The organism is Shigella sonnei (genome assembly GCF_002950395.1).
GTDB lineage: Bacteria > Pseudomonadota > Gammaproteobacteria > Enterobacterales > Enterobacteriaceae > ECMA0423.
Window position 1 is genome coordinate 3,052,369 of the sequence record NZ_CP026802.1, and the last position, 922,746, is coordinate 3,975,114.

Annotated in this window: 773 protein-coding genes, 22 tRNA genes, 12 rRNA genes, 1 other RNA gene, 115 pseudogenes, 3 riboswitches and 1 other annotated feature (1 of these 927 only partly in view); of the genes and pseudogenes, 432 read left to right on the top strand and 491 right to left on the bottom strand. The window is 51.5% G+C overall.

All coding sequences use genetic code 11. The annotated features are described in order from the left end of the window. Positions 1-66 precede the first annotated feature (66 nt). The 4 genes from dnaT (at position 67) to opgB (ending at position 4,434) form a co-directional block, all read left to right on the top strand. Complete coding sequence (gene dnaT / locus C1P89_RS15890; RefSeq protein WP_000098818.1) at positions 67-606, top strand: primosomal protein DnaT; 540 nt, start codon at positions 67-69, stop codon at positions 604-606. A 2-nt stretch (positions 607-608) separates the two neighbouring features. Further along, on the top strand, positions 609-1,346 hold the full coding sequence (gene dnaC, locus C1P89_RS15895) for a replicative helicase loader DnaC (protein ID WP_000799911.1): 738 nt from the start codon (positions 609-611) through the stop codon (positions 1,344-1,346). Positions 1,347-1,394: 48 nt separating this feature from the next. Then, the gene (yjjA, locus tag C1P89_RS15900) at positions 1,395-1,889 is read left to right on the top strand and encodes a DUF2501 domain-containing protein YjjA (RefSeq protein ID WP_001308243.1); all 495 of its coding nucleotides are present in this window, start codon (positions 1,395-1,397) and stop codon (positions 1,887-1,889) included. Between the two features lie 253 nt (positions 1,890-2,142). Beyond that, complete coding sequence (opgB, locus tag C1P89_RS15905; RefSeq protein ID WP_001292661.1) at positions 2,143-4,434, top strand: phosphatidylglycerol--membrane-oligosaccharide glycerophosphotransferase; 2,292 nt, start codon at positions 2,143-2,145, stop codon at positions 4,432-4,434. A gap of 138 nt (positions 4,435-4,572) precedes the next feature. Here the strand turns inward: opgB and lgoD are convergent, their stop codons facing one another. Further along, positions 4,573-5,595 (bottom strand): L-galactonate oxidoreductase, encoded by a 1,023-nt coding sequence (gene lgoD / locus C1P89_RS15910; protein WP_000106030.1) that lies wholly within the window; start codon positions 5,593-5,595, stop codon positions 4,573-4,575. Between the two features lie 138 nt (positions 5,596-5,733). On the opposite strand from lgoD, the gene C1P89_RS15915 reads away from it, so the two are divergent. Next, positions 5,734-6,648 carry a GntR family transcriptional regulator gene (locus tag C1P89_RS15915; protein WP_000091570.1) on the top strand — a complete coding sequence of 305 codons (915 nt, stop codon included), beginning with the start codon at positions 5,734-5,736 and terminating at the stop codon, positions 6,646-6,648. A 214-nt stretch (positions 6,649-6,862) separates the two neighbouring features. Next, positions 6,863-8,224 carry an MFS transporter gene (locus C1P89_RS15920; protein WP_000410129.1) on the top strand — a complete coding sequence of 454 codons (1,362 nt, stop codon included), beginning with the start codon at positions 6,863-6,865 and terminating at the stop codon, positions 8,222-8,224. A gap of 48 nt (positions 8,225-8,272) precedes the next feature. Here C1P89_RS15920 and tsr read toward each other — a convergent pair. Both tsr and hpaR read right to left on the bottom strand, forming a co-directional pair. Next, positions 8,273-9,928, bottom strand: a pseudogene (tsr, locus tag C1P89_RS15925) (methyl-accepting chemotaxis protein). 118 nt (positions 9,929-10,046) lie between these two features. Next, complete coding sequence (gene hpaR / locus C1P89_RS15930) at positions 10,047-10,493, bottom strand: homoprotocatechuate degradation operon regulator HpaR (protein ID WP_000543915.1); 447 nt, start codon at positions 10,491-10,493, stop codon at positions 10,047-10,049. Between the two features lie 271 nt (positions 10,494-10,764). On the opposite strand from hpaR, the gene hpaG reads away from it, so the two are divergent. The 15 genes and pseudogenes from hpaG to yjiA all read left to right on the top strand — a co-directional run bounded on the left by hpaG (position 10,765) and on the right by yjiA (position 26,297). Beyond that, positions 10,765-12,054: a 4-hydroxyphenylacetate degradation bifunctional isomerase/decarboxylase gene (hpaG, locus tag C1P89_RS15935; RefSeq protein ID WP_000679081.1), complete on the top strand. Its 1,290-nt coding sequence runs from the start codon at positions 10,765-10,767 to the stop codon at positions 12,052-12,054. Beyond that, positions 12,051-13,517, top strand: a complete 1,467-nt coding sequence (hpaE, locus tag C1P89_RS15940) for a 5-carboxymethyl-2-hydroxymuconate semialdehyde dehydrogenase (protein WP_000757518.1) — start codon at positions 12,051-12,053, stop codon at positions 13,515-13,517. Before hpaG ends, hpaE begins: the two co-directional genes overlap by 4 nt. A gap of 1 nt (position 13,518) precedes the next feature. After that, positions 13,519-14,370 (top strand): 3,4-dihydroxyphenylacetate 2,3-dioxygenase, encoded by an 852-nt coding sequence (gene hpaD, locus C1P89_RS15945; protein WP_000516968.1) that lies wholly within the window; start codon positions 13,519-13,521, stop codon positions 14,368-14,370. Positions 14,371-14,379: 9 nt separating this feature from the next. Continuing rightward, on the top strand, positions 14,380-14,760 hold the full coding sequence (locus C1P89_RS15950; protein WP_001119876.1) for a 5-carboxymethyl-2-hydroxymuconate Delta-isomerase: 381 nt from the start codon (positions 14,380-14,382) through the stop codon (positions 14,758-14,760). A gap of 110 nt (positions 14,761-14,870) precedes the next feature. Then, on the top strand, positions 14,871-15,674 hold the full coding sequence (gene hpaH, locus C1P89_RS15955) for a 2-oxo-hept-4-ene-1,7-dioate hydratase (protein WP_000459750.1): 804 nt from the start codon (positions 14,871-14,873) through the stop codon (positions 15,672-15,674). Positions 15,675-15,684: 10 nt separating this feature from the next. Continuing rightward, a complete protein-coding gene (hpaI, locus tag C1P89_RS15960; RefSeq protein WP_000431713.1) occupies positions 15,685-16,473 on the top strand; it encodes a 4-hydroxy-2-oxoheptanedioate aldolase in 789 nt (262 codons plus the stop codon). Between the two features lie 174 nt (positions 16,474-16,647). Continuing rightward, positions 16,648-18,024, top strand: coding sequence for a 4-hydroxyphenylacetate permease (hpaX, locus tag C1P89_RS15965; protein WP_001285781.1), 1,377 nt, complete (start codon positions 16,648-16,650; stop codon positions 18,022-18,024). 9 nt (positions 18,025-18,033) lie between these two features. Continuing rightward, a pseudogene (locus C1P89_RS15970) lies at positions 18,034-18,279 on the top strand (4-hydroxyphenylacetate catabolism regulatory protein HpaA); the annotation flags it as partial. Positions 18,280-18,344: 65 nt separating this feature from the next. After that, positions 18,345-19,501, top strand: a protein-coding gene (locus C1P89_RS15975) for an IS3-like element IS600 family transposase (RefSeq protein ID WP_087879933.1) whose coding sequence is annotated in 2 segments (ribosomal slippage) — positions 18,345-18,594 and positions 18,594-19,501 — 1,158 coding nt in all. Because the reading frame shifts where the segments join, the coding sequence is not laid out codon by codon here. 42 nt (positions 19,502-19,543) lie between these two features. Continuing rightward, a pseudogene (locus tag C1P89_RS15980) lies at positions 19,544-20,191 on the top strand (helix-turn-helix domain-containing protein); the annotation flags it as partial. A gap of 250 nt (positions 20,192-20,441) precedes the next feature. Continuing rightward, a complete protein-coding gene (gene hpaB / locus C1P89_RS15985) occupies positions 20,442-22,004 on the top strand; it encodes a 4-hydroxyphenylacetate 3-monooxygenase, oxygenase component (protein WP_000801478.1) in 1,563 nt (520 codons plus the stop codon). A gap of 17 nt (positions 22,005-22,021) precedes the next feature. After that, positions 22,022-22,534 carry a 4-hydroxyphenylacetate 3-monooxygenase reductase subunit gene (locus C1P89_RS15990; protein WP_001175455.1) on the top strand — a complete coding sequence of 171 codons (513 nt, stop codon included), beginning with the start codon at positions 22,022-22,024 and terminating at the stop codon, positions 22,532-22,534. 392 nt (positions 22,535-22,926) lie between these two features. After that, entirely contained in the window at positions 22,927-25,077 is a 2,151-nt protein-coding gene (btsT, locus tag C1P89_RS15995) for a pyruvate/proton symporter BtsT (protein WP_005139144.1), read from the top strand. Between the two features lie 49 nt (positions 25,078-25,126). Beyond that, entirely contained in the window at positions 25,127-25,330 is a 204-nt protein-coding gene (locus C1P89_RS16000; protein WP_000467859.1) for a YbdD/YjiX family protein, read from the top strand. 10 nt (positions 25,331-25,340) lie between these two features. Next, entirely contained in the window at positions 25,341-26,297 is a 957-nt protein-coding gene (gene yjiA, locus C1P89_RS16005; RefSeq protein ID WP_005139132.1) for a GTPase, read from the top strand. Positions 26,298-26,374: 77 nt separating this feature from the next. Here yjiA and C1P89_RS16010 read toward each other — a convergent pair. Then, positions 26,375-27,271, bottom strand: a pseudogene (locus tag C1P89_RS16010) (penicillin acylase family protein); the annotation flags it as partial. A 227-nt stretch (positions 27,272-27,498) separates the two neighbouring features. On the opposite strand from C1P89_RS16010, the pseudogene C1P89_RS16015 reads away from it, so the two are divergent. Continuing rightward, positions 27,499-28,705, top strand: a pseudogene (locus tag C1P89_RS16015) (IS110-like element ISEc20 family transposase). Between the two features lie 23 nt (positions 28,706-28,728). Here C1P89_RS16015 and C1P89_RS16020 read toward each other — a convergent pair. Beyond that, positions 28,729-29,477, bottom strand: a pseudogene (locus C1P89_RS16020) (penicillin acylase family protein); the annotation flags it as partial. Positions 29,478-29,532: 55 nt separating this feature from the next. Here C1P89_RS16020 and C1P89_RS16025 point away from each other — a divergent pair. Both C1P89_RS16025 and C1P89_RS16030 read left to right on the top strand, forming a co-directional pair. Next, positions 29,533-30,230, top strand: a protein-coding gene (locus tag C1P89_RS16025; protein ID WP_094096600.1) for an IS1-like element IS1A family transposase whose coding sequence is annotated in 2 segments (ribosomal slippage) — positions 29,533-29,782 and positions 29,782-30,230 — 699 coding nt in all. Because the reading frame shifts where the segments join, the coding sequence is not laid out codon by codon here. 140 nt (positions 30,231-30,370) lie between these two features. After that, a complete protein-coding gene (locus C1P89_RS16030) occupies positions 30,371-31,201 on the top strand; it encodes a YjfZ/YjiC family protein (protein WP_000062556.1) in 831 nt (276 codons plus the stop codon). Between the two features lie 140 nt (positions 31,202-31,341). Here the strand turns inward: C1P89_RS16030 and uxuR are convergent, their stop codons facing one another. From uxuR to uxuA, 3 genes are all read right to left on the bottom strand, one after another. Further along, complete coding sequence (gene uxuR, locus C1P89_RS16035; protein WP_000833688.1) at positions 31,342-32,115, bottom strand: Uxu operon transcriptional regulator; 774 nt, start codon at positions 32,113-32,115, stop codon at positions 31,342-31,344. Between the two features lie 214 nt (positions 32,116-32,329). Further along, positions 32,330-33,790, bottom strand: coding sequence for a fructuronate reductase (locus C1P89_RS16040; protein ID WP_000208194.1), 1,461 nt, complete (start codon positions 33,788-33,790; stop codon positions 32,330-32,332). Between the two features lie 80 nt (positions 33,791-33,870). After that, positions 33,871-35,055 (bottom strand): mannonate dehydratase, encoded by a 1,185-nt coding sequence (gene uxuA, locus C1P89_RS16045; RefSeq protein ID WP_000438582.1) that lies wholly within the window; start codon positions 35,053-35,055, stop codon positions 33,871-33,873. A 339-nt stretch (positions 35,056-35,394) separates the two neighbouring features. Here uxuA and gntP point away from each other — a divergent pair, with 339 nt between their 5' ends. After that, the gene (gene gntP / locus C1P89_RS16050) at positions 35,395-36,738 is read left to right on the top strand and encodes a gluconate permease GntP (protein WP_000558254.1); all 1,344 of its coding nucleotides are present in this window, start codon (positions 35,395-35,397) and stop codon (positions 36,736-36,738) included. A 163-nt stretch (positions 36,739-36,901) separates the two neighbouring features. On the opposite strand, the gene fimH is transcribed toward gntP, so the two are convergent. From fimH to fimD (C1P89_RS16070), 4 genes and pseudogenes are all read right to left on the bottom strand, one after another. Beyond that, positions 36,902-37,804 (bottom strand): type 1 fimbria D-mannose specific adhesin FimH, encoded by a 903-nt coding sequence (fimH, locus tag C1P89_RS16055; protein WP_000832227.1) that lies wholly within the window; start codon positions 37,802-37,804, stop codon positions 36,902-36,904. Between the two features lie 19 nt (positions 37,805-37,823). Next, entirely contained in the window at positions 37,824-38,267 is a 444-nt protein-coding gene (gene fimG / locus C1P89_RS16060; RefSeq protein WP_306234496.1) for a type 1 fimbrial minor subunit FimG, read from the bottom strand. Between the two features lie 72 nt (positions 38,268-38,339). Beyond that, positions 38,340-38,870 carry a type 1 fimbria minor subunit FimF gene (gene fimF / locus C1P89_RS16065; protein WP_001244832.1) on the bottom strand — a complete coding sequence of 177 codons (531 nt, stop codon included), beginning with the start codon at positions 38,868-38,870 and terminating at the stop codon, positions 38,340-38,342. A 9-nt stretch (positions 38,871-38,879) separates the two neighbouring features. Then, positions 38,880-39,731: pseudogene (gene fimD / locus C1P89_RS16070) on the bottom strand (fimbrial usher FimD); the annotation flags it as partial. Positions 39,732-39,856: 125 nt separating this feature from the next. On the opposite strand from fimD (C1P89_RS16070), the gene C1P89_RS16075 reads away from it, so the two are divergent. Next, on the top strand, positions 39,857-40,984 hold the full coding sequence (locus tag C1P89_RS16075) for an IS110-like element ISSso6 family transposase (RefSeq protein ID WP_001063816.1): 1,128 nt from the start codon (positions 39,857-39,859) through the stop codon (positions 40,982-40,984). Positions 40,985-41,248: 264 nt separating this feature from the next. On the opposite strand, the pseudogene fimD (C1P89_RS16085) reads toward C1P89_RS16075, so the two are convergent. Beyond that, positions 41,249-42,430: pseudogene (gene fimD, locus C1P89_RS16085) on the bottom strand (fimbrial usher FimD); the annotation flags it as partial. A gap of 57 nt (positions 42,431-42,487) precedes the next feature. On the opposite strand from fimD (C1P89_RS16085), the gene C1P89_RS16090 reads away from it, so the two are divergent. After that, positions 42,488-43,185 (top strand): IS1-like element IS1A family transposase gene (locus tag C1P89_RS16090; RefSeq protein WP_237158186.1). Its coding sequence is split into 2 segments (ribosomal slippage): positions 42,488-42,737 and positions 42,737-43,185, totalling 699 coding nucleotides; the frame shifts between segments, so codons are not numbered across the junction. Between the two features lie 16 nt (positions 43,186-43,201). Here the strand turns inward: C1P89_RS16090 and C1P89_RS16095 are convergent. Further along, positions 43,202-43,813: pseudogene (locus C1P89_RS16095) on the bottom strand (FimD/PapC N-terminal domain-containing protein); the annotation flags it as partial. A gap of 92 nt (positions 43,814-43,905) precedes the next feature. Between C1P89_RS16095 and C1P89_RS16100 the strand changes: the two are divergent. Continuing rightward, a protein-coding gene (locus C1P89_RS16100; protein ID WP_239592414.1) for an IS1-like element IS1A family transposase occupies positions 43,906-44,603 on the top strand; the annotation gives its coding sequence in 2 pieces (ribosomal slippage) (positions 43,906-44,155 and positions 44,155-44,603; 699 coding nt in all). A gap of 10 nt (positions 44,604-44,613) precedes the next feature. Here C1P89_RS16100 and fimB read toward each other — a convergent pair. Together fimB and C1P89_RS16110 are read right to left on the bottom strand one after the other, a co-directional pair. Beyond that, positions 44,614-45,183, bottom strand: a complete 570-nt coding sequence (fimB, locus tag C1P89_RS16105) for a type 1 fimbria switch DNA invertase FimB (protein WP_000790584.1) — start codon at positions 45,181-45,183, stop codon at positions 44,614-44,616. A gap of 546 nt (positions 45,184-45,729) precedes the next feature. Continuing rightward, positions 45,730-46,427, bottom strand: a protein-coding gene (locus C1P89_RS16110) for an IS1-like element IS1A family transposase (RefSeq protein ID WP_237158186.1) whose coding sequence is annotated in 2 segments (ribosomal slippage) — positions 45,730-46,178 and positions 46,178-46,427 — 699 coding nt in all. Because the reading frame shifts where the segments join, the coding sequence is not laid out codon by codon here. A gap of 983 nt (positions 46,428-47,410) precedes the next feature. On the opposite strand from C1P89_RS16110, the gene nanC reads away from it, so the two are divergent. The 3 genes and pseudogenes from nanC to C1P89_RS26495 form a co-directional block, all read left to right on the top strand. After that, the gene (nanC, locus tag C1P89_RS16115) at positions 47,411-48,127 is read left to right on the top strand and encodes an N-acetylneuraminic acid outer membrane channel NanC (protein WP_001295734.1); all 717 of its coding nucleotides are present in this window, start codon (positions 47,411-47,413) and stop codon (positions 48,125-48,127) included. 19 nt (positions 48,128-48,146) lie between these two features. Then, entirely contained in the window at positions 48,147-49,253 is a 1,107-nt protein-coding gene (gene nanM, locus C1P89_RS16120; RefSeq protein ID WP_005139086.1) for an N-acetylneuraminate epimerase, read from the top strand. 64 nt (positions 49,254-49,317) lie between these two features. Then, positions 49,318-49,932, top strand: a pseudogene (locus C1P89_RS26495) (sialate O-acetylesterase); the annotation flags it as partial. Positions 49,933-50,216: 284 nt separating this feature from the next. On the opposite strand, the gene C1P89_RS26500 reads toward C1P89_RS26495, so the two are convergent. After that, entirely contained in the window at positions 50,217-50,315 is a 99-nt protein-coding gene (locus C1P89_RS26500; protein ID WP_211180523.1) for a protein YthB, read from the bottom strand. A gap of 92 nt (positions 50,316-50,407) precedes the next feature. On the opposite strand from C1P89_RS26500, the pseudogene C1P89_RS26035 reads away from it, so the two are divergent. After that, positions 50,408-50,538 (top strand): annotated as a pseudogene (locus C1P89_RS26035) (phosphorothioated DNA-binding restriction endonuclease); the annotation flags it as partial. Between the two features lie 6 nt (positions 50,539-50,544). Here the strand turns inward: C1P89_RS26035 and C1P89_RS16130 are convergent. From C1P89_RS16130 to ykiE, 7 genes and pseudogenes are all read right to left on the bottom strand, one after another. Beyond that, a protein-coding gene (locus tag C1P89_RS16130; RefSeq protein WP_094096600.1) for an IS1-like element IS1A family transposase occupies positions 50,545-51,242 on the bottom strand; the annotation gives its coding sequence in 2 pieces (ribosomal slippage) (positions 50,545-50,993 and positions 50,993-51,242; 699 coding nt in all). Between the two features lie 120 nt (positions 51,243-51,362). Next, positions 51,363-51,620, bottom strand: coding sequence for a biofilm development regulator YmgB/AriR family protein (locus C1P89_RS16135; RefSeq protein ID WP_000555341.1), 258 nt, complete (start codon positions 51,618-51,620; stop codon positions 51,363-51,365). A 339-nt stretch (positions 51,621-51,959) separates the two neighbouring features. Continuing rightward, positions 51,960-52,064: pseudogene (locus C1P89_RS16140) on the bottom strand (IS3 family transposase); the annotation flags it as partial. Then, positions 52,058-52,262 (bottom strand): annotated as a pseudogene (locus C1P89_RS26040) (hypothetical protein); the annotation flags it as partial. The pseudogenes C1P89_RS16140 and C1P89_RS26040, both read right to left, overlap by 7 nt. Positions 52,263-52,367: 105 nt before the next feature. Next, a protein-coding gene (locus C1P89_RS16145; protein ID WP_094096600.1) for an IS1-like element IS1A family transposase occupies positions 52,368-53,065 on the bottom strand; the annotation gives its coding sequence in 2 pieces (ribosomal slippage) (positions 52,368-52,816 and positions 52,816-53,065; 699 coding nt in all). Between the two features lie 93 nt (positions 53,066-53,158). After that, positions 53,159-53,856, bottom strand: a pseudogene (locus tag C1P89_RS16150) (IS1-like element IS1F family transposase). Between the two features lie 86 nt (positions 53,857-53,942). Next, on the bottom strand, positions 53,943-54,011 hold the full coding sequence (gene ykiE, locus C1P89_RS26045) for a protein YkiE (protein WP_211180522.1): 69 nt from the start codon (positions 54,009-54,011) through the stop codon (positions 53,943-53,945). Positions 54,012-54,147: 136 nt separating this feature from the next. Between ykiE and fecI the strand changes: the two genes are divergently transcribed. From fecI to fecE, 7 genes are all read left to right on the top strand, one after another. After that, on the top strand, positions 54,148-54,669 hold the full coding sequence (gene fecI / locus C1P89_RS16155) for an RNA polymerase sigma factor FecI (protein WP_001283626.1): 522 nt from the start codon (positions 54,148-54,150) through the stop codon (positions 54,667-54,669). Next, positions 54,666-55,619, top strand: coding sequence for a ferric citrate uptake sigma factor regulator FecR (gene fecR, locus C1P89_RS16160; RefSeq protein WP_001068906.1), 954 nt, complete (start codon positions 54,666-54,668; stop codon positions 55,617-55,619). Before fecI ends, fecR begins: the two co-directional genes overlap by 4 nt. An 86-nt stretch (positions 55,620-55,705) precedes the next feature. Further along, on the top strand, positions 55,706-58,030 hold the full coding sequence (fecA, locus tag C1P89_RS16165) for a TonB-dependent Fe(3+) dicitrate receptor FecA (protein ID WP_000188257.1): 2,325 nt from the start codon (positions 55,706-55,708) through the stop codon (positions 58,028-58,030). A 44-nt stretch (positions 58,031-58,074) separates the two neighbouring features. Continuing rightward, positions 58,075-58,977, top strand: coding sequence for a Fe(3+) dicitrate ABC transporter substrate-binding protein FecB (fecB, locus tag C1P89_RS16170; RefSeq protein ID WP_000879161.1), 903 nt, complete (start codon positions 58,075-58,077; stop codon positions 58,975-58,977). Further along, positions 58,974-59,972 (top strand): iron-dicitrate ABC transporter permease FecC, encoded by a 999-nt coding sequence (fecC, locus tag C1P89_RS16175; protein WP_000125187.1) that lies wholly within the window; start codon positions 58,974-58,976, stop codon positions 59,970-59,972. The genes fecB and fecC overlap by 4 nt, the downstream gene beginning before the upstream one ends. Continuing rightward, positions 59,969-60,925 carry a Fe(3+) dicitrate ABC transporter permease subunit FecD gene (fecD, locus tag C1P89_RS16180; protein WP_000684861.1) on the top strand — a complete coding sequence of 319 codons (957 nt, stop codon included), beginning with the start codon at positions 59,969-59,971 and terminating at the stop codon, positions 60,923-60,925. Before fecC ends, fecD begins: the two co-directional genes overlap by 4 nt. Then, entirely contained in the window at positions 60,926-61,693 is a 768-nt protein-coding gene (gene fecE / locus C1P89_RS16185) for a Fe(3+) dicitrate ABC transporter ATP-binding protein FecE (protein ID WP_000175450.1), read from the top strand. Positions 61,694-62,207: 514 nt separating this feature from the next. On the opposite strand, the gene C1P89_RS16190 is transcribed toward fecE, so the two are convergent. Continuing rightward, positions 62,208-63,376, bottom strand: a protein-coding gene (locus tag C1P89_RS16190) for an IS3-like element IS911 family transposase (RefSeq protein ID WP_087880099.1) whose coding sequence is annotated in 2 segments (ribosomal slippage) — positions 62,208-63,127 and positions 63,127-63,376 — 1,170 coding nt in all. Because the reading frame shifts where the segments join, the coding sequence is not laid out codon by codon here. Between the two features lie 277 nt (positions 63,377-63,653). On the opposite strand from C1P89_RS16190, the gene C1P89_RS16195 reads away from it, so the two are divergent. After that, a protein-coding gene (locus tag C1P89_RS16195; protein WP_087879933.1) for an IS3-like element IS600 family transposase occupies positions 63,654-64,810 on the top strand; the annotation gives its coding sequence in 2 pieces (ribosomal slippage) (positions 63,654-63,903 and positions 63,903-64,810; 1,158 coding nt in all). 20 nt (positions 64,811-64,830) lie between these two features. Here C1P89_RS16195 and C1P89_RS16200 read toward each other — a convergent pair. Then, positions 64,831-65,358, bottom strand: a pseudogene (locus tag C1P89_RS16200) (tyrosine-type recombinase/integrase); the annotation flags it as partial. Positions 65,359-65,543: 185 nt separating this feature from the next. After that, positions 65,544-65,628: transfer RNA gene (locus tag C1P89_RS16205), tRNA-Leu, on the bottom strand. A gap of 195 nt (positions 65,629-65,823) precedes the next feature. Here C1P89_RS16205 and ahr point away from each other — a divergent pair. After that, positions 65,824-66,843, top strand: coding sequence for an NADPH-dependent aldehyde reductase Ahr (gene ahr, locus C1P89_RS16210; protein ID WP_005138461.1), 1,020 nt, complete (start codon positions 65,824-65,826; stop codon positions 66,841-66,843). A 3-nt stretch (positions 66,844-66,846) separates the two neighbouring features. On the opposite strand, the gene idnK is transcribed toward ahr, so the two are convergent. Next, complete coding sequence (gene idnK, locus C1P89_RS16215; protein ID WP_000896737.1) at positions 66,847-67,410, bottom strand: gluconokinase; 564 nt, start codon at positions 67,408-67,410, stop codon at positions 66,847-66,849. 216 nt (positions 67,411-67,626) lie between these two features. On the opposite strand from idnK, the gene idnD reads away from it, so the two are divergent. The 5 genes from idnD (at position 67,627) to C1P89_RS16240 (ending at position 73,622) form a co-directional block, all read left to right on the top strand. Continuing rightward, a complete protein-coding gene (gene idnD, locus C1P89_RS16220) occupies positions 67,627-68,658 on the top strand; it encodes an L-idonate 5-dehydrogenase (protein ID WP_001197407.1) in 1,032 nt (343 codons plus the stop codon). Positions 68,659-68,681: 23 nt separating this feature from the next. Further along, positions 68,682-69,446 carry a gluconate 5-dehydrogenase gene (gene idnO, locus C1P89_RS16225; RefSeq protein WP_000998703.1) on the top strand — a complete coding sequence of 255 codons (765 nt, stop codon included), beginning with the start codon at positions 68,682-68,684 and terminating at the stop codon, positions 69,444-69,446. A gap of 76 nt (positions 69,447-69,522) precedes the next feature. Further along, positions 69,523-70,842 (top strand): gnt-II system L-idonate transporter, encoded by a 1,320-nt coding sequence (idnT, locus tag C1P89_RS16230; protein WP_001128336.1) that lies wholly within the window; start codon positions 69,523-69,525, stop codon positions 70,840-70,842. A 66-nt stretch (positions 70,843-70,908) separates the two neighbouring features. Continuing rightward, positions 70,909-71,907: a DNA-binding transcriptional regulator IdnR gene (idnR, locus tag C1P89_RS16235; protein WP_001304655.1), complete on the top strand. Its 999-nt coding sequence runs from the start codon at positions 70,909-70,911 to the stop codon at positions 71,905-71,907. A 77-nt stretch (positions 71,908-71,984) separates the two neighbouring features. Further along, positions 71,985-73,622 carry a helicase HerA-like C-terminal domain-containing protein gene (locus C1P89_RS16240; protein ID WP_094112644.1) on the top strand — a complete coding sequence of 546 codons (1,638 nt, stop codon included), beginning with the start codon at positions 71,985-71,987 and terminating at the stop codon, positions 73,620-73,622. On the opposite strand, the gene lptG is transcribed toward C1P89_RS16240, so the two are convergent. From lptG to ytgA, 3 genes are all read right to left on the bottom strand, one after another. Continuing rightward, the gene (gene lptG / locus C1P89_RS16245) at positions 73,605-74,687 is read right to left on the bottom strand and encodes an LPS export ABC transporter permease LptG (RefSeq protein ID WP_005138419.1); all 1,083 of its coding nucleotides are present in this window, start codon (positions 74,685-74,687) and stop codon (positions 73,605-73,607) included. The genes C1P89_RS16240 and lptG overlap by 18 nt on opposite strands. Beyond that, on the bottom strand, positions 74,687-75,787 hold the full coding sequence (gene lptF, locus C1P89_RS16250; protein WP_000584117.1) for an LPS export ABC transporter permease LptF: 1,101 nt from the start codon (positions 75,785-75,787) through the stop codon (positions 74,687-74,689). Before lptF ends, lptG begins: the two co-directional genes overlap by 1 nt. A gap of 62 nt (positions 75,788-75,849) precedes the next feature. Then, on the bottom strand, positions 75,850-75,900 hold the full coding sequence (ytgA, locus tag C1P89_RS26050; protein WP_211180521.1) for a protein YtgA: 51 nt from the start codon (positions 75,898-75,900) through the stop codon (positions 75,850-75,852). Positions 75,901-76,053: 153 nt separating this feature from the next. Here ytgA and pepA point away from each other — a divergent pair, with 153 nt between their 5' ends. The 3 genes from pepA (at position 76,054) to valS (ending at position 80,997) form a co-directional block, all read left to right on the top strand. Continuing rightward, a complete protein-coding gene (pepA, locus tag C1P89_RS16255; protein WP_000397144.1) occupies positions 76,054-77,565 on the top strand; it encodes a leucyl aminopeptidase in 1,512 nt (503 codons plus the stop codon). Between the two features lie 133 nt (positions 77,566-77,698). Then, complete coding sequence (holC, locus tag C1P89_RS16260) at positions 77,699-78,142, top strand: DNA polymerase III subunit chi (RefSeq protein WP_000786399.1); 444 nt, start codon at positions 77,699-77,701, stop codon at positions 78,140-78,142. Then, positions 78,142-80,997 (top strand): valine--tRNA ligase, encoded by a 2,856-nt coding sequence (valS, locus tag C1P89_RS16265; protein WP_000416407.1) that lies wholly within the window; start codon positions 78,142-78,144, stop codon positions 80,995-80,997. The genes holC and valS overlap by 1 nt, the downstream gene beginning before the upstream one ends. A 55-nt stretch (positions 80,998-81,052) precedes the next feature. Here valS and C1P89_RS16270 read toward each other — a convergent pair whose 3' ends face one another. Continuing rightward, a complete protein-coding gene (locus C1P89_RS16270; RefSeq protein ID WP_000079608.1) occupies positions 81,053-82,249 on the bottom strand; it encodes a YjgN family protein in 1,197 nt (398 codons plus the stop codon). 125 nt (positions 82,250-82,374) lie between these two features. Here C1P89_RS16270 and C1P89_RS16275 point away from each other — a divergent pair. Then, a pseudogene (locus C1P89_RS16275) lies at positions 82,375-82,679 on the top strand (IS1-like element transposase); the annotation flags it as partial. A 41-nt stretch (positions 82,680-82,720) separates the two neighbouring features. Here C1P89_RS16275 and istB (C1P89_RS16280) read toward each other — a convergent pair. Both istB (C1P89_RS16280) and istA (C1P89_RS16285) read right to left on the bottom strand, forming a co-directional pair. After that, the gene (gene istB, locus C1P89_RS16280) at positions 82,721-83,518 is read right to left on the bottom strand and encodes an IS21-like element IS21 family helper ATPase IstB (protein WP_000544823.1); all 798 of its coding nucleotides are present in this window, start codon (positions 83,516-83,518) and stop codon (positions 82,721-82,723) included. Next, positions 83,518-84,690 carry an IS21-like element IS21 family transposase gene (gene istA, locus C1P89_RS16285; protein ID WP_000952382.1) on the bottom strand — a complete coding sequence of 391 codons (1,173 nt, stop codon included), beginning with the start codon at positions 84,688-84,690 and terminating at the stop codon, positions 83,518-83,520. The genes istB (C1P89_RS16280) and istA (C1P89_RS16285) overlap by 1 nt, the downstream gene beginning before the upstream one ends. 102 nt (positions 84,691-84,792) lie before the next feature. On the opposite strand from istA (C1P89_RS16285), the pseudogene C1P89_RS16290 reads away from it, so the two are divergent. Both C1P89_RS16290 and C1P89_RS16295 read left to right on the top strand, forming a co-directional pair. Further along, positions 84,793-85,206: pseudogene (locus C1P89_RS16290) on the top strand (IS1-like element IS1A family transposase); the annotation flags it as partial. 25 nt (positions 85,207-85,231) lie between these two features. Next, positions 85,232-85,735, top strand: a complete 504-nt coding sequence (locus tag C1P89_RS16295) for a GNAT family N-acetyltransferase (protein ID WP_001059389.1) — start codon at positions 85,232-85,234, stop codon at positions 85,733-85,735. 45 nt (positions 85,736-85,780) lie between these two features. Here the strand turns inward: C1P89_RS16295 and rraB are convergent, their stop codons facing one another. After that, on the bottom strand, positions 85,781-86,197 hold the full coding sequence (gene rraB / locus C1P89_RS16300; RefSeq protein WP_000002953.1) for a ribonuclease E inhibitor RraB: 417 nt from the start codon (positions 86,195-86,197) through the stop codon (positions 85,781-85,783). Positions 86,198-86,358: 161 nt separating this feature from the next. Between rraB and argF the strand changes: the two genes are divergently transcribed. Then, positions 86,359-87,363: an ornithine carbamoyltransferase gene (argF, locus tag C1P89_RS16305; RefSeq protein ID WP_000012928.1), complete on the top strand. Its 1,005-nt coding sequence runs from the start codon at positions 86,359-86,361 to the stop codon at positions 87,361-87,363. Between the two features lie 71 nt (positions 87,364-87,434). Here the strand turns inward: argF and C1P89_RS16310 are convergent. After that, positions 87,435-88,463 (bottom strand): annotated as a pseudogene (locus C1P89_RS16310) (DNA-binding protein); the annotation flags it as partial. A 40-nt stretch (positions 88,464-88,503) separates the two neighbouring features. Here C1P89_RS16310 and C1P89_RS16315 point away from each other — a divergent pair. Further along, positions 88,504-89,201, top strand: a protein-coding gene (locus tag C1P89_RS16315; protein ID WP_237158186.1) for an IS1-like element IS1A family transposase whose coding sequence is annotated in 2 segments (ribosomal slippage) — positions 88,504-88,753 and positions 88,753-89,201 — 699 coding nt in all. Because the reading frame shifts where the segments join, the coding sequence is not laid out codon by codon here. Positions 89,202-89,216: 15 nt separating this feature from the next. Here C1P89_RS16315 and C1P89_RS16320 read toward each other — a convergent pair. The 5 genes and pseudogenes from C1P89_RS16320 to C1P89_RS16340 form a co-directional block, all read right to left on the bottom strand. Then, a pseudogene (locus C1P89_RS16320) lies at positions 89,217-89,864 on the bottom strand (DNA-binding protein); the annotation flags it as partial. Between the two features lie 122 nt (positions 89,865-89,986). Further along, positions 89,987-90,310, bottom strand: a pseudogene (gene tabA / locus C1P89_RS16325) (toxin-antitoxin biofilm protein TabA); the annotation flags it as partial. A 14-nt stretch (positions 90,311-90,324) separates the two neighbouring features. Next, a protein-coding gene (locus C1P89_RS16330; RefSeq protein ID WP_094096600.1) for an IS1-like element IS1A family transposase occupies positions 90,325-91,022 on the bottom strand; the annotation gives its coding sequence in 2 pieces (ribosomal slippage) (positions 90,325-90,773 and positions 90,773-91,022; 699 coding nt in all). Positions 91,023-91,078: 56 nt separating this feature from the next. Further along, positions 91,079-91,216 (bottom strand): annotated as a pseudogene (tabA, locus tag C1P89_RS16335) (toxin-antitoxin biofilm protein TabA); the annotation flags it as partial. A 144-nt stretch (positions 91,217-91,360) separates the two neighbouring features. Continuing rightward, a pseudogene (locus C1P89_RS16340) lies at positions 91,361-91,953 on the bottom strand (TetR/AcrR family transcriptional regulator). A 70-nt stretch (positions 91,954-92,023) separates the two neighbouring features. On the opposite strand from C1P89_RS16340, the gene bdcA reads away from it, so the two are divergent. From bdcA to ridA, 6 genes are all read left to right on the top strand, one after another. Further along, entirely contained in the window at positions 92,024-92,737 is a 714-nt protein-coding gene (bdcA, locus tag C1P89_RS16345) for an SDR family oxidoreductase (protein WP_000500693.1), read from the top strand. Between the two features lie 130 nt (positions 92,738-92,867). Continuing rightward, positions 92,868-93,263 (top strand): RidA family protein, encoded by a 396-nt coding sequence (locus C1P89_RS16350; protein WP_000230281.1) that lies wholly within the window; start codon positions 92,868-92,870, stop codon positions 93,261-93,263. A gap of 280 nt (positions 93,264-93,543) precedes the next feature. Next, positions 93,544-93,678 carry a pyr operon leader peptide gene (pyrL, locus tag C1P89_RS16355; RefSeq protein WP_001296693.1) on the top strand — a complete coding sequence of 45 codons (135 nt, stop codon included), beginning with the start codon at positions 93,544-93,546 and terminating at the stop codon, positions 93,676-93,678. Positions 93,679-93,681: 3 nt separating this feature from the next. After that, on the top strand, positions 93,682-94,617 hold the full coding sequence (gene pyrB / locus C1P89_RS16360; RefSeq protein WP_000013046.1) for an aspartate carbamoyltransferase: 936 nt from the start codon (positions 93,682-93,684) through the stop codon (positions 94,615-94,617). Positions 94,618-94,629: 12 nt separating this feature from the next. Beyond that, the gene (gene pyrI / locus C1P89_RS16365; RefSeq protein WP_000148581.1) at positions 94,630-95,091 is read left to right on the top strand and encodes an aspartate carbamoyltransferase regulatory subunit; all 462 of its coding nucleotides are present in this window, start codon (positions 94,630-94,632) and stop codon (positions 95,089-95,091) included. A 72-nt stretch (positions 95,092-95,163) separates the two neighbouring features. Next, entirely contained in the window at positions 95,164-95,550 is a 387-nt protein-coding gene (ridA, locus tag C1P89_RS16370; protein WP_000047539.1) for a 2-iminobutanoate/2-iminopropanoate deaminase, read from the top strand. Between the two features lie 205 nt (positions 95,551-95,755). Here ridA and mgtA read toward each other — a convergent pair whose 3' ends face one another. Beyond that, positions 95,756-98,452 carry a magnesium-translocating P-type ATPase gene (gene mgtA, locus C1P89_RS16375; RefSeq protein ID WP_000471866.1) on the bottom strand — a complete coding sequence of 899 codons (2,697 nt, stop codon included), beginning with the start codon at positions 98,450-98,452 and terminating at the stop codon, positions 95,756-95,758. Between the two features lie 140 nt (positions 98,453-98,592). Then, positions 98,593-98,646 (bottom strand): mgtA regulatory leader peptide MgtL, encoded by a 54-nt coding sequence (gene mgtL / locus C1P89_RS16380; RefSeq protein ID WP_001387276.1) that lies wholly within the window; start codon positions 98,644-98,646, stop codon positions 98,593-98,595. 184 nt (positions 98,647-98,830) lie between these two features. Here mgtL and treR point away from each other — a divergent pair, with 184 nt between their 5' ends. The 5 genes from treR (at position 98,831) to nrdG (ending at position 106,177) form a co-directional block, all read left to right on the top strand. Beyond that, positions 98,831-99,778 carry a trehalose operon repressor TreR gene (gene treR / locus C1P89_RS16385; RefSeq protein ID WP_001181324.1) on the top strand — a complete coding sequence of 316 codons (948 nt, stop codon included), beginning with the start codon at positions 98,831-98,833 and terminating at the stop codon, positions 99,776-99,778. A gap of 118 nt (positions 99,779-99,896) precedes the next feature. Next, entirely contained in the window at positions 99,897-101,318 is a 1,422-nt protein-coding gene (gene treB, locus C1P89_RS16390; protein ID WP_001299664.1) for a PTS trehalose transporter subunit IIBC, read from the top strand. Between the two features lie 49 nt (positions 101,319-101,367). Further along, positions 101,368-103,023, top strand: a complete 1,656-nt coding sequence (treC, locus tag C1P89_RS16395; RefSeq protein ID WP_001344094.1) for an alpha,alpha-phosphotrehalase — start codon at positions 101,368-101,370, stop codon at positions 103,021-103,023. 393 nt (positions 103,024-103,416) lie between these two features. Next, positions 103,417-105,555, top strand: a complete 2,139-nt coding sequence (gene nrdD, locus C1P89_RS16400) for an anaerobic ribonucleoside-triphosphate reductase (protein WP_000187773.1) — start codon at positions 103,417-103,419, stop codon at positions 105,553-105,555. 157 nt (positions 105,556-105,712) lie between these two features. After that, the gene (gene nrdG / locus C1P89_RS16405) at positions 105,713-106,177 is read left to right on the top strand and encodes an anaerobic ribonucleoside-triphosphate reductase-activating protein (protein WP_001106222.1); all 465 of its coding nucleotides are present in this window, start codon (positions 105,713-105,715) and stop codon (positions 106,175-106,177) included. A 44-nt stretch (positions 106,178-106,221) separates the two neighbouring features. Here nrdG and cybC read toward each other — a convergent pair whose 3' ends face one another. Both cybC and pmbA read right to left on the bottom strand, forming a co-directional pair. After that, positions 106,222-106,608 carry a cytochrome b562 gene (cybC, locus tag C1P89_RS16410; RefSeq protein WP_001232251.1) on the bottom strand — a complete coding sequence of 129 codons (387 nt, stop codon included), beginning with the start codon at positions 106,606-106,608 and terminating at the stop codon, positions 106,222-106,224. Between the two features lie 183 nt (positions 106,609-106,791). Then, the gene (gene pmbA / locus C1P89_RS16415) at positions 106,792-108,144 is read right to left on the bottom strand and encodes a metalloprotease PmbA (RefSeq protein ID WP_001162161.1); all 1,353 of its coding nucleotides are present in this window, start codon (positions 108,142-108,144) and stop codon (positions 106,792-106,794) included. A 93-nt stretch (positions 108,145-108,237) separates the two neighbouring features. Between pmbA and yjgA the strand changes: the two genes are divergently transcribed. Then, a complete protein-coding gene (gene yjgA, locus C1P89_RS16420) occupies positions 108,238-108,789 on the top strand; it encodes a ribosome biogenesis factor YjgA (protein ID WP_000166270.1) in 552 nt (183 codons plus the stop codon). A gap of 82 nt (positions 108,790-108,871) precedes the next feature. Here the strand turns inward: yjgA and mpl are convergent, their stop codons facing one another. After that, positions 108,872-110,245 carry a UDP-N-acetylmuramate:L-alanyl-gamma-D-glutamyl-meso-diaminopimelate ligase gene (gene mpl / locus C1P89_RS16425; protein WP_001219818.1) on the bottom strand — a complete coding sequence of 458 codons (1,374 nt, stop codon included), beginning with the start codon at positions 110,243-110,245 and terminating at the stop codon, positions 108,872-108,874. Positions 110,246-110,420: 175 nt separating this feature from the next. Here mpl and fbp point away from each other — a divergent pair, with 175 nt between their 5' ends. Further along, positions 110,421-111,419, top strand: coding sequence for a class 1 fructose-bisphosphatase (gene fbp, locus C1P89_RS16430; RefSeq protein ID WP_000853748.1), 999 nt, complete (start codon positions 110,421-110,423; stop codon positions 111,417-111,419). Between the two features lie 32 nt (positions 111,420-111,451). On the opposite strand, the gene yjfF is transcribed toward fbp, so the two are convergent. From yjfF to ytfQ, 4 genes are all read right to left on the bottom strand, one after another. Further along, positions 111,452-112,447: a galactofuranose ABC transporter, permease protein YjfF gene (gene yjfF / locus C1P89_RS16435; protein ID WP_000596014.1), complete on the bottom strand. Its 996-nt coding sequence runs from the start codon at positions 112,445-112,447 to the stop codon at positions 111,452-111,454. Then, positions 112,434-113,456 carry a galactofuranose ABC transporter, ATP-binding protein YtfT gene (gene ytfT / locus C1P89_RS16440; RefSeq protein WP_005144303.1) on the bottom strand — a complete coding sequence of 341 codons (1,023 nt, stop codon included), beginning with the start codon at positions 113,454-113,456 and terminating at the stop codon, positions 112,434-112,436. Before ytfT ends, yjfF begins: the two co-directional genes overlap by 14 nt. 13 nt (positions 113,457-113,469) lie before the next feature. Continuing rightward, a complete protein-coding gene (ytfR, locus tag C1P89_RS16445) occupies positions 113,470-114,972 on the bottom strand; it encodes a galactofuranose ABC transporter, ATP-binding protein YtfR (protein WP_000205801.1) in 1,503 nt (500 codons plus the stop codon). Positions 114,973-115,111: 139 nt separating this feature from the next. Then, positions 115,112-116,068 (bottom strand): galactofuranose ABC transporter substrate-binding protein YtfQ, encoded by a 957-nt coding sequence (ytfQ, locus tag C1P89_RS16450; RefSeq protein ID WP_000265916.1) that lies wholly within the window; start codon positions 116,066-116,068, stop codon positions 115,112-115,114. 309 nt (positions 116,069-116,377) lie between these two features. Here ytfQ and ppa point away from each other — a divergent pair, with 309 nt between their 5' ends. Then, positions 116,378-116,908 (top strand): inorganic diphosphatase, encoded by a 531-nt coding sequence (gene ppa / locus C1P89_RS16455; protein ID WP_000055075.1) that lies wholly within the window; start codon positions 116,378-116,380, stop codon positions 116,906-116,908. A gap of 378 nt (positions 116,909-117,286) precedes the next feature. On the opposite strand, the gene C1P89_RS16460 is transcribed toward ppa, so the two are convergent. Genes C1P89_RS16460 through tamA form a run of 3 tightly spaced genes read right to left on the bottom strand, consistent with a single transcriptional unit; the run spans position 117,287 to position 123,140 of the window. Then, the gene (locus C1P89_RS16460; RefSeq protein WP_001219160.1) at positions 117,287-117,628 is read right to left on the bottom strand and encodes a gamma-glutamylcyclotransferase family protein; all 342 of its coding nucleotides are present in this window, start codon (positions 117,626-117,628) and stop codon (positions 117,287-117,289) included. 2 nt (positions 117,629-117,630) lie between these two features. Continuing rightward, entirely contained in the window at positions 117,631-121,410 is a 3,780-nt protein-coding gene (tamB, locus tag C1P89_RS16465) for an autotransporter assembly complex protein TamB (RefSeq protein ID WP_000060967.1), read from the bottom strand. Then, positions 121,407-123,140, bottom strand: a complete 1,734-nt coding sequence (gene tamA / locus C1P89_RS16470) for an autotransporter assembly complex protein TamA (RefSeq protein ID WP_001269310.1) — start codon at positions 123,138-123,140, stop codon at positions 121,407-121,409. The genes tamB and tamA overlap by 4 nt, the downstream gene beginning before the upstream one ends. Before the next feature lie 205 nt (positions 123,141-123,345). Here tamA and msrA point away from each other — a divergent pair, with 205 nt between their 5' ends. Beyond that, complete coding sequence (gene msrA, locus C1P89_RS16475) at positions 123,346-123,984, top strand: peptide-methionine (S)-S-oxide reductase MsrA (protein WP_001295196.1); 639 nt, start codon at positions 123,346-123,348, stop codon at positions 123,982-123,984. A 322-nt stretch (positions 123,985-124,306) separates the two neighbouring features. Further along, on the top strand, positions 124,307-125,650 hold the full coding sequence (paeA, locus tag C1P89_RS16480; protein ID WP_000935042.1) for a polyamine export protein PaeA: 1,344 nt from the start codon (positions 124,307-124,309) through the stop codon (positions 125,648-125,650). A 96-nt stretch (positions 125,651-125,746) separates the two neighbouring features. Here the strand turns inward: paeA and C1P89_RS16485 are convergent, their stop codons facing one another. Next, the gene (locus C1P89_RS16485; RefSeq protein ID WP_000689228.1) at positions 125,747-125,953 is read right to left on the bottom strand and encodes a DUF1107 domain-containing protein; all 207 of its coding nucleotides are present in this window, start codon (positions 125,951-125,953) and stop codon (positions 125,747-125,749) included. A 324-nt stretch (positions 125,954-126,277) separates the two neighbouring features. Here C1P89_RS16485 and C1P89_RS16490 point away from each other — a divergent pair, with 324 nt between their 5' ends. Continuing rightward, positions 126,278-126,832: a YtfJ family protein gene (locus C1P89_RS16490; protein ID WP_000175287.1), complete on the top strand. Its 555-nt coding sequence runs from the start codon at positions 126,278-126,280 to the stop codon at positions 126,830-126,832. Positions 126,833-126,921: 89 nt separating this feature from the next. On the opposite strand, the gene ytfI is transcribed toward C1P89_RS16490, so the two are convergent. Then, a complete protein-coding gene (gene ytfI / locus C1P89_RS16495) occupies positions 126,922-127,833 on the bottom strand; it encodes a protein YtfI (RefSeq protein ID WP_000937661.1) in 912 nt (303 codons plus the stop codon). Positions 127,834-128,044: 211 nt separating this feature from the next. After that, a complete protein-coding gene (gene cysQ / locus C1P89_RS16500) occupies positions 128,045-128,785 on the bottom strand; it encodes a 3'(2'),5'-bisphosphate nucleotidase CysQ (protein ID WP_000886909.1) in 741 nt (246 codons plus the stop codon). A 189-nt stretch (positions 128,786-128,974) separates the two neighbouring features. Here cysQ and cpdB point away from each other — a divergent pair, with 189 nt between their 5' ends. After that, positions 128,975-130,918 (top strand): 2',3'-cyclic-nucleotide 2'-phosphodiesterase, encoded by a 1,944-nt coding sequence (gene cpdB / locus C1P89_RS16505; protein ID WP_000589478.1) that lies wholly within the window; start codon positions 128,975-128,977, stop codon positions 130,916-130,918. Between the two features lie 117 nt (positions 130,919-131,035). Here the strand turns inward: cpdB and C1P89_RS16510 are convergent, their stop codons facing one another. Further along, a complete protein-coding gene (locus tag C1P89_RS16510) occupies positions 131,036-131,416 on the bottom strand; it encodes a winged helix-turn-helix transcriptional regulator (RefSeq protein WP_000084622.1) in 381 nt (126 codons plus the stop codon). A gap of 88 nt (positions 131,417-131,504) precedes the next feature. Between C1P89_RS16510 and qorB the strand changes: the two genes are divergently transcribed. From qorB to ytfE, 3 genes are all read left to right on the top strand, one after another. Beyond that, positions 131,505-132,365, top strand: a complete 861-nt coding sequence (qorB, locus tag C1P89_RS16515) for an NAD(P)H:quinone oxidoreductase (RefSeq protein ID WP_000560544.1) — start codon at positions 131,505-131,507, stop codon at positions 132,363-132,365. 107 nt (positions 132,366-132,472) lie between these two features. Continuing rightward, positions 132,473-133,438 (top strand): DMT family transporter, encoded by a 966-nt coding sequence (locus C1P89_RS16520; protein WP_005144296.1) that lies wholly within the window; start codon positions 132,473-132,475, stop codon positions 133,436-133,438. Between the two features lie 107 nt (positions 133,439-133,545). Beyond that, positions 133,546-134,208 (top strand): iron-sulfur cluster repair protein YtfE, encoded by a 663-nt coding sequence (gene ytfE, locus C1P89_RS16525; RefSeq protein WP_000331456.1) that lies wholly within the window; start codon positions 133,546-133,548, stop codon positions 134,206-134,208. Positions 134,209-134,252: 44 nt separating this feature from the next. On the opposite strand, the gene cycA is transcribed toward ytfE, so the two are convergent. After that, positions 134,253-135,665 carry a D-serine/D-alanine/glycine transporter gene (gene cycA, locus C1P89_RS16530; RefSeq protein WP_000228346.1) on the bottom strand — a complete coding sequence of 471 codons (1,413 nt, stop codon included), beginning with the start codon at positions 135,663-135,665 and terminating at the stop codon, positions 134,253-134,255. Between the two features lie 308 nt (positions 135,666-135,973). After that, on the bottom strand, positions 135,974-136,594 hold the full coding sequence (gene bamJ / locus C1P89_RS16535; protein WP_000211225.1) for a BamJ family beta-barrel-assembly machinery protein: 621 nt from the start codon (positions 136,592-136,594) through the stop codon (positions 135,974-135,976). 218 nt (positions 136,595-136,812) lie between these two features. Here bamJ and ytfB point away from each other — a divergent pair, with 218 nt between their 5' ends. Then, positions 136,813-137,451, top strand: a complete 639-nt coding sequence (gene ytfB / locus C1P89_RS16545) for a cell division protein YtfB (RefSeq protein WP_001119478.1) — start codon at positions 136,813-136,815, stop codon at positions 137,449-137,451. Here the strand turns inward: ytfB and C1P89_RS16550 are convergent. Further along, positions 137,435-137,785, bottom strand: a pseudogene (locus tag C1P89_RS16550) (TetR/AcrR family transcriptional regulator); the annotation flags it as partial. The gene ytfB and the pseudogene C1P89_RS16550 overlap by 17 nt on opposite strands. A gap of 55 nt (positions 137,786-137,840) precedes the next feature. On the opposite strand from C1P89_RS16550, the gene C1P89_RS16555 reads away from it, so the two are divergent. The 3 genes and pseudogenes from C1P89_RS16555 to C1P89_RS16565 all read left to right on the top strand — a co-directional run bounded on the left by C1P89_RS16555 (position 137,841) and on the right by C1P89_RS16565 (position 139,995). After that, a protein-coding gene (locus tag C1P89_RS16555; protein WP_243461339.1) for an IS1-like element IS1A family transposase occupies positions 137,841-138,538 on the top strand; the annotation gives its coding sequence in 2 pieces (ribosomal slippage) (positions 137,841-138,090 and positions 138,090-138,538; 699 coding nt in all). Positions 138,539-138,554: 16 nt separating this feature from the next. Continuing rightward, positions 138,555-138,971, top strand: a pseudogene (locus C1P89_RS16560) (TRAP transporter large permease subunit); the annotation flags it as partial. A 52-nt stretch (positions 138,972-139,023) separates the two neighbouring features. After that, complete coding sequence (locus tag C1P89_RS16565) at positions 139,024-139,995, top strand: TRAP transporter substrate-binding protein (protein ID WP_000695880.1); 972 nt, start codon at positions 139,024-139,026, stop codon at positions 139,993-139,995. 111 nt (positions 139,996-140,106) lie between these two features. Here the strand turns inward: C1P89_RS16565 and rplI are convergent, their stop codons facing one another. From rplI to rpsF, 4 genes are read right to left on the bottom strand one after another with little or no spacing between them, the layout of a single operon-like run. Further along, positions 140,107-140,556 carry a 50S ribosomal protein L9 gene (rplI, locus tag C1P89_RS16570; RefSeq protein WP_001196062.1) on the bottom strand — a complete coding sequence of 150 codons (450 nt, stop codon included), beginning with the start codon at positions 140,554-140,556 and terminating at the stop codon, positions 140,107-140,109. Positions 140,557-140,597: 41 nt separating this feature from the next. Beyond that, positions 140,598-140,825 (bottom strand): 30S ribosomal protein S18, encoded by a 228-nt coding sequence (rpsR, locus tag C1P89_RS16575; RefSeq protein ID WP_000135199.1) that lies wholly within the window; start codon positions 140,823-140,825, stop codon positions 140,598-140,600. Between the two features lie 4 nt (positions 140,826-140,829). Next, the gene (gene priB / locus C1P89_RS16580) at positions 140,830-141,144 is read right to left on the bottom strand and encodes a primosomal replication protein N (RefSeq protein WP_001296681.1); all 315 of its coding nucleotides are present in this window, start codon (positions 141,142-141,144) and stop codon (positions 140,830-140,832) included. 6 nt (positions 141,145-141,150) lie between these two features. After that, positions 141,151-141,546, bottom strand: a complete 396-nt coding sequence (rpsF, locus tag C1P89_RS16585; protein WP_001216676.1) for a 30S ribosomal protein S6 — start codon at positions 141,544-141,546, stop codon at positions 141,151-141,153. A gap of 326 nt (positions 141,547-141,872) precedes the next feature. Here rpsF and yjfY point away from each other — a divergent pair, with 326 nt between their 5' ends. Further along, positions 141,873-142,148 (top strand): DUF1471 family protein YjfY, encoded by a 276-nt coding sequence (yjfY, locus tag C1P89_RS16590; protein WP_000492914.1) that lies wholly within the window; start codon positions 141,873-141,875, stop codon positions 142,146-142,148. A gap of 73 nt (positions 142,149-142,221) precedes the next feature. Here the strand turns inward: yjfY and C1P89_RS16595 are convergent, their stop codons facing one another. The 7 genes and pseudogenes from C1P89_RS16595 to ulaA all read right to left on the bottom strand — a co-directional run bounded on the left by C1P89_RS16595 (position 142,222) and on the right by ulaA (position 147,269). Further along, on the bottom strand, positions 142,222-142,773 hold the full coding sequence (locus tag C1P89_RS16595) for a YagU family protein (protein WP_000996726.1): 552 nt from the start codon (positions 142,771-142,773) through the stop codon (positions 142,222-142,224). 96 nt (positions 142,774-142,869) lie between these two features. Next, positions 142,870-143,556, bottom strand: a complete 687-nt coding sequence (ulaF, locus tag C1P89_RS16600; protein ID WP_001170805.1) for an L-ribulose-5-phosphate 4-epimerase UlaF — start codon at positions 143,554-143,556, stop codon at positions 142,870-142,872. Then, positions 143,556-144,410 (bottom strand): L-ribulose-5-phosphate 3-epimerase UlaE, encoded by an 855-nt coding sequence (ulaE, locus tag C1P89_RS16605; protein WP_000949541.1) that lies wholly within the window; start codon positions 144,408-144,410, stop codon positions 143,556-143,558. Before ulaE ends, ulaF begins: the two co-directional genes overlap by 1 nt. A 9-nt stretch (positions 144,411-144,419) precedes the next feature. After that, a pseudogene (gene ulaD, locus C1P89_RS16610) lies at positions 144,420-145,065 on the bottom strand (3-keto-L-gulonate-6-phosphate decarboxylase UlaD). A gap of 13 nt (positions 145,066-145,078) precedes the next feature. After that, the gene (ulaC, locus tag C1P89_RS16615) at positions 145,079-145,540 is read right to left on the bottom strand and encodes a PTS ascorbate transporter subunit IIA (RefSeq protein WP_000776512.1); all 462 of its coding nucleotides are present in this window, start codon (positions 145,538-145,540) and stop codon (positions 145,079-145,081) included. A gap of 9 nt (positions 145,541-145,549) precedes the next feature. Further along, positions 145,550-145,855: a PTS ascorbate transporter subunit IIB gene (gene ulaB / locus C1P89_RS16620; protein WP_005144289.1), complete on the bottom strand. Its 306-nt coding sequence runs from the start codon at positions 145,853-145,855 to the stop codon at positions 145,550-145,552. 15 nt (positions 145,856-145,870) lie between these two features. Continuing rightward, a pseudogene (gene ulaA / locus C1P89_RS16625) lies at positions 145,871-147,269 on the bottom strand (PTS ascorbate transporter subunit IIC). Between the two features lie 354 nt (positions 147,270-147,623). Between ulaA and ulaG the strand changes: the two are divergent. Beyond that, complete coding sequence (ulaG, locus tag C1P89_RS16630) at positions 147,624-148,688, top strand: L-ascorbate 6-phosphate lactonase (protein WP_001295191.1); 1,065 nt, start codon at positions 147,624-147,626, stop codon at positions 148,686-148,688. 107 nt (positions 148,689-148,795) lie between these two features. Next, the gene (ulaR, locus tag C1P89_RS16635; RefSeq protein ID WP_000133625.1) at positions 148,796-149,551 is read left to right on the top strand and encodes an HTH-type transcriptional regulator UlaR; all 756 of its coding nucleotides are present in this window, start codon (positions 148,796-148,798) and stop codon (positions 149,549-149,551) included. On the opposite strand, the gene yjfP is transcribed toward ulaR, so the two are convergent. Continuing rightward, on the bottom strand, positions 149,548-150,297 hold the full coding sequence (yjfP, locus tag C1P89_RS16640; protein ID WP_000569722.1) for an esterase: 750 nt from the start codon (positions 150,295-150,297) through the stop codon (positions 149,548-149,550). The genes ulaR and yjfP overlap by 4 nt on opposite strands. Positions 150,298-150,478: 181 nt before the next feature. Between yjfP and bsmA the strand changes: the two genes are divergently transcribed. Then, positions 150,479-150,808 carry a biofilm peroxide resistance protein BsmA gene (gene bsmA / locus C1P89_RS16645; RefSeq protein ID WP_000254636.1) on the top strand — a complete coding sequence of 110 codons (330 nt, stop codon included), beginning with the start codon at positions 150,479-150,481 and terminating at the stop codon, positions 150,806-150,808. Positions 150,809-150,956: 148 nt separating this feature from the next. Continuing rightward, positions 150,957-151,232 (top strand): DUF1471 family protease activator YjfN, encoded by a 276-nt coding sequence (gene yjfN, locus C1P89_RS16650; RefSeq protein ID WP_000811566.1) that lies wholly within the window; start codon positions 150,957-150,959, stop codon positions 151,230-151,232. Between the two features lie 116 nt (positions 151,233-151,348). Here yjfN and C1P89_RS16655 read toward each other — a convergent pair whose 3' ends face one another. The 18 genes from C1P89_RS16655 to nnr all read right to left on the bottom strand — a co-directional run bounded on the left by C1P89_RS16655 (position 151,349) and on the right by nnr (position 171,583). Then, the gene (locus C1P89_RS16655) at positions 151,349-152,974 is read right to left on the bottom strand and encodes an isovaleryl-CoA dehydrogenase (protein ID WP_005144281.1); all 1,626 of its coding nucleotides are present in this window, start codon (positions 152,972-152,974) and stop codon (positions 151,349-151,351) included. 83 nt (positions 152,975-153,057) lie between these two features. Further along, positions 153,058-154,221, bottom strand: coding sequence for a glutathionylspermidine synthase family protein (locus C1P89_RS16660; protein ID WP_000943953.1), 1,164 nt, complete (start codon positions 154,219-154,221; stop codon positions 153,058-153,060). Between the two features lie 2 nt (positions 154,222-154,223). Then, on the bottom strand, positions 154,224-154,823 hold the full coding sequence (locus C1P89_RS16665; protein ID WP_049800995.1) for a DUF1190 domain-containing protein: 600 nt from the start codon (positions 154,821-154,823) through the stop codon (positions 154,224-154,226). Next, positions 154,820-155,517, bottom strand: a protein-coding gene (locus C1P89_RS16670; RefSeq protein ID WP_094096600.1) for an IS1-like element IS1A family transposase whose coding sequence is annotated in 2 segments (ribosomal slippage) — positions 154,820-155,268 and positions 155,268-155,517 — 699 coding nt in all. Because the reading frame shifts where the segments join, the coding sequence is not laid out codon by codon here. Before C1P89_RS16670 ends, C1P89_RS16665 begins: the two co-directional genes overlap by 4 nt. A gap of 124 nt (positions 155,518-155,641) precedes the next feature. Continuing rightward, entirely contained in the window at positions 155,642-156,373 is a 732-nt protein-coding gene (rlmB, locus tag C1P89_RS16675; protein ID WP_001293282.1) for a 23S rRNA (guanosine(2251)-2'-O)-methyltransferase RlmB, read from the bottom strand. 179 nt (positions 156,374-156,552) lie between these two features. Next, positions 156,553-158,994 carry a ribonuclease R gene (gene rnr / locus C1P89_RS16680; protein WP_000076316.1) on the bottom strand — a complete coding sequence of 814 codons (2,442 nt, stop codon included), beginning with the start codon at positions 158,992-158,994 and terminating at the stop codon, positions 156,553-156,555. 38 nt (positions 158,995-159,032) lie between these two features. Beyond that, entirely contained in the window at positions 159,033-159,458 is a 426-nt protein-coding gene (nsrR, locus tag C1P89_RS16685) for a nitric oxide-sensing transcriptional repressor NsrR (protein ID WP_001177639.1), read from the bottom strand. A gap of 204 nt (positions 159,459-159,662) precedes the next feature. Then, positions 159,663-160,961, bottom strand: coding sequence for an adenylosuccinate synthase (gene purA, locus C1P89_RS16690; RefSeq protein ID WP_000527953.1), 1,299 nt, complete (start codon positions 160,959-160,961; stop codon positions 159,663-159,665). A gap of 103 nt (positions 160,962-161,064) precedes the next feature. Then, positions 161,065-161,262, bottom strand: a complete 198-nt coding sequence (locus C1P89_RS16695; protein WP_001089295.1) for a DUF2065 domain-containing protein — start codon at positions 161,260-161,262, stop codon at positions 161,065-161,067. A gap of 81 nt (positions 161,263-161,343) precedes the next feature. After that, positions 161,344-162,348 (bottom strand): protease modulator HflC, encoded by a 1,005-nt coding sequence (gene hflC / locus C1P89_RS16700; protein WP_001232412.1) that lies wholly within the window; start codon positions 162,346-162,348, stop codon positions 161,344-161,346. Between the two features lie 2 nt (positions 162,349-162,350). Beyond that, positions 162,351-163,610 (bottom strand): FtsH protease activity modulator HflK, encoded by a 1,260-nt coding sequence (hflK, locus tag C1P89_RS16705; RefSeq protein ID WP_000312488.1) that lies wholly within the window; start codon positions 163,608-163,610, stop codon positions 162,351-162,353. Between the two features lie 85 nt (positions 163,611-163,695). Then, positions 163,696-164,976, bottom strand: a complete 1,281-nt coding sequence (gene hflX / locus C1P89_RS16710; RefSeq protein ID WP_000460360.1) for a ribosome rescue GTPase HflX — start codon at positions 164,974-164,976, stop codon at positions 163,696-163,698. 76 nt (positions 164,977-165,052) lie between these two features. Beyond that, on the bottom strand, positions 165,053-165,361 hold the full coding sequence (gene hfq / locus C1P89_RS16715; protein ID WP_001051883.1) for an RNA chaperone Hfq: 309 nt from the start codon (positions 165,359-165,361) through the stop codon (positions 165,053-165,055). 85 nt (positions 165,362-165,446) lie between these two features. Next, positions 165,447-166,397, bottom strand: coding sequence for a tRNA (adenosine(37)-N6)-dimethylallyltransferase MiaA (miaA, locus tag C1P89_RS16720; protein WP_001280345.1), 951 nt, complete (start codon positions 166,395-166,397; stop codon positions 165,447-165,449). After that, complete coding sequence (mutL, locus tag C1P89_RS16725) at positions 166,390-168,237, bottom strand: DNA mismatch repair endonuclease MutL (protein ID WP_001122503.1); 1,848 nt, start codon at positions 168,235-168,237, stop codon at positions 166,390-166,392. Before mutL ends, miaA begins: the two co-directional genes overlap by 8 nt. Positions 168,238-168,246: 9 nt before the next feature. Then, positions 168,247-169,584: an N-acetylmuramoyl-L-alanine amidase AmiB gene (amiB, locus tag C1P89_RS16730; protein WP_000990333.1), complete on the bottom strand. Its 1,338-nt coding sequence runs from the start codon at positions 169,582-169,584 to the stop codon at positions 168,247-168,249. A gap of 18 nt (positions 169,585-169,602) precedes the next feature. Further along, the gene (gene tsaE, locus C1P89_RS16735; protein ID WP_000981977.1) at positions 169,603-170,064 is read right to left on the bottom strand and encodes a tRNA (adenosine(37)-N6)-threonylcarbamoyltransferase complex ATPase subunit type 1 TsaE; all 462 of its coding nucleotides are present in this window, start codon (positions 170,062-170,064) and stop codon (positions 169,603-169,605) included. Then, positions 170,036-171,583, bottom strand: coding sequence for a bifunctional ADP-dependent NAD(P)H-hydrate dehydratase/NAD(P)H-hydrate epimerase (gene nnr, locus C1P89_RS16740; RefSeq protein ID WP_011310347.1), 1,548 nt, complete (start codon positions 171,581-171,583; stop codon positions 170,036-170,038). The genes tsaE and nnr overlap by 29 nt, the downstream gene beginning before the upstream one ends. On the opposite strand from nnr, the gene queG reads away from it, so the two are divergent. Then, complete coding sequence (queG, locus tag C1P89_RS16745; RefSeq protein WP_001294207.1) at positions 171,582-172,721, top strand: tRNA epoxyqueuosine(34) reductase QueG; 1,140 nt, start codon at positions 171,582-171,584, stop codon at positions 172,719-172,721. The genes nnr and queG overlap by 2 nt on opposite strands. On the opposite strand, the gene C1P89_RS16750 is transcribed toward queG, so the two are convergent. From C1P89_RS16750 to orn, 5 genes are all read right to left on the bottom strand, one after another. Then, positions 172,704-172,757, bottom strand: a complete 54-nt coding sequence (locus C1P89_RS16750; protein WP_010723271.1) for a hypothetical protein — start codon at positions 172,755-172,757, stop codon at positions 172,704-172,706. The two genes, queG and C1P89_RS16750, sit on opposite strands and share 18 nt — an antisense overlap. Before the next feature lie 233 nt (positions 172,758-172,990). Continuing rightward, a tRNA-Gly gene (locus C1P89_RS16755) sits at positions 172,991-173,066 on the bottom strand. 35 nt (positions 173,067-173,101) lie between these two features. Then, positions 173,102-173,177 (bottom strand) — tRNA-Gly (locus tag C1P89_RS16760). A gap of 157 nt (positions 173,178-173,334) precedes the next feature. Then, positions 173,335-173,410: transfer RNA gene (locus tag C1P89_RS16765), tRNA-Gly, on the bottom strand. 210 nt (positions 173,411-173,620) lie between these two features. Further along, positions 173,621-174,166, bottom strand: coding sequence for an oligoribonuclease (gene orn, locus C1P89_RS16770; RefSeq protein ID WP_001295188.1), 546 nt, complete (start codon positions 174,164-174,166; stop codon positions 173,621-173,623). Between the two features lie 94 nt (positions 174,167-174,260). On the opposite strand from orn, the gene rsgA reads away from it, so the two are divergent. From rsgA to mscM, 3 genes are all read left to right on the top strand, one after another. Then, positions 174,261-175,313, top strand: a complete 1,053-nt coding sequence (gene rsgA, locus C1P89_RS16775) for a small ribosomal subunit biogenesis GTPase RsgA (RefSeq protein ID WP_000041970.1) — start codon at positions 174,261-174,263, stop codon at positions 175,311-175,313. Between the two features lie 96 nt (positions 175,314-175,409). Then, entirely contained in the window at positions 175,410-176,378 is a 969-nt protein-coding gene (gene asd / locus C1P89_RS16780; RefSeq protein WP_000934915.1) for an archaetidylserine decarboxylase, read from the top strand. Between the two features lie 21 nt (positions 176,379-176,399). Next, positions 176,400-179,723 carry a miniconductance mechanosensitive channel MscM gene (gene mscM / locus C1P89_RS16785; protein ID WP_001236857.1) on the top strand — a complete coding sequence of 1,108 codons (3,324 nt, stop codon included), beginning with the start codon at positions 176,400-176,402 and terminating at the stop codon, positions 179,721-179,723. Between the two features lie 150 nt (positions 179,724-179,873). On the opposite strand, the pseudogene yjeM reads toward mscM, so the two are convergent. The 4 genes and pseudogenes from yjeM to epmA form a co-directional block, all read right to left on the bottom strand. After that, positions 179,874-181,217 (bottom strand): annotated as a pseudogene (gene yjeM / locus C1P89_RS16790) (glutamate/gamma-aminobutyrate family transporter YjeM); the annotation flags it as partial. Positions 181,218-181,233: 16 nt separating this feature from the next. Then, positions 181,234-181,931, bottom strand: a protein-coding gene (locus C1P89_RS16795; protein WP_094096600.1) for an IS1-like element IS1A family transposase whose coding sequence is annotated in 2 segments (ribosomal slippage) — positions 181,234-181,682 and positions 181,682-181,931 — 699 coding nt in all. Because the reading frame shifts where the segments join, the coding sequence is not laid out codon by codon here. Positions 181,932-181,982: 51 nt separating this feature from the next. Beyond that, positions 181,983-182,153, bottom strand: a pseudogene (locus C1P89_RS16800) (glutamate/gamma-aminobutyrate family transporter YjeM); the annotation flags it as partial. A 218-nt stretch (positions 182,154-182,371) separates the two neighbouring features. Next, complete coding sequence (gene epmA / locus C1P89_RS16805; protein ID WP_000004771.1) at positions 182,372-183,349, bottom strand: elongation factor P--(R)-beta-lysine ligase; 978 nt, start codon at positions 183,347-183,349, stop codon at positions 182,372-182,374. A 324-nt stretch (positions 183,350-183,673) separates the two neighbouring features. Here epmA and frdA point away from each other — a divergent pair, with 324 nt between their 5' ends. From frdA to blc, 6 genes are all read left to right on the top strand, one after another. Beyond that, positions 183,674-185,482, top strand: coding sequence for a fumarate reductase (quinol) flavoprotein subunit (frdA, locus tag C1P89_RS16810; protein ID WP_001192973.1), 1,809 nt, complete (start codon positions 183,674-183,676; stop codon positions 185,480-185,482). Further along, positions 185,475-186,209 (top strand): fumarate reductase iron-sulfur protein, encoded by a 735-nt coding sequence (gene frdB, locus C1P89_RS16815; protein WP_000829498.1) that lies wholly within the window; start codon positions 185,475-185,477, stop codon positions 186,207-186,209. Before frdA ends, frdB begins: the two co-directional genes overlap by 8 nt. A 10-nt stretch (positions 186,210-186,219) precedes the next feature. Then, the gene (gene frdC, locus C1P89_RS16820) at positions 186,220-186,615 is read left to right on the top strand and encodes a fumarate reductase subunit FrdC (RefSeq protein ID WP_000208757.1); all 396 of its coding nucleotides are present in this window, start codon (positions 186,220-186,222) and stop codon (positions 186,613-186,615) included. A gap of 10 nt (positions 186,616-186,625) precedes the next feature. Then, positions 186,626-186,985, top strand: coding sequence for a fumarate reductase subunit FrdD (gene frdD, locus C1P89_RS16825; protein ID WP_001299198.1), 360 nt, complete (start codon positions 186,626-186,628; stop codon positions 186,983-186,985). Between the two features lie 62 nt (positions 186,986-187,047). Then, complete coding sequence (locus C1P89_RS16830) at positions 187,048-188,181, top strand: BlaEC family class C beta-lactamase (RefSeq protein WP_005111907.1); 1,134 nt, start codon at positions 187,048-187,050, stop codon at positions 188,179-188,181. An 88-nt stretch (positions 188,182-188,269) separates the two neighbouring features. Beyond that, positions 188,270-188,803 (top strand): lipocalin Blc, encoded by a 534-nt coding sequence (blc, locus tag C1P89_RS16835; RefSeq protein WP_001238369.1) that lies wholly within the window; start codon positions 188,270-188,272, stop codon positions 188,801-188,803. On the opposite strand, the gene sugE is transcribed toward blc, so the two are convergent. The 4 genes from sugE to efp form a co-directional block, all read right to left on the bottom strand. Then, entirely contained in the window at positions 188,800-189,117 is a 318-nt protein-coding gene (gene sugE, locus C1P89_RS16840) for a quaternary ammonium compound efflux SMR transporter SugE (protein WP_000118482.1), read from the bottom strand. The two genes, blc and sugE, sit on opposite strands and share 4 nt — an antisense overlap. A gap of 174 nt (positions 189,118-189,291) precedes the next feature. Beyond that, the gene (gene ecnB / locus C1P89_RS16845; RefSeq protein ID WP_000239596.1) at positions 189,292-189,438 is read right to left on the bottom strand and encodes a lipoprotein toxin entericidin B; all 147 of its coding nucleotides are present in this window, start codon (positions 189,436-189,438) and stop codon (positions 189,292-189,294) included. A gap of 110 nt (positions 189,439-189,548) precedes the next feature. Beyond that, positions 189,549-189,674 carry a lipoprotein antitoxin entericidin A gene (gene ecnA / locus C1P89_RS16850; protein ID WP_000977757.1) on the bottom strand — a complete coding sequence of 42 codons (126 nt, stop codon included), beginning with the start codon at positions 189,672-189,674 and terminating at the stop codon, positions 189,549-189,551. A 51-nt stretch (positions 189,675-189,725) separates the two neighbouring features. Next, a complete protein-coding gene (gene efp / locus C1P89_RS16855; RefSeq protein WP_000257278.1) occupies positions 189,726-190,292 on the bottom strand; it encodes an elongation factor P in 567 nt (188 codons plus the stop codon). A 41-nt stretch (positions 190,293-190,333) separates the two neighbouring features. On the opposite strand from efp, the gene epmB reads away from it, so the two are divergent. Continuing rightward, positions 190,334-191,362: an EF-P beta-lysylation protein EpmB gene (gene epmB, locus C1P89_RS16860; RefSeq protein WP_000940553.1), complete on the top strand. Its 1,029-nt coding sequence runs from the start codon at positions 190,334-190,336 to the stop codon at positions 191,360-191,362. 389 nt (positions 191,363-191,751) lie between these two features. Further along, positions 191,752-192,621 carry a YjeJ family protein gene (locus C1P89_RS16865; protein WP_001008067.1) on the top strand — a complete coding sequence of 290 codons (870 nt, stop codon included), beginning with the start codon at positions 191,752-191,754 and terminating at the stop codon, positions 192,619-192,621. Positions 192,622-192,823: 202 nt separating this feature from the next. Here C1P89_RS16865 and C1P89_RS16870 read toward each other — a convergent pair whose 3' ends face one another. The 3 genes from C1P89_RS16870 to C1P89_RS16880 all read right to left on the bottom strand — a co-directional run bounded on the left by C1P89_RS16870 (position 192,824) and on the right by C1P89_RS16880 (position 195,298). Further along, complete coding sequence (locus tag C1P89_RS16870; RefSeq protein WP_000558209.1) at positions 192,824-193,177, bottom strand: DUF4156 domain-containing protein; 354 nt, start codon at positions 193,175-193,177, stop codon at positions 192,824-192,826. A 137-nt stretch (positions 193,178-193,314) separates the two neighbouring features. Further along, a complete protein-coding gene (gene groL, locus C1P89_RS16875) occupies positions 193,315-194,961 on the bottom strand; it encodes a chaperonin GroEL (protein ID WP_000729117.1) in 1,647 nt (548 codons plus the stop codon). 43 nt (positions 194,962-195,004) lie between these two features. Then, positions 195,005-195,298, bottom strand: coding sequence for a co-chaperone GroES (locus C1P89_RS16880; protein ID WP_001026276.1), 294 nt, complete (start codon positions 195,296-195,298; stop codon positions 195,005-195,007). 275 nt (positions 195,299-195,573) lie between these two features. On the opposite strand from C1P89_RS16880, the gene yjeH reads away from it, so the two are divergent. Next, the gene (gene yjeH / locus C1P89_RS16885; RefSeq protein ID WP_000015874.1) at positions 195,574-196,830 is read left to right on the top strand and encodes an L-methionine/branched-chain amino acid transporter; all 1,257 of its coding nucleotides are present in this window, start codon (positions 195,574-195,576) and stop codon (positions 196,828-196,830) included. 21 nt (positions 196,831-196,851) lie between these two features. Here yjeH and C1P89_RS16890 read toward each other — a convergent pair whose 3' ends face one another. Beyond that, positions 196,852-197,322: an FxsA family protein gene (locus C1P89_RS16890; protein ID WP_001267444.1), complete on the bottom strand. Its 471-nt coding sequence runs from the start codon at positions 197,320-197,322 to the stop codon at positions 196,852-196,854. 336 nt (positions 197,323-197,658) lie between these two features. Between C1P89_RS16890 and aspA the strand changes: the two genes are divergently transcribed. From aspA to C1P89_RS26505, 8 genes and pseudogenes are all read left to right on the top strand, one after another. Further along, positions 197,659-199,095 (top strand): aspartate ammonia-lyase, encoded by a 1,437-nt coding sequence (gene aspA, locus C1P89_RS16895; protein ID WP_000069437.1) that lies wholly within the window; start codon positions 197,659-197,661, stop codon positions 199,093-199,095. A 117-nt stretch (positions 199,096-199,212) separates the two neighbouring features. Continuing rightward, entirely contained in the window at positions 199,213-200,514 is a 1,302-nt protein-coding gene (gene dcuA, locus C1P89_RS16900; RefSeq protein ID WP_000961959.1) for an anaerobic C4-dicarboxylate transporter DcuA, read from the top strand. A gap of 115 nt (positions 200,515-200,629) precedes the next feature. Next, positions 200,630-200,968 carry a divalent cation tolerance protein CutA gene (cutA, locus tag C1P89_RS16905; protein WP_000883400.1) on the top strand — a complete coding sequence of 113 codons (339 nt, stop codon included), beginning with the start codon at positions 200,630-200,632 and terminating at the stop codon, positions 200,966-200,968. Next, positions 200,944-202,640, top strand: a pseudogene (dsbD, locus tag C1P89_RS16910) (protein-disulfide reductase DsbD). The gene cutA and the pseudogene dsbD overlap by 25 nt, the downstream one beginning before the upstream one ends. A 36-nt stretch (positions 202,641-202,676) precedes the next feature. Continuing rightward, positions 202,677-203,252 carry a transcriptional regulator gene (locus C1P89_RS16915; RefSeq protein WP_001188520.1) on the top strand — a complete coding sequence of 192 codons (576 nt, stop codon included), beginning with the start codon at positions 202,677-202,679 and terminating at the stop codon, positions 203,250-203,252. Positions 203,253-203,358: 106 nt separating this feature from the next. Continuing rightward, positions 203,359-203,434: transfer RNA gene (locus tag C1P89_RS16920), tRNA-Phe, on the top strand. 197 nt (positions 203,435-203,631) lie between these two features. Further along, positions 203,632-203,791: pseudogene (locus C1P89_RS26365) on the top strand (tyrosine-type recombinase/integrase); the annotation flags it as partial. 259 nt (positions 203,792-204,050) lie between these two features. Continuing rightward, positions 204,051-204,350 carry a winged helix-turn-helix domain-containing protein gene (locus tag C1P89_RS26505; RefSeq protein ID WP_001187161.1) on the top strand — a complete coding sequence of 100 codons (300 nt, stop codon included), beginning with the start codon at positions 204,051-204,053 and terminating at the stop codon, positions 204,348-204,350. Here the strand turns inward: C1P89_RS26505 and laoB are convergent. Then, on the bottom strand, positions 204,341-204,466 hold the full coding sequence (gene laoB / locus C1P89_RS26510; protein WP_349817325.1) for an L-arginine responsive protein LaoB: 126 nt from the start codon (positions 204,464-204,466) through the stop codon (positions 204,341-204,343). The genes C1P89_RS26505 and laoB overlap by 10 nt on opposite strands. 66 nt (positions 204,467-204,532) lie before the next feature. Between laoB and cadC the strand changes: the two genes are divergently transcribed. Next, positions 204,533-205,588, top strand: a complete 1,056-nt coding sequence (gene cadC / locus C1P89_RS16925; RefSeq protein WP_349817326.1) for a lysine decarboxylation/transport transcriptional activator CadC — start codon at positions 204,533-204,535, stop codon at positions 205,586-205,588. A gap of 364 nt (positions 205,589-205,952) precedes the next feature. Further along, positions 205,953-206,945: pseudogene (gene cadB / locus C1P89_RS16930) on the top strand (cadaverine/lysine antiporter); the annotation flags it as partial. Here cadB (C1P89_RS16930) and C1P89_RS16935 read toward each other — a convergent pair. Both C1P89_RS16935 and C1P89_RS16940 read right to left on the bottom strand, forming a co-directional pair. Then, positions 206,945-208,291, bottom strand: coding sequence for an IS4-like element IS4 family transposase (locus tag C1P89_RS16935; protein WP_000483769.1), 1,347 nt, complete (start codon positions 208,289-208,291; stop codon positions 206,945-206,947). The pseudogene cadB (C1P89_RS16930) and the gene C1P89_RS16935 overlap by 1 nt on opposite strands. Positions 208,292-208,377: 86 nt before the next feature. Further along, positions 208,378-209,534 (bottom strand): IS3-like element IS600 family transposase gene (locus tag C1P89_RS16940; protein ID WP_087879964.1). Its coding sequence is split into 2 segments (ribosomal slippage): positions 208,378-209,285 and positions 209,285-209,534, totalling 1,158 coding nucleotides; the frame shifts between segments, so codons are not numbered across the junction. A gap of 90 nt (positions 209,535-209,624) precedes the next feature. Between C1P89_RS16940 and cadB (C1P89_RS16945) the strand changes: the two are divergent. From cadB (C1P89_RS16945) to lysS, 8 genes and pseudogenes are all read left to right on the top strand, one after another. Continuing rightward, positions 209,625-209,993 (top strand): annotated as a pseudogene (gene cadB, locus C1P89_RS16945) (cadaverine/lysine antiporter); the annotation flags it as partial. A 79-nt stretch (positions 209,994-210,072) separates the two neighbouring features. After that, positions 210,073-211,086 (top strand): annotated as a pseudogene (gene cadA / locus C1P89_RS16950) (lysine decarboxylase CadA); the annotation flags it as partial. Positions 211,087-211,176: 90 nt separating this feature from the next. After that, a protein-coding gene (locus C1P89_RS16955) for an IS3-like element IS2 family transposase (protein ID WP_088895425.1) occupies positions 211,177-212,405 on the top strand; the annotation gives its coding sequence in 2 pieces (ribosomal slippage) (positions 211,177-211,492 and positions 211,492-212,405; 1,230 coding nt in all). A gap of 11 nt (positions 212,406-212,416) precedes the next feature. After that, positions 212,417-213,301 (top strand): annotated as a pseudogene (gene cadA / locus C1P89_RS16960) (lysine decarboxylase CadA); the annotation flags it as partial. Positions 213,302-213,363: 62 nt separating this feature from the next. Next, positions 213,364-214,520, top strand: a protein-coding gene (locus tag C1P89_RS16965; RefSeq protein WP_094096605.1) for an IS3-like element IS600 family transposase whose coding sequence is annotated in 2 segments (ribosomal slippage) — positions 213,364-213,613 and positions 213,613-214,520 — 1,158 coding nt in all. Because the reading frame shifts where the segments join, the coding sequence is not laid out codon by codon here. Positions 214,521-214,565: 45 nt separating this feature from the next. Beyond that, positions 214,566-214,823: pseudogene (locus C1P89_RS16975) on the top strand (Orn/Lys/Arg family decarboxylase); the annotation flags it as partial. 58 nt (positions 214,824-214,881) lie between these two features. Continuing rightward, positions 214,882-216,339, top strand: coding sequence for a dipeptide/tripeptide permease DtpC (gene dtpC, locus C1P89_RS16980; RefSeq protein WP_000856831.1), 1,458 nt, complete (start codon positions 214,882-214,884; stop codon positions 216,337-216,339). A gap of 236 nt (positions 216,340-216,575) precedes the next feature. Next, on the top strand, positions 216,576-218,093 hold the full coding sequence (gene lysS / locus C1P89_RS16985; RefSeq protein ID WP_001295086.1) for a lysine--tRNA ligase: 1,518 nt from the start codon (positions 216,576-216,578) through the stop codon (positions 218,091-218,093). Positions 218,094-218,211: 118 nt separating this feature from the next. Here the strand turns inward: lysS and ghoT are convergent, their stop codons facing one another. The 4 genes from ghoT to yjdI form a co-directional block, all read right to left on the bottom strand. After that, positions 218,212-218,385: a type V toxin-antitoxin system toxin GhoT gene (gene ghoT / locus C1P89_RS16990; RefSeq protein ID WP_001173343.1), complete on the bottom strand. Its 174-nt coding sequence runs from the start codon at positions 218,383-218,385 to the stop codon at positions 218,212-218,214. A 27-nt stretch (positions 218,386-218,412) separates the two neighbouring features. Next, positions 218,413-218,709, bottom strand: a complete 297-nt coding sequence (gene ghoS, locus C1P89_RS16995; RefSeq protein WP_000398619.1) for a type V toxin-antitoxin system endoribonuclease antitoxin GhoS — start codon at positions 218,707-218,709, stop codon at positions 218,413-218,415. Between the two features lie 226 nt (positions 218,710-218,935). Then, positions 218,936-219,208, bottom strand: a complete 273-nt coding sequence (locus tag C1P89_RS17000) for a GNAT family N-acetyltransferase (protein WP_000405647.1) — start codon at positions 219,206-219,208, stop codon at positions 218,936-218,938. 11 nt (positions 219,209-219,219) lie between these two features. Beyond that, on the bottom strand, positions 219,220-219,450 hold the full coding sequence (gene yjdI, locus C1P89_RS17005; RefSeq protein ID WP_000371698.1) for a 4Fe-4S mono-cluster protein YjdI: 231 nt from the start codon (positions 219,448-219,450) through the stop codon (positions 219,220-219,222). Between the two features lie 180 nt (positions 219,451-219,630). Between yjdI and C1P89_RS17010 the strand changes: the two genes are divergently transcribed. From C1P89_RS17010 to C1P89_RS17030, 5 genes are all read left to right on the top strand, one after another. Beyond that, positions 219,631-221,262: a sensor histidine kinase gene (locus C1P89_RS17010; protein ID WP_001216495.1), complete on the top strand. Its 1,632-nt coding sequence runs from the start codon at positions 219,631-219,633 to the stop codon at positions 221,260-221,262. After that, positions 221,259-221,978: a two-component system response regulator DcuR gene (gene dcuR, locus C1P89_RS17015; protein ID WP_000611285.1), complete on the top strand. Its 720-nt coding sequence runs from the start codon at positions 221,259-221,261 to the stop codon at positions 221,976-221,978. The genes C1P89_RS17010 and dcuR overlap by 4 nt, the downstream gene beginning before the upstream one ends. 570 nt (positions 221,979-222,548) lie before the next feature. Next, the gene (gene dcuB, locus C1P89_RS17020; protein WP_000899522.1) at positions 222,549-223,889 is read left to right on the top strand and encodes an anaerobic C4-dicarboxylate transporter DcuB; all 1,341 of its coding nucleotides are present in this window, start codon (positions 222,549-222,551) and stop codon (positions 223,887-223,889) included. 77 nt (positions 223,890-223,966) lie between these two features. Then, positions 223,967-225,613: a class I fumarate hydratase gene (gene fumB / locus C1P89_RS17025; RefSeq protein WP_000066681.1), complete on the top strand. Its 1,647-nt coding sequence runs from the start codon at positions 223,967-223,969 to the stop codon at positions 225,611-225,613. 122 nt (positions 225,614-225,735) lie between these two features. Beyond that, positions 225,736-226,431, top strand: a complete 696-nt coding sequence (locus tag C1P89_RS17030) for a DUF2238 domain-containing protein (protein ID WP_000198732.1) — start codon at positions 225,736-225,738, stop codon at positions 226,429-226,431. On the opposite strand, the gene C1P89_RS17035 is transcribed toward C1P89_RS17030, so the two are convergent. The 5 genes and pseudogenes from C1P89_RS17035 to melA all read right to left on the bottom strand — a co-directional run bounded on the left by C1P89_RS17035 (position 226,366) and on the right by melA (position 231,496). After that, positions 226,366-227,063, bottom strand: a protein-coding gene (locus tag C1P89_RS17035; protein WP_237158182.1) for an IS1-like element IS1A family transposase whose coding sequence is annotated in 2 segments (ribosomal slippage) — positions 226,366-226,814 and positions 226,814-227,063 — 699 coding nt in all. Because the reading frame shifts where the segments join, the coding sequence is not laid out codon by codon here. The genes C1P89_RS17030 and C1P89_RS17035 overlap by 66 nt on opposite strands. A gap of 217 nt (positions 227,064-227,280) precedes the next feature. Continuing rightward, a pseudogene (locus C1P89_RS17045) lies at positions 227,281-227,853 on the bottom strand (MFS transporter); the annotation flags it as partial. Between the two features lie 11 nt (positions 227,854-227,864). Then, a protein-coding gene (locus C1P89_RS17050) for an IS3-like element IS2 family transposase (RefSeq protein ID WP_167553805.1) occupies positions 227,865-229,093 on the bottom strand; the annotation gives its coding sequence in 2 pieces (ribosomal slippage) (positions 227,865-228,778 and positions 228,778-229,093; 1,230 coding nt in all). Positions 229,094-229,186: 93 nt separating this feature from the next. Further along, positions 229,187-230,038: pseudogene (melB, locus tag C1P89_RS17055) on the bottom strand (melibiose:sodium transporter MelB); the annotation flags it as partial. A 102-nt stretch (positions 230,039-230,140) separates the two neighbouring features. Beyond that, the gene (melA, locus tag C1P89_RS17060) at positions 230,141-231,496 is read right to left on the bottom strand and encodes an alpha-galactosidase (protein WP_000988032.1); all 1,356 of its coding nucleotides are present in this window, start codon (positions 231,494-231,496) and stop codon (positions 230,141-230,143) included. A gap of 282 nt (positions 231,497-231,778) precedes the next feature. Between melA and melR the strand changes: the two genes are divergently transcribed. The 7 genes from melR (at position 231,779) to pmrB (ending at position 241,226) form a co-directional block, all read left to right on the top strand. Next, positions 231,779-232,687: a transcriptional regulator MelR gene (melR, locus tag C1P89_RS17065; protein WP_001090769.1), complete on the top strand. Its 909-nt coding sequence runs from the start codon at positions 231,779-231,781 to the stop codon at positions 232,685-232,687. A gap of 198 nt (positions 232,688-232,885) precedes the next feature. Continuing rightward, on the top strand, positions 232,886-235,153 hold the full coding sequence (gene adiA, locus C1P89_RS17070; protein ID WP_077085681.1) for an arginine decarboxylase: 2,268 nt from the start codon (positions 232,886-232,888) through the stop codon (positions 235,151-235,153). Positions 235,154-235,477: 324 nt separating this feature from the next. Beyond that, positions 235,478-236,239 (top strand): DNA-binding transcriptional activator AdiY, encoded by a 762-nt coding sequence (adiY, locus tag C1P89_RS17075; protein ID WP_001217059.1) that lies wholly within the window; start codon positions 235,478-235,480, stop codon positions 236,237-236,239. Between the two features lie 136 nt (positions 236,240-236,375). Then, positions 236,376-237,713, top strand: a complete 1,338-nt coding sequence (gene adiC, locus C1P89_RS17080; protein ID WP_000093154.1) for an arginine/agmatine antiporter — start codon at positions 236,376-236,378, stop codon at positions 237,711-237,713. A 103-nt stretch (positions 237,714-237,816) separates the two neighbouring features. Then, positions 237,817-239,460, top strand: a complete 1,644-nt coding sequence (eptA, locus tag C1P89_RS17085) for a phosphoethanolamine transferase EptA (protein ID WP_005144212.1) — start codon at positions 237,817-237,819, stop codon at positions 239,458-239,460. After that, positions 239,457-240,125 (top strand): two-component system response regulator BasR, encoded by a 669-nt coding sequence (gene basR, locus C1P89_RS17090; RefSeq protein ID WP_000697929.1) that lies wholly within the window; start codon positions 239,457-239,459, stop codon positions 240,123-240,125. Before eptA ends, basR begins: the two co-directional genes overlap by 4 nt. After that, the gene (gene pmrB / locus C1P89_RS17095) at positions 240,126-241,226 is read left to right on the top strand and encodes a two-component system sensor histidine kinase PmrB (RefSeq protein WP_001052138.1); all 1,101 of its coding nucleotides are present in this window, start codon (positions 240,126-240,128) and stop codon (positions 241,224-241,226) included. It begins immediately after the preceding gene. On the opposite strand, the gene pmrR is transcribed toward pmrB, so the two are convergent. The 4 genes and pseudogenes from pmrR to crfC form a co-directional block, all read right to left on the bottom strand. Next, positions 241,202-241,291, bottom strand: a complete 90-nt coding sequence (pmrR, locus tag C1P89_RS26515; protein WP_000797657.1) for an LpxT activity modulator PmrR — start codon at positions 241,289-241,291, stop codon at positions 241,202-241,204. The two genes, pmrB and pmrR, sit on opposite strands and share 25 nt — an antisense overlap. 111 nt (positions 241,292-241,402) lie before the next feature. Continuing rightward, entirely contained in the window at positions 241,403-242,905 is a 1,503-nt protein-coding gene (gene proP / locus C1P89_RS17105; RefSeq protein ID WP_001313516.1) for a glycine betaine/L-proline transporter ProP, read from the bottom strand. A 263-nt stretch (positions 242,906-243,168) separates the two neighbouring features. Then, positions 243,169-244,034, bottom strand: a pseudogene (locus tag C1P89_RS17110) (diguanylate cyclase regulator RdcB family protein). Then, a complete protein-coding gene (crfC, locus tag C1P89_RS17115; RefSeq protein ID WP_000288625.1) occupies positions 244,031-246,259 on the bottom strand; it encodes a clamp-binding protein CrfC in 2,229 nt (742 codons plus the stop codon). The pseudogene C1P89_RS17110 and the gene crfC overlap by 4 nt, the downstream one beginning before the upstream one ends. Before the next feature lie 401 nt (positions 246,260-246,660). Here crfC and C1P89_RS17120 point away from each other — a divergent pair, with 401 nt between their 5' ends. From C1P89_RS17120 to phnP, 16 genes and pseudogenes are all read left to right on the top strand, one after another. Next, complete coding sequence (locus tag C1P89_RS17120; RefSeq protein WP_001300891.1) at positions 246,661-246,996, top strand: zinc ribbon domain-containing protein YjdM; 336 nt, start codon at positions 246,661-246,663, stop codon at positions 246,994-246,996. Positions 246,997-247,153: 157 nt separating this feature from the next. After that, a pseudogene (gene yjdN, locus C1P89_RS17125) lies at positions 247,154-247,597 on the top strand (VOC family metalloprotein YjdN). 132 nt (positions 247,598-247,729) lie between these two features. Continuing rightward, entirely contained in the window at positions 247,730-248,518 is a 789-nt protein-coding gene (phnC, locus tag C1P89_RS17130) for a phosphonate ABC transporter ATP-binding protein (RefSeq protein WP_001193395.1), read from the top strand. 24 nt (positions 248,519-248,542) lie between these two features. After that, on the top strand, positions 248,543-249,559 hold the full coding sequence (phnD, locus tag C1P89_RS17135; RefSeq protein WP_000991994.1) for a phosphonate ABC transporter substrate-binding protein: 1,017 nt from the start codon (positions 248,543-248,545) through the stop codon (positions 249,557-249,559). Between the two features lie 125 nt (positions 249,560-249,684). After that, positions 249,685-250,464: a phosphonate ABC transporter, permease protein PhnE gene (phnE, locus tag C1P89_RS17140; RefSeq protein WP_001193496.1), complete on the top strand. Its 780-nt coding sequence runs from the start codon at positions 249,685-249,687 to the stop codon at positions 250,462-250,464. A 20-nt stretch (positions 250,465-250,484) separates the two neighbouring features. After that, entirely contained in the window at positions 250,485-251,210 is a 726-nt protein-coding gene (gene phnF, locus C1P89_RS17145; protein WP_001344043.1) for a phosphonate metabolism transcriptional regulator PhnF, read from the top strand. Then, positions 251,211-251,663, top strand: coding sequence for a phosphonate C-P lyase system protein PhnG (gene phnG, locus C1P89_RS17150; RefSeq protein WP_000542796.1), 453 nt, complete (start codon positions 251,211-251,213; stop codon positions 251,661-251,663). Next, on the top strand, positions 251,660-252,244 hold the full coding sequence (gene phnH, locus C1P89_RS17155; protein WP_000171635.1) for a phosphonate C-P lyase system protein PhnH: 585 nt from the start codon (positions 251,660-251,662) through the stop codon (positions 252,242-252,244). Before phnG ends, phnH begins: the two co-directional genes overlap by 4 nt. Next, positions 252,244-253,308, top strand: coding sequence for an alpha-D-ribose 1-methylphosphonate 5-triphosphate synthase subunit PhnI (gene phnI, locus C1P89_RS17160; protein WP_005140685.1), 1,065 nt, complete (start codon positions 252,244-252,246; stop codon positions 253,306-253,308). The genes phnH and phnI overlap by 1 nt, the downstream gene beginning before the upstream one ends. Continuing rightward, on the top strand, positions 253,301-254,146 hold the full coding sequence (gene phnJ / locus C1P89_RS17165; protein WP_000002274.1) for an alpha-D-ribose 1-methylphosphonate 5-phosphate C-P-lyase PhnJ: 846 nt from the start codon (positions 253,301-253,303) through the stop codon (positions 254,144-254,146). The genes phnI and phnJ overlap by 8 nt, the downstream gene beginning before the upstream one ends. Further along, the gene (gene phnK, locus C1P89_RS17170; protein ID WP_001075514.1) at positions 254,143-254,901 is read left to right on the top strand and encodes a phosphonate C-P lyase system protein PhnK; all 759 of its coding nucleotides are present in this window, start codon (positions 254,143-254,145) and stop codon (positions 254,899-254,901) included. Before phnJ ends, phnK begins: the two co-directional genes overlap by 4 nt. Before the next feature lie 110 nt (positions 254,902-255,011). Then, entirely contained in the window at positions 255,012-255,692 is a 681-nt protein-coding gene (gene phnL / locus C1P89_RS17175; RefSeq protein ID WP_000611394.1) for a phosphonate C-P lyase system protein PhnL, read from the top strand. After that, positions 255,689-256,825: an alpha-D-ribose 1-methylphosphonate 5-triphosphate diphosphatase gene (phnM, locus tag C1P89_RS17180; protein ID WP_000586304.1), complete on the top strand. Its 1,137-nt coding sequence runs from the start codon at positions 255,689-255,691 to the stop codon at positions 256,823-256,825. Before phnL ends, phnM begins: the two co-directional genes overlap by 4 nt. Then, positions 256,825-257,382 (top strand): ribose 1,5-bisphosphokinase, encoded by a 558-nt coding sequence (gene phnN / locus C1P89_RS17185; protein ID WP_000971886.1) that lies wholly within the window; start codon positions 256,825-256,827, stop codon positions 257,380-257,382. The genes phnM and phnN overlap by 1 nt, the downstream gene beginning before the upstream one ends. After that, positions 257,369-257,803 carry an aminoalkylphosphonate N-acetyltransferase gene (gene phnO, locus C1P89_RS17190; protein ID WP_001110508.1) on the top strand — a complete coding sequence of 145 codons (435 nt, stop codon included), beginning with the start codon at positions 257,369-257,371 and terminating at the stop codon, positions 257,801-257,803. The genes phnN and phnO overlap by 14 nt, the downstream gene beginning before the upstream one ends. Before the next feature lies 1 nt (position 257,804). After that, positions 257,805-258,563: a phosphonate metabolism protein PhnP gene (phnP, locus tag C1P89_RS17195; RefSeq protein WP_000059941.1), complete on the top strand. Its 759-nt coding sequence runs from the start codon at positions 257,805-257,807 to the stop codon at positions 258,561-258,563. A gap of 146 nt (positions 258,564-258,709) precedes the next feature. Here phnP and yjdP read toward each other — a convergent pair whose 3' ends face one another. Together yjdP and C1P89_RS17205 are read right to left on the bottom strand one after the other, a co-directional pair. Next, positions 258,710-259,039, bottom strand: coding sequence for a DDRRRQL repeat protein YjdP (yjdP, locus tag C1P89_RS17200; protein ID WP_000819746.1), 330 nt, complete (start codon positions 259,037-259,039; stop codon positions 258,710-258,712). Positions 259,040-259,107: 68 nt separating this feature from the next. Then, on the bottom strand, positions 259,108-259,425 hold the full coding sequence (locus C1P89_RS17205) for an RpiB/LacA/LacB family sugar-phosphate isomerase (protein ID WP_001183287.1): 318 nt from the start codon (positions 259,423-259,425) through the stop codon (positions 259,108-259,110). Positions 259,426-259,677: 252 nt separating this feature from the next. Between C1P89_RS17205 and yjcS the strand changes: the two genes are divergently transcribed. The 7 genes and pseudogenes from yjcS (at position 259,678) to yjcO (ending at position 269,839) form a co-directional block, all read left to right on the top strand. Then, positions 259,678-261,663: an alkyl sulfatase YjcS gene (gene yjcS, locus C1P89_RS17210; protein ID WP_001066005.1), complete on the top strand. Its 1,986-nt coding sequence runs from the start codon at positions 259,678-259,680 to the stop codon at positions 261,661-261,663. A 208-nt stretch (positions 261,664-261,871) separates the two neighbouring features. Beyond that, positions 261,872-262,147: a YtcA family lipoprotein gene (locus tag C1P89_RS17215; protein ID WP_001297587.1), complete on the top strand. Its 276-nt coding sequence runs from the start codon at positions 261,872-261,874 to the stop codon at positions 262,145-262,147. Between the two features lie 18 nt (positions 262,148-262,165). Continuing rightward, positions 262,166-263,197: a multidrug efflux transporter periplasmic adaptor subunit MdtN gene (mdtN, locus tag C1P89_RS17220; protein WP_000446354.1), complete on the top strand. Its 1,032-nt coding sequence runs from the start codon at positions 262,166-262,168 to the stop codon at positions 263,195-263,197. Beyond that, a complete protein-coding gene (gene mdtO, locus C1P89_RS17225) occupies positions 263,197-265,248 on the top strand; it encodes a multidrug efflux transporter permease subunit MdtO (RefSeq protein ID WP_001275125.1) in 2,052 nt (683 codons plus the stop codon). The genes mdtN and mdtO overlap by 1 nt, the downstream gene beginning before the upstream one ends. Beyond that, positions 265,245-266,711: pseudogene (mdtP, locus tag C1P89_RS17230) on the top strand (multidrug efflux transporter outer membrane subunit MdtP). The gene mdtO and the pseudogene mdtP overlap by 4 nt, the downstream one beginning before the upstream one ends. Before the next feature lie 197 nt (positions 266,712-266,908). Continuing rightward, positions 266,909-269,056 carry a formate dehydrogenase subunit alpha gene (gene fdhF, locus C1P89_RS17235; RefSeq protein ID WP_077795360.1) on the top strand — a complete coding sequence of 716 codons (2,148 nt, stop codon included), beginning with the start codon at positions 266,909-266,911 and terminating at the stop codon, positions 269,054-269,056. 93 nt (positions 269,057-269,149) lie between these two features. Next, positions 269,150-269,839, top strand: coding sequence for a Sel1 family TPR-like repeat protein YjcO (yjcO, locus tag C1P89_RS17240; protein ID WP_000719886.1), 690 nt, complete (start codon positions 269,150-269,152; stop codon positions 269,837-269,839). A gap of 78 nt (positions 269,840-269,917) precedes the next feature. Here the strand turns inward: yjcO and gltP are convergent, their stop codons facing one another. From gltP to nrfA, 8 genes and pseudogenes are all read right to left on the bottom strand, one after another. Further along, positions 269,918-271,231: a glutamate/aspartate:proton symporter GltP gene (gene gltP / locus C1P89_RS17245; protein WP_000789584.1), complete on the bottom strand. Its 1,314-nt coding sequence runs from the start codon at positions 271,229-271,231 to the stop codon at positions 269,918-269,920. Between the two features lie 341 nt (positions 271,232-271,572). Further along, positions 271,573-272,169, bottom strand: coding sequence for a heme lyase NrfEFG subunit NrfG (gene nrfG / locus C1P89_RS17250; protein WP_000812978.1), 597 nt, complete (start codon positions 272,167-272,169; stop codon positions 271,573-271,575). Continuing rightward, positions 272,166-272,549, bottom strand: coding sequence for a heme lyase NrfEFG subunit NrfF (gene nrfF, locus C1P89_RS17255; protein ID WP_001032549.1), 384 nt, complete (start codon positions 272,547-272,549; stop codon positions 272,166-272,168). The genes nrfG and nrfF overlap by 4 nt, the downstream gene beginning before the upstream one ends. Beyond that, positions 272,542-274,260, bottom strand: coding sequence for a heme lyase CcmF/NrfE family subunit (locus C1P89_RS17260; RefSeq protein ID WP_071821713.1), 1,719 nt, complete (start codon positions 274,258-274,260; stop codon positions 272,542-272,544). Before C1P89_RS17260 ends, nrfF begins: the two co-directional genes overlap by 8 nt. Before the next feature lie 19 nt (positions 274,261-274,279). After that, positions 274,280-275,235 (bottom strand): annotated as a pseudogene (gene nrfD / locus C1P89_RS17265) (cytochrome c nitrite reductase subunit NrfD). Beyond that, a complete protein-coding gene (gene nrfC, locus C1P89_RS17270; RefSeq protein WP_000220281.1) occupies positions 275,232-275,903 on the bottom strand; it encodes a cytochrome c nitrite reductase Fe-S protein in 672 nt (223 codons plus the stop codon). The pseudogene nrfD and the gene nrfC overlap by 4 nt, the downstream one beginning before the upstream one ends. Next, positions 275,900-276,466, bottom strand: coding sequence for a cytochrome c nitrite reductase pentaheme subunit (gene nrfB, locus C1P89_RS17275; RefSeq protein ID WP_001295391.1), 567 nt, complete (start codon positions 276,464-276,466; stop codon positions 275,900-275,902). Before nrfB ends, nrfC begins: the two co-directional genes overlap by 4 nt. A gap of 44 nt (positions 276,467-276,510) precedes the next feature. Next, positions 276,511-277,947, bottom strand: a complete 1,437-nt coding sequence (gene nrfA, locus C1P89_RS17280; RefSeq protein WP_000196875.1) for an ammonia-forming nitrite reductase cytochrome c552 subunit — start codon at positions 277,945-277,947, stop codon at positions 276,511-276,513. Positions 277,948-278,340: 393 nt separating this feature from the next. Between nrfA and acs the strand changes: the two genes are divergently transcribed. The 7 genes and pseudogenes from acs to C1P89_RS17315 all read left to right on the top strand — a co-directional run bounded on the left by acs (position 278,341) and on the right by C1P89_RS17315 (position 287,489). After that, a complete protein-coding gene (acs, locus tag C1P89_RS17285; RefSeq protein WP_000078246.1) occupies positions 278,341-280,299 on the top strand; it encodes an acetate--CoA ligase in 1,959 nt (652 codons plus the stop codon). 199 nt (positions 280,300-280,498) lie between these two features. Next, a pseudogene (locus C1P89_RS17290) lies at positions 280,499-280,812 on the top strand (DUF485 domain-containing protein). After that, positions 280,809-282,458: a cation/acetate symporter ActP gene (actP, locus tag C1P89_RS17295; RefSeq protein ID WP_000832543.1), complete on the top strand. Its 1,650-nt coding sequence runs from the start codon at positions 280,809-280,811 to the stop codon at positions 282,456-282,458. Before C1P89_RS17290 ends, actP begins: the two are co-directional and overlap by 4 nt. Before the next feature lie 190 nt (positions 282,459-282,648). Further along, a protein-coding gene (locus tag C1P89_RS17300) for an IS1-like element IS1A family transposase (RefSeq protein ID WP_237158176.1) occupies positions 282,649-283,346 on the top strand; the annotation gives its coding sequence in 2 pieces (ribosomal slippage) (positions 282,649-282,898 and positions 282,898-283,346; 699 coding nt in all). 9 nt (positions 283,347-283,355) lie between these two features. Further along, positions 283,356-283,793 (top strand): redox-sensitive transcriptional activator SoxR, encoded by a 438-nt coding sequence (gene soxR / locus C1P89_RS17305; protein WP_032156388.1) that lies wholly within the window; start codon positions 283,356-283,358, stop codon positions 283,791-283,793. Positions 283,794-284,338: 545 nt separating this feature from the next. Next, a complete protein-coding gene (gene ghxP / locus C1P89_RS17310) occupies positions 284,339-285,688 on the top strand; it encodes a guanine/hypoxanthine transporter GhxP (protein ID WP_000106882.1) in 1,350 nt (449 codons plus the stop codon). A gap of 151 nt (positions 285,689-285,839) precedes the next feature. Then, the gene (locus tag C1P89_RS17315; RefSeq protein WP_000402207.1) at positions 285,840-287,489 is read left to right on the top strand and encodes a Na+/H+ antiporter; all 1,650 of its coding nucleotides are present in this window, start codon (positions 285,840-285,842) and stop codon (positions 287,487-287,489) included. A 153-nt stretch (positions 287,490-287,642) separates the two neighbouring features. Here C1P89_RS17315 and C1P89_RS17320 read toward each other — a convergent pair. Together C1P89_RS17320 and C1P89_RS17325 are read right to left on the bottom strand one after the other, a co-directional pair. Beyond that, a pseudogene (locus tag C1P89_RS17320) lies at positions 287,643-288,934 on the bottom strand (pentapeptide repeat-containing protein). Positions 288,935-289,000: 66 nt separating this feature from the next. Further along, a protein-coding gene (locus C1P89_RS17325) for an IS1-like element IS1A family transposase (RefSeq protein WP_094096600.1) occupies positions 289,001-289,698 on the bottom strand; the annotation gives its coding sequence in 2 pieces (ribosomal slippage) (positions 289,001-289,449 and positions 289,449-289,698; 699 coding nt in all). 181 nt (positions 289,699-289,879) lie between these two features. On the opposite strand from C1P89_RS17325, the gene soxS reads away from it, so the two are divergent. Then, positions 289,880-290,203 (top strand): superoxide response transcriptional regulator SoxS, encoded by a 324-nt coding sequence (gene soxS / locus C1P89_RS17330; RefSeq protein ID WP_000019358.1) that lies wholly within the window; start codon positions 289,880-289,882, stop codon positions 290,201-290,203. Between the two features lie 2 nt (positions 290,204-290,205). Here soxS and pdeC read toward each other — a convergent pair whose 3' ends face one another. Then, positions 290,206-291,792, bottom strand: a complete 1,587-nt coding sequence (pdeC, locus tag C1P89_RS17335) for a c-di-GMP phosphodiesterase PdeC (protein WP_000019531.1) — start codon at positions 291,790-291,792, stop codon at positions 290,206-290,208. 429 nt (positions 291,793-292,221) lie between these two features. Here pdeC and C1P89_RS17340 point away from each other — a divergent pair. Continuing rightward, positions 292,222-292,502 (top strand): annotated as a pseudogene (locus tag C1P89_RS17340) (YjcB family protein). Between the two features lie 98 nt (positions 292,503-292,600). On the opposite strand, the gene ssb1 reads toward C1P89_RS17340, so the two are convergent. After that, positions 292,601-293,137: a single-stranded DNA-binding protein SSB1 gene (gene ssb1 / locus C1P89_RS17345; protein ID WP_000168305.1), complete on the bottom strand. Its 537-nt coding sequence runs from the start codon at positions 293,135-293,137 to the stop codon at positions 292,601-292,603. A 253-nt stretch (positions 293,138-293,390) separates the two neighbouring features. On the opposite strand from ssb1, the gene uvrA reads away from it, so the two are divergent. Next, positions 293,391-296,213, top strand: coding sequence for an excinuclease ABC subunit UvrA (gene uvrA, locus C1P89_RS17350; protein WP_000357740.1), 2,823 nt, complete (start codon positions 293,391-293,393; stop codon positions 296,211-296,213). Between the two features lie 34 nt (positions 296,214-296,247). On the opposite strand, the gene C1P89_RS17355 is transcribed toward uvrA, so the two are convergent. From C1P89_RS17355 to aphA, 3 genes and pseudogenes are all read right to left on the bottom strand, one after another. Further along, positions 296,248-296,604 carry an MmcQ/YjbR family DNA-binding protein gene (locus C1P89_RS17355; RefSeq protein ID WP_000155657.1) on the bottom strand — a complete coding sequence of 119 codons (357 nt, stop codon included), beginning with the start codon at positions 296,602-296,604 and terminating at the stop codon, positions 296,248-296,250. Positions 296,605-296,607: 3 nt separating this feature from the next. Further along, positions 296,608-297,024 (bottom strand): secondary thiamine-phosphate synthase enzyme YjbQ, encoded by a 417-nt coding sequence (locus C1P89_RS17360; RefSeq protein ID WP_000270372.1) that lies wholly within the window; start codon positions 297,022-297,024, stop codon positions 296,608-296,610. A gap of 110 nt (positions 297,025-297,134) precedes the next feature. Then, a pseudogene (aphA, locus tag C1P89_RS17365) lies at positions 297,135-297,849 on the bottom strand (acid phosphatase AphA). A 401-nt stretch (positions 297,850-298,250) separates the two neighbouring features. Between aphA and C1P89_RS17370 the strand changes: the two are divergent. Beyond that, a pseudogene (locus tag C1P89_RS17370) lies at positions 298,251-298,491 on the top strand (hypothetical protein). Between the two features lie 503 nt (positions 298,492-298,994). Here C1P89_RS17370 and tyrB read toward each other — a convergent pair. The 3 genes from tyrB to dnaB form a co-directional block, all read right to left on the bottom strand. After that, positions 298,995-300,188, bottom strand: a complete 1,194-nt coding sequence (tyrB, locus tag C1P89_RS17375) for an aromatic amino acid transaminase (protein WP_000486974.1) — start codon at positions 300,186-300,188, stop codon at positions 298,995-298,997. A 252-nt stretch (positions 300,189-300,440) separates the two neighbouring features. Beyond that, a complete protein-coding gene (gene alr, locus C1P89_RS17380) occupies positions 300,441-301,520 on the bottom strand; it encodes an alanine racemase (RefSeq protein WP_001147324.1) in 1,080 nt (359 codons plus the stop codon). Positions 301,521-301,572: 52 nt separating this feature from the next. Next, positions 301,573-302,988, bottom strand: coding sequence for a replicative DNA helicase (gene dnaB, locus C1P89_RS17385; RefSeq protein ID WP_000918363.1), 1,416 nt, complete (start codon positions 302,986-302,988; stop codon positions 301,573-301,575). 82 nt (positions 302,989-303,070) lie between these two features. Between dnaB and C1P89_RS17390 the strand changes: the two genes are divergently transcribed. Beyond that, complete coding sequence (locus C1P89_RS17390) at positions 303,071-304,054, top strand: quinone oxidoreductase (protein ID WP_000235516.1); 984 nt, start codon at positions 303,071-303,073, stop codon at positions 304,052-304,054. 165 nt (positions 304,055-304,219) lie between these two features. On the opposite strand, the gene pspG is transcribed toward C1P89_RS17390, so the two are convergent. The 3 genes and pseudogenes from pspG to C1P89_RS17405 all read right to left on the bottom strand — a co-directional run bounded on the left by pspG (position 304,220) and on the right by C1P89_RS17405 (position 306,981). Further along, positions 304,220-304,462: an envelope stress response protein PspG gene (gene pspG / locus C1P89_RS17395; RefSeq protein WP_000891404.1), complete on the bottom strand. Its 243-nt coding sequence runs from the start codon at positions 304,460-304,462 to the stop codon at positions 304,220-304,222. Positions 304,463-304,595: 133 nt separating this feature from the next. Then, positions 304,596-305,633 carry a tRNA dihydrouridine(20/20a) synthase DusA gene (gene dusA / locus C1P89_RS17400; RefSeq protein ID WP_001298868.1) on the bottom strand — a complete coding sequence of 346 codons (1,038 nt, stop codon included), beginning with the start codon at positions 305,631-305,633 and terminating at the stop codon, positions 304,596-304,598. A gap of 362 nt (positions 305,634-305,995) precedes the next feature. Continuing rightward, positions 305,996-306,981, bottom strand: a pseudogene (locus C1P89_RS17405) (DUF2713 domain-containing protein). A gap of 317 nt (positions 306,982-307,298) precedes the next feature. Here C1P89_RS17405 and zur point away from each other — a divergent pair. Further along, positions 307,299-307,814: a zinc uptake transcriptional repressor Zur gene (gene zur / locus C1P89_RS17415; RefSeq protein ID WP_001295691.1), complete on the top strand. Its 516-nt coding sequence runs from the start codon at positions 307,299-307,301 to the stop codon at positions 307,812-307,814. A gap of 41 nt (positions 307,815-307,855) precedes the next feature. Here zur and C1P89_RS17420 read toward each other — a convergent pair whose 3' ends face one another. The 4 genes from C1P89_RS17420 to dgkA all read right to left on the bottom strand — a co-directional run bounded on the left by C1P89_RS17420 (position 307,856) and on the right by dgkA (position 310,665). Beyond that, positions 307,856-308,065 carry a CsbD family protein gene (locus C1P89_RS17420; RefSeq protein WP_001030593.1) on the bottom strand — a complete coding sequence of 70 codons (210 nt, stop codon included), beginning with the start codon at positions 308,063-308,065 and terminating at the stop codon, positions 307,856-307,858. Positions 308,066-308,180: 115 nt separating this feature from the next. Continuing rightward, positions 308,181-309,506: an MATE family efflux transporter DinF gene (gene dinF, locus C1P89_RS17425; RefSeq protein ID WP_005144191.1), complete on the bottom strand. Its 1,326-nt coding sequence runs from the start codon at positions 309,504-309,506 to the stop codon at positions 308,181-308,183. A gap of 72 nt (positions 309,507-309,578) precedes the next feature. Continuing rightward, on the bottom strand, positions 309,579-310,187 hold the full coding sequence (gene lexA, locus C1P89_RS17430; RefSeq protein WP_000646078.1) for a transcriptional repressor LexA: 609 nt from the start codon (positions 310,185-310,187) through the stop codon (positions 309,579-309,581). 109 nt (positions 310,188-310,296) lie between these two features. Then, positions 310,297-310,665 (bottom strand): diacylglycerol kinase, encoded by a 369-nt coding sequence (dgkA, locus tag C1P89_RS17435; RefSeq protein ID WP_000002907.1) that lies wholly within the window; start codon positions 310,663-310,665, stop codon positions 310,297-310,299. A 170-nt stretch (positions 310,666-310,835) separates the two neighbouring features. Between dgkA and plsB the strand changes: the two genes are divergently transcribed. Next, positions 310,836-313,259: a glycerol-3-phosphate 1-O-acyltransferase PlsB gene (plsB, locus tag C1P89_RS17440; protein WP_005144184.1), complete on the top strand. Its 2,424-nt coding sequence runs from the start codon at positions 310,836-310,838 to the stop codon at positions 313,257-313,259. 154 nt (positions 313,260-313,413) lie between these two features. On the opposite strand, the gene ubiA is transcribed toward plsB, so the two are convergent. From ubiA to C1P89_RS17455, 3 genes and pseudogenes are all read right to left on the bottom strand, one after another. Further along, on the bottom strand, positions 313,414-314,286 hold the full coding sequence (gene ubiA / locus C1P89_RS17445; RefSeq protein WP_000455227.1) for a 4-hydroxybenzoate octaprenyltransferase: 873 nt from the start codon (positions 314,284-314,286) through the stop codon (positions 313,414-313,416). Between the two features lie 12 nt (positions 314,287-314,298). Then, entirely contained in the window at positions 314,299-314,796 is a 498-nt protein-coding gene (gene ubiC, locus C1P89_RS17450; RefSeq protein WP_005140732.1) for a chorismate lyase, read from the bottom strand. Positions 314,797-315,018: 222 nt separating this feature from the next. Then, a pseudogene (locus tag C1P89_RS17455) lies at positions 315,019-315,225 on the bottom strand (SopA family protein); the annotation flags it as partial. A gap of 114 nt (positions 315,226-315,339) precedes the next feature. Here C1P89_RS17455 and C1P89_RS17460 point away from each other — a divergent pair. Beyond that, the gene (locus C1P89_RS17460; protein ID WP_001063800.1) at positions 315,340-316,467 is read left to right on the top strand and encodes an IS110-like element ISSso6 family transposase; all 1,128 of its coding nucleotides are present in this window, start codon (positions 315,340-315,342) and stop codon (positions 316,465-316,467) included. A gap of 266 nt (positions 316,468-316,733) precedes the next feature. Here C1P89_RS17460 and C1P89_RS17470 read toward each other — a convergent pair. After that, positions 316,734-317,537: pseudogene (locus C1P89_RS17470) on the bottom strand (SopA family protein); the annotation flags it as partial. Positions 317,538-317,682: 145 nt separating this feature from the next. On the opposite strand from C1P89_RS17470, the gene C1P89_RS17475 reads away from it, so the two are divergent. Next, complete coding sequence (locus tag C1P89_RS17475; RefSeq protein WP_000878026.1) at positions 317,683-318,702, top strand: IS110-like element ISEc11 family transposase; 1,020 nt, start codon at positions 317,683-317,685, stop codon at positions 318,700-318,702. Between the two features lie 265 nt (positions 318,703-318,967). Here the strand turns inward: C1P89_RS17475 and C1P89_RS17485 are convergent. From C1P89_RS17485 to malK, 4 genes and pseudogenes are all read right to left on the bottom strand, one after another. Continuing rightward, a pseudogene (locus C1P89_RS17485) lies at positions 318,968-319,560 on the bottom strand (SopA family protein); the annotation flags it as partial. A gap of 228 nt (positions 319,561-319,788) precedes the next feature. Further along, on the bottom strand, positions 319,789-320,709 hold the full coding sequence (gene malM, locus C1P89_RS17490; protein WP_001626454.1) for a maltose operon protein MalM: 921 nt from the start codon (positions 320,707-320,709) through the stop codon (positions 319,789-319,791). Positions 320,710-320,860: 151 nt separating this feature from the next. Continuing rightward, positions 320,861-322,201, bottom strand: a complete 1,341-nt coding sequence (lamB, locus tag C1P89_RS17495; RefSeq protein ID WP_000973658.1) for a maltoporin LamB — start codon at positions 322,199-322,201, stop codon at positions 320,861-320,863. Between the two features lie 71 nt (positions 322,202-322,272). Further along, positions 322,273-323,388, bottom strand: a complete 1,116-nt coding sequence (gene malK, locus C1P89_RS17500; protein ID WP_000179165.1) for a maltose/maltodextrin ABC transporter ATP-binding protein MalK — start codon at positions 323,386-323,388, stop codon at positions 322,273-322,275. 364 nt (positions 323,389-323,752) lie between these two features. Between malK and malE (C1P89_RS17505) the strand changes: the two are divergent. After that, positions 323,753-324,256, top strand: a pseudogene (malE, locus tag C1P89_RS17505) (maltose/maltodextrin ABC transporter substrate-binding protein MalE); the annotation flags it as partial. Between the two features lie 275 nt (positions 324,257-324,531). Here the strand turns inward: malE (C1P89_RS17505) and C1P89_RS17510 are convergent. Beyond that, positions 324,532-325,095, bottom strand: a complete 564-nt coding sequence (locus tag C1P89_RS17510) for a helix-turn-helix domain-containing protein (RefSeq protein WP_001224023.1) — start codon at positions 325,093-325,095, stop codon at positions 324,532-324,534. 164 nt (positions 325,096-325,259) lie between these two features. Here C1P89_RS17510 and C1P89_RS17515 point away from each other — a divergent pair, with 164 nt between their 5' ends. The 12 genes and pseudogenes from C1P89_RS17515 to C1P89_RS17570 all read left to right on the top strand — a co-directional run bounded on the left by C1P89_RS17515 (position 325,260) and on the right by C1P89_RS17570 (position 332,123). Further along, positions 325,260-325,511 carry a helix-turn-helix domain-containing protein gene (locus C1P89_RS17515; protein WP_001249842.1) on the top strand — a complete coding sequence of 84 codons (252 nt, stop codon included), beginning with the start codon at positions 325,260-325,262 and terminating at the stop codon, positions 325,509-325,511. A 1-nt stretch (position 325,512) separates the two neighbouring features. Next, entirely contained in the window at positions 325,513-327,609 is a 2,097-nt protein-coding gene (locus C1P89_RS17520; protein ID WP_001192429.1) for a Mu transposase C-terminal domain-containing protein, read from the top strand. A 75-nt stretch (positions 327,610-327,684) separates the two neighbouring features. Further along, complete coding sequence (locus C1P89_RS17525) at positions 327,685-328,635, top strand: AAA family ATPase (RefSeq protein WP_000129604.1); 951 nt, start codon at positions 327,685-327,687, stop codon at positions 328,633-328,635. 15 nt (positions 328,636-328,650) lie between these two features. After that, the gene (locus tag C1P89_RS17530; RefSeq protein ID WP_000987799.1) at positions 328,651-328,878 is read left to right on the top strand and encodes a hypothetical protein; all 228 of its coding nucleotides are present in this window, start codon (positions 328,651-328,653) and stop codon (positions 328,876-328,878) included. Positions 328,879-328,910: 32 nt separating this feature from the next. After that, positions 328,911-329,174: a hypothetical protein gene (locus C1P89_RS17535; RefSeq protein ID WP_001151285.1), complete on the top strand. Its 264-nt coding sequence runs from the start codon at positions 328,911-328,913 to the stop codon at positions 329,172-329,174. 14 nt (positions 329,175-329,188) lie between these two features. After that, complete coding sequence (locus C1P89_RS17540) at positions 329,189-329,608, top strand: hypothetical protein (RefSeq protein WP_001101151.1); 420 nt, start codon at positions 329,189-329,191, stop codon at positions 329,606-329,608. 12 nt (positions 329,609-329,620) lie between these two features. Continuing rightward, positions 329,621-329,908: a hypothetical protein gene (locus C1P89_RS17545; protein WP_005144153.1), complete on the top strand. Its 288-nt coding sequence runs from the start codon at positions 329,621-329,623 to the stop codon at positions 329,906-329,908. Positions 329,909-329,926: 18 nt separating this feature from the next. Then, positions 329,927-330,451, top strand: coding sequence for a host-nuclease inhibitor Gam family protein (locus C1P89_RS17550; protein WP_001107937.1), 525 nt, complete (start codon positions 329,927-329,929; stop codon positions 330,449-330,451). Positions 330,452-330,548: 97 nt separating this feature from the next. Then, on the top strand, positions 330,549-331,097 hold the full coding sequence (locus tag C1P89_RS17555) for a DUF5420 family protein (RefSeq protein ID WP_000649298.1): 549 nt from the start codon (positions 330,549-330,551) through the stop codon (positions 331,095-331,097). A 3-nt stretch (positions 331,098-331,100) separates the two neighbouring features. After that, a complete protein-coding gene (locus C1P89_RS17560) occupies positions 331,101-331,640 on the top strand; it encodes a hypothetical protein (RefSeq protein ID WP_000564291.1) in 540 nt (179 codons plus the stop codon). After that, positions 331,633-331,816, top strand: a pseudogene (locus C1P89_RS17565) (hypothetical protein). Before C1P89_RS17560 ends, C1P89_RS17565 begins: the two are co-directional and overlap by 8 nt. After that, entirely contained in the window at positions 331,809-332,123 is a 315-nt protein-coding gene (locus tag C1P89_RS17570) for a hypothetical protein (RefSeq protein ID WP_004992519.1), read from the top strand. The pseudogene C1P89_RS17565 and the gene C1P89_RS17570 overlap by 8 nt, the downstream one beginning before the upstream one ends. Here the strand turns inward: C1P89_RS17570 and C1P89_RS17575 are convergent. After that, positions 332,062-332,328 (bottom strand): hypothetical protein, encoded by a 267-nt coding sequence (locus C1P89_RS17575; protein WP_072035588.1) that lies wholly within the window; start codon positions 332,326-332,328, stop codon positions 332,062-332,064. The two genes, C1P89_RS17570 and C1P89_RS17575, sit on opposite strands and share 62 nt — an antisense overlap. 73 nt (positions 332,329-332,401) lie before the next feature. Between C1P89_RS17575 and C1P89_RS17580 the strand changes: the two genes are divergently transcribed. The 41 genes and pseudogenes from C1P89_RS17580 (at position 332,402) to xylE (ending at position 364,110) form a co-directional block, all read left to right on the top strand. Continuing rightward, a complete protein-coding gene (locus tag C1P89_RS17580) occupies positions 332,402-332,953 on the top strand; it encodes a gp16 family protein (RefSeq protein WP_001082356.1) in 552 nt (183 codons plus the stop codon). After that, positions 332,950-333,399: a Mor transcription activator family protein gene (locus C1P89_RS17585; RefSeq protein ID WP_000812145.1), complete on the top strand. Its 450-nt coding sequence runs from the start codon at positions 332,950-332,952 to the stop codon at positions 333,397-333,399. Before C1P89_RS17580 ends, C1P89_RS17585 begins: the two co-directional genes overlap by 4 nt. An 85-nt stretch (positions 333,400-333,484) precedes the next feature. Then, a complete protein-coding gene (locus C1P89_RS17590) occupies positions 333,485-334,072 on the top strand; it encodes a glycoside hydrolase family 108 protein (protein WP_000431268.1) in 588 nt (195 codons plus the stop codon). Between the two features lies 1 nt (position 334,073). Further along, positions 334,074-334,301: a hypothetical protein gene (locus tag C1P89_RS17595; protein ID WP_000515806.1), complete on the top strand. Its 228-nt coding sequence runs from the start codon at positions 334,074-334,076 to the stop codon at positions 334,299-334,301. Further along, positions 334,285-334,695 (top strand): hypothetical protein, encoded by a 411-nt coding sequence (locus tag C1P89_RS17600; protein ID WP_005144138.1) that lies wholly within the window; start codon positions 334,285-334,287, stop codon positions 334,693-334,695. The genes C1P89_RS17595 and C1P89_RS17600 overlap by 17 nt, the downstream gene beginning before the upstream one ends. Beyond that, positions 334,683-335,291, top strand: coding sequence for a hypothetical protein (locus C1P89_RS17605; protein ID WP_000371430.1), 609 nt, complete (start codon positions 334,683-334,685; stop codon positions 335,289-335,291). Before C1P89_RS17600 ends, C1P89_RS17605 begins: the two co-directional genes overlap by 13 nt. Beyond that, on the top strand, positions 335,288-335,515 hold the full coding sequence (locus C1P89_RS17610; RefSeq protein ID WP_000129102.1) for a TraR/DksA C4-type zinc finger protein: 228 nt from the start codon (positions 335,288-335,290) through the stop codon (positions 335,513-335,515). Before C1P89_RS17605 ends, C1P89_RS17610 begins: the two co-directional genes overlap by 4 nt. Continuing rightward, positions 335,500-335,805 carry a DUF2730 family protein gene (locus C1P89_RS17615; protein ID WP_000118275.1) on the top strand — a complete coding sequence of 102 codons (306 nt, stop codon included), beginning with the start codon at positions 335,500-335,502 and terminating at the stop codon, positions 335,803-335,805. The genes C1P89_RS17610 and C1P89_RS17615 overlap by 16 nt, the downstream gene beginning before the upstream one ends. A gap of 5 nt (positions 335,806-335,810) precedes the next feature. Then, positions 335,811-336,098, top strand: coding sequence for a VpaChn25_0724 family phage protein (locus C1P89_RS17620; protein WP_005103431.1), 288 nt, complete (start codon positions 335,811-335,813; stop codon positions 336,096-336,098). A 2-nt stretch (positions 336,099-336,100) separates the two neighbouring features. Further along, complete coding sequence (locus tag C1P89_RS17625) at positions 336,101-336,400, top strand: hypothetical protein (RefSeq protein ID WP_000101556.1); 300 nt, start codon at positions 336,101-336,103, stop codon at positions 336,398-336,400. A gap of 137 nt (positions 336,401-336,537) precedes the next feature. After that, a complete protein-coding gene (locus C1P89_RS17630) occupies positions 336,538-337,119 on the top strand; it encodes a DUF3486 family protein (protein ID WP_000426826.1) in 582 nt (193 codons plus the stop codon). Next, complete coding sequence (locus C1P89_RS17635; RefSeq protein ID WP_000192899.1) at positions 337,116-338,651, top strand: terminase large subunit domain-containing protein; 1,536 nt, start codon at positions 337,116-337,118, stop codon at positions 338,649-338,651. The genes C1P89_RS17630 and C1P89_RS17635 overlap by 4 nt, the downstream gene beginning before the upstream one ends. Further along, entirely contained in the window at positions 338,648-340,219 is a 1,572-nt protein-coding gene (locus tag C1P89_RS17640) for a DUF935 domain-containing protein (RefSeq protein ID WP_001049972.1), read from the top strand. Before C1P89_RS17635 ends, C1P89_RS17640 begins: the two co-directional genes overlap by 4 nt. Further along, entirely contained in the window at positions 340,212-340,976 is a 765-nt protein-coding gene (locus C1P89_RS17645) for a phage head morphogenesis protein (protein ID WP_001209368.1), read from the top strand. Before C1P89_RS17640 ends, C1P89_RS17645 begins: the two co-directional genes overlap by 8 nt. Before the next feature lie 214 nt (positions 340,977-341,190). Then, entirely contained in the window at positions 341,191-342,147 is a 957-nt protein-coding gene (locus C1P89_RS17650) for a phage protease (RefSeq protein ID WP_001182211.1), read from the top strand. Positions 342,148-342,154: 7 nt separating this feature from the next. Next, on the top strand, positions 342,155-343,060 hold the full coding sequence (locus tag C1P89_RS17655; RefSeq protein ID WP_000084029.1) for a Mu-like prophage major head subunit gpT family protein: 906 nt from the start codon (positions 342,155-342,157) through the stop codon (positions 343,058-343,060). Positions 343,061-343,131: 71 nt separating this feature from the next. Beyond that, positions 343,132-343,443 carry a hypothetical protein gene (locus tag C1P89_RS17660; RefSeq protein ID WP_001290362.1) on the top strand — a complete coding sequence of 104 codons (312 nt, stop codon included), beginning with the start codon at positions 343,132-343,134 and terminating at the stop codon, positions 343,441-343,443. After that, complete coding sequence (locus tag C1P89_RS17665) at positions 343,443-343,880, top strand: gp436 family protein (RefSeq protein WP_000540585.1); 438 nt, start codon at positions 343,443-343,445, stop codon at positions 343,878-343,880. Before C1P89_RS17660 ends, C1P89_RS17665 begins: the two co-directional genes overlap by 1 nt. Next, complete coding sequence (locus C1P89_RS17670; protein WP_000513059.1) at positions 343,880-344,422, top strand: phage virion morphogenesis protein; 543 nt, start codon at positions 343,880-343,882, stop codon at positions 344,420-344,422. The genes C1P89_RS17665 and C1P89_RS17670 overlap by 1 nt, the downstream gene beginning before the upstream one ends. Then, the gene (locus C1P89_RS17675; protein ID WP_000139653.1) at positions 344,419-345,030 is read left to right on the top strand and encodes a hypothetical protein; all 612 of its coding nucleotides are present in this window, start codon (positions 344,419-344,421) and stop codon (positions 345,028-345,030) included. Before C1P89_RS17670 ends, C1P89_RS17675 begins: the two co-directional genes overlap by 4 nt. Next, a complete protein-coding gene (locus C1P89_RS17680; protein ID WP_000435846.1) occupies positions 345,011-345,196 on the top strand; it encodes a DUF2635 domain-containing protein in 186 nt (61 codons plus the stop codon). The genes C1P89_RS17675 and C1P89_RS17680 overlap by 20 nt, the downstream gene beginning before the upstream one ends. Continuing rightward, entirely contained in the window at positions 345,196-346,671 is a 1,476-nt protein-coding gene (locus tag C1P89_RS17685) for a phage tail sheath subtilisin-like domain-containing protein (protein ID WP_000052048.1), read from the top strand. The genes C1P89_RS17680 and C1P89_RS17685 overlap by 1 nt, the downstream gene beginning before the upstream one ends. A gap of 9 nt (positions 346,672-346,680) precedes the next feature. Then, positions 346,681-347,037: a phage tail tube protein gene (locus C1P89_RS17690; protein ID WP_001062748.1), complete on the top strand. Its 357-nt coding sequence runs from the start codon at positions 346,681-346,683 to the stop codon at positions 347,035-347,037. 1 nt (position 347,038) lies between these two features. Continuing rightward, positions 347,039-347,434 (top strand): phage tail assembly protein, encoded by a 396-nt coding sequence (locus C1P89_RS17695; RefSeq protein ID WP_000729652.1) that lies wholly within the window; start codon positions 347,039-347,041, stop codon positions 347,432-347,434. An 86-nt stretch (positions 347,435-347,520) separates the two neighbouring features. Continuing rightward, on the top strand, positions 347,521-349,314 hold the full coding sequence (locus tag C1P89_RS17700; RefSeq protein ID WP_000190565.1) for a phage tail tape measure protein: 1,794 nt from the start codon (positions 347,521-347,523) through the stop codon (positions 349,312-349,314). Next, complete coding sequence (locus tag C1P89_RS17705; RefSeq protein ID WP_000213602.1) at positions 349,314-350,588, top strand: DNA circularization protein; 1,275 nt, start codon at positions 349,314-349,316, stop codon at positions 350,586-350,588. Before C1P89_RS17700 ends, C1P89_RS17705 begins: the two co-directional genes overlap by 1 nt. Beyond that, the gene (locus tag C1P89_RS17710) at positions 350,588-351,658 is read left to right on the top strand and encodes a phage baseplate assembly protein (RefSeq protein ID WP_000446558.1); all 1,071 of its coding nucleotides are present in this window, start codon (positions 350,588-350,590) and stop codon (positions 351,656-351,658) included. The genes C1P89_RS17705 and C1P89_RS17710 overlap by 1 nt, the downstream gene beginning before the upstream one ends. Beyond that, the gene (locus tag C1P89_RS17715) at positions 351,649-352,185 is read left to right on the top strand and encodes a phage baseplate assembly protein V (protein ID WP_000523893.1); all 537 of its coding nucleotides are present in this window, start codon (positions 351,649-351,651) and stop codon (positions 352,183-352,185) included. Before C1P89_RS17710 ends, C1P89_RS17715 begins: the two co-directional genes overlap by 10 nt. Next, positions 352,182-352,634 (top strand): phage GP46 family protein, encoded by a 453-nt coding sequence (locus C1P89_RS17720; protein ID WP_000206060.1) that lies wholly within the window; start codon positions 352,182-352,184, stop codon positions 352,632-352,634. The genes C1P89_RS17715 and C1P89_RS17720 overlap by 4 nt, the downstream gene beginning before the upstream one ends. Next, entirely contained in the window at positions 352,624-353,700 is a 1,077-nt protein-coding gene (locus C1P89_RS17725) for a baseplate J/gp47 family protein (protein WP_001146185.1), read from the top strand. The genes C1P89_RS17720 and C1P89_RS17725 overlap by 11 nt, the downstream gene beginning before the upstream one ends. Continuing rightward, positions 353,685-354,269 carry a YmfQ family protein gene (locus C1P89_RS17730; protein WP_000951399.1) on the top strand — a complete coding sequence of 195 codons (585 nt, stop codon included), beginning with the start codon at positions 353,685-353,687 and terminating at the stop codon, positions 354,267-354,269. Before C1P89_RS17725 ends, C1P89_RS17730 begins: the two co-directional genes overlap by 16 nt. Positions 354,270-354,695: 426 nt before the next feature. After that, positions 354,696-355,373 (top strand): phage tail protein, encoded by a 678-nt coding sequence (locus C1P89_RS17740; protein WP_077898459.1) that lies wholly within the window; start codon positions 354,696-354,698, stop codon positions 355,371-355,373. Positions 355,374-355,375: 2 nt separating this feature from the next. Further along, the gene (locus tag C1P89_RS17745) at positions 355,376-355,921 is read left to right on the top strand and encodes a tail fiber assembly protein (RefSeq protein ID WP_000902846.1); all 546 of its coding nucleotides are present in this window, start codon (positions 355,376-355,378) and stop codon (positions 355,919-355,921) included. Then, positions 355,908-357,311: a prophage tail fiber N-terminal domain-containing protein gene (locus tag C1P89_RS17750; protein ID WP_001135852.1), complete on the top strand. Its 1,404-nt coding sequence runs from the start codon at positions 355,908-355,910 to the stop codon at positions 357,309-357,311. Before C1P89_RS17745 ends, C1P89_RS17750 begins: the two co-directional genes overlap by 14 nt. Then, positions 357,262-357,912 (top strand): DUF4376 domain-containing protein, encoded by a 651-nt coding sequence (locus tag C1P89_RS17755; protein ID WP_032157565.1) that lies wholly within the window; start codon positions 357,262-357,264, stop codon positions 357,910-357,912. The genes C1P89_RS17750 and C1P89_RS17755 overlap by 50 nt, the downstream gene beginning before the upstream one ends. Positions 357,913-358,012: 100 nt before the next feature. Further along, positions 358,013-358,198 (top strand): Com family DNA-binding transcriptional regulator, encoded by a 186-nt coding sequence (locus C1P89_RS17760; RefSeq protein WP_032157564.1) that lies wholly within the window; start codon positions 358,013-358,015, stop codon positions 358,196-358,198. Beyond that, the gene (gene mom / locus C1P89_RS17765) at positions 358,149-358,844 is read left to right on the top strand and encodes a tRNA(Gly)-dependent adenine aminoacyltransferase Mom (protein ID WP_000514035.1); all 696 of its coding nucleotides are present in this window, start codon (positions 358,149-358,151) and stop codon (positions 358,842-358,844) included. The genes C1P89_RS17760 and mom overlap by 50 nt, the downstream gene beginning before the upstream one ends. Before the next feature lie 126 nt (positions 358,845-358,970). Continuing rightward, positions 358,971-359,660: pseudogene (gene malE / locus C1P89_RS17770) on the top strand (maltose/maltodextrin ABC transporter substrate-binding protein MalE); the annotation flags it as partial. Positions 359,661-359,813: 153 nt separating this feature from the next. Then, the gene (gene malF / locus C1P89_RS17775; protein WP_005137764.1) at positions 359,814-361,358 is read left to right on the top strand and encodes a maltose ABC transporter permease MalF; all 1,545 of its coding nucleotides are present in this window, start codon (positions 359,814-359,816) and stop codon (positions 361,356-361,358) included. Positions 361,359-361,372: 14 nt separating this feature from the next. Further along, entirely contained in the window at positions 361,373-362,263 is an 891-nt protein-coding gene (malG, locus tag C1P89_RS17780; RefSeq protein WP_001252048.1) for a maltose ABC transporter permease MalG, read from the top strand. A 371-nt stretch (positions 362,264-362,634) separates the two neighbouring features. After that, positions 362,635-364,110, top strand: a complete 1,476-nt coding sequence (xylE, locus tag C1P89_RS17785) for a D-xylose transporter XylE (protein ID WP_001097263.1) — start codon at positions 362,635-362,637, stop codon at positions 364,108-364,110. Positions 364,111-364,153: 43 nt separating this feature from the next. On the opposite strand, the gene psiE is transcribed toward xylE, so the two are convergent. Continuing rightward, positions 364,154-364,564, bottom strand: a complete 411-nt coding sequence (psiE, locus tag C1P89_RS17790; protein WP_000202902.1) for a phosphate-starvation-inducible protein PsiE — start codon at positions 364,562-364,564, stop codon at positions 364,154-364,156. Positions 364,565-364,833: 269 nt separating this feature from the next. Between psiE and C1P89_RS17795 the strand changes: the two genes are divergently transcribed. Beyond that, positions 364,834-365,112 carry a periplasmic protein gene (locus C1P89_RS17795; protein WP_001295279.1) on the top strand — a complete coding sequence of 93 codons (279 nt, stop codon included), beginning with the start codon at positions 364,834-364,836 and terminating at the stop codon, positions 365,110-365,112. Positions 365,113-365,158: 46 nt separating this feature from the next. Here the strand turns inward: C1P89_RS17795 and C1P89_RS17800 are convergent, their stop codons facing one another. The 5 genes from C1P89_RS17800 to pgi form a co-directional block, all read right to left on the bottom strand. Beyond that, entirely contained in the window at positions 365,159-367,255 is a 2,097-nt protein-coding gene (locus C1P89_RS17800; RefSeq protein ID WP_000745747.1) for a YjbH domain-containing protein, read from the bottom strand. Further along, complete coding sequence (locus C1P89_RS17805; protein ID WP_000595563.1) at positions 367,255-367,992, bottom strand: capsule biosynthesis GfcC family protein; 738 nt, start codon at positions 367,990-367,992, stop codon at positions 367,255-367,257. Before C1P89_RS17805 ends, C1P89_RS17800 begins: the two co-directional genes overlap by 1 nt. Then, entirely contained in the window at positions 367,989-368,627 is a 639-nt protein-coding gene (locus C1P89_RS17810) for a YjbF family lipoprotein (protein WP_001341739.1), read from the bottom strand. Before C1P89_RS17810 ends, C1P89_RS17805 begins: the two co-directional genes overlap by 4 nt. A 113-nt stretch (positions 368,628-368,740) precedes the next feature. Then, complete coding sequence (yjbE, locus tag C1P89_RS17815) at positions 368,741-368,983, bottom strand: exopolysaccharide production protein YjbE (RefSeq protein ID WP_000757336.1); 243 nt, start codon at positions 368,981-368,983, stop codon at positions 368,741-368,743. 461 nt (positions 368,984-369,444) lie between these two features. Continuing rightward, complete coding sequence (gene pgi / locus C1P89_RS17820) at positions 369,445-371,094, bottom strand: glucose-6-phosphate isomerase (protein WP_000789986.1); 1,650 nt, start codon at positions 371,092-371,094, stop codon at positions 369,445-369,447. A gap of 236 nt (positions 371,095-371,330) precedes the next feature. Continuing rightward, positions 371,331-371,527, top strand: a riboswitch (Lysine riboswitch). 91 nt (positions 371,528-371,618) lie between these two features. Between pgi and lysC (C1P89_RS17825) the strand changes: the two genes are divergently transcribed. Both lysC (C1P89_RS17825) and C1P89_RS17830 read left to right on the top strand, forming a co-directional pair. Then, the gene (lysC, locus tag C1P89_RS17825) at positions 371,619-372,968 is read left to right on the top strand and encodes a lysine-sensitive aspartokinase 3 (RefSeq protein WP_001290322.1); all 1,350 of its coding nucleotides are present in this window, start codon (positions 371,619-371,621) and stop codon (positions 372,966-372,968) included. 251 nt (positions 372,969-373,219) lie between these two features. After that, positions 373,220-373,492, top strand: coding sequence for a YjbD family protein (locus C1P89_RS17830; protein ID WP_001207638.1), 273 nt, complete (start codon positions 373,220-373,222; stop codon positions 373,490-373,492). 132 nt (positions 373,493-373,624) lie between these two features. On the opposite strand, the gene rluF is transcribed toward C1P89_RS17830, so the two are convergent. After that, positions 373,625-374,497 (bottom strand): 23S rRNA pseudouridine(2604) synthase RluF, encoded by an 873-nt coding sequence (rluF, locus tag C1P89_RS17835; RefSeq protein ID WP_000936346.1) that lies wholly within the window; start codon positions 374,495-374,497, stop codon positions 373,625-373,627. Between the two features lie 347 nt (positions 374,498-374,844). Here rluF and C1P89_RS17840 point away from each other — a divergent pair. The 8 genes and pseudogenes from C1P89_RS17840 to pepE all read left to right on the top strand — a co-directional run bounded on the left by C1P89_RS17840 (position 374,845) and on the right by pepE (position 381,519). Beyond that, positions 374,845-375,682, top strand: a pseudogene (locus tag C1P89_RS17840) (sugar-binding transcriptional regulator). A gap of 69 nt (positions 375,683-375,751) precedes the next feature. After that, positions 375,752-376,558, top strand: coding sequence for an SDR family oxidoreductase (locus C1P89_RS17845; RefSeq protein WP_001195440.1), 807 nt, complete (start codon positions 375,752-375,754; stop codon positions 376,556-376,558). A 9-nt stretch (positions 376,559-376,567) separates the two neighbouring features. Continuing rightward, positions 376,568-376,975 carry a mannose/fructose/sorbose PTS transporter subunit IIA gene (locus C1P89_RS17850; protein WP_000245618.1) on the top strand — a complete coding sequence of 136 codons (408 nt, stop codon included), beginning with the start codon at positions 376,568-376,570 and terminating at the stop codon, positions 376,973-376,975. After that, positions 376,975-377,469 (top strand): annotated as a pseudogene (locus C1P89_RS17855) (PTS sugar transporter subunit IIB). Before C1P89_RS17850 ends, C1P89_RS17855 begins: the two are co-directional and overlap by 1 nt. A gap of 65 nt (positions 377,470-377,534) precedes the next feature. Then, positions 377,535-378,332 (top strand): PTS mannose/fructose/sorbose transporter subunit IIC, encoded by a 798-nt coding sequence (locus C1P89_RS17860; RefSeq protein ID WP_000406317.1) that lies wholly within the window; start codon positions 377,535-377,537, stop codon positions 378,330-378,332. Between the two features lie 10 nt (positions 378,333-378,342). Next, complete coding sequence (locus C1P89_RS17865) at positions 378,343-379,167, top strand: PTS system mannose/fructose/sorbose family transporter subunit IID (protein ID WP_000437900.1); 825 nt, start codon at positions 378,343-378,345, stop codon at positions 379,165-379,167. Positions 379,168-379,218: 51 nt separating this feature from the next. Continuing rightward, a pseudogene (gene sorE, locus C1P89_RS17870) lies at positions 379,219-380,447 on the top strand (L-sorbose 1-phosphate reductase). A gap of 382 nt (positions 380,448-380,829) precedes the next feature. Further along, on the top strand, positions 380,830-381,519 hold the full coding sequence (pepE, locus tag C1P89_RS17875) for a dipeptidase PepE (RefSeq protein WP_000421763.1): 690 nt from the start codon (positions 380,830-380,832) through the stop codon (positions 381,517-381,519). Between the two features lie 90 nt (positions 381,520-381,609). On the opposite strand, the gene C1P89_RS17880 is transcribed toward pepE, so the two are convergent. Further along, positions 381,610-383,241: a Na/Pi cotransporter family protein gene (locus C1P89_RS17880; RefSeq protein WP_000956830.1), complete on the bottom strand. Its 1,632-nt coding sequence runs from the start codon at positions 383,239-383,241 to the stop codon at positions 381,610-381,612. Positions 383,242-383,460: 219 nt separating this feature from the next. Further along, positions 383,461-387,144 (bottom strand): methionine synthase, encoded by a 3,684-nt coding sequence (gene metH, locus C1P89_RS17885; RefSeq protein ID WP_000096018.1) that lies wholly within the window; start codon positions 387,142-387,144, stop codon positions 383,461-383,463. A gap of 199 nt (positions 387,145-387,343) precedes the next feature. Between metH and iclR the strand changes: the two genes are divergently transcribed. The 3 genes and pseudogenes from iclR to C1P89_RS17900 all read left to right on the top strand — a co-directional run bounded on the left by iclR (position 387,344) and on the right by C1P89_RS17900 (position 390,232). Next, positions 387,344-388,168, top strand: coding sequence for a glyoxylate bypass operon transcriptional repressor IclR (gene iclR, locus C1P89_RS17890; RefSeq protein WP_000226403.1), 825 nt, complete (start codon positions 387,344-387,346; stop codon positions 388,166-388,168). A 316-nt stretch (positions 388,169-388,484) separates the two neighbouring features. Next, positions 388,485-389,485 (top strand): annotated as a pseudogene (locus C1P89_RS17895) (ShET2/EspL2 family type III secretion system effector toxin); the annotation flags it as partial. Between the two features lie 49 nt (positions 389,486-389,534). Then, a protein-coding gene (locus tag C1P89_RS17900; RefSeq protein WP_094096600.1) for an IS1-like element IS1A family transposase occupies positions 389,535-390,232 on the top strand; the annotation gives its coding sequence in 2 pieces (ribosomal slippage) (positions 389,535-389,784 and positions 389,784-390,232; 699 coding nt in all). Positions 390,233-390,256: 24 nt separating this feature from the next. Here the strand turns inward: C1P89_RS17900 and aceA are convergent. From aceA to metA, 3 genes and pseudogenes are all read right to left on the bottom strand, one after another. Beyond that, a pseudogene (aceA, locus tag C1P89_RS17905) lies at positions 390,257-391,548 on the bottom strand (isocitrate lyase). Between the two features lie 29 nt (positions 391,549-391,577). Next, positions 391,578-393,179 (bottom strand): annotated as a pseudogene (aceB, locus tag C1P89_RS17910) (malate synthase A). A gap of 268 nt (positions 393,180-393,447) precedes the next feature. Continuing rightward, on the bottom strand, positions 393,448-394,377 hold the full coding sequence (gene metA, locus C1P89_RS17915) for a homoserine O-acetyltransferase MetA (RefSeq protein WP_001122783.1): 930 nt from the start codon (positions 394,375-394,377) through the stop codon (positions 393,448-393,450). Between the two features lie 156 nt (positions 394,378-394,533). On the opposite strand from metA, the gene C1P89_RS17920 reads away from it, so the two are divergent. Beyond that, a complete protein-coding gene (locus tag C1P89_RS17920) occupies positions 394,534-394,977 on the top strand; it encodes an acetyltransferase (RefSeq protein ID WP_000236999.1) in 444 nt (147 codons plus the stop codon). A 117-nt stretch (positions 394,978-395,094) separates the two neighbouring features. Here C1P89_RS17920 and rrf (C1P89_RS17925) read toward each other — a convergent pair. The 4 genes from rrf (C1P89_RS17925) to C1P89_RS17940 form a co-directional block, all read right to left on the bottom strand. Next, a 5S ribosomal RNA gene (rrf, locus tag C1P89_RS17925) occupies positions 395,095-395,210 on the bottom strand. Between the two features lie 94 nt (positions 395,211-395,304). Further along, a 23S ribosomal RNA gene (locus C1P89_RS17930) occupies positions 395,305-398,208 on the bottom strand. Positions 398,209-398,401: 193 nt separating this feature from the next. Next, positions 398,402-398,477, bottom strand: a tRNA-Glu gene (locus C1P89_RS17935). A gap of 85 nt (positions 398,478-398,562) precedes the next feature. Further along, positions 398,563-400,104, bottom strand: a 16S ribosomal RNA gene (locus C1P89_RS17940). The 16S, 23S and 5S rRNA genes sit together here with 1 tRNA gene alongside, the layout of an rRNA operon. A gap of 614 nt (positions 400,105-400,718) precedes the next feature. Here C1P89_RS17940 and purH point away from each other — a divergent pair. Continuing rightward, positions 400,719-402,307 (top strand): annotated as a pseudogene (gene purH / locus C1P89_RS17945) (bifunctional phosphoribosylaminoimidazolecarboxamide formyltransferase/IMP cyclohydrolase). Positions 402,308-402,318: 11 nt separating this feature from the next. After that, positions 402,319-403,608: a phosphoribosylamine--glycine ligase gene (purD, locus tag C1P89_RS17950; RefSeq protein ID WP_000866826.1), complete on the top strand. Its 1,290-nt coding sequence runs from the start codon at positions 402,319-402,321 to the stop codon at positions 403,606-403,608. Here the strand turns inward: purD and zraR are convergent. Both zraR and zraS read right to left on the bottom strand, forming a co-directional pair. Further along, positions 403,605-404,930, bottom strand: coding sequence for a sigma-54-dependent response regulator transcription factor ZraR (gene zraR, locus C1P89_RS17955; protein ID WP_000148502.1), 1,326 nt, complete (start codon positions 404,928-404,930; stop codon positions 403,605-403,607). The two genes, purD and zraR, sit on opposite strands and share 4 nt — an antisense overlap. Next, positions 404,927-406,303, bottom strand: coding sequence for a two-component system sensor histidine kinase ZraS (gene zraS, locus C1P89_RS17960; RefSeq protein ID WP_001211914.1), 1,377 nt, complete (start codon positions 406,301-406,303; stop codon positions 404,927-404,929). Before zraS ends, zraR begins: the two co-directional genes overlap by 4 nt. A 237-nt stretch (positions 406,304-406,540) precedes the next feature. Between zraS and zraP the strand changes: the two genes are divergently transcribed. Then, positions 406,541-406,966, top strand: a complete 426-nt coding sequence (gene zraP, locus C1P89_RS17965) for a zinc resistance sensor/chaperone ZraP (RefSeq protein WP_000828222.1) — start codon at positions 406,541-406,543, stop codon at positions 406,964-406,966. Between the two features lies 1 nt (position 406,967). Here the strand turns inward: zraP and C1P89_RS17970 are convergent, their stop codons facing one another. The 6 genes from C1P89_RS17970 to nudC form a co-directional block, all read right to left on the bottom strand. After that, positions 406,968-407,663, bottom strand: a complete 696-nt coding sequence (locus tag C1P89_RS17970; RefSeq protein WP_001084037.1) for a DUF1481 domain-containing protein — start codon at positions 407,661-407,663, stop codon at positions 406,968-406,970. A 12-nt stretch (positions 407,664-407,675) separates the two neighbouring features. Continuing rightward, on the bottom strand, positions 407,676-407,948 hold the full coding sequence (gene hupA / locus C1P89_RS17975) for a nucleoid-associated protein HU-alpha (RefSeq protein ID WP_001044513.1): 273 nt from the start codon (positions 407,946-407,948) through the stop codon (positions 407,676-407,678). 186 nt (positions 407,949-408,134) lie between these two features. Continuing rightward, positions 408,135-408,725 (bottom strand): YjaG family protein, encoded by a 591-nt coding sequence (locus C1P89_RS17980; protein ID WP_000940106.1) that lies wholly within the window; start codon positions 408,723-408,725, stop codon positions 408,135-408,137. Positions 408,726-408,767: 42 nt separating this feature from the next. Further along, on the bottom strand, positions 408,768-409,439 hold the full coding sequence (gene nfi / locus C1P89_RS17985; RefSeq protein WP_000362392.1) for a deoxyribonuclease V: 672 nt from the start codon (positions 409,437-409,439) through the stop codon (positions 408,768-408,770). A 9-nt stretch (positions 409,440-409,448) separates the two neighbouring features. Then, the gene (gene hemE / locus C1P89_RS17990) at positions 409,449-410,513 is read right to left on the bottom strand and encodes a uroporphyrinogen decarboxylase (protein WP_000137657.1); all 1,065 of its coding nucleotides are present in this window, start codon (positions 410,511-410,513) and stop codon (positions 409,449-409,451) included. Between the two features lie 39 nt (positions 410,514-410,552). Then, the gene (nudC, locus tag C1P89_RS17995; protein WP_000373940.1) at positions 410,553-411,326 is read right to left on the bottom strand and encodes an NAD(+) diphosphatase; all 774 of its coding nucleotides are present in this window, start codon (positions 411,324-411,326) and stop codon (positions 410,553-410,555) included. A gap of 94 nt (positions 411,327-411,420) precedes the next feature. On the opposite strand from nudC, the gene C1P89_RS18000 reads away from it, so the two are divergent. The 7 genes from C1P89_RS18000 to thiH all read left to right on the top strand — a co-directional run bounded on the left by C1P89_RS18000 (position 411,421) and on the right by thiH (position 417,495). Beyond that, positions 411,421-411,897, top strand: coding sequence for an Rsd/AlgQ family anti-sigma factor (locus C1P89_RS18000; RefSeq protein ID WP_000934297.1), 477 nt, complete (start codon positions 411,421-411,423; stop codon positions 411,895-411,897). Positions 411,898-411,949: 52 nt separating this feature from the next. Beyond that, positions 411,950-412,050: riboswitch (TPP riboswitch) on the top strand. Between the two features lie 80 nt (positions 412,051-412,130). Then, positions 412,131-414,026, top strand: a complete 1,896-nt coding sequence (gene thiC, locus C1P89_RS18005; RefSeq protein WP_001276930.1) for a phosphomethylpyrimidine synthase ThiC — start codon at positions 412,131-412,133, stop codon at positions 414,024-414,026. Further along, positions 414,026-414,661: a thiamine phosphate synthase gene (thiE, locus tag C1P89_RS18010; protein WP_000284610.1), complete on the top strand. Its 636-nt coding sequence runs from the start codon at positions 414,026-414,028 to the stop codon at positions 414,659-414,661. Before thiC ends, thiE begins: the two co-directional genes overlap by 1 nt. Then, positions 414,654-415,409: a thiazole biosynthesis adenylyltransferase ThiF gene (gene thiF / locus C1P89_RS18015; RefSeq protein ID WP_000999728.1), complete on the top strand. Its 756-nt coding sequence runs from the start codon at positions 414,654-414,656 to the stop codon at positions 415,407-415,409. Before thiE ends, thiF begins: the two co-directional genes overlap by 8 nt. Further along, positions 415,393-415,593 carry a sulfur carrier protein ThiS gene (gene thiS / locus C1P89_RS18020; protein WP_001166232.1) on the top strand — a complete coding sequence of 67 codons (201 nt, stop codon included), beginning with the start codon at positions 415,393-415,395 and terminating at the stop codon, positions 415,591-415,593. Before thiF ends, thiS begins: the two co-directional genes overlap by 17 nt. Before the next feature lies 1 nt (position 415,594). After that, the gene (gene thiG, locus C1P89_RS18025; RefSeq protein WP_000944094.1) at positions 415,595-416,365 is read left to right on the top strand and encodes a thiazole synthase; all 771 of its coding nucleotides are present in this window, start codon (positions 415,595-415,597) and stop codon (positions 416,363-416,365) included. Further along, positions 416,362-417,495, top strand: a complete 1,134-nt coding sequence (thiH, locus tag C1P89_RS18030; RefSeq protein ID WP_000847434.1) for a 2-iminoacetate synthase ThiH — start codon at positions 416,362-416,364, stop codon at positions 417,493-417,495. Before thiG ends, thiH begins: the two co-directional genes overlap by 4 nt. Before the next feature lie 241 nt (positions 417,496-417,736). On the opposite strand, the gene rpoC is transcribed toward thiH, so the two are convergent. From rpoC to C1P89_RS18095, 13 genes are all read right to left on the bottom strand, one after another. After that, complete coding sequence (rpoC, locus tag C1P89_RS18035; protein WP_000653944.1) at positions 417,737-421,960, bottom strand: DNA-directed RNA polymerase subunit beta'; 4,224 nt, start codon at positions 421,958-421,960, stop codon at positions 417,737-417,739. 76 nt (positions 421,961-422,036) lie between these two features. Then, complete coding sequence (rpoB, locus tag C1P89_RS18040; protein ID WP_000263098.1) at positions 422,037-426,065, bottom strand: DNA-directed RNA polymerase subunit beta; 4,029 nt, start codon at positions 426,063-426,065, stop codon at positions 422,037-422,039. A 319-nt stretch (positions 426,066-426,384) separates the two neighbouring features. Next, the gene (rplL, locus tag C1P89_RS18045) at positions 426,385-426,750 is read right to left on the bottom strand and encodes a 50S ribosomal protein L7/L12 (RefSeq protein ID WP_000028879.1); all 366 of its coding nucleotides are present in this window, start codon (positions 426,748-426,750) and stop codon (positions 426,385-426,387) included. A 66-nt stretch (positions 426,751-426,816) separates the two neighbouring features. Next, positions 426,817-427,314, bottom strand: coding sequence for a 50S ribosomal protein L10 (gene rplJ / locus C1P89_RS18050; RefSeq protein WP_001207201.1), 498 nt, complete (start codon positions 427,312-427,314; stop codon positions 426,817-426,819). 412 nt (positions 427,315-427,726) lie between these two features. Further along, positions 427,727-428,431 carry a 50S ribosomal protein L1 gene (gene rplA, locus C1P89_RS18055; RefSeq protein ID WP_001096684.1) on the bottom strand — a complete coding sequence of 235 codons (705 nt, stop codon included), beginning with the start codon at positions 428,429-428,431 and terminating at the stop codon, positions 427,727-427,729. Between the two features lie 3 nt (positions 428,432-428,434). Beyond that, positions 428,435-428,863 carry a 50S ribosomal protein L11 gene (gene rplK / locus C1P89_RS18060; RefSeq protein ID WP_001085926.1) on the bottom strand — a complete coding sequence of 143 codons (429 nt, stop codon included), beginning with the start codon at positions 428,861-428,863 and terminating at the stop codon, positions 428,435-428,437. Between the two features lie 158 nt (positions 428,864-429,021). Next, positions 429,022-429,567: a transcription termination/antitermination protein NusG gene (nusG, locus tag C1P89_RS18065; protein WP_001287516.1), complete on the bottom strand. Its 546-nt coding sequence runs from the start codon at positions 429,565-429,567 to the stop codon at positions 429,022-429,024. Between the two features lies 1 nt (position 429,568). Next, entirely contained in the window at positions 429,569-429,952 is a 384-nt protein-coding gene (gene secE, locus C1P89_RS18070; protein WP_001275702.1) for a preprotein translocase subunit SecE, read from the bottom strand. 229 nt (positions 429,953-430,181) lie between these two features. After that, complete coding sequence (tuf, locus tag C1P89_RS18075; protein WP_000031784.1) at positions 430,182-431,366, bottom strand: elongation factor Tu; 1,185 nt, start codon at positions 431,364-431,366, stop codon at positions 430,182-430,184. Positions 431,367-431,480: 114 nt separating this feature from the next. Next, positions 431,481-431,556, bottom strand: a tRNA-Thr gene (locus tag C1P89_RS18080). Between the two features lie 6 nt (positions 431,557-431,562). Further along, a tRNA-Gly gene (locus tag C1P89_RS18085) sits at positions 431,563-431,637 on the bottom strand. 116 nt (positions 431,638-431,753) lie between these two features. Further along, a tRNA-Tyr gene (locus C1P89_RS18090) sits at positions 431,754-431,838 on the bottom strand. A gap of 8 nt (positions 431,839-431,846) precedes the next feature. After that, positions 431,847-431,922: transfer RNA gene (locus tag C1P89_RS18095), tRNA-Thr, on the bottom strand. Between the two features lie 361 nt (positions 431,923-432,283). On the opposite strand from C1P89_RS18095, the gene coaA reads away from it, so the two are divergent. Then, positions 432,284-433,234: a type I pantothenate kinase gene (gene coaA, locus C1P89_RS18100; RefSeq protein ID WP_000023081.1), complete on the top strand. Its 951-nt coding sequence runs from the start codon at positions 432,284-432,286 to the stop codon at positions 433,232-433,234. Positions 433,235-433,262: 28 nt separating this feature from the next. On the opposite strand, the gene birA is transcribed toward coaA, so the two are convergent. The 8 genes from birA to btuB all read right to left on the bottom strand — a co-directional run bounded on the left by birA (position 433,263) and on the right by btuB (position 443,415). Next, positions 433,263-434,228 carry a bifunctional biotin--[acetyl-CoA-carboxylase] ligase/biotin operon repressor BirA gene (birA, locus tag C1P89_RS18105; protein ID WP_000654614.1) on the bottom strand — a complete coding sequence of 322 codons (966 nt, stop codon included), beginning with the start codon at positions 434,226-434,228 and terminating at the stop codon, positions 433,263-433,265. Further along, positions 434,225-435,253, bottom strand: a complete 1,029-nt coding sequence (murB, locus tag C1P89_RS18110; protein ID WP_001016669.1) for a UDP-N-acetylmuramate dehydrogenase — start codon at positions 435,251-435,253, stop codon at positions 434,225-434,227. The genes birA and murB overlap by 4 nt, the downstream gene beginning before the upstream one ends. 134 nt (positions 435,254-435,387) lie before the next feature. Then, a 5S ribosomal RNA gene (gene rrf / locus C1P89_RS18115) occupies positions 435,388-435,503 on the bottom strand. A gap of 94 nt (positions 435,504-435,597) precedes the next feature. After that, positions 435,598-438,499: ribosomal RNA gene (locus tag C1P89_RS18120) — 23S ribosomal RNA — on the bottom strand. A gap of 193 nt (positions 438,500-438,692) precedes the next feature. Further along, positions 438,693-438,768 (bottom strand) — tRNA-Glu (locus tag C1P89_RS18125). An 85-nt stretch (positions 438,769-438,853) separates the two neighbouring features. Then, a 16S ribosomal RNA gene (locus C1P89_RS18130) occupies positions 438,854-440,395 on the bottom strand. Between the two features lie 373 nt (positions 440,396-440,768). Further along, a complete protein-coding gene (gene murI, locus C1P89_RS18135) occupies positions 440,769-441,626 on the bottom strand; it encodes a glutamate racemase (RefSeq protein ID WP_000201819.1) in 858 nt (285 codons plus the stop codon). Beyond that, positions 441,571-443,415 (bottom strand): TonB-dependent vitamin B12 receptor BtuB, encoded by a 1,845-nt coding sequence (gene btuB / locus C1P89_RS18140; RefSeq protein WP_000591359.1) that lies wholly within the window; start codon positions 443,413-443,415, stop codon positions 441,571-441,573. Before btuB ends, murI begins: the two co-directional genes overlap by 56 nt. A 65-nt stretch (positions 443,416-443,480) precedes the next feature. Next, positions 443,481-443,670: riboswitch (cobalamin riboswitch) on the bottom strand. A 113-nt stretch (positions 443,671-443,783) separates the two neighbouring features. On the opposite strand from btuB, the gene trmA reads away from it, so the two are divergent. After that, positions 443,784-444,884 carry a tRNA (uridine(54)-C5)-methyltransferase TrmA gene (trmA, locus tag C1P89_RS18145; protein ID WP_000187019.1) on the top strand — a complete coding sequence of 367 codons (1,101 nt, stop codon included), beginning with the start codon at positions 443,784-443,786 and terminating at the stop codon, positions 444,882-444,884. A 39-nt stretch (positions 444,885-444,923) separates the two neighbouring features. Here the strand turns inward: trmA and C1P89_RS18150 are convergent, their stop codons facing one another. Then, the gene (locus C1P89_RS18150) at positions 444,924-445,283 is read right to left on the bottom strand and encodes a YijD family membrane protein (protein WP_000806411.1); all 360 of its coding nucleotides are present in this window, start codon (positions 445,281-445,283) and stop codon (positions 444,924-444,926) included. Continuing rightward, on the bottom strand, positions 445,283-445,933 hold the full coding sequence (gene fabR / locus C1P89_RS18155) for an HTH-type transcriptional repressor FabR (protein WP_122988064.1): 651 nt from the start codon (positions 445,931-445,933) through the stop codon (positions 445,283-445,285). Before fabR ends, C1P89_RS18150 begins: the two co-directional genes overlap by 1 nt. A gap of 320 nt (positions 445,934-446,253) precedes the next feature. Between fabR and sthA the strand changes: the two genes are divergently transcribed. Beyond that, the gene (gene sthA, locus C1P89_RS18160) at positions 446,254-447,654 is read left to right on the top strand and encodes a Si-specific NAD(P)(+) transhydrogenase (protein ID WP_001120831.1); all 1,401 of its coding nucleotides are present in this window, start codon (positions 446,254-446,256) and stop codon (positions 447,652-447,654) included. On the opposite strand, the gene oxyR is transcribed toward sthA, so the two are convergent. From oxyR to argC, 4 genes are all read right to left on the bottom strand, one after another. Further along, positions 447,637-448,554, bottom strand: coding sequence for a DNA-binding transcriptional regulator OxyR (oxyR, locus tag C1P89_RS18165; RefSeq protein WP_001025940.1), 918 nt, complete (start codon positions 448,552-448,554; stop codon positions 447,637-447,639). The genes sthA and oxyR overlap by 18 nt on opposite strands. Before the next feature lie 266 nt (positions 448,555-448,820). Next, entirely contained in the window at positions 448,821-450,194 is a 1,374-nt protein-coding gene (gene argH / locus C1P89_RS18170; protein WP_001230083.1) for an argininosuccinate lyase, read from the bottom strand. Positions 450,195-450,254: 60 nt separating this feature from the next. Next, positions 450,255-451,031: an acetylglutamate kinase gene (gene argB, locus C1P89_RS18175; RefSeq protein ID WP_077447157.1), complete on the bottom strand. Its 777-nt coding sequence runs from the start codon at positions 451,029-451,031 to the stop codon at positions 450,255-450,257. A 7-nt stretch (positions 451,032-451,038) separates the two neighbouring features. Beyond that, positions 451,039-452,043 (bottom strand): N-acetyl-gamma-glutamyl-phosphate reductase, encoded by a 1,005-nt coding sequence (gene argC, locus C1P89_RS18180; RefSeq protein WP_000935389.1) that lies wholly within the window; start codon positions 452,041-452,043, stop codon positions 451,039-451,041. Positions 452,044-452,196: 153 nt separating this feature from the next. On the opposite strand from argC, the gene argE reads away from it, so the two are divergent. The 4 genes from argE (at position 452,197) to C1P89_RS18200 (ending at position 459,333) form a co-directional block, all read left to right on the top strand. Further along, entirely contained in the window at positions 452,197-453,348 is a 1,152-nt protein-coding gene (gene argE / locus C1P89_RS18185) for an acetylornithine deacetylase (protein WP_001343371.1), read from the top strand. A gap of 351 nt (positions 453,349-453,699) precedes the next feature. Continuing rightward, positions 453,700-456,351, top strand: a complete 2,652-nt coding sequence (ppc, locus tag C1P89_RS18190) for a phosphoenolpyruvate carboxylase (RefSeq protein WP_001005579.1) — start codon at positions 453,700-453,702, stop codon at positions 456,349-456,351. A gap of 182 nt (positions 456,352-456,533) precedes the next feature. After that, on the top strand, positions 456,534-458,267 hold the full coding sequence (locus C1P89_RS18195; protein ID WP_000556295.1) for a phosphoethanolamine transferase CptA: 1,734 nt from the start codon (positions 456,534-456,536) through the stop codon (positions 458,265-458,267). A gap of 214 nt (positions 458,268-458,481) precedes the next feature. Then, complete coding sequence (locus C1P89_RS18200) at positions 458,482-459,333, top strand: AraC family transcriptional regulator (RefSeq protein WP_000274624.1); 852 nt, start codon at positions 458,482-458,484, stop codon at positions 459,331-459,333. Here the strand turns inward: C1P89_RS18200 and C1P89_RS18205 are convergent. The 5 genes and pseudogenes from C1P89_RS18205 to C1P89_RS18225 all read right to left on the bottom strand — a co-directional run bounded on the left by C1P89_RS18205 (position 459,320) and on the right by C1P89_RS18225 (position 464,268). Next, complete coding sequence (locus C1P89_RS18205; protein ID WP_000323849.1) at positions 459,320-459,661, bottom strand: PTS fructose-like transporter subunit IIB; 342 nt, start codon at positions 459,659-459,661, stop codon at positions 459,320-459,322. The two genes, C1P89_RS18200 and C1P89_RS18205, sit on opposite strands and share 14 nt — an antisense overlap. 1 nt (position 459,662) lies before the next feature. After that, positions 459,663-460,541 carry a [formate-C-acetyltransferase]-activating enzyme gene (locus C1P89_RS18210; RefSeq protein WP_000204101.1) on the bottom strand — a complete coding sequence of 293 codons (879 nt, stop codon included), beginning with the start codon at positions 460,539-460,541 and terminating at the stop codon, positions 459,663-459,665. Beyond that, positions 460,507-462,803 (bottom strand): annotated as a pseudogene (locus C1P89_RS18215) (formate C-acetyltransferase). The gene C1P89_RS18210 and the pseudogene C1P89_RS18215 overlap by 35 nt, the downstream one beginning before the upstream one ends. 50 nt (positions 462,804-462,853) lie before the next feature. Then, positions 462,854-463,174: pseudogene (locus tag C1P89_RS18220) on the bottom strand (PTS fructose-like transporter subunit IIB). Between the two features lie 14 nt (positions 463,175-463,188). Continuing rightward, positions 463,189-464,268 (bottom strand): PTS fructose transporter subunit EIIC, encoded by a 1,080-nt coding sequence (locus tag C1P89_RS18225; RefSeq protein WP_001004480.1) that lies wholly within the window; start codon positions 464,266-464,268, stop codon positions 463,189-463,191. A 308-nt stretch (positions 464,269-464,576) separates the two neighbouring features. Between C1P89_RS18225 and ptsP the strand changes: the two genes are divergently transcribed. The 4 genes from ptsP (at position 464,577) to C1P89_RS18245 (ending at position 469,757) form a co-directional block, all read left to right on the top strand. Further along, positions 464,577-467,078, top strand: a complete 2,502-nt coding sequence (ptsP, locus tag C1P89_RS18230; RefSeq protein WP_001174055.1) for a phosphoenolpyruvate--protein phosphotransferase — start codon at positions 464,577-464,579, stop codon at positions 467,076-467,078. A gap of 11 nt (positions 467,079-467,089) precedes the next feature. Next, a complete protein-coding gene (gene fsa, locus C1P89_RS18235) occupies positions 467,090-467,752 on the top strand; it encodes a fructose-6-phosphate aldolase (protein WP_000424838.1) in 663 nt (220 codons plus the stop codon). Positions 467,753-467,762: 10 nt separating this feature from the next. Next, positions 467,763-468,866 carry a bifunctional L-1,2-propanediol dehydrogenase/glycerol dehydrogenase gene (gldA, locus tag C1P89_RS18240; RefSeq protein ID WP_000374018.1) on the top strand — a complete coding sequence of 368 codons (1,104 nt, stop codon included), beginning with the start codon at positions 467,763-467,765 and terminating at the stop codon, positions 468,864-468,866. A 273-nt stretch (positions 468,867-469,139) separates the two neighbouring features. Further along, positions 469,140-469,757 carry a DUF1287 domain-containing protein gene (locus C1P89_RS18245; RefSeq protein ID WP_000647887.1) on the top strand — a complete coding sequence of 206 codons (618 nt, stop codon included), beginning with the start codon at positions 469,140-469,142 and terminating at the stop codon, positions 469,755-469,757. Positions 469,758-469,783: 26 nt separating this feature from the next. On the opposite strand, the gene yijE is transcribed toward C1P89_RS18245, so the two are convergent. The 3 genes from yijE to metF all read right to left on the bottom strand — a co-directional run bounded on the left by yijE (position 469,784) and on the right by metF (position 474,182). Continuing rightward, positions 469,784-470,689, bottom strand: a complete 906-nt coding sequence (yijE, locus tag C1P89_RS18250; RefSeq protein ID WP_001271245.1) for a cystine transporter YijE — start codon at positions 470,687-470,689, stop codon at positions 469,784-469,786. A gap of 93 nt (positions 470,690-470,782) precedes the next feature. Then, positions 470,783-472,963, bottom strand: a complete 2,181-nt coding sequence (gene katG / locus C1P89_RS18255; RefSeq protein WP_005137665.1) for a catalase/peroxidase HPI — start codon at positions 472,961-472,963, stop codon at positions 470,783-470,785. 328 nt (positions 472,964-473,291) lie between these two features. Beyond that, complete coding sequence (metF, locus tag C1P89_RS18260; protein ID WP_000007523.1) at positions 473,292-474,182, bottom strand: methylenetetrahydrofolate reductase; 891 nt, start codon at positions 474,180-474,182, stop codon at positions 473,292-473,294. 75 nt (positions 474,183-474,257) lie between these two features. On the opposite strand from metF, the gene C1P89_RS26280 reads away from it, so the two are divergent. Then, the gene (locus C1P89_RS26280) at positions 474,258-474,392 is read left to right on the top strand and encodes a hypothetical protein (protein WP_000660586.1); all 135 of its coding nucleotides are present in this window, start codon (positions 474,258-474,260) and stop codon (positions 474,390-474,392) included. Positions 474,393-474,530: 138 nt separating this feature from the next. On the opposite strand, the gene metL is transcribed toward C1P89_RS26280, so the two are convergent. Beyond that, entirely contained in the window at positions 474,531-476,963 is a 2,433-nt protein-coding gene (gene metL / locus C1P89_RS18265; RefSeq protein ID WP_000110767.1) for a bifunctional aspartate kinase/homoserine dehydrogenase II, read from the bottom strand. 2 nt (positions 476,964-476,965) lie between these two features. Continuing rightward, the gene (gene metB / locus C1P89_RS18270) at positions 476,966-478,126 is read right to left on the bottom strand and encodes a cystathionine gamma-synthase (protein ID WP_005137664.1); all 1,161 of its coding nucleotides are present in this window, start codon (positions 478,124-478,126) and stop codon (positions 476,966-476,968) included. Positions 478,127-478,402: 276 nt separating this feature from the next. On the opposite strand from metB, the gene metJ reads away from it, so the two are divergent. The 3 genes and pseudogenes from metJ to C1P89_RS18285 all read left to right on the top strand — a co-directional run bounded on the left by metJ (position 478,403) and on the right by C1P89_RS18285 (position 480,349). Beyond that, a complete protein-coding gene (gene metJ, locus C1P89_RS18275) occupies positions 478,403-478,720 on the top strand; it encodes a met regulon transcriptional regulator MetJ (RefSeq protein ID WP_000852812.1) in 318 nt (105 codons plus the stop codon). A gap of 183 nt (positions 478,721-478,903) precedes the next feature. Next, a complete protein-coding gene (locus tag C1P89_RS18280; protein ID WP_000797341.1) occupies positions 478,904-479,512 on the top strand; it encodes a YiiX family permuted papain-like enzyme in 609 nt (202 codons plus the stop codon). Between the two features lie 144 nt (positions 479,513-479,656). Beyond that, positions 479,657-480,349, top strand: a pseudogene (locus C1P89_RS18285) (IS1 family transposase). Between the two features lie 69 nt (positions 480,350-480,418). Here C1P89_RS18285 and C1P89_RS18290 read toward each other — a convergent pair. From C1P89_RS18290 to rpmE, 6 genes and pseudogenes are all read right to left on the bottom strand, one after another. Beyond that, positions 480,419-480,741 (bottom strand): annotated as a pseudogene (locus C1P89_RS18290) (RHS element protein dsORF-f3). 1 nt (position 480,742) lies between these two features. Beyond that, a pseudogene (locus C1P89_RS18295) lies at positions 480,743-481,678 on the bottom strand (RHS repeat-associated core domain-containing protein); the annotation flags it as partial. Positions 481,679-481,747: 69 nt separating this feature from the next. Beyond that, positions 481,748-482,545 carry an IS21-like element IS21 family helper ATPase IstB gene (gene istB / locus C1P89_RS18300; protein ID WP_000544828.1) on the bottom strand — a complete coding sequence of 266 codons (798 nt, stop codon included), beginning with the start codon at positions 482,543-482,545 and terminating at the stop codon, positions 481,748-481,750. After that, a complete protein-coding gene (gene istA / locus C1P89_RS18305) occupies positions 482,545-483,717 on the bottom strand; it encodes an IS21-like element IS21 family transposase (protein ID WP_000952382.1) in 1,173 nt (390 codons plus the stop codon). Before istA (C1P89_RS18305) ends, istB (C1P89_RS18300) begins: the two co-directional genes overlap by 1 nt. Before the next feature lie 95 nt (positions 483,718-483,812). Further along, positions 483,813-485,014 (bottom strand): annotated as a pseudogene (rhsB, locus tag C1P89_RS18315) (rhs element protein RhsB); the annotation flags it as partial. Positions 485,015-485,173: 159 nt separating this feature from the next. Next, positions 485,174-485,386 (bottom strand): 50S ribosomal protein L31, encoded by a 213-nt coding sequence (gene rpmE / locus C1P89_RS18320; RefSeq protein ID WP_000710769.1) that lies wholly within the window; start codon positions 485,384-485,386, stop codon positions 485,174-485,176. A gap of 202 nt (positions 485,387-485,588) precedes the next feature. Here rpmE and priA point away from each other — a divergent pair, with 202 nt between their 5' ends. From priA to rraA, 7 genes are all read left to right on the top strand, one after another. Beyond that, positions 485,589-487,787 carry a primosomal protein N' gene (priA, locus tag C1P89_RS18325; RefSeq protein WP_005144083.1) on the top strand — a complete coding sequence of 733 codons (2,199 nt, stop codon included), beginning with the start codon at positions 485,589-485,591 and terminating at the stop codon, positions 487,785-487,787. A 155-nt stretch (positions 487,788-487,942) separates the two neighbouring features. Continuing rightward, positions 487,943-488,968: a DNA-binding transcriptional regulator CytR gene (cytR, locus tag C1P89_RS18330; protein ID WP_000644904.1), complete on the top strand. Its 1,026-nt coding sequence runs from the start codon at positions 487,943-487,945 to the stop codon at positions 488,966-488,968. Positions 488,969-489,059: 91 nt separating this feature from the next. After that, positions 489,060-490,019 carry a cell division protein FtsN gene (gene ftsN, locus C1P89_RS18335; RefSeq protein WP_000068834.1) on the top strand — a complete coding sequence of 320 codons (960 nt, stop codon included), beginning with the start codon at positions 489,060-489,062 and terminating at the stop codon, positions 490,017-490,019. A 92-nt stretch (positions 490,020-490,111) separates the two neighbouring features. Next, the gene (hslV, locus tag C1P89_RS18340) at positions 490,112-490,642 is read left to right on the top strand and encodes an ATP-dependent protease subunit HslV (RefSeq protein WP_000208242.1); all 531 of its coding nucleotides are present in this window, start codon (positions 490,112-490,114) and stop codon (positions 490,640-490,642) included. Between the two features lie 9 nt (positions 490,643-490,651). Next, positions 490,652-491,983, top strand: coding sequence for an ATP-dependent protease ATPase subunit HslU (hslU, locus tag C1P89_RS18345; RefSeq protein ID WP_001293341.1), 1,332 nt, complete (start codon positions 490,652-490,654; stop codon positions 491,981-491,983). Positions 491,984-492,049: 66 nt separating this feature from the next. Then, positions 492,050-492,976: a 1,4-dihydroxy-2-naphthoate polyprenyltransferase gene (menA, locus tag C1P89_RS18350; RefSeq protein ID WP_005137635.1), complete on the top strand. Its 927-nt coding sequence runs from the start codon at positions 492,050-492,052 to the stop codon at positions 492,974-492,976. Positions 492,977-493,068: 92 nt separating this feature from the next. Then, positions 493,069-493,554: a ribonuclease E activity regulator RraA gene (gene rraA, locus C1P89_RS18355; protein WP_000872908.1), complete on the top strand. Its 486-nt coding sequence runs from the start codon at positions 493,069-493,071 to the stop codon at positions 493,552-493,554. Positions 493,555-493,638: 84 nt separating this feature from the next. Here rraA and zapB read toward each other — a convergent pair whose 3' ends face one another. Further along, positions 493,639-493,884: a septal ring assembly protein ZapB gene (gene zapB / locus C1P89_RS18360; RefSeq protein ID WP_001296623.1), complete on the bottom strand. Its 246-nt coding sequence runs from the start codon at positions 493,882-493,884 to the stop codon at positions 493,639-493,641. 425 nt (positions 493,885-494,309) lie between these two features. Here zapB and glpF point away from each other — a divergent pair, with 425 nt between their 5' ends. The 4 genes from glpF (at position 494,310) to fpr (ending at position 498,672) form a co-directional block, all read left to right on the top strand. Further along, complete coding sequence (glpF, locus tag C1P89_RS18365; protein ID WP_000084268.1) at positions 494,310-495,155, top strand: glycerol uptake facilitator protein GlpF; 846 nt, start codon at positions 494,310-494,312, stop codon at positions 495,153-495,155. Between the two features lie 22 nt (positions 495,156-495,177). Next, positions 495,178-496,689 (top strand): glycerol kinase GlpK, encoded by a 1,512-nt coding sequence (gene glpK / locus C1P89_RS18370; RefSeq protein ID WP_000136789.1) that lies wholly within the window; start codon positions 495,178-495,180, stop codon positions 496,687-496,689. Positions 496,690-496,818: 129 nt separating this feature from the next. Continuing rightward, positions 496,819-497,829 carry a class II fructose-bisphosphatase gene (glpX, locus tag C1P89_RS18375; protein WP_001250644.1) on the top strand — a complete coding sequence of 337 codons (1,011 nt, stop codon included), beginning with the start codon at positions 496,819-496,821 and terminating at the stop codon, positions 497,827-497,829. 96 nt (positions 497,830-497,925) lie between these two features. Beyond that, entirely contained in the window at positions 497,926-498,672 is a 747-nt protein-coding gene (fpr, locus tag C1P89_RS18380; protein ID WP_000796334.1) for a ferredoxin--NADP(+) reductase, read from the top strand. Between the two features lie 4 nt (positions 498,673-498,676). Here fpr and uspD read toward each other — a convergent pair whose 3' ends face one another. The 3 genes from uspD to C1P89_RS18395 all read right to left on the bottom strand — a co-directional run bounded on the left by uspD (position 498,677) and on the right by C1P89_RS18395 (position 500,083). Further along, the gene (uspD, locus tag C1P89_RS18385; protein WP_000323556.1) at positions 498,677-499,105 is read right to left on the bottom strand and encodes a universal stress protein UspD; all 429 of its coding nucleotides are present in this window, start codon (positions 499,103-499,105) and stop codon (positions 498,677-498,679) included. A gap of 26 nt (positions 499,106-499,131) precedes the next feature. After that, positions 499,132-499,431 carry a DUF406 domain-containing protein gene (locus tag C1P89_RS18390; RefSeq protein ID WP_000655986.1) on the bottom strand — a complete coding sequence of 100 codons (300 nt, stop codon included), beginning with the start codon at positions 499,429-499,431 and terminating at the stop codon, positions 499,132-499,134. 211 nt (positions 499,432-499,642) lie between these two features. Then, positions 499,643-500,083, bottom strand: coding sequence for a DUF805 domain-containing protein (locus C1P89_RS18395; protein WP_000155257.1), 441 nt, complete (start codon positions 500,081-500,083; stop codon positions 499,643-499,645). A gap of 100 nt (positions 500,084-500,183) precedes the next feature. Here C1P89_RS18395 and C1P89_RS18400 point away from each other — a divergent pair, with 100 nt between their 5' ends. After that, on the top strand, positions 500,184-500,783 hold the full coding sequence (locus tag C1P89_RS18400) for a YiiQ family protein (protein WP_000802226.1): 600 nt from the start codon (positions 500,184-500,186) through the stop codon (positions 500,781-500,783). 107 nt (positions 500,784-500,890) lie between these two features. After that, positions 500,891-501,658, top strand: a complete 768-nt coding sequence (gene tpiA, locus C1P89_RS18405) for a triose-phosphate isomerase (protein ID WP_001216325.1) — start codon at positions 500,891-500,893, stop codon at positions 501,656-501,658. Between the two features lie 54 nt (positions 501,659-501,712). On the opposite strand, the gene cdh is transcribed toward tpiA, so the two are convergent. The 12 genes from cdh to C1P89_RS18465 all read right to left on the bottom strand — a co-directional run bounded on the left by cdh (position 501,713) and on the right by C1P89_RS18465 (position 512,766). Beyond that, positions 501,713-502,468: a CDP-diacylglycerol diphosphatase gene (gene cdh, locus C1P89_RS18410; protein WP_000708998.1), complete on the bottom strand. Its 756-nt coding sequence runs from the start codon at positions 502,466-502,468 to the stop codon at positions 501,713-501,715. Between the two features lie 106 nt (positions 502,469-502,574). Continuing rightward, positions 502,575-503,564 carry a sulfate/thiosulfate ABC transporter substrate-binding protein Sbp gene (gene sbp / locus C1P89_RS18415; RefSeq protein ID WP_001045689.1) on the bottom strand — a complete coding sequence of 330 codons (990 nt, stop codon included), beginning with the start codon at positions 503,562-503,564 and terminating at the stop codon, positions 502,575-502,577. A 319-nt stretch (positions 503,565-503,883) separates the two neighbouring features. Beyond that, the gene (gene pfkA, locus C1P89_RS18420; protein ID WP_000591795.1) at positions 503,884-504,846 is read right to left on the bottom strand and encodes a 6-phosphofructokinase; all 963 of its coding nucleotides are present in this window, start codon (positions 504,844-504,846) and stop codon (positions 503,884-503,886) included. A 180-nt stretch (positions 504,847-505,026) separates the two neighbouring features. Continuing rightward, entirely contained in the window at positions 505,027-505,929 is a 903-nt protein-coding gene (fieF, locus tag C1P89_RS18425) for a CDF family cation-efflux transporter FieF (RefSeq protein WP_001076748.1), read from the bottom strand. A 234-nt stretch (positions 505,930-506,163) separates the two neighbouring features. Continuing rightward, positions 506,164-506,382, bottom strand: a complete 219-nt coding sequence (ogrK, locus tag C1P89_RS18430; protein ID WP_000468308.1) for a prophage transcriptional regulator OgrK — start codon at positions 506,380-506,382, stop codon at positions 506,164-506,166. 81 nt (positions 506,383-506,463) lie between these two features. Continuing rightward, positions 506,464-507,627 carry a phage late control D family protein gene (locus C1P89_RS18435; protein WP_000882946.1) on the bottom strand — a complete coding sequence of 388 codons (1,164 nt, stop codon included), beginning with the start codon at positions 507,625-507,627 and terminating at the stop codon, positions 506,464-506,466. Beyond that, a complete protein-coding gene (locus C1P89_RS18440; protein ID WP_000978905.1) occupies positions 507,627-508,106 on the bottom strand; it encodes a phage tail protein in 480 nt (159 codons plus the stop codon). The genes C1P89_RS18435 and C1P89_RS18440 overlap by 1 nt, the downstream gene beginning before the upstream one ends. 14 nt (positions 508,107-508,120) lie before the next feature. Further along, the gene (locus C1P89_RS18445; protein ID WP_000069907.1) at positions 508,121-510,568 is read right to left on the bottom strand and encodes a phage tail tape measure protein; all 2,448 of its coding nucleotides are present in this window, start codon (positions 510,566-510,568) and stop codon (positions 508,121-508,123) included. Beyond that, on the bottom strand, positions 510,561-510,716 hold the full coding sequence (locus C1P89_RS18450) for a GpE family phage tail protein (protein ID WP_000174594.1): 156 nt from the start codon (positions 510,714-510,716) through the stop codon (positions 510,561-510,563). Before C1P89_RS18450 ends, C1P89_RS18445 begins: the two co-directional genes overlap by 8 nt. Continuing rightward, positions 510,713-510,988 carry a phage tail assembly protein gene (locus C1P89_RS18455; RefSeq protein ID WP_001031307.1) on the bottom strand — a complete coding sequence of 92 codons (276 nt, stop codon included), beginning with the start codon at positions 510,986-510,988 and terminating at the stop codon, positions 510,713-510,715. The genes C1P89_RS18450 and C1P89_RS18455 overlap by 4 nt, the downstream gene beginning before the upstream one ends. Positions 510,989-511,044: 56 nt before the next feature. Continuing rightward, entirely contained in the window at positions 511,045-511,563 is a 519-nt protein-coding gene (locus tag C1P89_RS18460) for a phage major tail tube protein (protein ID WP_001251408.1), read from the bottom strand. Between the two features lie 12 nt (positions 511,564-511,575). Beyond that, positions 511,576-512,766: a phage tail sheath protein gene (locus tag C1P89_RS18465; RefSeq protein WP_001286722.1), complete on the bottom strand. Its 1,191-nt coding sequence runs from the start codon at positions 512,764-512,766 to the stop codon at positions 511,576-511,578. A gap of 410 nt (positions 512,767-513,176) precedes the next feature. On the opposite strand from C1P89_RS18465, the gene C1P89_RS18470 reads away from it, so the two are divergent. After that, positions 513,177-514,595, top strand: a complete 1,419-nt coding sequence (locus C1P89_RS18470; protein ID WP_000220361.1) for a hypothetical protein — start codon at positions 513,177-513,179, stop codon at positions 514,593-514,595. A 114-nt stretch (positions 514,596-514,709) separates the two neighbouring features. Here C1P89_RS18470 and C1P89_RS18475 read toward each other — a convergent pair whose 3' ends face one another. The 18 genes and pseudogenes from C1P89_RS18475 to C1P89_RS18560 form a co-directional block, all read right to left on the bottom strand. Beyond that, positions 514,710-515,237, bottom strand: coding sequence for a tail fiber assembly protein (locus tag C1P89_RS18475; RefSeq protein ID WP_001164094.1), 528 nt, complete (start codon positions 515,235-515,237; stop codon positions 514,710-514,712). Between the two features lie 3 nt (positions 515,238-515,240). After that, positions 515,241-517,559 (bottom strand): tail fiber protein, encoded by a 2,319-nt coding sequence (locus C1P89_RS18480; protein WP_000104740.1) that lies wholly within the window; start codon positions 517,557-517,559, stop codon positions 515,241-515,243. Positions 517,560-517,569: 10 nt separating this feature from the next. Next, positions 517,570-518,100: a phage tail protein I gene (locus C1P89_RS18485; RefSeq protein ID WP_001285314.1), complete on the bottom strand. Its 531-nt coding sequence runs from the start codon at positions 518,098-518,100 to the stop codon at positions 517,570-517,572. Beyond that, positions 518,093-519,001, bottom strand: coding sequence for a baseplate assembly protein (locus C1P89_RS18490; protein WP_001121485.1), 909 nt, complete (start codon positions 518,999-519,001; stop codon positions 518,093-518,095). The genes C1P89_RS18485 and C1P89_RS18490 overlap by 8 nt, the downstream gene beginning before the upstream one ends. A gap of 4 nt (positions 519,002-519,005) precedes the next feature. After that, positions 519,006-519,353, bottom strand: coding sequence for a GPW/gp25 family protein (locus tag C1P89_RS18495; protein WP_000127151.1), 348 nt, complete (start codon positions 519,351-519,353; stop codon positions 519,006-519,008). Next, positions 519,350-519,985 carry a phage baseplate assembly protein V gene (locus C1P89_RS18500; RefSeq protein ID WP_001093711.1) on the bottom strand — a complete coding sequence of 212 codons (636 nt, stop codon included), beginning with the start codon at positions 519,983-519,985 and terminating at the stop codon, positions 519,350-519,352. Before C1P89_RS18500 ends, C1P89_RS18495 begins: the two co-directional genes overlap by 4 nt. 66 nt (positions 519,986-520,051) lie before the next feature. Next, positions 520,052-520,504, bottom strand: coding sequence for a phage virion morphogenesis protein (locus tag C1P89_RS18505; protein ID WP_001001791.1), 453 nt, complete (start codon positions 520,502-520,504; stop codon positions 520,052-520,054). Beyond that, positions 520,497-520,964 (bottom strand): phage tail protein, encoded by a 468-nt coding sequence (locus tag C1P89_RS18510; protein ID WP_000917186.1) that lies wholly within the window; start codon positions 520,962-520,964, stop codon positions 520,497-520,499. Before C1P89_RS18510 ends, C1P89_RS18505 begins: the two co-directional genes overlap by 8 nt. Continuing rightward, positions 520,927-521,172, bottom strand: coding sequence for an Rz1-like lysis system protein LysC (gene lysC / locus C1P89_RS18515; protein WP_232379196.1), 246 nt, complete (start codon positions 521,170-521,172; stop codon positions 520,927-520,929). Before lysC (C1P89_RS18515) ends, C1P89_RS18510 begins: the two co-directional genes overlap by 38 nt. Then, complete coding sequence (lysB, locus tag C1P89_RS18520) at positions 521,072-521,497, bottom strand: Rz-like lysis system protein LysB (RefSeq protein ID WP_000040659.1); 426 nt, start codon at positions 521,495-521,497, stop codon at positions 521,072-521,074. Before lysB ends, lysC (C1P89_RS18515) begins: the two co-directional genes overlap by 101 nt. Continuing rightward, entirely contained in the window at positions 521,485-521,910 is a 426-nt protein-coding gene (locus C1P89_RS18525) for a DNZ54_00345 family protein (protein WP_000736583.1), read from the bottom strand. Before C1P89_RS18525 ends, lysB begins: the two co-directional genes overlap by 13 nt. 14 nt (positions 521,911-521,924) lie before the next feature. Beyond that, entirely contained in the window at positions 521,925-522,422 is a 498-nt protein-coding gene (locus tag C1P89_RS18530) for a glycoside hydrolase family 24 protein (RefSeq protein WP_001144177.1), read from the bottom strand. Next, entirely contained in the window at positions 522,422-522,703 is a 282-nt protein-coding gene (locus tag C1P89_RS18535) for a phage holin family protein (protein ID WP_000123123.1), read from the bottom strand. The genes C1P89_RS18530 and C1P89_RS18535 overlap by 1 nt, the downstream gene beginning before the upstream one ends. Positions 522,704-522,706: 3 nt before the next feature. Continuing rightward, positions 522,707-522,910, bottom strand: a complete 204-nt coding sequence (locus tag C1P89_RS18540) for a tail protein X (RefSeq protein WP_000846399.1) — start codon at positions 522,908-522,910, stop codon at positions 522,707-522,709. Next, on the bottom strand, positions 522,910-523,419 hold the full coding sequence (locus C1P89_RS18545) for a head completion/stabilization protein (RefSeq protein WP_000988627.1): 510 nt from the start codon (positions 523,417-523,419) through the stop codon (positions 522,910-522,912). Before C1P89_RS18545 ends, C1P89_RS18540 begins: the two co-directional genes overlap by 1 nt. Before the next feature lie 99 nt (positions 523,420-523,518). After that, a complete protein-coding gene (locus C1P89_RS18550; protein ID WP_000203435.1) occupies positions 523,519-524,262 on the bottom strand; it encodes a phage terminase small subunit in 744 nt (247 codons plus the stop codon). Positions 524,263-524,265: 3 nt separating this feature from the next. Beyond that, a pseudogene (locus tag C1P89_RS18555) lies at positions 524,266-525,338 on the bottom strand (phage major capsid protein, P2 family). 58 nt (positions 525,339-525,396) lie between these two features. Beyond that, positions 525,397-526,251, bottom strand: a complete 855-nt coding sequence (locus tag C1P89_RS18560) for a GPO family capsid scaffolding protein (RefSeq protein ID WP_001085953.1) — start codon at positions 526,249-526,251, stop codon at positions 525,397-525,399. A 173-nt stretch (positions 526,252-526,424) separates the two neighbouring features. Here C1P89_RS18560 and C1P89_RS18565 point away from each other — a divergent pair, with 173 nt between their 5' ends. From C1P89_RS18565 to C1P89_RS18580, 4 genes are all read left to right on the top strand, one after another. After that, on the top strand, positions 526,425-528,197 hold the full coding sequence (locus tag C1P89_RS18565; RefSeq protein ID WP_000156846.1) for a terminase ATPase subunit family protein: 1,773 nt from the start codon (positions 526,425-526,427) through the stop codon (positions 528,195-528,197). Continuing rightward, positions 528,197-529,231, top strand: a complete 1,035-nt coding sequence (locus C1P89_RS18570) for a phage portal protein (protein WP_000038194.1) — start codon at positions 528,197-528,199, stop codon at positions 529,229-529,231. The genes C1P89_RS18565 and C1P89_RS18570 overlap by 1 nt, the downstream gene beginning before the upstream one ends. Positions 529,232-529,602: 371 nt before the next feature. Continuing rightward, positions 529,603-530,745 (top strand): DUF262 domain-containing protein, encoded by a 1,143-nt coding sequence (locus tag C1P89_RS18575; RefSeq protein ID WP_000351259.1) that lies wholly within the window; start codon positions 529,603-529,605, stop codon positions 530,743-530,745. Position 530,746: 1 nt separating this feature from the next. Next, a complete protein-coding gene (locus C1P89_RS18580; RefSeq protein WP_000373632.1) occupies positions 530,747-531,427 on the top strand; it encodes an MAE_28990/MAE_18760 family HEPN-like nuclease in 681 nt (226 codons plus the stop codon). Positions 531,428-531,456: 29 nt separating this feature from the next. Here C1P89_RS18580 and C1P89_RS18585 read toward each other — a convergent pair whose 3' ends face one another. The 8 genes from C1P89_RS18585 to C1P89_RS18620 form a co-directional block, all read right to left on the bottom strand. Beyond that, positions 531,457-532,479, bottom strand: coding sequence for a DNA cytosine methyltransferase (locus C1P89_RS18585; RefSeq protein WP_000216889.1), 1,023 nt, complete (start codon positions 532,477-532,479; stop codon positions 531,457-531,459). A gap of 86 nt (positions 532,480-532,565) precedes the next feature. Next, positions 532,566-534,863, bottom strand: a complete 2,298-nt coding sequence (locus C1P89_RS18590; RefSeq protein WP_000268605.1) for a replication endonuclease — start codon at positions 534,861-534,863, stop codon at positions 532,566-532,568. Beyond that, positions 534,853-535,128: a DUF5405 family protein gene (locus C1P89_RS18595; RefSeq protein WP_000027664.1), complete on the bottom strand. Its 276-nt coding sequence runs from the start codon at positions 535,126-535,128 to the stop codon at positions 534,853-534,855. The genes C1P89_RS18590 and C1P89_RS18595 overlap by 11 nt, the downstream gene beginning before the upstream one ends. Then, complete coding sequence (locus C1P89_RS18600) at positions 535,125-535,349, bottom strand: TraR/DksA family transcriptional regulator (RefSeq protein WP_001113162.1); 225 nt, start codon at positions 535,347-535,349, stop codon at positions 535,125-535,127. The genes C1P89_RS18595 and C1P89_RS18600 overlap by 4 nt, the downstream gene beginning before the upstream one ends. Before the next feature lie 2 nt (positions 535,350-535,351). Next, complete coding sequence (locus C1P89_RS18605) at positions 535,352-535,651, bottom strand: DUF5405 family protein (RefSeq protein ID WP_001277898.1); 300 nt, start codon at positions 535,649-535,651, stop codon at positions 535,352-535,354. Beyond that, complete coding sequence (locus C1P89_RS18610; RefSeq protein WP_000557703.1) at positions 535,651-535,875, bottom strand: DUF2732 family protein; 225 nt, start codon at positions 535,873-535,875, stop codon at positions 535,651-535,653. Before C1P89_RS18610 ends, C1P89_RS18605 begins: the two co-directional genes overlap by 1 nt. A gap of 63 nt (positions 535,876-535,938) precedes the next feature. Continuing rightward, positions 535,939-536,439 carry a hypothetical protein gene (locus tag C1P89_RS18615; RefSeq protein ID WP_000217670.1) on the bottom strand — a complete coding sequence of 167 codons (501 nt, stop codon included), beginning with the start codon at positions 536,437-536,439 and terminating at the stop codon, positions 535,939-535,941. A gap of 169 nt (positions 536,440-536,608) precedes the next feature. Further along, on the bottom strand, positions 536,609-536,881 hold the full coding sequence (locus C1P89_RS18620) for a Cox family DNA-binding protein (protein WP_001308179.1): 273 nt from the start codon (positions 536,879-536,881) through the stop codon (positions 536,609-536,611). 136 nt (positions 536,882-537,017) lie between these two features. Between C1P89_RS18620 and C1P89_RS18625 the strand changes: the two genes are divergently transcribed. Together C1P89_RS18625 and C1P89_RS18630 are read left to right on the top strand one after the other, a co-directional pair. Continuing rightward, the gene (locus C1P89_RS18625; RefSeq protein ID WP_000777029.1) at positions 537,018-537,311 is read left to right on the top strand and encodes a helix-turn-helix domain-containing protein; all 294 of its coding nucleotides are present in this window, start codon (positions 537,018-537,020) and stop codon (positions 537,309-537,311) included. A 69-nt stretch (positions 537,312-537,380) separates the two neighbouring features. After that, on the top strand, positions 537,381-538,361 hold the full coding sequence (locus tag C1P89_RS18630; RefSeq protein ID WP_000985247.1) for a phage integrase: 981 nt from the start codon (positions 537,381-537,383) through the stop codon (positions 538,359-538,361). A gap of 185 nt (positions 538,362-538,546) precedes the next feature. On the opposite strand, the gene cpxP is transcribed toward C1P89_RS18630, so the two are convergent. Beyond that, entirely contained in the window at positions 538,547-539,047 is a 501-nt protein-coding gene (cpxP, locus tag C1P89_RS18635) for a cell-envelope stress modulator CpxP (protein WP_001223800.1), read from the bottom strand. A 149-nt stretch (positions 539,048-539,196) separates the two neighbouring features. Between cpxP and cpxR the strand changes: the two genes are divergently transcribed. Both cpxR and cpxA read left to right on the top strand, forming a co-directional pair. Then, positions 539,197-539,895 carry an envelope stress response regulator transcription factor CpxR gene (gene cpxR, locus C1P89_RS18640; protein WP_001033722.1) on the top strand — a complete coding sequence of 233 codons (699 nt, stop codon included), beginning with the start codon at positions 539,197-539,199 and terminating at the stop codon, positions 539,893-539,895. Then, on the top strand, positions 539,892-541,265 hold the full coding sequence (gene cpxA, locus C1P89_RS18645; RefSeq protein WP_000580417.1) for an envelope stress sensor histidine kinase CpxA: 1,374 nt from the start codon (positions 539,892-539,894) through the stop codon (positions 541,263-541,265). Before cpxR ends, cpxA begins: the two co-directional genes overlap by 4 nt. 105 nt (positions 541,266-541,370) lie before the next feature. Here cpxA and yiiM read toward each other — a convergent pair whose 3' ends face one another. The 3 genes and pseudogenes from yiiM to sodA all read right to left on the bottom strand — a co-directional run bounded on the left by yiiM (position 541,371) and on the right by sodA (position 544,056). Continuing rightward, positions 541,371-542,045, bottom strand: coding sequence for a 6-hydroxyaminopurine reductase (gene yiiM / locus C1P89_RS18650; RefSeq protein ID WP_001270270.1), 675 nt, complete (start codon positions 542,043-542,045; stop codon positions 541,371-541,373). Positions 542,046-542,193: 148 nt separating this feature from the next. Then, positions 542,194-543,176, bottom strand: a pseudogene (gene kdgT, locus C1P89_RS18655) (2-keto-3-deoxygluconate transporter). Positions 543,177-543,435: 259 nt separating this feature from the next. Then, complete coding sequence (sodA, locus tag C1P89_RS18660) at positions 543,436-544,056, bottom strand: superoxide dismutase [Mn] (protein ID WP_001297064.1); 621 nt, start codon at positions 544,054-544,056, stop codon at positions 543,436-543,438. A 284-nt stretch (positions 544,057-544,340) separates the two neighbouring features. Here sodA and rhaT point away from each other — a divergent pair, with 284 nt between their 5' ends. Beyond that, a complete protein-coding gene (gene rhaT, locus C1P89_RS18665) occupies positions 544,341-545,375 on the top strand; it encodes an L-rhamnose/proton symporter RhaT (RefSeq protein ID WP_000063531.1) in 1,035 nt (344 codons plus the stop codon). Here rhaT and rhaR read toward each other — a convergent pair. Beyond that, complete coding sequence (gene rhaR, locus C1P89_RS18670; protein ID WP_001298410.1) at positions 545,372-546,220, bottom strand: HTH-type transcriptional activator RhaR; 849 nt, start codon at positions 546,218-546,220, stop codon at positions 545,372-545,374. The two genes, rhaT and rhaR, sit on opposite strands and share 4 nt — an antisense overlap. A gap of 73 nt (positions 546,221-546,293) precedes the next feature. Beyond that, complete coding sequence (gene rhaS / locus C1P89_RS18675) at positions 546,294-547,130, bottom strand: HTH-type transcriptional activator RhaS (protein WP_000217126.1); 837 nt, start codon at positions 547,128-547,130, stop codon at positions 546,294-546,296. A gap of 287 nt (positions 547,131-547,417) precedes the next feature. On the opposite strand from rhaS, the gene rhaB reads away from it, so the two are divergent. The 8 genes from rhaB (at position 547,418) to C1P89_RS18715 (ending at position 556,550) form a co-directional block, all read left to right on the top strand. Further along, positions 547,418-548,887 (top strand): rhamnulokinase, encoded by a 1,470-nt coding sequence (gene rhaB, locus C1P89_RS18680; protein WP_000144102.1) that lies wholly within the window; start codon positions 547,418-547,420, stop codon positions 548,885-548,887. Beyond that, positions 548,884-550,143 carry an L-rhamnose isomerase gene (rhaA, locus tag C1P89_RS18685; RefSeq protein WP_000211501.1) on the top strand — a complete coding sequence of 420 codons (1,260 nt, stop codon included), beginning with the start codon at positions 548,884-548,886 and terminating at the stop codon, positions 550,141-550,143. The genes rhaB and rhaA overlap by 4 nt, the downstream gene beginning before the upstream one ends. Before the next feature lie 241 nt (positions 550,144-550,384). Then, on the top strand, positions 550,385-551,209 hold the full coding sequence (gene rhaD / locus C1P89_RS18690; protein WP_001179756.1) for a rhamnulose-1-phosphate aldolase: 825 nt from the start codon (positions 550,385-550,387) through the stop codon (positions 551,207-551,209). A 9-nt stretch (positions 551,210-551,218) separates the two neighbouring features. Further along, positions 551,219-551,533 carry an L-rhamnose mutarotase gene (gene rhaM / locus C1P89_RS18695; protein ID WP_000619503.1) on the top strand — a complete coding sequence of 105 codons (315 nt, stop codon included), beginning with the start codon at positions 551,219-551,221 and terminating at the stop codon, positions 551,531-551,533. Positions 551,534-551,833: 300 nt separating this feature from the next. After that, positions 551,834-552,280, top strand: a complete 447-nt coding sequence (locus C1P89_RS18700; protein ID WP_000729597.1) for a PTS fructose transporter subunit IIA — start codon at positions 551,834-551,836, stop codon at positions 552,278-552,280. 10 nt (positions 552,281-552,290) lie between these two features. Continuing rightward, a complete protein-coding gene (locus C1P89_RS18705; RefSeq protein WP_000445987.1) occupies positions 552,291-553,742 on the top strand; it encodes a PTS fructose-like transporter subunit IIBC in 1,452 nt (483 codons plus the stop codon). After that, a complete protein-coding gene (locus C1P89_RS18710; protein ID WP_001019462.1) occupies positions 553,732-554,802 on the top strand; it encodes an aminopeptidase in 1,071 nt (356 codons plus the stop codon). Before C1P89_RS18705 ends, C1P89_RS18710 begins: the two co-directional genes overlap by 11 nt. After that, positions 554,802-556,550 carry a putative frv operon regulatory protein gene (locus C1P89_RS18715; protein WP_000931323.1) on the top strand — a complete coding sequence of 583 codons (1,749 nt, stop codon included), beginning with the start codon at positions 554,802-554,804 and terminating at the stop codon, positions 556,548-556,550. Before C1P89_RS18710 ends, C1P89_RS18715 begins: the two co-directional genes overlap by 1 nt. Positions 556,551-556,599: 49 nt before the next feature. Here the strand turns inward: C1P89_RS18715 and C1P89_RS18720 are convergent, their stop codons facing one another. Continuing rightward, positions 556,600-557,640, bottom strand: coding sequence for a YiiG family protein (locus C1P89_RS18720; RefSeq protein WP_005144058.1), 1,041 nt, complete (start codon positions 557,638-557,640; stop codon positions 556,600-556,602). A gap of 152 nt (positions 557,641-557,792) precedes the next feature. Further along, positions 557,793-558,626: a formate dehydrogenase accessory sulfurtransferase FdhD gene (gene fdhD / locus C1P89_RS18725; protein WP_000753617.1), complete on the bottom strand. Its 834-nt coding sequence runs from the start codon at positions 558,624-558,626 to the stop codon at positions 557,793-557,795. A 193-nt stretch (positions 558,627-558,819) separates the two neighbouring features. On the opposite strand from fdhD, the gene fdnG reads away from it, so the two are divergent. Genes fdnG through fdhE form a run of 4 tightly spaced genes read left to right on the top strand, consistent with a single transcriptional unit; the run spans position 558,820 to position 564,343 of the window. After that, complete coding sequence (gene fdnG / locus C1P89_RS18730; RefSeq protein ID WP_011310337.1) at positions 558,820-561,870, top strand: formate dehydrogenase-N subunit alpha; 3,051 nt, start codon at positions 558,820-558,822, stop codon at positions 561,868-561,870. A 12-nt stretch (positions 561,871-561,882) separates the two neighbouring features. Beyond that, positions 561,883-562,785 carry a formate dehydrogenase O subunit beta gene (fdoH, locus tag C1P89_RS18735; protein WP_000331377.1) on the top strand — a complete coding sequence of 301 codons (903 nt, stop codon included), beginning with the start codon at positions 561,883-561,885 and terminating at the stop codon, positions 562,783-562,785. Further along, the gene (fdoI, locus tag C1P89_RS18740) at positions 562,782-563,417 is read left to right on the top strand and encodes a formate dehydrogenase cytochrome b556 subunit (RefSeq protein ID WP_000829013.1); all 636 of its coding nucleotides are present in this window, start codon (positions 562,782-562,784) and stop codon (positions 563,415-563,417) included. Before fdoH ends, fdoI begins: the two co-directional genes overlap by 4 nt. Further along, the gene (fdhE, locus tag C1P89_RS18745; RefSeq protein WP_000027708.1) at positions 563,414-564,343 is read left to right on the top strand and encodes a formate dehydrogenase accessory protein FdhE; all 930 of its coding nucleotides are present in this window, start codon (positions 563,414-563,416) and stop codon (positions 564,341-564,343) included. The genes fdoI and fdhE overlap by 4 nt, the downstream gene beginning before the upstream one ends. 329 nt (positions 564,344-564,672) lie before the next feature. On the opposite strand, the gene yiiF is transcribed toward fdhE, so the two are convergent. Together yiiF and C1P89_RS26055 are read right to left on the bottom strand one after the other, a co-directional pair. After that, positions 564,673-564,915, bottom strand: coding sequence for a protein YiiF (gene yiiF, locus C1P89_RS18750; RefSeq protein ID WP_001086388.1), 243 nt, complete (start codon positions 564,913-564,915; stop codon positions 564,673-564,675). 374 nt (positions 564,916-565,289) lie between these two features. Then, a pseudogene (locus tag C1P89_RS26055) lies at positions 565,290-565,406 on the bottom strand (hypothetical protein); the annotation flags it as partial. A 381-nt stretch (positions 565,407-565,787) separates the two neighbouring features. On the opposite strand from C1P89_RS26055, the gene C1P89_RS18755 reads away from it, so the two are divergent. Next, positions 565,788-566,485, top strand: a protein-coding gene (locus C1P89_RS18755; RefSeq protein ID WP_237158176.1) for an IS1-like element IS1A family transposase whose coding sequence is annotated in 2 segments (ribosomal slippage) — positions 565,788-566,037 and positions 566,037-566,485 — 699 coding nt in all. Because the reading frame shifts where the segments join, the coding sequence is not laid out codon by codon here. 61 nt (positions 566,486-566,546) lie between these two features. Here the strand turns inward: C1P89_RS18755 and fabY are convergent. From fabY to yihU, 10 genes are all read right to left on the bottom strand, one after another. Further along, on the bottom strand, positions 566,547-567,488 hold the full coding sequence (gene fabY / locus C1P89_RS18760) for a fatty acid biosynthesis protein FabY (RefSeq protein WP_001343389.1): 942 nt from the start codon (positions 567,486-567,488) through the stop codon (positions 566,547-566,549). A gap of 44 nt (positions 567,489-567,532) precedes the next feature. After that, on the bottom strand, positions 567,533-567,970 hold the full coding sequence (gene dtd / locus C1P89_RS18765; protein ID WP_000560983.1) for a D-aminoacyl-tRNA deacylase: 438 nt from the start codon (positions 567,968-567,970) through the stop codon (positions 567,533-567,535). Continuing rightward, positions 567,967-568,839, bottom strand: coding sequence for a virulence factor BrkB family protein (locus tag C1P89_RS18770; protein ID WP_000920755.1), 873 nt, complete (start codon positions 568,837-568,839; stop codon positions 567,967-567,969). The genes dtd and C1P89_RS18770 overlap by 4 nt, the downstream gene beginning before the upstream one ends. Continuing rightward, on the bottom strand, positions 568,833-569,432 hold the full coding sequence (gene yihX, locus C1P89_RS18775) for a glucose-1-phosphatase (protein ID WP_001295269.1): 600 nt from the start codon (positions 569,430-569,432) through the stop codon (positions 568,833-568,835). Before yihX ends, C1P89_RS18770 begins: the two co-directional genes overlap by 7 nt. A gap of 140 nt (positions 569,433-569,572) precedes the next feature. Continuing rightward, positions 569,573-570,460, bottom strand: a complete 888-nt coding sequence (locus C1P89_RS18780) for an aldose 1-epimerase (RefSeq protein WP_000846262.1) — start codon at positions 570,458-570,460, stop codon at positions 569,573-569,575. Continuing rightward, positions 570,450-571,799, bottom strand: coding sequence for an MFS transporter (locus C1P89_RS18785; RefSeq protein ID WP_001291192.1), 1,350 nt, complete (start codon positions 571,797-571,799; stop codon positions 570,450-570,452). The genes C1P89_RS18780 and C1P89_RS18785 overlap by 11 nt, the downstream gene beginning before the upstream one ends. A 98-nt stretch (positions 571,800-571,897) precedes the next feature. Then, positions 571,898-573,331, bottom strand: a complete 1,434-nt coding sequence (locus C1P89_RS18790; protein ID WP_000078433.1) for an MFS transporter — start codon at positions 573,329-573,331, stop codon at positions 571,898-571,900. A gap of 69 nt (positions 573,332-573,400) precedes the next feature. Then, positions 573,401-574,411, bottom strand: a complete 1,011-nt coding sequence (locus C1P89_RS18795; protein WP_000357964.1) for a zinc-dependent alcohol dehydrogenase — start codon at positions 574,409-574,411, stop codon at positions 573,401-573,403. Between the two features lie 32 nt (positions 574,412-574,443). Next, positions 574,444-575,331: an aldolase gene (locus C1P89_RS18800; protein WP_000094551.1), complete on the bottom strand. Its 888-nt coding sequence runs from the start codon at positions 575,329-575,331 to the stop codon at positions 574,444-574,446. A gap of 24 nt (positions 575,332-575,355) precedes the next feature. After that, on the bottom strand, positions 575,356-576,234 hold the full coding sequence (gene yihU / locus C1P89_RS18805) for a sulfolactaldehyde 3-reductase (RefSeq protein WP_000190781.1): 879 nt from the start codon (positions 576,232-576,234) through the stop codon (positions 575,356-575,358). A 172-nt stretch (positions 576,235-576,406) separates the two neighbouring features. On the opposite strand from yihU, the gene C1P89_RS18810 reads away from it, so the two are divergent. The 4 genes and pseudogenes from C1P89_RS18810 (at position 576,407) to C1P89_RS18825 (ending at position 579,569) form a co-directional block, all read left to right on the top strand. Further along, the gene (locus C1P89_RS18810; RefSeq protein ID WP_000196716.1) at positions 576,407-577,210 is read left to right on the top strand and encodes a PfkB family carbohydrate kinase; all 804 of its coding nucleotides are present in this window, start codon (positions 576,407-576,409) and stop codon (positions 577,208-577,210) included. A gap of 49 nt (positions 577,211-577,259) precedes the next feature. Continuing rightward, positions 577,260-578,606 (top strand): IS4-like element IS4 family transposase, encoded by a 1,347-nt coding sequence (locus C1P89_RS18815; protein WP_000483769.1) that lies wholly within the window; start codon positions 577,260-577,262, stop codon positions 578,604-578,606. Between the two features lie 15 nt (positions 578,607-578,621). Beyond that, positions 578,622-578,741 (top strand): annotated as a pseudogene (locus C1P89_RS18820) (ribokinase); the annotation flags it as partial. A gap of 39 nt (positions 578,742-578,780) precedes the next feature. Next, complete coding sequence (locus C1P89_RS18825; protein ID WP_000022286.1) at positions 578,781-579,569, top strand: DeoR/GlpR family DNA-binding transcription regulator; 789 nt, start codon at positions 578,781-578,783, stop codon at positions 579,567-579,569. A 92-nt stretch (positions 579,570-579,661) separates the two neighbouring features. Here C1P89_RS18825 and C1P89_RS18830 read toward each other — a convergent pair whose 3' ends face one another. After that, complete coding sequence (locus C1P89_RS18830) at positions 579,662-581,008, bottom strand: IS4-like element IS4 family transposase (RefSeq protein ID WP_000483769.1); 1,347 nt, start codon at positions 581,006-581,008, stop codon at positions 579,662-579,664. Between the two features lie 104 nt (positions 581,009-581,112). After that, positions 581,113-582,936 carry a ribosome-dependent GTPase TypA gene (gene typA, locus C1P89_RS18835; protein WP_000570668.1) on the bottom strand — a complete coding sequence of 608 codons (1,824 nt, stop codon included), beginning with the start codon at positions 582,934-582,936 and terminating at the stop codon, positions 581,113-581,115. A 372-nt stretch (positions 582,937-583,308) separates the two neighbouring features. Here typA and glnA point away from each other — a divergent pair, with 372 nt between their 5' ends. The 4 genes from glnA to C1P89_RS18855 all read left to right on the top strand — a co-directional run bounded on the left by glnA (position 583,309) and on the right by C1P89_RS18855 (position 587,584). Then, positions 583,309-584,718: a glutamate--ammonia ligase gene (gene glnA / locus C1P89_RS18840; RefSeq protein WP_001271717.1), complete on the top strand. Its 1,410-nt coding sequence runs from the start codon at positions 583,309-583,311 to the stop codon at positions 584,716-584,718. A gap of 173 nt (positions 584,719-584,891) precedes the next feature. After that, positions 584,892-585,941, top strand: coding sequence for a nitrogen regulation protein NR(II) (gene glnL / locus C1P89_RS18845; protein ID WP_000190577.1), 1,050 nt, complete (start codon positions 584,892-584,894; stop codon positions 585,939-585,941). Between the two features lie 11 nt (positions 585,942-585,952). Further along, positions 585,953-587,362, top strand: coding sequence for a nitrogen regulation protein NR(I) (gene glnG, locus C1P89_RS18850; RefSeq protein WP_001188776.1), 1,410 nt, complete (start codon positions 585,953-585,955; stop codon positions 587,360-587,362). A gap of 111 nt (positions 587,363-587,473) precedes the next feature. Then, on the top strand, positions 587,474-587,584 hold the full coding sequence (locus C1P89_RS18855) for a YshB family small membrane protein (protein WP_000893994.1): 111 nt from the start codon (positions 587,474-587,476) through the stop codon (positions 587,582-587,584). Between the two features lie 189 nt (positions 587,585-587,773). Here C1P89_RS18855 and hemN read toward each other — a convergent pair whose 3' ends face one another. The 3 genes and pseudogenes from hemN to C1P89_RS26060 all read right to left on the bottom strand — a co-directional run bounded on the left by hemN (position 587,774) and on the right by C1P89_RS26060 (position 590,130). Further along, the gene (hemN, locus tag C1P89_RS18860; protein WP_000116090.1) at positions 587,774-589,147 is read right to left on the bottom strand and encodes an oxygen-independent coproporphyrinogen III oxidase; all 1,374 of its coding nucleotides are present in this window, start codon (positions 589,145-589,147) and stop codon (positions 587,774-587,776) included. Positions 589,148-589,335: 188 nt separating this feature from the next. Next, entirely contained in the window at positions 589,336-589,845 is a 510-nt protein-coding gene (gene yihI / locus C1P89_RS18865; protein WP_005144030.1) for a Der GTPase-activating protein YihI, read from the bottom strand. Between the two features lie 118 nt (positions 589,846-589,963). Beyond that, positions 589,964-590,130, bottom strand: a pseudogene (locus tag C1P89_RS26060) (hypothetical protein). Positions 590,131-590,426: 296 nt separating this feature from the next. Here C1P89_RS26060 and yihA point away from each other — a divergent pair. Continuing rightward, positions 590,427-591,059 (top strand): ribosome biogenesis GTP-binding protein YihA/YsxC, encoded by a 633-nt coding sequence (gene yihA, locus C1P89_RS18870; RefSeq protein ID WP_000183349.1) that lies wholly within the window; start codon positions 590,427-590,429, stop codon positions 591,057-591,059. 168 nt (positions 591,060-591,227) lie between these two features. Here the strand turns inward: yihA and spfP are convergent, their stop codons facing one another. From spfP to C1P89_RS26065, 3 genes are all read right to left on the bottom strand, one after another. Beyond that, positions 591,228-591,275, bottom strand: a complete 48-nt coding sequence (gene spfP / locus C1P89_RS26545; protein ID WP_071892919.1) for a small protein SpfP — start codon at positions 591,273-591,275, stop codon at positions 591,228-591,230. Positions 591,276-591,440: 165 nt separating this feature from the next. After that, positions 591,441-594,227 (bottom strand): DNA polymerase I, encoded by a 2,787-nt coding sequence (gene polA, locus C1P89_RS18875; protein WP_000250006.1) that lies wholly within the window; start codon positions 594,225-594,227, stop codon positions 591,441-591,443. A 299-nt stretch (positions 594,228-594,526) separates the two neighbouring features. After that, on the bottom strand, positions 594,527-594,745 hold the full coding sequence (locus C1P89_RS26065; RefSeq protein ID WP_001305068.1) for a hypothetical protein: 219 nt from the start codon (positions 594,743-594,745) through the stop codon (positions 594,527-594,529). Between C1P89_RS26065 and yihG the strand changes: the two genes are divergently transcribed. Beyond that, a complete protein-coding gene (yihG, locus tag C1P89_RS18885) occupies positions 594,672-595,523 on the top strand; it encodes a 1-acylglycerol-3-phosphate O-acyltransferase YihG (RefSeq protein WP_488609666.1) in 852 nt (283 codons plus the stop codon). The two genes, C1P89_RS26065 and yihG, sit on opposite strands and share 74 nt — an antisense overlap. Before the next feature lie 40 nt (positions 595,524-595,563). On the opposite strand, the gene C1P89_RS18890 is transcribed toward yihG, so the two are convergent. Then, positions 595,564-596,994, bottom strand: a complete 1,431-nt coding sequence (locus tag C1P89_RS18890) for a YdgA family protein (RefSeq protein ID WP_000619846.1) — start codon at positions 596,992-596,994, stop codon at positions 595,564-595,566. 190 nt (positions 596,995-597,184) lie between these two features. Between C1P89_RS18890 and C1P89_RS18895 the strand changes: the two genes are divergently transcribed. After that, a protein-coding gene (locus C1P89_RS18895) for an IS1-like element IS1A family transposase (protein WP_237158176.1) occupies positions 597,185-597,882 on the top strand; the annotation gives its coding sequence in 2 pieces (ribosomal slippage) (positions 597,185-597,434 and positions 597,434-597,882; 699 coding nt in all). 26 nt (positions 597,883-597,908) lie between these two features. Here C1P89_RS18895 and dsbA read toward each other — a convergent pair. From dsbA to C1P89_RS18910, 3 genes are all read right to left on the bottom strand, one after another. Continuing rightward, entirely contained in the window at positions 597,909-598,535 is a 627-nt protein-coding gene (gene dsbA, locus C1P89_RS18900) for a thiol:disulfide interchange protein DsbA (RefSeq protein ID WP_000725337.1), read from the bottom strand. A 16-nt stretch (positions 598,536-598,551) separates the two neighbouring features. After that, positions 598,552-599,538 (bottom strand): stress response kinase SrkA, encoded by a 987-nt coding sequence (gene srkA / locus C1P89_RS18905; protein WP_001065536.1) that lies wholly within the window; start codon positions 599,536-599,538, stop codon positions 598,552-598,554. 76 nt (positions 599,539-599,614) lie between these two features. Next, positions 599,615-599,884: a YihD family protein gene (locus tag C1P89_RS18910; RefSeq protein WP_001295263.1), complete on the bottom strand. Its 270-nt coding sequence runs from the start codon at positions 599,882-599,884 to the stop codon at positions 599,615-599,617. A gap of 69 nt (positions 599,885-599,953) precedes the next feature. Here C1P89_RS18910 and mobA point away from each other — a divergent pair, with 69 nt between their 5' ends. Together mobA and mobB are read left to right on the top strand one after the other, a co-directional pair. Continuing rightward, positions 599,954-600,538 carry a molybdenum cofactor guanylyltransferase MobA gene (gene mobA, locus C1P89_RS18915; RefSeq protein WP_001052177.1) on the top strand — a complete coding sequence of 195 codons (585 nt, stop codon included), beginning with the start codon at positions 599,954-599,956 and terminating at the stop codon, positions 600,536-600,538. After that, the gene (gene mobB / locus C1P89_RS18920; protein WP_000907610.1) at positions 600,520-601,047 is read left to right on the top strand and encodes a molybdopterin-guanine dinucleotide biosynthesis protein MobB; all 528 of its coding nucleotides are present in this window, start codon (positions 600,520-600,522) and stop codon (positions 601,045-601,047) included. Before mobA ends, mobB begins: the two co-directional genes overlap by 19 nt. Before the next feature lie 103 nt (positions 601,048-601,150). Here the strand turns inward: mobB and rrf (C1P89_RS18925) are convergent. The 9 genes from rrf (C1P89_RS18925) to pepQ form a co-directional block, all read right to left on the bottom strand. Continuing rightward, positions 601,151-601,266 (bottom strand): 5S ribosomal RNA (gene rrf / locus C1P89_RS18925). 94 nt (positions 601,267-601,360) lie between these two features. Beyond that, positions 601,361-604,264, bottom strand: a 23S ribosomal RNA gene (locus tag C1P89_RS18930). A 183-nt stretch (positions 604,265-604,447) separates the two neighbouring features. Then, positions 604,448-604,523: transfer RNA gene (locus tag C1P89_RS18935), tRNA-Ala, on the bottom strand. A gap of 42 nt (positions 604,524-604,565) precedes the next feature. Then, positions 604,566-604,642: transfer RNA gene (locus C1P89_RS18940), tRNA-Ile, on the bottom strand. Positions 604,643-604,710: 68 nt separating this feature from the next. Continuing rightward, positions 604,711-606,252 (bottom strand): 16S ribosomal RNA (locus tag C1P89_RS18945). A 377-nt stretch (positions 606,253-606,629) separates the two neighbouring features. Then, positions 606,630-607,175, bottom strand: a complete 546-nt coding sequence (hemG, locus tag C1P89_RS18950) for a menaquinone-dependent protoporphyrinogen IX dehydrogenase (RefSeq protein ID WP_000853971.1) — start codon at positions 607,173-607,175, stop codon at positions 606,630-606,632. Positions 607,176-607,186: 11 nt separating this feature from the next. After that, the gene (trkH, locus tag C1P89_RS18955; RefSeq protein ID WP_000545677.1) at positions 607,187-608,638 is read right to left on the bottom strand and encodes a Trk system potassium transporter TrkH; all 1,452 of its coding nucleotides are present in this window, start codon (positions 608,636-608,638) and stop codon (positions 607,187-607,189) included. A gap of 38 nt (positions 608,639-608,676) precedes the next feature. After that, positions 608,677-609,291 (bottom strand): IMPACT family protein, encoded by a 615-nt coding sequence (locus C1P89_RS18960; protein ID WP_001308167.1) that lies wholly within the window; start codon positions 609,289-609,291, stop codon positions 608,677-608,679. Further along, positions 609,291-610,622, bottom strand: a complete 1,332-nt coding sequence (pepQ, locus tag C1P89_RS18965; protein WP_000444568.1) for a Xaa-Pro dipeptidase — start codon at positions 610,620-610,622, stop codon at positions 609,291-609,293. The genes C1P89_RS18960 and pepQ overlap by 1 nt, the downstream gene beginning before the upstream one ends. A 189-nt stretch (positions 610,623-610,811) precedes the next feature. Here pepQ and fadB point away from each other — a divergent pair, with 189 nt between their 5' ends. Together fadB and fadA are read left to right on the top strand one after the other, a co-directional pair. Beyond that, entirely contained in the window at positions 610,812-613,001 is a 2,190-nt protein-coding gene (gene fadB / locus C1P89_RS18970) for a fatty acid oxidation complex subunit alpha FadB (protein ID WP_000965954.1), read from the top strand. A 9-nt stretch (positions 613,002-613,010) separates the two neighbouring features. Then, the gene (gene fadA / locus C1P89_RS18975) at positions 613,011-614,174 is read left to right on the top strand and encodes an acetyl-CoA C-acyltransferase FadA (RefSeq protein WP_000438747.1); all 1,164 of its coding nucleotides are present in this window, start codon (positions 613,011-613,013) and stop codon (positions 614,172-614,174) included. A gap of 189 nt (positions 614,175-614,363) precedes the next feature. Here the strand turns inward: fadA and fre are convergent, their stop codons facing one another. Both fre and ubiD read right to left on the bottom strand, forming a co-directional pair. Further along, a complete protein-coding gene (gene fre, locus C1P89_RS18980) occupies positions 614,364-615,065 on the bottom strand; it encodes an NAD(P)H-flavin reductase (RefSeq protein WP_000209826.1) in 702 nt (233 codons plus the stop codon). A gap of 46 nt (positions 615,066-615,111) precedes the next feature. Continuing rightward, positions 615,112-616,605 carry a 4-hydroxy-3-polyprenylbenzoate decarboxylase gene (gene ubiD, locus C1P89_RS18985; protein ID WP_000339804.1) on the bottom strand — a complete coding sequence of 498 codons (1,494 nt, stop codon included), beginning with the start codon at positions 616,603-616,605 and terminating at the stop codon, positions 615,112-615,114. 166 nt (positions 616,606-616,771) lie between these two features. Between ubiD and rfaH the strand changes: the two genes are divergently transcribed. Next, positions 616,772-617,260 (top strand): transcription/translation regulatory transformer protein RfaH, encoded by a 489-nt coding sequence (gene rfaH / locus C1P89_RS18990; RefSeq protein WP_001192391.1) that lies wholly within the window; start codon positions 616,772-616,774, stop codon positions 617,258-617,260. Here the strand turns inward: rfaH and tatD are convergent. The 9 genes from tatD to udp all read right to left on the bottom strand — a co-directional run bounded on the left by tatD (position 617,257) and on the right by udp (position 625,162). Further along, positions 617,257-618,039 (bottom strand): 3'-5' ssDNA/RNA exonuclease TatD, encoded by a 783-nt coding sequence (tatD, locus tag C1P89_RS18995; protein WP_005137520.1) that lies wholly within the window; start codon positions 618,037-618,039, stop codon positions 617,257-617,259. The genes rfaH and tatD overlap by 4 nt on opposite strands. A gap of 41 nt (positions 618,040-618,080) precedes the next feature. Further along, the gene (tatC, locus tag C1P89_RS19000; RefSeq protein ID WP_000109943.1) at positions 618,081-618,857 is read right to left on the bottom strand and encodes a Sec-independent protein translocase subunit TatC; all 777 of its coding nucleotides are present in this window, start codon (positions 618,855-618,857) and stop codon (positions 618,081-618,083) included. Between the two features lie 2 nt (positions 618,858-618,859). After that, positions 618,860-619,375: a Sec-independent protein translocase protein TatB gene (gene tatB, locus C1P89_RS19005; RefSeq protein ID WP_000459594.1), complete on the bottom strand. Its 516-nt coding sequence runs from the start codon at positions 619,373-619,375 to the stop codon at positions 618,860-618,862. 3 nt (positions 619,376-619,378) lie between these two features. Beyond that, positions 619,379-619,648 carry a Sec-independent protein translocase subunit TatA gene (gene tatA / locus C1P89_RS19010; protein ID WP_001295260.1) on the bottom strand — a complete coding sequence of 90 codons (270 nt, stop codon included), beginning with the start codon at positions 619,646-619,648 and terminating at the stop codon, positions 619,379-619,381. A gap of 78 nt (positions 619,649-619,726) precedes the next feature. Beyond that, entirely contained in the window at positions 619,727-621,367 is a 1,641-nt protein-coding gene (gene ubiB, locus C1P89_RS19015) for a ubiquinone biosynthesis regulatory protein kinase UbiB (protein ID WP_000187535.1), read from the bottom strand. Beyond that, positions 621,364-621,969, bottom strand: a complete 606-nt coding sequence (ubiJ, locus tag C1P89_RS19020) for a ubiquinone biosynthesis protein UbiJ (RefSeq protein ID WP_001295259.1) — start codon at positions 621,967-621,969, stop codon at positions 621,364-621,366. The genes ubiB and ubiJ overlap by 4 nt, the downstream gene beginning before the upstream one ends. Positions 621,970-621,982: 13 nt before the next feature. Then, positions 621,983-622,738: a bifunctional demethylmenaquinone methyltransferase/2-methoxy-6-polyprenyl-1,4-benzoquinol methylase UbiE gene (gene ubiE, locus C1P89_RS19025; protein WP_000227958.1), complete on the bottom strand. Its 756-nt coding sequence runs from the start codon at positions 622,736-622,738 to the stop codon at positions 621,983-621,985. 94 nt (positions 622,739-622,832) lie between these two features. Beyond that, on the bottom strand, positions 622,833-624,260 hold the full coding sequence (rmuC, locus tag C1P89_RS19030) for a DNA recombination protein RmuC (protein WP_000347715.1): 1,428 nt from the start codon (positions 624,258-624,260) through the stop codon (positions 622,833-622,835). A gap of 140 nt (positions 624,261-624,400) precedes the next feature. Then, a complete protein-coding gene (gene udp, locus C1P89_RS19035; protein WP_000045175.1) occupies positions 624,401-625,162 on the bottom strand; it encodes a uridine phosphorylase in 762 nt (253 codons plus the stop codon). Between the two features lie 261 nt (positions 625,163-625,423). On the opposite strand from udp, the gene C1P89_RS19040 reads away from it, so the two are divergent. Continuing rightward, positions 625,424-626,236: a dienelactone hydrolase family protein gene (locus C1P89_RS19040; protein WP_005137516.1), complete on the top strand. Its 813-nt coding sequence runs from the start codon at positions 625,424-625,426 to the stop codon at positions 626,234-626,236. A 393-nt stretch (positions 626,237-626,629) separates the two neighbouring features. Continuing rightward, positions 626,630-627,373: pseudogene (gene tssD / locus C1P89_RS26070) on the top strand (type VI secretion system tube protein TssD); the annotation flags it as partial. 331 nt (positions 627,374-627,704) lie between these two features. Here tssD and C1P89_RS19050 read toward each other — a convergent pair. Then, a protein-coding gene (locus C1P89_RS19050; RefSeq protein ID WP_114144153.1) for an IS3-like element IS2 family transposase occupies positions 627,705-628,933 on the bottom strand; the annotation gives its coding sequence in 2 pieces (ribosomal slippage) (positions 627,705-628,618 and positions 628,618-628,933; 1,230 coding nt in all). A gap of 170 nt (positions 628,934-629,103) precedes the next feature. Between C1P89_RS19050 and C1P89_RS19055 the strand changes: the two genes are divergently transcribed. Next, positions 629,104-629,349, top strand: a complete 246-nt coding sequence (locus tag C1P89_RS19055; protein WP_024261285.1) for a hypothetical protein — start codon at positions 629,104-629,106, stop codon at positions 629,347-629,349. A gap of 284 nt (positions 629,350-629,633) precedes the next feature. Here the strand turns inward: C1P89_RS19055 and metE are convergent, their stop codons facing one another. Beyond that, the gene (gene metE / locus C1P89_RS19060) at positions 629,634-631,895 is read right to left on the bottom strand and encodes a 5-methyltetrahydropteroyltriglutamate--homocysteine S-methyltransferase (protein WP_000153974.1); all 2,262 of its coding nucleotides are present in this window, start codon (positions 631,893-631,895) and stop codon (positions 629,634-629,636) included. Between the two features lie 235 nt (positions 631,896-632,130). On the opposite strand from metE, the gene metR reads away from it, so the two are divergent. Then, on the top strand, positions 632,131-633,084 hold the full coding sequence (metR, locus tag C1P89_RS19065; protein ID WP_000573618.1) for an HTH-type transcriptional regulator MetR: 954 nt from the start codon (positions 632,131-632,133) through the stop codon (positions 633,082-633,084). Here metR and bioP read toward each other — a convergent pair. From bioP to pldB, 3 genes are all read right to left on the bottom strand, one after another. After that, positions 632,972-633,871 (bottom strand): biotin transporter, encoded by a 900-nt coding sequence (gene bioP, locus C1P89_RS19070; protein WP_001196238.1) that lies wholly within the window; start codon positions 633,869-633,871, stop codon positions 632,972-632,974. The two genes, metR and bioP, sit on opposite strands and share 113 nt — an antisense overlap. Before the next feature lie 75 nt (positions 633,872-633,946). Beyond that, positions 633,947-634,747 carry a sugar/pyridoxal phosphate phosphatase YigL gene (gene yigL, locus C1P89_RS19075; protein WP_000285346.1) on the bottom strand — a complete coding sequence of 267 codons (801 nt, stop codon included), beginning with the start codon at positions 634,745-634,747 and terminating at the stop codon, positions 633,947-633,949. Between the two features lie 7 nt (positions 634,748-634,754). After that, positions 634,755-635,777, bottom strand: coding sequence for a lysophospholipase L2 (gene pldB, locus C1P89_RS19080; protein WP_000487654.1), 1,023 nt, complete (start codon positions 635,775-635,777; stop codon positions 634,755-634,757). A 110-nt stretch (positions 635,778-635,887) separates the two neighbouring features. On the opposite strand from pldB, the gene rhtB reads away from it, so the two are divergent. Then, positions 635,888-636,508, top strand: a complete 621-nt coding sequence (gene rhtB, locus C1P89_RS19085) for a homoserine/homoserine lactone efflux protein (RefSeq protein WP_000171710.1) — start codon at positions 635,888-635,890, stop codon at positions 636,506-636,508. 61 nt (positions 636,509-636,569) lie between these two features. Here the strand turns inward: rhtB and rhtC are convergent, their stop codons facing one another. The 3 genes from rhtC to pldA form a co-directional block, all read right to left on the bottom strand. Continuing rightward, positions 636,570-637,187: a threonine export protein RhtC gene (rhtC, locus tag C1P89_RS19090; RefSeq protein WP_000928848.1), complete on the bottom strand. Its 618-nt coding sequence runs from the start codon at positions 637,185-637,187 to the stop codon at positions 636,570-636,572. A 62-nt stretch (positions 637,188-637,249) separates the two neighbouring features. Next, positions 637,250-639,079 (bottom strand): ATP-dependent DNA helicase RecQ, encoded by a 1,830-nt coding sequence (gene recQ / locus C1P89_RS19095; protein WP_000035581.1) that lies wholly within the window; start codon positions 639,077-639,079, stop codon positions 637,250-637,252. Positions 639,080-639,211: 132 nt separating this feature from the next. Next, positions 639,212-640,081: a phospholipase A gene (gene pldA / locus C1P89_RS19100; RefSeq protein ID WP_001259696.1), complete on the bottom strand. Its 870-nt coding sequence runs from the start codon at positions 640,079-640,081 to the stop codon at positions 639,212-639,214. Positions 640,082-640,245: 164 nt separating this feature from the next. On the opposite strand from pldA, the gene yigI reads away from it, so the two are divergent. Continuing rightward, positions 640,246-640,713 carry an acyl-CoA thioesterase YigI gene (gene yigI, locus C1P89_RS19105; protein ID WP_001277142.1) on the top strand — a complete coding sequence of 156 codons (468 nt, stop codon included), beginning with the start codon at positions 640,246-640,248 and terminating at the stop codon, positions 640,711-640,713. Positions 640,714-640,764: 51 nt separating this feature from the next. Continuing rightward, positions 640,765-641,652, top strand: a complete 888-nt coding sequence (gene rarD, locus C1P89_RS19110; protein WP_000339103.1) for an EamA family transporter RarD — start codon at positions 640,765-640,767, stop codon at positions 641,650-641,652. A 46-nt stretch (positions 641,653-641,698) separates the two neighbouring features. On the opposite strand, the gene C1P89_RS19115 is transcribed toward rarD, so the two are convergent. Beyond that, positions 641,699-641,998 carry a hypothetical protein gene (locus C1P89_RS19115; protein WP_000526430.1) on the bottom strand — a complete coding sequence of 100 codons (300 nt, stop codon included), beginning with the start codon at positions 641,996-641,998 and terminating at the stop codon, positions 641,699-641,701. 625 nt (positions 641,999-642,623) lie between these two features. Continuing rightward, positions 642,624-642,770 (bottom strand): annotated as a pseudogene (locus C1P89_RS19125) (CorA family divalent cation transporter); the annotation flags it as partial. A gap of 186 nt (positions 642,771-642,956) precedes the next feature. On the opposite strand from C1P89_RS19125, the pseudogene C1P89_RS19130 reads away from it, so the two are divergent. From C1P89_RS19130 to C1P89_RS19145, 4 genes and pseudogenes are all read left to right on the top strand, one after another. Beyond that, a pseudogene (locus tag C1P89_RS19130) lies at positions 642,957-643,190 on the top strand (DUF3289 family protein); the annotation flags it as partial. A 53-nt stretch (positions 643,191-643,243) separates the two neighbouring features. Continuing rightward, a protein-coding gene (locus C1P89_RS19135) for an IS1-like element IS1A family transposase (RefSeq protein WP_094096600.1) occupies positions 643,244-643,941 on the top strand; the annotation gives its coding sequence in 2 pieces (ribosomal slippage) (positions 643,244-643,493 and positions 643,493-643,941; 699 coding nt in all). Between the two features lie 17 nt (positions 643,942-643,958). Further along, positions 643,959-644,578, top strand: a pseudogene (locus C1P89_RS19140) (YPO3983 family protein); the annotation flags it as partial. After that, a complete protein-coding gene (locus C1P89_RS19145) occupies positions 644,575-645,054 on the top strand; it encodes a DUF943 family protein (RefSeq protein ID WP_000837561.1) in 480 nt (159 codons plus the stop codon). The pseudogene C1P89_RS19140 and the gene C1P89_RS19145, both read left to right, overlap by 4 nt. A 53-nt stretch (positions 645,055-645,107) precedes the next feature. Here the strand turns inward: C1P89_RS19145 and corA are convergent, their stop codons facing one another. Both corA and ysgD read right to left on the bottom strand, forming a co-directional pair. Continuing rightward, complete coding sequence (corA, locus tag C1P89_RS19150; protein WP_000947159.1) at positions 645,108-646,058, bottom strand: magnesium/cobalt transporter CorA; 951 nt, start codon at positions 646,056-646,058, stop codon at positions 645,108-645,110. Between the two features lie 151 nt (positions 646,059-646,209). After that, positions 646,210-646,266, bottom strand: coding sequence for a protein YsgD (gene ysgD / locus C1P89_RS26075; protein ID WP_211180520.1), 57 nt, complete (start codon positions 646,264-646,266; stop codon positions 646,210-646,212). 161 nt (positions 646,267-646,427) lie between these two features. Between ysgD and C1P89_RS19155 the strand changes: the two are divergent. After that, positions 646,428-646,763 (top strand): annotated as a pseudogene (locus C1P89_RS19155) (phosphodiester glycosidase family protein); the annotation flags it as partial. 13 nt (positions 646,764-646,776) lie between these two features. Here the strand turns inward: C1P89_RS19155 and C1P89_RS19160 are convergent. Next, positions 646,777-648,122: pseudogene (locus C1P89_RS19160) on the bottom strand (IS4-like element IS4 family transposase). Between the two features lie 66 nt (positions 648,123-648,188). Here C1P89_RS19160 and C1P89_RS19165 point away from each other — a divergent pair. Then, a pseudogene (locus tag C1P89_RS19165) lies at positions 648,189-648,629 on the top strand (phosphodiester glycosidase family protein); the annotation flags it as partial. A gap of 82 nt (positions 648,630-648,711) precedes the next feature. Continuing rightward, a complete protein-coding gene (locus C1P89_RS19170) occupies positions 648,712-649,614 on the top strand; it encodes an SAM hydrolase/SAM-dependent halogenase family protein (protein WP_000751617.1) in 903 nt (300 codons plus the stop codon). Positions 649,615-649,668: 54 nt separating this feature from the next. On the opposite strand, the gene uvrD is transcribed toward C1P89_RS19170, so the two are convergent. From uvrD to C1P89_RS19205, 7 genes are all read right to left on the bottom strand, one after another. Further along, a complete protein-coding gene (uvrD, locus tag C1P89_RS19175; RefSeq protein WP_000383407.1) occupies positions 649,669-651,831 on the bottom strand; it encodes a DNA helicase II in 2,163 nt (720 codons plus the stop codon). An 83-nt stretch (positions 651,832-651,914) separates the two neighbouring features. Next, a complete protein-coding gene (gene yigB, locus C1P89_RS19180) occupies positions 651,915-652,631 on the bottom strand; it encodes a 5-amino-6-(5-phospho-D-ribitylamino)uracil phosphatase YigB (RefSeq protein WP_001213584.1) in 717 nt (238 codons plus the stop codon). Beyond that, a complete protein-coding gene (gene xerC, locus C1P89_RS19185) occupies positions 652,631-653,527 on the bottom strand; it encodes a tyrosine recombinase XerC (protein WP_000130703.1) in 897 nt (298 codons plus the stop codon). The genes yigB and xerC overlap by 1 nt, the downstream gene beginning before the upstream one ends. Next, on the bottom strand, positions 653,524-654,231 hold the full coding sequence (locus C1P89_RS19190) for a DUF484 domain-containing protein (protein ID WP_000812796.1): 708 nt from the start codon (positions 654,229-654,231) through the stop codon (positions 653,524-653,526). The genes xerC and C1P89_RS19190 overlap by 4 nt, the downstream gene beginning before the upstream one ends. Beyond that, positions 654,228-655,052, bottom strand: coding sequence for a diaminopimelate epimerase (gene dapF / locus C1P89_RS19195; RefSeq protein WP_001160654.1), 825 nt, complete (start codon positions 655,050-655,052; stop codon positions 654,228-654,230). Before dapF ends, C1P89_RS19190 begins: the two co-directional genes overlap by 4 nt. Positions 655,053-655,088: 36 nt before the next feature. Beyond that, positions 655,089-655,292 carry an LPS translocon maturation chaperone LptM gene (gene lptM / locus C1P89_RS19200; protein WP_000799889.1) on the bottom strand — a complete coding sequence of 68 codons (204 nt, stop codon included), beginning with the start codon at positions 655,290-655,292 and terminating at the stop codon, positions 655,089-655,091. Further along, positions 655,292-655,489: a hypothetical protein gene (locus C1P89_RS19205; protein ID WP_000573102.1), complete on the bottom strand. Its 198-nt coding sequence runs from the start codon at positions 655,487-655,489 to the stop codon at positions 655,292-655,294. Before C1P89_RS19205 ends, lptM begins: the two co-directional genes overlap by 1 nt. A 115-nt stretch (positions 655,490-655,604) precedes the next feature. Here C1P89_RS19205 and C1P89_RS26370 point away from each other — a divergent pair. Further along, positions 655,605-655,783 (top strand): annotated as a pseudogene (locus C1P89_RS26370) (DKNYY family protein); the annotation flags it as partial. Between the two features lie 125 nt (positions 655,784-655,908). Continuing rightward, positions 655,909-656,229 carry an iron donor protein CyaY gene (cyaY, locus tag C1P89_RS19215; protein ID WP_000999947.1) on the top strand — a complete coding sequence of 107 codons (321 nt, stop codon included), beginning with the start codon at positions 655,909-655,911 and terminating at the stop codon, positions 656,227-656,229. A gap of 39 nt (positions 656,230-656,268) precedes the next feature. On the opposite strand, the gene cyaA is transcribed toward cyaY, so the two are convergent. After that, positions 656,269-658,815, bottom strand: a complete 2,547-nt coding sequence (gene cyaA / locus C1P89_RS19220) for a class I adenylate cyclase (protein ID WP_000281680.1) — start codon at positions 658,813-658,815, stop codon at positions 656,269-656,271. 386 nt (positions 658,816-659,201) lie between these two features. Here cyaA and hemC point away from each other — a divergent pair, with 386 nt between their 5' ends. The 5 genes and pseudogenes from hemC to C1P89_RS26085 form a co-directional block, all read left to right on the top strand. Next, complete coding sequence (hemC, locus tag C1P89_RS19225; RefSeq protein ID WP_005137476.1) at positions 659,202-660,143, top strand: hydroxymethylbilane synthase; 942 nt, start codon at positions 659,202-659,204, stop codon at positions 660,141-660,143. Continuing rightward, on the top strand, positions 660,140-660,880 hold the full coding sequence (hemD, locus tag C1P89_RS19230) for a uroporphyrinogen-III synthase (protein WP_000026050.1): 741 nt from the start codon (positions 660,140-660,142) through the stop codon (positions 660,878-660,880). Before hemC ends, hemD begins: the two co-directional genes overlap by 4 nt. Before the next feature lie 21 nt (positions 660,881-660,901). Further along, the gene (gene hemX, locus C1P89_RS19235) at positions 660,902-662,125 is read left to right on the top strand and encodes a uroporphyrinogen-III C-methyltransferase (protein ID WP_000138990.1); all 1,224 of its coding nucleotides are present in this window, start codon (positions 660,902-660,904) and stop codon (positions 662,123-662,125) included. A 2-nt stretch (positions 662,126-662,127) separates the two neighbouring features. After that, entirely contained in the window at positions 662,128-663,324 is a 1,197-nt protein-coding gene (gene hemY, locus C1P89_RS19240) for a protoheme IX biogenesis protein HemY (protein WP_000921791.1), read from the top strand. Positions 663,325-663,985: 661 nt separating this feature from the next. Further along, a pseudogene (locus C1P89_RS26085) lies at positions 663,986-664,123 on the top strand (arylsulfatase); the annotation flags it as partial. Between the two features lie 107 nt (positions 664,124-664,230). Here the strand turns inward: C1P89_RS26085 and C1P89_RS19245 are convergent. From C1P89_RS19245 to trxA, 21 genes are all read right to left on the bottom strand, one after another. Continuing rightward, positions 664,231-665,466 (bottom strand): anaerobic sulfatase maturase, encoded by a 1,236-nt coding sequence (locus tag C1P89_RS19245; RefSeq protein WP_000941525.1) that lies wholly within the window; start codon positions 665,464-665,466, stop codon positions 664,231-664,233. Positions 665,467-665,612: 146 nt separating this feature from the next. After that, a tRNA-Pro gene (locus tag C1P89_RS19250) sits at positions 665,613-665,689 on the bottom strand. Between the two features lie 42 nt (positions 665,690-665,731). Beyond that, a tRNA-Leu gene (locus C1P89_RS19255) sits at positions 665,732-665,818 on the bottom strand. 20 nt (positions 665,819-665,838) lie between these two features. Beyond that, positions 665,839-665,914, bottom strand: a tRNA-His gene (locus C1P89_RS19260). A gap of 58 nt (positions 665,915-665,972) precedes the next feature. Then, positions 665,973-666,049: transfer RNA gene (locus C1P89_RS19265), tRNA-Arg, on the bottom strand. Positions 666,050-666,151: 102 nt separating this feature from the next. Continuing rightward, a complete protein-coding gene (gene thrP / locus C1P89_RS19270) occupies positions 666,152-667,537 on the bottom strand; it encodes a bifunctional threonine/serine APC transporter ThrP (RefSeq protein WP_000774731.1) in 1,386 nt (461 codons plus the stop codon). Between the two features lie 190 nt (positions 667,538-667,727). After that, a complete protein-coding gene (gene wecG, locus C1P89_RS19275) occupies positions 667,728-668,468 on the bottom strand; it encodes a lipopolysaccharide N-acetylmannosaminouronosyltransferase (RefSeq protein WP_001064038.1) in 741 nt (246 codons plus the stop codon). A gap of 2 nt (positions 668,469-668,470) precedes the next feature. Beyond that, positions 668,471-669,823, bottom strand: a complete 1,353-nt coding sequence (gene wzyE / locus C1P89_RS19280; RefSeq protein ID WP_000055136.1) for an ECA oligosaccharide polymerase — start codon at positions 669,821-669,823, stop codon at positions 668,471-668,473. Then, complete coding sequence (rffT, locus tag C1P89_RS19285; protein ID WP_000217241.1) at positions 669,820-670,899, bottom strand: TDP-N-acetylfucosamine:lipid II N-acetylfucosaminyltransferase; 1,080 nt, start codon at positions 670,897-670,899, stop codon at positions 669,820-669,822. Before rffT ends, wzyE begins: the two co-directional genes overlap by 4 nt. After that, a complete protein-coding gene (wzxE, locus tag C1P89_RS19290; protein WP_000050265.1) occupies positions 670,896-672,146 on the bottom strand; it encodes a lipid III flippase WzxE in 1,251 nt (416 codons plus the stop codon). Before wzxE ends, rffT begins: the two co-directional genes overlap by 4 nt. Before the next feature lies 1 nt (position 672,147). Beyond that, a complete protein-coding gene (rffA, locus tag C1P89_RS19295; RefSeq protein WP_000612044.1) occupies positions 672,148-673,278 on the bottom strand; it encodes a dTDP-4-amino-4,6-dideoxygalactose transaminase in 1,131 nt (376 codons plus the stop codon). A 4-nt stretch (positions 673,279-673,282) separates the two neighbouring features. Beyond that, positions 673,283-673,957 (bottom strand): dTDP-4-amino-4,6-dideoxy-D-galactose acyltransferase, encoded by a 675-nt coding sequence (gene rffC, locus C1P89_RS19300; RefSeq protein WP_001145194.1) that lies wholly within the window; start codon positions 673,955-673,957, stop codon positions 673,283-673,285. After that, the gene (gene rfbA, locus C1P89_RS19305) at positions 673,935-674,816 is read right to left on the bottom strand and encodes a glucose-1-phosphate thymidylyltransferase RfbA (protein WP_000676044.1); all 882 of its coding nucleotides are present in this window, start codon (positions 674,814-674,816) and stop codon (positions 673,935-673,937) included. Before rfbA ends, rffC begins: the two co-directional genes overlap by 23 nt. Positions 674,817-674,834: 18 nt before the next feature. Beyond that, positions 674,835-675,902 carry a dTDP-glucose 4,6-dehydratase gene (gene rffG / locus C1P89_RS19310; RefSeq protein WP_001226605.1) on the bottom strand — a complete coding sequence of 356 codons (1,068 nt, stop codon included), beginning with the start codon at positions 675,900-675,902 and terminating at the stop codon, positions 674,835-674,837. Next, a complete protein-coding gene (gene wecC / locus C1P89_RS19315) occupies positions 675,902-677,164 on the bottom strand; it encodes a UDP-N-acetyl-D-mannosamine dehydrogenase (RefSeq protein WP_000006625.1) in 1,263 nt (420 codons plus the stop codon). The genes rffG and wecC overlap by 1 nt, the downstream gene beginning before the upstream one ends. Next, on the bottom strand, positions 677,161-678,291 hold the full coding sequence (gene wecB / locus C1P89_RS19320) for a non-hydrolyzing UDP-N-acetylglucosamine 2-epimerase (protein WP_000866672.1): 1,131 nt from the start codon (positions 678,289-678,291) through the stop codon (positions 677,161-677,163). The genes wecC and wecB overlap by 4 nt, the downstream gene beginning before the upstream one ends. Positions 678,292-678,346: 55 nt before the next feature. After that, positions 678,347-679,393: an ECA polysaccharide chain length modulation protein gene (wzzE, locus tag C1P89_RS19325; RefSeq protein WP_001295256.1), complete on the bottom strand. Its 1,047-nt coding sequence runs from the start codon at positions 679,391-679,393 to the stop codon at positions 678,347-678,349. An 11-nt stretch (positions 679,394-679,404) separates the two neighbouring features. Then, on the bottom strand, positions 679,405-680,508 hold the full coding sequence (wecA, locus tag C1P89_RS19330) for a UDP-N-acetylglucosamine--undecaprenyl-phosphate N-acetylglucosaminephosphotransferase (protein WP_001050960.1): 1,104 nt from the start codon (positions 680,506-680,508) through the stop codon (positions 679,405-679,407). Positions 680,509-680,747: 239 nt separating this feature from the next. Then, positions 680,748-682,007 (bottom strand): transcription termination factor Rho, encoded by a 1,260-nt coding sequence (gene rho / locus C1P89_RS19335; RefSeq protein ID WP_001054527.1) that lies wholly within the window; start codon positions 682,005-682,007, stop codon positions 680,748-680,750. A gap of 84 nt (positions 682,008-682,091) precedes the next feature. Next, positions 682,092-682,193: a rho operon leader peptide RhoL gene (gene rhoL / locus C1P89_RS19340; protein WP_001295255.1), complete on the bottom strand. Its 102-nt coding sequence runs from the start codon at positions 682,191-682,193 to the stop codon at positions 682,092-682,094. Between the two features lie 140 nt (positions 682,194-682,333). After that, the gene (gene trxA / locus C1P89_RS19345; RefSeq protein ID WP_001280776.1) at positions 682,334-682,663 is read right to left on the bottom strand and encodes a thioredoxin TrxA; all 330 of its coding nucleotides are present in this window, start codon (positions 682,661-682,663) and stop codon (positions 682,334-682,336) included. A gap of 130 nt (positions 682,664-682,793) precedes the next feature. Here trxA and rhlB point away from each other — a divergent pair, with 130 nt between their 5' ends. Further along, on the top strand, positions 682,794-684,059 hold the full coding sequence (gene rhlB / locus C1P89_RS19350; protein ID WP_000047499.1) for an ATP-dependent RNA helicase RhlB: 1,266 nt from the start codon (positions 682,794-682,796) through the stop codon (positions 684,057-684,059). Positions 684,060-684,192: 133 nt separating this feature from the next. Continuing rightward, positions 684,193-685,677: a guanosine-5'-triphosphate,3'-diphosphate diphosphatase gene (gene gppA, locus C1P89_RS19355; protein WP_005137437.1), complete on the top strand. Its 1,485-nt coding sequence runs from the start codon at positions 684,193-684,195 to the stop codon at positions 685,675-685,677. Between the two features lie 46 nt (positions 685,678-685,723). On the opposite strand, the gene rep is transcribed toward gppA, so the two are convergent. After that, complete coding sequence (gene rep / locus C1P89_RS19360) at positions 685,724-687,745, bottom strand: DNA helicase Rep (RefSeq protein ID WP_001238890.1); 2,022 nt, start codon at positions 687,743-687,745, stop codon at positions 685,724-685,726. A 216-nt stretch (positions 687,746-687,961) separates the two neighbouring features. Here rep and C1P89_RS19365 point away from each other — a divergent pair. From C1P89_RS19365 to ppiC, 4 genes and pseudogenes are all read left to right on the top strand, one after another. Next, positions 687,962-688,111 (top strand): annotated as a pseudogene (locus C1P89_RS19365) (type II toxin-antitoxin system PemK/MazF family toxin); the annotation flags it as partial. Positions 688,112-688,195: 84 nt separating this feature from the next. Further along, positions 688,196-689,424, top strand: a protein-coding gene (locus C1P89_RS19370) for an IS3-like element IS2 family transposase (RefSeq protein ID WP_167544916.1) whose coding sequence is annotated in 2 segments (ribosomal slippage) — positions 688,196-688,511 and positions 688,511-689,424 — 1,230 coding nt in all. Because the reading frame shifts where the segments join, the coding sequence is not laid out codon by codon here. Further along, positions 689,409-689,747, top strand: a complete 339-nt coding sequence (locus tag C1P89_RS19375) for a type II toxin-antitoxin system PemK/MazF family toxin (protein WP_014334090.1) — start codon at positions 689,409-689,411, stop codon at positions 689,745-689,747. The genes C1P89_RS19370 and C1P89_RS19375 overlap by 16 nt, the downstream gene beginning before the upstream one ends. A gap of 198 nt (positions 689,748-689,945) precedes the next feature. Next, positions 689,946-690,227 carry a peptidylprolyl isomerase PpiC gene (gene ppiC, locus C1P89_RS19380; protein ID WP_001140251.1) on the top strand — a complete coding sequence of 94 codons (282 nt, stop codon included), beginning with the start codon at positions 689,946-689,948 and terminating at the stop codon, positions 690,225-690,227. An 86-nt stretch (positions 690,228-690,313) separates the two neighbouring features. On the opposite strand, the gene ilvC is transcribed toward ppiC, so the two are convergent. Continuing rightward, a complete protein-coding gene (gene ilvC / locus C1P89_RS19385) occupies positions 690,314-691,789 on the bottom strand; it encodes a ketol-acid reductoisomerase (RefSeq protein ID WP_001295253.1) in 1,476 nt (491 codons plus the stop codon). Positions 691,790-691,938: 149 nt separating this feature from the next. Between ilvC and ilvY the strand changes: the two genes are divergently transcribed. Continuing rightward, positions 691,939-692,832, top strand: coding sequence for an HTH-type transcriptional activator IlvY (gene ilvY / locus C1P89_RS19390; RefSeq protein ID WP_000365788.1), 894 nt, complete (start codon positions 691,939-691,941; stop codon positions 692,830-692,832). 51 nt (positions 692,833-692,883) lie between these two features. Here ilvY and ilvA read toward each other — a convergent pair whose 3' ends face one another. The 7 genes from ilvA to ilvL all read right to left on the bottom strand — a co-directional run bounded on the left by ilvA (position 692,884) and on the right by ilvL (position 699,439). Then, entirely contained in the window at positions 692,884-694,428 is a 1,545-nt protein-coding gene (gene ilvA, locus C1P89_RS19395; protein WP_000785591.1) for a threonine ammonia-lyase, biosynthetic, read from the bottom strand. Between the two features lie 2 nt (positions 694,429-694,430). Continuing rightward, entirely contained in the window at positions 694,431-696,281 is a 1,851-nt protein-coding gene (ilvD, locus tag C1P89_RS19400; RefSeq protein WP_001127421.1) for a dihydroxy-acid dehydratase, read from the bottom strand. A 64-nt stretch (positions 696,282-696,345) separates the two neighbouring features. Beyond that, positions 696,346-697,275, bottom strand: a complete 930-nt coding sequence (ilvE, locus tag C1P89_RS19405; protein WP_000208518.1) for a branched-chain-amino-acid transaminase — start codon at positions 697,273-697,275, stop codon at positions 696,346-696,348. A 19-nt stretch (positions 697,276-697,294) separates the two neighbouring features. After that, complete coding sequence (gene ilvM / locus C1P89_RS19410; protein ID WP_000983255.1) at positions 697,295-697,558, bottom strand: acetolactate synthase 2 small subunit; 264 nt, start codon at positions 697,556-697,558, stop codon at positions 697,295-697,297. Beyond that, positions 697,555-699,201 carry an acetolactate synthase 2 catalytic subunit gene (gene ilvG / locus C1P89_RS19415; RefSeq protein WP_001012605.1) on the bottom strand — a complete coding sequence of 549 codons (1,647 nt, stop codon included), beginning with the start codon at positions 699,199-699,201 and terminating at the stop codon, positions 697,555-697,557. The genes ilvM and ilvG overlap by 4 nt, the downstream gene beginning before the upstream one ends. Positions 699,202-699,203: 2 nt before the next feature. Continuing rightward, positions 699,204-699,254 carry a peptide IlvX gene (ilvX, locus tag C1P89_RS19420; RefSeq protein ID WP_001387183.1) on the bottom strand — a complete coding sequence of 17 codons (51 nt, stop codon included), beginning with the start codon at positions 699,252-699,254 and terminating at the stop codon, positions 699,204-699,206. Between the two features lie 86 nt (positions 699,255-699,340). Then, positions 699,341-699,439, bottom strand: coding sequence for an ilv operon leader peptide (gene ilvL, locus C1P89_RS19425; protein ID WP_001311244.1), 99 nt, complete (start codon positions 699,437-699,439; stop codon positions 699,341-699,343). Between the two features lie 352 nt (positions 699,440-699,791). Here ilvL and C1P89_RS19430 point away from each other — a divergent pair. After that, positions 699,792-700,691 (top strand): annotated as a pseudogene (locus C1P89_RS19430) (YifB family Mg chelatase-like AAA ATPase); the annotation flags it as partial. An 8-nt stretch (positions 700,692-700,699) separates the two neighbouring features. On the opposite strand, the gene C1P89_RS19435 reads toward C1P89_RS19430, so the two are convergent. Further along, positions 700,700-701,397, bottom strand: a protein-coding gene (locus C1P89_RS19435; protein WP_094096600.1) for an IS1-like element IS1A family transposase whose coding sequence is annotated in 2 segments (ribosomal slippage) — positions 700,700-701,148 and positions 701,148-701,397 — 699 coding nt in all. Because the reading frame shifts where the segments join, the coding sequence is not laid out codon by codon here. A gap of 47 nt (positions 701,398-701,444) precedes the next feature. Between C1P89_RS19435 and C1P89_RS19440 the strand changes: the two are divergent. The 4 genes and pseudogenes from C1P89_RS19440 to C1P89_RS19455 all read left to right on the top strand — a co-directional run. Continuing rightward, positions 701,445-701,702: pseudogene (locus tag C1P89_RS19440) on the top strand (ATP-binding protein); the annotation flags it as partial. Positions 701,703-701,803: 101 nt separating this feature from the next. After that, complete coding sequence (gene istA / locus C1P89_RS19445) at positions 701,804-702,976, top strand: IS21-like element IS21 family transposase (protein ID WP_000952382.1); 1,173 nt, start codon at positions 701,804-701,806, stop codon at positions 702,974-702,976. Further along, the gene (istB, locus tag C1P89_RS19450; protein ID WP_000544828.1) at positions 702,976-703,773 is read left to right on the top strand and encodes an IS21-like element IS21 family helper ATPase IstB; all 798 of its coding nucleotides are present in this window, start codon (positions 702,976-702,978) and stop codon (positions 703,771-703,773) included. The genes istA (C1P89_RS19445) and istB (C1P89_RS19450) overlap by 1 nt, the downstream gene beginning before the upstream one ends. A 60-nt stretch (positions 703,774-703,833) precedes the next feature. Further along, positions 703,834-704,223 (top strand): annotated as a pseudogene (locus C1P89_RS19455) (magnesium chelatase subunit ChlI family protein); the annotation flags it as partial. A 24-nt stretch (positions 704,224-704,247) separates the two neighbouring features. On the opposite strand, the gene maoP reads toward C1P89_RS19455, so the two are convergent. Then, positions 704,248-704,586 carry a macrodomain Ori organization protein MaoP gene (maoP, locus tag C1P89_RS19460; protein ID WP_000841001.1) on the bottom strand — a complete coding sequence of 113 codons (339 nt, stop codon included), beginning with the start codon at positions 704,584-704,586 and terminating at the stop codon, positions 704,248-704,250. A gap of 118 nt (positions 704,587-704,704) precedes the next feature. Between maoP and hdfR the strand changes: the two genes are divergently transcribed. Then, on the top strand, positions 704,705-705,544 hold the full coding sequence (gene hdfR, locus C1P89_RS19465) for an HTH-type transcriptional regulator HdfR (RefSeq protein WP_000379245.1): 840 nt from the start codon (positions 704,705-704,707) through the stop codon (positions 705,542-705,544). A gap of 95 nt (positions 705,545-705,639) precedes the next feature. Here hdfR and C1P89_RS19470 read toward each other — a convergent pair. From C1P89_RS19470 to C1P89_RS19495, 6 genes are all read right to left on the bottom strand, one after another. Next, a tRNA-Trp gene (locus C1P89_RS19470) sits at positions 705,640-705,715 on the bottom strand. 8 nt (positions 705,716-705,723) lie between these two features. Then, positions 705,724-705,800, bottom strand: a tRNA-Asp gene (locus C1P89_RS19475). 54 nt (positions 705,801-705,854) lie between these two features. After that, positions 705,855-705,970, bottom strand: a 5S ribosomal RNA gene (gene rrf / locus C1P89_RS19480). Positions 705,971-706,064: 94 nt separating this feature from the next. Next, positions 706,065-708,968: ribosomal RNA gene (locus C1P89_RS19485) — 23S ribosomal RNA — on the bottom strand. Between the two features lie 193 nt (positions 708,969-709,161). Next, a tRNA-Glu gene (locus C1P89_RS19490) sits at positions 709,162-709,237 on the bottom strand. An 85-nt stretch (positions 709,238-709,322) separates the two neighbouring features. Further along, positions 709,323-710,864 (bottom strand): 16S ribosomal RNA (locus C1P89_RS19495). A gap of 480 nt (positions 710,865-711,344) precedes the next feature. On the opposite strand from C1P89_RS19495, the gene C1P89_RS19500 reads away from it, so the two are divergent. Further along, positions 711,345-712,037, top strand: a complete 693-nt coding sequence (locus C1P89_RS19500; protein ID WP_001131172.1) for a FadR/GntR family transcriptional regulator — start codon at positions 711,345-711,347, stop codon at positions 712,035-712,037. 22 nt (positions 712,038-712,059) lie between these two features. After that, positions 712,060-713,487 carry a multidrug transporter subunit MdtD gene (gene mdtD, locus C1P89_RS19505; RefSeq protein WP_001280841.1) on the top strand — a complete coding sequence of 476 codons (1,428 nt, stop codon included), beginning with the start codon at positions 712,060-712,062 and terminating at the stop codon, positions 713,485-713,487. Here the strand turns inward: mdtD and rbsR are convergent. From rbsR to bglB, 11 genes and pseudogenes are all read right to left on the bottom strand, one after another. After that, a pseudogene (gene rbsR / locus C1P89_RS19510) lies at positions 713,453-714,444 on the bottom strand (ribose operon transcriptional repressor RbsR). The gene mdtD and the pseudogene rbsR overlap by 35 nt on opposite strands. A 3-nt stretch (positions 714,445-714,447) precedes the next feature. Continuing rightward, positions 714,448-715,377: a ribokinase gene (rbsK, locus tag C1P89_RS19515; protein WP_001300603.1), complete on the bottom strand. Its 930-nt coding sequence runs from the start codon at positions 715,375-715,377 to the stop codon at positions 714,448-714,450. A 125-nt stretch (positions 715,378-715,502) separates the two neighbouring features. Further along, positions 715,503-716,389 (bottom strand): annotated as a pseudogene (gene rbsB, locus C1P89_RS19520) (ribose ABC transporter substrate-binding protein RbsB). Between the two features lie 24 nt (positions 716,390-716,413). Next, positions 716,414-717,379, bottom strand: a complete 966-nt coding sequence (gene rbsC / locus C1P89_RS19525) for a ribose ABC transporter permease (RefSeq protein ID WP_000211858.1) — start codon at positions 717,377-717,379, stop codon at positions 716,414-716,416. Between the two features lie 4 nt (positions 717,380-717,383). Continuing rightward, positions 717,384-718,889 (bottom strand): ribose ABC transporter ATP-binding protein RbsA, encoded by a 1,506-nt coding sequence (gene rbsA / locus C1P89_RS19530; protein WP_000387744.1) that lies wholly within the window; start codon positions 718,887-718,889, stop codon positions 717,384-717,386. A gap of 7 nt (positions 718,890-718,896) precedes the next feature. Further along, positions 718,897-719,316, bottom strand: a complete 420-nt coding sequence (rbsD, locus tag C1P89_RS19535; RefSeq protein WP_000715936.1) for a D-ribose pyranase — start codon at positions 719,314-719,316, stop codon at positions 718,897-718,899. Between the two features lie 166 nt (positions 719,317-719,482). Further along, positions 719,483-721,351, bottom strand: coding sequence for a low affinity potassium transporter Kup (gene kup / locus C1P89_RS19540; protein ID WP_000102304.1), 1,869 nt, complete (start codon positions 721,349-721,351; stop codon positions 719,483-719,485). A gap of 158 nt (positions 721,352-721,509) precedes the next feature. Then, positions 721,510-722,856, bottom strand: a complete 1,347-nt coding sequence (locus C1P89_RS19545) for an IS4-like element IS4 family transposase (protein ID WP_000483769.1) — start codon at positions 722,854-722,856, stop codon at positions 721,510-721,512. Between the two features lie 66 nt (positions 722,857-722,922). After that, positions 722,923-723,117: pseudogene (locus C1P89_RS19550) on the bottom strand (esterase family protein); the annotation flags it as partial. A gap of 26 nt (positions 723,118-723,143) precedes the next feature. Next, positions 723,144-724,760, bottom strand: coding sequence for a carbohydrate-specific porin BglH (bglH, locus tag C1P89_RS19555; protein WP_000489871.1), 1,617 nt, complete (start codon positions 724,758-724,760; stop codon positions 723,144-723,146). Positions 724,761-724,845: 85 nt separating this feature from the next. After that, positions 724,846-725,925 (bottom strand): annotated as a pseudogene (gene bglB, locus C1P89_RS19560) (6-phospho-beta-glucosidase BglB); the annotation flags it as partial. A 127-nt stretch (positions 725,926-726,052) separates the two neighbouring features. On the opposite strand from bglB, the pseudogene C1P89_RS19565 reads away from it, so the two are divergent. Beyond that, positions 726,053-727,179: pseudogene (locus tag C1P89_RS19565) on the top strand (IS110-like element ISSso6 family transposase). Positions 727,180-727,446: 267 nt separating this feature from the next. Here C1P89_RS19565 and C1P89_RS19575 read toward each other — a convergent pair. The 13 genes and pseudogenes from C1P89_RS19575 to C1P89_RS19635 form a co-directional block, all read right to left on the bottom strand. Continuing rightward, positions 727,447-727,758, bottom strand: a pseudogene (locus C1P89_RS19575) (family 1 glycosylhydrolase); the annotation flags it as partial. A gap of 18 nt (positions 727,759-727,776) precedes the next feature. Next, positions 727,777-729,654, bottom strand: coding sequence for a PTS beta-glucoside transporter subunit IIABC (bglF, locus tag C1P89_RS19580; protein WP_000137315.1), 1,878 nt, complete (start codon positions 729,652-729,654; stop codon positions 727,777-727,779). Positions 729,655-729,787: 133 nt separating this feature from the next. After that, positions 729,788-730,624 (bottom strand): transcriptional antiterminator BglG, encoded by an 837-nt coding sequence (bglG, locus tag C1P89_RS19585; RefSeq protein WP_005138135.1) that lies wholly within the window; start codon positions 730,622-730,624, stop codon positions 729,788-729,790. 285 nt (positions 730,625-730,909) lie between these two features. Beyond that, complete coding sequence (phoU, locus tag C1P89_RS19590) at positions 730,910-731,635, bottom strand: phosphate signaling complex protein PhoU (protein ID WP_000377786.1); 726 nt, start codon at positions 731,633-731,635, stop codon at positions 730,910-730,912. Positions 731,636-731,649: 14 nt separating this feature from the next. After that, positions 731,650-732,423, bottom strand: coding sequence for a phosphate ABC transporter ATP-binding protein PstB (gene pstB, locus C1P89_RS19595; protein WP_000063125.1), 774 nt, complete (start codon positions 732,421-732,423; stop codon positions 731,650-731,652). A 90-nt stretch (positions 732,424-732,513) separates the two neighbouring features. Next, a complete protein-coding gene (gene pstA / locus C1P89_RS19600; protein ID WP_001251991.1) occupies positions 732,514-733,404 on the bottom strand; it encodes a phosphate ABC transporter permease PstA in 891 nt (296 codons plus the stop codon). Next, complete coding sequence (pstC, locus tag C1P89_RS19605; RefSeq protein WP_000741620.1) at positions 733,404-734,363, bottom strand: phosphate ABC transporter permease PstC; 960 nt, start codon at positions 734,361-734,363, stop codon at positions 733,404-733,406. The genes pstA and pstC overlap by 1 nt, the downstream gene beginning before the upstream one ends. 86 nt (positions 734,364-734,449) lie before the next feature. Next, positions 734,450-735,490, bottom strand: a complete 1,041-nt coding sequence (gene pstS, locus C1P89_RS19610; protein ID WP_000867134.1) for a phosphate ABC transporter substrate-binding protein PstS — start codon at positions 735,488-735,490, stop codon at positions 734,450-734,452. A 247-nt stretch (positions 735,491-735,737) separates the two neighbouring features. Further along, entirely contained in the window at positions 735,738-736,811 is a 1,074-nt protein-coding gene (gene lpfD-O113 / locus C1P89_RS19615; protein ID WP_001046012.1) for a long polar fimbrial minor subunit LpfD-O113, read from the bottom strand. Positions 736,812-736,821: 10 nt separating this feature from the next. After that, a complete protein-coding gene (lpfC-O113, locus tag C1P89_RS19620; RefSeq protein ID WP_000989208.1) occupies positions 736,822-739,344 on the bottom strand; it encodes a long polar fimbrial usher protein LpfC-O113 in 2,523 nt (840 codons plus the stop codon). A gap of 24 nt (positions 739,345-739,368) precedes the next feature. Then, complete coding sequence (gene lpfB-O113, locus C1P89_RS19625; protein ID WP_000088114.1) at positions 739,369-740,100, bottom strand: long polar fimbrial chaperone LpfB-O113; 732 nt, start codon at positions 740,098-740,100, stop codon at positions 739,369-739,371. Between the two features lie 47 nt (positions 740,101-740,147). Further along, positions 740,148-740,720 carry a long polar fimbria major subunit LpfA-O113 gene (gene lpfA-O113 / locus C1P89_RS19630; protein ID WP_000827803.1) on the bottom strand — a complete coding sequence of 191 codons (573 nt, stop codon included), beginning with the start codon at positions 740,718-740,720 and terminating at the stop codon, positions 740,148-740,150. Between the two features lie 291 nt (positions 740,721-741,011). Next, positions 741,012-742,358, bottom strand: coding sequence for an IS4-like element IS4 family transposase (locus C1P89_RS19635; protein WP_000483769.1), 1,347 nt, complete (start codon positions 742,356-742,358; stop codon positions 741,012-741,014). 154 nt (positions 742,359-742,512) lie between these two features. Here C1P89_RS19635 and ravA point away from each other — a divergent pair, with 154 nt between their 5' ends. After that, complete coding sequence (gene ravA / locus C1P89_RS19640) at positions 742,513-744,009, top strand: ATPase RavA (protein ID WP_005138120.1); 1,497 nt, start codon at positions 742,513-742,515, stop codon at positions 744,007-744,009. Further along, complete coding sequence (gene viaA / locus C1P89_RS19645; protein WP_000956642.1) at positions 744,003-745,454, top strand: ATPase RavA stimulator ViaA; 1,452 nt, start codon at positions 744,003-744,005, stop codon at positions 745,452-745,454. The genes ravA and viaA overlap by 7 nt, the downstream gene beginning before the upstream one ends. 4 nt (positions 745,455-745,458) lie before the next feature. Here viaA and asnA read toward each other — a convergent pair whose 3' ends face one another. Further along, entirely contained in the window at positions 745,459-746,451 is a 993-nt protein-coding gene (asnA, locus tag C1P89_RS19650; RefSeq protein WP_000845106.1) for an aspartate--ammonia ligase, read from the bottom strand. Positions 746,452-746,602: 151 nt separating this feature from the next. Here asnA and asnC point away from each other — a divergent pair, with 151 nt between their 5' ends. The 16 genes from asnC (at position 746,603) to C1P89_RS19735 (ending at position 763,214) form a co-directional block, all read left to right on the top strand. Further along, positions 746,603-747,061, top strand: a complete 459-nt coding sequence (gene asnC, locus C1P89_RS19655) for a transcriptional regulator AsnC (protein ID WP_000432968.1) — start codon at positions 746,603-746,605, stop codon at positions 747,059-747,061. Between the two features lie 89 nt (positions 747,062-747,150). Beyond that, entirely contained in the window at positions 747,151-747,594 is a 444-nt protein-coding gene (gene mioC, locus C1P89_RS19660; protein WP_000763731.1) for an FMN-binding protein MioC, read from the top strand. A 378-nt stretch (positions 747,595-747,972) separates the two neighbouring features. Then, complete coding sequence (gene mnmG / locus C1P89_RS19665; RefSeq protein WP_000499795.1) at positions 747,973-749,862, top strand: tRNA uridine-5-carboxymethylaminomethyl(34) synthesis enzyme MnmG; 1,890 nt, start codon at positions 747,973-747,975, stop codon at positions 749,860-749,862. A 63-nt stretch (positions 749,863-749,925) separates the two neighbouring features. Then, positions 749,926-750,549, top strand: coding sequence for a 16S rRNA (guanine(527)-N(7))-methyltransferase RsmG (rsmG, locus tag C1P89_RS19670; RefSeq protein WP_000932839.1), 624 nt, complete (start codon positions 749,926-749,928; stop codon positions 750,547-750,549). 616 nt (positions 750,550-751,165) lie between these two features. After that, on the top strand, positions 751,166-751,546 hold the full coding sequence (atpI, locus tag C1P89_RS19675; RefSeq protein ID WP_000116697.1) for a F0F1 ATP synthase subunit I: 381 nt from the start codon (positions 751,166-751,168) through the stop codon (positions 751,544-751,546). An 8-nt stretch (positions 751,547-751,554) separates the two neighbouring features. Beyond that, complete coding sequence (atpB, locus tag C1P89_RS19680) at positions 751,555-752,370, top strand: F0F1 ATP synthase subunit A (protein WP_000135625.1); 816 nt, start codon at positions 751,555-751,557, stop codon at positions 752,368-752,370. Between the two features lie 46 nt (positions 752,371-752,416). Continuing rightward, complete coding sequence (gene atpE / locus C1P89_RS19685) at positions 752,417-752,656, top strand: F0F1 ATP synthase subunit C (protein ID WP_000429386.1); 240 nt, start codon at positions 752,417-752,419, stop codon at positions 752,654-752,656. 61 nt (positions 752,657-752,717) lie between these two features. Beyond that, positions 752,718-753,188 (top strand): F0F1 ATP synthase subunit B, encoded by a 471-nt coding sequence (gene atpF, locus C1P89_RS19690; RefSeq protein ID WP_001052219.1) that lies wholly within the window; start codon positions 752,718-752,720, stop codon positions 753,186-753,188. Positions 753,189-753,202: 14 nt separating this feature from the next. Beyond that, positions 753,203-753,736: a F0F1 ATP synthase subunit delta gene (gene atpH / locus C1P89_RS19695; protein ID WP_001288587.1), complete on the top strand. Its 534-nt coding sequence runs from the start codon at positions 753,203-753,205 to the stop codon at positions 753,734-753,736. 12 nt (positions 753,737-753,748) lie between these two features. Continuing rightward, positions 753,749-755,290 (top strand): F0F1 ATP synthase subunit alpha, encoded by a 1,542-nt coding sequence (gene atpA / locus C1P89_RS19700; RefSeq protein ID WP_001176745.1) that lies wholly within the window; start codon positions 753,749-753,751, stop codon positions 755,288-755,290. 50 nt (positions 755,291-755,340) lie between these two features. Continuing rightward, positions 755,341-756,204, top strand: a complete 864-nt coding sequence (gene atpG / locus C1P89_RS19705; RefSeq protein ID WP_000896498.1) for a F0F1 ATP synthase subunit gamma — start codon at positions 755,341-755,343, stop codon at positions 756,202-756,204. A 26-nt stretch (positions 756,205-756,230) separates the two neighbouring features. Continuing rightward, positions 756,231-757,613, top strand: coding sequence for a F0F1 ATP synthase subunit beta (atpD, locus tag C1P89_RS19710; RefSeq protein WP_000190506.1), 1,383 nt, complete (start codon positions 756,231-756,233; stop codon positions 757,611-757,613). A gap of 20 nt (positions 757,614-757,633) precedes the next feature. Beyond that, positions 757,634-758,053, top strand: a complete 420-nt coding sequence (locus C1P89_RS19715; RefSeq protein WP_001251965.1) for a F0F1 ATP synthase subunit epsilon — start codon at positions 757,634-757,636, stop codon at positions 758,051-758,053. A 350-nt stretch (positions 758,054-758,403) separates the two neighbouring features. Further along, positions 758,404-759,774 carry a bifunctional UDP-N-acetylglucosamine diphosphorylase/glucosamine-1-phosphate N-acetyltransferase GlmU gene (gene glmU, locus C1P89_RS19725; protein WP_000933742.1) on the top strand — a complete coding sequence of 457 codons (1,371 nt, stop codon included), beginning with the start codon at positions 758,404-758,406 and terminating at the stop codon, positions 759,772-759,774. A 161-nt stretch (positions 759,775-759,935) separates the two neighbouring features. Next, positions 759,936-761,765 carry a glutamine--fructose-6-phosphate transaminase (isomerizing) gene (gene glmS, locus C1P89_RS19730; protein WP_000334042.1) on the top strand — a complete coding sequence of 610 codons (1,830 nt, stop codon included), beginning with the start codon at positions 759,936-759,938 and terminating at the stop codon, positions 761,763-761,765. Between the two features lie 102 nt (positions 761,766-761,867). Then, complete coding sequence (locus tag C1P89_RS19735; protein WP_000483769.1) at positions 761,868-763,214, top strand: IS4-like element IS4 family transposase; 1,347 nt, start codon at positions 761,868-761,870, stop codon at positions 763,212-763,214. A 15-nt stretch (positions 763,215-763,229) separates the two neighbouring features. Here the strand turns inward: C1P89_RS19735 and C1P89_RS19740 are convergent, their stop codons facing one another. Further along, positions 763,230-763,832 (bottom strand): helix-turn-helix transcriptional regulator, encoded by a 603-nt coding sequence (locus tag C1P89_RS19740; RefSeq protein WP_001167676.1) that lies wholly within the window; start codon positions 763,830-763,832, stop codon positions 763,230-763,232. Positions 763,833-764,351: 519 nt separating this feature from the next. Here C1P89_RS19740 and C1P89_RS19745 point away from each other — a divergent pair. From C1P89_RS19745 to C1P89_RS19755, 3 genes are all read left to right on the top strand, one after another. Next, on the top strand, positions 764,352-765,251 hold the full coding sequence (locus tag C1P89_RS19745; protein ID WP_005138114.1) for a LysR family transcriptional regulator: 900 nt from the start codon (positions 764,352-764,354) through the stop codon (positions 765,249-765,251). Positions 765,252-765,299: 48 nt separating this feature from the next. Continuing rightward, entirely contained in the window at positions 765,300-766,313 is a 1,014-nt protein-coding gene (gene yhjD / locus C1P89_RS19750) for an inner membrane protein YhjD (RefSeq protein WP_000191257.1), read from the top strand. A gap of 410 nt (positions 766,314-766,723) precedes the next feature. Further along, positions 766,724-768,046 carry an MFS transporter gene (locus C1P89_RS19755; RefSeq protein ID WP_001149001.1) on the top strand — a complete coding sequence of 441 codons (1,323 nt, stop codon included), beginning with the start codon at positions 766,724-766,726 and terminating at the stop codon, positions 768,044-768,046. 181 nt (positions 768,047-768,227) lie between these two features. Here the strand turns inward: C1P89_RS19755 and C1P89_RS19760 are convergent, their stop codons facing one another. Next, the gene (locus C1P89_RS19760; RefSeq protein WP_005143947.1) at positions 768,228-770,288 is read right to left on the bottom strand and encodes an AsmA family protein; all 2,061 of its coding nucleotides are present in this window, start codon (positions 770,286-770,288) and stop codon (positions 768,228-768,230) included. A 69-nt stretch (positions 770,289-770,357) separates the two neighbouring features. Further along, positions 770,358-771,125, bottom strand: coding sequence for a cyclic-guanylate-specific phosphodiesterase (gene pdeH / locus C1P89_RS19765; protein ID WP_014334089.1), 768 nt, complete (start codon positions 771,123-771,125; stop codon positions 770,358-770,360). A gap of 231 nt (positions 771,126-771,356) precedes the next feature. Between pdeH and kdgK the strand changes: the two genes are divergently transcribed. Further along, positions 771,357-772,286 (top strand): 2-dehydro-3-deoxygluconokinase, encoded by a 930-nt coding sequence (gene kdgK / locus C1P89_RS19770; RefSeq protein ID WP_005138106.1) that lies wholly within the window; start codon positions 771,357-771,359, stop codon positions 772,284-772,286. A gap of 95 nt (positions 772,287-772,381) precedes the next feature. On the opposite strand, the gene C1P89_RS19775 is transcribed toward kdgK, so the two are convergent. From C1P89_RS19775 to bcsR, 9 genes and pseudogenes are all read right to left on the bottom strand, one after another. Beyond that, a complete protein-coding gene (locus C1P89_RS19775; protein WP_001163119.1) occupies positions 772,382-773,878 on the bottom strand; it encodes a M16 family metallopeptidase in 1,497 nt (498 codons plus the stop codon). Between the two features lie 219 nt (positions 773,879-774,097). After that, complete coding sequence (gene dctA, locus C1P89_RS19780) at positions 774,098-775,384, bottom strand: C4-dicarboxylate transporter DctC (RefSeq protein ID WP_000858214.1); 1,287 nt, start codon at positions 775,382-775,384, stop codon at positions 774,098-774,100. 182 nt (positions 775,385-775,566) lie between these two features. Then, positions 775,567-777,555 carry a biofilm formation regulator HmsP gene (gene hmsP, locus C1P89_RS19785; RefSeq protein WP_001266285.1) on the bottom strand — a complete coding sequence of 663 codons (1,989 nt, stop codon included), beginning with the start codon at positions 777,553-777,555 and terminating at the stop codon, positions 775,567-775,569. Positions 777,556-777,636: 81 nt separating this feature from the next. Continuing rightward, positions 777,637-781,129, bottom strand: a pseudogene (bcsC, locus tag C1P89_RS19790) (cellulose synthase complex outer membrane protein BcsC). Next, entirely contained in the window at positions 781,111-782,217 is a 1,107-nt protein-coding gene (bcsZ, locus tag C1P89_RS19795) for a cellulose synthase complex periplasmic endoglucanase BcsZ (RefSeq protein WP_005138095.1), read from the bottom strand. The pseudogene bcsC and the gene bcsZ overlap by 19 nt, the downstream one beginning before the upstream one ends. Before the next feature lie 6 nt (positions 782,218-782,223). Further along, positions 782,224-784,563, bottom strand: coding sequence for a cellulose biosynthesis cyclic di-GMP-binding regulatory protein BcsB (gene bcsB, locus C1P89_RS19800; RefSeq protein ID WP_014334088.1), 2,340 nt, complete (start codon positions 784,561-784,563; stop codon positions 782,224-782,226). 10 nt (positions 784,564-784,573) lie between these two features. Then, positions 784,574-787,192, bottom strand: a pseudogene (gene bcsA, locus C1P89_RS19805) (UDP-forming cellulose synthase catalytic subunit). Next, positions 787,189-787,941: a cellulose biosynthesis protein BcsQ gene (gene bcsQ, locus C1P89_RS19815; RefSeq protein ID WP_000279528.1), complete on the bottom strand. Its 753-nt coding sequence runs from the start codon at positions 787,939-787,941 to the stop codon at positions 787,189-787,191. The pseudogene bcsA and the gene bcsQ overlap by 4 nt, the downstream one beginning before the upstream one ends. 11 nt (positions 787,942-787,952) lie before the next feature. Beyond that, entirely contained in the window at positions 787,953-788,141 is a 189-nt protein-coding gene (bcsR, locus tag C1P89_RS19820) for a cellulose biosynthesis protein BcsR (RefSeq protein ID WP_001063318.1), read from the bottom strand. Positions 788,142-788,394: 253 nt separating this feature from the next. On the opposite strand from bcsR, the gene C1P89_RS19825 reads away from it, so the two are divergent. From C1P89_RS19825 to bcsG, 4 genes are all read left to right on the top strand, one after another. Next, positions 788,395-789,092 (top strand): IS1-like element IS1A family transposase gene (locus tag C1P89_RS19825; protein WP_094096600.1). Its coding sequence is split into 2 segments (ribosomal slippage): positions 788,395-788,644 and positions 788,644-789,092, totalling 699 coding nucleotides; the frame shifts between segments, so codons are not numbered across the junction. A 55-nt stretch (positions 789,093-789,147) separates the two neighbouring features. Next, entirely contained in the window at positions 789,148-790,719 is a 1,572-nt protein-coding gene (bcsE, locus tag C1P89_RS19830; RefSeq protein WP_001204920.1) for a cellulose biosynthesis c-di-GMP-binding protein BcsE, read from the top strand. Then, on the top strand, positions 790,716-790,907 hold the full coding sequence (gene bcsF / locus C1P89_RS19835) for a cellulose biosynthesis protein BcsF (protein WP_000988308.1): 192 nt from the start codon (positions 790,716-790,718) through the stop codon (positions 790,905-790,907). The genes bcsE and bcsF overlap by 4 nt, the downstream gene beginning before the upstream one ends. Further along, on the top strand, positions 790,904-792,583 hold the full coding sequence (gene bcsG, locus C1P89_RS19840) for a cellulose biosynthesis protein BcsG (RefSeq protein WP_000191628.1): 1,680 nt from the start codon (positions 790,904-790,906) through the stop codon (positions 792,581-792,583). The genes bcsF and bcsG overlap by 4 nt, the downstream gene beginning before the upstream one ends. Before the next feature lie 86 nt (positions 792,584-792,669). On the opposite strand, the gene C1P89_RS19845 is transcribed toward bcsG, so the two are convergent. From C1P89_RS19845 to C1P89_RS19895, 6 genes are all read right to left on the bottom strand, one after another. Then, the gene (locus tag C1P89_RS19845; protein ID WP_001295224.1) at positions 792,670-792,777 is read right to left on the bottom strand and encodes a type I toxin-antitoxin system toxin Ldr family protein; all 108 of its coding nucleotides are present in this window, start codon (positions 792,775-792,777) and stop codon (positions 792,670-792,672) included. Positions 792,778-793,152: 375 nt separating this feature from the next. Then, positions 793,153-793,260 carry a type I toxin-antitoxin system toxin Ldr family protein gene (locus tag C1P89_RS19855; protein WP_001295224.1) on the bottom strand — a complete coding sequence of 36 codons (108 nt, stop codon included), beginning with the start codon at positions 793,258-793,260 and terminating at the stop codon, positions 793,153-793,155. 375 nt (positions 793,261-793,635) lie between these two features. Then, positions 793,636-793,743, bottom strand: a complete 108-nt coding sequence (locus C1P89_RS19865; protein WP_001295224.1) for a type I toxin-antitoxin system toxin Ldr family protein — start codon at positions 793,741-793,743, stop codon at positions 793,636-793,638. 375 nt (positions 793,744-794,118) lie between these two features. Then, positions 794,119-794,226, bottom strand: coding sequence for a type I toxin-antitoxin system toxin Ldr family protein (locus C1P89_RS19875; protein ID WP_001295224.1), 108 nt, complete (start codon positions 794,224-794,226; stop codon positions 794,119-794,121). Positions 794,227-794,601: 375 nt separating this feature from the next. Further along, positions 794,602-794,709, bottom strand: a complete 108-nt coding sequence (locus C1P89_RS19885) for a type I toxin-antitoxin system toxin Ldr family protein (protein WP_001295224.1) — start codon at positions 794,707-794,709, stop codon at positions 794,602-794,604. 375 nt (positions 794,710-795,084) lie between these two features. Then, entirely contained in the window at positions 795,085-795,192 is a 108-nt protein-coding gene (locus C1P89_RS19895) for a type I toxin-antitoxin system toxin Ldr family protein (RefSeq protein ID WP_001295224.1), read from the bottom strand. Between the two features lie 475 nt (positions 795,193-795,667). Here C1P89_RS19895 and C1P89_RS19905 point away from each other — a divergent pair, with 475 nt between their 5' ends. After that, a complete protein-coding gene (locus C1P89_RS19905) occupies positions 795,668-796,939 on the top strand; it encodes an aromatic amino acid transport family protein (RefSeq protein ID WP_001295225.1) in 1,272 nt (423 codons plus the stop codon). 29 nt (positions 796,940-796,968) lie between these two features. On the opposite strand, the gene dppF is transcribed toward C1P89_RS19905, so the two are convergent. Genes dppF through dppB form a run of 4 tightly spaced genes read right to left on the bottom strand, consistent with a single transcriptional unit; the run spans position 796,969 to position 800,895 of the window. Continuing rightward, positions 796,969-797,973, bottom strand: a complete 1,005-nt coding sequence (gene dppF, locus C1P89_RS19910; RefSeq protein ID WP_000107017.1) for a dipeptide ABC transporter ATP-binding subunit DppF — start codon at positions 797,971-797,973, stop codon at positions 796,969-796,971. After that, positions 797,970-798,953: a dipeptide ABC transporter ATP-binding protein gene (gene dppD / locus C1P89_RS19915; RefSeq protein WP_001196496.1), complete on the bottom strand. Its 984-nt coding sequence runs from the start codon at positions 798,951-798,953 to the stop codon at positions 797,970-797,972. The genes dppF and dppD overlap by 4 nt, the downstream gene beginning before the upstream one ends. Before the next feature lie 10 nt (positions 798,954-798,963). Continuing rightward, a complete protein-coding gene (gene dppC / locus C1P89_RS19920; protein ID WP_000084665.1) occupies positions 798,964-799,866 on the bottom strand; it encodes a dipeptide ABC transporter permease DppC in 903 nt (300 codons plus the stop codon). A 9-nt stretch (positions 799,867-799,875) separates the two neighbouring features. Then, positions 799,876-800,895: a dipeptide ABC transporter permease DppB gene (gene dppB, locus C1P89_RS19925; RefSeq protein WP_000938855.1), complete on the bottom strand. Its 1,020-nt coding sequence runs from the start codon at positions 800,893-800,895 to the stop codon at positions 799,876-799,878. A 17-nt stretch (positions 800,896-800,912) separates the two neighbouring features. Between dppB and C1P89_RS19930 the strand changes: the two genes are divergently transcribed. Beyond that, positions 800,913-801,140, top strand: coding sequence for a hypothetical protein (locus tag C1P89_RS19930; protein ID WP_001300936.1), 228 nt, complete (start codon positions 800,913-800,915; stop codon positions 801,138-801,140). Between the two features lie 62 nt (positions 801,141-801,202). Here C1P89_RS19930 and dppA read toward each other — a convergent pair whose 3' ends face one another. The 6 genes from dppA to C1P89_RS19960 form a co-directional block, all read right to left on the bottom strand. Next, positions 801,203-802,810 (bottom strand): dipeptide ABC transporter substrate-binding protein DppA, encoded by a 1,608-nt coding sequence (dppA, locus tag C1P89_RS19935; RefSeq protein ID WP_001222884.1) that lies wholly within the window; start codon positions 802,808-802,810, stop codon positions 801,203-801,205. A 744-nt stretch (positions 802,811-803,554) separates the two neighbouring features. Then, positions 803,555-803,688: non-coding RNA, RtT sRNA (locus C1P89_RS19940), on the bottom strand. A gap of 34 nt (positions 803,689-803,722) precedes the next feature. After that, positions 803,723-803,799 (bottom strand) — tRNA-Pro (locus C1P89_RS19945). A 91-nt stretch (positions 803,800-803,890) separates the two neighbouring features. Beyond that, a complete protein-coding gene (gene eptB, locus C1P89_RS19950) occupies positions 803,891-805,582 on the bottom strand; it encodes a kdo(2)-lipid A phosphoethanolamine 7''-transferase (protein ID WP_001269223.1) in 1,692 nt (563 codons plus the stop codon). Between the two features lie 323 nt (positions 805,583-805,905). Beyond that, the gene (locus C1P89_RS19955) at positions 805,906-807,114 is read right to left on the bottom strand and encodes an L-lactate MFS transporter (RefSeq protein WP_000189037.1); all 1,209 of its coding nucleotides are present in this window, start codon (positions 807,112-807,114) and stop codon (positions 805,906-805,908) included. Between the two features lie 228 nt (positions 807,115-807,342). After that, a complete protein-coding gene (locus C1P89_RS19960; RefSeq protein ID WP_005143917.1) occupies positions 807,343-808,041 on the bottom strand; it encodes an autotransporter outer membrane beta-barrel domain-containing protein in 699 nt (232 codons plus the stop codon). A gap of 157 nt (positions 808,042-808,198) precedes the next feature. Between C1P89_RS19960 and tag the strand changes: the two genes are divergently transcribed. Next, positions 808,199-808,762, top strand: a complete 564-nt coding sequence (tag, locus tag C1P89_RS19965; protein WP_000438953.1) for a DNA-3-methyladenine glycosylase I — start codon at positions 808,199-808,201, stop codon at positions 808,760-808,762. Further along, positions 808,759-809,199, top strand: a complete 441-nt coding sequence (locus C1P89_RS19970; protein WP_000617478.1) for an N-acetyltransferase — start codon at positions 808,759-808,761, stop codon at positions 809,197-809,199. The genes tag and C1P89_RS19970 overlap by 4 nt, the downstream gene beginning before the upstream one ends. Here C1P89_RS19970 and bisC read toward each other — a convergent pair. Beyond that, a pseudogene (bisC, locus tag C1P89_RS19975) lies at positions 809,168-811,418 on the bottom strand (biotin sulfoxide reductase). The gene C1P89_RS19970 and the pseudogene bisC overlap by 32 nt on opposite strands. Before the next feature lie 225 nt (positions 811,419-811,643). On the opposite strand from bisC, the pseudogene C1P89_RS19980 reads away from it, so the two are divergent. The 3 genes and pseudogenes from C1P89_RS19980 to ghrB all read left to right on the top strand — a co-directional run bounded on the left by C1P89_RS19980 (position 811,644) and on the right by ghrB (position 814,657). After that, positions 811,644-812,801, top strand: a pseudogene (locus tag C1P89_RS19980) (IS3-like element IS600 family transposase). 118 nt (positions 812,802-812,919) lie between these two features. Then, positions 812,920-813,579, top strand: a complete 660-nt coding sequence (locus C1P89_RS19985) for an OmpA family lipoprotein (RefSeq protein WP_000747633.1) — start codon at positions 812,920-812,922, stop codon at positions 813,577-813,579. A 103-nt stretch (positions 813,580-813,682) separates the two neighbouring features. Then, entirely contained in the window at positions 813,683-814,657 is a 975-nt protein-coding gene (gene ghrB, locus C1P89_RS19990; protein ID WP_000805015.1) for a glyoxylate/hydroxypyruvate reductase GhrB, read from the top strand. 49 nt (positions 814,658-814,706) lie between these two features. On the opposite strand, the gene C1P89_RS19995 is transcribed toward ghrB, so the two are convergent. Beyond that, positions 814,707-815,417: a DUF3053 domain-containing protein gene (locus C1P89_RS19995; RefSeq protein ID WP_000190516.1), complete on the bottom strand. Its 711-nt coding sequence runs from the start codon at positions 815,415-815,417 to the stop codon at positions 814,707-814,709. Between the two features lie 433 nt (positions 815,418-815,850). Between C1P89_RS19995 and C1P89_RS20000 the strand changes: the two genes are divergently transcribed. From C1P89_RS20000 to C1P89_RS26090, 3 genes are all read left to right on the top strand, one after another. After that, complete coding sequence (locus tag C1P89_RS20000) at positions 815,851-816,141, top strand: HTH-type transcriptional regulator (RefSeq protein ID WP_000455798.1); 291 nt, start codon at positions 815,851-815,853, stop codon at positions 816,139-816,141. 280 nt (positions 816,142-816,421) lie between these two features. Then, a complete protein-coding gene (gene cspE, locus C1P89_RS20005) occupies positions 816,422-816,634 on the top strand; it encodes a transcription antiterminator/RNA stability regulator CspE (RefSeq protein WP_000014594.1) in 213 nt (70 codons plus the stop codon). 139 nt (positions 816,635-816,773) lie between these two features. Then, the gene (locus C1P89_RS26090) at positions 816,774-816,845 is read left to right on the top strand and encodes a hypothetical protein (RefSeq protein WP_212735948.1); all 72 of its coding nucleotides are present in this window, start codon (positions 816,774-816,776) and stop codon (positions 816,843-816,845) included. Here the strand turns inward: C1P89_RS26090 and hokA are convergent. The 4 genes from hokA to C1P89_RS20025 all read right to left on the bottom strand — a co-directional run bounded on the left by hokA (position 816,822) and on the right by C1P89_RS20025 (position 820,684). Beyond that, positions 816,822-816,974, bottom strand: coding sequence for a type I toxin-antitoxin system toxin HokA (gene hokA / locus C1P89_RS20010; protein ID WP_001135733.1), 153 nt, complete (start codon positions 816,972-816,974; stop codon positions 816,822-816,824). The genes C1P89_RS26090 and hokA overlap by 24 nt on opposite strands. A 325-nt stretch (positions 816,975-817,299) precedes the next feature. Continuing rightward, positions 817,300-819,369: a glycine--tRNA ligase subunit beta gene (gene glyS, locus C1P89_RS20015; protein ID WP_001291771.1), complete on the bottom strand. Its 2,070-nt coding sequence runs from the start codon at positions 819,367-819,369 to the stop codon at positions 817,300-817,302. A 9-nt stretch (positions 819,370-819,378) separates the two neighbouring features. Continuing rightward, entirely contained in the window at positions 819,379-820,290 is a 912-nt protein-coding gene (gene glyQ, locus C1P89_RS20020) for a glycine--tRNA ligase subunit alpha (RefSeq protein ID WP_001168544.1), read from the bottom strand. A 94-nt stretch (positions 820,291-820,384) separates the two neighbouring features. Then, entirely contained in the window at positions 820,385-820,684 is a 300-nt protein-coding gene (locus C1P89_RS20025; RefSeq protein WP_000980117.1) for a YsaB family lipoprotein, read from the bottom strand. Between the two features lie 174 nt (positions 820,685-820,858). Between C1P89_RS20025 and wecH the strand changes: the two genes are divergently transcribed. Further along, positions 820,859-821,854, top strand: a complete 996-nt coding sequence (wecH, locus tag C1P89_RS20030) for an O-acetyltransferase WecH (protein ID WP_001182650.1) — start codon at positions 820,859-820,861, stop codon at positions 821,852-821,854. A 41-nt stretch (positions 821,855-821,895) separates the two neighbouring features. Here wecH and C1P89_RS20035 read toward each other — a convergent pair. The 3 genes and pseudogenes from C1P89_RS20035 to C1P89_RS26095 all read right to left on the bottom strand — a co-directional run. Beyond that, a pseudogene (locus C1P89_RS20035) lies at positions 821,896-822,069 on the bottom strand (YiaA/YiaB family inner membrane protein); the annotation flags it as partial. Between the two features lie 42 nt (positions 822,070-822,111). Continuing rightward, positions 822,112-823,268, bottom strand: a protein-coding gene (locus C1P89_RS20040) for an IS3-like element IS600 family transposase (RefSeq protein WP_085948186.1) whose coding sequence is annotated in 2 segments (ribosomal slippage) — positions 822,112-823,019 and positions 823,019-823,268 — 1,158 coding nt in all. Because the reading frame shifts where the segments join, the coding sequence is not laid out codon by codon here. A gap of 62 nt (positions 823,269-823,330) precedes the next feature. Then, positions 823,331-823,459 (bottom strand): annotated as a pseudogene (locus C1P89_RS26095) (inner membrane protein YiaA); the annotation flags it as partial. Between the two features lie 92 nt (positions 823,460-823,551). On the opposite strand from C1P89_RS26095, the gene C1P89_RS20045 reads away from it, so the two are divergent. After that, positions 823,552-824,780, top strand: a protein-coding gene (locus tag C1P89_RS20045; RefSeq protein WP_167544916.1) for an IS3-like element IS2 family transposase whose coding sequence is annotated in 2 segments (ribosomal slippage) — positions 823,552-823,867 and positions 823,867-824,780 — 1,230 coding nt in all. Because the reading frame shifts where the segments join, the coding sequence is not laid out codon by codon here. Between the two features lie 9 nt (positions 824,781-824,789). Here C1P89_RS20045 and C1P89_RS20050 read toward each other — a convergent pair. The 4 genes and pseudogenes from C1P89_RS20050 to xylA all read right to left on the bottom strand — a co-directional run. Then, positions 824,790-824,936: pseudogene (locus C1P89_RS20050) on the bottom strand (YiaA/YiaB family inner membrane protein); the annotation flags it as partial. Positions 824,937-824,981: 45 nt separating this feature from the next. Then, positions 824,982-825,323, bottom strand: coding sequence for an inner membrane protein YiaB (gene yiaB / locus C1P89_RS20055; RefSeq protein ID WP_000858193.1), 342 nt, complete (start codon positions 825,321-825,323; stop codon positions 824,982-824,984). A 168-nt stretch (positions 825,324-825,491) separates the two neighbouring features. Beyond that, complete coding sequence (gene xylB / locus C1P89_RS20060; RefSeq protein WP_000275411.1) at positions 825,492-826,946, bottom strand: xylulokinase; 1,455 nt, start codon at positions 826,944-826,946, stop codon at positions 825,492-825,494. Positions 826,947-827,017: 71 nt separating this feature from the next. Beyond that, positions 827,018-828,340: a xylose isomerase gene (gene xylA, locus C1P89_RS20065; protein WP_001149581.1), complete on the bottom strand. Its 1,323-nt coding sequence runs from the start codon at positions 828,338-828,340 to the stop codon at positions 827,018-827,020. 59 nt (positions 828,341-828,399) lie between these two features. On the opposite strand from xylA, the gene C1P89_RS20070 reads away from it, so the two are divergent. Further along, a protein-coding gene (locus C1P89_RS20070; RefSeq protein ID WP_243666938.1) for an IS1-like element IS1A family transposase occupies positions 828,400-829,097 on the top strand; the annotation gives its coding sequence in 2 pieces (ribosomal slippage) (positions 828,400-828,649 and positions 828,649-829,097; 699 coding nt in all). A 59-nt stretch (positions 829,098-829,156) separates the two neighbouring features. Here the strand turns inward: C1P89_RS20070 and selB are convergent. The 3 genes from selB to C1P89_RS20085 form a co-directional block, all read right to left on the bottom strand. Continuing rightward, positions 829,157-831,001: a selenocysteine-specific translation elongation factor gene (selB, locus tag C1P89_RS20075; protein WP_000582503.1), complete on the bottom strand. Its 1,845-nt coding sequence runs from the start codon at positions 830,999-831,001 to the stop codon at positions 829,157-829,159. Continuing rightward, complete coding sequence (selA, locus tag C1P89_RS20080) at positions 830,998-832,389, bottom strand: L-seryl-tRNA(Sec) selenium transferase (RefSeq protein WP_000206245.1); 1,392 nt, start codon at positions 832,387-832,389, stop codon at positions 830,998-831,000. Before selA ends, selB begins: the two co-directional genes overlap by 4 nt. 97 nt (positions 832,390-832,486) lie before the next feature. Continuing rightward, on the bottom strand, positions 832,487-833,095 hold the full coding sequence (locus C1P89_RS20085) for a glutathione S-transferase (protein WP_000779792.1): 609 nt from the start codon (positions 833,093-833,095) through the stop codon (positions 832,487-832,489). A gap of 228 nt (positions 833,096-833,323) precedes the next feature. Here C1P89_RS20085 and C1P89_RS20090 point away from each other — a divergent pair. The 3 genes and pseudogenes from C1P89_RS20090 to C1P89_RS26100 form a co-directional block, all read left to right on the top strand. Next, a pseudogene (locus tag C1P89_RS20090) lies at positions 833,324-836,827 on the top strand (RHS element core protein); the annotation flags it as partial. Between the two features lie 24 nt (positions 836,828-836,851). Continuing rightward, positions 836,852-837,259: a DUF2778 domain-containing protein gene (locus tag C1P89_RS20100; RefSeq protein WP_139064153.1), complete on the top strand. Its 408-nt coding sequence runs from the start codon at positions 836,852-836,854 to the stop codon at positions 837,257-837,259. Positions 837,260-837,264: 5 nt separating this feature from the next. Continuing rightward, positions 837,265-837,780 (top strand): annotated as a pseudogene (locus tag C1P89_RS26100) (Imm57 family immunity protein). A gap of 459 nt (positions 837,781-838,239) precedes the next feature. On the opposite strand, the gene C1P89_RS20115 reads toward C1P89_RS26100, so the two are convergent. Continuing rightward, positions 838,240-839,403, bottom strand: coding sequence for an HlyD family secretion protein (locus tag C1P89_RS20115; protein WP_001132568.1), 1,164 nt, complete (start codon positions 839,401-839,403; stop codon positions 838,240-838,242). 172 nt (positions 839,404-839,575) lie between these two features. On the opposite strand from C1P89_RS20115, the gene istA (C1P89_RS20120) reads away from it, so the two are divergent. Both istA (C1P89_RS20120) and C1P89_RS20125 read left to right on the top strand, forming a co-directional pair. Further along, entirely contained in the window at positions 839,576-841,111 is a 1,536-nt protein-coding gene (istA, locus tag C1P89_RS20120; protein ID WP_000447021.1) for an IS21-like element ISSso4 family transposase, read from the top strand. Positions 841,112-841,127: 16 nt separating this feature from the next. After that, entirely contained in the window at positions 841,128-841,823 is a 696-nt protein-coding gene (locus C1P89_RS20125; RefSeq protein WP_151350961.1) for an ATP-binding protein, read from the top strand. A 118-nt stretch (positions 841,824-841,941) separates the two neighbouring features. Here C1P89_RS20125 and C1P89_RS20135 read toward each other — a convergent pair whose 3' ends face one another. After that, positions 841,942-842,304 (bottom strand): DUF3302 domain-containing protein, encoded by a 363-nt coding sequence (locus C1P89_RS20135; RefSeq protein WP_000479624.1) that lies wholly within the window; start codon positions 842,302-842,304, stop codon positions 841,942-841,944. Between the two features lie 536 nt (positions 842,305-842,840). On the opposite strand from C1P89_RS20135, the gene mtlA reads away from it, so the two are divergent. The 3 genes from mtlA to mtlR all read left to right on the top strand — a co-directional run bounded on the left by mtlA (position 842,841) and on the right by mtlR (position 846,718). Then, positions 842,841-844,754 (top strand): PTS mannitol transporter subunit IICBA, encoded by a 1,914-nt coding sequence (mtlA, locus tag C1P89_RS20140; protein ID WP_000093258.1) that lies wholly within the window; start codon positions 842,841-842,843, stop codon positions 844,752-844,754. A gap of 228 nt (positions 844,755-844,982) precedes the next feature. Continuing rightward, entirely contained in the window at positions 844,983-846,131 is a 1,149-nt protein-coding gene (gene mtlD, locus C1P89_RS20145; protein WP_000645423.1) for a mannitol-1-phosphate 5-dehydrogenase, read from the top strand. Beyond that, positions 846,131-846,718 carry a mannitol operon repressor MtlR gene (gene mtlR / locus C1P89_RS20150; protein WP_000228271.1) on the top strand — a complete coding sequence of 196 codons (588 nt, stop codon included), beginning with the start codon at positions 846,131-846,133 and terminating at the stop codon, positions 846,716-846,718. Before mtlD ends, mtlR begins: the two co-directional genes overlap by 1 nt. An 11-nt stretch (positions 846,719-846,729) precedes the next feature. On the opposite strand, the gene yibT is transcribed toward mtlR, so the two are convergent. Further along, positions 846,730-846,939 (bottom strand): protein YibT, encoded by a 210-nt coding sequence (yibT, locus tag C1P89_RS20155; protein WP_000517100.1) that lies wholly within the window; start codon positions 846,937-846,939, stop codon positions 846,730-846,732. Between the two features lie 284 nt (positions 846,940-847,223). Between yibT and C1P89_RS20160 the strand changes: the two genes are divergently transcribed. From C1P89_RS20160 to trmL, 7 genes and pseudogenes are all read left to right on the top strand, one after another. After that, positions 847,224-847,586 (top strand): YibL family ribosome-associated protein, encoded by a 363-nt coding sequence (locus C1P89_RS20160; protein WP_000665680.1) that lies wholly within the window; start codon positions 847,224-847,226, stop codon positions 847,584-847,586. A 542-nt stretch (positions 847,587-848,128) separates the two neighbouring features. After that, a pseudogene (locus C1P89_RS20170) lies at positions 848,129-848,807 on the top strand (SadB/YajI family lipoprotein). Positions 848,808-848,850: 43 nt separating this feature from the next. Beyond that, positions 848,851-853,701 (top strand): annotated as a pseudogene (locus C1P89_RS20175) (YadA-like family protein). A 367-nt stretch (positions 853,702-854,068) separates the two neighbouring features. Continuing rightward, on the top strand, positions 854,069-855,724 hold the full coding sequence (gene lldP / locus C1P89_RS20180) for an L-lactate permease (RefSeq protein WP_005138048.1): 1,656 nt from the start codon (positions 854,069-854,071) through the stop codon (positions 855,722-855,724). After that, the gene (gene lldR / locus C1P89_RS20185; RefSeq protein ID WP_000636500.1) at positions 855,724-856,500 is read left to right on the top strand and encodes a transcriptional regulator LldR; all 777 of its coding nucleotides are present in this window, start codon (positions 855,724-855,726) and stop codon (positions 856,498-856,500) included. The genes lldP and lldR overlap by 1 nt, the downstream gene beginning before the upstream one ends. Beyond that, positions 856,497-857,687: a quinone-dependent L-lactate dehydrogenase gene (lldD, locus tag C1P89_RS20190; protein WP_000586964.1), complete on the top strand. Its 1,191-nt coding sequence runs from the start codon at positions 856,497-856,499 to the stop codon at positions 857,685-857,687. Before lldR ends, lldD begins: the two co-directional genes overlap by 4 nt. 183 nt (positions 857,688-857,870) lie before the next feature. After that, a complete protein-coding gene (trmL, locus tag C1P89_RS20195) occupies positions 857,871-858,344 on the top strand; it encodes a tRNA (uridine(34)/cytosine(34)/5-carboxymethylaminomethyluridine(34)-2'-O)-methyltransferase TrmL (protein WP_000932346.1) in 474 nt (157 codons plus the stop codon). A 52-nt stretch (positions 858,345-858,396) separates the two neighbouring features. Here the strand turns inward: trmL and cysE are convergent, their stop codons facing one another. From cysE to C1P89_RS20220, 5 genes are all read right to left on the bottom strand, one after another. After that, complete coding sequence (gene cysE, locus C1P89_RS20200) at positions 858,397-859,218, bottom strand: serine O-acetyltransferase (RefSeq protein WP_001277561.1); 822 nt, start codon at positions 859,216-859,218, stop codon at positions 858,397-858,399. A 79-nt stretch (positions 859,219-859,297) separates the two neighbouring features. Further along, positions 859,298-860,317, bottom strand: a complete 1,020-nt coding sequence (gpsA, locus tag C1P89_RS20205) for an NAD(P)H-dependent glycerol-3-phosphate dehydrogenase (protein ID WP_001076194.1) — start codon at positions 860,315-860,317, stop codon at positions 859,298-859,300. After that, the gene (gene secB, locus C1P89_RS20210; protein WP_000003379.1) at positions 860,317-860,784 is read right to left on the bottom strand and encodes a protein-export chaperone SecB; all 468 of its coding nucleotides are present in this window, start codon (positions 860,782-860,784) and stop codon (positions 860,317-860,319) included. Before secB ends, gpsA begins: the two co-directional genes overlap by 1 nt. A gap of 62 nt (positions 860,785-860,846) precedes the next feature. After that, positions 860,847-861,098, bottom strand: coding sequence for a glutaredoxin 3 (grxC, locus tag C1P89_RS20215; protein WP_000024392.1), 252 nt, complete (start codon positions 861,096-861,098; stop codon positions 860,847-860,849). Positions 861,099-861,238: 140 nt separating this feature from the next. Next, positions 861,239-861,670, bottom strand: a complete 432-nt coding sequence (locus tag C1P89_RS20220; RefSeq protein WP_001156181.1) for a rhodanese-like domain-containing protein — start codon at positions 861,668-861,670, stop codon at positions 861,239-861,241. Positions 861,671-861,914: 244 nt separating this feature from the next. Here C1P89_RS20220 and gpmM point away from each other — a divergent pair, with 244 nt between their 5' ends. Genes gpmM through C1P89_RS20235 form a run of 3 tightly spaced genes read left to right on the top strand, consistent with a single transcriptional unit; the run spans position 861,915 to position 865,715 of the window. Beyond that, entirely contained in the window at positions 861,915-863,459 is a 1,545-nt protein-coding gene (gene gpmM / locus C1P89_RS20225; protein ID WP_000116565.1) for a 2,3-bisphosphoglycerate-independent phosphoglycerate mutase, read from the top strand. A gap of 33 nt (positions 863,460-863,492) precedes the next feature. Next, on the top strand, positions 863,493-864,752 hold the full coding sequence (gene envC / locus C1P89_RS20230) for a murein hydrolase activator EnvC (RefSeq protein ID WP_000196272.1): 1,260 nt from the start codon (positions 863,493-863,495) through the stop codon (positions 864,750-864,752). 3 nt (positions 864,753-864,755) lie between these two features. Then, positions 864,756-865,715: a divergent polysaccharide deacetylase family protein gene (locus C1P89_RS20235; RefSeq protein WP_000483836.1), complete on the top strand. Its 960-nt coding sequence runs from the start codon at positions 864,756-864,758 to the stop codon at positions 865,713-865,715. On the opposite strand, the pseudogene C1P89_RS20240 reads toward C1P89_RS20235, so the two are convergent. Next, a pseudogene (locus C1P89_RS20240) lies at positions 865,702-865,845 on the bottom strand (glycosyltransferase); the annotation flags it as partial. The gene C1P89_RS20235 and the pseudogene C1P89_RS20240 sit on opposite strands and share 14 nt — an antisense overlap. A 57-nt stretch (positions 865,846-865,902) precedes the next feature. Between C1P89_RS20240 and C1P89_RS20245 the strand changes: the two are divergent. After that, a protein-coding gene (locus C1P89_RS20245; protein ID WP_094096600.1) for an IS1-like element IS1A family transposase occupies positions 865,903-866,600 on the top strand; the annotation gives its coding sequence in 2 pieces (ribosomal slippage) (positions 865,903-866,152 and positions 866,152-866,600; 699 coding nt in all). Positions 866,601-866,670: 70 nt separating this feature from the next. Here the strand turns inward: C1P89_RS20245 and C1P89_RS20250 are convergent. The 3 genes from C1P89_RS20250 to kbl form a co-directional block, all read right to left on the bottom strand. Continuing rightward, positions 866,671-867,573 (bottom strand): glycosyltransferase, encoded by a 903-nt coding sequence (locus C1P89_RS20250; protein WP_000982079.1) that lies wholly within the window; start codon positions 867,571-867,573, stop codon positions 866,671-866,673. Positions 867,574-867,811: 238 nt separating this feature from the next. Then, positions 867,812-868,837, bottom strand: coding sequence for an L-threonine 3-dehydrogenase (gene tdh, locus C1P89_RS20255; protein WP_000646014.1), 1,026 nt, complete (start codon positions 868,835-868,837; stop codon positions 867,812-867,814). Between the two features lie 9 nt (positions 868,838-868,846). Next, entirely contained in the window at positions 868,847-870,043 is a 1,197-nt protein-coding gene (kbl, locus tag C1P89_RS20260; RefSeq protein ID WP_001213856.1) for a glycine C-acetyltransferase, read from the bottom strand. 213 nt (positions 870,044-870,256) lie between these two features. On the opposite strand from kbl, the gene rfaD reads away from it, so the two are divergent. The 3 genes from rfaD to rfaC are packed head-to-tail and all read left to right on the top strand — an operon-like array spanning position 870,257 to position 873,220. Next, positions 870,257-871,189 (top strand): ADP-glyceromanno-heptose 6-epimerase, encoded by a 933-nt coding sequence (gene rfaD, locus C1P89_RS20265; RefSeq protein ID WP_000587750.1) that lies wholly within the window; start codon positions 870,257-870,259, stop codon positions 871,187-871,189. Positions 871,190-871,198: 9 nt separating this feature from the next. After that, the gene (rfaF, locus tag C1P89_RS20270) at positions 871,199-872,245 is read left to right on the top strand and encodes an ADP-heptose--LPS heptosyltransferase RfaF (RefSeq protein WP_000699215.1); all 1,047 of its coding nucleotides are present in this window, start codon (positions 871,199-871,201) and stop codon (positions 872,243-872,245) included. 3 nt (positions 872,246-872,248) lie between these two features. Continuing rightward, positions 872,249-873,220, top strand: a complete 972-nt coding sequence (gene rfaC, locus C1P89_RS20275; protein ID WP_001264580.1) for a lipopolysaccharide heptosyltransferase RfaC — start codon at positions 872,249-872,251, stop codon at positions 873,218-873,220. Positions 873,221-873,289: 69 nt separating this feature from the next. Here rfaC and C1P89_RS20280 read toward each other — a convergent pair whose 3' ends face one another. The 9 genes from C1P89_RS20280 to rfaQ form a co-directional block, all read right to left on the bottom strand. Then, positions 873,290-874,543 carry an O-antigen ligase family protein gene (locus C1P89_RS20280; RefSeq protein ID WP_014334086.1) on the bottom strand — a complete coding sequence of 418 codons (1,254 nt, stop codon included), beginning with the start codon at positions 874,541-874,543 and terminating at the stop codon, positions 873,290-873,292. Between the two features lie 45 nt (positions 874,544-874,588). Further along, complete coding sequence (locus tag C1P89_RS20285) at positions 874,589-875,572, bottom strand: glycosyltransferase family 2 protein (RefSeq protein ID WP_000064010.1); 984 nt, start codon at positions 875,570-875,572, stop codon at positions 874,589-874,591. Positions 875,573-875,656: 84 nt separating this feature from the next. Beyond that, on the bottom strand, positions 875,657-876,682 hold the full coding sequence (locus C1P89_RS20290) for a UDP-galactose--(galactosyl) LPS alpha1,2-galactosyltransferase (protein WP_000364798.1): 1,026 nt from the start codon (positions 876,680-876,682) through the stop codon (positions 875,657-875,659). 25 nt (positions 876,683-876,707) lie between these two features. Further along, entirely contained in the window at positions 876,708-877,400 is a 693-nt protein-coding gene (rfaY, locus tag C1P89_RS20295) for a lipopolysaccharide core heptose(II) kinase RfaY (protein WP_000633095.1), read from the bottom strand. 9 nt (positions 877,401-877,409) lie between these two features. After that, entirely contained in the window at positions 877,410-878,405 is a 996-nt protein-coding gene (locus tag C1P89_RS20300) for a glycosyltransferase family 8 protein (protein ID WP_001001727.1), read from the bottom strand. Between the two features lie 16 nt (positions 878,406-878,421). Continuing rightward, positions 878,422-879,438 carry a lipopolysaccharide 3-alpha-galactosyltransferase gene (waaO, locus tag C1P89_RS20305; RefSeq protein WP_001272738.1) on the bottom strand — a complete coding sequence of 339 codons (1,017 nt, stop codon included), beginning with the start codon at positions 879,436-879,438 and terminating at the stop codon, positions 878,422-878,424. Between the two features lie 15 nt (positions 879,439-879,453). After that, the gene (gene rfaP / locus C1P89_RS20310) at positions 879,454-880,251 is read right to left on the bottom strand and encodes a lipopolysaccharide core heptose(I) kinase RfaP (protein WP_005138015.1); all 798 of its coding nucleotides are present in this window, start codon (positions 880,249-880,251) and stop codon (positions 879,454-879,456) included. Beyond that, positions 880,244-881,368 (bottom strand): glycosyltransferase family 4 protein, encoded by a 1,125-nt coding sequence (locus C1P89_RS20315; RefSeq protein ID WP_000634235.1) that lies wholly within the window; start codon positions 881,366-881,368, stop codon positions 880,244-880,246. Before C1P89_RS20315 ends, rfaP begins: the two co-directional genes overlap by 8 nt. Next, positions 881,365-882,423, bottom strand: coding sequence for a lipopolysaccharide core heptosyltransferase RfaQ (rfaQ, locus tag C1P89_RS20320; RefSeq protein WP_000360425.1), 1,059 nt, complete (start codon positions 882,421-882,423; stop codon positions 881,365-881,367). The genes C1P89_RS20315 and rfaQ overlap by 4 nt, the downstream gene beginning before the upstream one ends. Positions 882,424-882,835: 412 nt before the next feature. Here rfaQ and waaA point away from each other — a divergent pair, with 412 nt between their 5' ends. Together waaA and coaD are read left to right on the top strand one after the other, a co-directional pair. Next, complete coding sequence (gene waaA, locus C1P89_RS20325; RefSeq protein WP_000891564.1) at positions 882,836-884,113, top strand: lipid IV(A) 3-deoxy-D-manno-octulosonic acid transferase; 1,278 nt, start codon at positions 882,836-882,838, stop codon at positions 884,111-884,113. A 7-nt stretch (positions 884,114-884,120) separates the two neighbouring features. Beyond that, complete coding sequence (gene coaD / locus C1P89_RS20330; protein WP_001171869.1) at positions 884,121-884,600, top strand: pantetheine-phosphate adenylyltransferase; 480 nt, start codon at positions 884,121-884,123, stop codon at positions 884,598-884,600. A gap of 38 nt (positions 884,601-884,638) precedes the next feature. On the opposite strand, the gene mutM is transcribed toward coaD, so the two are convergent. The 6 genes and pseudogenes from mutM to C1P89_RS20360 all read right to left on the bottom strand — a co-directional run. After that, on the bottom strand, positions 884,639-885,448 hold the full coding sequence (gene mutM / locus C1P89_RS20335; RefSeq protein WP_001114533.1) for a bifunctional DNA-formamidopyrimidine glycosylase/DNA-(apurinic or apyrimidinic site) lyase: 810 nt from the start codon (positions 885,446-885,448) through the stop codon (positions 884,639-884,641). Positions 885,449-885,545: 97 nt separating this feature from the next. Then, a complete protein-coding gene (gene rpmG / locus C1P89_RS20340; RefSeq protein WP_001051798.1) occupies positions 885,546-885,713 on the bottom strand; it encodes a 50S ribosomal protein L33 in 168 nt (55 codons plus the stop codon). 20 nt (positions 885,714-885,733) lie between these two features. After that, on the bottom strand, positions 885,734-885,970 hold the full coding sequence (gene rpmB / locus C1P89_RS20345) for a 50S ribosomal protein L28 (RefSeq protein WP_000091955.1): 237 nt from the start codon (positions 885,968-885,970) through the stop codon (positions 885,734-885,736). A 216-nt stretch (positions 885,971-886,186) separates the two neighbouring features. After that, a pseudogene (gene radC / locus C1P89_RS20350) lies at positions 886,187-886,696 on the bottom strand (RadC family protein); the annotation flags it as partial. A gap of 7 nt (positions 886,697-886,703) precedes the next feature. Beyond that, positions 886,704-887,401, bottom strand: a protein-coding gene (locus C1P89_RS20355; RefSeq protein WP_094096600.1) for an IS1-like element IS1A family transposase whose coding sequence is annotated in 2 segments (ribosomal slippage) — positions 886,704-887,152 and positions 887,152-887,401 — 699 coding nt in all. Because the reading frame shifts where the segments join, the coding sequence is not laid out codon by codon here. 54 nt (positions 887,402-887,455) lie between these two features. Next, positions 887,456-887,632, bottom strand: a pseudogene (locus tag C1P89_RS20360) (UPF0758 domain-containing protein); the annotation flags it as partial. Between the two features lie 171 nt (positions 887,633-887,803). Here C1P89_RS20360 and coaBC point away from each other — a divergent pair. From coaBC to slmA, 3 genes are all read left to right on the top strand, one after another. Next, on the top strand, positions 887,804-889,024 hold the full coding sequence (gene coaBC, locus C1P89_RS20365; protein WP_000050147.1) for a bifunctional phosphopantothenoylcysteine decarboxylase/phosphopantothenate--cysteine ligase CoaBC: 1,221 nt from the start codon (positions 887,804-887,806) through the stop codon (positions 889,022-889,024). Beyond that, entirely contained in the window at positions 889,002-889,460 is a 459-nt protein-coding gene (dut, locus tag C1P89_RS20370; RefSeq protein ID WP_000976070.1) for a dUTP diphosphatase, read from the top strand. Before coaBC ends, dut begins: the two co-directional genes overlap by 23 nt. 106 nt (positions 889,461-889,566) lie before the next feature. After that, positions 889,567-890,163 carry a nucleoid occlusion factor SlmA gene (gene slmA, locus C1P89_RS20375; RefSeq protein ID WP_000818601.1) on the top strand — a complete coding sequence of 199 codons (597 nt, stop codon included), beginning with the start codon at positions 889,567-889,569 and terminating at the stop codon, positions 890,161-890,163. 36 nt (positions 890,164-890,199) lie between these two features. On the opposite strand, the gene pyrE is transcribed toward slmA, so the two are convergent. Both pyrE and rph read right to left on the bottom strand, forming a co-directional pair. After that, complete coding sequence (gene pyrE / locus C1P89_RS20380) at positions 890,200-890,841, bottom strand: orotate phosphoribosyltransferase (protein WP_000806182.1); 642 nt, start codon at positions 890,839-890,841, stop codon at positions 890,200-890,202. Between the two features lie 65 nt (positions 890,842-890,906). Further along, positions 890,907-891,623 carry a ribonuclease PH gene (gene rph, locus C1P89_RS20385; protein ID WP_001247093.1) on the bottom strand — a complete coding sequence of 239 codons (717 nt, stop codon included), beginning with the start codon at positions 891,621-891,623 and terminating at the stop codon, positions 890,907-890,909. Between the two features lie 126 nt (positions 891,624-891,749). On the opposite strand from rph, the gene C1P89_RS20390 reads away from it, so the two are divergent. From C1P89_RS20390 to C1P89_RS20400, 3 genes are all read left to right on the top strand, one after another. Next, the gene (locus C1P89_RS20390) at positions 891,750-892,613 is read left to right on the top strand and encodes a YicC/YloC family endoribonuclease (protein ID WP_000621336.1); all 864 of its coding nucleotides are present in this window, start codon (positions 891,750-891,752) and stop codon (positions 892,611-892,613) included. A 221-nt stretch (positions 892,614-892,834) separates the two neighbouring features. Continuing rightward, positions 892,835-893,659 (top strand): DNA damage-inducible protein D, encoded by an 825-nt coding sequence (dinD, locus tag C1P89_RS20395; RefSeq protein ID WP_005137999.1) that lies wholly within the window; start codon positions 892,835-892,837, stop codon positions 893,657-893,659. A gap of 291 nt (positions 893,660-893,950) precedes the next feature. Continuing rightward, complete coding sequence (locus tag C1P89_RS20400; RefSeq protein WP_000924289.1) at positions 893,951-894,568, top strand: trimeric intracellular cation channel family protein; 618 nt, start codon at positions 893,951-893,953, stop codon at positions 894,566-894,568. Here C1P89_RS20400 and ligB read toward each other — a convergent pair. Next, positions 894,565-896,247, bottom strand: coding sequence for an NAD-dependent DNA ligase LigB (gene ligB, locus C1P89_RS20405; protein WP_000870055.1), 1,683 nt, complete (start codon positions 896,245-896,247; stop codon positions 894,565-894,567). The two genes, C1P89_RS20400 and ligB, sit on opposite strands and share 4 nt — an antisense overlap. 257 nt (positions 896,248-896,504) lie before the next feature. On the opposite strand from ligB, the gene gmk reads away from it, so the two are divergent. The 5 genes from gmk to recG are packed head-to-tail and all read left to right on the top strand — an operon-like array spanning position 896,505 to position 902,368. After that, positions 896,505-897,128: a guanylate kinase gene (gene gmk, locus C1P89_RS20410; protein ID WP_001295237.1), complete on the top strand. Its 624-nt coding sequence runs from the start codon at positions 896,505-896,507 to the stop codon at positions 897,126-897,128. A gap of 54 nt (positions 897,129-897,182) precedes the next feature. Then, positions 897,183-897,458, top strand: coding sequence for a DNA-directed RNA polymerase subunit omega (gene rpoZ / locus C1P89_RS20415; RefSeq protein ID WP_000135058.1), 276 nt, complete (start codon positions 897,183-897,185; stop codon positions 897,456-897,458). Positions 897,459-897,476: 18 nt separating this feature from the next. Further along, positions 897,477-899,585 carry a bifunctional GTP diphosphokinase/guanosine-3',5'-bis pyrophosphate 3'-pyrophosphohydrolase gene (gene spoT, locus C1P89_RS20420; protein ID WP_000280488.1) on the top strand — a complete coding sequence of 703 codons (2,109 nt, stop codon included), beginning with the start codon at positions 897,477-897,479 and terminating at the stop codon, positions 899,583-899,585. Positions 899,586-899,591: 6 nt separating this feature from the next. Beyond that, complete coding sequence (gene trmH / locus C1P89_RS20425) at positions 899,592-900,281, top strand: tRNA (guanosine(18)-2'-O)-methyltransferase TrmH (protein ID WP_001070177.1); 690 nt, start codon at positions 899,592-899,594, stop codon at positions 900,279-900,281. 5 nt (positions 900,282-900,286) lie between these two features. After that, complete coding sequence (gene recG / locus C1P89_RS20430; RefSeq protein WP_000678438.1) at positions 900,287-902,368, top strand: ATP-dependent DNA helicase RecG; 2,082 nt, start codon at positions 900,287-900,289, stop codon at positions 902,366-902,368. A 168-nt stretch (positions 902,369-902,536) separates the two neighbouring features. Here the strand turns inward: recG and gltS are convergent, their stop codons facing one another. Beyond that, a complete protein-coding gene (gene gltS / locus C1P89_RS20435; protein WP_000468833.1) occupies positions 902,537-903,742 on the bottom strand; it encodes a sodium/glutamate symporter in 1,206 nt (401 codons plus the stop codon). Between the two features lie 279 nt (positions 903,743-904,021). On the opposite strand from gltS, the gene xanP reads away from it, so the two are divergent. Both xanP and C1P89_RS20445 read left to right on the top strand, forming a co-directional pair. After that, positions 904,022-905,413: a xanthine/proton symporter XanP gene (gene xanP, locus C1P89_RS20440; protein ID WP_001295238.1), complete on the top strand. Its 1,392-nt coding sequence runs from the start codon at positions 904,022-904,024 to the stop codon at positions 905,411-905,413. 120 nt (positions 905,414-905,533) lie between these two features. Beyond that, a complete protein-coding gene (locus tag C1P89_RS20445; protein ID WP_151350962.1) occupies positions 905,534-907,243 on the top strand; it encodes an AsmA family protein in 1,710 nt (569 codons plus the stop codon). A gap of 51 nt (positions 907,244-907,294) precedes the next feature. Here C1P89_RS20445 and yicI (C1P89_RS20450) read toward each other — a convergent pair. The 6 genes and pseudogenes from yicI (C1P89_RS20450) to C1P89_RS20475 all read right to left on the bottom strand — a co-directional run. Further along, positions 907,295-908,473 (bottom strand): annotated as a pseudogene (yicI, locus tag C1P89_RS20450) (alpha-xylosidase); the annotation flags it as partial. A gap of 13 nt (positions 908,474-908,486) precedes the next feature. Next, positions 908,487-909,833 carry an IS4-like element IS4 family transposase gene (locus tag C1P89_RS20455; RefSeq protein ID WP_000483769.1) on the bottom strand — a complete coding sequence of 449 codons (1,347 nt, stop codon included), beginning with the start codon at positions 909,831-909,833 and terminating at the stop codon, positions 908,487-908,489. A gap of 66 nt (positions 909,834-909,899) precedes the next feature. Continuing rightward, positions 909,900-911,051 (bottom strand): annotated as a pseudogene (yicI, locus tag C1P89_RS20460) (alpha-xylosidase); the annotation flags it as partial. A gap of 9 nt (positions 911,052-911,060) precedes the next feature. After that, positions 911,061-911,249: pseudogene (locus tag C1P89_RS20465) on the bottom strand (hypothetical protein); the annotation flags it as partial. Positions 911,250-911,265: 16 nt separating this feature from the next. Beyond that, positions 911,266-911,963 (bottom strand): IS1-like element IS1A family transposase gene (locus tag C1P89_RS20470; protein WP_094096600.1). Its coding sequence is split into 2 segments (ribosomal slippage): positions 911,266-911,714 and positions 911,714-911,963, totalling 699 coding nucleotides; the frame shifts between segments, so codons are not numbered across the junction. Positions 911,964-912,008: 45 nt separating this feature from the next. Beyond that, a pseudogene (locus C1P89_RS20475) lies at positions 912,009-913,220 on the bottom strand (glycoside-pentoside-hexuronide family transporter); the annotation flags it as partial. Positions 913,221-913,512: 292 nt separating this feature from the next. Here C1P89_RS20475 and C1P89_RS20480 point away from each other — a divergent pair. From C1P89_RS20480 to C1P89_RS20500, 5 genes and pseudogenes are all read left to right on the top strand, one after another. Continuing rightward, positions 913,513-913,607 (top strand) — tRNA-Sec (locus C1P89_RS20480). A gap of 271 nt (positions 913,608-913,878) precedes the next feature. Then, a pseudogene (locus tag C1P89_RS20485) lies at positions 913,879-914,926 on the top strand (tyrosine-type recombinase/integrase); the annotation flags it as partial. A gap of 56 nt (positions 914,927-914,982) precedes the next feature. Further along, positions 914,983-915,680, top strand: a protein-coding gene (locus C1P89_RS20490) for an IS1-like element IS1A family transposase (protein WP_094096600.1) whose coding sequence is annotated in 2 segments (ribosomal slippage) — positions 914,983-915,232 and positions 915,232-915,680 — 699 coding nt in all. Because the reading frame shifts where the segments join, the coding sequence is not laid out codon by codon here. A gap of 17 nt (positions 915,681-915,697) precedes the next feature. Then, positions 915,698-915,868, top strand: a pseudogene (locus C1P89_RS20495) (tyrosine-type recombinase/integrase); the annotation flags it as partial. 410 nt (positions 915,869-916,278) lie between these two features. Further along, a complete protein-coding gene (locus C1P89_RS20500; protein WP_000999847.1) occupies positions 916,279-917,322 on the top strand; it encodes a tetratricopeptide repeat protein in 1,044 nt (347 codons plus the stop codon). 143 nt (positions 917,323-917,465) lie between these two features. Here C1P89_RS20500 and C1P89_RS26550 read toward each other — a convergent pair. From C1P89_RS26550 to C1P89_RS20520, 5 genes and pseudogenes are all read right to left on the bottom strand, one after another. Next, positions 917,466-917,594 (bottom strand): annotated as a pseudogene (locus C1P89_RS26550) (phosphoethanolamine transferase); the annotation flags it as partial. Positions 917,595-917,613: 19 nt separating this feature from the next. After that, positions 917,614-918,009 (bottom strand): annotated as a pseudogene (locus C1P89_RS20505) (integrase core domain-containing protein); the annotation flags it as partial. A gap of 59 nt (positions 918,010-918,068) precedes the next feature. Continuing rightward, entirely contained in the window at positions 918,069-918,866 is a 798-nt protein-coding gene (istB, locus tag C1P89_RS20510) for an IS21-like element IS21 family helper ATPase IstB (RefSeq protein WP_000544828.1), read from the bottom strand. After that, the gene (istA, locus tag C1P89_RS20515) at positions 918,866-920,038 is read right to left on the bottom strand and encodes an IS21-like element IS21 family transposase (protein WP_000952382.1); all 1,173 of its coding nucleotides are present in this window, start codon (positions 920,036-920,038) and stop codon (positions 918,866-918,868) included. Before istA (C1P89_RS20515) ends, istB (C1P89_RS20510) begins: the two co-directional genes overlap by 1 nt. A gap of 99 nt (positions 920,039-920,137) precedes the next feature. Then, positions 920,138-920,976: pseudogene (locus tag C1P89_RS20520) on the bottom strand (IS3-like element IS2 family transposase); the annotation flags it as partial. Between the two features lie 247 nt (positions 920,977-921,223). Here C1P89_RS20520 and C1P89_RS20525 point away from each other — a divergent pair. Next, a pseudogene (locus tag C1P89_RS20525) lies at positions 921,224-922,433 on the top strand (IS3 family transposase). Continuing rightward, positions 921,505-921,621, top strand: a sequence feature (AL1L pseudoknot). It overlaps the preceding pseudogene by 117 nt. A 164-nt stretch (positions 922,434-922,597) precedes the next feature. After that, positions 922,598-922,746, top strand: a pseudogene (locus tag C1P89_RS20530) (S6 family peptidase) (its annotated part continues 442 nt past the right edge of the window); the annotation flags it as partial.

The following is a 922,746-nucleotide window of genomic DNA, read 5'->3' on the forward strand; positions in this document are numbered from 1 at the left end:
CTCCTCCGTGTGTTACTATAAAAGTTATCTCCCTTCTCGTTCATCGTTCCATATTTGAGAAACAGTATGTCTTCCAGAGTTTTGACCCCGGACGTCGTTGGTATTGACGCCCTGGTACACGATCACCAAACCGTTCTGGCAAAAGCTGAAGGCGGTGTGGTTGCCGTATTTGCTAACAATGCCCCGGCGTTTTATGCCGTCACGCCTGCACGCCTGGCTGAACTGCTGGCGCTGGAAGAAAAGCTGGCGCGTCCGGGAAGCGATGTCGCTCTGGACGATCAACTCTATCAGGAACCGCAAGCCGCTCCCGTTGCTGTACCCATGGGGAAATTCGCCATGTATCCGGACTGGCAACCCGATGCCGATTTTATCCGCCTGGCGGCGCTATGGGGTGTGGCACTAAGAGAGCCGGTGACCACCGAAGAACTGGCCTCATTCATTGCCTACTGGCAGGCGGAAGGTAAAGTCTTTCACCATGTGCAGTGGCAACAAAAACTGGCGCGCAGCCTGCAAATCGGTCGTGCCAGCAACGGCGGACTGCCGAAACGAGATGTGAATACGGTCAGCGAACCTGACAGTCAAATTCCACCAGGATTCAGAGGGTAACGATGAAAAACGTTGGCGACCTGATGCAACGCCTGCAAAAAATGATGCCTGCCCATATCAAACCTGCATTCAAAACGGGTGAAGAACTACTGGCCTGGCAGAAAGAACAAGGAGCGATCCGCTCCGCCGCTCTCGAACGTGAAAATCGGGCGATGAAAATGCAGCGCACCTTTAACCGCTCCGGTATTCGGCCACTGCATCAGAACTGCTCCTTTGAGAACTATCGCGTTGAGTGTGAAGGGCAGATGAATGCGTTAAGCAAAGCGCGCCAGTACGTCGAAGAGTTTGACGGCAACATCGCCAGCTTCATCTTTTCTGGTAAGCCAGGAACCGGCAAAAACCATCTGGCGGCGGCAATCTGCAACGAGCTGCTGCTACGCGGTAAATCCGTATTGATCATCACCGTGGCCGATATTATGTCGGCGATGAAAGATACCTTCAGGAATAGCGGTACCAGTGAAGAACAACTGCTTAACGATCTGAGCAACGTTGATCTGCTGGTGATCGATGAGATCGGCGTGCAGACCGAATCGAAATACGAAAAAGTGATCATCAACCAGATCGTCGATCGCCGCTCTTCTTCCAAACGCCCAACCGGGATGCTGACCAACAGTAATATGGAAGAGATGACCAAGTTGCTGGGCGAACGCGTGATGGACCGTATGCGCCTGGGTAACAGTTTGTGGGTGATCTTCAACTGGGATAGCTACCGTAGCCGGGTAACAGGTAAAGAGTATTAATCCCCGTTTCTGGCGGTATACTGCGACACAATTCCACCTTGAGTAATGATGATGAAAACTGTTAAACATCTTCTGTGCTGTGCCATTGCCGCCAGCGCATTAATTTCCACCGGGGTGCATGCTGCGTCCTGGAAAGATGCGCTCTCCAGCGCCGCCAGCGAACTTGGCAACCAAAACAGCACGACACAGGAAGGCGGTTGGTCGCTCGCGTCATTAACTAACTTGCTTAGCAGCGGGAACCAGGCCTTAAGCGCAGATAACATGAACAACGCCGCAGGCATTCTGCAATACTGCGCGAAGCAAAAGCTGGCGTCGGTAACCGATGCCGAAAACATCAAGAACCAGGTGCTGGAAAAGCTGGGCCTGAACAGTGAAGAGCAAAAAGAAGACACCAACTATCTGGATGGCATTCAGGGTTTGCTGAAAACCAAAGATGGTCAGCAACTCAATCTGGATAACATCGGAACGACTCCGCTGGCAGAAAAGGTGAAAACCAAAGCCTGCGATCTGGTGTTAAAGCAGGGGCTGAACTTCATTTCCTGAACCGCGAAACGCCGCGTTTTAGCTGTTACCCGGCTGACGCGGCTCTCTCCTGCCCTTTTCCCTGCTCCTGGACGGTTTTCCCCCTGTTACACGGGAAGCGACCGCGATCAAAAAAGTCTGTTTATAAACTAATTCCTAACAACATCGCATTTTTTTGACACTAGAATTGCAGCAATATGGCGACGCCATTACATTGTGCTTCTCAAAAAGCTTAAACGTTGGCTAAACGGCCCGGTTTAGTGAGGATCGCCCGTTGTCAGAACTACTCTCTTTCGCCCTTTTTCTCGCCTCTGTGCTGATTTACGCATGGAAAGCGGGACGTAACACCTGGTGGTTTGCAGCCACATTAACGGTGCTGGGGCTATTTGTCGTTTTAAATATCACCCTGTTTGCCAGCGACTATTTTACTGGCGATGGTATTAACGACGCGGTTCTCTATACCTTAACCAACAGCCTGACCGGTGCTGGCGTCAGCAAATACATCCTGCCGGGTATCGGCATTGTGCTGGGGCTGACAGCGGTGTTCGGTGCGCTGGGCTGGATCCTGCGCCGTCGTCGCCATCATCCGCACCATTTTGGTTACAGCCTGCTGGCGCTCTTACTGGCGCTGGGTTCGGTGGACGCCAGCCCGGCATTTCGTCAGATAACGGAACTGGTGAAATCCCAGTCACGCGATGGCGACCCGGACTTTGCGGCTTATTATAAAGAGCCGTCGAAAACTATCCCTGACCCGAAACTCAACCTGGTTTATATCTACGGCGAAAGTCTCGAGCGGACCTATTTTGATAACGAAGCTTTCCCGGATCTCACGCCTGAACTGGGCGCGTTGAAAAATGAAGGCCTGGATTTCAGCCACACGCAGCAGCTGCCAGGAACGGATTACACGATTGCGGGCATGGTGGCTTCTCAGTGCGGCATACCGCTGTTTGCCCCCTTTGAAGGCAACGCCTCCGCCTCTGTCTCCAGCTTCTTCCCGCAGAACATCTGTCTGGGCGATATCCTGAAAAACTCGGGTTATCAGAACTATTTCGTGCAGGGCGCGAATCTGCGTTTTGCCGGTAAAGATGTGTTCCTGAAGTCGCATGGCTTCGACCACTTATACGGCTCAGAAGAGCTGAAAAGCGTGGTGGCCGACCCGCACTATCGCAACGACTGGGGATTCTACGACGATACCGTTCTCGATGAAGCGTGGAAAAAGTTTGAAGAGCTTTCCCGCTCAGGTCAGCGATTCTCACTGTTTACCCTGACAGTCGATACCCATCACCCGGATGGTTTTATCTCGCGTACCTGTAACCGCAAAAAATATGATTTTGACGGTAAGCCGAACCAGTCATTCAGCGCGGTAAGTTGCAGCCAGGAGAATATCGCGGCGTTTATCAACAAAATCAAAGCGTCACCGTGGTTTAAAGATACCGTCATCGTCGTCTCTTCTGACCATTTAGCGATGAACAACACGGCGTGGAAATACCTCAATAAGCAGGATCGCAATAACCTGTTTTTTGTCATTCGTGGCGACAAGCCGCAGCAAGAGACGCTGGCAGTGAAGCGTAACACGATGGATAACGGCGCGACGGTGCTGGACATTCTCGGTGGCGATAACTATCTCGGACTTGGTCGTAGCAGTTTATCCGGGCAGTCGATGTCGGAAATCTTCCTCAATATCAAAGAGAAAACATTGGCGTGGAAGCCGGATATCATCCGCCTGTGGAAATTCCCTAAAGAGATGAAAGAGTTCACCATCGACCAGCAGAAAAACATGATTGCCTTCTCGGGTAGCCATTTCCGTTTGCCGCTGCTGTTGCGGGTTTCAGACAAACGCGTGGAACCGCTGCCGGAAAGCGAATACTCAGCACCGCTGCGTTTCCAGCTGGCCGATTTCGCTCCACGCGACAATTTCGTCTGGGTTGACCGTTGCTATAAGATGGCACAACTCTGGGCTCCGGAACTGGCACTCTCCACCGACTGGTGTGTCTCGCAAGGGCAGCTTGGCGGTCAGCAAATTGTTCAGCATGTTGACAAAACAACATGGCAGGGCAAAACGGCATTTAAAGATACGGTCATCGACATGGCGCGTTATAAAGGCAATGTCGATACGCTGAAAATTGTTGATAACGATATTCGCTACAAAGCCGACAGTTTCATCTTCAACGTCGCCGGTGCGCCAGAAGAGGTGAAACAGTTTAGTGGGATTTCCCGTCCAGAGTCGTGGGGCCGCTGGTCCAACGCGCAGCTGGGCGATGAAGTAAAAATCGAGTACAAGCATCCGCTGCCAAAGAAATTTGACCTGGTGATTACCGCCAAAGCATACGGCAATAACGCCAGCCGTCCTATTCCGGTACGCGTAGGCAATGAAGAACAAACCCTTGTGCTGGGCAATGAAGTGACCACCACCACACTGCATTTCGATAACCCAACCGATGCCGACACACTGGTAATTGTGCCGCCGGAACCTGTCTCAACCAACGAAGGGAATATCCTCGGACACTCGCCGCGTAAGCTCGGGATCGGCATGGTGGAAATTAAAGTGGTGGAACGTGAAGGATAATTCCTGACTGATGTGTAGGTCGCATAAGGTGCGACCTACACACCTTCTGCGGCCTACAAAACATCATTGAGAAACAGAAAAAAACAGCGCCCAACACTTCCCCGGACGCTGCATGGCAACTTTAATAATCTCGCCTTATCAGAAAGTAATTACACCCTTAATCAACTCACGATTGTTAATCACATCGCGCTCGTAGGTTTCTGCCAGCGTGGCGAACGGATAGCGATGGGTTAACATCATGTCAGCAGTGATTTTTCCTTCCGCCATCAGTCGACCGACTTTAGCAAAATCTTCCGGCGTGGCGTTGCGGCTACCCATCATCGTCGTTTCTTTTTTATGGAATTCCGGATCGGAGAACTGCAACTCACCTTTAAACAGGCCGACAAATACCACCGTGCCGCCGTGACGAATCAAATTCACGGTGTTATTCATCGCATGTTGATTACCTGTCGCGTCGATCACTTTCTGCGCCAGCGAACCACCAAACTGCGCCCGTAGCTGCGCGTCAAAATCTTCGGCTGACGGGTCCAGTAAAGGTAATTCCAGACGCGTTGCCACATGTTCACGGCGCGCCGGACTGGTATCCGCCACCACCACCTGTGCGCCATCGGCTTTAGCGATTGCCGCCGCGCCCAGACCGATTGGCCCCGCCCCGACCACCAGCACCTGCTCGCCGGGAGCAATGGCTGCGCGACGCACCGCATGAGCGCTAATAGCGAAAGGTTCAATCAATGCTGCCGCCTGCGGGTCAATACCGTCTGCGGGCAAAATGTTCGCCACCGGCACGCTCAAATACTCACTAAAACCGCCATCCTGATGCACGCCAATGACTGAAATTTTTTCACAGCAATTGGTACGCCCGCTTTTACACGCCGGGCATTGCTGACAGGCAACATAAGGGATCACAGCAACTTGCTGACCATTTTTAAGATCAGCAATATTTTTACCCAGCCCAACAATCTCCCCACATATTTCATGGCCTAAAACACGTGGATAACTAAAAAATGGTTGATTTCCACCCCAGGCATGAATATCGGTACCGCAAATCCCGACAGACTTAATTTTTATTAATGCTTCATTGTCACCCGGAATAGGTATCTCGCGTTGTTTCCAGACTAATTCTTTCGGCTGCTGGCAAATTAAAACATTCATCGTAGACATGATTCGGCTCTCCATTTTTTGTTGCCTTAGATATCAATGAAAATGAAAAATGGCAGCGGAACGGAAAATCTGTTTTGTGAAAACACACGCATAAAAATGTTTTAAATCGGGTTTTAATGGACTCACAAGGAGGAAAATATGAGTCGTTCACAAAATTTACGCCACAATGTGATTAACCAGGTCATTGATGATATGGCGCGGGGTCATATCCCTTCCCCACTTCCATCGCAAAGTGCGCTGGCGGAAATGTACAACATCAGCCGCACCACAGTGCGTCATATTCTCAGCCACTTACGCGAATGCGGCGTCTTGACGCAGGTTGGAAACGACTATGTTATTGCGCGTAAACCTGACCATGATGACGGTTTCGCCTGTACTACCGCTTCAATGAGTGAACAAAACAAAGTGTTTGAGCAGGCTTTTTTCACGATGATAAACCAGCGCCAGTTACGCCCAGGGGAAACGTTTTCTGAACTGCAACTGGCTCGGGCCGCGGGTGTCAGCCCGGTTGTAGTAAGAGAATATCTTTTAAAATTCGGCCGTTATAATCTTATTCACAGCGAAAAGCGCGGCCAGTGGAGCATGAAGCAATTCGATCAATCCTACGCCGAGCAGCTGTTTGAGCTACGCGAAATGCTCGAAACACATTCACTTCAGCACTTTCTCAACCTGCCTGATCATGATCCCCGCTGGCTGCAGGCGAAAACCATGCTCGAACGTCATCGGCTACTGCGTGACAACATCGGCAATAGCTTTCGCATGTTCTCGCAACTTGACAGAGATTTTCACTCCTTACTGCTTTCAGCTGCCGACAATATCTTTTTTGATCAATCGCTTGAGATCATCTCAGTCATCTTTCATTTTCACTATCAATGGGACGAAAGCGATCTTAAACAGCGCAATATCATTGCCGTCGATGAGCATATGACCATTCTCAGCGCTCTGATTTGCCGCAGTGACCTTGATGCCACCCTTGCGCTCCGTAACCATTTGAATTCAGCTAAACAATCAATGATTCGATCCATTAATGAGAACACGCGTTATGCTCATTAAGTACGGATTAAAAACAGCAAACTATTAGCGGGTGCACGGTTTTATCAAAAGATAAATACCGGGAAATTCCCGCTTACCTATGCTCACAATCAGTCGACTAAAAATGTTTTTGTGAGCGGTAGTAAAGTCCTAAAACTTTAACCTGCCGTTAATGTCAACCTTGCGTAATTCACAATTACGTAAACAATTAAAATTATAAATACAGGAGTCCGGCGTGGAAAAAGAAAATATCACCCTCGATCCGCGTTCTTCATTTACTCCATCTTCGTCGGCAGATATTCCCGTGCCACCAGATGGATTAGTTCAACGCAGTACCCGAATTAAACGCATTCAAACCACCGCCATGTTGTTATTATTTTTTGCGGCGGTAATCAATTATCTCGACCGCAGTTCGCTGTCGGTAGCAAATTTAACGATTCGTGAAGAATTGGGATTAAGTGCCACCGAAATCGGCGCTTTGCTCTCCGTGTTTTCACTCGCTTACGGGATTGCGCAACTTCCTTGCGGCCCACTATTGGATCGTAAAGGCCCACGCCTGATGCTGGGACTGGGGATGTTCTTCTGGTCACTGTTCCAGGCAATGTCTGGCATGGTGCACAACTTTACGCAGTTCGTGTTGGTGCGTATCGGTATGGGGATTGGTGAAGCGCCGATGAACCCATGCGGTGTAAAAGTCATTAACGACTGGTTCAACATCAAAGAGCGCGGACGCCCGATGGGCTTCTTCAACGCAGCTTCTACCATTGGCGTTGCCGTAAGCCCACCGATTCTGGCGGCGATGATGCTGGTGATGGGCTGGCGCGGGATGTTTATTACCATTGGTGTACTGGGGATTTTTCTCGCCATCGGCTGGTATATGCTCTATCGCAACCGCGAGCACGTAGAACTGACTGCCGTTGAACAAGCTTATCTCAATGCAGGTAGCGTCAATGCCCGCCGAGATCCGCTCAGTTTTGCCGAATGGCGCAGCCTGTTCCGTAACCGTACAATGTGGGGAATGATGCTCGGATTCAGTGGCATCAACTACACTGCGTGGCTGTATCTGGCCTGGCTTCCTGGTTACCTGCAAACAGCCTATAACCTGGATTTAAAAAGCACAGGGTTGATGGCGGCTATCCCTTTCCTGTTTGGGGCTGCCGGGATGCTGGTCAACGGTTACGTTACTGACTGGCTGGTCAAAGGGGGAATGGCTCCGATTAAAAGCCGTAAGATCTGCATTATTGCCGGGATGTTCTGTTCTGCCGCCTTTACGCTGGTCGTACCGCAAGCGACAACATCCATGACAGCGGTTCTGCTGATTGGCATGGCACTGTTCTGTATTCACTTTGCCGGAACATCCTGCTGGGGCTTGATCCACGTCGCAGTTGCTTCTCGCATGACTGCGTCGGTGGGCAGTATCCAGAACTTTGCCAGCTTCATCTGCGCCTCTTTTGCGCCGATCATTACTGGTTTTATTGTTGATACCACCCACTCATTCCGTCTGGCACTAATCATCTGCGGTTGCGTCACCGCAGCGGGGGCACTGGCGTACATCTTCCTGGTTCGTCAGCCGATCAACGACCCACGTAAAGATTAATCTCCTTATGCCCGATAACATTTTGCTTATCGGGCATTTTCATGGCGATTAAAATGTTTCCCAGTTCTCCTCGCTATCTGCCACGGCCATTTTACGCGGCGCAGCTGGCGTCACGGTTTTTACCACAGCCGATGTTTCACGCTGCTGTTGCTGAATCCGGAACACTGCCACTGCTTCGGTCAGGCGACTGGCCTGCTCTTCCAGCGCGGCGGCGGCAGCGGCAGACTCTTCCACCAGCGCGGCGTTCTGTTGAGTTACCCGGTCCATCTCAGCAACCGCTAAGCCAACCTGATCGATACCACGGCTCTGCTCATCAGAAGCAGAAGCAATTTCGCCCATAATGTCCGTCACGCGGGTCACGGCGCTGACAATCTCCGCCATTGTTTCCCCGGCGCTTTCGACCAGCGTAGAGCCAACATCCACTTTCCCCACCGAGTCTTCAATCAGGCTTTTAATTTCACGAGCCGCCTGGGCGCTGCGCTGGGCCAGATTACGCACTTCTCCCGCGACCACCGCAAAACCGCGCCCTTGCTCACCCGCACGCGCAGCCTCAACCGCCGCGTTCAAAGCCAGAATATTGGTCTGGAAGGCAATGCCGTCAATTACGCTGATAATATCGGCGATTTTCTGCGAACTGGTGGAGATATCGCGCATAGTCTGCACCACGTTATCTACCACTTTGCCGCCGCGTTGCGCCGTTTCAGAAGCACTTAACGCCAGATGGCTGGCCTGGCGCGCATTTTCGGCGTTCTGCTTCACCGTTGCGGTCAGTTACTCCATGCTGGCTGCCGTCTCTTCCAGCGAAGCGGCCTGTTGCTCGGTGCGCGAAGAGAGATCGTTATTGCCGGTGGCGATTTCGCTGGCACCGCTATAGATGGCATTGGCCCCGTTGCGCACATCACCGACGGTACGCATCAGCTCTCCCTGCATATGGCGCAAACTCTCTGCCAGTTGCCCCATCTCATTAGAGCCATCCACCTCAATCGGTTTCACCAGATCGCCGCCTGCAATATGACGAATGCTGTCAATCAGGCGATTCATTGGCGCTACCAGCGAGGCTTTAATACCGAACCAGACGGCGAAGATGACCGCCAGTACGACGATCATCACGCCCACCAGAATCCACATCGCCTGGCTGTAGGAGGCATTGTTATCGCTGACGGCGATATCATAGAGCCGATCGTTTTGCTCCATGTAAGCCACATACTGCTTCTCGAAACCGTCCTGATATCCCTGGGTCGGCTGATCAAAGAACTCGTTGATTTTGCCTGCACCTAACAGTTGGATCAGCTCCGCCAGCGCATTGTGATAAATATCGTAATTACGTTTGATCTCTGCCGCTGCGGCGGTGCTCTGACGCGGGTCACGCGGCAACGCTTCGTAATCCGCCCAGTTTTTTTCCGCCTGTTTCAGCGAAATACTGGCACTCTGCATCAGCTCAGCAACGGTTGAACCGCTACCAATATTGTTCTGATCCATCATGTAGCGGATACCCGCGCGGTTGAGGGTGTTACGCGTCTGCAACAACGCGACCCAGCTGCCATTCAGCGTGGATTGCTGCTGGCGAATGGTTTGTAAAACAGTGAAATTTTCTTTGTCATTCTTTAAGGCATTAAAGAACAGACCGCCTGATGTCAGTTGTAAAAGGCCAAAAACGGCCAAAACCAGCAGTAAGCTGGTCACGATCTTGATACGTTTTAACATGGTTTCTCTTTCCTGTGGACCGATGCAAGATTTTCGGCCTGGAAAGCAAAAACTTTATGAAAAGGTGTAACCCACCATCCATGGAAAAACCAGGCGCTGGTTATCAGATACTAAAAAGTTATTCATTATCGCCCGGGATGGCTTCTTGTCGGGAATTGCCCAGAGCAATAAATTCCTCTAACAGATGGGTTAACTGTTGCATTTTCTCGGCAGTAAACTGAGCTTCAATCTGCCGATAGGCTTCTTCAATCTGTGTCTGAGCGCGGTTATACAGCGCCTGCCCCTCTTTGGTTAGCGAGATATAGAGCTTCCGCTGATCATTGATCGGCTTTAATCGCAACACTAAACCGTCGCGTTCCATCCGCGTGAGGATCCCGGTCAGGCTTGGGCGCAAAATGCAGGCGCGATACGCCAGATCGTGAAAATCCATTGATGGGCTTTCCGCCAGAATACGCACGATGCGCCACTGTTGCTCAGTCAAATTATGCCGTTTAACGATTGGGCGAAAATAACTCATCGCCGCTTCTCGCGCCTGGAGCAACGCAATGGTTAGTGAGTCGTGCATTATCTTTCCCCTGAAAAATTCAAAATCATTAATATAGAAACAGTTAATCGTCACGTTACCGGGACTGCGCTGCCCCTGCAATTCCTGATTTTATCAAAATTGATGATATTTTATTAACTTACTGATATTTAATATTTTATTATCTTTAAATGTAAATAGTTTGTTAATTAGATCACATTTACATCACTTACTTTTGCCAAACTACGCAATCGGGAATAAAAGCAATCATTAACATATTAATGATTAAGATGATCGAATCCGAGGAGTGGTAATGAAAGGCACTATCTTCGCCGTAGCGTTGAACCATCGCAGCCAACTTGATGCATGGCAGGAAGCGTTCCAGCAATCCCCCTACAAAGCCCCGCCTAAAACTGCGGTCTGGTTTATTAAACCGCGCAATACGGTGATTGGTTGCGGTGAACCGATTCCCTTTCCACAGGGTGAAAAGGTACTGAGCGGTGCGACTGTTGCGCTGATTGTGGGAAAAACGGCGACGAAAGTACGTGAAGAAGATGCGGCAGAGTACATCGCCGGATATGCGCTGGCTAACGACGTCAGCCTGCCGGAAGAGAGCTTTTACCGCCCGGCAATCAAAGCAAAATGTCGTGATGGATTCTGCCCCATTGGCGAAACCGTGGCTCTCAGCAATGTCGATAATCTGACCATCTATACCGAGATCAACGGGCGTCCTGCCGATCACTGGAATACCGCCGATTTACAACGTAACGCCGCGCAGTTGCTGAGCGCCCTGAGCGAATTTGCCACGCTGAATCCAGGCGACGCCATTCTGCTCGGCACGCCACAGGCGCGCGTGGAAATACAGCCAGGCGATCGCGTTCGTGTTCTCGCAGAAGGTTTCCCGCCGCTGGAAAATCCGGTAGTGGACGAACGTGAAGTGACCACGCACAAGAGCTTCCCAACGCAGCCACACCCGCACGGCACGCTGTTTGCCCTCGGCCTGAACTACGCCGACCACGCCAGCGAACTGGAATTTAAGCCACCGGAAGAACCGCTGGTGTTCCTGAAAGCGCCAAATACCCTCACTGGCGATAACCAGACCTCCGTGCGTCCAAACAATATTGAATACATGCACTATGAAGCGGAGCTGGTGGTAGTTATTGGCAAACAGGCGCGTAACGTCAGCGAAGCCGATGCCATGGATTATGTCGCGGGCTACACCGTGTGTAACGACTACGCCATTCGTGACTATCTGGAAAACTACTACCGCCCTAACCTGCGGGTAAAAAGCCGCGACGGACTGACGCCGATGCTTTCAACCATCGTGCCGAAAGAGGCGATCCCGGACCCGCATAATCTGACCCTTCGCACCTTCGTCAACGGCGAGTTACGCCAGCAAGGCACCACCGCCGATCTGATCTTCAGCGTGCCCTTCCTGATCGCCTACTTAAGTGAATTTATGACCCTGAATCCGGGCGACATGATCGCCACCGGCACACCCAAAGGCTTATCTGACGTGGTGCCTGGCGATGAAGTAGTGGTGGAAGTAGAAGGCGTGGGCCGCCTGGTGAACCGAATTGTGAGTGAGGATACAGCGAAATGAAAAAAGTAAATCATTGGATCAACGGCAAAAATGTTGCAGGTAACGACTACTTCCAGACCACCAATCCGGCAACGGGTGAAGTGCTGGCGGATGTGGCCTCTGGCGGTGAAGCGGAGATCAATCAGGCGGTAGCGGCAGCGAAAGAGGCGTTCCCGAAATGGGCCAATCTGCCGATGAAAGAGCGTGCGCGCCTGATGCGCCGTCTGGGCGATCTGATCGACCAGAACGTGCCAGAGATCGCCGCGATGGAAACCGCGGACACCGGCCTGCCGATCCATCAGACCAAAAATGTGTTGATCCCACGCGCTTCCCACAACTTTGAATTTTTCGCGGAAGTCTGCCAGCAGATGAACGGCAAGACCTATCCGGTTGACGACAAGATGCTCAACTACACGCTGGTGCAGCCGGTGGGCGTTTGTGCGCTGGTATCGCCGTGGAACGTACCGTTTATGACCGCCACATGGAAGGTCGCGCCGTGTCTGGCGCTGGGCAATACCGCGGTACTGAAAATGTCGGAACTCTCCCCGCTGACCGCTGACAGCCTGGGTGAGCTGGCGCTGGAAGCCGATATTCCGGCAGGCGTGCTGAACGTGGTACAGGGCTACGGCGCAACCGCAGGGGATGCGCTGGTTCGTCATCATGACGTACGTGCCGTGTCGTTCACCGGCGGTACGGCCACCGGGCGCAACATCATGAAAAACGCCGGGCTGAAAAAATACTCCATGGAACTGGGCGGTAAATCGCCGGTGCTGATTTTTGAAGATGCCGATATTGAACGCGCGCTGGACGCCGCCCTGTTCACCATCTTCTCGATCAACGGCGAACGCTGCACCGCCGGTTCGCGCATCTTTATTCAGCAAAGCATCTACCCGGAATTCGTTAAACGCTTTGCCGAACGCGCCAACCGTCTGCGCGTGGGCGATCCGAACGATCCGAATACCCAGGTTGGCGCGCTTATTAGCCAGCAGCACTGGGAAAAAGTCTCCGGCTATATCCGTCTCGGCATTGAAGAAGGCGCAACCCTGCTGGCGGGCGGCCCGGATAAACCGTCCGACCTGCCTGCGCACCTGAAAGGCGGCAACTTCCTGCGCCCAACCGTGCTGGCAGACGTTGATAACCGTATGCGAGTCGCCCAGGAAGAGATTTTCGGGCCGGTCGCCTGCCTGCTGCCGTTTAAAGACGAAGCCGAAGGCTTACGTCTGGCAAACGACGTGGAGTACGGCCTCGCGTCGTACATCTGGACACAGGATGTCAGCAAAGTGTTACGCCTGGCGCGTGGCATTGAAGCTGGCATGGTGTTCGTCAACACCCAGAACGTGCGTGACCTGCGCCAGCCATTTGGCGGCGTAAAAGCCTCCGGCACCGGGCGTGAAGGCGGTGAGTACAGCTTCGAAGTGTTCGCGGAAATGAAGAACGTCTGCATTTCCATGGGCGACCATCCAATTCCGAAATGGGGAGTCTGATATGGGTAAGTTAGCGTTAGCCGCCAAGATCACGCACGTACCGTCGATGTATCACTCTGAACTGCCAGGGAAAAACCACGGTTGCCGCCAGGGCGCGATCGACGGGCATAAAGAGATCAGCAAGCGTTGCCGGGAAATGGGCGTCGATACCATTATCGTTTTCGATACCCACTGGCTGGTCAACAGTGCTTATCACATCAACTGTGCAGACCATTTTGAAGGCGTCTACACCAGCAACGAGCTGCCGCATTTTATCCGCGATATGACCTACAACTACGAGGGCAACCCGGAGTTGGGGCAGCTTATTGCCGATGAAGCCTTAAAGCTCGGCGTGCGGGCAAAAGCGCACAACATTCCCAGCCTGAAACTGGAATACGGCACGCTGGTGCCGATGCGCTACATGAATGAAGACAAGCACTTCAAAGTGGTCTCCATTTCGGCTTTCTGCACGGTTCACGATTTTGCCGACAGCCGCAAGCTGGGCGAAGCGATTCTGAAAGCGATCGAACAGTACGACGGCACCGTGGCGGTCCTTGCCAGCGGTTCGTTATCGCACCGCTTTATTGACGATCAGCGTGCGGAAGAAGGGATGAACAGCTACACCCGCGAGTTCGACCGCCAGATGGACGAGCGCGTGGTGAAGTTGTGGCGCGAAGGCCAGTTCAAAGAGTTCTGCAATATGCTGCCGGAGTACGCCGACTACTGCTACGGCGAAGGCAATATGCACGACACGGTGATGCTGCTGGGGATGCTCGGCTGGGATAAATACGACGGCAAGGTGGAGTTTATCACCGAGCTATTCCCAAGCTCTGGCACCGGTCAGGTTAACGCTGTTTTCCCGCTTCCCGCGTAAGGACGTTTTATGCCGCACTTTATCGTTAAATGCAGTGACAACATCCGCGAAGAAGCCGACCTGCCGGGGTTGTTCGCCAAAGTGAATCCGACGCTGGCAGCCACGGGTATTTTTCCGCTGGCGGGTATTCGCAGCCGCGTGCATTGGGTCGATACCTGGCAGATGGCCGACGGGCAGCGTGATTATGCCTTCGTGCATATGACGTTGAAAATCGGCGCAGGTCGCAGCCTGGAAAGCCGCCAGCAGGCGGGTGAAATGCTGTTTGAACTGATTAAAACGCACTTCGCCGCCCTGATGGAGAGCCGCCTGCTGGCGTTGTCGTTTGAGATTGAAGAGCTGCATCCGACGCTGAATTTTAAACAAAACAACGTGCACGCATTGTTTAAGTAGCGCGCAGATTGCCCGGTGGCGCTGCGCTTACCGGGCCTACAAAACCCCAAACCGTACACCGTAGGCCGGATAAGGCGCAGCCGCATCCGGCAATGCCACAGGATATCGCTATGTTCGATAAACACACCCACACCCTGATCGCCCAGCGTCTGGATCAGGCAGAAAAACAGCGCGAACAGATCCGCGCGATCTCGCTGGATTACCCGGAGATCACCATCGAAGACGCTTACGCGGTGCAGCGTGAATGGGTTCGCCTGAAAATCGCCGAAGGTCGCACGCTGAAAGGCCACAAAATCGGCCTGACCTCGAAAGCGATGCAGGCAAGCTCGCAGATCAGCGAACCGGATTACGGCGCGCTGCTGGATGACATGTTCTTCCACGATGGCAGCGATATCCCGACCGATCGCTTTATCGTGCCGCGCATTGAAGTGGAGCTGGCTTTCGTGCTGGCAAAACCGCTGCGTGGGCCAAACTGCACGCTGTTCGACGTCTACAACGCCACGGACTACGTGATCCCGGCGCTGGAGCTGATCGACGCTCGCTGCCACAACATCGATCCGGAAACCCAGCGCCCGCGCAAAGTGTTCGACACCATTTCTGATAACGCCGCCAACGCCGGGGTGATCCTCGGCGGTCGTCCGATCAAACCAGACGAACTGGATCTGCGTTGGATCTCCGCCCTGATGTATCGCAATGGCGTGATTGAAGAAACCGGCGTCGCCGCTGGCGTGCTGAATCATCCGGCAAACGGCGTGGCCTGGCTGGCGAACAAACTCGCACCGTATGACGTACAACTGGAAGCCGGGCAAATCATTCTCGGTGGTTCGTTCACCCGCCCGGTTCCGGCGCGTAAGGGCGACACCTTCCACGTCGATTACGGCAACATGGGTTCCATTAGCTGCCGCTTTGTTTAAGGAGAGAACGATGGAAAACAGCTTTAAAGCGGCGCTGAAAGCAGGCCGTCCGCAGATCGGATTATGGCTGGGGCTGAGTAGCAGCTACAGCGCAGAGTTACTGGCCGGAGCAGGATTCGACTGGTTGTTGATCGACGGTGAGCACACGCCGAATAACGTGCAAACCGTGCTCACCCAGCTACAGGCGATTGCGCCCTACCCCAGCCAGCCGGTAGTACGTCCGTCGTGGAACGATCCGGTGCAAATCAAACAACTGCTGGACGTCGGCACACAAACCTTGCTGGTGCCGATGGTACAAAACGCTGACGAAGCCCGTGAAGCGGTACGCGCCACCCGTTATCCCCCCGCCGGTATTCGCGGTGTGGGCAGTGCGCTGGCCCGCGCCTCGCGCTGGAATCGTATTCCTGATTACCTGCAAAAAGCCAACGATCAAATGTGCGTGCTGGTGCAGATCGAAACGCGTGAGGCAATGAAGAACTTACCGCAGATTCTGGACGTGGAAGGCGTCGACGGCGTGTTTATCGGCCCGGCGGATCTGAGCGCCGATATGGGTTATGCCGGTAATCCGCAGCACCCGGAAGTACAGGCCGCCATTGAGCAGGCGATCGTGCAGATCCGCGAAGCGGGCAAAGCGCCGGGGATCCTGATCGCCAATGAGCAACTGGCAAAACGCTATCTGGAACTGGGCGCGCTGTTTGTCGCCGTCGGCGTTGACACCACCCTGCTCGCCCGCGCCGCCGAAGCGCTGGCAGCACGGTTTGGTGCGCAGGCCACCGCCGTGAAGCCCGGCGTGTATTAATGCCGGATGCGCTGCGCTTATCCGGCCTACACTCGCACCAAACCGTAGGCCGGATAAGGCGTTTACGCCGCATCCGGCAAAAAGCCGTACCAAATCGCGGACCGGATAAGGCGTTACGCCGCATCCGCCATAAACCTTGTCGTACCCTACAAAAATCCCATTAGAGGAAGAAAAATGAGCGACACCTCACCTGCCATACCGGAGAGTATCGATCCGGCGAATCAGCATAAAGCGCTGACTGCCGGACAACAGGCGGTTATTAAGAAGCTATTTCGCCGCCTGAGCGTCTTTCTGTTCGTGCTGTTTATCTTCTCGTTCCTTGATCGCATCAACATCGGCTTTGCCGGACTCACGATGGGACGCGACCTCGGTCTGAGCGCCACCATGTTTGGCCTCGCTACCACCCTGTTCTATGCCGCTTATGTCATCTTCGGCATTCCCAGCAACATTATGCTGAGTATTGTCGGTGCGCGGCGCTGGATCGCCACCATCATGGTGCTCTGGGGCATCGCCTCTACTGCCACCATGTTTGCCACTGGCCCCACCAGCTTGTACGTACTGCGTATACTGGTTGGCATTACCGAAGCCGGCTTTCTGCCTGGTATTCTGCTGTATTTAACCTTCTGGTTTCCGGCCTATTTCCGCGCCCGTGCCAACGCCTTGTTTATGGTAGCAATGCCGGTAACGACAGCGTTGGGCTCGATCGTTTCCGGCTACATTTTGTCGCTGGATGGCGTCATGGCATTAAAAGGCTGGCAGTGGCTGTTTTTGCTGGAAGGCTTCCCGTCGGTATTACTCGGCGTCATGGTGTGGTTCTGGCTTGATGACTCACCGGACAAAGCTAAGTGGCTGACGAAAGAAGACAAAAAATGCCTGCAAGAGATGATGGATAACGATCGTCTGACGCTGGTTCAGCCAGAGGGAGCCATCAGCCACCACGCCATGCAACAACGCAGTATGTGGCGGGAGATCTTCACTCCGGTGGTGATGATGTATACCCTGGCGTATTTCTGCCTGACCAACACACTTAGTGCGATCAGCATCTGGACACCGCAGATCCTGCAAAGTTTTAATCAGGGCAGCAGTAATATCACCATCGGCATGCTGGCCGCCGTACCGCAGATTTGTACCATTCTCGGGATGGTCTACTGGAGCCGTCACTCAGATCGCCGCCAGGAACGAAGGCATCACACCGCCCTTCCTTATTTGTTCGCTGCCGCAGGTTGGTTACTGGCTTCGGCAACTGATCACAACATGATCCAGATGCTGGGGATCATTATGGCTTCGACCGGATCATTCAGCGCAATGGCGATTTTCTGGACAACACCGGATCAGTCCATCAGCCTGCGGGCACGAGCGATCGGTATTGCGGTGATCAACGCCACTGGCAACATTGGTTCAGCGTTAAGTCCGTTTATGATCGGCTGGTTGAAAGATTTGACCGGCAGCTTTAACAGTGGATTGTGGTTTGTTGCCGCGCTGCTGGTGATTGGTGCGGGGATTATCTGGGCGATTCCAATGCAGTCCTCCCGTCCGCGAGCGACCCTGTAAGGAACGACGATGTGTGACCGTCAGATTGCCAATATTGATATCAGCAAAGAGTACGATGAAAGCCTGGGCACGGACGATGTGCATTATCAGTCGTTCGCCCGCATGGCGGCATTTTTTGGCCGCCATATGCTGCCACATCGCCACGAACAGTACTTTCAGATGCATTTCCTCAATAGCGGACAGATTGAGCTACAGCTTGACGATCATCGCTACTCGGTGGAAGCGCCCCTGTTTGTCCTGACGCCGCCGTCAGTACTGAGGTAGCCTGAGTTTAACGGACACTCCTTCCTGAAATAGAATGGCATCAGAAGGAGCTAATAATGAGCAGAAAAACCCAACGTTACTCTAAAGAGTTCAAAGCCGAAGCTGTCAGAACGGTTCCTGAAAATCAACTTTCGATCAGTGAAGGCGCTTCCCGATTATCTCTTCCTGAAGGCACTTTAGGACAATGGGTTACCGCCGCCAGAAAAGGGCTCGGTACTCCTGGTTCCCGCACGGTGGCTGAACTGGAATCTGAAATTCTGCAACTGCGTAAGGCGTTAAATGAAGCTCGCCTTGAGCGAGATATATTAAAAAAAGCAACAGCGTATTTTGCACAGGAGTCGCTGAAAAATACGCGTTAATCGAACAATGGCGACAACAATTTCCCATTGAAGCGATGTGTCAGGTATTTGGTGTATCCAGGAGCGGTTATTACAACTGGGTACAGCATGAACCCTCAGACAGAAAACAAAGTGATGAGCGGCTAAAACTGGAGATTAAGGTGGCACATATCCGCACTCGCGAAACATATGGAACCCGGCGGCTCCAGACGGAGCTGGCAGAGAATGGCATCATCGTTGGTCGTGACCGACTGGCACGTCTTCGTAAGGAGCTAAGGCTACGCTGTAAGCAGAAACGCAAGTTCAGAGCGACTACGAACTCGAACCACAATCTGCCAGTTGCGCCAAATCTGCTGAACCAGACGTTCGCTCCTACAGCACCAAATCAGGTCTGGGTGGCGGACCTGACGTATGTTGCCACACAGGAGGGATGGTTGTACCTCGCTGGCATCAAAGATGTTTATACGTGCGAAATTGTCGGCTACGCCATGGGAGAGCGCATGACAAAAGAGCTGACAGGTAAAGCCCTGTTTATGGCGCTCAGGAGCCAGCGCCCACCTGCCGGGCTAATCCACCACTCTGATCGAGGTTCACAGTACTGCGCATACGATTACCGGGTCATACAGGAGCAGTCTGGTCTGAAAACATCAATGTCGCGTAAAGGTAACTGTTACGACAACGCTCCGATGGAAAGCTTCTGGGGAACGCTGAAAAATGAGAGCCTGAGCCACTATCGTTTTAATAACCGGGATGAAGCCATCTCAGTAATACGGGAATACATTGAGATTTTCTACAATCGTCAGCGTCGTCACTCTCGTCTGGGGAATATCTCCCCGGCAGCCTTCAGGGAAAAATATCATCAGATGGCTGCTTAAAAAAAGAACAAATGGTAGTGTCCGCTATTGCCAGTACACCTCATACCTCATGCGTTTATTACGGAGTCTGACGCCGACGGTCATGTGTTGACGGTACGGGAAGATCTGATCTGGCCCCTGCTGGAAGTTCTTTATCCAGGCACTCGGGAAACCTTCGGCCTGCCGGGGATTTGCCTGTCACTGGCAGATAAACCCGACGAACTGGCGGCGCTGGAACACTATTGGCAACTGATAGAGCGGGAATCGGTGGAACAACTGCCTGGACGGGAACACACCCTGACGCTACTGGCACAGGCAGTGTTCACCCTACTGCTGCGTAATGCAAAACTCGACGACCATGCCGCCAGCGGGATGCGCGGAGAATTAAAACTGTTCCAGCGTTTTAATATGCTGATTGAAAGCCATTTTCATCAGCACTGGACAGTACCGGATTACGCTAACGAACTGCATATCACCGAATCACGCCTCACGGACATCTGCCGCCGCTTTGCCAACCGTCCGCCAAAACGGTTGATTTTCGACAGGCAGCTGCGAGAAGCCAAGCGGCTGCTGCTGTTTTCTGATAACGCCGTGAACAATATTGCCTGGCAACTCGGTTTTAAGGATCCAGCTTATTTTGCGCGCTTTTTTAATCGCTTAGTCGGTTGCTCGCCCAGTGCTTATCGTGCCAAAAAAGTACCTGTGACGTGAAAATCCCTTAGCCTTAACGGGAAACCAGGCACCACCTGCTATTCCCCTTTCTCCGCCTGGAGCAAGGGGATTTAGTAACGTCAAAAATCGCTAAAAGCGACCGCGATCACAAAACCGTACCCGACCTGAAAAGTACCAGCCATTGTCCCAAAAGTGTCTTCCCGTAATCGCCCCTGCAAGCTTCAATTGAATAACAAAAACAACACACAAAATTAACAATCGTATTCCGATTAATACTGTAGAGGTCGACATGAAACCAGAAGATTTCCGCGCCAGTACCCAACGTCCGTTCACCGGGGAAGAGTATCTGAAAAGCCTGCAGGATGGTCGCGAGATCTATATCTATGGCGAGCGAGTGAAAGACGTCACTACTCATCCGGCATTTCGTAATGCGGCAGCGTCTGTTGCCCAACTGTACGACGCGCTGCACAAACCGGAGATGCAGGACTCTCTGTGCTGGAACACCGACACCGGCAGCGGCGGCTATACCCATAAATTCTTCCGCGTGGCGAAAAGTGCCGACGACCTGCGCCAGCAACGTGACGCCATCGCTGAGTGGTCACGCCTGAGCTATGGCTGGATGGGCCGTACCCCAGACTACAAAGCTGCTTTCGGTTGCGCACTGGGCGCGAATCCGGGCTTTTACGGTCAGTTCGAGCAGAACGCCCGTAACTGGTACACCCGTATTCAGGAAACTGGCCTCTACTTTAACCACGCGATTGTTAACCCACCGATCGATCGTCATTTGCCGACCGATAAAGTGAAAGACGTTTACATCAAGCTGGAAAAAGAGACTGACGCCGGGATTATCGTTAGCGGTGCGAAAGTGGTTGCCACCAACTCGGCGCTGACTCACTACAACATGATTGGCTTCGGCTCGGCACAAGTAATGGGCGAAAACCCGGACTTCGCACTGATGTTCGTTGCGCCAATGGATGCCAATGGCGTCAAATTAATCTCCCGCGCCTCTTATGAGATGGTCGCGGGTGCTACCGGCTCGCCGTACGACTACCCGCTCTCCAGCCGCTTCGATGAGAACGATGCGATTCTGGTGATGGATAACGTGCTGATCCCATGGGAAAACGTACTGATCTACCGCGATTTCGATCGCTGCCGTCGCTGGACAATGGAAGGCGGTTTTGCCCGTATGTATCCGCTGCAAGCCTGTGTGCGCCTGGCAGTGAAACTCGACTTCATTACAGCACTGCTGAAAAAATCACTCGAATGTACCGGCACCCTGGAGTTCCGTGGTGTACAGGCCGATCTCGGTGAAGTGGTGGCGTGGCGCAACACCTTCTGGGCATTGAGTGACTCGATGTGTTCTGAAGCGACGCCGTGGGTCAACGGGGCTTATTTACCGGATCATGCCGCACTGCAAACCTATCGCGTACTGGCACCAATGGCCTACGCGAAGATCAAAAACATTATCGAACGCAACGTTACCAGTGGCCTGATCTATCTCCCTTCCAGTGCCCGTGACCTGAACAATCCGCAGATCGACCAGTATCTGGCGAAGTATGTGCGCGGTTCGAATGGTATGGATCACGTCCAGCGCATCAAGATCCTCAAACTGATGTGGGACGCCATTGGCAGCGAGTTTGGTGGTCGCCACGAACTGTATGAAATCAACTACTCCGGTAGCCAGGATGAGATTCGCCTACAGTGTCTGCGCCAGGCACAAAGCTCCGGCAATATGGACAAGATGATGGCGATGGTTGATCGCTGCCTGTCGGAATACGACCAGAACGGCTGGACTGTGCCGCACTTGCACAACAACGACGATATCAACATGCTGGATAAGCTGCTGAAATAACGCAGCAGGAGGTTAAGATGCAATTAGATGAACAGCGCCTGCGCTTTCGTGACGCGATGGCCAGCCTGTCGGCAGCGGTAAATATTATCACCACCGAGGGCGACGCCGGACAATGCGGGATTACGGCAACGGCCGTCTGCTCGGTCACGGATACACCACCATCGCTGATGGTGTGCATTAACGCCAACAGTGCGATGAACCCGGTTTTTCAGGGCAACGGTAAGTTGTGCGTCAACGTCCTCAACCATGAGCAGGAACTGATGGCACGCCACTTCGCGGGCATGACAGGCATGGCGATGGAAGAGCGTTTTAGCCTCTCATGCTGGCAAAAAGGTCCGCTGGCGCAGCCGGTGCTGAAAGGTTCGCTGGCCAGTCTTGAAGGTGAGATCCGCGATGTGCAGGCAATTGGCACACATCTGGTGTATCTGGTGGAGATTAAAAACATCATCCTCAGTGCAGAAGGTCACGGACTTATCTACTTTAAACGCCGTTTCCATCCGGTGATGCTGGAAATGGAAGCTGCGATTTAAGCTCCAGCCCCTTCACGCATTCGTCGAAGGGGCATTTTTATTGTGATCTCAATCACATATCCACCCGATGAATAATTCTTGCCCAACCGCTCACCGCCATTCCTGACCGCTTACGTCCCTAAAATAACCACTCAGTTATTTACCTTACTTTACGCGCGCGTAACTCTGGCAACATCACTGCAGGATAGCGGTCAATTTACCTCCTCAAACGCAACGCAAACCTAGAACGGCTTCGGCCTATGATTAACAAATTACTCTATGAATTTTGGTTTGCAGGAAGGCAGCAAGTGAGTGAATCCCCGGGAGCTTACAACAGTAAGTGACAGGGGTGAACGAACGCAACTGCCGCACCTGTAAGCCAAAAGACGACGAGTAAAATGCCAGGTTTTACTATGGATACGAAAAAACTATTCAAGCACATACCCTGGGTGATTCTCGGAATCATCGGTGCATTCTGCCTCGCGGTAGTTGCATTACGTCGGGGGGAGCACGTCAGCGCCCTGTGGATCGTGGTCGCCTCTGTGTCGGTGTATCTGGTGGCGTATCGCTACTACAGTCTGTACATCGCCCAGAAGGTGATGAAACTCGACCCCACGCGCGCGACGCCTGCGGTTATTAACAACGACGGTCTGAACTACGTTCCGACCAACCGTTACGTGTTGTTTGGTCACCACTTCGCCGCTATCGCCGGTGCTGGTCCGCTGGTCGGTCCGGTTCTCGCCGCACAGATGGGCCACCTGCCTGGCACGCTGTGGCTGCTGGCGGGGGTAGTACTGGCCGGTGCGGTTCAGGACTTTATGGTGCTGTTTATCTCCTCTCGCCGTAACGGCGCATCTCTCGGTGAGATGATAAAAGAAGAGATGGGACCAGTACCGGGGACTATCGCGCTGTTTGGCTGTTTCTTAATCATGATCATCATCCTTGCCGTCCTGGCGCTGATTGTGGTTAAAGCCCTGGCCGAAAGTCCGTGGGGTGTCTTCACCGTTTGCTCAACCGTACCGATTGCGCTGTTTATGGGTATCTACATGCGCTTTATCCGTCCGGGGCGTGTGGGTGAAGTCTCTGTCATTGGTATCGTGCTGCTGGTTGCCTCTATCTACTTCGGTGGCGTGATTGCTCACGATCCGTACTGGGGTCCGGCACTGACCTTTAAAGACACCACCATTACCTTCGCGCTGATTGGCTATGCGTTTGTTTCCGCATTGCTGCCGGTGTGGCTGATCCTCGCACCGCGCGACTATCTGGCAACCTTCCTGAAAATCGGCGTTATCGTCGGCCTGGCGCTGGGTATCGTGGTGCTGAACCCGGAACTGAAAATGCCTGCGATGACCCAGTACATTGACGGTACTGGCCCGCTGTGGAAAGGTGCTCTGTTCCCGTTCTTGTTCATTACCATCGCCTGTGGTGCGGTATCTGGCTTCCACGCACTGATCTCTTCCGGTACGACGCCGAAACTGCTGGCTAATGAAACCGACGCGCGTTTCATTGGCTACGGCGCAATGCTGATGGAGTCCTTCGTGGCGATTATGGCGCTGGTTGCTGCGTCCATCATCGAACCGGGTCTTTACTTCGCGATGAACACCCCGCCTGCTGGCCTTGGCATCACCATGCCTAACCTGCATGAAATGGGTGGCGAGAACGCGCCGATCATCATGGCGCAGCTGAAAGACGTTACCGCACACGCGGCAGCGACCGTCAGCTCTTGGGGCTTCGTGATTTCGCCAGAGCAGATCCTGCAAACCGCGAAAGACATTGGTGAGCCTTCTGTCCTGAACCGTGCAGGTGGTGCGCCAACGCTGGCGGTAGGTATCGCTCACGTGTTCCACAAAGTGCTGCCGATGGCTGACATGGGCTTCTGGTATCACTTCGGTATTCTGTTCGAAGCCCTGTTCATCCTGACCGCGCTGGATGCGGGTACCCGTTCTGGCCGTTTTATGCTGCAAGACCTGCTGGGTAACTTCATCCCGTTCCTGAAAAAAACCGACTCTCTGGTTGCCGGTATCATCGGTACTGCGGGCTGTGTGGGTCTGTGGGGCTACCTGCTGTATCAGGGCGTGGTCGATCCGCTGGGCGGCGTTAAGAGCCTGTGGCCGCTGTTCGGTATCTCCAACCAGATGCTGGCAGCCGTAGCGCTGGTACTGGGCACCGTTGTGCTGATTAAGATGAAGCGCACCCAATACATCTGGGTAACTGTTGTTCCGGCTGTATGGCTGCTTATCTGCACCACCTGGGCGCTGGGTCTGAAACTGTTCAGCACCAACCCGCAGATGGAAGGCTTCTTCTACATGGCAAGCCAGTACAAAGAGAAGATTGCTAACGGTACTGACCTGACGGCGCAGCAGATTGCCAACATGAACCACATCGTTGTGAACAACTACACCAACGCAGGCCTGAGTATTCTGTTCCTGATTGTGGTGTACAGCATCATCTTCTACGGTTTCAAAACCTGGCTTGCGGTGCGTAACAGCGACAAACGTACTGACAAAGAAACTCCGTACGTTCCAATCCCGGAAGGCGGCGTGAAGATCTCTTCGCACCACTAACCGTGTTTAGCCCCGCTTCGGCGGGGCTTTGTTCTTATCAGAGTGAACTATGTTTGGTAACTTAGGACAGGCAAAAAAATATCTCGGCCAGGCGGCGAAGATGTTGATTGGCATTCCAGACTACGACAACTACGTCGAGCATATGAAGACCAACCATCCCGACAAGCCGTACATGAGCTATGAAGAATTCTTCCGCGAACGCCAGAACGCGCGCTACGGCGGCGATGGTAAAGGCGGTATGCGCTGTTGTTAATGGAGAGAGCATGAACCCGATTGCAGTTACCCTACTCACCGGTTTTTTAGGCGCGGGCAAAACCACCCTGCTGCGCCATATTCTTAACGAACAACACGGCTACGAGATTGCCGTGATTGAAAACGAATTCGGCGAAGTCTCCGTTGATGATCAACTGATTGGCGACCGCGCCACGCAGATCAAAACGCTGACCAACGGCTGCATCTGCTGTTCGCGCTCCAACGAGCTGGAAGACGCACTACTCGACCTGCTGGATAATCTCGACAAGGGCAATATTCAGTTCGACCGTCTGGTCATTGAATGCACCGGCATGGCCGATCCCGGCCCGATTATTCAGACCTTCTTCTCCCATGAGATTTTATGCCAGCGCTACCTGCTGGACGGGGTGATTGCGCTGGTGGATGCGGTACATGCCGATGAGCAGATGAACCAGTTCACCATCGCCCAGTCCCAGGTTGGCTACGCCGACCGTATTCTGCTGACGAAAACCGACGTCGCAGGCGAAGCAGAGAAACTGCGTGAACGCCTGGCGCGCATCAACGCCCGCGCACCGGTCTACACCGTTACCCACGGCGATATCGACCTGGGCCTTCTGTTCAACACCAACGGTTTTATGCTGGAAGAAAACGTCGTCAGCACCAAACCGCGTTTCCACTTTATCGCGGACAAACAAAACGATATTTCGTCGATTGTGGTGGAACTGGATTACCCGGTAGATATCAGCGAAGTTTCCCGGGTGATGGAAAACCTGCTGCTGGAATCGGCGGATAAACTGCTGCGTTACAAAGGGATGCTGTGGATTGACGGCGAACCTAACCGCCTGCTGTTCCAGGGCGTCCAGCGCCTCTACAGCGCCGACTGGGACCGCCCGTGGGGCGATGAAAAACCGCATAGCACGATGGTGTTTATCGGGATTCAGTTGCCGGAGGATGAGATTCGGGCGGCGTTTGCGGGACTCAAAAAGTAACCAGCCCTCCAACATCACAATACCTGAGACTTTATCACCCTCATATTCCTCCAGAATATGAGGGCATTCGGGCTTAATTATCTCTGAACGTGCAACACTTCCTGCGACTCCTTATGCGCCTCCACATCCTGCTTCGTTAACCAGAGCGACTTACGACCAAAATTTTCGTACATTTTCAGCTGATCTTCATAGTGCTGATCAACTGTTCCATCGGGAGCAATAAACCCACTCTGACCGGGTGCGACCACATCCCAGGCAAGCACCGGACGATCGCTTGTCGTTGGTGAGAAAACAATCATATCGTTTTCTGTTCCACGGTTTTGATACTCCGCCTGATGACGCGTTTCTTCCGCTGCGGCCTGCGGTACACCAAAGAAATTATTTGCACGGAACGTTAAGGCCATTGCAGGTGTTTTCCAGTTACTCACATTATTGCCATAGCGTTTGGAAAGAGTCTCCCAGGTATCTTCCAGCGCAGCCAACACAACCTCCTGCTGTGGTTTCCCAGCAAACAGATCAACCGCCTGTGGGATTGGTGATTTGTCTCCCTGCACCGCCTCATACAAAATTTTTGCTCCAACACTTATATTCAGCGAACCAGTTGGGCCGTCCTGGGTTGTTTCGTAGCCACTGGCGCTGTACCACTTATCAAATGGCATAGGTACGGCAGCCACTACGGTACGCTTCAACATACTGGTCAGCCAAACGTTCAGGATGGCAGAGCCTGGCTGCTGCCAGGTTTTACCATCATCATTAAGCAAATTGATGCCATCCCAACGTGTTAATGTATCCACCAACTGACGGCGCGGATCGCTCTGTGTCAAACCAGATGTCGCTGCTTGCAGAGTAGGTAAAAAAAGCCTCAGGTTAAGATCCTGACGACTGGTTTGGCGAATAACATCCCATGCCTGATCAGCAGTTAAGCGTGGCTTTTGCTCAAGCAGTCGGTCGATCTCCGTAACGCGATCTGCCCCGTTACTTTATTCGTACCCCTTATAATGGGGTGTTAGCCAGCCAGACCCGGCATGATTACTGCCCCCAGTCGTCCATGATCCGGGGGGTGATGTCACCGGGTCTGGTGGGGCGCTGGTAACCGCTAATAGGGGTCAGGTCAGGCACTTTTGCCGGGACCGTCTGTAACGTGGATGCCGGTACCTGCTCCCCGTGGTTATCTGGTTAACCCATATACAAGGGAGACAGAATGACCGAATCCAGCGATTACGAATCCGTCCAGGTCTTTATCGGCGTTGATGTCGGTAAAGATACGCATCACGCTGTTGCCATTAATCGTTCAGGTAAACGCCTGTTCGATAAAGCATTACCCAACGACGAAAACAAACTCAGGTCGCTAATATCTGACCTGAAACAACATGGTCAGATACTGCTGGTTGTTGATCAGCCAGCTACCATCGGTGCGTTACCTGTCGCCGTTGCCCGCTCAGAAGGAGTCCTTGTCGGATACCTCCCTGGACTGGCCATGCGCCGCATAGCCGACTTACACGCCGGTGAAGCTAAAACTGATGCTCGTGACGCTGCCATCATTGCCGAAGCTGCCCGTACCCTGCCTCACGCGCTACGCACGCTGAAACTGGCTGACGAGCAAATCGCCGAACTCTCCATGCTCTGCGGCTTCGATGATGATCTTGCCGCACAGACAACGCAGGCCAGCAACCGTATCCGCGGCCTTCTGACCCAGATACATCCGGCACTGGAGCGCGTTCTCGGTCCGAGACTTGAGCACCCGGCGGTACTCGATCTTCTCCAGCGATATCCCTCACCAGAAAAACTCGCTTCGCTGGGCTTCGCTGGGTGAGAAGAAGCTGGCAGCCCAGCTCTGCAAACTTGCGCCTCGTCTGGGTAAACGCCTTGCAGCAGACATAGCTCAGGCACTGGCCGAACAAACCGTCGTCGTTCCCGGCACGAATGCCGCTGCCGTAGTACTGCCACGTCTGGCACTCCAGCTCATCACGCTGCGTAAGCAAAGAGACGAGGTGGCGCTTGAGGTAGAACAGCGAGTTCTTGCTCACCCTCTTTACCCGGTCCTGACCAGTATGCCCGGAGTCGGTGTCAGGACCGCAGCCAGACTCCTCACCGAGGTCGCCTGCCGCGCCTTCGCCTCTGCCGCACATCTCGCTGCTTATGCTGGCCTTGCGCCGGTAACTCGGCGATCCGGCTCGTCAATACGCGGTGAGCATCCCTCGCGACGGGGTAATAAAGCTCTCAAACGGGCGTTGTTCCTGTCGGCCTTCGCCGCGCTCAGGGATCCGCTCTCCAGGGCTTACTACACCCGCAAAATGAGTCAGGGAAAACGACACAATCAGGCGCTTATCGCCCTGGCGAGACGACGCTGCGACGTTCTGTTCGCCATGATGCGCGACGGGACTTTTTATACCCCGCAGGGGTCATAACATGCTTGACAACTTAATAGGGGCCCCCCCCACAAAAAGGCAAACAGATCCGAAGCGGGATAATCTTTTTGGGGAGAATTGTTCCAGTTAGCAATATATCCCGACAGGGGGTTATACACCTTAGGGTTCATTTCAAAAGGCAATAGCCCTTTCCAGTCCCATTTTCCCGTACCAGGAACGGGTAATCGCGGATCATGGCCTGATTGACGATCTGGATAAGCACCAGTATGAACATAACCAATATTGCCGTTTACATCAGCATAGTACCAGTTGATGGTCAGTGCTTGTTTCGCTGCCTGCTGTGTCCACTCCTGCCAATTTTTGGCCTTCATCTGATGAGTCCAGGCCAGCAAAGACGCCACCTCTTTACCATCCCATGCGCGGGATTTAGCGTAAGCCGTTTGTGTCGTCTGGTCAGTTTGGAGAATGTTGCCATGCACCGTACGCCAGACAGTAAAGGTCTCTGCCTGACCATTTTTCACCGTAATGGTTTCCTCACGGCTTAACATTTTCACCCACTTACCATTATGCAAGTAGTAGCCTGGTTTCTCTGCCGACAGCCGTTCAGCAAAAATATCGACATCATCGCCGAAACCTGCCGTTGATCCCCAGGAAATCACACCATTATGACCAAAAACCAGCCCAGGATAGGATAGGCAAATGGTGTATTGCCAGTGACATCATAACCAGCACCGTGCAGACCAATACCATAAGTATACGCAGGCGCATACCAGCCAAACTGCGGACCATTTACCATGATTGCTTTCGCATCGGTGATGCTGCCAACTTACTGATTTAGTGTATGATGGTGTTTTTGAGGTGCTCCAGTGGCTTCTGTTTCTATCAGCTGTCCCTCCTGTTCAGCTACTGACGGGGTGGTGCGTAACGGCAAAAGCACTGCCGGACATCAGCGCTATCTCTGCTCTCACTGCCGTAAAACATGGCAACTGCAGTTCACTTACACCGCTTCTCAACCCGGTACGCACCAGAAAATCATTGATATGGCCATGAATGGCGTTGGATGCCGGGCAACTGCACGCATTATGGGCGTTGGCCTCAACACGATTTTACGTCACTTAAAAAACTCAGGCCGCAGTCGGTAACCTCGCGCATACAGCCGGGCAGTGACGTCATCGTCTGCGCGGAAATGGACGAACAGTGGGGCTATGTCGGGGCTAAATCGCGCCAGCGCTGGCTGTTTTACGCGTATGACAGTCTCCGGAAGACGGTTGTTGCGCACGTATTCGGTGAACGCACTATGGCGACGCTGGGGCGTCTTATGAGCCTGCTGTCACCCTTTGACGTGGTGATATGGATGACGGATGGCTGGCCGCTGTATGAATCCCGCCTGAAGGGAAAGCTGCACGTAATCAGCAAGCGATATACGCAGCGAATTGAGCGGCATAACCTGAATCTGAGGCAGCACCTGGCACGGCTGGGACGGAAGTCGCTGTCGTTCTCAAAATCGGTGGAGCTGCATGACAAAGTCATCGGGCATTATCTGAACATAAAACACTATCAATAAGTTGGAGTCATTACCCACCGTGTAGAGTTGATATCACTACAACAGAAACATGCATGTCATTTGTTTACTTCTCTTTTTACTACAGAAAAATTTATCTATTTTTCTAAACATCAGTGAAATACTCATAAAAGGTAACTATTATGTCTATGCCATTAAGCAATGCCCTTCAGAGTCAAATTATTACAGATAATCACTTCCTTCATCACCCAATAGTCGACAGTGAGTTTACACATAAATTAAAATATGCACGCATGGATTTGGAAAACATCTATCTTCCGCCTCTTACTCGTGGCAATAACCATAATTACGATGGAAAAAGCGCTGTCGAAATTAGAAAACTTGATATTAGTAAAGAGTCCTGGCCATTTAATTATGTGACAGGAGCATGCAGAGAATCCGATGGTATTACAACAACAGGACGTATGCTCTATCGGAACTTGAAAATCACCTCAGCTTTAGACGAAATATATGGTGGCATATGTAAAAAGGCGCATGCTGCCACAGAGTTAGCAGAAGGTTTACGGCTAAATTTATTTATGAAGAGCCCTTTCGATCCTGTTGAGGACTATACAGTTCATGAAATAACATTAGGCCCTGGTTGCAATGTTCCTGGTTATGCCGGAACCACGATAGGATATATTTCAACCCTTCCAGCTTCTCAGGCAAAAAGATGGACCAATGAGCAGCCAAGGATTGATATCTATATTGATCAGATAATGACGGTAACAGGGGTAGCAAATTCTTCCGGATTCGCCCTTGCCGCATTACTTAATGCTAATATTGAGTTGGGTAATGACCCAATAATTGGTATAGAAGCCTATCCCGGTACCGCGGAGATCCATGCAAAAATGGGATATAAAGTTATCCCGGGTGATGAAAATGCACCACTCAAACGTATGACTCTGCAACCGTCATCTCTTCCAGAACTGTTTGAATTAAAAAATGGTGAGTGGAATTATATTGGTAAATAACTACCAGGAAGAATGAGTACTAACATTCAGGTTATACAGATAGCTAAACAATACCCTGCAATTTACAAAGTAATACTCATTGCGACTTCTTAATTTAAGAAAGCGCAAGGAACATTTACCCTTGCGCTTATTATAATAAGTCAGGCGTCAACTTTATCCAGCGGCCATGAATCAAACAGATAGCCATCAAAATAAATATCGTCAACGTTCGAGAATTCCAGCAGACGTTGCTTAACGTTTTCCAGATGCCGCCACATTGCCAGCTTCGCCGCTCGGGCATCTTTTTTGATTAACGCGGCGAGGATCTGTTTGTGATCGCCCAACCACTCTTTGCGATACAGGCTGTCATCCAGATGGCTGTGCAACTGGATCCACATTGGATTGTTTTCCCGCCACTGCCAGGACTGACGGAACAGCTCCACCAGCATGCTGTTATGCGTTGCTTCGGCAATGGCGAGATGGAACTGCATATCACCACTTTCGCTGCTGCCCGGCGCGCTGGAAGCCAGCTCACGCTCTTCCAGTTGCAATGCCTGACGCATTTTGACGATATCTTCGCGGGTAGCCTGCAAAGCGGCAAATTCCGCGATGTTACTTTCCAGTAACTGACGCGCCTGTAACAGCTCAAAAGGACCGGCATCATTGCAGACGTTAGCATCCGGACTGTCTGTGTTGTGGCTGCCTGAGCTATCAAGAACATAGATACCGGCACCCCGGCGCACTTCCACCAGCCCTTTGATCTCCAGCATGATCAGCGCTTCACGTACCACCGTCCTCGTGACATCAAGCATTTCTGCAATTTCACGCTCCGGCGGCAGCCGTTCGCCAGGATTGTATGGCGTCTTTATGATCAGATCGCGGATCATCGCCCCGACTTCCTGGTAAGGTCTTTGCGCAGAGGTGGCAGATTTCATGGTGTTGTGTCCGTTAGGTGCGGTTAATCAAATTTTTGCCGGATGCGGCGTGAACGCCTTATCCGGCCTACAACGGGCAATTTTACGGCACCCGTTAATCTCAAACTATACCATTAGCACTGGAAGTTGGCACGTACAGGTGGGCAAAAAAACGAAAACTGGTCAACCAAATATCAGTTTGATTGACCAGTAAGTCTGTAGGGTAATCAGTTAGTTACAGCGCAGCCACACACTCGCGCGCACCGCGTTCGCACAGCTGCTGATATGCCGCCGTCACCGCGCCAACAAAGTCGGCATTCTGCGGCAGATCATCGGCAAAAATGCCGCTCAGGCCCAGCAGCGCTTTCACGCGGTCTGCGCCCTGATACTGCGCGTTAATCTTCTGGAACTCGGCCAGCATCGGGTCAACCACGTCAATGGCATTACCCTGTTCATCCACGCCCTGGGTGTAGCGCATCCAGCCAGCCACGCCCAGTGCCAGGTGACGCCAGCTGCCGCCGTTTTGCAGGTGCAGACGCACCGGATCCAGAAGACGCTGCGGTAACTTCTGGCTGCCGTCCATTGCAATCTGCCAGGTACGGTGACGCAGAGACGGGTTGCTGAAACGCTCGATCAGCAGCGTCGCATAGGCGTTCAGGTCTGTACCTTCCGGCATCGACAGCGTTGGCGCTTGTTCCTGCATCATCAGGGCAAAGGCCGCTTTGCGATAATCCGGATTAGTCATGGTGTCGGCAATGGTTTCATAGCCGCCGAGGTAACCGAGGTACGCCAGGAAAGAGTGGCTGCCGTTCAGCATACGCAGTTTCATCATTTCGAACGGCACAACGTCTGCAACGAACTGTGCGCCCACTTTATCCCAGTCCGGACGACCATTAACGAAGTTATCTTCAATCACCCACTGACGGAACGGTTCGCAGGCAATGGCGCACGGGTCGTAAACACCCAGCTGGTCAGCAATTTCCTGTAAGGTTTCTGGCGTCGCCGCCGGAACGATGCGGTCAACCATGGTGCACGGGAAGGTGACGTTCTCTTCAATCCATGCCGCCAGCTGCGGATCACGTGCCTGAGCCAGCCCCAGAACCGCGACCTTCGCCACATGACCGTTTTCACGCACGTTGTCGCAGGACATCACCGTAAACGCTTTCAGCCCTTTTTCACGACGCAGACGCAAGGCTTCGACGATGTAACCAATCGCGGACTTCGGCGCAGTCGGGTTTTCCAGATCGTGCTTGATCAGCGGGTTATTGAGATCCAGCTGACCGCTTGCCGCATCGGCGCAATAACCTTTCTCTGTGACCGTCAGGGAGACAATCGCCGTCTGCGGACGCGCCATCGCGTTGAGAATACCTTCACAACCGTCGATTTCCGGATGCAGGGCTTCTTTCATCGAACCGATAATTTTCAGCTCGGTGCTTTCTGCGCCTTTTTCCGCCACGGTGTACAGCAGTTGCTGTTTTTTCAGGTTTTCAATCAGCACACGGTCGTTGCCTGGCATCAGGTTAACTTCGCAGATACCCCAGTCGCTGTCGGTACTTTCCAGCAGATGATGGGTGTACAGCGCCTGGTGCGCGCGGTGAAACGCCCCGCAACCGAGATGCACAATGCGTGATTCCAGACGAGAATGATCCCATGACGGGCGGGCAACCGGCAGATTGCTGTCAACAATAGTAGTCATCGTAAACTCCAGAATCCGTCTTCAGAGAGTGACGGCAAGGAAGAAGGAACCGGCACGGCGCGCAGCCATGCCGGTGGGTATCAACGGCTAAAGAAAGCGCGCTGGATCGCCAGTTCGACACCGCGAACTTCAGCCAGGCCTTTCAGACGACCAATTGCGGAGTAACCTGGGTTGGTTTTCTTCTTCAGGTCGTCCAGCATCTGATGACCGTGGTCCGGACGCATCGGGATCAGGTCTTCTTTGCCTTCCGCTTTACGACGGTGTTCTTCTTCAACAATCGCTTTCACCACTTCGTACATATCAACGTCACCGTTCAGGTGCGCCGCTTCGTGGAAGGTTTTCGGGTTATCTTCACGCATGGTGGAGCGCAGATGGGTGAAGTAAATACGCGGACCGAACTGCTTGATCATATCAACCAGATCGTTGTCAGCACGCACGCCGTAGGAACCTGTGCACATGGTGAAACCGTTCGCCATGCTGTTTACGGTATCAACCATCCACTGCATATCTTCAATGGTGGAAACAATGCGCGGCAGGCCGAGGATCGGGCGCGGCGGATCGTCCGGGTGAACAGCCATACGGACGCCAACTTCTTCGGCAACCGGAATAATCGCTTTCAGGAAGACGGCAAAGTTTTCGCGCAGTTTGGCTTTGTCGATATCTTTATACAGCTCCAGGTGCTTACGGAACTGGTCGAGGGTATACCCTTCTTCCGCGCCCGGCAGACCGGCAATGATGTTACGGGTCAGACGCGCTTTGTCTTCGTCGCTCATAGTGGCGAAGCGTTCAGCGGCCTGAGCAATTTCTTCTTCGGTGTAATCCGCTTCCGCGCCTGGACGCTTCAGGATATGCATTTCGAATGCAGCGAATTCGATCTGGTCGAAGCGCAGAGCTTTGGAGCCGTCTGGCAGCACGTATTCGAGGTCAGTACGGGTCCAGTCGAGCACCGGCATGAAGTTGTAGCACACGGTGCGAATGCCGCACTGCGCCAGGTTGCGCAGAGTCTGCTGATAGTTAGCGATCCACTGTTCATAGTTGCCAGTGTGGGTTTTGATATCTTCGTGAATTGGCACGCTTTCTACGACAGACCATACCAGGCCTGCGTCTTCAACGATCGCCTTGCGTTTGAGGATCTCTTCTACGGACCATACTTCGCCGTTCGGGATATGGTGCAGCGCGGTAACCACGCCAGTTGCGCCCGCCTGACGGACATCAGCTAGAGAAACCGGATCGTTTGGGCCGTACCAGCGCCAGGTCTGTTCCATGATTTTTCCTCTTTCACATAGTGGGTTCCACAGCAAAGAGACGTGGAGCCCCGGAGTTGTTTAGGTATCCGGATGAACAACCAGACCGCAGCCGTGGCGTTGCATCGGATGAGATGGCGTATAAGTTCTACCTTTTGGTAAGACATGTCAACCAGAAATCTGAAATTGGTTAACCACATCGCAAGAATTTCACTCTCACGGTTGTTGCTGCAAATTGCAGCAAAGGGTAATCGATGGTTATTGATCAGAGGATGTGACATTCATCGCAACAATGGTTGACCAATTTACATAACATGTCGCCCAAAATAACAACGGTTCAACCAGGTAAGGTAAAACGTTATGCATGTGCTTAACATTCTCTGGGTGGTATTCGGCATTGGCCTGATGCTGGTACTGAATTTGAAGTTCAAAATCAATTCAATGGTGGCTTTGCTAGTGGCGGCGCTGTCCGTCGGGATGCTGGCGGGCATGGATTTGATGTCGCTGCTGCACACAATGAAAGCGGGCTTCGGCAACACGCTGGGGGAACTGGCTATCATCGTGGTGTTCGGTGCGGTCATCGGTAAATTGATGGTCGACTCCGGCGCGGCGCACCAGATAGCGCATACGCTGCTGGCGCGTCTCGGTCTGCGCTATGTACAGCTGTCGGTAATTATCATCGGCCTGATTTTCGGTCTGGCGATGTTCTATGAAGTGGCCTTTATCATGTTAGCGCCGCTGGTTATTGTCATTGCCGCCGAAGCTAAAATCCCGTTTCTGAAACTGGCGATCCCGGCAGTAGCAGCTGCCACTACCGCACATTCACTGTTCCCACCGCAGCCGGGTCCGGTGGCGCTGGTGAATGCTTATGGCGCGGATATGGGGATGGTTTATATCTATGGCGTACTGGTGACGATCCCAAGTGTCATCTGCGCAGGTCTGATCCTGCCGAAGTTCCTCGGCAATCTTGAGCGCCCAACGCCATCATTCCTGAAAGCAGATCAACCGGTAGATATGAATAATCTGCCCTCTTTCGGCGTTTCGATTCTGGTGCCGCTGATCCCGGCGATCATTATGATCTCTACCACCATCGCCAATATCTGGCTGGTAAAAGATACCCCTGCCTGGGAAGTGGTTAACTTTATCGGTTCCTCGCCGATTGCAATGTTTATTGCGATGGTGGTTGCATTCGTACTCTTCGGCACCGCGCGCGGGCACGATATGCAGTGGGTGATGAACGCTTTTGAAAGCGCGGTGAAGAGCATTGCAATGGTGATTCTGATCATCGGTGCGGGTGGCGTGCTGAAGCAGACCATCATCGACACCGGCATTGGTGACACCATCGGCATGTTGATGTCCCACGGCAATATCTCGCCCTACATCATGGCATGGCTGATCACCGTACTGATTCGTCTGGCGACGGGTCAGGGTGTGGTTTCAGCGATGACCGCCGCCGGGATTATCAGTGCTGCAATCCTTGATACAGCAACTGGTCAGCTGGTTGGCGTGAATCCGGCGCTGCTGGTGCTAGCGACGGCTGCGGGTTCCAACACCCTCACCCACATTAATGATGCCTCATTCTGGCTGTTCAAAGGTTACTTTGACCTGTCAGTAAAAGACACGTTGAAAACCTGGGGTCAGCTGGAGCTGGTCAACTCCGTGGTTGGGCTGATTATTGTGTTGATTATCAGCATGGTAGCGTAAAAGAGCACCAGAGCCTGCCATTGGCAGGCTCTGGTCGGATTGTCGGCAAAGTGCGCTTTGTTTATTCTTATCTGGCCTACAAAGGGCTAACGTGCGGGTTTGTAGATAGCGTAGCGCATCAGGCAATATTGCGTACCTGCATTAGCAATGTCCTGTGATTTCTTTATTGATAAACAAAAGTCACGCCAATAATCGATTGCACATTCCCTGCAGTCACCTGCCCTCCAGTACGTGCGTAATTTGCCGTTAATCCCAGACTTACCGCCGAAGTCCCTACTGCTCCTAACGATACCGTGTTATTCGCTGGAATAATCGTACCGTTGCGCGTCAACTGTACGCCGACGCCCTGCGCTGGTGAAAACGAGGCGGTATTGGTGAAAATCGAATTGCCCGCATCTGCGGTTGTGCCGGAGAGGTAATATCCCAGGTTTTGGCTTTTCGCACAATAAACGGTAAGAGGAATTGGCACTGAACCAGGGTAGTCCGGCAGAGTAACGGTGACATCACGAGCAGAAACATCGCAGCCGCCAGTGGGCACCACCACATCATTATTGGCGTAAATATTCCACACAAACTGAAAATCATCGCTGTTATAGTTGTTGGTCTGTCGCAAAATAAGCACGGCAATTAATGAACCAGCTTTAATCGCCACCCCGCCAGCACTGCTCACAGGCGTCAAATAAAGCGCCACCGGCCACGGCTTATCCGTTCTCGAATTATAAACAACCCGCGGCGTTTCGCTGGTGGTAGGAAATGGATAGCTACTGCCACTATATTTTACGGTCCCGGAAAAATTAGATAACACGCCGCCATAAGCCGAGCCTCGTTGCAGTGTGACATAGTCTGTAATGGTTTCCGGATAATCGTTATGGCAAAAGATTTGCGTCGAAAGATCCACGACCAGGTTTTGCCCCACATTCACGGCAGGCGCAAGGTTTACATAAACATTAGCGCTGCCACCGCCAATAGGGATAGCGGTGCCATTGGCGGTTTTACAGGCGAATGACCAGGCATTTACCGACCAGCCCATCAGCAGTACAGCAAACAGGGTAATAACTCGTTTCATTACAATCATCTCTTCGGGTTCAGCTGTAGGTATAGGTGATGCTAATCACTGCCTGAATGGTTCCCTGAGTGGCTCCGCCATTTACCGTCAATGCTCTGACCTGTAACGGGAAGTGCGCTGATTGTGAGGAATCATCCACCTGAACTGTTTTGGTTGCGCCACTATTCAATGTGTTGCCACTGTCATCCTGTAGCTCTAACTGGATGTTTTGCGCGGTCCCCTGGTTTTTATAATATCCGGTACTGTCGGCTGCCCCGCTGAAGCTGGCAGTGACCCTCGACGTTCCCACCGGACAATTAGTCAACTCAAGCGCAACATCATGCCAGGCCGATGCCGCCCCGGCAGACATAAGACTGAAAGAATAAAGATCGCCGAGATCTACCGTGGCATTGGTGGTGGAAACCGTGCACGGTTTGGCGACGACCTTACCGTTCACCGTGATGGTGACATCGGCTGCCTGTATCGTCGCACTTGCGAGCGCCAACATTGCCGCCAATAAATACCCACGTTTGCGCCATTTCATGAGCATCTCCAGTTACTGATATTCAAGAGTGAAGGTAGCCGTGGCATTGATATGCCCCGCAGTGACAGGCACCTGTGTCACCATTAGCCGGGCGTAAAAATTCAGCGTATTTGGTTTACCCGGCGTCAGGGTCGTCCACGAAAGCGCGGACGATGGGGCATTAAGGGGTATCTGATTTTGTTGCTCATTCAGAAGCTGTATTCCCAGTCCCGCAGCCGCTGACACCGTATTTTCAAGTGCAAGCAGGTTGGCATTGTGGCTATCTGCAACACCGGTAAACCCAACTTTTACGGCAGAAACGGCATTACCACAGGGTGACAGCAAAATACGAAATGGAACGACAGGAGTCGTCGCGCCAATGTTGTTAAATTGCTTCGCCGCGTTTTCCATCAGATCAACAGTAAAATTGGTTGATTCAGCGGCCACACTACAGCCGTTATCTCTGACATAGCCGCGGATAGTAATCGTGCTATCCGCAGCCAAAGCGCGACTCACCGCCAACCACAAAAAAGCGCACAGAAGATAAAAAGGTTTGTTTCTCATCACGCCCCCTTAACGACATTCAGCTGATAGCTGGGTTAATAACTGCTGCTGACTCTCTGGTGGCAGTTGATAATTGGCGACACAGTGAGCATTTTCCTCTTCTCCCCATTTCACCTGAACTTTTCCCGCTAAAGGCATTCCGCTGAGGTAAACCTGACCATTATCCGCAACAATGCCGCTACTCTGGCTACTCTCTGATGTCACCATCGCCCCAAACGGCAGCGGCTTATTATTGTGGGTTAGCGTCATGAGCAGTTTTATCCCAACGCGCGCTTTAAACTCTGCTCGCACGATCGCCCCACGAGTGGGAACAACGTTAGCGACCGCGTTATCTAAATCGACGTTATCAGCCAGGGTATTGGTATCCAGCGCTACTCTGTTTTCCCGATATTCAGTGGCATAAGGCAGCACGGCATAACCGCGCCAGTCGGTACGCACCCCCGTCTGGTTTTCGACTTTTGCATCTTTTGCGCCAGGCGCTTTAACAAGCACCACCGTATCGTTTAACGGCTGCCCCAGCGTTACGCCATTGGCATGAGCCAGTACCCCACCGCTGACTCCGTAATAGAGCTGCTTAATATCATCGCTATGGCTGTAACCGATGTTGGCATTGCCGTAACCACCGCGATAATTCAGCGTGGCGTAGCCTGTACTTCCGCTATTACCATCACCTCCCCCGGCGTAACCGGTTTGCACGCTATAGCTGAGGTTGTTGTCTTCCAGCAACGTACCGTATACACCGGCCAGATTGGTCATCCGACCGTTGAGATCGTGTGACATGCTGTAACTGGCACTGGCATGTCGCCACTGAGATTTACTGTCAGAACGCAGCCAGTGGCTGAAAGGAATATTGACGTTAAGGCAGTATGACTTTCTGTGAGACAGATGCTGGCCAACGTGGGATATTTAACGCGGGTTAACATCGTTGTCAGAGCCGCATGGGTGAGCTGTTGCTACACCCCGGTATTTCCACCACGGAGGCCAGCATGAACAACAATAACACATTGTACGTCGGGTTAGATGTTCACAAAGAATCGATTACTGTCGCTTATGCTATCAATTCAGAACCTGTTGAACTGATGGGTAAAATTGGCACATCACCTACTGATATTCAGAATCTTTGTAAACGTCTCAGGTCAAAGTCATCGCAGGTCAGTATCGTTTATGAAGCGGGGCCCTGTGGTTATGGACTTTATCGTCGGCTGGTGAAATCCGGTTTTGACTGCATGGTCTGCGCCCCCTCACTTATCCCGAAAAAACCGGGGGAGCGAGTTAAAACCGATCGCCGTGATGCCATCAGACTTGTGCGTTCACTGCGTGCAGGAGATCTTTCTGCTGTCTACGTACCCGGCATTGAAGATGAGGCATTCCGGGATTTGGCCCGGGCATGGGCATCTGCCCGCGATGATTTACGGCATGCAAGGCAACGTCTGAAATCGTTTCTTCTGGTTCATGGGGTCCATTATGTCGGGCGAGCAGATTGGGGCCCTGCACACCGACGCTGGCTCAGCAAATACTCATTCGAAAGTCCCTGGCGACAATTAGCTTTTGACGAACACCGTCGTACAATAGAAGATCGGCAGGCACAATGTGAACGGCTGGAATCCGCCCTGAAGGAGGCCGTTACCGAATGGAGGCTGTATCCGGTAGTAGAGGCGCTGCAAGCCATGCGAGGGATTCAGTTTATTACTGCGGTTGGATTAATTTCTGAACTGGGTGATCTGACCCGTTTTGAACATCCACGACAACTGATGTCATGGTTTGGTATCACGCCATCAGAATATTCATCGGGTGGAAGCAGACATCAGGGCAGCATTACCAAAGCCGGAAACAGCTATGCCAGAAAGCTATTGGTCGAGGCAGCGTGGAGTTACCGTCATCCGGCACGCATCAGTCCGGCAATACAAAAAAGGCAGGAAAATTTACCCCGCCCCGTCATTGACAGAGCATGGGATGCTCAACTCAGGCTTTGTAAGAGGTATCGAAAACTTCAGGCCAAAGGAAAGAATGTCAATATTACAATTGTTGCTGTTGCACGTGAGCTGGCGGGTTTTATCTGGGATATGGGCCGAATAGCAATGTCTGTCGCACAACAACCACAATGTCACAAATAAAAAATGAGAATAACCAGTTCCCTGAAGGCGACGTAGCCCGGTACAAGAGTAACCCACGTTAGCGCTTGGCGACGGCGGAACAAAGCTGATTCGCGACGTAAGAAAGTGGCAGGCTCATATGACGGACCTCTGTAATGCGGTATCCAACCCGCGAATATCAGCGTGATTCACCGTCGGATTTACTGCTACGTCGCCCTCAGGGAATTAAACCTAAAAAGAAAATCGTCAAAATTAGAGATTCCGGTTTGACACGGAAAGTCATATCAGCGCTAACATCTGATCCCGTCCTTTTTGCCAGGCGTTTTTCGTCAGGCTATAGCTGAGCGTCCAGTTGATATCTTCGAATGCAGTATTTAAACCAGCCTGGAATTGCTCATCGACATTACTCGTTCCCCAATAAGTTTGATGGCTACCACTCAAATACAGTGTTGATGTGCGCCCGAGTTGCTGAGTAACGGTGAGTTGTAATTTCCCGCGTTTGTTATAAGCGAGATTGTAATAGTCGGTGAATTTCGGCTTAACCTGAATAACACCATCCTGTGTTTCGATGTTGTAGCCATTCATTCGACTGTATGTTGTATCAGCGAAATTAAAATATCCACTGGTCGAATAACGGTAACCCACTAACTGAATATTCGTGCCTGACTCATTGAGCGATTTGTTATAGAGAAAACGCACCGATTGTCCGTCATGCTGACTGTCATCGGGAAGTGTGGAATTAGCCTGCGTCATATCCACAGACAGAGCGCCCAGTGCCCCCATGTTTTTCCCGATACCGAAATTAAACGCACGATAACGATCCGCCAGTTGCGTTCCACCATATATTGTCCAGCCAGCCGGAAGGCCGTGGAGTAATGTACTCTGGAAAAAGCGGGTTTTTTCCTGCTGCGCATTTCCACTACGGTATTCTCCTGCCGTAATGGAATAACGAGTATGCCCTTCACGTTGCAAAAGCGGGACTGACGAATAGGGTACGGTAAAGATCTGCGTGCTGCCGTCAGCCTCTTTAATCGTTACCTGCAAGTCACCACTATTACCTGCGGCATAGATATCGTTGATGGTAAAAGGCCCCGGCGGCACCGTACTATTATAAATGTCATACCCATTTTGTTTAATAGTGACCTGTGCAGTACCACGAGCAATACCGTGGATCACCGGGGCAAATCCTCTTTGGCTATCGGGTAACATATTGTCATCTGAGGCCAATTGTGCGCCGCGAAAGTTAATACCATCGAAAATATCGCCCTGGGTATAACCATCACCCAGCGTCAGCCGGGAACGTAACGGAATTATGTCTCGCTCAAGCCAGGTATTGATATGCTGCCATTTATTTTTGCTACCTGATGAACTGTCGCTACTGTTATAACTCCAGGTGGTATTGTCGCGTAAACGCCACGCACCAATATTTAGCCCACTCTGTAGGTTTAAATATGCATAATGGCTGTTACGGTGATGCTGCCAACTTACTGATTTAGTGTATGATGGTGTTTTTGAGGTGCTCCAGTGGCTTCTGTTTCTATCAGCTGTCCCTCCTGTTCAGCTACTGACGGGGTGGTGCGTAACGGCAAAAGCACTGCCGGACATCAGCGCTATCTCTGCTCTCACTGCCGTAAAACATGGCAACTGCAGTTCACTTACACCGCTTCTCAACCCGGTACGCACCAGAAAATCATTGATATGGCCATGAATGGCGTTGGATGCCGGGCAACTGCACGCATTATGGGCGTTGGCCTCAACACGATTTTACGTCACTTAAAAAACTCAGGCCGCAGTCGGTAACCTCGCGCATACAGCCGGGCAGTGACGTCATCGTCTGCGCGGAAATGGACGAACAGTGGGGCTATGTCGGGGCTAAATCGCGCCAGCGCTCGCTGTTTTACGCGTATGACAGTCTCCGGAAGACGGTTGTTGCGCACGTATTCGGTGAACGCACTATGGCGACGCTGGGGCGTCTTATGAGCCTGCTGTCACCCTTTGACGTGGTGATATGGATGACGGATGGCTGGCCGCTGTATGAATCCCGCCTGAAGGGAAAGCTGCACGTAATCAGCAAGCGATATACGCAGCGAATTGAGCGGCATAACCTGAATCTGAGGCAGCACCTGGCACGGCTGGGACGGAAGTCGCTGTCGTTCTCAAAATCGGTGGAGCTGCATGACAAAGTCATCGGGCATTATCTGAACATAAAACACTATCAATAAGTTGGAGTCATTACCGGCTGTTACTACCAATCCGATTCTGTACACTATTTCCGCTGAAATTATAATTGAGCAAGCCGGCATTAATACCGGGATCCCACAACTCAGGAGGAATATATCCACGCGCGCGATTACTCATAAATGCCTGAGGGATCGTCAGGTTGAGTCGCTGCTGACCAACATCTAAATGCGCAGTAGCGTCATGGATCATTGAGGTTAATGGCACGCAGGCATCATCCACCAGCAGATTCATACCGGAGACAGAAGCCGTATTCAGCCCCATACTGGCAAGCTGCGCGCGTGTCAGGCAGGGAACAATCCCTTGTTCACTGTCGCCCGTGTTAAATGTGACATCACGCGTTGCCATATAACCATTATTCAAATAGATATCGACGCGATACGTCCCTGGCGGTAATTCTTGCCCATTTTCAAAACGCGATAAATCGGCCACAGCCTAGGGATCATCCGCTAAAAAGCGCGGATTAAAATAGAGTTCGGCAGATGACAAAGGTGCCTGTGCGGCAAAAGCACAGGCGACAAAGAGCCGGACAAAAAGACCAGCCAAACGATGCTTACGAATATGCAAGCATTGTGTGTTTCGCTGGTAAAGTCTTAAATTCAGATATGACATTATTCCTCCGGTTTAAAATCACCCGGCAGTCAATTCTGGTGATGCTGCCAACTTACTGATTTAGTGTATGATGGTGTTTTTGAGGTGCTCCAGTGGCTTCTGTTTCTATCAGCTGTCCCTCCTGTTCAGCTACTGACGGGGTGGTGCGTAACGGCAAAAGCACTGCCGGACATCAGCGCTATCTCTGCCCTCACTGCCGTAAAACATGGCAACTGCAGTTCACTTACACCGCTTCTCAACCCGGTACGCACCAGAAAATCATTGATATGGCCATGAATGGCGTTGGATGCCGGGCAACTGCACGCATTATGGGCGTTGGCCTCAACACGATTTTACGTCACTTAAAAAACTCAGGCCGCAGTCGGTAACCTCGCGCATACAGCCGGGCAGTGACGTCATCGTCTGCGCGGAAATGGACGAACAGTGGGGCTATGTCGGGGCTAAATCGCGCCAGCGCTGGCTGTTTTACGCGTATGACAGTCTCCGGAAGACGGTTGTTGCGCACGTATTCGGTGAACGCACTATGGCGACGCTGGGGCGTCTTATGAGCCTGCTGTCACCCTTTGACGTGGTGATATGGATGACGGATGGCTGGCCGCTGTATGAATCCCGCCTGAAGGGAAAGCTGCACGTAATCAGCAAGCGATATACGCAGCGAATTGAGCGGCATAACCTGAATCTGAGGCAGCACCTGGCACGGCTGGGACGGAAGTCGCTGTCGTTCTCAAAATCGGTGGAGCTGCATGACAAAGTCATCGGGCATTATCTGAACATAAAACACTATCAATAAGTTGGAGTCATTACCCCCAGATGCCGTAAAAACGCCCTGCATTGCTGGTGGTATACCAGACAGTATGACGAATATTGCGATGCCCAAGATAATCCTGGATAAGTCGCGTATCTATTCCCATATTCGCCAAAGCAAAACCACACGAATGGCGTAACATGTGCGGATGAATCTCCAGTGACAACCCGGCATTACCACCGGAAGTCGAGATAATATGGTAAAACTGTTGCCGAGAAAGCGGATTCCCCTTACGTGATAAAAATACCCACTCGCTCTCAGCATGCGGATAAGAAGTACGGATACTCAACCAGTTTTTTAAAGCCTGAACTTCTTTGTTCAATAGCGGGTGCGTTGTTGAAAAGCCTTTTTTTAATCGATGGATATATATACACTTTGCCTTAAGATCAATATCCGAAATCCTCAATCGACAAATTTCACTCGCCCGGAAACCATGAATAAAACAAAGCAAAGTCAGACAATAATTACGTGCTGCATGAGGCCCGGTATTTGCTGCTTTAAGGAGTGACTCGATTTCACTATGGGTAAGGAAGTTCCTTTTTTTGTTATCAGCCTTATTCTTCATCGTTTTCCCTTATAATTACAGACGCGCACTAGCTGTGCTGGGTTAGCAATAATCCAACATTTTAATCCTGATTATGTTTATAAAAGCGAACGTTTGCTTAATAACTAACGTAAGTGGACCAGTTCTTCTGAGCGAACTTAAATGGAGTAGCGATAGTTACTTATAATAACTTTGCCATACAAACGCCATGCTCTTGCATGCTATGTACCTTTATATATTTATCAACCTGATACGAATCTAATAATAACCCTCATCATTAATGCAACTAATCTTATCTATATATCATGTGATATGTTCTGTAACAAGTAAAATCAACATAAAAAATTCAGCAAAATTTAATATTCGTTCAACTAGCCGTCTCACATATGACATTATTAGTCAACTCCATTTGCCACAAAATGGCTATTTCATGGAACACAGTAATTTCTTAGTGGCTATTATCATGCTAATGCTTAGGTCCCTAGCGATTATTCCTGCCTGGTTCGTCAGCTTACGCCATGAGATTGTTACATTCCTTTTTATCCTGGAGATGGTAATGACTCCAACTTATTGATAGTGTTTTATGTTCAGATAATGCCCGATGACTTTGTCATGCAGCTCCACCGATTTTGAGAACGACAGCGACTTCCGTCCCAGCCGTGCCAGGTGCTGCCTCAAATTCAGGTTATGCCGCTCAATTCGCTGCGTATATCGCTTGCTGATTACGTGCAGCTTTCCCTTCAGGCGGGATTCATACAGCGGCCAGCCATCCGTCATCCATATCACCACGTCAAAGGGTGACAGCAGGCTCATAAGACGCCCCAGCGTCGCCATAGTGCGTTCACCGAATACGTGCGCAACAACCGTCTTCCGGAGACTGTCATACGCGTAAAACAGCGAGCGCTGGCGCGATTTAGCCCCGACATAGCCCCACTGTTCGTCCATTTCCGCGCAGACGATGACGTCACTGCCCGGCTGTATGCGCGAGGTTACCGACTGCGGCCTGAGTTTTTTAAGTGACGTAAAATCGTGTTGAGGCCAACGCCCATAATGCGTGCAGTTGCCCGGCATCCAACGCCATTCATGGCCATATCAATGATTTTCTGGTGCGTACCGGGTTGAGAAGCGGTGTAAGTGAACTGCAGTTGCCATGTTTTACGGCAGTGAGAGCAGAGATAGCGCTGATGTCCGGCAGTGCTTTTGCCGTTACGCACCACCCCGTCAGTAGCTGAACAGGAGGGACAGCTGATAGAAACAGAAGCCACTGGAGCACCTCAAAAACACCATCATACACTAAATCAGTAAGTTGGCAGCATCACCCCTGGAGATAAGGGGGAACGCAGGAGACGCTTTTTCATCTACATTCGTGGGTAAATATGGCTTTGGTCACTGCGACTTAAACCTTCCTCAATCACAGCTATTCGCCGGGCGATACGGCAAACAAACTAAGTGAAACATCATCCTGAAAACACCAACATCAACAAGCCTCTCTAGATCGACTTCAGAAGCGACCAGTTACAAGCCACAAATCAGGAAACATATTTCATGGTGAGAATTATGATCAGCCTGATGGCGGGTAAACACTTGTTTTCACCACGCTCACTGAGTTAGCTTGCAAAGCTTCCCTTGTTTAGACCCTAAATAAATTTTTTATAAAACAAACAGTTAAAAGAAATCCTTTAGTTTTTGAAGACCACCTCAAGTGTTCGTCTGGCTTCACATGGCATCTTCCTCTTAGAAAAAGATCGACATATTTTGTGACACGAATTGCAAATCTCGTTTTGTTGTATGGCTTGCGTGATTTTTGATCTGGTATAACAGGTATAAAGGTGCACCGCGATAGTCAATGAGACAGGGCATCTCGCAATCTATGGCAAACATCACTTCAGTTCTTTCTCATCGGGTGATGAAAACGCACTTCAGTCTGAAAGGAATATGAAAATGAGATCAACAGACACTCTATTTTATGACTCTGGGTAAAATGGATTGAGTAAGTGATATAGCTTACGAACATTCAAATCAATTAAACATCAGAAGAGATTTTATACTCAGGTATTTAATCTGATTCTCTGTTTATTTAAATAATGTGGAAAGAGAATTTTCACAGGAGACCTTATACAAAAATATAAAATAAGCTACCCGTTGCCAAAGACACTATAAGCCTGGCAAAAAATATTACACAACATAAATGCTAATTGTTTATGCGGGCTTTGTATTGCTTTCTGTATCCTACAAATGAGTGAAATTTATGAAAAAGGCTAAAATACTTTCTGGCGTATTATTACTGTGCTTTTCGTCACCATTAATTTCTCAGGCTGCGACACTGGACGTACGTGGTGGATATCGTAGCGGAAGCCATGCCTATGAGACTCGACTCAAAGTCAGTGAGGGATGGCAAAATGGATGGTGGGCAAGCATGGAAAGTAATACCTGGAATACCATTCATGATAATAAAAAGGAAAATGCCGCACTCAATGATGTTCAGGTTGAAGTTAATTACGCGATTAAACTTGATGATCAATGGACGGTGCGCCCGGGAATGTTAACGCATTTTAGCAGCAACGGCACACGCTACGGACCCTACGTAAAACTGTCCTGGGACGCGACAAAAGATCTTAATTTTGGCATTCGCTATCGTTACGACTGGAAAGCTTACCGACAACAAGACTTATCCGGTGATATGTCTCGTGATAACGTTCATCGTTGGGATGGATATGTCACTTACCATATTAATAGTGATTTCACCTTCGCATGGCAAACGACGCTATACAGCAAACAGAATGATTATCGCTATGCAAACCACAAGAAATGGGCGACGGAAAATGCCTTTGTTCTACAATACCATATGACGCCCGATATTACGCCATACATAGAATATGACTACCTTGACCGCCAGGGTGTTTACAACGGCAGAGATAATTTATCGGAAAACAGTTATCGCATTGGTGTGTCATTTAAACTGTAGTAGACAGGAGACAGTCACAATGAATAAAACTATAATGGCGCTTGCTATCATGATGGCTTCATTTGCCGCAAACGCGTCTGTATTACCGGAAACTCCTGTGCCATTTAAAAGTGGTACCGGAGCAATTGATAACGACACTGTCTACATTGGTTTAGGTAGCGCAGGTACAGCATGGTACAAGCTAGATACACAGGCCAAAGATAAAAAATGGACTGCGTTAGCTGCATTCCCTGGTGGACCGAGAGATCAAGCAACCTCTGCATTTATTGATGGCAATCTATATGTGTTTGGCGGCATTGGCAAAAACAGCGAGGGATTGACTCAGGTATTTAATGACGTACACAAATACAACCCCAAAACCAATAGCTGGGTTAAATTGATGTCGCTCGCGCCGATGGGCATGGCGGGTCATGTGACTTTTGTACACAACGGCAAGGCTTATGTTACTGGCGGTGTTAACCAGAATATCTTCAATGGCTATTTTGAAGATCTCAACGAGGCTGGAAAAGATTCAACCGCTATAGATAAAATCAACGCCCACTATTTTGACAAAAAAGCAGAAGATTATTTCTTCAATAAGTTTCTGTTGTCTTTTGATCCCTCAACACAGCAATGGAGTTACGCTGGCGAATCGCCCTGGTACGGAACGGCTGGTGCGGCGGTTGTGAATAAAGGTGATAAAACCTGGCTTATTAATGGCGAAGCCAAACCAGGATTGCGAACGGATGCCGTATTTGAACTTGATTTCACCGGTAATAATTTAAAATGGAATAAGCTTGATCCCGTCTCATCACCAGATGGCGTCGCTGGCGGTTTTGCGGGGATAAGCAATGATTCTCTTATATTTGCCGGAGGGGCCGGATTCAAAGGTTCACGAGAAAATTACCAGAACGGTAAGAACTATGCGCATGAAGGCCTGAAAAAATCATATAGCACTGATATTCATCTTTGGCATAACGGGAAATGGGATAAATCGGGTGAATTATCGCAAGGTCGGGCCTACGGAGTATCATTGCCCTGGAATAATAGTTTATTAATTATTGGCGGTGAAACTGCAGGCGGCAAAGCGGTGACGGATTCAGTTTTAATTTCTGTGAAGGATAATAAAGTCACAGTACAAAACTAACGCTTCAGGGCCCCGGTAAAGGGGCCCTGCTATCAATTTGTCATTTGTATTACGCGAAAATTATATGAACGCAATAATATCGCCCGATTATTACTATGTTCTTACCGTTGCTGGTCAGTCTAATGCCATGGCGTATGGCGAAGGACTGCCATTACCGGACAGGGAAGATGCGCCTCATTCCAGAATTAAACAATTAGCGAGATTTGCGCATACGCATCCCGGAGGCCCGCCATGTCACTTTAACGACATTATTCCACTGACTCACTGCCCACACGATGTTCAGGATATGCAGGGTTATCACCATCCTCTGGCAACGAATCATCAAACACAGTACGGCACCGTTGGCCAGGCACTGCATATTGCACGGAAATTACTGCCCTTCATTCCTAATAATGCAGGGATTCTTATCGTTCCGTGTTGCCGTGGCGGATCGGCTTTTACCGCGGGCAGCGAAGGGACATATTCAGAACGGCACGGAGCCAGCCATGATGCTTGTCGTTGGGGAACGGATACTCCGCTGTACCAGGATTTAGTCAGCAGAACGCGAGCCGCACTGGCAAAAAATCCGCAGAACAAATTCCTCGGCGTATGCTGGATGCAAGGCGAATTTGACTTAATGACCAGTGACTACGCGTCACACCCTCAACACTTTAATCATATGGTTGAAGCCTTTCGTAGGGATCTAAAACAATACCATTCTCAGCTTAATAATATTACTGACGCGCCATGGTTTTGCGGCGATACCACCTGGTACTGGAAAGAAAATTTCCCGCATTCGTATGAAGCTATTTATGGCAATTATCAAAATAATGTTTTAGCCAATATTATTTTCGTCGACTTCCAGCAACAAGGTGAAAGAGGACTGACGAACGCGCCTGATGAAGACCCGGACGATTTAAGCACGGGATATTACGGTTCAGCGTACCGGTCACCGGAGAACTGGACGACGGCACTGCGAAGCAGTCATTTCAGCACGGCAGCCCGTCGGGGGATTATTTCTGACAGATTTGTAGAAGCAATTTTGCAGTTTTGGCGCGAAAGGTGAGCGGGGAGTTTATTCATGGGGGATGTCCTTGTTCGTTCTCAGAGTAGACAACAAAAAACAAATAAGATCAAGGTAATATCTCTTCACTTGCGGGCTCGAACAGCAGGCAATTGCCAATATAATAATCTGGCACAAGGGTGAAAAACGCGCACCGCATAAACCGTTGTTATTGCTTACAGATTAGCCGGATGCCTTAATAGACATCCGCGCCTTTTCGATTATGGCTCGGAAGGTAATGACTCTAACTTATTGATAGTGTTTTATGTTCAGATAATGCCCGATGACTTTGTCATGCAGCTCCACCGATTTTGAGAACGACAGCGACTTCCGTCCCAGCCGTGCCAGGTGCTGCCTCAGATTCAGGTTATGCCGCTCAATTCGCTGCGTATATCGCTTGCTGATTACGTGCAGCTTTCCCTTCAGGCGGGATTCATACAGCGGCCAGCCATCCGTCATCCATATCACCACGTCAAAGGGTGACAGCAGGCTCATAAGACGCCCCAGCGTCGCCATAGTGCGTTCACCGAATACGTGCGCAACAACCGTCTTCCGGAGACTGTCATACGCGTAAAACAGCCAGCGCTGGCGCGATTTAGCCCCGACATAGCCCCACTGTTCGTCCATTTCCGCGCAGACGATGACGTCACTGCCCGGCTGTATGCGCGAGGTTACCGACTGCGGCCTGAGTTTTTTAAGTGACGTAAAATCGTGTTGAGGCCAACGCCCATAATGCGTGCAGTTGCCCGGCATCCAACGCCATTCATGGCCATATCAATGATTTTCTGGTGCGTACCGGGTTGAGAAGCGGTGTAAGTGAACTGCAGTTGCCATGTTTTACGGCAGTGAGAGCAGAGATAGCGCTGATGTCCGGCAGTGCTTTTGCCGTTACGCACCACCCCGTCAGTAGCTGAACAGGAGGGACAGCTGATAGAAACAGAAGCCACTGGAGCACCTCAAAAACACCATCATACACTAAATCAGTAAGTTGGCAGCATCACCCGAGAGGGACTATATATTTCGTTTTCAGATAAGACTCCTTGAGAGATTATCTTTTATGTAAAATCTCAAATATCACCTGATGTAATGTCAATGATAATATTAAGTGCGCTCTGAACAACATCTTTCTTGGTGTGATTAACATCTGACAAAAAGAACATCAGCTTCTTTATTATGTTCTTGTTGTTTATTATTTCACGCTCACAGAATAAAGCGTTGACTGCCTCTTCTATGACATTTCTCTCGTAAAAAAATTGAGAGTTAGCCTCATATAAAATATTGGCCAATTTTTCACCAAAAACCATATTATAATAATCACTGTGCATCTTCCTCCCCCAGGGTTCAGTCAATAATTTTACCATGCCTAATTATGACAGGTGTAACAAGCATATTTTGCTATATAAATAAAATACATAATACTGATTATTGTAAGAACAGGAAGCAGACTAATGGTTTTTTTTTGTGAGCACATTCCTTCTTATGTAGGAAGAGGCTGTATTATATTCAGTCAACTCTTTTTTACTAAAAACATTATCTATGCCATCAAAGTTGCCTGCTAGCTAATTTTTAGGATATCGCCTTGTCGTGGATTATGCACTCTAAACATGTAGAAGGTATTCATTACAAATACACAGACGGCCATCTTTTGTAAAATGGATGCCGCTTTAAGTGAGATTCTGATTTTCAAATTGTTCCGGACTGAGACCGCCACACCAACTGTACCATCGCCAGCGATTGTAATCGCACTCGATATAATTAAGTAAGTTTGCTGATTTTGCTGTTTACTGCGACAGATGTAAAGCTGTGGTGATTCATGCAGACTAAGTTCACGGACTCCGGCAGTAACACCGATGCATTCTGCAAGCTTCAGATCTTAACTACGAAATTCATGCGAATGGTGTTTACGTTTTTTTACTGGTTGAAACTGTTTTGTCTTGTGAGTCACCTCTGACTGAGAGTTTACTCACTTAGCCGCGTGTCCACTATTGCTGGGTAAGATCACAACACTTTAAAATGCCCTATATAGGGTTAACCAGTAATTATCTGTATGATAGTTTGGTAATGACTCCAACTTATTGATAGTGTTTTATGTTCAGATAATGCCCGATGACTTTGTCATGCAGCTCCACCGATTTTGAGAACGACAGCGACTTCCGTCCCAGCCGTGCCAGGTGCTGCCTCAGATTCAGGTTATGCCGCTCAATTCGCTGCGTATATCGCTTGCTGATTACGTGCAGCTTTCCCTTCAGGCGGGATTCATACAGCGGCCAGCCATCCGTCATCCATATCACCACGTCAAAGGGTGACAGCAGGCTCATAAGACGCCCCAGCGTCGCCATAGTGCGTTCACCGAATACGTGCGCAACAACCGTCTTCCGGAGACTGTCATACGCGTAAAACAGCCAGCGCTGGCGCGATTTAGCCCCGACATAGCCCCACTGTTCGTCCATTTCCGCGCAGACGATGACGTCACTGCCCGGCTGTATGCGCGAGGTTACCGACTGCGGCCTGAGTTTTTTAAGTGACGTAAAATCGTGTTGAGGCCAACGCCCATAATGCGTGCAGTTGCCCGGCATCCAACGCCATTCATGGCCATATCAATGATTTTCTGGTGCGTACCGGGTTGAGAAGCGGTGTAAGTGAACTGCAGTTGCCATGTTTTACGGCAGTGAGAGCAGAGATAGCGCTGATGTCCGGCAGTGCTTTTGCCGTTACGCACCACCCCGTCAGTAGCTGAACAGGAGGGACAGCTGATAGAAACAGAAGCCACTGGAGCACCTCAAAAACACCATCATACACTAAATCAGTAAGTTGGCAGCATCACCTGATAGTTTTGAGTTCGGGAGGAGGTAATGACTCCAACTTACTGATAGTGTTTTATGTTCAGATAATGCCCGATGACCTTGTCATGCAGCTCCACCGATTTTGAGAACGACAGTGACTTCCGTCCCAGCCTTGCCAGATGTTGTCTCAGATTCAGATTATGTCGCTCAATGCGCTGAGTGTAACGCTTGCTGATAACGTGCAGCTTTCCCTTCAGGCGTGATTCATACAGCGGCCAGCCATCCGTCATCTATACCACGACCTCAAAGGCCGACAGCAGGCTCAGAAGACGCTCCAGTGTGGCCAGAGTGCGTTCACCGAAGACGTGCGCCACAACCGTCCTCCGTATCCTGTCATACGCGTAAAACAGCCAGCGCTGACGTGATTTAGCACCGACGTAGCCCCACTGTTCGTCCATTTCAGCGCAGACAATCACATCACTGCCCGGTTGTATGCGCGAGGTTACCGACTGCGGCCTGAGTTTTTTAAGTGACGTAAAACCGTGTTGAGGCCAACGCCCATAATGCGTGCACTGGCGCGACATCCGACGCCATTCATGGCCATATCAATGATTTTCTGGTGCTTACCGGGCTGAGAGGCGGTGTAAGTGAACTGTAGTTGCCATGTTTTACGGCAATGAGAGCAGAGATAGCGCTGATGTCCGGCAGTGCTTTTGCCGTTACGCACCACGCCTTCAGTAGCGGAGCAGGAAGGACATCTGATGGAAATGGAAGCCACGCAAGCACCTTAAAATCACCATCATACACTAAATCAGTAAGTTGACAGCATTACCGAAATCCCTATCCTTTAGGGCAGTGAGGATGTCAATAATAGCAGACCACATCATGAGTCATTCTGACCGACACATGCCAGAAGCAGAGGCTCCATCCCATTTTATACCTACCTTATAACACTTAGAAAAACAACATGTTAAAAATGTCTATTGGAAACAATTTTATTTCCAATTGTAATGATAACTATTCTCATATTAATATGGCTACGTGATAATTAACTTTTGATGCACTCCGCATGTCTGACCGCGCCACTACCACAGCTTCCTTAACATTCGAGTCGCTTTATGGCACACATCACGGCTGGTTGAAAAGCTGGCTGACGCGCAAACTCCAGTCTGCTTTTGATGCAGATGACATTGCCCAGGACACTTTTTTGCGGGTAATGGTCAGCGAAACGCTCTCGACGATCCGCGATCCTCGCTCCTTCCTCTGCACTATCGCCAAACGCGTGATGGTGGACCTGTTTCGCCGAAACGCGCTGGAAAAAGCGTATCTGGAGATGCTGGCGCTTATGCCGGAGGGGGGAGCGCCTTCACCTGAGGAACGCGAAAGCCAACTCGAGACCCTACAACTCCTCGACAGCATGCTGGACGGGCTAAACGGCAAAACACGTGAAGCGTTTCTGCTTTCGCAACTGGATGGTCTGACATACAGCGAGATTGCGCACAAACTCGGTGTTTCCATCAGCTCCGTGAAAAAATACGTGGCGAAAGCCGTCGAGCACTGCCTGCTGTTCCGTCTGGAGTATGGGTTATGAATCCTTTGTTAACCGATTCCCGCCGTCAGGCGCTGCGTTCAGCTTCCCACTGGTATGCCGTGCTAAGCGGCGAGCGCGTCAGCCCACAACAGGAAGCGCGCTGGCAACAGTGGTATGAACAGGATCAGGATAACCAGTGGGCCTGGCAGCAGGTTGAAAACCTGCGCAACCAGCTTGGCGGTGTGCCTGGCGACGTTGCCAGCCGGGCGTTGCACGATACCCGCCTCACCCGCCGTCACGTGATGAAAGGATTACTGCTGTTGCTCGGCGCTGGCGGAGGCTGGCAGCTCTGGCAGTCGGAAACCGGCGAAGGTCTGCGGGCAGATTACCGCACCGCCAAAGGCACAGTCAGCCGTCAGCAACTGGAAGATGGCTCCCTGCTCACGCTGAATACCCAAAGCGCGGCGGATATGCGTTTTGATGCGCATCAGCGCACCGTCCGGCTCTGGTACGGTGAAATCGCCATTACTACCGCGAAAGATGCCCTGCAACGCCCCTTCCGTGTCCTGACCCGTCAGGGCCAGCTCACTGCTTTAGGGACAGAATTTACCGTCCGCCAGCAGGATAATTTCACGCAGCTTGACGTGCAGCAGCACGCCGTGGAAGTGCTTCTCGCCAGTGCCCCCGCGCAAAAACGCATCGTGAACGCTGGTGAAAGCCTGCAGTTCAGCGCCTCTGAGTTTGGCGCAGTGAAACCGCTGGATGACGAGAGTACAAGCTGGACGAAGGACATCCTGAGCTTCAGCGATAAACCGCTGGGTGAGGTGATAGCCACGCTAACCCGTTACCGCAACGGCGTGCTGCGCTGCGATCCCGCCGTTGCCGGGCTGCGCCTGAGCGGGACGTTCCCGCTGAAAAATACCGATGCGATCCTGAACGTTATCGCGCAAACGCTTCCCGTTAAAATTCAGTCTATTACGCGGTACTGGATAAACATTTCACCACTGTAAGGAAAATAATTCTTATTTCGATTGTCCTTTTTACCCTTCTCGTTCGACTCATAGCTGAACACAACAAAAATGATGATGGGGAAGGTATGACGCCGTTACGCGTTTTTCGTAAAACAACACCTTTGGTTAACGCCATTCGCCTGAGCCTGCTGCCGCTGGCCGGTCTCTCGTTTTCCGCTTTTGCTGCACAGGTTAATATCGCACCGGGATCGCTCGATAAAGCGCTCAATCAGTATGCCGCACACAGCGGATTTACCCTCTCGGTTGACGCCAGCCTGACGCGCGGCAAGCAGAGCAACGGCCTGCACGGCGATTACGACGTCGAGAGCGGCCTGCAACAACTGCTGGACGGCAGCGGACTGCAGGTAAAACCGCTGGGAAATAACAGCTGGACGCTGGAGCCCGCGCCCGCACCAAAAGAAGATGCCCTGACCGTGGTCGGCGACTGGCTGGGTGATGCGCGTGAAAACGACGTATTTGAACATGCTGGCGCGCGTGACGTGATCCGCCGTGAGGATTTCGCCAAAACCGGCGCAACCACCATGCGTGAGGTACTTAACCGCATCCCTGGCGTCAGCGCGCCGGAAAACAACGGCACCGGCAGCCACGACCTGGCGATGAACTTTGGCATCCGGGGCCTGAACCCGCGCCTCGCCAGCCGCTCGACCGTCCTGATGGACGGCATCCCCGTCCCCTTCGCCCCTTACGGTCAGCCGCAGCTTTCACTGGCTCCCGTTTCGCTCGGCAACATGGATGCCATTGACGTGGTACGCGGTGGTGGTGCGGTGCGTTACGGACCGCAGAGCGTGGGCGGCGTGGTGAACTTTGTTACCCGTGCCATTCCGCAGGACTTTGGTATCGAGGCGGGCGTGGAAGGTCAGCTCAGCCCAACCTCTTCACAAAACAACCCGAAAGAGACGCACAACCTGATGGTGGGCGGCACAGCGGACAACGGTTTTGGCACCGCGCTGCTCTACTCCGGCACGCGCGGCAGTGACTGGCGCGAGCACAGCGCCACCCGCATCGACGACCTGATGCTGAAAAGCAAATATGCGCCGGATGAGGTGCACACCTTCAACAGCCTGCTGCAATATTACGACGGTGAAGCCGACATGCCCGGTGGCCTGTCTCGCGCGGATTACGACGCCGATCGCTGGCAATCCACCCGCCCGTATGACCGCTTCTGGGGTCGTCGCAAGCTGGCGAGCCTGGGCTACCAGTTCCAGCCAGACAGCCAGCATAAATTCAACATTCAGGGGTTCTACACCCAAACCCTGCGCAGCGGCTACCTGGAGCAAGGCAAACGCATCACCCTCTCGCCGCGTAACTACTGGGTGCGCGGTATTGAGCCACGCTACAGCCAGATCTTTATGATCGGCCCTTCCGCGCACGAAGTGGGCGTGGGCTATCGCTATGTGAATGAATCAACGCATGAAATGCGTTACTACACCGCCACCAGCAGCGGGCAGTTGCCGTCCGGCTCAAGCCCTTACGACCGCGATACGCGTTCCGGCACCGAGGCGCACGCCTGGTATCTGGATGACAAAATCGACATCGGCAACTGGACCATCACGCCGGGTATGCGTTTCGAACATATCGAGTCATACCAGAACAACGCCATCACAGGCACGCACGAAGAAGTGAGCTATAACGCACCGCTTCCGGCGTTGAACGTGCTCTATCACCTGACTGACAGCTGGAATCTTTATGCAAACACTGAAGGCTCGTTCGGCACCGTACAGTACAGCCAGATTGGCAAGGCTGTGCAAAGCGGCAATGTGGAACCGGAAAAAGCGCGAACCTGGGAACTCGGTACCCGCTACGACGACGGCGCGCTGACGGCGGAAATGGGGCTGTTCCTGATTAACTTTAACAATCAGTACGACTCCAACCAGACCAACGACACCGTCACTGCACGTGGCAAAACGCGCCATACCGGGCTGGAAACGCAGGCACGTTACGATCTGGGTACGCTAACGCCAACGCTTGATAACGTTTCCATCTACGCCAGCTATGCGTATGTGAACGCGGAAATCCGCGAGAAAGGCGACACCTACGGCAATCTGGTACCATTCTCCCCGAAACATAAAGGCACGCTGGGCGTGGACTACAAGCCAGGAAACTGGATGTTCAATCTGAACAGCGATTTCCAGTCCAGCCAGTTTGCGGATAACGCCAATACGGTGAAAGAGAGCGCCGACGGCAGTACCGGCCGCATTCCCGGCTTCATGCTCTGGGGCGCACGCGTGGTGTATGACTTTGGCCCGCAGATGGCAGATCTGAACCTGGCATTCGGTGTGAAAAACATCTTCGACCAGGACTACTTCATCCGCTCTTATGACGACAACAACAAAGGCATCTATGCAGGCCAGCCGCGCACGCTGTATATGCAGGGGGCGTTGAAGTTCTGATGTGTTAACGCCCGGCTTGCCGGGCTTTTAGCTGGAATGTGATTATGTTGGCATTTATCCGTTTTCTTTTTGCAGGCCTGCTGCTGGTGATCAGCCACGCCTTTGCCGCCACGGTTCAGGACGAACACGGCACGTTTACACTCGAAAAAACGCCACAACGGATTGTGGTGCTGGAACTCTCGTTCGCCGATGCGCTGGCCGCCGTGGACGTCAGCCCGATCGGTATTGCCGACGATAACGATGCAAAACGCATCCTGCCCGAAGTGCGTGCGCACCTGAAACCGTGGCAGTCCGTCGGAACGCGCGCGCAGCCGAGCCTGGAAGCCATTGCCGCTCTGAAACCAGACCTGATCATTGCCGACAGCAGTCGCCATGCGGGGGTTTACATCGCCTTGCAGCAAATCGCGTCGGTACTGCTGCTTAAGTCCCGCAACGAAACCTACGCTGAAAATTTGCAATCTGCGGCTATCATCGGCGAAATGGTGGGTAAAAAGCGAGAGATGCAGGCACGTCTGGAACAACATAAAGAGAGGATGGCGCAGTGGGCCAGCCAGCTTCCCAAAGGGACACGCGTGGCCTTTGGCACATCACGCGAACAGCAATTCAACCTGCATACTCAGGAGACCTGGACCGGCAGCGTGCTGGCCTCTCTGGGGCTGAACGTTCCCGCTGCGATGGCGGGTGCGTCCATGCCGTCCATCGGCCTGGAGCAACTGCTGGCGGTCAATCCTGCCTGGCTGCTGGTTGCCCACTATCGCGAAGAGAGCATTGTTAAACGCTGGCAACAAGATCCGCTCTGGCAGATGTTAACCGCCGCGCAGAAGCAGCAGGTTGCTTCGGTCGACAGTAACACCTGGGCGCGGATGCGCGGTATTTTTGCTGCAGAGCGTATTGCCGCTGACACGGTAAAAATCTTCCACCATCAGCCGCTTACCGTTGTGAAATGACCGCGATAAAACACCCGGTGCTGCTGTGGGGGCTTCCCGTTGCAGCACTTATTATTATTTTCTGGCTGAGTCTGTTTTGCTACTCGGCCATTCCTGTTTCCGGAGCAGATGCAACCCGCGCCCTGCTGCCTGGACACACGCCAACGCTACCAGAAGCGCTGGTGCAAAACCTTCGTTTGCCACGAAGCCTGGTCGCCGTTCTGATCGGCGCAAGCCTGGCGCTCGCGGGCACGCTGCTGCAAACCCTGACCCACAACCCAATGGCCTCTCCTTCACTGCTCGGCATTAACAGCGGCGCGGCGCTGGCTATGGCGCTTACCAGCGCGCTGAGTCCGACGCCGATTGCAGGCTATTCTCTGTCGTTCATCGCGGCATGCGGGGGCGGCGTGAGCTGGCTGCTGGTCATGACCGCAGGAGGCGGATTTCGTCATACCCATGACAGAAACAAACTGATCCTCGCGGGTATCGCGCTGTCGGCCTTTTGTATGGGCCTTACCCGCATCACCCTGCTGCTGGCCGAAGATCATGCTTACGGCATCTTTTACTGGCTGGCTGGCGGAGTGTCCCACGCCCGCTGGCAGGATGTCTGGCAGCTCTTGCCGGTGGTGGTCACTGCAGTCCCTGTCGTGTTGCTGCTGGCGAATCAACTGAACCTGCTCAACCTCAGCGACAGCACCGCCCATACGCTGGGAGTGAACCTGACGAGGCTACGTTTGGTCATCAATATGTTAGTGCTGCTTCTGGTTGGTGCGTGCGTCAGCGTGGCAGGTCCGGTGGCGTTTATCGGTCTGCTGGTGCCACATCTGGCGCGCTTCTGGGCAGGCTTCGATCAGCGCAACGTACTGCCAGTGAGCATGCTGCTGGGGGCCACGCTGATGCTGCTGGCAGATGTACTCGCACGCGCGCTGGCCTTCCCCGGAGATCTGCCCGCAGGCGCAGTGCTGGCGCTGATTGGCAGCCCTTGCTTTGTCTGGCTTGTGAGGAGGCGAGGATGAAAATTGCGCTGGTTATTTTCATCACCCTTGCCCTGGCGGGCTGTGCGCTGTTATCACTCCATATGGGAGTGATCCCCGTGCCGTGGCGCGCGCTGCTGACCGACTGGCAGGCCGGACGCGAGCATTATTATGTATTGATGGAGTACCGACTGCCGCGCTTGCTGCTGGCACTGTTTGTCGGTGCAGCCCTCGCCGTGGCGGGCGTGCTGATACAGGGGATTGTGCGCAACCCTCTGGCATCACCGGATATTCTCGGCGTTAACCATGCCGCCAGCCTGGCCTCTGTGGGGGCTCTACTTCTTATGCCGTCACTGCCCGTGATGGTGCTGCCGCTGCTGGCCTTTGCGGGCGGCATGGCGGGGTTGATATTGCTGAAGATGCTGGCAAAGACCCACCAGCCGATGAAGCTGGCACTCACCGGCGTGGCGCTTTCTGCATGCTGGGCCAGCCTGACGGATTATCTGATGCTCTCGCGCCCGCAGGATGTGAACAACGCCCTGCTGTGGCTGACCGGCAGCTTATGGGGCCGTGACTGGAGCTTTGTGAAGATTGCCATCCCGCTGATGATTTTATTTCTGCCGCTGAGCCTGAGTTTTTGCCGCGATCTCGACCTCCTTGCACTCGGCGATGCGCGCGCCACCACGCTCGGTGTGTCGGTGCCCTATACCCGATTCTGGGCTTTGTTACTAGCTGTCGCCATGACATCTACCGGCGTGGCCGCCTGCGGCCCGATTAGCTTTATTGGTCTCGTGGTGCCGCATATGATGCGTAGCATCACCGGTGGACGTCACCGCAGACTGCTGCCTGTTTCGGCCCTGACAGGTGCGTTGCTGTTGGTGGTTGCCGATCTGCTGGCGAGAATTATTCATCCCCCACTGGAGCTCCCGGTTGGCGTGCTGACCGCCATTATCGGTGCGCCGTGGTTTGTCTGGTTGCTTGTGAGAATGCGATAAATGACTTTACGAACTGAAAATCTGACGGTCAATTACGGGACAGACAAGGTACTTAACGACGTTTCACTCTCACTGCCAACGGGGAAGATCACCGCCCTGATCGGTCCTAACGGTTGCGGGAAATCGACGCTGTTAAACTGTTTTTCGCGGCTTTTAATGCCGCAGTCTGGCACCGTATTTCTCGGCGATAATCCCATAAATATGCTCTCATCGCGCCAGTTGGCCCGCAGGCTTTCGCTGCTGCCTCAGCACCATTTAACGCCAGAGGGGATCACAGTCCAGGAGCTGGTTTCGTATGGTCGTAATCCCTGGCTGTCACTCTGGGGGCGTCTCTCCGCTGAAGACAATGCACGAGTTAATGTCGCCATGAACCAGACCCGGATCAATCATCTTGCCGTTCGTCGGTTAACCGAGCTTTCCGGCGGTCAGCGCCAGCGCGCATTTCTGGCAATGGTCCTGGCCCAGAATACGCCCGTTGTATTACTTGATGAGCCAACCACCTATCTTGATATCAATCACCAGGTGGACCTGATGCGGTTGATGGGCGAACTCCGGACTCAGGGGAAAACGGTGGTCGCTGTGCTGCACGACCTTAATCAGGCTAGCCGGTACTGCGATCAACTGGTGGTAATGGCAAACGGACATGTTATGGCGCAAGGCACACCAGAAGAGGTGATGACCCCAGGATTGCTGAGAACAGTATTCAGCGTGGAAGCGGAAATACACCCCGAGCCGGTATCTGGCAGGCCGATGTGCCTAATGAGGTAGATTGCACAGGCCGTAAGAACCAAACCACGACTGAATGAAACTGGACTGGCGCCAGCAAGCCTGTTCAGACTGGGGCTGAACTTTTCCGGACTCTGAAAGATTACCAATACTCATCGTCCATCCGCTTGCTTTAGGCTGACAGGTTCATAATCAACGCAAACCAGAGCTGTACAGGCTTGGGCGCGGCTTTCAAACCAGTCGTGATCACGGCAATCAATTTTGAACTCTGCTTAACGGACATTTCTGTATAACCCTTACGGCAACGAAAAACGCGAAGTTAAAATTTTAGAAACCCAAAAACGTGACATGACTAAGTTTAGATTTCAGGGGGGGAGATCAAAAAATTTCGCTCTGTGCCAGAGCGGACATTCACGGAGCTGGTTCATTACCAATGAGGTTGGGCTTTTGAGGATAAATCAATGATCAGACGCCAACGTAAATCAAAAGCAACCCTGGAACGGAATTGCTAATCCAGTTTCTGACCATCGATTTTTCTAAAAAGTGTGTGAAGTGGTCAACAAAAACTGGCCACCGAGTTAGAGTTTTTCCAGTATCGATTTTCCGATTCGTTTGGGGGTAACCCACCGTTATATTCGTGCGGTCTTAGTGCGCTGTAATATCCAACGATATAGTCCGTTATGGCGTGAGCTGCCTCGCTGAAGCTTACGTAACCCACCACCGGCATCCATTCGTTCTTCAGACTCCTGAAGAAGCGTTCCATTGGGCTGTTATCCCAGCAGTTTCCGCGCCGGCTCATACTCTGTCTGATCTGGTATCGCCACAATAACTGCCGGAACTGCCTGCTCGTATAATGACTGCCCTGATCGCTGTGGAACATCACCCCGCCGGGCTTACCACGGGTTTCCCATGCCATTTCCAGCGCTTTCATGGTGAGCCTGCTGTCCGGCGAGAACGACATGGCCCAGCCCACTGGTTTTCTTGCGAACAGGTCGAGAACAACGGCGAGGTACGCCCAGCGCTTACCCGTCCAGATATAGGTCACATCACCGCACCACACCTGATTTGGCTCGGTCACGGCGAACTGCCTTTCAAGGTAGTTAGGGATAGCAACATGTTCATGACCACCACGTTTATACCGGTGAGTCGGCTGCTGACAGCTGACCAGCCCCAGCTCTTTCATGAGCCTGCCAGCAAGCCAGCGTCCCATCTGGTAGCCTCTCCGGGTTGCCATTGTGGCGATGCTTCTTGCTCCGGCCGAACCGTGGCTGATGCCATGTAGCTCAAGTACCTGACTGCGTAATACAGCCCGTCTGCCGTCTGGTTTTTCAGGACGGTTTTTCCAGTATCTGTAGCTGCTGCGATGAACCCCGAACACATGGCAGAGTGTGACCACAGGATAATGCGCTCTGAGTTTCCCGATTATCGAGAACTGTTCAGGGAGTCTGACATCAAGAGCGCGGTAGCCTTTTTTAATATTTCATTCTCCATTTCAATGCGTTGTAGCTTTTTCCTCAGCTTACGTATTTCGATTTGTTCTGGTGTTATCGGAGAGGCTTTTGGTGTTTTGCCCTGACGCTCATCACGCAGTTGTTTGACCCATCTTGTCATTGTGGAAAGGCCAACATCCATAGCTTTGGCGGCATCTGCCACCGTGTATTTCTGGTCAACAACCAGTTGAGCGGATTCGCGTTTAAACTCTGCGCTAAAATTTCTTTTTTTCATTGGAGCACCTGTGTTGTTCTGAGGTGAGCATATCACCTCTGTTCAGGTGGCCAAATTCAGTGTGCCACTTCAGCTCCCGGTTTATTTATTGACGGCTATACATCGGCAGCAGCCAGTACCGTACCTTCCCTGAGCCGGACACTGATTTATGACTATGAGCAGAACCCTGACTCCGGCAACAACGTGGTGGCGCTGGCAGCAAAAGCAGGATACTGAGGTAGCCTGAGTTTAACGGACACTCCTTCCTGAAATAGAATGGCATCAGAAGGAGCTAATAATGAGCAGAAAAACCCAACGTTACTCTAAAGAGTTCAAAGCCGAAGCTGTCAGAACGGTTCCTGAAAATCAACTTTCGATCAGTGAAGGCGCTTCCCGATTATCTCTTCCTGAAGGCACTTTAGGACAATGGGTTACCGCCGCCAGAAAAGGGCTCGGTACTCCTGGTTCCCGCACGGTGGCTGAACTGGAATCTGAAATTCTGCAACTGCGTAAGGCGTTAAATGAAGCTCGCCTTGAGCGAGATATATTAAAAAAAGCAACAGCGTATTTTGCACAGGAGTCGCTGAAAAATACGCGTTAATCGAACAATGGCGACAACAATTTCCCATTGAAGCGATGTGTCAGGTATTTGGTGTATCCAGGAGCGGTTATTACAACTGGGTACAGCATGAACCCTCAGACAGAAAACAAAGTGATGAGCGGCTAAAACTGGAGATTAAGGTGGCACATATCCGCACTCGCGAAACATATGGAACCCGGCGGCTCCAGACGGAGCTGGCAGAGAATGGCATCATCGTTGGTCGTGACCGACTGGCACGTCTTCGTAAGGAGCTAAGGCTACGCTGTAAGCAGAAACGCAAGTTCAGAGCGACTACGAACTCGAACCACAATCTGCCAGTTGCGCCAAATCTGCTGAACCAGACGTTCGCTCCTACAGCACCAAATCAGGTCTGGGTGGCGGACCTGACGTATGTTGCCACACAGGAGGGATGGTTGTACCTCGCTGGCATCAAAGATGTTTATACGTGCGAAATTGTCGGCTACGCCATGGGAGAGCGCATGACAAAAGAGCTGACAGGTAAAGCCCTGTTTATGGCGCTCAGGAGCCAGCGCCCACCTGCCGGGCTAATCCACCACTCTGATCGAGGTTCACAGTACTGCGCATACGATTACCGGGTCATACAGGAGCAGTCTGGTCTGAAAACATCAATGTCGCGTAAAGGTAACTGTTACGACAACGCTCCGATGGAAAGCTTCTGGGGAACGCTGAAAAATGAGAGCCTGAGCCACTATCGTTTTAATAACCGGGATGAAGCCATCTCAGTAATACGGGAATACATTGAGATTTTCTACAATCGTCAGCGTCGTCACTCTCGTCTGGGGAATATCTCCCCGGCAGCCTTCAGGGAAAAATATCATCAGATGGCTGCTTAAAAAAAGAACAAATGGTAGTGTCCGCTATTGCCAGTACACCTCATAGTGCGCTGTTGAAGACGAGCAGCCACTTCAAGACGTCCAGACATTTCTACGGCCTTAATAGGTGCTAATAAATCTCGAGTTTTTAACTCAGCGATATTACGTTCACCAAGCGCTGCAAAAAGATTATCTTCCAGACTTTTTAGCACACGATGGGCATGATCTTCAGACCACTTTTTATTGGTGCCATGCCACTCAATCGCGACTTCTTTAAAGGTTCGTGCTTTACTCTGTTCAACCTTATCACTTTTCTTTTTGTCTCCCGGATCGACGCCATTCGCAAGCAGCTTACGTGGCTCGTCACGACGTATTCTGGCATCCGCGAGTGTGATTTCAGGATAAACCCCAAGTGCCAGCATCTTTTGCTTTCCCTCATAACGGTACTGCAAACGCCAGTACTTAGAACCATTTGGATGGACAAGCAGATGCATACCGCCACCATCAGTCAACTTATATTGCTTATCTGTTGGCTTAGCTGTTCTGACTTTGATGTCTGTTAATGCCATGCGTATTCCCTCCCTGTTGGTACAAGCATTATCGAACCGGAAATACCATCATCTGTACCAACATATGTTGGTAGAAGTACGTTGATATCGGTTGACCTTGAGAGAGTTAATATAGCGGGAAAGGTAGATAAATACTGAATTTCAGGCATAAAAAAGACCTCAGTTGAGGTCTATTGACATACTTTTGGTGCCGAAGGCCGGACTCGAACCGGCACGTATTTCTACGGTTGATTTTGAATCAACTGCGTCTACCGATTTCGCCACTTCGGCACTGAAGAGGTATGCGGAAAACGTTGTGGATTATACCTGTCGCACGCCACCATGCAAGCGCCAGCTTGCTCGCACCTCGCTAAGTGCTGAAATTTTCAGCATTGCATACAGCGATGTGTAACCTTTGTCACACTCCAGGCACCCCGCCCTGCCATGCTCTACACTTCCCAGACAACACCAGAGAAGGACCAAAAAATGTCGATGATAAAAAGCTATGCCGCAAAAGAAGCGGGCGGCGAACTGGAAGTTTATGAGTACGAGCCCGGTGAATTGAAGCCACAAGATGTTGAAGTGCAGGTGGATTACTGCGGGATCTGCCATTCCGATCTGTCGATGATCGACAACGAATGGGGATTTTCACAGTATCCGCTGGTTGCCGGGCATGAGGTGATTGGGCGCGTGGTGGCGCTCGGGAGCGCCGCGCAGGATAAAGGTTTGCAGGTCGGTCAGCGTGTCGGGATTGGCTGGACGGCGCGTAGCTGCGGGCATTGCGACGCCTGTATTAGCGGTAATCAGATCAACTGCGAGCAAGGTGCGGTGCCAACAATTATGAATCGCGGCGGTTTTGCCGAGAAGTTGCGTGCAGACTGGCAATGGGTGATCCCACTGCCGGAAAATATCGATATCGAGTCCGCCGGGCCGCTGCTGTGTGGTGGTATCACGGTCTTTAAACCACTGTTGATGCACCATATCACTGCTACCAGCCGCGTTGGGGTAATTGGTATTGGCGGGCTGGGGCATATCGCTATAAAACTTCTGCACGCAATGGGATGCGAGGTGACAGCCTTTAGTTCGAATCCTGCGAAAGAGCAGGAAGTACTGGCGATGGGTGCCGATAAAGTGGTGAATAGCCGCGATCCGCAGGCACTGAAAACACTTGCGGGGCAGTTCGATCTCATTATCAACACCGTCAACGTCAGCCTCGACTGGCAGCCTTATTTTGAGGCGCTGACGTATGGCGGTAATTTCCACACCGTCGGTGCGGTCCTCACGCCGCTGTCTGTTCCGGCCTTTACGTTAATTGCGGGCGACCGCAGCGTCTCTGGTTCAGCAACCGGCACACCTTATGAGCTTCGTAAGCTGATGCGCTTTGCGGCCCGCAGCAAGGTTGCGCCGACCACCGAACTGTTCCCGATGTCGAAAATAAACGACGCCATCCAGCATGTGCGCAACGGTAAGGCGCGTTACCGCGTGGTTCTGAAAGCCGATTTTTGAAAATCATTCGCAGCGCTGATCTGAGGCGCTACCCCCTTTCGCACATATTCTGTCTTGTCGTATCGCCAGCACGGCCTGCCGACATTGTTCGGTGACATTGGCAATATCATGGTTGATATCAATGCGTACAATATCCTGTTCATCTGCTTGTGGACGCTCCAGCGCCTCAAACTGACTTTTTAGTAACGCTACCGGCATAAAATGCCCAGCCCGCCGCTGCATTCGCGCGAGAATAGTTTCATAGTCGCCATCTAACCAGAGGAAATGAACATGGGGGCTACCCTTGCGTAAAATATCACGATACTGTTTTTTTAATGATGAACAGACAATAAATCCTGTTTCATTCTTTTTATAAAGACTGTATGAAGCATCATTTAAGCGTTCCAGCCAGGGAAGTCGATCTTCATCAGATAATGGAATACCCTGCGACATTTTATCTATATTTTTGGCTGGATGAAGATCGTCACCATCAATAAATTTAGCAGATAATAACGCGGCAACCTTGCTACCAATTAATGTTTTACCACTCCCTGAAACGCCCATCAAAATAAAGCTTTCACCCGCCATTTAAAATCTCCTGAATCATCTTACCTGCTGCGATACTACGCCTGGTGGCATAATAATTTCACGTTTTTTTATTTCTGCTGATAAGAATTACAAGGCACATCACGTTATGCGTAACATAGTAATGTAACAATTTTCTGACGTGATCTTCATCACAAATAATGACAATTAAAACCGCTTAAATGCTTCCGAGGTGTCTACCTGACCAGTGAGGAATTTATGCAAGTGAAAACACAGTCCTGCGTTGTTGCGGACAAGAAAACTGTTGCCGTTACCGAGCAGACGATAGATTGGAATAATAATGGAACATTAGTACAAATAACCCGAGGTGGAATTTGCGGTTCCGATTTACATTATTATCAGGAAGGAAAAGTAGGTAATTTCATGATAAAGGCACCGATGGTGTTAGGTCATGAAGTTATCGGTAAAGTTATTCATAGCGACTCATCAGAATTACATGAAGGGCAAACGGTAGCCATTAATCCGTCTAAACCGTGCGGTCACTGCAAATACTGCATTGAACATAACGAGAATCAGTGTACAGATATGCGTTTTTTTGGCAGTGCCATGTATTTCCCTCATGTTGATGGTGGTTTTACCCGTTATAAAATGGTCGAAACGTCGCAATGTGTCCCTTATCCGGCCAAAGCTGACGAAAAGGTTATGGCTTTTGCCGAACCTTTAGCCGTCGCGATTCATGCCGCACATCAGGCCGACGAGTTACAGGGCAAGCGAGTATTTGTTTCCGGTGTTGGGCCCATTGGCTGCCTGATTGTCAGTGCTGTGAAAACACTGGGGTCCGCGGAAATTGTCTGTGCCGATGTGAGTCCCCGTTCCCTTTCGCTGGCCAAAGAGATGGGTGCGGATGTGCTCGTAAACCCACAAAACGACGACATGGATCACTGGAAAGCGGAAAAAGGCCATTTCGATGTCAGCTTTGAAGTGTCCGGTCATCCTTCATCAGTGAATACCTGTCTGGAGGTCACTCGTGCACGCGGCGTAATGGTGCAGGTAGGGATGGGAGGCGCGATGGCAGAATTCCCAATGATGACGTTGATTGGTAAGGAGATTTCACTCAAAGGCTCTTTCCGTTTTACCAGCGAATTTAATACCGCAGTGTCATGGCTGGCGAATGGCGTTATCAATCCACTGCCTTTACTGAGTGCTGAATATCTCTTCACTGACCTGGAAGAGGCGCTACGTTTCGCCGGTGATAAAACCCAGGCAGCAAAAGTCCAGCTTGTTTTCTAAGAGATAAATAAAGGAATAATACAATGAACGATCTATTTTCACTGGCAGGAAAAAATATCTTGATTACCGGTTCAGCACAGGGCATTGGCTATTTACTGGCAACCGGCCTGGGTAAATATGGCGCACAAATAATTATTAATGATATTACTGCCGAACGCGCAGAACTTGCTGTAGAAAAACTCCACCAGGAGGGTATTCAGGCCGTTGCCGCACCTTTTAATGTTACTCATAAACATGAAATTGATGCCGCCGTTGAACATATCGAAAAGGACATCGGCCCCATTGATGTGCTGGTGAATAACGCCGGTATCCAGCGCCGTCATCCTTTTACTGAGTTCCCTGAACAAGAGTGGAATGATGTGATCGCAGTAAACCAGACCGCCGTGTTCCTGGTATCGCAAGCGGTAACTCGTCACATGGTTGAACGCAAGGCAGGTAAAGTTATTAATATTTGCTCGATGCAAAGCGAACTGGGACGTGACACCATCACCCCTTATGCCGCATCGAAAGGGGCGGTAAAAATGCTCACCCGCGGCATGTGCGTCGAGCTGGCGCGCCACAATATTCAGGTCAACGGTATTGCGCCGGGCTATTTCAAAACAGAAATGACTAAAGCACTGGTTGAGGACGAAGCCTTCACCGCCTGGTTGTGCAAACGGACCCCCGCCGCACGCTGGGGAGATCCGCAGGAACTGATTGGTGCTGCGGTGTTCCTTTCTTCAAAAGCCTCTGATTTCGTAAACGGCCACCTGTTGTTTGTTGATGGCGGCATGTTAGTGGCTGTTTAACAGCCACCACCCTACCCACCACCCTACGTGCAGCGCGAAAGCGCTGCTTTTCTGGCACTAATAAGAGATAAAGACTATGCCATTAATCATTATTGCGGCAGGCGTCGCGCTGCTTCTTATCCTGATGATCGGCTTTAAAGTTAACGGCTTTATTGCCCTCGTTCTGGTAGCTGCCGTCGTCGGATTTGCCGAAGGGATGGATGCACAGGCCGTCCTGCACTCTATACAAAATGGTATCGGCAGCACGCTCGGCGGGCTGGCAATGATCCTCGGTTTCGGGGCCATGTTAGGCAAGCTGATTTCTGATACGGGCGCGGCACAACGTATCGCCACTACGCTGATTGCTACTTTTGGTAAAAAACGCGTGCAATGGGCGCTAGTGATCACCGGTCTGGTTGTGGGCCTCGCCATGTTTTTTGAAGTGGGTTTTGTCCTGCTGTTGCCGTTGGTATTTACCATCGTGGCATCATCTGGATTACCCCTGTTGTATGTTGGCGTACCGATGGTAGCAGCGCTCTCTGTAACCCACTGTTTTCTGCCGCCACATCCAGGGCCTACTGCCATCGCGACTATCTTTGAGGCTAATCTCGGAACGACTTTACTGTATGGATTTATCATTACCATTCCGACAGTTATTGTCGCAGGACCGCTGTTTTCTAAACTGCTAACTCGCTTTGAGAAAGCACCACCGGAAGGCTTATTTAATCCTCATCTGTTTAGCGAAGAGGAGATGCCCTCCTTCTGGAACAGTATTTTTGCTGCAGTGATCCCGGTCATCCTGATGGCTATCGCCGCCGTTTGTGAAATTACGTTACCGAAAACTAACACCGTGCGCCTCTTCTTTGAATTTGTCGGTAACCCTGCCGTTGCGCTGTTTATTGCCATTGTTATTGCGATTTTCACACTGGGCCGACGTAATGGACGCACCATCGAGCAAATCATGGATATCATTGGGGATTCTATAGGCGCTATCGCGATGATTGTGTTTATTATCGCTGGCGGCGGCGCGTTTAAGCAGGTATTAGTAGATAGTGGTGTCGGGCAGTATATTTCACACTTAATGACCGGAACTACGCTTTCGCCGTTATTGATGTGCTGGACTGTCGCGGCGCTGTTGCGTATCGCTCTGGGCTCTGCCACCGTCGCGGCCATTACCACCGCGGGTGTGGTGTTGCCGATTATCAACGTTACCCATGCCGATCCCGCTTTAATGGTACTGGCAACTGGTGCGGGCAGCGTGATCGCGTCACACGTAAACGACCCTGGCTTCTGGCTATTTAAAGGGTATTTTAATCTGACGGTTGGTGAAACGTTGCGTACCTGGACAGTGATGGAAACCCTTATTTCTATTATGGGTTTGCTGGGCGTGTTAGCCATTAACGCCGTATTGCACTGAAAGAATAAAATATTGTGATGTAGTTTCGGGGGAAGATTGAAGATTCCCCCGACGTTGGGAGAAGTTATGCGCAATCACAGAATTTCTTTACAGGATATCGCTACGCTGGCTGGCGTAACAAAAATGACCGTGAGTCGTTATATCCGCTCGCCGAAAAAGGTGGCAAAGGAAACAGGCGAGCGCATCGCCAAAATTATGGAAGAGATCAATTATATCCCTAATCGCGCTCCCGGCATGTTGTTGAATGCACAAAGTTATACCCTCGGTATCTTGATTCCGTCATTTCAAAATCAACTCTTCGCTGACATTCTCGCGGGAATAGAATCCGTCACCTCTGTGCATAATTATCAGACCCTTATTGCTAATTACAATTACGATCGCGATTCCGAAGAAGAGTCGGTGATTAACCTGCTCTCTTATAACATTGACGGGATTATTCTTTCGGAAAAATATCACACCATCAGGACGGTGAAATTTCTGCGTTCAGCCACCATTCCGGTCGTGGAATTGATGGATGTACAGGGAGAACGGCTGGATATGGAGGTCGGTTTTGATAATCGGCAGGCTGCTTTTGACATGGTGTGTACCATGCTGGATAAGCGAGTCAGGCGCAAAATTCTGTATCTCGGTTCCAAAGATGACACCCGCGATGAACAGCGTTATCAGGGGTATTGCGATGCGATGATGCTGCATAATCTTTCCCCATTACGCATGAATCCACGCGCCATCTCATCCATTCATTTAGGAATGCAGTTAATGCGTGATGCCCTTAGCGCAAACCCGGATTTAGACGGTGTATTTTGCACCAATGACGATATTGCGATGGGTGCGCTTCTGCTGTGCCGCGAGCGAAACCTCGCCGTGCCAGAACAAATTTCCATTGCGGGTTTTCATGGGCTGGAGATTGGCAGGCAAATGATCCCAAGCCTCGCCAGCGTAATTACTCCCCGTTTTGATATTGGTCGGATGGCCGCCCAAATGTTGCTGAGCAAGATTAAGAATAACGATCACAACCACAACACTGTTGACCTCGGGTATCAGATTTATCACGGTAACACGCTTTAGGTTATTTTCTCTTCATTACACATATTCTCTTTGCCGGACGTTGCCTATACTCCAGGCAGGAAACTGGAGGAAATCTCATGAGCGAACCCCTGTTAATTGCCCGCACGCCGGACACAGAACTGTTTTTACTGCCGGGAATGGCTAACCGTCACGGGCTGATTACTGGCGCAACGGGGACGGGTAAAACTGTCACGTTGCAAAAACTGGCAGAGTCATTGTCGGAAATCGGTGTTCCGGTGTTTATGGCCGATGTGAAAGGCGATCTGACCGGCATCGCGCAGGCAGGAACGGCGTCGGAAAAACTGCTCGCAAGACTGAAAAATATCGGCGTCAACGACTGGCAACCGCATGCCAATCCGGTGGTGGTGTGGGATATCTTTGGCGAGAAAGGCCATCCGGTGCGGGCGACGGTTTCGGATCTGGGGCCGCTGTTGCTGGCACGACTGTTGAATCTCAACGATGTGCAATCTGGCGTGCTGAATATTATCTTCCGCATTGCGGACGATCAGGGATTGTTGCTGCTCGACTTTAAAGATTTGCGGGCGATTACCCAGTACATCGGCGATAACGCCAAATCCTTCCAGAATCAGTACGGAAATATCAGTAGCGCATCGGTTGGTGCCATCCAGCGCGGATTACTGTCGCTGGAACAGCAAGGCGCAGAACACTTCTTTGGTGAGCCGATGCTGGATATCAAAGACTGGATGCGCACCGATGCCAACGGTAAAGGCGTTATCAATATCCTCAGCGCCGAGAAACTTTATCAGATGCCGAAACTGTACGCCGCCAGCCTGCTGTGGATGCTTTCAGAGTTATATGAACAATTGCCTGAAGCGGGCGATCTGGAGAAACCAAAACTGGTGTTTTTCTTCGACGAAGCACATCTGCTGTTTAACGATGCGCCACAGGTACTGCTGGATAAGATTGAGCAGGTGATAAGGCTTATTCGCTCAAAAGGCGTGGGCGTCTGGTTCGTTTCGCAAAACCCGTCAGATATCCCGGATAACGTGCTAGGGCAGCTCGGTAATCGCGTTCAACACGCTTTGCGTGCTTTTACGCCTAAAGATCAGAAAGCAGTGAAGGCAGCGGCGCAAACCATGCGGGCCAATCCGGCGTTTGATACCGAAAAGGCAATCCAGGAACTGGGGACCGGCGAGGCGTTAATCTCGTTTCTCGATGCGAAAGGAAGTCCTTCAGTGGTGGAACGGGCGATGGTGATCGCACCTTGTTCGCGAATGGGGCCGGTGACGGAAGATGAGCGTAATGGCCTGATTAATCACTCCCCGGTGTATGGCAAATATGAAGATGAGGTGGACCGCGAGTCCGCCTATGAGATGCTGCAAAAAGGCTTTCAGGCCAGTACCGAGCAGCAAAATAATCCCCCCGTGAAAGGGAAAGAGGTGGCGGTGGATGACGGTATTCTTGGTGGATTGAAGGATATTTTGTTTGGCACTACCGGACCACGCGGCGGGAAGAAAGATGGTGTGGTGCAAACAATGGCGAAAAGCGCCGCTCGCCAGGTGACGAATCAGATTGTACGCGGGATGTTGGGGAGTTTGCTGGGGGGAGAAAAAGGTAAGTCAGACGTGATCTGTGCCCCTCACCCTAACCCTCTCCCCAAAGGGGCGAGGGGACCGTTCGAACTCGTATTTGACTTTGTCAACAATAATAAAGGGAGCTTTCGCTCCCTTGTTAGATTACGATTTTCTCATTAACAGCCACAGGCTGATTAAGAAGAAGCTGGCGCTTGGCAACAGTGCGCCGATGATCGGCGGGATGCCATAAACCAACGTCAGCGGGCCGAAGATCTGGTCCAGTACGTAGAAGACAAAACCGAAGCTGATACCGGTGACCACACGCACGCCCATCGGTACGCTACGCAGTGGGCCAAAGATGAACGACAGCGCCATCAACATCATCACCGCCACGGATAGCGGCTGGAAGATTTTGCTCCACATGTTGAGCTGATAACGTCCGGCATCCTGACCGCTCGACTTCAGATACTTCACATAGTTGTGCAAACCACTGATGGAGAGTGCATCCGGGTCCAGCGCCACCACGCCCAGTTTGTCTGGCGTGAGGTTGGTTTTCCAGGTGCCGCTCACCGTCTGCGAACCGGTGATCTGTTTCGGATTGGTCAGATCAGATTCATCAACCTGCGACAGACGCCAGACTTTATGTTCCGGGTCAAACTTCGCGGTAGCGGCATAACGTACGGATTGCAGACGACGATTCTCGTTAAAGGCATAAATACTGATGCCACCTAACTCTTCGTCACCTTTAACCCGCTCAATGTAGACGAAGTTGTTGCCATCTTTCGCCCATAAGCCTTGCTGAGTGGAGAGCAACGAGCCGCCGTACATCGCCTGCGCACGGTAGTTACGCGCCATCTGCTCGCCCTGCGACGCGACCCATTCACCAATCGCCATCGTCAGCAAGACCAGCGGAATGGCGGTTTTCATCACCGACAGCGCCACCTGCATACGGGTAAAACCAGAAGCCTGCATCACCACCAGTTCGCTGCGCTGCGCCAGCATCCCAAGACCAAGCAACGCCCCAAGCAGAGCCGCCATCGGGAAGAAGATTTGCACATCTTTCGGCACGCTCAGCAAGGTATACATTCCTGCGCCTAACGCGTCGTAACTCCCCTGCCCGGCTTTTTTCAGCTGATCGACAAACTTGATAATGCCCGACAGCGACACCAGCATGAACAGCGTCATCATGATGGTGGTGAAAATAGTTTTACCGATATAGCGGTCAAGTACGCCAAAAGGTTGCATCACACCGCTCCTTTACGCGAAAAACTGGCGCGCAGGCGGCGGACCGGCACGGTGTCCCAAAGGTTGAGAACAATCGCCAAAGCCAGATAAATCAGGTTAACGGTCCACATCCACAGCGTCGGGTCCAGCTTACCTTTACCGCCGTTCGATTTCAGGGAGGTCTGGATCAGGAAGAAAAGTAGATACAGCAGCATGGCTGGCAGCATCGACAGTACGCGTCCCTGACGCGGGTTAACCACGCTCAACGGTACAACCATAAGTGCCATCATAAACACGGTGAATACCAACGTGATACGCCAGTTCAGTTCTGCGCGGGCACGATCGGTGTCAGTGTTCCACAATGTGCGCATGTCCATCTGGTCGGTATCGTTCGGGTCGAGCACCACCGCCTGGTGACCAATGATCGCCTGATAATCCTGAAAGTCCGTAATGCGGAAATCGCGTAACAGTGCAGTGCCTTCGAAGCGCGTTCCCTGGTTGAGAGTGACGACCTGGGAGCCGTCGCGCAGCTGGGTTAAATGTCCGGAATCGGCCACCACCACAGAAGGACGTGCATTACCTTTTGGTCGAATTTGTGCGAGGAACACATCTTTGAAATCGCTGCCGTCAACGCTTTCGATGAACAGCACCGAGCTGCCATTAGTCGCTTGCTGGAATTGCCCTTGCGCCAGCGCCGCCATGCCAGGGTTCGCTTTCGCTTCTGCTAACACTTCATCCTGATGACGCGATGACCATGGTCCCGCCCACATCACGTTAACCGCCGCGACGATTGCCGTGAACACCGCAAGGATCATTGCCGCTTTCACCAGCACCGCTTTGCTCAGACCGCAGGCATGCATTACCGTAATTTCACTTTCGGTATACAGTTTGCCCAGCGTCATCAGCAGCCCGAGGAACAGGCTTAATGGCAGGATAAGCTGCGCCATTTCCGGCACGCCCAACCCGAGAAGGGAGAGCACCAGATTCGCCGGAATATCGCCGTCAACCGCTGCGCCGAGGATCCTCACTAACTTTTGACAGAAGAAGATCAAAAGCAAGATGAAGAGTATCGCCAGCTGGCTTTTGAGCGTCTCCCGCACCAGATATCTTATGATTATCACTTTAAATACGCCCGTAAAAACTCGTCTTTTGCAGGATTTTAGCTTGTTTCATGGCTTAAACGTCATTTATTCTCTTGAGTCGTCGAAATCGTCGCTAAGATAATTATACTCAACGGATTCACCTCTCAGATTTTGTTCTGACGTGCCAATGCCGTAATAACGTTAAGATTAACACGAAGTCATCGCAACAGCGGACATGAGTTACGAAAGCTTGCAATTCTATCTGTAGCCACCGCCGTTGTCTTTAAGATTCAGGAGCGTAGTGCATGGAGTTTAGTGTAAAAAGCGGTAGCCCGGAGAAACAGCGGAGTGCCTGCATCGTCGTGGGCGTCTTCGAACCACGTCGCCTTTCTCCGATTGCAGAACAGCTCGATAAAATCAGCGATGGGTACATCAGCGCCCTGCTACGTCGGGGCGAACTGGAAGGAAAACCGGGGCAGACACTGTTGCTGCACCATGTTCCGAATGTACTTTCCGAGCGAATTCTCCTTATTGGTTGCGGCAAAGAACGTGAGCTGGATGAACGTCAGTACAAGCAGGTTATTCAGAAAACCATTAATACGCTGAATGATACTGGCTCAATGGAAGCGGTCTGCTTTCTGACTGAACTGCACGTTAAAGGCCGTAACAACTACTGGAAAGTGCGTCAGGCTGTCGAGACTGCAAAAGAGACGCTCTACAGTTTCGATCAGCTGAAAACGAACAAGAGCGAACCGCGTCGTCCGCTGCGTAAAATGGTGTTCAACGTGCCGACCCGCCGTGAACTGACCAGCGGTGAGCGCGCGATCCAGCACGGTCTGGCGATTGCCGCCGGGATTAAAGCAGCAAAAGATCTCGGCAATATGCCGCCGAATATCTGTAACGCCGCTTACCTCGCTTCACAAGCGCGCCAGCTGGCTGACAGCTACAGCAAGAATGTTATCACCCGCGTTATCGGCGAACAGCAGATGAAAGAGCTGGGGATGCACTCTTATCTGGCGGTCGGTCAGGGTTCGCAAAACGAATCGCTGATGTCGGTGATTGAGTACAAAGGCAACGCGTCGGAAGATGCACGCCCAATCGTGCTGGTGGGTAAAGGTTTAACCTTCGACTCCGGCGGTATCTCCATCAAGCCTTCAGAAGGCATGGATGAGATGAAGTACGATATGTGCGGTGCGGCAGCGGTTTACGGCGTGATGCGGATGGTCGCAGAGCTACAACTGCCTATTAACGTTATTGGCGTGCTGGCAGGCTGTGAAAACATGCCTGGCGGGCGTGCCTATCGTCCGGGCGATGTGTTAACCACCATGTCCGGTCAAACCGTTGAAGTGCTGAACACCGATGCCGAAGGCCGCCTGGTACTGTGCGACGTGTTAACTTACGTTGAACGTTTTGAGCCGGAAGCGGTGATTGATGTGGCGACGCTGACCGGTGCCTGCGTGATCGCGCTGGGTCATCATATTACTGGTCTGATGGCGAACCATAATCCGCTGGCCCATGAACTGATTGCCGCGTCTGAACAATCCGGTGACCGCGCATGGCGCTTACCGCTGGGTGACGAGTATCAGGAACAACTGGAGTCCAATTTTGCCGATATGGCGAACATTGGCGGTCGTCCTGGTGGGGCGATTACCGCAGGTTGCTTCCTGTCACGCTTTACCCGTAAGTACAACTGGGCGCACCTGGATATTGCAGGAACCGCCTGGCGTTCTGGTAAAGCAAAAGGCGCAACCGGTCGTCCGGTAGCGTTGCTGGCACAGTTCCTGTTAAACCGCGCTGGGTTTAACGGCGAAGAGTAAGTTTGCGTTTTACCCTCACCCTAACCCTCTCCCTAAGGGAGAGGGAACCGATCGAGCGCAATAGAAATTCATTGCTCATCTTTCAGGGTGAGGAATGCAGCAATATTTAAATCCACCACAAGAAGCCCCATATATGAAAAACGCAACGTTCTACCTTCTGGACAATGACACCACCGTCGATGGCTTAAGCGCCGTTGAGCAACTGGTGTGTGAAATTGCCGCAGAACGTTGGCGCAGCGGTAAGCGCGTGCTCATCGCCTGTGAAGATGAAAAGCAGGCTTACCGGCTGGATGAAGCCCTGTGGGCGCGTCCGGCAGAAAGCTTTGTCCCGCATAATTTAGCGGGAGAAGGACCGCGCGGCGGTGCGCCGGTGGAGATCGCCTGGCCGCAAAAACGCAGCAGCAGCCCGCGCGATATATTGATTAGTCTGCGAACAAGCTTTGCAGATTTTGCCACTGCTTTCACAGAAGTGGTAGACTTCGTTCCTTATGAAGATTCTCTGAAACAACTGGCGCGCGAACGCTATAAAGCCTACCGCGTGGCTGGTTTCAACCTGAATACGGCAACCTGGAAATAATGGAAAAGACATATAACCCACAAGATATCGAACAGCCGCTTTACGAGCACTGGGAAAAGCAGGGCTACTTTAAGCCTAATGGCGATGAAAGCCAGGAAAGTTTCTGCATCATGATCCCGCCGCCGAACGTCACCGGCAGTTTGCATATGGGTCACGCCTTCCAGCAAACCATCATGGATACCATGATCCGCTATCAGCGCATGCAGGGCAAAAACACCCTATGGCAGGTCGGTACTGACCACGCCGGGATCGCTACCCAGATGGTCGTTGAGCGCAAGATTGCCGCAGAAGAAGGTAAAACCCGTCACGACTACGGCCGCGAAGCTTTCATCGACAAAATCTGGGAATGGAAAGCGGAGTCCGGCGGCACCATTACCCGTCAGATGCGCCGTCTCGGCAACTCTGTCGACTGGGAGCGTGAACGCTTCACGATGGACGAAGGCCTGTCCAATGCGGTGAAAGAAGTTTTCGTTCGTCTGTATAAAGAAGACCTGATTTACCGTGGCAAACGCCTGGTAAACTGGGATCCGAAACTGCGCACCGCTATCTCTGACCTGGAAGTGGAAAACCGCGAATCGAAAGGTTCGATGTGGCACATCCGCTATCCGCTGGCTGACGGCGCGAAAACCGCAGACGGTAAAGATTATCTGGTGGTTGCGACTACCCGTCCGGAAACCCTGTTGGGCGATACCGGCGTGGCCGTTAACCCGGAAGATCCGCGTTACAAAGACCTGATTGGCAAATATGTCATTCTACCGCTGGTTAACCGTCGTATTCCGATCGTTGGCGACGAACACGCCGACATGGAAAAAGGCACCGGCTGCGTGAAAATCACTCCGGCGCACGACTTTAACGACTATGAAGTGGGTAAACGTCACGCGCTGCCGATGATCAACATCCTGACCTTTGACGGCGATATCCGTGAAAGCGCCCAGGTGTTCGATACCAAAGGTAACGAATCTGACGTTTATTCCAGCGAAATCCCGGCAGAGTTCCAGAAACTCGAGCGTTTTGCTGCACGTAAAGCAGTCGTTGCTGCGGTTGACGCACTCGGCCTGCTGGAAGAAATTAAACCGCACGACCTGACCGTTCCTTACGGCGACCGTGGCGGCGTAGTTATCGAACCAATGCTGACCGACCAGTGGTACGTGCGTGCCGATGTACTGGCGAAACCGGCGGTTGAAGCGGTTGAGAACGGCGACATTCAGTTCGTACCGAAGCAGTACGAAAACATGTACTTCTCCTGGATGCGCGATATTCAGGACTGGTGTATCTCTCGTCAGCTGTGGTGGGGTCACCGTATCCCTGCATGGTACGACGAAGCAGGTAACGTTTATGTTGGCCGCAACGAAGAAGAAGTGCGCAAGGAAAATAACCTCGGTGCCGACGTTGCCCTGCGTCAGGACGAAGACGTTCTCGACACCTGGTTCTCTTCTGCGCTGTGGACCTTCTCTACCCTAGGCTGGCCGGAAAACACTGACGCACTGCGCCAGTTCCACCCAACCAGCGTGATGGTATCCGGCTTCGACATCATTTTCTTCTGGATTGCCCGCATGATCATGATGACCATGCACTTCATCAAAGATGAAAATGGCAAACCGCAGGTGCCGTTCCACACCGTTTACATGACCGGCCTGATTCGTGACGACGAAGGCCAGAAGATGTCCAAATCCAAGGGTAACGTTATTGACCCGCTGGATATGGTTGACGGTATTTCGCTGCCGGAACTGCTGGAGAAACGTACCGGCAATATGATGCAGCCGCAGCTGGCGGACAAAATCCGTAAGCGCACCGAGAAGCAGTTCCCGAACGGTATTGAGCCGCACGGCACCGATGCCCTGCGCTTCACCCTGGCGGCGCTGGCGTCTACCGGTCGTGACATCAACTGGGATATGAAGCGCCTGGAAGGTTACCGTAACTTCTGTAACAAGCTGTGGAACGCCAGCCGCTTTGTGCTGATGAACACGGAAGGTCAGGATTGCGGCTTCAACGGTGGTGAAATGACGCTGTCGCTGGCGGACCGCTGGATTCTGGCAGAGTTCAACCAGACCATCAAAGCGTACCGCGAAGCGCTGGACAGCTTCCGCTTCGATATCGCTGCAGGCATTCTGTATGAGTTCACCTGGAACCAGTTCTGTGACTGGTATCTGGAGCTGACTAAGCCGGTAATGAACGGTGGCACCGAAGCCGAACTGCGCGGTACTCGCCATACGCTGGTGACCGTACTGGAAGGTCTGCTGCGCCTCGCGCATCCGATCATTCCGTTCATCACCGAAACCATCTGGCAGCGTGTGAAAGTACTTTGCGGTATCACTGCCGACACCATCATGCTGCAGCCGTTCCCGCAGTACGATGCATCTCAGGTTGATGAAGCCGCACTGGCCGACACCGAATGGCTGAAACAGGCGATCGTTGCGGTACGTAACATCCGTGCAGAAATGAATATCGCGCCGGGCAAACCGCTGGAGCTGCTGCTGCGTGGTTGCAGCGCGGATGCAGAACGTCGCGTAAATGAAAACCGTGGCTTCCTGCAAACCCTGGCGCGTCTGGAAAGCATCACCGTGCTGCCTGCCGATGACAAAGGTCCGGTTTCCGTTACGAAGATCATCGACGGCGCAGAGCTGCTGATCCCGATGGCTGGCCTCATCAACAAAGAAGATGAGCTGGCGCGTCTGGCGAAAGAAGTGGCGAAGATCGAAGGCGAAATCAGCCGTATCGAGAACAAGCTGGCGAATGAAGGCTTTGTCGCCCGCGCACCGGAAGCGGTCATCGCGAAAGAGCGTGAGAAGCTGGAAGGCTATGCGGAAGCGAAAGCGAAACTGATTGAACAGCAGGCTGTTATCGCCGCGCTGTAATCAAAACACAGTGATGAAAACGAAGGCCGGAGCATGCTCCGGCCTTTTTTATCTCTTACAGAAATGGTAAAGAAGGCATAATTCCCCGTGAAATACTGGCTAAGAATCCTTTATCTGGTTGTTCTTCTTTATTGATTAAAGGAAGGTCATCCAAATCGCCCAGCAAATACGTATTTTTTGCCTGCCAGTCAATCATCCATATTTTCAGCAGTGGATAAGCCAGACCGCCCGTAATCCCGGATATCACCACCAACGCACACATGCGATAAAGCATACCGTGGTATGTTAAAGTTGAGCGAAAACGAATACGCCCATCATTCAGTGACAGGTTGCTCATAAAATGATTTCGCAACGACACCGTTAAATAACTGGTGCTAACAGCAATCCCAAAATAATAGATTAACTGCGCGATTATCATTTTACGTTGCATTTCCATAAATTGCTGTAAATTCTCAATATCATCATTTGCATACCCAGAACTATCATACTCATTTAATATTTGATCGAAGATAATATAACCAGCAACAGCGAGAAAAGGTAATAAAGCCAAAAATGCGAGAATGGCATATTTTATACAATATGTAGTATCTAATTTCACCTTGAAACGATGTATACCGAAACTGGTATTACTCCAGAGAAAACTCATTACCAGACTATATAAAGTGCCATTAAAAATACCAATGAAAACAATACAAACTATTGTCATCAGAACCACAGATATAATAACGCTACTTGAACTATTGGCATGTAGCATCTTTGTCGAGATAAAGAAAACAGTCCCCATCCCAAGGGCCATTAAAATCGGCAAGAAAAAGGTCACCCACCAGAACCCTTTCATAGAGCAATTAAAACTAAATCTTACGCCGTTGAGACTGGTCATCAAGGCCTGATAACGCAGTCCTTTTGCTGCCATAAATATAAGCAAAACCAACAGTGACAAAGTCAAAACACAGCCAATAAGCGGCATATCTGCTGACACTGTCATTAAGATTGCGAAATAGAAAAAAACAAAAACAAGACAACTAACAAAAACATTCCCACCGGTAATCCCATAAGAAAATCGTTGTCCGTTAACTTCCATATTAGCATAGAGATAACGCTTACATTTCATTAATGCCCATGGTAAATAGATACCTAGCGTTATAATCGTTAACAACACATTCACCACACAAATAAGAAAATATCTCTCACCTGTACCATGAAAAACAAACGAATGGGACGGAACATCCATATCATTAATAACTTGAGCCATAAAAGTTCCCTGAATTAAAAAATCCATTGATATAATTTATATATACAGACAGTAAAATGTTCTGCCACGTGGTGATGCTGCCAACTTACTGATTTAGTGTATGATGGTGTTTTTGAGGTGCTCCAGTGGCTTCTGTTTCTATCAGCTGTCCCTCCTGTTCAGCTACTGACGGGGTGGTGCGTAACGGCAAAAGCACTGCCGGACATCAGCGCTATCTCTGCTCTCACTGCCGTAAAACATGGCAACTGCAGTTCACTTACACCGCTTCTCAACCCGGTACGCACCAGAAAATCATTGATATGGCCATGAATGGCGTTGGATGCCGGGCAACTGCACGCATTATGGGCGTTGGCCTCAACACGATTTTACGTCACTTAAAAAACTCAGGCCGCAGTCGGTAACCTCGCGCATATGTCAACGCCACGATGTTTGACCGTTATTTGCCATTTTCATGCCCGCTAAATACTTTCGTTACTGATGCTGTCCGCTTTCCACCATTTCATCATCACTGATTGGCGTTGTGTTTTTGGTCAGCACTCCAGCTTTACGTTTCTCTTTTAACCGGTAACTCTCTCCTTTGATATTCAGCGTGGTTGAGTGATGTAGCAGCCGATCCAGGATCGCTGTTGCCAGTACGTGATCTCCGAACATTTCTCCCCAGTCTGCGAACCCTTTGTTTGACGTCAGTATGATGCTCGCTTTTTCATATCGACGGTTCAGTAGCCGGAAGAACAGACTGGCTTCCTCTCTGTTCATCGGCAGATAGCCTATTTCATCCAGGATCAACACCCGGGCATAACTCAGTTGCTGTAGCTGACGCTCCAGCCGGTTTTCCTGTTTCGCTTTCATCAGTGTCGCGATCAGTCTGTCCAGTGGCATAAACAGTACCCGATGTCCCGCATCCATCGCTTTCACGCCAAGAGCTATGGCCAGATGAGTTTTTCCGACACCAGGAGGGCCCAGCAGGATCACGTTTTCGCTGCGCTCCACGAACGCCAGACCAGCCAGTTCCCGGACAACCTTACGGTCGATGCCCGGCTGGAAGGTAAAGTCGAACTGCTCCAGCGTTTTGACCCACGGCAGACGAGCCTGCTTCAGCCTGGACTCCATACCGCGCTGATGCCTGCCGTTCCATTCCTGCTGTAGCGCCATGCACAGGAACTCCCGGTAGTTCAGCTCTTTTTTAGCTGCCTGTTCCAGCAGGCTTTCAACGTGATAACTCAGATGCTCCATTTTCAGGCGACTCAGCAGGACTTCCAGTTCATGCATCACAACAGCTCCTCATAGGCACTCAGTGGTCGATGTTCCACCTGACTGACCTGCTGCCAGAGCGGGGCGTGATGCTCCGGCACTGTCTGCCAGCCAGACGATGCTGAACAGAGGCGATGTGAGGCCACCAGTTTCTCATTACTGTAGATCCGCAACTCGTCATCCAGCGATATTCGTATCGATACCGGCTGACCACACAGCGCTTCGGGAACGCTGTAACGATTACCACCAACCTCGATATAGCTGTCCCAGGACACATGGCGGATATCGAAGTAACTGGTATCGAAGTCTGTATCCGGTAACGGCTGCAGATGTTCCTGCTCCAGCGCGAAGCGCTGTTCCGGCGTTTCTTTGAACTGGCGAAGCTCCCGTTTGTCAGCCACATCGGCTATCCATTGCTCCAGTTGTTGATTGACATGAGTGAAGCTGTCGAACCTGCGGTACCGGACGAAGAAGTTCTCCTTGAGGTATTTCACCATCCGCTCAACCTTACCTTTTGTTCTGGCCCTGCGTGGACGGCATGCCCGTGGCAGGAAGTTATAGTGGTCAGCCAGCAACAGGAATCCGGAGTTGAACACGACTTTCCCGTTGTTATTCTTCAGCACCGCAGCCTTCTGGTTATCAACCAGCACCGTTTTCACACAACCACCGAAGTAGCGGAAGGCGCGAACCAGTGATTCGTAGGTATGCTCAGCATCCTGTTTTGGTGCGGCGAAGACATGGAAGCTGCGGGAGAACCCCAGCGTATTAACCGCAAAGTTAACTTTGCACCGTTGCCCGGCAACCTCCACCTCAACTTCGCCCCAGTCATGCTGGAGCTGGTATCCAGGCTGAGTTTCGAAGCGAACTGTTCTTTTTGACGGACGCATTTTACGTTTGGGCTGGATGTAGTAACGCAGCATGGAACGTCCGCCCGTATAACCCATTGCCTTAATCTCCGCGAAGATAACCTCGCTATTCCAGACATTCTCTGCCAGGCGCATGTCGATGTAATCCATAAACGGTTTCAGCTTAACCATTTTGTGGCGGGTCTTTCTGGCTGGCGGTTCAGGGTATTTGAGGTAGCGTCTGACCGTCCGTTCAGAGCAACCAATCTGAGTCGCAATATCGACGATGTACGCGCCCTGCTGGCGCATTTGCTTTATCATGTAAAAGTCCTCTCTGCTCAGCATGTTGATGTCCTTTCTGGTGTGAGAACCTTAAGGAAACAACATGTTGGGTGGAGCGGACAATCCAAATGGCGAATTACCGTCTTATATCACTGGCGCTGACACATACAGCCGGGCAGTGACGTCATCGTCTGCGCGGAAATGGACGAACAGTGGGGCTATGTCGGGGCTAAATCGCGCCAGCGCTCGCTGTTTTACGCGTATGACAGTCTCCAGAAGACGGTTGTTGCGCACGTATTCGGTGAACGCACTATGGCGACGCTGGGGCGTCTTATGAGCCTGCTGTCACCCTTTGACGTGGTGATATGGATGACGGATGGCTGGCCGCTGTATGAATCCCGCCTGAAGGGAAAGCTGCACGTAATCAGCAAGCGATATACGCAGCGAATTGAGCGGCATAACCTGAATCTGAGGCAGCACCTGGCACGGCTGGGACGGAAGTCGCTGTCGTTCTCAAAATCGGTGGAGCTGCATGACAAAGTCATCGGGCATTATCTGAACATAAAACACTATCAATAAGTTGGAGTCATTACCGGGTTAAACTATGAATAACATTGCGCCGCAATCACCTGTAATGCGTCGCCTGACGCTGCTGGATAATCCTGCTATCGCCCGCGTCATTCGTCAGGTATCCGCCGAATACGGTCTTACCGCTGATAAAGGCTACACCGTCGCCGATCCGAATCTTGACGAGCTGTATCAAGTGTATAGTCAGCCTGGCCATGCATATTGGGTGGTTGAGTACGAGGGTGAAGTGGTCGGCGGCGGTGGGATTGCGCCATTAACCGGGAGTGAGTCGGACATTTGCGAACTGCAAAAGATGTATTTTCTTCCGGCTATTCGCGGTAAAGGGCTAGCGAAAAAACTGGCCTTAATGGCGATGGAGCAGGCACGAGAGATGGGCTTCAAACGCTGCTATCTGGAAACGACCGCTTTTTTAAAGGAAGCCATTGCGCTTTATGAGCATTTGGGCTTTGAGCATATCGACTATGCGCTTGGCTGCACGGGCCATGTCGATTGTGAAGTGCGGATGCTACGCGAACTCTAAAAAAATGCCCGCTAGTATGTGCTATCGGGCATTTTAATCAATTAATTAGTGGCGAACCCCGTCATCGTCTTCATCGACAAAATCTTCATCGTCGCCATCTTCGCCGTTAGGATCTTCAAAGTAAGTGCCCCAACCGTCGTACTCAACGTCAAATTTCTCCGCCAGCGTCATCAGTTGTTCAACCTGGGCATCGATCAGATCGGCATTCAACGCGCACTCGCTGAGGATGTCGCAGCAAATCACGATATCACCATCTTCAACTTCCAGCTCTTCTGGATCGGTCACTTCGTAACCGAGTTTAAACGCTTCAACTGCCGCTTTTTCCAGAGTTTCCAGATCGTCTGCGGAAAGATGGTGTTCGATGGTGTACAACGCGTCCGGATCGCTGCCATCTTCCAGTAATTCTTCAATAATCAAACGTGTTTCTTCACGCTGTTCTTCCAGTTGTTCCGGGTTTGCCATGGCTCATTCCTCTTAATGTCCTGCCGATACTCTTATTGTCACACACCACTGACATTGCCTCCACCTTTGTGATAAAGATTTATGCTTTAGACTTGCAAATGAATAATCATCCATATAAATTGAATTTTAATTCATTAAGGCGTTAGCCACAGGAGGGACCTATGTCCGGGTTTTATCATAAGCATTTCCTGAAATTACTCGATTTCACGCCAGCTGAACTCAACAGCCTGCTGCAGTTAGCCGCGAAGCTGAAAGCCGATAAGAAAAGCGGTAAAGAAGAAGCCAAACTCACTGGTAAAAACATCGCGCTCATCTTCGAAAAAGACTCGACCCGTACCCGATGCTCTTTCGAAGTTGCCGCATATGACCAGGGGGCTCGTGTTACTTATCTCGGCCCAAGCGGCAGCCAAATTGGTCATAAAGAGTCGATTAAAGACACTGCCCGCGTGCTTGGTCGCATGTATGACGGTATTCAGTATCGCGGCTATGGTCAGGAGATTGTCGAAACACTGGCGGAATACGCTGGCGTGCCGGTATGGAACGGCCTGACCAATGAGTTTCACCCCACGCAGCTGCTGGCGGATCTCCTCACCATGCAGGAGCATTTGCCCGGCAAAACGTTCAACGAAATGACGCTAGTCTATGCAGGTGACGCACGTAACAACATGGGCAATTCGATGCTCGAAGCTGCAGCGCTTACCGGTCTGGATTTGCGTCTGGTCGCGCCACAGGCATGCTGGCCGGAAGCTGCGCTGGTTACGGAATGCCGCGCCCTGGCACAACAAAATGGCGGGAATATTACGCTGACGGAAGATGTAGCTAAAGGAGTTGAAGGTGCTGACTTTATCTATACCGATGTATGGGTGTCGATGGGTGAAGCAAAAGAGAAATGGGCTGAACGCATTGCATTGCTGCGTGATTATCAAGTGAACAGCAAGATGATGCAGTTGACCGGTAACCCGGAGGTCAAATTCCTCCACTGCCTGCCCGCGTTTCATGACGACCAAACGACGCTTGGCAAAAAAATGGCGGAAGAGTTTGGCCTACATGGCGGAATGGAAGTGACTGATGAGGTCTTCGAATCTGCCGCCAGCATTGTATTTGATCAGGCGGAAAACCGCATGCATACCATCAAAGCGGTGATGGTCGCGACGCTCAGTAAATAATTGATATCGCTATAAAGATGCCGGGAAATACAAAAACATCCCGGCGTCACATTATTTTATGCAGTGATAGTTCAATTATTCCACCCCAATTTTTTTATTGCTATACGTAAATCTTCCGGAGGATTTAATTTTCCTAACTGTTCTTCATTAATATATCCATATATATTGATTTTGCCATTCCGGAGGATTTTCATCATTCTTGTTCTAATTTTTAATTCATTACCCATCTTTTCTTCAAAAATCTTAACGACATAACCCGGAAGTTTATTTACAATTTCTTTTGTTTTTTCTTCATCACCATAAACATATCCTAACTCATTAAGATACAGCTGTTCGCCCTCATAACACTTAAGTAATTGATAGAAGTACCACTTAGCAAAATCAGGTTGCTTCATGAAAAAATCCTTCAAAAAAATATCATTTACTAAAATGCTGACAGGCACTTCATTAAATAGTAACTTAACATCATCAAATAACCTTAGTATTAAGCGTGATTTTTCTTGATTGCTTAAGCTAAAATCATTGACATATGCAACCAACTTATCCCAAATCAATTCCTGTAATTTACGGCTATTTTTATAGGGTTCTTTATCGAGATTGAAAAATAAGGTCTCAGCTATTTTAATTTTAGATTGATCGCAGCTAAAATCTTTAGATTGATCGCAGCTAAAATCAATATGATTTATCACGGAGCATGCATACTTTATCTTTTCAGAATCACCAAAATATTGCATTCTTTTATTAAAACACCAATCCAGTATTCTTACATCATTAATATATGGGGATTTTAAAAAAGTCTCCAGAATCGAATCGATGACCGGTGTAAGGTTAACTTTTGCATCATCTAAGGAATCAATAAGAATATGAGACAGGTTAACTTTGATGTCATTAATTTCATTGTCAGTAGCTTTCTTATTATTAAGAAGATAATTATTTACTGCGTTAAGGTCATCTATTTCTTTCAGTATCCCTTTTTCACCAAGCAAGTATGAAATCGATTCATTACATACATAAGGCATTAATAGCAGATGTTCTTTCCTTATTGCTAATAATGCATTGTTCAATGGTTTTTCTAATAAATCCGTGGTGATGCTGCCAACTTACTGATTTAGTGTATGATGGTGTTTTTGAGGTGCTCCAGTGGCTTCTGTTTCTATCAGCTGTCCCTCCTGTTCAGCTACTGACGGGGTGGTGCGTAACGGCAAAAGCACTGCCGGACATCAGCGCTATCTCTGCTCTCACTGCCGTAAAACATGGCAACTGCAGTTCACTTACACCGCTTCTCAACCCGGTACGCACCAGAAAATCATTGATATGGCCATGAATGGCGTTGGATGCCGGGCAACTGCACGCATTATGGGCGTTGGCCTCAACACGATTTTACGTCACTTAAAAAACTCAGGCCGCAGTCGGTAACCTCGCGCATACAGCCGGGCAGTGACGTCATCGTCTGCGCGGAAATGGACGAACAGTGGGGCTATGTCGGGGCTAAATCGCGCCAGCGCTCGCTGTTTTACGCGTATGACAGTCTCCGGAAGACGGTTGTTGCGCACGTATTCGGTGAACGCACTATGGCGACGCTGGGGCGTCTTATGAGCCTGCTGTCACCCTTTGACGTGGTGATATGGATGACGGATGGCTGGCCGCTGTATGAATCCCGCCTGAAGGGAAAGCTGCACGTAATCAGCAAGCGATATACGCAGCGAATTGAGCGGCATAACCTGAATCTGAGGCAGCACCTGGCACGGCTGGGACGGAAGTCGCTGTCGTTCTCAAAATCGGTGGAGCTGCATGACAAAGTCATCGGGCATTATCTGAACATAAAACACTATCAATAAGTTGGAGTCATTACCTAAATCCGTAATCGTAGAATCAACTGAATCTTTACAACTCACCTGCGAGTTATTCAAGTCCTGAGAATTATTTAACTCCTGCGGAATATTTAATAGACGAGCTATTTCCTTGTTAGCTTCGCGTTGGTAACATGCCAGAATCTTGTTAGTAATCAGGTGTAATGAACTCTCATCTTTTCTTTCAAAGGACTTTCCTTCATAACGATTAGTCGAACCATCAGGTTGTTGAAATATAATAGCCGTATGTCCTTGACGAGTCCCCATAGTAGTGAAAGCGGAAAGTGTGATTTCTATTTCCACCTTAGATAAATCCGCTCGTTCCCCTTCAGGATTATTCATAACAAACTTCATTATCTCACTGCCATCATTATTTTTGATATAAGATGAGGACTCAATATGAGCCATCATATTTCTTCCCGCTTCGTTGGAGCGTTTGCTAAAATCCACATAACCTAGAGTAAATATTTTTACCAAAAATTCCAAAAATGTCTTAGGATCAAGGATATTTCTTGTGTTATCCTGCCCCTCGGCATTACGGGCAAAATTATTCATTCCAACACGCCAGGTATTTAAAACTTCACTTTTTTGTTTAAAATTGTCGGCTAATGTAATGTGTTGAGAATAATTCAAATCTGATATTTTGCTCATGACGAACTCCTTGAGTTAATAAGAACGTCTAAGCATTACAAATTTTACTCACAAAAAAATATCAAAAAACGCTCTTTTCACAAACTCGCCGTAAACCTGGAGTTATTTACGGCGAAAAGTCATCACGCCATCAGCATCTTCACTACTGCTTTGCGAACCTGGGCTGGTGCACCCACTGCGCACAGCGGTTTATGCACTTCCCCCGGATAAAACACAACAAAATCACCTTCATTAAGGATAACTGTTTTCTCATCAACGCCTTCCGGCAAAAATGCGATGTCTTTATCAGCTAACCAGTCGGTATCCGGCGTGCCTGCAGGTTGCGTGCTGAAGGTCATGCCTTCCTGACCTTTTAACACAATCTGAATGTCGAGATAGCGGGCATGGTACTCCGTACGGCGAGCTTCGTGCGGCTCGGTCATATCTTCCGAGATAAGATAAAACAGGTAATGACTCCAACTTATTGATAGTGTTTTATGTTCAGATAATGCCCGATGACTTTGTCATGCAGCTCCACCGATTTTGAGAACGACAGCGACTTCCGTCCCAGCCGTGCCAGGTGCTGCCTCAGATTCAGGTTATGCCGCTCAATTCGCTGCGTATATCGCTTGCTGATTACGTGCAGCTTTCCCTTCAGGCGGGATTCATACAGCGGCCAGCCATCCGTCATCCATATCACCACGTCAAAGGGTGACAGCAGGCTCATAAGACGCCCCAGCGTCGCCATAGTGCGTTCACCGAATACGTGCGCAACAACCGTCTTCCGGAGACTGTCATACGCGTAAAACAGCCAGCGCTGGCGCGATTTAGCCCCGACATAGCCCCACTGTTCGTCCATTTCCGCGCAGACGATGACGTCACTGCCCGGCTGTATGCGCGAGGTTACCGACTGCGGCCTGAGTTTTTTAAGTGACGTAAAATCGTGTTGAGGCCAACGCCCATAATGCGTGCAGTTGCCCGGCATCCAACGCCATTCATGGCCATATCAATGATTTTCTGGTGCGTACCGGGTTGAGAAGCGGTGTAAGTGAACTGCAGTTGCCATGTTTTACGGCAGTGAGAGCAGAGATAGCGCTGATGTCCGGCAGTGCTTTTGCCGTTACGCACCACCCCGTCAGTAGCTGAACAGGAGGGACAGCTGATAGAAACAGAAGCCACTGGAGCACCTCAAAAACACCATCATACACTAAATCAGTAAGTTGGCAGCATCACCGATAAAACAGACGATTGCCTTCGATATCGTGCTTGCCCTTTGGCGTTTCTGCCGTAACGTGTGCTTTGATATGCTCAATCGCCAGGCGTAACTCCTGGGGTAGCCACGGCTGAAGATTATGAATATTTCCGATGATCATCTTTTCCACTCCTTAATTAAAACAATGTTTCATTTCCATCGTTATACGAAAAGATGATCAATTCCGCTAGCCTTAATGCGTGAATTATTGTCTTATCACAACTTATCGGCAGGCGCGTTCCCGCCTTTCGGGTCAAGGCCCGCATCACTCCTTGAGAATAGTTTTTATCGCTTCCCCCGCCAGTGCAGCTGTTGCACAGAGTTGTTCGATGGAGTGCCCTCCCGAGCCTTCGCAGAAAGCCCTGACATCACGGTACTCATAAAATCAGTCACACATTGTGCGCTTTGTGGATGCCGCCTGGCGATATAGTCATAAATGGCCGTTTCTGCGGCGTGATAATATTGAACGGCAATATCACGCGCTTGTGGATCATGACTATGAATGCCTTCAAGAACCATACAGCCAGCGCAGCCGCCGTTTTGGCTATATCTGCGCGCCGCTTCTTTTAATACCTCAGCCAGGCACTCCCCTACCGGACGATCATCACGAAGAATATCGGCAAGCGGAATAGCTTCCGTACCGACATATTCATTGAGTACACGGCTAAATAACCCAGCCTTACTGCCAAAAGCCGCGTAGAGGCTCGGGGGGTTAATACCAAGATAATCAGTAACTTCAGCAACACTGACAGCATCGAAACCTTTTTGGTGAAAAAGCACTTTTGCCGCAGAGACTGCCTGCTCAGGAGCGAAACGTCTGGGACGACCTGGAACGCGAGATTGTTTTTTAGTGACCATTACAAAACTTGTTGACAGAAAGTTAAAACAGTTTTGTAATGCATGTTACATAATAAATCAAGGAGTCCTTATGGGCGCTTTTACAGGTAAGACAGTTCTCATCCTCGGTGGCAGTCGTGGTATCGGTGCCGCTATCGTACGTCGTTTCGTCACCGATGGGGCCAATGTACGATTCACCTATGCGGGGTCGAAAGATGCCGCTGAACACCTGGCACAAAAGACTGGAGCGACAGCAGTATTCACAGATAGTGCTGACAGAGACGCTGTCATTGATGTCGTTCGTAAGAGCGGCGCATTGGATATCCTGGTGGTAAATGCAGGTATTGGCGTCTTTGGCGATGCCCTGGAATTGAATGCCGACGATATTGATCGCCTTTTCAAAATCAATATTCATGCTCCTTATCATGCCTCTGTTGAAGCCGCCCGGCAGATGCCCGAAGGCGGGCGCATCTTAATCATCGGCTCCGTGAATGGCGATCGTATGCCTGTTGCAGGCATGGCTGCTTATGCCGCCAGTAAATCTGCCCTGCAAGGCATGGCGCGCGAGCTGGCCCGTGATTTCGGACCGCGTGGGATCACCATCAACGTCGTCCAGCCAGGGCCAATTGATACCGACGCTAATCCCGCCAACGGGCCAATGCGCGATATGTTGCATAGTTTTATGGCTATCAAAAGACATGGGCAACCGGAAGAGGTCGCTGGTATGGTCGCATGGTTAGCAGGGCCAGAAGCCAGTTTTGTTACCGGCGCGATGCATACCATTGATGGCGCGTTTGGCGCATAACCGACTACGCTCAATTAAGCCCAGCCATTTCCCATGATGTCTGGGTTTTGTTTACTCACGTCGTCCGCTAAAAGCGGCTCCTGGTAAATATAAATCTTCTGTTCATGTCGTAAATCTTGAGGATAACCAAATGGTAGAAAGAACCGCTGTTTTCCCTGCAGGCCGACATTCACTGTATGCTGAACATCGTTATTCTGCGGCTATTCGTTCCGGCGATTTGCTGTTTGTTTCCGGGCAAGTAGGAAGTCGAGAGGACGGAACACCAGAACCCGATTTTCAGCAACAAGTCAGACTGGCATTTGATAATTTGCATGCGACCCTGGCTGCTGCGGGATGCACTTTTGACGATATCATTGATGTTACGAGCTTCCATACCGATCCAGAAAACCAATTTGAAGACATCATGACGGTGAAAAATGAAATATTTAGCGCCCCACCTTATCCAAACTGGACGGCGGTAGGTGTTACATGGCTGGCAGGCTTTGATTTTGAAATTAAAGTGATAGCGCGCATCCCTGAGCAGTAAGCAATAGTGTTAGCCGTTCGTTTTCACACTCCGCCCTATAAGTCGGATGAATGGAATAAAATGCATATCTGATTGCGTGAAAGTGAAAAAGGAAAAAGCAGGAAATGTCTGCAATTATTGATACCGAACGACCGTTCCCCTGCAGAATCACAACAAATAAAAATGCATGTATTTTGACTTATAATTCAAATAAACCGTTTGCGCTGACAAAATATTGCATCAAATGCTTGCACCGCTTCTGACGATGAGTATAATGCCGGACAATTTGCCGGGAGGATGTATGGTTCAGTGTGTTCGACATTTTGTCTTACCGCGTCTGAAAAAAGACGCTGGCCTGCCGTTTTTCTTCCCGTTGATCACCCATTCCCAGCCCCTCAATCGAGGGGCTTTTTTTTGCCCAGGCGTCAGGAGATAAAAGATGGCTAATCCGCTATATCAGAAACATATCATTTCCATAAACGACCTTAGTCGCGATGACCTTAATCTGGTGCTGGCGACAGCGGCGAAACTGAAAGCAAACCCGCAACCAGAGCTGTTGAAGCACAAAGTCATTGCCAGCTGTTTCTTCGAAGCCTCTACCCGTACCCGCCTCTCTTTCGAAACTTCCATGCACCGCCTGGGTGCCAGCGTGGTGGGCTTCTCCGACAGCGCCAATACATCACTGGGTAAAAAGGGCGAAACGCTGGCCGATACCATTTCGGTTATCAGCACTTACGTCGATGCGATAGTGATGCGTCATCCGCAGGAAGGTGCGGCGCGCCTGGCCACCGAGTTTTCCGGCAATGTACCGGTACTGAATGCCGGTGATGGCTCCAACCAACATCCGACGCAAACCTTGCTGGACTTATTCACTATTCAGGAAACCCAGGGGCGTCTGGACAATCTCCACGTCGCAATGGTTGGTGACCTGAAATATGGCCGCACCGTTCACTCCCTGACTCAGGCGTTAGCGAAGTTCGACGGCAACCGTTTTTACTTCATCGCGCCGGACGCGCTGGCAATGCCGCAATACATTCTGGATATGCTTGATGAAAAAGGGATCGCCTGGAGTCTGCACAGCTCTATTGAAGAAGTGATGGCGGAAGTAGACATCCTGTACATGACCCGCGTGCAAAAAGAGCGTCTGGACCCGTCCGAGTACGCCAACGTGAAAGCGCAGTTTGTTCTTCGCGCCAGCGATCTCCACAACGCCAAAGCCAATATGAAAGTGCTGCATCCGCTGCCGCGTGTTGATGAGATTGCGACGGATGTTGATAAAACGCCACACGCCTGGTACTTCCAGCAGGCAGGCAACGGGATTTTCGCTCGCCAGGCGTTACTGGCACTGGTTCTGAATCGCGATCTGGTACTGTAAGGGGAAATAGAGATGACACACGATAATAAATTGCAGGTTGAAGCTATTAAACGCGGCACGGTAATTGACCATATCCCCGCCCAGATCGGTTTTAAGCTGTTGAGTCTGTTCAAGCTGACCGAAACGGATCAGCGCATCACCATTGGTCTGAACCTGCCTTCTGGCGAGATGGGCCGCAAAGATCTGATCAAAATCGAAAATACCTTTTTGAGTGAAGATCAGGTAGATCAACTGGCATTGTATGCGCCGCAAGCCACGGTTAACCGTATCGACAACTATGAAGTGGTGGGTAAATCACGCCCCAGTCTGCCGGAGCGCATCGACAATGTGCTGGTCTGCCCGAACAGCAACTGTATCAGCCATGCCGAACCGGTTTCTTCCAGCTTTGCCGTGCGAAAACGCGCCAATGACATCGCGCTCAAATGCAAATACTGTGAAAAAGAGTTTTCCCATAATGTGGTGCTGGCCAATTAATTGCGGTTGGTAATAAAAGTCTGGCTCCCTATAATGAGCCAGACTTTTTACCGCTGTAATAAAGGAGAAATCATGAGCAAAACTATCGCGACGGAAAATGCACCGGCAGCTATCGGTCCTTACGTACAGGGCGTTGATCTGGGCAATATGATCATCACCTCCGGTCAGATCCCGGTAAATCCGAAAACGGGCGAAGTACCGGCAGACGTCGCTGCACAGGCACGTCAGTCGCTGGATAACGTAAAAGCGATCGTCGAAGCCGCTGGCCTGAAAGTGGGCGACATCGTTAAAACCACCGTGTTTGTGAAAGATCTGAACGACTTCGCAACCGTTAATGCTACCTACGAAGCCTTCTTCACCGAACACAATGCCACCTTCCCGGCACGTTCTTGCGTTGAAGTTGCCCGTCTGCCGAAAGACGTGAAAATTGAGATCGAAGCGATCGCTGTTCGTCGCTAATCTTGATGGAAATCCGGGCTATCATGCCCGGATTAAGTCTGATGACAAACACAAAATCGCCTGATGCGCTACGCTTATCAGGCCTACGTGATTCCTGCAATTTATTGAATTTGTTGGCCGGATAAGGCATTTACGCCGCATCCGGCATGAACAAAACTCACTTTGTCTGCAATCTGAATCCAGGCCACCATGCCCAGTTGATTCTTTATTGCCAGCCGTAACGACGGCTATAAAATCCTTTCACCAGTTGGGTTAACGTCATATACCCTGCCAGAATCGCAACCAGCCACGGGAAATAGCTTAACGGCAGCGCCTGCAGTTGCAGATAACTGGCCAGCGGTGAAAACGGCAATGCGATCCCGACAATCATCACGATCACGGTCATGATCATTAACGGCCACGATGCACAGCTCTGAATAAACGGCACACGGCGGGTGCGGATCATATGCACAATCAGCGTTTGCGACAGCAAGCCCACCACAAACCATCCCGACTGGAACAGCGTTTGCGTTTCCGGCGTGTTGGCATGGAATACCCACCACATCAGGCAAAACGTCAGAATATCGAAGATCGAGCTGATCGGTCCGAAGAAGATCATAAAGCGCCCCAGATCCGCCGGATTCCAACGCTGCGGCTTTTGAATTTGCTCGTCGTCGACGTTATCAAACGGGATCGCCACCTGTGACACATCATACAGCAGGTTCTGAATAAGCAAGTGTAACGGCAACATCGGCAGGAAGGGCAAGAAAGCACTCGCCACCAGCACGCTGAACACATTACCGAAGTTGGAGCTCGCCGTCATTTTGATGTATTTCAGCATGTTGGCGAAAGTGCGACGTCCTTCAATAACCCCCTCTTCCAGCACCATCAGGCTTTTTTCCAGCAGGATGATATCAGCCGCTTCACGGGCAATATCTACCGCGCCGTCCACAGAAATGCCGATATCCGCAGCGCGTAAGGCGGGCGCATCATTAATACCATCGCCCATAAAGCCAACCACATGCCCTTCGCGCTTCAGTAAGGTCACAATGCGTTCTTTATGCATCGGCGTCAGACGAGCAAACAGCGTGGTGCGCTGTGCGAGATTTGCCAGTTCGTCGTCAGATAGCGTTTCAATATCACTACCAATGACCACCTCTCCCGCGTCCAGCCCCACTTCATGGCACACTTTCGCTGCAACTAACTCACTGTCGCCAGTAAGGATTTTTACGGTAATTCCACTCGCTTTTAATGCCTTCAGTGCCGGAGCAGTTGTCTCTTTTGGCGGATCAAGGAAAGCAATATATCCTTCGAGGATCAGGTCGGATTCATCCGCCCGCTGGTAATCTCCTTCACGCGCTGGCAGGTATTTCGTCGCCACCGCAACCACGCGCAGCCCCTGACGATTCAGCGTATCAGTAACCCGCTTAATCTTACGCAGCATGATGTCATCGAGCGGCACAATCTCGCCATTGTGACGCACCTGCGAACACACATTGAGGATTTCCTGCAATGCACCTTTGCAAACCAGCTGATGGTGCTCGGTATTTTCTGCCACTACCACCGACATCCGGCGACGCTCGAAATCAAACGGAATCTCATCAATTTTTTGCCAACGGCTGGCCAGAGAGCGCGCTGACTCTTCATCCGTACCTTCGAGCACCGCTGTATCGAGTAGGTTTTTAAGTCCGGTCTGATAATGACTGTTCAACCACGCGCTATGCAGCACGCGTTCGCTGGTTTTACCGGAGATATCGGTATGATTCTCCAGCACAATTTTGTCCTGTGTCAGGGTGCCAGTTTTATCAGTGCACAGAATATCCATTGCGCCAAAGTTCTGAATAGCATCCAGATGTTTGACGATCACTTTCTGTTTCGACAGCTTTACTGCGCCGCGCGCCAGCGTCGAGGTAACAATCATCGGCAACATTTCCGGCGTTAAGCCTACCGCGACCGAAAGCGCAAACAGTGCCGCTTCCCACCAGTCGCCTTTGGTGTAACCGTTGATAAGCAACACCACCGGAGCCATCACCAGCATAAAGCGAATCAGCAGCATACTGACGCGGCTGATCCCCTGCTGAAAGGCATTCGGCTCGCTTTCCTGCTCACTAACACGCCCCGCCAGTTGACCAAACCAGGTGTTGGCTCCTGTAGCAATCACCATTGCTTGTGCCGTGCCGCTCACCACGGTGGTGCCCATAAAACACAGGGTGTCACACTCCAGCGGATTGCTGTGCTCCGGCTGGCGAGTGGTAGCGGCTTTTTCCACGGGCAGAGACTCACCGGTTAACGACGCCTGAGCGACGAACAGATCCCGCGCCTGCAAGATACGTAAATCTGCCGGGATCATATCCCCCGCCGCCAGTTTTATAATATCGCCGGGCACCAGCTGGTCGATCGGGATCTCCAGCCAGCCATTTTCGCCTTTGTCGTTAATTACGCGCAGCACCGTCGCGGTATTGCTGACCATCGCTTTCAGGGCATCTGCCGCTTTAGTGGAACGTGCTTCCTGAATAAAGTTCAGCAACGTAGAAATAGCGACCATTAGCGCGATAACGCCCGCGGCAAATAAATCTTCAGTGGCGTAAGAAATAGCGCCGAGAATGGTGAGTAAAATATTAAATGGGTTGCGATAGCAGACCCATAAATGTACCCACCACGGCGACGGTTGTTGTGCGGGTAATTTATTTTCACCATGTTGTTCGCGGGCAGATTCCACTTCCGCCTGATTTAACCCTTCCGGATGGGTGTCGAACGTTTTCCACAATTCTTCTTCGGGCATCACCGCCATTTTCAGGCAATGCGCACTTAAGGACGGCGGGACCGCCGTATTCACTGTCTGCTGCGCGCCAGGCAATGGATCGCGATGAACCAGACGGGAAGGTAAATGGCGAATGAGCCGGGTAAAAATTTCTTTAAACATAAGGAGTCCCTCCGCACTGTCTGAAACAGTACAGAAATGTCTTCAGGCGTGGCGAAGCCTTACCTGAAGGTAATAAAGCTGAGCAGGGACGTTAAAACGTCACGGCCTTACGCATCCGGTAGCGCCGTGAAAAGACGGGCTTACCGGAAAAGTTTTAATCTCCGTCGAGGGAGAGGCGTGGGATCAGGTTCCATATAACCTCCGGTAAGTGAAAAAAGCGCCGCAAATAATAAGGAGAATCCAATAATATTCGTAGCATTTATGGCGATATAATACTTGCTGGCAACTAAACCAACGATAAACCAGACTTTACCCATTGCTGAATGCACGGGTAAAGTTAGGCTCAAATAATTAAACAACACGTTACAGGACAACAGGATGCAAAATCGGCTGACTATCAAAGACATCGCACGCTTAAGCGGCGTGGGGAAATCTACAGTTTCCCGGGTGCTGAATAACGAAAGCGGCGTGAGCCAGCGCACCCGCGAGCGTGTTGAAGCAGTGATGAATCAGCATGGATTTTCCCCTTCCCGCTCTGCGCGCGCTATGCGTGGGCAAAGCGATAAAGTGGTCGCCATCATTGTTACCCGTCTGGATTCGTTGTCAGAAAATCTCGCCGTTCAAACCATGCTGCCAGCGTTCTATGAACAAGGTTACGACCCAATCATGATGGAAAGCCAGTTTTCCCCGCAATTAGTTGCCGAACATTTGGGGGTGCTGAAACGGCGTAATATCGACGGCGTAGTGCTGTTCGGTTTTACTGGCATAACAGAAGAAATGTTAGCCCACTGGCAGTCATCGCTGGTTCTGCTGGCGCGTGACGCAAAAGGCTTTGCTTCGGTCTGTTATGACGACGAAGGGGCAATCAAGATCCTGATGCAACGGCTGTATGACCAGGGGCATCGTAATATCAGTTATCTCGGCGTGCCGCATAGTGACGTGACAACCGGTAAGCGACGTCACGAAGCCTACCTGGCGTTCTGCAAAGCGCATAAACTGCATCCCGTTGCCGCTCTGCCAGGGCTTGCTATGAAGCAAGGCTATGAGAACGTGGCAAAAGTGATTACGCCTGAAACTACTGCGTTACTGTGCGCAACCGACACGCTGGCACTTGGCGCAAGTAAATACCTGCAAGAGCAACGCATCGACACCTTGCAACTGGCGAGCGTCGGTAATACACCGTTAATGAAATTCCTCCATCCGGAGATCGTCACCGTAGATCCCGGTTACGCCGAAGCTGGACGCCAGGCGGCCTGCCAATTGATCGCACAGGTAACCGGGCGCAGCGAACCGCAACAAATCATCATCCCCGCCACCCTGTCCTGATCGTTTCCTGAACGATAAATTGTGATCTTCGCTGCATTTCGGGAACGTTCCCGTTTTTAAATTTTTCCGCGCAATATATTCTGCAGCCAACCAAAAATGTCATCTGCCATGGGGCTTTATGATGAGCAAAATAAACCAAACGGATATCGATCGGTTGATTGAACTGGTCGGCGGGCGCGGCAATATTGCGACGGTGAGCCACTGTATTACTCGCCTGCGCTTTGTCCTCAACCAACCGGCCAATGCCAGACCGAAAGAAATTGAGCAACTCCCCATGGTGAAAGGCTGTTTCACCAATGCCGGGCAATTTCAGGTGGTGATTGGCACCAACGTGGGTGATTACTATCAAGCACTAATAGCGTCAACCGGACAGGCGCAGGTTGATAAAGAGCAGGTAAAAAAAGCCGCCCGGCAGAATATGAAATGGCATGAGCAGTTGATCTCTCATTTCGCGGAGATCTTCTTCCCGTTGCTGCCCGCGTTGATTAGCGGCGGTTTGATCCTCGGTTTTCGCAATGTGATCGGCGATTTGCCCATGAGCAACGGTCAGACGCTGGCGCAAATGTACCCTTCCCTGCAAACGATCTACGATTTTCTGTGGTTGATCGGTGAAGCGATTTTCTTCTACCTGCCGGTCGGGATTTGCTGGTCAGCGGTGAAAAAAATGGGCGGCACGCCGATCCTTGGTATCGTGCTTGGCGTGACACTGGTTTCCCCCCAGCTGATGAACGCTTATCTGCTCGGGCAGCAGCTGCCGGAAGTGTGGGACTTTGGCATGTTCAGCATCGCCAAAGTGGGCTATCAGGCGCAGGTGATCCCGGCACTGTTAGCCGGGCTGGCGCTGGGCGTTATTGAAACTCGCCTTAAACGCATCGTACCGGATTACCTCTATCTGGTGGTGGTGCCCGTCTGTTCGCTGATCCTCGCGGTGTTCCTCGCCCATGCGCTGATTGGTCCGTTTGGTCGCATGATTGGCGATGGCGTTGCCTTTGCGGTACGTCACCTGATGACCGGCAGCTTTGCTCCGATTGGTGCGGCATTGTTTGGCTTCCTGTACGCGCCGCTGGTGATCACCGGCGTACACCAGACCACCCTTGCTATTGATTTGCAGATGATTCAAAGCATGGGTGGCACGCCAGTGTGGCCGCTGATTGCGCTGTCGAATATCGCTCAGGGCTCCGCCGTGATAGGCATTATCATTTCCAGCCGCAAGCACAATGAACGCGAGATCTCCGTGCCTGCCGCTATCTCCGCCTGGCTTGGGGTCACTGAGCCTGCAATGTACGGCATCAACCTGAAATATCGCTTCCCGATGCTGTGCGCGATGATTGGTTCTGGTCTGGCAGGATTGCTATGCGGCCTGAACGGCGTTATGGCGAATGGTATCGGCGTAGGGGGCCTGCCGGGAATTCTCTCGATTCAACCGAGCTACTGGCAGGTATTTGCGCTGGCAATGGCTATCGCCATCATCATCCCGATTGTACTCACCTCGTTTATCTATCAGCGGAAATACCGCTTGGGCACGCTGGACATTGTTTAATTTTCTTCGGGGCGCAATTGCGCCCCCTCGCATTTGCAGGAATAACGTAATGACTAATCTTCCCCACTGGTGGCAAAACGGCGTTATCTACCAGATTTATCCAAAGAGTTTTCAGGACACCACGGGTAGCGGCACCGGCGATTTACGTGGCGTTATCCAACGCCTGGACTATCTGCATAAACTGGGCGTTGATGCCATCTGGCTAACCCCCTTTTATGTCTCTCCCCAGGTCGATAACGGTTACGATGTAGCGAACTATACGGCGATTGATCCCACCTACGGCACGCTGGACGATTTTGACGAACTGGTGACGCAGGCAAAATCGCGCGGGATTCGTATCATTCTCGATATGGTGTTTAACCATACCTCTACCCAACATGCCTGGTTTCGCGAGGCGCTGAACAAAGAAAGCCCTTACCGCCAGTTTTATATCTGGCGCGATGGCGAACCAGAAACGCCACCGAACAACTGGCGTTCAAAATTTGGCGGTAGTGCGTGGCGCTGGCATGCGGAAAGCGAACAGTACTATTTGCATCTCTTTGCACCAGAACAGGCGGATCTCAACTGGGAGAATCCAGCGGTACGCGCAGAGCTGAAAAAAGTCTGTGAATTCTGGGCCGATCGTGGGGTCGACGGGTTGCGCCTGGATGTGGTGAATCTGATCTCCAAAGACCCGCGTTTCCCTGAAGACCTGGATGGCGACGGGCGTCGCTTCTACACCGACGGGCCACGAGCACACGAGTTTTTGCACGAGATGAACCGCGATGTGTTTACGCCACGCGGGTTAATGACCGTAGGTGAAATGTCCTCCACCAGCCTTGAGCATTGCCAGCGATACGCGGCACTGACAGGCAGTGAATTGTCGATGACCTTTAATTTTCATCACCTGAAGGTCGATTATCCCGGTGGTGAAAAATGGACGCTGGCTAAACCTGACTTTGTGGCGTTGAAAACATTGTTCCGCCACTGGCAACAAGGAATGCACAACGTGGCATGGAATGCCTTGTTCTGGTGTAACCACGATCAGCCGCGCATTGTTTCTCGCTTTGGTGATGAAGGTGAATACCGCGTGCCTGCGGCAAAAATGCTGGCGATGGTGCTGCATGGCATGCAGGGAACGCCGTATATCTACCAGGGCGAAGAGATTGGCATGACCAACCCGCATTTCACGCGCATTACTGACTATCGCGACGTGGAGAGCCTCAATATGTTTGCCGAGCTGCGCAACGATGGTCGTGATGCCGACGAGTTATTGGCAATCCTCGCCAGTAAATCCCGTGACAACAGCCGCACGCCCATGCAATGGAGCAACGGCGATAATGCCGGGTTTACGGCTGGCGAACCGTGGATTGGCCTGGGCGATAACTATCAACAAATCAACGTAGAAGCCGCGCTGGCCGATGACTCCTCGGTGTTTTACACCTACCAAAAGTTAATCGCACTGCGTAAGCAAGAAGCCATCCTGACATGGGGCAATTACCAGGATCTGCTGCCAAACAGCCCTGTATTGTGGTGCTATCGCCGTGAATGGAAGGGGCAAACCTTGCTGGTCATTGCCAACCTTAGCCGTGAGATCCAACCCTGGCAGCCAGGGCAAATGCGCGGCAACTGGCAGCTTGTGATGCATAACTACGAAGAAGCCTCACCACAACCCTGTGCCATGAATTTACGGCCTTTTGAGGCTGTCTGGTGGTTACAGAAGTAAATCTTCCCTAAGCCCCGGTAATGCCGGTCATTCCGGGGTTTTGTCTGTCAGCATGTTGTTTTTGTTGATTTTTCAACCAGCAAATTCATTAAAAAATTTACATAACGCTGTAGCGCCCGTCATCCGTACGCTCTGCTTTTTACTTTGAGCTACATCAAAAAAAGTTAAAACATCCTTGATGCAAAGCACTATATATAGACTTTAAAATGCGTCCCAACCCAATATGTTGTATTAATCGACTATAATTGCTACTACAGCTCCCCACGAAAAAGGTGCGGCGTTGTGGATAAGCGGATGGCGATTGCGGAAAGCACCGGAAAACGAAACGAAAAAACCGGAAAACGCCTTTCCCAATTTCTGTGGATAACCTGTTCTTAAAAATATGGAGCGATCATGACACCGCATGTGATGAAACGAGACGGCTGCAAAGTGCCGTTTAAATCAGAGCGCATCAAAGAAGCGATTCTGCGTGCAGCTAAAGCAGCGGAAGTCGATGATGCCGATTATTGCGCCACTGTTGCCGCGGTTGTCAGCGAGCAGATGCAGGGCCGCAACCAGGTGGATATCAACGAGATCCAGACCGCAGTTGAAAACCAGCTGATGTCGGGTCCATACAAACAACTGGCTCGTGCTTACATCGAGTACCGTCACGATCGCGACATTGAACGTGAAAAACGCGGTCGCCTGAACCAAGAGATCCGTGGTCTGGTCGAGCAGACCAACGCCTCGTTACTCAACGAAAACGCCAACAAAGACAGCAAGGTGATTCCAACCCAGCGCGACCTGCTGGCCGGGATCGTGGCTAAACACTATGCACGCCAGCACCTGCTGCCGCGTGACGTGGTGCAGGCACATGAGCGTGGCGATATTCACTATCACGATCTCGATTACTCGCCGTTCTTCCCGATGTTCAACTGCATGTTGATCGACCTGAAAGGCATGCTGACCCAGGGCTTTAAAATGGGGAACGCCGAGATTGAACCGCCGAAGTCGATCTCTACGGCAACCGCGGTAACTGCGCAGATTATTGCTCAGGTCGCCAGCCATATTTATGGCGGCACCACCATTAACCGTATCGATGAAGTGCTGGCGCCGTTTGTTACCGCCAGCTACAACAAACATCGCAAGACCGCAGAAGAGTGGAACATCCCGGACGCCGAAGGCTACGCTAACTCTCGTACCATCAAAGAGTGCTACGATGCCTTCCAGTCGCTGGAGTACGAAGTAAACACCCTGCACACCGCCAACGGTCAGACGCCGTTTGTAACCTTTGGTTTTGGTCTGGGCACCAGCAGGGAATCGCGCCTGATTCAGGAATCGATCCTGCGTAACCGTATCGCAGGCCTCGGTAAAAACCGTAAAACTGCGGTGTTCCCGAAACTGGTGTTTGCGATTCGCGATGGCCTGAACCATAAAAAAGGCGATCCGAACTACGACATCAAACAGCTGGCGCTGGAGTGCGCAAGCAAGCGCATGTATCCGGATATCCTGAACTACGATCAGGTAGTGAAAGTCACCGGTTCGTTTAAAACCCCGATGGGCTGCCGCAGCTTCCTCGGCGTGTGGGAAAATGAAAACGGCGAGCAGATCCACGATGGTCGTAACAACCTCGGCGTGATCAGCCTGAACCTGCCGCGTATTGCTCTGGAAGCAAAAGGCGATGAAGCCACCTTCTGGAAGCTGCTGGATGAACGTCTGGTGCTGGCACGTAAGGCACTGATGACCCGTATCGCTCGTCTCGAAGGCGTGAAAGCGCGCGTCGCCCCGATCCTCTATATGGAAGGTGCTTGTGGCGTACGTCTGAATGCTGACGATGATGTTTCTGAAATCTTCAAAAACGGTCGTGCGTCTATTTCGCTGGGTTACATCGGCATCCACGAAACCATTAACGCGCTGTTCGGCGGCGAGCATGTTTACGACAACGAGCAGCTTCGCGCGAAAGGTATCGCCATTGTTGAACGTCTGCGTCAGGCAGTGGATCAGTGGAAAGAAGAAACGGGTTATGGTTTCAGTCTCTACAGCACGCCGAGTGAAAACCTGTGCGACCGCTTCTGCCGTCTCGATACTGCTGAGTTTGGCGTGGTGCCGGGCGTGACCGATAAAGGTTACTACACCAACAGTTTCCACCTTGATGTGGAGAAGAAGGTGAACCCGTACGACAAGATCGACTTTGAAGCGCCTTACCCGCCGCTGGCGAACGGTGGTTTCATTTGCTACGGCGAGTATCCAAACATTCAGCACAACCTGAAAGCGCTGGAAGATGTCTGGGATTACAGCTATCAGCATGTACCGTATTACGGCACCAATACACCGATTGATGAGTGCTACGAGTGTGGCTTTACCGGTGAGTTCGAGTGCACCAGCAAAGGCTTCACTTGCCCGAAATGTGGTAACCATGACGCCTCCCGTGTGTCGGTAACTCGCCGCGTGTGCGGATATTTAGGTAGCCCGGATGCGCGTCCGTTTAACGCCGGTAAGCAGGAAGAAGTTAAGCGCCGCGTTAAACATTTGGGGAATGGGCAGATAGGTTAATCTTCACTCTGCGTTAAGCAAATGCCGGATGCGGCGTAAACGCCTTATCCGGCCTACATTTGGCAACGGCTGTAGGCCTGATAAGACGCGACAGCGTCGCATCAGGCATTGATTACCGGATGCAGCCTACACGCGGACTGATAAGCCAGGCGAAATAATGAATTATCATCAGTACTATCCTGTCGACATCGTCAACGGCCCCGGCACTCGCTGCACCCTGTTTGTCTCCGGGTGTGTTCATGAATGCCCCGGTTGCTATAACAAAAGCACATGGCGGGTAAATTCTGGTCAGCCATTTACCAAAGCAATGGAAGACAAGATCATTAAAGATCTGAATGACACTCGTATCAAACGCCAGGGGATTTCCCTCTCCGGCGGCGATCCGCTGCATCCGCAAAACGTGCCGGATATTCTGAAACTGGTAAAACGCATCCGCGCCGAGTGTCCGGGTAAAGACATCTGGGTGTGGACAGGCTATAAACTCGACGAACTCAACGCTGCGCAAATGCAGGTTGTTGATTTGATTAACGTGCTGGTCGACGGCAAATTTGTGCAGGATTTAAAAGACCCTTCCCTGATCTGGCGCGGCAGCAGCAATCAGGTGGTGCATCATTTGCGATGATAAGTTCCCTGTTACCTGAGTGCAGGCAACAGGGAAATGAGGAATTAACGATACTTCTGGTGATAGGCGTTGCGGGTCGTTTTCAGTTGCTCTGCAGCAGCCTGCGCTTCTTTTACTTTACCTTCATTTGCCAGCTTCAGCGCGTCGTCAATCTGACCGACCAGAATGTCGAAACCGTGGCGGAAATCTTTCATTTCCGGGCTGTCCGGTGATTTATCTTCGAGCTTCGGCGGCGTTGCTTTTTGCGCATCCAGCGCTGCGGCGCGCATCTTCGTTAACGCGTCTTTGACTTGCGTCGCGTTATCGGCTTTTTCGACCACTTTTAAATTGTCGTTGAGGGTTTCCATATTGTCTTCAAGATCAGCGGCAAACGACGCCGAACTGAATACCAACGAGGAGACTGCAAGAATAGCTAACAGGCTTTTACGCATTGCTCACTTCCTTTTTTATTTACACTTCATCCTTCACACTGCCTCATCGACAGCTACGCTCATTCGACCGGGTCACGTACTACGAGTACGCTCCCCGGCTCTCATTCACTTTCCGTCTCGATGCAGTGCGAATGATTTTGTGTAATTTTTTAGTTTATAGCGCGGCAGGTCGCGCCAGTTTTTTTACTGTCCGGCGATTTTCATCTCCGGCAACAGCACAGAACCACACTGTATATTACTGCGTGTTTCAATATCGTTACCGACGGTGACAATATTGCGCCACATATCTTTTAAATTACCTGCGATGGTGATTTCGCTCACCGGATACTGAATTTCGCCATTCTCTACCCAGAAGCCCGCAGCACCACGGGAATAATCACCGGTAATGGCACTCACGCCCTGGCCCATCAGCTCCGTCACCACCAGCCCGGTGCCCATCTCTTTGAGCATTTGTTCGAAGCTTAGCCCTTGTCCGGCAATCCGCCAGTTGTGAATACCGCCCGCATGTCCGGTGCTTTTCAGCCCAAGTTTTCGCGCCGAATAGCTGGTCAGCAGCCACTGAGTCAGGATGCCATCTTTAATAATATCGCGACGCTCGGTGCGCACACCTTCGCTGTCGAATGGCGTCGACGCCAGCCCTTTCAGCAGATGCGGATGCTCTTCAATGGTCAGCCAGTCCGGCAGAATTTGTTTACCCAGCGAATCCAGCAGGAAGGTAGATTTACGATAAACCGATCCACCCGCTATCGCCCCCACCAGATGCCCAAAAAGCCCAGTTGCCACTTCATTGGCAAAAATGACTGGCGCTTTCATGGTGGAGAGTTTACGCGGTAACAGGCGCGATAAAGTACGGCGAGCACAGTCGGCCCCAACCCACTCTGGCGTTTGCAGATCGCTCATCGCGCGCCCAATGGTGTAGGCGTAATCACGCTCCATATCGCCATTTTCTTCGGCAATTACACAGCTGGAGAGCGAATGACGCGTTGAGCAGTAACCCTGCAACATGCCGTGGCTGTTGCCAAAAACTTTGACACCGTAGTGGCTGTTAAAGCTGCCACCTTCGGTATTGGTGATACGTTTATCCGCCTGTAATGCTGCCTGTTCTGCGCGGGCCGCCAGTTCAATGGCTTCATCCGGGGAAACTTCCGCAGGGTGGAACAAGTCGAGATCTGGTGCGTCAAAGGCCAGCAGCTCTTTGTCTGCCAGGCCGGCACAGGGATCTGGCGAGGTATAACGGGCAATATCCAGCGCCGCCTGTACAGTACGGGCAATGGCCTGCGGGCTTAAATCGGTGGATGATGCGCTACCTTTGCGGTTCTGGTGATAAACAGTGATCCCCAGCGCGCCATCGCTATTGAATTCAACATTCTCCACTTCACCATAACGCGTGCTTACGCTAATGCCGGTGGTCTTGCTGACGGCAACTTCCGCACCGTCCGATTTGCCTGAGGCCAACTCCAGCGCAGTGGAAACTGCTTCTTCCAGAATCTTGCGCTGCGCTTCAACTTGAGAGATTACTTTCATTGCAAGTGCCATAATGTAGAGAGTTTCTCTGAAGTCTAACAGAGAACCGTTTTTCAGTGCGCATCTTAACTGGTAACATTAGCCTCTTTTTTTAAGGAGCCTGAGATGACTAAGCAGCCCGAAGACTGGCTCGACGACGTTCCCGGTGATGACATCGAAGACGAAGACGATGAAATTATCTGGGTCAGTAAAAGTGAAATTAAACGTGATGCCGAGGAGCTAAAACGCCTTGGCGCGGAAATTGTTGATCTGGGGAAAAACGCGCTGGATAAGATCCCGTTAGATGCGGATCTGCGCGCGGCTATTGAGCTCGCCCAGCGTATTAAGATGGAAGGTCGCCGCCGCCAGTTGCAGCTCATCGGTAAGATGCTGCGCCAGCGCGACGTAGAGCCTATTCGTCAGGCGCTGGATAAGCTGAAAAACCGTCACAACCAGCAGGTGGTGCTGTTCCATAAACTGGAAAACCTGCGCGATCGTCTGATCGATCAAGGTGATGACGCCATCGCTGAAGTATTGAATCTGTGGCCCGATGCCGATCGTCAGCAACTGCGTACACTGATCCGCAACGCGAAGAAAGAGAAAGAAGGGAATAAGCCGCCGAAATCCGCACGCCAGATTTTCCAGTATCTGCGCGAACTGGCGGAGAATGAAGGGTAATTTTCGTTGTTGATGTGAGTATGGTTTGCCGGATGCGGCGTAAACGCCTTATCCGGCAATGCTATATCAGGCTGAAGCCGAATTACTGCGCAGCTTCCGCCTTCTTCGCCAGACCATCCAGCAGTTTCTGATGGATCCCACCAAAACCGCCGTTGCTCATCACCAGAATATGGTCGCCAGGCTGAGCGGTTTTCACCACCATATCTGCCAGCGTATCCACATCGCCACTCCAGTGTGCAGGCTGAACGCAGGCTTCTGCCACTTCTGCCACCTGCCACGGAATATGCGCCGGTTGCAGCAGGAAGACTTCATCGGCACGACCTAATGAAGGTGCCAGATCGTCTTTGCAGATCCCCATTTTCATGGTATTCGAGCGCGGTTCCAGCACAGCAATAATGCGCGCCGTACCACCAACTTTGCCACGCAGCGCCGCCAGCGTTGCCAGAATCGCCGTCGGGTGATGGGCAAAATCGTCATATACCGTGACGCCATTCGCTTCACCACGCAACTCCAGACGGCGACGAGCATTAATAAACGAACCCAGCGCGTTAGCGGCATCTGCCGACGCTACACCAACATGGCGAGCCGCTGCAATCGCCATCAGGCCATTGTGCATATTATGTTCGCCTACCAGCGACCATTTCACTTCGCCCACTTTTTCGCCATCCAGCAAAACTTCCCATTCGGAAGCATCGGTGGTCAGCTTTTTCGCCTGCCAGTGACCCTGCTCACCCACCAGCTCCTGCTCGCTCCAGCAGCCCATCGCCATGGTCTGTTTCAGGTTGATGTCATTTTCCGGCCAGATAATACGGCCCTGCCCCGGAACGATACGCACCAGATGGTGGAACTGTTTCTGGATCGCTTTCAGGTCGTCAAAGATATCGGCGTGATCGAACTCAAGGTTGTTGAGGATCAGCGTACGCGGGCAGTAATGGACAAATTTAGAGCGTTTGTCGAAGAAGGCGCAGTCGTACTCATCCGCTTCGATAACAAAGAAGTCGCTTTCGCCCAGACGCGCCGAAACCTCAAAGTTCCCCGGCACACCGCCGATCACAAATCCCGGTTTGTAACCACACTGTTCCAGAATCCAGGTCGCCATTCCCGCGGTGGTGGTTTTGCCGTGTGTACCGGCAACGGCCAGCACCCAGCGGTCGCGCAGCACAAAATCGTGCAGCCACTGTGGACCTGACATATAAGGGATGTTTTTTTCCAGTACCGCTTCCACACACGGATTTCCACGGGTCATGGCGTTGCCAATAATCACCAGATCCGGCTGCGGCTCGAGCTGGCTGGCATCGTAACCCTGAATCAGCTCAATGCCTTGCTTCTCAAGTAAGGTGCTCATCGGCGGATACACATTGGCGTCCGAACCCGTTACTTCATGGCCTAACTGGCGCGCCAGCATCGCCAGACCGCCCATAAATGTGCCACAAATTCCTAAAATATGAATGCGCATACGTCACTATCCTTTTTTAATCTGCCGCTCATTTTACGCATATGTCGGGCAAGTGAGAAACGCATTTCAGGATAATCCGCAATTTGCTGGCGCGATTCACCTGAGCGCAACATTGAGATTATTTGTTAAGATTGTTGCGGTCGCTTTACTCCATAAACATTGCAGGGAAAGTTTTATGAAAACGTTAGGTGAATTTATTGTCGAAAAGCAGCACGAGTTTTCTCATGCTACCGGTGAGCTCACTGCTTTGCTGTCGGCAATAAAACTGGGCGCCAAGATTATCCATCGCGATATCAACAAAGCAGGACTGGTTGATATCCTGGGTGCCAGCGGTGCTGAGAACGCGCAGGGCGAGGTTCAGCAAAAACTCGACTTGTTCGCTAATGAAAAACTGAAAGCCGCACTGAAAGCACGCGATATCGTTGCGGGGATTGCCTCTGAAGAAGAAGATGAGATTGTCGTCTTTGAAGGCTGTGAATACGCAAAATACGTGGTGCTGATGGACCCCCTGGATGGCTCGTCCAACATCGATGTTAACGTCTCTGTCGGTACCATTTTCTCCATCTACCGCCGCGTTACGCCTGTTGGCACGCCGGTAACGGAAGAAGATTTCCTCCAGCCTGGTAACAAACAGGTTGCGGCAGGTTACGTGGTATACGGCTCCTCTACCATGCTGGTTTACACCACCGGATGCGGTGTTCACGCCTTTACTTACGATCCTTCGCTGGGCGTTTTCTGCCTGTGCCAGGAACGGATGCGCTTCCCGGAGAAAGGCAAAACCTACTCCATCAACGAAGGAAACTACATTAAGTTTCCGAACGGGGTGAAGAAGTACATTAAATTCTGCCAGGAAGAAGATAAATCCACCAATCGCCCGTATACCTCGCGTTATATCGGTTCACTGGTTGCGGATTTCCACCGTAACCTGCTGAAAGGCGGTATTTATCTCTACCCAAGCACCGCCAGCCACCCGGACGGCAAACTGCGTTTGCTTTATGAGTGCAACCCGATGGCATTCCTGGCGGAACAAGCGGGCGGTAAAGCGAGCGATGGCAAAGAGCGTATTCTGGATATCATCCCGGAAACCCTGCACCAGCGCCGTTCGTTCTTTGTCGGCAACGACCATATGGTTGAAGATGTCGAACGCTTTATCCGTGAGTTCCCGGACGCGTAATCTCCTGCGCCTCTCCACACGGAGAGGCGTTTTTATTGCTGCGCAATGTTGACTCTTGTCACTGGCGAACTCTGACGATTCTCCCACAGCACCGTTAATCCACGCTGTAATGCTATAAAAATAAACAACAAAATACCGATGGCGATTTTCGTCCACCAGGAACTCAGCGTGCCATCAAAGTTTATGTAAGTCTGAATCAGTCCCTGAATCGCCACGCCAAAAAGCGTCCCTAATACCGTTCCAACGCCACCGCTCAAAAGCGTACCGCCAATTACCACTGAGGCGATAGCATCCAGCTCCACACCTACGCCCGCCAGCGCATATCCGGCCTGGGTATAAATCGAGAAGACAATCCCCGCCAGCGTTGCCAGTCCGGTGGAGAGCATATAAATGCGAATAGTGGTGCTGCGAGTGGAAATCCCCATCAGATTCGCCGACGTTGCGTTGCCGCCAATGGCGTATACCTGATTACCAAAACGGGTACGATGCGCGAGGAATATGCCGATAACCACCACCGCCAACATCAGCAGTCCCATCGCACTTAAGCGACCGCCGCCAGGGATTTTCCACGCAAGGCTTGAGAGCGTGTCATAAATGGGATGGTTTATCGGAATCGACTCTTCCGAAACGAGATAGCTGACGCCGCGCAAAAAGAACATCCCCGCAAGCGTAATGATGAACGCCGGGATCTTCAGGGCGTCGATCAGAAGCCCCATAAATGCGCCGAAGGCACAGCCCATCACCAGCACCAGCGGAAACGCCAGCAGCGGCGAGAGGCCGAAATCGCCAATCACTTTTGCCAGAAACACGCCGGTAAAGGCGATCACCGAACCGACGGAGAGATCGATCCCACCGGAGAGGATCACAAAGGTCATGCCAACGGCAATGATCCCAAGAAAGGCGTTATCGGTCAGGATATTGCAGATCACTCTTGTGGAAGCAAAACCAGGAAACTGCGTCAGGCAGTAGAGATAGCCCAGCACAAAGACGCCGATGGTGATCATAAGCGGCAAGTTACGTTTTATCACGGCTACGCACTCCTTTAATCAGACTGATAAAGCGTTGCGACTGAACAATCAGCACACAAAGCACCACCACCGCTTTCACCACCTGGTTCATCTCTGGCGGAAAGCCCGAAAGCAAAATTCCGGTATTCATTCCCTGAATAATCAGCGCCCCAACTCCCGAAAGCAGCAGGTTAAAGCGACCGCCCATCAGCGATCCACCGCCAATCACCACCGCGAGAATGGCATCCAGCTCCAGCCATAATCCGGCGTTGTTGGCATCGGCACCGCGAATATCCGCCGCCACGATAATGCCCGCAATCGCCGCACATAGCCCGCTCAACACGTAGGTGAGCATGACGATGATTCGTGTGTTGACTCCGGCATTTTTTGCCGCCCGAATGTTGATACCAACGGCTTCGATAAACATCCCCAGCGCCGTTTTGCGGGTCAACAGCCAGAACAGGAGAAGCGTCAGCACCGCGATAATGACCGGCGTTGGCAGGAACAACAGCGATCCGCTGCCAAACCATGAGAGATCCGGCGAGTTAAACGTGACGATCTGCCCGGCGGTGATCAGTTGCGCCACGCCGCGCCCGGCGACCATCAGGATCAGGGTGGCGACAAACGGCTGAATTTTGAGGATCGCTACCAGTATGCCGTTCCACAATCCCGCTAGGATGCCGGTGCCCAGGGCGCTTAACAAAACAATCGGCAGGCTGAATCCCGCGACCGTCATCGCAGCCGTTGTGGCTCCGGCGATAGCCATCACCGCCCCCACAGAGAGATCGATACCACCGGTGGCGATCACCAGCGTCATACCAATCGCCAGTAACGCAACGGGAGCTGCACGGTTAAGAATGTCGATAGGGCTACCGAACAAACGCCCATCCTGAAGCACCACCTGCCAGAAATGCGGGGCTACCAGGCTATCGACCAGCAGCACCAGCAACAGTGCCGCCAGCTGCGGCATCCCCGTCGGCCAGTGAAAACGCCTTTTTGGCGGCGTAGTGTCAGGGAGAGATTGAGGCATCACACTGTTCTCCTTACGCCGCAATGGCGTTCATGATCGCCGGAACGGAAAGCTGTGCCAGCGGGATCTCCGCCACCTGTTTGCGATCGCGCATGATGATCACCCGGTCGGCATAGCCCACCAGCTCTTCCAGTTCGGAGGAGATCACCAGCAGCGCCAGACCGTCAGCACACAGCGTTTCAATCAGGCGGATGATCTCGGCGTGGGCACCAACATCAATGCCACGGGTTGGCTCATCAAGGATCAGAAATTGCGGTCGGGTCAGTAGCCAACGTGAAAGCAGCACTTTTTGCTGATTGCCACCGGAGAGAAATTCAATCGGTTGTTCAGTTGAAGGTGTGCGAATGCCAAGCTGGCGGATAAAGCGTTCGGCAATCTCTTGCTGCTCTTTGCGGGAAATGGGTCGTAGCCAGCCGCGCTGGGCCTGGAGAGCGAGGATGATATTTTCCCGCACCGAGGCGGCGGCGATGATGCCATCGGTTTTCCTGTCTTCCGGGCAGAATCCGATGCCCAGTACTGAAGCCTGATGTGGCGATCGCAGGGTTTGCGGTTTGCCTTTGATCAACGCCGTGCCGCTGTCAGCAGGTTTGATACCGAAGATCACTTCGGCGGTTTCGGTACGTCCGGATCCCAGCAAGCCAGCCAGACCGACGATCTCGCCGGGGCGCACTTCGAGATCAAACGGTGCTATCGTTCCTTTTTTGCCGTAATTTTTGAACGCGGCAACGGGTTTGTCGCTCAACAATGTTCGCCCGGCACGCTGTAGCACGTGGGTATCCAGCTCGCGCCCCAGCATCATTTTTACCAGTTCGATCTGCGGTAGCTCGCGCGTTTCCCGACAGCCTACGAAACTGCCGTTGCGTAAGACAGTGATCCGATCGCTGACCTGATAGACCTGATCGAGAAAGTGAGTGACAAAGATCAGGCTGACGCCGCGATCGCGCAACTGACGCATCAGGCCAAATAATAGCTCCACTTCCTGGGTGTCGAGGCTGGCGGTGGGTTCATCGAGGATCAGCACTTTGGCGGAGAGATCGATAGCCCGGCAAATGGCGACGATTTGCTGCATCGCGACTGAAAAGCGGTTAAGCGGTTCGCGCACGTCGAGGAAGAAACCGTAAGATGCCATCAGTTCGGTGGCGCGCTTTTCCATCTCTTTACGGCGTAGAAGGCCGAAACGTTTGGGTTCGCGACCTATGAATAGATTATCAGCAACCGACATATTGGGTAGCAGGTTGACTTCCTGATAGACGGTGCCAATACCGAGTTGTTGTGCATGGGCGGTATTTTTCGGTGAGATAGCCTGGCCTTCCAGCCAGATGGTGCCGCGATCGGCGTGGTATACACCAGTTAATGCTTTGATTAGCGTTGATTTTCCCGCCCCGTTTTCACCAAGCAGCGCCATGATTTCGCCACGGCGCAGGCTGAAATCAACGTTGTCTAACGCTTTGACGCCGGGGAAAAATTTACTTAATCCTTCGGTGCGGAGGATCTCCTGGTGTTGGTCGGTCGTCATGGTTTCCCCCGGTGTAAAGCGTGCTCCCAGTAGGCATGATAAGACGCGGTAAGCGTCGCATCAGGCTTCAGTGCACCATCGCCGGATGCGGCGCGAGCGCCTTATCCGGCCTACGAATCGGCATCAGGCATAGCAACCCTCAATACCCCATATTTTTCTTCTTCTCTAACTCTTCTTTTGCGGTATCAGGCAGGTAAAGGGTGGATTTGGTTAACGTCAGCTTTTCAGGCATGGTGCCGTCTTTTTTGTATTTCTCCAGCGCATCGAAAGCGGGTCCCGCCATGTTCGGCGTCAGTTCAACACTGGCGTTCGCTTCGCCATCCATCATCGCTTTGTAGATGTCCGGTACACCGTCAATGGAACCCGTGAGGATATCTTTGCCCGGTTTCAGGCCCGCTTCTTTAATTGCCTGAATTGCACCAATCACCATGTCGTCGTTATGGGCGTAAACCATGCAGATGTTTTTGCCGTTGTTTTCCGCTTTGATAAAGCTCTCCATGACTTCTTTGCCTTTACTGCGGGTGAAGTCACCTGACTGCGAGCGGATAATTTTGATATTTGGCGCATTCTTAATGGCTTCGGCAAAGCCTTTCTTACGGTCAATGGCGACGCTGGCCCCAACGGTGCCCTGCAGCTCCACCACGTTGCATGGTTTGCCATTCACTTCTTTTACCAGCCAGTCACCGATCAACTTACCTTCGAGGATGTTGTCGGCAGTAACGGTGGTCATATAGAGAGATTTGTCTTTCACATCGATGGAACGGTCGAGCAAGAAGACCGGGATTTCGGCATCTTTCGCCTCTTTTAATACCGGTTCCCAACCCGTCGCAACCACTGGAGCGATAAAGATCGCATCCACCCCTTGTGCAACGAAGGAACGTACCGCTTTAATCTGGTTTTCCTGCTTTTGCTGACCATCGGCAATTTTCAACGTAATTCCGCGTTTTTCGGCCTCACTTTTCGCCACATTGGTTTCTGCGGCGCGCCAGCCGGATTCCGATCCGACCTGCGAAAATCCTCCGGTTAATGGAGCTGCCAACGCCATAGACGACATGGCTGCCGAGACTGCAGAGACTACAAGTAAGCGTTTCCACATAGGGTTGTCCTCGTCGGGGTAATTATTATTGGTGAAAAGATGTTCGCGAAAAAACTATAGACAATTCGTTATGTAACGGATTGCGTTACATCACACTTCAAAAAAGTAAATAAAACGTTAATCACAAGTTTGTAATCGCTTTCATCTCACTATGAAAAATGCGGCTACGGTTATGGATTTTCCTGCTCTGTATACCGTCTTAAAACTGGCGAAAAAGGAAAATGAAGACGAAAACAAGCAAAGACATTCGGCGCGAGTTGGCTATAATACTCGGCACTTGTTTGCCACATATTTTTAAAGGAAACAGACATGAGCTTACTCAACGTCCCTGCGGGTAAAGATCTGCCGGAAGACATCTACGTTGTTATTGAGATCCCGGCTAACGCAGATCCGATCAAATACGAAATCGACAAAGAGAGCGGCGCACTGTTCGTTGACCGCTTCATGTCCACCGCGATGTTCTATCCGTGCAACTACGGTTACATCAACCACACCCTGTCTCTGGACGGTGACCCGGTTGACGTACTGGTCCCGACTCCGTACCCGCTGCAGCCTGGTTCTGTGATCCGTTGCCGTCCGGTTGGCGTTCTGAAAATGACCGACGAAGCCGGTGAAGATGCGAAACTGGTTGCGGTTCCGCACAGCAAGCTGAGCAAAGAATACGATCACATTAAAGACGTAAACGATCTGCCTGAACTGCTGAAAGCGCAAATCGCTCACTTCTTCGAGCACTACAAAGACCTCGAAAAAGGCAAGTGGGTGAAAGTTGAAGGTTGGGAAAACGCAGAAGCCGCTAAAGCTGAAATCGTTGCTTCCTTCGAGCGCGCAAAGAATAAATAAGTTCTTCTAGCGCAATAACCCTGAACGCCGGGCTTCGGTTAGTAAGGGTTTTTTATGCCCGCGATAAATAAACTCTCTATTCCACCATCATTATTCTCAGCGGTTGCAAGGCTTGAACGGTAAGAACAAGCAAACCCGACCACCATTTTGCTGTTCATAGCCACTTGCTGGAAGTTAGCCGACCTCACTCATACTCACCGTTCAAAGCGTGCCCCCGTTTTACCCCTGCACATTTGTGAACGCCAGCAGAGTTTTTTATGCGATTGCAGATATGGAAAGCGGCTCGGAGAGAAAAGCAAAAGATGGAAAAGTTACAAAAAAAAATCGCGAGATACATCGCATAAAACAACGCCACCCGAAGGTGGCGTGCTTTTATTATTACTTATCCCTGTCTAACCAGTCGCCGCTTTCAATTAGCTTTAATCCATCGACGGGTCGTTGATAAACGTACATCCATGCACTCCCGTACGGCGTCTGAATCAACTGGCGCGCGTATTCACCGCCCCTGGTGCGCAAGGCATCAAGTTCGGCCAGCGTGGCGTTGTCAATACGATAAACTTCACCGTGTACCGTTCCGTTCCCCGGAACTGCGCCTGGATAGTGGCCCAGGCTATACAACTGGTAGTTATCGATACTGAAATCGCCCAGTAACTGGGCATTGGTCATCCAGTGACTGTTGCCTTGTTTGTGGCGTAAACTGCCGTAGACAAATATTCGCATTGCTAAAACTCGAACTGATAGAGCAAATCCAGTGCCTGGTCTACACCAGACACGGCTTCCAGATATAGCTTAGGCATCAGGCGATAACGTAACGTGAGTGTTGCTATAGAGTCAAATATACCCACGCCGTATTTCACTTGCAGACCTGGCAATACATAGCCGCTGACCACTACCTGGGAGGAGTCGCCTACTCCCTGGGTGTCGAGCGCTAAATTGCTTACGCCAAACGTCTCGCCGATTTTACCCACAATCTGGCCACTTTGCGCAACCCCCAGACCAATCAGCATCGAGGTCATTGCCGCACTGTCGCTCTGATCGCTCTCCAGCCCTTGTCCACGTAGCAAATAAGACAATGCAGCTTGTTGCGACATCGCCGGGTCAGAGAAGATCTCCGCTTTCGGTTCGTCCGCCAGACCAGTGACGCGAACTCCGGCAATTACGTCGTCTTCTGTAGCATCCGGGTTACGAATAGCTTCAATATTAAGATACGGTTGATCCGGCGGACCAGAGAACAGTAACTCACCCTTACGCACAATCAGATCCTGACCATAGGCATGGAAGCGCCCTTCAGGGATGTTGATCTGCCCGTTCAGGCCCAGCCCTTGTTTGTCCTGTACGACGTTAAGATCGCCCGTCAGCCGCGCTTTCAGGCCAAAGGCGTCAATGCGCACATTGTTGCCAACGTGGACAATCAGGTTACTGTTAATCGGAATCGACGCCGTTTTCGGCTCTTCCGGTTGCAGGTTATCGTTAAGCATCACCACATCGCTGGAGACGCCTACTGCGCTTTCCGGCAGATCGTGCACCACGATGCGCGCCCACGGGACATCCACGCGACCATCGAGGGTAAACAGGTTTGGTGTAGCCTCGAATACAACATCTGGCGATACATCCATTCGTACCATCGGCGGCACGGTGATCCGCACTTTACTGCCTTTCGCCGTTACTCGTGCCCGCCAGTTTTCAATTTGGCTCCAGTCGGCATCACCGTTCAGGTAGATTTCACCCTGCTGGGTCCGTACTGTACCGGCAAGCGTCGAGCGCATACCGTTAAAGTTGACCGCAAGCTGGCTCGGCTGCATATCAAACGGCATAAAGTTGCCGTCGATATCCACACCCGTAACCTGAAGCTGACCAAACAACTGCGGGCTTTGCACATCACCACCCAGACGCAAGTTGGCACTCACCATCCCCGCTGCTTTTTCCCCACGGGTAAAGATGGGGTTTATCATCGCAAGGTTGAAGTTACGGATATTGACGTTGCCACCAAGATTACGGCGGCCTTGCGGATCGGTCACCTGCACCTGTCCATCAAACTGGCCGTTATTGGTCAGGCGGATGGTCCAGCCCAATTCGGCACGGTTGTTACGCAATTCCGCCGTCAGATTCAGTGTCTGAAACGCCACCGGCAGCGCCGCATCGTTGACGGTTTGCGTTACCTGCACGTTACGCCCCGAAAGGGTGATACTGCCCTGCGGCAGCCCCTCTTTCGTGGTGTCCCAGGCAACATCCGCTTTACCCGTGAAGATACCGCTGGCCTGAGTGGTTTCTGGCATAAACGGTTTCAGCATGGCGAGGTCGAAGCGGTTGAGATTCACCACCGCACGCCCTTCGGCCCCCGCATCGATAGTTTGCGGCACGCACAGTTCCGCATTCGGGTTAAGCCAGCAGTGTGGCCCGATGCTGATTTTTTGCTCCTTATTGCGGTAATCCAGCGCAATATCGCGGGTCAGCGACCACGGGCCGACCGGCGTCTGGAAACGGGTATTGCTAAGAGTTCCCTTCCAGCGTTCTTCTTTGCGATCAAAACTTCCTGCCAGATTAAGCTGCCCGGAGACAGGCTCGCCCTGAATCCGCAACTGTAGCTCGTGCTGCTTTTCGCTGCCTTTGGCATTCAGGGTGACGAGGTTGATATTTACATCCGGCTGCGAAATTTGCTCAACGCGTACGTCGAGTTTCCCGGCGATCTGATCGGTGGATTTAATGTCGCCTTCCACGCGAACCTGCGCCACGGAAAGTTCCTGCCAGCGCAGGCCGCGCGCGGTGATATCTGCCAGTAGTTGTGGCGCTTCCACCGTGCCGCGTACTTTCACCAGCCCTTTCGCTGTACCGCCAAGCCCCGGCAGCGCGTTATCCAGCCCCGGCGCGTTGATGGTGGCATCAAGATTGAGATCTTTTACCCCCAGCTCGCCTTTCACTTCGGCACTGTTTGGCCCGAGTTCCAGATGAAGCCCAGGGATCATCCACTGCATATAACTGTTGCCTTTCAGCGTGCCGTCAACGTTCACTTTGTTCTGTTTGACGTTACCGGTCAGCTTCAGTTCTGGCACCTCCATCTGCCAGGTGCCGCCGTACAGGCTACCGCGGGTTTTAATCAAGCCATTGAGTTTCGACGGCCACTCCGGGAACTCTTTGGCGGTGTTAATGCCATTAAGCGTTAGCTCACCGCGCCAACTAATGGCCTGCTGCCAGTCGAGCAACGCCTTGAGTTCAGTTTTCCCTTCCAGCGCCGCGACGGTGAGTTTGTCGAGATTGACCTGCTGTTCATTACCTTTGGCATCAAGGGTAATGGTGGCTGGCGGGATCTCCTGTCCCTTCACTGCCGTACGCATAGAGAGCGTGTAATCGGTCATTTTGCCGGTAAGTTTCAGTTTCAGATCATCCGCCTGATACTGCTTCTCACCAGTGAACGGCCAGTAAAGCTGTTTGCTGTTCACTTCCACGTTGAGTGGCAATCCGGCTTCCGCCAGTCGCGTCTGGGCGCGTAAATCCATATCCACCGGACCGGAAAGGTTAACGCCTATCTCCAGCTGTTCGCGCAGCGCGCCGCCCACTTTCAGCTTCACCTTTTCACCTTTCAACGGCTCCACGTTCAGTGTGCTGTTGAGGATGATATCCACCGGCCAGTTGTCTGACAGCTGCGCCGTGCCGCTGGCGTTGACGATCCCCTGGTTGGAATCGATATCCAGGGCGTCCAGTTTAGTATTGCCGTCAATGCTGCTCACTTTCAGCAGCATGGTGCGCACGGTGATGTCCGTGTCGCCCGTCACGCGCAGCTGCTCGCCCTTAAACTCTTCAATGTTCAGGTTAAGCGGCAAATGCACGTCGGTCATTTCCGGCAATACCGGGCGAGAAAAGAGATCTTTCAGCGTTTCGCCGAGCGGCTTTTCATCCGGCTGCGGATTTTCAATCTTCGGTTCGACGACCTCTTCCTGCGCCACTTCCGCCACTTTCGGCAGAGCAATCAGCAGGCCTTTCAGCGACGTCGGTTTCAGGGTCAGGGTTTTCTCCTGCCAGTTCAGGCCGGAGGTGAAGTCCATCACCGACACCGTGGTGTCATCAATCTTGATGTTGACGTTATCCAGCGCCACCCGTGTCAGGGTGATGGGATACGGCGTGGAGAGATCCAGCGGACCGCTATCTTCCTCTTCTTCAACCTGTTCAGAAGGAGGCATTTTTTTACTGTCGATGTTGACCTGAATGTCTTTCAGCGCCAGGTCATTAATACAAACGCTACTGTTCCACAGGCACTCAAGACCGACCGCCAGATGCAGATTACCCGCTTTTACCGCCACGCCTGGCTGCTCATAACGAACGTCAGACAAGGTGAGATCGCGCCAGCCGCCGGTGACGTTGCCAATATCCAGTCCTGGCACCCAGCGATCCGCCGCTTTAAATACAAGATGCAGGCCGCTGGTGGTGCCCACCAGAAACGCCACCGATCCCAGCAACAGTAAGATAACGATAACCACGCCGAGGCTGATTTTTTTCCATAAACTCATAATTCTGGCCCCAGACCGATGTAAAACTGTAACCCGTGTTCGTCTTTATCCGCGACCGGTACGGCAAAATCGAGTTTGATTGGCCCGACCGGCGATTCCCAGCGTACGCCGCCCCCGGTACCGGTTTTAAAGTCGCTGCGGCGAATATCGCTTACCGCTTCGCCACTATCGACAAACACCGCGCCCCACCATTTTCCGGTCACGTTGTACTGGTATTCCAGCGATCCGGTTATCAGCTTCGAGGCCCCTTTCAGGTCACCGTTGGCGTATTTCGGGGCGATAGATTTATATTTGTAGCCGCGAATACTACGATCGCCTCCGGCGAAGAAACGCAGATCCGGCGGTACTTTGTCGAAATCACCGGTTTCAATCCAGCCCAGCGTGCCGCGTGTCACAAAACGATGGCGATCGTACAGTGTGCGGATCCAGACGTTCTGCGCCTGGAAAACGGAGAAATCGACATCTGAACCCCAGGCCGTGTTGGAGTAGTCGATAGAGTAGCGTTGCGAGTCGCCCCAGGTTGGCATCAGGCCACCACGAGAACGCGTGCGGCTAATCATCACCCCAGGATAAAACAGCATCGTGGTGTTGGTAATTTCACCCTGGGTAAAGTGGTCGAGGCTCCAGCGCAGGTTAATGGCACGCTGCCAGTCGCTGGAGAGATCCCAGTAGCGAGAAGCCACCAGCGTAGTGGAGTCAGATTCGGTATCGTTCAGGTCAGTGCGCTTAAAACCGCCCTGCACCAAATAATATTGTTCCAGTGGATTCTTCAGCAGCGGCATTTTATAGCTGAAGTCGAGGATCTGTTCCGGCGCGGAAATACTGGTACTGGTGGTCAGACTGTGACCATAAGAGTTCATCCACGGCTTTTTCCACGTCGCTTTCACGCGCGGTCCCACGTCCGTAGAGTAACCGACCCCGGTTTCGATGGTGTTTTCTGTTCGCGGCGAAACCACGCCCGTCAATGGTAATACTTTCGTTTCGCGCGCTTTATCAAATTGCGGTGCCACTACCACCGAATTAAACCAGCCGGTAGCAGAAAGTCGGCGGTTCAGTTCCGCCAGATCTTTCGATTCATACTCATCGCCCTCTTTAAACGGCACCAGATTTTGCAGGTATTCATCGCGGATTTGTGATCCTTCAAAGGTCACATGCCCAAAGCGGTAACGTTCGCCACTGTTATAATCAATATCCCAGAAGGCTTTATGCAGGCCGAGCGCAATGCCCAGCTGCGCTTTGGTAAATTCGCTATCGAAATAACCTTTACGCAACGCAATACTGGTTAAGGACTTTTTGAAATTTTCATAATCGCCCTGGTTCAGTACCGTACCAATAGCCGGGCGAGTATCGAGCAATTTCAAATAGTCTTTATCGGTCCGCGCGCCGCCGCGCAATACCACATCGGTGCCGCCAATTAACACCGGTACACCTGGCGTGACTTTGGCGATCAATACCTGCCGCCCTTTCTTTGGCGGTGGACGGAGATCAAATTCAATGGTCGGCTGGTAATAACCCAGCGCTTTCAGACCTTCACGGATGGCATCATCGACGCGTGCGCGAAAGCGACGGTCTGGCGTCACTTCATCACTTTCAATCGTAGAAAGCTGCGCACGAACGTTCTTTTCCAGCTGTCCCGATAACCCCTCGACCTGTAGACGGACGTTCGCGGCGACGGCAGATCCGCTTAAGCAGAGTAAGCTTACACAGCATAACTGTCGGATATAGCGCACATTTTCTCCTGAATATCCTTTTTTCCTACCCCTGGAACGCCGTTAAACGGCTTAACAAAAATCCAGTAATATGGATTAAAAAGCAGACTAAACCCCAAATATTTCTTATGTTTTACTTTAGACCTATTCACGGTGGTTATTGTGTGCAAATACGCCTCTTGTTACAACCTTAACCCCAATGACCGATTTTCGGGAGAGCGACACCATGAGTTTATTTGATAAAAAGCATCTGGTTTCCCCCGCCGATGCCCTGCCTGGACGTAACACCCCGATGCCCGTAGCCACGCTGCATGCGGTCAACGGTCACTCAATGACCAATGTACCTGACGGAATGGAGATTGCCATTTTTGCGATGGGTTGTTTCTGGGGTGTGGAGCGTCTGTTCTGGCAGTTACCCGGCGTTTACAGCACCGCCGCAGGCTATACCGGCGGCTATACGCCAAATCCGACTTATCGGGAAGTGTGCTCCGGTGATACGGGTCATGCCGAAGCGGTACGCATTGTTTACGATCCTTCCGTCATCAGCTATGAGCAGTTGCTACAGGTATTTTGGGAGAATCACGATCCCGCCCAGGGAATGCGTCAGGGCAATGACCACGGCACGCAGTATCGTTCAGCGATTTATCCGCTGACCCCAGAACAGGATGCCGCAGCTCGCGCCAGTCTGGAACGTTTTCAGGCGGCGATGCTTGCCGCCGATGACGATCGTCACATCACCACGGAAATCGCTAACGCCACACCGTTTTATTATGCCGAAGATGACCACCAGCAATATCTGCATAAAAACCCATATGGTTACTGTGGAATTGGCGGAATTGGCGTCTGTCTGCCGCCGGAAGCATAGCGTTACGGGTACAAATGTAGTTTGTTGATAAAGTGCTCTTTGTCTATGCCTGATGCGGCTTAAACGACTTACCAGGCCTACAAAATCGTCCAAATTCAATATATTGCAAGGACTGCGTAGGCCTGATCGGCATAGCGCATCAGGCAGTATTGCATTTATCAGCAGTCTGAATTTTAACCCTCTGGCGACTTTACAGTACCTTACGCTATACTAGCCACTGAAAATGTCGGTTCACTTTCTTCGAATCGACTTTCAATGTGTATTTCACACAAATTAATCAACTTTCCCTTCCGAGGATCTGGCCTGAAAGGTCGGATAAGATATGTTAAACAGTATTTTAGTCATACTCTGCTTGATCGCTGTAAGTGCGTTCTTCTCGATGTCCGAGATCTCGCTTGCCGCCTCACGCAAAATCAAACTTAAACTGCTGGCTGATGAAGGCAATATAAATGCCCAACGCGTTCTGAATATGCAGGAAAATCCCGGCATGTTCTTTACCGTGGTCCAAATCGGTCTGAACGCAGTGGCGATTCTCGGCGGTATCGTCGGTGATGCGGCATTTTCTCCAGCTTTTCACAGCCTGTTCTCCCGCTATATGTCGGCAGAGCTCTCTGAGCAACTGAGCTTTATTCTCTCTTTCTCGTTAGTGACTGGCATGTTTATCCTGTTTGCGGATTTAACCCCGAAACGCATCGGTATGATTGCGCCAGAAGCGGTGGCTTTGCGTATCATCAACCCGATGCGCTTCTGCCTGTACGTTTGCACCCCACTGGTGTGGTTCTTCAACGGCCTGGCGAACATGATCTTCCGTATTTTCAAACTGCCAATGGTACGTAAAGATGACATCACTTCTGATGACATCTACGCGGTAGTGGAAGCCGGTGCGCTGGCGGGCGTGTTACGTAAACAGGAACACGAGCTGATTGAAAACGTCTTTGAGCTGGAATCCCGTACCGTTCCGTCTTCAATGACACCGCGTGAAAACGTGATTTGGTTTGATCTCCACGAAGATGAGCAAAGCCTGAAGAATAAGGTGGCGGAACATCCGCACTCTAAGTTCCTCGTCTGTAATGAAGATATTGACCACATCATCGGTTATGTCGATTCTAAAGACCTGCTGAACCGCGTGCTGGCTAACCAAAGCCTGGCACTGAACAGCGGCGTACAAATTCGCAACACGCTGATTGTGCCGGATACGTTAACCCTTTCAGAGGCGTTGGAAAGTTTTAAAACCGCAGGTGAAGACTTCGCGGTGATCATGAACGAGTACGCGCTGGTGGTGGGGATCATCACCCTCAACGACGTGATGACCACGCTGATGGGCGATCTGGTCGGTCAGGGGCTGGAAGAGCAGATTGTCGCCCGTGATGAGAACTCATGGCTGATTGACGGCGGCACTCCGATTGACGACGTCATGCGCGTGCTGGATATTGACGAATTCCCGCAGTCGGGCAACTACGAAACCATCGGCGGCTTTATGATGTTTATGCTGCGTAAGATCCCGAAACGCACCGATTCGGTGAAATTCGCCGGCTACAAATTTGAAGTGGTGGATATCGATAACTACCGCATCGACCAGCTGCTGGTGACCCGGATCGACAGCAAGGCCACCGCCCTTTCGCCAAAACTGCCTGACGCTAAAGATAAAGAAGAAAGCGTCGCGTAACCCCCCAGAAACATCAACGGCTCCTGAATCAGGAGCCGTCTTATTACTGCATAGCACTTTTTACTGCATAGCACTTTTTACTGCATAGCACTTTGGTTAAGCCATCTCTGTTTGCAGACGCATAACCTGACGGTTAACTTCGGACATCACTGACAAATGCAGCTTATCCTTCACTTTTGGGATAAGAATCTTACCCTTATCAAATTCAAAAGCGCCAACGTCCTTGATGTATAACCGTCCACGGAACAGGATCTTTACGTACTTCGCCACCTGAAGTGGGTTGTACCGTTGGAAAATTTTCATTGTTATCTCCTGCTGAGTATTACGCCTGTGCGGTGCCACAATCGGCCCAACTATTATGAGGCGCAAATTTTAATGCTTAGTGACTATAGACTATCCGGGCAATGTTTCCACCGCGTATAACTTTTTTTACCTAAAGGTTACAATTATTCAGAATTATCTTTTTACCGAAGCGCGGTCTTCAGTATAAGCATTCATTTTTCATATGATTTGTGCGCTTGACCGCAAACTGGCATCACACTTGCGGGAAATTCGATAAATAGCACATATGATTAAAACTCAGACCCAAGTGGTCGGATCACCTGCATATCATAAGAAGGAAACACCATGACCCTACGCAAGATTCTGGCACTCACCTGCCTGCTGTTGCCGATGATGGCTTCCGCACATCAGTTCGAAACCGGTCAGCGAGTGCCGCCGATTGGCATTACCGATCGGGGCGAGTTGGTGCTTGATAAAGATCAGTTTAGCTACAAAACCTGGAACAGCGCGCAGTTAGTGGGAAAAGTGCGAGTACTGCAACATATTGCTGGTCGCACCTCTGCAAAAGAGAAAAACGCGACGCTGATTGAAGCGATTAAATCAGCGAAGTTACCGCACGATCGTTACCAGACCACCACTATTGTTAACACCGACGACGCGATTCCGGGTTCAGGGATGTTTGTGCGCAGCAGTCTGGAGAGTAATAAAAAGCTTTATCCCTGGTCGCAGTTTATTGTCGATAGCAATGGCGTCGCGCGCGGTGCCTGGCAGCTGGATGAAGAAAGTTCCGCTGTAGTGGTGCTGGATAAGGATGGTCGCGTGCAATGGGCCAAAGACGGGGCGCTCACTCAGGAAGAGGTGCAGCAAGTGATGGACCTGCTGCAAAAGTTGCTCAAATAATGGCAACAACATAGATTCTGCAAAAATAATTTTCCCCTATCGTTATCTATGGGATAGGGGAATTAAGTCTCTGAGTTCTTACGCCGAACTCATACTGGTAACGCTAGTTGCTCTTTTTTAAACGCCTCAATGGTCGACTTATATTTCTCGCAAATCTTTTCTTTGGTAATATTACTATCTGCGGCCAGATTCGCACTTACTATCGCATCCACTTGTTCGGCTAATTCCACTTGTTGGCAACCTGCATTAACCAGAAAATTATAAATAAGGGAGTAATCTTCATCCTCCAAAACAACAGAGGAACCATTACGAAAACGTTCATCCCCTCCATAGATTTTAAGCGCAAAGCCCAAAGATTCTATGACTATGGCAAAATTATCATCAATTATTTTTTCGTGAATATACCATCCATCGCATTCTTTAATTCCACCTCCTGGTATTTGGAGTTCAAATTTACCCCGTTTTAATTTGCTTACTATATCCTCCAATAAGGCATAACCTAAAGACACGTCACCAATCGCCTGGTGAATATAACCTTTAATCCTTTTCGGTATGTCAGACTGTTTTTTCTGCAGAATATCACAGGCATACAATCTTCTGTTTTGTTCTAACGGAAACTCGCGGTTTTTGAAATCCATGAATGAGTTATACTCATTTATTGTTATGGGAATTTCTTCGTATTCAAATCCACTACCTCGCAATGTCATTGTATATTCGGCACCGTTATCTTTAAGGCTGAAACTGATAAGGAACTTATCCATGGCGTTAACAGTTCCATTTTTTGATGAAAGTACCTGATAACTATTTTTATCAATCTGAGTTGCGCAACGAAAGAACTCCCTCAAAGTTAACAGGCTATCATAATTCGAAATCCAATCTTTTTTCTTAAATGCATGCTGGATATTGTTAAAAAAATTGTTTGAATGTGTTTTTGTATACGATGACTTTACAAATAACTCCACCGCACCAATAAAATTATTGTGTCTGATCCTGGGTAACATATGACAACCTTATTTTATTTGGTTATTTTATGTCGCCATTAAATATCTCATTAGAGAAGTAAACTATCAAAAAACGCTCATTATTAAAATGTAACTTATTAGCAATTGAATTTTTGCACTTTAAATACAATCTCTTTTTATTTATAACTTTTTAGGTTGGGAGAAATCAGGATGGCAGAATCAGGAAATACACTGTTTCTGCCATCTGAATTTAGTAAATAGACACTCTGAACCCCGGATTCAGGAACGACTCGCGCGGAGTGTAATCCAGCGGTTTACCCTGCCAGTCGTGAACGTGCGCTCCGGCAGCTGCAGCCACAGCATGTCCAGCGGCGGTGTCCCAAATATTCGTTGGTCCGAAGCGCGGGTACAGCTGCGCCTGTCCTTCCGCCACCAGGCAGAATTTCAGCGAAGAGCCGATGGACGTGGTCTGATGTTCGCCAAGCTGTTGCAGATACTCTTTCAGCTCCGCATCTGCATGGGAACGGCTGATAACCACCAGCGGCGGGCGCGCATCGCGGACCTGAATCTGCTTGCGCACACCGCACTCTTCTTTCCAGGCCTTGCCTTCTGCCGCGCTGTACATTACGTTCATTACCGGCGCATACACCACACCTAAAATCGGTTTGCCATGGTCAATGAGCGCAATGTTAACGGTGAATTCGCCATTACGTTTAATAAACTCTTTAGTACCATCCAGCGGGTCTACCAGCCAGTAACGCTGCCAGTGCTGACGGACTTCCCAACCGGGAGGATCTTCTTCAGAAAGGACCGGAATATCCGGTGTCAGCGTACGTAAACCGTCCATGATAACGGTGTGTGCGGCAATATCCGCTGCCGTTACCGGAGAATTGTCCGCTTTGCTGACGACGTCCATCGGTTTCGTCCCGTCGTAGACCTGCATAATGGCATCGCCTGCATTCCGTGCAAGCTGGCATACTTGATCTAACATTTCTCCACCTCGTCTCTGTGAGCGGTGTTAACTTATTGTTTTACTTATACCCTATCGTTAATGAATGCGCCAACTGTGATAGTGTCATCATTTTCAAAGCGTAAAATTGTGGCATTCTTCACTGTTCTATAAGTAAGACGTTTATTCTCCCTTTTCTTTCGTATTCCCGATGATAAAAGGATGTCCCTGATGATTAAGTTTAGCGCAACGCTCCTGGCCACGCTGATTGCCGCCAGTGTGAATGCAGCGACGGTCGATCTGCGTATCATGGAAACCACTGATCTGCATAGCAACATGATGGATTTCGATTATTACAAAGACACCGCCACGGAAAAATTCGGACTGGTACGTACGGCAAGCCTGATTAACGATGCCCGCAATGAAGTGAAAAACAGCGTACTGGTCGATAACGGCGATTTGATTCAGGGGAGTCCGCTGGCAGATTACATGTCGGCGAAAGGATTAAAAACAGGTGATGTTCATCCGGTTTATAAGGCGCTGAATACGCTGGATTATACGGTCGGTACACTCGGCAATCATGAATTTAACTACGGTCTGGATTACCTGAAAAATGCGCTGGCGGGAGCGAAATTCCCTTATGTAAATGCCAACGTCATTGACGCCAGAACCAAACAGCCAATGTTTACACCGTATTTAATTAAAGATACCGAAGTGGTCGATAAAGACGGAAAAAAACAGACGCTGAAGATTGGCTATATTGGCGTCGTGCCGCCGCAAATCATGGGCTGGGATAAAGCTAATTTATCCGGGAAAGTGACGGTGAATGATATTACCGAAACCGTGCGCAAATACGTGCCTGAAATGCGCGAGAAAGGTGCCGATGTCGTTGTCGTTCTGGCACATTCCGGGCTGTCTGCCGATCCGTATAAAGTGATGGCGGAAAACTCAGTTTATTACCTCAGTGAAATTCCGGGCGTTAACGCCATTATGTTTGGTCATGCTCACGCCGTTTTCCCGGGTAAAGATTTTGCTGATATCGAAGGGGCTGATATCACCAAAGGCACGCTGAATGGTGTTCCGGCGGTAATGCCGGGCATGTGGGGCGATCATCTTGGGGTGGTCGACTTACAACTCAGTAATGACAGCGGTAAATGGCAGGTGACGCAGGCGAAAGCGGAAGCTCGGCCGATTTACGACATCGCCAATAAAAAATCCCTCGCGGCGGAAGACAGCAAGCTGGTAGAAACACTCAAAGCCGATCACGATGCCACACGCCAGTTCGTCAGCAAGCCAATCGGTAAATCTGCCGACAATATGTATAGCTATCTGGCGCTGGTGCAGGACGATCCGACCGTGCAAGTCGTGAACAACGCGCAAAAAGCGTATGTCGAACATTACATTCAGGGCGATCCGGATCTGGCAAAACTGCCGGTGCTTTCAGCTGCCGCACCGTTTAAAGTTGGTGGTCGCAAAAATGACCCGGCAAGCTATGTGGAGGTGGAAAAAGGCCAGTTGACCTTCCGTAATGCCGCCGATCTTTATCTCTACCCCAATACGCTGATTGTAGTGAAAGCCAGCGGTAAAGAGGTGAAAGAGTGGCTGGAGTGCTCCGCCGGACAGTTTAACCAGATTGATCCTAACAGCACGAAACCACAGTCACTCATCAACTGGGATGGTTTCCGCACTTATAACTTTGATGTTATTGATGGTGTGAATTATCAGATTGATGTTACCCAGCCCGCCCGTTATGACGGCGAGTGCCAGATGATTAATACCAATGCGGAAAGGATTAAGAACCTGACCTTTAATGGCAAGCCGATTGATCCGAACGCCATGTTCCTCGTTGCCACCAATAACTATCGCGCTTACGGCGGCAAATTTGCCGGTACGGGCGACAGCCATATCGCTTTTGCTTCACCGGATGAGAACCGCTCGGTGCTGGCAGCGTGGATTGCTGATGAGTCGAAACGTGCGGGGGAAATTCACCCGGCGGCAGATAACAACTGGCGTTTAGCACCGATAGCTGCCGATAAGAAACTGGATATCCGTTTCGAAACTTCCCCGTCAAATAAAGCCGCAGCGTTTATTAAAGAGAAAGGGCAGTATCCGATGAATAAAGTCGCGACCGATGATATCGGGTTTGCGATTTATCAGGTGGATTTGAGTAAGTAAAACACTTCTTTTTCGGCCTATAAATCATCAATCGCATCCGGCATTTATTGGCGGATGCGATGCTGGCGCATCTTATCCGCCCTACAAGTCATACACCGTAGGCCGCGCATCCGGCAGTTATGCCGCACGTTCATCCCGCACCGCCAACACCTCGGGCAAATTCAACTCAATCCAGTCCGCCAGTGCAGCAACCTTTTCGCTCACCTGCTCGCCCAGCGGCGTGAGGCTGTATTCAACATGCGGTGGCACCACCGGATACGCGATACGGTTAAGAAAACCATCCTGTTCTAACGCCTGTAACGACTGCGCAAGCATCTTTTCGCTCACCCCGCCGATTTTGCGCCGCAGGTCGCTAAAGCGATGAGTACCTTCGCGTAGCGCCACCAGAATCAACACCCCCCAACGGCTGGTGACGTGTTTCAACACCTCGCGCGACGGGCACTGTTCCGCAAAGAGATTACCCTCTTTCAGTTGTTGCGACAGGCTAACCTGACTCATTTCATACTTACCTTTTTGTACGTACTTACTAAAAGTAAGTTTAGGTGTTAGCGTATTTAAACACAAGACAAAACGATGGAGACTTCCCATGATCGCTATTACTGGTGCCACTGGCCAACTTGGTCACTATATTATTGAATCCTTGATGAAAACGGTTCCTGCCAGCCAAATAGTGGCTATCGTTCGTAATCCGGCAAAAGCCCAGGCTCTAGCAGCACAAGGCATTACCGTGCGTCAGGCTGACTACGGCGATGAAGCCGCACTGACATCTGCACTTCAGGGAGTGGAAAAACTACTGCTGATCTCTTCCAGCGAAGTGGGTCAACGTGCCCCGCAGCATCGTAATGTTATTAATGCCGCAAAGGCGGCTGGCGTGAAATTTATCGCTTATACCAGCCTGCTACATGCAGATACCTCCCCGCTCGGCCTCGCCGATGAGCACATTGAGACGGAGAAAATGCTGGCTGATTCTGGCATCGTTTACACCCTGCTGCGCAACGGCTGGTACAGCGAAAACTACCTCGCCAGCGCCCCGGCAGCACTGGAACACGGCGTATTTATCGGTGCGGCGGGCGATGGCAAAATCGCCTCAGCAACGCGGGCAGATTATGCGGCAGCTGCGGCACGCGTGATTAGCGAAGCCGGTCACGAAGGCAAGGTTTACGAACTGGCGGGCGATAGTGCCTGGACGTTGACACAGTTAGCGGCAGAGCTGACCAAACAGAGCGGCAAACAGGTTACCTATCAAAATCTGAGCGAAGCCGATTTCGCCGCGGCACTGAAAAGCGTCGGACTGCCCGACGGACTGGCGGATATGCTGGCGGATTCTGACGTTGGCGCATCGAAAGGTGGTCTGTTTGATAACAGCAAAACGCTTAGCAAATTGATTGGCCGCCCAACGACAACGTTAGCCGAAAGCGTAAGCCATCTTTTTAATGTTAATAACTAGTTAATTAAAGTGGCATCCTCCCGCATCCTCTCTGATAATGACGGGATGCCGGGAGCAATCATGTCTGCTTCCTGAACTTTCTTCTGACAGACCAATGGATGCCAGTAATGATTAGCGGCGTGCTGTACGCCCTGTTAGCAGGGTTGATGTGGGGGCTTATTTTTGTCGGGCCGTTGATCGTACCGGAATACCCGGCGATGTTGCAGTCGATGGGGCGTTATCTGGCGTTAGGGTTAATTGCGCTGCCCATTGCCTGGCTGGGACGCGTGCGTCTGCGTCAGTTGGCGCGTCGCGACTGGCTTACCGCCTTGATGCTCACCATGATGGGCAACCTTATCTATTACTTCTGCCTTGCCAGTGCCATTCAACGTACTGGCGCGCCTGTTTCCACGATGATTATCGGCACCCTGCCGGTGGTGATTCCCGTTTTTGCCAATCTGCTTTATAGCCAGCGCGACGGCAAACTCGCATGGGGAAAACTCGCCCCGGCACTGGTTTGTATTGGCATCGGCCTGGCGTGTGTGAATATTGCTGAGTTAAACCACGGACTCCCCGATTTTGACTGGGCACGTTATACCTCTGGCATCGTGCTGGCGTTAGTTTCCGTGGTCTGCTGGGCGTGGTATGCCCTGCGCAACGCCCGCTGGCTGCGGGAAAATCCCGACAAACATCCGATGATGTGGGCAACGGCGCAGGCGCTGGTCACACTGCCGGTTTCTCTCATCGGCTATCTCGTCGCCTGTTACTGGCTGAATATACAAACGCCGGACTTCTCCTTACCTTTTGGCCCCCGTCCGCTGGTGTTTATTAGTCTGATGGTTGCGATAGCCGTGCTTTGCTCATGGGTTGGCGCACTCTGCTGGAACGTCGCCAGCCAGCGATTACCGACAGTGATTCTCGGGCCGCTGATTGTTTTCGAAACGCTGGCAGGTTTGCTGTACACCTTTTTACTCCGCCAGCAAATGCCGCCGCTAATGACGCTGAGCGGTATCGCGCTGTTAGTGATTGGCGTGGTCATTGCGGTCAGAGCAAAACCAGAAAAACCTTTAACTGAATCTGTCTCAGAAAGTTGACACGCTGGCAGTGAGTTAAATAAGCCTCTGCTACGTAAGGGTTATAGCTTTTGCCTTAAAGATGCATTTAAAATACATCTTATATTATTAAGAATGAGGTATCAGCTATGGCTTATCGCGACCAACCTTTAGGTGAACTGGCGCTCTCTATTCCTCGCGCTTCAGCTCTGTTTCGTAAATATGATATGGATTACTGCTGTGGCGGTAAGCAAACGCTGGCGCGCGCGGCGGCACGTAAAGAACTGGATGTTGAGGTCATTGAAGCTGAACTGGCAAAGCTTGCTGAACAACCGATTGAGAAAGACTGGCGTAGCGCCCCGCTGGCAGAAATCATTGACCATATCATCGTGCGCTACCACGATCGTCACCGCGAGCAACTGCCGGAGCTGATCCTGCAAGCGACTAAAGTCGAGCGCGTTCACGCCGACAAACCGAGCGTGCCAAAAGGGCTGACAAAATACCTGACTATGCTGCATGAAGAGCTATCCAGCCACATGATGAAAGAAGAGCAGATCCTCTTCCCGATGATCAAACAAGGCATGGGCAGCCAGGCAATGGGACCAATCAGCGTGATGGAAAGCGAGCACGATGAAGCGGGCGAACTGCTGGAAGTGATTAAACACACCACCAATAACGTCACACCGCCGCCGGAAGCCTGCACCACCTGGAAAGCGATGTATAACGGTATTAATGAACTGATTGATGACCTGATGGATCACATCAGCCTGGAAAACAATGTACTGTTCCCACGCGCGCTGGCGGGTGAGTAATCTAAAAGCTGGATGGCATTGCGCCATCCAGCATGATAATGCGGTTATTTCCGCAGTTCAGCAGCCCGCTTCTTACCAATAAACAACCAGCCCAGCCCCAGTGCGATAAACCACAGCGGGGTGACCAACAGCGCCTGGCGAGTGTCATCTTCCAGTGTCAGCAACACGACCACGAACACAAAGAACGCCATACATACCCAGCACATCAGCTTGCCGAGCGGCATCTTGTAGATCGACTTCTCATGCAGATGAGGACGCTGTTTGCGGTAAACCAGGTACGAGCAAAGGATAATTGTCCAGACGAACATAAACAGAATCGCGGAAACGGTTGTAATCATCGTGAACGCGCCAATCACGCTAGGATTCACATACAACATCACCACGCCGCCGAGCAGACAGATACACGAGAAGGTCAACCCTTTCGCGGGTACTGCGCGCTTAGAAAGTTTAGCGAACGCTTTCGGTGCCACACCTTCCTGCGCCAGACCAAACAGCATACGGCTGGTAGAGAAGACGCCGCTGTTAGCGGAAGACGCCGCAGAGGTCAGCACCACAAAGTTGATCACGCTGGCAGCCGCAGGCAAACCTACCAACACAAACAGTTCAACAAACGGGCTCTTCTCCGGGACTACCGAACTCCACGGCGTCACGGACATAATCACAATCAGCGCGAAGACGTAGAACATAATGATACGGATCGGAATGGAGTTAATCGCGCGTGGCAGTGATTTCTCCGGATCTTTGGTTTCCGCAGCGGTTGTACCTACCAGCTCAATCCCTACGAAAGCGAAAACCGCTATCTGGAATCCGGCAAAGAAGCCACTTAAACCTTTCGGGAACCAGCCGCCATCATTCCACAAATGCGCGAATGACGCTTCCACACCAGTCGGTGACTGAAAGTGCATCGCCACCATAACCAGGCCGACGACAATCAGCGACACAATGGCGACGATTTTGATCATCGCAAACCAGAACTCCATCTCACCGAACATTTTCACGGTGGCGAGATTGAGCGTCAGCAGCAGCACTATCACCGCCAGCGAGGCGACCCAGTCGGAGAGATCGGGGAACCAGAACTGAGCATAAGCAGTGATCGCCACCACGTCTGCCATACCGGTTACAACCCAGCAGAACCAGTAAGTCCAGCCGGTGAAATATCCTGCCCACGGCCCGAGTAAATCGGAAGCGAAGTCACTAAAAGATTTGTATTCCAGATTCGAAAGCAGCAATTCCCCCATTGCCCGCATCACGAAAAAGAGCATAAAACCGATGATCATATAAACGAAAATGATCGACGGCCCGGCAAGGCTAATCGTTTTGCCGGACCCCATAAACAACCCCGTACCAATGGCACCGCCAATGGCAATAAGCTGAATATGTCGGTTTGTGAGATTGCGCCGTAGCGACTGTTCAGCCGGAGCCTGATCATCGGCAACGACTTTTACCTGATCTACCATGTTTTTTTCTTCCTGTACCTGTCTGTGTTGTTCAGGCTCTACGGCCTTTAGTCAGTCTATGATACGACGAATCTGTATCGGGACTCATCGATATTAGGTAACAATACGCGGGATGAATACTAAGATTTAGATCTAATGTTAATTTTATGTTTAAAGTGAGTGTCATATCACGGTGATAACGCGAAACAGCTCACAAAAATACACGCTTACGGGGTCTTTGCAACACAAAATAGCGCCGTTTGGCAAACTGAAGGGTTTATTGCTGAATGCCTGCTCCCCTCTGGTTCGAGGGGAACAGAATGCGCTGCTTAGAGGATTTCCAGCAGTTCGACTTCAAACACCAGGGTGCTGAACGGAGGGATGGATGCGCCTGCGCCGCGCTCGCCATATGCCAGTTCCTGCGGGATAGTCAGTTCCCATTTAGAACCTACCGGCATCAGAGTCAGTGCTTCAATCCAGCCAGGGATCACGCCATTAACCGGGAATTCAGCGGGTTCACCACGAGCAACGGAGCTGTCAAACACGGTGCCGTCGATCAGTTTACCGGTGTAATGAACACGAACGCGGTCGGTACGTGCCGGAATTGCGCCTTCACCCTGGTTGATCACGCGGAATTGCAGGCCAGATTCGGTGCTATTCACACCTTCTTTTTTGGCGTTTTCTTCCAGGTATTTCACACCTTCAGCAGCCATCGCCTGGAAACGCTGACGACGAACGGCATCGGCGCGTTCGTGGATTTCACGCAGCGCGCGATGCACCACATCAACCGGCACAGCCGGATGTTTGCCTTCCAGCGCATCGGCAATACCTGCAACCAGTGCTTCTGGCAGCAGCCCTTCCAGGCCAGATTCACTCAGTTGTTGCCCTACCTGCAAACCAATGCCGTAGCTTGCTTGCGCTTCGATGGTGTCAAAAGTTGGGGTGGTCATCGTATTTCCTTTCTTAGGGTATAAAAGTAGCGGGCAGCATATCAGCCACACTTCTTTGGGTAAAACTTTGTCGCAGGAATGATGACAAATCCCGGGGAAAAAGAAACAATAGCAATATCCCGTATGAATATAATAAAGGCGGGTTTACCACGGACATCATAGCGTTAGCTTATTCATAGGCTATGATTGAGGAACAAGACGCGGAGCAGGAGGAAACCATGCCCGGGCGCTTTGAACTAAAACCAACCCTGGAGAAAGTCTGGCACGCGCCGGACAATTTTCGCTTCATGGACCCGCTGCCGCCGATGCATCGTCGGGGGATCATTATTGCCGCCATTGTATTGGTGGTCGGATTTCTGCTTCCATCTGATGATACGCCCAACGCGCCGGTGGTGACGCGTGAAGCGCAGTTAGATATTCAGTCGCAATCACAACCGCCGACAGAAGAACAGCTGCGGGCGCAATTAGTCACACCACAAAATGATCCTGATCAGGTGGCTCCGGTCGCTCCAGAACCTATACAGGAAGGCCAGCCAGAAGAACAGCCGCAAACTACCCAAACGCAACCATTCCAGCCAGATAGCGGAATTGATAATCAATGGCGCTCTTACCGTGTCGAACCCGGTAAAACGATGGCGCAGCTGTTCCGCGACCACGGACTGCCCGCTACCGATGTCTATGCAATGGCGCAGGTAGAAGGCGCGGGTAAGCCGCTGAGTAATTTGCAAAATGGGCAGATGGTGAAAATCCGCCAGAACGCCAGCGGCGTGGTGACGGGCTTAACCATTGATACGGGGAATAATCAACAGGTCCTGTTTACCCGCCAGCCGGATGGCAGTTTTATTCGTGCGCGGTAGATGAAGGGTCAACCAAAAGCCAGCTAAGGATTGTCTCTTTGATGACCTTACGTCTGGCTTCCAGTGCCTGGGGTGAAACCATACTGATGTGATAAACCAGGCCAAGCGTATGCTGGTTGATCAAATAATATCCCCCAAGCGCAGCAATATTAATATTCACCTGCAATGGGTCGATATCTGGCTTAAAAATATTGTGTTTCTTCCCTTCATCCAATAAGGATTCCATTAACTGCAAGTGCGCATGGTTAATTTCTAAGAGACGCAGTGATTTTGCATAATGCACACCTTTACTTTGATTTTCACTATGCACAATTTTTAAAAACCAAGGGTTAGCGGTGATGCTGCCAACTTACTGATTTAGTGTATGATGGTGTTTTTGAGGTGCTCCAGTGGCTTCTGTTTCTATCAGCTGTCCCTCCTGTTCAGCTACTGACGGGGTGGTGCGTAACGGCAAAAGCACTGCCGGACATCAGCGCTATCTCTGCTCTCACTGCCGTAAAACATGGCAACTGCAGTTCACTTACACCGCTTCTCAACCCGGTACGCACCAGAAAATCATTGATATGGCCATGAATGGCGTTGGATGCCGGGCAACTGCACACATTATGGGCGTTGGCCTCAACACGATTTTACGTCACTTAAAAAACTCAGGCCGCAGTCGGTAACCTCGCGCATACAGCCGGGCAGTGACGTCATCGTCTGCGCGGAAATGGACGAACAGTGGGGCTATGTCGGGGCTAAATCGCGCCAGCGCTGGCTGTTTTACGCGTATGACAGTCTCCGGAAGACGGTTGTTGCGCACGTATTCGGTGAACGCACTATGGCGACGCTGGGGCGTCTTATGAGCCTGCTGTCACCCTTTGACGTGGTGATATGGATGACGGATGGCTGGCCGCTGTATGAATCCCGCCTGAAGGGAAAGCTGCACGTAATCAGCAAGCGATATACGCAGCGAATTGAGCGGCATAACCTGAATCTGAGGCAGCACCTGGCACGGCTGGGACGGAAGTCGCTGTCGTTCTCAAAATCGGTGGAGCTGCATGACAAAGTCATCGGGCATTATCTGAACATAAAACACTATCAATAAGTTGGAGTCATTACCGTCATGGGCAATGTCAAACGCTGACGTTCCCTTCCTGATTCTCGATTTGCTTAACACTATTTCTGACAACCCAATAATAATCCTGCTTATTATCAATATTATCCTGTTGATTATCGGCACTTTTATGGATATGACACCGGCGGTACTGATTTTTACGCCGATATTTTTACCTGTTGTCACCGAACTGGGCATGGACCCGATTCACTTTGGTATTGTCATGGTACTGAACATGTGTATCGGTATTTGTACTCCGCCTGTAGGCAGTGTGTTATTTGTCGGTTGTAGTGTATCTAAATTACCGATTAATAAAATTATCAAACCTATGCTGCCATTCTATGCCGTGATGGTATTGGTGCTGGCAATGGTGACCTATATTCCGCAAATCAGTATGGCATTGCCAAAAGCACTGGGCTACTGATGCGCATTCACTGGCGGCACCTGCCGCCATATTTATTAGAAAAGGAACATCTATGAAAATAAAAGTATCCGCTGGCATTATCGGTGCTGTTCTTATGTTATCCGCAAGCCAGTCCTGGGCAGTGACATTAAAACTGAGTCATAATCAGGATAAGTCTCATCCTGTTCATAAAGCGATGGAGTTCTTTGCGAAAAAGAACAAAGAGTACTCTAACGGTGATATTACTATTCGTATTTATCCAAATGGAACATTGGGTACTCAACGAGAAACAATGGAGCTGATTCGTTCTGGCGCTATTCCACTGGTAAAAACCAATGCGGCAGAAATGGAAGCATTTGAAAATTCCTATAAATTATTTAGCCTGCCTTATTTGTTCCGCGATCGTGATCATTATTATCAGGTCATGCAGGGCGATATCGGGAGAAAAATCCTCGACTCAACGAAAAGCAAAGGTTATTTCGGGCTGACTTTTTATGATGGAGGCGCCCGCAGTTTCTATGGCAATAAACCAGTACTGAAACCAGACGATCTGAAAGGCATGAAAGTCCGTGTCCAGCCAAGCCCTGGCGCAGTTGAAATGATCAAAGTCATGGGCGGTAACCCGACGCCACTGGATTACGGCGAGTTGTATACAGCCTTACAGCAGGGTGTGGTCGATATGGCAGAAAACAGCGTGATGGCGCTGACCACCATGCGTCACGGTGAAGTGGCAAAATCCTTCAGCCTTGACGAACACACTATGGTTCCCGATGTGGTTCTGATGAGCAATGCTGCGTTTGATAAACTTAGCCCGGAAAATCAGGCAGTTATATTAAAAGCAGCTAAAGAATCAATGAGCTACATGAAAGACTTGTGGAGCGAGGAAGAGAAACAAGAATTTGCAAAACTGGATAAAATGGGCGTGAAAGTCTACCAGGTAGATAAAGCTCCGTTTATCGAGAAAGTACAGCCAATGTACGCAAACTTCGCTAAGGACAACCCAGCCCTTGCCCCAATGCTGGCTGATATTCAGGCAGCTAAGTAATTATCTTCGTAGGGCTGCTTATTGTGGCCCTTATCGATATCTGCAAGTGCTCGCTACAAAAGCAAAACGCCGACCACTGGTCGGCGTTTTTACGTCTCGTTGAATAACGAATTATTCAGCTACTACGTTTACGATCACTTTCGCGAATACTTCGCTGTGAACCTGGAAGCTCACTTCGTGCTCGCCAGTGGTACGCAGAACGCCGTTCGGCAGACGAACTTCGCTCTTAGCCACTTCAACGCCAGCTGCAGTTACAGCGTCAGCGATGTCGCGAGTACCGATGGAACCGAACAGTTTACCTTCGTCGCCAGCTTTAGACGCGATGGTAACAGTTTCCAGTGCATTGATTTTCTCAGCGCGAGCATTAGCAGCTGCCAGAACTTCAGCCAGTTTAGCTTCCAGTTCAGCGCGACGTGCTTCGAAGAATTCAATGTTTTTCTTGGTAGCTGGAACAGCTTTACCCTGCGGTACCAGGAAGTTACGAGCATAGCCCGCTTTAACGTTTACCTGATCACCCAGGCTACCCAGGTTTGCTACTTTATCAAGCAGAATAACTTGCATTACCTTATCCTCTCAAAGTCGTATTAATGGACCGTGACCGATTACTGATGGCGATCAGTGTACGGCAGCAGGGACAGGTAGCGAGCGCGTTTGATAGCGCGAGCCAGCTGACGCTGGTATTTTGCACGGGTACCGGTGATACGGCTTGGGACAATCTTACCGCTTTCGGTGATGTAGTTTTTCAGCGTAGCGATATCTTTATAGTCGATCTCTTGAACGCCTTCCGCGGTGAAACGGCAGAACTTGCGACGACGGAAATAACGTGCCATATGGCTAGTCTCCAGAATCTATCAATTCAATCTGCTCGGCATGCAAAACCATTTTGCTCAGTCCGTTCTTTGCCTTGTGGCATGAAATGAACCCCTGAACGGTTATGCGACTGCCGACCGTTATACTGTGAGTAATGGCCTGGTTTTCGTGTCCGCTAACAATAACGGGCATTTGGCACCACGCCTGCCGGTGAAAACCGGCTTCCTCCTGCACAGAACGATGCTCAAGCACGAACTGGCAGTGAGGAATTCCTGATGGACTGACCTTTCGAAGGGGAGTCCTGCACACGGTGCCGGACAACACCAGACGGTTGGTCATCAGAAATTACTCTTCAGAATCCCCAGCTTCAGCATCATCAGCGGTTTCGTTTGCGAAATCATCGCGACGCTCACGGCGCTCGTCTTTCGCTTTAACCATCGGAGATGCTTCGGTAACAGCGTGCTTGGTACGCATAACCATGCTGCGGATAACGGCATCGTTGAAGCGGAAGGTAGTTTCCAGCTCATCGATCACTTCCTGCGGAGCTTCAACGTTCATCAGAACGTAGTGTGCTTTGTGCAGTTTGTTGATCGGGTAAGCCAGCTGACGGCGGCCCCAGTCTTCCAGACGGTGGATCTTGCCTTCTGCACCAGTGATGGCAGCAGTGTAGCGCTCGATCATGCCCGGAACCTGTTCGCTCTGGTCAGGATGGACCATAAAAACGATTTCGTAATGACGCATCGAATTGCTCCTTACGGATTATTCAGCCTCCTGTCTGGGTCAGCCGAATCCCGGGGAGGCAAGGAACGTGTTAAAGGTCGGCTGAAAAATGACGCGTTATAGTACTTGTATGCCCCGCTAAACTCAAGGGCAGAGCCGAAATAAATCTCCCCTTTCGCAATTAACCTCTAAACCGCTGATTTGGAGTTCATCACACTTCATCATGGTGTTTTTTTGAACAACTGCATCAGAAATGGTCACCATCAACTTCTTTATCATTGATTAAAATTAAATCAGAAGATCATCACAGAGGAGAGCACACAAAGTCAGCCGTCGAGGAGGTATCTATGTTCAGTCGAGTTTTAGCCCTTCTGGCTGTGCTTTTGCTAAGTGCAAATACATGGGCAGCCATTGAAATTAATAACCACCAGGCCAGAAACATGGATGATGTGCAAAGCTTAGGCGTGATTTATATCAATCATAATTTCGCCACTGAAAGCGAAGCGCGTCAGGCATTAAATGAAGAGACAGATGCGCAGGGCGCAACGTACTACCACGTAATTCTGATGCGGGAACCGGGGAGTAACGGCAATATGCACGCCAGCGCGGATATTTATCGCTAGCACCAGGTATAACCAACGAAACATTGCCATAGTTTGCTTTGCCCCTTCGCAGGGGGCTTTTTTATGCGGTTATTCACCGGATTGCGACTTCCGGATCTGGCTCATGAGTAATGCGATTACGTAAGTCGCGGCGCATAATTTCTATTATCCAGAACCAGAAAATATGCCCCAGGATTTCAGAGGCATATTCGTCAAAAGGCAATTGAGTGAGCGGCGGCGTTAAATTCAGCGCCGGGCAAAATATACCGTGGACTGCCACTGTCACAATAAGCCCTGCTAATATCCCCTGCCATAATTTCACTTTCGGGAAAATTTCCGCGACAATACAATACCCTATCGCAAAAACCAGTGAGAAGATGATATGCGTCACCATCACCGGGTTGATAATATGTTCCGAGAATGTATACACAGTTTGGGTTGGGTCGATACCTAAATAATCCCGTAGAAAGATATACGGCGGGTTAAATTCATCGCGACCACCGGAAAATGTGCGCGGTGGCAAGGGGACTTCCGCTCCCCATTTAACAAATGCTGAAATAATTCCTGAAAGTACACCCACAAGTAACGCAACGCCATAGCGGCGACGTTGCGGATCCGTTCTGACAAACAATCCATTGATAGCCATAAAAACACCTGTTGTTTATACGATTTTTTAACTGAAGCGGCCCCGGAATCAGACCAATTACATCCCGCAGGAGGTAATAATTCCGGGGCGCACTGCTTACTTCTGCCCGTAATAGGCGTTAGGACCGTGCTTACGCATGAAGTGTTTATTCATGAGGAAGCTGTCGATGTGATTCAGTTGTGGGTTAATACTGCGCGCAATCCACGCCATTTTCGCCACTTCTTCCATCACCACCGCGTTATGCACCGCGTCGTGGGCATCTTTCCCCCAGGCGAACGGACCGTGCTGATACACCACAATCCCCGGCGTATGCAGCGGCTCGGCGTCACCCAGCGTTTCGATAATCACTTTGCCGGTGTTCAGTTCATACTCGCCCTGCACCTCTTCTTCGCTTAATCCGCGCGTACACGGGATGTCGCCAAAGAAGTAGTCGGCGTGCGTAGTGCCTAACGCCGGGATCGCCAGCCCCGCCTGCGCCCATGCAGTAGCATGAGTGGAGTGGGTATGGACAATGCCGCCAAGCGACGGGTAACGACGGTAGAGTTCGAGATGCGTCGCGGTGTCGGAAGACGGGCGATACTCCCCTTCCACCACCTTGCCGCTCATATCGACCACCACCATATCGTCTGCTTTCATGGTTTCGTAGGCAACGCCGCTGGGCTTGATCACCACCAGCCCGCGTTCGCGGTCGATAGCGCTGACGTTGCCCCAGGTAAAGGTCACCAGCCCATAGCGCGGCAGATCCATGTTGGCTTCAAACACCTGCTGTTTTAGCTTTTGCATTATGCCGCCTCCACCGTGCCTGCTTTGGCCATGCGCGCTTTCACCCAATCACGCGCTTTCACCACTTCTGCCGCCGGGTCTTCCGCCGTTTCGCTCCACATCTCAATCAGGTACGGCCCGCAATAGCCACTCTGTTTGAGCGTTTCGAAGCAACGTTCGAAATCCACCACACCTTCGCCAAATGGCACGTTTTTGAAGACGCCCGGTTTGGTGTCTTTCACATGCACCGCGACGATATGCCCGATTCCGGCCTGCAACTCCATCTGCACATCGTTGTCCCACGCCGACAGGTTGCCGATATCCGGGTAGAGCTGGAACCACGGGTTGTTGAGATAGTGCGCGTAACCCAGCGCCTTGCTGATGGAGTTCATCAACGGATAATCCATGATCTCCATCGCCAGCGTCACCTGCGCGCGGCTCGCCATCTCAACGCTCTCTTTCAGGCCGTCACGGAAACGACGACGCGTTTCGTTATTGGCTTCCTGATAGTAAACGTCATAGCCCGCCAGCTGGATCACGCGAATGCCAACGTCCTGGGCGAACTGGATGGCTTTACGCATAATCTCCAGCCCCTGCGCCCGCACCGCGTCATCTTCGCTGCCCAACGGGAAACGACGATGGGCAGAAAGGCACATGGACGGCACACGCACGCCGGTTTCAACAATCGCATTCACCAGCGCCAGACGCTGCTCGCGGCTCCAGTCGAGGCGCGACAGGCGCTCGTCAGTTTCATCTACCGACATCTCGACAAAATCGAAGCCCAACGTTTTTGCCAGTCGCAGGCGTTCCAGCCAGCACTCCCCGGCGGGGAGCGCTTTTTCATAGATGCCAAGCGGGATTTGTTTGGACAACATATCCGCTCCTTAGCCCCACAGTTCGGCGATGGAACGTTTGAACTGACGCGCGGCTTCAACCGGAGAAGCGGCATCACGGATGCTGCGACCGGCGATAAACACATGAATTGGAATGCCTTTGAACAGCGGCAGATCTTCCAGCGCCAGGCCACCGGTGACGGTGACTTTGAAGCCCATATCGGAAAGACGTTTGATCGCAGTGATATCGGCTTCACCCCACGCCAGCGGCCTGCGCGTCACGGCTGCGGTGATAAACCACCTGCTGAATACCTGCGTCGCGCCACTGTTGCGCCTGTTCCCAGGTCCAGTAACCGGTCAGTTCGATCTGCACGTCGCCGTTAAACTCTTTTGCTACGTCCAGCGCACCTTTGGCGGTGTTGATATCCGCACAACAAATCACGGTCACCCAGTCAGCGTTGGCTTCGAAGCACATACGAGAAAGAATTTTGCCCGCATCGGCAATTTTGGCGTCTGCCAGCACGATTTTGTGCGGGTAGAGCGCTTTCAGATCGCGAACCGCACGCACGCCTTCGCCCACGCACAGAATGGTACCCACTTCGATAATGTCGACTTCTTCGGCAATCAGGCGAGTGGTTTCGTAGGCGCTATCCATAGTCTGGTTGTCCAGCGCGACTTGCAACATCGGTAATGACATCTTCAATTCCTTCTTAAGCTGCCGCGTTGGTGCGGTCAATGAGATCCAGTACTTCCTGCTCGGTACGGCAGGCACGTAAACGGTCGAAATTTTCTTCATCTTCAAACAGGTTGACGATCTGCATGATGCCCACTTCCTGGTGCGTGTTGGCATCGACCGCCGCCATGGTGATGAGGATATCCACCGGGTCGTTATCTTCGTGGTTGAACTCCAGCGGCTTTTTCAGCGTCACCAGCGCAAAACCGGTTTTCTTAACGCCCTCTTCCGGGCGACCGTGCGGCATTGCCAGGCCTGGTGCGAGCACAAAGTACGGACCGTGCTGTTCAACCGCATCCAGAATCGCCTGGTAGTAACGCGGCTCGACAACATCCGCCACCAGCAGGTCAACGCCGATTTTTACTGCGTCCTGCCATGTCTCAGCTTCAGCCTGCAGGCGGATGGATTTATTCTCCGCCAGCGAATCACGTAATTTCATGGCGCGTCCTTACTTCACATCCTGCGGGAAATGCGCTTTGATCACTTCCAGCAGTTTCGGGCCAAAGTCGGCAGGAGAGAGCATGTTGCGCACGCCAACCACGTATTTGTTGCCGGTCACGGTGATTTCGCCCGCAATGTGCGTAGAAGCGATGATGATATCCGCGCCGCTCAACTCGCTTTTGTATTCGCCAACCGCGCAGCTATTTACCGTGTGGTCAATGTTTGATTGGGTTAAAAACTGGTCCACTTTCATCCTCATGATCATGGAACTGCCTTGTCCGTTGCCACACACAGCCAGAATACGTACGGTCATAATCAAAACTCCTTATTAAGCAGACTGTTCTGCCAGTTGTTTTTCTGCATCTTCTTCTGCGCGCAGTGCGCGGCCAGCGAAGAACATATAAGCCAGTGCAATTACAATGATGACGGCCATAAAGGCGATACCGATGGAGAAGAAGCCCTGCATCATCGGCGGTGCCAGAATCGACCAGTCCGCCATCCCCATCCAGGCACTCATACCGGTAAGTTTCACCGCCCAGACGCAACCAAAGATTTCGATCATCCCCATCACCAGACAAATCTTCAGCGCCGCACGCCAGCCGCCGAAGTGGTTAGCGAACACGCCGATGGTGGCGTTGGAGAAGAACATCGGGATAAAGCCTGGGATAATCAGGATCGAGGAACCGCAGGCGACCAGGATGCCAACCGCAATCAGCTGACCGATGGTGCCCCACATAAAGCCCCAGACCACGGCGTTCGGCGCGAAGCTATAAATAGCCGCACAGTCAATCGCCAGAACCGCACCAGGGATCAGGCGCTGGGAGATACCGTTAAACGCTTCAGAGAGTTCCGCCACAAACATGCGCACACCCTGAGTGATGATGAAGATCGCCACCGCGAAGGAAAAACCGGTTTGCAGGATATAGACCGTCCAGTGCACTTTGCCTGCCATCGCCTGCACGGTGTCGATACCGAAGGAGAGCAGAATGGCACCAAAGAAGATGGTCATGACAATCGCCGTGGAGACGATGTTGTCGTGGAAAATATTCAGCCAGCCTGGCAGTTTGAGGTCTTCAACGCTTTCCTCTTTTTTGCCGAGGAACGGCGCAACTTTATAGGCAGTCCATGATGCAAACTGTTGCTGGTGACCGATGGAGAAACCGCAGCCGTCCGTCACTTCCTGAGTCGGCTTGTACATCATGTTGGAGGTAATGCCCCAGTAGAGCGAAACCAGAATCGCCGTGCAGATAATGGTTGTCCACATGGAGTAGCCGAAAATAAACAACGTAACGGCAATCAGCCCCGCCTGCTGGAACATGATATGACCAGTCAGCATGATGGTACGAATACCGGTAATGCGACGCAGCAGCACGTAACAGATGTTCAGCGCCAGCGCTAACAACACCGCGTAACCTACCCAGCTATAGGCATCGCCCATGCGGTCGATGGTTGCCATCATCGACGCGTAAGTATCGGAAATTGCGCCGTTTAATGCCGTAGACTTCGGACATTTTCGCCACCACCGGTTTGAAGGTGCTGGTGAGGATGCCGGACCCTGCCTGCAACAACATGAAACCAATTATGGTTTTAATCGTGCCTTTAATAATAACGCTGACACTTTTGCGCAGTAGGATGTAGCCCAGACAGGTCACAATACCCAGCAACAACGGGGCATTGGTCATGACCTGGTTAAAAAACACGGTAAAGATGTTGTAGAGGATCTCCATAACGATCTCCTGAAGAAGAGGTAACCGGGTATTCCGCACACCCGGAATGTTGTGCACTCACTCTAATTTTCAAAAGTAATCACAACAAAATTATTTATGATTAAATGTGACGCGACCCGCAAATAATTCCACACGGATAGAGTGGGATTCACACAACGAAACAATTATTTATTTAAATTCATTTAGTTAATTTAACTACACATTCCATTAAATCTTTCCACACTCAAAATCAACAACAACTTCCCTGGCAAAAAGTCAAAAAATGGTCATTGCCTTCCTGAAAAAATAGTGTCAGGATTAATCAAAACCAATCACATATTGATTCGAATTGAACTATCATGAAGGTAAATGGCGATGAGTAAAGTGAAAAGTATCACCCGAGAATCCTGGATCCTGAGCACTTTCCCGGAGTGGGGTAGCTGGCTGAATGAAGAAATTGAACAAGAGCAGGTCGCCCCTGGCACATTTGCGATGTGGTGGCTAGGCTGCACCGGGATCTGGTTGAAATCAGAAGGTGGCACCAACGTTTGCGTTGATTTCTGGTGCGGCACTGGCAAACAAAGTCACGGTAACCCGTTAATGAAACAGGGTCACCAGATGCAGCGCATGGCTGGCGTGAAAAAACTGCAGCCAAACCTACGCACCACCCCGTTTGTTCTTGATCCGTTTGCGATTCGCCAGATCGACGCGGTACTGGCGACTCACGATCACAACGATCATATCGACGTTAACGTCGCTGCTGCCGTGATGCAGAACTGTGCTGATGACGTACCATTCATTGGACCGAAAACCTGCGTTGATTTGTGGATTGGCTGGGGCGTACCGAAAGAGCGTTGCATCGTGGTCAAACCGGGCGATGTTGTAAAAGTGAAAGACATTGAAATTCATGCGCTTGACGCTTTCGACCGTACTGCACTGATCACCCTGCCTGCCGATCAAAAAGCGGCTGGCGTACTGCCAGATGGCATGGACGATCGCGCAGTAAACTACCTGTTCAAAACCCCTGGCGGTTCCCTATATCACAGTGGCGATTCCCACTACTCTAACTATTATGCGAAGCACGGTAACGAACATCAGATCGATGTGGCGTTAGGATCGTATGGTGAGAACCCGCGCGGTATTACCGACAAAATGACCAGCGCCGATATGCTGCGTATGGGTGAAGCCCTGAATGCGAAAGTGGTTATCCCGTTCCACCACGACATCTGGTCAAACTTCCAGGCCGATCCGCAAGAGATCCGCGTGCTGTGGGAGATGAAAAAAGATCGTCTGAAGTATGGCTTCAAGCCGTTTATCTGGCAGGTTGGCGGCAAATTTACCTGGCCGCTGGATAAAGACAACTTCGAGTACCACTATCCGCGCGGTTTCGATGATTGCTTCACTATTGAACCGGATCTGCCGTTCAAGTCATTCCTGTAATCTGTCGTTTATACCGGATAGCGTGGAGAAGTTCGCGCTATCCGGCGTAGTATTTCCTAGCTATTTCAAATATCATCTAAAAAAATCAAATTTTATCGGAATAGCTCATGACTGAAGCACAAAGACATCAAATCCTCCTGGAAATGCTCGCACAATTGGGCTTTGTGACCGTTGAGAAAGTCGTTGAGCGTCTGGGAATTTCGCCTGCCACTGCGCGACGCGATATCAATAAACTTGACGAACGCGGCAAACTGAAAAAGGTGCGCAATGGCGCAGAAGCTATTACCCAACAGCGCCCGCGCTGGACGCCGATGAATCTGCATCAGGCGCAGAATCACGATGAAAAAGTACGTATTGCTAAAGCGGCCTCGCAGCTGGTTAATCCGGGCGAAAGCGTAGTCATCAACTGCGGCTCCACCGCGTTTCTGCTTGGGCGGGAAATGTGTGGCAAGCCAGTGCAAATCATCACTAATTATCTACCGCTGGCAAATTACCTGATCGATCAAGAACATGACAGCGTGATCATTATGGGTGGACAGTACAACAAAAGTCAGTCCATCACTTTAAGCCCGCAGGGCAGCGAAAACAGTCTCTATGCCGGGCACTGGATGTTTACCAGCGGAAAAGGGCTGACCGCAGAAGGGTTGTATAAAACCGATATGCTGACAGCAATGGCAGAGCAGAAGATGCTGAGCGTGGTAGGGAAACTGGTGGTACTGGTTGATAGCAGTAAGATTGGCGAACGCGCGGGAATGCTTTTTAGCCGTGCCGATCAAATCGATATGCTTATCACCGGCAAAAATGCTAACCCGGAAATCCTGCAACAACTGGAAGCGCAAGGGGTCAGCATTCTGCGTGTTTAAAGATGCTGGCGGAAAAATGTCACGGCAGCATCTAACGCCTCAGGCGTAATGCGGTGACGCACGCCTGGCTGCCATGAACAGGTTAGCAGTTTATCCCGTCCCGTCTCGCTTAAGGCCTGCTGCAAACGTAGTGATTCGTCGGCAGGCACAACGTCATCGTCGAGGCCATGCCACAGCAGTAGAGGTCTGTCCCCAAGTTGTTCCAGGTGGTTTGTCGCTTCCCACTCTGCCAGCGGCGCGATAATGTTATTGAATTCATTCTGCTGTGCTGCCGTTTCAGGTATCAGCGGTGGAAACAGTGAACGGGCGAGCGATGTAAAATAGCCCGATCCCATCATGCTGGCGGTACATTTCACCGTGGGGTGGCGAGCGGTAATTCCCAGTGCCGTCATCGCGCCCATCGACGCGCCACCGACTGCCAGACGGTCATCAAGCAGCCAGTTTTCTTCGGCTATTGCCGCACGTAAAGTAGTGAATTCCTGCATACTTTGTAGCAAGATTTGCCAGAATTGATTTAACCGCCGCGCTTCGTCGCCACTAAAACGGCTACCGTGATCGGGCGCATCCGGCATGATCACCCGCAAACCAGCCTGCGCCAGCGCAACGGCAAAATAGCTATACACCAGGCTGGATGAAGTAAAGCCGTGATAAAAAATTACGCACGGTAACGGGGTATCTTTTTGCCCGACAGGATAAGCATGAAGAACGGGAATATCTGCCAGCTCGCGTGATTCTATTTCAATCATCTGTCTCTCCTTTTTGTCTGGTATGACATGAAGAAATCCTTAGCACAAGTTTCTGCTGGCGGTATTAGTTCATAATGTTGAGATGTGGGTTACGCTTTCGTCACGTTTTCATTCGAAAATCGCGTACCAGGTAACAATTCGGGAACATTCCCCCAAAGTTAAATTAATAAGGCACTACACTATGGTTAGCAGGAAACGTAATAGCGTTATTTACCGGTTTGCCAGTTTATTATTGGTGTTGATGTTAAGTGCCTGTAGCGCACTGCAAGGTACGCCACAGCCAGCACCGCCAGTAACGGACCATCCGCAAGAGATTCGCCGCGACCAGACGCAAGGGTTACAGCGAATAGGTAGCGTAAGCACGATGGTTCGGGGTTCTCCGGATGACGCATTAGCAGAAATCAGAGCAAAAGCTGTCGCTGCAAAAGCTGATTATTACGTTGTCGTCATGGTGGACGAAACCATCGTGACAGGACAGTGGTATTCACAAGCCATTTTGTACCGTAAATAAATCAGACAACTTACATAGTCAGCTTTACATTGCTTTGCGTCCCTATGCGTTTACCTGTGCACAATAAATTACCGGCTGGAAGCCTGGGCGTTTATTACCGCGATGGAATGCCCTGCAACATGTGGGGAAACGAAAAATGGAGCTGACGATGAAACAATTACTTGCCTCACCCTCGCTGCAATTAGTGACTTATCCTGCGAGCGCCACGGCACAGTCTGCAGAATTCGCCAGTGCTGACTGCGTGACGGGCCTGAATGAAATAGGTCAGATCTCAGTTAGCAATATTTCAGGGGATCCGCAGGACGTGGAACGTATCGTGGCGTTAAAGGCCGATGAACAAGGTGCGTCATGGTACCGCATTATTACCATGTACGAAGACCAGCAGCCTGATAACTGGCGCGTACAGGCGATACTGTATGCATGAGTGTCATCTACAGCAAATGAACAATGCCGGATGCGGCGCGAGCGCCTTGTCCGGCCTACAATTTTCACATATTTCATTGAGTTAATCGAAACCAGCGTCGCATCAGTCGTATACGTTTACAAACACACTCCCCCCGTCGCCCGCAGCAATAAATCATTCTGGATCTGCTCTGACAACCGTACGCCGCCGCGCGTATCTAACATCACCTGACACCACGCCTGCGCCATTGGCGGAGAAGCATATTTCAACATTTGCGCACCGCAGCCCAGCAGGAATAGCTGATGAGTAATCTCTCGCCCCAGTTCTTCAGCTGGCTTACGCAGCTGCTGCTGTAAACGACGAACCGCGCGATCAAAATAGCGATCCTGCCCTTTCACTTCCACAAATGCTTCCGACAATAAGTCGTATACGCCCGCTTGCTTATTGAGAACGCGCAACACATCCAGGCACATAATATTGCCGGAACCTTCCCAAATACTGTTTACCGGCATCTCCCGGTAAAGCCGCGGCAGCTCGCTCTCCTCGCAATAACCAATGCCGCCCAGCACCTCCATCGCTTCGGCCACAAACGGCATACCTCGTTTGCAGATCACAAATTTTGCCGCAGGCGTAAATAAACGCGCCCACAGGGCTTCTTTGGCATCGGCGCGCCGGTCCCACGCTCGCGCAAGACGAAACAGCAACGCCGTTTGCCCTTCAAGCTGAAGTGCCATGCGACTTAAGACATGACGCATAAGGGGCTGTTGGATCAATGGATTACCAAAAACATGGCGTTGATGTGCATGATAAATCGCCAGCGAAAACGCACGGCGCATCATGGCATGGCTACCCAGGGCGCAATCAAAACGCGTCATCCCCCCCATTTTCAGGATCAGACGAATTCCTTCCCCTTCCTGCCCCAATAACCAGCCAATGGCATCCTGAAACTCCACTTCACAACTGGCGTTAGAGCGATTACCCAGCTTATCTTTCAGCCGTTCGAGGCGAATCGCGTTGCGTTGCCCGTCAGGCAAAAAGCGCGGCACAAAAAAACAGGACAGACCGCCCGTGGTCTGCGCCAGCACCAGATGCGCATCGCTTTGCGGAACCGAGAAAAACCATTTATGCCCCACCAGCCGATAAGAGCCATCTTCCAAACGCTCTGCACGGGTGGTGTTGCTCATGACATCGGAACCACCCTGCTTTTCCGTCATTCCCATGCCAATCAACAAACCGCGTTTTTGCCCACCTGGCAATAAGTGAGAATCGTAGCGATCGCTCAGCAGCGGCGTGGTCCAGTCCTGAAACGGCGTGGGTAACATCTGTAACAACAATGGCGTGGCGGCAAAGGTCATCGTTATTGGACATAACGACCCAGCCTCAACCTGCGCATGTAACATAAAACGCGCCGCGCGCGCCACAAATGCGCCGGAGCGAGCGTCTTCTTCCCAGGCAAGATTGTGCACCCGATTGGTACATAACACCTGCATCAGCAGGTGCCATGCGGGATGGAAACGAACATCGTCCAGACGCCGCCCCTGGGCATCGTAGCGCAACAGTTCAGGCGGGTTTACATTCGCCAGCCGCCCCAGTTCAAGGGATTCAGCCGTTCCTAACTGCTGACCAATACTGGCTAGAAAATCGCTATCCCAGCCAGCACCTTCACGCGTTACCGCTTCGCAAAGCGCGCCATCAGACAGGTATAAGTTGCTGTTATTTAATGGTATAGGTTGATTAAAAACGGTGTGAGTTTGCCAGTGCACTGTGTCTCCCTCCATCAATGGCAGTCACCATTAGTATGGCCACTGCCATGGATTCATGACAGAAAGAGATTGCTAAAACATTCTTATCCAGCAATGTAATGCGGAACGAAACGTGAGGTGTCTTTGGTGATCAGTGTGTTATCTTCACGGATCCCCATTCCGCACGCTTCATCATCGACAATCCAGCTATCGATGAGTGTGTAGCTATCGCCAAATCGCGGCAGAGGTTGAAACGCCTGGTAGATCATCGGTTCATCGGCGTAATCACCATCAGCGTGGTCAACGACGTTATTCTGACCGTCGAAAATGGTGACGTTTCCGCCTTCGCGCGAGTAGATCGGTTTACGCACATAGCTTTCGCCAGCGGCAATCTGCGATTTTTCACCCTCAAACCAGGATGCAAGAAGGTTAGGATGACCAGGGAAGAAGCGCCAAAGCAGCGGCATTAGCCCTTTATTACTCAAGATACTTTTCCATAACGGCTCCACCCATTGCTCGCGACGCTTGCACAGCAGCGGACCGTTATCGTCACGCATCATCCACTCCAGCGGATACAGCTTAAATGCACGCTGGATGACATTATCATCAAGATCGGTCAGTACACCGCCGACGCCCAAACCGAGATCTTCAATGTAGATAAACCGCGACTCCTGCCCTGCCTGCTGGGCGCAGTCCTGCAAGTACAGCACGGTAGTCCTGTCTTCATCGGTGTCCTGACAGCAGCAGAAATAAAACGGCTCCCGGCTATAAAGCTCGCTAAAGCGTGAAATCAGGCGTTCCTGAATGGCATTGTACTGATCGGCATCACGCGGAATAATGCCGCTGCGCCGGGCATCCTCCAGCCACAACCACTGGAAATAAGCCGACTCATACAACGAAGTCGGCGTATCGGCGTTGTACTCCAGCAGCTTCACCGGCGCATTGCCACACCAGGCAAAATCCATCCGGCCATACAGCGAAGGATCGCTGGCGTGCCAGCTTTCGGCGATCACATCCCAGTACAACGGCGGGATCGCCAGTTGCGTCAGGATCTCTTCGTCTTTAACCGCGCGATCCACCACCTCAAGGCACATCTGATGCAGTTCCGCAGTTGGTTTTTCGATCTGCTCTTCAATCTGGCGCAGAGTAAAACGGTAAGCCCGACTCTCGTCCCAATAGATTTCATTGTCGATGATATGAAAGTCGAAACCGTTGTCAGCGGCAATTTGGTCCAGATCCCGCCGCACAGGAACGTTGTGTCTCAGCATGATTAGCCTCCCCAATGCCCACGGGCGCTGGAAGAACGACCATAGCCGCCGCGCGAAACGGTTGACGCTTTTTTGGTGGTAAAGCCGCCTGAAGAGTAAGACTCTTTTTTGCCAGAACCGGAGCGCCAGGAGTAATCACCGGAAGTGTTGCGCCAGACGGGGCGGGAAGCAAATGAGGATCCGCCGCTGTTATAGACGAACGGCTCATCGCGATCTTTACGAATAACCCGGCTTAACAAAAATCCAGAAACGACCGGGATCCAACTCTGTTCAACATTGTCGTAGTAGCAATTTTCGTACTTAGACTGACAGTTCTGCTGAGTCATATTCTTCGGAACATCGGCATAAAATGCCGTTTTGGCGTTGTTCCAGCCACGCGCGCAAATGTCGGCATTATTACCGTCATCAATACAATCCTGCACTGTCGCGTAAAACGTTCCGTCGCCGTCGTTATCGACATCGCTACTATCGCCACAACCTTTCAATACGAAAAAAGCGGCACCGCCCATTAGCGCCAACGTTAAGTATTTTTGTGCGTAGCGATTGCGACGCGGTTCAAAAGGATTATTCGGTCTACCAATGCGGTAATGACTCCAACTTATTGATAGTGTTTTATGTTCAGATAATGCCCGATGACTTTGTCATGCAGCTCCACCGATTTTGAGAACGACAGCGACTTCCGTCCCAGCCGTGCCAGGTGCTGCCTCAGATTCAGGTTATGCCGCTCAATTCGCTGCGTATATCGCTTGCTGATTACGTGCAGCTTTCCCTTCAGGCGGGATTCATACAGCGGCCAGCCATCCGTCATCCATATCACCACGTCAAAGGGTGACAGCAGGCTCATAAGACGCCCCAGCGTCGCCATAGTGCGTTCACCGAATACGTGCGCAACAACCGTCTTCCGGAGACTGTCATACGCGTAAAACAGCCAGCGCTGGCGCGATTTAGCCCCGACATAGCCCCACTGTTCGTCCATTTCCGCGCAGACGATGACGTCACTGCCCGGCTGTATGCGCGAGGTTACCGACTGCGGCCTGAGTTTTTTAAGTGACGTAAAATCGTGTTGAGGCCAACGCCCATAATGCGTGCAGTTGCCCGGCATCCAACGCCATTCATGGCCATATCAATGATTTTCTGGTGCGTACCGGGTTGAGAAGCGGTGTAAGTGAACTGCAGTTGCCATGTTTTACGGCAGTGAGAGCAGAGATAGCGCTGATGTCCGGCAGTGCTTTTGCCGTTACGCACCACCCCGTCAGTAGCTGAACAGGAGGGACAGCTGATAGAAACAGAAGCCACTGGAGCACCTCAAAAACACCATCATACACTAAATCAGTAAGTTGGCAGCATCACCGTAATTATCTTACCAGCTATAGACAAAAAAACCATCCAAATCTGGATGGCTTTTCATAATTCAGACGAACTAGCTGCGCTGACGAACCGCTTCAAATAAGCAAATTCCGGTTGCAACCGAAACGTTCAGGGAAGAAACACTTCCTGCCATTGGGATGCTGATCAACTCATCGCAATGTTCACGGGTCAGGCGACGCATACCTTCACCTTCCGCGCCCATCACCAGCGCCAAGCGTCCGGTCATTTTGCTCTGATAGAGTGTATGATCCGCCTCGCCTGCCGTACCGACGATCCAGATATTCTCTTCCTGCAACATACGCATGGTGCGCGCAAGGTTAGTCACCCGAATCAGTGGAACGCTTTCTGCCGCGCCGCAGGCTACTTTTTTCGCCGTAGCGTTGAGCTGTGCGGAGCGATCTTTCGGCACAATCACCGCGTGAACGCCAGCAGCGTCCGCGCTACGCAGGCACGCGCCGAGGTTGTGCGGATCGGTTACACCGTCGAGGATCAGCAGGAACGGTTGATCGAGCGAAGCGATCAGATCCGGCAGATCGTTTTCCTGATACTGACGTCCTGGCTTCACGCGGGCGATAATGCCCTGATGCACGGCACCGTCGCTTTTCTCGTCGAGATATTGGCGGTTTGCCAACTGGATAACCACGCCCTGAGACTCAAGGGCGTGAATCAGCGGTAACAGACGTTTATCTTCACGGCCTTTTAAAATAAAGACTTCCTGAAAACGTTCAGGGGCGCGCTCCAGCAGGGCCTGCACTGCGTGGATGCCGTAAATCATTTCGCTCATTAATGTACTCGTTGTTTACGTTTTGCCTGATGCACTACGTTTATCCGGCCTACATGATCTCTGCAATATATTGAATTTGCGTGATTATGTAGGCCGGATAAGGCGTTCACGCCGCATCCGGCATGAACAAAGCGCATTTTGTCAGCAATCTAACCCTCTTCTTTTAAAGAGGGTATTGATCACTCTGCCACTTTTTTCTTCGCCGCACGCTTCGCTTTGGTCGCTGCGGCTATTTTCTGCGTTTTCGCCGATGGCTTTTTCGCTTTTCTCGCGTCTTTCTTCGCCGCTTTCGGCTTCGTTTTTTTCTCACCGCGGAAGGCGCTGTCTGGCTCAAAGTTTACCTTTTTACCGACCTGACGACGCTTGCCGCCTTTTTTGCCTGCATCGCCTTTTTTCGCTTTCTCGCGCGCCGTTTTACCGACGTTGCGCGGTGCGCGTTCACTGGAGATCAGACTAAAGTCGATTTTGCGCTCGTCCATATTAACCGCTTCGACGCGAACTTCCACGCGATCGCCCAGGCGATAAGTCTGGCCGCTGGATTCCCCCATCAGGCGTTGCCCTACCTGGTCAAAGCGATAGTAGTCATTGTCCAGCGAAGAGACATGGACCAGACCATCAATGAACAAGTCGTCCAGACGGACGAAGAAGCCAAAGCCAGTGACGCTGGAAATTACGCCTTTAAAGACGTTACCTACCTGGTCGAGCATGAAGTCACACTTCAGCCAGTCAGCGACATCGCGCGTTGCTTCGTCGGCACGACGTTCCGCCATCGAACAGTGCTGACCCAGTTGCAACATCTCTTCCATCGAATAATGGTAGCCGCCGGTTTCAGTGGTGTTGCCCTGATGCCCCTGCTCTTTCGCCAGCAGATACTTAATGGCGCGGTGCAGCGTCAGGTCAGGATAACGACGAATCGGCGAAGTAAAGTGCGCATAGGACTGCAATGCCAGGCCAAAGTGACCACGGTTTTCTGGATCGTAAATCGCCTGTTTCATCGAGCGCAGCAGCATGGTTTGCAGCATTTCTGCATCAGGACGGTCGGCAACCGACTCCAGCAGTTCCGCGTAGTCACGCGGTTCCGGCTTGTTACCACCCGGCAGCTCCAGCCCCAGCTCCGCCAGCACTGAACGGAAAGAGGTAATCGCTTCGGTGCTCGGCTTGTCGTGAATACGGAACAGTGCCGGTTCTTTCGCTTTCTCAACGAAACGCGCCGCCGAGATATTCGCCAGAATCATGCACTCTTCAATTAATTTGTGCGCGTCGTTACGCTGGGTCTGTTCGATACGTTCAATACGGCGTTCAGCGTTGAAAATGAACTTCGCTTCTTCGCTCTCAAATGAGATCCCACCGCGTTCTTCACGGGCTTTATCCAGCACTTTATAGAGGTTATGCAACTCTTCGAGATGCTTAACCAGCGGGGCGTACTGCTCGCGCAGATCCTGATCGCCCTGCAGAATATGCCAGACTTTGGTGTAGGTCAGACGCGCGTGAGAGCTCATCACCGCTTCGTAGAATTTGTAGCCCGTCAGGCGGCCTTTCGACGAAACCGTCATCTCGCACACCATACACAGGCGGTCTACCTGCGGGTTGAGCGAACACAGGCCGTTAGAGAGCACTTCCGGCAGCATCGGGATAACCTGCGAAGGGAAGTACACCGACGTGCCACGGTTACGCGCTTCTCTGTCCAGCGGCGTTGGCGGACGCACATAGTAGCTGACGTCGGCAATCGCGACCCATAAACGCCAGCCGCCGCCGCGTTTTTTCTCGCAGTAAACTGCATCGTCAAAGTCACGGGCGTCTTCGCCATCAATGGTGACCAGCGGTAAATCGCGCAAATCGACACGGCCCGCTTTTGCTTCTTCCGGCACTTCTTCTTTCAGCCCCGCAACCTGTTGCTCAACAGCCTGCGGCCAGATATACGGAATTTCATGGGTACGCAGAGCGATATCAACCGCCATGCCGGTGCCCATATTGTCGCCCAGCACTTCGACGATTTTACCCACCGCTTTGGTGCGGCGAGTCGGACGCTGAGTCAGTTCGACTACGACCACAAAGCCCATCCGCGCGCCCATGATCTGATCGGGCGGGATTAAGATATCGAAGCTCAGACGGCTATCGTCAGGAACCACAAAGCCGACGCCCGCTTCGGTAAAGTAGCGACCAACAATCTGGCTGGTTTTTGGCACCAGTACGCGGACAATACGCGCTTCACGACGACCTTTACGGTCAGCACCCAGCGGCTGCGCCAGCACCTGATCGCCATGAATACAGGTTTTCATCTGCTCGCTGGAGAGATACAAATCATCTTTACGCCCTTCAACCCGCAGAAAGCCGTAGCCATCACGGTGGCCAATAACGGTACCTTTCACCAGGTCGAGGCGTTCCGGCAGCGCATAGCACTGACGACGAGTGAAGACCAGTTGACCATCGCGCTCCATCGCGCGCAGGCGGCGACGCAGGCCTTCAAGCTGCTCTTCGCCTTCAATGTGCAGTTCTACCGCCAGCTCATCACGGCTGGCCGGTTTTTCACGTTTGGTTAAATGTTCGAGGATAAATTCCCGACTAGGGATGGGATTCGCGTATTTTTCAGCTTCGCGTTCCTGGAAAGGATCTTGTGACATCTCGGTTCCTCCGTTGTCATCTCTGATGAAGATTTTCGTCACTCCACCAGCAATAATTTATAAAGCGGTTGATTCTCTTCAACCAAATCGGCAAGCGTGTAGTTATCCAGTTCCGTAAGAAAACTTTGCACGGCCTTAGAAAGCGCCTGTTTCAACCGACAGGCAGGTGTAATGTGGCAAAACTCACTGCTGCAATTCACCAGCGATAAGGGCTCCAGCTCGCGCACCACATCACCAATACGTATCGCACTCGCCGGTTTACCCAGGCGAATGCCGCCATTTTTTCCACGAACAGCAGTCACGTAGCCGGCACGACTAAGTTGATTGATTATTTTGACCATATGATTACGGGAGACGCCGTAGACGTCAGTCACTTCAGAAATACTGGTCATCCGCCCTTCTGGCAATGACGCCATGTAGATCAGCGCACGTAATCCGTAATCAGTGAAACTCGTTAACTGCACATCAACCTCAAAAGGGAAATCGGGAAAAAATACATTTATATTGATGATAAACCAGCCACAAGCTGTGTCGCTAATTTATTTCAGTTCGGGGAAGGAAAAAAGCGAGGATTTAACACTGTGTCGGATAGCGTAATGGCTTAACCGACACAGCAATGTATCACACTGTTAGCCCGGCAGGCAAAATATCTGCCAGGCGTACCAGAATTACGCGTCGAACGGATCGCGCAGAATCATGGTTTCAGTACGATCCGGACCGGTAGAGATGATATCGATCGGCACACCGGTCAGCTCTTCAATACGCTTGATGTAGTTCAGCGCCGCCTGCGGCAGGCCGCTACGATCTTTCACGCCGAAAGTGGATTCAGACCAGCCCGGCATGGTTTCGTAAATCGGCTCTACACCTTTCCAGTCGTCAGCTGCCAGCGGAGTGGTAGCCACTTCGCGACCATCCGGCATACGGTAAGCCACGCAGAGTTTAACCTCTTTCAGGCCATCCAGAACGTCCAGCTTGGTCAGGCAGAAGCCAGACAGGGAGTTCAGCTGTACCGCACGACGAACGGCAACGGTGTCCAGCCAGCCGGTACGACGACGACGACCCGTAGTTGCGCCGAATTCGTTACCCTGCTTGCAGAGGAACTCGCCAGTTTCATCAAACAGTTCGGTCGGGAACGGACCTGCACCTACACGAGTTGAGTAAGCTTTGAGGATACCCAGAACATAATCAACATAACGCGGGCCCAGGCCGGAACCGGTCGCCACGCCACCAGCAGTGGTGTTGGAAGAAGTTACGTACGGATAAGTACCGTGGTCGATATCCAGCAGCGTACCCTGCGCACCTTCAAACATGACGAAATCGCCACGCTGACGCGCCTGGTCGAGCAGGTCAGAAACGTCAACCACCATAGAAGTCAGGATGTCGGCAACAGCCATCGTATCATCCAGAACTTTCTGGTAATCAACCGCTTCAGCTTTGTAGTAGTTAACCAACTGGAAGTTGTGATATTCCATCACTTCTTTCAGTTTTTCAGCGAAGGTTTCTTTGTCGAAAAGGTCGCCAACACGCAGACCGCGACGTGCTACTTTATCTTCATAAGCAGGCCCGATACCACGACCGGTGGTGCCGATCGCTTTCGCGCCACGCGCTTTCTCACGCGCGTTATCCAGCGCAACGTGATAATCAAGGATCAGCGGACATGCTTCAGACAGCAGCAGACGCTCACGAACGGGGATGCCACGGTCTTCCAGTTCTTTCATCTCTTTCATCAGCGCGGCCGGAGACAGCACAACACCGTTACCGATGATGCTGGTTACATTCTCGCGGAGAATACCTGATGGAATAAGATGGAGAACGGTTTTTTCACCGTTGATTACGAGAGTATGGCCTGCGTTGTGACCGCCCTGGTAGCGTACAACATATTTAGCCCGTTCAGTCAGAAGATCGACGATCTTACCTTTACCTTCGTCACCCCATTGGGTGCCCAGTACGACGACGTTGTTACCCATTTTTCAAAATCACCGTTTGCTTAAAAATGGATTCTACCATCGCTTTTTCAGAGTTACAGCACTTTTTGCACTCAAAAATGACCTCGATCAGTCTGTTTTTTGTTCAGCCAATCGTTTTCCTCAACATGTAGTAGACCACAACGCCCGCAACCACAAGTCCACCGCCAAAACGACGTAAAATATTATCGGGCAAATTGGTCATCGCAGAGATCATCTTCTTCCATGCCTTCGGGTAAAGCATCGGCCCTAAACCTTCCAGTACCAAAACCAGGGCAAGCGCCAGCCAGATTGTCGAATTCATTCATTATCCTTATAGAAAAAGAAAACCACCGACATCCCTGAGGATGCGGTGGCTTTATTGACCTGTACCGCAGTCGTTATATTAACGCGTTGCGGAAGTCGGCGTCTTCATGTAGCGGAAGAAATCGCTATCCGGGCTCATGACCATCACGTCCTGATTGCCAGAGAAGCTGTTCTCATAAGCACGCAGGCTACGGATGAATGCGTAGAAGTCCGGATCTTTACTGAATGCATCAGCAAACAGTTTGGCTGCTTCGGCATCGCCTTCACCACGCATGATGCGGCCCTGACGCTCAGCTTCTGCCAGCGTTCTGGTCACTTCATAGTCGGCAGTCGCGCGCAGTTTTTCCGCTTCTTCCTGACCTTGTGAACGGTGACGACGCGCTACCGCTTCACGCTCGGCGCGCATACGGTTGTAGATCGCTTCAGACACTTCGGTCGGCAGGTTGATCTGCTTGATACGCACATCGACAACTTCAATACCCAGCGCCGCCATACTGTTCGGGTTGATGACCGGAACTTTGCCCTTCGTCTCAGCCGTTACGCGCTCTGCCGCTTCGGCAATGGCGTTATCTGCCGCCGGGGTAGTAACTTCATCTTCTGTACCCGCAGAACCGGAGTTCAGCGCGTCACGTACTTCGAGGGTCAGACGACCACGGGAATCGGTGACGATGTCTTTCACGTCCAGGCGACCAATTTCAGAACGCAGACGGTCAGAGAACTTACGTTTCAACAGCACTTCCGCTTGCGAAATGTCGCCACCACCCGTTGCCAGGTAGTAACGGCTGAAATCGCTGATGCGCCATTTGATGTAAGAATCGACGATCAGGTCTTTCTTCTCTTTGGTCACAAAGCGGTCGGCCTGGTTGTCCATGGTCTGAATACGTGCGTCGAGCATTTTCACCGTTTCAATGAACGGTATCTTGAAATGCAGACCCGGCTCATAAACCAGAGGTTTGTTGTCATCGTCACGCAGTACCTTACCAAAACGCAGCGTAATACCGCGCTCACCTTCTTTGACGACAAAGACAGACATGTAAAGCACTACCAGCACGATGATGATAATCGCGATAACTGACTTACGCATCGTTATTCCCCCTGACGCTGGTAGTCGTTACGCTGCGCGTTGGCGCGGCGTTGGTCCATAATATCGCCCTGACTGGTGGACGACGTGTTGCTTGCTCCACTGGTTGTGGAGGAAGAGGCTGGCGGCAGACGCAGCAGATTGCTGGCACCGTTATCGCTCTTCGCCGCAGGGGCGTTACCGCCTTTCAGCATCTGGTCTAACGGCAGAACCATCAGGTTGCCACCTTTATCGTTAACCAGCACTTTGCGGGTGTTACCCAACACTTTTTCCATCGTCTCGATATACAGACGCTCGCGAGTAATTTCCGGCGCGGCTTTATATTCCGGCAGAAGTTTAGCAAAGCGCGCCACTTCACCCTGAGCTTCCAGGATGGTCTGGGCCTTGTACGCACGCGCCTCTTCGAGGATACGTTGCGCCTGACCGTTCGCACGCGGCTGAACTTCGTTGGTATACGCTTCTGCTTCACGAATGTATTGCTGTTCGTTTTCACGCGCGGCAATCGCATCGTCAAACGCCGCTTTTACTTCTTCCGGCGGACGAGCTGCCTGGAAGTTGACGTCCAGCAGAGTGATACCCATGTCATACGGACGGATAGTCTCTTCCAGTTCGCGCTGAGTATCGCTACGAATCACGGTACGACCTTCCGTCAGAATGCGGTCCATGGTGTATTTACCGATAACTCCACGCAGGGCGCTGTCGGTAGCCTGACGCAGGCTGTCATCCGGGCTGGTCACGCTATACAGATATTTTTCCGGATTGGTGACGCGGTACTGCACGTTCATCTCAACGCGCACTACGTTCTCGTCCGACGTCAGCATCACACCAGAAGCGGCCAGTTCACGCACGGCTTCCACGTTCACCGGTTTGACTTCGTCGATAAACGTCGGTTTCCAGTTCAGACCCGGCTCAACCAGATGGCTGAATTTACCAAAGCGTGTTACCACGCCGCGTTCGGCTTCTTTAATGGTATAGAAACCACTGGCCGCCCAGATAATGACAATCGCTGCCGCTGCGATGGTAACGACACGACCGCCAAGCTGCGGGCGCGGGCCTTGCGATGAACTGCCACCGCCAGATCCGGTGCCTTTACCGCCGCCCAGACCACCGAGCTTTTTGCTCAGTTTGCGGAAGATATCATCTAAATCAGGTGGCCCTTGATCGCGACCGCCTTTGTTTCCATTTCCCTCAGAGTTGCCGCCAGGTTTGCTGCTTCCCCACGGGTCGCGGTCTTGTCCGTTATTACCGGGCTGATTCCACGCCATGTTTGTGCTCCATATTTGTTATGCGGTGATCCCTGTTGTCTTTCGACGCCAGAGGATATGACTCCACGCTTCAGACGCTACGCCGTTAGATCAGGTAATCGATCAACGCCGGTTCTTGTTTACAGAGGCGACGCCAGTCAACGATCGGCATACGAACTTGCAGACTTACGCTGCCGTCCTCCTCCATCCACTCTTTTTCTATTGCCTGAAGCTGATAAAAACGACTTCTCAGACGTCCTTCCTGCGGCGGCAAACGCAATGTATGCTGCGCCACCTCGCCGGAAAGCCGCTCCGTCAAAGCCTGAAAAAGCTGTGGTATCCCCGCTCCGGTCTGTGCGGAAAGCCAGACACGGATCGGTTTGTTCTCTTCGTCCCGATCAATACGCGGTTCGAAATCTTCCAGCATATCGATCTTGTTCATCACCAGCAGGGTTGGGATCTCGTGAGCGTCGATCTCTTCAAGAACCGTATTCACCGCTTCGATGTTTTCTTGTACACGTACATCCGCCGCATCAATGACGTGCAGCAGTAATGTGGCTTGCCGCGTCTCTTGTAACGTGGCTTTAAATGCTGCCACCAGATCGTGCGGCAGGTGGCGAATAAACCCTACGGTATCTGCAAGTACGGTTTCACCGACATCCGCGACGTCAATACGCCGCAACGTCGGGTCGAGGGTGGCAAACAACTGGTCTGCCGCGTAGACCCGCGCTTCGGTGATGCGATTGAAAAGGGTAGATTTACCGGCGTTGGTATATCCCACCAGCGAAACAGTAGGAACGTCGGCTTTGATACGCGATTGCCGCCCCTGCTCACGCTGCTTTTCAACTCTTTCTAGGCGCGACTGTATCTGCACGATGCGATTACGCAACAAACGACGGTCGGTTTCGAGCTGGGTTTCACCCGGACCACGCAAACCTATCCCGCCTTTCTGTCTTTCAAGGTGGGTCCAGCCACGCACCAGGCGCGTAGCCAGATGGCGCAGCTGCGCCAGCTCAACCTGCAACTTACCCTCATGGGTACGCGCACGTTGGGCGAAAATATCTAAAATAAGGCCGGTGCGGTCGATAACACGACACTCGCACAAACGCTCCAGGTTACGCTCTTGCGCCGGGCTCAGGGCATGGTCAAAAAGAACGACCGAAGCACCCGTCGCTTTGACAGCTTCCGCAATTTCAACTGCTTTACCTTCACCTACAAAATACTTTGGGTGCGGCGCTTTACGGCTACCGGTAATCACCTGCAATGCTTCGACACCGGCGGAAGAGACCAGAGATTCAAACTCCTGGAGGTCTTCCATATCTTTGTCTTGCGTAAAATAGATGTGTACCAGTACCGCCTGCTCACCAGCATCATAACGGTCAAACAAGCGTATAACCCTCTAAATAGATCAGCGGGGAACGCAGGATCGCTGGCTCCCCGTGTAAAAAAAACAGCCCGAAACCTTATTCGGTTTCTTCGCTGTCCTGTTGCGCGGAAGTATTCTGCGCGCTGCTACCATGATGGTAGTTACTGCTGGTACCGCCACCGGCGTTGTTACTGTGATGAGAAACCGGGCGAGACGGGACAACAGTAGAAATCGCGTGCTTGTAAACCATCTGGCTGACCGTGTTTTTCAACAGGATCACGAACTGATCAAAAGACTCGATTTGCCCTTGCAGCTTAATACCATTCACCAAATAAATAGAAACTGGAACACGTTCCCGACGCAGTGCGTTCAGGAACGGATCTTGTAAAGATTGCCCCTTAGCCATTCTCTCTTTTCCTTATATGCTTATTTGTACTTTGAACCTTTCGATTCTGAAAAAATTGCGCACGATACGTCTCAATTGTACACATTCAGCCTGCGATAGCACCAACAACCTGTAATACTTCGTCACGCGCCTGTTCTGGTTTTTCACTGTCAAGCCAGTGAACCCCTTCCCAACCACGCAGCCAGGTTATCTGCCGCTTCGCCAACTGTCTCGTGGCGCAAACACCTCGATAAACCATTTCATCGTATGAGATTTCGCCTTCAAGGTAAGACCACATCTGGCGATAACCCACGCAACGAATGGAAGGCAAGTCCGTATGCAAATCTCCTCGGGCAAAAAGCGCCCGGACTTCTGCTTCAAAACCTGAAGCCAACATCTGATGAAAACGCTGCTCAATGCGTTGATGGAGCAGTTCACGGCTCGCCGGGGCGATGGCGAACTGATGCACCTGATACGGTAGAGCGTCTCCTGACGTTTGCGTCAGTTCCGTTAAAGTTTTACCCGAAATGAAAAAAACTTCCAGTGCCCGGGAAAGCCTTTGTGGATCATTTGGATGAATCCTTGCTGCCGCAACCGGATCTACCTCCTGAAGTTGACGATGCAATGACTCCCAACCTTGCTCTGCCGCCTGTTGCTCAATTCTGGCCCGCACTTCCGGGTCTGCCGACGGTAGCGGCGACAACCCTTCCAGCAATGCCTTGAAATACAACATCGTACCGCCCACTAACAGTGGGATCCGCCCCGCCGCGGTGATATCGGCCATTTCCGCCAGCGCATCGCGGCGAAAATCAGCAGCCGAGTAAGCCTGCGACGGATCGCGAATATCCAGCAATCGGTGCGGCGCGGCGAGTAACTCTTCAGCGTTCGGCTTCGCCGTCCCGATATCCATCCCTTTGTAAATAAGGGCAGAATCAACGCTTATCAACTCTACTGGTAAAATTTTACGCAGCTCAATGGCTAACGCCGTTTTACCGGAGGCCGTCGGCCCCATCAAAAAAATCGCCTTAGGCAGGCTCGCCTTACTGATATCACTCATCTTTCAGGGCTTTTATCGCCGGATGTAAATCAACAGATTGTAACAGACCACCCGGCGGCGTTTTCACAAGTTGCGGACATAACCGTTCCACGTCCGCCAGCAGGGTTATGGCCTGTGCCATTGACCACTGCGCATGTTCGCTCATCAGATTTCGTGCAATCCACTGCGCAATATTGCCAGGTTCGAATACGGACTGCTTCGCCAGGTAGCCTATCAGTTCAGGAATCAAGATTTGTAAATTTTGTTGGCGTAAGGGTAAAGGCACGGCCCTGATGGTCACATGCTGTGCATCTGACTGGAAATCAATACCCAATTCCGCCAGGGCAGACTGCGCTTTTTCTAATGCCGATTTTTCTTCGCCAGAAACTTTTAGCCGCAACGGAATAAGCAGCGGCTGAGCGCAAACTGGCGCTTCACCCGGCGTCAGTTGTACCTGACGCAGCCAACGTTCTGCCACTGGCAAGGCTAAAAGTGAAATGTTGCCGTCGCGCTCCAGCAACGCACAGTCGGAATGGACGATAGTCAGTACCCGACCAAAACTCTGACTGTTCGCCGCAAGTGCAGGTTCCTGCGGTTCCGGCGCTTTTAATTTTTGCATCGGCGCGGGCGTTTGCAAAAGCTGGCGATACACTTCACCTTGCTGTTTCTGGTAGCCTGGCTGCGCATTCGGCCAGGGGGCAGCCGGACGACTGCCTGATGCTGGCGCAGGAGTGTAGCGCGGAGCTACCGGCTCACGAGCTGCCGGTTCTGCAAAGTGATTGCGCCCCGCCGCCACGCGGTTTTCCGGAATGGAACGCGGTGCAGGTTGGGGTTCATCGTCCAGCGGTAGCGGCGTTTCCAGTTGCTGTTGTAGCACGCTCAGCACGCCCTGATAGATAAAATCATGCACCAGACGCGACTGATGGAAACGCACTTCGTGTTTGGCGGGGTGCACGTTGACGTCCACCTGATGCGGATCGATCTCCAGATACAGCACAAATGCCGGTTGCTGATCGGCCCCCAGTTTGTCTTCGCAGGCCTGGCGGATCGCGTGATTGATCAGGCGATCGCGCATCATGCGACCGTTCACGTAGCAATACTGAATTTCTGCCAGTGCGGGCGTGGTGTGATTTGGATCGGCCACCCAGCCGCGTAGCGTGAGATCGCCGTGTTGCCATTCAATCGCCAGCGCTTGTTCAAGAAAAGCGGTGCCGCAAATCGCGCCTAAGCGCCGTTCTTTTTGCCCGCCTTCCGGCACTGCGCGGTACTGACGCACAATTTTACCGTTATGCGACAGGTTGATCGTGACGTCGAAACGCGCCAGCGCAATGCGGCGGATGATCTCATCAATGTGGTTAAATTCGGTTTTCTCGGTGCGCAGGAATTTGCGCCGCGCCGGGGTGTTGTAGAACAGATCCAGCACCTCCAGCGTCGTCCCCACAGGATGCGCCGCCGGTTTTACCGTCACGTTCATATCGCGCCCTTCGGCATAGGCCTGCCAGGCTTCCTGCTGTTCTGCGGTGCGTGAAGTGAGCGTCAGGCGGGAAACCGAACTGATACTCGCCAGCGCCTCACCGCGAAAGCCCAGGCTGATAATGGCTTCGAGATCGTCCAGAGAGGCGATTTTACTGGTGGCATGACGAGCCAGCGCCAGCGCCAGCTCATCTTTTTTGATACCGCAGCCGTTATCACGAATGCGGATAAGTTTCGCCCCACCGCGTTCGATATCAATATCGATACGCGTCGCACCTGCATCGAGGCTGTTTTCCACCAGTTCTTTGACTACCGACGCAGGTCGCTCGACCACCTCACCTGCGGCAATCTGGTTCGCCAGTTGTGGCGGTAAGACCTGAATTGGCATCAATCGTCCTTAGTTTGGCAGCGTGCGATCTGGCGTCGTCACCGTACTGGCAGTTTGTGCCGTTGCCCCCTGCGGCGCAGATTGCATCGGATGCGCAAGGAAATAATTGCGCAGGCCTTTGTAAATGGCTTCTGCCAGCTGTTGTTGGTAATCGTCGCTCGCCAGCAAACGTTCTTCGCTGTTGTTGCTGATAAAACCGGTTTCGACCAGTACTGACGGGATATCCGGCGAACGCAGAACGCCGAGACTCGCGTGTTCTGGTCGGCGTTTATGTATTTCGCCAATGCGTTGCAACTGACTGATCATACTGGTCGCTACATCATACCCTACCCGCTGGGAATGACCGAACTGTAAATCCAGCACCGCCTGGCTTAAATAGGGGTCAGACTGACTGTTCGCCAGCACATCGCCCGCCCCACCCAGCAGCTCCGACTGTTTCTCGTGCTGCTCCAGCCAGCTGGCCATTTCGCTGTTGGCGCGACGGTTAGAGAGCACCCATACGGAAGCGCCAGTCGCACTGCGGTTCGGTGCGGCATCAGCGTGAATCGACACGAGGAAATTGGCGTTTTGCTTACGTGCCACATCGCTGCGCCCCATCACCGAGATAAAGTAATCCCCGTCACGGGTTAAAACGCCTTTAAACATCGGATCGTCATTGAGCAAAGTGCGCAATTTACGCGCGATGGCGATGGTGACATTTTTCTCCCGCGTACCACCGGGGCCGATAGCGCCAGGGTCCTGACCGCCGTGTCCGGCATCAATAGCGATGATAATTTTATCGCCAGTGTTAGCCGTCGCGCGCGCTGCCGGACGCGTTACCGTATTACTGCTGATAACACCCGTAGTGCGGTTACTTTCCGTTTTAAACGGATTGCGCGCCGGTTCGCTGACGCGCGGTGCGACAACCGCAGGCGTTTCAACGCGTTTCGCAACCACGGGCGGTGGAGGAGGCGGTGGCGGCACATCGGCGTTAATCGTAAAGACGACAGTGTAATTGCTGCCATTCTGCCGCTTCACCGCTTCGGTTTTACCGTTTTCGGTAAGATCGACCACCAGCCGTAGCGTTTGTGCATCTTTAGGCGTTCCAGAGCGAATCGCCTTCACCAGATTATTGCCGCTGAACAACAACGGCAGTCCCTGAATCACGCCCGTTTGTTTGATATCGAGCGCCACGGTGCGTTTGCTTTGATGGCTAAACGCATAATCAGGATCGCCAATAAAACTCAACGTTATCCGCGCCTGTTGATTACCGTTAGAAACCTGAATATCAGAGAGCGTCGCGGCACCCACCGGCGTGCACAGCAGCAGCAGCGTCGCTACCAACCAATTTCTGATGCGATACATCATCCCGCCACCTTTCAAAGGTTAACCGGCTAAACGCGCCAGCAACAATTCACCCGCAGAGGAAACCGCACTCACGCGCGCCTCACGGCCTTGTGCCTGATAATCAATGTGTATTTCGACATCCGGGTCAGGAAGAACACCTGTACCTTGTTGTGGCCACTCCACCAGGCAGATGGCATCGTTGGCAAAATAATCGCGGATCCCCATAAACTCCAGCTCCTCGGGATCGGCAAGGCGGTACAAATCAAAGTGATAAACCATTAAATTGTCGAGCGTATAGGGTTCGACCAGCGTATAAGTGGGGCTTTTGACATTACCCTGATGACCCAGAGCTTGTAAAAAACCCCGGCTAAAGGTGGTTTTACCTGCGCCTAAATCGCCATACAGATAGATTACGGTTGCGCCATCGCAGGCTTTCGCTACCCGCTCGCCCAGGTCTAATGTTGCCTGCTCATCAGGGAGCGGAATTACTCGATTCATCATGGTTTTTATCAGTCACTTCCGGGTTAACAATACGCTGTAGCGTGGAAAAGAGATCGGTTGCCAGCATCCCGCGCGTTCCAAAACGCGCCGCCAGTACGTCAGCTGCCGCACCGTGCGCGACACAGCCCGCACAGGCGGCATCATACGGCGACAGTTTTTGCCCAAGCAATGCGCCAATAATACCAGAGAGCACATCGCCCATGCCGCCGCTCGCCATGCCTGCATTTCCGGCATCAATAATGCCTAAAGCGTCAGGATGGGCGGCGACCACGGTTCCGGCACCTTTCAGCACCGCTACGCCGCCATAACGTTGTACCAGACGTTTGGCGCAATGTAAGCGGTCACTTTCAATTTCAGCGACGGAACAGCCTAACAACCGTGCGGCCTCGCCAGGATGCGGCGTGATCACGCGATTGTGACGCTTATCGGGATTGATTGCCAGCAGGTTCAATGCATCGGCATCCCACAACATCGGTTTGCGAAAATTCTCAACTTTTTGCAGTGCTTTTTTCCCCCACTCTTGCTGGCCCAGACCGGGACCAATCACCACCACATCGGCCCATTCCAGGCTTTCGGTAAGAGAGTCCATCGTCAGTTCATGCACCATCAATTCCGGTCGTGCAGTCAGCAGCGGCGCAATGTTTTCACTGCGGGTCAGTACTCGGACTAAACCAGCACCAGCACGCAGCGCCGCTTCCCCCGTCATACGAATAGCCCCCGCCGTGCCGTGATCGCCACCGATAATCACCAGCCGCCCGTGATCGCCTTTATGCGAAGTCGGGCGACGCGGTTTCAGCCAGTGAGAAAGTTGTTCTGCCGAAAACCGCTGAATTTTCGTCTCCTGACCTGCCAGCCAGCTATCCAGCCCCAGTGAGTCAAAATGCAGTTGTCCTGTAACATCCCGCGCTTTTCCAGTGAGCAAGCCTGGTTTCAGCGCAATAAAAGTGATGGTGTGATCGGCGTTGATCACTGCGCCTGGCGTAGCGCCGGTTTCAGCCAGCAGGCCGGAAGGGATATCAACCGCCACAATCGGCGCAGGATGGGAATTAGCGTGGTCGATTAACTGGCTAATGGATTCGCGGGGCGCTTGCTGCAAGCCGGTACCGAGCAGCGCATCAACAATCAGATCTACCGATTCGGGCCAGACAATATTCGAAGCATGGATCTCGCCACCCGCGTTTAACCATGCTTCGCGTGCCAGCGCGGCCTCTTCCGGCAACGGTTTGTCGCTCTCCTGGGCCAACAACGTGACCTCAATGCCGACCGCTTTGGCCAGTCGCGCGACCACGTAGCCATCGCCGCCGTTATTACCATGACCGCACAGCACCAGCCAGTGGCGGGCGTCAGGATACGCCGAACGACACACCTGGAATGCGGCCTCGCCAGCGCGAAGCATCAGCTCATAGAGTGTGAGCCCCAGCACATCTGCCGCCTCGCGTTCTCCGCGGCGGATATCGTCGGCGTACCAGACGGTGTGTGGTATACTTACGGGGTTTTTCTTCATTGTATGGTCCGTCATGTCAGAGCCCCTCGATCTCAATCAGTTAGCGCAAAAAATTAAACAGTGGGGGCTGGAACTGGGCTTTCAGCAGGTAGGTATTACCGATACCGATCTCAGCGAGTCCGAGCCCAAACTGCAAGCATGGCTGGACAAACAATACCACGGCGAAATGGACTGGATGGCACGTCACGGTATGCTGCGCGCTCGCCCCCATGAGTTATTACCAGGTACGCTGCGTGTAATCAGCGTGCGGATGAATTACCTTCCTGCTAACGCCGCATTTGCCAGCACGCTGAAAAACCCCAAACTCGGCTATGTTAGCCGTTATGCGCTGGGCCGTGACTATCACAAACTTCTGCGCAACCGACTCAAAAAGCTGGGCGAGATGATTCAGCAACATTGTGTTTCGCTGAATTTTAGACCGTTTGTCGATTCTGCGCCTATTCTCGAGCGCCCGTTAGCTGAAAAAGCTGGGCTCGGCTGGACAGGTAAGCACTCACTTATCCTCAATCGCGAGGCCGGTTCTTTCTTCTTTTTAGGCGAATTGCTGGTCGATATTCCGCTGCCCGTGGATCAACCAGTCGAGGAAGGATGCGGTAAATGCATAGCCTGTATGACGATTTGCCCGACCGGTGCCATCGTCGAGCCATATACCGTCGATGCTCGCCGCTGTATCTCTTATCTCACCATCGAACTTGAAGGGGCGATCCCGGAAGAGTTGCGACCGTTAATGGGAAACCGTATTTACGGTTGCGATGACTGCCAGCTTATCTGCCCGTGGAATCGCTATTCGCAACTCACTACAGAAGACGATTTCAGCCCGCGTAAGCCGCTACACGCACAGGAACTCATTGAGTTATTTGCCTGGAGCGAAGAGAAGTTTTTAAAAGTCACGGAAGGATCGGCGATTCGCCGTATAGGTCACCTGCGCTGGCTGCGTAATATCGCCGTGGCATTAGGCAATGCGCCCTGGGATGAAACGATTCTGGCGGCGCTGGAGAGTCGCAAAGGTGAGCACCCACTTCTTGATGAGCACATAGCGTGGGCGATTGCGCAGCAAATCGAGAGACGAAATGCGTGCATAGTCGAAGTGCAATTGCCGAAAAAACAGCGTCTGGTTCGGGTGATTGAAAAAGGGTTACCGCGTGACGCCTGATTCATCCACAGCTTGTGAATAAAAATAAAAACGCATTGCAATTCAAGACGCATAAAATCGTCAAGTGATCGACTCGACAAAACAGAATCTTGATTTTTAACTTATTTATCAATAGGTTAAAAAAATACCATTCACCGTGCGAAGTTTCTTTGAAATTAAGATTACAGCCTGAGGATGTGGATAACTCTGTTTACAAGAGTTTGTCAGAGACAACAAAAACCAGCAATAACGCATCGCGTCGCTGTGGATATTTTATTGAGAGAAGAATTTGGAGCGGGAAACGAGACTCGAACTCGCGACCCCGACCTTGGCAAGGTCGTGCTCTACCAACTGAGCTATTCCCGCTTGGGTGGTCTGTGCCTTACAGCACTTTCAAATTTTGGAGCGGGAAACGAGACTCGAACTCGCGACCCCGACCTTGGCAAGGTCGTGCTCTACCAACTGAGCTATTCCCGCTTAATCTTCGTCTTTCGAACCGCTACTGCCTTGGCTGCCTTCACTCACCTTAGTCACATACTTTTGTAAGTTCCCAAGGATTCGTTCAGTTGCCGCCTTGTCGCAATTCGAAATACTGCGATTGGGTGGTCTGTGCTTTGCAGCACTTTTCAAATTTTGGAGCGGGAAACGAGACTCGAACTCGCGACCCCGACCTTGGCAAGGTCGTGCTCTACCAACTGAGCTATTCCCGCGTACTACTTAATTTTGCTTTCGTAATTTTCGCATTTCTGCGTCGTTACGGGAGGCGCATTATACGAGAAATCTTTCCCTCTGCAACCCCCCAAAAAAGTTTTTTTTGCGTTTTTATCTCAAGTGCTGAAATTATCAGCAAGACGTTCAATTTAGCGTCAAAATCACGCCGCCGCAAGTGGATTCCGGCGCTTACGTGACCAGGAAAAATTTTACAGCTTGATAAAATGCTCGCGGTAGTAAGCCAGCTCCGCCACCGATTCACGGATATCATCCATTGCCTGATGCGTCCCCTGCTTGGTAAAACCATCCAGAATTTCCGGCTTCCAGCGGCGCGCCAGCTCTTTCAGGGTGCTGACATCGAGATAACGGTAGTGGAAGTAGGCTTCCAGCTCCGGCATGTATTTAAACAGGAAACGACGGTCCTGTCCGATGCTGTTACCGCAAATCGGCGATTTTCCCGCAGGCACCCACTGTTTTAAGAATTCGAGCGTTGCCAGTTCAGCTTCCCGATCGCCCATCGTGCTCGCTTTCACGCGCTCTACCAGCCCGCTGGCGGTATGGGTGCGCACGTTCCAGTCATCCATCAGCGCCAGCTGTTCATCGGACTGATGTACTGCAATGGTCGGCCCTTCTGCCAGAATATTCAGATTGGCATCGGTCACCAGCGTGGCAATCTCAATAATGCGATCGCGCTCGGGATCCAGACCGGTCATCTCAAGATCGATCCAAATCAGGTTGTTTTCATTGGCACTCATGCTATTTTCCACCCATTCACAGTGACTATATTGATCCACAATTGCGTGTATCATAGATGTTTTGCCCATCAGGGGCGACCAGGAGTCAGTACGATTGAGTAAAAATAAACTCTCCAAAGGCCAGCAGCGCCGCGTGAACGCCAATCACCAGCGTCGTCTTAAAACGTCTAAGGAGAAGCCCGACTACGACGACAATCTGTTTGGCGAGCCTGATGAAGGTATCGTCATCAGCCGCTTTGGTATGCACGCTGATGTGGAATCCGCCGATGGCGACGTTCACCGCTGCAATATTCGCCGTACCATCCGTTCGCTGGTAACCGGCGACCGCGTAGTCTGGCGTCCGGGTAAACCGGCGGCGGAAGGCGTAAATGTCAAAGGGATCGTGGAAGCGGTGCATGAGCGTACCTCGGTGTTGACGCGTCCGGATTTCTACGACGGCGTAAAACCTATTGCCGCCAACATCGACCAGATTGTCATTGTCTCCGCCATTTTGCCGGAGCTGTCGCTCAATATTATCGACCGTTACCTGGTGGCCTGCGAAACCTTGCAGATTGAGCCGATTATTGTGCTCAACAAGATAGACCTGCTGGACGACGAAGGCATGGCGTTCGTCAACGAGCAGATGGATATCTACCGCAATATCGGTTATCGCGTATTGATGGTTTCCAGCCATACTCAGGATGGGCTAAAACCGCTGGAAGAGGCGTTGACCGGGCGCATCAGCATTTTTGCCGGGCAGTCTGGCGTCGGCAAATCCAGCCTGCTGAACGCGTTGCTGGGGCTGCAAAAAGAGATCCTGACCAACGATGTCTCTGACAACTCGGGGCTTGGTCAGCACACCACGACCGCCGCTCGGCTGTATCACTTCCCGCACGGCGGTGATGTGATTGATTCCCCTGGTGTGCGTGAGTTCGGCCTCTGGCACCTGGAGCCGGAACAAATCACTCAGGGCTTTGTCGAATTCCATGACTATTTAGGTCTGTGTAAATATCGCGATTGCAAACACGATACCGATCCGGGCTGCGCTATCCGGGAAGCGGTTGAGGAAGGGAAAATCGCGGAAACCCGTTTCGAAAACTATCACCGTATTCTGGAAAGCATGGCGCAGGTAAAAACGCGTAAAAACTTTTCTGATACGGATGACTGACAATTAAGCTAACCGTCGTTAGAATCGTCCCCTTTTTTTCAGGATCCGGCATGTAGGCCGAATCAGGAACGACAAAACAATGGCCTGGAGGCTACCTTGTTAAATTCATTTAAACTTTCGCTACAGTACATTCTGCCGAAACTATGGCTTACTCGCCTGGCGGGTTGGGGCGCAAGCAAGCGGGCAGGATGGTTGACAAAACTGGTTATCGATCTGTTCGTTAAATACTACAAGGTCGACATGAAAGAGGCGCAAAAGCCGGACACCGCCAGCTACCGCACCTTTAACGAATTCTTTGTCCGTCCGCTGCGTGACGAAGTACGCCCAATCGATACCGATCCGAATGTACTGGTCATGCCTGCCGATGGCGTTATCAGCCAGTTGGGTAAAATCGAAGAAGATAAAATCCTGCAAGCCAAAGGCCACAACTACAGCCTCGAAGCCCTGCTGGCAGGCAACTATCTGATGGCGGACCTGTTCCGCAACGGTACGTTTGTGACCACTTACCTCTCCCCGCGTGACTACCACCGCGTACACATGCCGTGCAACGGTATTCTGCGTGAGATGATCTACGTGCCGGGCGATCTCTTCTCCGTTAACCATCTCACGGCTCAGAACGTGCCGAATCTGTTTGCCCGTAACGAACGCGTGATTTGCCTTTTCGATACCGAATTTGGCCCAATGGCGCAGATTCTGGTCGGAGCGACGATTGTTGGCAGCATTGAGACGGTCTGGGCGGGCACCATTACGCCGCCGCGCGAAGGTATCATCAAGCGCTGGACCTGGCCTGCCGGGGAAAACGACGGTTCTGTGGCACTGCTGAAAGGCCAGGAAATGGGTCGCTTTAAACTCGGTTCCACCGTTATCAACCTGTTTGCACCGGGTAAAGTGAATCTGGTTGAGCAACTGGAAAGCCTGTCTGTCACGAAAATTTGCCAGCCGCTGGCAGTATCTACCGAAACCTTTGTTACGCCAGACGCTGAACCTGCCCCGCTTCCTGCTGAAGAGATCGAAGCAGAACACGACGCCAGCCCATTGGTTGACGACAAAAAAGACCAGGTCTAATCCATCAAAGGAAACGCTGACGTGCGCCTGATTATCACTTTTCTGATGGCCTGGTGCCTCAGTTGGGGGGCGTACGCCGCGACGGCCCCCGATAGCAAACAAATCACTCAGGAACTGGAGCAGGCAAAAGCGGCGAAACCCGCACAGCCGGAAGTCGTAGAGGCGCTTCAGTCTGCCTTAAATGCGCTTGAGGAACGAAAAGGTTCCCTTGAGCGCATCAAACAATATCAGCAAGTTATCGATAATTATCCGAAACTCTCCGCTACTCTGCGCGCACAATTAAACAACATGCGTGACAAGCCGCGCAGCGTGTCGCCGGGAATGTCTACCGACGCGCTGAATCAGGAAATTCTCCAGGTCAGCAGCCAGTTGCTGGATAAAAGCCGTCAGGCCCAGCAAGAGCAGGAGCGCGCCCGCGAGATTGCCGATTCGCTGAATCAACTGCCGCAACAGCAAACCGACGCCCGCCGTCAGTTAAATGAGATCGAGCGCCGCCTGGGAACGCTTACCGGCAATACTCCGCTCAATCAGGCACAAAATTTCGCGTTGCAGTCTGACTCTGCACGTCTTAAGGCGCTCGTTGATGAACTGGAGCTGGCGCAGCTGTCTGCCAATAACCGCCAAGAATTAGCGCGCTTACGCTCAGAGCTTGCGGAAAAAGAGAGCCAGCAACTGGATGCGTATTTGCAGGCCTTACGTAATCAGTTGAATAGCCAACGTCAGCTTGAGGCGGAGCGGGCGCTGGAAAGTACCGAATTACTGGCAGAAAACAGTGCCGATTTGCCGAAAGATATCGTCGCGCAATTCAAAATTAACCGCGAACTATCGGCAGCGCTGAATCAACAGGCGCAGCGGATGGATCTCGTTGCCTCGCAACAGCGTCAGGCTGCCAGCCAGACGTTACAGGTCCGGCAGGCGTTGAATACGCTGCGTGAACAGTCGCAATGGCTGGGATCGTCCAATCTGCTCGGTGAAGCGTTGCGAGCGCAGGTGGCACGGCTACCAGAAATGCCAAAACCACAACAGCTTGATACCGAAATGGCGCAGTTGCGTGTGCAACGGTTACGTTATGAGGATCTGCTTAATAAACAGCCGCTGCTACGGCAAATCCATCAGGCCGACGGTCAGCCGCTGACCGCCGAGCAAAACCGTATTCTGGAAGCACAACTGCGCACTCAGCGTGAGTTGCTGAACTCATTGTTGCAGGGTGGCGACACGCTACTATTGGAACTGACCAAGCTGAAAGTCTCCAACGGGCAACTGGAGGATGCGCTGAAAGAGGTGAACGAAGCAACGCACCGCTATCTGTTCTGGACCTCTGACGTGCGCCCGATGACCATCGCCTGGCCGCTGGAAATCGCCCAGGATCTGCGTCGTCTCATTTCGCTGGACACCTTCAGTCAGTTGGGCAAAGCCAGTGTGATGATGCTGACCAGCAAAGAGACAATTTTGCCGCTGTTTGGCGCGTTGATTCTGGTCGGTTGCAGTATTTACTCGCGCCGCTATTTCACCCGTTTTCTTGAACGTTCGGCGGCGAAAGTTGGCAAAGTGACTCAGGATCACTTCTGGCTGACGTTGCGCACTCTTTTCTGGTCGATTCTCGTCGCGTCACCGTTACCGGTGCTGTGGATGACGCTGGGTTACGGCTTGCGCGAGGCGTGGCCTTATCCGCTGGCGGTCGCGATTGGCGATGGTGTAACGGCCACCGTGCCGCTGCTGTGGGTAGTGATGATTTGCGCCACCTTTGCCCGCCCGAACGGCTTGTTTATCGCTCATTTTGGCTGGCCGCGCGAACGCGTATCTCGTGGGATGCGCTACTACCTGATGAGCATCGGGCTTATTGTGCCGCTGATTATGGCGCTGATGATGTTCGATAACCTCGACGACCGTGAATTCTCCGGTTCGCTGGGAAGGCTTTGCTTTATCCTCATTTGCGGTGCGCTGGCGGTGGTCACCCTCAGCCTGAAAAAGGCCGGGATTCCGCTGTATCTCAACAAAGAAGGCAGCGGCGACAACATTACCAACCATATGCTGTGGAACATGATGATTGGCGCGCCGTTGGTTGCCATTCTGGCGTCGGCTGTGGGTTATCTGGCAACGGCACAGGCGCTGTTAGCGAGGCTTGAAACCTCGGTTGCCATCTGGTTCCTGCTACTGGTGGTTTATCACGTTATCCGCCGCTGGATGCTGATCCAGCGCCGCAGGCTGGCGTTTGACCGGGCGAAGCATCGCCGGGCAGAGATGTTAGCGCAACGTGCGCGTGGCGAAGAGGAAGCGCATCATCACAGTAGCCCGGAAGGAGCAATTGAAGTCGATGAAAGCGAAGTCGATCTCGATGCCATCAGTGCGCAATCCTTGCGGCTGGTGCGCTCAATTTTGATGTTGATCGCCCTGCTTTCTGTCATTGTGCTGTGGTCAGAAATCCATTCCGCTTTCGGCTTCCTCGAAAATATTTCGCTGTGGGATGTCACCTCCACGGTACAGGGCGTAGAAAGTCTGGAGCCAATTACCCTCGGTGCGGTGCTGATTGCCATTCTGGTGTTTATCATCACCACGCAGCTGGTGCGCAACCTGCCCGCGCTGCTGGAACTGGCGATTTTGCAGCACCTGGATTTAACGCCGGGTACGGGCTACGCCATCACCACCATCACCAAATATCTGCTGATGCTGATTGGCGGGCTGGTCGGCTTCTCGATGATTGGTATTGAGTGGTCGAAATTGCAGTGGCTGGTCGCCGCGCTCGGTGTTGGTCTCGGTTTTGGTTTGCAGGAAATTTTCGCCAACTTTATCTCTGGTCTGATTATCCTGTTCGAAAAACCGATTCGCATTGGCGATACGGTGACAATTCGCGATCTCACCGGTAGCGTGACGAAAATTAACACCCGCGCCACCACCATCAGCGACTGGGACCGTAAAGAGATAATCGTGCCGAACAAGGCGTTTATTACCGAGCAGTTTATCAACTGGTCGCTCTCTGACTCGGTCACGCGCGTAGTGTTGACGATTCCGGCCCCTGCTGATGCCAACAGTGAAGAAGTGACGGAAATCCTGCTCACCGCAGCGCGTCGCTGCTCGCTGGTGATCGACAACCCGGCACCGGAAGTCTTCCTGGTGGATCTGCAACAAGGGATTCAGATTTTCGAGCTGCGTATTTATGCCGCTGAGATGGGTCACCGTATGCCGCTACGCCATGAGATCCACCAGCTGATTCTGGCTGGCTTCCATGCCCACGGTATCGATATGCCATTCCCGCCCTTCCAGATGCGTCTGGAAAGCCTCAACGGTAAACAAACGGGGAGAACGCTGACGTCTGCGGGCAAAGGTCGTCAGGCGGGAAGTTTGTAATGCATGAAGCTGCCAAATGATGTCAACGTGGCTCATTTAGCAGCTTAACATCATCTTCAGTTATCACCGGCCCTGGAGAGTATCATCCATACGCATTACTTCCTGACAACTCATCGCCGGAGAGACGATGAGTTGCAGGATTTCATATGATCAGTCGAGAGCTAACTCAGGTTTATTCGCCATGCGACTGCAATAGTTCTGGTAAATCGCCATCGCTAACAGCGAGAAGAAGACAGGGCCGCCAATCATCCACAATGTGCTGTCCCAGTCTCCGGCTTCAACCACAGGCTGAATAATGGTGAAGACGTTCGCAAATGTCACCACCAGTACGACAACCACCATCGCAATCATTGCCGACATACGCGTTTTGAAAATCACAAATGGTCTGTCGAGATCCTGACGTGCTTTAAAGAATGGGAAAGCCAGCGCGAGGAACAGGTAAGGAAGCGTCATAGACACGTTCGCCATCAGCGTCAGCTTGTTAAAGAACGCGGATGCGGTACCGCCACCAAACGAAACCAGCAGGATGAAGACAGTAACCAACCCGCACTGCATCCACATGGCGATAGACGGCATCCCCATCGCATTCAGGCGCGTCATCGGTTCCGGCCACAACGCTTTCGGCGTCCCCTGGATGATGGCTTTCAGCGGTGAATAGCAAAGCGTAAAGAACGCACCGGTATAAGCGAGGAACATCGAAAGTCCGGTAATACGCGCAAACCATACGCCCAGCGACAATGACGCTTCAGGTGACAAATGCAGTGCGTTACCCAGCGTCACCCCGAGGCTCTTCATCAGCACATAGGTAATATTGCCAAGGTTAACGGAACCATTACTTAATACCTGCTGCCAGTTTGTGCTGACGCCCCATAAAAATATTGCCAGCGAATAACCGATTGAAATAACAATAGCGGCAAAAACAATACCTTTGGCAAAGTTCTTTTCTGGATTTTCCGTTTTATCGACCAGACCACCAACCGCTTCAATTCCGCCATAGGCAAAAATAGCAAATACCACAAACGATAGCATTGCCAGACCGGACTGATAACCCGGGTTCGGTGATGCAAGGAAATTAATATCCTGCGCGAAATGCCCACCATTTAATAACAAAATAGTAATGCTTACTAACAGCAATACTAAATTCAGACACATTACTGCAATACCGCCCACCGCAGTAATGCGGGCAATTTTATTAATCCCCTTTGAAGCAACGACGGTGACCAGAATCATCCATGCTACTGCCAGCAGACCAACCACCTGCGTAGGCTCCAGTCCGGCAATACGCCAGTGCTGGGTCATGTCGCTACCATAGAGGAATGTTGAGAACGGTACCCAAACTTTCGCGGAGGTACTCACCATCCAGATGATATAAGAGGAAAACCACATAAACGTACCAATGAAGGCAAAACGTGGTCCGACACTATTATTCATCCAGGAATAGATACCACCTTCTTCTTTGCGATAAGCAGCTCCCATTTCAGCCATCATTAAGGCGGGTAATGACTCCAACTTATTGATAGTGTTTTATGTTCAGATAATGCCCGATGACTTTGTCATGCAGCTCCACCGATTTTGAGAACGACAGCGACTTCCGTCCCAGCCGTGCCAGGTGCTGCCTCAGATTCAGGTTATGCCGCTCAATTCGCTGCGTATATCGCTTGCTGATTACGTGCAGCTTTCCCTTCAGGCGGGATTCATACAGCGGCCAGCCATCCGTCATCCATATCACCACGTCAAAGGGTGACAGCAGGCTCATAAGACGCCCCAGCGTCGCCATAGTGCGTTCACCGAATACGTGCGCAACAACCGTCTTCCGGAGACTGTCATACGCGTAAAACAGCCAGCGCTGGCGCGATTTAGCCCCGACATAGCCCCACTGTTCGTCCATTTCCGCGCAGACGATGACGTCACTGCCCGGCTGTATGCGCGAGGTTACCGACTGCGGCCTGAGTTTTTTAAGTGACGTAAAATCGTGTTGAGGCCAACGCCCATAATGCGTGCAGTTGCCCGGCATCCAACGCCATTCATGGCCATATCAATGATTTTCTGGTGCGTACCGGGTTGAGAAGCGGTGTAAGTGAACTGCAGTTGCCATGTTTTACGGCAGTGAGAGCAGAGATAGCGCTGATGTCCGGCAGTGCTTTTGCCGTTACGCACCACCCCGTCAGTAGCTGAACAGGAGGGACAGCTGATAGAAACAGAAGCCACTGGAGCACCTCAAAAACACCATCATACACTAAATCAGTAAGTTGGCAGCATCACCATTAAGGCGAATGGAATAAAGAATAACAATGCAGAAAATATATAAAAGGGAATCGCACTATAACCCATTAAGTAATAAGCCGATGGGCTATTGGCAAATCCAAATACGGAAGTAAAGATCATCAATATGAGTCCTATCAGACTCATCTTTTTTATCGTGTGAGGCATGAAACCATCCTTCATTTCAGCGCGTGTATAACACGTGCCCACTGAACTGCACTGCGCAACATTGAGCAGGCAGCGTAAAAACCAATACAGAATTGATACCCGGATGATATCAAATATCCAGTCTTAAATTGTGGCCTTTAACGGAAAAATGAAAACATATGCTACAGAATGGCGCTTATCACGCCATTCTTCGCTGTTAATTCAGTAATTTTTCAGAATTATGCCCGGTCAACGCTAAAGGCGATGACTTCAGCCAGTGTCTCCGCGCCCAGCGCCAACATCACCAGACGATCAACACCTAATGCCACGCCGGAACAGTCAGGCATACCGACTTTCAAGGCTTCAATCAGATTCTGGTCAATGGGGTGCTGCGGCAAACCGCGCGCCGCGCGCTTACGGTTATCTTGTTCAAAGCGTTGTTGCTGCTCACGGGCATCCGTTAATTCATGGAAACCATTCGCCAGCTCAATACCTTTATAATAAACCTCAAAGCGTTCAGCGACCCGATGATCTTCGGTACTGATTTGCGCCAGTGATGCCTGGCTGGCTGGAAAGTGGTACACAAAGGTCGGTTTTTCTTTGCCAATATTTGGCTCTACGCCAAAGGTAAACAGCAATTGTAGCAACGTGTCGCGGTCTTCTTCGGTATCAGCAACGTTACTCAAATCCAGTTTCGCTGCGACTTCCCGCAGTTGCGTTTTGTCGGCAGAGAGCGGGTCAATTTCCAGATAACGCAAGAAAGCTTGTTGATAAGAAAGGCTTTCTGCTGCCGGGCAGTCCAGCACCTGTTGTAAGAGATCGTCCACCTCGTTCATCAACCGGTACATATCATAGTGCGGTCGATACCACTCAAGCATAGTGAACTCAGGGTTGTGATAACGCCCCATCTCTTCATTACGGAAGCTGCGGCACAGCTGGAATACCGGCCCACAACCGGCAACCAGCAGGCGTTTCATATGGTATTCCGGGCTGGTCATTAACCAGAGATTCATCCCCTGCGAATGCCCGGGGCCAACGAAACGTGTCTCAAACGGGACCAAATGAATATCGGTTACCGTCGCCTGGCTCATACAAGGCGTCTCCACCTCCAGCACTCCACGATCGGCAAAGAAACGACGGATCTCCGCCATAATCGCCGCACGTTTTAATAAGTTAGGAATGGATGCGCTCGGCTGCCAGGATGCCGTTTCGCTCATAGTTAAATCTCCAGTTTTTGACAAGGGCACGAAGTCTACTCGCAACGCGACGGCGAGACAAATTTTACGCAGGAATCAAACAGCGGTGGGCAGTGACTAAAAAAAGCACGATCTGATGGTTTAGTAATTAAATTAATCATCTTCAGTGATAATTTAGCCCTCTTGCGCACTAAAAAAATCGATCTCGTCAAATTTCAGACTTATCCATCAGACTATACTGTTGTACCTATAAAGGAGCAGTGGAATAGCGTTCGCAGACCGTAACTTTCAGGCACTTACCCTGAAGTACGGGGCTGTGGGATAAAAACAATCTGGAGGAATGTCGTGCAAACCTTTCAAGCCGATCTTGCCATTGTAGGCGCCGGTGGCGCGGGATTACGTGCTGCAATTGCTGCCGCGCAGGCAAATCCAAATGCAAAAATCGCACTAATCTCAAAAGTATACCCGATGCGTAGCCATACCGTTGCTGCAGAAGGGGGCTCCGCCGCTGTCGCGCAGGATCATGACAGCTTCGAATATCACTTTCACGATACAGTAGCGGGTGGCGACTGGTTGTGTGAGCAGGATGTCGTGGATTATTTCGTCCACCACTGCCCAACCGAAATGACCCAACTGGAACTGTGGGGGTGCCCATGGAGCCGTCGCCCGGATGGTAGCGTCAACGTACGTCGCTTCGGCGGCATGAAAATCGAGCGCACCTGGTTCGCCGCCGATAAGACCGGCTTCCATATGCTGCACACGCTGTTCCAGACCTCTCTGCAATTCCCGCAGATCCAGCGTTTTGACGAACATTTCGTGCTGGATATTCTGGTTGATGATGGTCATGTTCGCGGCCTGGTAGCAATGAACATGATGGAAGGCACGCTGGTGCAGATCCGTGCTAACGCGGTCGTTATGGCTACTGGCGGTGCGGGTCGCGTTTATCGTTACAACACCAACGGCGGCATCGTTACCGGTGACGGTATGGGTATGGCGCTAAGCCACGGCGTTCCGCTGCGTGACATGGAATTCGTTCAGTATCACCCAACCGGTCTGCCAGGTTCCGGTATCCTGATGACCGAAGGCTGCCGTGGTGAAGGCGGTATTCTGGTCAACAAAAATGGCTACCGTTATCTGCAAGATTACGGCATGGGCCCGGAAACTCCGCTGGGCGAGCCGAAAAACAAATATATGGAACTGGGTCCACGCGACAAAGTTTCTCAGGCCTTCTGGCACGAATGGCGTAAAGGCAACACCATCTCCACGCCGCGTGGCGATGTGGTTTATCTCGACTTGCGTCACCTCGGCGAGAAAAAACTGCATGAACGTCTGCCGTTCATCTGCGAACTGGCGAAAGCGTACGTTGGCGTCGATCCGGTTAAAGAACCGATTCCGGTACGTCCGACCGCACACTACACCATGGGCGGTATCGAAACCGATCAGAACTGTGAAACCCGCATTAAAGGTCTGTTCGCCGTGGGTGAATGTTCCTCTGTTGGTCTGCACGGTGCAAACCGTCTGGGCTCCAACTCCCTGGCGGAACTGGTGGTCTTCGGCCGTCTGGCCGGTGAACAAGCGACAGAGCGTGCAGCAACTGCCGGTAATGGCAACGAAGCGGCAATTGAAGCGCAGGCAGCTGGCGTTGAACAACGTCTGAAAGATCTGGTTAACCAGGATGGCGGCGAAAACTGGGCGAAGATCCGCGACGAAATGGGCCTGGCAATGGAAGAAGGTTGCGGTATCTACCGTACGCCGGAACTGATGCAGAAAACCATCGACAAGCTGGCAGAGCTGCAGGAACGCTTCAAGCGCGTGCGCATCACCGACACCTCCAGCGTGTTCAACACCGACCTGCTCTACACCATTGAACTGGGCCACGGTCTGAACGTTGCTGAATGTATGGCGCACTCCGCAATGGCACGTAAAGAGTCCCGCGGCGCACACCAGCGTCTGGACGAAGGTTGCACCGAGCGTGACGACGTCAACTTCCTCAAACACACCCTCGCCTTCCGCGATGCTGATGGCACGACTCGCCTAGAGTACAGCGACGTGAAGATTACTACGCTGCCGCCAGCTAAACGCGTTTACGGTGGCGAAGCGGATGCAGCCGATAAGGCGGAAGCAGCCAATAAGAAGGAGAAGGCGAATGGCTGAGATGAAAAACCTGAAAATTGAGGTGGTGCGCTATAACCCGGAAGTCGATACCGCACCGCATAGCGCATTCTATGAAGTGCCTTATGACGCAACTACCTCATTACTGGATGCGCTGGGCTACATCAAAGACAACCTGGCACCGGACCTGAGTTACCGCTGGTCCTGCCGTATGGCGATTTGTGGTTCCTGCGGCATGATGGTTAACAACGTGCCAAAACTGGCATGTAAAACCTTCCTGCGTGATTACACCGACGGTATGAAGGTTGAAGCGTTAGCTAACTTCCCGATTGAACGCGATCTGGTGGTCGATATGACCCACTTCATCGAAAGTCTGGAAGCGATCAAACCGTACATCATCGGCAACTCCCGCACCGCGGATCAGGGTACTAACATCCAGACCCCGGCGCAGATGGCAAAGTATCACCAGTTCTCCGGTTGCATCAACTGTGGTCTGTGCTACGCCGCGTGCCCGCAGTTTGGCCTGAACCCAGAGTTCATCGGTCCGGCTGCCATTACGCTGGCGCATCGTTATAACGAAGATAGCCGCGACCACGGTAAGAAGGAGCGTATGGCGCAGTTGAACAGCCAGAACGGCGTATGGAGCTGTACTTTCGTGGGCTATTGCTCCGAAGTCTGCCCGAAACACGTCGATCCGGCTGCGGCCATTCAGCAGGGCAAAGTAGAAAGTTCGAAAGACTTTCTTATCGCGACCCTGAAACCACGCTAAGGAGTGCAACATGACGACTAAACGTAAACCGTATGTACGGCCAATGACGTCCACCTGGTGGAAAAAATTGCCGTTTTATCGCTTTTACATGCTGCGCGAAGGCACGGCGGTTCCGGCTGTGTGGTTCAGCATTGAACTGATTTTCGGGCTGTTTGCCCTGAAAAATGGCCCGGAAGCCTGGGCGGGATTCGTCGACTTTTTACAAAACCCGGTTATCGTGATCATTAACCTGATCACTCTGGCGGCAGCTCTGCTGCACACCAAAACCTGGTTTGAACTGGCACCGAAAGCGGCCAATATCATTGTAAAAGACGAAAAAATGGGACCAGAGCCAATTATCAAAAGTCTCTGGGCGGTAACTGTGGTTGCCACCATCGTAATCCTGTTTGTTGCCCTGTACTGGTAAGGAGCCTGAGATGATTAATCCAAATCCAAAGCGTTCTGACGAACCGGTATTCTGGGGCCTCTTCGGGGCCGGTGGTATGTGGAGCGCAATTATTGCGCCGGTGATGATCCTGCTGGTGGGTATTCTGCTGCCACTGGGGCTGTTTCCGGGTGATGCGCTGAGCTACGAGCGCGTTCTGGCGTTCGCGCAGAGCTTCATTGGTCGCGTATTCCTGTTCCTGATGATCGTTCTGCCGCTGTGGTGTGGTTTACACCGTATGCACCACGCGATGCACGATCTGAAAATTCACGTGCCTGCGGGCAAATGGGTTTTCTACGGTCTGGCTGCTATCCTGACAGTTGTCACGCTGATTGGTATCGTTACAATCTAACGTATCGCCAATGTAAATCCGGCCCGCCTATGGCGGGCCGTTTTGTATGGAAACCAGACCTTATGTTCAAAACGACGCTCTGCGCCTTATTAATTACCGCCTCTTGCTCCACATTTGCTGCCCCTCAACAAATCAACGATATTGTGCATCGCACAATTACCCCGCTTATAGAGCAACAAAAGATCCCCGGTATGGCGGTGGCGGTAATTTATCAGGGTAAACCTTATTACTTTACCTGGGGCTATGCGGACATCGCCAAAAAGCAGCCCGTCACACAGCAAACGTTGTTTGAGTTAGGTTCGGTCAGCAAAACATTTACGGGCGTGCTTGGTGGCGACGCTATTGCTCGAGGGGAAATCAAGTTAAGCGATCCCGCAACAAAATACTGGCCTGAACTTACTGCTAAACAGTGGAATGGGATCACACTATTACATCTTGCGACCTACACCGCTGGCGGCCTGCCATTGCAGGTGCCGGATGAAGTGAAATCCTCAAGCGACTTGCTGCGCTTCTATCAAAACTGGCAGCCTGCATGGGCTCCAGGAACACAACGTCTGTATGCCAACTCCAGTATCGGTTTGTTCGGCGCACTGGCTGTGAAGCCGTCTGGTTTGAGTTTTGAGCAGGCGATGCAAACTCGTGTCTTCCAGCCACTCAAACTCAACCATACGTGGATTAATGTACCTCCCCCAGAAGAAAAGAATTACGCCTGGGGATATCGCGAAGGTAAGGCAGTGCATGTTTCGCCAGGGGCGTTAGATGCTGAAGCTTATGGTGTGAAGTCGACCATTGAAGATATGGCCCGCTGGGTGCAAAGCAATTTAACCCCCCTTGATATCAATGAGAAAACGCTTCAACAAGGGATACAACTGGCACAATCTCGCTACTGGCAAACCGGCGATATGTATCAGGGCCTGGGCTGGGAAATGCTGGACTGGCCGGTCAATCCTGACAGCATCATTAACGGCAGTGACAATAAAATTGCACTGGCAGCACGCCCGGTAAAAGCGATTAAGCCCCCAACTCCTGCAGTACGCGCATCATGGGTACATAAAACGGGGGCGACCGGCGGATTTGGTAGCTATGTCGCGTTTATTCCAGAAAAAGAGCTGGGTATCGTGATGCTGGCTAACAAAAACTATCCCAATCCAGCGAGAGTCGCCGCCGCCTGTCAGATTCTCAACGCTCTACAGTAAAATTTCATCGGGTCCGAATTTTCGGACCTTTTCTGCGCTTTTCCTTGCTGTCATCTACACTTAGAAAAAAACCAGTAAGGAAACATTTATGCGCCTGCTCCCTCTCGTTGCCGCAGCGACAGCTGCATTTCTGGTCGTTGCCTGCAGTTCTCCTACGCCGCCGCGTGGCGTGACAGTAGTGAATAATTTCGACGCTAAACGCTATCTCGGTACCTGGTATGAGATTGCCCGTTTTGATCACCGTTTTGAACGTGGACTGGAAAAAGTCACCGCAACATACAGTCTGCGTGATGACGGCGGCCTGAATGTCATCAATAAAGGCTATAACCCTGACAGAGAAATGTGGCAGCAGAGTGAAGGGAAAGCGTACTTTACCGGCGCACCAACACGCGCTGCGCTGAAAGTGTCATTCTTTGGTCCTTTCTATGGCGGTTATAACGTCATTGCACTTGATCGGGAATACCGCCATGCGCTGGTTTGCGGCCCGGACCGCGACTACCTGTGGATACTCTCCCGCACGCCAACCATTTCTGACGAAGTGAAACAGGAGATGCTGGCAGTCGCGACCCGGGAAGGGTTTGATGTCAGTAAGTTTATTTGGGTACAGCAGCCCGGTAGTTAGTGAGTGCTGAGTTTCAGACCAATAATCCCCAATACGATTAACGCCAGACTCGCCAGGCGCATCGGGTTAGCGGACTCACCGAGCAGCACAATGCCGGTGATGGCCGCGCCGACTGCGCCAATACCCGTCCACACGGCATAAGCCGTCCCTACCGGTAACGATTTCATCGCCCAGGCAAGTAGCGCCATACTGACTATCATCGCCGTCACAGTAATAACACTTGGCGTCAAACGACTAAAGCCGTGGGTATATTTCAGGCCAACGGCCCATACCACTTCCAGCAGACCAGCAATAACTAAGATAATCCAGGACATATCAGGCTCCGGAGAATTGGGGCCGTCCCCGGTGAAAAGAGGCGTTTGCAGGTCGTCCTGCAAAGCTGATGGTTGAACGGATATTTTGCCAGGTGGCAGGGGAATTTCAACTATTACCTTTGTGACTATCGCAAAAAAACAAACGGCACGACATAACTGTCGTACCGTTATTGCTTATTGCTGCGCTTTCGTTGCTGCACCAGAAATCGCGTTACCGCCATCAGAAATGTCTTCACCAACGCCACGCGTGGTGTTGCAGGCAGTTAATACTGTTGAAAGCACCAGAACAGAAAAGATCGCTGCAATTGTCTTCTTCACCATAACGTCTTCCTTTTAGGTAATGTTATTTATGTTTGCCTATAGCAAATTAATAATAGACAACATCGCCAAAAATGATGGAAATCTGATGATTTTTCGGAAGAGAAGAAAAATTAGCTGGCAGCGCGGGAGATGGAGTTGCCGAGATGTTTGATGTCTTCGCCGAAACCGCGAGCGGTGTTACAGCCCGTGAGCAGCGTGCTGGCAAGCAAAACAAGAACGATAAGGCGTTTCATCATCTCTGACCTGAATAAGTGATGGTGCAGCCTGCAGGCCGCACCACAACCGCATTACTTCACGCGAGAGACGTATTCACCAGAGCGGGTATCCACTTTGATGACTTCGCCGATTTGTACGAACAGCGGAACTTTAACCACAGCGCCAGTAGACAGGGTAGCCGGTTTGCCGCCAGTACCTGCGGTATCACCTTTCAGGCCCGGATCGGTATCAACGATTTCCAGTTCAACGAAGTTCGGCGGAGTAACGGAGATCGGCTGACCATTCCACAGAGTTACGATACACTCTGCCTGATCCAGCAGCCATTTAGCGTTGTCGCCAATTGCTTTTGCATCAGCAGACAGCTGCTCGAAAGTTTCGTTGTTCATGAAGTGCCAGAACTCACCGTCGTTGTACAGGTAAGTCAGGTTCATATCGACAACATCAGCGCCTTCAGCGGAATCAGTAGATTTGAAGGTTTTTTCTACGCGAGTACCGGTCAGCAGACGACGCAGTTTAACGCGAGCAAATGCCTGGCCTTTACCCGGTTTTACGAATTCACTCGCTTCAACCGCGTAAGGTTCGCCGTCTAACATGATTTTAAGACCAGCACGAAAATCGTTGCTATAGTACGTTGCCATAAGGCCCTCTGAAATTTGTTAATTGGTAGCTAAGCCACAAAATGGCGCATATTGTAACCCTAAATACCCCATCCAGAGAAGATTGGTTAACGCAACTTGCCGATGTTGTGACCGATCCTGGTGAACTTCTGCGTCTTTTGAATATAGACGCGGACGAAAAACTGTTGGCCGGACGCAGCGCCAAAAAGCTGTTTGCCCTGCGTGTGCCCCGCTCATTTATCGATCGCATGGAGAAAGGCAATCCGGACGATCCTATTTTGCGTCAGGTACTTACCTCGCAAGATGAGTTTGTCGTCGCGTCCGGATTCTCCACCGACCCACTGGAAGAACAGCACAGCGTAGTGCCTGGTTTGTTGCATAAATACCACAACCGGGCGCTTTTGCTGGTCAAAGGCGGCTGCGCGGTAAATTGCCGCTATTGCTTCCGTCGCCACTTCCCCTATGCCGAAAATCAGGGCAACAAGCGTAACTGGCAGACTGCACTTGAGTATGTTGCTGCGCATCCGGAACTGGACGAGATGATTTTCTCCGGCGGCGATCCGCTGATGGCGAAAGATCACGAGCTGGACTGGTTGCTCACACAACTGGAAGCCATCCCGCATATCAAACGTCTGCGGATTCACAGCCGTCTGCCGATTGTGATCCCGGCACGTATCACCGAGGCGCTGGTTGAACGCTTTGCCCGTTCTACGCTGCAAATCTTGCTGGTGAATCACATCAATCATGCCAATGAGGTAGATGAAACGTTCCGTCAGGCGATGGCTAAATTGCGCCGTGTCGGTGTCACCCTGCTTAACCAGAGCGTTCTGTTACGTGGTGTGAACGATAACGCACAAACGTTGGCAAACCTGAGTAATGCGTTGTTCGATGCCGGCGTGATGCCGTATTACCTGCATGTGCTAGATAAAGTACAGGGCGCGGCGCATTTTATGGTGAGTGATGACGAAGCACGGCAGATTATGCGTGAGTTGCTGACATTGGTGTCGGGATATCTGGTGCCGAAACTGGCGCGAGAAATTGGCGGCGAACCCAGCAAAACGCCGCTGGATCTCCAGCTACGCCAGCAGTAACTGATTAAACAGGGAAGTTAAACATTAGCCTGATGCGCTACGCTTATCAGGCCTACATTGTGCATTGAAATTGAATGGATTTGCAATGAACTGTAGGCCGGATAAGGCGTTTACGCCGCATCCGGCAAGAGCAACAAACGCAAGTACAGCAACCTGTCATTAAACTGGGAAATTTAATCTTTGCCCGTTGCATAACCTTTAATTATTCATATACATTGCTGTTGTTACTCTTTATATAGCCAACACCAATAATTAACCTTTCTTTTCTGTTTATATAGAGTGAGTACGGCTATTTATGTTATTTTAACAACTATTACTACCAAGCCCATTTATCTGGCTTATAAATTAAAATTAATTATTTAATTGAGAAATGGTTAGGGAGAACCTACATGGCCATAAGCATCAAGGGTGTTAATACCGGTGTTATTCGCAAGAGTAATAATTTCATTGCACTGGCGCTGAAAATTAAAGAACCTCGCAATAAAGAATCGTTGTTCTTTATGTCTGTCATGGAACTGCGCGACCTGCTGATTGCGCTGGAAAGTCGTCTGCATCAAAAGCATAAACTGAATGCTGCTGCACGCCTTCAGTATGAGCAAGCTCGCGATAAAGTCATTAAGAAAATGGCAGAAAACATCCCAGAAATTCTGGTTGATGAGCTTAAAAATGCCGATATTAATCGTCGGGTTAACACGCTGGAACTTACCGATAATCAAGGCGAAAATCTTACCTTCGTATTAACGCTACATGACGGTAGCAAATGTGAGTTAGTCGTCAATGAGTTGCAGATTGAAATGCTGGCGCGAGCAATCATTCATGCAATTAATAATGCGGAAATGCGTGAACTGGCATTACGTATTACCTCACTGTTAGATTTCCTGCCGTTATACGACGTTGACTGCCAGGACAATGGCAATCTGGAATATGACACCTATTCCCAACCGGAATGGAAACATAACCTGTTCGACCATTATCTGGCGGTGCTTTACCGCTTTAAAGATGAAAGTGGCAAAGAACAATTTAGCGGCACAGTGGTGAAAACGCGTGAAGCAACGCCGGGTAAAGAAATAGAGGCGATCACTCGCCGAATGCTTGATTTCAGCCCACGACTGAAAAAACTCGCGGGTGTGCCATGTCAGGTCTATGTTCGCACCGTAGCGGCGAATAACGCCCAACCGCTAACCCAGGATCAATGCTTACGCGCGCTGCATCACTTACGTGTTCAATCCACCAGCAAAACTGCACCACAGGCGAAATAATCTCATCTTTGCTAATGCGAGGCTGGAGCCATCCAGCCTGAAATGACTGATAACGTGATCGTTGGTCATGCCGGATGCGACGTAAACGCCTTATCCGGCCTACAAATTCTCAAGCATTCAATCAGTTGCAATGCCTGCTGTAGGCCTGATAAGCGAAGCGCATCAGGCAATAATACGTTTGTCACCCAGCCTCTGGATCACATCAGTTCGGGCACTTATAAACCTGACCGATAATCTGGCTATCCGTCGGGACAAAACTGGACAACATTCCCTGCGACGGGCTGCTGATGCCATAAATCACGTTACCGCCCATTGCAGCCGCCTGGTTGCGCAGATCGTTTGCTGCGCCGCGCATAGAACCGCCCTCTTCTCCGTGTTGCCCGGAAAGCCAGTTGCTTTGCTTACCTGTCGCAGTACCAATCAGCTGGCACTCTGCGCCTGGCTGCTCGTCCACAATGCGTACACTCTGACCGGCAGCACTCAATTCGTTGCTGGAGCTACAACCCGCCATCAGTAGCGCGGCACCGACAATCCCTGCTAAGTATTTTACGTGCATGTTATTCCCCATAATCAATGAGCTGGACGCCACTCGCGTCGTCCGTGTCTGAATCTTATACTAGAAAGATGACCAAAAGAAAAACCCCCAGACATTTCTGCCCGGGGGTTTGTTTATTTCTGCGAGGTGCAGGGCAATTACATCATGCCGCCCATGCCACCCATGCCGCCCATACCGCCAGCAGCGCCTAAGTCAGCTGCATCATTTTTCGGCAGGTCGGTAACCATGCACTCGGTGGTGATCATCAGGCCAGCCACAGAAGCCGCGTACTGCAGAGCAGAACGGGTTACTTTGGTTGGGTCCAGGATACCCATGTCGATCATGTTGCCGTATTCTTCGGTTGCTGCGTTGTAACCGTAGTTGCCGTCGCCGCCTTTAACGGTGTTAGCAACAACAGACGGTTCTTCGCCGCAGTTCAGGACGATCTGACGCAGCGGAGCTTCCATTGCACGCAGTGCAACTTTGATACCCACGTTCTGGTCTTCGTTCTGACCACGCAGGTCAGCCAGTTTAGACGCTACGCGGATCAGCGCAACACCACCACCAGCAACCACGCCTTCTTCTACCGCAGCACGGGTCGCGTGCAGGGCGTCTTCAACGCGTGCTTTTTTCTCTTTCATTTCAACTTCGGTAGCAGCACCTACTTTGATAACTGCAACGCCGCCTGCCAGTTTCGCTACGCGTTCCTGCAGTTTTTCACGGTCGTAGTCAGAAGTTGCTTCTTCAATCTGCTGACGGATCTGAGCAACACGGCCCTGGATTGCAGCTTCTTCACCCACGCCATCGATGATAGTGGTGGTGTCTTTGTTGATCACAACACGTTTAGCCTGACCCAGGTCTTCCAGGGTTGCTTTTTCCAGTTCCATACCGATCTCTTCAGAGATCACGGTACCGCCAGTCAGGGTTGCGATATCCTGCAGCATAGCTTTACGACGATCGCCGAAGCCCGGAGCTTTAACTGCAGCAACTTTCACGATGCCACGCATGGTGTTAACAACCAGAGTTGCCAGCGCTTCGCCTTCTACATCTTCAGCGATGATCAGCAGCGGTTTGCCTGCTTTGGCAACGGCTTCCAGAACCGGCAGCATTTCGCGGATGTTGGAGATTTTCTTGTCAGCCAGCAGGATGAACGGGCTTTCCAGTTCTACTGCGCCAGTTTCCGGCTTGTTGATGAAGTAAGGAGACAGGTAGCCACGGTCGAACTGCATACCTTCAACCACGTCCAGTTCGTCCTGCAGACCGGTACCGTCTTCAACGGTGATAACGCCTTCTTTACCGACTTTGTCCATCGCTTCAGCGATCAGTTTACCTACGGTTTCGTCGGAGTTAGCGGAGATGGTACCAACCTGAGCAATCGCTTTAGAGTCAGAGCACGGTACGGACAGCGCTTTCAGTTCTTCAACTGCAGCGGTAACGGCTTTGTCGATACCACGTTTCAGGTCCATCGGGTTCATGCCCGCAGCAACAGCTTTCAGACCCTCAGTGATGATAGCCTGAGCCAGTACAGTTGCAGTGGTGGTACCGTCGCCTGCAGCGTCGTTCGCTTTAGAGGCAACTTCTTTCACCATCTGCGCACCCATGTTTTCGAACTTGTCTTCCAGTTCGATTTCACGAGCAACGGAAACACCATCTTTGGTGATGGTCGGTGCACCGAAAGATTTATCCAGAACTACGTTACGGCCTTTCGGACCGAGGGTAACTTTCACTGCATCTGCCAGTACGTTTACGCCGCGCAGCATTTTCACACGAGCGTCGTTACCGAATTTTACGTCTTTAGCTGCCATTATCTTTATTCCTTAAATTCGTATGTTCAGTGTCGTGCGAGGATTACGCTTCAACAATTGCCAGAATGTCGCTTTCGGACATGATCAACACTTCTTCATTGTCGATCTTCTCAGATTTCACACCGTAGCCATCGTTGAAAATAACGATGTCGCCAACTTTCACATCCAGCGGCTTCACTTCGCCATTTTCAAGGATACGGCCATTGCCGACAGCCAGCACTTCGCCGCGGGTGGATTTAGCCGCTGCAGAGCCGGTCAGAACGATGCCGCCAGCAGATTTAGTTTCAACTTCTTTACGCTTGACGATCACGCGATCATGCAATGGACGAATATTCATTGATAACTCTCCTTTGAGAAAGTCCGTATCTGTTATGGGTGACGCCGGAGCTTACGTGGTTTCCCGGCTGGTGACCAGAGAAATGGGGATGAGGATTCGCCCCTTCAAGGGGGAAAAAGAAAAAAAATTCTGATCAGCACAAAATCGGGTGAAAACCCTGATTCACCTCACATTTCATCGCAATTTCTTCATCGCCGTCATAAGCGAATCTGATTGTGCTACCATCGAAAATCTACGCAGTTGCCCAAAATTTGGGCGCAATCGGATATCAACCCATGAGTGGACTCAAACAAGAACTGGGGCTGGCCCAGGGCATTGGCCTGCTATCGACGTCATTATTAGGCACCGGCGTGTTTGCCGTTCCTGCGTTAGCTGCACAGGTAGCAGGCAATAACAGCCTGTGGGCGTGGCCCGTTTTGATTATCTTAGTGTTCCCGATTGCGATTGTGTTTGCGATTCTGGGTCGCCACTATCCCAGCGCAGGCGGTGTCGCGCACTTCGTCGGTATGGCGTTTGGTTCGCGGCTTGAGCGAGTCACCGGCTGGTTGTTTTTATCGGTCATTCCCGTGGGTTTGCCTGCCGCGCTACAAATTGCCGCCGGGTTCGGCCAGGCAATGTTTGGCTGGCATAGCTGGCAACTGTTGTTGGCAGAACTCGGTACGCTGGCGCTGGTGTGGTATATCGGTACTCGCGGTGCCAGTTCCAGTGCTAATCTACAAACCGTTATTGCCGGACTTATCGTCGCGCTGATTGTCGCTATCTGGTGGGCGGGCGATATCAAACCTGCGAATATCCCCTTCCCGGCACCTGGTAATATCGAACTTACCGGGTTATTTGCTGCGTTATCAGTGATGTTCTGGTGTTTTGTCGGTCTGGAAGCATTTGCCCATCTTGCCTCGGAATTTAAAAATCCAGAGCGTGATTTTCCTCGCGCATTGATGATTGGTCTGCTGCTGGCAGGATTAGTCTACTGGGGCTGTACGGTAGTCGTCTTACACTTCGACGCCTATGGTGAACAAATGGCCGCGGCAGCATCGCTTCCAAAAATTGTAGTGCAACTGTTCGGTGTAGGAGCGTTATGGATTGCCTGCGTAATTGGCTATCTGACCTGCTTTGCCAGTCTCAACATTTATATACAGAGCTTCGCCCGCCTGGTCTGGTCGCAGGCGCAACATAATCCTGACCACTACCTGGCACGCCTCTCTTCTCGCCATATCCCGAATAATGCCCTCAATGCGGTGCTCGGCTGCTGCGTGGTGAGCACTTTGGTGATTCATGCTTTAGAGATCAATCTGGACGCTCTTATTATTTATGCCAATGGCATCTTTATTATGATTTATCTGTTATGCATGCTGGCAGGCTGTAAATTATTGCAAGGACGTTATCGACTACTGGCGGTGGTTGGCGGGCTGTTATGCGTTCTGTTACTGGCAATGGTCGGCTGGAAAAGTCTCTATGCGCTGATTATGCTGGCGGGGTTATGGCTGTTTCTGCCAAAACGAAAAACGCCGGAAAATGGCATAACCACATAATCCGGCGTTTCGACATTAATCCTAGCGATCGTCTTTATGATCAAGGCGGTCGCGGTCATCATCCTTTCGCTGGTACTCACCATCAAAAGTATTACCGCCACCGGTCCCGGCGCTAAAACCGCCGCCTGGCATGCGAGAAAAGCGCAAATGTGGCATCAACTTCACTGTCAGATGCTTTTGCACCGGCGGCAATAAAAGCAGAAGACCGAGGAAGTCGGTGAAAAAGCCCGGTAATAAAAGCAGCAAACCGGCAATAATCAGCGAAACACTTTTAATCATCTCCGCCGCAGGGTTTTCACCCGCCGCCATTTTTTGCTGCATCAGCACGAAATTCTTAAAGCCCTGGTTACGTACCAGTGACATACCGATAACTGACGTGAATATAACCAGCACGAGGGTCAGCAATACCCCCAATACATGGGCAACCTGAATAAAGATTGAAATCTCAATATAGACATAAAGGAAAATGGCAATAAAAGGTAACCAGCGCAAAGGTTTCTCCTGTAATAGCAGCCGGTTAAACCCGGCTACCTGAATGGGTTGCGAATCGCGTTCAGCTTATATTGTGGTCATTAGCAAAATTTCAAGATGTTTGCGCAACTATTTTTGGTAGTAATCCCAAAGCGGTGATCTATTTCACAAATTAATAATTAAGGGGTAAAAACCGACACTTAAAGTGATCCAGATTACGGTAGAAATCCTCAAGCAGCATATGATCTCGGGTATTCGGTCGATGCAGGGGATAATCGTCGGTCGAAAAACATTCGAAACCACATATATTCTGTGTGTTTAAAGCAAATCATTGGCAGCTTGAAAAAGAAGGTTCACATGTCAAACAACATTCGTATCGAAGAAGATCTGTTGGGTACCAGGGAAGTTCCAGCTGATGCCTACTATGGTGTTCACACTCTGAGAGCGATTGAAAACTTCTATATCAGCAACAACAAAATCAGTGATATTCCTGAATTTGTTCGCGGTATGGTAATGGTTAAAAAAGCCGCAGCTATGGCAAACAAAGAGCTGCAAACCATTCCTAAAAGTGTAGCGAATGCCATCATTGCCGCATGTGATGAAGTCCTGAACAACGGAAAATGCATGGATCAGTTCCCGGTAGACGTCTACCAGGGCGGCGCAGGTACTTCCGTAAACATGAACACCAACGAAGTGCTGGCCAATATCGGTCTGGAACTGATGGGTCACCAGAAAGGTGAATATCAGTACCTGAACCCGAACGACCATGTTAACAAATGTCAGTCCACTAACGACGCCTACCCGACCGGTTTCCGTATCGCAGTTTACTCTTCCCTGATTAAGCTGGTAGATGCGATTAACCAACTGCGTGAAGGCTTTGAACGTAAAGCTGTCGAATTCCAGGACATCCTGAAAATGGGTCGTACCCAGCTGCAGGACGCAGTACCGATGACCCTCGGTCAGGAATTCCGCGCTTTCAGCATCCTGCTGAAAGAAGAAGTGAAAAACATCCAACGTACCGCTGAACTGCTGCTGGAAGTTAACCTTGGCGCAACAGCAATCGGTACTGGTCTGAACACGCCGAAAGAGTACTCTCCGCTGGCAGTGAAAAAACTGGCTGAAGTCACTGGCTTCCCATGCGTACCGGCTGAAGACCTGATCGAAGCGACCTCTGACTGCGGCGCTTATGTTATGGTTCACGGCGCGCTGAAACGCCTGGCTGTGAAGATGTCCAAAATCTGTAACGACCTGCGCTTGCTCTCTTCTGGTCCACGTGCCGGCCTGAACGAGATCAACCTGCCGGAACTGCAGGCGGGCTCTTCCATCATGCCAGCTAAAGTAAACCCGGTTGTTCCGGAAGTGGTTAACCAGGTATGCTTCAAAGTCATCGGTAACGACACCACTGTTACCATGGCAGCAGAAGCAGGTCAGCTGCAGTTGAACGTTATGGAGCCGGTCATTGGCCAGGCTATGTTCGAATCCGTTCACATTCTGACCAACGCTTGCTACAACCTGCTGGAAAAATGCATTAACGGCATCACTGCTAACAAAGAAGTGTGCGAAGGTTACGTTTACAACTCTATCGGTATCGTTACTTACCTGAACCCGTTCATCGGTCACCACAACGGTGACATCGTGGGTAAAATCTGTGCCGAAACCGGTAAGAGTGTACGTGAAGTCGTTCTGGAACGCGGTCTGTTGACTGAAGCGGAACTTGACGATATTTTCTCCGTACAGAATCTGATGCACCCGGCTTACAAAGCAAAACGCTATACTGATGAAAGCGAACAGTAATCGTACAGGGTAGTACAAATAAAGAAGGCACGTCAGATGACGTGCCTTTTTTCTTGTGAGCAGTAACTTAAAAATAACAATCTAATATCAACTTGTTAAAAAACAAGGAAGGCTAATATGCTAGTTGTAGAACTCATCATAGTTTTGCTGGCGATCTTCTTGGGCGCCAGATTGGGGGGAATAGGTATTGGTTTTGCAGGCGGATTGGGGGTGCTGGTTCTTGCCGCTATTGGCGTTAAACCCGGTAACATCCCGTTCGATGTCATTTCCATTATCATGGCGGTTATCGCCGCTATTTCTGCCATGCAGGTTGCTGGCGGTCTGGACTATCTGGTTCATCAGACAGAAAAGCTGCTGCGCCGTAACCCGAAATACATCACAATCCTCGCACCGATCGTGACCTATTTCCTGACAATCTTTGCTGGTACTGGCAACATCTCTCTGGCGACACTGCCAGTTATCGCTGAAGTTGCGAAGGAACAAGGCGTTAAACCTTGCCGTCCGCTGTCTACTGCAGTGGTATCCGCGCAGATTGCGATCACCGCATCGCCAATCTCAGCGGCAGTGGTTTACATGTCTTCCGTGATGGAAGGTCATGGCATCAGCTACCTCCATCTGCTCTCCGTGGTCATCCCGTCCACCCTGCTGGCGGTTCTGGTGATGTCCTTCCTGGTCACTATGCTGTTCAACTCCAAACTCTCTGACGATCCGATTTATCGCAAGCGTCTGGAAGAGGGCCTGGTTGAACTGCGCGGTGAAAAGCAGATTGAAATCAAATCCGGTGCAAAAACGTCCGTCTGGCTGTTCCTGCTGGGCGTAGTTGGCGTGGTTATCTATGCAATCATCAACAGCCCAAGCATGGGTCTGGTTGAAAAACCGCTGATGAACACCACCAACGCAATCCTGATCATCATGCTCAGCGTTGCAACTCTGACCACCGTTATCTGTAAAGTCGATACCGACAACATCCTCAACTCCAGCACCTTCAAAGCAGGTATGAGCGCCTGTATTTGTATCCTGGGTGTTGCGTGGCTGGGCGATACTTTCGTTTCCAACAACATCGACTGGATCAAAGATACCGCTGGTGAAGTGATTCAGGGTCATCCGTGGCTGCTGGCCGTCATCTTCTTCTTTGCTTCTGCTCTGCTGTACTCTCAGGCTGCAACCGCAAAAGCACTGATGCCGATGGCTCTGGCACTGAACGTTTCTCCGCTGACCGCTGTTGCTTCTTTCGCTGCGGTGTCTGGTCTGTTCATTCTGCCGACCTATCCGACGCTGGTTGCTGCGGTACAGATGGATGACACGGGTACAACCCGTATCGGTAAATTCGTCTTCAACCATCCGTTCTTCATCCCGGGTACTCTGGGTGTTGCCCTGGCCGTTTGCTTCGGCTTCGTGCTGGGTAGCTTCATGCTGTAATGACCAATCGCGGGGCGTTCACGCCCCGCTTTCTTTCCCGCCGACTAACATCCTTCCCCCGTCCGTTGTATAGTGACCTCTCTCTTGCGGTTCCATCTGTTCTTGCGAGGTGTTTATGCTTGATGAAAAAAGTTCGAATACCGCGTCTGTCGTGGTGCTATGTACCGCACCGGATGAAGCGACAGCCCAGGATTTAGCCGCCAAAGTGCTGGCGGAAAAACTGGCGGCCTGCGCGACCTTGATCCCCGGCGCTACCTCTCTCTATTACTGGGAAGGTAAGCTGGAGCAAGAATACGAAGTGCAGATGATTTTAAAAACTACCGTATCTCACCAGCAGGCACTGCTGGAATGCCTGAAGTCTCATCATCCATATCAAACCCCGGAACTTCTGGTTTTACCTGTTACACACGGAGACACAGATTACCTCTCATGGCTCAACGCATCTTTACGCTGATCCTGCTACTTTGCAGCACTTCCGTTTTTGCCGGATTATTCGACGCGCCGGGACGTTCACATTTTGTCCCGCGGATCAAGCCTTTGCTTTTGATTTTCAGCAAAACCAACATGACCTGAATCTGACCTGGCAGATCAAAGACGGTTACTACCTCTACCGTAAACAGATCCGCATTACGCCGGAACACGCGAAAATTGCCGACGTGCAGCTGCCGCAAGGCGTCTGGCATGAAGATGAGTTTTACGGCAAAAGCGAGATTTACCGCGATCGGCTGACGCTTCCCGTAACCATCAACCAGGCGAGTGCGGGAGCGACGTTAACTGTCACCTACCAGGGCTGTGCTGATGCCGGTTTCTGTTATCCGCCAGAAACCAAAACCGTTCCGTTAAGCGAAGTGGTCGCCAACAACGCAGCGTCACAGCCTGTGTCTGTTCCGCAGCAAGAGCAGCACACCGCGCAATTGCCCTTTTCCGCGCTCTGGGCGTTGTTGATCGGTATTGGTATCGCCTTTACGCCATGCGTGCTGCCAATGTACCCACTGATTTCTGGCATCGTGCTGGGTGGTAAACAGCGGCTCTCCACTGCCAGAGCATTGTTGCTGACCTTTATTTATGTGCAGGGGATGGCACTGACTTACACGGCGCTGGGTCTGGTAGTTGCCGCCGCAGGGTTACAGTTCCAGGCGGCGCTACAGCACCCATACGTGCTCATTGGCCTCGCCATCGTCTTTACCTTGCTGGCGATGTCAATGTTTGGCTTGTTTACTCTACAACTCCCCTCTTCGCTGCAAACACATCTCACATTGATGAGCAATCGCCAACAGGGCGGCTCACCTGGCGGTGTGTTTGTTATGGGGGCGATTGCCGGACTGATCTGTTCACCATGCACCACCGCACCGCTTAGCGCGATTCTGCTGTATATCGCCCAAAGCGGGAACATGTGGCTGGGCGGCGGCATGCTTTATCTCTATGCGTTGGGCATGGGCCTGCCGCTGATGCTAATTACCGTCTTTGGTAACCGCTTGCTGCCGAAAAGCGGCCCGTGGATGGAACAAGTCAAAACCGCGTTTGGTTTTGTGATCCTCGCACTGCCGATCTTCCTGCTGGAGCGAGTGATTGGTGATATATGGGGATTACGCTTGTGGTCGGCGCTGGGTGTCGCATTCTTTGGCTGGGCCTTTATCACCAGCCTACAGGCCAAACGCGGCTGGATGCGCGTGGTGCAAATAATCCTGCTGGCAGCGGCATTGGTTAGCGTGCGCCCACTTCAGGATTGGGCATTTGGTGCGACGCATACCGCGCAAACTCAGACGCATCTCAACTTTACACAAATCAAAACGGTAGATGAGTTAAATCAGGCGCTCGTTGAAGCCAAAGGCAAACCGGTGATGTTAGATCTTTATGCCGACTGGTGCGTCGCCTGTAAAAAGTTTGAGAAATACACCTTCAGCGACCCGCAGGTGCAAAAAGCGTTAGCAGACACGGTCTTACTTCAGGCCAACGTCACTGCTAACGACGCACAAGATGTGGCGCTGTTAAAGCATCTTAATGTCCTTGGACTACCGACAATTCTCTTTTTTGACGGACAAGGCCAGGAGCATCCACAAGCACGCGTCACGGGCTTTATGGATGCTGAAACCTTCAGCGCACATTTGCGCGATCGCCAACCGTGAACGACACTTGCAGTGGGAAAGACGGAGGAAAATAGCGTGCAACGTGAAGATGTACTGGGAGAAGCCCTGAAATTATTAGAATTACAAGGGATTGCCAACACCACGCTGGAGATGGTTGCTGAACGTGTGGATTATCCACTGGACGAGCTACGCCGCTTCTGGCCAGACAAAGAGGCAATCCTCTACGATGCGCTGCGTTATCTTAGCCAACAGATAGATGTCTGGCGTCGTCAGCTGATGCTTGACGAAACGCAAACCGCCGAACAAAAGCTGCTGGCACGTTATCAGGCGTTATCGGAGTGCGTTAAAAACAACCGCTATCCGGGCTGTCTATTTATCGCTGCCTGTACGTTTTATCCCGACCCTGGCCACCCTATTCATCAACTGGCCGATCAGCAAAAAAGCGCGGCCTACGATTTCACCCACGAACTGTTAACCACGCTGGAAGTTGACGATCCGGCGATGGTAGCAAAGCAGATGGAACTGGTGCTGGAAGGCTGTTTAAGCCGAATGCTGGTGAATCGTAGCCAGGCGGATGTCGACACCGCACATCGGCTGGCGGAAGATATCCTGCGCTTCGCCCGCTGCCGCCAGGGTGGTGCACTGACCTGACAGAAACACAGAAAAGAAGCGATTTGCCGCAATCTTAAGCAGTTGAATCGCTTTTACTGAAATTAGGTTGACGAGATGTGCAGATTACGGTTTAATGCGCCCCGTTGCCCGGATAGCTCAGTCGGTAGAGCAGGGGATTGAAAATCCCCGTGTCCTTGGTTCGATTCCGAGTCCGGGCACCAAATTCATATAAACGGACCTCCACGGAGGTCCGTTTTTCGTTTCAGGACGCCACGATTTAAGCGTTCTGCCTCCAAATCAATTCTACCGAACTCAACCAGATTCTCCCCACATCACCAGCATTTTGCGGGTATATCCCAATTCGGGAAAATTTGTTCCTGAGCGATAGCACTGACTGACGTGAAATGTCGTGCGGCCCCGTGATGTTGTTGAACGTCAAATGACGTCATCAGGAGCGTAACGCATCCATAAAGCACAACACCGGTCTGAACGGCGACTGATGAGATTTTCTGAATGAGAACAAAGAGAAATGTATCAGTCCGCTTGCTCATGCAAAGACTAACAATCCATTAAAATAGTAAGCGCTCCGGACAATTTTCCATGGATTATTTTCTACACATTTTTCTTTGGCAAAGATGATGAATTTTGATGGTAAGGAATATTACTTCTGGTTCTCAGTAAAATCCTTTCGTAATACTATGTAATCAAGAAGTTTATGGCTGGTAAAAATAACGTCTTGCATTCACCAATAACATGTAAATAAACCCATCTATTGATGGTAAAAATAGGTCATGGCAATTATCATTGCACCATTCCCTTTTCGAATGAGTTTCTATTATGCAACAACCTGTAGTTCGCGTTGGCGAATGGCTTGTTACTCCGTCCATAAACCAAATTAGCCGCAATGGGCGTCAACTTACCCTTGAGCCGAGATTAATTGATCTTCTGGTTTTCTTTGCTCAACACAGTGGCGAAGTACTTAGCAGGGATGAACTTATCGATAATGTCTGGAAGAGAAGTATTGTCACCAATCACGTTGTGACGCAGAGTATCTCAGAACTACGTAAGTCATTAAAAGATAATGATGAAGATAGTCCTGTCTATATCGCTACTGTACCAAAGCGCGGCTATAAATGAATGGTGCCGGTTATCTGGTACAGCGAAGAAGAGGGAGAGGAAATAATGCTATCTTCGCCTCCCCCTATACCAGAGGCGGTTCCTGACACAAATTCTCCCTCCCACAGTCTTACCATTCAAAACACCGCAACGCCACCTGAACAATCCCCAGTTAAAAGCAAACGATTCACTACCTTTTGGGTATGGTTTTTTTCCTGTTGTCGTTAGGTATCTGTGTAGCACTGGTAGCGTTTTCAACTCTTGATACACGTCTTCCTATGAGCAAATCGCGTATTTTGCTCAATCCACGCGATATTGACATTAATATGGTAAATAAAAGTTGTAACAGCTGGAGTTCCCCGTATCAGCTCTCTTACGCGATAGGCGTGGGTGATTTGGTGGCGACATCACTTAACACCTTCTCCACCTTTATGGTGCATGACAAAATCAACTACAACATTGATGAACCGAGCAGTTCCGGTAAAACATTATCTATTGCCTTTGTTAATCAGCGCCAATACCGTGCTCAACAATGCTTTATGTCGGTAAAATTAGTAGACAATGCAGATGGTTCAACCATGCTGGATAAACGTTATGTCATCACTAACGGTAATCAGCTGGCGATTCAAAATGATTTACTGGAGAGTTTATCAAAAGCGTTAAACCAACCGTGGCCACAACGAATGCAGGAGACGCTCCAGCAAATTTTGCCTCATCGTGGTGCGTTATTAACTAATTTTTATCAGGCTCATGATTATTTACTGCATGGCGATGACAAATCATTGAATCGTGCCAGTGAATTATTAGGTGAGATTGTTCAATCATCCCCAGAATTTACCTACGCGAGAGCAGAAAAAGCATTAGTTGATATCGTGCGCCATTCTCAACACCCTTTAGATGAAAAACAATTAGCAGCACTGAACACAGAAATAGACAACATTGTTACACTGCCGGAATTGAACAACCTGTCCATTATATATCAAATAAAAGCGGTCAGTGCTCTGGTAAAAGGTAAAATAGATGAGTCTTACCAGGCGATAAATACTGGCATTGATCTTGAAATGTCCTGGCTAAATTATGTGTTGCTTGGCAAGGTTTATGAAATGAAGGGGATGAACCGGGAAGCAGCTGATGCATATCTCACTGCCTTTAATTTACGCCCAGGGGCAAACACCCTTTACTGGATTGAAAATGGTATTTTCCAGACTTCTGTTCCTTATGTTGTACCTTATCTCGACAAATTTCTCGCTTCAGAATAAGTAACTCCGGGTTGATTTATGCTCTGGAATATTTGTTGTTGAGTTTTTGTATGTTCCCATTGGTATAATATGTTGCGGCAATTTATTTGCCGCATAATTTTTATTACATAAATTTAACCAGAGAATGTCATGCAATCCATTGTAAACATTGAATGTTTATCTTTTCATGATATCAACTTGCGATCCTGATGTGTTAATAAAAAACCTCAAGTTCTCACTTACAGAAACTTTTGTGTTATTTCACCTAATCTTTAGGATTAATCCTTTTTTCGTGAGTAATCTTATCGCCAGTTTGGTCTGGTCAGGAAATAGTTATACATCATGACCCGGACTCCAAATTCAAAAATGAAATTAGGAGAAGAGCATGAGTTCTGCCAAGAAGATCGGGCTATTTGCCTGTACCGGTGTTGTTGCCGGTAATATGATGGGGAGCGGTATTGCATTATTACCTGCGAACCTAGCAAGTATCGGTGGTATTGCTATCTGGGGTTGGATTATCTCTATTATTGGTGCAATGTCGCTGGCGTATGTATATGCCCGACTGGCAACAAAAAACCCGCAACAAGGTGGCCCAATTGCTTATGCCGGAGAAATTTCTCCTGCATTTGGTTTTCAGACAGGTGTTCTTTATTACCATGCTAACTGGATTGGTAACCTAGCGATTGGTATTACCGCTGTATCTTATCTTTCCACCTTCTTCCCAGTATTAAATGATCCTGTTCCGGCGGGTATCGCCTGTATTGCTATCGTCTGGGTATTTACCTTTGTAAATATGCTCGGCGGTACCTGGGTAAGCCGTTTAACCACTATTGGTCTGGTGCTGGTTCTTATTCCTGTGGTGATGACTGCTATTGTTGGCTGGCATTGGTTTGATGCGGCAACTTATGCAGCTAACTGGAATACTGCGGATACCACTGATGGTCATGCGATCATTAAAAGTATTCTGCTCTACCTGTGGGCCTTCGTGGGTGTTGAGTCCGCAGCAGTAAGTACTGGTATGGTTAAAAACCCGAAACGTACCGTTCCGCTGGCAACCATGCTGGGTACTGGTTTAGCAGGTATTGTTTACATCGCTGCGACTCAGGTGCTTTCCGGTATGTATCCGTCTTCTGTAATGGCGGCTTCCGGTGCTCCGTTTGCAATCAGTGCTTCAACTATCCTCGGTAACTGGGCTGCGCCGCTGGTTTCTGCATTCACCGCCTTTGCGTGCCTGACTTCTCTGGGCTCCTGGATGATGTTGGTAGGCCAGGCAGGTGTACGTGCCGCTAACGACGGTAACTTCCCGAAAGTTTATGGTGAAGTCGACAGCAACGGTATTCCGAAAAAAGGTCTGCTGCTGGCTGTAATGCCAGTCAGTTAAGCAACTGACTGGCTCTTTTTCGGGGCTGTGGGGTATTTCCAGGGCCTCTCCTTTACCACTCTCGGGAAGGCCCTTTCCCTTCTCGTCGGTAATTTCACAAGTTGTCCCATACTTGCAAGATCGCGCATCAGCTCCGGTATACGTCCCGGTGAAGCGCCCTGCAATGTCATCAGCATTCTCATCACCATTCCGCATGATTCTGAGAAACTCAGTTGATTCGGCCAGTAACCTTTCAGATGTTCCGCCATTTTAATCATCTGATATCTCACCAGATTATAAGCCAGTAAGACACCCCACAGCTCTTGCTCCACAAGCTCCGGCTTTTTACTTCTCAGCGTCAGCCTGCTCAGTTGCATCGTCTGTTTTATCTCCCTGTATCCCAGTTCGATTTCCCAGCGATGACTGTACAGATCCGCCATTTCTCCTCCGGGGAAGCGCATGGCGTCCGTCATCGACGTCAGCAGATGGCAGACTTTTCCTTTGCGCGTCACGGTCAGCAGGCGGGCTGTCACTTCATTTCCCAGTCCCGGCCACTTTTTTCGTGCCTGCGGGCTGGTTTTCAGCTTCACCAGATGATCGCCTTTACCCAGTTTTCTGAGCTCTTCATATTGCGCTCCCTTTCTGAGAGGTATCATCCAGTGGCGGTGTTCTCCCGCCAGGCTCCAGGCATTTAACAGTCCCAGTGAGTAATAACCTTTATCCATTAACGTCAGAGTGTTATCGCCGGTTTGTTCTATAAGTTGCTCAGCAAGCTCATTTTCGCTGTTCTTCATCGTGCCGAAGGCTGCAGCCGTCAGCAGATGGCTGGTCAGTTCCATCTGGCAGACCATTTTGACCTGCGGGTAGAGCGCCGGGTTCCCGGCATGTGTCTGGCGGGGGAAGGCTGCATCGTTCTCTGGTGTATCCGGTGTGCGCCAGAACACACCATCGATGGCCAGCAGGGTCAGGCCGCACCAGTGCGGATGCGGCGTGGCGTTATGCCAGAGCTGCGCTGTTTTCGTGAACACGCGGCGGACAGCCTCACTTCCCAGGCGCTGGCGGGCCTGAATAACGGCACTGGGGGCAACGAAGGGGCGATTGCCCGGCAGCATGATGTCCAGGCGATTCACAATCTGGTGAAGAGGTTCTTTACGCTCAAGCGCCATGCCAACAATACACCAGACCATCATTTCGAGGGGAAGACGGCGCTTGCGTAGCGTTACAGTACCTGATTCGGCAAGGCAACGAGAGATGAGTTCGGGGTCGAGGTAATCCCCCAGAGAAGTCAGTGGGTTACGCAGAGAATCGTAACGGGATACCAGATCAAGAGCCTGTCCAATGTGCATAAAAAAATCCGGAAACAAGTGAGCGTTTCCGGATTCTTACACAGCCACTGGATCGGTCAACTGAGGTGTACTGGCAATAGCGGACACTACCATTTGTTCTTTTTTTAAGCAGCCATCTGATGATATTTTTCCCTGAAGGCTGCCGGGGAGATATTCCCCAGACGAGAGTGACGACGCTGACGATTGTAGAAAATCTCAATGTATTCCCGTATTACTGAGATGGCTTCATCCCGGTTATTAAAACGATAGTGGCTCAGGCTCTCATTTTTCAGCGTTCCCCAGAAGCTTTCCATCGGAGCGTTGTCGTAACAGTTACCTTTACGCGACATTGATGTTTTCAGACCAGACTGCTCCTGTATGACCCGGTAATCGTATGCGCAGTACTGTGAACCTCGATCAGAGTGGTGGATTAGCCCGGCAGGTGGGCGCTGGCTCCTGAGCGCCATAAACAGGGCTTTACCTGTCAGCTCTTTTGTCATGCGCTCTCCCATGGCGTAGCCGACAATTTCGCACGTATAAACATCTTTGATGCCAGCGAGGTACAACCATCCCTCCTGTGTGGCAACATACGTCAGGTCCGCCACCCAGACCTGATTTGGTGCTGTAGGAGCGAACGTCTGGTTCAGCAGATTTGGCGCAACTGGCAGATTGTGGTTCGAGTTCGTAGTCGCTCTGAACTTGCGTTTCTGCTTACAGCGTAGCCTTAGCTCCTTACGAAGACGTGCCAGTCGGTCACGACCAACAATGATGCCATTCTCTGCCAGCTCCGTCTGGAGCCGCCGGGTTCCATATGTTTCGCGAGTGCGGATATGTGCCACCTTAATCTCCAGTTTTAGCCGCTCATCACTTTGTTTTCTGTCTGAGGGTTCATGCTGTACCCAGTTGTAATAACCGCTCCTGGATACACCAAATACCTGACACATCGCTTCAATGGGAAATTGTTGTCGCCATTGTTCGATTAACGCGTATTTTTCAGCGACTCCTGTGCAAAATACGCTGTTGCTTTTTTTAATATATCTCGCTCAAGGCGAGCTTCATTTAACGCCTTACGCAGTTGCAGAATTTCAGATTCCAGTTCAGCCACCGTGCGGGAACCAGGAGTACCGAGCCCTTTTCTGGCGGCGGTAACCCATTGTCCTAAAGTGCCTTCAGGAAGAGATAATCGGGAAGCGCCTTCACTGATCGAAAGTTGATTTTCAAGAACCGTTCTGACAGCTTCGGCTTTGAACTCTTTAGAGTAACGTTGGGTTTTTCTGCTCATTATTAGCTCCTTCTGATGCCATTCTATTTCAGGAAGGAGTGTCCGTTAAACTCAGGCTACCTCAAACTGATCCTTAACTGATCGGCATTACTGCTGCTGGCTGCAGTGAAAATGACTGCCCTGATGATCCTCATCACTCTGATGAACTCTGCCGGTGGTAAAGCATCTGACCTGTTCGGTGAACTGACCGGTATCGCAGTACTGCTGACTATGCTGCCGTACTTCTACTCTTGCGTTGACCTGATTCGTTTTGAAGGCGTTAACATCCGCAACTTTGTCAGCCTGATCTGCTCTGTACTGGGTTGTGTGTTCTGCTTCATCGCGCTGATGGGCGCAAGCTCCTTCGAGCTGGCAGGTACCTTCATCGTCAGCCTGATTATCCTGATGTTCTACGCTCGCAAAATGCACGAGCGCCAGAGCCACTCAATGGATAACCACACCGCGTCTAACGCACATTAATTAAAAGTATTTTCCGAGGCTCCTCCTTTCATTTTGTCCCATGTGTTGGGAGGGGCCTTTTTTACCTGGAGATATGACTATGAACGTTATTGCAATATTGAATCACATGGGGGTTTATTTTAAAGAAGAACCCATCCGTGAACTTCATCGCGCGCTTGAACGTCTGAACTTCCAGATTGTTTACCCGAACGACCGTGACGACTTATTAAAACTGATCGAAAACAATGCGCGTCTGTGCGGCGTTATTTTTGACTGGGATAAATATAATCTCGAGCTGTGCGAAGAAATTAGCAAAATGAACGAGAACCTGCCGTTGTACGCGTTCGCTAATACGTATTCCACTCTCGATGTAAGCCTGAATGACCTGCGTTTACAGATTAGCTTCTTTGAATATGCGCTGGGTGCTGCTGAAGATATTGCTAATAAGATCAAGCAGACCACTGACGAATATATCAACACTATTCTGCCTCCGCTGACTAAAGCACTGTTTAAATATGTTCGTGAAGGTAAATATACTTTCTGTACTCCTGGTCACATGGGCGGTACTGCATTCCAGAAAAGCCCGGTAGGTAGCCTGTTCTATGATTTCTTTGGTCCGAATACCATGAAATCTGATATTTCCATTTCAGTATCTGAACTGGGTTCTCTGCTGGATCATAGTGGTCCACACAAAGAAGCAGAACAGTATATCGCTCGCGTCTTTAACGCAGACCGCAGCTACATGGTGACCAACGGTACTTCCACTGCGAACAAAATTGTTGGCATGTACTCTGCTCCGGCAGGCAGCACCATTCTGATTGACCGTAACTGCCACAAATCGCTGACCCACCTGATGATGATGAGCGATGTTACGCCAATCTATTTCCGCCCGACCCGTAACGCTTACGGTATTCTTGGTGGTATCCCACAGAGTGAATTCCAGCACGCTACCATTGCTAAGCGCGTGAAAGAAACACCAAACGCAACCTGGCCGGTACATGCTGTAATTACCAACTCTACCTATGATGGTCTGCTGTACAACACCGACTTCATCAAGAAAACACTGGATGTGAAATCCATCCACTTTGACTCCGCGTGGGTGCCTTACACCAATAGACTGGCCCCCTGAATCTCCAGACAACCAGTATCACTTAAATAAGTGATAGTCTTAATACTAGTTTTTAGACTAGTCATTGGAGTACAGATGATTGATGTCTTAGGGCCGGAGAAACGCAGACGGCGTACCACACAGGAAAAGATCGCAATTGTTCAGCAGAGCTTTGAACCGGGGATGACGGTCTCCCTCGTTGCCCGGCAACATGGTGTAGCAGCCAGCCAGTTATTTCTCTGGCGTAAGCAATACCAGGAAGGAAGTCTTACTGCTGTCGCCGCCGGAGAACAGGTTGTTCCTGCCTCTGAACTTGCTGCCGCCATGAAGCAGATTAAAGAACTCCAGCGCCTGCTCGGCAAGAAAACGATGGAAAATGAACTCCTCAAAGAAGCCGTTGAATATGGACGGGCAAAAAAGTGGATAGCGCACGCGCCCTTATTGCCCGGGGATGGGGAGTAAGCTTAGTCAGCCGTTGTCTCCGGGTGTCGCGTGCGCAGTTGCACGTCATTCTCAGACGAACCGATGACTGGATGGATGGCCGCCGCAGTCGTCACACTGATGATACGGATGTGCTTCTCCGTATACACCATGTTATCGGAGAGCTGCCCACGTATGGTTATCGTCGGGTATGGGCGCTGCTTCGCAGACAGGCAGAACTTGATGGTATGCCTGCGATCAATGCCAAACGTGTTTACCGGATCATGCGCCAGAATGCGCTGTTGCTTGAGCGAAAACCTGCTGTACCGCCATCGAAACGGGCACATACAGGCAGAGTGGCCGTGAAAGAAAGCAATCAGCGATGGTGCTCTGACGGGTTCGAGTTCTGCTGTGATAACGGAGAGAGACTGCGTGTCACGTTCGCGCTGGACTGCTGTGATCGTGAGGCACTGCACTGGGCGGTGACTACCGGCGGCTTCAACAGTGAAACAGTACAGGACGTCATGCTGGGAGCGGTGGAACGCCGCTTCGGCAACGATCTTCCGTCGTCTCCAGTGGAGTGGCTGACGGATAATGGTTCATGCTACCGGGCTAATGAAACACGCCAGTTCGCCCGGATGTTGGGACTTGAACCGAAGAACACGGCGGTGCGGAGTCCGGAGAGTAACGGAATAGCAGAGAGCTTCGTGAAAACGATAAAGCGTGACTACATCAGTATCATGCCCAAACCAGACGGGTTAACGGCAGCAAAGAACCTTGCAGAGGCGTTCGAGCATTATAACGAATGGCATCCGCATAGTGCGCTGGGTTATCGCTCGCCACGGGAATATCTGCGGCAGCGGGCTTGTAATGGGTTAAGTGATAACAGATGTCTGGAAATATAGGGGCAAATCCAACCAACTTCTCACCGATTTACGAAGGTAAATGCGGTATGAGCGGTGGCCGTGTAGAAGGGAAAGTGATTTACGAAACCCAGTCCACTCACAAACTGCTGGCGGCGTTCTCTCAGGCTTCCATGATCCACGTTAAAGGTGACGTAAACGAAGAAACCTTTAACGAAGCCTACATGATGCACACCACCACTTCTCCTCACTACGGTATCGTGGCGTCCACTGAAACCGCTGCGGCGATGATGAAAGGCAATGCAGGTAAACGTTTGATCAACGGTTCCATTGAACGTGCGATCAAATTCCGTAAAGAGATCAAACGTCTGAGAACGGAATCTGATGGCTGGTTCTTTGATGTATGGCAGCCGGATCATATCGATACGACTGAATGCTGGCCGCTGCGTTCTGACAGCACCTGGCACGGCTTCAAAAACATCGATAACGAGCACATGTATCTTGACCCGATCAAAGTCACCCTGCTGACTCCGGGGATGGAAAAAGACGGCACCATGAGCAACTTTGGTATTCCGGCCAGCATCGTGGCGAAATACCTCGACGAACATGGCATCGTTGTTGAGAAAACCGGTCCGTATAACCTGCTGTTCCTGTTCAGCATCGGTATCGATAAGACCAAAGCACTGAGCCTGCTGCGTGCTCTGACTGACTTCAAACGTGCGTTCGACCTGAACCTGCGTGTGAAAAACATGCTGCCGTCTCTGTATCGTGAAGATCCTGAATTCTATGAAAACATGCGTATTCAGGAACTGGCTCAGAATATCCACAAACTGATTGTTCACCACAATCTGCCGGATCTGATGTATCGCGCATTTGAAGTGCTGCCGACTATGGTAATGACTCCGTATGCTGCGTTCCAGAAAGAGCTGCACGGTATGAGGTAGCCTGAGTTTAACGGACACTCCTTCCTGAAATAGAATGGCATCAGAAGGAGCTAATAATGAGCAGAAAAACCCAACGTTACTCTAAAGAGTTCAAAGCCGAAGCTGTCAGAACGGTTCTTGAAAATCAACTTTCGATCAGTGAAGGCGCTTCCCGATTATCTCTTCCTGAAGGCACTTTAGGACAATGGGTTACCGCCGCCAGAAAAGGGCTCGGTACTCCTGGTTCCCGCACGGTGGCTGAACTGGAATCTGAAATTCTGCAACTGCGTAAGGCGTTAAATGAAGCTCGCCTTGAGCGAGATATATTAAAAAAAGCAACAGCGTATTTTGCACAGGAGTCGCTGAAAAATACGCGTTAATCGAACAATGGCGACAACAATTTCCCATTGAAGCGATGTGTCAGGTATTTGGTGTATCCAGGAGCGGTTATTACAACTGGGTACAGCATGAACCCTCAGACAGAAAACAAAGTGATGAGCGGCTAAAACTGGAGATTAAGGTGGCACATATCCGCACTCGCGAAACATATGGAACCCGGCGGCTCCAGACGGAGCTGGCAGAGAATGGCATCATCGTTGGTCGTGACCGACTGGCACGTCTTCGTAAGGAGCTAAGGCTACGCTGTAAGCAGAAACGCAAGTTCAGAGCGACTACGAACTCGAACCACAATCTGCCAGTTGCGCCAAATCTGCTGAACCAGACGTTCACTCCTACAGCACCAAATCAGGTCTGGGTGGCGGACCTGACGTATGTTGCCACACAGGAGGGATGGTTGTACCTCGCTGGCATCAAAGATGTTTATACGTGCGAAATTGTCGGCTACGCCATGGGAGAGCGCATGACAAAAGAGCTGACAGGTAAAGCCCTGTTTATGGCGCTCAGGAGCCAGCGCCCACCTGCCGGGCTAATCCACCACTCTGATCGAGGTTCACAGTACTGCGCATACGATTACCGGGTCATACAGGAGCAGTCTGGTCTGAAAACATCAATGTCGCGTAAAGGTAACTGTTACGACAACGCTCCGATGGAAAGCTTCTGGGGAACGCTGAAAAATGAGAGCCTGAGCCACTATCGTTTTAATAACCGGGATGAAGCCATCTCAGTAATACGGGAATACATTGAGATTTTCTACAATCGTCAGCGTCGTCACTCTCGTCTGGGGAATATCTCCCCGGCAGCCTTCAGGGAAAAATATCATCAGATGGCTGCTTAAAAAAAGAACAAATGGTAGTGTCCGCTATTGCCAGTACACCTCAGTATGACCGAAGAAGTTTACCTCGACGAAATGGTAGGTCGTATTAACGCCAATATGATCCTTCCGTATCCGCCGGGAGTTCCTCTGGTAATGCCGGGTGAAATGATCACCGAAGAAAGCCGTCCGGTTCTGGAGTTCCTGCAGATGCTGTGTGAAATCGGCGCTCACTATCCGGGATTTGAAACCGATATTCACGGTGCATACCGTCAGGCTGATGGCCGCTATACCGTTAAGGTATTGAAAGAAGAAAGCAAAAAATAATTAGCTCGTACAAGGGAAGTGGCTTGCCACTTCCCTTTTTTGCTCATAAGGAGAACACATGAAAACACCCTCACAGCCGCGCGCGATATACTATATCGTGGCGATCCAAATCTGGGAGTACTTCAGTTTTTACGGCATGCGTGCCTTACTCATTCTCTATCTCACCCATCAGCTTGGTTTTGATGATAACCATGCCATCAGCCTGTTCAGCGCATATGCTTCTCTGGTTTACGTTACCCCTATTCTCGGCGGCTGGCTTGCCGACCGCCTGCTCGGCAACCGCACTGCAGTGATTGCCGGCGCGCTGTTAATGACCCTTGGCCATGTGGTGCTGGGCATTGATACAAATTCAACCTTTAGCCTGTATCTGGCGCTGGCAATCATTATTTGTGGCTACGGTTTATTCAAATCAAACATCAGCTGTTTGCTTGGCGAGCTCTACGACGAGAACGATCATCGACGTGATGGCGGTTTTTCGCTGCTGTATGCTGCGGGCAATATCGGTTCTATCGCCGCCCCAATCGCCTGCGGCCTGGCTGCTCAGTGGTATGGATGGCATGTTGGCTTTGCCCTTGCGGGTGGCGGCATGTTTATCGGTTTGTTGATTTTCTTAAGCGGTCATCGTCATTTCCAGTCCACGCGTAGTATGGATAAAAAAGCGCTCACTAGCGTCAAATTTGCCTTACCAGTATGGAGCTGGTTAGTGGTGATGCTCTGTTTAGCCCCAGTATTTTTTACCCTGCTGCTGGAGAACGACTGGTCCGGATATTTGCTGGCGATCGTTTGCCTCATTGCCGCACAAATCATTGCCCGCATGATGATCAAATTCCCCGAACACCGCCGTGCTCTTTGGCAAATTGTATTGTTGATGTTTGTCGGGACGTTGTTCTGGGTACTGGCACAACAGGGCGGCAGTACCATCAGCTTGTTTATCGATCGCTTTGTGAATCGTCAGGCATTCAATATTGAAGTACCTACAGCACTATTCCAGTCGGTGAATGCAATTGCAGTGATGCTCGCTGGGGTTGTACTGGCCTGGCTGGCGTCGCCAGAAAGCCGCGGCAACTCAACATTGCGCGTCTGGCTGAAGTTTGCCTTTGGCTTACTGCTGATGGCTTGTGGCTTTATGTTGTTGGCATTTGATGCCCGACATGCAGCGGCTGACGGTCAAGCGTCAATGGGCGTGATGATATCCGGGTTGGCGCTAATGGGCTTTGCAGAACTCTTTATTGACCCGGTGGCGATTGCGCAAATCACGCGTCTGAAAATGTCTGGCGTATTAACCGGTATTTATATGCTGGCAACAGGCGCGGTCGCCAACTGGCTGGCAGGCGTCGTGGCACAGCAGACGACAGAGTCGCAAATTAGCGGTATGGTAATTGCAGCTTACCAGCGATTCTTTTCTCAGATGGGAGAGTGGACGTTGGCTTGTGTCGCGATCATCGTCGTATTGGCCTTTGCTACCCGTTTTCTGTTTAGCACGCCGACGAATATGATACAGGAGAGCAACGATTAACTGTCGTAAAAACAATTGGTTATGAATAAATTAACTTTCAGTTAATCACACTAGTAAATCGAGATTAATAAGTCATTTAAACCATTTTGATGGTTATTTATTAGTGATATCAACTTGAGGTAAGCGTTAGTTTCGATAAGATAAACTGAGTTATTAATAGTCGAGGCAGATAATACAGTGTACCGATCTGTCTCTTTATCTACGCTAAATTGAAAGCTGGATTTAGAGGAACCAAAATGTCTGAACAAGAAACACGGGGAGCCAATGAGGCTATTGATTTTAACGATGAACTGAGAAATCGCCGCGAAAAACTGGCGGCACTACGTCAGCAAGGTGTGGCGTTTCCCAATGATTTTCGCCGCGACCATACCTCTGACCAGTTGCACGAAGAGTTTGATGCGAAGAATAACCAGGAACTGGAATCCTTAAACATTGAAGTCTCGGTTGCTGGCCGAATGATGACCCGTCGTATCATGGGGAAAGCCTCCTTTGTAACGTTGCAGGATGTCGGTGGCCGTATTCAACTGTACGTTGCAAGAGATAGCCTGCCAGAAGGTGTTTATAACGATCAGTTTAAAAAATGGGATCTGGGTGACATTATCGGTGCCCGCGGTACGCTGTTTAAGACGCAAACGGGTGAGCTTTCCATTCACTGTACTGAGTTGCGCCTGCTGACTAAAGCACTACGTCCTTTACCAGATAAATTCCATGGTCTGCAGGATCAGGAAGTCCGTTATCGTCAACGTTATCTGGACCTCATCGCTAACGATAAATCCCGTCAAACGTTTGTTGTCCGTTCAAAAATTCTGGCCGCTATCCGTCAGTTCATGGTCGCGCGCGGCTTTATGGAAGTAGAAACCCCGATGATGCAGGTAATTCCAGGTGGGGCATCTGCTCGCCCGTTTATTACCCATCATAATGCTCTGGATTTAGATATGTATCTGCGTATCGCGCCGGAGCTGTATCTGAAACGTCTGGTTGTAGGCGGTTTTGAACGGGTATTCGAAATCAACCGTAACTTCCGTAATGAAGGTATTTCTGTTCGCCATAATCCTGAGTTCACAATGATGGAACTCTACATGGCGTATGCGGATTACCACGATTTGATTGAACTGACAGAGTCACTGTTCCGCACCCTGGCACAAGAGGTTCTGGGTACCACTAAAGTCACTTATGGCGAGCATGTGTTTGATTTCGGCAAACCGTTTGAAAAACTCACCATGCGCGAAGCAATCAAAAAATATCGTCCAGAAACCGATATGGCCGACCTGGATAATTTTGATGCTGCTAAAGCATTAGCTGAATCTATCGGAATTACGGTAGAGAAAAGCTGGGGGCTGGGACGTATTATCACGGAGATCTTTGATGAAGTGGCAGAAGCACATCTGATTCAGCCAACCTTTATTACGGAATATCCGGCAGAAGTGTCACCGCTGGCGCGCCGTAATGATGTTAACCCGGAAATCACCGACCGTTTTGAATTCTTCATCGGTGGTCGTGAAATCGGTAATGGTTTTAGCGAATTAAACGACGCAGAAGATCAGGCTGAACGTTTCCAGGAACAGGTTAACGCTAAAGCTGCAGGTGACGACGAAGCCATGTTCTATGACGAAGATTACGTAACTGCGCTGGAATATGGTCTGCCGCCAACCGCTGGTCTGGGTATTGGTATCGACCGAATGATTATGCTGTTTACAAACAGTCATACTATTCGCGACGTTATTCTCTTCCCGGCGATGCGCCCACAGAAATAAATTTCACTTTAATGAACGAAGCAGTCAGGCGACTGCTTCGTTCGTCGTTCCGCAAATCCAGTTTTGAGGAGAGACGCTTCGTTTCACGATAACCAGCGGGTCCACTCAACTACAGCTCCTAAAAGAGAGAAAAAAGTAATGCCACAGGCAGACTCATTGGCCAGGTTATTCCGACCAGGAATGCACTAAGTAAACGAATATGTGTTTTCTCATGTGAGATAAACCAGATAATGACAAAGGATATGTTCACACCAATCACATAAAAAATTAATATTTTAGAGAATAGTGCCATTTTTTATGTTCTTCTTATCCTTCCTGGCTACTTGTAAAACTGACGGAAATAGTCATCAACTGTCATAATGTTGAGGTCAAAATCAATATCCGGTAAGTCTAAGCATTTAAGCCTGATTAAATCTTCGATTTCACTTGCGGCTAACGATGTCGTTATTGCGAAGGAATTTTCATTCAATTGTCGTGGTATCCCATATTCATCAGCCACGATAGAAGAGAAATTCATATCATACATCAATGATCTTAACCTTAAGAACACTGAGGAATAAGATGATGGATAATCAAAAGAAACAACATAAGTATTGAACTTGTTTTTACCTTCCATAATATGACTCCTATCAATATTGAATGCTCTGGGGACGCAAAACTTGATAACCCCGATTGATGATTCTCATATAGGAGATATTCTTTTTTTTGCTCAGTAAAGGGGATGACTTGGGACAAAAAAACGCGCTCTCTGCCCATTCTTTGTGCATCCCCCTACCCTTCAGATGCTCTCCTGCATCACTCCGCGGAGAGCATGAAAAATATCGTGACTCTGTACTCTCCCATCAACTGCGAATATCATCATACTCCCGCGTTTTATCAAATTCGTGTTTCGCAAATGGGCATAGTGGGATAATTTTTCGTTTTTCCCGACGCATTTTTTCCACGACTTTTGCAACCAGCTGTTTACCAATCCCCTGCCCTTTCAGGCTTTCATCGACATCGGTATGTTCGATAATCGCTAAATTCTCTCCAGTCGGCACAAAGACAATTTCAGCGATTTGCTTGCCTTGTTCGTCATTAATGTAAAATTTATTGTGGCCTTCGCGTATTTCCATTTTACCCTCGCTTATTTATGACGGTATTTCAGCGCGCCGCTCGGGCACGTATCAATCACTTTAACCACAGTGGCGACGTCGACTTCATCCGGCATGATCCACGGCTTTCGTTTGAGATTAAATAACTTGCCGTTGCCACGTACGCAATTGCCAGAATGCTGACATATCGCAGTGTTGAAATAGACATCGATCTTTTCGCCGGTATAACAGCGATAACCCTCGTCCAGTAGCGCCTGATCCATGACTTTCCCTCTCTCATCAGTATGATTATCGCTATAAGCATAGCCCTGGAATCTTCATACAGCACTGGCAGTTTCCGTTGCCAGAATCTCTTCCCCTATATAGCCAATCATTCTTACTCCCTTTGAATTACCCGCCTCATCAGAGATAATGTTTAAGAAATTTGTCACACAAGGAAGCTGATGAGACATTCATTGCCCTACCGCATGTTACGCAAACGTCCGATGAAATTGAGTACCACAGTGATCTTAATGGTCAGTGCGGTACTGTTCTCGGTGCTATTGGTGGTGCATCTGATTTACTTCTCGCAAATCAGTGATATGACGCGAGACGGGCTAGCCAACAAGGCACTGGCAGTGGCGCGTACCCTCGCCAACTCGCCGGAAATCCGTCAGGGCTTGCAGAAAAAACCGCAGGAGAGCGGCATCCAGGCCATCGCGGAAGCCGTGCGCAAACGCAACGATCTGCTGTTTATTGTCGTTACCGATATGCAAAGTCTTCGCTACTCGCATCCTGAAGCCCAGCGTATTGGTCAGCCATTTAAAGGTGATGACATCCTTAAAGCGCTGAATGGCAAAGAAAATGTCGCTATCAATCGCGGTTTTCTGGCGCAGGCTTTACGCGTATTTACCCCCATCTACGATGAAAATCATAAACAAATTGGCGTGGTGGCGATCGGCCTTGAGTTAAGCCGCGTGACCCAACAAATCAATGACAGTCGCTGGAGCATTATCTGGTCGGTATTATTTGGCATGCTGGTCGGACTGATTGGCACCTGCATTCTGGTTAAGGTACTGAAAAAAATCCTTTTCGGCCTGGAACCCTACGAAATCTCCACGCTGTTTGAGCAACGCCAGGCCATGTTGCAGTCTATCAAAGAAGGCGTCGTTGCCGTGGACGATCGCGGCGAGGTCACGCTGATCAACGATGCCGCACAAGAATTGCTGAATTACCGTAAGTCGCAGGACGATGAGAAACTGTCGACGCTCAGCCACTCATGGTCACAGGTGGTAGATGTCTCGGAAGTGTTACGCGACGGTACGCCGCGCCGCGACGAAGAGATTACGATTAAAGACCGGCTATTACTGATCAACACCGTTCCGGTGCGCAGTAATGGCGTTATCATCGGTGCCATTTCAACCTTCAGGGACAAAACCGAAGTACGTAAACTGATGCAGCGACTCGACGGTCTGGTCAACTATGCCGACGCACTTCGTGAACGATCCCACGAATTTATGAATAAATTGCACGTGATTCTCGGATTATTGCATCTGAAGAGTTATAAGCAGTTGGAAGATTACATTCTAAAAACAGCCAATAACTATCAGGAAGAGATTGGCTCTCTGCTGGGTAAGATCAAATCTCCGGTTATCGCTGGTTTTTTAATCAGCAAGATTAATCGCGCGACCGATTTAGGCCATACGCTGATTTTAAACAGTGAAAGCCAGCTGCCAGACAGCGGCAGTGAGGACCAGGTCGCGACGCTGATTACCACATTGGGAAATCTGATAGAAAACGCGCTGGAAGCATTAGGGCCGGAACCCGGTGGCGAAATTAGCGTAACATTGCACTACCGTCACGGCTGGCTGCACTGCGAAGTTAACGATGATGGACCGGGGATCGCACCCGACAAAATCGATCACATTTTTGACAAAGGTGTCTCGACAAAAGGAAGCGAGCGAGGCGTCGGTTTAGCACTTGTCAAACAACAGGTAGAAAATCTCGGCGGCAGCATCGCCGTGGAATCGGAACCCGGGATTTTCACACAATTTTTTGTCCAGATACCCTGGGACGGGGAGAGGTCGAACAGATGATCAATGTATTAATTATCGATGACGACGCAATGGTCGCGGAGCTGAATCGCCGATACGTAGCACAAATCCCAGGCTTTCAATGCTGTGGAACAGCCTCGACGCTGGAGAAAGCCAAAGAGATTATCTTCAATAGCGATACGCCTATCGACCTGATATTGCTCGATATCTATATGCAAAAAGAGAACGGGCTCGATTTACTGCCTGTCCTGCATAACGCGCGTTGCAAAAGTGATGTGATTGTCATCTCCTCCGCAGCCGATGCGGCAACCATTAAAGATTCGCTGCATTACGGTGTCGTGGATTACCTGATCAAACCCTTCCAGGCTTCCCGCTTTGAAGAGGCGCTCACCGACTGGCGGCAAAAGAAAATGGCGCTGGAAAAACATCAGTATTATGACCAGGCCGAGCTTGATCAGCTAATCCACGGCAGCAGCTCCAACGAACAGGATCCTCGTCGCTTGCCAAAAGGCTTAACGCCGCAGACGTTACGCACACTGTGCCAGTGGATTGACGCGCATCAGGACTATGAATTTTCAACCGACGAGCTAGCCAACGAGGTTAACATTTCGCGTGTTTCCTGCCGTAAATACCTCATCTGGCTGGTCAACTGCCACATCTTGTTCACCAGTATCCATTATGGCGTCACGGGGCGTCCAGTTTACCGTTACCGTATTCAGGCAGAACACTACTCACTACTGAAACAATATTGCCAATAACGGATCGCTGGTTATCTGTAAGTAATAATTATTACCGTAATGCAAAATACCCCTGGCACAAGTTACATCCTTCATCAGTAAAACTTGTGCCAGATCAAATATAATTATCCCTGCATCATCGCTAAAAATTAATATCTCTTCAGGTGAACGGTGTTTTTAATTTCAAAACGCTAACAAAAGTTAATTAACTATTATGTCACCCGCATTATGTGTATTTTTACCCACAAATGGGTAGATCAGATTAATCTATAAACCTAATGACATCTGCCCTGAGAACAAAAAATAGACCGATAAATATCAATAAGATAACAGCAAACAAAACATTAACATCTGCGCAGTACAAACTATAAACCCATCGCCAGAGAGTCTTTCTCTCTGAAAAAGCCGCTTATCACAGTGCATAAATTTGCCGCTGCTTTAATCAGCCAATATTCACTGTGAGGTATTTGCTAAAGCCGGTAACGACCAAACGGATATTTAGTCAGGCTCTGAAAACAGTTCATACAAAACAGAACGTGACTGTGATCTATTCAGCAAAAATTTAAATAGGATTATCGCGAGGGTTCACACATGTTATTTACTATCCAACTTATCATAATACTGATATGTCTGTTTTATGGTGCCAGAAAGGGTGGTATCGCGCTGGGTTTATTAGGCGGTATCGGTCTGGTCATTCTGGTCTTCGTCTTCCACCTTCAGCCAGGTAAACCACCGGTTGATGTCATGCTGGTTATCATTGCGGTGGTGGCGGCATCGGCGACCTTGCAAGCTTCGGGCGGTCTTGATGTCATGCTGCAAATTGCCGAGAAGCTGCTGCGCCGCAACCCGAAATATGTCTCAATTGTCGCGCCGTTTGTGACCTGTACGCTGACCATTCTTTGCGGTACGGGTCATGTGGTTTACACCATTCTGCCGATCATCTACGACGTCGCCATTAAGAACAACATCCGTCCGGAACGTCCGATGGCGGCAAGTTCTATCGGTGCACAGATGGGGATCATCGCCAGTCCGGTGTCGGTTGCGGTCGTGTCTCTGGTTGCAATGCTGGGTAATGTCACCTTTGATGGTCGCCATCTTGAGTTCCTCGACCTGCTGGCAATCACCATTCCATCGACGTTAATCGGTATCCTGGCGATCGGTATCTTCAGCTGGTTCCGTGGTAAAGATCTGGATAAAGACGAAGAGTTCCAGAAATTCATCTCCGTACCGGAAAACCGTGAGTATGTTTACGGTGATACCGCGACGCTGCTGGACAAAAAACTGCCGAAAAGCAACTGGCTGGCAATGTGGATTTTCCTCGGGGCAATCGCTGTAGTCGCCCTTCTTGGTGCTGATTCGGACCTGCGTCCATCCTTCGGCGGCAAACCGCTGTCGATGGTACTGGTTATTCAGATGTTTATGCTGCTGACCGGGGCGCTGATTATTATCCTGACCAAAACCAATCCCGCGTCTATCTCAAAAAACGAAGTCTTCCGTTCCGGTATGATCGCCATCGTGGCGGTGTACGGTATCGCATGGATGGCAGAAACCATGTTCGGTGCGCATATGTCTGAAATTCAGGGCGTACTGGGTGAAATGGTGAAAGAGTATCCGTGGGCCTATGCCATTGTTCTGCTGCTGGTTTCCAAGTTTGTAAACTCTCAGGCTGCGGCGCTGGCGGCGATTGTTCCGGTCGCGCTGGCGATCGGCGTTGATCCGGCATACATCGTGGCTTCAGCACCGGCTTGCTACGGTTATTACATCCTGCCGACTTATCCGAGCGATCTGGCAGCGATTCAGTTTGACCGTTCCGGCACCACCCACATCGGTCGCTTCGTCATCAACCACAGCTTTATTCTGCCGGGGTTGATTGGTGTGAGCGTATCGTGCGTCTTCGGCTGGATCTTCGCCGCGATGTACGGGTTCTTATAAATGCACTTTGCGTGCCGCCCGTGACTACGCGGCACGCCATTTTCGAATAACAAATACAGAGTTACAGGCTGGAAGCTATGTCAAACAAACCCTTTATCTACCAGGCACCTTTCCCGATGGGGAAAGACAATACCGAATACTATCTACTCACTTCCGATTACGTTAGCGTTGCCGACTTCGACGGCGAAACCATCCTGAAAGTGGAACCAGAAGCCCTGACCCTGCTGGCGCAGCAAGCCTTTCACGACGCTTCTTTCATGCTCCGTCCGGCACACCAGAAACAGGTTGCGGCTATTCTTCACGATCCAGAAGCCAGCGAAAACGACAAGTACGTGGCACTGCAATTCTTAAGAAACTCCGAAATCGCCGCCAAAGGCGTGCTGCCGACCTGCCAGGATACCGGCACCGCGATCATCGTCGGTAAAAAAGGCCAGCGCGTGTGGACCGGTGGCGGTGATGAAGAAGCGCTGTCGAAAGGCGTCTATAACACCTATATCGAAGATAACCTGCGCTACTCGCAAAACGCGGCGCTGGACATGTACAAAGAGGTCAACACCGGCACTAACCTGCCTGCGCAAATCGACCTGTACGCGGTAGATGGCGATGAGTACAAATTCCTTTGCGTTGCGAAAGGCGGCGGCTCTGCCAACAAAACGTATCTCTACCAGGAAACCAAAGCCCTGCTGACTCCCGGCAAACTGAAAAACTTCCTCGTCGAGAAAATGCGTACCCTCGGTACTGCAGCCTGCCCGCCGTACCATATCGCGTTTGTGATTGGCGGTACGTCTGCGGAAACCAACCTGAAAACCGTCAAATTAGCAAGCGCTCACTATTACGATGAACTGCCGACGGAAGGGAACGAACATGGTCAGGCGTTCCGCGATGTCCAGCTGGAACAGGAACTGCTGGAAGAGGCCCAGAAACTCGGTCTTGGCGCGCAGTTTGGCGGTAAATACTTCGCGCACGACATTCGCGTTATCCGTCTGCCACGTCACGGCGCATCCTGCCCGGTAGGCATGGGCGTCTCCTGCTCCGCTGACCGTAACATTAAAGCGAAAATCAACCGCGAAGGTATCTGGATCGAAAAACTGGAACACAATCCAGGTCAGTACATTCCACAAGAACTGCGTCAGGCCGGTGAAGGCGAAGCGGTGAAGGTCGACCTTAACCGCCCGATGAAAGAGATCCTCGCCCAGCTTTCGCAATATCCGGTTTCCACTCGTTTGTCGCTCACTGGCACCATTATTGTGGGTCGAGATATTGCACACGCCAAGCTGAAAGAGCTGATTGACGCCGGTAAAGAACTTCCGCAGTACATCAAAGATCACCCGATCTACTACGCGGGTCCGGCGAAAACCCCTGCCGGTTATCCATCAGGTTCACTTGGCCCAACCACCGCAGGTCGTATGGACTCCTATGTGGATCTGCTGCAATCCCACGGCGGCAGCATGATCATGCTGGCGAAAGGCAACCGCAGCCAGCAGGTTACCGACGCGTGTCATAAACACGGCGGCTTCTACCTCGGTAGCATCGGCGGTCCGGCGGCGGTACTGGCGCAGCAGAGCATCAAGCATCTGGAATGCGTCGCTTATCCGGAGCTGGGTATGGAAGCTATCTGGAAAATCGAAGTAGAAGATTTCCCGGCGTTTATCCTGGTCGATGACAAAGGTAACGACTTCTTCCAGCAAATCGTCAACAAACAGTGCGCGAACTGCACTAAGTAACCTCTTCGGCCCAGCGCCTGGCAGCATGCTGCCAGGTGATCCCCCTGGGCCACCTCTTTTGCGATTGTAATTTCATGCTTGCTGGTGAATAGTCAGTATTTTCCCTGACTTGCGAACTCACCATGACCCGCACACTCAAACCGTTAATTCTTAACACCGGCGCACTGGCGCTAACGTTAATCCTGATTTATACCGGCATTTCGGCCCATGACAAACTCACCTGGCTGATGGAAGTGACACCGGTGATTATTGTCGTGCCGCTACTGCTTGCCACCGCTAAACGTTATCCGTTAACGCCGCTGCTCTATACGCTCATTTTCTTTCACGCCATCATCCTGATGGTCGGCGGGCAATACACCTACGCGAAAGTCCCCATCGGTTTTGAGGTGCAGGAATGGCTGGGGTTGAGCCGTAATCCGTATGACAAGCTGGGGCATTTTTTCCAGGGGCTGGTGCCTGCACTGGTGGCACGAGAAATTCTCGTGCGCGGGATGTACGTGCGCGGACGTAAAATGGTGGCGTTCCTAGTCTGCTGCGTGGCGCTGGCGATAAGCGCGATGTATGAATTAATCGAGTGGTGGGCGGCGCTGGCAATGGGCCAGGGAGCGGATGATTTTCTCGGCACCCAGGGCGACCAGTGGGACACGCAATCCGATATGTTCTGCGCGCTGCTTGGCGCATTAACGACGGTGATATTCCTCGCTCGCTTTCATTGCCGCCAGCTACGGCGCTTTGGCGGTAATGACTCCAACTTATTGATAGTGTTTTATGTTCAGATAATGCCCGATGACTTTGTCATGCAGCTCCACCGATTTTGAGAACGACAGCGACTTCCGTCCCAGCCGTGCCAGGTGCTGCCTCAGATTCAGGTTATGCCGCTCAATTCGCTGCGTATATCGCTTGCTGATTACGTGCAGCTTTCCCTTCAGGCGGGATTCATACAGCGGCCAGCCATCCGTCATCCATATCACCACGTCAAAGGGTGACAGCAGGCTCATAAGACGCCCCAGCGTCGCCATAGTGCGTTCACCGAATACGTGCGCAACAACCGTCTTCCGGAGACTGTCATACGCGTAAAACAGCCAGCGCTGGCGCGATTTAGCCCCGACATAGCCCCACTGTTCGTCCATTTCCGCGCAGACGATGACGTCACTGCCCGGCTGTATGCGCGAGGTTACCGACTGCGGCCTGAGTTTTTTAAGTGACGTAAAATCGTGTTGAGGCCAACGCCCATAATGCGTGCAGTTGCCCGGCATCCAACGCCATTCATGGCCATATCAATGATTTTCTGGTGCGTACCGGGTTGAGAAGCGGTGTAAGTGAACTGCAGTTGCCATGTTTTACGGCAGTGAGAGCAGAGATAGCGCTGATGTCCGGCAGTGCTTTTGCCGTTACGCACCACCCCGTCAGTAGCTGAACAGAAGGGACAGCTGATAGAAACAGAAGCCACTGGAGCACCTCAAAAACACCATCATACACTAAATCAGTAAGTTGGCAGCATCACCCGCTTTGGCTTGATAACCGGATAACAACGTGCGCTTTGTTGATGCCGGATGCGGCGTGAATTCCTTATCCGGTCTACAAAATTTGCAAATCCAAAGCATTACATTAAGACGTGGCCTGATAAACATATCGCATCAGGCCATTTTCGTTAGCTATTGTCCACGTCAGGCTTTCACATCACTCACTGCACCGACCGGAATATCAGCATGAACAGGCTCGGGCGGTACTTTGCGATATTTATCCAGCAGATGAATCTGGATCCTGCGCAGCGTGTCGCCATTGAGGCGATAGAAACGGAAGTAGAGAATCAGCGTTACCATGAAAAACAGAGTTGGTAGAGCAATCATAATAAACTGCATACCTAATAGGGCTTGCGTAGACTGTTCAACATTCGGTACATAGCCAATCATCCCTAACACAACCGCAATGAAAAAAGCCGCAAAGGCTGAACCGCCCTTCACCACCATAGTCTGCACGGAGTAAGCGATACTTTCACAGCGTACGTGCAGTTTATATTCACCGTAATCAACGGTATCTGCCACCATGATGACCTGTAATACCCAGAAAAGCGCCGTTCCCACATTCAGCAAAATACCCGCAATCACAATGAGGACGACGTTGTGATAGCTCATTAATGCCATTAACAGGAGAACACCACAGCTTAACACCGGAAGAATAGATGCTCCGGCCCATAAAATGCGTCGGGATAATGATTTAACTAAGCGTGGGAAGAATACTGGATTTGCCCCTATATTTCCAGACATCTGTTATCACTTAACCCATTACAAGCCCGCTGCCGCAGATATTCCCGTGGCGAGCGATAACCCAGCGCACTATGCGGATGCCATTCGTTATAATGCTCGAACGCCTCTGCAAGGTTCTTTGCTGCCGTTAACCCGTCTGGTTTGGGCATGATACTGATGTAGTCACGCTTTATCGTTTTCACGAAGCTCTCTGCTATTCCGTTACTCTCCGGACTCCGCACCGCCGTGTTCTTCGGTTCAAGTCCCAACATCCGGGCGAACTGGCGTGTTTCATTAGCCCGGTAGCATAAACCATTATCCGTCAGCCACTCCACTGGAGACGACGGAAGATCGTTGCCGAAGCGGCGTTCCACCGCTCCCAGCATGACGTCCTGTACTGTTTCACTGTTGAAGCCGCCGGTAGTCACCGCCCAGTGCAGTGCCTCACGATCACAGCAGTCCAGCGCGAACGTGACACGCAGTCTCTCTCCGTTATCACAGCAGAACTCGAACCCGTCAGAGCACCATCGCTGATTGCTTTCTTTCACGGCCACTCTGCCTGTATGTGCCCGTTTCGATGGCGGTACAGCAGGTTTTCGCTCAAGCAACAGCGCATTCTGGCGCATGATCCGGTAAACACGTTTGGCATTGATCGCAGGCATACCATCAAGTTCTGCCTGTCTGCGAAGCAGCGCCCATACCCGACGATAACCATACGTGGGCAGCTCTCCGATAACATGGTGTATACGGAGAAGCACATCCGTATCATCAGTGTGACGACTGCGGCGGCCATCCATCCAGTCATCGGTTCGTCTGAGAATGACGTGCAACTGCGCACGCGACACCCGGAGACAACGGCTGACTAAGCTTACTCCCCATCCCCGGGCAATAAGGGCGCGTGCGCTATCCACTTTTTTGCCCGTCCATATTCAACGGCTTCTTTGAGGAGTTCATTTTCCATCGTTTTCTTGCCGAGCAGGCGCTGGAGTTCTTTAATCTGCTTCATGGCGGCAGCAAGTTCAGAGGCAGGAACAACCTGTTCTCCGGCGGCCACAGCAGTAAGACTTCCTTCCTGGTATTGCTTACGCCAGAGAAATAACTGGCTGGCTGCTACACCATGTTGCCGGGCAACGAGGGAGACCGTCATCCCCGGTTCAAAGCTCTGCTGAACAATTGCGATCTTTTCCTGTGTGGTACGCCGTCTGCGTTTCTCCGGCCCTAAGACATCAATCATCTGTACTCCAATGACTAGTCTAAAAACTAGTATTAAGACTATCACTTATTTAAGTGATACTGGTTGTCTGGAGATTCAGGGGGCCAGTCTAAATACTAACGTCACCAGGTTAGCAGCTCCCGCATACGACAGATAATAGGGGAACAAATCCGCATCACCGATAACATATGAGAAATAATAGATAGCAAATCCGGTAATAATGTTGCTGGCTACATTATAAGCAAGAGCCATACCCAAGAGGCATGAAAGCTGATCGTTTTTATAAATTAGCGCAACGATGGCTTTAAGTGTCAGATGGCTTCCTTCAGCAGACGGTTGATTGTCTGACGAAAAGACTTCATGCACATTGCGCAGAGTGATGATGGTTGAAACAATAAAAAAGGCGATCAGTACCAGTGTGAACATCTGAAAGCCAAATCCCCGATCGCCACCGCCGACATAATTAACAAATGGTAGCGTCACACCTGCCGTAACAAAGCCCGCCAGACTGGCAAAAAAACGCGGATAAGGAACCAGTTGTTCACGCTCACGTTTATCGAGCGTGATGGTTGGAACCAGCGACCAGAAGGGAATATCCATAATGGTGTAAGTCATGCCCCAGAGGATGTAGGTCACGCAAACAAAGACAATCTGAGTAGTACCTTCAAACAGATGCGCACTAAAGAGGAGAAATAAGATTACAGAGTTTGCCAACGTACCGATCAGGATCCAGGGTTTGAACTTACCCCATCGCGATCGCGTAGCATTTACAATCCATCCCATAATCGGATCGTTAATAGCATCCCAGATCCTCGCCACCAGAAACAAAGTACCGACCAAACCCACAGACAGCCCAACGACATCGGTGTAGTAATACATGAGGTACATATACACAATGCCGATCGCAAAATCCTTCCCGAACGCTCCAAATCCATAACTGAGTTTTGTAGTCATTGAAATGCTCATAGGGTATCGGGTCGCTGTTACCAACGCCCGCCTTCTGTTATTGGTATCGTCAGAGGTGTGCGCCGGAATAAATCCCCCGGCGCAGTAGCGTTTAGTCGCGTTTTAACGGTGCAACCAGCCTGGCAGCCAGTCGCCGTGGGCGGCAATCAGGTCGTCAACAAGAGCATATATTTCGTCAATGCCCAGCACGGCGGCAGTATGCGGGTCCATCATCGCGGCGTGGTAAACACGGTCGCGATTTTCCGTAAGAATAGCTTCGGTCAGCAGCGTCTGTACATTGATGTTGGTTTGCATCAGGGCGGCCAGATGCGAAGGTAGCGTACCGACTTTAGTCGGCTGAATGCCATTAGCATCAACCAGACAGGCTACTTCCACGCAACATCCTTGTGGCAGGTTATCAATCAAACCATCGTTACGGACGTTGCCGTAAATCACACTCGGCTCGCCAGTCCAGATAGCGTTCATGATTGTGCTGGCATATTCTCGTGACGGTTTAATATCAATCCGGGAGGCGTTTTTATACTCCTCCAGCTCTTTATGCCAGTTCGCCAGCTGCTCGACGCAGCGTTTCGGGTACTCATCCAGCGGTACTTTATAACGCTCAATCAAATCCTCACGACCTGGCTTAATAAACCACGGCGTGTATTCAGCAAAATGTTCTGACGATTCCGTAACGAAGTAGCCCAGCTTTTTGAACATTTCGTAGCGCACAATATTCTGGCAGCGAGTATTACCATGAATATTTGGCTTCGGTGCCTGCCCTGCTTCATAAGCCGCCAGCAGTTCCGGGTAGAGATTCACGTAACTGCCGTCGGCGGTTTTACGCTCCAGTTCCAGGTAAAACGCCATATGGTTGATACCAGCGCAACGGTAACGCAGCGTGGACGGATCGATATTGAGGTCACGCGCCAGCTCTTCCGCCGTTCCCTGCACCGAATGGCACAGCCCTACCTGTTTGATATGCGGATAGCGGGCATACATCGCCCAGGTATTCATCGCCATTGGGTTAACGTAGTTGAGCATGGTGGCATCGGGGCAGACTTCCGTCATGTCCTCGCAAATTTGCCACAGATGCGGAATGGTACGTAGCGCGCGCATAATACCGCCCGGCCCCAACGTATCGGCAATGGTTTGTTCCAGACCATGCCGCTTACAGACCTCGAAATCAGTCACCGTGCAAGGTTCATAACCGCCAATCTGAAATGCCACCACGACAAAATCGGCATCCTGTAAGGCTTCTTTCTGTTGGGTGTGGCAGGTGATTTTGCCGCTGGCCCCTGCTGAATCCATCAGCTTACGCACCACAATATGCGACTCTTCCAGGCGGGTGGGATCAATGTCCATCAGGGCAATATGCGCCGTTTTCAGCGCCTCGCGATGGAACACATCACCAAGAATATTTTTAACGAAAATCGTCGAACCAGCGCCGATAAATGTAATTTTGGGTGCAGTCATCATGCAGATCTCCTGGCTTGCTTGAATAACTTCATCATGGCAGGCGAATCTGCAGAAAACCTCCGGCTTCCAGGTTGAGCATTCCCATAAACTCAGATCCTGCGTGAAGCAGCAGTAAATCTGAGTTTATGGTAATAAGTTACCTGAAAAGCAGAGTTTTCGGCCTCATGATGCTCGGACGCTCCCCTCGCCTCTCTGGGAAGAGGGTGAAAACCGTGCTCCCACTCGCAGTCATCCTCCCTCACTCCTGCCATAATTCTGATATTCCAGGAAAGAGAGCCATCCATGAATACAGATACGTTTATGTGCAGCAGCGACGAAAAACAGACCCGCAGCCCGCTGTCGCTGTATTCGGAATACCAGCGGATGGAGATTGAGTTTCGCGCACCGCATATCATGCCCACCAGCCACTGGCATGGTCAAGTCGAAGTGAATGTGCCTTTCGATGGCGATGTGGAATACCTGATCAACAATGAAAAAGTGAATATCAATCAGGGTAATATCACGCTGTTCTGGGCCTGTACACCGCACCAACTAACAGATACCGGAACCTGTCAGAGCATGGCGATTTTTAATCTGCCGATGCATCTGTTTCTCTCCTGGCCGCTGGATAAAGACCTGATTAACCACGTCACTCACGGCATGGTGATCAAATCACTGGCCACACAGCAACTTAGCCCGTTTGAAGTGCGCCGCTGGCAGCAGGAATTAAACAGTCCGAACGAGCAAATTCGCCAGCTCGCCATTGATGAAATTGGCCTGATGCTCAAGCGATTTAGCCTCTCTGGCTGGGAACCGATTCTGGTCAATAAAACCTCGCGCACACACAAAAACAGCGTCTCGCGCCATGCGCAATTTTATGTTAGCCAGATGCTGGGCTTTATTGCCGAAAACTATGATCAGGCGCTGACCATCAACGATGTGGCTGAGCACGTCAAACTTAACGCCAACTATGCAATGGGGATATTCCAGCGGGTCATGCAATTGACGATGAAACAGTACATTACCGCGATGCGCATCAACCACGTTCGCGCGTTACTGAGCGATACCGATAAAAGTATTCTCGATATTGCCCTGACGGCAGGCTTTCGTTCAAGTAGTCGTTTTTACAGCACGTTCGGCAAATATGTCGGCATGTCGCCGCAACAATACCGCAAACTTAGCCAACAGCGCCGCCAGACGTTTCCCGGCTAAAGACGATATCAGTATCAGCCAAAAAAATAGTTTAGCCGTCGATAATAAGCAGTGAAAATAATTTAAAATAATCACATAACGCATTGTTTATAAAAATAAATATTTCAAAAATGTTTGTTTTTCACGCGCTTTACAGCCCGAAAAGGCCGGAAGATACTTGCCCGCAACGAAGATTCCTTCATAACCGGGTAAGCAATGATGAAAGTATTAATTGTTGAAAGCGAGTTTCTCCATCAAGACACCTGGGTCGGTAACGCCGTTGAGCGTCTGGCAGATGCTTTAAGCCAGCAAAATGTTACCGTGATTAAATCCACCTCCTTTGATGATGGTTTTGCCATTCTCTCTTCAAACGAAGCCATTGACTGCCTGATGTTCAGCTATCAAATGGAACATCCGGACGAACATCAAAACGTCAGACAATTGATCGGTAAGCTTCATGAGCGCCAACAAAACGTGCCGGTCTTCCTGTTGGGCGATCGGGAAAAAGCCCTCGCCGCAATGGATCGCGACCTGCTGGAGCTTGTCGATGAATTCGCCTGGATTCTGGAAGATACCGCCGACTTTATCGCCGGACGCGCTGTTGCCGCGATGACCCGCTACCGCCAGCAGCTGTTGCCGCCACTGTTCAGCGCGCTGATGAAATATAGCGACATCCATGAATATTCCTGGGCAGCGCCAGGCCACCAGGGCGGCGTTGGTTTTACCAAAACACCCGCCGGACGTTTCTACCATGACTACTATGGTGAAAATCTGTTCCGCACCGATATGGGCATCGAACGAACTTCCCTCGGTTCTTTGCTTGACCATACTGGCGCATTTGGCGAAAGCGAAAAATATGCCGCACGCGTATTTGGTGCCGATCGCTCCTGGTCGGTAGTCGTCGGTACTTCCGGCTCTAACCGCACCATCATGCAGGCTTGCATGACCGATAACGATGTCGTGGTCGTTGACCGTAACTGCCATAAATCCATCGAACAAGGCTTGATGCTGACAGGCGCGAAACCGGTCTACATGGTGCCAAGCCGCAACCGCTACGGCATTATCGGGCCAATCTATCCGCAGGAAATGCAACCTGAAACCTTGCAGAAGAAAATCAGTGAAAGCCCGCTGACTAAAGACAAAGCCGGGCAAAAACCGTCTTACTGCGTGGTGACCAACTGCACCTATGACGGCGTGTGTTATAACGCTAAAGAAGCGCAGGATCTGCTGGAAAAAACCTCCGATCGTCTGCACTTTGACGAAGCCTGGTACGGCTATGCACGTTTCAACCCGATCTATGCCGATCACTATGCCATGCGCGGCGAACCTGGCGATCACAACGGTCCTACCGTTTTCGCCACCCACTCCACCCACAAACTGCTGAATGCGCTTTCACAGGCTTCTTATATTCATGTACGTGAAGGTCGTGGGGCGATTAACTTCTCCCGCTTCAACCAGGCCTACATGATGCATGCCACCACCTCCCCGCTGTATGCCATCTGCGCATCCAACGACGTGGCGGTGTCGATGATGGACGGCAACAGCGGCCTGTCACTGACGCAGGAAGTGATCGACGAAGCGGTTGATTTCCGTCAGGCGATGGCGCGGCTGTATAAAGAGTTCACCGCTGACGGTAGCTGGTTCTTCAAACCGTGGAACAAAGAAGTCGTCACCGACCCACAAACCGGCAAAACCTATGACTTTGCTGACGCACCAACCAAACTGCTGACCACCGTTCAGGACTGCTGGGTAATGCATCCGGGCGAAAGCTGGCACGGCTTCAAAGATATTCCGGATAACTGGAGTATGCTCGACCCGATTAAAGTCAGCATCCTTGCTCCGGGAATGGGTGAAGATGGTGAACTGGAAGAAACCGGTGTTCCGGCGGCGCTGGTCACTGCCTGGCTTGGTCGCCACGGCATTGTGCCTACCCGCACCACTGACTTCCAAATTATGTTCCTGTTCTCTATGGGCGTAACCCGTGGGAAATGGGGAACTCTGGTTAACACCCTTTGCTCCTTCAAACGCCACTATGACGCCAACACACCGCTGGCGCAGGTGATGCCGGAACTTGTTGAACAATATCCTGACACTTACGCGAACATGGGGATTCACGATCTGGGTGACACCATGTTTGCCTGGCTGAAAGAAAACAACCCTGGCGCACGGTTGAACGAAGCCTATTCCGGCCTGTCGGTGGCGGAAATCACCCCGCGTGAAGCGTACAACGCGATTGTCGACAACAATGTCGAACTGGTATCCATTGAAAATCTGCCAGGACGCATCGCGGCAAACTCAGTTATCCCATATCCGCCAGGAATCCCGATGCTGCTGTCTGGTGAAAACTTCGGCGATAAAAACAGTCCGCAAGTAAGTTATTTACGCTCGCTGCAATCCTGGGACCACCATTTCCCTGGATTTGAACACGAAACTGAAGGGACTGAAATTATTGACGGTATTTACCACGTTATGTGTGTGAAAGCGTAACCACTATTCCGCTGAAGGCGTAATTGTTTAAATAACATTACGCCGCCTGGCCTTAGGCCTTTTGAGTATGGCAACGTTTTCATAAAAATTGCTGCAAACAAAAATGTCATACTTTTTGCGCGGCCCCACCCCGCGCTTTTTTTTGCCTGTTATTTATCCTGTAAAAAAATATGTACATGAGAAATTACTATAAAAATTTGTAATATTAGTAAAACTCGTTATTTTTATGCATGTTTATATTCATCATACAATTATATAACCATTTCCCGGTATCGCTTTGCTTTAGCGAGAACTGGTCTTTTATTCGCACTCAGGAGTACATGTATGAGGATTTGCAGCGACCAACCTTGTATTGTTTTATTGACTGAAAAAGATGTCTGGATAAGGGTGAATGGGAAAGAACCTATTAGCCTTAAAGCTAACCATATGGCGTTATTAAATTGTGAAAATAATATTATCGACGTCTCCTCTCTTAACAACACTTTGGTTGCTCATATTAGTCACGACATCATCAAAGATTACCTCCGGTTTCTGAATAAAGATCTCTCGCAAATACCAGTATGGCAACGTAGCGCTACGCCCATACTCACCCTGCCATGCCTGACGCCAGACGTCTTTCGCGTTGCCGCGCAACACAGCATGATGCCCGCAGAAACTGAGTCAGAAAAGGAACGAACACGCGCATTATTATTCACGGTGCTATCCCGTTTTCTCGACAGTAAAAAATTCCTTTCATTAATGATGTATATGTTACGTAATTGTGTAAGTGACAGCGTTTATCAAATTATTGAAAGCGATATTCACAAAGACTGGAATCTTAGTATGGTAGCCAGTTGTTTATGTCTTAGCCCAAGTCTGTTAAAGAAAAAGCTGAAAAGCGAAAACACCAGTTATAGCCAAATAATCACCACCTGCCGCATGCGTTATGCCGTAAATGAATTAATGATGGACGGTAAAAATATCTCTCAGGTATCACAGTCCTGCGGCTACAACAGTACGTCGTACTTTATTTCTGTCTTTAAAGACTTCTACGGTATGACGCCGCTGCATTATGTTAGTCAGCACAGAGAACGAACTGTCGCCTGATTTTTAACCTTAACGAAGAGCTATATTAATAACGGCATCAGCGATAACCCGGTCGATAATAATTCAACTATCGAATGCAGGCGTATGATATGACGTAATTTATTGTCACGAAGCTCGCCTTCGCAGGAGTTTAATTATGTCTTCGGATGCTGATGCTCACAAAGTGGGCTTAATCCCCGTCACCCTGATGGTGTCGGGGAATATTATGGGGTCAGGTGTTTTTCTGTTACCTGCAAACCTGGCCTCCACTGGCGGGATTGCCATTTATGGATGGTTGGTGACGATTATCGGTGCGCTGGGGCTCTCGATGGTATACGCCAAAATGTCGTTCCTCGATCCAAGTCCTGGTGGTTCTTACGCTTACGCCCGCCGCTGCTTTGGCCCGTTTCTCGGTTATCAAACCAACGTCCTCTACTGGCTGGCCTGCTGGATCGGCAATATCGCTATGGTGGTCATTGGCGTAGGATATTTAAGTTACTTCTTCCCGATTCTGAAAGATCCATTGGTATTAACCATCACCTGCGTCGTGGTGCTGTGGATCTTCGTCCTGCTGAACATTGTCGGTCCGAAAATGATCACCCGTGTGCAGGCCGTTGCCACCGTGCTGGCGCTGATCCCCATCGTCGGGATTGCCGTATTTGGCTGGTTCTGGTTCCGTGGTGAAACCTATATGGCGGCATGGAACGTCAGCGGCCTGGGCACCTTCGGTGCGATTCAAAGTACCCTTAACGTTACGCTGTGGTCGTTCATCGGTGTGGAAAGTGCCTCCGTTGCCGCAGGTGTGGTGAAAAACCCGAAACGCAATGTCCCTATCGCCACCATTGGTGGGGTATTGATTGCCGCCGTTTGCTATGTGCTCTCCACCACCGCGATTATGGGGATGATCCCTAATGCCGCACTGCGCGTTTCTGCCTCGCCATTCGGTGATGCCGCACGGATGGCGTTGGGTGACACCGCTGGGGCCATTGTTTCCTTCTGCGCAGCTGCGGGTTGCTTAGGTTCACTGGGCGGCTGGACGTTGCTGGCGGGTCAAACGGCGAAAGCCGCTGCCGATGACGGACTGTTCCCACCGATTTTTGCCCGTGTAAATAAAGCGGGTACGCCAGTGGCGGGGCTGATTATCGTCGGTATTTTGATGACCATCTTCCAGCTCAGTAGCATTTCGCCAAACGCAACCAAAGAGTTCGGTCTGGTATCTTCCGTGTCGGTCATCTTTACACTGGTGCCATATCTTTACACCTGTGCGGCGTTACTGCTGCTCGGCCACGGTCACTTTGGTAAAGCACGCCCGGCATATCTGGCTGTTACTACCATTGCCTTCCTCTACTGCATCTGGGCCGTGGTGGGGTCCGGGGCGAAAGAGGTTATGTGGTCATTTGTCACCCTGATGGTCATCACCGCCATGTATGCGCTGAATTACAACCGGCTACATAAAAACCCGTATCCCTTAGATGCACCAATAAGCAAAGATTAATTCCCCTTAATCCAGCAAACATAAAAGCCAACCTTAAGAACTTAAGGTTGGCTTAATTTTGCTTTGCGAGCATATGCGCACTTTGTTCGATGGAAACACCGTGATGTTGAAGCGCCTACTAAAAAGCCCCTCTTTGAATTTACTCGCCTGGCTATTGTTGGCCGCTTTTTATATCTCTATCTGCCTGAATATTGCCTTTTTTAAACAGGTGTTGCAGGCGCTGCCGCTGGATTCGCTGCATAACGTACTGGTTTTCTTGTCGATGCCGGTCGTCGCTTTCAGCGTGATTAATATTGTCCTGACACTAAGCTCTTTCTTATGGCTTAATCGACCACTGGCCTGCCTGTTTATTCTGGTTGGCGCGGCTGCACAATATTTCATAATGACTTACGGCATCGTCATCGACCGCTCGATGATTGCCAATATTATTGATACCACTCCAGCAGAAAGTTATGCGCTGATGACACCGCAAATGTTATTAACGCTGGGATTCAGCGGCGTGCTTGCTGCGCTGATTGCCTGCTGGCTAAAAATCAAACCTGCCACCTCGCGTCTGCGCAGTGTTCTTTTCCGTGGAGCCAATATTCTGGTTTCTGTACTGCTGATTTTGCTGGTCGCCGCACTGTTTTATAAAGACTACGCCTCGTTGTTCCGCAATAACAAAGAGCTGGTGAAATCCTTAAGCCCCTCTAACAGCATTGTTGCCAGCTGGTCATGGTACTCCCATCAGCGACTGGCAAATCTACCGCTGGTGCGAATTGGTGAAGACGCCCACCGCAACCCGTTAATGCAGAACGAAAAACGTAAAAATTTGACCATCCTGATTGTCGGCGAAACCTCGCGGGCGGAGAACTTCTCCCTCAACGGCTACCCGCGTGAAACTAACCCGCGGCTGGCGAAAGATAACGTGGTCTATTTCCCTAATACCGCATCTTGCGGCACGGCAACGGCAGTTTCAGTACCGTGCATGTTCTCGGATATGCCGCGTGAGCATTACAAAGAAGAGCTGGCACAGCACCAGGAAGGCGTGCTGGATATCATTCAGCAAGCGGGCATCAACGTGCTGTGGAATGACAACGATGGCGGCTGTAAAGGTGCCTGCGACCGCGTGCCTCACCAGAACGTCACCGCGCTGAATCTGCCTGGTCAGTGCATCAACGGCGAATGCTATGACGAAGTGCTGTTCCACGGGCTGGAAGAGTACATCAATAACCTGCAGGGTGATGGCGTGATTGTCTTACACACCATCGGCAGCCACGGTCCGACCTATTACAACCGCTATCCGCCGCAGTTCAGGAAATTTACCCCAACCTGCGACACCAATGAGATCCAGACCTGTACCAAAGAGCAACTGGTGAACACTTACGACAACACGCTGGTTTACGTCGACTATATTGTTGATAAAGCGATTAATCTGCTGAAAGAACATCAGGATAAATTTACCACCAGCCTGGTTTATCTTTCTGACCACGGTGAATCGTTAGGTGAAAATGGCATCTATCTGCACGGTCTGCCTTATGCCATCGCCCCGGATAGCCAAAAACAGGTGCCGATGCTGCTGTGGCTGTCGGAGGATTATCAAAAACGGTATCAGGTTGACCAGAACTGCCTGCAAAAACAGGCGCAAACGCAACACTATTCACAAGACAATTTATTCTCCACGCTATTGGGATTAACTGGCGTTGAGACGAAGTATTACCAGGCTGCGGATGATGTTCTGCAAACTTGCAGGAGAGTGAGTGAATGAAAATTCTGATTGTTGAAGACGATACGCTGTTATTGCAGGGACTGATTCTGGCGGCGCAAACCGAAGGCTACACGTGCGATGGCGTAACAACCGCGCGGATGGCGGAACAAAGCCTTGAGGCCGGTCATTACAGCCTGGTGGTACTGGATTTAGGGTTACCCGACGAAGATGGACTGCATTTTCTCGCCCGTATCCGGCAGAAAAAATACACCCTGCCGGTACTGATCCTCACCGCTCGCGATACGCTGACCGACAAAATCGCCGGGCTGGATGTCGGTGCCGATGACTATCTGGTGAAGCCTTTTGCGCTGGAAGAGTTACACGCCCGTATCCGCGCCCTGCTACGACGCCATAATAATCAGGGCGAAAGTGAGCTGATTGTTGGCAATCTGACGCTGAATATGGGTCGCCGTCAGGTATGGATGGGCGGTGAAGAGTTGATTCTGACGCCCAAAGAATATGCTCTGCTGTCACGGTTAATGCTCAAAGCAGGCAGTCCGGTACATCGGGAAATTCTCTACAACGACATCTATAACTGGGACAATGAACCCTCGACCAACACCCTGGAAGTGCATATCCACAATCTGCGCGACAAAGTGGGCAAAGCCCGTATCCGCACCGTGCGCGGCTTTGGCTATATGCTGGTCGCGAATGAGGAAAACTAATTGAATCTGATGCGTTTTCTGCGCCGACCAATATCGCTGCGCCAACGGCTGATATTGACCATCGGGGCCATTTTGTTGGTGTTTGAGCTGATCAGCGTCTTCTGGCTATGGCATGAAAGTACCGAGCAGATTCAGCTGTTTGAGCAGGCGCTACGCGACAATCGCAACAACGATCGCCACATCATGCGTGAGATCCGCGAGGCGGTCGCCAGCCTGATTGTCCCCGGCGTCTTTATGGTCAGCCTGACGCTATTTATCTGCTATCAGGCGGTACGCCGCATCACCCGCCCGCTGGCGGAGCTGCAAAAAGAGCTGGAAGCGCGCACCGCCGACAACTTAACGCCCATTGCCATTCACAGCGCCACCCTCGAAATCGAAGCGGTGGTTTCGGCGTTGAACGATCTGGTCAGTCGCCTGACGAGCACGCTGGATAACGAAAGGTTATTTACCGCTGACGTCGCGCACGAACTGCGAACGCCACTGGCGGGGGTGCGTTTGCATCTGGAACTGCTGGCGAAAACGCATCACATTGATGTAGCACCGTTAGTGGCACGGCTTGATCAGATGATGGAGAGCGTCTCCCAGCTGCTGCAACTGGCGCGTGCCGGACAGTCATTTTCTTCCGGTAATTATCAACATGTAAAACTGCTGGAAGATGTCATTCTCCCCTCGTATGACGAACTCAGTACCATGCTCGACCAGCGACAGCAAACCCTGCTATTGCCAGAGAGCGCCGCCGACATCACCGTTCAGGGTGATGCAACCCTGCTGCGGATGTTATTGCGAAACCTGGTAGAAAACGCCCATCGTTACAGCCCACAAGGCAGCAACATTATGATTAAGCTGCAAGAAGATGGCGGAGCGGTCATGGCCGTTGAAGATGAAGGACCGGGTATTGATGAGAGTAAATGCGGGGAGTTGAGTAAAGCGTTTGTACGTATGGACAGCCGTTATGGCGGGATTGGTCTGGGGTTAAGTATTGTCAGCCGCATTACACAGTTGCATCACGGGCAGTTTTTCCTGCAAAACCGGCAAGAGACTTCCGGCACGCGGGCCTGGGTACGGCTGAAGAAAGATCAGTACGTAGCAAACCAGATATAAAGAAAGCTGCTGACCACCAGCACACTGAACACGGTAGTTAAACTTTCATAAACACGGTTTTTCATTGCACTCTCCTCCGTTAACCTGGAGGAGAGTATGCGCGTCAGAGATTAAGTGAACCTTAAGAGTTCAATTGGCCTGATAAGACAGCGTCACATCAGGCCATCCGTTTCAGCTTATTCATCAATTCGCGGATGTTGCTGCACCAGGCGGGTACGTTTCGCCTGCAAATCGGCAATCTCGTGGTCAATATCATCGATTTTCTGCTCGATATTATCGTAATGCTCGACGAGAATTTCCTTCGCTTCCTGTATATCTGACGCCGCCGGTGTCGCACCTTTCAACGGACGATTTGCCGTCTCTTTCATGGTTACGCCGGTGATTAAACCAATCACCGCCACTACCATCAGGTAATAGGCAGGCATCATCAGATTCTGCGAGCTTTCGACCAGCCAGGCCGCCAGTGTTGGCGTCAGACCGGCAACCAGCACCGAAATATTAAATGCCGCCGCCAGCGCGCTGTAACGGATATGCGTCGGGAACATCGCTGGCAAGGTAGAAGCCATAACGCCCGTAAAGCAGTTAAGGATCACCGCCAGCATCAGTAACCCGGCAAAAATCAGGCCGATGACGTTACTGTTAATCAGAATAAACGCCGGGATCGCCAACACAAACAGGGCAACACTACCAAGTAGCACAAACGGACGACGGCCAAAACGGTCACTCAGCAAGCCCATCACCGGCTGGACAAACAGCATACCGATCATAATGGCGATAATAATCAGCACCCCGTGGTCTTCGGAGTAATGCAGGTTATGCGACAAATAACTCGGCATATAGGTCAGCAACATGTAGTAAGTCACGTTGGTGGCAATTACCAGACCAATACATGTCAACAGGCTGCGCCAGTATTTAGTGGCAATCTCTTTAAACGAGACTTTCGGGCCATCCTGCAAACCTTCGCGGTCGCCCTGTTCCAGTTTATCAACATGCTGCTGGAACGCCGGAGTTTCTTCCAGCGCATGGCGCAGGTAAAGCCCGATAATCCCTAACGGCAGAGCAATAAAGAACGGAATACGCCAGCCCCAGTCGAGGAAGTTCGCTTCGCCGACAATGGTCGAAATTAACACCACCACGCCCGCACCCAGCACAAACCCGGCAATAGAACCGAAGTCCAGCCAGCTGCCCATAAAGCCACGTTTACGGTCAGGGGAGTATTCCGCAACAAATATCGACGCCCCGGTATATTCACCGCCGACCGAGAAACCTTGTGCCATCTTACAGATCAACAGCAGAATCGGTGCCCAAATACCAATCGTGTCGTAGGACGGTATTAAGCCAATACAGAACGTACTGATCGACATAATCACAATAGTGATAGCGAGGATCTTCTGGCGACCATATTTATCGCCCAACATACCAAAGAAGAGCCCGCCAAGCGGTCGAATCAGAAAGGGAACGGAGAAAGTGGCAAGTGCAGCAACCATCTGCACGCTGGGGTCAGCCCCCGGGAAAAAAACTTTACCTAATGCGTAAGCAACAAAACCATAAACACCAAAATCGAACCATTCCATTGCATTACCCAGTGATGCTGCGGTAATGGCTTTACGCAGTTTACCGTCATCAATAATGGTGACATCACGAAGGGTAATCGGTTTTACTTTTTTCCTTTTCAGCATAGCTTTCCTCGCAGAGTTGGCCCATTTCCGCAAACGCCAGAAAAATCAGCGCGACGGCCGCAAAAGGGGAGCGGGAATTGCAGGATGCAATCTCTGTAACAAGCGTAGCGGGTTTGCTTACACCCTCCGGTTAAGGAATGTACAATCAAACCAGTTGACGCCTGAATTGGGCAGTTAATGACCTTTTTACCCTACCAGTGTTTAAATTTGTGATCAACTTCACACATGGATTTCGTTTAGGACTCATTGATGTAACTGATTATTTACGCCAAATTTACAGAGAAGATTTCCTCGACCATTGCCCCACCAAACGCTGCGCTGAACAGAGTCGTGGCATCCCCAGCGCGACTGTTTGCCAGCGTTGGGTCACTGACCAGCAAACGGGCTGTTTATCTGCCGTGGACCACTTTCCCAGCCAACTTAAAAAATCAGCATGCTCCCCTCCCGAAGAGGCAAACCACTGATGGTAATAGTGACGCGTGGTCGGTGCCGCATTGATACTCTCTGCCAGATGTTGTGTCGCTTTCTCGCGCAAATCACCCAGTAACAACACCACCGCTTGCGGGCTTCCCAGACGGCAGGCATCGCCAAATGCACCCCAGCGCAACTCCTCCAGAACGATAAAACAGCGCCCAGGCAACGACCAGGCGTTATACGCCCCAGCACGCCAGCGGGTAAAAATTTGCTCGCTCTGATCACCTGCCTGCACCAGTAGGCCTCGTTGCGTTAACGCCTTTTCCTTCCAGCGACAACGGGCTGAAAACCACTCATACAAGGCGGCAATTTGCTGGGGGAGCTCCGGGAAAGCAGAGTGCTGGCGGTGATCCATTTTTTGCAGCAGCGCCAGATGCTGCGCGATCTGCGTCAGCGCCAGATGACCGGGATCCAGCATCGACGCCAGTTTTTCCACCATTGTCAGTCGCAGGCTAAGCGGCGCATTTAACATGCCGCCGTTCGTCCATGTCTGAAGCTGCACACGCGAAAGAAGTTCCTGCATCAGTCGTTCACGAAACTGCTGCTGATGGGCTTGTGGAAGGCGGGCATCATCGCCCTGCGCCAGATCCACTAAAAAGCGGGGATAAACCGACTCCAGCACGCGACCGGGGCCGTCCAGTAACGTCTTGGTCAATATCGTTCTGCCGTGAAAAGTGTTTGAATATCATCGCGTAACAGCTGGGCGTCGGTGTAAATCCAGCCGTGAGTCATCACAGTCTGCTGCAATTGCTGCTGCATCAGCCTGACCACCGATTCATTTTGTTGACGCAGAGCCAGGCTTTCGCGTAAACGCGTCTGTAATTCCGTCAAACATGAAGCGAACTCAGCGCAAAAAGTATTCATGCCTGCCGTAACAGATTCATCGACCTGCTCTGCCAGAACTTTAGCCATTTGTTGGCAATAAAGATCGACTTCTGCGCTTAAAGCTCGTTGCAACACACTGTAATCAACCGTCTCTGTCGGGGATTTCTCATTTCCCCGTCCCCAGTCGGGCTGATTCAACCAGCGCGAAAAAGTCTCACGCACAACGCCTAAACGCGTGCTCTGCTCGTCCGTTGCATCCTGGCGCGAAATGACTTCACTGAACAGCTGGCGAGTGTTGACGTGGGGAACTACTCCGTGAAAAACAGGAAAATGAAACCCAGGACGAAACCCTGACTCGCTCAATTCCATTTTGACTTGTTGCTCAATGGGCCGAATAACATCGGTTAACACCCGGCAAAGGGTGGATTCAAGCTCGGCAAAACGCAGCGTAAAGTCGCGACTGATGGTGTTCTGCGCCGTCTGTAACAGTGTCTCACAGCAGGTACGAATCTCGCTTAACGGCTCCGAATCATCCTGAAACAAGGCGGCTAACTGCGCATTCAGCGCATCTTGCTGTTGACGCAGAAAGTGGTTGGCGGAGGTCAGGGCCAGCTCGATTTCATGTTTAATCTCGCCGCTCACCTGCGCCTGATTGAGTTGCAATAGCTGCAAACTTTCTTCGACCTGATGGATATTTTGCCGCAATTGTTCACAAGCGACGTTTAACCCGTGCGCACGAAAATCCAGGTATTCCCGCGCCTGCTGCGCGTAATTCAACAGTTTATGCGCAGCAGATCGCAGAGCATACAACGAGGCGTTAGCGTAAGCGGCATGAAGCAACGCCTGAATTGGCTGGGCGAACAGCGAATCTTCCCACAACTGATCGGCAGCATGACGAATATGTTCGAGGTCCGCCAGATCGGCATGACGCCAGCGCCTGCCGAGCGCGGCATGGGCAAAATCTTCCACCCAGCGTTGTTGCTCTGGCGCTGGTAACTTACCGTTGTTGGCTAACTCATGGCGCGCTCGATTTGCCAAGTAGCCCCACATCGACGACACCGGAAATATCTGCTGTGGCGTAATACAGCCTTTCATCAGCGTCCCGGAAATCAGTGCCCGCACCTGGTCGGCGTCGTCACTGTTACGATCCTGTTGATCGAACTTATTGACCAGCACATACAGTGGCACCGATTGCCCCACCGCCAAAATCGCCTCACGGACCTCTTCATCGGAGATCGATTTCAGTTGCGTATAATCCAGCACCGCCAGTACCGCCGAGGCGCGTGCCAGCTGCTGGTTAAGCATTTTTTGCAGATGCGGTTGCCCGGCTTCATTTGGCCCGGGGGTATCCAGTAACGTCAACTGACCGGGATAACTCTCCAGCCCCGCCAGATGGACAAACTCCACTTCAATCACGGGAATATGCTCAATGGCGGCGTAAGCAGAAAAAGGAAAATCGACGTCCAGCGCCTTCGCCAGTCGCACTAAATCATTCAAACTTTTCAGACAATGAAAAATAGGCTGGGCACCCAGATAATATTTTTCGAAAGCGACGCCATTTTCGATCCGCTGCATAAGCGCACGCATATCTTTATCTATTTCCAGCACATCGGTCAGATGCTTAATATCGCAATCACGCAGGCGCTGTTGTAATTGTTGAATTAAACAATCGATTGGCGCGACATGTGAAAAATGCAGTACCGGTTCCTTTTGCCCGGGCGTATGGCGAATAAGCGTCGGCAGCGCAGTCATTGGGCGATTACGATTAGGCAGAACCTCCGTACCAACAATGGCATTAATGGTGGTTGATTTCCCTGCTTTCATAGTACCGACAATCGCCAGCACCATTTCCAGTCGGGAAATTTTACTCAACTCATTATTCAGCATCGCGTGACGTTCGGCGATATTAGGCTGACTCCAGGGTAAAGCCAGTTGTGGCGCGTCGTCTCCGGGTACAGAGAGAGGCATTTTTTCCAGTAACTGCAACTGTTGGCGAGAAAGCTGTAACAGGCGTTCAGCCTCCTGACTTAACTCATACAGGGTCTGTGTGTACATAGAAAATTCTTCCTTAAAGCAAATTTTGTTACTTTTATTTAGCCAGATTGTTTTTGAGTTCTGTTTTTGGCTTTTATAATTACTGCAAGAAATAATTTTATATTTAGTGTGTTGTTTTTTATCAGAATAAATAACGTCTTCTGATGCGTTTAAAACGTCAGAAAGATAAAAATATCATGTGAATAAAAAAAAGAACAAGTAGAGCATTAACATTATCTTAAATAATAAATAGAGGCAAAAAGATTATTTTCTTTTTGCGTTTCCTTTCAAATGAAAACGATCGTCGTCTAAAATCAGCAGTACCCCCGACAAACTCAGGGATTTTGTGTATAATTGCGGCCTTTTTCGGCAATCTGCCGTTTTTTGGCGCTTTTGCCCTGCTGACTTTTGAGGAAATCCACATGTCATTACCACACTGCCCAAAATGCAACTCCGAATACACTTACGAAGATAACGGCATGTACATCTGCCCGGAATGTGCCTACGAATGGAACGACGCAGAACCTGCACAGGAAAGCGACGAGCTGATCGTTAAAGATGCTAACGGCAATCTGCTGGCTGACGGCGACAGCGTTACCATCATTAAAGATCTGAAGGTGAAAGGTAGCTCTTCGATGCTGAAAATTGGCACCAAAGTGAAAAACATCCGCCTGGTTGAAGGCGACCATAACATCGATTGCAAAATCGACGGTTTTGGTCCGATGAAACTGAAATCTGAGTTTGTGAAAAAGAACTGATTGTATTGTGATCGGTAAGCCGGATAAGGCGCTCGCGCCGCATCCGGCAACGATGCCGACTGCCTGATGCGACGCTTGCGCGTCTTATCAGGCAGCCTCTCATCTGTATAAATTTCGAACTACACTTAATTGGCTTCTCTTAACTGAGGTCACCATCATGCCGTTAAGTCCCTACCTCTCTTTTGCCGGTAACTGTGCCGACGCAATTGCTTATTATCAACGTACGTTGGGCGCTGAACTGCTCTATAAAATCAGCTTCGGCGAAATGCCAAAATCAGCGCAGGACAGCGCCGAGAACTGCCCTTCCGGAATGCAATTTCCCGATACCGCCATCGCCCACGCCAATGTGCGCATTGCCGGAAGCGACATCATGATGAGCGATGCCATGCCGTCAGGAAAAGCCAGCTACTCCGGCTTTACGCTGGTGCTCGATTCGCAACAGGTCGAAGAAGGAAAACGCTGGTTTGACAATCTTGCCGCTAACGGAAAAATCGAAATGGCCTGGCAGGAAACTTTCTAGGCGCATGGCTTTGGCAAAGTCACCGATAAATTTGGCGTACCGTGGATGATTAATGTCGTCAAACAACAACCAACGCAATAACCCGCCGGGAGGCCCGCCCTCCCGCACTGTCATCGAATTCCCGTTAACTCTTCATCTGTTAGTCACTTTTAATTAACCAAATCGTCACAATAATCCGCCACGATGGAGCCACTTTTTTAGGGAGGCTGCATCATGCAAACGATTATCCGTGTCGAGAAGCTCGCCAAAACCTTCAATCAGCATCAGGCGCTGCATGCGGTTGATCTGAACATTCATCACGGTGAAATGGTGGCTCTGCTTGGGCCGTCGGGTTCCGGCAAATCCACCCTTTTACGTCACTTAAGCGGTTTGATTACCGGCGATAAATCCGCCGGCAGCCATATCGAGCTGCTGGGCCGCACAGTCCAGCGCGAAGGCCGTCTGGCGCGCGATATCCGCAAAAGCCGCGCCAACACCGGCTACATCTTCCAACAATTCAACCTGGTGAACCGCCTGAGCGTACTGGAGAACGTGCTGATTGGCGCACTCGGCAGCACGCCGTTCTGGCGCACCTGTTTTAGCTGGTTTACCCGCGAGCAGAAACAACGCGCGTTACAGGCGCTGACCCGCGTTGGCATGGTGCATTTTGCCCATCAACGCGTTTCCACCCTCTCCGGCGGACAGCAGCAGCGTGTGGCGATTGCCCGCGCGCTGATGCAGCAGGCGAAGGTGATTCTGGCCGATGAACCCATCGCCTCGCTGGACCCGGAATCCGCCGGCATCGTGATGGACACCCTGCGCGACATCAATCAGAACGACGGCATCACCGTGGTCGTCACGCTGCATCAGGTGGATTACGCCCTGCGCTACTGCGAACGCATCGTCGCCCTGCGCCAGGGGCACGTTTTCTACGACGGCAGCAGCCAACAGTTTGATAACGAACGTTTTGACCATCTCTACCGCAGCATTAATCGCATCGAAGAGAACGCGAAAGCTGCCTGACATCCCCATCATTGAGGAAAACGAATGAACGCTAAGATAATTGCCTCGCTGGCCTTCACCAGCATGTTCAGCCTCAGCACCCTGTTAAGCCCGGCACACGCCGAAGAGCAGGAAAAGGCGCTGAATTTCGGCATTATTTCAACGGAATCACAGCAAAACCTGAAACCGCAATGGACGCCATTCTTACAGGATATGGAGAAGAAGCTGGGCGTGAAGGTGAACGCCTTCTTTGCCCCAGACTACGCAGGCATTATCCAGGGAATGCGCTTCAATAAAGTGGATATCGCCTGGTACGGCAACCTGTCGGCAATGGAAGCGGTGGATCGCGCCAACGGCCAGGTCTTCGCCCAGACGGTCGCGGCGGATGGATCGCCAGGTTACTGGAGCGTGTTGATCGTCAACAAAGATAGTCCGATCAACAACCTGAACGATCTGCTGGCGAAGCGGAAAGATCTCACCTTCGGCAATGGCGATCCTAACTCCACCTCTGGCTTCCTCGTCCCCGGTTACTACGTCTTTGCCAAAAACAATATCTCCGCCAGCGACTTTAAGCGCACCGTCAACGCCGGGCATGAAACCAACGCGCTGGCCGTCGCCAACAAGCAGGTGGATGTTGCCACCAACAACACCGAAAACCTCGACAAGCTGAAAACCTCCGCGCCAGAGAAGCTGAAAGAACTGAAGGTGATCTGGAAGTCGCCGCTGATCCCAGGCGATCCGATCGTCTGGCGCAAGAATCTCTCCGAAACCACCAAAGACAAGATCTACGACTTCTTTATGAACTACGGAAAAACGCCGGAAGAGAAAGCGGTGCTGGAACGCCTGGGCTGGGCACCGTTTCGCGCCTCCAGCGACCTGCAACTGGTGCCGATTCGCCAGCTCGCACTGTTTAAAGAGATTCAGGGCGTAAAAAGCAATAACGGACTGAATGAGCAGGACAAGCTGGCGAAAACCACCGAGATTCAGGCGCAGCTGGATGACCTGGACCGCCTGAACAACGCGTTAAGCGCGATGAGTTCGGTGAGTAAAGCGGTGCAGTAATGTGCTCGATCGGTCCCCTCTCCCTTGAGGGAGAGGGTTAGGGTGAGGGGGAAATGCGCACGCTGATGCCCTCACCCCGGCCCTCTCCCACAGGGAGAGGGAGAAAACATTAAACGGAGCCAAACATGCAAACCATCACCATCGCCCCACCCAAGCGCAGCTGGTTCTCGCTTCTGAGCTGGGCCATTGTTCTCGCCGTGTTGGTCGTCTCGTGGCAGGGCGCGGAAATGGCCCCGCTTACGCTGATCAAAGACGGCGGCAACATGGCGACCTTCGCCGCCGACTTCTTCCCGCCCGATTTCAGCCAGTGGCAGGATTACCTCACCGAAATGGCCGTCACGCTGCAAATCGCCGTCTGGGGCACCGCGCTGGCAGTGGTTCTCTCCATCCCCTTCGGCCTGATGAGCGCCGAAAACCTGGTGCCGTGGTGGGTTTACCAGCCCGTTCGCCGCCTGATGGACGCCTGCCGCGCCATTAACGAAATGGTCTTCGCCATGCTGTTCGTGGTCGCCGTCGGTCTCGGACCGTTCGCTGGCGTGCTGGCGCTATTTATTCACACCACCGGCGTGCTCTCGAAACTGCTTTCCGAAGCGGTGGAAGCGATTGAACCCGGCCCGGTGGAAGGCATTCGCGCCACCGGCGCCAACAAGCTGGAAGAGATCCTTTACGGCGTGCTGCCACAGGTAATGCCGCTGCTGATCTCCTACTCCCTCTATCGCTTCGAATCCAACGTCCGCTCGGCGACCGTCGTCGGCATGGTCGGTGCAGGCGGGATCGGCGTCACCCTGTGGGAAGCGATTCGCGGTTTCCAGTTCCAACAAACCTGCGCCCTGATGGTGCTTATCATCGTCACGGTCAGCCTGCTGGATTTCCTCTCTCAACGGTTGCGTAAGCACTTTATCTGATAAGTGAGGCATTGATATCTATGCACTTGTCTACACATCCGACCAGCTACCCAACACGCTATCAGGAGATAGCCGCAAAACTTGAGCAGGAGCTTCGTCAACACTATCGCTGCGGCGACTATCTTCCCGCCGAGCAGCAACTGGCGGCGCGCTTTGAGGTAAACCGCCACACCCTGCGCCGCGCCATCGACCAACTGGTGGAAAAAGGCTGGGTACAGCGCCGTCAGGGCATCGGCGTGCTGGTGCTGATGCGCCCGTTCGATTACCCGCTCAACGCCCAGGCGCGTTTTAGCCAGAACCTGCTGGACCAGGGCAGCCATCCCACCAGCGAAAAACTGCTGTCGGTATTGCGCCCCGCGTCCGGTCACGTTGCTGACGCGCTGGGGATTACCGAGGGTGAGAACGTTATCCATTTGCGCACCCTGCGTCGCGTCAACGGCGTCGCGCTCTGTTTAATCGACCACTACTTTGCGGACCTCACCCTCTGGCCGACACTGCAACGTTTCGACAGCGGTTCGCTGCACGATTTTCTGCGCGAGCAAACCGGAATTGCGCTGCGCCGCAGCCAGACGCGGATCAGCGCCCGCCGCGCCCAGGCCAAAGAGTGCCAGCGCCTTGAAATCCCGAATATGTCGCCGCTGCTGTGCGTGCGCACCCTTAACCACCGTGACGGTGAAAGCAGCCCGGCGGAGTACTCCGTCAGCCTGACGCGCGCCGACATGATTGAATTCACTATGGAGCACTGAATGCACGCAGATACCGCGACCCGCCAGCACTGGATGTCCGTACTGGCGCACAGCCAACCGGCTGAACTGGCAGCCCGCCTGAACGCGCTGAACATCACCGCCGACTATGAAGTGATCCGCACTGCCGAAACTGGCCTGGTGCAGATTCAGGCGCGAATGGGCGGTACCGGCGAACGCTTTTTTGCCGGCGACGCCACGCTGACCCGTGCCGCCGTACGCCTGACTGACGGCACCCTCGGCTACAGCTGGGTGCTGGGGCGTGATAAACAGCACGCCGAACGCTGCGCGCTGATTGATGCGCTGATGCAGCAATCTCGCCACTTTCAAAACTTATCAGAAACCCTTATTGCCCCGCTGGACGCTGACCGTATGGCACGCATTGCCGCACGCCAGGCCGAAGTGAACGCCAGCCGGGTCGACTTCTTTACGATGGTTCGCGGAGACAACGCATGACCCTGGAAACCGCTTTTATGCTTCCCGTGCAGGATGCCCAGCACAGTTTTCGTCGCCTGTTAAAGGCCATGAGCGAGCCGGGCGTGATTGTCGCCCTGTATCAGCTCAAACGCGGCTGGCAGCCGCTGAATATCGCCACCACCAGCGTGCTGCTGACGCTGGCCGATAACGACACGCCGGTGTGGCTTGCCACGCCATTAAGTAACGATATCGTCAATCAGAGCCTGCGTTTTCATACCAACGCGCCGCTGGTCAGCCAGCCGGAACAGGCGACCTTCGCGGTGACGGATGAGGCGATTTCCAGCGAACAGCTCAACGCCCTTTCCACCGACACCGCCGTTGCGCCGGAAGCGGGCGCGACGCTGATTTTACAGGTCGCCAGCCTGAGCGGCGGACGCATGTTGCGTCTCACCGGCGCGGGCATTGCCGAAGAACGAATGATCGCTCCGCAGCTGCCAGAGTGCATTCTGCACGAACTCACCGAGCGCCCGCACCCGTTCCCGCTCGGCATCGACCTAATCCTGACCTGCGGCGAGCGCCTGCTGGCTATCCCGCGAACCACTCATGTGGAGGTGTGCTGATGTACGTTGCCGTGAAAGGGGGCGAAAAGGCGATCGACGCCGCCCACGCCCTGCAAGAGAGCCGACGCCGGGGCGATACCGATTTGCCCGAACTGAGCGTCGCCCAGATTGAACAGCAGCTTAACCTCGCGGTGGATCGCGTGATGACAGAAGGCGGCATTGCCGACCGCGAACTGGCGGCGCTGGCGCTGAAACAGGCCAGCGGCGATAACGTCGAAGCGATTTTCCTGCTACGCGCCTACCGCACCACGCTGACGAAACTGGCGGTAAGCGAGCCGCTCGACACCACGGAGATGCGTCTCGAACGGCGTATTTCAGCGGTTTATAAAGATATTCCCGGCGGCCAGCTGCTTGGCCCAACCTACGACTACACCCATCGCCTGCTCGATTTCACTCTGCTGGCAAACGGCGAAGCGCCGACGCTGACCACCGCCGACAGCGAACAACAGCCGTCGCCGCACGTTTTCAGCCTGCTGGCGCGTCAGGGGCTGGCGAAGTTTGAAGAGGATAGCGGAGCACAGCCGGATGACATCACCCGCACGCCGCCGGTTTACCCCTGTTCACGTTCTTCCCGTTTGCAGCAGTTAATGCGCGGCGACGAAGGCTATTTGCTGGCGCTGGCTTACTCCACCCAGCGCGGTTACGGGCGCAACCACCCGTTCGCGGGCGAGATCCGCAGTGGTTACATCGACGTGTCGATTGTGCCGGAAGAGCTGGGATTTGCGGTAAACGTCGGCGAACTGCTGATGACCGAGTGTGAAATGGTCAACGGTTTTATCGACCCGCCGGATGAGCCGCCGCACTTCACGCGCGGCTACGGGCTGGTATTCGGCATGAGCGAGCGCAAAGCGATGGCAATGGCGCTGGTTGACCGTGCGTTGCAAGCCCCGGAATACGGCGAGCACGCGACAGGCCCGGCGCAGGATGAAGAGTTCGTGCTGGCGCATGCCGACAACGTCGAAGCCGCAGGCTTTGTCTCGCACCTCAAACTCCCGCACTACGTCGATTTCCAGGCCGAACTGGAGCTACTCAAACGTCTGCAACAGGAGCAGAACCATGGCTAATCTGAGCGGCTACAACTTTGCCTACCTCGACGAGCAGACCAAACGCATGATCCGCCGCGCCATCTTAAAAGCGGTGGCGATCCCCGGTTATCAGGTACCGTTTGGCGGGCGCGAGATGCCGATGCCGTACGGCTGGGGAACTGGTGGTATCCAGCTCACCGCCAGCGTGATTGGCGAAAGCGACGTGTTGAAGGTGATTGACCAGGGTGCGGATGACACCACCAACGCCGTGTCGATTCGCAACTTCTTTAAGCGCGTGACCGGGGTAAACACCACTGAATGTACGGACGATGCGACGCTTATCCAGACGCGTCACCGCATCCCCGAAACGCCGCTGACCGAAGATCAGATCATTATCTTCCAGGTGCCAATCCCGGAACCGCTGCGCTTTATCGAGCCGCGCGAAACGGAGACCCGCACTATGCACGCGCTGGAGGAGTACGGCGTGATGCAGGTGAAACTGTATGAAGATATCGCCCGCTTCGGTCATATCGCCACCACCTATGCTTATCCGGTGAAGGTGAACGGGCGCTACGTGATGGACCCGTCGCCGATCCCGAAATTCGATAACCCGAAAATGGACATGATGCCCGCCCTGCAGCTGTTCGGCGCAGGGCGCGAGAAGCGCATCTATGCGGTGCCGCCGTTTACCCGCGTGGAAAGTCTCGATTTCGACGATCACCCGTTCACCGTTCAGCAGTGGGATGAGCCATGCGCCATCTGCGGATCGACCCACAGCTATCTTGATGAAGTGGTGCTGGATGACGCCGGAAACCGCATGTTTGTCTGCTCCGATACCGATTATTGCCGCCAACAGAGCGAGGCGAAAAGCCAATGAATCAACCGTTACTTTCGGTCAATAACCTGACCCACCTTTACGCGCCGGGCAAAGGCTTTAGCGATGTCTCTTTTGATTTATGGCCGGGGGAAGTGCTGGGCATTGTCGGGGAATCCGGCTCCGGGAAGACCACGCTGCTGAAGTCGATCTCCGCGCGTCTGACGCCGCAGCAGGGGGAGATTCACTATGAAAACCGTTCCCTCTATGCAATGAGCGAGGCCGACCGCCGTCGCCTGCTGCGCACCGAATGGGGCGTGGTGCATCAGCATCCGCTCGACGGCCTGCGCCGCCAGGTGTCGGCAGGCGGCAATATCGGCGAGCGGCTGATGGCGACCGGGGCGCGACATTACGGCGATATTCGCGCTACCGCGCAGAAGTGGCTGGAAGAGGTGGAGATTCCCGCCAACCGTATCGACGACCTGCCGACCACCTTTTCCGGCGGTATGCAGCAGCGTTTGCAGATTGCCCGCAACCTGGTGACGCATCCGAAGCTGGTGTTTATGGATGAACCGACCGGCGGGCTGGATGTGTCGGTGCAGGCCCGCCTGCTCGACCTGCTGCGCGGACTGGTGGTGGAGCTGAACCTCGCGGTAGTGATTGTCACCCACGATTTAGGCGTCGCCCGCCTGCTGGCGGACCGTTTGCTGGTGATGAAGCAGGGGCAAGTGGTGGAGAGTGGGTTAACCGACCGCGTGCTCGACGACCCGCATCATCCGTATACACAGCTGCTGGTGTCATCGGTTTTGCAGAATTGAGCCGGTGCCGGATGCGGCGTAAACGCCTTATCCGGCCTACAAATGCGCTCCCCGTAGGTCGGATAAGACGCGTCAGCGTCGCATCCGACACCCGAACCACGAGGCGAAAAATGATTAACGTACAAAACGTCAGTAAAACCTTCATCCTGCACCAGCAAAACGGCGTGCGCCTGCCCGTCCTCAACCGCGCCTCGCTCATCGTCAACGCGGGCGAATGCGTGGTGCTCCACGGCCATTCCGGCAGCGGAAAATCAACCCTGCTACGCTCGCTGTACGCCAACTATCTGCCCGACGAAGGGCAAATCCAGATCAAACACGGTGACGAATGGGTCGATCTGGTCACCGCGCCAGCGCGCAAAGTGGTGGAGATCCGCAAAACCACCGTTGGCTGGGTGAGCCAGTTTCTGCGCGTCATCCCGCGTATTTCGGCGCTGGAAGTGGTGATGCAGCCGCTACTCGATACCGGCGTACCGCGTGAAGCCTGCGCCGCTAAAGCCGCGCGTCTGCTCACCCGCCTGAACGTGCCGGAACGCCTGTGGCATCTGGCGCCATCGACCTTCTCCGGCGGCGAACAGCAGCGCGTCAACATCGCCCGCGGCTTTATCGTCGACTACCCCATTCTGCTGCTCGACGAACCTACCGCCTCGCTGGACGCCAAAAACAGCGCCGCCGTAGTCGAGCTGATTCACGAAGCCAAAGCCCGTGGCGCGGCCATCGTCGGCATCTTCCACGACGAAGCCGTACGTAATGACGTTGCCGACCGCCTGCACCCAATGGAAGCCTCTTCATGATTATCAATAACGTCAAATTGGTGCTGGAAAACGAAGTGGTACACGGTTCACTGGAGGTGCAGGACGGCGAAATCCGCGCCTTTGCCGAAAGCCAGAGCCGCCTGCCGGAGGCGATGGACGGCGAAGGCGGCTGGCTGCTGCCGGGGCTGATTGAGCTGCATACCGATAATCTGGATAAATTCTTCACCCCGCGCCCGAAAGTTGACTGGCCTGCCCACTCGGCGATGAGCAGCCACGACGCGCTGATGGTGGCGAGCGGCATCACCACCGTACTGGATGCCGTGGCAATTGGCGACGTGCGCGACGGCGGCGATCGGCTGGTGAATCTGGAGAAGATGATCAACGCCATCGAAGAGACGCAGAAACGCGGCGTCAACCGCGCCGAGCACCGTCTGCATCTGCGCTGCGAACTGCCGCATCACACCACGCTGCCGCTGTTTGAAAAACTGGTGCAGCGCGAGCCGGTGACGCTGGTGTCGCTGATGGACCACTCGCCGGGCCAGCGCCAGTTCGCCAATCGCGAGAAGTATCGCGAATATTATCAGGGCAAATACTCCCTCACTGATGCGCAGATGCAGCAGTACGAAGAAGAGCAACTGGCGCTCGCCGCACGCTGGTCGCAGCCGAATCGCGAATCCATCGCCGCCCTGTGCCGCGCGCGAAAAATTGCGCTTGCCAGCCACGATGACGCCACCCACGCCCACGTTGCTGAATCTCACCAGCTTGGCAGCGTGATCGCCGAATTTCCCACCACGTTCGAAGCGGCGGAAGCCTCGCGCAAGCATGGCATGAACGTGCTGATGGGCGCGCCGAATATTGTGCGCGGCGGCTCGCACTCCGGCAACGTGGCAGCCAGTGAACTGGCGCAGCTTGGCCTGCTGGATATCCTCTCTTCCGACTACTACCCCGCCAGCCTGCTCGATGCGGCATTTCGCGTCGCCGATGACGAGAGCAACCGCTTTACGCTGCCGCAGGCGGTGAAGCTGGTGACTAAAAATCCAGCGCAGGCGCTTAATCTCCAGGATCGCGGGGTGATTGGCGAGGGCAAACGCGCGGACTTGGTGCTGGCGCATCGCAAGGGCAATCACATTCATATCGACCACGTCTGGCGTCAGGGTAAAAGGGTGTTCTGATGATGGGAAAACTGATTTGGTTAATGGGGCCGTCCGGCTCCGGGAAAGATAGCCTGCTGGCGGAACTCCGCCTGCGGGAACAAACTCAGCTACTGGTGGCGCATCGCTACATCACGCGCGACGCCAGCGCCGGAAGCGAAAACCATATCGCTCTGAGCGAGCAGGAGTTTTTTACCCGCGCGGGGCAGAACCTACTGGCCTTAAGCTGGCACGCTAACGGTCTGTATTATGGCGTCGGCGTCGAGATCGACCTCTGGCTGCACGCCGGATTCGACGTGCTGGTCAACGGCTCACGCGCCCATCTGCCGCAGGCGCGGGCGCGCTATCAATCGGCGCTGCTGCCCGTCTGTTTACAGGTTTCGCCGGAGATCCTCCGCCAGCGCCTGGAAAACCGTGGCCGTGAAAACGCCAGTGAAATTAACGCCCGCCTGGCGCGCGCCGCCCGCTATACTCCACAGGATTGCCATACGCTCAACAATGACGGCAGCCTGCGCCAGTCGGTCGACACGCTGCTGACGCTGATTCATCAGAAGGAGAAACACCATGCCTGCTTGTGAGCTTCGCCCGGCCACGCAGTATGATACCGACGCGGTTTACGCGCTGATTTGTGAGCTAAAACAGGCGGAGTTTGACCACCACGCATTTCGCGTGGGCTTTAGCGCCAATCTGCGCGACCCGAACATGCGCTATCATCTGGCGCTGCTGGATGGCGAGGTTGTCGGCATGATCGGCCTGCATTTGCAGTTTCATCTGCATCATGTCAACTGGATCGGCGAAATTCAGGAACTGGTAGTGATGCCGCAGGCGCGCGGCCTGAACGTCGGTAGCAAGTTGCTGGCGTGGGCAGAAGAAGAAGCCCGCCAGGCCGGGGCCGAAATGACCGAGCTTTCGACCAACGTGAAGCGCCACGACGCGCACCGTTTCTATCTGCGAGAAGGCTACGAGCAGAGTCACTTCCGCTTCACCAAGGCGCTGTAACATGAGTCTGACCCTCACGCTCACCGGCACCGGCGGCGCACAGGGCGTTCCGGCATGGGGCTGCGAGTGCGCGGCCTGCGACCGAGCGCGGCGCTCGCCGCAGTATCGCCGCCAACCGTGCAGCGGCGTAGTGAAGTTTAACGAGGCGATCACCCTGATCGACGCCGGGCTGCACGATCTCACCGATCGCTGGTCTCCCGGATCGTTCCAGCAGTTTTTGCTGACGCATTATCATATGGATCACGTCCAGGGGCTGTTTCCGCTGCGCTGGGGCGTGGGCGATCCGATCCCGATCTACGGCCCGCCGGATGAACAGGGCTGCGACGATCTGTTTAAACATCCCGGGCTGCTTGATTTCAGCCACACGGTGGAACCGTTTGTGGTGTTTGATTTGCAGGGGTTGCAGGTCACGCCGCTGCCGCTTAACCACTCAAAACTCACTTTCGGCTATTTACTGGAAACGGCGCACAGCCGGGTGGCGTGGCTGTCTGACACCGCTGGCTTGCCGGAAAAAACGCTGAAATTTTTACGCAATAATCAGCCGCAGGTAATGGTGATGGATTGCAGTCACCCGCCGCGCGCGGATGCACCGCGTAATCACTGTGATTTAAATACCGTGCTTGCGCTGAATCAGGTTATCCGCTCGCCACGGGTGATTCTGACCCATATCAGCCACCAGTTTGATGCGTGGCTGATGGAAAACGCACTACCGTCAGGGTTTGAGGTGGGGTTTGATGGGATGGAGATTGGGGTGGCGTGATGAGAGGGAATGTGCGCGCTGGCCCCCTCACCCTAACCCTCTCCCCAGAGGGGCGAGGGGACCGATTGTGCTCGATATTGAATATTGCGCTCGTTTTCTCCCTCTCCCCATTGGGGTGAGGGGCGATGCCTGCTCCATACCCAACCTCATCGCCCATACTCATCTTCCATTCTCCGCTCTTCATCCTCCAGTTGCCGACGCTCCTGATCAAGCTGGCGCTGGCGATCGTCCAGCTGCCTGCGGCGATCTTCAAACTGGCGGCGGCGGTCGTCATATTGTCTGCGCCGATCGTCGCTCACTTCACGCTGCCAGCCGTCGTCGCGCGAATCTTCATAGTCTCGCCCACGGTCAGGGTTATAAGCGTCATTAATCGCCTGCTGAATATTACCAATAGTATCGTCGATAATATCAGCCTGGGCCGGAACGGTGGACAGCGTGAGCAGGGTGAATAAAAGAAATAGCGGAAAGCGTTTCATTAGCCAACCTCAAAAAGAAACTCTATCCACATTAGTCATTACTCATCCATGCAAGTAGTGGATGAATCTCAATTTCTCCGCTGCTCTATTGCCGTAATCGCCTCCACGCGTTGTTGATGACGACCGCCTTCGTACTGTGCGCCCAGCCACGCATCCACAATCATTTTTGCCAGTTCGAGGCCAACCACTCGTGAACCAAAAGCCAGTGCAACTTCACTGGCATAATGCGGATAATCAGTGCGCTCTGACGACCTGGTGTCTTTATCAATCACCTCACTCATTGACCATGAATAAAAGGCTGGCACAGCAACGCAGAATCCTGCGGTGCCAGCGACATGACCGCCCATTGCTCCGGTACGTTTTTTAAAAAGAAACACCGGTTGCATTGATAAATTGTGCTCAGTATTTGCCGAAGTACAATATATATAATAAATATATAAAACACCTCATATTATTTACAGAGATAATAAATTCGCGTAATTTTCCCTCTTCAGCACAAATGCCTAATAAAATGGATCGTTCAGCTCACACTTCCACTTATTAAAGTCGCAAATTCCCAATTATGATAACCCCAGCTTTAAATGACGTATTTTGCATGGATTACATATTTACGACATAAATGATAAATGGAGATTTACATGAATAACTCTCGGTTATTCCGTTTGAGCAGAATTGTTATTGCGTTAACTGCCGCCAGCGGCATGATGGTAAATACCGCTAACGCGAAAGAGGAAGCGAAAGCCGCCACTCAATATACCCAACAGGTTAATCAGAATTACGCCAAATCATTACCGTTTAGCGATCGTCAGGATTTTGACGACGCTCAGCGTGGATTTATCGCTCCGCTGCTGGATGAAGGTATTCTGCGCGATGCTAATGGCAAACCATATTATCGCGGGGAAGATTATAAATTTGATATCAATGCGCCCGCGCCCGAAACCGTTAACCCTAGCCTGTGGCGTCAGTCGCAGTTAAACGGTATTTCCGGCCTGTTTAAAGTCACCGACAGAATGTACCAGGTTCGCGGTCAGGATATCTCCAACATCACCTTTATCGAAGGTGATACCGGGATTATTGTCATCGACCCGCTGGTGACGCCACCGAGCGCAAAAGCCGCCCTTGACCTTTACTTCCAAAATCGCCCGCAAAAACCGATTGTTGCGGTTATTTATACCCACAGCCATACCGACCACTATGGCGGCGTGAAAGGCATTATCTCTGAAGCTGATGTGAAATCCGGTAAAGTGCAGGTTATCGCCCCTGCTGGCTTTATGGACGAAGCCATCAGCGAAAACGTACTGGCGGGTAATATTATGAGCCGCCGTGCACTTTACTCCTACGGCCTGCTGCTGGCGCATAACCCTCAGGGTAACATCGGCAATGGTCTTGGCGTAACGCTGGCATCGGGCTACCCGAGCATCATCGCACCGAACAAAACCATCACCAAAACCGGTGAGAAGATGATTATCGACGGCCTGGAGTTTGACTTCCTGATGACCCCAGGTAGCGAAGCACCAGCCGAAATGCACTTCTATATTCCGGCCCTGAAAGCGCTGTGTACCGCCGAGAACGCCACGCATACCCTGCACAACTTCTACACTCTGCGCGGCGCGAAAACCCGCGACACCAGCAAGTGGACCGAGTATCTGAACGAAACGCTGGATATGTGGGGTAACGACGCGGAAGTCCTGTTTATGCCGCACACCTGGCCGGTCTGGGGCAATAAGCATATCAATGATTATATTGGTAAATATCGCGATACTATCAAGTACATTCACGACCAGACCCTGCACCTGGCGAACCAGGGCTACACCATGAATGAAATCGGCGACATGATTAAACTGCCGCCTGCACTTGCCAATAACTGGGCCAGCCGTGGCTATTACGGTTCTGTCAGCCACAACGCCCGCGCGGTGTATAACTTCTATCTTGGCTATTACGACGGTAACCCGGCTAACCTGCATCCGTATGGTCAGGTGGAGATGGGTAAACGTTACGTGCAGGCGCTGGGCGGTTCTGCCCGTGTCATCAACCTGGCGCAAGAAGCGAACAAGCAAGGTGATTACCGCTGGTCGGCAGAACTGCTGAAACAGGTGATTGCCGCCAACCCGGGTGACCAGGTCGCGAAGAATCTGCAAGCGAATAACTTTGAACAGCTGGGCTATCAGGCCGAGTCCGCCACCTGGCGCGGTTTCTACCTGACCGGCGCGAAAGAGCTGCGCGAAGGGGTGCATAAGTTCAGCCACGGCACCATCGGTTCCCCGGACACCATTCGCGGGATGTCGGTCGAAATGCTGTTCGACTTTATGTCCGTTCGCCTCGATAGCGCGAAAGCCGCGGGTAAAAATATCAGCCTGAACTTCAATATGAGCAATGGCGATAACCTCAACCTGACGCTGAACGATAGCGTGCTTAACTACCGTAAAACACTGCAATCCCAAGCTGACGCCTCTTTCTACATCAGCCGTGAAGATCTGCACGCCGTGCTGACCGGGCAAGCCAAAATGGCGGATCTGGTAAAAGCGAAGAAAGCCAAAATTATTGGCAATGGCGCGAAACTGGAAGAAATTATCGCCTGTCTGGATAATTTCGATTTGTGGGTGAATATCGTAACCCCAAATTAATGTCACTCGCTTTTGGGGGCGCTGAAGCCCCCAAAAGCATTTATTTTAAAAATATATACAGCCAATTAATAAATAAAATATATAAGTTATGAATGCGGTGACTGAATAAAGCTATTTTTATTCATCGAGAAAATAGCCATACTGACGCCTTCAATGGATATTGATATTCACTACAGATATTGTTCGCAGCAGACAGGATGTATTTAATATGCCAACAGTTCTCTCTCGCATGGCGATGCAACTCAAAAAAACAGCCTGGATAATTCCCGTCTTCATGGTTTCGGGATGCTCATTATCTCCGGCAATCCCGGTGATCGGTGCTTATTATCCCAGCTGGTTTTTCTGCGCCATTGCCAGCCTTATTTTGATGCTCATCACGAGGCGAGTTATTCAGCGGGCAAATATCAATCTGGCATTTGTCGGAATTATTTATACCGCCCTTTTTGCTCTCTACGCCATGCTGTTCTGGCTGGCATTTTTCTAATCTATTTGAGACGCGCTCATGGAAAGTACGCCGAAAAAAGCTCCTCGCAGTAAATTCCCTGCTCTGTTAGTGGTTGCATTGGCGCTGGTTGCCCTTGTTTTCGTTATCTGGCGCGTAGACAGTGCGCCATCAACTAATGACGCTTACGCGTCAGCAGATACCATTGATGTGGTGCCGGAAGTCAGCGGCCGCATTGTAGAACTGGCGGTCACCGACAACCAGGCAGTCAAACAGGGCGATTTGCTGTTCCGCATTGACCCGCGCCCGTACGAAGCCAATCTGGCGAAAGCTGAAGCCTCCCTCGCGGCGCTGGATAAGCAAATTATGCTCACCCAGCGTAGCGTTGATGCGCAACAGTTTGGTGCCGACTCGATTAATGCCACGGTAGAAAAAGCCCGTGCCGCCGCGAAACAGGCCACAGATACATTACGCCGTACCGAGCCATTACTGAAAGAGGGTTTTGTCTCAGCGGAAGACGTTGACCGTGCAAGAACTGCGCAGCGCGCCGCAGAAGCCGATCTTAATGCCGTATTGTTACAGGCGCAGTCAGCCGCCAGCGCCGTCAGCGGCGTCGATGCGCTGGTGGCGCAACGTGCGGCGGTCGAAGCGGATATTGCCCTGACCAAACTGCATCTGGAAATGGCGACCGTTCGCGCGCCGTTTGATGGCCGGGTCATTTCCCTCAAAACCTCCGTCGGGCAATTTGCTTCTGCCATGCGCCCTATTTTTACCCTAATCGACACTCGTCACTGGTACGTGATCGCCAACTTCCGCGAAACCGATCTGAAAAATATTCGCTCAGGTACACCCGCAACGATTCGCCTGATGAGTGACAGCGGCAAAACCTTCGAGGGTAAAGTGGATTCGATTGGCTACGGCGTGCTACCGGATGACGGCGGCCTGGTGCTGGGCGGCCTGCCGAAAGTTTCTCGCTCTATTAACTGGGTCCGCGTTGCCCAGCGTTTTCCGGTCAAAATCATGGTCGATAAACCTGACCCGGAAATGTTCCGCATCGGCGCTTCGGCAGTCGCTAATCTTGAGCCGCAATAATGAGCGCGCTCAACTCCCTGCCATTACCGATGGTCAGGCTGCTGGCGTTCTTTCATGAAGAGTTAAGCGAGCGGCGACCCGGCCGCGTGCCGCAGATCGTGCAACTCTGGGTAGGCTGCCTGCTGGTGATTCTGATCTCGATGACTTTTGAGATCCCTTTTGTGGCGTTATCGCTGGCAGTGCTGTTTTACGGTATTCAGTCGAACGCGTTTTACACCAAATTTGTGGCGATCTTGTTTGTGGTTGCCACGGTGCTGGAGATCGGCAGCCTGTTTTTGATCTACAAATGGTCATACGGCGAACCGTTGATCCGATTGATCATCGCCGGGCCGATCCTGATGGGCCGCATGTTTTTGATGCGCACCCATCGGCTGGGACTGGTCTTTTTCGCTGTCGCCATTGTCGCCATTTACGGGCAAACCTTCCCCGCCATGCTCGACTATCCGGAAGTGGTCGTGCGCTTAACGCTGTGGTGTATCGTTGTTGGCCTCTATCCAACCTTGCTGATGACGTTAATCGGCGTGCTGTGGTTTCCCAGTCGTGCCATTTCGCAAATGCATCAGGCGCTTAATGATCGGCTTGATGATGCCATTAGTCACCTGACAGACAGCCTCGCACCGCTACCCGAAACGCGGATTGAAAGAGAGGCGCTGGCGCTGCAAAAACTGAATGTCTTTTGTCTCGCGGACGATGCCAACTGGCGAACTCAAAGCGCATGGTGGCAAAGCTGCGTGGCAACGGTAACCTACATTTACTCGACGCTGAATCGCTACGATCCCACCTCTTTTGCTGATTCTCAGGCAATTATTGAATTTCGGCAAAAATTAGCCTCAGAAATCAACAAGCTGCAGCATGCCGTTGCTGAAGGTCAGTGCTGGCAAAGCGACTGGCGGATCAGTGAAAGTGAAGCGGTGGCGGCACGGGAATGTAACCTGGAGAATATCTGCCAGACGTTGTTACAACTGGGCCAGATGAACCCGAATACGCCGCCAACGCCCGCCGCCAAACCGCCATCAATGGTCGCCGATGCTTTTACCAATCCAGACTATATACGCTACGCGGTAAAAACATTGCTCGCCTGTTTGATCTGTTACACCTTTTACAGCGGCGTGGACTGGGAAGGCATTCACACCTGTATGCTGACCTGCGTGATCGTCTCTAATCCAAATGTCGGTTCGTCGTACCAGAAGATGGTGCTGCGTTTTGGCGGGGCCTTTTGCGGCGCGATTCTGGCGCTGTTATTCACGCTACTGGTCATGCCCTGGCTGGACAATATTGTCGAATTGCTGTTTGTGCTGGCACCGATTTTCCTGTTGGGCGCATGGATTGCCACCAGCTCTGAACGCTCTTCTTATATCGGCACACAGATGGTGGTCACCTTCGCGCTCGCCACGCTCGAAAACGTTTTTGGCCCAGTGTACGACCTGGTGGAAATTCGCGATCGCGCCCTGGGTATCATCATTGGTACCGTGGTGTCCGCGGTGATTTACACCTTTGTCTGGCCTGAAAGTGAAGCGCGCACGCTGCCGCAAAAACTGGCTGGCGCGCTGGGTATGTTAAGTAAAGTAATGCGGATCCCACGCCAGCAGGAAGTCACGGCTCTGCGCACTTATCTGCAAATTCGTATCGGTCTGCATGCGGCGTTTAATGCCTGTGAAGAGATGTGCCAACGCGTGGCGCTGGAGCGTCAACTGGACAGCGAAGAACGCGCCTTACTGATTGAACGTTCGCAAACGGTTATTCGTCAGGGCCGCGATATCCTTCACGCCTGGGATGCCACCTGGAATTCGGCGCAGGCGCTGGATAACGCACTACAGCCGGACAGAGCAGGTCAGTTTGCCGACGCCCTGGAAAAATACGCTGCCGGTCTGGCAACCGCACTCAGCCGTTCTCCTCAAATAACGCTTGAAGAGACACCCGCCTCGCAGGCCATCCTGCCCACCTTATTAAAACAGGAGCAACACGTCTGCCAGCTTTTCGCCCGCTTGCCAGACTGGACAGCCCCGGCATTAACGCCCGCCACGGAACAGGCACAAGGAGCCACGCAATGATCAATCGTCAACTTTCACGTCTGCTGTTGTGCAGCATTCTCGGCAGCACGACGCTGATTTCCGGCTGTGCCTTGGTACGCAAGGATTCTGCGCCTCATCAACAGCTCAAACCGGAACAAATCAAACTGGCCGATGATATTCATCTTGCCAGCTCCGGCTGGCCGCAGGCGCAGTGGTGGAAACAACTCAATGACCCGTAGCTGGATGCGCTGATCCAACGGACGCTAAGTGGTTCACACACCCTCGCCGAAGCGAAACTGCGGGAAGAAAAAGCGCAGTCCCAGGCCGATTTGTTAGATGCCGGTTCACAATTACAGGTCGCAGCGTTAGGGATGCTCAACCGCCAACGCGTCTCGGCGAACGGCTTTTTAAGCCCTTATGCGATGGATGCGCCCGCACTGGGTATGGACGGGCCGTACTATACGGAAGCCACAGTAGGTTTGTTTGCCGGACTGGATCTTGATTTGTGGGGTGTGCATCGCTCAGCGGTTGCCGCCGCCATTGGCGCGCATAATGCCGCGCTGGCAGAAACCGCAGCAGTAGAGCTATCGCTGACCACGGGCGTAGCGCAGCTTTATTACAGTATGCAGGCCAGCTATCAGATGCTCGATCTGTTAGAACAAACTCGCGATGTGATTGATTACGCGGTGAAAGCGCACCAGAGTAAAGTGGCGCACGGTCTGGAAGCACAAGTGCCTTTCCACGGCGCGCGGGCACAGATTCTGGCGGTCGATAAACAAATTGCTGCCGTCAAAGGGCAAATCACCGAAACGCGAGAATCTCTGCGTGCATTGATTGGCGCGGGGGCCAGCGATATGCCGGAGATCAAACCGGTGGCATTACCACGAGTCCAGACCGGCATTCCGGCGACACTCTCTTATGAGTTGCTCGCCAGACGCCCGGATCTGCAAGCCATGCGCTGGTATGTTCAGGCGTCATTAGATCAGGTGGATTCCGCGCGGGCGCTGTTCTACCCGAGCTTTGATATCAAAGCGTTTTTCGGCCTTGATGCCATCCACCTGGATACCTTATTCAAAAAAACCAGTCGCCAGTTCAACTTCATCCCGGGTCTGAAATTGCCGCTGTTTGACGGTGGACGGTTGAATGCCAATCTCGAAGGCACGCGCGCCGCCAGCAACATGATGATTGAACGTTACAACCAGTCAGTACTGAACGCGGTGCGTGACGTTGCCGTCAACGGCACGCGTCTGCAAACGCTCAACGACGAGCGAGAAATGCAGGCTGAACGCGTGGAAGCAACGCGCTTCACCCAGCGCGCTGCCGAGGCCGCCTATCAGCGCGGCTTAACCAGCCGCTTACAGGCCACTGAAGCCCGGTTGCCAGTACTTGCCGAAGAGATGTCATTACTGATGCTGGACAGCCGCCGGGTGATCCAAAGCATTCAGTTGATGAAATCGCTGGGCGGCGGGTATCAGGCGGCTCCCGTCGTCGAGAAAAAATAAAATGTCTGCCGCGTGATGGCTGTCACGCGGTATTTCGTTTCGTCACGTCAAAACTGACGACAGCCTGTTTTTCGTCAGAGTTTTGAATAAATAGTGCCCGTAATATCAGGGAATGACCCCAAATAAAATGTGGCATAAAAGATGCATACTGTAGTCGAGAGCGCGTATGCGTGATTTGATTAACTGGAGCGAGACCGATGAAAAAAGTCGTCACGGTTTGCCCCTATTGCGCATCAGGTTGCAAAATCAACCTGGTCGTCGATAACGGCAAAATCGTCCGGGCGGAGGCAGCGCAGGGGAAAACCAACCAGGGTACCCTGTGTCTGAAGGGTTATTATGGCTGGGATTTCATTAACGATACCCAGATCCTGACCCCGCGCCTGAAAACCCCCATGATCCGTCGCCAGCGTGGCGGCAAACTCGAACCTGTTTCCTGGGATGAGGCACTGAATTACGTTGCCGAGCGCCTGAGCGCCATCAAAGAGAAGTACGGTCCGGATGCCATCCAGACGACCGGCTCCTCGCGTGGTACGGGTAACGAAACCAACTATGTAATGCAAAAATTTGCGCGCGCCGTTATTGGTACCAATAACGTTGACTGCTGCGCTCGTGTCTGACACGGCCCATCGGTTGCAGGTCTGCACCAATCGGTCGGTAATGGCGCAATGAGCAATGCTATTAACGAAATTGATAATACCGATTTAGTGTTCGTTTTCGGGTACAACCCGGCTGATTCCCACCCAATCGTGGCGAATCACGTAATTAACGCTAAACGTAACGGGGCGAAAATTATCGTCTGCGATCCGCGCAAAATTGAAACCGCGCGCATTGCTGACATGCACATTGCACTGAAAAACGGCTCGAACATCGCGCTGTTGAATGCGATGGACCATGTCATTATTGAAGAAAATCTGTACGACAAAGCGTTCGTCGCTTCCCGTACAGAAGGCTTTGAAGAGTATCGTAAAATCGTTGAAGGCTACACGCCGGAGTCGGTTGAAGATATCACCGGCGTCAGCGCCAGTGAGATTCGTCAGGCGGCACGGATGTATGCCCAGGCGAAAAGCGCCGCCATCCTGTGGGGCATGGGTGTAACCCAGTTCTACCAGGGCGTGGAAACCGTGCGTTCTCTGACCAGCCTCGCGATGCTGACTGGTAACCTCGGTAAGCCGCATGCGGGTGTAAACCCGGTTCGTGGTCAGAACAACGTGCAGGGTGCCTGCGATATGGGCGCGCTGCCGGATACGTATCCGGGATACCAGTACGTGAAAGATCCGGCTAACCGCGAGAAATTCGCCAAAGCCTGGGGCGTGGAAAGCCTGCCTGCTCATACCGGTTATCGCATCAGCGAGCTGCCGCACCGCGCAGCGCATGGCGAAGTGCGTGCCGCGTACATTATGGGCGAAGATCCGCTGCAAACTGACGCGGAGCTGTCGGCAGTACGTAAAGCCTTTGAAGATCTGGAACTGGTTATCGTTCAGGACATCTTTATGACCAAAACCGCGTCGGCGGCGGATGTCATTTTGCCGTCAACGTCGTGGGGCGAGCATGAAGGCGTGTTTACTGCGGCTGACCGTGGCTTCCAGCGTTTCTTCAAAGCAGTTGAACCGAAATGGGATCTGAAAACGGACTGGCAAATCATCAGTGAAATCGCCACCCGTATGGGTTATCCGATGCACTACAACAACACCCAGGAGATCTGGGATGAGTTGCGTCATCTGTGCCCGGATTTCTACGGTGCGACTTACGAGAAAATGGGCGAACTGGGCTTCATTCAGTGGCCTTGCCGCGATACTTCAGATGCCGATCAGGGGACTTCTTATCTGTTTAAAGAGAAGTTTGATACCCCGAACGGTCTGGCGCAGTTCTTCACCTGCGACTGGGTAGCGCCAATCGACAAACTCACCGACGAGTACCCGATGGTACTGTCAACGGTGCGTGAAGTTGGTCACTACTCTTGCCGTTCGATGACCGGTAACTGTGCGGCACTGGCGGCGCTGGCTGATGAACCTGGCTACGCACAAATCAATACCGAAGACGCCAAACGTCTGGGTATTGAAGATGAGGCATTGGTTTGGGTGCACTCGCGTAAAGGCAAAATTATCACCCGTGCGCAGGTCAGCGATCGTCCGAACAAAGGGGCGATTTACATGACCTACCAGTGGTGGATTGGTGCCTGTAACGAGCTGGTTACCGAAAACTTAAGCCCGATTACGAAAACGCCGGAATACAAATACTGCGCCGTGCGCGTCGAGCCGATCGCCGATCAGCGCGCCGCCGAGCAGTACGTGATTGACGAGTACAACAAGTTGAAAACTCGCCTGCGCGAAGCGGCACTGGCGTAATACAGTCCTTTCTACAGCCTCCTTTCGGAGGCTGTTTTTTTATCCATTCGAACTCTTTATACTGGTTACTCCCTACCCAATCGTATTATCAAAATGAAAAAAATTATCGCATTGATGTTGTTTTTGACATTCTTTGCCCACGCCAACGACTCCGAGCCTGGCAGCCAGTATTTAAAGGCAGCAGAGGCCGGGGACCGACGCGCACAATATTTTCTTGCCGACAGCTGGTTTAGCTCCGGCGATTTGAGCAAAGCCGAATATTGGGCACAGAAAGCCGCCGACAGCGGTGATGCTGATGCCTGCGCGCTGCTGGCGCAGATCAAAATCACCAATCCGGTCAGTCTGGACTATCCACAAGCAAAAGTTCTTGCAGAGAAAGCGGCGCAAGCGGGCAGTAAAGAAGGTGAAGTAACGCTGGCGCATATTCTGGTAAATACTCAAGCGGGTAAACCGGATTATCCAAAGGCTATTTCGCTGTTAGAAAACGCCTCGGAAGATCTGGAGAACGACTCTGCCGTCGATGCCCAAATGCTGCTTGGTTTGATTTACGCCAACGGCGTGGGCATTAAGGCCGACGATGACAAGGCAACCTGGTATTTCAAACGCAGCTCTGCAATTTCCCGAACCGGTTATTCCGAGTACTGGGCGGGAATGATGTTCTTAAACGGTGAAGAAGGTTTTATCGAGAAGAACAAGCAAAAGGCGCTGCACTGGTTGAACCTGAGCTGTATGGAAGGGTTTGATACCGGGTGTGAAGAGTTTGAAAAATTAACCAACGGTTAAGGTAGGCCTGATAAGACGCGGCAAGCGTCGCATCAGGCATTCACACATTGCCGGGTGGATATCCCCGGCAATCTTCAATTATTGATCCGCAGTTTTATCAAATTTGCCCAGCACTTCACGCTCATAAGCCAGCGCCTTTTTGCGGTCAAATTTGTGTTCCCACTTGGCAATCACCAGCACCGCCAGCGCATTACCCACCACGTTCAGCGCAGTACGCGCCATGTCGAGGATACGGTCAACACCAGCAATAAACGCCAGACCTTCCAGCGGAATACCTACGCTACCCAGCGTTGCCAGCAGCACCACAAACGACACGCCCGGCACGCCAGCAATCCCTTTCGAGGTCACCATCAGCGTCAGCACCAGAATGATTTCCTGCCAGATGGACAGGTCAATGCCATACAGCTGAGCGATGAAAATAGCGGCAATACTTTGATACAGCGTCGAACCATCAAGGTTAAAAGAGTAACCGGTCGGCACCACGAAGCTGGTGATCGACGCCGGTGCTCCGTAGGCTTCCATCTTCTCAATAATTCGCGGCAGTACGCTTTCAGAGCTGGCAGTGGAGTACGCCAGAATCAGCTCATCTTTCAGAATACGAATCAGGATCCAGACGCTTAACCCGCACAGGCGCGCCACAATTCCCAGCACTACCAGCGCGAAGAACAGAATGGCGAAATGCACCAGCAGCACCAGTTTCGCCAGTGGCCACAGAGAAGAGAAACCAAAGTTAGCCACCGTCACCGCAATCAGCGCAAACACACCCACCGGTGCATAACGCATCACCATGTGAGTCACTTTAAACATGGTTTCAGAGATGGAGCGGAACACGGTCACCAGCAGTTCACGATGCGTCGCGGGCAGGGAAGAAAGCCCCAGACCAAACAGCACCGAGAAAAAGATGATCGGCAGCATTTCGCCTTTCGCCATCGACGCCACAATGTTCGTCGGCACCAGCGACAAAATCGTGCCCATAATGCCGTGGGAACTGCTTTGTACCGCTTCCGTAGTGCTCTGATATTTCGAGATATCGACGGTCGCCAGCTGCGACATATCCACCCCGGCACCGGGCTGGAAGACGTTCGCCAGAGTGATCCCCAAAATGATGGCGACGGTGGTGATCACCTCGAAGTAAATAATGGTTTTCGCGCCAATACGCCCGAGCTGTTTGGCATCACCAACACCCGCGATACCCACCACCAGCGTGGAGATCACAATCGGCACAACAATCATTTTGATCAGATGGATGAAGATATCACCCGCCGGAGAGAGCAAATTGACGACCAGCCAGTCGCGGCTGTCGCTATGGTAGTGCAGGTAGCTTCCCAGGAGAATGCCCAGCACCATAGCAAACAGAATCTGCCAGGCCAGGCTGAATTTTATATTTTTCATCAGAATAACTTCCTCAATGGAGCGCCGTTCCCCGTTCAGAAACGCGAGAACGTGACATACTGCCAGGGCATGAATTGTGTTGCGTTGGTTTGTAGATTTTTTTAACGCTTATGATCAGTATCATTTGCGCGGTATGTTGCGCAACCCTTTAACAACAGAGCTTTTCGCTGCATTAATGCATAATAACGCGAGTTTATGGCAGGATTAATGAATAACCATTTGTTATGGAAAGATTTTTATTTGTTTAATCTGCAATAATACTGATTAGTGATTATTTTTGGCATATGTTCATTCGATTATTTTTTATGCAGCTCAATGACATAATCTTCATCACCAGATGATTAATCCGATCTCCGCTGCAACAGTTTTGCCATATTAATCGACTCGACCAGCTGTGTCCGGTTGATCCGGGGTGAGTTGAGATCCATCACTTTTTGCCATAGTTCGATGGCTTGCGCGTAATTCGCCTGCATAAACGCATCGGAAGCCAGCAGCATCAGAGCGGTGATTTCGTTAGAGTCCAGCGCGAGGGCTTTGTCGATCATTGCGCAAGTCTGGGCGGTCATATGCTGGCTGGCCTGGTAATAAAGCACCGTCGCCAGCGCCGCATACAGTTCAGCGTTCTCACCACGTAGTTGCAACGCCTGACGATACGCCAGCAGCGAATTGCTGTAATCGTTTTGCCACAGATAGTACTCGCCCAGTAACGCCCATTGTTCGCTGTTTTGTGGATTAGCGCGGATTTTATCCTGCAATGCCTGAAGCTGCGCTTCCGGGGTTTGCTGGCTGGCAAACTGATGTAGCGGATCGCGCTGACGCTGATACTCCGCACGTACCGCCTGCCATTTTGGGCTTAACAGATAACTGCCGACACAGAGGAATACCATCAATATCGTGAGTGTTGTCAGCATTTTCACCGGTATTTGAGGCTGTTTCATCGCTTAGCCCTCACTCGCCAGAGGATCAGTGCCATCAGCAATAACAACACCACTGGCAGCGCCCACAACACCAGCGTCTGACCCGTTAACGGTGGGTTATAGCGAACAAAATCTCCGTAGCGTTCGGTCATCCAGCCAATGATTTCGACTTCGTTCTTCCCCTCCGACACCATGCTATAAACCTGATGGCGCATACTGACCGCCACCGGCGCATTGGATTCGAGTAAGTTTTGATTCTGGCACTGCGGACAACGTAACTGGCTGGCAATATTTAACGCCTGTTGCTGTTGTTGCGGATTGGCGAATTGCCAGGTGTCTACGACCTGAGCGCGCGCAAAACAGGTAAATAACAGCAGTAGCGTGAGAAGCCCTTTATTCATCGCGCTTCTTCCCCCGCCATCCGCTTAACAATGCGCCCGCAATCATCAACAATCCTCCACCCCAGATCCAGCGCACACCGCTTTGTACATACAAACGAAAAGCGTAACGATCCGCTCCGGTTTTTTCACCCATGACCGCATACCAGTCATGGATGCCGTTCCAGCGAATTGACGGTTCCATCATTTGCTGACGGCGTGCTTCATAAAAACGCCGCTCCGGCGTTAATTCACCAATGCGTTGCTGATGGTCAAACAGCGCCACTATCGCTTTTTCGCTGGTGTAATTGCCTTTGGCTTGCAGATCGAGGCGCTCAAAACGGAAGGTGTATCCTGCCAGCGTCACCTGCTGACCCGGCTGTAAATTCAGGCTGATCTCCTGACGGCTGACGCTGGAAACCACGATCCCTGCGGCAAATAACAGCACGCCCGCATGAGCGACCAGCGCCGGAAGCTGCGCGCGTTTGCCAGAGACAAACGTCGCCAGCACAATCACCACCAGCATCAACAGACCAAACGGTAACGTCGCGCGGTTAAAATACGGCGCGCCAACGGAGAGGCGTCCCCAGCCCAGCAGACCGTAAATCATCGGATAAAGCGTTCCCACCAGCACGATCAGTAGCACTGCGCAAAACAGCAACAGCGTAGCGAGGATTAACATTTCCCGCGATAACCCCGAAAAACGCACCGCCGGGCCACCGTCCCGCGCTCGCCAGCCATACAGAGCCAAAGACGCAAGGCTAATCAGTGCAAACAGGCTGAACAACGGCACGGCGCGGACGTTATCCAGTGCGAACGCATGAACCGAAACCAGAATGCCAGAACGGACAATTAAGGTGCCCAGCAGCGACAGCATCAGAGTAACTATCGCCAGCAACAGCGACCAGTGGCAAAAAATCCCCCGCTGGCGTGTCAGGGATAAACTGTGCAGCAGCGCAGTGGCAGAAAGCCAGGGTAATAAAGAGGCATTTTCCACCGGATCCCAGAACCACCAGCCGCCCCAGCCGAGTTCGCAGTAGGCCCACCAGGAACCGAGGATGATCCCCGCCGTTAATGCACTCCAGCCAGGTAACGCCCAGCGCCAGCAAATTCGGGCGCTGGCCGCATCAAACTCGCCGCGCAGTAGACTCGCCAGCGCCACGCTCGCCGCTACCATCAAACCGCCATAGCCAAGGTAAAGCAGCGGTGGATGAAAGATAAGACCGGGATGTTGCAGCATCGGATTGAGATCGCGGCCTTCGATTGCTGGTGGAAATATCCGCACGAAGGGATCGGACCACAGCACCACAAACAGTAGCAGTGCGGCGAGCATGAGAGATAAAACGGCTAACGTCAGCGGAAATAGCGGATCGGTTTGCTGCCGATAATGCCAGGCAAACAGCGCGCTCCAGGCGGAAAGCAGCAGCACCCAAAGCAGCAGCGAACCTTCATGGCCGCCCCACACCGCTGCCAGCTTGAATTCCCACGACAGCAGGCTATAGCTATGTTGCGCGACATAAATGACCGAGAAATCGCTGATGAGAAAACAATACGTCAGTACGCCAAAGGCGAGCAGCAGGAGCGCGAACTGCGCCAGAATGCCGATGCAAGTGAGTCGCATCATGGCAGGCCAGCGCAACCGCACTCCCGCAAAGGCCGTCAACGGGGTCAACACGTTGACCCCGAGACTTAACAACAACGCCAGAAAACCGACTTCAGGAAGGAATACGTCCAGAAACCACCTCTTTTCTGGCTTACGCCACCGTCAACTGTCCGGCGTAGAGAATGAAAAAGCGCAGCATCAACACGCCGACCAGACTGGCCCCACACGCCGCCAGCACGGCAGGAATGCCGGAACTGCGATTGACCCACGGTTTGAGCAACATTGGCACAATCAGCCCCAGCCCGGCGACACCAAGCCAGAACCACCACGTCCAGAAACCGCCACCTAATGCCGCCACCAGCGCACGAACTTTACCGTCATCGCCCAGCGCCAGACCGACAAAAAACGCCACCAGCAGGAAGATTTCACCCCATACCACGGGGATTTCCATCCGGTGAACAAAGTGCGCTTCCGTGGAATGCGGGTTACTGCGTTGGCGTATCGCCATGGCGATCAGCGCCACCGCCGCACCGGACGAGATGCCGGAGAAGAGGAACAGCACCGGCAGGATCGGGTTATTGAGGAACGGATACGATTTCAGCGCCGACAGCAGAAAGCCGGTATAAGCCCCAGCAGCACCGCCAACACCAGCATCAGCGTTTCCAGTCCGCGATGAACGGGCGTCAGCAGGCTCAGAACCTTTTGCACGATCCCCAGCTTCGGCAACCAGCGTTGTTGCAGGGCAAGCAAATCATGTTCAAAGATTTTCGCCAGCCACAGCACCAGCACCACCATGTAGAGCTGAAACAGCATCACCCCCATCGACATCACCGAGGTAAAACTGTAGTGGAACATCAGCTTCCAGAAGGTCCACGGTCTTGTCAGGTGGAAGACGAGGATCAACAGACCGAGGATCACCGCGCCCGGCCCGACAATCAGCGTGGTGCGCAGCAACGTACTGTCTGCACCGCCCGCCTGCGGGTAGAAGCGACGTAACAGCACGGCCAGCGTCACCAGACCGGCAGAAATACCAATCAAAAACAGGTAGATGGCAATCGGCCAGTCCCACACCAGCGATTCAAAATGAAATGCGGAAGTCTGCGTCATTGGCTCACCTCCCCGTATTTAAACGGTACGCGGTACAGCTTCGGTTTGGTTCCCAGCGCCAGCTTGTAGCGGTAAGTAGGCTTCTGGCGCAGCAGTTGCGAAATCTCACTGTTAGGATCGTCCAGATTGCCAAACGTCAGCGCCTTCGTCGGGCAAGCCTCAACACACGCGGGCAGCTTACCGGCCTGCAAATTGGTTTTACGGCAGAAATCGCATTTGTCCGCCGTCTTCGTGACCGGATGGATAAAGCGCACGCGGTACGGACAGGCGGCGATGCAGTACTGACAACCGACGCAGAGATCAGGATTAACATCGACAATCCCGCTAGCGGCATCACGAAAAGACGCACCGGTCGGGCAGACGTCAACGCACGGCGCATGATCGCAGTGCTGGCAAGACTTACGGAAGAAGCGATATTTCACATCAGGAAATTCGCCCTGCGGCTCGCTACGAATAATCGTCAGGCGCGAGACGCCTTCCGGCACCTTGTTCACTTCCCGACAAGCATCCATACAGGCGGTACAGCCGATGCATAACGACTCGTCATGCACCATGCCGTAACGCACCCCATTGATATTCAACGTTTTCGCCACCACGCGCCCTGCGGTGCCGCTGACGGCTGCCAGCACGCCGACGCCGGTGAGAAACTGGCGACGAGACCAGGTCATGGCTGCTCCTTAAGCAACGGAACAGACGCCGGGTTAAAGTTCGGATTGGTGCGCTGATCGCTGTGGCAATCGACGCAAATCTTAATCCGTCCTTTGTCACTTAACGTCTGCATCGTATCTTGCTGTGGATGCAGGGAATGGCAGCTGGCGCACGCCACTTTGGTTACGTGGACATCGTGCGGCCAGAACGCTTTTTGCAACTGTTCCGGCAGATGACAGGACATACAGACGCTGTTCTGCTCTCCAACCTTGTACATCGGCTCGTTAAAGCGCATCACATCTTTCACCCCTTCGCGGTGTTGCGGTGATGGCTGGCCGTGACAGTTGGTGCAGGTGACCGGCAGTTTGTTATTCGGGTTGATAACGGAAGCATGTTTGCCATGCATACCTTCGGTATCTGGTTTATGACAGTCCAGACAGGCGGCATCCGGGTTACGCTGCTGGGTAACTTCGTAGCGATCATCAGATGCCTGCGCCGCAGGGGTAGCGGTAATTCCGTTCAGGCTCCACAACAGGCCCGACGCCAGCACCCCGGCAGTTAATAACGAACGTAATACGCTCATATTCACTCCATTGTGTTTTCCGCCCCTTGCGAGGCGGAACGGGGTTATTGGCTTAACAGACCGTTTTTACGTGCCTGTTCTTCCCACTGCGGGATCACCGTTTTGATGAAGTCCTGCTTCTCGGCCTTGATTTGTTCCATGTTCAGGCCAATGGCCTGCTGGGCTTTCTCTTTGGTTGAGATATCCGGGATCTGGATTTCATGGGTGATGCCTTTGGTCGCCAGCAGGCGCGCCAGTTTGGTGCGTGCATCCGCCGCTTTATCCATCGCCGTACCGAGCATCCGTAAACCTTCTTCCGGTGCGTGCATATGAATGCCGTGGGAAGCGATCGCCAGATCCCAGCGCCACTGGGCATGACGGATATCGTCCTGAATTGGCTTCATTTCAGCTTCCGTCGCGCCTGCATCCAGCGCTGCTTTCGCTTCGAAGTGAGCGTGAACCAGTTGATCTTCAACCTTGATTTTCAGGTCGTTAATCGACTGCTTACGTTCCGCGACCACTTTTTGCAAGGCAGCTTTGTCCTGGGTATGGCAGTTCGCACAAGTCTGGGCGAAGTTATCAAACGGATTACCAATTTTATGGTCGGTATAGAGTTTGCCTTCGGCGTTCTGCACTTTTGGCATATGGCAGTCGATACAGGTCACGTTGTTTTTACCGTGAATGCCCGCTGTCCAGGTTTCATATTCCGGGTGCTGCGCTTTCAGCATTGGCGTTTTCGACAGGGAGTTAGTCCAGTCAGAGAAGGCAATTTTGTCGTAATACTGCTCCATATTTTCGACTTTCATGCCGTCATCCCACGGGAATTTAACCGCTTTGTTTTTGCCGTCGAAGTAATACTCCACATGGCACTGACCGCAAACCATCGATTGCTGGTCGAAACGTCCGGCTTTCTCAAAAGGTTTACCAATGGCTTCCATCGCGCGAGCCGCATACGGACGGGAAAGGGTTAACTCCGGTTTGCCTTTGGCGAACTCTGGTGAGGCGGTGTTATGGCAGTCGGCACAACCTAAGTTGTTGACGATTTCCGGGCCGCCGCGCGCCCACTTACCGTGGAAGTAGCCATCTTCGCCGTCTTTCTGGATCAGACGCGCCACATCCGGGCTTTTACAACTCCAGCACGCCATCGGTAGCGGACCATCTTCAGCGTTTTTCGGCGCACCGGTACGCAGGGTTTCACGCACATCGGTCACAGCAAAGGCATGTCCACGCGGCTTGTTGTAATCGCGCGAGAAGGGATACCCCGCCCACAGGATCACCAGCCGTGGATCTTCCGCCAGGGCGTCAACACGCTCTGACTGTTCCGAGGTGGCTTTCCAGGAGAGATATTGATCGGGATGCTGCGGGGCAAAGGTTTCATTCTTCGCTTCCACAGTTACAGGTTTTGCGGGAGCTGCCGTTTGTTCAGCGTGAACAGAAGTGAAAAAGAAAAAAGGAATCAATAAGCTGAAGATACGGCGTGCGTTTATTTTTATCCTTGTCATAGGGGCTTCATCCGAATTGCGCCATTGTTACAATGGCGGTTTTTATTGTTTTTCACGACAGTAACCGCACCTACACTGTCATGACATTGCTCGCCCCTATGTGTAACAAATAACCACACTGTGAATGTTGTCTTTAATCAATTGTAAGTGCATGTAAAATACCACTTTAGAGTTAGTTAGTATCTTCCTCTTTTTCAACAGCAATGCATAACTGCATGTTCCTCAAAGAATTAATCAACTTTTGTTGCTGACCTTCAAAAATTACCCTGCCGTTTATTTGCACAATTCTACTTTTGCGTGATCTGTCGCCCAAATACTAAACAAAACTGCCAATACCCCTACATTTAACGCTTATGCCACATATTATTAACACCCTACAAGGAGAACAAAAGCATGAGCCAAATTCACAAACACACCATTCCTGCCAACATCGCAGACCGTTGCCTGATAAACCCTCAGCAGTACGAGGCGATGTATCAACAATCTATTAACGTACCTGATACCTTCTGGGGCGAACAGGGAAAAATTCTTGACTGGATCAAACCTTACCAGAAGGTGAAAAACACCTCCTTTGCCCCCGGTAATGTGTCCATTAAATGGTACGAGGACGGCACGCTGAATCTGGCGGCAAACTGCCTTGACCGCCATCTGCAAGAAAACGGCGATCGTACCGCCATCATCTGGGAAGGCGACGACGCCAGCCAGAGCAAACATATCAGCTATAAAGAGCTGCACCGCGACGTCTGCCGCTTCGCCAATACCCTGCTCGAGCTGGGCATTAAAAAAGGTGATGTGGTGGCGATTTATATGCCGATGGTGCCGGAAGCCGCGGTTGCGATGCTGGCCTGCGCCCGCATTGGCGCGGTGCATTCGGTGATTTTCGGCGGCTTCTCGCCGGAAGCCGTTGCCGGGCGCATTATTGATTCCAACTCACGACTGGTGATCACTTCCGACGAAGGTGTGCGTGCCGGGCGCAGTATTCCGCTGAAGAAAAACGTTGATGACGCGCTGAAAAACCCGAACGTCACCAGCGTAGAGCATGTGGTGGTACTGAAGCGTACTGGCGGGAAAATTGACTGGCAGGAAGGGCGCGACCTGTGGTGGCACGACCTGGTTGAGCAAGCGAGCGATCAGCACCAGGCGGAAAAGATGAACGCCGAAGATCCGCTGTTTATTCTCTACACCTCCGGTTCTACCGGTAAGCCAAAAGGTGTGCTGCATACTACCGGCGGTTATCTGGTGTACGCGGCGCTGACCTTTAAATATGTCTTTGATTATCATCCGGGTGATATCTACTGGTGCACCGCCGATGTGGGCTGGGTGACCGGACACAGTTACTTGCTGTACGGCCCGCTGACCTGCGGTGCGACCACGCTGATGTTTGAAGGCGTACCCAACTGGCCGACGCCTGCCCGTATGGCGCAGGTGGTGGACAAGCATCAGGTCAATATTCTCTATACCGCACCCACGGCGATCCGCGCGCTGATGGCGGAAGGCGATAAAGCGATCGAGGGTACCGACCGTTCGTCGCTGCGCATTCTCGGTTCCGTGGGCGAGCCAATTAACCCGGAAGCGTGGGAGTGGTACTGGAAAAAAATCGGCAACGAGAAATGTCCGGTGGTCGATACCTGGTGGCAGACCGAAACTGGCGGTTTCATGATCACGCCGCTGCCTGGCGCTACCGAGCTGAAAGCCGGTTCGGCAACACGTCCGTTCTTCGGCGTGCAACCGGCGCTGGTCGATAACGAAGGTAACCCGCTGGAAGGCGCTACCGAAGGCAGCCTGGTGATCACCGACTCCTGGCCGGGTCAGGCGCGTACGCTGTTTGGCGATCACGAACGTTTTGAACAGACCTACTTCTCCACCTTCAAAAATATGTATTTCAGCGGCGACGGCGCGCGTCGCGATGAAGATGGCTATTACTGGATCACCGGGCGTGTGGACGACGTGCTGAACGTCTCCGGTCACCGTCTGGGGACGGCAGAGATTGAGTCGGCGCTGGTGGCGCATCCGAAGATTGCCGAAGCCGCCGTAGTAGGTATTCCGCACAATATTAAAGGTCAGGCGATCTACGCCTACGTCACGCTTAATCACGGGGAGGAACCGTCACCAGAACTGTACGCAGAAGTCCGCAACTGGGTGCGTAAAGAGATTGGCCCGCTGGCGACGCCAGACGTGCTGCACTGGACCGACTCCCTGCCTAAAACCCGCTCCGGCAAAATTATGCGCCGTATTCTGCGCAAAATTGCGGCGGGCGATACCAGCAACCTGGGCGATACCTCGACGCTTGCCGATCCTGGCGTAGTCGAGAAGCTGCTTGAAGAGAAGCAGGCTATCGCGATGCCATCGTAACCCACAATTGCCGGATGCGAGTCGGTAACGGTTTGTAGGCCTGATAAGACGCGACAGCGTCGCATCAGGCATTGATTGCCGGATGCGGCGTAAACGCCTTATCCGGCCTACATTCGGCAAGGGTTACCCGAGCGTTAACCTTCTCCCATAAGGGAGCGGGAATTAAAACAATCCCTACATTACCTCTGGAGAATCTGTGATGAATGGCACTATTTATCAGCGGATAGAAGACAATGCGCATTTCAGGGAGTTAGTCGAAAAACGGCAACGGTTTGCCACCATCCTGTCGATTATTATGCTGGCAGTTTATATCGGCTTTATTTTACTGATCGCCTTCGCGCCCGGCTGGCTGGCACGCCGCTGAATCCGAACACCAGCGTCACACGCGGTATTCCAATTGGTGTTGGAGTGATTGTGATCTCCTTTGTTCTCACCGGTATCTACATCTGGCGGGCGAACGGCGAATTCGACCGTCTTAATAATGAAGTCCTGCATGAGGTACAAGCATCATGAAAAGAGTTCTGACGGCGCTTGCCGCCACACTCCCTTTCGCAGCTAACGCCGCGGATGCTATTAGCGGGGCCGTAGAGCGCCAGCCAACGAACTGGCAGGCGATTATTATGTTCCTGATTTTCGTCGTGTTTACGCTCGGCATTACCTACTGGGCATCAAAACTCGTACGTTCTCGTAGCGACTACTACACCGCAGGCGGCAATATCACTGGCTTCCAGAACGGGCTGGCGATTGCCGGGGACTATATGTCCGCCGCCTCATTCTTGGGGATCTCCGCGCTGGTGTTTACCTCCGGCTATGACGGCTTAATTTACTCGCTGGGCTTCCTGGTGGGCTGGCCGATCATTTTGTTCCTGATTGCCGAACGTCTGCGTAACCTGGGGCGCTACACCTTTGCCGATGTGGCCTCTTACCGTCTGAAACAAGGGCCGATTCGTATTCTTTCGGCCTGTGGTTCTCTGGTGGTGGTGGCGCTTTACCTTATCGCCCAGATGGTGGGCGCAGGTAAACTGATCGAGCTGCTGTTTGGCCTTAACTATCACATTGCGGTGGTGCTGGTCGGCGTGCTGATGATGATGTACGTCCTGTTCGGCGGCATGCTGGCGACCACTTGGGTACAGATTATCAAAGCCGTGCTGTTGCTGTTCGGTGCCAGCTTTATGGCCTTTATGGTGATGAAACACGTCGGCTTTAGCTTCAACAATCTGTTCAGTGAAGCGATGGCGGTACACCCGAAAGGTGTCGACATCATGAAGCCGGGCGGGCTGGTGAAAGATCCGATCTCCGCACTCTCTCTGGGTCTGGGACTGATGTTTGGTACGGCGGGCTTGCCGCACATTCTGATGCGCTTCTTTACAGTCAGCGATGCCCGCGAAGCACGTAAGAGCGTGTTCTACGCCACCGGGTTTATGGGCTACTTCTATATTCTGACCTTTATTATCGGCTTCGGCGCGATCATGCTGGTTGGTGCGAATCCGGAATATAAAGACGCGGCGGGCCATCTGATTGGTGGTAACAACATGGCGGCCGTTCACCTGGCGAATGCAGTGGGCGGCAACCTGTTCCTCGGTTTTATTTCAGCGGTTGCTTTCGCCACTATCCTCGCGGTGGTTGCGGGTCTGACGCTGGCGGGCGCATCCGCGGTTTCGCATGACTTGTACGCTAACGTCTTCAAAAAAGGCGCGACCGAACGTGAAGAGCTGCGGGTATCAAAAATCACCGTACTGATCCTCGGCGTGATTGCGATTATCCTCGGCGTGCTGTTTGAGAATCAGAACATCGCCTTTATGGTGGGGCTGGCGTTTGCCATCGCGGCGAGCTGTAACTTCCCGATCATTCTGCTTTCTATGTACTGGTCGAAACTGACCACGCGTGGCGCGATGATGGGTGGCTGGCTGGGGCTGATTACCGCAGTAGTACTGATGATCCTCGGCCCGACGATTTGGGTACAGATCCTTGGTCACGAAAAAGCCATCTTCCCGTATGAATACCCGGCGCTGTTCTCTATCACCGTGGCATTCCTCGGCATCTGGTTCTTCTCGGCAACCGATAACTCAGCGGAAGGGGCGCGCGAGCGTGAACTGTTCCGCGCGCAGTTTATCCGCTCCCAGACCGGCTTTGGCGTTGAGCAAGGCCGCGCACATTAATCTCTCCCCTTCCCCGGTCGCCTGACCGGGGAATACTCTTCCTCTCCAGCATGCATCACCTTTTCCCAAAATATTAAACAAATAAACTCATTAAAAAATGAGCGATTTTTGACAGTCGTAGAAAATGATAATGCAGGTGATGCTGCCAACTTACTGATTTAGTGTATGATGGTGTTTTTGAGGTGCTCCAGTGGCTTCTGTTTCTATCAGCTGTCCCTCCTGTTCAGCTACTGACGGGGTGGTGCGTAACGGCAAAAGCACTGCCGGACATCAGCGCTATCTCTGCTCTCACTGCCGTAAAACATGGCAAATGCAGTTCACTTACACCGCTTCTCAACCCGGTACGCACCAGAAAATCATTGATATGGCCATGAATGGCGTTGGATGCCGGGCAACTGCACGCATTATGGGCGTTGGCCTCAACACGATTTTACGTCACTTAAAAAACTCAGGCCGCAGTCGGTAACCTCGCGCATACAGCCGGGCAGTGACGTCATCGTCTGCGCGGAAATGGACGAACAGTGGGGCTATGTCGGGGCTAAATCGCGCCAGCGCTGGCTGTTTTACGCGTATGACAGTCTCCGGAAGACGGTTGTTGCGCACGTATTCGGTGAACGCACTATGGCGACGCTGGGGCGTCTTATGAGCCTGCTGTCACCCTTTGACGTGGTGATATGGATGACGGATGGCTGGCCGCTGTATGAATCCCGCCTGAAGGGAAAGCTGCACGTAATCAGCAAGCGATATACGCAGCGAATTGAGCGGCATAACCTGAATCTGAGGCAGCACCTGGCACGGCTGGGACGGAAGTCGCTGTCGTTCTCAAAATCGGTGGAGCTGCATGACAAAGTCATCGGGCATTATCTGAACATAAAACACTATCAATAAGTTGGAGTCATTACCCTAACCCCCGGCGAAGTGGCGAAACGCAGCGGTGTGGCGGTATCGGCGCTGCATTTCTATGAAAGTAAAGGGTTGATTACCAGTATCCGTAACAGCGGCAATCAGCGGCGATATAAACGTGATGTGTTGCGATATGTTGCAATTATCAAAATTGCTCAGCGTATTGGCATTCCGCTGGCGACCATTGGTGAAGCGTTTGGCGTGTTGCCCGAAGGGCATACGTTAAGTGCGAAAGAGTGGAAACAGCTTTCGTCCCAATGGCGAGAAGAGTTGGATCGGCGCATTCATACCTTAGTGGCGCTGCGTGACGAACTGGACGGATGTATTGGTTGTGGCTGCCTTTCGCGCAGTGATTGCCCGTTGCGTAACCCGGGCGACCGCTTAGGAGAAGAAGGTACCGGCGCACGCTTGCTGGAAGATGAACAAAACTAAAGCGCCACAAGGGCGCTTTAGTTTGTTTTCCGGTCTTTGTCTTTCTCTCTATCCCGCTGGTACACAGGAGGGTTTCCCCCGACGTCAACACACCCCATTCGAGCACGTGGTGGAGGTTCCGGTTGGTGTTGATGCTTTAATTGTATGTCACCGGCATTTCTTCGCCAGTGTAAAAGTATACTTTTTATCCGCAATATTTTTGTCATCTCAGACGATTTTTTATCGCAATCCTGAACGGTATACGGCTCGATAACGCTGCAATCTTGCGCACCGACGATAACGTTTGCGCATCAATTGCCTGGTTTTTCATCGTCAAGACAATAAAAGAGAAAAAAGCAGCAAACTTCGGTTGAAAAAGCCGCTATGATCGCCGGATAATCGTTTGCTTTTTTTACCACCCGTTTTGTATGCGCGGAGCTAAACGTTTGCTTTTTTGCGACGCAGTAAATTGTCGCAAACCTGGAGCAGGAAGATAACGTTTCGCTGGCAGGGGATTGTCCGCCACGCATCTTGACGAAAATTAAACTCTCAGGGGATGTTTTCTTATGTCTACGCCATCAGCGCGTACCGGCGGTTCACTCGACGCCTGGTTTAAAATTTCACAACGTGGAAGCACTGTCCGTCAGGAAGTGGTTGCCGGGTTAACAACGTTTCTGGCGATGGTCTACTCGGTCATCGTCGTTCCAGGTATGTTGGGTAAAGCAGGCTTCCCGCCTGCGGCAGTTTTCGTTGCAACCTGTCTGGTTGCCGGACTCGGTTCTATCGTGATGGGTCTGTGGGCTAATCTGCCGTTGGCGATTGGTTGCGCCATCTCCCTGACGGCGTTTACCGCATTCAGCCTGGTGCTGGGGCAACATATTAGCGTACCTGTCGCGCTGGGTGCCGTGTTCCTGATGGGTGTGCTGTTTACGGTAATTTCTGCCACGGGTATCCGTAGCTGGATTTTGCGCAACTTGCCGCACGGTGTGGCGCACGGCACGGGGATCGGTATCGGTCTGTTCCTGCTGCTCATTGCCGCTAATGGTGTCGGTCTGGTGATTAAAAACCCGCTTGATGGTCTGCCCGTTGCGCTGGGTGATTTCGCGACCTTCCCGGTGATTATGTCACTGGTAGGTCTGGCGGTGATCATCGGCCTGGAAAAACTGAAAGTCCCTGGTGGCATTCTGCTGACCATTATCGGTATCTCAATTGTCGGTTTGATCTTCGATCCTAACGTCCATTTCTCCGGCGTTTTCGCCATGCCTTCATTGAGCGATGAAAACGGCAATTCACTGATTGGCAGCCTGGACATTATGGGCGCGCTGAATCCTGTAGTCCTGCCAAGCGTTCTGGCGCTGGTGATGACGGCAGTATTTGATGCCACCGGAACTATCCGTGCCGTCGCCGGCCAGGCGAACCTGCTGGATAAAGATGGGCAGATCATCGACGGTGGGAAAGCACTGACCACTGACTCCATGAGCAGCGTTTTCTCTGGCCTGGTGGGTGCTGCTCCGGCAGCGGTATACATCGAGTCTGCGGCGGGTACGGCGGCGGGCGGTAAAACCGGTTTGACGGCTATCACCGTTGGCGTGCTGTTCCTGCTGATTCTGTTCCTCTCTCCGCTCTCTTACCTCGTTCCGGGGTATGCAACGGCTCCGGCGCTGATGTACGTTGGCCTGCTGATGCTGAGCAACGTGGCGAAAATCGACTTTGCTGATTTTGTTGATGCGATGGCGGGTCTGGTTACGGCGGTATTCATCGTGCTGACCTGTAACATCGTAACAGGCATCATGATCGGCTTCGCGACTCTGGTGATTGGTCGTCTGGTTTCCGGCGAATGGCGCAAGTTGAACATCGGTACGGTCGTTATCGCCGTGGCGCTGGTGACCTTCTATGCGGGTGGCTGGGCTATCTAATCTTTCATCGGATTCTGAAAACGGGTGGCAATGGCTGCCCGTTTTTATTTTCTCCGCACATTGTGTGAGCTTTTGCGATATTCTGAAAAAATGAGAATTCAGGCATAACGCCTTTCTCAGATCATAAAAAAACATCGCAAACAGGGAACGCATGGAAATCTTCTTCACCATACTGATAATGACCCTCGTGGTCTCACTGTCCGGGGTGGTCACTCGTGTCATGCCCTTTCAGATCCCGCTTCCGCTTATGCAAATCGCCATCGGTGCGCTACTGGCGTGGCCGACGTTTGGTTTGCATGTGGAGTTTGATCCTGAACTCTTTTTAGTCTTGTTTATCCCGCCGTTGCTGTTCGCTGATGGCTGGAAAACGCCGACCCGTGAATTTCTCGAACATGGTCGAGAGATTTTCGGCCTCGCGCTGGCGCTGGTGGTGGTCACCGTGGTCGGCATTGGCTTCCTTATTTACTGGGTGGTGCCGGGCATTCCGCTGATCCCCGCCTTTGCGCTGGCGGCGGTACTTTCTCCGACCGATGCTGTGGCGCTCTCCGGGATTGTTGGCGAAGGGCGCATCCCGAAAAAAATCATGGGCATTTTGCAGGGCGAAGCGTTGATGAATGACGCCTCCGGCCTGGTGTCGTTGAAGTTTGCCGTGGCAGTGGCGATGGGGACGATGATCTTCACCGTCGGCGGTGCGACGGTCGAATTTATGAAAGTAGCCATTGGTGGTATTCTTGCCGGTTTTGTGGTGAGCTGGCTGTATGGTCGCTCGCTGCGATTCCTCAGCCGCTGGGGCGGTGATGAACCCGCGACGCAGATCGTTCTGCTGTTCTTGCTGCCATTCGCTTCTTATCTGATTGCCGAACATATTGGCGTTTCCGGCATCCTCGCTGCGGTTGCCGCCGGGATGACCATCACCCGCTCCGGTGTGATGCGCCGTGCGCCGCTGGCAATGCGCCTGCGCGCAAACAGCACCTGGGCGATGCTGGAATTTGTCTTTAACGGCATGGTGTTCCTGCTGTTAGGTCTGCAGCTGCCGGGTATTCTGGAGACGTCGCTGATGGCGGCAGAAATCGACCCTAACGTCGAAATCTGGATGCTGTTTACCGATATTATTCTGATATATGCGGCGCTGATGCTGGTCCGTTTCGGCTGGCTGTGGACGATGAAAAAGTTCAGCAACCGCTTCCTGAAGAAGAAGCCGATGGAGTTTGGTTCGTGGACCACACGAGAAATCCTGATCGCGTCTTTCGCCGGGGTGCGTGGGGCGATCACTCTGGCCGGTGTGCTCTCTATCCCGCTGCTCTTGCCGGATGGTAACGTCTTCCCGGCGCGCTATGAGCTGGTGTTCCTGGCGGCTGGCGTCATTCTCTTCTCGCTGTTTGTCGGCGTGGTGATGTTGCCTATTCTGCTACAACACATTGAAGTCGCGGACCATTCGCAACAATTGAAAGAAGAACGTATTGCGCGAGCGGCAACGGCAGAAGTGGCGATTGTGGCGATCCAGAAAATGGAGGAGCGTCTGGCGGCGGATACCGAAGAGAATATCGATAACCAGCTGCTTACGGAGGTCAGTTCTCGCGTCATTGGTAACCTGCGTCGTCGCGCCGATGGACGTAACGACGTTGAAAGTTCCGTGCAGGAAGAGAACCTTGAGCGTCGCTTCCGTCTGGCGGCATTGCGTTCTGAACGTGCTGAACTGTACCACCTGCGCGCCACGCGGGAGATCAGCAACGAAACGCTGCAAAAATTACTGCACGATCTCGATTTGCTTGAAGCGTTGCTAATTGAGGAAAATCAGTAAGCCGAAAGCGACGTAACCAGGCCCGAGGTAATCTGAAAAAGGTGCAATCTTTTGCACCTTTAACAGGTTAGCTCGGGCTAACATTCATGATTCTAAAACAAATAAGTTATCTCTCTTGTAAAGTCAATTCATTGGCTGTTCTTCGACTTAACCTCAATCTGCGTGTTGCATAATATCTGCAGTAATCTTCATAGCGACTGCATTAATATTATCCTCAGTTTGTGACATGCCAGTATGAGAGGTACAATCTTCTTCAAAGAATTTCTGTAGTGTTACCAGGGTATCACTATCAATGGGGATATTTTCCTCCCCACGGAGTATGGAAATGCCCATTCCCTGGACGCTAGCCTCATCAAAATTAACCCGATAGAGACGGGTATTAAACATACAGGCTTTTGTTAAAATAGAACAGTTGAAATGGCAGTTGCTTAAATTGGCATTATTAAAATTAACATTAGCCATATTAGAGTCGGTACATATAACCATTTCGAGGAATGTATTTGTTAGCCACGTACAAAAGAGTTTGCTATCAATTAAGTTTATATTCTGGAGGATTGCTTTGTTCAGATTGACGCGAGACAGATCAGCATGTTCAAAGTTAATTAAATCGAGTTTAGAGAAACTAAGGTCGGCTTTAAATAAATTAACATATGGCGCTATTACTTTATAAAGATTTGCCTCAGCCATGTACGCCATATAAAAATTTGAATAGTCAAGAAAGGTATTTTTAATATTGGCTCTATTCATTGCTGCATTGTAGAATTGAACATGCATAACGGAGCATGCATTTAGAGTTCCGTCGGCCATTTTTATCTGAGCGAAATTTGAGTCATCGAGAATACAATTATCAAAAAGTATTTTTCCATTATGGCGTAATAAAAATTCGTTTTATACATATTACAGTCCTGGAAAATAGCGTTTTGTAGTCTGCAACCTGCAAAATTCGAATTGGATAAATCTTCATCTTTAATCACGATACCTTTCAGGCTAAGGTGTGAAAAATCGTAACCACCATTTACTGTCTGTGGAATTTCGATAGTATTATTATGGACGGCGACATTATTTATAAAATATACCACCTTAATGGATACTTCCTTTTCTTTACTAAGGTAAACTCTTCTCGTAATTCTATCGTCACATTTATTATTTGCATATAAAGCTATATCTATAAAATGTTTATGTATTTTCCTGTCCGTTTCCTTCGTGATTTTTCCTGATGGTAAACTATCATAAATTCTTTTCATTTTCTGAATCAAACCTATCACTTTTTCATGATCATCCATCTTGAAAAGAGAGAGGGCTTTATTGTCAATTAACGTGTTTTTATGATGTTTGCTGTAATTATATGATTTTGTTTTCTTTGTATGTGATGAACTTGTGAAAGAGTGGTTATCGTTAATCTGGCAAAGAGAGAAAAACATATTATTTAAACCATTATAGCGCATAAAATATCCTTATAATTAACAAGAAAGAAAAGGCATATTCTCTGCATTATCGGTAATGACTCCAACTTATTGATAGTGTTTTATGTTCAGATAATGCCCGATGACTTTGTCATGCAGCTCCACCGATTTTGAGAACGACAGCGACTTCCGTCCCAGCCGTGCCAGGTGCTGCCTCAGATTCAGGTTATGCCGCTCAATTCGCTGCGTATATCGCTTGCTGATTACGTGCAGCTTTCCCTTCAGGCGGGATTCATACAGCGGCCAGCCATCCGTCATCCATATCACCACGTCAAAGGGTGACAGCAGGCTCATAAGACGCCCCAGCGTCGCCATAGTGCGTTCACCGAATACGTGCGCAACAACCGTCTTCCGGAGACTGTCATACGCGTAAAACAGCCAGCGCTGGCGCGATTTAGCCCCGACATAGCCCCACTGTTCGTCCATTTCCGCGCAGACGATGACGTCACTGCCCGGCTGTATGCGCGAGGTTACCGACTGCGGCCTGAGTTTTTTAAGTGACGTAAAATCGTGTTGAGGCCAACGCCCATAATGCGTGCAGTTGCCCGGCATCCAACGCCATTCATGGCCATATCAATGATTTTCTGGTGCGTACCGGGTTGAGAAGCGGTGTAAGTGAACTGCAGTTGCCATGTTTTACGGCAGTGAGAGCAGAGATAGCGCTGATGTCCGGCAGTGCTTTTGCCGTTACGCACCACCCCGTCAGTAGCTGAACAGGAGGGACAGCTGATAGAAACAGAAGCCACTGGAGCACCTCAAAAACACCATCATACACTAAATCAGTAAGTTGGCAGCATCACCGGGGTTAGCAGCGCTTTAATGCGGGGTAATTTCTTTTCCATAAATCGCTTTACCTCAAGTTAACTTGAGGAATTATACTCCCCAACAGATGAATTAACGAACTGAACACTGAAAAGAGGCAGATTTATGTCCCATCAGAAAATTATTCAGGATCTTATCGCATGGATTGACGAGCATATTGACCAGCCGCTTAACATTGATGTAGTCGCAAAAAAATCAGGCTATTCAAAGTGGTACTTGCAACGAATGTTCCGCACGGTGACGCATCAGACGCTTGGCGATTACATTCGCCAACGTCGCCTGTTACTGGCCGCCGTTGAGTTGCGCACCACCGAGCGTCCGATTTTTGATATCGCAATGGACCTGGGTTATGTCTCGCAGCAGACCTTCTCCCGCGTTTTCCGTCGGCAGTTTGATCGCACTCCCAGCGATTATCGCCACCGCCTGTAGTTTTATTGCCCGCGCGTTAACTCCCGCGCGGGTAATTGCTCCATCCATTGCATAAACACCTGCGGCGGCATCGCCTTCGCAAAAAACCATCCCTGGCAATAGCGCACGCCGCGTTTGCGCAGCCAGTTAACCTGCTCCTCAGTTTCGACGCCTTCAGCGATCGTTTTTAACCCCAGGCTGTGCGCCAGCTCGATGATGTGTTCCGCAATCAAATGACTGGTTTTGTGGGTGGTCAGCGTTTCAACAAACGATTTATCGATTTTCAAAATATCGACATTCAATGATTTAAGGTTATGCAAGTTAGAGTAGCCAATACCAAAATCATCAATTGCCACTTCGTAACCAGCCTGGCGGAAAGCCAGAATAATCGGCGTCATTTTTTCGACATCAAGAAATGCATGCTCAGTCACTTCAAATTTAATTTGCTGCGGACGCACCGCGTATTGCTCTGTTTTCTGATTGATTCGCGCTATCAACCGTGACGTATGAAAATCGGAGGCCGACAGGTTAATAGAAACATAGCGATCGGCATGTGTTGCCAAGTACGCGCCCAGATCGCGGAAGACATTATCAATAACATAATCAGTTATCTGTTCTATCATCCCCTCCTTTTCTGCCAGCGGAATAAACTCTGCCGGATTCATTATTTGCCCCTGCTCACCAAGCCAACGTAACAACGCTTCAGCGCCGATACATTTTTCTGTTTTGATATCGATTATTGGCTGGTAATAAAGACAAAGTTGATGTTTTTCGAGGGCGCGTTGCAATTTACGTTTGGGAGATAAATAGTTTTGTCGAATACGTAGCCAGAGTAATAGCAGAACAAGACTCCCCAAAATACCGGCGGGCAACGCAAAAATAAGATGATTATAAAAATGGGTTATAAGACGTTGATATGAAGTCGCAACAATGGCTGCAATTGGGCGTTTTGTCGAATAAACTGTCGCATATAAATAGCCATTTCTTTGTACGGTTAAATCCTTCAAATGAATCAGCGGAGAAAACGTTGCTGCCGAGGCCTCTTTGCTTAACGAGAAAAAGGTTTTCGTCACCGTATCATACACACCCCATTGCAATGTCGGGTCATCAGACATCACTTCACTCCAGAAGAGAGGGTTGATAACCGCCACATAATTTCCCCGCTGCATATAGGTCATTTTATAGCCAGAGAAAAAAGGCGTATCGCGGTAATAATAGATAGAAACGTTAGGTTCACGCTTATAATCGGCCGGTGCAATCGTATAGCCGTTTACAGGCGCTATCAGCGATGAGCATAAAAAATGGTTATCACGGGCATAGATCAATTCATTAATATAAAGATAGCCACGAATAATATTCAACATTCGCTTTTGATGGGCTGGAGTGCAAACTTGCCCCTGATAGCGTTCAGCTGCATCGCTCACTAAATCTGCCTGGCGAATGACCAGCTCGGATTTATCCAGTGCCAGTTGAGCAAAGGTTCGGAGCTGATTATTCACTTCTGATTTTGCCCAAAGGAAGGCAATCCATAGCGAAAGAATGATGGGAAAGAGAACTAAAAAGATAATGCCCGGCAACGCCAGTAATTGGTGTCGTGCACGATGACTCATTGCTATCAATTTCCTGCCTGTTTATACCCGGCCATTGCAAGGTGAAAACCCTGGGTACCGACGTCTTTAGATAAATCTTACGGTATAAATAGCACTTTTGCCTGATTTGAAATTGATACCTTTCTAATCGTCACCTGGATGAAAATAATTCATTGATATTCAAAATTAATTTCCTACAGGAATGCAGAGGCGGCGGGAAGATATGCCCTTAATGCCACTGAAAAACCACATAATCTGTACAGCAATAAAAGTCACGGCCTAATATGGCTAACAAACAATCAATTGTGATATAGCTCACAAAATTAATGAAACAAACAGAGTGTTTCATTTTTGTGTTCTGCAAGCCCCGCGATAGCCAGAGTGTACCACGCCTCCCGTGAACAACGCCGCGCTGTCCAGGGCATCGGCTCTTTTCAGAGGAATTGTTTGATGGCTACCCTCACCACTGGCGTGGTTCTTCTTCGCTGGCAGCTTCTTAGTGCCGTAATGATGTTTCTGGCCAGCACATCAACATCCGTTTTCGTCGGTCTGATTATGTCGGGCTTGCGGTGATCAGCAGCGGTCTGGGCGTTGTTTCCGCCTGTTGGTTCGCAATGGGGTTGCTTGGCATCACAATGGCGGACATCACCGCTATCTGGCACAACATCGAGTCGGTGATGATAGAAGAGATGAATCAGACACCGCCACAATGGCCAATGATTTTGACCTGATACGTAGAAGCCTCCATAACGGAGGCTTCTTTTTTATGGCTGGCAGATGCTTTAATCATCCACCTTAAAACAATATAACCTATTGTTTTAATGACAAATCAGAACGGAATGTCATCATCAAAGTCCATCGGCGGCTCGTTAGACGGCGCTGCCGGAGCGGACTGCTGCGGGCGAGACTGCGCGCCGCCGCTGAACTGATTGCCACCCTGCGGCTGCTGAGGCTGACCCCAACCGCCCTGCGGCTGACCACCACCGATATTACCACCTGCCGGAGCGCCACCACCCTGACGACCACCCAGCATCTGCATGGTGCCGCCAACGTTCACCACGACTTCTGTGGTGTAGCGATCCTGACCGGATTGATCGGTCCATTTACGGGTACGCAGCTGACCTTCGATATAAACCTGAGAACCTTTACGCAGATATTCGCTGGCCACTTCTGCCAGTTTGCCGAACAGCACAACGCGGTGCCATTCAGTCTGTTCTTTCATCTCGCCGGTCGCTTTATCACGCCAGGATTCGGAAGTAGCCAGCGTAATGTTGGCAACTGCGCCACCATTTGGCATGTAGCGTACTTCCGGGTCCTGACCCAGATTACCAACGAGAATAACCTTGTTTACGCCTCTGCTGGCCATGTTCGTGTCTCCTGAAAAAAATCGTTCTGAATAAGTGTAAACGCGCGATTGTACCATTACCAATAGCGCTTTTACTATGTTGTGACCTCGGTTCCGGGAAACAAACCTGGCCAGACATTGTTACACAACACTCCGGATAATGCATTCCAATACTGTATATTCATTCAGGTCAATTTGTGTCATAATTAACCGTTTGTGATCGCCGGTAGCACCATGCCACCGGGCAAAAAAGCGTTTAATCCGGGAAAGGTGAATGGATAAGATCGAAGTTCGGGGCGCCCGCACCCATAATCTCAAAAACATCAACCTCGTTATCCCCCGCGACAAGCTCATTGTCGTGACCGGGCTTTCGGGTTCTGGCAAATCCTCGCTCGCTTTCGACACCTTATATGCCGAAGGGCAGCGCCGTTACGTTGAATCCCTTTCCGCCTACGCGCGGCAGTTTCTGTCACTGATGGAAAAGCCGGACGTCGATCATATTGAGGGGCTTTCTCCTGCCATCTCAATTGAGCAGAAATCGACGTCTCATAACCCGCGTTCTACGGTGGGGACAATCACCGAAATCCACGACTATTTGCGTTTGTTGTTCGCCCGCGTCGGCGAACCGCGCTGTCCGGACCACGACGTCCCGCTGGCGGCGCAAACCGTCAGCCAGATGGTGGATAACGTGCTGTCGCAGCCGGAAGGCAAGCGTCTGATGCTGCTCGCGCCAATCATTAAAGAGCGCAAAGGCGAACACACCAAAACGCTGGAGAACCTGGCAAGCCAGGGTTACATCCGTGCTCGTATTGATGGCGAAGTCTGCGATCTTTCCGATCCGCCGAAACTGGAACTGCAAAAGAAACACACTATTGAAGTGGTGGTTGATCGCTTCAAGGTGCGTGACGATCTTACCCAACGTCTTGCGGAGTCGTTTGAAACCGCGCTGGAGCTTTCCGGTGGTACAGCGGTAGTGGCGGATATGGACGACCCGAAAGCGGAAGAGCTGCTGTTCTCCGCCAACTTCGCCTGCCCAATTTGCGGCTACAGTATGCGTGAACTGGAGCCGCGACTGTTTTCGTTTAACAACCCGGCAGGTGCCTGCCCGACCTGTGACGGCCTTGGCGTACAGCAATATTTCGATCCTGACCGCGTGATCCAAAATCCCGAGCTGTCACTGGCTGGCGGTGCGATCCGTGGCTGGGATCGCCGCAACTTCTATTATTTCCAGATGCTGAAATCGCTGGCAGATCACTATAAGTTCGACGTCGAAGCGCCGTGGGGCAGCCTGAGCGCGAACGTGCATAAAGTGGTGTTGTACGGTTCTGGCAAAGAAAACATTGAATTCAAATACATGAACGATCGTGGCGATACCTCCATTCGTCGTCATCCGTTCGAAGGCGTGCTGCACAATATGGAGCGCCGTTATAAAGAGACGGAATCCAGTGCGGTACGTGAAGAATTAGCCAAGTTTATCAGCAATCGCCCATGCGCCAGCTGCGAAGGAACGCGTCTGCGTCGGGAAGCGCGCCACGTGTATGTCGAGAATACGCCGCTGCCTGCTATCTCCGACATGAGCATCGGTCATGCGATGGAATTCTTCAACAATCTCAAACTCGCAGGTCAGCGGGCGAAGATTGCAGAAAAAATCCTTAAAGAGATCGGCGATCGTCTGAAATTCCTCGTTAACGTCGGCCTGAATTACCTGACACTTTCCCGCTCGGCAGAAACACTTTCCGGCGGTGAAGCCCAGCGTATCCGTCTGGCGAGCCAGATTGGTGCGGGCCTGGTTGGCGTTATGTATGTACTGGACGAGCCGTCTATCGGCCTGCACCAGCGCGATAACGAGCGCCTGTTGGGTACGCTTATCCATCTGCGCGATCTCGGTAATACCGTGATTGTGGTGGAGCATGACGAAGACGCAATTCGCGCCGCTGACCATGTGATCGATATCGGTCCTGGTGCGGGTGTTCACGGCGGTGAAGTGGTCGCAGAAGGTCCGCTGGAAGCGATTATGGCGGTGCCTGAATCGTTGACCGGGCAGTACATGAGCGGTAAACGCAAGATTGAAGTGCCGAAGAAACGCGTTCCGGCGAATCCAGAAAAAGTGCTGAAGCTGACAGGTGCACGCGGCAACAACCTGAAGGACGTGACGCTCACGCTGCCAGTCGGTCTGTTTACCTGCATCACAGGGGTTTCAGGTTCCGGTAAATCGACGCTGATTAACGACACACTGTTCCCGATTGCCCAACGCCAGTTGAATGGTGCGACCATCGCCGAACCGGCACCGTATCGCGATATTCAGGGGCTGGAGCATTTCGATAAAGTGATCGATATCGACCAAAGCCCAATTGGTCGTACTCCACGTTCTAACCCGGCGACCTATACCGGCGTGTTTACACCTGTGCGCGAACTGTTTGCGGGCGTACCGGAATCCCGTGCGCGTGGTTATACGCCAGGACGTTTCAGCTTTAACGTCCGTGGCGGGCGCTGCGAAGCCTGTCAGGGCGACGGTGTGATCAAAGTGGAGATGCACTTCCTGCCGGATATCTACGTGCCGTGCGATCAGTGCAAAGGTAAACGCTATAACCGTGAAACGCTGGAAATTAAGTACAAAGGCAAAACCATCCACGAAGTGCTGGATATGACCATCGAAGAGGCGCGTGAGTTCTTTGATGCGGTGCCAGCTCTGGCGCGTAAGCTGCAAACGTTGATGGACGTTGGTCTGACGTACATTCGCCTGGGGCAGTCCGCAACCACACTTTCTGGTGGTGAAGCCCAGCGCGTGAAGCTGGCGCGTGAGCTGTCAAAACGCGGCACCGGGCAGACGCTGTATATTCTCGACGAGCCGACCACCGGTCTGCACTTCGCCGATATTCAGCAACTCCTCGACGTGCTGCATAAACTGCGCGATCAGGGCAATACCATTGTGGTGATTGAGCACAATCTCGACGTGATCAAAACCGCTGACTGGATTGTCGACCTGGGACCAGAAGGCGGCAGTGGCGGCGGCGAAATCCTCGTCTCCGGTACGCCAGAAACCGTCGCGGAGTGCGAAGCTTCGCATACGGCACGCTTCCTCAAGCCGATGCTGTAATCGTTAAGGCCGCTTTCTGAGCGGCCTTTTCCTTTCAGAGTTGTACCAGCAATTTACGCTTTTCTTCCGGTAGTAAATTCACTGCCTGCTGATAAGACGCATCCACCAGATAATAGATTTGCGAATCCGGCAGCGAACCGTCGAGATACACGGTGCTCCAGTGCGCTTTATTCAGATGGCGGCTAGGACGCACATCGCTGTGCTGCTGACGTAGCAGCTCCGCCAGCTCCGGGCTGGTTTTCAGCGAAACAGCTGGGCGATTTTCTACTTCTTTCACCATCGCAAACAGTACATCTTCCACTTTGATCTGCGTCGCTTTCCAGTCGTTATGCACGCTCTGTTCTGCGCCTGGTTTTGCCATGCAATATTGTAGCAACTCCGAAATGGTCATTTTTTACTCCCCTTGTAGTGTCGCGATGATGCGACGCGATCCGCCGTGGATGCGATGTTCCCCCAGCCAGATGCCTTGCCAGGTGCCGGTCTGAATACGCCCTTTATGTAACGGCAATACAAGCGATGTTCCCAGCATTGAGGATTTGATATGAGAAGGCATATCGTCTGCTCCCTCATAGTCATGCTCATAATTTCCGTTGTCGGGAACGGTGCGGAGGAAAAAACGCTCCATGTCGTGGCGTACGGTGGGATCGCAGTTCTCATTAAGTGTCAGAGAGGCGGAGGTATGTTGCAGCAACAGATGCAGTAAGCCGATGTTAACGCGCGGCATATCAGCCAGCTGATTCAGAATTTCATCCGTTACCAGATGAAACCCACGAGATTTGGCGCTAAGCGTGAGCGTCTTTTGATACCACATGTGCTGCTCCTTGATAAAACTCTCTTAATCAGTTTGCAGCAAGACAGCGAAAGGATAAAGGTGTGATTAAAAAAACAGCATTCGGGAGAGCATCACGCTCTCCCGCTCTGTCAGTATTCTGAATTGACGATCACCTCTTCACCAAACGCACCCGCTTGTGGCAAGGGTTTGTAGGTAGAGTTGGAGGCGCGCAGAATGCGGATACCACGAGCGCCGACATCGCGTGCGGCGGTAATATCGTTATCGGAATCGCCATAAAAAATTCGGATATTTTTATCCTGCAGCCATTGCGATTTTGTATTTTGCCCTGGTTTATCGCCCGCAAAGATTACCGGATTCATGTTGGTGGCAGGAATATGAAAATTATCCGCCAGCGTTTTTGAAACCGTTTCTGTTTTCGTCGGGCTACGACCAGTCACAAAGAAGATCGCGTCACCGCGGCGTACATGCATATCAATCAGCTGGCGAGCGACCTCTTTTGGAATGCTGAATTCATCCCAGCCATTATTCATTTTTTCCCAGAACACAGGATTTTTCAGATAATCTTCGCTTTCTGGCGAGAAGGTTTTTTTTGCCGCGCCAGAACCCCGGACTGGAAAAAAGTACCGTGTCATCGATATCAAACCCCACCGCCATTGGCGGACGCCCTGCGAGGCTATTTTCAATTTGTGCGACCGAAACCCAATGAATTGGTGCCTGTTCAGCAAGCCTGGCAACGTTAGTCCCAGGGTTAAGCGGTGAAGGAGATGAGGCCAGGGCAACAGCGGAACTGTTTAGAGCGAACAATAAGCAAACGGCACTGATTGCCTGTGTGATCTTGCGCATATTTTTCCCTAAATAGTCAGTATGTTGAAACTTTTTATTGTGAGATTTGTTGCAAAAACCATCTGACCATAACGCCAGCTGCCGGGGAAAGGAAGGATTATCTGCGGTTTTTGTGATGAAAAGCAGGATGATTATATTTAACCCAGTAAATACGTTCCTGTCTTTTTTTGTATAAAAAATGTTTATTACTCGATGTAAGGATACATTAATTTTACGTTTATTATGATGAATCCTCTGCAAATGAGCGAAATTTGAAAGAACATTTATCTGCTGTACGATTTAATGAACTTAATGATACAGCATTACAAAAACAATCGAAGTTTATAAAGATGATTCCTGATTGACCAGAACCCTATCCTACAATGGTGACTAATTTTATTACTCCCGATGGAGATGATGATATGAATATATCATATGTGAATAGCAACAAAACGACATCTTTACCTGTTGAGCTAGATGCACTAAATAATAAAGACATCTCTTATGCCAAAGATTTTTCTTATGCCAAAGATTTTTCTTATGCTAAAGATTTCTTTTTATACATAGAAACACAGTTAAAAATTGCAAAAGATTTTTGTAGACCTGGAGAAGAAGTATCAAGTTCTATTGCAAGTAAAGTTTTTCACGCATTTATCGATTTAGTTAACAAAATCAGGGGTAAGAAAGACTTTATGTATATTTGCACGCTTTGCTGTTTTGCCGAGGAGGTTAAAGGTGATTATTCTCATTACAGGACCTTTTTATTTGATATTGGTAATCAATATAAGGTTAAACTTACACAAAGCGGAAAAAAAGAGTTCTCTTTAACATTAGAATTTAACGATACTATAATTGAATCTCAGAAAGTCACAGGCAATAAGGCAAAGTATATTCTTGAGGATATAGAAATATTCTATCGTAACAAACCCGATACTTATTATTAAATTTAATAATGGTTAGATGTGCAGAAATTATTACTCCACACGAAAAAATAGGGAAAGGAATTCCAGATAATTGGGATAAACTTAACAATAAAAGAACTGACAACGTTTTATTATCTCTCACGTAGAACAACGGCATCAAAAAAATCATCTACAAAGAAATAGTGAAAGCGACGACAGTTTAATTTCACTGCAGGCTGGGTAACTCCAGCCTGCTTTCCTGCATTACATCACCGCAGCAAACGCCTTTGCCACACGTTGTACATTTGCCGTATTTAACCCGGCGACACACATGCGACCGCTGGCGATGAGATAGACACCAAATTCTTCACGTAGTCGGTCAACCTGAGCGGCACTTAAACCGGTATAACTGAACATGCCGCGCTGATTAAGCAGATAATCGAAATTGCGTTCTGGCATCTCTGTGCTTAATACCTTCACCAATTCCTGACGCATTGCCAGAATGCGAGTACGCATCTCTTCTACTTCCGCCAGCCAGCTGGCTTTCAATGCCTCGTCATTCAGCACTGCAGCCACCACCTGCGCACCAAAATTCGGCGGGCTGGAGTAGTTGCGGCGAACTGTTGCTTTCAATTGCCCCAGTACGCGGCCAGCGGCTTCGGCATCTTCACACAGAACAGAAAGTCCGCCGACGCGCTCGCCGTAAAGGGAGAAAATTTTCGAGAACGAATTGCTCACCAGAGCGGGTAATCCAGCGCTGGCAATGGCGCGAATAGCGTAGGCATCCTCTTCCATACCGGCACTAAATCCTTGATAGGCAATATCGAGGAATGGGATAAGCTCGCGGGCTTTGAGAATTTCAATCACCGCATCCCACTGATCATTAGTGAGATCGGCACCCGTTGGGTTGTGGCAACATGGATGCAGCAACACAATACTGCGGGCAGGTAATGTTTTCAGCGTCGCCAACAGGTCATTAAAGCGCACGCTGTTAGTCGCTTCGTCATACCAGGGGTAAGTACTCACTTCGAATCCAGCCCCGGCGAATATTGCTACGTGGTTTTCCCAGGTAGGATCGCTGACCCAGACGCCTGATTCCGGGAAGTAGCGTTTCAGGAAATCCGCGCCCACTTTCAATGCCCCTGAGCCGCCAAGGGTTTGAATGGTTGCTACGCGCTGTTGTTGCAGTACCGGATGGTCCGCACCAAACAGCAGCGGCGCAATGGCATGGCGATAGCTGTTAAGCCCTTCCATCGGTAAATAAAGCGAAGCGCCATGGGGCTGCGCATTCAGGCGCGCTTCCGCCTCCGCCACGGCTTTCAGTTGTGGAATAATTCCGTCTTCGTTGTAGTACAGACCGATACTTAAATTCACTTTGTCGCTGCGAGGGTCTTCTTTAAAACGCTCCATAAGCGTAAGAATCGGGTCGCCAGCGTAGGCGTCAACTTTTTGAAACACGCGATGGTTCTCCAGGTTTACGGGCAGGTGGTTAAAACACAATAAACCGGAAGAAGGCGAAGATCGAGTGGATGTTCAGGAGCGAACGGCAATTAGCAACAGAGTGAGACTCATGACAAACGAACATCCGCCAGAGGCACGACCTTTATAAGAGCATGAAAGAACATCAACTTATTGAATTTTTAGGATTTTATTGGCCGGATAAGGCATTCACGCCGCATCCGGCACAGACAATCAAATATTACAGAACGATTAATCCACGTATTTCATCGCGACCCTTGAAGTCAGGCGCGTAATAAGTTCGTAAGCGCTCACTTTTGTCATTTCAGCGATACGTTCTACGGGCAAACCTTCGCCCCATAAAATGACCGGATCCCCGGCTTTGTCCTGCGCCTGTGGACCTAAGTCTACGCAGATCATATCCATCGCCACGCGTCCGACAATCGGTACTTCGCGACCGTTCACCAGCACTGGCGTACCGGATGGAGCGGCGCGCGGATAACCATCGCCATAGCCCATCGCGACTACGCCAAGACGGGTATCACGTTCGCTTACCCAGGTTCCACCATAACCAACAGGCTCTCCGGCTTTATGCTCACGCACGGCAATCAGGCTGGAGGTTAGTGACATCACTGGCTGACAGCCAAAATCGGCACCGATGGAGCGATCTTCCAGCGGCGAGACGCCATAAAGAATGATGCCCGGGCGCACCCAGTCAAAATGCGATTGTGGCCACAGCAGAATGCCACCCGACGCGGCAATGGAACGTTGACCAGGTTTGCCTTCGCAAAAGGTATTAAAGATAGCGAGTTGTTTCTCGGTTGCGCCACATTTTGGTTCATCCGCGCGCGCAAAATGGCTGACGATATTCACCGGCTGACGAACGTTTTTGCACTGTGTCAGGCGATGATAAAACGCCTCAGCCTGTTCCGGCCTTACGCCCAGACGGTGCATACCGGTATCGAGTTTCATCCAGACGGTAACCGGCTCGTCCAGGCTAGCCTCTTCCAGCGCAGCCAGCTGTTCTTCGTTATGCACGGCGGTATGAAAATGTTGCGCAGAAATCGTCGGCAGATCTCTGGCATCAAAAAAGCCTTCGAGTAACAGTACAGGTTTGGTGATTCCCCCCGCACGCAGTCGCAGAGCTTCTTCGAGACGGGCTACGCCAAAGGCGTCAGCATCGGGGAGCGTTCGCGCGGTCTCAAGAAGACCGTGACCATAAGCGTTCGCTTTCACCACCGCAACCATTTTACTGGCAGGGGCCAGTTCACGAAGACGTTGCAGGTTGTGTCGCAGAGCGCGGCGGTTAATCACAACAGTTGCCGCTTGCATTTGTGTTCCTTGATAAGTGTTTGCTTTAATTACCTAATTCATAAAATAATTATTATTCGTCGTCGTACTGCGGCCCCGCATAGTTGTCGAAGCGCGACCATTGACCGTTAAAGGTCAGGCGTACCGTCCCGATTGGGCCGTTACGTTGTTTACCGATAATAATTTCCGCGATGCCTTTTAAATCACTGTTTTCGTGATACACCTCATCACGATAGATAAACATAATCAAGTCCGCATCCTGCTCGATAGAGCCAGATTCACGCAGGTCGGAGTTGACCGGGCGTTTGTCGGCACGTTGTTCCAGAGAACGGTTCAACTGGGACAGCGCCACCACCGGCACGTTCAGTTCTTTCGCCAGTGCTTTCAGCGAGCGAGAGATTTCTGCAATTTCCAGCGTACGGTTATCGGAAAGCGCCGGTACGCGCATCAGTTGCAGGTAGTCGATCATGATAAGCCCGATGCCGCCGTGTTCACGGGCAATACGGCGTGCGCGGGAACGCACTTCCGTTGGCGTCAGGCCGGAGGAGTCATCGATATAGATATTGCGTTTTTCGAGCAAAATACCCATGGTGCCGGAAATGCGCGCCCAGTCTTCATCATCGAGCTGCCCGGTACGGATTTTAGTCTGGTCAACGCGCGACAGCGACGCCAGAGAACGCATCATAATCTGTTCTGAAGGCATCTCCAGCGAGAAGATAAGTACTGGTTTATCCTGCAACATCGCCGCGTTTTCGACGAGGTTCATCGCAAATGTTGTTTTACCCATCGACGGACGCGCGGCGACGATGATCAAATCCGACGGCTGCAAGCCAGCGGTTTTTTTGTTGAGATCGTCATAACCGGTGTTTACTCCGGTAACGCCATCGTGTGGCTGCTGAAACAACTGCTCAATACGCGCCACGGTTGCGTCGAGCACATCGGCGATGTTCTTCGGCCCTTCGTCTTTGTTTGCACGACTTTCGGCAATTTTAAAGACGCGGGATTCAGCAAGGTCCAGCAGATCTTCGCTGGTACGCCCCTGCGGATCAAAACCGGCTTCAGCAATCTCATTCGCAACCGAGATCATCTCACGGACAACGGCACGTTCACGCACGATGTCAGCATAAGCACTGATGTTCGCCGCACTTGGCGTATTTTTTGACAGCTCTGCCAGATAAGCAAAACCACCGACGCTATCGAGTTGCCCCTGGCGTTCCAGCGATTCCGCAAGGGTAATCAGATCGATAGGACTACCGCTTTCCTGCAAACGCGCCATTTCAGTAAAGATATGGCGGTGTGGGCGGGTGTAAAAATCGTCTGCCACCACACGCTCGGCTACATCGTCCCAGCGTTCGTTATCCAGCATTAAACCGCCCAACACCGACTGCTCCGCTTCGATCGAGTGCGGAGGCACTTTCAGCCCGGCAACTTGTGGATCGCGTTCGCGGGGTTCAGCCTGCTGTTTGTTGAAGGGTTTATTTCCTGCCATAGTGAATGGAGTTACCGAGATAAAGAATGGGTCGAAACTTTACCATATGAAGCAGACCCTGACGATACGTTCTGGAGGACACATGGCAACACGAATTGAATTTCACAAGCACGGTGGCCCGGAAGTACTTCAAGCCGTAGAGTTCACTCCTGCCGATCCGGCAGAGAATGAAATCCAGGTCGAAAATAAAGCCATCGGCATCAATTTTATCGACACGTATATCCGCAGCGGCCTTTACCCGCCGCCATCACTACCCAGCGGATTAGGTACCGAAGCGGCAGGCATCGTGAGTAAAGTCGGCAGTGGTGTAAAGCATATTAAGGCAGGCGATCGTGTAGTCTATGCGCAGTCGGCGTTAGGCGCTTACAGCTCTGTGCATAACATTAATGCGGATAAAGCGGCGATTCTGCCTGCGGCAATTTCTTTTGAGCAAGCTGCGGCATCCTTCCTGAAAGGCTTAACGGTTTATTATCTGCTGCGCAAAACCTATGAAATTAAACCCGATGAACAGTTCCTGTTCCACGCAGCGGCTGGCGGCGTTGGCTTAATTGCCTGCCAGTGGGCAAAAGCCCTGGGCGCGAAACTTATCGGCACCGTAGGAACCGCGCAAAAAGCGCAGAGCGCGCTAAAAGCGGGCGCGTGGCAGGTTATTAACTATCGTGAAGAGGATCTGGTCGAGCGGTTAAAAGAGATCACCGGCGGTAAGAAAGTGCGCGTGGTGTACGATTCCGTGGGCAGAGACACCTGGGAACGGTCGCTGGATTGCCTGCAACGCCGCGGCTTAATGGTCAGTTTTGGCAACTCATCAGGTGCGGTTACCGGTGTGAACTTAGGCATTCTCAATCAAAAAGGCTCGTTGTATGTGACACGCCCTTCCCTGCAAGGCTATATCACCACGCGGGAGGAATTAACCGAGGCCAGTAATGAACTGTTCTCTTTGATTGCCAGCGGTGTGATTAAGGTCGATGTCGCCGAGCAGCAGAAATATCCGCTGAAGGATGCGCAGCGTGCGCATGAGATTCTGGAAAGCCGGGCGACGCAAGGTTCCAGCCTGTTGATTCCATAAAAGAAATAGGGCTTCCACCTGGGAAGCCCTTTCTTTTTATAGTTCGGCTGTATGTAGGGTACAGCACGATGAATCTGTTAGAGGCGCAATAGTGACAGATTTGATTATCAATTCCTATTTTGTTCTAAGGATAAAACCTTAGGTTGTGATCATCCGCACAATCCCTTAGTAACGCCAGCGGTCATAACGCTGATATTTCGGCACTTTTGGTGCTTTAATCGCCTTAATAACCCACACCACCGCAATCGCCAGTAGTAACCACGGCAGCAACTTAATCATCAATGCCAGCATACCGCCGAGGAACATAATGGCCGTCGCCACAACCAGCGCGGCGATAATGCCCAGCAACGAAACGCCGGTGACCATCAGCATGACAAAAAAGCCAATCACAAAAAGTAGTTCCAGCATGATGCTCTCCCAAATATGAAATCTCTTGCTGGCATTACAAGAATCATGCCAAAAATAATCTATTGATTTAACAGCAAAACGCCCCGCGACGGTGCGCAGGGCGTGGTGAATTTGACTACTTTTTGGTGAAAAGTTAACGCTTATCCGCCACCAGTTTGAGCGCGTGTTCCAGCACATTAATGTCTGCACCCGCTTTATGGGCATTTTCACTTAAATAACGCCGCCACTGCCGCGCGCCAGGAATACCCTGGAACAAGCCCAACATATGCCGGGTAATATGGCCGAGATACGTCCCCTGGCTGAGTTCACGCTCAATGTACGGATACATGGCGCGCACTACCGCCACCGGATCGGCATCGGTATCCGAGGAACCAAAGATCTCCCGGTCTACCGCCGCCAGAATACCCGGATTCTGATACGCCTCGCGCCCGACCATCACGCCATCCATATGTTGCAGGTGTGCTTTGGCCTCTTCCAGCGACTTGATACCACCGTTAATCGACATTGTCAGATGCGGAAAGTCACGCTTCAGTTGATACACACGCGGATAATCGAGCGGCGGGATTTCACGGTTTTCTTTCGGGCTTAACCCCGAAAGCCAGGCTTTACGTGCGTGGATGATAAACATCTCACACTCGCCTTTGCCGGAAACGGTGTTGATGAAATCGCAGAGAAATTCATAGCTGTCCTGGTCATCGATGCCAATACGCGTTTTCACCGTCACTGGAATCGACACCACATCGCGCATCGCTTTCACGCAGTCGGCAACCAGCTGCGCATTACCCATCAGACACGCACCAAACATGCCGTTCTGCACCCGGTCAGACGGGCAGCCGACATTCAGGTTGATCTCATCATATCCACGCGCTTCTGCCAGCTTCGCACACTGTGCCAGCGCCGCCGGATCGCTACCGCCGAGTTGCAACGCTACCGGATGTTCTTCTTCACTGTACGCCAGGTAATCACCTTTACCGTGAATAATCGCCCCTGTGGTCACCATTTCGGTATACAGCAACGTATTGCGGGAAAGCAGACGCAAGAAATAGCGGCAATGTCTGTCCGTCCAGTCGAGCATTGGTGCAACGCTAAACCGACCACTCCAGTGAACGTCAGTTTTTTCAGGCATTGCGCTGGTTTGGTTGATTTTTTGCATTTCAGAATTACCGTGCATTTTCAAATGTAGAGATTATTTTATCGATATATCATGGGGTTATGTTATTCAGCATCACTATTCAGGAGGCTCAATAGCGGGGTACTATACCATAACAACAGGAAGCGCCTGTCTCATTGCAAAAGAAAATTGAGATCCTCTCAAGGCATGAAGCTCTCACGAAGTGATGGAAATAATCTTATTAGCCGTTAACTTTGTTAAGGCCAATGATAAACAATCCAGGTTCGACGATAAATAAAAAATCACACATTAAACTCTGGTGATATATCTCCCTGCTAATAGCATTGATAGAGAAAAAAGAACCCAATAAATATTGGGTCCTTTTATATAATGCCTTCCATACTATCGAAGAACTTCACATATTATTTCTCCGATTTAACCCCGAACAAATCATAAATTAATTTAGAAGTGTCTGTAAGTATTTTAATCTCTTCCTTTGAGGTTGGGTCAAACGACTTCGCGAAGCTAATTAATTGTGGTGCAGCATCTCGCATTTTGCTTAAAATATCAGGATCGAGCGTTCCTTCATTCACCAGATGTGACATCTTATCCAGATAGCCATCAAAATTCATTTCTCCCCCATCAGCCAGACGCTTCATCTCTCCCAGGTACTTCTTCATATCACGTTGAGATAATTTTTCAAACTGAGCTTTCAGGTAGCTCTCATTATTTTCATTAATATACACTGTTTCTGATAAATCTGCGTAGGCACTAGAATATGAAAGTGAAATTAACAGCGAAGCAAATAATTTTAAGCTGTTGTCATCATGTTCCTGGCAGGCATTAACAAACGTTAAAAAACCAGAACCTATTGCTTGAAAATGTATATTCGCTAAAGGTTCATTATCCTTAGATTCCTCATAAAATAGCTGAACCGTGGAGGGAAGGCCATTCTTAGTTTCTACATCAAAAGTACATTGTTCAATGGGAGTCGCATCTTTATTATCCCCAGGATTACATATACTATTAATCGCGAAATGAAAAATAGCCCGGTCAACAACTGATGCAATAAAGTCACGATCGTTTAAATCCTCATCAGTGCAATCGTCAATATACTTATTGACCCACATTTTGAGATCATTTATTTGCTCAATTAAAAACACATTTTTTTACGTGCATGCCATAAATTATGCGTGATTCGTTGAATAAACAAATCTATTTTTGCAATAATTATATCCCGATGACGCAGCGCTGCATAATCAATAGATTTACCATATATATTATTTAATTTACCTTTGATTGAACCTCTATTATCTAATTTATCTTTGATTGCATCTTCATTATCGAATTGATTTGAATTGAGTGTTTTATTAAAGTATCCAGTTGCACCGGGTATTATCTTCAACATGATTCATCTACCTTTTTTGTCGTACCGTGTCCTCCTTATAATTCTTTTGCCATCTGGTCACTATCAAAAATCGCTCATAATTTCTGAACTACAGGTATGCGTTTAAACCCAGTTAAATAAATAGCGAGTTAACTTGAAGCAATTTATTTAAAAATGAATTATTAATTATTATCGTGTTGATAATGGTACGACAAGGCAACATAACACCTTACCTACAAAACAGAAAATCAACATTACGGCAACAATAAGGGTTCTCGGTGTTTTTCCTGGAACATGGTAAAGTAAGGACATTCTTAACCCCCACTTTGAGGTGCCCGATGGAAAAGACCACAACGCAGGAGTTATTAGCGCAGGCTGAAAAAATCTGCGCGCAGCGTAATGTGCGCCTGACCCCACAGCGCCTGGAAGTGTTGCGCCTGATGAGTCTGCAGGATGGCGCTATCAGCGCTTATGATCTGCTTGATTTACTGCGCGAAGCTGAACCGCAAGCCAAGCCGCCAACGGTTTATCGCGCGCTGGATTTTCTGCTTGAGCAAGGTTTTGTGCATAAGGTGGAATCCACCAACAGTTATGTGCTCTGTCATCTGTTCGACCAGCCCACGCATACGTCAGCCATGTTTATATGCGATCGCTGCGGCGCGGTGAAAGAAGAGTGTGCAGAAGGCGTGGAAGACATTATGCATACGCTGGCGGCAAAAATGGGGTTTGCCCTGCGGCATAATGTGATTGAAGCACATGGGCTCTGTGCGGCATGCGTGGAAGTGGAAGCGTGTCGTCATCCTGAACAGTGCCAGCATGATCACTCTGTGCAGGTGAAAAAGAAACCGCGTTAAGAGGGCGTACATCCTTGTACACGTCGGGCAGGAGGGATTAATTACCAGCGATATTCATTGCGGGTTTCCCAATCCACGACCTCTTTTTCTGCCTGATCTTTCTGATAACCATAACGTTCCTGGATTTTACCGACCAGTTGATCACGTTTACCTTCAATGATCGTCATATCATCATCGGTCAGTTTGCCCCATTGCTCTTTCACTTTACCTTTAAACTGTTTCCAGTTACCGCCGGCTTCATCTTTATTCATAATCAAGACCTCATCGTTAGGTTGTGAATGAGAGTACGTTCACTTTTCTTCTGAACGTGAGATTAAGTGTAGTCAGCAATTTGGCTTAGGATAATTTATTCAGAATTTTTAACCGTCACGTTGCGGCAAACCAGGTACCGTTACGCCAGTGACGCCGCCAGATAGCCGCCAGAGAAAGCCCGCGCAACGCCAGAAAGACGGTTAATGCCAGCCACAAACCATGATTACCCAGCCACGGCAGCGTAAGGAGCGTCAGCGCAAAACCTGCGGCGGCCACCGCCATACTGTTACGCATTTCGGCGGCACGCGTTGCGCCTATAAACATGCCGTCCAGCAGATAACACCAGACGCCAACCAACGGCAAAATCACCTGCCAGATAAGATAGCGGTCAGCCAGCTGCTGAATCTGGGTTAACGACGTCAGCAACGCAATGATGTGTTCCCCTGCCAGCAAATAAACCACCGAAAATAGTAACGCTACGATCCCCGACTGGCGGCACGCTGCCCGCCAGACATCCAGCAACTGGCTACCGTCGCGCGCACCGTATGCCTGACCGGAATGTGCTTCAACCGCGTAGGCAAAACCATCCAGCGCATAGGCGGTAAAGGTGAGTAGCGTCATCAGAACCGCGTTTACAGCGATAATGTCACTCCCCAGTCGCGCGCCAAGTACGGTGATCGCGCCGAAACAGAGTTGCAACAACAGCGAACGCAGCATGATATCGCGGTTAAGCGCCAGCAAGCGACGGAAGTTTCCTCGCCAGGCAGTTTTCGACATTTCGCCGGAAATTCCGCGTAGTTTGAGGATTTTACGCACCATTAGCAGACCAATCAGCAATGTTGCATATTCCGCAATAACCGTCGCCAGAGCCGCGCCCTGCACGTTCATATGCAGCCCCATCACTAGCCAGACATCCAGCACAATGTTGAGGATATTGCCGACCACTAACAAAATTACTGGCGCACGGGCATATTGCACGCCGAGTAACCAACCGAGTAATACCAGATTCGCCAGCGACGCCGGTGCGCTTAACCAGCGGATTTCAAGAAAGCGCCGCGCCTGTTCCAGGACTGCTTCACTACCGCCAACAATATGCAGAGCCAGATCGATAATCGGTGTACGCAGCAGCGCAATTAACGCCCCAGCCCCCAACGCCAACAGCAACGGTTGCACCAGCGCACGGGCTAATGCCTGAGGATTTTTGGCACCATAAGCCTGCGCAGTCAGCCCGGTGGTGCTCATGCGTAAAAACAGCAACAGCATAAAGAGAAAGCTGGTCGCCGTTGCACCAACCGCCACGCCGCCCAAATAAACCGGGCTATCAAGATGACCAATTACCGCCGTATCGACCAGTCCCAGCAACGGAACGGTGATATTGGAGAAAATCATGGGTAAGGCGAGATGCCAGAGTGCTTTATCAGATGAAGTGAGGAATGCCATGCAGACAAGCCTGATGAAGAGAGATGAAAAACAAACCGCGACGCCTGGCGGCATCGCGGTCTCAGAGATATGTTACAGCCAGTCGCCGTTGCGAATAACCCCAACCGCCAGCCCTTCAATGGTGAAGCTCTGCTGACGAAGGTCAACGACAATTGGTTTAAACTCGCTATTTTCTGGCAACAGTTCGACTTTATTACCCTGTTTTTTCAGGCGCTTAACGGTAACTTCGTCATCAATACGTGCGACAACGACCTGACCGTTACGTACATCCTGAGTTTTATGCACTGCCAGCAAGTCACCATCCATAATGCCGATATCTTTCATCGACATCCCGCTGACGCGCAGCAGGAAATCAGCATTCGGCTTGAACAAGGAAGGATCGACCTGATAATGACCTTCAATATGCTGCTGCGCCAGAAGCGGTTCACCGGCAGCCACACGACCTACCAGCGGCAACCCTTCTTCCTCTTCCTGCAACAGACGAATCCCGCGTGATGCGCCGGAAACAATTTCAATAACGCCTTTGCGTGCCAGCGCCTTCAGATGTTCTTCAGCCGCGTTTGGGGAACGGAACCCCAAACGCTGCGCGATTTCCGCACGCGTCGGCGGCATACCTGTCTGGCTGATGTGATCACGGATGAGATCAAACACCTCTTGTTGCCTGGCCGTTAACGCTTTCATTCCGCCCCCTGGGTGTATATACAGTTATGCTGTGAGTATATACAGCAAAAGGCGATTTTGGAACCATAAACTGCACAATAAACCAGAGATTTATCGAAATCTGGAAGGGTTATCCAAAATGCGACCATAACAGGATGCACCAGGTTATCACGGCGACGATAATCGCAATCAGCACCGCGGCGGATCCCATATCTTTAGCGCGTCCGGAAAGCTCATGGTATTCAGAGCCAATTCGGTCAACCACTGCTTCGATGGCGCTATTGAGAATTTCCACAATCATCACCAGCATCACGGAGCTGATAAGCAGCACGCGGGTAATTGCGTCCACATCCAGCCAGCAGGCGATGACCACCGCCAACAATACCGCTACGCCTTCCTGACGGAATGCCGCTTCGTTGATCCATGCAGCGCGTAAACCTTTCCAGGAATAGCCAGCAGCTTTGATAATTCGGGTGAATCCAGTGGTATTATTGGCCATTGAAAGAACCTTTTTACATTATGAGCGTCAATATCAGTGTACCGTTAAATCCGATGATTCGGGTTTGCGTAACGCCGCGCGAAACATGAGCGGATACCACAGAATTTCCCATGACTTTCTGCTATCCTTGCCGCGCATTTGCATTATTAACCAGAGGCTTTACATCGTTTATGTCCGGCTGGCCACGAATTTACTACAAATTACTGAATTTACCATTAAGCATCCTGGTAAAAAGCAAGTCTATTCCGGCAGATCCTGCCCCGGAACTGGGGCTGGATACCTCTCGTCCAATTATGTACGTTTTACCGTACAACTCGAAAGCAGATTTGCTGACGTTACGCGCCCAGTGTCTGGCTCATGACTTGCCTGACCCGTTAGAGCCGCTAGAAATCGACGGCACGCTACTGCCGCGCTATGTGTTCATTCACGGCGGGCCGCGTGTATTCACCTATTACACGCCGAAAGAAGAGTCTATTAAGCTGTTCCACGACTATCTCGATTTGCACCGTAGCAACCCAAATCTGGATGTGCAGATGGTGCCAGTATCGGTGATGTTTGGTCGCGCGCCGGGGCGTGAAAAAGGCGAAGTAAACCCGCCGCTGCGTATGCTTAACGGCGTACAGAAATTTTTCGCCGTACTGTGGCTCGGTCGCGACAGTTTTGTGCGTTTCTCGCCGTCAGTTTCGCTGCGCCGTATGGCGGATGAACACGGCACGGATAAAACTATCGCACAGAAACTGGCGCGCGTGGCGCGTATGCACTTTGCCCGTCAACGTCTGGCTGCCGTAGGCCCACGTCTGCCTGCTCGTCAGGATCTGTTTAATAAGCTGCTCGCCTCCCGCGCCATTGCCAAAGCGGTAGAAGATGAAGCGCGCAGCAAAAAAATCTCCCATGAAAAAGCGCAGCAGAACGCGATTGCGCTGATGGAAGAGATTGCGGCGAATTTCTCTTACGAGATGATCCGCCTGACTGACCGCATTCTGGGCTTCACCTGGAACCGACTTTATCAGGGCATCAACGTCCATAACGCCGAGCGCGTTCGCCAGCTGGCCCACGACGGTCATGAGCTGGTGTATGTGCCTTGCCACCGCAGTCACATGGACTACCTGCTACTTTCTTACGTGCTGTACCACCAGGGGCTGGTGCCGCCGCATATCGCCGCCGGGATCAACCTGAACTTCTGGCCGGCCGGGCCGATTTTCCGCCGTCTGGGGGCGTTCTTTATTCGCCGTACTTTTAAAGGCAATAAACTTTATTCCACCGTTTTCCGTGAGTATCTCGGCGAACTGTTCAGCCGTGGTTATTCCGTCGAGTACTTCGTGGAAGGCGGTCGTTCCCGCACGGGGCGTTTGCTGGATCCGAAAACCGGTACGCTGTCGATGACCATTCAGGCGATGCTGCGTGGCGGCACGCGTCCGATTACGCTGATTCCGATCTATATCGGTTATGAGCACGTCATGGAAGTGGGTACTTACGCCAAAGAACTGCGCGGCGCGACGAAAGAGAAAGAGAGCCTGCCGCAGATGCTGCGCGGTTTAAGCAAGCTGCGTAATCTCGGTCAGGGTTACGTCAACTTCGGTGAACCAATGCCGTTGATGACCTACCTTAACCAGCACGTACCAGACTGGCGTGAATCTATCGATCCCATCGAAGCGGTGCGTCCGGCCTGGTTAACGCCGACGGTCAATAATATTGCTGCCGATCTGATGGTACGCATTAACAACGCAGGCGCGGCAAACGCCATGAACCTGTGTTGTACTGCGCTTCTGGCATCACGTCAGCGCTCACTCACCCGCGAGCAGTTAACCGAGCAACTCAACTGCTACCTGGATCTGATGCGCAACGTACCTTACTCCACGGACTCTACCGTTCCTTCAGCCAGCGCCAGCGAGCTTATCGATCACGCGCTGCAAATGAACAAGTTTGAAGTCGAGAAAGACACTATCGGCGACATCATCATTCTGCCGCGCGAGCAAGCGGTGCTGATGACCTACTATCGCAACAACATTGCGCATATGTTGGTGCTGCCTTCGCTGATGGCGGCAATTGTCACCCAGCATCGCCACATCTCCCGCGACGTATTGATGGAGCACGTCAATGTGCTTTACCCAATGCTGAAAGCGGAGCTGTTCCTGCGCTGGGATCGCGACGAGTTGCCGGACGTTATTGATGCGCTGGCAAATGAGATGCAACGTCAGGGGCTGATTACCCTGCAAGATGATGAGTTGCATATCAACCCGGCGCATTCTCGCCCCCTACAGCTGCTGGCCGCAGGCGCGCGCGAAACGCTGCAACGTTATGCCATCACCTTCTGGTTGTTGAGTGCCAACCCGTCGATCAACCGCGGTACGCTGGAGAAAGAGAGCCGCACCGTTGCGCAACGTCTCTCCGTGCTGCACGGCATCAACGCGCCGGAGTTCTTCGACAAGGCGGTGTTCAGTTCTCTGGTGCTGACGCTGCGTGATGAAGGGTATATCAGCGATAGCGGCGACGCCGAACCGGCAGAAACGATGAAGGTTTATCAGTTGCTGGCGGAGTTGATTACATCAGACGTGCGTTTGACGATTGAGAGTGCGACGCAGGGCGAAGGGTAATCAGAGAGAATTGCCGGATGCGGCGAAAACGCCTTATCCGGCCTTCCATAATCTGCAAATTCAATAAATTGCGATGTGTTGTGTAGGCCTGAGAAGCGCAGCGCATCAGGCAACCCAGAAGAAAGCCGGATGATCATCCGGCTTTTTTACATCATCAGAAATGCCAGTAACTCATTGCCAGTCCTAAAAACAGTACCAGACCAACATAGTTATTATTCATAAATGCTTTAAAGCAGGCTTCACGCTCGCGGTTGGCAATCAGTTTTTGTTGATAAACAAACAGCGCGCCAGCCACCAGAATTGACCAGTAATATCCCCAGCCTAAGCCATTTAACTCACCGATGATCGCCATCAGTGCCAGTACGCCAATCTGCAAAATACCAATAATCAATTTATCGTATTGGCCGAACAGGATTGCGGTGGATTTAATACCAATCTTCACATCATCGTCACGGTCAACCATTGCATACTGCGTGTCGTAAGCCACCGCCCAGAGAATATTGGCGAGGAACATTAACCAGCAACTCAATGGCACCGACTCACTCACAGCGGCAAAAGCCATTGGAATCGACCAGCCAAACGCCGCGCCCAGCACCACTTGCGGGAGATGGGTATACCGCTTCATAAACGGGTACACCCACGCCAACGCCAGAGCGGCAATCGACAACAGAATGGTCATCGTATTCAGCGTCAGCACCAGTAAAAATGAAATCAATACCAGCACTACAAACAGCGCGCGCGCCTCTTTCTCCGTTACCGCGCCGCTGGGAAGCGGTCGGTTCGCCGTGCGCTTAACATGACCATCAAACTTGCGGTCAGCATAATCATTCACCACACATCCGGCAGCGCGCATCAGCCAGACACCCGCGACAAACACCGCCAGGATCCAGAGCTGGGGAACGCCCGGTGTCGCCACCCACAACGCCCATAATGTTGGCCAGAGCAGCAGTAACGCGCCAATTGGCTTATCCGTACGCATTAAGCGATGAAACGCCAGCAGCTTATTCTGCGTCAGACTCCACTCCATATTTTTTTCCTCTTAGTACAACGGTGACGCCGGTAAAAACAGTTCTGTTAGCAACAGCGGTTTACCGCTTAATCGCAGGCGGGAACGTCGCCCCCACAGTCCGGCATCACGGCCTATCTCAATAAAGTCCCGGGTTAATGTCGATGATGTGAACAGATAGCGTCCTAGCGGCGTTTTACCCAATTTTTGTAACGCCAGCTCCGGCCCGCTTAACGTTGACACAGGAACGACGGTACGACCGGCAAGCCACGGTTCACCATCGGCACATAACAAAATTTCACGTAACCAGTAACGAGACTCTTTCGGCAGCAGCGGCAGTTCTTCGGGGATTTCATTCTGCTCGACAAACCCTTCGCGGATCATCGTCACGCTCACCGTTTTTCCCTGCTGTTCAAAACGTTTTGTCATGGAATCTTCCAGCAACAGCCAGTCGAGCAGTTGCGAATCCAGGGCAGGGATCTCTTTAAAATAGCGCAGCGCACGCAGTTGCGTTAACGCGGGGTGTGACATGCCGAACTCTCCGTTACATAACGTAAAGGCATTGTATCGCAGAAAAGTGTTTACGGGAGATGTAAAGCAAATTAAGTGATCTAATGCGCAACAAAAACGCAACAATCGCATGAAGTGGTAAAACGCTGTTGAACCTTACGCTTTGCCGATGCCCGTGCTGGCGAGGGCAACCGTAGGGGCATCACCGCCCATGATGCCAGGAACGGTGATGTTTTCCTTTACTTAAATACCTATATTCTTTATACGAGTAGCTCGCCAACTCGCAGTAAAAATTGGGAAAAGCGCATATTTACCATGAGATTTGGAGCTAAAAAGTGTTTCCTGAGTAAGATTAATAGGCAACATCTTATGTCTGGATTTATAGATACACGTGGAATTCCAATTGGTATCTTTTGTAGGATTCAACATATCATGTAAGGCAGTATGACTTTCCGTGAGACAGATGCTGGCCAACGTGGGATATTTAACGCGGGTTAACATCGTTGTCAGAGCCGCATGGGTGAGCTGTTGCTACACCCCGGTATTTCCACCACGGAGGCCAGCATGAACAACAATAACACATTGTACGTCGGGTTAGATGTTCACAAAGAATCGATTACTGTCGCTTATGCTATCAATTCAGAACCTGTTGAACTGATGGGTAAAATTGGCACATCACCTACTGATATTCAGAATCTTTGTAAACGTCTCAGGTCAAAGTCATCACAGGTCAGTATCGTTTATGAAGCGGGGCCCTGTGGTTATGGACTTTATCGTCGGCTGGTGAAATCCGGTTTTGACTGCATGGTCTGCGCCCCCTCACTTATCCCGAAAAAACCGGGGGAGCGGGTTAAAACCGATCGCCGTGATGCCATCAGACTTGTGCGTTCACTGCGTGCAGGAGATCTTTCTGCTGTCTACGTACCCGGCATTGAAGATGAGGCATTCCGGGATTTGGCCCGGGCATGGGCATCTGCCCGCGATGATTTACGGCATGCAAGGCAACGTCTGAAATCGTTTCTTCTGGTTCATGGGGGCCATTATGTCGGGCGAGCAGATTGGGGCCCTGCACACCGACGCTGGCTCAGCAAATACTCATTCGAAAGTCCCTGGCGACAATTAGCTTTTGACGAACACCGTCGTACAATAGAAGATCGGCAGGCACAATGTGAACGGCTGGAATCCGCCCTGAAGGAGGCCGTTACCGAATGGAGGCTGTATCCGGTAGTAGAGGCGCTGCAAGCCATGCGAGGGATTCAGTTTATTACTGCGGTTGGATTAATTTCTGAACTGGGTGATCTGACCCGTTTTGAACATCCACGACAACTGATGTCATGGTTTGGTATCACGCCATCAGAATATTCATCGGGTGGAAGCAGACATCAGGGCAGCATTACCAAAGCCGGAAACAGCTATGCCAGAAAGCTATTGGTCGAGGCAGCGTGGAGTTACCGTCATCCGGCACGCATCAGTCCGGCAATACAAAAAAGGCAGGAAAATTTACCCCGCCCCGTCATTGACAGAGCATGGGATGCTCAACTCAGGCTTTGTAAGAGGTATCGAAAACTTCAGGCCAAAGGAAAGAATGTCAATATTACAATTGTTGCTGTTGCACGTGAGCTGGCGGGTTTTATCTGGGATATGGGCCGAATAGCAATGTCTGTCGCACAACAACCACAATGTCACAAATAAAAAATGAGAATAACCAGTTCCCTGAAGGCGACGTAGCCCGGTACAAGAGTAACCCACGTTAGCGCTTGGCGACGGCGGAACAAAGCTGATTCGCGACGTAAGAAAGTGGCAGGCTCATATGACGGACCTCTGTAATGCGGTATCCAACCCGCGAATATCAGCGTGATTCACCGTCGGATTTACTGCTACGTCGCCCTCAGGGAATTAAACCTAAAAAGAAAATCGTCAAAATTAGAGATTCCGGTTTGACACGGAAAGTCATATCAGCGCTGGGAGCTTACCACCATAACAGGCCCATCATCGACAGAGGAGAACAGGATAAATATATTATCGTTTCGTGTTAATTTATTAGTGTTAAAGGTTCTTAACTTTTCTTCAGTTTCTATAAATATAGGTGAAACATCATCACTACGAATCCACTCTTTATAAAGATACCAGGCATTTGCTTTGATCATATCATCCGTTGATCGTAAGGCCTGATCGATAAGTTGGATAAAAAAATTGTTATTTTTATCAATCAGCCCTTTATTCATATTAAATCTGTTAATAAAATGGATCATCTGTTGGGTATCGAAATTCACCTTACTGAATCGATGTTGACGCATAAAATTATCGAACTTGTCATCTTCCCCAGAATGTATATAACTACGTATAATTGGATCTTTTATATAAGGACAATGGCTAAATGTTTTTTTCATATTCTCAATAAAGTTTTTATTAACAATATTGAGAATTTTTAATTGCATCACCAGTTTTACTGCCAGAACGGATTTCAATATCATTGCATTATCTGGCAATGTATCAATCATTTTTATAATGTTATTGATATAACCATCGAGATCTTCATTCCCAAATATATCTGAATAATCAATAGTTAATTCCAATTGTTCTGTAATGCAATCTTTAAAATTCCCTGTCGACATTCGCACATGATCAAACATAACAGCTGTCAAATTCGATTTAATAAATGATATTTCTTTGGCAGACAGAAACTCTGCTCTGGTGAAGTGCGAAGCGTAAAGATAACAATTATCGAAGTTTGAATTTCTAATCTGACATTCGCGAAAATGTAATGAACGCATCCCACACAATTAAACACGGAGCAGTATGATGGTTAAAAGGGTGAAACTGGCAGGTGTGGAGCCTCGCAGATTTCCGGCATCATAGTGCCCAATACGGGATGCATAAAGCTCCCTCAGACTGGAGACTCCACAAATGAAATATACACCGGTTGGCGTTGATATCGCAAAACATGTCATTCAGATTCACTTCATCAATGAGCACACAGGTGAAGTGGTTGATAAACAGTTGCGTAGACAGGATTTTCTGACGTTCTTCGGCAACCGTGAGCCATGCCTGATTGGTATGGAGGCCTGTGGAGGTTCTCAGCACTGGGCACGGGAACTGACAAAACTTGGTCATAAAGTCCGGTTGTTGCAGGCCCGCTTCGTTAAGGCATTCGTCATGGGCAATAAGAATGATGTGATGGATGCCCGGGCTATCTGGATGGCGGTTCAGCAGCCGGGTAAAGAAATCGCCGTAAAAACAGAAGAACAGCAGTCGGTACTGGTTCTGCACCGTACCCGCATGCAACTGGTGAAGTTCCGGACCGCACAAATTAATGCCCTGCACGGGACGTTACTGGAGTTTGGTGAAACCATCCACAAAGGCCGGGCAGCGATGGAGCGGGAGTTCCCCGAAGCACTGGAACGGATGAAAGAGAGACTGCCACCGTATCTCATTATGGTTCTGGAAAACCAGTACAACCGACTGAATGAGCTGGACTCACTGATAGAGGATATTGAAAAACAGCTTACCAGCGTGGCGAGGCAGAATGAAACCTGTAAGCGGTTGCTGGATATTCCTGGCGTTGGACCACTTATTGCGACGGCAGCGGTGGCCACCATGGGGGAAGCATCAGCGTTTAAATCGGGGCGAGAGTTCGCCGCATATGTTGGTCTGGTTCCAAAACAAACTGGCTCCGGAGGGAAAGTACGTCTGCTGGGGATAAGCAAACGTGGTGACACTTATCTCAGGACATTATTTATCCACGGTGCAAGAGCGGTGGCATTAGTAGCTAAAGAGCCTGGCCCGTGGATAACCGAACTGAAAAAACGTCGTCCAGCCAGTGTGGCAATCGTCGCCATGGCAAACAAGCTGGCACGAACAGTATGGGCGATAACCGCCCATGACCGTAAGTATGACAGGAACCACGTCAGTATCAGACCATATTAATCGCTGATACCATTAAACAATGAACTCTTAACAAAAGGGTGAATGCTGAAAGGTTGCTATGGCGGCCAGAGTGATGACAAAGACAGGTAAGACCGTGACTCACTAAACCTGAACAGTATTTTGGGCTTGAAGTCCGCCGTGAAAATAAGGGGTGAGTCGGCGAATTACATAGGGGCTCGCAGCGTTACGGCTGCAATAAAGCCGGATATAAAGCTGCAACCTACCCGTCATGTCAAAACAATGGATGCCTTGCAAACGGGATGCGTTCATATAAATTACTATGACCAAGTTGACTCTGCGAGAAGTCAACTGTATCAAGAATATTTTGGCTAAAATCAACACATTCGCCACTCGTTTTGAGAAAAATCACATTGTGTAAACGTCGACATTTAAATATGACATTATCAACTGTTGCCTTAGTAAAATTGCAATTCTCAATTTCTTTACATTCGAAAGTTACATGTTGTAGATTTGATGATAAAAAAGACACCTTAGAAATAACGTCACCTTTAAAATGACAATTTATTAAATCAAAATCAGACAGGTCGATATACCCCTGCGCATCTTTATCCATCAGAAAATTACAAGCGCATTCTATTTTTTCATTTCTGTAGAATTTTACACTTATAGTATCATTACTAATTGAGACTTCACGTAACATATTTATTGCATGATTTTTTCGTTCCGTTGTTTTATATTTAAAAATATATCACTGATATAAATAAAGTTATCTCTGTTTAAACCTGTCACCCCATTGAAATTACGTAGTAAATCAAGATCTACTATATTATTTCCTTGAACCACATCATGTTTCATCAAAGAGTTATTGCCGCCAGAATTTGTGATATGACCTATCATAAAACCTCTGTAATACAGAAATAAAATAACCTGGAAAAGTAGCCTGAGCGTCCAGACACTACCGGCGAAAGGAAAAGAATCTCTGATAAGGCATTGAGATAATGGACATTCTTAGTGAAGAAGAAGTGAAGTACTATAAAAAATCGCTCATATCCCAGGAAGGAAGCATAAAAAAAGGTGCGCCAGGAGACGCACCAGTTGTTGCAAAATCAGCACTGTGGGGCGTAATTACCCCTTGCCTTTTACACTGCTGATAAAGGTGGAACGGGCAGATGTCGATCCCAGGCGTTCAGCTTCATCAAGCAGTTTTAACGCCTTATCAACATCACCTTTCGCGACAGCGTTTTTGATCGCGGTATTAAAATAACTTTCCGTGTCGTTGAGCATCGGCTCGCTTTTCTTCACCGGCACCGGAGCAGGTGCAGCCACAGCTGGTGCCGCCGTGTTGCCTACCGTAACCGGAGCTGGAGCGGAAGAACCAAATAGTGGTCCTACCAACACGCTGGAGCTGGAGTTCGTTTTGACTTTCAGTTTCAGTAAGCCATCGCTGGTATGACGAGCAACCGGATCGGGAATATCCGGGATCGAGTTACCGACGCCTTTGGCATAGGCTTTAGCCGGGTCGAGCAGTTGGGTCGTCTGCTGGAGATCTTTTTCCGTGGTAAAGACCAGAACATAAAGTTTTTGCTGCCCCAACGCCGGTGTCAGGCGCATAACGCCTTCCAGCCGATCTGCACTCATCACGCCTGGTTCCTGGTAGGTGAAATAACTGCTGGGGAAGAAGGCTGATGGGGTCATGTTCTGATCAAGAATCAGCACGTTCGGCGCAAAAACGCTGGTTTGTTTGTTCACTTCGCTGGTCAGCGTCAGGGTCAGTTCGCCAATGTTTGCCGGGACGCTGTACGCAGCAACCGGACCACTGATGCCGGGAACGTTCAGTTGTTGGCCGCCGGTCGCCAGTTGGGTGGTCTGGGTTTTAGATTGATCGACCGGTGTCCAGGTGAGTTGTTGCAGCGCGGCAGATGGAATGGCTGGCGCGTCGCTGGTGTTTTGCGGTACGTAGTTAACATCGGCAAGGCTAATTCCAGGCGCGCTTGCCAGTAACCCTGCTGATAAACAGAGGGCGATGAGACTTTTATTCATTTTCATTGTTTTCACCTCAAAATCTGGAGCTCAGCGGTAGCCAGGCAATAGCGCGCTAAACCCGATAATCAGAGGGGCTTTCGCCCCTTTCAGATAATGACAACCTGTTTTTATGCCGGATGCGGCGTAAACGCCTTATCCGGCCCAGGTTTTGCTATTACCACCAGATTTCCATCTGGGCACCGAAGGTCCACTCGTCGCTGTCGCCACGACCGAAGCTGCCGCCGTTGAAATCAGCAGGAACGGCTTTGCCGTAGTTCGGGTTAACCTTGCTATCGCCGTTGTAGTCGTAACCCCATTTCTCATCCCACTTGGCGTAGGTTGCGAAGACACGAATAGCCGGGCGTGACCAGATGCTGTCGCCAGCCTGCCATTGTTGTGCGAGGGTAATTTTGTACTGATTGTTCTTGTCGCCGGTGCGCTGGGATTCGACGTTGTCGTAGCCGATTTCCATCACGGTGCTCATGATTGGCGTCCACTTGTACATCGGGCGAATACCGACGGTCCACCACTTGGTGCCGTTGTCGTTATCCCAGTTGATATCCTGGTACATACCCACGTACATCATGTCCCAGTTGTCGCCCATGGAGATCGCACCGTGGTCGAGGATACGCAGCATGTGACCGTTGTTGTTGATATTGTAGGCAAATTTTTCGTTATCAAACGCGACGCCAGAACCCTGCGACAGACCTTTACCCTGCGAGGTCATCGAGTCAGTAGCGTACTGAACAACAAACTTGTTAAAGCCCTTCAGGACACTCTGAGTATGTTCAGCAGTGAATAACCAGCCGTCTTTCGATGCGCCATCAACCAGACGATAGTTATCACGCAGGTTGGCACGACCGTAGTCGACACCCAGTTCTAATGTGCCGCCCGGGTTGATTTCCATCTGCGCTAAACGCACATCGAAAACGTCGTTCGCGGTTTCGTTGGTATAGTCATAAATATTGTTGCTGGCAAAAGAGGAAGAACCACCAGCTTCAGAGGAGCGGGTTGCTGCCAGAGAGAGTTTACCGAAGCCAACATCGATGTTTTCCAGACCGGCACCAGGACCAGAAATATCCCAGTAGTAGAAGTCGATCATATGAACGTCATGACGTTGGTAGAAGCGCTTACCTGCCCAGATGGTGGAACCTGGCAGCCATTCGATCAGGTTTTTACCCTGCACGTTTGCTTCACGGAAGGCCGGATCGGTAGCTTCCCAGTCATTCTGTTGCGCGACGGAATAGGCCACGTTAGTGTCGAAATAGAAGCTCTTATCGCCCTCTTTCCACACTTCCTGACCCAATTTTAATTCAGCATAAGTTTCACATTCGTTGCCAAGACGGTATTTACTTTGAGCACCGGTAGTCTGGAAACACTGTTGTTCACCGCCGCTACCTGTCCAGCCAATACCGGAACGTGCATAGCCGTGGAAATCAACAGCCATTGCCTGAGCAGACATTACGCCCGCTGCGACGGCAACCGCCAGAGGAAGTTTGCGCAGAGTAATCATCATTCTATCTCCTGAGTCATTGCTTTTCTTTTTTCACATCACCTGTGACAGGCTTTGTGTGTTTTGTGGGGTGCTTAAACGCCCGGCTCCTTATGCAGTCGACGACATGCAGTGCCATCCTCACGGAACAGATGGCAACGCTCTGGCGGCAGGCCGATAGCGAATGTGGCACCTTCTTCTACCAACACCACGTCGTTCTGGCGGTACACCAGGTTTTGACGAATGGAAGGGATCTGGATATGGATTTGGGTTTCGTTGCCGAGTTGCTCGACGACCTGAACTTCACCCTCAAGGATGACGTCAGCGATATCACTCGGCAGTAGATGTTCCGGGCGAATACCCAGCGACATATTGGCTCCAACCTGGACATCACGGCTTTCAACTGGCAGCCAGACTTGCTGACGATTTGGCATCGGCAGCTCCACCTGCACTTGATCGATTGCGGTGGCGGTCACTTTTACCGGCAGGAAGTTCATCTTTGGCGAACCGATAAATCCGGCGACAAAACGGTCTGCCGGATAGTGGTACAGCTCCAGCGGTTTCCCAACCTGCGCCACGCGACCGGCGTCCAGCACCACGATTTTGTCGGCCAGCGTCATCGCTTCGACCTGATCGTGGGTGACGTAAATCATTGTGCGGCCCAGGCGTTTATGCAGACGGGAGATTTCGATACGCATTTGCACACGCAGTGCAGCATCGAGGTTGGAGAGCGGTTCATCGAGCAAAAATACGCTTGGCTCGGCCACCAGCGTACGGCCAATCGCCACACGCTGACGCTGACCACCGGAGAGCGCTTTCGGTTTGCGATCCAGCAAATGCGCCAGTTGCAGCACTTCCGCCACCTGGTTGACGCGTTGGTTAATCACCTCTTTTTTTGCGCCAGCCAGTTTCAGGCCAAATGACATGTTTTCTGCTACTGACAGGTGGGGATAGAGCGCGTAAGACTGAAACACCATACCAACGCCGCGTTCTGCTGGCGGAGTGTCATTCATCCGTTTCTCACCGATGAACAGGTCGCCGCTGGTGATCGTCTCAAGCCCGGCAATCATGCGCAGTAAAGTCGATTTACCGCAGCCAGACGGTCCGACAAACACCACGAATTCACCTTCATGGATATCGAGATTGATATCTTTCGATACCACGACCTCGCCCCAGGCTTTCGTTACATTTTGCAGCTGTACGCTCGCCATGCCCTTCTCCCTTTGTAACAACCTGTCATCGACAGCAACATTCATGATGGGCTGACTATGCGTCATCAGGAGATGGCTTAAATCCTCCACCCCCTGGCTTTTTTATGGGGGAGGAGGCGGGAGGATGAGAACACGGCTTCTGTGAACTAAACCGAGGTCATGTAAGGAATTTCGTGATGTTGCTTGCAAAAATCGTGGCGATTTTATGTGCGCATCTCCACATTACCGCCAATTCTGTAACAGAGATCACACAAAGCAACGGTGGGGCGTAGGGGCAAGGAGGATGGAAAGAGGTTGCCGTATAAAGAAACTAGAGTCCGTTTAGGTGTTTTCACGAGCACTTCACCAACAAGGACCATAGATTATGAAAATAAAAACAGGTGCACGCATCCTCGCATTATCCGCATTAACGACGATGATGTTTTCCGCCTCGGCTCTCGCCAAAATCGAAGAAGGTAAACTGGTAATCTGGATTAACGGCGATAAAGGCTATAACGGTCTCGCTGAAGTCGGTAAGAAATTCGAGAAAGATACCGGAATTAAAGTCACCGTTGAGCATCCGGATAAACTGGAAGAGAAATTCCCTCAGGTTGCGGCAACTGGCGATGGCCCTGACATTATCTTCTGGGCGCACGACCGTTTTGGTGGCTACGCTCAATCTGGCCTGTTGGCTGAAATCACCCCGGACAAAGCGTTCCAGGACAAGCTGTATCCGTTTACCTGGGATGCCGTACGTTACAACGGCAAGCTGATTGCTTACCCGATCGCTGTTGAAGCGTTATCGCTGATTTATAACAAAGATCTGCTGCCGAACCCACCAAAAACCTGGGAAGAGATCCCGGCGCTGGATAAAGAACTGAAAGCGAAAGTATGACTAGGTAATTTATTCAAGATAACCGGGAAGAGATTAAAAAAGACGGGAATAGATTGGAATCAACAAGTTAGGAACTCAAGGTTTTCAAGATAAAGCGAGTCCAAAAATGTTAAACGGTTCGATATCAATAAAACATTCAAGATAACTCACAGGTTCTTACAATAGCCTTTAAAGACCGTTCAAAAACGATTCAGGTGTTTATTATAGCGCTGATGGGTGCAAGCGCCAAAACCAATGTAATTTTAGCACAGCTAGGCACTTGCACTGGGTTATGCGCTGGCTGCTTTCTGAGGTAGATTTAAGTGATCGCCCTTAGCTTCGGACAACGCGTAAATCTCTCTAACCTTTTCGTCTGGCAAATTACCAAGGCTTAACGCTATGGCTCTACGAACTCCAACTAGAGCGTGCAACTCTTGGATGTGCTCATCCAGAAGAATGAGTAATTGCTCCGCTCCTTTTCTCCCAAGAACATCAGCTACTTGTTGTTTTTCTTGTGGTTTAAGAAATGACAAGAACATTAGAATTTGAGCATCAACATTATCCGCATTCTCTTTTTTGGGTTCTTTGGAATCTTTTAGTTCAACATCACCCTCTCCCGTCATGAGCCATTCCAAGGTAACATTTTCGCTTTCTGCTATCTTTTTTAACTGATGCGGGCGTGGTATCGGTGCGTAATCCCGCCTGTTGTAATAATTTTTTAAAGTGCCTTCATTGATCCCCCATGCCCGAGCAGCCGCATTTCTTGAAGGGTATCGTTCTACTAACCTAAAGATTCTTTCGATAATCGGTTCTTTTCCATCGGCAGGAAAAGAACCTTGGGGTGCTTTTCTCATTCTTGGTTCCTTTCTATCTAATTCATTGATAAATAATGAAATTAAAAAATAAACCATAAAAACACCAAAGAACCCTTTACAAGGAATCTTTGGTATCTTAATCTTTATCCATACGGATATCCGACCGGATATCCGCGCGGGTAATTTTGTAGGTTAAAGGAAAGATGAGACAAAGAGAAGATAGTGACCGCGATTGGCCTTCGCTGAAGATTCAGCTGGCGCTCAAAGATAACGGGTGGTCTTCCTTCCGGGAGCTTTCACTCCATGCTGGTTATGCTCAGGATTCACTGAAAGCGGTAGTTCGCACACCAAACAAAAAATACGAACGCGTAATTTCTGACGCTATAGGTGTACCGCCAGAAATCATCTGGCCCAGCCGGTATCGTAACGATGGATTTATCAGGAAGGTGTCGTGATATGCAGTCGTACGTTACCGTAAATGACCTGCTCGGCGTACCAGGAATGCCAGCCACCACAAAAGGCATCCGACAGGCGTTACAGCGTTTTTCTCGTGATCTTGGTGACGTTAGTCGCCGTCGGGAAGGCACAAAAGCCATTGAGTACCACATTGATTGTCTGCCTGAAATAACACGAAAGGCACTGCGTGAACGCTATGTGGAACAGCTGGTGGCTACAGAGAACAATGTTTCTGAAGTGAAAGCTGTTACCAGAAAAACACGCAATCCTGACGCTGTCCAGGCAATCGAAGCATATCGCGGTTCTCCACAACTGATGGAAGAACGCCTGAATGCGCTGACCGAAAACCAGCGCCGGGTATCTGAAGCAAGAGCTGCGCTGGTGGTGGAAGTGCTGAAGCTGGAAAGCGCCGGTAACCTCGGGCGACTGAAAGCCATTAACTTTCTTGTTGAAAAAGCCCGTAAAGGTGAGCTGCCGGAGCGCCTGCAACAGGCCGCAGTTAACGCCAATGCAAAACGTGGCGCTAATCGTACTATCAGCCGCGATCCACTTTACCAGTGGGTTCTGAAATACAACCAGTCGCAGAACGCCGCCGAACGGCTGCTGTTACTGGCACCGGGAAAACGCGACGAAATAAAACCGGAAGAAATCAGCTGGCTGCCTGAATTTCTGGCGCAGTATCGGCAGGTGAACGGCAGACCCATGTCAGAAGCCTACGAGGATTTTGTCGCAGAATGGCAGCGTCGCCATGCGGACGAACCGTACATGCTGGAGGTGATGCCTTCCTATGATGTTGTCCGGTATGCCATGAAAAAACTGCCGGAAGTGGTGAGACAAAAAGGGCGCGTTACCGGCAGTGAATACCGTCAGCTTGAAGGATTCACCCGCCGCGACTGGACAGCTATGCCGGTGAATTATGTCTGGATTGGTGACGGTCACGGTATGAAGCTGAAATGTGCGCATCCGATCCACGGGCGTCCATTCTCACCGGAAGTCACGTTTGTGATCGATGGTGGAACACGGTTTGTTGTTGGCTGGAGTCTTGACCTTGCCGAAAACGTGTTCGCCGTTGCCAGTGCGATACAGCACGGCATTCGCAACCACGGAAAACCGTTCCTGTATTACTCGGATAACGGTTCCGGTGAAACGGCTGACATGCTGGACAAAGAGGTCGTGGGTATTCTGCCACGCCTGGGGATTAAACACCCTACCGGTATTGCCGGTAATCCACAGGGACGCGGCATTATTGAACGCCTGAACCGGACACTGCCGATGCGTATAGCCAGGAGGTATCGCACCTATTTTGGCAAGGGTGCTGACCGGGAATCGTTGCGTGTACTTAACCGTGATCTGCGTTCAGCGTTTAACGCCCTGCAACAGGACAAGCCTCTGAACGACCGCCAGAAAGCGGCAATGCGCGAGCTGCCATCGTGGGCGGAGCTTATTGAGGCTATTCGTGAAGGCGTGGAATGGTACAACAACCGCCCGCATTCTGAGCTGCCGATGAAACCGAACGGACGGCATTACAGCCCGACAGAGTTCAGAAAAAAACGCCTGGCAGAAGAAGACACCGAAATTGAGTGGCTGAGTGATCTTGAGCTGCGCGACATGTTCCGCCCAATGGTGGAACGACCGGTAAGACGCTGCGAAATTCAGTGGCTGAACAATATTTACTACGCGCCGGAGTTGCGTGACGAACACGGTCGCAAAGTGCTTATCAGTTATGACATTCATGACGCCGAGCGAATTACGGTACGTCGCAAGGACGGCAGCTTTATCTGTGAGGCGATATGGAACGGCAATAAACGCGCAGCCTTTGCTGTCAGTGCTGAATATCACAAACAACAGCAGCGTATTAAAGGAATGCGCAAACGCGCTGAGGAAAAAATTCGTGATGCTGAAGATGAAGGTATTCAGATTCTGGAACACAAACAGGCTGAACCCTGGCTGAGTAATGTTTATCGCCCGGTTGGTAATGTGGTGGCAGTTCAGCAACCGGAATATGAAGAAGAGCATGACGAAGAATTTGAACGCGATTTCCGGCTGGGGATGCAAAAACTTTTTGCCATGCAGGAAGAAGATGATCCGCTGGCCTGAATAAAAAAACAGTCCGCGGGAACGGACTGTTAAATAAAGGAAACAAAGCTGATTTGAAATAACCGAGGAAATACTATGACTGATATTGATGATGTTTTCAACACTATTAACGCTTTGATTAACGAGGGCGACAAGTCTCAGGAAGATATTGCTGATGAAGCCGGAATGTCTCCGGCAACACTCTCGGCTCTGCGTAAAGGAGAGTACAACGGTAATGTCGAAGGTATGCATGACAAATTACAGAAATGGTATCAGGTCTGGCAGAAGGGACAGAACTTGTCAGGTACCCCTGGTGTTGTGAAGACCCAGACATTTTGTGATTTGCATGAGCTGTTTAAAACAGTGCGCTCACTCGGGATTATCAGTGTCGTTGTTGGCGTACCGGGTGTCGGAAAAACCTTTGCTGCCCGGGAATATTGTCGCAGGACAGCTAATGCCTGGATGGTGACTCTTGCTCCGGCACATTCGAGCGTAACGGAATGCCTCCTTGAAATAGCATATGCGCTGGAAATTAATAATCCGGGAAGAAATAAGGGGAATATAACCCGCGCCATTCGCAGAAAACTGGGTGGTGGTAAAGAAACCAGTGGCCGTGTTAACCCCCTTCTGATTATTGATGAAGCTGATCACTTAAGTGTGGATGGTCTGGAGCAATTACGCGCCATTCAGGATGCCACTGGCGTGGGGATGGTTTTAATTGGCAACCCGAAACAGATGGCGGATGCCACCCGTCGTGGGACTGATGAACTGGCCCGTCTGTTCAGCCGTTTTGCCATGACAAAACAACTGCGCAAAGTAAAAAAGACCGATGTGATGGCTGTAGCCAAAGCATGGGGAGTAACACAGGAAGATGAGCTGGACCTGCTGATGAGGGTAGCCGAAAAGCCCGGGGGATTGCGTGTATTAACTCACACACTGAATCATGCGTGGCTGGCGGCAAAAGGTGCAGGCACATCCCTGAATAAAAGTCACATTAAAGCGGCTTTTAAGGAGGCTTACAGCAACCCCAGGTTACTGAACTGGTAGTAAAGGACATAAACCATGATGTCACGAAATATAAAAATGGCAACGGATGCGCAGAACTGGTTACAGGCGCACGGGAGTCACGTAAATGAATCATATCTCGGCGTGGCGCGTCCGGTACTTGAAATCACCTGCCCACCACCGGAGCTGGTCAGAAACGCTGTCAGGATTATGGAGCATAAATCAGGGGTTGCCCGTTCAGTATGGACGGCCCGCCTTAATGGCTGCCAGATTATCTGGCGTTAATAACGGCTTATTTATTTGTGAGGAATAACAAAATGGCAAAAGTAATTATTGAAATTAAAAATACAGTATCTGGAATTAAAGGACGGAATTTGCGCACCAGCATTGCGGTGGACGGTAGTGCGGAACTGGACGGTGATGAGGGTACACTTGCTGGCATGGTGGCGTTACTGGTGCTTAATAAAAGCCAGAAAATAATTAATGAGTCAGCCCATGAAGCTATCGAGATTTTGAAAAACGATGGTGTCATTACCGGTGGCCGTGTCACTGAAATGGCTGTTGAAAAAACATGCCACTGAAAGGAACGCTGACAATGAACGTCAAAATCCGAAATGAAATCCTGGCATTAATCCGGATTAAAGAGCGTAATAATAACGGTGGTGAATTACGCGAGTTTATTTGCGCCCGGAAAGTTGATGGTTATGGCGAAAAGACTTACCTGATTGCATTTGACCATTACAGCATTTGTGCGCGTTATTGCGGAGAGGCGGTATTCCGCGCCATTACGTTTGGCAATGCCTTCAATGTGGATTTATGGGAATACGTCATGGACCGCGAATACATCTGCGCGTCAGACCCGAAAGCCCGTGAAATGTGGCAGCGTATCTGGCGCGATTACCGGTTAATGGCAAAAGGCTGGGCGCGCTGCTGTTATTCCTCGCTTGCCCTGAAAGCGGTTCAGTTATCGCTGCGGCATATTCCGGCATCACTGCGCGAGCCTCTGTTGTACTGAGTGGTGACCGGAATGACGTGTAATCGTAAACGCTGGTCACGCGAAGACCGGGAATTTATCGAAGCCAGTGTCGGAAAAATGACCGTCGAGGAAATGGCGAAAAAACTGAAAGTTGCCCCAACCGCCCTACAGGCACATGCCAGAAGGCACGGAATATCGTTGTGTGCATACCAGGTCAGTGAGCACGACAAATATTTATGCCGTGAACTTTATAAAGAAGGGCTGGCTATTCATGTGATAGCCCAAAAGATGGAATTAAGCAATCGTGCTGTATCCGGCATTGTATACAGTGAATATTAATTAACAGGAGCTTTATTTATGGCTAAACCCGCAAAACGAATCAGGAACGCCGCAGCGGCTTATGTTCCGCAATCCCGCGATGCCGTGGTATGTGATATCCGCCGGATTGGGGACCTGCAACGCGAAGCAGCACGACTTGAAACGGAAATGAATGACGCTATCGCTGAGATTACGGAGAAATACGCCTCACAGATTGCACCGCTTAAAACCAGTATCGAAACCCTTTCAAAAGGCGTTCAGGGATGGTGTGAAGCGAACCGTGACGAACTGACGAACGGCGGCAAGGTGAAGACGGCAAACCTGGTAACCGGTGATGTGTCATGGCGTCAGCGCCCACCATCAGTAAGTATTCGCGGTGTGGATGCAGTGATGGAAACACTGGAGCGTCTTGGCCTTCAACGCTTTATTCGCACGAAACAGGAAATCAACAAGGAAGCGATTTTACTGGAGCCGAAAGCAGTCGCAGGTGTCGCCGGAATTACAGTTAAATCAGGCATTGAAGATTTTTCTATTATTCCGTTTGAACAGGAAGCCGGTATTTAATACCACGACGAATATTTAATTAATTCACTTTCTTTTAATTATGGCGCGATGCGTCAGGGGATTGCTCGCGCCTGAATCAGGACCAGAGGAAATGAATATGAAAGCATATGCTTATTTTAAACTGAGTGACGCAGCCGCTAACGGTTATACGATTCGCTGGCTGAAAGATGTTTCTGTTAAGCGTGACAAAATCATCTGCTCATTGCAGCGTGCGTTTGGCGCAGACGGTGTTTCCCTTGTCAGTAACAGAGGGTATGAACGGGTTGAATGTATCTGGATGAATCAATTAGCGCCGGAATTATGGCGTGGTAAATCAGACGGACTGTTTATTGGTGGATTTCAGTTTTATGGCGTTGTACCGGATATAACAACACCGGAAGGCCGAAACAATGCGACGCTTATTCAGGAACATGAAGAGCAACTCCGGAAATATCCCACATTCCCGGTCTGGTTGTGTAATGAACTCGGGGTTGATGTTGTACCCAACATGTTTGATCTCAAATCAGTCTGGACGATGCACCACAGCCGTGACGGATTCGGCATTTTGTTTGAGGTGTGCCTGCTGGATGGTGAGGTTAAGGGACCGGTTCCTGCCGAATGCCAGCGCATTAAACATTCTGAATTTGTGGCACTGACGGAGGAATAACCGGTGATTGATGCAAAAGTTCTGAACGGTGTCAGCACATTATTACGGGCTTACGGACGTCTGACCTGTGGTGTTCTGGCGGACAAAATGAGGATGCCGGTCTCTGCAATGGTGTATTTCCTGCGTGATGCGGTTGATGCCGGAGTGCTGACTGAACTGAACGGCTTTTACGACGTTCCGCGCTCCCGGGCAGAGCCGCCTGCCGGGCGAAATTCAACGGAGCACCCCGATGTTGATGGTGCGCAATGGTGCACGTTCCGCCGCTCTTTGCCCTGGCTGGAAGGCAATGCCATTCCGGCACTGGCAAAAGAATTTGCGACAGGCGTACTGACCTGCGAGTCGGTTTACATCGTTGCTGAAGTGGATGACGAGATGTGTAAACAGGGAATGCCCCATTTTGTGATGGCTTATATCGATATCCGGCTGGGTCGTTTTATTTGTGGCTCCAGTGGCTGGAATATCACCGACCACGTCCTGCGCTATCTCATTCTTGATTATTCACCGGTTCCGGCGGAAACACAGGAAATCAGCGAGCATGATTAAGTCAACTGGCTTTGTCCTGCTGGTTGGCACCTGCGGAAATGATGCCTGCGATGCCATTCCGGTAACGGAAAAAAATCTGGCCCACAGAGCAGACATGTATGCAGGTGATGGAGCGCATACAAAAACGTTATCCCAATGAAATCTTTTATTGCGAAGAGGTATTACGAAATGAATAAACCAGAGAATAAAGAAATGAAATTCACACCAGTTAATATTGATGACGTCATGGCTAATTTAAGGATGCTGGAACGTATGCATGATATTGTTAAATATGGTATTGAGCATGACCTCACCGCCAGAGAAGTCCGGAGCATTATCAACCGTGAAATGAACCAGGTGGAAGCTGCCGTGGCGCTACAAAATGAAGCAGCCCGCGAGGAATACATTCGTCGCAGGCTGGGACTATCAAATAAAGATATTCTTACGGATGCTCAGATGGCTGAGGCTTTTGATATTCATCAGAATCTTGGTCTAACAAACTGATGGTATCAGTGATTAGCTGTGATATTTGCAGGATGGGATTATTCGTTGTTCTCAATGCCGGAGCCTCTGCCGCTCCGCTTGCTGCGGCTTCGAGGATCGTTTTGCCTTCTTCTGCGGTAATTAGCCCCTTTCTGACAAGGAGTATCAGCAACCTTGAGGCAATGACATACCCTGCAACATCATAAGGCTGTTCACTGTTTTTCATAAAAAGTTTCCTCTGTTTAGTGAGTGGATTCTGGCGGTGTTGCCGCACCGCCCCCTTTTCTGGAGGTACGATAATGAATCGCACATCCCTGATTAAATTAATTCATGTCGCCCGTCGTGATCTACAACTCGACGATGACACTTACCGCGCCTTTCTGGTGCAGCACACGGGCAAAACCAGTTGCCGCGAGCTGTCCGTTGCACAACTGGAACGTGTGCTCGATGCCATGAAAGAGCGCGGTTTTAAGAAGCAGAAAAAACATCCCCGCCGTCGCTTTAAGGGGCATGTCACACCGCGCGAGAAGATTTATAAAATCTGGCAGCAGATGTTCCTTGATGGTTTCGTCTCCGATATCAGCGACGCTGCGCTGGACAAATACGTTGAACGCCTGACGGCCAGACGTAATGGCGGTCAGGGTGTTTCCACGCTGGCCTGGTGTCACGGGGAATCGTTGCATGTTGTGCTCGAAACGCTCAAACAGTGGCATATGCGCTGCATCCGGGAAGCCTTTGCCCGACATGGTGTGCCTTTACCTGTGAGCGAAACCGGGCGGAAGCTGCGCGGCTATGATGCACTGACCAGTGCATATGCCCGCGCACGAAACAGCGGGAGAATTGCTGTATGAAACAGATGAAAGAGCAGGATTTATTCGAAGACTTCCGGGACGACAGCGTTCTGGAATACCTTAACGATTACCAGGAAAACACGGCTTATCCGGCGTTACTTTCTGAACTGAACGCACTGCTGCGTAAAGAGCTGGCCCGGATTGGCGCAGACCCTGCCCATTCCCTTGAGCTGGTTGTGGCGATTTGTCGCTATATCGGCGGGATGCAGGTTTATGTTCCGAGGGGGAATATTCTGGAGAATCTTGTCCGGGATATGCGTATCTGGCGTGATTTTAACGGCCATAATATTCCTGAACTGGTTCAGCGTTACGGGGTGACGTATAAAACCGTCTACAAGGCCATCAAGCGGATGCGGCGTCTGGAGTGTAATAAATACCAGCCGGATTTGTTTTACCACTCCCCGAACCTGCCTCACCCCGTTCGTCGTCCGCCACGACGTCCTTAATCAATGAAGCCGGTAAATCCGGCTTTTTTTATGCCTCCGGCACCATGAAGCAGACCACGTTTAAATCTGCTTCACAGGTGCTTTTATGGAAAATCAAAAATTCTCCCCGGCCTTTGAGTATGCGCTGAATTTTATTCTGCGTCCCGATATCGAAGGCGTCTATGTCAATGACCCCACTGACCGTGGCGGCGAAACCAGATACGGCATTTCTGACCGCCGCGACGGTGTGATTGACGGCAAAACCGATGTCAGCGGCGACGGTAAACCGGATACCCGCATCAGGGATTTAACCCGCGAACAGGTCGCGCAGATTTACTGGCGCGATTACTGGCTGCCTGCCGGATGTGACCAGTGGCCTGATGGCGTGGCGATGTTTGTGTTCGATGCGGCGGTTCAGCATGGCGTTAAAAAAGCTATCAGGATTTTGCAGGAAGCCGCTGATGTGGATGCTGACGGCATCATCGGTCCGCGTACCCGTAAGGCAGTGAGCCTGTCCACCCCGGACTGGTTGCTGACCCGCTGCATTGTCCGTCGTTCCCGCTTTTATGCCGACATCATCAAATCCAAACCTGCCCAGGGCAAATACCTGAACGGCTGGTTTAACCGCATGGAGAAAGTGACCGACGCCTGTCTGGAAATTATCGACAACGTGTCGTCCGTCACGCGGGGATGATATGGGCAAAGGCTGGGATGCCTCGCTAAGAGCCGGGCGGCGTGACCGCCTGCGTCAGGAGGTTTTACATCGTATGGCCGGAGGTCCGCCCCCGAAACCGCTGGACTATACCGGTCATGACGGCACACACGCCAGCCACTACATGCGTGGCTGGAACACCGTGGATACACGGGACATTTTCTGGCAGTGCCAGAAGTACAAGGAAAAACTCAATGCACAGAATGAATAGTCTTTTTGTTCGCGTTATTTACTCCCGCTTTATGTTGTGCCAGTGGTCGTTTCTGGGGCTGTCGGCAGTCCTTTTTCTGGCGAGCTGTTTTGCCGGATGGCAGGCGTTTGCGGTCATGGTGCTGGCATACGGCGCGACACTCTGCCTGATTCACAGTTTCCAGCTGGGCAACGTACCTTATCGCCTGCAACCCAAAAGGCGTTTCCGGGCCGCCTCCCTTCGAATTGTCGTGTGGTCATGGGTGGTCTGGGCCGTTGGTTTTTTCATGCTGACATTCGGCCTTCTTTATCTGAAGGAGCCTTATCAGCTGGCGTTCTGGCTGGGCGGTATCTTTTGTGCGGCACTTTATAAACATCAGCGCCGTTTTCATAAGGGGGATTCATGGACCCGTTAACCCTTTCAGGCATCGCCTCCGTTCTGCTGAAAGCCGGGCCGGGGCTGATTCGTTCCGTCGGGCGCTGGTTTGGTGGCAGCACATCTGCCGCCGCTGACTCGGTGGCCGGTATGGTGGAAAGCGTCCGGGAAAGCCTGCCGGTGGCTGAACAGCAACGCATTCTGGAACAAAAACTGGTGATGCTGTCACCGGAGCAACTGGTGCAGCTGGAAACCCTGAAAGTCCAGCTGCAACAGCTGGAGGTGGAGCGGCAGAAGCTGGTGCTGGCTGACCAGCAGGCCGCTCACCACGAACAACAGGAAACCATCCGCAACGGTGACAACGCCACGGACAGCTATGTGCGCCAGACGCGCCCGTTGCTGGCCCGTCTGTCCTGTTACAGCAGTCTGGCCTATGTGCTGTTGCTCTCCTGTGGCCAGATTGCCGGTGCGGTTGCCGGTGCGAACGGTATCACGCTGCATATGCCGTCACCGGACTGGGATATCACGCTGATGTTGTTTACCCCGGCGCTGGGCTATCTCGGGGTAAGAACCCTTGACGGCTTTGCCCGTTACAGCAAATCGAGCTGTCACAAAATATCAGCGGGGCCGAAATGACCGATGAAACCGACCGCATCAGTGAAGTGGTTTTAAACGAACGTCAGGACGTCGTTAACGCCTGGCTGATGCGGATAAAAGAAGCACCCCACAGTCGGGGCTTCTGCAATGACTGCGGGAACGTTATTCCGGCACAGCGCCTTGCGGTGCTGCCGGATGTGGTGACCTGTATTGACTGCCAGCAGGCGCGGGAACACAGGAGGAAGACGTGTCCTGGGAAGTGATCCGGGCCAACTGGCCTGTTTTATGGGCGCTGTTGATGACAGCAATAAACCTGATTCAGCTGATTCTGGCGAAGACTTACGTCAAACGCGAAGAGTTTGATTCGCTGCGTTCCCGCGTGTCGGTGATGGAAGGCCTGGTGAATCAGCTACCCGACCGCAATGAATTTCACCGCCTGCAACTGGATATCAGCAACCTGCGGGGTGAAATCAAAGAGCTGGGGCCATCCATCCGCCAGGTATCCCGCATCAGCGATTTGTTATTAGAGAACGAATTAAAGGAAAAAAATTAATGGCGATGAAAGAGATCCTCACTGAAGACCGTCGTCTGGTGTTGCTGCGTTCCCTGCTGGACTGTGGCGACAGCGCGAATGAATCCGTGTTGCAGACCTGCCTTCAGGCCTACGGTCATAAGGTATCCCGTGATGTGGTGCGCACCCAGCTTGCATGGCTGCGCGAGCAGGGGCTGGTTCGTCTGTCTGATGTGGGCGGCTGTTACGTGGCTGAAATCACCGGCAGCGGCGAGGATGTGGCAAACGGCCTGTCCGGTGTGCCGGGCGTTAAAAAACCCCGTGCGAGGGACTGAACATGGCCCGAAAACTGAAGCCGTTAAGTCGTGGAGAACGGGCCGTCGTGCGGCAGCTGGCGTACTGCCTTGTGCTGGCAGACATTGAGCAAAACGCCATTGTCCGTGCATACGAAAAACATACAGGAAAGCCCTGGAACCCGGATGCACCGGATACCCCCATGAAACGCGCCCTGCGGTCATCACCGGCATGTGCGCGGCTGTGGAAGCTGTTAAGTAAGGATATTCAGTCCGTTCGTGAAGAAATATACGCCGGTCTGAAAACACCGGGAACTGAAGACGGGGGCCGTCGTGAACCGTAAAAAGAATCCGATAAGTAAAGCGTCCCGTGATGAGCTCCGCCGTCTGGCGCACAACCTGACATGGCGGGAAATCCAGAGCGGCGCACTGAAATCTGCATACGAAAGTTCACAGCGTAGTGAGCAACAGGAGGGCACACATGGAAAATGAACAACGCCCCACCCGTGGCCGTCTTTCCAAAGTGGATTTACTCCCGGACAGCATCCGGGAGCAGTTGCATCAGATGCTGCGGGAAAAGCGGCACACGCAGGAAGAAATCCGCGAAGCCATCAATGCCCTGATTGACGAACACAACCTGCCGGGGGAGATGCAGTTAAGCCGGACGGGCTTAAACCGCTATGCCATCCGCATGGAAAAAGTCGGGGCAAAAATCCGCGCCTCCCGCGAAATGGCCGAAGTCTGGGCGGCAAAGCTGGGTTCCGCGCCGACGTCAGACGTCGGCAAGCTGCTGATGGAGTTTGTAAAAACGCTGGCCTTTGAAACGTCCATGTCGATGGCAGAAGATGACAAACCTGTTGCACCGAAGGCGCTGGGGCAACTGGCGCTGGTTGCCCAGCGTCTGGAAGCGGCAGCCATGACCAGCCATAAACGCGAAAAAGCAATCCGCGATGCGTTTGCGCAGGAAATGGCAGAGAAAACCGAAGAGCTGGTCAGAGCGGGCGGTCTGTCAGGCGGTGCGGCTGACACCATCAAACGTGAAATTCTGGGGATTAGTGTATGACACAGATGAACGCATTCAGTGAATCCGATGTTCTGCTGCCGTATCAGAAACGTTGGGTGGCGGATGATTCAAAACTGAAAATCGCCGAAAAATCCCGCCGTACCGGTTTAACCTGGGCAGAAGCGGCAGATGCGGCACTGACCGCATCACTGAAGAAGGAAAACGGCGGGCGCGATCACTTTTACATCGGTTCGAATAAGGAGATGGCCCGCGAATTTATCGACGCCGTGGCGATGTGGGCGAAAGCGTTTAATGCAGCCGCGGAAGAAATCCGCGAGGAAGTGATCACCGACGAAGACAAGGACATTCTGACGTTCGTCGTGTACTTCGCCAGCGGATTTAAGGTCAAGGCGCTGTCCAGTAATCCGGGCAACATTCGCGGGATGCAGGGGAATGTCACCATCGACGAAGCGGCGTTTCATGAAAAGCTGGATGAGGTACTCAAGGCGGTCACACCACTGACCACGTGGGGCGGTAAGGTTCGCCTTATCTCCACCCATGACGGCGTGGACAACCCGTTTAACCAGCTGATTCAGGAAAGCCGCGCAGGCAAAAAAGATTACCGTATTCACACCATCACGCTGGATGACGCCTGCAATGACGGTCTGTACCGGCGTATCTGTCAGGTGCGCGGCATGGTGTGGTCACCGGAAGCCGAGGCGGAATGGAAAGAAGGCCTGCTGCGAAATACCGCCACCCGCGAAGATGCGCTGGAGGAGTATTACTGCGTCCCGAAAAACGGCGGCGGCACGTATATCCCCCGCTCACTGCGTGAACGTGCGGCCCGTGGCACCGGAAAAGTGTTGCGCTTTACCGGCACGCCGGAGTTTAACGCACTGACGGAAAGCCAGCGCCGGGCAGATATCCGGGAATGGCTGGAAACGGTGGTGCGCCCTGAACTGGAAAAACTCCCGCAGAGCCTGCGCCACTGTCTGGGGGAAGACTTTGCGCGTTCGGGTGACCTGACCGTGCTGGCCCCGGTAACGGTGAACGACGACACCACCCGCGAGGTGCCGTTCCTGGTTGAGCTTGCCAATGTGCCGTTTAAACAGCAGGAGCAGGTGCTGTTCTGGCTTTGCGATCGTCTGCCCCGTCGTGACGGTATCAAAATGGATGCGCGGGGGAATGGTCAGTATCTGGCAGAACAGGCGGCGGAGCGGTACGGCGATGAGGTGGAACAGGTGATGCTGTCCGTGGCGTTCTACCGCGAAAACATGCCCCGTTTCCGTGCAGCGTTTGAAGATGATGAGCTGATCCTTCCGAAGCATGAAGACGTGATCAATGACCTCGGGGCCATTCAGTTACTGCGTGGTGTTCCCGGCATTGACGATGCCCGTACTAAAGGCAGTGATGGCCGCAAGCGTCACGGCGACGCCGCTGTGGCCATTTTCCTGGGCTTCCTTGCCAGCAAGGATGACTGCCACCGTTACGAGCTGCACCGCCTGAACCGCCCGGCGAAACCGGAAGAAGGCAACGCGCGCCGCCAGATGAAGCTGACACGCGGCCTGAAAAATGAGGGAGGTTTACTGTGAACCTGAAACAACTGGCCGGGGCCGTTCGCCGTCTGCTGAATCCGGCAACCGGTGAGGAAGACACGCTGAAAAAAGAGGCGCTCAACGAAGCACAGGCCCGTCCGCGTCATGCCGGTGTGCGTCCGGCCTCGCCGGGTATCAGCGTCGCCTCCGGGCTGAACCCCGGCAGGCTGGCAGGCATTCTGCGCAATGCCGCCGACGGCATCACGCGTGATTTTTTTATCCTTGCCGAAGAGATGGAAGAACGTGATTTGCATTACGCCTCGGTGCTGCGCACCCGCAAGCTGACAGTGGCAGGTATCGAACCGGTGGTGGTGGCCGCCAGTGATGACGATGCCGACGTGCAGCTGGCGGACGCCATCCGTGCGCTGATGGAAGCCCCGCAAATCCCCGAACTGATGTTTGATTTGCTCGACGGGCTGGGAAAAGGCGTGGCGGTCTGTGAAATCCTGTGGGACACCCGCAACAACCACTGGATGCCCCGTGATTATGAGTGGGTTGATCCCCGTTTTCTGAAAGCCGAAAAGCCCACACTGCGCCAGTTCCGCCTGCTGACGGACGATGAACCGGTGGATGGCGTACCGCTGACACCGGGAAAATTCATTGTTCACCAGCCGCGTCTGAAATCCGGTCTGCCGCTGCGTAACGGTCTGGCCCGTCTGGTGGCTGTGATGTACATGCTGAAATCATTTACCGTGCGCGACTGGTGGGCATTTGCGGAAAAATTCGGCATTCCGGTTACGGTGGGGAAATACGGTCCCAACGCCACGGAGGAGCAAATCCGCGTGCTGATTGATGCGATTGCCTCCATTGCCTCGGATGCCGGGTGTGCCATTCCGCAGTCCATGCAACTGGAGATGCAGGAAACCGCCAGCCGGAATAACGGCGGCGCACTGTTCCGTGAAATGGCGGAATGGTGCGATGCGCAAATCAGTAAGGCTGTGCTGGGGCAGACCATGACCACGGATAACGGCAGTTCGCGTTCACAGGCGGACGTGCACAATCAGGTGCGCATGGACATTGTGCGCTGGGACGCGCGACAGCTGGCTAACACGCTGAATGAATATCTGGTGCGGCCCTACATCGAGGCCAACTACGGGCCACAGGCGCACTACCCCCGTGTTGTTCTGCGTATCAGTGAAGCCGAAGATCTGAAGGCGCTGACGGATGCTCTGGTGCCGCTGATTGACCGGGGGATGCGGGTTCAGGAATCGGAGCTGCGGGACCGGTTCGGCCTGACTGAGCCAGACGAAGGGGCTGATGTTCTGCATCCGGTTTCCGCCGGGATGCCGGGTGATATGGCGATGAACCGCGAGCGCGTCGCCCTGAACAGGGAACACCCCGACGAACTGGCACAGATGGTGGATGATGCCCTGCGTGACTGGCAGAAAACCGGCGAGGCGTTCACGAACCCGGTGCTGACACTGGCGCAGGAGTGCGACAGTTTTGATGACTTTCTGAAACGCCTGCCTGAGCTTCAGGAAACGCTGAACGCGGACGACTTTGCCCTGCAACTGGCGGAGGTGTGCTTTAAGGCGCGTGCGCTGGGAGACACTGCTCATGCGTGAAACCCTCATCCCGAAAGAGGCGCTGGCGTGGCTGAAGGCGAAGAAGCTGCGTCCCGGTTTTGATTACCGGGATGTGTGGCGGGAAGAGTACCGGTACAGCTTCCCCGTGGCCAGAATGCTGCAACTGGATTTGTTGTCGGATGTGAAAGCCCTTGTGGAAGACGCCCTGCAAAGCGGGCAGACGTTCAGCGAGTTCCGGGAGATGCTGCAACCGTTGCTGATAAAACGCGGATGGTGGGGCGTACAGGAGATGGATGATCCGCTGACGGGTGAAACCCGCACCGTGCAACTGGGCAGCGACCGCCGCCTCCGCACGATTTTTGATACCAACATGCGCACCGCCCGCGCGGCGGGCCAGTGGGAACGCATTCAGCGGACAAAGCAGGCCATGCCGTATCTGATGTACGAGCTGGGGCCATCCCGTGAGCACCGGGTGGAGCATGTGAAATGGGCGCGTCTGTGTCTGCCGGTAGATCATCCGTTCTGGCAGACGCATTTTGCCCCTAACGGCTGGGGCTGCAAATGCACCATCCGTCAGGTCAGCCGTGGTGAGTATGCGCAACTGGCGGCACAGGGCACCATTCACACCGAAGCGCCGGAAATCAGAACTGTCCGCTGGGTGAACAAACGCACGGGCGAAGAGGAAGATGTGCCGGAAGGGATTGATCCGGGCTGGAACTACAATCCCGGTATAAACCGTGAGCAGGAGCTGGCGCGCCAGCTGGCGGCCAGACAGGCCCGTTTTAACAGTGAATAACCCACCCCGCCGTAAATACCCCTGAAACGCATCAGAAACGCGTTTTTTATTCTGATGGCATGAATGTACACCCTGGCTTTTTTGAAGCGTCTGTGGCGTTTTTGAAGGGGTTTTGAAGGGGGTATTTCCCCGTTTTCAGTGAAGCCGGTAAATCCGGCTTTTTTTCTGCCTTCCGCATACTGACCGTCGGTAACCCCAGACGACGGAGACTGACATGCAACCGGAACTGCTGGCGCTGTGTTTTTCCCTGCCAGAACCCATCCCTGAGCTGACACCCGCTCAACTGCCGGAATGGCTTGAACTCGTTCCTGCGGGTGAGTTCACCGGGCGCGATGGCCGGACGTGGATGAACCGCAATCCACATGAGGTGGTTGCCCGTTCGTCCGACATCAACATTCCGGTGGACATTGAACATGCCACCGAAATTAAAGGCCCGCGGGGTGAAGAGGCTCCGGCGTATGGCTGGGTGGAAGCACTGCGGGTGACGGACAGCGGCACCATTGAAGGGCGTGTTGTCTGGAGTGAGTCCGCCCGGTGGATGCTGAGCGAGCGCCGCTACCGCTATTACAGCCCGGCGTTTTTCCATGACGCAGACGGTGCGGTGACGCGCCTGTCCAGCGTCGGGCTGACCAACAAACCTAACCTGGATTTTCCTGCACTGAATACGGAGAAAAACCCGATGACAGTACCTGTGCAAATCACCGGCCTGCTTGGACTGGCTGAATCCGCCACGGTGGACGATACCGTGGCCGCCATTAAACAACTTCAGGAGAACGAACAGGTGGCGCTGAACCGCGCACAGACACCTGACCTGACGAAGTTTGTGCCGGTGGAAACCCACAATCTGGCACTGAACCGTGCCGAAACCGCAGAAAAACGCCTTCAGCAACTGGAAGAGAAGGAAGCCGAGGCGCTTGTGGATGCGGCCATCGGGGCCGGAAAAGTCGCCCCGGCAAACCGTGACATGTTCCTTGCCACCTGCCGCACGGAAGAAGGCCGCAAACAGTTTGCGGAGTACACCAAAGGTGCACAGCCGCTGGTTAACAACGACAAGCCCAGCCAGGGCAAGGATAAACCCGCGCAGACACTGACCGATGCCGAACTGGCGATGTGTCGCAGCATGGGGATTACCGGGGAAGAGTTCCTCGCCGCTAAACCGAAACAGGAGTAAGTAACACATGTCACAGACTATCAGTTCTGAAATCCTTCATGCACTGACCACCTGCCTGAGCGCCGCCTTTACCCGTGGACTGAGTGGTGTCGAACCGCAGTGGAATCGTATTGCTTCTGAGGTGCCGAGTTCGTCCGCCTCCAACACTTACGGCTGGATGAAAGATTTACCGGACATCAAAGAATGGGTCGGTGAGCGTCAGCTGGCAACGCTGGACGGTTATGGTTACACCATCACCAACAAACTCTGGGAAAGTTCCATTCGCGTTAAGCGTGAACACATTGAAGATGACCAGATTGGTCAATACAGCATTACCGCCGAACGCTATGGCCGTATGACTGCTGTGTTCCCGGACAAGCTGTGTTACGCCCTGTTGTGTGCCGGTTTTAACACCCTGTGCTTTGACGGCCAGAACTTCTTTGATGAAGACCACCCGCTGGGTGACGGTACGTACAGCAACGTTGTCGGCACCCCGGCATCAGACAAGGGCGAACCGTGGTTCCTGATTGATGAGTCGCAGGTGCTGAAACCCATCATCTGGCAGACGCGACGCGCCTTTAAGTTTGAAGCCCTGGACGATCTGAACAGCGAGCACACCTTCAAGAACCACGAGTTCCTGTACGGCGTGGACGGTCGCTGTAATGCGGGCTTCGGCTTCTGGCAGACCGCCGTCGGTTCCCATGCAGCACTGACGGTGGAGAACTACAAAAAAGCCAATGAGTTGCTGCGGGGCATGAAGGGCACCAACGGTGAGCCGCTGGGCATCCGCCCGACCACCCTTGTGGTGGGGCCGAAAAACCGTGCGGACGCGAAGCTCATTATTGACGCCATGCTGGTTAACGGCGGCGATTCCAACATCTGGTACAAGGATGTGAAGATCGTGGACAGCCCGTACATCACCACCCCGGCATAACCCGTCATCCGTAAACCGCAGTTAAAAGGTGCTGTGAATGCCCTTTTAACTGCCTTTTAAAAGGCAGAGTCATGAGTGAAAAAGCAGAAACCAAAGGCGCGAAAGCCGCAAAGAACAGCGCTGCACAGGAAAACCCGGCACCGCTGGCAGACGTTATTGTGGCTGACGGTCAGGCGAATGAACCACGTCCGGCTGAAGACCCGGTTGCTGTACAGGGTGACGCCCCTGTCCGGCTGAACGTCAGGGCCGTGTCTGAAAACGGGTTCTGGCGCTGTGGCCGTTTCTGGTCACATATCGGTGAGGATGTGGCGGTGAGCGCTGCGGTTGCCACCCGCCTGATGGCAGAGCCGAATCTGATTGTCCGGGAAGCGGAGAAAGGCTGATGGGATACATCACGCAGGAAGACCTGTTACGCGCGGACGGCAATCTTGTCTGGAACATGGCGATTAACCGGGAAACCAACGGGCTGGATGAAGACAAAATCCGTCAGGCCATCAGTGATGCGGAAGCGGAAATTGATTCGTTTCTGTCCCGCCGCTACCAGCTGCCGCTGGGGGTGACGGAAATCCCGCGCCCGCTGCAACGCGTGGCGGTATCGCTGGCGTTTTACTGGTTATCAGAGCGTGACAATCAAATCACGGAGCTGATCCAGAAACGCTACGACGACGCCATTAAAACCCTGCGTGAAATGGCGAACGGCACCCGTGACCTGGGCCTGCCGACGTATGCCACCCCGGCAGAAACCGACAACGGGAAAATTATTGTGGTGGGTGCCAATGCCCGGCTGTTCACCCGTAACAACCTGAAAGGGGTGCTGTGATGGGGATTTCTGTACAGGTCAGCGGTGACCAGCGTCTGGAGGATATCCGCCGCGCCGTTGAAAAGCTGGCAGAGGGTTCATTGCAGTCAGAGCTGCTGGAAAGCATCGGTGCGGTGGTGGAATCACAGACCCGCCGCCGCATCATCGATGAGAAAACCAGTCCGGGTGGCGAACGCTGGCCGGACTGGTCTGACGGGTACAAAAAGACCCGCCACGGCAACCAGAGTCTGCTGCGCGGTGAAGGCCATCTGCTGGAGAGTATCCAGTACATCGTGGAAAACCGCGTGGTGCGTATCGGTTCACCGCTGGATTATGCCCGCATCATGAATGACGGCTTTTCCGGCAGCGTGCCGGTCAGCGCCCACAAACGGCTTATCTCGCAGTGTTTCGGGCGGGCGCTGAAATATCCGGTCTGGCAGACCGTCGGTGCACATCACCGCATGATGAACATTCCGCAACGTGAATTTCTGGGGCTGTCTTCTGCCAGCCAGCAGGAGCTGCAACAGGTTATCAGTCATTTCTGGAAGGAGGTTCTGCCATGACAGAACAACGCCCTGAACTGCGCACACCGGGGAGCACCGTTGCGGCCGCAGAGCGCATTGTGGCCTGGCTGCAGACGGCCCTTCAGGGGGACACCCCCGACCGGGCTGATGTGGTGGAGCGTCACATCGGCCAGTTCAACAGCACGGATGAAGTGAAACGCTATCTGTCCGGTCGCACCGGCTGTATCCGGGTAGCTGCCCTGCGTGTCCGGGATATCAACCCGCGCGGCGGGCTGTCCGGTCTGGTTACCTGGGTGGCTTACATCATGGCGACGGATTCGTGGGGGTACTCCCGCGACGTGCGCTGTGAAGTGCTGGCCGGGAAGGTGATCAAACGCCTGCTGTCGTCGGATGCCACCGGGGGCATGGGGGCTGAACGTATGGCCGCTGATGTGCGGGCAGACAACATTTACTCCGTCAGCCTCGACGGGCTGGGTGTCACCATGTGGGCGGTGACGTGGGAGCAGGAATTCCGGCTGGATGAAGAGATTGATCTCGCCGCGCTCCCTGATTTCCTGCGCCTCGGGGCAACGCTGCGCTGCGGCGAACACACTGAAATTAACGACGTGATCCATGTACGGGGTGACGATGGAACAGAAACTGATTAAGCCAGCGCGGGAAAACGTCCGTGTCCGTAAACCGGATGGCGCACATTTATCCCCGGAAGGGGAACGTCTCAACGTCTGCGCTTACTGGCTGCGCCGTGAAGCCGAGGGAGATGTGGAAATAACCACACTTCCGAAAAATAACAACAAAACCAGAGGGAAAAAATAATGTCGCTGGGTTCCATTCCTGATGATATCCGCGTCCCGCTTGTCTGGATCGATATCGACAATTCACAGGCGCTGGAGGGTGCATCCGCGCAAAGCCGAAAAATTCTGGTCATGGGCCATGCGGTATCGTCCGGCAGCGCAGACGCCCTGTCACTGACCCGCATCACCAGTGACAGCCAGGCAGACCAGCTTTATGGCAAAGGGTCGATGCTGGCTGAAATGCTCAAAATGCTGCGTCGTGCCAACACGTACACGGAAACCTGGGCGATGCCGGTTGCCGCTCCTGAAGGCGCTGCCGCAAAAGCCACGCTGACCGTGCTGGGTACAGCGACCGAAGCCGGAACGGTGGCACTGCTGATTAACGGTGTGTCCGTTCAGGTGAGCGTGAGCGCCGGGGATACGAAGGAAAACATTGCAAAAGCCATTGCTGATGCGGTGACGAAAAAGCCTGCCACGCAGGTGGCCGCTGCGGTGAAGGATGATGCCACGGATACCGTGGAGCTGACCGTGAACTGGCACGGCGTCACCGGCAACGGTGCCGACGTTCGCCTGAACTACCACACCGGTGAAGCCTTCCCGGCAGGTGTGAAGGTGACCGCAACCGCGTTTACCGGCGGCACCGGGACACCGGAAATGGCAGACGCCGTTGCGGCCATCGGCCCGGAGTGGTTTACCGATATCATCGCCCCGTTCACCGACACGAAAAGCCTGAACACCCTGCGTGATGAACTGCTGAACCGCTGGGGGCCGCTCAAAATGATGGAAGCGCAGCTGTGGACGGCGTTTCGTGGCACACACGGGGAAACCGGCACGTTTGGTGAAACCCGCAATGACTGGCTGATTAGCTGTATCGGCACCAACCTGTCACCGCACCCGGCGTGGATGTGGGCCGCGTCATACGGCGCAACGGCAGCGTATCACCTTGCCATTGACCCGGCGCGACCGCTTCAGACGCTGGTCCTGACCGGCATTCTGCCGCCTGCGCGTAATGTTCGCTGGGATATGCCGGAGCGTAATCTGCTGCTGCATGACGGCATTGCCACGCACATGGTGGACGCCGGGGATAACGTCTGCATCGAGCGCGAAATCACCATGTACCGGGTTAACCAGTACGGTGATGCGGATGTGTCGTACCTGGATGTGCAGTCACCCGCCACGCTGGGCCGTATCCGTTACATCATCAAGAACCGTTTCACGAACCGTTATCCGCGCCACAAGCTGGCGGATGATGACGTGCTGGACTCGCTGGATGCGGGGCAGCCGGTGATGACGCCGAAGCTGTGCACCGCAGAACTGCTGGATATCTGCCAGACCGAACTTCTCCCGGCGGGCCTTGTGGAGAACTTCAGCGATTACAAAGACACGCTTCAGGTGACACGTGACAGCAGTGATAAAAACCGCCTGAACTTTATCTGCCACCCGAATCTGGTGAACCAGCTGCGTGTGCTGGCAGGCCTGATTCAGTTCAAGCTTTAAGGGGGCCACATGGCAAAAATTCTTGGTATGGCGACCATTCGCGTGAATGGCCGCGAAATTAAAACCGAGGGGAAATCCACGCTGAATCCGGGCGGCTTCAGCCGCACCCAGCATATGGGCGGCGGCAAGGTCTGGGGTATCTCCAGCAAGATGGCCTCGCCGTCCATCAAGGTAACCATTGCGGCGGCAGCGGATATGGACGTGATTGAAATCAGCAGCTGGGAAGATGTCACGGTGATGTTCTACGGCGACAACGGCCTGAACTACATGATGACGGGTTCCGCCACGGATAACCCGGCAGAGCTGGACGAGGATTCCGGCACCATCAGTGCCAACTTTATCGGTGAAAAATGCGTGAAGGTGTGACATGGCCGCAATGGAATTTGAACTGAAACACGGGCTTCTGACCGGCAAAGGCACGGCAGATGAAACCCTGCATAAAACCGTGAAACTGCGCGAACTGACCGCCAGTGATGTGATTGATGCACAACTGGCCGCAGAACGCGTCGTCATGGGCGGGAACGGAAAGGCGGTGGCCTACTGTTCTGAGGTGCTGATGGGACTGGAGATGATGCGCCGTCAGGTTGCGTCAATCGGTAATATCCCCGGCCCGCTGGACATGAAACAGCTGCGAATGCTCCACCCGGCAGACCTTGAGCTTATCAGCACGAAAGCGGCTGTGCTGGATGACATGCTTGAGGAGGTGGCAACGCGGGGGCGAACTGATGCCGCTGGCGGCGGCACTGATGAACCTGCTGGTTAACCTGTCTTCGCGATTCAGCATTCAGTACCTGGAACAACTGCCCCTGCGGCAGTTGTTCCGCCTGATAAAGCAACTGGAGAAACAGTATGGCAACAGGTAGCCGTCTCAGCACGGAAATCATGATCAACCTTGCCGGGAACCTGACCGCCAAAGCCCGGCAGTATGGCGCGAATATGTCGCAGTTCGCCCGGAATAACCAGAAAGCCATGCGCCTTGTCAAAGCCACAACGGAGGCCGCAGGACGCGGCCTTGATACGCTTGGTAACCGCTACACGGCAATGATAGCCGGGCTTGGCAGTAGTCTTACCATCAAACAGGTTGCCGATTTTGATGCGCAGATGCGCCGGATGGGTACGGATGCCCAGTTAACCACTGAACAGGTAAAGACGCTTCACGACAAAATCAGGGATGTATCGAACCAGAAAGATATTCGTATTGATGCTTCTGCGCTTGGTCAGGGGGCCAGCGAACTTCTGGGGAAAACCGGTGATTATCAGTATGTGGTGGACAACCTCCGCAACATGGGGTTGATGATGCAGGCGTTCGGTGTTGACGGACAGGTTGCAGCCGGGCTGATGGCCCAGTTCTGGGAAAAAAACGTCCGGGGTGCTGATGCGGTCAATAACATGATGGACAGGCTGTATTCGCAGTTCGCAGTGGGGTCTGTAAGCGTTGCCGATGTTGCCCTCGCTGCCCCGAAACTGTTTTCCATCATTCAGGATCAGGGACCGGAAGCCATTGCCCAGATGGGGGCATTTGCTCAGGTGTTCGCCAAAAACAAAGGCAGCATTGATGAGACGGTAACCAGTATTCAGGCCATGTATGCTTCCCTGTCGGACAAAAAGAACATCGAGTTCCTGAAAAAAAACGGCATTGACGTTTTTGTCAAAGGCACAAAAGACATCAAAAAGCCCTATGAGCTGATGATGGAAATCCTTAAACGGGCCAAATACGACCCGCTGAAACTTCAGGATGTGTTTGATCTGACCGGAATGCAGGGGATTAAGGCGCTGCTTAACCCTGAAAACCGGCAACTGATGGAACAAATGATTTACGGCACGATTGAGCTGGGTTCCACGCAAAAGGCCGCACAGACCAATGCCGAAGGCTTTAATGCCGCAATACAGTCACTGAATAACGAATGGCAACGTTTTGCTGAAGGGCAACTGGCAAAGCCCGTTCAGGACCTGGCGGATGCGCTCAACAGCGTGGACCAGAACACTGCCCAGAACTGGTTGCAGGTCGGTAAATATATGGCGATCGCGCTGGGCGGCATTATCGCCATCAGAAAGACGTATCAGTTCGGTAAAACCATCCACGACATCATGAATCCCAAAGGGAAAGGCAAAGGGATACCCGGCAGCATTACGGATGTTTTCGGCTCCGGTGTGATGCCGGTTTATGTGGTCAATATGGGCAGTGGCGGGATGAAGGGTAATACCGGCGGTCTGCCGGATGCGCCGGATTCATCGCGCAATCCCCGTAACTCCCGCAACCCACGTGGGCCAAAGACGCCAGCGCTGGTTACACCACAAACTGCATCAGGATTTAATCTCCTTGACATGGTGCTCTCTGCTTTCCCTAAGAACAAAGAGGAAGCAGATGCGTTAATCGCACGGGTTCAGGAAAACAACAACCGCCCGACGGTATGGACGGATATCAGGAACTGGTTTAACTCTCTGGAAAAAAAGAATATTGCCGACCCGCGACCGTGGGCTGGTATGCAACCCACTCAGAATTATCCTTTCCTTCCGCAACAATTGCAGGGGGAAATCCGTGTGGTGGTGGAAGGTGATGCCCGCGTGAAAAGCGTCAGAGTGGATCAACCCGGCGTCAGACTCAGTGCGCAGGCTGGCGTCACCAGCGTGGAGCAGGGTTAATGACAACGAGCAACGGTAAATGGGACGGGCTGCGCGACGCCTCGTTTCGTGGCGTCCCCTTCTTTCTGGTGGATACGGAGGGCACCGGTGGTCGTCGTGCCATTCCCCGTGCTTATCCCCGGCGTGAAACCGCCTGGACGGATGATAACGGGGCCGTTCCGGGGCAACAGCAGATTAACGCAAAGCTGCCAGGTAAAAACTTCCGGGATGATTTAAACGCCCTTTTAGATGCGCTCAATACCCCCGGCCCCGGCGAGCTTGTCCACCCGTGGTTCGGGATACAGACCGTACAGGTTGGCAAGGTCACCCATCGCCTCAGCACGGAGGAAGACGGCATTGCGTATGTCACCTTTGAAGTGTTTGAGGCAGGCGAGCGCCTGTTCCCGTCTGCGGCGGATAACACGCAGCAGGAAGTGCTGACAGGCATTGATGCGGTGAAAGCCGCCATTGACGATGGCGACTGGTTCGGCGCACTCGACGGGCTGGGTGACATGGCCGACAGTTTTCTGGCCGATATGGAAAACCTTGTGGCTAACCTGCCCACGTTACCGGCAGCACTGAATCAGTGGATGGACAGGCTGAAGCATTTTAAGGCGATGGCCGGAACCCTCATTGCCACACCGGGGCGTCTGGTCAGTGAGCTGTCAGCACGGGTGGAAGATATTGCGGGCCTTGTGACGGAACCACCCGAAGCACTGGCGGTTTACACGACATTACGCAACCAGTGGGCCGGAGAACGTGCCAGGCAGATTGCCACCGGCGCACTGCCGGAAGATATCACCGTGAAGCCCGGCAGCGTGGCAGACGGCAACCCCGGCTTTGCCATCGGGCTGTCACCGGATTATCAGCCGGTATCTGACAGCCTGCAAAAGAACATTGACGACTTCCGCCAGGTGGTTGTGCTGGGAGCCCTGCTGGGACAGGCCAGTGCCGTGGCCTCGATGACGTTCGATACCCGTGATGCGGCGTTATCTGCCGGTGACACGCTGGCGGCTGAACTGCATGAGCAGGCGGTGGCGGCGGTGGAAAACAACCAGCGGACATTGTGGCGAACGCTGCGCGATTTACGGCAGGCCGTGATTACGGATGCCCGCGAGCGTGCCGCCCGTCTGCCGGAAACCCGGCAGGTGACGCTGACCACAACCACCTCTGCCGCATTGCTGGCATGGCGCGAGCATGGTGACACACGCCGACGGGATGAAATCGTGCAGCGTAACCGCCTGCGTCATCCGTCATTCATCCTGCCGACGCAACCTGTGGAGATCACCGACTGATGGAATCCGTGATTCTTACCGTTGACGGCAAACTGTGGGAAGGCTGGACGGAAATGTCCGTCAGCCGTTCCCTGAAGGCGATTGCCGGTGAGTTTGAACTCAGTGTGACAACCCGCTGGTCAGCGGCGGCACCGCGCGTGATTCGTGAGGGGCAACCCTGCACGGTCAGGCTGGGCGCGGATACCGTGCTGACGGGGTATATCGATGATTTTATTCCCGGCTATGACGCTGAAAACGTGGAGATTCGCGTCATGGGGCGCGATAAAACCGGCGACCTGGTGGACTGCTCTGTGGTGCATTCGTCCGGGAAATGGAAAGGCGTGCGGCTTGAACAGGTGGCGGCTGATGTCTGCCGCCCGTTCGGGATAACCGTCATCACGGAAACCCCGACCGGGGAGGCATTTGCGTCTGTCGTTCTGGAACAGGGTGAAACGGGCTTTGAACTGCTCGACCGGCTGGCAAAACAGCGCGGCGTTCTGCTGACGTCTGACGGCGCGGGTAACCTGATTATCACCCGCGCCTCTTCCGTTCGCGCGGGCGTGTCACTGGTGCTGGGAAAAAATATCCTCGCCGCCCGTGGGCGCTTCAGCTGGCGGGAGCGTAACAGCCAGTACATCATCAAGGGCACCACCAGTGCCGGTGGCAAACTGTGGGACAGCCAGCCTGCCCCGATGGTGGGCGGTCGCCAGTACATCACCGAAGACCCGGAAATTAACCGTTACCGCCCGCGCATTCTGGTCAATGAAGACAGCCTGACCGTGGGCGGGGCCAGCATTCGCGGGGAATGGTACAAAGCCCGGATGCTGGGAGAGTCCCGCACGACGGAAATCACGGTGGCAGGCTGGCGCGAACAGGGCGACAGCGGCCCGCTGTGGCAGACCAACCGCCTTGTCGATATCGACGACAGCATTCAGAACCTGAAAACCACCTGGCTGATATCCGGGGTGACATGGACGGATGGCGCACAGGGGAGGATGACGGTTCTGGCGCTGGTTCCGCCTGAATCACTGGACATGCCGGAAATGAAAGCGAAGACGAAAAAAACAAAGGCGGTGGCCACATGGGATTAAACGCAATTGCCCGCCGCCTGCGACTGATGGTTGACCGCGCTGTTGTCCGCCTGGTGTCTGACGGTCTGGCACGGCAGAACCTGCAAATTCAGACGCTGGCAGATGCCACCGATGACGACGTGGAACGCTTCCAGAACTACGGGTTTACGTCCGTTCCGCCGGAAGGTTCTGAAGCCATTGTGCTGGCCGTTGGCGGACGGCGTGACGGGCTGGTTGCCATCGCGGTGGAAGACAAGCGATGTCGCCCGAAAGGACTGTCCCCCGGCGATGTCAGGGTGTATCACCGGGACGGCAAATCACACATCACCCTGAAGGAAAACGGCGTCATTGAAATCACAGGAGAACAGGTAGACGTTTCAGGGAAAACGGTAAATCTCACCGCCGACGAATTGCTGAATATTATCGGTAAACAAATGAAATTCGTCGGTCCCTGTGAATTTACTGAAGATGTCAGAATCAAGGGTAAATCATTCAGCGAACACATTCATAAGGACGGCGACAATGAGAATACATCACCGCCCGTATGACGACAGAAATCCGCTGGAATAACATGCTCTCACGGGGTGACATCACCGTCACCCATAACGGCCTCTCACGGGATGAGGGGCTGGTCACTCAGGTTCTTATCTGCCTTTTCACCGATGCCCGCGCTGATGACGATGATGTCATTCCTGACGGCTCCGGCGACCCGCGCGGCTGGCCGGGCGACACGTACAGCGATTTTTCGTGGGGTTCCCGCCTGTGGCTGCTTGAGCGTGAAAAGCTGACGGAAGATGTCCGCCTGCGCGTGGAAGATTACGCGCGGCTGTCCATGCAGCCGCTTCTGCGTGCCGGTTACGCCCGTAACGCCACCGTCACGGCCAGCATCATCATTCCTGACCGTATTGCCTTTCTGGTGGTGTTAACCCGCCCGGACAAAACCACACTCAGAATCGAAATCACCCGTCGATGGGAGGCCACCATTAATGCCGTATGAAATCCCCACGCTGGGCAAACTGATTGCCGACGGCGAAAAAGATATTGCGTATGAACTCGGCCTGCAAAAGCTGCCGCCTGTCAGTGTTGAGCAGGCGCTGAACGTGTCATTCAGCAGTCAGGTCCGGGATTTATACGACCATCAGAGCTGGATTAAGGACCAGATAATCCCGTCCACCACGTCTGATGATGAAACCATTATCAAAACAGCAAAGTATGAAGGCGTTATCCGCAAGCAGGCCACCTTTGCCAGCGGGCGGGTGACCTTCACCAGTCAGTCCCCCCTTCCGGCAGAAACCCGGATGCAGTCCGACACGAACCAGGTGTATCAGGTACTCACGTCCGGCGAGGTGCAGGACGGCGAGGTCACCGTCATCGTGCAGGCTGAAGAAGCCGGTGTGGCGGGCAATCTTGCTGCCGGTGCCGTACTCACCCTGCTGTCCCCGCTGCCCGGAACGGCCAGCACAGGCGCGGTGGCTGAAGGTGGCATCACCGGTGGCGCAGACACTGAATCCATCGCAGCGCTGCTGGACCGTCTGCTGTATGTGCGCCGCAATCCACCGACAGGCGGCGCGTTGCATGACTACGTGATATGGGTGCGTGAAGTGCCGGGCGTCAGCCGCGCGTGGGCGTGGGATGCATGGCACGGCCCCGGCACGGTCGGGCTGGCATGGCTTTATGATGACCGGGAAAACATCGTGCCAACCCGCGAAGACCTGAAGACAATGGAGCAGTATCTGTTCTGCCACAAACACCCGGCCACGGGCGTGATGGTGGGTAAACCGGGCGGCATTGAGGTCTGGCCGGTACAGGTCAGGCTGAAGAAAGTCAGCATATCCATCCGTCTGACACCGGACAGCCTGGCGAACAGGAGCGCCGTCCGGGCAAACCTGACCGCGTTACAGAAGACACTGGCACCCGGTCAGACGCTGCCGGTGTCCTCGCTGCGCACGGCCATCGGTATGACGTCCGGCATCACGGATTACTTCCTTAACATCGGGGAGGACACCACCAGTGATGTGGATGAGCTTATCACCATCGGGGAGGTGACATGGCTCACAGCGTGACGGAATGGCTGGCCGCACTGCAACAGGTCATGCCACGGGGTAAGGCATGGCCGCGTGATAACGACGCGGATTTAAACCGCTTTTTAAGGGCGCTTGCAGAACGTTTAAACCGCACTGAATACGACGCCTCGCGTCTGCATGTGGAGATGCGACCGGAAACCACGCTCCGGCTGCTGCCGGAGTGGGAGCAGTATCTGGCGCTGCCGGAATGCGGAATTGCCCCCACCACCAGGGAAGCCCGCCGCCGTGCCGTGGTGGAGAAATACCGTCGCAGGGGCGGGCTGGCAACCTGGCAGACTGAAGCCGCAGCAGCGGCGCTGGGCTTCACCATTAAGGTGGCAGCCGTTCTGCCGCACCACTGTCTGCGCGACTGCATGTATCCGCTGCATCCGGCGCGGTATCGCTGGATGCTGAAAGTGAACGTCCCGGGTAAAGATGCCGGGCGGTTTACCTGTATTGATGGCGTCATGACACCATTAATCAGCGAACGCACCCGTGAGCTGGAATGCCTGCTGAAGCATTACCGGCTGGCGGGCACGGAATATGAATATTATTACACCGGAGAATAATTTATGTTTTATGTGGATAACCCGACGGGTGTGCCGGTAATGCCACCTGTCGCGGCTGAATTAAGCAAAACAACGCTTTATTTCACCGAAGGCGGGAACGGTATTCCGCCCACGTATCCGGGGGCGGACTGGTTTAATATTATTCAGTCTGAATTACTGGAAATACTCCGGCAGGCAAATATCAAACCGGATAAAAACACAACCAACCAGATTATGACGGCGCTGAAAAAGCTGTTTATTACGAACAGTGGTTCAGCCGGTGCTATTGCCGGATTAACCGGTCAGAATAATACATTCCCTTATTTTACCGGCAAAGACACAATGGCATTAACGCCGCTCAGTGCTTTTGTGCGCGGTATTCTCGGCAAAGAGAGTGCAACAGATTTTGCAGATGCACTGAAAGTCATAAAACAATCAGGCGGCACGATGACAGGGGAGCTGAAAATCCGTGGTGTTAATGCGCTGAGGATTTTCAACGAAGCTTTTGGCCTGATTTTTCGTCGTTCGGAAGAGTGCCTGCACCTTATTCCCACCAGTGAAGGTCAGGGGGAAAATGGCGATATTGGTCCCCTGCGCCCGTTCACCATTAATTTGCGGACGGGTGAAATATCCATGTCGCATAAAGTGTCTGTTGGCGGTGGTTCGCAGGTCAATGGTGCGCTGGGTATCGGCGTTCAGAACGCCCTGGGGGGGAATTCAATTGTTCTTGGTGATAATGACACCGGATTCAAACAGAATGGTGATGGCCTGCTGGATGTTTATGCCAATAGCGTGCATGTGTTGCGTTTTCAGAGTGGCAGTATCCAGAGTAATAAAGCTGTAAACGTTACAGGACGGGTAACACCGTCAGACTACGGAAACTTTGATGCCCGTTACCAGCAGCGAAATGGTGGCGTGCAGGATGTGCGGTATGGCCATGAAATGTATTACAACCCTGGCAGCAACACCGTTTCATGGACGTTTCGCTCACCTTCGGGACACGGGCTGTCAGGGATATCGATATCGGATACCGGCCGTAACTCAGCGGATAACGTCAACGGTGTGTATTACCGACCGCTGCAAAAACTGATTAATGGCACCTGGTATAACGTAGCGAGTATTTAACAATGTTGCATTTAAAAAATATTACGGCAGGTAATCCGAAAACCGCGGAACAATATCAGCTGACAAAACAGTATGATGTCACCTGGCTTTTTTCGGAAGACGGCAAAAACTGGTATGAAGAACAGAAGAACTTTGCCAGTGACACCATAAAAATGGTTTACACCGGAGACGGGCGCGTGGTGTGGGTCGGTAAGGATGTGACAGGCATTGAACCCCGTAACGCCAGTGTTATTGAAGTTCCTGATATTACCGCCAACCGCCGCATTACCGCGCCGGGTTACTGGTTTTACCGCAATGATGAATTTGTCTTTGACTACAGACTCAAAGCGGAAGATGAGCGTGATGCCCTTCTGGCTCAGGTCAGTGCCCGGACAGGGGAATGGGAAGAAGACCTGCTGCTGGGGCTAATCAGCGACGAAGACCGGGAAAAACTGAAAGCGTACCGTATTTACGCGAAATCACTGCAGGCGATGGATTTCAGCGCCATCACAGATAAAGCCACATATAACGCCATCAACTGGCCGGAGCGTCCCGATGCCGCAGCTTAAAGGTGTGATTAAAACGCCCACGGGAGAACCGCTGGGCGGCGCAACCATTACACTAACCTCCATGCACAACCGTGCAGGGATTCTGAAAAGTGTTTTCAGCCATGTCACCACACAGAACGGGGAATATGACTTCCCCGTTCTGCCGGGTGTGTACAGCGTTCGCCTGACACAAAGCACACAGCGCCTTTCAGAAATCGGTGTCATCCGCGTTTATGAAGATTCAACGGACGGTTCGCTGAATGATTTTCTGGGCGCAACTGATATTGACCTGCGTCCGGAATCCCTGAAGAAATTCGAAGAGCTGGCGCAACAGGCGCAGCAGAGTGCCGGGGCCGCAGCCGGAAACGCACGGCAGACGGCGCAGGATGTGACGGCAGCCGCAACGGCCCGTGATGATGCACAACGTTTTGCGGAGAAAGCCCGACAGGATGCAACCGTCACAGCTGAGGACAGAAAGGCCACTGCGGAAGATGTGACAAGCACAGGAGCAAATGCAGCCGCAGCCGGACAGAGCGCACAGGATGCCGCAGGTTATGCCCGCGCAGCAGAACAGGCCAAAAATGACATTGATGCTGCGCTGACCGGCACTCTGAAAATGGCTAACCATCTGTCTGAAATCGCAGCAGCAGGCGAAAAGGCACAACAGAAGTCCCGGGATAGTCTGGGGCTGAAAAGTGCAGCCACGATGGAAGCACAGAGCGACATTTACGACCGGACAAAAGGCCGTCTGGCGATACCCGGCGCATTCGGCTTTGGGTGTGCTTTTCTGCCTGAAGATGTTATCCGTTTTGACACTAAGAGTGATTTCCTGGCCTGGGTAAGGAATGCGCTGCCAGGTGAGTATTCCGTTGCTGGCCGCCTGGGCATCATACCCGACACACGGTTTGAAGGGGTGCTCAGCATCCGGTGGACTGATGCACGCCCTGAGACAACAGAACCGCGGTACAGAGCCAAATCCCTTACTTTTTACGGCATTAACGGCCCCATTTATCACACCCGCTACTGCTACTGGCCCATATCCAGACTGACTGACTGGGTGAAAATAAATATAACCACAGAAGATATTATTTACAGAATCGTGGCGAGCTCTGTCCGCAACAGATGGGGAGACCCTGACATTGGCGGGCTGATTATTGCTGCGTACCAGGGAGAAGCTGACGGTGATAAAGTCATCAGACTTGTCAGGGGGCAGTCATACAGAGGCTCACGACTGGGACCGGTGGGGATTTCAGTGCCCAGTACTCCCACCGGAACGTATATAGCATCCCCACAATTTTTCATTACGGGATGTTCAGAGCATTCATTACCGGGGTCATATTGCGCCCTGTCCGGGGTGCCGGATGCTCATGTCTCTGGCGCAATGCCCGGGCTTTTTATTCGCACATCGTGAGGAATGCACCGTGGAAATTAAAAAAATCATTAATCCCCGTTATACCGAAAGTGGCGCAGTAGACTGTGACGTTTTTTTTGACGACAGGGACCAGGCAGTCCCCTACACAGCCACCGCTGATGATGTCGCACCGACGGGTCAGCAAATCTGGCAGGAACTGCAAAGTGGCAAATGGGGTGAGATAGCCCCATTCACTGTGACACCAGAAATGCTGGAAGCGGCCAGAGAGGCCAGACGTCAGGGAATTGAAGCATGGCGCACAGAACAGGAGGCGAAGCCGTTCACGTTTGAATGGAACGGTCGTATCTGGAATGCTGGTCCCGACTCACTGGGCCGCCTGTCCCCGGTAGTCATGCTGGCAAAATCTGTCACAGCACAAACACATATGGCGTGGAGCGATGCGGATAATCAGCAGGTGCAGCTGACGACGCAGGAACTTGAGGAACTGGCCACAGCGATGATGCAGGCCATTGTTGAGCGCAACGATGAGATTTATCGCTGTCAGCGGGAGATGAAAGAACAACTTTCTCTGTTGCCCACACTGGACGAGGTGAGAGCGTTCAGACCAGGCGATTATATAATCAGTTTGTATAGTTTATGACGATCGATAGCATCATATCGATCGTCGGTTTGCATCAAGTGTGATTAAATACCCCCAGCCCTCCGGGCAGCGATATCCTGTTATTACACTGGGGGAAGTTATGGATTCTGTTCGTTGTAAAAATTGCAATAAATTGCTGTTTAAAGGAGGTTTTAAGCATATAGAAATCAAATGTCCTCGCTGTAAACGTTACATTGTCATATCGAGTGCCCGGGAGCATCCCACGGAGCTGTGTTGTGGGAAAAGAGAAGAAATCACGCATTCTGACAAAACCCTGCGTTATTGAGTATGAAGGCCGGATTGTCGGCTATGGTTCAAGGGAGCTGCGCGTTGAAACCATATCCTGCTGGCTGGCCCGCACAATCATTCAGACAAAGCATTATTCCCGCCGTTTTGTGAATAACTCCTGGTTGCATCTGGGCGTATTCAGTGGACGTGATCTGGTTGGTGTTCTTCAGTGGGGATATGCCCTTAACCCCAACTCAGGGCGTCGCGTTGTGCTTGAAACGGATAACCGGGGCTATATGGAACTGAACCGCATGTGGCTACACGACGACATGCCCCGCAACTCTGAATCACGGGCCATCAGCTACGCGCTGAAAACCATCAGGTTACTGTATCCGTCAGTGGAGTGGGTTCAGTCCTTTGCAGACGAACGTTGCGGGCGTGCAGGTGTTGTGTATCAGGCGTCAAATTTTGATTTTATTGGCAGCCATGAAAGCACATTCTACGAACTGGACGGTGAGTGGTATCACGAAATAACGATGAATGCGATTAATCGTGGAGGGAAGCGCGGCGAATATTTACGAGCGAATAAGGAGCGGGCCGTGGCGCACAAATTTAATCAGTATCGCTACATCAGATTCCTGAACAAGCGAGCAAGAAAGCGACTAAATACTAAGCTATTCAGGATTCAGCCTTACCCGAAGTGATCCCACTTAATGAATAAAAAAGCAGCGGTTAATGCCGCTGTTTTATCTTGAATAACTTCCATATGCGCGCTTCTGGCTTATCTTGAAAGAATTCCATATCTATCTTGAATAATTTTGCGCGCTTTAAAAGGTAAGAGCGCGCTGATGTTCAACCTGCAAGAACCGTACTTCACCTGGCCGCTGATTGCTGCTGACGGGGGTTATGCGTTCAAGTATGAAAACGGCAAGTACGATATTAAAGACGTGGCCGTGGATAACGCTGGCGCGAAAGCGGGTCTGACCTTCCTGGTTGACCTTATTAAAAACAAACACATGAATGCAGACACCGATTACTCCATCGCAGAAGCTGCCTTTAATAAAGGCGAAACAGCGATGACCATCAACGGCCCGTGGGCATGGTCCAACATCGACACCAGCAAAGTGAATTATGGTGTAACGGTACTGCCGACCTTCAAGGGTCAACCATCTAAACCGTTCGTTGGCGTGCTGAGCGCCGGTATTAACGCCGCCAGTCCGAACAAAGAGCTGGCGAAAGAGTTCCTCGAAAACTATCTGCTGACTGACGAAGGTCTGGAAGCGGTCAATAAAGACAAACCGCTGGGTGCAGTGGCGCTGAAGTCTTACGAGGAAGAGTTGGCGAAAGATCCACGTATTGCCGCCACCATGGAAAACGCCCAGAAAGGTGAAATCATGCCGAACATCCCGCAGATGTCCGCTTTCTGGTATGCCGTGCGTACTGCGGTGATCAACGCCGCCAGCGGTCGTCAGACTGTCGATGAAGCCCTGAAAGACGCGCAGACTCGTATCACCAAGTAATGCTGTGAAATGCCGGATGCGGCGTGAACGCCTTGTCCGGCCTACAAAACTGAAACGCATGTAGGCCTGATAAGACGCATCAGTGTCGCATCAGGCAGTTGTTGTCGGATAAGGCGTGAAAGCCTTATCCGTCCTGGAATGAGGAAGAACCCCATGGATGTCATTAAAAAGAAACATTGGTGGCAAAGCGACGCGCTGAAATGGTCAGTGCTAGGTCTGCTCGGCCTGCTGGTGGGTTACCTTGTTGTTTTAATGTACGCACAAGGGGAATACCTGTTCGCCATTACCACGCTGATATTGAGTTCAGCGGGGCTGTATATTTTCGCCAATCGTAAAGCCTACGCCTGGCGCTATGTTTACCCGGGAATGGCTGGAATGGGATTATTCGTCCTCTTCCCTCTGGTCTGCACCATCGCCATTGCCTTCACCAACTACAGCAGCACTAACCAGCTGACTTTTGAATGTGCGCAGGAAGTGTTGTTAGATCGCTCCTGGCAAGCAGGCAAAACCTATAACTTTGGTCTTTACCCGGCGGGCGATGAGTGGCAACTGGCGCTCAGTGACGGCGAAATCGGCAAAAATTACCTCTCCGACGCGTTTAAATTTGGCGGCGAACAAAAACTGCAACTGAAAGAAACGACCGCCCAGCCCGAAGGCGAACGCGCGAATCTACGCGTGATTACCCAGAATCGTCAGGCGCTGAGTGACATTACCGCCATTCTGCCGGATGGCAACAAAGTGATGATGAGCTCCCTGCGCCAGTTTTCTGGCACGCAGCCGCTCTACACACTCGACGGTGACGGCACGTTGACGAATAATCAGAGCGGCGTGAAATATCGTCCGAATAACCAAATTGGCTTTTACCAGTCCATTACCGCCGACGGCAACTGGGGTGATGAAAAGCTAAGCCCCGGTTACACCGTGACTACTGGCTGGAAAAACTTTACCCGCGTCTTCACCGACGAAGGCATTCAGAAACCGTTCCTCGCCATTTTCGTCTGGACCGTGGTGTTCTCGCTGATCACTGTCTTTTTAACGGTGGCGGTCGGCATGGTTCTGGCATGTCTGGTGCAGTGGGAAGCATTGCGCGGCAAAGCGGTCTATCGCGTTCTGCTGATTCTGCCCTACGCGGTGCCATCATTCATTTCAATCTTGATTTTCAAAGGGTTGTTTAACCAGAGCTTCGGTGAAATCAACATGATGTTGAGCGCGCTGTTTGGCGTGAAGCCCGCCTGGTTCAGCGATCCGACCACCGCCCGCACGATGCTAATTATCGTCAATACCTGGCTGGGTTATCCGTACATGATGATCCTCTGCATGGGCTTGCTGAAAGCGATTCCGGACGATTTGTATGAAGCCTCAGCAATGGATGGCGCAGGTCCGTTCCAGAACTTCTTTAAGATTACGCTGCCGCTGCTGATTAAACCGCTGACGCCGCTGATGATCGCCAGCTTCGCCTTTAACTTTAACAACTTCGTGCTGATTCAACTGTTAACCAACGGCGGCCCGGATCGTCTTGGCACGACCACGCCAGCCGGTTATACCGACCTGCTTGTTAACTACACCTACCGTATCGCTTTTGAAGGCGGCGGGGGTCAGGACTTCGGTCTGGCTGCAGCAATTGCCACGCTGCTCTTCCTGCTGGTGGGTGCGCTGGCGATAGTGAACCTGAAAGCCACGCGAATGAAGTTTGATTAAGGGAGATAACAAAAATGGCAATGGTCCAACCGAAATCGCAAAAAGCACGTTTGTTTATTACTCACCTGCTACTGCTACTTTTTATCGCGGCGATTATGTTCCCGCTGCTGATGGTCGTCGCTATCTCACTGCGCCAGGGGAACTTTGCGATCGGCAGCCTGATCCCGGAGCAAATCTCCTGGGATCACTGGAAACTGGCTTTAGGTTTTAGCGTGGAACAGGCTGATGGTCGCATTACGCCACCGCCATTCCCGGTACTGCTGTGGCTATGGAACTCGGTAAAGGTCGCCGGGATTTCCGCGATTGGCATTGTCGCGCTCTCTACCACCTGCGCCTACGCTTTCGCCCGTATGCGCTTTCCAGGCAAAGCGACGCTGCTGAAAGGAATGCTGATTTTCCAGATGTTCCCGGCAGTACTTTCACTGGTCGCGTTGTATGCGTTGTTTGATCGTCTGGGTGAGTACATTCCATTCATTGGCCTGAATACTCACGGCGGCGTAATTTTCGCGTATCTGGGTGGGATTGCGCTGCATGTCTGGACCATCAAAGGCTATTTCGAAACCATCGATAGTTCGCTGGAAGAAGCGGCTGCGCTGGATGGTGCGACACCGTGGCAGGCCTTCCGCCTTGTCCTGTTGCCGCTGTCAGTACCGATTCTGGCGGTGGTATTCATCCTGTCGTTTATCGCTGCCATTACTGAAGTTCCGGTCGCGTCGCTGTTACTGCGTGACGTAAACAGCTACACCCTGGCCGTGGGGATGCAGCAATACCTCAACCCGCAAAACTACCTGTGGGGTGACTTTGCCGCCGCTGCCGTGATGTCTGCATTACCGATCACCATCGTCTTCTTGCTGGCTCAACGCTGGCTGGTCAACGGCCTGACGGCAGGTGGTGTGAAAGGTTAAAGATGTTGTTCTGCCAATGTTATGCCGCTGCACCCTCAACTTACGTTATCCCAACTTGTGACTGTTATTCGGCGCTCCACGGAGCGCCTTTTTTTCTTTCGTCTGCAATCTGAATCGTTCGCCGGTTAATATTTCCATCATAGAGCTTATTATTTTTACGTTATTTGTTTTCCCACTTACGATAATTCTCTTTCGTGCTCTGAGTCACGGCAATAGTATTGTTTTCATCAATTTTTGATAATTATCACAATTAAGATCACAGAAAAGACATTACGTAAACGCATTGTAAAAAATGATAATTGCCTTAACTGCCTGACAATTCCAACATCAATGCACTGATAAAAGATCAGAATGGTCTAAGGCAGGTCTGAATGAATACCCAGTATAATTCCAGTTATATATTTTCGATTACCTTAGTCGCTACATTAGGTGGTTTATTATTTGGCTACGACACCGCCGTTATTTCCGGTACTGTTGAGTCACTCAATACCGTCTTTGTTGCTCCACAAAACTTAAGTGAATCCGCTGCCAACTCCCTGTTAGGATTTTGCGTAGCCAGCGCTCTGATTGGTTGCATCATCGGCGGTGCCCTCGGTGGTTATTGCAGTAACCGCTTCGGCCGTCGTGATTCACTTAAGATTGCTGCTGTCCTGTTTTTTATTTCTGGTGTAGGTTCTGCCTGGCCAGAACTTGGTTTTACCTCTATAAACCCGGACAACACAGTACCTATTTATCTGGCAGGTTATGTCCCGGAATTTGTTATTTATCGTATTATTGGCGGTATTGGCGTTGGTTTAGCCTCAATGCTTTCACCAATGTATATTGCGGAACTGGCTCCAGCTCATATTCGCGGAAAACTGGTTTCATTTAACCAGTTTGCGATTATTTTCGGGCAACTTTTAGTTTACTGCGTAAACTATTTTATTGCCCGTTCCGGTGATGCCAGCTGGCTGAATACTGACGGCTGGCGTTATATGTTTGCCTCGGAATGTATCCCTGCACTGCTGTTCTTAATGCTGCTGTATACCGTGCCAGAAAGTCCTCGCTGGCTGATGTCACGCGGCAAGCAAGAACAGGCGGAAAGTATCCTGCGCAAAATTATGGGCAACACGCTTGCAACTCAGGCAGTACAGGAAATTAAACACTCCCTGGATCATGGCCGCAAAACCGGTGGTCGTCTGCTGATGTTTGGCGTGGGCGTGATTGTCATCGGCGTTATGCTCTCCATCTTCCAGCAATTTGTCGGCATCAATGTGGTGCTGTACTACGCGCCGGAAGTGTTCAAAACGCTGGGGGCCAGCACGGATATCGCGCTGTTGCAGACCATTATTGTCGGAGTTATCAACCTCACCTTCACCGTTCTGGCAATTATGACGGTGGATAAATTTGGTCGTAAGCCACTGCAAATTATCGGCGCACTCGGAATGGCAATCGGTATGTTTAGCCTCGGTACCGCGTTTTACACTCAGGCACCGGGTATTGTGGCGCTACTGTCGATGCTGTTCTATGTTGCTGCCTTTGCCATGTCCTGGGGTCCGGTATGCTGGGTACTGCTGTCGGAAATCTTCCCGAATGCTATTCGTGGTAAAGCGCTGGCAATCGCGGTGGCGGCCCAGTGGCTGGCGAACTACTTCGTCTCCTGGACCTTCCCGATGATGGACAAAAACTCCTGGCTGGTGGCCCATTTCCACAACGGTTTCTCCTACTGGATTTACGGGTGTATGGGCGTTCTGGCAGCACTATTTATGTGGAAATTTGTCCCGGAAACCAAAGGTAAAACCCTTGAGGAGCTGGAAGCCCTCTGGGAACCGGAAACGAAGAAAACACAACAAACTGCTACGCTGTAATCTTCCTGTCCAGCACGCCGCGCCAGTTCGGCGTGCTTTCTTTTTACTCCCGCTTCAGCCGTTTCGAATTACACAGCCACAGAGTGATCACCAGTAACAGGATCGCAGCCGAGTAGATCAACACATCCAGTGGCGATTTATGATCGACGATGATCAAGCGCACAATGGCGGTGATCCCAATATAGACAAAGTAACGTAGCGGGAAGTGAAAACCGGACTGAAAGTACTTCACAATCAGCGCGATAAATTCGAAATAGAGAAAGTAAACCACCAGTCCTTCTACCAGCTCATATTTGCTGGTTTGTTCTGGCGCGAACAGCACATCTGCCAGATGCACCGTTTCTTTGCCGAGGAAGACAACCAAAATCAGGCCGAGGCACAGCAGGCCAAGATTGAGTACGGTCTGCAAAATGGTGGAGATAAACTCCACGCGCGGACGAGAGAGTGACGTCATAGCAGTACCTCCTTCACAGTGGCGAGCTTCCTGTATAACGCAAAAATGTGACGGAGATCTATATTTTTTGTGTATGTTTTGTTCAACCTGGATTTGGAGCGCGCCTCCACCAAAGCCGGATATACCTACCCGTAGGCCGGATAAGCCGCGCCTGGCGGCGCATCCGGCAAGACAAACCGCACCCAAGCCGGTAATTCAAAAATCACCCATTCAGGTGATTCCCAGCCACCAGCAATGCGCGAAAAATCGACAATGTTCCTCTGGAACAAATGAAACGTAACCTGATAAAGGTGGTAAAAATGAAGCCTTATTTTGCTGCTTTGATGTTATCAGTCTCTGTTCTTCCTGCTTATGCTGGTCCGCTCGGTACTGCTGATAAAGCCGACCTACCGCAAAGCAATGTCTCCAGCCCAATGATGGCCCAGTCGCTCAGGCAACCAGACCTGCAACCGATATCGACGGACAGGAAGACAGAATGTTTTCGCCTTTACACACCAGATCGCAAACCGGGGGTGAACTGCGTTCCTGATGGCTCAACAGGCCATTAAGAATGAGGGTGCCAGTGATTGCGAAAACTGGCACCTTTCCCATGACTTAGCGGAAATTGACGCTACGGTCGCTGGTCATATCATACAACTGGAACTTACGCCCAAGTTGCTGACCACCGTCACGCGTCAGCGGCGTCCAGCCAATCGCCGCACGGCTGCGTGTCGGGCCAGACGAGAAGAGATCCAACGGTACCGAGACATACACGCCTTTGGTGAAGTCCCCTTCGCCGTACTCCTCTTTTGAAACATTCGTGATCGTGGCATAGCCACCCACCACCACGCCGCTATCAAAGCGTTTGGCGATCTCCAGCGTGCCGCCTTTATCCCCTGCCAGATACTGCCCGACGCTGGCTTTCACTAACACGTCCTGGGCGAAAGATGGCGTCCAGTAGGCGGTCAGATGTCCGGTTTTCACGCTGTAGTCGGTGAATTTCATCATATCTTTTGCACTACGCCAGTCGCGCTGTTTAACGTAGTTGGCATCCAGACCAAACGCCCAGTTGCTGTCCAGCGGACGATACAACACTTCAGCCCCCGCACCGCCAAACATGGTTTCGAGATAACCTCCATAGACCTGACCGTAGAAGCCGTTGCCCAGATGCTGGAAGTAGTTGGCTTGCAGGTTATTCACATAGGCATCGTTCTGCACATACTCGCGCACATGGGTACGAACGCGCGGTAAGTGCGAGTCCTGTGGCGGATTGGTGTAGTTAAACTTGTCGTAGTTGTTGGCAAGATTTGCAAACAGGCTGCCGATGGTCAGCAGATGGTCCGTCAGCCACAAATCTGCCGTTCCCATCACGCCCAGCTGATACATGTAAAAGTTTTCCGGGCCACCGACCGACTGGTTCAGCACCGGATCGATATGGAAATCAAAGCGTGATTTGTCGATATACCAGCCCTGCTCGGTGGACTGCGGAACCACTGGCTCGACGCGTTTTTGCGCCAGCGTCGTTTCGTGGCCCAACGGCTCTCCGGCGAGATGATTTTTCAGGCTGGCGACATCGGTTTCCGTCGTCACCTGCGGCATGTTAAGGCGATTTTCCGTAATGCGGATCGTTTTGATCCCATCCGGCAGATCGTTCATCACGATCCGATTAGCACGGATGATCCCTTCGCGCGAATCACGATATTTCACCTGCTCGCCGGTAACATACAGCGTATCGCCTTTCGCCTGGATCTGCGGATCGGCAAGTCCGGCATTGTATTTCAGCAACGTTAACTGATTCGCCACCACCGAGTGCTGCAAAATGGCATCCTGCGGCTGCGGTTGATATTGCGGGCGGGCGTTATCGATGTAGGACGGGCGCAGATCGTTAAAGTTGGTGCGCAGCGTGACGCCAAACATAAAGGTGTTGCCACGTTCATAGCTAAGGTTAACGTCGGCCCAATCGGTAACGCGATAAATCGCCCCGACGTTAAACTTACTTTTTTGCTCCAGCTTCCCGGCAAAATCCTGCTGATAATTATTACCTTCATACTCCAGTTTCAGGCGCAGCGGTTGCCAGGGCGTCTGGTATTCCACGCCGCCAAACAGTGAGGCCGGGCCGTGGAACATCTGACTGCCGTCGATAGATCCCGCTTGTTTGTAGCTGTTATCGCGATAGCAATATTTATCACTGGCTGAACAGAGCGGATTTTTCACATTACCGCTGGTGCCCAGATATCCCCAGCCCAGGCCGAGCGTAAAATCGAACGGCCCCCAGGCTTTGCTGGCAACAAGATATTCCGCATCAAACAGCCCCGTACCGCCGATATCCCGCGCACCAACCGCCACTTGCGGCAGCCAGTAACTCTCTTCCCACAAACGCAGTTTGAGATCGAAGGCTTTATCTTTATACGTTTGATCGCCAGAGAACGCTTCGACGCTGCTGTACTGCCGGGTGCGCACGTCGGTGTAACGCAGCGTTGTTTCCAGCCACGGGAAGAGTTGCACTGAAGCTGAGTAATAACGGTACTGATCGTTATCGCGATAGTTCAGACTCAACTCCCCTTCCCGTGCCATACGCGCGGTGGGAGTTTGTAATAATCCTACGCCACCGAAATCCGACTGCGACGGACCAATGGGCGCAGGATATGTTTCGCCGTAGCAAGCTGTGCTAATGCCCAGCGCCAGTAAGCTAAGCAGATGTCTTTTTTTCATTATTGGGGTATCCGCTGCGTCAGAGTCTGAAGAATGTCGGCGTTAAGGGCATCAGGCGTCTCACTCCAGACGGAGTCTGCGAGGCCAACATAAATAATGCTGCCGGGCATCGGCTCTACGTGACGCTTGTTCCAGTAAGCCACCGGCGCTTTTTGCGTGCGTCCGTCCGGGTAAACGACCCACGCGTAGCTGCGATCCGCACCGCTGAGCAGGCTCTGGTCAGAGAGATAGCTCGCCACGTCGCGACCTGGAGTGAATGGCTGATTGCCAGGATGGCTGATAAGCCCGAACAACGTGACCGTGGACGGCGGTGGTCCGACCCACAGCGTGTAGTTGCCCTGCAACGGCGGGTTACCGCGTTCGGCAACGCGGACGATATCGGGATCAAGATTGATTTTTTGCCTGCCTGTCACTTCCAATGCCTGGATTTGCTGGCGTAAGGCGTTAATGGCGGCGGCATCGTCGGTGCTGGAATCTGCGCCCTGTTCTGCCAGCCGTGTCAGCAACGCCTGCTGCTGACGCAATGCTGCCGCCGTTGCCAGCTCTTCGCTAATCACCGCACCAGGCCACCAGCTGTTTGCCAGTCGAGGTTGCCCTACCAGATCGATTAAATGCTCTGCGCCCGTTAGCGTTTTGGCCTCACTGCTGCCATTGCTGAACACCTTGACGGTTCCTGCCGCGAAGACCGATGACGCTCCCACACTCAAAAGCAACGCGACAATAGTTTGTTTAATCATTGTTTTGCCGCCTTGATGAGAGTGGTTTTCACCGGGAAATAATCCGCGCCGAGATACTGTTCCGACTGGCGAATTTGCCCTTCGCTGTCGATCCAGTAGCGGTTATGCCAGCGCGCCTGGTCGGTGGAGACTTCTTCGTCCAGCACGCGAACCAGGGTTTCATCGCTGCCGACCTTGACGGTATCGGTGCCATCCCATTTGAAGACTGAGCGTGCGGTGGCGTAGCGTACCTGCTGGTACTCGGTCCAGCCCATCGTGCGCGTCCATGTTGCACCATCAACAATTTGTGCGGGTTTAATCAGCGGGTCGGCGGCAAGGTTATTCACTTCAATCAGGTTGTCGCCGCCAAGCAAAGTCTTCACCAGACGACCATGTTGTGTGACAAGAGTGGCTTGATCCTGAGTGACCCATTTTTGTTGTCCGTCTTCAGCGAAGGCCAGCACCACAAACAATTGCGGCCCGCCATTAAGCTGCATGTACTGGCTGGCGTAGGGCATATTTTGAATATCATCGTCCGTCAGCTGTACGCCTGGCGTGCCGAACAGACTGTCCCACAGTGAATTGCCCAGCTCTTTAGTCGTGGCTGAACAGGCCTGTAATAACAGGCAGATAAGAATGAGTGCAGGTCGCTTCACGACTCTTCTCCAGAGGGGCAGAATAACCACACCGGAGTGTGGTTATGGTTAATCCCTTCATATTTCAAGCCACAGATGCAATGACTCGAATTATTTTGGGGATACATACTTTATTACTGGGTACTGGTGGTTGTGGTTGTTGTGGTCCCGGTATTAGAACCATCACCGCCACCGGTTGCCGCGAGCGCGACACCCACCGCCGAGCTTACGGTGCTGACGCTGGTCGCGGAGGAACTCCCCGCCGAAACCGACGTTGCTGCCGCCCCTGCCGCTTCGCCCACCTGTACAGGTGCAGCCCACACAGAAGTCGCCGCAAGCGCAGATATGGCAAAAATGCCATACAGAACTTTTTTCATAACAATTTCCCTTCATTGAATGAATGGAGATTTACCCAAAAACATTTCGGGCGGGATCGAGTATACACAACTAAAGCATGCGAATTACGGCGCGGGGAATTAGCGATGGTGTTTTAGGATAATTGGAATGAATATCAAATATAAGTTTCAACTTATATTTAAATAACAATAAAAATCATAAACTTAAAATAAAAACAAAAGTAATTAATCTGCGTATTCTCCGAAATAAACAACGATTAAAAATCTATTTTAGGATTAACCTCACGGTATGATTTCCGTTAAATCACAGACAAGGGGATTTATCTGATAAAACAATGCCGACTTATTGTCGGCATTGTTTTTAAGGTTATTTAACTCCTCATACTATGCATTAATGTCGATATTGGCATCAGGCTCCGGTTGCCGGATGCGGCGTAAACGCCTTATCCGGCCTACATATCGGCATCAGGCACGCATGATGATTAACCGCGCCACGCTTTATAGCGGTTAATCAGACCATTGGTCGAGCTATCGTGGCTGCTGATTTCTTTGTCATCTTTCAGCTCTGGCAGAATACGGTTCGCCAGTTGTTTACCCAACTCCACGCCCCACTGGTCGAAGGTAAAGATGTTCAGGATCACGCCCTGAGTAAAGATTTTGTGCTCATACAGCGCAATCAACGCACCCAGGCTGAACGGAGTGATTTCGCGCAGCAGGATGGAGTTGGTCGGGCGGTTACCTTCGAACACTTTGAACGGCACCACGTAGTCAAGCGTTGCCGGATCTTTACCCTGATCGCGATATTCCTGCTCAACCACTTCGCGGGATTTACCAAACGCCAGCGCTTCGGTCTGGGCGAAGAAGTTAGACAGCAGTTTCTGGTGGTGATCAGAGAGCGGGTTATGGGTGATAGCCGGGGCGATGAAATCGCACGGTACCATTTTGGTTCCCTGGTGGATCAGCTGGTAGAACGCGTGCTGACCGTTAGTGCCTGGTTCACCCCAGATAATCGGGCCAGTCTGGTAATCCACAACGTTACCGTTACGGTCAACATACTTACCGTTGGACTCCATATTGCCCTGCTGGAAGTACGCCGCGAAACGGTGCATATACTGGTCATACGGCAGAATCGCTTCAGTTTCCGCACCAAAGAAATTGTTGTACCAGATGCCAATCAGCGCCAGCAGGACAGGCAGGTTTTTCTCGGCAGGCGTGGTGGAGAAATGCTTGTCCATCGCGTGTGCGCCAGAAAGCAGTTCAACGAAGTTATCAAAGCCGATGGAGAGAACAATCGACAGGCCAATCGCTGACCACAAAGAGTAACGGCCGCCGACCCAGTCCCAGAACTCGAACATGTTGGCAGTATCAATACCAAACTCGCCAACGGCTTTGGCATTGGTGGAAAGCGCCGCAAAGTGTTTTGCAACGTGTTTTTCATCACCTGCCGCTTTCAGGAACCAGTCACGCGCGCTATGGGCGTTGGTCATAGTTTCCTGAGTGGTGAAGGTTTTAGATGCTACCAGGAACAGCGTGGTTTCCGGGTTTACTTTTTTCAGCACTTCAGCGATGTGAGTCCCATCGACGTTAGAAACAAAGTGCATGTTCAGGTGATTTTTGTACGGACGCAGTGCTTCGGTCACCATGTACGGGCCGAGGTCAGAACCACCGATCCCGATGTTCACTACGTCAGTGATTGCTTTGCCGGTATAACCCTTCCACTCACCGGAGATAATCGCTTCCGAGAAGGTTTTCATCTTCTCCAGCACCGCGTTGACTTCCGGCATTACGTCTTTGCCATCAACCAGAATCGGGGTATTGCTACGGTTACGCAGCGCTACGTGCAGCACGGCGCGGTTTTCAGTGCGGTTGATCTTCTCGCCAGAGAACATCGACTTAATCGCGCCCGCCAGATCGCACTCTTTCGCCAGATCCTGTAATTTCGCCAGCGTCTCTTCAGTGATGCGGTTTTTGGAGTAATCCACCAGCATCTGATCGTCGAATGTTGCGGAGAACTTAGAAAAACGATCGCCGTCTTTAGCAAAAAGATCGGCGATCGTAACGTCTTTCATTTCATCGAAGTGTTTCTGTAGTGCCTGCCAGGCAGCGGTCTGCGTTGGATTGATGTTTTTCATTAGCAATACTCTTCTGATTTTGAGAATTGTGACTTTGGAAGATTGTAGCGCCAGTCACAGAAAAATGTGATGGTTTTAGTGCCGTTAGCGTAATGTTGAGTGTAAACCCTTAGCGCAGTGAAGCATTTATTAGCTGAACTACTGACCGCCAGGAGTGGATGAAAAATCCGCATGACCCCGTCGTTGACAACCGCCCCGCTCACCCTTTATTTATAAATGTACTACCTGCGCTAGCGCAGGCCAGAAGAGGCGCGTTGCCCAAGTAACGGTGTTGGAGGAGCCAGTCCTGTGATAACACCTGAGGGGGTGCATCGCCGAGGTGATTGAACGGCTGGCCACGTTCATCATCGGCTACAGGGGCTGAATCCCCTGGGTTGTCACCAGAAGCGTTCGCAGTCGGGCGTTTCGCAAGTGGTGGAGCACTTCTGGGTGAAAATAGTAGCGAAGTATCGCTCTGCGCCCACCCGTCTTCCGCTCTTCCCTTGTGCCAAGGCTGAAAATGGATCCCCTGACACGAGGTAGTTATGTCTGAAATTGTTGTCTCCAAATTTGGCGGTACCAGCGTAGCTGATTTTGACGCCATGAACCGCAGCGCTGATATTGTGCTTTCTGATGCCAACGTGCGTTTAGTAGTCCTCTCGGCTTCTGCTGGTATCACTAATCTGCTGGTCGCTTTAGCGGAAGGGCTGGAACCTGGCGAGCGATTCGAAAAACTCGACGCTATTCGCAACATCCAGTTTGCCATTCTGGAACGTCTGCGTTACCCGAACGTTATCCGTGAAGAGATTGAACGTCTGCTGGAGAACATTACTGTTCTGGCAGAAGCGGCGGCGCTGGCAACGTCTCCGGCGCTGACAGATGAGCTGGTCAGCCACGGCGAGCTGATGTCGACCCTGCTGTTTGTCGAAATCCTGCGCGAACGCGATGTTCAGGCACAGTGGTTTGATGTACGTAAAGTGATGCGTACCAACGACCGATTTGGTCGTGCAGAGCCAGATGTAGCCGCGCTGGCGGAACTGGCCGCGCTGCAGCTGCTCCCACGCCTCAATGAAGGCTTAGTGATCACCCAGGGATTTATCGGTAGCGAAAATAAAGGTCGTACAACGACGCTTGGCCGTGGAGGCAGCGATTATACGGCAGCCTTGCTGGCGGAGGCTTTACACGCATCTCGTGTTGATATCTGGACCGACGTCCCGGGCATCTACACCACCGATCCACGCGTAGTTTCCGCAGCAAAACGCATTGATGAAATCGCGTTTGCCGAAGCGGCAGAGATGGCAACTTTTGGTGCAAAAGTACTGCATCCGGCAACGTTGCTACCCGCAGTACGCAGCGATATCCCGGTCTTTGTCGGCTCCAGCAAAGACCCACGCGCAGGTGGTACGCTGGTGTGCAATAAAACTGAAAATCCGCCGCTGTTCCGCGCGCTGGCGCTTCGTCGCAATCAGACTCTGCTCACTTTGCACAGCCTGAATATGCTGCATTCTCGCGGTTTCCTCGCGGAAGTTTTCGGCATCCTCGCGCGGCATAATATTTCGGTAGACTTAATCACCACGTCAGAAGTGAGCGTGGCATTAACCCTTGATACCACCGGTTCAACCTCCACTGGCGATACGTTGCTGACGCAATCTCTGCTGATGGAGCTTTCCGCACTGTGCCGGGTGGAAGTAGAAGAAGGTCTGGCGCTGGTCGCGTTGATTGGCAATGACCTGTCAAAAGCCTGCGGCGTTGGCAAAGAGGTATTCGGCGTACTGGAACCGTTCAACATTCGCATGATTTGTTACGGCGCATCCAGCCATAACCTGTGCTTCCTGGTGCCCGGCGAAGATGCCGAGCAGGTGGTGCAAAAACTGCATAGTAATTTGTTTGAGTAAATACTGTATGGCCTGGAAGCTATATTTCGGGCCGTATTGATTTTCTTGTCACTATGCTTATCAATAAACGAGCCTGTACTCTGTTAACCAACGTCTTTATCGAGAATAATTGCCTTTAATTTTTTTATCTGCATCTCTAATTAATTATCGAAAGAGATAAATAGTTAAGAGAAGGCAAAATGAATATTATCAGTTCTGCTCGCAAACGAATTCCCGTACACTGAACTCTCTGGCTCACTGAGGGCACCATCATGGCACTCCCCCGTATTACCCAAAAAGAGATGACTGAACGCGAGCAGCGTGAACTTAAAACACTGCTGGATCGGGCGCGGATTGCGCATGGTCGCGTACTGACCAACTCCGAAACCAACAGCATTAAGAAAGAGTACATCGATAAATTAATGGTCGAGCGTGAGGCTGAAGCGAAAAAAGCCCGCCAATTGAAGAAAAAGCAGGCTTATAAACCGGATCCTGAAGCGTCATTTAGCTGGTCAGCAAATACGTCGACGCGCGGCAGGCGCTAATGAACAATCAACGCCTGAGATTTTCACTCGTCAGTGTGAACACAATTTTCCCCTCACCCTAACCCTTTTCCCGAAGGGGCGAGGGGACTGTCCGAGCACTTTTGGGCCGTTTTCATCAGTCTGAGGCGTTAATCAGCGCCCCTTCTTTTTACGCCCCGGCGAGGTAAAACGCTTACCGTTGGACGCCGGGCGACCGCCTTTTTCCGCCGTTTTTTCCATCTTAACGACTGGACGTTTGATGCCCGCTGTTTTCGGTTTGGCCTTCGCTTTGGGCTTCGCCTCGGAAGAGGAATTTTCAATGAGCTTAAAGAGATCGATAAGCTCGTCGTCGGTTAAATCGCGCCATTCTCCCAGCGGAATGCCGCTTAAGCTGACGTTCATAATGCGCGTACGTTCCAGCTTTTTCACTTCATAGCCGAAATGCTCGCACATGCGCCGGATCTGACGGTTCAACCCCTGCACCAGGGTAATGCGGAAGACAAACGGTGCTTCTTTTTTGACTTTGCACTTTTTCGTCACCGTCCCGAGGATCGGCACTCCCGCCCCCATACCACGAATAAATTCATCGGTAATCGGTTTATCGACCGTCACCAGATACTCTTTCTCATGATCGTTACCCGCACGGAGGATCTTATTCACCAGATCGCCGTGATTGGTGAGGAAAATCAGCCCCTGGGAGTCTTTATCCAGGCGGCCAATCGGGAACACGCGTTTGCTGTGGTTAACGAAATCGACAATGTTATCGCGCTCGCCATCTTCGGTGGTGCTGACAATACCGACGGGCTTGTTCAGGGCGATAAGTACCAAATCTTCGGCTTCCCGAGGCTCAATCAACTGACCGTTTACTTTCACAATGTCGCCGGGTTTCACCTGATCACCAATGGTGGCTCGCTTGCCATTAAGGAACACATTGCCTTGCTCGATATAGCGATCCGCTTCGCGGCGTGAGCAAATTCCGCTTTCGCTGATGTATTTATTTAAACGGACTGATGAGTCGGGCAGCATAAATTCTCCTGTAAAACGCGGAATATACCGTACCTCTTAGCGGGGAAAAACAGGGTTATGCGGCAACGTCGAAATTAAATGTGATCTGCCACGCCTTTTATCACAAAAGTGTCTCCGGAAGTACGATGCAAATTTGCCTGGCAAAATAAGGATAATCAACATATTACGAATCGCTGCACACCTGTGCTGATGACTACTACGCAGAGAAACAAATGTGCAAGAGAAAGCGCTATTTCTCCCCATGCAAAGAGTGAAAAATCGCTTTGAAAGGCCCTCATAATGGGGTTATATCAGATCAAGCGGTGAGAAAGCGTATTTGCACAAATGTGCAGAACCAGGAGGCGGCAATGGAAAACAGTGACGATATCCGTTTGATTGTGAAGATTGCCCAACTCTATTACGAACAGGATATGACGCAGGCGCAAATCGCGCGCGAACTGGGTATTTACCGCACCACCATCAGCCGCTTGCTTAAACGAGGCCGCGATCAGGGAATTGTCACCATCGCCATCAACTATGACTACAACGAAAATCTCTGGCTGGAGCAGCAACTGAAGCAAAAGTTTGGCTTGAAAGACGTTGTGGTGGTGTCGGGAAATGATGAGGATGAAGAGACTCAACTGGCGATGATGGGGTTACACGGCGCGCAACTGCTGGATCGCTTGCTGGAGCCTGGCGATATTGTCGGTTTTTCCTAGGGTCGCGCGGTGAGCGCACTGGTTGAAAACTTGCCGCAAGCGGGGCAATCGCGGCAGTTAATCTGCGTGCCAATTATTGGCGGACCGTCCGGTAAACTCGAAAGCCGCTATCACGTAAACACATTAACCTACAGCGTGGCAGCGAAGCTGAAAGGGGAATCGCATCTCGCGGATTTTCCGGCTCTGCTGGATAACCCCTTAATTCGTAATGGGATCATGCAGTCTCAGCACTTTAAAACCATCTCTGCCTACTGGGATAATCTGGATGTCGCCCTGGTGGGAATTGGCTCACCGGCCATTCGCGACGGCGCTAACTGGCATGCGTTTTATGGTGGTGAAGAGAGTGACGACCTGAAAGCAGGCGCGGTATTCCATTGGCATTGCCATGAGTGAAGAAAAATACAGCGGAATTGTTGGTGCACTGCGTGGAAAATATATTAATTGTCTGGTAACGAATAGCAGCACAGCTGAACTATTACTGAAATAAAAATCTTCCCGATGTTTACCGTAATAAAAATTACGGCGGGTCCCTATTATCTAAAATCAGGAGTCTGTTATGCAAACGTGGTTAAATTTGCAGGATAAAATCATTATCGTCACCGGCGGCGCATCCGGTATTGGTCTGGCGATTGTAGAGGAATTATTAGCACAAGGCGCAAACGTACAGATGGTAGATATTCACGGTGGCGATGGTCAATATGAAGTTCATAAAGGCTATCAGTTTTGGCCGACCGATATTTCCAGCGCCAAAGAGGTAAATCATACGGTAGCGGAAATTATCCAGCGTTTTGGTCGCATCGACGGTCTGGTCAATAACGCCGGGGTCAATTTCCCGCGTCTGCTGGTCGATGAGAAAGCGCCTGCCGGGCAGTATGAACTCAACGAAGCTGCATTCGAAAAAATGGTCAATATCAACCAAAAAGGCGTTTTTCTGATGTCGCAGGCGGTGGCGCGCCAGATGGTCAAACAACATGATGGCGTGATTGTGAATGTTTCCTCAGAAAGTGGACTGGAAGGCTCAGAAGGCCAAAGCTGTTACGCCGCTACCAAAGCCGCGCTCAATAGCTTCACGCGCTCCTGGTCGAAAGAGCTGGGTAAACACGGTATCCGTGTGGTCGGTATCGCGCCGGGGATTCTGGAAAAAACCGGGCTACGCACGCCGGAATATGAAGAGGCGCTGGCGTGGACGCGCAATATCACCGTCGAGCAGCTGCGTGAAGGCTATACCAAAAACGCCATTCCTATTGGGCGCGCCGGAAGATTAGCAGAAGTCGCTGATTTTGTTTGTTATCTGCTGTCTGAACGCGCCAGCTACATCACCGGAGTAACCACTAACATTGCGGGCGGCAAAACGCGCGGATAAGGAGGCTTTATGGTCAACGCCATTTTTTGTGCCCACGGCAAATTAGCTTGCGCCATGCTGGAATCGGTTCAGATGGTGTACGGCGACGCCAATGTCGAGGCGGTTGAATTTGTACCAGGCGAGAACGCCGGAGACATCGTAGCAAAGCTGGAAAAGTTAGTAAGCATTCACAATCAAGATGAGTGGCTGATTGCCGTGGATTTACAGTGCGGCAGCCCGTGGAATGCGGCAGCGATGCTTGCGATGCGCAATCCTCGTCTGCGGGTAATCAGCGGCCTTTCCCTGCCGCTGGCGCTCGAACTGGTTGATAACCAGGACAGCATGAATGTTGATGAACTGTGTGAACACCTGACGCAAATCGCAAAGCAAACCTGCGTTGTCTGGAAACAACTGGCAACGGCAGAGGAAGATTTCTGATGAACATTACGCTCGCCCGCATTGATGACCGTCTGATCCACGGCCAGGTCACTACCGTCTGGTCGAAAGTGGCTAACGCCCAGCGCATTATTATCTGCAATGACGAAGTTTATAACGATGAAGTGCGCCGGACATTATTGCGTCAGGCTGCGCCACCGGGAATGAAGGTTAACGTGGTCAATATTGAAAAAGCCGTCGCGGTTTATCACAACCCGCAATATTAGGACGAAACCGTTTTTTATCTTTTCACTCGCCCACAGGATGCCTTAGCGATGGTTCGCCAGGGGGTAAAAATAGGCACCCTGAATATTGGCGGCATGGCCTGGCGGCCCGGTAAAAAACAGTTAACCAAAGCGGTTTCATTAGATGATGATGATATTAACGCATTTCATGAGTTAAATAATCTTGGCGTCATAATGGATTTACGCGTCGTAGCGTCAGATCCCTCAATCAATATTATCGACAAAATAAACGAACAGTTAATCGCAAATTAAATAATAGCGCCTGTGTACATATGCTTTAACAGGCAGGGATGACGACACTTAAAAGGTGACAAATCATGGAAATAAGTACCCTACAAATTATTGCTATATTTCTTTTTTCCTGTATTGCCGGAATGGGCAGCGTGCTGGATGAATTTCAGACTCATCGCCCGTTAATTGCCTGTACGGTGATTGGTTTAATTCTCGGTGATTTAAAAACCGGAATAATACTCGGTGGTACGCTGGAATTGATAGCTCTCGGCTGGATGAACGTCGGCGCGGCGCAATCTCCGGATTCTGCACTCGCCAGCATAATCTCCGCCATTCTGGTTATCGTTGGTCAGCAAAGCATCGCCACCGGAATCGCCATCGCGTTGCCTGTGGCTGCGGCAGGCCAAGTGCTGACGGTGTTTGCCCGTACCATCACCGTAGTGTTCCAGCACGCGGCGGATAAAGCAGCGGAAGAGGCGCGGTTTCGCACTCTCGATATTCTGCATGTCTCCGCGCTTGGCGTGCAGGCGCTGCGCGTTGCTATTCCGGCACTGATTGTCTCACTGTTCGTCAGCGCCGATATGGTCAGCAATATGTTAAACGCCATTCCCGAATTTGTGACCCGTGGACTGCAAATTGCTGGCGGTTTTATCGTGGTGGTCGGTTACGCCATGGTGCTACGTATGATGGGCGTGAAATATTTGATGCCTTTCTTTTTCCTCGGTTTCCTCGCAGGTGGCTACCTCGATCTCAGCCTGCTGGCGTTCGGTGGCGTCGGCGTGATCATGGCCCTGGTCTACATCCAGCTAAATCCACAGTGGCGTAAAGCTGAACCTCAACTCCAGGCCACCGCCTCCACCGCCCTTGACCAACTTGACGATTAACGGAGCCATCATGGAACAGAGAAAAATTACACGCAGCGATCTGGTGAGCATGTTTCTGCGCTCCAACCTGCAACAGGCGTCCTTTAACTTTGAACGTATTCACGGACTGGGCTTTTGCTACGACATGATCCCCGCCATCAAGCGACTTTACCCATTAAAAGAGGATCAGGTTGCGGCGCTCAGGCGACACCTGGTGTTCTTCAATACCACGCCAGCCGTATGTGGCCCGGTCATCGGCGTCACTGCCGCCATGGAAGAGGCGCGGGCCAACGGCGCGGAAATTGATGACGGTACCATTAACGGCATCAAAGTCGGTCTGATGGGACCATTGGCAGGAGTTGGCGATCCACTGGTCTGGGGAACGCTGCGCCCGATTACCGCTGCGCTCGGCGCATCTCTGGCACTTTCTGGCAACATCCTCGGCCCGCTGCTGTTTTTCTTTATTTTCAATGCGGTGCGTCTGGCGATGAAGTGGTATGGCCTACAGCTCGGCTTTCGCAAAGGGGTGAATATCGTCAGCGATATGGGCGGGAATGTGCTGCAAAAACTCACCGAAGGCGCGTCGATTCTCGGACTGTTTGTGATGGGCGTGCTGGTCACCAAATGGACGTCAATCAACGTACCGTTGGTGGTTTCACAAACGCATGCCGCCGATGGCTCCACCGTCATCATGACCGTGCAGAACATTCTCGACCAACTTTGCCCTGGTTTGCTGGCGCTCGGTCTGACGCTACTGATGGTTCGTCTGCTCAACAAAAAAATTAACCCGGTATGGCTGATTTTCGCCCTGTTTGGCTTAGGGATTATCGGCAATGCGCTGGGCTTCCTGTCCTGATTCTTCGCCCCGGCACGACTGCCGGGGCCATCGCTCAACATGAGGTGGTTTATGAAAACAACAGCTCTGCGTCTTTATGGTAAACGTGATTTACGCCTGGAAACCTTTGACCTTCCTGAAATGCAGGAGGATGAAATCCTCGCGACGGTGGTCACTGACAGCCTGTGCCTCTCTTCCTGGAAAGAGGCAACCTGGGTGAAAACCATAAAAAAGTACCCGACGATGTGGCGACCAACCCAATCATCATCGGCCACGAGTTTTGCGGCGATATTCTGGCCGTGGGTAAAAAGTGGCAGCACAAATTCCAGCCGGGTCAGCGTTATGTGATTCAGGCCAACCTGAAACTCCCTGACCGCCCGGACTGCCCCGGCTACTCCTTCCCGTGGGTGGGCGGCGAAGCCACGCATGTGGTTATTCCCAACGAGGTCATGGAACAAGATTGCCTGCTGGCATACGACGGCGAAACCTATTTTGAAGGCTCGCTGGTTGAACCGCTTTCCTGCGTGATTGGCGCGTTCAACGCCAACTATCATCTTCAGGAAGGTAGTTATAACCACACGATGGGGATTCGCCCGCAAGGGCGCACGCTGATCCTCGGCGGCACCGGACCAATGGGATTGTTGGCGATTGATTATGCGCTGCATGGACCAGTTAACCCGTCGCTGCTCGTCATTACCGATACCGACAACGACAAATTGAGTTATGCGCGCAAGCACTATCCATCAGAACCGCAAACACTGATTCATTATCTCAATGCCACCGATGCAGCATTTGATACGTTAATGGCGCTGAGTGGCGGTCACGGCTTCGATGATATTTTCGTCTTTGTGCCTAATGAAGGACTGGTGACTCTCGCCTCTTCCTTGCTGGCGACAGATGGTTGCCTGAATTTCTTCGCCGGACCGCAGGATAAACATTTCAGCGCGCCAATTAATTTCTACGATGTGCATTATGCATTTACCCACTACGTGGGCACGTCAGGCGGCAATACCGACGACATGCGCGCGGCGGTCAAACTGATTGAAGAGAAAAAAGTGCAGGCCGCAAAAGTGGTAACACATATTCTTGGGCTGAATGCCGCGGGCGAAACCACGCTTGAATTGCCTGCCGTCGGCGGCGGCAAAAAGCTGGTGTATACCGGGAAATACCTGCCGCTGACGTCACTCACGCAGATTCAGGATCAAGCACTGGCGGCGATTCTGGCGCGTCATCAGGGGATCTGGTCCGGTGAGGCGGAGCAATATCTGCTCACTCATGCAGAGGCAATTTCCCATGATTAATCGCGCTACTTAACTCTGCATGTCGCTGGCTGGTCGCCGCGGCAACTTCGCGACCTGATGTGCGGCTGATTGCTGAAGCGGCCCAATGTGCACGAGAAGGATAAAAAAACATCAGCGCCTTAAGGGGCGCTCAAATTGGTGGCAAAGTACACATTGTTTATGCCGGATGCGGAATAAAGCCTTATTCGGCCTACATAATCTCGAAAATTCAATATATTGCAGTTATCTGGTAGGCCTGGTAAGCGTAGCGCATCAGGCAATGCTGTGTTTGTCATCAGTCTCAGCGCCCGGTGCAATACGTGACATCGTGAGCCATGTCAGTAAGTGGTTAAATTCGCAGTGGTAGCATGCCTTCCGTGATTTCTTACTAACCGGAGAAGTAATGGAACTGCTTTTATTGAGTAACTCGACGCTGCCGGGTAAAGCCTGGCTGGAACATGCACTGCCGCTAATTGCTGAACAGTTGCAGGGTCGCCGCTCAGCGGTGTTTATCCCTTTCGCTGGCGTAACGCAGACCTGGGATGATTACACAGCGAAAACGGCTGCGGTTCTCGCTCCGCTGGGTGTTTCTGTCACCGGTATTCATAGCGTTGTCGATCCCGTTGCCGCGATTGAAAATGCTGAGATCGTGATTGTCGGGGGCGGGAATACTTTCCAGTTGCTGAAACAGTGCCGCGAGCGCGGGCTGCTGGCACCAATTACTGACGTGGTTAAACGTGGTGCGCTGTATATTGGCTGGAGCGCAGGCGCTAACCTTGCTTGCCCAACCATTCGTACCACCAACGATATGCCGATTGTCGATCCGCAAGGTTTCGATGCGCTAAATCTGTTCCCGCTGCAAATCAACCCGCACTTCACCAACGCGCTGCCGGAAGGCCATAAAGGTGAAACCCGTGAGCAGCGTATTCGCGAACTGCTGGTCGTCGCGCCAGAACTGACGATTATTGGTCTACCGGAAGGTAACTGGATCACGGTGAGTAAAGGTCACGCTACGCTGGGTGGCCCGAACACCACTTATGTGTTTAAGGCCGGTGAAGAAGCGGTGCCGCTGGAAGCGGGTCACCGTTTTTAAGTGAATTGCCGGATGCATGATCCGGCATCTTGTTCATAGTGCCTGATGCGACGCTTGACGCGTCTTATCAGGCCTACAGGATTCACAATATTAATACTCGTCCCGTCCTTCATCTTCATCCGGCTGTTCCAGCACACTGTAAGCCACCGAACAAAACAGCGAGTTCAGACGCTGCATATCTCCCAGTAAGCCTAAATGTAGCGAACTGGTTTCAATGCTCTGCACGTTTTGCTGATGCAGGCGATCGACGTGGGCGTGGGAATAGCGGCGATTAAGAATGCGAAAGCGATGCTTGCTGCGGCGCAAACGACGAGCGCTGGTGACATCGCCAGAGAAGAACACCGACATTGCCAGCTTTAAATTACTGAGCAATTGCTCATAGAGCGCATCCAGTTCCTTCAACCCATCAAGCGAAAATGCCCGCCGTGCTGCCAGCGATTTATCAGCAATTTCGCTGCCCATGCGCTCGACGATATCGGAAGCCTGTTCAAGGTTGAGCGACATTTCAATAATCTCCGCCCAGCGACGCGACTCTTCTTCTGCCAGTTCCTCTTTTGGCATTCGCGCCAGATACAGCTTAATGGCGGTGTAGAGAACGTTGATATCATCTGCCAGCTTACGCAGCTCTTTCTCCTGCCGTGGCTCGCCGTGCATCACTTTATTCAGCCCTTCCATCATCTGTTCCATGGCGTCGCCAATGCGCAGGGTTTCGCGCGCGGCGTTCGCCAGAGCAAGCGTGGGCGTATCCAGCGCGCTGACATCCAGATGTTTAGGCCGTAGCTGGGTATCCAGTTCCGGTTCATCGCGAATAATCGTTTTGCAAAACCGTGCCATCGGGTCAACAAATGGCAGCATGACCAGGCAACGTACAAGGTTGTAGAAGACGTGGAAATAGATCACCAGTTCCGCTTTTGGCAATGACAACTTCCCCATTGTCTCTGCCAGCAAATGGACAAACGGCAGGATAATCAGGCTACCCACCAGCTTAAACAGCAAACTACCCAGCGCGACACGGCGGGCTGCGGCATTGGCGGCACTGTTGTTGAGCATCGCCAGCAGGCCGGAACCGAGGTTAGCACCAATCACCAGACAGAGCGCCACGGGGAAGGAGATAATGCCTGCGGCGGTCAGAGTCGCGGTCAGCAGTACAGCAGCAAGGCTGGAGTAGCTGATAATGGCGAACATCGCGCCAATCAGCGCATCCAGCAGAATATCGCCGGTCAGCGAGGCAAAGATCACCTGAACGCCGTTTGCCTGGGTGATCGGCGTTACGGCCTGCACAATCAACTCCAGCGCCAGCAAAATCAGCCCAAGACCAATACCGACGCGGCCCAGTTGCCCGGCGCGTGACTGTTTGCGTCCGAGGAAAAAAATCACGCCGATAAAAATAAGTAACGGTGACAGCCAGGATAAGTCGAAGGTGAGAATACGCGCCATTAGCGCCGTCCCGACATCTGCACCCAGCACAATCACCAGAGCCGGTGCGAGGGCTACCAGATCCTGAGCGACGAACGAGGTCACCAGCATGGTGGTGGCATTACTGCTCTGTACCAGTGCGGTAACGCCGATCCCCGCGCAAAAGGCGAGCGGCTTTTTTTCGACGCTCCGGCTAAGGACAGTACGCAAACGCGCGCCGAAGACGCGCATTACGCCGGTTCGAACAATATGAGTCCCCCAGACCAGCAGGGCGACGGCAGAAAGCAGGTGAAGCAGCGTTAACACGAGTTCAGGTTCTCCTTATCGTTATATGTTCCTGAAGCAATTGAATGACCAAAGGACCGGAAACACGCTGACTGGCATCTTTACTGTGCCTTTTGACATTCGTTTTTCCGGCTAAGATTATTCCAGCCTGTTTCCAGTATAAGTGTTTCATATTAATAAAGAGACAGGGCACTCATTGAGCGCCCTGTTTGTTGTAAGGAAAAGTGACAGATTTGTGAATCAGTCCGCGTCATACCCCAGATTCGGTGCCAGCCAGCGCTCAACATCGGAGACGCTCATACCTTTACGGCGGGCATAGTCTTCAACCTGATCGCGCTGAATTTGCGCCACCGCGTAGTACTTGCTGTCCGGGTGGCTGAAATACCAACCCGAAACCGATGCACCAGGCCACATGGCGAAAGATTCTGTGAGTTTCATGCCAGTATGTTTTTCCACTTCCAGCAGCTCCCAGATGGTGGCTTTTTCCGTATGTTCCGGGCAGGCCGGGTAGCCCGGTGCCGGACGGATGCCCTGGTAGTTTTCGCGGATCAGTTCTTCGTTGCTGAGGTTCTCGTTCGGCGCATAGCCCCAGTAGACTTTACGCACACGCTCATGGAGATACTCCGCAAAGGCTTCGGCTAAACGGTCGGCAAGCGCTTTCACCATGATTTTGTTGTAATCATCGTGCTGCGCTTCAAAGGCATCAGCCAGTGCGTCCTCTTCCAGCCCGCCAGTCACGGCAAATGCGCCGATGTAATCTGCTTTACCAGAAAGCTTCGGCGCAACGAAGTCAGCGAGACAGTAGTTAGCGAATCCCGTTTTTTCGGTCTGTTGACGCAGATGGTGGCTGACGTTGATCACATGGGTGCGCGTTTCGTCACGGTAGATTTCAATGTCATCGCCCACACGGTTTGCCGGGAACAAGCCCACCACGCCACGCGGATTCAGCGTTTTCTCGGCGCTTAATTTATCCAGCATGTCGTTGGCGTCTTTAAACAGCCGCTGCGCCTCAACGCCCACCACTTCATCTTCCAGAATGCGCGGATACTTCCCGGCCAGCGACCAGGTCATAAAGAACGGTGTCCAGTCGATGTAATTACGCAGAGTTTCGATGCTGGCTTCAACTTCCTGCACGCCGAGACGGTGCGCCACCGGCGGCGTGTAAGCCTGCCAGTCAAAAGCGAAGTCGTTATCGCGCGCCGCTTCCAGCGTGACCGGTGGTGTGCGCGGTTTCTTGCGCCCGTGCTGAATACGTACGGTTTCATACTCCTTGCGGGTACGAGCGACAAAATCATCGCGCTGAGTATCGGAAAGCAGCGCCGCCACCACACCAACGGTGCGCGAGGCATTCTGCACATACACCGTCGGGCCGCTGTAGTTCTGCTCAATTTTCACCGCCGTGTGCGCTTTTGAGGTCGTCGCGCCACCGATCAGTAACGGAATGGTGAAGCCCTGACGCTCCATCTCTTTCGCCACGTTAACCATCTCGTCCAGCGACGGCGTGATAAGCCCCGAAAGTCCAATCAGATCAGCATTCACTTCTTTAGCGGTACGGAGAATTTTTTCCGCAGGCACCATAACGCCGAGATCGACAATTTCGTAGTTGTTACATTGCAGCACCACACCAACGATATTTTTACCGATGTCGTGGACGTCGCCCTTCACGGTGGCGATCACCATCTTGCCGTTGGTTTTGCCCTGCTCTTTGCTGGCTTCAATAAACGGTTCGAGGTAGGCCACTGCCTGTTTCATGACGCGCGCCGATTTGACCACCTGTGGCAGGAACATTTTCCCCTCGCCAAACAGATCGCCGACCACGTTCATGCCGTCCATCAACGGGCCTTCAATCACTTCAATCGGGCGCGTAGCCTGCTGGCGGGCTTCTTCGGTATCCTGCTCGATAAACTCAGTAATGCCTTTGACCAGCGAGTATTCCAGACGTTTATTCACTTCCCACGAGCGCCACTCCGCCTGCTGGGCGTTAGCGGTGTCGTCGGTTTTGCTGCCGCGATATTTCTCGGCAAGCTCCAGTAAACGTTCAGTGCCATCATCGCGACGATTAAGAATCACATCTTCCACCGCGTCGCGCAGTTCAGCGGGCAGGTCGTCGTAAATCGCCAGTTGCCCGGCGTTGACGATCCCCATATCCATGCCATTGCGAATAGCGTAGTAGAGGAACACCGCGTGAATGGCTTCGCGCACCGGTTCGTTGCCACGGAATGAGAAAGAAACGTTAGATACGCCGCCGGAAATCAGCGCGTGCGGCAGTTCGCGTTTGATGTCTTCGCAGGCGCCGATAAAGTCCTGCGCATAGTTGTTGTGCTCTTCAATGCCGGTGGCGACCGCGAAGATGTTCGGGTCGAAGATGATATCTTCTGGCGGGAAGCCAACCTCTTCGGTGAGGATTTTGTACGCCCGACGGCAAATCTCGATTTTCCGTGCGCGGGTATCGGCCTGTCCCTGTTCGTCAAAGGCCATTACCACCACCGCTGCACCGTAACGACGCAACAGTTTCGCATGATGGATAAAGGCGTCGACGCCCTCTTTCATTGAGATAGAGTTAACAATGCCTTTGCCCTGAATACACTTCAGCCCCTTTTCGATGACCTCCCATTTTGAGGAGTCGATCATAATCGGCACGCGAGCGATATCCGGTTCACCGGCAATCAGATTGAGAAAACGCACCATCGCCGCTTCGGCGTCGAGCATCCCTTCATCCATATTGATATCGATAATCTGCGCGCCGTTTTCCACCTGCTGGCGGGCCACATCCAGTGCCTCGCTGTATTTCTCTTCTTTGATCAGGCGCTTGAACTTAGCGGAACCGGTGACGTTGGTGCGTTCACCCACGTTCACAAACAGGCTATCTTCGCCAATGTTCAGCGGCTCCAGGCCGGACAAACGGCAGGCTACGGGGATTTCCGGCAGTTTGCGCGGCGCTAATCCTTCTACTGCACGACTCATCGCTGCAATATGTTGTGGCGTGGTGCCACAGCAGCCGCCGACGATATTGAGAAAGCCCGCTTCCGCCCATTCACGTATTTGTTTTGCCATCGTGTCGGCGTCGAGATCGTACTCACCAAAGGCGTTGGGTAGCCCGGCGTTCGGGTGCGCGGTGACGTAGCATTCCGCAATCCGTGACAGCTCCTGCACGTACTGGCGCAGTTCATCGGGCCCCAGCGCACAGTTCAGGCCAAAGGTCAGCGCTTCGGCGTGGCGCAATGAGTTGTAAAATGCTTCGGTGGTCTGCCCGGAGAGCGTGCGCCCGGAGGCGTCGGTGATGGTGCCAGAGATCATAATCGGCAGCTCAACGCCCAGCGTTTCAAACTCCGTTTTTACCGCAAATACCGCCGCTTTGGCGTTAAGGGTGTCGAAAACGGTTTCAATCAGGATCAGATCCGCACCACCTTCCACCAGCGCTTTGGTGGACTCTCGATAAGCCGCCACCAGCCCGTCAAAAGTGATATTACGAAATGCCGGATCGTTGACGTCCGGAGAAATAGACGCCGTGCGGTTGGTTGGGCCGAGAACACCGGCAACGTAGCGCGGTTTCTCCGGCGTGCGCGCGGTCCACTCGTCAGCACAGGCGCGCGCCAGTTTCGCCGCCGCAAAGTTGATTTCCGCCGACAGGGATTCCATCTGGTAATCCGCCATCGCAATGGTCGTGGAGTTGAAGGTGTTGGTTTCGATGATATCCGCGCCCGCTTCAAAGTAGGCGTTGTGGATAGCGGCGATCACTTCCGGTTTACTGAGTACCAGCAGGTCGTTGTTGCCTTTGAGGTCGCATGGCCAGTCGGCAAAGCGTTCACCACGAAAATCGGCTTCGTTCAGTCGATAGCTCTGGATCATGGTGCCCATACCGCCGTCCAGCACCAGAATACGTTCATTTAACTGCGCACGCAGTTGTTCCACTTTGCTGCTCACACTTGCTCCCGACACGCTCAACCCAGATTTAATAAAAATTCAACAAACCATACTGGCATAAACGCATCTGTGGTAAAAGCGACCACCACGCAACATGAGATTTGTTCAACATTAACTCATCGGATCAGTTCAGCAACTATTGCATTAACTAACAATAAAAATGAAAATGATTTCCACGATACAGAAAAAGGAGACTGTCATGGTCGCACCCATTCCCGCGAAACGCGGCAGAAAACCCGCCGTTGCCACCGCACCAGCGACTGGACAGGTTCAGTCTTTAACGCGTGGCCTGAAATTACTGGAGTGGATTGCCGAATCCAATGGCAGTGTGGCACTCACGGAACTGGCGCAACAAGCCGGGTTACCCAATTCCACGACCCACCGCCTGCTAACCACGATGCAACAGCAGGGTTTCGTGCGTCAGGTTGGCGAACTGGGACACTGGGCAATCGGCGCACATGCCTTTATGGTCGGCAGCAGCTTTCTCCAGAGCCGTAATTTGTTAGCGATTGTTCACCCTATCCTGCGCAATCTAATGGAAGAGTCTGGCGAAACGGTCAATATGGCGGTGCTTGATCAAAGCGATCACGAAGCGATTATTATCGATCAGGTACAGTGTACTCACCTGATGCGTATGTCCGCACCTATCGGCGGTAAATTGCCGATGCACGCTTCCGGTGCAGGTAAAGCCTTTTTAGCCCAACTGAGCGAAGAACAGGTGACGAAGCTGCTGCACCGCAAAGGGTTACATGCCTATACCCACGCAACGCTGGTGTCTCCTGTGCATTTAAAAGAAGATCTCGCCCAAACGCGCAAACGGGGCTATTCATTTGACGATGAGGAACATGCACTGGGGCTACGTTGCCTTGCAGCGTGTATTTTCGATGAGCACCGTGAACCGTTTGCCGCAATTTCTATTTCCGGACCGATTTCACGTATTACCGATGACCGCGTGACCGAGTTTGGCGCGATGGTGATTAAAGCGGCGAAGGAAGTGACGCTGGCGTACGGTGGAATGCGCTGACTTTTTCTGGCGGGCAGAGGCAATATTCTGCCCATCATACCTGAGTGGCAATAGAATAAGGGTGTCTGTTAATCGCATTGACGCCAAAATAACTTAATGTCATACACTTCACACACTTTTATTAACTCAGCATTATTTTTAAACATCAAACCACTTAATTATTAACAAAATCGCAAGATCTCATTCCACCGAAACTTTTACGGCTGCATTATGAGATTGAGCGATTTATGATATTTCTTTAGTTGTAATCATATTAAATTTTTTCACTGTTCTGATAGTTAAAATTTAAGACATCAATAAACAATGAGATATTTAAATGATTACTCGTATTCCTCGTAGTTCTTTCTCTGCAAATATTAATAATACAGCCCAGACAAATGAACACCAAACCCTGAGTGAATTGTTTTATAAAGAACTCGAGGATAAATTTTCTGGCAAGGAGCTGGCGACGCCTCTATTAAAAAGCTTCTCAGAGAACTGTAGACAAAATGGTCGTCATATCTTTAGCAACAAGGATTTTGTCATTAAATTTTCCACGTCCGTCTTACAAGCTGATAAGAAAGAAATTACGATAATTAATAAAACGAAAACACGACACTCACTCAAACCATTGCTCCAATATTTGAAGAATACCTAATGGAAATTTTACCTCAACGCTCAGACACTCTTGATAAACAAGAATTAAACCTAAAATCAGATAGAAAAGAAAAAGAATTCCCAAGAATTAAACTTAATGGTCAATGTTATTTTCCGGGGCGACCCCAAAACCGTATAGTATGCCGACACATTGCTGCACAATATATTAATGATATTTATCAGAATGTTGATTACAAACCCCATCAAGATGATTATTCTTCAGCTGAAAAATTTCTCACTCACTTCAACAAAAAATGCAAAAACCAGACTTTGGCGTTGATTTCCAGCCGTCCTGAGGGGCGTTGCGTTGCTGCCTGCGGTGATTTCGGGCTAGTTATGAAAGCATATTTTGACAAGATGGAATCAAATGGCATCAGTGTTATGGCAGCCATATTACTGGTGGATAACCATGCTTTGACGGTCCGGCTAAGAATAAAGAACACAACTGAAGGATGTACCCATTACGTGGTTTCGGTTTATGATCCTAATGTAACTAACGACAAAATAAGAATCATGAGCGAAAGCAAAGAGGATATTAAACACTATTCTCTGATGGATTTTATGAATGTAGATTATAGCCTCCTGAAATGGTCAAATGATCATGTTATTAACCAATCTGTTGCAATAATTCCAGCACTTCCGAAAGAACAGCTATTGATATTAAAAGGATCTGTGGGTGATGCTGCCAACTTACTGATTTAGTGTATGATGGTGTTTTTGAGGTGCTCCAGTGGCTTCTGTTTCTATCAGCTGTCCCTCCTGTTCAGCTACTGACGGGGTGGTGCGTAACGGCAAAAGCACTGCCGGACATCAGCGCTATCTCTGCTCTCACTGCCGTAAAACATGGCAACTGCAGTTCACTTACACCGCTTCTCAACCCGGTACGCACCAGAAAATCATTGATATGGCCATGAATGGCGTTGGATGCCGGGCAACTGCACGCATTATGGGCGTTGGCCTCAACACGATTTTACGTCACTTAAAAAACTCAGGCCGCAGTCGGTAACCTCGCGCATACAGCCGGGCAGTGATGTCATCGTCTGCGCGGAAATGGACGAACAGTGGGGCTATGTCGGGGCTAAATCGCGCCAGCGCTGGCTGTTTTACGCGTATGACAGTCTCCGGAAGACGGTTGTTGCGCACGTATTCGGTGAACGCACTATGGCGACGCTGGGGCGTCTTATGAGCCTGCTGTCACCCTTTGACGTGGTGATATGGATGACGGATGGCTGGCCGCTGTATGAATCCCGCCTGAAGGGAAAGCTGCACGTAATCAGCAAGCGATATACGCAGCGAATTGAGCGGCATAACCTGAATCTGAGGCAGCACCTGGCACGGCTGGGACGGAAGTCGCTGTCGTTCTCAAAATCGGTGGAGCTGCATGACAAAGTCATCGGGCATTATCTGAACATAAAACACTATCAATAAGTTGGAGTCATTACCGTCGGTTGCTTAGAACTGCGATTCTTCAGTGGAGCCGGTCAGCGCGGTGACTGAAGACGTGCCGCCCTGAATAATAGTCGTCACTTTATCGAAGTAACCTGTACCCACTTCCTGCTGGTGAGATACGAAGGTATAGCGGCAAATTCCGGCTGCTGCACTTTCTCAACGTAGTGCTTCATACCCTCGCCCTGGGCATAGGCGTTTGCCAGGTCAAACATGTTGAACCACATGCTGTGGATACCTGCCAGGGTGATGAACTGGAACTTGTAGCCCATATCCGACAGCTGCTGCTGGAAGCTGGCAATAGTTTTGTCGTCGAGGTTTTTCTGCCAGTTGAACGACGGCGAGCAGTTATAAGCCAGCAGTTTGCCCGGATATTTCGCGTGGATAGCTTGTGCAAAGCGACGCGCCAGTTCCAGATCCGGCGTGGAGGTTTCACACCAGACCAGGTCAGCATATGGCGCATACGCCAGGCCACGGCTGATCGCTTGCTCAATGCCCGCATGAGTACGGAAGAAGCCTTCACTGGTACGCTCGCCGGTAATAAATTCGCTGTCATACGGGTCGCAATCGGAGGTGATCAGATCCGCTGCATCGGCATCGGTACGAGCAACCAGTAGGGTTGGAACGCCCGTCACGTCAGCTGCCAGACGCGCCGCGACCAGTTTCTGAATAGCTTCTTGAGTTGGCACCAAAACTTTGCCGCCCATGTGACCGCATTTCTTCACTGACGCCAGCTGATCTTCGAAGTGAACTGCCGCTGCACCGGCTTCAATCATCGCTTTCATCAGTTCAAAGGCATTCAGGACACCGCCAAAACCGGCTTCCGCATCGGCAACGATCGGCAGGAAGTAATCGACATAGCGCGGATCGCCCGGCTCAATGCCCGCGGACCATTGGATCTGATCGGCACGACGGAAGGTGTTGTTGATCCGCTCCACCACAGCTGGCACCGAGTTTGCCGGATAGAGCGACTGATCCGGATACATGCTGGCCGCCAGGTTAGCGTCCGCCGCTACCTGCCATCCCGACAGATAGACTGCTTCAATACCCGCTTTCGCCTGTTGCAGCGCCTGACCGCCAGTCAGTGCACCGAGGCTGTTGATGTAGCCTTTTTTCGACTCACCGTGCAGCAGACGCCACATTTTCGCTGCGCCCAGTTGCGCCAGCGTGCATTCAGGATTGACTGAACCGCGTAATTTCACCACATCTTCCGCACTGTATGGGCGAGTAATGCCTTCCCAACGCGGTTGAGTCCACTCTTTCTGTAATTCTTCAATTTGTTGTGTACGGGTTTTCATGTGCAGATGCTCCATAGTTATGTGGTGGTTTACGCTAACAGGCGGTAGCCTGGCAGGGTCAGGAAATCAATTAACTCATCGGAAGTGGTGATCTGTTCCATCAAGCGTGCGGCATCGTCAAAACGGCCCTGGGAGAAACGTTCTTCGCCCAGTTCGCTGGCAATGACTTTCATCTCTTCGCCCAGCATCTAGCGGAACAAGGCTTTGGTCACCGGTTTGCCATTGCTCAACGTTTTTTGATGATGGATCCACTGCCAGATCGAGGTACGGGAAATTTCAGCCGTCGCCGCATCTTCCATCAGGCCATAAATCGGCACGCAGCCGTTGCCGGAGATCCACGCTTCGATGTACTGCACAGCCACGCGAATGTTGGCGCGCATACCTTCTTCGGTGCGTTCACCGTCACAAGGTGCCAGCAGCTGATCGGCAGTAATCGGCGCGTCTTGTTCGCGCAATACTTCAAGCTGATTTTTACGGGAGCCGAGAATGTCGTTGAATACCGCCATTGCCGTGTCCGCAAGGCCTGGGTGAGCGATCCATGTGCCATCGTGACCGTTATTGACTTCCAGCGCTTTATCCGCTTTTACTTTGTTGAGCACCTGGTTATTACGCTCTTCATCTTTGCTCGGAATAAACGCTGCCATGCCGCCCATCGCAAAAGCACCGCGTTTATGGCAGGTTTTAATCAGCAGGCGTGAGTAAGCATTCAGGAATGGTTTATCCATCGTCACGGCCTGTCTGTCTGGCAGGACACGATCGGGATAGTTTTTCAACGTTTTGATATAGCTGAAGATGTAATCCCAGCGACCGCAGTTCAGACCAACAATATGGTCGCGCAGCGCGTGAAGGATTTCGTCCATCTGGAACACGGCGGGCAGCGTTTCAATCAGCAACGTCGCCTTGATGGCGCCGCGCGGCAGATTAAAGCGATCTTCTGCATAGCTGAAGACTTCGCTCCACCAGGCCGCTTCCTGCCAGGACTGGGTTTTCGGCAGATAGAAATAGGGACCGCTGCCCTTTGCCAACAGTGCCTGATAGTTGTGGAAGAAATAGAGCGCAAAATCAAACAGGCTACCGGGGATTGCCTCACCACGCCAGGTGACATGTTTTTCCGGCAAGTGTAGACCGCGTACCCGACAAATCAAAACCGCTGGATTGGGCTTGAGCTGATAAATTTTGCCTGCTTCATTGGTATAGCTGATGGTGCCGTTAACTGCATCACGCAGGTTAATTTGCCCGTCGATCACTTTGTTCCAGTCCGGGGCCAGTGAATCTTCGAAATCGGCCATAAAGACTTTCACATTGGCGTTGAGCGCGTTGATCACCATCTTGCGCTCTACCGGGCCAGTTATCTCTACGCGGCGGTCTTCTAAGTCCGCAGGAATCCCGCGAATTTTCCAATCAGCATCGCGAATGGAAGCTGTTTCCGAAATAAAATCAGGCAACGTTCCGTTATCAATATCTTGCTGCTGCTGAATGCGCGCTGCCAGAAGTTTATTGCGTTGTGGCGTAAAATGCGTCACCAGCTCAGTCAGAAATTCTACCGCTTCGGCAGTAAGAATTTGCTTCTCCTGCTCGCCATACGGCCTTGTGAAAGCCAGTTCATCGGTTGTTGTTGCCTGTTCAGTCATCGTGCAGCTCCTCGTCATGGATCCGAAAACTTCCCCACTGTGAACGAAGGATCGTTGTGCGCTTTTCGTTCAGCACAACTAAGACTACTCATTTAAAATGCAAAATCAAAAACAATTTCCATTTTAATTAAAAATACTTGATAACTTATTGATAACAATATGAATAAAATTTATTCACTTGCTGAGGTGCGTTTCGGAAATAAAAAAGGCACCCGAAGGTGCCTGAGGTAAGGTGCTGAATCGCTTAACGATCGACTATCACAGAAGATTAATCCAGCGTTGGATTCATGTGCCGTAGATCGTATGGCGTGATCTGGTAGACGTAATAGTTGAGCCAGTTGGTAAACAGCAAATTACCGTGACTACGCCAGCTCGCGCGCGGTTTGTTTTGCGGATCATTGTGCGGGAAATAGTTATACGGTACATCCGGGTCTAGTCCGGCTTCCACATCGCGGAAATATTCCTGCGCCAGCGTTTGCGCATCATATTCGGGATGGCCCGTCACAAAGGCAATGCGCTTATCTTTACTGGCAAACAGATATGCATCCCCTTCTTCCGTCTCTGCCAGAATTTCCAGATCGGTGTAATCACGAATCAACGCTGCCGGAAAGTCAGCATAGCGCGAATGCGGTGCCAGGAATGAATCATCAAAGCCACGCGTCAGAAGCGCATGAGGATGGAGAATATGATGCTCGTAAACGCCAGAGAGTTTGTCGGTGCGAGTTTGCTTAGGAATGCCGTAGAGGATATTGAGCGCGGCCTGTACCGCCCAGCAGACAAACAGCGTCGAGGTGACGTGATCTTTCGACCACTCCAGCACCTGTTTGATCTGCGGCCAGTAAGCGACATCATTAAACTCCACTAGGCCCAGCGGCGCGCCGGTAACTATCAGACCGTCAAAGTTTTGTTCCTGAATATCTTCAAAGTTACAGTAGAAGTTGTTCAGATGCTCTGCGGGCGTGTTGCGCGATTCACGGGAATCGATGCGCAACAGCTGAATATCGACCTGCAAAGGTGAGTTTGAAAGCAGGCGCAGAAACTGATTTTCAGTTTCAATCTTCTTCGGCATCAGGTTAAGGATCAGAACCTTAAGTGGACGAATTTCCTGACCAGACGCACGAGAAGTTGTCATCACAAAGACGTTTTCTTCACGCAAGAAATTGACGGCGGGTAGCTCGTCCGGCACACGAATCGGCATAACCTGATTACCTCACTACATACGCTTATACGTTTAGACATCCAGATAGCTGAAGATAACCAGAAAATTTGCCAATGTCGAGCCTGCATGTTGAAGGTGAGAAAGTTTCAAGGAAAAGGCTACGTTAGAATATAAGAATGACGAAAAGGAGAGAAAATGGTTATTAGTATTCGCCGCTCACGGCATGAGGAAGGGGAGGAACTCGTTGCGATTTGGTGTCGTTCTGTCGATGCCACACACGATTTTTTATCAGCAGAGTATCGGGCCGAGCTGGAGGTGCTAGTTCGTTCCTTCCTGCCGGAAGCGCCGTTGTGGGTCGCGGTTAATGAACGGGATCAGCCGGTTGGGTTTATGTTGTTAAGTGGGCAGCATATGGATGCGCTGTTTATCGATCCTGATGTGTGCGGCTGCGGCGTGGGTCGGATGCTGGTGGAGCATGCGCTCTCGATGGCACCGGAACTGACAACCAACGTTAATGAGCAAAATGAGCAGGCGGTTGGGTTCTATAAGAAGGTGGGTTTTAAGGTTACGGGACGCTCTGAGGTGGACGATTTGGGGAAACCGTATCCGTTGCTGAATCTGGCGTATGTGGAGGAATAAGCTGCCCCTGCCGTGCCTGCCCAGGCTGGAGAAGACGCGCCAGCGTCGCACCCGGCATTTTTTTCTGCGCCAATGCAAAAAGGCCATCCGTCAGGATGGCCTTCTGCTTAATTTGATGCCTGGCAGTTCCCTACTCTCGCATGGGGAGACCCCACACTACCATCGGCGCTACGGCGTTTCACTTCTGAGTTCGGCATGGGGTCAGGTGGGACCACCGCGCTACGGCCGCCAGGCAAATTCTGTTTTATCAGACCGCTTCTGCGTTCTGATTTAATCTGTATCAGGCTGAAAATCTTCTCTCATCCGCCAAAACACCTTCGGCGTTGTAAGGTTAAGCCTCACGGTTCATTAGTACCGGTTAGCTCAACGCATCGCTGCGCTTACACACCCGGCCTATCAACGTCGTCGTCTTCAACGTTCCTTCAGGACCCTTAAAGGGTCAGGGAGAACTCATCTCGGGGCAAGTTTCGTGCTTAGATGCTTTCAGCACTTATCTCTTCCGCATTTAGCTACCGGGCAGTGCCATTGGCATGACAACCCGAACACCAGTGATGCGTCCACTCCGGTCCTCTCGTACTAGGAGCAGCCCCCCTCAGTTCTCCAGCGCCCACGGCAGATAGGGACCGAACTGTCTCACGACGTTCTAAACCCAGCTCGCGTACCACTTTAAATGGCGAACAGCCATACCCTTGGGACCTACTTCAGCCCCAGGATGTGATGAGCCGACATCGAGGTGCCAAACACCGCCGTCGATATGAACTCTTGGGCGGTATCAGCCTGTTATCCCCGGAGTACCTTTTATCCGTTGAGCGATGGCCCTTCCATTCAGAACCACCGGATCACTATGACCTGCTTTCGCACCTGCTCGCGCCGTCACGCTCGCAGTCAAGCTGGCTTATGCCATTGCACTAACCTCCTGATGTCCGACCAGGATTAGCCAACCTTCGTGCTCCTCCGTTACTCTTTAGGAGGAGACCGCCCCAGTCAAACTACCCACCAGACACTGTCCGCAACCCGGATCACGGGTCCACGTTAGAACATCAAACATTAAAGGGTGGTATTTCAAGGCCGGCTCCATGCAGACTGGCGTCCACACTTCAAAGCCTCCCACCTATCCTACACATCAAGGCTCAATGTTCAGTGTCAAGCTATAGTAAAGGTTCACGGGGTCTTTCCGTCTTGCCGCGGGTACACTGCATCTTCACAGCGAGTTCAATTTCACTGAGTCTCGGGTGGAGACAGCCTGGCCATCATTACGCCATTCGTGCAGGTCGGAACTTACCCGACAAGGAATTTCGCTACCTTAGGACCGTTATAGTTACGGCCGCCGTTTACCGGGGCTTCGATCAAGAGCTTCGCTTGCGCTGACCCCATCAATTAACCTTCCGGCACCGGGCAGGCGTCACACCGTATACGTCCACTTTCGTGTTTGCACAGTGCTGTGTTTTTAATAAACAGTTGCAGCCAGCTGGTATCTTCGACTGATTTCAGCTCCATCCGCAAGGGACTTCACCTACATATCAGCGTGCCTTCTCCCGAAGTTACGGCACCATTTTGCCTAGTTCCTTCACCCGAGTTCTCTCAAGCGCCTTGGTATTCTCTACCTGACCACCTGTGTCGGTTTGGGGTACGATTTGATGTTACCTGATGCTTAGAGGCTTTTCCTGGAAGCAGGGCATTTGTTGCTTCAGCACCGTAGTGCCTCGTCATCACGCCTCAGCCTTGATTTTCCGGATTTGCCTGGAAAACCAGCCTACACGCTTAAACCGGGACAACCGTCGCCCGGCCAACATAGCCTTCTCCGTCCCCCCTTCGCAGTAACACCAAGTACAGGAATATTAACCTGTTTCCCATCGACTACGCCTTTCGGCCTCGTCTTAGGGGTCGACTCACCCTGCCCCGATTAACGTTGGACAGGAACCCTTGGTCTTCCGGCGAGCGGGCTTTTCACCCGCTTTATCGTTACTTATGTCAGCATTCGCACTTCTGATACCTCCAGCATGCCTCACAGCACACCTTCGCAGGCTTACAGAACGCTCCCCTACCCAACAACGCATAAGCGTCGCTGCCGCAGCTTCGGTGCATGGTTTAGCCCCGTTACATCTTCCGCGCAGGCCGACTCGACCAGTGAGCTATTACGCTTTCTTTAAATGATGGCTGCTTCTAAGCCAACATCCTGGCTGTCTGGGCCTTCCCACATCGTTTCCCACTTAACCATGACTTTGGGACCTTAGCTGGCGGTCTGGGTTGTTTCCCTCTTCACGACGGACGTTAGCACCCGCCGTGTGTCTCCCGTGATAACATTCTCCGGTATTCGCAGTTTGCATCGGGTTGGTAAGTCGGGATGACCCCCTTGCCGAAACAGTGCTCTACCCCCGGAGATGAATTCACGAGGCGCTACCTAAATAGCTTTCGGGGAGAACCAGCTATCTCCCGGTTTGATTGGCCTTTCACCCCCAGCCACAAGTCATCCGCTAATTTTTCAACATTAGTCGGTTCGGTCCTCCAGTTAGTGTTACCCAACCTTCAACCTGCCCATGGCTAGATCACCGGGTTTCGGGTCTATACCCTGCAACTTAACGCCCAGTTAAGACTCGGTTTCCCTTCGGCTCCCCTATTCGGTTAACCTTGCTACAGAATATAAGTCGCTGACCCATTATACAAAAGGTACGCAGTCACACGCCTAAGCGTGCTCCCACTGCTTGTACGTACACGGTTTCAGGTTCTTTTTCACTCCCCTCGCCGGGGTTCTTTTCGCCTTTCCCTCACGGTACTGGTTCACTATCGGTCAGTCAGGAGTATTTAGCCTTGGAGGATGGTCCCCCCATATTCAGACAGGATACCACGTGTCCCGCCCTACTCATCGAGCTCACAATATGTGTATTTTTGTGTACGGGGCTGTCACCCTGTATCGCGCGCCTTTCCAGACGCTTCCACTAACACACACACTGATTCAGGCTCTGGGCTCCTCCCCGTTCGCTCGCCGCTACTGGGGGAATCTCGGTTGATTTCTTTTCCTCGGGGTACTTAGATGTTTCAGTTCCCCCGGTTCGCCTCATTAACCTATGGATTCAGTTAATGATAGTGTGTCGAAACACACTGGGTTTCCCCATTCGGAAATCGCCGGTTATAACGGTTCATATCACCTTACCGACGCTTATCGCAGATTAGCACGTCCTTCATCGCCTCTGACTGCCAGGGCATCCACCGTGTACGCTTAGTCGCTTAACCTCACAACCCGAAGATGTTTCTTTCGATTCATCATCGTGTTGCGAAAATTCGAGAGACTCACGAACAACTTTCGTTGTTCAGTGTTTCAATTTTCAGCTTGATCCAGATTTTTAAAGAGCAAATATCTCAAACATCACCCGAAGATGAGTTTTGAGATATTAAGGCAGGTGACTTTCACTCACAAACCAGCAAGTGGCGTCCCCTAGGGGATTCGAACCCCTGTTACCGCCGTGAAAGGGCGGTGTCCTGGGCCTCTAGACGAAGGGGACGTATCAGTCTGCTTCGCAAGACGCCTTGCTTTTCACTTTCTATCAGACAATCTGTGTGAGCACTGCAAAGTACGCTTCTTTAAGGTAAGGAGGTGATCCAACCGCAGGTTCCCCTACGGTTACCTTGTTACGACTTCACCCCAGTCATGAATCACAAAGTGGTAAGCGCCCTCCCGAAGGTTAAGCTACCTACTTCTTTTGCAACCCACTCCCATGGTGTGACGGGCGGTGTGTACAAGGCCCGGGAACGTATTCACCGTGGCATTCTGATCCACGATTACTAGCGATTCCGACTTCATGGAGTCGAGTTGCAGACTCCAATCCGGACTACGACGCACTTTATGAGGTCCGCTTGCTCTCGCGAGGTCGCTTCTCTTTGTATGCGCCATTGTAGCACGTGTGTAGCCCTGGTCGTAAGGGCCATGATGACTTGACGTCATCCCCACCTTCCTCCAGTTTATCACTGGCAGTCTCCTTTGAGTTCCCGGCCGGACCGCTGGCAACAAAGGATAAGGGTTGCGCTCGTTGCGGGACTTAACCCAACATTTCACAACACGAGCTGACGACAGCCATGCAGCACCTGTCTCACGGTTCCCGAAGGCACATTCTCATCTCTGAAAACTTCCGTGGATGTCAAGACCAGGTAAGGTTCTTCGCGTTGCATCGAATTAAACCACATGCTCCACCGCTTGTGCGGGCCCCCGTCAATTCATTTGAGTTTTAACCTTGCGGCCGTACTCCCCAGGCGGTCGACTTAACGCGTTAGCTCCGGAAGCCACGCCTCAAGGGCACAACCTCCAAGTCGACATCGTTTACGGCGTGGACTACCAGGGTATCTAATCCTGTTTGCTCCCCACGCTTTCGCACCTGAGCGTCAGTCTTCGTCCAGGGGGCCGCCTTCGCCACCGATATTCCTCCAGATCTCTACGCATTTCACCGCTACACCTGGAATTCTACCCCCCTCTACGAGACTCAAGCTTGCCAGTATCAGATGCAGTTCCCAGGTTGAGCCCGGGGATTTCACATCTGACTTAACAAACCGCCTGCGTGCGCTTTACGCCCAGTAATTCCGATTAACGCTTGCACCCTCCGTATTACCGCGGCTGCTGGCACGGAGTTAGCCGGTGCTTCTTCTGCGGGTAACGTCAATGAGCAAAGGTATTAACTTTACTCCCTTCCTCCCCGCTGAAAGTACTTTACAACCCGAAGGCCTTCTTCATACACGCGGCATGGCTGCATCAGGCTTGCGCCCATTGTGCAATATTCCCCACTGCTGCCTCCCGTAGGAGTCTGGACCGTGTCTCAGTTCCAGTGTGGCTGGTCATCCTCTCAGACCAGCTAGGGATCGTCGCCTAGGTGAGCCGTTACCCCACCTACTAGCTAATCCCATCTGGGCACATCCGATGGCAAGAGGCCCGAAGGTCCCCCTCTTTGGTCTTGCGACGTTATGCGGTATTAGCTACCGTTTCCAGTAGTTATCCCCCTCCATCAGGCAGTTTCCCAGACATTACTCACCCGTCCGCCACTCGTCAGCGAAACAGCAAGCTGTTTCCTGTTACCGTTCGACTTGCATGTGTTAGGCCTGCCGCCAGCGTTCAATCTGAGCCATGATCAAACTCTTCAATTTAAAAGTTTGATGCTCAAAGAATTAAACTTCGTAATGAATTACGTGTTCACTCTTGAGACTTGGTATTCATTTTTCGTCTTGCGACGTTAAGAATCCGTATCTTCGAGTGCCCACACAGATTGTCTGATAAATTGTTAAAGAGCAGTTGCGACGCGCTTTAGCGCACTGTCGCGAGGTGGCGTATATTACGCTTTCCTCTTTCAGAGTCAACCCTGAATTTCAGGATTTTTCTCTTCAACCGAACCGGCTGTTTGTGTGAAGTGATTCACATCCGCCGTGTCGATGGAGGCGCATTATAGGGAGTTCTCCGCAGGCCGCAATAGAAAAATTGCAGAAAAATGACTGACTGCTGCATTCCCCAGCAAAACCCCGCTTTATACCTTTTTACGCACAGAGTTATCCACAATCATCAATGTAATTTCTGTATTTTTCCCACGGTAACCACTGTCAAAATTGTGATCACCATTGAAAGAGAAAAATTCGCGAGCGTTGCGCAAACGTTTTCGTTACAATGCGGGCGAAAAATAAGGATGCCCCGTTAGGGGCGTTAGCTGAGTTTTTCGCGAAAAATTCAGCTAACGCTCTCTGTAATAGTCAAATCCAGGGGATTTACCATGCAACAACGTCGTCCAGTCCGCCGCGCTCTGCTCAGTGTTTCTGACAAAGCCGGTATCGTCGAATTCGCCCAGGCACTTTCCGCACGCGGTGTGGAGCTGCTGTCTACAGGGGCACTGCCCGTCTGTTAGCAGAAAAAGGTCTGCCGGTAACCGAAGTTTCCGATTACACCGGTTTCCCGGAGATGATGGATGGACGCGTGAAGACCCTGCATCCGAAAGTACATGGTGGCATTCTGGGCCGTCGCGGCCAGGACGATGCCATTATGGAAGAACATCAGATCCAGCCTATCGATATGGTGGTTGTTAACCTGTATCCGTTCGCCCAGACTGTTGCTCGTGAAGGCTGCTCGCTGGAAGATGCGGTTGAGAACATCGATATCGGCGGCCCGACCATGGTGCGCTCCGCCGCTAAGAACCATAAAGATGTCGCAATCGTGGTGAAGAGCAGCGACTACGACGCCATTATTAAAGAGATGGATGACAACGAAGGATCGCTGACGCTTGCAACCCGTTTCGACCTCGCCATCAAAGCCTTCGAACACACTGCCGCCTACGACAGCATGATTGCCAACTACTTCGGCAGCATGGTTCCGGCTTACCACGGTGAAAGCAAAGAAGCCGCCGGTCGCTTCCCACGCACGCTGAACCTGAACTTCATTAAGAAGCAGGATATGCGTTACGGCGAGAACAGCCACCAGCAGGCTGCCTTCTATATAGAAGAGAATGTGAAAGAAGCCTCCGTTGCTACCGCAACCCAGGTTCAGGGTAAAGCCCTCTCTTATAACAACATCGCCGATACCGATGCGGCGCTGGAGTGCGTGAAAGAGTTCGCCGAGCCGGCATGTGTGATTGTGAAGCACGCCAACCCTTGCGGCGTGGCTATCGGCAATTCCATTCTTGATGCTTACGATCGCGCGTACAAAACCGACCCAACCTCCGCATTCGGCGGCATCATTGCCTTTAACCGCGAGCTGGATGCGGAAACCGCACAGGCCATCATTTCTCGTCAGTTTGTCGAAGTGATTATTGCGCCTTCCGCCAGCGAAGAAGCCCTGAAAATCACCGCCGCCAAGCAGAACGTACGCGTTCTGACCTGCGGTCAGTGGGGCGAGCGTGTTCCGGGTCTTGATTTCAAACGCGTGAACGGCGGTCTGCTGGTTCAGGATCGTGACCTGGGCATGGTCGGTGCGGAAGAACTGCGCGTCGTCACCCAACGTCAGCCGACCGAACAGGAACTGCGTGATGCGCTGTTCTGCTGGAAAGTGGCGAAGTTCGTGAAATCCAACGCTATCGTCTATGCCAAAAACAATATGACCATCGGGATTGGCGCGGGCCAGATGAGCCGCGTGTACTCCGCGAAAATCGCCGGTATTAAAGCTGCCGATGAAGGCCTGGAAGTGAAAGGTTCCTCGATGGCTTCTGACGCGTTCTTCCCGTTCCGCGACGGTATTGATGCCGCCGCCGCTGCAGGCGTGACCTGCGTAATCCAGCCTGGCGGTTCTATCCGTGATGACGAAGTGATTGCCGCCGCCGACGAGCACGGTATTGCGATGCTCTTCACCGACATGCGCCACTTCCGCCATTAATGGAGCAATAGATGAAAGTATTAGTGATTGGTAACGGCGGGCGCGAGCACGCGCTGGCCTGGAAAGCGGCGCAGTCGCCGCTGGTTGAAACTGTTTTTGTTGCTCCGGGTAATGCAGGCACTGCGCTGGAACCCGCGCTGCAAAACGTTGCTATCGGCGTGACCGATATCCCGGCGCTGTTGGATTTCGCACAAAACGAAAAGATTGATCTGACCATCGTCGGCCCGGAAGCGCCGCTGGTGAAAGGCGTGGTCGATACCTTCCGCGCCGCCGGGATGAAAATCTTCGGCCCAACCGCAGGTGCCGCGCAACTGGAAGGTTCGAAAGCGTTTACCAAAGATTTCCTGGCCCGCCATAAGATCCCTACAGCGGAATACCAGAACTTCACCGAGGTAGAACCTGCGCTGGCGTATCTGCGTGAGAAAGGTGCGCCGATCGTCATTAAAGCGGACGGTCTGGCAGCCGGGAAAGGCGTTATCGTGGCGATGACGCTGGAAGAAGCCGAAGCGGCTGTTCACGATATGCTGGCGGGCAACGCTTTTGGCGACGCGGGTCATCGCATCGTTATCGAAGAGTTCCTCGACGGCGAAGAAGCGAGCTTTATCGTGATGGTAGACGGCGAGCATGTGCTGCCGATGGCCACCAGCCAGGATCACAAACGCGTAGGCGATAAAGATACCGGACCAAACACGGGCGGGATGGGCGCTTACTCCCCCGCGCCGGTAGTAACCGATGAAGTTCATCAGCGCACCATGGAACGTATCATCTGGCCAACCGTGAAAGGCATGGCGGCGGAAGGCAACACCTACACCGGTTTTCTCTACGCGGGCCTGATGATCGACAAACAGGGCAATCCGAAGGTTATCGAATTTAACTGCCGCTTTGGCGATCCAGAAACCCAGCCGATTATGCTGCGCATGAAGTCCGATCTGGTTGAGCTCTGCCTGGCGGCCTGTGAAGGCAAACTGGACGAGAAAACGTCAGAGTGGGATGAGCGTGCTTCTCTCGGCGTGGTGATGGCTGCGGGTGGATATCCGGGCGATTACCGCACCGGCGATGTGATCCACGGCCTGCCGCTGGAAGAAGTGGCAGGCGGCAAAGTGTTCCACGCGGGCACGAAACTGGCGGATAACGAGCAGGTAGTGACCAGCGGCGGGCGCGTACTGTGCGTCACCGCGCTGGGTCATACCGTGGCAGAAGCGCAGAAACGCGCTTATGCCTTAATGACCGATATTCACTGGGACGACTGCTTCTGCCGGAAAGATATCGGCTGGCGCGCTATCGAACGCGAGCAGAACTAACGCGACAGTTTTGCCAATAGCGTTTTGCGCGTGATCCCTAACTGACGGGCGGCTTCGGTTTTGTTGCCGCCCGTTTTCTCCAGTGCCGCCAGAATCACTTCTTTTTCGACTTCCACCAGCGGCTGAATATCCTGACTTTGCCCCAGTGGGATCGGCGTACCGGCAATCGCCAGCGGCAGCTCGCGTTCGGAAATATATTCCCCGGTCAGCAGCACCACCGCCCGTTCCACCGCGTTTTCCAGTTCACGAATATTTCCCGGCCAGTCGTAGTGGATCAGCAAATCCATCGCCTGTGGCGTAAAGCCTTTTACCGCCTTGCGATTACGCTCGGCAAAGCGCTGAAGAAAATGGACAGCCAGCAGAGGGATATCTTCCCGCCGTTGCCGCAGCGATGGTACTTCAATCGCCACCACATTCAGGCGATAGTAGAGATCCTGGCGAAAACGCCCGGCATTCACCTCTGCGGCAAGATCGCGATGGGTCGCCGCAATCAACCGGACATCAACCGAGATAGTCTGGTTGCTACCGACACGCTGAACTTCGCGCTCCTGAATCGCACGCAGCAGACGCACCTGCATCATCGGCGAGATATCGCCAATTTCATCGAGAAACAGCGTGCCGCCGTCCGCCTCAACAAAGCGCCCTTCCCGGCGTCTATCGGCTCCAGTGAACGCCCCTTTTTCGTGACCGAACAATTCAGATTCCAGCAAGGATTCGTTGAGTGCCGCACAGTTGAGCGTTACCAGCGGTTTTTCGCTACGTGCGCTACTGGCGTGAATCGCCCTGGCGACCAGCTCTTTACCGGTGCCGGAATCGCCGTGGATCAGCACCGTGGCTTCCGATGGCGCGACGAGGGCGATTTCACTGAGCAGGTGTTGCATCGCCGGGCTTTTACCGACCATACCGAACTGGCTGGCAGACACCGCAGGCGTTTCAGCGTCAATACTGTGCGTATGCGCGAGCGCCTTTTCCAGCGTCGCCTGCAGGTTATCGAAATCCAGCGGCTTGATGAGATAATCCAGCGCCCCGGTTTTCAACGCTTCTACCGCCGTCTCGACGCTGGAGTATGCGGTCATAATCAGCACCGGAATCGCCGGATTTAACGCTTTGATCTCTTTTAGCGTGGCAATGCCGTCCATCTCCGCCATTCGCACATCGCAAAGCACAAGATCAAAAACCTGTTCCCGCACCTGCTCCAGCGCCTGTCGCCCGCTGTTCGCCAGCGCGACGTTATAGCCCCAGCCGCGCAGTAAAGCCTGCAAAATAGTGCAGTGGCTAATGTCATCATCCACCACCAGAATATCGATATTATCGTGCGTCATCCTTGTGGGCCCTTACGCGTAATAGTGACCGGAAGCCAGAGGGTGAACGTTGCGCCTTTTCCCTCCTGGCTTGCGACCTGAATTGTACCACCGTGTTGTTCAACAATATTATGCACGACCGCCAGCCCCAGTCCGGTGCCTTCGGCTTTAGTGGTGAAGTACGGAGTGAAGATGGCATCAAGCTGATCTGCCGCAATTCCCTTACCGCTGTCGGTAACGCTGATTTTCACGCCCGCGCCGCTTTCGCTGGCCGTCACGCTAATCACGCCATGCTGACCAATCGCCTGAATAGCATTGAGATAGAGATTCAACAGGACCTGAGTCAGCCTGTCCGGATCGGCCTGAATTTCCGGTAATGTGTCGTTGGCGGTAAAGCGTAACTGGATCTCCCGGCTGTTCGCATCCTGGCTTACCAGCTGTAATGAGTGGTTAATCAGCGTGTTGAGATCCACCGCCTGCAAAGCCAGATGCGTTGGCTTAACCAGTTCCAGCAGCTCGCTTACCACGCGGTTTAAACGGTCGGCCTCTTTCGCCATCACCTGCGCCAGTTGATGCGCTTCTCCCCCTGCAGGCGCGCGCTCGGCAAAGTATTTCGCCAGTCCTTTAATCGAGGAAAGTGGGTTACGGATTTCGTGGGCAACGCCTGCCGCAAGATGCCCCAGCGCCACCAGCTTCTCTTTGCGCTTCATTTCATCTTGTAGAAGCTGGCGCGAGCGCAAATAGCGGCGATACCAGAAGAATGACAATACGCTTGCCAGCAAGACCGTCGCCAGGGCGAAGAGGATAATCAGGGTGTTTCTCTGCTCACGATCTTCGGCACTCACAATATTACTGGCGTCGAAAGCGATGAAAATTGCTTGTGGTGTCGCGGCATACTGCTGCATATGGCGCATCCGGTGCATTCCAGCAGCAAACATCGGTTGAAACTGGCGATAAATTTCCAGAACAGGCTCGCCGTCTGCGCTATCGATCCGCCGCCACGCTTCTTCATCTCCCGGATGTAACTGCTGCATTTCCTGCGGGGAATAAAGCTGTTTTCCCACCATGCCGGAGTTGCTATGCATCACGATTGTTCCTTGTTCATCCGTGACCGCAAACCAACGTACTCCAGGCTGCCCGGCCATTTCTTCCAGTAAGGCCTGCTGCTGCGCATGATGCATGCGCATCCCCATGCCGACGCGCGAGCCGGATTCAAGAGCGCGAATAAGTACACTGCCTTTTTCCAGCAGCGTTTGTCTGGCGGCGGCAGTCTCGCGCCCATAATCGCGAATCACCGTCACCGCAAACAACCCTACCAGCCCAACAATGACCACGGGGAGGATCGCGCTTAACCATTTAGCTAAGGAGTCTTTAGAACGTTGCATAAAACGCATCTTCTTCTTTGCCTGCTCATCCCTTTCTGACAGCAGAAATCATGCCATCTTTTATCAGCGCTTACCCTGCGCTGTAACACAAAGGCTTAAGTTTCAATGAGTAAAAATGACTCGCTACCCGCAGCAGGCGAGTCATTTTTACTCGTTTATCATGCCAGATTACCCGTCATATCAGCGTTTCATCGTTGGCACGGAAGATGCAATACCCGAAGTAAGACAACCACTGGAGGATTAACCATGAAACGGAACACGAAAATTGCCCTGGTAATGATGGCGCTTTCAGCAATGGCGATGGGATCGACATCTGCATTTGCTCACGGCGGACACGGTATGTGGCAGCAAAATGCCGCGCCTTTGACCAGCGAACAACAGACAGCGTGGCAGAAAATCCATAATGACTTTTACGCTCAAAGCAGCGCACTGCAACAGCAACTGGTGACGAAGCGTTATGAATACAATGCCCTGTTAGCCGCGAACCCACCGGATAGCAGCAAAATTAACGCGGTCGCCAAAGAGATGGAGAATTTGCGTCAGTCGTTAGATGAGTTACGGGTGAAACGAGATATCGCGATGGCTGAAGCGGGTATTCCGCGCGGAGCCGGAATGGGCATGGGCTACGGCGGCTGCGGTGGTGGCGGTCATATGGGTATGGGCCACTGGTAAATCAGAACGTTTTCTCGTTGGGTTGCCAGCGACAGAAATCAGAGTTTGCCACTAACAGTAATTGCGAACCTTCGGGCGCTTCCAGCCATGCCACGCTGACATCAACAGAAGAGCGGCTCTGGCGGCGCTCGATATGCGCTATCGCCTGCGAATCTAAATCAGGTTTAATGGTTTGCCCTTCGCAGGTGGTCACGGTCTGTTCCATCGCATGCCAGCGCCCCTGGCGCAGCACGACTCTCCCCTGACGTAAGGCATCGCTAATCTGGCGGATCTGATCAGCACGATAACGGTATAAATCGATTTGGTCGTTAGAAAGCTGCTGCTTTTCCCCATCGGATTCACGTTGCATAAAGCTCAGATCACCGCGATCGTCAAAACGCGCGCGAATATTCACCGGCGGTTTGCTGTAAACATTGATATTGATGAGCGTGAGGTTATCGCCCTGCCAGCGATACTCTCGCGTCGTGGTATCGCCACTGCGCCACGGGCTAAACACGGCAAGCAGATGCACATTATCGCCGCTGTCTTTTCGCCAGATGCGTACCGCGCCCTGGTCTTCAGCAAATCCACTGGCGGTAAAGGGAGGAAGTGAAGAGTTATGACTACAGGCAGTGAGAAGCAGAGCGCCAGCCAGCATCAATGATCGACGCCAGAAAGACAAAAGGGGTGAAACCACCCCTTCGTTAAAACTGTTCACTGCCACGCAATCTTACTTAACTGCGTCTTTCAGTGCCTTGCCAGAAACAAATGCCGGTACGTTAGCTGCGGCAATTTTGATTTCTTTACCGGTCTGCGGGTTGCGGCCAGTACGCTCAGCGCGGTGGTTCACTTTGAAGGTACCGAAACCAACCAGTTGTACAGCATCGCCTTCTTTCAGAGACTCAGTAATTGCAGCCAGAGTGGACTCCAGAGCAGCTTTAGCCTGGGTTTTGGACAGTTCTGCTTTCTCTGCAATTACATCAATCAGTTGAGTCTTGTTCATAAGTTATCCTTACAATGTGTTTATCGCTTGCTAAGCATCGAGTGCGACGGAAATGCCAGAATAGCACTCTCCTGCATACACGCACCGATAGCCACTTTTTTTCGCCCCCCAAATGTAGACCAGACGGGGGGCGAAAGGGAAGACTCCAGGTACGACAAATCAGGCGTTAAATCACGTTTTCTGGTCTTATTGCTGAAAAATTATACCAATATTGCTCTCACCCGCCTCACGCAGGTCTGCCCTAAGGCCTTTTATCAGCTCGATATCGCGTTCTTCGCACTCAGCTAAAAGTCGGAATATTTCCCACTGAATGTCCCATTCTTGCTCTACAGCTGGGTTTTCTTTAAGCTCTTCATCGCTCATTTCGCGACCAGCCTGAGTCATTTCCAGCATCGCAACGGTCGTGATGGAGGTCTTACTCACTTCCACCGCGTGTTCGAGCGTTTCACCACTCAAACGCGAATGGACCAGTTCACTTAACGCCACGCAGGCATCGATTGCCGGATAAACGCCGTACAGATCGAAATCGTCGGCTGAAGGAATCGCTTCTTCAAATTTCTCCAGTTGGCTGTCGAAATTTACTTTTGCGTCTTTAACGGTCAGCGTTTCCCAGATGAGATCGAGAATACGACGGTAAATTTGCCCATCACCAAAACCGGTTTGCTGGCAGAACATGGCGTAATTGGGGTACATGCGTTCGCATAAGCAAGCCATGAAAGTGACATGCTGCCAGCTTTCCAGGCGCTCCAGACGCAGATGAATTGGGTTTTGTAACATGTTGAGTTCTCAAATACGGAAATTATCCGCAGTTTACCTGAATTAGGGCTGATTTGCTGTATAGCGCACGAACGCCGGACGTTCCGAGGCCACCGCGTCCGCCCAGCGCGTTGGCTCCGGCAGACGATAGCCTTTCATGCAGCGTTGTACCCACGCCAGCGCGCTGTCCACGCTGACCCGATGGCCGGTAGCGATAAACAACGGGTTACAGCGCGCTTTGCTGCGCCAGACCCAGGCCAGCTGCTCGCCTTTATCCATCAGTGGGGCCAGCGCGCCCGGTTCGCTGGAGAGCGGTTCGAATTTACCGCAGAGCCGTTTTTTCGCCACGCCGATCGTTGGCACATCCACCATCAAACCAAAATGGCTGGCGACGCCAAGACGGCGAGGATGCGAGATCCCATGACCATCGACAAACACTAAATCCGGCTTTTGCGACAGCATCTCCCACGCTGCCAGCAGCGCAGGATATTCGCGGAAGGAAAGAAAACCTGGAATGTAAGGCATGGTGGTGGCGATGCGGGCAACTTTATACTCCACCAGCTCAAGCGAGGGATATTTCAGCAGCACCATCGCCGCTCGCGTCACTTCTCCGCCCTGCTCAAACCCGACATCGGCTCCGGCGATCAGATCCGGTGGATCTTTATCGAGTCGATCCTCGCGGATCACAGAAGAAGCCAGTTCGATTTGTTGAGCGCGTAATGACGCGAGATCCATAATCACTCCTTAGCGGTGATATTGTTCAGACAGTCGATGCACTGCCTCCACGAACACGCCAGCATGTTCTGGCGGCACATCCTGATGAATGCCGTGACCAAGGTTAAAGACATGACCTTCGCCGTGACCGAAACCTGCAAGTATAGTCGCTACTTCTTCTTCAATGCGGGCAGGCGGCGCGTACAGCATCGACGGATCCATATTACCCTGCAACGCGACTTTATTGCCCACACGGCGGCGCGCATCGGCGATATCCGTTGTCCAGTCGAGGCCCAACGCATCGCAACCGGTTTCTGCCATCGCTTCCAGCCACTGTCCGCCGCCTTTGGTAAACAGCGTGACTGGCACGCGGCGACCGTCGTTTTCACGCAGTAAACCATCAACAATTTTATGCATGTAATAGAGCGAGAACTGTTGATAATCGCGCCCGGTAAGCACACCGCCCCAGGTGTCGAAAATCATCACTGCCTGAGCACCGGCTTTAATCTGCGCATTCAGATACAAAGTGACGCTTTTCGCCAGTTTATCGAGTAGAGCGTGCAGCGCCTGCGGATCGGCATACATCATTTTTTTGATCACGGTGAACGCTTTGCTGCTGCCGCCTTCCACCATGTAGGTCGCCAGCGTCCACGGGCTGCCGGAAAAACCAATCAGCGGCACTTCGCCTTTCAGTTCGCGACGAATGGTACGCACCGCGTTCATCACGTAACCCAGCTCATCTTCCGGGTCCGGAATTGGCAGTTTATCGACGTCGGCTTTGCAGGTGACTGGCGAGGTAAAACGCGGACCTTCTCCGGCTTCAAAATAGAGCCCTAACCCCATCGCGTCCGGCACGGTGAGGATATCGGAAAAGAGGATCGCCGCATCCAGCGGGTAGCGACGCAGCGGTTGCAAAGTCACTTCGCACGCCAGCTCGGCGTTTTTGCACAGCGACATAAAATCGCCCGCCTGGGCGCGCGTGGCTTTATATTCCGGTAGATAGCGACCCGCCTGGCGCATCATCCATACTGGAGTGACATCAACGGGCTGGCGCAGCAGCGCCCGCAGATAACGATCGTTTTTAAGTTCGGTCATTTTGGCTGTTCCTTAGTGCGTCAGGCGGTCAGTGTATCATCACTCATACTCTGCCCGACACATCGCCACAGTATCTTCTATCAGACGGCGCGCTACGGTGCCGGGCGGCGGGAGTAACGGCAAATCGTCATAGCGATACCAGTTCGCCTCGAGCAATTCTTTCGGGTCGATCACGATGTCGCCGCTGTCATATTCCGCCATAAACGCGGTCATTAAAGACTGAGGAAACGGCCACGGCTGAGAAGTCACGTAACGCAAGTTTTTAACTTTAATTCCGCTCTCTTCCATCACTTCCCGCGCGACTGCCTGCTCGAGGGTTTCGCCCACTTCGACGAATCCGGCAAGTACTGTATGGACACCGTTACGATGGCGGGTATGCTGGGCGAGGAGGATCGAATCATCGCGACGGATGGCAACAATAATGCAGGGGGCGATTTGCGGGTAGTAACGCTCACGGCAATGGCTGCACAGCATCGCCCATTCGGTTTTGCTCGGATACATTTCATGCCCGCAGTAACCACAGTATTTATGCGATCGGTAAAACTCCGCCAGTTGTACGCCTCGTCCGGCCAGTTGAAACAGCCCAACATCGAGATCAATGACCTGACGTACCGACCCCATATCGTGACGCCGCTGCTGTTGTACTAACCAAACAGGTTCCCCCTGCCATTCGCCGATTTGTAGTGCGCGCTGACCCACAAGATCGAAATTTGCCGCTTCGCCATATGGCAATTCTCCCTTCGGCAACCATAATTTTTGTTCATGGCTGACGACCCACCAGCCGTGATCTAATTTTTCAATTATACGATCCATAGCTCTTGCACTACCTTTGCATCACTGGCATGTTTAACATGGTTTTTACATTTCTCACTGAGCAGTTTTTGAATACAAACTTGCGGAGTCAATCATGCTTAACCAGCTCGATAACCTGACGGAGCGCGTCAGAGGAAGTAACAAACTGGTTGATCGCTGGCTACATGTACGTAAGCATCTGCTCGTGGCTTACTACAATCTGGTTGGCATTAAGCTTGGCAAAGAATCGTACATGAGGCTAAACGAAAAAGCCCTTGATGATTTTTGTCAGAGCCTGGTCGATTACTTGTCTGCCGGACATTTCAGTATTTATGAGCGCATTCTTCATAAGCTGGAAGGCAACGGGCAACTCGCGCGCGCCGCGAAGATTTGGCCGCAACTCGAAGCCAATACCCAACAGATTATGGATTACTACGATTCCAGCCTGGAAACCGCCATCGATCATGATAATTACCTTGAGTTTCAACAGGTTTTATCTGACATCGGCGAGGCGCTGGAAGCGCGCTTTGTGCTGGAAGATAAGCTGATTCTGCTGGTGCTTGACGCCGCCCGCGTCAAACATCCTGCTTGAGTTCTGCGCTGTTAACGCGTAATTTACATTCAACGCCCCGTTTGTGGGGGCTAATTTCTTGTCGGAGTGCCTTAACTGGCTGAGACCGTTTATTCGGGATCCGCGGAACCTGATCAGGCTAATACCTGCGAAGGGAACAAGAGTTAATCTGCTATCGCATCGCCTTTGCGGCGATCGTCTCTTGCTTCATCCGTCGTCTGACAAGCCACGTCCTTGACTTTTTGGAATGAGCTATGTCTGCAACAAAACTGACCCGCCGCGAACAACGCGCCCGGGCCCAACATTTTATCGACACCCTGGAAGGCACCGCCTTTCCCAACTCAAAACGCATTTATATCACTGGCACACACCCCGGCGTGCGCGTGCCGATGCGTGAGATCCAGCTTAGCCCGACGCTAATTGGCGGTAGCAAAGAACAGCCGCAGTACGAAGAAAACGAAGCGATTCCGGTCTACGACACCTCCGGCCCGTATGGTGATCCGCAGATCGCCATTAACGTGCAGCAAGGGCTGGCAAAACTACGCCAGCCGTGGATCGATGCGCGCGGCGATACCGAAGAACTTACCGTGCGCAGTTCCGATTACACCAGAACGCGGCTGGCAGATGATGGTCTCGACGAGCTACGTTTTAGCGGCTTATTAACGCCAAAACGCGCCAAAACAGGACGCCGTGTCACCCAACTGCACTACGCCCGCCAGGGCATCATCACGCCGGAAATGGAATTCATCGCCATCCGCGAGAATATGGGCCGCGAGCGCATCCGTAGCGAGGTTTTACGCCACCAGCATCCGGGAATGAGCTTTGGCGCACATCTGCCGGAAAATATCACTGCGGAATTTGTCCGTGATGAAGTTGCTGCCGGACGTGCGATTATCCCGGCCAACATTAATCATCCGGAATCGGAGCCGATGATTATTGGTCGCAATTTCCTGGTAAAAGTTAACGCCAATATCGGCAACTCGGCGGTCACCTCTTCCATCGAAGAAGAAGTGGAAAAGCTGGTATGGTCCACGCGCTGGGGAGCGGATACGGTGATGGATCTCTCCACCGGTCGCTATATTCACGAAACCCGCGAGTGGATTTTGCGTAACAGCCCGGTGCCGATCGGTACAGTGCCGATCTACCAGGCGCTGGAGAAGGTTAACGGGATCGCCGAAGATCTTACCTGGGAAGCGTTCCGCGACACGCTGCTGGAACAGGCCGAGCAAGGTGTGGATTACTTCACTATCCATGCGGGCGTACTGCTGCGCTATGTGCCGATGACCGCGAAACGCCTGACCGGTATCGTCTCTCGCGGCGGTTCGATTATGGCGAAATGGTGCCTCTCCCATCATCAGGAAAATTTCCTCTATCAACACTTCCGCGAAATTTGTGAAATCTGTGCCGCTTATGACGTTTCGCTGTCGCTGGGCGACGGTCTGCGCCCCGGTTCTATTCAGGACGCCAACGATGAAGCGCAGTTTGCCGAGCTGCATACGCTGGGCGAACTGACCAAAATTGCCTGGGAATATGACGTGCAGGTGATGATTGAAGGCCCAGGCCACGTGCCGATGCAGATGATCCGCCGCAATATGACCGAGGAGTTAGAGCACTGCCACGAAGCGCCGTTTTACACTCTGGGGCCGCTAACTACCGATATTGCGCCGGGCTATGACCACTTCACGTCGGGGATTGGTGCGGCGATGATTGGCTGGTTTGGCTGCGCGATGCTCTGTTACGTAACGCCAAAAGAGCATCTGGGTCTGCCTAATAAAGAAGATGTTAAGCAGGGGCTTATCACCTATAAGATTGCCGCCCACGCCGCTGACCTGGCGAAAGGGCATCCAGGCGCGCAAATTCGCGATAACGCCATGTCGAAAGCCCGCTTCGAATTTCGCTGGGAAGACCAGTTTAATCTGGCCCTCGACCCGTTTACCGCCCGCGCTTATCACGATGAAACCCTGCCGCAAGAGTCAGGTAAAGTCGCCCATTTTTGCTCCATGTGTGGGCCGAAATTCTGCTCGATGAAAATCAGCCAGGAAGTACGTGATTACGCCGCCGCGCAAACCATTGAAGTGGGAATGGCGGATATGTCGGAGAACTTCCGCGCCAGAGGCGGAGAAATCTACCTGCGTAAGGAGGAAGCGTGATGTATCAGCCTGATTTTCCTCCTGTACCTTTTCGTTTAGGACTGTACCCGGTGGTGGACAGCGTACAGTGGATCGAACGTCTGTTGGATGCAGGCGTACGTACTCTCCAGCTACGCATCAAAGATCGGCGCAATGAAGAGGTGGAAGCCGATGTCGTGGCGGCAATTGCGCTGGGCCGCCGCTATAACGCGCGATTGTTTATCAACGATTACTGGCGGCTGGCGATCAAGCATCAGGCGTATGGCGTCCATTTGGGGCAGGAAGATTTGCAAGCCACCGATCTCAATGCCATCCGCGCGGCAGGCCTGCGGCTGGGCGTTTCGACACATGACGATATGGAAATCGACGTCGCGCTGGCAGCACGCCCCTCTTATATCGCGCTGGGACATGTGTTCCCGACGCAAACCAAACAGATGCCTTCTGCACCGCAGGGGCTGGAACAGCTGGCACGGCATGTTGAGCGACTGGCGGATTATCCCACCGTGGCGATTGGCGGTATCAGTCTGGCGCGCGCGCCTGCGGTGATAGCAACGGGTGTCGGCAGTATCGCCGTCGTCAGCGCCATTACTCAAGCCGCAGACTGGCGTTTGGCAACGGCACAGTTGCTGGAAATTGCAGGAGTTGGCGATGAATGACCGTGACTTTATGCGTTATAGCCGCCAAATTCTGCTCGACGATATCGCTCTGGACGGGCAGCAAAAACTGCTCGACAGCCAGGTGCTGATTATTGGTCTTGGCGGGCTGGGTACACCTGCTGCGCTATACCTGGCGGGGGCTGGCGTCGGGACGCTGGTACTGGCAGATGACGACGATGTGCATTTAAGCAATCTGCAACGACAAATCCTCTTTACCACTGAAGATATCGATCGCCCGAAATCGCAGGTCAGCCATCAGCGACTGACACAGTTGAATCCCGATATTCAACTGACAGCATTACAACAACGGTTAACGGGTGAGGCGTTAAAAGATGCGGTTGCACGGGCCGATGTGGTGCTCGACTGTACCGACAATATGGCGACTCGCCAGGAGATTAATGCCGCCTGCGTGGTACTCAACACGCCGCTTATCACCGCCAGCGCGGTCGGATTTGGCGGTCAGTTGATGGTACTGACGCCGCCCTGGGAGCAGGGGTGTTACCGCTGCCTGTGGCCAGATAACCAGGAGCCAGAACGCAACTGCCGCACGGCGGGCGTGGTTGGCCCGGTGGTCGGGGTTATGGGCACTTTGCAGGCACTGGAAGCCATTAAGTTATTAAGCGGTATAGAGACACCTGCGGGAGAACTCCGACTGTTCGACGGTAAATCGAGCCAGTGGCGCAGCCTGGCGTTGCGCCGCGCCAGTGGTTGCCCGGTATGCGGAGGAAGCAATGCAGATCCTGTTTAACGATCAACCGATGCAGTGCGCCGCCGGGCAAACTGTTCACGAACTACTGGAGCAACTCGACCAACGACAAGCGGGCGCGGCTCTGGCGATTAATCAGCAAATCGTCCCGCGTGAGCAGTGGACGCAACATATCGTGCAGGATGGCGACCAGATCCTGCTTTTTCAGGTTATTGCAGGGGGTTGAGATGTTACGTATTGCGGACAAAACGTTTGATTCACATCTGTTTACCGGCACAGGGAAATTCGCTTCTTCACAACTGATGGTGGAGGCGATCCGCGCTTCCGGCAGCCAGCTGGTGACACTGGCGATGAAACGTGTCGACTTGCGCCAGCACAACGACGCTATCCTCGAACCGCTTATCGCGGCGGGTGTGACCCTGCTGCCAAATACTTCCGGGGCGAAAACAGCGGAAGAAGCCATTTTCGCCGCCCATCTGGCACGTGAAGCGTTAGGCACAAACTGGTTAAAATTAGAGATTCACCCTGACGCCCGCTGGCTGTTGCCCGATCCCATCGAAACTCTGAAAGCCGCCGAAATGCTGGTACAACAGGGATTTGTCGTGCTGCCTTACTGCGGGGCCGATCCGGTATTGTGTAAACGTCTGGAAGAAGTCGGCTGTGCAGCGGTGATGCCGCTCGGCGCGCCGATTGGCTCGAATCAGGGACTGGAAACCCGTGCCATGCTGGAGATTATTATCCAGCAGGCCACAGTTCCGGTGGTTGTCGATGCTGGCATCGGCGTTCCCAGCCATGCCGCGCAGGCCCTGGAAATGGGGGCCGACGCGGTGTTAGTGAATACGGCGATTGCCGTAGCGGACGATCCCGTCAACATGGCGAAGGCATTTCGTCTGGCGGTAGAAGCAGGCCTGCTGGCACGTCAGTCCGGACCGGGCAGCCGCAGTCATTTTGCTCATGCCACCAGCCCGCTGACTGGATTTCTGGAGGCATCGGCATGAAAACCTTCAGCGATCGCTGGCGACAACTGGACTGGGACGACATCCGCCTGCGTATCAACGGCAAAACGGCTGCTGACGTAGAACGGGCGCTAAATGCCTCGCAACTCACCCGCGACGATATGATGGCGCTGTTATCGCCAGCCGCCAGTGGCTATCTGGAACCACTGGCCCAACGGGCGCAGCGTCTGACCCGTCAGCGATTTGGCAACACAGTTAGTTTCTACGTCCCGCTTTATCTTTCCAATCTTTGCGCTAACGACTGCACGTACTGCGGATTTTCCATGAGTAATCGCATCAAGCGCAAAACGCTGGATGAAGCGGATATTGCCAGGGAAAGCGCCGCTATACGGGAGATGGGCTTTGAACATCTGCTATTAGTCACTGGTGAACATCAGGCGAAAGTGGGGATGGATTACTTTCGTCGTCATCTCCCCGCCCTGCGTGAACAGTTCTCTTCACTACAAATGGAAGTGCAACCGCTGGCGGAGACGGAATACGCCGAGTTAAAGCAACTTGGTCTGGATGGGGTGATGGTTTATCAGGAGACATATCACGAGGCGACTTATACCCGCCATCATTTGAAAGGCAAAAAACAGGACTTCTTCTGGCGGCTGGAAACGCCGGATCGGCTGGGGCGTGCGGGGATTGATAAGATAGGCCTCGGCGCGCTAATTGGCCTTTCCGACAACTGGCGCGTTGACTGCTATATGGTTGCCGAACATTTGCTATGGCTGCAACAGCATTACTGGCAAAGCCGTTACTCTGTCTCCTTTCCGCGCCTGCGCCCGTGTACTGGCGGCATTGAGCCTGCGTCGATTATGGATGAACGCCAGTTAGTGCAAACCATCTGCGCCTTCCGACTGCTTGCACCGGAGATTGAACTGTCACTCTCCACGCGGGAATCACCGTGGTTTCGCGATCGCGTTATTCCGCTGGCGATCAATAACGTCAGCGCCTTCTCGAAAACGCAGCCAGGTGGCTATGCCGATAATCACCCCGAGTTGGAACAGTTCTCACCGCACGACGATCGCAGACCGGAAGCGGTTGCTGCCGCGTTAACCGCTCAGGGTTTGCAGCCGGTATGGAAAGACTGGGACAGCTATCTGGGACGCGCCTCGCAAAGACTATGAGACGGAATGTAAGAACGTAAATTTATTCCGAGCCGCTACGGAAGATGAAAAACGCAAGGTTGTTGAAAGCGTTGTGTTTTTTTATGGTAGTGCCGTCAGCAGGAATGTTGTCCAGGGCGAAAAGCTTCTTCCTCGTTTCGCCCTGCCTTTCTTAATATTTTCCGTGAAGAATTTGCCCTCTGAATAACACCCATAAAAAAACCCGCCGAAGCGGGTTTTTACGTTATTTGCGGATTAACGATTACTCGTTATCAGAACCGCCCAGACCTGCGTTCAGCAGTTCTGCCAGGCTGGCAGATGCGTCTTCTGCAGTCACCTGCGGTGCAGCCGGAGCTTCACCCGCAGCACGGCGACGCATACGATCCTGGTGGTACGCGTAACCGGTACCTGCCGGGATCAGACGACCCACGATAACGTTCTCTTTCAGGCCGCGCAGTTCGTCGCGTTTGCCCGCAACGGCTGCTTCGGTCAGCACGCGAGTGGTCTCCTGGAACGATGCCGCGGAGATGAAGGACTCGGTTGCCAGAGACGCTTTGGTGATACCCAGCAGATCGCGGGAGTAAGTTGCACCCACTTTGCCGTTCGCTTCCAGTTCGCGGTTTGCGATCTTGACGCGAGAGTATTCAACCTGTTCGCCTTCCAGGAAGTCGGAGCTGCCCGCGTTAACGATGGTAGCTTTACGCAGCATCTGACGAACGATAACTTCGATGTGTTTATCGTTAATCTTAACGCCCTGCAGACGGTATACGTCCTGTACTTCGTTAACGATGTAACGAGTCACAGCATGAACACCACGCAGACGCAGAATGTCGTGCGGCGCTTCCGGACCGTCGGAAATTACGTCACCACGTTCTACACGTTCACCTTCGAACACGTTGAGCTGACGCCATTTCGGAATCATCTCTTCGTACGGATCGCTACCGTCTACCGGGGTGATAACCAGACGACGTTTACCTTTGGTTTCTTTACCGAAGGAAACGATACCGCTGATTTCAGCCAGGATTGCCGGCTCTTTCGGACGACGAGCTTCGAACAGGTCCGCAACGCGCGGCAGACCACCGGTGATGTCCTTGGTACCGCCGGATTCCTGCGGAATACGCGCCAGGGTGTCACCAGAGCTGATCTGTACGCCATCTTCCAGCTGAACAATCGCTTTACCCGGCAGGAAGTACTGCGCAGGCATATCGGTACCTGGGATCAGAACGTCGTTACCCTGAGCATCAACGATTTTCAGTGCCGGACGCAGATCTTTACCACCTGCGGTACGTTCTGCGGAATCCAGAACCACCAGCGAAGACAGACCGGTCAGTTCGTCGGTCTGACGAGTAATGGTCTGGCCGTCGATCATGTCAGTAAAGCGTACAAAACCGCTTACTTCGGTGATAACCGGCATGGTGTGCGGGTCCCAGTTTGCAACGGTTTCGCCGCCAGCAACCTGTTCGCCATCGCCTTTCGCCAGTACCGCACCGTAAGGCACTTTGTAGCTTTCTTTGGTACGACCGAATTCGTCGATCAGTTTCAGTTCGGTGTTACGGGAAGTGATAACCAGTTTACCGCTGGAGTTCACAACCGACTTCACGTTGCTGAGCTTGATGCTACCTTTGTTTTTCACCTGGATGCTGGATTCAGCAGCCGCACGAGATGCCGCACCACCGATGTGGAACGTACGCATGGTCAGCTGTGTACCCGGTTCACCGATGGACTGTGCCGCGATAACACCGATTGCTTCACCTTTGTTGATGATGTGGCCACGCGCCAGGTCACGACCGTAGCAGTGCGCACATACACCAAAGTCGGTGTCACAAGATACAACAGAACGTACTTTTACCGCGTCGACAGAGTTCTCTTCCAGCAGGTCACACCACTGTTCGTGCAGCAGCGTGTTGCGCGGAACGAGGATATCAGCAGTACCCGGCTTCAGAACGTCTTCAGCAGTTACACGACCCAGTACGCGATCGCGCAGCGGCTCTTTAACGTCACCACCCTCGATAACCGGAGTCATCATGATACCTTCATGGGTACCACAATCGTCTTCGGTAACCACCAGGTCCTGCGCCACGTCAACCAGACGACGAGTCAGGTAACCGGAGTTCGCAGTTTTCAGTGCGGTATCCGCCAGACCTTTACGAGCACCGTGGGTGGAGATGAAGTACTGGAGTACGTTCAGACCTTCACGGAAGTTCGCGGTGATTGGCGTTTCGATGATGGAGCCATCCGGCTTCGCCATCAGACCACGCATACCAGCAAGCTGACGAATCTGTGCCGCAGAACCACGCGCACCGGAGTCGGCCATCATGTAGATGCTGTTGAAGGAAACCTGCTTCTCTTCCTGACCGTCACGGTTAATCACGGTTTCAGTTTGCAGGTTATCCATCATCGCTTTGGATACACGATCGTTCGCCGCAGCCCAGATATCGATAACTTTGTTGTAGCGTTCGCCCGCAGTTACCAGACCAGACTGGAACTGCTCCTGAATTTCAGCAACTTCTGCTTCTGCCTCGGAGATGATTTCGTGTTTCTTCTCCGGGATGACCATGTCATCGATACCAACAGATGCACCAGAACGCGCTGCATAGGCGAAGCCGGTGTACATGATCTGGTCCGCAAAAATAACGGTCGGTTTCAGACCGAGAATGCGGTAGCAGGTGTTCAGCATTTTGGAGATTGCTTTTTTACCCAGCGCCTGGTTGACGATGGAGTAAGGCAGACCTTTCGGTACAATCATCCACAGAATGGCACGGCCAACAGTCGTGTCTTTCAGGCTGGTTTTCGCTACTAATTCACCGTTTGCATCTTTTTCATACTCGGTGATACGCACTTTAACGCGCGCATGCAGAGAAGCCAGACCAGAGCGATACAGACGTTCTGCTTCTTTCGGGCCAGTCAGCACCATGCCTTCGCCTTTGGCGTTAACACAGTCACGGGTCATATAGTACAGACCCAGAACAACGTCCTGAGACGGAACGATGATTGGTTCGCCGTTCGCCGGGGACAGGATGTTGTTGGTAGACATCATCAGCGCACGCGCTTCCAGCTGGGCTTCCAGCGTCAGCGGTACGTGAACAGCCATCTGGTCACCATCGAAGTCGGCGTTATATGCCGCACAAACCAGCGGGTGCAGCTGGATAGCTTTACCTTCGATCAGTACCGGTTCAAATGCCTGGATACCCAGACGGTGCAGAGTCGGTGCACGGTTCAGCAGTACCGGGTGTTCGCGGATAACTTCGTCCAGGATATCCCAAACGACAGCTTCTTCGCGCTCAACCATTTTCTTCGCAGCTTTAATGGTGGTAGCAAGACCACGCAGTTCCAGCTTGCCGTAGATGAACGGTTTGAACAGCTCCAGCGCCATTTTCTTCGGCAGACCGCACTGATGCAGACGCAGGTATGGACCTACGGTGATTACAGAACGACCGGAGTAGTCAACACGCTTACCGAGCAGGTTCTGACGGAAACGACCCTGTTTACCTTTGATCATGTCGGCCAAAGATTTCAGAGGACGCTTGTTAGAACCGGTGATCGCACGACCGCGACGACCGTTATCCAGCAGGGCGTCTACCGCTTCCTGCAGCATACGTTTTTCGTTACGTACGATGATGTCCGGCGCAGCCAGATCCAGCAGACGTTTCAGACGGTTGTTACGGTTAATGACGCGACGATACAGATCGTTCAGGTCAGAAGTCGCGAAACGACCACCATCCAGCGGAACCAGTGGACGCAGATCTGGCGGCAGTACCGGCAGAACGGTCAGGATCATCCACTCTGGTTTGTTACCAGACTGAACGAACGCTTCCAGCAGTTTGATACGCTTGGTCAGCTTTTTACGCTTGGTTTCGGAGTTGGTTTCGTTCAGCTCTTCACGCAGCTGTTCGCACTCTTGCTCCAGATCCATGCTCTTCAGCAGAGCCTGGATTGCTTCCGCACCCATCTTCGCGTCGAATTCGTCACCGAACTCTTCCAGCGCGTCCAGATACTGCTCTTCAGTCAGGATCTGCTGACGTTCCAGGTTGGTCATACCGCCTTCGATAACCACATAGGATTCAAAGTACAGTACGCGTTCGATATCGCGCAGCGGCATATCGAGCAGCAGACCGATACGGGACGGCAGCGATTTCAGGAACCAGATGTGCGCAGTCGGGGAAGCCAGTTCGATGTGGCCCATACGCTCACGGCGTACTTTAGTCTGGGTCACTTCAACGCCGCACTTCTCACAGATGACGCCACGGTGTTTCAGGCGCTTGTACTTACCGCACAGGCACTCGTAATCTTTTACCGGCCCAAAGATACGGGCGCAGAAAAGGCCGTCACGTTCTGGTTTGAACGTACGGTAGTTGATGGTTTCCGGCTTTTTAACTTCACCGAAAGACCATGAACGGATCATGTCTGGCGAAGCCAGAGCAATTTTGATCGCATCAAACTCTTCGGTTTTAGTCTGCGCTTTCAGAAACTTTAATAAATCTTTCACGGATTTGCTCCCGTCGGAGTTAGCACAATCCGCTGCCGGGTTTTACCCCGACAGCAGTGACCTGTTTGAGCGAGAATTACTCGTCTTCCAGTTCGATGTTGATACCCAGCGAACGAATCTCTTTCAACAATACGTTGAAGGATTCTGGCATGCCCGGCTCCATCTGATGGTTGCCGTCCACGATGTTTTTATACATCTTGGTACGACCGTTCACGTCATCAGACTTAACGGTGAGCATTTCCTGCAGGGTGTATGCTGCGCCGTATGCTTCCAGCGCCCACACTTCCATCTCCCCGAAACGCTGACCACCGAACTGTGCCTTACCACCCAGCGGCTGCTGAGTAACCAGGCTGTAAGAACCGGTGGAACGCGCGTGCATCTTGTCGTCGACCAGGTGGTTCAGTTTCAGCATGTACATGTAACCAACGGTTACCGGACGCTCGAACTGTTCACCAGTGCGACCATCGTACAGGCGGATCTGACCGGAAGTCGGCAGGTCGCCAAGTTTCAGCAGCTCTTTAATTTCTGCTTCTTTCGCACCGTCGAACACCGGCGTTGCGATTGGCATACCTTTGCGCAGGTTTTCAGCCAGACGCATAACTTCTTCATCGCTGAAGGTACTCAGGTCAACTTTCTGACGAACGTCAGCGCCCAGATCGTACGCACGCTGGATGAATTCGCGCAGTTTCGCGACTTCTTGCTGCTGTTTCAGCATGGCGTTGATCTTGTCGCCGATACCTTTCGCAGCCATACCCAGGTGGGTTTCGAGGATCTGACCGATGTTCATACGAGACGGTACGCCCAGCGGGTTCAGTACGATGTCTACCGGCGTACCGTTTTCATCGTAAGGCATATCTTCGATCGGGTTGATCTTAGAAATTACACCCTTGTTACCGTGACGACCTGCCATCTTGTCACCAGGCTGGATACGGCGTTTAACCGCCAGATACACCTTAACAATCTTCAGCACGCCCGGTGCCAGATCGTCGCCCTGGGTGATTTTGCGGCGTTTCGCTTCGAGTTTCTTCTCGAACTCGTGTTTCAGTTCGTCATACTGCTCAGCCAGCTGTTCCAGCTGATTTTGTTTCTCTTCGTCGGTCAGGCCCAGCTCCAGCCAGCGATCGCGCGGCAGTTTGTCGAGCTTCTCAGCTTCAACGCCACCGGCTACCAGCACAGCACGGATACGGCTGAACAAACCCGCTTCGAGGATCTGCAGTTCTTCAGACAGGTCTTTCTTCGCCTGTTTGAGCTGCATTTCTTCGATTTCCAGCGCACGTTTGTCTTTTTCTACGCCATCGCGAGTAAAGACCTGAACGTCGATAACCGTACCGGATACACCGTTTGGTACGCGCAGAGAAGAGTCTTTAACGTCAGAGGCTTTCTCACCGAAGATCGCACGCAGCAGTTTTTCTTCTGGGGTCAGCTGAGTTTCACCTTTCGGCGTTACCTTACCAACCAGAATGTCGCCACCGGTCACTTCCGCACCAATGTAAACGATACCGGATTCATCCAGTTTGGAGAGCGCAGCTTCACCCACGTTCGGGATGTCAGCGGTGATCTCTTCCGGCCCCAGCTTGGTGTCACGGGACACACACGCCAGTTCCTGAATGTGGATGGTGGTGAAACGGTCTTCCTGAACAACACGCTCGGATACGAGGATGGAGTCTTCGAAGTTGTAACCATTCCACGGCATGAACGCTACGCGCATGTTCTGACCAAGCGCCAGTTCACCGAGGTCGGTGGACGGACCGTCTGCCAGCACGTCGCCACGTTCAACCGGTTCACCCAGAGACACACACGGCATCTGGTTGATACAGGTGTTCTGGTTAGAACGGGTGTATTTGGTCAGGTTGTAGATGTCGATACCTGCTTCACCCGGATACATCTCGTCTTCGTTAACTTTGATAACGATACGGGAAGCATCCACGTACTGAACGACACCACCACGTTTAGCTACCGCAGTTACACCGGAGTCAACGGCAACAGCACGTTCCATACCAGTACCAACCAGCGGCTTATCAGCGCGCAGAGTCGGAACGGCCTGACGTTGCATGTTCGCACCCATCAATGCACGGTTGGCGTCATCGTGTTCCAGGAACGGGATCAGGGACGCACCGACGGATACCACCTGCTGGGTGGATACGTCCATGTAGTCAACCTGGTCACGGCTGAACAAGCTGGATTCGCCTTTGCTACGGCAAGTTACCAGGTCTTCTACGAAGTGGCCTTCTTCATCCAGGTTGGAGTTCGCCTGGGCGATAACGTAGTTGCCTTCTTCGATAGCAGAAAGGTAGTGAATTTCGTCAGTTACAACACCGTCGGTCACCTTACGATACGGAGTCTCAAGGAAGCCGTATTCGTTAGTCTGTGCGTACACGGACAAAGAGTTGATCAGACCGATGTTCGGACCTTCAGGGGTTTCGATTGGACATACGCGACCGTAATGAGTCGGGTGTACGTCTCGAACTTCGAAGCCTGCACGTTCACGGGTCAGACCACCCGGGCCGAGTGCGGAGATACGACGTTTGTGCGTAATCTCAGACAGCGGGTTGTTCTGGTCCATAAACTGAGACAGCTGGCTGGAACCGAAGAACTCTTTCACTGCTGCGGAAATCGGCTTGGCGTTGATCATGTCCTGAGGCATCAGGGTATCCAGATCGCCCAGAGACAGACGCTCTTTCACCGCACGCTCTACACGTACCAGGCCAACGCGGAACTGGTTTTCCGCCATTTCGCCAACAGAACGGATACGACGGTTGCCGAGGTGGTCGATATCATCGACTTCGCCTTTACCGTTACGGATATCGATGAGCTTTTTCATAACATCAATGATGTCGTCTTTGCTCAGGATACCGGAACCTTCGATTTCTTCGCGCAGCAGAGAACGGTTGAACTTCATACGACCAACCGCAGACAGGTCATAACGGTCTTCGGAGAAGAACAGGTTCTCGAACAGGCTTTCAGCTGCTTCACGAGTCGGCGGCTCGCCAGGGCGCATCATGCGGTAGATTTCTACCAGTGCGCTCAGACGGTCGTTAGTTGGGTCGACACGTAAGGTTTCAGAGATATACGGGCCGTGATCCAGGTCGTTGGTGAACAGCGTTTCAATACGCTTGTGACCAGACTGGCTCAGCTTAGCCAACAGATCCAGGCTCAGCTCCATGTTCGCTGCGCAGATCAGCTCGCCGGTAGACTCATCAATATAGTCTTTAGCAACCACTTTACCTGCGATGTACTCAACCGGGACTTCGATCAGTTTGACGTCGTCTTTTTCCAGCTGGCGAATGTGGCGCGCAGTGATACGGCGGCCTTTTTCTACGTACACTTTACCGTTAGCTTCGATGTCGAAAGATGCAGTTTCACCACGCAGGCGTTCCGGCACCAGCTCCATCTGCAGCTTGTTATCACGGATTTCAAAGATAACTTTTTCAAAGAACAGGTCGAGGATCTGCTCTGTGGTGTAGTTCAGGGCGCGCAGAATGATGGTCGCAGGCAGTTTACGGCGACGGTCGATACGTACGAACAGGTTGTCCTTCGGATCGAATTCGAAGTCCAGCCAGGAACCACGGTAAGGGATGATGCGCGCGTTATACAGCACTTTACCCGAAGAGTGGGTTTTACCTTTGTCGGAGTCAAAGAAGACGCCCGGACTACGGTGCAGCTGGGAAACGATAACACGCTCAGTACCGTTGATAACAAAGGTACCGTTGTCTGTCATGAGCGGAATTTCGCCCATGTAGACTTCTTGTTCTTTAATGTCTTTTACGGTGCCTTCCGGCGCTTCGCGCTCATAGATCACCAGACGCAGTTTAACGCGCAGCGGTGCGGAATAGGTCACGCCACGGATTTGACATTCCTGGACGTCAAACACCGGTTCGCCAAGGCGGTAGCTGACGTATTGCAGCTCGGAATTACCGCTGTAGCTCTGAATCGGGAATACGGAACGGAAAGCAGCTTCCAGACCATACTGCCCTTCAGGATCTTGCTCGATAAATTTCTGAAACGAGTCAAGCTGGATAGAAAGGAGATAAGGTACATCCAGAACTTGTGGACGTTTACCAAAATCCTTACGAATACGTTTTTTCTCGGTATAGGAGTAAACCATAGGGTTCCTCAGCTCGCTGACAAGTCGACCCATCTGTCCATTGAGCGGACAGTTTGTGCAACACTATTTTGTTGACCGGAAAATGGAACACTTTCCGCAATGCCTGTTGCTATCACGCTTAAACCATTTCATTGCGATTTACACAGAACGGACGTCCTGTCGCAGTATATTAAGTCGTCGATAGAAACAAGCATTGAAAGGCACAGCAGTAGTCAAACAGTGTGAAACGCTACTGGCGCCTTACAGCGCAAAAAGGCTGGTGACCAAAAAGTCACCAGCCATCAGCCTGATTTCTCAGGCTGCAACCGGAAGGGTTGGCTTATTTAACTTCAACTTCAGCGCCAGCTTCTTCCAGGGATTTTTTCAGTGCTTCTGCGTCGTCTTTGCTCACGCCTTCTTTCAGAGCAGCCGGTGCAGATTCTACCAGGTCTTTAGCTTCTTTCAGACCCAGGCCAGTTGCGCCACGTACTGCTTTGATAACAGCAACTTTGTTAGCGCCAGCAGCTTTCAGAATTACGTCGAATTCAGTTTTTTCTTCAGCAGCTTCAACCGGGCCAGCAGCTACAGCTACAGCAGCAGCAGCGGAAACACCGAATTTTTCTTCCATTGCAGAGATCAGTTCTACAACGTCCATTACAGACATAGCTGCAACTGCTTCAATGATTTGATCTTTAGTGATAGACATTTAAATTGTTCCTGAATATCAGAATAAGTTTATACGTAAGCGAATGCGTTAAAAAGATAACTGCGATTAAGCAGCTTCTTTCGCATCGCGTACAGCAGCCAGAGTACGAACCAGTTTACCAGCCGAAGCTTCTTTCATGGTTGCCATCAGGCGTGCAATTGCTTCTTCGTAGGTCGGCAGAGTTGCCAGGCGGTCGATCTGAGACGCCGGGATCAGCTCACCTTCAAAGGCAGCGGCTTTGACCTCAAATTTTGCATTCGCTTTCGCGAACTCTTTGAACAGACGAGCAGCAGCGCCCGGGTGTTCCATAGAGTATGCAATCAGGGTCGGACCAACAAACGCGTCTTTCAGGCACTCGAACGGAGTACCTTCAACAGCACGGCGCAGCAGGGTGTTACGAACAACACGCATGTATACGCCAGCTTCGCGACCTGCTTTACGCAGTTCAGTCATTTTATCTACAGTTACGCCACGGGAATCCGCAACTACTGCAGACAGCGCGCCTTTGGCTACTTCGCTGACTTCAGCAACAATCGCTTGTTTGTCTTGAAGATTTAAAGCCATTAGCTTTGCTCCTGGATGTTTGCCAGAGAAAATCTCTGGAACTCACTTCACTCCTCCAAGCGGAGAGAGCGTCTTAATTACGGTGAGCAGAAACAAGCCAGAATATAAAAGAATAATCTTAGCGTTCTGTCACCGTCTACGCAGGGGATTAAGTTTCTTGCGAAACTCCTGCGGTCTTCGACGGAGGCCTGGATAGGCCAGGCTCCAACGAACAAATCTTTTCTATCCGTCGCTATTCAACTTGTGGCGGCGTTGGCTTCCTTCATTCGCACCAGTCACATAGTTAGCTATGCTCCTGGCGACTCACTCAGTTGCCGCCTTGCCACAACCCGAATATCTCGGATATACGTCTGCATTAAGCATTATATGTGGGGGTAAGATTGTAGACAAAATCACCGCCCACGTAAAGGCATTAGTTTACAGAAGCGCTCAGGCCAGCCTGGTCAACTGCAACACCTGCACCCATGGTGGTGGAGATGCTAACTTTCTTGATGTACACGCCTTTCGCCTGAGTCGGTTTTGCTTTTTTCAGCGCAACCAGCAGAGCTTCCAGGTTTTCTTTCAGTTTGTCAGCGTCAAAGTCCACTTTACCGATGGTGGTGTGGATGATGCCGTTTTTGTCGTTACGGTAACGAACCTGGCCAGCTTTAGCGTTTTTAACCGCTTCAGCAACGTTCGGCGTTACAGTACCCACTTTCGGGTTTGGCATCAGGCCGCGCGGACCCAGAACCTGGCCCAGCTGGCCAACAACGCGCATTGCATCCGGAGAAGCAATAACAACGTCAAAGTTCATTTCGCCTTTCTTGATCTGGTCAGCCAGATCTTCCATACCTACCAGTTCTGCGCCTGCAGCTTTAGCAGCTTCAGCGTTTGCACCTTGGGTAAATACGGCTACGCGAACGGAACGGCCAGTACCGTGCGGCAGTACAGTTGCACCACGTACGTTCTGGTCAGATTTACGAGCGTCGATGCCGAGGTTAACAGCTACGTCCACGCTTTCTACGAATTTAGCAGTCGCCAGCTCTTTCAGCAGTGCGATAGCTTCGTTGATGTCGTACTGTTTGGTTGCATCAACTTTCTCGCGGATAACACGCATGCGCTTGGTCAGTTTAGCCATTTCTTAGTCCTCCACTACCAGGCCCATGGAACGTGCAGTACCTTCGATGGAGCGAGTCATCGCTTCAATGTCGGCACCAGTCATGTCGGCAGCTTTGGTCTGCGCGATTTCCTGCAGCTGAGCGCGGGAAATTTTACCCACTTTGTCTTTGTTCGGCTTACCGGAACCAGACTTGATACCAGCCGCTTTTTTCAGCAGAACTGCTGCCGGCGGAGTCTTGGTAACGAAAGTGAAAGAACGGTCAGCGTAAACGGTGATTACTACCGGAATCGGCAGACCTTTTTCGATGGAATCAGTTTTTGCGTTGAACGCTTTGCAGAATTCCATGATGTTTACGCCCTGCTGACCCAGAGCCGGACCTACTGGCGGACTCGGGTTAGCCATACCAGCTGCAACCTGCAGCTTGACATAGGCTTGTACTTTCTTAGCCATTATAAATTCCTCAAGTTGGGTAATAACGCCTCTGAGAGGCTCCCCGTGATATAAAAAATCGTTTTACGGGCAAGGCCCATAAAAACAAAAGGCGCGAAATTGTATTCCAATCTCACGCCTTGTGCAACGATTAAATCGCCGCTTTTTTGATCGCTGGGTTAGGCTTTTTCAACCTGGCTGAAGTCCAGCTCTACCGGGGTCGCACGACCGAAGATAGAAACAGACACTTTCAGACGAGATTTCTCGTAATCCACTTCTTCAACAACACCGTTGAAGTCAGCGAACGGACCATCATTAACACGGACCATTTCACCCGGTTCAAACAGCGTTTTCGGACGCGGCTTATCACCAACCTGCTGCAGGCGGTTCATAATCGCATCGACTTCTTTATCGCTGATTGGCGCAGGACGATCGGAAGTACCGCCGATGAAGCCCATCACACGCGGTACGCTGCGCACCAGGTGCCAGCTCGCGTCGTTCATCACCATCTGAACGAGGACGTAGCCAGGGAAGAATTTACGTTCGCTTTTGCGACGCTGACCGCCACGGATTTCAACCACTTCTTCGGTTGGTACCATGACTTCACCAAACAAATCTTCCATGTTGTGTAATTTGATATGCTCACGTAGCGACGTTGCTACGCGGCCTTCAAAACCGGAAAACGCCTGAACGACGTACCAGCGCTTTTTAGGAGCTTCAGACATCTCAGAACCTCAGGCCAGTGATAAAGGATACCAGGCGAACCAGAATACCATCCAGTCCCCACAGGATCAGTGACATTACTGCGGTAACCGCAGCCACAATCAGCGTGGTGTGCAATGTTTCCTGGCGAGTCGGCCAAATGACCTTACGGACTTCGGTACGCGCTTCACGGGCAAAAGCAACGGTAGCTTTACCTTTTGTCGTTAACAGCGCGACACCACCCGCTGCAGCAATCAGAATTACTACGGCCAGCGCACGCAGCGGCAGCATAATGTCGCGATAAAGGTAGTTGCCGACAATCGCCACCAGGAGCAATGCCACCACAACGACCCACTTCATCGCTTCCAGGCCGCGCCCGCTTCCTTGAGCTTCGGTATTCGCACTCATAAACCAACCTGTCAGAAGTTTTCTACAAACATTTTCACCCCGCGATCGCGAGGCAAACCAAATCGAAACGCGTATTAGCTTTTCGGATTATACGCCCTCAACAGAGCCTGTCTCAGCAATGATTATGACAAAGAAAATCACTGATGAGCCAGGTTCTGGTACGAAAGCGTGCAAAAAGGGCATCAAATGATGCCCTTTTAGTGCGCATTGCGTCAAATGTTATCGGCAATTAGCTCAGAACTTTTGCTACAACGCCCGCGCCAACGGTACGGCCGCCTTCACGGATTGCGAAACGCAGACCGTCGTCCATCGCGATCGGGTGGATCAGGGTAACAACCATTTTGATGTTGTCGCCCGGCATTACCATCTCTACGCCTTCCGGCAGTTCGATGGTACCAGTCACGTCAGTAGTACGGAAGTAGAACTGCGGACGGTAGCCTTTGAAGAACGGAGTATGACGACCGCCTTCATCTTTGGACAGAATGTACACTTCAGATTCGAACTTGGTGTGCGGCTTGATGGTGCCCGGCTTAGCCAGTACCTGACCACGTTCGATTTCTTCACGTTTGATACCACGCAGCAGAACACCTACGTTCTCACCAGCACGGCCTTCGTCCAGCAGTTTGCGGAACATTTCAACGCCAGTACAGGTAGACTTCTGAGTCTCTTTGATACCAACGATTTCAACTTCTTCACCAACTTTGATGATACCGCGTTCTACACGACCGGTAACAACGGTACCACGACCGGAGATGGAGAATACGTCTTCGATCGGCAGCAGGAACGGCTTGTCAATCGCACGCTCTGGTTCCGGAATGTAAGAATCCAGGAAGCCAGCCAGTTCCAGGATTTTCGCTTCCCACTCTGCGTCGCCTTCCAGCGCTTTCAGAGCAGAACCACGAACGATCGGAGTGTCGTCGCCCGGGAAGTCGTACTGAGACAGAAGTTCACGAACTTCCATTTCAACCAGTTCCAGCAGCTCTTCGTCATCAACCATGTCGCATTTGTTCAGGAACACGATGATGTACGGAACGCCTACCTGACGACCCAGCAGGATGTGCTCACGAGTCTGCGGCATCGGGCCGTCAGTCGCAGCAACTACCAGGATCGCGCCGTCCATCTGAGCAGCACCGGTGATCATGTTTTTAACATAGTCGGCGTGCCCCGGGCAGTCTACGTGTGCGTAGTGACGGGTCGGAGTGTCGTATTCAACGTGAGAAGTGTTGATGGTGATACCACGAGCTTTTTCTTCCGGCGCGTTATCGATCTGGTCGAATGCGCGAGCAGCACCGCCGTAGGTTTTAGCCAGTACGGTAGTGATTGCAGCGGTCAGCGTTGTTTTACCATGGTCAACGTGGCCGATAGTACCGACGTTAACGTGCGGTTTTGTACGTTCAAACTTTTCTTTAGACATCGATTGTCCCTCTAAGACACGGATAAATCGGTGATATCACCACATCAACCAGGCAACATGCCCGACTTGTTGAATGCAATAAACAGAAGGAAAAAACAGGGAGGAGAAAAGAAGTGGTGCTGATAGGCAGATTCGAACTGCCGACCTCACCCTTACCAAGGGTGCGCTCTACCAACTGAGCTATATCAGCACATCTTGGAGCGGGCAGCGGGAATCGAACCCGCATCATCAGCTTGGAAGGCTGAGGTAATAGCCATTATACGATGCCCGCATCCTGGAACTCGGCTACCTGATTTTCATTCTGCACTGAATATCGAGAGAAGCTCTCTTTATTCGAGCCGGTAAGCGAACTTATCGTCTCGGGCTACGCCATCGCGTGGCCGAAATTGGTGGTGGGGGAAGGATTCGAACCTTCGAAGTCTGTGACGGCAGATTTACAGTCTGCTCCCTTTGGCCGCTCGGGAACCCCACCGGACTTGATGGTGCCGACTACCGGAATCGAACTGGTGACCTACTGATTACAAGTCAGTTGCTCTACCTACTGAGCTAAGTCGGCATCAAGTAGCGCGCATTCTATGGAGACATGCGAGTTCATGCAACTAAAAAATTGCATAATTTGTTTTATTGGTCACATTTTATGCGACACGATGAAGAAACAGCCGAACGGAGGGCAGATTAGCACACTTTTTCAACATCATTGTGCTCAACAATGCGCTCCTGCTAAACCATAATTCTTTTTATCAGATGGAATATCTGTCACATTGCTTTTCAACGATAGCTTCCTGGCAGAGATTTTTTCTTATTATTCCTCCCCATCTGGTGTTACCCTCCTGCCCATTAACCCATTCAACAGAACTGTGACGCGCCATGGCAAATATCGCTTTGCCGATAGAGCTATGACCGCCAGAAACATGCTTATGAGTATAAAAGAGCAAACGTTAATGACGCCTTACCTACAGTTTGACCGCAACCAGTGGGCAGCTCTGCGTGATTCCGTACCTATGACGTTATCGGAAGATGAGATCGCCCGTCTCAAAGGTATTAATGAAGATCTCTCGTTAGAAGAAGTTGCCGAGATCTATTTACCTTTGTCACGTTTGCTGAACTTCTATATAAGCTCGAATCTGCGCCGTCAGGCAGTTCTGGAACAGTTTCTTGGTACCAACGGGCAACGCATTCCTTACATTATCAGTATTGCTGGCAGTGTCGCGGTGGGGAAAAGTACAACCGCCCGTGTATTGCAGGCGCTATTAAGCCGTTGGCCGGAACATCGTCGTGTTGAACTGATCACTACAGATGGCTTCCTTCACCCTAATCAGGTTCTGAAAGAACGTGGTCTGATGAAGAAGAAAGGCTTCCCGGAATCGTATGATATGCATCGCCTGGTGAAGTTTGTTTCCGATCTCAAGTCCGGCGTGCCAAACGTTACAGCCCCTGTTTACTCGCATCTTATTTATGATGTGATCCCGGATGGAGATAAAACTGTTGTTCAGCCTGATATTTTAATTCTTGAAGGGTTAAATGTCTTACAGAGCGGGATGGATTATCCACACGATCCACATCATGTATTTGTTTCTGATTTTGTCGATTTTTCGATATATGTTGATGCACCGGAAGACTTACTTCAGACGTGGTATATCAACCGTTTTCTGAAATTCCGCGAAGGGGCTTTTACCGACCCGGATTCCTATTTTCATAACTACGCGAAATTAACTAAAGAAGAAGCGATTAAGACTGCCATGACATTGTGGAAAGAGATCAACTGGCTGAACTTAAAGCAAAATATTCTACCTACTCGTGAGCGCGCCAGTTTAATCCTGACGAAAAGTGCTAATCATGCGGTAGAAGAGGTCAGACTACGCAAATAATTTGCAGGGGAGCGAATACTCCCCTTTCTTATTTTTCTGCACTACGCAGGGATATTTCACCGCCCATCCAGGGTTTTATTATTCCATCCTGCTCAAGTAATAAAGCCCCCTGTTTGTCTATTCCGCGTGAAATGCCAAATATTTCTTTATCACCAATGATAAGTTTCACTGGGCGATTAATAAAATTATCCAGCTTTTCCCAGCGCGACAGATAAGGTGCCAATCCTTCTTGTTCGAAGAGTTCCAACGCAGCACGTAATTCACGTATTAGCATGGCCGCCAACGTATTACGATCGAGATTGATCCCCGCTTCCTGCAGCGTGATCCACCCCTGATTAACGACACTCTCTTCAACACGGCGCATTGCCATGTTGATCCCGGCTCCAATGACTATTTGCGCCGCATCGCCAGTTTTGCCAGTCAGCTCCACAAGAATGCCTGCCAGCTTGCGATCCTGCAGATAGAGGTCATTAGGCCATTTGACACGAACTTTATCTGCTCCCAGCTTGCGTAATACTTCCGCCATCACGATACCGATAACCAGACTTAAACCAATCGCCGCCGCCGGGCCTTGTTCCAGACGCCAGAACATCGACAAATATAAGTTTGCGCCAAAAGGCGAAAACCATTTCCGCCCCCGGCGACCACGGCCAGCCTGCTGGTATTCTGCAACACAGGCATCGCCCGATTTAAGCTCTCCGATACGATCAAGAAGGTACTGATTCGTGGAGTCAATAACTGGCAGCACGGCTACACTACCGCCATCCAGCTGACCCAATATCTGTTCAGCATTAAGTAACTGGATGGGCTCAGGCAGGCTGTATCCTTTACCCGGAACGGTAAAGACATCAACGCCCCAGTCACGCAGTGTCTGAATGTGTTTATTAATAGCCGCCCGGCTCATTCCCAGCGTTTCACCCAACTGCTCGCCAGAGTGAAATTCACCGTTCGCTAACAGGGCAATCAATTTCAGTGGCACGGTGTTATCCTTCATGAAATTGTCTCCACTGCGCTCACTTCACCTGATGCACCAATAAAGCGGACTTCAGGCTCAAGCCAGACATTAAATTTTTCACCCACTTTTTGTCTTACATGGTGTGCCAGTTGCACCACATCTTCGCTTTTTGCATTGTCTTCATTAATGAGAACTAACGCCTGTTGACGGTGCACCGCAGCCCCACCCATTTGCATCCCTTTTAGCTGGCACTGATCAATAAGCCAACCTGCTGCCAGTTTTACTGAACCACCCGCCTGGGGGTAATTTGGTGCTGTTGGAAATTGCGCCAGTAATGCTTTAGCCGTTTCGGCAGATACAACAGGGTTTTTGAAGAAACTACCGGCATTGCCATTCACTTTTGGATCAGGGAGTTTGGTGGTGCGCATATGACACACCGCATTAAATACTTGCTGTGGCGTTACTGTTGTAGGATCCAGACGAGTTAAGTCACCATACGTTAGTACAGGTTGCCACTCTTTTGGCAGACGCAGACCTACGGCTACAATGGCGAAGCGATCCTGGTATTCATGTTTAAAAATACTGTCGCGATAGCCAAAACGGCACTCTTTGGCAGTTAAGCGCACTTGCTTGCCTGTCGCCAGTTCAACACAATCAACATAAGCGCAAACTCGCTGTAATTCTACGCCATAAGCACCAATATTCTGGATAGGTGATGAGCCGACACAACCAGGAATTAATGCCAGATTTTCCAGACCAGGCATACCTTCCTGCAAAGTGTATTTTACCAGGCGATGCCAGTTTTCTCCGGCTCCTACATGTAAATACCACGCATCAGGTTCATCATGAATTTCGATACCTTTGATCCGGTTGATGATCACCGTGCCACGATAGTCTTCCAGAAAAAGTACATTACTTCCTTCACCCAGAATAAGAACGGGTTGTCCTTCTGCGGTTGCATGCTGCCAGGCATTGAGTAATTGTTGTTCGTCTTCGGCACATACAATGTGCTGAGCATTATGATCAATGCCAAATGTGTTCCAGGGTTTTAAGGAGTGGTTCATAGCTGCTTTCCTGATGCAAAAACAAGGCTAGTTTACCGTATCTGTGGGGGGATGGCTTGTAGATATGACGACAGGAAGAGTTTGTAGAAACGCAAAAAGGCCATCCGTCAGGATGGCCTTCTGCTTAATTTGATGCCTGGCAGTTCCCTACTCTCGCATGGGGAGACCCCACACTACCATCGGCGCTACGGCGTTTCACTTCTGAGTTCGGCATGGGGTCAGGTGGGACCACCGCGCTACGGCCGCCAGGCAAATTCTGTTTCATCAGACCGCTTCTGCGTTCTGATTTAATCTGTATCAGGCTGAAAATCTTCTCTCATCCGCCAAAACATCTTCGGCGTTGTAAGGTTAAGCCTCACGGTTCATTAGTACCGGTTAGCTCAACGCATCGCTGCGCTTACACACCCGGCCTATCAACGTCGTCGTCTTCAACGTTCCTTCAGGACCCTTAAAGGGTCAGGGAGAACTCATCTCGGGGCAAGTTTCGTGCTTAGATGCTTTCAGCACTTATCTCTTCCGCATTTAGCTACCGGGCAGTGCCATTGGCATGACAACCCGAACACCAGTGATGCGTCCACTCCGGTCCTCTCGTACTAGGAGCAGCCCCCCTCAGTTCTCCAGCGCCCACGGCAGATAGGGACCGAACTGTCTCACGACGTTCTAAACCCAGCTCGCGTACCACTTTAAATGGCGAACAGCCATACCCTTGGGACCTACTTCAGCCCCAGGATGTGATGAGCCGACATCGAGGTGCCAAACACCGCCGTCGATATGAACTCTTGGGCGGTATCAGCCTGTTATCCCCGGAGTACCTTTTATCCGTTGAGCGATGGCCCTTCCATTCAGAACCACCGGATCACTATGACCTGCTTTCGCACCTGCTCGCGCCGTCACGCTCGCAGTCAAGCTGGCTTATGCCATTGCACTAACCTCCTGATGTCCGACCAGGATTAGCCAACCTTCGTGCTCCTCCGTTACTCTTTAGGAGGAGACCGCCCCAGTCAAACTACCTACCAGACACTGTCCGCAACCCGGATCACGGGTCCACGTTAGAACATCAAACATTAAAGGGTGGTATTTCAAGGCCGGCTCCATGCAGACTGGCGTCCACACTTCAAAGCCTCCCACCTATCCTACACATCAAGGCTCAATGTTCAGTGTCAAGCTATAGTAAAGGTTCACGGGGTCTTTCCGTCTTGCCGCGGGTACACTGCATCTTCACAGCGAGTTCAATTTCACTGAGTCTCGGGTGGAGACAGCCTGGCCATCATTACGCCATTCGTGCAGGTCGGAACTTACCCGACAAGGAATTTCGCTACCTTAGGACCGTTATAGTTACGGCCGCCGTTTACCGGGGCTTCGATCAAGAGCTTCGCTTGCGCTGACCCCATCAATTAACCTTCCGGCACCGGGCAGGCGTCACACCGTATACGTCCACTTTCGTGTTTGCACAGTGCTGTGTTTTTAATAAACAGTTGCAGCCAGCTGGTATCTTCGACTGATTTCAGCTCCATCCGCAAGGGACTTCACCTACATATCAGCGTGCCTTCTCCCGAAGTTACGGCACCATTTTGCCTAGTTCCTTCACCCGAGTTCTCTCAAGCGCCTTGGTATTCTCTACCTGACCACCTGTGTCGGTTTGGGGTACGATTTGATGTTACCTGATGCTTAGAGGCTTTTCCTGGAAGCAGGGCATTTGTTGCTTCAGCACCGTAGTGCCTCGTCATCACGCCTCAGCCTTGATTTTCCGGATTTGCCTGGAAAACCAGCCTACACGCTTAAACCGGGACAACCGTCGCCCGGCCAACATAGCCTTCTCCGTCCCCCTTCGCAGTAACACCAAGTACAGGAATATTAACCTGTTTCCCATCGACTACGCCTTTCGGCCTCGCCTTAGGGGTCGACTCACCCTGCCCCGATTAACGTTGGACAGGAACCCTTGGTCTTCCGGCGAGCGGGCTTTTCACCCGCTTTATCGTTACTTATGTCAGCATTCGCACTTCTGATACCTCCAGCATGCCTCACAGCACACCTTCGCAGGCTTACAGAACGCTCCCCTACCCAACAACGCATAAGCGTCGCTGCCGCAGCTTCGGTGCATGGTTTAGCCCCGTTACATCTTCCGCGCAGGCCGACTCGACCAGTGAGCTATTACGCTTTCTTTAAATGATGGCTGCTTCTAAGCCAACATCCTGGCTGTCTGGGCCTTCCCACATCGTTTCCCACTTAACCATGACTTTGGGACCTTAGCTGGCGGTCTGGGTTGTTTCCCTCTTCACGACGGACGTTAGCACCCGCCGTGTGTCTCCCGTGATAACATTCTCCGGTATTCGCAGTTTGCATCGGGTTGGTAAGTCGGGATGACCCCCTTGCCGAAACAGTGCTCTACCCCCGGAGATGAATTCACGAGGCGCTACCTAAATAGCTTTCGGGGAGAACCAGCTATCTCCCGGTTTGATTGGCCTTTCACCCCCAGCCACAAGTCATCCGCTAATTTTTCAACATTAGTCGGTTCGGTCCTCCAGTTAGTGTTACCCAACCTTCAACCTGCCCATGGCTAGATCACCGGGTTTCGGGTCTATACCCTGCAACTTAACGCCCAGTTAAGACTCGGTTTCCCTTCGGCTCCCCTATTCGGTTAACCTTGCTACAGAATATAAGTCGCTGACCCATTATACAAAAGGTACGCAGTCACACGCCTAAGCGTGCTCCCACTGCTTGTACGTACACGGTTTCAGGTTCTTTTTCACTCCCCTCGCCGGGGTTCTTTTCGCCTTTCCCTCACGGTACTGGTTCACTATCGGTCAGTCAGGAGTATTTAGCCTTGGAGGATGGTCCCCCATATTCAGACAGGATACCACGTGTCCCGCCCTACTCATCGAGCTCACAATATGTGTATTTTTGTGTACGGGGCTGTCACCCTGTATCGCGCGCCTTTCCAGACGCTTCCACTAACACACACACTGATTCAGGCTCTGGGCTCCTCCCCGTTCGCTCGCCGCTACTGGGGGAATCTCGGTTGATTTCTTTTCCTCGGGGTACTTAGATGTTTCAGTTCCCCCGGTTCGCCTCATTAACCTATGGATTCAGTTAATGATAGTGTGTCGAAACACACTGGGTTTCCCCATTCGGAAATCGCCGGTTATAACGGTTCATATCACCTTACCGACGCTTATCGCAGATTAGCACGTCCTTCATCGCCTCTGACTGCCAGGGCATCCACCGTGTACGCTTAGTCGCTTAACCTCACAACCCGAAGATGTTTCTTTCGATTCATCATCGTGTTGCGAAAATTCGAGAGACTCACGAACAACTTTCGTTGTTCAGTGTTTCAATTTTCAGCTTGATCCAGATTTTTAAAGAGCAAATATCTCAAACATCACCCGAAGATGAGTTTTGAGATATTAAGGCAGGTGACTTTCACTCACAAACCAGCAAGTGGCGTCCCCTAGGGGATTCGAACCCCTGTTACCGCCGTGAAAGGGCGGTGTCCTGGGCCTCTAGACGAAGGGGACGTATCAGTCTGCTTCGCAAGACGCCTTGCTTTTCACTTTCTATCAGACAATCTGTGTGAGCACTGCAAAGTACGCTTCTTTAAGGTAAGGAGGTGATCCAACCGCAGGTTCCCCTACGGTTACCTTGTTACGACTTCACCCCAGTCATGAATCACAAAGTGGTAAGCGCCCTCCCGAAGGTTAAGCTACCTACTTCTTTTGCAACCCACTCCCATGGTGTGACGGGCGGTGTGTACAAGGCCCGGGAACGTATTCACCGTGGCATTCTGATCCACGATTACTAGCGATTCCGACTTCATGGAGTCGAGTTGCAGACTCCAATCCGGACTACGACGCACTTTATGAGGTCCGCTTGCTCTCGCGAGGTCGCTTCTCTTTGTATGCGCCATTGTAGCACGTGTGTAGCCCTGGTCGTAAGGGCCATGATGACTTGACGTCATCCCCACCTTCCTCCAGTTTATCACTGGCAGTCTCCTTTGAGTTCCCGGCCGGACCGCTGGCAACAAAGTATAAGGGTTGCGCTCGTTGCGGGACTTAACCCAACATTTCACAACACGAGCTGACGACAGCCATGCAGCACCTGTCTCACGGTTCCCGAAGGCACATTCTCATCTCTGAAAACTTCCGTGGATGTCAAGACCAGGTAAGGTTCTTCGCGTTGCATCGAATTAAACCACATGCTCCACCGCTTGTGCGGGCCCCCGTCAATTCATTTGAGTTTTAACCTTGCGGCCGTACTCCCCAGGCGGTCGACTTAACGCGTTAGCTCCGGAAGCCACGCCTCAAGGGCACAACCTCCAAGTCGACATCGTTTACGGCGTGGACTACCAGGGTATCTAATCCTGTTTGCTCCCCACGCTTTCGCACCTGAGCGTCAGTCTTCGTCCAGGGGGCCGCCTTCGCCACCGGTATTCCTCCAGATCTCTACGCATTTCACCGCTACACCTGGAATTCTACCCCCCTCTACGAGACTCAAGCTTGCCAGTATCAGATGCAGTTCCCAGGTTGAGCCCGGGGATTTCACATCTGACTTAACAAACCGCCTGCGTGCGCTTTACGCCCAGTAATTCCGATTAACGCTTGCACCCTCCGTATTACCGCGGCTGCTGGCACGGAGTTAGCCGGTGCTTCTTCTGCGGGTAACGTCAATGAGCAAAGGTATTAACTTTACTCCCTTCCTCCCCGCTGAAAGTACTTTACAACCCGAAGGCCTTCTTCATACACGCGGCATGGCTGCATCAGGCTTGCGCCCATTGTGCAATATTCCCCACTGCTGCCTCCCGTAGGAGTCTGGACCGTGTCTCAGTTCCAGTGTGGCTGGTCATCCTCTCAGACCAGCTAGGGATCGTCGCCTAGGTGAGCCGTTACCCCACCTACTAGCTAATCCCATCTGGGCACATCCGATGGCAAGAGGCCCGAAGGTCCCCCTCTTTGGTCTTGCGACGTTATGCGGTATTAGCTACCGTTTCCAGTAGTTATCCCCCTCCATCAGGCAGTTTCCCAGACATTACTCACCCGTCCGCCACTCGTCAGCGAAACAGCAAGCTGTTTCCTGTTACCGTTCGACTTGCATGTGTTAGGCCTGCCGCCAGCGTTCAATCTGAGCCATGATCAAACTCTTCAATTTAAAAGTTTGATGCTCAAAGAATTAAACTTCGTAATGAATTACGTGTTCACTCTTGAGACTTGGTATTCATTTTTCGTCTTGCGACGTTAAGAATCCGTATCTTCGAGTGCCCACACAGATTGTCTGATAAATTGTTAAAGAGCAGTGCCGCTTCGCTTTTTCTCAGCGGCGCGAGGTGTGCATAATACGCTTTCCCGCTACAGAGTCAAGCATTTTTTTTGCTTTTCTCTGTTGAGATTCTCAGGAGAACCCCGCTGACCCGGCGGCGTGTTTGCCGTTGTTCCGTGTCAGTGGTGGCGCATTATAGGGAGTTATTCCGGCCTGACAAGAGGAAATTTAAAATAATTTTCTGACCGCGCAACATTCAACCAAATCAGCCTAAAACTGCCAGTTTTTCGAGCGTTTCGAAGCCGTAACGCTGTAAAACGGGCAATAATTGTTCAGCTTCTGGCGTCATTGCCATACAAAAGGCAATATTCGCATCGGCAGATTTTGCATCCGGGGCTTCATGTTCTAACAACCAGGCCGTTCGGCGAGCAATCGCTGCGCCAGAATCCACCAGCCGGGTTCCCTCTGGCAGCACTTGTAACAGTTCTTCTTGTAGTAGAGGGAAATGGGTGCAACCCAATACAACGGTATCTGGCGGCTCTTTCATTCTTAACCACGGGCGTAGGATACGTTTTAGTGCATCCAGAGAAACATCTTCGCCATGTAGCTTCGCTTCAGCCAACTCAACCATCTCTGCCGAGCCCAGCATTTCTATCTGGCATTCATTAGCGAAACGCGCGATCAGCTCATGAGTATAAGAACGTTTAACTGTTCCGCGGGTTGCCAGTAATCCGACAATGCCATTTGCCGTCAGACGTGCAGCAGGTTTAATCGCCGGCACGACACCAACAACCGGGAAGTCGAACTTTTCGCGTAATGCAGGAAGTGAAACGGTACTGGCAGTGTTGCAAGCGACCACAGCCAGCGCAAGGGGATAACGTTCTTGCACCGCGGTGACAATTGCCACCACTCGCTCAACAATAAACGCTTCGCTTTTTTCGCCATACGGGAAAGCGACGTTATCGAAAGCATAAATGTAATGGAGATCCGGTAAGAGATGCCGGATCTCGTCATAGACCGACAACCCACCGACGCCGGAGTCAAACACCAGCACGGTGGGACGTGGTTCAGAAGGTGTAGCTGCCAGACAAGGTGTATTCCCGTCCTGCAGTTTGGTAGCCATAGACTGTCTCATAATCTTTGTCGAACAGGTTGGCTATTTTACCACGAACTGTCAGGTGAGAGGTGACCGGATACGCAACCGCAAGATCCCACAAGCTCACACCGCCCATTTTAACGGTTTGATAAGGATAAGATGAGTAATCCTTATCATAGCGAGTGCCTAAATACTGATAAGTAATACCCCAGTCGAAGTCATACAACTGCCAGTCGAGCTGGTATTTCACCTGCTGTTTAGCACGGCGTAACAACGGCGTGTCGGTAATCGCATTGCGCGCATCGACATAATCATAACTCACAGTATGCGTCAGTGGTCCGGTATCAAAATTGGCGGTCGCCTCGACGCCCTTAATCCGCGCTTTCCCTTCGTTGTAATATTTCAGGGTGTGATCATCATAATCGATCAAGTCACTGACATCGTTACGATATCCGGAAATACGCCAGTTCACCCCAGCGGTTAAGCCTTCAAACGCGCCTTCCCACTGTTTGCTTTTCTCCGGGTCCAGATTCGGATTTCCGTAGAAGCCATACAGTTGCCCCAGATTTGGTGCCTTATAAGATGTCCCGTAGGAAGCAATGAAGCGATAACCTTCGATGAATTCCCAACCGGCGCTGGTTTGCCAGGTTCCATGACGACCAAACTGTGAGTTATCGTCACTGCGTGCTGCGCCTTCAAAGGTAAAATCGCCGACTTGTTGCAGCCCGGTCAGATAGATGCCGGTATTACGTTGATCATATCCATCCTCAACATAACCTGTACCCGGCGTCGTAGTCTGTTTCTGCCAGTCGACACCCGCACCAATACTACCGTGACCAACGATGACATTGTTTGCCCACTGGACGGTGTATTGCTTCATCTCATCGAGCGTCGCCGACGAATCATAACGACCATAATGGGGATCGTAGTTGTAATCTTTGCTATGGCTATAGCTGGTAATGAGTTGTGATTTAATCAGTTCGCCGTTATAGCGCAGCCCGGCGTCCCAACTTTGGCTATAGAGTTTACGGGTATCGAGCAACGGTGAACCGGGAGAATAATACGCGTCATAATTGGTACGGTTATCATAGCCATAGCCGCGCACAAAGCCGCTCCAGGCATCAGTAAAGTTATGCTCCAGCGCGCCATAAAGCGTTTTACTTAAAAAACCATCGTTATCTGTCTGCGCTTGCGTTCCTGTATTACCATAGGCAACAACATCATAACCATGAGTATGGGCATAATCGCCCAACAGCGTTACCCGTGTCTTATCCCCCAGTTGTTGCTGCGTAGAGACATCATAGTTCTGATAACTATTGCTTCCCCACCCTGCTGAAATTTCCGTTCCGGGTTCATCGCGCGTCGTGATGATATTCACCACCCCGCCTATTGCATCGGAACCATAAACAGCGGAGCGCGGCCCACGGATATATTCAACACGCTGGACAAGCGCAATAGGGAACTGGCTAAGGTCGGCAGAACCACTCACCCCCGCCAGATTCAGGCGTACGCCATCAATTAACACCAACACATGACTGGCATTTGTACCGCGAATAAAAATAGATGAGAGCTGACCTGAACCGCCGTTTTGGGTGATATCGACGCCCGGAAGACGGCGCAGCACATCATTGACCGAGGTCGACTGCCAGCGGTCGATATCCTGACGGGTCACAACGGTGGTTGGTGCAAGCACAGTGCTGCGCGGCTGTTCAAAACGGTTAGCAGTAACGACGAGAGTATCCGGGCTGGTATCCTGTGCCCAAGCGGAAAAGGCTGTGACAGAACACGCCGTCAGCAGCGAAGCTTTTTTAATCATTGTAAAGCATCCACAATAGAAGAAGGATGCCGCAGGTTTCATCAATATTACGCGATGATGAGAACCAGATGCGACGTTGGCCGGCAGGTCTTCGGGCTTGGAGGGGTATCTAAGATACTAAGAGATGATGACTTCCCACCGGATGGCAGTGTCCGCATAACGCAATCATCGCACCTTTCCTTACCGCTGCGCGTCAGCTCCAGATTCGCACTGGATTCCCTATTAACTCACAGGACCGACAAGTGGATGCTACAGGTTGTAACAAGTTACTGTCCAGACGTAGCTCACAAATAGGAATTCATCAAGATCTGGACATCTGATGAGCAATCCCTACAATCGCCGCGTACTTTAATTTTTCAGGATACATCATGACCCCCGAACACCTTCCAACAGAACAGTATGAAGCGCAGTTAGCCGAAAAAGTGGTACGTTTGCAAAGTATGATGGCACCGTTTTCTGACCTGGTTCCGGAAGTGTTTCGCTCGCCGGTCAGTCATTACCGGATGCGTGCGGAGTTCCGCATCTGGCACGATGGCGATGACCTGTATCACATCATTTTCGATCAACAAACCAAAAGCCGTATCCGCGTGGATAGCTTCCCCGCCGCCAGTGAACTTATCAACCAGTTGATGACGGCGATGATTGCGGGTGTGCGTAATAATCCCGTTCTGCGCCACAAGTTGTTCCAGATTGATTACCTCACCACGCTGAGTAATCAGGCGGTGGTTTCCCTGCTATACCATAAGAAGCTGGATGATGAGTGGCGTCAGGAAGCGGAGGCCCTGCGCGATGCACTGCGCGCGCAGAATCTGAATGTGCATCTGATTGGTCGGGCAACGAAAACCAAAATCGAGCTGGATCAAGATTACATCGACGAGCGTCTGCCGGTCGCAGGGAAAGAGATGATCTACCGTCAGGTAGAAAACAGCTTTACCCAGCCGAACGCGGCGATGAATATTCAGATGCTGGAATGGGCGCTGGACGTAACCAAAGGCTCAAAAGGCGATTTACTGGAGCTGTACTGCGGCAACGGTAACTTTTCATTAGCGCTGGCGCGCAATTTTGATCGGGTATTAGCCACCGAAATCGCTAAGCCGTCGGTTGCTGCTGCGCAATACAACATCGCAGCTAACCATATTGATAACGTACAAATTATTCGTATGGCGGCAGAAGAATTTACTCAGGCGATGAATGGTGTGCGCGAGTTTAACCGCCTGCAAGGGATCGACTTAAAGAGTTATCAGTGCGAAACCATTTTTGTCGACCCACCGCGCAGCGGTCTGGACAGTGAAACCGAGAAAATGGTGCAGGCGTATCCGTGTATTTTGTACATCTCCTGTAACCCGGAAACGTTATGCAAGAATCTGGAAACATTAAGCCAGACGCACAAGGTCGAACGTCTGGCTCTGTTTGATCAGTTCCCCTACACGCACCATATGGAGTGCGGCGTATTACTGACCGCGAAGTAAAACCCATGCCGGATGCGCCAGCATCCGGCATAATACCGATTACTCAGCAACTTCCTGCTTACGGTTACGCATCTTCGCGCCAATCCAGAACACCATAATGACGGAGAGTACTGCCGGGAAGAAGTTAGAGCCGATATCCGGATATTCCGCACGAACTACCGTGCTGTACAGCAGTACGCCGAGAATAAAACAGGCAGCTGCCAGACCCGGCAAGCCTACCGGCATAGTGCGATTAAGATAACGTTGATGCAGGCAGTAAACCGTCAGCACCAGGGAAATAATCGGGAATACAGAAAATGGCACAATGGAGCTAAACAGCGCTGCGAAAGTACCATTAATCGATAAGCCAGCAACTAACGCCAGCAGCAGCGTACCTCTATCTTGATTTGCTTGTTTCATTACTCGTCCTTCACATTTCCCGGAATAATTGCGGTTTTCTCTTGTTCACGGCGATACCAGTAATAAGCCCCTTTCGAAATCATTCGCAGTTGCAGTACCAGTCGCTCTTCTAATTGCCGACGTTGTTCGACGCCGACGTCCAACGCCTCGGCACCCGCACTGAAGACAATTGTCACCATTGCTTCGGCTTGCGCTTCAGTAAACGCACGCGGCATATGGTTTTCGAGTTCCAGATAGTCCGCAAGTTCCGCAATGAAGTGCTGAATTTCACGCGCAACGGCGGCACGAAACGCAGCGGAGGTGCCGGAGCGTTCCCGCAATAATAACCGGAAGGCGTTAGGATTATTACCGATGAACTCCATAAATGTGGAGACCGAGGTGCGGATCACACTCCCGCCTTTGGCGATACGCTGACGCGCCTGGCGCATGAGTTGGCGTAGCATTAAACCGCTCTCATCAACCATGGTCAGACCCAGTTCGTCTACGTCGCGGAAATGCCGATAAAAAGAGGTGGGAGCAATGCCCGCTTCACGCGCCACTTCACGCAAACTCAGGCTGGCGAAGCTGCGTTCAGCACTTAATTGGCTAAATGCGGCTTCCACCAGCGAACGGCGGGTTTTTTCTTTTTGTTGCGCTCTTATGCCCATCACGATGTCTGAATCCTTGCCAAAAGTACTGCTGGCACTATACCAGAGAATGAACATACTGGATTGCTCCAGTATTGTGAATGAACGGTAACGCAATAAAACATATTTACTGGCCGGTTCTTTTACGTACAGCGGAAACCTGCCGCTTAAACGGAGAGTATCGTCGATAAAAATCCAATAAAACGTCAGGGCAAAAGTAAGAAACAGACAAAGCAAAGGCCGCTCAGGATATAGCCAGATAAATGACGGGGATCAATTGGCTTACCCGCGATAGAATGTTACCATTCTGTTGCTTTTATGTATAAGAACAGGTAAGCCCTACCATGCCACATTCCTACGATTACGATGCCATAGTAATAGGTTCCGGCCCCGGCGGCGAAGGCGCTGCAATGGGCCTGGTTAAGCAAGGTGTGCGCGTCGCAGTTATCGAGCGTTATCAAAATGTTGGCGGCGGTTGCACCCACTGGGGCACCATCCCGTCGAAAGCTCTCCGTCACGCCGTCAGCCGCATTATAGAATTCAATCAAAACCCACTATACAGCGACCATTCGCGACTGCTCCGCTCTTCTTTTGCCGATATCCTTAACCATGCCGATAACGTGATTAATCAACAAACGCGCATGCGTCAGGGATTTTACGAACGTAATCACTGTGAAATATTGCAGGGGAACGCTCGCTTTGTTGACGAGCATACGTTGGCGCTGGATTGCCCGGACGGCAGCGTCGAAACACTAACCGCTGAAAAATTTGTTATTGCCTGCGGCTCTCGTCCATATCATCCAACAGATGTTGATTTCACCCATCCACGCATTTACGACAGCGACTCAATTCTTAGCATGCACCACGAACCGCGCCATGTACTTATCTATGGTGCTGGAGTGATCGGCTGTGAATATGCGTCGATCTTCCGCGGTATGGATGTAAAAGTGGATCTGATCAACACCCGCGATCGCCTGCTGGCATTTCTCGATCAAGAGATGTCAGATTCTCTCTCCTATCACTTCTGGAACAGTGGCGTAGTGATTCGTCACAACGAAGAGTACGAGAAGATCGAAGGCTGTGACGACGGTGTGATCATGCATCTGAAGTCGGGTAAAAAACTGAAAGCTGACTGCCTGCTCTATGCCAACGGTCGTACCGGTAATACCGATTCGCTGGCGTTACAGAACATTGGGCTGGAAACTGACAGTCGCGGACAGCTGAAGGTCAACAGCATGTATCAGACCGCACAGCCGCACGTTTACGCGGTGGGCGACGTGATTGGTTATCCGAGCCTGGCATCAGCGGCCTATGACCAGGGGCGCATTGCCGCGCAGGCGCTGGTAAAAGGCGAAGCCACCGCGCATCTGATTGAAGATATCCCTACCGGCATTTACACCATCCCGGAAATCAGCTCTGTGGGCAAAACCGAACAGCAGCTGACCGCGATGAAAGTGCCATATGAAGTGGGCCGCGCCCAGTTTAAACATCTGGCACGCGCACAAATCGTCGGCATGAACGTGGGCACGCTGAAAATTTTGTTCCATCGGGAAACAAAAGAGATTCTGGGTATTCACTGCTTTGGCGAGCGCGCTGCCGAAATTATTCATATCGGTCAGGCGATTATGGAACAGAAAGGTGGCGGCAACACTATTGAGTACTTCGTCAACACCACCTTTAACTACCCGACCATGGCGGAAGCCTATCGGGTAGCTGCGTTAAACGGTTTAAACCGCCTGTTTTAACACTTTATCGAAATAGCCATCCATTCTTGCTCGGATGGCCTCTGCCAGCTGCTCATAGCGGCTGCGCAGCGGTGAGCCAGGACGATAAACCAGGCCAATAGTGCGGCGTGGTTCCGGCTTAATGCACGGCAGATAAACAACCCCATCGCGTTTGCGCTCCGGCGGCACAGCCAGCGCTGGCAGTAAAGTGATCCCGCTACCTGCCGCCACCATGTTGCGCAGCGTCTCCAGGCTGGTCGCGCGGAAGTGTGTATCTTCATCCGCCCCGGCTTCAAAACAGAAACCCATTGCCTGATCGCGCAAACAGTGACCATCTTCCAGCATCAGCAGTTTTTCCCCTGCCAGATCGGCCATCGGTACGCATTCGCGGTTCGCCCACGGGTGATCTTCATAGATAGCCAGCAACATTGGCTCATCAAACAACGGCACTTCAATGAATGCTTCGCTCTCTTTCACCAGCGCGAGGATCACGCAATCGAGTTTGCCACTGTCCAGTTGCGCCAGTAACTGGTGGGTCTGTGCTTCATGCAGATACATTTCCAGCTTTGGAAAGGTCTGGTGCAGCATCGGGATAATATGCGGTAGCAGGTACGGTCCAACCGTGGGAATCAAACCAATATGCAGCGGTCCGGACATCGTCTCGCCCTGCTGGCTTGCCATCTCTTTAAGGACTTTCACCTCACGCAGCACGGTACGCGCCTGATCCACCAGCAGCATTCCCGCCTGGGTGAACAACACTTTACGGCTGGTCCGCTCCAGCAACATCACGCCCAGCTCATCTTCCAGCTTACGAATTTGCCCGCTAAGCGTCGGCTGGCTAACGTGGCAGGAATCTGCCGCACGCCGAAAATGGCGGTGTTCAGCCAATGCCACCAGGTACTCAAGATCACGAATATTCATTATCCATCCTCCATCGCCACGATAGTTCATGGCGATAGGTAGAATAGCAATGAACGATTATCCCTATCAAGCATTCTGACTGATAATTGCTCACAGAAACGGAGCGGCACCTCTTTTAACCCTTGAAGTCACTGCCCGTTTCGAGAGTTTCTCAACTCGAATAACTAAAGCCAACGTGAACTTTTGCGGATCTCCAGGATCCGCTTTTTTTTGCCATAAAAAAGCCCGGCGATAAGCCAGGCTCAAATTTGTACATATAAATGTTCTTACCCCAACCGCGCCTGCGCAAAAGCAATCGCTTGGGCCACCTGCTGCGGTGAGACGCCGCCTTTTGCCGCACGCTTGTCGAGGCACGATTGCAGCGACAAAATCGGATAGACATCTTCGCCAATCACCGGGCTGAATTTCTGCAACTCGTCGAGCGGCAGATCTTCCAGCGGTTTGCCCTGACGAATGGCTTCCACCACCGCTTCACCCACGATATGGTGCGCCTCGCGGAAAGGTACGCCTTTCGCCACCAGGTAATCCGCCAGTTCGGTGGCGTTGGCGTAACCCTGCTGAGCCGCTTCCTGGCAACGTGGACGTTTCACCTGAATGCCGTCCAGCACCAGCGCCGCCATATGCAGGCAGTCCAGCCAGGTATCGAGCGCGTCGAACAGACCTTCTTTGTCTTCCTGCATATCTTTGTTGTAAGCCAGCGGCAAACCTTTCAGCGTCATCATCATGCCGGTTAACGCACCCTGCACCCGACCGCATTTACCGCGAATCAGCTCCAGCGCATCCGGGTTTTTCTTCTGCGGCATTAATGATGAACCGGAAGTCACGCGGTCAGAAAGCTCCACAAACCCCGCTTCGCCGGTGTTAAAGAAAATCAGATCTTCAGCAAAACGCGACAGATGCACCATGCCGATAGCGGCAGCCGACAGCAGTTCCAACACATGGTCACGGTCAGAAACGCTGTCCAGACTGTTACGGGTCGCCGAAGCAAAGCCCAGCCAGCCTGCTAACTGTTCACGGTCGATTTCATAGGCCGTTCCCGCCAGCGCGCCACAGCCTAATGGGCTGACATCCAGACGCTTAAGCGCATCCTGCAAACGGCTTTCATCACGCGCCAGCATCTCAACATAGGCCAGGCACCAGTGCGCGAACGTCACCGGCTGGGCGCGTTGCAGGTGAGTGTAACCTGGCATGACCGCGTCCTGATTGTTTTGTGCGGTTTCCACCAGCGCCGATTGCAGCTGTCGGTTAGCCGTCAGTAACTCGCTAACGGTATCTTTGCACCACAGTTTCAGGTCAGTCGCTACCTGATCGTTACGACTACGCCCGGTATGCAGCTTTTTGCCTAACTGGCCCACTTTGTCGATCAGTTTGCCTTCCACCCAGCTATGGATATCTTCGGCGTCGCTTTCAAGGATTTGTTGTGGCCTGGCGCGAACATCTTCCAGCAGCACGTTCAGCGCCTCTTCCAGTTGCGCCTGCTCTTCTGCGGTTAACACGCCTACCGTGACCAGGGCTTTGGACCAGGCCACAGAGCCAACAATATCCTGCTCCGCCAGACGGTAATCAAAGCGCAGTGAGTCGTTGAATTGTTTGAACCGTTGATCTGCTGCCTGGGTAAAACGCCCGCCCCAAAGTGCCATAACTCTGTTTCCTTATTTTGAAATTCAATGCCGGAAAGCTGCGCCTCCGGCCAACAAAACTTAAGCTAAAATCCGCGTACCCATCGGCATACCGTTAAACAGTGCCGGAAGCTGCTCCGCATGACGCCAGGAGGCGATATCTACCGGACGGCCCAGCGTGCGGGCCGCATCCAGCGCCGCGTTCACTTTCACTATCATGCCGTCAGTAATAATGCCCTGCTCAATCAGTTGTTCTGCTTTCGCGGCGGTCATTTCGGCAATGCGTTGCCCTTTGCCGTCGAGAATGCCGCTGACGTCGGAGAGCAAAATCAGATCCGCGCCCAGCGTTGCCGCCAGCGCCGTTGCCGCCTGGTCGGCATTGACGTTCATCAGTTGCCCTTCGTCTGTTACGCCAATGGAGCTGACCACCGGCAGATAACCGTTCTCCAGCAAGGAGTTGATAAGCTTAGGCGAACCTGGCTGCGCCAGTCCAACATGACCTAACTCTTCATCAAGCTGGGTCACTTTGACGCTGTCGCCGTCACCGAGAAACAAACCTACGGCCGCAATCTGATGTTTCTTCGCCCATGCCAACAGGGTTTTATTTGCCGTTCCCGCCAGTGCTCCGGTGATAATGTCTATCTGATCAGCAGGCGTCACCCGCAGGCCGTTTTTCTTTTTCACCGGCAGATTCAGCCCTTTCATCAGCTCATCCACCACGCAACCGCCGCCGTGCACAATCACCAGCGGACGCTGATGTGACTCACGATAATTCACCAGTGTGCTAAACAGACGTTCCAGCGCCTCTTCACTATCCAGCAGTACGCCGCCCAGTTTGATAATTAATGGATTCATCATTGCACCCTTAAATAAGAGACTGCGTTTCCGCATAGCCGAAACGAATATTGGCGCACTGTACCGCTTGTGCCGCCGCGCCTTTCAGTAAGTTGTCTTCGGTCGCCACAATAATCAGATGCTCGCCCTGAACGGCAAACCCGATATCGCAAAATGGCAGCCCAACGACATTTTTCAGCGCCGGAACGCCTTTGTCATACAGCCGCACCAGCGGTTTATGGGCATACGCCTGCTGTAACACTTGCGCGACTTGCGCCTGGGTCACACCCGATTTCAGGCGGCAGGTAATGGTTTCGAGAATGCCGCGCGGGAAATTGCCCAGATGTGGGGTGAAGATAACGTCAGCACCGAGGTGTGTGGCGATCTCTGGTTGATGGCGATGAGTAAAGACGCCATACGGTTGCAGGCTAACTTCACAAAAACTATTTGAAATCGCTGCCTTACGTCCTGCACCGCTCACGCCGCTGGTGGCGTTGATCACCGGCCACTGATTGAGGTCAAGAAGATCGGCATCAATCAACGGTTTCAGCGCCAGCTGTGCCGCCGTCGGATAACAGCCTGGCACCGCAATCAAATTCGCTTCTTTTAATTTATTACCGCACCACTCCGCCAGACCGTAGGCTGCCTGTTCCAGCAGTTCCGGGTATTGATGGGTAAAGCCGTAATATTTTTCATAGAAGGTGGCGTCGTTAACACGAAACGCACCGGAAAGGTCGAACACCACGCAGCCCGCTTCAAGAAACTGCGGCGCTAAATCGTGGCTAACTTCATGGGCGGTGGCGAGAAACACTACGTCCACCCCTGGGCTAAACTCGCTGATATCCGACATCGGCTGCAACGGCAGCTCAACGATGCCTTTTAGCTGCGGATGCAAATCGGAGATTAACTTTCCCGCATCATTGCTTTGCGCTGAAACAGTCAAAGCGGTTATGTTCATATGCGGATGGCGATTTACATAGGTCACTAGCTCTGCGCCAGCGTAGCCGCTGGCACCCACAATCAGCGTATTCAACATCGGGGCTATTCACCTTCTTATGTCTGGTTGCCAGGTTAAACGTAAAACATTCACCTTACGGCTGGTGGGTTTTATTACGCTCAACGTTAGTGTATTTTTATTCATAAATACTGCATGAATATTGATACTATCATGACCAGAGGTGTGTCAACAATGAAAAACAAATTACCGCCATTTATCGAGATTTACCGTGCTCTGATTGCCACACCTTCAATAAGCGCCACGGAAGAGGCACTCGATCAAAGCAATGCAGATTTAATCACTCTGCTGGCGGACTGGTTTAAAGATTTAGGCTTCAATGTGGAAGTGCAGCCTGTGCCAGGAACTCGCAACAAATTCAATATGCTGGCAAGTATCGGACAGGGGGCTGGCGGCTTGTTGCTGGCGGGGCATACCGATACGGTGCCATTTGATGACGGTCGCTGGACGCGCGATCCGTTTACACTGACGGAGCATGACGGCAAGCTTTACGGCTTAGGCACCGCCGACATGAAAGGCTTTTTTGCGTTTATCCTTGATACGCTACGCGATGTCGACGTCACGAAACTGAAAAAACCGCTCTACATTCTGGCGACTGCTGATGAAGAAACCAGTATGGCCGGAGCGCGTTATTTTGCCGAAACTACCGCCCTGCGCCCGGATTGCGCCATCATTGGCGAACCGACGTCACTACAACCGGTACGCGCACATAAAGGTCATATCTCTAACGCCATCCGTATTCAGGGCCAGTCGGGGCACTCCAGCGATCCAGCACGCGGAGTTAACGCTATCGAACTAATGCACGACGCCATCGGGCATATTTTGCAATTGCGCGATAACCTGAAAGAACGTTATCACTACGAAGCATTTACCGTGCCATACCCTACGCTCAACCTCGGGCATATTCACGGTGGCGACGCTTCTAACCGTATTTGCGCTTGCTGTGAGTTGCATATGGATATTCGTCCGCTGCCTGGCATGACACTCAATGAACTTAATGGTTTGCTCAACGATGCATTGGCTCCGGTGAGCGAACGCTGGCCGGGTCGTCTGACGGTCGACGAGCTGCATCCGCCGATCCCTGGCTATGAATGCCCACCGAATCATCAACTGGTTGAAGTGGTTGAGAAATTGCTCGGAGCAAAAACCGAAGTGGTGAATTACTGTACCGAAGCGCCGTTTATTCAAACGTTATGCCCGACGCTGGTGCTCGGTCCGGGTTCCATCAATCAAGCTCATCAGCCTGATGAATATCTGGAGACGCGGTTTATTAAACCCACCCGTGAGTTGATTATCCAGGTAATTCACCATTTTTGCTGGCATTAAAACGTAGGCCGGATAAGGCGCTCGCGCCGCATCCGGCACCGTTGCCAAACTCCGGTGCCGCAATAATGTCGGATGCGATGCTTGCGCATCTTATCCGACCTACACCTTTGGTGTTATGTATGGCGATTTTTTAACATTTCCATAAGTTACGCTTATTTAAAGCGTCGTGAATTTAATGGCGTAAATTCCTGCTATTTATTCGTTTGCTGAAGCGATTTCGCAGCATTTGACGTCACCGCTTTTACGTGGCTTTATAAAAGACGACGAAAAGCAAAGCCCGAGCATATTCGCGCCAATGCGACGTGAAGGATACAGGGCTATCAAACGATAAGATGGGGTGTCTGGGGTAATATGAACGAACAATATTCCGCATTGCGTAGTAATGTCAGTATGCTCGGCAAAGTGCTGGGAGAAACCATCAAGGATGCGTTGGGAGAACACATTCTTGAACGCGTAGAAACTATCCGTAAGTTGTCGAAATCTTCACGCGCTGGCAATGATGCTAACCGCCAGGAGTTGCTCACCACCTTACAAAATTTGTCGAACGACGAGCTGCTGCCCGTTGCGCGTGCGTTTAGTCAGTTCCTGAACCTAGCCAACACCGCCGAGCAATACCACAGCATTTCGCCGAAAGGCGAAGCTGCCAGCAACCCGGAAGTGATCGCCCGCACCCTGCGCAAACTGAAAAACCAGCCGGAACTGAGCGAAGACACCATCAAAAAAGCAGTGGAATCGCTGTCGCTGGAACTGGTCCTCACGGCTCACCCAACCGAAATTACCCGTCGTACACTGATCCACAAAATGGTGGAAGTGAACGCCTGCTTAAAACAGCTCGATAACAAAGATATCGCTGACTACGAACACAACCAGCTGATGCGTCGCCTGCGCCAGTTAATCGCCCAGTCATGGCATACTGATGAAATCCGTAAGCTGCGTCCAAGCCCGGTAGATGAAGCCAAATGGGGCTTTGCCGTAGTAGAAAACAGCCTGTGGCAAGGCGTACCGAATTACTTGCGCGAACTGAACGAACAACTGGAAGAGAACCTCGGCTACAAACTGCCCGTCGAATTTGTTCCGGTCCGTTTTACTTCGTGGATGGGCGGTGACCGCGACGGCAACCCGAACGTCACTGCCGATATCACCCGCCACGTCCTGCTACTCAGTCGCTGGAAAGCCACCGATCTGTTCCTGAAAGATATTCAGGTTCTGGTTTCTGAACTGTCGATGGTTGAAGCGACCCCTGAACTGCTGGCGCTGGTTGGCGAAGAAGGTGCCGCAGAACCGTATCGCTATCTGATGAAAAACCTGCGTTCTCGCCTGATGGCGACACAGGCATGGCTGGAAGCGCGCCTGAAAGGCGAAGAACTGCCAAAACCAGAAGGGCTGCTGACACAAAACGAAGAACTGTGGGAACCGCTCTACGCTTGCTACCAGTCACTTCAGGCGTGTGGCATGGGTATTATCGCCAACGGCGATCTGCTCGACACCCTGCGCCGCGTGAAATGTTTCGGCGTACCGCTGGTCCGTATTGATATCCGTCAGGAGAGCACCCGCCATACCGAAGCGCTGGGCGAGCTGACCCGCTACCTCGGTATCGGCGACTACGAAAGCTGGTCAGAGGCCGACAAACAGGCGTTCCTGATCCGCGAACTGAACTCCAAACGTCCGCTTCTGCCGCGCAACTGGCAACCAAGCGCCGAAACGCGCGAAGTGCTCGATACCTGCCAGGTGATTGCCGAAGCGCCGCAAGGCTCCATTGCCGCCTACGTGATCTCGATGGCGAAAACGCCGTCCGACGTACTGGCTGTCCACCTGCTGCTGAAAGAAGCGGGTATCGGGTTTGCGATGCCGGTTGCTCCGCTGTTTGAAACCCTCGATGACCTGAACAACGCCAACGATGTCATGACCCAGCTGCTCAATATCGACTGGTATCGCGGCCTGATTCAGGGCAAACAGATGGTGATGATTGGCTATTCCGACTCAGCAAAAGATGCGGGCGTGATGGCAGCTTCCTGGGCGCAATATCAGGCACAGGATGCATTAATCAAAACCTGCGAAAAAGCGGGTATTGAGCTGACGTTGTTCCACGGTCGCGGCGGTTCCATTGGTCGCGGCGGCGCACCTGCCCATGCGGCGCTGCTGTCACAACCGCCAGGAAGCCTGAAAGGTGGCCTGCGCGTGACTGAACAGGGCGAGATGATCCGCTTTAAATATGGTCTGCCAGAAATCACCGTCAGCAGCCTGTCGCTTTACACCGGGGCGATTCTGGAAGCCAACCTGCTGCCACCACCTGAGCCGAAAGAGAGCTGGCGTCGCATTATGGATGAACTGTCAGTCATCTCCTGCGATCTCTACCGTGGCTACGTACGTGAAAACAAAGATTTTGTGCCTTACTTCCGCTCCGCTACGCCGGAACAAGAATTGGGCAAACTGCCGTTGGGTTCACGTCCGGCGAAACGTCGCCCAACCGGCGGCGTCGAGTCGCTGCGCGCCATACCGTGGATTTTTGCCTGGACGCAAAACCGCCTGATGCTCCCCGCCTGGCTGGGTGCAGGTACGGCGCTGCAAAAAGTGGTCGAAGATGGCAAACAGAGCGAGCTGGAAGCCATGTGCCGCGATTGGCCATTCTTCTCGACGCGTCTCGGCATGCTGGAGATGGTCTTCGCCAAAGCAGACCTGTGGTTGGCGGAATACTATGATCAACGTCTGGTAGACAAAGCACTGTGGCCGTTAGGTAAAGAGTTACGCAACCTGCAAGAAGAAGACATCAAAGTGGTGCTGGCGATTGCCAACGATTCCCATCTGATGGCCGATCTGCCGTGGATTGCAGAGTCTATTCAGCTACGGAATATTTACACCGACCCGCTGAACGTATTGCAGGCCGAGTTGCTGCACCGCTCCCGCCAGGCAGAAAAAGAAGGCCAGGAACCGGATCCTCGCGTCGAACAAGCGTTAATGGTCACTATTGCCGGGATTGCGGCAGGTATGCGTAATACCGGCTAATCTTCCTCTTCTGCAAACCCTCGTGCTTTTGCGCGAGGGTTTTCTGAAATACTTCTGTTCTAACACCCTCGTTTTCAATATATTTCTGTCTGCATTTTATTCAAATTCTGAATATACCTTCAGATATCCTTAAGGAATTGTCGTTACATTCGGCGATATTTTTTTCAAGACAGGTTCTTACTATGCATTCCACAGAAGTCCAGGCTAAACCCCTTTTTAGCTGGAAAGCCCTGGGTTGGGCACTGCTCTACTTTTGGTTTTTCTCTACTCTGCTACAGGCCATTATTTACATCAGTGGTTATAGTGGCACCAACGGCATTCGCGACTCGCTGTTATTCAGCTCGCTGTGGTTGATCCCGGTATTCCTCTTTCCGAAGCGGATTAAAATTATTGCCGCAGTAATCGGCGTGGTGCTATGGGCGGCCTCTCTGGCGGCGCTATGCTACTACGTCATCTACGGGCAGGAGTTCTCGCAGAGCGTTCTGTTTGTGATGTTCGAAACCAACACCAACGAAGCCAGCGAGTATTTAAGCCAGTATTTCAGCCTGAAAATTGTGCTTATCGCGCTGGCCTATACGGCGGTGGCAGTTCTGCTGTGGACACGCCTGCGCCCGGTCTATATTCCAAAGCCGTGGCGTTATGTTGTCTCTTTTGCCCTGCTTTATGGCTTGATTCTGCATCCGATCGCCATGAATACGTTTATCAAAAACAAGCCGTTTGAGAAAACGTTGGATAACCTGGCCTCGCGTATGGAGCCTGCCGCACCGTGGCAATTCCTGACCGGCTATTATCAGTATCGTCAGCAACTAAACTCGCTAACAAAGTTACTGAATGAAAATAATGCCTTGCCGCCACTGGCTAATTTCAAAGATGAATCGGGTAACGAACCGCGCACTTTAGTGCTGGTGATTGGCGAGTCGACCCAGCGCGGACGCATGAGTCTGTACGGTTATCCGCGTGAAACCACGCCGGAGCTGGATGCGCTGCATAAAACCGATCCGAATCTGACCGTGTTTAATAACGTAGTTACGTCTCGTCCGTACACCATTGAAATCCTGCAACAGGCGCTGACCTTTGCCAATGAAAAGAACCCGGATCTGTATCTGACGCAGCCGTCGCTGATGAACATGATGAAACAGGCGGGTTATAAAACCTTCTGGATCACCAACCAGCAGACGATGACCGCCCGCAATACCATGCTGACGGTATTTTCGCGCCAGACCGACAAGCAGTACTACATGAACCAGCAACGTACGCAGAGTGCGCGTGAATACGACACCAACGTGCTGAAGCCGTTCCAGGATGTGCTGAATGACCCTGCGCCGAAGAAACTGATCATCGTTCATCTGCTGGGTACGCATATCAAATACAAATACCGCTACCCGGAAAATCAGGGCAAGTTTGATGGCAATACCGATCATGTTCCGCCAGGATTAAGCGCAGAAGAGCTGGAATCATATAACGATTATGACAACGCTAACCTGTATAACGATCATGTGGTTGCCAGCCTGATTAAAGACTTTAAAGCGGCAGACCCGAACGGATTCCTGGTTTACTTCTCTGACCACGGTGAAGAGGTTTACGACACGCCGCCGCACAAAACTCAGGGGCGTAACGAAGACAACCCGACGCGCCACATGTACACCATTCCGTTCCTGCTGTGGACGTCGGAAAAATGGCAAGCGACTCATCCCCGTGATTTCTCACAGGATGTCGATCGTAAATACAGCCTGGCGGAACTGATCCACACCTGGTCAGATTTGGCGGGCTTATCTTACGACGGTTACGATCCAACCCGTTCAGTGGTGAATCCGCAGTTCAAAGAAACTACCCGCTGGATTGGTAACCCGTACAAGAAAAACGCGCTGATCGATTACGACACTCTGCCGTATGGCGACCAGGTAGGTAATCAGTAATTATCAGCCAGGCGCTATTTGCCGGATGCGACGCTTGACGCGTCTTATCCGGCCTACAGATCGCGGCGGTAGGCTGGATAAGGCGTTTACGCCACATCCGGCAATACAACTGCCGCAATGTTTACATCGAACTCCCCTCAGGCCACACTTTTCAGGTGGCCTTTTTTAATAATGCCAGTTACTGTTTTCCCGTCTACATACCTAAGGGAATAACATGTATCACGACGTCAGCTATCTGCTCTCCCGCCTGATCAACGGCCCGCTGTCCCTGCGCCAGATTTACTTTGCCAGCAGTAACGGCCCGGTGCCCGATCTTGCGTATCAGGTCGATTTTCCACGGCTGGAAATTGTGCTGGAAGGTGAGTTTGTTGATACCGGCGCTGGAGCAACGTTAGTTCCCGGCGATGTGCTGTACGTTGCCGCTGGTGGCTGGAATTTCCCACAATGGAAAACACCCGCTACCACCTTTAGCGTGCTGTTTGGCAAACAGCAACTCGGCTTCAGCGTCGTGCAATGGGATGGCAAACAATATCAAAATCTGGCGAAGCAACACGTCGCCCGACGCGGCCCACGTATAGGTTCTTTTCTGCTACAAACGCTCAATGAAATGCAAATGCAGCCGCAGGAGCAGCAAACGGCAAGGCTTATCGTAGCCAGCCTGCTTAGCCACTGCCGCGATTTGCTCGGCAGCCAAATCCAGACCGCCTCACGCAGCCAGGCACTATTTGAAGCTATTCGCGATTATATCGACGAACGCTATGCCTCCGCGCTTACCCGCGAATCTGTCGCACAGGCATTCTATATTTCACCAAACTATCTCTCGCACCTGTTTCAAAAAACGGGGGCCATTGGTTTTAACGAATACCTGAATCACACGCGACTGGAGCACGCTAAGACGTTATTGAAAGGCTATGACCTGAAGGTAAAAGAAGTGGCGCACGCCTGCGGCTTTGTCGACAGCAACTACTTCTGCCGTCTGTTTCGTAAAAACACCGAACGCTCGCCGTCGGAATATCGCCGGCAGTACCACAGCCAACTGACAGAAAAACCGACTACTCCAGAATAAGATGGGTTTGCTGCGGCGCAGAAAGCACTTTGCGCACCGCGCTCATTACCCGCTGCGGCTCACGCAGGAATGCGTAGATGCTGCATTGCACATAGCGGCAATGTTCAAATCGCTCGGCACCGGCAAGCTCGATATCCGTAATCAACAGAGCAACATCCGCCCGACGGATATCCTCGTCCGCTAAACGATTCTCCGTTCCCAGCGCGCCCTGAGTTTCAATGCTGACGCCCCACTTCTCTAACTGGCACAACTTTTCCAGCCGTTCCGCCGCCATATAAGTATGCGCCACGCCGCTTACGCAGGCGGTTACTGCCACCAGGTATGCCATTTTAACCTCCCACGGTAACCTGAAATCCGGCCCGTTCTGCCATTTCGCGCATCGTTGTCACATCGGCTGACGACGGCGCAGGCACCTCTTTCATCGACCATGTTTTCCCCAGCAGGCGGTATTTCGGTTCGCCGTACTGATGAAACGGTAACAGATGGATCTGCCTGATTTTCAGCGGGATCAGTACATCCAGCGCCTGCTGCATATTCTCCCTGCTGAGCGTGAAACCAGGGATCAACGGTAAACGCGGGATCACGTTGACACCCTCACTCACCAGCAAACGCAGATTCTCCAGCACGCGTGGCAGGTTCATCTTCACCACATCCCGCGCCTGAGTCGCGTCCATAATTTTTAAATCGAACAGCACTTCATCGCACAATTTCGCCAGCGGTAACAGCTTGCTTGCTGGCGCGTCTCCGGCAGTTTCAATGGCGCATGACACACCCCACAGCCGCAGTCGCTGTAAAAAACGGGTAGCAAACTCCGCCTGCATTAACACTTCGCCGCCAGAAAGCGTGACGCCGCCGCCGGACGTGCGAAAGAAAATGTCATCTTTCATCACTTCCCGTTCCAGAGCGTCAAGGCTGATATCGCGACCAATCCGTTCAAACGCCCCGGAGGGGCATTCATCCGCATCACGCAAACATTTCGCACAGTGCAGACATTTCGCCTCTCTGCGTACCGTCTGGATTTTGCCGGAGATCGACTCCGGATTAGCACACCACGGGCAAAGATGCGGACAGCCTTTAAAAAAGACCACCGTACGAATGCCCTCGCCGTCATTCAGTGAATAACGCTGAATGTTGAAAATGCGCGCCACATCATCGCGGCGCGTTTCCACAACGTTACAGCTGATGCGCTGTCCGGCGGATGATGTCATCCTGGATCTCCTTCGACAGTTCGACAAAGAAGGCGCTGTATCCGGCAACGCGCACCACCAGCCCGGCATAATCTTGTGGGCGCTGTTGCGCTTCCCGCAACGTGTCGGCGTTCACCACGTTAAACTGAATATGCTGCAACTTAAGCTGGGTAAACGCCCGTAAGAAGTCGGCCAGTTTGCGTAATCCCGCTTCACCTTCCAGGGTCGCCGGAGTGAATTTCACGTTCAGCAACGTACCGTTAGACAGCAGCGTATTATCGAGCTTACTGACTGACTTCAGTACCGCTGTTGGCCCTTGTGCGTCCTGGCCCAGCATAGGTGACAAGCCGCCGTCTGCCAGTTGTTCCCCGGCAAAACGACCGTCTGGCGTCGCGCCAACCACCGATCCCAACGGGACGTGAGCAGAAACGGTATACGATCCCGGCGTGAAGTAACCGCGCGCGGGTTCTGGTATTTTTCCACTTCTTTGCAGTAGTGGCGTAACAGTTCGGCGCTGATGTTATCCACCTCGTCGATATCGTTACCGTATTTCTCGAAGCGGTTAATTAAGCGAGCACGGACTTTTTCGCCTTCTGGCGTTGCAAAGTTGGCTTTTAATACCGACAGCAATTCGTCAAAACTTAAACGCTGTTGCTCAAAAACCATCCCTTTCAACGCATGGAGAGAATCGCTCAGGTTGGCGATACCGATCCCCTGTACGCCGGAGAAGTTATAACGCGCGCCGCCATCGGTAATATCGCGACCTTTTTCCAGACAATCGCTGATAAAAGACGAGAGCAGCGGTACAGGTGCCCAGTCGCGATGGCCGATATCACAAATATTGCTGCCCTCAACCATCAGGGTGATGTAGTGGCTGATCTTGGCGCGGATCTGCTCCAGTAAACCTTCATAAGTCAGCGCAGCATTGCCTTCATTTTCATGCAGGCAGATTTCCATCACTTTCAGCAGATTAAACATCGCGATGTCATGCAAGCCGTAGGTTCTGCCGGGAATAGATAATTCCACACAGCCCACTACGGAATAGTCGCGCGCATCTTCCAGCGAAACGCCACGGTTGAGGAACGCTGGTACCACCACTTCATCGTTAAAGATTTGCGGAATACCGGTGCCGAGGCGAATGGTTTCGGCGGTTTTCATCAGGAACGGCGTGTCGATCAAGGCGTTAGTGCGCACGCCGAGGTTCGGTTGCGGTAATTGCACGCTTTGATAGGCGTCAAGGCAAAGGAACGAAAGCACGTTCACCGCGCTACGTCCGTTCTCGGTTAACCCGCCGAGCAGTGCGGTATAGCCGGTCGGGAAACCTGCGAAATAACGCGCGCTGCTGGTGGAGCGCAACAGCACGATGTCGTTGCATTTCACCCATAAAGATTCGAGCAGTTCTTTCAGGAACGCCGGATCTTCGCCCTGGGTTAAAGATGCCTGATAGAACGGCAACATATACTGGTCGAAGCGCCCTAAAGACAGCGAACTGGCGTTGGATTCGTATTGCAGAATGATGTTCATGTACCAGAATAACTGGCACGCCTGCCAGAACGTCTGCGGCTTATGTTCGGCGTTATGGCGAGAGATCTCCGCAATAGTCAGCAGTTCTTCGCGACGCTGTGCATCTGTGCAGTTTGCCGCCATCGTTTCCGCCAGTTCGGCGTAACGCAAAATGTGTTTCTGCGAGGCTTCCAGCAGTAACAACGCGGCCTGATAAAAGTGATTCTCCGGCTGTTGCTGACAATGTTGCTGCATCTGTGCCACCAGCTCACCCAGACCGTGATTCAACAGGCGTGGGTAATCAATAATAATGTGCCCCTGGCCTTTATCCGTCTGGTTGATGCTGAAAATCTGCGTGTTGGTCGCGGCTTTTACTTCATCTGTCATCTGCCCGTTGATGAAATCTTTCATCGAACGTTTTTCCCAGTACGGGAACAACTCTTCACGGTAGATACGTTTATCTTCTTCGCTGATAGCAAAGCGGTCCTGCGGACGCGTCGGGAATTGATCCAGCTCTTTCAGCAGCCAGTAAGGGTCCATTTCCGGCGACATAATCCCGGCGCGCGGTTTTACGGTGCGGTTACCGGCAATCAGTTCTTCATCACGAATCGAAATTTCAACATGTTCAAGGATATACGCTGTTGCTTTCGCCCGGCGCAATATCACCGGTTCGCCTTCGGTTTGCCGATGGCTGGCGGTATAAAGCAGCGCCCGCTCCAGCGAGATTTCACGGGTATTGGCAAACAGTGCAGTTTTGAGGCGAGAGATACGATTCGTCATGAGGAACTCCTGTGGGAAAGCGAACCCGCCCTTGCGAGCGGGAGAAGAACTTAAGCGGTTTGCGCCAGGTGAGCTTCAATTTTGCTCATAATGGCGTCAGCACGTTTTACTGCATCGCTGATGTTGACGCGCACGATGGTCTTGCCAGCAAAACGCTCTTCAAACTTGATGCCGATATCTTTGGTCAGAATCACCATATCAGCGCTCGCCACATCTTCCGCAGTCAGTTCATTTTCCAGACCAATTGACCCCTAGGTTTCTACTTTCACTTCCCAGCCTTTCGCTTTCGCGGCACTTTCCAGCGCCTCTGCTGCCATATAGGTATGGGCAACACCTGAAGGACATGCGGTTACTGCAATAATTTTCGTCATGGCTCGTTCCTCAATTAATTAATTTCAAAATCCAAATCCAGGTCGTCTTCTTTTTCATCAGTCGAAGACCCATTTTTACGCGCCAGACTTTTCAGCACGTTCACACAAACAGCCGTCACCACTGCTCCGACAGCCACTGCTGCGATATAACCCAGCTTGCCTTCAACCACCGGCAGCACAATCAGACCACCCCAGCCTGCATAGCACTGCGCACCGACCAGCGCCGCAGTTACTGCACCACAAACTGAACCGACCATGATGGAAGGAATGACACGCAGCGGATCGGCAGCGGCGAAAGGAATCGCCCCTTCAGTAACGCCAACACAGCCCATCACCAGTGCCGCTTTGCCGGTTTCGCGCTCTTCTGCGGAGAAATTTTTACGACCAATCAGCGTCGCCAGCCCCATCCCCAGCGGCGGGATACAAATACCCACGGCAGCGATGGCCACCACGGTATAAACACCCTGAGCAACGCAAATCAGCATGAAGGCATAGGCCACTTTGTTAACCGGACCGCCCATATCGAACGCCAGCATCAGACCCATGATCACCGCCAGCATAACAATGCTGCCCTGCTGCATCCCCTGAAGCCACTGAGTCAGGCTGTTGGTCAACGCCCCTACAGGCTCGCCCAAGCCCCACATCATGATGCCTGCGGTAATCAGTGTGCCGACGATAGGAATAATGAAGATAGGCATCACCGAGCGCAGAACTTTATGCACCGGAATTTTCTTCAGGTAATGCACCACGATGCCGCCGATAATCCCGGCGATCAGTGCACCAAAGAAGCCCGCACCAAAGCTGTTACCAACCCAGGTACCGATAGCGCATGGAGCCAGCGCAGAACGTTCTGCAATGGAATAACCAATGTAAGCGGCGAGGAAAGGCACCATCAGCGTCAAGCCCGCAACGCCGATATCAAACAGTTTTTTCAGATTTGGATCGGCTACGGCATCCGGCACTGCGCCTTTGCCATACAACATGACGGAAACCGCCAGCAAAATACCGCCCGATACCACGAAGGGAATCATGTGTGAAACGCCCGTCATTAAATGCTGACGGGTATTTTTCAGGATCTGCACCAACTCATTCATAAGCTGCTCCCGGGCTTGCGAAAGCCCATGTCCATATTTTTGATGGAGGAAACAATAGGCAATCGCAGGCGGAGCAAACAGTGGATAAAAAGGCCATTTACTGGACTTTTGTAATATCAGTACAAAAATGCGATCCGCCTCATAACTTGCGATAAACCGGAAGCATGCCGCAAAACGGCGTCTTGTGAGACGCGTCGCAAATTGACGGTTACATTACATTTGTCCAGCTTTTGGCAGATTTGTCACATGGCAGGCCGTTGCCGTGCGCTCTTATCCTGTAAACAGAAAACCGTACCGGGAGAGAGGCAATGGCCCTGATTGTGGAATTTATTTGTGAGCTACCTAACGGCGTACATGCGCGTCCGGCAAGCCACGTTGAAACGCTGTGTAATACTTTTTCATCACAAATTGAGTGGCATAACCTGCACACTGACCGCAAGGGCAACGCCAAAAGCGCCCTTGCGCTGATTGGCACCGATACGCTGGCGGGCGATAACTGCCAGTTACTGATTTCCGGGGCCGACGAACAGGAAGCGCACCAGCGTTTAAGCCAATGGCTGCGCGATGAATTCCCCCACTGCGATGCGCCGCTGGCGGAAGTTAAATCTGACGAACTGGAACCACTGCCGGTTTCACTGACCAATCTGAATCCGCAAATTATCCGCGCCCGCACCGTGTGCAGCGGTAGTGCAGGCGGCATTCTGACGCCGATCTCTTCTTTAGATCTCAATGCGCTGAGTAATCTTCCCGCAGCCAAAGACGTTGACGCCGAGCAATCCACACTGGAAAACGGCCTGACGCTGGTACTGAAAAACATTGAGTTTCGTCTGCTGGATAGCGACGGTGCTACCAGCGCGATACTGGAAGCTCACCGATCCCTGGCTGGCGATACATCTTTACGTCAGCACTTACTGGCAGGCGTCAGCGAGGGATTAAGCTGCGCCGAAGCGATTGTCGCCAGTGCGAATCACTTTTGCGAAGAGTTCGCCCGTTCCAGCAGCAGCTACCTGCAAGAACGTGCCCTGGACGTACGCGACGTCTGCTTCCAGTTACTCCAGCAAATCTACGGTGAGCAACGCTTCCCGGCACCGGGCAAACTGACGCAGTCCGCCATTTGTATGGCTGATGAACTGACCCCCAGCCAGTTCCTCGAACTGGATAAAAATCACCTCAAAGGTCTGTTGCTGAAAAGTGGCGGCACCACCTCACATACGGTGATCCTTGCCCGTTCGTTCAACATTCCGACGCTGGTTGGTGTGGATATTGATGCCCTCACTCCGTGGCAGCATCAAACGATTTATATCGACGGCAACGCCGGGGCGATTGTGGTTGAGCCAGGAGAAGCCGTAGCTCGTTATTATCAGCAAGAAGCCCGCGTACAGGACGCCCTGCGTGAGCAACAGCGTGTCTGGCTGACCCAACAAGCCCGTACCGCTGACGGTATCCGCATTGAAATTGCCGCTAACATCGCTCACTCCGTGGAAGCGCAGGCCGCATTCGGCAATGGTGCGGAAGGCGTTGGTTTGTTCCGCACTGAAATGCTCTATATGGATCGCACCAGTGCACCGGGCGAAAGCGAGCTGTACAACATTTTTTGTCAGGCGCTGGAGTCTGCCAACGGACGCAGCATTATTGTGCGCACTATGGACATTGGCGGCGACAAACCCGTTGATTATCTAAACATTCCCGCAGAGGCAAACCCGTTCCTCGGTTATCGCGCCGTGCGTATTTATGAAGAATACGCGTCGTTATTTACCACACAACTACGCTCGATCCTGCGCGCCTCCGCTCACGGCAGCCTGAAAATCATGATCCCGATGATCTCCTCAATGGAAGAGATCTTATGGGTGAAAGAAAAACTGGCAGAAGCCAAACAGCAACTACGTAACGAACACATTCCGTTTGATGAGAAGATCCAGCTCGGCATTATGCTGGAAGTGCCGTCGGTGATGTTCATCATCGATCAATGCTGCGAAGAGATTGATTTCTTTAGTATTGGTAGTAATGACCTGACGCAATATCTGCTGGCAGTGGATCGCGATAACGCTAAGGTTACTCGTCACTACAACAGCCTGAATCCGGCATTCTTGCGGGCGCTCGATTACGCCGTGCAGGCGGTGCATCGCCAGGGTAAATGGATTGGTCTGTGCGGTGAGCTGGGAGCGAAAGGTTCCGTGCTGCCGTTGCTGGTCGGCTTAGGGCTGGATGAACTCAGCATGAGCGCACCATCAATTCCGGCGGCGAAAGCGCGGATGGCGCAACTTGATAGCCGTGAGTGCCGCAAGTTGCTCAACCAGGCAATGGCCTGCCGTACTTCGCTGGAAGTGGAGCACCTGCTGGCGCAATTCCGCATGACCCAACAAGACGCACCGCTGGTCACCGCCGAGTGCATCACACTGGAAAGCGACTGGCGCAGCAAAGAAGAAGTGCTCAAAGGCATGACCGATAACCTGCTGCTGGCAGGGCGCTGCCGCTATCCGCGTAAACTGGAAGCCGACTTGTGGGCGCGCGAGGCCGTTTTCTCTACCGGTCTGGGCTTTAGTTTTGCCATTCCACACAGCAAATCAGAACACATTGAGCAATCCACCATCAGCGTTGCGCGTCTGCAAGCGCCGGTGCGCTGGGGTGATGATGAAGCGCAATTCATCATCATGTTAACCCTGAACAAACACGCTGCGGGCGATCAGCACATGCGCATTTTCTCGCGCCTCGCTCGCCGCATCATGCACGAAGAATTCCGTAACGCGCTGGTTAACGCCGCCTCTGCCGACGCTATCGCCAGCCTGCTGCAACATGAACTGGAACTGTAAAAGGAAACATCATGGAACTGTATCTGGACACCGCTAACGTCGCAGAAGTCGAACGTCTGGCACGCATATTCCCCATTGCCGGGGTGACAACTAACCCGAGCATTATCGCTGCCAGCAAGGAGTCCATATGGGAAGTGCTGCCGCGTCTGCAAAAAGCGATTGGTGATGAGGGCATTCTGTTTGCTCAGACCATGAGCCGCGACGCGCAGGGGATGGTGGAAGAAGCGAAGCGCCTGCGCGACGCTATTCCGGGTATTGTGGTGAAAATCCCGGTGACTTCCGAAGGTCTGGCAGCAATTAAAATACTGAAAAAAGAGGGTATTACTACGCTTGGCACCGCAGTGTACAGTGCTGCACAAGGGTTACTGGCCGCGCTGGCAGGGGCAAAATACGTTGCTCCGTATGTTAACCGCGTAGATGCCCAGGGCGGAGACGGCATTCGTACGGTTCAGGAGCTGCAAGCGCTGTTAGAAATGCACGCGCCAGAAAGCATGGTGCTGGCAGCCAGCTTTAAAACGCCGCGTCAGGCGCTGGACTGTTTACTGGCAGGATGTGAATCCATCACCCTGCCCTTAGATGTAGCGCAACAAATGCTCAACACCCCTGCGGTAGAGTCAGCTATAGAGAAGTTCGAACACGACTGGAATGCCGCATTTGGCACTACTCATCTCTAAAGGAGCAATTATGGACCGCATTATTCAATCACCGGGTAAATACATCCAGGGCGCTGATGTGATTAATCGTCTGGGCGAATACCTGAAGCCGCTGGCAGAACGCTGGTTAGTGGTGGGTGACAAATTTGTTTTAGGTTTTGCTCAATCCACTGTCGAGAAAAGCTTTAAAGATGCTGGACTGGTAGTAGAAATTGCGCCGTTTGGCGGTGGATGTTCGCAAAATGAGATCGACCGTCTGCGTGGCATCGCGGAGACTGCGCAGTGTGGCGCAATTCTCGGTATCGGTGGCGGAAAAACCCTCGATACAGCCAAAGCACTGGCACATTTCATGGGTGTTCCGGTAGCGATCGCACCGACTATCGCCTCTACCGATGCACCGTGCAGCGCATTGTCTGTTATCTACACCGATGAGGGTGAGTTTGACCGCTATCTGCTGTTGCCAAATAACCCGAATATGGTCATTGTCGACACCAAAATCGTCGCTGGCGCACCTGCACGTCTGTTAGCGGCGGGTATCGGCGATGCGCTGGCAACCTGGTTTGAAGCGCGTGCCTGCTCTCGTAGCGGCGCGACCACCATGGCGGGCGGCAAGTGCACCCAGGCTGCGCTGGCACTGGCTGAACTGTGCTACAACACCCTGCTGGAAGAAGGCGAAAAAGCGATGCTTGCTGCCGAACAGCATGTAGTGACTCCGGCGCTGGAGCGCGTGATTGAAGCGAACACCTATTTGAGCGGTGTTGGTTTTGAAAGTGGTGGTCTGGCTGCGGCGCACGCAGTGCATAACGGCCTGACCGCTATCCCGGACGCGCATCACTATTATCACGGTGAAAAAGTGGCATTTGGTACGCTGACGCAGCTGGTTCTGGAAAACGCACCGGTTGAGGAAATCGAAACCGTAGCTGCACTTAGCCATGCGGTAGGTTTGCCAATAACTCTCGCTCAACTGGATATTAAAGAAGATGTCCCGGCGAAAATGCGAATTGTGGCTGAAGCGGCATGTGCAGAATGTGAAACCATCCACAACATGCCTGGCGGCGCGACGCCAGATCAGGTTTACGCCGCTCTGCTGGTAGCCGACCAGTACGGTCAGCGTTTCCTGCAAGAGTGGGAATAACCTACTCCAAACTCCCGGCTTGTCCGGGAGTTTGAACGCAAAATTGCCTGATGCGCTACGCTTATCAGGCCTACGCAATCTCTGCAATATATTGAATTTTCTTGTTTTTTAGGACAGATAAGGCGTTCACGCCGCATCCGGCACTCTGTGCCAGTAATCTGAAACTCCCACGTTGTTCAGGAGTTTTTTATCCGCTTCTGGACATTTTCTCTACAGAACAATCGTTATCCCGGAAGGTCGAATCTGTGACTCTTATTTTCACGGACGAACCAGATGAAAGCTTCACTGGCGCTGCTCAGCCTGCTAACGGCATTTACCAGCCACTCCTTAAAATCTCCCGCCGTTCCACCAACCGTGGTACAAATCCAGGCCAATACCAACCTTGCCATCGCAGACGGTGCCAGACAGCAAATCGGCAGCACGCTATTTTACGATCCGGCGTATATGCAGCTTACCTATCCTGGCGGTGATGTCCCGCAAAAACGCGGGGTATGTTCCGATGTGGTGATCCGTGCATTGCGCAGCCAGAAGGTCGATTTGCAGAAACTGGTGCACGAAGATATGGCGAAGAATTTTGCCGAGTACCCGCAAAAATGGCAGTTAAAGCGCCCGGACAGCAACATCGATCACCGTCGGGTGCCTAATCTGGAAACCTGGTTTACCCACCACGATAAAACACGCCCCATCAGCAAGAACCCCAGTGACTATCAAGCGGGCGATATTGTCTCCTGGCGATTAGATAACGGGCTGGCACATATTGGGGTGGTTTCAGATGGCTTCGCCCGCGACGGTACGCCGCTGGTGATACATAACATTGGCGCAGGTGCGCAGGAAGAAGATGTGCTGTTTAGCTGGCGCATGGTGGGGCATTATCGTTATTTTGTTAAATAAGCGATCGCCCCACATGAAGAAAAAATTCAGATCCTTTTTACACTAACGGCTTCTTTTTTCTTACGGCTCACCAGCGCCAGTGCCATCACAATCAGCACAATACCGCTACCTTCAACGGCCCCCGGATTCTCGCCGAGCAGCCACCAGGAAAAGAGTACGCCGCAAACGGGAACGGCCAGTGTGCTTAAGCTGGCAATACTGGCAGGCAAGTTTTTCAATACAAACAACCATAAGCTCCACGCCAGTGCCGTCGCCAGAATCGCACTGTAGGCCAGCGCCCAGAACACGGTGGGCTGCCAGTCAATTTCACGTTGCGGCACCAGTAAAGCGACCACACTCATCACCAGCGCCGCATAGAGCATCTGCCAGGATGTTAACGACAATAAATCCACGCGCGGATGACGGGCATACAGACGTTTAGCAACAATCGCGCTCGCCCCCCAACTGACGCCGGAGAGGATTGCCAGCATGGCACTTTTCATCGAAGAGAAATCGAGTTGCCACGGCTGCAACACCAAAAATAAGCCGAAAGCGGCAATCAGTATCGCGAAATATTGCCCACGTCGCAGGCGTTCACCGAGAAACAACGCGGCGAAAATCACCACCCAGAACGGCATGGTATAGCTTAGGATCGCCACCTTCCCCGCTCCGCCGCTGACCAGCGCCCACTGCGCCAGGCCAACCATCCCGCAGGTTTGTAACAGGGCAATGGCTAAGGTGTATTTAAACGGTGTCGGGCGCATTCCGCGACCACGTAATAAAAGGACGATGAATAAAACGAGAGCGCCGAAAATGCAGCGTAAGGCGGTAAAGTCGAAGGCACCGATGTAGCTGGTGACTTGCTTCATGAAAATCCAGCTATAACTCCAGATAAGTGTGAGCACAACCAGGCCACTGATTGCCAGTGGGTTGCTCTTTCCTGCGGCAGACATGAGAGATCCAGTGTGTAGTTTTCCTGTGGACACTATACGCCGGTAAAGAAACTTCAGCGACTGCCTGAAAGGCAGTCGCTGAAGAAGGTCAGATTACAGCAGGTCGAAACGGTCGAGGTTCATCACTTTCACCCATGCCGCCACGAAGTCTTTAACAAACTTCTCGTGAGCATCGCTGCTGGCGTAAACTTCAGCCACCGCACGCAGGACAGAGTTAGAACCAAATACCAGATCCGCACGGCTGGCAGTGTATTTCACTTCGCCGGTTTCGCGGTCACGGCCTTCAAACAGCTCTTTCGATTCGTCGGTCGCTTTCCACTCGTAACGCATATCCAGCAAGTTCACGAAGAAGTCATTGCTCAATACGCCAACGCGGTCAGTGAAGACGCCGTTTTTGCTGCCATCGAAGTTGGCACCCAGTACGCGCATCCCGCCCACCAGCGCGGTCATTTCCGGCGCGGTCAGGGTCAGTTGCTGGGCTTTGTCGATCAGCAGTGACTCGGTGGTGGAAACATCCAGACGAGCGCGATAGTTACGGAAACCGTCAGCAATTGGCTCCAGCAGCTCGAACATCTCAATGTCAGTCTGATCCTGACGCGCATCAACGCGGCCCGGCGCAAACGGTACATGAATGCTCAAACCTGCGGCGCTTGCGGCTTTCTCAACACCAACCACACCAGCCAGCACGATGATATCCGCCAGCGAGGCTTTACCAGACTCTTTCTGGATTTTCTCCAGAACAGGCAGAGCACGAACGGCTGCGGCGTTCACATCCCAGTCGCGCTGCGGCATTAATGCCAGACGCGCACCGTTGGCACCACCGCGTTTGTCGCCACCACGGAAGGTAGAAGCAGATGCCCAGGCCACCGATACCCGCTCACTAACAGACAGACCAGAATCCGCAATCGCGAATTTCAGATCGATAATGTCCTGCTCGGTCGGGTTGTAGATCGGCTGCGGCAGCGGATCTTGCCAGATCAGATCTTCTTTCGGCACTTCCGGCCCGATGTAGCGAGATTTCGGCCCCATATCCCTGTGCGTCAGTTTGAACCAGGCACGGGCAAAGGCTTCGTTGAACGCCTGCGGATCGTTGAGGAAACGACGAGAGATCTTCTCGAACTCAGGATCAAAACGCAGCGTCAGGTCGGTCACCAGCATCGTCGGTTTACGTTTCTTCGACGGATCGAATGGATCCGGGATAATTTCCGGTGCGTCTACCGCTTCGAACTGGATTGCGCCAGCCGGACTGCGGGTCTGTACCCACTCATATTTGAACAGGTTTTCGAAGAAATAGTTGCTCCACTGGGTCGGCGTCTGGGTCCAGACAACTTCCAGACCAGAGGTAATGGCATCTGCGCCAACGCCGCTGCCGTAAGTGCTCGCCCAGCCTAAACCTTGTTCTTCAATCGGTGCAGCTTCTGGATCAGGACCTACGTTTGATGTCGGACCGGCACCGTGGGTTTTACCCAGCGTATGACCACCCGCAATCAGCGCCACGGTTTCTTCGTCGTTCATGCCCATGTTGCCGAAGGTCGCGCGGATAGCTGCTGCCGCAGAAAGCGGTTCGCCGCTGTGATCCGGGCCTTCCGGGTTAACGTAAATCAGGCCCATCTCGGTTGCACCCAGCGGTGCTTTCGCCAGCGCTTCCGGATGACGGTGAGTCAGCCAGGCTTTTTCATCACCCCAGTTAACATCCAGATCCGGTTCCCAGACGTCTTCACGACCGGCACCAAAACCGAAGGTACGGAAGCCGGAGTTTTCCAGCGCCACGTTACCTGCGAGGATAAACAGGTCGGCCCAGGAGATTTTCTGACCATATTTCTGTTTGATTGGCCACAACAGGCGACGCGCTTTATCGAGGCTTACGTTATCCGGCCAGGAGTTCAGCGGTGCAAAACGTTGCTGACCACGACCCGCGCCGCCGCGTCCATCGATTGAACGGTAAGTACCTGCGCCGTGCCAGGCCATACGAATAAACAGACCGGCGTAGCTGCCCCAGTCGGCTGGCCACCACGGCTGAGATTCTGTCAGCAGGGCTTTCAGATCTTTTTTCAGGCCGTAGTAATCTAATTTGCTGAATTCTTTGCGGTAGTCAAAGTCCTCACCCAGCGGGTTAGAACGATTAGAATGTTGGTTTAACAGGTCAACACGGAGTTGATTTGGCCACCAGTCGCGAGTGGTTGTGCCCGCCCCCGCGCTCTGGTCGTGACCGCCCTGATGGAACGGGCATTTGCCAGTGGCTGTCGTGTTATGGATATCGTCTGACGTGCTCATCAATGTGCTCCCCTCTACAGTGTTACCGTTACGATACACAGCGTTAGAGAGAAGTTATAATTGAATTAATCCACGGATGCGATAGTTGAGATCTTACATATTGTTGGTTAAAGAGATGTAGGTCAAATTGATCGTAATTAAGCTTTTTTGATTATGTCCGAATTCGGACAAATGCTTTATAAAAAAGGGTTTTAGCTTCATATCCTTCAAGTAATGAGGGAGAAAACAAGGCTGACAACCTTATTTTCCCGCCCTCATTTCGAGGCAGCATTTTGTGCTCTGTTTAAAATTTGTGATCACTGTGTGATTTTCACAAAAGCCACACTATTTATAAACCAGGTCGAACACCCAGCGTATGGCAAATCGCGTAACTCATTTCAGCGCGGTTAAGCGTATAGAAGTGGAAATCTTTCACTCCTTCACGGCTTAAAATCTTCACCATATCCATGGCAATATTCGCGCCCACCAGTTTGCGGGTTTCGGCATCATCATCCAGGCCGTCGAACATTTGCGCCATCCACGCCGGAATACGCACGTTGGTCATATCGGCAAATTTCTTCGCCTGTTTAAAGTTAGATACCGGCAAAATTCCCGGAATAATTTCCACATCAATGCCCGCCGATACACAGCGGTCACGAAAACGCAGGTAGCTTTCGACATCGAAGAAGAACTGAGTAATCGCGCGGTTGGCTCCGGCATCGACTTTGCGTTTCAGATTAAGCAAATCCGCCTGAGCGCTTTTTGCTTCCGGGTGAACTTCCGGATACGCCGCCACGGAGATATCGAAATCTGCCACTTCTTTTAATAGCGTCACCAGGTCAGAAGCATACATTTCTGGCTTACCACTTCCCGGCGGCAGATCGCCACGCAGCGCCACGATATGACGAATACCGTTATTCCAGTAGTCGCGTGCAATGGTGCGCAACTCGTCGGGCGTCGCATCAATGCAAGTAAGATGCGGTGCCGCTTCCAGACCAGTGCGATCTTTAATGCCTTTAATAATGCTGTGCGTACGGTCGCGCTCGCCGGAGTTCGCGCCATAGGTCACCGATACAAACTTCGGTTTCAGGCTGCTAAGGCGATCGATGGAGTTCCACAGGGTCTGCTCCATTTCACTGGTACGCGGCGGGAAAAACTCGAACGAAACGTTAATCTGCCCCTGGACTTCTGCCAGGCTCTGATTCAGGGCATCCCGCTGGCTGGCGTGAAAAAAGCTCATACCTTACCTCATCAATCGCTTGTAGTTATATGTTGTGTTGTGCACATCTATCCGTTTAGACGTCCAGATGTAAAGATGAAGGAAAAGCCGAAGGGCGTCAACCGAAAAATGACCAATGATGGTGAGGAAAAATCAGGGAAGATGAAAAAACTTCAGGATGGTAAGAAAAAGAAAATCCGGTATGCAAAGCAAACCGGACTGCAAATATAAACTAACCATGTACTTATTGCTTCTTGCCGGATTCGTCGTAAACGCTTAATCCGGCCTAATCCTATGATAATTCAATATATTTCATTAGAAACCATAAACCCGAAAACATGAGTACCGGGCATTATTAAATTTCTGAAATTACAACAACTGTGCCAGCCGGTTGATATCCGACTGAATCGCCCCGGCGGTGACGTCGCGCCCAGCGCCAGGCCCACGGATCACCAGCGGATTATCGCGATACCAGCGGCTTTCGATGGCAAAGACGTTATCGCACGGCAGCAGTGATGCCAGCGGATGGTCTTCACGCACCGCTTCCACGCCCACACGCGCTTTGCCATTGGCATCGAAACGCGCCACGTAGCGCAGCACCAGCCCCATTTCGCGGGCCGCTTCCAGCCGTTGCACCATCTGCTCGTTAAGTTCATCGCCATTTTCAAAGAAATGGTCGATGCTGCCGCCTTCGCAATGGGCAGGCACCAGCGACTCCACGCGTACCTGATCCGGTTCGATGTTGTAACCTGCTTCACGCGCCAGAATCACCAGCTTGCGCATCACGTCTTTGCCAGAGAGATCGTCACGCGGGTCAGGTTCGGTTAAGCCCTGCTGCCACGCCTGATCCACCAGCTCGGTAAACGGCACGCTACCGTCGAATTGCAGGAACAACCAGGAGAGCGTGCCGGAGAAGATCCCGCTGATCGACAAAATAGTATCGCCGCTGTCGATCAGATCGCGCACGGTGTGGTTGATCGGTAAGCCCGCACCGACGGTGGCATTGTACAGCCAGTGACGCCCGGTTTTTTCGAAGGCGTCGTGGATCTGGCGATATTTATTGCTGTCGCTGGCTCCCGCCAGTTTGTTGGCGCTGATGACGTGGAAACCGTGGCTGGCGAAATCAAGATACTGATCAGCAAGCTGCTGGCTGGCGGTAACGTCCAGCACCACTAAATCATCATACGGATGGGCGCGCATCCACAGGAACAACGACTCTTCATCCTGCTCAACCGCTTCATCGTTGAAGAAGGCTAACGCGCGGCTGGCGTCCAGCCCGTCATAGCTCAACAGACTGCGGCGGCTGTCCACCACGCCTGCCAGCACAAATTCAAAGTCGGTACGTGCCGAAAGCGTGCTCTGCTCACGGGCGAACAGTTCCAGCCAACGGGAACCGATATTGCCCTTACCGAACAATACCAGGCCGATGCGTTTTTCTGCGCGGAAGACGGACTGATGCAGCCCCTGAATCAGGCTTTCGGTCGGGCCGGTGCGCAGTACTGCCACCAGGCTGATGCCGTCATCGGACTGCCAGGTAAATTCGACCGGCTGGCCTTTCAGTTGCTGCCAGAAGCGGTGGCAATGCAGCGGGTTACGGGTGACGCCTGCACCGACCATCGCCACCAGCGCCAGCCCCTGACGCAGGCGCAGTTCGCCAGGTAATCCCGCTTCGTCGAGGATTTTCAGCGCACTGTCGGCCACTTCTGAGGTGTAGCAAAATTGCAGCAACTGGCGATCGTTATGTACGCCAACCGCCAGCGGGCGTACCTGCGCGCGTTTCAGGATTTGGTCGATCTCTTTATGCGCCAGTTTGAAATCCTGACTGGCGGGCACCTGAAACTCAATCAAACAGACATCATCGTGGCTGGTGACAATACGCGCACCAGTACCGGAGGCCAGCACGCGTTCAATGCGCGTGGAACCTTGATCCGGCGTGTAGCTACAGCGCAGTTGCAGGTCGATTTCGCTGCCAGAAACCGGCTGTAAAGTACGGGCGTGAAGAACGGGAGCCGCCAGACGAGCCAGTTCGCTGGCTTCATCCAGACGCAGCAACGGCAGCAGACAGGCATCTTTCACTTTACGCGGGTCGGCACTGTATACCCCGGCGACGTCGCTCCAGATGGTTACACGAGAAACACCCGCCAGCGCACCGATTTGTGTCGCGGAATAGTCGGAACCGTTACGCCCCAGCAGCACCGTTTCACCGGCGTTGTTACGGCTGATAAACCCGGTCACCACCAGACGTTTGCCCGGATGTTGCACCAGTAGCTGTTGCAGCAACGGGTAAGAAAGCCCTTCATCAACCTGCGGTTGTGCGGCGCGTTCAGCGCGTAAAAACTCGCGGGCATCAAGCCAGGCCGCTGGCAGCCCTTGTTGATTAAGTACCGCAGACATCAGGCGTGCCGACCATACTTCCCCGTGGCCCACCACTTCCGCATACACTGCGTCGTTAATACCGCTGTCGAGCAGCGCCGCCAGGCGTTCCAGATCGCTGACAAAAGCGCTAATGAGGCTATCGGCTTCTTCAGCGGGTAGCAGACCGCTAATCAGATCGCACTGATAGCGACGCAGCGTTTGTTGAACCTGATGCGCAGAGAGACGATCGGTCTGGCTTAGTTTCAACCAGTTAATCAACTGGTTAGTGGTGCTACCGGCGGCGGAAACCACCATCATATCGTCAGGCTGAGAGTACTCCGCCATAATGCCCGCGACACGCAAATAACACTTCACATCAGCCAGACTACTGCCACCAAATTTATGCAGCTGACGACCTTTCGCCCCTGCCTGCGCAATCACACTCATTTTTACCCCTTGTTTGCAGCCCGGAAGCCATTTTCCAGGTCGGCAATTAAATCTTCGCCATCTTCAATACCGGTGGAGATACGCAGCAGCGTCTCGGAGATCCCGACGGCAGCACGCGCTTCTGGTGCCATGCCTGCATGTGTCATGGTTGCGGCGTGAGAGATTAAACTTTCCACTCCCCCTAATGATTCCGCCAGCGTAAACAACGACAGCCCGCTCAGGAAACGACGCAGCGTCTGCTCATCGCCATCCAGTTCAAAACTCAACATTGCGCCAAAGCCTTTTTGCTGACGCGCGGCAATTTCATGCCCCTGATTTTCCGGCAGCGACGGGTGATACAGTTTTTTCACCAACGGCTGGGTTTGCAGATATTTCACAATCGCCTGCGCGTTGCGCTGCGCCAGCTCCATACGCGGCACCAGCGTTCGCAACCCGCGTAGCAGCAGATAGCTGTCAAACGCGCCGCCCGTCACGCCAATATTGTTTGCCCACCAGGCAAGTTCAGTGACAACGTCCGGGTCTTTAGCAATCACCACGCCAGCCACCACGTCAGAGTGACCGTTCAGATATTTCGTGCATGAATGCAACACCAGATCGGCACCTAATGCCAGCGGATTTTGTAATGCCGGGCTTAAGAAGGTGTTATCCACCACGCTCACCGCCCCGACTTCCCTTGCCAGATGGCAGATTTTCGCAATATCCACGACGCGTAACAATGGATTACTTGGGCTTTCTACCAGTACCAGTTTGGGTTTTTCTGCCAGCGCTGCCCGTAATGCCTGTTCATCGCCTTGATCAACAAACAACACGCGATAGCAACCGCGTTTCGCCAGACTGTCGAACAGGCGATAGCTACCGCCGTAGCAGTCGTGCGGCGCAACCAGCAGATCGCCAGGTTTCAAAAAGACGGTCGTTACCAGGTGAATCGCGGACATGCCGGTATTAGTAAGTACTGCGCCAGCACCGCCTTCCAGTTCTGCCAGCGCACGCTGAACCACATCGCGCGTTGGGTTGCCGCGACGCGAGTAATCATGCGCGCGCGGTTCATTAAATCCGGTAAAGTTATAGGTGCTGGAAAGATGGATGGGAGGGACAACGCAACCATACTGTTCGTCGTCATTTAACCCGCTACGCACTGCGATGGTGGCCTGTTTACGCGTCATGTGATGAAGTTTCCTGGGCTTTGTCGGTGAAATGTCAGGCACCAGAGTAAACATTGTGTTAATGGACGTCAATACATCTGGACATCTAAACTTCTTTGCGTATAGATTGAGCAAATCCCAAATAGCCGTTAAAATTATATGCATTATCACGCCGACAGGTGCATTACACGATGTCACGGTAACGCCTGTACGGTAAACTATGCGGGTTTACGGTCAGTACCCACATAAATTGTGTGGTCTGGTCTCAATTTATTGACGAAGAGGATTAAGTATCTCATGGCTGAATGGAGCGGCGAATATATCAGCCCATACGCTGAGCACGGCAAGAAGAGTGAACAAGTCAAAAAGATTACGGTTTCCATTCCTCTTAAGGTGTTAAAAATCCTCACCGATGAACGCACGCGTCGTCAGGTGAACAACCTGCGTCACGCTACCAACAGCGAGCTGCTGTGCGAAGCGTTTCTGCATGCCTTTACCGGGCAACCTTTGCCGGATGATGCCGATCTGCGTAAAGAGCGCAGCGACGAAATCCCGGAAGCGGCAAAAGAGATCATGCGTGAGATGGGGATTAACCCGGAGACGTGGGAATACTAAAGCAAAAAAGAGCGGCGCGGAGTGGAATCGCCTGATGCGCTACGCTTATCAGGCCTACGTCATATTGCAATTTATTGAATTTGCACGAACTTGTAGGCCGGATAAGGCGTTCACGCCGCATCCGGCATAAACAACGAGCACGTTGTCTGCGACCCACCGCTTTTTATACATGGACGTTTAACTATGAAAAACAGGCTGCTGATCCTCAGCCTGCTGGTTTCTGTACCTGCCTTTGCCTGGCAGCCACAAACCGGCGACATCATCTTTCAGATCTCTCGCTCATCGCAAAGTAAAGCGATCCAACTGGCGACCCATTCCGATTATAGCCACACCGGTATGCTGGTGATACGCAACAAAAAGCCCTACGTTTTTGAAGCGGTCGGCCCGGTGAAATACACCCCGCTCAAGCAGTGGATCGCCCATGGTGAAAAGGGCAAATACGTTGTTCGCCGCGTTGAAGGCGGACTGAGTGTTGAACAACAGCAAAAACTGGCGCAAACGGCAAAACGTTATCTCGGTAAACCGTATGATTTCAGCTTCTCATGGAGCGACGATCGCCAGTACTGTTCGGAAGTGGTGTGGAAGGTTTACCAGAACGCGCTGGGAATGCGCGTGGGCGAGCAGCAGAAGTTGAAAGAGTTCGATCTCAGCAACCCGCTGGTCCAGGCTAAGCTCAAAGAACGCTACGGCAAAAATATTCCGCTTGAGGAAACGGTAGTTTCACCACAAGCCGTTTTCGACGCGCCACAACTCACCACAGTCGCCAAAGAGTGGCCGCTGTTTTCGTGGTAATGGATGATGAAAAAAATAATTCCCGCCGTAGTCTGTTTGTTGCTTTGTAGTTGCACGACCTTTCCGCAAGCTGTCGCTCCGGTAAACGGTGATGCCTCCAATTAGTTGAATTAAGGATATAATACTCGCTTTTAAGGTTGTTTCATGGTCACAGTTAACCTTCATTGCCCCCGTTGCCAGTCCGTTCAGGTTTACCGTCACGGGCAGAACCCAAAAAGACATGAGCGATTCCGCGGCCGTGACTGTCACCGGGTATTTCAGCTCAGTTACTGTTACGAGCCCCGTAAACCGGGAGTTAAAGACCAAATCGCTGAAATGACTTTCAACGGTGCCGGGGTTCGCGATACTGCCCGTACGCTGAAAATCGGCATTAATACAGTCATCCGAACTTTAAAAAACTCTCGCCACGAAGAATAACGTCATCCCCGGTCGCTCATGCTGATGTGGCACTCATCTGCAAACTTAGTCAGCAATGGAGCTTTGTCGGCAGTAAAGCGCGACAGCACTGGCTCTGGTACGTGTACAACACGAAAACTGGTGGTGTTCTGGCCTACACTTTTGGCCCCCGGACTGACGAAACCTGTCGTGAATTGCGGGCGCTGCTTACCCTTTTACCATCGGCATGTTGACCACTGACGAATGGGGTAGTTACGCTAGAGAGTTACCGAAGGAGAAGCATCTGACTGGTAAGATTTTTACTCAGCACATTGAGCGTAACAATCTGACCCTGAGAACCCGAATCAAACGTCTGGCCCGCAGAACCATCTGTTTCTCGCGTTCTGTAGAACTTCATGAAAAAGTCATCGGTGCTTTTATCGAAAATATATGTTCTACTAATTGGAGTCATCACCCTTCTGATAAGCTTTCCTTGGATGATTACCAGACTGAATACACAGCCAAAGATTTTTACCTCATTCTGCTCTTTTTTCTCAAATGACATATATTATATTTTACATCATATTCATAGGCATATGACATTCCCCCGCCCCCCATTATGTCATTGTGGGTTGATGTTGGGCTTTCATAAAAAAAACATCTTTTTTTGAACTAGCATTAATTATATTTACTTTATATATTAAAATATTTTCTCCATCTGGAAATATTTTAGCCACACAATATAAAGCAGCTGAATCCGAATTACTTAAAAATATATTATCATCACCCATAACTCCAGCCATTAAATGACTGGAGACTAAAGCAAGGAAATAACAACATTGTATTGCCTTCATTTTAATTACTCCCTTGCCTGATAATTGTAACTCCATTCCCTTTAGCTTTGGGATTATATTTTAGATAGGTGTTATTTGGTGTTCCCAAGTAACTACTGTATTCTTTTTTTCCCATTCCATTCATATAAGAATTCGTTAAATCTTTGCTTGAAAAATTTAGACTATCATAAACATCATTTTCTTTTGTTACTTTATTTCCTTTATCGTCAGAGTAAAAACCGTGAGTGTGATAATCGCCTACTCTCTCTGAACCTTCAGGGCATTTTATATTTCGCAAGTCTACACTATCATTATCATTTGAACTTATCGGATTCATGGGGAAATATTCACCTTGCTTCTTACATATTAGTCCACCATATTCTTTATTCTCGTTAATTGATTCTCCATTACACATTGCCAATGCAAATATTCCAATATCATCAATATTTTTTGATTTAAATTCATATAATCCTAATGGATCCATGCTATTCACCGGGCTCAGCGGATATGTATACAGGTTCCATCCCCCCTTCAGCCCAATCGGATCCTGAGTGATATACCGCCCCTGCAGCGGGTCATAATAGCGGTGGCGGTTATAATACAGGCCGGACTCCTCATCATACTGCTGCCCCGGCAAACGAATAAGCTGCTGCAGCTGATGCGGGTTCTCTTCATTCAGCAGGTTGCCCCATTCATCATATTCCCGGCGTATTTCCAGCCCGTCAGGCCCGGTGGCTGACGTTAACTGGCTGTGGTGGTTATAGTAAAACGCCGATGCCCTGCCATCCGGCGTGGTGATGCGCGTGATGAGACCCGTCACCACATCCGGGCTGTATTCTGTTGTCCGGCCTGCGGCATCCGTCTGTGTCCTGAGCCTGCCCACGGCGTCAAACTGACTCTGCGTGACGCTGCCGTCCGCGTGTTCCTTTTTCACCACCCGCTTCAGCCCGGCTTCACCCTACGTGTGCTGTCAACGCCACGATGTTTGACCGTTATTTGCCATTTTCATGCCCGCTAAATACTTTCGTTACTGATGCTGTCCGCTTTCCACCATTTCATCATCACTGATTGGCGTTGTGTTTTTGGTCAGCACTCCAGCTTTACGTTTCTCTTTTAACCGGTAACTCTCTCCTTTGATATTCAGCGTGGTTGAGTGATGTAGCAGCCGATCCAGGATCGCTGTTGCCAGTACGTGATCTCCGAACATTTCTCCCCAGTCTGCGAACCCTTTGTTTGACGTCAGTATGATGCTCGCTTTTTCATATCGACGGTTCAGTAGCCGGAAGAACAGACTGGCTTCCTCTCTGTTCATCGGCAGATAGCCTATTTCATCCAGGATCAACACCCGGGCATAACTCAGTTGCTGTAGCTGACGCTCCAGCCGGTTTTCCTGTTTCGCTTTCATCAGTGTCGCGATCAGTCTGTCCAGTGGCATAAACAGTACCCGATGTCCCGCATCCACCGCTTTCACGCCAAGAGCTATGGCCAGATGAGTTTTTCCGACACCAGGAGGGCCCAGCAGGATCACGTTTTCGCTGCGCTCCACGAACGCCAGACCAGCCAGTTCCCGGACAACCTTACGGTCGATGCCCGGCTGGAAGGTAAAGTCGAACTGCTCCAGCGTTTTGACCCACGGCAGACGAGCCTGCTTCAGCCTGGACTCCATACCGCGCTGATGCCTGCCGTTCCATTCCTGCTGTAGCGCCATGCACAGGAACTCCCGGTAGTTCAGCTCTTTTTTAGCTGCCTGTTCCAGCAGGCTTTCAACGTGATAACTCAGATGCTCCATTTTCAGGCGACTCAGCAGGACTTCCAGTTCATGCATCACAACAGCTCCTCATAGGCACTCAGTGGTCGATGTTCCACCTGACTGACCTGCTGCCAGAGCGGGGCGTGATGCTCCGGCACTGTCTGCCAGCCAGACGATGCTGAACAGAGGCGATGTGAGGCCACCAGTTTCTCATTACTGTAGATCCGCAACTCGTCATCCAGCGATATTCGTATCGATACCGGCTGACCACACAGCGCTTCGGGAACGCTGTAACGATTACCACCAACCTCGATATAGCTGTCCCAGGACACATGGCGGATATCGAAGTAACTGGTATCGAAGTCTGTATCCGGTAACGGCTGCAGATGTTCCTGCTCCAGCGCGAAGCGCTGTTCCGGCGTTTCTTTGAACTGGCGAAGCTCCCGTTTGTCAGCCACATCGGCTATCCATTGCTCCAGTTGTTGATTGACATGAGTGAAGCTGTCGAACCTGCGGTACCGGACGAAGAAGTTCTCCTTGAGGTATTTCACCATCCGCTCAACCTTACCTTTTGTTCTGGCCCTGCGTGGACGGCATGCCCGTGGCAGGAAGTTATAGTGGTCAGCCAGCAACAGGAATCCGGAGTTGAACACGACTTTCCCGTTGTTATTCTTCAGCACCGCAGCCTTCTGGTTATCAACCAGCACCGTTTTCACACAACCACCGAAGTAGCGGAAGGCGCGAACCAGTGATTCGTAGGTATGCTCAGCATCCTGTTTTGGTGCGGCGAAGACATGGAAGCTGCGGGAGAACCCCAGCGTATTAACCGCAAAGTTAACTTTGCACCGTTGCCCGGCAACCTCCACCTCAACTTCGCCCCAGTCATGCTGGAGCTGGTATCCAGGCTGAGTTTCGAAGCGAACTGTTCTTTTTGACGGACGCATTTTACGTTTGGGCTGGATGTAGTAACGCAGCATGGAACGTCCGCCCGTATAACCCATTGCCTTAATCTCCGCGAAGATAACCTCGCTATTCCAGACATTCTCTGCCAGGCGCATGTCGATGTAATCCATAAACGGTTTCAGCTTAACCATTTTGTGGCGGGTCTTTCTGGCTGGCGGTTCAGGGTATTTGAGGTAGCGTCTGACCGTCCGTTCAGAGCAACCAATCTGAGTCGCAATATCGACGATGTACGCGCCCTGCTGGCGCATTTGCTTTATCATGTAAAAGTCCTCTCTGCTCAGCATGTTGATGTCCTTTCTGGTGTGAGAACCTTAAGGAAACAACATGTTGGGTGGAGCGGACAATCCAAATGGCGAATTACCGTCTTATATCACTGGCGCTGACAGTGCAGCACTTCACGGCGGTTCAGGCTGTCGGTGATGGTGATGCGGTCCTTCTCATACTGATACGTGTAGCTTAAGCCTGCCGGGTTAAGCTGTTCTGTCACCCGCCCGTCGCTGTCGTAACGGTAACGGATTTCCGGCCGGCCCGTGTGACGGTGCGCCACCATCCGGCCCCGGTATTTATCATCGTAAGTAAAGCTGCGCACCTGTTTGCCACTACGGTCATACACCACCGCCAGTTCGCCGCGTGGCGTCCAGCCATAGCGCACCAGCGGCGCGGCAGGTAAATTCTCCGGGTATTCCGGGTCGTGCGTCAGCCACACGGCAGACAGATGCCGTTGTCCCGGCCATATTCGGTGTAACCCGGCAGGGTATCAGGAAAAGCGGACGGTTCCGTCCCGCCGGAAATGGCCTGCTGCCGGGCTTCTTCTGCCCGCTGCGCCTGCGTGGTCAGTACCAGCCGGAAGTGACGCCCGGCACCATCCGTCACGTCGGTGATTTCGCCGCTGAATTCACCGGCGGCTTCGCGGTGGAACGTCTGTGTGCGCCCGAAGCGGTCCACCAGCCCGGTCAGTACCCGGTACGGCGGCAGCGGCGCAGGCAGCACCTCATCCGCTTCCGGCACCCGCTCACACCAGCCGAGCAGCCACCACGGCCCCTGCGGACTGTTTGTCGCCAGATAACGATGCGGACTTAAGCGGAGTTCTTCCGGCAGCGCCTGCCAGAGTGCGGCCAGCCGGTGACCTTCATCCAGTTTCGCCACGCCGCCGCGCACCAGCCAGAGTGATTCGCTGCGGCTGTAACCGTCCTCACCGGGAAACAGGTGCTCAAAATACAGGCTTCTGCCGCCGTTATCACTGAGTATCAGTGTGTTATCGCGCAGCTGTAAGCGGATATCCGCAGGCATTTTCCAGCCGGGGCCGAGGCTCCCCACCGGCGCGGGCGTTTTTGTCCGGTAACTGCTGTAGGTGCGGGAGAGGATGAACGGCAGCGGGGCGGGCAGGGCGATGTCGGTTTCACCGGGAAGGACCTTCGCACCGAGCAGCGGATTGACCGGATGGCCGGACGTCACCCCGCCGGGGCACACCGAACAGGCCACGCCGGTGGGGGCACCGATGCGCACCCCGGCTGAACCCTGGACAATGCTACCGCCATACTGCGTCATGTCGCCCTGACGCGCCGCCGGTTTTCCGCTCATCGTAAAATCCTTTTGAAATAAATAAGAACCAGAAGCCTAGCGCCAGTCAACAACAGGAAATGATAATGAGTTAACACCCCGGAATTTTTCAGAATTTATAAAAGGCAAATTACAGGCACAAAAAAAGCGCCGTGCGGCGCTTTTTTCGGAAATCCGGTCTTATTTGCTGCCCGGGATGTTGAAACGCTTGTTGAAGCGGTCAACACGGCCACCGGTAGCAACATCACGCTGTTTGCCAGTGAAGAACGGGTGGCACTTGCTGCACACGTCGAGGTTCAGGTCATGACCAACGGTGGAGCGGATTTTCATTACGTTACCGCAAGAGCAGCTAGCAGTAATTTCTTCGTATTTCGGGTGAATATCTTTTTTCATGGGAAAACCTCGGTTTAAGGCCGCGTCGCTCTTCCAGCCCTAACGCCAGACACCACGCGATGTTAAAAGTATAGCTTCAATACGATCATTTCGTACGAAGGCGCGAAATCATACAGAAATTAACCAGCGTATGCAAACTGATCCGCACTCTTCTACGGCAATGTGTATACTAACCCACCGAATTTCAAGTCAGGATGATGCTATGCCCGTTGCCCACGTTGCCTTGCCCGTTCCGCTTCCTCGTACCTTTGACTATCTGCTGCCAGAAGGCATGGCGGTTAAAGCCGGGTGTCGCGTGCGCGTGCCGTTTGGCAAACAGCAGGAGCGCATCGGGGTTGTGGTATCAGTTAGCGATGTCAGTGAGCTGCCGCTTAACGAGCTGAAAGCGGTAGTTGAAGTGCTGGACGTTGAGCCGGTATTTACTCACTCCGTCTGGCGATTACTGCTCTGGGCGGCAGATTACTATCATCATCCGATTGGCGATGTGCTGTTTCATGCCTTGCCGATTTTACTGCGCCAGGGGCGGCCTGCGGCGAACGCGCCGATGTGGTACTGGTTTGCCACTGAACAAGGCCAGGCGGTGGATCTGAACAGCCTGAAACGCTCACCCAAGCAACAACAGGCGCTGGCGGCGTTACGGCAAGGGAAAATCTGGCGCGACCAGGTTGCCACGCTCGAATTTAATGATGCCGCGTTGCAGACGCTGCGCAAAAAAGGTCTGTGTGATTTAGCAAGTGAAATACCAGAGTTTAGCGACTGGCGAACGAACTATGCCGTTTCTGGTGAGCGGTTGCGATTGAATACCGAACAGGCCACCGCCGTTGGCGCAATTCATAGCGCGGCAGATACTTTTTCTGCCTGGCTGCTGGCGGGCGTTACCGGTTCCGGTAAAACGGAGGTTTATCTCAGTGTACTGGAAAACGTGCTCGCTCAGGGCAAACAGGCGCTGGTGATGGTGCCGGAAATCGGCCTGACACCGCAAACTATCGCCCGTTTTCGTGAACGGTTTAATGCGCCCGTGGAAGTTCTGCATTCCGGTCTGAACGACAGCGAGCGTCTTTCGGCGTGGCTGAAAGCGAAAAATGGCGAGGCGGCGATTGTGATCGGCACCCGCTCCGCGCTGTTTACGCCGTTTAAAAATCTCGGCGTGATTGTCATTGACGAAGAGCACGACAGTTCCTACAAGCAGCAGGAAGGCTGGCGCTATCATGCCCGCGACCTGGCGGTGTATCGTGCGCATAGCGAGCAAATCCCGATTATTCTTGGCTCCGCAACGCCCGCGCTGGAAACGTTGTGCAACGTCCAGCAGAAAAAATACCGCCTGCTGCGCCTGACGCGCCGGGCGGGGAATGCGCGTCCGGCAATTCAACACGTGCTGGATTTAAAAGGTCAGAAGGTGCAGGCAGGTCTGGCTCCGGCGTTAATCACCCGTATGCGCCAGCATTTACAGGCCAACAATCAGGTTATCCTCTTTCTTAACCGCCGTGGCTTTGCGCCTGCGCTACTGTGCCACGACTGCGGCTGGATTGCCGAATGCCCACGTTGCGATCACTACTACACGCTGCATCAGGCGCAACAGCATTTGCGCTGTCACCACTGTGACAGTCAGCGTCCGGTGCCGCGCCAGTGCCCTTCCTGCGGTTCCACGCACCTGGTACCCGTGGGGCTGGGCACCGAACAGCTTGAACAGACGCTTGCGCCGCTGTTCCCTGATGTGCCCATTTCTCGTATCGACCGCGATACCACCAGCCGCAAAGGGGCGCTGGAACAGCAACTGGCGGAAGTACATCGCGGCGGTGCGAGGATTTTGATCGGCACACAAATGCTGGCGAAAGGTCACCACTTTCCGGATGTGACGCTGGTGGCGTTACTGGATGTGGACGGCGCGCTGTTTTCTGCCGATTTTCGCTCGGCAGAGCGTTTCGCTCAGCTTTACACCCAGGTCGCCGGTCGTGCCGGGCGTGCGGGTAAACAGGGCGAAGTGGTGCTGCAAACGCACCATCCGGAACATCCTCTGTTGCAAACGTTGCTCTATAAAGGCTACGACGCCTTTGCCGAACAGGCGCTGGCTGAGCGACGCATGATGCAGCTGCCGCCGTGGACCAGCCATGTGATTGTGCGTGCGGAAGATCATAACAATCAGCATGCGCCGCTGTTCCTGCAACAACTGCGTAATCTGATCCTCTCCAGCCCGCTGGCAGACGACAAATTGTGGGTTCTCGGTCCGGTTCCGGCACTGGCACCTAAACGTGGCGGTCGCTGGCGCTGGCAGATATTGTTGCAGCACCCTTCCCGCGTGCGCTTGCAACACATCATTAACGGTACGCTGGCACTCATCAATACAATACCGGATTCCCGTAAGGTGAAATGGGTGCTGGATGTTGATCCGATTGAGGGTTAAACCGCTCACGATGCGAGGCGGATCGAAAAATTCAATATTCATCACACTTTTCATGAAAATTCTGTAACCGTTTTCACGCGCTATCTGCTAAAAATGTTGCCGATGTGAAGTAAACATGGATGTAGTACGCCTGACGTGCCAGGCGAGGAGTGAGTGTGAAAGCGAAGAAGCAGGAAACTGCCGCGACCATGAAAGACGTTGCCCTCAAGGCAAAAGTCTCTACAGCGACTGTCTCCCGAGCATTAATGAATCCCGATAAAGTCTCCCAGGCCACCCGTAATCGGGTTGAAAAAGCGGCCCGGGAAGTGGGTTATTTACCGCAGCCTATGGGGCGCAACGTCAAGCGTAATGAATCCCGCACCATTCTGGTGATTGTCCCGGATATCTGCGATCCCTTCTTTAGCGAAATTATTCGCGGTATCGAAGTTACGGCGGCAAATCACGGATATCTGGTGCTGATTGGCGACTGTGCGCATCAAAATCAGCAGGAAAAAACCTTTATCGATTTGATCATCACCAAGCAAATTGATGGCATGTTGCTGCTGGGTTCAAGGCTGCCGTTTGATGCCAGCATTGAGGAACAGCGTAATCTGCCGCCGATGGTGATGGCGAACGAATTCGCACCGGAACTGGAGCTACCTACAGTTCATATCGACAATCTGACCGCCGCATTTGATGCAGTAAATTATCTATATGAGCAAGGGCATAAACGGATTGGCTGTATAGCCGGTCCCGAAGAGATGCCGCTGTGTCACTACCGCCTGCAAGGTTACGTTCAGGCGCTGCGTCGCTGCGGCATTATGGTTGATCCGCAATACATCGCCCGTGGCGACTTCACCTTCGAAGCCGGAAGCAAAGCGATGCAGCAGCTGCTTGATCTTCCACAACCGCCTACTGCTGTCTTCTGCCATAGCGATGTGATGGCGCTCGGCGCACTTTCTCAGGCAAAACGCCAGGGGCTGAAAGTCCCGGAAGACCTTTCCATAATCGGTTTTGATAACATCGACCTGACGCAATTTTGTGATCCGCCGCTGACAACCATCGCGCAGCCGCGTTACGAAATCGGTCGGGAAGCTATGCTGTTATTGCTTGATCAAATGCAGGGGCAACACGTTGGCAGTGGCTCTCGTTTAATGGACTGCGAACTTATCATCCGGGGATCAACACGCGCGTTACCTTAAAGTAAACCTTTAAGACTGCCGTGACTGGTCAAAGGCCCGCCGCTTAAGTAACATGGCGGGCTGACGAACGAATAAATACAGCGAAACGATAGTGGCACAACGAGATTATGTACGCCGCAGCCAACCGGCACCTTCGCGGCGAAAAAAGAGCACCTCACGGAAAAAGCAACGAAATCTGCCTGCGGTTTCTCCCGCTATGGTCGCTATTGCTGCCGCCGTGCTTGTGACCTTTATCGGTGGTCTGTACTTCATTACGCATCACAAGAAAGAAGAGTCCGAGACGCTGCAAAGCCAGAAAGTGACCGGTAACGGACTACCACCAAAACCAGAAGAACGCTGGCGCTACATTAAAGAGCTGGAAAGTCGCCAGCCGGGTGTGCGTGCGCCCACAGAACCTTCTGCCGGTGGTGAAGTGAAAACGCCGGAGCAACTGACACCAGAACAACGTCAGCTTCTTGAACAAATGCAGGCTGATATGCGCCAGCAGCCAACGCAGCTGGTTGAAGTTCCGTGGAATGAACAGACGCCGGAACAGCGTCAGCAAACGCTACAACGCCAGCGTCAGGCGCAGCAATTAGCGGAGCAGCAACGCCTGGCTCAGCAGTCGCGTACGACTGAACAAAGCTGGCAGCAGCAGACGCGTACGTCGCAAGCCGCGCCGGTACAGGCGCAACCGCGCCAGTCTAAACCGGCTTCTACTCAGCAGCCGTACCAGGATCTGCTGCAAACCCCTGCGCACACGACCGCGCAGTCGAAGCCGCAGCAAGCTGCGCCGGTTGCTCGTGCCGCTGACGCGCCAAAACCGACGGCGGAGAAAAAAGACGAACGCCGCTGGATGGTGCAGTGCGGTTCGTTCAGAGGCGCGGAACAGGCAGAGACGGTACGTGCTCAGCTGGCGTTCGAAGGATTTGACTCGAAAATCACCACCAACAATGGCTGGAATCGTGTGGTCATTGGCCCGGTGAAAGGCAAAGAGAACGCAGACAGCACCCTCAATCGGTTGAAGATGGCGGGTCATACAAACTGCATTCGGCTCGCCGCCGGGGGTTGAAACCCTCAAAATCCCCCCCATCTATAATTGCATTATGCCCCGTACTTTTGTACGGGGTTTGTACTCTGTATTCGTAACCAAGGGGTCAGCTCGTGACAACTATAGTAAGCGTACGCCGTAACGGCCATGTGGTCATCGCTGGTGATGGTCAGGCCACGTTGGGCAATACCGTAATGAAAGGCAACGTGAAAAAGGTCCGCCGTCTGTACAACGACAAAGTCATCGCGGGCTTTGCGGGCGGTACTGCGGATGCTTTTACGCTGTTCGAACTGTTTGAACGTAAACTGGAAATGCATCAGGGCCATCTGGTCAAAGCCGCCGTTGAGCTGGCAAAAGACTGGCGTACCGATCGCATGCTGCGCAAACTTGAAGCACTGCTGGCAGTCGCGGATGAAACTGCATCGCTTATCATCACCGGTAACGGTGACGTGGTGCAGCCAGAAAACGATCTTATTGCTATCGGCTCCGGCGGCCCTTACGCCCAGGCTGCGGCGCGCGCGCTGTTAGAAAACACTGAACTTAGCGCCCGTGAAATTGCTGAAAAGGCGTTGGATATTGCAGGCGACATTTGCATCTATACCAACCATTTCCACACCATCGAAGAATTAAGCTACAAAGCGTAAGGATCTCCCATGTCTGAAATGACCCCACGCGAAATCGTCAGCGAACTGGATAAGCACATCATCGGCCAGGACAACGCCAAGCGTTCTGTGGCGATTGCTCTGCGTAACCGCTGGCGTCGCATGCAGCTCAACGAAGAGCTGCGCCATGAAGTGACCCCGAAAAATATCCTGATGATCGGCCCGACCGGTGTCGGTAAAACTGAAATCGCCCGTCGTCTGGCTAAGCTGGCGAATGCGCCGTTCATCAAAGTTGAAGCGACCAAATTCACCGAAGTGGGCTATGTCGGTAAGGAAGTGGATTCTATTATTCGCGATCTGACCGATGCCGCCGTGAAAATGGTACGCGTCCAGGCTATCGAGAAAAACCGTTATCGCGCTGAAGAACTGGCAGAAGAACGTATTCTCGACGTGCTGATCCCACCTGCTAAAAACAACTGGGGACAGACCGAACAGCAGCAGGAACCGTCCGCTGCTCGTCAGGCATTCCGCAAAAAACTGCGTGAAGGCCAGCTTGATGACAAAGAAATCGAGATCGATCTTGCCGCAGCACCGATGGGCGTTGAAATTATGGCTCCTCCAGGCATGGAAGAGATGACCAGCCAGCTGCAGTCCATGTTCCAGAACCTGGGCGGCCAGAAGCAAAAAGCGCGTAAGCTGAAAATCAAAGACGCCATGAAGCTGCTGATTGAAGAAGAAGCGGCGAAACTGGTGAACCCGGAAGAGCTGAAGCAAGACGCTATCGACGCTGTTGAGCAGCACGGGATCGTGTTTATCGACGAAATCGACAAAATCTGTAAGCGCGGCGAGTCTTCCGGTCCGGATGTTTCTCGTGAAGGCGTTCAGCGTGACCTGCTGCCGCTGGTAGAAGGTTGCACCGTTTCCACCAAACACGGGATGGTCAAAACTGACCACATTCTGTTTATCGCTTCTGGCGCGTTCCAGATTGCGAAACCGTCTGACCTGATCCCGGAACTGCAAGGTCGGCTGCCAATCCGCGTTGAACTGCAGGCACTGACCACCAGCGACTTCGAGCGTATTCTGACCGAGCCGAATGCCTCTATCACCGTGCAGTACAAAGCACTGATGGCGACTGAAGGCGTAAATATCGAGTTTACCGACTCCGGTATTAAGCGCATCGCGGAAGCGGCATGGCAGGTGAACGAATCTACCGAAAACATCGGTGCTCGTCGTTTACACACTGTTCTGGAGCGTTTAATGGAAGAGATTTCCTACGACGCCAGCGATTTAAGCGGTCAAAATATCACTATTGACGCAGATTATGTGAGCAAACATCTGGATGCGTTGGTGGCAGATGAAGATCTGAGCCGTTTTATCCTATAATCGCGTTCAATCATTTTCATCATTGTTTGATGGGGCTGAAAGGCCCCATTTTTATTGGCGCGTATTATGACTGAACAACAAATTAGCCGAACTCAGGCGTGGCTGGAAAGTTTACGACCTAAAACCCTCCCCCTCGCCTTTGCTGCAATTATCGTCGGGACGGCGCTGGCATGGTGGCAAGGTCACTTCGATCCGCTGGTCGCCCTGCTGGTACTAATTACCGCCGGGCTATTACAGATCCTTTCTAACCTCGCCAATGATTACGGCGATGCGGTAAAAGGCAGCGATAAACCTGACCGCATTGGGCCGCTACGCGGCATGCAAAAAGGGGTCATTACCCAGCAAGAGATGAAACGGGCGCTCATTATTACCGTCGTGCTCATCTGTCTCTCCGGGCTGGCACTGGTTGCAGTGGCATGCCATACGCTGGCCGATTTTGTCGGTTTCCTGATTCTTGGCGGGTTGTCGATCATTGCCGCTATCACCTACACCGTGGGCAATCGTCCTTATGGTTATATCGGTCTGGGTGATATTTCCGTACTGGTTTTCTTTGGCTGGTTGAGCGTCATGGGGAGCTGGTATTTACAGGCTCATACATTGATTCCGGCACTGATCCTTCCGGCGACCGCCTGTGGCCTGCTGGCAACGGCAGTACTGAACATTAATAACCTGCGTGATATCAATAGCGACCGCGAAAATGGCAAAAACACGCTGGTGGTGCGCTTAGGTGAAGTGAACGCGCGTCGTTATCATGCCTGCCTGCTGATGGGCTCTCTGGTATGTCTGGCGCTGTTTAATCTCTTTTCGCTGCATAGCCTGTGGGGCTGGCTGTTCCTGCTGGCGGCACCATTACTGGTGAAGCAAGCCCGTTATGTGATGCGGGAAATGGACCCGGTGGCGATGCGACCAATGCTGGAACGTACTGTCAAGGGAGCGTTACTGACTAACCTGCTGTTTGTTTTAGGGATATTCCTAAGCCAGTGGGCAGCATAACTGACAAATATCAATTAACAATTGATGATTTTGCCAACAGCCTACATAGCGCGATATACTGAAAATTCTCGCAGCAACTGAATGTTAAGCCTATGAAATACGATACTTCCGAGCTTTGTGACATCTATCAAGAAGATGTTAACGTCGTGGAACCGCTGTTCTCCAACTTTGGCGGACGGGCGTCGTTTGGCGGACAAATAATCACGGTAAAATGTTTCGAGGACAACGGGTTGCTGTACGATCTGCTCGAACAGAATGGCCGTGGTCGTGTTCTTGTCGTCGATGGCGGTGGTTCTGTTCGTCGCGCACTGGTCGATGCTGAACTGGCGCGTCTGGCAGTACAAAATGAATGGGAAGGTCTGGTTATTTACGGCGCGGTGCGTCAGGTAGATGACCTAGAAGAGTTGGATATCGGCATCCAGGCGATGGCGGCAATTCCGGTTGGTGCCGCTGGCGAAGGCATTGGCGAAAGCGATGTCCGCGTCAATTTTGGCGGTGTAACCTTCTTCTCCGGCGACCATCTTTATGCCGACAATACCGGGATTATTCTTTCAGAAGATCCGCTGGATATTGAATGATAAGAAAGGCACCGCAAGGTGCCTTTTTTCTGCGTTACCTGTTGGCCTACACAGTAAAGAAATTACGCGAAAGATGAAGCGTAATCAGACCTCTTCCATGCGACCCAGCAGGGCCTGCAGACGTTCCTGCCAGCCGTTCTGCTGTTCTTTCAGATGGTTGTTCTCACGCTCCAGCTCTTCGCGCTGATGCTGGGCATTTTGAACTTCCTGCGACAGTGAGTTGTTTTTTTCTTTCAGCTCTTCGATTTCCATCTGCAACAGAGTGATGGTATCAATCGCCTGCTGTACTTTTGCTTCCAGTTTCTCAAACACTTCTAATGACATTGTCATACCTCTCCTGAATTGCAAGGCGTTGATGGATAAAAAATCCTCGTCCCGATTACCGGTGACGCCTTAATAAATACGAGCGCACTTTAGTTAGCTCCGATTGTATGAAGCCGCGCCATCGCTGTCCAGCGGCACGCCTTGCAGATTACGGTTTGCCACACTTTTCATCCTTCTCCTGGTGACATAATCCACATCAATCGAAAATGTTAATAAATTTGTTGCGCGAATGATCTAACAAACATGCATCATGTACAATCAGATGGAATAAATTGCGCGATAACGCTCATTTTATGACGAAGCACACACATTTTAAGTTCGATATTTCTCGTTTTTGCTCGTTAACGATAAGTTTACAGCATGCCTACAAGCATCGTGGAGGTCCGTGACTTTCACGCATACAACAAACATTAACTCTTCAGGATCCGATTATGAGTCAAACATCAACCTTGAAAGGCCAGTGCATTGCTGAATTCCTCGGTACCGGGTTGTTGATTTTTTTCGGTGTGGGTTGCGTTGCAGCACTAAAAGTCGCTGGTGCGTCTTTTGGTCAGTGGGAAATCAGTGTCATTTGGGGACTGGGGGTGGCAATGGCCATCTACCTGACCGCAGGGGTTTCCGGCGCGCATCTTAATCCCGCTGTTACCATTGCATTGTGGCTGTTTGCCTGTTTCGACAAGCGCAAAGTTATTCCTTTTATCGTTTCACAAGTTGCCGGCGCTTTCTGTGCTGCGGCTTTAGTTTACGGGCTTTACTACAATTTATTTTTCGACTTCGAGCAGACTCATCACATTGTTCGCGGCAGTGTTGAAAGTGTTGATCTGGCAGGCACTTTCTCTACTTACCCTAATCCTCATATCAATTTTGTGCAGGCTTTCGCAGTTGAGATGGTGATTACCGCTATTCTGATGGGGCTGATCCTGGCGTTAACGGACGATGGCAACGGTGTACCACGCGGCCCTTTGGCTCCCTTGCTGATTGGTCTACTGATTGCGGTCATTGGCGCATCTATGGGCCCATTGACGGGTTTTGCCATGAACCCAGCGCGTGACTTCGGTCCGAAAGTCTTTGCCTGGCTGGCGGGCTGGGGCAATGTCGCCTTTACCGGCGGCAGAGACATTCCTTACTTCCTGGTGCCGCTTTTTGGCCCTATCGTTGGCGCGATTGTAGGTGCATTTGCCTACCGCAAACTGATTGGTCGCCATTTGCCTTGCGATATCTGTGTTGTGGAAGAAAAGGAGACCACAACTCCTTCAGAACAAAAAGCTTCGCTGTAATATGACTACGGGACAATTAAACATGACTGAAAAAAAATATATCGTTGCGCTCGACCAGGGCACCACCAGCTCCCGCGCGGTCGTAATGGATCACGATGCCAATATCATTAGCGTGTCGCAGCGCGAATTTGAGCAAATCTACCCAAAACCAGGCTGGGTAGAACACGACCCAATGGAAATCTGGGCCACCCAAAGCTCCACGCTGGTAGAAGTGCTGGCGAAAGCCGATATCAGTTCCGATCAAATTGCAGCTATCGGTATTACGAACCAGCGTGAAACCACTATTGTCTGGGAAAAAGAAACCGGCAAGCCTATCTATAACGCCATTGTCTGGCAGTGCCGTCGTACCGCAGAAATCTGCGAGCATTTAAAACGTGACGGTTTAGAAGATTATATCCGCAGCAATACCGGTCTGGTGATTGACCCGTACTTTTCTGGCACCAAAGTGAAGTGGATCCTCGACCATGTGGAAGGCTCTCGCGAGCGTGCGCGTCGTGGTGAATTGCTGTTTGGTACGGTTGATACGTGGCTTATCTGGAAAATGACTCAGGGCCGTGTCCATGTGACCGATTACACCAACGCCTCTCGTACCATGTTGTTCAACATCCATACCCTGGACTGGGACGACAAAATGCTGGAAGTGCTGGATATTCCGCGCGAGATGCTGCCAGAAGTGCGTCGTTCTTCCGAAGTGTACGGTCAGACTAACATTGGCGGCAAAGGCGGCACGCGTATTCCAATCTCCGGGATCGCCGGTGACCAGCAGGCCGCGCTGTTTGGTCAGTTGTGCGTGAAAGAAGGGATGGCGAAGAACACCTATGGCACTGGCTGCTTTATGCTGATGAACACCGGCGAGAAAGCGGTGAAATCAGAAAACGGCCTGCTGACCACCATCGCCTGCGGCCCGACTGGCGAAGTGAACTATGCGCTGGAAGGTGCGGTGTTTATGGCAGGCGCATCCATTCAGTGGCTGCGCGATGAGATGAAGTTGATTAACGACGCCTACGATTCCGAATATTTCGCCACCAAAGTGCAAAACACCAATGGTGTGTATGTGGTTCCGGCCTTTACCGGGCTGGGTGCGCCGTACTGGGACCCGTATGCGCGCGGGGCGATTTTCGGTCTGACTCGTGGGGTGAACGCTAACCACATTATACGCGCGACGCTGGAGTCTATTGCTTATCAGACGCGTGACGTGCTGGAAGCGATGCAGGCCGACTCTGGTATCCGTCTGCACGCCCTGCGCGTGGATGGTGGCGCAGTAGCAAACAATTTCCTGATGCAGTTCCAGTCCGATATTCTCGGCACCCGCGTTGAGCGCCCGGAAGTTCGCGAAGTGACTGCATTGGGCGCGGCCTATCTTGCTGGTCTGGCGGTCGGTTTCTGGCAGAACCTCGACGAGCTGCAAGAGAAAGCGGTGATTGAGCGCGAGTTCCGTCCAGGCATCGAAACCACTGAGCGTAATTACCGTTACGCAGGCTGGAAAAAAGCGGTTAAACGCGCGATGGCGTGGGAAGAACACGACGTAATGTAAATGCCGGATGAAGCGTTTATGCCGCATCCGGTAGTCCCGAAACGTGCGGGGGCAACCCCGCACACATCAATAATCCCTCCCTTCCCCTGTGCTACACTTCGCGCCATTCCTTACTGCTTAGAGTTTGCTATGAGACGAGAACTTGCCATCGAATTTTCCCGCGTCACCGAATCTGCGGCGCTGGCTGGCTACAAATGGTTAGGACGCGGCGATAAAAACACCGCGGACGGCGCGGCGGTAAACGCCATGCGTATTATGCTCAACCAGGTCAATATTGACGGCACCATCGTCATTGGTGAAGGTGAAATCGACGAAGCACCGATGCTCTACATTGGTGAAAAAGTCGGTACTGGTCGCGGCGACGCGGTAGATATTGCTGTTGATCCGATTGAAGGCACGCGCATGACGGCGATGGGCCAGGCTAACGCGCTGGCGGTGCTGGCAGTAGGCGATAAAGGCTGCTTCCTCAATGCGCCGGATATGTATATGGAGAAGCTGATCGTCGGACCGGGAGCCAAAGGCACCATTGATTTGAACCTGCCGCTGGCGGATAACCTGCGCAATGTTGCGGCGGCGCTCGGCAAACCGTTGAGCGAACTGACGGTAACAATTCTGGCTAAACCACGCCACGATGCCGTTATCGCTGAAATGCAACAACTCGGCGTACGCGTATTTGCTATTCCGGATGGCGACGTTGCGGCCTCAATTCTCACCTGTATGCCAGACAGCGAAGTTGACGTGCTGTACGGTATTGGTGGCGCGCCGGAAGGCGTAGTTTCTGCGGCGGTGATCCGCGCATTAGATGGCGACATGAACGGTCGTCTGCTGGCGCGTCATGACGTCAAAGGCGACAACGAAGAGAATCGTCGCATTGGCGAGCAGGAGCTGGCACGCTGCAAAGCGATGGGCATCGAAGCCGGTAAAGTATTGCGCCTGGGCGATATGGCGCGCAGCGATAACGTCATCTTCTCTGCCACCGGTATTACCAAAGGCGATCTGCTGGAAGGCATTAGCCGCAAAGGCAATATCGCGACTACCGAAACGCTGCTGATCCGCGGCAAGTCACGCACCATTCGCCGCATTCAGTCTATCCACTATCTGGATCGCAAGGACCCGGAAATGCAGGTGCACATCCTCTGATTGATTTGATCGATTGAGCCTTCCAGTCCTTCGGGACTGGAATTTTTTTGTTCGGAGAACGAAGATAAGGCAAGTCAATCAAAACAGGAGAAAAACATGGCTGATTGGGTAACAGGCAAAGTCACTAAAGTGCAGAACTGGACCGACGCCCTGTTTAGTCTCACCGTTCACGCCCCCGTGCTTCCGTTTACCGCCGGGCAATTCACCAAGCTTGGCCTTGAAATCGACGGCGAACGCGTCCAGCGCGCCTACTCCTATGTTAACTCGCCCGATAATCCCGATCTGGAGTTTTACCTGGTCACCGTCCCCGATGGCAAATTAAGCCCACGACTGGCGGCACTGAAACCAGGCGATGAAGTGCAGGTGGTTAGCGAAGCAGCTGGCTTCTTTGTTCTGGAGGAAGTACCAGATTGCGAAACGCTATGGATGCTGGCAACCGGTACAGCGATTGGCCCTTATTTATCGATTCTGCAACTAGGCAAAGATTTAGATCGCTTCAAAAATCTGGTCCTGGTTCACGCCGCACGTTATGCCGCCGACTTAAGCTATTTGCCACTGATGCAAGAACTGGAAAAACGCTACGAAGGCAAACTGCGCATTCAGACGGTGGTCAGTCGGGAAACGGCAGCGGGGTCGCTCACCGGACGGATACCGGCATTAATTGAAAGTGGGGAACTGGAAAGCGCGATTGGCCTGCCGATGAATAAAGAAACCAGCCATGTGATGCTGTGCGGCAATCCACAGATGGTGCGCGATACACAACAGTTGCTGAAAGAGACCCGGCAGATGACGAAACATTTACGTCGCCGACCGGGCCATATGACAGCGGAGCATTACTGGTAAGCGGTTACTTATCGATAAACGGCACGATGAGCAAATCCGCACTCATCTTATTGATCATCCCGCGATATGCCGGCATCAAACGGTTGATAAATGAGTGGTGATGACCACAGACAAGGAGGTCGCACTGCTCTTTTTGCATAATTTCCAGCAGTGTTTCCGGCATTTCTCCGCGTTCAATACGCAGTTTTGTCTTCGGCCATTGAATATTTTTCGTCAGTTTATACAGCTTGTTATCCGACTTATTCTTCAACAATTGAAGAATATCTTCTGTTGCAGGGAAGTAGATACCCGGATACAACTCGCTTAAGCCATCATCAATATGAATTAACGTCAGGTGAGCGTCATTATGTCTGGCGAGCTCCAGGGCTTTATTCACCAGTAAGGCATCTTCTTCATTCCCGGAAATTGCCACGCCAATGTGTTTATAAGCCATGTTTAACTCCTTCTAAAGCAACTCCATCAAGCTAACGAACGCAGTGATAACTCAAAAATAATCATCTCGGCCTGGCATGAGAAAGTGAAGGCCGCATCAAGCTCAACTTGCCCCTCCAGATCCTTAATCTTATAGGCCACGCTGGCCCCTTCATCTGCAGAGGATGCAGCGGCGGCAAGCTCTTTCAGTTTGGTCATAAAAGACTCTGCTTCTTCGCGGGTGGCAAAAAAGCGCGAAAACTTACTGGTACAGTTGTCGTTATCAATCACCGTACCGATATCAATCGCACATCCTTTAGTACTGCATTTATCTACGACATCTTTCATAGGGCACCTCTGTATATTCGCCTCTCTGTCGATTACGACTTAAGAATAATGCGCCGTTAAGGGAAGAACAAACAAGTAATGATCTTATGGATTACCATTTTTTTTGATATTGCTTAAGGTGAAGAGTTCAGAAGGATTTTCCGGGTATTGTCATTTGCATCGTGGAAATAACAATCCCGGAAAAAAATAGCAGTAAGAGATATATTAAAGGTTAATTACTTGATTTATTGTCGGCTTTATACTTCACATCCTGAGTATCTTTACCATATTTATTTTCGCCTTGTGTGCCAACAAACGCACCAAGATCGATAAGCATCATCACCAGAATCAACGTCGGGACAAAACGCCCCACCGCCCATTGCCAGACACCCGGTAAAATCGCCCAGTTACCCGCCAGCAGCATCCACGCCACAATCATCAGAAATGCCCATGCGCCGGAACGCCCGCGATCATGCAAGCGCTTAACAGTTACTGCCGCTGTTGGCCAAAGCAAGCACACAAGGCAAAACGCCGCGGTCTGAATATCGAGTAAATTTTTACCCGCCAGTGAGAAAAGCACCAGCATGCCTGCGAACCACAGGCCTATCCAAATCCAGAAATCACGGCGTCCAATACGCCCTTTAAATGAGAATAACCATTGCTGTATGGTCATGTAAGTTCCTTGATGGTTGTCTTTTCCAGGATTCTACCCTTTTGACAAGGGCGACAGATATCGTTTTAATCGGAGCCAGTCATAACAAAAGGTACTGTCAATGAAGCCAGGGTGTACGCTGTTTTTTCTCTTATGTTCTGCATTAACCGTTACAACAACGGCGCATGCACAAACACCAGATACGGCAACGACCGCGCCTTATCTGCTGGCTGGAGCCCCTACTTTCGATCTCTCCATCAGCCAGTTTCGAGAAGACTTTAACAGCCAGAATCCTAGCCTGCCACTGAACGAATTTCGTGCCATCGACAGCAGTCCCGACAAAGCCAATCTCACTCGTGCTGCAAGTAAAATTAACGAGAACTTGTATGCTTCTACAGCGCTGGAGCGCGGTACCTTAAAAATCAAAAGCATTCAAATGACCTGGCTACCCATCCAGGGGCCAGAGCAAAAAGCAGCGAAAGCGAAAGCTCAGGAATACATGGCAGCAGTGATCCGCACACTCACCCCATTAATGACCAAAACACAAAGCCAGAAAAAACTGCAGTCGCTACTAACGGCGGGGAAAAACAAACGTTATTACACCGAGACAGAAGGTGCACTGCGTTATGTTGTCGCGGACAACGGCGAAAAGGGGCTGACCTTCGCTGTTGAACCGATTAAGCTGGCGCTATCTGAATCGCTTGAAGGTTTGAATAAATGACAAAAAGCAAAGCCTTTGTGCCGATGAATCTCTATACTGTTTCACAGACCTGCTGCCCTGCGGGGCGGCCATCTTCCTTTATTCGCTTATAAGCGTGGAGAATTAAAATGCGACATCCTTTAGTGATGGGTAACTGGAAACTGAACGGCAGCCGCCACATGGTTCACGAGCTGGTTTCTAACCTGCGTAAAGAGCTGGCAGGTGTTGCTGGCTGTGCGGTTGCAATCGCACCACCGGAAATGTACATCGATATGGCGAAGCGCGAAGCTGAAGGCAGCCACATCATGCTGGGTGCGCAAAACGTGGACCTGAACCTGTCCGGCGCATTCACCGGTGAAACTTCTGCCGCTATGCTGAAAGACATCGGCGCTCAGTACATCATCATCGGCCACTCTGAACGTCGTACTTACCACAAAGAGTCTGACGAACTGATCGCGAAAAAATTCGCGGTGCTGAAAGAGCAGGGCCTGACTCCGGTTCTGTGCATCGGTGAAACCGAAGCTGAAAACGAAGCGGGCAAAACTGAAGAAGTTTGCGCACGTCAGATCGACGCGGTACTGAAAACTCAGGGTGCTGCGGCATTCGAAGGTGCGGTTATCGCTTACGAACCTGTATGGGCAATCGGTACTGGCAAATCTGCAACTCCGGCTCAGGCACAGGCTGTTCACAAATTCATCCGTGACCACATCGCTAAAGTTGACGCTAACATCGCTGAACAAGTGATCATTCAGTACGGCGGCTCTGTAAACGCGTCTAACGCTGCAGAACTGTTTGCTCAGCCAGATATCGACGGCGCGCTGGTTGGCGGTGCTTCTCTGAAAGCTGACGCTTTCGCAGTGATCGTTAAAGCTGCAGAAGCGGCTAAACAGGCTTAAGTCTGACAGGTGCCGGATTTCATATCCGGCACTTACTTTCCTTAACTCTTCGCCTTAACGCAAAATCTCACACTGATGATCCTGAATTTCCTCGGCTGAAGCACGGTTAAGCGTCAGTAGATTTCGTTGTGTCGCCAGCAATACAAATGAGTTATCACTCTGCCGTACCATCGCCAGCCCGTAGCTTCCCATATGTTCCCGCGCCTCAGGTACTTCTTCTGCCAGCATCATAAATGGGCTGCGTTGTACCAGTTCGCTTTCCGTTACCCGACGCGCCAGGTATTCATGCCCGCGCAAACCACCTGGCAGTGGCAACCAGCGGCTGCTGATGTTCGCCAGATTGTTATCCAGTTGTTCGCGCACATCAGGACGAATACAAGAGATATGAATATGAAAATGGTTTTGCGTACGCCCGGTGCGGGAGTTGATCGCCAAAGAAACCGCGCGATCGGGAACCGGCTGGCCGTATTTTTTGCTCATAAAATCACGCGCCTGCCAGGCCAACCAAAAGAAGTTCGGCGTTGAAGGATCGGTCAACAAAGGACTTTCAGTACCGTTAATACGATACGTTGGCATCAACAGATATTGCAGTGGACCATTAAGATCTTTTAAAACCACGTATCCGGCATTGGGTTTGACTTCCGCACATGGCGAAGGATTTTGATTTTGCTGCTGATTGGGCAAACATTCCTCAAGGACAATCTTACGTAATGTATCCGACTCTTCACCGGTTAATTTCCAGTAACCAATACCGGCAGCCACAACGGCGATAACTATCATCACCAAAAAAAGAAGACCCGCTTTTTTCATCTTTTTTTCCCTGTACCTCAAAGAGATGCAAGGGTAACGCAAAATCGTGACAAATAAAAAACCCGGTCGCGAGAAACCACCGGGTTTGATAATTATCCTGGGGAAATCAGCGTTTGCTGATCTGATCGAACGTACCGCCGTTAGCAAAATGCTCTTTTTGCGCTTTCGTCCAGCCGCCGAACTCTTCATCAATGGTGAATAACTTCAGCTTTGGAAACGCATTTTCGTACTTTTTCGCTACTTCAGCGTCGCGCGGACGGTAGTAGTTTTTCGCGGCAATTTCCTGACCTTCTGGCGAGTAGAGATATTTCAGGTAGGCTTCCGCCACCTCTTTGGTGCCTTTTTTCTCGACCACTTTATCGACCACCGACACGGTTGGCTCTGCGAGGATAGACTCACTCGGCGTGACGATTTCGAATTTATCTTTCCCCAGTTCATTCGCTGCCAGCAGAGCTTCGTTTTCCCAGGCGATCAGTACATCGCCAATCCCGCGCTCGACAAAGGTGTTAGTGGAGCCGCGCGCGCCAGAATCCAGAACTTCGACGTTTTTATACAGTGCCCGAACAAAATCCTGTGCTTTTGCCTGATCGTTGTTGTTGTGATGCAGCGCGTAGCCCCAGGCAGCCAGGTAGTTCCAGCGTGCGCCACCAGAGCTTTTCGGATTAGGCGTGATCACCGAAACACCCGGTTTAATCAGATCGTTCCAGTCATGGATCTGCTTCGGATTGCCCTTACGCACCAGGAAAACAATGGTGGAAGTGTACGGTGCGGAGTTATCCGGCAGACGTTTGATCCACTCTTTATCAATCCGCCCGCGTTCCGCAATCGCGTCCACGTCATAGGCCAGAGCCAGCGTGACAACATCAGCTTCAATACCGTTGATTACCGACGTCGCTTGTTTACCTGAACCACCGTGTGACTGACGAATCACCACGTTATCACCAGTTTGCTGTTTCCAGTGGGCGCTGAATGCCTTGTTGTACTGTTCGTACAATTCGCGCGTTGGATCATATGAAACGTTAAGAAGCTGAATATCCTTTGCCATAACGCTGGTTGCCGCCAGCAAAAATGTTAACCCTACGCCCCACTTGTTCATCGCCCGACTCTCTTATGTTGTGTTGTGATGAGCAAAGCGTGCCAGAAGGTTAACCAAACATTAAAGAATAAAAAAAGATTGGCTATAACTTGCGGGTATATGTTGAGGGATTAAAAAGGCGGAAGAAATCCGCCTCATATTGCTGACAAAGTGCGCTTTGTCCATGCCGGATGCGGCGCGAACGCCTTATCCGGCCTACAAAAGTTTGCAAATTCAATAAATTGCAGAATTCATGTAGGCCTGATAAGCGAAGCGCATCAGGCATTTTTGCTTCTGTCATCGGTTTCAGGCTAAAGGAATCTGCCTTTTTCCGAAATCATTAATACAGTTTTTTCGCGCAGTCCAGCCAGTCACCTTTGAACGGACGCTTCATGTTTTCGATAGCGTCGATGATGTCGTGGTGAACCAGCTGTTCGTTCTGGATACCTACACAACGACCGCCGTAACCTGCCAGCAGCAGATCGATAGCGTAAGCGCCCATACGGGAAGCCAGAATACGGTCGTAAGGCACCGGAGAACCACCGCGCTGGATGTGGCCCAGCACAGTTGCGCGGGTTTCACGACCGGTTTCTTTCTCGATGAAATGCGCCAGTTCGTCAACATCACACATATGTTCGGTAATCGCCACGATCGCGTGTTTTTTACCTTTCGCGATACCCGCTTTGATTTCGTTTACCAGGTCTTCACGGCTGAATTCAACTTCCGGAACCACAACGAATTCACAGCCACCGGCAATGGCCGCAGCCAACGTCAGATCGCCACAATAACGGCCCATCACTTCCACCACGGAAATACGCTGGTGAGAAGAAGAGGTGTCACGCAGACGGTCGATCGCTTCTACAACGGTGCTCAGCGCAGTGAAGAAACCGATAGTGTAGTCAGTGCCTTTGATGTCGTTGTCGATAGTGCCCGGCAGACCGATGCACGGGAAGCCCATTTCGGTCAGACGCATTGCACCCATGTAGGAACCGTCACCGCCGATAACCACCAGCGCGTCGATACCACGTTTTTTCAGGTTTTCGATAGCCACGGCGCGGATGTTCTCGTCGCGGAATTCCGGGAAGCGCGCAGAACCGAGGAACGTACCGCCACGGTTGATCATGTCAGAAACGCTGTAACGGTCTAGCTGTACCATACGGTCTTCATACAGACCCAGATAGCCGTCATAAATGCCCATTACTTCCAGACCTTCTGTCAGCGCAGAACGAACAACCCCGCGAATTGCGGCGTTCATGCCTGGCGCATCACCGCCGCTTGTCAACACACCGATTTTCTTAATCATGACTACCTCTGAACTTTGGAATGCAAAATAAAATCTGTTGCCGGAAGTCTTCTTGCACATCGAAGTGATCCAACGAATGTGCAAATAGTATAACAATCACTTCCTGCTGAATTGATTCAGGTCAGGCCAAATGGCGGTATTTTATACACAAAATGCGGGTCTGGCTCTCTTTTATACTGATTATGAAAGCATAGACCGTTTACCCTCCCTGGGTACGACGGAACAGGGGTCCTGATGGATAATTACATCCGATCCCGGAAAACGCCGTAAAATAGCCTGCTCTACCTGATCCGCCACCATATGTGCCTGAACCAAAGGCAGAGAGTCTTCCATTTCCAAATGAATCTGAATAAAGCGGGTCGGCCCTGACTGCCGCGTGCGAAGATCGTGAGCGCCGCTAACACCCGGCCAGGAAGTCACGATATCAATAATTTCTTGCCGTTCCTCATCAGGCAATGCGCGATCCAGTAATGACTGTACCGCCTCATATCCCATGCGTAACGCGCTATATAAAATATAGATGCCGATTCCCAATGCAAACAGAGCATCGGCGCGATGCCAGCCGTACCAGGACAACCCCAGCGCCAGCAGAATTGCGCCGTTCATCATAACATCAGACTGGTAATGTAGCATATCAGCCCGCACCGCCTGGCTTTGCGTCCGGCGCACCACCCACCGCTGAAACGAGACAAGGATAATCGTACAAATTAGCGCCACAATTGTCACGATAACCCCGACGCCTGGATCTGTCATCGGTGTTGGAGATACCAGATGTTGAATACCCGTCAAAAACAGGAATAGTGCCGAACCGGAGATAAACATACTTTGCGCCAGCGCCGCGAGGGACTCAGCTTTACCGTGACCAAACGAGTGATTATCGTCGGCAGGTTGCAGGGAATATCGCACCACCAGTAAATTCGTCAACGACGCGCCGATATCCACCAGCGAATCCACCAGCGCGGCGAGAATACTCACCGACCCGGTATACCACCATGCAAAAATTTTAATCAGCAATAGCAGCGAAGCCATCGCCGTCGCAGCAATCGCCGCCCGACTGACCAGCCGTCCATAAGATTGATTCATAAATACTCCCGCTATCAACTGACGCTAGTATAACGGAAGCAAATCATCTGCAATGCATTAAGCAGCAGGCAAATTGAGGATAAAAAAACCCCCACATCATGTGGGGGAAGACAGGGATGGTGTCACAAAAAAGTACCTAACCTGATGATATAAATGGATTTATGTCAACCGCTGTCCACATAGCGTCCACATCGACCATAAATAAGCCCCTCAACTGAGGGGCTATTTTTTTGATCACATCCACATAATTTGCTGCCCTGACGGCAACGGGTGCGGCCTTACGGCGTGGACTTCTCCCGGCTTCACGATGTATCGCTGTACCGACTCATAAGTGATGAACGTGGCGCTGCAATTCACGTTCTGGCACTGGTGATAACGCTCTTTTGTCGTGTCAGTGATATAGCGACTTGTACGCGCATGTGCGGCATGCTGGCATAAAGGACAATGAAACATCGCGAGCACCTCTTCCGGTTTTGTTGATGGTGCCATTTTAGTTAATTTATCCTTATAAAACAAACAGATAAATAAACCACGTCACTCATCATCTTCTGTTTCGTACTCCACATCAGAAAGCCTTACCTCAAGCTCCAAGGACGTCGTGAAGCCGCTATTATTGAGACAATGTGTCACCTTAGTGATGGTCCAGTCCTGCTCGTCTATGACGCGCTTAAAGCCTGACACTTTAACCGGTGTTTCCGTGTAAATATCTGCACGACCGGTAGCCAGGCTGATGGAGAACTCCGCTACACCCCGTTGCAGTTTATCCCACTTCGCCTGAGCGGCGCGCATGGCCTGCGCTTTTGTGGCATATACCGTGGTCAGGGCAAAAACGTTGTCAGCTTCACCGGCCATGTATTCACCTTCGCGCGCTTCCGGTACTTTTGGCGCTTTCTTCTGCGTGACCGGTTTCGCTTTCGGGTGCTCCAGTGCGCGCAGGTGTTTTTCTTTCTTTTTGCGTTTCAGTTTTACCTTCTGCTTTTGCGGCTTCGGGTCTTTGGTGTGTAACCACTTTGCCGTTACGCCGGTGTAAGCTCCACGGTCAGCAATCGCAAAATGATGACGGTCGCCGTCGCTGCGGGTGATGGTAATCTGCGGGATTTTTTTACCGCTGGCCGTCACCCCCTGCCCCGCTTTGAGAAACAGCAGTTTTCCCATTTTTACCGACACCTCGCCGCCGTTGCGTTCAGCAAGACGGGTCAGGAATTTCGCATCAGACTCCTGCGACTGGTCGATGTGTGGAATTTTTATTCCGGCCAGTGACGGAGCGACACTGGCTTCCAGCCTGTTACGGGAGGCTATCGCCTCAACAATCGCACCGAGCGTAATGTCATGCCATGAGCCTTCACGGCGGGAATTGAGCGTCCCGCGAAAATCTGCACTCCGGGCGCGGATGGTGACCACATCCGGCGCGCCCCGGTGTTCAACCTCATCAACGGTAAATTTCCCTTTGCATACCAGGGCAAAACCTTTCCAGCCGATATACACCGTCAGGACAGCGCCACGAACCGGCAGCCCGACCTGCCCGTCGGCATCGTTCAGTTCAATATCAAGCTGGTCAGCCTCAAAGCCCCGGTTATCCGTCAGGGTCATGCTCATCAGACGGTCGCTGATATTGCCGGTAATATCCCTGCTGTCGAGCATCAGCATGTAATCCGGCGTCAGCGTACTGCCTGCATCAAATGTCAGCGCATCCAGCATTATCCCGCCCCCGTCATACCCGTGAATTTAGTCGCCATACTGCCAGCCTTACCGATGAGCGATTCCGCCTGTTTACCGATATCGCCATAAAGCGCGGCCAGTGACTCATCAACGCGGGTGAGCGACAGCGTAAAATCAATTTTCCGTGGTGTGCCGTCTGCAAAGAAAATACTCCCTGTTTCACTCACCTTGCTGATGACATACATGCCGTAAATCATGCCGGTGCCATCCAGCAACGGCCACGCCCGGCCTTCCTCTGCCATCAGTCTGAGCGTGGTCATCGTCAGCTTTCCGCCAGTCAGTTCGGGATAAAGCACACCGGCAAGTGTGATGTTCTCCTCACCTACACCGAGAAACTGATAGGCATCCCGTTTACCGATACGGGAATTTGACGGCCAGCGATAATCTGATTCACGCTGCATGGTCTGGTGTGGCAGCGTCTGGCGCATAAAAACAAACATACCTAACGCGAGCATCATTTTTCGTCACCTCCTTAACCGTCATGCATCATGCTGGCACGGGCGCGCGCACGTTTATCCCGCTCGTATTTTTCGAGCGCATCCTGTAACTGGCGGTCAAGCTGTGTCCCCGGTGCAGTACCACCCGTCAGGCTGATGTGATATTCGTTTTTACTCTGGTCCACATAAGAGCGGCCAGCCGGTGCCGTGACCGGCTGATAAGCCTGATAGCCTGCATAAGAGCTGGTCGCCGGAATATAACCACCGGTGCCATACGTGGCGGCATGAGTTCTGGCGGCGGTCTGGTCAAGTGTGTCTGACTCTTTGTTGATGACCCCGAGCTTTTCCAGTACCCAGTCAATGCCGCTGCGCAATTTGTTGAACGCATTAAGCGGCAGCATCAGCGCGTCAGCCAGTGCCTGCCCGAACATGACGCCCGTGTCACGGCAACGGTTCAGGGTGTCCTGGGTGGCTTTGACCGGGGCAATCAGGTTTTTAAACCACTGCCACGCAGCCTGTAACTTTTCGCCCAGCCAGTCAAACACCGGTTTCAGTGGCGTGAACAGCTCCCCCACCGGCGCAAATGCCGCTTTCAGCCCTTCAACCACACCGCCAAAGAATGCGCTGACAGGCTCCCAGTATTTACGGATAAGCAACGCCCCGGCGACAATGGCGGCCACCACAGCCACAACCGGCCAGCTAATCGCCCCGATGGCCGTCATAACGGCACTACCAACCGTCGTGAAGATTGCCCCCATTGCGCCTGCTGCCGCGATGATGGCATTGATGCCGGTGATAACCGGCCAGGCTACAAGACCAATTGCACCGATGATGCCAGTCAGCGCCAGCGCGCCACCGGCAATGAGGCCAATGGTTGACGCCAGTGATTTGTTTTTCTGTACCCAGCCGTCGAGTTTTAACACATACTTTGTGGCCGTCTGCGTGAGCTTACGTAGCGCGCCTTCCTGCTGGTCAAACAGGTCTGTCCCCACCGCCTCATAAGCGGACTGAAACTCCTTAAAGTCACCGCCGAGGTTGTCCTGCATGATATTTACCAGCTCTGCGGTCTTCCCGTCTGAGGCTTTAAACGCAGCGGTCAGTTTGTCCAGCTTTCCGGTTGACGCGGCAGTCATCAGCACAGCGGCGGCTGAGCTGGCCTCCTCCCCGAAAATGGTTTTCATGTATTCGGCCTGCTGGGCAGTACCGAGCCGGTTTTTCTCAAAGCTGGCCTGCATTTCTTTCAGAATGGTAAATACTGGTCGGGTGTTTCCCTTACTGTCTGAGGTTTTCACGCCAAGCTCTTTGAGTGCATCCCATGCTTTTCCAGTCGGTGCCTGCAGGCGACTTAACACGGCACGGCTTCCCGTCCCCGCCATTGAGCCTGTGATTTTTGCATCATGCAGCGCCCCGACCATTGCGGCGGTTTCTTCAATGCTGACACCGGCATTTTTTGCCACTGGTGCGGCATAGGTCAGCGCATCGCTCATGCCGTCAAAATCAGCGGCGGTTTTGTTCATCGTCATGGAGAGAACATCCCCGATATGAGCGACCTTATCGTTTGAAAGCTGAAAGGCGGATTTCATCCCCATCAGCAGGGCGGCGTTTTCTTCCATTGTGCGGCGGTTCGCCAGCGCCATATTCAGCGTGACCGGCGTTGCCGCCTGAATGGCATCAACATCCCCACCCGCTTTCGCAATGATAATCTGTGCACCGGCCGCATCATCCGCTGAGGCGGCGGTGTTGTCACCGAGCTGGCGCGCCTGCTTGCGGAGTGCAGCCATTTCGGCGGAGTCTTTTGCCACACCGAGCACAGCCTGCAATTCTGAGTTTTTCTGCGCAAACTCATAACCTGGCATCAGCAGCTTAACTCCGGCTATCGTTCCCGCAGCAGCAATCCCCACACCGGCAGCGCCCACTGAGGCCATATTTCCGGCCAGTTCCTTTCCGGCCTGATAACGCTGTTTGACTGCGTTAAGTTTTGCCTGTTGCGCACTGACACGCGCCAGCGCGTCACGCTGCCGGTTAAGCTGGGCGGTGGTTTCACTGATACGGTTTTTCAGTCCCTGCTCATCATGTGCAAGATTGCGGGTATTAATTCCCACAGCGGCCAGTTCCCGCTGCTGGCGTTTAACGGAATCTGTCAGGCGGTTATATTTCGCCTGTAAGTCCTCCGCCGCACGCTTTGCGGATTCCAGCACTTTCGCCTGAGCACGGGTCGGGCGTTCGGTGTTTTTAAACTGTGTGGCAAGGGCTTCGGCCTCCTGCCGTGCCTTTTCAAGTGCATGACCAGTCACGGCGAGCTGTGCACTGGTCTTGCGGAATCCCTCAATACGGGATGCGTGACCGTTCAGCTCGCGCAGTGATTTTTGTGTTTCCCGGATATCCCCCGACAGCAACTTACTCGCTCTGCGGATGGATTTAAACGGGCGGGACGCCTGGTCAACAGCCCTGAGCAATACCTGTAATTTTACATTGTTACTCATTCGTGTTTCCGCTTCGCCTGAGCGCCTTTTCGCGCCATGTGATGAGTTCGGTCAGGCTCATGGGATACAGTTCTGATGGCGGCCAGTGAAATATCACTGCCACATCCGCCATCAGGTCATCGACCGACAGATTTTTCGGAAGCGTCACTGCACCGAGTTCGGCGACAAAAAACCGACCACCTTACCGGCCAGCGCCACAAGGTCAGGCAGTTCCAGCGCGGCGACTTCCTGCTCGGTCAGCATCGGTGCCGTCATGCGCGGCAGCACCTTAATCAGTGCATCGACTTCTGAGTTTGCGACCGCAGCCAGACTGACACCGCGCAGCGTCCCCGCACTGGGTTTCATCAGCGTGACCTGTTCGATAACCTGCTCACCACGCTTGACCGGATTGTCCAGGGTAATCACATTTTCTTTGTTCATGGTTTTCTCACTTCTGAATCGGGGTTAACCGGTCAGCCAGGCTGACCGGATGAAAATTACAGGCCGATATTGCGGCGGTGTTGCTCCAGCCGGTCGACGCCGTTCACCTTCTCAATCATGTTGATGGTGTCGATTTCGACCAGCTCCTTACCGTCCATCGTCAGCCGGAAATAGGTGCAGACCACGGAGATTTTCGACTCGGTGTCTTCTCCCTGTTTACCCTCGCCGGTGTCGATTTCTTTCTGACGGCCACGCATGACCACCTCTACGGCCACCGTTTCGCCGGTATCGTCACGCTGGTAAGAGCCTGCAAAACGAATCGGCACGGCATCCACACCGGTTGCGGCGTAAAGCTCCCAGATAACCGAATCCGGGAAGCCCCCGAGCGACCACTCCATTGACAGCGCATCGTCATCAAGGCCGAGGTCTACCGGTGCGCTTCCGTTCATCCCCGCACCGCGATAGTTTTCGAGTTTACGGGTCAGTTTTGGCAGCGTGACGGACTTTGCAACGCCCTGATAGCTGTAGCCGTTCAGAAAGACGTTCATTAACTTGAGTTTGCGCGGCATTGCCATCGGTCAGGCTCCTTAATTGCTGTTAACCGAGGTGACCAGATTTGCCAGGTATTTATCGGTAATACGCTGGCGCAGGGTCAGGTTTTCAAGAGGAGGCACCGGGGTATAGTCGTAGTCGATATACAGTTTTCCGGCCTTGAGGGTTTCCGCATCGTTGGATTCTTCGCTGAACCAGCAGGTCGCATCCACGATATAGCCGTTTGTTTTCAGCTCACGGAATTTGGCATTGATGCCGTCAACGATGTCGCGAATCAGCGTTGCGGTGATGGGCTTGTCCACCGCCCACATGTGCGCCTCAGCCATCGTGTCGGCCAGCACCTGCGCGGTGCGGGTGTAGTTTTCAAAGAGGAACAGCGGGTCATCAGAGCAGGTACGGTTACCCCAGAAGCGGAAACCGTCACGGCGAATCAGCGTTGTGACGCCTGACTCGTTAAGCAGGTCAGCATCGGTGCCGGACTCCTGCAAATCCCAGAATACGGACGCGCTGATGCCGGTAACACCGTTCACCCCGACGTTGGACAGCGTTTTATGCCAGCCCTGCTCCTGGTCGATTTTAGCGCGCAGACCCAGCGCACGGGCGGTGGCATACGCGGTGGCGGTGGTACTGGCGACCGTATCCCATGCGAGGAAATCCGGCCAGATGACCATCAGCTCACGCTGGCTGAAATTCTGACGGTAGGCTTTCACCTCGGAAACGGTCTTACAGCCCCATGCGCTGATATACCCGAAAGCGCGCAGCTTCTGACAGACTGATGCCAGTGCAACAGCCACCTCTTTGGTGTCCAGTCCCGGCACGCCGAGAATACGCGGTTTAACACCGGTTACCGACTCCGCCGCCAGCAGGGCTTTCAGTCCGGTGTACTGACCGTTTTCGTCGGTGGTGCCGATGATATTGGAAACGGTCTGCGCGAGTTTCGTTTCCTCGTCGTCGCCGGTGCCGTCTTCCACACGCACGACAACGGTGACCGGTTTTGACTGGTCGGCGATGGCCTGCAACGATGCCGCCAGCGTGCCTTTTTTACCGGCCTTTGCAATTGCGCTCTGCACATTGGTAATCAGCACCGGTTTATTGAGGGGGAAGGTTTCCGCATCCGCATCGCTGGCCGTGCAGACCATGCCGACAATGGCAGTGGATACGGTGGAAATGACGCGGGTGCCGTCGTTAATCTCCAGCACCTGCACGCCGTGATGATAGTCACTCATCCGTTTAACTCCGTGGTTAATGGGTGCAACTATTTTCTGTTGGGCAGTGCATGAGACGCTATTTGACCTGGCTGGTCAGTGGATGAAACAACAGATAAAGAAAATGCGGGCAATTCGCCCGCATGTCCTGATTTGTACACACTCATTTTCCGACTGACAGTTTACATAGCCCAAACGCTATCAAATCTGACAGCCTGCTATGAGCGAAAAGCGTTAAATCTCACGATATCTGCTACCGGGAAAAATTTCGATTATCTTCGATGGGAACTTTGATAATGTAGTAAATGCCATTTTCAGCGATCACTTTTCAAGCGTGTGTAAATGATTAATGTTAAAAAATTGACTTCACTGAAATAAGGTTGCTAGTATTTTTGGAGCAACCATTAATGTTTTTTATTTAAGGAATGTAAATGACATACGCACTGATTGATAATTCAACTCTAACTGCAGTCCAAAGAATCGAGGGGAAAGTAAAAACAAGATCGAAGGACTCAGTAGATACAGACATAATAGCATTTGAGAACTATATACAGTCTATTTTGTTCTATGATCACGTTATCGCGGTTGATGATTATATTCCAGAGTACCGTGGGAGTAGGATTTCAAGTTTCAGAGAGATATTATTTCTTGATAAAGCACAATATGGGTTGGATGAAATTGAAAGTGAAGCAAAAAAAATATCTGATGCATTGAAACCTAAAATTCGTGGTGGAACATTTGTTAATGACGATTTTAAAAAACTAATTGAACTTCTTCAGACACATATCATATGTACATGGGACATTAGTTCAAGTGTTTATCATCTAACACTGAAGAACTTATCTGATGGAGGTAAGGAGTTTGAAAAATATGGTAACATTGCTGCTGCCATTTTTTCAGAACTGCGTGATGCTGCTGAGTCTGGTAATAGAACAAATGGCGATGTTGAACTTCTCGATCGATTTGGCAACCCTATTCGCAAGGGGTACAAAGTTCCCGGAGCAAAATGGGGGGATGGCACATCTGCTGGTGAAGCATCAGATGCAATCAAAGCATTCGTGGCTTCGCTTGTATGGCTGGCTAATCGGGCAGTATTTTATTCTCTCACAGCTAAGTACCTTCAAGCAGATACTTTTTTATATCCATTACGTCAGGCGTATCAACAGACATATTTAAGCCAAAACTGTCAGTATGGTTTTGACTATGCTAAACATATTGTAGAAAACTTTTCCACTTCGTTAAGTCATGATCTCATTGATATTCATTCTGGTGGTAAAGCTGTAGCAACAGCAACTTCGCTTCCTTTATTTTCGGCATGGCTCGCAAAAGAAACTGGTGATCCAAGTTGTATTGTTGAAGCTGCTTATAACATAAGGGACAACAACGAATTTGTAAGGGCCCGTGAGAAAATGCGAGAAATAAAGCGCTTGTTTGATGAAAATGAATTGCCTCAAGCTAATAAGTCAGTAAGAGCATTGCTTACTGAAGTATCGAAAGAATCAGATTATATTCGAACTAAGTATGGGCTCAAGACTAGACAAGGTGTACCTGTAACTAAGCTTGTACATGTATACAATACTGTTGCGGCTATTAATTCCCTTCCGAAACTACCGACCTTTAATTTTAAAGTTAAAGTTCCTGATTTCTTATATGATCTTAAAAAACCCAAGGGGTTTCGTGCTCTCTATCGAAATTTGACTAATGATCTTTCTACTGTGTGGTCGTTAGGAGAAGCTCGAGATATTCTTGGAAGTAAAGTTGTGATAGATAATCATGCAAGAATTTACAGTCCGAAGCATGAAGAACCGCGTTTCAAAAACTCTCATTCCCCATATAAGAGCCCGATGTAGCTTAAGAAAAAGACACGCCCACCTTGTGCGTCTACTTCTGGCACAGAGCGGACTCTCAGATTAGGCTTTACTCTGTGCCATAGATATGTAAGCTCACACCAGAGCTCATACAACTTATTGCGGCATTTCCGGCCATTCAGGATTTGCAGGATCCACACGACTGACCAGAACACTGTAGCGTTCCCATGCCTCCAGTCGACTGCGCTCCTCATCTGTTGCCATATTCAGCCTGACAGCGCGCTCCAGCGGCAAAATCACGGATTCAGCATCTGCAAGAAGTCTGGCTTTCCGATTTTCTGCCTGCTGCTGCAATTCCTCTGCCGTATAAATTCGTTTAATCACTGTACAGTCCTTAAACATCCAGTTCCCTGAAATGTCCGCCCGTCGGTTAGCAGTAATATCCGGCACTTCAACAACACTTAATCCATCCGGTCTGATAGCTGTCACATCCTTTTCCACATAGCGGATAATATTATCTTTGTCGTACGCTATTTTTATCGTGTCATCAGCAAAATACTTTTGTTCTTCGTACCAGTTCTTACCATCTTCTGAAAAAAACCAGACAACATCAAAGTCCTTTGTCAATTGATATTGTTCAACCGTTTTTGGATTACCTGCCGTTATATTTATCAAATGCTGCATAAATTATACCTGTGCCACGTTATACCAAGTCCCGTTAATGTATTTCTGCACCGGTCTGTAATATACGCCACCAATGTTATCGGCAGAGTTTGAGCCGGTATCCTGAACAATAATGCCGGAATATACACACCCGGACGGTGCCTGATGTGTCCATGTCATACCATTGTTCGCAGGTTTGTATGTGGCAGCACCACCAAGCCGGATATCCCGGACATAGCGTGAATCAAAGTTGCCATAGTTAGATGGTGATACCTGCCCGTTAACAGCAAAAGTGATGCTGTTATCTGTATTTCTCTGACTGTAAAAATGCCAGCCTGCATCATCACCTAATTCAGCCACCACAGGACGACTTGAGTTTCCCCACAAATTGAATGCGGCTTCCTTCGTGGATGTATTGCTGCTGCTGACCGTGAACTTTTTCCCGCTACCGGCACGTACTTTGGTACTTGAGACAATATCACCTGTAACACTCAGGCCATGCCCCATTGACACTCCGCCATTGGCGTTATTGATAGTCAGCGGTCTTAAGCCGTTCCATGTCCCAAATTTATCGCCAGAGGCCGTCAGCATTAAATATGTGCTGCCGCCATCATTCCTGATAAAGAATCCATAATTGCCATAAGCAATGCGCAGACCATTAGCACTGAGTGATGTAATTTCACCTCTTGAACGGAGACCATAAGCGGAGCTGAGTGATAATTCTTCCTGAGCGTCATTGTTTCCTGTCGCCCAGCGAATTACCCCGCCCTGAACTGTTTCATGCCAGATAGTATCTCCTTCTCCACCACGAAACTTTCTGAGATATTTTTTGCCGCCTCTGGTGCCTGAACATAAGGCCGTAGACATATAGGCATTCTGGCTTCCGCCATCCTGATTAATCGTTCCGGTCATTGAGTCGCCCTGACGATTCCAGTCACGACGCCAGCCGGGGGAGTAGCCGTCCCCATGATTTATGTAAGTGAATTGCGCGCTGGTTGTACCGCCACCGCTTGATGTTGTTGGCGTGGTCACTCGGATAGTGATTGCAGATTTAGTTCCCATGACCTCGACGACACAACCAGCCAGGTGGATATCACCACATCCGGTATCCGTAATGATTTTGTTATTTGCATATGACCAGGAGCCTTTGCACATCCAGTACGGATGATTAAATGCACCACGGGAATCCAGCCATTCAATAAACTGAGCGGTTGTCCAGTTTCCGGCTTCAGTGCTCAAAGCGCCGCTATAAGCACGACAGGCACCGATATTTTTCGTGAAGGTATCCTTTCCCGGAATATCCGCACCGTTCTGATCTTTCTGAAGACGTTTTTCAGCATTGTCATAGGCAGACTTCACTGCTTTTGGCGTTGCGGCCAGCGTTTCAGAATCGCTGTTGATGGCACTACTTAGCTGGACAAGACCTTTTCGCGCTGTGGTGGCATCCTGTGCAGTGTATTTCCCGTTAGCAAGGTCATACGCTGTCTTAACCGCCTTTGGTGTTGCCGCAAGCGTTTCAGAATCGCTGTTGGTGGCGCTACTGAGCTGGACAAGACCTTTTCGCGCTGTAGTGGCGTCCTGTGCAGTGTATTTCCCGTTAGCAAGGTCATACGCTGTCTTAACCGCCTTTGGCGTTGCCGCAAGCGTTTCAGACGTGCTGTTGGTGGCACTACTGAGCTGGACAAGACCTTTTCGAGCTGTGGTAGCGTCCTGTGCGGTATATTTCCCGTTAGCAAGGTCATAGGCGGCCTTTACCGCTTTCGGCGTTGCGGCCAGTGTTTCAGACGTGCTGTTGGTCGCACTGCTTAACTGAGTAAAACCTTTTGCGGTCAGCGAGGCGTCCGGGTGACGTCGTGACTGTTCGTGCTCTGCAATTTTGTCATCAACGTAATCCTGTGTCGCCATCACCGTTGTGGTGTCAATGGTCAGCTCCACCGAGGCCACACTGCTGACGATGATGACCATGCGACAGGTCTGCGAACGCCCTGAGCCTTCGGCAAGAGCTGGCTTATAACTTTCGGCCATGTTCGCCACGGCAATTAACGTTCCCGCATCATCGTACAGGCCAAGCTCACGCATCCAGAAACCGCCCACCTCCGGCGGAATAACCAGCTCTGCGATAATATAATTACTGTTTCGTTTGTCCTGGCTGATTTTGTTCAGCGTATGTCGCCAGACTTCGTGGATAAGCCCGGTCTGTCCGGCATCCGGGACAGGCAATTTACCACCGCCATCCCCGACGGCCATCGTGGTAATGTTGACCTTCCGCCCTCCCGGTGCGGTTGCCGCTGCCAGCTTTGCTGCACCGGCAGTGGTGATAACGGTTCTGAATTTTGTGCTCATTATTCCTCACTTATCCGGGGTAAACCGTAATTACATCGCCGTCGTAAGCCACACCACCGGCGAACAGGTAGCCGGGAATGTCCCGGGTAATGTTCAGGCCAATAAGATGACGGCTTGCAGGTTTGGCATCAGCAATAAGCCGTTCCATTTCCTGATACATTGCCTCTGTGATGCCGCTTTCCAGTACACCAATATCAAGCCGGAAGGTGCCGGGCGGGTCACTGTTTTCCCACCACTCCGTCACGTTGATGAGATAGCCGAGCGGCTCCACCACACGCCGGATTGCGCCGATAGTGCCTTTATGACAGTGGATGAAATAGGCATCGCGGATAACGGCGCGTTTTGTCGCTTCCGGCCACTTTTCATCCCACCTGTCGACCGAAAACGCCCACGCCAGCCACGGCAGCAGATTTGCCGGACAGGTATCCGGGTTCCACAGTTCACGAATCCTGACCGGCGTTTTTTCAATTTCCGCACAGGCTTTTGCGGCGGCAACTTCAAGCGGTGATGAGCCGGTCGGCAGCAGTCGCGAATCACTCATCCGAGCCTCCGGTCACGACGCGGTATTCGGTACAGAAAGACGCCTGCGTACTGTTGAGCACGATGTCGGCCAGCGGTGCAGTCAGTTCGACACGCTGCACGCCTTCCACATGCAAAGCGGCATAAATGGCAGACAGACGGATGTCGCGCCCCAGCCGGTGCTGTGCCGTGATGTACGCTTCCAGTTTTTTCACGGCAGCAGCGCGTATGGGTTCGCTTTCGGGACCAGGGTAAAGGTAAAGCGTGGCGTTTATCTGGTATTCAACGATGGCGGCAGACTGCACGGTCACGCGGTCGGCCACCGGCCTGACGTCCTCACCATTAAGGGCGTTACGCACCACCGCCAGCAGGTCTTCGGATGCGACACCGTTATTTTCACGTGACAGCACAGAGATGGTGACGCAGGCCGGAGACGGACTGGTTACAGAAATATCCGCGACACGCCCGTCGGCACTGCGACCATGATACTGATAGGCCCCCACCGACCCGGCGACGCTTAAACCTTCAAACGCCTGCTGAATACGCAGACGATAATCCGTGTCAGATTCCATCACTGCCGGTGTCGGCGGGAGGGTCGAATCATCTGCCGGGGTGATAATCAGGCGCGTGGTGTTGTAATTGGCACCAATCACATCAAGGTCATTACCGGCGGCACAGGCCAGCATTACCGCCCGTGCGGCCTCATTCACACGCTGACGCCAGATAAGCTCACGATAAGCATTTTCCTCCAGCAGTTTGACGAGAGGCTCGGATTCCAGCGTCAGGGTACGGGCGACCGCCTCCTGCTGGTCTTCCGGGTAAAGGGAAATCAGTGTCGCCTTGCGTTCGGCAAGAATGGTTTCAAAGTCCAGCTCCTCGACCACATCCGGTGCGGGTAGCTGGTTCAGGTCGATAATCGGCATGGTTTCAACTCACAGGGATGGTTAACGAAAGTGGCTGGCCGGTGTCGTTGTGCTGGCCGGTTAACGTGACCGTCATTCGCCCGTCAAAGCTGCGCGCCGTGGTGACGGATGACAGGGTGACGCGGGCTTCCCATTTCAGCACGGCCATGTAACAGGCGACCTTAATCTGCAACTCAAGCGCCGGGGTCTGCGGCTGGTCAATCATTGACGCCAGCAACGAGCCGTAATCACGACGCATCACCCGTGAGCCGACCGGCGTGCGCAGGATATCGCCGATACTCTGGCTGATATGCTCAAGGTCAGAGACAGTCAGGCCATCACTGCGATTCATTCCGAGATAACGCGCTGTCATAGAGGACTCCCGGTTGTGCCGCCGCTGTCGCCGGGGTGTTTATGGGTATGCAGTACCTTCCCGTTTGATGAGAGTTCACCGCCGGTGTGTTCAATGTTGCCGCGCATCGTCCCGCCCTTCTGCACTTCCAGCGTGCCAGTGATCAGCTTGTTTGTGCAGACCACCTCCGGCGTGTCCAGAGTGACGCGGGTTGATGCTTTCACCGTGACCACCGGCACCGTGGCAGTAACAGAATCAGAAGCCGTCACGCTGGCCGTTTTAATTCCGCTTACCGTGAGTGCACTGGTTTCAGGTTCATACTCAATCACCGCCCCGTCAGGGAAACGGATATGCAGGGCATCCGCCGACGCAGACGGCGCGGGGTTATCACCGGAATAAATCCCCGGCAGAACGAACGCCGTGTCGAGTTCACCGCCTACGGCCAGAATCAGCACCTGTTCCCCCACGGAAGGTGCCCACCATGTGCGCGAACGTCCGGCGCGATGGGTCAGCCACTGAAGCCAGTCGGTGCACATGCCGCCGGTCTGCACACGGCAGCGACCGGCATTAAGGTCGGTTTCGACGATAATGCCGGTGCGGATCATGTTGCGCAGTGCGCGCGCGAGTTCCTGAATATTTGCGAGAGTGTTCATAACGGGAAGGATGCCGCCGGGTCATACCGGCGGCAATGTGACGATGAGGTGTCAGGAATGGCACAACTAACGGTCGAGGTGAGCCAGGATAATCTCTTCAATCATCTGCACATCCTCACCGGTAAAGCCGAGCAGGGGACGCGCCGGATAATGAATTTTCTTACCGTCTTTCCGGGTTTCTTCCGACAGACCGAACTGATGCACACTGGCTATTTTCGGTGACTTCCCGCCGTAAAACTCCATTGATGCCTGTTCAGGGCTGGCGCGGATATGCAAAAAACGACTGGTGATAAGTTTCGCAAACATTTTTCGCTTAACGCGACCGGTCTTTTTTCTGGCGCTCTGCTGCTGGCGTGGTGCGTAGGGTGTGCCGTCCGGGGCTTTCTGTGCCATCACCCGACGCTGCTGACTCTGACGCAGACGTTTCGCCAGTTCGGCGCTCAGTCGCCGACGCCCTGACGGTGACAGCGACTCAATAAGTCCGGTCAGCCTGTCTTCAAAACGCTTAAACTCATTCATCCCACTTACTCACCAGTTCGCCATTGATATAAAGCTCCATCGGGCGGGTGACCGGCTCCGGCGGCGGAGGTTCCGGGATATTCTTCACATGCAGCGCGCCGTCCACCTCACTGACCAGCGTGCGCTCGGTCAGCATCAGGCTGATGCTGATATCAAAGCTGCTGTCATTGTTGATGTCTGCATAAAACGTGAAGCCCTTTTTCTGGCCTTCGTCGGTGGTCATGATGTCGGGCTGATTTTCCCGCAGCCACGCCAGCACCGGCACGATGAGCAGGTCAAAATCACCGGTAAAGTCGGTCACAATCACGTTGAGCGTGTAACGCTTTTCGAATGACAGCGACGTCGCCAGTGTGGAGGCAATACTCCCGTTATCCACGAATATCCGCAGCATCTCGGGGCTTGTTTTCAGCACCGTGACGGCATCAGTCAGCGCCCTGCGCAGGCTGTCGGGTTTGAGCATCGTTTTCGTCCTGACAGTGTTTAATCATTTTTACCTGGCTGGCACAGCGTGCCAGCGCGTTCTCAAGCTGCCGGATATCAGCACTTAAATCGCCGTTCGTCTGCGGGTCACTGCCCGGCATCGGGCAAAGGCTCACTTTCGGGCAGGCGTTGTGGACAATCACTGGCGTCTGCGCAGGCTGTGCGCTGGTGCAACCGGCGCACAGCATCAGGCAGGTCAGCACCGTACCAGCGGCGAAAATCTTCGTTTTCATTAAGTAACCTCGTGATGGTTTTCTCGCGCTGAGCTTCACGCTTCGCGGCGTTCTCCAGTTCCTGACGCAGTGCCACCTGCGCCAGCTCGTTTTTGTCTGCCCTGGTGAGGGCAACATGAAGCTGGTTTTTCAGCATGGTGATGGTCGTCTGCTGTTCACTGGCGACGTTGTTCGCCCTGTCCAGCAAGGCGCGCAGGCTGGCATTTTTGTGTTTCACCAGAAACAGACCGGCCACCGCCAGCGATAACAACACAACCAGCACAATCATCAGTTTTGACATGGTTCCCGCCCCTCAAGACGCTGACGGCAGGCCGTACGTATCAGCCGGAAAAACAGCGATGCCACGAGATAAATCAGTGCGGTAAAAATCCACCCGGCAGCGACCAGCGAGATAAACGTCGCCACCATCACCATCAGAGCCGCTGCCCGTCTGCGCCACGGCACCGGCTGCAAAAACAGCGACGTGACAATCTTCACGGCCAGCGATTCCGGCGGCAGCTCCCGCCCGTAGCGTTCCAGCACATACTCCGCGGCATACACGCCGACACCACCGGCAATCACACAGATAACCGTCGCCAGAATCGCCCATGCAGCGACAAAACTGACGGCCACGCTCTGCGGGTAAATCAGGGACAGTGCCAGCATCAGCGCCAGCGACACGTTCAGCATCAGTGAAAGGGATAATTTCTTCATGGTGTTTACTCCGTTTAAGCCGGTACGCCGCCAGCGGTGCGCCAGACGGTGACCAGTTTTTCCAGTGAATGCTCACGCTGACCGTAACCGGCACCCGGCAGGGACGCCCAGATATTGCGACAGCGTGAAATGGCGCGCTCAATGCGTCCCGCCCGGATGTCATCCAGTGCACCGCGTTCGCGGATCAACTGAATGGCGAGCCTGTCCTGTGACAACGGACTGAAATCCGGCAGGGCAAGCTGTTTGCGGTAGTGCGGCCAGAACAGGTAAAGCTGCTGATAGCGACCGGAGGCCGTGGATTTTTCACCGCGACGGTTAAACACCTTCGCCGGTCGGCCATGTGCGAACGGGTGGTCACTGTAGTCGGTGAAGATTTCCGGCTTCCCGTCCAGTCCGGTGACTATCACGTCATAGCCCCGGTTTTTCGTCAGCGGATGATTCGCCGTCCCTTCGGACACGGCCAGCATGTCGAGAAAGGCGGCGATATTCTGATGTGTGCTAATTACCGGCATTACGGTTTCCCCCTGCCCTTAAAGCGGCGCTGAATGGCAATCTCAATCACCTGATAACCGGCGATACCCAGCATGGAGCCGATGCCGCACACCGCAGGCAGTGACAGGTCAGGAAACTGCACCAGAACAACACCGGCAACCATCGAGACAAAACCACCGAGCAACATGCGCCCGATAAACAGACGCGGAGTGATGGGTTCACCACCGGCAAGCACCTTGCCGACAACAATCAGCACCCCAATCATGAAAAGCGACAGGACGCTTTTTTCTTCTGCTGTCATGCGTTACTCCCACAGATTGACAGTTTCAGCCACGGGCGCGGTCTGAACGTCGGGCAGTTCGACGGCGGTGCCGTGTGGCAGCACCGCCCCCAGTTCAGCCAGTCCCGGATTTGCGGCGAGCACGGCCTCGACCACGCCCTCAGTGCGCCCGTAATACCGAACACAAATGGCGTCGAGCGTGTCGCCCTGTAGCGCAAAGGTCTTCATCAGATTTGACTCACGATGCAGCGCGGCTTGTCCTGGATACGCGCCACCGCCCAGCGCATATCCCGCCACAGCTCATCAATGGTGCTGTCAATGCTGTCGGCCTTCTTGTCGCCCTTGGCACTGGCATCCACGCCGCGGTAACGCTCATAAAGCGACGCGGTCGCCATCGCACACACAGCGCGCTCGTAGTAAAAAACTTTGATGCTTTCACCGTCGATGTCGTCCGCCGGGACGTCAGCCAGACGCGAAAAACCGGCAGCAATTTTCTGTTCGCGGTACTCGTACAGCTCCGCATTCGTCTCCGCCATGCCTGACTTGATGGCCTCACGCAGACGGGCGGGGGCGACGGTCTGCTCAAGGCGCATACGTTCCCGGACGCGCTTCGGGTCAATATCGGGAAAAAAGAACGTGTTTTTAATCACCGGCTCGTCGCCTGCCGGTTGCGGGATAACCACCGTACCCTCACCGGACACGGGAGCCTCCTTTCGCGGAATAATCAGCGTCATCATGACTACCTCTGAAAAGTCGGGCGGTGGACGCCGGTGCAGTGTCAGGTGATTCACCGTCACTGACCGGCGTGCCGCCCTGGCGCGGGGCGCATTCGGTTGTTAACTGGCTTTCTTTTTCGGGCGTCCACGTTTTGCCGGTGTCACGCTCCGGGTCTTACGCGGAGTGCGGGTGGCCGCTTTGGGCTGCGGCTCCGGCTTCGGTTTCAGCTCCCGCTCCAGTCGTTCAATCTCTTTTTTGACGCCTGCCTGACAGTCGAGCTGTGTCGCACGTTGCAGGTGTACCAGCGCACCTGCGGCATCACCAGCGTCACGCAGAAACAGACCGGTGATTTTGTGCAGCTTTGCGCGCACTTCATCAGGCATGTCAGCCGTGGCGGTCAGTTCGAGGGTGTCCGTCAGCAGGCGGGGATCCACAGACTCACCGGCAGCGTGAGCGCGCATGGCCGCAAGCGCCACCTCCTCGGTGAACATGTACGGCGGGGTGCGGCGGTGTTTACCCGGCATGGTCAGACCGTACTTCAGGGCATAACGGGCAATCTCCAGCGCACCGGCAATATCGCCGGTATCCAGACGCCACAGCATGACCGTCATCAGAATGTCATCCTGTGCACCTTTGCCCTGCTCCAGCACGCCGTTCACCCACGGCAACCAGAACGGCAGCAGTTCGCGTTTTTTCGCGGCCTTCAGCTCTTTTGAATAAATCGCTTTCAGTGTGCGCTGGTCTGCGGCCAGCTTGACCAGCATCTGCTCATAGACAGTTGCATGTCGCAGCGGGGCGGCTTCCCGCTGCGCGGTCATCGCTGCCGAGACCCGCATCATGTGGCGCTGTGCGGGACTCGTCATCGGTTACGCTCCCGGCTCTGCGGTCGCTTTAGCCGGTGTGGAGAAATCACCGACCTTAATTTTTTCCACCAGACAACCGGCGGCGTAGTCCTCCACCACGTAATCAATGTTCATTGACTCGTAGTTCTCCACGCGGTCGAGTTTCGGGTTTTCCACAATCACGCGGCGATGGCTGTCATCCATGTAGTAGATGGACAGGTTTTCCAGCTTCGTGATGAGCATCGCATCCGCCGGGAAGTACGGGACGCGTACCGCCGGCAGGTTACCGATGCGTTTCTGGCTGATGATGACGTCAGCGGCCAGCATCTCGCTGTTATCCTGCTCCTTGTTGACGATAGGGAAATACTTGTCCGCCAGTAGCTGACGCCCCACAATCACCACAAGGTCAGGGTCTTCCTGATACCAAGGTTCAATCAGGTTGTTGGTCGCATCCATCACCAGTGCATCGAGGCTTACATAATCACCGCCCTTACCCACGCGGATAACCTCAGAGGTGGTGCGGCCTTCCTCGTCAGTGACCTTGCTCATCACGCGCGCCGGGGCTTCATTCGGTATTTCTGCAGCCAGCCGACCGCCACATCCTGCAGCATCGGATTACTGTTGCGGTCAGAGGTTTCGGCACGCTTCACGCCGTTAAAACCGGCCATGATGAAATCAAGGGACTGGCGTTTGATAATGGCGTTACGGATACGGAGCTGGAAATCCTGATAACGCGCCCACAGGTCAAGCGTTTTGTAGCGGATATAAAAATCGAAGTTAACCTGGTCGCATTCGTACTTGTTTGACGCCAGCTTCGAGAAGTCCTTCGGCTGACGCTCGGTGCCACCGGCGGTGTCGGTGGTGCTGGCGATGGAGCCGGTGACACCGATGCCAATTTTTTCCCCTTTCATTTCACTGACCGGCACAATGTTGATGCGGGTCAGAAAGTCAGAGGACTCCTGCATGGTGTTCATCAGGGTCTGGGTGACCGACGGTTCAACGGTGAATTTTTTCGACACATCACCGGCGTCGATGCCGTTCAGCTCGGCAACACGGGACAGGTAAGCATTAAATTTAAAGCGGGTTTCCTGGCGCATAGTTTTTCCTGAAATTAAGGGTTAATCGTGAAGGTTTTCCCGGACTGACTGACGCCGGTCAGCAGTTCGTCATCAGGGCGTCACCGCCACCACCGGTGGCCTTGCTGCGGCGCTGCTGGGTCAGACTTTCGGTGTGGTCGAGACTGTTTTTCAGGCGGGTGAATGCCTGGCTGGTTTCATCCGCCCTGTCAGTCACCTCCTGCTTAAGTGCAGAAAAGGCGGTTTCCATCTCAGCGAGGCGCTGCTCAGTGGCGCTCAGTTTTTCCTGCACATGTTCAGCAACAGCGGTCACCGCTTCATGCACGTCATTCAGACGGGCATCATCGCTGGCCTGTTTGCGGCCAAAAATGGATTTCACCTTTTCGGTCAGGGCGGTGAACACGGTTTCAGGCAGGTCTTCAAATTCCAGCTCAACAGGCGTTGCCACTGAAATCAGGTTTTCAGGGCTTAATTTGAAGCGGTTCAGGGGGTTGTGTTTTGCCGTGCGGCAGAATTCCAGGTATTCCGTGCCGAGGCTTGCCGGGTCATCGGTGACGGCCAGACCCACCAGATAACATTTGCCGGTGTTGGCAAAGTTCGGCTGAATTTCCATTGAGGTGTAGACCTTCTGCGCGGCCTTGTTCATCGCGATAAGGTCATCGGTCGGGGTGATTTTCGCAAACAGCGCCCATTTGCCTTTCAGCGCCGAATCATCGTCAATCTTTTCGGCCTTCAGTTCGGCCACATCGCCATAACGCTTAAAAATACCGTCAGGCAGGATGCCGCGCAGATGTTCCAGGTTAATGCGGCAACCATAGACACGCGGGTCAAAGGTTTCGGCCATTTCCTGAATATCCTGCGCACTGATGACACGCCCGTCACAGGTGTCACCCTCAACGCCGATACGAAAGAATTTTGAGACTTTTTTTGCCATTGTCAGGAGTCCTGAATAGTGATTAGAGGAGTCACATGTCGGCATCAGTTTCCCGACGATGCGCATCCTCCGCCATCAGTCCCGGATGGTTTATCACTGACACAACAGCACATTAGCGAATCGCGGGGCGCGACTCAGTAGCCTTGCCGTGTATTCATCACGGCGAGGTATTCATGACCATCACCACAGACACCACTCTTTTACACGACCCGCGTCGTCAGGCGGCGCTGCTGTACTGGCAGGGGTTTTCCGTGCCGCAGATTGCCGCCATGTTGCAGATGAAACGCCCGACGGTGCAGAGCTGGAAACAGCGCGACGGCTGGGACAGTGTTGCCCCCATCAGCCGTGTCGAAATGAGTCTGGAAGCGCGGCTGACCCAGCTCATCATCAAACCGCAGAAAACCGGCGGTGACTTCAAGGAAATTGACCTGCTCGGACGCCAGATTGAACGACTGGCACGGGTAAACCGCTACAGCCAGACCGGCAACGAGGCAGACCTTAATCCGAACATCGCTAACCGCAACAAAGGCGGGCGTCGCAAACCGAAAAAGAATTTTTTCAGTGACGAGGCCATCGAAAAGCTGGAGCAGATTTTCTTTGAGCAGTCTTTCGACTATCAGTTGCACTGGTATCGTGCCGGGCTTGAGCACCGCATCCGCGATATCCTGAAATCCCGCCAGATTGGCGCGACGTTTTATTTTTCCCGCGAGGCGCTGCTGCGCGCCCTGAAAACCGGCCATAACCAGATTTTTCTGTCGGCCAGTAAAACGCAGGCGTATGTGTTCCGTGAATACATCATCGCCTTTGCTCGTCTGGTTGACGTTGACCTGACCGGTGACCCGATTGTCCTGGGCAATAACGGCGCAAAACTGATTTTTCTCGGCACCAACTCCAACACCGCACAGAGCCATAACGGCGACCTGTACGTCGACGAGATTTTCTGGATCCCGAATTTTCAGGTACTGCGTAAGGTGGCATCAGGTATGGCCTCACAGAGTCACCTGCGCTCGACCTATTTCTCCACCCCGTCCACGCTGGCGCACGACGCCTACCCGTTCTGGTCGGGTGAACTGTTCAACCGGGGACGCGCCAGCGCCGCCGAACGTGTGGAAATCGACGTCAGTCATAACGCCCTTGCCGGTGGTCTTCTCTGTGCGGACGGCCAGTGGCGGCAGATTGTCACCATTGAGGACGCCCTGAAAGGCGGCTGCACATTGTTCGACATTGAGCAGCTCAAACGCGAAAACAGCGCCGACGATTTTAAAAACCTGTTCATGTGTGAATTTGTTGACGACAAGGTATCGGTGTTCCCGTTCGAGGAGCTGCAACGCTGCATGGTCGACACGCTGGAAGAATGGGAAGACTACGCGCCGTTTGCCGCAAATCCGTTCGGCTCCCGCCCGGTATGGATTGGTTACGACCCGTCACACCGTGGCGACAGCGCCGGATGCGTGGTGCTGGCACCGCCGGTGGTGGCCGGTGGCAAATTCAGAATACTTGAGCGTCACCAGTGGAAAGGCATGGACTTTGCCACCCAGGCGGAGTCCATCCGCAAACTCACCGAAAAATACAACGTCGAATACATCGGTATTGATGCCACCGGCCTCGGTGTCGGCGTGTTCCAGCTCGTGCGCTCGTTCTATCCCGCCGCGCGCGATATCCGCTACACGCCGGAAATGAAAACCGCAATGGTGCTCAAGGCCAAAGACGTCATCCGCCGTGGCTGTCTGGAATATGACGTCAGCGCCACCGACATCACCAGCTCGTTCATGGCTATCCGCAAGACCATGACCAGCAGCGGACGCAGTGCCACCTATGAGGCCAGCCGCAGCGAGGAAGCCAGCCACGCCGACCTCGCCTGGGCAACCATGCACGCCCTGTTAAATGAGCCACTCACCGCCGGTATCAGCACTCCGCTGACATCCACCATTCTGGAGTTTTACTGATGAGCAAGAAAAAAGGGAAAACACCGCGACCTGCGGCAAAAACAATCACCGCCAGCGCCCCGAAAATGGAAGCATTCACCTTTGGTGAGCCGGTGCCGGTACTCGACCGCCGTGACATTCTGGATTACGTCGAGTGCATCAGTAACGGCAGATGGTATGAGCCGCCGGTCAGCTTTACCGGTCTGGCAAAAAGCCTGCGTGCTGCCGTGCATCACAGCTCACCGATTTACGTCAAACGTAATATTCTGGCTTCAACGTTTATCCCGCACCCGTGGCTTTCCCAGCAGGATTTCAGCCGTTTTGTGCTGGATTTTCTGGTGTTCGGTAATGCGTTTCTGGAAAAGCGTTACAGCACCACCGGTAAGGTCATCAGACTGGAAACCTCACCGGCCAAATATACCCGTCGTGGCGTGGAGGAGGATGTTTACTGGTGGGTGCCGTCCTTCAACGAGCCGACAGCCTTCGCGCCCGGCTCCGTGTTTCACCTGCTGGAGCCTGATATTAATCAGGAGCTGTACGGCCTGCCGGAATATCTCAGCGCCCTTAACTCTGCATGGCTGAATGAGTCGGCCACGCTGTTCCGCCGCAAGTATTACGAAAACGGCGCACATGCCGGATACATCATGTACGTCACCGATGCCGTGCAGGATCGCAACGATATCGAAATGCTTCGCGAAAACATGGTTAAGTCGAAAGGCCGCAATAACTTTAAAAATCTGTTTCTCTATGCCCCACAGGGGAAAGCCGACGGCATTAAAATTATCCCGCTCAGTGAAGTGGCAACGAAGGACGATTTTTTTAATATCAAAAAAGCCAGCGCCGCTGACCTGCTGGACGCGCACCGCATCCCCTTTCAGTTGATGGGGGGCAAGCCGGAGAACGTCGGGTCGCTGGGTGATATTGAGAAAGTGGCAAAGGTCTTTGTCCGCAATGAGCTTATCCCGTTACAGGACAGGATCCGCGAGATAAACGGCTGGCTCGGTCAGGAGGTCATCCGCTTTAAAAACTACTCACTGGACACTGACAACGGCTGAACATCGCCGCCTGCGGGCGGCTTTTTTACACCCCGCCATCACGCCCTCACACGCTCATCACCGCACAAAAAATCCCGCAGACACACCAACGCCCAACGGGCAGACTAAGCGCCGTCACGACGCGCTGAGACGCTGGAAAATAAAATCAGCACCACCGCCAGCGCGCAGTGCTTTCCCCGCCTCGCCCGCCCGCTTCATGGGGCGGTTTTAATGCAGTTGCATGAACACTCCAAGAGCACGCCAGCGCTAGTGATAACTAACAATAAAAGCGACTTCTGACGCATGCAAATCCATGCACATGATGGCATTTTTCATGATCTATGCGGTATGCTATCCGCTTCAATTTTTAACACTTGTTAAGGGAACTAGACATGGACATTATTGATTTAAAATCTCAACTAGAAAATGAAGATAATGCCAAGAAAAGAGCAGAGTTGCTTGCTCAGCTAGAGGTGATAAAGCAAAACGCTGAAGAGCAAATTCGTGCTGAGCAAAAGGATGTGGATTTTGAGACCAAAGAATTTACCGTTGAGTTATTAGTTAATAAGTATCATAACGGATTAGAGGATGATACTAACGAACTCTTTGTTCCTGATTATCAAAGGGATTTTGTTTGGAGTGAAAAAAGACAATCAAAATTGATAGAGTCTTTGATTTTGGGTTTTCCTATACCATATATATTTATAGCAGATGTTCTCTCCGAAGATCCCGATTTAGATGGGCGAATTGAGATTGTTGATGGCTCACAACGAGTTAGGACTATACACGCTTTTATCCAAAATGAATTAGTTTTACAAGACCTGAAATCTTTAGACGTCCTTAATGGTTTCAAATTCCAAGATTTACCATTATCACGTCAACGTCGTTTCATGAGAATTCCTGTCCGCGTTATAGAATTGAGTTCTAAATGCAATGAAGAAACCCGTAGAGATCTTTTTGAGCGTATTAACTCTGGCAGCGATATATTGAAAGATATGGAAGTCCGTAAAGGATCAGAACTTGGTTCAACAAATTTATATACACAGGTTATTAAGCCATGCTCAACAATACCTAAATTTAAAGAATTAGCACCTTTATCTCAGACTAAAGAAAAACGAGATGAACGGTTAGAATTTACATTAAGATTCTTTGCCTACGTAGATAAGTACAAGAACTTTGATCATTCCGTACGGGATTTTCTAAATGACTATATGTCAGAAAATCGAGATATAGACGAAACTAAACAAAACTCAATGAAACAAGAGTTTGCTAATGTTCTATCTTTTGTTGAAAACTATTTCCCAGCAGGATTCAAGAAAACTATTACTGCAAAATCTACACCTCGAGTTAGATTCGAATCTCTCGCTGTTGGCGCAGCACTTGCATTACGTGAAGTCCCTGACCTTGTTCCCAAGAACTTAGATTGGCTAAGCTCAGAAGAATTCAAACGATTGACCACTTCCGACGGAGCTAATAGTCGCGTGAAGGTAATTGAACGAATTGAATATGTTCGGGATAAATTATTAGAGGATTAACATGGATCGTTTTCGTGAGGATTTTGACGAAAGGTCAGGAGAGATCTTGGCCTATTTGGATCTTTTGAAATTTATTGAGTATGCCGGTGCAGAACTGATATCAGCTGATGATAAAGAACATAAGTTCTCCATTACTGCTCAATCACGAAAAACTCTAAAGGGAGCAGTATATATACTGTTATATAACCTCATTGAATCAACAATGAGAGAAGCTATCTGCCTTATTCATGAGACTATTTATGATAGAAACGTAGAATTTGACAAACTCAGGAAAAATCTCAGGTCAGAAATATTAAAAAGATTAAAAAATGAATCTGTAAATGTTGAAAGTTTAGTTAATCACCTTACCAAAGGTATATCTTGCGGTATATCTTATGGCACGTTCAACAAAAAGAAAATATTCTCAGGAAATATTGATAGAGAGGAAATCAAAGAAAAATCGAAAATATATGGTTTTTCTACACATTCCGATTACACTCACACTAAACATGGTGAAAAATTAGCCACTGTTAAACAACATCGTAATGATTTATCTCATGGCAATGTATCATTTGCTGAGATTGGAAAAAATGTTTCATATCAGGACTTAGAGAATATTTCATTAGAAGTAATCGCCTATCTTGATGCTATCGTGAATAATATAGAGCACTATATAAATAATAATGAATATTTAGAACAATAGTTATAAGGCCTGTAAAGCAGGCCATTTTATCATTCTAAATGGTTCTTGATTGATTGCCCAATTGCTTTTCCTAGTTCCACAGGAACAGCATTACCTATCATTTTCCCAATACTTCTTATAACAAACTTGTTTTTGTCTTCTACAAAAATATAATCCATCGGGAAAGTTTGCAATAAAGCAGCCTCTCTAAGAGAAATCGCTCTATGCTGTTCTGGATGTCCAAAACGCCCATTCCCGAAACCATAACAAAGAGTTGTAATTGTTGGACTTGGCTTATCCCAAGACATGCGCCCATATACACTAGCATACCCTTTACCGCTGGATTTCATATGACAAGCGGCAACCAACTCTTTCGGCCAGTCCTTCCATGTACCACCAGGAACAGAGTGTATAATTCTTTTTTTATTAATCGGATTTAATTTACTGGCTCTATGTAATATATCATTTGGATCTGTTTGGCCATCTTCTAATGGAGGAAGATTTCCTATTGCATCTCTAACTGTTTTCAAAATAACATCGTCACGTTTTACTAACTCAATCGCCCCCAATTTTGAGGCCAACAATACATGACGGGAACGGTTTTGTGGGATTCCATATTCGACACAATCAATCTTAGACGCCCAAACATAATAGCCCAACTTTAACAATGAATTATAAAAATCATTATAAACTTTATGTTTAGTTACATCAGGAACGTTCTCCATTGTTACGATTTCTGGAGATACTTCGCGAATTAAACGTTCGAACTCATAAAGAAGAGGCCATTTTTTATCATCAGCCTTATCTTTTCCTTGAGTATATTTTGAAAAAGGTTGGCAAGGTGCGCATCCTGCCAATACTTTTACAGACGCATCACCATAAAGCCTCAGCAGTTCCTCTTTTGTTACTTTAGCGATATCTTGCTCAATAAACTTAGATTTATTGTTTCTTTCATAGGGAAACCTACATTCCCCCTCAAGGTCAATGCCTGCAACGACATCAAGCCCCGCAAGCTGCAAACCATGAGTTAATCCGCCAGCACCACAAAAAAGGTCTATCACCTTTACAGTCATCACTCACTCCAAATCTATACGATACTCAGTATACATCCCTTTCTACAAAATCTCGAGGCCTAACTTATAAACTCATATTTATTGAGTTAACGCTTCACTGAGTTTGACTCTAATACTGTTGAGAATCCCGACCACTCATCAGCGAGCGGGTAAGTGAATTTTTTCCCGTCATAATTTACGGTTGCCCCACGCGCCAGCACCTCAAGCTCCCATCGCTGCGGCCTGATACCGTTCTGAGCAAGGTCAACGCGGATACGGGTAATTTGCATTCGTTCCGACCGGGTCAGTCTGGCCGATGGCGCTATTTCATGCGGTTTTAACGGGCTTCCGTTTCTTTGCTGACGGTTTGGTCTTCTCAGTCCGTGTTTTAATGCACCTCTGAGCGCCCTCACAACCTCCGGGTCATTCCATTCGATAACACCGTCATCTACCAGATTAAGCACTGCTGCGGCGTGCTCAGAAGGTGTGGGAGCCGGTAACGAAGTATCACCACCAGTGAGCTTTCCACAGTTATTGACAGGACTCCGAGGCGCGGCGATGCCGCTTTTTAAAGTCAAAGGCTCAACGACCGGCACTTTCGGAACAATGCGCCAGTCCGTCGTTCTGGTGATATGAATATGACGCGCGCCGAGATGCGGCGCGTAAATGCCGACCACTCTCTCGACTTCTTCCTCGTACTCGTTAACTTCATCCGACGGACTACGGGCGACCCTGACAGTCTGACAATCGCGCGGGACATTTGCCCCACCCTGCGCGCTGATATACAGCGCAAAATCACCACTGTCTGCGGCGGCGCGTGCAGCCTCGACGCGCTCGTCAAACTCATCAGCAATGCTGACGCCGCGAGGCAATTTGCGTAGTTCACGGTAAGCCCCCATTGTCGGCAGGCCAACCGTTTTAAATTGCGGAATGCGCCACGTTGACGCCCATGCGGTAACAGCCGCGGCAGTATCTTTCAGCGGTCTGCCGCTATCGTTATCGAGCTGCCCATCCAGTGCATAGCCGTCGATATTTTTTGAGATGTATTTCGCGATATACCCCGCAGCACCGCCCCGATTAAGATGTTTTGCCTGAAAACGGTTTCGCGCAGCTCCTCTTTCGTCGCCATCCTCTTTGAGCGCGTAGCGACGCATGATTTCGATAATCTGGTTACGCTGGCGTGGATTACAAAAAAGCATCATATGCCAGTGCGGCGTTCCGTCGTGGTGTGGCTCGACGACTCGCAAACCGTAGACCTGTAAATCATTATCCTTGAATGCCGTGCGCATCAGGCTCCAGATACGGCAGAGATAACGCTGCGCATCCTTTGGATTAAATGCCTCATCGTTCCAGCCGTGATTTAGCTGGACGGTTTTACTTTCGCCTTTTCCAACCTGACGTGTCGGGTGATACTTTGACGGCGCGGTCAGCGTGATAAACATCCCCACATCACCTTCTGCGGCGGCGTAACGCTCAATACCGGCAATGGTGTTCATCAGCTCCATCCGGCGAATTTCAGGATTAGAAATACTGCCCATCACCTTACTGATAAGGTCGATGCGCTCGCCTGTTTCCCTGTTTTCGAGATCACACGATTTAAGAAATTCCAGATTTGCCTGGCGGCGTGCACGCACATCACGAATGGCATGTTTACTGGCATAAGGAGAACGGTCTTTATTGACCTCCCCGACAGCAATCAGTAACGCCTCATGCCAGCGCATACGCTGGCCTTTAAGCTGACTAATCCACCACTCATCGTTAAACAGACGGGCAATGGCAGAATATGCCTGCCTCGTGGTCATCTGTCCTTTACGGTATTTTTTCCAGTAGAGAGGGGAAATATTGAAAGCACGTGCAGCGCCAGCAACATGACCATAGAGGTGAGCCTGCGCCTCATCCGTAAACAGCGATTCTTTTTCGCCATGCGCATCCACCCAGGCATCGCTGAGTTCCTCATACATCATGAAAAGCTGCGATGAGATACGGGCGGCAAACTTTTTCAGCTCCTTGTCATTCATTCCCGGCAGGCGCGCATAGTGGTCACGCTCAGCCAGAAACAGCATCGACGCGTCGGTGTTCATTTCATGGCGCTGATTCACACGCTCAATGCGCGGCCATAAACGACGCTGAAAAGTGGATGTGAGGAAATAAAACCCGTGCACCGGGCTTTTATTGCGCCGGATGTAGTCATAGCGTGACGTAAACAGCGAGCGCAAAAAGTAAGGCAGGCGGTTAATCGTGGATAAAACACCTTGCACCTGACGCATCTCGTCACGTGTAAGGGGTCTTTCGCGCCCGACAGCCTCGCGTGGCGCGTTCCATGCATAAGCACCGGTAAACGCCTTACCGGTGCCTGCAGCAAATGCTGACGGAGGGACAAAACGCCCGGAGGCTTTAACGGCCATATGAGCCAAAAGCCTCTGAACAACGCTTGCTGAGTTGCTCAACCTGCGCGTTTAAATCAGCAAAAGACTTTGCGCTTCCGGTCAGAATATCGTGATGCATCAGGCCGGAAACGAGCTGGCTTAATTTCGGGTAATAACCAACCACCGCCAGCCATTCCTGACCGGCGTTTTTACCGCTTTCCGCTCTCTTTTTCTCGTGGAGAATAAACTGGAAGCTGTCACTGGTAACGACATAACGTTCGCCAATTTCAATACGAATACTCATGCCGTTCTCCGGTAATGTTTGTTTTTTGCTTCAAAGACTGACTGACAGGAAACACAACGCGTGGCTGACGGATAAGCCGCACGACGGGCAGCAGGAATTGGCGCGTCACACTCTTCGCAAACCAGCGCAGAAGCACCGCAATGTTTTACCCTTGCCGCGTTAATCTGGCGCTCCAGTAATTCAGCCTGTTGTTCCTGAATAAAATCTATGTTGTCCGGCATTATCAGCTCCTTTTATCGTTAAGTTTCCTGGATACATCAGCGCAATAACTGGCAAGTTCTGTCGTTAATTTTGTCAGTTCATCCACTGAGGAAATTTGCTTGTGGAATACAGCGCGTTTAACAAGTAAATTGACCACATCAGACAGGAGGTTTAATTCATTCTGATAAATCGCGATAACAGATTCAGTGATGTCGCGTTTTTCTTTATCAAGACAAAGTTGAATAAGAGACAAGTCGCCATTTTTCATAACGGCGATTTTTAAGGCGTTATTCAGTAATACAACTGAATGAGAACAGGACATCAAAGCACCTCCCCGCGAGACAATCCGATATTGTGAAATTTTTCCGACTCCTGACTGAGCAGCTCGACTATCTCCACGCGGGATAACTCCGCCTTTGTGATATGGCGAATCATGGCGTCAAGATGAGAAGAAAAGCGCGTCGCAGCGTCGGCCTGTGCTTCGGTTCTGGCCTGTTGCAGCAGTAATGCGTATTTACCGCACTGATTTTCAGAAACTGTATGCATGACTTTCTCCAGGCAAAAAGAAGCCCCGCACAATTAAGTGCGTTAAAAACTCTGGTTAATTATTTAATGCAAATATTGCTCTGGTTTTACCGACGTCAGAATTGTCGGTGCATACTCAAACAGACTGAATAGTTCACGTAATGCACGGAATAAAGCATCACGCCAGTAACATGACTCTTCATTAATTCGCCAGTATGGCTGATTGAATTCTTTTTCAGTCAATCCGGCATGCATAAATAAAGTACGACGCTGACTGACTGTTAAAAAACTAATATATGCATACTCACTTGCGCCAACCTGACGGCGTTTTGAGAATGCCCCACGCAATTCATCAATTGCACAAACCAGCCGTTCACGTTCGACGTCGTTCATTTCTTCAAAACGCATCGTTGCGTGACGTTGTTTTAACTGCGCATGAAAGCAAACTGTTAGCCGTTCGCGCTCCATCATCTGATTATAATAATCACATGTATCCTGCCAACGAGGGACGGCAAGATGCTTACCAATTATCCGGCGCATAGCTGCTGGCTGTTTTTCGACGAGATTGAGCGTCATCACTGTCATTTCCAGACCCTCCGGCTTTTCAGAAAGGTCAGAGCCTTTTTTAACGGACTCTGTTTTTTGGTGCGGATAATGATTCCCTTGCGACCCTTCCCGTGGGTGATGGTGAAGTCAATCGCCCTAGGGCTTTCGTTACGCAATAACTGAGCAATACAACGCGGCTCATTCATAATCACAACCCCATCCACAAAAGCCATGCATCACGCTGTTCAACCGGTCGGTTATAAAACGCCTCACGTACAGCGCGATTAAACTCAGGAATGAAAACCCATTTTTCACCGGCACGAGCCTTCGGTTTGCAAGGATCACGCAATTCAATAATTGGTAATTTATTTGCCTTCACCATTTCACTGACGGCTGTCTTTGGCTTCCCTAATAAATCAGCAAATTTATCCACATGAACCGCATCAAGCGGATACTGAATCACATAATTTTCAGCGTCCATATATGGTACCCTCATAGGATCCAGCCCTTTCTAAACCACTCAAAACCGTTTAGACGCTGGTTTATTCTCAAATCAATGGAACCTATATAGGTTCCAGTTTTGAGGGAATTTAGTCCCTATATAGGCACCATGTCAAATGAAATTAAGCGAAAAGATTAAGGCCTTGCGTGAGGCTGAAGGGCTAAGCCAATCAAAATTCTGTGAAATCATAGAGTTACCGCTAAGCACACTTAAAAAATATGAAGGAGGAAACTTTGAACCCGGTGGCACAGCTTTGCTAAAAATCACTATGCATCCCACATTCCAAAAATATGCTCTATGGCTTATGACAGATAAAACCGCGCCGGACGCAGGACAAATCGCACCGGCTCTCGCGCACATTGGGCCAGAGTCAACAGAGTCCAACCACTCCGCGAAAAGGATTGGCTAACTCTATATAAAGATTACATTTTCACCATTTGCTACCAAGATGGTGAATACAGCGCCGGAGGGCTTTCTTATGGCAATTAAGAAGCTCGATGATGGTCGCTATGAAGTGGACATTAGACCTCGCGGTCGCGACGGAAAACGCATCCGCAGGAAATTCGAAAGAAAAGCTGAAGCACTAGCATTTGAGCGATACACAATCGCCAATGCCAGTCAGAAAGAATGGGGAGGCCAGCGAGCAGACCGCCGGACTTTGAGTGAGTTGCTGGACATCTGGTGGAAATATCACGGGCAAAACCACGAGCATGGAACAAAAGAGTTTAATCATCTACTCAAAACCATCAGCGGCATAGGTGATATACCAGTGAGCAGGATGAGCAAAAGGGCTTTGATGGATTATCGTTCCATGCGACTACGTGATGGTATCAGTGCCGCAACGATAAACCGTGACATGTACAGATTATCCGGCATGTTCACAAAATTAATTCAATTGGATGAATTTTCCGGGCAACACCCAATTCACGGACTGCCGCCACTGGCGGAGGCCAACCCTGAAATGACGTTCCTGGAAAAAGCAGAAATCGAAAAACTGTTAAATGTTTTGGCTGGTGATGACTTACTTGTCGCGCTTTTATGTCTGAGCACTGGAGGAAGATGGACGAAAGTTGCCACGCTAAAACCAGCACAGATTACAAATTGCAGGGTTACCTTCCTGAAAACCAAAAACGGTAAAAAGCGAACCGTGCCGATTTCTGAGGAACTGGAGAAAAAAGTTAAAGAGGAGGCCAGCGCCAAATTATTCAAAGTTGATTATGAGAAATTTTGCGGGATTTTACGCAGAGTGAAACCTGATATACCACCCAATCAGGCAACCCACATCCTGCGGCATACATTCGCAAGCCATTTCATGATGAATGGGGGCAATATAATCGCACTGCAACAGATTCTGGGACATGCGAGCATTCAGCAGACGATGGCCTATGCGCACCTTGCGCCTGACTATCTGCAAAATGCCGTCGCTCTGAATCCACTAAAAGGCGGAGTGACGTTATAAATTTCCCCCTCTGAGTGTCCACATAGTGTCCACACTCAAGAAATTTTGAAACCGCTCCAAACCCTTACAGCTTTCGATAAGTAACTGTTTTTACTTTTGATTGCATGTAAGTATTTGATAAAAAAAACCCCACATCATGTGGGGGAAGACAGGGATGGTGTCTATGGCAAGGAAAACAGGGTTTACTACTGGGAACGTGAGTTGCTACTACTCAATAGCTTCAACGATGAACTTTTTTGCCATTGCGTCACGTCACGCAACTGCTCCATTCGTTGTTGATGTTTCTCGTTTAAAACCGCTTGCTGCTCCGGCGTTAACAGGCGATACATTTGGTTGCGGACTTTTGCCATCTCAACCTGACGAGCAATTTGCTCATTCGCCATTTTTTCTGCCTGTGCGCGCACAGCGTTTTCATCAAAATTTTCTGCGGTGACAAGGCGATGCATTGTCTCCAGTTCGCTAACATTAACAGGAGGCTGTTCGTGCCGGGCCTGTTGCATAAGATCTCGCATCTGCTGACGCTGATGTTCGGTTAAACTTATGCCGTCGAACATATGGCTCTGCGTACTGCGCTGCGTAAGTTCTTCACCCGGATGCCAGTTATCGCCTGAACCGACTTCAGCAGCGTGGCTTAATGAACTGACTGCCAGCGTTGAGGCCATGACGGCAGCGGTAACTATGCGCATCATTTGCTCCCAAAATCTTTCTGTCGCGATTCAACGATAGAGAGTTTACGATTCAGGCTGCAAACATGCGTCAGGGGGTGTAAAACAACGTAAAGTCATGGATTAGCGACGTCTGATGACGTAATTTCTGCCTCGGAGGTATTTAAACAATGAATAAAATCCTGTTAGTTGATGATGACCGAGAGCTGACTTCCCTATTAAAGGAGCTGCTCGAGATGGAAGGCTTCAACGTGATTGTTGCCCACGATGGGGAACAGGCGCTTGATCTTCTGGACGACAGCATTGATTTACTTTTGCTTGACGTAATGATGCCGAAGAAAAATGGTATCGACACATTAAAAGCACTTCGCCAGACACACCAGACGCCTGTCATTATGTTGACGGCGCGCGGCAGTGAACTTGATCGCGTTCTCGGCCTTGAGCTGGGCGCAGATGACTATCTCCCGAAACCGTTTAATGATCGTGAGCTGGTGGCACGTATTCGCGCGATCCTGCGCCGTTCGCACTGGAGCGAGCAACAGCAAAACAACGACAACGGTTCACCGACACTGGAAGTTGATGCCTTAGTGCTGAATCCAGGCCGTCAGGAAGCCAGCTTCGACGGGCAAACGCTGGAGTTAACCGGTACTGAGTTTACCCTGCTCTATTTGCTGGCACAGCATCTGGGTCAGGTGGTTTCCCGTGAACATTTAAGCCAGGAAGTGTTGGGCAAACGCCTGACGCCTTTCGACCGCGCTATTGATATGCACATTTCCAACCTGCGTCGTAAACTGCCGGATCGTAAAGATGGTCACCCGTGGTTTAAAACCTTGCGTGGTCGCGGCTATCTGATGGTTTCTGCTTCATGATAGGCAGCTTAACCGCGCGCATCTTCGCCATCTTCTGGCTGACGCTGGCGCTGGTGTTGATGTTGGTTTTGATGTTACCCAAGCTCGATTCACGCCAGATGACCGAGCTTCTGGATAGCGAACAGCGTCAGGGGCTGATGATTGAGCAGCATGTCGAAGCGGAGCTGGCGAACGATCCGCCCAACGATTTAATGTGGTGGCGGCGTCTGTTCCGGGCGATTGATAAGTGGGCACCGCCAGGACAGCGTTTGTTATTGGTGACCACCGAAGGCCGCGTGATCGGCGCTGAACGCAGCGAAATGCAGATCATTCGTAACTTTATTGGTCAGGCCGATAACGCCGATCATCCGCAGAAGAAAAAGTATGGCCGCGTGGAACTGGTCGGTCCGTTCTCCGTGCGTGATGGCGAAGATAATTACCAACTTTATCTGATTCGTCCGGCCAGCAGTTCTCAATCCGATTTCATTAACTTACTGTTTGACCGCCCGCTATTACTGCTGATTGTCACCATGTTGGTCAGTACGCCGCTGCTGTTGTGGTTGGCCTGGAGTCTGGCAAAACCGGCGCGTAAGCTGAAAAACGCTGCCGATGAAGTTGCCCAGGGAAACTTACGCCAGCACCCGGAACTGGAAGCGGGGCCACAGGAATTCCTTGCCGCAGGTGCCAGTTTTAACCAGATGGTCACCGCGCTGGAGCGCATGATGACCTCTCAGCAGCGTCTGCTTTCTGATATCTCTCACGAGCTGCGCACCCCGCTGACGCGTCTGCAACTGGGTACGGCGTTACTGCGCCGTCGTAGCGGTGAAAGCAAGGAACTCGAGCGTATTGAAACCGAAGCGCAACGTCTGGACAGCATGATCAACGATCTGTTGGTGATGTCACGTAATCAGCAAAAAAACGCGCTGGTTAGCGAAACCATCAAAGCCAACCAGTTGTGGAGTGAAGTGCTGGATAACGCGGCGTTCGAAGCCGAGCAAATGGGCAAGTCGTTGACAGTTAACTTCCCGCCTGGGCCGTGGCCGCTGTACGGCAATCCGAACGCCCTGGAAAGTGCGCTGGAAAACATTGTTCGTAATGCTCTGCGTTATTCCCATACGAAGATTGAAGTGGGCTTTGCGGTAGATAAAGACGGTATCACCATTACGGTGGACGACGATGGTCCTGGCGTTAGCCCGGAAGATCGCGAACAGATTTTCCGTCCGTTCTATCGGACCGATGAAGCACGCGATCGTGAATCTGGCGGTACAGGATTGGGGCTGGCGATTGTTGAAACCGCCATTCAGCAGCATCGTGGCTGGGTGAAGGCAGAAGACAGCCCGCTGGGCGGTTTACGGCTGGTGATTTGGTTGCCGCTGTATAAGCGGAGTTAAACTCCGCATTTGTAGGCAGGATAAGGCGTTTACGCCGCATCCGGCATTTGAGCAGGATGCCTGATGCGACGCTGATAGCGTCTTATCAGGCCTACACTCCGGGGGTTATTTTCCCCACAACCGGCGGGAAAAATCTTCGATCTTGCCGCTCAGTCGGCGCTTTTGCATCGTCCGCGTCCAGCTTTTCGATAACCCGGCGGCGGAGAGTAAACGGTGATACTGATCGTCATCAAACGGCATATGCCATGCGATGGCGGCAGCCTCCTGCACGGTCACATCGCTGACACGGGAAACCAACTCCAGCGGCGCGTCCGCAGACACTTTCCCTGGCGCTATCACGCTATACAACCACCCCACCTTACCTGTGTTTTGCATCAACTGCGCTATATCGCTGATATCAAAATGGTAATTGAGTTTATAGCAAGGCGAGCGCGGCTGGCTGACCTGAATTAATGCCTCTCCCCAGCGGAAAATATCGCCCATATGAACATTACTTTCCGTGAGACCGTCGGTTGAGAGATTTTCGCCAAACGCAGGCGCAACAAACAACTCCGCCTGTTCCGGAAATTCCCGCACCCAGTAGAGATAGTGCTCACGAGGATAATGACACAGCGCTCTGTCTGGCCCGCCGTGAACCTTTTTCTCCGCCTGCTCGTCACCTTCCAGCCCCAGCTCCGTCAGCATCAACTCACCATCAACCTGGATTTTGGCAATTGCGCTGGGTTTGCCTTCGGGATAAGCCTGAATCTTGCCTGTGTATACATCAACCGGATATCGCATCTGTTCCCTCTCCACGAGAAATTTCCCCATTAGACCATATTTATTTTATGTCAGGCGTGCTGTTTTCGCGGTAAGTATCCAGGCAGGAACTCAATAGCAAACCGGACGAACGTTAGTTCATCCGGCTGTGGGGATTAAGGAAGCAGGTTTATTTCACCGTACCTAAAATTTCGATTTTCGCTGCTCTGGCTTTGACTTTACGTGACCAGATAGAGGTAAGAATTGGCACCAGAATCGAAGTCACAATGACCGCCGTCGCTACCAGCGAAGTTGCTGCCGGAGCCATCGGTTTAAACGCAGGCACCATTTCTGCAATCAGCACAGGTGTCGCTACCGCGGCCCCTGCGGAACTGGAAGCGGCAATTCCGGCAGTGCCATCGCCACCGCCAATCAATTTATCGGCGATAATCAACGGAATACCGGTCACGATAATTACTGCCACACCCAACAGGATCCCCAGCAAACCAGTCTGGGCAATCACAGTCAAATCAATGGTATTGCCCAGCGCGAAGGCAAAGAATGGAATCAGCGTTTGCACTGCTTTGCTGAAAAATTCTCGTAATTCAGGGTCAAGATTCCCCAGGGCAAAGCCCACCAGGAACGGTAATACTGCGCCGACGAAAACATGCGGTTCAAACGAGGCAATCCCGGCAGTGCCCAGAATAATCATCGTCATGAGCGGCCCGGACTCCAACGACATCAACACAAATGCCCCAGCTTCTTCTTTCGTACCGTACTGCTGCATGATGGAAGCGTAAAGTCCGCCGTTGGTCATATCCATCGCCGCCACCAGCGCCAGCGTTGAAAGTCCGGCAAAGAATCCAACTTCAACACCATGTTCCGGAATAATGCGCGAGGCAATTGCCGCAACCACCCACGCGACGGCAATTTTAGTTACCACCAGCGTACCGGATTTACGCAGTACCGTTCCCGTCGCGCTTAATTTTATTGACGCCCCCATGCAAAAAAACCACACCGCCAGAATGGGCACCGTACCGGTAATCATCCCGTTGGTGAATGATCCAAAATATTTCCCCGCCCCCGGCGAGAAGGTGTGGCACAGTGCGCCAAGGAATAGCGGGACGAGCATCATCCCCCCGGGATTTTCTCAATCGAGCGTTTTATCTGCATTTCCATCACCTGTCGGCATATTTTTAAGGGCTGATGCGTAATTCCTCAATGGAGCATCAGTGTTGATGGAAACGAAGATAGACATTCATTTAATCAATAAAAGTGATCAAAACCACATCAATTGAAACGCTGTTTTATTTTTATCGGATCATTGTTTTTATTTTGAAATTGATCACAAAAAAACCACCGCCGTTGGCGATGGTTCATTTTTTAAGCTGATATGCGGCCTATACGCCTCATTGCAGCAGGCGGCAAATGATTATTTTTTCGCCGCAAAACGTGCCGCTGCTTCGTCCCAGTTCACCACGTTCCAGAACTCTTTAATGTAGTCCGGACGGCGGTTCTGGAATTTCAGGTAGTAAGCATGTTCCCACACATCCAGGCCCAGAATCGGGAAGCCGGAAGCGCCAGAAATAGCTTCACCCATCAGCGGAGAATCCTGGTTAGCAGTAGAAACCACCGCCAGTTTATCGCCTTTCAGCACCAGCCATGCCCAGCCGGAACCAAAGCGGGAAGCTGCCGCTTTTTCAAATTCTGCTTTGAAGTTATCAACGGAGCCGAAGTCACGTTCGATAGCCGCTTTCAGGTCACCCTGCAGGGTGGTGCCTTTTTTCAGACCTTTCCAGAACAGGCTGTGGTTAGCGTGACCGCCAGCGTTGTTGCGCAGTACGGTTTTCTTGTCTGCTGGCAGCTGGTCCAGTTTGGTGATCAGCTCTTCAACCGGCAGGTTGGCAAATTCTGGCAGGCTTTCCAGCGCCGCGTTGGCGTTGTTTACGTAGGTCTGATGGTGTTTGGTGTGGTGGATTTCCATGGTCTGCTTATCGAAGTGCGGTTCCAGGGCATCGTAAGCATACGGCAGGGATGGCAGGGTATAGCTCATATTCATCTCCAGTATTGTCGGGCGGCCGATTGTTAATGCCGCGTAAGCAGTTGGTTCATTATAGTTAATTAAATGATATTGAAAATGATTATCAATGCCGTACTTTTCGTAAGGGTATGGTTTTGCAGGAAAATGCCCGAGATGTGAAGCAAATCACCCACTTAATGCCGTGATTGCCAGTAAATCGACAACGGCGGCAACAGGCGAAAGGTTAATCGACAGCACGATTTTTACACTCATCTCGTCGGAGATGTGAAGCGACGAAAAATGATGAGGATAAGAAGATGAGTAACGCGATTACGATGGGGATATTTTGGCATTTGATCGGCGCGGCCAGTGCAGCCTGTTTTTACGCTCCGTTCAAAAAAGTAAAAAAATGGTCATGGGAAACCATGTGGTCAGTCGGTGGGATTGTTTCGTGGATTATTCTGCCGTGGACCATCAGCGCCCTGTTACTACCGGATTTCTGGGCGTATTACAGCTCGTTTAGTCTCTCTACGCTGCTGCCTGTTTTTCTGTTCGGCGCTATGTGGGGGATCGGTAATATCAACTATGGCCTGACCATGCGTTATCTCGGCATGTCGATGGGAATTGGCATCGCCATTGGCATTACGTTGATTGTCGGTACGCTGATGACGCCAATTATCAACGGCAATTTCGATGTGCTGATTAACACCGAAGGCGGACGCATGACGTTGCTCGGCGTTCTGGTGGCGCTGATTGGCGTAGGGATTGTAACTCGAGCCGGGCAGTTGAAAGAGCGCAAGATGGGCATTAAAGCCGAAGAGTTCAATCTGAAAAAAGGGCTGGTGCTGGCGGTGATGTGCGGCATTTTCTCTGCCGGGATGTCCTTTGCGATGAACGCCGCAAAACCGATGCATGAAGCCGCTGCCGCACTTGGCGTCGATCCACTGTATGTCGCTCTGCCAAGCTATGTTGTCATCATGGGCGGCGGCGCGATCATTAACCTCGGTTTCTGTTTTATTCGTCTGGCAAAAGTGAAGGATTTGTCGCTAAAAGCCGACTTCTCGCTGGCAAAACCGCTGATCATTCACAATGTGTTACTCTCGGCACTGGGCGGGTTGATGTGGTATCTGCAATTCTTTTTCTATGCCTGGGGCCACGCCCGCATTCCGGCGCAGTATGACTACATCAGTTGGATGCTGCATATGAGTTTCTATGTATTGTGCGGCGGTATCGTCGGGCTGGTGCTGAAAGAGTGGAACAATACAGGACGCCGTCCGGTAACGGTGTTGAGCCTCGGTTGTGTGGTGATTATTGTCGCCGCTAACATCGTCGGCATCGGCATGGCGAATTAATCTTTCTGCGAATTGAGATGACGCCACTGGCTGGGCGTCATCCCGGTTTCCCGGGTAAACACCACCGAAAAATAGTTACTATCTTCAAAGCCACATTCGGTCGAAATATCACTGATTAACAGGCGGCTATGCTGGAGAAGATATTGCGCATGACACACTCTGACCTGTCGCAGATATTGATTGATGGTCATTCCAGTCTGCTGGCGAAATTGCTGACGCAAAACGCGCTCACTGCACGATGCCTCATCACAAAATTTATCCAGCGCAAAGGGACTTTTCAGGCTAGCCGCCAACCGGGTAATCAGCTTATCCAGCAACGTTTCGCTGGATGTTGGCGGCAACGAATCACTGGTGTAACGATGGCGATTCAGCAACATCACCAACTGCCCGAACAGCAACTCAGCCATTTCGTTAGCAAACGACACATGCTGACTACTTTCATGCTCAAGCTGACCGATAACCTGCCGCGCCTGCGCCATCCCCACGCTACCTAAGCGCCAGTGTGGTTGCCCTGCGCTGGCGCTAAATCCCGGAATCGCTCCCTGCCAGTCAAGATTCAGCTTCAGCCGCTCCGGGCAATAAATAATATTCTGCAAAACCAGATCGTTAACGGAAGCGTAGGAGTGTTTATCGTCAGCATGAATATAAAAGAGATCGCCACGGGTAATGCGATAAGGACGATCGTTGAGTACATGCAGACCATTACCGCGCCAGACAATCACCAGCTCACAAAAATCATGTGTATGTTCGGCAAAGACATCTTGCGGATAACGGTCAGCCACAGCGACTGCCTGCTGGTCGCTGGCAAAAAAATCATCTTTGAGAAGTTTTAACTGATGCGCCACCGTGGCTACCTCGGCCAGAGAACGAAGTTGATTATTCGCAATATGGCGTACAAATACGTTGAGAAGATTCGCGTTATTGCAGAAAGCCATCCCGTCCCTGGCGAATATCACGCGGTGACCAGTTAAACTCTCGGCGAAAAAGCGTCGAAAAGTGGTTACTGTCGCTGAATCCACAGCGATAGGCGATGTCAGTAACGCTGGCCTCGCTGTGGCGTAGCAGATGTCGGGCTTTCATCAGTCGCAGGCGGTTCAGGTATCGCTGAGGCGTCAGTCCCGTTTGCTGCTTAAGCTGCCGATGTAGCGTACGCAGTGAAAGAGAAAATTGATCCGCCACGGCATCCCAATTCACCTCATCGGCAAAATGGTCCTCCAGCCAGGCCAGAAGCAAGTTGAGACGTGATGCGCTGTTTTCCAGGTTCTCCTGCAAACTGCTTTTACGCAGCAAGAGCAGTAATTGCATAAACAAGATCTCGCGACTGGCGGTCGAGGGTAAATCATTTTCCCCTTCCTGCTGTTCCATCTGTGCAACCAGCTGTCGCACCTGCTGCAATACGCTGTGGTTAACGCGCCAGTGAGACGGATACTGCCCATCCAGCTCTTGTGGCAGCAACTGATTCAGCCCGGCGAGAAACTGAAATCGATCCGGCGAGCGATACAGCACATTGGTCAGACACAGATTATCGGTATGTTCATACAGATGCCGATCATGAGCGCGTACGAAACAGACCGTGCCACCGGTGATGGTATAGGGCTGCCCATTAAACACATGAATACCCGTGCCATGTTCGACAATCACAATTTCATGAAAATCATGATGATGTTCAGGAAAATCCGCCTGCGGGAGCCGGGGTTCTATCGCCACGGACGCGTTACCAGACGGAAAAAAATCCACACTATGTAATACGGTCATACTGGCCTCCTGATGTCGTCAACACGGCGAAATAGTAATCACGAGGTCAGGTTCTTACCTTAAATTTTCGACGGAAAACCACGTAAAAAACGTCGATTTTTCAAGATACAGCGTGAATTTTCAGGAAATGCGGTGAGCATCACATCACCACAATGAAGCAAATTGTGAACATCATCACGTTCATCTTTCCCTGGTTGCCAATGGCCCATTTTCCTGTCAGTAACGAGAAGGTCACGAATTCAGGCGCTTTTTAGACTGGTCGTAATGAAATTCAGCAGGATCACATTATGACCTTTCGCAATTGTGTCGCCGTCGATCTCGGCGCATCCAGTGGGCGCGTGATGCTGGCGCGTTACGAGCGTGAATGCCGCAGCCTGACGCTGCGCGAAATCCATCGTTTTAACAATGGCCTGCATAGCCAGAACGGTTATGTCACCTGGAATGTGGATAGCCTGGAAAGTGCCATTCGCCTTGGATTAAACAAGGTGTGCGAGGAAGGGATTCGTATCGATAGCATTGGGATTGATACCTGGGGCGTGGACTTTGTGCTGCTCGACCAACAGGGTCAGCGTGTGGGCCTGCCCGTTGCTTATCGCGATAGCCGCTCCAATGGCCTAATGGCGCAGGCACAGCAACAACTCGGCAAACGCGATATTTATCAACGTAGCGGCATCCAGTTTCTGCCCTTCAATACGCTTTATCAACTGCGTGCGCTGACGGAGCAACAACCTGAACTTATTCCACACATTGCTCACGCTCTGCTGATGCCGGATTACTTCAGCTATCGCCTGACCGGCAAGATGAACTGGGAGTACACCAACGCCACGACCACGCAACTGGTCAATATCAATAGCGACGACTGGGACGAGTCGCTACTGGCGTGGAGCGGGGCTAACAAAGCCTGGTTTGGTCGCCCGACGCATCCGGGTAATGTCATTGGGCACTGGATTTGCCCGCAGGGTAATGAGATTCCGGTGGTCGCCGTTGCCAGCCATGATACCGCCAGCGCGGTTATCGCCTCGCCGTTAAACGGTTCACGCGCTGCTTATCTCTCTTCTGGCACCTGGTCATTGATGGGCTTCGAAAGCCAGACGCCATTTACCAATGACACGGCGCTGGCAGCCAACATAACCAATGAAGGCGGGGCGGAAGGTCGCTATCGGGTGCTGAAAAATATTATGGGCTTATGGCTGCTTCAGCGAGTGCTTCAGGAGCGGCAAATCAACGATCTCCCGGCGCTTATCGCCGCGACACAGGCACTTCCGGCCTGCCGCTTCATCATCAATCCCAATGACGATCGCTTTATTAATCCTGAGGCGATGTGCAGCGAAATTCAGGCTGCGTGTCGGGAAATGGCGCAACCGCTCCCGGAAAGTGATGCTGAACTGGCGCGCTGCATTTTCGACAGTCTGGCGCTGCTGTATGCCGATGTGTTGCATGAGCTGGCGCAGCTACGCGGTGAAGATTTCTCGCAACTGCATATTGTCGGCGGCGGCTGCCAGAACACGCTGCTCAACCAGCTATGTGCCGATGCCTGCGGTATTCGGGTGATCGCCGGGCCTGTTGAAGCCTCGACGCTCGGCAATATCGGCATCCAGTTAATGACGCTGGATGAACTCAACAATGTGGATGATTTCCGTCAGGTCGTCAGCACCACCGCGAATCTGACCACCTTTACCCCTAATCCTGACAGTGAAATTGCCCACTATGTGGCGCAGCTTCACTCGACACGACAGACAAAGGAGCTTTGCGCATGACCACTCAACTGGAACAGGCCTGGGAGCTGGCGAAACAGCGTTTCGCGGCGGTGGGGATTGATGTCGAGGAGGCGCTGCGCCAACTTGATCGTTTACCCGTTTCAATGCACTGCTGGCAGGGCGATGATGTTTCCGGTTTTGAAAACCCGGAAGGTTCGCTGACCGGTGGGATTCAGGCTACTGGTAATTATCCGGGCAAAGCGCGTAATGCCAGTGAGCTACGAGCCGATCTGGAACAGGCTATGCGGCTGATTCCGGGGCCGAAACGGCTTAATTTACATGCCATCTATCTGGAATCAGACACGCCAGTCTCGCGCGACCAGATCAAACCTGAGCACTTCAAAAACTGGGTTGAATGGGCGAAAGCCAATCAGCTCGGTCTGGATTTTAACCCCTCCTGTTTCTCGCATCCGCTAAGCGCCGATGGCTTTACGCTCTCGCATCCCGACGACAGCATTCGCCAGTTCTGGATTGATCACTGCAAAGCCAGCCGTCGCGTTTCGGCCTATTTTGGCGAGCAACTCGGCACACCATCGGTGATGAACATCTGGATCCCGGATGGTATGAAAGATATCACCGTTGACCGTCTCGCCCCGCGTCAGCGTCTGCTGGCAGCACTGGATGAGGTGATCAGCGAGAAGCTGGATCCGGCGCACCATATCGACGCCGTTGAGAGCAAATTGTTTGGCATTGGCGCAGAGAGCTACACGGTTGGCTCCAATGAGTTTTACATGGGGTATGCCACCAGCCGCCAGACTGCGCTGTGCCTGGACGCCGGGCATTTCCACCCGACTGAAGTGATTTCCGACAAGATTTCCGCCGCCATGCTGTATGTACCGCAGTTGCTGCTGCACGTCAGCCGTCCGGTTCGCTGGGACAGCGATCACGTGGTGCTGCTGGATGATGAAACCCAGGCGATTGCCAGTGAGATTGTTCGTCACGATCTGTTCGACCGGGTGCATATCGGCCTCGACTTCTTTGATGCCTCTATCAACCGCATTGCCGCGTGGGTCATTGGTACACGCAATATGAAAAAAGCCCTGCTGCGTGCGTTGCTGGAACCTACCGCTGAGCTGCGCAAGCTGGAAGCGGCGGGCGATTACACTGCGCGTCTGGCGCTACTGGAAGAACAGAAATCGTTGCCGTGGCAGGCGGTCTGGGAAATGTATTGCCAACGTCACGATACGCCAGCAGGTAGCGAATGGCTGGAGAGCGTGCGGGCTTATGAGAAAGCGATTTTGAGCCAGCGTGGGTAAACACTGCCGGATGCGGCGCGAGCGCCTTATCCGGCCTACAGGTCGAATGACCATGCGTGCTGCCACCCTCACCCCGGCCCTCTCCCTGAAAGGGCGAGGGAGAAAAACATAGCCTCGTGCGGCAACGGAGCTGAACACCGCTCCGGACAGTCCCCTCGCCCCTACGGGGAGAGGGTTAGGGTGAGGGGAACAAGCCGCACCATGTCTAAACAAGGCAACCTAATTTACAGGAACACAGAACATGCAAAACATTACCCAGTCCTGGTTTGTCCAGGGAATGATCAAAGCCACCACCGATGCCTGGCTGAAAGGCTGGGACGAGCGCAATGGTGGTAACCTGACGCTGCGCCTGGATGACGCCGATATCGCGCCTTATCACGGCAACTTTCATGCACAACCGCGCTATATTCCCCTCAGCCAACCCATGCCTTTACTGGCAAATACGCCGTTTATTGTCACCGGCTCCGGCAAATTCTTCCGTAACGTCCAGCTTGATCCTGCAGCTAACTTAGGCGTCGTAAAAGTCGACAGCGACGGCGCGGGCTACCATATTCTCTGGGGGTTAACCAACGAAGCCGTTCCAACTTCCGAACTTCCGGCTCACTTCCTTTCCCACTGCGAGCGCATTAAAGCCACCAACGGTAAAGATCGGGTGATCATGCACTGCCACGCCACCAACCTGATCGCCCTCACCTATGTACTTGAAAACGACACCGCGGTCTTTACTCGCCAACTGTGGGAAGGCAGCACCGAGTGTCTGGTGGTATTCCCGGATGGCGTTGGCATTCTGCCGTGGATGGTGCCCGGCACGGACGAAATCGGCCAGGCGACCGCACAAGAGATGCAAAAACATTCGCTGGTGTTGTGGCCCTTCCACGGCGTCTTCGGCAGCGGGTCGACGTTGGATGAAACATTCGGTTTAATCGACACCGCAGAAAAATCAGCACAAGTATTAGTGAAGGTTTATTCGATGGGCGGCATGAAACAGACCATCAGCCGTGAAGAGTTGATAGCGCTCGGCAAGCGCTTCGGCGTTACACCACTAGCTAGTGCGCTGGCGCTGTAAGGAGCAAACATGATCCGCAAAGCCTTTGTCATGCAGGTTAACCCCGACGCCCACGAAGAGTATCAGCGTCGGCATAACCCCATCTGGCCGGAACTGGAAGCAGTGTTGAAATCTCACGGTGCGCATAACTACGCCATTTACCTCGACAAAGCGCGTAATCTGCTGTTTGCCACGGTAGAGATTGAATCTGAAGAACGGTGGAATGCGGTAGCCAGCACTGATGTTTGCCAACGTTGGTGGAAATATATGACCGATGTTATGCCCGCTAACCCGGATAACAGCCCGGTGAGTAGCGAGCTGCAAGAAGTGTTTTACCTGCCGTAATTGCCCAATGTGCCAGAGATGCCTCCGGCACAATATTTTAAATTTCGATTTGAAAAATTAAACATATTACATCTCCCGGTAAGTTATATTTCCCTGATACATTGTGAGTAAATCACAAAAATAATGAATAACCCATTAATGATTCATGTGGTTTATTTAAATAACCATTATGTGCATTACTCCGCAAATCTGACCTTTCACTCTGTCTCAAATTGTCATTGTTTACCGACATATCGCCTCTCATCACTTAATCGCTCCACCATTACAATTGATTAAAATATATTTTATGGAGTCCGATTAATGGCAGCTCTTACTGCAAGCTGTATTGACCTGAATATTCAGGGCAATGGCGCTTATTCCGTTCTGAAGCAGTTGGCGACAATAGCGTTACAAAACGGTTTTATCACCGACTCACACCAGTTCCTGCAAACCCTGCTGCTGCGCGAAAAAATGCACTCTACTGGATTTGGTTCCGGTGTCGCCGTGCCGCACGGTAAAAGCGCCTGCGTTAAACAACCGTTTGTATTATTCGCCCGCAAAGCGCAGGCTATTGACTGGAAAGCCAGCGATGGCGAAGACGTCAATTGCTGGATCTGCCTCGGCGTGCCGCAAAGCGGCGAAGAGGATCAGGTCAAAATCATCGGCACACTGTGTCGCAAAATTATCCACCAGGATTTTATTCATCAACTGCAACAGGGCGACGCCGACCAGGTGCTTGCCTTGTTAAATCAAACCCTCAGCTCATAAGGAAGTGGCGATGGAGTCATCCTTATGTATTGTCGCGATCACCAACTGCCCCGCCGGGATCGCTCACACCTACATGGTGGCGGAAGCCCTGGAACAGAAAGCCCGTTCTCTCGGCCATACCATAAAAGTGGAAACTCAAGGGTCCAGTGGCGTTGAAAACCGCTTATCCAGCGAAGAGATTGCCGCTGCCGATTACGTCATTCTCGCTACCGGGCGTGGCCTGAGCGGTGATGATCGCGCGCGGTTTGCCGGGAAGAAAGTTTATGAGATTGCCATCTCCCAGGCGTTGAAAAATATCGACCAGATTTTCAGCGAATTACCGACAAACTCGCAGCTTTTTGCCGCAGATAGCGGCGTGAAGCTTGGCAAACAGGAAGTGCAAAGCGGCAGCGTGATGAGCCACCTGATGGCGGGCGTCTCTGCGGCGCTGCCGTTTGTCATCGGCGGTGGTATCCTGGTGGCGCTTGCCAACATGCTGGTGCAGTTCGGTTTGCCGTATACCGATATGTCGAAAGGCGCGCCGTCGTTTACCTGGGTAGTTGAATCCATCGGTTACCTTGGCTTCACCTTTATGATCCCCATCATGGGCGCTTATATTGCCTCGTCGATTGCCGATAAACCGGCTTTCGCTCCGGCGTTTCTGGTTTGCTATCTGGCGAACGACAAAGCGCTGCTCGGCACCCAGTCGGGTGCGGGATTCCTCGGCGCGGTGGTGCTGGGGCTGGCGATTGGCTATTTCGTCTTCTGGTTCCGCAAAGTGCGCCTTGGCAAAGCATTACAACCGCTGCTCGGTTCAATGCTGATCCCGTTCGTTACTCTGCTGGTTTTCGGCGTGCTCACTTACTACGTTATCGGGCCGGTGATGTCCGACCTCATGGGCGGGCTGCTCCACTTCCTGAATACCATTCCTCCATCAATGAAGTTTGCGGCAGCGTTTCTGGTCGGTGCGATGCTGGCGTTCGATATGGGCGGCCCCATCAATAAAACCGCCTGGTTCTTCTGCTTCTCACTGCTGGAAAAACACATTTATGACTGGTACGCCATCGTCGGCGTTGTCGCGTTGATGCCGCCCGTTGCGGCGGGTCTTGCGACGTTCATTGCGCCCAAACTGTTTACCCGACAGGAAAAAGAGGCTGCCAGTAGTGCCATTGTGGTCGGTGCCACAGTCGCAACCGAACCGGCTATACCTTACGCTCTGGCAGCTCCGTTGCCGATGATTACCGCCAATACGCTGGCGGGTGGCATTACCGGCGTGCTGGTGATCGCTTTCGGAATCAAACGTCTGGCACCTGGTTTGGGTATCTTTGACCCGCTGATCGGCCTGATGTCGCCGGTGGGTTCGTTTTATCTGGTGCTAGCGATTGGCCTCGTGCTGAACATTTCATTCATTATCGTCCTGAAAGGATTGTGGTTACGCCGCAAAGCGAAAGCCGCGCAACAGGAGCTTGTCCATGAACATTGAGTTACTGCAACAGTTGTGCGAAGCCAGCGCCGTCAGCGGCGATGAACAGGAAGTTCGCGACATTCTGATAAACACGCTGGAACCTTGCGTTAATGAGATCACCTTTGATGGTCTGGGCAGCTTTGTTGCCCGTAAGGGGAATAAAGGTCCAAAAGTTGCCGTTGTCGGGCATATGGATGAAGTCGGCTTTATGGTCACCCACATCGACGAGAGCGGTTTTCTGCGCTTTACCACCATTGGCGGCTGGTGGAATCAGTCAATGCTCAACCACCGGGTAACCATACGCACACACAAGGGATTTAAAATCCCTGGTGTGATTGGTTCCGTCGCACCTCATGCGTTAACGGAAAAGCAAAAGCAACAGCCGCTGTCATTTGATGAGATGTTCATTGATATTGGCGCGAACAGTCGCGATGAGGTGGAAAAACGCGGTGTGGCGATGGGCGATTTTATTAGCCCGGAAGCCAATTTTGCCTGCTGGGGCGAAGATAAAGTGGTCGGCAAGGCGCTGGATAACCGCATCGGCTGCGCAATGATGGCTGAACTATTGCAGACGGTGAATAATCCCGAAATTACGCTGTATGGCGTCGGCAGCGTGGAAGAAGAAGTTGGGCTACGCGGGGCACAAACCTCGGCGGAACACATTAAACCGGATGTGGTGATTGTGCTGGATACCGCTGTCGCAGGTGATGTTCCGGGCATTGATAACATTAAATACCCGCTGAAACTGGGCCAGGGGCCGGGGCTGATGCTGTTTGACAAGCGCTACTTCCCCAACCAGAAACTGGTGGCGGCGTTAAAAAGCTGTGCCGCACATAACGATTTACCGCTGCAATTTTCCACCATGAAAACCGGTGCGACGGATGGCGGGCGCTACAACGTGATGGGCGGCGGGCGTCCGGTTGTTGCGCTGTGCCTGCCAACCCGCTATCTGCACGCTAACAGCGGCATGATTTCAAAAGCCGATTACGATGCTCTGCTCACGTTGATACGGGATTTTCTGACCACCTTAACCGCGGAGAAAGTCAACGCGTTTAGCCAGTTCCGTCAGGTGGATTAATGCTAAACGAACGCCAGTTAAAGATTGTCGATCTGCTGGAGCAACAGCCGCGCACGCCTGGTGAGCTGGCGCAACAGACTGGCGTTTCAGGCAGGACCATCCTGCGTGATATTGACTATCTCAACTTTACCCTTAACGGCAAAGCCCGCATTTTCGCCAGTGGCAGTGCGGGCTATCAGCTGGAAATCTTCGAGCGCCGCAGCTTTTTTCAGTTGCTGCAAAAGCACGATAACGACGATCGGCTGCTGGCGCTGTTATTACTGAATACCTTTACTCCCCGTGCGCAACTCGCCTCGGCGCTTAATTTGCCAGAAACCTGGGTAGCAGAGCGTCTGCCCCGGTTAAAACAGCGTTATGAACGCACTTGTTGCCTGGCCAGTCGCCCCGGTTTGGGCCATTTCATTGATGAGACAGAAGAGAAACGCGTTATCTTGCTGGCGAACTTGCTGCGCAAAGATCCGTTTTTAATTCCGCTGGCGGGCGTAACACGAGACAATTTTCAGCATTTATCCACGGCCTGCGACAACCAACACCGCTGGCCGCTCATGCAGGGTGATTATCTCTCCAGCCTGATTCTGGCGATTTACGCCCTGCGTAATCAACTGACCGATGAGTGGCCGCAATATCCCGGTAACGAGATAAAACAAATCGTTGAACAGAGCGGCATGTTTCTTGGTGATAACGCTGTAAGAACCCTGACAGGTTTGATAGAGAAACAGCATCAGCAAGCGCAGGTAATTTCAGCCGATCATGTGCTGGGGTTGCTGCAAAGGGTGCCAGGCATCGCGTCATTGAATATTATTGATACGCAGCTGGTTGAGAATATTACCGGGCATTTATTACGTTGCCTTGCCGCACCGGTGTGGATTGCCGAGCACCGCCAAAGCAGCATGAATAACCTGAAAGCCGCCTGGCCTGCGGCCTTTGATATGAGTCTGCACTTTATTACGCTACTGCGTGAACAGCTCGATATTCCCCTTTTCGATAGCGATCTGATCGGTTTGTATTTTGCCTGTGCGCTGGAACGGCATCAAAACGAACGCCAGCCGATCATTTTGCTCTCGGACCAGAACGCGATTGCCACTATTAATCAGCTCGCCATTGAGCGCGATGTTTTACATTGTCGGGTGATTATTGCCCGTAGCTTAAGCGAGCTTATTGCCATTCGCGAAGAGATTGAGCCGTTATTGATCATTAACAACAGCCATTATTTACTGGATGACGCGGTAAATAATTACATCACCGTAAAAAATATCATTACGGCTGCCGATATCGAACAAATAAAACACTTTCTGGCGACGGCATTTATTCGCCAACAGCCGGAACGCTTTTTCTCTGCCCCCGGAAGTTTTCATTATTCGAATGTACGCGGTGAAAGCTGGCAACATATTACCCGGCAAATTTGTGCGCAATTAGTGGCACAACACCATATTACCGCCGATGAAGCGCAACGGATCATCGCCCGCGAAGGCGAAGGTGAAAACCTGATTGTTAATCGCCTCGCCATCCCACATTGCTGGAGCGAACAGGAGCGACGTTTTCGTGGATTTTTTATTACCCTCGCCCAACCAGTTGAGGTGAATAACGAAGTCATTAACCATGTCTTGATCGCCTGCGCCGCCGCCGATGCGCGTCATGAGCTAAAAATATTTAGCTATCTGGCAAGCGTATTGTGTCAGCATCCGGCAGAAGTTATTGCCGGGTTAACAGGATATGAGGCATTTATGGAGTTACTTCACAAGGGGTGAACTGTGTCGGATGCGCCGCATCCGACACTGCATTTATCATCAAAAACGTTTAACGCAGGCTATTATAGTCATCAACCATTTCGTTGTACTCGCGTAACGCTCGTGGAAATGAGTCTTCGACCATCCAGCTTGTGTTTGCATCCTGAAGATGCTCTTTATCCCAGTCAGAGTACGGGACTTTATCTCTGACGCGGCGAACATATTTTTTAGTCTCGAGTTGATACTGGTCTGCCGAATTAATGAACGAGAAATTCATACCGCCTTTATCCGCTTCTTTGGCCTGCGCTACCAGCGTTTCCAGTTCAGAGACTTTCTTCATTGCCGCATCAACATCAAACTTCTCTTGCGAAATCAGGTTATTAATTTGTTTCGCTGAAATCATGACTGCCAGAGAGTAGTAGTGGAATGTTTTCCCTTCTCTTTCTTCAATATTTTTCAGTTCCGCAAGCTGGCGCTTATCATTAATTTCCTGAATCGCCGCATGATAAGATTCTGCTACAGGTTCAAAGGATTCCAGATTTTTTAAGAATGTCTGGTGCAGCGTTTTCCCTTTCGCAAACGCATCGTCTTTATAATTTTCCTGGGTGTAATATTTATCCATTTCGTTAATGGTATTACCCAACGCCACGGCAGCATCAATATAACTCACCGCCACGCCATCAATAGGTTGCAGCGCAGGCGTTAACGCCACAGCACTTTTTACGCCTTTTTCACACTCAGCGAGGTTGGATTCACTAATGCCGTAGATGCCATAAACAGTACTCTCTTTACCGGTAGGCCCCTGTTTAAAATCTTTCAGCCAGTCAGCATAACGCGCCAGACTGTTCTGTACAGGGATCTGTAACTTGTTGTAGCACTTGATATAGACATCCATTTTTTCGTCGAAAACCGCTTGTTCATCGACCACCGGTTGCGCAGGTGTTTCAGGTTTAGCTTCTGCTTTTGCAACGGGAGCTTCAGGAGCTGGTGCGGCAGGTTGACTATTGGCAGGCGGGGGCGTTTCTGTTTCGGCTTTTTTATCATCACAACCCGTCAGACCGAGGGCCATGATGGCGACTATAATAGCGGAAGATAATAAATTCCTTTTCATTTAATTGCCTTATAAATATATAGATAAGAGAGTGAACATAATAAATGAAAAAAGAAAACGTCACTACACGCGTTTTATTTATAAATAAAATAATAAAATTCACGAAATGAATAAGTCCTGCAATTTAATATATATCGCAGGACTTATTTTAATTAATTGCTCAAACGCTGCGGATGGGTATAAACCGTTGCCCGACCCGGTTTACAAAAACCTACCAGTGTCAGATTACAGCGCTCAGCCACTTCTACAGCAAGCGTGGTCGCGGCAGACACCGCAAACAAAATCTCTACGCCGCACATCGCCGACTTTTGCACCATTTCATAACTGGCACGACTGGAAACCAGTACCGCACCTTGCTGCCAGCTTTCCCCTTCTTGTGACCGGCGGCCTAACAGTTTGTCCAGCGCCACATGGCGACCCACGTCTTCATGCCCGCCGACCAGTTCGCCAGATGGCAACATCCAGGCAGCGGCGTGAGTACAACCAGTCAGTTGCCCCACTGGCTGAAAATCGTTGAGATGACGTAATGCATCATCCAGTTTGTTGAGATCAAACGTCTGGGTGAACGGTAGCGGCTGCACCGGTTTTCCGATGTCATTAAGTTGCTCCACGCCGCATACGCCACAGCCCGTACGTCCCGCCAGCGCCCGGCGGCGCTCCTTCAACCCCATAAAGCGGCGGCTGGAAAGCTCAATTTGTACTTCAAGACCATTACAGGAAGGAACGACATCCATGCCGAAGATATCGCGCGGACTTTCTATTATCCCCTCGGAAAGCGAAAAACCGAGCGCAAAGTACTCAAGGTCTTTGGGCGACGCCATCATCACCACATGCGAAATGCCGTTGTAGACCAGCGCAACGGGAACTTCTTCCGCGACCTCATCTAACCGTGGGTGTTGTAAATCATCACGCCGCCATAACTCAATTTGACGAACACCTGTGATATTTGTCACATTTTCGATTTCTTTTCGCTGTGTTTTTTTCACTTTCTCTTAACCAGATAAGAACACACACACCAACATTATGGTATTCTGTTACAAACCCTTCCTGGATGGAGGGAAATTGAGCCAATTCTGGACCTTTGCGGCCCCTTCCGCAAAGAAAAATAACTCCCACTCCCTGCACACGCAGCAAGCGAATGTAAATGGGACGTGACAATGTCGAAACAAGGAGCAATCCATGCAGGTCAGCAGAAGGCAGTTCTTTAAGATCTGCGCTGGCGGTATGGCAGGCACCACGGCAGCGGCACTGGGTTTTGCACCCAGCGTAGCACTCGCGGAAACCCGGCAGTATAAACTGCTGCGCACCCGCGAAACCCGTAATACCTGCACCTATTGTTCCGTAGGCTGTGGGCTGTTGATGTACAGCCTCGGTGACGGAGCAAAAAACGCCAAAGCATCTATCTTCCATATCGAAGGCGATCCGGATCACCCGGTCAACCGCGGTGCACTTTGTCCGAAAGGCGCTGGCCTGGTGGATTTCATCCACTCCGAAAGCCGTCTGAAGTTTCCGGAATACCGTGCGCCAGGTTCTGATAAATGGCAGCAAATCAGTTGGGAAGAGGCGTTTGATCGCATCGCCAAACTGATGAAAGAAGACCGCGATGCTAACTACATTGCGCAAAACGCCGAAGGCGTGACTGTTAACCGCTGGCTCTCCACCGGGATGCTGTGTGCTTCCGCGTCGAGTAACGAAACCGGCTATTTAACGCAAAAATTCTCCCGCGCGCTGGGTATGCTCGCGGTCGACAACCAGGCGCGTGTCTGACACGGACCAACGGTAGCAAGTCTTGCTCCAACATTTGGTCGCGGTGCGATGACCAACCACTGGGTCGACATCAAGAACGCCAACCTCGTCGTGGTGATGGGCGGTAACGCCGCTGAAGCTCACCCGGTCGGGTTCCGCTGGGCGATGGAAGCCAAAATTCACAATGGCGCGAAGCTGATTGTGATCGATCCTCGCTTTACGCGTACGGCGGCGGTGGCTGACTACTATGCCCCTATTCGTTCCGGTACTGACATTGCTTTCCTGTCAGGCGTATTGCTGTACCTGCTGAACAATGAAAAATTCAACCGCGAATACACCGAAGCCTATACCAACGCCAGCCTGATCGTGCGTGAGGATTACGGCTTTGAAGATGGCCTGTTCACCGGCTATGACGCGGAAAAACGCAAGTACGATAAATCCTCCTGGACTTACGAACTGGACGAAAACGGCTTCGCCAAACGCGATACCACGCTGCAACATCCGCGCTGCGTGTGGAACTTGCTGAAACAGCACGTTTCCCGCTACACGCCAGATGTGGTTGAAAACATCTGTGGTACGCCAAAAGACGCGTTCCTGAAAGTCTGCGAATACATCGCAGAAACCAGTGCTCACGATAAAACTGCCTCGTTCCTGTATGCCCTCGGCTGGACGCAACACTCCGTTGGTGCGCAAAACATTCGTACGATGGCGATGATCCAGCTGCTGCTCGGCAATATGGGGATGGCAGGCGGCGGCGTTAACGCCCTGCGCGGTCACTCCAATATTCAGGGGCTGACGGACCTGGGGCTGCTGTCGCAGAGCCTGCCAGGTTACATGACGCTGCCAAGCGAGAAGCAGACCGATCTGCAAACCTACCTTACCGCCAACACGCCAAAACCGCTGCTGGAAGGCCAGGTAAACTACTGGGGCAACTACCCGAAATTCTTCGTCTCTATGATGAAGGCCTTCTTTGGTGATAAAGCGACGGCGGAAAATAGCTGGGGCTTTGACTGGTTGCCGAAGTGGGATAAAGGCTACGACGTCCTGCAATACTTCGAGATGATGAAAGAGGGCAAGGTCAATGGCTATATCTGCCAGGGCTTTAACCCTGTTGCCTCATTCCCGAACAAAAACAAAGTGATCGGTTGTCTGTCGAAACTGAAGTTCCTCGTCACCATCGACCCGCTGAACACTGAAACCTCTAACTTCTGGCAGAACCACGGTGAGCTGAACGAAGTTGACTCGTCGAAGATCCAGACCGAAGTGTTCCGTCTGCCATCGACCTGCTTCGCAGAAGAGAACGGTTCAATCGTTAACTCAGGTCGCTGGTTGCAGTGGCACTGGAAAGGTGCGGACGCCCCAGGGATTGCGCTGACTGATGGCGAGATCCTCTCCGGTATCTTCCTGCGCTTGCGCAAGATGTATGCCGAACAGGGTGGCGCAAACCCGGATCAGGTGCTGAACATGACCTGGAACTACGCCATTCCGCATGAGCCGAAGTCGGAAGAAGTGGCGATGGAGAGCAACGGTAAGGCGCTGGCCGATATTACCGATCCGGCAACCGGTGCGGTTATCGTCAAGAAAGGCCAACAACTTAGCTCGTTCGCCCAATTGCGCGATGACGGTACAACCTCCTGTGGCTGCTGGATTTTCGCCGGTAGCTGGACGCCGGAAGGCAACCAGATGGCGCGTCGTGATAACGCCGATCCGTCTGGCCTCGGTAACACGCTGGGCTGGGCATGGGCATGGCCGCTTAACCGCCGCATTCTGTATAACCGCGCCTCCGCAGATCCGCAGGGTAACCCGTGGGATCCGAAGCGTCAGTTGCTGAAATGGGACGGCACTAAGTGGACCGGCTGGGATATTCCGGACTACAGCGCAGCGCCTCCGGGCAGCGGCGTCGGGCCGTTTATCATGCAGCAGGAAGGCATGGGGCGTCTGTTTGCCCTCGATAAGATGGCGGAAGGTCCGTTCCCGGAACACTACGAGCCGTTTGAAACGCCGCTGGGAACTAACCCGCTGCATCCAAACGTTATCTCGAACCCGGCTGCGCGAATCTTTAAAGACGACGCCGAAGCATTGGGTAAAGCCGATAAGTTCCCGTATGTCGGAACCACCTATCGTCTGACCGAGCACTTCCACTACTGGACCAAACACGCGCTGTTGAACGCGATTTTGCAACCAGAGCAGTTTGTGGAAATCGGGGAGTCGCTGGCGAATAAACTTGGCATTGCCCAGGGCGATACCGTGAAAGTCTCCTCCAACCGTGGCTATATCAAAGCCAAAGCGGTGGTGACCAAACGTATTCGCACGCTGAAAGCGAACGGCAAAGATATCGATACCATCGGTATTCCGATTCACTGGGGCTATGAAGGCGTAGCTAAAAAAGGCTTTATTGCCAATACGTTAACGCCATTCGTTGGTGATGCGAACACGCAGACGCCGGAGTTTAAGTCCTTCCTTGTGAATGTGGAAAAGGTGTAACGGAGACGACATATGGCTTATCAATCGCAAGATATCATTCGTCGTTCCGCGACTAACGGTCTGACCCCCGCGCCTCAGGCGCGGGACTTCCAGGAAGAAGTGGCGAAACTCATCGACGTCACCACCTGTATCGGCTGTAAAGCCTGTCAGGTGGCGTGTTCAGAGTGGAACGACATTCGCGATACCGTCGGCAATAACATTGGGGTGTACGACAACCCCAATGATTTAAGCGCCAAATCGTGGACGGTGATGCGCTTCTCGGAAGTGGAGCAGAACGACAAACTGGAATGGCTGATCCGCAAAGACGGCTGTATGCACTGTTCCGATCCAGGCTGCCTGAAAGCGTGCCCGGCGGAAGGTGCAATTATTCAGTATGCCAACGGTATCGTCGACTTCCAGTCCGAGCAGTGCATTGGCTGCGGTTATTGCATTGCGGGCTGTCCGTTCGACATTCCGCGCCTCAACCCGGAAGACAACCGCGTCTACAAATGTACGCTGTGCGTTGACCGCGTGGTGGTTGGGCAAGAACCAGCCTGCGTGAAGACCTGCCCAACGGGCGCGATTCACTTCGGTACGAAAGAGTCGATGAAAACGCTGGCGAGCGAGCGCGTTGCTGAGCTGAAAACCCGCGGTTACGACAATGCGGGTCTGTACGATCCGGCAGGCGTCGGTGGTACACACGTCATGTACGTGCTGCACCATGCTGACAAGCCAAATCTGTATCATGGCTTGCCGGAGAACCCGGAAATCAGCGAAACCGTGAAATTCTGGAAAGGCATCTGGAAACCGCTCGCGGCTGTTGGCTTTGCGGCTACCTTTGCGGCCAGTATCTTCCACTACGTGGGTGTCGGTCCGAACCGTGCGGATGAGGAAGAGAATAATCTGCACGAAGAGAAAGACGAGGAGCGCAAATGAAACGACGTGACACCATCGTGCGCTACACCGCGCCGGAACGTATCAACCACTGGATCACCGCCTTCTGCTTCATCCTGGCGGCGGTGAGCGGGCTGGGCTTTTTGTTCCCGTCCTTCAACTGGTTGATGCAAATCATGGGCACACCGCAGCTGGCGCGAATTCTGCACCCGTTTGTCGGCGTGGTTATGTTTGCCTCGTTCATCATCATGTTTTTCCGTTACTGGCATCACAACCTAATCAATCGGGATGATATCTTTTGGGCGAAGAATATTCGTAAGATCGTCGTCAACGAGGAAGTAGGTGACACCGGGCGTTATAACTTCGGTCAGAAATGCGTTTTCTGGGCGGCGATTATTTTCCTGGTTCTGCTGCTGGTGAGCGGCGTGATTATCTGGCGTCCTTATTTTGCGCCTGCTTTCTCAATCCCGGTGATCCGATTCGCGTTAATGCTGCATTCATTTGCCGCAGTGGCGTTAATTGTGGTTATCATGGTGCATATCTACGCCGCCCTTTGGGTGAAAGGCACGATTACCGCCATGGTGGAAGGATGGGTTACCAGCGCCTGGGCGAAGAAACATCACCCGCGCTGGTACCGTGAGGTCCGCAAGACAACGGAAAAGAAAGCTGAATGAGTATTCGCATAATCCCGCAAGATGAGCTGGGTTCGAGCGAGAAACGTACGGCGGATATGATTCCGCCGTTATTGTTCCCTCGGCTCAAGAATTTATACAACCGCCGCGCCGAGCGTCTGCGCGAGCTGGCAGAAAATAATCCGCTGGGTGATTACCTGCGCTTTGCTGCGCTTATCGCCCACGCCCAGGAAGTGGTGCTGTACGACCATCCGCTGGAGATGGATCTGACCGCGCGCATTAAAGAAGCCAGCGCACAGGGCAAGCCCCCGCTGGATATTCACGTTCTGCCGCGTGATAAGCACTGGCAAAAGCTGCTGATGGCGCTAATTGCTGAGCTGAAACCTGAAATGAGCGGCCCGGCGCTGGCAGTGATTGAGAATCTGGAGAAGGCATCGACTCAGGAGCTGGAAGATATGGCCAGCGCGCTGTTTGCCTCTGATTTCTCGTCCGTCAGCAGCGATAAAGCGCCGTTTATCTGGGCTGCGCTGTCGCTCTACTGGGCGCAGATGGCCAATCTGATCCCCGGCAAAGCCCGCGCTGAATACGGCGAACAACGTCAATATTGCCCGGTATGTGGCTCTATGCCGGTGTCCAGCATGGTGCAAATTGGCACCACTCAGGGTCTGCGTTACCTGCACTGCAACCTGTGTGAAACCGAATGGCACGTAGTGCGCGTAAAATGCAGCAACTGCGAGCAGAGCGGCAAACTGCATTACTGGTCGCTGGATGACGAACAGGCCGCGATTAAAGCCGAAAGCTGCGATGACTGCGGCACTTACCTGAAGATTCTTTATCAGGAAAAAGAACCGAAAGTTGAAGCCGTGGCAGATGACCTCGCCTCTCTGGTACTGGACGCGCGAATGGAGCAAGAAGGCTACGCCCGTAGTTCCATTAACCCGTTCCTGTTTCCGGGTGAAGGAGAGTAATCTCTGACGTTTTCCGGGTGGCGCAGGTCGCCCGGATTACAGCTCATAGGGTGTGACGACACCATCTCTCGTATTCCGCGTTACCCATTCAAGATCATGCCGCAATTGTCTGTTTGCCTCGTTCTTCCCTCCAACACATCGATAAGGTTATGGGTATGTCACTGATGACAAGCGTATGATTGCCTGATGCGCTGCGCTTATCAGGCCTACCAATAAACTTCAATATATTGAATTTGCATGACTTTGTAGGCCGGATAAGGCGTTCACGCCGCATCCGGCATGAACAACGCGCACGTTGTCAGCAATCTGATTGACATCATTTTTTCCCATTACCATTCCTCGCGCAGCTTACGCTGATATTCGACACCATCTTCCTCACACCCTTGCCAGATGCCAGGAACACTGGTTCTTGCTGTTTGCGATTGATTTATCAGGTATTGATCTACCGCTTCCCTTAATAGGTCCGCACGAGGAAGATTACGCTGCACCTCGAGATCATCAAGTTGCTTAATCACCTCATTCGATAAATCGAGTAAAATTCTGCCCATATCTATACCTGCCAGAGAGTTCATAAATATCTCGCCAATATCATTTTTGAATCTATGGAGAGAAAAGTACCCTTGCCGAATCTTTAAAGAAAGCTCATTTACGCATCATTTTTTATTTTTGCGAGGCGTTTTCCAGAAATAATAAGAGCGTTGCAGTTGTTTCATTTATTACTCAAAAATGGTTTAGTTATCGCCCAGGATGAGTTATGGGTGCTATGAATATATTATATTCAGGGATATTTATTTGCATAATCTGAATGGTGTAGCCGAAAAACGTCAGCATCCTAACAGCACCAGGATTTAAGGTGAAATTAATCTTTCATCACAGACCGGTCAGTACTGCCACCAACCGGTCTTTACTTGCTCATCGTTATAATTTTGTTGGTAACAGTTCGGGAAAGTTGTTTTTCTAAATTAACAACAGAATAACTTTCTTGTTTAATGAGATTAATATTGGCAACCATTATAGCCTCCTTCCCACGGTTTAAGAGCAAACATACAACATAATGATTCATAACATACAGAGCAGTAAATGAATGATACTGACAATGATGCCAGCCCATTATCTTTGCATAATGTTTGTGAGCTATAGATTTTAAAAATATTTATGAGAAAAGTATGGCACCAGAGGAGGTTTTGACTATCAAAAATCGCTCAAACCTGAACTAAGATGATGAGTTAAGCATTATCTGCTATAATTGCCACTCAGCTCTACAAATAATATTTAAATGCTCCTGAACAGTGATGTAGCAAGACACGTATGGTGCCAACGAAGAATAAAAATTTATAGAGTTCTTATTCAATATTACCGGCATAGACAGGGAATGATGTAAATGACCGGGGTGATGCTGCCAACTTACTGATTTAGTGTATGATGGTGTTTTTGAGGTGCTCCAGTGGCTTCTGTTTCTATCAGCTGTCCCTCCTGTTCAGCTACTGACGGGGTGGTGCGTAACGGCAAAAGCACTGCCGGACATCAGCGCTATCTCTGCTCTCACTGCCGTAAAACATGGCAAATGCAGTTCACTTACACCGCTTCTCAACCCGGTACGCACCAGAAAATCATTGATATGGCCATGAATGGCGTTGGATGCCGGGCAACTGCACGCATTATGGGCGTTGGCCTCAACACGATTTTACGTCACTTAAAAAACTCAGGCCGCAGTCGGTAACCTCGCGCATACAGCCGGGCAGTGACGTCATCGTCTGCGCGGAAATGGACGAACAGTGGGGCTATGTCGGGGCTAAATCGCGCCAGCGCTGGCTGTTTTACGCGTATGACAGTCTCCGGAAGACGGTTGTTGCGCACGTATTCGGTGAACGCACTATGGCGACGCTGGGGCGTCTTATGAGCCTGCTGTCACCCTTTGACGTGGTGATATGGATGACGGATGGCTGGCCGCTGTATGAATCCCGCCTGAAGGGAAAGCTGCACGTAATCAGCAAGCGATATACGCAGCGAATTGAGCGGCATAACCTGAATCTGAGGCAGCACCTGGCACGGCTGGGACGGAAGTCGCTGTCGTTCTCAAAATCGGTGGAGCTGCATGACAAAGTCATCGGGCATTATCTGAACATAAAACACTATCAATAAGTTGGAGTCATTACCAATGACCGGAATGAATGAGAGAGGCAGCACCGCCCCTCTCCATAAGCTACTCTTCTTCGTTCCCGCCCTCTTCATACGGGCCAAATGGCTTCGCGGGCAGAACGATATACGTGCCTTCAAACACTGCACCCGGCGTCTCGTCGCCAAAGATTTCAACTTGCATCTGCACCCGTGCTTTTCGTCCGCGCGCCAGACGGTCGAGATCGCCGCTTAAGGCACCAAGGTCGGCTACCGCATGAGGTTTACCGCTAATCGGCTTGCTGTAGCGGATATGCGCATCCGCCAGAATAATCGTTCCGCCGAGGTGGCGTTCACGCAGCATCAGCCAGATAAGTCCCCAACCGGTGAGCGTCGCCAGCGAGAATAAACTCCCGGCAAACAACGTATGGTGCGGATTCTGATTACCGGTTTCTGGCATGGTGGTGATAAATTTTTGCCCGGTATATTGCTGAATGCGCACGCCCATTTTTTCGCTTAACGGGATATGTTCGTACCACGCCTGTTGCAGCTGCGCGCACCAGTCACCGCGATGCAGAATGTCATCCAGAGTGGCAACGGGTTTAATCATCAAAAAATGGCGAATCGGCGTGGTAGTTGGGGTGGTGATCTCCCCCTGATTAATGAATCCCAGCTTGGCGAAAAACTCCACCGCGTCTTCACGGGCGCTACAGGTCACGCGCTTAACGCCTTCCTGACGCGCCACCGACTCCAGGGTCATCGCCATCAGCGTTCCTAACCCTTTGTCCTGCACGTCCGGGTGAACGGCCATAAAGCGAATGGACGCTTCATTGTCGGCATTAATATACAATCGGCCTACCGCCACCAGATTACCCTGCTCGTCGACGACCATCTGGTGATGCGCCATCGCATCCCACGCGTCGCGTTCCGAACCTTTTGGTTGATGCAGGGGCTTACGCAACATTTCCCAGCGAAACTGATAGTAACGCTCTAACTCTTCTTCTGTTTGTGGAACCCGAAGGTGATACATAGCGATACTCTCTCTTGTTTCCCGTGACAACCCTGGAAGCAGGCTCATACCTGCAACCAGAATGTCACGGGGCCATCATTGACCAGCGATACCTGCATATCGGCAGCGAAGCGTCCTGTTTGCGTGTTCATCTCTTGCTGGCGGCAGCGTTCGACGAAATAGTCATATAACGCCTCTGCGCGATCCGGTGATGCGCCTTTGGAGAAACTTGGGCGCATCCCCCGTTCGGTATCTGCGGCGAGGGTAAACTGGGAAACCACCAGTACACTGCCGCCCGCCTGTTGCACGTTGAGATTCATCTTGCCTTCGGCATCGCTAAAGATGCGGTAGCCGAGCACACGCTCGCACAGACGGTTTGCTTTCTGTTCGTCGTCATCCTTTTCGACACCCAATAACACCAAAAGTCCCGCGCCAATTTCGCCCGTCACTTCTCCCTCCACGGTGACGCTGGCACGGGTTACGCGTTGAATTAATGCAATCATGGTTCGTCGTCTTCTTCTTGTTCAGCTGCTTGTTTTAGTTTGCGGTATTCCCCGAGAGTGACAGTAATTTCCGCGCCAAGCAAGACGATACACCATGTCCAGTAGACCCAAACGAAGAGAATGGGGATCACCGCCAGCACGCCGTAAATGAGCTGATATGACGGGAACATGGTGATATAAAGCGCGAAACCTTTCTTTCCTGCTTCGAACAGGAGTGCAGCGACAAACGCGCCGACAATCGCGTCGCGGTTAGGTACGCGGATGGTAGGAACAATGCTGTACAGCAACCAGAAGGAGATCCACGACAACAGCAGCGGAAAAATACGCAGCACGTTATCGATGACAGTATTGAGATCGCTCGCCCAGCGCAGGGAGAACAAATAGGAACTGATCGCCAGACTGGCCCCTGCCAGCAGCGGCCCCAGCGTTAAGATCATCCAGTACACGGCAAACGAGTAAATTTTTGGTCGCGCTCGTTTACTGCGCCAGATGGTATTCAACGCGCTATCGATGGAGTACATCAACAATAACGCGGTGACGATCAGCCCGCACGCCCCAACGGCGGTCATCTTGTTGGAATTGGCAACAAATTGTTCGATATACCGCTGAATAACATCGCCAGTAGCAGGCAGAAAGTTGGCAAAAATAAAGTGACGTAACTGAATGCTGACGTCGGAAAACATGGGAAAAGCGGCGAAAAGCGCAAAAACAACGGCAACCAGCGGCACTAATGAGAGCAAAGACACATAGGCAAGGTTACCTGCCAGGGTTGTCATGTTGTCCTCATCAATACGTTGCCAGAGTAGTTTTAGCCAGGCCCATAGTGGACGGGTACGGTGCCTGGCTTTGTCCTGAATGGTTTTTAGCATAACACCTTCGCGAAATAGTCCGGGATGGTGGTTTTATCTTTCACCAGAATGCTGGTAATGCCCAGCTGATTGGCTCCTTCTATATTATCGGCGTTATCGTCGAAAAAGACCGTATCGCTGGGTGAAAAACCTTCCGCCTGCAAAACATGCTGGTAAATTCGTGCTTCAGGTTTGCGCATCCCCAGATCTTGCGACAGATAGATATGGTCAGCAGCATCACGAATTTCCGGGTATTCTTCCGGCCAGAAGGTGGTATGCAGGCGGTTGGTATTGGAAAGCACCACCACGCGATGCCCCTGCTCACGCAGTTTATGCATGATGGCGATCACTTCCGGGCGCAGCGCAACAAACACCGCCTGCCAGCCGTGAGAGAACTGCTCGTAGCTTAGCGGTAGAGCCATCTCATGACACAGCGCCTCTGCGAACGCTTCGTCGCTAATTTCCCCACGCTCATGCTGATGAAACGCCTCCCCCATATGAAAACTCTTCTTAAGCGATGCCAGCGGAATACGCGTTAAATCGCTCCAGGCTCCCAGCACACGGTTAAAGTCGATATCGACAATCACATTACCTAAATCAAAGATATAGAGCATTTTTGCCTCCTTTCGCGCCACAAGAAATTAACTGTAGCGGGAAAGGATGGGTTTGGCTATGTGGCAATAAGGGTAATCTTGTGATGCTGATTGCGAAAAAGCAGAGTAATTTCACTGGCTTTTTCGCAATAGATGAATGGTTAAGATTCAGGTGTAAATTGCCAACGAGTTTCGATGACCAGCGGCCTATCTGGTGTCACCAATTCCGGCGTTAGATTTATTGCGTTAGGTGCCTGAGTCAGCGGGTTAATACAGGTGGCATCGGGCTGTTTATCAAATACCACCAGACTGTTTGCAGAAGAGATCATGGTCATCGCGAGTTTACCAGGCCACAGTAACTTAACCTTCACCCCGTTATAAAAACCAAAACAGTCATCCCAGGGACCGGCTTGAGGAGAGATACGATTTCCAGTTGGCAGTTCATCACTACCCGCTTCTTCTTGCCAGTCCGCATCAAAAAGCACCTGCAACGATTCTGTATTTTGCGGAGTCAGCTTTTTCGCAAACCACGGATGCCAGCCTGCGGAGGCCGGGAATGTATCGGCATATGAATGGACTTCCAGTTGCAAAACCAGCGCATCGTTCTCCAGCAAAAAAGTCTGAATCACTTCCCCTTGCCAGGGCCACGGTGAAGCCAGGGGCATACGTAAAGTCAGGGAATCTGCTGTTTTGTCGATGATTTCCCACGTTGAGTAACAAGCCATACCATGCAACGCATGTGGTGGTTTATTGGCGGGTAAAGAATAACATTGCCCACCAGCATTCAGCGTCGCATTCCCCAGTCGCCCTGCCCACGGCACCATTGGGAAACAGCCATACTGAAAAGCTCTGCGCTGCGGCTGCCATTGGCGTAATACTTCAGAACCAAATGCCTTTAACGAGGTTATCCTGGCACCATCATGCGGATAAATCTGCAGGTGAATATTGCCTTTTTCCAGCGTCACTAACTCTCCTACAGGCCCAGGCCATGGCGCGTCAAACGCCTGTTGTAGCGCCAGGTAATGCTCGTTTTTTCGTTCAGTTTTCATGAGATTGTTCCCTGATGTAGCGGTAAGAAGCGGTTTCTTGTTCATCGGTCGGCTCAATCAGCCAGACGCAAACAAAGGAAAGAACTGAGACAGCAAATAAAAACAGAGCGACATACCACGGTTTTCCTCCCCCTAGCGCCAGCAAACTTGAGGCGATAAGGGGGCTTAGTCCGCCAAGAATCGCGGAAAATTGATAAGCAAAAGAAAGGCCGGTATATCGTACTTTGGTACCGAACATGCGGGTGAAAAGTGTTGGCTGCACGGCAAACATCATCGTCGGACCTAAGTTGTAGCCGAGGATCATACTGCACCAGATGATGAGCGTACTTTTGCTATCCAGTAATAAGAAGAAAGGAAACGCGAACAGGACACAAAATCCTGCTCCCGACAAATACAGACTTTTTTGACCTATACGATCTGATAACCATCCAACCAATGGACAACTGAAAATACCGATCGCCGAGGCAATCAACATACCCGTCAGGGGAATATCTCGCGACAATGCTAATTGGCTGGAAATATAGACAATACCAAAGGCGTTAATAATATTAGAGGAGACACTTTCCGCCAGCCTCGCACCCAGTGCCAATAAAATATTTCGTGGATGTTTTTTGAATAATTCAATCAACGGAGGAACGGACTTTTCTTTATTATTCGTCGTTTTTTGCTTTTGAAAATCCAGTGTTTCTTCGGTATGCAGGCGGATAAACAGCCCAACGATCAACATCACCGCAGAAAGCCAAAACGGAATGCGCCATCCCCAGGAGAGAAACTGCTCCGAAGTAAGAAAATGGTTACAGAGAGCAAAAATACCGGTTGCCAGCATAATACCCACAGACGCAGCCGTTTGCGGGAGTGAACCTAAAAATCCGCGTCGGGATTCGGGCGCTGATTCTATGGTCATCAATGCCGCTCCGCCGTACTCGCCACCAAGACCAAAGCCCTGAATCAAACGCAGCACCATTAATACAAGCGGTGCCCAAATGCCAATTTCCTGATACGTCGGAATAAAACCAATCAAAAATGTGGAGCAACCGACAATAGCCAGCGTCCAGATAAGTGTTATTTTTCGCCCGATTTTATCGCCAAAATGACCAAAGACGATGCCACCTAAAGGACGAGTCAGAAAACCGACACCAAAGGTCGCAAAGGCGGCTATAAGACCTATAAAAGGATCGCTGTCTGGATAAAACAGCGGTGCAAATACCAGTCCTGCTGCCGTGCCAAAAATAAAGAAGTCATACCATTCCATTAACGCGCCTGCGAAACTGCCCATAACGACACGTCTCATGGCTTTACCGGAAAGCCCTTCACGCGGTGCGGGTAACTTTTCAGACATAATTTTCCTCTCCTGGTAGGCGAGAAATCTGGGATACGAACCACTAAACGTGGGCAGTTTGAATTAATGCGCATCGGTTTAAGCCGATGCGCATTAATTTATTTCTTCAATTCAGCCAGAACCTCTGCATCCTCAGCATCAACATTTGCACCCAGTGGTTCCCAATTAATCAATACGCAGGTCAGGAACCCCAGGAATGGCACGATTGCCAACCAGTAAAACGCTTCAGTTTTCAACGCACCCCACAGCATCGGCCAGAAAATGAGTCCTGCAATTGCCCCTGTGCGCATAATAGCGCGGGCAAATCCGACCCCAGTAGGGCGAATAGCGGGAGGATAAGAGAGTGTGGCAATGGTCATGCCCAGCCCACCAGGACCCGCTGAATGGAAGAAAATAATTGATCCCAATAACCCTAAAGACAGCCAGGGATTAGTCGTTGCCAGTGCGCCTAACGACAGCAATGCTAAGGTCACAACAGCAAATCCATACATCGACTGTCGGCGAGTACCCAGTCGTTGGAGAATAAACGAGCCGATCATCCCCCCTGTCACCCCACAAAGGGCATTCACGACGGCAGAACCGGTCAACGCGCCAGTAAGCCCGCCACTTATTATTCCCGCCAACGTAAGAGGAAGATAAACACCTACGGCGTTATATTGCCACGCCTGCATGGTTGCCACGACACAGCCAAGAATGGTGCGTTTGCGGTAACGATCATTAAATAAGATGCCATATCCACCACTGTATTTATTCTCTGCTTTTTCCGAGAATTTCGCTTCTGTTGTACCCGATGCCGCAACGCGAGCCTGAACACCATAACGTTTTCCCAGAATGTCGCACGCTTCCTGGTAACGCCCGACGCGTGCGGCCCACATTGCGGATTCACCAATAAAGAAGTAACGCAAAATCATGAAGATGACTGCAAAAATAGCTCCGATGAATATTCCGTAACGCCACAATTGTTCTTCAGCGATACCCGACAGAAGCAGCGGCAAAAGTACCAAATAAACAACGGTTGTCGAAACATACCAGGCCATTTGCCAGAGGTTGACCGACGTTCCGGTTTTCTTCGACGTTGAACCACGAAGCTCTGCCACGGCATTGGTTGCCAAAGGGAAGTCAATGCCTAAACCAAAGCCCATGATGACGCGGCACACCAGCACCCACCAGATACTGGGAGCAATAGCTACCGCTGCAGCACCGATGGTGCACAGCCCCATGCCAATAATAAATGCCCGCTTTTGCCCAAAGCGGTTTATTACTCGGTTCGCTAATAAACCGCCAATTAACGCGGCGATTAATACTGATGCATTGACGGTTGCAGCAAGACCCGGCGAAATGCCGAATTGAGCGGCAATGTATTTATTACCAAACCCCACCATCGCCGCCTGGTAGGCATCAATCAATATGCCGCCCAAAGCAATAAAAATAACGCCGATACTGGTGTTGATTGCAGAGTTCTTATTAACAATATCAATTACGTCCTGTGGCCGACTAATTGAATAAGTTGCAGGACTGGTGATTTGACTCATCGCAGTGTCCTTTTTAATTGTTGTAGGGTGGCGCTGACGTGACGCAGCGCCAGACAGAGATTTAGAAAATCATTCCGGCGCAAATTGCAGCATGACCTTTATGGAGTCATTTTGCTGCGCGCGTTCAAATGCCGCCGCTGCATCCTCAATGGCAAATAAATCGGTAACCAGTTCACTGGTATCAAACCGCCCATCCGCCAGCCATTCGATAACAACATCGAAATCTTCAGGGATGTACATGCCAGAGTTGAGCAAGTCACGCTCGAAACGTTGCATCATCGGTAATGGTATTTCACGCGGCCCACTTGGTACGCCCATGCACACGACGGTGCCTCCGGCATATACACGGGTACATGCATCGTTAAGCGTGGCCTGCGCTGCAACGACATCAATCGCCCCCGTAAATCGCACATCTGCGGCCAGCTCACCTGGTGCCCAAACTTCTGCTGCGCCCAGCTTTAACGCCAGCGCGCGTTTGGCAGCGTCAGGTTCAATCACGGTAATCTTACCTGCCCCCATAATGCGCAGTGCCTGCACGATGGATAAGCCTATCGTTCCGGCACCAATTACCAGTACGCTTTCCAGAGAAGCTTTCGGCATTCGGTTAACGCAGTGACGGGCACAAGCCGCCGGTTCGGCAAAGGCCAACATTTTTAGCGGTAAAGAGGCTGGTGCGACATGGCAATTACGCGCAGGAACAATGTGTTGTGAGCGAGCAAAGCCCGGTGCGCGAAAACCAGCAACCTGCGGTGGTTCACAAAGATTAAAACGTCCTGCTTTGCAGGCTCGGCATTCCATGCAAGCCATGATGGGATCGACCACAACATGATCGCCCGGCTGTACATTTTTAACGTCGCTGCCAACTTCCGTAACGCGCGCTGCAATTTCATGACCGGGGACGACAGGTGGTTTGGCAAACGGATGACCGCCTTTCAGAACATGCAGATCCGAACCGCATATCCCATAGAACACAGGCGCAATCCGCACTTCGTGCGGTTTAAGTTCCTGGTGTGGTACTTCAACATATTGAGTGGTGACTTTCCCAATATCTGAAAATAAAACCTGGGTAATTTTATCCATTGTTATTCTCCAGAATCGATATCCATAGGGGATTAGCGTTGCGCGATACCTTCATCGACAATTTCTGCCAACCGTTGTAAACGAGGAACAGAGACATCGCGCAGCATAGTTTGTGGATCTTGTGCACCAACAACCGACGCCCAAACCGCTCGTCCAGCCAGGAAGCCCGACGCACCACCTTTCATGGCAATACTTACTGCACGGCCAAAAATATCGGCATCAACGCCAGAAGAAAGAATTACCCACGGCATCTTCATCTGATCGTTAAGTTGCTGACAGGCGGCAAGTAAGGTTTTTTCATCGCCTTTGCCCCCTAATGGCATCTCGGCTTTGTAAAGATCAGCCTCTGTTCCACCAAGCTCTGCGGCGGCGGCAACAATGGTGCTTTCACGATCAAAGTCCCAACCGCGACGAGGTGGACGCACCACAGGTTCAATAATGCTCACCAGCCCGGCACTACGGCAGCGACGAACAAATTTATCAACCATTGCCAGACGTTCCTCTGCGGGTTCATCTTCACGCCAGAGTACAAGTAATTTCATTGCCTTAGCCCCCATTTCACGGGCTTTATGCGGGTCGACGGACATATCTATTTCAACGCTATCAACCGGGATGCCATTACCTGGGATAAAAAGATCGGCAGCGACAATCAGGCCGCAAGAATTAGCAACAGCGCCCTGCTCGACTATTTGCTCAAGACAAAATTGTTTATCCGCCAGAACGACAGAAGCATAAGGAGAAAGGATTCGGGTCGCGGCAACTTTAAAATCGGTGAGTACACTGTCAGCGATGGGTTTTGGCTGCCCTGCTGCCGCAAACATCAAGCGCATGGCCTCACGCTGATCGACAGCTAACATGGCAAATCCACCACCTGGGCGGGAGATATCTTTCAGCGTAAATGGGGTGAAGTGGGATGACATAGAAACTCCTGTTAATAGATAAAATTAAAGACCAGCCTGCTGGCGAACCTGATTTAGCAGGGCACTCCAGTCCTGCCGCCCTTTGCCGTCTTGACTTGCTGCAGCGTAATAACTTTCTGCTGCAATCCCCATATTGAGCGGTGCCCCCGTCTCCCGAGCGACGTCAACTGCAATACGCAGATCTTTCAACGCCAGATCCACCATGAAGGCGGGTGAAAGATCGCCTTTCAGCACTTTGCCAGGCCAGGTGGTCGTAAAATGTCCTTTCCCTGCTGCCGTACCACTCATCACCTTAATTGCGACATCAAGATTTAATCCCAGTGACTCACATAACACAGCGGCCTCGGAGGACAGCGCATTAAGCGCAATGCTCATATAGTTGTTAATTAGCTTCACGCGGATCCCCATTCCTGGGCCGCCAGCCTCGACCAGCTCATTACCCATGCACATGAGAATCGGGCGTGCACGTGCAATCTGCTCATCAGTGCCACCCGCTAAAATCAGCAATGTGCCATCAATCGCATTCACGGACGTTCTGCCCACGGGAGCGTCCATCATACTGATGCCTTTTTCTTGTAACTCCCGTATTAATGCATCGGTCTGTAAGGGATGAATAGTCGACATATCAATCAATAACGCGTCAGATGAAACAGCCTCACAGACGCCTTTTTCCCCCAACAGAACCTGTCGAACAATGTCACCATTGGGAAGCATAGTGATGATAAATTCAGCGCCTGCTGCTGCTTCCGCTGGGGTTTGTGCCGCAGTGGCCCCCTGCGTAACTAGCGCATCGACGGCCTGTGCATTGACATCAAATACCTGCAATGAATGCCCTTTTTGCAATAGATTGTTAGCCATTGGGCTACCCATCTGCCCCAGCCCGAGAAATGCAATGGTTGCCATGAATACTCTCCTGTCTGACATTGACAAAATAATGACAATTGAAAATTCGTTTTCGTCTGTTTTTGAGCATATTTGTAATTTATGTTCAAAAACACGACACGCATCACTAATTTGATCATTTGCGTCATTTAAATTGACCAAAGACGACAAAATTAAACAGGACAAGACAAATATGACCAGAATTGCATGCGTGGGTATCACAGTTCAGGACAGAATTTATTCTTTGCCCACTCTGCCGGAGGGCGGCGGGAAATATCAGGCAAATCATTATCTTGAGATTGGTGGCGGCCCGGCAGCAACAGCCGCTGTTGCAATCGCAAAGCTTGGCGTGGAGGTTGATTTCATCGGTCGCGTCGGCGATGACAGTTGTGGAAATACCTTACTTGCAGAACTTGAGGGTTGGGGCGTCAATACCGCATTTTGCCGCCGATATCCTAACGCCCGTTCGTCGCAATCAGCGATCCTCGTTGATCAGCATGGCGAACGGATTATCGTTAATTATCCAAGTCCTGATCTCGGTACTGATGCCGAATGGTTAGAAGCGATCGATTTCTCTCGTTATGATCTGATTCTGGCCGATGTTCGCTGGCATAGCGGTACTGAAAAAGCATTCTCGCTAGCGCGCCTTGCGGGTGTGACAACGCTTTTAGACGCCGATATGACACCGCAGGATATTTCTCCACTTGTCGCGCTTGCCGATCACGCCGTGTTCTCAACACCAGGGCTGAAACGCATGACTGGCCTGCAGTCACCTGAAGAAGGTTTGTTCCAGGCAACGACACAAACAGCAGGTAAAGTGTATGTTACGCTGGGTTCTGAAGGATCGTTGTGGATTGAAGATGGTCATTTGTGTCAACAGGAGGCATTTTCTGTCAATGTGGTTGATACCACTGGAGCAGGCGATGTTTTTCACGGCGCACTCGCGGTAGCGTTGGCAGAAAAAATGCCAACAAAAGAGGTAATGCCGATCAGTTAAGGATCAGTTGACCGATCCAGTGGCTGTGTAAGAATCCGGAAACGCTCACTTGTTTCCGGATTTTTTTATGCACATTGGACAGGCTCTTGATCTGGTATCCCGTTACGATTCTCTGCGTAACCCACTGACTTCTCTGGGGGATTACCTCGACCCCGAACTCATCTCTCGTTGCCTTGCCGAATCAGGTACTGTAACGCTACGCAAGCGCCGTCTTCCCCTCGAAATGATGGTCTGGTGTATTGTTGGCATGGCGCTTGAGCGTAAAGAACCTCTTCACCAGATTGTGAATCGCCTGGACATCATGCTGCCGGGCAATCGCCCCTTCGTTGCCCCCAGTGCCGTTATTCAGGCCCGCCAGCGCCTGGGAAGTGAGGCTGTCCGCCGCGTGTTCACGAAAACAGCGCAGCTCTGGCATAACGCCACGCCGCATCCGCACTGGTGCGGCCTGACCCTGCTGGCCATCGATGGTGTGTTCTGGCGCACACCGGATACACCAGAGAACGATGCAGCCTTCCCCCGCCAGACACATGCCGGGAACCCGGCGCTCTACCCGCAGGTCAAAATGGTCTGCCAGATGGAACTGACCAGCCATCTGCTGACGGCTGCAGCCTTCGGCACGATGAAGAACAGCGAAAATGAGCTTGCTGAGCAACTTATAGAACAAACCGGCGATAACACTCTGACGTTAATGGATAAAGGTTATTACTCACTGGGACTGTTAAATGCCTGGAGCCTGGCGGGAGAACACCGCCACTGGATGATACCTCTCAGAAAGGGAGCGCAATATGAAGAGCTCAGAAAACTGGGTAAAGGCGATCATCTGGTGAAGCTGAAAACCAGCCCGCAGGCACGAAAAAAGTGGCCGGGACTGGGAAATGAAGTGACAGCCCGCCTGCTGACCGTGACGCGCAAAGGAAAAGTCTGCCATCTGCTGACGTCGATGACGGACGCCATGCGCTTCCCCGGAGGAGAAATGGCGGATCTGTACAGTCATCGCTGGGAAATCGAACTGGGATACAGGGAGATAAAACAGACGATGCAACTGAGCAGGCTGACGCTGAGAAGTAAAAAGCCGGAGCTTGTGGAGCAAGAGCTGTGGGGTGTCTTACTGGCTTATAATCTGGTGAGATATCAGATGATTAAAATGGCGGAACATCTGAAAGGTTACTGGCCGAATCAACTGAGTTTCTCAGAATCATGCGGAATGGTGATGAGAATGCTGATGACATTGCAGGGCGCTTCACCGGGACGTATACCGGAGCTGATGCGCGATCTTGCAAGTATGGGACAACTTGTGAAATTACCGACGAGAAGGGAAAGGGCCTTCCCGAGAGTGGTAAAGGAGAGGCCCTGGAAATACCCCACAGCCCCGAAAAAGAGCCAGTCAGTTGCTTAACTGACTGGCATTACAACAAAAGAGGCTATTCGTTTTGCCAGTGCGGTTGCCGCGATGAAATGTACCCAGCCTGGCGGTCGGGCCGGCATTCCTAATCGTGAGCAAACCGAATCATTTTTGTCACTTTATGCGTAAAATGGTAAACATCTACCGAGGAGGGGCAAGGGAGTATTCATGAGTATCATCGAAGTGACAGGTAATCCACGCCATGACCAACTCGTTCATCTAATCGCAGAACGCGGTTATATGAATATTGAAGAACTGGCACAACTGCTGGATGTTTCAACGCAAACCGTGCGCCGGGATATCCGAAAACTCAGTGAGCAGGGCTTGATCACCCGTCATCATGGAGGGGCCGGGCGCGTCTCCAGCGTCATGAATACCGCTTTTGAGCAACGGGAACTTTCGCTCACCGCCGAGAAACGGGCGATCGCTGAGGCAGTCGCCGATTACCTTCCCGAACGCTGTACCGTCTTTATCACCATCGGTACAACCGTAGAAGCCGTTGCCAGGGCATTACTCAACCGGCGTGATTTACGCATTATCACTAACAGCCTACGTGTGGCACAGATTCTTTATAAGAATCAGGATATTGAAGTGATGGTGCCGGGAGGCACTTTACGCGCTCATAACGGCGGGATTATCGGCCCAGGAGCCGTGGATTTTATTGAAGGCTTCCGCGCAGATTATTTAATCACCAGTATAGGTGCCATTGAACATGACGGCACCCTACTGGAATTTGATGTAAATGAAGCGTTAGTCGCGAGAACGATGATTAAACATGCGCGGAATACATTGTTAGTGGCCGATCATACGAAGTTTGCCGCGTCTGCTGCCGTTTCAATTGGCAATGCACGGAATGTCAGGGCTTTTTTTACTGATGCCCCGCCTCCCAATTCTTTCTGCCAGTTGTTAAGTGAAGAGAATGTTGAACTGGTGGTTGCCGAGCAAGAAGTATCCTGAAATTGAAATTTCGGAAAATCCGCTGGGAATTTCAGCGGATTTTGTTTTCCATAAGCAAAAAAAACCTGCCAGCGATGGCTAATGCCAGTCAGTTAAGCAACTGACTGGCTCTTTTTCGGGGCTGTGGGGTATTTCCAGGGCCTCTCCTTTACCACTCTCGGGAAGGCCCTTTCCCTTCTCGTCGGTAATTTCACAAGTTGTCCCATACTTGCAAGATCGCGCATCAGCTCCGGTATACGTCCCGGTGAAGCGCCCTGCAATGTCATCAGCATTCTCATCACCATTCCGCATGATTCTGAGAAACTCAGTTGATTCGGCCAGTAACCTTTCAGATGTTCCGCCATTTTAATCATCTGATATCTCACCAGATTATAAGCCAGTAAGACACCCCACAGCTCTTGCTCCACAAGCTCCGGCTTTTTACTTCTCAGCGTCAGCCTGCTCAGTTGCATCGTCTGTTTTATCTCCCTGTATCCCAGTTCGATTTCCCAGCGATGACTGTACAGATCCGCCATTTCTCCTCCGGGGAAGCGCATGGCGTCCGTCATCGACGTCAGCAGATGGCAGACTTTTCCTTTGCGCGTCACGGTCAGCAGGCGGGCTGTCACTTCATTTCCCAGTCCCGGCCACTTTTTTCGTGCCTGCGGGCTGGTTTTCAGCTTCACCAGATGATCGCCTTTACCCAGTTTTCTGAGCTCTTCATATTGCGCTCCCTTTCTGAGAGGTATCATCCAGTGGCGGTGTTCTCCCGCCAGGCTCCAGGCATTTAACAGTCCCAGTGAGTAATAACCTTTATCCATTAACGTCAGAGTGTTATCGCCGGTTTGTTCTATAAGTTGCTCAGCAAGCTCATTTTCGCTGTTCTTCATCGTGCCGAAGGCTGCAGCCGTCAGCAAATGGCTGGTCAGTTCCATCTGGCAGACCATTTTGACCTGCGGGTAGAGCGCCGGGTTCCCGGCATGTGTCTGGCGGGGGAAGGCTGCATCGTTCTCTGGTGTATCCGGTGTGCGCCAGAACACACCATCGATGGCCAGCAGGGTCAGGCCGCACCAGTGCGGATGCGGCGTGGCGTTATGCCAGAGCTGCGCTGTTTTCGTGAACACGCGGCGGACAGCCTCACTTCCCAGGCGCTGGCGGGCCTGAATAACGGCACTGGGGGCAACGAAGGGGCGATTGCCCGGCAGCATGATGTCCAGGCGATTCACAATCTGGTGAAGAGGTTCTTTACGCTCAAGCGCCATGCCAACAATACACCAGACCATCATTTCGAGGGGAAGACGGCGCTTGCGTAGCGTTACAGTACCTGATTCGGCAAGGCAACGAGAGATGAGTTCGGGGTCGAGGTAATCCCCCAGAGAAGTCAGTGGGTTACGCAGAGAATCGTAACGGGATACCAGATCAAGAGCCTGTCCAATGTGCATAAAAAAATCCGGAAACAAGTGAGCGTTTCCGGATTCTTACACAGCCACTGGATCGGTCAACTGATCCTTAACTGATCGGCATTAGCCAGCGATGGCAGGTTTTTTATAACTAAAAAACGAAATTAATCGTCTTTCGGTGCGCGGTTGGCGCGACGACGATCGTTTTCCGTCAGGTGACGTTTACGAATACGGATAGAGGTCGGAGTCACTTCTACCAGTTCGTCATCATCGATGAACTCCAGAGCTTGTTCCAGAGTCATGCGGATAGGCGGAACCAGAACAACAGCTTCGTCAGTACCGGAAGCACGCATGTTGGTCAGTTTCTTACCGGTCAGGCAGTTTACAGTCAGGTCGTTAGAGCGGCTGTGAATACCGATAATCTGACCTTCGTAAACTTCTGCACCGTGACCGAGGAACAGCTTACCGCGGTCCTGCAGACCGAACAGTGCGAACGCGACCGCTTTACCCTGACCGTTAGAGATCAGTACGCCGTTCTGACGCTGACCCACTTCACCCGGACGTACGTCGTCGTAGTGGCTGAAGGTGGAGTACAGCAGACCAGTACCGGAAGTCATGGTCATGAACTCAGAACGGAAGCCAATCAGACCACGGCTTGGGATCACGTAGTCGAGACGTACGCGGCCTTTACCGTCTGGATTCATGTTTTTCAGGTCGCCTTTACGTTCGCCCAGCGCCTGCATTACAGAACCCTGATGCTGTTCTTCAACGTCCAGAGTCACGTTTTCATACGGCTCTTGTTTACGACCGTCGATTTCACGGAAGATTACTTTTGGACGGGATACCGCCAGTTCGAAACCTTCACGACGCATGTTTTCGATCAGAACAGACAGGTGCAGTTCGCCACGACCAGAAACGCGGAACGCATCGGCGTCTTCGGTTTCTTCTACGCGCAGCGCAACGTTGTGTACCAGTTCTTTGTTCAGACGATCCAGGATCTGACGAGACGTTACGAACTTACCTTCTTTACCGCAGAACGGCGAGGTGTTAACGCAGAAGAACATAGAAACGGTCGGCTCATCAACGGAGAGTGCCGGCAGCGCTTCAACGTTTTGCGTGTCGCAAACGGTGTCAGAAATGTTCAGTTCGCCAAGGCCCGTGATCGCCACGATATCGCCAGCTTCCGCCAGATCGGTTTCGATACGTTCCAGACCGAGGTGGCCCAGCACTTTACCGACTTTCGCGTTGCGGGTTTTGCCTTCGCTATCGATGATAGTGACCTGCTGGTTCGGCTTCACTTTACCGCGCTTGATGCGGCCAATGCCGATAACGCCAACATAGCTGTTGTAATCGAGCTGAGAAATCTGCATCTGGAACGGACCGTCAAGGTCAACGTCCGGCGCAGGAACGTGGTCAACAATCGCCTGGTACAGCGGGGTCATGTCTTCCGCCATATCTTCGTGGTCCAGACCCGCGATACCGTTCAGCGCAGAAGCGTAAACGATCGGGAAGTCCAGCTGCTCGTCGGTCGCGTCGAGGTTAACGAACAGATCGAATACCTGATCCACAACCCAATCAGGACGCGCGCCAGGGCGGTCAACTTTGTTGATAACAACAATCGGCTTCAGGCCGTAAGCAAACGCTTTTTTGGTTACGAAGCGCGTTTGCGGCATCGGGCCGTCAAATGCGTCAACCACCAGCAGCACTGAGTCTACCATGGACATTACACGTTCAACTTCACCACCGAAGTCGGCGTGCCCCGGGGTATCAACGATGTTGATACGGTAATCATTCCATTTGATAGCGGTGTTTTTCGCGAGGATGGTAATCCCACGCTCTTTCTCCAAATCGTTGGAGTCCATCACGCGCTCTTGGGTTTCGGCACGAGAGTCGAACGTACCGGATTGTTGGAGCAGCTTGTCTACCAGGGTGGTTTTACCATGGTCTACGTGCGCGATGATGGCGATATTACGCAATTTTTCGATCACAACTTTGCCTCAGGCATTAGAAATAGCGCGTTATTGTACACGGATTAATCGCACTACAAAACAGGATCACAAACATCCTCCGCAAACAAGTATTGCAGAGTCCCTTTGTGATCGCTTTCACGGAGCATAAAAAGGGTTATCCAAAGGTCATTGCACCAACATGGTGCTTAATGTTTCCATTGAAGCACTATATTGGTGCAACATTCACATCGTGGTGCAGCCCTTTTGCACGATGGTGCGCATGATAACGCCTTTTAGGGGCAATTTAAAAGTTGGCACAGATTTCGCTTTATCTTTTTTACGGCGACACGGCCAAAATAATTGCAGATTTCGTTACCACGACGACCATGACCAATCCAGGAGAGTTAAAGTATGTCCGCTGAACACGTACTGACGATGCTGAACGAGCACGAAGTGAAGTTTGTTGATTTGCGCTTCACCGATACTAAAGGTAAAGAACAGCACGTCACTATCCCTGCTCATCAGGTGAATGCTGAATTCTTCGAAGAAGGCAAAATGTTTGACGGCTCCTCGATTGGCGGCTGGAAAGGCATTAACGAGTCCGACATGGTGCTGATGCCAGACGCATCCACCGCAGTGATTGACCCGTTCTTCGCCGACTCCACCCTGATTATCCGTTGCGACATCCTTGAACCTGGCACCCTGCAAGGCTATGACCGTGACCCGCGCTCCATTGCGAAGCGCGCCGAAGATTACCTGCGTTCCACTGGCATTGCCGACACCGTACTGTTCGGGCCAGAACCTGAATTCTTCCTGTTCGATGACATCCGTTTCGGATCATCTATCTCCGGTTCCCACGTTGCTATCGACGATATCGAAGGCGCATGGAACTCCTCCACCCAATACGAAGGTGGTAACAAAGGTCACCGTCCGGCAGTGAAAGGCGGTTACTTCCCGGTTCCACCGGTAGACTCGGCTCAGGATATTCGTTCTGAAATGTGTCTGGTGATGGAACAGATGGGTCTGGTGGTTGAAGCCCATCACCACGAAGTAGCGACTGCTGGTCAGAACGAAGTGGCTACCCGCTTCAATACCATGACCAAAAAAGCTGACGAAATTCAGATCTACAAATATGTTGTGCACAACGTAGCGCACCGCTTCGGTAAAACCGCGACCTTTATGCCAAAACCGATGTTCGGTGATAACGGCTCCGGTATGCACTGCCACATGTCTCTGTCTAAAAACGGCGTTAACCTGTTCGCAGGCGACAAATACGCAGGTCTGTCTGAGCAGGCGCTGTACTACATTGGCGGCGTAATCAAACACGCTAAAGCGATTAACGCCCTGGCAAACCCGACCACCAACTCTTATAAGCGTCTGGTCCCGGGCTATGAAGCACCGGTAATGCTGGCTTACTCTGCGCGTAACCGTTCTGCGTCTATCCGTATTCCGGTGGTTTCTTCTCCGAAAGCACGTCGTATCGAAGTACGTTTCCCGGATCCGGCAGCTAACCCGTACCTGTGCTTTGCTGCCCTGCTGATGGCCGGTCTTGATGGTATCAAGAACAAGATCCATCCGGGCGAAGCCATGGACAAAAACCTGTATGACCTGCCGCCAGAAGAAGCGAAAGAGATCCCACAGGTTGCAGGCTCTCTGGAAGAAGCACTGAACGAACTGGATCTGGACCGCGAGTTCCTGAAAGCCGGTGGCGTGTTCACTGACGAAGCAATTGATGCGTACATCGCTCTACGTCGCGAAGAAGATGACCGCGTGCGTATGACTCCGCATCCGGTAGAGTTTGAGCTGTACTACAGCGTCTAATAGTTGAAGTTGTACTACCCGGCGCAACAACGCCGGGATTTAGTTGCCGTGGAAACTTTCAGCCCATCTCTGCATGGGCTTTTTTCTCCGTCAATTCTCTGATGCTTCGCGCTTTTTATCCGTAAAAAGCTATAATGCACTAAAATGGTGCAACCTGTTCAGGAGACTGCTTTATGGCAACAGGCACGCAGCCCGATGCTGGGCAGATCCTCAACTCGCTGATTAACAGTATTTTGTTAATTGATGACAATCTGGCGATCCATTACGCCAACCCCGCCGCGCAACAACTGCTCGCCCAAAGCTCCCGCAAATTGTTTGGTACACCGTTACCGGAACTGTTGAGCTACTTCTCATTAAATATCGAGCTGATGCAAGAAAGTCTGGAGGCGGGGCAAGGTTTTACCGATAACGAAGTGACGCTGGTCATCGACGGGCGCTCGCATATCCTTTCTGTGACGGCCCAGCGTATGCCGGACGGCATGATCCTGCTGGAGATGGCTCCGATGGATAACCAGCGCCGCTTAAGTCAGGAACAGCTACAGCACGCCCAGCAGGTTGCTGCCCGTGATTTAGTGCGCGGCCTGGCACATGAGATTAAAAATCCGCTTGGAGGTTTACGTGGCGCGGCGCAGCTGCTCAGCAAAGCGTTACCTGACCCATCACTACTCGAATATACCAAAGTGATTATCGAACAGGCGGACCGGCTGCGAAATCTGGTCGACCGTCTGTTGGGGCCGCAGCTGCCCGGTACGCGCGTTACCGAAAGTATTCACAAAGTAGCTGAACGCGTGGTGACGCTGGTGTCGATGGAACTGCCGGACAACGTGCGGTTGATTCGTGATTACGACCCCAGCCTGCCGGAACTGGCGCACGACCCGGATCAAATTGAACAGGTCTTGCTGAATATTGTGCGCAATGCGCTACAGGCGCTGGGGCCGGAAGGCGGTGAAATCATTCTGCGTACCCGCACCGCGTTTCAACTGACCTTACACGGCGAGCGCTACCGGCTGGCGGCGCGGATTGATGTGGAAGATAACGGGCCGGGCATTCCGCCTCATTTGCAGGATACGCTGTTTTACCCGATGGTCAGCGGCCGCGAAGGTGGCACCGGGCTTGGCTTATCCATCGCCCGTAATTTGATTGATCAGCATTCAGGCAAAATTGAATTTACCAGTTGGCCAGGTCATACCGAGTTCTCGGTTTACCTGCCTATCAGGAAATAAAGGTGACGTTTATGCAACGAGGGATAGTCTGGGTAGTCGATGACGATAGTTCCATCCGTTGGGTGCTTGAACGTGCGCTCGCTGGAGCGGGTTTAACCTGTACGACATTTGAGAACGGCGCGGAAGTACTGGAGGCGCTGGCGAGCAAAACGCCGGATGTGCTGCTTTCAGATATCCGTATGCCGGGAATGGACGGGCTGGCGCTGCTCAAGCAGATTAAACAGCGCCATCCAATGCTTCCGGTCATCATTATGACCGCACATTCCGATCTGGATGCTGCCGTCAGCGCCTATCAACAAGGGGCGTTTGATTATCTGCCCAAACCGTTTGATATCGACGAAGCAGTGGCGCTGGTTGAGCGCGCTATCAGTCATTACCAGGAACAGCAGCAGCCGCGTAATATTCAGCTTAACGGCCCAACGACCGATATCATCGGCGAAGCGCCAGCCATGCAGGACGTGTTCCGTATTATCGGTCGGCTTTCGCGTTCTTCTATTAGCGTGCTGATTAACGGCGAATCCGGCACCGGTAAAGAACTGGTCGCTCATGCCCTGCATCGCCACAGTCCGCGCGCCAAAGCGCCGTTTATCGCGCTGAATATGGCAGCTATCCCAAAAGATTTGATCGAATCAGAACTGTTTGGCCACGAGAAAGGCGCGTTTACTGGCGCGAATACCATTCGTCAGGGGCGTTTTGAACAGGCCGATGGCGGTACATTATTCCTCGACGAAATTGGTGATATGCCGCTGGATGTGCAGACGCGTTTGCTGCGCGTGCTGGCAGACGGTCAGTTTTACCGCGTTGGCGGCTATGCGCCGGTGAAAGTGGATGTGCGTATTATCGCTGCCACTCACCAGAATCTCGAACAACGAGTGCAGGAAGGTAAGTTCCGTGAGGATCTGTTCCACCGCCTGAACGTTATCCGCGTTCATCTGCCGCCGCTGCGCGAACGTCGGGAAGATATTCCCCGTCTGGCGCGCCATTTTTTACAGGTTGCCGCGCGCGAACTGGGCGTAGAAGCGAAGTTACTGCATCCGGAAACCGAAGCTGCTCTGACGCGTCTGGCGTGGCCAGGCAACGTGCGCCAGCTGGAAAACACCTGCCGCTGGCTAACGGTGATGGCCGCCGGGCAGGAAGTGTTGATTCAGGATTTGCCCGGCGAACTGTTTGAATCAACGGTTGCGGAGAGTACTTCGCAAATGCAACCGGACAGCTGGGCAACGCTTCTTGCGCAGTGGGCAGACAGAGCGCTGCGTTCCGGTCATCAAAATCTGCTTTCCGAAGCGCAGCCAGAGCTGGAGCGGACGTTACTGACGACCGCGTTGCGACATACGCAGGGGCATAAACAGGAAGCGGCGCGGCTACTCGGCTGGGGCCGCAACACCCTGACGCGTAAGTTAAAAGAGCTGGGGATGGAGTGATTCACAGCTTGTGTGTAAAGATTGATTATTGAGCGCAAATTGCTGGTATTTTACGCTTTACTGTTCCGATAAGTTCAGTATGATCTTGCCCGGAAAACGGGGAGAGTCATTATGCTGGAATCAATAATTAATCTGGTATCGAGTGGCGCAGTTGACAGCCACACACCGCAAACTGCCGTTGCTGCCGTGCTGTGTGCCGCAATGATTGGGCTGTTTAGTTGAGTTTCAGATTGCTGATGAAGTGCTCTTTGTTCATGCCGGATGCGGCGTGAACGCCTTATCCGGCCTACAAAAGCAATATTTTCAACAGGTTTTGTAGGCCTGATAAGCGTAGCGCATCAGGCAATCTTGTTCTCAGCACATTGATGGCGCTTTCGTTTTCTACTTTGTAAACGAAGCGCCATTCACTATTTAAATCACCCGTGAGAACTGCTGCATCCGCGCTTTCTGGCGCAGATAGGTATCAAAGCACATGCAAATGTTGCGGATCAGCAAGCGACCTTTCGCCGTCACCTGTATTCCCTTCTCATCCACATCCACCAGCCCATCTTTTGCTAACGGGGCGAGCAGCTTGAGATCTTCCGCAAAGTAATCAGCGAAGTGCAAATCCCACTGTTTCTCAATAGGGGCGTAATCCAGACGGAAGTTGCAGATGAGCGACTTAATCACATCGCGGCGAATACAGTCATCACGCGTTAGCGCAATACCACGCCACAGCGCATTGCCTTGTTCATCCACTTGCTGATAGTACTGCTTCAACTCTTTCTGGTTCTGCGCGTAGCAGTCGCCAATCATGCTGATGGCGGAAACGCCCATCCCCAGCAGATCGGTATCGCCCTGAGTGGTGTAGCCCTGGAAGTTACGATGCAGCACGCCTTCACGCTGGGCCACCGCCAGCTCGTCATCCGGACGGGCAAAGTGATCCATACCGATAAACTGATAGCCCGATTGCGTCAGGAAGGCGATGGTTTCCTGCAGGATATCGAGTTTTTGCTGCGGACTCGGCAGGTCAGCATCTTTGATTTTGCGCTGAGCAGCAAAAATGGTCGGCAGATGCGCGTAGTTAAAGACACTCAGACGATCGGGGTTCAGCTCCGCCACACGTTTCAGGGTAAAGGCGAAACTCTCCGGCGTCTGTTTCGGCAGGCCGTAAATCAGGTCGATGTTGGTGGAGGTAAAACCAATCTCACGCGCATGGTTAAGCAGTGCAAAGATGAACTCTTCATCCTGCTCGCGGTTAACCAGACGTTGCACTTCTTTGTTGAAGTCCTGCACGCCCATGCTCAGGCGATTAAAGCCTTCGGCGCGTAAATGATCGAGTACATCCAGTTCGATTTCCCGCGGATCGACTTCGATCGAAATCTCCGCATCGGCATTGAACTGGAAGTTTTCGCGCAGCAGCTTCATCAGGCGGCTGATTTGCGCTTTATTCAGATACGTCGGCGTTCCGCCGCCCCAGTGCAATTGGCTGACGTGACGCCCGGCGAACAGCGGTGCACGATGGACGATTTCTTGCTCCAGCGCGTCCAGATACTGATCGGCCTTGTGCTGCTGGCGAGTAACAATCTTATTGCAACCGCAGAAGTAACAAAGCTTATGGCAGAACGGGATATGTACGTAGAGAGATAATGGACGCTCAGGATAGCGCGCCACGGCTTGTAAAAACGCCTGTTCGCCGAAGTCTTCTGAAAACTCCAGCGCGGTCGGGTACGAGGTGTATCGTGGCCCGGAATAGTTATATTTCTGGATCAGGGCCAGATCCCAGTCGATTTGCTGTACAGACATGCTCACTCCTTCCGATGGCGTCTCTGGCGGCTACGGCGTACCGGCGGATGCCCGTTTCGGGTCATCAGCCGGTTGCGCAGCCACTTTTGTCGCCGCGACAACCGCTGTAGTTTAACGAATAACCACACCAGATAACATATAACCGGAAGGGTTATCAGCAGAACGGGAAGGCCCACGGTGGCAATCCGTTAGTTACCCCGCAGCAGACGCATCATGTCTTCTTGCTTCTCGTCTTCTTCCTCTTCTTCGTCATCGTCATAAGAGAGGCCGAGTTTCTGCATCAACTCATCAATACGATCCAGTTTAGCATCCACCCAGGATTGCTCTTCGGCGCTCAGGGTTTCGCCTGCTTCCAGACGTTCCAGCAGCGCATCCAGACGCTCATCCGTTTCCAGTAATTCCAACTCCGCCTGCGGTGAAAGCATAGGTTTCTCACTCTTCGGTTTGTGCTGTTTGGTGACTTTTTCAGCCACGCCCAATGGAATAGGGGTTTTACTGCCAATACGTGGATCTTTTGGTGCGTTCTGGCCTTTGCTGCCTGACGTGGTGTTTCCGCCCGCTGCGCGGCTGCCCGGCGCATGACCACGACGTTTTTTCTGACGCTTGCGATCACGAGCTTCCTGATCCAGCTCCTCGCGTGTTTTTCGACGCACTTTTGCATGACCTTTGCTGCGTGAGTTTGAAGATGATGGTTTCATAATGGTTCGTCTTTTAGCCGTTTTATTCAGTATAGATTTGCGGCGGAATCTAACAGAAAGCAAGCAAAGAAAAAAGGCGACAGATTACTCTGTCGCCTTTTTTCCTGACTCATAACCCTTAACGGGTCTTACAATCCTTGCAGGCCGCCAACACACCCTGTTTTTCCTTTAGCCGGAACAATCCGTGTTGATTCCATTTCCGTTTAATTACGTCTCCGGACGTTTGTCTTCCTGACAATCCTCTGTCTTCGCCTCCTGGCGCTCCTGACCCTCATCCTGAGTCATTGTTCCTGTTAGCGTCCTCGCTCTATGGGTGCTACTTTACGCCTTTGCTTTAAACAAACAATCAACCGCCATCAGTATTTGCACATTTTCAGAGTTTTATATAAAAGCAATTCACTGATTTATATAGCTTATTTGACATGCATCGCAGAATTTTCTCTGCTATTTCGCATAAAGACTATCGGCAATGTCTCACAAAGCGTATGGCTTTTACTTACAACGCTCACGCCGAAAAATCCGCCTTTTATTATGGTTCAGGTATAATCGCCACAAAGCTTTGACTGACGGAGACGACCGCTTTGACTAATTTGAATTATCAACAGACGCATTTTGTGATGAGTGCGCCTGATATTCGCCACCTACCTTCCGATACCGGAATTGAAGTGGCTTTTGCAGGCCGTTCCAACGCAGGTAAATCCAGCGCGCTGAACACGCTGACTAACCAGAAAAGCCTGGCTCGTACCTCAAAAACCCCAGGGCGCACCCAGCTTATCAACCTGTTTGAAGTGGCTGACGGCAAGCGTCTGGTTGACTTGCCTGGGTACGGTTATGCGGAAGTCCCGGAAGAGATGAAGCGCAAATGGCAGCGTGCGCTCGGCGAATACCTCGAAAAACGTCAGAGCCTGCAAGGTCTGGTGGTGCTAATGGATATTCGCCATCCGCTGAAAGATTTGGATCAGCAGATGATTGAGTGGGCGGTAGACAGCAATATCGCCGTTCTGGTGCTGCTGACCAAAGCGGACAAACTGGCAAGCGGCGCACGTAAAGCGCAATTGAATATGGTGCGTGAAGCTGTACTGGCGTTTAACGGTGATGTGCAGGTTGAAACGTTTTCTTCGTTGAAGAAACAAGGCGTGGACAAGCTGCGGCAGAAACTGGATACCTGGTTTAGCGAGATGCAGCCTGTAGAAGAAACGCAGGACGGCGAATAATTTTCTTGCCTTAATGCTTGTGCCGGATGTGGCGTATCCGGCCCGTAAATTCAATAGATTACAATTCTACCGTTGGCCTGATAAACATAGCGCATCAGGCATTACGGATCTTTTCTTTCGCCCAATAAAAAACGCCCCAGTCATTACTGACTGGGGCGGCTAAAATATTCAGCCAAATCCGATTACGTGAAGTAAAAGGTCTGAAAGATAGAACATCTTACCTCTGTACCCTACGCGACTAACTTTACTCTTTTTTGTTCAGTTCAGAAAGCACTTTTTGTAATTTTTTTTCAGTTGTTGCATAGGAATTTCTAATAGCCATCACAAAACGTGACAGCTTATGTTGCTTACTTACGAAAAAAGGGCATGTTCAGGCGAATCTTAGTGCGCCTGATCCCAGTTTTCGCCACTCCCCACTTCCACCAGCAACGGCACATCCAGACGGGTACAGTTTTCCATCAGTTGATGAATCTGCTTCGCGACGGCATCAACATCATCTTTATGAACTTCAAATACCAGTTCATCGTGTACCTGCATGATCATACGTACACGCGGTTGCTCAGCCTGTAACCACGCATCAACGGCAATCATCGCCCGTTTGATAATGTCGGCGGCGGTTCCCTGCATTGGCGCGTTAATGGCTGCACGTTCAGCCGCTGCACGACGAGCACCATTGCTGGATTTGATATCCGGCAGATACAGACGGCGTCCGTCCAGCGTTTCAACGTAGCCCTGCTCTTTCGCCTGAGCACGGGTGCGTTCCATATACTCCAGCACGCCAGGGTAGCGTTCGAAGTAAAGGTCCATGTACTTCTGCGCTTCTTTACGTGGAATGTTCAATTGCCGCGCCAGACCGAAAGCACTCATGCCATAAATCAGACCAAAGTTGATCGCTTTCGCGCTACGGCGTTGCTCGCTGGTGACGGTTTCCAGTGGCAAACCAAACACTTCTGCCGCCGTTGCCCGGTGGATATCTTTTCCTTCCGCGAATGCGGTCAGCAAGCCTTTGTCACGCGAAAGATGCGCCATAATGCGCAGTTCAATCTGCGAGTAGTCCGCTGAGACAATCACATAATCCTCTGGCGCAATAAACGCCTGGCGGATACGACGACCTTCTTCGTTACGCACCGGAATGTTTTGCAGGTTAGGATCGGTTGACGATAAACGTCCCGTTGCAGTTACTGCCTGGTGATAAGAGGTATGCACACGCCCGGTTTTCGGGTTGATCATCAGCGGCAGCTTGTCGGTGTAGGTCGATTTCAGCTTCGCCAGACCACGATACTCCAGAATCACTTTTGGCAACGGATAGTCCAGCGCCAGTTCTTCCAGTACCTCTTCCGACGTTGACGGCGCGCCACCCGGCGTTTTCTTCAGCGGTTTAATGCCCTGTTTTTCAAACAGAATGGTTTGTAACTGCTTGGTGGAAGAAAGGTTAAATTCCTCACCTGCAATTTCATGCGCTTTCTTTTCCAGCTCAGCCAGACGAAGGGTGAGCTCTTCAGAATGATTGTGCAGCACTTTCGGATCGATCTTCACACCGTTACGTTCAATGCGTGAAAGCACCGGCACCAGCGGCATTTCGATATTCTCGAAGACGTTCAACGGCCCTTTGTGTTTTTGCAGATCTGGCCACATTTTCAGATGCAACTGCAAGGTGACATCCGCATCTTCGGCGGCGTAACGTCCGGCCTCTTCGAGGGCAATCTGGTTAAAGGTCAGTTGATTTTTGCCTTTACCCGCAATCTCTTCAAAAGTGATAGTTTTGTGCTTCAACCAACGTTCCGCGAGGCTGTCCATATCGTGACGCCCGGCAACGCTATTGAGAATGTAGGACTCCAGCATGGTATCAAACGCAATCCCACGCAGCTCAATGCCGTAATTCGCCAGAATACCGCGATCGTATTTCAGGTTTTGCCCGACCTTCAGCGCCTTTTCATCTTCCAGCAGCGGTTTTAGCAACTCGAGTGCACGCTCGCGAGAGATTTGATCGGGCGCATCAAGATAATCATGAGCAACCGGAATATATGCCGCTACGCCTGGCTCGATAGCAAAAGAAAGCCCGACCAGGTTAGCAGAGATGTTATCAAGGCTGTCGGTTTCGGTATCAAATGCAAATACCGGCGCTTTTTCCAGCTTCGCAATCCACGCTTTCAGTGTTTCTTCATCAAGGATGGTGACGTAGTTGTCATAAGAAATCACCGTTGCCGTCACTTCTGGCGCTTCGTCTGCAACACTGGTTTCCTGCGGCTTCGCGGCTGGTTTTGCCCCTTTGGCCTGTAACCATTTGCCCGCTTCGACATCAGCAGTCCAGCGTTTGAACTCATACTTTTTGAACAGCCCCAACAACTCTTCCGCTGCCGGTTGCTGCACTTCCAGTTGTTCACAGGTCAGCTCCAGTTCAACGTCGGTTTTAATCGTCGCCAGCTGGTATGAGAGATAAGCAACTTCTTTGTTTTGCTCGAGCTTCGCTGCCATTGTTTTCGCGCCACGGAAGCTCAACCCAGCAATTTTTTCTGGCTCGGCATACAGCGTATCCAGCCCGCCAAGACCTTGCAGCAATGCCTGCGCGGTTTTTTCACCGACGCCCGGTACGCCAGGAATGTTATCGGAGGAGTCACCCATCAGCGCCAGGAAATCGATGATCAGTTCTGGCGGCACGCCGTACTTATTCACCACCTCTTCCGGTCCGAGGATGGTATTCGTCATGGTGTTGATAAGCGTAATATTTGGCGTCACCAGCTGCGCCATATCTTTATCGCCAGTGCTGATCAGCACCGGACGCCCGGCTTTTTCGGCTTCGCGCGCCAGAGTACCGATAACGTCGTCCGCTTCTACGCCAGAAACCGCCAGCAGCGGCAGTCCCATCGCTTTAACCATCGCGTGCAGGGGTTCGATTTGTGCTCGCAGATCGTCCGGCATTGGCGGGCGATGTGATTTGTAATGTTCAAACAGTTCATCACGAAAGGTTTTTCCCTTGGCGTCAAAGACCACCGCTGCATGCGTCGGTTTATATTGCATGATCAGACTGCGCAGCATGTTGAGGACACCATACATCGCACCGGTCGGCTCGCCTGCGCTGTTAGTCAGCGGGGGAAACGCGTGATATGCGCGATAAAGATAAGATGAACCATCTACAAGGATAAGTGGATTTTGGGGGATCTGAACCATAATGTCCGTGCCTGTTTATCAGATTATGGGTAAAGGATGCCACAGACAGGATGAAAACATGAGTTTTTCACCGCTTTTCGTGAAAATCTTTTGTAGATCTTCTGGATCGCTCGCAAATCGTCATGTGGATAACTTTGTGCATAAATTATTTACATCGCTTTTAATTTATTATCATGCTTTTTACAGCATGATGTTTGTCTTTGTTTTTCATGCAGTTAAAAATAAAGCCATCCCTAATAATTGAGATAATGGGATTTTTTCTAATGTGGATAGATATGGATTATTTTTCTCCTTAAGGATCATCCGTTATTTGGGTCGTTTTCTGCTAAAATCTGCGCCTTGCGCTTCTTTAGCGCACTGTCTATGGCTAACCTTTTGAATAAATTCATTATGACGAGAATACTCGCTGCGATAACCCTTTTGCTGAGTATCGTATTGACCATTTTGGTCACTATTTTTTGTTCCGTCCCGATCATCATTGCCGGGATTGTAAAACTATTGCTACCTGTGCCAGTCATTTGGCGAAAGGTTTCGCGTTTTTGTGATTTTATGATGTATTGCTGGTGTGAAGGTCTGGCGGTATTACTGCATCTGAACCCACACCTGCAATGGGAAGTTCACGGGCTGGAAGGGTTAAGTAAGAAGAACTGGTATCTGCTTATTTGTAACCACCGTAGTTGGGCAGATATTGTCGTACTGTGCGTGCTGTTTCGTAAGCACATTCCGATGAATAAATATTTCCTCAAGCAACAGCTGGCCTGGGTGCCATTTCTTGGCCTGGCGTGCTGGGCGCTGGATATGCCGTTTATGAAGCGTTATTCCCGCGCTTATTTATTACGTCATCCGGAGCGACGTGGTAAAGATGTTGAAACCACTCGGCGTTCTTGTGAAAAGTTTCGCCTGCATCCCACCACCATTGTCAATTTCGTTGAAGGCTCCCGTTTCACGCAAGAAAAACATCAGCAAACCCACTCCACTTTTCAAAACTTGTTGCCACCAAAGGCGGCAGGCATTGCGATGGCGCTAAATGTACTGGGTAAACAATTCGATAAACTGCTTAATGTTACGCTGTGTTATCCGGACAATAACCGTCAGCCGTTCTTCGATATGTTAAGCGGTAAACTGACGCGGATTGTCGTACATGTGGATTTACAGCCTATTGCCGATGAGTTACATGGCGACTACATCAATGACAAAAGCTTTAAGCGCCATTTTCAGCAATGGCTGAACTCATTGTGGCAGGAAAAAGACCGGCTTCTGACGTCTCTCATGTCATCACAGCGTCAGAATAAGTAAGTTTTACTCGCCTCTGAATGAGCAGAGGCGAGTGAGTATTTTAATGAACAAAACGTCCGGCACGAGACATAAATTCTTCTTCGCTCATCTCCTGTCCGTTAAACACAACTTTACCCGGTGTATAACGCAGCTGCAGCGAGGCGGTATTGTTGTCAATCGTGATTAACTGAAACATCTGACCCAATGTCATCATCCCGCTGATTTGTTTATCAGCCTGCTTTTGCGCTTTTTCCGCATCCATTCCTTCAGATAAATTAAGCTGTTTTGCGGTTTCTGTGACGACATTAAGCGGTAACTTCACATCAAAATTGAGCAATTTGATATCTTTGTTTGTGGATGATGAAGATTTGGCTGGGTCGGCAATACTGATATCCAGATTGGCATTTAGTTCGCCGAGTGCGTTCTTCCATCTTACCGGTTGTTTAATGGTCGGCTCACTTTTTTGTAATAACGGTAAATACTCTTTGAACAATGCAGCATTCACTTCTTGCAGAGCAACTTCATCGTTTGCTAACTCAGGGTGTACAGCAAGCTGCTTCTGCATAGCAATGTTATACTGGATGATAAATTGGCGCACTGCTGAGGGATCAATAGATTCAGCAATCAATGACCACTCACCACTACCGAGTTGCTGATTCCCTTTTGTTAACTTATCAAGTTCGTAGGTCAGATTGACATTGATATAATCTTTGTCTTTAACGCGATCCAGCATGGTTTTTGCAACGAAAGCATCGATTTGGGCAACGTCTTCCCCGTGATTGATAATGTTAATCTGATTAAATTTCGACTCGCTTTCACCAACCGGAAATTTCTTTTCTTCTAATCGCGCCAGAGAATCAATGGTAAAACTTTTTGCCGTTACTTTGTTCATTGGTGATAATTGCAGAACAATATCTTCGACTTTGCCTTCAATATCCAGGTTAGACAATGAACTACCATCACCATTAAAAGTAAACTGGCCCTCACCAAAAGAAAACTTTCCATACTCTGCAGGGGCAACATCTAATGTCGTAGAGAATGAGCCACCAAACGCGAATCGCAATGTCGCTTCCACGGGCGATTTATTTTTCGCGGCGATAAATAGCGGTTGTGTCAGTTCATTATTCACTAAGTTCACTTTTGCCGCTGCCAGTGCTGGGATGACATTACCATGCATTAACATTGTGATGGGCAACGGACCGTGCTCAACATCCACATCAAATACAACTTTCTGGCCTGGCTTGATATTGAGATCGGGTGCACCGTTATCGAATGTCATTTGCATTTGAAAACGAGAATTAAAAAAACCTTTGTCAAAATTTTTATAACTTAACGTCATATCGTAGGCATGTTCACCTTTCTTTTTAGCATCGTTAAAATCTTTAATAAACTTTTCGACACCAGGCTGAATTTGCGTACCTGTGTACCATGTGCCACCACCCCAGATTACGGCTAACGCAACAATAACACCTGTAGCTGACTTACGTATCATATAAATATTCCCTGATAAAACAGCAAAACTTTAAATATCCGCTTATGCTGAAATAATGTCCAGCGGCAGGACGCATTATCAGAATGTATTTATATTTATTAAATAATAAAAAAAACCGTGAATATTCACGGGCCTGGTGATGCTGCCAACTTACTGATTTAGTGTATGATGGTGTTTTTGAGGTGCTCCAGTGGCTTCTGTTTCTATCAGCTGTCCCTCCTGTTCAGCTACTGACGGGGTGGTGCGTAACGGCAAAAGCACTGCCGGACATCAGCGCTATCTCTGCTCTCACTGCCGTAAAACATGGCAAATGCAGTTCACTTACACCGCTTCTCAACCCGGTACGCACCAGAAAATCATTGATATGGCCATGAATGGCGTTGGATGCCGGGCAACTGCACGCATTATGGGCGTTGGCCTCAACACGATTTTACGTCACTTAAAAAACTCAGGCCGCAGTCGGTAACCTCGCGCATACAGCCGGGCAGTGACGTCATCGTCTGCGCGGAAATGGACGAACAGTGGGGCTATGTCGGGGCTAAATCGCGCCAGCGCTGGCTGTTTTACGCGTATGACAGTCTCCGGAAGACGGTTGTTGCGCACGTATTCGGTGAACGCACTATGGCGACGCTGGGGCGTCTTATGAGCCTGCTGTCACCCTTTGACGTGGTGATATGGATGACGGATGGCTGGCCGCTGTATGAATCCCGCCTGAAGGGAAAGCTGCACGTAATCAGCAAGCGATATACGCAGCGAATTGAGCGGCATAACCTGAATCTGAGGCAGCACCTGGCACGGCTGGGACGGAAGTCGCTGTCGTTCTCAAAATCGGTGGAGCTGCATGACAAAGTCATCGGGCATTATCTGAACATAAAACACTATCAATAAGTTGGAGTCATTACCTTTACATTGAATTATTTTTTCTCGGACAGATATTTCACTGTATCAGCATACTGCTGAACAAAAACATCCATATTGCTGGTATCCATACCCTGCGGATTCAGCTGATATTTACCGTTAACAAACATCGCCGGAACGCCACGCAATTGCACGTCAGCTGCAGCTTTTTCCTGCTGAGCGACCAGAGATTTGACCACGAAGCTGTTCCACGCCGCGTCGTACTCTTCACCTTTAATACCTGCGTTGATAAATACATCGCGGATATCAGATGCTGAACGAATGGTCTGGGTTTTCTGTACGCCTTCAAACAGCGGAACAGTGACTTTGTCTTCCACGCCCAGCGCCATCGCCACAGCCCATGCCTGAGTCAGATCTTTGCCCAGGTCACCACCCATGAAGTTGACGTGGTATTTAGTCATCTTCACGCCTTCCGGCAGTTTTTTCTTCACATTATCAGAAATATGCAGAACTTCTTCAAACTGATAGCAGTGCGGACAGAAGAAAGAGAAAAACTCCAGCACTTGCGGCGCGCCAGCTACCGGTTTTTCCAGGGTAGTGTACTGTTTACCATCTTCATACTGCGCCGCCGATGCGCTAAACGCTAAAACTAAACCAGCCAGCGCCAGCCAAATCTTTTTCATGATCTACTCTCTCCGATTAATACATAGGTGTTAATTGTAAAGGGGGTTCTTGTAGAACTTTTGCCTGTTCTATAAAAGTCGCCGTTTGTCGCAGCCAGTAATCTTCCCCGGTTAACCACGGGAAATTTTTCGGGAACGCGGGATCAGCCCAACGCCGCATTAGCCAGGCAAGATAATAAACCAAACGCATGGCGCGTAAAGGTTCAATCAGTCCGATTTCAGCGGTGTCGAACTCGCCAAATTCTTCATAAGCTTCAATAATAGTTTCCAGTTGCATCCGCTGCTCGGCTTTATCGCCATTGAGCAACATCCACAAATCCTGAATAGCTGGACCATTACGTGCATCATCCAGATCAACAAACATTGGACCATCGCGCCAGAGAATATTCCCGGCGTGGCAGTCTCCATGTAGCCGCAGAACGGTGAAATCTTCCCGCCAGTGTGCTGTAACGGCGGCGATCAGCTCATCTGTCGCTTTCAGGAATGCCGCTTTCAACCCGGAAGGTATCAGTGTAGCGTCCTCAAACAGCTTGCGTGGCTCAATGAGATATTCATTCAGACCGATGGTCGGGCGATGGATAAAAAGCTGTTTGTGCCCCGTCTGGTGCATACGCCCTAAATAACGCCCAACCGCTTCCGTCTGATCGATATTATCAGCTTCGAACTGGCGACCACCGACGCTTGGAAAAACAGCGAAATAAAATCCCTGATGATTCAATAAAGTCTGACCGTTAAAGGCCACAGGTGCTGCGACCGGAACTTCATCATTTACCAGCTGCAACGCAAATTGATGTTCTTCGAGGATTTGATCGGCTGTCCAACGTTCAGGGCGATAAAATTTGACGACAAAACGTCGACGCTCTTCGTCCTGAAATTGATAGACACGGTTTTCATAGCTGTTAAGCGGGGTAAGACCGGAATCCACCCGGATCCCTTGCTCAAACAGAGCGTCCATGATGGTATCCGGGTGTAGTGTCTGGAAAGTAAAAGCGCTGTTGTTCATCCCATCATCCGGAAAACATTACGAATGATGAAGGATATCATTTCACGATGATTTTGGTGGCGCCGCTTACAAGCTTTTACTCTTTAATTACGCCGCGAGCGCGTAACAGCGCCGTTTTGAAGTCTTCTTCATAATCTTTCTGCAAACCCGGGATCACCGCATCTTTCGCGGAATCACGCATTTTCAGGTGATAGATCAGAATGTCATCCGTCAAATCCGCCAGTTCGCCGTCAAAACCTGACTCTTTCGCCAGTTTCTGCAAAAATTGCAACAGGTTAAGGTCTGGCTCTTTTTGCCAGGCTGGCTGGAGGAGTTCAATAACTTCATTCAGACGTTTACATTTCATAGTGATGCTCCTTACTCTTGAGACAGACACGTTAGCAGGGTCAATCCCACAATAAAAGAGGCGATATCGGTGAATCTGATGACGACGATAACAGGCGTTGTGCTGGCAGGCGGTAAAGCCAGACGAATGGGCGGCGTAGATAAAGGATTGCTTGAATTAAACGGCAAACCATTATGGCAACATGTCGCTGACGCGCTTATGACGCAGCTCTCTCACGTCGTGGTTAATGCCAATCGTCATCAGGAAATCTATCAGGCAAGCGGTCTGAAAGTGATTGAAGATTCACTGGCGGATTACCCAGGCCCTCTGGCAGGAATGCTTTCAGTAATGCAGCAGGAAGCTGGTGAGTGGTTTTTGTTTTGTCCGTGCGATACGCCTTACATTCCCCATGTTTTAGCTTCCCGGCTTAATCATCAGCGCAAAGATGCGCCTGTCGTGTGGGTCCATGACGGTGAACGCGATCACCCGACTATTGCTCTGGTAAACCGTGCTATTGAGCCTTTATTACTAGAATATCTGCAAGCAGGAGAACGCCGGGTAATGGCATTTATGCGTCTGGCTGGCGGCCATGCGGTTGATTTCAGCGATCATAAAGATGCATTTGTTAACGTGAATACGCCAGAGGAGCTTGCCCGATGGCAGGAAAAACGATGATACCGTTACTCGCCTTTGCCGCGTGGAGTGGTACCGGAAAAACTACGCTTTTGAAAAAACTGATCCCGGCATTATGCGCCAGAGGGATCCGTCCAGGGCTGATTAAGCATACGCACCATGATATGGATGTTGATAAGCCAGGCAAAGATAGCTATGAGCTGCGCAAGGCTGGCGCGGCACAAACCATCGTTGCCAGCCAGCAACGATGGGCCTTGATGACGGAAAAACCAGACGAAGAAGAGCTGGATCTACAGTTTCTCGCAAGTCGAATGGATACCTCAAAGCTGGATTTGATTCTGGTCGAAGGGTTTAAGCATGAAGAGATCGCAAAGATTGTGCTGTTTCGCGATGGAGCCGGACATCGACCTGAAGAATTAGTGATAGACAGGCATGTTATTGCTGTAGCCAGTGATGTGCCGCTTAATCTTGATGTCGCATTACTGGATATTAATGATGTTGAGGGGCTGGCTGATTTTGTGGTGGAGTGGATGCAAAAGCAGAACGGATAAGCAAGAGTAGGCTGGATAAGACGCGCCAGTGTCGCATCCGGCATTTTTTTCTGCGCCAATGCAAAAAGGCCATCCGTCAGGATGGCCTTTCGCTTAATTTGATGCCTGGCAGTTCCCTACTCTCGCATGGGGAGACCCCACACTACCATCGGCGCTACGGCGTTTCACTTCTGAGTTCGGCATGGGGTCAGGTGGGACCACCGCGCTACGGCCGCCAGGCAAATTCTGTTTTATCAGACCGCTTCTGCGTTCTGATTTAATCTGTATCAGGCTGAAAATCTTCTCTCATCCGCCAAAACATCTTCGGCGTTGTAAGGTTAAGCCTCACGGTTCATTAGTACCGGTTAGCTCAACGCATCGCTGCGCTTACACACCCGGCCTATCAACGTCGTCGTCTTCAACGTTCCTTCAGGACCCTTAAAGGGTCAGGGAGAACTCATCTCGGGGCAAGTTTCGTGCTTAGATGCTTTCAGCACTTATCTCTTCCGCATTTAGCTACCGGGCAGTGCCATTGGCATGACAACCCGAACACCAGTGATGCGTCCACTCCGGTCCTCTCGTACTAGGAGCAGCCCCCCTCAGTTCTCCAGCGCCCACGGCAGATAGGGACCGAACTGTCTCACGACGTTCTAAACCCAGCTCGCGTACCACTTTAAATGGCGAACAGCCATACCCTTGGGACCTACTTCAGCCCCAGGATGTGATGAGCCGACATCGAGGTGCCAAACACCGCCGTCGATATGAACTCTTGGGCGGTATCAGCCTGTTATCCCCGGAGTACCTTTTATCCGTTGAGCGATGGCCCTTCCATTCAGAACCACCGGATCACTATGACCTGCTTTCGCACCTGCTCGCGCCGTCACGCTCGCAGTCAAGCTGGCTTATGCCATTGCACTAACCTCCTGATGTCCGACCAGGATTAGCCAACCTTCGTGCTCCTCCGTTACTCTTTAGGAGGAGACCGCCCCAGTCAAACTACCCACCAGACACTGTCCGCAACCCGGATCACGGGTCCACGTTAGAACATCAAACATTAAAGGGTGGTATTTCAAGGCCGGCTCCATGCAGACTGGCGTCCACACTTCAAAGCCTCCCACCTATCCTACACATCAAGGCTCAATGTTCAGTGTCAAGCTATAGTAAAGGTTCACGGGGTCTTTCCGTCTTGCCGCGGGTACACTGCATCTTCACAGCGAGTTCAATTTCACTGAGTCTCGGGTGGAGACAGCCTGGCCATCATTACGCCATTCGTGCAGGTCGGAACTTACCCGACAAGGAATTTCGCTACCTTAGGACCGTTATAGTTACGGCCGCCGTTTACCGGGGCTTCGATCAAGAGCTTCGCTTGCGCTGACCCCATCAATTAACCTTCCGGCACCGGGCAGGCGTCACACCGTATACGTCCACTTTCGTGTTTGCACAGTGCTGTGTTTTTAATAAACAGTTGCAGCCAGCTGGTATCTTCGACTGATTTCAGCTCCATCCGCAAGGGACTTCACCTACATATCAGCGTGCCTTCTCCCGAAGTTACGGCACCATTTTGCCTAGTTCCTTCACCCGAGTTCTCTCAAGCGCCTTGGTATTCTCTACCTGACCACCTGTGTCGGTTTGGGGTACGATTTGATGTTACCTGATGCTTAGAGGCTTTTCCTGGAAGCAGGGCATTTGTTGCTTCAGCACCGTAGTGCCTCGTCATCACGCCTCAGCCTTGATTTTCCGGATTTGCCTGGAAAACCAGCCTACACGCTTAAACCGGGACAACCGTCGCCCGGCCAACATAGCCTTCTCCGTCCCCCCTTCACAGTAACACCAAGTACAGGAATATTAACCTGTTTCCCATCGACTACGCCTTTCGGCCTCGCCTTAGGGGTCGACTCACCCTGCCCCGATTAACGTTGGACAGGAACCCTTGGTCTTCCGGCGAGCGGGCTTTTCACCCGCTTTATCGTTACTTATGTCAGCATTCGCACTTCTGATACCTCCAGCATGCCTCACAGCACACCTTCGCAGGCTTACAGAACGCTCCCCTACCCAACAACGCATAAGCGTCGCTGCCGCAGCTTCGGTGCATGGTTTAGCCCCGTTACATCTTCCGCGCAGGCCGACTCGACCAGTGAGCTATTACGCTTTCTTTAAATGATGGCTGCTTCTAAGCCAACATCCTGGCTGTCTGGGCCTTCCCACATCGTTTCCCACTTAACCATGACTTTGGGACCTTAGCTGGCGGTCTGGGTTGTTTCCCTCTTCACGACGGACGTTAGCACCCGCCGTGTGTCTCCCGTGATAACATTCTCCGGTATTCGCAGTTTGCATCGGGTTGGTAAGTCGGGATGACCCCCTTGCCGAAACAGTGCTCTACCCCCGGAGATGAATTCACGAGGCGCTACCTAAATAGCTTTCGGGGAGAACCAGCTATCTCCCGGTTTGATTGGCCTTTCACCCCCAGCCACAAGTCATCCGCTAATTTTTCAACATTAGTCGGTTCGGTCCTCCAGTTAGTGTTACCCAACCTTCAACCTGCCCATGGCTAGATCACCGGGTTTCGGGTCTATACCCTGCAACTTAACGCCCAGTTAAGACTCGGTTTCCCTTCGGCTCCCCTATTCGGTTAACCTTGCTACAGAATATAAGTCGCTGACCCATTATACAAAAGGTACGCAGTCACACGCCTAAGCGTGCTCCCACTGCTTGTACGTACACGGTTTCAGGTTCTTTTTCACTCCCCTCGCCGGGGTTCTTTTCGCCTTTCCCTCACGGTACTGGTTCACTATCGGTCAGTCAGGAGTATTTAGCCTTGGAGGATGGGCCCCCCATATTCAGACAGGATACCACGTGTCCCGCCCTACTCATCGAGCTCACAATATGTGCATTTTTGTGTACGGGGCTGTCACCCTGTATCGCGCGCCTTTCCAGACGCTTCCACTAACACACACACTGATTCAGGCTCTGGGCTGCTCCCCGTTCGCTCGCCGCTACTGGGGGAATCTCGGTTGATTTCTTTTCCTCGGGGTACTTAGATGTTTCAGTTCCCCCGGTTCGCCTCATTAACCTATGGATTCAGTTAATGATAGTGTGACGAATCACACTGGGTTTCCCCATTCGGAAATCGCCGGTTATAACGGTTCATATCACCTTACCGACGCTTATCGCAGATTAGCACGTCCTTCATCGCCTCTGACTGCCAGGGCATCCACCGTGTACGCTTAGTCGCTTAACCTCACAACCCGAAGATGTTTCTTGCGATTCATCATCGTGTTGCGAAAATTTGAGAGACTCACGAACAACTTTCATTGTTCAGTGTTTCAATTTTCAGCTTGATCCAGATTTTTAAAGAGCAAAACTTCGCAGTGAACCTTTGCAGGTACACTCTGAAGTATTTTTTATTTAATCACTACAGAGATGGTGGAGCTATGCGGGATCGAACCGCAGACCTCCTGCGTGCAAAGCAGGCGCTCTCCCAGCTGAGCTATAGCCCCATAACATGTAGTTAAAACCTCTTCAAATTTGCGATGCAAATTTGGTAGGCCTGAGTGGACTTGAACCACCGACCTCACCCTTATCAGGGGTGCGCTCTAACCACCTGAGCTACAAGCCTGTAGAGGTTTTACTGCTCATTTTCATCAGACAATCTGTGTGAGCACTGCAAAGAACGCTTCTTTAAGGTAAGGAGGTGATCCAACCGCAGGTTCCCCTACGGTTACCTTGTTACGACTTCACCCCAGTCATGAATCACAAAGTGGTAAGCGCCCTCCCGAAGGTTAAGCTACCTACTTCTTTTGCAACCCACTCCCATGGTGTGACGGGCGGTGTGTACAAGGCCCGGGAACGTATTCACCGTGGCATTCTGATCCACGATTACTAGCGATTCCGACTTCATGGAGTCGAGTTGCAGACTCCAATCCGGACTACGACGCACTTTATGAGGTCCGCTTGCTCTCGCGAGGTCGCTTCTCTTTGTATGCGCCATTGTAGCACGTGTGTAGCCCTGGTCGTAAGGGCCATGATGACTTGACGTCATCCCCACCTTCCTCCAGTTTATCACTGGCAGTCTCCTTTGAGTTCCCGGCCGGACCGCTGGCAACAAAGGATAAGGGTTGCGCTCGTTGCGGGACTTAACCCAACATTTCACAACACGAGCTGACGACAGCCATGCAGCACCTGTCTCACAGTTCCCGAAGGCACCAATCCATCTCTGGAAAGTTCTGTGGATGTCAAGACCAGGTAAGGTTCTTCGCGTTGCATCGAATTAAACCACATGCTCCACCGCTTGTGCGGGCCCCCGTCAATTCATTTGAGTTTTAACCTTGCGGCCGTACTCCCCAGGCGGTCGACTTAACGCGTTAGCTCCGGAAGCCACGCCTCAAGGGCACAACCTCCAAGTCGACATCGTTTACGGCGTGGACTACCAGGGTATCTAATCCTGTTTGCTCCCCACGCTTTCGCACCTGAGCGTCAGTCTTCGTCCAGGGGGCCGCCTTCGCCACCGGTATTCCTCCAGATCTCTACGCATTTCACCGCTACACCTGGAATTCTACCCCCCTCTACGAGACTCAAGCTTGCCAGTATCAGATGCAGTTCCCAGGTTGAGCCCGGGGATTTCACATCTGACTTAACAAACCGCCTGCGTGCGCTTTACGCCCAGTAATTCCGATTAACGCTTGCACCCTCCGTATTACCGCGGCTGCTGGCACGGAGTTAGCCGGTGCTTCTTCTGCGGGTAACGTCAATGAGCAAAGGTATTAACTTTACTCCCTTCCTCCCCGCTGAAAGTACTTTACAACCCGAAGGCCTTCTTCATACACGCGGCATGGCTGCATCAGGCTTGCGCCCATTGTGCAATATTCCCCACTGCTGCCTCCCGTAGGAGTCTGGACCGTGTCTCAGTTCCAGTGTGGCTGGTCATCCTCTCAGACCAGCTAGGGATCGTCGCCTTGGTGAGCCGTTACCCCACCAACAAGCTAATCCCATCTGGGCACATCCGATGGCAAGAGGCCCGAAGGTCCCCCTCTTTGGTCTTGCGACGTTATGCGGTATTAGCTACCGTTTCCAGTAGTTATCCCCCTCCATCAGGCAGTTTCCCAGACATTACTCACCCGTCCGCCACTCGTCAGCGAAGCAGCAAGCTGCTTCCTGTTACCGTTCGACTTGCATGTGTTAGGCCTGCCGCCAGCGTTCAATCTGAGCCATGATCAAACTCTTCAATTTAAAAGTTTGATGCTCAAAGAATTAAACTTCGTAATGAATTACGTGTCCACTCTTGAGACTTGGTATTCATTTTTCGTCTTGCGACGTTAAGAATCCGTATCTTCGAGTGCCCACACAGATTGTCTGATAAATTGTTAAAGAGCAGTGCCGCTTCACTTTTTCTCAGCGGCGCGGGGTGTGCATAATACGCTTTCCCGCTACAGAGTCAAGCATTTATTTTTGCTTTCTCTGTCGGAATTCTCAGGAGAACCCCGCTGACCCGGCGGCGTGTTTGCCGTTGTTCCGTGTCAGTGGTGGCGCATTATAGGGAGTTATTCCGGCCTGACAAGAGGAAATTTAAAATAATTTTCTGACCGCGCATTTTTTATTCTTTATGCTTATTTCAGCGTCGGTTTGTTGGTTAACTGGGCGATTTCTCGGGCGAAATTCGCCACCTGCTCCCAATCGGTATAGACAACTTCTTTGCGCGTATCCGTTTCACCGCCTGACATCTTCATAATTAGCTTGATCATAAAACGATCGTACCAGCGATAACGTGGGTAACGCAGCGCCCCGGCAATGACCGCGCAGCGATCGGGACGCCATTGCGAGTTCATCAGAAACTTCCGCGCGTAGCTGTTGGTCTGTGGAGTACGCTTCTCCGGTTTGCGCGCCACCAGGTTTACGGAATAAAAGGCGCTCGGCATCGAATTCAGTCGCGTCGCATGTTTTTTGACAAATTCCTGGAACGCAGAGTGGTAGTGACCATAGCGAATAGAAGCACCAATGACCACACGGTCATAATTTTCCCATTGTGGTTCTTCAATGCGGTGCACATTGGCGACATCCGTCTGGATCCCCAGTTCTTTCAGTTCCGAAGCCAGGTAGGAGGCAATCTCGCGCGTTTGTCCGTCCCTTGTTGAGAAAAGAATTAATGTTTTCACGTATTACTCCATCATTCACGCCAGAAAGTCGGGGTAAAGAGCACCAGCAATGTAAAGACCTCGAGACGACCAAACAGCATGTTGGCAATCAGGATCCATTTAGCCACCGGGTTCATACTGGTAAAGTTATCAGCAACCACGCCAAGCCCTGGCCCCAGGTTATTCAATGTCGCAACAACTGAAGCAAAGGCAGAAAAGTCATCCACGCCCGTGGCGATAATCGCCAGCATACTGACAATAAACACCAATGCATAGGCGGAGAAAAATCCCCAAACGGCTTCGAGGATACGTTCCGGCAGTGCGCGATTCCCCAGCTTAATGCTATAGACGGCGTTCGGATGCACCAGTCGTTTCAGCTCACGGTTCCCCTGCTTAAACAGCAGCAGGATGCGGATCACTTTCAGGCCACCGCCCGTTGACCCGGCGCAACCGCCGATAAAAGCTGAACATAAAAGCAGTACCGGCAAAAAGAGCGGCCAGCGGGCAATGCTGTCAGTCGTAAACCCGGCGGTTGTCGCCATCGATACCACCTGGAAAAACGCCTGGTTAATTGTCATCAGCGCCGAACTGTAGACATTATGAAACCACAGTACGAGTGTACAAATAACCACCAGCGTAAACTGTACGCCGATAAACATGCGAAATTCCGGATCGCGCCAATAAACCTTCAGACTACGCCCACTTAACAGTGAAAAGTGCAGACCGTAGTTACAGCCGGAGATCAGCAGGAAGATAGCAATGATAGTGTTAATAGTCGGGCTGTCGAAATAACCGATACTGGCATCATGTGTCGAGAAGCCGCCAATAGCGATAGTCGCAAAGCTATGGCCGATGGCATCAAAGGCATCCATTCCGGCAAACCACAACGCCAGCGCACAGGCGACGGTCAGCAAGACATAAATCAACCACAGGGTTTTCGCCGTTTCCGCAATTCGCGGGCGCATTTTGTTATCTTTCAGCGGGCCGGGCATTTCTGCGCGATAGAGCTGCATCCCACCCACGCCGAGGATAGGCAGTATCGCAACCGCTAACACGATGATCCCCATCCCGCCAAACCATTGCAGCATCTGGCGATAAAAGAGGATGGCATGAGGGAGCGAATCCAGCCCCACCAGCGTAGTGGCCCCGGTGGTGGTCAGGCCAGAGAAAGATTCAAAAAACGCATCGGTAATCGTGAGGTTCGGGCTTTCCGAGAAGATAAAAGGGAGCGCACCGACACTACCCAGCACGGTCCAGAACAGCACCACTATCAGAAACCCCTCACGGGATTTCAGTTCGCCCTTCTCTTTACGGTTCGGCCACCACAGCATAGAACCAATGGCGAGGGCGACAAAAAAGGTCTGGGTAAAAGCGCGGCCCGCTCCATCCCGGTAGATGAGTGCTACCAGCCCAGGGATAATCATGGTCCCTGAAAATAAGATGACCAGTAGTCCAACGATTCGGGTAATGGCGCGAAAATGCATCTCTGCCGCTTCCTTAGTTCTGCAAAACGAAGTGGGGATTATTCTTCAATCGCTAACAATTGCAATGAACCACGGCTAAAATCCGCCAGCTTTGCGGAAAATTCAGCCACTTTCGCCGCCGGAAGCGCCACCCGCAGCAGAACGAATGCCTGATAATCACTGTTGATAATTTTGCCGTCACACTGCCCCAGCAACGCTTCAATGCCGGTTAACTGATGATATTCACATTGCAAAGTATATTCGGTTAATGGCGTCTTGCGTTGGGTCGTTAGCTGGCGCAGCGCCTGATTCACGCCGCCGCCATACGCTTTCACTAACCCACCGGTGCCAAGCAATATGCCGCCGTAGTAGCGCACTACCACAGCGGTAATTTCCCCGACGCCGCTGCCCATTAGCTGGGCGAGCATCGGTTTACCTGCCGTTCCTGCCGGCTCCCCGTCGTCAGAGAAACCCAGCTGTTGAGAATCATCCGGCGCACCCGCCACCCACGCCACGCAATGGTGGCGGGCATCGGGGTGTTCTGCCCGCACCGATTCAACAAACGCTTTCGCCGCCTCAACGCCATCGGTATGCGCCAACATCGTTATGAAGCGGCTTTTTTTGATCTCTTCAACGACCGTGACCGGTGCCGCAGGAATTAACCAGCTTTCCATCACGCCAGTTTCAGATCCCGGGTCATGTTTTCCACGTTGTTTTCGTGGATCACCACGTTGTCTTCGATACGAATGCCGCCGAACGGTTTCAGTGCTTCAATTTTCTGCCAGTTGAAGTGCTTGCTGAACTGCCCTTCACGCCACGGTGCCAGTAGCGATTCAATGAAGTAGATACCCGGTTCGATGGTTAACACCATACCCGGCTGGAGAATACGGGTGCAGCGCAGGTACGGATATTTTGCCGGTGCCGCGAGGTGTGTACCGCTATCATCCTGCATAAAACCGGCTACGTCATGCACCTGCAGGCCCAGCGGATGACCGATACCATGCGGCATAAACGGTCCGGTGAGATCGTTTTCGACCATCGCTTCTTCACTCATATCGGTGATGATTTGATGTTTACGCAGCAGTTTGGCGATGCGCTGATGGAACTGGATGTGGTAATCCACATAGCTAACGCCTGCTTTCATGGTGGCGATCAGCGCCAGTTGTTCATCATTTACGTCTTTCACCAGCTGTGCGTAGTCGTTGTCGCTTTTTGCCGACCAGGTACGAGTCAGGTCAGCCGCATAGCCGTTATATTCGGCCCCGGCATCCAGCAGGAAGCTGCGCATCTCTTCCGGTGCCTGATGATCCAGTTTGGTGTAATGCAGCACCGAAGCGTGTTCGTTAAGCGCCACAATGTTGCTGTAAGGTACGTCGGTATCACGATGACCGGTCGCGGTCAGATAGGCGATGTTGATATCGAACTCGCTCATGCCAGAACGGAACGCTTCTTCTGCCGCACGATGACCGTTGACCGCCATTTTCTGCGCTTCACGCATACAGGCCAGTTCGTACTCGGTTTTGAAGGAGCGGTAGTAATGCAGGTAGTCGATCACCCCTTTCGGGTTGATGTTGCTGGCCTCAATACCCAGTTGCAGCGCACGTTCCGGCACCGGACCGATATAACCGATATTGCCGCGCGCAGCGGGCAGCAGGCTACCAATGCCATCGGCTTTCGGCAGTGCGATCACTTCCACATCTTCAGTCCAGAAGGAGGTCGGCAGCGGTTCGACGTTGTGCCAGTAATCAACCGGCAGATAGAACCACAGTTTCGGCTTGTTCACGCCATCCACCAGCAACCAGCAGTTTGGCACCTGAGTTACCGGCACCCACGCTTTGAATTGCGGGTTCACTTTAAACGGATAGGGATGATCGTCGAGAAAAACGTTGAACAGCTCGCCGGAGTGAATAAGTAATGCATCCAGCTTGAAGCGCGCCAGCGCATCGCGAGTCCGTTCTTGTAAGGTAGCTATATGATTTTTATAGAGCGAGGCCAGTGATTCCATTTTTTACCCTTCTGTTTTTTTGACCTTAAGTCTCCGCATCTTAGCACATCGTTCATCCAGAGCGTGATTTCTGCCGAGCGTGATCAGATCGGCATTTCTTTAATCTTTTATTTGCATATTTTTAACACAAAATACACACTTCGATGCATCTGGTACGACCAGATCACCTTGCGGATTCAGGAGACTGACATGCTTTACAAAGGCGACACCCTGTACCTTGACTGGCTGGAAGATGGCATTGCCGAACTGGTATTTGATGCCCCAGGTTCAGTTAATAAACTCGACACTGCGACCGTCGCCAGCCTCGGCGAGGCCATCGGCGTGCTGGAACAGCAATCAGATCTAAAAGGGCTGCTGCTGCGTTCGAACAAAGCAGCCTTTATCGTCGGTGCTGATATCACCGAATTTTTGTCCCTGTTCCTCGTTCCTGAAGAACAGTTAAGTCAGTGGCTGCACTTTGCCAATAGCGTGTTTAATCGCCTGGAAGATCTGCCGGTGCCGACCATTGCTGCCGTCAACGGCTATGCGCTGGGTGGTGGCTGCGAATGCGTGCTGGCGACCGATTATCGTCTGGCGACGCCGGATCTGCGCATCGGTCTGCCGGAAACCAAACTGGGCATCATGCCGGGCTTTGGCGGTTCTGTACGTATGCCACGTATGCTGGGCGCTGACAGTGCGCTGGAAATCATTGCCGCCGGTAAAGATGTCGGCGCGGATCAGGCGCTGAAAATCGGTCTGGTGGATGGGGTAGTCAAAGCAGAAAAACTGGTTGAAGGCGCAAAGGCGGTTTTACGCCAGGCCATTAACGGCGACCTCGACTGGAAAGCGAAACGCCAGCCGAAGCTGGAACCGCTAAAACTGAGCAAGATTGAAGCCACCATGAGCTTCACCATCGCTAAAGGAATGGTCGCGCAAACGGCGGGGAAACATTATCCGGCCCCCATCACCGCAGTAAAAACCATTGAAGCTGCGGCCCGTTTTGGTCGTGAAGAAGCCTTAAATCTGGAAAACAAAAGTTTTGTCCCGCTGGCGCATACCAACGAAGCTCGCGCACTGGTCGGCATTTTCCTTAACGATCAATATGTAAAAGGCAAAGCGAAGAAACTCACCAAAGACGTTGAAACCCCGAAACAGGCTGCTGTGCTGGGCGCAGGCATCATGGGTGGCGGTATCGCTTACCAGTCCGCGTGGAAAGGCGTGCCGGTTGTCATGAAAGATATCAACGACAAGTCGTTAACCCTCAGCATGACCGAAGCCGCGAAACTGCTGAACAAGCAGCTTGAGCGCGGCAAGATCGATGGTCTGAAACTGGCTGGCGTGATCTCCACGATCCACCCAACGCTCGACTACGCCGGATTTGACCGCGTGGATATTGTGGTAGAAGCGGTTGTTGAAAACCCGAAAGTGAAAAAAGCCGTACTGGCAGAAACCGAACAAAAAGTACGCCAGGATACCGTGCTGGCGTCTAACACTTCAACCATTCCTATCAGCGAACTGGCCAACGCGCTGGAACGCCCGGAAAACTTCTGCGGGATGCACTTCTTTAACCCGGTCCACCGAATGCCGTTGGTAGAAATTATTCGCGGCGAGAAAAGCTCCGACGAAACCATCGCGAAAGTTGTCGCCTGGGCGAGCAAGATGGGCAAGACGCCGATTGTGGTTAACGACTGCCCCGGCTTCTTTGTTAACCGCGTGCTGTTCCCGTATTTCGCCGGTTTCAGCCAGCTGCTGCGCGACGGCGCGGATTTCCGCAAGATCGACAAAGTGATGGAAAAACAGTTTGGCTGGCCGATGGGCCCGGCATATCTGCTGGACGTTGTGGGCATTGATACCGCGCATCACGCTCAGGCTGTCATGGCAGCAGGCTTCCCGCAGCGGATGCAAAAAGATTACCGCGATGCCATCGACGCGCTGTTTGATGCCAACCGCTTTGGTCAGAAGAACGGCCTCGGTTTCTGGCGTTATAAAGAAGACAGCAAAGGTAAGCCGAAGAAAGAAGAAGACGCCGCCGTTGAAGACCTGCTGGCAGAAGTGAGCCAGCCGAAGCGCGATTTCAGCGAAGAAGAGATTATCGCCCGCATGATGATCCCGATGGTCAACGAAGTGGTGCGCTGTCTGGAAGAGGGCATTATCGCCACTCCGGCGGAAGCGGATATGGCGCTGGTCTACGGCCTGGGCTTCCCTCCGTTCCACGGCGGCGCGTTCCGCTGGCTGGACACCCTCGGTAGCGCAAAATACCTCGATATGGCACAGCAATATCAGCACCTCGGCCCGCTGTATGAAGTGCCGGAAGGTCTGCGTAATAAAGCGCGTCATAACGAACCGTACTATCCTCCGGTTGAGCCAGCCCGTCCGGTTGGCGACCTGAAAACGGCTTAAGGAGTCACAATGGAACAGGTTGTCATTGTCGATGCAATTCGCACCCCGATGGGCCGTTCGAAGGGCGGTGCTTTTCGTAACGTGCGTGCAGAAGATCTCTCCGCTCATTTAATGCGTAGCCTGCTGGCGCGTAACCCGGCGCTGGAAGCGGCGGCCCTCGACGATATTTACTGGGGTTGTGTGCAGCAGACGCTGGAGCAGGGTTTTAATATCGCCCGTAACGCGGCGCTGCTGGCAGAAGTGCCGCACTCTGTCCCGGCGGTTACCGTCAATCGCTTGTGTGGTTCATCCATGCAGGCACTGCATGACGCAGCACGAATGATCATGACTGGCGATGCGCAGGCATGTCTGGTTGGCGGCGTGGAGCATATGGGCCATGTGCCGATGAGTCACGGCGTCGATTTTCACCCCGGCCTGAGCCGCAATGTCGCCAAAGCGGCGGGCATGATGGGCTTAACGGCAGAAATGCTGGCGCGTATGCACGGTATCAGCCGTGAAATGCAGGATGCCTTTGCCGCGCGGTCACACGCCCGCGCCTGGGCCGCCACGCAGTCGGGCGCATTTAAAAATGAAATCATCCCGACCGGTGGTCACGATGCCGACGGCGTCCTGAAGCAGTTTAATTACGACGAAGTGATTCGCCCGGAAACCACCGTGGAAGCCCTCGCCACGCTGCGTCCGGCGTTTGATCCAGTAAGCGGTACGGTAACGGCGGGTACATCTTCTGCACTTTCTGATGGTGCCGCGGCCATGCTGGTGATGAGTGAAAGCCGCGCCCGTGAATTAGGTCTTAAGCCGCGCGCCCGTGTGCGTTCGATGGCGGTCGTTGGTTGTGATCCGTCGATTATGGGTTACGGCCCGGTTCCTGCCTCGAAGCTGGCGCTGAAAAAAGCGGGGCTTTCTGCCAGCGATATCGGCGTGTTTGAGATGAACGAAGCCTTTGCCGCGCAGATCCTGCCGTGCATTAAAGATCTCGGGCTAATGGAGCAGATTGACGAGAAGATCAACCTCAATGGTGGTGCGATCGCGCTGGGTCATCCGCTGGGTTGTTCCGGTGCGCGTATCAGCACCACGTTGCTGAATCTGATGGAACACAAAGACGTTCAGTTTGGTCTGGCGACGATGTGTATCGGTCTGGGTCAGGGTATTGCGACGGTGTTTGAGCGGGTTTAACCACTTGCCGGATGCGGCGTGAACGCCTTATCCGGTCTACCGATCCTGCACCAATGTAGGCCTGATAAGACGCGCCAGCGTCGCATCAGGCATCGTGCACCGATTGCCGGATGCGACATAGATCTAAATGCCACTGAATAAAGTTTTAGTTGCCGTTCTTCCCGCCTGTCAGGGGCGGGTTTTTATATCTCAGATAAATGCAAACGCATCGCCAAACAGACGATCTTCCCGCGCATTACGCTCACTGCAAAACAGGTCACGAGCAATTTTCGCCATCTCAAAACGTCCGGCAATATAGATATCATGCTCTGCCAGCGTACCATGATCCTGCAAGACCGCCGTTAACACGGTGCCAGTACGCCCACGCCAGCCCGCTTCCGGTTGTTCAACCACCGGCACCACTTGCAGACCAGGATGCTTCAGCGAAAGCGCCTCAAGCTCGCAGAGATCATACAGATGTTGCTCTTCACGCCCACCCCAGTAAATGGTGATATCGCGATTGGGATTACGCGCCAACGCCGTCAATAAAATCGAGCGCGCATAGGAGAACCCGGTGCCGCCCGCAATCAAAATCATCGGACGCTCTTCATCATCGCGCAGCCACGCTTCTCCGTGGGGAATATCGACCACGATTTGATGATCTTTGAGGATGCGGTCCATGACTGCTTTCGCGTAAAGGTTGATTTCAGAAGCGCCAATATGCAGCTCGATAAACCCTTTTTCATCCGGCGTCGAAGCCATTGAAAACGGACGTTTGTCGCGCTCATCCATCACTACCATCAAATACTGACCAGCACGAAAAGAAAAGGCCGCGTCTGGTACGATTCGGACACGGTATACAGTATCCGTGATAGCTTCTACCGAGGTCACTTTACAGCTTAAGGTTGTCATGCGCTTTCTCTGTCGGATCAAATAAATAGGGCAAAACTAACGCGCATCAGGCGCTTTTACCGTTGTTAAAAATAGCCAGTTCATCCCAGATGGCGTCAATATGCGCGACGACATCAGGATCTTTTTTGATGGGACGTCCCCATTCACGCTGGGTTTCCCCCGGCCATTTATTCGTGGCATCCAGCCCCATTTTTGAACCCAGCCCGGAGACAGGCGAGGCAAAATCCAGATAATCAATAGGCGTATTTTCTACCAGAACAGTATCCCGCGCCGGGTCCATACGGGTGGTAATCGCCCAAATCACATCGTTCCAGTCGCGTGCGTTGACGTCATCATCGCAAACGATCACAAATTTAGTGTACATAAACTGGCGTAAGAACGACCAGACGCCCATCATGACGCGCTTCGCGTGTCCGGCGTACTGTTTTTTGATTGTCACTACCGCCAGACGATAAGAACAGCCTTCCGGTGGCAGGTAAAAATCGACAATTTCCGGGAACTGTTTTTGCAGAATCGGCACAAACACTTCGTTCAGTGCGACACCCAGCACCGCGGGTTCATCCGGCGGACGACCAGTATAGGTGGAGTGGTAAATCGCATCTTCACGCTGGGTAATATGCGTCACGGTAAATACCGGGAAACTATCGACTTCGTTATAGTAACCGGTGTGGTCGCCATACGGCCCTTCCGGCGCAGTTTCGCCTTGTTCGATATACCCTTCCAGCACAATCTCCGCACTGGCGGGCACTTCAAGGTCATTGGAGATACACTTCACCACTTCGGTCTTGGTACCGCGCAGCAATCCGGCAAACGCATACTCTGAAAGTGTATCCGGAACGGGGGTGACTGCACCGAGAATCGTGGCGGGATCGGCACCCAGCGCCACAGAAACCGGGAAACGTTCGCCCGGATGCGCCGCACACCACTCCTGATAATCCAGCGCGCCGCCGCGATGCGACAGCCAGCGCATAATCAGTTTGTTTTTACCAATCAGCTGCTGGCGATAAATGCCCAGATTCTGCCGCTCTTTATGCGGGCCGCGCGTTACGGTCAGCCCCCAGGTAATCAGCGGCGCGGCATCTTCCGGCCAGCAGGTCATAATGGGAATGCGATTGAGATCGACGTCATCGCCAGAGACGATTTTTTGTTGGCAGGGCGCACCACGCAGCCGCTTTGTCGGCATGTTCAATACTTGCTTAAACTGCGGCAGTTTATCAAACAGGTCGCGGAAACCTTTTGGCGGCTCGGGCTCTTTCAGAAACGCCAATAATTTACCAACTTCACGCAGCGCCGAAACATCTTCCTGCCCCATGCCCATCGCCACGCGCTTTGGCGTACCGAACAGGTTGCACAGCACCGGCATTGAGTAGCCTTTAGGGTTTTCGAACAACAGCGCAGGCCCACCGGCACGCAAAGTGCGGTCAGCAATTTCAGTGATTTCCAGATGCGGATCCACCGGGAGCGTGATACGTTTTAGCTCACCCTGCTGTTCAAGCAGCGTCAAGAAGTCGCGTAAATCGTTATATTTCATGGCGTCCATTGTAGCCTCTTAATCTACGCCCATTATACGGCGTTCATCTTTGCGATGCTGTAAATTTGTTAAATTAGCGTGAACTCTGACGGTATAACGCAAACCGGGGAATATAATTAACTTAGCGTAAAGCTTTTGCTATCCTTGCGCCCCGATTAAACGGATAAGAGTCATTATGCAATCTTGGTATTTACTGTACTGCAAGCGCGGGCAACTTCAACGTGCCCAGGAACACCTTGAGAGACAGGCTGTGAATTGCCTGGCACCGATGATCACCCTGGAAAAAATCGTGCGTGGAAAACGTACTGCAGTCAGTGAGCCATTGTTTCCCAACTACCTGTTTGTCGAATTTGATCCAGAAGTGATTCATACCACGACTATCAACGCGACCCGCGGTGTCAGCCACTTCGTGCGCTTTGGCGCGTCGCTAGCGATAGTCCCATCGGCGGTGATTCATCAGCTATCGGTATATAAACCGAAAGACATTGTCGATCCGGCAACCCCTTATCCGGGAGATAAGGTGATTATTACCGAAGGCGCGTTCGAAGGCTTTCAGGCCATTTTCACCGAACCCGATGGTGAGGCTCGCTCCATGCTATTGCTTAATCTTATTAATAAAGAGATTAAGCACAGTGTGAAGAACACCGAGTTCCGCAAACTCTAAAACGCAATCCCAAACCGTGTTTTGACATTAGCATCCGTGGTGGCAGCCAGCCATGCGGCATCTTCTCCACGCCAGTGCGCAATACGTTGCAAAATATGGGGCAGATGGGCTGGCTCGTTGCGCCGGGATGATGGCTTTGGCGTGAGATCGCGAGGGAGCAGATACGGCGCATCAGTTTCGATCAGTAATTTTTCCGCCGGAATCAACGGCAAAAGTTCCCGCAGCTCCAGTCCGCGTCGTTCATCGTAAACCCAACCGGTAATGCCGATATAAATTCCATGCGCCACGCACGCCTGCATCTCTTCGCGTGTGCCGGTAAAGCAATGAAGAACCGCACCAGGCAGTTTATCCAGCCACGGCTCCAGCAATGTCATAAACCGCTCGTGGGCATCGCGACAGTGCATAAATACCGGCATGTTTAAATCTGCGGCAATGCGTAGCTGGGCAACAAAAGCGCGTTCCTGCTCTTCCGGCGTCGAAAAGTTGCGGTTAAAGTCGAGACCACATTCACCAATCGCCACCACTTCTGGCTGCGCGGCCAGCTCAATAATCGCTTCTTCAGTCGCAGCTTGCCACTGGCTGCTGTCGTGAGGATGTACGCCCGCCGTTGACCAACAGGACGAATACTGACGCGCCAGCTTTTGCGCCTGCTGGCTTTCACGCAGGTTAGTGCCGGTGATGAGTAGCCCATTAACTCCCGCGTCAAAAGCGCGCGCTACAACATCATCACGGTCTTTCGCAAATTGCGAACTGGTCAAATTAACGCCGATATCAAACATCCTGTACTCCATATGACAACCGCCCTGACGGGCGGTTGAATTTATTCTTCAGTTTTTTCGCTTTCTGCTTCAGCGTCGTTTTCCTCTTCCCGATTTCGCCCTTTACCAACGTAAAAGCGTGAGAAGAAGACACCGATTTCAAACAGACAGTACATCGGGATCGCCAATAGCGTTTGCGAGAAGACATCCGGCGGCGTCAGCAACATCCCGACAACGAATGCACCAACCAGCACATACGGGCGTTTTTTGCGTAAGTCTTCTGGCGAGGTAATCCCCATCCAGCACAGCAGCACAATTGCCACCGGCACTTCAAAGGAGACACCAAACGCCATAAACAGCGCCATAACGAAGCTTAAATAGCTGGCGATGTCGGTGGATACCTGCACCCCTTCCGGCGCGGTATTGGCAAGGAAGCCAAATGCCAGCGGAAAGACCACAAAGTAGGCGAATGCCATGCCGATATAAAACAGCAGAGAGCTGGAAACCAGCAGCGGCACCACCAGGCGACGTTCATGCTTATACAGCGCTGGGGCGATAAATGCCCACACCTGATAGAGAATCACCGGCGCTGACAGAATCAGCGACACCATAAAGGTCAGCTTGATCGGCGTAAAGAACGGCGAGGCCACGTCGGTGGCGATCATCGTTGAACCTTGCGGCAACTGCTTGATCAATGGCGCGGATACCAGGTGATAGATGTCATTGGCGAAATAGACCAGACACAGGAATATCACGATCACCGCGATAATGCAGTTCAGCAGACGCTTACGCAGCTCAATTAGATGCGTGATAAGCGGTTGAGTATCTTCTACAGACATGTTTACGGTTTATCACTCGACGAAGGGGAAGGTGCAGCGGTTTTCGGTTCAGCGTCCGCAGCAGGTTTTACCACCGGCTCTGGCGTGGTTTCTGGCTTCTGTTCCGGCGAACTGGCCTGCGTTTGTGCAGCGGCAGGCGTTACGCCCTCATGCGCAGCTTCATTATCTTTCACCACCGGGTTATGGATGGTGTGCGCTTCATCGCTCGCCTTTTCAGGATCGTTTGCAACGTAGGAACGCTTCATCGACTCCGCGGCCTGGCGTAGTTCATCCATCGACGCTTTCAGTTCGGGCGTCAGGTTAGTGAGGCTCGCCTTTTCAACCTTTTTCAGACTGTCCTGAAACTCCTGGAGTTTTAACTCCTGGGTCAGTTCGTTCTGCACCGTTGTCGCCAGTGAACGCAACGCGCGAATCCAGCCCGCTACCGTTTTTACCGCCACAGGCAGTCGTTGCGGCCCCAGAACGACGAGGCCGATGATGAACACCAATAGCAGTTCGCTAAAACCGATATCAAACACGGATTACACCTGCTCTTTATCGTGGCGCTTCGCGTCTTCTGTTTTAGCCTGTTCCTGATTCGTATCCGCCTGCTTATCGGCGATAGTTTTCGCAGTAAAATCAGCATCCTGACTGGTTTTATCCTGCTTTGGTTCATCATCGCTCATTGCTTTTTTAAAGCCTTTGATCGACGCACCAAGATCGGAACCGATGGAGCCGAGCTTTTTGGTGCCAAAAAGCAGTACAACGATGACGGCAATAATCAATAACTGCCAAATACTGATACCACCCATACATGTTCCTCTGTGGTAGATGATGATTAAACAAGGCCGCATTATACGTTACACGACCCGCCTTGAGCGATGAAAAAATCAGCGTGTTTTGCGCCAACCGACAAACCAGGCGATCAGACCACCTGCCATTAACCAGCCGGGCATCAGCCCCCATTCAGGTCGGCTGACCAACAAGAATGTGCCACTTAATACTAACGTAGCGCCAATTCCGAGAAAATAACGCGATTGTCCCTGACGTACATGATTTGACTGAAGCTCGCGGGCAATCTTATCAACACTGTGCTGTAAATACTTGCCCTGGCGCAAACTGTCGTAAACCAATTCAGGCAGTTCTGGCATTTTTTCGACCCAGAACGGCGCTTTTTCTTTAAATGCTCTCACCAGGGCAGGAATACCGACCTGATCTTTAATCCACGACTCCAGGAAAGGCTTCGCTGTTTTCCATAAATCGAGCTGCGGATAAAGCTGGCGTCCTACCCCTTCGACATAGAGCAGGGTTTTCTGGAGTAACACCAGTTGCGGCTGCACTTCCATATTGAAGCGACGCGCCGTATTAAACAGATTTAACAGTACATGTCCAAACGAAATTTCGGCCAGCGGTTTCTCAAAGATAGGTTCACAGACCGTACGAATGGCAAATTCGAACTCTTCAACGTTGGTATCTGGTGGCACCCAGCCAGAATCGACGTGTAGCTCTGCCACTTTGCGATAGTCGCGATTAAAGAAGGCGATAAAGTTTTCTGCCAGATAGCGTTTATCTTCTTTGTTTAGCGAGCCAACAATCCCGCAATCAATGCCGATATATTTCGGGTTTTCCGGGTGTTCATAGCTTACGAAAATGTTGCCAGGGTGCATATCGGCATGGAAAAAGCTGTCGCGAAAGACCTGAGTGAAGAACACCTGCACGCCACGTTCCGCCAGCAATTTCATGTTGGTGCCATTTTTCTCCAGCGTCGCAACATCAGACACCGGAATGCCGTAAATGCGCTCCATCACCATCATCCCTTCACTACAATAGTCAGGGTAAACTTCCGGGATGTAGAGCATCGGGCTGTCTTCAAAATTTCGCCGAAGCTGAATGGCGTTGGCAGATTCCCGCAGCAAATTCAGTTCATCAATCAAGGTCTTTTCGTACTCGCGCACCACTTCGGTTGGGCGCAGACGGCGACCATCCGGCAGCAAACGCGGCACCCAGCGAGCCAGACGGTAGATAAGTTTCAGATCCGCTTTAATAACCGGCAAAATATCCGGGCGGATGACTTTAATCACCACCTCTTTACCATTCGATTTCAATCGCGCGGTATGAACCTGGGCGATAGAAGCAGAAGCCAGTGGCTTGATTTCAAAATCGTCAAACCACGCTTCTACCGGCAAGCCGCCCATTGCAGCTTCAATCTGCTGCTTCGCCAGCTTGCCATCAAACGGAGCAACTTTGTCCTGCAATAACGCCAGCTGATCGGCAATATGCGGTGGAAAAAGATCGCGGCGGGTTGATAACATTTGCCCGAACTTGATCCAAACCGGCCCCAGTTCTTGCAGGGCCAGTCGTAGTCGCTCACCTAAAAGTTTGTCTTTATGCCGATTTGGCATCCAGAATAATGAGTATCGCCATAGCCGTAGCGGCAGGGTGATACGCATTTTGGGGATCAGTTCATCAAGTCCGTAGCTTAAAAAAGTGCGAATGATGAAATATAGGCGCCGTACTTCACCTGGCGTCATTTAGCCTCCAGTTTTTCCAGCCGTTTGGTCAGGGCATCAACAGCACGCTCGACGGCAGCCGTCTCTTCCGCAAACCAGGCCACTTCAAGCGGACCGGGTGCCATACGCCACTCTTCAGTAATGGCTTCCGCCACATAACGTTGCTGGCGCTTAATGCCGTGATGCAGGAACTTTGCGCCTCCGCGCATGGCTTTGCTGATTCCTTCAGCGGCGATATCACCGGTATAAGGGGCCAGCAGTTCCGCAGGGTCGAACTCTGCCAGATCTGCCAGCGCAACGAAGTTTTGCACCACCTGAATATCGCCCTGCACTTCCAGCTCACCACTGCGAATCAGTGCGGTAAGCTGCTGGCGATCGCGAAGTTTCGGCAACACACTGGCGTAGGCGATAACGGTGCAGTCAGCATCGCCTGCCCATTCGCCCAGTACATCAACCTGGCGTTCGCTGAACACCAGAATCAATGACGTCGAAAAGCCTTTTACCTCCACGCGCAATACTTTACCCAGCAGACGCGAGCGGGCTGTTTTCAGCGCGGGTGAGCGATACAGGAAGGTGTTGAGCAGACTTTCAATTCCTGCCGTCACTAAAGGTTTAAAAGGCATTTCCGGTCTCCTGTCAGAACTTATAACCACGATGCAGCGCCACAACCCCTGCCGTCAGATTGTAGTAGTCGACACTTTCGAATCCGGCATCCTGCATCATGGCTTTCAGGGTATCCTGATCGGGATGCATACGGATGGATTCTGCCAGATAACGGTAGCTGTCGGCGTCGTTCGCGACCAGTGAGCCAATACGCGGCAGCACATGGAAGGAGTATGCATCATAGGCTTTGCTCAGCGGCTCGATAATTGGCTTCGAGAACTCAAGCACCAGCAGGCGGCCGCCGGGTTTCAGCACGCGATACATTGAACGCAGTGCTTTATCTTTGTCGGTGACGTTACGCAGACCAAACGAAATGGTGATGCAATCAAAGGTGTTATCCGGGAACGGCAGCGCCTCAGCGTTCGCCTGAACATACTCAACGTTGCCAATCACACCGATATTACGCAGCTTCTCGCGTCCCATTTTGAGCATGGATTCATTGATATCAGCAAGGACCACTTTGCCAGTTTCTCCGACCAGGCGGGAGAATTTCGCTGTCAGGTCGCCGGTGCCACCAGCCAGATCCAGCACGGTCTGCCCACGGCGTACGCCGCTGCAATCAATCGTGAATCGCTTCCACAAACGATGAATACCAAATGACATCAAATCATTCATGACATCGTATTTTGATGCCACGGAATGGAAAACGTGGGCGACCATATCCGCTTTTTGTTCCTTCGCGACGGTCTGAAAACCAAAGTGCGTCGTTTCTTGTGACTTATCCACCATCTCAATGCCTGCTCATCAAAAAATTGTTCCAGAAGTGTAACAGATTGGGCGTCGATGCCCTAGATTTCTACCCGGCTTAACTACCCCTAATGGGCTAGCGCGACTGCTGATTATATTCATCATCGCGTTGATAAGCTTCATCATTCGGCTGCTCCGGAACCGACCGAAGTCGATACTCTTCATTCTGGCTCACCGCCTGTTCAGCCAAATCCGGATTAATCTCGCGTTTAATTTCTACTCCTAAACCGCGAAACGCTTCTGCCTGCGCCAGCACATTTCCGCGACCTGAAGAGAGTTTTTTCATTGCCTGGCGGTAGTTATCCTGCGCTTTGTCGAGACTTTGACCAATCGCGGACATGTCATCGATGAACAAACGCATCTTGTCGTACAGCTTGCTGGCACGATCGGCGATTTGCTGGGCGTTGCGGCTTTGATGCTCATAACGCCACAGGTTGGCAATAGTACGCAACGCCACCAGCAGCGTAGTCGGGCTAACCAGCATGATATTGTTTTTCAACGCTTCGGTGATCAGCTCCGGCTGGCGGTCAAGCGCCAGTAAAAAAGCGGGTTCAACGGGAATAAACATCAGCACGTAATCCAGAGTTCGCAGCCCCGGCAGCTGTTGATAATCTTTGCGTCCCAGCAAACGGATATGGTTACGCACCGACGCGATATGTTCCTGTAGCGCGCTTTCGCGGGTGTAGTCGTCTTCGGCGTTAAAATAGCGTTCATAGGCGACCAGCGTCATTTTGGCGTCGATCACCACATCTTTTCCCTGCGGCAGCCGCACGATGACATCCGGCTGCATCCGCGAGCGGGCGTCATTTTCGATGCTGACCTGGGTTTCATATTCATACCCTTCACGCAGACCGGAAGCCTCCAGCACCCGCGTCAATACTACCTCGCCCCAGTTGCCCTGGGTTTTATTGTCGCCTTTCAGCGCGCGCGTCAGGTTGATCGCTTCCTGGGCCATTTGCGCGTTGAGTTGCTGGAGATTGCGAATTTCGTGGGTCAGGGTATGGCGTTCTTGTGCTTCTTTACCGAAGCTGTCCTGAACCTGACGGCGGAAACCGTCCAGTTGTTCACGTAGCGGCGACAACAGGCTGTTCAGACTCTGACGGTTTTGCTCATCAACCCGGCGATTGCTGTGCTCAAAAATACGGTTGGCGAGGTTTTCAAACTGCTCACTGAGGCGCTGCTCGCTGTTAATCATCTGGCGAATTTTATCGTCAGCATGTTGCTGTGCGGCTTCCATCCGCGTGGTTACTTCACGCAGATCGGCCTCCAGAGAGGTGTTAATACTTTGCAGGCTGCGCACTTCGTTATTGAGTAACTCGCACTCTGCACGCCAGTGCTCGCTTTGGGTAATTTGTTGTTTTGCCGCGCTTAACTCCGCGACCATCTCTTCACGTTCAGCTAATTGCTCGGCTTTTTGCTGCGCATGTTGATAACTGGCAAACAGCCAGCCAATTGCCACACCCACCAACGCAATAACTGCGTAAACCATGATTGAGAAATCCACAACGCCTCCTGACGCAACAACTTACCCGCACAAAATAGAATTGTGCTGTACAAACGTCCAGTTGGAAAGGCATTTCCTGCGAGGCGCTACGCAAAAATACAAAAGGCCGAACGCGTCGGCCTTCAGACAGGAGAAGAGAATTACAGCAGACGACGCGCCGCTTCCACCACGATTTTCACCGCTTGGCTTTCAGTTTGTTTCATCGTCTCAGCATTCGGGATCTCTTGCTGGGTGCGGTTAACGATAACACCCGCTACCATACCGGCACGCAGGCCCTGACTTGCACACATGGTCAGCAGGGTTGCAGATTCCATTTCATAGTTCATTATGCCCATCGCCTGCCACTCTTCCATAGAACCTTTAAAGTGACGAACTACGCGACCAGAGTAAGTATCGTAACGTTCCTGACCTGGGTAGAAGGTATCAGAAGAAGCTGTCACGCCAACGTGAGTTGTCGCGCCAATGGATTTCGCAGCTTCAACCAGCGCAGTCGTACATTCGAAATCAGCGACAGCCGGGAATTCCAGCGGTGCGAAGTGCAGGCTCGCGCCATCCAGACGGACAGACGCCGTGGTAACCAGGACATCACCCACATTAATATGCGGCTGAATAGCGCCCGTTGTACCGATACGCAGGAAGGTGCGAATGCCCAGCTGTGCCAGCTCTTCAACAGCAATAGAGGTAGACGGGCCGCCGATACCGGTAGAGCAGACGATAACAGGTTTACCATCCAGCTCTGCACGCCAGGTAGTGAATTCGCGGTGAGATGCCAGCTTAACCGGCTTATCCATCAGCGCGGCGATCTTTTCCACACGATCCGGGTCGCCAGGGACGATGGCAAGCGTAGCCCCTTGTAAATCGTTTTTAGTGAGGCCGAGATGAAAAACATCAGACTTGGACATATACAACTCCTCTGTGAATCGGTTTAGTCAGAAGAAGCAAAAAGACACTTTACCGAAGGGTTTAACATTTTTTCGTGATACTCATCACCATGACGCAAATGCGTTGCATAAATTTACCCACCAAAAGTGATTCAAATCACATAAATCACTCTTCATTCTGCAGGACTGCATAAAAGATGAGCCGATTCAGGCAATGTGATTTGTTGCATGCTGACTATAGTTAACATTGCGCAACATTTTTATAAGGGTACGGAGAATACCATGGCAACAACACAACAATCTGGATTTGCACCTGCTGCATCGCCTCTCGCTTCGACCATCGTTCAGACCCTGGACGACGCGATTGTGGCGGGCTTCACCTCTATCCCTTCACAAGGGGATAACATGCCTGCTTACCATGCCAGACCAAAGCAAAGCGATGGCCCACTGCCAGTGGTCATTGTAGTGCAGGAAATTTTTGGCGTGCATGAACATATCCGCGACATTTGTCGCCGTCTGGCGCTGGAGGGGTATCTGGCTATCGCACCTGAACTTTACTTCCGCGAAGGCGATCCGAATGATTTTGCCGATATCCCCACGTTGCTTAGCGGTCTGGTAGCAAAAGTGCCTGACTCGCAGGTGCTGGCCGATCTCGATCATGCCGCCAGTTGGGCTTCCCGCAACGGCGGCGATGTTCATCGTTTAATGATCACCGGATTCTGCTGGGGTGGACGTATCACCTGGCTGTATGCCGCGCATAATCCACAGCTAAAAGCTGCAGTGGCGTGGTACGGCAAACTGACGGGCGACAAGTCGCTGAATTCACCGAAACAACCTGTTGATATCGCAACCGATCTTAACGCGCCGATTCTCGGCTTATATGGCGGTCAGGATAACAGCATTCCGCAGGAGAGCGTTGAAACCATGCGCCAGGCGCTGCGGGCTGCTAATGCGAAAGCAGAGATTATCGTGTACCCGGATGCCGGGCATGCATTCAACGCTGATTATCGCCCGAGCTATCATGCCGAATCTGCGAAAGATGGCTGGCAGCGTATGCTGGAATGGTTTAAGCAGTATGGAGAGAAGCGGAGTTAGTTTCCTCTTAGTCTATATTTGAGATGGTGAGTAAACGAGTGCGTTTTGCTGCCATCTCTGTCCCCCAAAAAATAATCAGTATGAATTGATTGGAGATTACGACTCCGCTATTTGACCTTAAGAAAGTCGGCAAGTCATAGTCATAAATGAGTCTCTTCAATGGAAGACACCTTAGAGATTTACCATCAACTCCCATTCACAAACAAACATTAATTATTATCAACACATTCACATTAATTATAAATCATCTCAGACCTTCCTGATAAAAAGATATTAAAGTGAAACATTTTGTTTTTCACATTTTAGTTCATCACTTTTAGGCGTAAATAAAGGTAAAAAAAACAACAATACTATTTCTCTTTCACAAAAGAATTAACAAAAGGTTTTTCAAGGATGAGTGATATTATTTACCTGACCATAACCGGAGAACAACAAGGATGTATTTCCTCTCGTTGTGGAACGAGCGCATCAATAGGTAATCGCTGGCAGATTGGCCATGATGATGAAATCTTCGCGTTCTCGCTCTCTAATAGTATTACGAATACAGGCAAAGGGTCATAATTGCATGGCCTTAGTTTCTGTAAATTGATTGACAAAAGCTCCCCGTTACTTATTAACGCTATTAACAATAACGAGCAGTTGTTCATGGAGTTTGACTTCTATCGGATCAATAGGTTTGGTCGATGGGAGAAATATTACAACATTCAACTCCGCGGCGCGCTCTTATCAGCAATCAATCACCTGTTTACTGAGAACAATCTGGATACAGAAGCCATCACTGTCAGTTATTAATATATACTCTCCAGGCATCTGATTGCTAATACTGAATTTAGTTATTGGGCATTTCCCGATAACTACAACCGTCTGTTTATACCACGGCCAAAAACTAAAGCTGGTAATGGTTTCAAAACACTTAATAGTAAAGCGGTTGGCAGACTGCTTGCTGCTGTCGGCATATACAATGGGAATATCGAAGGATTCAGGGAAACAGCAGACAAGTTGGGGGGAGATGCACCTGCTGGTTATGATCAATTTATGGATAACAAAGGGTTACTCATCGCTGGTGCTTCAATAGTTGCTGGAGCAGTTCTGGGGAGAATGAGACTCCCTGATTTGGAATCACTTGAGCATTTCGGAGCCAGAGGAGCAGTATCAGGAAGACCATTTAATCCCGAGCTTGCCGGTGGTCCAATAGAAAACCTGACGACAGATGGCGTAACAATCAACAGGGAAGGTATCGCTATTGTTGAAAAACATATAGCCAGATTTGGTCATGATCCTGTAAATGAAGTGATGATCAATAGACTGAAAGACATTGAGAAAGGAAAAATCCCCCCAGAACAAGTAGATCTTAACTTCTATACTCATGAGTGTCGGGAATATCAGCGTTACTGTAATCTTGGTTGGGAAACAGGACAACCTGATGGTGACGCAGGCTATGCACTCTGGAATCATACTGGATTTGCCCCTATATTTCCAGACATCTGTTATCACTTAACCCATTACAAGCCCGCTGCCACAGATATTCCCGTGGCGAGCGATAACCCAGCGCACTATGCGGATGCCATTCGTTATAATGCTCGAACGCCTCTGCAAGGTTCTTTGCTGCCGTTAACCCGTCTGGTTTGGGCATGATACTGATGTAGTCACGCTTTATCGTTTTCACGAAGCTCTCTGCTATTCCGTTACTCTCCGGACTCCGCACCGCCGTGTTCTTCGGTTCAAGTCCCAACATCCGGGCGAACTGGCGTGTTTCATTAGCCCGGTAGCATGAACCATTATCCGTCAGCCACTCCACTGGAGACGACGGAAGATCGTTGCCGAAGCGGCGTTCCACCGCTCCCAGCATGACGTCCTGTACTGTTTCACTGTTGAAGCCGCCGGTAGTCACCGCCCAGTGCAGTGCCTCACGATCACAGCAGTCCAGCGCGAACGTGACACGCAGTCTCTCTCCGTTATCACAGCAGAACTCGAACCCGTCAGAGCACCATCGCTGATTGCTTTCTTTCACGGCCACTCTGCCTGTATGTGCCCGTTTCGATGGCGGTACAGCAGGTTTTCGCTCAAGCAACAGCGCATTCTGGCGCATGATCCGGTAAACACGTTTGGCATTGATCGCAGGCATACCATCAAGTTCTGCCTGTCTGCGAAGCAGCGCCCATACCCGACGATAACCATACGTGGGCAGCTCTCCGATAACATGGTGTATACGGAGAAGCACATCCGTATCATCAGTGTGACGACTGCGGCGGCCATCCATCCAGTCATCGGTTCGTCTGAGAATGACGTGCAACTGCGCACGCGACACCCGGAGACAACGGCTGACTAAGCTTACTCCCCATCCCCGGGCAATAAGGGCGCGTGCGCTATCCACTTTTTTGCCCGTCCATATTCAACGGCTTCTTTGAGGAGTTCATTTTCCATCGTTTTCTTGCCGAGCAGGCGCTGGAGTTCTTTAATCTGCTTCATGGCGGCAGCAAGTTCAGAGGCAGGAACAACCTGTTCTCCGGCGGCGACAGCAGTAAGACTTCCTTCCTGGTATTGCTTACGCCAGAGAAATAACTGGCTGGCTGCTACACCATGTTGCCGGGCAACGAGGGAGACCGTCATCCCCGGTTCAAAGCTCTGCTGAACAATTGCGATCTTTTCCTGTGTGGTACGCCGTCTGCGTTTCTCCGGCCCTAAGACATCAATCATCTGTACTCCAATGACTAGTCTAAAAACTAGTATTAAGACTATCACTTATTTAAGTGATACTGGTTGTCTGGAGATTCAGGGGGCCAGTCTACATACGCATACTGCTACTCTAGAAGATTATAAACTTAAGGGAGAACTTAATGACTTATACCACCAGGATGCACTTGACTATGATAACTGAAACTGAAATTAACGTACTGAAAATTATGGCTGAGAAAGATATAAACTGGAACTGGATGAATCTCGATCGCACACTATCCATAAGGCAAATTCCAGGATTCGGTAATGTTGTTAACATTGTTAACAAATTAGCTAACGAGGGTTTGGTTATTATTGAGGATAGCGGACATAAGTCTATGCCTCACTACCACGTTACTGAAAAGGGATACAATTTCGTGAAAAGTGAGAATAAATAACGTAGCGTTGATTACTGAACAAATCGCTCAGGATTATATTTTGCGTAAAAATGATTCGGTTATTTCTGTATCTGAACGGGCGCAGATAGCAAAATGGCTTCCGGTGATGGAAGCCATCAGATTATTGGCAAAGTGCGCGTTGTTCATGCCGGATGCGGCGTGAACGCCTTGTCCGGCCAACAAAACCCAAAAATTCAATAAATTGCATAAATTATGTAGGCCTAGTATCAGGCAGTTTTGCCTCTTTCATCGTACTGCAATTTACAGTGACTCGTTAATATTCATCATCCCCGACGCAAATTCTGCGCCGCCTGCACCATGTTCGCCAGTGCCGCGCGGGTTTCTGGCCAGCCGCGCGTTTTCAGGCCACAGTCCGGGTTAACCCACAGGCGCTCTGCCGGAATGCGTTTTGCCGCTTTCTTCAGCAAGGCTTCAATCCATTCCACGCTCGGTACGTTTGGCGAGTGAATGTCATAGACGCCTGGACCGATTTCATTCGGATAATCAAACTCTTCGAACGACTCCAGCAACTCCATGTCAGAACGCGAGGTTTCGATGGTGATGACGTCTGCGTCCAGTGCCGCAATCGAATCCATGATGTCGTTGAACTCGCAATAACACATGTGAGTGTGGATTTGTGTGTCATCTTTCGCCACGGCGGCGTTGATACGGAAGGCCTCTACGCCCCACTGGAGATACGCATCCCAGTCGCTACGACGCAGCGGTAAACCTTCGCGCAGAGCCGGTTCGTCAATCTGGATGATGCCAATTCCAGCGGCTTCCAGATCGGCCACTTCATCACGCAGCGCCAGCGCAATCTGTTTGGCGATGGTTTCACGGCTGACATCTTCACGCGGGAACGACCAGCAGAGAATAGTCACCGGGCCAGTCAGCATCCCTTTCACCGGTTTATCAGTCAGAGATTGCGCATACTTCGCCCACTCCACGGTAATCGGTGCCGGGCGACTAACGTCACCAATAACAATCGGTGGCTTCACGCAGCGGGAACCGTAGCTCTGTACCCAACCGTTTTGCGTAAAGACAAACCCGTCGAGGTGCTCGCCAAAGTATTCCACCATGTCATTACGCTCGGCCTCGCCATGTACCAGCACATCCAGTCCCAAACGTTCCTGTTCAACAATGGCCTGCCTGATATGTTCCGCAATGCCCGTGCGGTAGTTATTGGCGTCGAGATTGCCCTTTTTGAAATCCAGACGCAGGGTACGAATTTCCGTGGTTTGCGGGAAGGAACCAATCGTGGTGGTCGGCCACGCTGGCAGTTTAAAACGTGCACGCTGGGCTTCAGCACGCACTTCATAGACATTCGCACGCTGGCTGTCCTGGGCGGTGATCGCCGCCAGACGCTTTTCTACCGCCGGATTATGTACACGAGTAGAGTGACGACGCGCCTGAATTGGGGCGCTCCACTCTGCCAGAGCTGCCGTGTCACCACTGTTCAGCGCATCGCGCAGCAGTGCTAGTTCATGGCATTTTTGTAGGGCGAAGGCAAACCAGCTTTTCACTTCTGCATCAAGACGCGTTTCCACGCTCAGGTCGATGGGGCTGTGCAGCAACGAGCAGGAAGATGCCACCCACAAATCACGTTTGCCGACAATGTCCTTAATTTGCGCATATTTCTCGGTAAGATCGGCGCGCCAGACGTTACGACCATTGATCAGACCCGCAGACAGCAACCAGTCAGAAGGCAGGCGCTTGTGCAGTTCAGCAACGTCATCTTTACCATGTACGAGATCAACATGCAGACCCTGAACAGGCAGCGCAGTAATCGTGTCGAGATTTGGCGTTACGCCTTCAAAATAGGTGGTCAGCAGCAGTTTCACCTGTCCCTGGAGCGCGTCGTAAGCGGGTTTGTATGCGTCCAGCCACGCCTGTGGTAGTTCCAGTACCAGCGCGGGTTCATCAATCTGTACCCACTCGATGCCGCGTTTCGCCAGTTCTGCCAGCACTTGCTGATAAACCGGCAGAATGTCGTTCAGCAGGCTAAGGCGGTCAAACTGTTCACCTTTCACTTTCCCCAGCCACAGGTAAGTAACCGGCCCCAGCAGCACAGGCTTAACGTTGTGGCCCAGCGCCAGCGCCTCGTCCACTTCCTCCAGCAGCTGCGTCCAGGTCAGTTTGAACTGTTGGCCTTTAACGAACTCCGGCACCATGTAGTGATAGTTGGTGTTAAACCATTTGGTCATTTCCGCTGCCGCCGCAGGTTCGCCAGTCGGCGCACGTCCACGACCAATACGGAACAGGGTGTCGATATCTACCGAACCGTCTTTGTTCTGATGACGTGGCGGAACATTACCCAGCAGCAAACTGGTGGTCAGTACATGATCGTACCAGGCAAAATCGCCCACCGGCAGCAGGTCGATACCCGCTTGCTTTTGTTGATCCCAGTGACGAGCACGCAGTTCACGCCCTACTGTCAGCAGTTCTTCACGCGTGGAGTTCCCCGCCCAATAACTTTCTTGCGCTTTTTTCAGCTCGCGACGCAGGCCAACGCGAGGGAAACCGAGGGTGTGATTCAATATTGTCATTTTTCTTCCTCTAATTATATGTAAATCCTATGGATTTTGAATTTAGGGAAGGCGGCAAGTTTATTCATCCCCGGGAGCTTACTGAAGTAAGTGACCGGGGTGGAGAAACGCAGCCAACGCACCATAAATTTAAAAGACGAAGGATTTTAGCCGTCCAGATGTTTACACATCCATAATTGGCGGTTACTGTATATTCCTCAAGCGCAAATTATTCATGCCGAAGTGAAGGACTTTCATGATCGAAGTAAAACACCTGAAAACGCTACAAGCGTTGCGGAACTGCGGCTCTCTCGCAGCCGCTGCGGCGACGTTGCATCAGACGCAATCCGCCCTGTCTCACCAGTTTAGCGATCTGGAACAACGCCTTGGCTTCCGGCTATTTGTGCGTAAGAGCCAGCCGCTACGCTTTACACCGCAGGGAGAAATCCTGTTGCAACTGGCAAACCAGGTGCTGCCGCAAATCAGCCAGGCACTGCAAGCCTGCAATGAACCGCAGCAGACGCGTCTGCGCATTGCCATTGAGTGCCATAGCTGTATTCAGTGGCTGACGCCCGCGTTAGAAAATTTCCATAAGAACTGGCCGCAGGTAGAGATGGATTTTAAATCGGGCGTGACGTTTGACCCGCAGCCTGCGTTGCAACAGGGCGAGCTGGATCTGGTGATGACCTCCGATATCCTGCCGCGCAGTGGCCTGCATTATTCGCCGATGTTCGACTATGAAGTGCGTCTGGTGTTAGCACCTGACCATCCACTGGCGGCGAAAACGCGAATTACACCGGAAGATCTCGCCAGCGAGACGCTGTTGATTTATCCGGTGCAGCGTAGTCGACTGGATGTCTGGCGGCATTTTCTTCAGCCGGCAGGCGTCAGCCCGTCACTGAAAAGCGTCGATAACACCTTATTGTTGATTCAGATGGTTGCCGCGCGGATGGGTATTGCCGCGCTACCGCATTGGGTAGTAGAGAGTTTTGAGCGCCAGGGTCTGGTGGTGACCAAAACCCTGGGCGAAGGCTTGTGGAGCCGACTGTACGCCGCCGTGCGCGATGGCGAGCAGCGTCAGCCGATTACAGAAGCATTTATTCGCTCAGCGCGCAATCACGCCTGCGATCATCTGCCGTTTGTGAAGAGCGCGGAGCGACCCACTTACGATGCACCCACAGTGAGGCCAGGATCACCAGCGCGCCTGTAATGAACGTTGGCCAGTGCGGCTGTTGGTGCCAGATAGCCAGGTTTACCAGCAGCCCTGCCGGAACGTGCATATTATTCATAATGCCCAGCGTTCCGGCGTCCACCTGCGTCGCGCCGTAGTTCCACATAAAGTAGCCAATCCCGGAAGCCACCACGCCAAGAAACACCAGAATGCCCCATTGCAACGTGGTTTGCGGCATTTTCTGCGCATTTCCCAGCAAGAACCATGCAATTACCGCCACCAGGAACGCGCCAAGATAGAACCACGCAAAGGCGTTATGCTGCGGCATCGGGCGAGTTTCCATCAGGCGTTTGTAACCCACCATGCCGATGGCAAAAGTGATATTGGAGAGTTGCACCAGCAACAAGCCAGTCCAGAAATGGTCGGTAACCTGATCATAGCGAATAATCCCGGCACCAATCACCGCCAGCAAGGCGCTAAAAGCATAGCCCCAGCGCAGACGGCGCTTACTCATGATGTCATAAATCAGCGTGATGTAGAGCGGCGTCAGTACGGTGAACAGCAACAATTCGGAGACCGTCAGGTAGAGATAAGCGCGGAAACTCAGCATATACATCACGCCGAGCTGCATCGCGCCCACCAGCATATACAGGCCGACCGTTTTCAGGCTATTGCCACGGGTACGCAGAAACGGCAGAAAAACGAGTGCCGCCAGGCCAACGCGCACCAGCACCGCAAAATAGCTATCGACGTGCCCCGCAAGGTACTCGCCATAAAAGCTAAAGGAGAAGGCCCACAGAATCGTGGTGATGATAAGTAGCGCCACAATGGAAAACTCTTTGATTAACGAGTATCCATTGTAGCGAAGTATCAGGTTGACAACTGACCAAATAAAGAACGATTACGATAAATAGAGTTTACGCAGATAATGCGGCACCGCGTCGTCGGCATTAGTACCAATCACTTCCAGCTCGGGATGAAGGTCTTTCAGACGCTGGTGCGCACTGCCCATAATGCAGCCTTTCCCCGCCATCGACAGCATTTCGGCATCGTTCATCCCGTCACCAAACGCAATACAATCCTTCAGGCTGTAGCCCAGTTTCTTCGCCACCGCTTCCAGCGCATGGCCTTTTGAAACGCCGCCCGCCATCACTTCCAGACAGGTTAAGGTAGAGAAACTAACGTTGACGCGATCGCCCCAACGAGCGTTAATCGCCTGCTCCAGCGGCAGCAGTTGTTCATGGGAATCGCAGGTGAAGAACACTTTGCTGACGCCTTCCGGCTCCAGTAATCCAGGCTCATACAGCGCATATTTGAACACCGCTTCTTTAAAAAAGCGCATCTCTTCCGGGCGATGGCGATTCATAAACCATTCGTCGTCGCGATAAACGTTAGTAATGATGTCCAGATTGTCGTTGACTACGCCAAACAGATCGCTGGCAATGTCGCGATCCAGGTTATGAGCAAAAATCAGATTGCCATCCAGATCGTGAACGCGCGCGCCGTTGGAGGTGATCATGTACGACTTGATCTCCAGATTATCGCGAATTTGCCCCACATCAACGTGGTGACGACCGGTCGCAAACACAAAGTTGATGCCGCGCGCGGTGAGCAGCTTCAGGGTTTCTTTGGCGTAAGGGGATAACGTATGGTCGGGAGAAAGTAACGTGCCATCTAAATCAGACGCAACAACCTGGTACATAAGAAATTTAAACCTCTGTAGAGCGGTTTCCGCTGGGTGAGTTATGCCTGTTGAAAAAATCAACAATGGCGTGGAGCGCGACTGAGCGCATTGCGTCCTTTTCAAAAAGGATCTCATGGTAAGCACCTTTAATTACCAACGGTCGTCCTCCTTCGACAGGATGGCCCGCGGCGGTGCGGAGTTCACAAAAACGGTCATGCATGCGGTTATCCACCACGCGTTCCTCTTCAGCCTGCAAGAGAAGCGTTGGCGTGGCGTCATCACCCGCACCGGCTAACACCTGTTCGCCAGCCAGAATACTTTCGCGTACCCAATGGTAGGTCGGCCCACCGACGCGAATCGTTGGGTCATCAGCATAGAAGCGTAAGTTACGTCGATATCGCTGTCTGCTGTGGGTCAGTACGTTGATAGCAAACGGCAACGCGCGCCAGCGCCCGGTGCCTATTGCATAGCCATCACGGAAACGTGGATGCGCTTCGGCCCAGTTGAGGATCTGCCGTGCCATAAATGACGGCATACGAATCACGATCCCAAACATTGGCGCAGTTAGCGCAATGGCGTCACATACACCTGGATGGCGTTGCAGAAATAATGTGGAGATCGCACCGCCCATCGAATGTGCCAGTATATAGCGTTTACGCCACGGACCGGGCTGAACCTCCTGCTGCCAGAATGCCGCCAGATCATCAACATAATCATTAAAGCGATTAACATGCCCGAGATGCGGATCGGCTAACAGGCGACCGGAACGTCCCTGCCCGCGATGGTCGATGATTAAGACATCAAACCCCAAATGGAACAGGTCATAGGCCAGTTCCGCATATTTTACGTAGCTCTCAATACGCCCCGGGCAGATGACTACCACCCGGTCATGGTGCTGTGCGCGAAAACGGACAAAGCGCACCGGAATGTCATCCACACCAGTAAACTCTGCTTCATCACGCTGACGCCAGAAATCAGTCAGCGGTCCCATGGTAAAAGCAGCAAACGCGTTTTCTCTTGTTTCCCAGTCTTTTTGCTGCTGAAACATCGGGTAATCTGCCTCTTAAACCACGTAAAATCGTTTTTTTTAGCGTGCCTGACACAACGCTGCGACAGTAGCGTATTGTGGCACAAAAATAGACACACCGGGAGTTCATCATGACCTTAGAATGGTGGTTTGCCTACCTGCTGACATCGATCATTTTAAGCCTGTCGCCAGGCTCTGGTGCAATCAACACTATGACCACCTCGCTCAACCACGGTTATCGCGGCGCGGTGGCGTCTATTGCTGGGCTTCAGACCGGACTGGCGATTCATATTGTGCTGGTTGGCGTGGGGTTGGGGACGCTATTTTCCCGCTCAGTGATTGCGTTTGAAGTGTTGAAGTGGGCAGGCGCGGCTTACTTGATTTGGCTGGGAATCCAGCAGTGGCGCGCCGCTGGTGCAATTGACCTTAAATCGCTGGCCTCTACTCAATCGCGTCGACATTTGTTCCAGCGCGCAGTTTTTGTGAATCTCACCAATCCCAAAAGTATTGTGTTTCTGGCGGCGCTATTTCCGCAATTCATCATGCCGCAACAGCCGCAACTGATGCAGTATATCGTGCTCGGCGTCACCACTATTGTGGTCGATATTATTGTGATGATCGGTTACGCCACCCTTGCTCAACGGATTGCTCTATGGATTAAAGGACCAAAGCAGATGAAGGCGCTGAATAAGATTTTCGGCTCGTTGTTTATGCTGGTGGGAGCGCTGTTAGCATCGGCGAGGCATGCGTGAAAAATAATGTCGGATGCGGCGTAAACGCCTTATCCGACTTACTCTGAAGACGCGTCTGGCATCACCGCGAAATAATCAAATGAATGCCAAATCCGGCAAATAACGCCCCGGCAAAACCATCAATCCACTTCGCCAGACGTTGATAACCACGGCGCATTTGCGGCAGGGCAAACAGGCTGGCAACGACGATAAACCACGCCAGCGTTTCGACAATGATCAGCGCAAAAATGCCCCAGCGCGCGGTAGTGCCAACGTTATCACCGACAAACAATGAGAACACCGAGCCAAAGTAGATAATCGCTTTCGGATTAGCGAGATTGGTCAGTAAACCTTTCAGGAAACTGCGCCCACTTTTCGCCAGCTCGACCTGTGGCGCAGGTGCAGAAACCGCCTCTTTTTTCAGCGCGCCGCGCAGCATCTGGTAACCCATCCAGCAGAGATACAGGCCACCGCCAACCATAAGCGTATGCAGCCAGGCCATTTTTTCGATAATCAAATGCAGGCCAAGCAACGCAATCCCAGCCCAAACCATTACACCGCAGGTAATGCCCAGCACGCCCATCATCGCTTCTTTACGGGAACGACTGACAGCGGTCTGAGAGACAAAAAAGAAATCGGGACCGGGGCTCATAAGCGCCACAATGTGCACCATGGCGACGGTGAGAAATAACATCAACATACATTTGACTCGCGGGGAAACGTTTACGGAGTCTTCATCCTGGCACTTTTTTATGCTGCTGACTACTCTTCGTCGTCGCCATCGACATGCGCACGAATCAGCGCCATAAACGGTTTACCAAAGCGTTCCAGCTTGCGCATCCCAACGCCGTTAACGCTGAGCATTTCGCTGGCGGTGATCGGCATCTGTTCAGCCATCTCAATCAAGGTTGCGTCGTTAAACACCACGTACGGCGGGACATTACTTTCATCGGCAATCGATTTACGCAGTTTGCGTAATTTGGCGAACAGTTTGCGATCATAGTTGCCGCCGAACGATTTCTGCATCGCTTTCGGTTTGAGCGCCACGATACGCGGCACGGCAAGTTGCAAAGAGGATTCGCCGCGCAGCACCGGGCGCGCGGCCTCTGTCAGTTGTAGGGCAGAATGCTGGGCAATATTTTGCGTCACCAGGCCGAGGTGAATCAGCTGGCGGATCACGCTCACCCAATGTTCATGGCTTTTATCACGGCCCATGCCATAGACTTTCAGTTTGTCATGACCATAGTCGCGGATACGCTGGTTATTAGCACCACGAATCACTTCCACCACATAACCCATCCCAAACCGCTGATTCACACGACCAATGGTGGAAAGGGCAATCTGAGCATCGGTTGAACCGTCGTACTGTTTCGGCGGATCGAGGCAGATATCGCAGTTCCCGCACGGCTCCTGACGCCCTTCGCCAAAATAGTTCAGCAATACCAGACGACGGCAAGTTTGCGCTTCGGCAAACGCGCCCATCGCATTGAGTTTGTGGCGCTCAATATCCTGCAACTGCCCCTGCGGCTTCTCTTCCAGACAACGGCGCAGCCACGCCATATCAGCCGGATCGTAAAACAGCATCGCTTCCGCAGGCAGGCCATCACGCCCGGCGCGACCGGTTTCCTGATAATAGGATTCGATATTGCGCGGAATATCAAAGTGGACCACGAAGCGAACGTTTGGTTTATTGATGCCCATGCCGAACGCCACCGTCGCCACCACAATTTGCAGGTCATCGCGCTGGAATTTCTCCTGCACGTCGGCGCGGACATTATTTTCCAGCCCGGCATGATAGGCCGCCGCGCTAATACCCTTGCTTTGCAGGCGCGCAGCGGTGTCTTCTACTTTCGCCCGGCTGTTGCAGTAGATAATGCCGGACTTACCGCGCTGTTCCTGCACGTAGCGCATCAACTGATCGAGCGGTTTGAATTTCTCCATCAGCATGTAGCGAATATTCGGACGGTCAAAACTGCTGATTTGAATCAGCGGATCGTTCAGCCCCAGCAAGCGCACGATATCCTGGCGCGTGGTGTCGTCGGCTGTGGCAGTCAGCGCCATAAACGGCAGGGTCGGGAAACGCTGGCGTAACTGACCAAGCGCGGCATATTCCGGGCGGAAATCGTGGCCCCATTGGGAGATACAGTGCGCTTCATCAACGGCTAATAACACCGGATTCCAGTGCGCCAGATGCTCAAGAAAGTTATCCAGCATCAGGCGTTCCGGGGCGATATAAAGCAGACGAATTTGCCCGGTGCGGCAGCCTGTCATCACTTCAAGTTGCTGCTCGCGGGTTTGCGTCGAGTTAAGGCACGCCGCCGCCACGCCGTTGGCTTGCAGTTGATCCACCTGATCTTTCATCAACGAAATCAGCGGTGAAACAACCACGGTAAGGCCGTTTAGCAATAAGGCAGGAATTTGATAGCAAAGGGATTTTCCGCCACCGGTGGGCATGACGACCAGGCAATCGCGACCGGAAAGCACAGTGTCGATAATTTCTTCCTGGCCGGGGCGAAACTGTTGGTAGCCAAAGGTTTCTTGTAAAACCTGTTTAGCTCCGGACTCCAGATTCAACACTTCCGCCTGCGCCACATTCACCCCGATTGCCTGAAATAAAAACAGGCGCTATTTTCAGCGCCTGCGCGAGAAACTGCAATGCTTTTAGTCTCTGAGAGGGTAATCCTGGATGCTGGGTTCCAGATTTGCCAACCACTCAACCGTTCATCAAAACAAGTCGTTTAGCATAACTCCTACACCGACACGGGTCTGGTTGAAGTTATAGTCGATGAGCGATTCGCCATAGCCGCTGTAAACCTGAGTATAAAGGCGCACATGTTTGGTGATCGGGTAACTTAAGCCTAACTCCGCGCCGCCGTAACCGGTATTCCAGTTGTACTGTCCTTTCGCACTCAACACCGCATCACCGAGGTGATAGCCGATTTTAAGCTGGTAGTAACCCATATATTTGGTGATATCCGGGTTATCGTCAGTATTACCCACCACATACCACGGCTTCACTTCTACCAGCCAGTTACCGTTTTCTGCCATCAGGCGAGTATAAAGGCGGTTCCAGCTGCGGGAGGTCGGGTCGGAACGCCCGTTAGAGTCGTGGTTATACCCCATCTCCACATCGCGCAGCGTCCAACCTGCAAAACAGTAATCGGTGGCAAAACCGAGGAACAATTGCGGTTCGTAGTTGGTTTCACGAAACGGTGAAGACTCTTCGCTATTGGACAGTTGCCACCAGGATTTTTGCGTATAAGACGCACCCAACACCGAGTTCGGGCCTAAAATCCCACGCCACAGCGGAAATGCCAGGCTCAACTGAAACTTTACTTCATCCTTACGCGCATTTTCCGCCCAGTCGTAACTGGCAATCGCTTCTTTATTCAGATCGCTGGTTTGGGTGTAAATGAGGTAGTTGGTGTCATAAGGATAGAGCGTGAACGGATTGTCATGCTCCTGCAGCATATTGGCGATAATACTGCCACGCACCGCTGGCGCGTCATGCACCTCTTTCACCGTTGCCTCTTGTGCATATACTGCCATAGGCAACATAAACACCGGCAACAACCAGCCCTGCAGAGTCCGCATCGGTCGTGTTCTCCGTAACGAATTATTGATAAGGTGAATATTTTTCTGCGGGCTATTTTACATACTTAACTCCATAGCCGTTAGTTATCCCTTCCTAAAGTAGAAACCAACAACAAAGAAGCATAAAATCAACATTTCATTAACCAATGAAGTGTAAGGATGATATGTCTGCCGTACTGACCGCTGAACAAGCCCTGAAATTAGTGGGTGAGATGTTTGTTTATCACATGCCATTTAACCGCGCATTGGGGATGGAACTGGAGCGTTACGAAAAAGAGTTCGCACAGCTGGCCTTTAAAAATCAGCCAATGATGGTGGGCAACTGGGCGCAAAGCATTTTGCACGGCGGGGTCATTGCGTCGGCGCTGGATGTCGCCGCCGGTCTGGTGTGCGTGGGAAGTACCTTAACCCGCCACGAAACCATCAGTGAAGATGAACTACGCCAGCGGCTATCGCGGATGGGGACCATTGATCTTCGCGTTGATTATCTGCGCCCAGGCAGGGGCGAGCGTTTTACTGCTACCAGTAGCCTGTTGCGTGCAGGCAATAAAGTCGCCGTCGCCCGCGTTGAATTACACAATGAAGAACAGCTTTATATTGCCAGTGCCACCGCCACCTATATGGTAGGTTGAAGACATAAAAGCAGGTAAACTGCTGTTACCAATTAAAAATGAGTATTCCCGATGGATGCAAAACAAACGCGGCAGGGCGTATTACTCGCTCTTGCCGCTTATTTTATTTGGGGTATAGCGCCAGCGTACTTCAAGTTGATTTACTACGTGCCCGCCGATGAAATCCTGACGCATCGCGTGATCTGGTCGTTTTTCTTTATGGTGGTGCTGATGAGCATTTGCCGCCAGTGGTCCTATTTAAAAACGCTGATTCAGACGCCACAGAAAATTTTTATGCTGGCAGTCTCTGCCGTGCTGATTGGTGGCAACTGGCTACTGTTTATCTGGGCGGTGAACAATCACCATATGCTGGAAGCGAGCCTTGGTTACTTTATTAACCCGCTGGTGAACATTGTGCTGGGGATGATTTTCCTCGGCGAGCGATTCCGCCGGATGCAATGGCTGGCGGTGATTCTGGCGATATGTGGCGTGTTAGTCCAGCTGTGGACTTTTGGTTCGCTACCTATTATCGCGCTGGGACTGGCATTTAGTTTTGCCTTCTACGGTCTGGTACGCAAGAAGATTGCCGTTGAAGCGCAAACCGGCATGTTAATCGAAACCATGTGGCTGCTGCCCGTGGCGGCAATTTACCTGTTTGCTATTGCCGACAGCTCAACCAGCCATATGGGGCAAAACCCGATGTCGCTGAATTTACTGCTGATCGCCGCCGGTATTGTCACTACCGTACCGCTGTTGTGTTTTACCGCCGCTGCCACGCGCTTGCGTCTCTCAACGTTAGGCTTTTTCCAGTACATTGGCCCGACGCTGATGTTCCTGCTGGCTGTGACGTTTTATGGTGAAAAACCGGGTGCCGATAAGATGGTGACTTTCGCCTTTATTTGGGTGGCGCTGGCAATTTTTGTGATGGATGCGATTTATACGCAGCGTAGAAAAAGTTAAGAATTAACATGGGTAGGCCGTTTAAAGAGCCTACCCACTGACTTATTTATCTTTTTTTGAAAAAAATTAAGATAAGAAAAAGAACAATATTTGTTACAGGAAATACCCCCAAAACTCCCCAGTACTTACTCCATCCTAGAGACATCGTATATCTACCAAGGATTTGACAAAACCCAAAACTTAACCCTATACCTATACTTCTTAAATTTAATGTCGTAGTCAGGCTTAAAATAAATAGAACAAGGATGGTAATAGCCCACCACAATAACCATGCCTTAACAAAATCAGATTTTTTGCTGTAAGGTTCTTTACCCAAGAACAACTGCCAAAAGTTACCATTTCCCATATAGAATCCATTCACCCAAGATATTGTTTATAGAATAAAAATACATTTCAATTATATTTAATTAAAATATACCCCATCAATAAAAACTTACACACTCTAAATTACTACTGTATAGTTATCAATGCAAAGACTGCTATATTGCATATATATATGCAAACCACATAATTCAGGTAATATATATTCAAAACAATTATATATATAAAACAATGTAAAAATGTTCAAATCATCCATCAGAAATATATTCTACCCATCCAGGCTTGAGCGTTTATCACGCTTTCAGTTCATAATCTATACATTAACATCATGGTCAATATTAATAACTTTGAATGATATCAACCTGGCTTTGAGTTTTATTCTGGTTATTAATAATACCTATGTAAATATCAATATTGGAGCAAAAAGAATAAGAGATACTGGATGTAAGGCAATCTACTTTGTATTGATTTCATTGGGTTTGACACTTTTTTCTATTATCTCTGCAGCAATTGAAGGGGTGAGATGTGAGTCATTAAGCGTCCAACTCAACGTGGCATGGATATTATTCACAACAATTATGTTATCTGCGATTCCCTCGGCTAAAATGTCGCTGTCAGCACACTAACTTACTCACAGCGACATCGTATAGTTACAGCCAGTTCTTACGCTTAAAGTACAGATACGGTGTCAGGCCCGCAAGGATCATAAAGATAATCGCGCCAGGGTAGCCAAAGCTCCACTTCAGTTCTGGCATAAACTCAAAGTTCATGCCATAGCTGGAGGCAATCCGCGTAGGAAAAAGTTTCCTAATCGGTAAATTCAACATTTTGTTATTAACAATGAGCAAGACCAATCATTAACGAGGTTCTCTTCAGAGATGTAATGAAAAAATGTGAAGTGTACTTCTTTTTTAAATATTTTTTTACCCTAGCATTTGTTCTCGAATTGATCTTGAGCTTAAATATAACCAAGGCAAATGCAAATGAATAACATATTACTTCCGCCAATTAATATTCCCTGTACACTTTTCGAAACTATTAGTTTATTCGATGATTTTTCTGCTGATGATATGCAATATGGTGATATGGTAGAACAAGACTTTCTCTCACTCGGCCTAAGCGATATCTCAGCAAAAGTTGATCCTTACAGACTTATTAAATACCATTTCCCTGGCCCAGGTTCTATTAATGTTGCTTTTAGTGCCTCAAGTTCCGGGTGATGCTGCCAACTTACTGATTTAGTGTATGATGGTGTTTTTGAGGTGCTCCAGTGGCTTCTGTTTCTATCAGCTGTCCCTCCTGTTCAGCTACTGACGGGGTGGTGCGTAACGGCAAAAGCACTGCCGGACATCAGCGCTATCTCTGCTCTCACTGCCGTAAAACATGGCAACTGCAGTTCACTTACACCGCTTCTCAACCCGGTACGCACCAGAAAATCATTGATATGGCCATGAATGGCGTTGGATGCCGGGCAACTGCACGCATTATGGGCGTTGGCCTCAACACGATTTTACGTCACTTAAAAAACTCAGGCCGCAGTCGGTAACCTCGCGCATACAGCCGGGCAGTGACGTCATCGTCTGCGCGGAAATGGACGAACAGTGGGGCTATGTCGGGGCTAAATCGCGCCAGCGCTGGCTGTTTTACGCGTATGACAGTCTCCGGAAGACGGTTGTTGCGCACGTATTCGGTGAACGCACTATGGCGACGCTGGGGCGTCTTATGAGCCTGCTGTCACCCTTTGACGTGGTGATATGGATGACGGATGGCTGGCCGCTGTATGAATCCCGCCTGAAGGGAAAGCTGCACGTAATCAGCAAGCGATATACGCAGCGAATTGAGCGGCATAACCTGAATTTGAGGCAGCACCTGGCACGGCTGGGACGGAAGTCGCTGTCGTTCTCAAAATCGGTGGAGCTGCATGACAAAGTCATCGGGCATTATCTGAACATAAAACACTATCAATAAGTTGGAGTCATTACCCAAGTTCCGGAACAAAAATATCACAACGTGAATGCACTGATATTTTATTTGCAGAAATGAAAGAACTAGCAAAAATGTTTTCCTTTTTTGGACAATATAAAACACTTATCGAAGATCTGATTGAACATTTTAGATATGGAAATGGCAGCAATTTTCATAGCCAACAATTAAATTTATCTTTTCATGAAAAAATAAATATGGTTATAATAGTCCAATACGAATAATCAAAGAATGTATCGAAAATGGCATTAATTCAACTCCCTCGACAGGATACCAACCTCTTATCCTGCAAAGCATTAAAACCAAATTACTTTCATCAAGACTAAATAAATTTAATGACTTCGAGGACAGTTTTAATGGCTTAGGAATCAGTGTTCATGATATTTCAGCTCAAAAAATATCTCTTTTAAGTTTTCAAAAATACGCTATAGGATGGAGTGCAACAATTCATTTTGTAGCACAGGACCACTTCGGTCTTGATGTAACTGATATCAAAAACAAGACTTACAGCAAATATAGATTTTTTCGCATATGGTTCTTTTTACAACGGCATAAAGACTTTGCTTTCAAACCTTTTTTCACCAATTTTAACACTATCGAAAGAATCGAAAATTATCTATGAAAAGCAAACTCCAGAAAATTATATTATGTTTATTTCTTCTATGCTGCATCTATAATTTATGGACATTGCGTCCTGTACAGATTTTGTATACATACTCTGATGCTGGCAATTCAGTCTTTCTGGTCGTTGATCATCTGCCATGGACTGACAGCGATAAAATAAATTGGTATCTGAAGCATCAGAATGAAATTAAAAATCAACATCCCCTACCAGAAGGTAGTTGGCATACCTGGTATGTCATTGATATCGGTAATGGCTTCACTGACTATAAAAAATATATCGAAGGGCCGTATGAAGATCTCTACTGTTTCCCGACAATTAAGAGCAATGATAATTGCATCGTGAAAAATTACTTAATGGTTATTAATGAATACCCTTATCGTAACACTCATATTGGTATTAACGATTTTACTGAGTATCAATTAACACAAGAAAATAAAATAGAGCGAGTTTTCAATCCGCATGACTTTAAATAAGACAATTTTTAGAAATAAGCCGGATAAAAAAATAGCTTTATCCGGCACTCATATTACAGCCAGTTCTTGCGCTTAAAGTACAGATACGGTGCCAGGCCCGCGAGGATCATAAAGATAATCGCGCCTGGGTAGCCGAAACTCCACTTCAGTTCTGGCATAAACTCAAAGTTCATCCCATAGCTGGAAGCAACGAGCGTCGGCGGCAGGAATACCACGGATACCACCGAGAAGATTTTGATGATGCGGTTCTGCTCGATGTTGATAAAACCCATCGCCGCCTGCATCAGGAAGTTCACCTTCTGGAACAGGGATTCGTTATGCGGCAGCAGGGATTCGATATCTCGCAGGATTTCACGCGCCTGCTCCAGTTGCCCACCCGGTAAACGCGCTTTACGCACCAGGAAGTTGAGCGCGCGCTGGGTATCCATCAGACACAGGCGAACTTTCCAGCCGATATCTTCCAGTTCCGCCAGAGTGGAGAGCGCCTCGTCGTACTCATCGCCCTGATGCCCTTCCATAATCACCCGGCTCAACTGCTCCAGGTCGCTATAGATATTTTCAATTTCATCTGCCAACTGTTCGATTTTGGTTTCGAACAGATCCAGCAGCAGCTCGTAGGCGTTACCGTCTACCATCGACTGGCTACGGGCACGCATACGATACAGACGAAAAGCGGGCAGTTCACGCTCACGCAGAGTAAACAGACGACCATCACGGATGGTAAATGCCACAGTGGAGTTACCGGCGTGATCTTCCGCATCTTCAAAGAAGAAGAAGGAGTGAATATGCAGGCCGTCGTCGTCTTCAAAGAAACGTGCCGATGCTTCGATGTCTTCCAGTTCCGGGCGGGTTGCCAGGCTCTGGCCAAGTTCAGATTGTACGCGCAGTCGCTCGTCGTCGTCCGGTTCGACAAGATCAATCCATACTGCATTTACAAGGGGTTGTGACTCTTCGACTTCCAGCCGGGTCAGTCGGTTATTTTCCAGTTGAAATGCGCTCAGCATGACCGGGACTCCCAATGCTTAAAATATCGGACAGTTCGGTGGGCACACAGAAACAAATTGGGTTTCAGACCATTAAACAGCCTGACTCAGCGCGACGGGAAAAATTGAGGTCGCTGACAACCGCTAAGGCTATCAGCAAAAAGGGATAGCCTTAGGAGTTGATCCTGGATGACAGGATAGTGAGCCAGTATCTACTGGGTGTGTCCAAGGCGAATGTCCTCTTAGAGTGATCGTGCGCGCATGTTACGCCAGCAAAATTTTGCCGTCAACACGCAACAGAACACCACAGAACAATAGTTGAACTTCGCGCTTTTTGGTACTCGTCAAGGTCGCTAACAGGATAAAAAAATCCAACATCCAGGACCTATAATGGCGCATCGGCTACTCATTGGTAAAGGAATGATCACCTTGAATCTCAAACGGATTTTTCTCGCCCTCACCTTACTTCCCTTGTTTGCTGTTGCCGCTGATGATTGCGCACTCTCAGATCCGATGCTGACCGTACAGGCGTATACCGTTAATCCTCAAACAGAGCGGGTGAAAATGTACTGGCAAAAAGCCAATGGCGAAGCGTGGGGAACTTTACATGCTCTGCTGGTGGATATGAATAGTCAGGGTCAGGTGCAGATGGCGATGAACGGCGGCATCTATGATGAAAGCTATGCGCCGCTCGGTTTGTACATCGAAAACGGTCAGCAGAAGGTGTAATGCCAGTCAGTTAAGCAACTGACTGGCTCTTTTTCGGGGCTGTGGGGTATTTCCAGGGCCTCTCCTTTACCACTCTCGGGAAGGCCCTTTCCCTTCTCGTCGGTAATTTCACAAGTTGTCCCATACTTGCAAGATCGCGCATCAGCTCCGGTATACGTCCCGGTGAAGCGCCCTGCAATGTCATCAGCATTCTCATCACCATTCCGCATGATTCTGAGAAACTCAGTTGATTCGGCCAGTAACCTTTCAGATGTTCCGCCATTTTAATCATCTGATATCTCACCAGATTATAAGCCAGTAAGACACCCCACAGCTCTTGCTCCACAAGCTCCGGCTTTTTACTTCTCAGCGTCAGCCTGCTCAGTTGCATCGTCTGTTTTATCTCCCTGTATCCCAGTTCGATTTCCCAGCGATGACTGTACAGATCCGCCATTTCTCCTCCGGGGAAGCGCATGGCGTCCGTCATCGACGTCAGCAGATGGCAGACTTTTCCTTTGCGCGTCACGGTCAGCAGGCGGGCTGTCACTTCATTTCCCAGTCCCGGCCACTTTTTTCGTGCCTGCGGGCTGGTTTTCAGCTTCACCAGATGATCGCCTTTACCCAGTTTTCTGAGCTCTTCATATTGCGCTCCCTTTCTGAGAGGTATCATCCAGTGGCGGTGTTCTCCCGCCAGGCTCCAGGCATTTAACAGTCCCAGTGAGTAATAACCTTTATCCATTAACGTCAGAGTGTTATCGCCGGTTTGTTCTATAAGTTGCTCAGCAAGCTCATTTTCGCTGTTCTTCATCGTGCCGAAGGCTGCAGCCGTCAGCAGATGGCTGGTCAGTTCCATCTGGCAGACCATTTTGACCTGCGGGTAGAGCGCCGGGTTCCCGGCATGTGTCTGGCGGGGGAAGGCTGCATCGTTCTCTGGTGTATCCGGTGTGCGCCAGAACACACCATCGATGGCCAGCAGGGTCAGGCCGCACCAGTGCGGATGCGGCGTGGCGTTATGCCAGAGCTGCGCTGTTTTCGTGAACACGCGGCGGACAGCCTCACTTCCCAGGCGCTGGCGGGCCTGAATAACGGCACTGGGGGCAACGAAGGGGCGATTGCCCGGCAGCATGATGTCCAGGCGATTCACAATCTGGTGAAGAGGTTCTTTACGCTCAAGCGCCATGCCAACAATACACCAGACCATCATTTCGAGGGAAGACGGCGCTTGCGTAGCGTTACAGTACCTGATTCGGCAAGGCAACGAGAGATGAGTTCGGGGTCGAGGTAATCCCCCAGAGAAGTCAGTGGGTTACGCAGAGAATCGTAACGGGATACCAGATCAAGAGCCTGTCCAATGTGCATAAAAAAATCCGGAAACAAGTGAGCGTTTCCGGATTCTTACACAGCCACTGGATCGGTCAACTGATCCTTAACTGATCGGCATTACAGCAGAAGGTGGCGTTAAATCTCGCTTCAGGTGAAGGGAATTTCTTTATCCGTCCTGGCGGCGTGTTTTATGTCGCGGGAGATAAAGTCGACATCGTTCGTCTGGATGCCTTCAAAACCAGTAAAGAGATTCAGTTTGCGGTGCAGTCAGGGCCAATGTTGATGGAAAACAGTGTAATTAATCCGCGTATTCATCCCAACGTCGCCTCACGTAAAATTCGTAACGGTGTTGGGATTAATAAACATGGGAATGCCGTGTTTTTGTTGAGCCAGCAGGCGACAAATTTTTATGATTTTGCCTGTTATGCCAAAGCGAAACTGAACGTTGAGCAGCTGCTTTATCTTGATGGCACGATTTCACATATGTATATGAAAGGCGGGGCAATCCCGTGGCAACGCTATCCTTTTGTCACCATGATTTCCGTCGAGAGGAAAGGTTAAGCATTGTACACTCGAGGAGGCCAGACAAACTGGGGCTGGCTACACAGCTGAAAAATCATCAGATAAATGAAGGGAAACAAAAATGAAAAAAACGCTCGCAACGTTATTTTTATTAACGTGTCTGGGATCATCATCCGCTTATGCGGATAACGCTTTGATTTTACAAACTGATTTTAGCCTGAAAGATGGTGCCGTCTCGGCGATGAAAGGGGTCGCATTCGGTGTTGACCATAATCTTAAAATATTTGATTTAACACACGAAATTCCACCGTATAACATCTGGGAAGGCGCTTACCGCCTGTATCAGACCGCCAGTTACTGGCCGCAAGGTTCGGTATTTGTCAGTGTGGTCGATCCTGGTGTTGGTACAGACCGTAAATCGGTAGTGCTAAAAACCAAAAACGGTCAATACTTCGTTTCACCAGATAACGGTACGCTCACTTTGGTGGCGGAATCGCTGGGTATTGAGAGCGTCCGGCAAATCGATGAAAAAACCAACCGCCTGAAAGGTTCCGAAAAGTCATATACCTTCCACGGTCGTGACGTGTATGCCTACACCGGTGCACGCCTGGCTTCCGGAGCGATCACGTTCGAACAGGTGGGGCCAGAGCTTCCTGCAAAAGTTGTCGAACTTTCTTATCAGAAAGCCAAAGCAACAAAAGGTGAAGTGAAGGGCAATATCCCGATTCTCGATATTCAGTACGGCAACGTCTGGAGCAATATCAGCGACGAGTTGCTGAATCAGGCAGGAATCAAACTCAACGACACGTTGTGTGTAACCATTTCCGAAGGTTCCCAGCAAAAATACGCAGGGAAAATGCCGTATGTCGCAAGCTTCGGCGATGTGCCGGAAGGCCAGCCGATGGTGTATCTAAACAGCTTATTGAATGTTTCCGTGGCGCTCAATATGGATAATTTCGCGCAGAAACATCAAGTTGCGTCTGGTGCTGACTGGAATATTGATGTGAAGAAGTGCGCTAAGTAAGGTGCTGATGCAGGATGCGGTGTGGCGCACCGCATCCTGCAACGGAGTTGTAAATTACACCGTCTCCAGCCGGGCGTAAGCCGCCACCAGCCATTTGATTCCCTGGCCCTGGAATGCCACCTGCAAACGGCTATGTTCACCGCTGCCTTCCATATTGACGATGGTGCCTTCACCAAACTTAGCGTGGCGCACGCGCTGGCCGAGTTTGTAGCCGCTGTCGTTCTCGACCATCGGCGTACCCATCCGCTGATGGCTAACCGGGCGGCTTACCGTGGCGCGCAGGCGCACCTCTTCCACACACTCTTCCGGCAGCTCGCCGATAAAGCGCGACGGGCGATGGTAAACCTCTTTGCCATACAGACGGCGAGTTTCCGCGTAGGTCAGCGTCAGTTTCTGCATCGCACGGGTTACGCCAACGTAGGCCAGACGGCGTTCTTCTTCCAGACGTCCGCCTTCATCCAGCGACATCTGGCTTGGGAACATGCCCTCTTCCATACCGACGATAAACACCTGCGGGAACTCCAGCCCTTTCGCCGAGTGTAGCGTCATCAACTGCACCGCATCCTGCCAAGTATCCGCCTGCCCTTCACCTGCTTCCAGTGCCGCATGGGAGAGGAACGCCTGCAGCGGCATTAAATCTTCGTCTTCTTCGTTGTAGCTGAACTGGCGCGTTGCCGTCACCAGTTCCTCTAAGTTTTCGATACGCGTCTGACCTTTTTCGCCCTTCTCCTGCTCGTACATGGTACGCAGGCCGGAGTCTTTAATTACCCGGTCAGTCTGTACATGCAGCGGCATATCGGCAGTTTCTTGCGCTAAGGCATCGATTAATTCCATAAATCGCTGCAAGGCGCTGGCAGCTCGCCCGGCGAGGGCTTTTTCCTGCAACAGTTCACGACATGCCTGCCAGAGTGTTAACTGGCGATCGCGCGATGTCTGACGTACCACGTCCAGCGTCCGGTCACCAATACCCCGCGTTGGCGTATTCACCACGCGCTCAAACGCCGCGTCGTCGTTACGGTTGGCAATCAGACGCAGATACGAGAGCGCGTCTTTGATTTCCTGGCGTTCGAAGAAGCGCATCCCGCCGTAAATACGGTACGGCATACTGGCCTGCAACAGTGCTTCTTCCAGTACACGCGACTGGGCGTTACTGCGGTAGAGAATGGCGCACTCGGCAAGCGCCCCGCCGTTGTCCTGCCAGGTTTTGATGCGGTTAACCACAAAACGCGCTTCGTCGAGTTCGTTAAAAGCGCAATAGAGGGAAATAGGCTCACCGTCCGCGCCATCGGTCCACAGTTTTTTACCCAGACGCCCGTTGTTGTTTTCAATCAGGGCGTTCGCGGCGCTCAGAATATTGCTGGTAGAGCGGTAGTTCTGCTCCAGACGGATAGTTTCAGCACCGGGGAAATCATTGAGGAAACGCTGAATATTCTCTACCTGCGCCCCGCGCCAGCCGTAGATTGACTGGTCGTCATCGCCAACGATCATCACTTTGCCGGTATCGCCCGCCAGCAGGCGGATCCACGCGTACTGAATGTTGTTGGTATCCTGGAATTCGTCCACCAGGATGTTGGTAAAACGTTCGCGGTAGTGTTGCAGGATATGCGGCTTGTTAAGCCACAACTCGTGAGCGCGCAGCAGCAGCTCGGCGAAGTCCACCAGGCCCGCACGATCGCACGCTTCCTGATACGCCTGATACACCTTCTGCCAGGTCTGCTCCACCGGATTACCGTAGCTTTGAATATGATGCGGACGCAGGCCTTCATCTTTCTGGCTGTTGATGTACCACATTGCCTGGCGCGGCGGCCACTGCTTCTCGTCGAGGTTCATGGCTTTGATCAGACGCTTAAGCAGGCGTAGCTGGTCTTCACTGTCGAGGATCTGGAAATCCTGCGGTAGATTGGCGTCCATATGGTGCGCACGCAGCAAACGGTGCGCCAGCCCGTGGAAGGTGCCGACCCACATGCCGCCCTGGCTGGTGCCCATCAGTTGCCCGATACGATGACGCATCTCCGCCGCCGCTTTGTTGGTAAACGTCACAGCCATAATCGAGTATGGCGAGCAGTTTTCCACGCTCATCAGCCAGGCGATACGATGCACCAGTACGCGCGTCTTACCACTGCCCGCGCCCGCCAGCACCAGAAGGTTGCTGCGTGGCGCGGCCACCGCTTCGCGCTGTTTGTCATTAAGGCTGTCGAGCAGGTAAGAAACGTCCATTGGCACCGCCGCGTAAAAATAGGTTGGGCGGAGAAGCGCAACGCCCTCCGCCAAAAAGCTGGGTATATATACAGATTTACTGATTATATCAGCGAGGTCAGAGATGCCAACCGGGAAATTTCCAGATGCGGCAGTAAACGGCTGTCCCAGGTTTGCATCAGATCGCCATTTTCCGGTCTGATCCAACAAGCCTGCATTCCGCTGCGAATTGCCCCACCCACGTCAGTGGTGAGATCGTCCCCAACATGTAAGATCTCGCCGATCGGCACGTTGAGTTTTTCCGCAGCCAAAAAGTACATATCGCTGAACGGTTTTGAGCGCCCGTGCGGGCCAGCGCGCAGCACAAACTCAAAATAATCCCCCAAACCAAACAGTTCCGGCTGGGCGTTACCGTTGGTGATCGCCACCAGCGGCCATTTCTTCGCCAGCTGTTTTAAGGTGTCGTGAGTTTGCTGCGGGACGTCGATTCGGCTGCGCCATTTGGCAAAGTTAATCATTGCTGCGTGTGCGCCTGCACTGGCTTCTTCGGCACTCAGCCCGGCGTCGAGCATCGCTTGTTCAATCGAACGAAAACGCCAACGCGTCACGTCGTGATAAATCTCGGGTTCCGCTTCCCGTACCGCCTGGCGCAGGCGTTGCAGATCTTCATTCTGGAAGCTGCGCAGCGCCGGATGATAATTTTGCACAAAGGTAAGCGCCTCTCGCTCGGTGCGCAAAATCACCGGACGGTTATCGTAAAGGGTATCATCCAGGTCAAAGGTGAGCGCCGAGATGCGCCCCAAAGGCCGGTAAAAACGCATTATTTCCCCCGTTTGGCGCGTGGATGCGCCGCATCGTACACCGAGGCAAGGTGTTGAAAATCAAGATGAGTATAGATTTGCGTGGTGGAGAGGTTGGCATGACCCAGCAGCTCCTGCACACCACGAAGATCGCCGCTCGACTCCAGCATATGCGTGGCGAACGAGTGACGTAATTTATGCGGATGAACGTGATTATTCAGCCCTTGTTTTATGCCCCATTCGGCAAAGCGTTTCTGCACATTACGCGCGGAGATACGCTTGCCCAGTTTCGACAGAAAAAGCGCGTCGTCTTCGCTACCAAACAGGTCGCGCAAATCAAGCCAGTGCTCAATCCACGCCACAGCGTTGCGACCAATCGGCAGGCGGCGCTCTTTGCTGCCTTTCCCCATTACCCACACTTCACCAGACTCCAGGTCGAGGTGTTTGATATCCAGCCCCACCAGCTCGGAAAGACGCAGACCCGCGCCGTACATCACTTCCAGCATTGCACGGTCGCGTACAGCGAGGGGATCGTTGATATCAATGTCCAGCAGCCGATTCATATCGTCGACGTCGATATTTTTCGGCAGATGACGCGGCGCTTTCGGTGCCGAAACACCTTTCGCCGGGTTAGCTTTGAGTTCGTTCTGGCTGACCAGCCAGTCAAAAAAGCTACGTAGCGCAGAAAGCCGTAACGCGAGGCTTGCTGCTCCCAGCCCTTTACGGCGACTGCGTACAGCAAAATTGCGCACCATCGTCACATCACATTGCTGCCAGCTTTGCAGGACGTTTTCGCTGGCAAAATTGATGATCGCCTCAAGCTGACGCTGGTAGTTAAGCAGGGTTATCGGGCTAAGCTGGCGCTCCACGCTCAGATAACGTAGGTAGCGTTCTACATCGGTGTGTAAATCGGTCATACGCGTTCAATCCAACGCTCCAGAAGCTCCGGCAACATCAGCGCAATTTCATGAAGTAACTGCGTTCCCTGCCCTTGTTGATAGTGACTGGCATCGCGACTGGTAAACAGCACGACACCCAAATCAGCATCGCTTCCCAGCATCGACATCGCCACCGATCCCACCGCTTTCGCTTCCGGTAGCACCACCAGCAGCTCTGGTCCGTTAAGCGGCCCAAGATAGTGCTGTTCCTGCCCCAAACGCTGAATACGCAGCGGTTCGAAAGACTGACGGCTTAATGCCAGATGAGTGTGGTTCGACGGCGCACCTAAGCGCCAGCGATCCGGAAACAGGCGCAGACTCGCACCTGCCAGGCCGAGATCGCGCGCCCAGCGGTGAAAGCGCATCAGCATATCGTCGAGACTGCTGGCGGCGGTGAGACTGCGCTGCAGGTAGAGTAGGCGATAAAACAGGCCTTCGTTGGCGATAGCCTGTTCCATCAACAGCGCCATGTTCTCTTCCAGAACATGAATATGATTACGTGCGCGGGCCATGTGCCACTCGACCAACGAAACGGTGCCGCGTACCGGATGCGGCACACGTATCGCTTCTACTGCGCGCGCATTACGGATAAAAAACTCAGGATTTTTAATCAGATAATCGACAACCGCCCGGTCATCAAGCTCCGTGAGTGTTTCCTGCAGTTCTTCCCCTGGTTGCTTCATAGATGAATAAATCCGTCGTAGACATGTACCGCCGGGCCAGTCATATATAACGGGTGACCCGGACCTTTCCAGGCGATATCAAGACGACCGCCGGGGAGTTCCACGCGTACTTCTTCGGCCAGCAAACCTTGCTGAATCCCTACTGCAACCGCCGCACACGCGCCGCTGCCGCAGGCCTGGGTTTCTCCTGCCCCACGCTCATAAACGCGTAAACGAATATGCTCGCGCTTAACCACTTGCATAAAACCGATATTGGCGCGCTCCGGAAAACGCTCGTGGCTTTCCAGAACAGGACCAAGCGTTTCTACCGCCGCGGTATCGACATCATCGACCTGAATCACGCAATGCGGATTTCCCATCGACACCACGCCGCATAAGATTGTCTGCTCGGCGGCGCGCATAATATAGGTCTTTTCCGCTTTGTTAGCGCGAAACGGCACGGCGGAAGGTTCGAAGTTGGGTTCGCCCATATTTACGCGGACCAGATCATCATCGGTGACGGTCAGAACCATCCGCCCGTTGGCGGTGCTGACGCGGATATCACGCTTATTGGTCAGTCCTTTCAGACGCACAAAACGGGCAAAGCAGCGCGCACCGTTGCCGCACTGCGCCACTTCACTGCCATCAGCATTGAAAATGCGATAGTGAAAATCCAGTTCAGGATCATACGGCGGCTCAACCACCAGCAGTTGGTCAAACCCTACCCCCAGGTGTCGATCAGCCAGGCGACGAATCAGCTCCGGTGAAAAAAAGACATTCTGCGTTACCGCGTCGACGACCATAAAATCGTTGCCAAGGCCATGCATTTTCGAGAACTGCATCATTTACTCCAATCACGCGGGTACAGAAACTGACTTTTAGTAATTCACCTGGGATGGACCATCGCCAGTGGCGCGATCGTTTTTATCCGGCACCGTGGATTGCGTTTGCGTCTCTACCGGTTTGGTCGGCGGCGGTGCGTTTTTATCTGCAGGCGGGAAATAGAGCGGACCTTTCAGACCGCAGCCCGTCAGGCTGAAGAGAGTAAGTAATACAGTGAGTGCCTTAAACACGTTTTTCATTATGGATTGCCTGTAAAGTTCATCGCTTTCTGCTTTCTGCTTTCTGCTTTCTGCTTTCTGCTTTCTGCTTTCTGCTTTCTGCTTTCTGCTTTCTGCTTTCTGCTTTCTGCTTTCTGCTTTCTGCTTTCTGCTTTCTGCTTTCTGCTTTCTGCTTTCTGCTTTCTGCTTTCTGCTTTCTGCTTTCTGCTTTCTATCATCGCAGGAGAAGACGTAAAAGCAAGCGTTTAGCGACTCTTTATGAAGTCTGAAAAGTGAGGAAATGCTGCGAGTATAACGCTTACTCGTGGGGATTTATGTTTTGCTGGTAGTTTCGTGATCGGCACCTCGCGCCAGGATGGCTCTATGCACTATCGCAATGTGGTTTGTTTGTTGTCTTTTTTAGTTCCGTCAGCGTGAGGATGCTCGCTCGGTAAACCTGATCATAATGTTTACCAGAAACAGGGAAAGGCGTGGTGTAACTGCGCCCTAATGAAGAGACAAATCTTTCGCTACACAGAGACATCATTATTCCGGTGACGGATGAATCGTGCCGGAACGCAGCCGCAGAGGTGCAAACTTTGAAGCCCTGACCCCATGCCGCTATACTGCCGCCATCACTTAAAAACAGGATACAACAATGAACGACAGTGAATTTCATCGCCTGGCTGATCAACTCTGGCTGACCATTGAAGAACGCCTGGACGACTGGGATGGCGACAGCGATATCGACTGCGAAATCAACGGCGGCGTGCTGACCATTACCTTTGAAAACGGCAGCAAAATCATTATCAACCGCCAGGAACCGCTGCACCAGGTATGGCTGGCAACCAAACAAGGCGGCTACCATTTTGATCTGAAAGGCGATGAGTGGATTTGCGATCGCAGCGGCGAAACCTTCTGGGATTTGCTGGAACAGGCGGCGACGCAGCAGGCGGGTGAAACAGTCAGTTTCCGCTAAGATTGCATGCCGGATAAGCCTCGCTTTCCGGCACGTTCATCACGAAAAATATTGCTGTAATAGCGGCGTATCGTGATCCTGATTGGCAGGCGGCATGTTACCGATAGATTTTGTGCGGAACGGAATCACCTGTTCACGACCATCAACCTTCACAATCTGATAGAACTGCGGCAGGTTGAAGTTGATGAAGCTTGAGCCGTAGGTGAAGCGGTCGTGCGATGACGAGTAGAAGCGACTGACGTCACGCACCAGTTCCTCTTTGCTGCCTTCGCAGTGGTGATACACCTCAACCCGGTTGCTTTCGTCAAGAATGTAGATATTAAAGCCATTCTCGTCTTGCGTTTCTTCGAAGAAGAACTGGATGATCCCTTCACTAGCAAAGCCGTCCACCACCGCCGGTAATTTGACGTGATTGGTTTCAACCTGCACTGACAGGCCGTGCAGTTTGTTATGCGAAATAGCGCCATAAAACTCGATGGCGTTCTCCAGCTTCTGTACCGATACATTCAGGCGTTCGAAGAACAAGCCCCAGGTTTGACCAGAAACGCGCAGCGCCTTGAAACGCCCGGTTTCCTGGCGGGTGCTGGAAAGGCGCAGTTCAATACACTCAGAAACCAGTTGCTGCACGCGAGTACGGATTAACCCGCGCAGATGCTGGCTATAACAGAAGACTTCCACGCTATCTGGCGGTGCGGCGTCCTGATGCATTTTGCCGAGAATAGTTTTCAGGGCTTCGATCATCGATTGCTCGCCGTTGAAGTGCAGCGTACGCACTTCGTTCCACGAGTTGCGGTACAGCAGGTCAACGCTACCTACCAGGCAATTTTGATTCTCGCCAAAGCTGAAGACATCCAGCTTACGGAAATCAAAATGCACCACCTGATTGCGGAACGCCGCTGTCGGGTCATATTCCAGGTTAACGATAATCGCCAGATGGCGGATCTCACACGGGCTGTAGAGCGCCTTCGGTGTCGGTGCAGGTAAGCGCAGCGGGAAATGGTGCGACACGTCGGCGACCATCTCCTGCAACTTAGGCAAATCGACAATGCCGTTACCTTTAATATACAAACGGGTGCGCGAGGTCAGCAGACCGTTAAACCATGCCCACGCCACCAGTTTATTCAGGTAACGGTTATATTCCAGCGGCTGATGGCTGATGATCGACTCAATATTTGGCGCGCGGTTATACAGATACCAACCTGAACGGTTAGCCCGGCCCGGCGGCACATAAATAAAGGTCAGATTCGGTTCCGAGAGATCGGGTGAAATCTGCGGGTTTACCAGCGTCACTTTACCTGGTAATGCTTCAAACGCGGCATACAGCTTACGCGTCAGCACGCCGATATCCTGCGGACTGGCGGAGACGCTAAGGTTATTGCGACGCGCAAAGCGGATCAGATTACGGTAGCTCTGCATCATCGCGTCGAGCAACTCGTTGTGCGCCTCACGCACCTGATCAATCTTCCAGTTAGCACGGTTATCGAGCATTGCCAGACGAGCTTCGTCCCAACCCCACTCGCTCACTAACTGGCTCAACACTGCGCGACGCCAGCCTACACAGGCGCGTTCACGGCTGAGTTTTTCGCACACTTTTAAATAGAAGCAGCGACGTACTAAATCCAGACGGGTGAAATCTTCAATCGCCGTCAGGTATTCAGTAACACGCTCCAGCATCATGCAGTATGGATCGAGGCCAAACGATACAATCTCGCCGTCGTGCAAACGCTGTTTGATATCTTTCGCCAGCAGACGTGGGTTCGGGTATTCCCAGGAATAGGCTTCCAGCAGCAGTGTTTTCAGCACCGCTTTGTATGGGGAATCGATACTCTTGTAGAGCTGCCAAAGGCTGGCACCAAAGTACTCTTCAGCAGAAAGCGAGCTTAAGCCACCGAGATCCAGCCATTCATTTGGCGTCAGCACGCCCTGCGCGTAAAGCGTCATCACATAGTCGTCGTAATGCTCTTCTTCGTCGCACGGCACCATATTCCACAGAATACGCTTACCGGCGAGACGCACGGCGGTACGATAAAATTCGTCAAGCAGCAGTATATGCTGGGTGGAGCCACAATCTTCGCCCCCCAGGCTGCCGCTTTCATTATGACGAAAGCGGTTTTCATCAATCAGGAAGAAGCTGACTTCCACACCCAGCGAGGCGGCCCAGCTTTCCAGCAGGCTGCATTTACGTTGTAGTAACTGGCGCTCTTCGCTATCGAGCCAGGATTGATGACAGACCCAGATATCCAGGTCAGAGGAACAACTTTGCCCTACGGACGAGGTGCTGCCCATGGTGTATACACCAGTAATTGGAAGCTCACCTTTCGGTGGATCCTGTACTGACATTCCACGATACAGTTCAAGCTCGTTCAGGTAGTGGCGTTGAGTTTCATCAGGCGTGTAAAGGCAAATGCCTTTGGGAACGTTACCATCAAGGTAACCCGGCATTAGCGGATGGTGATAGTGCAACAATGTCGGCAGTAGACTGTAGACCTGTTGGAATGCAGGCCCCATAGCAGCAAGCGCGCGATCCACACGCAATTGATTTATGGCATCCAGTCTCTGTTTCAGAGTCTCAATATAGAGGTACAAGACGTATCGCCTGATTTGCTACCCGTCATGACTGTGATTCCGCCAACATCAACGGTAACACGCGGCATTCGGGATATTTCGTATGTCAAAGGTAACCGTTACCACTTTTCGCGCCTGGTTTTTTTAGTTTCACGACGAAAAAATGGTCTAAAACGTGATCAATTTAACACCTTGCTGATTGACCGTAAAGAAAGATGCGCTACATACAAGTGTAGCACCGTTTATTCTCTGTAAATTCCTTATTACGACAGCGTGAAACGTCTGTCAGGATCCACTGCCAGACCTCATTTTACGGTTTGCGCAGGCGTCTACGTTTCACCACAACACTGACATCACTCTGGCAAGGATGTTAGGATGGACCACGGATGATAATGACGGTAACAAGCATGTTAGACAATGTTTTAAGAATTGCCACACGCCAAAGCCCACTTGCACTCTGGCAGGCACACTATGTCAAAGACAAGTTGATGGCGAGCCATCCGGGCCTGGTCGTTGAACTGGTACCGATGGTGACGCGCGGCGATGTGATTCTTGATACGCCGCTGGCGAAAGTAGGCGGAAAAGGCTTATTTGTAAAAGAGCTGGAAGTCGCGCTCCTCGAAAATCGCGCCGATATCGCCGTACATTCAATGAAAGATGTGCCGGTTGAATTCCCGCAAGGTCTGGGACTGGTCACTATTTGTGAGCGTGAAGATCCTCGCGATGCCTTTGTGTCCAATAACTATGACAGTCTGGATGCGTTACCAGCAGGCAGTATCGTCGGGACGTCCAGTTTACGTCGCCAGTGCCAACTGGCTGAACGCCGCCCGGATCTGATTATCCGCTCCCTGCGCGGCAACGTCGGCACTCGCCTGAGCAAACTAGATAACGGCGAATACGATGCCATCATTCTTGCCGTAGCCGGACTAAAACGTTTAGGTCTGGAGTCCCGCATTCGCGCCGCGTTACCACCCGAGATTTCTCTTCCGGCGGTAGGACAAGGTGCAGTCGGTATTGAATGCCGCCTTGATGATACGCGCACTCGCGAGCTGCTTGCCGCGCTGAATCACCACGAAACTGCACTGCGCGTTACCGCAGAACGCGCCATGAATACCCGTCTCGAAGGCGGATGTCAGGTGCCAATTGGTAGCTACGCCGAGCTTATTGATGGCGAAATCTGGCTGCGTGCGCTGGTCGGCGCGCCGGACGGTTCGCAGATTATTCGCGGTGAACGCCGCGGTGCGCCGCAAAATGCCAAACAAATGGGGATTTCGCTGGCAGAAGAGCTACTGAATAACGGCGCGCGCGAGATCCTCGCTGAAGTCTATAACGGAGACGCCCCGGCATGAGTATCCTTGTCACCCGCCCGTCTCCCGCTGGAGAAGAGTTAGTGAGCCGTCTGCGCACACTGGGGCAGGTGGCCTGGCATTTTCCGCTGATTGAGTTTTCTCCGGGTCAACAATTACCGCAACTTGCTGATCAACTGGCAGCGCTGGGGGAGAGCGATCTGTTGTTTGCCCTCTCGCAACACGCGGTTGCTTTTGCCCAATCACAGCTACATCAGCAAGATCGTAAATGGCCCCGACTACCTAATTATTTCGCCATTGGACGCACCACCGCACTGGCACTACATACCGTAAGCGGACAGAAGATTCTCTACCCGCAGGATCGGGAAATCAGCGAAGTCTTGCTACAATTACCTGAATTACAAAATATTGCGGGCAAACGTGCGCTGATATTACGTGGCAATGGCGGTCGTGAGCTAATTGGGGATACCCTGACGGCGCGCGGTGCTGAGGTCACTTTTTGTGAATGTTATCAACGATGCGCAATCCATTACGATGGTGCAGAAGAAGCGATGCGCTGGCAATCCCGCGAGGTGACGACGGTCGTTGTTACCAGCGGTGAAATGTTGCAGCAACTCTGGTCGCTGATCCCACAATGGTATCGTGAGCACTGGTTACTACACTGTCGACTATTGGTCGTCAGTGAGCGTTTGGCGAAACTCGCCCGGGAACTGGGCTGGCAAGACATTAAGGTCGCCGATAACGCTGCCAACGATGCGCTTTTACGGGCATTACAATAACTCTCATAACAGGAAGCCATAATGACGGAACAAGAAAAAACCTCCGCCGTGGTTGAAGAGACTAGGGAGGCCGTGGACACCACGTCACAACCTGTCGCAACAGAAAAAAAGAGTAAGAACAATACCGCATTGATTCTCAGCGCGGCGGCTATCGCTATTGCTCTGGCGGCGGGCGTCGGTTTGTATGGCTGGGGTAAACAACAGGCCGTCAATCAGACCGCCACCAGCGATGCCCTGGCTAACCAACTGACGGCATTGCAAAAAGCCCAGGAGAGCCAAAAAGCCGAACTGGAAGGCATTATTAAGCAACAGGCTACGCAGCTTGAACAGGCGAATCGTCAGCAAGAAACGCTGGCAAAACAGCTGGATGAAGTCCAGCAAAAGGTCGCCACCATTTCCGGCAGCGATGCTAAAACCTGGCTGCTGGCCCAGGCCGATTTTCTGGTGAAACTCGCCGGACGGAAGCTGTGGAGCGATCAGGACGTCACGACCGCTGCAGCGTTGCTGAAAAGTGCAGACGCCAGCCTGGCGGATATGAATGACCCGAGTCTGATTACCGTTCGTCGGGCAATTACCGATGATATCGCCAGCCTTTCTGCAGTATCGCAGGTGGATTATGACGGCATCATCCTTAAGCTTAATCAGCTTTCAAATCAGGTAGATAACCTGCGTCTGGCCGATAATGACAGCGATGGTTCGCCGATGGATTCAGACGGTGAAGAGCTTTCCAGTTCCATCAGCGAATGGCGTATCAATCTGCAAAAAAGCTGGCAGAACTTTATGGACAACTTCATTACGATTCGCCGTCGTGATGACACCGCCGTACCGCTGTTAGCGCCAAATCAGGATATCTATCTGCGCGAAAATATTCGCTCTCGCCTGCTGGTCGCAGCACAAGCTGTACCGCGTCATCAGGAAGAGACTTATCGCCAGGCGCTGGAGAACGTCTCCACCTGGGTACGTGCTTACTACGATACTGATGATGCCACCACCAAAGCGTTCCTCGACGAGGTGGACCAGTTAAGCCAGCAAAATATCTCGATGGATCTTCCGGAAACCCTGCAAAGCCAGGCGATGCTGGAAAAACTGATGCAGACCCGCGTGCGTAACCTGCTGGCACAACCGGCAGCGGGGACAACGGAAGCTAAACCTGCACCTGCACCTGCACCTGCACCTGCACCTGCACCTGCACCTGCACCTGCACCGCAAGGTGATACTCCGGCAGCCGCGCCGCAAGGAGAATAACCATGCTAAAAGTGTTATTACTCTTTGTTTTGCTGATTGCGGGGATAGTGGTTGGCCCGATGATTGCCGGTCATCAGGGTTACGTGCTGATCCAGACTGACAACTACAATATCGAAACCAGCGTCACGGGCCTGGCGATTATTTTGATTCTGGCGATGGTAGTGCTGTTTGCCATTGAGTGGCTACTGCGGCGGATCTTCCGCACAGGCGCACACACCCGTGGGTGGTTTGTCGGACGTAAGCGTCGCCGTGCCCGTAAGCAGACCGAACAGGCGCTGCTGAAACTGGCGGAAGGCGATTATCAGCAAGTTGAAAAGCTGATGGCGAAAAATGCCGATCACGCGGAACAACCGGTGGTGAACTATCTACTGGCTGCCGAAGCCGCGCAACAACGTGGTGATGAAGCACGCGCCAACCAACATCTGGAACGCGCAGCAGAGCTGGCCGGCAATGACACCATTCCGGTAGAAATCACCCGTGTACGTCTGCAACTGGCCCGTAATGAAAACCATGCTGCACGCCACGGCGTGGATAAGCTGCTGGAAGTTACGCCACGCCATCCGGAAGTATTACGTCTGGCGGAACAGGCGTATATCCGCACAGGTGCATGGAGTTCTCTGCTGGATATCATCCCATCAATGGCGAAAGCCCATGTTGGTGATGAAGAACATCGTGCAATGCTGGAACAACAGGCATGGATTGGCCTGATGGATCAGGCGCGTGCCGATAACGGTAGTGAAGGTTTGCGTAACTGGTGGAAAAACCAAAGCCGGAAAACGCGTCATCAGGTAGCGTTGCAGGTGGCAATGGCGGAACATCTTATTGAATGTGACGATCATGATACTGCCCAGCAAATTATCATCGATGGCCTGAAACGCCAGTACGACGATCGCCTACTGCTGCCGATTCCTCGACTGAAAACCAACAATCCGGAACAGCTGGAAAAAGTGCTGCGCCAGCAGATCAAAAACGTCGGCGATCGCCCGCTGTTGTGGAGCACACTGGGCCAGTCACTGATGAAGCACGGAGAATGGCAGGAAGCATCGCTCGCCTTCCGCGCAGCGCTGAAACAACGTCCGGACGCCTACGATTACGCATGGCTTGCCGACGCGCTGGACAGACTGCACAAGCCGGAAGAAGCTGCAGCGATGCGTCGCGACGGTTTGATGTTAACGTTGCAGAACAACCCACCACAGTAGTTCCTTCTCACCCGGAGGCAAGCACCTCCGGGACCTTTCTGATGCATAAAAAAACGCCTGCTCTTATTACGGAGCAGGCGTTAAAACAGGTCTGTATGACAACAGTGGGTGCTTCACTCAACGTTGTGTCCATGGTGTCTGATGAGGCATAAGCGACATCTGTCAGTGGACGATAAGCACCGTAAACGGCTCTGCGTCATTCCGGAGTTTATGAGGCACTAAGGCGAACATAAGAGATGGAATGAGCATCTACCCGTTTATTATGCCACAGAGAATCGGGAAATAACATCCCTTAACACTTGTTATGAGATAATTCTGTAATCCTCTTTGCTTCCTGAGTGAATATTTAACCTGAGCTTGATCCTACACATACTTATTATGAATGATAAAATTCATTCAATTAATAACACATATATTAATTGCCGTTAAAACTAAAAAAGCATTAATAATCAACGCAATATAATAAACCTGCCTTACATATCAACTGCGCCAGAGGTAGGATTGAAAACGCTCTCCTGATTTTCCAATTCATTTTCTGGATAAATAAATAATTTATTTTTGTCACTATTATTTATGTAATCATCCTGTCAGGGAGAGGGATCTCAATTATCAATGCTTAATTACGTCATCATTTTGATGACATGAAACCGGAGCATTTTGCATGGAATTTTCGTTTTCACCCAAACTTCTTGTTGTTGCTGTCGCCGCCGCTCTTCCTCTCATGGCCAGCGCAGCAGATACCCCGTCAACTGCCACCGCACGCAAAGGCTTTGCCGGATACGATCACCCAAACCAGTATCCACAGAACGCTGCAATTTATTGAATTTGCACGATCATGTAGGCCGGATAAGGCGTTTACGCCGCATCCGGCAATCAACCGCAGGCGGCCACAAAATGGCCGCTTTTTTACTTATTCACCACCAGCAAATGTGCCTGCATAATGTCACTGGCCGGGCGACCGTGCGCCAGCAAATCAGCCATTGCTTTAAGATATGGCGGTAGATGGCGGAAATAACGCTGATACCCGGCACACAAATAATTCAGCCCCGGTTTGCCGCTGGCATCGAGCATGAAGCGGTGTTTCGGGCAGCCTCCCCAGCACGCTTTTAACACGTTACAACTGCGACACTGCGCCGGTAATTGCTTAAATTTATCTTCACCAAACACCTGCTGTTGCGGGGAATCGATCATTTCTGCAATTGTTTGCTGATGCATATTCCCCAGCCGATATTGCGGATAAACATAGTGATCGCAGGCGTAAACGTCGCCGTTGTGCTCAACAATCACCGAGCGCCCACAGGTTGGCTGATGATGGCAAACCGCACCCGGCGCACCGACAAAATTGGCAAACGCCCATTCGATATTCATCACGAAAATCTTGCCGACGTCGCGTTTGATCCAGTGGTCGAATATCGCCACCAGAAATTCACCAAATTCATCGGGGCGCACCGACCATTCCGTCAGTTCCCCCTGAATATCACCAGGCGCATGCAATTTCAGTCCATCGCGGGCAGCTGTTTCATCAGCCAGACGCTCGACCACCGGAATAAACTGGATGAATTCGACTCCCGCATCGCACAAAAAATCATAAACCTGCAACGGTTGCTGCGCGCTGGTGCGGTTGACGCAGACCAGCACGTTATAGTCGACATGATGTTTTTGCAGCAGCGTCAGGGCACGCATCACCAGCTTATGCGTTGGTCTGCCACCTTTGGTCACGCGATATTGATTGTGGATCTCAGCCGGACCGTCCAGCGATAACCCAACAAGAAAATGATTTTCTGCCAGAAATGCACACCATTTATCATCGAGCAGCACGCCGTTAGTCTGGAAGCTGTTACTTATCTTCCTGCCAGCACCGTATTTCGCCTGTAACTTTACGGCACGGCGGTAAAAATCCAGCCCGAGTAACGTTGGTTCGCCGCCCTGCCAGGTAAAAGCCACTTCGTTTTGCGGTTCGCTGGCAGCGATATAGTGACGGACATACGCTTCCAGCGTGTCATCGTCCATATGCGTGACTGGCTTTTCGCGGTAAAGGGATTGTTTTTCGAGATAAAAACAGTAGTCACAGTTCAGATTACAATCGGAACCACTCGGTTTCGCCATCACATGAAAAGCACGCGTTGGAACCTGTTGCAGCATGGTCACTCCTTGCCTGAAGTCATCCTTCAATACGTTAAGGGCGAAATCATACCGTGGGGCAATGAGTTATTACGGGCGTTTATTGCGAAGGGAGGGTGACGAAATGCACAGAAAACAAAAAACCCCGCCGAAGCGGGGTTCAAAATTGGTCGGCGAGAGAGGATTCGAACCTCCGACCCACTGGTCCCAAACCAGTTGCGCTACCAAGCTGCGCTACTCGCCGAAATACTGCTTTTTGAATTTTTAGTTCAATTCTTTAAAGTCGTGGTGCGAGGGGGGGGACTTGAACCCCCACGTCCGTAAGGACACTAACACCTGAAGCTAGCGCGTCTACCAATTCCGCCACCTTCGCATTGTCACAACTTCTAATAATGGGGTGGCTAATGGGATTCGAACCCACGACAACTGGAATCACAATCCAGGGCTCTACCAACTGAGCTATAGCCACCACTACAAATCTTGTTACGCGGTATTACTACCACCGCAGCTCAAGCGCCGGGACTAAATGGCGCGCCCGACAGGATTCGAACCTGAGACCTCTGCCTCCGGAGGGCAGCGCTCTATCCAGCTGAGCTACGGGCGCTTAGCGCCGTTGCGGGGGTGGATAATACGGACTTCCCACCCCTCTGTCTAGTCCCTTTTTAAATAAATTGCGCGTTTGGTTACGGTTTGTGCGTTTTGCTGCTTATTCCTCCAGTTTATGCGCTTTCCCGTGGCGATTAAGGCCAAAAACTTTATAAATCGCCGTCACCGCCAGCATAAAGATGATGCCAACAAACAGCGACATACGCGTATCTTCATTAAAGTACATGCCGATCAAAACGCAAATCAGGAATGCCATTGTTACGTAGTTGGCCCACGGGAACAGGATTGAGCGGAACGGATGGCTGGCAATCGCCGCTTTATGTGCACGCCGAAAACGCAGCTGGCTTATCAATATCACAAACCATGGCACCATCCCCGGAAGCACGCTGGCACTGTAGACGTAGACAAACACACGCTGCGGATTGGGAATGATGTAGTTCAGGCATGAGCCAATTAGCAGAATAGCAATAGATACTGCCACACCCGCAACTGGTACGCCGTGACGGGAAACTTTCGCCATCGCCGCCGGTAACTGACGGTTTTTCGCCAGTGCGTAGAGCATACGTCCGCAACTGTACATGCCGCTGTTACAGCCAGAGAGCGCAGCCGTCAGCACCACAAAGTTGATAATGCCCGCCGCTGCGGTAATACCGATTTTGGCAAAAGTCAGTACGAACGGGCTGCCGTTGCTGCCAATTTCATTCCACGGGAAGATGGTGACGATAACGAAAATCGCGCCTACGTAGAAAATCAGGATCCGCCACAGCACTTTGCCTACAGCACTGCGCAGCGTCACCTGCGGATTCTTCGCTTCACCGGCAGTAATGCCAATCAGCTCCACGCCCTGGTAGGACGCCACCACAATACACAGCGCGGTCAGGAACCCTTTCCAGCCACCCGCAAAGAAACCGCCATGCTCTGTGAGATTGCTAAAACCAATCGACTGCCCGCCATTGCCAAAGCCAAAGAAAATCACGCCCAGGCCAATGACAATCATCACGATAATCGTGGTGACTTTGATCATCGCGAACCAGAACTCGATTTCGCCGTACAACCGCACCGCCGCCAGATTCGCCAACGCCACCAGCGCCACCGCGATCAATGCAGGTATCCACTGCGCCATCTCCGGGAACCAGAACTGGACATAAACGCCAATGGCGGTGATTTCTGAGATCCCCACCGCCATCCACATAAACCAGTAAGACCAGGCGGTGAGATAACCAAAAAACGGGCTCATATAACGATGCGCATAAACGGCGAACGAACCGGTAACAGGTTCAAGGAACAACATTTCGCCCATTGAACGCATGATGAAAAAGACGAACAGCCCGGCGATGATATAGGCCAACAATACGGATGGCCCGGCCCATTTCAGGGTACTGGCGGCCCCCATAAACAGGCCGACGCCAATAGTGCCCCCCAGGGCGATGAGTTCGATATGTCGAGCTTCCAGCCCACGCTGTAGCTCTGGTTTGTTATCTGCCATAAATCCTCGTGTTGTGTTTGCATGCTTTCCGGTGTTACCGGTTATCGTTATGGGTACATCGAGTGTTGCGAATGTTTTCGTAATTCAGGAGAAATGGCAAATAAAGCATTAAAAATTTGAATGCTTTGTGTAATAAAAAAGCAGACAGGCGACGGAGTGACCACTCCGTCGCTTTACAAAGAGAGGAAAATCAGAGGTTGCCGGTGTAGTGCCAGCGTAAATAACGCAGCAAACGAAGCTGACGCTTAATGCGGCTCGGCTGCGAAAGCAGGCGGTAGAGCCACTCCAGTCCCAGCGTTTGCCAGATTTTCGGTGCGCGTTTTACGTGACCGGTGAAAACATCGTAAGTCCCGCCAACGCCCATATACAGCGCATCTGGATGCACCAGACGGCAGTCGCGCATGAAGATCTCCTGCTTTGGCGATCCCATCGCAACGGTGACGATTTGCGCTCCGCTGGCATGAATGCGTTCAAACAGCGCCTGACGCTGCTCGGGTTTAAAATAACCATCCTGACTGCCAACGATATTCACATTCCATTGGTTGCGCAGTTTAGCTTCAGTTTGCGCCAGCACTTCAGGTTTACCGCCCACAAGAAATACCGGCGTCCCTTCTTTGCCTGCGCGCGCCATCAGCTCTTCCCAGAGATCGGCACCGGCAACGCGGGAAACCTGCGCCTGCGGGTACTTTTTACGTACTGAACGTACAACGCTGATGCCATCCGCATATTTAAATTCGGCAGCGTTAATTAACTCCCTGACCTCGGCGTTATCTTCAATGGTCAGCATTTTTTCAGCATTAATGGCAACCAGCGTTCCCTGCTTAAGCTGCCCGTCAGCAAACAGATAATCGAGGGCGTGCTGCATATCACGCCAACCAATCAACTGTAAGCCACGCAGCGTATAGGTCGGTGCCGTGGTGTTGTTATTCATTGTTATCCTTCAACCTGCGTCCGGAGCGATGATTTTGTACGTTTATGAATGAGTCCGGCGCTTTCAAAAAGCCAGTACAGCAGTTTTGCGATTATCAGACATGCGCCGAAGACCACGATAAAAAAGACTACGCGTGAGACAAACGAATCCAGCCCTTCACGCGCCAGCACGATCATATTGAAGATCGCCCCAAAGCAGAAACTGTGCAATATCGCAGCCTTATAGCGATTAGGCTCGCGGTTGCCCAGCTCATACAGCCAGTCGAACCATTTGATGATCAGACCAACCACGATCGCCCCGAGCGGGATGAACAACGCGCCGCCCATCACCACCAGTGAGCCTATAAGCGTAGGCGAGATCGCCAGTCCGGAGTGGTTATTCAGCACTTCCCAGGTAAAGTAGTTGGCTGAGTTCAGCACCATACTCGGGCGACCCGGCCACAGCCAGGAAGGGATAAAGACATAGAAATCGCGGACAATTGGAGCCAGGCCCTGGAAGTCGATGTTGTCGTAGTTCTGCAACAGCAACGCCAGATTCTCCCACGGGGAGAAGGTGTCGCGAGTGAGATAGAGAAACGTATAGAACGCTTCATCGCCGCTCACATTCATTCCATAGCGTTTTAGCGCCATCCAGAACATGCCAACAATCCCCAGCACGCCCGCCGCCGCCAGCATCCACAACGAAATCCAGCCGCGAATAATGCCAATAAACAGGAAGATAGCGAATGCGATGATGATATTGGCGCGAGTGCCGCCGACAATCATATAAGTCAGCAAGCCAAAGGCGACCGTGCTGACGAGGAAAAACAGCCACGCTTTGCTGTCCTGGCGCAGAAAGTAGACCACCAGCATCGCCGGGATGAAAAAGTAAAAGAAGCGTTTTAACGCCACGCCGGAGACTTCACTGGAGAAGATCTGACTGTAGGAGTTAAGCCGGAACAGCAAAAAGCCGTTGTGCATGAAGAAGATGCCGACGCTTACCAGCGCGATACCCATCAGGATCACCCACGTAAGATTGGTCTCCACGCGGTTCATGGTAAACAGCGGACGGCGCGGTACATCAGCAACGCGTTTGCGTAGGCGGGTTTTGTAGGTGACATAGTAAACCGCGTAGAAGCAGCCCGCAGAAAGCAACGCCTGCAACAAGATTTCTGGCGGCGCGACACCAACATCAAAGCGAAATACCAGCACGCTGGTCAGCGGGAAGCCGAAGAAAAAGGTGAGCAAAAACAGCAATGAAAAGAAGACATTGAAGTTAAAGCGCACACGGCGAAACTCAAACCAGGTCAGCGTGGCAATAAACAGCGTGCAGAGCAGCCAGACCACAAACAGGCCACTGAATTGCAGCAGACTCATGCGACCTCCCCGGCGGCAATCGCCAACGCCCGCTGCCAGCCTTGTAGATAGTTAGGGCTAAAGAAGGCAATGGTGTTTTTATCCACCGACGCCAACTGGCGCTGCGCTTCACGCACAATATCCTCGTTGAGATCGTCGGTAGTAAACAGCACCGGCAAATGCTGTTCCGTCATATCCTGCCAGAACGGATTTTCCCGGTTAAGCACACAAGGAATGCCCGCCTGAATCAGTAAGCAAAGCGTACCAATGCCCTGCTGGCGGGCAAAAATAAAGTAACCAAGATCGCACTGACGAAGTAGCGCCAGATAGGCGTCAAATTCCAGTTTTTCGCTCAAAATTTGCAGATTTTCTTCGCTGAATAACTCCAGCCCCGCCTGACGAACTTCCTCAATGTACGCTTCGTTATTAGGCGGATATCCCATCGGCACCACCACTTTTACCGTATCGCCAAATTGCTGATGAACGGCGCGCAAGGCAGCAATATGGTCATTGCTGCGGTCACCGGAGTTCCCCACCAGAATGGTCATTTTCCCTTCACGTTGCCGATCATTCGCCATCGTATTGAGAGAAGGGTCCATCCGCGTCGGGAAGTACAGCAGTTCGCCCCGCACCTTTGGATGCGTTTTGGCAAAAAAGCTCAAATCACCGCGGGTGGCAAATACACAGCCGACTCGCTTTTGCGCCAGGCGACGTAGCGGGTAAAAAAGCTTATATCTCAAGCCACTGGAAAGCTCATACAGGTCTGCCCCCCAGATATGCCAGAAAAACTGGCTGGGCTTAATGCCACCACTCAGCAGAGCCAGCCACAGTGTGGGATTGAACTGACCGTGGAAAAAAAATCGCTGCTGACGGTTAGCTTTTGCTTTCGCGATGACCGCTTCCGCCAGCGATTTTTTCCCAGGGAAAAATTGCACAGAAAGCGCCGGACAGCTATCACTTAAGCCGTCGTCCTTGCCAACAACCATAAACTCGCGCGCGTGCTCGCTCGTCGCGGCCAGCGCGTCATTGAAAAACCGCAAAACGGTTCGGTTATGGTGAGGGATATCCGATCCCAGTACGTGAATCAGTACAGTCATGCCCGCCTACGCCAGAGTAAAAACACGCCACAACAAAGAGAAAAATAGACGATATAAGTTGCCATATATGCCTGCGCCGCGCCCAGTGCACCATGCGCAGGGATTAGCCAGTGGGCAAATACCATCAATAAAGTGAACTGGCTGACTTCCGCCAGAATATAAAACCGCAGTGACGCTTTGGCGATCACCAGATAACCAAAGACATAAGCGCCCACTTTTAACACATCACCCACTAACTGCCAGGCAAAGAGATCGCGCATAGCGGTAAATTTATTCGACAACAGCAACCAGATAGCAAAATCACGCAGCAACCAGACGGTAAAACTCGCCGCCGCCACTGCCGGTAAGACGAATTTCAGCGATTTAACCACTTCCCGGGTGATATCGCGCTTTTCCGTTAGCCGCGACAACGTGGGCAGCAAATATACGCTGAACGATGCCGTAATAAATTGCAGGTAGGCATCGGAAATACTGCTCACCCCTTGCCAGATCCCCACTTCATCCCAGCTATACTGCGCCGCCAGCAGTTTACGCATCATGATGTAAGCAACAGGCAAGGTCACCGACGTAATCAACGCCATGAGCGTAAATTTGCTCAACTGCCCTGCCAGACCGTTATCCCAGCTGGGTTTCAGATAGCTTAACGGGATGACACCACGTTTGATCAACATGATGGCGGCAGGAATCACCACCAGCGCGGGAATCAGCGCCAGACCCAGCAACGCCCCTTCATAACCGCCCAAACGGTAACTGACGTAGTACGCGAGAACGCCAATCAAGCTGCCGACAATCAGCGATAACGCATTACCTGCGGCATCGCGAAAGCCTTTCATCAGCGCCAGTAACAGGTTGCCCCAGGCGATCCCCATTTGCACCAGCGCCACTAAACGCACCAGCCCCTGATAGTCGGTATTACCAAACAGTCCCTGGCTGATTGGCGCAGCTGCCAGCACAAAAACCAGCGCCATCAGCGTAGAGAAACCAAGTACCATCGCTGATGAAGTGCCGACCACGCGGCGCAGCTGTTGCGGATTATCATGGTACTGGGCAACGTATTTGGTTACACCGTTAAAGATGCCAGCTCCGGCAAGCACGCCGAGCACGGTAATCAACTGGCGGAAATTTGCCGCCAGCCCAAGCCCCGCCGGACCAAATGACACAGCCAGCAACTTACCGACCAGTAACCCGGCACCAATCTTGACCAGTGTACTGGCCGCCGTCCACAAGGACGCTTTTGCCAACGACATATCAGGAGAAGTAGTTCAACAAAGTCGCAATTACCGTACGCTGATTGACGGGCGACAGGTTGTAGAACAGCGGCAGGCGCAGCAGGCGCTCGCTCTCTTTGGTGGTGTAGCGATCTTCACCGTGGAACTCACCAAAGCGTTCCCCCGCAGGGCAACCGTGCAGCGGAATGTAATGGAACACCGCCATGATTTCCGCTTCTTTCAGAAAGTTAATCAACGCGCTCCGGTCATCAATATCCCGCAGTTTAATGTAGAACATATGCGCGTTCTGCACGCAGCCATCGGGAATCGACGGCAGCTCGATACGCCCGGCTTTCGCCAGAGGCGCTAACGCATCGTAGTAGTTTTGCCACAGCGCCAGACGTTGCTGGTTGATACGATCCGCTGCTTCCAGTTGCGCCCACAGGTACGCAGCTTGCAGATCGGACATCAAATAGCTGGAGCCAATATCGCGCCAGGTATATTTATCGACCTGACCACGGAAGAACTGGCTGCGGTTAGTGCCCTTTTCACGGATGATCTCGGCTCGTTCGATTAACGCTTTATCGTTAATCAGCGTCGCGCCGCCTTCACCACCCGCCGTATAGTTTTTGGTTTCATGGAAGCTAAAGCAGCCAATATGACCAATGGTTCCCAGTGCACGCCCTTTGTAAGTGGACATCACGCCCTGAGCGGCATCTTCTACCACAAACAGATTATGCTTTTTCGCCAACGCCATAATGGTGTCCATTTCGCAGGCCACACCCGCGTAATGGACCGGCACGATAACGCGCGTTTTGTCGGTGATCGCCGCTTCAATCAGCGTTTCGTCGATGTTCATGGTGTCCGGGCGAACATCCACAAAAACGATTTTTGCGCCACGCAGCACAAAGGCATTGGCGGTGGAGACAAAGGTGTAGCTCGGCATGATCACTTCATCGCCAGGCTGGATATCGAGCAGCAGCGCCGCCATCTCCAGCGAAGCGGTGCAGGACGGCGTCAGTAACACTTTGGCGCTGCCAAAACGTTGCTCCAGCCACTGCTGGCAGCGACGGGTAAAACCGCCATCGCCACACAGTTTGCCGCTACCCATTGCCGACTGCATATAGTCGAGTTCGGTTCCCACCACCGGCGGTGCGTTAAATGGAATCATGTGATCACCTGTATAACCAGTACGCGGTGCTTTCTACATTCGCACCACTTTGTATGTATCGTTTAAGCGCGGCGGTGTTGCCCATTTGGGTCGCCACCCGCAAAGTTGTTTTACCGCGAGCATACGCCCAGTTTAGCGCCGTTTGCATCAGCTCAGCACCTGCACCGCGTCCAGCCAGCAGGCCAATTCGCGCATCTGTCGCATTGAGTTCCCGTAAAGAGACATAACCGCGAATACCGCCGGACGCCGCACGTAAAATCAGACATTGATGATCAAAGGTGCCGCGCACGGCATTTTCAATCCACTGTGCATAAAAGCGTCCGCTGGCGTCAGGCGCATACCACGGCGCACGAAAACGGCTTTGCGCAAATGCGGCGCTGGCTAACTGACGTAATGCGGGAATATCGGTCTCTTGTGCCACTACAGCACCACTATCACTGACATTGTTCACGGGTAGTGCCAAATCAACTTCACCTTCTACCAGGGAGAATCCCAGCTGTTGCAGGGCATCCAGTTCACCCGTATTTGATGCCGCAATTTTGGCCTGCACCCGTGACCACGGCGCTAACACGTCTGGCGTCAGGAGCGGTGCTTCAGACGTAATGCGCACGATGGCGCTGTTAACACCAAAGAAGGCGTTTTCCCAGGTTAGTGGCTCAATACTGGCGCGGACGGGCACGAAGTAACTCCAGCAGATATTGGCCGTAGCCAGTTTTCGCTAATGAACTGGCAGCACGCTTCACACCCTCGTCATCGAGCCAGCCGTTACGCCAGGCGATCTCTTCCAGGCAGGCAATCTTAAAGCCCTGGCGTTTTTCTACTGTCTGCACAAAGGTACTGGCTTCAATCAGGCTGTCGTGAGTGCCAGTGTCCAGCCAGGCAAATCCGCGCCCGAGCAGTTCAACGGTCAGGTTGCCCGCCTCGAGGTACATCTGGTTGATGGAGGTAATCTCCAGTTCACCACGCTCCGACGGCTTCACCTGCTTTGCGTACTCCACGACTTTACTGTCGTAGAAATAAAGCCCGGTCACCGCCCAGTTTGACTTCGGCTGTTTTGGCTTTTCTTCCAGCGAGATAGCGCGGAAATTGTCGTCAAACTCCACCACGCCAAAGCGTTCCGGGTCCATCACCTGATAGCCAAATACCGTCGCCCCTTCCGTGCGCGCCGCAACATGACGCAGCTTCGGACTGAAGCCCTGACCGAAGAAGATGTTATCGCCCAGCACCAGACAAGAAGGTTCACCGTTGAGGAAGGTTTCACCGATGATAAAGGCCTGCGCCAGACCGTCCGGGCTGGGCTGTTCGGCGTATTCCAGCTGGATACCGAACTCACTACCATCGCCCAGCAGGCGCTGGAAATAACCTTTATCTTCCGGCGTAGTGATGATGAGAATTTCGCGGATATCGGCCAACATCAGCACCGACAGCGGATAGTAAATCATTGGCTTATCGTAAATCGGCAACAGTTGCTTCGATACGCCGCGCGTAATCGGATGCAATCGGGTGCCGGAACCGCCCGCCAGGATAATACCTTTCATGTTTGCCTCCGCTGAAAATTAGCCTTTCAGACCTAAACGCTCGCCCTGATAGCTGCCGTCCTGCACCTGCTTCCACCAGCTTTCATTAGCCAGATACCACTGCACCGTTTTACGCATTCCACTTTCAAAGGTTTCCTGTGGCAGCCAGCCAAGTTCACGGGCAATTTTCGAAGCATCAATGGCATAACGCAGATCATGCCCCGGACGGTCAGCGACAAAGGTGATCAAGTCACGATAGTGCACCACGCCGTGCGGCTTGTTCGGAGCCAGTTCTTCCAGCAGCTCGCAAATGGTTTCCACAACATCGAGATTCTTACGCTCGTTGTGACCACCAATATTATAGGTTTCACCGACTTTCCCGGTGGTCGCCACGCAATACAGCGCGCGGGCGTGATCTTCCACATACAGCCAGTCACGGATTTGCTGCCCGTTGCCATATACCGGCAGCGGTTTACCCGCCAGCGCGTTGAGGATCATCAGCGGGATCAGTTTTTCCGGAAAGTGGTAAGGACCGTAGTTATTCGAGCAGTTGGTGATAAGCGTCGGCAGACCGTAGGTCCGCAGCCAGGCGCGCACCAGATGGTCGCTGCTGGCTTTTGACGCGGAATAAGGGCTGCTCGGCGCATACGGCGTGGTTTCGGTGAAGAAATCATCCGTCGAGTGCAGGTCACCATATACTTCGTCGGTGGAGATATGATGAAAACGGAACGCTGATTTTTTATCTTCCGTCAGCGTATTCCAGTAAGCCCGCGCCGCTTCAAGCAATGTATAAGTCCCGACAATGTTGGTTTCAATAAACGCTGCCGGGCCGTCAATAGAACGGTCAACATGGCTTTCGGCTGCCAGATGCATGACACAGTCTGGCTGATGCTCAGTGAATACGCGTGCCAGTTCTGCCCGATCGCAGATATCAACTTTCTCAAAGGCAAAGCGCTCGCTTTGCGCGACCGGTGCCAGCGACATCAGGTTTCCGGCGTAGGTCAGCTTATCGACCACTACCACCGCGTCGCTCGTTTCGTTGATGATATAACGCACCAGCGCCGAGCCAATAAACCCGGCACCACCTGTTATCAGAATTTTTCTCATCAGCGCCAGACTCCTTTGGCATCGACGACATACTGCTGATGGACATTGTCGCCATTGATAACTTTAAACTGACTATGATCGACCAGCATCACCAGCACGTCTGCCGTTGCCAGCGCCTCGTCAAGCTGCGCCAGAGTACAAAGCCCGGTCAGTTTTTTCGGCAACTGGTGGATGTTAGGCTCAACAACCAGAGTTTCGCCGCTATGCCACTGGGCGATCAGTTCAGCGATTTCCATCGCCGGGCTTTCGCGCAGGTCATCAATATTCGGTTTAAACGCCAGACCAAAGCAGGCGATTTTCAGTTCACTGGCGCGTTTATCGGTAGCCGCCAGGCAATCAGCCACCGCCGCTTTCACCTGATCGATAACCCAGAACGGTTTGTGATCGTTCACTTCGCGCGCGGTACGGATAAGCCGCGCCTGCTGGGGGTTCTGTGCCACGATAAACCACGGATCAACAGCAATGCAGTGACCGCCCACGCCAGGGCCAGGCTGAAGAATATTAACGCGAGGGTGACGATTCGCCAGGCGAATCAGTTCCCAGACGTTAATCCCCTGATCGGCACAAATCAGCGACAATTCATTAGCAAAAGCGATATTCACATCGCGGAAGCTGTTTTCGGTGAGCTTACACATTTCCGCCGTCCGCGAGTTAGTGACGACACACTCACCTTCGAGGAAAATTTTGTACAGTTCGCTGGCGCGGGTCGAACAAACCGGCGTCATACCACCAATCACGCGATCGTTTTTAATCAGCTCGACCATAACCTGGCCCGGTAACACGCGTTCCGGGCAGTAAGCAATGTTGACGTCCGCCTGCTCGCCCACCTGCTGTGGGAAAGTGAGATCCGGACGCATCTCTGCTAACCATTCTGCCATCTTCTCGGTTGACCCCACCGGCGAGGTGGATTCAAGGATCACCAGCGCGCCTTTTTTCAGCACTGGCGCAATGGAGCGAGCAGCCGATTCAACGTAGGTCATATCTGGCTCATGATCGCCTTTAAACGGCGTGGGTACAGCAATCAGCCAGGCATCCGCTTCAACTGGCGTCGTGCTCGCTCGTAAAAAACCGCCTTCTACGGCAGTTTTTACTACGCTCGCCAAATCAGGCTCGACGATATGGATTTCGCCACGATTGATGGTATCAACCGCGTGTTGGTTGATATCGACACCAATCACCTGTTTTTGCCGTGAGGCAAACGCTGCTGCTGTAGGCAGCCCGATGTAACCCAGTCCGATAACAGAAATGGTCGCAAAACTCATAGTGATATCCGATTATTTTTTAACGCTTCCAGAATGCGAGAGCATGCCTGACCATCACCATACGGGTTATGGGCGCGGCTCATAGTTTGATATTCGTTTTCGTCTTTTAAAAGACGCGTCACTTCCTCGACAATTCGCTGCTTATCCGTGCCTACCAGACGCACCGTACCCGCCGTCACCGCTTCCGGACGCTCAGTGGTATCGCGCATCACCAGCACCGGTTTCCCCAGCGAAGGCGCTTCTTCCTGAATGCCGCCTGAGTCGGTCAAAATCAGCCAGGCGTGGTTCATCAGCCAGACAAACGGTAAATACTCCTGGGGATCGATCAGAATGACATTTTTCACATGCCCCAGAATGCGATTGACCGGCTCTCTGACGTTCGGGTTGAGATGCACCGGATAGACAATCTGGATGTCCTGGTGCGTGGTGGCAATGTCTGCCAACGCGTGGCAGATTTCTTCAAAGCCACGACCGAAACTTTCACGCCTGTGACCGGTCACCAGAATCATCTTTTTATCGGGGTCGATAAACGGGTAATTTGCCGCCAGTTCTGAACGCAGCGTATCGCTGCTCATCACCTGGTCACGCACCCATAACAGTGCATCAATAACTGTATTACCAGTAATGAAGATTCGGCTATCCGCAACGTTTTCACGCAGCAAGTTTTGCCGGGAAGTTTCGGTTGGAGAGAAGTGATACATCGCCAGATGCCCGGTCAATGTACGGTTAGCCTCTTCCGGCCACGGCGAATAAAGATCGCCCGTGCGCAGACCAGCCTCAACGTGACCAACAGGAATACGCTGATAAAACGCCGCCAGGCTGGTTGCCAGCGTCGTCGTTGTGTCGCCGTGAACCAGCACGACGTCTGGTTTGAACTCGGCAAGAATAGGTTTTAGCCCTTCCAGAATCCGACAGGTTATCTCTGTCAGGCCCTGTCCTGGCTGCATTATGTTGAGATCGTAGTCAGGTACAATGGAAAAGAGTTTCAGCACCTGATCGAGCATCTCCCGATGCTGCGCAGTGACGCAAACTTTAGCCTCAAAAAAAGGATCTTTTGCCAACGCATGCACCAACGGCGCCATCTTGATGGCTTCCGGGCGCGTACCAAATACAGTCAGTACTTTCACATCGATTCTCTTCGAATAAGCGGCGAGCGCCTTTGCGCTCACCGCAGCAGTGTTGCTATTTCGAGCAACGGCGGGTTAATGCGACACCAGCCCCGATCAGCCCCCCGACAATGCCCCACATAATCATCAGGAAGGCACGACGTGGGCTATCGCGTTTTACCGGTTCTTCCGGCGTACGCAAATAGCGATAGGTCTGAAAACGCGGATCCAGGGTTGGACCAACATTCAGGGTGTTTAACATGGCCCGATTCTGATCATAGTCGAGATCAAAGGCCGGACCGACGGCCTGTAAATTTTCCAGTCGAGCCTGGAGCATTGGACGCCCAAGCAGGAACATTTCTGAATCAGGTAATTCCTCGGCAGGCACATCTGTCGCACTGCGCGAAATATTATGCTGCTCAGCAATTTTCAGCGCCTGTTCAATACTGTTCATCCGGCGGTCGTAGATGGCTTTCGCCACCTCTTCCTGACGCTTCACCTGTGCTTTCATCTGGATGGTACGCGCCGCCCATGCGCCTTTCAGCTCATCATTCAGATGGCTGGCTGCACGCTGGCTGGCAAAAGCAACATACTGACGTAACAGGTTATTAGCGTCAGGCGCGGTTTCAGCAATAAGCTTCACGCTGTCATTGACCGCGCGGGTAAAGTCTCCGGGGATAAACTGGATGTTGTTAATCATTTCATCCAGCAACGCCGCATCGGCTTTGCTGTTGCCCACCATCCGCTGTTTGTAATAGTCGGTTTGCAGCCAGAACTCTCTGCGGGTATCCCACGAGGCCAGTTGCATAACAAACTCTTTATAGGCTTCGTCCATGACCGATGGTTGGTCGGCAGAAGCCATGTTTGAACGGACATCCAGGTTACGCAAAAATTGCTGCTGCGAGTAATATCCCCCCAGCATATTCACCGTTGGACGATCGGTAATCGCCGTCGAGCTCCACTCCTGACGAGCAAAAAAAGTATACGCCAGCGCGATTAACGCAAATGCCAGCCCCATGCCAATAATCCATAGCTTCCCAGCCCACAAGGTACGAAACAACCCACGAATATCCAGTTCATTTTCAGCGTCTTCGGCCGGTTTCCCAGGCATTGGTTGTGTCATCACATCCTCATTTATTTGGTTAAATTGGGGCTGCCACCACGATTTCTACGCAGTCTGCGTTTTACGCGCTTAATAAAGCGAGCAACTTTCCAGGCACGCTTAATGCAATATCCATAGAGGAAGAATGCTAGCAAAAAGAGCACCAGCATGACCCACTCCGGGACAAAATGAGAATATTCTGCCAGCACGCCAATGGAAGCGAGCAGTGCCGCAGCAAGGGTAATCAGCACAAACGCCTGACGGGAAGTAAACCCGGCACGCATGATCAAATGGTGAATATGCTGACGGTCAGGAGAGAATGGGCTCATGCCTTTACGCAGGCGACGGTACATAATCGCCACCATATCCATTAGCGGAATGGCGATTATCCACAAAGCGGTAACCGGGCTGATGGGATGGGTTTTGCCCTGGGTCGTTTCGAGCAGGATCCAGATAACGGTAAAACCAATCAGCGTACTGCCCGCATCACCCATAAAGACTTTGTAGCGGCGACCCAGGATACCAAGGTTAAGCATGATGTATGGCAGGATGGCGGCGATCATCGCAAAGCACCAGATTGCGAGGCTGGTTTGCCCGTCGAACCACAAAATCATACCGATTGCTGCAAACGAGACGCAGGACAACCCGCCCAGCAAGCCATCAATGCCATCAACCATGTTGAACGCATTAATGGCCGCCCAGACGGCAAATAGCGTCAGGAAGTAACCAAACGGTCCGAGCACCATCTCCCAGGAGCCAAAGATATAACCCAGGCTACTGAGATAAAGTTTGCCGAACACCATCATAACAATGCCAACAGCGGCCTGTATGGTGGCACGGATTTTTACGCTGATATCAAAACGGTCATCCAGCGCGCCAATGAAAACAAGCACACCGGCACAAGCGAGATAGAGAGATGCATGCGGAATATAGTAATCGACAATTCCGAACGTGAAGCAAATCCCTGCGTAAACCGAAATCCCCCCAACGAGAGGTATCAATCCCTGGTGACGTTTGCGGAAGTTTGGTTTATCCACTAAACCGACTTTTTTTGCCACCTTACGGGCAAAAAACAGAAACAGTGTCGTGAATAAAAAAATACTGATGAGATCAGTACTCACTGTCAGTAAATTCACAATGCATGCTCTCAGAGAAAATTATTAGCAGAAGTATAACCACGAAGACCTTTATTCAGAAGGGAAAGTCCGTTCCGAACCCACCAGTCCTGTGCAAAAATTAACCATTTGATATGCAAATTGCATAACACGCCAGCAAATTCCAGGAATTTTCCTAACATCGCCAGCGCGGCATTAAGATTACAGATATAAAAGCAAAACGCCACGTAAACACGTGGCGTTTTTGGCATAAGACAAATTTATGAGCGTTTCATCATTTCGAAGAAATCGTCATTGGTCTTGGTCATGGCCAGTTTATTAATGAGGAATTCCATTGCATCGATTTCGCCCATCGGGTGAATGATTTTGCGCAGGATCCACATTTTCTGCAGTTCTTCCTGAGTAGTGAGCAGTTCTTCTTTACGGGTACCGGAACGGTTGTAGTCGATAGCCGGGAAGACGCGTTTTTCAGCGATCTTACGAGAGAGGTGCAGTTCCATGTTGCCTGTACCTTTAAACTCTTCGTAGATAACTTCGTCCATTTTAGAACCGGTATCGATAAGCGCCGTCGCGATAATAGTCAGGCTGCCGCCCTCTTCCACGTTACGCGCCGCACCAAAGAAGCGTTTCGGACGATGCAGGGCGTTGGCATCCACACCACCGGTCAACACTTTACCTGACGCCGGAACAACGGTGTTGTAAGCGCGCGCCAGACGAGTGATGGAGTCGAGCAGAATGATAACGTCTTTCTTGTGCTCAACCAGGCGTTTGGCCTTCTCGATCACCATTTCCGCAACCTGAACGTGGCGAGATGCGGGTTCGTCAAAGGTAGAAGCAACAACTTCACCTTTTACCAGACGCTGCATCTCGGTTACTTCTTCCGGACGTTCGTCGATCAGCAGAACCATCAGCACACAATCCGGGTGGTTGTAAGCAATGCTCTGGGCAATGTTCTGCAGCAGCATGGTTTTACCGGCTTTCGGCGGTGCCACAATCAGACCACGCTGACCACGACCGATAGGTGATGCCAGATCCAGTACGCGAGCAGTTAAATCTTCAGTAGAACCGTTACCACGTTCCATACGCAGACGAGAATTTGCGTGCAGCGGGGTTAAGTTCTCAAAGAGGATTTTGTTGCGGGCGTTTTCAGGTTTGTCGAAGTTAACTTCGTTAACTTTCAGCAGCGCAAAATAGCGTTCACCTTCTTTCGGCGGGCGAATCTTACCAGAGATGGTATCACCAGTGCGGAGGTTGAAACGGCGGATTTGGCTAGGGGAAACGTAGATGTCATCAGGACCGGCGAGGTAGGAGCTGTCTGCGGAACGGAGGAAACCAAATCCATCCTGCAATATCTCCAGTACGCCATCACCAAAGATATCTTCGCCACTCTTTGCGTGCTGCTTCAGGATGGCAAAAATAATGTCCTGCTTACGCATGCGAGCCAGGTTTTCCAGCCCCATATTTTCGCCGAGAGTGATCAGCTCAGAAACCGGCGTATTCTTTAATTCGGTAAGATTCATAGTGGTGTGAGTTCTTAAACTTGGGGTAAATCTCGAACTTAATGTTGTGAATGGTATGGCAGGATCATCCATGCCTGTTTACGGTCATCGACTCATGTCTTTTCGCTGCCTGGTCACAGGAGAGTACGCAGAACTGAAACGACAAGACGGATTGAGTGACGAGCCAGAAATCTGTTCACTTCGCATTTAAGATAAAACGGGAAGCGTTGGAAATTACAAGATTCAAACTTAATAAGGTATGTTTAATACGAAGTCAACACTAAGTTAGCATGACTCACGCCGGGCGTCCAGTTTTTAGCGACGGGGCACCCGAACATGAAATTCCCTTACGCCAGGTTAGCGTCGAGGAACTCTTTCAACTGACCTTTAGACAGTGCGCCCACTTTGGTTGCCGCCACTTCACCGTTTTTGAACAGCAGCAGAGTCGGGATACCACGGATGCCATATTTCGGCGCAGTGCCAGGGTTTTGATCGATGTTCAGTTTTGCAACGGTCAGTTTGCCCTGATATTCGTCAGCGATTTCATCCAGAATCGGGGCGATCATTTTGCACGGACCGCACCACTCTGCCCAGAAATCGACGAGGATCGCCCCGTCCGCTTTGAGTACATCCGTGTCAAAACTGTCGTCAGTCAGGTGAATAATTTTATCGCTCATATATAACTCCACAGGAATAAGCCTGGCGTGTTGGTTTCGTTGTTGGTGTAACATTAACCAACTAAAGGTTGACTTTATTTCACCGGATACGCTTTCGTAAAGCAATAGTAAGCTGATATTCTACCACACTATGAGCAAAACACATTTAACAGAACAGAAGTTTTCCGACTTCGCCCTGCATCCGAAGGTTGTAGAAGCCCTTGAAAAAAAAGGGTTTCATAACTGTACGCCCATTCAGGCACTGGCCCTTCCGCTGACGCTGGCGGGTCGTGACGTAGCCGGGCAGGCGCAAACCGGTACCGGGAAAACGATGGCGTTTCTTACGTCAACGTTTCATTATCTTCTCTCTCATCCTGCGATTGCCGATCGCAAGGTGAATCAACCGCGTGCCTTAATTATGGCACCGACGCGTGAACTTGCCGTGCAGATCCATGCCGACGCAGAACCGCTGGCGGAAGCTACTGGCCTGAAGCTGGGTCTGGCTTACGGTGGTGATGGCTACGACAAACAGCTGAAAGTGCTGGAAAGCGGCGTTGACATTCTGATTGGCACCACGGGTCGTTTAATTGACTACGCCAAGCAGAACCACATTAACCTCGGTGCCATTCAGGTAGTGGTTCTGGATGAAGCCGATCGCATGTACGATCTGGGCTTTATTAAAGATATCCGCTGGCTGTTCCGCCGTATGCCGCCTGCAAACCAGCGCCTCAACATGCTGTTCTCCGCCACGCTTTCGTACCGGGTACGTGAACTGGCGTTCGAGCAGATGAACAATGCCGAATATATTGAAGTGGAACCGGAACAGAAAACGGGCCACCGTATTAAAGAAGAGCTTTTCTACCCTTCTAACGAAGAAAAAATGCGTTTGCTGCAAACGCTGATCGAAGAAGAGTGGCCAGACAGAGCGATTATTTTCGCCAATACCAAACACCGTTGTGAAGAGATCTGGGGCCACCTGGCGGCAGATGGTCATCGTGTCGGTTTGTTGACAGGCGATGTCGCGCAGAAAAAACGTCTGCGTATTCTTGATGAATTTACCCGTGGCGATCTGGATATTCTGGTTGCCACCGACGTTGCCGCGCGTGGTTTGCATATTCCGGCAGTGACGCACGTCTTTAACTACGATTTACCCGATGACTGTGAAGATTACGTTCACCGTATTGGTCGTACAGGTCGCGCAGGCGCAAGCGGTCACTCTATCAGCCTGGCGTGTGAAGAGTATGCATTGAATTTGCCTGCTATTGAAACCTATATTGGTCACTCAATTCCGGTAAGCAAATACAATCCGGACGCATTGATGACCGATCTGCCAAAACCGCTGCGCCTCACGCGCCCACGTACAGGCAATGGTCCGCGTCGTACTGGCGCTCCGCGTAATCGTCGTCGTTCAGGTTAAATAAAATGTCATACTCAAAATCATTCAAACTGTATCAAGATGGCAAGAGAATGAATCCCGATGAGCATACTGTAGTAAGTGATTCAGGTGAAAGAATGCAGCCAACACAGAGACAGATTGAAGGATGAAGAGTATGGGTTCCACCTCGTCGCTGTATGCAGCCATTGATCTCGGTTCGAATAGTTTTCATATGCTGGTTGTGCGCGAGGTGGCTGGAAGCATCCAGACGCTGACGCGAATAAAACGCAAAGTGCGTCTGGCTGCTGGCCTGAATAGCGAAAATGCCCTGTCTAATGAAGCAATGGAGCGCGGTTGGCAATGTCTGCGCCTGTTTGCTGAACGTCTGCAAGATATCCCTCCCTCGCAAATTCGCGTTGTCGCTACGGCGACATTACGTCTTGCCGTCAATGCGGGTGATTTTATTGCCAATGCGCAGGAAATCCTCGGTTGTCCGGTACAGGTGATCAGCGGTGAAGAGGAAGCACGTCTGATTTATCAGGGCGTTGCTCACACAACTGGCGGTGCCGATCAGCGCCTGGTGGTGGATATAGGCGGTGCCAGTACTGAACTGGTAACCGGCACGGGTGCACAAACCACCTCGTTGTTCAGCCTGTCGATGGGCTGCGTCACCTGGCTGGAACGCTATTTTGCCGATCGTAATCTGGGGCAGGAAAATTTTGATGCTGCAGAAAAAGCGGCACGCGAAGTGTTACGTCCGGTTGCCGATGAATTACGGTATCACGGCTGGAAAGTGTGCGTTGGTGCTTCCGGCACCGTGCAGGCGTTACAGGAAATCATGATGGCACAGGGGATGGATGAACGCATTACCCTGGAAAAGTTGCAGCAATTGAAACAGCGAGCCATTCATTGCGGTCGGCTGGAGGAACTGGAGATTGACGGGCTGACGCTGGAACGTGCGTTAGTGTTCCCGAGTGGTCTGGCGATCCTGATCGCCATTTTTACCGAACTGAATATTCAGTGTATGACCCTGGCGGGCGGTGCGCTGCGTGAAGGCCTGGTCTACGGCATGTTGCATCTGGCCGTCGAGCAGGATATTCGCAGCCGTACGCTGCGTAATATTCAGCGCCGCTTTATGATCGATATTGATCAGGCGCAGCGCGTAGCCAAAGTTGCGGCTAACTTCTTCGATCAGGTGGAAAAGGAATGGCATCTTGAAGCAATAAGCCGCGATTTGCTCATCAGCGCCTGTCAGCTTCATGAAATCGGCCTGAGCGTTGACTTTAAACAAGCGCCGCAACACGCTGCTTATCTGGTGCGTAATCTGGATCTTCCCGGTTTTACCCCCGCACAGAAAAAATTGCTGGCGACGCTACTGCTCAACCAGACTAATCCGGTCGATCTCTCATCGCTGCATCAGCAAAATGCCGTACCGCCGCGCGTCGCAGAACAACTCTGCCGTTTACTCCGCCTGGCCATCATTTTTGCCAGCCGTCGCCGTGACGATCTCGTGCCAGAGATGACATTACAGGCTAACCATGAACTGTTGACCTTGACGCTTCCGCAAGGTTGGCTAACCCAACATCCGCTGGGTAAAGAGATTATTGCTCAGGAAAGCCAGTGGCAGAGCTATGTCCACTGGCCGCTGGAAGTGCATTAATGAGTAAGTGCCGGATGCGATGCTGACGCATCTTTTCCGGCCTTGATTATTTCCCTCGTTTTGCCGCCATCATCGCTTTCAGATTCGCCAGATGGCTTTGCCCTTTCTGCATCCGTTCTTCGGCGCTGACCACTTTGCGCTCCTGTTCCCAAATCAGATCATCCTGCGGCAGCTCCAGCAAAAAGCGGCTCGGCTCCGGGCGCACCAGCTCGCCGTACTGACGGCGTTCTTTACACAGCGTAAAGGTCAATTCCTTCTGGGCGCGGGTAATGCCGACATAGGCCAGCCGCCGCTCCTCATCGATATTATCTTCATCGATGCTGCTCTGGTGCGGCAAAAACCCTTCTTCCATACCGACCATGTAGACATAAGGAAACTCCAGCCCTTTTGACGCGTGCAGAGTCATCAGTTGCACCTGATCCAGCTCTTCTTCACTCTCACCACGCTCCATCATGTCGCGCAAAGTAAAGCGCGTCACCACCTGGGTGAGCGTCATCGGCTCATCCAGTTCGCTGCCTTCCAGCATCTCCGTCATCCAGCTAAACAGTTGGTTGACGTTCTTCATGCGCATTTCGGCGGCTTTCGGGCTGGGCGATGTTTCGTACAGCCAGGATTCATAATCCATGCCGTGGATCAGATCGCGCACCGCGGCAATCGGCTCCCGCTCCGCCAGACGCTGGATTTCTGCCAACCAGTGAGTAAAGCGGGTCAATGCTTCATAACCACGTCCGCTAAGCGTCTGACTCAGGCCCATATCAAAGCTGGCGGTAAACATGCTTTTATTGCGCGTCATCGCCCACTCACCCAGCTTTTTCAGCGTCGCCGGGCCAATCTCTCTCTTCGGCGTGTTAACGATACGCAGAAATGCGCTGTCATCGTCCGGGTTAGTCAGCACGCGCAGATAAGCCAGCAAGTCCTTGATTTCAGGACGAGAGAAAAACGACGTACCACCAGAAATTTTGTACGGGATGCGGTTTTGCATCAGGAATTTTTCAAACACTCGCGACTGATGGTTACCGCGATAAAGAATAGCGTAATCTTTGTACTGCGTTTTATTGACGAAGTGATGCGCAATCAGTTCACCAGTGACGCGCTCGGCTTCATGTTCTTCGTTATTCGCGCTTAAAACTTTAAGCTCTGTGCCGTAACCCAGTTCGGAGAACAGACGCTTCTCAAAGACGTGCGGGTTATTGGCGATCAGGATGTTCGCCGCTTTCAAAATACGTCCGGAAGAGCGGTAGTTCTGCTCAAGCTTAATCACCTTCAGCGCCGGAAAATCCTGACTCAGCAGCACCAGGTTTTGTGGACGTGCGCCGCGCCAGGAGTAGATCGACTGGTCGTCATCGCCCACCACGGTAAAGCGCGCGCGGCTGCCCACCAGCAGTTTCACCAGTTCATACTGGCTGGTGTTGGTGTCCTGATACTCATCCACCAGCAGATAGCGAATTTTGTTCTGCCAGCGCTCGCGGACTTCTTCATTGCGTTGCAGCAGCAACGTCGGCAATAAAATCAGATCATCGAAGTCGAGAACATTGCACGCTTTCAGGTGTGCATCATACAGCCCATAACAATGGGCAAAAATACGGTCCCGCTCGCCAATCGCACTGGCTGCCGCCTGGGACGGTGTTTTGAGATCGTTCTTCCAGTTAGAGATGGTCGAAATCAACTGTTGCAGGAGAACTTTGTCATCTTCAATCAGCCCTTCGGTCAACTCTTTGAGCAACGCCAGCTGATCGGTATCGTCAAACAGCGAAAAGTTCGCCTTCATCCCCAGCGCCGCATACTCACGCTTGATGATATCCAGCCCCAGCGTGTGGAAGGTTGAGATCATCAGCCCACGCGCCTCTTTGCGACCCAGCGTCTGTCCGACACGCTCTTTCATCTCGCGCGCCGCCTTATTGGTAAAGGTCACCGCCGCGATATGTCGCGCCTGATAACCGCAACCGCGGATCAGATGGGCGATTTTATTGGTGATCACACGAGTTTTACCGGAACCCGCGCCCGCCAGCACCAGGCAGGGGCCGGTAACGAATTCGACAGCTTGTTGTTGGCCGGGGTTTAGACGCATAGGTGTATTGCTCAATCTTCGAACGGGGGGAGGATTGTAGCAGAATCGCATTTGAATGTGACCGCGTGTAAGCCGCTAACCGATTGGCTGCGGATGTTTAAATCAGAGAGGGAAGACCGAAACCGGAGTTCATCGTGAATCCATTAGACTTAGAAAATATCGGGTCGTAACGTTGTGTTATTACTTTTTCAGAGTTTACTAAGGAGAGGTGTACTCGTGGCGATTAATTTCAGTCCTAAGGTTGGTGAAATACTGGATTGCAACTTTGGTAACTATCCTGTTAGCCAGAATGGACAGTTCAGCACCACGTATTACGATGGCCGCATTCCTCCTGAAATGATAAAAAACAGGTTAGTTGTTAGACTGGCCCCCTGAATCTCCAGACAACCAGTATCACTTAAATAAGTGATAGTCTTAATACTAGTTTTTAGACTAGTCATTGGAGTACAGATGATTGATGTCTTAGGGCCGGAGAAACGCAGACGGCGTACCACACAGGAAAAGATCGCAATTGTTCAGCAGAGCTTTGAACCGGGGATGACGGTCTCCCTCGTTGCCCGGCAACATGGTGTAGCAACCAGCCAGTTATTTCTCTGGCGTAAGCAATACCAGGAAGGAAGTCTTACTGCTGTCGCCGCCGGAGAACAGGTTGTTCCTGCCTCTGAACTTGCTGCCGCCATGAAGCAGATTAAAGAACTCCAGCGCCTGCTCGGCAAGAAAACGATGGAAAATGAACTCCTCAAAGAAGCCGTTGAATATGGACGGGCAAAAAAGTGGATAGCGCACGCGCCCTTATTGCCCGGGGATGGGGAGTAAGCTTAGTCAGCCGTTGTCTCCGGGTGTCGCGTGCGCAGTTGCACGTCATTCTCAGACGAACCGATGACTGGATGGATGGCCGCCGCAGTCGTCACACTGATGATACGGATGTGCTTCTCCGTATACACCATGTTATCGGAGAGCTGCCCACGTATGGTTATCGTCGGGTATGGGCGCTGCTTCGCAGACAGGCAGAACTTGATGGTATGCCTGCGATCAATGCCAAACGTGTTTACCGGATCATGCGCCAGAATGCGCTGTTGCTTGAGCGAAAACCTGCTGTACCGCCATCGAAACGGGCACATACAGGCAGAGTGGCCGTGAAAGAAAGCAATCAGCGATGGTGCTCTGACGGGTTCGAGTTCTGCTGTGATAACGGAGAGAGACTGCGTGTCACGTTCGCGCTGGACTGCTGTGATCGTGAGGCACTGCACTGGGCGGTGACTACCGGCGGCTTCAACAGTGAAACAGTACAGGACGTCATGCTGGGAGCGGTGGAACGCCGCTTCGGCAACGATCTTCCGTCGTCTCCAGTGGAGTGGCTGACGGATAATGGTTCATGCTACCGGGCTAATGAAACACGCCAGTTCGCCCGGATGTTGGGACTTGAACCGAAGAACACGGCGGTGCGGAGTCCGGAGAGTAACGGAATAGCAGAGAGCTTCGTGAAAACGATAAAGCGTGACTACATCAGTATCATGCCCAAACCAGACGGGTTAACGGCAGCAAAGAACCTTGCAGAGGCGTTCGAGCATTATAACGAATGGCATCCGCATAGTGCGCTGGGTTATCGCTCGCCACGGGAATATCTGCGGCAGCGGGCTTGTAATGGGTTAAGTGATAACAGATGTCTGGAAATATAGGGGCAAATCCAGTTGTCGTGCTCAACGGAAAAATTAATGGCAACGCATGTATCGTCGTTCCATTATCAACCACTCGCGATCATGACAAGTTAAATCGTGGAATGCATGTTGAAATAGCCAGTAATGTTATCAATGACCTGCAATTCTTTGATCAGCAGATTCGTTGGGCCAAAGCCGACCTAGTACAACAAGTCAGTCGAAACCGATTAAACAGAGCAAGGACTTACAGAGGGTATCTTAATCAATGTTTGCCACATGAGTTGGTTGCAGACATACAGAGGGCGGTCATCAAGTCAATCAATGCCATATCGCTCATAAATTGACAATAAAATAACCATCCCCGATAATGACTTTGTAGCCCATAGAGGCCCTAAGTTTTCTCCCCTTGAGGGACCTGCGAAGCCCGGATTTTCCGGGCTTTTGCCATATATGTACCAGCCCCTCCCTGACTAACAATTACGTTAGCATCTGCGGATCATGCTAAAATCGCCGCCTGACAATTATTCACTCAAGGCACGATCATGGCAAAAACAGCAGCAGCACTGCATATCCTTGTAAAAGAAGAGAAACTGGCTCTGGATCTTCTCGAGCAGATTAAGAACGGTGCCGATTTCGGCAAGCTGGCGAAGAAACACTCCATTTGCCCATCAGGCAAACGCGGCGGTGATTTAGGTGAATTCCGCCAGGGTCAGATGGTTCCGGCGTTTGATAAAGTTGTGTTCTCTTGTCCGGTACTGGAGCCAACCGGCCCGCTGCACACCCAGTTCGGTTACCACATCATTAAGGTGCTGTACCGTAACTAATAGCAAGGCCTTCTCCAGGAGAAGGCCTTGAGTGTTTTCTCCCTCTCCCTGTGGGAGAGGGTCGGGGTGAGGGCATCAGCGCGCACTTAACCCGCAACTGCAATACGTTTCATATCCGTCATATAGCCGCGCAGTTTCTTACCTACCTGCTCAATCGCATGGCAGCGAATCGCTTCGTTCACATCACGCAGTTGCGCGTTATCTACCGCACCTTCCGGAATAGCTTTACCCAGATCGCCCGGTTGCAGCTCTGCCATAAACGGTTTCAGCAGCGGCACACAAGCGTAAGAGAACAGATAGTTACCGTACTCGGCGGTATCAGAGATAACCACGTTCATTTCGTACAGACGCTTACGGGCGATGGTGTTGGCAATCAGCGGCAGTTCGTGCAGTGATTCATAGTAAGCAGATTCTTCGATGATGCCGGAATCAACCATGGTTTCAAACGCCAGCTCAACGCCCGCTTTCACCATCGCGATCATCAGTACGCCTTTATCGAAGTACTCCTGCTCGCCGATTTTGCCTTCATACTGCGGCGCGGTTTCGAAGGCGGTTTTGCCGGTCTCTTCACGCCAGGTCAGCAGTTTCTTATCATCGTTGGCCCAGTCCGCCATCATACCGGAGGAGAATTCGCCGGAGATGATGTCGTCCATATGTTTCTGGAACAGGGGTGCCATGATCTCTTTCAGCTGTTCAGACAGCGCGTAAGCACGCAGTTTCGCCGGGTTAGAGAGACGGTCCATCATCAGGGTGATGCCGCCCTGCTTCAGCGCTTCGGTGATGGTTTCCCAACCGAACTGAATTAGTTTTTCTGCGTATGCCGGATCGGTGCCCTCTTCCACCAGCTTGTCGAAGCACAGCAGAGAGCCAGCCTGCAACATACCGCACAGGATGGTTTGCTCACCCATCAGGTCAGATTTCACTTCCGCAACGAAGGACGATTCCAGCACGCCCGCACGGTGACCACCGGTTGCTGCCGCCCATGCTTTAGCGATCGCCATGCCTTCGCCTTTCGGATCGTTTTCCGGGTGAACGGCAATCAGCGTCGGTACGCCGAATCCACGTTTGTACTCTTCACGTACTTCGGTGCCAGGGCATTTCGGCGCAACCATGACTACGGTAATGTCTTTACGGATCTGCTCGCCCACTTCGACGATGTTGAAACCGTGCGAGTAACCCAGCGCCGCGCCGTCTTTCATCAGTGGCTGTACGGTGCGCACTACATCAGAGTGCTGCTTGTCTGGCGTCAGGTTAACCACCAGATCCGCCTGCGGGATCAGTTCTTCGTAAGTACCAACTTTAAAACCGTTTTCGGTCGCTTTACGCCAGGACGCGCGCTTCTCGGCAATCGCTTCTTTACGCAGAGCGTAGGAGATATCGAGACCAGAATCACGCATGTTCAGGCCCTGGTTCAGCCCCTGTGCGCCACAGCCGACGATAACCACTTTTTTACCCTGAAGGTAGCTCGCGCCGTCGGCGAATTCGTCGCGCCCCATAAAGCGACATTTGCCCAGCTGTGCCAGCTGCTGGCGCAGGTTCAGTGTATTGAAGTAGTTAGCCATGGTGATTCCTCGTGATGTTGTGCTTCTTATTGTTCGGTTCGCGTTTGCGAGATTGAATTCACTATATGACAGGAAATTTATTGCGGAAATTGATATATTCACAACGTCACATTGCAATTTCTGCAACGTCAACATCGAGGGCTGCGCCATTGGATTTACGCGATCTGAAAACCTTCCTGCATCTGGCGGAAAGCCGCCATTTTGGCCGCAGCGCGCGGGCGATGCACGTTAGCCCATCCACGCTCTCACGGCAGATTCAGCGCCTGGAAGAAGATCTTGGTCAGCCGCTATTTGTGCGCGATAACCGCACGGTAACGCTGACGGAAGCGGGCGAAGAGCTGCGCGTTTTCGCCCAGCAAACGCTGTTGCAGTATCAGCAATTGCGCCACACCATCGATCAGCAAGGGCCGTCGCTCTCTGGCGAATTACATATCTTCTGCTCGGTGACCGCTGCCTACAGCCATCTGCCGCCGATTCTGGATCGCTTCCGCGCGGAACACCCGTCGGTGGAGATCAAACTCACCACTGGTGATGCGGCAGATGCAATGGAAAAAGTGGTCACGGGAGAAGCGGATCTGGCGATTGCCGGGAAACCGGAGACGCTACCCGGCGCTGTGGCGTTTTCGATGCTGGAGAATCTGGCAGTAGTGCTGATTGCCCCCGCGCTGCCCTGCCCGGTGCGTAATCAGGTATCTGTCGAAAAGCCCGACTGGTCAACGGTGCCGTTTATTATGGCCGATCAGGGGCCGGTACGCCGCCGCATTGAACTGTGGTTTCGACGCAATAAAATCAGCAACCCGATGATTTACGCCACGGTTGGCGGGCATGAAGCGATGGTATCGATGGTGGCGCTCGGCTGTGGTGTGGCGCTGTTGCCGGAAGTGGTGCTGGAAAACAGCCCGGAGCCTGTACGCAACCGGGTAATGATTTTAGATCGCAGCGATGAGAAAACGCCGTTTGAACTGGGCGTGTGTGCACAAAAAAAGCGGCTGCATGAGCCGCTGATTGAGGCGTTCTGGAGGATTTTGCCGAACCACAAATGACGTTGTCGCGCGGGTAGGCCTGATAAGCGAAGCGCTATCAGGCATTTTTCCCTAACCCGCCAAAAAGAACCTGAACGCCGGATTATTGGTTTCGTCGTGGCAATCGTAGCCCAGCTCATTTAGCCGGGTTTCGAAATCCGGTTCATGGTCGCCGAGTTCGAACGCCGCCAGTACGCGCCCGTAGTCGGTGCCATGGCTGCGATAGTGGAACAAAGAAATGTTCCAGTGCGTACCCAGCGTGTTGAGGAAGCGCAGCAGCGCGCCCGGTGATTCCGGGAATTCGAAGCTGTAGAGGCGTTCCTGCAACGGATGTGACGGACGCCCGCCGACCATATAGCGCACATGCAACTTCGCCATTTCGTCGTCGGAGAGATCCACCACGCTGTAGCCGCCGTCGTTGAGCATCTGCAAAATTTCTTTGCGCTCTTCGAGGCCGCGGCTCAGGCGCACGCCGACAAAGATGCAGGCGTTTTTGGCATCGGCAAAACGGTAGTTGAACTCGGTGACCGATCGCCCGCCAAGCAGTTGGCAGAATTTGAGGAAGCTGCCTTTTTCTTCCGGAATGGTCACCGCCAACAACGCTTCACGCTGTTCGCCCAGTTCGCAGCGTTCCGAGACGTAGCGCAGGCCGTGGAAGTTCACGTTGGCACCGGAAAGAATATGCGCCAGGCGTTCGCCGCGAATGTTGTGCTGAGCGATATATTTTTTCATTCCCGCCAGCGCCAACGCGCCAGAGGGTTCCGCCACTGCGCGCACATCTTCGAATAAATCCTTCATCGCCGCACAGATCGCATCACTATCGACGGTGATGATGTCGTCGAGATACTCCTGGCATAAACGGAAGGTTTCGTCGCCGATGCGTTTTACCGCGACACCTTCGGCGAACAGTCCCACGCGCGGCAGATCAACCGGATGACCCGCATCCAGCGCTGCTTTCAGGCAGGCGGAGTCTTCCGCTTCTACGGCGATCACTTTGATTTGTGGCATCAGTTGTTTGATCAGCACCGCAACGCCCGCCGCCAGACCGCCGCCGCCGACTGGCACAAATACGCGGTCGAGATGGGCGTCCTGCTGGAGCAGTTCCAGCGCCAGCGTGCCTTGCCCGGCAATCACCATCGGATGGTCGAACGGCGGCACCCAGGTGAACCCCTGCTGCTGTGACAGTTCGATCGCTTTAGCTTTCGCTTCGTCAAAGTTCGCGCCATGAAGCAGCACTTCGCCGCCGAATCCACGTACCGCATCGACTTTGATGTCGGCGGTGGCGGTTGGCATAACGATCAGGGCCTTCACGCCTAACCGCGCAGAAGAAAACGCGACGCCCTGCGCGTGGTTACCCGCAGAAGCAGTGATCACGCCGTGCGCTTTTTGTTCTTCCGTCAGGCCCGCCATCATGGCGTATGCGCCGCGCAGCTTAAAGCTGTGCACTGGCTGGCGATCTTCGCGCTTCACCAGAATGACGTTATCAAGACGCGACGACAGTTTTTCCATTTTTTGTAGCAGCGTAACCTGCGCCGCCTCGTAAACCGGCGCGCGCAGCACTGCTCTTAAATATTCGGCACCTTCCGGAGCACCGGACAGGGGTTGCGAGTCAGCCATTATTAACCCCCCAGTTTCGATTTATCGCGCACCGCACCTTTGTCGGCGCTGGTTGCCAGGCTGGCGTAGGCGCGCAGGGCAAAGGAAACCTGACGTTCACGGTTTTTCGGCGTCCAGGCTTTGTCACCCCGAGCTTCCTGCGCTTCACGACGCGCCGCCAGTTCGGCATCGCTTACCTGTAACTGAATGCCACGGTTCGGGATGTCGATAGCGATCAGGTCACCATCTTCAATCAGACCAATGCTGCCGCCGCTTGCCGCTTCCGGTGAGACGTGGCCGATGGAAAGACCAGAGGTGCCGCCAGAGAAACGACCGTCGGTGATCAGCGCACAGGCTTTACCGAGACCCATTGATTTCAGGAAGCTGGTTGGGTAGAGCATTTCCTGCATGCCAGGGCCGCCTTTCGGGCCTTCATAGCGGATCACCACCACATCGCCCGCGACAACTTTGCCACCGAGGATCGCTTCTACCGCGTCGTCCTGGCTTTCGTACACTTTCGCCGGGCCGGTGAATTTGAGGATGCTGTCATCGACGCCCGCTGTTTTCACGATGCAGCCGTTTTCAGCAAAATTACCGTAGAGCACCGCCAGGCCGCCGTCTTTGCTGTAGGCGTGTTCCAGCGAGCGGATACAGCCGTTTGCGCGATCGTCATCGAGAGAATCCCAACGGCAATCCTGCGAGAATGCCTGTGTAGTACGAATGCCCGCAGGGCCTGCGCGGAACATATTTTTTACCGCGTCATCCTGGGTCAGCATAACGTCGTATTGTTCCAGAGTTTGCGGCAACGTCAGGCCAAGTACGTTTTTCACATCACGGTTCAGTAACCCCGCGCGATCCAGTTCACCGAGAATACCGATAACACCACCAGCACGGTGAACATCTTCCATATGGTATTTTTGGGTGCTCGGCGCAACTTTGCATAACTGCGGGACTTTACGCGAAAGTTTGTCGATATCACTCATGGTGAAGTCGATTTCCGCTTCCTGCGCCGCCGCCAGCAGGTGAAGTACCGTGTTGGTAGAGCCGCCCATCGCGATATCCAGCGTCATGGCATTTTCAAACGCCGCTTTGCTAGCAATATTGCGCGGCAGTGCACTTTCGTCGTTTTGCTCGTAGTAACGTTTGGTCAATTCAACAATGCGTTTACCGGCATTGAGGAACAACTGCTTACGGTCCGCGTGGGTTGCCAGCAGCGAGCCGTTGCCTGGCTGCGACAAACCCAGCGCTTCGGTCAGGCAGTTCATTGAGTTAGCGGTAAACATCCCGGAGCAGGAACCGCAGGTTGGGCAGGCGGAACGTTCAACCTGATCGCTCTGGGAGTCAGAAACTTTCGGGTCTGCGCCCTGGATCATCGCATCAACCAGATCGAGCTTGATGATCTGCTCGGACAGTTTGGTTTTCCCGGCTTCCATCGGGCCGCCGGAAACAAAGATCACCGGAATATTCAGGCGCAGGGAAGCCATCAGCATCCCCGGGGTGATTTTGTCGCAGTTAGAGATGCAGACCATGGCGTCGGCGCAGTGGGCGTTGACCATATACTCAACGGAATCAGCGATCAGTTCGCGAGATGGCAGTGAATAAAGCATCCCCCCGTGGCCCATAGCAATCCCATCATCCACCGCAATGGTGTTGAACTCTTTGGCAACGCCGCCAGCCGCTTCAATTTGTTCGGCGACCAGTTTACCGAGATCGCGCAGATGGACGTGACCCGGTACAAATTGGGTGAACGAGTTCACAACCGCGATAATCGGCTTGCCAAAATCGGCATCGGTCATTCCGGTGGCGCGCCACAGCGCACGAGCACCCGCCATATTACGACCATGAGTGGTGGTGGCGGAACGGTACTTAGGCATACTTTATTTACTCCCAGTGTCTGTCTCGTAAATGGGACGGTAAGTGCCGTCCCATTTTTTGTATTTATTGATTAACTTGATCTAACCAGCCCCATTTATCTTCGGTTTCGCCAGTGAAGAGGCCGAAGAAGGCTTGCTGAATGCATTTGGTAACCGGGCCGCAACGGCCTTCACCCACCTGAATACCGTCTACACTGCGCACTGGCGTGATTTCTGCCGCCGTACCGGACATAAACACTTCATCCGCCAGGTACAGGGATTCGCGCGACAGCACCTGCTCACGCACTTCAATTCCCAGCTCTTTCGCCAGTTTGATGATGGCATCACGGGTAATACCCGGCAGCGCGGATGAGGTAAACGGTGGGGTGAACAGCACGCCGTCTTTCACTTCAAACAGGTTTTCACCTGCGCCTTCAGAGATGTAACCGTTCACATCCAGCGCGATACCTTCCTGATAACCGTGGCGGCGCGCTTCGCTACCCACCAGCAGGGAAGAGAGGTAGTTACCACCGGCTTTTGCCGCCGTCGGGATGGTGTTTGGTGCTGCGCGGTTCCAGGAGGAAACCATCGCATCGATCCCCTGCTCCAGCGCTTCTGCGCCCAGATACGCTCCCCACGGGAAAGCAGCGATAATCACGTCGGTTGAGTATCCCGCTGGCGGGTTTACTCCCATGCCAACATCACCGACGAAGATCAGCGGACGGATATAGGCGCTGGTGAGATTATTTTTGCGGATCACGTCACGACAAGCTTCCATCAGCTCATCAATGCTCTGCGAAACCGGGAAGCGATAGATTTTGGCGGAGTCATGCAGACGCTGCATATGCTCACGATGGCGGAATACAACCGGTCCTTTGTGCGAGTCGTAGCAACGGATGCCTTCAAAAACCGAAGTGCCATAGTGCAGCGCGTGCGACATCACATGCACCTTCGCGTCTTCCCAGCGAACCATCTCCCCATTGAACCAAATGTAATCAGCTTTCTTCGTGGTCATTTTTATATTCCTTTTGCGCTCAGGCGCGGATTTGTTGTGATGTGGTTGTGCTCTGGCAGATGGCAACGTGTGCGACGTCCACCAGTTTATTTAACTGACTAAACAGTAAGTCGACCGACCGTGGGCTGGCAACGGTCAATTCGATATTTATATTTTGTGCATCGCTGGCGGCGGCCATATTCATTGAGCAGACGTGGAAACCACGATGACGCACCACGCGTAAAACACGTTCTAAGGTTTCTGGATTGAAGCGAGCCGATACATTGACCTGATGTTGCATCATGATAATTTCTCCAACATTTCTGAATTACTGGCGCCAGGCGGCACCAGCGGCCAGACGTTCTCAAGTTCGTCGATTGAGACATGAAGCAGGTATGGCCCATCACTGTTCAGCATGGTGTCGAGTGCCGCTTCAACCTGGTCTTTACGGGTGATGTGTTGGCCAGGGATGCCGAAGGCGCTGGCTAACATGAGGAAATCGGGGTTATCAGTAAGGGTGGTTTCGCTGTATCGTTCCTGAAAAAACAGTTGCTGCCATTGTCGAACCATCCCTAACCGTTGGTTATCGAGTAAGACGATTTTCAACGGTAACTGCTTGCGTTTTACGGTGCCCAGCTCTTGCACATTCATCATGAAAGAGCCGTCACCGGAGATACAGACAACGGTATCGTTCGGTCGCGCGACTTGTGCGCCAACCGCCGCCGGTAAACCAAAACCCATGGTACCTAAGCCGCTGGAGGTGATGAAATTTTCCGGGCGAGTGTGGGCGATGTGCTGCGCAGCCCACATCTGGTGCTGCCCCACATCTGTGGTCACGACGCAATCCGCAGGTTTACGATCCGACAGTTGTTTTAACAACAACGGCGCGTAGATAGCGTCACCGGGATGGTCGTAACGCCAGGAATGTTCATCACGCAGCTGCGCGCAGTATTGCTGCCAGTCATTGATATTTAACGGCTGCTGTAATGCTGGTAACAGAGCATTTAAATCACCCTGTAATGCCACATGTGCCTGACGCAGCTTGTTCATTTCTGCCGGGTCGATATCCATATGGATAACACTGGCGTGTGGTGCGAAAGTATTCAGTTTGCCGGTCACCCGGTCATCAAAACGTGCGCCCACGGCGATCAGCAGGTCACACTCCTGCACCGCGAAGTTTGCCGCTTTGATGCCGTGCATCCCCAGCATGCCCAGATAGTACGGATAATCTGCTTCTACTGCGCCCAGCCCTTTCAGCGTACAGGTGGCAGGCATTTTTGTGGCAGCGAGAAATTCACGCAAAGCCGGAACTGCCTGCGCCATACCCACGCCACCGCCAACGTACAGCATCGGTTTTTGCGCTTTTGCCAGCATCTGGCGCGCTTGCTCAACTTCGGCATGTGGGAAAGTCACTTCGTTTTCAACGGTGGTGAACCACGGTTCCAGGTCACCGCTGGCTAACTGGATATCTTTTGGGATATCGACCAGAACCGGACCAGGACGACCTGAGCAGGCAACGTCGAATGCTTCAGCCATGATGCGCGGCAACTCTTCCAGCGACTGCACCAGAAAGCTGTGCTTGGTACAGGCTAACGACAATCCTAGGACATCCACTTCCTGAAATGCGTCAGTGCCGATAAACGGTGCGGACACTTGACCGGTGATGGCAACAACAGGGATGGAATCTAACAGTGCGTCCGCAAGCCCGGTTATCAGGTTGGTTGCGCCCGGACCAGACGTGGCGATACATACGCCAGTTTTGCCGGTAGCACGGGCATAACCGATAGCCGCCATTGCCGCACCCTGCTCATGTCGGCATAGCAAGTGCTCCACGCCGCCGTCATACAATGCATCGTAAACCGGCATAATTGCGCCACCCGGATAACCGAAAACGGTGTTCACACCCTGTGCCCGCAACGCATGTACCACCCACTGTGCGCCATTCATAGTTAGTTCCCCGTCCTGAATCTTGAGAAACAGAATTTTGTGCTGTTATTCATTGTCTGCTCCTCGGTTATGTTTTTAAGGTCAAAAAAAACCCCCGGACCTTTCGGTGCGGGGGTCTTAGTTCGTTAAGGCTTGATCTCTAAGCCTTTCCTCGTCCAAGTGCAGCCCCGCACGGTGGGATAATAATCACCACCACGCTAATCACGACTAGGCTAATCACTCGTAGAAGGGCTGTCATTTTGTCTTTTCTTGCATCTTGTTCGAAGGAATGCCTAAAGAGTTACCATAGATTTTGCGAATAGCACAAGATATTTTTGGGCCTATTTTTATGATAGCTTTAATAATTTCAATAGAAGTTGTTGTTTTTTAAAAAGAAAATAGTGAGTGGAAAAAATTCAATTTCAGTATAAATGTTGTTCCCTTCCTCGTAGTTCATCCTTTGTCCGCTGCATTTTTGCGAGCATCATTCCACCGCCAGAACAACTCAACTTCACTTGCACAAATAAACAGGAATCAGCCACTAAAATTCACGAATTAGCGGGCTACAGCAGCGATATCTTATGCACATAATGGTGACTCAAGGAGGGCTTATGTCACTGTCAATTGTTCATACCCGCGCAGCCCTGGGAGTAAATGCGCCCCCGATCACTGTTGAGGTACATATCAGTAAAGGTCTACCCGGCTTAACGATGGTGGGCTTACCAGAAACAACTGTAAAAGAAGCTCGCGATCGCGTGCGCAGCGCCATTATCAATAGCGGATATGAATATCCGGCGAAAAAAATCACCATCAACCTTGCTCCAGCCGATCTGCCAAAAGAAGGGGGACGATATGATTTACCTATCGCCATTGCGTTGCTGGCGGCCTCAGAACAGCTTACAGCCAATAAGTTAGATGAATATGAATTAGTCGGAGAACTGGCTCTTACAGGCGCTCTGCGTGGCGTTCCCGGTGCAATCTCCAGTGCAACTGAAGCTATTAAGTCGGGCAGAAAAATTATCGTCGCGAAAGATAACGAAGATGAAGTGGGGCTAATTAACGGTGAAGGATGCCTGATAGCCGATCATCTGCAAGCTGTCTGTGCGTTTCTGGAAGGTAAGCACGCTCTCGAACGCCCGAAACCAACTGATGCAGTATCCCGGGCGCTACAACATGATCTCAGTGATGTTGTCGGTCAGGAACAAGGAAAGCGAGGACTGGAAATTACCGCCGCTGGCAGGCACAACCTTTTACTGATTGGGCCGCCGGGAACAGGTAAAACAATGCTCGCCAGCCGTATTAATGGCCTGTTGCCAGATTTAAGCAATGAAGAGGCACTGGAGAGCGCTGCGATATTAAGTCTGGTAAATGCTGAATCAGTACAAAAACAATGGCGGCAGCGCCCGTTCCGCTCACCTCATCACAGTGCGTCGTTAACTGCGATGGTGGGCGGTGGTGCAATTCCAGGGCCAGGTGAAATTTCGTTGGCGCATAACGGCGTGCTGGTAATGACTCCAACTTATTGATAGTGTTTTATGTTCAGATAATGCCCGATGACTTTGTCATGCAGCTCCACCGATTTTGAGAACGACAGCGACTTCCGTCCCAGCCGTGCCAGGTGCTGCCTCAAATTCAGGTTATGCCGCTCAATTCGCTGCGTATATCGCTTGCTGATTACGTGCAGCTTTCCCTTCAGGCGGGATTCATACAGCGGCCAGCCATCCGTCATCCATATCACCACGTCAAAGGGTGACAGCAGGCTCATAAGACGCCCCAGCGTCGCCATAGTGCGTTCACCGAATACGTGCGCAACAACCGTCTTCCGGAGACTGTCATACGCGTAAAACAGCCAGCGCTGGCGCGATTTAGCCCCGACATAGCCCCACTGTTCGTCCATTTCCGCGCAGACGATGACGTCACTGCCCGGCTGTATGCGCGAGGTTACCGACTGCGGCCTGAGTTTTTTAAGTGACGTAAAATCGTGTTGAGGCCAACGCCCATAATGCGTGCAGTTGCCCGGCATCCAACGCCATTCATGGCCATATCAATGATTTTCTGGTGCGTACCGGGTTGAGAAGCGGTGTAAGTGAACTGCAGTTGCCATGTTTTACGGCAGTGAGAGCAGAGATAGCGCTGATGTCCGGCAGTGCTTTTGCCGTTACGCACCACCCCGTCAGTAGCTGAACAGGAGGGACAGCTGATAGAAACAGAAGCCACTGGAGCACCTCAAAAACACCATCATACACTAAATCAGTAAGTTGGCAGCATCACCCGGCGTGCTTTTTCTTGATGAGCTACCTGAATTTGAACGGCGTACACTGGATGCCTTGCGAGAGCCGATTGAATCCGGGCAGATCCATCTTTCACGCACACGAGCAAAAATAACCTATCCAGCCCGTTTCCAGCTTGTTGCGGCGATGAATCCCAGCCCTACCGGACATTATCAGGGAAACCATAACCGCTGCACGCCAGAACAGACATTACGTTATCTCAACCGGCTCTCGGGGCCCTTTCTCGACCGCTGTCAGCGCCAGTGATATAAGACGGTAATTCGCCATTTGGATTGTCCGCTCCACCCAACATGTTGTTTCCTTAAGGTTCTCACACCAGAAAGGACATCAACATGCTGAGCAGAGAGGACTTTTACATGATAAAGCAAATGCGCCAGCAGGGCGCGTACATCGTCGATATTGCGACTCAGATTGGTTGCTCTGAACGGACGGTCAGACGCTACCTCAAATACCCTGAACCGCCAGCCAGAAAGACCCGCCACAAAATGGTTAAGCTGAAACCGTTTATGGATTACATCGACATGCGCCTGGCAGAGAATGTCTGGAATAGCGAGGTTATCTTCGCGGAGATTAAGGCAATGGGTTATACGGGCGGACGTTCCATGCTGCGTTACTACATCCAGCCCAAACGTAAAATGCGTCCGTCAAAAAGAACAGTTCGCTTCGAAACTCAGCCTGGATACCAGCTCCAGCATGACTGGGGCGAAGTTGAGGTGGAGGTTGCCGGGCAACGGTGCAAAGTTAACTTTGCGGTTAATACGCTGGGGTTCTCCCGCAGCTTCCATGTCTTCGCCGCACCAAAACAGGATGCTGAGCATACCTACGAATCACTGGTTCGCGCCTTCCGCTACTTCGGTGGTTGTGTGAAAACGGTGCTGGTTGATAACCAGAAGGCTGCGGTGCTGAAGAATAACAACGGGAAAGTCGTGTTCAACTCCGGATTCCTGTTGCTGGCTGACCACTATAACTTCCTGCCACGGGCATGCCGTCCACGCAGGGCCAGAACAAAAGGTAAGGTTGAGCGGATGGTGAAATACCTCAAGGAGAACTTCTTCGTCCGGTACCGCAGGTTCGACAGCTTCACTCATGTCAATCAACAACTGGAGCAATGGATAGCCGATGTGGCTGACAAACGGGAGCTTCGCCAGTTCAAAGAAACGCCGGAACAGCGCTTCGCGCTGGAGCAGGAACATCTGCAGCCGTTACCGGATACAGACTTCGATACCAGTTACTTCGATATCCGCCATGTGTCCTGGGACAGCTATATCGAGGTTGGTGGTAATCGTTACAGCGTTCCCGAAGCGCTGTGTGGTCAGCCGGTATCGATACGAATATCGCTGGATGACGAGTTGCGGATCTACAGTAATGAGAAACTGGTGGCCTCACATCGCCTCTGTTCAGCATCGTCTGGCTGGCAGACAGTGCCGGAGCATCACGCCCCGCTCTGGCAGCAGGTCAGTCAGGTGGAACATCGACCACTGAGTGCCTATGAGGAGCTGTTGTGATGCATGAACTGGAAGTCCTGCTGAGTCGCCTGAAAATGGAGCATCTGAGTTATCACGTTGAAAGCCTGCTGGAACAGGCAGCTAAAAAAGAGCTGAACTACCGGGAGTTCCTGTGCATGGCGCTACAGCAGGAATGGAACGGCAGGCATCAGCGCGGTATGGAGTCCAGGCTGAAGCAGGCTCGTCTGCCGTGGGTCAAAACGCTGGAGCAGTTCGACTTTACCTTCCAGCCGGGCATCGACCGTAAGGTTGTCCGGGAACTGGCTGGTCTGGCGTTCGTGGAGCGCAGCGAAAACGTGATCCTGCTGGGCCCTCCTGGTGTCGGAAAAACTCATCTGGCCATAGCTCTTGGCGTGAAAGCGGTGGATGCGGGACATCGGGTACTGTTTATGCCACTGGACAGACTGATCGCGACACTGATGAAAGCGAAACAGGAAAACCGGCTGGAGCGTCAGCTACAGCAACTGAGTTATGCCCGGGTGTTGATCCTGGATGAAATAGGCTATCTGCCGATGAACAGAGAGGAAGCCAGTCTGTTCTTCCGGCTACTGAACCGTCGATATGAAAAAGCGAGCATCATACTGACGTCAAACAAAGGGTTCGCAGACTGGGGAGAAATGTTCGGAGATCACGTACTGGCAACAGCGATCCTGGATCGGCTGCTACATCACTCAACCACGCTGAATATCAAAGGAGAGAGTTACCGGTTAAAAGAGAAACGTAAAGCTGGAGTGCTGACCAAAAACACAACGCCAATCAGTGATGATGAAATGGTGGAAAGCGGACAGCATCAGTAACGAAAGTATTTAGCGGGCATGAAAATGGCAAATAACGGTCAAACATCGTGGCGTTGACACCGCTTCGATCTCTCACTGGAGATCCCATTACCACCCCCCGGCATTTTGAGTAAAACGGTAGTGCCGGGAGAAAGCAGCGCCACCGTTAAACAACGCGTAATGGCCGCCAGAGAGCGCCAATTTAAGCGGCAGAATAAACTGAATGCCTGGCTGGATAGTCCGGAAATACGCCAATTCTGCAAACTTGAGAGCGAAGATGCGATGTGGTTGGAAGGAACACTGATCCATCTGGGGTTATCGATTCGTGCCTGGCAGCGGTTATTGAAAGTTGCACGAACCATTGCTGATATTGATCAGTCTGACATTATCACACGTCAGCATTTGCAGGAGGCAGTTAGCTATCGTGCGATTGACCGTTTGCTCATCCATCTGCAAAAACTACTGACATAAAAAAAGGGCATTTCGCCCTTTTTATTAATCATCAGAATCGGTGTAGTCTTCAGCACCTTCAACCTGCGGTTTACCGCCGGAAAGGGTGTGAAAACGTTTTGGACGCTTAATACGCGTCATATACTTGGACCACACGCGTTCTGCTTCTGTCACTGGCTCACGTTCGCCACGGCATACTGCTACGAAGAGTTTCTCTTCCTCGGTAACCGGCTCGCGTTTGCCAAGATCCAACTCATTGAAGGCATAACCATGACGCTCAAGCAGTTGTGCCTCTTTGATGGTGAAATCACCATGACGAGAGAATCCACGTGGATAATGTTTATTGTCGAAATATCGATTAGTCGTCGTAAAGCTTTCCGCCATCCTGCACGCTCCTAATTCTTTGACCGAGCTAGTTATGGCGCGGAGTATTAGTTACGCTTGACAGAGTGTAAAACAAAACATTTAAATCATAACGACAAATAATTTTGCGGAGAGCACTGTGGATACGGAATTGTTAAAAACTTTCCTGGAAGTTAGCCGAACGCGTCACTTTGGTCGAGCGGCTGAATCGCTCTATCTGACCCAGTCAGCAGTGAGCTTTCGAATCAGGCAACTGGAAAATCAACTGGGTGTGAACCTTTTCACCCGCCACAGAAACAATATCCGTTTAACCGCTGCCGGTGAAAAACTACTGCCTTATGCAGAAACGCTCATGAGCACCTGGCAGGCCGCCCGCAAGGAGGTGGCGCATACCTCACGACATAACGAGTTTTCTATCGGTGCCAGCGCCTCGTTGTGGGAATGTATGCTTAATCAGTGGTTGGGACGCTTGTATCAAAATCAGGATGCCCATACAGGCTTACAGTTCGAAGCGCGAATTGCCCAACGGCAGTCTCTGGTAAAACAGCTGCATGAACGCCAGCTTGATCTTCTTATTACCACTGAAGCGCCCAAAATGGACGAATTTAGTAGTCAGTTGCTGGGGTATTTCACTTTAGCGCTTTATACCAGTGCCCCTTCTAAACTAAAGGGAGATCTTAACTATCTGCGACTGGAGTGGGGGCCAGATTTTCAACAGCATGAGGCAGGTTTGATCGGTGCTGACGAAGTTCCCATTCTGACAACCAGTTCTGCTGAACTGGCACAGCAACAGATTGCGATGCTTAATGGTTGCACCTGGCTACCCGTTAGCTGGGCGCGTAAAAAAGGCGGCCTGCATACCGTTGTCGATAGCACAACACTTTCACGGCCGCTTTATGCCATATGGCTGCAAAATAGCGATAAAAATGCGTTGATTCGCGATCTTTTGAAAATTAACGTGCTGGATGAAGTGTATTAATCTGAATGGCTGGCAAGGATGCCGGTAGAAGGATTTACTTCGGAGAGGATTATTTCAGATAAAAAAAATCCTTAGCTTTCGCTAAGGATGATTTCTGGCAGGGGCGGAGAGACTCGAACTCCCAACACCCGGTTTTGGAGACCGGTGCTCTACCAATTGAACTACGCCCCTAATTAGGGTGGCGGAACGGACGGGACTCGAACCCGCGACCCCCTGCGTGACAGGCAGGTATTCTAACCGACTGAACTACCGCTCCACCGAATTCTTTTACAACCACCGGTTTTATGACCGGCTTACTGCTTAATTTGATGCCTGGCAGTTCCCTACTCTCGCATGGGGAGACCCCACACTACCATCGGCGCTACGGCGTTTCACTTCTGAGTTCGGCATGGGGTCAGGTGGGACCACCGCGCTACGGCCGCCAGGCAAATTCTGTTTTATCAGACCGCTTCTGCGTTCTGATTTAATCTGTATCAGGCTGAAAATCTTCTCTCATCCGCCAAAACACCTTCGGCGTTGTAAGGTTAAGCCTCACGGTTCATTAGTACCGGTTAGCTCAACGCATCGCTGCGCTTACACACCCGGCCTATCAACGTCGTCGTCTTCAACGTTCCTTCAGGACCCTTAAAGGGTCAGGGAGAACTCATCTCGGGGCAAGTTTCGTGCTTAGATGCTTTCAGCACTTATCTCTTCCGCATTTAGCTACCGGGCAGTGCCATTGGCATGACAACCCGAACACCAGTGATGCGTCCACTCCGGTCCTCTCGTACTAGGAGCAGCCCCCCTCAGTTCTCCAGCGCCCACGGCAGATAGGGACCGAACTGTCTCACGACGTTCTAAACCCAGCTCGCGTACCACTTTAAATGGCGAACAGCCATACCCTTGGGACCTACTTCAGCCCCAGGATGTGATGAGCCGACATCGAGGTGCCAAACACCGCCGTCGATATGAACTCTTGGGCGGTATCAGCCTGTTATCCCCGGAGTACCTTTTATCCGTTGAGCGATGGCCCTTCCATTCAGAACCACCGGATCACTATGACCTGCTTTCGCACCTGCTCGCGCCGTCACGCTCGCAGTCAAGCTGGCTTATGCCATTGCACTAACCTCCTGATGTCCGACCAGGATTAGCCAACCTTCGTGCTCCTCCGTTACTCTTTAGGAGGAGACCGCCCCAGTCAAACTACCCACCAGACACTGTCCGCAACCCGGATCACGGGTCCACGTTAGAACATCAAACATTAAAGGGTGGTATTTCAAGGCCGGCTCCATGCAGACTGGCGTCCACACTTCAAAGCCTCCCACCTATCCTACACATCAAGGCTCAATGTTCAGTGTCAAGCTATAGTAAAGGTTCACGGGGTCTTTCCGTCTTGCCGCGGGTACACTGCATCTTCACAGCGAGTTCAATTTCACTGAGTCTCGGGTGGAGACAGCCTGGCCATCATTACGCCATTCGTGCAGGTCGGAACTTACCCGACAAGGAATTTCGCTACCTTAGGACCGTTATAGTTACGGCCGCCGTTTACCGGGGCTTCGATCAAGAGCTTCGCTTGCGCTGACCCCATCAATTAACCTTCCGGCACCGGGCAGGCGTCACACCGTATACGTCCACTTTCGTGTTTGCACAGTGCTGTGTTTTTAATAAACAGTTGCAGCCAGCTGGTATCTTCGACTGATTTCAGCTCCATCCGCAAGGGACTTCACCTACATATCAGCGTGCCTTCTCCCGAAGTTACGGCACCATTTTGCCTAGTTCCTTCACCCGAGTTCTCTCAAGCGCCTTGGTATTCTCTACCTGACCACCTGTGTCGGTTTGGGGTACGATTTGATGTTACCTGATGCTTAGAGGCTTTTCCTGGAAGCAGGGCATTTGTTGCTTCAGCACCGTAGTGCCTCGTCATCACGCCTCAGCCTTGATTTTCCGGATTTGCCTGGAAAACCAGCCTACACGCTTAAACCGGGACAACCGTCGCCCGGCCAACATAGCCTTCTCCGTCCCCCCTTCGCAGTAACACCAAGTACAGGAATATTAACCTGTTTCCCATCGACTACGCCTTTCGGCCTCGTCTTAGGGGTCGACTCACCCTGCCCCGATTAACGTTGGACAGGAACCCTTGGTCTTCCGGCGAGCGGGCTTTTCACCCGCTTTATCGTTACTTATGTCAGCATTCGCACTTCTGATACCTCCAGCATGCCTCACAGCACACCTTCGCAGGCTTACAGAACGCTCCCCTACCCAACAACGCATAAGCGTCGCTGCCGCAGCTTCGGTGCATGGTTTAGCCCCGTTACATCTTCCGCGCAGGCCGACTCGACCAGTGAGCTATTACGCTTTCTTTAAATGATGGCTGCTTCTAAGCCAACATCCTGGCTGTCTGGGCCTTCCCACATCGTTTCCCACTTAACCATGACTTTGGGACCTTAGCTGGCGGTCTGGGTTGTTTCCCTCTTCACGACGGACGTTAGCACCCGCCGTGTGTCTCCCGTGATAACATTCTCCGGTATTCGCAGTTTGCATCGGGTTGGTAAGTCGGGATGACCCCCTTGCCGAAACAGTGCTCTACCCCCGGAGATGAATTCACGAGGCGCTACCTAAATAGCTTTCGGGGAGAACCAGCTATCTCCCGGTTTGATTGGCCTTTCACCCCCAGCCACAAGTCATCCGCTAATTTTTCAACATTAGTCGGTTCGGTCCTCCAGTTAGTGTTACCCAACCTTCAACCTGCCCATGGCTAGATCACCGGGTTTCGGGTCTATACCCTGCAACTTAACGCCCAGTTAAGACTCGGTTTCCCTTCGGCTCCCCTATTCGGTTAACCTTGCTACAGAATATAAGTCGCTGACCCATTATACAAAAGGTACGCAGTCACACGCCTAAGCGTGCTCCCACTGCTTGTACGTACACGGTTTCAGGTTCTTTTTCACTCCCCTCGCCGGGGTTCTTTTCGCCTTTCCCTCACGGTACTGGTTCACTATCGGTCAGTCAGGAGTATTTAGCCTTGGAGGATGGTCCCCCCATATTCAGACAGGATACCACGTGTCCCGCCCTACTCATCGAGCTCACAATATGTGTATTTTTGTGTACGGGGCTGTCACCCTGTATCGCGCGCCTTTCCAGACGCTTCCACTAACACACACACTGATTCAGGCTCTGGGCTCCTCCCCGTTCGCTCGCCGCTACTGGGGGAATCTCGGTTGATTTCTTTTCCTCGGGGTACTTAGATGTTTCAGTTCCCCCGGTTCGCCTCATTAACCTATGGATTCAGTTAATGATAGTGTGTCGAAACACACTGGGTTTCCCCATTCGGAAATCGCCGGTTATAACGGTTCATATCACCTTACCGACGCTTATCGCAGATTAGCACGTCCTTCATCGCCTCTGACTGCCAGGGCATCCACCGTGTACGCTTAGTCGCTTAACCTCACAACCCGAAGATGTTTCTTTCGATTCATCATCGTGTTGCGAAAATTCGAGAGACTCACGAACAACTTTCGTTGTTCAGTGTTTCAATTTTCAGCTTGATCCAGATTTTTAAAGAGCAAATATCTCAAACATCACCCGAAGATGAGTTTTGAGATATTAAGGCAGGTGACTTTCACTCACAAACCAGCAAGTGGCGTCCCCTAGGGGATTCGAACCCCTGTTACCGCCGTGAAAGGGCGGTGTCCTGGGCCTCTAGACGAAGGGGACGTATCAGTCTGCTTCGCAAGACGCCTTGCTTTTCACTTTCTATCAGACAATCTGTGTGAGCACTGCAAAGTACGCTTCTTTAAGGTAAGGAGGTGATCCAACCGCAGGTTCCCCTACGGTTACCTTGTTACGACTTCACCCCAGTCATGAATCACAAAGTGGTAAGCGCCCTCCCGAAGGTTAAGCTACCTACTTCTTTTGCAACCCACTCCCATGGTGTGACGGGCGGTGTGTACAAGGCCCGGGAACGTATTCACCGTGGCATTCTGATCCACGATTACTAGCGATTCCGACTTCATGGAGTCGAGTTGCAGACTCCAATCCGGACTACGACGCACTTTATGAGGTCCGCTTGCTCTCGCGAGGTCGCTTCTCTTTGTATGCGCCATTGTAGCACGTGTGTAGCCCTGGTCGTAAGGGCCATGATGACTTGACGTCATCCCCACCTTCCTCCAGTTTATCACTGGCAGTCTCCTTTGAGTTCCCGGCCGGACCGCTGGCAACAAAGGATAAGGGTTGCGCTCGTTGCGGGACTTAACCCAACATTTCACAACACGAGCTGACGACAGCCATGCAGCACCTGTCTCACGGTTCCCGAAGGCACATTCTCATCTCTGAAAACTTCCGTGGATGTCAAGACCAGGTAAGGTTCTTCGCGTTGCATCGAATTAAACCACATGCTCCACCGCTTGTGCGGGCCCCCGTCAATTCATTTGAGTTTTAACCTTGCGGCCGTACTCCCCAGGCGGTCGACTTAACGCGTTAGCTCCGGAAGCCACGCCTCAAGGGCACAACCTCCAAGTCGACATCGTTTACGGCGTGGACTACCAGGGTATCTAATCCTGTTTGCTCCCCACGCTTTCGCACCTGAGCGTCAGTCTTCGTCCAGGGGGCCGCCTTCGCCACCGATATTCCTCCAGATCTCTACGCATTTCACCGCTACACCTGGAATTCTACCCCCCTCTACGAGACTCAAGCTTGCCAGTATCAGATGCAGTTCCCAGGTTGAGCCCGGGGATTTCACATCTGACTTAACAAACCGCCTGCGTGCGCTTTACGCCCAGTAATTCCGATTAACGCTTGCACCCTCCGTATTACCGCGGCTGCTGGCACGGAGTTAGCCGGTGCTTCTTCTGCGGGTAACGTCAATGAGCAAAGGTATTAACTTTACTCCCTTCCTCCCCGCTGAAAGTACTTTACAACCCGAAGGCCTTCTTCATACACGCGGCATGGCTGCATCAGGCTTGCGCCCATTGTGCAATATTCCCCACTGCTGCCTCCCGTAGGAGTCTGGACCGTGTCTCAGTTCCAGTGTGGCTGGTCATCCTCTCAGACCAGCTAGGGATCGTCGCCTAGGTGAGCCGTTACCCCACCTACTAGCTAATCCCATCTGGGCACATCCGATGGCAAGAGGCCCGAAGGTCCCCCTCTTTGGTCTTGCGACGTTATGCGGTATTAGCTACCGTTTCCAGTAGTTATCCCCCTCCATCAGGCAGTTTCCCAGACATTACTCACCCGTCCGCCACTCGTCAGCGAAACAGCAAGCTGTTTCCTGTTACCGTTCGACTTGCATGTGTTAGGCCTGCCGCCAGCGTTCAATCTGAGCCATGATCAAACTCTTCAATTTAAAAGTTTGATGCTCAAAGAATTAAACTTCGTAATGAATTACGTGTTCACTCTTGAGACTTGGTATTCATTTTTCGTCTTGCGACGTTAAGAATCCGTATCTTCGAGTGCCCACACAGATTGTCTGATAAATTGTTAAAGAGCAGTGCCGCTTCGCTTTTTCTCAGCGGCGCGGGGTGTGCATAATACGCTTTCCCGCCACAGAGTCAAGCATTTATTTTTGCTTTCTCTGTTGAGATTCTCAGGAGAACCCCGCTGACCCGGCGGCGTGTTTGCCGTTGTTCCGTGTCAGTGGTGGCGCATTATAGGGAGTTATTCCGGCCTGACAAGAGGAAATTTAAAATAATTTTCTGACCGCGCATTTTTTCAGCAAAAGCCCCGTTAATGTACCATAAAACAAGCAATTTGCCGTTTTTGCAACCGTAATCACACTTCCTGGTGGCATACTAAGGAGGAATAAAAAGAAAAAGGAAGATAAGTAATGCCTTTAAGCGCACAACAGTTAGCTGCACAGAAAAACCTTTCGTATGTTCTGGCTGAGAAGCTGGCGCAACGGATCTTAAAAGGTGAATATGAACCCGGCACCATTTTGCCTGGTGAGATTGAGCTGGGCGAGCAATTTGGAGTGAGTCGTACAGCGGTACGCGAAGCGGTCAAAACGTTAACGGCAAAAGGGATGGTTTTACCGCGACCGCGAATTGGTACTCGGGTCATGCCACAATCGAACTGGAATTTTCTTGATCAGGAATTGCTTACCTGGTGGATGACAGAAGAGAACTTTCATCAGGTCATCGATCACTTTCTGGTTATGCGTATCTGTCTGGAGCCGCAAGCCTGCCTACTGGCAGCAACGGTTGGCACCGCGGAACAGAAGGCGCATCTCAATACGTTAATGGCCGAAATGGCGGCATTAAAAGAGAACTTTCGCCGTGAACGCTGGATCGAAGTCGATATGGCCTGGCATGAGCATATCTATGAAATGAGCGCCAATCCGTTTTTGACCTCATTCGCCTCGCTATTCCATTCGGTTTATCACACTTACTTCACGTCAATTACCAGCGACACAGTGATAAAGCTAAATCTGCACCAGGCGATTGTCGATGCGATTGTCCAAAGCGATGGCGACGCGGCATTTAAAGCTTGTCAGGCGCTGCTACGCTCACCTGATAAGTGACAACCCGATAACAAGACATTGAATGAGCGATAAAAAGAAGCGCAGTATGGCGGGTTTGCCGTGGATCGCGGCGATGGCCTTCTTCATGCAGGCACTTGATGCCACTATTCTGAATACCGCCTTACCCGCAATCGCTCATAGCCTTAATCGTTCTCCTCTCGCGATGCAATCAGCCATCATCAGTTATACGCTGACGGTGGCGATGCTTATTCCGGTAAGCGGATGGCTAGCCGATCGCTTCGGTACGCGTCGCATTTTTACCCTTGCCGTGAGTCTGTTCACATTGGGTTCTCTGGCCTGCGCACTTTCTAATTCGCTACCACAGCTGGTTGTCTTCCGGGTTATTCAGGGGATAGGCGGCGCAATGATGATGCCTGTTGCTCGGCTGGCCTTACTGCGCGCTTATCCTCGTAATGAACTTCTTCCAGTATTGAATTTTGTCGCCATGCCGGGTCTGGTGGGGCCAATTTTAGGCCCCGTTCTTGGCGGCGTGCTGGTCACCTGGGCAACCTGGCACTGGATATTTTTAATCAATATCCCCATAGGTATTGCGGGCCTTCTTTACGCGCGCAAACATATGCCCAATTTCACCACCGCACGACGCAGATTCGATATCACTGGCTTTTTGCTGTTTGGCCTCAGCCTTGTTCTCTTCTCAAGCGGAATAGAGCTATTCGGGGAAAAGATTGTCGCCAGCTGGATTGCCTTGACGGTAATTGTCACCAGCATCGGGTTACTGCTTCTCTATATTCTCCATGCGCGACACACGCCAAACCCATTAATTTCATTAGATTTATTTAAAACCCGCACTTTCTCAATCGGTATCGTAGGCAATATTGCAACCCGTCTGGGGACCGGTTGTGTATCGTTCCTTATGCCATTGATGTTACAGGTAGGATTTGGTTATCAGGCGTTTATTGCCGGCTGTATGATGGCACCGACAGCGTTAGGTTCCATTATTGCAAAATCGATGGTTACCCAAGTCTTACGTCGTCTGGGCTATCGCCATACGTTAGTGGGGATCACGGTGATTATTGGGCTAATGATCGCTCAGTTCTCTTTGCAATCACCGGCAATGGCGATATGGATGCTGATCTTGCCGTTGTTTATATTAGGGATGGCTATGTCGACGCAATTTACCGCGATGAATACCATCACACTTGCCGATCTGACCGATGACAACGCCAGCAGCGGTAACAGTGTTCTGGCGGTCACGCAGCAACTGTCGATTAGTTTAGGCGTTGCTGTAAGTGCGGCCGTCCTTCGCGTTTATGAAGGGATGGAAGGCACAACGACTGTCGAACAATTCCACTATACGTTTATCACGATGGGCATTATTACTGTTGCTTCAGCAGCAATGTTCATGCTTCTGAAAACAACCGATGGTAATAATTTGATCAAAAGACAGCGTAAATCTAAGCCGAACCGCGTTCCATCAGAATCGGAGTAAGTTGTAATCGTTGTTGCTGAAGGGTCGGCTGGGTTATCCGATGGATGAGTACATCAATCGCCAGCTCCCCAGTTCATCTTTCGGTTGGTGGATAGTGGTTAATGGTGGCGTCATAAAGCTTGCCAGTTCGATATCGTCATAGCCAATCACCGCGATATCCTGCGGAACCTGTAACTCTGCCTGATATAACGCCTGGTAAACGCCAACAGCCATAGCGTCATTTCCGGTAAAGACGGCCTGAGGACGCAGCGGATGTGATAACAGTTGGCGCATGGCGTCAAACCCGCCGTTAAATTCAAAATCACCAGTGACTTCATAGCCATCAGGAATGTTGAGACCCGCACGTTTCATCGCCGCCCGATAACCTTCCAACCGCAGGCGCGCCGGAGTTTTATCCAGCGGACCGGTAATACAGGCGATACGGGTATGACCTTTATCGATCAGATATTGCGTTGCTAAGTCTCCGCCCAACAACGAGTTATCCTGAATAAGATCGCTGTCGCCATCGAACGGAGCCCAGTCCATCATCACAGTAGGCACTGTCGGATAACGTTGCATGATTTCACGCGAAGGTTGATGCGTTTCGGTGCACAGTAACAGCAAGCCATCAACGCGTTTTTGCATCAGCGTTTCCAGATTGCGATTCATCCGCTGTTCATCGCCTTCGGTATTGCAAAGGACGAGACTATAACCGCGTTCGAAGCAGCTGCGTTCAACGCCACGCACCAGTTCTGAATAGAAAGGATTGGTACTGGCAGTGATCAACATGCCAATGGTATGTGTTTGATTGAGTTTGAGGCTACGCGCCAGGGCTGATGGCGCGTAATTGAGTTCTTTAATCGCCGCTTCAACTTTGGCGGTAATCGCTTCACTGACGAAGCGATCTTTATTGATAACGTGAGAAACTGTTGAGGTAGAAACGCCCGCCAGGCGGGCAACATCTTTCATTGTAGCCAAGCGTCACCTCTGCCTGTCTAAAAATGCGTCGATCTCTTCACGCCACGGTACGGAAGGTTGTGCGCCTTTACGTGTTACGGCAATCGCAGCGGCAGCATGGGCAAACCGAATCGCCTCTGGCAATGGTTTTTCTTCCAGCAACGCCGTGATTAACGCGCCGTTAAAGGTATCTCCGGCAGCAATGGTATCGACAGCCTGCACCCGGAATCCAGGAACGCGCTGACCTTCACCATTCACGCTAGCCCATACACCACGACTTCCTAAAGTAATCAGTACAGTACGGATACCTTTTTCATGCAGTACCTGCGCCGCCTTCGCTGCATCTTCATCATTTTCAACACGAATACCGGTGAGCTTTTCTGCTTCCGTTTCGTTTGGCGTAATAATGTCCACCAGCGCCAGCAGTTCGTCAGGAAGTTCGCGAGCCGGAGCCGGGTTAAGCGCAACGATAGTCTTATTTTGATGGGCGATTTTCGCCGCTGCCATCACACTTTCGAGTGGTGATTCCAGCTGCATTAATAATGCTGACGCGTTGGCAATACGCTCACGTTGCGCTTCCACCAGCGCCGGGGAAAGGGCAGCATTAGCGCCGGCATGAATACCGATGACATTCTCACCTTCACCATTAACAAAAATCAGCGCCACACCTGTTGATTCGCCTTTGATCACGCTGACCGGAGTAATATCAATGTTATCAGTGGCGAGCTGCTGGCGAACGCTCTCACCAATGCTGTCATCACCCGTACAGGCAATAAACGCGATATTCGCACCGCTACGCCCAGCAGCCACAGCCTGATTCGCGCCTTTGCCGCCAAATGCAACCTGATAGTGGTTACCGGTTACGGTTTCGCCTGGAGTAGGAAAAGATTGAAGATTAAGAATGTGGTCAGCATTAATGCTGCCAAGAACAACGAGGCTGCCTGCGTTTTGCATATTCGGGATGTCCATAAAATGCGCCACCGTGTTAGGGTGGCGCGTGCCCTGCTTTTCTTTATATTACACGTTCATCTGTCGATGACGTATTTATGTCACCATCAGGTCATACAACCTGATTAAAACTACTGCTTAACAACCAGTTTCAGATCAACCGGATACTTAGCCTGAACTTTCTCGCCTTTCAGCACTTTATCTGCGGTTTCGACGCCTTTCGCGCCAATCTGATCGGGTAGCTGAGCGATAGTCGCTGCTAGTTTGCCATCATTCACCGCTTTTTCGCCATCCGGTGTACCGTCAAATCCGACGACCATCACATCCGATTTACCGGCAGTTTGCAGTGCGCGCAGCGCGCCCAGCGCCATTTCATCATTCTGCGCGAATACAGCCTGAACATCCGGATGAGCGGTCAACAGGTTCTGCATTACGTTCAAACCTTTAGTGCGATCAAAATCTGCTGGCTGGCAAGAACATTAAACTTGTGAGCAGCAACGGCCTGCTGGAAGCCTTCGCCACGTTCACGGGCTGCGGATGTACCAGCAATGCCTTGCAGCTCGATAACTTTGGCACCTTCACCCGCTTTCTTCGCGATGTAATCACCGGCGATTTTGCCACCCAGTACGTTATCAGAAGCAATGTGGCTCACCACTTCACTTTTCGTTGCCTGGCGGTCAAGAGTGATAACCGGGATGTTCGCCTGGTTAGCCATCTTCACAGCATTACCTACTGCGTCGGAGTCGGTCGGGTTAATCAGCAGAATTTTGGTGCCGCGAACGGTTAAGTCCTGCACGTTCGCCAGCTCTTTCGCCGGGTTGTTCTGGGAGTCCAGCACCACCAGGTTATAGCCAAGCTTATCCGCCTCTTTCTGCGCGCCATCTTTCAGCGATACAAAGAACGGGTTGTTAAGCGTGGAGACCACCAGCGCGATGGTGTCTTTTGCCATCGCATTCGCACTGACGGTGGCGCTTAGCGCAACAGCGGAAACCAGGGTAGCCAGTTTTTTCATGTTCATATTCAAGATGTCCTGTAGTCGTTATTACTGCTTTTTGTTGTCTACCAGCACCGCCAGCAAAATCACCACCGCTTTGACGATCATCTGGTAATAGGAGGAAACACCTAACAAATTCAATCCATTATTAAGGAAGCCAAGAATTAATGCGCCGATCAACGTCCCAACAATGCGACCTTTTCCGCCCGCCAGACTCGTACCGCCCAGAACCACCGCAGCAATAGCATCCAGCTCATAGCCAGTCCCCGCCGTGGGTTGTGCGGAGGAGAGACGCGCCACTTCAATGATCCCGGCCAGCGATGCCAGCAGACCACAAAGAGAATAGACGATGATTTTGATTTTATTGACGTTGATACCAGAAAGACGCGTTGCCGCTTCGTTGCCGCCCAGCGCGTAGATGTAACGCCCCAGACGCGTGTGATGCAGCATGTACCAGGCCGCGAGGAAGACAATCCCCATGATCCAGACTGGCGTCGGTACGCCCAGCGGACGACCAATACCAAACCAGCCAAACAGATCGGCGTTCTCAGTAAAGCCGGTATTCACTGGGCTACCGTTGGTATAAACCATGGTCACGCCGCGCAGTAAAAGCATCATAACCAGCGTAGCGATAAACGCCTGAACGCGACCTTTCGCTACAATCACCCCGGTTACCGCACCAATTGCGGCACCTAACGCGAGAGCAGCAGCGACAGCCACCAGCGCATTGACTTCAATGCCGACGATAGATGCAGCAACTGCGCCGGTTAGCGCCAACAGAGAACCTACAGACAAGTCGATGCCCGACGTCAGGATCACCAGCGTCATCCCGACCGCCATAATGGCGTTCACCGAGGTTTGCTGGAGAATATTGAATAAGTTATTGATGGTGAAAAAGTTCGGGCTTAACGTCGAGACAATCGCGATCAGCACCAGCAGAGCGATAAGCGATTTCTGCTCCATCAGCCACGCTTTCGTGAAATAACGGCGACCAGAGACAGTCTGGGTTGTCATTTTTTTACTCCTGATTCACGCGATTAAGCTTGCCCACAGCGGCAGCCATTAACACTTCCTGGGTGGCCTGCTCACGAGTAAATTCCCCGCTGAGATGCCCTTCATGCATGACGATGATGCGATCGCTCATGCCTAATACTTCTGGCATCTCCGATGACACCAGAATGATGCTCAAGCCATCGGCTTTGAACTGGTTAATCAGTTGATAGATCTCTTTTTTCGCGCCGACATCTACGCCACGGGTAGGTTCATCAAGGATCAACACTTTGGGGCGTGTCATCAGACCGCGGGCAATCGCCACTTTTTGCTGATTGCCACCGGAAAGCAGACCAATTGCCTGTTCCATCGACGGTGTTTTCACATTAAACAGACGAATGAAATCACTCACTGCCTGCTGTTCATCGGCATGCTTCAAACTGCCGCCAGCGCGGCTGAAGTAGCGCAGCGCTGTCAGCGACATGTTCTCTTTTACTGACATGCCCAACACTAAACCGTCACGTTTACGGTCTTCGGAGATATACACAATGCCGTTTGCCAGGCCATCCTGCGGTGAACGGGTAACGACTTCATGCCCATCCAGGGTGACGTAACCGCTGGTGCGCGGCTGTGCGCCGTAGAGCACTTTCATCAGTTCGGTACGACCTGCGCCCATCAAACCAGAGACGCCAAGAATTTCGCCTTTGCGTAAAGTAAAAGAGACATCGTTAACGCCAGGTCCGCAGAGATTATCGACTTTCAGGCGGATATCTCCCGGCGCTTTGTCCAGGTGTGGATATTGATCTTCCAGCTTGCGGCCCACCATCATCTCAATCAGCGAATCTTCGGTCAGTGATGCCACTTCGCGCTCAGCAATAAATTGCCCGTCACGAAAAACGGTAACGTCATCGCAAATCTCGAAGATTTCTTTCATGCGGTGGGAGATATAGACAATACCGCGGCCTTGCGATTTCAGCTCGCGGATGACGCGGAACAGGGATTCGGTTTCGGTATCGGTCAGCGCATCGGTCGGTTCATCCATAATGATGACTTTCGACTCAAAGCTCAGCACTTTGGCGATTTCAACCATTTGCTGGTCACCGATGGAAAGATCGCCCACCAGCTTGTCGCTTTTAAAGCACAGGTTAAGTTTAGCCAGCAATTTATCCGCTTCGGCATACATGGTTTTCCAGTCAATTTTGCCAAAGCGATTAACAAACTCACGACCGAGGAAAATGTTTTCGGCAATGGTCAACTGCGGGATCAGGTTCAGTTCCTGATGGATAATCCCAATCCCGGCTTCCTGGGAAGATTTCGGCCCGGTAAATGTCGTTTCTTTCCCCAGCCATAAAAGCGTGCCGGCATCGCGAGTATAGATACCAGTAAGCACTTTCATCATGGTGGATTTACCCGCGCCGTTTTCGCCCACCAGCGCTATCACGCGGCCCGGATAGACATTTAACGCAGCGCCCGAGAGGGCTTTTACGCCCGGGAAGGCTTTATCGATGCCTTTAAGCTGAAGTAATGCTTCCATGACGGCCTCAGAACGTCACGCCAGCACAGAGAATGATATTCGCATACGGAGAACATTCTCCGCTGCGAATTACCGCCTGACTTTCTGCGGTTTGTTGTTTGAATTGTTCATGCGTGGTGTAACGAATTTCAATGGTATTTCCCTGGTGTTTTTGCAGCTGCTCAAGGTGAGTGAGCAACGTTTCGTGGAGTTGCGGATTATGTTGTTTGATCTCTTCCGCGATAATGGCAGCCTCGACCTGCATTTCATTTGTGACGACGCCCAGCACCTGCATAAAAGAAGGTACACCCTGGGTTAATGCCATATCGATACGCGTTGTACTTTTGGGGATGGGTAAACCAGCATCACACACCACCAGCGTATCGGTATGTCCCAGACGGGAGATCACCGATGAAATATCAGAATTAAGAACGGTGCCTTTTTTCATTTTTTTCTCCATCAGCGAAACGTTTCGCTGACCCACAGTTTAATCCTGACTGAGTTGGGAAAACCATCGTGACGTTACGGAAATGTGATCAACCTCGAAACGTTTTACATGGTGATTAACCATGAAAACAAAAACGCCCCCTTATGGAGAAAGGAGGCGTCTAGCGTTAGATTTCGACCTGAGTACCCAGTTCGATAACCCTGTTTGGCGGGATTTCAAATTGATCTGGTGCACGCAGCGCATTACGTTGCAGCAGCAAGTACAGCTTGCCGCGCAGACGCAAATACCACGGGCGTTTGCCGAGGATCAACGACTCATGCGACATAAAGAAGGAGGTTTCCATCATCCGGCAACTTAATCCTTCCAGACCGCAGCGGTGGAAAACTTCTTCCACGTTTGGCGTTTCTCGCCAACCATAACTTGCCACCACGCGCCAGAAAGTGGGCGACAGTTGTTCAATCTGTACCCGACGGACGTTATGGACATATGGCGCGTCTTCGGTGCGCAGAGTTAACAGAATCACCCTCTCATGCAATACCTTGTTATGTTTAAGGTTATGCATCAGCGCAAAGGGAATGACGTTGATTGCACGCGACATATACACCGCGGTCCCGGGCACGCGAACAGGCGGTGATTTCTCCAGCGAAGCAATCATCGCTTCCAGAGAGTTACCATGTTCATGCATCCGCCGCAGCAAGCGGAAACGCTCGCTCTTCCAGGTGGTCATCACGATAAACATCACAGTACCGAGGCTCAATGGCAACCAGCCGCCGGAGAGCAGTTTATCGAGGTTAGCGGTGAACAATGGAATATCGACACAAAGGAAAGCAATCAGGATCAGCGCAACAAAATACTTATTCCAGTGCCAGTTCTGACGTGCCACGGTAGTCGAGAGAATAGACGTCAGCACCATGGTTCCGGTCACCGCAATCCCGTACGCCGCCGCCAGGTTGCTGGAGTGCTCAAAGCTGACAATCACAATCACGACCGCGACATAGAGCATCCAGTTCACAAACGGAATATAGATTTGCCCTGACTCCATTTCGGAGGTGTGAATAATGCGCATCGGCGACAAATATCCCAGACGTACCGCCTGACGCGTCAATGAGAAGACGCCAGAGATAACCGCCTGCGAGGCAATTACCGTCGCCAGTGCGGCGATGATCAGCAGCGGGATCAGCGCCCAGTCCGGTGCCAACAGGAAGAACGGGTTCTTAATCGCTTCCGGGTTCTTTAACAACAGCGCTCCCTGACCGAAGTAATTAAGGGTCAAGGAAGGTAATACGACGGTGAACCACGCCAGGCGAATAGGGAACTTACCAAAGTGCCCCATATCAGCATACAGCGCCTCGACCCCCGTAATCGACAACACCACTGCCCCTAATGCAATAAAAGAAACCGTTTTGTATTCAAGGAAGAAATGCATCGCCCACATCGGATTCAGCGCATGCAGCACTTCCGGGTTAGCAATAATGCTACGTAACCCCAGTCCTGCCAGAATCAAAAACCAGGTCAGCATGATCGGCGCAAACAGCTTACCGACCATAGCCGTGCCATGCTTTTGAATCATAAATAATAAAGTGAGAACGATAATTGAGAGGGGAACTATCCAGGTATCCAGCTGCGGGGCGACGATTTCCAGACCTTCAATGGCTGACATCACCGAAATAGCGGGTGTTATGACGACTTCACCATAGAAAAAGCTGCCGCCGATTAGCCCCATAATCACCAGCATTGATGTGGTTCGCGCCGACGTATTACGCCCGGCAAGCGACATCAACGTCAGGATCCCCCCCTCACCGGCGTTATCTGCCCGCATCACGAAGGTGAGATATTTAATGGAAACCACAAAGATTAGCAGCCAGAAGATCAGCGATAAAAAGCCAAACACGGCATCGCGTTCAACGCCAAAACCAAACTGGCCGGACAAACATTCACGAAGTGTATATAACGGGCTGGTACCAATATCGCCGTAGACAACTCCAATCGCCGCGAGGGTAATCGCGGGCAATGATTGCTTATTATCAGTGCTCATAGACTAGTCTTTCGTTGAAATATGAAATGTGTGCTTAGTCCCTTGGCCCACAAAAAAGCGCACAGTATGCACGATTAACGGCAAAATCGTACTCCTAAATGCGGCCACATTAACCTGGCTCAAAGAAAAATACCCCCCCTTTGAGTAATGCCAGTCAGTTAAGCAACTGACTGGCTCTTTTTCGGGGCTGTGGGGTATTTCCAGGGCCTCTCCTTTACCACTCTCGGGAAGGCCCTTTCCCTTCTCGTCGGTAATTTCACAAGTTGTCCCATACTTGCAAGATCGCGCATCAGCTCCGGTATACGTCCCGGTGAAGCGCCCTGCAATGTCATCAGCATTCTCATCACCATTCCGCATGATTCTGAGAAACTCAGTTGATTCGGCCAGTAACCTTTCAGATGTTCCGCCATTTTAATCATCTGATATCTCACCAGATTATAAGCCAGTAAGACACCCCACAGCTCTTGCTCCACAAGCTCCGGCTTTTTACTTCTCAGCGTCAGCCTGCTCAGTTGCATCGTCTGTTTTATCTCCCTGTATCCCAGTTCGATTTCCCAGCGATGACTGTACAGATCCGCCATTTCTCCTCCGGGGAAGCGCATGGCGTCCGTCATCGACGTCAGCAGATGGCAGACTTTTCCTTTGCGCGTCACGGTCAGCAGGCGGGCTGTCACTTCATTTCCCAGTCCCGGCCACTTTTTTCGTGCCTGCGGGCTGGTTTTCAGCTTCACCAGATGATCGCCTTTACCCAGTTTTCTGAGCTCTTCATATTGCGCTCCCTTTCTGAGAGGTATCATCCAGTGGCGGTGTTCTCCCGCCAGGCTCCAGGCATTTAACAGTCCCAGTGAGTAATAACCTTTATCCATTAACGTCAGAGTGTTATCGCCGGTTTGTTCTATAAGTTGCTCAGCAAGCTCATTTTCGCTGTTCTTCATCGTGCCGAAGGCTGCAGCCGTCAGCAGATGGCTGGTCAGTTCCATCTGGCAGACCATTTTGACCTGCGGGTAGAGCGCCGGGTTCCCGGCATGTGTCTGGCGGGGGAAGGCTGCATCGTTCTCTGGTGTATCCGGTGTGCGCCAGAACACACCATCGATGGCCAGCAGGGTCAGGCCGCACCAGTGCGGATGCGGCGTGGCGTTATGCCAGAGCTGCGCTGTTTTCGTGAACACGCGGCGGACAGCCTCACTTCCCAGGCGCTGGCGGGCCTGAATAACGGCACTGGGGGCAACGAAGGGGCGATTGCCCGGCAGCATGATGTCCAGGCGATTCACAATCTGGTGAAGAGGTTCTTTACGCTCAAGCGCCATGCCAACAATACACCAGACCATCATTTCGAGGGGAAGACGGCGCTTGCGTAGCGTTACAGTACCTGATTCGGCAAGGCAACGAGAGATGAGTTCGGGGTCGAGGTAATCCCCCAGAGAAGTCAGTGGGTTACGCAGAGAATCGTAACGGGATACCAGATCAAGAGCCTGTCCAATGTGCATAAAAAAATCCGGAAACAAGTGAGCGTTTCCGGATTCTTACACAGCCACTGGATCGGTCAACTGATCCTTAACTGATCGGCATTACACCACTAAGGAGACGTTTTTTGCCCCAGGGGCAAAGTAGCGAAAGGTCACGCTGTTATCGGCATTGACCTGAGTCACATACTGTTTAACCGGAATAGTGGGTGCCGGGCTGGCTGGCATATCCGCTGCTATGGCCCACTGAGCAGAAATACCGCTGGCAATAGCCAGCGTTAAAGCAGCAATTTTTATATTCATCGTAATATTCCTTTCATTAAGTTCCATTACCACCAGATTTCAGCCTGCGCACCGACAGCAAACTGGTCGTCTTTATTGTCTTCAAAGGTGAAGCCATCCAGTTCGTTTTCCAGAGCTTTGATATACGTGGCGTAGAAACGAATTTCCGGACGCGAGGTCAACATACTGGTATTGACTTTAAAGGTATGGAAGAGCGTGGTTTTATAACCAGACTCATTAAATTTATTACTATTCGCATCTTTGTTTTGCTGGGTGAAATAGCCCAGTTCAACACCTGTCTGGTTATATTGGTCCCAAATATAGGCCGGGCGAACAACCGCACGAATAGATTCGAAATCAGAGTGTGCGCCTGTTTCGTAGCTATAAATATCGTTACCGAAGGAGTAAACAATCGCGTTAGCCACAATAAAATGATCGCCGATATAGGCTTCGCCCTGCGAGGTCAGACGAACTGCTGTTCCGCCGGTGTGATCACCATAATAACGACCATTAAAGGTGGTAAATGGACTTGCGCCAGCATAACGGCCAAAGTTACTGGCGATAGAGTTATTCGCAACCAGGAAGGAGAATTCGTTGAAGCCACCTTTATCAAATTTCTGCGTTAAAGATGTGCCGAACATCCAGGTATCTTTCCAGTCATAATACCCGTTATTATCCTGATTATCTTTTTCCGATGCGCTTTCGTTTGCCGTGACATAACGACCACTCACCATTAAGGTCGCTTTATCCCATAACGGGATATCTTTATAGCGTAAATCAATAGTATTGGTATTAATCTGCTGTTTGTTTTGCAGGCTGCGATCGTAATCATCGACATCTTCGCGAACCAGCGCGATATCAATTTTACCCGGACCGACTTTCCAGTTTTCCAGACCTACACCCGCTGCGGCATCAGTACGCTGCGTTTTCCAGTCCAGCATCTGGATTTCAATTTTCGGCGCACCGTGTTTACCCACCCAGAAATCAGCCTCTGGCGCAAAGGGCAGGAAACCTTTGGTGGTAACGTACATATCGGAGAACTGCATAAAGTTCTCGCCACCGGCGTTATCGCCAAACCAGCCGGTAGAGTACTGCTGACCAACGTTACCATCCATCATCACAACGGCATCAACCCGTTTGCCGTTTTCGTTGTAGACACGTTGTTTTAACTGCAAATCAAACCAGCCGGAGTATTCGTTACCAAAGCGGCCCAGAGAACCAATCGCCCATGATTTAGGTGAACCATGAGAGGCGGTCCCCCAACCAGAACGGTAATAGCCGTTGTAACTAAAGCCAATTTCATCTTTCACAAACTTACTGAAATCTTTCAGAGTCATGGAAGAATAAATCGAACCTGTCTCACTGGCATTTTTCTCTTCATTTTTGACCAGTACAGCATCAGGTTTTGCGGCACTACTGGTCGGGAACGGATTGGCGGCATACCCTTGATCATTCGTACTTACGCTACGATTCACCGTCGCTGGCGTATATTTTTTCTTCTCTTCATCTTTATACTTTTTGAGTTCGCTTTGCGTTTCTCTTAACGCTTTTTCTAATAACTCAAGGCGTTGTTCCACCGTTAATGATTCAGCCAATGATTGTGCAGAAAAGGCTAACGGTGCCATTAATAAGATGGCAGAGGTAATAAGATTTCGTCTAAACATAATATCCCTTTATGGTGCAAAGAAAGAATTAACGTATCGCATCCAGACTGTTCTGAATGCGACGATAATTAAGGTGCTTTATTGGTTATTTTTTTAATGACAGCCCCCGCGTTTTGATCACTTCTGCATACCATCCGAAGCTTTTCTTACGCGTTCTTGTGAGGCTTCCTTCGCCATTATCATCACGATCCACATAAATAAAGCCGTAGCGCTTAGACATTTGTGAATGAGATGCACTGACTAAATCAATTGGCCCCCAACTGGTGTACTCCATAATATCCACACCATCGGCAATCGCTTCATTTACCTGTACCAGGTGATCGTTTAAATAGGCAATTCGATAATCGTCCTGTATCGAACCATCCGCTTCAACGCTGTCTTTTGCGCCTAATCCGTTCTCGACAATAAATAACGGTTTTTGATAACGATCCCAAAGCGTATTTAACAGAACCCGTAATCCAACCGGATCAATTTGCCACCCCCACTCTGAACTTTTCAGATGCGGATTGGGGATCATATTCAGTATGTTGCCCTGCGCATTTTTATTAATGCTTTCGTCGTGGGAAACACAACCAGTCATGTAATAACTAAAAGAGATGAAATCTACAGTATGTTTTAAATCTTCTGCGTCACTTTCAGTCATCTCAATGGTGATATTGTGGTCGCGGAAGAAACGCTGCATATAGCCGGGATACTGGCCACGCGCCTGAACATCACCAAAGAACATCCAGCGCCGGTTCTCTTCCATGGCCTGCAACATATCCTGTGGCTGGCAGGTGAGGGGGTAAACCAGCCCACCGAGAAGCATATTGCCGATTTTCGCTTCGGGGATCAGGCTATGACAGGCTTTAACTGCCCGCGCACTGGCAACCAGTTGATGATGGATCGCCTGATAAACTTCCGCCTCGCCACTCTCTTCTGCCAGCCCCACGCCCGTGAATGGCGCGTGTAACGACATATTGATTTCATTAAACGTCAGCCATAACGCTACTTTATGTTGGTAGCGGGTAAAGACCGTGCGGGCGTAATGCTCGAAGTGATCGATGACCGCCCGATTAGCCCAACCGCCGTAGTTTTTCACCAGCCCATATGGCATTTCGTAATGGGATAACGTTACCAGCGGCCTGATCCCCGCCTGCGCCATTTCATCAAACAGCCGATCGTAAGGCAGTATGACTTTCCGTGAGACAGATGCTGGCCAACGTGGGATATTTAACGCGGGTTAACATCGTTGTCAGAGCCGCATGGGTGAGCTGTTGCTACACCCCGGTATTTCCACCACGGAGGCCAGCATGAACAACAATAACACATTGTACGTCGGGTTAGATGTTCACAAAGAATCGATTACTGTCGCTTATGCTATCAATTCAGAACCTGTTGAACTGATGGGTAAAATTGGCACATCACCTACTGATATTCAGAATCTTTGTAAACGTCTCAGGTCAAAGTCATCGCAGGTCAGTATCGTTTATGAAGCGGGGCCCTGTGGTTATGGACTTTATCGTCGGCTGGTGAAATCCGGTTTTGACTGCATGGTCTGCGCCCCCTCACTTATCCCGAAAAAACCGGGGGAGCGGGTTAAAACCGATCGCCGTGATGCCATCAGACTTGTGCGTTCACTGCGTGCAGGAGATCTTTCTGCTGTCTACGTACCCGGCATTGAAGATGAGGCATTCCGGGATTTGGCCCGGGCATGGGCATCTGCCCGCGATGATTTACGGCATGCAAGGCAACGTCTGAAATCGTTTCTTCTGGTTCATGGGGTCCATTATGTCGGGCGAGCAGATTGGGGCCCTGCACACCGACGCTGGCTCAGCAAATACTCATTCGAAAGTCCCTGGCGACAATTAGCTTTTGACGAACACCGTCGTACAATAGAAGATCGGCAGGCACAATGTGAACGGCTGGAATCCGCCCTGAAGGAGGCCGTTACCGAATGGAGGCTGTATCCGGTAGTAGAGGCGCTGCAAGCCATGCGAGGGATTCAGTTTATTACTGCGGTTGGATTAATTTCTGAACTGGGTGATCTGACCCGTTTTGAACATCCACGACAACTGATGTCATGGTTTGGTATCACGCCATCAGAATATTCATCGGGTGGAAGCAGACATCAGGGCAGCATTACCAAAGCCGGAAACAGCTATGCCAGAAAGCTATTGGTCGAGGCAGCGTGGAGTTACCGTCATCCGGCACGCATCAGTCCGGCAATACAAAAAGGCAGGAAAATTTACCCCGCCCCGTCATTGACAGAGCATGGGATGCTCAACTCAGGCTTTGTAAGAGGTATCGAAAACTTCAGGCCAAAGGAAAGAATGTCAATATTACAATTGTTGCTGTTGCACGTGAGCTGGCGGGTTTTATCTGGGATATGGGCCGAATAGCAATGTCTGTCGCACAACAACCACAATGTCACAAATAAAAAATGAGAATAACCAGTTCCCTGAAGGCGACGTAGCCCGGTACAAGAGTAACCCACGTTAGCGCTTGGCGACGGCGGAACAAAGCTGATTCGCGACGTAAGAAAGTGGCAGGCTCATATGACGGACCTCTGTAATGCGGTATCCAACCCGCGAATATCAGCGTGATTCACCGTCGGATTTACTGCTACGTCGCCCTCAGGGAATTAAACCTAAAAAGAAAATCGTCAAAATTAGAGATTCCGGTTTGACACGGAAAGTCATATCAACGCTAACCCCGCTTCATTCGGTTCGGCTTCGTCGCCCTGAGGGAAAATTCGCGCCCAGGCAATGGAAATACGCAGACAGGTGAAGCCCATCTCGGCAAATAACGCGATATCTTCCGGGTAACGGTGATAAAAATCGATGGCGACATCTTTGATATTCTCTTTCCCCAGGATGCGCGGTTCCATTTTTCCCATAACGCCATGAGGCTGTAAATCTGAGGTCGTGCTCCCTTTGCCATCTTCCAGCCAGGCACCTTCCACCTGATTGGCAGCTGTTGCGCCACCCCAAAGAAATGTTTCTGGAAATGCTTTCATAATTAACTCCTTTTATCGTTAGCGAATGATGGATAACAGCGGTTCACCTGCGCTTATCTGCGCCGTGCCGTGGGGTAATACGTCTGTAAAATCATCGCTATTACTGATTAATACCGGCGTCGTCACATCAAATCCGGCCTCGCGAATAGCAGGGATATCAAAAGAAATCAGCCGATCGCCTGTATTGACCTTGTCACCCACGTTGACGTGAGCGGAAAAGAATTTGCCGTCCAGTTTTACGGTGTCGATACCGACATGAATCAGGATCTCCACACCATCATCTGACTCAATGCCAATGGCGTGTAATGTGGCGAACAACGAAGCAATTCGACCCGCAACCGGAGAACGCACTTCACCAACCGTGGGCAGAATGGCGATACCTTTACCCAACAGGCCACTGGCAAACGTGGTATCAGCGACGTGAATGAGCGGCACAATCTCTCCCGTCATCGGTGAACAGATACCGCCCTGCTCAGGTGGTGTAATAACCTCTGGTGTTTTCTCTTGCGGGGCACCCTGCGCTGGCTGACGTTTAGCGGTGATGAAATGAAGCATCACCGTACCGACAAATGCGCAACCGATGGCAATGACACCGCCAATAACGCTGGCCCAGACGGTGAAATCAATTCCCGTTGACGGGATGGTTTGCATGAAGGTGAAAATACTTGGCAAACCAAAGGAGTACACTTTCGTTTGCGCGTAGCCAATGATGGTGGCCCCCAAAGCCCCACTGATACAGGCGATAACAAAGGGGTACTTACGCGGCAGATTAACGCCATATACCGCTGGTTCGGTGATACCAAACAGGCCCGTCAACGCCGCTGATCCCGCCACCACTTTTTTCTGCGCATCGCGTTCGCAGAGGAAGACGCCGAGCGCCGCCCCGACCTGCGCCATAATGGCGGGCATTAACAGCGGGATCATGGTGTCGTAGCCCAGCACGGTGAAGTTATTGATACACAGCGGCACCAGGCCCCAGTGCAGTCCGAACATGACGAAGATTTGCCAGAAGCCGCCCATTACCGCGCCCGCAAATGCAGGAACCGCCTGATAAAGCCAGAGATAACCGGCGGCAATCAGTTCGCTTATCCAGGTTGATAGCGGCCCCACCAGCAGAAAGGTGACGGGTGTGATAACCATCAGACATAGCAATGGTGTGAAGAAATTTTTGATTGCCGACGGTAACCACGCATTAAGTCGGCGTTCCAGAATGCTGCACAACCAGGCAGAAAAAATAATGGGAATAACCGATGACGAGTAATTCAACAATGTGACCGGAATACCCAGGAAATCCAGCCCCAGCGCATCCGCTTTTTGCCCGTTCTCGAAAGCAGTCAGAATTAATGGATGCACTAACGCTCCACCAATCACCATGGCAGTAAATGGATTACCGCCGAAGCGTTTCCCCGCGGTGTATCCCAGGATTATCGGGAAGAACCAAAACAAGGCATCACTGGCGCTGAATAAAATTAAATAAGTACCACTTTGTTCGGTCGTCCACTGAAAAGTGAGCGCCAGAGCCAGCATACCTTTCAGGATCCCGGTTGCCGCCATCAAACCGATCAGAGGCGTAAAAATACCTGAAATAACATAAACAAAGCGGTTTAGCAGATTACCTTTCTCATCATTTTCCGGTGCCTGTTGCGCTTTTTCGCCAAGGCCTGCCACGCTGTTGACCGCCAGGAAGACATCGGCCACATGGTTACCTATGACCACCTGAAACTGGCCACCGCTTTCCACCACCATAATAATACCGGGGGTGTTTTTCAGTACCTCAGCTTGCGCTTTGCTTTCATCCTTTAACTTAAAACGTAATCGCGTTGCGCAATGCATCAGACTAACAATGTTATCTGCGCCCCCGACTCCTGCGACTATTTTTCTGGCTAACTCCGTCATAACTTGCCCTCTACCGCTTTGCGGCAAAACTCCCAAAAAAAAACTGAAAAAAACGGCCTGACGTGAATCAAGCAATTTTTTTCAGGTTTTGCCCGCTTAGTGCGGTAACAATCCTTTACTCAGTAATAATATTTCAGTGTTCTTTGCGCACGCGCTCTATATTTATGGCTAAAAACATAATCTCTGCGGGTGAAATTTTACGTTGATACTGCAAACCAATAAAAATGGCGATCCGTTCCGCACATTGCCATGCTTGCGGGTAATTTTGTTTTACTGCTTGTTGTAATGATTCATCACTATCGTTAATTGAAGCATGTTCAAGAATACGCCAGGATAAAAACTTCAGATGTGTAACCAGTCGCTGATAACTCAAGCTTTCTTCCTGGTAATTAAGGCTGAACTGAAATTTTATTAATTGCAGCATTTCGCGCATTAACTGCGTGACACCTGCAACATCCTCCATATTTCCGCTCATTTGGGCACTGACCAGATGCATGGCAATAAAGCCCACTTCATCTTTCGGTAACTGCACGCCCAACCGTTTATCAATAATGGTTAACGCTTCTTCCCCTAGCTGGAACTCTTTCGGGTAAAGCCGCTGGATATCCCACAGCAACGGGTTGGGCAGCAACACGTTTTGCTGAAAGCGTTTAATCGCAAACTGGCAATGGTCAGTTAGCGAGATATAAATACTGTCCTGTAATTTTCCCAAGCGCTCCTGCGCTAAAGAGATAATACGATCACAGGTTGCCATCACCTCAAGAGGAATATGACTTAAGAGTTCGCTTAATCGCCCGTTCAGTTCATGACTGCTCAAGGCATACTCTTTTTCTATTCCACTTGAGTTAATTCTTTCGCCAGCGCATTTTTGAAAGCCAATTCCTCGCCCCATGACGACTTTTTCCCGCTGTTGATCATCAATAACCACCACAACATTATTGTTGAGAATTTTGGTGATTTGCATGTTCATAGCAAGGACCTTTTTTATAAACAAAAAAAACCGACTTCACCAGTATTCTCTGGTTATGTCAGGTTTTGCCTGCGAATGCAGTAACAATCCAGTCATTTATTAATGGTTTTTATAACGAACATCCAGGTTCGGAAATTAATTTAATTGCGTGCAGAGAAAATAGCAATGCGCTATTGATAAAAATATGACCATGCTCGCAGTTATTAACTTTGTGTAATTTTAGGAATTTATAAAGTTATATATAACAAATCCCAATAATTAAGTTATTGGGATTTGTCTGGTGAATTATTTGTCGCTATCTTTTCCCGCCAGCAGTTTATCCAGCTCATCACCGCCTACATGACGGAAATCCTGCCCCTTCACGTAGTAGAAGATAAACTCACAAATATTCTGGCAGCGGTCGCCAATACGTTCGATAGAACGCGCGCAGAACAGCGCAGTAAGTACGCTCGGAATGGTACGCGAATCTTCCATCATGTAGGTCATCAGTTGACGAACAATACCTTCGTATTCCTGATCGACTTTTTTATCTTCACGATAAATACGTACCGCTTCGTCAATGTCCATCCGCGCGAACGCGTCCAGCACGTCGTGCAGCATCTGGATGGTATGACGGCCCAGCGACTCCAGACTTACCAGCAACGGCTGATGCTGCTGGGAGAATTTCTCCAGCGCAGTACGGCAGATTTTGTCCGCCACGTCGCCAATACGCTCCAGCTCGGCAATGGTTTTACTGATCACCATAACCAGTCGCAGGTCGCTCGCCGTCGGCTGACGTTTGGCGATAATGCGCACGCAGGCTTCATCGATCGCCACTTCCATCATGTTGACGTTCTTGTCGCCTTCGATCACGCGCTTCGCCAGATCGCTGTCCTGGTTATGCATCGCGGTGATTGCATCAGAAAGCTGCTGCTCCACCATGCCGCCCATGGTCATCACCTGCGTGCGGATACTTTCCAGTTCGGCGTTGAACTGGCCGGAAATATGTTTATTAAGATTGAGACTGTCCATAACGCACTCCTGAATCAACCGTAACGACCGGTGATGTAGTCTTCTGTTTGTTTCTTCGCTGGCTTGGTGAACAGATCGTCCGTGTTGCTGAACTCAATCAATTCGCCCAGGTACATAAACGCCGTGTGGTCGGAACAACGCGCAGCCTGCTGCATGTTGTGGGTAACGATCACCACGGTGTAATCCTGCTTCAGTTCGGTGATCAGCTCTTCAATACGCCCGGTAGAGATGGGGTCGAGCGCCGAACACGGTTCGTCGAGCAGCAGCACTTCCGGGCGAATGGCGATACCACGCGCAATACACAGACGCTGTTGCTGACCACCAGAGAGAGAGTAACCGCTCTGGTGCAATTTATCTTTGGTTTCGTTCCACAATGCGGCTTTGGTCAATGCCCACTGCACGCGCTCGTCCATGTCGGCACGGGAGAGCTTCTCAAACAGACGAACACCAAAAGCGATGTTGTCGTAGATGGACATCGGGAACGGCGTCGGTTTCTGGAACACCATGCCCACTTTCGCACGCAGCAGTGCGATATCCTGAGAGTTGGTCAGGATGTTGTCGCCATCAAGCAGAATTTCACCTTCTGCGCGCTGCTCCGGATACAGTTCAAACATTTTGTTGAAGGTACGCAGCAGCGTCGATTTACCGCAGCCGGACGGCCCGATAAACGCCGTTACCTGGTTTTTAGCGATATCCAGGTTGATGTTTTTCAGGGCATGGAATTTGCCGTAGTAGAAGTTCAAATTACGAACCTGAATTTTACTCGGGGCAGTTTCAACCATACTCATTGCAATCTTTTCCTCATCGTACCTGATGCTTTTCGCTAATCAGGCTTACCGTAGGCCGGGTAAGGCGTTCACGCCGCATCCGGCAAAGTGTTAACCGTGTTTATTCTTCGCAAAAACAACGCGCGCCAGAATGTTCAGCAGCAGGACGCACAGGGTAATGATCAATACCCCGGCCCAGGCCAGTTGTTGCCATTCCGCAAACGGGCTCATCGCAAACTTAAAGATCGTCACCGGCAGGTTGGCGATCGGCTGCATCATGTCCGTGCTCCAGAACTGGTTGGAGAGCGCGGTAAACAGCAGCGGCGCGGTTTCACCGGCAATACGGGCAATCGCCAGCAGGATACCGGTCATAATCCCGGACACCGACGCTTTCAGCGTAATCGCGGAGATCATCTTCCACTTCGGTGTACCCAGCGCATAAGCCGCTTCACGCAGGCTGTCCGGCACCAGTTTCAGCATGTTCTCGGTGGTGCGGATAACGATCGGCACCTGCAACAGCGCCAGCGCAATTACGCCCGCCCAGCCGGAGAAGTGCTCCATCTGTGCCACCACGATGGTGTAGACAAACAGACCAACCACAATCGACGGCGCGGAGAGCAGAATGTCGTTAATGAAGCGAATCACTTCTGCCAGCCAGGATTTACGACCATATTCCGCCAGATAAATCCCCGCCATAATGCCCAGCGGCGTACCGAATACCGTGGCCCACAAAATTAACAGCCCGCTACCCGCCAGGGCGTTCGCCAGACCACCACCTTCCGTATTGGGCGGCGGCGTCATTTCAGTGAACAGCGCCAGCGACATACCGTCGATACCGCGAGTGATGGTGGACATTAAAATCCAGATCAGCCAGAACAGGCCGAAGGCCATCGTCGCCATCGAGAGCGTCAGCGCAATACGGTTTTTGAGGCGGCGACGCGCCTGCATTTTGCGGCGAGATTCAGCCAGCGCCGCAGTGGTTTGCATTTCAACCATAGCCATTAGCGTGCCCCCTCATTCTTAGCCAGGCGCATAATCATAAACTTCGATGCGGCGAGGACGATGAAGGTAATCACAAACAGGATCAGGCCCAGTTCCATCAGTGCGGCAACGTGCAGACCGGATTCCGCTTCCGCAAATTCGTTCGCCAACGCAGAGGTGATACTATTGCCCGGCATGTACAGCGAGGCGCTGTCGAGCTGGTAGGTGTTACCGATGATAAAGGTCACCGCCATGGTTTCACCGAGCGCGCGGCCCAGCCCCAGCATGATGCCGCCGATAACACCATTTTTGGTGAACGGAAGAACGATACGCCAGATAACTTCCCAGGTGGTGCAGCCAATACCGTAGGCCGACTCTTTCATCATCACCGGGGTTTGTTCGAACACATCACGCATTACCGCCGCAATGTACGGAATAATCATGATGGCGAGGATCACGCCTGCCGCGAGGATACCGATACCAAATGCGGGGCCAGAGAACAGCGCGCCAACAATCGGGATATTCGACATGATATTGCCGACCGGCTCCTGAAAGTAAACGGCGAACAGCGGCGCAAAGATAAACAGGCCCCACATGCCGTAAACGATACTTGGAATGGCTGCCAGCAGCTCAATGGCGATACCCAGCGGGCGTTTCAGCCAGCCAGGCGCAAGCTCAGTCAGGAACAGGGCGATACCGAAACTCACCGGGACGGCGATCAGCAGCGCGATAAACGAAGTCACCAACGTACCGTAGATCGGCACCAGCGCCCCGTAGATATCGTTCGGTGCATCCCACTCTTTGGTCCATAGGAAAGCCAGACCAAATTTCTGAATGCTCGGCCAGGAGGAGATGATCAGAGAGACAATAATGCCACCCAACATCAATAGCACAATCAGCGCCGCCAGTTTTACCAGCACGCTGAAAATTATGTCGCCCTTTTTACCCGGTGGGTTAAAAGCAGGCTTGGTTGCAGCCATAAGTTACTCTTCAGTTAAACGCGTTTACAAAGTCATTTTGTAATGCCGGATGCGGCGTAAAACACCGTACCCGGCCTAGAGTTTTATTAGTACAGCGGCTTACCGCTACTGTCTTTAATATTGGTCTTCCACGCAGCGCGAACCTGTTCAACTACACTATCCGGCAGGCTGGCGTAATCCAGGTCGTTCGCCTGTTTAGCCCCGGTTTTGTACGCCCAGTCGAAGAATTTCAGCACTTCTGTGCCTTGTTCTGGTTTCTTCTGATCTTTGTGGATCAGAATGAACGTGGTAGAGGTAATAGGCCATGCATCTTCGCCTTTCTGGTTGGTCAGATCCTGAGCGAAGGTTTTGCTCCAGTCTGCACCTTTTGCTGCATTAGCGAAGTTTTCTTCGGTCGGACTAACCGGTTTACCATCAGCGGAGATCAGTTTGGTGTACGCCAGGTTGTTCTGCTTCGCGTAAGCATATTCAACATAACCAATTGCACCCGGCAGACGCTGAACGAACGCGGCGATACCGTCGTTACCTTTACCGCCCAGACCGATCGGCCATTTTACGGTAGAGCCAGTACCAACGTTGTTTTTCCACTCTTCGTTCACTTTCGCCAGGTAGCTGGTGAAGACGAAGGAAGTCCCGGAGCCATCTGCGCGGCGTACTACAGCAATGTTTTGTGAAGGCAGTTTCAGACCCGGATTCAGTTTGGCGATGGTTTCATCATCCCACTTCTTGATTTTGCCCAGGTAGATGTCGCCGAGGGTTTTACCATCCAGCACCAGTTCGCCAGACTTCAGCCCTGGAATGTTAACCGCCAGCACCACGCCGCCAATCACGGTCGGGAACTGGAACAGACCTTCCTGAGCCAGTTTTTCGTCAGACAGCGGCGCGTCAGAGGCACCAAAATCAACGGTATTAGCGATAATCTGTTTTACGCCACCGGAAGAACCGATACCCTGGTAGTTAACTTTATTACCGATTTCTTTCTGGTAAGTGTCAGCCCATTTGGCATACACCGGCGCAGGGAAGGTTGCACCTGCACCTGTCAGGCTTGCTTCTGCAAACACAGAGAAAGCGCTCATCGATAAGGTCGCGGCGACAACAGTTGCGACGGTGGTACGCATAACTTTCATAATGTCTCCTGGGAGGATTCATAAAGCATTGTTTGTTGGCTACGAGAAGCAAAATAGGACAAACAGGTGACAGTTATATGTAAGGAATATGACATTTTTATGACAGAAAGGAATTAACAAATAACTTACTGATTTTAAATGTGAAGATGAAAATCCCACATGTCATCTTTTTGTCATGATGCATTTAAAAGTGATAAAGAAATGGGTGAGATGACAACGATGTGATGAACAATCGTTGTCAGACCTATTAGCGCACAATCTCAACAGTTATCGTCGCTGTTGCAGTAAATTGCCCCGGGGCTGGGCGAGCTCCAGTAAGGCTCGCAGGAGCAGCTGAAAAAGTTACACTACCTGATTTTTCACCATACACTGTTGATTTACCCATGTCTGTTGGCAACTCACCACCGTTCACTTTGATTTCCTTATTATTTTTGTCGTAAATTTTTATCCCCACGTTAGAGTTTGAAGTTACGACCATTGAATTGTCCGTATTGGGTTCGGTAGCATAAAAAGACGTACTGATATCATCGGTATTCAGTATCCCCAGGTTTTCACACTCAATAGTGACTGTTTTAGTAATTTTATGTGTTGTTACCGCACTTCCAACAACAGATGAAAAATCTGCAGCTGGTATTTCTTTAAAATCAAAATAAACTGGCTGTAAATTATTTATTTCGCAACTTTGCGGAGCTGTAATATCGCCCCGAATATAAACATCAGCCATCGGCTGTGAGTAATCCACCGGGGTGTCACGGCTAATTGTTCCATACAATGTCACTATCTTTGTTTCAGGAATAATCAATTTTCCTGCAAATGTCTTCTTGATATAAAAATATACTATCGCTTTACCCCCACTGGATATACTTAAAGGTTCAATGCGGTTGCAATTGTACTTTGTATTACCAGACGGGTTGTTAGCATGATATTCAAAAGGTGCATTCACATACCCAACCCCAAGAATATCTATAGCAATCCCAACATCAAGGTTCGGATTAAGATCATAATAATTAATATTAGAGTGAACCCCAGCATAAGTTAATGCCTGGTTTATTTTTGACGTATAATAGATATAGGGGAATTCTCCTACATTACCAGTATCACAATGACAGCGTCCAGGATATGAGGATCCATTAGTTACAGTGGTATTAAATGTCGTTCCAACCTTATTTTCGTTCGCGGTAATAAGATATCCCGAGAAATCAAGCGTACGGTGAAATACGCCATTATCAGGGGTACAGATACCTTTAGGAGCTGCAAGTGCTACACTACTTAACGAGAGCATAAACACAGCAAAGCACCACTGTTTGATATACTTGTTCATAAAAATCCTTTTAATGACATGTCACACCCTGTTCAATTAATCCGCTCTCACTTTCTGGTGTCGAAAGTGAATAATTGAAGATGCATTTTGTTGAGGCGTTTTCTCCCCAGGATAACGTAACCTGTCCTTTTTCTGGTAGACCAGAAAGATAAAGTTCGCCACGGTCACCGACAATTCCTGAATCTGCCAAACTTGCATCTTGTATCGCAGCAATGGCTCCAAAAGGTACCGGTTTACCATTTGCATTTAACACTCTGAAGAGAACGCGATAACCCACATGAGTCACAAACTCCGCTTTAACCACTGCACCACGCGTGGGAACCATCGTAACGACGGTATTATCAAGTTCTATATTCGACTTCGAGAAATAGTTATCGCTGATTGCTACCCGATTTTCATCATAAGGGTTTAGCTGTGTCTTGACCGTATAGCCGCGCCAGTCCGTCGCAGCACCGCGCATATTATCTATTTCTAACCCGGCGGCCCCAGGTGCTTTAACAAGAGCAATAGTTTCACCTAACTCCTGACTTAACGTTACCCCTTCGCTGTGTGCCAGAATTCCCCCTCTGATACCATAATTCAGCCTCTGGGAATTTTGGCTGTAGTTATAGCTGCCGTTCACCGTGCCATAAGAGCCATCATAGGTCAGGGACATATTACCGCCAACCTCATCATCATGACTGTTATAGGACTGCATTAAATTCCATGAAAGGTTATTTCTTTCCAGCGCCGTACCGCTGAGTCCGAGTTGATGTGAGCTACCGGAATTATCGTTTTGCGAAACAGAATAGGTGGCGTAACTATTACCCCACCAGCCCAATAAAGGAACAGATAAAGAGAGCATGTAGATCTGCTCACTGGTGTTATCACTGGCATGGTTGTTCCCCGTCCCCTGTCTGGCAGTATTGGAATAACTCCAGGAGACGTTCCACGAGAGACGCTTCCAGCTACTGCTGTAGCCAAATTGCATTAATCGTTCGACATCATCGGTATGCCAGTATTGTTGCCGGCTTAATGTCAGGTATAAATTGCCATAATCTCTCCCCAACGACTGCGTTAGCGTCCCCTCCACGCAACTACGTCGGTTACCTGTTTCCCAAAAGTCTTCAGGGCTGTTGCGCCGCGATGCCCACTCATTGAGGGTATAGTAGCCCTCGGTGGAGTAACGATAGCCAACCAAGCGCAAGCTAGTGTCTGTGTCGTCAAATCGTTTTGAATAGAGAAAGCGATATGACTGACCCGTTTCTGTATCATCATGGCTAAAATTCGCACGAGCATGTGTCACATCGAAAGAAATTGCGCCCAAAGCGCCAAGATCTTTACCGACACCCAGAGCTGCAGAACCATAATTTTCAGCAGCCTGCATACCTCCATATAAAGTGATCCCGTGGGAAAAACCATGAAGTATTTGCGCCTGAAGGACGTCCGGTGTAAATCCGTCTTCATCGCGCAATTCACCCACGCTGACATCAACATCTGTCTGACCTTCACGTTTAAGAATCGCTAATGAAGCATAAGGTTGGGTGAATCGTTGTTCGCTACCGTCTTCTTCTTTGATGGTTACGTCCAAATCGCCACCTGTACTGGCGGTGTTGAGATCGGTGATCTCAAAAGCACCTTGTGGAACGGCAGACTGATAAATCACGTAGCCATTCTGCCGAATGATGACGGTGGCGTTGGACTTTGCAATCCCACGAACCACAGGAGCAAAGCCATTCTGGCTGGCGGGTAGCATATCGTTATCAGTATACAAACGCGCGCCGCGAATTTGCGTACTGTCGAAAATATCGCTCGCCGTCCACGTATCACCAATCATAATCTGGCTTCTTAACGCGGCAATATCGCGCTGTATCCAGGTACTAATGGAGTTGTATTCCGCACGGCCATCGCTGGTGTTTAAAGTACTGTAATTACGTAGCCGCCACGGTCCAATATTCAGTCCATTGCGCAGATTGAGATAACTGGTATCTGTCTCTTGTGAACCATAATCTGAACGTAGTGTATGTGAACCAGAAAAATCGTAGTTGATGGTGAGCGCGTTAATCCCCTCATCCCAACGCGTGGGGCTGATGTAATCATAAGCCATCGCGTCCATGTAGATTTGGGGAATGGATATATTCAGCTGCAATTTATCACTGTCAAACTGCCAGGATGAGCCTTCAATACGTGGAGCAGGATCGAGGCAAACCGTCTCATCCACATCATTGAACGATTTGAGCGCATCAACTTTTATGCCAAAGGAGGACAGTGTTTTTTTAATGGCAATAAAGCAAGCGTGCAGATCAGCATCTGGATTATCCTGAACAAATGTCACATCCTGACGTTCAAACATTTTACCGTTGATAAAAATATCAACGCTATAAACACCTGGGGGCATCAGGTTTGCCCGATTAAACTGGCGAATATCGACTCCGGATTGATGGTCGATTTCCAGAAGCGCCGGATTGAATACACTGACCTCGGCCATCAGGTTTTGCGAGAAAATCAGACACGTCCCTGCCGTGAGGCCAACCACTATTCTGGTCGTCATCATAATACGCCTATCCTTATCCCTTGCTTACAGCGTCATTTTTATCGGGTCACTGACTGCGCCGTAATCATTAATAAATCGCCAGGTCATTTGGCCTCCCGCAGAATTAGCAGGTAAAGGTAACGTGAGCGTTTCAAAAGGACGGATCATATTGAGGGGCACATCATGGCCATCAACGATGACATCCATCACACTGATATGAATTGGGTTGGGATTCTCTGCTATCAGATTTCGCCCTTCCCGGCGCCATTTCACTTTCGGCGCAGCATCTTCGGGAATAAGGCGGATATTTGCTGGTCGCCAGAACAGCTTGATACGCGTTTTTACTGCTATTTCCAGCGAGTTCGTCGCTTTGTTGCTCGCTGATGGCGGAATATTTTTAATATTCAGCCAGAAGACTGACTCGCGATCATCAGGCAATGACACACCTTTGGTGTGAATAATGCGTAATATTTTTTCTTGCGAAGGTTCTAATCGTGATACTGGCGGAATAACGGTAAACGGCGCTTTGCTTTTATCCTCTTTATTAAATGGATCTACCCAAGCCTGGATGAGATAAGGTATTTTTTCTTCTTTGCTAAATACAGAAATAGATTTATCAGCATTATTACTTAAGTAAACCACCCGCGTACCACCAATGACAACGCCTGCATAAGTTAATGCTGGTTGGCCTAAAAAAACGCTGAGTATAATCGCGGTAAATAACTTACATGAAACTGTTGTTTTAAAGAGCCTGATTAAACAACTTTTTCTGGACATAACGACTCCCTGGCCAAAGCCAACTGAATAAAAAGGCCCTTGATAAATTATTTCTTATATTCGACAGTAAATTGTGAATCAGCGTTCGCCGTACCAGCCGTTACGGTCGCATTGGTTGCCACATAGCGTGCAATAAACTTCATTTCAGCCTTGCCTTCAGCATCGATAGCGGTATAAGCAGAGTCGTTATAAAGTTTAACCAGCGAATTATCGGACTGGTTAAAAATACGAATACCAACGCCGGTTGCCGCAATCGCTTGTCCTGTACCGGTAAAATCACCAGGGTTGCCTGCTGTAAGCGGCGTACCCACTTTCAGGTCGCCGTCGCCGCCAGGCGCTTCTGTACCATCAAAACGAACGGCTGCTTGAGTGTACGTTGCCGGGCAATTTTCAAGTTTAATACTGAACTTCTGTGGCGACGCCAGACTACCTACACCTGAAAATGCATTTTTACTGACTTTACCCAGTGGGACAATTTGATCGGCTGTATCGGAGGTAACTTCACAAGTAGTGTCGACAATTTCACCGACGAAGTGAACAACACCATCTTCTGCCAGTGCATGCCCGGCCAGCATTAGAGATGCCAGAGTGAATGCACCGCCTATAATATTACGCTTCATAAAAACTCCATTGATATAATATATCCTTTACCATGAATCATCACTTATATTAATAAGTGTATTTTTGATTCAAAGGAATAGTACACCAAAGAGACGGCTTTATCTAAAAATAATATTAATTACGCAAAAATAAAATATAAATTTATTGTTTAAATATTATTTAAACAGTAAAAAATCAAGTTTGTTATCAGACATTAATGATAATTCAGAATATATTTATATAGAAAGATAGATGAATTTATTAATGTCAGTTATAAAAAAGGGCCACCGGTCGGCAGTAATGCCAGTCAGTTAAGCAACTGACTGGCTCTTTTTCGGGGCTGTGGGGTATTTCCAGGGCCTCTCCTTTACCACTCTCGGGAAGGCCCTTTCCCTTCTCGTCGGTAATTTCACAAGTTGTCCCATACTTGCAAGATCGCGCATCAGCTCCGGTATACGTCCCGGTGAAGCGCCCTGCAATGTCATCAGCATTCTCATCACCATTCCGCATGATTCTGAGAAACTCAGTTGATTCGGCCAGTAACCTTTCAGATGTTCCGCCATTTTAATCATCTGATATCTCACCAGATTATAAGCCAGTAAGACACCCCACAGCTCTTGCTCCACAAGCTCCGGCTTTTTACTTCTCAGCGTCAGCCTGCTCAGTTGCATCGTCTGTTTTATCTCCCTGTATCCCAGTTCGATTTCCCAGCGATGACTGTACAGATCCGCCATTTCTCCTCCGGGGAAGCGCATGGCGTCCGTCATCGACGTCAGCAGATGGCAGACTTTTCCTTTGCGCGTCACGGTCAGCAGGCGGGCTGTCACTTCATTTCCCAGTCCCGGCCACTTTTTTCGTGCCTGCGGGCTGGTTTTCAGCTTCACCAGATGATCGCCTTTACCCAGTTTTCTGAGCTCTTCATATTGCGCTCCCTTTCTGAGAGGTATCATCCAGTGGCGGTGTTCTCCCGCCAGGCTCCAGGCATTTAACAGTCCCAGTGAGTAATAACCTTTATCCATTAACGTCAGAGTGTTATCGCCGGTTTGTTCTATAAGTTGCTCAGCAAGCTCATTTTCGCTGTTCTTCATCGTGCCGAAGGCTGCAGCCGTCAGCAGATGGCTGGTCAGTTCCATCTGGCAGACCATTTTGACCTGCGGGTAGAGCGCCGGGTTCCCGGCATGTGTCTGGCGGGGGAAGGCTGCATCGTTCTCTGGTGTATCCGGTGTGCGCCAGAACACACCATCGATGGCCAGCAGGGTCAGGCCGCACCAGTGCGGATGCGGCGTGGCGTTATGCCAGAGCTGCGCTGTTTTCGTGAACACGCGGCGGACAGCCTCACTTCCCAGGCGCTGGCGGGCCTGAATAACGGCACTGGGGGCAACGAAGGGGCGATTGCCCGGCAGCATGATGTCCAGGCGATTCACAATCTGGTGAAGAGGTTCTTTACGCTCAAGCGCCATGCCAACAATACACCAGACCATCATTTCGAGGGGAAGACGGCGCTTGCGTAGCGTTACAGTACCTGATTCGGCAAGGCAACGAGAGATGAGTTCGGGGTCGAGGTAATCCCCCAGAGAAGTCAGTGGGTTACGCAGAGAATCGTAACGGGATACCAGATCAAGAGCCTGTCCAATGTGCATAAAAAAATCCGGAAACAAGTGAGCGTTTCCGGATTCTTACACAGCCACTGGATCGGTCAACTGATCCTTAACTGATCGGCATTCCCCCCTTTGAGACTATTTTAGCCACCAGCAAGAAACGTCTATACTCGCAATTTACGCAGAACTTTTGACGAAAGGACGCCACTTCATTATGGCTCACCCTCATTTATTAGCGGAAAGAATTTCCCGCCTGAGCAGTTCGTTGGAAAAGGGGCTTTATGAACGTAGCCACGCCATCCGCTTGTGTTTATTAGCGGCATTAAGTGGTGAAAGTGTGTTCCTCCTTGGCCCGCCAGGTATTGCCAAAAGTTTGATCGCCCGGCGCTTAAAATTCGCCTTTCAGAATGCCCGCGCGTTTGAATATCTGATGACCCGCTTCTCCACGCCGGAAGAAGTTTTTGGTCCCCTTTCTATTCAGGCGCTAAAAGATGAAGGGCGCTATGAACGTTTAACCAGCGGTTACCTGCCGGAAGCAGAAATTGTCTTTCTGGATGAGATCTGGAAAGCGGGCCCGGCAATTCTTAATACCTTGCTCACCGCCATTAACGAGCGCCAGTTCCGCAACGGTGCACACGTAGAAAAAATCCCGATGCGTCTGCTGGTGGCGGCCTCCAACGAGCTGCCGGAAGCAGACAGCAGTCTGGAAGCGTTATATGACCGCATGCTGATTCGTCTGTGGTTAGATAAAGTGCAGGATAAAGCGAATTTCCGCTCCATGCTGACCAGTCAACAGGATGAAAACGACAATCCGGTTCCTGATGCCTTGCAGGTCACAGATGAAGAATATGAACGCTGGCAGAAAGAGATTGGTGAAATTACGCTGCCCGATCATGTATTTGAGCTGATTTTTATGCTGCGCCAGCAACTGGATAAATTACCGGATGCGCCTTATGTCTCGGATCGTCGCTGGAAAAAAGCGATCCGATTATTGCAGGCCAGCGCCTTTTTTAGCGGTCGCAGTGCTGTTGCCCCGGTAGATCTCATTTTGCTGAAAGATTGCCTGTGGTATGACGCGCAAAGCCTGAATTTGATACAACAACAAATTGATGTATTGATGACCGGTCATGCCTGGCAACAGCAAGGGATGTTGACTCGCCTTGGCGCGATTGTGCAACGTCACCTGCAACTCCAGCAGCAACAAAGCGATAAAACAGCCTTAACGGTAATTCGTCTGGGCGGCATTTTCAGCCGTCGTCAGCAGTATCAACTTCCTGTTAACGTTACTGCTTCCACTCTGACTCTACTGCTGCAAAAACCGTTAAAACTGCATGATATGGAAGTGGTTCATATCTCCTTTGAGCGTAGCGCGCTGGAACAGTGGCTGAGCAAAGGTGGTGAAATTCGCGGTAAACTGAACGGTATCGGCTTTGCCCAGAAACTGAATCTGGAAGTTGATAGCGCCCAACATCTTGTCGTTCGCGATGTAAGTTTACAAGGCAGTACGCTGGCACTTCCCGGTTCATCGGCTGAAGGTCTGCCTGGTGAAATAAAACAACAACTGGAAGAGCTTGAAAGCGACTGGCGCAAGCAACACGCTTTATTCAGCGAACAGCAAAAATGTCTGTTTATCCCTGGCGACTGGTTAGGTCGCATTGAAGCCAGCCTACAGGATGTCGGTGCACAGATTCACCAGGCACAACAATGCTAACGCTGGATACGCTTAATGTGATGCTGGCCGTCAGCGAAGAGGGATTGATCGAAGAGATGATCATCGCACTGCTGGCCTCACCGCAGCTGGCGGTCTTCTTTGAAAAATTCCCACGCCTGAAGGCGGCAATCACTGATGATGTTCCCCGCTGGCGTGAGGCGCTGCGCAGTCGGCTGAAAGATGCCCGAGTCCCGCCGGAACTCACCGAAGAGGTGATGTGCTATCAGCAAAGCCAGCTCCTCTCCACGCCGCAGTTTATTGTGCAGCTACCACAGATCCTGGACTTACTGCATCGTCTGAATTCCCCATGGGCAGAACAAGCCCGGCAGTTGGTTGATGCTAACAGCACAATAACTTCAGCGTTACACACGCTTTTTCTCCAGCGTTGGCGTTTAAGTCTGATCGTGCAAGCAACGACGTTAAATCAACAGCTATTAGAAGAAGAACGCGAACAACTGTTGAGTGAAGTTCAAGAACGCATGACGCTGAGCGGACAACTTGAACCGATTCTCGCAGATAACAATACTGCAGCTGGTCGTCTGTGGGATATGAGCGCCGGTCAGCTTAAACGTGGCGACTATCAGTTGATTGTGAAATACGGTGAATTTCTTAACGAACAGCCGGAACTGAAACGCCTGGCAGAGCAGCTGGGGCGTTCTCGGGAAGCCAAATCAATACCGCGCAACGATGCGCAGATGGAAACCTTCCGCACCATGGTGCGCGAACCGGCGACGGTTCCTGAGCAGGTTGATGGTCTGCAACAAAGCGATGATATTTTACGTCTTCTGCCGCCAGAACTGGCGACACTAGGGATAACGGAACTGGAGTATGAGTTTTACCGTCGGCTGGTGGAAAAACAGTTGCTCACCTATCGCCTGCACGGTGAGTCGTGGCGTGAAAAAGTGATCGAACGTCCGGTGGTACATAAAGATTACGATGAACAGCCGCGCGGGCCGTTTATTGTCTGTGTGGATACTTCCGGCTCAATGGGCGGCTTTAATGAACAGTGTGCGAAAGCGTTCTGCCTGGCCTTGATGCGCATTGCTCTCGCTGAAAACCGGCGCTGCTATATTATGCTATTTTCCACCGAGATCGTCCGTTATGAGCTTTCAGGCCCCCAAGGCATCGAACAAGCAATCCGTTTTTTAAGCCAGCAGTTTCGTGGCGGCACCGATCTTGCCAGTTGTTTTCGCGCCATTATGGAACGCTTGCAAAGCAGGGAATGGTTTGATGCCGATGCGGTGGTGATTTCTGATTTTATCGCTCAGCGGTTGCCTGACGACGTGACGAGTAAAGTGAAAGAGCTGCAGCGGGTACATCAGCATCGCTTTCATGCCGTGGCGATGTCGGCACACGGCAAACCCGGCATCATGCGCATTTTCGATCATATCTGGCGCTTTGATACCGGGATGCGAAGCCGCCTGCTCAGACGCTGGCGGCGATAAATTATTACAGCAGAGAAGGGACGTTCTCGCGAACAGCAGCTGGCCATACACCACACTGAACCTGGCCGATATGCGGCAGTTGCAGCAGCAGCATGGTCAAACGAGACTGGCCGATACCGCCGCCGATGGTCTGCGGCATTTCACCGCGCAGCAGCGCCTGATGCCATTCCAGCTGCAGACGATCTTCATCACCGGTCAGCGCCAACTGATGCTTCAACGTGTCGGCATCCACGCGGATCCCCATGGAAGAAAGCTCAAACGCATCTTCCAGTACAGGGTTCCACACCAGAATATCGCCGTTCAGACCCGCATGACCCAGCTCTGACGGGGTGCTCCAGTCATCATAATCCGGTGCGCGCACGTCGTGGCGATGACCATCGCTCAGCTTGCCGCCAATCCCGACAAGGAATACCGCGCCAAGATCTTTCGCTATCGCCCGCTCACGCCCTTTGGCATCGAGATCCGGATAACGAGACAGTAACTCCTGGCTGTGTACGAAGTGGATCTGATCCGGCAGGAACGGTGCCAGGCCAAACTCTTCGCTAACCGCAGCTTCGGTTGCTTTAATTCCCGCCCAGATCGCCTCTACCGTGCTTTTCAGAGTCGAGAATTGACGCTCACCGTCGCCCATTACGCGTTCCCAGTCCCACTGGTCAACATAGACCGAGTGCAACGGAGAAAGACGGTCTTCATCGGGGCGAAGGGCTTTCATGTGCGTGTACAGCCCTTCGCCCGCGCTGAAGTCGTGTTGCCCTAAGGTCTGACGTTTCCACTTCGCCAGTGAATGAACCACTTCGAACTGGGCATCAGGCAGAGCTTTCACTTTTACCTGCACCGCTTTTTCACAGCCCGACAAGTTATCCTGCGTGCCATCCCCCACACGGCTAAGAATCGGCGCCTGGACTTCGATCAGCCCCAGACGTTCTTCCAGTTGGCGAGAAAAGTGAGATTTCACGAAGCTAATTTGGCGTTGTTTGGCAATGTAAGCGGTTTTCATTTTTTATACTCCTGCGTCCTGTTGCTTATGATTAAGCAACAAAAACCGACAAACATGCAATAATCATTCAATAAAAAGCCTAACACACTTTTGATTCATTAAAAAAGAAGGCTAAAATAGAATGAATCATCAATCTGCATAAGAAAATCCTATGGAAAATTATCTGATCGACAATCTGGACCGTGGCATCCTGGAAGCATTAATGGGCAATGCGCGCACCGCTTACGCCGAACTGGCGAAACAATTTGGCGTCAGTCCGGGGACGATTCACGTTCGAGTAGAGAAAATGAAGCAGGCGGGGATCATTACCGGGGCGCGTATTGATGTCAGCCCGAAGCAGCTCGGTTATGACGTAGGCTGCTTTATCGGCATTATATTAAAGAGCGCCAAAGACTACCCTTCCGCGCTGGCAAAGCTGGAAAGCCTTGCTGAAGTCACTGAAGCCTATTACACAACAGGCCACTACAGCATCTTTATAAAAGTAATGTGCCGTTCGATCGACGCTCTCCAGCATGTACTTATCAACAAGATCCAAACAATTGATGAAATTCAGTCCACCGAGACATTGATCGTCCTGCAAAACCCGATCATGCGTACCATCAAGCCATAATCGGCTTTTTTAATCCCATACTTTTCCACAGGTAGATCCCAACGCGTTCACAGCGTACAATACGCCACTCTTAATAAAGGTGGCGGTTTATGGCAGATATCACTCTTATCAGCGGCAGCACCCTCGGCGGTGCCGAATATGTAGCAGAACACCTGGCTGAAAAGCTGGAAGAGGCGGGTTTTACCACCGAAACGCTGCACGGTCCGCTGTTGGAAGATTTATCTGCCTCGGGGATCTGGCTGATTATCAGCTCCACCCACGGTGCCGGAGATATTCCGGACAACCTTTCTCCTTTCTATGAAGCATTGCAGGAACAGAAGCCCGATCTTTCTGCGGTCCGCTTTGGCGCAATCGGTATTGGTAGTCGTGAATATGACACCTTTTGTGGGGCTATCGATAAACTCGAGGCAGAACTCAAAAATTCCGGTGCAAAACAGACAGGCGAAACACTGAAGATCAACATTCTTGATCACGACATTCCGGAAGATCCGGCAGAAGAATGGCTGGGATCGTGGATTAATTTACTCAAATAAGTATACAGATCGTGCGATCTACTGTGGATAACTCTGTCAGGAAGCTTGGATCAACCGGTAGTTATCCAAGGAACAACGGTTGTTCAGTTTTTGAGTTGTGTATAACCCCTCATTCTGATCCCAGCTTATACGGTCTAGGATCACCGATCATTCACAGTTAATGATCCTTTCCAGGTTGTTGATCTTAAAAGCCGGATCCTTGTTATCCACAGGGTAGTGCGATCCTAATAAGAGATCACAATAGAACAGATCTCTAAATAAATAGATCTTCTTTTTAATACCCAGGATCCCAGGTCTTTCTCAAGCCGACAAAGTTGAGTAGAATCCACGGCCCGGGCTTCAATCCATTTTCATACCGCGTTATGCGAGGCAATCACCATGTTTTATCCGGATCCTTTTGACGTCATCATCATTGGCGGGGGTCATGCAGGCACCGAGGCCGCGATGGCCGCGGCGCGTATGGGTCAACAGACTCTGCTTTTGACACACAATATCGACACTCTGGGGCAGATGAGCTGCAACCCGGCGATCGGCGGTATTGGGAAGGGACATCTGGTAAAAGAAGTGGATGCACTCGGCGGTCTGATGGCGAAAGCGATCGATCAAGCGGGTATCCAGTTTAGGATACTAAACGCAAGCAAAGGACCGGCGGTTCGCGCTACCCGAGCTCAGGCGGATCGTGTGCTCTACCGTCAGGCGGTACGTACGGCGCTGGAGAACCAACCGAACCTGATGATCTTCCAGCAGGCGGTTGAAGATCTTATTGTCGAAAACGATCGCGTGGTCGGTGCTGTTACCCAAATGGGACTGAAGTTCCGTGCCAAAGCCGTCGTGCTCACCGTTGGGACGTTCCTCGACGGTAAAATTCATATCGGTCTGGATAATTACAGCGGTGGTCGTGCTGGTGATCCGCCGTCCATTCCGCTTTCTCGCCGTTTGCGTGAACTGCCGCTGCGCGTTGGTCGTCTGAAAACCGGGACACCACCGCGTATTGATGCTCGAACTATCGACTTTAGTGTGCTGGCGCAACAGCATGGCGATAACCCAATGCCGGTATTCTCGTTTATGGGCAATGCGTCCCAGCATCCCCAGCAGGTGCCGTGTTATATCACTCATACCAACGAGAAAACCCATGATGTGATCCGCAGTAACCTCGATCGTAGCCCAATGTACGCAGGGGTGATCGAAGGTGTCGGCCCACGCTACTGCCCATCGATCGAAGACAAAGTCATGCGCTTCGCCGACAGAAATCAGCATCAGATCTTCCTTGAACCGGAAGGGCTGACCTCTAACGAAATTTATCCGAACGGTATCTCCACCAGCCTGCCGTTCGATGTGCAGATGCAAATCGTCCGCTCCATGCAGGGGATGGAAAACGCGAAGATCGTGCGTCCGGGTTATGCCATTGAGTATGACTTCTTCGATCCACGCGACCTGAAACCGACGCTGGAGAGCAAGTTTATCCAGGGGCTGTTCTTTGCTGGTCAGATTAACGGCACTACCGGTTACGAAGAAGCCGCTGCGCAAGGTTTGCTGGTCGGTCTTAACGCTGCCCGTCTGTCTGCTGACAAAGAAGGTTGGGCTCCGGCGCGTTCTCAGGCGTATCTCGGCGTACTGGTTGATGACCTGTGCACTTTAGGAACCAAAGAACCGTATCGTATGTTTACTTCGCGCGCAGAATATCGTCTGATGCTGCGCGAAGATAATGCGGATCTGCGTTTGACTGAAATCGGTCGTGAACTGGGCCTGGTGGATGACGAACGTTGGGCGCGCTTTAACGAGAAACTTGAGAATATCGAGCGTGAGCGTCAGCGTCTGAAATCGACCTGGGTAACCCCGTCGGCGGAAGCTGCAGCCGAAGTGAATGCTCACCTGACTGCGCCGCTTTCCCGTGAAGCCAGTGGTGAAGATCTGCTGCGTCGTCCGGAAATGACTTATGAAAAATTAACCACGCTGACGCCGTTTGCCCCTGCGTTGACAGACGAACAGGCGGCGGAACAGGTTGAGATTCAGGTTAAATACGAAGGTTATATCGCGCGCCAGCAAGATGAGATCGAAAAGCAGCTGCGTAACGAGAACACCCTGCTACCCGCGACACTGGATTACCGCCAGGTATCCGGTCTTTCTAACGAAGTGATCGCCAAACTTAACGATCACAAACCGGCCTCTATCGGCCAGGCTTCGCGTATTTCTGGCGTCACGCCTGCGGCTATCTCCATTCTGCTGGTGTGGCTGAAAAAACAGGGTATGCTGCGTCGTAGCGCATAACGCATTAAAAATGCCTGGTAAGCACCCGCTTACCAGGCAACGCATCAAGAACAGGTAATCACCGTGCTCAACAAACTCTCCTTACTGCTGAAAGACGCAGGTATTTCGCTTACCGATCACCAGAAAAACCAGCTTATTGCCTACGTGAATATGCTGCATAAATGGAACAAAGCGTACAACCTGACTTCGGTCCGCGATCCTAATGAGATGCTGGTACGCCATATTCTCGATAGCATTGTGGTGGCACCGTATCTGCAAGGTGAACGGTTTATCGATGTCGGCACCGGACCAGGACTGCCAGGCATTCCACTCTCTATCGTGCGTCCTGAAGCCCATTTCACTCTGTTGGATAGCCTTGGTAAACGCGTGCGTTTCCTTCGTCAGGTGCAACATGAGCTTAAACTGGAGAATATTGAGCCAGTACAGAGCAGGGTAGAAGAGTTTCCTTCAGAGCCGCCATTTGATGGCGTAATTAGCCGCGCTTTTGCCTCTCTGAACGATATGGTGAGCTGGTGCCACCATCTTCCTGGTGAGCAAGGCCGTTTCTACGCGCTGAAAGGGCAAATGCCGGAAGATGAAATCGCTTTGTTGCCCGAAGAATATCAGGTCGAATCAGTGGTTAAACTTCAGGTTCCAGCTCTGGATGGCGAACGTCATCTGGTGGTGATTAAAGCAAATAAAATTTAATTTTTATCAAAAAAATCATAAAAAATTGACCGGTTAGACTGTTAACAACAACCAAGTTTTCTACTGATATAACTGGTTACATTTAACGCCACGTTCACTCTTTTGTATCAACAAGATAACGTGGCTTTTTTTGGTAAGCAGAAAATAAGTCATTAGTGAAAATATCAGTCTGCTAAAAATCGGCGCTAAGAACCATCATTGGCTGTTAAAACATTATTAAAAATGTCAATGGGTGGTTTTTGTTGTGTAAATGTCATTTATTAAAACAGTATCTGTTTTTAGACTGAAATATCATAAACTTGCAAAGGCATCATTTGCCAAGTAAATAAATATACTGTGCGCGAACATGCGCAATATGTGATCTGAAGCACGCTTTATCACTAGTGTTTACGCGTTATTTACAGTTTTTCATGATCGAACAGGGTTAGCGGAAAAGTCGCAATTGTATGCACTGGAAAAATATTTAAACATTTATTCACCTTTTGGCTACTTATTGTTTGAAATCACGGGGGCGCACCGTATAATTTGACCGCTTTTTGATGCTTGACTCTAAGCCTTAAAGAAAGTTTTATACGACACGCGGCATACCTCGAAGGGAGCAGGAGTGAAAAACGTGATGTCTGTGTCGCTCGTGAGTCGAAACGTTGCTCGGAAGCTTCTGCTCGTTCAGTTACTGGTGGTGATAGCAAGTGGATTGCTGTTCAGCCTCAAAGACCCCTTCTGGGGCGTCTCTGCAATAAGCGGGGGCCTGGCAGTCTTTCTGCCTAACGTTTTGTTTATGATATTTGCCTGGCGTCACCAGGCGTATACACCAGCGAAAGGCCGGGTGGCCTGGACATTCGCATTTGGCGAAGCTTTCAAAGTTCTGGCGATGTTGGTGTTACTGGTGGTGGCGTTGGCGGTTTTAAAGGCGGTATTCTTGCCGCTGATCGTTACGTGGGTTTTGGTGCTGGTGGTTCAGATACTGGCACCGGCTGTAATTAACAACAAAGGGTAAAAGGCATCATGGCTTCAGAAAATATGACGCCGCAGGATTACATAGGACACCACCTGAATAACCTTCAGCTGGACCTGCGTACATTCTCGCTGGTGGATCCACAAAACCCCCCAGCCACCTTCTGGACAATCAATATTGACTCCATGTTCTTCTCGGTGGTGCTGGGTCTGTTGTTCCTGGTTTTATTCCGTAGCGTAGCCAAAAAGGCGACCAGCGGTGTGCCAGGTAAGTTTCAGACCGCGATTGAGCTGGTGATCGGCTTTGTTAATGGTAGCGTGAAAGACATGTACCATGGCAAAAGCAAGCTGATTGCTCCGCTGGCCCTGACGATCTTCGTCTGGGTATTCCTGATGAACCTGATGGATTTACTGCCTATCGACCTGCTGCCGTACATTGCTGAACATGTACTGGGTCTGCCTGCACTGCGTGTGGTTCCGTCTGCGGACGTGAACGTAACGCTGTCTATGGCACTGGGCGTATTTATCCTGATTCTGTTCTACAGCATCAAAATGAAAGGCATCGGCGGCTTCACGAAAGAGTTGACGCTGCAGCCGTTCAATCACTGGGCGTTCATTCCTGTCAACTTAATCCTTGAAGGGGTAAGCCTGCTGTCCAAACCAGTTTCACTCGGTTTGCGACTGTTCGGTAACATGTATGCCGGTGAGCTGATTTTCATTCTGATTGCTGGTCTGTTGCCGTGGTGGTCACAGTGGATCCTGAATGTGCCGTGGGCCATTTTCCACATCCTGATCATTACGCTGCAAGCCTTCATCTTCATGGTTCTGACGATCGTCTATCTGTCGATGGCGTCTGAAGAACATTAATTTACCAACACTACTACGTTTTAACTGAAACAAACTGGAGACTGTCATGGAAAACCTGAATATGGATCTGCTGTACATGGCTGCCGCTGTGATGATGGGTCTGGCGGCAATCGGTGCTGCGATCGGTATCGGCATCCTCGGGGGTAAATTCCTGGAAGGCGCAGCGCGTCAACCTGATCTGATTCCTCTGCTGCGTACTCAGTTCTTTATCGTTATGGGTCTGGTGGATGCTATCCCGATGATCGCTGTAGGTCTGGGTCTGTACGTGATGTTCGCTGTCGCGTAGTAAGCGTTGCTTTTATTTAAAGAGCAATATCAGAACGTTAACTAAATAGAGGCATTGTGCTGTGAATCTTAACGCAACAATCCTCGGCCAGGCCATCGCGTTTGTCCTGTTCGTTCTGTTCTGCATGAAGTACGTATGGCCGCCATTAATGGCAGCCATCGAAAAACGTCAAAAAGAAATTGCTGACGGCCTTGCTTCCGCAGAACGAGCACATAAGGACCTTGACCTTGCAAAGGCCAGCGCGACCGACCAGCTGAAAAAAGCGAAAGCGGAAGCCCAGGTAATCATCGAGCAGGCGAACAAACGCCGCTCGCAGATTCTGGACGAAGCGAAAGCTGAGGCAGAACAGGAACGTACTAAAATCGTGGCCCAGGCGCAGGCAGAAATTGAAGCCGAGCGTAAACGTGCCCGTGAAGAGCTGCGTAAGCAAGTTGCTATCCTGGCTGTTGCTGGCGCCGAGAAGATCATCGAACGTTCCGTGGATGAAGCTGCTAACAGCGACATCGTGGATAAACTTGTCGCTGAACTGTAAGGAGGGAGGGGCTGATGTCTGAATTTATTACGGTAGCTCGCCCCTACGCCAAAGCAGCTTTTGACTTTGCCGTCGAACACCAAAGTGTAGAACGCTGGCAGGACATGCTGGCGTTTGCCGCCGAGGTAACCAAAAACGAACAAATGGCAGAGCTTCTCTCTGGCGCGCTTGCGCCAGAAACGCTCGCCGAGTCGTTTATCGCAGTTTGTGGTGAGCAACTGGACGAAAACGGTCAGAACCTGATTCGGGTAATGGCTGAAAATGGTCGTCTTAACGCGCTCCCGGATGTTCTGGAGCAGTTTATTCACCTTCGTGCCGTGAGTGAGGCTACCGCTGAGGTAGACGTCATTTCCGCTGCCGCACTGAGTGAACAACAGCTCGCGAAAATTTCTGCTGCGATGGAAAAACGTCTGTCACGCAAAGTTAAGCTGAATTGCAAAATCGATAAGTCTGTAATGGCAGGCGTTATCATCCGAGCGGGTGATATGGTCATTGATGGCAGCGTACGCGGTCGTCTTGAGCGCCTTGCAGACGTCTTGCAGTCTTAAGGGGACTGGAGCATGCAACTGAATTCCACCGAAATCAGCGAACTGATCAAGCAGCGCATTGCTCAGTTCAATGTTGTGAGTGAAGCTCACAACGAAGGTACTATTGTTTCTGTAAGTGACGGTGTTATCCGCATTCACGGCCTGGCCGATTGTATGCAGGGTGAAATGATCTCCCTGCCGGGTAACCGTTACGCTATCGCACTGAACCTTGAGCGCGACTCTGTAGGTGCGGTTGTTATGGGTCCGTACGCTGACCTTGCCGAAGGCATGAAAGTTAAGTGTACTGGCCGTATCCTGGAAGTTCCGGTTGGCCGTGGCCTGCTGGGCCGTGTGGTTAACACTCTGGGTGCACCAATCGACGGTAAAGGTCCGCTGGATCACGACGGCTTCTCTGCTGTAGAAGCAATCGCTCCGGGCGTTATCGAACGTCAGTCCGTAGATCAGCCGGTACAGACCGGTTATAAAGCCGTTGACTCCATGATCCCAATCGGTCGTGGTCAGCGTGAATTGATCATCGGTGACCGTCAGACAGGTAAAACCGCACTGGCTATCGATGCCATCATCAACCAGCGCGATTCCGGTATCAAATGTATCTATGTCGCTATCGGCCAGAAAGCGTCCACCATTTCTAACGTGGTACGTAAACTGGAAGAGCACGGCGCACTGGCTAACACCATCGTTGTGGTAGCAACCGCGTCTGAATCCGCTGCACTGCAATACCTGGCACCGTATGCCGGTTGCGCAATGGGCGAATACTTCCGTGACCGCGGTGAAGATGCGCTGATCATTTACGATGACCTGTCTAAACAGGCTGTTGCTTACCGTCAGATCTCCCTGCTGCTCCGTCGTCCGCCAGGACGTGAAGCATTCCCGGGCGACGTTTTCTACCTCCACTCTCGTCTGCTGGAGCGTGCTGCACGTGTTAACGCCGAATACGTTGAAGCCTTCACCAAAGGTGAAGTGAAAGGGAAAACCGGTTCTCTGACCGCACTGCCGATTATCGAAACTCAGGCGGGTGACGTTTCTGCGTTCGTTCCGACCAACGTAATCTCCATTACCGATGGTCAGATCTTCCTGGAAACCAACCTGTTCAACGCCGGTATTCGTCCTGCGGTTAACCCGGGTATTTCCGTATCCCGTGTTGGTGGTGCAGCACAGACCAAGATCATGAAAAAACTGTCCGGTGGTATCCGTACCGCTCTGGCACAGTATCGTGAACTGGCAGCGTTCTCTCAGTTTGCATCCGACCTTGACGATGCAACACGTAAGCAGCTTGACCACGGTCAGAAAGTGACCGAACTGCTGAAACAGAAACAGTATGCGCCGATGTCCGTTGCGCAGCAGTCTCTGGTTCTGTTCGCAGCAGAACGTGGTTACCTGGCGGATGTTGAACTGTCGAAAATTGGCAGCTTCGAAGCCGCTCTGCTGGCTTACGTCGACCGTGATCACGCTCCGTTGATGCAAGAGATCAACCAGACCGGTGGCTACAACGACGAAATCGAAGGCAAGCTGAAAGGCATCCTCGATTCCTTCAAAGCAACCCAATCCTGGTAACGTCTGGCGGCTTGCCTTAGGGCAGGCCGCAAGGCATTGAGGAGAAGCTCATGGCCGGCGCAAAAGAGATACGTAGTAAGATCGCAAGCGTCCAGAACACGCAAAAGATCACTAAAGCGATGGAGATGGTCGCCGCTTCCAAAATGCGTAAATCGCAGGATCGCATGGCGGCCAGCCGTCCTTATGCAGAAACCATGCGCAAAGTGATTGGTCACCTTGCACACGGTAATCTGGAATATAAGCACCCTTACCTGGAAGACCGCGACGTTAAACGCGTGGGCTACCTGGTGGTGTCGACCGACCGTGGTTTGTGCGGTGGTTTGAACATTAACCTGTTCAAAAAACTACTGGCGGAAATGAAGACCTGGACCGACAAAGGCGTTCAATGCGACCTCGCAATGATCGGCTCGAAAGGCGTGTCGTTCTTCAACTCCGTGGGCGGCAATGTTGTTGCCCAGGTCACCGGCATGGGGGATAACCCTTCCCTGTCCGAACTGATCGGTCCGGTAAAAGTGATGTTGCAGGCTTACGACGAAGGCCGTCTGGACAAGCTTTACATTGTCAGCAACAAATTTATTAACACCATGTCTCAGGTTCCGACCATCAGCCAGCTGCTGCCGTTACCGGCATCAGATGATGATGATCTGAAACATAAATCCTGGGATTACCTGTACGAACCCGATCCGAAGGCGTTGCTGGATACCCTGCTGCGTCGTTATGTCGAATCTCAGGTTTATCAGGGCGTGGTTGAAAACCTGGCCAGCGAGCAGGCCGCCCGTATGGTGGCGATGAAAGCCGCGACCGACAATGGCGGCAGCCTGATTAAAGAGCTGCAGTTGGTATACAACAAAGCTCGTCAGGCCAGCATTACTCAGGAACTCACCGAGATCGTCTCGGGGGCCGCCGCGGTTTAAACAGGTTATTTCGTAGAGGATTTAAGATGGCTACTGGAAAGATTGTCCAGGTAATCGGCGCCGTAGTTGACGTCGAATTCCCTCAGGATGCCGTACCGCGCGTGTACGATGCTCTTGAGGTGCAAAATGGTAATGAGCGTCTGGTGCTGGAAGTTCAGCAGCAGCTCGGCGGCGGTATCGTGCGTACCATCGCAATGGGTTCCTCCGACGGTCTGCGTCGCGGTCTGGATGTAAAAGACCTCGAACACCCGATCGAAGTCCCGGTAGGTAAAGCGACTCTGGGCCGTATCATGAACGTACTGGGTGAACCGGTCGACATGAAAGGCGAGATCGGTGAAGAAGAGCGTTGGGCGATTCACCGCGCAGCACCTTCCTACGAAGAGCTGTCAAACTCTCAGGAACTGCTGGAAACCGGTATCAAAGTTATCGACCTGATGTGTCCGTTCGCTAAGGGCGGTAAAGTTGGTCTGTTCGGTGGTGCGGGTGTAGGTAAAACCGTAAACATGATGGAGCTCATTCGTAACATCGCGATCGAGCACTCCGGTTACTCTGTGTTTGCGGGCGTAGGTGAACGTACTCGTGAGGGTAACGACTTCTACCACGAAATGACCGACTCCAACGTTATCGACAAAGTATCCCTGGTGTATGGCCAGATGAACGAGCCGCCGGGAAACCGTCTGCGCGTTGCTCTGACCGGTCTGACCATGGCTGAGAAATTCCGTGACGAAGGTCGTGACGTTCTGCTGTTCGTTGACAACATCTATCGTTACACCCTGGCCGGTACGGAAGTATCCGCACTGCTGGGCCGTATGCCTTCAGCGGTAGGTTATCAGCCGACCCTGGCGGAAGAGATGGGCGTTCTGCAGGAACGTATCACCTCCACCAAAACTGGTTCTATCACCTCCGTACAGGCGGTATACGTACCTGCGGATGACTTGACTGACCCGTCTCCGGCAACCACCTTTGCGCACCTTGACGCAACCGTGGTACTGAGCCGTCAGATCGCGTCTCTGGGTATCTACCCGGCCGTTGACCCGCTGGACTCCACCAGCCGTCAGCTGGACCCGCTGGTGGTTGGTCAGGAACACTACGACACCGCGCGTGGCGTTCAGTCCATCCTGCAACGTTATCAGGAACTGAAAGACATCATCGCCATCTTGGGTATGGATGAACTGTCTGAAGAAGACAAACTGGTGGTAGCGCGTGCTCGTAAGATCCAGCGCTTCCTGTCCCAGCCGTTCTTCGTGGCAGAAGTATTCACCGGTTCTCCGGGTAAATACGTCTCCCTGAAAGACACCATCCGTGGCTTTAAAGGCATCATGGAAGGCGAATACGATCACCTGCCGGAGCAGGCGTTCTACATGGTCGGTTCCATCGAAGAAGCTGTGGAAAAAGCCAAAAAACTTTAACGCCTTAATCGGAGGGTGATATGGCAATGACTTACCACCTGGACGTCGTCAGCGCAGAGCAACAAATGTTCTCTGGTCTGGTCGAGAAAATCCAGGTAACGGGTAGCGAAGGTGAACTGGGGATCTACCCTGGCCACGCACCGCTGCTCACCGCCATTAAGCCTGGTATGATTCGCATCGTGAAACAGCACGGTCACGAAGAGTTTATCTATCTGTCTGGCGGCATTCTTGAAGTGCAGCCTGGCAACGTGACCGTTCTGGCCGACACCGCAATTCGCGGCCAGGATCTCGACGAAGCGCGAGCCATGGAAGCGAAACGTAAGGCTGAAGAGCACATTAGCAGCTCTCACGGCGACGTAGATTACGCTCAGGCGTCTGCGGAACTGGCCAAAGCGATCGCGCAGCTGCGCGTTATCGAGTTGACCAAAAAAGCGATGTAACACCGGCTTGAAAAGCACAAAAGCCAGTCTGGAAACAGGCTGGCTTTTTTTTACGCGTGATCCGTCCTGAAGAGCGTTCACATAGATCCTGCTGATATAAAACACCCCTGTTTTCCCGTTTATTCATTGATCGAAATAAGAGCAAAAACATCCACCTGACGCTTAAATGAAGGTACTGCCTTAATTTTCTGCAGACAAAAGGCGTGACGATGGTCGAAAATGGCACTTTCGTCAGCGGGGATAATCCGTTATTGAACAATTTATCCTCTGTCCATTTCACGATGAAAAAAATGTAGTTTTTTCAAGGTGAAGCGGTTTAAATTCGTTCTCAAATTACAGTCAGGACGCGTATGTTGAATAATGCTATGAGCGTAGTGATCCTTGCCGCAGGCAAAGGCACGCGCATGTATTCCGATCTTCCGAAAGTGCTGCATACCCTTGCCGGGAAAGCGATGGTTCAGCATGTCATTGATGCTGCGAATGAATTAGGCGCAGCGCACGTTCACTTGGTGTACGGTCACGGCGGCGATCTGCTTAAACAGGCGCTGAAAGACGACAACCTTAACTGGGTGCTTCAGGCAGAGCAGCTGGGTACGGGTCATGCAATGCAGCAGGCCGCACCTTTCTTTGCCGATGATGAAGACATTTTAATGCTCTACGGCGACGTGCCGCTGATCTCTGTCGAAACACTCCAGCGCCTGCGTGATGCTAAACCGCAGGGTGGCATTGGTCTGCTGACGGTGAAACTGGATGATCCGACCGGTTATGGACGTATCACCCGTGAAAATGGCAAAGTTACCGGCATTGTTGAGCACAAAGATGCCACCGACGAGCAGCGTCAGATTCAGGAGATCAACACCGGCATTCTGATCGCTAACGGCGCAGATATGAAACGCTGGCTGGCGAAGCTGACCAACAATAATGCTCAGGGCGAATACTACATCACCGACATTATTGCGCTGGCGTATCAGGAAGGGCGTGAAATCGTCGCCGTTCATCCGCAACGTTTAAGCGAAGTAGAAGGTGTGAATAACCGCCTGCAACTCTCCCGTCTGGAGCGCGTTTACCAGTCCGAACAGGCTGAAAAACTGCTGTTAGCAGGCGTTATGCTGCGCGATCCGGCGCGTTTTGATCTGCGCGGTACGCTTACTCACGGGCGCGATGTTGAAATTGATACTAACGTTATCATCGAGGGCAACGTGACTCTCGGTCATCGCGTGAAAATCGGCACCGGTTGCGTGATTAAAAACAGCGTGATTGGCGATGATTGCGAAATCAGTCCGTATACCGTTGTGGAAGACGCGAATCTGGCAGCGGCCTGTACTATTGGCCCGTTTGCTCGTTTGCGTCCTGGTGCTGAGTTGCTGGAAGGTGCACACGTTGGTAACTTCGTTGAGATGAAAAAAGCGCGTCTGGGTAAAGGCTCGAAAGTCGGGCATCTGACTTACCTGGGCGATGCGGAAATTGGCGATAACGTTAACATCGGCGCGGGAACCATTACCTGCAACTACGATGGTGCGAATAAATTTAAGACCATTATCGGCGACGATGTGTTTGTCGGTTCCGACACTCAGCTGGTGGCCCCGGTAACAGTAGGCAAAGGCGCGACCATTGCTGCGGGTACAACTGTGACGCGTAATGTCGGCGAAAATGCATTAGCTATCAGCCGTGTGCCGCAGACTCAGAAAGAAGGCTGGCGTCGTCCGGTAAAGAAAAAGTAATTCTGGCCGGGTAATCCGGTCATCTGGGATGAGGAGATAACATAATCTCCCTCCCACAAGCAGTAACTATAAAAATAACCCCACTCTCTACAAGGCTCGGGGCGCCCGAAAAAACGGGCATACAGGTTGACCGACAACGATATAAATCGGAATCAAAAACTATGTGTGGAATTGTTGGCGCGATCGCGCAACGTGATGTAGCAGAAATCCTTCTTGAAGGTTTACGTCGTCTGGAATACCGCGGATATGACTCTGCCGGTCTGGCCGTTGTTGATGCGGAAGGTCATATGACCCGCCTGCGTCGCCTCGGTAAAGTCCAGATGCTGGCTCAGGCAGCGGAAGAACATCCTCTGGATGGCGGCACCGGTATTGCTCACACTCGCTGGGCGACCCACGGTGAACCTTCAGAAGCTAACGCGCATCCGCATGTTTCTGAACACATTGTGGTGGTGCATAACGGCATCATCGAAAACCATGAACCGCTGCGTGAAGAGTTAAAAGCGCGTGGCTATACCTTCGTTTCTGAAACCGACACCGAAGTGATTGCCCATCTGGTGAACTGGGAGCTGAAACAAGGCGGGACTCTGCGTGAGGCTGTTCTGCGTGCTATCCCGCAGCTGCGCGGTGCGTACGGTACAGTGATCATGGACTCCCGTCACCCGGATACCCTGCTGGCGGCACGTTCTGGTAGTCCGCTGGTGATTGGCTTGGGTATGGGCGAAAACTTTATCGCTTCTGACCAGCTGGCGCTGTTGCCGGTGACCCGTCGCTTTATCTTCCTTGAAGAGGGCGATATTGCGGAAATCACTCGCCGTTCGGTAAACATCTTCGATAAAACTGGCGCGGAAGTAAAACGTCAGGATATCGAATCCAATCTGCAATATGACGCGGGCGATAAAGGTATTTACCGTCACTACATGCAGAAAGAGATCTACGAACAGCCGAACGCGATAAAAAACACCCTTACCGGGCGCATCAGCCACGGTCAGGTTGATTTAAGCGAGCTGGGACCGAACGCCGACGAACTGCTGTCGAAGGTTGAGCATATTCAGATCCTCGCCTGTGGTACTTCTTATAACTCCGGTATGGTTTCCCGCTACTGGTTTGAATCGCTGGCAGGTATTCCGTGCGACGTCGAAATCGCCTCTGAATTCCGCTATCGTAAATCTGCCGTGCGTCGTAACAGCCTGATGATCACCTTGTCACAGTCTGGCGAAACCGCGGATACCCTGGCGGGCCTGCGTCTGTCGAAAGAGCTGGGTTACCTTGGTTCGCTGGCAATCTGTAACGTTCCGGGTTCTTCTCTGGTGCGCGAATCCGATCTGGCGCTGATGACCAACGCGGGTACGGAAATCGGCGTGGCGTCCACTAAAGCATTCACCACTCAGTTAACTGTGCTGTTGATGCTGGTGGCGAAGCTGTCTCGCCTGAAAGGTCTGGATGCCTCCATTGAACATGACATTGTGCATGGTCTGCAGGCGCTGCCGAGCCGTATTGAGCAGATGCTATCTCAGGACAAACGCATTGAAGCTCTGGCAGAAGATTTCTCTGACAAACATCACGCACTGTTCCTGGGCCGTGGCGATCAGTACCCAATCGCACTGGAAGGCGCATTGAAGCTGAAAGAGATCTCCTACATTCACGCTGAAGCCTACGCTGCTGGTGAACTGAAACACGGTCCGCTGGCGCTTATTGATGCCGATATGCCGGTTATCGTCGTTGCACCGAACAACGAATTGCTGGAAAAACTGAAATCCAACATTGAAGAAGTTCGCGCGCGTGGCGGCCAATTGTATGTCTTCGCCGATCAGGATGCGGGTTTTGTAAGTAGCGATAACATGCACATCATCGAGATGCCGCATGTGGAAGAGGTGATTGCACCGATCTTCTACACCGTTCCGCTGCAGCTGCTGGCTTACCATGTCGCGCTGATCAAAGGCACCGACGTTGACCAGCCGCGTAACCTGGCAAAATCGGTTACGGTTGAGTAATCACTATCATAGATAAAAAAGGGCTGCCGACCGGTGTAATGCCGATCAGTTAAGGATCAGTTGACCGATCCAGTGGCTGTGTAAGAATCCGGAAACGCTCACTTGTTTCCGGATTTTTTTATGCACATTGGACAGGCTCTTGATCTGGTATCCCGTTACGATTCTCTGCGTAACCCACTGACTTCTCTGGGGGATTACCTCGACCCCGAACTCATCTCTCGTTGCCTTGCCGAATCAGGTACTGTAACGCTACGCAAGCGCCGTCTTCCCCTCGAAATGATGGTCTGGTGTATTGTTGGCATGGCGCTTGAGCGTAAAGAACCTCTTCACCAGATTGTGAATCGCCTGGACATCATGCTGCCGGGCAATCGCCCCTTCGTTGCCCCCAGTGCCGTTATTCAGGCCCGCCAGCGCCTGGGAAGTGAGGCTGTCCGCCGCGTGTTCACGAAAACAGCGCAGCTCTGGCATAACGCCACGCCGCATCCGCACTGGTGCGGCCTGACCCTGCTGGCCATCGATGGTGTGTTCTGGCGCACACCGGATACACCAGAGAACGATGCAGCCTTCCCCCGCCAGACACATGCCGGGAACCCGGCGCTCTACCCGCAGGTCAAAATGGTCTGCCAGATGGAACTGACCAGCCATCTGCTGACGGCTGCAGCCTTCGGCACGATGAAGAACAGCGAAAATGAGCTTGCTGAGCAACTTATAGAACAAACCGGCGATAACACTCTGACGTTAATGGATAAAGGTTATTACTCACTGGGACTGTTAAATGCCTGGAGCCTGGCGGGAGAACACCGCCACTGGATGATACCTCTCAGAAAGGGAGCGCAATATGAAGAGCTCAGAAAACTGGGTAAAGGCGATCATCTGGTGAAGCTGAAAACCAGCCCGCAGGCACGAAAAAAGTGGCCGGGACTGGGAAATGAAGTGACAGCCCGCCTGCTGACCGTGACGCGCAAAGGAAAAGTCTGCCATCTGCTGACGTCGATGACGGACGCCATGCGCTTCCCCGGAGGAGAAATGGCGGATCTGTACAGTCATCGCTGGGAAATCGAACTGGGATACAGGGAGATAAAACAGACGATGCAACTGAGCAGGCTGACGCTGAGAAGTAAAAAGCCGGAGCTTGTGGAGCAAGAGCTGTGGGGTGTCTTACTGGCTTATAATCTGGTGAGATATCAGATGATTAAAATGGCGGAACATCTGAAAGGTTACTGGCCGAATCAACTGAGTTTCTCAGAATCATGCGGAATGGTGATGAGAATGCTGATGACATTGCAGGGCGCTTCACCGGGACGTATACCGGAGCTGATGCGCGATCTTGCAAGTATGGGACAACTTGTGAAATTACCGACGAGAAGGGAAAGGGCCTTCCCGAGAGTGGTAAAGGAGAGGCCCTGGAAATACCCCACAGCCCCGAAAAAGAGCCAGTCAGTTGCTTAACTGACTGGCATTACTTCAGGAGGAGATATTTAACATCATTGCCGCCTGGGTGCGATTTTTCACTTCCAGACGGCGATACAGGGATTCCAGATGCGCTTTTACCGTTCCGGTACTGATATTCAGCGCTCTGCCGATCTCCTTATTTGATTCGCCCGCCGCTAACATGGTTAAAATCTCCCGCTGGCGGGCGCTTAACGATTTGAGATCTTTAATGTCCTTTTCCGGCGTCGTCCGCCAGTCTCCAGGCAGAAACATCATCCCCATCGCCGCACTATTTACCGCCAACGCAAATGTCTCGACGGTTGAATCACGAGGCACAATGGCCAGCACATTAAAATGAATAACTTCCTGTAACCACCGTTTATTGCAATCCGTCGCCGTGATTAACACCTTAACCTCAGGAAACTGCACCACGGTTTTTTGCAGCAACCAGTAGCAAAACTCACCATCCTGATCGCCATCGAGCATAACTAAGGCTTCAGGGTAACTTTCCAGCTTTTGCCATAACTCGTCTGCCTGACTGGCCCCCTGAATACTCACTCCTGGAATACGCTGCTGTAAACTGATTTTCATTCCATGAATAAATATTGACTGCCTGTCAAACATGACTATTTGCATAACTGAATCTCCACCTGAATACGTTAAAAAGACTTAAGTAGTGGAAGGGTATTACCCGCGAGAAAAAATAAGAATTCGCCATTTGGCGGTGGCCATTCTACAGAGATGACGCGTAGAAAATAGTTACCGATATAAATAGTTACAGCTAAACGCCTGAAATTACATGTCGAGGGCACTATTTAAAACAATTTTGAGGATTTCCTTATATTGGTGGTTAGTACGCATGCAATTAAAAATGAAATTCCGCGACTACAAGCCAAAATAACAAATGGCAATGAGACAAAAATAAGCACAAATAGCCAATACGTCCTCTATTCACTTTAAAGGGAATCACTGAAAAATACGCTCTGTTTAAGGGGATTCACCTTTCTCATAAAGCTATTCCGCCCTTTTCCTGCTGAGAAATCGCCACATTCGTCATGACAACATTGTGAAACCCGGCATTAGATGTTAGAAAAAACAATAAACAATGCGATATGCGCGTTACTGTTTCGCTGTGAACAACAATCGGTCAAAGAAATGGATAAAATTCACGCAATGCAGTTGTTCATCAAAGTCGCGGAGCTGGAAAGTTTTTCCCGCGCGGCGGATTTCTTTGCTTTGCCAAAGGGAAGTGTTTCGCGCCAGATACAGGCACTGGAACATCAACTTGGCACCCAGCTTCTCCAGCGCACTACGCGACGGGTCAAACTCACGCCAGAAGGCATGACCTATTATCAACGGGCAAAAGATGTGTTGAGTAATCTCAGCGAACTGGACGGTCTGTTTCAACAGGATGCCACCAGTATCAGCGGTAAATTACGCATCGACATCCCGTCAGGAATCGCGAAAAACCTGTTACTGCCGCGTCTGTCGGAATTTCTCTATCAGCATCCGGGAATTGAGCTGGAACTGAGTAGCCATAACCGTCCGGTAGATATTCTTCATGATGGTTTTGATTGCGTGATACGCACTGGCGCGTTACCGGAAGATGGCGTTATCGCCCGTCCCCTCGGCAAACTGACCATGGTCAACTGTGCCAGTCCGCACTATCTGACGCGCTTTGGTTATCCGCAAAGCCCCGATGATCTGACTTCACACGCAATGGTGCGTTATACACCGCACCTGGGTGTACATCCGTTAGGTTTTGAGGTTGCCAGCGTTAATGGCGTCCAGTGGTTTAAGTCTGGCGGCATGTTGACAGTAAACAGTAGCGAAAACTATCTCGCCGCCGGTCTTGCCGGTCTGGGGATTATTCAGATCCCGCGCATTGCCGTGCGCGAAGCCCTGCGTGCCGGGCAGCTTATTGAAGTGTTGCCAGGCTACCGTGCCGAGCCGCTCTCCCTTTCGCTGGTTTATCCGCAGCGTCGGGAGCTTTCCCGGCGTGTAAACCTGTTTATGCAGTGGCTGGCTGGCGTAATGAAAGAGTACCTGGACTGACCGACTATACTTTTTAAGAATGACCACAACAGAAGGACAAAAGAGCGGATGACGCAGGAAAACGAGATCAAACGTCCCACCCAGGATCTGGAGCACGAGCCGATTAAGCAGTTGGATAATAGCGAGAAAGGCGGCAAAGTTAGCCAGGCGCTGGAAACCGTCACCACCACTGCCGAAAAAGTCCAACGCCAACCGGTTATTGCGCACCTGATTCGCGCGACAGAACGCTTTAACGATCGGCTGGGTAACCAGTTTGGTGCGGCTATCACCTATTTCTCATTTTTGTCGATGATCCCGATTTTGATGGTGTCGTTTGCCGCAGGGGGCTTTGTGCTGGCCTCCCATCCGATGTTGCTACAGGATATCTTCGACAAAATTCTGCAAAACATCAGCGATCCGACGCTAGCCGCCACGTTGAAAAACACCATCAACACCGCCGTTCAGCAGCGTACGACTGTAGGGCTTGTCGGCCTGGCCGTGGCGCTTTATTCCGGCATCAACTGGATGGGTAACCTGCGTGAAGCGATTCGCGCCCAGTCGCGCGATGTCTGGGAACGCTCGCCGCAAGATCAGGAGAAGTTCTGGGTAAAATATCTACGTGATTTTATTTCGCTGATTGGTTTGTTGATTGCGCTGATTGTGACGCTTTCGATCACCTCGGTTGCCGGTTCGGCGCAGCAAATGATTATTAGCGCCCTGCACCTGAACAGCATTGAGTGGCTGAAACCGACGTGGCGGTTGATTGGCCTGGCGATTTCCATCTTCGCCAACTATCTGCTTTTCTTCTGGATCTTCTGGCGGTTACCGCGCCACCGTCCGCGCAAAAAAGCCCTGATTCGCGGAACATTTCTGGCTGCTATTGGTTTTGAAGTGATTAAAATCGTGATGACCTACACCCTGCCATCGCTGATGAAATCCCCCTCTGGCGCAGCATTTGGTTCCGTGCTGGGGCTGATGGCATTTTTCTACTTCTTCGCCCGTTTGACGCTGTTTTGCGCGGCGTGGATTGCCACCGCCGAATATAAAGACGACCCGCGAATGCCAGGGAAAACGCAGCCTTAAAATAGGCCGGATGCGGCGTAAACGCCTTATCCGGCATACGATTTTATTCGGCCTGGCTCCCCGTAGGCCGGATAAGATGCGCCAGCATCGCATCCGGCTATAATGCGCACATAACCTCTTGAAACTCTTCCCCAGAGCCTCTTCAGCCATCTATTTGGGAGCAAACAATTTCATTCCAACTCATAACCCCAGCATATAAATCCAGTTGGTAACTTTTATTTAACCTGAAACTAGTTTTATCCACTATTTATAAAATTATGTGAAGCATTTCATAGAAGAAAAATCACTGGCCTAAACATTATCCCCTTTTTGCCTGGTTTTTGACCATTTCCGCGATTTGTTACACATTGAAATATCACTTTTGCTGTGCGTAATATGGCTATTCGTTAGCCAAAAAATAAGAAAAGATTATGCAAGCAACAGCCACAACACTCGACCACGAGCAAGAATACACGCCGATCAACTCGCGTAATAAAGTCCTTGTCGCCTCTCTCATTGGCACGGCCATTGAGTTCTTCGACTTTTACATTTACGCCACTGCGGCCGTTATTGTGTTTCCGCATATCTTCTTCCCGCAGGGCGATCCAACGGCAGCAACGCTACAGTCGCTCGCCACCTTCGCCATCGCCTTCGTCGCGCGCCCCATTGGCTCTGCCGTTTTTGGTCATTTTGGCGATCGCGTTGGGCGTAAAGCGACGCTGGTCGCCTCGTTGCTAACGATGGGGATTTCAACCGTGGTGATTGGTCTGCTGCCGGGCTATGCCACGATTGGTATTTTCGCCCCGCTGCTGCTGGCGCTGGCTCGATTTGGTCAGGGTCTGGGCTTAGGCGGTGAATGGGGCGGCGCGGCGCTGCTGGCGACTGAAAACGCCCCACCGCGCAAACGTGCACTGTATGGCTCCTTCCCACAGCTGGGCGCACCGATTGGCTTCTTCTTTGCCAACGGCACTTTCTTGCTGCTTTCCTGGCTACTGACCGACGAGCAGTTTATGAGCTGGGGCTGGCGTGTGCCATTTATCTTCTCGGCGGTACTGGTCATTATCGGCCTGTATGTTCGCGTGTCGCTGCATGAGTCGCCGGTGTTTGAGAAAGTCGCTAAAGCGAAAAAACAGGTGAAGATCCCGCTGGGTACGCTGCTGACCAAACATGTTCGCGTAACCGTACTGGGTACGTTCATCATGCTGGCAACCTATACGCTGTTTTACATCATGACGGTCTACTCTATGACCTTCAGTACCGCCGCCGCGCCAGTTGGGCTTGGCCTGCCGCGTAACGAAGTGTTGTGGATGCTGATGATGGCAGTTATTGGTTTTGGCGTGATGGTGCCAGTCGCCGGATTACTGGCTGATGCCTTTGGTCGCCGTAAAAGCATGGTAATTATCACCACGCTGATCATCCTGTTCGCGCTGTTCGCCTTTAACCCGCTGCTCGGTTCTGGCAACCCGATTCTGGTTTTTGCCTTCCTGCTGCTGGGGTTAAGTCTGATGGGGCTGACCTTCGGGCCGATGGGCGCGCTGTTACCAGAGCTGTTCCCAACAGAAGTGCGTTACACCGGAGCATCATTCTCTTACAACGTAGCGTCGATTCTCGGGGCTTCCATTGCACCGTATATCGCAGCCTGGTTGCAGACTAACTACGGGTTAGGTGCGGTGGGGTTATATCTGGCGGCGATGGCTGGCTTGACGTTAATCGCCCTGCTGCTGACCCATGAGACGCGACATCAGTCGTTGTAATAAGTGTGAAAAGCCTGATGCGCTACGCTTATCAGGACTGAATTTCCATACAATATATTGAATTCACAAGGATTTGTAGGCCGGATAAGGCGTTCACGCCGCATCCGGCATGAACAAAGCACACTTTGCCAAAAATCTAAATCTGTTTAATTGCCGGATGTCAGACATCCGGCAATTATCATCACTTCTTCATCTGCGACAATATCGTCCGACACTGATTAGCCTCCCCTTCGGAAGGTGAGATCAGTGCCAGTAACGCCGCCGTCGGTGTTACCAGCGTTGCCAGTGCCGCAGCAACAGCACCACGGGCAATCAGCGGTCCGGCTTTCACCCCAGCCTGCGGATTTTTAAACGTCCCACGCACATACAGCGGCGAACGCAGTGTGATAATCCGAATCCCTTTACTCTCCGGATCAATAGTCAAATCCAGCTGTTCTGAAGCAAAACTTGCCGTGCCGGTAACATTAATCAACGCGTTCTCAGTATCGAAAGCAAAAATCTGCGGGCGCGCCACGCCGTTGGCAATATTCAGATTCGCCGCCGCGCAGTTCACCCGCACCTCATCGTCACCAAATATCGCACCGACAATGTAGTTGCCGACATTCAGCCCAACAATCTCCATCAGGTTGCGGCTCACCAGCCCGTCATTCATCAACAGTTTCAGGTTGCCGTTACTGTTGCCTAAAAGCGCCGCCACCGAGTTACCGCTACCGCGTAGTTCCGCGTCACCGTTCATTTCCCCCAGCGTCTTCTGCATCAGTTCCACATCGGGCATCAGTTCTTTCAGTTTCAGTCGACGAGCCTGAATATCTGCCCGCCCCTGCATCGGCTTTTTATCGCCTTCCAGATGAATATTCGCCGCAATGCTGCCGCCCGCCATGCCAAATTTCAGCGGTTGCAGGCGCAGGTCAGCATTTTTGAGGATGATATGAGTAGAAAGATCGCTAATCGGCAGGCTACTGCCATGCTCAATGCGCCGCCCTTTGAAGCGAACATCGGCATCCATAACGTCCCATTTATCGGTTTCGAAGCGGTCATAAGGCAGCACTTTGCCCGCAGGCTGAACGCTTTTTTCGCCCTTCTTCTGTTCAGACCGTTTCGACTTTTCTGCCCCTTTCCCGGAATCAACGCCAATCAACGGTCCCAGGTCCGCCAGCCGCAATTGCCGCGACTCGACATCACCTTCCAGTTTTGGTCGTGGCTTTCCGGTGGTGTAGACCAGAGAACCGTGGATATCGCTATCGCCAATTCGCCCATTAAAACCGCGATAATCAAAGACCGACGATTTTTCAGTGTCGATTTTCGCTACCAGCCGACCATCCGTTTCAAACGGCGGGGTATCGGGCAGCAGAACGCCCGTCAGTTCATAGAGATCACCCAGTGAATCGCCAGAAAATTTAAGCCGTAAATCGACACCGCCCATCTTCATTGGGTCATTCACGACGCCATCAAAAGCAACACGGGTATTACCTGAACGGAAATCAGCCTGTACCGGAAACGGCGTCCCTTCGCCACGCAGCGCCAGCATACCGCCTATTTTTCCCGTACCCGTGAGCGGTTCACCGTTATAACGTCCCTGCGCCTTCAGGCCAAAAACGTAATCGCCCACCTTTTCTTTATCCGCTTTACCTTTCGATCCAGTAACTTCGCTGAACGGCAGCGGCTTGCCTAACGGATCAACAAAAATTTCCAGATCCGCTTTGCTTACTTTGTCATCAATGGCGATCCGCCCTTGATCGAAAAGAATATTATCCAGCCGAAACGACCATGCCGACGGCTTTGCATTCGCGTCTTTGTTGTCATCGTTGGCAAGATTAAACGTCCAGTTATTGTTCTTTTCGGAGAGGCGAATCAGGCGCGCGTCGGGCTTTTCGAGCTTGATCCACGGCAGCCAGACCGTTTTGGTCAGCAGCGCCAGCGGTGCCAGCGTTGCCTCTACTCGCGGCAAATGCACCATCGTGACTTCGGGAATATCCGGTGGATTACCAAGAATGATGTCTTCTGCATGTACATGAGGCCACGGCACCCAGCTGCGCCAGCCAGTTTCTTGTTTTTGCCGCTCCCACACCACGCCCAGATCGCCACGGATAGCGAACGGACGATTCAACTCCGCAGAGACTTTCTGGTTGATGGTCGGTTTGAGTCGATTCCAGTCAAAAGTTGCAATCAAAATGATCGCCACGACAATCAACAACAAGAAAGCCCCTGAAATCGCAGCGGTTATTTTGCCTGCCTTGCTCATCGTTCGCTTCCTCATATTCTTCCTGTGCCAGTCCTAAAGATAGTCCAGCCCAGCGGAAAATGAGGCAGCTTATAGCGCCAGAACCGCCGTATTCAGCGTTTCCATCGGTGCCGGGCGTGAAAGAAACCAGCCTTGTGCGGCGAATGCGGGCGAGTTCTGAACATCACGCCACTCTTCCGGTGTTTCTACGCCCTCGACAATCACCCCGCGACAATAGCGATTCATTAGATGTAAAAGCTGAGAAAAGAGTGTGCGGCCTTCCGGCGACTGACGCAGCATCACGAACAGCTCTCGCGCGATTTTGATGTAGTCATAACGCACTTCACTTAGCGCAGAGAAATTTGCCATCCCGGTGCCAAAATCATCCAGCCACAGCGGGCCAAATTCACACATCGAGGCAAAGGTTGAATCTTTCGGCAGGCGGATGTGTTCCACCAGTTCGAAACGCAGCCAGGGAAGACGCTCAATTTGGCGCAGGATTTTTGGTTGCTGACGCAGGGCGATGAGCGTAGGGCCATCAATATTGACCGATGCCAGCAGGTCGTGCTCTACAAAGAAGTCGGCTTTTTGCGCCAGCAAATCAATCTGCTCTTTCACAACCTCCATCCGATGGCTGACGGTGATTTCAGTAAAATAGCGATCCGGCGGCAGGCGTTGCGAAGGGTTCAAGGGATGCGTGACCACCGTTAATAGCTCCACGGCCATTAACCGTCCGCATGTTTGATAGATCGGCTGCCAGGTGTAAGCACGCTCACACTGCAACCAAAAACGCCGTTCCTGCAAGCTCTCGATGCTTGCTTCAGGGTTGCTTATTCGCTGGATAACCTGCCTTATCATCAAAGATGTCCTGTGTTTAAAAGTGATGCTGCCCGGACTCGACAAAGATTATCGGCGCGCAAGGGCAGAACTTTACCGCCTGGCCGGGGTAAATTTCCTCACTCCACAACGGAATCTTTCAGGAATACGTTCTGGCTCAAAAAAATAATGGAACACTGTTTTAATATGGTTGACCAGCAAACCACCACAGCGCAAACTAACGCTAATTTTTTACAGATCAGGTTCACGACTATGTCCAAAAAGATTGCCGTGATTGGCGAATGCATGATTGAGCTTTCCGAGAAAGGCGCGGACGTTAAGCGCGGTTTCGGCGGCGATACCCTGAACACTTCCGTCTATATCGCCCGTCAGGTCGATCCTGCGGCATTAACCGTTCATTACGTAACGGCGCTGGGAACGGACAGTTTTAGCCAGCAAATGCTGGACGCCTGGCACGGCGAGAACGTTGATACTTCCCTGACCCAACGGATGGAAAACCGTCTGCCGGGCCTTTACTACATTGAAACCGACAGCACCGGCGAGCGTACGTTCTACTACTGGCGGAACGAAGCCGCCGCCAAATTCTGGCTGGAGAGTGAGCAGTCTGCGGCGATTTGCGAAGAGCTGGCGAATTTCGATTATCTCTACCTGAGCGGGATTAGCCTGGCGATCTTAAGCCCGACCAGCCGCGAAAAGCTGCTTTCCCTGCTGCGCGAATGCCGCGCCAACGGCGGAAAAGTGATTTTCGACAATAACTATCGTCCGCGCCTGTGGGCCAGCAAAGAAGAGACACAGCAGGTGTACCAACAAATGCTGGAATGCACGGATATCGCCTTCCTGACGCTGGACGATGAAGACGCGCTGTGGGGTCAACAGCCGGTGGAAGACGTCATTGCGCGCACCCATAACGCGGGCGTGAAAGAAGTGGTGGTGAAACGCGGGGCGGATTCTTGCCTGGTGTCCATTGCTGGCGAAGGGTTAGTGGATGTTCCGGCGGTGAAACTGCCGAAAGAAAAAGTGATCGATACCACCGCAGCTGGCGACTCTTTCAGCGCCGGTTATCTGGCGGTATGTTTGACGGGCGGCAGTGCGGAAAACGCGGCGAAACGCGGGCACCTGACCGCAAGTACCGTTATTCAGTATCGCGGCGCGATTATCCCGCGTGAGGCGATGCCAGCGTAAACGCAGCATATGCAAAAGGCTGGATAAAGTGTTACCCCTCTATCCAGCTCATCCATAAATACCTGATGGTTGTGCTAACTCATCACCATCAGGCATTACTGTGCAGGTGGAATATCCGTCACTTCAGGATGTACGTCATCCGTGGCGACAGAGGTGGCGGCAGCAGCAGTCGATGGGGCCATGATTTGATCCCAGGCCGCCTGCAACGCTTTCATGTTAAATTCCGGCTCGCCTTTCGGCTGCAGCAGTATTAACGCCATATCATTCGACAACTGCTGACGCAGATCCTGATTTAACATCTCCACCGTCAGGCTGTTAAGGAAATCCTGCCGCAGTTTCTGATACTGCTCCGGCGCGATATCGACGACCTGATTTTGCAGCGAACGCATCCGCTGACCCATCAGAATATCGGTATCAGCCCGCGCATAGGCGGCAAACAGTTTCTGCAGCTCCAGTTTCTTTTGCGCCACTAACGCATTGAACTCTTCTTCCGGCAGACCTTTATCGCGAACCTTCGCCAGTTCACGCGCCACCAGATTAAGGTTGCTGTTCAGCTTGTCGTTTGGTGATTCGATGTTGATGGCACACTGCGCACGCAGATACAGCACACGGCAGTCAAATCCAAGACCGATGTCTTTGCTGTTACTGGCGCTTAACGCTTGCTGAACATGCCAGAACAGCGCCTCGCGGGCCAGGTCCGCACGCCAGTAGCGCAGCAGTGCGGCTGATTCACGAATCGGCTGCCACGGCGTATCCCACATGATAGATAACCGGTCCTGACGCACCGCGTCAGTCATAATACTCACCGCTTCCGCACGCAGCGGAGAAAGCGTCGGCACCGGAGCTGGCGTTTCACGTTTGCCTTTCAGTTCGCCAAACGTTTTGTTGATTTGGTCGACAACCGAGCGCGCATCCACGTTTCCCACCACCAGTAGCGTCATTGCATCCGGGGTGTACCATTTCTGATAGAAATCTTTAATTTTTTCCGCTTCAACGGGTTGTTTCAGCGGATCGGCAGGATCGTGACCTAACAAGGTTGACCCTTTCAGACGATAGCGCCACCAGCCCTCTTTAGTATCGGCAGGCCAGGTTGCCACCATGTCCTGACTTTGCAGCGCGTGGTTGATGGTTTCTGGTGTGATGGTCAATTTGCCAGTGGCATTTGCCAGATAAGAGAGCGCTTCTTTCAGCAAATCGTTACGGTTATTGGGCAAACTCAGATTAAACAGCGTGGTGTCATAAGAGACAATTACCGGCGGCATCGGGCGTTTAGGGTCGATCCCCTGCTGCCACAATGAACGCGCCTGTGCTGCGTCAAGGCCACCGCTTTGCGTTAGCGCAATACGAGGGATGGCGTGACTGTAACCGCTCTGTTGTGTACTTTCGGCGAGCGAACCGATATTAACCAGCAGGCGAATTTCAACACGATCGCTGGGACGCTGGGGGGTGGTCAGCACTTGCCACTGTAAACCGTTGGAAAGCGTCCCCTGTTGCCATGCTGGATCAGGCTGGAGCGCATCTGCCTGCACATAGCCAGCAGTGGCCATCATCAGCAAACCGCCCGCTAAAAGTCGAATTTTTGTGCCCTGCATGTGAACCCCTGATCAACTATCCTGGTAATAAAAAACTGCCCGTTGTCAGTCAGTCTAAATGACGTTAAAAACACTTCGTGTTAGACCGCAAGAACATGAAAATGTCACGGAAGAAGTGAAATAAACCTGAACTCACCCAGGTGGTAAGTTCAGGCACAGGGGTCAATTATGCGCAAACACCCGCACTCGGGGAAGGGAGTGCGGGCATAAGTGGTGAGATTAAGAGGATAATTCGTGCGTTTTGCCATCCGGCGCACGATTATTCAGCACATCGTCCAGTTTTTTGTGGTCCAGTTCTTTCACCCACTTAGCAACGACAATGGTCGCTACGCCGTTACCGACCAGGTTAGTCAGCGCACGAGCTTCTGACATAAAGCGGTCGATACCGAGGATCAGCGCCAGACCCGCTACCGGCAAATGGCCCACCGCAGAGAGCGTCGCCGCCAGCACGATAAAGCCACTACCCGTTACCCCTGCCGCCCCTTTAGAAGAAAGCAGCAACACGATTAACAGCGTGATTTGGTGGACGATATCCATCTGACTGTTAGTGGCCTGGGCGATAAACACCGCCGCCATTGTCAGGTATATCGATGTGCCATCAAGGTTAAACGAGTAGCCTGTCGGGATGACCAGCCCCACCACCGATTTGCGGCAGCCGAGTTTCTCCATCTTGTCGAGCATACGCGGCAGCGCCGACTCGGAAGATGAAGTCCCCAGTACAATCAGCAGTTCTTCACGGATGTAGCGGATAAATTTGAAGATACTGAAACCAGTCGCTTTAGCGATTGAACCCAATACTAGCACCACAAACAGGATACAGGTAATATAGAAACAGATAATCAGCTGCCCCAGTTGCACCAGTGTGCCGACGCCGTATTTACCGATGGTAAACGCCATTGCCCCGAACGCACCAATAGGTGCCAGACGCATGATCATATTGATGATGCCGAAGATGACCTGCGAGAAACTTTCGATGACGTTAAAAATCAGTTGGCCTTTGCTGCCCAGACGGTGGAGCGCAAAACCAAACAGTACGGCAAACAGCAGCACCTGCAGAATGTTACCGCTGGCAAATGCGCCAATGACGCTCGCCGGGATGACATCCATAATGAAGGCGACAATGCCCTGGTCTTTCGCCTGATCGGCGTAAACCGCTACCGCTTTCGCATCAAGCGTTGCCGGATCGACGTTCATTCCGGCACCAGGCTGCACGACGTTAACGATGATAAGACCAATAATCAGCGCGATGGTACTGACAATTTCAAAGTAAAGCAGTGCGACTGCGCCGGTACGACCGACCGCCTTCATGCTTTCCATGCCCGCAATGCCCGTTACGACGGTACAAAAGATGACAGGAGCGATGATCATCTTAATGAGCTTAACGAAGCCGTCGCCAAGCGGTTTCATTTGCTCGCCTATTTCAGGATAGAAATGGCCAAGGAGAATACCAATGGCTATCGCTGTCAGGACCTGAAAGTAAAGGCTTTTAAACAGAGAGGTTTTCATAGGGTGTCCTTTAGTAAAACCACAGGTCTTGTAAGGTTATGGGGTACCTGCGGCCTTAAAATAACACCCAGACAACATCACAGAAATGTACCTGGATCATAATTGAAACAAAAAGGTTAAAAAGTTTGAGCTGGCTCGCACAAACCAGCACTTTTTAAAGTTTTGTAATCAGTTTGGGGTAGCTACTTTTCTTCCAGGTAACTCTCTTCGAAGATTTCAATAGGGAGTGGGTGAGCAAAAAGGAAGCCCTGGGCAATACCAACGCCCGCTTTTGCCAGCCAGTCGCGTTGTGCTTCAGTCTCCACGCCTTCGGCAATCATTTGTAAGTTCAGGCTCTGCGCCAGCATGATAATTGCAGCAATCATGCTGCTATCTTCCGGCAAGCCTTCAACAAACATTTTGTCGATTTTCAGTACGTCGATTGGCAACGATTTCATATGCTGCAGCTGACGCAGCCCTGCGTAGCCCATGCCGAAATCATCCAGCGCCACCCGAACTCCGGCATTGCGCAGCGGACGGAGGATTGCCACCGCAGCATGAGGGTCGTCAATACGTCGGCTTTCTGTCACTTCCAGAATCAGTGTTCCCGGCTGAATGCGATAGCGGGTTAACAGTTCCAGCATATCCGCCACCATATTTGGGTGCATCAGTTGCAGCGCAGAGAGGTTTACCGACAAGGGCAGCATAATGCCGCGCTCTTGCCAGGCTGCAAGCAATCGACAGGACTCTTCCAGCACCCAGTGACCGACGGTAACCATCAGCCCACAGCACTCAATGCGATCGATTAAGCCATCCGGCAGGTCCCAACTGCCATCCGGTTGCTGGATACGCAGTAACACTTCCGCACTGACCAGTTTACCGCTGGTCATCTCGACCTGTGGCTGTAACCAAATAGCAAACTGATGATTTTCCAGTGCATTAAGGATATCGCTCTCTTCCGTCAACCGCTTCTGGGCGGCTTCCATCTGCTGCGGATCAAAGAACTGAATCTGATTCTTGCCTTTATGGCGAGCGGTAAATGCCGCAGAAATAGCGCGACTGTAAAGCTGTTCGGCGGTGAGATCGCCGTAGAACATCGCCACGCCAATGCTACAGTGCGGACGGAGTTGAATACGTTCAATCGGCAGGCGCTCGCTCATGATAGTGAGCACTTGCTGACCTAAGGTGATTGCGTGCCACGGTTCCTGTACACCGTTGGCAATGACAGCAAAGTCATAACCGCTAATCTGCGCGAGGATCATACGTGGCGACAGTACCGATTTGAGTTTTTCCACCAGCGTCAGCAGCAGAATTTCTCGTTGCGCCTCTTTCAGCACGCCCGCAGTATCACGCAGGGTTTCACAGGTGATGATCATCAGCGCGGTGGTTTGTTTACGCGCGACAACCTGCTCCAGCATCTCCATCAGCAAGGCTTTGTTCGGCAAATCCGACACCGGGAAGCGCATCGCATTTTCGTTCTGTTCTTCATAATGGCGCTGCAGCAATTGCTGGTTGAGGTTGTAACTGCGCACCAACATACCGATTTCATCGTCCTGATGCAGACGCGGTAATGCCAGTTGGTGACCAACAAGCTCCTGGGCTGGGATGGCGTTAAGTTCGCGAGCAATATTGCGTAACGGATGCAAAATCAGGCGGTTAATGCACCAGCTGATGGCGACGGTCAGGATAAGCGACAAAAGTAAGTAAATGGTCACTAACGTTGAGAGGGTGCTCATCACGAACTTATACATACGGAAGGAATCCGCCTGTAGTACCAGATAGGCAATTGGCTGCGGGTTTGCCGGACGTTCGAGCGAGTAAACGCCCAGCGAGATTTGAACCGGTAGCTCAAACAGGCGAGTAACCATTATCGGCACCGGGCGCTCTGGAATAAAACTTTTACGCAGCGCCTGGAACTGGTTAGGCAGCACTACATCGGCACGGCTGACCACGCCTGCCGGTTTAATGCTGGCAAGAATAGCTTCCGCTTCGGGAATATCGCCTTTCAAAATAGCTGAAGATAAGGGTTCGCGGACAGAGCGAGCAATGCTTTCCAGTTGCGTAGCCGTGTTATAGCGATTCTGCTGGACCAGATGGAACAGCAAAACGGTGCAAAAAATAAAAACGAACACCAGGACAACGGCTGCCACCATTGCCATCTGCTTGATTGTTAACGAGCGACTTACGCGCAAATTGTCTCCCCCCGGAAATCCCAGATTGCCGCCCGAGTATACCCGATCGCAGCGGCATTAAGAGAGGCGCTATCTGAAAACTTACCAGTCGGCGTAAGGTATCAGCGGCTGCGGCGGTAAATCCATGTCACCCTGCCATCCGGCGGCGGAATAACGTACGTAGAGCAGGAAATGGCTGGGTGCGTAATCTTTCGCCTGCTGGATATCAATTGCCGTGCCAACAAACCAGTTGGAAGTAACACGTCGTTCAAGTAATGCCCGCGCCGTGTAGCCGAAGCCCTGACTGCTGCCGCCATCGTTGGATTGCCGCGCAGCTTCTTCCTGCCAGTCGGTCGGGATCAGATTCATCAGCGGATAACGCGGCATGGTTTTGGTGCGTGAATGCGACCACGAGCCAGACGCCCCCAGCTCCCACGACCAGTTTTCCGTGCGCTCCCGCCACATCACCGGTATGGCAAACGACAGGTATTCCTGCGGACTGTAGTAACCGCCCTGACCGAGTGAGTAGCCACTCAGATCTTTGTCGTAATGCCAGATCATGTTGTTCAGGCCGATTGTGACGCGGCGATTGTTCTGGTTAATGACCTTATAGTAATAGCCCGTCATCCAGCGCACGCGCCAGTTATCTTCGACATTTTTACCGGTTAACTGGTCGCCACTAAGCGATGCCCAGACGCCGTTTGCTTCACCTTTATCGTAGCTCAGACTTAGCCCCACACCGTCGGCACGTACGCCACCCCATTTTTTCCCGGTATTGCTCGGGGAGTCTTTTTGCCCACCAAAGGCCAGCAAAGAACTGGAGATGGGCCGACGGTGGGCGTTAACGGTGTAACCCAGCGGCCCGATATCATCGCTGTAACTGATGCCGCCGACCACATCCACCACGTTGAAGCCCATCGGCGTGGTACCGATATCCCAGCTCCAGACGTCATTTCGCCAGCCGACCGCCACGCTGGCACCGGAATCCGACTGGCTGCGGTTGCCGCTACAGTCCTGTAATGTACAGGTGCCCCAGTTGTCATCCCATTTGCCATCGGCATTAGTGGAGAAACTGCCGACGTTCATATTGACGAAATCACTGCGAAAGAACATCCGCCCGTCAGAATACGGCGCATCCACCTGCAACATGGTAGTGTGCGCTTTCAGATCGGAGTAACCACCGGTGCCGCTCGAACCCCAGTAATCGTGCTCAAGGGTGACGTTAAGATCCTGCTGGCGATAGAGGTCCGCCGCATCGCTGCGCACGCCACGTTTCAGCCAGTCATCTTTCTCGTCGTTACGGGTCAGTCGGGTAAAGGTGTCGTTATCCTGCGGACGCGTCGTAGTCACACCGGATGCGACCATGGCGTCTTTGTAGGTTTCCAGCGCCTGCGTTGGATCGCCCGCCTGCGCTTCAAACTTCGCACCATCACGCAGCACCATCGCGCTTTCCATCGACGGTGGCTGAGATTTTGCCTGCGGGATCAACTTATTAAACGTCCGCTGCGCTGCTGCGGTATCGCCAAGCTGCGCCTGTGCCAGCGCCACGCGCCGCTGTGTGTTCAGCGAGGCGTTATCGGTAGCGGGCAGTTTCGCCAGCTGGCTACGTGCCGCCGCTTTGTCACCGGCAGCAATATCCACTTCCGTCAGACCAAGAATGGCGTCGGCGTTAGCTGGCTCCCGCGTCAGGACATTCTGATATGCAGCGCGGGCGGCGGTGTAATCACGTCGTTGTTGCGCCCAGTCAGCCAGCGTGAGGTCAATACGCGTGGAAGGTGGTTGCTGGCGCAGCATCGCTTCCGCTTCTGCCTCTTTGCCGCTTTCTCGCAGGCGGTTAGCGGTTTCCAGCACCTGATCGCTTTGCAGTCGATTAACCAGCTCCTGAATATTGCTGTTCCACTGCGCACGCGGCAGGCTGTTGATATGCGCCAGCGCCGCTCTGTCCTGGTCATGACCAGAGAGGTACAGCCCGTAAGCGTAGGTACAGCCCGTAAGCGTAAACCTGCTCTGGGTCGTTCGACTTCTGCTGCGCCAGATTGCGCATTAACGTATCGGCCTGGCTGCGTTGTCCGGCCTGCCAGAGATCCTGCGAAAGTCGGTAAGTAATCCATACGCTGCCGGGGTCCAGCGCCAGTCGTTGCCGCTGAAGTGCTGCCGCCTGCGCCCATTTGCCCTGGTTTTCCAGTGCCTCTGCCTGCTGTGCCAGACGGTCGTTTTGCAGGCTGCGTTCGATATCATCAATGCTACGCCGCTGACTGGCAGAGAGCGAGGCGATAAACGCTTCAGCTTTTTCTGGCGATTGCTGGCGGTAAATATTTGCCAGCCCGCGCACGGCGTTAGTGTTGCCGCTGTCCATACGCAAGGTCTGCTGATAATAACGTTCGGCGGCGGGATAATCTTTTCGCGCCATCGCCACATCGCCCAGCCCCAGCACTGCATAACTGTCGGTGTTATCGACATTACGCGCCTGCTGGAACAGGCGTTCTGCCCGGTCAGGATTATTGGCTTTCAGCGCAGCATCGCCCTGCTGGATCGCCAGCCAGTAGCGGTTTACTTTCAGCAGACTGTTCCATTTGTCGTTGTTGCTGCTGTGCGGGTCCAGTGCGAGGGCTTTTTCCAGATTCGCCACTGCATTGGCGCGATCGCCTTTCTGAGAATACGCCTGGCCCAGCGCCCCCAGAGCTTCACTGTCTTTCGGGTTCGCCCGCACCGCCTGTTGTAGTTCGGGAATGGCTTTACCCGCCATACCAGAGTCCACCGCCGCTAAACCTTGCGCACGAGCGCGGAAAGCAGGATCGGCCAGCTGTTTTTGCTGTTCTGCCAGTTGCGATTGCGCAGCCGCCACGCTATCGCCATCACTAAAGATCGAGAGATATTTTTTCAGCGCCGACACACTGGCATCACTGACGGGCATGTCTTTAATCTGCCCGTACCAGATTTTAGAGGCCCCTTCGCGCCCGGCGTTCGATTTTGCCATCTGTTCCAGGACGGCAAAACCTTCGTCACGGCGATCGCTACTAAACAGCAATAGCGCCAGATTGTTTTGCAGGCCCGTATTGCCCGGTGCATCCGCATTGATGCGTTTTAACTGATTAATCGCTTCGCCACGGCGAGCCGGAATTTTCGCCACCGTACTCCAGTACTCGACAGCAATGTCACCTTCCGGCGGCGCACCGTTGAATAGTTTGTTGTAACTCGCCACAGCTTCTTCTGCATGACCGGTCGTCGCCTGCAATCGTGCCTGTTGCAGTGCCTGACGACCATCCGGCGTGGAAAGTAGCATCGTAGTCCGCGACGATTTATACGCATTTGAACTCGGCGCTAACTGCGACAGCCGATCGAGCTGTTTTTGCGCGCCATCAATATCGCCCTGACGTAACAAAGAACGGAAACGGGCGGCAACGACGTCCGGGTTATTCGGATCAATAAGTTCCAGCCGATATAACGACTGTTGCACCAGATCTTCACGATGGGTCGCTTCGCCTAACCGAACTTGCTCCAGCAACTGTTGCTGAGCGGTTGGTGCTGCCTCGACCATCGGCATGACGGCCAGACCGAGGGAAAGCGTGAATATGTTTAGTGTGAATTTGCGCATTCCTGGCCCCAGTCAGGTAATAACTCACCTTTTGTCGAGAAGCGGAAACGGTGTTGATCCCAGCCTTGTCCAAACAGGGTCAGCACATAGTTGTAATAGGCATCGCTGCCGGGAAAGTTATCGGCCACGCGCTGGCGCTGAACGGCCTGCGCATCGCGGTTTTGTAAAAAGGGCAGCATGGCGGCAGAAAAACCGATCGGTCCTTTACCCTGCGCTTTCCCCGTAGCCACATCCACTTTTTCCGGCGGATAACCGTTTTTCTCAGTGAATGTCGCCATCGGTTTAAACCGGTTGAGCATCCGCGCTTTTTGCGGATCGCTGTCAGGCATCATGCCTACCCACATGTAAACGCGGATAGCGTCGTAGCTGCTGATCAATGTTTTTTCGGCTTTTAGCTGCCAGCCTTTGTCTTTCTCATAGCGCACCCAGTCTGGCGAAAAACCTTTCGGGGCGGTTTCCAGCAATAAACGTTGATTGGTTTCGCGCAGCGTGGTCCACGGCGCGCCAAAGCGGGTGAAATACTGCGCCAGCGTCGGCGGCAGGTAGCTGGGGTTAAAACGCCAGCTGTTATCCTCAGCAAAACCCACTTTGCCCGGTAACAACATGGAACCCAGCCCAGGCACCGTCACCACTTCCTCCCGCGCGATACGTTTTAGCAACGCGCTGCCGATGTCGGTATAACGCTGCTCTTTCCACAAACGCCCCGCCTCCAGCAACGACCAGGCCATCCAGACATCACCATCGGAGGCCGAATTGCTGTCCAGCACTTCCCACTTACTGTTCTCTTTCTTGCCCCACAGCCAGGCGGGCAAACGTTCTTTTAAAGAGCCCTGAGCGAGATTGTTCTGCGTCCAGTCGAGAATATTATCGAAAGCTACACGGTCGTTAGCCGCCAGGGCAAAGAACATACCGTAACTTTGCCCTTCGGAGGTGGTGATTTTGCGCGCGTCGCTGGGGGCGATGACGCGCCCTTCCTGACTGATGTAATCCTTTTTAAACTGCTCCCAGGCAGGCCAGGTACAGGCTGCCTGAACACTAAAGGCAGCCAACAGCAGCATCGTCACGATTCCACTACGCAACACATTCATCTTCAATTACTCGTTATCCGGGTTAAGACGACGACGACTAATAATTCGCAGCAGACGCCACAGTACCCATGCCAGCAATATCACACTGATTGCCGCCAGCACCGCCAGCAGAATCGGATGGTTTGCCAGCGCATACCACAAGCGCTCGAACCACGGCAGATGACCTACGTAATAAACGTCGCCAACACGTAGGCTGTTGATACCGGACTCGCGGAGCACCGCGACCGAACCGAACATGGTGGCGCGTTTGCCGCTATCGTTCACCGCATCGTTAAGCATTTCATAACCGCGTGGGCTATCTGCCAGCAGCGCAATCACGCTGCGCTGGTCGTTATACGGCGACTGGAAGCCAATCACCGCCGCCATCGCACCGGAAGAGGTCAGCGTTGACTGGGTTTCTGCCGCGCGATCGCTCTCGTCCGGCACAATGCCGGGGAACGGGGTCTGGCGCATCGGTGTTTTCACCCAGCTTTCGGTCGCCTGCACCAACAGGTCGATCTGCTTATCGTCTTTTAATTTGTCCGGGATACCACCGATGATCATGATGTCGGCATCTTTGCCCTGAATGGTGCTGCCATCATCGGTCACCGTCAGATTAATCGCCGGGAAGCCCGTCTGTGCGCCGATAAAACCAACAGTATTCAGCAACGTTTCCATCTGTGCTTCGTTAGGCGTTTTCGGCATCACGGTGATGGTTTGCGACAGATCCGCCATCCGGCTGAACGGGAAGCCCGCGTTAGCAAAGGCGCGTAGATCCGGCATCGGGATGAAGTGGTAATACTTCGAGAAGTCGATGGTGGAATCGTCACCAATCACCACATGATTCTGCACCGGCTGGAAGGTAATACAGTTATCCACCGAACCGCCCGGCATCGGGTTCATATACTCAAAGTCGAAGCGCAGCTGGTTGGTCGCGCCCAGTTTCAGCGCCGGAATAGAGACATCCGTTTTGCCATCCAGCAAACCTTGTAATACCGGAATCCGCAGCAGCAGGCGGTTCGCCTCCTGTTTACTGCTCAGGTTGAAGGATTGCAGGAACTGGTTATTCAGGCTGATATCCATCCGCGAACTGTCTTTCACCGGCGGCATGGTGTAGCGGTAATTAATATCCATATCAATGCCGGTACTGCGCATCAGGTAGAGATCCGGCGGCAGGTTTAGCGAAACGTTAATCGCTGCTGGCTCAAGACCGCTGGATTGTAACTGTTCTTCATAGGTTTTCAGTTCGCCAAATGTGACCGGACGATCGGTACGTACCCAGTTCGGCGCATCGTACGGCTTACGCGGTAGCAGCGGTTTCACTTCATTCACTACCACGCTTTCACCACGGAACAGAATGTTACCCTGAGCGATACCTTTCGCTGCCTGCAACAGGTCTTTGTCGTCACGACCAAACACCACCAGCAGTTTGACGTAAGGATTCTGCGGATGGTTAATCATCTCAATCACCGGGGCTTTTACCGCCGGATGATCGCGCAGGAAGTCCGGCCGTTTGTCGTTGGTTGCAAAGACAATGGCATTGCGATCCGGCAATTGGTTATAGAGCACCGGGAAGTTCTGCCCACGCCAGCCAGAACGCGAACCAAACCACGAGGCGACAATGGCAGATGCTTGTTGCAGCCCAACATCCGGCGCACCCGCAAAGACCATCGGCAAGGTGTTAGTACGGTTATCGCGCGGGTCAAAGAATGGCACCGGGAAGTGTGACAGGTCACTCTTCACATTCAGGGTCTGATAGGTCAGATCCAGTCCACTGCTCCGCCCAACATCCAGCCAAAGCGTGGTGCTGGCCGGGTTTTCGCACACGTCCTGATAATGGCCGACAAACTCCAGCCGCACACGGTTGAAGTCGGTAATAAACAGTGGGTTAATGGGCATTTGCGCCAGCGTTTTTTTACCCAACTGTTCTTTGGTCACTGGCAGCACGCCCATCAGCTCATCATTGAGATAAACCTTTAACTGCGACTGGACAGGCAGTAACGATGGCGATGGCGTGTATTCGAGGTTGAGCATCGCCTTCGTCACCACTTCATCGCTGCGCATACCAAACTCAATGCTGCCGTTCGGGTTAATGCCACGTAGCACCATGCTGCCCGGCGGCGGCGCAATTTGCGCAAAGGTCAGCTTCACATCACGCGAAGGACCGTTCTGCGCCACGACTGGCGCATCAGCGCCCTGCACGCCCGGCATCACTTGCCCCACCTGCGGATTTTGTTCCGTCTGGGCGGCTACAGCTGGCTCAGCATTGATCAGTGGTTGCGTTGCTGGCGTCGCCTGCGTCATGAAAGAGGGGAACGCACTCATCCCCATAGCCACTGCACAAATCCAGAATAGTTTTCTTTTCATCGCGTTATCATCATTGTTGAGCCAAAGCCTGATCCGATGGTTGTGCCGTTTCGCTCCGCTCCGGGTGGCGCGGAATAAACGATACAACCCAGGAAACCAGAGAAGTCAGCACACGGAATATGCCCTTCACCGAAGAAGGCGCAAACTCCGCCAGATGGCGGTAGCCACGGAAGCCGAGCTTCAGAATATCCAGCAGACTTTCCAGCGGCTTATCTTCCGGGTAGCTGTCCTGCCAGAGCGCCCATGTATCCGCACGGGCAAACGTACACTGCACAAAATCGATATGTTGCTGGGTGGTGAGCGGCATTAATTTCAGCCCAACTTCATTACCCATCACGCGCGCCACCTGGGTCGGGAAGACGTATTCCTGCTGACCGCGTTTAAGCAACAGATTCACTTTCTGCCCTTCCAGAATCTGCGCCTGACCGTTGATCTTGATCCCCAAACCACCGTCGGAGAAATCCTGAACGGTACACGAGAAGAGGTGACCATCTTCGCGGGCAATTGCCGCGGGCATCGTCATCTCCACGCGGTGCGATCGGCGTACCTGTTTGCTTTCTACCGATACCGCAACTGCGCCGCCAAGAACAATCAGGTTGTAGAACACCCACACCATACTGACGACCACGGTGAGCATCTCGGTTGGCGGGCCATAGAAGTAGCGCCAGATGCCTACCGCAACGCCCACCAGGTTGAGTAGAACAAGGAAGATGTAGGGCCGCGAGATCACCCAGTCGACGTACTCTTCTTCCACCAGTCCACCTTTGGCGGTGACGTTAAATTTGCCTTTGTGCGGGTTAATCAGCGCCACCAGCGTCGGTGGTGCGATATACCACGCCAGCACCGTTTCGTAGATTTCACTCCAAAAAGAGTGGCGATATTTGCCCTGGATCTTCGAGTTGGTCAGGCTGGCATGGATCATATGCGGCAGCACGAATAGGGCGATCATCAACGCTGGCGCATAGATGATGTAGGCATGAAGCAGCAGGAACGCCAGCGGCGCAGTCAGGAAGATCAGCCGTGGAATGCCCGACAAGAAGTGGAACATGGCGTTGACGTAGCACAGCCGCTGAGCAAACTTCAGTCCTTTACCGGTGAGCGGGTTATCGAGACGGAAGATTTGTACCATCCCGCGCGCCCAGCGAATACGCTGACCGATATGCGCCGACAGACTTTCGGTCGCCAGCCCCGCCGCCTGCGGAATACGCATATACGCGGAGGTATAGCCACGACGGTGCAAACGCAGAGAAGTATGCGCATCTTCAGTCACGGTTTCGACAGCAATGCCGCCAATTTCATCCAGCGGCTTACGACGAATCACCGCATAGGAACCGCAGAAGAAAGTGGCGTCCCACATATCGTTGCCATCCTGCACCAGACCATAGAACAGCGTGCCTTCGTTCGGCGTTTTACGAAAACGTCCCAGGTTGCGTTCAAACGGGTCCGGCGAGAAGAAGTGGTGTGGAGTCTGCATCATCGCCAGCTGTTTCTCTTTCAGGAACCAGCCCATGGTCATTTGCAGGAACGATCGCGTTGGTACGTGGTCGCAGTCGAAAATCGACACGAACTCGCCTTTGGCATATTTCAGCGCATTGTTGATGTTGCCCGCTTTCGCATGTTCATGAGTGGTGCGGGCGATATATTTCACCCCCACGTTTTGCGCAAACTGGCGAAACTCTTCCCTGCCGCCGTCATCGAGGATCCAGATGTTCAGTTTGTCTTTCGGCCAGTCGATACCCAGCGAGGCGTAAATGGTATTTTTCACCACATTGAGATTTTCGTTGTAAGTCGGGACAAAGATATCCACTGACGGCCACAGCGACATATCCTTCGGCAATGGCACCGGCTGACGATTCAGCGGCCATACTACCTGGAAGTAGCCGAGCACCAGCACAATCCACGCGTACGTTTCAGCGAAGAGCAGAATAAGCCCGCACACCAGGCTGACCGGATCGTCCCAGTTCAGCGTAGAGGTGTAACGCCACCAGATATAACGGCAAGAAACGGTCAGCGACAGCACAATCAACATTAGCGCCGAGAAGCGCCCCGGCATCCGCCGTACGATCAGCGCTACACCCCACAGCAGCATCAGGAAGATAAACTGCGCCAGCGGGTTAAACGGTTGAGTAACGCAGATTAACGCCAGAATCAGCGAGAAGGTGACGATGATACCGAGGATCAACCGCCGCGCCCCGGCACTCAAATGACCGAGCTCTTTTTTCTCATCAAGATGCTGTGTTTTATGGCTAACGCGCTCAGGCAGCTCGTTCATCTATTGATGGTAACGTCCACGAATATTCTGCAGACCTGAAAATGCCCGCCTGCGCGGTTTCGGCGTTTCTTTGCGCGATGTACCGATCAGTAACCAGCATGTTTGAATGAGATAACGGACCGGGTCCAGCGGACGCGGACGCGAGGCGTTGATATGCGGATACAGGTTTTTATGTTCTGCGCGAATACGCTGCTAGCGCGGGTGCTCCAGCGGAATAAAAATCCAGGCCAGGATCATCCAGAAACAGCCGAGCGTCGCGCTGAAAGCCGACGCACCGTGACGACGATAATCGCGATAACGCCCGATAAGCCGCGCGTTGACCGGCGGGATAAGCAACCACCGGGTCAGGATACTCATGATGCACTCCCGACTGGCGTTTTCAGCCCGGAGTAGTTCAACAGGCACCAGTTCGCCAGCGTCAGTATCTCTTCAGCCGCCAGCGCATCACTGCGATATTCACCTACTGGTTGCTTAGCCGCCAGGCATTCAGCCATCGCTTCATCACGATGAATGAGCATCGGCAGTAATCGGCGCTGGCTTTGCAACCAAAGCTGGTAAATATCGTCCTGAACCTGACTGCCAATACGGAAGTCATTAATCAAAATATGTGCGCCATCCGGCAGCGCTTGCTGATGCAGTCGGATATGGCAGTTGGCATCCACATTGACGATTGCCAGCGAGTGATCGCACAAACTCAGCAGCTGGTGGGTTATCTGCGAGGCATCACGCGGTAAGTCGATTAAAATCCACTGGTAACGCCCGCTGGCTTTTAGTTGCTGTAAGCCGGAGCAAATATCGCTCAGCCGGGTTTGCCAGTGCTGTGGATTTTCTTGTTCTTCAATGGATAACTGACCAAAAGGCAGCAAATCGAGCTGCGAGGTGTAGCGCAACCCAGCGTCACGCCAGTCCTGGCCATCCAGCATCGCTCTGGCCCAGCCCTGACGGTGGGTAAAATCAACATTAAATGACAGGCGCAACAAGTTGTCCGGGCAGGCATCGACCACCAGGACATTTTCTCCCAACATTTGTAATGACCAGGCTAATGCGGCGGTGATGGTTGTTGTCCCCACGCCTCCCCGCACCCCCTGCAATCCCAGTACGGCCATTCACCAATCCCCTACTTTTGTTGCGCAAACTCTGCCAGCAACGGCCAGCGTTTTAATGCCGCGGCCAACTGTTCGCGTTGGGAAATATCGGCATAATCAATATCAGGCAGTGAAAATGCCTGCTTTAACGCCACAATATCATTCTGGAAGATATAGCCTATCGCGGGATCAGGCAGAGTATCTGGTTCATTGTTATTCATTTTGCTTGATCCCTATGAAATAACCGTACCGTTCATGAAACAATTCTAACCGTGAGCATTTCGCCGGTTTATTGTTTACGGCGAGACGGGAATTTGCTCACTTTTTGACTTTCCGTTACGCAACAGAAAAAGTTAAAAACGAAAAGACTAAAATCACACGTCTTGTGACCTTCTAAATTGATTCACAAGCTAAATCTGGGTGATGCTGCCAACTTACTGATTTAGTGTATGATGGTGTTTTTGAGGTGCTCCAGTGGCTTCTGTTTCTATCAGCTGTCCCTCCTGTTCAGCTACTGACGGGGTGGTGCGTAACGGCAAAAGCACTGCCGGACATCAGCGCTATCTCTGCTCTCACTGCCGTAAAACATGGCAACTGCAGTTCACTTACACCGCTTCTCAACCCGGTACGCACCAGAAAATCATTGATATGGCCATGAATGGCGTTGGATGCCGGGCAACTGCACGCATTATGGGCGTTGGCCTCAACACGATTTTACGTCACTTAAAAAACTCAGGCCGCAGTCGGTAACCTCGCGCATACAGCCGGGCAGTGACGTCATCGTCTGCGCGGAAATGGACGAACAGTGGGGCTATGTCGGGGCTAAATCGCGCCAGCGCTGGCTGTTTTACGCGTATGACAGTCTCCGGAAGACGGTTGTTGCGCACGTATTCGGTGAACGCACTATGGCGACGCTGGGGCGTCTTATGAGCCTGCTGTCACCCTTTGACGTGGTGATATGGATGACGGATGGCTGGCCGCTGTATGAATCCCGCCTGAAGGGAAAGCTGCACGTAATCAGCAAGCGATATACGCAGCGAATTGAGCGGCATAACCTGAATCTGAGGCAGCACCTGGCACGGCTGGGACGGAAGTCGCTGTCGTTCTCAAAATCGGTGGAGCTGCATGACAAAGTCATCGGGCATTATCTGAACATAAAACACTATCAATAAGTTGGAGTCATTACCAGCTTTCGCTAGTAAACTGATAATCAGACAAAATGGTGACATGAGGGACATTGTGGACCCTGTATTCTCTATCGGTATCTCATCATTATGGGATGAGCTGCGACATATGCCAGCAGGCGGCGTCTGGTGGTTTAACGTCGATCGCCATGAAGATGCTATCAGTCTGGCGAATCAAACAATTGCATCCCAGGCTGAAACCGCACACGTCGCGGTCATTAGCATGGACAGCGATCCGGCGAAAATCTTTCAATTAGATGATTCTCAAGGGCCGGAAAAAATAAAATTATTTTCAATGCTAAATCATGAAAAAGGTCTATACTATTTGGCCCGTGATTTGCAGTGTTCTATTGATCCCCATAATTACCTTTTTATTCTTGTTTGCGCAAATAACGCATGGCAAAACATTCCTGCCGAGCGGCTTCGCTCATGGTTGGATAAAATGAATAAATGGAGCAGGTTAAACCATTGTTCGCTTTTGGTAATTAATCCCGGAAATAATAACGATAAACAATTTTCATTGTTGCTTGAGGAATACCGTTCACTTTTTGGTCTTGCCAGTTTGCGTTTTCAGGGTGACCAACATTTGCTGGATATTGCCTTCTGGTGCAACGAAAAAGGGGTCAGCGCCCGTCAGCAGCTTAGCGTTCAGCAACAAAATGGTATCTGGACATTAGTTCAAAGCGAAGAGGCGGAGATCCAACCACGCAGCGACGAAAAACGCATTCTGAGTAATGTTGCTGTACTGGAAGGTGCGCCGCCGCTATCGGAACACTGGCAACTGTTCAACAATAACGAAGTCCTGTTCAATGAAGCCCGTACCGCTCAGGCGGCGACGGTGGTCTTTTCTTTACAGCAAAATGCGCAAATCGAGCCACTGGCCCGCAGCATTCATACCCTGCGTCGCCAGCGCGGTAGTGCGATGAAAATCCTCGTGCGGGAAAATACCGCTAGCCTGCGCGCCACCGATGAACGTTTGTTATTGGCCTGCGGTGCAAATATGGTTATTCCGTGGAATGCGCCACTCTCCCGTTGTCTGACGATGATCGAAAGCGTGCAAGGGCAGAAGTTTAGTCGCTATGTGCCGGAAGATATCACTACCTTGCTGTCAATGACCCAGCCGCTCAAACTGCGTGGTTTCCAGAAGTGGGATGTGTTCTGTAATGCCGTCAACAACATGATGAATAACCCTCTATTACCTGCCCACGGTAAAGGCGTTCTGGTTGCCCTACGTCCGGTACCGGGTATCCGCGTTGAACAAGCCCTGACGCTGTGTCGCCCTAACCGTACCGGCGATATCATGACCATTGGCGGTAATCGGCTGGTGCTGTTTCTCTCATTCTGTCGGATTAACGATCTGGATACCGCGTTGAATCATATTTTCCCATTGCCTACTGGCGACATTTTCTCAAACCGTATGGTCTGGTTTGAAGATGATCAAATCAGTGCCGAGCTGGTGCAGATGCGCTTGCTTGCCCCAGAACAATGGGGCATGCCGCTGCCTTTAACGCAAAGTTCTAAACCGGTCATCAATGCCGAGCACGATGGTCGCCACTGGCGACGAATACCAGAACCCATGCGACTGTTAGATGATGCTGTGGAGCGCTCATCATGATGACCATCAGCGATATCATTGAAATTATTGTCGTTTGCGCACTGATATTTTTCCCGCTGGGCTATCTGGCGCGGCACTCTTTGCGACGCATTCGCGACACCTTACGTTTATTCTTTGCTAAACCTCGTTATGTTAAACCGGCCGGGACGTTACGCCGCACGGAAAAAGCCAGGGCAACCAAAAAATGACTCAATTTACGCAAAATACCGCCATGCCTTCTTCCCTCTGGCAATACTGGCGCGGCCTTTCCGGCTGGAACTTCTATTTTCTGGTTAAGTTCGGCCTGTTGTGGGCGGGATATCTTAACTTCCATCCGCTCCTCAATTTGGTGTTTGCCACGTTTCTGCTGATGCCCATTCCGCGCTACAGCCTGCATCGCTTGCGCCACTGGATTGCCCTGCCGATCGGCTTTGCTTTGTTCTGGCATGACACCTGGTTGCCTGGCCCGGAAAGCATAATGAGCCAGGGTTCGCAGGTGGCGGGGTTCAGTACCGATTATTTAATCGACCTTGTCACACGCTTTATTAACTGGCAGATGATTGGGGCCATTTTTGTTTTATTAGTGGCCTGGTTATTCCTGTCACAATGGATTCGCATTACCGTTTTTGTGGTTGCCATACTGCTATGGCTGAACGTACTTACCCTGGCGGGACCAAGTTTCTCCTTGTGGCCAGCCGGACAACCGACGACCACTGTAACAACGACGGGTGGTAACGCAGCGGCAACCGTTGCGGCGACGGGTGGCGCATCGGTAGTGGGTGATATGCCCGCACAAACTGCACCGCCAACAACGGCGAACCTTAACGCCTGGCTGAATAATTTCTATAACGCGGAGGCGAAACGTAAATCGACCTTCCCGTCTTCGCTGCCCGCTGATGCTCAGCCATTTGAACTACTGGTGATTAACATCTGTTCGCTTTCCTGGTCGGATATAGAAGCCGCCGGGTTGATGTCGCATCCACTGTGGTCGCATTTCGATATTGAGTTCAAGAACTTTAACTCCGCCACCTCCTACAGTGGCCCGGCGGCGATCCGTTTACTGCGCGCCAGCTGCGGGCAGACTTCGCACACTAATCTGTATCAACCGGCAAATAACGACTGCTATCTGTTTGATAACCTTTCGAAACTGGGCTTTACCCAGCACCTGATGATGGGACATAACGGCCAGTTCGGCGGTTTTTTGAAAGAAGTTCGCGAAAATGGCGGCATGCAGACTGAATTGATGGATCAAACAAATCTGCCGGTTATTTTGCTGGGCTTTGATGGTTCGCCGGTTTATGACGATACCGCCGTGCTTAACCGCTGGCTGGACGTTACCGAAAAAGATAAAAACAGCCGTAGTGCCACGTTCTACAACACGCTTCCACTGCATGACGGCAACCATTATCCGGGGGTCAGCAAAACAGCGGATTACAAAGCGCGGGCGCAGAAATTCTTTGATGAACTGGACGCCTTCTTTACTGAACTGGAGAAATCGGGTCGTAAAGTGATGGTGGTCGTGGTGCCGGAACACGGCGGCGCGCTGAAGGGCGACAGAATGCAGGTATCTGGCCTACGTGATATCCCTAGCCCGTCTATCACAGACGTCCCCGTTGGGGTGAAATTCTTCGGCATGAAGGCACCACATCAGGGGGCACCGATTGTCATTGACCAACCGAGCAGCTTCCTAGCTATCTCCGATCTGGTGGTTCGCGTTCTTGATGGCAAGATTTTCACCGAAGACAATGTTGACTGGAAAAAACTCACCAGTGGGTTGCCACAAACAGCACCGGTCTCCGAGAACTCAAATGCAGTAGTTATTCAATACCAGGATAAACCGTACGTTCGCCTGAACGGCGGCGACTGGGTGCCTTACCCGCAGTAAGCACGAAAAAGGCCGCAGAGTTTAACCTCTGCGGCCTGATCCGGGCGCAAATTGCCATTACGGCAGCCTGACGCCCGCATGACACGTTACTTCCGCTTATTCAGCCAGTTCACGATCATACTGGCAAGAATGCCAGCAATGACCGGAGCCGCTAAATCATGCCAGAAGGCCATGCCCAGTTCTGCGAGCGTCATATAGCCGCCTGTGTTGTAATGCCAACGTTTCGCGGCTATTCTTGAGTTGTTTGGGTTCAAGATTAGCCCCCGTGATGTTGTCAGGTGCATACCTGCAACGTGCGGGGGTTTTCTCTCTCCAGCAACCAATGCCACCAGGGATAAAGCCCCCGCAACATTGCGCCTCACCGGAACCTTTCCGGCTTGCCGCTGATTCTACGACTGTTTTTCTGTTCCGGAATCCGTCACGTCTTCACTCTGTGCTGCGCATTCCGCAGAATATTATCCGCGTGCAATCGTTGCATTTTTCTTACGAAAAAGGCCGCAGAGTTTCACCCCTGCGGCCTGGTCCGGGCGCAAATTGCCATTACGGCAGCCTGACGCCCGCATGACACGTTACTTCCGCTTGTTCAGCCAGTTCACGATCATACTGGCAAGAATGCCAGCAATGACCGGAGCCGCTAAATCATGCCAGAAGGCCATGCCCAGTTCTGCGAGCGTCATATAGCCGCCTGTGTTGTAATGACAACGTTTCGCGGCTATTCTTGAGTTGTTCAGGTTCAAGAATGGCCCCCGTGATGTTGTCAGGTGCATACCTGCAACGTGCGGGGGTTTTCTCTCTCCAGCAACCAATGCCACCAGGGATAAAGCCCCCGCAACATTGCGCCTCACCGGAACCCTTCCGGCTTGACGCTGATTCTACGACTGTTTTTCTGTTCCGGAATCCGTCACGTCTTCACTCTGTGCTGCGCATTCCGCAGAATATTATCCGCTTGCAACCGTTGCATTTTTCTTACGAAAAAGGCCGCAGAGTTTCACCCCTGCGGCCTGATCCGGGCGCAAATTGCCATTACGGCAGCCTGACGCCCGCATGGCACGTTACTTCCGCTTGTTCAGCCAGTTCACGATCATACTGGCAAGAATACCAGCAATGACCGGAGCCGCTAAATCATGCCAGAAGGCCATGCCCAGTTCTGCGAGCGTCATATAGCCGCCTGTATTGTAATGACAACGTTTCGCGGCTATTCTTGTATTGTTTGGATGCAAGAATGGCCCCCGTGGTGTTGTCAGGTGCATACCTGCAACGTGCGGGGGTTTTCTCTCTCCAGCAACCAATGCCACCAGGGATTAAGCCCCCGCAACATTGCGCCTCACCGGAATCCTTCCGGCTTGACGCTGATTCTACGACTGTTTTTCTGTTCCGGAATCCGTCTCATCTTCACTCTGTGCTGCGCATTCCGCAGAATATTATCCGCTTGCAACCGTTGCATTTTTCTTACGAAAAAGGCCGCAGAGTTTCACTCCTGCGGCCTGGTCCGGGCGCAAATTGCCATTACGGCAGCCTGACGCCCACATGACACGCTACTTCCGCTTGTTCAGCCAGTTCACGATCATACTGGCAAGAATGCCAGCAATGACCGGAGCCGCTAAATCATGCCAGAAGGCCATGCCCAGTTCTGCGAGCGTCATATAGCCGCCTGTGTTGTAATGACAACGTTTCGCGGCTATTCTTGAGTTGTTCAGGTTCAAGAATGGCCCCCGTGATGTTGTCAGGTGCATACCTGCAACGTGCGGGGGTTTTCTCTCTCCAGCAACCAATGCCACCAGGGATAAAGCCCCCGCAACATTGCGCCTCACCGGAACCCTTCCGGCTTGACGCTGATTCTACGACTGTTTTTCTGTTCCGGAATCCGTCACGTCTTCACTCTGTGCTGCGCATTCCGCAGAATATTATCCGCTTGCAACCGTTGCATTTTTCTTACGAAAAAGGCCGCAGAGTTTCACCCCTGCGGCCTGATCCGGGCGCAAATTGCCATTACGGCAGCCTGACGCCCGCATGGCACGTTACTTCCGCTTGTTCAGCCAGTTCACGATCATACTGGCAAGAATACCAGCAATGACCGGAGCCGCTAAATCATGCCAGAAGGCCATGCCCAGTTCTGCGAGCGTCATATAGCCGCCTGTATTGTAATGACAACGTTTCGCGGCTATTCTTGTATTGTTTGGATGCAAGAATGGCCCCCGTGGTGTTGTCAGGTGCATACCTGCAACGTGCGGGGGTTTTCTCTCTCCAGCAACCAATGCCACCAGGGATTAAGCCCCCGCAACATTGCGCCTCACCGGAATCCTTCCGGCTTGACGCTGATTCTACGACTGTTTTTCTGTTCCGGAATCCGTCTCATCTTCACTCTGTGCTGCGCATTCCGCAGAATATTATCCGCTTGCAACCGTTGCATTTTTCTTACGAAAAAGGCCGCAGAGTTTCACTCCTGCGGCCTGGTCCGGGCGCAAATTGCCATTACGGCAGCCTGACGCCCACATGACACGCTACTTCCGCTTGTTCAGCCAGTTCACGATCATACTGGCAAGAATGCCAGCAATGACCGGAGCCGCTAAATCATGCCAGAAGGCCATGCCCAGCTCTGCGAGCGTCATATAGCCGCCTGTGTTGTAATGACAACGTTTCGCGGCTATTCTTGAGTGGTCTAGGTTCAAGATTAGCCCCCGTTATGTTGTCAGGTACATACCTGCAACGTGCGGGGGTTTTCTCTCTCCAGCAACCAATGCCACCAGGGATAAAGCCCCCGCAACATTGCGCCTCACCGGAACCCTTTCGGCTTGCCGCTGATTTTACGATTGCTTTTTACTGTCAGCACCCGGCAATCTTCCTCATTGCGCGATGCCTTCCAGCTTAATTTCTTTATTTGCAATAGTTGCAGTTCATATCCGGGCTGACTCCAGACTGGTAGTGAAATGCGCAATTTTGTAGAATTGCGCCTCCTCGCGACCTCCCCAGTGAATCTGTTGCCTCATTTTTTACATACTGCGTATTCGACTTCTCCACCTGTTGCGCAAGAGAAACTGGGTTTATTCATTTTTGCGAGGCCGACTTCTTTCTGGACAGGACTTTATGCAGCACAACACACTATCGAAACACAATCAGAAATTGCCGTTTACACGCTACGACTTCGGCTGGGTTTTATTATGCATAGGCATGGCGATTGGTGCCGGAACCGTGCTGATGCCAGTACAAATTGGCTTGAAGGGAATTTGGGTATTTATTACCGCAGCGATCATTGCTTATCCTGCCACCTGGGTAGTGCAGGACATTTATTTAAAAACCCTTTCTGAAAGCGATTCCTGTAATGACTACACCGATATTATCAGTCATTACCTGGGGAAGAACTGGGGAATTTTCCTCGGGGTTATCTACTTTTTGATGATTATCCACGGGATTTTTATCTACTCTCTCTCCGTGGTTTTCGACAGCGCCTCGTACCTGAAAACCTTCGGTTTAACCGATGCCGATCTTTCACAATCTCTACTTTATAAAGTCGCTATTTTCGCCGTACTGGTGGCGATTGCGTCTGGTGGTGAACGATTACTGTTTAAGATTTCCGGGCCAATGGTGGTGGTCAAAGTAGGGATTATTGTCGTGTTCGGTTTTGCGATGATCCCGCACTGGAATTTCGCCAATATAACCGCCTTCCCGCAAGCCTCCGTCTTTTTCCGCGATGTCTTGCTTACCATTCCATTTTGCTTCTTTTCTGCAGTATTTATTCAGGTACTTAACCCAATGAATATTGCCTATCGTAAACGGGAAGCGGATAAAGTACTGGCAACCCGGCTCGCGCTGCGTACCCACCGAATTAGTTATATCACGCTCATCGCGGTGATCCTGTTTTTTGCCTTTTCGTTTACCTTCTCAATTAGCCACGAAGAAGCCGTTTCTGCCTTTGAACAAAATATCTCAGCACTGGCGCTGGCCGCGCAGGTGATCCCTGGGCATATCATTCATATCACCTCTACGGTGCTTAATATCTTTGCCGTACTGACCGCATTCTTTGGCATTTATCTCGGTTTCCACGAGGCCATTAAAGGCATTATTCTCAATCTGTTAAGCCGAATTATTGATACCAAGAAAATTAACTCACGCGTGCTGACTCTGGCGATCTGCGCTTTTATCGTCATTACGTTGACGATTTGGGTTTCGTTTCGTGTATCGGTGCTGGTGTTCTTTCAGTTGGGAAGCCCGTTATATGGTATTGTGTCGTGCCTCATTCCGTTTTTCCTGATCTATAAAGTCGCACAACTGGAAAAACTTCGCGGATTTAAAGCCTGGCTGATTCTGCTGTACGGCATTTTGCTATGCTTGTCGCCACTGTTGAAGCTGATTGAGTAAACCGGAGCGCATGGCCCCGGTTTTGTGAGTTAACGCTGCGGATTTTCATCCTGATCAACAGCAAAACAAGCTACCAGTTGACCGCCGTAGTCTTTTAGCTGCGGCTGCAACTGGGTGCAGGGGCCGAAGCGCCGACGACAGCGGGCGTTGAAGGCGCAACCCGGCGGTGGATTCAGTGGGCTTGGTAGTTCACCGCTGAGCTTGATGCGCTCGCGGCGATCGTCCGGGTTCAGGCGCGGCGTCGCGGAAAGTAGCGCCTGAGTGTACGGATGGCGCGGGTTATTGAAGATTTGGTCTTTCGTTCCCTTCTCCACGCAGCGGCCCAGGTACATCACCATCACTTCATCAGCAATGTGCTCCACCACCGACAGGTCGTGGGAGATAAAGACATAAGACAGCCCCAACTCCTGCTGCAAATCCATCATCAGATTCAGCACCTGCGCGCGCACTGAAACATCCAGCGCGGAAACCGGTTCATCGGCAATCACCACATCCGGGTCGAGCATCAGACCACGGGCGATGGCGATACGCTGACGCTGACCGCCGGAGAACATATGCGGATAGCGGTCATAGTGCTCGGTTTTCAGGCCGACTTTCGCCATCATCGACAGGGCTTTTTCCCGACGCTGTTCTTTGCTTAAGCTGGTGTTGATCAGCAGCGGCTCTTCAAGAATTTGCCCGACTTTTTTACGCGGATTCAGCGAACCGTAAGGGTTCTGGAAGACGATCTGGATTTTCTGCCGACGCAGCTTCTGCGCCTGCGGATCGTGCTTAAGCAGATCCTGCCCCTGGTAATACAGCTCGCCACCGGTGGGCGTTTCAATCATCGTCAGCAACCGACCGAGGGTCGATTTACCGCAGCCAGATTCGCCCACTACTGCCAGCGTTTTGCCACGTTCAAGGTTAAACGAAACGCCATCCAGCGCTTTAACCAGACGTTCCGGCGCGAACATGCCTTTCTTCACCGGATAATGTTTTTTCAGGTCGATAGCCTGCAACAGCGGTTGTTGCAGGGTGGCCTCTTGCGTACTCATAGTGTCGGCCTCCCGGCATCATCAAGTGGGTAATGGCATTTGGACTGGCGCCCGTCAGCGAGCATATTCAGCGCCGGTTCTTCAGCGCGACATCTGTCAGTGGCATAGGGGCAGCGCGGGTTAAGCAGGCAGCCGTTCGGGCGGTCGTACTTGCCGGGAACGACACCTGGCAACGACGCCAGACGTTCTTTGTCCTGAGCAAATTCTGGCAGCGCACGCAGCAATGCCTGAGTATACGGGTGACGCGGCGCATGGAAGATGGCGTGCGCATCGCCCGTTTCCACCACCTGGCCTGCATACATCACAATGATTTTATGCGCAGCTTCCGCCACCAGCGCCAGATCATGGGTAATTAACACCAGCGCCATGTTCTCTTTCTGCTGTAGCTCCAGCAACAGTTCGATGATTTGCGCCTGAATGGTCACGTCCAGCGCAGTGGTCGGCTCATCGGCAATCAGCAGTTTTGGCCGACAGGCAATCGCCATGGCGATCATCACGCGCTGGCTCATGCCGCCGGAAAGCTGATGCGGGTAAACATCCAGACGCGATGCCGGATCGGGAATACCGACCTGATTCAGCAGGTCAATCGCCCGCTGACGGCGAGTGCTCTTATTACCGCCCTGATGCACCTTAATCGCTTCCATGATCTGGAAACCCACGGTGTAGCACGGGTTAAGGCTGGTCATCGGGTCCTGGAAGATCATCGCCACTTCGGCACCCACCAGGTTGCGGCGCTCTTTTTCTGATATACGCTGCAAATCCTGACCGTTAAACACCAGCTTTTCCGCCATTACGCGGCCCGGATAATCAATCAGCCCCATAATCGCCAGTGAACTGACCGACTTACCGGAGCCAGACTCACCCACAATCCCGACCACTTCGCCCTGTTTTACGCTGTAGCTGATGCGGTCTACGGCGCGGAACGGTGCGCTTTCGTCGCCGAAATGCACCGATAATTTATCTACATTTAATAACGCCATCTCGAACCTCTTACTGCTTCAGTTTGGGATCGAGCGCGTCACGCAGACCGTCACCCATCAGGTTAAATGCCAGCACCGTCAGCAGGATCGCCAGACCCGGGAAGGTCACGACCCACCAGGCGCTTTGCGCGAACTGCAACACGTCGGAGAGCATGGTGCCCCACTCTGGTGTTGGCGGCTGCGCTCCCATGCCGAGGAAGCCAAGGGCGGCCATATCGAGAATGGCGTTAGAGAAACCGAGCGACGCCTGAACAATCAGCGGCGCCAGGCAGTTCGGGAAGATGTTAATAAACATCTGACGCATCGCCCCGGCACCTGCCACGCGAGACGCGGTAACGTAATCGCGATTCACCTCCACCAGCACGGCGGCGCGGGTTAAGCGCACATAGTGCGGCAAGGCAACGAAGGTCAGTGCCAGCGCGGCGTTACCAATCGACGGGCCGAAAATCGCCACCAGCACCAGTGCCAACAGCAGACTTGGCAGCGCCAGCATGATATCGACCACGCGCATGATGATGTTATCGACCAGGCCGCCGAAGTAACCGGCGATCAGGCCGAGAATAACGCCCATAATCAGCGATAACACCACCACCAGACAGCCAACCAGCAGCGACAAGCGCGCGCCGTACATCAGCCGCGACAGCACATCACGGCCTACGTCATCGGTGCCCAGCAAGTGCGCCATGCTGCCGCCTTCCTGCCAGGCTGGCGGGGCGAGCAGCGCATCGCGGAACTGATCCGCCGGGTTATAAGGCGCAATCCAGTTGGCAAAGATCGTGATAAACAGCACGATGACGATGTAAACCAGCCCGACAACCGCGCCTTTGTTGCGTTTAAAATAGTGCCAGAACTCCTGTAACGGGGTCATCGGCACCGGTGCGCTAATCACTTTATTTTCAGTAACCTGTGACATGATGTCCCCTTACTTCTTATGACGAATACGCGGGTTCACCACGCCGTACAGCAGATCGACCAGCAGGTTGACGAGGATAATCATCGTCGCCACCAGCAATACGCCGCCCTGCACTACCGGATAGTCGCGGCGTTGCAGTGCGTCAATCAACCAGCGTCCCAGACCGGGCCACGAGAAGATGGTTTCGGTCAGAATCGCCCCCGCCAGCAATGTTCCCACCTGCAGGCCGATAACGGTCACTACCGGCAGCATCGCGTTACGCAGCGCATGGACGATAATCACCCGCATGCGGGTCAACCCTTTGGCGCGCGCGGTGCGGATGTAATCTTCACCCAGCACTTCCAGCATCGAAGAGCGCGTCATACGAACGATAACCGCCAGCGGGATAGTACCCAGCACAATAGCCGGTAAGATCATATGGGCAACGGCGTCGATAAAGTTGCCATCTTCACCCCAGATGGCGGTGTCGATCAGCATAAAACCGGTTAACGGATTGGAGTCATCGAGGAACACCATATCGCTCACGCGACCGGAGACGGGCGTCAGGTTCCAGTGCACCGAAACCAGCATGATCAGCATCATGCCCCACCAGAAGATCGGCATCGAGTAGCCGGTCAGCGCCAGGCCAACTGCAGTGTGATCGAAAATGGAACCGCGTTTAACCGCAGCCAGCACACCAACCGGAATACCGACTGCCGTAGCAAAAATCATCGCGCAGACGCCAAGTTCCAGCGTGGCCTGAAAGCGCGGCACGAACTCTTCCCATACTGGAATTCGGCTTTTCATTGAAATGCCTAGATCGCCGTGCATTACGCCCCAAATGTAATGGAGATACTGCTGCCACATCGGTTTATCTAAGCCGAGTTCAGCCAGCAGCTGCGCGTGACGCTCAGGGGAGATCCCGCGTTCGCCTGCCATGATCATCACCGGATCGCCCGGGATCATGTGGACAAAGGCAAATGTGAGAAGGGTAATACCGATAAACGTGGGGATGACGAGTCCCAAACGTCGGAGAATAAACTGCAACATAACCCGGATTCTCTATAGTGACCCGCAGCCTGGAACTGCGTGTCTGTATTGCTCACAAATCAATTCCCGCCCTTATCGGACAGGGAATGAAGTATTGCTGCCGGATGGCGCTGCACGCAGAGGCACAGCGCCACCGGGTATACAGATTGTTGACAAAGTGCGCTTTGTTTATGCCGGATGCGGCGTTAACGCCTTATCCGGCCTACAAAATCGTGCAAATTCAATACATTGCAGAATTTTCGTAGGCCTGATAAGCGGAGCACATCAGGCAGTTTTGCCTTTGCCATCAGTCTTGTATGGCTTTTAATTATTCGATAGAGACGTTTTCGAAGTGATGTTTGCCTAATGGATCAACCACATAGCCTTTGACTTCTTTGCGTACCGGTTCAAACACGGTGGAGTGAGCGATGATCAGTGCCGGAGTCTGATCGTGCATCACCACCTGCGCTTGCTTGTACAGTTCAACGCGTTTGTTATGGTCGTCGGTAGCACGCGCCGGTTGAATCAGATCTTCAAACGGTTTGTAGCACCATTTTGAGTAGTTAGAACCTTGTTCAGAGGCGGCGCAGCTGAACAGGGTGGCGAAGAAGTTATCCGGGTCCCCGTTATCGCCAGTCCAGCCCATCATTACCGTCTGATGTTCGCCATCTTTCGCACGCTTGAGGTACTCACCCCATTCGTAGGTGACGATTTTGGCCTGCACGCCCACTTTCGCCCAGTCTGCCTGAATCATCTCCGCCATGCGGCGAGCGTTCGGGTTATACGGACGTTGTACCGGCATCGCCCACAGGTCGATGGAGAAACCTTTTTCCAGACCCGCTTCTTTCAGCAAGGCTTTCGCTTTTTCAGGATCGTAGGTGTAATCCTGAACGTCGTCGTTATAGCCCCACATGGTTGGCGGGATCAGGTTTTTCGCTGATACACCCGCGCCCTGATAAACCGCTTTGATGATCGCGTCTTTGTTCACCGCGTAGGTCAGTGCCTGGCGAACTTTCACGTCATCCAGCGGTTTTTTCTGCACGTTATAGGAGAGGTAGCCGACGTTCAGCCCCGGCATTTCCATCAGGTTGATGGATTTATCCTGCTTCATGCGAGCGATGTCTGCCGGGTTCGGGTACGGCATCACCTGGCATTCATTCTTCTGCAATTTCGCGTAACGCACGGAAGCATCAGGGGTAATAGAGAAAACCAGCGTATCGATCTGCGGTTTGGTGCCCCAGTAGCCATCAAACGCTTTGTAGCGGATACGGGAATCTTTTTGGTACTGCTGTAACTGGAACGGACCGGTTCCGATTGGGTTGAGGTCCAGTTTTTCCGGTGTACCGGCTTTCATCATCGCATCAGCATATTCTTTTGACAGAATAGAGGCGAAGTCCATTGCCAGATCAGCGAGGAACGGCGCTTCCGGGCGAGTCAGTACGAACTGAACTGTGTTGTCGTCCACCTTTTTCACTTCACTGATCAGCTCCGGCAAGCCCATGCCTTCGAAGTATTCGTAGCTGCCGCCAGAGACTTTATGGTACGGGTTTTGCGCGTTTTTCTGACGGTCGAACGAGAACACCACGTCATCGGCGTTCAGTTCACGCGTCGGTTTGAATTCTTTATTGTCGTGCCACTTCACACCTTTACGCAGATGGAAGGTATAGGTTTTACCGTCTTCGCTGACTTCCCACTTTTCAGCGAGGCCCGGGATCACTTCAGTGGTGCCGATTTTAAATTCAACCAGGCGGTTATAAAGCGGTACGGAAGAGGCGTCATAGGTGGTGCCGGAGGTAAACAGCTGCGGGTTAAACCCTTCCGGAGATCCTTCTGAGCAATAAACCAGAGTTTTAGCCTGAACACTTGCTGCGACGGTCATAGCCACCAGGCTGAGACCAAGCTTCAGCATCCCTGACTTTTTCAAGGAAATACGCATTATTCTGCTCCAATTGTGATGTTTGTTGTTTTAACCCTTTGCAGTGGGTTGTCGCTGCCTGACCTTTTTTGTTTTTTGCCCGGTCGGGTCAACGTTATGAGGTGGGGATGCCGTACTAATTAACATCAGTGTAACAGTGCGGATCCTCCATAAAATGCCCCTCGTGACCTACAATCTGTCAACAGAATGTGAAAACGTCAATACAGCCAACCGGGATTTACACCAACGGTGAGAATCCACAAACAAAGATTAAAAAAACTTCAAACAGCTATTTGCAGCAGAGAAATTTGTGCTACTCCAACATAACCAGAACAATCAGCTTAATATTTAGCAACATTTGGTGATTAAGTTTTATGCATTTAATGAAAAAAATCTGAGGAAAAGGTGGATATCTGAGCGATTAATACCATGAACGCTAAAACGCACAGCGGAAAATGCCAGCGCCAGCCATAAGTAACGCAAAAAAAGATTTAAGCAAATATAAAAAAAGACAATGGTTTCTGTCACAAATCCGTTAATGGATAGTGAGATATGGGGCGCAAAGTTGGCAGGAAAATGTGTGGTGTGTTGGTCGAATAAGGCGGTCGCGCCGCATCCGACAATAAATGCGGTGCCGTTGCCTGATGCGACGCTGGCGCGTCTTATCAGGCCTACGTCGAGTCGAACCTCCCTGCCCCCGGAGGTTCTCATCCTCATGAGCTACAAATGCAAAAAAGCCTGCTCGTTGAGCAGGCTTTTCGAATTTGGTCGGTGATAGAGGATTACTCGCCACTTCGTGGCTCGCCCTGCGGGCCGTTGCTGGCGCAACGTTCTCTCGCTTCGCTCGAGTCGAACCTCCCCGCCCCCGGAGGTTCTCATCCTCATGGGCTTCAAATGCAAAAAAGCCTGCTCGCTGAGCAGGCTTTTCGAATTTGGTCGGTGATAGAGGATTCGAACCTCCGACCCCTTCGTCCCGAACGAAGTGCGCTACCAAGCTGCGCCAATCACCGAATGCGGGGCGCATCTTACTGCGCAGATACGCCCTCGTCAATCCCTTAATAGCAAAATGCCTTTTGATCGGCGAGAAAGTCAGCAGGCCTCTTAGTTAGCCGCTGCCTCTTTTGTCTGCGGGATGTGACACCAGTTGTTGTTTTCGTTAATTCCACCATCCGGTGAAGTATAGCCAAGACAACCCATGATGGTGTCGTACAGCTCTACGTGACGGCGTGGCACTTTCATGTCGGCTTCTTTTTTCAGCTGCGCAAACGCCTGCGCATTGGCCGGATTTTCCAGATATTTATCTGACATCCAGACCATCATCGGTACGCGGAACTGCTCCGGCGGTGCCAGTTCACGCGGCGTGCCGTGCAGGTGCTCGCGTTCATTAATTGACTCACCGTGGTCAGCTGCGTAGAACACAATCGCTTTCTTATCGCGAACCTGATCAATCACGCTGGAGATAAAGTGATCCACATAGGTCACCGAGTTGTCATAGGAGTTGATCATCTGCGCTTTGGTACAGCCGCTATCAACACCAATACATTCCGGCTTCCACTGCGCGAAGCTACGCGGATAACGCTGGGTGTAGTTAAAATGCGAACCTTTGGTATGCAGAATGATCAGATGCTTACCATCCGGGTTGCGCCCTAGCGATTGCTGCATTTCGTCTACCAGCAACATATCATCTACCGGCTTGCCACGATTACGTGGCTCCGCACCAATCTGCTCACGATAAGCAATGTTGTCCGCCATCGTGTTGCTGTAGAACCACATTTCGCTCTGCATAGCGTAGAGGTCAGAACTGAATCCTAACTGCTTCAGAACCGCGAAAATGTTCTGTTCTTTTAATGTGCGCTGCGGATTATCTTCCGCGCCCCCCTGACGTACAAACATGCAACGCAGTGAGAGTTTGGTTGCGGTATCACAGGAGTAACCACGGAACGCCGCCAGATTTTTCTCCTGGGCCAGTTTCGGCGTGGTATTACGCTCATAGCCGAAAATACCCATATGGTCCCAACGCGTGGTTTCACCGATGATAAACACGACATAAGTATCATCAACGTTTTGTGGAGCCTGGTATGTAAACTTCTTCGCCGGATTAAGCAATGAATTATTATCGGAAGATTCATCGACCCGCGCCCAGGCATACAGCCCCAACGCAGAAAGCCAGTTTGATGGCAGATAAGAGTTCGCTACGACACCGCCATAACTCGGCAAATCAACGCCGGTCGCCCTCTCCACTTTCTTCTGCTGGATATCCAGCAAACGAATCGGTGCCCAAACCATAATACCCGCCAGTACGACGACCGCCAGGCTGCGAATACGCTGCCCTGGGGTTCGCAGTTGTCGGAGCAAGGTGTAGCGACAGCGGTTATTCCAGATAAGGATAAGAGGCAATGCACTAACGGCGATTAACCAGAGAATAAAGTTCAGACCAACAACTTCTTTTGACAGGTCGATATCGGTGGTCATGACGGAAGCGATGATGCCATAACCAATGACCACATTAAGGAAGGTCATGTAATAGCTGGCACCTGCGGAAAAGAGCACCACCAGCGACGCCAGAATACGCCAGCTGCGGCGGCCAAACAGCGATAGAAGACGTAGTAAAAAGAAGGTCACCAGTACGGTGGCGGCCAGTTCAACAACAGCAGAAACGCCTTTCCAGACGGTAAAATCGTGCGCATAGCTGCCGAAGCGGCGATAAAAAACCGCGCCATTCATAAAAAGGCCAATATAGATTGCAAGCAAAAAGCTCAGCTTCTGCTGTGTAATCGATTTGATGTATCTCATGCAAACAAACCCTGGACAAACAGGTGATAACACCCTGCTTAACGGCTTTTCAGGCCCGGCAGGGGAAAAGTGCGGAGGTAGTCAGATAAGTAAAATCTACACGCGCGAATAAGTAGACCACAGCAAAGCGAAAAAGTGTGGGGAAAGAGTGTGCATGAAGCACAAATTTACAAAAATGCAAGTTTGAAAAGAGACTTTAGCGTTACAAAAAGCAGTAAAAAGGGCCAGTTAACTGGCCCAAATTTTACGAGTCATTGTTTATACATTTCGTTGATGCGTTTGATGCACACGGAAGCTGAAGCCCAGTAGCTCGCGGCTGAGCATTAAAGGGAGCCATGCGCCTCACGCAACATTTTCTGCTCTGGCTGACGAATCGTCGTAGAAAGCGCCAATGACAGAATCAGCAGGGCGAAAATCACGTAGAAGGTCACATAGAAACCGCCAAACAGTGAGGCGATAATCGAACCAAAAATGCTACCGATACCGAAACCGAGGTAAATCACACCGTAGTTTTTCGCCAGGTTATTGAGGCCGAAGAACTCACTGACCAGTGATGGAAAGACGGTAATAGTGCCGCCAAAGTTAAATGCCACGCAGGCAATCGCTGCAAAGAACGTCACTGCATTTAATGGTGCAAACAGCAGGGCCGCCATACCCACCAGCGAAATCACCTGACCAATGGTGATAACACGGATACGGGCAATTTTGTCAGACAGAATGCCCAGCACCAGACGACCTGAAAGGTTAGCGATGGAAATAACCGTTACTGCATTGGCTGCGGAAACCACATCAAGGTGTGCCAGACTTTGGGCGATATCTTTCGCTACCCCAATCACGTACAGGCCGCTCATGCAGGCAGTCAGGAACATTACCGCTAACATCCAGTACTGCGGTTTACGCATCGACTCTGCCAGCGTGTAATCTTTCTCCACCACACCATTGCTGGTTTTCACTTCCTGTTTTGGTGCGTCTTTCATTAACGTTGCGCCGAAAACAATCATCACCAGCGCAATCGCTCCCCAAATCACAAATGTTTTTTCCAGACCCACCGTTTCGAGCAGCTGCGTGTCGATAAATTTGAAACCCAGGCTACCCAGACCATAAGAACCGATAGCGAACGCGGAGATCAGACCTTTACGCTCCGGGAACCACTTCACGCAGTTAGAGAGCGTCAGCAGGTAACCCGCGCCATCCGCCAGACCGACCAGCACACCGGCGCTTAACCACAGCATCATCAGGTTGTTGGAATGCGCGGTCAGGAAGAAGCCTAATCCCAGCAAAATGCCGGAAGCCATGGTGACGCGTTTAACGCCAAAACGTTCCTGTAATTTGCCCGCAACAGAAGACGAAATTGCCAGCCCCAGACTTAACAAGCCGAAAGAGAAAGCGACCTGGCTTACCGGCGCATCCAGCTTGGCGGAAAGCGCGCCATTAAACAGGCTCCAGGTATAAACCGACCCCAGCGCAAACTGGGTAATGATAGTACCGATGAGTGTCAGCCAGCGGGTACGCTGATAATTTGAAGGTGTCATGGCAGTATTCCTGCAGTAATAAAAAGGAAAAATCTCTGCCGACAACCATAACGAAGTGCACTTTATGCCTGGGGAAAAACGGCATGAAATGCCATCAGAACGGAATGAAATGCCTTAGTTCAGGAATGAATGACGCGACAATTATTCACCAAATTTATTATTTGGTAAGTTAGCACCCACTATCGCCACAATTATTGTTATTTAATGGTTTCAATTGTGACTATTACGTTAAAATCTGGCGCTAACCCCCATCGTATACAGATAGTCGCTATTATTAGTGGTATTTTCTGCCTGAGTTAGCGCGGCATAGGCGGCAATATTTTGATTGAGCAACATATCAGCGCCTACGGTGACATCCAGCCAGTTGCCGTTCTGGTTTGTCGCCGTCATCCGGCTCAGGCCTGATTGCGCCTTCCAGATATTCTCGCCAAATTGCTGGTTATAGCTGATTTGCGCCCAGGGTCGGAGATCGCCAAGCCGGGAGTCAACACGCCAGCCTAAGGTACTCACGCTGGCATGCCATAACGGATCGGTCTGCGTGGTAGTACTGTCGCCAAACTCGTTATACATCGAGGTGGTTGTGCCATCGTAATGTAATGCCGCGACCGGGCCGGTTGTAACCTGTTCATATAAAGGAAAATTCCAGCCCATACTCATACTGCTGGTCACATCCACAGGAGTTTCTTCCGCCAGATTGACTTCCAGTCCCAGCGCCCTTTGGCTACTTTGAATACGTTGCGACAAAATATCGTTGTAATTAGGTTGATGATCACTATCCCAGGTGTAACGCTCTGTGGAATGTCCGGGTTGCGTATCAACGATATATTCTTGTTGCCAGGCGTAAGCTGTGTTGAGAAAAAAGGCACTGATTACCACGCTCGCCAGCAGGCTTAGCTGCCAGCGACCACCGCTTTTTTTTATGATCATTAACACGACTCCAGGGAAGAGCCGAATTCGGCAATATTATTGTCATTGTATGAAGGATATCGGGCATAGTAGCCCTGTATTAAATATTGACTTTTTCACCGATGCGTCAAGAAAAGCGGCTGAAATTTTTACGATCGGGTACATAGCGAGGGAAAGTATGGAACGTTGCGGCTGGGTGAGTCAGGACCCGCTTTATATTGCCTACCATGATAATGAATGGGGCGTGCCTGAAACTGACAGTAAAAAACTGTTCGAAATGATCTGCCTTGAAGGGCAGCAGGCTGGGTTATCGTGGATCACCGTCCTCAAAAAACGCGAAAACTATCGCGCCTGCTTTCATCAGTTCGATCCGGTGAAGGTCGCAGCAATGCAGGAAGAGGATGTCGAAAGACTGGTACAGGACGCCGGGATTATCCGCCATCGAGGGAAAATTCAGGCAATTATTGGTAATGCGCGGGCGTACCTGCAAATGGAACAGAACGGCGAACCGTTTGCCGACTTTGTCTGGTCGTTTGTAAATCATCAGCCACAGGTGACACAAGCCACAACGTTGAGCGAAATTCCCACATCTACGTCCGCCTCCGACGCCCTATCTAAAGCACTGAAAAAACGTGGTTTTAAGTTTGTCGGCACCACAATCTGTTACTCCTTTATGCAGGCATGTGGGCTGGTGAATGATCATGTGGTTGGCTGCTGTTGCTATCCGGGAAATAAACCATGATTCGGGAAGCGCAACGTTCAGAACTCCCCGCGATCCTCGAACTGTGGCTGGAAAGTACAACCTGGGGGCATCCCTTTATAAAAGCGAATTACTGGCGTGACTGCATTCCGCTGGTGCGGGATGCCTATCTTGCCAACGCGCAAAACTGGGTCTGGGAAGAGGACGGTAAGCTTCTCGGTTTTGTCAGCATTATGGAAGGCCGATTTCTGGCAGCAATGTTTGTCGCACCGAAGGCCGTCAGACGCGGTATTGGTAAGGCGCTGATGCAGTATGTGCAGCAGCGCTATCCCCATCTGATGCTGGAGGTTTATCAAAAAAATCAACCGGCGATAGATTTTTACCGTGCGCAGGGTTTTCACATTGTCGATTGCGCATGGCAGGATGAAACCCAACTACCCACCTGGATTATGAGCTGGCCGGTGGTTCAAACGCTGTAAGTGTCAGTTCCGGACCGTTGTATTTTTCCAGCCATGCCAGCGCCGTATTACCCGCACAGCCATTCCCCAGCCGCGAGCTGGGGAGATCTTTGGTCAGCACGTTCACTGCGCCGTTTTTACAAATACCGTCAGCGGTTAAATCCAGATCCGGCCATGCCCCTTCGTGAATGCAAATCACGCCAGGTTTAATTCCCTCGCTAATGACCGCTCCGGCAAGGATCTGCCCACGGGAGTTCCACACCCGCACCATATCCCTTCGGTTATGCCGCGCGCCTGAGCATCGTCAGGATGAATGGTGACAGGCTCACGGTTTGCTACCGCGTACAATTCGCGCAGAGAACTGTAATTCAGCTGGCTGTGCAGGCGGTGCGCCGGATGGGCAGAAAGTACCTGCAACTGTTCTGGTTCGGCATTGCCCTGCCATTCGTCCGGCTCCAGCCACATTGGATGCCCAGGGCAATCCGGGTAACCGTAATCGGCAATACGCTGTGAGAAGATTTCAATCTTGCCGCTGGCGGTTTTTAACGGATGCGCCAGCGGATCGCGGCAAAAATCAGCGAAGCGAATAAACCGCTCGCTGTCCGGGTTTTCCGGCATCTCAATTAACTGGTTGGCTTGCCAGAACTCAGCAAATGGCGGCAATTCAACCTGCTGGCTTGCCCCGCGCTGCCGGGCAACGTTATAAAACGTTTCCAGCCATTGCAGCTGACTTTTTCCTTCCGTAAACCGCGCATAGCCGCCCTTCTCCCAACGTTCACTCAACTCGGCAAAAACATCAAAATCATTACGCGCTTCATAGCGTGGCGGCACCACTTGCTTCATCGGCACCAGATGCTGATTACTGTAATCACCGGTCATGGTGAGATCATTACGCTCAAAAGAGGTAGTCGCAGGCAGAACGATATCCGCGTGTTTCGCCGCCGCCGTCCAGAAGCATTCAGAGATCACCACCAGCTCCGGTTTTTGCCAGGCACGGATCAGACGATTGGTATCCTGATGATGAGTAAAGTTGGCACCGCCCGCCCACCAGATAAAACGAATATCCGGGAAATGTCGGTTCATACCGTTGTGTTGATATGCGCCACCAGGGTTTTCCAGTGCTTCAACAATGCGGGCAACAGGGATTTTATCCACCGCATCGCAGCCACCCGGCAAGCTGCCCTGCATGGAAGAGAGCACCGCAGAACGCCGCGTGGGGTTACCACCATTGGCAAAATGGTAAGAAAGACCAAAACCGCCGCCGGGTGTGCCGATTTGCCCCAACATTGCTGCCAGCGTGACGATCATCCAGTGTTTTTGCTCACCAAACTGTTGGCGCTGCATTCCCCAGCCTGCCATCAGCATGGTGGTATTTTGGTGGAAAATAGCCGCCAGCTGGCGGATTTTCGCTGCGCCAACACCACAAATCTCTGCTGCCCATTCGGCGGTTTTCGCTATTCCGTCACTCTCGCCCAGCAAATAAGAGGCGAAGACGGCATAACCTGTGGTGCAACGCGCCAGAAACGCTTCGTCGTGCCAACCATTTTCCACCAGCGTATGGGCGATCCCCAGCATCAGCGCAACATCGGTGCCCATGTGCGGTGCCACCCACTCCATTTTATCGCCAAAGAAATCGACGGTTTCCGATCGCATTGGATCAATGCAGATCAGCTTTTTCCCACTGTCACGCAGTGCGGAAAAGTAAGAAAGCCCCTGCTCATCGGATGCATTCCACGCAATTTTCAGCGTATTGAGTGGGTTAGCACTCCACAACACCACGACATCGCTATGTTCCAGCACCAGCGGCCAACTGGTTTGCTGTTGATAAACTTCGCTGCCACCTACGACATACGGCATGATCGCCTGTGCCGCACCGGTCGAATAATCCCCAGATGCCCGGTATAACCGCCTGCCAGCGCCATATAGCGTTGTAATAATGTCGAGGCCTTATGCAGCACGCCGTTTGAACGCCAGCCGTAGGAACCAGCAAAAATCGATGCCGGACCATAAGCCTCACGAATGCGTTTATGTTGTTGGTGAATAAGATCCAGCGCCTCATCCCAACTCACGCGAACAAATTCATCCTGCCCACGAATGCCTTGCGGGTTTTCCGGTGACGCGAGAAAGCCTTTGCGCACCATTGGAAATCGTACCCGCGTATTGCTGTGAACCTGGTCGCGAACCGCGCTCTGCAAGGAGTTTTCCATTCCTGTGGCTAACGCGCCACGCGAGCTAAACACGGTTTCGCCGTCGGTTTCAACCAGCATGGGCCCCCAGTGGGCGGCAGTCAGAACGGAATATCGTGAGGATGAGTTGGCCAAACCGAAGACTCCTGAAAGGTTAGATGTATTGAGCAGTTAAATATTACTTACAAATTTCCGAGTATTCCCAGGAATAATCTTGAGGTAGCCTGAGTTTAACGGACACTCCTTCCTGAAATAGAATGGCATCAGAAGGAGCTAATAATGAGCAGAAAAACCCAACGTTACTCTAAAGAGTTCAAAGCCGAAGCTGTCAGAACGGTTCTTGAAAATCAACTTTCGATCAGTGAAGGCGCTTCCCGATTATCTCTTCCTGAAGGCACTTTAGGACAATGGGTTACCGCCGCCAGAAAAGGGCTCGGTACTCCTGGTTCCCGCACGGTGGCTGAACTGGAATCTGAAATTCTGCAACTGCGTAAGGCGTTAAATGAAGCTCGCCTTGAGCGAGATATATTAAAAAAAGCAACAGCGTATTTTGCACAGGAGTCGCTGAAAAATACGCGTTAATCGAACAATGGGCGACAACAATTTCCCATTGAAGCGATGTGTCAGGTATTTGGTGTATCCAGGAGCGGTTATTACAACTGGGTACAGCATGAACCCTCAGACAGAAAACAAAGTGATGAGCGGCTAAAACTGGAGATTAAGGTGGCACATATCCGCACTCGCGAAACATATGGAACCCGGCGGCTCCAGACGGAGCTGGCAGAGAATGGCATCATTGTTGGTCGTGACCGACTGGCACGTCTTCGTAAGGAGCTAAGGCTACGCTGTAAGCAGAAACGCAAGTTCAGAGCGACTACGAACTCGAACCACAATCTGCCAGTTGCGCCAAATCTGCTGAACCAGACGTTCGCTCCTACAGCACCAAATCAGGTCTGGGTGGCGGACCTGACGTATGTTGCCACACAGGAGGGATGGTTGTACCTCGCTGGCATCAAAGATGTTTATACGTGCGAAATTGTCGGCTACGCCATGGGAGAGCGCATGACAAAAGAGCTGACAGGTAAAGCCCTGTTTATGGCGCTCAGGAGCCAGCGCCCACCTGCCGGGCTAATCCACCACTCTGATCGAGGTTCACAGTACTGCGCATACGATTACCGGGTCATACAGGAGCAGTCTGGTCTGAAAACATCAATGTCGCGTAAAGGTAACTGTTACGACAACGCTCCGATGGAAAGCTTCTGGGGAACGCTGAAAAATGAGAGCCTGAGCCACTATCGTTTTAATAACCGGGATGAAGCCATCTCAGTAATACGGGAATACATTGAGATTTTCTACAATCGTCAGCGTCGTCACTCTCGTCTGGGGAATATCTCCCCGGCAGCCTTCAGGGAAAAATATCATCAGATGGCTGCTTAAAAAAAGAACAAATGGTAGTGTCCGCTATTGCCAGTACACCTCATCTTCATGTTCACGCGGCATAATCTCCCGCCACGGAACCCGTGGCAAAGAATAAAAAGGTTATTAAGGATTAACAATGAAGAAACGTGTTTATCTTATTGCCGCCGTAGTGAGTGGCGCTCTGGCGGTATCTGGCTGCACAACTAACCCTTACACCGGCGAACGCGAAGCAGGCAAATCTGCTATCGGCGCAGGTCTGGGCTCTCTCGTGGGCGCGGGTATTGGTGCGCTCTCTTCTTCGAAGAAAGATCGCGGTAAAGGCGCGCTGATTGGCGCAGCAGCAGGCGCAGCTCTGGGCGGCGGCGTGGGTTATTACATGGATGTGCAGGAAGCGAAGCTGCGTGACAAAATGCGCGGCACTGGTGTTAGCGTAACCCGCAGCGGGGATAACATTATCCTCAATATGCCGAACAATGTGACCTTCGACAGCAGCAGCGCGACCCTGAAACCGGCAGGCGCTAACACCCTGACCGGCGTGGCAATGGTGCTGACAGAGTATCCGAAAACGGCGGTTAACGTGATTGGTTATACCGACAGCACGGGGGGTCACGACCTGAACATGCGTCTCTCCCAGCAGCGTGCGGATTCCGTTGCCAGCGCGTTGATCACCCAGGGCGTGGACGCCAGCCGCATCCGTACTCAGGGCCTTGGCCCGGCTAACCCAATCGCCAGCAACAGCACCGCAGAAGGTAAGGCGCAAAACCGCCGTGTAGAAATTACCTTAAGCCCGCTGTAATCCCTTTCATGCCAGGTGATGCAGAAATCACCTGGCATTCTTCAGTTTTCCTTCATCATATTTCAGGCTAAGGTGATCGCCTTATCAGTGAATGGAGAGAAGCATGAAGCCGTCCGTTATCCTCTACAAAGCCTTACCTGATGATTTACTGCAACGCCTGCAAGAGCATTTCACCGTTCACCAGGTGGCAAACCTCAGCCCACAAACCGTCGAACAAAATGCAGCAATTTTTGCCGAAGCTGAAGGTTTACTGGGTTCAAACGAGAATGTTGATGCCGCATTGCTGGAAAAAATGCCGAAACTGCATGCCACATCAACGATCTCCGTCGGCTATGACAATTTTGATGTCGATGCGCTTACCGCCCGAAAAATTCTGCTGATGCACACGCCAACCGTATTAACAGAAACCGTCGCCGATACGCTGATGGCGCTGGTGTTGTCTACCGCTCGTCGGGTTGTGGAGGTAGCAGAACGGGTAAAAGCAGGCGAATGGACCGCGAGCATAGGCCCGGACTGGTACGGCACTGACGTTCACCATAAAACACTGGGCATTGTCGGGATGGGACGGATCGGTATGGCGCTGGCACAACGTGCGCACTTTGGCTTCAACATGCCCATCCTCTATAACGCGCGCCGCCACCATAAAGAAGCAGAAGAACGCTTCAACGCCCGCTACTGCGATTTGGATACACTGTTACAAGAGTCAGATTTCGTTTGCCTGATCCTGCCGTTAACTGATGAGACGCATCATCTGTTTGGCGCAGAACAATTCGCCAAAATGAAATCCTCCGCCATTTTCATTAATGCCGGACGTGGCCCGGTGGTTGACGAAAATGCACTGATCGCAGCATTACAGAAAGGGGAAATTCACGCCGCCGGGCTTGATGTCTTCGAACAAGAGCCACTGTCCGTAGATTCGCCGTTGCTCTCAATGGCCAACGTCGTCGCAGTACCGCATATTGGATCTGCCACCCATGAGACGCGTTATGGCATGGCCGCCTGTGCCGTGGATAATTTAATTGATGCGTTACAAGGAAAGGTTGAGAAGAACTGTGTGAATCCTCACGTCGCGGACTAAGCCGCGACTGCGTGAAGTAAAGCCCGATAATCGCTCGGGCTTTTACTCTTTATTGGGTTGCAGTAACTGCTGTAGTCCAGGCCTGATTAAACGCCTGATGTTGTGCCGGTAATGGCGCAATCAGTTTGTTATATTCACTTGCCTGCTGTGAAGTCGGGAACTGGATGCCATTTGCGACAAAGCTCACCTGAGTACCTTGCTGAGCAATGTAGTCTCCAACCATCACCAGTTGTTGCGTGAAAGTTTGTGCCGCCGGAATCAACGGTTGCAATGCATCAGCTGGCGTCGTTACCACTTTGGTGAATGCCTGATCAAATACCGGTTTCAGGTCATCGCTCTGTTTTAGCGCAGAGTGCGCAGCATCGGCCTGCAACTTCGCATTTTGCAGTTGTTGCGCCAGCACACCCAGCGAACCATTCATTTCACGCAGCGGACCGCTTTGCGTAACGTAATCCTGCGGTACGCGAATTGCGTTAACGCTGTCTACGACCGGGCGCAGACCAGAATCCATCGCCTGATTCACCTGCTGAGAATAACCATACAGAATCGCGTAATCAGAGACAAAAGGACCAAACTGTTTTTTCTGATCGGCAGTCAGGGTTGGTAGACGTTCACCGCTACGCATCACTGTATTCTGCAGGAAGTCGATAAACGCTTTACGCTGATCGCCTTCTTTATCAAAACACCCACTCAGGCTAACTACCATTAATAACGCCGCAAGAGGCGCAAACCAGCGAGAGCAGGACTTTCCTGTCGCCATTTTCTTACTCCTTTCACCCAAAAAAAGCGCACAACGACACACGCGTGTCTGACGTGACAAGGATAGTCCAGGACAGGCTTGCAGGATACCCTTTCTACGTAATCTTCCTGGTAAAATCATGGAGAAAATGAAACAAGGTTAATTTGTTGTTTCATTGTTAAAAAATGATAGTGCCGTTGCCTTTTTTGTAGCCAGAGATTTACGCCTTCGCAGAAGGTTAGATTTTCGAAATCTTTACAAAACAGGAGTGGTAAGAGATATATCGGCATTTATCAGATCGTTAGGTGGCTATAAGTCACGCTAAATGACAGGCTGAATCGAATCATAGCCAGAGCATGCCCTGACTTCACCCCGCTGTGTCTGCTTTTCCCGACTATTCTTAATGAGCTTCGATGCAATTCACGATCCCGCAGTGTGATTTGAGGAGTTTTCAATGGAATATAAAGATCCAATGCATGAGCTGTTGAGCAGCCTGGAACAGATTGTTTTTAAAGATGAAACGCAGAAAATTACCCTGACGCACAGAACAACGTCCTGTACCGAAATTGAGCAGTTACGAAAAGGGACAGGGTTAAAAATCGATGATTTCGCCCGGGTTTTGGGCGTATCAGTCGCCATGGTAAAGGAATGGGAATCCAGACGCGTGAAGCCTTCAAGTGCCGAACTAAAATTGATGCGTTTGATTCAAGCCAACCCGGCATTAAGTAAGCAGTTGATGGAATAGACTTTTATCCACTTTATTGCTGTTTACGGTCCTGATGACAGGACCGTTTTCCAACCGATTAATCATAAATATGAAAAATAATTGTTGCATCACCCGCCAATGCGTGGCTTAATGCACATCAACGGTTTGACGTACAGACCATTAAAGCAGTGTAGTAAGGCAAGTCCCTTCAAGAGTTATCGTTGATACCCCTCGTAGTGCACATTCCTTTAACGCTTCAAAATCTGTAAAGCACGCCATATCGCCGAAAGGCACACTTAATTATTAAAGGTAATACACTATGTCCGGTAAAATGACTGGTATCGTAAAATGGTTCAACGCTGACAAAGGCTTCGGCTTCATCACTCCTGACGATGGCTCTAAAGATGTGTTCGTACACTTCTCTGCTATCCAGAACGATGGTTACAAATCTCTGGACGAAGGTCAGAAAGTGTCCTTCACCATCGAAAGCGGCGCTAAAGGCCCGGCAGCTGGTAACGTAACCAGCCTGTAATCTCTGCTTAAAAGCACAGAATCTAAGATCCCTGCCATTTGGCGGGGATTTTTTTATTTGTTTTTCAGGAAATAAATAATCGATCGCGTAATAAAATTTAGTATTATTTTTGTGAAGAATAAATTTGGGTGCAATGAGAATGCGCAACGCCGTAAGAAAGGCGGGAATAACTTCCCGCCAAAGACTCTTACTCTTTCAAATTGCAGGCTAAAAATGCCGCCAGCTCATAACTCTCCTGTTTAATATGCAATTCACACAGTGAATCTCTTATCATCCAGGTGAAAAATAAAAGCGTGAAACAAATCACTATTAAAGAAAGTAATCTATATTTCTGCGGCATTCCCAGCCTCCTGTGTTGATTTCCAACGAGTAAGAGGCTAACCTTATGGTGTTCAGGCATAGGGTAGCCTCACTTTGATTTATAGTCAGGTGGGGCTTTTCTCTGTCTGCCTTTCGGTGAATACCTGAGACAAACAGTCTCAAGCACCCGTGGCTATTCTAGCTTAATAAGTTTGTTTCTTCTCCTTGATATAATCCTAAAAAAACCTCATAAAATTAATATATGAGATAATCTTTATTCAACAGAAGATTATTAAAGGTTGCTGTATTATTTAGCGATAATAAAAAAAGCCTGCCAGATGGCAGGCTTTTTAATAACGGCGTTATTACTGCAACAGCGAAATATCCGCAACGCGCAGGAACAGTTCGCGCAGTTTCTCCAGCATGGTCAGACGGTTGAGACGCAATTCTTTGTCATCAACCATGACCATCACTTTATCGAAGAAAGCATCAACCGGCTCACGCAGCTCTGCCAGTTCGACCAGCGCATCCTGGTAACGACCTTCCGCAAAGTACGGCTCCAGCTTGTCACGTAGCACCACAACCTGCATCGCCAGTTTAATTTCTTCCGGCTCTTTCAGGGTAGAGGCATTCACGCGGTCGCTCAGCACTTCGTCAGATTTCGCCAGAATGTTAGATACACGTTTGTTCGCCGCCGCCAGTGCAGCAGCTGCATCCAGGGTACGGAAATGCGATACCGCTTTCATACGGGCATCGAAATCAGCCGGACGAGTCGGACGACGCGCCAGTACCGCCTGGATGGTGTCAACGGTGTAACCTTCGTCCTGATACCAGGCGCGGAAGCGACCGAGCATAAAGTCGATAACATCATCAACTACGTTGGCGTTAGTCAGCTTATCGCCATACAGACGCACTGCTTCTTCGGTCAGCGTTTGCAGATCAAGGTTGAGGTTCTTCTCAACGATAATTCGCAGCACGCCAAGTGCGGCACGACGCAGCGCAAACGGGTCTTTGTCGCCTTTCGGATGCTGACCGATACCGAAGATACCCGCCAGAGTATCCATCTTATCAGCAATCGCCAGCGCACAAGCTACCGGGTTGGACGGCAGGTCATCACCGGCAAAGCGCGGCTGATACTGCTCATTCAGCGCGACGGCTACGTCTTCCGCTTCGCCATCGTGACGCGCGTAGTGCATCCCCATAACGCCTTGGGTGTCGGTGAACTCGAAGACCATGTTGGTCATCAGGTCACACTTAGACAGCAGGCCCGCACGGGTTGCGTGGTTAACGTCAGCGCCAATCTGTTCAGCAATCCAGCCAGCCAGCGCCTGGATGCGGTCAGTTTTGTCACGCAGCGTACCCAGCTGTTGCTGGAACAGCACGGTTTGCAGGCGCGGCAGGTTATCTTCCAGACGTTTTTTACGGTCGGTATTGAAGAAGAACTCGGCATCCGCCAGACGTGGACGAACGACTTTCTCGTTACCAGAGATAATTTGCTGCGGATCTTTCGATTCGATGTTGGCAACGAAGATGAAGTTCGGCAGCAGTTTGCCATCGTTCGCATACACCGGGAAGTATTTCTGGTCACCTTTCATGGTGTAAACCAGGGCTTCAGCCGGCACCGCGAGGAATTTCTCTTCGAATTTTGCGGTCAGAACGACCGGCCACTCCACCAGCGAAGCCACTTCTTCCAGCAGGCTTTCGCTTAAGTCAGCGTTACCGCCAATCTTACGCGCTGCTTCTTCGGCATCGGCTTTAATCTTCGCTTTACGTTCTTCGTAATCGGCGATGACTTTCCCGCGCTCACGCAGAATTTCCGGATACTGATCGGCGTTGTCGATGGTGAATTCCGGTTCGCCCATAAAGCGGTGGCCGCGAATCACGCGATCGGACTGAATGCCCAGAATGGTTGCCGGAATGACTTTGTCGCCCAGCAGCAGGGTCACGGTGTGCACCGGACGCACGAAGTGCACGTCGCTTGCGCCCCAACGCATCAGTTTCGGGATCGGCAGTTTCGCCAGCGAAGTCGCAACCATATTCGGCAGTAGTGCTTCAGTGCTTTCGCCCTTCACATGGGCGCGATACAGCAGCCATTCGCCTTTATCGGTAGTCAGACGCTCAGCCTGGTCAACGGTAATACCGCAACCACGCGCCCAACCTTCTGCCGCTTTGCTCGGTTTGCCTTCAGCGTCGAACGCCTGGGCAATCGCCGGGCCGCGTTTTTCGATTTCACGATCTGGTTGCGCTTCCGCCAGGTTAGCTACTTTCAACGCCAGACGACGCGGAGCAGCAAACCATTGAACGGTGCCGTGTGCGAGGCCAGCGTTATCCAGCTCCGCAGTAAAGTTCGCAGCAAAGGACTCAGCCAGGCTGCGCAGTGCTTTTGGTGGCAGCTCTTCAGTGCCGATTTCCACCAGAAAAGTTTTCTCAGACATAGCCGCCTCTTACTTATCTTTGTTGCACATCGGGAAGCCGAGGGCTTCACGGGAAGCGTAGTATGCTTCTGCCACTGCTTTGGTCAGGGTGCGAATGCGCAGAATGTAGCGCTGACGCTCAGTGACGGAGATGGCTTTACGCGCATCCAGCAGGTTGAAGCTGTGGGCGGCTTTCAGAATACGCTCGTAGGCTGGCAGCGGCAGCGGATTTTCCAGCGCCAGCAGCTGCTGCGCTTCTTTCTCGTACTGCTCGAAGCAGGTGAACAGGAAATCCACATCCGCGTATTCGAAGTTGTAAGTGGACTGCTCCACTTCGTTCTGATGGAACACGTCGCCGTAGGTGGTTTTACCCAGCGGGCCGTCGCTCCAGACCAGGTCGTAAACGCTGTCTACGCCCTGAATGTACATGGCCAGACGTTCCAGACCGTAGGTGATCTCGCCGGTAACCGGTTTACACTCCAGACCACCAACCTGCTGGAAGTAAGTGAACTGCGTCACTTCCATGCCGTTTAGCCACACTTCCCAGCCCAGTCCCCAGGCACCCAGAGTCGGGTTTTCCCAGTTATCTTCCACGAAACGGATGTCGTGAATAGTCGGGTCCATGCCCAGCTCTTTCAGAGAACCGAGGTACAGCTCCTGAATATTGTCCGGCGATGGCTTAATGACCACCTGGAACTGATAGTAGTGCTGTAAACGGTTGGGGTTTTCGCCGTAGCGACCATCGGTCGGGCGACGAGAAGGCTGAACATAAGCAGCCGCCATCGGTTCTGGCCCCAGCGCGCGCAGACAGGTCATTGGGTGAGAGGTTCCCGCGCCGACTTCCATGTCCAATGGTTGAACAATGGTGCAGCCCTGGCGAGCCCAGTAATCCTGTAAGGTCAGGATCAAGCCCTGGAAGGTCCTGGTATCAAACTTTTGCATATTATTTCGTGCTGGATACGTGTGGATTTAAAGGAAGGGATCAGTATACCCGCTGGATGGAAGATATACAGTACGAAACGGGAAAAAGCAGGGCTTAACGCATGGAAAGATGCAAAAAATGGCCATCTGCGTCAAAAGAACAGACAAACTGCTCTTTACGGAAGGTATAACCGCGCATTTCATAGCTTCCCTGGAACTGTTCGAAGGCGGTGACGTCGATTTTTTGCTCGCCGGTGTTATAACGTTTTGCCGCCTGATCCTTGCATAACGCTTCCATATTCAACGAACGCAGAGGATCAACCTTTACCCGTTGTGCTTTCTGCACGGGTGACGGTGTAGACCAACCCACTAGCACCATAAGCGCCATTGCCGGAAAGAAAGCGTTCATCATCATTAAATTACCGTCTGGTTTGCAGGTGAGTCTTATTATTTATATCGGTATAGTGGCTGATATCTTACGAATTTCCTTAAGCCTCTATAAGCTGTAGTGATAAAACTCAGATTATTCCAGTGCGCCAACCAAATGATTTATCGGTCAGACTTTTTTTAACCAGATACAGAGACACAGATGCAGCCCAAAATTTACTGGATTGATAACCTGCGAGGGATAGCGTGTTTAATGGTGGTGATGATTCACACCACTACCTGGTATGTGACCAATGCTCATAGTGTTAGCCCCGTCACATGGGATATCGCCAATGTTCTGAATTCTGCCTCTCGTGTCAGCGTGCCGCTATTTTTCATGATTTCCGGCTATCTCTTTTTTGGCGAACGCAGCGCCCAGCCGCGCCATTTCTTGCGTATCGGCTTATGTCTGATTTTTTATAGCGCAATCGCACTGCTCTACATTGCGCTGTTTACCTCCATCAATATGGAGTTAGCGCTGAAAAACCTGCTGCAAAAGCCAGTGTTTTACCACTTGTGGTTTTTCTTCGCGATTGCGGTGATTTATCTGGTTTCACCGCTGATTCAGGTGAAGAACGTCGGCGGAAAAATGTTGCTGGTGCTAATGGCGGTGATTGGCATTATCGCTAACCCAAACACAGTGCCGCAGAAAATTGACGGTTTTGAATGGCTGCCAATTAACTTATATATCAATGGCGATACTTTTTACTACATTCTGTATGGCATGTTGGGCCGCGCTATAGGGATGATGGACACACAGCATAAAGCACTGTCGTGGGTGAGCGCCGCGCTGTTTGCGACGGGGGTTTTTATTATCTCTCGCGGGACATTATATGAATTGCAGTGGCGCGGAAATTTTGCCGATACCTGGTATCTTTACTGTGGGCCGATGGTTTTTATCTGCGCAATCGCGCTATTGACTCTGGTTAAAAACACGCTGGATACGCGTACCATTCGCGGACTTGGCTTAATCTCCCGCCATTCATTGGGTATATACGGATTCCACGCCTTGATTATCCATGCGCTGCGCACCCGGGGAATTGAGCTTAAAAATTGGCCAATACTGGATATTATTTGGATCTTTTGCGCGACGTTGGCAGCGAGTTTGTTACTTTCTATGCTGGTACAACGAATCGACAGAAACAGATTAGTGAGTTAAGTAAAAGCCCGTTCACATTGGACTGACCGGGCTTACGTGAATTATTCGCTGTATTCTTCCTGGGTAACCTGTGTTTCTTTTGGCGGGTTTATTCCGGCATCACGAATATTCTTCTGCACCGCTACTGCACCAAACAAGCTTAAGAAGAAAGCCAGTCCATAAAAACCTTTTTCACTGAGTAATAATGTCGCATTCCACAGACCTACCATCAGTATGAGGTGTACTGGCAATAGCGGACACTACCATTTGTTCTTTTTTTAAGCAGCCATCTGATGATATTTTTCCCTGAAGGCTGCCGGGGAGATATTCCCCAGACGAGAGTGACGACGCTGACGATTGTAGAAAATCTCAATGTATTCCCGTATTACTGAGATGGCTTCATCCCGGTTATTAAAACGATAGTGGCTCAGGCTCTCATTTTTCAGCGTTCCCCAGAAGCTTTCCATCGGAGCGTTGTCGTAACAGTTACCTTTACGCGACATTGATGTTTTCAGACCAAACTGCTCCTGTATGACCCGGTAATCGTATGCGCAGTACTGTGAACCTCGATCAGAGTGGTGGATTAGCCCGGCAGGTGGGCGCTGGCTCCTGAGCGCCATAAACAGGGCTTTACCTGTCAGCTCTTTTGTCATGCGCTCTCCCATGGCGTAGCCGACAATTTCGCACGTATAAACATCTTTGATGCCAGCGAGGTACAACCATCCCTCCTGTGTGGCAACATACGTCAGGTCCGCCACCCAGACCTGATTTGGTGCTGTAGGAGCGAACGTCTGGTTCAGCAGATTTGGCGCAACTGGCAGATTGTGGTTCGAGTTCGTAGTCGCTCTGAACTTGCGTTTCTGCTTACAGCGTAGCCTTAGCTCCTTACGAAGACGTGCCAGTCGGTCACGACCAACGATGATGCCATTCTCTGCCAGCTCCGTCTGGAGCCGCCGGGTTCCATATGTTTCGCGAGTGCGGATATGTGCCACCTTAATCTCCAGTTTTAGCCGCTCATCACTTTGTTTTCTGTCTGAGGGTTCATGCTGTACCCAGTTGTAATAACCGCTCCTGGATACACCAAATACCTGACACATCGCTTCAATGGGAAATTGTTGTCGCCATTGTTCGATTAACGCGTATTTTTCAGCGACTCCTGTGCAAAATACGCTGTTGCTTTTTTTAATATATCTCGCTCAAGGCGAGCTTCATTTAACGCCTTACGCAGTTGCAGAATTTCAGATTCCAGTTCAGCCACCGTGCGGGAACCAGGAGTACCGAGCCCTTTTCTGGCGGCGGTAACCCATTGTCCTAAAGTGCCTTCAGGAAGAGATAATCGGGAAGCGCCTTCACTGATCGAAAGTTGATTTTCAAGAACCGTTCTGACAGCTTCGGCTTTGAACTCTTTAGAGTAACGTTGGGTTTTTCTGCTCATTATTAGCTCCTTCTGATGCCATTCTATTTCAGGAAGGAGTGTCCGTTAAACTCAGGCTACCTCAGTAATGCAACAGAGATAATAAAGACAGTCAGGCAGGTCATATAATAAATGGAAGTGGTCGGTATGCCTTCATACTTGTCCCGAACGGTCTTTTGATAAGACGCAGCAGAAAACAGTCCTAACACCAGTTAGACTGGCCCCCTGAATCTCCAGACAACCAGTATCACTTAAATAAGTGATAGTCTTAATACTAGTTTTTAGACTAGTCATTGGAGTACAGATGATTGATGTCTTAGGGCCGGAGAAACGCAGACGGCGTACCACACAGGAAAAGATCGCAATTGTTCAGCAGAGCTTTGAACCGGGGATGACGGTCTCCCTCGTTGCCCGGCAACATGGTGTAGCAACCAGCCAGTTATTTCTCTGGCGTAAGCAATACCAGGAAGGAAGTCTTACTGCTGTCGCCGCCGGAGAACAGGTTGTTCCTGCCTCTGAACTTGCTGCCGCCATGAAGCAGATTAAAGAACTCCAGCGCCTGCTCGGCAAGAAAACGATGGAAAATGAACTCCTCAAAGAAGCCGTTGAATATGGACGGGCAAAAAAGTGGATAGCGCACGCGCCCTTATTGCCCGGGGATGGGGAGTAAGCTTAGTCAGCCGTTGTCTCCGGGTGTCGCGTGCGCAGTTGCACGTCATTCTCAGACGAACCGATGACTGGATGGATGGCCGCCGCAGTCGTCACACTGATGATACGGATGTGCTTCTCCGTATACACCATGTTATCGGAGAGCTGCCCACGTATGGTTATCGTCGGGTATGGGCGCTGCTTCGCAGACAGGCAGAACTTGATGGTATGCCTGCGATCAATGCCAAACGTGTTTACCGGATCATGCGCCAGAATGCGCTGTTGCTTGAGCGAAAACCTGCTGTACCGCCATCGAAACGGGCACATACAGGCAGAGTGGCCGTGAAAGAAAGCAATCAGCGATGGTGCTCTGACGGGTTCGAGTTCTGCTGTGATAACGGAGAGAGACTGCGTGTCACGTTCGCGCTGGACTGCTGTGATCGTGAGGCACTGCACTGGGCGGTGACTACCGGCGGCTTCAACAGTGAAACAGTACAGGACGTCATGCTGGGAGCGGTGGAACGCCGCTTCGGCAACGATCTTCCGTCGTCTCCAGTGGAGTGGCTGACGGATAATGGTTCATGCTACCGGGCTAATGAAACACGCCAGTTCGCCCGGATGTTGGGACTTGAACCGAAGAACACGGCGGTGCGGAGTCCGGAGAGTAACGGAATAGCAGAGAGCTTCGTGAAAACGATAAAGCGTGACTACATCAGTATCATGCCCAAACCAGACGGGTTAACGGCAGCAAAGAACCTTGCAGAGGCGTTCGAGCATTATAACGAATGGCATCCGCATAGTGCGCTGGGTTATCGCTCGCCACGGGAATATCTGCGGCAGCGGGCTTGTAATGGGTTAAGTGATAACAGATGTCTGGAAATATAGGGGCAAATCCACCAGTACGGCAAAATAATACCCTTTTTCATTTAACTGCATCTCTGCATTCCATAGCCCTAACAGATAGGTAACGATACCACCAACGAGAGCTATCCATGACACAATACTAAAGGCCGGTGAATAGGTTGATATTTTGTTGTCCATCACAGTATTCCTTTCATTCCTGAATGTGTAAGAGCTTTATGTTGCTCATACCGAGCGAAACAAACGCATTTGACCAAACAAGCAGACAAAAAAGGCGATGGGGTAGATCACCATTTCATAAGCATTGATAGGTGCATTTAAAACACCGATAAACAAGAGACCGATAGTGATTAACGCAACTAACTGGCAGATATGGGTAAAAAAATTATCCAGTTGCCCGAGTTTTTCTGCGCGAAGATATGCATAGTTACCAAAAGTTGCTGTCATTAACACGCCAAGAAAATAGCCTTTTCCACTTAGCAATGGGCATGAGATCCATAGCCCAACCAGATAAACCAGCGCCCCGACAACAAATAATAGTTTTGCCACAGTTTTTGAGGTTTTCATAACGATCTCCATATCTACCAGCGATACATTACGAGTAACCAACGAAAGACAAAACTGAAAAATGCCATTAACAAATGATTTTCAGAATAAATTCATACTAAATATTAATTAATTAGTGAGATATATAGATGTGAATTATCCCCCACCCGGTCAGGCAGGGGATAACGTTTACGCCATTAATGGCAGAAGTTGCTGATAGAGGCGACGGAACGTTTCACGTCGTGGCTGATAAGCGGCATAACGCTGCGCATCTGGTAGATGCGACTGTTCTAACGGTAGCTGCGGCAACAACTCAATGAGCGATTTCTCTGGATTCGCCGCAATCTGCGCCAGCCTTGCTGCGCCCAGTGCTGGCCCCACATCCCCCCCCGTACGGTAATCGAGCTGCTGACCGCTGATATCCGCCAGCATCTGACGCCAGTACTCACTACGCGCCCCGCCACCAATCAACGTAACACTTTGCGGTTTAATGCCGCAGGCATGCACGACATCCATGCCATCTGCCAGCGCATAACCCACGCCTTCCAGCACTGCTCGCGCCAGTTCATTGGGGCCATGTTGATGAGTCAAACCAAAGAAAACCCCCTTCGCCTGGGGATTATTGTGTGGTGTACGCTCGCCGGAAAGATAAGGCAGAAACCAAACTGGCTCGACACTTTCATCAGCCTGTTGAGCTGCAGCGATTAAAGCTGGGACATTGCACAGGCCGGTTAATTTCGCGGCCCAATCCAGACACGATGCTGCACTCAGCATTACAGACATTAAATGCCAACGCTGCGGTAGCGCATGGCAAAAGCTGTGTACAGCGCTTTCTGGCTTGCTTAAGAACCCTTCGCTGACAGCAAAATAGACCCCCGACGTCCCCAGCGATAACATTGCCTGATTAGCATCAACCATTCCCACACCAACTGCACCAGCTGCATTGTCGCCACCGCCTGCGACAACTGGCACCGTCGCCATACCCCACGCTTTCGCAACTTCAGGTAACAAAGCACCAGTAATTTCGCTGCCTTCGTATAATGCGGGCATCTGGTCACGAGATAAGTCGCAAGCCTGCAGCATGACGTCACTCCAGTCACGCTTTGCGACATCCAGCCACATGGTGCCAGCTGCGTCAGACATATCGCTGGCAAACTCCCCCGTCATACGCAGACGCAAGTAATCTTTCGGTAATAATACTTTGTCGATTTGACGGAATATCTCCGGCTCATGCCGCTGAACCCATAGCAATTTAGGCGCAGTAAATCCGGGCATCATCAGGTTGCCGGTAATCACTCGTGATTGCGGAACTCTCGCTTCCAGCAAAGTGCACTCTTGCGCACAGCGCCCGTCGTTCCACAAAATGGCAGGGCGCAATACCCGTTGTTGAGCATCCAGTAAGGTTGCTCCATGCATCTGGCCGGCAATACCCAATGCTTTAACGTCCTGCAGAGAATGCTGATCGCCCAGAGCTTTCATTGCGCGATCAGTTGCCTGCCACCACTGTTCCGGGTCTTGTTCCGACCAGAGTGGATGCGGGCGCGAAACGGTCAGCTTTTCCGTTTGCGAATCAACCACCTCACCCTGCTCGTTGAGCAAAATAACTTTTACGCCCGAGGTGCCAAGATCTATCCCGATATACATATCGATCGTTCCTTAAAAAAATGCCCGGTATCGCTACCGATAACCGGGCCAACGGACTGCACAGTTAGCCGTTATTTGTCGAACAGATAATGATTTACCAGATTTTCCAGTTGCTCCTGGCGACCACTCTGATGCACCGGAGACAAATTATGTTCCTGAGCATATTTGGCTAAATCTGCCAGTGACATTTGGCCTTTCAGGATTTGCTGGCCCAATTCGCTATTCCAGCCGGAATAACGCTGCGCGATGCGTTTATCCAGCTCGCCATCTTCAATCATGCGCGCTGCAATTTTCAGCGCCAGTGCCATCGTATCCATCGCGCCGATATGACCGTAAAACAGATCATATTTATCAGTACTTTGACGACGTACTTTGGCATCGAAGTTCAGACCACCGGTGGTGAAACCGCCTGCTTTGAGAATTTCATACATCACCAGCGCATTCTCTTCCACACTGTTCGGGAACTGGTCGGTGTCCCAGCCCAGTTGCGCATCGCCACGGTTGGCGTCGACAGAACCGAACAGGCCAAGCGCAATGGCGGTGGCTATTTCATGATGGAAAGAGTGACCTGCCAGCGTCGCGTGGTTAGCTTCAATGTTCAGTTTAATCTCTTTTTCCAGACCAAACTGTTTCAGGAAGCCATAGACCGTCGCGGCATCGTAATCATATTGATGTTTAGTCGGTTCTTGCGGTTTCGGTTCGATAAGCAACGTGCCCTGGAAGCCGATTTTATGTTTATGCTCAACCACCATCTGCATAAAGCGGCCCAGTTGTTCACGCTCCTGACGCAAGTCGGTATTTAACAGCGTTTCGTAACCTTCACGACCACCCCACAGGACATAGTTTTCACCGCCCAATTTATGGGTTGCTTCCATCGCTGTAACAACTTGCGTTGCCGCCCAGCTGAAGACTTCAGGATCTGGGTTCGTCGCCGCACCCGCGCCATAGCGAGGGTTTGTAAAGCAGTTAGCGGTTCCCCACAGCAGCTTCACGCCGCTCTCTTCTTGCTTGGCTGCCAGGACATCAACCATTTGCGCAAAATTATTGATGTACTCTTTTAACGACGCGCCCTCAGGGGAAACATCCACATCGTGGAAGCAATAAAATGGCACATGTAACTTGTGGAAAAACTCAAATGCGACATCTGCTTTACGCTTCGCCAACGCCAGTGCCTCACCAGGCTGCTGCCACGGACGATTAAACGCCCCCACACCAAACATGTCCGCCCCGTTCCAGCAGAAGGTGTGCCAGTAGCAGGCGGCAAAACGCAAGTGCTCTTCCATACGCTTACCCAACACCAGTTCGTCGGGATTGTAGTGACGGAATGCTAACGGGTTTGAGGATTTTGAGCCTTCATAACGAACGCGATCGAGCTGGTCAAAATAGGCTTGCATATTGGGTGATGCTGCCAACTTACTGATTTAGTGTATGATGGTGTTTTTGAGGTGCTCCAGTGGCTTCTGTTTCTATCAGCTGTCCCTCCTGTTCAGCTACTGACGGGGTGGTGCGTAACGGCAAAAGCACTGCCGGACATCAGCGCTATCTCTGCTCTCACTGCCGTAAAACATGGCAAATGCAGTTCACTTACACCGCTTCTCAACCCGGTACGCACCAGAAAATCATTGATATGGCCATGAATGGCGTTGGATGCCGGGCAACTGCACGCATTATGGGCGTTGGCCTCAACACGATTTTACGTCACTTAAAAAACTCAGGCCGCAGTCGGTAACCTCGCGCATACAGCCGGGCAGTGACGTCATCGTCTGCGCGGAAATGGACGAACAGTGGGGCTATGTCGGGGCTAAATCGCGCCAGCGCTGGCTGTTTTACGCGTATGACAGTCTCCGGAAGACGGTTGTTGCGCACGTATTCGGTGAACGCACTATGGCGACGCTGGGGCGTCTTATGAGCCTGCTGTCACCCTTTGACGTGGTGATATGGATGACGGATGGCTGGCCGCTGTATGAATCCCGCCTGAAGGGAAAGCTGCACGTAATCAGCAAGCGATATACGCAGCGAATTGAGCGGCATAACCTGAATCTGAGGCAGCACCTGGCACGGCTGGGACGGAAGTCGCTGTCGTTCTCAAAATCGGTGGAGCTGCATGACAAAGTCATCGGGAATTATCTGAACATAAAACACTATCAATAAGTTGGAGTCATTACCAGAAATTTGTATTAATTTATTTTAAAAATTAATTAATCATTTCCTTATTTTTCCGGAAATAATAATGCGTCGCGCAATAAATGATCATTTCCACGACGACGCGTAAAGCCAATGCGGTCAAAATATTCCAGAATCTGAATTGCCAGCTTTCGGCCTACGCCTAAGCGATCGCGGAAATCCGCCGCGCAGGTTGAACCACACTCCTGATCGAGATCGCGGATCATATTGGCAAATTCGACAATCCGATCGTTACGGTAATAACGATCTTTGACGATCGCGGTAATTATTCCTTGCTGCGCCGCCTGGCGTAGCGTCAGGCGCATTGCCTGCTCGTCGGTACCCGTCTCTTTTGCCAGATCACGCACCCACCACGGCTCGTCACCAAACAGCGGCTCTGCTTTTTGCCAGATGGCCTGCTGCTCTTCGCTGAAGCCCGCTTTGTGATCCGGCAGATGCAGCCAACCGTGATGACTGAGGATGTCGCCGCTTTCGCGCATCTTTTCAATCAGCAACAGTACCAGCGCTTCATCTTCCATTGGCAACGCCATACGTCGCAGACGTTCGCGCCCAGGACCAGGTTCATCGCGATGTTGCTCATGATAAGTCGCTAATGTGTCGAGAATTTTCCGCTGCCAGCGGGCGGCAACCGGCGCATTCAACAAGCTATAACCAGCCTGAATATAGCCAGGCTGTTGCAGCAATTCGCGCATCCCTTCGCCGTTGAGCTGGCGCGCCCAGGCGAAATCCGCAAGGTTAACCGCGCCGCGTTCCAGATGAACAGATAACGCATCGGCATCGCTCTGCGCCCGTGCAAGAGACGCCAGCCATTGCAGATATTCCGGCTTACGTTTACCGCGACGCGGCGGGTTAAGCATCACCACACGCGCCCCCGCCAGCGTGTTGCGGGCCGAGATATCGCGCAGCACTAAGCGATCGTTATCCGCCAGCCACAGCGGCGTGTCGAACACCAGCTCGGCAAGGTTATCTTCCAGCAGCGAAACGCGTCCCGTAACGTGGCTGGCGGCGTGGTGAATATGCAGCGGCTGCCACTGGGTCAGCGGCGTATGGGTTTGAAGCTCGACAATCACCCGTGTGAACGGCTCTGGCGGCGCATCGGCAAGCAGCCAGTCGCCACGGTTAATCTGCTCTTTTTCCGCATCACCCGCGATGTTAAGCGCGATACGCTGCCCGGCATGGGCGGTTTCTGTTGGCTGGTTTTGTGCATGCAGCGCACGTACACGCATCGGTTTATTTACACCAGTCAGCCAGAGTGAATCGCCTACCTTCACTTCCCCGCTTAACGCCGTACCGGTGACGACCAGCCCGGCACCTTTTACGGTAAATGCGCGGTCGATCGCGAGGCGGACACTATGTTGGCTGGCGTGTTCACGTCCTGGTAACTGAAGCAGATGCTCGCGCAGGGCATCAATTCCCCGACCTTCGGTTGCTGCGGTGATAAACAGTTTTGCCTCAGCAAAACCGTATTCCCGCAGCACCTCCTTTACCTGGCGTTCAACCTCATCAACACGCGCTTCGTCCACGCGATCGGCTTTGGTCAGCGCCACTGTCAGCATCGGGTTACCGGTCAGCTGCAAAATCGCCAGATGCTCACGGGTCTGCGCCATCACGCCGTCATCGCACGCCACCACCAACAGCGCGTGATCGATACCACCAACGCCCGCCAGCATGTTGGAAAGAAACTTTTCATGACCGGGTACGTCGATAAAACTAGGCACGCGACCATCCGGCTGCGGCCAGTAGGCATAGCCGAGATCGATGGTCATGCCGCGCTTTTTTTCTTCCGGCAGACGGTCAGCATTTACGCCAGTAATCACCTGCAATAAGGTTGTTTTGCCGTGGTCAACGTGTCCGGCAGTCGCAATAATCATTTCAACAACATCTCCAAAAACCGTTGCTCATCTTCAAGGCAGCGTAAATCCAGCCACAATCGTCCGTCATAAATACGACCAATCATCGGCACTGGCAATTCACGCCAGCGGGCGGCTAATGACTCAAGGTGGCTACCGCGTCCATCATGGGGTGTAAACGTTAATGCCGCGCTCGGCAGGCGATCAACCGGCAGCGAACCACTGCCAATCTGCGAAAGACATGGCATAACCTGTACCGCAAACTCCGCGCCGTAATGTGCGGCAAGGGGAGCCTGTAAACGTTGTGCCTGGATTTGAATGACCTCTGCGCTGCGGGTAAGCAGGCGCAGGGTCGGTAATTTTTCACTCAGAGCTTCAGGGTGTAAATAAAGACGCAACGTGGCTTCCAGCGCCGCGAGGGTCATTTTATCCGCGCGTAATGCACGCTTCAGCGGGTGGCTTTGCAGGCGGGCGATTATCTCTTTTTTACCAACGATAATCCCTGCCTGCGGCCCGCCTAACAACTTGTCGCCGGAGAAGCTCACCAGACTGACGCCCGCCGCAATCAACTCCTGCGGCATTGGCTCTTTCGGCAAACCGTACTGGCTAAGATCGACCAGCGAGCCACTGCCTAAATCAGTCACTACGGGAACATCCAGCTCTTTGCCGAGCGCCACCAGTTCCGCTTCATCTATCGCTTTGGTGAACCCCTGAATGCTGTAGTTACTGGTATGTACTTTCATCAACAGTGCGGTATTTTCATTCACCGCCTGACGATAATCATTCGCGTGCGTGCGGTTGGTGGTCCCTACTTCGTGTAGGGTGCAGCCTGCCTGACGCATAACATCGGGAATACGAAACGCGCCGCCAATCTCCACCAATTCGCCGCGAGATACTACCACCTCTTTCCCGCTGGCAGTGGCCGCCAACATCAATAACACCGCCGCCGCATTGTTATTGACGATACAGGCATCTTCCGCCCCCGTAATACGGCACAGCAGTTGCGCCAGCGCCCGATCGCGATGTCCGCGTCCGGCGTCGTCCAGATCGTACTCGAGGGTCACTGGCGAACGCATAGCCTGCGCAACGGCTTCCACCGCGGCTTCCGCCTGTAAAGCTCGTCCAAGGTTGGTATGCAGCACGGTTCCCGTCAGGTTGATCACCGGACGCAGCGCGCTCTGCGCCTCTTTCGTCAACCGGGCATCGACTTCTTGCGCCCAGTTTTCACACCACGCAGGAAGCGTCTGGCTGTCACGAATCACTTCTCGCGCTTCGTCGAGCATCTGACGCAACAATTCCACCACGCGGGTGTGACCATAAGTATCACGCAAAGAAAGGAAGGAGCTATCGCGCAATAAGCGATCAATAGCCGGAAGTTGACTATAGAGGGAACGCGTTTCGGTTGTCATAGGAAACCTGGCTGATCAAGGCCCTCTCACACGGAGAAGGGCGTTTAACATAACCACGGATTGTAACGTGAGATGGGTCAGGAGGACATATCGCGCATCAAGCCTTTGGCGGTTCGGTGCGAGCAAAACTTTCGCGGCTAAACAGGTTTTCGACCAGTTTGACTAAGTGTGGGCGGTCGACACACCAACCTGGCGCAACGCGGCGGAAATTGAGATATCCGACAGCACAGGCAATGGCGATAGTCGCCAGATTGACCGTATCGGTTTTGAGTGTGCCATCGACCAGATATCCTTCCAGCACATCCAGACTGCGGTTGATTTTCTCCCGCTGGCGTAACAATTCATCTTCAGACTGCTGCGCCGCCGGACGCGCCTGTTCACGCACCGATACCAGCCCGGCATCCATAATGCCATCCGCCAGCGCCTCAATTTTGCGCACCCGCAACGACTCCAGCGGATCGCGCGGCAACATCGCCGGAGCGACATTCATTAACTCAATATATTCAGCGATGATCGGCGAATCAAACCAGCATTCGCCCTCTTCGGTCACCAGCACCGGCACTTTTCCTAACGGGTTAAATTGCGCCACGCCGTTGTCCGCGTTATAGGGCAGTTCATTAATAAATTCGAAAGTTATGCCCTTTTCTAACAACAGAATAGAAAGTTTGCGTACAAACGGGCTGGTGTAGCTACCGACGAGTTTCATGCCGAGTCCTTTGTGCGAGGAAAAATATCAGTATGGCCTGGTGATGGGAAAAAGGGCAGAAAATGTTGATGGTTTGTTACTTCCAAATAAATCACATATTTATCATGGTGATATAAATATTTTCCTAATTGTTTCTATCTGATGGATATCTCACTTAAGGCTTTCTTATAAATCTGTAGGGTTTTGCCTGGAAGCAGACAAATAACCCGATAAAACAAGGATGAGCAGATGAGCGGAAAACCGGCAGCGCGTCAGGGCGACATGACGCAGTATGGCGGTAGCATTGTTCAGGGTTCAGCCGGGGTGCGCATCGGTGCCCCCACCGGTGTGGCCTGTTCGGTGTGCCCCGGCGGAGTGACGTCCGGCCATCCGGTCAATCCCCTGCTCGGTGCAAAGGTCCTTCCCGGTGAAACCGACATCGCCCTGCCCGCCCCGCTGCCGTTCATCCTCTCCCGCACCTACAGCAGTTACCGGACAAAAACGCCCGCGCCGATGGGGAGCCTCGGCCCCGGCTGGAAAATGCCTGCGGATATCCGCTTACAGCTGCGCGATAACACACTGATACTCAGTGATAACGGCGGCAGAAGCCTGTATTTTGAGCACCTGTTTCCCGGTGAGGACGGTTACAGCCGCAGCGAATCACTCTGGCTGGTGCGCGGCGGCGTGGCGAAACTGGATGAAGGTCACCGGCTGGCCGCACTCTGGCAGGCGCTGCCGGAAGAACTCCGCTTAAGTCCGCATCGTTATCTGGCGACAAACAGTCCGCAGGGGCCGTGGTGGCTGCTCGGCTGGTGTGAGCGGGTGCCGGAAGCGGATGAGGTGCTGCCTGCGCCGCTGCCGCCGTACCGGGTACTGACCGGGCTGGTGGACCGCTTCGGGCGCACACAGACGTTCCACCGCGAAGCCGCCGGTGAATTCAGCGGCGAAATCACCGGCGTGACGGATGGTGCCGGGCGTCACTTCCGGCTGGTACTGACCACGCAGGCGCAGCGGGCAGAAGAAGCCCGGCAGCAGGCCATTTCCGGCGGGACGGAACCGTCCGCTTTTCCTGATACCCTGCCGGGTTACACCGAATATGGCCGGGACAACGGCATCTGTCTGCCGTGTGGCTGACGCACGACCCGGAATACCCGGAGAATTTACCTGCCGCGCCGCTGGTGCGCTATGGCTGGACGCCACGCGGCGAACTGGCGGTGGTGTATGACCGTAGTGGCAAACAGGTGCGCAGCTTTACTTACGATGATAAATACCGGGGCCGGATGGTGGCGCACCGTCACACGGGCCGGCCGGAAATCCGTTACCGTTACGACAGCGACGGGCGGGTGACAGAACAGCTTAACCCGGCAGGCTTAAGCTACACGTATCAGTATGAGAAGGACCGCATCACCATCACCGACAGCCTGAACCGCCGTGAAGTGCTGCACACGTAGGGTGAAGCCGGGCTGAAGCGGGTGGTGAAAAAGGAACACGCGGACGGCAGCGTCACGCAGAGTCAGTTTGACGCCGTGGGCAGGCTCAGGACACAGACGGATGCCGCAGGCCGGACAACAGAATACAGCCCGGATGTGGTGACGGGCCTCATCACGCGCATCACCACGCCGGATGGCAGGGCATCGGCGTTTTACTATAACCACCACAGCCAGTTAACGTCAGCCACCGGGCCTGACGGGCTGGAAATGCGCCGCAAATATGATGAATCCGGCCGTCTGATTCAGGAAACCGCCCCTGACGGCGATATCACCCGCTACCGTTATGATAATCCACACAGTGACTTACCCTGCGCAACGGAAGATGCCACCGGCAGCCGGAAAACCATGACATGGAGCCGTTACGGTCAGTTGCTGACCGTCACTGACTGTTCCGGTTATGTAACCCGTTATGACCATGACCGTTTTGGTCAGGTGACGGCGGTGCACCGCGAGGAAGGGCTGAGCCAGTACCGCGCATACGACAGCCGTGGACAGTTAATTGCGGTGAAAGACACGCAGGGCCATGAAATGCGGTATGAATACAACGCCGCCGGTGACCTGACCGCCGTCATTGCCCCGGACGGCAGCAGAAACGGGACACAGTACGATGCGTGGGGAAAAGCCATCTGTACCACGCAGGGCGGGCTGACGCGCAGTATGGAATACGATGCTGCCGGACGGGTCATCCGTCTGACCAGTGAAAACGGCAGCCACACCACCTTCCGTTACGATGTACTCGACCGGCTGATACAGGAAACCGGCTTTGACGGCCGCACACAGCGTTATCACCACGACCTGACCGGCAAACTTATCCGCAGCGAGGATGAGGGGCTGGTCACCCACTGGCACTATGACGAAGCAGACCGCCTCACGCACCGCACCGTGAAGGGTGAAACCGCAGAGCGGTGGCGGTACGACGAACGCGGCTGGCTGACAGACATCAGCCATCTCAGCGAAGGGCACCGGGTGACGGTGCATTACGGGTATGATGAGAAAGGCCGGCTGACCGGTGAGCGTCAGACGGTGCATCACCCGCAGACGGAAGCACTGCTCTGGCAGCATGAGACCAGACATGCGTACAACGCGCAGGGGCTGGCGAACCGCTGTATACCGGACAGCCTGTCCGCCGTGGAATGGCTGACCTACGGCAGCGGCTGGCTGTCAGGCATGAAACTCGGCGACACACCGCTGGTGGAGTACACCCGCGACCGCCTGCACCGGGAAACGCTGCGCAGCTTCGGCCGTTATGAACTCACCATCGCTTATACCCCTGCCGGGCAGTTACAGAGCCAGCACCTGAACAGCCTGCTGTCTGACCGCGATTACACCTGGAACGACAACGGCGAACTCATCCGCATCAGCAGCCCGCGCCAGACCCGGAGTTACAGCTACAGCACCACCGGCAGGCTGACCGGCGTTCACACCACCGCAGCGAATCTGGATATCCGCATCCCGTATGCCACAGACCCGGCGGGGAACCGCCTGCCCGACCCGGAGCTGCACCCGGACAGCACCCTCAGCATGTGGCCGGATAACCGTATCGCCCGTGACGCGCACTATCTTTACCGGTATGACCATCACGGCAGACTGACAGAGAAAACCGACCTCATCCCGGAAGGGGTTATCCGCACGGATGATGAGCGCACCCACCGGTACCATTACGACAGTCAGCACCGGCTGGTGCACTACACGCGGACACAATATGCAGAGCCGCTGGTCGAAAGTCGCTATCTTTACGACCCGCTGGGCCGCAGGGTGGCAAAACGGGTATGGCGGCGTGAACGGGACCTGACGGGCTGGATGTCGCTGTCACGGAAACCGCAAGTGACCTGGTACGGCTGGGACGGCGACCGGCTGACCACAATACAGAACGACAGAACCCGCATCCAGACGATTTATCAGCCGGGGAGCTTCACGCCACTCATCAGGGTCGAAACTGCCACCGGTGAGCTGGCGAAAACGCAGCGCCGCAGCCTGGCGGATGCCCTTCAGCAGTCCGGCGGCGAAGACGGTGGCAGTGTGGTGTTCCCGCCGGTGCTGGTGCAGATGCTCGACCGGCTGGAAAGTGAAATCCTGGCTGACCGGGTGAGTGAGGAAAGCCGCCGCTGGCTGGCATCGTGCGGCCTGACGGTGGAGCAGATGCAAAACCAGATGGACCCGGTGTACACGCCGGCGCGAAAAGATTGGACTGAAGGGGGGATGGAATTTTTATCAGTATCCGTTGAATCCGATAACTGATATTGACCCGTTGGGATTAGCGACCTGTTTATACAGCATAACTTTAAGTATGCTTTCATGCGTTTCAGATACGCAAAATGATGATAACTCTTATGATGTGCTTACTATTCCTGTCGCCTCTGGTAATAATGGTAATAATATGCAATGTAAAAATAATCCTGGTTGTACACACTTACAAAATAGAGGTCCAATACCTCAAGGGGTATGGAGCTGGAATGTTAATGGTCCTGGAGCAACCAATAGAAAACCTAATGGTATACGTTTAGTACCGTCAGCAAATACAGAAACATATAATCGTGATGGATTTTTAACACAAAGTTGTTTAAACGCTTTCGGTCCGTCTTTAGGACCTCGATTCTGTTCCGAGGGTTGTATAACTGGTTCATCTAATGACATGCAAAAATTAAATGAGTTAATATTTTCAGAGCCAGATAGCACATTAACAGTTACGGACTAAAAAATATGGCAAAGTTATTAACAATTGTATTTTTTTCTCTATTTCTGCGAGTACAGTTACTGCAAGACAATTTCAGAGAGAGTTAGATTTGGCAGACAAAGCAATATTATGGGCACTAATATCAGCCAGTACTAAAGAGGGACGAAAAGCGTGTTCACTAAGCTATTTTGCCTGTAAGGCCGCAGAGGCTGAACTCGGACTGGCATATATGGCTGCGAATGATAACAAGGAATTTCTCACATCCTTATCTAATATAATGAGGTACAAAATAGATGCTGGACTTTCCGAATCCTATACATGCTATTTATTAAGTAAGGGAAAGATCATAAGACCATATCTGAAAAATCTAAATCCACTCCAACTTGCCGCTGATTGCATTGAAACAGTAAATAAAAGATAAGAATAAAAAAATCATTGATATAAATTCAGTTAATATTTGTAGTGATGATAAAAATATAAAATTGAGAGTTAATAGTACTATTATGGCCATTGATGATTCTATAAAATGCATCGATGAATGATAACTTAATTTTATTTAAAAATATATTAATAACTCACTCTCTAGGAGTTTTTTTAACTTAGTTTTATAATGAATACGATAATTAAAAGTGAAGAAGAAAATAGTTGTATACATATATTCCATGACCCTACATTGTGATCTATAGATTAAATATTTTTTAAATGTGACTGTCATCCTTCAGATAATAAAGCCATCATCGCAATAGATGGAAAAGCACTCCTGCTCTTTTTTGATTAGAGCCGTCGCAGGAGGAACAACTCATATCATCATTGCGATCTCGACGATGTATAGTCTCATCCTGCGGCAGAACAAGACGGATAAAAAATCCAATGAGAGCACACTCATCCAGAACTTATTAACATAATGAATATTAAAGAAAAATCATCGCAGCCAATGAAGTAATATGCAAAAATAATTAGCCCTTGCAGGGAGCAAAGTTCCATAATCTCCCCCTTCCCCCTCAATGATCCAAATACAAATAATGCATCCAACTGGTCATTCTTAGCAGCACCTTCCGCATCACCGAAACATGGCTGAAATGGTCGGAGTAAACTGCTACCTGGGCGTAAATGCCGTCGGGTAAGGCATCGATATCATCGTTAGGGTCCAGTTCAATGGTTCCCAGCACGCCGTCCGTGCCGGGAACGACCGTTAATGATTGCAATACCCCCTGCGCCTGATAAGAACCGCCTGGCACGACAGGTAAAATACTAGTCAATTTGCCGTGGAACACCTGCCCAGGTAGCGCGTTAAACACCACTTCCGCATCATCGCCAGGTTTCAGACGTAACAGCGAGTTTTGCCGAAATTGGGCGACAATTTGCCGTTTTTGCTCGGGGATGAAGACCATCACCGGACGCAGCGGCAAGGCAGCTGCGTATGTACCTGGGCGGATCAGTACCTGAGTAACGTAGCCATTGCTCGGCGCGCGAATGACAGTCTGCTCAAGGTTATATTTTGCTTCAGTAAGTTGCGCTCTTAAGCTCACAATCTGCGATTGCTCGCCGTTAACCATACTGTCGAGCTGGCTCTGGATCTGCGCCTGCTCCGCCACCGAGCCTTTCACCAGCGCATCCTGCGCGAGGAAATTTTGCCGCGCATCGTCGATGTCACGTTCCGAGAACGGATTCACCGCCGCCTGGCTGCCTTTCAGGTAACGTTGATAATTTTTAAACAGACGGTCGCGCTCCGCTGAAACCTGGGTGGTGTTGGCCTGCGCTTCAGTGAGCTGCGCACGCAGCGTCTTTATATTATGCGTCGCCGTCATCAGGTCAGCCTGAAGTCTGTCAACTCGCGCCTGGTAACGAACCGGGTCGAGCTTAAAAAGCACCTCGCCCTTTTGAATAAGCTGATTATTCTTGTCAGTGACTTCAGTAACAATTCCCGTCACCTGTGGCGTGATAGGGATCGCTATCACTGCCTTTTGCGCGGTAAAAGTGTAAGGGTGGTTGTAGTTCATCAACAAAATCAAACCACTCACCAGAAACACGCCTCCCAGCGCCGCCGTCGCCAGCGTCCACTGATTCACCGGAATACGAAAGATTTTAAAGACCGCCCACGCCAGCTGCAAAATGGCATCTGAATCGATCGCAGTTTGGCATTCGAATCGATCATGATTTGGCATCCATCTCCGATCACAGTTTGGCATCACAATCGATCACGATTTGGCATACTTCCGATCATTGATTGGAATTCGCCAGTCACTCCGGGAATTAACTCTTTTCACCACAGTCTCCATTGCCGTGTTTAAACCAGTGGAGACGTCAATGTCCAAAAAGAGAAAATCCAGGAGCACTATGGAAACTTGTTTTAAGATCCTTCAGCTCAAGTTCGATAAGAAGCTGACTAACCGTTGTATCGGACTGACGTTACACATCAGCGCCTCAACCGTTTTTGAGGTTCTTGCCCGCTTCAAAGCCTCTTCTCTGTCATGGCCATTACCTGCGGATATATCCCATGACACGCTGGAGAAACTCATTTTCCCGCCCAAAGACACCTCTGCGTCAGAGCTTGTTATGCCTGACATGCTGTACTTCGATACGGAAATGAGAAAACCTGGCGTGACGCGCCAACTGTTGTGGATGGAATACAAGGCACAGGCGGGTGACAAAGCGATGGGATACTCACACTTCTGCCGTTGCTACCGGAAGTGGAAAAAAACGCGACGCCTCTCCATGCGACAGGAGCATCGTGCTGGCGAAAAGCTCTTTATCGACTTCTGTGGTCCTACGGTCCCTGTTATTAATCCGGACACCGGAGAGATACGCCGCGTGGCAATCTTCGTGGCTGTAATGGGGGCGTCCAACTATACCTATGTTGAAGCGTGCGAAGGTCAGGACATGATGTCATGGTTAAATGCCCACAGCCGTTGCCTGACCTTCCTGGGCGGCGTACCGAAGCTGCTCATCCCCGATAACCTCAGAAGCGCAGTGAAAAAAGCCGATCGCTATGAGCCTGTCATCAACGACAGTTATCAGGCGCTGGCTGAGCACTATGGCACGGTTATTATCCCGGCCCGCCCGCGCAAACCTAAAGATAAACCAAAAGCAGAAAACGGCGTCCTCATCGTCGAGCGATGGCTTCTTGCCCGCATCCGTAATGAAACCTTCCACACGCTCAGGGCGCTGAATGCACGCCTTCGGGAGTTGCTGACGGACATGAATAACCGACCAATGAAGGGATACGGTAATCAAACCCGCGCAGAACGCTTCCGCATGCTGGATGCACCAGCACTCTCTCCGCTGCCTCTGGAGCCTTATGAATACACGGAATACAAAGCCGTGAAGGTTGGCCCTGACTACCACGTTGAATATGCCCGTCACTGGTACTCCGTTCCACACGAACTGGTCGGTCAGCGTCTGTCACTGAAGGTGGGGCAGTCGGTGGTACAGCTCTGGCACAAGGGGCAGTGTGTGGCGCAACATCCGCGCAGCACACATGAATATAAACACACAACCAATCCGCTTCACATGCCAGAACGCCACCGGCGGCATGGGACATGGACACCGGAACGCCTTATCGAGCAGGGAAACCGTACAGGTCCGTCCACAGGCCGGGTGGTTGAATCCATGCTGAAAGCCAAACCCCATCCGGAGCTGGCTTACCGTGCAGTCCTGGGTCTGCTGGCACTTCAGAAAAAATACGGCCCGGAACGGCTGGAAAAGGCCTGTTACGTTGCCCTGCACTATAACGCCCCGGACAGACGCTTTATCGACAATCTGCTGCGTCATCATCGGGATAACGTTGAGCTTCCGTTATCCCGCCTGGGCGAACAACATCCGGCATATGCTTCAGAGCATGAAAACCTGCGTGGTCCTGGCTACTACCACTGACAGAAGGAACAACCGTATGAGTGATAATCTGTTAAACAAACTGACCCAACTGAAACTCCCGGCGATGGCCGGGAGCCTGATACGGCAACGGGAAACGCCTCAGACTTACGACGAACTGTCGTTCGAGGAAAGGCTGACACTGCTGGTTGATGACGAGCTTCTGAGCAGAGAAAACAGTCGTGTGGCACGGTTGAGAAAAAATGCCTGCCTGAAATATCAGGCAACACCGGAAGGGCTGCGTTATCCGGCCTCAAGAGGTCTGCGGGCTGAACAGATGAGGGAACTGCTGAACGGCTACTACATAATCCACAGGAAAAACCTACTGATAACCGGTCCGACAGGATGCGGTAAGAGCTGGATAGCCAATGCGCTGGGCGAACAGGCATGTCGACAGAAATACAGCGTCCGGTACTGTAGAACCGGGCGATTACTGGAACAGTTGGCTCAGGGACGTGTTGATGGCAGTTGGCTGAAATATCTGAAACAGTTGCAAAAAATACAGGTTCTAATAAGCAGCACGATAGTGGTAAGCCAGTTCCCGGTAGATAAATGGCATGGTCTGATGGAGAACCCAACAACAGCAGATGCCATCCTGGACAGACTGGTACATAACTCACACAGAGTGGTCCTTCAGGGAGAGTCCCTGAGGAAAAATCCCCCGACAGTGGAAAGCAGCGAAAAAAACGAGTTAAAAAGCGGTAGAAAAAGTTAAGTTCCCGGTTGATCGAATGGATGCGAATCGCTGATCGAACTTCGATGCCAATCCGTGATCGAATAGAGCGGAATACGCACCAGCACCACGTAAGTTAAAACAATCAATAGATCCATAATTAGATCTCCGGGAACGTGGAATAGTCAGTCTTTTTCTCGGCGGCGAGTTGATGCTCTAGCCGGGAAATTCGGTCAGAAAGTGCGGCGATTTCCGGGTCAGTCGCTTTCTCCTGCGACGCAACATGTGACTGCATGCCCCACCCGCGCTCCGGTTGATAGAGCGTCGCCCAGATCCACAGGAACGGCCAGATAACATGCAGGGTAAACAGGCTCACCCAGCCCGCCGTATGAATAGCGTCGGCATGGGGATGGTTGCGCTTTTTGGCAATCAGATAAGGGATGTCATGTATCGCGATGATTCCATAAAAAATCACCAGAAAGACGAAGATCAGCACTCCCAACGCGAAATAGTTTAGAAACATATCTGCCTCGGATTCACGTTTATCAGTGTTGTTTTTGGGCTGGCAGCCAGAAGGGAGTCAGGCTGATATTTTGACAATAATCCGGGTTCGCGATTCTCGCCATAACACCAAAGAATAATTTTTAGAGGTGATGAGTTGCTTAGTTACATAACAATTGTATGACGAAGGCATAACATGCTGTAGATCACATCAGGTGAACGCCGTAAGAAAATATCTTGTGATTCAGATCACAAAGATTCAACAAACCATCAAAACAAAAATGTGACACTACTCACATTTAAATGCCATTTTTAGCGAAAATCGCCGCCTTGTTGCTTTTTTACACAAGCGTTTTGTGATGAACGTCACGTTAATTACCTCTCTACCCCCTATATTTATGTGATTGATATCACACAAAAGGCCGTCGACTGGACAGTTAACCGATTCAGTGCCAGATTTCGCAGTATCTACAAGGTCCGGCTACCTCTGCCGCCACATTAACAAAAAACCTCGGGCTTCCAGCCTGCGCGACAGCAAACATAAGAAGGGGTGTTTTTATGTCATCCGATATTAAGATCAAAGTGCAAAGCTTTGGTCGTTTCCTCAGCAACATGGTGATGCCAAATATCGGCGCGTTTATCGCGTGGGGTATCATCACCGCGTTATTTATTCCAACAGGGTGGTTACCGAACGAGACGCTGGCGAAGCTGGTCGGGCCGATGATCACTTATCTCCTGCCGCTGCTGATCGGTTATACCGGTGGTAAGCTGGTAGGCGGCGAACGTGGCGGCGTAGTCGGTGCCATCACCACCATGGGCGTTATCGTCGGCGCAGACATGCCGATGTTCCTCGGTTCTATGATTGCAGGTCCGCTGGGCGGCTGGTGCATTAAGCACTTCGACCGCTGGGTAGACGGTAAGATCAAATCCGGTTTTGAGATGCTGGTGAATAACTTCTCCGCAGGCATCATCGGGATGATCCTCGCTATTCTGGCATTCCTCGGCATTGGCCCGATTGTTGAAGCCCTGTCCAAAATGCTGGCTGCGGGCGTTAACTTCATGGTTGTCCATGACATGCTGCCGCTGGCGTCTATCTTTGTTGAACCGGCGAAAATCCTGTTCCTCAACAACGCCATTAACCACGGTATCTTCTCGCCGCTGGGTATTCAGCAGTCCCATGAACTGGGTAAATCAATCTTCTTCCTGATTGAAGCTAACCCAGGTCCAGGTATGGGCGTGCTGCTGGCGTACATGTTCTTTGGTCGTGGTAGCGCTAAACAGTCTGCGGGCGGTGCGGCAATCATCCACTTCCTGGGTGGTATCCACGAAATCTACTTCCCGTATGTGCTGATGAATCCGCGTCTGATCCTCGCAGTCATCCTCGGCGGTATGACTGGCGTGTTCACGCTGACTATCCTGGGCGGTGGTCTGGTTTCTCCGGCATCTCCGGGTTCTATCCTTGCTGTACTGGCGATGACACCAAAAGGTGCTTATTTCGCTAACATCGCGGGTGTGTGTGCGGCGATGGCTGTCTCCTTCGTTGTCTCTGCTATTTTGCTGAAAACCAGCAAAGTGAAAGAAGAAGATGATATTGAAGCAGCAACTCGTCGTATGCAGGACATGAAAGCTGAGTCTAAAGGCACATCTCCGCTGTCTGCGGGCGATGTGACTAACGACCTGAGCCACGTACGTAAAATCATCGTTGCCTGTGACGCCGGTATGGGTTCCAGTGCGATGGGCGCAGGCGTGCTGCGTAAGAAAATTCAGGATGCAGGTCTGTCACAGATTTCGGTCACTAACAGCGCGATCAACAACCTGCCGCCAGATGTGGACCTCGTCATCACTCACCGTGACCTGACCGAACGCGCTATGCGCCAGGTTCCGCAGGCGCAGCATATTTCGCTGACCAACTTCCTCGACAGCGGCCTGTACACCAGCCTAACCGAACGTCTGGTTGCTGCCCAGCGCCATACTGAAAACGAAGTGAAAGTGAAAGACAGTCTGAAAGACAGCTTTGACGATTCCAGTGCTAACCTGTTCAAACTGGGCGCGGAGAACATCTTCCTCGGTCGCAAAGCAGCAACCAAAGAAGAAGCGATTCGTTTTGCTGGCGAGCAGCTGGTGAAAGGCGGTTACGTTGAGCCGGAATACGTTCAGGCGATGCTGGATCGTGAAAAACTGACCCCGACTTATCTGGGTGAGTCTATCGCGGTGCCACACGGTACGGTTGAAGCGAAAGATCGCGTACTGAAAACGGGCGTGGTGTTCTGCCAGTACCCGGAAGGCGTGCGCTTCGGTGAAGAAGAAGATGACATTGCCCGTCTGGTGATTGGTATTGCAGCCCGTAACAACGAGCACATTCAGGTTATCACCAGCCTGACCAATGCACTGGATGATGAGTCCGTCATCGAGCGTCTGGCACACACCACCAGCGTGGATGAAGTGCTGGAACTGTTGGCAGGTCGTAAGTAATCCAATCCCACCCTCTCCACATGGAGAAGGTGGGGTTAATTGCCTGATGCGCTACGCTTATCAGGCCTACAGGATGCATCACGATTTGTTGAATTTGCACGTTCTTGTAGGCCGGATAAGGCGCTTACGCCGCATCCGGCGCTGCCCTCTCCTCACGGAGAGGGTTTGGGTGAGGGAAAAGCCTCACCCCAGCCCTCTCGGGTAAAAACATTGATGAAGGTTAATACTATGAAAGCATTACATTTTGGCGCAGGTAATATCGGTCGTGGCTTTATCGGTAAACTGCTGGCAGACGCGGGTATCCAACTGACGTTTGCCGATGTCAATCAGGTGGTACTTGATGCCCTGAATGCCCGTCATAGCTATCAGGTTCATGTGGTTGGTGAAACCGAGCAGGTAGATACCGTTTCCGGCGTCAATGCTGTCAGCAGCATTGGTGATGATGTCGTTGATCTGATTGCTCAGGTCGATTTAGTCACTACCGCCGTTGGCCCGGTTGTGCTGGAACGTATTGCTCCGGCTATCGCCAAAGGGCTGGTGAAACGCAAAGAACAAGGTAATGAATCCCCGCTGAACATCATCGCCTGTGAAAACATGGTACGCGGTACCACGCAGCTGAAAGGCCATGTGATGAACGCCCTGCCGGAAGACGCCAAAGCGTGGGTAGAAGAACACGTTGGCTTTGTCGATTCCGCCGTTGACCGCATCGTACCGCCTTCGGCTTCGGCAACTAACGATCCGCTGGAAGTGACGGTAGAAACTTTCAGCGAATGGATTGTCGATAAAACGCAGTTCAAAGGCGCACTGCCGAACATCCCAGGCATGGAGTTAACCGACAACCTGATGGCATTTGTCGAACGTAAACTCTTCACCCTGAACACGGGTCATGCTATAACCGCGTACCTCGGAAAACTGGCCGGTCATCAGACCATTCGTGACGCTATTCTCGACGAGAAAATCCGCGCGGTGGTAAAAGGTGCGATGGAAGAAAGTGGTGCGGTACTGATCAAGCGCTACGGCTTTGACGCAGACAAACATGCGGCGTACATCCAGAAAATCCTCGGTCGTTTTGAGAACCCGTATCTGAAAGATGATGTAGAGCGCGTAGGCCGTCAGCCGCTGCGTAAACTGAGTGCTGGCGACCGTCTGATCAAGCCATTGCTCGGTACGCTGGAATACAGCCTTCCGCACAAGAATCTGATTCAGGGGATTGCTGGTGCAATGCACTTCCGCAGTGAAGATGATCCGCAGGCTCAGGAACTGGCAGCACTGATCGCTGACAAAGGTCCGCAGGCGGCGCTGGCACAGATTTCCGATCTTGATGCCAACAGCGAGGTTGTATCCGAGGCGGTAACCGCTTATAAAGCAATGCAATAATGGTGGACCAGGCGCAGGACACCCTGCGCCCGAATAACAGATTGTCAGATATGCAGGCAACAATGGAACAAACCCAGGCCTTTGAAAACCGTGTGCTTGAGCGTCTGAATGCTGGCAAAACCGTGCGAAGCTTTCTGATCACCGCCGTCGAGCTTTTGACCGAGGCGGTAAATCTTCTGGTGCTTCAGGTATTCCGCAAAGACGATTACGCGGTGAAGTATGCTGTAGAACCGTTACTCGACGGCGACGGTCCGCTGGGCGATCTTTCTGTGCGTTTAAAACTCATTTACGGGTTGGGCGTCATTAACCGCCAGGAATACGAAGATGCGGAGCTGCTGATGGCATTGCGTGAAGAACTAAATCACGACGGCAACGAGTACGCCTTTACCGACGACGAGATCCTTGGACCCTTTGGTGAACTGCACTGCGTGGCGGCGTTACCACCGCCGCCACAGTTTGAACCAGCAGACTCCAGTTTGTATGCAATGCAAATTCAGCGCTATCAACAGGCTGTGCGATCAACAATGGTCCTTTCACTGACTGAGCTGATTTCCAGAATCAGCTTAAAAAAAGCCTTTCAAAAGTAAGCAACGTCTGCTTACTGCCCCTCTACCTGCTTCGGCCGATAAAGCCGACGATAATACTCCAGACGTTGTAGATATAACGGCACGCTTTCATCGGGTATTCCGGACGGAATCGCGTTACGGGGAGGAAGTTTTTTCAGATACTCCCGGAACGCCTGGCTTGATGCCATGAAATCTACGGCTTTATCGATAAGAAGCGGAACGTTTTCACCTAATTTGCCCATGATGATATCTCCGTATTACCCCGCGCCGGGAATGCGCGGCCGCCAATTTTAGTTTAGGTTCCCGGTAAAGATGACATTAAGGAAAACGTGCTGAATCCTCAATAATCATCCGCTGCTGTTTATTATCTTTTTTCTATAGATTTCTTAATTAATCAATAAATTGCGTAGTTTTTAAGCATGTTAATGATTACGTTACAGAACTATTGCAATGTCATCAGTTGTGAACAAAGCACCTGGTCGCGCATACTAGGGGCTATAAATTTATCTTTATCAGAAGCCATCACATGAAAGAAGTCGAAAAAAACGAAATCAAACGTCTCAGCGATCGTCTGGACGCCATCCGCCACCAGCAGGCCGATCTGTCGCTGGTTGAAGCCGCAGACAAATATGCCGAGCTGGAAAAAGAGAAAGCCACGCTGGAAGCAGAAATTGCTCGCCTGCGTGAAGTTCATAGCCAAAAACTGAGTAAAGAAGCACAGAAGCTGATGAAGATGCCGTTTCAGCGCGCAATTACCAAAAAAGAGCAGGCTGATATGGGCAAGCTGAAGAAAAGTGTTCGCGGACTGGTGGTTGTGCACCCAATGACCGCGCTGGGCCGTGAAATGGGCCTGCAGGAGATGACTGGATTCTCTAAGACTGCGTTTTAAGCGCCTCAGACGACTGGTTCGATCATATCAACCCGCATCTGGCTTGCCTTAGCTGGTCAATGCGGGGACTCTCCTGTCTACTCGCCTAATTACCAAACAATTCACTCCCTTTACGTCGATTTACCGCTGGTTGATATTCTGAAAATGCATTTTTACCGAAATAGCCACCTATAAACAATAAAAATATATAGAAGATATCATTTATTAATTAACAAGCAGTTACGTCTCTTTTTTTCGGATTTAATTGTGAAATTTTAATCATCATATTCATACAATAAATTATCTGTAAATTTTTTCCCAGACATGGTTTCTTTCATATTTGACATTTATTAATAATCATCATTAGAATCCACGAAAATAATATATTCATACAAACACAGACATCTTTTGAAACGAATGATACATTTTTATGATGAATGCTTAAAACAATATTTAATCGACACACATCACTGTCATTAATGTAAAGCAACATAGATCACCAATAATACAATGGACAACTCTACCGGCATTGATCGCTGGTCGGAGGAAATAAGGATTTTTACATGAACTTGAAGAAGATTTTTTTCAGTGCTGTCACTGTTTCAGTTCTCTGCGCATTAACGGGATGTGACTACATTGAAGAAGGCAAGCCAGAAAGTAGTTTATTGAAACAACAAGAAGAACATTAAAATTGATCTACTTGAAAAACAACAAGCACAGCTAAAGAGTCAACTGGAAACTATTCAAAAACAACAAACTGGCATAATAAGCAGTACAAAGACTTTAACTCACGTAATTAAATCCGTTAAAGATCAACAAAACACTTTTATTTTTACCGAGTTTAACCCAGCAAAAACGAAGTATTTCATCCTGAACAATGGTTCGGTGGCTTTAGCGGGTCGAGTGTTATCCATTGACGCCACAGAGAATGGCAGTGTTATTCATATTTCACTGGTCAACTTATTAAGTACACCTATCTCAAATATTGGTTTTAATGCGACATGGGGTGGTGAAAAACCTGTCGATGCCAAAGAGTTTGCCCGGTGGCAACAATTACTTTTCAACACATCAATGAAATCCACATTGAAATTATTACCAGGTCAATGGCAAGACATTAATTTGACCCTGAAGGGTGTATCGCCCAATAACCTGGGATATCTGAAGTTAGCCATCAACATGGAAAATATTCAGTTCGACAATCTTCCCTCTGCTGAAAATCGGCAGAAAAGAAGCAAAAAATAAATGCAGTTAGTACGCTTATAACAAGGAATAGCGAGCATCATTAATGAACAAAATATTTAAAGTTATCTGGAACCCTGCGACAGGGAATTATACTGTTACCAGCGAAACGGCAAAAAGCCGTGGCAAGAAATCTGGGCGCAGTAAGCTGTTAATTTCTGCGCTGGTTGCGGGTGGAATGTTGTCGTCGTTTGGGGCATTGGCGAATGCCGGGAATGACAACGGCCAGGGTGTTGATTACGGTAGTGGATCAGCTGGCGACAGCTGGGTTGCTATAGGCAAAGGGGCGAAAGCAAATACTTTTATGAACACCAGTGGTTCCAGTACTGCTGTGGGTTATGACGCTATAGCTGAAGGCCAATATAGCTCTGCCATCGGGTCAAAAACCCATGCGATTGGTGGTGCATCAATGGCCTTTGGGGTTAGTGCAATATCAGAAGGCGATAGAAGTATAGCACTGGGTGCCTCTTCGTATTCATTGGGCCAATACTCAATGGCCCTCGGCCGTTATTCAAAAGCATTGGGTAAATTGTCTATTGCTATGGGGGACTCTTCCAAAGCGGAAGGAGCAAACGCCATTGCCCTGGGAAATGCCACTAAAGCTACTGAGATTATGAGTATTGCTCTTGGCGACACCGCCAATGCGTCAAAAGCGTATTCAATGGCGCTGGGAGCAAGTAGCGTCGCATCTGAAGAAAACGCAATTGCCCTGGGGCGTAGCAGTGTAGCTAGCGGTACTGACAGCCTCGCATTTGGCAGACAATCACTTGCCAGCGCAGCGAACGCTATTGCGATAGGTGCTGAGACCGAAGCCGCTGAAAATGCAACTGCTATTGGCAATAATGCGAAGGCAAAAGGGACTAATAGCATGGCAATGGGGTTCGGAAGCCTTGCCGATAAAGTCAATACTATCGCATTAGGAAATGGCAGCCAGGCTCTGGCAGATAATGCAATCGCCATAGGCTAGGGCAACAAAGCTGATGGCGTGGATGCCATCGCTCTGGGTAATGGTAGCCAGTCGAGAGGCTTAAACACCATTGCCTTAGGCACAGCCAGTAATGCAACTGGTGATAAGAGTCTTGCGCTTGGTAGTAATAGCAGTGCCAACGGTATTAACTCTGTCGCGCTGGGCGCAGATTCCATTGCGGATTTAGACAATACCGTCTCTGTCGGCAATAGTTCATTAAAACGCAAGATCGTTAATGTGAAAAATGGCGCGATCAAGTCTGACAGTTACGATGCCATTAATGGTTCACAGCTTTATGCCATTAGCGACTCGGTAGCAAAAACGCTTGGAGGAGGGGCTGCAGTAGATGTTGATGACGGTACTGTTACAGCACCAACCTACAATTTAAAAAATGGTAGCAAAAATAACGTAGGGGCTGCGCTCGCTGTACTTGATGAAAACACCCTGCAATGGGACCAAACCAAAGGCAAATACAGCGCTGCTCATGGTACTAGTAGCCCAACTGCCAGCGTAATCACCGATGTTGCGGATGGCACGATTTCAGCCTCCAGTAAGGATGCGGTTAACGGTTCCCAACTGAAAGCTACCAATGACGATGTCGAAGCCAACACCGCCAATATCGCTACTAATACCAGCAACATTGCCACGAATACAGCAAGTATTGCCACCAATACCACCAATATCACCAACCTGACGGATTCCGTTGGTGACCTTCAGGCTGATGCCCTGCTCTGGAACGAAACTAAAAAGGCATTCAGTGCAGCTCACGGCCAGGATACCACCAGCAAAATCACCAACGTTAAAGATGCCGACCTGACGGCTGACAGCACTGATGCTGTTAACGGCTCTCAGCTGAAAACCACCAACGATGCTGTGGCGACGAATACCACCAATATCGCCAATAACACTTCCAATATTGCCACTAACACCACCAACATCTCTAATCTGACTGAGACGGTGACTAATCTTGGTGAGGATGCGCTGAAATGGGATAAGGACAATGGTGTATTCACGGCAGCTCATGGCACCGAGACCACCAGCAAAATCACCAACGTTAAAGATGGCGACCTGACGACTGGCAGCACCGATGCCGTTAACGGCTCTCAGCTGAAAACCACCAACGATGCCGTGGCGACGAATACCACCAATATCGCCACTAACACCACCAACATCTCTAATCTGACTGAGACGGTGACTAATCTTGGTGAGGATGCGCTGAAATGGGATAAGGACAATGGTGTCTTCACTGCAGCTCATGGCAACAATACCGCCAGCAAAATCACCAATATCCTGGACGGCACAGTCACTGCAACCAGTTCCGATGCCATTAACGGTAGCCAGCTTTATGACTTAAGCAGCAATATCGCCACCTACTTCGGCGGCAATGCTTCTGTGAATACTGACGGTGTGTTTACCGGTCCAACCTACAAAATCGGTGAAACAAATTATTATAACGTCGGCGATGCACTGGCTGCGATTAACTCCTCATTTAGCACGTCTCTCGGCGATGCTCTGCTTTGGGATGCCACCGCAGGTAAATTCAGTGCCAAACACGGTACTAATGGTGACGCAAGCGTGATCACTGATGTCGCAGATGGTGAAATTTCAGACTCCAGTTCTGACGCAGTAAACGGCTCACAACTCCACGGCGTGAGCAGTTATGTTGTTGATGCGCTGGGGGGTGGTGCCGAAGTCAATGCAGACGGCACCATCACTGCGCCGACGTACACCATTGCTAATGCTGATTACGATAATGTCGGTGATGCCCTGAATGCTATCGATACCACTCTTGACGACGCTCTGCTCTGGGATGAGGACGCCGGTGAAAATGGTGCATTTAGCGCCGCTCACGGAAAAGATAAAACTGCCAGTGTAATCACTAACGTCGCTAACGGTGCAATCTCTGCTGCCAGCAGCGACGCGATTAACGGCTCACAACTCTATACCACCAATAAGTACATCGCTGATGCGCTGGGTGGTGACGCAGAAGTCAACGCTGACGGCACCATCACCGCACCGACTTACACCATTGCGAACGCCGAGTACAACAACGTCGGTGACGCCCTGGATGCGCTTGATGATAACGCCCTGCTGTGGGATGAGACTGCCAATGGCGGTGCTGGAGCCTACAATGCCAGCCATGACGGTAAAGCCAGCATCATCACTAATGTCGCTAATGGCAGTATTAGTGAGGACAGTACCGATGCAGTGAACGGTTCTCAGTTGAATGCGACGAATATGATGATTGAGCAGAACACCCAAATTATCAATCAGCTCGCTGGTAACACCGACGCAACCTATATCGAAGAAAATGGCGCTGGTATCAACTACGTTCGTACTAACGACAACGATTTAGCCTTTAACGATGCAAGCGCCTCTGGTGTCGGCGCTACAGCTGTAGGTTATAACGCTGTCGCGTCTGGTGCCAGCAGCGTAGCCATTGGTCAGAACAGCAGCAGCACCGTTGATACCGGTATTGCGCTGGGTAGCAGCTCCGTTTCCAGCCGTGTGATTGCCAAAGGTTCTCGTGACACTAGCGTAACGGAAAATGGCGTGGTGATTGGTTATGACACCACTGACGGCGAACTGCTAGGTGCATTGTCAATTGGTGATGACGGTAAATACCGCCAAATCATCAACGTAGCTGATGGTTCAGAAGCCCATGACGCCGTTACGGTTCGCCAGTTGCAGAACGCTATTGGAGCGGTCGCCACTACGCCAACCAAGTACTTTCACGCCAACTCAACGGCAGAAGACTCACTGGCCGTTGGTGAAGACTCGCTGGCAATGGGTGCGAAAACTGTCGTTAATGGTAATGCAGGTATTGGTATCGGTTTGAACACTCTGGTTCTAGCTGATGCGATCAACGGCATTGCTATCGGCAGTAACGCACGCGCAAACCATGCAAACAGTATCGCAATGGGTAACGGTTCTCAGACCACCCGTGGTGCACAGACTGGCTACACCGCCTACAACATGGACGCACCGCAGAACTCTGTAGGTGAGTTTTCTGTCGGTAGTGAAGACGGTCAACGTCAGATCACAAACGTCGCAGCTGGTTCAGCGGATACCGATGCGGTTAACGTGGGTCAGTTGAAAGTCACTGATGAGCGCGTAGCGCAAAATACCCAGAGCATTACTAACCTGAACAATCAGGTCACTAATCTGGATACTCGCGTTACTAATATCGAAAACGGTATTGGCGACATTGTCACCACCGGTAGCACCAAGTACTTCAAGACCAACACCGATGGCGTAGATGCCAACGCCCAGGGTAAAGATAGCGTTGCTATTGGTTCTGGTTCCATTGCTGCCGCTGACAACAGCGTCGCACTGGGTACCGGTTCCGTTGCAGAGGAAGAAAATACAATCTCTGTAGGTTCTTCTACTAACCAACGCCGTATCACCAACGTAGCTGCCGGTGTTAATGCCACCGATGCGGTTAACGTGTCGCAGCTGAAATCTTCTGAAGCAGGCGGCGTGCGCTACGACACCAAAGCTGATGGTTCTATCGACTATAGCAATATCACCCTCGGTGGTGGCAACGGCAGTACGACTCGTATCAGCAACGTCTCCGCTGGCGTCAACAACAACGACGCGGTGAACTACGCGCAGTTGAAGCAAAGCGTGCAGGAAACGAAGCAATACACCGATCAGCGGATGGTTGAGATGGATAACAAACTGTCTAAAACTGAAAGCAAGTTGAGCGGTGGTATCGCTTCTGCAATGGCAATGACCGGTCTGCCGCAGGCTTATACACCGGGTGCCAGCATGGCTTCTATTGGTGGCGGTACTTACAACGGTGAATCGGCAGTTGCTTTAGGTGTATCGATGGTGAGCGCCAATGGTCGTTGGGTCTACAAATTACAAGGTAGTACCAATAGCCAGGGTGAATACTCCGCCGCACTCGGTGCCGGTATTCAGTGGTAATGATCCATTAAGTTAGTGTGACTAAGGGCAAACGCCAAATTGCCTGATGCGTTACGCGCATCAGGCAAGATAAGGCGCCCCGGGTCAACAATCTAAGGGCAATTCTCTGATGAGGATTGCCCTTTTCTTTACCAGACATCTCCCCCCACAAGAATTGGCCCTACCAATTCTTCGCTTATCTGACCTCTGGTTCACAATTCCCCAATTAAAACTCACATCAATATTGCCAATACATAACATTTAGTTAACCATTCATTGTCATTATCCCTACACAACACAATTGGCAGTGCCACTTTTACACAACGTGTGACAAGGAGATGAGCAACAGACTCATTACACGATGTGCGTGGACTCCAGGAGACCTGCAATGAATCTCTGGCAACAAAACTACGATCCCGCCGGGAATATCTGGCTTTCCAGTCTGATAGCATCGCTTCCCATCCTGTTTTTCTTCTTTGCGCTGATTAAGCTCAAACTGAAAGGATACGTCGCCGCCTCATGGACGGTAGCAATCGCCCTTGCCGTGGCTTTGCTGTTCTATAAAATGCCGGTCGCTAACGCGCTGGCCTCGGTGGTTTATGGCTTCTTCTATGGTTTGTGGCCCATCGCGTGGATCATTATTGCAGCAGTGTTCGTCTATAAGATCTCGGTGAAAACCGGGCAGTTTGACATCATTCGCTCGTCTATTCTTTCGATAACCCCTGACCAGCGTCTGCAAATGCTGATCGTCGGTTTCTGTTTCGGCGCTTTCCTTGAAGGAGCCGCAGGCTTTGGCGCACCGGTAGCAATTACCGCCGCATTGCTGGTCGGCCTGGGTTTTAAACCGCTGTACGCCGCCGGACTGTGCCTGATTGTTAACACCGCGCCAGTGGCATTTGGCGCGATGGGCATTCCAATCCTGGTTGCCGGACAAGTAACAGGCATCGACAGCTTTGAGATTGGCCAGATGGTGGGGCGGCAGCTACCGTTTATGACCATTATCGTGCTGTTCTGGATCATGGCGATTATGGACGGCTGGCGCGGTATCAAGGAGACGTGGCCTGCGGTCGTGGTTGCGGGCGGCTCGTTTGCCATCGCTCAGTACCTTAGCTCTAACTTCATTGGGCCGGAGCTGCCGGACATTATCTCTTCGCTGGTATCACTGCTCTGCCTGACGCTGTTCCTCAAACGCTGGCAGCCAGTGCGCGTATTCCGTTTTGGTGATTTGGGGGCGTCAAAGATTGATATGACGCTGGCCCACACCGGTTACACTGCGGGTCAGGTGTTACGTGCCTGGACACCGTTCCTGTTCCTGACAGCTACCGTAACACTGTGGAGCATCCCGCCGTTTAAAGCCCTGTTCGCATCGGGTGGTGCGCTGTATGAGTGGGTGATCAACATTCCGGTGCCGTACCTCGATAAACTGGTTGCCCGTATGCCACCAGTGGTCAGCGAGGCTACAGCCTATGCCGCCGTGTTTAAGTTTGACTGGTTCTCTGCCACCGGCACCGCCATTCTGTTTGCTGCACTGCTCTCGATTGTCTGGCTGAAGATGAAACCGTCTGACGCTATCAGCACCTTCGGCAGCACGCTGAAAGAACTGGCTCTACCCATCTACTCCATCGGCATGGTGCTGGCGTTCGCCTTTATCTCGAACTATTCCGGACTGTCATCAACACTGGCACTGGCACTGGCGCACACCGGTCATGCATTCACCTTCTTCTCGCCGTTCCTCGGCTGGCTGGGGGTATTCCTGACCGGGTCGGATACCTCATCTAACGCCCTGTTCGCCGCGCTGCAAGCCACCGCAGCACAACAAATTGGCGTCTCTGATCTGTTGCTGGTTGCCGCCAATACCACCGGTGGCGTCACCGGTAAGATGATCTCCCCGCAATCTATCGCTATCGCCTGTGCGGCGGTAGGCCTGGTGGGCAAAGAGTCTGATTTGTTCCGCTTTACTGTCAAACACAGCCTGATCTTCACCTGTATGGTGGGCGTGATCACCACGCTTCAGGCTTATGTCTTAACGTGGATGATTCCTTAATGATTGTTTTACCCAGACGCCTGTCAGACGAGGTTGCCGATCGTGTGCGGGCGCTGATTGATGAAAAAAACCTGGAAGCGGGCATGAAGTTGCCCGCTGAGCGCCAACTGGCGATGCAACTCGGCGTATCACGTAATTCACTGCGCGAGGCGCTGGCAAAACTGGTGAGCGAAGGCGTGCTGCTCAGTCGACGCGGCGGCGGGACGTTTATTCGCTGGCGTCATGACACATGGTCGGAGCAAAACATCGTCCAGCCGCTAAAAACGCTGATGGCCGATGATCCGGATTACAGTTTCGATATTCTGGAAGCCCGCTACGCCATTGAAGCCAGCACCGCATGGCATGCGGCAATGCGCGCCACACCTGGCGACAAAGAAAAGATTCAGCTTTGCTTTGAAGCAACGCTAAGTGAAGACCCGGATATCGCCTCACAAGCGGACGTTCGTTTTCATCTGGCGATTGCCGAAGCCTCACATAACATCGTGCTGCTGCAAACCATGCGCGGTTTCTTCGATGTCCTGCAATCCTCAGTGAAGCATAGCCGTCAGCGGATGTATCTGGTGCCACCGGTTTTTTCACAACTGACCGAACAACATCAGGCTGTCATTGACGCCATTTTTGCTGGTGATGCCGACGGGGCGCGTAAAGCAATGATGGCGCACCTTAGTTTTGTTCACACCACCATGAAACGATTCGATGAAGATCAGGCTCGCCACGCACGGATTACCCGCCTGCCCGGTGAGCATAATGAGCATTCGAGGGAGAAAAACGCATGATTATTTCCGCAGCCAGCGATTATCGCGCCGCAGCGCAACGCATTCTGCCGCCGTTCCTGTTCCACTATATGGATGGTGGTGCATATTCTGAATACACGCTGCGCCGCAACGTGGAAGATTTGTCAGAAGTGGCACTGCGCCAGCGTATTCTGAAAAACATGTCCGACTTAAGCCTGGAAACGACGCTGTTTAATGAGAAATTGTCGATGCCGGTAGCACTGGCACCGGTGGGTTTGTGTGGCATGTATGCGCGTCGTGGCGAAGTTCAGGCAGCCAAAGCGGCGGACGCGCATGGCATTCCGTTTACTCTCTCGACGGTTTCCGTTTGCCCGATTGAAGAAGTCGCGCCAGCCATCAAGCGCCCAATGTGGTTCCAGCTTTATGTACTGCGCGATCGCGGCTTTATGCGTAACGCGCTGGAGCGAGCAAAAGCAGCGGGTTGTTCGACGCTGGTTTTCACCGTGGATATGCCGACACCGGGCGCACGCTACCGTGATGCGCATTCAGGTATGAGCGGCCCAAATGCGGCAATGCGCCGCTACTTGCAGGCGGTGACGCATCCGCAATGGGCGTGGGATGTGGGCCTGAACGGTCGTCCACATGATTTAGGTAATATCTCAGCTTATCTCGGCAAACCGACCGGACTGGAAGATTACATCGGCTGGCTGGGGAATAACTTCGATCCGTCCATCTCATGGAAAGACCTTGAGTGGATCCGCGATTTCTGGGATGGCCCGATGGTGATCAAAGGGATCCTCGATCCGGAAGATGCGCGCGATGCAGTACGTTTTGGTGCTGATGGAATTGTGGTTTCTAACCACGGTGGCCGCCAGCTGGACGGTGTACTCTCTTCCGCTCGTGCGTTGCCCGCTATTGCAGATGCGGTGAAAGGTGATATCGCCATTCTGGCGGATAGCGGAATTCGTAACGGGCTTGATGTCGTGCGTATGATTGCGCTCGGTGCCGACACCGTACTGCTGGGTCGTGCTTTCCTGTATGCGCTGGCAACAGCGGGCCAGGCGGGTGTAGCTAACCTGCTAAATCTGATCGAAAAAGAGATGAAAGTGGCGATGACGCTGACTGGCGCGAAATCGATCAGTGAAATTACGCAAGATTCGCTGGTGCAGGGGCTGGGTAAAGAGTTGCCTACGGCACTGGCTCCGATGGCGAAAGGGAATGCGGCATAGTCGTTTGCGCCCCCTCACCCTCAGGGAGAGGGGACCGTTCGGCGCTGTATGTACTCCCTCACTCTGAAACGACACCGCACTCTTTTTTTCTCCCTCGCCCCTCCGGGGAGGGCCGGGGTGAGGGGAAAAGGCCGCACGGTTCACCAATTTTCTGCTATCCTGCCCCCGCACTAAGGGGGCAGTATGCTAAACATCGTACTTTACGAACCAGAAATTCCGCCAAATACTGGCAACATCATCCGTCTTTGCGCTAATACCGGCTTTCGTCTGCATATCATCGAACCGATGGGATTTGCCTGGGACGATAAGCGCCTGCGCCGCGCGGGGCTGGACTATCACGAGTTTACCGCCGTTACGCGTCATCATGACTATCGCGCGTTCCTCGAAGCAGAAAATCCCCAGCGCCTGTTTGCCCTCACCACGAAAGGTACGCCTGCTCACAGCGCCGTAAGCTATCAGGATGGCGATTATCTGATGTTCGGCCCGGAAACACGCGGCCTGCCAGCGAGCATTCTTGATGCCCTGCCCGCTGAACAAAAAATTCGCATTCCGATGGTGCCGGACAGCCGCAGCATGAATCTGTCCAATGCGGTGTCGGTAGTGGTGTATGAAGCCTGGCGGCAGCTGGGATATCCGGGAGCGTTGTTGAGAGATTAGTTACTGTATGCCGGATAGATGATTACATCGCATCCGGCACGATCACAGGACATTAGATCCCATCCCCATACTCAAATGTATGGTTAATACCGTTGAAATGCTGGTCCATATCCATTGATGGCTTATCGCTGTCTGGTTTACCGACAATACGAGCCGGAACGCCAGCGGCGGTTGTATGCGGCGGCACCGGTTGCAGCACCACGGAACCTGCGCCAATCTTCGCGCCGCGACCAACTTCAATATTGCCGAGGATTTTCGCGCCCGCGCCAATCATCACACCTTCACGAATTTTCGGGTGACGGTCACCACCAGATTTACCCGTACCGCCAAGCGTCACAGATTGCAGAATCGATACGTCGTTTTCAATTACCGCCGTTTCACCCACAACGATGCCCGTGGCGTGGTCGAGCATAATGCCACGGCCAATTTTTGCTGCCGGGTGAATATCGACCTGGAACGTCACAGAAACCTGGTTTTGCAGAAAGATTGCCAATGCGCGACGCCCCTGATTCCACAACCAGTGACCGATGCGATAGGCCTGCAAGGCATGAAAACCCTTCAGGTATAACAACGGGGTTGAGTATTTATCGACTGCCGGGTCGCGGGTACGCACCGCCTGAATATCACAGGCCGCAGAGGCGATCATTTCCGGGTCAGCGGCGTAGGCTTCTTCCACCACTTCACGGATAGCAATAGCAGGCATAATTGGCGATGACAGCTTGTTCGCCAGCATGTAGCTCAGTGCACTACCAAGGTTTTCGTGCTTGAGTAGCGTCGCGTGGTAAAAACTGGCCAGCATTGGCTCACAGTCCGCCAGCGTTCTGGCTTCGGCTTTAATATTGTTCCAGACAATTTCCAGTTCTTCACACGACATTGCTTACTCCACACGATGAGATAATGACCGGCCCGTTCTGCGCGGGCCGGGTCATAGCGGTAACAAAGGTTCCCTGGGGTTAGTGGCTGCTGCGCTCGTCCTTGCGTGCACGACCTAATAACGTCAATGCTGCCTCGCGCGCGTTTTTTCCGCAATATAATACTTGATAAATTTCCTCGGTTATTGGCATTTCTACGCCGAAGCGATGCGCCAGTTCGCGGACTTCTTTCGTATTGCGGTAGCCTTCCACCACCTGACCAATCTTCTCCTGCGCGCTTTGTACATCCATGCCCTGACCGAGCATCATGCCAAAACGGCGGTTACGCGACTGGTTGTCGGTACAGGTAAGCACCAGATCGCCCAGCCCCGCCATGCCCATAAAGGTGGCAGGATCGGCACCCAGCGCCGCGCCAAGACGCGACATTTCAGCCAGCCCACGGGTGATCAGTGCCGTACGCGCATTCGCACCAAAACCGATACCGTCGGACATCCCCGCGCCAATGGCAATGACGTTTTTCACCGCACCGCCAAGCTGCACACCGATGAAATCCGGGTTGCTGTAAACGCGGAAACTTTTGCCACAGTGCAGCAATTGTTGGAGATCATCGGCAAAGGTCTGGTCGGTAGAGGCCAACGAAATAGCCGTCGGTAAACCTGCCGCCAGTTCTTTCGCAAACGTTGGGCCAGAGATAACCGCCAGCGGAATTTGATCGCCTAAGGCCTCACGCGCCACGTCCTGTAACAGACGTCCGGTTTCCGCTTCCAGCCCTTTGGTCGCCCACACCAGACGCGCATCAGGACGCATCAGCGGTTTAATCTGGCGCAGCACTTCACCAAAGACATGGCTGGGTACGACGACGAGAATATTACGGCTGGCTGCCAGCGCAGTGGCGAGATCGCTTTCAAGATGGAGCGTATCGGGAAAAGGCACATCGGGGAGAAACGCGGCGTTACAGCGGTCGCGTTCAAGCGTTGCGATATGTTCAGGGTCATGGCCCCAGAGGACAACCTCGTGGCCATTTCTTGCCAGGGTAATGGCAAGAGCGGTGCCGTACGAGCCGGCACCGATCACAGTCATTGAAGCATTACGTTGGTTCATCAGGCATCCTGATGTTCTTCAGTACCTTCGCCAGCCTGCTGCTGCAAATAGTTCATGAACAGCGCATCGAAGTTAATCGGCGCAAGGTTCAGTTGCGGGAATGTACCGCGGGATACCACGCTGGTGATGCACTCACGAGCATACGGGAACAGAATGTTCGGGCAGTATGCGCCCAGGCAATGTGCCATCTGGGTGCCTTCGATACCCGCGATGGAGAAAATACCGCCCTGCTGAACTTCACACAGGAACGCGGTTTCTTCGCCCAGGGAGGCCGTTACGGTAACACGCAGTACCACTTCGTATACGTCATCTGCCAGTTGGGAAGATGCCGTATCCAGATCAAGTTTAACTTCTGGTTGCCAATCTTTCTGGAAAACGTGCGGCGCGTTCGGCGCTTCGAAAGAGATATCCTTGGTATAAATACGTTGGATCTGGAAAGTCATTTCAGTGTTGTTTTGTTCTGACATGTGTAGAAAACCCTTAAGTGTTGTCCTTAAATACTGCGCAATGTAATGCCAACGTTCACACGTTATTTCAGCAGGGGATCCAGTCCACCACGTGCATCCAATGCATACAAGTCATCACAGCCGCCAATGTGCTGTGCGTCAATAAAAATCTGGGGAACCGTGGTGCGACCGCTGCGTTTGATCATCTCTTCACGCTTGGCGGCATTGCCATCGATCGGCAACTCCTGAAAACTCACGCCCTTGCTGCTCAGCAGTGCTTTTGCACGATGGCAATACGGGCAGGTTTCTTTGGTATAGATTTCAACATTGGCCATAATTTAGCTCCTGTTTTTTTACCCTGAAATTTCATGTTGCAGGGCGGCTGCAAAATGGAGTGTCCCCAGAAGCTTATAACAATAAGTCGCTGGGGCCTAATTGCAGCTAACGGCCTGCATCATGAAAGACGACAGGTAAATTATTTGCCGCGCACCAGAGGCAAGTTTTCGCCAGCCCAGCCAGCAACGCCCTCTTTCAGCACGAATACTTGCGCAAAACCAGCTTTCGTCAGCGCGTTTGCAGGCTCCTGGCACTGCATGCCAGAACCGTCTACCACGATAACCGGTTTGTCTTTGTGCTTCTCAAGCTCACCAACATTGTTGGCTTTGATTTCGCTCGGCAACAGATTGATAGAACCTGCGATATGGCCTTTACGGAAGTCATCACGCTGACGTAAATCCACAACCACAGCGTCTTCTTTGTTGATCAGACGCGTAGCTTCACCACGAGTAATCACCTTCACTTTCGAGGTCAGGCTCTTAAACGTAGTCACAAGAACCGCCACCAGTAACGCGATCCAGGCGATACTCAGTATGGGATGACGGCCAACAAATTGCATAATTTCTTGCATGGGGGGTAACAACTCCCGACGTAGTGATTAAAAAAACCAGGAAAGGAGTATACCTGCGCGGTGCGGCAAATACAGCCAGCGCGTTAACTGGAATGCAATTTTGCGGGGCACGACGAAAAAAAAGCGCAAATCTGGCATCGGCTTGCCGCGAGCGGTCGTATATTTTGATCTTCAGAGGCTATTTTATCGATTCAGCTGTAGTAAAATTACGCAAATTTTGACTCTTGAGTATGAGGTTGTCGCAATGTCGGTTTCTAAAAAACCTATGGTACTGGTGATTCTGGATGGCTATGGCTATCGTGAAGAACAGCAGGATAACGCCATTTTTAGTGCTAAAACCCCGGTAATGGATGCACTGTGGGCCAATCGTCCGCATACCCTGATCGACGCTTCCGGTCTGGAAGTCGGTCTGCCTGACCGTCAGATGGGTAACTCCGAAGTAGGCCACGTTAACCTGGGTGCCGGCCGCATCGTGTATCAGGACCTGACTCGTCTGGACGTTGAAATCAAAGATCGCGCTTTCTTTGCTAATCCAGTGCTGACTGGCGCGGTAGATAAAGCGAAAAACGCAGGTAAAGCAGTACACATTATGGGTCTGCTCTCCGCAGGCGGCGTACACAGCCACGAAGATCACATCATGGCGATGGTAGAACTGGCAGCTGAACGCGGCGCAGAAAAAATCTACCTGCACGCATTCCTTGACGGTCGCGACACCCCGCCGCGCAGTGCTGAATCCTCGCTGAAAAAATTTGAAGAGAAATTTGCTGCGCTGGGTAAAGGCCGCGTAGCGTCCATCATTGGTCGTTACTACGCGATGGACCGCGATAACCGTTGGGATCGCGTTGAAAAAGCCTATGACCTGCTGACTCTGGCGCAGGGTGAGTTTCAGGCCGATACTGCCGTTGCTGGTTTGCAGGCAGCTTATGCTCGCGACGAAAACGACGAGTTCGTGAAAGCGACCGTTATTCGTGCAGAAGGTCAGCCAGATGCGGCAATGGAAGACGGCGATGCGCTGATTTTCATGAACTTCCGTGCTGACCGCGCGCGTGAAATCACTCGTGCATTCGTGAACGCTGATTTCGATGGCTTCGCGCGTAAGAAAGTGGTTAACGTCGATTTCGTGATGCTGACCGAATACGCCGCTGACATCAAAACTGCGGTTGCTTACCCACCCGCTTCCCTGGTTAACACCTTCGGCGAGTGGATGGCGAAAAACGACAAAACTCAGTTGCGTATTTCCGAAACCGAAAAATATGCCCACGTTACTTTCTTCTTCAACGGTGGCGTAGAAGAGTCGTTCAAAGGCGAAGATCGCATTCTGATCAACTCACCGAAAGTGGCTACCTACGATCTGCAACCGGAAATGAGCTCCGCAGAGCTGACCGAAAAACTGGTTGCGGCCATCAAGAGCGGCAAATACGACACCATTATCTGTAACTATCCGAACGGCGACATGGTAGGTCACACCGGGGTGATGGAAGCGGCGGTTAAAGCGGTTGAAGCACTGGATCACTGCGTGGAAGAAGTCGCGAAAGCGGTTGAGTCCGTGGGTGGACAACTGCTGATCACCGCTGACCACGGTAACGCTGAACAGATGCGCGATCCGGCAACGGGTCAGGCACACACGGCACACACCAACCTGCCAGTTCCGCTGATTTACGTTGGTGATAAGAACGTGAAAGCGGTTGCAGGCGGCAAACTTTCTGACATCGCGCCGACCATGTTGTCGCTGATGGGTATGGAAATCCCGCAAGAGATGACTGGTAAGCCGCTGTTCATCGTGGAATAATCCCTCCCCATGAGGGGAAAGGCGATTAATACCATGACACGGGCCGTGAAACCGCGCAGGTTTGCAATCAGGCCCATCATCTACGCCAGCGTTCTTAGCGCTGGCGTATTGTTGTGCGCCTTTTCCGCCCACGCGGATGAGCGTGACCAACTCAAATCTATTCAGGCCGATATCGCCACAAAAGAGCGCGCGGTACGCCAAAAGCAACAACAACGCGCAAGCCTGCTCGCACAATTGAAAAAGCAGGAAGAAGCGATCTCTGAAGCCACCCGTAAGCTGCGCGAAACGCAAAACACGCTCAATCAACTCAATAAACAGATTGATGAGATGAACGCGTCGATTGCCAAACTGGAGCAGCAAAAAGCCGCCCAGGAGCGCAGCCTCGCCGCACAACTGGATGCCGCATTCCGTCAGGGCGAGCATACCGGTATTCAGCTAATTCTCAGCGGTGAAGAAAGCCAGCGTGGACAGCGTTTACAGGCTTATTTCGGCTATCTCAACCAGGCGCGACAAGAAACCATTGCCCAGTTGAAGCAAACGCGTGAAGAAGTCGCCATGCAGCGTGCTGAACTGGAAGAGAAACAAAGCGAGCAACAAACGCTGTTATATGAACAGCGCGCCCAACAGGCGAAACTGACTCAGGCTCTGAACGAGCGTAAAAAGACGCTGGCGGGGCTGGAATCTTCCATCCAGCAAGGTCAGCAGCAGCTAAGTGAACTGCGTGCCAACGAATCCCGTCTGCGTAACAGTATTGCCCGTGCGGAAGCCGCGGCGAAAGCGCGTGCTGAACGAGAAGCGCGTGAGGCTCAGGCAGTTCGCGACAGGCAGAAAGAAGCGACGCGCAAAGGCACCACCTACAAACCGACCGAAAGCGAAAAATCGCTGATGTCCCGAACTGGTGGCCTGGGTGCGCCGCGTGGTCAGGCATTCTGGCCAGTTCGTGGCCCTACGCTGCATCGCTATGGCGAGCAGCTACAGGGTGAATTACGCTGGAAAGGAATGGTTATCGGTGCCTCTGAAGGTACTGAAGTTAAAGCAATTGCCGACGGTCGGGTGATTCTGGCTGACTGGCTGCAAGGCTACGGTCTGGTGGTGGTGGTTGAGCACGGTAAAGGCGATATGAGTCTTTACGGCTATAATCAAAGCGCGCTGGTGAGCGTTGGTTCGCAGGTTCGTGCGGGCCAGCCAATTGCACTGGTGGGCAGCAGTGGCGGTCAGGGCAGACCTTCACTCTATTTCGAAATTCGCCGCCAGGGTCAGGCCGTCAATCCACAGCCGTGGTTGGGAAGATAAGTTTTGTTTCCATTTCGTCGTAACGTTCTTGCATTTGCCGCTCTGTTGGCGCTCTCCTCCCCTGTAATTGCTGGCAAACTTGCCATCGTCATTGATGATTTTGGGTATCGCCCGAACAACGAAAACCAGGTGCTGGCGATGCCTTCCGCTATCTCCGTCGCTGTATTACCCGATTCACCGCACGCCAGAGAGATGGCGACCAAAGCGCATAACAGCGGTCACGAAGTGTTGATTCATCTCCCGATGGCACCGTTGAGTAAACAGCCGCTGGAGAAAAATACGCTGCGCCCGGAGATGAGCAGCGACGAAATTGAGCGCATTATTCGTAGTGCGGTCAATAACGTGCCCTATGCCGTGGGGATCAATAACCACATGGGCAGCAAGATGACCTCTAACCTGTTTGGTATGCAGAAAGTGATGCAGGCGCTGGAGCGTTATAATCTTTACTTCCTCGACAGCGTAACCATTGGTAATACCCAGGCGATGCGCGCCGCGCAAGGCACTGGCGTGAAGGTGATCAAACGGAAGGTGTTCCTCGACGATTCACAGAACGAAGCGGACATCCGTGTGCAATTCAATCGCGCAATTGACCTAGCGCGTCGCAACGGATCAACCATTGCCATTGGGCATCCTCACCCTTCAACGGTACGCGTGTTGCAACAGATGGTTTATAACCTGCCGCCAGACATTACGCTGGTGAAAGCCAGCAGCTTGCTGAATGAACCGCAGGTTGATACGTCTACACCGCCGAAAAACACTGTGCCCGACACACCGCGTAATCCGTTCCGTGGCGTGAAGCTGTGCAAACCGAAGAAACCGATAGAACCTGTTTATGCTAATCGCTTCTTTGAAGTATTAAGCGAAAGCATCAGCCAGAGCACGCTGATCGTTTACTTCCAGCATCAGTGGCAAGGCTGGGGCAAACAGCCTGAAGCGGCGAAGCTTAACGCTAGCGTAAATTAAAGGCGCTACGCGTAATGCGATGGTGCGACCGCGTTTTGTCGCGCCATTGCCATAAGCGGAAAGACCACAGTAACGCCTGATAACCCACCTTTACGCTGCGCACATTGGTAATCAGGCGCTTATACATACCGGGGTGATGCTGCCAACTTACTGATTTAGTGTATGATGGTGTTTTTGAGGTGCTCCAGTGGCTTCTGTTTCTATCAGCTGTCCCTCCTGTTCAGCTACTGACGGGGTGGTGCGTAACGGCAAAAGCACTGCCGGACATCAGCGCTATCTCTGCTCTCACTGCCGTAAAACATGGCAACTGCAGTTCACTTACACCGCTTCTCAACCCGGTACGCACCAGAAAATCATTGATATGGCCATGAATGGCGTTGGATGCCGGGCAACTGCACGCATTATGGGCGTTGGCCTCAACACGATTTTACGTCACTTAAAAAACTCAGGCCGCAGTCGGTAACCTCGCGCATACAGCCGGGCAGTGACGTCATCGTCTGCGCGGAAATGGACGAACAGTGGGGCTATGTCGGGGCTAAATCGCGCCAGCGCTGGCTGTTTTACGCGTATGACAGTCTCCGGAAGACGGTTGTTGCGCACGTATTCGGTGAACGCACTATGGCGACGCTGGGGCGTCTTATGAGCCTGCTGTCACCCTTTGACGTGGTGATATGGATGACGGATGGCTGGCCGCTGTATGAATCCCGCCTGAAGGGAAAGCTGCACGTAATCAGCAAGCGATATACGCAGCGAATTGAGCGGCATAACCTGAATCTGAGGCAGCACCTGGCACGGCTGGGACGGAAGTCGCTGTCGTTCTCAAAATCGGTGGAGCTGCATGACAAAGTCATCGGGCATTATCTGAACATAAAACACTATCAATAAGTTGGAGTCATTACCGACAAAGTCATCGGGCATTATCTGAACATAAAACACTATCAATAAGTTGGAGTCATTACCACATACCGGAAGTAAATATCTCGGCAATCATCCGTTGGCGGGTAATAATATCCGGCTCTTTGCGCACCGCATGGCAAACACGCAATGCTTCGTAAGTTATTTGCTGATGAAATTCCGGATAAATCGTAATTTTGTCGGCATAATTTCGATTTAATTTCTCTAGCAGACGAGTAATCTTAATATAGTGACGTTGATAATTAAGGTTTTTGTTCCCTTGTCTATGCAACCGACTCACTGACGTATTATGCAGATAATATTTATATAACGATTGCTCGGTATATCGCGCACGCAGCGCATTAAACATAAATTCTGTTGTCCAGACAATATCCTGATGATGTAATCCGGCAATAAATTTAATGTTATTTTTAACAATAACATCGCGGCGATAAACCCCCATCCAGACAACGTGAGTCCAACGGCGCGAAGAAAGCCCCATCCGCAGCCAGTCCGGGCCGGTTAATACGCCGGTTGAGCGAAGGCGATCGCTGGGGATGGATTTCCAGGTTTCTCCCGTTTCACGAAAACACCAGTCAGCGTTGCACTGCGCCACGTCGAGGTCGTCCTCTAACGCCATGGTCATCAGCGTTTCGTACATGGTGGGATAGACTTCATCGTCAGCATCGACAAAAGCGACATATTTGCCCGTTGCCACTTCAATCCCACGATTACGCGCCACCGATGCGCCAGCATTCGCCTGATGCAACAAACGAACGTGCGGATAGTTTTCTGCGTAATGCTTTGCTATTTCAACAGAATTATCCGTTGAACCATCGTTAATAATAATGATTTCCAGAGCAGTCCAGGTTTGCGTAATTAAAGATTCCATACAAGTGCGGAAATCATCGCCCGCATTATATAACGGAATAATAACACTAAGTTTATTGGTGCTGTTCATCATAAATTACCGACGACCTCTGAAGTTATCCTGACGTTTTACAGGCTTTGTATTAAGAAACTATTAAGCCTGTGAGATATTATTTTTACAGGTGAGAGAGTCACTTCAGGGTAGAGAGATAATGAGAGCAGCTATATAAGAGATCAGCGCAATTACGATATCTTTATTACACTGACAGGATTTTACATATTTAACGGATTATCCTCAGGCAAAAGGGCTGGAATACCAGCCCTTGTTCGTGTTAATCCCAGCTCAGAATTACTTTCCCGGACTGGCCCGAACGCATAGCGTCAAAGCCCTTCTGGAAATCATCGATAGAGAAACGATGGGTAATGATCGGCGAGAGATCCAGACCTGACTGAATCAGCGCCGCCATCTTGTACCAGGTTTCAAACATCTCACGACCGTAAATACCTTTAATGAACAAGCCTTTAAAGATTACTTTGGTCCAGTCGATAGACATATCGGACGGTGGAATACCCAGCATCGCAATGCGACCGCCGTGGTTCATGGTGTCGAGCATGGTACGAAACGCTGGCGGCGCACCGGACATTTCCAGACCGACATCAAAGCCTTCGGTCATGCCCAGTTCTGCCATCACATCATTAAGGTTTTCTTTAGCGACGTTGACCGCACGGGTGATACCCATTTTGCGCGCCAGTTCGAGACGATATTCGTTAACATCAGTGATCACCACATTGCGTGCACCAACGTGTTTCGCCACCGCCGCTGCCATAATACCAATCGGGCCTGCACCAGAGACCAGCACATCCTCGCCAACCAGATCGAACGACAGCGCGGTATGCACGGCGTTACCGAAGGGATCAAAAATGGAAGCCAGGTCGTCGGAGATATTGTCGGGAATTTTGAAGGCGTTGAACGCCGGAATCACCAGATATTCGGCGAAGCAGCCCGGGCGGTTAACGCCGACGCCGATCGTGTTGCGGCACAGATGGGTACGACCGCCACGACAGTTGCGACAGTGACCGCAGGTGATATGGCCTTCGCCAGAAACGCGATCGCCAATCTTGAAGCCCTTCACTTCCTGACCAATACCTACCACTTCACCGACATATTCATGGCCCACGACCATCGGCACCGGGATGGTTTTTTGCGACCACTCATCCCAGTTATAGATGTGAACGTCAGTCCCGCAGATGGCTGTTTTACGGATTTTAATCAGCAGATCGTTATGCCCGAGTTCCGGTACAGGAACGTCGGTCATCCAGATGCCCTCTTCCGCTTTCAGTTTGGATAACGCTTTCATCTCACATCCTCAGGCAATAACGCCCAGTTGTTTACCAATACGCGTGAATGCTTCTACTGCACGCGTAATTTGCTCAGGGGTATGCGCCGCAGACATCTGGGTACGAATACGCGCCTGACCTTTCGGAACGACCGGATAGAAGAAACCGGTGACGTAAATGCCCTCTTTTTGCAGCTCACGGGCAAATTTCTGCGCCACTACCGCATCACCAAGCATGACCGGAATAATGGCGTGATCGGCTCCCGCCAGGGTAAAGCCCGCCGCCGACATTTGCTCACGGAACTGACGCGCGTTCGCCCACAGACGGTCACGCAGCTCGCTACCCGCTTCGACCATCTCCAGTACTTTGATGGATGCGGCAACAATGGCCGGTGCCAGCGAGTTGGAAAACAGGTACGGACGAGAACGCTGGCGCAGCCACTCAACCACTTCTTTGCGCGCCGCGGTATAACCACCAGAAGCCCCGCCCAGCGCTTTACCGAGCGTGCCGGTGATAATATCGACCCGGCCCATCACATCGCAGTATTCATGGGAACCACGACCATTTTCACCGACAAAACCGACCGCGTGGGAGTCGTCTACCATCACCAGGGCATCATATTTATCTGCGAGATCGCAAACGCCCTTCAGGTTGGCAATCACGCCGTCCATCGAGAACACACCATCGGTGGCAATCAGCACATGACGCGCACCGGCTTCACGCGCTTCTTTCAGACGTGCTTCCAGCTCCTGCATATCGTTGTTGGCATAGCGATAGCGTTTAGCTTTACACAGACGCACACCATCAATAATAGACGCGTGGTTCAGTGCGTCGGAGATAATGGCGTCTTCCGCGCCCAGCAGCGTTTCAAACAGGCCACCGTTAGCATCAAAGCAGGAAGAGTAGAGAATCGCATCTTCCATCCCCAGGAATGCCGCCAGTTTTTGTTCAAGCTCTTTATGGCTGTCCTGAGTGCCGCAAATAAAACGCACCGAAGCCATGCCGAAACCGTGAGAATCCATTCCCGCCTTTGCCGCCGCAATCAGATCCGGATAATTCGCCAGCCCGAGATAGTTATTGGCACAAAAGTTAATGACGTGGCTTCCATCAGCCACAGTGATATCTGCTTGCTGCGCAGACGTAATAATGCGCTCTTCTTTAAACAACCCTTCCGCCCGTGCGGTTTCCAGATCGTTGGTTAACTGCTGATAAAATTCTCCACGCATTGCGATTCTCCAGACAGGGCAAATTCCAGCACATATTACCCAAACTTATAGGTCGCGACGAGATGACGCGTTAACACTTCTGCAAAATTCAGGATAAATAACGTCCATCAATCTCACTTTTGGCGAATGGCTGAAGCCAACGCCGTGTAGTGATATGATAGAAGTATTCGTGTCTGAGATTGTCTCTGACTCCATAATTCGAAGGTTACAGTTATGATCATCGTTACCGGCGGCGCGGGCTTTATCGGCAGCAACATCGTTAAGGCCCTGAATGATAAAGGCATCACCGATATTCTGGTGGTGGACAACCTGAAAGACGGCACCAAGTTTGTGAACCTGGTGGATCTGGATATCGCGGACTATATGGATAAGGAAGACTTCCTGATCCAGATTATGGCTGGCGAAGAGTTCGGCGATGTCGAAGCGATTTTCCACGAAGGCGCGTGCTCTTCCACCACCGAGTGGGATGGCAAGTATATGATGGATAACAACTATCAATACTCCAAAGAGCTGCTGCACTACTGTCTGGAGCGCGAAATCCCGTTCCTGTATGCCTCTTCCGCAGCCACCTACGGCGGACGCACCTCCGACTTTATTGAATCCCGCGAGTACGAAAAACCGTTGAACGTCTACGGTTACTCAAAATTCCTGTTTGATGAATATGTTCGCCAAATCCTGCCTGAAGCTAACTCGCAGATTGTTGGCTTCCGCTATTTCAACGTTTATGGACCGCGTGAAGGCCATAAAGGCAGCATGGCGAGCGTCGCTTTCCATCTCAACACCCAGCTTAACAACGGTGAATCACCGAAGCTGTTTGAAGGTAGCGAGAACTTCAAACGCGACTTCGTCTATGTGGGCGACGTGGCTGATGTGAATCTGTGGTTCCTGGAAAATGGCGTTTCCGGCATCTTCAACCTCGGTACTGGTCGTGCGGAATCCTTCCAGGCTGTAGCTGATGCTACGCTGGCTTATCACAAGAAAGGCCAGATCGAATACATTCCGTTCCCGGATAAGCTGAAAGGCCGCTACCAGGCGTTCACTCAGGCAGATCTGACAAATCTGCGCGCGGCGGGTTACGACAAACCGTTCAAAACCGTTGCTGAAGGTGTAACGGAATACATGGCCTGGCTGAATCGCGACGCATAAGAGCTCTGCATGAAAATACTGGTGATCGGCCCGTCTTGGGTTGGCGACATGATGATGTCGCAAAGTCTCTATCGCACGCTCCAGGCGCGCTATCCCCAGGCGATAATCGATGTGATGGCACCGGCATGGTGCCGTCCATTATTATCGCGGATGCCGGAAGTTAACGAAGCTATTCCTATGCCTCTCGGTCACGGAGCGCTGGAAATCGGCGAACGCCGCAAACTGGGTCATAGCCTGCGTGAAAAGCGCTACGACCGCGCCTACGTCTTACCCAACTCCTTCAAATCTGCATTAGTGCCTTTCTTCGCGGGTATTCCTCATCGCACCGGCTGGCGCGGCGAGATGCGCTACGGTTTACTCAACGATTTACGCGTGCTCGATAAAGAAGCCTGGCCGCTAATGGTGGAACGCTATGTCGCGCTGGCCTATGACAAAGGCGTGATGCGTACCGCACAAGATCTACCAAAACCGTTGTTATGGCCGCAATTGCAGGTGAGCGAAGGTGAAAAATCATATACCTGTAATCAATTTTCGCTTTCATCAGAACGTCCGATGATTGGTTTTTGCCCGGGTGCGGAGTTTGGTCCGGCAAAACGCTGGCCACACTACCACTATGCGGAACTGGCAAAGCAGCTGATTGATGAAGGTTATCAGGTGGTTCTGTTTGGCTCGGCGAAAGATCATGAAGCGGGCAATGAGATTCTTGCCGCTTTGAATACCGAGCAGCAGGCATGGTGTCGGAACCTGGCGGGGGAAACACAGCTTGATCAAGCGGTTATCCTGATTGCAGCCTGTAAAGCCATTGTCACTAACGATTCTGGCCTGATGCACGTTGCGGCGGCGCTCAATCGTCCGCTGGTTGCCCTGTATGGTCCGAGTAGCCCGGACTTCACACCGCCGCTATCCCATAAAGCGCGCGTGATCCGCCTGATTACCGGCTATCACAAAGTGCGTAAAGGTGACGCTGCGGAGGGTTATCACCAGAGCTTAATCGACATTACTCCCCAGCGCGTACTGGAAGAACTCAACGCGCTATTGTTACAAGAGGAAGCCTGACGGATGCGGGTTTTGATCGTTAAAACATCGTCGATGGGCGATGTTCTCCATACGTTGCCCGCACTCACTGATGCCCAGCAGGCAATCCCAGGGATTAAGTTTGACTGGGTGGTGGAAGAAGGGTTCGCACAGATTCCTTCCTGGCACGCCGCCGTTGAGCGAGTTATTCCTGTGGCAATACGTCGCTGGCGTAAAGCCTGGTTCTCGGCCCCCATAAAAGCGGAACGCAAAGCGTTTCGTGAAGCGCTACAAGCAGAGAACTATGACGCAGTTATCGACGCTCAGGGGCTGGTAAAAAGCGCGGCGCTGGTGACGCGTCTGGCGCATGGCGTAAAGCATGGCATGGACTGGCAAACCGCTCGCGAACCTTTAGCCAGTCTGTTTTACAATCGTAAGCATCATATTGCAAAACAGCAGCACGCCGTAGAACGCACCCGCGAACTGTTTGCCAAAAGTCTGGGCTATAGCAAACCGCAAACCCAGGGCGATTATGCTATTGCACAGCATTTCCTGACGAACCTGCCTACAGATGCTGGCGAATATGCCGTATTTCTTCATGCGACGACCCGTGATGATAAACACTGGCCGGAAGAACACTGGCGAGAATTGATTGGTTTACTGGCTGATTCAGGAATACGGATTAAACTTCCGTGGGGCGCGCCGCATGAGGAAGAGCGGGCGAAACGACTGGCGGAAGGATTTGCTTATGTTGAAGTATTGCCGAAGATGAGTCTGGAAGGCGTTGCCCGCGTGCTGGCCGGGGCTAAATTTGTAGTGTCGGTGGATACGGGGTTAAGCCATTTAACGGCGGCACTGGATAGACCCAATATCACGGTTTATGGACCAACCGATCCGGGATTAATTGGTGGATATGGGAAGAATCAGATGGTTTGTAGGGCTCCGGGGAATGAGTTGTCTCAATTGACAGCAAATGCTGTTAAGCGATTCATTGAAGAAAACGCTGCTATGATTTAAATTACAACCCCTTAATAGATAATTTTGAAATAAAATCAGCCTCCTTGCTGATTTTATTTCACATATTCATTATTTATCTAATAAACATTGGTCTGATTGTGCTTTAAAATAAGCACAAAGCAATATTATGGTGACAAACACAGCAGTCGGAACCGGTTTAGAAAAGAGTATTACATCACTTAGGCCTACTACCAGTAGTGAAAAAAGCAAGATTAAAATATAAGGTTCTTTAGCAGTTCTTAAGGCATATATGAGTATTGCTGAAAAGGCTAAAATTGTTAATACAACTCCAGGAATACCACGCGTTGATAACGTATCTATGAGATCGTTATGCAAATGAGAATCTATATAGGGTAAAGCGCCACTCAATCTAGGCTCTTTTTCTTCTAGTTCATGTATTTTTTCCGCTCGTTTTTCCAGTGATTGTCCTATTGGAGAATATGTTTTTAAGCCAACTTCATACATTGCCAGACGGGCACCGACTGAAGTTCTGGTGTTATCATGCGAATAATTAACTAAATCGTTATTTAAGTCATTCATTCTCATAAGCAATGTATCTTTAAAAGAAAATACACCTGCTAATAATGCAATCGCAATAAAACAATATAACTTATAATTAATTCGCTTATTAATATAACTATCCATTACGATTAATAGTAACGCAAAGAATGGAAACACTAATATGGCTGCACGCGTTTCAGTTACTATGACAGCACATAAGCTAAGCATGAAGTTAATTGTATATAATGTTGTTTTATGTCTAAAGTCGGATTTTAAAATGAGAATTGATGCCAGTAAAGAAGGGAAAAGGATGATGTAGCCTGCTGTTGTAGCGTGGGAAGCTGATAATGCAACACGGTCAACGTTTAAATAGAAATGTTGCCACATGGCATGCGCAAAAAAAAGTAACTGCGTTGCCAGGGATGCGAACAGAATTAGTTTCCCAAATTTTATTTTTGTTCTCAACTCATTTTTAGCAAAAAGAACCAAGAAAATAAAAGCACTACACAAGGCAATTTTCCCAGTTTCCATTGGGCCACGATATGCATTGGTATAAACAGAGCCTGAAACTTTATAATGTGAATACCAGATGATATTTATGATTCCCAAAAGACATAATGAGATGAAAATTAACAAAGTAGGATTGTTAGTTATTGTTTTTTTTGGTGTTATTAGAAAATACAATGCAGATATAATTCCAGCTGCATGAAGAAACTTTGTTGCAACATCATCCCATAAAGACAAAGTCATCAAAGAAAAAATACATAATATGAGAATTAAAGACTTTATACCAGAATTAATTTCATTCCAACAAAATGACATATAGTTTCAACCTATGCTACGAGGACGGATTATTTAATGCAAGATCTAACGTTTATTCTTTTTCCTATTTACCAGTCTTACCATCCTCCAGAGAATATAATTTTTTGATGCTAATATTTTTGCTCGTCTTTTATCTCTCTTGCCAGAAAGATTACAATCATTCAATTCTTTTTCATTGCTTTCAACTAATTGATTTAATAGTTCAAAATCACCATTAAGTAGAACATTCCATAAATAACGAGTTTTATGATAAGCTCTATTTTGACTCAATAATGTATGAATTTCTTCTTTCCTGTTACCTTTGTATAACTGCATCACAGAAGAGTAGATTCTTTCGTGCGCAAATGACTCATGTCGATAATGAGTGATGGTTCTACATGAGTTCATTAAGGAATTTTCTCTATAGTTATGCTTATACATATAATATGGAACCGCATACATATCGCATGTAATTAGCAGTCGATAGATAAAATCCAGATCTTCTCCTAGTCGTAAATCTTCATCAAAAAAAAGATTATTCTCTTCCAGAAGTTGTTTTCTTATAAACAAGCACCCTATATGGAATCTAACCTTTTTATAAAAAAAGTCGAAAAGTAAAGATCCTTCATTAAACTCTGTATTTATAGGTGAGTAAGTAACACCATCTTTTATATAATGGCCATAAAGCCCACAATAAATCGCATCCCCTCCCGTCTCATGTTGTCTGGTATACATCTTCAGCAGATAGTTAGGATCTATCTCATCATCATCATCCATAAAACATATAAACTGTCCTTGCGCCTTGCGGATACCTGTATTCCTGGCAGACGAAACACCGCCATTTTCTTTATTGATAATAATTAATCGAGAGTGGGTTAACCCATACTCTCTCAAAACGTTTGATGTGTTATCTTTAGAACCATCATTAACAATAACAATTTCAAAATTTGGGTAAGTTTGTTTTTCTAATTTCGTTAGAGTTTCAGTAATGTAATCAGATGAATTATACGTCGGTATTATTATGGATACTAAAGGGTAATCATTGCTCATCGTGTTCTCTTGCCTGAACTAATAAAATATGATAGTACTCATCCTTAATTATTATTGTAACTCAGACATCCATGATCTTTATTATTATCCAAATAGTTTTCTTTTATACTTATTTAATTTAAATTTAATAAAGTAAATAAAAGCGTTAAACGTATCACCATTTTTCTTTGCATGTTGATATTTCACTTGATACTGCTTTTCATTCGTGGCTGGAATAAACGCCACATCATTCCAGCAAGAAGCCTGATAAGCCTCATTAAAATACTTCTGGCAGGGATAATTCGTCCAGTCGTTCCAGGGCTTCGTTACGCCAACATAATGAATCAGCTTAGTATCATCGGTAATGGTCTTTTTATAATCTTCATCGCTTTTATTTTTTAACTCATAATCGATGCCATAAAAGCAATCATAATCGCCGCTAATAAAAATACAATGACCAAAGAACAGAATATTTAAAATATCCTGATCAAGGCATTTATACTTCGTGTGCTGCGGGTCACTTGCCAGCATAGCAATGGCTTTATTCATAAAATCATTTTTCGCCCATGCTTCAAGCTGCAGATATACTACACCGGCGTTGAAATAATTCCCTGGAAGTCCCTCTATAGCCAGACGCTTCGCTGGTTTTTCCTGCATAAAAGGCACATCTTTAATAACAGCTGCAAACTTATCCCCATCAAAATTAATATCAAGCAATCCAGCTAATGAGCCTTTACAGATGACATCAGCATCGATATATAACAGATTTTCAATAGTTTCACTCAGATACTGGAACGCAACTAAACGGAAGAATGTTGCATAAGACCACTGTTTCAGGCTGGGGAAGATATCAATAAAGGCACTGGAGACTTTATAAATTCTTACTTCAACGTTAGCATTTTTGCTGGTAAAAGCATTAACACGTTGTAGATAATCTTCATCAATGTAGTCGGTAAAGAGATGAAACTTAACCGCAAGGTCCGGATTATGCATAACAACTGATTGCATAGATACTGCCGCACCAAATAAAAAGTTACGGTCAATACCGTAAGCGATATTTAACACACGATCGGTGTTAGCAATTTCCCCAGAGACAGCGACTTCAGTAATACTCTCAGCTAATAAATCCATGTTGGTTCCGTTTTGACTGTGTGGTTTACGCTTTGCCTTTTAATTTTTTAATAAATTTGCGTAGTTTGGTTCTGTAGATTACTGAATAGTAGCCATAATCTTTTATTTCGTTGGCAATACCCAGGTGACGTTCCATGGCCAGACGATCACGAGCTTTACGCTCTGCCGTACAGCTTTTACCGGATAGGTCAATTATCCTGACACCATCTTTACTAACGATAAAGTTACCCCGGTGTGGGTCGCCCGATAGCATATTTAAGGCATGCAATTTTTCCATTGAAGCCTTAATTTCTGCTTTAACATCTTCTGGAATGATCGGCATATCATTGAGCTCTACGCCCTCGACATACTCGATAAGCATGATAAAAACACTGGCATAGTTGAAAATTTTACGCTCAGCCAGAAAATAAAAATCATTAGGAAAAGTAAGACCTGCACTTCTGACACGATCGGTTTCAACGATCAAATTCTGATAGTAGTCACCTTTTACAAAAGATTTTAAAAAACGTTCATTCCTTTTCGTTTTCGGGGCAAAGACTTTAAAAACATAGCGACCATATTTCGTATCAATCAATGATACTTTGGTATCATTAATATTACGTAATACTTTTACTGTTTTAAAATTATAGGCCAGTATTTCATCAAAGATTTCTTTATATTTATTATCATTATCTTTGTAATAAAATGAGAAGCCGCGATAGCGTATACTTGTAATCATAAGAGTAATTTATTTCTTAAGCTTGTACTTAATTAATGAAGTTATGCCTTTAATATACTCACCATGGGCAAACAGATGCTTATATTGTTTCTGCATTTCTGCAACAGTCCGCGCCTCTTTAAGAGGATATTTCTTCCAGGGAGATTGTTCACGCGCGATATTAAAGTATGATGCAGACGGATAACCAGCCCAGCTATGCCATGGTTTAGTTATCCCTGTATAGTGAATCAATACTGTTTTATCGGTAATGGTTTGCTGATACTTTCGATGACTACGATCATGAAGTTCGTTTTTCAGGGTATAAATAGTATCAAAATCCTTCGCGAGGTAGATATTATTCATATTAAATGCGATATTCAACGCATCCTGATCTAAATATTTAAGAGAGCCATATTTAGTTTCCCCTCGTAAAAGCGTGAGTAAATACGGTGTCAAATTTGCTTCATGCCATTTTTTAAGATTGACATAGATAACGCCTGCATTGAAATAACGTCCATTCATCTCGGGAATGTTGAGGCGTTTTGCACATGCCGCCTGAGTACTAACATTGTCAGGAATGACCGCAGCAAACTCATCTTTAAATATAATTTCTGTGAGAGGCTTCAGACTTCCTTTACAAACGACATCGGCATCCAGATACAGCAGTGTGGAAATACTTTCACTCAGATATTCAAAGGACAATACCCTGAAGTATGTCGCGTACGACCAAAACTGTGACGTCGGCAGATCAGCAAAGTATTTTGGGTCAATTAAATATACAATAATTGAGGTATTAAATTGTTTTGCTGTTTCATTAAATGACTTTAAATAATCATCATCCACATAATCAGTGAAAACATGAAAGACAAAATTAATATCTGAATTATTAATCAAAACGGAAGAAATTGAAACGCCAGCACCATACAAAAAATTCTTATCGATACCGTAGGAAACATTTAGTTCTGGGGCGTTTTCTTTTTTATTATCTGCTAAATACGAAAACCGTTCTTTTATAAATTCATTCATTTAACTTTTCTCAATATCATTTTATTATCTTTAAATAAAAATAATAAATATAATTCATTATCCCGTTAATTGGTTCATTTTGTTTAAAATTATGCTTGGCGCAATAACGAGCATAGTTTGAATTAATTGGCCGCATAAACGGTTCATTTTTCCAGGGCGATGCTTCTTTGGCGTTGATAAAAGGTTGCGCACTTGGATAACCGGCCCAGTAATGCCAGGGTTTTGTCGGGCCGACATAATGAATTAATACGGTTTCATCATTAATTGGACAAACAAATGATTTTTTTAATTCATAATTTAAACTAAATTGAGTATTGTATTTAGCATCAATGAATTTAACTTTCCCTGACAGGATAAGATTAAGTATATCTTGATCCATATAGGTTAAACGGGAAACGACGGCTTTATCAGCAAGCATCGACATCGCTTTAGCAGAAACGGACTCCTGCGCCCACGCTAGTGTATTAATTAACAGGACACCTGAATTAAAGTAACCCTTTTCAAGTTCATTACACTGCAGACTTTGACCCCGTAACGACCACCAGTTAGCATCGCGTTCAGTAACAACAGCAGCAACGTTATTGGCAAGATCCATTGTTATCAGCGGCTTTAAGTTTCCCTGACAGGCGATATCAGCATCCAGGTAAAGGATCTTATCTTGTTGATCAATAAAGTAATCTGCAATTACAAAACGGAAATACATGGCAATAGACCAATTTTTGGTCGTCGGTAATGCCTTAAGCCGTTCACAATTTACCAGATGGATCTGGATACAGGTACGATAGCTTTTCGCCAATTGGGCTAAACGCTGGATATCGGCTTCAGGGATATCATCAATAAAAACGTGGAAAACAAAACTCACGTCGTTGTTATGTAACAAAACTGACGTGATTGAAACACCACAACCAAAAAGAAAGTTTTTATCAATGCCATAAGCAACATGGAATGATGATGCCACTGACGCCGCTGGCCTTTCATCGAAGATGATTGTCTTATTGATCATCTCTTGTGGATTAAAATAGTGGGCACTCATATTTCTCTCCGGAAATTACAACGATTTTCGAATCGTTCTTTCCCTGATTTTTGTGGCTTTTGCTTCTGCTTGCGACAGCAGTCCTTGTTCCTGCTTGAGAATGTCTTTAAGCGGGGCGACAAAATACACTTTCATAAACCGCCAGATATCCCGCTGAGTCAGGCCGATATTCATCGAAGAAAAATAAAGCCCAATAAGATCTTTATCGCGCCAACGACGTGGAACGCGCGTGCGAAGCTGCGCCCGGTGCAGGTCAATTACCGAAATTTTTAACTCCTCTTCCTTACCGGAAAAAGGCAAGTGCAGCAGGAAATGACAGATATAACAGTCACGGTGGTTAATGCCCACAGCATGCATATCGCGCACCATCGTCGCGACACGCTTAATAAGCATACGCTTTACGCGAACATCTGGTGGGTTGGTCGCCCAGTCAGCACAGTAATCTTCCAGACTGATGGTTGGGGTCAGATCTTCGGTAATAATAAACGAGGTTCTGCTCAGCGGATTAATACCTTTTTCGCCAAATGCCACCCCATACATAGTATCAACGCCGACATCCCGCAGTCGATGAATCGCATTCCATTCGCGGTCTGCGCCTAATACTGGCATCCGCAATGAGAGTAAATTTTTGATTATCTCTTTCAGGGTCGTGCCGCGATGCCATTTGAGAAAATAGCTTTTGCCCGCCATTTCAAATCGCAGAGTGCGGCGAGTTTCCAGTTCACGAAAAACCTCACCCTGCAAGGTTTTAACTTCCTCAAAAGGATCTTTACCGCGCCATAACGTGGCAAACGGCTCTTTAAGTTCAACCATCCAGACCACCCGTTATGATATCCGCCGCTTTCTCTGGCAGACTGTATAAATCTTGTGTATCAGCATAATGTCGCGCATTTTCCGCCCAGGCCTGGCGCAATGAAGATTGCGTTAACGCTTTGCGTAAAATCTCATTCAATGTTTCCTGGCGGAATGGCTCAGCAATAGCCTCGCCGCAATTGGCGTCGACAATATAATGCGCATAGCCACAAACGGCTGTTGTTAGTACCGGTAATCCTGCAGTAATCGCTTCCAGTAGCACAATTCCCGCTGCTTCCTGGTAGGCAGGATGCAGTAATAAATCCGCCGCCGCCATTAATTCCGAGACATCGTTGCGCCCCGAGAAGAAGTGAACATTACTGCGCACGCCGCGTTTTTCTGCCAGCGCCTCAAATTTTCGCGGCTTATCCTGTCCAACAACATATAGCAATGTGTTGTGGCGCAGCGAATCCGGTAACGAAGCAAGTGCTTCAATGGAACGATCGACACCTTTACGCGTGAAGTCTGAACCGACCTGCAACAATAAATATTGTTGTTCGGTTATTCCATTCTTCTTACGGAAGATTTCACGGCTATTAGCTGGCTGCTGGCTATATTTACGATCAGGATAAATCCCCGGTGGCAGAATATGAAAACGCTCCGCTTCAGTCTGATAATGTTTCTGGAAATCGGCGATTTGCTTATCTGTCAGCATCAGCAGCTGTGTCGGCTTGCCCTGTTCGAAGGTTGCCCGCTCAAAGGCGGCATAATGGCGATAACGTGACGTCAGGTGATAGAAAAAGCCTTTTTCCTGCGCGACTTTCTCGGCATAACAAACATCAGCGGCATAATAAACGTCCAGCCCCGGCATTTTGTTGAATCCAACGACTTTATCGACGGGATGTTCGCGTAAATGTTTTTGCACCCAGGCAAAATACTCCGCATTGCGCCCGTGATTGGTATGCGATTTAACCGGCACTTTGATCAGTTCAAATACATCAGGGCATTCGCCTTCCCACGACTGGGTATAAACCCGAACATGATGACCTCGGGCGGCGACTGTCTGAGCAATACGCATAAAATCGCGCTGCAAACCGCCAAAGGGAAAATATTTATATAAACAAAAAGCAACGATCATAACGACGTACCTGTCGTGGAGGAGGGCAGTAATTTATCGACAGCAGCAATGACATCTGCCGCCGGAATAACCGAAAGATACATCTCATTTCGGTCACGCTGATCGCGCGTTGGCATTTCCCGGTAATCTCCCGCCCAGAATTGAATCATGTTATTTGACCAAGGACGCCAGAAAATATGGTCTGTCGCACCAAACAGCGATATCAGCGGCGTATTAACTGCAGCGGCAATATGCGCCGGTGCGGAATCAACGCCAATAAACAGCTGCGCATGATCGATTAACGCACCAAGTTCCGGGAAGGTCACCTTTCCAGCCAGCGCCGTTACTGGTGGCGTCTGGCATCCCTGCGCAATTTCATTGACGCAGGCCAGATCGTCTTTATCTGGGCCGGACGTCAGAACGACTTCATAACCACGAGCATGTAAGGCATCAATCACAGCGGAAAACTTGGCGTTGTCCCAGCATTTGAAGATTTGCCGCGCCGTAGGTTGGATAACCACATAATTTTGTCCAACACCAGCGTGATCAAGTTCGCGACGCATACGTTTCCAGCTTGCAGGCGGGTAACTCATGGTTGTCTGCTTCACCAACGAATCAAGTCCCAATGGTGTCAGCACGGATAAGTTACTTTCCACCACATTTCCACCCTGCAACGGCACTAAATGGGTGAAACTTTTACGCCAAAAAGCAGACTGCCGATGATGATAATCCTGGGAAATTTTCACACGGGCATTTAATAAGCGAACCAGTATAGCAACCATCCATTGATCGGTAAGATTGACGATAAGGTCATACTTATTGGCACGTAATACCTTGATGAGATGAAAAAAGTTGGCAATTTTTTCTGAGGCTTTTGCTTTTTTATTTTTTATGCCGTAGAGCGCGTTAATCTCTGGATTTTCAGACAGGATCGGGGTGGTGTCCTGATAAAGCAGCACATCGATTTTTGCGTCAGGGTAATTTTTTTTCAGCGAACTAATGACGGGAGTAGTTAATAACATATCCCCATGAAAACGCATCTTAATGAGCAAAATTCTTCGAAATGGCTTATCCACAAGTAACTCTTTTTGTTGAGATTATCCGATTAAGGTGAAGCAGAAAAAGCACGCTACCGCCCCAGGCTCAACAGCTACCTGAATACTGATACCGCACTGATATTGACGCGCTAGTGTATCACTTCTTTCGCGGCAATCCGACCCGAATGCTTTTTAAGCACATTGTTGATTTTCAATAAAGAAATCAATCAAATAAAATCATTAGCAACCATATTCTTTCACTGTTGCTCTGCGATTCCTTCCTGCACGTACAGCAGAAATCAATGAATCGCATAAAAATACAAAAAAAGTATAGATGTTCAGCAAGAATTGGCGGGTAAATTGCTATTTAAGTCAAAAACGGGAAAAGTAATGGTAAAGCCACAGCTAAATACATAGAATCCCCAGCACATCCATAAGTCAGCTATTTACTATGCTCGAATTGCTTTACACCGCCCTTCTCTACCTTATTCAGCCGCTGATCTGGATACGGCTCTGGGTGCGCGGACGTAAGGCTCCGGCCTATCGAAAACGCTGGGGTGAACGTTACGGTTTTTACCGCCATCCGCTAAAACCAGGCGGCATTATGCTGCACTCCGTCTCCGTCGGTGAAACTCTGGCGGCGATCCCGTTGGTGCGCGCGCTGCGCCATCGTTATCCTGATTTACCGATTACCGTTACAACCATGACGCCAACCGGTTCGGAGCGCGTACAATCGGCTTTCGGGAAGGATGTTCAGCACGTTTATCTGCCGTATGACCTGCCCGATGCGCTCAACCGTTTCCTGAATAAAGTCGACCCCAAACTGGTGTTGATTATGGAAACCGAACTATGGCCTAACCTGATTGCGGCGCTACATAAACGTAAAATTCCGCTGGTGATCGCTAACGCGCGACTCTCTGCCCGCTCGGCCGCAGGTTATGCCAAACTGGGTAAATTCGTCCGCCGCTTACTGCGTCGTATTACGCTGATTGCTGCGCAAAATGAAGAAGATGGTGCACGTTTTGTGGCGCTGGGCGCAAAAAATAACCAGGTAACCGTTACCGGTAGCCTGAAATTCGATATTTCTGTAACGCCGCAGTTGGCTGCTAAAGCCGTGACGCTGCGCCGCCAGTGGGCACCACACCGCCCGGTATGGATTGCCACCAGCACTCACGAAGGTGAAGAGAGTGTGGTGATCGCCGCACATCAGGCATTATTACAGCAATTCCCGAATTTATTGCTCATCCTGGTACCCCGTCATCCAGAACGCTTCCCGGATGCGATTAACCTTGTCCGCCAGGCTGGACTAAGCTATATCACACGCTCTTCAGGGGAAGTCCCCTCCACCAGCACGCAGGTTGTGGTTGGCGATACGATGGGCGAGTTGATGTTACTGTACGGCATTGCCGATCTCGCCTTTGTTGGCGGTTCACTGGTTGAACGTGGAGGGCATAATCCTCTGGAAGCTGCCGCACACGCTATTCCGGTATTGATGGGGCCGCATACTTTTAATTTCAAAGACATTTGCGCGCGGCTGGAGCAGGCAAGCGGGCTGATTACCGTTACCGATGCCACTACGCTTGCAAAAGAGGTTTCCTCTTTACTCACCGACGCCGATTACCGTAGTTTCTATGGCCGTCATGCCGTTGAAGTACTGTATCAAAACCAGGGCGCGCTACAGCGTCTGCTTCAACTGCTGGAACCTTACCTGCCACCGAAAACGCATTGAGGTTGTTATGCAAAAACGGGCGATTTATCCGGGTACTTTCGATCCCATTACCAATGGTCATATCGATATCGTGACGCGCGCCACGCAAATGTTCGATCACGTTATTCTGGCGATTGCCGCCAGCCCCAGTAAAAAACCGATGTTTACCCTGGAAGAGCGTGTGGCGCTGACACAGCAGGCAACCGCGCATCTGGGGAACGTGGAAGTGGTTGGGTTTAGTGATTTGATGGCGAACTTCGCCCGTAATCAACACGCTACGGTGCTGATTCGTGGCCTGCGTGCGGTGGCGGATTTTGAATATGAAATGCAGCTGGCGCATATGAATCGCCACTTAATGCCGGAACTGGAAAGTGTGTTTCTGATGCCGTCGAAAGAGTGGTCGTTTATCTCTTCATCGTTGGTGAAAGAGGTGGCGCGCCATCAGGGCGATGTCACCCATTTCCTGCCGGAGAATGTCCATCAGGCGCTGGTGGCGAAGTTAGCGTAGCGTTTATGCCGGATGGTATGCCATCCGGCGCGTATGAATTACTTCTGGCACTGCCGACAATAAAACGTTGCCCGCTGCGCATGTTTAGTCGCCACAATCGGCGTACCGCACACCCGACACGGCTCACCTTTTCGCCCGTAAACCTGCAATTCCTGCGCGAAATAGCCCGGTTTACCATCACTTTGCAGAAAATCTTTCAGCGTTGTACCACCCTGCTCAATCGAACGCAGCAACACCGCTTTAATCACCCGAGCTAACAATTCACACTCTGCCAGCGACAGTGATGACGCCAGCCGATCCGGATGGATCCCCGCCGCAAACAGTGATTCGCTGGCATAGATATTCCCTACCCCTACCACCAGCTTGTTATCCATCAGCCACGGTTTAATCGCCGTTTTTTTCTTCGCGCACTTCTGATGCAGATACTCACCATTGAAATCGTCGCTAAGCGGCTCCGGTCCAAGATGAGCCAGCACGTTGTGCCCTTCCAGCTCTTTGGTCCACAGCCAGGCACCAAAGCGGCGCGGATCGGTGTAGCGCAGCACTTTGCCGTTGCTCATCACCAAATCCACATGGTCATGCTTTTCAGGGGGAAGTTCTTCTGGAAGGATGCGCAGGCTGCCAGACATCCCCAAATGAATGATAATCCAGCCCTCAGGCAGCTCCAGCAGCAGATATTTAGCCCGCCGCTGCACGCTAAGCACTGGTTGGTCGCTTAAACGGTAGATCTCTTCTGAAACCGGCCAGCGCAAGCGTCCGTTGCGCACCACCGCATGAAGAATGGTTGCACCAACGAGATGCGGTTCTATGCCGCGACGGCTGGTTTCAACTTCGGGTAATTCAGGCATAGCATCTCCAGGAATGAACAGATGCAATCAATATGGGGGCAAGCAGATAACAAAAAACCCCGCCGGAGCGAGGTTTTTTGTTACATCAAAGCGAGAATTATTTGATTTTCGCTTCTTTGTAGATCACGTGCTGGCGAACAACTGGATCGAATTTTTTCAGTTCCAGTTTTTCCGGCTTAGTACGTTTGTTCTTCGTAGTGGTATAGAAGTGACCAGTACCAGCAGAAGAAACCAGCTTGATTTTCTCACGAATACCTTTAGCCATGATTTATTTCCTCTAAGTACTTAGTACTTTTCGCCACGGGCACGCAGTTCAGCCAGAACTGTATCGATGCCTTTTTTATCGATTACACGCATACCTTTAGCAGATACGCGCAGGGTGACAAAACGCTTTTCGCTCTCAACCCAGAAACGGTGAGAGTGCAGGTTCGGCAGGAAACGGCGTTTAGTCGCGTTCAGTGCGTGGGAACGGTTGTTACCGGTCACCGGACGCTTGCCAGTAACTTGGCAGACTCGGGACATGTCTATTCTCCAAAAATCAAATTAGCTCGAGCTTCGTATGGGGTATTGGCGCCTCGTCAGGCTTTACAGCCCGGTCATCGCAGTTCTATGTGAACTCTCGATTGCCAGGCCCAAATGCCAAACCCGAGATTCTCAAAGGTGGCGTAGTATACGCTGACTCAGCGATGTGCTCAAGTCCCGAACAGACAAAGATCCCGAAGGATCGCGCATAGCGGGTTAAATCCAGCCGCGTTCGGCAAAAGAAACATACTCTCCACGCCCAATCACGATATGGTCGAGCACGCGTAAATCCATGAACTGACAACTCTTTATTATCCGTTCAGTAATGAGTTTATCCGCTTTACTGGGTTCAGCACAACCCGAAGGGTGATTATGTGCAAGGATCAGCGCCGAGGCGTTTATTTTTATCGCTTCCCGGATAATTTCCCGAGGATGGACTTCAACATGGTTTAGCGTGCCGGAAAAAAGACGGCTATGCGTTATAACCCGGTGTTGTGAGTCGAGAAAGATCACCATAAAGATCTCCCGCTCCTCACCCGTGAGCTGGCTTTGTAAAAATTCCCGCGTCATCTCCGGGCTGAGTAAAGGGCTTTCTTCACGCATCCGCACGTTGTAGTAACGCCGCGCCAGTTCAGCAATCCCCTTTAACTGGGCAAATTTCGCTACGCCAATTCCATGAACGCCACTAAATTGTTCATATTCAGAGGTTAACAAGCCAGGTAATGACTCCAACTTATTGATAGTGTTTTATGTTCAGATAATGCCCGATGACTTTGTCATGCAGCTCCACCGATTTTGAGAACGACAGCGACTTCCGTCCCAGCCGTGCCAGGTGCTGCCTCAGATTCAGGTTATGCCGCTCAATTCGCTGCGTATATCGCTTGCTGATTACGTGCAGCTTTCCCTTCAGGCGGGATTCATACAGCGGCCAGCCATCCGTCATCCATATCACCACGTCAAAGGGTGACAGCAGGCTCATAAGACGCCCCAGCGTCGCCATAGTGCGTTCACCGAATACGTGCGCAACAACCGTCTTCCGGAGACTGTCATACGCGTAAAACAGCCAGCGCTGGCGCGATTTAGCCCCGACATAGCCCCACTGTTCGTCCATTTCCGCGCAGACGATGACGTCACTGCCCGGCTGTATGCGCGAGGTTACCGACTGCGGCCTGAGTTTTTTAAGTGACGTAAAATCGTGTTGAGGCCAACGCCCATAATGCGTGCAGTTGCCCGGCATCCAACGCCATTCATGGCCATATCAATGATTTTCTGGTGCGTACCGGGTTGAGAAGCGGTGTAAGTGAACTGCAGTTGCCATGTTTTACGGCAGTGAGAGCAGAGATAGCGCTGATGTCCGGCAGTGCTTTTGCCGTTACGCACCACCCCGTCAGTAGCTGAACAGGAGGGACAGCTGATAGAAACAGAAGCCACTGGAGCACCTCAAAAACACCATCATACACTAAATCAGTAAGTTGGCAGCATCACCAACAAGCCATAAAGAGAGCCGAAATTCTCCAGCATCTCTTTTGCCAGGGTTAATACATCTTTACCGCGCGTTCCGGTACGCAGAAATAGCGCCAGCAGCTCGACATCCGTTAAGGCGCTAATACCAAACTTCAGCATTTTTTCGCGCGGCATCAACAGCTGTGCATTGTTTTTCACCTTCACCTCCTTTGTGGTGCTCGCATCCTGTCATAGCCGTTTCGTTAAATCGACGGCCAGTTTTCAATCCTGGAAAGCGCCTCGCAAAGTGAATCTCAGGTGAAGGCACGACAACAAAAGTATTGTGATAAAATCGCCAACTTCTGGTGTCACCCTACAGGAAAAATCATCATGAGCCTGGCCGGTAAAAAAATCGTTCTCGGCGTTAGCGGCGGTATTGCTGCCTATAAAACCCCTGAACTGGTGCGTCGTTTGCGCGATCGCGGGGCCGACGTCCGCGTAGCCATGACCGAAGCGGCAAAAGCCTTTATCACCCCACTTAGCTTGCAGGCGGTTTCTGGTTATCCCGTTTCCGACAGTCTGCTGGACCCGGCAGCCGAAGCCGCTATGGGCCATATTGAGCTGGGTAAATGGGCTGATTTAGTGATTCTCGCCCCTGCCACGGCAGATTTGATTGCCCGTGTTGCTGCCGGAATGGCGAATGACCTGGTATCGACGATTTGTCTGGCTACACCTGCGCCTGTAGCCGTGCTCCCCGCCATGAACCAGCAGATGTACCGTGCCGCTGCCACGCAGCATAATTTAGAGGTGCTTGCTTCCCGTGGTTTGCTCATCTGGGGGCCAGACAGTGGCAGTCAGGCTTGTGGTGATATCGGTCCTGGGCGAATGCTCGATCCGTTAACCATTGTGGATATGGCGGTAGCGCATTTTTCGCCCGTCAACGACCTGAAACATCTGAACATTATGATTACCGCCGGCCCGACGCGTGAACCGCTCGATCCGGTGCGTTATATCTCTAATCACAGCTCCGGCAAGATGGGTTTTGCTATCGCCGCCGCCGCTGCCCGTCGTGGCGCGAACGTCACGCTGGTATCAGGCCCGGTTTCGCTACCGACGCCACCGTTTGTTAAACGTGTTGATGTGATGACCGCGCTGGAAATGGAAGTCGCCGTGAATGCTTCTGTACAGCAGCAAAATATTTTTATCGGCTGCGCCGCCGTGGCGGATTATCGCGCAGCTACCGTGGCCCCAGAGAAAATCAAAAAGCAGGCCACGCAGGGTGATGAATTAACAATAAAAATGGTTAAAAACCCCGATATCGTCGCAGGCGTTGCCGCACTAAAAGACCATCGACCCTACGTCGTTGGATTTGCCGCCGAAACAAATAATGTGGAAGAATACGCCCGGCAAAAACGTATCCGTAAAAACCTTGATCTGATCTGCGCGAACGATGTTTCCCAGCCAACTCAAGGATTTAACAGCGACAACAACGCATTACACCTTTTCTGGCAGGACGGAGATAAAGTCTTACCGCTTGAGCGCAAAGAGCTCCTTGGCCAATTATTACTCGACGAGATCGTGACCCGTTATGATGAAAAAAATCGACGTTAAGATTCTGGACCCGCGCGTTGGGAAGGAATTTCCGCTCCCGACTTATGCCACCTCTGGCTCTGCCGGACTTGACCTGCGTGCCTGTCTCGACGACGCCGTAGAACTGGCTCCGGGTGACACTACGCTGGTTCCGACCGGGCTGGCGATTCATATTGCCGATCCTTCACTGGCGGCAATGATGCTGCCGCGCTCCGGATTGGGACATAAGCACGGTATCGTGCTTGGTAACCTGGTAGGATTGATCGATTCTGACTATCAGGGCCAGTTGATGATTTCCGTGTGGAACCGTGGTCAGGACAGCTTCACCATTCAACCTGGCGAACGCATCGCCCAGATGATTTTTGTTCCGGTAGTACAGGCTGAATTTAATCTGGTGGAAGATTTCGACGCCACCGACCGCGGTGAAGGCGGCTTTGGTCACTCTGGTCGTCAGTAACACATACGCATCCGAATAACGTCATAACATAGCCGCAAACATTTCGTTTGCGGTCATAGCGTGGGTGCCGCCTGGCAAGTGCTTATTTTCAGGGGTATTTTGTAACATGGCAGAAAAACAAACTGCGAAAAGGAACCGTCGCGAGGAAATACTTCAGTCTCTGGCGCTGATGCTGGAATCCAGCGATGGAAGCCAACGTATCACGACGGCAAAACTGGCCGCCTCTGTCGGCGTTTCCGAAGCGGCACTGTATCGCCACTTCCCCAGTAAGACCCGCATGTTCGATAGTCTGATTGAGTTTATCGAAGATAGCCTGATTACTCGCATCAACCTGATTCTGAAAGATGAGAAAGACACCACAGCGCGCCTGCGTCTGATTGTGTTGCTGCTTCTCGGTTTTGGTGAGCGTAATCCTGGCCTGACCCGCATCCTCACTGGTCATGCGCTAATGTTTGAACAGGATCGCCTGCAAGGGCGCATCAACCAGCTGTTCGAGCGTATTGAAGCGCAGCTGCGCCAGGTATTGCGTGAAAAGAGAATGCGTGAGGGTGAAGGTTACACCACCGATGAAACCCTGCTGGCAAGCCAGATCCTGGCCTTCTGTGAAGGTATGCTGTCACGTTTTGTCCGCAGCGAATTTAAATACCGCCCGACGGATGATTTTGACGCCCGCTGGCCGCTAATTGCCGCGCAGTTGCAGTAATATGACGCCGGATGACTTTTCATCCGGCGAGTTTCTTTAAACGCCAAACTCTTCGCGATAGGCCTTAACCGCCGCCAGATGTTCCGCCATTTCCGGCTTCTCTTCCAGGTAAGCAATCAGGTCTTTCAGGGTGATGATAGAGATCACTTTGCAGTTGTAATCACGCTCAACTTCCTGAATCGCCGAAATCTCGCTGCGCCCCCGTTCCTGACGATCGAGCGAAATCAACACGCCAGCAAGCGTCGCGCCATTGGCCTGAATAATTTCCATCGACTCACGAATCGCCGTTCCGGCGGTGATCACATCATCTACCAGCATTACGCGTCCTTGTAACGCGCTACCAACCAGATTGCCGCCTTCACCGTGGTTTTTTGCCTCTTTGCGGTTAAAGCAGTACGGCAGGTCCAGGTCATGATGCTCCGCCAGCGCCACGGCGGTTGTGGTGGCAATCGGGATCCCTTTGTAAGCAGGGCCAAACAGCAGATCGAACTCAATGCCGGAATCCACCAATGCTTCAGCGTAAAAACGGCCTAACAGTGCCAGGTCGCGCCCGGTATTAAACAGCCCGGCGTTGAAGAAATAGGGGCTTTTACGCCCGGATTTCAGCGTAAACTCGCCAAACTTTAACACCTGCTTGCTAAGCGCAAATTCAATAAACTGGCGCTGATATGGTTTCATGCCTTCGCTCCTCATCTTACTTTTCTACAGACAAAAAAAAGGCGACTCATCAGTCGCCTTAAAAATCAGTTTGCCAGCGCCGCCTTCTGCGTCGCTACAATGGATTCGATTCCCCCTCGGGCCAGAGCCAACAAGGTGAGTAATTCTTCGTGGGTGAACGGTTCGCCTTCTGCCGTCCCCTGCACTTCAATGATGCGCCCGTCTTCGGTCATCACTACGTTCATGTCGGTCTCTGCGGCAGAGTCTTCAACGTATTCCAGATCGCAAACCGCTTCGCCGTTCACAATCCCGACAGAAACCGCGGCTACCATCCCTTTCATCGGATTGGTTTTCAGCTTACCGTTTTCCACCAGCTTCTGTAGCGCATCTGCCAGCGCCACGCAGGCACCCGTAATCGAAGCGGTACGAGTGCCACCATCAGCCTGAAGCACGTCGCAGTCCAGCGTAATGGTGAACTCACCCAGCGCTTTCAAATCTACTGCCGCGCGAAGCGCACGGGCGATCAGACGCTGGATTTCCATTGTGCGTCCACCCTGCTTACCTTTCGCCGCTTCACGAGCGTTACGGGTGTGGGTAGAACGCGGCAGCATACCGTACTCTGCGGTGATCCAGCCCTGGCCCTGACCTTTCAGGAAGCGCGGCACGCCTTCTTCAATAGAGGCGGTACACAACACTTTGGTATCGCCAAATTCGACCAGCACCGAGCCTTCTGCATGTTTTGTATAGTTACGAGTCAGGGTAACGGGACGCACCTGATTATTGCTACGGCCTGCTGGACGCATATTGAAATCTCCGGCTTGAAACAAATGTGGCTGCGCATTATACGGACTTCCGGAGGTTATTCCTATCCTGACAAGGCATCGATGGCTATAATCCTTCCACCTCTCCTTTTATAAACAGGAACGTCTATGATCCGCAGTATGACCGCCTACGCCCGGCGTGAAATCAAGGGTGAATGGGGGAGCGCAACCTGGGAAATGCGCTCGGTAAACCAGCGTTATCTGGAAACTTACTTTCGTCTGCCGGAGCAGTTCCGTAGCCTTGAACCTGTCGTTCGCGAGCGTATTCGTTCTCGCCTGACGCGCGGTAAAGTGGAATGTACCCTGCGCTATGAGCCAGATGTTAGCGCGCAAGGTGAGCTGATCCTCAACGAAAAACTGGCTAAACAGCTGGTAACTGCCGCGAACTGGGTAAAAATGCAGAGTGACGAAGGGGAAATCAACCCGGTTGATATTCTGCGCTGGCCGGGCGTAATGGCAGCCCAGGAGCAGGATCTCGACGCGATTGCCGCTGAAATTCTCGCGGCGTTGGATGGTACCCTGGACGACTTTATCGTCGCACGTGAAACCGAAGGTCAGGCGCTGAAAGCGTTGATCGAGCAGCGTCTGGAAGGCGTCACCGCCGAAGTGGTCAAAGTCCGCGCCCATATGCCGGAAATCCTGCAATGGCAGCGTGAGCGTCTGGTCGCGAAGCTGGAAGATGCTCAAGTGCAACTGGAAAACAACCGCCTGGAGCAGGAGTTGGTTCTGCTGGCACAACGAATTGATGTTGCCGAAGAACTGGACCGCCTGGAAGCGCATGTCAAAGAGACCTACAACATTCTGAAGAAAAAAGAAGCCGTTGGTCGTCGTCTGGACTTTATGATGCAAGAGTTCAACCGCGAGTCGAACACTCTTGCGTCGAAATCTATCAATGCCGAAGTGACGAATTCTGCCATCGAGCTGAAAGTGTTGATTGAGCAGATGCGCGAGCAGATTCAGAATATTGAGTAACTCGTAACACTAATTCTTACCTTTCAGCCTTCACAAATGCCGCCCACTCAAACAGAGCGGCATTTTTCTTCCCCGCAACATTCAATTCTGTTTTGCGTACCTGCTCCAGATTTTGCGATGTTTTTTTGCGCAGCGCAGTGAGAACGTGAGATACTCACAACTGTATATAAATACAGTTATAGACTTACTTTCTTTGCAATCGATATCACATGGAGTGGGCAATGAACGAACATCATCAACCTTTTGAAGAAATACGGCATTATGGCACTGAAGGGCAAGAATTTTGGTCAGCGAGAGAATTGGCACCGTTACTGGATTATCGGGACTGGCGCAATTTTCAAAAGGTACTGGCCCGCGCGACTCAAGCGTGCGAAGCCAGCAATCAAGCTGCATCTGACCATTTCGTTGAAACCACCAAAATGGTTGTATTAGGTTCAGGGGCTCAACGAGAACTTGAAGATGTTCATCTCTCTCGCTATGCCTGTTACCTGGTAGTACAAAACGGCGACCCTGCGAAACCGGTTATTGCGGCAGGGCAAACTTATTTTGCTATCCAGACCCGACGGCAGGAGCTGGCTGACGATGAAGCTTTCAGGCAACTTCGTGAAGACGAAAAGCGTCTTTTTCTGAGAAATGAGTTGAAAGAACATAACAAACAATTAGTTGAGGCAGCGCAGCAAGCTGGGGTAGCGACAGCTATCGATTTCGCCATATTTCAGAATCATGGTTACCGGGGGCTGTATGGTGGATTAGATCAGAAAGCCATCCATCAGCGGAAGGGGCTGAAAAAGAGTCAGAAGATCCTGGATCATATGGGTTCAACAGAACTGGCGGCTAATCTCTTTCGAGCTACCCAAACAGAAGAAAAACTCAAGCGGGATGGCGTAAATTCAAAACAGCAAGCTAATACCACACACTTTGACGTGGGTAGCAAGGTGAGGCAAACCATTCAGGAACTTGGCGGAACCATGCCTGAGGAGTTGCCGACCCCGCAGGTCAGCATCAATCAGTTAGAAAACAGTGTAAAAATTACAGAGAAGAAATAGCAGAAACTAAAAACTCTTTTTCTTAATTGAGATACCCGATGCGTAAGCCAAAGTCCAGGTGCAGTGAACACAATGGCTAAACATTGCACCTTTCTTTTCCACCCCTCAATTTTAACCTATTTTTTCTTATGCATTTTCTCAGACAAGAAGTCAGAAGAATGCATCTACACTACAGAAAATAGCGATTTCACATAACTACAAGTTATCAATTTCCTCTCACCTTAAAAAATCTCAATCGTGACAATACGCACAAATCGCTACCCTGCCAGACAGATTTTTAGGGAGAGAACCATGCTGTTACACATTTTGTATTTGGTTGGCATTACTGCCGAAGCCATGACGGGGGCGCTGGCGGCCGGACGACGGCGCATGGATACATTTGGCGTAATTATTATTGCGACCGCCACCGCAATTGGCGGAGGGTCAGTGCGCGATATTCTGCTGGGCCACTATCCGCTCGGCTGGGTCAAACACCCGGAATATGTGATTATCGTCGCTACCGCCGCAGTACTCACCACTATCGTTGCTCCTGTAATGCCTTACCTGCGCAAAGTGTTTCTGGTGCTCGATGCGCTCGGACTGGTGGTCTTTTCTATCATCGGCGCACAGGTTGCACTGGATATGGGGCACGGCCCAATTATTGCCGTTGTCGCGGCGGTAACCACCGGCGTGTTTGGCGGCGTTTTGCGCGATATGTTCTGTAAACGCATCCCACTGGTATTCCAGAAAGAGTTGTATGCCGGTGTCTCATTTGCCTCCGCCGTGCTGTACATCGCGCTGCAACACTATGTTTCTAACCATGATGTGGTGATTATCTCCACCCTGGTATTCGGCTTTTTTGCCCGCTTACTGGCGCTACGTCTTAAGCTGGGATTACCGGTCTTTTACTACAGCCACGAAGGTCACTAAGGTTCAAAACCTGTGATCTGCTGGGCAGCCAGCCAACTGCCCAGCTTCTTGATTTGCGCATTTTCCTTCCATTCAATAACCTGTCTGGCGCGCCCAGATCCAGTCCCCGGCAGCCGCTGCCAGAACTGCTCCGTGCTAAATAAAAGTTGCGACCAGGACCGTTCATCACTGGCATTAAGCGCCGCCCGGGTTAACGGTATTCCCATTGCCATCACCCAGCGAGTAAAAGGCTGCTTACGAGCCAGATTAAACTGATGCCATAACTGCGCACTTTTACTTTTCGCGATCCCCGGCGTGTTCTGTAATTGCTCTGGCGTTAATAAAAGCCAGGAAAAGATATGCTCAAAGCGATGAGTCTGATGCAGCGCGCGCCAGCCGGCCTCACCAATGCCATCCAGCCCAAGAACCTGTTTTGACCCCAGCCAGACTAAGCGTGAAATGAACTGTTCCTGACAAACATCAGAAGCAAAGTAGCAGGTCAACGAGTTAAAGCGGTTTTCTGGTGGTGTCGGTTTTGTACGTTCTGCACCGCGCCAGACCACATCATCAATGCGAGGAATACCCTGACCGGCAAGGCTGACGAGGATCTGATCACCAGGCGCAATATCCCACTCCTGCCAGCGCCTGACGGAACCAATATTCACCCGCTGGACTTTTTTATCATCCAGCATGACAGGTGCGAGTGACGCAACCACCGATATTTTACCGCTCTTACCCACCGCAAACTGAATCGCCTTCACTTCGGCAACCTGAGCTACAGGTTGATATTTCCAGGCCACCAACCATTCTGCCTGGCCTGGTAGCCAATGGCGGGATTCGGGTTCCTTAGCCGCTCGCACAACCACGCCATCGGTGACGAAGGGTAATTTCGCTTTCCACCACTCATTGCGTACGCGCGCAACTTCATCAGCATTTTTAACCGCACGGGTATACCTCTGCGTTAGAGTAAAACCTGCGGTAGCCAGCTCCTTTAAACGATCGGTCATTAACTGCGGTCCATCCGGCCATGCCCAGACAAAAACAGCCAGTGAGTTTAGCGTGTCGCTATTCCCCTGGCGCATCATCAGGCCAGCAACTTTTGCGCGGGCATTTATTCCCCCCATTTGTTGTTGGATATGCCCCTCGCGCTGGAGAAATATTTCCCCCTGAAGCGTACTGTTGGCTAAAGGCCCGCTAACGGTTTGCGGCACAGCGGAAATTAAGCTAACTTTCTGCGTCCAGTCCTCGCCTTTCAGGCCATTACCGCGACTGATTGCTTTGTTCAGTTTCCCGTCCCGATAAACCAGGGTTACCGCAACGCCATCAACTTTTGGCTGCACCCAAAGATCGCTACGTTCTCGCATCCACAGACTTAATGCGTTTTTATCCACCATTTTGCGTACACCCGTATGGGCAACCGGATGCATAACCGCACCATTTAAAGGCGGCATCATCACGTCGCGGGGCTCGCTCCCAAAGCAGCGTTGCCACTGCGTAAGACGGGCGCTTAACTGATCGTAAACACCGTCTTCCACCTCACTTTTCCCTTCCTTCCAGTAGTCATCGTCCCACTGTTTTATTTGCTGTTGCAGGCGGGAAATTTCTTCCTGTGCTCTGGCTGGCGACCAGGCCGGACAGACCGCCCACACAGATGATTGCCAGCACAAGATACTTATTAATATCGCCATCCATACTTTCATCATCACCTCCGCTGTAGATAGTCAGGCAGATATACAACGTGATGAAAGCAAAGCCGAGTGGCAAAAACGGAGTCTGCGAGGACGCTTCCTGAAAATCGTCTTTATTGCAATGAATGACAGGCAAATGCGGAAGCAGCTACGCAAAACGCAACAACTTTGCGCAAAAAGTGTGAGCAAGGGCTACGTCACATGGCCGCGCCGTGTATAATAAGCTCGTATGTAGGCTTTATTTCGCTAATCACATACGAAAGATACTCATGGCTCAAGGCACGCTTTATATTGTTTCTGCCCCCAGTGGTGCGGGTAAATCCAGCCTGATTCAGGCTTTATTAAAAACCCAACCGTTGTATGACACCCAGGTTTCTGTTTCACACACCACACGCCAACCGCGTCCTGGTGAAGTCCACGGTGAACATTATTTCTTTGTTAATCATGATGAATTTAAAGAAATGATTAGCAGAGATGCGTTCCTCGAACACGCAGAAGTTTTTGGTAATTACTATGGCACTTCGCGTGAGGCCATTGAGCAAGTACTGGCGACCGGTGTCGATGTTTTTCTCGATATCGACTGGCAGGGCGCGCAGCAAATTCGCCAGAAGATGCCGCACGCGCGGAGTATCTTTATTTTACCGCCGTCCAAAATTGAACTGGACCGCCGTCTACGCGGTCGCGGTCAGGACAGCGAAGAGGTCATTGCAAAGCGTATGGCGCAAGCTGTTGCAGAAATGAGCCATTACGCCGAATATGATTATCTGATTGTGAATGATGACTTCGATACCGCGTTGACCGATTTGAAGACCATTATTCGCGCCGAACGTCTGCGCATGAGCCGCCAAAAGCAGCGTCATGACGCTTTAATCAGCAAATTGTTGGCAGACTGAACCTGATTTCAGTATCATGCCCAGTCATTTCTTCACCTGTGGAGCTTTTTAAGTATGGCACGCGTAACTGTTCAGGACGCTGTAGAGAAAATTGGTAACCGTTTTGACCTGGTACTGGTCGCCGCGCGTCGCGCTCGTCAGATGCAGGTAGGCGGAAAGGATCCGCTGGTACCGGAAGAAAACGATAAAACCACTGTAATCGCGCTGCGCGAAATCGAAGAAGGTCTGATCAACAACCAGATCCTCGACGTTCGCGAACGCCAGGAACAGCAAGAGCAGGAAGCCGCTGAATTACAAGCCGTTACCGCTATTGCTGAAGGTCGTCGTTAATCACAAAGCGGGTCGCCCTTGTATCTGTTTGAAAGCCTGAATCAACTGATTCAAACCTACCTGCCGGAAGACCAAATCAAGCGTCTGCGGCAGGCGTATCTCGTTGCACGTGATGCTCACGAGGGGCAAACACGTTCAAGCGGTGAACCCTACATCACGCACCCGGTAGCGGTTGCCTGCATTCTGGCCGAGATGAAACTCGACTATGAAACGCTGATGGCGGCGCTGCTGCATGACGTGATTGAAGATACACCCGCCACCTACCAGGATATGGAACAGCTTTTTGGTAAAAGCGTCGCCGAGCTGGTAGAGGGGGTATCGAAACTTGATAAACTCAAGTTCCGCGATAAGAAAGAGGCGCAGGCCGAAAACTTTCGCAAGATGATTATGGCGATGGTGCAGGATATCCGCGTCATCCTCATCAAACTTGCCGACCGTACCCACAACATGCGCACGCTGGGCTCACTTCGCCCGGACAAACGTCGCCGCATCGCCCGTGAAACTCTCGAAATTTACAGCCCGCTGGCGCACCGTTTAGGTATCCACCACATTAAAACCGAACTCGAAGAGCTGGGTTTTGAGGCGCTGTATCCCAACCGTTATCGCGTAATCAAAGAAGTGGTGAAAGCCGCGCGCGGCAACCGTAAAGAGATGATCCAGAAGATTCTTTCTGAAATCGAAGGGCGTTTGCAGGAAGCGGGAATACCGTGCCGCGTCAGTGGTCGCGAAAAGCATCTTTATTCGATTTACTGCAAAATGGTGCTCAAAGAGCAGCGTTTTCACTCAATCATGGACATCTACGCTTTCCGCGTGATCGTCAATGATTCCGACACCTGTTATCGCGTGCTCGGGCAAATGCATAGCCTGTACAAGCCGCGTCCGGGTCGCGTGAAAGACTACATCGCCATTCCAAAAGCGAACGGCTATCAGTCTTTGCACACCTCGATGATCGGCCCGCACGGTGTGCCGGTTGAGGTCCAGATCCGTACTGAAGATATGGATCAGATGGCGGAGATGGGTGTTGCCGCGCACTGGGCTTATAAAGAGCACGGCGAAACCAGCACCACCGCGCAAATCCGCGCCCAGCGCTGGATGCAAAGCCTGCTGGAGCTGCAACAGAGCGCCGGTAGTTCGTTTGAATTTATCGAGAGCGTTAAATCCGATCTCTTCCCGGATGAGATTTACGTTTTCACACCGGAAGGGCGAATTGTCGAGCTGCCTGCCGGTGCAACGCCCGTCGACTTCGCTTATGCAGTGCATACCGATATCGGTCATGCCTGCGTGGGCGCACGCGTTGACCGCCAGCCTTACCCGCTGTCGCAGCCGCTTACCAGCGGTCAAACCGTTGAAATCATTACCGCACCGGGCGCTCGCCCGAATGCCGCGTGGCTGAACTTTGTCGTTAGCTCAAAAGCGCGCGCCAAAATTCGTCAGTTGCTGAAAAACCTCAAGCGTGATGATTCTGTAAGCCTGGGCCGTCGTCTGCTCAACCATGCTTTGGGTGGTAGCCGTAAGCTGAATGAAATCCCGCAGGAAAATATTCAGCGCGAGCTGGATCGCATGAAGCTGGCAACGCTTGACGATCTGCTGGCAGAAATCGGACTTGGTAACGCAATGAGCGTGGTGGTCGCGAAAAATCTGCAACATGGGGACGCCTCCATTCCACCGGCAACCCAAAGCCACGGACATCTGCCCATTAAAGGTGCCGATGGCGTGCTGATCACCTTTGCGAAATGCTGCCGCCCTATTCCTGGCGACCCGATTATCGCCCACGTCAGCCCCGGTAAAGGTCTGGTGATCCACCATGAATCCTGCCGTAATATCCGTGGCTACCAGAAAGAGCCAGAGAAGTTTATGGCTGTGGAATGGGATAAAGAGACGGCGCAGGAGTTCATCACCGAAATCAAGGTGGAGATGTTCAATCATCAGGGCGCGCTGGCAAACCTGACGGCGGCAATTAACACCACGACTTCGAATATTCAAAGTTTGAATACGGAAGAGAAAGATGGTCGCGTCTACAGCGCCTTTATTCGTCTGACCGCCCGTGACCGTGTGCATCTGGCGAATATCATGCGCAAAATCCGCGTGATGCCAGACGTGATTAAAGTCACCCGAAACCGAAATTAATGTTTTATGAACCCAACACGTTATGCACGCATCTGCGAAATGCTCGCCAGGCGGCAGCCTGATCTGACCGTCTGCATGGAGCAGGTCCACAAACCTCATAACGTTTCTGCGATTATTCGTACCGCAGATGCCGTTGGCGTACATGAAGTTCACGCCGTCTGGCCTGGTAGCCGCATGCGCACCATGGCTTCGGCAGCGGCGGGTAGTAACAGCTGGGTACAGGTGAAAACACACCGCACCATTGGCGATGCCGTCGCTCATCTGAAAGGCCAGGGCATGCAGATTCTGGCAACCCATCTTTCTGATAACGCTGTCGATTTCCGCGAAATTGATTACACTCGCCCGACCTGCATTTTGATGGGACAGGAGAAAACGGGCATCACGCAGGAAGCATTGGCCCTGGCGGATCAGGACATCATCATTCCGATGATCGGCATGGTGCAGTCGCTGAATGTTTCCGTTGCCTCAGCCCTCATTCTTTACGAAGCCCAGCGTCAGCGGCAAAATGCAGGCATGTACCTGCGTGAAAACAGCATGTTGCCGGAAGCAGAGCAACAACGCCTGTTGTTTGAAGGCGGCTATCCGGTGCTGGCGAAAGTCGCAAAACGCAAAGGCCTGCCTTATCCCCACGTCAATCAGCAAGGCGAGATCGAAGCTGATGCCGACTGGTGGGCTACTATGCAGGCTGCAGGGTAAGTGCCATGAAAGGTCGCCTGTTAGATGCTGTCCCACTCAGTTCCCTAACGGGCGTTGGCGCAGCACTTAGTAACAAACTGGCGAAAATCAACCTGCATACCGTGCAGGATCTACTCTTACACCTTCCCCTGCGCTACGAAGATCGCACCCATCTCTACCCCATCGGAGAACTACTGCCGGGCGTTTATGCCACGGTGGAAGGCGAAGTGCTGAACTGCAATATCTCCTTCGGCGGTCGGCGGATGATGACCTGCCAGATCAGCGACGGTTCCGGCATCCTCACCATGCGCTTTTTCAATTTCAGCGCGGCAATGAAAAATAGCCTGGCGACGGGCCGCCGTGTACTGGCTTATGGCGAAGCAAAGCGCGGTAAATATGGTGCGGAGATGATCCACCCGGAATACCGCGTGCAGGGCGATCTCAGCACGCCAGAATTACAGGAAACGCTCACGCCGGTTTATCCAACAACGGAAGGCGTAAAGCAGGCCACGCTGCGTAAATTAACCGACCAGGCGCTGGATCTGCTCGACACCTGCGCCATTGAAGAACTCCTGCCGCCGGAACTGTCACAAGGAATGATGACGCTACCGGAAGCGTTGCGCACTTTGCACCGCCCGCCACCGACGCTACAGCTTAGCGATCTGGAAACCGGGCAGCATCCGGCGCAACGTCGTCTGATTCTGGAAGAACTGCTGGCGCACAACCTCAGCATGTTAGCCTTACGTGCCGGAGCACAGCGTTTTCATGCCCAGCCGCTGAGCGCCAATGATGCGCTGAAAAATAAACTCCTCGCAGCCTTACCGTTCAAGCCAACGGGCGCACAGGCACGCGTAGTGGCGGAGATCGAGCGCGATATGGCGCTGGATGTGCCGATGATGCGCCTGGTACAGGGCGATGTAGGTTCCGGTAAAACGCTGGTCGCCGCCCTCGCCGCGCTGCGTGCGATTGCCCACGGCAAACAGGTGGCATTGATGGCACCAACCGAATTACTCGCCGAACAGCACGCCAATAACTTCCGCAACTGGTTTGAACCGCTCGGTATCGAAGTGGGCTGGCTCGCCGGTAAGCAGAAAGGCAAAGCGCGACTGTCTCAGCAGGAAGCCATCGCCAGCGGTCAGGTGCAGATGATTGTTGGTACGCACGCCATCTTCCAGGAACAGGTGCAGTTTAACGGTCTGGCGCTGGTGATTATCGACGAACAACATCGCTTTGGCGTGCATCAGCGTCTGGCGTTATGGGAGAAAGGCCAGCAGCAAGGCTTCCATCCGCATCAGTTGATCATGACCGCCACGCCGATCCCCCGCACGCTGGCAATGACGGCGTATGCCGATCTCGATACCTCGGTGATAGATGAACTGCCGCCAGGCCGCACGCCAGTGACTACGGTCGCTATTCCTGATACTCGCCGTACCGACATCATTGACCGCGTGCGCCACGCCTGCATGACTGAAGGTCGTCAGGCGTACTGGGTTTGTACGTTGATTGAAGAGTCAGAGTTACTGGAAGCGCAGGCGGCGGAAGCTACCTGGGAAGAGTTGAAACTGGCGCTACCAGAATTGAATGTTGGCCTGGTACACGGGCGGATGAAACCAGCCGAGAAACAGGCGGTGATGGCGTCGTTTAAACAAGGTGAGCTACATCTGCTGGTTGCCACTACCGTTATTGAAGTCGGTGTTGATGTGCCTAACGCCAGCCTGATGATTATCGAAAACCCTGAGCGTCTGGGTCTGGCGCAGTTACACCAGCTGCGCGGGCGCGTAGGTCGTGGCGCGGTGGCTTCTCACTGCGTGCTACTCTACAAAACGCCGCTTTCTAAAACGGCGCAAATTCGCCTGCAAGTGCTGCGCGACAGTAACGACGGTTTTGTGATTGCGCAAAAAGATCTGGAGATTCGCGGCCCTGGCGAATTGTTAGGCACGCGTCAGACGGGTAATGCTGAATTTAAAGTGGCGGATTTACTGCGCGATCAGGCGATGATCCCGGAAGTTCAGCGCCTGGCACGCCATATTCACGAACGTTACCCACAACAGGCAAAAGCCCTGATAGAACGCTGGATGCCGGAGACGGAACGTTACTCGAATGCGTAAAAGGCGGCAGTGAGAAGACCGCCATTTCAGGTTACCCTACCTTCCTGCCGGATGCGATTCATCACCCTACAAATTCAATAAATTATGAATCAATACGCAGGCTTGATAAGCGAAGCGTATCAGGCATTTGTCTTTGTTGCGGCGGCACTTCTACCGCCGCTTCATCGGTTAACCGGCAAAAATCGGCAACATCAAATACAACTTAATTACCAGCGCATTGACGATATCGATAAAGAACGCACCGACCATCGGCACCACCAAAAACGCCATGTGCGACGGGCCAAAGCGTTCAGTAATCGCCTGCATGTTGGCGATTGCCGTTGGCGTTGCACCGAGGCCAAAACCACAGTGACCTGCAGCCAGCACTGCCGCATCGTAGTTTTTGCCCATCATGCGCCAGGTAACGAAGATGGCATACAACGCCATGAAGATGGTCTGTACCACCAGAATCGCCAGCATCGGCAGCGCCAGCGAAGCCAGCTCCCACAGTTTCAGCCCCATCAACGCCATCGCCAGGAACAACGACAAGCTTACGTTACCCAGCACGGATACCGCACGCTCAAAGACGCGGTAAAAGCCCATTATTGACAGACCGTTGCTCAGAATCACGCCAACAAACAGTACACAGACGAAGGTCGGCAGTTCAAAAGCAGTGCCAGCCAAAAGTTGCGCAACAATTTTCCCCACCGTCAGGCAGATAGCAATCAGCGCGATAGTTTCAATCAGCACCAACGAGGTGATCATGCGTCCCACATCCGGCTTTTCAAACGCCGTCGGGACTTCCTGGTCATCCGGAATACCGTTCGGCGTGGTGGAGTGTTTCACCAGATAGCGCGCCACCGGACCGCCAATCAAGCCGCCCAGCACCAGACCGAACGTTGCACAGGCCATCGCCACTTCCGTCGCATTGGTGAAGCCATAACGTTCAATGAACAATTTACTCCACGCAGCGCCCGTACCGTGACCGCCGGAAAGCGTAATAGAACCGGCCAACAGCCCCATCAGCGGATCAAGCCCTAACAGGCTAGCCATACCAATGCCAATGGCATTTTGCATCACCAACAGACCAACAACCACAATCAAGAAGATGCCAACCACACGCCCACCGGCACGCAAACTGGCAATGTTGGCGTTCAGGCCAATGGTGGCGAAGAAAGCCAGCATTAACGGATCGCGCAGGGACATATCAAAGTTGACTTCCCAGCCCATGCTTTTTTTCAGTACTAGTAGCGCCAGCGCCACCAACAAACCACCCGCAACAGGTTCCGGTATGGTGTATTTCTTCAAAAAGGAGACGGAATGGACCAACTTACGCCCGAGCAGCAACGTCAGCGTTGCGGCAACAAGCGTTGCTAAAGTATCGAGATGAAACATAGTTACTCCTTTGTATCCGCATCACTCTTTCATACTCGTCATACTTCATCGCGCAGTGGCAACTTCATGAACTATGACGGGTATCGAGTTATGCTTTCCTGGGTCAAATTCTCAGCTGTTAATGAACAAATGGCATGGATTTTAAGCAGAAAAATACCAAAAGTTATATAAAAAAGTGCATTTATCTCATTTAAATATTTAGATGAGGATGTGGCAAACGTTTGCTTTTCTCTTTCGGTCAGCTAAAATGCCCGCTTTGCTACCACGGGATTGTTTTCGATGTCTGTTTCCACCCTCGAGTCAGAAAATGCGCAACCGGTTGCGCAGACTCAAAACAGCGAACTGATTTACCGTCTTGAAGATCGTCCGCCGCTTCCTCAAACCCTGTTTGCCGCCTGTCAGCATCTGCTGGCGATGTTCGTTGCGGTGATCACGCCAGCGCTATTAATCTGCCAGGCGCTGGGTTTACCGGCACAAGACACGCAACACATTATTAGTATGTCGCTGTTTGCCTCCGGTGTGGCATCGATTATTCAAATTAAGGCCTGGGGTCCGGTTGGCTCCGGGCTGTTGTCTATTCAGGGCACCAGCTTCAACTTTGTTGCCCCGCTGATTATGGGCGGTACCGCGCTGAAAACCGGTGGTGCTGATGTTCCTACCATGATGGCGGCTTTGTTCGGCACGTTGATGCTGGCAAGTTGCACCGAGATGGTGATCTCCCGCGTTCTGCATCTGGCGCGCCGCATTATTACGCCGCTGGTTTCTGGCGTTGTGGTGATGATTATCGGCCTGTCGCTAATTCAGGTGGGGCTGACCTCCATTGGCGGCGGTTACGCAGCCATGAGCGATAACACCTTCGGCGCACCGAAAAATCTGCTGCTGGCAGGCGTGGTTTTAGCCTTAATTATCCTGCTTAACCGTCAACGTAACCCTTACTTACGCGTGGCCTCACTGGTAATTGCGATGGCGGCCGGATATGCGCTGGCGTGGTTTATGGGCATGTTGCCAGAAAGCAACGAACCGATGACGCAAGAACTGATTATGGTGCCAACGCCGCTCTATTACGGTCTTGGCATTGAATGGAGTCTGCTGCTGCCGCTGATGCTGGTCTTTATGATCACTTCGCTGGAAACCATTGGCGATATCACGGCGACCTCTGACGTTTCCGAACAGCCAGTGTCCGGTCCGCTGTACATGAAACGCCTGAAAGGCGGCGTGCTGGCAAACGGCCTGAACTCGTTTGTTTCGGCGGTGTTTAACACCTTCCCGAACTCCTGCTTCGGGCAAAACAACGGAGTGATCCAGTTGACCGGTGTTGCCAGCCGCTATGTCGGTTTTGTCGTCGCGCTGATGTTGATCGTGCTGGGTCTGTTCCCGGCAGTGAGCGGTTTTGTACAACACATTCCAGAACCGGTTCTGGGCGGCGCAACGCTTGTAATGTTTGGCACCATCGCCGCCTCCGGTGTGCGTATCGTTTCTCGTGAGCCGCTGAACCGTCGGGCGATTCTGATTATCGCGCTGTCGCTGGCGGTTGGTCTGGGCGTGTCTCAGCAGCCGCTGATTTTGCAGTTTGCCCCTGAATGGCTGAAAAACCTGCTCTCCTCCGGGATCGCCGCGGGCGGTATTACTGCCATCGTGCTGAATCTGATTTTCCCACCAGAAAAACAGTAATTCACTGGCGGCGGTAAGATAATTACCGCCGCAGTCTCACCTCTTTAACCATTCCCGCCTTGAGGATTGCGCGTAAATCGTGCATAACTCCCTTATGTGCATTTCACGGGATGGAAGACCATGAAATTTATTGGGAAGCTGCTTCTCTACATTCTCATCGCTCTGTTAGTGGCGATCGCTGGCCTCTATTTTCTTCTGCAAACCCGCTGGGGAGCAGAACATATCAGCGCATGGGTTTCCGAGAATAGCGACTATCATCTGGCCTTCGGGGCGATGGTTCACCGTTTTTCCGCGCCATCTCATATCGTGCTGGAGAATGTCACGTTTGGTCGTGATGGCCAGCCCGCGACCCTGGTGGCCAAAAGTGTCGACATTGCGCTAAGTAGTCGGCAACTGACCGAACCACGCCATGTCGATACCATCCTGCTGGAAAACGGGACGCTGAATCTCACCGACCAGACCGCGCCGCTACCGTTCAAAGCCGATCGTCTGCAACTGCGTGATATGGCGTTTAATAGCCCGAATAGCGAATGGAAACTGAGCGCGCAGCGGGTAAATGGCGGCGTGGTTCCGTGGTCACCAGAAGCCGGTAAAGTGCTGGGTACGAAGGCGCAGATTCAGTTTAGTGCCGGATCGCTTTCGCTCAATGATGTTCCTGCCACCAATGTACTGATTGAAGGCAGTATTGATAACGATCGCGTTACGCTGACTAACCTGGGTGCCGACATCGCGCGCGGGACATTAACCGGAAACGCGCAGCGTAACGCCGACGGCAGCTGGCAAGTGGAAAACCTGCGCATGGCGGATATCCGTCTACAAAGCGAAAAATCGCTAACCGACTTCTTTGCGCCATTACGCTCTGTCCCGTCGTTGCAGATTGGTCGCCTGGAAGTGATCGATGCTCGTTTGCAAGGTCCGGACTGGGCGGTGACCGACCTCGATCTCAGCTTGCGCAACATGACCTTCAGTAAAGATGACTGGCAGACACAAGAAGGCAAACTGTCGATGAACGCTAGCGAGTTCATTTATGGTTCGCTGCATTTATTTGACCCGATTATAAACGCGGAATTTTCTCCGCAGGGCGTAGCGCTGCGCCAGTTCACCAGCCGCTGGGAAGGGGGTATGGTCAGAACGTCAGGGAACTGGCTGCGTGACGGGAAAACGTTGATCCTTGATGATGCGGCAATTGCCGGACTGGAATATACCTTGCCGAAAAACTGGCAACAGTTGTGGATGGAAACGACACCCGGTTGGTTAAACAGCCTGCAACTGAAGAGATTTAGCGCCAGCCGCAATCTGATCATTGATATCGACCCTGACTTCCCGTGGCAGCTCACCGCGCTCGATGGTTACGGTGCCAACCTGACGCTGGTTACCGATCATAAATGGGGCGTCTGGAGTGGCTCGGCGAATCTGAATGCCGCCGCCGCGACGTTTAATCGTGTTGATGTCCGTCGTCCGTCGCTGGCGCTAACCGCCAACAGCAGCACGGTGAATATCAGCGAACTGAGTGCATTTACTGAAAAAGGCATTCTGGAAGCCACCGCCAGTGTTTCACAAACGCCACAACGTCAGACACATATCAGCCTGAATGGACGCGGTGTGCCGGTGAATATTTTGCAACAGTGGGGATGGCCTGAATTACCGTTGACTGGCGACGGCAATATTCTGCTTACCGCCAGTGGCGATATTCAGGCCAATGTCCCGTTGAAACCTACGGTTAGCGGGCAATTGCATGCCGTGAACGCCGCAAAGCACCAAGTGACTCAAACCATGAATGCGGGCGTCGTTTCCAGCGGTGAAGTTACATCGGCAGAGCTGGTGCAGTAAACATCAATCTCGCCGGGTACGACTCAGACGTACCCGGCATTCTTCAATAGATTACAACGTAATTGTCAGCGCATTCCCTTGAGGCGTAACCACCAGCCCCTGCTCACTTTCAGCCTGCGAACCGCCTTGCAGACCATTTACTTTCACAATATTGCGCAAGCACAGTGTCCAGTTCCTCGCCTCGCCCGCACCAGTCACAGTAATCGTGTTACCAGTACGTGTTGCTTTTAGAGTAAAGATCACCGAACCGTCAGCAGCGGGCACTTCACATACAGCTTCATGCCCGTCTTGCAGATTAAAGAGATGGAATGCCGTGCCTTCGTGCCACGCGTAATCGGGACGTTGATCGTTGTTGCCCAGCGCCAATAGGGTGTTATCACGCACATAAACGGGCAGACTCAGGAAGCCGTGCTGCTGTTTATGCCAGCGACTACCGTCGAGCTCATTGTTGTGCCACAGGTGTGTCCAGCGACCTTCCGGCAAGTAGAACTGCACCTCGCCCGCCTCAGTGAACACCGGAGCAACCATCACGTTGTCGCCTAGCATGTATTGACGGTCAAGGTAATCACAAGCCGGATCGTCCGGGAACTCCATCATCATGGCCCGCATCATCGGCGTACCCCGCGCTTTCGCACGCGCAGCTTCACGATACAGATACGGCATCATGCGGCATTTCAGTTGCGTGAAGAAGCGCACCACATCACAGGACTCATCATCGTAGGCCCACGGCACACGATAAGATTTGCTGCCATGTAAACGACTATGGCTGGAGAGCAAACCAAACGCGCACCAGCGTTTGTAAACGTGTGCCGGCGCGGTATTTTCAAAGCCGCCGATATCGTGGCTCCAGAAGCCAAAACCTGAAAGGCCAATAGACAAACCACCGCGCAGGCTTTCCGCCATTGATTCGTAGTTAGCGTAACAATCGCCACCCCAGTGTACCGGGAATTTCTGCGCACCGACGGAGGCCGAGCGGGCAAACAAGACAGCTTCTTCCTCACCAACGGTGTCCTTGAGCACGTTCCACACCAGTTCGTTGTAGATGTACGCATAATGGTTATGCATTTTCTGCGGATCGGAACCGTCAAACCACTGAACATCAGTTGGGATACGTTCGCCAAAGTCGGTCTTAAAGCAATCAACGCCCATCGCGACCAGACCTTTCAGTTTGTCGGCGTACCATTTGCAGGCATCCGGATTGGTAAAGTCATAAATCGCCAGACCTGGCTGTAATGCCAGTCAGTTAAGCAACTGACTGGCTCTTTTTCGGGGCTGTGGGGTATTTCCAGGGCCTCTCCTTTACCACTCTCGGGAAGGCCCTTTCCCTTCTCGTCGGTAATTTCACAAGTTGTCCCATACTTGCAAGATCGCGCATCAGCTCCGGTATACGTCCCGGTGAAGCGCCCTGCAATGTCATCAGCATTCTCATCACCATTCCGCATGATTCTGAGAAACTCAGTTGATTCGGCCAGTAACCTTTCAGATGTTCCGCCATTTTAATCATCTGATATCTCACCAGATTATAAGCCAGTAAGACACCCCACAGCTCTTGCTCCACAAGCTCCGGCTTTTTACTTCTCAGCGTCAGCCTGCTCAGTTGCATCGTCTGTTTTATCTCCCTGTATCCCAGTTCGATTTCCCAGCGATGACTGTACAGATCCGCCATTTCTCCTCCGGGGAAGCGCATGGCGTCCGTCATCGACGTCAGCAGATGGCAGACTTTTCCTTTGCGCGTCACGGTCAGCAGGCGGGCTGTCACTTCATTTCCCAGTCCCGGCCACTTTTTTCGTGCCTGCGGGCTGGTTTTCAGCTTCACCAGATGATCGCCTTTACCCAGTTTTCTGAGCTCTTCATATTGCGCTCCCTTTCTGAGAGGTATCATCCAGTGGCGGTGTTCTCCCGCCAGGCTCCAGGCATTTAACAGTCCCAGTGAGTAATAACCTTTATCCATTAACGTCAGAGTGTTATCGCCGGTTTGTTCTATAAGTTGCTCAGCAAGCTCATTTTCGCTGTTCTTCATCGTGCCGAAGGCTGCAGCCGTCAGCAGATGGCTGGTCAGTTCCATCTGGCAGACCATTTTGACCTGCGGGTAGAGCGCCGGGTTCCCGGCATGTGTCTGGCGGGGGAAGGCTGCATCGTTCTCTGGTGTATCCGGTGTGCGCCAGAACACACCATCGATGGCCAGCAGGGTCAGGCCGCACCAGTGCGGATGCGGCGTGGCGTTATGCCAGAGCTGCGCTGTTTTCGTGAACACGCGGCGGACAGCCTCACTTCCCAGGCGCTGGCGGGCCTGAATAACGGCACTGGGGGCAACGAAGGGGCGATTGCCCGGCAGCATGATGTCCAGGCGATTCACAATCTGGTGAAGAGGTTCTTTACGCTCAAGCGCCATGCCAACAATACACCAGACCATCATTTCGAGGGGAAGACGGCGCTTGCGTAGCGTTACAGTACCTGATTCGGCAAGGCAACGAGAGATGAGTTCGGGGTCGAGGTAATCCCCCAGAGAAGTCAGTGGGTTACGCAGAGAATCGTAACGGGATACCAGATCAAGAGCCTGTCCAATGTGCATAAAAAAATCCGGAAACAAGTGAGCGTTTCCGGATTCTTACACAGCCACTGGATCGGTCAACTGATCCTTAACTGATCGGCATTACAGACCTGGCTGCCATTTATCCCACTGCCATAGCGAACCGTCCGGGCGTTTGAGTAAATAGCCTTTCTCTTGTAACTCTTTAAAGACGGGGGATTTTTGACCGATATAGGGGTTAATCCAGACGCAGATTTTCAGCCCTTTCGCTTTCAGGCGGCGGATCATCCCTTCCGGGTCAGGGAAAGTCAGCGGGTCCCACTCAAAATCGCACCACTGGAAGGCTTTCATCCAGAAACAGTCAAAGTGGAAAACATGCAGCGGCAGATTGCGTTCCGCCATACCATCGATAAAGCTGTTTACCGTCGCTTCGTCGTAGTTGGTGGTAAATGAAGTGGTTAGCCACAGGCCGAAGGACCACGCGGGCGGCAGCGCCGGACGACCAGTAAAGCGGGTATAACGATCAAGTACCGCTTTCGGCGTCGGGCCGTCGATAACAAAGTATTCGAGATATTCACTCTCAACGCTGAACTGCACTTTGGAGACTTTCTCCGATCCCACTTCAAAAGAGACACACTGGGGATGATTGACCAGTACCCCATAACCACGGTTAGTCATGTAGAACGGGATATTTTTATACGCCTGTTCAGTACTTGTGCCGCCGTCCCGGTTCCAGGTCTCTACCGTCTGGCCATTGCGCACCAGGGCAGTAAAGCGCTCTCCCAGACCGTAAACTGTTTCGCCAACGCCAAGATCAAGCCGCTCAAACATATAATTGCGTTGATTATTCGTGTCCTGCACGTAGCCATTATTTTTCACCTGACTACCGGTAATACGTTCGCCGTTGCGCAGAAAATCCAGTGACCAGAACTCACCTTTGCTGACACGCGCGCTTAAGTTGCCACTTTTAAACTCAGCATAACGTTCTGTGTTTTCGATTGTGACCTTCACGTCCTGCAAAATATTGAGCGGATAATGAGGACCGTTATTCAGCGCCCCCTGAAAATGCTCAATCCGCACACCGACAATACCTTCCTGTGGGGAGAAAAAGCGCAGCGTAAATAAAGGCGTATCAAGCTGCCAGGTACGTTCACGCACATCACGGGGGGCAGCATAGACCACCATTTCATTATCCTGCTGTTCAACCTCGAACACCTGAAGCGGGTGAATCAAATTGAGGCCAGGTTGAATCAACCAGTTTCCATCGCTAATTTTCATTGCCGTTCCTTAGTTCTGCACTTCTTGAGAGGTGAATTGTTGCTGGCAACGGCGTTTACCCTGAGCCAGCTGTTCCATAACGGTTTTCAGATTGTGCGTCGTGAGTGAGTAGTAGCGTTTAGCGATAATCGCGCTCAGCAAATAACAGATCGCCGGAACAATCGTGAATAGCGCAATAATGATGCTAATCGTGGCGCTGGGTAATGACTCCAACTTATTGATAGTGTTTTATGTTCAGATAATGCCCGATGACTTTGTCATGCAGCTCCACCGATTTTGAGAACGACAGCGACTTCCGTCCCAGCCGTGCCAGGTGCTGCCTCAAATTCAGGTTATGCCGCTCAATTCGCTGCGTATATCGCTTGCTGATTACGTGCAGCTTTCCCTTCAGGCGGGATTCATACAGCGGCCAGCCATCCGTCATCCATATCACCACGTCAAAGGGTGACAGCAGGCTCATAAGACGCCCCAGCGTCGCCATAGTGCGTTCACCGAATACGTGCGCAACAACCGTCTTCCGGAGACTGTCATACGCGTAAAACAGCCAGCGCTGGCGCGATTTAGCCCCGACATAGCCCCACTGTTCGTCCATTTCCGCGCAGACGATGACGTCACTGCCCGGCTGTATGCGCGAGGTTACCGACTGCGGCCTGAGTTTTTTAAGTGACGTAAAATCGTGTTGAGGCCAACGCCCATAATGCGTGCAGTTGCCCGGCATCCAACGCCATTCATGGCCATATCAATGATTTTCTGGTGCGTACCGGGTTGAGAAGCGGTGTAAGTGAACTGCAGTTGCCATGTTTTACGGCAGTGAGAGCAGAGATAGCGCTGATGTCCGGCAGTGCTTTTGCCGTTACGCACCACCCCGTCAGTAGCTGAACAGGAGGGACAGCTGATAGAAACAGAAGCCACTGGAGCACCTCAAAAACACCATCATACACTAAATCAGTAAGTTGGCAGCATCACCGTGGCGCTGTTCTGCGCTTTTTCTGCCGCATCATATCCGCCATAAGCCAGCATCCAGCCGATAAGAGCGCCGCCGAAGGCCAACCCCAGTTTGAGCACAAACAGCGTGCCAGCAAAACTGATCCCGGTCAGGCGTTTACCATTGCACCACTCGCCGTAGTCGACGGTATCGGACATCATTACCCACTGGATAGGTGTCACCAGTTGATGCAACACACCAATCACGAAGATGAAGACAAACATAGTGATGCTGGCCTGCATGGGAACAAAGAACATCGCGAGGCTAATCACTGCCAGCAGGGCGTTCGTCCACCAGAAGATAGTGACTTTACATTTCCAGTCGGTCAGAGGTTTTGCCAGTGCGGAACCAATCAGGTTACCCACGCAATAAGTGGTGAGAAAAGCGACAAACACTTCCGGCGTGCCCAAAATCCATGTGACGTAATACATCATCGCCCCACCGCGTACGCACACCGCCAGGATATTGAAAATGGTTAGTAAACCGACAATCCGCCACTGGTCGTTTTGCCAGATATCACGTAAATCTTCCCGCATAGACGTTGTTGTAGGTGGTGCTTCAACGCGTTCTTTAGTGGTGAAGAAACAAAATGCCAGCATCATGAATGCCACCACGGAAAGGACCGCGATACCGCCCTGGAAACCGAGTGGTTTATTATCACCGCCAATTAAATTAACCAGTGGCATCATCAGAACAGTAGAAAGCATGCCTCCCGCGGTCGCCAGCACAAAACGCCAGGATTGCAGCGAGATACGCTGAGTCGGGTCATTGGTGATTACACCACCCAATGCGCAGTAAGGGATATTGACGACGGTATAAAGTAAGGTAAGTAGGGTGTAAGTAATTGCTGCATAGATCATTTTGCCGTTCATACTGAGATCTGGCGTGCTATAGGCCAGTACACAGACGATCCCGAATGGCAGTGCGCCAAACAGTACCCACGGACGAAATTTACCCCAGCGAGAGCGCGTTCGATCGGCCAACAACCCCATGCAAGGATCGGAAATCGCATCCAGTGCACGAGCGACCAAAAACATGGTTCCGACAAATCCGGCAGGAATGCCAAAAATATCGGTATAAAAGAACATCATATATAACATTACGTTATCGAAAATAATGTGGCTGGCGGCGTCTCCCATGCCATAACCAATTTTCTCTTTAACGGACAACACTTCACTCTTCATCTGCTTTTCCTTGATGCTATAGGGGTGCTGAGACCGATAACGCATTTTGTAAACCATCCCTGTGAGAGCGAATATTCCGATATCTGGTTATTAATTTATGATTCTTGTTTTATGTGATCGTGGTAGCGTTAATTCCGCTCATATATCATTGTAAAATATGGGTTTTATATGAGTTATAATGCTTTCGTGATAATACGCTGCGTGTATTAGGCGGAAAAAACTGATCTGGGGGATGTAGAAACTCAAGGAAGTAGCTATAATGCGCCCCGCCTCCATGTAGCAATCGAGGCGCGGAAGATCGTCGTCTCCGGTGAGGCGGCTGGACTTCAAATCCAGTTGGGGCCGCCAGCGGTCCCGGGCAGGTTCGACTCCTGTGATCTTCCGCCAGTTTACCTCTTCTGAACTCTCCCAATGTCAATAAATCTCTTCTAATCCCTTGTATATCAGTATTTATTTGTATCCTGAGGTCAACCTACTTCACCCCATATCAAGTTTCTTTTGGGGGTACTTTAGGGGGTGTTATTTCCTATTGAAATACAAGCACCCCCATAATAGGAAAAATGTGATACATAACAACGGCTTTTAACAATATCTTTGTTATACAAGGGGTGTATTGGGGGTATCAGGTTAGTTACTGGCAGAAATCCCCCTCAGGAACATGAATTCATCAAAAGCCGGAGGATGTCATGGCATTAACCGATATCAAAGTGAAAACCGCAAAACCCAAAGACAAACCCTATAAGCTTGCTGATGGCGGCGGTATGTATCTACTGATTAACACTAATGGTTCTAAATACTGGCGCATGAAGTACCGCTTTGCTGGTAAAGAAAAGATGCTTTCTATTGGCGTATACCCCGATGTAACGCTAGCCGATGCTCGCGAGAAACGCAGTGAAGCCAGGAAACTCCTCGCTGCTGGAGGCGATCCAGGGGAGGCAAAAAAGGAAGAAAAAATCGCGCAGCAAATGAGTCTGAAAAATACGTTCGAGGCTATTGCTCGCGAATGGCACCAGTCAAAAGCTGATCGGTGGTCATTACGCTATCGTGATGAAATCATTGATACCTTTGAAAAAGACATTTTTCCCTACATTGGCAAGCGCCCTATTGCCGAAATCAAACCAATGGAGTTACTGGAAGCACTGCGTAAAATGGAAAAACGTGGAGCTCTGGAGAAAATGCGCAAGGTCCGCCAGCGCTGTGGTGAGGTGTTCCGCTATGCAATTGTTACTGGCCGGGCAGACTATAACCCAGCCCCCGATCTTGCCAGTGCTTTAGCTACACCGAAAAAAGTACATTTTCCCTTTCTTACTGCTAATGAACTTCCCCACTTCCTCAACGATCTGGCGGGTTATACCGGAAGTATAATCACTAAGACAGCTACTCAGATCATTATGTTAACCGGCGTACGAACACAAGAACTGCGTTTTGCACGCTGGGAAGATATCGATTTTGAGACAAAATTGTGGGAGATCCCGGCAGAAGTAATGAAGATGAAGCGACCTCATATTGTGCCGCTCTCTGAGCAGGTCATTATGCTATTTAAGCAGCTTGAACCAATCTCAAAACATCATCCCCTAGTCTTTATCGGTAGAAATGATCCCCGCAAACCAATTAGTAAGGAAAGCATTAACCAAGTAATTGAATTACTTGGATATAAGGGAAGACTCACAGGGCACGGTTTCAGACACACCATGAGTACAATTCTGCGGTGATGCTGCCAACTTACTGATTTAGTGTATGATGGTGTTTTTGAGGTGCTCCAGTGGCTTCTGTTTCTATCAGCTGTCCCTCCTGTTCAGCTACTGACGGGGTGGTGCGTAACGGCAAAAGCACTGCCGGACATCAGCGCTATCTCTGCTCTCACTGCCGTAAAACATGGCAACTGCAGTTCACTTACACCGCTTCTCAACCCGGTACGCACCAGAAAATCATTGATATGGCCATGAATGGCGTTGGATGCCGGGCAACTGCACGCATTATGGGCGTTGGCCTCAACACGATTTTACGTCACTTAAAAAACTCAGGCCGCAGTCGGTAACCTCGCGCATACAGCCGGGCAGTGACGTCATCGTCTGCGCGGAAATGGACGAACAGTGGGGCTATGTCGGGGCTAAATCGCGCCAGCGCTGGCTGTTTTACGCGTATGACAGTCTCCGGAAGACGGTTGTTGCGCACGTATTCGGTGAACGCACTATGGCGACGCTGGGGCGTCTTATGAGCCTGCTGTCACCCTTTGACGTGGTGATATGGATGACGGATGGCTGGCCGCTGTATGAATCCCGCCTGAAGGGAAAGCTGCACGTAATCAGCAAGCGATATACGCAGCGAATTGAGCGGCATAACCTGAATCTGAGGCAGCACCTGGCACGGCTGGGACGGAAGTCGCTGTCGTTCTCAAAATCGGTGGAGCTGCATGACAAAGTCATCGGGCATTATCTGAACATAAAACACTATCAATAAGTTGGAGTCATTACCCAATTCTGCATGAACAAGGCTTTAATTCCGCCTGGATTGAAATGCAGTTAGCTCATGTGGATAAAAATTCCATCAGGGGTACCTATAATCATGCCCTGTATCTCGATGGCCGCCGTGAAATGATGCAATGGTACGCTGATTACATTGATTCACTCTCCAGCCGGGAAAGTTAAGTCAGAAATACTTTTCCCTGATATTTTCCTCAATTAAGTATTTTATCCTCTGGCCTACAAGGCTGGAGGATTTTTGTTATTATATTATTTTTTTGCGTCTTCAAACTTATTACAAAAACATAATTAAAAACAAATTGACATTTTTAAATTGGCAATTACAAAATACAGCCTTGCAGTTATTTCGATACCTTTAGCAAAGGAAAAGTTGATTCAGATATAATTTAGCATTTCAATCATCTGACATCATTATAAAAAATGAGATTCACATAAAGATAAAATTATTGTTCTCAAGGAAAGCATGAAGGGGCTTCGTAAGCAATATTCATTCGGTGCCAAGACAGGACTTGATACACAGAATCTCAACTTTTATGCTCTCAGACTATATCACCACATGTTTTACAGGCTCAGAAATGAACGATAGATTATGCTTTGAAGTGCACGATAACAAGGGTTATTTCGTATTTTCGGATACCTGGTTTGGCCCATTGCTGGGGGAGTTTGAAGAAGTGCTTGATGCATACGACGCTGATGAAATCAGCGAGACGAGTTACATCAACAAACTCCGACGCCTTGCTCAACGGGAGCCGGACTTTATTGATATACACGCTCATCTGGCATATGCATTTCTGGAACAGAATGCCCCGCGTAAGGCACTGAACGCCTCTCTTAAAGGACTGGCGGCAGGTAATCGTATCATCCCGGAAAGTTTCTGTGGTGAAATAATCTGGATGCATCCCGAAAACCGGCCTTATCTGCGCGCGCTTTATGCAGCAATTCTCGCAAATGTGCACTTACAGCGCCATCAGGATGCGGTTATGCTCACTGATAAAATACTGGCATACAATCCTGAAGATAATCAGGGGGCTCGCTGGTTGTTGGGTTCAGAGCTGTTACGCACCGGCGATCATGAGCGAGCCTTCAGTGTACTGAAAGAGCATGCTGATGAATTTTCACCTTACTGGTATGAACTCGGTCTCCTGCATTTTCTGAACGGGGAACATGTTAAGGCCGCCACAGCTTTTCGCCATGGCTTTGCCACAAACACTTACATCGCAGAAATGCTGTGCGGAAATCTGCATCCATTTCCACTTGCTGTGTGGCATGACTTCTCCGGCTCTCTGGATACGGCAGAAGATTACTATGCAACATACTCACCATTATGGGGACAATATCCGGAAGCATTGCTGTTTGTAAACTGGCTCTATAACCATTCCTCCGTGCTGCATGAACGATCAGAAATCATTAAATGCGCCGAAATGCTGATTCAGGAAGATGATTTCGAAATATGCGAAAGTATTTTAAGACAGCAGGAGCACCTGTGGAAAAGAATTGACAAGACACTTTCTGAGGAAATTGTACAGAAATGCAGAAATATGAACGGTGAATATATCTGGCCCTGGATATTGCCCTTTTCCGCAGCAGGGATGAAACATTCAAGCATCCAGTATCAGTAGATATTGCATTAGTGTAACTTTAAAACAAGTAATAATTTATTATCCAATAATAACACTGTGTTCCTTCCCCAGGTGATTACCCTGGGGTTATTTTCTGAAAGTTTCCTTTGCAAAAGGATAGCGTTGTAAATTACTTTAACGAATTACTCCATGAACTCATTAAAGTTCTTTCGTAATACTTTATCGTCAAACACGTTATAGCTGGCATCAAAAACCACAGATTTACCCTGCCAGCGGGTAATCCCCTCCTCTGGCGTTTTCGGTTGAACTGGTATCCCCGTGGATTTGCCCCTATATTTCCAGACATCTGTTATCACTTAACCCATTACAAGCCCGCTGCCGCAGATATTCCCGTGGTGAGCGATAACCCAGCGCACTATGCGGATGCCATTCGTTATAATGCTCGAACGCCTCTGCAAGGTTCTTTGCTGCCGTTAACCCGTCTGGTTTGGGCATGATACTGATGTAGTCACGCTTTATCGTTTTCACGAAGCTCTCTGCTATTCCGTTACTCTCCGGACTCCGCACCGCCGTGTTCTTCGGTTCAAGTCCCAACATCCGGGCGAACTGGCGTGTTTCATTAGCCCGGTAGCATGAACCATTATCCGTCAGCCACTCCACTGGAGACGACGGAAGATCGTTGCCGAAGCGGCGTTCCACCGCTCCCAGCATGACGTCCTGTACTGTTGTCAACGCCACGATGTTTGACCGTTATTTGCCATTTTCATGCCCGCTAAATACTTTCGTTACTGATGCTGTCCGCTTTCCACCATTTCATCATCACTGATTGGCGTTGTGTTTTTGGTCAGCACTCCAGCTTTACGTTTCTCTTTTAACCGGTAACTCTCTCCTTTGATATTCAGCGTGGTTGAGTGATGTAGCAGCCGATCCAGGATCGCTGTTGCCAGTACGTGATCTCCGAACATTTCTCCCCAGTCTGCGAACCCTTTGTTTGACGTCAGTATGATGCTCGCTTTTTCATATCGACGGTTCAGTAGCCGGAAGAACAGACTGGCTTCCTCTCTGTTCATCGGCAGATAGCCTATTTCATCCAGGATCAACACCCGGGCATAACTCAGTTGCTGTAGCTGACGCTCCAGCCGGTTTTCCTGTTTCGCTTTCATCAGTGTCGCGATCAGTCTGTCCAGTGGCATAAACAGTACCCGATGTCCCGCATCCACCGCTTTCACGCCAAGAGCTATGGCCAGATGAGTTTTTCCGACACCAGGAGGGCCCAGCAGGATCACGTTTTCGCTGCGCTCCACGAACGCCAGACCAGCCAGTTCCCGGACAACCTTACGGTCGATGCCCGGCTGGAAGGTAAAGTCGAACTGCTCCAGCGTTTTGACCCACGGCAGACGAGCCTGCTTCAGCCTGGACTCCATACCGCGCTGATGCCTGCCGTTCCATTCCTGCTGTAGCGCCATGCACAGGAACTCCCGGTAGTTCAGCTCTTTTTTAGCTGCCTGTTCCAGCAGGCTTTCAACGTGATAACTCAGATGCTCCATTTTCAGGCGACTCAGCAGGACTTCCAGTTCATGCATCACAACAGCTCCTCATAGGCACTCAGTGGTCGATGTTCCACCTGACTGACCTGCTGCCAGAGCGGGGCGTGATGCTCCGGCACTGTCTGCCAGCCAGACGATGCTGAACAGAGGCGATGTGAGGCCACCAGTTTCTCATTACTGTAGATCCGCAACTCGTCATCCAGCGATATTCGTATCGATACCGGCTGACCACACAGCGCTTCGGGAACGCTGTAACGATTACCACCAACCTCGATATAGCTGTCCCAGGACACATGGCGGATATCGAAGTAACTGGTATCGAAGTCTGTATCCGGTAACGGCTGCAGATGTTCCTGCTCCAGCGCGAAGCGCTGTTCCGGCGTTTCTTTGAACTGGCGAAGCTCCCGTTTGTCAGCCACATCGGCTATCCATTGCTCCAGTTGTTGATTGACATGAGTGAAGCTGTCGAACCTGCGGTACCGGACGAAGAAGTTCTCCTTGAGGTATTTCACCATCCGCTCAACCTTACCTTTTGTTCTGGCCCTGCGTGGACGGCATGCCCGTGGCAGGAAGTTATAGTGGTCAGCCAGCAACAGGAATCCGGAGTTGAACACGACTTTCCCGTTGTTATTCTTCAGCACCGCAGCCTTCTGGTTATCAACCAGCACCGTTTTCACACAACCACCGAAGTAGCGGAAGGCGCGAACCAGTGATTCGTAGGTATGCTCAGCATCCTGTTTTGGTGCGGCGAAGACATGGAAGCTGCGGGAGAACCCCAGCGTATTAACCGCAAAGTTAACTTTGCACCGTTGCCCGGCAACCTCCACCTCAACTTCGCCCCAGTCATGCTGGAGCTGGTATCCAGGCTGAGTTTCGAAGCGAACTGTTCTTTTTGACGGACGCATTTTACGTTTGGGCTGGATGTAGTAACGCAGCATGGAACGTCCGCCCGTATAACCCATTGCCTTAATCTCCGCGAAGATAACCTCGCTATTCCAGACATTCTCTGCCAGGCGCATGTCGATGTAATCCATAAACGGTTTCAGCTTAACCATTTTGTGGCGGGTCTTTCTGGCTGGCGGTTCAGGGTATTTGAGGTAGCGTCTGACCGTCCGTTCAGAGCAACCAATCTGAGTCGCAATATCGACGATGTACGCGCCCTGCTGGCGCATTTGCTTTATCATGTAAAAGTCCTCTCTGCTCAGCATGTTGATGTCCTTTCTGGTGTGAGAACCTTAAGGAAACAACATGTTGGGTGGAGCGGACAATCCAAATGGCGAATTACCGTCTTATATCACTGGCGCTGACACTGTTTCACTGTTGAAGCCGCCGATAGTCACCGCCCAGTGCAGTGCCTCACGATCACAGCAGTCCAGCGCGAACGTGACACGCAGTCTCTCTCCGTTATCACAGCAGAACTCGAACCCGTCAGAGCACCATCGCTGATTGCTTTCTTTCACGGCCACTCTGCCTGTATGTGCCCGTTTCGATGGCGGTACAGCAGGTTTTCGCTCAAGCAACAGCGCATTCTGGCGCATGATCCGGTAAACATGTTTGGCATTGATCGCAGGCATACCATCAAGTTCTGCCTGTCTGCGAAGCAGCGCCCATACCCGACGATAACCATACGTGGGCAGCTCTCCGATAACATGGTGTATACGGAGAAGCACATCCGTATCATCAGTGTGACGACTGCGGCGGCCATCCATCCAGTCATCGGTTCGTCTGAGAATGACGTGCAACTGCGCACGCGACACCCGGAGACAACGGCTGACTAAGCTTACTCCCCATCCCCGGGCAATAAGGGCGCGTGCGCTATCCACTTTTTTGCCCGTCCATATTCAACGGCTTCTTTGAGGAGTTCATTTTCCATCGTTTTCTTGCCGAGCAGGCGCTGGAGTTCTTTAATCTGCTTCATGGCGGCAGCAAGTTCAGAGGCAGGAACAACCTGTTCTCCGGCGGCGACAGCAGTAAGACTTCCTTCCTGGTATTGCTTACGCCAGAGAAATAACTGGCTGGCTGCTACACCATGTTGCCGGGCAACGAGGGAGACCGTCATCCCCGGTTCAAAGCTCTGCTGAACAATTGCGATCTTTTCCTGTGTGGTACGCCGTCTGCGTTTCTCCGGCCCTAAGACATCAATCATCTGTACTCCAATGACTAGTCTAAAAACTAGTATTAAGACTATCACTTATTTAAGTGATACTGGTTGTCTGGAGATTCAGGGGGCCAGTCTACCCCGTCCAACACAGGTAGCCATTATAAACAGTAAAAAATTGTATTCGCTGTTATGAAATCAATAGTCCTGACGTACTGTTGAATGTGCTTGTGTTCTGAACTGAACCGCCCCGGGAATCCTGGAGACTAAACTTCCTGAGAAAGAGGTAAACAGGATGACTAAAAATACTCGTTTTTCCCCCGAAGTCCGTCAACGGGCAGTCCGTATGGTTCTGGAAAGTCAGGGCGAATATGACTCACAATGGGCGACAATTTGTTCCATTGCTCCAAAGATTGGCTGTACGCCGGAGACTCTGCGTGTCCGGGTTCGCCAGCATGAGCGGGATACCGGGGGCGGTGATGGAGGGCTCACCACCGCTGAACGTCAGCGTCTGAAAGAGCTGGAGCGTGAAAATCGTGAACTGCGCCGCAGTAACGATATCCTTCGCCAGGCTTCCGCTTATTTTGCGAAGGCGGAGTTTGACCGCCTCTGGAAAAAATGATGCCACTGCTGGATAAGCTGCGTGAGCAGTACGGGGTCGGACCGCTATGCAGCGAACTGCATATTGCCCCGTCAACGTATTACCACTGTCAGCAACAGCGACATCATCCGGATAAACGCAGTGCCCGTGCGCAGCGCGATGACTGGCTGAAGAAAGAGATACAGCGCGTATACGATGAAAATCACAAGGTATACGGTGTAAAGTCTGGCGTCAGTTGTTACGGGAAGGTATCAGAGTGGCCAGATGCACTGTGGCACGTCTCATGGCGGTTATGGGACTTGCCGGTGTTCTCCGGGGTAAAAAGGTCCGTACGACCATCAGCCGGAAAGCCGTTGCCGCAGGCGACCGCGTAAACCGTCAGTTCGTGGCAGAACGACCTGACCAGCTGTGGGTGGCTGATTTTACTTACGTCAGCACATGGCAGGGCTTCGTCTATGTGGCGTTCATCATTGATGTGTTTGCCGGATACATCGTGTGGTGACGAGTCTCATCGTCTATGGAAACGACATTCGTGCTGGATGCACTGGAGCAGGCGTTGTGGGCCCGTCGCCCGTCTGGCACCATCCATCACAGCGATAAAGGCTCTCAGTATGTGTCACTGGCCTATAAGGCGCGACTAAAAGAAGCAAAACTGCTGGCATCAACAGGGAGTACTGGTGACTCGTATGACAACGCGATGGCAGAGATCATCAAGGGCCTTTACAAAGCGGAGGTAATACACCGTAAGAGCTGGAAAAACCGGACAGAAGTGGAGCTGGCCACACTCACGTGGGTGGACTGGTATAACAATCGACGATTGCTGGAAAGGCTGGGCCATATCCCACCGGCAGAAGCAGAAAAAGCTTATTATGCTTCCATCGGAAATGATGATCTGGCAGCCTGAGTTCACAGATAAAACACTCTCCAGGAAACCCGGGGCGGTTCAGTTCACAAAAACACATTAATGCAGTAACTATATTTTCCTTTCTGGTGATAACGTCGGGTTATCATTAGCTTCTTCAGCTATTTTACTTTTATATCCCTTGTAAACATCATGGAGAATCCATAGTGAATAAAGTTTATTCTCTTAAATATTGCCCCGTCACCGGGGGGCTTATTGCTGTCTCTGAACTTGCCCGCAGGGTAATAAAAAAGACATGCCGAAGATTAACGCATATTCTTCTGGCTGGCATTCCAGCAATCTGTCTGTGTTACTC

Excerpts from the sequence above, each read along its gene's own strand:
- lldR (WP_000636500.1), top strand. The coding sequence starts at position 855,724 with ATGATTGTTTTACCCAGACGCCTGTCAGACGAGGTTGCCGATCGTGTG.
- plsB (WP_005144184.1), top strand. The coding sequence starts at position 310,836 with ATGTCCGGCTGGCCACGAATTTACTACAAATTACTGAATTTACCATTA.
- C1P89_RS19895 (WP_001295224.1), bottom strand. The coding sequence starts at position 795,192 with ATGACGCTCGCAGAGCTGGGCATGGCCTTCTGGCATGATTTAGCGGCT.
- C1P89_RS20160 (WP_000665680.1), top strand. The coding sequence starts at position 847,224 with ATGAAAGAAGTCGAAAAAAACGAAATCAAACGTCTCAGCGATCGTCTG.
- istA (WP_000952382.1), bottom strand. The coding sequence starts at position 483,717 with ATGCTGAGCAGAGAGGACTTTTACATGATAAAGCAAATGCGCCAGCAG.
- C1P89_RS18600 (WP_001113162.1), bottom strand. The coding sequence starts at position 535,349 with ATGCCGGACAACATAGATTTTATTCAGGAACAACAGGCTGAATTACTG.
- phnK (WP_001075514.1), top strand. The coding sequence starts at position 254,143 with ATGAATCAACCGTTACTTTCGGTCAATAACCTGACCCACCTTTACGCG.
- dppC (WP_000084665.1), bottom strand. The coding sequence starts at position 799,866 with ATGTCACAGGTTACTGAAAATAAAGTGATTAGCGCACCGGTGCCGATG.
- C1P89_RS18785 (WP_001291192.1), bottom strand. The coding sequence starts at position 571,799 with ATGTCTGAAAAGTTACCCGCACCGCGTGAAGGGCTTTCCGGTAAAGCC.
- eptA (WP_005144212.1), top strand. The coding sequence starts at position 237,817 with ATGTTGAAGCGCCTACTAAAAAGCCCCTCTTTGAATTTACTCGCCTGG.
- C1P89_RS17860 (WP_000406317.1), top strand. The coding sequence starts at position 377,535 with ATGGAAATAAGTACCCTACAAATTATTGCTATATTTCTTTTTTCCTGT.
- C1P89_RS19145 (WP_000837561.1), top strand. The coding sequence starts at position 644,575 with ATGAAAAGCAAACTCCAGAAAATTATATTATGTTTATTTCTTCTATGC.
- secB (WP_000003379.1), bottom strand. The coding sequence starts at position 860,784 with ATGTCAGAACAAAACAACACTGAAATGACTTTCCAGATCCAACGTATT.
- tpiA (WP_001216325.1), top strand. The coding sequence starts at position 500,891 with ATGCGACATCCTTTAGTGATGGGTAACTGGAAACTGAACGGCAGCCGC.
- rfaF (WP_000699215.1), top strand. The coding sequence starts at position 871,199 with ATGAAAATACTGGTGATCGGCCCGTCTTGGGTTGGCGACATGATGATG.
- fadA (WP_000438747.1), top strand. The coding sequence starts at position 613,011 with ATGGAACAGGTTGTCATTGTCGATGCAATTCGCACCCCGATGGGCCGT.
- pldA (WP_001259696.1), bottom strand. The coding sequence starts at position 640,081 with ATGCGGACTCTGCAGGGCTGGTTGTTGCCGGTGTTTATGTTGCCTATG.
- istB (WP_000544823.1), bottom strand. The coding sequence starts at position 83,518 with ATGCATGAACTGGAAGTCCTGCTGAGTCGCCTGAAAATGGAGCATCTG.
- polA (WP_000250006.1), bottom strand. The coding sequence starts at position 594,227 with ATGGTTCAGATCCCCCAAAATCCACTTATCCTTGTAGATGGTTCATCT.
- ulaC (WP_000776512.1), bottom strand. The coding sequence starts at position 145,540 with ATGAAATTACGTGATTCGCTGGCGGAGAATAAATCCATCCGCCTGCAG.
- C1P89_RS17610 (WP_000129102.1), top strand. The coding sequence starts at position 335,288 with ATGACCGATGAAACCGACCGCATCAGTGAAGTGGTTTTAAACGAACGT.
- C1P89_RS17730 (WP_000951399.1), top strand. The coding sequence starts at position 353,685 with ATGGCTCACAGCGTGACGGAATGGCTGGCCGCACTGCAACAGGTCATG.
- hpaX (WP_001285781.1), top strand. The coding sequence starts at position 16,648 with ATGAGCGACACCTCACCTGCCATACCGGAGAGTATCGATCCGGCGAAT.
- C1P89_RS19885 (WP_001295224.1), bottom strand. The coding sequence starts at position 794,709 with ATGACGCTCGCAGAACTGGGCATGGCCTTCTGGCATGATTTAGCGGCT.
- yigB (WP_001213584.1), bottom strand. The coding sequence starts at position 652,631 with ATGCGTTTTTACCGGCCTTTGGGGCGCATCTCGGCGCTCACCTTTGAC.
- uvrD (WP_000383407.1), bottom strand. The coding sequence starts at position 651,831 with ATGGACGTTTCTTACCTGCTCGACAGCCTTAATGACAAACAGCGCGAA.
- C1P89_RS18570 (WP_000038194.1), top strand. The coding sequence starts at position 528,197 with ATGAGCAAGAAAAAAGGGAAAACACCGCGACCTGCGGCAAAAACAATC.
- pspG (WP_000891404.1), bottom strand. The coding sequence starts at position 304,462 with ATGCTGGAACTACTTTTTGTGATTGGCTTTTTTGTCATGCTGATGGTC.
- metR (WP_000573618.1), top strand. The coding sequence starts at position 632,131 with ATGATCGAAGTAAAACACCTGAAAACGCTACAAGCGTTGCGGAACTGC.
- ilvD (WP_001127421.1), bottom strand. The coding sequence starts at position 696,281 with ATGCCTAAGTACCGTTCCGCCACCACCACTCATGGTCGTAATATGGCG.
- C1P89_RS19375 (WP_014334090.1), top strand. The coding sequence starts at position 689,409 with ATGTCTGGAAATATAGGGGCAAATCCAGTTGTCGTGCTCAACGGAAAA.
- C1P89_RS18485 (WP_001285314.1), bottom strand. The coding sequence starts at position 518,100 with ATGAGTGATTCGCGACTGCTGCCGACCGGCTCATCACCGCTTGAAGTT.
- C1P89_RS17645 (WP_001209368.1), top strand. The coding sequence starts at position 340,212 with ATGCGTGAAACCCTCATCCCGAAAGAGGCGCTGGCGTGGCTGAAGGCG.
- phnE (WP_001193496.1), top strand. The coding sequence starts at position 249,685 with ATGCAAACCATCACCATCGCCCCACCCAAGCGCAGCTGGTTCTCGCTT.
- C1P89_RS18560 (WP_001085953.1), bottom strand. The coding sequence starts at position 526,251 with ATGGCAAAAAAAGTCTCAAAATTCTTTCGTATCGGCGTTGAGGGTGAC.
- ubiD (WP_000339804.1), bottom strand. The coding sequence starts at position 616,605 with ATGGACGCCATGAAATATAACGATTTACGCGACTTCTTGACGCTGCTT.
- zur (WP_001295691.1), top strand. The coding sequence starts at position 307,299 with ATGGAAAAGACCACAACGCAGGAGTTATTAGCGCAGGCTGAAAAAATC.
- C1P89_RS26500 (WP_211180523.1), bottom strand. The coding sequence starts at position 50,315 with ATGAATAAACTCCCCGCTCACCTTTCGCGCCAAAACTGCAAAATTGCT.
- hflK (WP_000312488.1), bottom strand. The coding sequence starts at position 163,610 with ATGGCGTGGAATCAGCCCGGTAATAACGGACAAGACCGCGACCCGTGG.
- C1P89_RS19760 (WP_005143947.1), bottom strand. The coding sequence starts at position 770,288 with ATGAGCAAGGCAGGCAAAATAACCGCTGCGATTTCAGGGGCTTTCTTG.
- C1P89_RS18455 (WP_001031307.1), bottom strand. The coding sequence starts at position 510,988 with ATGAACAAAGAAAATGTGATTACCCTGGACAATCCGGTCAAGCGTGGT.
- C1P89_RS17690 (WP_001062748.1), top strand. The coding sequence starts at position 346,681 with ATGGCAAAAATTCTTGGTATGGCGACCATTCGCGTGAATGGCCGCGAA.
- basR (WP_000697929.1), top strand. The coding sequence starts at position 239,457 with ATGAAAATTCTGATTGTTGAAGACGATACGCTGTTATTGCAGGGACTG.
- dapF (WP_001160654.1), bottom strand. The coding sequence starts at position 655,052 with ATGCAGTTCTCGAAAATGCATGGCCTTGGCAACGATTTTATGGTCGTC.
- C1P89_RS19755 (WP_001149001.1), top strand. The coding sequence starts at position 766,724 with ATGCAAGCAACAGCCACAACACTCGACCACGAGCAAGAATACACGCCG.
- C1P89_RS17680 (WP_000435846.1), top strand. The coding sequence starts at position 345,011 with ATGGAACAGAAACTGATTAAGCCAGCGCGGGAAAACGTCCGTGTCCGT.
- dsbA (WP_000725337.1), bottom strand. The coding sequence starts at position 598,535 with ATGAAAAAGATTTGGCTGGCGCTGGCTGGTTTAGTTTTAGCGTTTAGC.
- C1P89_RS18200 (WP_000274624.1), top strand. The coding sequence starts at position 458,482 with ATGTATCACGACGTCAGCTATCTGCTCTCCCGCCTGATCAACGGCCCG.
- ghoT (WP_001173343.1), bottom strand. The coding sequence starts at position 218,385 with ATGGCACTATTCTCTAAAATATTAATTTTTTATGTGATTGGTGTGAAC.
- zraP (WP_000828222.1), top strand. The coding sequence starts at position 406,541 with ATGAAACGGAACACGAAAATTGCCCTGGTAATGATGGCGCTTTCAGCA.
- coaD (WP_001171869.1), top strand. The coding sequence starts at position 884,121 with ATGCAAAAACGGGCGATTTATCCGGGTACTTTCGATCCCATTACCAAT.
- ytfQ (WP_000265916.1), bottom strand. The coding sequence starts at position 116,068 with ATGTGGAAACGCTTACTTGTAGTCTCTGCAGTCTCGGCAGCCATGTCG.
- xylA (WP_001149581.1), bottom strand. The coding sequence starts at position 828,340 with ATGCAAGCCTATTTTGACCAGCTCGATCGCGTTCGTTATGAAGGCTCA.
- bdcA (WP_000500693.1), top strand. The coding sequence starts at position 92,024 with ATGGGCGCTTTTACAGGTAAGACAGTTCTCATCCTCGGTGGCAGTCGT.
- nanM (WP_005139086.1), top strand. The coding sequence starts at position 48,147 with ATGAATAAAACTATAATGGCGCTTGCTATCATGATGGCTTCATTTGCC.
- secE (WP_001275702.1), bottom strand. The coding sequence starts at position 429,952 with ATGAGTGCGAATACCGAAGCTCAAGGAAGCGGGCGCGGCCTGGAAGCG.
- dppF (WP_000107017.1), bottom strand. The coding sequence starts at position 797,973 with ATGAGTACGCAAGAGGCCACCCTGCAACAACCGCTGTTGCAGGCTATC.
- C1P89_RS17710 (WP_000446558.1), top strand. The coding sequence starts at position 350,588 with ATGGAATCCGTGATTCTTACCGTTGACGGCAAACTGTGGGAAGGCTGG.
- bamJ (WP_000211225.1), bottom strand. The coding sequence starts at position 136,594 with ATGACCACCCCAACTTTTGACACCATCGAAGCGCAAGCAAGCTACGGC.
- alr (WP_001147324.1), bottom strand. The coding sequence starts at position 301,520 with ATGCAAGCGGCAACTGTTGTGATTAACCGCCGCGCTCTGCGACACAAC.
- ghxP (WP_000106882.1), top strand. The coding sequence starts at position 284,339 with ATGTCTACGCCATCAGCGCGTACCGGCGGTTCACTCGACGCCTGGTTT.
- glpX (WP_001250644.1), top strand. The coding sequence starts at position 496,819 with ATGAGACGAGAACTTGCCATCGAATTTTCCCGCGTCACCGAATCTGCG.
- phnC (WP_001193395.1), top strand. The coding sequence starts at position 247,730 with ATGCAAACGATTATCCGTGTCGAGAAGCTCGCCAAAACCTTCAATCAG.
- bsmA (WP_000254636.1), top strand. The coding sequence starts at position 150,479 with ATGGTTAGCAGGAAACGTAATAGCGTTATTTACCGGTTTGCCAGTTTA.
- lpfA-O113 (WP_000827803.1), bottom strand. The coding sequence starts at position 740,720 with ATGAAGCGTAATATTATAGGCGGTGCATTCACTCTGGCATCTCTAATG.
- lptM (WP_000799889.1), bottom strand. The coding sequence starts at position 655,292 with ATGAAAAACGTGTTTAAGGCACTCACTGTATTACTTACTCTCTTCAGC.
- soxS (WP_000019358.1), top strand. The coding sequence starts at position 289,880 with ATGTCCCATCAGAAAATTATTCAGGATCTTATCGCATGGATTGACGAG.
- rfaC (WP_001264580.1), top strand. The coding sequence starts at position 872,249 with ATGCGGGTTTTGATCGTTAAAACATCGTCGATGGGCGATGTTCTCCAT.
- phnD (WP_000991994.1), top strand. The coding sequence starts at position 248,543 with ATGAACGCTAAGATAATTGCCTCGCTGGCCTTCACCAGCATGTTCAGC.
- laoB (WP_349817325.1), bottom strand. The coding sequence starts at position 204,466 with ATGGTAAGACTGTGGGAGGGAGAATTTGTGTCAGGAACCGCCTCTGGT.
- uxuR (WP_000833688.1), bottom strand. The coding sequence starts at position 32,115 with ATGAAATCTGCCACCTCTGCGCAAAGACCTTACCAGGAAGTCGGGGCG.
- mgtA (WP_000471866.1), bottom strand. The coding sequence starts at position 98,452 with ATGTTTAAAGAAATTTTTACCCGGCTCATTCGCCATTTACCTTCCCGT.
- zraR (WP_000148502.1), bottom strand. The coding sequence starts at position 404,930 with ATGACGCACGATAATATCGATATTCTGGTGGTGGATGATGACATTAGC.
- C1P89_RS17795 (WP_001295279.1), top strand. The coding sequence starts at position 364,834 with ATGAAACGTAACCTGATAAAGGTGGTAAAAATGAAGCCTTATTTTGCT.
- treR (WP_001181324.1), top strand. The coding sequence starts at position 98,831 with ATGCAAAATCGGCTGACTATCAAAGACATCGCACGCTTAAGCGGCGTG.
- cpxR (WP_001033722.1), top strand. The coding sequence starts at position 539,197 with ATGAATAAAATCCTGTTAGTTGATGATGACCGAGAGCTGACTTCCCTA.
- queG (WP_001294207.1), top strand. The coding sequence starts at position 171,582 with ATGTCAGAGCCCCTCGATCTCAATCAGTTAGCGCAAAAAATTAAACAG.
- yjeH (WP_000015874.1), top strand. The coding sequence starts at position 195,574 with ATGAGTGGACTCAAACAAGAACTGGGGCTGGCCCAGGGCATTGGCCTG.
- rplI (WP_001196062.1), bottom strand. The coding sequence starts at position 140,556 with ATGCAAGTTATTCTGCTTGATAAAGTAGCAAACCTGGGTAGCCTGGGT.
- rraB (WP_000002953.1), bottom strand. The coding sequence starts at position 86,197 with ATGGCAAACCCGGAACAACTGGAAGAACAGCGTGAAGAAACACGTTTG.
- cyaY (WP_000999947.1), top strand. The coding sequence starts at position 655,909 with ATGAACGACAGTGAATTTCATCGCCTGGCTGATCAACTCTGGCTGACC.
- udp (WP_000045175.1), bottom strand. The coding sequence starts at position 625,162 with ATGTCCAAGTCTGATGTTTTTCATCTCGGCCTCACTAAAAACGATTTA.
- asnA (WP_000845106.1), bottom strand. The coding sequence starts at position 746,451 with ATGAAAACCGCTTACATTGCCAAACAACGCCAAATTAGCTTCGTGAAA.
- mutM (WP_001114533.1), bottom strand. The coding sequence starts at position 885,448 with ATGCCTGAATTACCCGAAGTTGAAACCAGCCGTCGCGGCATAGAACCG.
- cdh (WP_000708998.1), bottom strand. The coding sequence starts at position 502,468 with ATGAAAAAAGCGGGTCTTCTTTTTTTGGTGATGATAGTTATCGCCGTT.
- C1P89_RS18710 (WP_001019462.1), top strand. The coding sequence starts at position 553,732 with ATGAACATTGAGTTACTGCAACAGTTGTGCGAAGCCAGCGCCGTCAGC.
- ecnA (WP_000977757.1), bottom strand. The coding sequence starts at position 189,674 with ATGATGAAACGCCTTATCGTTCTTGTTTTGCTTGCCAGCACGCTGCTC.
- atpB (WP_000135625.1), top strand. The coding sequence starts at position 751,555 with ATGGCTTCAGAAAATATGACGCCGCAGGATTACATAGGACACCACCTG.
- hemD (WP_000026050.1), top strand. The coding sequence starts at position 660,140 with ATGAGTATCCTTGTCACCCGCCCGTCTCCCGCTGGAGAAGAGTTAGTG.
- argB (WP_077447157.1), bottom strand. The coding sequence starts at position 451,031 with ATGATGAATCCATTAATTATCAAACTGGGCGGCGTACTGCTGGATAGT.
- yjfY (WP_000492914.1), top strand. The coding sequence starts at position 141,873 with ATGTTCAGTCGAGTTTTAGCCCTTCTGGCTGTGCTTTTGCTAAGTGCA.
- lysC (WP_001290322.1), top strand. The coding sequence starts at position 371,619 with ATGTCTGAAATTGTTGTCTCCAAATTTGGCGGTACCAGCGTAGCTGAT.
- ogrK (WP_000468308.1), bottom strand. The coding sequence starts at position 506,382 with ATGTTTCATTGTCCTTTATGCCAGCATGCCGCACATGCGCGTACAAGT.
- C1P89_RS17750 (WP_001135852.1), top strand. The coding sequence starts at position 355,908 with ATGCCGCAGCTTAAAGGTGTGATTAAAACGCCCACGGGAGAACCGCTG.
- recG (WP_000678438.1), top strand. The coding sequence starts at position 900,287 with ATGAAAGGTCGCCTGTTAGATGCTGTCCCACTCAGTTCCCTAACGGGC.
- C1P89_RS18630 (WP_000985247.1), top strand. The coding sequence starts at position 537,381 with ATGGCAATTAAGAAGCTCGATGATGGTCGCTATGAAGTGGACATTAGA.
- mdtD (WP_001280841.1), top strand. The coding sequence starts at position 712,060 with ATGAGCGATAAAAAGAAGCGCAGTATGGCGGGTTTGCCGTGGATCGCG.
- yjgA (WP_000166270.1), top strand. The coding sequence starts at position 108,238 with ATGACTAAGCAGCCCGAAGACTGGCTCGACGACGTTCCCGGTGATGAC.
- idnK (WP_000896737.1), bottom strand. The coding sequence starts at position 67,410 with ATGGCGGGTGAAAGCTTTATTTTGATGGGCGTTTCAGGGAGTGGTAAA.
- xanP (WP_001295238.1), top strand. The coding sequence starts at position 904,022 with ATGTCTGTTTCCACCCTCGAGTCAGAAAATGCGCAACCGGTTGCGCAG.
- mnmG (WP_000499795.1), top strand. The coding sequence starts at position 747,973 with ATGTTTTATCCGGATCCTTTTGACGTCATCATCATTGGCGGGGGTCAT.
- rhaM (WP_000619503.1), top strand. The coding sequence starts at position 551,219 with ATGATCCGCAAAGCCTTTGTCATGCAGGTTAACCCCGACGCCCACGAA.
- C1P89_RS17595 (WP_000515806.1), top strand. The coding sequence starts at position 334,074 with ATGGGCAAAGGCTGGGATGCCTCGCTAAGAGCCGGGCGGCGTGACCGC.
- metA (WP_001122783.1), bottom strand. The coding sequence starts at position 394,377 with ATGCCGATTCGTGTGCCGGACGAGCTACCCGCCGTCAATTTCTTGCGT.
- C1P89_RS17740 (WP_077898459.1), top strand. The coding sequence starts at position 354,696 with ATGACAGGGGAGCTGAAAATCCGTGGTGTTAATGCGCTGAGGATTTTC.
- thiG (WP_000944094.1), top strand. The coding sequence starts at position 415,595 with ATGTTACGTATTGCGGACAAAACGTTTGATTCACATCTGTTTACCGGC.
- C1P89_RS18530 (WP_001144177.1), bottom strand. The coding sequence starts at position 522,422 with ATGCCGGTAATTAGCACACATCAGAATATCGCCGCCTTTCTCGACATG.
- pepE (WP_000421763.1), top strand. The coding sequence starts at position 380,830 with ATGGAACTGCTTTTATTGAGTAACTCGACGCTGCCGGGTAAAGCCTGG.
- lysB (WP_000040659.1), bottom strand. The coding sequence starts at position 521,497 with ATGTCAAAACTGATGATTGTGCTGGTTGTGTTGTTATCGCTGGCGGTG.
- atpE (WP_000429386.1), top strand. The coding sequence starts at position 752,417 with ATGGAAAACCTGAATATGGATCTGCTGTACATGGCTGCCGCTGTGATG.
- dusA (WP_001298868.1), bottom strand. The coding sequence starts at position 305,633 with ATGCACGGTAATTCTGAAATGCAAAAAATCAACCAAACCAGCGCAATG.
- C1P89_RS17510 (WP_001224023.1), bottom strand. The coding sequence starts at position 325,095 with ATGAGAAAAGCACCCCAAGGTTCTTTTCCTGCCGATGGAAAAGAACCG.
- C1P89_RS19740 (WP_001167676.1), bottom strand. The coding sequence starts at position 763,832 with ATGCAAATAGTCATGTTTGACAGGCAGTCAATATTTATTCATGGAATG.
- aspA (WP_000069437.1), top strand. The coding sequence starts at position 197,659 with ATGTCAAACAACATTCGTATCGAAGAAGATCTGTTGGGTACCAGGGAA.
- yjdI (WP_000371698.1), bottom strand. The coding sequence starts at position 219,450 with ATGGATCAGGCGCTACTGGACGAGGGTTATCGCTGTTATACCGGCGAA.
- C1P89_RS18770 (WP_000920755.1), bottom strand. The coding sequence starts at position 568,839 with ATGCTAAAAACCATTCAGGACAAAGCCAGGCACCGTACCCGTCCACTA.
- bcsE (WP_001204920.1), top strand. The coding sequence starts at position 789,148 with ATGAGGGACATTGTGGACCCTGTATTCTCTATCGGTATCTCATCATTA.
- zraS (WP_001211914.1), bottom strand. The coding sequence starts at position 406,303 with ATGCGTTTTATGCAACGTTCTAAAGACTCCTTAGCTAAATGGTTAAGC.
- C1P89_RS16350 (WP_000230281.1), top strand. The coding sequence starts at position 92,868 with ATGGTAGAAAGAACCGCTGTTTTCCCTGCAGGCCGACATTCACTGTAT.
- hpaH (WP_000459750.1), top strand. The coding sequence starts at position 14,871 with ATGTTCGATAAACACACCCACACCCTGATCGCCCAGCGTCTGGATCAG.
- C1P89_RS18500 (WP_001093711.1), bottom strand. The coding sequence starts at position 519,985 with ATGAACACTCTCGCAAATATTCAGGAACTCGCGCGCGCACTGCGCAAC.
- C1P89_RS18595 (WP_000027664.1), bottom strand. The coding sequence starts at position 535,128 with ATGAGTATTCGTATTGAAATTGGCGAACGTTATGTCGTTACCAGTGAC.
- fecC (WP_000125187.1), top strand. The coding sequence starts at position 58,974 with ATGACCGCGATAAAACACCCGGTGCTGCTGTGGGGGCTTCCCGTTGCA.
- C1P89_RS18790 (WP_000078433.1), bottom strand. The coding sequence starts at position 573,331 with ATGAGTCAAATCACCAGTCCTGCAACTTATTCAATTAGTCGGCCACAG.
- rho (WP_001054527.1), bottom strand. The coding sequence starts at position 682,007 with ATGAATCTTACCGAATTAAAGAATACGCCGGTTTCTGAGCTGATCACT.
- rluF (WP_000936346.1), bottom strand. The coding sequence starts at position 374,497 with ATGCTGCCCGACTCATCAGTCCGTTTAAATAAATACATCAGCGAAAGC.
- trxA (WP_001280776.1), bottom strand. The coding sequence starts at position 682,663 with ATGAGCGATAAAATTATTCACCTGACTGACGACAGTTTTGACACGGAT.
- C1P89_RS17600 (WP_005144138.1), top strand. The coding sequence starts at position 334,285 with ATGCACAGAATGAATAGTCTTTTTGTTCGCGTTATTTACTCCCGCTTT.
- C1P89_RS19960 (WP_005143917.1), bottom strand. The coding sequence starts at position 808,041 with ATGATCATAAAAAAAAGCGGTGGTCGCTGGCAGCTAAGCCTGCTGGCG.
- C1P89_RS19245 (WP_000941525.1), bottom strand. The coding sequence starts at position 665,466 with ATGCTGCAACAGGTTCCAACGCGTGCTTTTCATGTGATGGCGAAACCG.
- C1P89_RS18210 (WP_000204101.1), bottom strand. The coding sequence starts at position 460,541 with ATGACATCATCCGCCGGACAGCGCATCAGCTGTAACGTTGTGGAAACG.
- C1P89_RS18505 (WP_001001791.1), bottom strand. The coding sequence starts at position 520,504 with ATGAATGAGTTTAAGCGTTTTGAAGACAGGCTGACCGGACTTATTGAG.
- rbsC (WP_000211858.1), bottom strand. The coding sequence starts at position 717,379 with ATGACAACCCAGACTGTCTCTGGTCGCCGTTATTTCACGAAAGCGTGG.
- frdD (WP_001299198.1), top strand. The coding sequence starts at position 186,626 with ATGATTAATCCAAATCCAAAGCGTTCTGACGAACCGGTATTCTGGGGC.
- C1P89_RS19500 (WP_001131172.1), top strand. The coding sequence starts at position 711,345 with ATGCCTTTAAGCGCACAACAGTTAGCTGCACAGAAAAACCTTTCGTAT.
- C1P89_RS19970 (WP_000617478.1), top strand. The coding sequence starts at position 808,759 with ATGATTCGGGAAGCGCAACGTTCAGAACTCCCCGCGATCCTCGAACTG.
- rpoZ (WP_000135058.1), top strand. The coding sequence starts at position 897,183 with ATGGCACGCGTAACTGTTCAGGACGCTGTAGAGAAAATTGGTAACCGT.
- hupA (WP_001044513.1), bottom strand. The coding sequence starts at position 407,948 with ATGAACAAGACTCAACTGATTGATGTAATTGCAGAGAAAGCAGAACTG.
- C1P89_RS18390 (WP_000655986.1), bottom strand. The coding sequence starts at position 499,431 with ATGAAAGATGTCGTAGATAAATGCAGTACTAAAGGATGTGCGATTGAT.
- C1P89_RS20125 (WP_151350961.1), top strand. The coding sequence starts at position 841,128 with ATGAGTGATAATCTGTTAAACAAACTGACCCAACTGAAACTCCCGGCG.
- ulaF (WP_001170805.1), bottom strand. The coding sequence starts at position 143,556 with ATGCAAAAGCTAAAACAGCAGGTGTTTGAAGCCAACATGGATCTGCCG.
- tuf (WP_000031784.1), bottom strand. The coding sequence starts at position 431,366 with ATGTCTAAAGAAAAGTTTGAACGTACAAAACCGCACGTTAACGTCGGT.
- hemY (WP_000921791.1), top strand. The coding sequence starts at position 662,128 with ATGCTAAAAGTGTTATTACTCTTTGTTTTGCTGATTGCGGGGATAGTG.
- C1P89_RS18525 (WP_000736583.1), bottom strand. The coding sequence starts at position 521,910 with ATGAAGAAATTATCCCTTTCACTGATGCTGAACGTGTCGCTGGCGCTG.
- C1P89_RS17665 (WP_000540585.1), top strand. The coding sequence starts at position 343,443 with ATGGGATACATCACGCAGGAAGACCTGTTACGCGCGGACGGCAATCTT.
- C1P89_RS16030 (WP_000062556.1), top strand. The coding sequence starts at position 30,371 with ATGTCTATGCCATTAAGCAATGCCCTTCAGAGTCAAATTATTACAGAT.
- ulaR (WP_000133625.1), top strand. The coding sequence starts at position 148,796 with ATGACTGAAGCACAAAGACATCAAATCCTCCTGGAAATGCTCGCACAA.
- glpK (WP_000136789.1), top strand. The coding sequence starts at position 495,178 with ATGACTGAAAAAAAATATATCGTTGCGCTCGACCAGGGCACCACCAGC.
- idnT (WP_001128336.1), top strand. The coding sequence starts at position 69,523 with ATGCCATTAATCATTATTGCGGCAGGCGTCGCGCTGCTTCTTATCCTG.
- waaO (WP_001272738.1), bottom strand. The coding sequence starts at position 879,438 with ATGAGTGCCCACTATTTTAATCCACAAGAGATGATCAATAAGACAATC.
- dnaC (WP_000799911.1), top strand. The coding sequence starts at position 609 with ATGAAAAACGTTGGCGACCTGATGCAACGCCTGCAAAAAATGATGCCT.
- C1P89_RS18550 (WP_000203435.1), bottom strand. The coding sequence starts at position 524,262 with ATGACGAGTCCCGCACAGCGCCACATGATGCGGGTCTCGGCAGCGATG.
- C1P89_RS18480 (WP_000104740.1), bottom strand. The coding sequence starts at position 517,559 with ATGAGCACAAAATTCAGAACCGTTATCACCACTGCCGGTGCAGCAAAG.
- kbl (WP_001213856.1), bottom strand. The coding sequence starts at position 870,043 with ATGCGTGGAGAATTTTATCAGCAGTTAACCAACGATCTGGAAACCGCA.
- hpaR (WP_000543915.1), bottom strand. The coding sequence starts at position 10,493 with ATGCACGACTCACTAACCATTGCGTTGCTCCAGGCGCGAGAAGCGGCG.
- mdtN (WP_000446354.1), top strand. The coding sequence starts at position 262,166 with ATGGAAAGTACGCCGAAAAAAGCTCCTCGCAGTAAATTCCCTGCTCTG.
- yihI (WP_005144030.1), bottom strand. The coding sequence starts at position 589,845 with ATGAAACCATCATCTTCAAACTCACGCAGCAAAGGTCATGCAAAAGTG.
- thrP (WP_000774731.1), bottom strand. The coding sequence starts at position 667,537 with ATGGCAGATAACAAACCAGAGCTACAGCGTGGGCTGGAAGCTCGACAT.
- C1P89_RS19855 (WP_001295224.1), bottom strand. The coding sequence starts at position 793,260 with ATGACGCTCGCAGAACTGGGCATGGCCTTCTGGCATGATTTAGCGGCT.
- C1P89_RS16595 (WP_000996726.1), bottom strand. The coding sequence starts at position 142,773 with ATGGCTATCAATGGATTGTTTGTCAGAACGGATCCGCAACGTCGCCGC.
- corA (WP_000947159.1), bottom strand. The coding sequence starts at position 646,058 with ATGCTGAGCGCATTTCAACTGGAAAATAACCGACTGACCCGGCTGGAA.
- grxC (WP_000024392.1), bottom strand. The coding sequence starts at position 861,098 with ATGGCCAATGTTGAAATCTATACCAAAGAAACCTGCCCGTATTGCCAT.
- ytfT (WP_005144303.1), bottom strand. The coding sequence starts at position 113,456 with ATGCCTCAATCTCTCCCTGACACTACGCCGCCAAAAAGGCGTTTTCAC.
- lamB (WP_000973658.1), bottom strand. The coding sequence starts at position 322,201 with ATGATGATTACTCTGCGCAAACTTCCTCTGGCGGTTGCCGTCGCAGCG.
- asnC (WP_000432968.1), top strand. The coding sequence starts at position 746,603 with ATGGAAAATTATCTGATCGACAATCTGGACCGTGGCATCCTGGAAGCA.
- dcuB (WP_000899522.1), top strand. The coding sequence starts at position 222,549 with ATGTTATTTACTATCCAACTTATCATAATACTGATATGTCTGTTTTAT.
- glnL (WP_000190577.1), top strand. The coding sequence starts at position 584,892 with ATGGCAACAGGCACGCAGCCCGATGCTGGGCAGATCCTCAACTCGCTG.
- C1P89_RS17805 (WP_000595563.1), bottom strand. The coding sequence starts at position 367,992 with ATGATTAAACAAACTATTGTCGCGTTGCTTTTGAGTGTGGGAGCGTCA.
- C1P89_RS17120 (WP_001300891.1), top strand. The coding sequence starts at position 246,661 with ATGTCATTACCACACTGCCCAAAATGCAACTCCGAATACACTTACGAA.
- C1P89_RS19955 (WP_000189037.1), bottom strand. The coding sequence starts at position 807,114 with ATGACACCTTCAAATTATCAGCGTACCCGCTGGCTGACACTCATCGGT.
- menA (WP_005137635.1), top strand. The coding sequence starts at position 492,050 with ATGACTGAACAACAAATTAGCCGAACTCAGGCGTGGCTGGAAAGTTTA.
- slmA (WP_000818601.1), top strand. The coding sequence starts at position 889,567 with ATGGCAGAAAAACAAACTGCGAAAAGGAACCGTCGCGAGGAAATACTT.
- melA (WP_000988032.1), bottom strand. The coding sequence starts at position 231,496 with ATGATGACTGCACCCAAAATTACATTTATCGGCGCTGGTTCGACGATT.
- phnJ (WP_000002274.1), top strand. The coding sequence starts at position 253,301 with ATGGCTAATCTGAGCGGCTACAACTTTGCCTACCTCGACGAGCAGACC.
- istB (WP_000544828.1), bottom strand. The coding sequence starts at position 482,545 with ATGCATGAACTGGAAGTCCTGCTGAGTCGCCTGAAAATGGAGCATCTG.
- C1P89_RS18610 (WP_000557703.1), bottom strand. The coding sequence starts at position 535,875 with ATGCATACAGTTTCTGAAAATCAGTGCGGTAAATACGCATTACTGCTG.
- C1P89_RS19715 (WP_001251965.1), top strand. The coding sequence starts at position 757,634 with ATGGCAATGACTTACCACCTGGACGTCGTCAGCGCAGAGCAACAAATG.
- psiE (WP_000202902.1), bottom strand. The coding sequence starts at position 364,564 with ATGACGTCACTCTCTCGTCCGCGCGTGGAGTTTATCTCCACCATTTTG.
- sthA (WP_001120831.1), top strand. The coding sequence starts at position 446,254 with ATGCCACATTCCTACGATTACGATGCCATAGTAATAGGTTCCGGCCCC.
- C1P89_RS18605 (WP_001277898.1), bottom strand. The coding sequence starts at position 535,651 with ATGTCCTGTTCTCATTCAGTTGTATTACTGAATAACGCCTTAAAAATC.
- C1P89_RS16695 (WP_001089295.1), bottom strand. The coding sequence starts at position 161,262 with ATGAATTCGACAATCTGGCTGGCGCTTGCCCTGGTTTTGGTACTGGAA.
- dtd (WP_000560983.1), bottom strand. The coding sequence starts at position 567,970 with ATGATTGCATTAATTCAACGCGTAACCCGTGCCAGCGTCACCGTGGAG.
- pdeH (WP_014334089.1), bottom strand. The coding sequence starts at position 771,125 with ATGATAAGGCAGGTTATCCAGCGAATAAGCAACCCTGAAGCAAGCATC.
- glyQ (WP_001168544.1), bottom strand. The coding sequence starts at position 820,290 with ATGCAAAAGTTTGATACCAGGACCTTCCAGGGCTTGATCCTGACCTTA.
- C1P89_RS18280 (WP_000797341.1), top strand. The coding sequence starts at position 478,904 with ATGAAAAACAGGCTGCTGATCCTCAGCCTGCTGGTTTCTGTACCTGCC.
- rpsR (WP_000135199.1), bottom strand. The coding sequence starts at position 140,825 with ATGGCACGTTATTTCCGTCGTCGCAAGTTCTGCCGTTTCACCGCGGAA.
- oxyR (WP_001025940.1), bottom strand. The coding sequence starts at position 448,554 with ATGAATATTCGTGATCTTGAGTACCTGGTGGCATTGGCTGAACACCGC.
- rnr (WP_000076316.1), bottom strand. The coding sequence starts at position 158,994 with ATGTCACAAGATCCTTTCCAGGAACGCGAAGCTGAAAAATACGCGAAT.
- dnaB (WP_000918363.1), bottom strand. The coding sequence starts at position 302,988 with ATGGCAGGAAATAAACCCTTCAACAAACAGCAGGCTGAACCCCGCGAA.
- istA (WP_000952382.1), bottom strand. The coding sequence starts at position 920,038 with ATGCTGAGCAGAGAGGACTTTTACATGATAAAGCAAATGCGCCAGCAG.
- bcsR (WP_001063318.1), bottom strand. The coding sequence starts at position 788,141 with ATGAATAACAATGAACCAGATACTCTGCCTGATCCCGCGATAGGCTAT.
- istB (WP_000544828.1), bottom strand. The coding sequence starts at position 918,866 with ATGCATGAACTGGAAGTCCTGCTGAGTCGCCTGAAAATGGAGCATCTG.
- yjjA (WP_001308243.1), top strand. The coding sequence starts at position 1,395 with ATGATGAAAACTGTTAAACATCTTCTGTGCTGTGCCATTGCCGCCAGC.
- ilvL (WP_001311244.1), bottom strand. The coding sequence starts at position 699,439 with ATGACAGCCCTTCTACGAGTGATTAGCCTAGTCGTGATTAGCGTGGTG.
- fecE (WP_000175450.1), top strand. The coding sequence starts at position 60,926 with ATGACTTTACGAACTGAAAATCTGACGGTCAATTACGGGACAGACAAG.
- C1P89_RS18565 (WP_000156846.1), top strand. The coding sequence starts at position 526,425 with ATGACCATCACCACAGACACCACTCTTTTACACGACCCGCGTCGTCAG.
- C1P89_RS17420 (WP_001030593.1), bottom strand. The coding sequence starts at position 308,065 with ATGAATAAAGATGAAGCCGGCGGTAACTGGAAACAGTTTAAAGGTAAA.
- fecA (WP_000188257.1), top strand. The coding sequence starts at position 55,706 with ATGACGCCGTTACGCGTTTTTCGTAAAACAACACCTTTGGTTAACGCC.
- wecH (WP_001182650.1), top strand. The coding sequence starts at position 820,859 with ATGCAGCCCAAAATTTACTGGATTGATAACCTGCGAGGGATAGCGTGT.
- C1P89_RS15990 (WP_001175455.1), top strand. The coding sequence starts at position 22,022 with ATGCAATTAGATGAACAGCGCCTGCGCTTTCGTGACGCGATGGCCAGC.
- phnN (WP_000971886.1), top strand. The coding sequence starts at position 256,825 with ATGATGGGAAAACTGATTTGGTTAATGGGGCCGTCCGGCTCCGGGAAA.
- rhlB (WP_000047499.1), top strand. The coding sequence starts at position 682,794 with ATGAGCAAAACACATTTAACAGAACAGAAGTTTTCCGACTTCGCCCTG.
- dppD (WP_001196496.1), bottom strand. The coding sequence starts at position 798,953 with ATGGCGTTATTAAATGTAGATAAATTATCGGTGCATTTCGGCGACGAA.
- malF (WP_005137764.1), top strand. The coding sequence starts at position 359,814 with ATGGATGTCATTAAAAAGAAACATTGGTGGCAAAGCGACGCGCTGAAA.
- glnG (WP_001188776.1), top strand. The coding sequence starts at position 585,953 with ATGCAACGAGGGATAGTCTGGGTAGTCGATGACGATAGTTCCATCCGT.
- rfaY (WP_000633095.1), bottom strand. The coding sequence starts at position 877,400 with ATGATTACAAGTATACGCTATCGCGGCTTCTCATTTTATTACAAAGAT.
- pstC (WP_000741620.1), bottom strand. The coding sequence starts at position 734,363 with ATGGCTGCAACCAAGCCTGCTTTTAACCCACCGGGTAAAAAGGGCGAC.
- C1P89_RS17355 (WP_000155657.1), bottom strand. The coding sequence starts at position 296,604 with ATGACCATTTCGGAGTTGCTACAATATTGCATGGCAAAACCAGGCGCA.
- C1P89_RS16075 (WP_001063816.1), top strand. The coding sequence starts at position 39,857 with ATGAACAACAATAACACATTGTACGTCGGGTTAGATGTTCACAAAGAA.
- C1P89_RS17635 (WP_000192899.1), top strand. The coding sequence starts at position 337,116 with ATGACACAGATGAACGCATTCAGTGAATCCGATGTTCTGCTGCCGTAT.
- nrdG (WP_001106222.1), top strand. The coding sequence starts at position 105,713 with ATGAATTATCATCAGTACTATCCTGTCGACATCGTCAACGGCCCCGGC.
- C1P89_RS18495 (WP_000127151.1), bottom strand. The coding sequence starts at position 519,353 with ATGACAGCGCGTTATCTCGGAATGAATCGCAGTGATGGCCTGACTGTC.
- mtlR (WP_000228271.1), top strand. The coding sequence starts at position 846,131 with ATGGTGGACCAGGCGCAGGACACCCTGCGCCCGAATAACAGATTGTCA.
- ligB (WP_000870055.1), bottom strand. The coding sequence starts at position 896,247 with ATGAAAGTATGGATGGCGATATTAATAAGTATCTTGTGCTGGCAATCA.
- srkA (WP_001065536.1), bottom strand. The coding sequence starts at position 599,538 with ATGAACAACAGCGCTTTTACTTTCCAGACACTACACCCGGATACCATC.
- fimH (WP_000832227.1), bottom strand. The coding sequence starts at position 37,804 with ATGAAACGAGTTATTACCCTGTTTGCTGTACTGCTGATGGGCTGGTCG.
- metE (WP_000153974.1), bottom strand. The coding sequence starts at position 631,895 with ATGACAATATTGAATCACACCCTCGGTTTCCCTCGCGTTGGCCTGCGT.
- fumB (WP_000066681.1), top strand. The coding sequence starts at position 223,967 with ATGTCAAACAAACCCTTTATCTACCAGGCACCTTTCCCGATGGGGAAA.
- ubiB (WP_000187535.1), bottom strand. The coding sequence starts at position 621,367 with ATGACGCCAGGTGAAGTACGGCGCCTATATTTCATCATTCGCACTTTT.
- malK (WP_000179165.1), bottom strand. The coding sequence starts at position 323,388 with ATGGCGAGCGTACAGCTGCAAAATGTAACGAAAGCCTGGGGCGAGGTC.
- trmL (WP_000932346.1), top strand. The coding sequence starts at position 857,871 with ATGCTAAACATCGTACTTTACGAACCAGAAATTCCGCCAAATACTGGC.
- pmbA (WP_001162161.1), bottom strand. The coding sequence starts at position 108,144 with ATGGCACTTGCAATGAAAGTAATCTCTCAAGTTGAAGCGCAGCGCAAG.
- ytfI (WP_000937661.1), bottom strand. The coding sequence starts at position 127,833 with ATGTTACCCAGGATCAGACACAATAATTTTATTGGTGCGGTGGAGTTA.
- rpsF (WP_001216676.1), bottom strand. The coding sequence starts at position 141,546 with ATGCGTCATTACGAAATCGTTTTTATGGTCCATCCTGACCAGAGCGAA.
- C1P89_RS15915 (WP_000091570.1), top strand. The coding sequence starts at position 5,734 with ATGAGTCGTTCACAAAATTTACGCCACAATGTGATTAACCAGGTCATT.
- atpH (WP_001288587.1), top strand. The coding sequence starts at position 753,203 with ATGTCTGAATTTATTACGGTAGCTCGCCCCTACGCCAAAGCAGCTTTT.
- phnO (WP_001110508.1), top strand. The coding sequence starts at position 257,369 with ATGCCTGCTTGTGAGCTTCGCCCGGCCACGCAGTATGATACCGACGCG.
- actP (WP_000832543.1), top strand. The coding sequence starts at position 280,809 with ATGAAAAGAGTTCTGACGGCGCTTGCCGCCACACTCCCTTTCGCAGCT.
- nfi (WP_000362392.1), bottom strand. The coding sequence starts at position 409,439 with ATGGATCTCGCGTCATTACGCGCTCAACAAATCGAACTGGCTTCTTCT.
- C1P89_RS17650 (WP_001182211.1), top strand. The coding sequence starts at position 341,191 with ATGCAACCGGAACTGCTGGCGCTGTGTTTTTCCCTGCCAGAACCCATC.
- cadC (WP_349817326.1), top strand. The coding sequence starts at position 204,533 with ATGGTTTTTTTCCTGTTGTCGTTAGGTATCTGTGTAGCACTGGTAGCG.
- C1P89_RS18545 (WP_000988627.1), bottom strand. The coding sequence starts at position 523,419 with ATGATGACGCTGATTATTCCGCGAAAGGAGGCTCCCGTGTCCGGTGAG.
- katG (WP_005137665.1), bottom strand. The coding sequence starts at position 472,963 with ATGAGCACGTCAGACGATATCCATAACACGACAGCCACTGGCAAATGC.
- C1P89_RS20445 (WP_151350962.1), top strand. The coding sequence starts at position 905,534 with ATGAAATTTATTGGGAAGCTGCTTCTCTACATTCTCATCGCTCTGTTA.
- C1P89_RS17625 (WP_000101556.1), top strand. The coding sequence starts at position 336,101 with ATGGCCCGAAAACTGAAGCCGTTAAGTCGTGGAGAACGGGCCGTCGTG.
- cspE (WP_000014594.1), top strand. The coding sequence starts at position 816,422 with ATGTCCGGTAAAATGACTGGTATCGTAAAATGGTTCAACGCTGACAAA.
- yihU (WP_000190781.1), bottom strand. The coding sequence starts at position 576,234 with ATGGCAACCATTGCATTTCTCGGGCTGGGGCAGATGGGTAGCCCAATG.
- pldB (WP_000487654.1), bottom strand. The coding sequence starts at position 635,777 with ATGTTTCAGCAGCAAAAAGACTGGGAAACAAGAGAAAACGCGTTTGCT.
- C1P89_RS18580 (WP_000373632.1), top strand. The coding sequence starts at position 530,747 with ATGGATCGTTTTCGTGAGGATTTTGACGAAAGGTCAGGAGAGATCTTG.
- gntP (WP_000558254.1), top strand. The coding sequence starts at position 35,395 with ATGCATGTGCTTAACATTCTCTGGGTGGTATTCGGCATTGGCCTGATG.
- yigL (WP_000285346.1), bottom strand. The coding sequence starts at position 634,747 with ATGTACCAGGTTGTTGCGTCTGATTTAGATGGCACGTTACTTTCTCCC.
- cpdB (WP_000589478.1), top strand. The coding sequence starts at position 128,975 with ATGATTAAGTTTAGCGCAACGCTCCTGGCCACGCTGATTGCCGCCAGT.
- C1P89_RS18510 (WP_000917186.1), bottom strand. The coding sequence starts at position 520,964 with ATGCTCAAACCCGACAGCCTGCGCAGGGCGCTGACTGATGCCGTCACG.
- thiE (WP_000284610.1), top strand. The coding sequence starts at position 414,026 with ATGTATCAGCCTGATTTTCCTCCTGTACCTTTTCGTTTAGGACTGTAC.
- yigI (WP_001277142.1), top strand. The coding sequence starts at position 640,246 with ATGTCTGCCGTACTGACCGCTGAACAAGCCCTGAAATTAGTGGGTGAG.
- sodA (WP_001297064.1), bottom strand. The coding sequence starts at position 544,056 with ATGAGCTATACCCTGCCATCCCTGCCGTATGCTTACGATGCCCTGGAA.
- hpaG (WP_000679081.1), top strand. The coding sequence starts at position 10,765 with ATGAAAGGCACTATCTTCGCCGTAGCGTTGAACCATCGCAGCCAACTT.
- cysE (WP_001277561.1), bottom strand. The coding sequence starts at position 859,218 with ATGTCGTGTGAAGAACTGGAAATTGTCTGGAACAATATTAAAGCCGAA.
- ytfB (WP_001119478.1), top strand. The coding sequence starts at position 136,813 with ATGCCCGGGCGCTTTGAACTAAAACCAACCCTGGAGAAAGTCTGGCAC.
- bcsZ (WP_005138095.1), bottom strand. The coding sequence starts at position 782,217 with ATGAATGTGTTGCGTAGTGGAATCGTGACGATGCTGCTGTTGGCTGCC.
- C1P89_RS17570 (WP_004992519.1), top strand. The coding sequence starts at position 331,809 with ATGAATAAACCAGAGAATAAAGAAATGAAATTCACACCAGTTAATATT.
- yjcS (WP_001066005.1), top strand. The coding sequence starts at position 259,678 with ATGAATAACTCTCGGTTATTCCGTTTGAGCAGAATTGTTATTGCGTTA.
- lexA (WP_000646078.1), bottom strand. The coding sequence starts at position 310,187 with ATGAAAGCGTTAACGGCCAGGCAACAAGAGGTGTTTGATCTCATCCGT.
- C1P89_RS17655 (WP_000084029.1), top strand. The coding sequence starts at position 342,155 with ATGTCACAGACTATCAGTTCTGAAATCCTTCATGCACTGACCACCTGC.
- C1P89_RS16870 (WP_000558209.1), bottom strand. The coding sequence starts at position 193,177 with ATGCACGTAAAATACTTAGCAGGGATTGTCGGTGCCGCGCTACTGATG.
- cutA (WP_000883400.1), top strand. The coding sequence starts at position 200,630 with ATGCTTGATGAAAAAAGTTCGAATACCGCGTCTGTCGTGGTGCTATGT.
- fbp (WP_000853748.1), top strand. The coding sequence starts at position 110,421 with ATGAAAACGTTAGGTGAATTTATTGTCGAAAAGCAGCACGAGTTTTCT.
- envC (WP_000196272.1), top strand. The coding sequence starts at position 863,493 with ATGACACGGGCCGTGAAACCGCGCAGGTTTGCAATCAGGCCCATCATC.
- nnr (WP_011310347.1), bottom strand. The coding sequence starts at position 171,583 with ATGACGGACCATACAATGAAGAAAAACCCCGTAAGTATACCACACACC.
- pstB (WP_000063125.1), bottom strand. The coding sequence starts at position 732,423 with ATGAGTATGGTTGAAACTGCCCCGAGTAAAATTCAGGTTCGTAATTTG.
- istA (WP_000447021.1), top strand. The coding sequence starts at position 839,576 with ATGGAAACTTGTTTTAAGATCCTTCAGCTCAAGTTCGATAAGAAGCTG.
- lpfC-O113 (WP_000989208.1), bottom strand. The coding sequence starts at position 739,344 with ATGATGACGACCAGAATAGTGGTTGGCCTCACGGCAGGGACGTGTCTG.
- trkH (WP_000545677.1), bottom strand. The coding sequence starts at position 608,638 with ATGCATTTTCGCGCCATTACCCGAATCGTTGGACTACTGGTCATCTTA.
- gltS (WP_000468833.1), bottom strand. The coding sequence starts at position 903,742 with ATGTTTCATCTCGATACTTTAGCAACGCTTGTTGCCGCAACGCTGACG.
- ilvE (WP_000208518.1), bottom strand. The coding sequence starts at position 697,275 with ATGACCACGAAGAAAGCTGATTACATTTGGTTCAATGGGGAGATGGTT.
- ubiA (WP_000455227.1), bottom strand. The coding sequence starts at position 314,286 with ATGGAGTGGAGTCTGACGCAGAATAAGCTGCTGGCGTTTCATCGCTTA.
- thiF (WP_000999728.1), top strand. The coding sequence starts at position 414,654 with ATGAATGACCGTGACTTTATGCGTTATAGCCGCCAAATTCTGCTCGAC.
- C1P89_RS17605 (WP_000371430.1), top strand. The coding sequence starts at position 334,683 with ATGGACCCGTTAACCCTTTCAGGCATCGCCTCCGTTCTGCTGAAAGCC.
- C1P89_RS19190 (WP_000812796.1), bottom strand. The coding sequence starts at position 654,231 with ATGAAGCAACCAGGGGAAGAACTGCAGGAAACACTCACGGAGCTTGAT.
- C1P89_RS17215 (WP_001297587.1), top strand. The coding sequence starts at position 261,872 with ATGCCAACAGTTCTCTCTCGCATGGCGATGCAACTCAAAAAAACAGCC.
- C1P89_RS17670 (WP_000513059.1), top strand. The coding sequence starts at position 343,880 with ATGGGGATTTCTGTACAGGTCAGCGGTGACCAGCGTCTGGAGGATATC.
- C1P89_RS17700 (WP_000190565.1), top strand. The coding sequence starts at position 347,521 with ATGGCAACAGGTAGCCGTCTCAGCACGGAAATCATGATCAACCTTGCC.
- ulaB (WP_005144289.1), bottom strand. The coding sequence starts at position 145,855 with ATGACCGTACGTATTCTGGCTGTGTGTGGCAACGGACAAGGCAGTTCC.
- gpmM (WP_000116565.1), top strand. The coding sequence starts at position 861,915 with ATGTCGGTTTCTAAAAAACCTATGGTACTGGTGATTCTGGATGGCTAT.
- valS (WP_000416407.1), top strand. The coding sequence starts at position 78,142 with ATGGAAAAGACATATAACCCACAAGATATCGAACAGCCGCTTTACGAG.
- C1P89_RS16490 (WP_000175287.1), top strand. The coding sequence starts at position 126,278 with ATGACCCTACGCAAGATTCTGGCACTCACCTGCCTGCTGTTGCCGATG.
- C1P89_RS17850 (WP_000245618.1), top strand. The coding sequence starts at position 376,568 with ATGGTCAACGCCATTTTTTGTGCCCACGGCAAATTAGCTTGCGCCATG.
- C1P89_RS17630 (WP_000426826.1), top strand. The coding sequence starts at position 336,538 with ATGGAAAATGAACAACGCCCCACCCGTGGCCGTCTTTCCAAAGTGGAT.
- thiH (WP_000847434.1), top strand. The coding sequence starts at position 416,362 with ATGAAAACCTTCAGCGATCGCTGGCGACAACTGGACTGGGACGACATC.
- C1P89_RS19905 (WP_001295225.1), top strand. The coding sequence starts at position 795,668 with ATGCAGCACAACACACTATCGAAACACAATCAGAAATTGCCGTTTACA.
- C1P89_RS17205 (WP_001183287.1), bottom strand. The coding sequence starts at position 259,425 with ATGCAACCGGTGTTTCTTTTTAAAAAACGTACCGGAGCAATGGGCGGT.
- purD (WP_000866826.1), top strand. The coding sequence starts at position 402,319 with ATGAAAGTATTAGTGATTGGTAACGGCGGGCGCGAGCACGCGCTGGCC.
- lysS (WP_001295086.1), top strand. The coding sequence starts at position 216,576 with ATGTCTGAACAAGAAACACGGGGAGCCAATGAGGCTATTGATTTTAAC.
- hpaB (WP_000801478.1), top strand. The coding sequence starts at position 20,442 with ATGAAACCAGAAGATTTCCGCGCCAGTACCCAACGTCCGTTCACCGGG.
- hokA (WP_001135733.1), bottom strand. The coding sequence starts at position 816,974 with ATGCCGCAGAAATATAGATTACTTTCTTTAATAGTGATTTGTTTCACG.
- acs (WP_000078246.1), top strand. The coding sequence starts at position 278,341 with ATGAGCCAAATTCACAAACACACCATTCCTGCCAACATCGCAGACCGT.
- ptsP (WP_001174055.1), top strand. The coding sequence starts at position 464,577 with ATGGCCCTGATTGTGGAATTTATTTGTGAGCTACCTAACGGCGTACAT.
- ilvG (WP_001012605.1), bottom strand. The coding sequence starts at position 699,201 with ATGAATGGCGCACAGTGGGTGGTACATGCGTTGCGGGCACAGGGTGTG.
- C1P89_RS18195 (WP_000556295.1), top strand. The coding sequence starts at position 456,534 with ATGCATTCCACAGAAGTCCAGGCTAAACCCCTTTTTAGCTGGAAAGCC.
- C1P89_RS17695 (WP_000729652.1), top strand. The coding sequence starts at position 347,039 with ATGGCCGCAATGGAATTTGAACTGAAACACGGGCTTCTGACCGGCAAA.
- tamB (WP_000060967.1), bottom strand. The coding sequence starts at position 121,410 with ATGAGTTTATGGAAAAAAATCAGCCTCGGCGTGGTTATCGTTATCTTA.
- idnD (WP_001197407.1), top strand. The coding sequence starts at position 67,627 with ATGCAAGTGAAAACACAGTCCTGCGTTGTTGCGGACAAGAAAACTGTT.
- atpI (WP_000116697.1), top strand. The coding sequence starts at position 751,166 with ATGTCTGTGTCGCTCGTGAGTCGAAACGTTGCTCGGAAGCTTCTGCTC.
- C1P89_RS17720 (WP_000206060.1), top strand. The coding sequence starts at position 352,182 with ATGACGACAGAAATCCGCTGGAATAACATGCTCTCACGGGGTGACATC.
- C1P89_RS17000 (WP_000405647.1), bottom strand. The coding sequence starts at position 219,208 with ATGGAAATACGCGAAGGCCACAATAAATTTTACATTAATGACGAACAA.
- fieF (WP_001076748.1), bottom strand. The coding sequence starts at position 505,929 with ATGAATCAATCTTATGGACGGCTGGTCAGTCGGGCGGCGATTGCTGCG.
- idnR (WP_001304655.1), top strand. The coding sequence starts at position 70,909 with ATGCGCAATCACAGAATTTCTTTACAGGATATCGCTACGCTGGCTGGC.
- pepA (WP_000397144.1), top strand. The coding sequence starts at position 76,054 with ATGGAGTTTAGTGTAAAAAGCGGTAGCCCGGAGAAACAGCGGAGTGCC.
- C1P89_RS16660 (WP_000943953.1), bottom strand. The coding sequence starts at position 154,221 with ATGCTGAGACACAACGTTCCTGTGCGGCGGGATCTGGACCAAATTGCC.
- yijE (WP_001271245.1), bottom strand. The coding sequence starts at position 470,689 with ATGTCTGCCGCAGGAAAGAGCAACCCACTGGCAATCAGTGGCCTGGTT.
- mioC (WP_000763731.1), top strand. The coding sequence starts at position 747,151 with ATGGCAGATATCACTCTTATCAGCGGCAGCACCCTCGGCGGTGCCGAA.
- fsa (WP_000424838.1), top strand. The coding sequence starts at position 467,090 with ATGGAACTGTATCTGGACACCGCTAACGTCGCAGAAGTCGAACGTCTG.
- C1P89_RS20100 (WP_139064153.1), top strand. The coding sequence starts at position 836,852 with ATGCTTTCATGCGTTTCAGATACGCAAAATGATGATAACTCTTATGAT.
- wecG (WP_001064038.1), bottom strand. The coding sequence starts at position 668,468 with ATGAATAACAACACCACGGCACCGACCTATACGCTGCGTGGCTTACAG.
- C1P89_RS17760 (WP_032157564.1), top strand. The coding sequence starts at position 358,013 with ATGGATTCTGTTCGTTGTAAAAATTGCAATAAATTGCTGTTTAAAGGA.
- C1P89_RS18705 (WP_000445987.1), top strand. The coding sequence starts at position 552,291 with ATGGAGTCATCCTTATGTATTGTCGCGATCACCAACTGCCCCGCCGGG.
- sbp (WP_001045689.1), bottom strand. The coding sequence starts at position 503,564 with ATGAACAAGTGGGGCGTAGGGTTAACATTTTTGCTGGCGGCAACCAGC.
- pyrL (WP_001296693.1), top strand. The coding sequence starts at position 93,544 with ATGGTTCAGTGTGTTCGACATTTTGTCTTACCGCGTCTGAAAAAAGAC.
- mutL (WP_001122503.1), bottom strand. The coding sequence starts at position 168,237 with ATGCCAATTCAGGTCTTACCGCCACAACTGGCGAACCAGATTGCCGCA.
- yiiM (WP_001270270.1), bottom strand. The coding sequence starts at position 542,045 with ATGCGATATCCGGTTGATGTATACACAGGCAAGATTCAGGCTTATCCC.
- C1P89_RS20300 (WP_001001727.1), bottom strand. The coding sequence starts at position 878,405 with ATGAATGAATTTATAAAAGAACGGTTTTCGTATTTAGCAGATAATAAA.
- rffA (WP_000612044.1), bottom strand. The coding sequence starts at position 673,278 with ATGATTCCATTTAACGCACCGCCGGTGGTGGGAACCGAACTCGACTAT.
- ilvC (WP_001295253.1), bottom strand. The coding sequence starts at position 691,789 with ATGGCTAACTACTTCAATACACTGAACCTGCGCCAGCAGCTGGCACAG.
- cycA (WP_000228346.1), bottom strand. The coding sequence starts at position 135,665 with ATGGTAGATCAGGTAAAAGTCGTTGCCGATGATCAGGCTCCGGCTGAA.
- gmk (WP_001295237.1), top strand. The coding sequence starts at position 896,505 with ATGGCTCAAGGCACGCTTTATATTGTTTCTGCCCCCAGTGGTGCGGGT.
- C1P89_RS18715 (WP_000931323.1), top strand. The coding sequence starts at position 554,802 with ATGCTAAACGAACGCCAGTTAAAGATTGTCGATCTGCTGGAGCAACAG.
- C1P89_RS26280 (WP_000660586.1), top strand. The coding sequence starts at position 474,258 with ATGAAGGAAAAGCCGAAGGGCGTCAACCGAAAAATGACCAATGATGGT.
- C1P89_RS18205 (WP_000323849.1), bottom strand. The coding sequence starts at position 459,661 with ATGGCATACCTGGTGGCAGTAACCGCCTGCGTAAGCGGCGTGGCGCAT.
- yiaB (WP_000858193.1), bottom strand. The coding sequence starts at position 825,323 with ATGAAAACCTCAAAAACTGTGGCAAAACTATTATTTGTTGTCGGGGCG.
- fdhE (WP_000027708.1), top strand. The coding sequence starts at position 563,414 with ATGAGTATTCGCATAATCCCGCAAGATGAGCTGGGTTCGAGCGAGAAA.
- nusG (WP_001287516.1), bottom strand. The coding sequence starts at position 429,567 with ATGTCTGAAGCTCCTAAAAAGCGCTGGTACGTCGTTCAGGCGTTTTCC.
- fimB (WP_000790584.1), bottom strand. The coding sequence starts at position 45,183 with ATGAAGAATAAGGCTGATAACAAAAAAAGGAACTTCCTTACCCATAGT.
- dnaT (WP_000098818.1), top strand. The coding sequence starts at position 67 with ATGTCTTCCAGAGTTTTGACCCCGGACGTCGTTGGTATTGACGCCCTG.
- ilvA (WP_000785591.1), bottom strand. The coding sequence starts at position 694,428 with ATGGCTGACTCGCAACCCCTGTCCGGTGCTCCGGAAGGTGCCGAATAT.
- C1P89_RS17580 (WP_001082356.1), top strand. The coding sequence starts at position 332,402 with ATGAATCGCACATCCCTGATTAAATTAATTCATGTCGCCCGTCGTGAT.
- malG (WP_001252048.1), top strand. The coding sequence starts at position 361,373 with ATGGCAATGGTCCAACCGAAATCGCAAAAAGCACGTTTGTTTATTACT.
- pdeC (WP_000019531.1), bottom strand. The coding sequence starts at position 291,792 with ATGAGTCATCGTGCACGACACCAATTACTGGCGTTGCCGGGCATTATC.
- C1P89_RS16880 (WP_001026276.1), bottom strand. The coding sequence starts at position 195,298 with ATGAATATTCGTCCATTGCATGATCGCGTGATCGTCAAGCGTAAAGAA.
- C1P89_RS18000 (WP_000934297.1), top strand. The coding sequence starts at position 411,421 with ATGCTTAACCAGCTCGATAACCTGACGGAGCGCGTCAGAGGAAGTAAC.
- C1P89_RS16830 (WP_005111907.1), top strand. The coding sequence starts at position 187,048 with ATGTTCAAAACGACGCTCTGCGCCTTATTAATTACCGCCTCTTGCTCC.
- dctA (WP_000858214.1), bottom strand. The coding sequence starts at position 775,384 with ATGAAAACCTCTCTGTTTAAAAGCCTTTACTTTCAGGTCCTGACAGCG.
- ahr (WP_005138461.1), top strand. The coding sequence starts at position 65,824 with ATGTCGATGATAAAAAGCTATGCCGCAAAAGAAGCGGGCGGCGAACTG.
- C1P89_RS19845 (WP_001295224.1), bottom strand. The coding sequence starts at position 792,777 with ATGACGCTCGCAGAACTGGGCATGGCCTTCTGGCATGATTTAGCGGCT.
- C1P89_RS16485 (WP_000689228.1), bottom strand. The coding sequence starts at position 125,953 with ATGAAAATTTTCCAACGGTACAACCCACTTCAGGTGGCGAAGTACGTA.
- rraA (WP_000872908.1), top strand. The coding sequence starts at position 493,069 with ATGAAATACGATACTTCCGAGCTTTGTGACATCTATCAAGAAGATGTT.
- C1P89_RS17715 (WP_000523893.1), top strand. The coding sequence starts at position 351,649 with ATGGGATTAAACGCAATTGCCCGCCGCCTGCGACTGATGGTTGACCGC.
- C1P89_RS19745 (WP_005138114.1), top strand. The coding sequence starts at position 764,352 with ATGGATAAAATTCACGCAATGCAGTTGTTCATCAAAGTCGCGGAGCTG.
- C1P89_RS19055 (WP_024261285.1), top strand. The coding sequence starts at position 629,104 with ATGATAACTGAAACTGAAATTAACGTACTGAAAATTATGGCTGAGAAA.
- C1P89_RS17530 (WP_000987799.1), top strand. The coding sequence starts at position 328,651 with ATGATGTCACGAAATATAAAAATGGCAACGGATGCGCAGAACTGGTTA.
- dtpC (WP_000856831.1), top strand. The coding sequence starts at position 214,882 with ATGAAAACACCCTCACAGCCGCGCGCGATATACTATATCGTGGCGATC.
- eptB (WP_001269223.1), bottom strand. The coding sequence starts at position 805,582 with ATGAGATACATCAAATCGATTACACAGCAGAAGCTGAGCTTTTTGCTT.
- C1P89_RS17865 (WP_000437900.1), top strand. The coding sequence starts at position 378,343 with ATGGAACAGAGAAAAATTACACGCAGCGATCTGGTGAGCATGTTTCTG.
- C1P89_RS17550 (WP_001107937.1), top strand. The coding sequence starts at position 329,927 with ATGGCTAAACCCGCAAAACGAATCAGGAACGCCGCAGCGGCTTATGTT.
- rffT (WP_000217241.1), bottom strand. The coding sequence starts at position 670,899 with ATGACTGTACTGATTCACGTACTGGGATCGGATATCCCTCACCATAAC.
- C1P89_RS18700 (WP_000729597.1), top strand. The coding sequence starts at position 551,834 with ATGGCAGCTCTTACTGCAAGCTGTATTGACCTGAATATTCAGGGCAAT.
- btuB (WP_000591359.1), bottom strand. The coding sequence starts at position 443,415 with ATGATTAAAAAAGCTTCGCTGCTGACGGCGTGTTCTGTCACAGCCTTT.
- trmH (WP_001070177.1), top strand. The coding sequence starts at position 899,592 with ATGAACCCAACACGTTATGCACGCATCTGCGAAATGCTCGCCAGGCGG.
- C1P89_RS17920 (WP_000236999.1), top strand. The coding sequence starts at position 394,534 with ATGGTTATTAGTATTCGCCGCTCACGGCATGAGGAAGGGGAGGAACTC.
- mtlD (WP_000645423.1), top strand. The coding sequence starts at position 844,983 with ATGAAAGCATTACATTTTGGCGCAGGTAATATCGGTCGTGGCTTTATC.
- rplA (WP_001096684.1), bottom strand. The coding sequence starts at position 428,431 with ATGGCTAAACTGACCAAGCGCATGCGTGTTATCCGCGAGAAAGTTGAT.
- atpA (WP_001176745.1), top strand. The coding sequence starts at position 753,749 with ATGCAACTGAATTCCACCGAAATCAGCGAACTGATCAAGCAGCGCATT.
- frdB (WP_000829498.1), top strand. The coding sequence starts at position 185,475 with ATGGCTGAGATGAAAAACCTGAAAATTGAGGTGGTGCGCTATAACCCG.
- C1P89_RS20135 (WP_000479624.1), bottom strand. The coding sequence starts at position 842,304 with ATGTTTCTAAACTATTTCGCGTTGGGAGTGCTGATCTTCGTCTTTCTG.
- C1P89_RS17590 (WP_000431268.1), top strand. The coding sequence starts at position 333,485 with ATGGAAAATCAAAAATTCTCCCCGGCCTTTGAGTATGCGCTGAATTTT.
- C1P89_RS20000 (WP_000455798.1), top strand. The coding sequence starts at position 815,851 with ATGGAATATAAAGATCCAATGCATGAGCTGTTGAGCAGCCTGGAACAG.
- wzyE (WP_000055136.1), bottom strand. The coding sequence starts at position 669,823 with ATGAGTCTGCTGCAATTCAGTGGCCTGTTTGTGGTCTGGCTGCTCTGC.
- dinD (WP_005137999.1), top strand. The coding sequence starts at position 892,835 with ATGAACGAACATCATCAACCTTTTGAAGAAATACGGCATTATGGCACT.
- rplL (WP_000028879.1), bottom strand. The coding sequence starts at position 426,750 with ATGTCTATCACTAAAGATCAAATCATTGAAGCAGTTGCAGCTATGTCT.
- C1P89_RS19775 (WP_001163119.1), bottom strand. The coding sequence starts at position 773,878 with ATGCAGGGCACAAAAATTCGACTTTTAGCGGGCGGTTTGCTGATGATG.
- glnA (WP_001271717.1), top strand. The coding sequence starts at position 583,309 with ATGTCCGCTGAACACGTACTGACGATGCTGAACGAGCACGAAGTGAAG.
- C1P89_RS17525 (WP_000129604.1), top strand. The coding sequence starts at position 327,685 with ATGACTGATATTGATGATGTTTTCAACACTATTAACGCTTTGATTAAC.
- fecI (WP_001283626.1), top strand. The coding sequence starts at position 54,148 with ATGTCTGACCGCGCCACTACCACAGCTTCCTTAACATTCGAGTCGCTT.
- lpfB-O113 (WP_000088114.1), bottom strand. The coding sequence starts at position 740,100 with ATGTCCAGAAAAAGTTGTTTAATCAGGCTCTTTAAAACAACAGTTTCA.
- phnP (WP_000059941.1), top strand. The coding sequence starts at position 257,805 with ATGAGTCTGACCCTCACGCTCACCGGCACCGGCGGCGCACAGGGCGTT.
- lgoD (WP_000106030.1), bottom strand. The coding sequence starts at position 5,595 with ATGTCTACGATGAATGTTTTAATTTGCCAGCAGCCGAAAGAATTAGTC.
- fabY (WP_001343389.1), bottom strand. The coding sequence starts at position 567,488 with ATGTATCACCTTCGGGTTCCACAAACAGAAGAAGAGTTAGAGCGTTAC.
- C1P89_RS16135 (WP_000555341.1), bottom strand. The coding sequence starts at position 51,620 with ATGCACAGTGATTATTATAATATGGTTTTTGGTGAAAAATTGGCCAAT.
- C1P89_RS19170 (WP_000751617.1), top strand. The coding sequence starts at position 648,712 with ATGAAAAAAACGCTCGCAACGTTATTTTTATTAACGTGTCTGGGATCA.
- C1P89_RS16865 (WP_001008067.1), top strand. The coding sequence starts at position 191,752 with ATGGCCATAAGCATCAAGGGTGTTAATACCGGTGTTATTCGCAAGAGT.
- C1P89_RS18245 (WP_000647887.1), top strand. The coding sequence starts at position 469,140 with ATGAAAGCTTCACTGGCGCTGCTCAGCCTGCTAACGGCATTTACCAGC.
- uxuA (WP_000438582.1), bottom strand. The coding sequence starts at position 35,055 with ATGGAACAGACCTGGCGCTGGTACGGCCCAAACGATCCGGTTTCTCTA.
- dcuR (WP_000611285.1), top strand. The coding sequence starts at position 221,259 with ATGATCAATGTATTAATTATCGATGACGACGCAATGGTCGCGGAGCTG.
- C1P89_RS18810 (WP_000196716.1), top strand. The coding sequence starts at position 576,407 with ATGACCAGAATTGCATGCGTGGGTATCACAGTTCAGGACAGAATTTAT.
- istA (WP_000952382.1), top strand. The coding sequence starts at position 701,804 with ATGCTGAGCAGAGAGGACTTTTACATGATAAAGCAAATGCGCCAGCAG.
- zapB (WP_001296623.1), bottom strand. The coding sequence starts at position 493,884 with ATGACAATGTCATTAGAAGTGTTTGAGAAACTGGAAGCAAAAGTACAG.
- istB (WP_000544828.1), top strand. The coding sequence starts at position 702,976 with ATGCATGAACTGGAAGTCCTGCTGAGTCGCCTGAAAATGGAGCATCTG.
- mdtO (WP_001275125.1), top strand. The coding sequence starts at position 263,197 with ATGAGCGCGCTCAACTCCCTGCCATTACCGATGGTCAGGCTGCTGGCG.
- bcsB (WP_014334088.1), bottom strand. The coding sequence starts at position 784,563 with ATGAAAAGAAAACTATTCTGGATTTGTGCAGTGGCTATGGGGATGAGT.
- ulaG (WP_001295191.1), top strand. The coding sequence starts at position 147,624 with ATGAGTAAAGTGAAAAGTATCACCCGAGAATCCTGGATCCTGAGCACT.
- btsT (WP_005139144.1), top strand. The coding sequence starts at position 22,927 with ATGGATACGAAAAAACTATTCAAGCACATACCCTGGGTGATTCTCGGA.
- C1P89_RS17460 (WP_001063800.1), top strand. The coding sequence starts at position 315,340 with ATGAACAACAATAACACATTGTACGTCGGGTTAGATGTTCACAAAGAA.
- rlmB (WP_001293282.1), bottom strand. The coding sequence starts at position 156,373 with ATGAGCGAAATGATTTACGGCATCCACGCAGTGCAGGCCCTGCTGGAG.
- treC (WP_001344094.1), top strand. The coding sequence starts at position 101,368 with ATGACTAATCTTCCCCACTGGTGGCAAAACGGCGTTATCTACCAGATT.
- priA (WP_005144083.1), top strand. The coding sequence starts at position 485,589 with ATGCCCGTTGCCCACGTTGCCTTGCCCGTTCCGCTTCCTCGTACCTTT.
- rfbA (WP_000676044.1), bottom strand. The coding sequence starts at position 674,816 with ATGAAAGGTATTATCCTGGCGGGCGGTTCCGGCACCCGATTGCATCCG.
- C1P89_RS20085 (WP_000779792.1), bottom strand. The coding sequence starts at position 833,095 with ATGAAACTCGTCGGTAGCTACACCAGCCCGTTTGTACGCAAACTTTCT.
- C1P89_RS18825 (WP_000022286.1), top strand. The coding sequence starts at position 578,781 with ATGAGTATCATCGAAGTGACAGGTAATCCACGCCATGACCAACTCGTT.
- trmA (WP_000187019.1), top strand. The coding sequence starts at position 443,784 with ATGACCCCCGAACACCTTCCAACAGAACAGTATGAAGCGCAGTTAGCC.
- wecC (WP_000006625.1), bottom strand. The coding sequence starts at position 677,164 with ATGAGTTTTGCGACCATTTCTGTTATCGGACTGGGTTACATCGGGCTG.
- nudC (WP_000373940.1), bottom strand. The coding sequence starts at position 411,326 with ATGGATCGTATAATTGAAAAATTAGATCACGGCTGGTGGGTCGTCAGC.
- C1P89_RS20315 (WP_000634235.1), bottom strand. The coding sequence starts at position 881,368 with ATGATCGTTGCTTTTTGTTTATATAAATATTTTCCCTTTGGCGGTTTG.
- pfkA (WP_000591795.1), bottom strand. The coding sequence starts at position 504,846 with ATGATTAAGAAAATCGGTGTGTTGACAAGCGGCGGTGATGCGCCAGGC.
- C1P89_RS17010 (WP_001216495.1), top strand. The coding sequence starts at position 219,631 with ATGAGACATTCATTGCCCTACCGCATGTTACGCAAACGTCCGATGAAA.
- argH (WP_001230083.1), bottom strand. The coding sequence starts at position 450,194 with ATGGCACTTTGGGGCGGGCGTTTTACCCAGGCAGCAGATCAACGGTTC.
- metF (WP_000007523.1), bottom strand. The coding sequence starts at position 474,182 with ATGAGCTTTTTTCACGCCAGCCAGCGGGATGCCCTGAATCAGAGCCTG.
- iclR (WP_000226403.1), top strand. The coding sequence starts at position 387,344 with ATGGTCGCACCCATTCCCGCGAAACGCGGCAGAAAACCCGCCGTTGCC.
- tag (WP_000438953.1), top strand. The coding sequence starts at position 808,199 with ATGGAACGTTGCGGCTGGGTGAGTCAGGACCCGCTTTATATTGCCTAC.
- phoU (WP_000377786.1), bottom strand. The coding sequence starts at position 731,635 with ATGGACAGTCTCAATCTTAATAAACATATTTCCGGCCAGTTCAACGCC.
- sugE (WP_000118482.1), bottom strand. The coding sequence starts at position 189,117 with ATGTCCTGGATTATCTTAGTTATTGCTGGTCTGCTGGAAGTGGTATGG.
- ilvM (WP_000983255.1), bottom strand. The coding sequence starts at position 697,558 with ATGATGCAACATCAGGTCAATGTATCGGCTCGCTTCAATCCAGAAACC.
- phnH (WP_000171635.1), top strand. The coding sequence starts at position 251,660 with ATGACCCTGGAAACCGCTTTTATGCTTCCCGTGCAGGATGCCCAGCAC.
- xylE (WP_001097263.1), top strand. The coding sequence starts at position 362,635 with ATGAATACCCAGTATAATTCCAGTTATATATTTTCGATTACCTTAGTC.
- C1P89_RS18395 (WP_000155257.1), bottom strand. The coding sequence starts at position 500,083 with ATGACCATACAGCAATGGTTATTCTCATTTAAAGGGCGTATTGGACGC.
- nrdD (WP_000187773.1), top strand. The coding sequence starts at position 103,417 with ATGACACCGCATGTGATGAAACGAGACGGCTGCAAAGTGCCGTTTAAA.
- glmS (WP_000334042.1), top strand. The coding sequence starts at position 759,936 with ATGTGTGGAATTGTTGGCGCGATCGCGCAACGTGATGTAGCAGAAATC.
- C1P89_RS17705 (WP_000213602.1), top strand. The coding sequence starts at position 349,314 with ATGACAACGAGCAACGGTAAATGGGACGGGCTGCGCGACGCCTCGTTT.
- selA (WP_000206245.1), bottom strand. The coding sequence starts at position 832,389 with ATGACAACCGAAACGCGTTCCCTCTATAGTCAACTTCCGGCTATTGAT.
- mtlA (WP_000093258.1), top strand. The coding sequence starts at position 842,841 with ATGTCATCCGATATTAAGATCAAAGTGCAAAGCTTTGGTCGTTTCCTC.
- dppB (WP_000938855.1), bottom strand. The coding sequence starts at position 800,895 with ATGTTGCAGTTTATTCTCCGACGTTTGGGACTCGTCATCCCCACGTTT.
- epmA (WP_000004771.1), bottom strand. The coding sequence starts at position 183,349 with ATGAGCGAAACGGCATCCTGGCAGCCGAGCGCATCCATTCCTAACTTA.
- C1P89_RS17660 (WP_001290362.1), top strand. The coding sequence starts at position 343,132 with ATGAGTGAAAAAGCAGAAACCAAAGGCGCGAAAGCCGCAAAGAACAGC.
- C1P89_RS20500 (WP_000999847.1), top strand. The coding sequence starts at position 916,279 with ATGAACGATAGATTATGCTTTGAAGTGCACGATAACAAGGGTTATTTC.
- dinF (WP_005144191.1), bottom strand. The coding sequence starts at position 309,506 with ATGGCATTCCTCACTTCATCTGATAAAGCACTCTGGCATCTCGCCTTA.
- C1P89_RS17745 (WP_000902846.1), top strand. The coding sequence starts at position 355,376 with ATGTTGCATTTAAAAAATATTACGGCAGGTAATCCGAAAACCGCGGAA.
- ghoS (WP_000398619.1), bottom strand. The coding sequence starts at position 218,709 with ATGGAAGGTAAAAACAAGTTCAATACTTATGTTGTTTCTTTTGATTAT.
- yihX (WP_001295269.1), bottom strand. The coding sequence starts at position 569,432 with ATGCTCTATATCTTTGATTTAGGTAATGTGATTGTCGATATCGACTTT.
- qorB (WP_000560544.1), top strand. The coding sequence starts at position 131,505 with ATGATCGCTATTACTGGTGCCACTGGCCAACTTGGTCACTATATTATT.
- C1P89_RS19865 (WP_001295224.1), bottom strand. The coding sequence starts at position 793,743 with ATGACGCTCGCAGAACTGGGCATGGCCTTCTGGCATGATTTAGCGGCT.
- uvrA (WP_000357740.1), top strand. The coding sequence starts at position 293,391 with ATGGATAAGATCGAAGTTCGGGGCGCCCGCACCCATAATCTCAAAAAC.
- msrA (WP_001295196.1), top strand. The coding sequence starts at position 123,346 with ATGAGTTTATTTGATAAAAAGCATCTGGTTTCCCCCGCCGATGCCCTG.
- ytfE (WP_000331456.1), top strand. The coding sequence starts at position 133,546 with ATGGCTTATCGCGACCAACCTTTAGGTGAACTGGCGCTCTCTATTCCT.
- hemX (WP_000138990.1), top strand. The coding sequence starts at position 660,902 with ATGACGGAACAAGAAAAAACCTCCGCCGTGGTTGAAGAGACTAGGGAG.
- C1P89_RS26505 (WP_001187161.1), top strand. The coding sequence starts at position 204,051 with ATGCAACAACCTGTAGTTCGCGTTGGCGAATGGCTTGTTACTCCGTCC.
- glmU (WP_000933742.1), top strand. The coding sequence starts at position 758,404 with ATGTTGAATAATGCTATGAGCGTAGTGATCCTTGCCGCAGGCAAAGGC.
- C1P89_RS18400 (WP_000802226.1), top strand. The coding sequence starts at position 500,184 with ATGAAGCCAGGGTGTACGCTGTTTTTTCTCTTATGTTCTGCATTAACC.
- rfaP (WP_005138015.1), bottom strand. The coding sequence starts at position 880,251 with ATGGTTGAACTTAAAGAGCCGTTTGCCACGTTATGGCGCGGTAAAGAT.
- C1P89_RS26065 (WP_001305068.1), bottom strand. The coding sequence starts at position 594,745 with ATGACTGGCACAGGTAGCAATAGTTTTACAATCCCGGCAATGATGATC.
- C1P89_RS18780 (WP_000846262.1), bottom strand. The coding sequence starts at position 570,460 with ATGAAAACTGAACGAAAAAACGAGCATTACCTGGCGCTACAACAGGCG.
- C1P89_RS17830 (WP_001207638.1), top strand. The coding sequence starts at position 373,220 with ATGGCACTCCCCCGTATTACCCAAAAAGAGATGACTGAACGCGAGCAG.
- C1P89_RS20025 (WP_000980117.1), bottom strand. The coding sequence starts at position 820,684 with ATGATGATGAACGCTTTCTTTCCGGCAATGGCGCTTATGGTGCTAGTG.
- ubiJ (WP_001295259.1), bottom strand. The coding sequence starts at position 621,969 with ATGCCTTTTAAACCTTTAGTGACGGCAGGAATTGAAAGTCTGCTCAAC.
- yibT (WP_000517100.1), bottom strand. The coding sequence starts at position 846,939 with ATGGGCAAATTAGGTGAAAACGTTCCGCTTCTTATCGATAAAGCCGTA.
- paeA (WP_000935042.1), top strand. The coding sequence starts at position 124,307 with ATGTTAAACAGTATTTTAGTCATACTCTGCTTGATCGCTGTAAGTGCG.
- C1P89_RS18435 (WP_000882946.1), bottom strand. The coding sequence starts at position 507,627 with ATGCTGGATGCGCTGACATTTGATGCAGGCAGTACGCTGACGCCGGAT.
- wzxE (WP_000050265.1), bottom strand. The coding sequence starts at position 672,146 with ATGTCGTTGGCAAAAGCGTCCTTGTGGACGGCGGCCAGTACACTGGTC.
- treB (WP_001299664.1), top strand. The coding sequence starts at position 99,897 with ATGATGAGCAAAATAAACCAAACGGATATCGATCGGTTGATTGAACTG.
- ecnB (WP_000239596.1), bottom strand. The coding sequence starts at position 189,438 with ATGGTGAAGAAGACAATTGCAGCGATCTTTTCTGTTCTGGTGCTTTCA.
- C1P89_RS18225 (WP_001004480.1), bottom strand. The coding sequence starts at position 464,268 with ATGAATGAGTTGGTGCAGATCCTGAAAAATACCCGTCAGCATTTAATG.
- waaA (WP_000891564.1), top strand. The coding sequence starts at position 882,836 with ATGCTCGAATTGCTTTACACCGCCCTTCTCTACCTTATTCAGCCGCTG.
- hemN (WP_000116090.1), bottom strand. The coding sequence starts at position 589,147 with ATGTCTGTACAGCAAATCGACTGGGATCTGGCCCTGATCCAGAAATAT.
- yhjD (WP_000191257.1), top strand. The coding sequence starts at position 765,300 with ATGACGCAGGAAAACGAGATCAAACGTCCCACCCAGGATCTGGAGCAC.
- fecR (WP_001068906.1), top strand. The coding sequence starts at position 54,666 with ATGAATCCTTTGTTAACCGATTCCCGCCGTCAGGCGCTGCGTTCAGCT.
- C1P89_RS17390 (WP_000235516.1), top strand. The coding sequence starts at position 303,071 with ATGGCAACACGAATTGAATTTCACAAGCACGGTGGCCCGGAAGTACTT.
- C1P89_RS16510 (WP_000084622.1), bottom strand. The coding sequence starts at position 131,416 with ATGAGTCAGGTTAGCCTGTCGCAACAACTGAAAGAGGGTAATCTCTTT.
- idnO (WP_000998703.1), top strand. The coding sequence starts at position 68,682 with ATGAACGATCTATTTTCACTGGCAGGAAAAAATATCTTGATTACCGGT.
- C1P89_RS18535 (WP_000123123.1), bottom strand. The coding sequence starts at position 522,703 with ATGACAGCAGAAGAAAAAAGCGTCCTGTCGCTTTTCATGATTGGGGTG.
- adiY (WP_001217059.1), top strand. The coding sequence starts at position 235,478 with ATGAGGATTTGCAGCGACCAACCTTGTATTGTTTTATTGACTGAAAAA.
- tatC (WP_000109943.1), bottom strand. The coding sequence starts at position 618,857 with ATGTCTGTAGAAGATACTCAACCGCTTATCACGCATCTAATTGAGCTG.
- orn (WP_001295188.1), bottom strand. The coding sequence starts at position 174,166 with ATGAGTGCCAATGAAAACAACCTGATTTGGATCGATCTTGAGATGACC.
- coaA (WP_000023081.1), top strand. The coding sequence starts at position 432,284 with ATGAGTATAAAAGAGCAAACGTTAATGACGCCTTACCTACAGTTTGAC.
- C1P89_RS19985 (WP_000747633.1), top strand. The coding sequence starts at position 812,920 with ATGAAGAAACGTGTTTATCTTATTGCCGCCGTAGTGAGTGGCGCTCTG.
- C1P89_RS17315 (WP_000402207.1), top strand. The coding sequence starts at position 285,840 with ATGGAAATCTTCTTCACCATACTGATAATGACCCTCGTGGTCTCACTG.
- C1P89_RS17980 (WP_000940106.1), bottom strand. The coding sequence starts at position 408,725 with ATGTTACAAAACCCAATTCATCTGCGTCTGGAGCGCCTGGAAAGCTGG.
- glyS (WP_001291771.1), bottom strand. The coding sequence starts at position 819,369 with ATGTCTGAGAAAACTTTTCTGGTGGAAATCGGCACTGAAGAGCTGCCA.
- ssb1 (WP_000168305.1), bottom strand. The coding sequence starts at position 293,137 with ATGGCCAGCAGAGGCGTAAACAAGGTTATTCTCGTTGGTAATCTGGGT.
- fdoI (WP_000829013.1), top strand. The coding sequence starts at position 562,782 with ATGAAACGACGTGACACCATCGTGCGCTACACCGCGCCGGAACGTATC.
- hpaI (WP_000431713.1), top strand. The coding sequence starts at position 15,685 with ATGGAAAACAGCTTTAAAGCGGCGCTGAAAGCAGGCCGTCCGCAGATC.
- dcuA (WP_000961959.1), top strand. The coding sequence starts at position 199,213 with ATGCTAGTTGTAGAACTCATCATAGTTTTGCTGGCGATCTTCTTGGGC.
- adiA (WP_077085681.1), top strand. The coding sequence starts at position 232,886 with ATGAAAGTATTAATTGTTGAAAGCGAGTTTCTCCATCAAGACACCTGG.
- dgkA (WP_000002907.1), bottom strand. The coding sequence starts at position 310,665 with ATGGCCAATAATACCACTGGATTCACCCGAATTATCAAAGCTGCTGGC.
- nrfC (WP_000220281.1), bottom strand. The coding sequence starts at position 275,903 with ATGACCTGGTCTCGTCGCCAGTTTCTCACCGGCGTCGGCGTGCTGGCA.
- C1P89_RS16000 (WP_000467859.1), top strand. The coding sequence starts at position 25,127 with ATGTTTGGTAACTTAGGACAGGCAAAAAAATATCTCGGCCAGGCGGCG.
- C1P89_RS18620 (WP_001308179.1), bottom strand. The coding sequence starts at position 536,881 with ATGGACGCTGAAAATTATGTGATTCAGTATCCGCTTGATGCGGTTCAT.
- C1P89_RS18460 (WP_001251408.1), bottom strand. The coding sequence starts at position 511,563 with ATGGCAATGCCGCGCAAACTCAAGTTAATGAACGTCTTTCTGAACGGC.
- ppiC (WP_001140251.1), top strand. The coding sequence starts at position 689,946 with ATGGCAAAAACAGCAGCAGCACTGCATATCCTTGTAAAAGAAGAGAAA.
- rhtC (WP_000928848.1), bottom strand. The coding sequence starts at position 637,187 with ATGTTGATGTTATTTCTCACCGTCGCCATGGTGCACATTGTGGCGCTT.
- C1P89_RS20390 (WP_000621336.1), top strand. The coding sequence starts at position 891,750 with ATGATCCGCAGTATGACCGCCTACGCCCGGCGTGAAATCAAGGGTGAA.
- C1P89_RS18445 (WP_000069907.1), bottom strand. The coding sequence starts at position 510,568 with ATGAGTAACAATGTAAAATTACAGGTATTGCTCAGGGCTGTTGACCAG.
- pgi (WP_000789986.1), bottom strand. The coding sequence starts at position 371,094 with ATGAAAAACATCAATCCAACGCAGACCGCTGCCTGGCAGGCACTACAG.
- ravA (WP_005138120.1), top strand. The coding sequence starts at position 742,513 with ATGGCTCACCCTCATTTATTAGCGGAAAGAATTTCCCGCCTGAGCAGT.
- holC (WP_000786399.1), top strand. The coding sequence starts at position 77,699 with ATGAAAAACGCAACGTTCTACCTTCTGGACAATGACACCACCGTCGAT.
- ppc (WP_001005579.1), top strand. The coding sequence starts at position 453,700 with ATGAACGAACAATATTCCGCATTGCGTAGTAATGTCAGTATGCTCGGC.
- C1P89_RS17685 (WP_000052048.1), top strand. The coding sequence starts at position 345,196 with ATGTCGCTGGGTTCCATTCCTGATGATATCCGCGTCCCGCTTGTCTGG.
- C1P89_RS18795 (WP_000357964.1), bottom strand. The coding sequence starts at position 574,411 with ATGGATAAAATTACCCAGGTTTTATTTTCAGATATTGGGAAAGTCACC.
- gppA (WP_005137437.1), top strand. The coding sequence starts at position 684,193 with ATGGGTTCCACCTCGTCGCTGTATGCAGCCATTGATCTCGGTTCGAAT.
- thiC (WP_001276930.1), top strand. The coding sequence starts at position 412,131 with ATGTCTGCAACAAAACTGACCCGCCGCGAACAACGCGCCCGGGCCCAA.
- C1P89_RS16520 (WP_005144296.1), top strand. The coding sequence starts at position 132,473 with ATGATTAGCGGCGTGCTGTACGCCCTGTTAGCAGGGTTGATGTGGGGG.
- coaBC (WP_000050147.1), top strand. The coding sequence starts at position 887,804 with ATGAGCCTGGCCGGTAAAAAAATCGTTCTCGGCGTTAGCGGCGGTATT.
- phnG (WP_000542796.1), top strand. The coding sequence starts at position 251,211 with ATGCACGCAGATACCGCGACCCGCCAGCACTGGATGTCCGTACTGGCG.
- tatD (WP_005137520.1), bottom strand. The coding sequence starts at position 618,039 with ATGTTTGATATCGGCGTTAATTTGACCAGTTCGCAATTTGCGAAAGAC.
- rhtB (WP_000171710.1), top strand. The coding sequence starts at position 635,888 with ATGACCTTAGAATGGTGGTTTGCCTACCTGCTGACATCGATCATTTTA.
- ubiC (WP_005140732.1), bottom strand. The coding sequence starts at position 314,796 with ATGTCACACCCCGCGTTAACGCAACTGCGTGCGCTGCGCTATTTTAAA.
- hemE (WP_000137657.1), bottom strand. The coding sequence starts at position 410,513 with ATGACCGAACTTAAAAACGATCGTTATCTGCGGGCGCTGCTGCGCCAG.
- tatA (WP_001295260.1), bottom strand. The coding sequence starts at position 619,648 with ATGGGTGGTATCAGTATTTGGCAGTTATTGATTATTGCCGTCATCGTT.
- C1P89_RS18720 (WP_005144058.1), bottom strand. The coding sequence starts at position 557,640 with ATGAAAAGGAATTTATTATCTTCCGCTATTATAGTCGCCATCATGGCC.
- C1P89_RS20250 (WP_000982079.1), bottom strand. The coding sequence starts at position 867,573 with ATGATGAACAGCACCAATAAACTTAGTGTTATTATTCCGTTATATAAT.
- bcsF (WP_000988308.1), top strand. The coding sequence starts at position 790,716 with ATGATGACCATCAGCGATATCATTGAAATTATTGTCGTTTGCGCACTG.
- C1P89_RS15950 (WP_001119876.1), top strand. The coding sequence starts at position 14,380 with ATGCCGCACTTTATCGTTAAATGCAGTGACAACATCCGCGAAGAAGCC.
- priB (WP_001296681.1), bottom strand. The coding sequence starts at position 141,144 with ATGACCAACCGTCTGGTGTTGTCCGGCACCGTGTGCAGGACTCCCCTT.
- uspD (WP_000323556.1), bottom strand. The coding sequence starts at position 499,105 with ATGGCTTATAAACACATTGGCGTGGCAATTTCCGGGAATGAAGAAGAT.
- dut (WP_000976070.1), top strand. The coding sequence starts at position 889,002 with ATGATGAAAAAAATCGACGTTAAGATTCTGGACCCGCGCGTTGGGAAG.
- kup (WP_000102304.1), bottom strand. The coding sequence starts at position 721,351 with ATGAGCACTGATAATAAGCAATCATTGCCCGCGATTACCCTCGCGGCG.
- ppa (WP_000055075.1), top strand. The coding sequence starts at position 116,378 with ATGAGCTTACTCAACGTCCCTGCGGGTAAAGATCTGCCGGAAGACATC.
- pepQ (WP_000444568.1), bottom strand. The coding sequence starts at position 610,622 with ATGGAATCACTGGCCTCGCTCTATAAAAATCATATAGCTACCTTACAA.
- hemC (WP_005137476.1), top strand. The coding sequence starts at position 659,202 with ATGTTAGACAATGTTTTAAGAATTGCCACACGCCAAAGCCCACTTGCA.
- pstA (WP_001251991.1), bottom strand. The coding sequence starts at position 733,404 with ATGGCTATGGTTGAAATGCAAACCACTGCGGCGCTGGCTGAATCTCGC.
- malM (WP_001626454.1), bottom strand. The coding sequence starts at position 320,709 with ATGAAAATGAATAAAAGTCTCATCGCCCTCTGTTTATCAGCAGGGTTA.
- phnL (WP_000611394.1), top strand. The coding sequence starts at position 255,012 with ATGATTAACGTACAAAACGTCAGTAAAACCTTCATCCTGCACCAGCAA.
- phnF (WP_001344043.1), top strand. The coding sequence starts at position 250,485 with ATGCACTTGTCTACACATCCGACCAGCTACCCAACACGCTATCAGGAG.
- fadB (WP_000965954.1), top strand. The coding sequence starts at position 610,812 with ATGCTTTACAAAGGCGACACCCTGTACCTTGACTGGCTGGAAGATGGC.
- metL (WP_000110767.1), bottom strand. The coding sequence starts at position 476,963 with ATGAGTGTGATTGCGCAGGCAGGGGCGAAAGGTCGTCAGCTGCATAAA.
- epmB (WP_000940553.1), top strand. The coding sequence starts at position 190,334 with ATGGCGCATATTGTAACCCTAAATACCCCATCCAGAGAAGATTGGTTA.
- argE (WP_001343371.1), top strand. The coding sequence starts at position 452,197 with ATGAAAAACAAATTACCGCCATTTATCGAGATTTACCGTGCTCTGATT.
- rpoB (WP_000263098.1), bottom strand. The coding sequence starts at position 426,065 with ATGGTTTACTCCTATACCGAGAAAAAACGTATTCGTAAGGATTTTGGT.
- kdgK (WP_005138106.1), top strand. The coding sequence starts at position 771,357 with ATGTCCAAAAAGATTGCCGTGATTGGCGAATGCATGATTGAGCTTTCC.
- yjfP (WP_000569722.1), bottom strand. The coding sequence starts at position 150,297 with ATGATTGAAATAGAATCACGCGAGCTGGCAGATATTCCCGTTCTTCAT.
- wzzE (WP_001295256.1), bottom strand. The coding sequence starts at position 679,393 with ATGACACAACCAATGCCTGGGAAACCGGCCGAAGACGCTGAAAATGAA.
- rhaT (WP_000063531.1), top strand. The coding sequence starts at position 544,341 with ATGAGTAACGCGATTACGATGGGGATATTTTGGCATTTGATCGGCGCG.
- melR (WP_001090769.1), top strand. The coding sequence starts at position 231,779 with ATGAATACAGATACGTTTATGTGCAGCAGCGACGAAAAACAGACCCGC.
- bglH (WP_000489871.1), bottom strand. The coding sequence starts at position 724,760 with ATGTTTAGACGAAATCTTATTACCTCTGCCATCTTATTAATGGCACCG.
- C1P89_RS17725 (WP_001146185.1), top strand. The coding sequence starts at position 352,624 with ATGCCGTATGAAATCCCCACGCTGGGCAAACTGATTGCCGACGGCGAA.
- xerC (WP_000130703.1), bottom strand. The coding sequence starts at position 653,527 with ATGACCGATTTACACACCGATGTAGAACGCTACCTACGTTATCTGAGC.
- fecB (WP_000879161.1), top strand. The coding sequence starts at position 58,075 with ATGTTGGCATTTATCCGTTTTCTTTTTGCAGGCCTGCTGCTGGTGATC.
- rpmB (WP_000091955.1), bottom strand. The coding sequence starts at position 885,970 with ATGTCCCGAGTCTGCCAAGTTACTGGCAAGCGTCCGGTGACCGGTAAC.
- C1P89_RS17755 (WP_032157565.1), top strand. The coding sequence starts at position 357,262 with ATGCTCATGTCTCTGGCGCAATGCCCGGGCTTTTTATTCGCACATCGT.
- atpD (WP_000190506.1), top strand. The coding sequence starts at position 756,231 with ATGGCTACTGGAAAGATTGTCCAGGTAATCGGCGCCGTAGTTGACGTC.
- rhaD (WP_001179756.1), top strand. The coding sequence starts at position 550,385 with ATGCAAAACATTACCCAGTCCTGGTTTGTCCAGGGAATGATCAAAGCC.
- yjfN (WP_000811566.1), top strand. The coding sequence starts at position 150,957 with ATGAAACAATTACTTGCCTCACCCTCGCTGCAATTAGTGACTTATCCT.
- mobB (WP_000907610.1), top strand. The coding sequence starts at position 600,520 with ATGGCAGGAAAAACGATGATACCGTTACTCGCCTTTGCCGCGTGGAGT.
- C1P89_RS19115 (WP_000526430.1), bottom strand. The coding sequence starts at position 641,998 with ATGGGAAATGGTAACTTTTGGCAGTTGTTCTTGGGTAAAGAACCTTAC.
- istA (WP_000952382.1), bottom strand. The coding sequence starts at position 84,690 with ATGCTGAGCAGAGAGGACTTTTACATGATAAAGCAAATGCGCCAGCAG.
- cybC (WP_001232251.1), bottom strand. The coding sequence starts at position 106,608 with ATGCGTAAAAGCCTGTTAGCTATTCTTGCAGTCTCCTCGTTGGTATTC.
- rhoL (WP_001295255.1), bottom strand. The coding sequence starts at position 682,193 with ATGCGAAGTGAACAGATTTCTGGCTCGTCACTCAATCCGTCTTGTCGT.
- C1P89_RS16040 (WP_000208194.1), bottom strand. The coding sequence starts at position 33,790 with ATGACTACTATTGTTGACAGCAATCTGCCGGTTGCCCGCCCGTCATGG.
- gpsA (WP_001076194.1), bottom strand. The coding sequence starts at position 860,317 with ATGAACCAACGTAATGCTTCAATGACTGTGATCGGTGCCGGCTCGTAC.
- ubiE (WP_000227958.1), bottom strand. The coding sequence starts at position 622,738 with ATGGTGGATAAGTCACAAGAAACGACGCACTTTGGTTTTCAGACCGTC.
- hslU (WP_001293341.1), top strand. The coding sequence starts at position 490,652 with ATGTCTGAAATGACCCCACGCGAAATCGTCAGCGAACTGGATAAGCAC.
- lptG (WP_005138419.1), bottom strand. The coding sequence starts at position 74,687 with ATGCAACCTTTTGGCGTACTTGACCGCTATATCGGTAAAACTATTTTC.
- C1P89_RS17520 (WP_001192429.1), top strand. The coding sequence starts at position 325,513 with ATGCAGTCGTACGTTACCGTAAATGACCTGCTCGGCGTACCAGGAATG.
- C1P89_RS17845 (WP_001195440.1), top strand. The coding sequence starts at position 375,752 with ATGCAAACGTGGTTAAATTTGCAGGATAAAATCATTATCGTCACCGGC.
- C1P89_RS16565 (WP_000695880.1), top strand. The coding sequence starts at position 139,024 with ATGAAAATAAAAGTATCCGCTGGCATTATCGGTGCTGTTCTTATGTTA.
- metJ (WP_000852812.1), top strand. The coding sequence starts at position 478,403 with ATGGCTGAATGGAGCGGCGAATATATCAGCCCATACGCTGAGCACGGC.
- C1P89_RS20220 (WP_001156181.1), bottom strand. The coding sequence starts at position 861,670 with ATGCAAGAAATTATGCAATTTGTTGGCCGTCATCCCATACTGAGTATC.
- ulaE (WP_000949541.1), bottom strand. The coding sequence starts at position 144,410 with ATGTTGTCCAAACAAATCCCGCTTGGCATCTATGAAAAAGCGCTCCCC.
- hpaE (WP_000757518.1), top strand. The coding sequence starts at position 12,051 with ATGAAAAAAGTAAATCATTGGATCAACGGCAAAAATGTTGCAGGTAAC.
- C1P89_RS18575 (WP_000351259.1), top strand. The coding sequence starts at position 529,603 with ATGGACATTATTGATTTAAAATCTCAACTAGAAAATGAAGATAATGCC.
- blc (WP_001238369.1), top strand. The coding sequence starts at position 188,270 with ATGCGCCTGCTCCCTCTCGTTGCCGCAGCGACAGCTGCATTTCTGGTC.
- fdoH (WP_000331377.1), top strand. The coding sequence starts at position 561,883 with ATGGCTTATCAATCGCAAGATATCATTCGTCGTTCCGCGACTAACGGT.
- C1P89_RS19995 (WP_000190516.1), bottom strand. The coding sequence starts at position 815,417 with ATGGCGACAGGAAAGTCCTGCTCTCGCTGGTTTGCGCCTCTTGCGGCG.
- argF (WP_000012928.1), top strand. The coding sequence starts at position 86,359 with ATGTCCGGGTTTTATCATAAGCATTTCCTGAAATTACTCGATTTCACG.
- yjbE (WP_000757336.1), bottom strand. The coding sequence starts at position 368,983 with ATGAAAAAAGTTCTGTATGGCATTTTTGCCATATCTGCGCTTGCGGCG.
- bglG (WP_005138135.1), bottom strand. The coding sequence starts at position 730,624 with ATGAACATGCAAATCACCAAAATTCTCAACAATAATGTTGTGGTGGTT.
- tdh (WP_000646014.1), bottom strand. The coding sequence starts at position 868,837 with ATGAAAGCGTTATCCAAACTGAAAGCGGAAGAGGGCATCTGGATGACC.
- atpG (WP_000896498.1), top strand. The coding sequence starts at position 755,341 with ATGGCCGGCGCAAAAGAGATACGTAGTAAGATCGCAAGCGTCCAGAAC.
- hflC (WP_001232412.1), bottom strand. The coding sequence starts at position 162,348 with ATGCGTAAGTCAGTTATCGCGATTATCATCATCGTGCTGGTAGTGCTT.
- C1P89_RS19205 (WP_000573102.1), bottom strand. The coding sequence starts at position 655,489 with ATGATAGAAAGCAGAAAGCAGAAAGCAGAAAGCAGAAAGCAGAAAGCA.
- C1P89_RS18475 (WP_001164094.1), bottom strand. The coding sequence starts at position 515,237 with ATGCAGCATTTGATAAATATAACGGCAGGTAATCCAAAAACGGTTGAA.
- lldP (WP_005138048.1), top strand. The coding sequence starts at position 854,069 with ATGAATCTCTGGCAACAAAACTACGATCCCGCCGGGAATATCTGGCTT.
- C1P89_RS20285 (WP_000064010.1), bottom strand. The coding sequence starts at position 875,572 with ATGAGCAATGATTACCCTTTAGTATCCATAATAATACCGACGTATAAT.
- C1P89_RS18960 (WP_001308167.1), bottom strand. The coding sequence starts at position 609,291 with ATGGAAAGCTGGTTAATTCCTGCGGCACCGGTCACGGTCGTTGAAGAG.
- argC (WP_000935389.1), bottom strand. The coding sequence starts at position 452,043 with ATGTTGAATACGCTGATTGTGGGTGCCAGCGGCTACGCTGGCGCAGAG.
- C1P89_RS18890 (WP_000619846.1), bottom strand. The coding sequence starts at position 596,994 with ATGATACGTAAGTCAGCTACAGGTGTTATTGTTGCGTTAGCCGTAATC.
- purA (WP_000527953.1), bottom strand. The coding sequence starts at position 160,961 with ATGGGTAACAACGTCGTCGTACTGGGCACCCAATGGGGTGACGAAGGT.
- ytfR (WP_000205801.1), bottom strand. The coding sequence starts at position 114,972 with ATGACGACCGACCAACACCAGGAGATCCTCCGCACCGAAGGATTAAGT.
- selB (WP_000582503.1), bottom strand. The coding sequence starts at position 831,001 with ATGATTATTGCGACTGCCGGACACGTTGACCACGGCAAAACAACCTTA.
- murB (WP_001016669.1), bottom strand. The coding sequence starts at position 435,253 with ATGAACCACTCCTTAAAACCCTGGAACACATTTGGCATTGATCATAAT.
- C1P89_RS20280 (WP_014334086.1), bottom strand. The coding sequence starts at position 874,543 with ATGTCATTTTGTTGGAATGAAATTAATTCTGGTATAAAGTCTTTAATT.
- frdC (WP_000208757.1), top strand. The coding sequence starts at position 186,220 with ATGACGACTAAACGTAAACCGTATGTACGGCCAATGACGTCCACCTGG.
- cysQ (WP_000886909.1), bottom strand. The coding sequence starts at position 128,785 with ATGTTAGATCAAGTATGCCAGCTTGCACGGAATGCAGGCGATGCCATT.
- murI (WP_000201819.1), bottom strand. The coding sequence starts at position 441,626 with ATGGCTACCAAACTGCAGGACGGGAATACACCTTGTCTGGCAGCTACA.
- amiB (WP_000990333.1), bottom strand. The coding sequence starts at position 169,584 with ATGATGTATCGCATCAGAAATTGGTTGGTAGCGACGCTGCTGCTGCTG.
- C1P89_RS17515 (WP_001249842.1), top strand. The coding sequence starts at position 325,260 with ATGAGACAAAGAGAAGATAGTGACCGCGATTGGCCTTCGCTGAAGATT.
- maoP (WP_000841001.1), bottom strand. The coding sequence starts at position 704,586 with ATGGCGGAAAGCTTTACGACGACTAATCGATATTTCGACAATAAACAT.
- C1P89_RS17030 (WP_000198732.1), top strand. The coding sequence starts at position 225,736 with ATGACCCGCACACTCAAACCGTTAATTCTTAACACCGGCGCACTGGCG.
- C1P89_RS17800 (WP_000745747.1), bottom strand. The coding sequence starts at position 367,255 with ATGAAAAAAAGACATCTGCTTAGCTTACTGGCGCTGGGCATTAGCACA.
- C1P89_RS17575 (WP_072035588.1), bottom strand. The coding sequence starts at position 332,328 with ATGAAAAACAGTGAACAGCCTTATGATGTTGCAGGGTATGTCATTGCC.
- cpxA (WP_000580417.1), top strand. The coding sequence starts at position 539,892 with ATGATAGGCAGCTTAACCGCGCGCATCTTCGCCATCTTCTGGCTGACG.
- mpl (WP_001219818.1), bottom strand. The coding sequence starts at position 110,245 with ATGCGCATTCATATTTTAGGAATTTGTGGCACATTTATGGGCGGTCTG.
- C1P89_RS18855 (WP_000893994.1), top strand. The coding sequence starts at position 587,474 with ATGCTGGAATCAATAATTAATCTGGTATCGAGTGGCGCAGTTGACAGC.
- C1P89_RS18910 (WP_001295263.1), bottom strand. The coding sequence starts at position 599,884 with ATGAAATGTAAACGTCTGAATGAAGTTATTGAACTCCTCCAGCCAGCC.
- rbsA (WP_000387744.1), bottom strand. The coding sequence starts at position 718,889 with ATGGAAGCATTACTTCAGCTTAAAGGCATCGATAAAGCCTTCCCGGGC.
- nrfA (WP_000196875.1), bottom strand. The coding sequence starts at position 277,947 with ATGACAAGGATAAAAATAAACGCACGCCGTATCTTCAGCTTATTGATT.
- rhaB (WP_000144102.1), top strand. The coding sequence starts at position 547,418 with ATGACCTTTCGCAATTGTGTCGCCGTCGATCTCGGCGCATCCAGTGGG.
- yjiA (WP_005139132.1), top strand. The coding sequence starts at position 25,341 with ATGAACCCGATTGCAGTTACCCTACTCACCGGTTTTTTAGGCGCGGGC.
- groL (WP_000729117.1), bottom strand. The coding sequence starts at position 194,961 with ATGGCAGCTAAAGACGTAAAATTCGGTAACGACGCTCGTGTGAAAATG.
- rffG (WP_001226605.1), bottom strand. The coding sequence starts at position 675,902 with ATGAGAAAAATTCTGATAACAGGTGGTGCCGGGTTTATTGGCTCGGCG.
- C1P89_RS18440 (WP_000978905.1), bottom strand. The coding sequence starts at position 508,106 with ATGATGCTCGCGTTAGGTATGTTTGTTTTTATGCGCCAGACGCTGCCA.
- C1P89_RS17555 (WP_000649298.1), top strand. The coding sequence starts at position 330,549 with ATGAAAGCATATGCTTATTTTAAACTGAGTGACGCAGCCGCTAACGGT.
- pstS (WP_000867134.1), bottom strand. The coding sequence starts at position 735,490 with ATGAAAGTTATGCGTACCACCGTCGCAACTGTTGTCGCCGCGACCTTA.
- viaA (WP_000956642.1), top strand. The coding sequence starts at position 744,003 with ATGCTAACGCTGGATACGCTTAATGTGATGCTGGCCGTCAGCGAAGAG.
- bcsQ (WP_000279528.1), bottom strand. The coding sequence starts at position 787,941 with ATGGCCGTACTGGGATTGCAGGGGGTGCGGGGAGGCGTGGGGACAACA.
- C1P89_RS17585 (WP_000812145.1), top strand. The coding sequence starts at position 332,950 with ATGAAACAGATGAAAGAGCAGGATTTATTCGAAGACTTCCGGGACGAC.
- C1P89_RS20115 (WP_001132568.1), bottom strand. The coding sequence starts at position 839,403 with ATGCCAAATCATGATCGATTCGAATGCCAAACTGCGATCGATTCAGAT.
- bcsG (WP_000191628.1), top strand. The coding sequence starts at position 790,904 with ATGACTCAATTTACGCAAAATACCGCCATGCCTTCTTCCCTCTGGCAA.
- dppA (WP_001222884.1), bottom strand. The coding sequence starts at position 802,810 with ATGCGTATTTCCTTGAAAAAGTCAGGGATGCTGAAGCTTGGTCTCAGC.
- pmrR (WP_000797657.1), bottom strand. The coding sequence starts at position 241,291 with ATGAAAAACCGTGTTTATGAAAGTTTAACTACCGTGTTCAGTGTGCTG.
- C1P89_RS18585 (WP_000216889.1), bottom strand. The coding sequence starts at position 532,479 with ATGACTGTAAAGGTGATAGACCTTTTTTGTGGTGCTGGCGGATTAACT.
- C1P89_RS17360 (WP_000270372.1), bottom strand. The coding sequence starts at position 297,024 with ATGTGGTATCAAAAGACGCTCACGCTTAGCGCCAAATCTCGTGGGTTT.
- ghrB (WP_000805015.1), top strand. The coding sequence starts at position 813,683 with ATGAAGCCGTCCGTTATCCTCTACAAAGCCTTACCTGATGATTTACTG.
- fre (WP_000209826.1), bottom strand. The coding sequence starts at position 615,065 with ATGACAACCTTAAGCTGTAAAGTGACCTCGGTAGAAGCTATCACGGAT.
- rfaH (WP_001192391.1), top strand. The coding sequence starts at position 616,772 with ATGCAATCTTGGTATTTACTGTACTGCAAGCGCGGGCAACTTCAACGT.
- rbsK (WP_001300603.1), bottom strand. The coding sequence starts at position 715,377 with ATGCAAAACGCAGGCAGCCTCGTTGTTCTTGGCAGCATTAATGCTGAC.
- cpxP (WP_001223800.1), bottom strand. The coding sequence starts at position 539,047 with ATGCGCATAGTTACCGCTGCCGTCATGGCCTCAACGCTGGCAGTCAGT.
- rarD (WP_000339103.1), top strand. The coding sequence starts at position 640,765 with ATGGATGCAAAACAAACGCGGCAGGGCGTATTACTCGCTCTTGCCGCT.
- rbsD (WP_000715936.1), bottom strand. The coding sequence starts at position 719,316 with ATGAAAAAAGGCACCGTTCTTAATTCTGATATTTCATCGGTGATCTCC.
- C1P89_RS17475 (WP_000878026.1), top strand. The coding sequence starts at position 317,683 with ATGAAATATACACCGGTTGGCGTTGATATCGCAAAACATGTCATTCAG.
- nanC (WP_001295734.1), top strand. The coding sequence starts at position 47,411 with ATGAAAAAGGCTAAAATACTTTCTGGCGTATTATTACTGTGCTTTTCG.
- adiC (WP_000093154.1), top strand. The coding sequence starts at position 236,376 with ATGTCTTCGGATGCTGATGCTCACAAAGTGGGCTTAATCCCCGTCACC.
- C1P89_RS17675 (WP_000139653.1), top strand. The coding sequence starts at position 344,419 with ATGACAGAACAACGCCCTGAACTGCGCACACCGGGGAGCACCGTTGCG.
- xylB (WP_000275411.1), bottom strand. The coding sequence starts at position 826,946 with ATGTATATCGGGATAGATCTTGGCACCTCGGGCGTAAAAGTTATTTTG.
- rhaA (WP_000211501.1), top strand. The coding sequence starts at position 548,884 with ATGACCACTCAACTGGAACAGGCCTGGGAGCTGGCGAAACAGCGTTTC.
- gltP (WP_000789584.1), bottom strand. The coding sequence starts at position 271,231 with ATGAAAAATATAAAATTCAGCCTGGCCTGGCAGATTCTGTTTGCTATG.
- C1P89_RS16460 (WP_001219160.1), bottom strand. The coding sequence starts at position 117,628 with ATGCGAATATTTGTCTACGGCAGTTTACGCCACAAACAAGGCAACAGT.
- lysC (WP_232379196.1), bottom strand. The coding sequence starts at position 521,172 with ATGCTGTGCGCCGGTTGCACCAGCGCACAGCCTGCGCAGACGCCAGTG.
- C1P89_RS16240 (WP_094112644.1), top strand. The coding sequence starts at position 71,985 with ATGAGCGAACCCCTGTTAATTGCCCGCACGCCGGACACAGAACTGTTT.
- C1P89_RS18615 (WP_000217670.1), bottom strand. The coding sequence starts at position 536,439 with ATGACAGTGATGACGCTCAATCTCGTCGAAAAACAGCCAGCAGCTATG.
- C1P89_RS18150 (WP_000806411.1), bottom strand. The coding sequence starts at position 445,283 with ATGAAACAAGCAAATCAAGATAGAGGTACGCTGCTGCTGGCGTTAGTT.
- rhaS (WP_000217126.1), bottom strand. The coding sequence starts at position 547,130 with ATGACCGTATTACATAGTGTGGATTTTTTTCCGTCTGGTAACGCGTCC.
- C1P89_RS18470 (WP_000220361.1), top strand. The coding sequence starts at position 513,177 with ATGACATACGCACTGATTGATAATTCAACTCTAACTGCAGTCCAAAGA.
- rplK (WP_001085926.1), bottom strand. The coding sequence starts at position 428,863 with ATGGCTAAGAAAGTACAAGCCTATGTCAAGCTGCAGGTTGCAGCTGGT.
- nrfB (WP_001295391.1), bottom strand. The coding sequence starts at position 276,466 with ATGAGCGTATTACGTTCGTTATTAACTGCCGGGGTGCTGGCGTCGGGC.
- yjcO (WP_000719886.1), top strand. The coding sequence starts at position 269,150 with ATGAAAAAAATTATCGCATTGATGTTGTTTTTGACATTCTTTGCCCAC.
- C1P89_RS16295 (WP_001059389.1), top strand. The coding sequence starts at position 85,232 with ATGAATAACATTGCGCCGCAATCACCTGTAATGCGTCGCCTGACGCTG.
- C1P89_RS17535 (WP_001151285.1), top strand. The coding sequence starts at position 328,911 with ATGGCAAAAGTAATTATTGAAATTAAAAATACAGTATCTGGAATTAAA.
- C1P89_RS18465 (WP_001286722.1), bottom strand. The coding sequence starts at position 512,766 with ATGAGTGACTATCATCACGGCGTGCAGGTGCTGGAGATTAACGACGGC.
- lpfD-O113 (WP_001046012.1), bottom strand. The coding sequence starts at position 736,811 with ATGAACAAGTATATCAAACAGTGGTGCTTTGCTGTGTTTATGCTCTCG.
- proP (WP_001313516.1), bottom strand. The coding sequence starts at position 242,905 with ATGCTGAAAAGGAAAAAAGTAAAACCGATTACCCTTCGTGATGTCACC.
- rfaD (WP_000587750.1), top strand. The coding sequence starts at position 870,257 with ATGATCATCGTTACCGGCGGCGCGGGCTTTATCGGCAGCAACATCGTT.
- C1P89_RS18540 (WP_000846399.1), bottom strand. The coding sequence starts at position 522,910 with ATGAAGACCTTTGCGCTACAGGGCGACACGCTCGACGCCATTTGTGTT.
- pyrI (WP_000148581.1), top strand. The coding sequence starts at position 94,630 with ATGACACACGATAATAAATTGCAGGTTGAAGCTATTAAACGCGGCACG.
- tsaE (WP_000981977.1), bottom strand. The coding sequence starts at position 170,064 with ATGATGAATCGAGTAATTCCGCTCCCTGATGAGCAGGCAACATTAGAC.
- fecD (WP_000684861.1), top strand. The coding sequence starts at position 59,969 with ATGAAAATTGCGCTGGTTATTTTCATCACCCTTGCCCTGGCGGGCTGT.
- pyrE (WP_000806182.1), bottom strand. The coding sequence starts at position 890,841 with ATGAAACCATATCAGCGCCAGTTTATTGAATTTGCGCTTAGCAAGCAG.
- yjdP (WP_000819746.1), bottom strand. The coding sequence starts at position 259,039 with ATGAAACGCTTTCCGCTATTTCTTTTATTCACCCTGCTCACGCTGTCC.
- glpF (WP_000084268.1), top strand. The coding sequence starts at position 494,310 with ATGAGTCAAACATCAACCTTGAAAGGCCAGTGCATTGCTGAATTCCTC.
- C1P89_RS20400 (WP_000924289.1), top strand. The coding sequence starts at position 893,951 with ATGCTGTTACACATTTTGTATTTGGTTGGCATTACTGCCGAAGCCATG.
- fimF (WP_001244832.1), bottom strand. The coding sequence starts at position 38,870 with ATGAGAAACAAACCTTTTTATCTTCTGTGCGCTTTTTTGTGGTTGGCG.
- miaA (WP_001280345.1), bottom strand. The coding sequence starts at position 166,397 with ATGAGTGATATCAGTAAGGCGAGCCTGCCTAAGGCGATTTTTTTGATG.
- rplJ (WP_001207201.1), bottom strand. The coding sequence starts at position 427,314 with ATGGCTTTAAATCTTCAAGACAAACAAGCGATTGTTGCTGAAGTCAGC.
- yiiF (WP_001086388.1), bottom strand. The coding sequence starts at position 564,915 with ATGAACTCTCTGGCAGGTATAGATATGGGCAGAATTTTACTCGATTTA.
- C1P89_RS18800 (WP_000094551.1), bottom strand. The coding sequence starts at position 575,331 with ATGTCATCCCACTTCACCCCATTTACGCTGAAAGATATCTCCCGCCCA.
- phnI (WP_005140685.1), top strand. The coding sequence starts at position 252,244 with ATGTACGTTGCCGTGAAAGGGGGCGAAAAGGCGATCGACGCCGCCCAC.
- hfq (WP_001051883.1), bottom strand. The coding sequence starts at position 165,361 with ATGGCTAAGGGGCAATCTTTACAAGATCCGTTCCTGAACGCACTGCGT.
- lldD (WP_000586964.1), top strand. The coding sequence starts at position 856,497 with ATGATTATTTCCGCAGCCAGCGATTATCGCGCCGCAGCGCAACGCATT.
- ridA (WP_000047539.1), top strand. The coding sequence starts at position 95,164 with ATGAGCAAAACTATCGCGACGGAAAATGCACCGGCAGCTATCGGTCCT.
- C1P89_RS18625 (WP_000777029.1), top strand. The coding sequence starts at position 537,018 with ATGAAATTAAGCGAAAAGATTAAGGCCTTGCGTGAGGCTGAAGGGCTA.
- rpmG (WP_001051798.1), bottom strand. The coding sequence starts at position 885,713 with ATGGCTAAAGGTATTCGTGAGAAAATCAAGCTGGTTTCTTCTGCTGGT.
- pyrB (WP_000013046.1), top strand. The coding sequence starts at position 93,682 with ATGGCTAATCCGCTATATCAGAAACATATCATTTCCATAAACGACCTT.
- C1P89_RS17545 (WP_005144153.1), top strand. The coding sequence starts at position 329,621 with ATGACGTGTAATCGTAAACGCTGGTCACGCGAAGACCGGGAATTTATC.
- C1P89_RS19875 (WP_001295224.1), bottom strand. The coding sequence starts at position 794,226 with ATGACGCTCGCAGAACTGGGCATGGCCTTCTGGCATGATTTAGCGGCT.
- C1P89_RS18490 (WP_001121485.1), bottom strand. The coding sequence starts at position 519,001 with ATGCCGATTATCGACCTGAACCAGCTACCCGCACCGGATGTGGTCGAG.
- C1P89_RS18590 (WP_000268605.1), bottom strand. The coding sequence starts at position 534,863 with ATGGCCGTTAAAGCCTCCGGGCGTTTTGTCCCTCCGTCAGCATTTGCT.
- bglF (WP_000137315.1), bottom strand. The coding sequence starts at position 729,654 with ATGACGGAGTTAGCCAGAAAAATAGTCGCAGGAGTCGGGGGCGCAGAT.
- rep (WP_001238890.1), bottom strand. The coding sequence starts at position 687,745 with ATGCGTCTAAACCCCGGCCAACAACAAGCTGTCGAATTCGTTACCGGC.
- C1P89_RS16270 (WP_000079608.1), bottom strand. The coding sequence starts at position 82,249 with ATGGCTCAAGTTATTAATGATATGGATGTTCCGTCCCATTCGTTTGTT.
- metB (WP_005137664.1), bottom strand. The coding sequence starts at position 478,126 with ATGACGCGTAAACAGGCCACCATCGCAGTGCGTAGCGGGTTAAATGAC.
- gldA (WP_000374018.1), top strand. The coding sequence starts at position 467,763 with ATGGACCGCATTATTCAATCACCGGGTAAATACATCCAGGGCGCTGAT.
- fpr (WP_000796334.1), top strand. The coding sequence starts at position 497,926 with ATGGCTGATTGGGTAACAGGCAAAGTCACTAAAGTGCAGAACTGGACC.
- nrfG (WP_000812978.1), bottom strand. The coding sequence starts at position 272,169 with ATGAAACAGCCTCAAATACCGGTGAAAATGCTGACAACACTCACGATA.
- hpaD (WP_000516968.1), top strand. The coding sequence starts at position 13,519 with ATGGGTAAGTTAGCGTTAGCCGCCAAGATCACGCACGTACCGTCGATG.
- rpmE (WP_000710769.1), bottom strand. The coding sequence starts at position 485,386 with ATGAAAAAAGATATTCACCCGAAATACGAAGAAATTACTGCTAGCTGC.
- C1P89_RS17620 (WP_005103431.1), top strand. The coding sequence starts at position 335,811 with ATGAAAGAGATCCTCACTGAAGACCGTCGTCTGGTGTTGCTGCGTTCC.
- efp (WP_000257278.1), bottom strand. The coding sequence starts at position 190,292 with ATGGCAACGTACTATAGCAACGATTTTCGTGCTGGTCTTAAAATCATG.
- phnM (WP_000586304.1), top strand. The coding sequence starts at position 255,689 with ATGATTATCAATAACGTCAAATTGGTGCTGGAAAACGAAGTGGTACAC.
- C1P89_RS19040 (WP_005137516.1), top strand. The coding sequence starts at position 625,424 with ATGGCAACAACACAACAATCTGGATTTGCACCTGCTGCATCGCCTCTC.
- birA (WP_000654614.1), bottom strand. The coding sequence starts at position 434,228 with ATGAAGGATAACACCGTGCCACTGAAATTGATTGCCCTGTTAGCGAAC.
- crfC (WP_000288625.1), bottom strand. The coding sequence starts at position 246,259 with ATGTACACACAGACCCTGTATGAGTTAAGTCAGGAGGCTGAACGCCTG.
- C1P89_RS20290 (WP_000364798.1), bottom strand. The coding sequence starts at position 876,682 with ATGGATTTATTAGCTGAGAGTATTACTGAAGTCGCTGTCTCTGGGGAA.
- rph (WP_001247093.1), bottom strand. The coding sequence starts at position 891,623 with ATGCGTCCAGCAGGCCGTAGCAATAATCAGGTGCGTCCCGTTACCCTG.
- nrfF (WP_001032549.1), bottom strand. The coding sequence starts at position 272,549 with ATGAATAAAGGGCTTCTCACGCTACTGCTGTTATTTACCTGTTTTGCG.
- thiS (WP_001166232.1), top strand. The coding sequence starts at position 415,393 with ATGCAGATCCTGTTTAACGATCAACCGATGCAGTGCGCCGCCGGGCAA.
- C1P89_RS17540 (WP_001101151.1), top strand. The coding sequence starts at position 329,189 with ATGAACGTCAAAATCCGAAATGAAATCCTGGCATTAATCCGGATTAAA.